Origin of the sequence: Nesterenkonia populi, from assembly GCF_007994735.1 — a bacterium.
Classification (GTDB): domain Bacteria; phylum Actinomycetota; class Actinomycetes; order Actinomycetales; family Micrococcaceae; genus Nesterenkonia; species Nesterenkonia populi.
The window spans coordinates 1,366,942-2,269,644 of the sequence record NZ_VOIL01000001.1 but is presented as its reverse complement, the minus strand read 5'-3'; the positions used below and the strand labels follow the sequence as shown (position 1 = coordinate 2,269,644).

Annotated in this window: 830 protein-coding genes, 20 tRNA genes, 3 rRNA genes, 1 other RNA gene, 5 pseudogenes and 3 riboswitches (2 of these 862 cut by a window edge); of the genes and pseudogenes, 472 read left to right on the top strand and 387 right to left on the bottom strand. The window is 66.5% G+C overall.

What is annotated here, in order from left to right; translation table 11 throughout:
• On the top strand, nt 1-64 hold the end of the coding sequence (locus FWJ47_RS10600) for a class II fumarate hydratase (RefSeq protein WP_147107935.1). The gene continues 1,370 nt to the left of window position 1, outside the view; only the last 64 of its 1,434 coding nucleotides appear in the window; its start codon lies off the left edge, out of view; it ends in the stop codon at nt 62-64.
• A gap of 36 nt (nt 65-100) precedes the next feature.
• Here the strand turns inward: FWJ47_RS10600 and FWJ47_RS10595 are convergent, their stop codons facing one another.
• The gene (locus FWJ47_RS10595) at nt 101-595 is read right to left on the bottom strand and encodes an NUDIX hydrolase (RefSeq protein ID WP_147107932.1); all 495 of its coding nucleotides are present in this window, start codon (nt 593-595) and stop codon (nt 101-103) included.
• 4 nt (nt 596-599) lie between these two features.
• On the bottom strand, nt 600-1,112 hold the full coding sequence (locus FWJ47_RS10590; RefSeq protein WP_246126272.1) for a prepilin peptidase: 513 nt from the start codon (nt 1,110-1,112) through the stop codon (nt 600-602).
• A 56-nt stretch (nt 1,113-1,168) separates the two neighbouring features.
• On the opposite strand from FWJ47_RS10590, the gene FWJ47_RS10585 reads away from it, so the two are divergent.
• On the top strand, nt 1,169-1,618 hold the full coding sequence (locus FWJ47_RS10585) for an acyl-CoA thioesterase (protein WP_211359000.1): 450 nt from the start codon (nt 1,169-1,171) through the stop codon (nt 1,616-1,618).
• 6 nt (nt 1,619-1,624) lie between these two features.
• On the opposite strand, the gene FWJ47_RS10580 is transcribed toward FWJ47_RS10585, so the two are convergent.
• A complete protein-coding gene (locus tag FWJ47_RS10580) occupies nt 1,625-2,242 on the bottom strand; it encodes a carbonic anhydrase (protein WP_147107926.1) in 618 nt (205 codons plus the stop codon).
• Complete coding sequence (locus FWJ47_RS10575; RefSeq protein WP_147107923.1) at nt 2,235-2,912, bottom strand: DUF4245 domain-containing protein; 678 nt, start codon at nt 2,910-2,912, stop codon at nt 2,235-2,237. The genes FWJ47_RS10580 and FWJ47_RS10575 overlap by 8 nt, the downstream gene beginning before the upstream one ends.
• A 100-nt stretch (nt 2,913-3,012) precedes the next feature.
• On the opposite strand from FWJ47_RS10575, the gene glpX reads away from it, so the two are divergent.
• Entirely contained in the window at nt 3,013-4,059 is a 1,047-nt protein-coding gene (gene glpX, locus FWJ47_RS10570; protein ID WP_147107920.1) for a class II fructose-bisphosphatase, read from the top strand.
• Nucleotides 4,060-4,095: 36 nt separating this feature from the next.
• Nucleotides 4,096-4,791 (top strand): YoaK family protein, encoded by a 696-nt coding sequence (locus FWJ47_RS10565; RefSeq protein WP_246126271.1) that lies wholly within the window; start codon nt 4,096-4,098, stop codon nt 4,789-4,791.
• A 4-nt stretch (nt 4,792-4,795) separates the two neighbouring features.
• On the opposite strand, the gene FWJ47_RS10560 is transcribed toward FWJ47_RS10565, so the two are convergent.
• Nucleotides 4,796-5,053, bottom strand: a complete 258-nt coding sequence (locus FWJ47_RS10560; protein WP_147107918.1) for a hypothetical protein — start codon at nt 5,051-5,053, stop codon at nt 4,796-4,798.
• On the bottom strand, nt 5,016-6,194 hold the full coding sequence (locus FWJ47_RS12455; RefSeq protein WP_246126270.1) for a S8 family serine peptidase: 1,179 nt from the start codon (nt 6,192-6,194) through the stop codon (nt 5,016-5,018). The genes FWJ47_RS10560 and FWJ47_RS12455 overlap by 38 nt, the downstream gene beginning before the upstream one ends.
• A 21-nt stretch (nt 6,195-6,215) precedes the next feature.
• Here FWJ47_RS12455 and FWJ47_RS12360 point away from each other — a divergent pair, with 21 nt between their 5' ends.
• On the top strand, nt 6,216-6,395 hold the full coding sequence (locus tag FWJ47_RS12360) for a DUF2200 family protein (protein WP_147107915.1): 180 nt from the start codon (nt 6,216-6,218) through the stop codon (nt 6,393-6,395).
• Between the two features lie 21 nt (nt 6,396-6,416).
• Here the strand turns inward: FWJ47_RS12360 and FWJ47_RS10545 are convergent, their stop codons facing one another.
• From FWJ47_RS10545 to FWJ47_RS10535, 3 genes are all read right to left on the bottom strand, one after another.
• On the bottom strand, nt 6,417-6,962 hold the full coding sequence (locus FWJ47_RS10545; RefSeq protein WP_147107912.1) for a hypothetical protein: 546 nt from the start codon (nt 6,960-6,962) through the stop codon (nt 6,417-6,419).
• Between the two features lie 25 nt (nt 6,963-6,987).
• Complete coding sequence (locus FWJ47_RS10540) at nt 6,988-8,136, bottom strand: fatty acid desaturase family protein (RefSeq protein ID WP_147107907.1); 1,149 nt, start codon at nt 8,134-8,136, stop codon at nt 6,988-6,990.
• A gap of 81 nt (nt 8,137-8,217) precedes the next feature.
• A complete protein-coding gene (locus FWJ47_RS10535) occupies nt 8,218-9,510 on the bottom strand; it encodes a sensor histidine kinase (RefSeq protein WP_170228560.1) in 1,293 nt (430 codons plus the stop codon).
• Between FWJ47_RS10535 and FWJ47_RS10530 the strand changes: the two genes are divergently transcribed.
• The gene (locus tag FWJ47_RS10530; protein ID WP_281289250.1) at nt 9,500-10,189 is read left to right on the top strand and encodes a response regulator; all 690 of its coding nucleotides are present in this window, start codon (nt 9,500-9,502) and stop codon (nt 10,187-10,189) included. The two genes, FWJ47_RS10535 and FWJ47_RS10530, sit on opposite strands and share 11 nt — an antisense overlap.
• A gap of 39 nt (nt 10,190-10,228) precedes the next feature.
• On the opposite strand, the gene FWJ47_RS10525 is transcribed toward FWJ47_RS10530, so the two are convergent.
• The gene (locus FWJ47_RS10525) at nt 10,229-10,465 is read right to left on the bottom strand and encodes an NINE protein (protein WP_147107899.1); all 237 of its coding nucleotides are present in this window, start codon (nt 10,463-10,465) and stop codon (nt 10,229-10,231) included.
• Nucleotides 10,466-10,503: 38 nt separating this feature from the next.
• Nucleotides 10,504-11,052, bottom strand: a complete 549-nt coding sequence (locus tag FWJ47_RS10520) for a helix-turn-helix domain-containing protein (protein ID WP_147107896.1) — start codon at nt 11,050-11,052, stop codon at nt 10,504-10,506.
• Nucleotides 11,053-11,108: 56 nt separating this feature from the next.
• Between FWJ47_RS10520 and FWJ47_RS10515 the strand changes: the two genes are divergently transcribed.
• Complete coding sequence (locus FWJ47_RS10515; RefSeq protein ID WP_147107893.1) at nt 11,109-12,266, top strand: benzoate/H(+) symporter BenE family transporter; 1,158 nt, start codon at nt 11,109-11,111, stop codon at nt 12,264-12,266.
• A gap of 65 nt (nt 12,267-12,331) precedes the next feature.
• Here the strand turns inward: FWJ47_RS10515 and FWJ47_RS10510 are convergent, their stop codons facing one another.
• The 4 genes from FWJ47_RS10510 to FWJ47_RS10495 form a co-directional block, all read right to left on the bottom strand.
• Complete coding sequence (locus FWJ47_RS10510; protein WP_211358999.1) at nt 12,332-13,927, bottom strand: ABC transporter permease; 1,596 nt, start codon at nt 13,925-13,927, stop codon at nt 12,332-12,334.
• Entirely contained in the window at nt 13,924-14,826 is a 903-nt protein-coding gene (locus FWJ47_RS10505) for an ABC transporter ATP-binding protein (protein WP_147107891.1), read from the bottom strand. The genes FWJ47_RS10510 and FWJ47_RS10505 overlap by 4 nt, the downstream gene beginning before the upstream one ends.
• Complete coding sequence (locus tag FWJ47_RS10500; RefSeq protein ID WP_147107888.1) at nt 14,823-15,506, bottom strand: TetR/AcrR family transcriptional regulator; 684 nt, start codon at nt 15,504-15,506, stop codon at nt 14,823-14,825. The genes FWJ47_RS10505 and FWJ47_RS10500 overlap by 4 nt, the downstream gene beginning before the upstream one ends.
• A gap of 119 nt (nt 15,507-15,625) precedes the next feature.
• Complete coding sequence (locus FWJ47_RS10495; RefSeq protein WP_147107885.1) at nt 15,626-16,516, bottom strand: PD-(D/E)XK nuclease family protein; 891 nt, start codon at nt 16,514-16,516, stop codon at nt 15,626-15,628.
• Nucleotides 16,517-16,638: 122 nt separating this feature from the next.
• Between FWJ47_RS10495 and FWJ47_RS10490 the strand changes: the two genes are divergently transcribed.
• The 37 genes from FWJ47_RS10490 (at nt 16,639) to FWJ47_RS10310 (ending at nt 52,860) form a co-directional block, all read left to right on the top strand.
• Nucleotides 16,639-16,712, top strand: a tRNA-Gly gene (locus FWJ47_RS10490).
• Between the two features lie 135 nt (nt 16,713-16,847).
• Nucleotides 16,848-16,918: transfer RNA gene (locus FWJ47_RS10485), tRNA-Cys, on the top strand.
• Between the two features lie 32 nt (nt 16,919-16,950).
• A tRNA-Val gene (locus FWJ47_RS10480) sits at nt 16,951-17,022 on the top strand.
• A 116-nt stretch (nt 17,023-17,138) separates the two neighbouring features.
• A tRNA-Gly gene (locus FWJ47_RS10475) sits at nt 17,139-17,212 on the top strand.
• Between the two features lie 70 nt (nt 17,213-17,282).
• Nucleotides 17,283-17,405, top strand: a riboswitch (FMN riboswitch).
• A 15-nt stretch (nt 17,406-17,420) separates the two neighbouring features.
• Complete coding sequence (gene ribD, locus FWJ47_RS10470) at nt 17,421-18,512, top strand: bifunctional diaminohydroxyphosphoribosylaminopyrimidine deaminase/5-amino-6-(5-phosphoribosylamino)uracil reductase RibD (RefSeq protein ID WP_246126269.1); 1,092 nt, start codon at nt 17,421-17,423, stop codon at nt 18,510-18,512.
• Nucleotides 18,513-20,513, top strand: a complete 2,001-nt coding sequence (gene ribB, locus FWJ47_RS10465; RefSeq protein WP_147107882.1) for a 3,4-dihydroxy-2-butanone-4-phosphate synthase — start codon at nt 18,513-18,515, stop codon at nt 20,511-20,513.
• Nucleotides 20,514-20,516: 3 nt separating this feature from the next.
• A complete protein-coding gene (ribH, locus tag FWJ47_RS10460) occupies nt 20,517-21,017 on the top strand; it encodes a 6,7-dimethyl-8-ribityllumazine synthase (protein ID WP_147107879.1) in 501 nt (166 codons plus the stop codon).
• A 29-nt stretch (nt 21,018-21,046) separates the two neighbouring features.
• The gene (locus FWJ47_RS10455; RefSeq protein WP_147107876.1) at nt 21,047-21,310 is read left to right on the top strand and encodes a phosphoribosyl-ATP diphosphatase; all 264 of its coding nucleotides are present in this window, start codon (nt 21,047-21,049) and stop codon (nt 21,308-21,310) included.
• A gap of 32 nt (nt 21,311-21,342) precedes the next feature.
• Nucleotides 21,343-22,209, top strand: a complete 867-nt coding sequence (hisG, locus tag FWJ47_RS10450) for an ATP phosphoribosyltransferase (RefSeq protein ID WP_147107871.1) — start codon at nt 21,343-21,345, stop codon at nt 22,207-22,209.
• Nucleotides 22,210-22,221: 12 nt separating this feature from the next.
• Nucleotides 22,222-22,986 (top strand): imidazole glycerol phosphate synthase subunit HisF, encoded by a 765-nt coding sequence (gene hisF, locus FWJ47_RS10445; protein WP_147107868.1) that lies wholly within the window; start codon nt 22,222-22,224, stop codon nt 22,984-22,986.
• An 8-nt stretch (nt 22,987-22,994) separates the two neighbouring features.
• Nucleotides 22,995-23,381: a phosphoribosyl-AMP cyclohydrolase gene (gene hisI / locus FWJ47_RS10440; protein ID WP_147107865.1), complete on the top strand. Its 387-nt coding sequence runs from the start codon at nt 22,995-22,997 to the stop codon at nt 23,379-23,381.
• Nucleotides 23,381-24,961 (top strand): anthranilate synthase component I, encoded by a 1,581-nt coding sequence (locus FWJ47_RS10435; protein ID WP_147107861.1) that lies wholly within the window; start codon nt 23,381-23,383, stop codon nt 24,959-24,961. Before hisI ends, FWJ47_RS10435 begins: the two co-directional genes overlap by 1 nt.
• Entirely contained in the window at nt 24,954-25,550 is a 597-nt protein-coding gene (locus FWJ47_RS10430) for a Trp biosynthesis-associated membrane protein (RefSeq protein ID WP_170228559.1), read from the top strand. The genes FWJ47_RS10435 and FWJ47_RS10430 overlap by 8 nt, the downstream gene beginning before the upstream one ends.
• 106 nt (nt 25,551-25,656) lie before the next feature.
• The gene (locus FWJ47_RS10425; protein ID WP_147107855.1) at nt 25,657-26,031 is read left to right on the top strand and encodes an HGxxPAAW family protein; all 375 of its coding nucleotides are present in this window, start codon (nt 25,657-25,659) and stop codon (nt 26,029-26,031) included.
• Between the two features lie 20 nt (nt 26,032-26,051).
• Entirely contained in the window at nt 26,052-26,867 is an 816-nt protein-coding gene (gene trpC, locus FWJ47_RS10420; RefSeq protein WP_147107852.1) for an indole-3-glycerol phosphate synthase TrpC, read from the top strand.
• Nucleotides 26,864-28,141, top strand: coding sequence for a tryptophan synthase subunit beta (trpB, locus tag FWJ47_RS10415; protein WP_147107848.1), 1,278 nt, complete (start codon nt 26,864-26,866; stop codon nt 28,139-28,141). Before trpC ends, trpB begins: the two co-directional genes overlap by 4 nt.
• The gene (gene trpA, locus FWJ47_RS10410; protein ID WP_147107843.1) at nt 28,138-28,914 is read left to right on the top strand and encodes a tryptophan synthase subunit alpha; all 777 of its coding nucleotides are present in this window, start codon (nt 28,138-28,140) and stop codon (nt 28,912-28,914) included. Before trpB ends, trpA begins: the two co-directional genes overlap by 4 nt.
• Before the next feature lie 13 nt (nt 28,915-28,927).
• Nucleotides 28,928-29,959 carry a prolipoprotein diacylglyceryl transferase gene (lgt, locus tag FWJ47_RS10405; RefSeq protein WP_147107840.1) on the top strand — a complete coding sequence of 344 codons (1,032 nt, stop codon included), beginning with the start codon at nt 28,928-28,930 and terminating at the stop codon, nt 29,957-29,959.
• A gap of 224 nt (nt 29,960-30,183) precedes the next feature.
• A complete protein-coding gene (gene gltB / locus FWJ47_RS10400; RefSeq protein ID WP_246126268.1) occupies nt 30,184-34,785 on the top strand; it encodes a glutamate synthase large subunit in 4,602 nt (1,533 codons plus the stop codon).
• Entirely contained in the window at nt 34,778-36,241 is a 1,464-nt protein-coding gene (locus FWJ47_RS10395; RefSeq protein ID WP_147107834.1) for a glutamate synthase subunit beta, read from the top strand. Before gltB ends, FWJ47_RS10395 begins: the two co-directional genes overlap by 8 nt.
• A 123-nt stretch (nt 36,242-36,364) precedes the next feature.
• Entirely contained in the window at nt 36,365-37,903 is a 1,539-nt protein-coding gene (gene pyk / locus FWJ47_RS10390; RefSeq protein WP_147107830.1) for a pyruvate kinase, read from the top strand.
• An 81-nt stretch (nt 37,904-37,984) separates the two neighbouring features.
• Nucleotides 37,985-38,066 (top strand) — tRNA-Leu (locus FWJ47_RS10385).
• Nucleotides 38,067-38,123: 57 nt separating this feature from the next.
• Nucleotides 38,124-38,750 (top strand): ANTAR domain-containing response regulator, encoded by a 627-nt coding sequence (locus FWJ47_RS10380; RefSeq protein ID WP_147107827.1) that lies wholly within the window; start codon nt 38,124-38,126, stop codon nt 38,748-38,750.
• Nucleotides 38,713-39,081, top strand: coding sequence for a CHY zinc finger protein (locus FWJ47_RS10375; RefSeq protein WP_246126267.1), 369 nt, complete (start codon nt 38,713-38,715; stop codon nt 39,079-39,081). The genes FWJ47_RS10380 and FWJ47_RS10375 overlap by 38 nt, the downstream gene beginning before the upstream one ends.
• 53 nt (nt 39,082-39,134) lie before the next feature.
• Nucleotides 39,135-40,898: a dihydroxy-acid dehydratase gene (gene ilvD, locus FWJ47_RS10370; RefSeq protein WP_147107824.1), complete on the top strand. Its 1,764-nt coding sequence runs from the start codon at nt 39,135-39,137 to the stop codon at nt 40,896-40,898.
• Nucleotides 40,899-41,158: 260 nt separating this feature from the next.
• On the top strand, nt 41,159-43,066 hold the full coding sequence (locus FWJ47_RS10365) for an acetolactate synthase large subunit (RefSeq protein ID WP_147107820.1): 1,908 nt from the start codon (nt 41,159-41,161) through the stop codon (nt 43,064-43,066).
• A complete protein-coding gene (gene ilvN, locus FWJ47_RS10360; protein ID WP_147107817.1) occupies nt 43,066-43,584 on the top strand; it encodes an acetolactate synthase small subunit in 519 nt (172 codons plus the stop codon). The genes FWJ47_RS10365 and ilvN overlap by 1 nt, the downstream gene beginning before the upstream one ends.
• A gap of 55 nt (nt 43,585-43,639) precedes the next feature.
• Nucleotides 43,640-44,668: a ketol-acid reductoisomerase gene (ilvC, locus tag FWJ47_RS10355; RefSeq protein ID WP_147107814.1), complete on the top strand. Its 1,029-nt coding sequence runs from the start codon at nt 43,640-43,642 to the stop codon at nt 44,666-44,668.
• The gene (gene serA, locus FWJ47_RS10350; protein WP_147107810.1) at nt 44,665-46,254 is read left to right on the top strand and encodes a phosphoglycerate dehydrogenase; all 1,590 of its coding nucleotides are present in this window, start codon (nt 44,665-44,667) and stop codon (nt 46,252-46,254) included. The genes ilvC and serA overlap by 4 nt, the downstream gene beginning before the upstream one ends.
• Before the next feature lie 12 nt (nt 46,255-46,266).
• A complete protein-coding gene (metG, locus tag FWJ47_RS10345; protein WP_147107807.1) occupies nt 46,267-47,868 on the top strand; it encodes a methionine--tRNA ligase in 1,602 nt (533 codons plus the stop codon).
• A 5-nt stretch (nt 47,869-47,873) separates the two neighbouring features.
• Nucleotides 47,874-48,953 carry a 3-isopropylmalate dehydrogenase gene (locus FWJ47_RS10340; RefSeq protein ID WP_147107804.1) on the top strand — a complete coding sequence of 360 codons (1,080 nt, stop codon included), beginning with the start codon at nt 47,874-47,876 and terminating at the stop codon, nt 48,951-48,953.
• Between the two features lie 31 nt (nt 48,954-48,984).
• Nucleotides 48,985-50,058 (top strand): branched-chain amino acid aminotransferase, encoded by a 1,074-nt coding sequence (locus FWJ47_RS10335; RefSeq protein ID WP_147107801.1) that lies wholly within the window; start codon nt 48,985-48,987, stop codon nt 50,056-50,058.
• Nucleotides 50,059-50,090: 32 nt separating this feature from the next.
• Nucleotides 50,091-50,855: a fumarylacetoacetate hydrolase family protein gene (locus FWJ47_RS10330; protein WP_147107798.1), complete on the top strand. Its 765-nt coding sequence runs from the start codon at nt 50,091-50,093 to the stop codon at nt 50,853-50,855.
• 64 nt (nt 50,856-50,919) lie between these two features.
• Entirely contained in the window at nt 50,920-52,458 is a 1,539-nt protein-coding gene (gltX, locus tag FWJ47_RS10325; RefSeq protein WP_147107795.1) for a glutamate--tRNA ligase, read from the top strand.
• A 69-nt stretch (nt 52,459-52,527) separates the two neighbouring features.
• A tRNA-Gln gene (locus FWJ47_RS10320) sits at nt 52,528-52,599 on the top strand.
• A gap of 42 nt (nt 52,600-52,641) precedes the next feature.
• Nucleotides 52,642-52,717, top strand: a tRNA-Glu gene (locus FWJ47_RS10315).
• A gap of 70 nt (nt 52,718-52,787) precedes the next feature.
• Nucleotides 52,788-52,860 (top strand) — tRNA-Glu (locus FWJ47_RS10310).
• Nucleotides 52,861-53,071: 211 nt separating this feature from the next.
• On the opposite strand, the gene FWJ47_RS10305 is transcribed toward FWJ47_RS10310, so the two are convergent.
• A complete protein-coding gene (locus FWJ47_RS10305) occupies nt 53,072-53,398 on the bottom strand; it encodes a winged helix-turn-helix transcriptional regulator (RefSeq protein WP_147109340.1) in 327 nt (108 codons plus the stop codon).
• Between the two features lie 92 nt (nt 53,399-53,490).
• Between FWJ47_RS10305 and FWJ47_RS10300 the strand changes: the two genes are divergently transcribed.
• The gene (locus FWJ47_RS10300; RefSeq protein ID WP_211358997.1) at nt 53,491-54,261 is read left to right on the top strand and encodes an NAD(P)H-dependent oxidoreductase; all 771 of its coding nucleotides are present in this window, start codon (nt 53,491-53,493) and stop codon (nt 54,259-54,261) included.
• Between the two features lie 59 nt (nt 54,262-54,320).
• Here the strand turns inward: FWJ47_RS10300 and FWJ47_RS10295 are convergent, their stop codons facing one another.
• Nucleotides 54,321-54,680, bottom strand: coding sequence for a LysE family translocator (locus FWJ47_RS10295; RefSeq protein WP_147107792.1), 360 nt, complete (start codon nt 54,678-54,680; stop codon nt 54,321-54,323).
• An 80-nt stretch (nt 54,681-54,760) separates the two neighbouring features.
• Between FWJ47_RS10295 and FWJ47_RS12450 the strand changes: the two genes are divergently transcribed.
• From FWJ47_RS12450 to FWJ47_RS10275, 5 genes are all read left to right on the top strand, one after another.
• Nucleotides 54,761-55,042, top strand: a complete 282-nt coding sequence (locus FWJ47_RS12450; protein WP_425466009.1) for a Mu transposase domain-containing protein — start codon at nt 54,761-54,763, stop codon at nt 55,040-55,042.
• 117 nt (nt 55,043-55,159) lie between these two features.
• The gene (locus FWJ47_RS10290) at nt 55,160-55,816 is read left to right on the top strand and encodes a GntR family transcriptional regulator (protein ID WP_147107790.1); all 657 of its coding nucleotides are present in this window, start codon (nt 55,160-55,162) and stop codon (nt 55,814-55,816) included.
• An 18-nt stretch (nt 55,817-55,834) separates the two neighbouring features.
• Nucleotides 55,835-57,316, top strand: coding sequence for an amidase (locus tag FWJ47_RS10285; protein ID WP_147107787.1), 1,482 nt, complete (start codon nt 55,835-55,837; stop codon nt 57,314-57,316).
• Entirely contained in the window at nt 57,313-58,041 is a 729-nt protein-coding gene (locus FWJ47_RS10280) for a 5-oxoprolinase subunit PxpA (RefSeq protein ID WP_211358996.1), read from the top strand. The genes FWJ47_RS10285 and FWJ47_RS10280 overlap by 4 nt, the downstream gene beginning before the upstream one ends.
• A gap of 6 nt (nt 58,042-58,047) precedes the next feature.
• Nucleotides 58,048-59,418 carry a cytosine permease gene (locus FWJ47_RS10275; RefSeq protein WP_147107784.1) on the top strand — a complete coding sequence of 457 codons (1,371 nt, stop codon included), beginning with the start codon at nt 58,048-58,050 and terminating at the stop codon, nt 59,416-59,418.
• A 109-nt stretch (nt 59,419-59,527) separates the two neighbouring features.
• Here FWJ47_RS10275 and FWJ47_RS10270 read toward each other — a convergent pair whose 3' ends face one another.
• Nucleotides 59,528-59,941 carry a hypothetical protein gene (locus FWJ47_RS10270; RefSeq protein WP_147107781.1) on the bottom strand — a complete coding sequence of 138 codons (414 nt, stop codon included), beginning with the start codon at nt 59,939-59,941 and terminating at the stop codon, nt 59,528-59,530.
• 400 nt (nt 59,942-60,341) lie between these two features.
• On the opposite strand from FWJ47_RS10270, the gene rhuM reads away from it, so the two are divergent.
• Nucleotides 60,342-60,566: a RhuM family protein gene (gene rhuM, locus FWJ47_RS12445; protein WP_147107777.1), complete on the top strand. Its 225-nt coding sequence runs from the start codon at nt 60,342-60,344 to the stop codon at nt 60,564-60,566.
• A gap of 167 nt (nt 60,567-60,733) precedes the next feature.
• Here rhuM and FWJ47_RS10260 read toward each other — a convergent pair whose 3' ends face one another.
• Nucleotides 60,734-61,516: an aminoglycoside adenylyltransferase domain-containing protein gene (locus tag FWJ47_RS10260; RefSeq protein ID WP_147107774.1), complete on the bottom strand. Its 783-nt coding sequence runs from the start codon at nt 61,514-61,516 to the stop codon at nt 60,734-60,736.
• 125 nt (nt 61,517-61,641) lie between these two features.
• On the opposite strand from FWJ47_RS10260, the gene FWJ47_RS10255 reads away from it, so the two are divergent.
• Complete coding sequence (locus tag FWJ47_RS10255; protein ID WP_281289247.1) at nt 61,642-62,871, top strand: MFS transporter; 1,230 nt, start codon at nt 61,642-61,644, stop codon at nt 62,869-62,871.
• Between the two features lie 49 nt (nt 62,872-62,920).
• Here FWJ47_RS10255 and FWJ47_RS10250 read toward each other — a convergent pair whose 3' ends face one another.
• A complete protein-coding gene (locus FWJ47_RS10250; protein ID WP_246126266.1) occupies nt 62,921-64,546 on the bottom strand; it encodes an ABC-F family ATP-binding cassette domain-containing protein in 1,626 nt (541 codons plus the stop codon).
• 251 nt (nt 64,547-64,797) lie between these two features.
• Nucleotides 64,798-65,424 (bottom strand): flavin reductase family protein, encoded by a 627-nt coding sequence (locus tag FWJ47_RS10245; RefSeq protein ID WP_147107768.1) that lies wholly within the window; start codon nt 65,422-65,424, stop codon nt 64,798-64,800.
• Nucleotides 65,425-65,694: 270 nt separating this feature from the next.
• Between FWJ47_RS10245 and FWJ47_RS10240 the strand changes: the two genes are divergently transcribed.
• From FWJ47_RS10240 to FWJ47_RS10230, 3 genes are all read left to right on the top strand, one after another.
• Nucleotides 65,695-66,144: an NUDIX hydrolase gene (locus FWJ47_RS10240; protein WP_170228557.1), complete on the top strand. Its 450-nt coding sequence runs from the start codon at nt 65,695-65,697 to the stop codon at nt 66,142-66,144.
• A gap of 70 nt (nt 66,145-66,214) precedes the next feature.
• The gene (locus FWJ47_RS10235) at nt 66,215-66,775 is read left to right on the top strand and encodes a cysteine hydrolase family protein (protein ID WP_147107763.1); all 561 of its coding nucleotides are present in this window, start codon (nt 66,215-66,217) and stop codon (nt 66,773-66,775) included.
• Nucleotides 66,776-66,820: 45 nt separating this feature from the next.
• Entirely contained in the window at nt 66,821-67,456 is a 636-nt protein-coding gene (locus tag FWJ47_RS10230) for an alpha/beta fold hydrolase (protein ID WP_147107760.1), read from the top strand.
• A 20-nt stretch (nt 67,457-67,476) separates the two neighbouring features.
• Here FWJ47_RS10230 and FWJ47_RS10225 read toward each other — a convergent pair whose 3' ends face one another.
• The gene (locus FWJ47_RS10225; protein WP_147107757.1) at nt 67,477-68,388 is read right to left on the bottom strand and encodes a LysR family transcriptional regulator; all 912 of its coding nucleotides are present in this window, start codon (nt 68,386-68,388) and stop codon (nt 67,477-67,479) included.
• A gap of 81 nt (nt 68,389-68,469) precedes the next feature.
• Between FWJ47_RS10225 and FWJ47_RS10220 the strand changes: the two genes are divergently transcribed.
• Both FWJ47_RS10220 and FWJ47_RS10215 read left to right on the top strand, forming a co-directional pair.
• Entirely contained in the window at nt 68,470-69,396 is a 927-nt protein-coding gene (locus tag FWJ47_RS10220; protein ID WP_170228555.1) for a DMT family transporter, read from the top strand.
• Nucleotides 69,397-69,584: 188 nt separating this feature from the next.
• Nucleotides 69,585-70,433, top strand: a complete 849-nt coding sequence (locus FWJ47_RS10215; protein ID WP_147107751.1) for an alpha/beta fold hydrolase — start codon at nt 69,585-69,587, stop codon at nt 70,431-70,433.
• A 48-nt stretch (nt 70,434-70,481) separates the two neighbouring features.
• Here FWJ47_RS10215 and FWJ47_RS10210 read toward each other — a convergent pair whose 3' ends face one another.
• On the bottom strand, nt 70,482-71,714 hold the full coding sequence (locus FWJ47_RS10210) for an aminotransferase class I/II-fold pyridoxal phosphate-dependent enzyme (RefSeq protein ID WP_246126264.1): 1,233 nt from the start codon (nt 71,712-71,714) through the stop codon (nt 70,482-70,484).
• A complete protein-coding gene (locus FWJ47_RS10205) occupies nt 71,665-72,393 on the bottom strand; it encodes a YwaF family protein (RefSeq protein ID WP_170228554.1) in 729 nt (242 codons plus the stop codon). The genes FWJ47_RS10210 and FWJ47_RS10205 overlap by 50 nt, the downstream gene beginning before the upstream one ends.
• A gap of 30 nt (nt 72,394-72,423) precedes the next feature.
• Between FWJ47_RS10205 and FWJ47_RS10200 the strand changes: the two genes are divergently transcribed.
• Nucleotides 72,424-72,726, top strand: a complete 303-nt coding sequence (locus tag FWJ47_RS10200) for a MazG nucleotide pyrophosphohydrolase domain-containing protein (protein WP_147107742.1) — start codon at nt 72,424-72,426, stop codon at nt 72,724-72,726.
• The gene (gene thiL / locus FWJ47_RS10195) at nt 72,723-73,841 is read left to right on the top strand and encodes a thiamine-phosphate kinase (RefSeq protein ID WP_170228553.1); all 1,119 of its coding nucleotides are present in this window, start codon (nt 72,723-72,725) and stop codon (nt 73,839-73,841) included. The genes FWJ47_RS10200 and thiL overlap by 4 nt, the downstream gene beginning before the upstream one ends.
• Here the strand turns inward: thiL and FWJ47_RS10190 are convergent.
• On the bottom strand, nt 73,810-75,138 hold the full coding sequence (locus tag FWJ47_RS10190) for a UDP-glucose dehydrogenase family protein (protein ID WP_147107736.1): 1,329 nt from the start codon (nt 75,136-75,138) through the stop codon (nt 73,810-73,812). The genes thiL and FWJ47_RS10190 overlap by 32 nt on opposite strands.
• A 47-nt stretch (nt 75,139-75,185) precedes the next feature.
• A complete protein-coding gene (locus FWJ47_RS10185) occupies nt 75,186-75,932 on the bottom strand; it encodes an IclR family transcriptional regulator (RefSeq protein ID WP_425466001.1) in 747 nt (248 codons plus the stop codon).
• A gap of 78 nt (nt 75,933-76,010) precedes the next feature.
• On the opposite strand from FWJ47_RS10185, the gene leuC reads away from it, so the two are divergent.
• From leuC to FWJ47_RS10140, 9 genes are all read left to right on the top strand, one after another.
• Nucleotides 76,011-77,471, top strand: a complete 1,461-nt coding sequence (gene leuC, locus FWJ47_RS10180; RefSeq protein WP_147107731.1) for a 3-isopropylmalate dehydratase large subunit — start codon at nt 76,011-76,013, stop codon at nt 77,469-77,471.
• Nucleotides 77,472-77,557: 86 nt separating this feature from the next.
• The gene (gene leuD / locus FWJ47_RS10175) at nt 77,558-78,157 is read left to right on the top strand and encodes a 3-isopropylmalate dehydratase small subunit (RefSeq protein WP_147107728.1); all 600 of its coding nucleotides are present in this window, start codon (nt 77,558-77,560) and stop codon (nt 78,155-78,157) included.
• Between the two features lie 108 nt (nt 78,158-78,265).
• Nucleotides 78,266-79,630: a UDP-N-acetylglucosamine 1-carboxyvinyltransferase gene (murA, locus tag FWJ47_RS10170; RefSeq protein ID WP_147107725.1), complete on the top strand. Its 1,365-nt coding sequence runs from the start codon at nt 78,266-78,268 to the stop codon at nt 79,628-79,630.
• Nucleotides 79,627-80,448 carry a lysophospholipid acyltransferase family protein gene (locus FWJ47_RS10165; protein ID WP_246126263.1) on the top strand — a complete coding sequence of 274 codons (822 nt, stop codon included), beginning with the start codon at nt 79,627-79,629 and terminating at the stop codon, nt 80,446-80,448. The genes murA and FWJ47_RS10165 overlap by 4 nt, the downstream gene beginning before the upstream one ends.
• Nucleotides 80,448-81,449, top strand: coding sequence for an NAD(P)H-dependent glycerol-3-phosphate dehydrogenase (locus FWJ47_RS10160; RefSeq protein ID WP_147107721.1), 1,002 nt, complete (start codon nt 80,448-80,450; stop codon nt 81,447-81,449). The genes FWJ47_RS10165 and FWJ47_RS10160 overlap by 1 nt, the downstream gene beginning before the upstream one ends.
• A 2-nt stretch (nt 81,450-81,451) precedes the next feature.
• A complete protein-coding gene (locus FWJ47_RS10155) occupies nt 81,452-82,624 on the top strand; it encodes a D-alanine--D-alanine ligase family protein (protein WP_147107719.1) in 1,173 nt (390 codons plus the stop codon).
• 33 nt (nt 82,625-82,657) lie between these two features.
• Nucleotides 82,658-83,002, top strand: coding sequence for a DUF3039 domain-containing protein (locus FWJ47_RS10150; RefSeq protein ID WP_147107716.1), 345 nt, complete (start codon nt 82,658-82,660; stop codon nt 83,000-83,002).
• A complete protein-coding gene (locus tag FWJ47_RS10145) occupies nt 83,003-84,778 on the top strand; it encodes a DEAD/DEAH box helicase (protein ID WP_246126261.1) in 1,776 nt (591 codons plus the stop codon).
• A gap of 532 nt (nt 84,779-85,310) precedes the next feature.
• On the top strand, nt 85,311-86,264 hold the full coding sequence (locus FWJ47_RS10140; protein ID WP_147107713.1) for a hypothetical protein: 954 nt from the start codon (nt 85,311-85,313) through the stop codon (nt 86,262-86,264).
• Nucleotides 86,265-86,377: 113 nt separating this feature from the next.
• Here the strand turns inward: FWJ47_RS10140 and FWJ47_RS10135 are convergent, their stop codons facing one another.
• Genes FWJ47_RS10135 through FWJ47_RS10125 form a run of 3 tightly spaced genes read right to left on the bottom strand, consistent with a single transcriptional unit; the run spans nt 86,378 to nt 88,734 of the window.
• On the bottom strand, nt 86,378-86,740 hold the full coding sequence (locus FWJ47_RS10135; RefSeq protein ID WP_147107710.1) for a VOC family protein: 363 nt from the start codon (nt 86,738-86,740) through the stop codon (nt 86,378-86,380).
• 5 nt (nt 86,741-86,745) lie between these two features.
• Nucleotides 86,746-87,390 (bottom strand): isochorismatase family protein, encoded by a 645-nt coding sequence (locus tag FWJ47_RS10130; RefSeq protein ID WP_147107707.1) that lies wholly within the window; start codon nt 87,388-87,390, stop codon nt 86,746-86,748.
• Nucleotides 87,391-87,414: 24 nt separating this feature from the next.
• Nucleotides 87,415-88,734: a nicotinate phosphoribosyltransferase gene (locus tag FWJ47_RS10125; protein WP_281289246.1), complete on the bottom strand. Its 1,320-nt coding sequence runs from the start codon at nt 88,732-88,734 to the stop codon at nt 87,415-87,417.
• 125 nt (nt 88,735-88,859) lie between these two features.
• On the opposite strand from FWJ47_RS10125, the gene clpS reads away from it, so the two are divergent.
• The 6 genes from clpS to FWJ47_RS10095 are packed head-to-tail and all read left to right on the top strand — an operon-like array spanning nt 88,860 to nt 93,049.
• The gene (gene clpS / locus FWJ47_RS10120) at nt 88,860-89,105 is read left to right on the top strand and encodes an ATP-dependent Clp protease adapter ClpS (protein ID WP_425466008.1); all 246 of its coding nucleotides are present in this window, start codon (nt 88,860-88,862) and stop codon (nt 89,103-89,105) included.
• Complete coding sequence (locus tag FWJ47_RS10115; protein WP_147107700.1) at nt 89,105-89,794, top strand: DUF2017 family protein; 690 nt, start codon at nt 89,105-89,107, stop codon at nt 89,792-89,794. The genes clpS and FWJ47_RS10115 overlap by 1 nt, the downstream gene beginning before the upstream one ends.
• Nucleotides 89,795-89,819: 25 nt before the next feature.
• Nucleotides 89,820-90,605 (top strand): MBL fold metallo-hydrolase, encoded by a 786-nt coding sequence (locus FWJ47_RS10110; RefSeq protein WP_147107697.1) that lies wholly within the window; start codon nt 89,820-89,822, stop codon nt 90,603-90,605.
• Between the two features lie 28 nt (nt 90,606-90,633).
• On the top strand, nt 90,634-91,386 hold the full coding sequence (gene rph / locus FWJ47_RS10105; RefSeq protein ID WP_147107694.1) for a ribonuclease PH: 753 nt from the start codon (nt 90,634-90,636) through the stop codon (nt 91,384-91,386).
• Nucleotides 91,383-92,009 carry an RdgB/HAM1 family non-canonical purine NTP pyrophosphatase gene (gene rdgB, locus FWJ47_RS10100; RefSeq protein ID WP_147107691.1) on the top strand — a complete coding sequence of 209 codons (627 nt, stop codon included), beginning with the start codon at nt 91,383-91,385 and terminating at the stop codon, nt 92,007-92,009. The genes rph and rdgB overlap by 4 nt, the downstream gene beginning before the upstream one ends.
• Nucleotides 92,006-93,049, top strand: coding sequence for a 3'-5' exonuclease (locus FWJ47_RS10095; protein WP_147107688.1), 1,044 nt, complete (start codon nt 92,006-92,008; stop codon nt 93,047-93,049). The genes rdgB and FWJ47_RS10095 overlap by 4 nt, the downstream gene beginning before the upstream one ends.
• On the opposite strand, the gene FWJ47_RS10090 is transcribed toward FWJ47_RS10095, so the two are convergent.
• From FWJ47_RS10090 to FWJ47_RS10080, 3 genes are all read right to left on the bottom strand, one after another.
• Complete coding sequence (locus FWJ47_RS10090; RefSeq protein WP_147107684.1) at nt 93,037-93,696, bottom strand: ADP-ribosylglycohydrolase family protein; 660 nt, start codon at nt 93,694-93,696, stop codon at nt 93,037-93,039. The two genes, FWJ47_RS10095 and FWJ47_RS10090, sit on opposite strands and share 13 nt — an antisense overlap.
• A gap of 31 nt (nt 93,697-93,727) precedes the next feature.
• Nucleotides 93,728-96,091 (bottom strand): ATP-binding cassette domain-containing protein, encoded by a 2,364-nt coding sequence (locus FWJ47_RS10085; protein WP_147107681.1) that lies wholly within the window; start codon nt 96,089-96,091, stop codon nt 93,728-93,730.
• Between the two features lie 19 nt (nt 96,092-96,110).
• On the bottom strand, nt 96,111-96,776 hold the full coding sequence (locus FWJ47_RS10080; RefSeq protein WP_147107677.1) for an ECF transporter S component: 666 nt from the start codon (nt 96,774-96,776) through the stop codon (nt 96,111-96,113).
• A riboswitch (TPP riboswitch) is annotated at nt 96,766-96,883 on the bottom strand. Its footprint overlaps the gene before it by 11 nt.
• Nucleotides 96,884-96,992: 109 nt before the next feature.
• On the opposite strand from FWJ47_RS10080, the gene FWJ47_RS10075 reads away from it, so the two are divergent.
• From FWJ47_RS10075 to FWJ47_RS10065, 3 genes are read left to right on the top strand one after another with little or no spacing between them, the layout of a single operon-like run.
• Nucleotides 96,993-98,165 carry an exonuclease SbcCD subunit D gene (locus FWJ47_RS10075; RefSeq protein ID WP_147107674.1) on the top strand — a complete coding sequence of 391 codons (1,173 nt, stop codon included), beginning with the start codon at nt 96,993-96,995 and terminating at the stop codon, nt 98,163-98,165.
• Complete coding sequence (locus FWJ47_RS10070) at nt 98,162-101,254, top strand: AAA family ATPase (protein ID WP_147107671.1); 3,093 nt, start codon at nt 98,162-98,164, stop codon at nt 101,252-101,254. The genes FWJ47_RS10075 and FWJ47_RS10070 overlap by 4 nt, the downstream gene beginning before the upstream one ends.
• Before the next feature lie 7 nt (nt 101,255-101,261).
• Nucleotides 101,262-101,840, top strand: coding sequence for a hypothetical protein (locus FWJ47_RS10065; protein ID WP_147107667.1), 579 nt, complete (start codon nt 101,262-101,264; stop codon nt 101,838-101,840).
• A gap of 26 nt (nt 101,841-101,866) precedes the next feature.
• On the opposite strand, the gene FWJ47_RS10060 is transcribed toward FWJ47_RS10065, so the two are convergent.
• Nucleotides 101,867-103,375 (bottom strand): malate:quinone oxidoreductase, encoded by a 1,509-nt coding sequence (locus FWJ47_RS10060; protein ID WP_147107663.1) that lies wholly within the window; start codon nt 103,373-103,375, stop codon nt 101,867-101,869.
• Between the two features lie 92 nt (nt 103,376-103,467).
• Nucleotides 103,468-105,138 carry an ABC transporter substrate-binding protein gene (locus FWJ47_RS10055; protein ID WP_170228552.1) on the bottom strand — a complete coding sequence of 557 codons (1,671 nt, stop codon included), beginning with the start codon at nt 105,136-105,138 and terminating at the stop codon, nt 103,468-103,470.
• A gap of 250 nt (nt 105,139-105,388) precedes the next feature.
• Between FWJ47_RS10055 and FWJ47_RS12300 the strand changes: the two are divergent.
• Nucleotides 105,389-106,019: pseudogene (locus FWJ47_RS12300) on the top strand (transposase); the annotation flags it as partial.
• Between the two features lie 122 nt (nt 106,020-106,141).
• The gene (locus FWJ47_RS10045) at nt 106,142-106,720 is read left to right on the top strand and encodes a hypothetical protein (protein ID WP_147107653.1); all 579 of its coding nucleotides are present in this window, start codon (nt 106,142-106,144) and stop codon (nt 106,718-106,720) included.
• 105 nt (nt 106,721-106,825) lie between these two features.
• Here the strand turns inward: FWJ47_RS10045 and FWJ47_RS10040 are convergent.
• Nucleotides 106,826-106,907, bottom strand: a tRNA-Leu gene (locus FWJ47_RS10040).
• Between the two features lie 34 nt (nt 106,908-106,941).
• Nucleotides 106,942-107,415 (bottom strand): thioredoxin-dependent thiol peroxidase, encoded by a 474-nt coding sequence (bcp, locus tag FWJ47_RS10035; RefSeq protein ID WP_147107650.1) that lies wholly within the window; start codon nt 107,413-107,415, stop codon nt 106,942-106,944.
• Nucleotides 107,416-107,525: 110 nt separating this feature from the next.
• Between bcp and FWJ47_RS10030 the strand changes: the two genes are divergently transcribed.
• From FWJ47_RS10030 to FWJ47_RS09975, 12 genes are all read left to right on the top strand, one after another.
• On the top strand, nt 107,526-108,047 hold the full coding sequence (locus FWJ47_RS10030; RefSeq protein ID WP_147107647.1) for a hypothetical protein: 522 nt from the start codon (nt 107,526-107,528) through the stop codon (nt 108,045-108,047).
• 110 nt (nt 108,048-108,157) lie between these two features.
• Nucleotides 108,158-108,230: transfer RNA gene (locus FWJ47_RS10025), tRNA-Lys, on the top strand.
• A gap of 133 nt (nt 108,231-108,363) precedes the next feature.
• Nucleotides 108,364-108,437: transfer RNA gene (locus tag FWJ47_RS10020), tRNA-Pro, on the top strand.
• Between the two features lie 137 nt (nt 108,438-108,574).
• A complete protein-coding gene (tig, locus tag FWJ47_RS10015; RefSeq protein ID WP_147107644.1) occupies nt 108,575-109,942 on the top strand; it encodes a trigger factor in 1,368 nt (455 codons plus the stop codon).
• Between the two features lie 181 nt (nt 109,943-110,123).
• Nucleotides 110,124-110,729, top strand: a complete 606-nt coding sequence (locus FWJ47_RS10010; RefSeq protein WP_211358995.1) for an ATP-dependent Clp protease proteolytic subunit — start codon at nt 110,124-110,126, stop codon at nt 110,727-110,729.
• A gap of 32 nt (nt 110,730-110,761) precedes the next feature.
• Entirely contained in the window at nt 110,762-111,403 is a 642-nt protein-coding gene (locus FWJ47_RS10005; RefSeq protein WP_147107642.1) for an ATP-dependent Clp protease proteolytic subunit, read from the top strand.
• A gap of 83 nt (nt 111,404-111,486) precedes the next feature.
• Nucleotides 111,487-112,779, top strand: a complete 1,293-nt coding sequence (gene clpX, locus FWJ47_RS10000; RefSeq protein WP_147107637.1) for an ATP-dependent Clp protease ATP-binding subunit ClpX — start codon at nt 111,487-111,489, stop codon at nt 112,777-112,779.
• 39 nt (nt 112,780-112,818) lie between these two features.
• Nucleotides 112,819-113,205 (top strand): glycine cleavage system protein GcvH, encoded by a 387-nt coding sequence (gene gcvH / locus FWJ47_RS09995; RefSeq protein WP_147107634.1) that lies wholly within the window; start codon nt 112,819-112,821, stop codon nt 113,203-113,205.
• A 132-nt stretch (nt 113,206-113,337) separates the two neighbouring features.
• Nucleotides 113,338-113,781: an FHA domain-containing protein gene (locus FWJ47_RS09990; protein WP_147107631.1), complete on the top strand. Its 444-nt coding sequence runs from the start codon at nt 113,338-113,340 to the stop codon at nt 113,779-113,781.
• Nucleotides 113,782-113,869: 88 nt separating this feature from the next.
• The gene (gene ftsR, locus FWJ47_RS09985; RefSeq protein ID WP_246126260.1) at nt 113,870-114,643 is read left to right on the top strand and encodes a transcriptional regulator FtsR; all 774 of its coding nucleotides are present in this window, start codon (nt 113,870-113,872) and stop codon (nt 114,641-114,643) included.
• 23 nt (nt 114,644-114,666) lie between these two features.
• On the top strand, nt 114,667-115,260 hold the full coding sequence (locus tag FWJ47_RS09980) for a bifunctional nuclease family protein (RefSeq protein WP_147107626.1): 594 nt from the start codon (nt 114,667-114,669) through the stop codon (nt 115,258-115,260).
• A 103-nt stretch (nt 115,261-115,363) separates the two neighbouring features.
• Nucleotides 115,364-115,969: a MerR family transcriptional regulator gene (locus FWJ47_RS09975; protein ID WP_425466000.1), complete on the top strand. Its 606-nt coding sequence runs from the start codon at nt 115,364-115,366 to the stop codon at nt 115,967-115,969.
• Between the two features lie 34 nt (nt 115,970-116,003).
• Here FWJ47_RS09975 and FWJ47_RS09970 read toward each other — a convergent pair whose 3' ends face one another.
• Together FWJ47_RS09970 and FWJ47_RS09965 are read right to left on the bottom strand one after the other, a co-directional pair.
• Nucleotides 116,004-116,798 carry a ParA family protein gene (locus FWJ47_RS09970; RefSeq protein WP_147107624.1) on the bottom strand — a complete coding sequence of 265 codons (795 nt, stop codon included), beginning with the start codon at nt 116,796-116,798 and terminating at the stop codon, nt 116,004-116,006.
• Nucleotides 116,799-116,921: 123 nt separating this feature from the next.
• Nucleotides 116,922-117,263: a putative quinol monooxygenase gene (locus FWJ47_RS09965; protein WP_147107621.1), complete on the bottom strand. Its 342-nt coding sequence runs from the start codon at nt 117,261-117,263 to the stop codon at nt 116,922-116,924.
• Between the two features lie 107 nt (nt 117,264-117,370).
• Here FWJ47_RS09965 and FWJ47_RS09960 point away from each other — a divergent pair, with 107 nt between their 5' ends.
• From FWJ47_RS09960 to valS, 3 genes are all read left to right on the top strand, one after another.
• Nucleotides 117,371-118,825 carry a mycothione reductase gene (locus tag FWJ47_RS09960; RefSeq protein ID WP_147107618.1) on the top strand — a complete coding sequence of 485 codons (1,455 nt, stop codon included), beginning with the start codon at nt 117,371-117,373 and terminating at the stop codon, nt 118,823-118,825.
• Between the two features lie 70 nt (nt 118,826-118,895).
• Entirely contained in the window at nt 118,896-119,495 is a 600-nt protein-coding gene (locus FWJ47_RS09955) for a mycothiol-dependent nitroreductase Rv2466c family protein (RefSeq protein WP_147107615.1), read from the top strand.
• Between the two features lie 98 nt (nt 119,496-119,593).
• Nucleotides 119,594-122,209, top strand: a complete 2,616-nt coding sequence (valS, locus tag FWJ47_RS09950) for a valine--tRNA ligase (protein WP_147107612.1) — start codon at nt 119,594-119,596, stop codon at nt 122,207-122,209.
• Nucleotides 122,210-122,218: 9 nt separating this feature from the next.
• Here the strand turns inward: valS and FWJ47_RS09945 are convergent, their stop codons facing one another.
• Nucleotides 122,219-122,926: an MgtC/SapB family protein gene (locus FWJ47_RS09945; protein WP_147107610.1), complete on the bottom strand. Its 708-nt coding sequence runs from the start codon at nt 122,924-122,926 to the stop codon at nt 122,219-122,221.
• A gap of 285 nt (nt 122,927-123,211) precedes the next feature.
• Here FWJ47_RS09945 and ileS point away from each other — a divergent pair, with 285 nt between their 5' ends.
• Genes ileS through ndk form a run of 4 tightly spaced genes read left to right on the top strand, consistent with a single transcriptional unit; the run spans nt 123,212 to nt 128,794 of the window.
• Nucleotides 123,212-126,490 (top strand): isoleucine--tRNA ligase, encoded by a 3,279-nt coding sequence (gene ileS / locus FWJ47_RS09940; protein ID WP_147107607.1) that lies wholly within the window; start codon nt 123,212-123,214, stop codon nt 126,488-126,490.
• On the top strand, nt 126,490-127,902 hold the full coding sequence (locus tag FWJ47_RS09935) for a bifunctional folylpolyglutamate synthase/dihydrofolate synthase (protein ID WP_147107604.1): 1,413 nt from the start codon (nt 126,490-126,492) through the stop codon (nt 127,900-127,902). The genes ileS and FWJ47_RS09935 overlap by 1 nt, the downstream gene beginning before the upstream one ends.
• Nucleotides 127,902-128,384, top strand: coding sequence for a DUF4233 domain-containing protein (locus FWJ47_RS09930; RefSeq protein ID WP_147107601.1), 483 nt, complete (start codon nt 127,902-127,904; stop codon nt 128,382-128,384). Before FWJ47_RS09935 ends, FWJ47_RS09930 begins: the two co-directional genes overlap by 1 nt.
• Nucleotides 128,381-128,794, top strand: a complete 414-nt coding sequence (gene ndk / locus FWJ47_RS09925) for a nucleoside-diphosphate kinase (protein ID WP_147107598.1) — start codon at nt 128,381-128,383, stop codon at nt 128,792-128,794. The genes FWJ47_RS09930 and ndk overlap by 4 nt, the downstream gene beginning before the upstream one ends.
• 75 nt (nt 128,795-128,869) lie before the next feature.
• On the opposite strand, the gene FWJ47_RS09920 is transcribed toward ndk, so the two are convergent.
• Both FWJ47_RS09920 and FWJ47_RS09915 read right to left on the bottom strand, forming a co-directional pair.
• Nucleotides 128,870-129,904 (bottom strand): ABC transporter ATP-binding protein, encoded by a 1,035-nt coding sequence (locus FWJ47_RS09920; RefSeq protein ID WP_147107595.1) that lies wholly within the window; start codon nt 129,902-129,904, stop codon nt 128,870-128,872.
• A 7-nt stretch (nt 129,905-129,911) separates the two neighbouring features.
• Nucleotides 129,912-130,838, bottom strand: a complete 927-nt coding sequence (locus FWJ47_RS09915) for an ABC transporter permease (RefSeq protein WP_147107591.1) — start codon at nt 130,836-130,838, stop codon at nt 129,912-129,914.
• 711 nt (nt 130,839-131,549) lie between these two features.
• On the opposite strand from FWJ47_RS09915, the gene FWJ47_RS09910 reads away from it, so the two are divergent.
• Complete coding sequence (locus FWJ47_RS09910) at nt 131,550-133,886, top strand: glycosyltransferase family 2 protein (RefSeq protein WP_170228551.1); 2,337 nt, start codon at nt 131,550-131,552, stop codon at nt 133,884-133,886.
• On the top strand, nt 133,883-135,130 hold the full coding sequence (locus tag FWJ47_RS09905; RefSeq protein WP_147107585.1) for an ATP-grasp fold amidoligase family protein: 1,248 nt from the start codon (nt 133,883-133,885) through the stop codon (nt 135,128-135,130). The genes FWJ47_RS09910 and FWJ47_RS09905 overlap by 4 nt, the downstream gene beginning before the upstream one ends.
• 16 nt (nt 135,131-135,146) lie before the next feature.
• Here FWJ47_RS09905 and FWJ47_RS09900 read toward each other — a convergent pair whose 3' ends face one another.
• Genes FWJ47_RS09900 through FWJ47_RS09885 form a run of 4 tightly spaced genes read right to left on the bottom strand, consistent with a single transcriptional unit; the run spans nt 135,147 to nt 140,299 of the window.
• Nucleotides 135,147-136,385, bottom strand: coding sequence for a glycosyltransferase (locus tag FWJ47_RS09900; protein WP_147107582.1), 1,239 nt, complete (start codon nt 136,383-136,385; stop codon nt 135,147-135,149).
• Nucleotides 136,382-138,010 carry a glycosyl hydrolase family 28-related protein gene (locus tag FWJ47_RS09895; RefSeq protein ID WP_147107579.1) on the bottom strand — a complete coding sequence of 543 codons (1,629 nt, stop codon included), beginning with the start codon at nt 138,008-138,010 and terminating at the stop codon, nt 136,382-136,384. The genes FWJ47_RS09900 and FWJ47_RS09895 overlap by 4 nt, the downstream gene beginning before the upstream one ends.
• Complete coding sequence (locus FWJ47_RS09890; protein ID WP_147107577.1) at nt 138,003-139,046, bottom strand: hypothetical protein; 1,044 nt, start codon at nt 139,044-139,046, stop codon at nt 138,003-138,005. Before FWJ47_RS09890 ends, FWJ47_RS09895 begins: the two co-directional genes overlap by 8 nt.
• Nucleotides 139,043-140,299 carry a glycosyltransferase gene (locus FWJ47_RS09885; protein WP_170228550.1) on the bottom strand — a complete coding sequence of 419 codons (1,257 nt, stop codon included), beginning with the start codon at nt 140,297-140,299 and terminating at the stop codon, nt 139,043-139,045. Before FWJ47_RS09885 ends, FWJ47_RS09890 begins: the two co-directional genes overlap by 4 nt.
• 240 nt (nt 140,300-140,539) lie before the next feature.
• On the opposite strand from FWJ47_RS09885, the gene FWJ47_RS09880 reads away from it, so the two are divergent.
• Entirely contained in the window at nt 140,540-141,259 is a 720-nt protein-coding gene (locus FWJ47_RS09880; protein ID WP_147107571.1) for a class I SAM-dependent methyltransferase, read from the top strand.
• Between the two features lie 25 nt (nt 141,260-141,284).
• Here FWJ47_RS09880 and FWJ47_RS09875 read toward each other — a convergent pair whose 3' ends face one another.
• On the bottom strand, nt 141,285-143,348 hold the full coding sequence (locus tag FWJ47_RS09875) for an acyltransferase family protein (protein WP_170228549.1): 2,064 nt from the start codon (nt 143,346-143,348) through the stop codon (nt 141,285-141,287).
• Nucleotides 143,349-143,462: 114 nt separating this feature from the next.
• Between FWJ47_RS09875 and FWJ47_RS09870 the strand changes: the two genes are divergently transcribed.
• Together FWJ47_RS09870 and FWJ47_RS09865 are read left to right on the top strand one after the other, a co-directional pair.
• Nucleotides 143,463-146,792 (top strand): chromosome segregation SMC family protein, encoded by a 3,330-nt coding sequence (locus FWJ47_RS09870; RefSeq protein ID WP_147107565.1) that lies wholly within the window; start codon nt 143,463-143,465, stop codon nt 146,790-146,792.
• 57 nt (nt 146,793-146,849) lie between these two features.
• The gene (locus FWJ47_RS09865) at nt 146,850-148,097 is read left to right on the top strand and encodes an MFS transporter (protein WP_246126259.1); all 1,248 of its coding nucleotides are present in this window, start codon (nt 146,850-146,852) and stop codon (nt 148,095-148,097) included.
• 105 nt (nt 148,098-148,202) lie between these two features.
• On the opposite strand, the gene FWJ47_RS09860 is transcribed toward FWJ47_RS09865, so the two are convergent.
• Together FWJ47_RS09860 and FWJ47_RS09855 are read right to left on the bottom strand one after the other, a co-directional pair.
• Entirely contained in the window at nt 148,203-149,486 is a 1,284-nt protein-coding gene (locus tag FWJ47_RS09860; protein ID WP_147107563.1) for an ammonium transporter, read from the bottom strand.
• 107 nt (nt 149,487-149,593) lie between these two features.
• Nucleotides 149,594-149,881, bottom strand: coding sequence for a helix-turn-helix domain-containing protein (locus FWJ47_RS09855; RefSeq protein WP_147107560.1), 288 nt, complete (start codon nt 149,879-149,881; stop codon nt 149,594-149,596).
• 168 nt (nt 149,882-150,049) lie between these two features.
• On the opposite strand from FWJ47_RS09855, the gene FWJ47_RS09850 reads away from it, so the two are divergent.
• From FWJ47_RS09850 to FWJ47_RS09815, 9 genes are all read left to right on the top strand, one after another.
• Nucleotides 150,050-150,277: a hypothetical protein gene (locus FWJ47_RS09850; protein WP_147107556.1), complete on the top strand. Its 228-nt coding sequence runs from the start codon at nt 150,050-150,052 to the stop codon at nt 150,275-150,277.
• Between the two features lie 311 nt (nt 150,278-150,588).
• Entirely contained in the window at nt 150,589-150,822 is a 234-nt protein-coding gene (locus FWJ47_RS09845; protein WP_147107552.1) for a hypothetical protein, read from the top strand.
• A 529-nt stretch (nt 150,823-151,351) separates the two neighbouring features.
• Nucleotides 151,352-152,029, top strand: coding sequence for a replication initiation factor domain-containing protein (locus FWJ47_RS09840; protein WP_170228548.1), 678 nt, complete (start codon nt 151,352-151,354; stop codon nt 152,027-152,029).
• A gap of 108 nt (nt 152,030-152,137) precedes the next feature.
• Nucleotides 152,138-152,443, top strand: a complete 306-nt coding sequence (locus FWJ47_RS09835) for a hypothetical protein (protein ID WP_147107546.1) — start codon at nt 152,138-152,140, stop codon at nt 152,441-152,443.
• Nucleotides 152,444-152,686: 243 nt separating this feature from the next.
• On the top strand, nt 152,687-152,812 hold the full coding sequence (locus tag FWJ47_RS12355) for a hypothetical protein (RefSeq protein ID WP_281289243.1): 126 nt from the start codon (nt 152,687-152,689) through the stop codon (nt 152,810-152,812).
• Between the two features lie 301 nt (nt 152,813-153,113).
• Nucleotides 153,114-153,320 (top strand): hypothetical protein, encoded by a 207-nt coding sequence (locus FWJ47_RS09830; RefSeq protein WP_147107543.1) that lies wholly within the window; start codon nt 153,114-153,116, stop codon nt 153,318-153,320.
• A gap of 1,349 nt (nt 153,321-154,669) precedes the next feature.
• Nucleotides 154,670-155,926, top strand: coding sequence for a hypothetical protein (locus FWJ47_RS09825; protein ID WP_147107541.1), 1,257 nt, complete (start codon nt 154,670-154,672; stop codon nt 155,924-155,926).
• Nucleotides 155,920-156,201 carry a hypothetical protein gene (locus tag FWJ47_RS09820; protein ID WP_147107538.1) on the top strand — a complete coding sequence of 94 codons (282 nt, stop codon included), beginning with the start codon at nt 155,920-155,922 and terminating at the stop codon, nt 156,199-156,201. The genes FWJ47_RS09825 and FWJ47_RS09820 overlap by 7 nt, the downstream gene beginning before the upstream one ends.
• An 8-nt stretch (nt 156,202-156,209) precedes the next feature.
• Entirely contained in the window at nt 156,210-157,115 is a 906-nt protein-coding gene (locus FWJ47_RS09815; RefSeq protein ID WP_147107535.1) for a hypothetical protein, read from the top strand.
• Here FWJ47_RS09815 and FWJ47_RS09810 read toward each other — a convergent pair.
• From FWJ47_RS09810 to FWJ47_RS09795, 4 genes are all read right to left on the bottom strand, one after another.
• Complete coding sequence (locus FWJ47_RS09810) at nt 157,112-157,831, bottom strand: tyrosine-type recombinase/integrase (RefSeq protein ID WP_170228547.1); 720 nt, start codon at nt 157,829-157,831, stop codon at nt 157,112-157,114. The genes FWJ47_RS09815 and FWJ47_RS09810 overlap by 4 nt on opposite strands.
• A gap of 200 nt (nt 157,832-158,031) precedes the next feature.
• Complete coding sequence (gene ftsY / locus FWJ47_RS09805) at nt 158,032-159,192, bottom strand: signal recognition particle-docking protein FtsY (protein WP_246126258.1); 1,161 nt, start codon at nt 159,190-159,192, stop codon at nt 158,032-158,034.
• A 106-nt stretch (nt 159,193-159,298) separates the two neighbouring features.
• Nucleotides 159,299-159,937, bottom strand: a complete 639-nt coding sequence (locus FWJ47_RS09800; RefSeq protein ID WP_147107526.1) for a hypothetical protein — start codon at nt 159,935-159,937, stop codon at nt 159,299-159,301.
• An 11-nt stretch (nt 159,938-159,948) separates the two neighbouring features.
• Nucleotides 159,949-160,368, bottom strand: coding sequence for a hypothetical protein (locus FWJ47_RS09795; protein ID WP_147107524.1), 420 nt, complete (start codon nt 160,366-160,368; stop codon nt 159,949-159,951).
• Between the two features lie 19 nt (nt 160,369-160,387).
• Between FWJ47_RS09795 and ffh the strand changes: the two genes are divergently transcribed.
• From ffh to FWJ47_RS09690, 21 genes are all read left to right on the top strand, one after another.
• Nucleotides 160,388-161,962 (top strand): signal recognition particle protein, encoded by a 1,575-nt coding sequence (gene ffh / locus FWJ47_RS09790; protein WP_147107521.1) that lies wholly within the window; start codon nt 160,388-160,390, stop codon nt 161,960-161,962.
• A 255-nt stretch (nt 161,963-162,217) separates the two neighbouring features.
• Complete coding sequence (gene rpsP, locus FWJ47_RS09785) at nt 162,218-162,679, top strand: 30S ribosomal protein S16 (RefSeq protein WP_147107518.1); 462 nt, start codon at nt 162,218-162,220, stop codon at nt 162,677-162,679.
• A gap of 11 nt (nt 162,680-162,690) precedes the next feature.
• Nucleotides 162,691-162,933: an RNA-binding protein gene (locus tag FWJ47_RS09780; RefSeq protein WP_147109309.1), complete on the top strand. Its 243-nt coding sequence runs from the start codon at nt 162,691-162,693 to the stop codon at nt 162,931-162,933.
• Between the two features lie 14 nt (nt 162,934-162,947).
• The gene (gene rimM / locus FWJ47_RS09775; RefSeq protein WP_147107515.1) at nt 162,948-163,508 is read left to right on the top strand and encodes a ribosome maturation factor RimM; all 561 of its coding nucleotides are present in this window, start codon (nt 162,948-162,950) and stop codon (nt 163,506-163,508) included.
• Nucleotides 163,509-164,225, top strand: coding sequence for a tRNA (guanosine(37)-N1)-methyltransferase TrmD (gene trmD, locus FWJ47_RS09770; protein WP_147107511.1), 717 nt, complete (start codon nt 163,509-163,511; stop codon nt 164,223-164,225).
• 190 nt (nt 164,226-164,415) lie between these two features.
• On the top strand, nt 164,416-164,814 hold the full coding sequence (gene rplS, locus FWJ47_RS09765) for a 50S ribosomal protein L19 (RefSeq protein WP_147107508.1): 399 nt from the start codon (nt 164,416-164,418) through the stop codon (nt 164,812-164,814).
• Between the two features lie 14 nt (nt 164,815-164,828).
• Complete coding sequence (gene lepB / locus FWJ47_RS09760; RefSeq protein WP_246126257.1) at nt 164,829-165,455, top strand: signal peptidase I; 627 nt, start codon at nt 164,829-164,831, stop codon at nt 165,453-165,455.
• A complete protein-coding gene (lepB, locus tag FWJ47_RS09755) occupies nt 165,452-166,183 on the top strand; it encodes a signal peptidase I (protein ID WP_246126256.1) in 732 nt (243 codons plus the stop codon). The genes lepB (FWJ47_RS09760) and lepB (FWJ47_RS09755) overlap by 4 nt, the downstream gene beginning before the upstream one ends.
• Nucleotides 166,180-166,872 (top strand): ribonuclease HII, encoded by a 693-nt coding sequence (locus FWJ47_RS09750; protein ID WP_147107505.1) that lies wholly within the window; start codon nt 166,180-166,182, stop codon nt 166,870-166,872. Before lepB (FWJ47_RS09755) ends, FWJ47_RS09750 begins: the two co-directional genes overlap by 4 nt.
• A gap of 131 nt (nt 166,873-167,003) precedes the next feature.
• Nucleotides 167,004-167,363 (top strand): YraN family protein, encoded by a 360-nt coding sequence (locus FWJ47_RS09745; protein ID WP_147107502.1) that lies wholly within the window; start codon nt 167,004-167,006, stop codon nt 167,361-167,363.
• Nucleotides 167,363-168,955, top strand: a complete 1,593-nt coding sequence (locus FWJ47_RS09740; protein WP_246126254.1) for a YifB family Mg chelatase-like AAA ATPase — start codon at nt 167,363-167,365, stop codon at nt 168,953-168,955. Before FWJ47_RS09745 ends, FWJ47_RS09740 begins: the two co-directional genes overlap by 1 nt.
• Nucleotides 168,952-170,217, top strand: a complete 1,266-nt coding sequence (locus FWJ47_RS09735; protein WP_147107497.1) for a DNA-processing protein DprA — start codon at nt 168,952-168,954, stop codon at nt 170,215-170,217. The genes FWJ47_RS09740 and FWJ47_RS09735 overlap by 4 nt, the downstream gene beginning before the upstream one ends.
• 10 nt (nt 170,218-170,227) lie before the next feature.
• The gene (locus FWJ47_RS09730; protein ID WP_147107494.1) at nt 170,228-171,160 is read left to right on the top strand and encodes a tyrosine recombinase XerC; all 933 of its coding nucleotides are present in this window, start codon (nt 170,228-170,230) and stop codon (nt 171,158-171,160) included.
• A 175-nt stretch (nt 171,161-171,335) separates the two neighbouring features.
• The gene (locus tag FWJ47_RS09725) at nt 171,336-171,854 is read left to right on the top strand and encodes a DUF3145 domain-containing protein (RefSeq protein WP_147107491.1); all 519 of its coding nucleotides are present in this window, start codon (nt 171,336-171,338) and stop codon (nt 171,852-171,854) included.
• A gap of 47 nt (nt 171,855-171,901) precedes the next feature.
• Entirely contained in the window at nt 171,902-173,065 is a 1,164-nt protein-coding gene (locus tag FWJ47_RS09720; protein WP_147107487.1) for a PucR family transcriptional regulator, read from the top strand.
• 85 nt (nt 173,066-173,150) lie between these two features.
• The gene (locus FWJ47_RS09715) at nt 173,151-174,086 is read left to right on the top strand and encodes an ACP S-malonyltransferase (RefSeq protein ID WP_147107483.1); all 936 of its coding nucleotides are present in this window, start codon (nt 173,151-173,153) and stop codon (nt 174,084-174,086) included.
• A gap of 23 nt (nt 174,087-174,109) precedes the next feature.
• Nucleotides 174,110-175,171: a beta-ketoacyl-ACP synthase III gene (locus tag FWJ47_RS09710; protein WP_246126253.1), complete on the top strand. Its 1,062-nt coding sequence runs from the start codon at nt 174,110-174,112 to the stop codon at nt 175,169-175,171.
• A 38-nt stretch (nt 175,172-175,209) separates the two neighbouring features.
• Complete coding sequence (locus FWJ47_RS09705; protein ID WP_147107479.1) at nt 175,210-175,455, top strand: acyl carrier protein; 246 nt, start codon at nt 175,210-175,212, stop codon at nt 175,453-175,455.
• 52 nt (nt 175,456-175,507) lie between these two features.
• Nucleotides 175,508-176,764 carry a beta-ketoacyl-[acyl-carrier-protein] synthase family protein gene (locus FWJ47_RS09700; protein WP_147107476.1) on the top strand — a complete coding sequence of 419 codons (1,257 nt, stop codon included), beginning with the start codon at nt 175,508-175,510 and terminating at the stop codon, nt 176,762-176,764.
• A gap of 68 nt (nt 176,765-176,832) precedes the next feature.
• Nucleotides 176,833-177,600, top strand: coding sequence for an ABC transporter ATP-binding protein (locus tag FWJ47_RS09695; RefSeq protein ID WP_147107472.1), 768 nt, complete (start codon nt 176,833-176,835; stop codon nt 177,598-177,600).
• Nucleotides 177,585-179,183, top strand: a complete 1,599-nt coding sequence (locus FWJ47_RS09690; protein ID WP_147107469.1) for a hypothetical protein — start codon at nt 177,585-177,587, stop codon at nt 179,181-179,183. The genes FWJ47_RS09695 and FWJ47_RS09690 overlap by 16 nt, the downstream gene beginning before the upstream one ends.
• 25 nt (nt 179,184-179,208) lie before the next feature.
• On the opposite strand, the gene FWJ47_RS09685 is transcribed toward FWJ47_RS09690, so the two are convergent.
• Together FWJ47_RS09685 and FWJ47_RS09680 are read right to left on the bottom strand one after the other, a co-directional pair.
• Nucleotides 179,209-179,676 carry a redoxin domain-containing protein gene (locus tag FWJ47_RS09685; protein WP_147107466.1) on the bottom strand — a complete coding sequence of 156 codons (468 nt, stop codon included), beginning with the start codon at nt 179,674-179,676 and terminating at the stop codon, nt 179,209-179,211.
• Between the two features lie 2 nt (nt 179,677-179,678).
• A complete protein-coding gene (locus tag FWJ47_RS09680; RefSeq protein ID WP_147109292.1) occupies nt 179,679-180,053 on the bottom strand; it encodes a DUF3052 domain-containing protein in 375 nt (124 codons plus the stop codon).
• 258 nt (nt 180,054-180,311) lie between these two features.
• Here FWJ47_RS09680 and aceE point away from each other — a divergent pair, with 258 nt between their 5' ends.
• Complete coding sequence (gene aceE, locus FWJ47_RS09675; RefSeq protein ID WP_147107463.1) at nt 180,312-183,038, top strand: pyruvate dehydrogenase (acetyl-transferring), homodimeric type; 2,727 nt, start codon at nt 180,312-180,314, stop codon at nt 183,036-183,038.
• Nucleotides 183,039-183,090: 52 nt separating this feature from the next.
• Here aceE and FWJ47_RS09670 read toward each other — a convergent pair whose 3' ends face one another.
• Nucleotides 183,091-183,633, bottom strand: coding sequence for a DUF3515 domain-containing protein (locus FWJ47_RS09670; protein WP_147107460.1), 543 nt, complete (start codon nt 183,631-183,633; stop codon nt 183,091-183,093).
• A 99-nt stretch (nt 183,634-183,732) separates the two neighbouring features.
• On the opposite strand from FWJ47_RS09670, the gene FWJ47_RS09665 reads away from it, so the two are divergent.
• The 11 genes from FWJ47_RS09665 (at nt 183,733) to FWJ47_RS09615 (ending at nt 194,172) form a co-directional block, all read left to right on the top strand.
• On the top strand, nt 183,733-184,863 hold the full coding sequence (locus FWJ47_RS09665; protein WP_147107456.1) for an LCP family protein: 1,131 nt from the start codon (nt 183,733-183,735) through the stop codon (nt 184,861-184,863).
• An 18-nt stretch (nt 184,864-184,881) separates the two neighbouring features.
• Nucleotides 184,882-187,041, top strand: a complete 2,160-nt coding sequence (locus FWJ47_RS09660) for an ATP-dependent DNA helicase RecG (RefSeq protein ID WP_147107453.1) — start codon at nt 184,882-184,884, stop codon at nt 187,039-187,041.
• Nucleotides 187,041-187,589, top strand: coding sequence for a 16S rRNA (guanine(966)-N(2))-methyltransferase RsmD (gene rsmD, locus FWJ47_RS09655; RefSeq protein WP_211358994.1), 549 nt, complete (start codon nt 187,041-187,043; stop codon nt 187,587-187,589). Before FWJ47_RS09660 ends, rsmD begins: the two co-directional genes overlap by 1 nt.
• Before the next feature lie 44 nt (nt 187,590-187,633).
• Complete coding sequence (locus FWJ47_RS09650) at nt 187,634-188,878, top strand: glycosyltransferase family 4 protein (RefSeq protein WP_147107448.1); 1,245 nt, start codon at nt 187,634-187,636, stop codon at nt 188,876-188,878.
• A gap of 52 nt (nt 188,879-188,930) precedes the next feature.
• Nucleotides 188,931-189,407, top strand: a complete 477-nt coding sequence (coaD, locus tag FWJ47_RS09645; protein ID WP_147107445.1) for a pantetheine-phosphate adenylyltransferase — start codon at nt 188,931-188,933, stop codon at nt 189,405-189,407.
• Between the two features lie 62 nt (nt 189,408-189,469).
• Nucleotides 189,470-190,378: a UTP--glucose-1-phosphate uridylyltransferase GalU gene (gene galU / locus FWJ47_RS09640; protein WP_147107442.1), complete on the top strand. Its 909-nt coding sequence runs from the start codon at nt 189,470-189,472 to the stop codon at nt 190,376-190,378.
• A gap of 47 nt (nt 190,379-190,425) precedes the next feature.
• Nucleotides 190,426-191,025 (top strand): YceD family protein, encoded by a 600-nt coding sequence (locus tag FWJ47_RS09635; RefSeq protein ID WP_246126252.1) that lies wholly within the window; start codon nt 190,426-190,428, stop codon nt 191,023-191,025.
• A gap of 40 nt (nt 191,026-191,065) precedes the next feature.
• A complete protein-coding gene (gene rpmF / locus FWJ47_RS09630) occupies nt 191,066-191,269 on the top strand; it encodes a 50S ribosomal protein L32 (RefSeq protein WP_147107439.1) in 204 nt (67 codons plus the stop codon).
• A 5-nt stretch (nt 191,270-191,274) separates the two neighbouring features.
• Complete coding sequence (gene rnc / locus FWJ47_RS09625) at nt 191,275-191,997, top strand: ribonuclease III (protein ID WP_147107437.1); 723 nt, start codon at nt 191,275-191,277, stop codon at nt 191,995-191,997.
• Nucleotides 191,998-192,007: 10 nt separating this feature from the next.
• Nucleotides 192,008-193,210 (top strand): LCP family protein, encoded by a 1,203-nt coding sequence (locus tag FWJ47_RS09620; RefSeq protein WP_147107434.1) that lies wholly within the window; start codon nt 192,008-192,010, stop codon nt 193,208-193,210.
• On the top strand, nt 193,210-194,172 hold the full coding sequence (locus tag FWJ47_RS09615) for a glycosyltransferase family 2 protein (RefSeq protein ID WP_147107432.1): 963 nt from the start codon (nt 193,210-193,212) through the stop codon (nt 194,170-194,172). The genes FWJ47_RS09620 and FWJ47_RS09615 overlap by 1 nt, the downstream gene beginning before the upstream one ends.
• On the opposite strand, the gene FWJ47_RS09610 is transcribed toward FWJ47_RS09615, so the two are convergent.
• Nucleotides 194,108-195,202, bottom strand: coding sequence for a glycosyltransferase family 2 protein (locus FWJ47_RS09610; protein WP_170228546.1), 1,095 nt, complete (start codon nt 195,200-195,202; stop codon nt 194,108-194,110). The two genes, FWJ47_RS09615 and FWJ47_RS09610, sit on opposite strands and share 65 nt — an antisense overlap.
• 128 nt (nt 195,203-195,330) lie before the next feature.
• A tRNA-Gly gene (locus tag FWJ47_RS09605) sits at nt 195,331-195,401 on the bottom strand.
• A 40-nt stretch (nt 195,402-195,441) separates the two neighbouring features.
• On the opposite strand from FWJ47_RS09605, the gene FWJ47_RS09600 reads away from it, so the two are divergent.
• Nucleotides 195,442-196,557: a glycosyltransferase family 4 protein gene (locus FWJ47_RS09600; protein ID WP_147107426.1), complete on the top strand. Its 1,116-nt coding sequence runs from the start codon at nt 195,442-195,444 to the stop codon at nt 196,555-196,557.
• Here FWJ47_RS09600 and FWJ47_RS09595 read toward each other — a convergent pair.
• Entirely contained in the window at nt 196,541-197,065 is a 525-nt protein-coding gene (locus FWJ47_RS09595; RefSeq protein WP_147107422.1) for a hotdog fold thioesterase, read from the bottom strand. The genes FWJ47_RS09600 and FWJ47_RS09595 overlap by 17 nt on opposite strands.
• 89 nt (nt 197,066-197,154) lie before the next feature.
• On the opposite strand from FWJ47_RS09595, the gene polA reads away from it, so the two are divergent.
• The 3 genes from polA to FWJ47_RS09580 all read left to right on the top strand — a co-directional run bounded on the left by polA (nt 197,155) and on the right by FWJ47_RS09580 (nt 203,596).
• A complete protein-coding gene (gene polA / locus FWJ47_RS09590; RefSeq protein ID WP_147109285.1) occupies nt 197,155-199,908 on the top strand; it encodes a DNA polymerase I in 2,754 nt (917 codons plus the stop codon).
• 180 nt (nt 199,909-200,088) lie between these two features.
• Nucleotides 200,089-201,591, top strand: coding sequence for a 30S ribosomal protein S1 (rpsA, locus tag FWJ47_RS09585; RefSeq protein ID WP_147107419.1), 1,503 nt, complete (start codon nt 200,089-200,091; stop codon nt 201,589-201,591).
• Nucleotides 201,592-201,763: 172 nt separating this feature from the next.
• Nucleotides 201,764-203,596, top strand: a complete 1,833-nt coding sequence (locus FWJ47_RS09580) for a BCCT family transporter (RefSeq protein ID WP_147107416.1) — start codon at nt 201,764-201,766, stop codon at nt 203,594-203,596.
• 27 nt (nt 203,597-203,623) lie between these two features.
• Here FWJ47_RS09580 and FWJ47_RS09575 read toward each other — a convergent pair whose 3' ends face one another.
• On the bottom strand, nt 203,624-204,190 hold the full coding sequence (locus tag FWJ47_RS09575) for a MarR family winged helix-turn-helix transcriptional regulator (RefSeq protein WP_246126250.1): 567 nt from the start codon (nt 204,188-204,190) through the stop codon (nt 203,624-203,626).
• A gap of 235 nt (nt 204,191-204,425) precedes the next feature.
• Between FWJ47_RS09575 and FWJ47_RS09570 the strand changes: the two genes are divergently transcribed.
• Genes FWJ47_RS09570 through FWJ47_RS09555 form a run of 4 tightly spaced genes read left to right on the top strand, consistent with a single transcriptional unit; the run spans nt 204,426 to nt 210,693 of the window.
• Entirely contained in the window at nt 204,426-206,513 is a 2,088-nt protein-coding gene (locus FWJ47_RS09570; protein ID WP_147107412.1) for an MMPL family transporter, read from the top strand.
• Between the two features lie 31 nt (nt 206,514-206,544).
• On the top strand, nt 206,545-207,141 hold the full coding sequence (coaE, locus tag FWJ47_RS09565; RefSeq protein WP_342779665.1) for a dephospho-CoA kinase: 597 nt from the start codon (nt 206,545-206,547) through the stop codon (nt 207,139-207,141).
• A gap of 7 nt (nt 207,142-207,148) precedes the next feature.
• Nucleotides 207,149-209,278 carry an excinuclease ABC subunit UvrB gene (gene uvrB / locus FWJ47_RS09560; RefSeq protein WP_147107409.1) on the top strand — a complete coding sequence of 710 codons (2,130 nt, stop codon included), beginning with the start codon at nt 207,149-207,151 and terminating at the stop codon, nt 209,276-209,278.
• A gap of 32 nt (nt 209,279-209,310) precedes the next feature.
• On the top strand, nt 209,311-210,693 hold the full coding sequence (locus tag FWJ47_RS09555) for a GNAT family N-acetyltransferase (protein ID WP_170228545.1): 1,383 nt from the start codon (nt 209,311-209,313) through the stop codon (nt 210,691-210,693).
• Between the two features lie 72 nt (nt 210,694-210,765).
• Here FWJ47_RS09555 and FWJ47_RS09550 read toward each other — a convergent pair whose 3' ends face one another.
• From FWJ47_RS09550 to FWJ47_RS09540, 3 genes are all read right to left on the bottom strand, one after another.
• The gene (locus FWJ47_RS09550) at nt 210,766-213,372 is read right to left on the bottom strand and encodes a DEAD/DEAH box helicase (RefSeq protein WP_246126249.1); all 2,607 of its coding nucleotides are present in this window, start codon (nt 213,370-213,372) and stop codon (nt 210,766-210,768) included.
• Complete coding sequence (locus tag FWJ47_RS09545; RefSeq protein WP_147107399.1) at nt 213,369-214,034, bottom strand: MBL fold metallo-hydrolase; 666 nt, start codon at nt 214,032-214,034, stop codon at nt 213,369-213,371. The genes FWJ47_RS09550 and FWJ47_RS09545 overlap by 4 nt, the downstream gene beginning before the upstream one ends.
• Nucleotides 214,035-214,104: 70 nt before the next feature.
• The gene (locus tag FWJ47_RS09540) at nt 214,105-214,674 is read right to left on the bottom strand and encodes a TetR/AcrR family transcriptional regulator (protein WP_147107395.1); all 570 of its coding nucleotides are present in this window, start codon (nt 214,672-214,674) and stop codon (nt 214,105-214,107) included.
• A 139-nt stretch (nt 214,675-214,813) separates the two neighbouring features.
• On the opposite strand from FWJ47_RS09540, the gene FWJ47_RS09535 reads away from it, so the two are divergent.
• Nucleotides 214,814-216,139: an MFS transporter gene (locus tag FWJ47_RS09535; RefSeq protein ID WP_147107393.1), complete on the top strand. Its 1,326-nt coding sequence runs from the start codon at nt 214,814-214,816 to the stop codon at nt 216,137-216,139.
• On the opposite strand, the gene FWJ47_RS09530 is transcribed toward FWJ47_RS09535, so the two are convergent.
• From FWJ47_RS09530 to FWJ47_RS09500, 7 genes are all read right to left on the bottom strand, one after another.
• Nucleotides 216,105-216,806, bottom strand: coding sequence for an HAD hydrolase-like protein (locus FWJ47_RS09530; protein WP_147107391.1), 702 nt, complete (start codon nt 216,804-216,806; stop codon nt 216,105-216,107). The two genes, FWJ47_RS09535 and FWJ47_RS09530, sit on opposite strands and share 35 nt — an antisense overlap.
• Complete coding sequence (locus tag FWJ47_RS09525; RefSeq protein WP_147107389.1) at nt 216,803-217,438, bottom strand: TetR/AcrR family transcriptional regulator; 636 nt, start codon at nt 217,436-217,438, stop codon at nt 216,803-216,805. Before FWJ47_RS09525 ends, FWJ47_RS09530 begins: the two co-directional genes overlap by 4 nt.
• An 81-nt stretch (nt 217,439-217,519) precedes the next feature.
• Nucleotides 217,520-218,557 (bottom strand): DctP family TRAP transporter solute-binding subunit, encoded by a 1,038-nt coding sequence (locus tag FWJ47_RS09520; RefSeq protein WP_147107386.1) that lies wholly within the window; start codon nt 218,555-218,557, stop codon nt 217,520-217,522.
• 17 nt (nt 218,558-218,574) lie between these two features.
• Nucleotides 218,575-219,477, bottom strand: a complete 903-nt coding sequence (locus FWJ47_RS09515) for a shikimate dehydrogenase (RefSeq protein WP_246126248.1) — start codon at nt 219,475-219,477, stop codon at nt 218,575-218,577.
• Nucleotides 219,474-220,748, bottom strand: a complete 1,275-nt coding sequence (locus FWJ47_RS09510) for a TRAP transporter large permease (protein ID WP_147107384.1) — start codon at nt 220,746-220,748, stop codon at nt 219,474-219,476. The genes FWJ47_RS09515 and FWJ47_RS09510 overlap by 4 nt, the downstream gene beginning before the upstream one ends.
• Nucleotides 220,745-221,341, bottom strand: coding sequence for a TRAP transporter small permease (locus tag FWJ47_RS09505; RefSeq protein WP_147107381.1), 597 nt, complete (start codon nt 221,339-221,341; stop codon nt 220,745-220,747). Before FWJ47_RS09505 ends, FWJ47_RS09510 begins: the two co-directional genes overlap by 4 nt.
• Before the next feature lie 106 nt (nt 221,342-221,447).
• Nucleotides 221,448-223,223 carry a bifunctional sugar phosphate isomerase/epimerase/4-hydroxyphenylpyruvate dioxygenase family protein gene (locus FWJ47_RS09500; RefSeq protein WP_147107378.1) on the bottom strand — a complete coding sequence of 592 codons (1,776 nt, stop codon included), beginning with the start codon at nt 223,221-223,223 and terminating at the stop codon, nt 221,448-221,450.
• Between the two features lie 173 nt (nt 223,224-223,396).
• On the opposite strand from FWJ47_RS09500, the gene pcaH reads away from it, so the two are divergent.
• The 20 genes from pcaH (at nt 223,397) to secG (ending at nt 244,184) form a co-directional block, all read left to right on the top strand.
• Nucleotides 223,397-224,227: a protocatechuate 3,4-dioxygenase subunit beta gene (pcaH, locus tag FWJ47_RS09495; RefSeq protein ID WP_147107375.1), complete on the top strand. Its 831-nt coding sequence runs from the start codon at nt 223,397-223,399 to the stop codon at nt 224,225-224,227.
• 3 nt (nt 224,228-224,230) lie between these two features.
• Nucleotides 224,231-224,827: a protocatechuate 3,4-dioxygenase subunit alpha gene (gene pcaG, locus FWJ47_RS09490; protein ID WP_147107372.1), complete on the top strand. Its 597-nt coding sequence runs from the start codon at nt 224,231-224,233 to the stop codon at nt 224,825-224,827.
• Complete coding sequence (locus FWJ47_RS09485; RefSeq protein WP_147107370.1) at nt 224,824-226,224, top strand: lyase family protein; 1,401 nt, start codon at nt 224,824-224,826, stop codon at nt 226,222-226,224. The genes pcaG and FWJ47_RS09485 overlap by 4 nt, the downstream gene beginning before the upstream one ends.
• On the top strand, nt 226,221-227,018 hold the full coding sequence (locus tag FWJ47_RS09480; protein WP_147107367.1) for an alpha/beta fold hydrolase: 798 nt from the start codon (nt 226,221-226,223) through the stop codon (nt 227,016-227,018). The genes FWJ47_RS09485 and FWJ47_RS09480 overlap by 4 nt, the downstream gene beginning before the upstream one ends.
• A complete protein-coding gene (pcaC, locus tag FWJ47_RS09475; protein WP_147107365.1) occupies nt 227,015-227,458 on the top strand; it encodes a 4-carboxymuconolactone decarboxylase in 444 nt (147 codons plus the stop codon). Before FWJ47_RS09480 ends, pcaC begins: the two co-directional genes overlap by 4 nt.
• On the top strand, nt 227,455-228,654 hold the full coding sequence (locus FWJ47_RS09470; RefSeq protein WP_147107363.1) for a thiolase family protein: 1,200 nt from the start codon (nt 227,455-227,457) through the stop codon (nt 228,652-228,654). Before pcaC ends, FWJ47_RS09470 begins: the two co-directional genes overlap by 4 nt.
• An 18-nt stretch (nt 228,655-228,672) precedes the next feature.
• Nucleotides 228,673-229,380: a 3-oxoacid CoA-transferase subunit A gene (locus FWJ47_RS09465; protein ID WP_147107361.1), complete on the top strand. Its 708-nt coding sequence runs from the start codon at nt 228,673-228,675 to the stop codon at nt 229,378-229,380.
• The gene (locus FWJ47_RS09460) at nt 229,377-230,027 is read left to right on the top strand and encodes a 3-oxoacid CoA-transferase subunit B (protein ID WP_147107359.1); all 651 of its coding nucleotides are present in this window, start codon (nt 229,377-229,379) and stop codon (nt 230,025-230,027) included. The genes FWJ47_RS09465 and FWJ47_RS09460 overlap by 4 nt, the downstream gene beginning before the upstream one ends.
• A gap of 53 nt (nt 230,028-230,080) precedes the next feature.
• The gene (locus FWJ47_RS09455) at nt 230,081-230,800 is read left to right on the top strand and encodes a type 1 glutamine amidotransferase (protein WP_147107357.1); all 720 of its coding nucleotides are present in this window, start codon (nt 230,081-230,083) and stop codon (nt 230,798-230,800) included.
• Between the two features lie 165 nt (nt 230,801-230,965).
• Entirely contained in the window at nt 230,966-233,857 is a 2,892-nt protein-coding gene (gene uvrA / locus FWJ47_RS09450) for an excinuclease ABC subunit UvrA (RefSeq protein ID WP_246126339.1), read from the top strand.
• Nucleotides 233,854-234,600 (top strand): lysophospholipid acyltransferase family protein, encoded by a 747-nt coding sequence (locus FWJ47_RS09445; protein WP_147107353.1) that lies wholly within the window; start codon nt 233,854-233,856, stop codon nt 234,598-234,600. Before uvrA ends, FWJ47_RS09445 begins: the two co-directional genes overlap by 4 nt.
• Before the next feature lies 1 nt (nt 234,601).
• A complete protein-coding gene (uvrC, locus tag FWJ47_RS09440; protein ID WP_147107350.1) occupies nt 234,602-236,551 on the top strand; it encodes an excinuclease ABC subunit UvrC in 1,950 nt (649 codons plus the stop codon).
• 56 nt (nt 236,552-236,607) lie between these two features.
• The gene (rapZ, locus tag FWJ47_RS09435) at nt 236,608-237,501 is read left to right on the top strand and encodes an RNase adapter RapZ (RefSeq protein ID WP_147107347.1); all 894 of its coding nucleotides are present in this window, start codon (nt 236,608-236,610) and stop codon (nt 237,499-237,501) included.
• A gap of 10 nt (nt 237,502-237,511) precedes the next feature.
• Nucleotides 237,512-238,561 (top strand): gluconeogenesis factor YvcK family protein, encoded by a 1,050-nt coding sequence (locus FWJ47_RS09430; protein ID WP_147107344.1) that lies wholly within the window; start codon nt 237,512-237,514, stop codon nt 238,559-238,561.
• A gap of 116 nt (nt 238,562-238,677) precedes the next feature.
• A complete protein-coding gene (gene whiA, locus FWJ47_RS09425; protein ID WP_147107342.1) occupies nt 238,678-239,655 on the top strand; it encodes a DNA-binding protein WhiA in 978 nt (325 codons plus the stop codon).
• A gap of 159 nt (nt 239,656-239,814) precedes the next feature.
• Nucleotides 239,815-240,438 (top strand): superoxide dismutase, encoded by a 624-nt coding sequence (locus FWJ47_RS09420; protein WP_147107339.1) that lies wholly within the window; start codon nt 239,815-239,817, stop codon nt 240,436-240,438.
• A 216-nt stretch (nt 240,439-240,654) separates the two neighbouring features.
• Nucleotides 240,655-241,662 carry a type I glyceraldehyde-3-phosphate dehydrogenase gene (gene gap, locus FWJ47_RS09415; protein WP_147107336.1) on the top strand — a complete coding sequence of 336 codons (1,008 nt, stop codon included), beginning with the start codon at nt 240,655-240,657 and terminating at the stop codon, nt 241,660-241,662.
• Nucleotides 241,663-241,799: 137 nt separating this feature from the next.
• Nucleotides 241,800-243,026, top strand: a complete 1,227-nt coding sequence (locus FWJ47_RS09410) for a phosphoglycerate kinase (RefSeq protein WP_147107332.1) — start codon at nt 241,800-241,802, stop codon at nt 243,024-243,026.
• Nucleotides 243,027-243,057: 31 nt separating this feature from the next.
• Nucleotides 243,058-243,870, top strand: coding sequence for a triose-phosphate isomerase (gene tpiA, locus FWJ47_RS09405; protein ID WP_147107329.1), 813 nt, complete (start codon nt 243,058-243,060; stop codon nt 243,868-243,870).
• A 62-nt stretch (nt 243,871-243,932) separates the two neighbouring features.
• Nucleotides 243,933-244,184 carry a preprotein translocase subunit SecG gene (gene secG / locus FWJ47_RS09400; protein WP_147107326.1) on the top strand — a complete coding sequence of 84 codons (252 nt, stop codon included), beginning with the start codon at nt 243,933-243,935 and terminating at the stop codon, nt 244,182-244,184.
• Nucleotides 244,185-244,262: 78 nt separating this feature from the next.
• Here secG and pgl read toward each other — a convergent pair whose 3' ends face one another.
• From pgl to serB, 6 genes are all read right to left on the bottom strand, one after another.
• A complete protein-coding gene (gene pgl, locus FWJ47_RS09395) occupies nt 244,263-245,072 on the bottom strand; it encodes a 6-phosphogluconolactonase (RefSeq protein ID WP_147107323.1) in 810 nt (269 codons plus the stop codon).
• 100 nt (nt 245,073-245,172) lie between these two features.
• Nucleotides 245,173-246,639 (bottom strand): glucose-6-phosphate dehydrogenase, encoded by a 1,467-nt coding sequence (zwf, locus tag FWJ47_RS09390; RefSeq protein WP_246126337.1) that lies wholly within the window; start codon nt 246,637-246,639, stop codon nt 245,173-245,175.
• Nucleotides 246,640-246,719: 80 nt separating this feature from the next.
• Nucleotides 246,720-248,408, bottom strand: a complete 1,689-nt coding sequence (locus FWJ47_RS09385; protein ID WP_147107316.1) for a glucose-6-phosphate isomerase — start codon at nt 248,406-248,408, stop codon at nt 246,720-246,722.
• A gap of 73 nt (nt 248,409-248,481) precedes the next feature.
• A complete protein-coding gene (gene tal, locus FWJ47_RS09380) occupies nt 248,482-249,600 on the bottom strand; it encodes a transaldolase (protein WP_147107314.1) in 1,119 nt (372 codons plus the stop codon).
• Nucleotides 249,601-249,632: 32 nt separating this feature from the next.
• Nucleotides 249,633-251,759 carry a transketolase gene (gene tkt / locus FWJ47_RS09375; protein WP_147107311.1) on the bottom strand — a complete coding sequence of 709 codons (2,127 nt, stop codon included), beginning with the start codon at nt 251,757-251,759 and terminating at the stop codon, nt 249,633-249,635.
• Between the two features lie 190 nt (nt 251,760-251,949).
• Nucleotides 251,950-252,759, bottom strand: a complete 810-nt coding sequence (serB, locus tag FWJ47_RS09370) for a phosphoserine phosphatase SerB (RefSeq protein WP_147107309.1) — start codon at nt 252,757-252,759, stop codon at nt 251,950-251,952.
• Here serB and FWJ47_RS09365 point away from each other — a divergent pair.
• From FWJ47_RS09365 to FWJ47_RS09350, 4 genes are all read left to right on the top strand, one after another.
• Nucleotides 252,758-253,543: an ABC transporter ATP-binding protein gene (locus FWJ47_RS09365; protein ID WP_147107305.1), complete on the top strand. Its 786-nt coding sequence runs from the start codon at nt 252,758-252,760 to the stop codon at nt 253,541-253,543. The genes serB and FWJ47_RS09365 overlap by 2 nt on opposite strands.
• A complete protein-coding gene (locus FWJ47_RS09360) occupies nt 253,543-254,436 on the top strand; it encodes a sulfite exporter TauE/SafE family protein (RefSeq protein ID WP_147107302.1) in 894 nt (297 codons plus the stop codon). The genes FWJ47_RS09365 and FWJ47_RS09360 overlap by 1 nt, the downstream gene beginning before the upstream one ends.
• A 210-nt stretch (nt 254,437-254,646) precedes the next feature.
• The gene (locus FWJ47_RS09355; RefSeq protein ID WP_147107300.1) at nt 254,647-254,904 is read left to right on the top strand and encodes a type B 50S ribosomal protein L31; all 258 of its coding nucleotides are present in this window, start codon (nt 254,647-254,649) and stop codon (nt 254,902-254,904) included.
• A gap of 83 nt (nt 254,905-254,987) precedes the next feature.
• A tRNA-Leu gene (locus FWJ47_RS09350) sits at nt 254,988-255,074 on the top strand.
• Nucleotides 255,075-255,320: 246 nt separating this feature from the next.
• On the opposite strand, the gene FWJ47_RS09345 is transcribed toward FWJ47_RS09350, so the two are convergent.
• Nucleotides 255,321-256,202 (bottom strand): hypothetical protein, encoded by an 882-nt coding sequence (locus tag FWJ47_RS09345; protein ID WP_147107298.1) that lies wholly within the window; start codon nt 256,200-256,202, stop codon nt 255,321-255,323.
• 102 nt (nt 256,203-256,304) lie between these two features.
• On the opposite strand from FWJ47_RS09345, the gene FWJ47_RS09340 reads away from it, so the two are divergent.
• From FWJ47_RS09340 to mshC, 4 genes are all read left to right on the top strand, one after another.
• Nucleotides 256,305-257,624 carry a M20/M25/M40 family metallo-hydrolase gene (locus FWJ47_RS09340; protein ID WP_147107293.1) on the top strand — a complete coding sequence of 440 codons (1,320 nt, stop codon included), beginning with the start codon at nt 256,305-256,307 and terminating at the stop codon, nt 257,622-257,624.
• A gap of 50 nt (nt 257,625-257,674) precedes the next feature.
• Entirely contained in the window at nt 257,675-257,920 is a 246-nt protein-coding gene (locus tag FWJ47_RS09335) for a DUF5703 family protein (protein WP_246126246.1), read from the top strand.
• A 74-nt stretch (nt 257,921-257,994) separates the two neighbouring features.
• A complete protein-coding gene (locus tag FWJ47_RS09330; protein ID WP_147107290.1) occupies nt 257,995-258,267 on the top strand; it encodes a hypothetical protein in 273 nt (90 codons plus the stop codon).
• A gap of 104 nt (nt 258,268-258,371) precedes the next feature.
• Nucleotides 258,372-259,643: a cysteine--1-D-myo-inosityl 2-amino-2-deoxy-alpha-D-glucopyranoside ligase gene (gene mshC / locus FWJ47_RS09325; RefSeq protein WP_147107286.1), complete on the top strand. Its 1,272-nt coding sequence runs from the start codon at nt 258,372-258,374 to the stop codon at nt 259,641-259,643.
• 53 nt (nt 259,644-259,696) lie between these two features.
• Here mshC and FWJ47_RS09320 read toward each other — a convergent pair whose 3' ends face one another.
• Nucleotides 259,697-260,662 carry a PAC2 family protein gene (locus FWJ47_RS09320; RefSeq protein ID WP_246126245.1) on the bottom strand — a complete coding sequence of 322 codons (966 nt, stop codon included), beginning with the start codon at nt 260,660-260,662 and terminating at the stop codon, nt 259,697-259,699.
• Between the two features lie 53 nt (nt 260,663-260,715).
• On the opposite strand from FWJ47_RS09320, the gene FWJ47_RS09315 reads away from it, so the two are divergent.
• The 9 genes from FWJ47_RS09315 (at nt 260,716) to FWJ47_RS09275 (ending at nt 271,131) form a co-directional block, all read left to right on the top strand.
• Entirely contained in the window at nt 260,716-261,411 is a 696-nt protein-coding gene (locus tag FWJ47_RS09315) for an HAD family hydrolase (RefSeq protein ID WP_246126244.1), read from the top strand.
• Complete coding sequence (locus FWJ47_RS09310) at nt 261,411-262,466, top strand: tRNA (adenine-N1)-methyltransferase (RefSeq protein WP_147107276.1); 1,056 nt, start codon at nt 261,411-261,413, stop codon at nt 262,464-262,466. The genes FWJ47_RS09315 and FWJ47_RS09310 overlap by 1 nt, the downstream gene beginning before the upstream one ends.
• Complete coding sequence (arc, locus tag FWJ47_RS09305) at nt 262,453-264,006, top strand: proteasome ATPase (RefSeq protein ID WP_147107273.1); 1,554 nt, start codon at nt 262,453-262,455, stop codon at nt 264,004-264,006. Before FWJ47_RS09310 ends, arc begins: the two co-directional genes overlap by 14 nt.
• 20 nt (nt 264,007-264,026) lie before the next feature.
• Nucleotides 264,027-265,733, top strand: a complete 1,707-nt coding sequence (gene dop / locus FWJ47_RS09300) for a depupylase/deamidase Dop (protein WP_147109268.1) — start codon at nt 264,027-264,029, stop codon at nt 265,731-265,733.
• 43 nt (nt 265,734-265,776) lie between these two features.
• Nucleotides 265,777-265,977, top strand: a complete 201-nt coding sequence (locus FWJ47_RS09295; RefSeq protein ID WP_147107270.1) for a ubiquitin-like protein Pup — start codon at nt 265,777-265,779, stop codon at nt 265,975-265,977.
• Between the two features lie 3 nt (nt 265,978-265,980).
• The gene (pafA, locus tag FWJ47_RS09290; RefSeq protein WP_147107265.1) at nt 265,981-267,471 is read left to right on the top strand and encodes a Pup--protein ligase; all 1,491 of its coding nucleotides are present in this window, start codon (nt 265,981-265,983) and stop codon (nt 267,469-267,471) included.
• 125 nt (nt 267,472-267,596) lie between these two features.
• A complete protein-coding gene (locus tag FWJ47_RS09285) occupies nt 267,597-268,784 on the top strand; it encodes an FKBP-type peptidyl-prolyl cis-trans isomerase (RefSeq protein WP_170228543.1) in 1,188 nt (395 codons plus the stop codon).
• Nucleotides 268,784-269,185 (top strand): FKBP-type peptidyl-prolyl cis-trans isomerase, encoded by a 402-nt coding sequence (locus FWJ47_RS09280; protein ID WP_147107258.1) that lies wholly within the window; start codon nt 268,784-268,786, stop codon nt 269,183-269,185. Before FWJ47_RS09285 ends, FWJ47_RS09280 begins: the two co-directional genes overlap by 1 nt.
• A 23-nt stretch (nt 269,186-269,208) precedes the next feature.
• Nucleotides 269,209-271,131 (top strand): helix-turn-helix transcriptional regulator, encoded by a 1,923-nt coding sequence (locus FWJ47_RS09275; RefSeq protein ID WP_147107255.1) that lies wholly within the window; start codon nt 269,209-269,211, stop codon nt 271,129-271,131.
• Here FWJ47_RS09275 and tatC read toward each other — a convergent pair.
• The 5 genes from tatC to FWJ47_RS09250 all read right to left on the bottom strand — a co-directional run bounded on the left by tatC (nt 271,123) and on the right by FWJ47_RS09250 (nt 277,061).
• On the bottom strand, nt 271,123-271,974 hold the full coding sequence (tatC, locus tag FWJ47_RS09270) for a twin-arginine translocase subunit TatC (protein WP_246126241.1): 852 nt from the start codon (nt 271,972-271,974) through the stop codon (nt 271,123-271,125). The two genes, FWJ47_RS09275 and tatC, sit on opposite strands and share 9 nt — an antisense overlap.
• 4 nt (nt 271,975-271,978) lie before the next feature.
• A complete protein-coding gene (gene tatA / locus FWJ47_RS09265; RefSeq protein ID WP_211358993.1) occupies nt 271,979-272,233 on the bottom strand; it encodes a Sec-independent protein translocase subunit TatA in 255 nt (84 codons plus the stop codon).
• 76 nt (nt 272,234-272,309) lie between these two features.
• Nucleotides 272,310-275,021 (bottom strand): aminopeptidase N, encoded by a 2,712-nt coding sequence (gene pepN, locus FWJ47_RS09260; RefSeq protein WP_147107252.1) that lies wholly within the window; start codon nt 275,019-275,021, stop codon nt 272,310-272,312.
• A gap of 99 nt (nt 275,022-275,120) precedes the next feature.
• Nucleotides 275,121-276,113: an aldo/keto reductase gene (locus tag FWJ47_RS09255; RefSeq protein WP_147107249.1), complete on the bottom strand. Its 993-nt coding sequence runs from the start codon at nt 276,111-276,113 to the stop codon at nt 275,121-275,123.
• 39 nt (nt 276,114-276,152) lie between these two features.
• The gene (locus FWJ47_RS09250) at nt 276,153-277,061 is read right to left on the bottom strand and encodes an EamA family transporter (RefSeq protein ID WP_147107246.1); all 909 of its coding nucleotides are present in this window, start codon (nt 277,059-277,061) and stop codon (nt 276,153-276,155) included.
• A gap of 69 nt (nt 277,062-277,130) precedes the next feature.
• Here FWJ47_RS09250 and FWJ47_RS09245 point away from each other — a divergent pair, with 69 nt between their 5' ends.
• Complete coding sequence (locus FWJ47_RS09245; protein WP_170228542.1) at nt 277,131-277,982, top strand: LysR family transcriptional regulator; 852 nt, start codon at nt 277,131-277,133, stop codon at nt 277,980-277,982.
• Here FWJ47_RS09245 and FWJ47_RS09240 read toward each other — a convergent pair.
• Complete coding sequence (locus tag FWJ47_RS09240; RefSeq protein WP_147107240.1) at nt 277,972-278,976, bottom strand: MDR family oxidoreductase; 1,005 nt, start codon at nt 278,974-278,976, stop codon at nt 277,972-277,974. The genes FWJ47_RS09245 and FWJ47_RS09240 overlap by 11 nt on opposite strands.
• 188 nt (nt 278,977-279,164) lie before the next feature.
• On the opposite strand from FWJ47_RS09240, the gene FWJ47_RS09235 reads away from it, so the two are divergent.
• The gene (locus tag FWJ47_RS09235; RefSeq protein ID WP_147107237.1) at nt 279,165-279,449 is read left to right on the top strand and encodes a YrhK family protein; all 285 of its coding nucleotides are present in this window, start codon (nt 279,165-279,167) and stop codon (nt 279,447-279,449) included.
• Between the two features lie 260 nt (nt 279,450-279,709).
• Here the strand turns inward: FWJ47_RS09235 and FWJ47_RS09230 are convergent, their stop codons facing one another.
• A complete protein-coding gene (locus FWJ47_RS09230; protein WP_147107234.1) occupies nt 279,710-280,087 on the bottom strand; it encodes a SpoIIAA family protein in 378 nt (125 codons plus the stop codon).
• A gap of 430 nt (nt 280,088-280,517) precedes the next feature.
• Here FWJ47_RS09230 and FWJ47_RS09225 point away from each other — a divergent pair, with 430 nt between their 5' ends.
• Entirely contained in the window at nt 280,518-280,724 is a 207-nt protein-coding gene (locus FWJ47_RS09225; RefSeq protein WP_147107231.1) for a hypothetical protein, read from the top strand.
• A 320-nt stretch (nt 280,725-281,044) separates the two neighbouring features.
• On the opposite strand, the gene FWJ47_RS09220 is transcribed toward FWJ47_RS09225, so the two are convergent.
• From FWJ47_RS09220 to FWJ47_RS09210, 3 genes are read right to left on the bottom strand one after another with little or no spacing between them, the layout of a single operon-like run.
• Nucleotides 281,045-281,434: an ImmA/IrrE family metallo-endopeptidase gene (locus FWJ47_RS09220; RefSeq protein ID WP_147107228.1), complete on the bottom strand. Its 390-nt coding sequence runs from the start codon at nt 281,432-281,434 to the stop codon at nt 281,045-281,047.
• Nucleotides 281,435-281,475: 41 nt separating this feature from the next.
• Entirely contained in the window at nt 281,476-281,931 is a 456-nt protein-coding gene (locus FWJ47_RS09215) for a hypothetical protein (RefSeq protein ID WP_147107225.1), read from the bottom strand.
• A 23-nt stretch (nt 281,932-281,954) separates the two neighbouring features.
• On the bottom strand, nt 281,955-282,443 hold the full coding sequence (locus FWJ47_RS09210; protein ID WP_147107222.1) for a helix-turn-helix domain-containing protein: 489 nt from the start codon (nt 282,441-282,443) through the stop codon (nt 281,955-281,957).
• 236 nt (nt 282,444-282,679) lie between these two features.
• On the opposite strand from FWJ47_RS09210, the gene FWJ47_RS09205 reads away from it, so the two are divergent.
• From FWJ47_RS09205 to FWJ47_RS09035, 37 genes are all read left to right on the top strand, one after another.
• Nucleotides 282,680-282,946 (top strand): helix-turn-helix transcriptional regulator, encoded by a 267-nt coding sequence (locus FWJ47_RS09205; protein ID WP_170228541.1) that lies wholly within the window; start codon nt 282,680-282,682, stop codon nt 282,944-282,946.
• Nucleotides 282,943-283,467: a hypothetical protein gene (locus FWJ47_RS09200; RefSeq protein ID WP_147107217.1), complete on the top strand. Its 525-nt coding sequence runs from the start codon at nt 282,943-282,945 to the stop codon at nt 283,465-283,467. Before FWJ47_RS09205 ends, FWJ47_RS09200 begins: the two co-directional genes overlap by 4 nt.
• Complete coding sequence (locus tag FWJ47_RS09195; protein WP_147107214.1) at nt 283,464-283,769, top strand: hypothetical protein; 306 nt, start codon at nt 283,464-283,466, stop codon at nt 283,767-283,769. Before FWJ47_RS09200 ends, FWJ47_RS09195 begins: the two co-directional genes overlap by 4 nt.
• On the top strand, nt 283,766-284,056 hold the full coding sequence (locus tag FWJ47_RS09190; protein WP_147107211.1) for a hypothetical protein: 291 nt from the start codon (nt 283,766-283,768) through the stop codon (nt 284,054-284,056). The genes FWJ47_RS09195 and FWJ47_RS09190 overlap by 4 nt, the downstream gene beginning before the upstream one ends.
• 102 nt (nt 284,057-284,158) lie before the next feature.
• Nucleotides 284,159-284,419 carry a hypothetical protein gene (locus FWJ47_RS09185; protein WP_147107208.1) on the top strand — a complete coding sequence of 87 codons (261 nt, stop codon included), beginning with the start codon at nt 284,159-284,161 and terminating at the stop codon, nt 284,417-284,419.
• The gene (locus FWJ47_RS09180; RefSeq protein ID WP_147107205.1) at nt 284,416-284,727 is read left to right on the top strand and encodes a hypothetical protein; all 312 of its coding nucleotides are present in this window, start codon (nt 284,416-284,418) and stop codon (nt 284,725-284,727) included. The genes FWJ47_RS09185 and FWJ47_RS09180 overlap by 4 nt, the downstream gene beginning before the upstream one ends.
• Nucleotides 284,724-284,867, top strand: a complete 144-nt coding sequence (locus FWJ47_RS12085) for a hypothetical protein (RefSeq protein ID WP_170228540.1) — start codon at nt 284,724-284,726, stop codon at nt 284,865-284,867. The genes FWJ47_RS09180 and FWJ47_RS12085 overlap by 4 nt, the downstream gene beginning before the upstream one ends.
• Complete coding sequence (locus FWJ47_RS12155; RefSeq protein ID WP_281289240.1) at nt 284,860-285,378, top strand: pentapeptide repeat-containing protein; 519 nt, start codon at nt 284,860-284,862, stop codon at nt 285,376-285,378. The genes FWJ47_RS12085 and FWJ47_RS12155 overlap by 8 nt, the downstream gene beginning before the upstream one ends.
• The gene (locus FWJ47_RS09170) at nt 285,375-285,671 is read left to right on the top strand and encodes a hypothetical protein (protein ID WP_147107203.1); all 297 of its coding nucleotides are present in this window, start codon (nt 285,375-285,377) and stop codon (nt 285,669-285,671) included. The genes FWJ47_RS12155 and FWJ47_RS09170 overlap by 4 nt, the downstream gene beginning before the upstream one ends.
• Nucleotides 285,672-286,222: 551 nt before the next feature.
• Nucleotides 286,223-287,410, top strand: coding sequence for an AAA family ATPase (locus tag FWJ47_RS09165; RefSeq protein ID WP_147107200.1), 1,188 nt, complete (start codon nt 286,223-286,225; stop codon nt 287,408-287,410).
• Nucleotides 287,407-288,090, top strand: coding sequence for a lambda exonuclease family protein (locus tag FWJ47_RS09160; RefSeq protein WP_147107197.1), 684 nt, complete (start codon nt 287,407-287,409; stop codon nt 288,088-288,090). The genes FWJ47_RS09165 and FWJ47_RS09160 overlap by 4 nt, the downstream gene beginning before the upstream one ends.
• 60 nt (nt 288,091-288,150) lie before the next feature.
• On the top strand, nt 288,151-288,678 hold the full coding sequence (locus FWJ47_RS09155) for a hypothetical protein (protein ID WP_170228539.1): 528 nt from the start codon (nt 288,151-288,153) through the stop codon (nt 288,676-288,678).
• Nucleotides 288,675-288,797, top strand: a complete 123-nt coding sequence (locus FWJ47_RS12350) for a hypothetical protein (RefSeq protein WP_281289239.1) — start codon at nt 288,675-288,677, stop codon at nt 288,795-288,797. The genes FWJ47_RS09155 and FWJ47_RS12350 overlap by 4 nt, the downstream gene beginning before the upstream one ends.
• 148 nt (nt 288,798-288,945) lie before the next feature.
• The gene (locus FWJ47_RS12285; RefSeq protein ID WP_246126240.1) at nt 288,946-289,227 is read left to right on the top strand and encodes a glutaredoxin domain-containing protein; all 282 of its coding nucleotides are present in this window, start codon (nt 288,946-288,948) and stop codon (nt 289,225-289,227) included.
• A 2-nt stretch (nt 289,228-289,229) separates the two neighbouring features.
• The gene (locus tag FWJ47_RS09145; protein WP_147107191.1) at nt 289,230-289,733 is read left to right on the top strand and encodes a single-stranded DNA-binding protein; all 504 of its coding nucleotides are present in this window, start codon (nt 289,230-289,232) and stop codon (nt 289,731-289,733) included.
• 8 nt (nt 289,734-289,741) lie between these two features.
• Complete coding sequence (locus FWJ47_RS09140) at nt 289,742-290,383, top strand: class I SAM-dependent methyltransferase (protein WP_147107188.1); 642 nt, start codon at nt 289,742-289,744, stop codon at nt 290,381-290,383.
• A gap of 73 nt (nt 290,384-290,456) precedes the next feature.
• Nucleotides 290,457-291,338 (top strand): hypothetical protein, encoded by an 882-nt coding sequence (locus tag FWJ47_RS09135; protein WP_147107186.1) that lies wholly within the window; start codon nt 290,457-290,459, stop codon nt 291,336-291,338.
• Entirely contained in the window at nt 291,335-291,739 is a 405-nt protein-coding gene (locus FWJ47_RS09130) for a hypothetical protein (protein ID WP_147107182.1), read from the top strand. Before FWJ47_RS09135 ends, FWJ47_RS09130 begins: the two co-directional genes overlap by 4 nt.
• Before the next feature lie 109 nt (nt 291,740-291,848).
• Nucleotides 291,849-292,115: a hypothetical protein gene (locus FWJ47_RS09125; RefSeq protein WP_147107179.1), complete on the top strand. Its 267-nt coding sequence runs from the start codon at nt 291,849-291,851 to the stop codon at nt 292,113-292,115.
• On the top strand, nt 292,108-292,383 hold the full coding sequence (locus FWJ47_RS09120) for a hypothetical protein (RefSeq protein WP_147107176.1): 276 nt from the start codon (nt 292,108-292,110) through the stop codon (nt 292,381-292,383). Before FWJ47_RS09125 ends, FWJ47_RS09120 begins: the two co-directional genes overlap by 8 nt.
• Complete coding sequence (locus FWJ47_RS09115; protein WP_147107173.1) at nt 292,376-292,717, top strand: hypothetical protein; 342 nt, start codon at nt 292,376-292,378, stop codon at nt 292,715-292,717. Before FWJ47_RS09120 ends, FWJ47_RS09115 begins: the two co-directional genes overlap by 8 nt.
• Complete coding sequence (locus tag FWJ47_RS09110) at nt 292,704-293,063, top strand: VRR-NUC domain-containing protein (RefSeq protein ID WP_147107170.1); 360 nt, start codon at nt 292,704-292,706, stop codon at nt 293,061-293,063. The genes FWJ47_RS09115 and FWJ47_RS09110 overlap by 14 nt, the downstream gene beginning before the upstream one ends.
• 250 nt (nt 293,064-293,313) lie before the next feature.
• Entirely contained in the window at nt 293,314-293,535 is a 222-nt protein-coding gene (locus tag FWJ47_RS09105; RefSeq protein ID WP_147107166.1) for a hypothetical protein, read from the top strand.
• Nucleotides 293,536-293,616: 81 nt separating this feature from the next.
• Nucleotides 293,617-294,234, top strand: a complete 618-nt coding sequence (locus FWJ47_RS09100) for a hypothetical protein (RefSeq protein WP_147107163.1) — start codon at nt 293,617-293,619, stop codon at nt 294,232-294,234.
• Nucleotides 294,235-295,157: 923 nt separating this feature from the next.
• Nucleotides 295,158-295,544: a hypothetical protein gene (locus FWJ47_RS09090; protein ID WP_147107157.1), complete on the top strand. Its 387-nt coding sequence runs from the start codon at nt 295,158-295,160 to the stop codon at nt 295,542-295,544.
• Entirely contained in the window at nt 295,541-297,193 is a 1,653-nt protein-coding gene (locus FWJ47_RS09085) for a hypothetical protein (RefSeq protein WP_147107152.1), read from the top strand. The genes FWJ47_RS09090 and FWJ47_RS09085 overlap by 4 nt, the downstream gene beginning before the upstream one ends.
• 14 nt (nt 297,194-297,207) lie before the next feature.
• The gene (locus tag FWJ47_RS09080; protein ID WP_147107149.1) at nt 297,208-298,656 is read left to right on the top strand and encodes a phage portal protein; all 1,449 of its coding nucleotides are present in this window, start codon (nt 297,208-297,210) and stop codon (nt 298,654-298,656) included.
• Nucleotides 298,634-299,698, top strand: a complete 1,065-nt coding sequence (locus FWJ47_RS09075) for a VG15 protein (RefSeq protein ID WP_147107147.1) — start codon at nt 298,634-298,636, stop codon at nt 299,696-299,698. Before FWJ47_RS09080 ends, FWJ47_RS09075 begins: the two co-directional genes overlap by 23 nt.
• A 24-nt stretch (nt 299,699-299,722) precedes the next feature.
• Complete coding sequence (locus tag FWJ47_RS09070; RefSeq protein WP_211358991.1) at nt 299,723-300,346, top strand: phage scaffolding protein; 624 nt, start codon at nt 299,723-299,725, stop codon at nt 300,344-300,346.
• A gap of 22 nt (nt 300,347-300,368) precedes the next feature.
• The gene (locus tag FWJ47_RS09065; protein ID WP_147107144.1) at nt 300,369-301,286 is read left to right on the top strand and encodes a phage major capsid protein; all 918 of its coding nucleotides are present in this window, start codon (nt 300,369-300,371) and stop codon (nt 301,284-301,286) included.
• A gap of 182 nt (nt 301,287-301,468) precedes the next feature.
• A complete protein-coding gene (locus FWJ47_RS12080) occupies nt 301,469-302,065 on the top strand; it encodes a hypothetical protein (protein WP_170228538.1) in 597 nt (198 codons plus the stop codon).
• Nucleotides 302,065-302,463: a DUF6093 family protein gene (locus FWJ47_RS09060; RefSeq protein WP_147107141.1), complete on the top strand. Its 399-nt coding sequence runs from the start codon at nt 302,065-302,067 to the stop codon at nt 302,461-302,463. The genes FWJ47_RS12080 and FWJ47_RS09060 overlap by 1 nt, the downstream gene beginning before the upstream one ends.
• Nucleotides 302,463-302,858 (top strand): hypothetical protein, encoded by a 396-nt coding sequence (locus tag FWJ47_RS09055; RefSeq protein ID WP_147107138.1) that lies wholly within the window; start codon nt 302,463-302,465, stop codon nt 302,856-302,858. Before FWJ47_RS09060 ends, FWJ47_RS09055 begins: the two co-directional genes overlap by 1 nt.
• The gene (locus FWJ47_RS09050) at nt 302,855-303,268 is read left to right on the top strand and encodes a hypothetical protein (RefSeq protein WP_147107136.1); all 414 of its coding nucleotides are present in this window, start codon (nt 302,855-302,857) and stop codon (nt 303,266-303,268) included. Before FWJ47_RS09055 ends, FWJ47_RS09050 begins: the two co-directional genes overlap by 4 nt.
• An 11-nt stretch (nt 303,269-303,279) precedes the next feature.
• Nucleotides 303,280-303,498 carry a hypothetical protein gene (locus FWJ47_RS09045; protein WP_147107132.1) on the top strand — a complete coding sequence of 73 codons (219 nt, stop codon included), beginning with the start codon at nt 303,280-303,282 and terminating at the stop codon, nt 303,496-303,498.
• The gene (locus FWJ47_RS09040) at nt 303,479-304,003 is read left to right on the top strand and encodes a phage tail tube protein (protein WP_147107129.1); all 525 of its coding nucleotides are present in this window, start codon (nt 303,479-303,481) and stop codon (nt 304,001-304,003) included. Before FWJ47_RS09045 ends, FWJ47_RS09040 begins: the two co-directional genes overlap by 20 nt.
• 119 nt (nt 304,004-304,122) lie before the next feature.
• Entirely contained in the window at nt 304,123-304,713 is a 591-nt protein-coding gene (locus FWJ47_RS09035) for a hypothetical protein (RefSeq protein WP_147107127.1), read from the top strand.
• A gap of 297 nt (nt 304,714-305,010) precedes the next feature.
• Here FWJ47_RS09035 and FWJ47_RS09030 read toward each other — a convergent pair whose 3' ends face one another.
• On the bottom strand, nt 305,011-305,262 hold the full coding sequence (locus FWJ47_RS09030; protein WP_147107124.1) for a hypothetical protein: 252 nt from the start codon (nt 305,260-305,262) through the stop codon (nt 305,011-305,013).
• A 26-nt stretch (nt 305,263-305,288) separates the two neighbouring features.
• Here FWJ47_RS09030 and FWJ47_RS09025 point away from each other — a divergent pair, with 26 nt between their 5' ends.
• The 13 genes from FWJ47_RS09025 to FWJ47_RS08965 all read left to right on the top strand — a co-directional run bounded on the left by FWJ47_RS09025 (nt 305,289) and on the right by FWJ47_RS08965 (nt 319,556).
• The gene (locus tag FWJ47_RS09025; protein WP_147107121.1) at nt 305,289-308,594 is read left to right on the top strand and encodes a phage tail tape measure protein; all 3,306 of its coding nucleotides are present in this window, start codon (nt 305,289-305,291) and stop codon (nt 308,592-308,594) included.
• On the top strand, nt 308,584-309,585 hold the full coding sequence (locus FWJ47_RS09020) for a hypothetical protein (RefSeq protein ID WP_147107118.1): 1,002 nt from the start codon (nt 308,584-308,586) through the stop codon (nt 309,583-309,585). The genes FWJ47_RS09025 and FWJ47_RS09020 overlap by 11 nt, the downstream gene beginning before the upstream one ends.
• 9 nt (nt 309,586-309,594) lie before the next feature.
• Entirely contained in the window at nt 309,595-311,487 is a 1,893-nt protein-coding gene (locus FWJ47_RS09015) for a hypothetical protein (RefSeq protein WP_147107114.1), read from the top strand.
• 9 nt (nt 311,488-311,496) lie between these two features.
• Nucleotides 311,497-314,127 carry a hypothetical protein gene (locus tag FWJ47_RS09010; RefSeq protein ID WP_147107113.1) on the top strand — a complete coding sequence of 877 codons (2,631 nt, stop codon included), beginning with the start codon at nt 311,497-311,499 and terminating at the stop codon, nt 314,125-314,127.
• Between the two features lies 1 nt (nt 314,128).
• Nucleotides 314,129-314,884: a hypothetical protein gene (locus FWJ47_RS09005; protein WP_147107110.1), complete on the top strand. Its 756-nt coding sequence runs from the start codon at nt 314,129-314,131 to the stop codon at nt 314,882-314,884.
• Between the two features lie 34 nt (nt 314,885-314,918).
• On the top strand, nt 314,919-315,314 hold the full coding sequence (locus FWJ47_RS09000) for a hypothetical protein (RefSeq protein ID WP_147107107.1): 396 nt from the start codon (nt 314,919-314,921) through the stop codon (nt 315,312-315,314).
• Nucleotides 315,315-315,389: 75 nt separating this feature from the next.
• Nucleotides 315,390-315,584 carry a hypothetical protein gene (locus FWJ47_RS08995; RefSeq protein ID WP_147107104.1) on the top strand — a complete coding sequence of 65 codons (195 nt, stop codon included), beginning with the start codon at nt 315,390-315,392 and terminating at the stop codon, nt 315,582-315,584.
• The gene (locus FWJ47_RS08990; protein WP_147107101.1) at nt 315,581-316,582 is read left to right on the top strand and encodes a peptidoglycan recognition protein family protein; all 1,002 of its coding nucleotides are present in this window, start codon (nt 315,581-315,583) and stop codon (nt 316,580-316,582) included. Before FWJ47_RS08995 ends, FWJ47_RS08990 begins: the two co-directional genes overlap by 4 nt.
• A 3-nt stretch (nt 316,583-316,585) precedes the next feature.
• Nucleotides 316,586-316,822, top strand: coding sequence for a hypothetical protein (locus FWJ47_RS08985; protein ID WP_147107098.1), 237 nt, complete (start codon nt 316,586-316,588; stop codon nt 316,820-316,822).
• A gap of 3 nt (nt 316,823-316,825) precedes the next feature.
• Nucleotides 316,826-317,851, top strand: a complete 1,026-nt coding sequence (locus FWJ47_RS08980; RefSeq protein ID WP_147107095.1) for a hypothetical protein — start codon at nt 316,826-316,828, stop codon at nt 317,849-317,851.
• Nucleotides 317,851-318,114: a hypothetical protein gene (locus tag FWJ47_RS08975; protein WP_147107092.1), complete on the top strand. Its 264-nt coding sequence runs from the start codon at nt 317,851-317,853 to the stop codon at nt 318,112-318,114. Before FWJ47_RS08980 ends, FWJ47_RS08975 begins: the two co-directional genes overlap by 1 nt.
• A gap of 188 nt (nt 318,115-318,302) precedes the next feature.
• A complete protein-coding gene (locus tag FWJ47_RS08970; RefSeq protein ID WP_147107089.1) occupies nt 318,303-318,776 on the top strand; it encodes a hypothetical protein in 474 nt (157 codons plus the stop codon).
• A 45-nt stretch (nt 318,777-318,821) separates the two neighbouring features.
• Nucleotides 318,822-319,556, top strand: a complete 735-nt coding sequence (locus FWJ47_RS08965) for an SOS response-associated peptidase (RefSeq protein WP_147107086.1) — start codon at nt 318,822-318,824, stop codon at nt 319,554-319,556.
• 102 nt (nt 319,557-319,658) lie between these two features.
• Here the strand turns inward: FWJ47_RS08965 and FWJ47_RS08960 are convergent, their stop codons facing one another.
• The 6 genes from FWJ47_RS08960 to map form a co-directional block, all read right to left on the bottom strand.
• Nucleotides 319,659-319,943, bottom strand: a complete 285-nt coding sequence (locus tag FWJ47_RS08960; protein WP_147107083.1) for a hypothetical protein — start codon at nt 319,941-319,943, stop codon at nt 319,659-319,661.
• Between the two features lie 154 nt (nt 319,944-320,097).
• Nucleotides 320,098-320,520, bottom strand: a complete 423-nt coding sequence (locus tag FWJ47_RS08955) for a hypothetical protein (RefSeq protein ID WP_147107080.1) — start codon at nt 320,518-320,520, stop codon at nt 320,098-320,100.
• Between the two features lie 125 nt (nt 320,521-320,645).
• Entirely contained in the window at nt 320,646-321,815 is a 1,170-nt protein-coding gene (locus FWJ47_RS08950; RefSeq protein ID WP_147107078.1) for a tyrosine-type recombinase/integrase, read from the bottom strand.
• 98 nt (nt 321,816-321,913) lie between these two features.
• A tRNA-Val gene (locus FWJ47_RS08945) sits at nt 321,914-321,987 on the bottom strand.
• A 38-nt stretch (nt 321,988-322,025) separates the two neighbouring features.
• The gene (ppgK, locus tag FWJ47_RS08940) at nt 322,026-322,898 is read right to left on the bottom strand and encodes a polyphosphate--glucose phosphotransferase (RefSeq protein ID WP_147107075.1); all 873 of its coding nucleotides are present in this window, start codon (nt 322,896-322,898) and stop codon (nt 322,026-322,028) included.
• A gap of 11 nt (nt 322,899-322,909) precedes the next feature.
• A complete protein-coding gene (map, locus tag FWJ47_RS08935; RefSeq protein WP_147107072.1) occupies nt 322,910-323,800 on the bottom strand; it encodes a type I methionyl aminopeptidase in 891 nt (296 codons plus the stop codon).
• 70 nt (nt 323,801-323,870) lie between these two features.
• Here map and FWJ47_RS08930 point away from each other — a divergent pair, with 70 nt between their 5' ends.
• Entirely contained in the window at nt 323,871-324,074 is a 204-nt protein-coding gene (locus tag FWJ47_RS08930; protein ID WP_147107069.1) for an SPOR domain-containing protein, read from the top strand.
• 19 nt (nt 324,075-324,093) lie between these two features.
• Here the strand turns inward: FWJ47_RS08930 and panB are convergent, their stop codons facing one another.
• Complete coding sequence (panB, locus tag FWJ47_RS08925) at nt 324,094-324,969, bottom strand: 3-methyl-2-oxobutanoate hydroxymethyltransferase (RefSeq protein WP_147107065.1); 876 nt, start codon at nt 324,967-324,969, stop codon at nt 324,094-324,096.
• Nucleotides 324,970-325,049: 80 nt separating this feature from the next.
• Here panB and glnA (FWJ47_RS08920) point away from each other — a divergent pair, with 80 nt between their 5' ends.
• Nucleotides 325,050-326,390: a type I glutamate--ammonia ligase gene (glnA, locus tag FWJ47_RS08920; protein ID WP_147107059.1), complete on the top strand. Its 1,341-nt coding sequence runs from the start codon at nt 325,050-325,052 to the stop codon at nt 326,388-326,390.
• A 28-nt stretch (nt 326,391-326,418) separates the two neighbouring features.
• A complete protein-coding gene (locus tag FWJ47_RS08915; protein WP_147107056.1) occupies nt 326,419-329,427 on the top strand; it encodes a bifunctional [glutamine synthetase] adenylyltransferase/[glutamine synthetase]-adenylyl-L-tyrosine phosphorylase in 3,009 nt (1,002 codons plus the stop codon).
• Here the strand turns inward: FWJ47_RS08915 and FWJ47_RS08910 are convergent.
• Entirely contained in the window at nt 329,412-330,425 is a 1,014-nt protein-coding gene (locus FWJ47_RS08910) for an LLM class flavin-dependent oxidoreductase (RefSeq protein WP_147107053.1), read from the bottom strand. The genes FWJ47_RS08915 and FWJ47_RS08910 overlap by 16 nt on opposite strands.
• A 71-nt stretch (nt 330,426-330,496) precedes the next feature.
• Between FWJ47_RS08910 and FWJ47_RS08905 the strand changes: the two genes are divergently transcribed.
• Nucleotides 330,497-331,345, top strand: coding sequence for an Fpg/Nei family DNA glycosylase (locus FWJ47_RS08905; protein ID WP_147107051.1), 849 nt, complete (start codon nt 330,497-330,499; stop codon nt 331,343-331,345).
• A gap of 17 nt (nt 331,346-331,362) precedes the next feature.
• Here FWJ47_RS08905 and FWJ47_RS08900 read toward each other — a convergent pair whose 3' ends face one another.
• From FWJ47_RS08900 to FWJ47_RS08890, 3 genes are read right to left on the bottom strand one after another with little or no spacing between them, the layout of a single operon-like run.
• On the bottom strand, nt 331,363-332,400 hold the full coding sequence (locus FWJ47_RS08900) for a COX15/CtaA family protein (RefSeq protein ID WP_246126239.1): 1,038 nt from the start codon (nt 332,398-332,400) through the stop codon (nt 331,363-331,365).
• 10 nt (nt 332,401-332,410) lie between these two features.
• Nucleotides 332,411-333,178 carry an ABC transporter permease gene (locus FWJ47_RS08895; RefSeq protein WP_147107048.1) on the bottom strand — a complete coding sequence of 256 codons (768 nt, stop codon included), beginning with the start codon at nt 333,176-333,178 and terminating at the stop codon, nt 332,411-332,413.
• A complete protein-coding gene (locus FWJ47_RS08890; RefSeq protein WP_246126238.1) occupies nt 333,175-334,188 on the bottom strand; it encodes an ABC transporter ATP-binding protein in 1,014 nt (337 codons plus the stop codon). The genes FWJ47_RS08895 and FWJ47_RS08890 overlap by 4 nt, the downstream gene beginning before the upstream one ends.
• 283 nt (nt 334,189-334,471) lie before the next feature.
• Here FWJ47_RS08890 and leuA point away from each other — a divergent pair, with 283 nt between their 5' ends.
• From leuA to FWJ47_RS08870, 4 genes are all read left to right on the top strand, one after another.
• Nucleotides 334,472-336,202: a 2-isopropylmalate synthase gene (leuA, locus tag FWJ47_RS08885; RefSeq protein ID WP_147107045.1), complete on the top strand. Its 1,731-nt coding sequence runs from the start codon at nt 334,472-334,474 to the stop codon at nt 336,200-336,202.
• A 70-nt stretch (nt 336,203-336,272) separates the two neighbouring features.
• Complete coding sequence (gene recO, locus FWJ47_RS08880; protein WP_147107042.1) at nt 336,273-337,019, top strand: DNA repair protein RecO; 747 nt, start codon at nt 336,273-336,275, stop codon at nt 337,017-337,019.
• Between the two features lie 23 nt (nt 337,020-337,042).
• Complete coding sequence (locus FWJ47_RS08875) at nt 337,043-337,840, top strand: isoprenyl transferase (protein WP_147107039.1); 798 nt, start codon at nt 337,043-337,045, stop codon at nt 337,838-337,840.
• Nucleotides 337,841-337,907: 67 nt separating this feature from the next.
• On the top strand, nt 337,908-338,159 hold the full coding sequence (locus tag FWJ47_RS08870; RefSeq protein ID WP_147107036.1) for a hypothetical protein: 252 nt from the start codon (nt 337,908-337,910) through the stop codon (nt 338,157-338,159).
• A gap of 934 nt (nt 338,160-339,093) precedes the next feature.
• On the opposite strand, the gene FWJ47_RS08865 is transcribed toward FWJ47_RS08870, so the two are convergent.
• Both FWJ47_RS08865 and FWJ47_RS08860 read right to left on the bottom strand, forming a co-directional pair.
• Nucleotides 339,094-339,567 (bottom strand): IS110 family transposase, encoded by a 474-nt coding sequence (locus tag FWJ47_RS08865; protein WP_147107032.1) that lies wholly within the window; start codon nt 339,565-339,567, stop codon nt 339,094-339,096.
• Between the two features lie 358 nt (nt 339,568-339,925).
• Nucleotides 339,926-341,017 (bottom strand): alpha/beta hydrolase, encoded by a 1,092-nt coding sequence (locus tag FWJ47_RS08860; protein ID WP_246126334.1) that lies wholly within the window; start codon nt 341,015-341,017, stop codon nt 339,926-339,928.
• Nucleotides 341,018-341,083: 66 nt separating this feature from the next.
• Between FWJ47_RS08860 and FWJ47_RS08855 the strand changes: the two genes are divergently transcribed.
• The 7 genes from FWJ47_RS08855 (at nt 341,084) to def (ending at nt 347,223) form a co-directional block, all read left to right on the top strand.
• On the top strand, nt 341,084-342,166 hold the full coding sequence (locus tag FWJ47_RS08855; protein ID WP_147107026.1) for a quinone-dependent dihydroorotate dehydrogenase: 1,083 nt from the start codon (nt 341,084-341,086) through the stop codon (nt 342,164-342,166).
• A 4-nt stretch (nt 342,167-342,170) separates the two neighbouring features.
• Nucleotides 342,171-342,800 (top strand): DUF3043 domain-containing protein, encoded by a 630-nt coding sequence (locus tag FWJ47_RS08850; protein WP_246126237.1) that lies wholly within the window; start codon nt 342,171-342,173, stop codon nt 342,798-342,800.
• Nucleotides 342,801-342,917: 117 nt separating this feature from the next.
• Nucleotides 342,918-343,313: a HesB/IscA family protein gene (locus tag FWJ47_RS08845; protein ID WP_147107023.1), complete on the top strand. Its 396-nt coding sequence runs from the start codon at nt 342,918-342,920 to the stop codon at nt 343,311-343,313.
• Between the two features lie 209 nt (nt 343,314-343,522).
• Nucleotides 343,523-344,431, top strand: coding sequence for an aa3-type cytochrome oxidase subunit II (ctaC, locus tag FWJ47_RS08840; protein WP_147107020.1), 909 nt, complete (start codon nt 343,523-343,525; stop codon nt 344,429-344,431).
• A 2-nt stretch (nt 344,432-344,433) separates the two neighbouring features.
• The gene (gene ctaD, locus FWJ47_RS08835) at nt 344,434-346,158 is read left to right on the top strand and encodes an aa3-type cytochrome oxidase subunit I (protein ID WP_147107017.1); all 1,725 of its coding nucleotides are present in this window, start codon (nt 344,434-344,436) and stop codon (nt 346,156-346,158) included.
• 2 nt (nt 346,159-346,160) lie between these two features.
• Nucleotides 346,161-346,598 carry an aa3-type cytochrome oxidase subunit IV gene (ctaF, locus tag FWJ47_RS08830; protein ID WP_147107015.1) on the top strand — a complete coding sequence of 146 codons (438 nt, stop codon included), beginning with the start codon at nt 346,161-346,163 and terminating at the stop codon, nt 346,596-346,598.
• A gap of 4 nt (nt 346,599-346,602) precedes the next feature.
• Entirely contained in the window at nt 346,603-347,223 is a 621-nt protein-coding gene (gene def / locus FWJ47_RS08825) for a peptide deformylase (RefSeq protein ID WP_147107011.1), read from the top strand.
• A 15-nt stretch (nt 347,224-347,238) separates the two neighbouring features.
• Here def and trpD read toward each other — a convergent pair whose 3' ends face one another.
• Nucleotides 347,239-348,276 (bottom strand): anthranilate phosphoribosyltransferase, encoded by a 1,038-nt coding sequence (gene trpD, locus FWJ47_RS08820; protein ID WP_147107008.1) that lies wholly within the window; start codon nt 348,274-348,276, stop codon nt 347,239-347,241.
• Nucleotides 348,277-348,461: 185 nt separating this feature from the next.
• On the opposite strand from trpD, the gene ctaE reads away from it, so the two are divergent.
• From ctaE to qcrB, 4 genes are read left to right on the top strand one after another with little or no spacing between them, the layout of a single operon-like run.
• Complete coding sequence (gene ctaE, locus FWJ47_RS08815) at nt 348,462-349,109, top strand: aa3-type cytochrome oxidase subunit III (RefSeq protein WP_425465999.1); 648 nt, start codon at nt 348,462-348,464, stop codon at nt 349,107-349,109.
• Between the two features lie 53 nt (nt 349,110-349,162).
• Nucleotides 349,163-349,960: a cytochrome bc1 complex diheme cytochrome c subunit gene (gene qcrC, locus FWJ47_RS08810; RefSeq protein ID WP_147107005.1), complete on the top strand. Its 798-nt coding sequence runs from the start codon at nt 349,163-349,165 to the stop codon at nt 349,958-349,960.
• Nucleotides 349,961-350,020: 60 nt separating this feature from the next.
• The gene (gene qcrA, locus FWJ47_RS08805; protein WP_147107002.1) at nt 350,021-351,106 is read left to right on the top strand and encodes a cytochrome bc1 complex Rieske iron-sulfur subunit; all 1,086 of its coding nucleotides are present in this window, start codon (nt 350,021-350,023) and stop codon (nt 351,104-351,106) included.
• A complete protein-coding gene (gene qcrB, locus FWJ47_RS08800) occupies nt 351,103-352,827 on the top strand; it encodes a cytochrome bc1 complex cytochrome b subunit (RefSeq protein ID WP_147107000.1) in 1,725 nt (574 codons plus the stop codon). Before qcrA ends, qcrB begins: the two co-directional genes overlap by 4 nt.
• Before the next feature lie 101 nt (nt 352,828-352,928).
• Here qcrB and FWJ47_RS08795 read toward each other — a convergent pair whose 3' ends face one another.
• Together FWJ47_RS08795 and msrB are read right to left on the bottom strand one after the other, a co-directional pair.
• Nucleotides 352,929-354,278: a replication-associated recombination protein A gene (locus tag FWJ47_RS08795; RefSeq protein WP_147106997.1), complete on the bottom strand. Its 1,350-nt coding sequence runs from the start codon at nt 354,276-354,278 to the stop codon at nt 352,929-352,931.
• A complete protein-coding gene (gene msrB / locus FWJ47_RS08790; RefSeq protein WP_342779664.1) occupies nt 354,275-354,658 on the bottom strand; it encodes a peptide-methionine (R)-S-oxide reductase MsrB in 384 nt (127 codons plus the stop codon). The genes FWJ47_RS08795 and msrB overlap by 4 nt, the downstream gene beginning before the upstream one ends.
• 74 nt (nt 354,659-354,732) lie before the next feature.
• On the opposite strand from msrB, the gene FWJ47_RS08785 reads away from it, so the two are divergent.
• Nucleotides 354,733-356,145, top strand: coding sequence for an alpha/beta hydrolase family protein (locus FWJ47_RS08785; RefSeq protein ID WP_147106991.1), 1,413 nt, complete (start codon nt 354,733-354,735; stop codon nt 356,143-356,145).
• A gap of 43 nt (nt 356,146-356,188) precedes the next feature.
• Here the strand turns inward: FWJ47_RS08785 and FWJ47_RS08780 are convergent, their stop codons facing one another.
• Together FWJ47_RS08780 and FWJ47_RS08775 are read right to left on the bottom strand one after the other, a co-directional pair.
• Nucleotides 356,189-356,638 carry a SufE family protein gene (locus FWJ47_RS08780; RefSeq protein WP_147106988.1) on the bottom strand — a complete coding sequence of 150 codons (450 nt, stop codon included), beginning with the start codon at nt 356,636-356,638 and terminating at the stop codon, nt 356,189-356,191.
• Between the two features lie 97 nt (nt 356,639-356,735).
• Nucleotides 356,736-357,629: a sulfurtransferase gene (locus tag FWJ47_RS08775; RefSeq protein WP_147106985.1), complete on the bottom strand. Its 894-nt coding sequence runs from the start codon at nt 357,627-357,629 to the stop codon at nt 356,736-356,738.
• A 173-nt stretch (nt 357,630-357,802) separates the two neighbouring features.
• Between FWJ47_RS08775 and zapE the strand changes: the two genes are divergently transcribed.
• The 3 genes from zapE to gndA all read left to right on the top strand — a co-directional run bounded on the left by zapE (nt 357,803) and on the right by gndA (nt 361,376).
• Nucleotides 357,803-358,870, top strand: a complete 1,068-nt coding sequence (zapE, locus tag FWJ47_RS08770; protein WP_147106982.1) for a cell division protein ZapE — start codon at nt 357,803-357,805, stop codon at nt 358,868-358,870.
• Nucleotides 358,871-358,939: 69 nt separating this feature from the next.
• The gene (gene ppk2 / locus FWJ47_RS08765; RefSeq protein WP_246126236.1) at nt 358,940-359,869 is read left to right on the top strand and encodes a polyphosphate kinase 2; all 930 of its coding nucleotides are present in this window, start codon (nt 358,940-358,942) and stop codon (nt 359,867-359,869) included.
• A 46-nt stretch (nt 359,870-359,915) separates the two neighbouring features.
• Nucleotides 359,916-361,376, top strand: a complete 1,461-nt coding sequence (gene gndA, locus FWJ47_RS08760) for an NADP-dependent phosphogluconate dehydrogenase (RefSeq protein WP_147106979.1) — start codon at nt 359,916-359,918, stop codon at nt 361,374-361,376.
• 122 nt (nt 361,377-361,498) lie between these two features.
• On the opposite strand, the gene epsC is transcribed toward gndA, so the two are convergent.
• From epsC to msrA, 3 genes are read right to left on the bottom strand one after another with little or no spacing between them, the layout of a single operon-like run.
• A complete protein-coding gene (epsC, locus tag FWJ47_RS08755; RefSeq protein ID WP_147106977.1) occupies nt 361,499-362,086 on the bottom strand; it encodes a serine O-acetyltransferase EpsC in 588 nt (195 codons plus the stop codon).
• Nucleotide 362,087: 1 nt separating this feature from the next.
• Nucleotides 362,088-363,020 carry a cysteine synthase A gene (cysK, locus tag FWJ47_RS08750; RefSeq protein WP_147106974.1) on the bottom strand — a complete coding sequence of 311 codons (933 nt, stop codon included), beginning with the start codon at nt 363,018-363,020 and terminating at the stop codon, nt 362,088-362,090.
• A gap of 6 nt (nt 363,021-363,026) precedes the next feature.
• Complete coding sequence (gene msrA / locus FWJ47_RS08745) at nt 363,027-363,590, bottom strand: peptide-methionine (S)-S-oxide reductase MsrA (protein WP_147106971.1); 564 nt, start codon at nt 363,588-363,590, stop codon at nt 363,027-363,029.
• Nucleotides 363,591-363,641: 51 nt separating this feature from the next.
• Here msrA and FWJ47_RS08740 point away from each other — a divergent pair, with 51 nt between their 5' ends.
• Together FWJ47_RS08740 and FWJ47_RS08735 are read left to right on the top strand one after the other, a co-directional pair.
• The gene (locus FWJ47_RS08740) at nt 363,642-364,484 is read left to right on the top strand and encodes a Nif3-like dinuclear metal center hexameric protein (protein ID WP_147106968.1); all 843 of its coding nucleotides are present in this window, start codon (nt 363,642-363,644) and stop codon (nt 364,482-364,484) included.
• Nucleotides 364,485-364,512: 28 nt separating this feature from the next.
• Nucleotides 364,513-364,962 carry a reverse transcriptase-like protein gene (locus FWJ47_RS08735; RefSeq protein ID WP_246126235.1) on the top strand — a complete coding sequence of 150 codons (450 nt, stop codon included), beginning with the start codon at nt 364,513-364,515 and terminating at the stop codon, nt 364,960-364,962.
• Here the strand turns inward: FWJ47_RS08735 and FWJ47_RS08730 are convergent, their stop codons facing one another.
• Nucleotides 364,963-365,733, bottom strand: coding sequence for a YaaA family protein (locus FWJ47_RS08730; protein WP_147106961.1), 771 nt, complete (start codon nt 365,731-365,733; stop codon nt 364,963-364,965).
• Between the two features lie 42 nt (nt 365,734-365,775).
• Here FWJ47_RS08730 and rnpB point away from each other — a divergent pair.
• The 4 genes from rnpB to ettA all read left to right on the top strand — a co-directional run bounded on the left by rnpB (nt 365,776) and on the right by ettA (nt 370,638).
• Nucleotides 365,776-366,124, top strand: an RNA gene (rnpB, locus tag FWJ47_RS08725) — RNase P RNA component class A.
• A gap of 57 nt (nt 366,125-366,181) precedes the next feature.
• A complete protein-coding gene (locus tag FWJ47_RS08720) occupies nt 366,182-367,627 on the top strand; it encodes a glyceraldehyde-3-phosphate dehydrogenase (RefSeq protein ID WP_147106958.1) in 1,446 nt (481 codons plus the stop codon).
• Between the two features lie 294 nt (nt 367,628-367,921).
• Nucleotides 367,922-368,320, top strand: coding sequence for a hypothetical protein (locus FWJ47_RS08715; protein WP_147106954.1), 399 nt, complete (start codon nt 367,922-367,924; stop codon nt 368,318-368,320).
• Nucleotides 368,321-368,955: 635 nt separating this feature from the next.
• Nucleotides 368,956-370,638 carry an energy-dependent translational throttle protein EttA gene (ettA, locus tag FWJ47_RS08710; protein WP_147106951.1) on the top strand — a complete coding sequence of 561 codons (1,683 nt, stop codon included), beginning with the start codon at nt 368,956-368,958 and terminating at the stop codon, nt 370,636-370,638.
• A 79-nt stretch (nt 370,639-370,717) separates the two neighbouring features.
• Here ettA and FWJ47_RS08705 read toward each other — a convergent pair whose 3' ends face one another.
• Nucleotides 370,718-371,161 carry a single-stranded DNA-binding protein gene (locus FWJ47_RS08705; RefSeq protein WP_147106948.1) on the bottom strand — a complete coding sequence of 148 codons (444 nt, stop codon included), beginning with the start codon at nt 371,159-371,161 and terminating at the stop codon, nt 370,718-370,720.
• A 282-nt stretch (nt 371,162-371,443) separates the two neighbouring features.
• On the opposite strand from FWJ47_RS08705, the gene FWJ47_RS08700 reads away from it, so the two are divergent.
• From FWJ47_RS08700 to FWJ47_RS08670, 7 genes are all read left to right on the top strand, one after another.
• Nucleotides 371,444-372,460, top strand: a complete 1,017-nt coding sequence (locus tag FWJ47_RS08700; protein ID WP_147106945.1) for a zinc-binding alcohol dehydrogenase family protein — start codon at nt 371,444-371,446, stop codon at nt 372,458-372,460.
• 46 nt (nt 372,461-372,506) lie between these two features.
• Nucleotides 372,507-373,439, top strand: a complete 933-nt coding sequence (locus tag FWJ47_RS08695; protein ID WP_147106942.1) for a helix-turn-helix transcriptional regulator — start codon at nt 372,507-372,509, stop codon at nt 373,437-373,439.
• Nucleotides 373,436-374,914 (top strand): Fe-S cluster assembly protein SufB, encoded by a 1,479-nt coding sequence (gene sufB / locus FWJ47_RS08690; protein WP_147106939.1) that lies wholly within the window; start codon nt 373,436-373,438, stop codon nt 374,912-374,914. The genes FWJ47_RS08695 and sufB overlap by 4 nt, the downstream gene beginning before the upstream one ends.
• A gap of 117 nt (nt 374,915-375,031) precedes the next feature.
• Complete coding sequence (gene sufD / locus FWJ47_RS08685; RefSeq protein ID WP_147106934.1) at nt 375,032-376,318, top strand: Fe-S cluster assembly protein SufD; 1,287 nt, start codon at nt 375,032-375,034, stop codon at nt 376,316-376,318.
• 61 nt (nt 376,319-376,379) lie between these two features.
• Nucleotides 376,380-377,135, top strand: a complete 756-nt coding sequence (gene sufC, locus FWJ47_RS08680) for a Fe-S cluster assembly ATPase SufC (protein WP_147106932.1) — start codon at nt 376,380-376,382, stop codon at nt 377,133-377,135.
• 76 nt (nt 377,136-377,211) lie between these two features.
• Nucleotides 377,212-377,538, top strand: a complete 327-nt coding sequence (locus FWJ47_RS08675; RefSeq protein ID WP_147106929.1) for a metal-sulfur cluster assembly factor — start codon at nt 377,212-377,214, stop codon at nt 377,536-377,538.
• A 146-nt stretch (nt 377,539-377,684) separates the two neighbouring features.
• Complete coding sequence (locus tag FWJ47_RS08670; protein WP_147106925.1) at nt 377,685-379,283, top strand: ABC-F family ATP-binding cassette domain-containing protein; 1,599 nt, start codon at nt 377,685-377,687, stop codon at nt 379,281-379,283.
• 18 nt (nt 379,284-379,301) lie between these two features.
• Here FWJ47_RS08670 and FWJ47_RS08665 read toward each other — a convergent pair whose 3' ends face one another.
• From FWJ47_RS08665 to FWJ47_RS08655, 3 genes are read right to left on the bottom strand one after another with little or no spacing between them, the layout of a single operon-like run.
• Nucleotides 379,302-380,210, bottom strand: coding sequence for an SURF1 family cytochrome oxidase biogenesis protein (locus FWJ47_RS08665; RefSeq protein WP_246126234.1), 909 nt, complete (start codon nt 380,208-380,210; stop codon nt 379,302-379,304).
• Nucleotides 380,207-380,443, bottom strand: a complete 237-nt coding sequence (locus FWJ47_RS08660; RefSeq protein WP_147106922.1) for an acetone carboxylase — start codon at nt 380,441-380,443, stop codon at nt 380,207-380,209. Before FWJ47_RS08660 ends, FWJ47_RS08665 begins: the two co-directional genes overlap by 4 nt.
• Complete coding sequence (locus FWJ47_RS08655) at nt 380,443-380,853, bottom strand: DUF3099 domain-containing protein (protein ID WP_170228536.1); 411 nt, start codon at nt 380,851-380,853, stop codon at nt 380,443-380,445. Before FWJ47_RS08655 ends, FWJ47_RS08660 begins: the two co-directional genes overlap by 1 nt.
• Nucleotides 380,854-380,932: 79 nt before the next feature.
• Between FWJ47_RS08655 and fabG the strand changes: the two genes are divergently transcribed.
• The 3 genes from fabG (at nt 380,933) to FWJ47_RS08640 (ending at nt 382,715) form a co-directional block, all read left to right on the top strand.
• Nucleotides 380,933-381,640: a 3-oxoacyl-ACP reductase FabG gene (gene fabG / locus FWJ47_RS08650; protein WP_147106916.1), complete on the top strand. Its 708-nt coding sequence runs from the start codon at nt 380,933-380,935 to the stop codon at nt 381,638-381,640.
• A gap of 79 nt (nt 381,641-381,719) precedes the next feature.
• Nucleotides 381,720-382,481: an SDR family oxidoreductase gene (locus FWJ47_RS08645; RefSeq protein ID WP_147106913.1), complete on the top strand. Its 762-nt coding sequence runs from the start codon at nt 381,720-381,722 to the stop codon at nt 382,479-382,481.
• Between the two features lie 9 nt (nt 382,482-382,490).
• A complete protein-coding gene (locus tag FWJ47_RS08640) occupies nt 382,491-382,715 on the top strand; it encodes a hypothetical protein (protein WP_147106910.1) in 225 nt (74 codons plus the stop codon).
• Nucleotides 382,716-382,735: 20 nt separating this feature from the next.
• On the opposite strand, the gene FWJ47_RS08635 is transcribed toward FWJ47_RS08640, so the two are convergent.
• The 3 genes from FWJ47_RS08635 to FWJ47_RS08625 form a co-directional block, all read right to left on the bottom strand.
• Nucleotides 382,736-383,704 (bottom strand): M56 family metallopeptidase, encoded by a 969-nt coding sequence (locus tag FWJ47_RS08635; protein ID WP_246126233.1) that lies wholly within the window; start codon nt 383,702-383,704, stop codon nt 382,736-382,738.
• 45 nt (nt 383,705-383,749) lie between these two features.
• Complete coding sequence (locus FWJ47_RS08630) at nt 383,750-384,088, bottom strand: BlaI/MecI/CopY family transcriptional regulator (RefSeq protein ID WP_147109233.1); 339 nt, start codon at nt 384,086-384,088, stop codon at nt 383,750-383,752.
• Between the two features lie 88 nt (nt 384,089-384,176).
• Nucleotides 384,177-386,693, bottom strand: coding sequence for a DNA gyrase/topoisomerase IV subunit A (locus tag FWJ47_RS08625; RefSeq protein ID WP_147106906.1), 2,517 nt, complete (start codon nt 386,691-386,693; stop codon nt 384,177-384,179).
• A gap of 84 nt (nt 386,694-386,777) precedes the next feature.
• On the opposite strand from FWJ47_RS08625, the gene FWJ47_RS08620 reads away from it, so the two are divergent.
• Both FWJ47_RS08620 and rraA read left to right on the top strand, forming a co-directional pair.
• On the top strand, nt 386,778-389,510 hold the full coding sequence (locus tag FWJ47_RS08620; protein ID WP_147106904.1) for a bifunctional GNAT family N-acetyltransferase/acetate--CoA ligase family protein: 2,733 nt from the start codon (nt 386,778-386,780) through the stop codon (nt 389,508-389,510).
• A gap of 84 nt (nt 389,511-389,594) precedes the next feature.
• The gene (gene rraA / locus FWJ47_RS08615; protein ID WP_246126231.1) at nt 389,595-390,104 is read left to right on the top strand and encodes a ribonuclease E activity regulator RraA; all 510 of its coding nucleotides are present in this window, start codon (nt 389,595-389,597) and stop codon (nt 390,102-390,104) included.
• 5 nt (nt 390,105-390,109) lie between these two features.
• Here the strand turns inward: rraA and FWJ47_RS08610 are convergent, their stop codons facing one another.
• From FWJ47_RS08610 to FWJ47_RS08600, 3 genes are read right to left on the bottom strand one after another with little or no spacing between them, the layout of a single operon-like run.
• A complete protein-coding gene (locus FWJ47_RS08610) occupies nt 390,110-391,147 on the bottom strand; it encodes an NAD-dependent epimerase/dehydratase family protein (protein ID WP_246126230.1) in 1,038 nt (345 codons plus the stop codon).
• Entirely contained in the window at nt 391,144-393,894 is a 2,751-nt protein-coding gene (locus FWJ47_RS08605; RefSeq protein WP_147106901.1) for an alpha/beta fold hydrolase, read from the bottom strand. Before FWJ47_RS08605 ends, FWJ47_RS08610 begins: the two co-directional genes overlap by 4 nt.
• A 7-nt stretch (nt 393,895-393,901) precedes the next feature.
• A complete protein-coding gene (locus tag FWJ47_RS08600) occupies nt 393,902-394,975 on the bottom strand; it encodes a 3-oxoacyl-ACP synthase III (protein WP_147106898.1) in 1,074 nt (357 codons plus the stop codon).
• Between the two features lie 101 nt (nt 394,976-395,076).
• Here FWJ47_RS08600 and FWJ47_RS08595 point away from each other — a divergent pair, with 101 nt between their 5' ends.
• Together FWJ47_RS08595 and FWJ47_RS08590 are read left to right on the top strand one after the other, a co-directional pair.
• Nucleotides 395,077-395,688: a DUF5998 family protein gene (locus FWJ47_RS08595; RefSeq protein WP_147106895.1), complete on the top strand. Its 612-nt coding sequence runs from the start codon at nt 395,077-395,079 to the stop codon at nt 395,686-395,688.
• 16 nt (nt 395,689-395,704) lie between these two features.
• Nucleotides 395,705-396,913 carry an alkaline phosphatase family protein gene (locus FWJ47_RS08590; protein ID WP_147106893.1) on the top strand — a complete coding sequence of 403 codons (1,209 nt, stop codon included), beginning with the start codon at nt 395,705-395,707 and terminating at the stop codon, nt 396,911-396,913.
• On the opposite strand, the gene sepH is transcribed toward FWJ47_RS08590, so the two are convergent.
• Nucleotides 396,900-398,105, bottom strand: a complete 1,206-nt coding sequence (sepH, locus tag FWJ47_RS08585; RefSeq protein WP_147106890.1) for a septation protein SepH — start codon at nt 398,103-398,105, stop codon at nt 396,900-396,902. The two genes, FWJ47_RS08590 and sepH, sit on opposite strands and share 14 nt — an antisense overlap.
• Before the next feature lie 284 nt (nt 398,106-398,389).
• Between sepH and FWJ47_RS08580 the strand changes: the two genes are divergently transcribed.
• The 8 genes from FWJ47_RS08580 to dxs all read left to right on the top strand — a co-directional run bounded on the left by FWJ47_RS08580 (nt 398,390) and on the right by dxs (nt 407,923).
• Complete coding sequence (locus FWJ47_RS08580) at nt 398,390-398,686, top strand: DUF4193 domain-containing protein (RefSeq protein WP_147106887.1); 297 nt, start codon at nt 398,390-398,392, stop codon at nt 398,684-398,686.
• 6 nt (nt 398,687-398,692) lie between these two features.
• Nucleotides 398,693-399,163 carry a DUF3093 domain-containing protein gene (locus FWJ47_RS08575; protein ID WP_147106884.1) on the top strand — a complete coding sequence of 157 codons (471 nt, stop codon included), beginning with the start codon at nt 398,693-398,695 and terminating at the stop codon, nt 399,161-399,163.
• A 57-nt stretch (nt 399,164-399,220) separates the two neighbouring features.
• A complete protein-coding gene (gene dut / locus FWJ47_RS08570; RefSeq protein WP_246126229.1) occupies nt 399,221-399,673 on the top strand; it encodes a dUTP diphosphatase in 453 nt (150 codons plus the stop codon).
• Between the two features lie 63 nt (nt 399,674-399,736).
• Complete coding sequence (locus FWJ47_RS08565; RefSeq protein WP_147106881.1) at nt 399,737-400,585, top strand: DUF3710 domain-containing protein; 849 nt, start codon at nt 399,737-399,739, stop codon at nt 400,583-400,585.
• A gap of 2 nt (nt 400,586-400,587) precedes the next feature.
• Nucleotides 400,588-401,349, top strand: coding sequence for a DUF3159 domain-containing protein (locus FWJ47_RS08560; RefSeq protein ID WP_147106877.1), 762 nt, complete (start codon nt 400,588-400,590; stop codon nt 401,347-401,349).
• Complete coding sequence (locus tag FWJ47_RS08555) at nt 401,342-402,778, top strand: class I SAM-dependent RNA methyltransferase (RefSeq protein WP_246126228.1); 1,437 nt, start codon at nt 401,342-401,344, stop codon at nt 402,776-402,778. Before FWJ47_RS08560 ends, FWJ47_RS08555 begins: the two co-directional genes overlap by 8 nt.
• A gap of 187 nt (nt 402,779-402,965) precedes the next feature.
• Nucleotides 402,966-405,797, top strand: a complete 2,832-nt coding sequence (locus FWJ47_RS08550) for an aconitate hydratase (RefSeq protein WP_147106873.1) — start codon at nt 402,966-402,968, stop codon at nt 405,795-405,797.
• Nucleotides 405,798-405,925: 128 nt separating this feature from the next.
• The gene (dxs, locus tag FWJ47_RS08545; protein ID WP_147106870.1) at nt 405,926-407,923 is read left to right on the top strand and encodes a 1-deoxy-D-xylulose-5-phosphate synthase; all 1,998 of its coding nucleotides are present in this window, start codon (nt 405,926-405,928) and stop codon (nt 407,921-407,923) included.
• Nucleotides 407,924-407,954: 31 nt separating this feature from the next.
• On the opposite strand, the gene FWJ47_RS08540 is transcribed toward dxs, so the two are convergent.
• From FWJ47_RS08540 to FWJ47_RS08530, 3 genes are read right to left on the bottom strand one after another with little or no spacing between them, the layout of a single operon-like run.
• Nucleotides 407,955-408,374, bottom strand: a complete 420-nt coding sequence (locus tag FWJ47_RS08540; RefSeq protein ID WP_147109216.1) for a QcrA and Rieske domain-containing protein — start codon at nt 408,372-408,374, stop codon at nt 407,955-407,957.
• Nucleotides 408,374-409,615, bottom strand: a complete 1,242-nt coding sequence (locus FWJ47_RS08535; protein WP_147106867.1) for an HRDC domain-containing protein — start codon at nt 409,613-409,615, stop codon at nt 408,374-408,376. Before FWJ47_RS08535 ends, FWJ47_RS08540 begins: the two co-directional genes overlap by 1 nt.
• Nucleotides 409,616-409,622: 7 nt before the next feature.
• Nucleotides 409,623-410,315: a DUF3000 domain-containing protein gene (locus tag FWJ47_RS08530; protein ID WP_147106862.1), complete on the bottom strand. Its 693-nt coding sequence runs from the start codon at nt 410,313-410,315 to the stop codon at nt 409,623-409,625.
• A gap of 158 nt (nt 410,316-410,473) precedes the next feature.
• On the opposite strand from FWJ47_RS08530, the gene FWJ47_RS08525 reads away from it, so the two are divergent.
• Both FWJ47_RS08525 and FWJ47_RS08520 read left to right on the top strand, forming a co-directional pair.
• Entirely contained in the window at nt 410,474-412,123 is a 1,650-nt protein-coding gene (locus FWJ47_RS08525) for an NAD-dependent epimerase/dehydratase family protein (protein WP_147106859.1), read from the top strand.
• 96 nt (nt 412,124-412,219) lie between these two features.
• Nucleotides 412,220-413,905 (top strand): catalase, encoded by a 1,686-nt coding sequence (locus FWJ47_RS08520; RefSeq protein WP_147106856.1) that lies wholly within the window; start codon nt 412,220-412,222, stop codon nt 413,903-413,905.
• Nucleotides 413,906-414,008: 103 nt separating this feature from the next.
• Here the strand turns inward: FWJ47_RS08520 and FWJ47_RS08515 are convergent, their stop codons facing one another.
• The 4 genes from FWJ47_RS08515 to FWJ47_RS12075 form a co-directional block, all read right to left on the bottom strand.
• Nucleotides 414,009-415,232 carry a thiolase family protein gene (locus FWJ47_RS08515; protein WP_147106853.1) on the bottom strand — a complete coding sequence of 408 codons (1,224 nt, stop codon included), beginning with the start codon at nt 415,230-415,232 and terminating at the stop codon, nt 414,009-414,011.
• A 66-nt stretch (nt 415,233-415,298) separates the two neighbouring features.
• Nucleotides 415,299-416,504 (bottom strand): acyl-CoA dehydrogenase family protein, encoded by a 1,206-nt coding sequence (locus FWJ47_RS08510; RefSeq protein WP_147106849.1) that lies wholly within the window; start codon nt 416,502-416,504, stop codon nt 415,299-415,301.
• Nucleotides 416,501-416,941 (bottom strand): acyl-CoA thioesterase, encoded by a 441-nt coding sequence (locus tag FWJ47_RS08505; RefSeq protein ID WP_147106846.1) that lies wholly within the window; start codon nt 416,939-416,941, stop codon nt 416,501-416,503. Before FWJ47_RS08505 ends, FWJ47_RS08510 begins: the two co-directional genes overlap by 4 nt.
• A complete protein-coding gene (locus tag FWJ47_RS12075; protein WP_281289238.1) occupies nt 416,941-417,333 on the bottom strand; it encodes a CoA transferase in 393 nt (130 codons plus the stop codon). The genes FWJ47_RS08505 and FWJ47_RS12075 overlap by 1 nt, the downstream gene beginning before the upstream one ends.
• 109 nt (nt 417,334-417,442) lie before the next feature.
• On the opposite strand from FWJ47_RS12075, the gene FWJ47_RS08495 reads away from it, so the two are divergent.
• Entirely contained in the window at nt 417,443-418,357 is a 915-nt protein-coding gene (locus FWJ47_RS08495) for a LysR family transcriptional regulator (RefSeq protein ID WP_147106840.1), read from the top strand.
• On the opposite strand, the gene FWJ47_RS08490 is transcribed toward FWJ47_RS08495, so the two are convergent.
• Nucleotides 418,352-419,146, bottom strand: coding sequence for an enoyl-CoA hydratase/isomerase family protein (locus FWJ47_RS08490; protein ID WP_147106835.1), 795 nt, complete (start codon nt 419,144-419,146; stop codon nt 418,352-418,354). The genes FWJ47_RS08495 and FWJ47_RS08490 overlap by 6 nt on opposite strands.
• A gap of 301 nt (nt 419,147-419,447) precedes the next feature.
• Here FWJ47_RS08490 and FWJ47_RS08485 point away from each other — a divergent pair, with 301 nt between their 5' ends.
• Nucleotides 419,448-420,656 (top strand): MFS transporter, encoded by a 1,209-nt coding sequence (locus tag FWJ47_RS08485; RefSeq protein ID WP_170228534.1) that lies wholly within the window; start codon nt 419,448-419,450, stop codon nt 420,654-420,656.
• A 31-nt stretch (nt 420,657-420,687) separates the two neighbouring features.
• On the opposite strand, the gene FWJ47_RS08480 is transcribed toward FWJ47_RS08485, so the two are convergent.
• The gene (locus FWJ47_RS08480) at nt 420,688-421,866 is read right to left on the bottom strand and encodes a PucR family transcriptional regulator (RefSeq protein WP_170228533.1); all 1,179 of its coding nucleotides are present in this window, start codon (nt 421,864-421,866) and stop codon (nt 420,688-420,690) included.
• Between the two features lie 264 nt (nt 421,867-422,130).
• Between FWJ47_RS08480 and FWJ47_RS08475 the strand changes: the two genes are divergently transcribed.
• From FWJ47_RS08475 to FWJ47_RS08430, 10 genes are all read left to right on the top strand, one after another.
• Nucleotides 422,131-423,339 (top strand): acyl-CoA dehydrogenase family protein, encoded by a 1,209-nt coding sequence (locus FWJ47_RS08475; RefSeq protein WP_147106826.1) that lies wholly within the window; start codon nt 422,131-422,133, stop codon nt 423,337-423,339.
• Nucleotides 423,340-423,364: 25 nt separating this feature from the next.
• A complete protein-coding gene (locus FWJ47_RS08470) occupies nt 423,365-424,579 on the top strand; it encodes an acetyl-CoA C-acetyltransferase (protein ID WP_147106823.1) in 1,215 nt (404 codons plus the stop codon).
• A 48-nt stretch (nt 424,580-424,627) separates the two neighbouring features.
• A complete protein-coding gene (locus FWJ47_RS08465) occupies nt 424,628-425,386 on the top strand; it encodes an SDR family oxidoreductase (protein WP_147106820.1) in 759 nt (252 codons plus the stop codon).
• Between the two features lie 18 nt (nt 425,387-425,404).
• Nucleotides 425,405-425,869, top strand: coding sequence for a MaoC family dehydratase (locus tag FWJ47_RS08460; RefSeq protein ID WP_147106817.1), 465 nt, complete (start codon nt 425,405-425,407; stop codon nt 425,867-425,869).
• Nucleotides 425,869-427,416: a long-chain-fatty-acid--CoA ligase gene (locus tag FWJ47_RS08455; RefSeq protein WP_147106814.1), complete on the top strand. Its 1,548-nt coding sequence runs from the start codon at nt 425,869-425,871 to the stop codon at nt 427,414-427,416. Before FWJ47_RS08460 ends, FWJ47_RS08455 begins: the two co-directional genes overlap by 1 nt.
• 49 nt (nt 427,417-427,465) lie before the next feature.
• A complete protein-coding gene (locus tag FWJ47_RS08450) occupies nt 427,466-427,957 on the top strand; it encodes a TRAP transporter small permease (protein WP_170228532.1) in 492 nt (163 codons plus the stop codon).
• Complete coding sequence (locus FWJ47_RS08445) at nt 427,954-429,462, top strand: TRAP transporter large permease (protein WP_147106807.1); 1,509 nt, start codon at nt 427,954-427,956, stop codon at nt 429,460-429,462. The genes FWJ47_RS08450 and FWJ47_RS08445 overlap by 4 nt, the downstream gene beginning before the upstream one ends.
• Before the next feature lie 40 nt (nt 429,463-429,502).
• Nucleotides 429,503-430,777 carry a type 2 periplasmic-binding domain-containing protein gene (locus FWJ47_RS08440; protein ID WP_147106804.1) on the top strand — a complete coding sequence of 425 codons (1,275 nt, stop codon included), beginning with the start codon at nt 429,503-429,505 and terminating at the stop codon, nt 430,775-430,777.
• Nucleotides 430,778-430,979: 202 nt separating this feature from the next.
• A complete protein-coding gene (locus FWJ47_RS08435; protein WP_147106801.1) occupies nt 430,980-432,197 on the top strand; it encodes a D-arabinono-1,4-lactone oxidase in 1,218 nt (405 codons plus the stop codon).
• Nucleotides 432,198-432,605, top strand: a complete 408-nt coding sequence (locus FWJ47_RS08430) for a sensory rhodopsin transducer (RefSeq protein WP_147106798.1) — start codon at nt 432,198-432,200, stop codon at nt 432,603-432,605.
• Nucleotides 432,606-432,677: 72 nt separating this feature from the next.
• Here FWJ47_RS08430 and FWJ47_RS08425 read toward each other — a convergent pair whose 3' ends face one another.
• The 4 genes from FWJ47_RS08425 to FWJ47_RS08410 all read right to left on the bottom strand — a co-directional run bounded on the left by FWJ47_RS08425 (nt 432,678) and on the right by FWJ47_RS08410 (nt 435,728).
• Complete coding sequence (locus FWJ47_RS08425; protein WP_147106796.1) at nt 432,678-432,947, bottom strand: DUF7218 family protein; 270 nt, start codon at nt 432,945-432,947, stop codon at nt 432,678-432,680.
• A 6-nt stretch (nt 432,948-432,953) separates the two neighbouring features.
• Nucleotides 432,954-433,853, bottom strand: coding sequence for an SDR family oxidoreductase (locus tag FWJ47_RS08420; RefSeq protein WP_147106793.1), 900 nt, complete (start codon nt 433,851-433,853; stop codon nt 432,954-432,956).
• Between the two features lie 63 nt (nt 433,854-433,916).
• Nucleotides 433,917-435,107, bottom strand: a complete 1,191-nt coding sequence (locus FWJ47_RS08415; RefSeq protein ID WP_147106790.1) for an alcohol dehydrogenase catalytic domain-containing protein — start codon at nt 435,105-435,107, stop codon at nt 433,917-433,919.
• A gap of 204 nt (nt 435,108-435,311) precedes the next feature.
• Nucleotides 435,312-435,728, bottom strand: coding sequence for a DUF3054 domain-containing protein (locus FWJ47_RS08410; RefSeq protein WP_147106787.1), 417 nt, complete (start codon nt 435,726-435,728; stop codon nt 435,312-435,314).
• 169 nt (nt 435,729-435,897) lie between these two features.
• Here FWJ47_RS08410 and FWJ47_RS08405 point away from each other — a divergent pair, with 169 nt between their 5' ends.
• The 4 genes from FWJ47_RS08405 to FWJ47_RS08390 all read left to right on the top strand — a co-directional run bounded on the left by FWJ47_RS08405 (nt 435,898) and on the right by FWJ47_RS08390 (nt 439,055).
• Nucleotides 435,898-436,746 carry a putative RNA methyltransferase gene (locus FWJ47_RS08405; RefSeq protein WP_147106784.1) on the top strand — a complete coding sequence of 283 codons (849 nt, stop codon included), beginning with the start codon at nt 435,898-435,900 and terminating at the stop codon, nt 436,744-436,746.
• Nucleotides 436,747-436,833: 87 nt separating this feature from the next.
• Nucleotides 436,834-437,316: an NfeD family protein gene (locus tag FWJ47_RS08400; protein ID WP_147106781.1), complete on the top strand. Its 483-nt coding sequence runs from the start codon at nt 436,834-436,836 to the stop codon at nt 437,314-437,316.
• Between the two features lie 41 nt (nt 437,317-437,357).
• Complete coding sequence (locus FWJ47_RS08395) at nt 437,358-438,629, top strand: SPFH domain-containing protein (protein WP_147106778.1); 1,272 nt, start codon at nt 437,358-437,360, stop codon at nt 438,627-438,629.
• 84 nt (nt 438,630-438,713) lie between these two features.
• Nucleotides 438,714-439,055, top strand: coding sequence for an RNA polymerase-binding protein RbpA (locus FWJ47_RS08390; RefSeq protein WP_147106775.1), 342 nt, complete (start codon nt 438,714-438,716; stop codon nt 439,053-439,055).
• Between the two features lie 81 nt (nt 439,056-439,136).
• On the opposite strand, the gene FWJ47_RS08385 is transcribed toward FWJ47_RS08390, so the two are convergent.
• The 3 genes from FWJ47_RS08385 to FWJ47_RS08375 are packed head-to-tail and all read right to left on the bottom strand — an operon-like array spanning nt 439,137 to nt 444,022.
• Nucleotides 439,137-439,871, bottom strand: a complete 735-nt coding sequence (locus tag FWJ47_RS08385; RefSeq protein WP_147106772.1) for a polyprenol monophosphomannose synthase — start codon at nt 439,869-439,871, stop codon at nt 439,137-439,139.
• A 10-nt stretch (nt 439,872-439,881) separates the two neighbouring features.
• Nucleotides 439,882-441,099 carry a hypothetical protein gene (locus FWJ47_RS08380; protein WP_147106769.1) on the bottom strand — a complete coding sequence of 406 codons (1,218 nt, stop codon included), beginning with the start codon at nt 441,097-441,099 and terminating at the stop codon, nt 439,882-439,884.
• Complete coding sequence (locus tag FWJ47_RS08375) at nt 441,086-444,022, bottom strand: DEAD/DEAH box helicase (RefSeq protein ID WP_147106765.1); 2,937 nt, start codon at nt 444,020-444,022, stop codon at nt 441,086-441,088. Before FWJ47_RS08375 ends, FWJ47_RS08380 begins: the two co-directional genes overlap by 14 nt.
• Nucleotides 444,023-444,099: 77 nt before the next feature.
• On the opposite strand from FWJ47_RS08375, the gene FWJ47_RS08370 reads away from it, so the two are divergent.
• On the top strand, nt 444,100-445,347 hold the full coding sequence (locus FWJ47_RS08370; protein WP_246126226.1) for an MFS transporter: 1,248 nt from the start codon (nt 444,100-444,102) through the stop codon (nt 445,345-445,347).
• Here the strand turns inward: FWJ47_RS08370 and FWJ47_RS08365 are convergent.
• Together FWJ47_RS08365 and exaC are read right to left on the bottom strand one after the other, a co-directional pair.
• Nucleotides 445,344-445,733 (bottom strand): DUF779 domain-containing protein, encoded by a 390-nt coding sequence (locus FWJ47_RS08365; protein ID WP_147106762.1) that lies wholly within the window; start codon nt 445,731-445,733, stop codon nt 445,344-445,346. The two genes, FWJ47_RS08370 and FWJ47_RS08365, sit on opposite strands and share 4 nt — an antisense overlap.
• Nucleotides 445,734-445,743: 10 nt before the next feature.
• The gene (exaC, locus tag FWJ47_RS08360; RefSeq protein WP_147106759.1) at nt 445,744-447,267 is read right to left on the bottom strand and encodes an acetaldehyde dehydrogenase ExaC; all 1,524 of its coding nucleotides are present in this window, start codon (nt 447,265-447,267) and stop codon (nt 445,744-445,746) included.
• 154 nt (nt 447,268-447,421) lie between these two features.
• Between exaC and FWJ47_RS08355 the strand changes: the two genes are divergently transcribed.
• Nucleotides 447,422-448,636 (top strand): sigma-54-dependent transcriptional regulator family protein, encoded by a 1,215-nt coding sequence (locus FWJ47_RS08355; RefSeq protein WP_147106757.1) that lies wholly within the window; start codon nt 447,422-447,424, stop codon nt 448,634-448,636.
• Between the two features lie 58 nt (nt 448,637-448,694).
• Nucleotides 448,695-449,720: an alcohol dehydrogenase AdhP gene (gene adhP, locus FWJ47_RS08350; protein ID WP_147106753.1), complete on the top strand. Its 1,026-nt coding sequence runs from the start codon at nt 448,695-448,697 to the stop codon at nt 449,718-449,720.
• 55 nt (nt 449,721-449,775) lie between these two features.
• Here the strand turns inward: adhP and FWJ47_RS08345 are convergent, their stop codons facing one another.
• Nucleotides 449,776-450,720 (bottom strand): heme o synthase, encoded by a 945-nt coding sequence (locus tag FWJ47_RS08345; protein ID WP_147106750.1) that lies wholly within the window; start codon nt 450,718-450,720, stop codon nt 449,776-449,778.
• A gap of 64 nt (nt 450,721-450,784) precedes the next feature.
• Nucleotides 450,785-452,845, bottom strand: coding sequence for a DNA gyrase/topoisomerase IV subunit B (locus FWJ47_RS08340; RefSeq protein WP_147106747.1), 2,061 nt, complete (start codon nt 452,843-452,845; stop codon nt 450,785-450,787).
• 129 nt (nt 452,846-452,974) lie between these two features.
• Here FWJ47_RS08340 and FWJ47_RS08335 point away from each other — a divergent pair, with 129 nt between their 5' ends.
• Complete coding sequence (locus tag FWJ47_RS08335; RefSeq protein ID WP_147106744.1) at nt 452,975-453,181, top strand: DUF7455 domain-containing protein; 207 nt, start codon at nt 452,975-452,977, stop codon at nt 453,179-453,181.
• A gap of 71 nt (nt 453,182-453,252) precedes the next feature.
• Here the strand turns inward: FWJ47_RS08335 and FWJ47_RS08330 are convergent, their stop codons facing one another.
• The 3 genes from FWJ47_RS08330 to FWJ47_RS08320 all read right to left on the bottom strand — a co-directional run bounded on the left by FWJ47_RS08330 (nt 453,253) and on the right by FWJ47_RS08320 (nt 457,341).
• Complete coding sequence (locus FWJ47_RS08330; RefSeq protein WP_425465998.1) at nt 453,253-454,650, bottom strand: RNA polymerase sigma factor; 1,398 nt, start codon at nt 454,648-454,650, stop codon at nt 453,253-453,255.
• Nucleotides 454,651-454,822: 172 nt separating this feature from the next.
• Nucleotides 454,823-456,130 carry a DUF4192 family protein gene (locus FWJ47_RS08325; RefSeq protein WP_147106742.1) on the bottom strand — a complete coding sequence of 436 codons (1,308 nt, stop codon included), beginning with the start codon at nt 456,128-456,130 and terminating at the stop codon, nt 454,823-454,825.
• Nucleotides 456,131-456,246: 116 nt separating this feature from the next.
• Complete coding sequence (locus FWJ47_RS08320) at nt 456,247-457,341, bottom strand: PAC2 family protein (protein ID WP_246126225.1); 1,095 nt, start codon at nt 457,339-457,341, stop codon at nt 456,247-456,249.
• A gap of 148 nt (nt 457,342-457,489) precedes the next feature.
• On the opposite strand from FWJ47_RS08320, the gene FWJ47_RS08315 reads away from it, so the two are divergent.
• The 3 genes from FWJ47_RS08315 (at nt 457,490) to sucB (ending at nt 462,340) form a co-directional block, all read left to right on the top strand.
• Nucleotides 457,490-459,043, top strand: coding sequence for a leucyl aminopeptidase (locus tag FWJ47_RS08315; RefSeq protein WP_147106739.1), 1,554 nt, complete (start codon nt 457,490-457,492; stop codon nt 459,041-459,043).
• A gap of 92 nt (nt 459,044-459,135) precedes the next feature.
• Complete coding sequence (gene lpdA / locus FWJ47_RS08310) at nt 459,136-460,503, top strand: dihydrolipoyl dehydrogenase (protein WP_147106736.1); 1,368 nt, start codon at nt 459,136-459,138, stop codon at nt 460,501-460,503.
• A 43-nt stretch (nt 460,504-460,546) separates the two neighbouring features.
• A complete protein-coding gene (sucB, locus tag FWJ47_RS08305; RefSeq protein ID WP_147106733.1) occupies nt 460,547-462,340 on the top strand; it encodes a 2-oxoglutarate dehydrogenase, E2 component, dihydrolipoamide succinyltransferase in 1,794 nt (597 codons plus the stop codon).
• A gap of 18 nt (nt 462,341-462,358) precedes the next feature.
• On the opposite strand, the gene FWJ47_RS08300 is transcribed toward sucB, so the two are convergent.
• A complete protein-coding gene (locus FWJ47_RS08300) occupies nt 462,359-463,324 on the bottom strand; it encodes a protein kinase (RefSeq protein WP_147106730.1) in 966 nt (321 codons plus the stop codon).
• 83 nt (nt 463,325-463,407) lie between these two features.
• On the opposite strand from FWJ47_RS08300, the gene lipB reads away from it, so the two are divergent.
• From lipB to FWJ47_RS08265, 7 genes are all read left to right on the top strand, one after another.
• Nucleotides 463,408-464,163 carry a lipoyl(octanoyl) transferase LipB gene (lipB, locus tag FWJ47_RS08295; RefSeq protein WP_147106727.1) on the top strand — a complete coding sequence of 252 codons (756 nt, stop codon included), beginning with the start codon at nt 463,408-463,410 and terminating at the stop codon, nt 464,161-464,163.
• Between the two features lie 56 nt (nt 464,164-464,219).
• Nucleotides 464,220-465,200: a lipoyl synthase gene (lipA, locus tag FWJ47_RS08290; protein ID WP_147109203.1), complete on the top strand. Its 981-nt coding sequence runs from the start codon at nt 464,220-464,222 to the stop codon at nt 465,198-465,200.
• 37 nt (nt 465,201-465,237) lie between these two features.
• Nucleotides 465,238-466,044 carry a DUF4191 family protein gene (locus FWJ47_RS08285; RefSeq protein WP_147106723.1) on the top strand — a complete coding sequence of 269 codons (807 nt, stop codon included), beginning with the start codon at nt 465,238-465,240 and terminating at the stop codon, nt 466,042-466,044.
• 198 nt (nt 466,045-466,242) lie between these two features.
• A complete protein-coding gene (rpsD, locus tag FWJ47_RS08280) occupies nt 466,243-466,875 on the top strand; it encodes a 30S ribosomal protein S4 (RefSeq protein ID WP_147106720.1) in 633 nt (210 codons plus the stop codon).
• A 108-nt stretch (nt 466,876-466,983) separates the two neighbouring features.
• On the top strand, nt 466,984-469,680 hold the full coding sequence (gene alaS, locus FWJ47_RS08275; protein WP_147106717.1) for an alanine--tRNA ligase: 2,697 nt from the start codon (nt 466,984-466,986) through the stop codon (nt 469,678-469,680).
• Nucleotides 469,680-470,138, top strand: coding sequence for a Holliday junction resolvase RuvX (gene ruvX / locus FWJ47_RS08270; RefSeq protein ID WP_147106713.1), 459 nt, complete (start codon nt 469,680-469,682; stop codon nt 470,136-470,138). The genes alaS and ruvX overlap by 1 nt, the downstream gene beginning before the upstream one ends.
• Before the next feature lie 41 nt (nt 470,139-470,179).
• The gene (locus FWJ47_RS08265; RefSeq protein WP_147106710.1) at nt 470,180-470,929 is read left to right on the top strand and encodes a hypothetical protein; all 750 of its coding nucleotides are present in this window, start codon (nt 470,180-470,182) and stop codon (nt 470,927-470,929) included.
• Here FWJ47_RS08265 and FWJ47_RS08260 read toward each other — a convergent pair.
• From FWJ47_RS08260 to FWJ47_RS08200, 13 genes are all read right to left on the bottom strand, one after another.
• Nucleotides 470,884-473,184 carry a RelA/SpoT family protein gene (locus FWJ47_RS08260; protein WP_147106707.1) on the bottom strand — a complete coding sequence of 767 codons (2,301 nt, stop codon included), beginning with the start codon at nt 473,182-473,184 and terminating at the stop codon, nt 470,884-470,886. The two genes, FWJ47_RS08265 and FWJ47_RS08260, sit on opposite strands and share 46 nt — an antisense overlap.
• A 22-nt stretch (nt 473,185-473,206) precedes the next feature.
• The gene (secF, locus tag FWJ47_RS08255) at nt 473,207-474,400 is read right to left on the bottom strand and encodes a protein translocase subunit SecF (RefSeq protein WP_147106704.1); all 1,194 of its coding nucleotides are present in this window, start codon (nt 474,398-474,400) and stop codon (nt 473,207-473,209) included.
• Nucleotides 474,400-476,340 (bottom strand): protein translocase subunit SecD, encoded by a 1,941-nt coding sequence (gene secD, locus FWJ47_RS08250; RefSeq protein ID WP_147106701.1) that lies wholly within the window; start codon nt 476,338-476,340, stop codon nt 474,400-474,402. The genes secF and secD overlap by 1 nt, the downstream gene beginning before the upstream one ends.
• Entirely contained in the window at nt 476,340-476,729 is a 390-nt protein-coding gene (locus tag FWJ47_RS08245; RefSeq protein WP_147106698.1) for a preprotein translocase subunit YajC, read from the bottom strand. The genes secD and FWJ47_RS08245 overlap by 1 nt, the downstream gene beginning before the upstream one ends.
• Before the next feature lie 51 nt (nt 476,730-476,780).
• Nucleotides 476,781-477,851, bottom strand: coding sequence for a Holliday junction branch migration DNA helicase RuvB (ruvB, locus tag FWJ47_RS08240; protein WP_147106695.1), 1,071 nt, complete (start codon nt 477,849-477,851; stop codon nt 476,781-476,783).
• A complete protein-coding gene (gene ruvA / locus FWJ47_RS08235; RefSeq protein WP_147106692.1) occupies nt 477,851-478,480 on the bottom strand; it encodes a Holliday junction branch migration protein RuvA in 630 nt (209 codons plus the stop codon). Before ruvA ends, ruvB begins: the two co-directional genes overlap by 1 nt.
• Nucleotides 478,481-478,541: 61 nt before the next feature.
• Complete coding sequence (ruvC, locus tag FWJ47_RS08230) at nt 478,542-479,156, bottom strand: crossover junction endodeoxyribonuclease RuvC (protein WP_281289260.1); 615 nt, start codon at nt 479,154-479,156, stop codon at nt 478,542-478,544.
• 77 nt (nt 479,157-479,233) lie between these two features.
• Complete coding sequence (locus FWJ47_RS08225; RefSeq protein ID WP_147106687.1) at nt 479,234-479,995, bottom strand: YebC/PmpR family DNA-binding transcriptional regulator; 762 nt, start codon at nt 479,993-479,995, stop codon at nt 479,234-479,236.
• A 76-nt stretch (nt 479,996-480,071) separates the two neighbouring features.
• On the bottom strand, nt 480,072-480,686 hold the full coding sequence (gene pgsA / locus FWJ47_RS08220) for a phosphatidylinositol phosphate synthase (protein ID WP_342779663.1): 615 nt from the start codon (nt 480,684-480,686) through the stop codon (nt 480,072-480,074).
• A complete protein-coding gene (locus FWJ47_RS08215; protein ID WP_147106681.1) occupies nt 480,686-481,249 on the bottom strand; it encodes an HIT family protein in 564 nt (187 codons plus the stop codon). The genes pgsA and FWJ47_RS08215 overlap by 1 nt, the downstream gene beginning before the upstream one ends.
• 6 nt (nt 481,250-481,255) lie before the next feature.
• Nucleotides 481,256-483,262, bottom strand: coding sequence for a threonine--tRNA ligase (gene thrS / locus FWJ47_RS08210; RefSeq protein WP_147106678.1), 2,007 nt, complete (start codon nt 483,260-483,262; stop codon nt 481,256-481,258).
• 47 nt (nt 483,263-483,309) lie between these two features.
• On the bottom strand, nt 483,310-484,197 hold the full coding sequence (locus tag FWJ47_RS08205; RefSeq protein ID WP_147106676.1) for an Fpg/Nei family DNA glycosylase: 888 nt from the start codon (nt 484,195-484,197) through the stop codon (nt 483,310-483,312).
• On the bottom strand, nt 484,190-484,663 hold the full coding sequence (locus tag FWJ47_RS08200) for a ribose-5-phosphate isomerase (RefSeq protein WP_147106673.1): 474 nt from the start codon (nt 484,661-484,663) through the stop codon (nt 484,190-484,192). Before FWJ47_RS08200 ends, FWJ47_RS08205 begins: the two co-directional genes overlap by 8 nt.
• A gap of 339 nt (nt 484,664-485,002) precedes the next feature.
• Here FWJ47_RS08200 and FWJ47_RS12280 point away from each other — a divergent pair, with 339 nt between their 5' ends.
• Complete coding sequence (locus tag FWJ47_RS12280) at nt 485,003-485,377, top strand: globin (protein ID WP_246126330.1); 375 nt, start codon at nt 485,003-485,005, stop codon at nt 485,375-485,377.
• Between the two features lie 21 nt (nt 485,378-485,398).
• Here the strand turns inward: FWJ47_RS12280 and FWJ47_RS08190 are convergent, their stop codons facing one another.
• Entirely contained in the window at nt 485,399-486,409 is a 1,011-nt protein-coding gene (locus FWJ47_RS08190; protein WP_147106666.1) for an acyl-CoA thioesterase, read from the bottom strand.
• 96 nt (nt 486,410-486,505) lie between these two features.
• Between FWJ47_RS08190 and FWJ47_RS08185 the strand changes: the two genes are divergently transcribed.
• Nucleotides 486,506-487,156, top strand: coding sequence for a DUF8185 domain-containing protein (locus tag FWJ47_RS08185; protein WP_246126223.1), 651 nt, complete (start codon nt 486,506-486,508; stop codon nt 487,154-487,156).
• A gap of 15 nt (nt 487,157-487,171) precedes the next feature.
• Here FWJ47_RS08185 and FWJ47_RS08180 read toward each other — a convergent pair whose 3' ends face one another.
• The 4 genes from FWJ47_RS08180 to FWJ47_RS08165 all read right to left on the bottom strand — a co-directional run bounded on the left by FWJ47_RS08180 (nt 487,172) and on the right by FWJ47_RS08165 (nt 491,143).
• Nucleotides 487,172-488,413 carry a glycosyltransferase gene (locus FWJ47_RS08180; RefSeq protein WP_147106660.1) on the bottom strand — a complete coding sequence of 414 codons (1,242 nt, stop codon included), beginning with the start codon at nt 488,411-488,413 and terminating at the stop codon, nt 487,172-487,174.
• 38 nt (nt 488,414-488,451) lie between these two features.
• Nucleotides 488,452-489,951 carry a DUF2079 domain-containing protein gene (locus FWJ47_RS08175; RefSeq protein WP_246126222.1) on the bottom strand — a complete coding sequence of 500 codons (1,500 nt, stop codon included), beginning with the start codon at nt 489,949-489,951 and terminating at the stop codon, nt 488,452-488,454.
• 45 nt (nt 489,952-489,996) lie between these two features.
• Nucleotides 489,997-490,069 (bottom strand) — tRNA-Arg (locus FWJ47_RS08170).
• A 132-nt stretch (nt 490,070-490,201) separates the two neighbouring features.
• A complete protein-coding gene (locus FWJ47_RS08165) occupies nt 490,202-491,143 on the bottom strand; it encodes a VOC family protein (protein WP_147106658.1) in 942 nt (313 codons plus the stop codon).
• Between the two features lie 87 nt (nt 491,144-491,230).
• Between FWJ47_RS08165 and FWJ47_RS08160 the strand changes: the two genes are divergently transcribed.
• Nucleotides 491,231-491,737 (top strand): MarR family winged helix-turn-helix transcriptional regulator, encoded by a 507-nt coding sequence (locus tag FWJ47_RS08160; RefSeq protein WP_147106654.1) that lies wholly within the window; start codon nt 491,231-491,233, stop codon nt 491,735-491,737.
• 157 nt (nt 491,738-491,894) lie between these two features.
• Nucleotides 491,895-492,674 carry an acetoin reductase gene (locus FWJ47_RS08155; RefSeq protein WP_147106650.1) on the top strand — a complete coding sequence of 260 codons (780 nt, stop codon included), beginning with the start codon at nt 491,895-491,897 and terminating at the stop codon, nt 492,672-492,674.
• Nucleotides 492,675-492,793: 119 nt separating this feature from the next.
• On the opposite strand, the gene FWJ47_RS08150 is transcribed toward FWJ47_RS08155, so the two are convergent.
• From FWJ47_RS08150 to FWJ47_RS08100, 12 genes are all read right to left on the bottom strand, one after another.
• Nucleotides 492,794-494,647, bottom strand: coding sequence for a DNA/RNA helicase domain-containing protein (locus FWJ47_RS08150; protein WP_246126221.1), 1,854 nt, complete (start codon nt 494,645-494,647; stop codon nt 492,794-492,796).
• A 179-nt stretch (nt 494,648-494,826) separates the two neighbouring features.
• Nucleotides 494,827-494,899, bottom strand: a tRNA-Ala gene (locus tag FWJ47_RS08145).
• 60 nt (nt 494,900-494,959) lie between these two features.
• Complete coding sequence (gene rsfS, locus FWJ47_RS08140; protein ID WP_147106647.1) at nt 494,960-495,331, bottom strand: ribosome silencing factor; 372 nt, start codon at nt 495,329-495,331, stop codon at nt 494,960-494,962.
• A 12-nt stretch (nt 495,332-495,343) separates the two neighbouring features.
• Nucleotides 495,344-496,645 carry a hypothetical protein gene (locus tag FWJ47_RS08135; protein ID WP_147106644.1) on the bottom strand — a complete coding sequence of 434 codons (1,302 nt, stop codon included), beginning with the start codon at nt 496,643-496,645 and terminating at the stop codon, nt 495,344-495,346.
• A complete protein-coding gene (gene nadD, locus FWJ47_RS08130) occupies nt 496,642-497,286 on the bottom strand; it encodes a nicotinate-nucleotide adenylyltransferase (protein ID WP_147106641.1) in 645 nt (214 codons plus the stop codon). Before nadD ends, FWJ47_RS08135 begins: the two co-directional genes overlap by 4 nt.
• A gap of 65 nt (nt 497,287-497,351) precedes the next feature.
• On the bottom strand, nt 497,352-497,528 hold the full coding sequence (locus FWJ47_RS12070; RefSeq protein ID WP_170228531.1) for a hypothetical protein: 177 nt from the start codon (nt 497,526-497,528) through the stop codon (nt 497,352-497,354).
• 27 nt (nt 497,529-497,555) lie between these two features.
• Nucleotides 497,556-498,875, bottom strand: a complete 1,320-nt coding sequence (locus tag FWJ47_RS08125) for a glutamate-5-semialdehyde dehydrogenase (RefSeq protein WP_147106638.1) — start codon at nt 498,873-498,875, stop codon at nt 497,556-497,558.
• Entirely contained in the window at nt 498,872-500,017 is a 1,146-nt protein-coding gene (gene proB / locus FWJ47_RS08120; protein ID WP_147106634.1) for a glutamate 5-kinase, read from the bottom strand. Before proB ends, FWJ47_RS08125 begins: the two co-directional genes overlap by 4 nt.
• The gene (gene obgE / locus FWJ47_RS08115) at nt 500,014-501,603 is read right to left on the bottom strand and encodes a GTPase ObgE (RefSeq protein WP_147109193.1); all 1,590 of its coding nucleotides are present in this window, start codon (nt 501,601-501,603) and stop codon (nt 500,014-500,016) included. The genes proB and obgE overlap by 4 nt, the downstream gene beginning before the upstream one ends.
• A gap of 173 nt (nt 501,604-501,776) precedes the next feature.
• Complete coding sequence (rpmA, locus tag FWJ47_RS08110; protein WP_147106631.1) at nt 501,777-502,034, bottom strand: 50S ribosomal protein L27; 258 nt, start codon at nt 502,032-502,034, stop codon at nt 501,777-501,779.
• Nucleotides 502,035-502,081: 47 nt separating this feature from the next.
• On the bottom strand, nt 502,082-502,393 hold the full coding sequence (rplU, locus tag FWJ47_RS08105) for a 50S ribosomal protein L21 (protein WP_147106628.1): 312 nt from the start codon (nt 502,391-502,393) through the stop codon (nt 502,082-502,084).
• A 100-nt stretch (nt 502,394-502,493) separates the two neighbouring features.
• The gene (locus FWJ47_RS08100; protein WP_342779662.1) at nt 502,494-505,103 is read right to left on the bottom strand and encodes an Rne/Rng family ribonuclease; all 2,610 of its coding nucleotides are present in this window, start codon (nt 505,101-505,103) and stop codon (nt 502,494-502,496) included.
• A 354-nt stretch (nt 505,104-505,457) separates the two neighbouring features.
• On the opposite strand from FWJ47_RS08100, the gene FWJ47_RS08095 reads away from it, so the two are divergent.
• The 3 genes from FWJ47_RS08095 (at nt 505,458) to FWJ47_RS08085 (ending at nt 507,932) form a co-directional block, all read left to right on the top strand.
• Nucleotides 505,458-506,039, top strand: a complete 582-nt coding sequence (locus tag FWJ47_RS08095; protein WP_147106622.1) for a vitamin K epoxide reductase family protein — start codon at nt 505,458-505,460, stop codon at nt 506,037-506,039.
• 111 nt (nt 506,040-506,150) lie between these two features.
• Entirely contained in the window at nt 506,151-507,245 is a 1,095-nt protein-coding gene (locus tag FWJ47_RS08090; protein ID WP_246126220.1) for an S-(hydroxymethyl)mycothiol dehydrogenase, read from the top strand.
• A gap of 51 nt (nt 507,246-507,296) precedes the next feature.
• The gene (locus FWJ47_RS08085) at nt 507,297-507,932 is read left to right on the top strand and encodes an MBL fold metallo-hydrolase (protein WP_147106616.1); all 636 of its coding nucleotides are present in this window, start codon (nt 507,297-507,299) and stop codon (nt 507,930-507,932) included.
• A 71-nt stretch (nt 507,933-508,003) separates the two neighbouring features.
• Here FWJ47_RS08085 and FWJ47_RS08080 read toward each other — a convergent pair whose 3' ends face one another.
• The 3 genes from FWJ47_RS08080 to FWJ47_RS08070 all read right to left on the bottom strand — a co-directional run bounded on the left by FWJ47_RS08080 (nt 508,004) and on the right by FWJ47_RS08070 (nt 511,310).
• Nucleotides 508,004-508,765 carry a lipoate--protein ligase family protein gene (locus FWJ47_RS08080; RefSeq protein WP_147106612.1) on the bottom strand — a complete coding sequence of 254 codons (762 nt, stop codon included), beginning with the start codon at nt 508,763-508,765 and terminating at the stop codon, nt 508,004-508,006.
• A gap of 235 nt (nt 508,766-509,000) precedes the next feature.
• Nucleotides 509,001-509,318, bottom strand: coding sequence for a metal-sensitive transcriptional regulator (locus FWJ47_RS08075; protein ID WP_147106607.1), 318 nt, complete (start codon nt 509,316-509,318; stop codon nt 509,001-509,003).
• Nucleotides 509,319-509,354: 36 nt separating this feature from the next.
• Nucleotides 509,355-511,310 (bottom strand): heavy metal translocating P-type ATPase, encoded by a 1,956-nt coding sequence (locus FWJ47_RS08070; protein WP_425466007.1) that lies wholly within the window; start codon nt 511,308-511,310, stop codon nt 509,355-509,357.
• Between the two features lie 30 nt (nt 511,311-511,340).
• On the opposite strand from FWJ47_RS08070, the gene FWJ47_RS12275 reads away from it, so the two are divergent.
• Entirely contained in the window at nt 511,341-511,646 is a 306-nt protein-coding gene (locus FWJ47_RS12275) for a hypothetical protein (protein ID WP_246126355.1), read from the top strand.
• On the opposite strand, the gene FWJ47_RS08065 is transcribed toward FWJ47_RS12275, so the two are convergent.
• Genes FWJ47_RS08065 through FWJ47_RS08055 form a run of 3 tightly spaced genes read right to left on the bottom strand, consistent with a single transcriptional unit; the run spans nt 511,628 to nt 515,476 of the window.
• Nucleotides 511,628-514,294, bottom strand: coding sequence for a heavy metal translocating P-type ATPase (locus FWJ47_RS08065; protein WP_246126218.1), 2,667 nt, complete (start codon nt 514,292-514,294; stop codon nt 511,628-511,630). The genes FWJ47_RS12275 and FWJ47_RS08065 overlap by 19 nt on opposite strands.
• Nucleotides 514,284-515,261 carry a heavy-metal-associated domain-containing protein gene (locus FWJ47_RS08060; protein ID WP_147106604.1) on the bottom strand — a complete coding sequence of 326 codons (978 nt, stop codon included), beginning with the start codon at nt 515,259-515,261 and terminating at the stop codon, nt 514,284-514,286. The genes FWJ47_RS08065 and FWJ47_RS08060 overlap by 11 nt, the downstream gene beginning before the upstream one ends.
• Nucleotides 515,262-515,263: 2 nt before the next feature.
• Nucleotides 515,264-515,476, bottom strand: a complete 213-nt coding sequence (locus tag FWJ47_RS08055; RefSeq protein ID WP_147106600.1) for a heavy-metal-associated domain-containing protein — start codon at nt 515,474-515,476, stop codon at nt 515,264-515,266.
• A 369-nt stretch (nt 515,477-515,845) separates the two neighbouring features.
• Between FWJ47_RS08055 and FWJ47_RS08050 the strand changes: the two genes are divergently transcribed.
• The 4 genes from FWJ47_RS08050 to FWJ47_RS08035 all read left to right on the top strand — a co-directional run bounded on the left by FWJ47_RS08050 (nt 515,846) and on the right by FWJ47_RS08035 (nt 521,345).
• Nucleotides 515,846-516,355, top strand: coding sequence for a TetR/AcrR family transcriptional regulator (locus tag FWJ47_RS08050; RefSeq protein WP_246126217.1), 510 nt, complete (start codon nt 515,846-515,848; stop codon nt 516,353-516,355).
• 421 nt (nt 516,356-516,776) lie between these two features.
• A complete protein-coding gene (locus FWJ47_RS08045) occupies nt 516,777-516,998 on the top strand; it encodes a hypothetical protein (RefSeq protein ID WP_147106592.1) in 222 nt (73 codons plus the stop codon).
• 31 nt (nt 516,999-517,029) lie between these two features.
• Nucleotides 517,030-517,245 (top strand): ribbon-helix-helix domain-containing protein, encoded by a 216-nt coding sequence (locus FWJ47_RS08040; RefSeq protein ID WP_147106589.1) that lies wholly within the window; start codon nt 517,030-517,032, stop codon nt 517,243-517,245.
• A gap of 284 nt (nt 517,246-517,529) precedes the next feature.
• Complete coding sequence (locus FWJ47_RS08035; protein ID WP_147106586.1) at nt 517,530-521,345, top strand: YobI family P-loop NTPase; 3,816 nt, start codon at nt 517,530-517,532, stop codon at nt 521,343-521,345.
• Nucleotides 521,346-521,390: 45 nt separating this feature from the next.
• On the opposite strand, the gene mobF is transcribed toward FWJ47_RS08035, so the two are convergent.
• Nucleotides 521,391-524,930 carry a MobF family relaxase gene (mobF, locus tag FWJ47_RS08030; RefSeq protein WP_147109185.1) on the bottom strand — a complete coding sequence of 1,180 codons (3,540 nt, stop codon included), beginning with the start codon at nt 524,928-524,930 and terminating at the stop codon, nt 521,391-521,393.
• A 405-nt stretch (nt 524,931-525,335) separates the two neighbouring features.
• Between mobF and FWJ47_RS08025 the strand changes: the two genes are divergently transcribed.
• On the top strand, nt 525,336-526,949 hold the full coding sequence (locus FWJ47_RS08025; RefSeq protein WP_211358989.1) for an ATP-dependent nuclease: 1,614 nt from the start codon (nt 525,336-525,338) through the stop codon (nt 526,947-526,949).
• Nucleotides 526,946-528,604, top strand: coding sequence for a UvrD-helicase domain-containing protein (locus tag FWJ47_RS08020; protein ID WP_147106580.1), 1,659 nt, complete (start codon nt 526,946-526,948; stop codon nt 528,602-528,604). Before FWJ47_RS08025 ends, FWJ47_RS08020 begins: the two co-directional genes overlap by 4 nt.
• Nucleotides 528,605-528,962: 358 nt before the next feature.
• Here FWJ47_RS08020 and FWJ47_RS08015 read toward each other — a convergent pair whose 3' ends face one another.
• The gene (locus FWJ47_RS08015) at nt 528,963-529,496 is read right to left on the bottom strand and encodes an MFS transporter (protein WP_147106578.1); all 534 of its coding nucleotides are present in this window, start codon (nt 529,494-529,496) and stop codon (nt 528,963-528,965) included.
• 720 nt (nt 529,497-530,216) lie between these two features.
• The gene (locus FWJ47_RS08010) at nt 530,217-531,167 is read right to left on the bottom strand and encodes a LysR family transcriptional regulator (protein WP_147106575.1); all 951 of its coding nucleotides are present in this window, start codon (nt 531,165-531,167) and stop codon (nt 530,217-530,219) included.
• Between FWJ47_RS08010 and FWJ47_RS08005 the strand changes: the two genes are divergently transcribed.
• From FWJ47_RS08005 to FWJ47_RS07925, 17 genes are all read left to right on the top strand, one after another.
• Nucleotides 531,156-532,106 carry an EamA family transporter gene (locus tag FWJ47_RS08005; protein ID WP_147106571.1) on the top strand — a complete coding sequence of 317 codons (951 nt, stop codon included), beginning with the start codon at nt 531,156-531,158 and terminating at the stop codon, nt 532,104-532,106. The genes FWJ47_RS08010 and FWJ47_RS08005 overlap by 12 nt on opposite strands.
• Nucleotides 532,103-532,735, top strand: a complete 633-nt coding sequence (locus FWJ47_RS08000; protein ID WP_147106568.1) for a LysE family translocator — start codon at nt 532,103-532,105, stop codon at nt 532,733-532,735. Before FWJ47_RS08005 ends, FWJ47_RS08000 begins: the two co-directional genes overlap by 4 nt.
• 49 nt (nt 532,736-532,784) lie before the next feature.
• Complete coding sequence (locus FWJ47_RS07995) at nt 532,785-533,693, top strand: helix-turn-helix transcriptional regulator (protein WP_147106565.1); 909 nt, start codon at nt 532,785-532,787, stop codon at nt 533,691-533,693.
• A 266-nt stretch (nt 533,694-533,959) separates the two neighbouring features.
• Nucleotides 533,960-535,069, top strand: a complete 1,110-nt coding sequence (locus FWJ47_RS07990) for an ArdC-like ssDNA-binding domain-containing protein (RefSeq protein WP_147106562.1) — start codon at nt 533,960-533,962, stop codon at nt 535,067-535,069.
• The gene (locus FWJ47_RS07985; protein WP_147109180.1) at nt 535,069-536,010 is read left to right on the top strand and encodes a bifunctional DNA primase/polymerase; all 942 of its coding nucleotides are present in this window, start codon (nt 535,069-535,071) and stop codon (nt 536,008-536,010) included. Before FWJ47_RS07990 ends, FWJ47_RS07985 begins: the two co-directional genes overlap by 1 nt.
• On the top strand, nt 536,007-536,762 hold the full coding sequence (locus tag FWJ47_RS07980; RefSeq protein ID WP_211358988.1) for a DUF2637 domain-containing protein: 756 nt from the start codon (nt 536,007-536,009) through the stop codon (nt 536,760-536,762). The genes FWJ47_RS07985 and FWJ47_RS07980 overlap by 4 nt, the downstream gene beginning before the upstream one ends.
• A 158-nt stretch (nt 536,763-536,920) precedes the next feature.
• Nucleotides 536,921-537,217: a hypothetical protein gene (locus FWJ47_RS07975; protein WP_211358987.1), complete on the top strand. Its 297-nt coding sequence runs from the start codon at nt 536,921-536,923 to the stop codon at nt 537,215-537,217.
• A 142-nt stretch (nt 537,218-537,359) separates the two neighbouring features.
• A complete protein-coding gene (locus FWJ47_RS07970) occupies nt 537,360-538,250 on the top strand; it encodes a hypothetical protein (protein WP_147106559.1) in 891 nt (296 codons plus the stop codon).
• Nucleotides 538,250-539,278, top strand: coding sequence for a ParB N-terminal domain-containing protein (locus tag FWJ47_RS07965; RefSeq protein WP_147106557.1), 1,029 nt, complete (start codon nt 538,250-538,252; stop codon nt 539,276-539,278). The genes FWJ47_RS07970 and FWJ47_RS07965 overlap by 1 nt, the downstream gene beginning before the upstream one ends.
• 63 nt (nt 539,279-539,341) lie before the next feature.
• The gene (locus FWJ47_RS07960) at nt 539,342-540,058 is read left to right on the top strand and encodes a hypothetical protein (RefSeq protein WP_147109172.1); all 717 of its coding nucleotides are present in this window, start codon (nt 539,342-539,344) and stop codon (nt 540,056-540,058) included.
• Between the two features lie 26 nt (nt 540,059-540,084).
• Nucleotides 540,085-541,731, top strand: a complete 1,647-nt coding sequence (locus FWJ47_RS07955) for a M23 family metallopeptidase (protein WP_147106554.1) — start codon at nt 540,085-540,087, stop codon at nt 541,729-541,731.
• A gap of 320 nt (nt 541,732-542,051) precedes the next feature.
• Complete coding sequence (locus tag FWJ47_RS07950) at nt 542,052-542,960, top strand: hypothetical protein (protein ID WP_147106551.1); 909 nt, start codon at nt 542,052-542,054, stop codon at nt 542,958-542,960.
• A gap of 5 nt (nt 542,961-542,965) precedes the next feature.
• On the top strand, nt 542,966-543,463 hold the full coding sequence (locus FWJ47_RS07945) for a hypothetical protein (protein ID WP_147106548.1): 498 nt from the start codon (nt 542,966-542,968) through the stop codon (nt 543,461-543,463).
• Between the two features lie 145 nt (nt 543,464-543,608).
• Complete coding sequence (locus tag FWJ47_RS07940; RefSeq protein WP_147106545.1) at nt 543,609-543,875, top strand: DUF6112 family protein; 267 nt, start codon at nt 543,609-543,611, stop codon at nt 543,873-543,875.
• A gap of 168 nt (nt 543,876-544,043) precedes the next feature.
• Nucleotides 544,044-544,325: a DUF6112 family protein gene (locus FWJ47_RS07935; protein WP_147109167.1), complete on the top strand. Its 282-nt coding sequence runs from the start codon at nt 544,044-544,046 to the stop codon at nt 544,323-544,325.
• Between the two features lie 46 nt (nt 544,326-544,371).
• Nucleotides 544,372-545,862: a TrbL/VirB6 family protein gene (locus tag FWJ47_RS07930; protein WP_147106542.1), complete on the top strand. Its 1,491-nt coding sequence runs from the start codon at nt 544,372-544,374 to the stop codon at nt 545,860-545,862.
• 8 nt (nt 545,863-545,870) lie between these two features.
• Complete coding sequence (locus FWJ47_RS07925; RefSeq protein ID WP_147106539.1) at nt 545,871-547,340, top strand: SCO6880 family protein; 1,470 nt, start codon at nt 545,871-545,873, stop codon at nt 547,338-547,340.
• Nucleotides 547,341-547,343: 3 nt separating this feature from the next.
• On the opposite strand, the gene FWJ47_RS07920 is transcribed toward FWJ47_RS07925, so the two are convergent.
• Nucleotides 547,344-548,201, bottom strand: coding sequence for a DUF4062 domain-containing protein (locus FWJ47_RS07920; protein WP_147106536.1), 858 nt, complete (start codon nt 548,199-548,201; stop codon nt 547,344-547,346).
• Between the two features lie 83 nt (nt 548,202-548,284).
• On the opposite strand from FWJ47_RS07920, the gene FWJ47_RS07915 reads away from it, so the two are divergent.
• Together FWJ47_RS07915 and FWJ47_RS07910 are read left to right on the top strand one after the other, a co-directional pair.
• Entirely contained in the window at nt 548,285-549,223 is a 939-nt protein-coding gene (locus tag FWJ47_RS07915) for a hypothetical protein (protein ID WP_147106533.1), read from the top strand.
• Nucleotides 549,220-550,707, top strand: coding sequence for an ATP-binding protein (locus FWJ47_RS07910; RefSeq protein ID WP_147106530.1), 1,488 nt, complete (start codon nt 549,220-549,222; stop codon nt 550,705-550,707). The genes FWJ47_RS07915 and FWJ47_RS07910 overlap by 4 nt, the downstream gene beginning before the upstream one ends.
• 137 nt (nt 550,708-550,844) lie before the next feature.
• Here FWJ47_RS07910 and FWJ47_RS07905 read toward each other — a convergent pair whose 3' ends face one another.
• Complete coding sequence (locus FWJ47_RS07905) at nt 550,845-551,489, bottom strand: hypothetical protein (protein WP_147106527.1); 645 nt, start codon at nt 551,487-551,489, stop codon at nt 550,845-550,847.
• Between the two features lie 227 nt (nt 551,490-551,716).
• On the opposite strand from FWJ47_RS07905, the gene FWJ47_RS07900 reads away from it, so the two are divergent.
• The 4 genes from FWJ47_RS07900 (at nt 551,717) to FWJ47_RS07885 (ending at nt 555,161) form a co-directional block, all read left to right on the top strand.
• Nucleotides 551,717-552,211: a hypothetical protein gene (locus tag FWJ47_RS07900; RefSeq protein WP_246126215.1), complete on the top strand. Its 495-nt coding sequence runs from the start codon at nt 551,717-551,719 to the stop codon at nt 552,209-552,211.
• A gap of 38 nt (nt 552,212-552,249) precedes the next feature.
• Nucleotides 552,250-554,001: a type IV secretory system conjugative DNA transfer family protein gene (locus tag FWJ47_RS07895; RefSeq protein ID WP_147106524.1), complete on the top strand. Its 1,752-nt coding sequence runs from the start codon at nt 552,250-552,252 to the stop codon at nt 553,999-554,001.
• A gap of 80 nt (nt 554,002-554,081) precedes the next feature.
• Nucleotides 554,082-554,528: a single-stranded DNA-binding protein gene (locus tag FWJ47_RS07890; RefSeq protein WP_147106521.1), complete on the top strand. Its 447-nt coding sequence runs from the start codon at nt 554,082-554,084 to the stop codon at nt 554,526-554,528.
• A 21-nt stretch (nt 554,529-554,549) separates the two neighbouring features.
• A complete protein-coding gene (locus FWJ47_RS07885) occupies nt 554,550-555,161 on the top strand; it encodes a hypothetical protein (RefSeq protein ID WP_147106518.1) in 612 nt (203 codons plus the stop codon).
• Between the two features lie 87 nt (nt 555,162-555,248).
• On the opposite strand, the gene FWJ47_RS07880 is transcribed toward FWJ47_RS07885, so the two are convergent.
• The 9 genes from FWJ47_RS07880 to FWJ47_RS07840 form a co-directional block, all read right to left on the bottom strand.
• Nucleotides 555,249-555,455: a helix-turn-helix domain-containing protein gene (locus FWJ47_RS07880; RefSeq protein ID WP_246126214.1), complete on the bottom strand. Its 207-nt coding sequence runs from the start codon at nt 555,453-555,455 to the stop codon at nt 555,249-555,251.
• 35 nt (nt 555,456-555,490) lie between these two features.
• A complete protein-coding gene (locus FWJ47_RS07875; RefSeq protein ID WP_147106515.1) occupies nt 555,491-556,804 on the bottom strand; it encodes a tyrosine-type recombinase/integrase in 1,314 nt (437 codons plus the stop codon).
• A gap of 375 nt (nt 556,805-557,179) precedes the next feature.
• A complete protein-coding gene (gene nrdF, locus FWJ47_RS07870) occupies nt 557,180-558,172 on the bottom strand; it encodes a class 1b ribonucleoside-diphosphate reductase subunit beta (protein ID WP_147106512.1) in 993 nt (330 codons plus the stop codon).
• A 101-nt stretch (nt 558,173-558,273) separates the two neighbouring features.
• Nucleotides 558,274-560,406 (bottom strand): class 1b ribonucleoside-diphosphate reductase subunit alpha, encoded by a 2,133-nt coding sequence (gene nrdE, locus FWJ47_RS07865; protein ID WP_246126329.1) that lies wholly within the window; start codon nt 560,404-560,406, stop codon nt 558,274-558,276.
• 11 nt (nt 560,407-560,417) lie between these two features.
• Nucleotides 560,418-560,855, bottom strand: a complete 438-nt coding sequence (gene nrdI / locus FWJ47_RS07860) for a class Ib ribonucleoside-diphosphate reductase assembly flavoprotein NrdI (protein WP_147106504.1) — start codon at nt 560,853-560,855, stop codon at nt 560,418-560,420.
• 20 nt (nt 560,856-560,875) lie between these two features.
• Nucleotides 560,876-561,121: a glutaredoxin-like protein NrdH gene (nrdH, locus tag FWJ47_RS07855; protein ID WP_147106501.1), complete on the bottom strand. Its 246-nt coding sequence runs from the start codon at nt 561,119-561,121 to the stop codon at nt 560,876-560,878.
• 354 nt (nt 561,122-561,475) lie between these two features.
• Complete coding sequence (locus FWJ47_RS07850) at nt 561,476-562,480, bottom strand: zinc-binding dehydrogenase (protein WP_147106497.1); 1,005 nt, start codon at nt 562,478-562,480, stop codon at nt 561,476-561,478.
• A 25-nt stretch (nt 562,481-562,505) separates the two neighbouring features.
• Complete coding sequence (locus FWJ47_RS07845; protein WP_147106494.1) at nt 562,506-563,288, bottom strand: glucose 1-dehydrogenase; 783 nt, start codon at nt 563,286-563,288, stop codon at nt 562,506-562,508.
• Nucleotides 563,285-564,679: a GntP family permease gene (locus FWJ47_RS07840; protein ID WP_147106491.1), complete on the bottom strand. Its 1,395-nt coding sequence runs from the start codon at nt 564,677-564,679 to the stop codon at nt 563,285-563,287. The genes FWJ47_RS07845 and FWJ47_RS07840 overlap by 4 nt, the downstream gene beginning before the upstream one ends.
• 168 nt (nt 564,680-564,847) lie before the next feature.
• Between FWJ47_RS07840 and FWJ47_RS07835 the strand changes: the two genes are divergently transcribed.
• Nucleotides 564,848-565,585, top strand: coding sequence for a FadR/GntR family transcriptional regulator (locus FWJ47_RS07835; protein WP_147106487.1), 738 nt, complete (start codon nt 564,848-564,850; stop codon nt 565,583-565,585).
• A 24-nt stretch (nt 565,586-565,609) separates the two neighbouring features.
• Here the strand turns inward: FWJ47_RS07835 and FWJ47_RS07830 are convergent, their stop codons facing one another.
• Together FWJ47_RS07830 and FWJ47_RS07825 are read right to left on the bottom strand one after the other, a co-directional pair.
• The gene (locus FWJ47_RS07830) at nt 565,610-566,560 is read right to left on the bottom strand and encodes a phosphoglycerate dehydrogenase (RefSeq protein WP_147106484.1); all 951 of its coding nucleotides are present in this window, start codon (nt 566,558-566,560) and stop codon (nt 565,610-565,612) included.
• Nucleotides 566,557-568,011: a gluconokinase gene (locus FWJ47_RS07825; protein ID WP_147106481.1), complete on the bottom strand. Its 1,455-nt coding sequence runs from the start codon at nt 568,009-568,011 to the stop codon at nt 566,557-566,559. The genes FWJ47_RS07830 and FWJ47_RS07825 overlap by 4 nt, the downstream gene beginning before the upstream one ends.
• Nucleotides 568,012-568,151: 140 nt before the next feature.
• Between FWJ47_RS07825 and eda the strand changes: the two genes are divergently transcribed.
• Both eda and FWJ47_RS07815 read left to right on the top strand, forming a co-directional pair.
• Nucleotides 568,152-568,802 (top strand): bifunctional 4-hydroxy-2-oxoglutarate aldolase/2-dehydro-3-deoxy-phosphogluconate aldolase, encoded by a 651-nt coding sequence (gene eda / locus FWJ47_RS07820; RefSeq protein WP_147106478.1) that lies wholly within the window; start codon nt 568,152-568,154, stop codon nt 568,800-568,802.
• A gap of 56 nt (nt 568,803-568,858) precedes the next feature.
• On the top strand, nt 568,859-569,707 hold the full coding sequence (locus FWJ47_RS07815) for a GTP pyrophosphokinase (protein WP_211358985.1): 849 nt from the start codon (nt 568,859-568,861) through the stop codon (nt 569,705-569,707).
• On the opposite strand, the gene thiD is transcribed toward FWJ47_RS07815, so the two are convergent.
• From thiD to chrA, 3 genes are all read right to left on the bottom strand, one after another.
• The gene (gene thiD / locus FWJ47_RS07810) at nt 569,704-570,534 is read right to left on the bottom strand and encodes a bifunctional hydroxymethylpyrimidine kinase/phosphomethylpyrimidine kinase (RefSeq protein WP_246126213.1); all 831 of its coding nucleotides are present in this window, start codon (nt 570,532-570,534) and stop codon (nt 569,704-569,706) included. The genes FWJ47_RS07815 and thiD overlap by 4 nt on opposite strands.
• 101 nt (nt 570,535-570,635) lie before the next feature.
• Nucleotides 570,636-572,330 carry a gamma-glutamyltransferase family protein gene (locus FWJ47_RS07805; RefSeq protein ID WP_147106471.1) on the bottom strand — a complete coding sequence of 565 codons (1,695 nt, stop codon included), beginning with the start codon at nt 572,328-572,330 and terminating at the stop codon, nt 570,636-570,638.
• 100 nt (nt 572,331-572,430) lie between these two features.
• On the bottom strand, nt 572,431-573,660 hold the full coding sequence (gene chrA / locus FWJ47_RS07800) for a chromate efflux transporter (RefSeq protein ID WP_147106468.1): 1,230 nt from the start codon (nt 573,658-573,660) through the stop codon (nt 572,431-572,433).
• Nucleotides 573,661-573,999: 339 nt separating this feature from the next.
• Here chrA and FWJ47_RS07795 point away from each other — a divergent pair, with 339 nt between their 5' ends.
• Nucleotides 574,000-574,215 (top strand): helix-turn-helix transcriptional regulator, encoded by a 216-nt coding sequence (locus FWJ47_RS07795; protein WP_147106463.1) that lies wholly within the window; start codon nt 574,000-574,002, stop codon nt 574,213-574,215.
• Nucleotides 574,216-574,377: 162 nt separating this feature from the next.
• On the opposite strand, the gene FWJ47_RS07790 is transcribed toward FWJ47_RS07795, so the two are convergent.
• The 3 genes from FWJ47_RS07790 to FWJ47_RS07780 form a co-directional block, all read right to left on the bottom strand.
• Nucleotides 574,378-574,704: a GntR family transcriptional regulator gene (locus FWJ47_RS07790; RefSeq protein ID WP_246126212.1), complete on the bottom strand. Its 327-nt coding sequence runs from the start codon at nt 574,702-574,704 to the stop codon at nt 574,378-574,380.
• Nucleotides 574,697-575,176 (bottom strand): hypothetical protein, encoded by a 480-nt coding sequence (locus FWJ47_RS07785; protein ID WP_147106457.1) that lies wholly within the window; start codon nt 575,174-575,176, stop codon nt 574,697-574,699. The genes FWJ47_RS07790 and FWJ47_RS07785 overlap by 8 nt, the downstream gene beginning before the upstream one ends.
• A gap of 789 nt (nt 575,177-575,965) precedes the next feature.
• A complete protein-coding gene (locus FWJ47_RS07780) occupies nt 575,966-576,460 on the bottom strand; it encodes an NUDIX hydrolase (protein ID WP_147106454.1) in 495 nt (164 codons plus the stop codon).
• A 396-nt stretch (nt 576,461-576,856) separates the two neighbouring features.
• Here FWJ47_RS07780 and FWJ47_RS07775 point away from each other — a divergent pair, with 396 nt between their 5' ends.
• The gene (locus tag FWJ47_RS07775; protein WP_147106451.1) at nt 576,857-577,273 is read left to right on the top strand and encodes a hypothetical protein; all 417 of its coding nucleotides are present in this window, start codon (nt 576,857-576,859) and stop codon (nt 577,271-577,273) included.
• Between the two features lie 71 nt (nt 577,274-577,344).
• Here FWJ47_RS07775 and FWJ47_RS07770 read toward each other — a convergent pair.
• The 5 genes and pseudogenes from FWJ47_RS07770 to mptB (FWJ47_RS07750) all read right to left on the bottom strand — a co-directional run.
• Nucleotides 577,345-578,154: pseudogene (locus FWJ47_RS07770) on the bottom strand (IS481 family transposase); the annotation flags it as partial.
• Nucleotides 578,155-578,276: 122 nt separating this feature from the next.
• Complete coding sequence (locus FWJ47_RS07765) at nt 578,277-579,281, bottom strand: AEC family transporter (RefSeq protein ID WP_147106448.1); 1,005 nt, start codon at nt 579,279-579,281, stop codon at nt 578,277-578,279.
• A gap of 12 nt (nt 579,282-579,293) precedes the next feature.
• The gene (locus FWJ47_RS07760; protein ID WP_246126211.1) at nt 579,294-580,622 is read right to left on the bottom strand and encodes a glycosyltransferase family 87 protein; all 1,329 of its coding nucleotides are present in this window, start codon (nt 580,620-580,622) and stop codon (nt 579,294-579,296) included.
• The gene (gene mptB, locus FWJ47_RS07755; protein WP_147106444.1) at nt 580,619-582,334 is read right to left on the bottom strand and encodes a polyprenol phosphomannose-dependent alpha 1,6 mannosyltransferase MptB; all 1,716 of its coding nucleotides are present in this window, start codon (nt 582,332-582,334) and stop codon (nt 580,619-580,621) included. The genes FWJ47_RS07760 and mptB (FWJ47_RS07755) overlap by 4 nt, the downstream gene beginning before the upstream one ends.
• A complete protein-coding gene (mptB, locus tag FWJ47_RS07750; protein ID WP_246126210.1) occupies nt 582,327-584,006 on the bottom strand; it encodes a polyprenol phosphomannose-dependent alpha 1,6 mannosyltransferase MptB in 1,680 nt (559 codons plus the stop codon). Before mptB (FWJ47_RS07750) ends, mptB (FWJ47_RS07755) begins: the two co-directional genes overlap by 8 nt.
• A 77-nt stretch (nt 584,007-584,083) precedes the next feature.
• Between mptB (FWJ47_RS07750) and FWJ47_RS07745 the strand changes: the two genes are divergently transcribed.
• The 3 genes from FWJ47_RS07745 (at nt 584,084) to FWJ47_RS07735 (ending at nt 587,717) form a co-directional block, all read left to right on the top strand.
• A complete protein-coding gene (locus FWJ47_RS07745; protein WP_147106441.1) occupies nt 584,084-585,289 on the top strand; it encodes an FUSC family protein in 1,206 nt (401 codons plus the stop codon).
• 84 nt (nt 585,290-585,373) lie between these two features.
• Entirely contained in the window at nt 585,374-587,215 is a 1,842-nt protein-coding gene (locus FWJ47_RS07740) for a thiamine pyrophosphate-requiring protein (protein WP_147106438.1), read from the top strand.
• A 112-nt stretch (nt 587,216-587,327) separates the two neighbouring features.
• The gene (locus FWJ47_RS07735) at nt 587,328-587,717 is read left to right on the top strand and encodes a hypothetical protein (protein WP_147106436.1); all 390 of its coding nucleotides are present in this window, start codon (nt 587,328-587,330) and stop codon (nt 587,715-587,717) included.
• A 108-nt stretch (nt 587,718-587,825) separates the two neighbouring features.
• Here FWJ47_RS07735 and fmdA read toward each other — a convergent pair whose 3' ends face one another.
• The 3 genes from fmdA to pdxR form a co-directional block, all read right to left on the bottom strand.
• On the bottom strand, nt 587,826-589,085 hold the full coding sequence (gene fmdA, locus FWJ47_RS07730) for a formamidase (protein ID WP_147106433.1): 1,260 nt from the start codon (nt 589,083-589,085) through the stop codon (nt 587,826-587,828).
• 54 nt (nt 589,086-589,139) lie between these two features.
• Entirely contained in the window at nt 589,140-589,421 is a 282-nt protein-coding gene (locus FWJ47_RS07725) for an FmdB family zinc ribbon protein (RefSeq protein WP_147106430.1), read from the bottom strand.
• A 110-nt stretch (nt 589,422-589,531) separates the two neighbouring features.
• Nucleotides 589,532-590,944, bottom strand: coding sequence for a MocR-like pyridoxine biosynthesis transcription factor PdxR (gene pdxR, locus FWJ47_RS07720; RefSeq protein ID WP_147106427.1), 1,413 nt, complete (start codon nt 590,942-590,944; stop codon nt 589,532-589,534).
• Between the two features lie 134 nt (nt 590,945-591,078).
• On the opposite strand from pdxR, the gene FWJ47_RS07715 reads away from it, so the two are divergent.
• Nucleotides 591,079-591,696 carry a pyridoxamine 5'-phosphate oxidase family protein gene (locus FWJ47_RS07715; protein ID WP_170228528.1) on the top strand — a complete coding sequence of 206 codons (618 nt, stop codon included), beginning with the start codon at nt 591,079-591,081 and terminating at the stop codon, nt 591,694-591,696.
• Nucleotides 591,697-591,809: 113 nt separating this feature from the next.
• Here the strand turns inward: FWJ47_RS07715 and FWJ47_RS07710 are convergent, their stop codons facing one another.
• Nucleotides 591,810-592,709 carry an alpha/beta hydrolase fold domain-containing protein gene (locus FWJ47_RS07710; protein WP_147106422.1) on the bottom strand — a complete coding sequence of 300 codons (900 nt, stop codon included), beginning with the start codon at nt 592,707-592,709 and terminating at the stop codon, nt 591,810-591,812.
• A 254-nt stretch (nt 592,710-592,963) separates the two neighbouring features.
• On the opposite strand from FWJ47_RS07710, the gene FWJ47_RS07705 reads away from it, so the two are divergent.
• Nucleotides 592,964-593,359, top strand: coding sequence for a VOC family protein (locus tag FWJ47_RS07705; protein WP_147106419.1), 396 nt, complete (start codon nt 592,964-592,966; stop codon nt 593,357-593,359).
• Between the two features lie 791 nt (nt 593,360-594,150).
• On the opposite strand, the gene FWJ47_RS07700 is transcribed toward FWJ47_RS07705, so the two are convergent.
• Both FWJ47_RS07700 and FWJ47_RS07695 read right to left on the bottom strand, forming a co-directional pair.
• Nucleotides 594,151-595,221 carry a TIR domain-containing protein gene (locus tag FWJ47_RS07700; protein WP_170228527.1) on the bottom strand — a complete coding sequence of 357 codons (1,071 nt, stop codon included), beginning with the start codon at nt 595,219-595,221 and terminating at the stop codon, nt 594,151-594,153.
• 109 nt (nt 595,222-595,330) lie between these two features.
• The gene (locus tag FWJ47_RS07695) at nt 595,331-596,509 is read right to left on the bottom strand and encodes a hypothetical protein (protein WP_147106414.1); all 1,179 of its coding nucleotides are present in this window, start codon (nt 596,507-596,509) and stop codon (nt 595,331-595,333) included.
• Between the two features lie 185 nt (nt 596,510-596,694).
• Between FWJ47_RS07695 and FWJ47_RS12150 the strand changes: the two genes are divergently transcribed.
• The 8 genes from FWJ47_RS12150 to FWJ47_RS07655 all read left to right on the top strand — a co-directional run bounded on the left by FWJ47_RS12150 (nt 596,695) and on the right by FWJ47_RS07655 (nt 604,975).
• Nucleotides 596,695-597,798, top strand: a complete 1,104-nt coding sequence (locus FWJ47_RS12150; protein ID WP_211358984.1) for a hypothetical protein — start codon at nt 596,695-596,697, stop codon at nt 597,796-597,798.
• A gap of 179 nt (nt 597,799-597,977) precedes the next feature.
• Nucleotides 597,978-599,224, top strand: a protein-coding gene (locus tag FWJ47_RS07680; RefSeq protein WP_246126209.1) for an IS3 family transposase whose coding sequence is annotated in 2 segments (ribosomal slippage) — nt 597,978-598,269 and nt 598,269-599,224 — 1,248 coding nt in all. Because the reading frame shifts where the segments join, the coding sequence is not laid out codon by codon here.
• Between the two features lie 724 nt (nt 599,225-599,948).
• The gene (locus FWJ47_RS07675) at nt 599,949-600,761 is read left to right on the top strand and encodes a helix-turn-helix domain-containing protein (protein ID WP_170228526.1); all 813 of its coding nucleotides are present in this window, start codon (nt 599,949-599,951) and stop codon (nt 600,759-600,761) included.
• Nucleotides 600,762-600,953: 192 nt separating this feature from the next.
• Nucleotides 600,954-601,559: a recombinase family protein gene (locus tag FWJ47_RS07670; protein WP_147106404.1), complete on the top strand. Its 606-nt coding sequence runs from the start codon at nt 600,954-600,956 to the stop codon at nt 601,557-601,559.
• Between the two features lie 244 nt (nt 601,560-601,803).
• Nucleotides 601,804-603,078: an IS110 family transposase gene (locus tag FWJ47_RS07665; RefSeq protein WP_246126207.1), complete on the top strand. Its 1,275-nt coding sequence runs from the start codon at nt 601,804-601,806 to the stop codon at nt 603,076-603,078.
• Between the two features lie 276 nt (nt 603,079-603,354).
• On the top strand, nt 603,355-603,480 hold the full coding sequence (locus FWJ47_RS12345) for a hypothetical protein (protein WP_281289237.1): 126 nt from the start codon (nt 603,355-603,357) through the stop codon (nt 603,478-603,480).
• Between the two features lie 71 nt (nt 603,481-603,551).
• Nucleotides 603,552-603,974, top strand: a complete 423-nt coding sequence (locus FWJ47_RS07660) for a DoxX family protein (RefSeq protein ID WP_147106401.1) — start codon at nt 603,552-603,554, stop codon at nt 603,972-603,974.
• A gap of 68 nt (nt 603,975-604,042) precedes the next feature.
• Entirely contained in the window at nt 604,043-604,975 is a 933-nt protein-coding gene (locus FWJ47_RS07655) for a cation diffusion facilitator family transporter (protein ID WP_147106397.1), read from the top strand.
• Between the two features lie 101 nt (nt 604,976-605,076).
• On the opposite strand, the gene FWJ47_RS07650 is transcribed toward FWJ47_RS07655, so the two are convergent.
• Together FWJ47_RS07650 and FWJ47_RS07645 are read right to left on the bottom strand one after the other, a co-directional pair.
• Complete coding sequence (locus tag FWJ47_RS07650; protein WP_147106392.1) at nt 605,077-606,744, bottom strand: ABC transporter permease; 1,668 nt, start codon at nt 606,742-606,744, stop codon at nt 605,077-605,079.
• A 126-nt stretch (nt 606,745-606,870) separates the two neighbouring features.
• The gene (locus FWJ47_RS07645) at nt 606,871-607,626 is read right to left on the bottom strand and encodes an ABC transporter ATP-binding protein (protein ID WP_147106389.1); all 756 of its coding nucleotides are present in this window, start codon (nt 607,624-607,626) and stop codon (nt 606,871-606,873) included.
• Between the two features lie 222 nt (nt 607,627-607,848).
• Between FWJ47_RS07645 and FWJ47_RS07640 the strand changes: the two genes are divergently transcribed.
• From FWJ47_RS07640 to FWJ47_RS07610, 7 genes are all read left to right on the top strand, one after another.
• Complete coding sequence (locus FWJ47_RS07640; protein ID WP_147106385.1) at nt 607,849-608,718, top strand: AraC family transcriptional regulator; 870 nt, start codon at nt 607,849-607,851, stop codon at nt 608,716-608,718.
• A gap of 448 nt (nt 608,719-609,166) precedes the next feature.
• Nucleotides 609,167-610,384, top strand: a complete 1,218-nt coding sequence (locus FWJ47_RS07635) for an IS30 family transposase (RefSeq protein ID WP_425466006.1) — start codon at nt 609,167-609,169, stop codon at nt 610,382-610,384.
• A gap of 72 nt (nt 610,385-610,456) precedes the next feature.
• Entirely contained in the window at nt 610,457-611,722 is a 1,266-nt protein-coding gene (locus FWJ47_RS07630; protein WP_147106379.1) for a hypothetical protein, read from the top strand.
• 739 nt (nt 611,723-612,461) lie between these two features.
• Nucleotides 612,462-613,184 carry a hypothetical protein gene (locus FWJ47_RS07625; protein ID WP_147106373.1) on the top strand — a complete coding sequence of 241 codons (723 nt, stop codon included), beginning with the start codon at nt 612,462-612,464 and terminating at the stop codon, nt 613,182-613,184.
• A 277-nt stretch (nt 613,185-613,461) separates the two neighbouring features.
• Entirely contained in the window at nt 613,462-614,475 is a 1,014-nt protein-coding gene (locus tag FWJ47_RS07620; protein WP_147106370.1) for a nucleotidyltransferase family protein, read from the top strand.
• Nucleotide 614,476: 1 nt separating this feature from the next.
• Complete coding sequence (locus FWJ47_RS12475) at nt 614,477-614,941, top strand: type II CBASS E2 protein (RefSeq protein WP_484213810.1); 465 nt, start codon at nt 614,477-614,479, stop codon at nt 614,939-614,941.
• On the top strand, nt 614,938-615,483 hold the full coding sequence (locus FWJ47_RS07610) for a hypothetical protein (RefSeq protein WP_147106364.1): 546 nt from the start codon (nt 614,938-614,940) through the stop codon (nt 615,481-615,483). Before FWJ47_RS12475 ends, FWJ47_RS07610 begins: the two co-directional genes overlap by 4 nt.
• A 211-nt stretch (nt 615,484-615,694) precedes the next feature.
• Here FWJ47_RS07610 and FWJ47_RS07605 read toward each other — a convergent pair.
• From FWJ47_RS07605 to FWJ47_RS07595, 3 genes are all read right to left on the bottom strand, one after another.
• Nucleotides 615,695-615,767: transfer RNA gene (locus tag FWJ47_RS07605), tRNA-His, on the bottom strand.
• A gap of 112 nt (nt 615,768-615,879) precedes the next feature.
• Nucleotides 615,880-616,410, bottom strand: coding sequence for an oligoribonuclease (orn, locus tag FWJ47_RS07600; RefSeq protein ID WP_147109145.1), 531 nt, complete (start codon nt 616,408-616,410; stop codon nt 615,880-615,882).
• A 147-nt stretch (nt 616,411-616,557) separates the two neighbouring features.
• Entirely contained in the window at nt 616,558-617,607 is a 1,050-nt protein-coding gene (locus FWJ47_RS07595; protein WP_147106360.1) for an NAD(P)-dependent alcohol dehydrogenase, read from the bottom strand.
• Nucleotides 617,608-617,838: 231 nt separating this feature from the next.
• Here FWJ47_RS07595 and FWJ47_RS07590 point away from each other — a divergent pair, with 231 nt between their 5' ends.
• Nucleotides 617,839-618,393 (top strand): GNAT family N-acetyltransferase, encoded by a 555-nt coding sequence (locus FWJ47_RS07590; RefSeq protein WP_147106357.1) that lies wholly within the window; start codon nt 617,839-617,841, stop codon nt 618,391-618,393.
• 278 nt (nt 618,394-618,671) lie between these two features.
• Here FWJ47_RS07590 and FWJ47_RS07585 read toward each other — a convergent pair whose 3' ends face one another.
• Entirely contained in the window at nt 618,672-619,049 is a 378-nt protein-coding gene (locus FWJ47_RS07585) for a hypothetical protein (protein ID WP_342779661.1), read from the bottom strand.
• A 41-nt stretch (nt 619,050-619,090) separates the two neighbouring features.
• On the bottom strand, nt 619,091-619,702 hold the full coding sequence (locus tag FWJ47_RS07580) for a hypothetical protein (RefSeq protein ID WP_147106354.1): 612 nt from the start codon (nt 619,700-619,702) through the stop codon (nt 619,091-619,093).
• Nucleotides 619,703-619,809: 107 nt separating this feature from the next.
• Between FWJ47_RS07580 and FWJ47_RS07575 the strand changes: the two genes are divergently transcribed.
• Complete coding sequence (locus FWJ47_RS07575; protein ID WP_147106351.1) at nt 619,810-620,784, top strand: MsnO8 family LLM class oxidoreductase; 975 nt, start codon at nt 619,810-619,812, stop codon at nt 620,782-620,784.
• A gap of 50 nt (nt 620,785-620,834) precedes the next feature.
• Here the strand turns inward: FWJ47_RS07575 and FWJ47_RS07570 are convergent, their stop codons facing one another.
• Nucleotides 620,835-621,707 (bottom strand): ABC transporter permease, encoded by an 873-nt coding sequence (locus FWJ47_RS07570; protein ID WP_147106348.1) that lies wholly within the window; start codon nt 621,705-621,707, stop codon nt 620,835-620,837.
• The gene (locus FWJ47_RS07565; protein ID WP_147106345.1) at nt 621,704-622,669 is read right to left on the bottom strand and encodes an ATP-binding cassette domain-containing protein; all 966 of its coding nucleotides are present in this window, start codon (nt 622,667-622,669) and stop codon (nt 621,704-621,706) included. Before FWJ47_RS07565 ends, FWJ47_RS07570 begins: the two co-directional genes overlap by 4 nt.
• 106 nt (nt 622,670-622,775) lie before the next feature.
• On the opposite strand from FWJ47_RS07565, the gene FWJ47_RS07560 reads away from it, so the two are divergent.
• The 3 genes from FWJ47_RS07560 to FWJ47_RS07550 are packed head-to-tail and all read left to right on the top strand — an operon-like array spanning nt 622,776 to nt 627,016.
• Nucleotides 622,776-623,516, top strand: coding sequence for a TetR/AcrR family transcriptional regulator C-terminal domain-containing protein (locus tag FWJ47_RS07560; protein ID WP_147106343.1), 741 nt, complete (start codon nt 622,776-622,778; stop codon nt 623,514-623,516).
• Nucleotides 623,517-623,545: 29 nt separating this feature from the next.
• Complete coding sequence (locus FWJ47_RS07555) at nt 623,546-625,930, top strand: ATP-binding cassette domain-containing protein (protein WP_147106342.1); 2,385 nt, start codon at nt 623,546-623,548, stop codon at nt 625,928-625,930.
• A 45-nt stretch (nt 625,931-625,975) separates the two neighbouring features.
• Nucleotides 625,976-627,016 (top strand): FAD-dependent oxidoreductase, encoded by a 1,041-nt coding sequence (locus FWJ47_RS07550; RefSeq protein ID WP_147109138.1) that lies wholly within the window; start codon nt 625,976-625,978, stop codon nt 627,014-627,016.
• A 3-nt stretch (nt 627,017-627,019) separates the two neighbouring features.
• Here FWJ47_RS07550 and FWJ47_RS07545 read toward each other — a convergent pair whose 3' ends face one another.
• Nucleotides 627,020-628,564 carry a deoxyguanosinetriphosphate triphosphohydrolase family protein gene (locus tag FWJ47_RS07545; protein WP_147106335.1) on the bottom strand — a complete coding sequence of 515 codons (1,545 nt, stop codon included), beginning with the start codon at nt 628,562-628,564 and terminating at the stop codon, nt 627,020-627,022.
• Between the two features lie 101 nt (nt 628,565-628,665).
• Between FWJ47_RS07545 and FWJ47_RS07540 the strand changes: the two genes are divergently transcribed.
• The 3 genes from FWJ47_RS07540 (at nt 628,666) to FWJ47_RS12340 (ending at nt 633,341) form a co-directional block, all read left to right on the top strand.
• Nucleotides 628,666-628,971 (top strand): DUF6504 family protein, encoded by a 306-nt coding sequence (locus FWJ47_RS07540; RefSeq protein WP_147106332.1) that lies wholly within the window; start codon nt 628,666-628,668, stop codon nt 628,969-628,971.
• Between the two features lie 12 nt (nt 628,972-628,983).
• Nucleotides 628,984-632,364: a DNA polymerase III subunit alpha gene (locus FWJ47_RS07535; protein ID WP_147106329.1), complete on the top strand. Its 3,381-nt coding sequence runs from the start codon at nt 628,984-628,986 to the stop codon at nt 632,362-632,364.
• A gap of 212 nt (nt 632,365-632,576) precedes the next feature.
• Nucleotides 632,577-633,341, top strand: a complete 765-nt coding sequence (locus tag FWJ47_RS12340; protein WP_147106325.1) for a LysM peptidoglycan-binding domain-containing protein — start codon at nt 632,577-632,579, stop codon at nt 633,339-633,341.
• Here the strand turns inward: FWJ47_RS12340 and FWJ47_RS07525 are convergent.
• From FWJ47_RS07525 to leuS, 3 genes are all read right to left on the bottom strand, one after another.
• Nucleotides 633,325-634,971, bottom strand: a complete 1,647-nt coding sequence (locus FWJ47_RS07525; protein WP_147106323.1) for a ComEC/Rec2 family competence protein — start codon at nt 634,969-634,971, stop codon at nt 633,325-633,327. The two genes, FWJ47_RS12340 and FWJ47_RS07525, sit on opposite strands and share 17 nt — an antisense overlap.
• Nucleotides 634,955-635,719, bottom strand: coding sequence for a ComEA family DNA-binding protein (locus FWJ47_RS07520; protein ID WP_147106320.1), 765 nt, complete (start codon nt 635,717-635,719; stop codon nt 634,955-634,957). Before FWJ47_RS07520 ends, FWJ47_RS07525 begins: the two co-directional genes overlap by 17 nt.
• Before the next feature lie 109 nt (nt 635,720-635,828).
• Complete coding sequence (leuS, locus tag FWJ47_RS07515; RefSeq protein WP_147106317.1) at nt 635,829-638,363, bottom strand: leucine--tRNA ligase; 2,535 nt, start codon at nt 638,361-638,363, stop codon at nt 635,829-635,831.
• A 71-nt stretch (nt 638,364-638,434) separates the two neighbouring features.
• Between leuS and FWJ47_RS07510 the strand changes: the two genes are divergently transcribed.
• On the top strand, nt 638,435-639,424 hold the full coding sequence (locus tag FWJ47_RS07510) for an alpha/beta fold hydrolase (protein WP_147106313.1): 990 nt from the start codon (nt 638,435-638,437) through the stop codon (nt 639,422-639,424).
• 67 nt (nt 639,425-639,491) lie between these two features.
• Here FWJ47_RS07510 and FWJ47_RS07505 read toward each other — a convergent pair whose 3' ends face one another.
• The 21 genes from FWJ47_RS07505 to FWJ47_RS07405 form a co-directional block, all read right to left on the bottom strand.
• Nucleotides 639,492-641,495, bottom strand: a complete 2,004-nt coding sequence (locus FWJ47_RS07505; protein ID WP_170228524.1) for a primosomal protein N' family DNA-binding protein — start codon at nt 641,493-641,495, stop codon at nt 639,492-639,494.
• A 38-nt stretch (nt 641,496-641,533) separates the two neighbouring features.
• Nucleotides 641,534-642,046: a DUF456 domain-containing protein gene (locus FWJ47_RS07500; protein ID WP_147106309.1), complete on the bottom strand. Its 513-nt coding sequence runs from the start codon at nt 642,044-642,046 to the stop codon at nt 641,534-641,536.
• A gap of 5 nt (nt 642,047-642,051) precedes the next feature.
• Nucleotides 642,052-643,350, bottom strand: coding sequence for a bifunctional phosphopantothenoylcysteine decarboxylase/phosphopantothenate--cysteine ligase CoaBC (gene coaBC / locus FWJ47_RS07495; RefSeq protein WP_147106306.1), 1,299 nt, complete (start codon nt 643,348-643,350; stop codon nt 642,052-642,054).
• Nucleotides 643,351-643,438: 88 nt separating this feature from the next.
• The gene (rpoZ, locus tag FWJ47_RS07490) at nt 643,439-643,756 is read right to left on the bottom strand and encodes a DNA-directed RNA polymerase subunit omega (protein ID WP_147106303.1); all 318 of its coding nucleotides are present in this window, start codon (nt 643,754-643,756) and stop codon (nt 643,439-643,441) included.
• 15 nt (nt 643,757-643,771) lie between these two features.
• Complete coding sequence (gene gmk, locus FWJ47_RS07485) at nt 643,772-644,347, bottom strand: guanylate kinase (protein WP_147106300.1); 576 nt, start codon at nt 644,345-644,347, stop codon at nt 643,772-643,774.
• Nucleotides 644,348-644,403: 56 nt separating this feature from the next.
• Complete coding sequence (mihF, locus tag FWJ47_RS07480; protein WP_147106296.1) at nt 644,404-644,724, bottom strand: integration host factor, actinobacterial type; 321 nt, start codon at nt 644,722-644,724, stop codon at nt 644,404-644,406.
• A 144-nt stretch (nt 644,725-644,868) separates the two neighbouring features.
• Nucleotides 644,869-645,714 carry an orotidine-5'-phosphate decarboxylase gene (gene pyrF, locus FWJ47_RS07475; protein WP_147106293.1) on the bottom strand — a complete coding sequence of 282 codons (846 nt, stop codon included), beginning with the start codon at nt 645,712-645,714 and terminating at the stop codon, nt 644,869-644,871.
• Nucleotides 645,714-649,049 (bottom strand): carbamoyl-phosphate synthase large subunit, encoded by a 3,336-nt coding sequence (carB, locus tag FWJ47_RS07470; RefSeq protein ID WP_147106290.1) that lies wholly within the window; start codon nt 649,047-649,049, stop codon nt 645,714-645,716. The genes pyrF and carB overlap by 1 nt, the downstream gene beginning before the upstream one ends.
• Nucleotides 649,042-650,304, bottom strand: coding sequence for a glutamine-hydrolyzing carbamoyl-phosphate synthase small subunit (gene carA / locus FWJ47_RS07465; RefSeq protein WP_147106287.1), 1,263 nt, complete (start codon nt 650,302-650,304; stop codon nt 649,042-649,044). Before carA ends, carB begins: the two co-directional genes overlap by 8 nt.
• A complete protein-coding gene (locus FWJ47_RS07460) occupies nt 650,301-650,861 on the bottom strand; it encodes a PH-like domain-containing protein (RefSeq protein ID WP_246126204.1) in 561 nt (186 codons plus the stop codon). Before FWJ47_RS07460 ends, carA begins: the two co-directional genes overlap by 4 nt.
• Nucleotides 650,858-652,201 (bottom strand): dihydroorotase, encoded by a 1,344-nt coding sequence (locus FWJ47_RS07455; RefSeq protein WP_147106282.1) that lies wholly within the window; start codon nt 652,199-652,201, stop codon nt 650,858-650,860. Before FWJ47_RS07455 ends, FWJ47_RS07460 begins: the two co-directional genes overlap by 4 nt.
• On the bottom strand, nt 652,194-653,177 hold the full coding sequence (locus tag FWJ47_RS07450) for an aspartate carbamoyltransferase catalytic subunit (protein ID WP_147106279.1): 984 nt from the start codon (nt 653,175-653,177) through the stop codon (nt 652,194-652,196). The genes FWJ47_RS07455 and FWJ47_RS07450 overlap by 8 nt, the downstream gene beginning before the upstream one ends.
• On the bottom strand, nt 653,174-653,740 hold the full coding sequence (gene pyrR, locus FWJ47_RS07445; protein WP_147106276.1) for a bifunctional pyr operon transcriptional regulator/uracil phosphoribosyltransferase PyrR: 567 nt from the start codon (nt 653,738-653,740) through the stop codon (nt 653,174-653,176). The genes FWJ47_RS07450 and pyrR overlap by 4 nt, the downstream gene beginning before the upstream one ends.
• A gap of 71 nt (nt 653,741-653,811) precedes the next feature.
• The gene (nusB, locus tag FWJ47_RS07440) at nt 653,812-654,231 is read right to left on the bottom strand and encodes a transcription antitermination factor NusB (RefSeq protein WP_147106273.1); all 420 of its coding nucleotides are present in this window, start codon (nt 654,229-654,231) and stop codon (nt 653,812-653,814) included.
• Nucleotides 654,232-654,237: 6 nt separating this feature from the next.
• Nucleotides 654,238-654,795, bottom strand: a complete 558-nt coding sequence (gene efp, locus FWJ47_RS07435) for an elongation factor P (RefSeq protein ID WP_147106270.1) — start codon at nt 654,793-654,795, stop codon at nt 654,238-654,240.
• A gap of 61 nt (nt 654,796-654,856) precedes the next feature.
• Nucleotides 654,857-656,086: a 3-dehydroquinate synthase gene (gene aroB / locus FWJ47_RS07430; RefSeq protein WP_147106267.1), complete on the bottom strand. Its 1,230-nt coding sequence runs from the start codon at nt 656,084-656,086 to the stop codon at nt 654,857-654,859.
• A 17-nt stretch (nt 656,087-656,103) separates the two neighbouring features.
• Nucleotides 656,104-656,643 carry a shikimate kinase gene (locus tag FWJ47_RS07425; RefSeq protein WP_147106264.1) on the bottom strand — a complete coding sequence of 180 codons (540 nt, stop codon included), beginning with the start codon at nt 656,641-656,643 and terminating at the stop codon, nt 656,104-656,106.
• A 5-nt stretch (nt 656,644-656,648) separates the two neighbouring features.
• Nucleotides 656,649-657,908 carry a chorismate synthase gene (aroC, locus tag FWJ47_RS07420; RefSeq protein ID WP_147106261.1) on the bottom strand — a complete coding sequence of 420 codons (1,260 nt, stop codon included), beginning with the start codon at nt 657,906-657,908 and terminating at the stop codon, nt 656,649-656,651.
• A 97-nt stretch (nt 657,909-658,005) separates the two neighbouring features.
• The gene (locus FWJ47_RS07415) at nt 658,006-658,923 is read right to left on the bottom strand and encodes a shikimate dehydrogenase (RefSeq protein WP_246126326.1); all 918 of its coding nucleotides are present in this window, start codon (nt 658,921-658,923) and stop codon (nt 658,006-658,008) included.
• Entirely contained in the window at nt 658,923-660,956 is a 2,034-nt protein-coding gene (gene mltG, locus FWJ47_RS07410; RefSeq protein ID WP_147106255.1) for an endolytic transglycosylase MltG, read from the bottom strand. Before mltG ends, FWJ47_RS07415 begins: the two co-directional genes overlap by 1 nt.
• 99 nt (nt 660,957-661,055) lie before the next feature.
• A complete protein-coding gene (locus tag FWJ47_RS07405; RefSeq protein WP_170228523.1) occupies nt 661,056-662,345 on the bottom strand; it encodes a DUF349 domain-containing protein in 1,290 nt (429 codons plus the stop codon).
• Nucleotides 662,346-662,445: 100 nt separating this feature from the next.
• Between FWJ47_RS07405 and hisS the strand changes: the two genes are divergently transcribed.
• Both hisS and aspS read left to right on the top strand, forming a co-directional pair.
• Nucleotides 662,446-663,777: a histidine--tRNA ligase gene (hisS, locus tag FWJ47_RS07400; RefSeq protein WP_147106249.1), complete on the top strand. Its 1,332-nt coding sequence runs from the start codon at nt 662,446-662,448 to the stop codon at nt 663,775-663,777.
• A 68-nt stretch (nt 663,778-663,845) separates the two neighbouring features.
• Nucleotides 663,846-665,636 (top strand): aspartate--tRNA ligase, encoded by a 1,791-nt coding sequence (aspS, locus tag FWJ47_RS07395; protein ID WP_147106246.1) that lies wholly within the window; start codon nt 663,846-663,848, stop codon nt 665,634-665,636.
• A 41-nt stretch (nt 665,637-665,677) separates the two neighbouring features.
• Here the strand turns inward: aspS and era are convergent, their stop codons facing one another.
• Genes era through hrcA form a run of 7 tightly spaced genes read right to left on the bottom strand, consistent with a single transcriptional unit; the run spans nt 665,678 to nt 672,601 of the window.
• Nucleotides 665,678-666,655 (bottom strand): GTPase Era, encoded by a 978-nt coding sequence (gene era, locus FWJ47_RS07390; RefSeq protein ID WP_246126203.1) that lies wholly within the window; start codon nt 666,653-666,655, stop codon nt 665,678-665,680.
• Nucleotides 666,652-668,061, bottom strand: a complete 1,410-nt coding sequence (locus tag FWJ47_RS07385; RefSeq protein WP_147106243.1) for a hemolysin family protein — start codon at nt 668,059-668,061, stop codon at nt 666,652-666,654. Before FWJ47_RS07385 ends, era begins: the two co-directional genes overlap by 4 nt.
• A 2-nt stretch (nt 668,062-668,063) precedes the next feature.
• Nucleotides 668,064-668,558, bottom strand: a complete 495-nt coding sequence (ybeY, locus tag FWJ47_RS07380) for an rRNA maturation RNase YbeY (RefSeq protein WP_147106240.1) — start codon at nt 668,556-668,558, stop codon at nt 668,064-668,066.
• Nucleotides 668,555-669,595, bottom strand: a complete 1,041-nt coding sequence (locus FWJ47_RS07375; RefSeq protein ID WP_425465997.1) for a PhoH family protein — start codon at nt 669,593-669,595, stop codon at nt 668,555-668,557. The genes ybeY and FWJ47_RS07375 overlap by 4 nt, the downstream gene beginning before the upstream one ends.
• Before the next feature lie 25 nt (nt 669,596-669,620).
• Nucleotides 669,621-670,412, bottom strand: a complete 792-nt coding sequence (locus tag FWJ47_RS07370; RefSeq protein ID WP_147106237.1) for a 16S rRNA (uracil(1498)-N(3))-methyltransferase — start codon at nt 670,410-670,412, stop codon at nt 669,621-669,623.
• A 16-nt stretch (nt 670,413-670,428) separates the two neighbouring features.
• The gene (gene dnaJ, locus FWJ47_RS07365) at nt 670,429-671,547 is read right to left on the bottom strand and encodes a molecular chaperone DnaJ (RefSeq protein ID WP_147106234.1); all 1,119 of its coding nucleotides are present in this window, start codon (nt 671,545-671,547) and stop codon (nt 670,429-670,431) included.
• 28 nt (nt 671,548-671,575) lie between these two features.
• On the bottom strand, nt 671,576-672,601 hold the full coding sequence (gene hrcA / locus FWJ47_RS07360; RefSeq protein WP_147106230.1) for a heat-inducible transcriptional repressor HrcA: 1,026 nt from the start codon (nt 672,599-672,601) through the stop codon (nt 671,576-671,578).
• A 114-nt stretch (nt 672,602-672,715) separates the two neighbouring features.
• On the opposite strand from hrcA, the gene FWJ47_RS07355 reads away from it, so the two are divergent.
• The gene (locus tag FWJ47_RS07355) at nt 672,716-673,561 is read left to right on the top strand and encodes a DUF3097 family protein (protein ID WP_147106227.1); all 846 of its coding nucleotides are present in this window, start codon (nt 672,716-672,718) and stop codon (nt 673,559-673,561) included.
• 106 nt (nt 673,562-673,667) lie between these two features.
• Nucleotides 673,668-674,072, top strand: a complete 405-nt coding sequence (locus FWJ47_RS07350) for a DUF4870 domain-containing protein (protein ID WP_147106224.1) — start codon at nt 673,668-673,670, stop codon at nt 674,070-674,072.
• 3 nt (nt 674,073-674,075) lie between these two features.
• Here the strand turns inward: FWJ47_RS07350 and hemW are convergent, their stop codons facing one another.
• The 28 genes from hemW to FWJ47_RS07210 all read right to left on the bottom strand — a co-directional run bounded on the left by hemW (nt 674,076) and on the right by FWJ47_RS07210 (nt 703,999).
• Nucleotides 674,076-675,350, bottom strand: coding sequence for a radical SAM family heme chaperone HemW (gene hemW, locus FWJ47_RS07345; protein ID WP_147106221.1), 1,275 nt, complete (start codon nt 675,348-675,350; stop codon nt 674,076-674,078).
• Nucleotides 675,351-677,213, bottom strand: coding sequence for a translation elongation factor 4 (gene lepA, locus FWJ47_RS07340; RefSeq protein WP_147106218.1), 1,863 nt, complete (start codon nt 677,211-677,213; stop codon nt 675,351-675,353).
• 108 nt (nt 677,214-677,321) lie between these two features.
• A complete protein-coding gene (gene rpsT, locus FWJ47_RS07335) occupies nt 677,322-677,582 on the bottom strand; it encodes a 30S ribosomal protein S20 (protein ID WP_147106215.1) in 261 nt (86 codons plus the stop codon).
• A gap of 223 nt (nt 677,583-677,805) precedes the next feature.
• The gene (holA, locus tag FWJ47_RS07330) at nt 677,806-678,819 is read right to left on the bottom strand and encodes a DNA polymerase III subunit delta (RefSeq protein ID WP_147106212.1); all 1,014 of its coding nucleotides are present in this window, start codon (nt 678,817-678,819) and stop codon (nt 677,806-677,808) included.
• Between the two features lie 6 nt (nt 678,820-678,825).
• On the bottom strand, nt 678,826-679,779 hold the full coding sequence (locus FWJ47_RS07325; protein ID WP_246126202.1) for a tetratricopeptide repeat protein: 954 nt from the start codon (nt 679,777-679,779) through the stop codon (nt 678,826-678,828).
• Between the two features lie 4 nt (nt 679,780-679,783).
• On the bottom strand, nt 679,784-681,814 hold the full coding sequence (locus FWJ47_RS07320; protein ID WP_147106206.1) for a hypothetical protein: 2,031 nt from the start codon (nt 681,812-681,814) through the stop codon (nt 679,784-679,786).
• 91 nt (nt 681,815-681,905) lie between these two features.
• A complete protein-coding gene (locus FWJ47_RS07315; protein ID WP_147106203.1) occupies nt 681,906-682,199 on the bottom strand; it encodes a hypothetical protein in 294 nt (97 codons plus the stop codon).
• A gap of 93 nt (nt 682,200-682,292) precedes the next feature.
• Nucleotides 682,293-682,985, bottom strand: coding sequence for an endonuclease NucS (gene nucS, locus FWJ47_RS07310; RefSeq protein ID WP_147106200.1), 693 nt, complete (start codon nt 682,983-682,985; stop codon nt 682,293-682,295).
• 93 nt (nt 682,986-683,078) lie between these two features.
• On the bottom strand, nt 683,079-683,351 hold the full coding sequence (locus FWJ47_RS07305; protein ID WP_147106197.1) for a F0F1 ATP synthase subunit epsilon: 273 nt from the start codon (nt 683,349-683,351) through the stop codon (nt 683,079-683,081).
• A gap of 6 nt (nt 683,352-683,357) precedes the next feature.
• Nucleotides 683,358-684,818, bottom strand: a complete 1,461-nt coding sequence (gene atpD / locus FWJ47_RS07300) for a F0F1 ATP synthase subunit beta (protein ID WP_147106194.1) — start codon at nt 684,816-684,818, stop codon at nt 683,358-683,360.
• A 45-nt stretch (nt 684,819-684,863) separates the two neighbouring features.
• Nucleotides 684,864-685,751, bottom strand: coding sequence for a F0F1 ATP synthase subunit gamma (locus FWJ47_RS07295; protein WP_147106191.1), 888 nt, complete (start codon nt 685,749-685,751; stop codon nt 684,864-684,866).
• Between the two features lie 41 nt (nt 685,752-685,792).
• Nucleotides 685,793-687,418: a F0F1 ATP synthase subunit alpha gene (gene atpA, locus FWJ47_RS07290; protein WP_147106188.1), complete on the bottom strand. Its 1,626-nt coding sequence runs from the start codon at nt 687,416-687,418 to the stop codon at nt 685,793-685,795.
• 92 nt (nt 687,419-687,510) lie between these two features.
• On the bottom strand, nt 687,511-688,320 hold the full coding sequence (locus tag FWJ47_RS07285) for a F0F1 ATP synthase subunit delta (protein WP_147106185.1): 810 nt from the start codon (nt 688,318-688,320) through the stop codon (nt 687,511-687,513).
• A complete protein-coding gene (locus FWJ47_RS07280; protein ID WP_147106182.1) occupies nt 688,320-688,874 on the bottom strand; it encodes a F0F1 ATP synthase subunit B in 555 nt (184 codons plus the stop codon). The genes FWJ47_RS07285 and FWJ47_RS07280 overlap by 1 nt, the downstream gene beginning before the upstream one ends.
• Nucleotides 688,875-688,949: 75 nt before the next feature.
• Entirely contained in the window at nt 688,950-689,153 is a 204-nt protein-coding gene (locus FWJ47_RS07275) for an ATP synthase F0 subunit C (RefSeq protein ID WP_147106179.1), read from the bottom strand.
• Nucleotides 689,154-689,249: 96 nt separating this feature from the next.
• The gene (gene atpB, locus FWJ47_RS07270; RefSeq protein ID WP_147109123.1) at nt 689,250-690,053 is read right to left on the bottom strand and encodes a F0F1 ATP synthase subunit A; all 804 of its coding nucleotides are present in this window, start codon (nt 690,051-690,053) and stop codon (nt 689,250-689,252) included.
• 204 nt (nt 690,054-690,257) lie between these two features.
• Nucleotides 690,258-690,620, bottom strand: coding sequence for a hypothetical protein (locus FWJ47_RS07265; RefSeq protein WP_147106176.1), 363 nt, complete (start codon nt 690,618-690,620; stop codon nt 690,258-690,260).
• A gap of 20 nt (nt 690,621-690,640) precedes the next feature.
• Nucleotides 690,641-691,753: an MraY family glycosyltransferase gene (locus tag FWJ47_RS07260; RefSeq protein ID WP_147106173.1), complete on the bottom strand. Its 1,113-nt coding sequence runs from the start codon at nt 691,751-691,753 to the stop codon at nt 690,641-690,643.
• Nucleotides 691,750-692,418: an L-threonylcarbamoyladenylate synthase gene (locus FWJ47_RS07255; protein WP_147106168.1), complete on the bottom strand. Its 669-nt coding sequence runs from the start codon at nt 692,416-692,418 to the stop codon at nt 691,750-691,752. The genes FWJ47_RS07260 and FWJ47_RS07255 overlap by 4 nt, the downstream gene beginning before the upstream one ends.
• Nucleotides 692,415-693,341 (bottom strand): peptide chain release factor N(5)-glutamine methyltransferase, encoded by a 927-nt coding sequence (prmC, locus tag FWJ47_RS07250; protein WP_147106164.1) that lies wholly within the window; start codon nt 693,339-693,341, stop codon nt 692,415-692,417. The genes FWJ47_RS07255 and prmC overlap by 4 nt, the downstream gene beginning before the upstream one ends.
• The gene (prfA, locus tag FWJ47_RS07245) at nt 693,331-694,413 is read right to left on the bottom strand and encodes a peptide chain release factor 1 (RefSeq protein WP_147109120.1); all 1,083 of its coding nucleotides are present in this window, start codon (nt 694,411-694,413) and stop codon (nt 693,331-693,333) included. Before prfA ends, prmC begins: the two co-directional genes overlap by 11 nt.
• 116 nt (nt 694,414-694,529) lie before the next feature.
• Nucleotides 694,530-696,431, bottom strand: coding sequence for a transcription termination factor Rho (gene rho, locus FWJ47_RS07240; protein WP_147106161.1), 1,902 nt, complete (start codon nt 696,429-696,431; stop codon nt 694,530-694,532).
• Between the two features lie 199 nt (nt 696,432-696,630).
• Nucleotides 696,631-697,626, bottom strand: coding sequence for a homoserine kinase (thrB, locus tag FWJ47_RS07235; protein ID WP_147106158.1), 996 nt, complete (start codon nt 697,624-697,626; stop codon nt 696,631-696,633).
• Between the two features lie 9 nt (nt 697,627-697,635).
• Nucleotides 697,636-698,718, bottom strand: a complete 1,083-nt coding sequence (gene thrC, locus FWJ47_RS07230; RefSeq protein WP_147106154.1) for a threonine synthase — start codon at nt 698,716-698,718, stop codon at nt 697,636-697,638.
• Between the two features lie 31 nt (nt 698,719-698,749).
• Nucleotides 698,750-700,078: a homoserine dehydrogenase gene (locus tag FWJ47_RS07225; RefSeq protein WP_425466005.1), complete on the bottom strand. Its 1,329-nt coding sequence runs from the start codon at nt 700,076-700,078 to the stop codon at nt 698,750-698,752.
• Between the two features lie 28 nt (nt 700,079-700,106).
• Nucleotides 700,107-701,597: a diaminopimelate decarboxylase family protein gene (locus FWJ47_RS07220; protein WP_147106147.1), complete on the bottom strand. Its 1,491-nt coding sequence runs from the start codon at nt 701,595-701,597 to the stop codon at nt 700,107-700,109.
• A 5-nt stretch (nt 701,598-701,602) separates the two neighbouring features.
• Nucleotides 701,603-703,258 (bottom strand): arginine--tRNA ligase, encoded by a 1,656-nt coding sequence (gene argS, locus FWJ47_RS07215; protein WP_147106144.1) that lies wholly within the window; start codon nt 703,256-703,258, stop codon nt 701,603-701,605.
• A 42-nt stretch (nt 703,259-703,300) separates the two neighbouring features.
• The gene (locus FWJ47_RS07210; RefSeq protein ID WP_147106141.1) at nt 703,301-703,999 is read right to left on the bottom strand and encodes a LysE family translocator; all 699 of its coding nucleotides are present in this window, start codon (nt 703,997-703,999) and stop codon (nt 703,301-703,303) included.
• Between the two features lie 81 nt (nt 704,000-704,080).
• Between FWJ47_RS07210 and FWJ47_RS07205 the strand changes: the two genes are divergently transcribed.
• Nucleotides 704,081-704,995 (top strand): LysR family transcriptional regulator, encoded by a 915-nt coding sequence (locus tag FWJ47_RS07205; protein ID WP_170228521.1) that lies wholly within the window; start codon nt 704,081-704,083, stop codon nt 704,993-704,995.
• 73 nt (nt 704,996-705,068) lie between these two features.
• Here the strand turns inward: FWJ47_RS07205 and glnA (FWJ47_RS07200) are convergent, their stop codons facing one another.
• Nucleotides 705,069-706,499 carry a type I glutamate--ammonia ligase gene (gene glnA, locus FWJ47_RS07200; RefSeq protein ID WP_147109116.1) on the bottom strand — a complete coding sequence of 477 codons (1,431 nt, stop codon included), beginning with the start codon at nt 706,497-706,499 and terminating at the stop codon, nt 705,069-705,071.
• Between the two features lie 168 nt (nt 706,500-706,667).
• Here glnA (FWJ47_RS07200) and FWJ47_RS07195 point away from each other — a divergent pair, with 168 nt between their 5' ends.
• The 6 genes from FWJ47_RS07195 to FWJ47_RS07170 all read left to right on the top strand — a co-directional run bounded on the left by FWJ47_RS07195 (nt 706,668) and on the right by FWJ47_RS07170 (nt 711,866).
• Nucleotides 706,668-707,078 (top strand): RDD family protein, encoded by a 411-nt coding sequence (locus FWJ47_RS07195; protein ID WP_147106134.1) that lies wholly within the window; start codon nt 706,668-706,670, stop codon nt 707,076-707,078.
• 9 nt (nt 707,079-707,087) lie between these two features.
• On the top strand, nt 707,088-708,341 hold the full coding sequence (locus tag FWJ47_RS07190) for a beta-propeller fold lactonase family protein (protein ID WP_147106131.1): 1,254 nt from the start codon (nt 707,088-707,090) through the stop codon (nt 708,339-708,341).
• A 180-nt stretch (nt 708,342-708,521) separates the two neighbouring features.
• The gene (locus FWJ47_RS07185) at nt 708,522-709,613 is read left to right on the top strand and encodes an Rv2578c family radical SAM protein (protein ID WP_147106128.1); all 1,092 of its coding nucleotides are present in this window, start codon (nt 708,522-708,524) and stop codon (nt 709,611-709,613) included.
• A gap of 10 nt (nt 709,614-709,623) precedes the next feature.
• On the top strand, nt 709,624-711,417 hold the full coding sequence (locus FWJ47_RS07180; RefSeq protein WP_147106126.1) for a gamma-glutamyltransferase family protein: 1,794 nt from the start codon (nt 709,624-709,626) through the stop codon (nt 711,415-711,417).
• A 9-nt stretch (nt 711,418-711,426) separates the two neighbouring features.
• A complete protein-coding gene (locus FWJ47_RS07175; RefSeq protein ID WP_147106123.1) occupies nt 711,427-711,753 on the top strand; it encodes an antibiotic biosynthesis monooxygenase family protein in 327 nt (108 codons plus the stop codon).
• Between the two features lie 37 nt (nt 711,754-711,790).
• Nucleotides 711,791-711,866: transfer RNA gene (locus FWJ47_RS07170), tRNA-Arg, on the top strand.
• Nucleotides 711,867-712,015: 149 nt separating this feature from the next.
• Here FWJ47_RS07170 and FWJ47_RS07165 read toward each other — a convergent pair.
• Together FWJ47_RS07165 and FWJ47_RS07160 are read right to left on the bottom strand one after the other, a co-directional pair.
• Nucleotides 712,016-712,294 carry a metal-sensitive transcriptional regulator gene (locus FWJ47_RS07165; RefSeq protein WP_147106120.1) on the bottom strand — a complete coding sequence of 93 codons (279 nt, stop codon included), beginning with the start codon at nt 712,292-712,294 and terminating at the stop codon, nt 712,016-712,018.
• 52 nt (nt 712,295-712,346) lie between these two features.
• Complete coding sequence (locus FWJ47_RS07160; RefSeq protein ID WP_147106117.1) at nt 712,347-712,931, bottom strand: rhodanese-like domain-containing protein; 585 nt, start codon at nt 712,929-712,931, stop codon at nt 712,347-712,349.
• Between the two features lie 267 nt (nt 712,932-713,198).
• On the opposite strand from FWJ47_RS07160, the gene FWJ47_RS07155 reads away from it, so the two are divergent.
• Nucleotides 713,199-714,170 (top strand): arsenic resistance protein, encoded by a 972-nt coding sequence (locus FWJ47_RS07155; protein ID WP_147106115.1) that lies wholly within the window; start codon nt 713,199-713,201, stop codon nt 714,168-714,170.
• Nucleotides 714,171-714,322: 152 nt separating this feature from the next.
• A complete protein-coding gene (locus FWJ47_RS07150; RefSeq protein WP_147106112.1) occupies nt 714,323-715,063 on the top strand; it encodes a hypothetical protein in 741 nt (246 codons plus the stop codon).
• A gap of 15 nt (nt 715,064-715,078) precedes the next feature.
• Here the strand turns inward: FWJ47_RS07150 and FWJ47_RS07145 are convergent, their stop codons facing one another.
• The 6 genes from FWJ47_RS07145 to FWJ47_RS07120 all read right to left on the bottom strand — a co-directional run bounded on the left by FWJ47_RS07145 (nt 715,079) and on the right by FWJ47_RS07120 (nt 722,383).
• Nucleotides 715,079-716,503 (bottom strand): FAD-dependent oxidoreductase, encoded by a 1,425-nt coding sequence (locus tag FWJ47_RS07145; RefSeq protein WP_147106109.1) that lies wholly within the window; start codon nt 716,501-716,503, stop codon nt 715,079-715,081.
• Between the two features lie 44 nt (nt 716,504-716,547).
• Nucleotides 716,548-717,984, bottom strand: coding sequence for a sulfate adenylyltransferase subunit 1 (locus FWJ47_RS07140; RefSeq protein ID WP_147106106.1), 1,437 nt, complete (start codon nt 717,982-717,984; stop codon nt 716,548-716,550).
• Nucleotides 717,984-718,949 carry a sulfate adenylyltransferase subunit CysD gene (cysD, locus tag FWJ47_RS07135; protein WP_147106103.1) on the bottom strand — a complete coding sequence of 322 codons (966 nt, stop codon included), beginning with the start codon at nt 718,947-718,949 and terminating at the stop codon, nt 717,984-717,986. The genes FWJ47_RS07140 and cysD overlap by 1 nt, the downstream gene beginning before the upstream one ends.
• Nucleotides 718,950-718,986: 37 nt before the next feature.
• The gene (locus FWJ47_RS07130; protein WP_147106099.1) at nt 718,987-719,715 is read right to left on the bottom strand and encodes a phosphoadenylyl-sulfate reductase; all 729 of its coding nucleotides are present in this window, start codon (nt 719,713-719,715) and stop codon (nt 718,987-718,989) included.
• Nucleotides 719,712-721,448: a nitrite/sulfite reductase gene (locus FWJ47_RS07125; protein ID WP_147106096.1), complete on the bottom strand. Its 1,737-nt coding sequence runs from the start codon at nt 721,446-721,448 to the stop codon at nt 719,712-719,714. The genes FWJ47_RS07130 and FWJ47_RS07125 overlap by 4 nt, the downstream gene beginning before the upstream one ends.
• A 74-nt stretch (nt 721,449-721,522) precedes the next feature.
• A complete protein-coding gene (locus FWJ47_RS07120; protein WP_147106092.1) occupies nt 721,523-722,383 on the bottom strand; it encodes a sulfurtransferase in 861 nt (286 codons plus the stop codon).
• A gap of 148 nt (nt 722,384-722,531) precedes the next feature.
• On the opposite strand from FWJ47_RS07120, the gene FWJ47_RS07115 reads away from it, so the two are divergent.
• The 5 genes and pseudogenes from FWJ47_RS07115 to FWJ47_RS07090 all read left to right on the top strand — a co-directional run bounded on the left by FWJ47_RS07115 (nt 722,532) and on the right by FWJ47_RS07090 (nt 726,262).
• Entirely contained in the window at nt 722,532-723,881 is a 1,350-nt protein-coding gene (locus FWJ47_RS07115) for a hydroxysqualene dehydroxylase (RefSeq protein WP_147106089.1), read from the top strand.
• A gap of 77 nt (nt 723,882-723,958) precedes the next feature.
• Nucleotides 723,959-724,035, top strand: a tRNA-Pro gene (locus tag FWJ47_RS07110).
• A gap of 117 nt (nt 724,036-724,152) precedes the next feature.
• A pseudogene (locus FWJ47_RS12440) lies at nt 724,153-725,156 on the top strand (IS3 family transposase); the annotation flags it as partial.
• A gap of 134 nt (nt 725,157-725,290) precedes the next feature.
• Complete coding sequence (locus tag FWJ47_RS07095; protein WP_147106080.1) at nt 725,291-725,590, top strand: hypothetical protein; 300 nt, start codon at nt 725,291-725,293, stop codon at nt 725,588-725,590.
• Nucleotides 725,591-725,710: 120 nt separating this feature from the next.
• Entirely contained in the window at nt 725,711-726,262 is a 552-nt protein-coding gene (locus FWJ47_RS07090) for a hypothetical protein (RefSeq protein WP_211358982.1), read from the top strand.
• A gap of 378 nt (nt 726,263-726,640) precedes the next feature.
• Here FWJ47_RS07090 and fdhA read toward each other — a convergent pair whose 3' ends face one another.
• The 16 genes from fdhA to FWJ47_RS07015 all read right to left on the bottom strand — a co-directional run bounded on the left by fdhA (nt 726,641) and on the right by FWJ47_RS07015 (nt 742,776).
• Nucleotides 726,641-727,855 (bottom strand): formaldehyde dehydrogenase, glutathione-independent, encoded by a 1,215-nt coding sequence (fdhA, locus tag FWJ47_RS07085; protein ID WP_147106077.1) that lies wholly within the window; start codon nt 727,853-727,855, stop codon nt 726,641-726,643.
• A 135-nt stretch (nt 727,856-727,990) separates the two neighbouring features.
• A complete protein-coding gene (gene der, locus FWJ47_RS07080; RefSeq protein WP_147106074.1) occupies nt 727,991-729,526 on the bottom strand; it encodes a ribosome biogenesis GTPase Der in 1,536 nt (511 codons plus the stop codon).
• Nucleotides 729,526-730,218 carry a (d)CMP kinase gene (gene cmk / locus FWJ47_RS07075; RefSeq protein ID WP_147106071.1) on the bottom strand — a complete coding sequence of 231 codons (693 nt, stop codon included), beginning with the start codon at nt 730,216-730,218 and terminating at the stop codon, nt 729,526-729,528. The genes der and cmk overlap by 1 nt, the downstream gene beginning before the upstream one ends.
• Before the next feature lie 2 nt (nt 730,219-730,220).
• On the bottom strand, nt 730,221-731,303 hold the full coding sequence (locus FWJ47_RS07070; RefSeq protein ID WP_147106068.1) for a prephenate dehydrogenase: 1,083 nt from the start codon (nt 731,301-731,303) through the stop codon (nt 730,221-730,223).
• Nucleotides 731,300-732,241 carry a pseudouridine synthase gene (locus FWJ47_RS07065; RefSeq protein ID WP_147106065.1) on the bottom strand — a complete coding sequence of 314 codons (942 nt, stop codon included), beginning with the start codon at nt 732,239-732,241 and terminating at the stop codon, nt 731,300-731,302. Before FWJ47_RS07065 ends, FWJ47_RS07070 begins: the two co-directional genes overlap by 4 nt.
• A gap of 10 nt (nt 732,242-732,251) precedes the next feature.
• Complete coding sequence (scpB, locus tag FWJ47_RS07060; RefSeq protein WP_147106062.1) at nt 732,252-732,935, bottom strand: SMC-Scp complex subunit ScpB; 684 nt, start codon at nt 732,933-732,935, stop codon at nt 732,252-732,254.
• Entirely contained in the window at nt 732,932-733,747 is an 816-nt protein-coding gene (locus FWJ47_RS07055; protein ID WP_147106059.1) for a segregation and condensation protein A, read from the bottom strand. Before FWJ47_RS07055 ends, scpB begins: the two co-directional genes overlap by 4 nt.
• Nucleotides 733,748-733,754: 7 nt before the next feature.
• Nucleotides 733,755-734,642 (bottom strand): ParA family protein, encoded by an 888-nt coding sequence (locus FWJ47_RS07050; protein WP_147106056.1) that lies wholly within the window; start codon nt 734,640-734,642, stop codon nt 733,755-733,757.
• A gap of 11 nt (nt 734,643-734,653) precedes the next feature.
• A complete protein-coding gene (locus FWJ47_RS07045) occupies nt 734,654-735,682 on the bottom strand; it encodes a site-specific tyrosine recombinase XerD (RefSeq protein WP_147106053.1) in 1,029 nt (342 codons plus the stop codon).
• Nucleotides 735,683-735,692: 10 nt separating this feature from the next.
• Nucleotides 735,693-737,375: a CTP synthase gene (locus FWJ47_RS07040; protein ID WP_147106050.1), complete on the bottom strand. Its 1,683-nt coding sequence runs from the start codon at nt 737,373-737,375 to the stop codon at nt 735,693-735,695.
• Between the two features lie 14 nt (nt 737,376-737,389).
• On the bottom strand, nt 737,390-739,174 hold the full coding sequence (recN, locus tag FWJ47_RS07035) for a DNA repair protein RecN (protein ID WP_147106046.1): 1,785 nt from the start codon (nt 739,172-739,174) through the stop codon (nt 737,390-737,392).
• A complete protein-coding gene (locus tag FWJ47_RS07030; protein ID WP_147106043.1) occupies nt 739,171-740,121 on the bottom strand; it encodes an NAD kinase in 951 nt (316 codons plus the stop codon). The genes recN and FWJ47_RS07030 overlap by 4 nt, the downstream gene beginning before the upstream one ends.
• Before the next feature lie 29 nt (nt 740,122-740,150).
• Nucleotides 740,151-740,948, bottom strand: a complete 798-nt coding sequence (locus FWJ47_RS07025; protein ID WP_147106040.1) for a TlyA family RNA methyltransferase — start codon at nt 740,946-740,948, stop codon at nt 740,151-740,153.
• 6 nt (nt 740,949-740,954) lie between these two features.
• Nucleotides 740,955-741,113, bottom strand: coding sequence for a hypothetical protein (locus tag FWJ47_RS12065; RefSeq protein WP_170228520.1), 159 nt, complete (start codon nt 741,111-741,113; stop codon nt 740,955-740,957).
• Nucleotides 741,110-741,943, bottom strand: a complete 834-nt coding sequence (locus tag FWJ47_RS07020; RefSeq protein ID WP_147106036.1) for an HAD-IIA family hydrolase — start codon at nt 741,941-741,943, stop codon at nt 741,110-741,112. The genes FWJ47_RS12065 and FWJ47_RS07020 overlap by 4 nt, the downstream gene beginning before the upstream one ends.
• Nucleotides 741,940-742,776 (bottom strand): hypothetical protein, encoded by an 837-nt coding sequence (locus FWJ47_RS07015; protein WP_147106033.1) that lies wholly within the window; start codon nt 742,774-742,776, stop codon nt 741,940-741,942. Before FWJ47_RS07015 ends, FWJ47_RS07020 begins: the two co-directional genes overlap by 4 nt.
• A gap of 38 nt (nt 742,777-742,814) precedes the next feature.
• On the opposite strand from FWJ47_RS07015, the gene FWJ47_RS07010 reads away from it, so the two are divergent.
• Nucleotides 742,815-743,672, top strand: a complete 858-nt coding sequence (locus FWJ47_RS07010) for a MurR/RpiR family transcriptional regulator (RefSeq protein WP_170228519.1) — start codon at nt 742,815-742,817, stop codon at nt 743,670-743,672.
• A 96-nt stretch (nt 743,673-743,768) separates the two neighbouring features.
• Here the strand turns inward: FWJ47_RS07010 and rrf are convergent.
• The 9 genes from rrf to FWJ47_RS06965 form a co-directional block, all read right to left on the bottom strand.
• Nucleotides 743,769-743,885, bottom strand: a 5S ribosomal RNA gene (rrf, locus tag FWJ47_RS07005).
• Nucleotides 743,886-744,084: 199 nt separating this feature from the next.
• Nucleotides 744,085-747,186 (bottom strand): 23S ribosomal RNA (locus tag FWJ47_RS07000).
• A 446-nt stretch (nt 747,187-747,632) separates the two neighbouring features.
• A 16S ribosomal RNA gene (locus tag FWJ47_RS06995) occupies nt 747,633-749,159 on the bottom strand.
• The 16S, 23S and 5S rRNA genes sit together here, the layout of an rRNA operon.
• Before the next feature lie 486 nt (nt 749,160-749,645).
• Nucleotides 749,646-750,959 (bottom strand): tyrosine--tRNA ligase, encoded by a 1,314-nt coding sequence (gene tyrS, locus FWJ47_RS06990; protein ID WP_147106027.1) that lies wholly within the window; start codon nt 750,957-750,959, stop codon nt 749,646-749,648.
• A gap of 15 nt (nt 750,960-750,974) precedes the next feature.
• Entirely contained in the window at nt 750,975-753,245 is a 2,271-nt protein-coding gene (locus tag FWJ47_RS06985) for a HelD family protein (RefSeq protein ID WP_246126200.1), read from the bottom strand.
• Between the two features lie 83 nt (nt 753,246-753,328).
• Nucleotides 753,329-754,033: a DNA-3-methyladenine glycosylase gene (locus tag FWJ47_RS06980; RefSeq protein ID WP_147106024.1), complete on the bottom strand. Its 705-nt coding sequence runs from the start codon at nt 754,031-754,033 to the stop codon at nt 753,329-753,331.
• A complete protein-coding gene (locus FWJ47_RS06975; protein WP_246126198.1) occupies nt 754,023-754,856 on the bottom strand; it encodes a lytic transglycosylase domain-containing protein in 834 nt (277 codons plus the stop codon). The genes FWJ47_RS06980 and FWJ47_RS06975 overlap by 11 nt, the downstream gene beginning before the upstream one ends.
• Before the next feature lie 16 nt (nt 754,857-754,872).
• A complete protein-coding gene (gene argH, locus FWJ47_RS06970) occupies nt 754,873-756,324 on the bottom strand; it encodes an argininosuccinate lyase (protein WP_147106021.1) in 1,452 nt (483 codons plus the stop codon).
• A gap of 5 nt (nt 756,325-756,329) precedes the next feature.
• Complete coding sequence (locus tag FWJ47_RS06965) at nt 756,330-757,565, bottom strand: argininosuccinate synthase (RefSeq protein ID WP_147106018.1); 1,236 nt, start codon at nt 757,563-757,565, stop codon at nt 756,330-756,332.
• Between the two features lie 176 nt (nt 757,566-757,741).
• Here FWJ47_RS06965 and FWJ47_RS06960 point away from each other — a divergent pair, with 176 nt between their 5' ends.
• The 3 genes from FWJ47_RS06960 to tenA all read left to right on the top strand — a co-directional run bounded on the left by FWJ47_RS06960 (nt 757,742) and on the right by tenA (nt 759,685).
• Nucleotides 757,742-758,170: an ankyrin repeat domain-containing protein gene (locus FWJ47_RS06960; protein ID WP_147106015.1), complete on the top strand. Its 429-nt coding sequence runs from the start codon at nt 757,742-757,744 to the stop codon at nt 758,168-758,170.
• Nucleotides 758,171-758,180: 10 nt separating this feature from the next.
• A riboswitch (TPP riboswitch) is annotated at nt 758,181-758,304 on the top strand.
• 59 nt (nt 758,305-758,363) lie between these two features.
• The gene (locus FWJ47_RS06955) at nt 758,364-759,017 is read left to right on the top strand and encodes a TenA family protein (RefSeq protein WP_147106012.1); all 654 of its coding nucleotides are present in this window, start codon (nt 758,364-758,366) and stop codon (nt 759,015-759,017) included.
• The gene (gene tenA / locus FWJ47_RS06950; RefSeq protein WP_147106009.1) at nt 759,014-759,685 is read left to right on the top strand and encodes a thiaminase II; all 672 of its coding nucleotides are present in this window, start codon (nt 759,014-759,016) and stop codon (nt 759,683-759,685) included. The genes FWJ47_RS06955 and tenA overlap by 4 nt, the downstream gene beginning before the upstream one ends.
• A gap of 2 nt (nt 759,686-759,687) precedes the next feature.
• On the opposite strand, the gene FWJ47_RS06945 is transcribed toward tenA, so the two are convergent.
• Genes FWJ47_RS06945 through argC form a run of 6 tightly spaced genes read right to left on the bottom strand, consistent with a single transcriptional unit; the run spans nt 759,688 to nt 765,672 of the window.
• Nucleotides 759,688-760,206, bottom strand: coding sequence for an arginine repressor (locus tag FWJ47_RS06945; RefSeq protein WP_147106006.1), 519 nt, complete (start codon nt 760,204-760,206; stop codon nt 759,688-759,690).
• On the bottom strand, nt 760,203-761,186 hold the full coding sequence (gene argF, locus FWJ47_RS06940) for an ornithine carbamoyltransferase (RefSeq protein ID WP_147106002.1): 984 nt from the start codon (nt 761,184-761,186) through the stop codon (nt 760,203-760,205). The genes FWJ47_RS06945 and argF overlap by 4 nt, the downstream gene beginning before the upstream one ends.
• A 13-nt stretch (nt 761,187-761,199) precedes the next feature.
• On the bottom strand, nt 761,200-762,468 hold the full coding sequence (locus FWJ47_RS06935; protein ID WP_147106000.1) for an acetylornithine transaminase: 1,269 nt from the start codon (nt 762,466-762,468) through the stop codon (nt 761,200-761,202).
• On the bottom strand, nt 762,465-763,418 hold the full coding sequence (gene argB, locus FWJ47_RS06930; RefSeq protein ID WP_147105997.1) for an acetylglutamate kinase: 954 nt from the start codon (nt 763,416-763,418) through the stop codon (nt 762,465-762,467). The genes FWJ47_RS06935 and argB overlap by 4 nt, the downstream gene beginning before the upstream one ends.
• A 29-nt stretch (nt 763,419-763,447) precedes the next feature.
• Nucleotides 763,448-764,647: a bifunctional glutamate N-acetyltransferase/amino-acid acetyltransferase ArgJ gene (gene argJ / locus FWJ47_RS06925; protein ID WP_246126197.1), complete on the bottom strand. Its 1,200-nt coding sequence runs from the start codon at nt 764,645-764,647 to the stop codon at nt 763,448-763,450.
• Nucleotides 764,644-765,672 (bottom strand): N-acetyl-gamma-glutamyl-phosphate reductase, encoded by a 1,029-nt coding sequence (argC, locus tag FWJ47_RS06920; protein ID WP_147105994.1) that lies wholly within the window; start codon nt 765,670-765,672, stop codon nt 764,644-764,646. Before argC ends, argJ begins: the two co-directional genes overlap by 4 nt.
• Nucleotides 765,673-765,775: 103 nt before the next feature.
• Here argC and FWJ47_RS06915 point away from each other — a divergent pair, with 103 nt between their 5' ends.
• Entirely contained in the window at nt 765,776-766,783 is a 1,008-nt protein-coding gene (locus tag FWJ47_RS06915) for a quinone oxidoreductase family protein (protein WP_147105991.1), read from the top strand.
• 42 nt (nt 766,784-766,825) lie between these two features.
• On the opposite strand, the gene pheT is transcribed toward FWJ47_RS06915, so the two are convergent.
• The 4 genes from pheT to FWJ47_RS06895 all read right to left on the bottom strand — a co-directional run bounded on the left by pheT (nt 766,826) and on the right by FWJ47_RS06895 (nt 771,609).
• Nucleotides 766,826-769,366, bottom strand: coding sequence for a phenylalanine--tRNA ligase subunit beta (pheT, locus tag FWJ47_RS06910; RefSeq protein WP_147105989.1), 2,541 nt, complete (start codon nt 769,364-769,366; stop codon nt 766,826-766,828).
• Nucleotides 769,367-769,368: 2 nt separating this feature from the next.
• Nucleotides 769,369-770,433 (bottom strand): phenylalanine--tRNA ligase subunit alpha, encoded by a 1,065-nt coding sequence (pheS, locus tag FWJ47_RS06905; protein ID WP_147105986.1) that lies wholly within the window; start codon nt 770,431-770,433, stop codon nt 769,369-769,371.
• A gap of 81 nt (nt 770,434-770,514) precedes the next feature.
• Nucleotides 770,515-771,033 carry a gamma carbonic anhydrase family protein gene (locus tag FWJ47_RS06900; protein ID WP_147105983.1) on the bottom strand — a complete coding sequence of 173 codons (519 nt, stop codon included), beginning with the start codon at nt 771,031-771,033 and terminating at the stop codon, nt 770,515-770,517.
• 9 nt (nt 771,034-771,042) lie between these two features.
• The gene (locus FWJ47_RS06895; protein WP_147105980.1) at nt 771,043-771,609 is read right to left on the bottom strand and encodes a helix-turn-helix domain-containing protein; all 567 of its coding nucleotides are present in this window, start codon (nt 771,607-771,609) and stop codon (nt 771,043-771,045) included.
• Nucleotides 771,610-771,685: 76 nt separating this feature from the next.
• On the opposite strand from FWJ47_RS06895, the gene FWJ47_RS12060 reads away from it, so the two are divergent.
• Both FWJ47_RS12060 and FWJ47_RS06890 read left to right on the top strand, forming a co-directional pair.
• Nucleotides 771,686-771,832: a hypothetical protein gene (locus tag FWJ47_RS12060; protein ID WP_170228518.1), complete on the top strand. Its 147-nt coding sequence runs from the start codon at nt 771,686-771,688 to the stop codon at nt 771,830-771,832.
• Nucleotides 771,829-772,437, top strand: coding sequence for a class I SAM-dependent methyltransferase (locus FWJ47_RS06890; RefSeq protein WP_147105977.1), 609 nt, complete (start codon nt 771,829-771,831; stop codon nt 772,435-772,437). Before FWJ47_RS12060 ends, FWJ47_RS06890 begins: the two co-directional genes overlap by 4 nt.
• Here FWJ47_RS06890 and FWJ47_RS06885 read toward each other — a convergent pair.
• The 3 genes from FWJ47_RS06885 to FWJ47_RS06875 all read right to left on the bottom strand — a co-directional run bounded on the left by FWJ47_RS06885 (nt 772,434) and on the right by FWJ47_RS06875 (nt 775,230).
• A complete protein-coding gene (locus FWJ47_RS06885; protein WP_170228517.1) occupies nt 772,434-773,153 on the bottom strand; it encodes a M50 family metallopeptidase in 720 nt (239 codons plus the stop codon). The two genes, FWJ47_RS06890 and FWJ47_RS06885, sit on opposite strands and share 4 nt — an antisense overlap.
• 166 nt (nt 773,154-773,319) lie before the next feature.
• Nucleotides 773,320-774,240, bottom strand: a complete 921-nt coding sequence (locus tag FWJ47_RS06880) for an NADP-dependent oxidoreductase (protein ID WP_170228516.1) — start codon at nt 774,238-774,240, stop codon at nt 773,320-773,322.
• A 324-nt stretch (nt 774,241-774,564) separates the two neighbouring features.
• The gene (locus FWJ47_RS06875; protein WP_147105972.1) at nt 774,565-775,230 is read right to left on the bottom strand and encodes a YitT family protein; all 666 of its coding nucleotides are present in this window, start codon (nt 775,228-775,230) and stop codon (nt 774,565-774,567) included.
• Nucleotides 775,231-775,305: 75 nt separating this feature from the next.
• Here FWJ47_RS06875 and FWJ47_RS06870 point away from each other — a divergent pair, with 75 nt between their 5' ends.
• Nucleotides 775,306-776,994, top strand: a complete 1,689-nt coding sequence (locus FWJ47_RS06870; protein WP_147105969.1) for a DUF885 domain-containing protein — start codon at nt 775,306-775,308, stop codon at nt 776,992-776,994.
• Here FWJ47_RS06870 and solA read toward each other — a convergent pair whose 3' ends face one another.
• The 3 genes from solA to FWJ47_RS06855 all read right to left on the bottom strand — a co-directional run bounded on the left by solA (nt 776,995) and on the right by FWJ47_RS06855 (nt 781,552).
• Nucleotides 776,995-778,167, bottom strand: a complete 1,173-nt coding sequence (gene solA, locus FWJ47_RS06865) for an N-methyl-L-tryptophan oxidase (protein WP_147105966.1) — start codon at nt 778,165-778,167, stop codon at nt 776,995-776,997.
• 1 nt (nt 778,168) lies between these two features.
• Nucleotides 778,169-780,673 (bottom strand): GcvT family protein, encoded by a 2,505-nt coding sequence (locus FWJ47_RS06860; protein ID WP_147105964.1) that lies wholly within the window; start codon nt 780,671-780,673, stop codon nt 778,169-778,171.
• 114 nt (nt 780,674-780,787) lie between these two features.
• Nucleotides 780,788-781,552 carry an IclR family transcriptional regulator gene (locus FWJ47_RS06855; protein WP_147105961.1) on the bottom strand — a complete coding sequence of 255 codons (765 nt, stop codon included), beginning with the start codon at nt 781,550-781,552 and terminating at the stop codon, nt 780,788-780,790.
• Between the two features lie 174 nt (nt 781,553-781,726).
• Between FWJ47_RS06855 and FWJ47_RS06850 the strand changes: the two genes are divergently transcribed.
• From FWJ47_RS06850 to FWJ47_RS06835, 4 genes are read left to right on the top strand one after another with little or no spacing between them, the layout of a single operon-like run.
• Nucleotides 781,727-782,074, top strand: a complete 348-nt coding sequence (locus FWJ47_RS06850; protein WP_147105958.1) for a bifunctional 3-phenylpropionate/cinnamic acid dioxygenase ferredoxin subunit — start codon at nt 781,727-781,729, stop codon at nt 782,072-782,074.
• Nucleotides 782,071-783,309: an NAD(P)/FAD-dependent oxidoreductase gene (locus FWJ47_RS06845; RefSeq protein ID WP_147105956.1), complete on the top strand. Its 1,239-nt coding sequence runs from the start codon at nt 782,071-782,073 to the stop codon at nt 783,307-783,309. The genes FWJ47_RS06850 and FWJ47_RS06845 overlap by 4 nt, the downstream gene beginning before the upstream one ends.
• A 10-nt stretch (nt 783,310-783,319) precedes the next feature.
• Nucleotides 783,320-784,534 carry an aromatic ring-hydroxylating oxygenase subunit alpha gene (locus tag FWJ47_RS06840; protein WP_147105953.1) on the top strand — a complete coding sequence of 405 codons (1,215 nt, stop codon included), beginning with the start codon at nt 783,320-783,322 and terminating at the stop codon, nt 784,532-784,534.
• A gap of 22 nt (nt 784,535-784,556) precedes the next feature.
• Nucleotides 784,557-785,960 (top strand): L-serine ammonia-lyase, encoded by a 1,404-nt coding sequence (locus FWJ47_RS06835; protein WP_147109079.1) that lies wholly within the window; start codon nt 784,557-784,559, stop codon nt 785,958-785,960.
• 15 nt (nt 785,961-785,975) lie between these two features.
• Here FWJ47_RS06835 and FWJ47_RS06830 read toward each other — a convergent pair whose 3' ends face one another.
• From FWJ47_RS06830 to FWJ47_RS06820, 3 genes and pseudogenes are all read right to left on the bottom strand, one after another.
• A complete protein-coding gene (locus FWJ47_RS06830) occupies nt 785,976-788,183 on the bottom strand; it encodes a catalase (protein ID WP_147105950.1) in 2,208 nt (735 codons plus the stop codon).
• A gap of 169 nt (nt 788,184-788,352) precedes the next feature.
• On the bottom strand, nt 788,353-789,243 hold the full coding sequence (locus FWJ47_RS06825) for a nitroreductase family protein (RefSeq protein ID WP_147105947.1): 891 nt from the start codon (nt 789,241-789,243) through the stop codon (nt 788,353-788,355).
• Between the two features lie 35 nt (nt 789,244-789,278).
• Nucleotides 789,279-790,646: pseudogene (locus tag FWJ47_RS06820) on the bottom strand (DEAD/DEAH box helicase); the annotation flags it as partial.
• 259 nt (nt 790,647-790,905) lie between these two features.
• Here FWJ47_RS06820 and FWJ47_RS06815 point away from each other — a divergent pair.
• A complete protein-coding gene (locus FWJ47_RS06815) occupies nt 790,906-791,544 on the top strand; it encodes a hypothetical protein (protein WP_147105941.1) in 639 nt (212 codons plus the stop codon).
• A 28-nt stretch (nt 791,545-791,572) separates the two neighbouring features.
• Here FWJ47_RS06815 and FWJ47_RS06810 read toward each other — a convergent pair whose 3' ends face one another.
• The 5 genes from FWJ47_RS06810 to FWJ47_RS06790 form a co-directional block, all read right to left on the bottom strand.
• Complete coding sequence (locus FWJ47_RS06810) at nt 791,573-793,144, bottom strand: molybdopterin-dependent oxidoreductase (protein WP_147105938.1); 1,572 nt, start codon at nt 793,142-793,144, stop codon at nt 791,573-791,575.
• Between the two features lie 39 nt (nt 793,145-793,183).
• The gene (locus FWJ47_RS06805; RefSeq protein ID WP_147105935.1) at nt 793,184-793,954 is read right to left on the bottom strand and encodes an anti-sigma factor; all 771 of its coding nucleotides are present in this window, start codon (nt 793,952-793,954) and stop codon (nt 793,184-793,186) included.
• Complete coding sequence (locus tag FWJ47_RS06800; protein ID WP_147105932.1) at nt 793,941-794,552, bottom strand: sigma-70 family RNA polymerase sigma factor; 612 nt, start codon at nt 794,550-794,552, stop codon at nt 793,941-793,943. The genes FWJ47_RS06805 and FWJ47_RS06800 overlap by 14 nt, the downstream gene beginning before the upstream one ends.
• A gap of 190 nt (nt 794,553-794,742) precedes the next feature.
• Nucleotides 794,743-795,492 (bottom strand): fasciclin domain-containing protein, encoded by a 750-nt coding sequence (locus FWJ47_RS06795; RefSeq protein WP_246126195.1) that lies wholly within the window; start codon nt 795,490-795,492, stop codon nt 794,743-794,745.
• Nucleotides 795,493-795,655: 163 nt separating this feature from the next.
• The gene (locus tag FWJ47_RS06790; protein WP_147105929.1) at nt 795,656-796,924 is read right to left on the bottom strand and encodes a flavin monoamine oxidase family protein; all 1,269 of its coding nucleotides are present in this window, start codon (nt 796,922-796,924) and stop codon (nt 795,656-795,658) included.
• Between the two features lie 120 nt (nt 796,925-797,044).
• Between FWJ47_RS06790 and FWJ47_RS06785 the strand changes: the two genes are divergently transcribed.
• Genes FWJ47_RS06785 through FWJ47_RS06765 form a run of 5 tightly spaced genes read left to right on the top strand, consistent with a single transcriptional unit; the run spans nt 797,045 to nt 801,124 of the window.
• A complete protein-coding gene (locus tag FWJ47_RS06785) occupies nt 797,045-797,512 on the top strand; it encodes a DUF3817 domain-containing protein (protein WP_147105926.1) in 468 nt (155 codons plus the stop codon).
• Entirely contained in the window at nt 797,509-798,288 is a 780-nt protein-coding gene (locus FWJ47_RS06780) for a CDP-alcohol phosphatidyltransferase family protein (protein ID WP_147105923.1), read from the top strand. Before FWJ47_RS06785 ends, FWJ47_RS06780 begins: the two co-directional genes overlap by 4 nt.
• Nucleotides 798,285-799,343, top strand: a complete 1,059-nt coding sequence (locus tag FWJ47_RS06775) for a glycosyltransferase family 4 protein (protein WP_147105920.1) — start codon at nt 798,285-798,287, stop codon at nt 799,341-799,343. The genes FWJ47_RS06780 and FWJ47_RS06775 overlap by 4 nt, the downstream gene beginning before the upstream one ends.
• Nucleotides 799,298-800,164, top strand: a complete 867-nt coding sequence (locus tag FWJ47_RS06770; protein WP_147105916.1) for an SAM-dependent methyltransferase — start codon at nt 799,298-799,300, stop codon at nt 800,162-800,164. Before FWJ47_RS06775 ends, FWJ47_RS06770 begins: the two co-directional genes overlap by 46 nt.
• Nucleotides 800,165-800,203: 39 nt before the next feature.
• A complete protein-coding gene (locus FWJ47_RS06765) occupies nt 800,204-801,124 on the top strand; it encodes a lysylphosphatidylglycerol synthase transmembrane domain-containing protein (RefSeq protein ID WP_170228515.1) in 921 nt (306 codons plus the stop codon).
• Nucleotides 801,125-801,162: 38 nt separating this feature from the next.
• Here FWJ47_RS06765 and FWJ47_RS06760 read toward each other — a convergent pair whose 3' ends face one another.
• Nucleotides 801,163-802,017 carry an endonuclease/exonuclease/phosphatase family protein gene (locus FWJ47_RS06760; RefSeq protein WP_211358981.1) on the bottom strand — a complete coding sequence of 285 codons (855 nt, stop codon included), beginning with the start codon at nt 802,015-802,017 and terminating at the stop codon, nt 801,163-801,165.
• 286 nt (nt 802,018-802,303) lie between these two features.
• Here FWJ47_RS06760 and FWJ47_RS06755 point away from each other — a divergent pair, with 286 nt between their 5' ends.
• From FWJ47_RS06755 to FWJ47_RS06745, 3 genes are all read left to right on the top strand, one after another.
• Nucleotides 802,304-803,770 carry a glycosyltransferase family 2 protein gene (locus FWJ47_RS06755; protein WP_170228514.1) on the top strand — a complete coding sequence of 489 codons (1,467 nt, stop codon included), beginning with the start codon at nt 802,304-802,306 and terminating at the stop codon, nt 803,768-803,770.
• Between the two features lie 95 nt (nt 803,771-803,865).
• Nucleotides 803,866-806,934, top strand: coding sequence for a helix-turn-helix transcriptional regulator (locus FWJ47_RS06750; RefSeq protein ID WP_147105907.1), 3,069 nt, complete (start codon nt 803,866-803,868; stop codon nt 806,932-806,934).
• A 159-nt stretch (nt 806,935-807,093) separates the two neighbouring features.
• Nucleotides 807,094-807,489 (top strand): hypothetical protein, encoded by a 396-nt coding sequence (locus FWJ47_RS06745; protein WP_147105904.1) that lies wholly within the window; start codon nt 807,094-807,096, stop codon nt 807,487-807,489.
• A gap of 39 nt (nt 807,490-807,528) precedes the next feature.
• On the opposite strand, the gene ychF is transcribed toward FWJ47_RS06745, so the two are convergent.
• Entirely contained in the window at nt 807,529-808,626 is a 1,098-nt protein-coding gene (ychF, locus tag FWJ47_RS06740) for a redox-regulated ATPase YchF (RefSeq protein WP_147105901.1), read from the bottom strand.
• A 204-nt stretch (nt 808,627-808,830) separates the two neighbouring features.
• Here ychF and betT point away from each other — a divergent pair, with 204 nt between their 5' ends.
• The 3 genes from betT to FWJ47_RS06725 all read left to right on the top strand — a co-directional run bounded on the left by betT (nt 808,831) and on the right by FWJ47_RS06725 (nt 814,171).
• On the top strand, nt 808,831-810,972 hold the full coding sequence (gene betT / locus FWJ47_RS06735) for a choline BCCT transporter BetT (RefSeq protein WP_147105898.1): 2,142 nt from the start codon (nt 808,831-808,833) through the stop codon (nt 810,970-810,972).
• A 127-nt stretch (nt 810,973-811,099) separates the two neighbouring features.
• Nucleotides 811,100-812,578, top strand: a complete 1,479-nt coding sequence (locus FWJ47_RS06730; protein ID WP_147105894.1) for an aldehyde dehydrogenase family protein — start codon at nt 811,100-811,102, stop codon at nt 812,576-812,578.
• A gap of 18 nt (nt 812,579-812,596) precedes the next feature.
• Complete coding sequence (locus FWJ47_RS06725; protein WP_147105891.1) at nt 812,597-814,171, top strand: GMC family oxidoreductase; 1,575 nt, start codon at nt 812,597-812,599, stop codon at nt 814,169-814,171.
• 92 nt (nt 814,172-814,263) lie between these two features.
• Here the strand turns inward: FWJ47_RS06725 and FWJ47_RS06720 are convergent, their stop codons facing one another.
• On the bottom strand, nt 814,264-815,022 hold the full coding sequence (locus FWJ47_RS06720; protein ID WP_147105888.1) for a histidine phosphatase family protein: 759 nt from the start codon (nt 815,020-815,022) through the stop codon (nt 814,264-814,266).
• A 94-nt stretch (nt 815,023-815,116) separates the two neighbouring features.
• Between FWJ47_RS06720 and FWJ47_RS06715 the strand changes: the two genes are divergently transcribed.
• Nucleotides 815,117-816,271 (top strand): DNA recombination protein RmuC, encoded by a 1,155-nt coding sequence (locus FWJ47_RS06715; RefSeq protein WP_170228513.1) that lies wholly within the window; start codon nt 815,117-815,119, stop codon nt 816,269-816,271.
• Between the two features lie 25 nt (nt 816,272-816,296).
• Here FWJ47_RS06715 and FWJ47_RS06710 read toward each other — a convergent pair whose 3' ends face one another.
• From FWJ47_RS06710 to FWJ47_RS06690, 5 genes are all read right to left on the bottom strand, one after another.
• The gene (locus tag FWJ47_RS06710) at nt 816,297-817,994 is read right to left on the bottom strand and encodes an SLC13 family permease (protein ID WP_147105882.1); all 1,698 of its coding nucleotides are present in this window, start codon (nt 817,992-817,994) and stop codon (nt 816,297-816,299) included.
• Nucleotides 817,995-818,120: 126 nt separating this feature from the next.
• Nucleotides 818,121-819,320: an MFS transporter gene (locus FWJ47_RS06705; protein WP_147105879.1), complete on the bottom strand. Its 1,200-nt coding sequence runs from the start codon at nt 819,318-819,320 to the stop codon at nt 818,121-818,123.
• A 24-nt stretch (nt 819,321-819,344) separates the two neighbouring features.
• Entirely contained in the window at nt 819,345-820,112 is a 768-nt protein-coding gene (locus FWJ47_RS06700; protein WP_246126194.1) for a sulfite exporter TauE/SafE family protein, read from the bottom strand.
• Between the two features lie 96 nt (nt 820,113-820,208).
• Nucleotides 820,209-821,324, bottom strand: coding sequence for a 4-hydroxy-3-methylbut-2-enyl diphosphate reductase (locus FWJ47_RS06695; protein ID WP_147105876.1), 1,116 nt, complete (start codon nt 821,322-821,324; stop codon nt 820,209-820,211).
• Between the two features lie 11 nt (nt 821,325-821,335).
• Nucleotides 821,336-822,280, bottom strand: a complete 945-nt coding sequence (locus FWJ47_RS06690; RefSeq protein WP_147105873.1) for a hypothetical protein — start codon at nt 822,278-822,280, stop codon at nt 821,336-821,338.
• A 122-nt stretch (nt 822,281-822,402) separates the two neighbouring features.
• Between FWJ47_RS06690 and xseA the strand changes: the two genes are divergently transcribed.
• Entirely contained in the window at nt 822,403-823,695 is a 1,293-nt protein-coding gene (gene xseA / locus FWJ47_RS06685; RefSeq protein ID WP_147105870.1) for an exodeoxyribonuclease VII large subunit, read from the top strand.
• Nucleotides 823,692-823,958 carry an exodeoxyribonuclease VII small subunit gene (locus FWJ47_RS06680; RefSeq protein WP_147105867.1) on the top strand — a complete coding sequence of 89 codons (267 nt, stop codon included), beginning with the start codon at nt 823,692-823,694 and terminating at the stop codon, nt 823,956-823,958. Before xseA ends, FWJ47_RS06680 begins: the two co-directional genes overlap by 4 nt.
• A gap of 256 nt (nt 823,959-824,214) precedes the next feature.
• Here FWJ47_RS06680 and FWJ47_RS06675 read toward each other — a convergent pair whose 3' ends face one another.
• The 3 genes from FWJ47_RS06675 to FWJ47_RS06665 all read right to left on the bottom strand — a co-directional run bounded on the left by FWJ47_RS06675 (nt 824,215) and on the right by FWJ47_RS06665 (nt 827,905).
• Nucleotides 824,215-825,456 carry a pyridoxal phosphate-dependent aminotransferase gene (locus FWJ47_RS06675; RefSeq protein WP_147105864.1) on the bottom strand — a complete coding sequence of 414 codons (1,242 nt, stop codon included), beginning with the start codon at nt 825,454-825,456 and terminating at the stop codon, nt 824,215-824,217.
• 14 nt (nt 825,457-825,470) lie between these two features.
• Nucleotides 825,471-826,718 (bottom strand): pyridoxal phosphate-dependent aminotransferase, encoded by a 1,248-nt coding sequence (locus FWJ47_RS06670; protein WP_147105861.1) that lies wholly within the window; start codon nt 826,716-826,718, stop codon nt 825,471-825,473.
• A gap of 116 nt (nt 826,719-826,834) precedes the next feature.
• Nucleotides 826,835-827,905, bottom strand: coding sequence for a glycine betaine ABC transporter substrate-binding protein (locus FWJ47_RS06665; RefSeq protein WP_147105858.1), 1,071 nt, complete (start codon nt 827,903-827,905; stop codon nt 826,835-826,837).
• A gap of 50 nt (nt 827,906-827,955) precedes the next feature.
• Here FWJ47_RS06665 and FWJ47_RS06660 point away from each other — a divergent pair, with 50 nt between their 5' ends.
• Entirely contained in the window at nt 827,956-829,779 is a 1,824-nt protein-coding gene (locus FWJ47_RS06660) for a tetratricopeptide repeat protein (protein ID WP_147105855.1), read from the top strand.
• Here the strand turns inward: FWJ47_RS06660 and FWJ47_RS06655 are convergent, their stop codons facing one another.
• Together FWJ47_RS06655 and FWJ47_RS06650 are read right to left on the bottom strand one after the other, a co-directional pair.
• Nucleotides 829,780-831,150: a phosphotransferase gene (locus FWJ47_RS06655; protein ID WP_147105853.1), complete on the bottom strand. Its 1,371-nt coding sequence runs from the start codon at nt 831,148-831,150 to the stop codon at nt 829,780-829,782.
• A complete protein-coding gene (locus FWJ47_RS06650) occupies nt 831,143-832,135 on the bottom strand; it encodes a hypothetical protein (RefSeq protein ID WP_147105850.1) in 993 nt (330 codons plus the stop codon). The genes FWJ47_RS06655 and FWJ47_RS06650 overlap by 8 nt, the downstream gene beginning before the upstream one ends.
• Before the next feature lie 74 nt (nt 832,136-832,209).
• On the opposite strand from FWJ47_RS06650, the gene FWJ47_RS06645 reads away from it, so the two are divergent.
• From FWJ47_RS06645 to mfd, 7 genes are all read left to right on the top strand, one after another.
• Nucleotides 832,210-833,679, top strand: a complete 1,470-nt coding sequence (locus FWJ47_RS06645; protein ID WP_147105847.1) for an NAD(P)H-quinone dehydrogenase — start codon at nt 832,210-832,212, stop codon at nt 833,677-833,679.
• A 108-nt stretch (nt 833,680-833,787) separates the two neighbouring features.
• Nucleotides 833,788-834,585, top strand: coding sequence for a purine-nucleoside phosphorylase (locus tag FWJ47_RS06640; protein ID WP_147109066.1), 798 nt, complete (start codon nt 833,788-833,790; stop codon nt 834,583-834,585).
• Between the two features lie 57 nt (nt 834,586-834,642).
• Nucleotides 834,643-836,490, top strand: coding sequence for a phospho-sugar mutase (locus tag FWJ47_RS06635; protein WP_147105844.1), 1,848 nt, complete (start codon nt 834,643-834,645; stop codon nt 836,488-836,490).
• Between the two features lie 4 nt (nt 836,491-836,494).
• On the top strand, nt 836,495-837,196 hold the full coding sequence (gene deoC / locus FWJ47_RS06630; protein WP_147105841.1) for a deoxyribose-phosphate aldolase: 702 nt from the start codon (nt 836,495-836,497) through the stop codon (nt 837,194-837,196).
• A 10-nt stretch (nt 837,197-837,206) separates the two neighbouring features.
• On the top strand, nt 837,207-837,536 hold the full coding sequence (locus tag FWJ47_RS06625) for a hypothetical protein (RefSeq protein WP_147105838.1): 330 nt from the start codon (nt 837,207-837,209) through the stop codon (nt 837,534-837,536).
• Between the two features lie 38 nt (nt 837,537-837,574).
• The gene (locus FWJ47_RS06620) at nt 837,575-838,603 is read left to right on the top strand and encodes an acyltransferase family protein (protein ID WP_147105833.1); all 1,029 of its coding nucleotides are present in this window, start codon (nt 837,575-837,577) and stop codon (nt 838,601-838,603) included.
• Between the two features lie 175 nt (nt 838,604-838,778).
• Nucleotides 838,779-842,396, top strand: coding sequence for a transcription-repair coupling factor (gene mfd / locus FWJ47_RS06615; RefSeq protein WP_147105829.1), 3,618 nt, complete (start codon nt 838,779-838,781; stop codon nt 842,394-842,396).
• A gap of 3 nt (nt 842,397-842,399) precedes the next feature.
• Here mfd and FWJ47_RS06610 read toward each other — a convergent pair whose 3' ends face one another.
• Nucleotides 842,400-842,609, bottom strand: coding sequence for a hypothetical protein (locus FWJ47_RS06610; RefSeq protein ID WP_147105826.1), 210 nt, complete (start codon nt 842,607-842,609; stop codon nt 842,400-842,402).
• Between the two features lie 77 nt (nt 842,610-842,686).
• Between FWJ47_RS06610 and FWJ47_RS06605 the strand changes: the two genes are divergently transcribed.
• From FWJ47_RS06605 to FWJ47_RS06595, 3 genes are all read left to right on the top strand, one after another.
• The gene (locus tag FWJ47_RS06605; RefSeq protein ID WP_147105823.1) at nt 842,687-843,733 is read left to right on the top strand and encodes a methionine ABC transporter ATP-binding protein; all 1,047 of its coding nucleotides are present in this window, start codon (nt 842,687-842,689) and stop codon (nt 843,731-843,733) included.
• Entirely contained in the window at nt 843,730-844,416 is a 687-nt protein-coding gene (locus tag FWJ47_RS06600) for a methionine ABC transporter permease (protein ID WP_147105820.1), read from the top strand. The genes FWJ47_RS06605 and FWJ47_RS06600 overlap by 4 nt, the downstream gene beginning before the upstream one ends.
• A gap of 75 nt (nt 844,417-844,491) precedes the next feature.
• Nucleotides 844,492-845,343: a MetQ/NlpA family ABC transporter substrate-binding protein gene (locus FWJ47_RS06595; RefSeq protein WP_147105817.1), complete on the top strand. Its 852-nt coding sequence runs from the start codon at nt 844,492-844,494 to the stop codon at nt 845,341-845,343.
• 94 nt (nt 845,344-845,437) lie between these two features.
• Here FWJ47_RS06595 and FWJ47_RS06590 read toward each other — a convergent pair whose 3' ends face one another.
• A complete protein-coding gene (locus tag FWJ47_RS06590; protein ID WP_147105814.1) occupies nt 845,438-846,658 on the bottom strand; it encodes a calcium/sodium antiporter in 1,221 nt (406 codons plus the stop codon).
• Nucleotides 846,659-846,754: 96 nt separating this feature from the next.
• Here FWJ47_RS06590 and FWJ47_RS06585 point away from each other — a divergent pair, with 96 nt between their 5' ends.
• On the top strand, nt 846,755-847,261 hold the full coding sequence (locus tag FWJ47_RS06585; protein ID WP_147105811.1) for a DUF2505 domain-containing protein: 507 nt from the start codon (nt 846,755-846,757) through the stop codon (nt 847,259-847,261).
• A gap of 32 nt (nt 847,262-847,293) precedes the next feature.
• Here the strand turns inward: FWJ47_RS06585 and pth are convergent, their stop codons facing one another.
• The 3 genes from pth to FWJ47_RS06570 all read right to left on the bottom strand — a co-directional run bounded on the left by pth (nt 847,294) and on the right by FWJ47_RS06570 (nt 849,528).
• On the bottom strand, nt 847,294-847,869 hold the full coding sequence (gene pth, locus FWJ47_RS06580) for an aminoacyl-tRNA hydrolase (protein WP_147105808.1): 576 nt from the start codon (nt 847,867-847,869) through the stop codon (nt 847,294-847,296).
• A gap of 25 nt (nt 847,870-847,894) precedes the next feature.
• Nucleotides 847,895-848,545, bottom strand: coding sequence for a 50S ribosomal protein L25/general stress protein Ctc (locus FWJ47_RS06575; protein WP_147105804.1), 651 nt, complete (start codon nt 848,543-848,545; stop codon nt 847,895-847,897).
• A gap of 236 nt (nt 848,546-848,781) precedes the next feature.
• Nucleotides 848,782-849,528, bottom strand: a complete 747-nt coding sequence (locus FWJ47_RS06570; protein WP_246126192.1) for an IclR family transcriptional regulator — start codon at nt 849,526-849,528, stop codon at nt 848,782-848,784.
• A 204-nt stretch (nt 849,529-849,732) separates the two neighbouring features.
• Between FWJ47_RS06570 and FWJ47_RS06565 the strand changes: the two genes are divergently transcribed.
• Nucleotides 849,733-851,124 carry an MFS transporter gene (locus FWJ47_RS06565; RefSeq protein WP_211358978.1) on the top strand — a complete coding sequence of 464 codons (1,392 nt, stop codon included), beginning with the start codon at nt 849,733-849,735 and terminating at the stop codon, nt 851,122-851,124.
• Nucleotides 851,125-851,244: 120 nt separating this feature from the next.
• On the top strand, nt 851,245-852,441 hold the full coding sequence (locus FWJ47_RS06560) for a 4-hydroxybenzoate 3-monooxygenase (protein WP_147105801.1): 1,197 nt from the start codon (nt 851,245-851,247) through the stop codon (nt 852,439-852,441).
• A 107-nt stretch (nt 852,442-852,548) separates the two neighbouring features.
• On the opposite strand, the gene FWJ47_RS06555 is transcribed toward FWJ47_RS06560, so the two are convergent.
• The 4 genes from FWJ47_RS06555 to FWJ47_RS06540 all read right to left on the bottom strand — a co-directional run bounded on the left by FWJ47_RS06555 (nt 852,549) and on the right by FWJ47_RS06540 (nt 857,429).
• Nucleotides 852,549-853,529 carry a ribose-phosphate diphosphokinase gene (locus FWJ47_RS06555; protein WP_147105797.1) on the bottom strand — a complete coding sequence of 327 codons (981 nt, stop codon included), beginning with the start codon at nt 853,527-853,529 and terminating at the stop codon, nt 852,549-852,551.
• A gap of 6 nt (nt 853,530-853,535) precedes the next feature.
• On the bottom strand, nt 853,536-855,005 hold the full coding sequence (glmU, locus tag FWJ47_RS06550; RefSeq protein ID WP_281289235.1) for a bifunctional UDP-N-acetylglucosamine diphosphorylase/glucosamine-1-phosphate N-acetyltransferase GlmU: 1,470 nt from the start codon (nt 855,003-855,005) through the stop codon (nt 853,536-853,538).
• Nucleotide 855,006: 1 nt separating this feature from the next.
• Nucleotides 855,007-855,077 (bottom strand) — tRNA-Gln (locus FWJ47_RS06545).
• 435 nt (nt 855,078-855,512) lie between these two features.
• Entirely contained in the window at nt 855,513-857,429 is a 1,917-nt protein-coding gene (locus tag FWJ47_RS06540) for an ABC-F family ATP-binding cassette domain-containing protein (protein WP_147105794.1), read from the bottom strand.
• Between the two features lie 65 nt (nt 857,430-857,494).
• On the opposite strand from FWJ47_RS06540, the gene FWJ47_RS06535 reads away from it, so the two are divergent.
• The 5 genes from FWJ47_RS06535 (at nt 857,495) to FWJ47_RS06515 (ending at nt 862,027) form a co-directional block, all read left to right on the top strand.
• Nucleotides 857,495-858,187: an MBL fold metallo-hydrolase gene (locus FWJ47_RS06535; protein WP_147105791.1), complete on the top strand. Its 693-nt coding sequence runs from the start codon at nt 857,495-857,497 to the stop codon at nt 858,185-858,187.
• Nucleotides 858,184-858,939 carry a sulfite exporter TauE/SafE family protein gene (locus FWJ47_RS06530; RefSeq protein ID WP_170228512.1) on the top strand — a complete coding sequence of 252 codons (756 nt, stop codon included), beginning with the start codon at nt 858,184-858,186 and terminating at the stop codon, nt 858,937-858,939. The genes FWJ47_RS06535 and FWJ47_RS06530 overlap by 4 nt, the downstream gene beginning before the upstream one ends.
• Nucleotides 858,940-859,008: 69 nt before the next feature.
• Nucleotides 859,009-859,965 (top strand): TatD family hydrolase, encoded by a 957-nt coding sequence (locus FWJ47_RS06525; protein ID WP_147105785.1) that lies wholly within the window; start codon nt 859,009-859,011, stop codon nt 859,963-859,965.
• The gene (gene rsmA, locus FWJ47_RS06520; RefSeq protein ID WP_147105782.1) at nt 859,962-860,927 is read left to right on the top strand and encodes a 16S rRNA (adenine(1518)-N(6)/adenine(1519)-N(6))-dimethyltransferase RsmA; all 966 of its coding nucleotides are present in this window, start codon (nt 859,962-859,964) and stop codon (nt 860,925-860,927) included. Before FWJ47_RS06525 ends, rsmA begins: the two co-directional genes overlap by 4 nt.
• 71 nt (nt 860,928-860,998) lie before the next feature.
• Nucleotides 860,999-862,027: a 4-(cytidine 5'-diphospho)-2-C-methyl-D-erythritol kinase gene (locus FWJ47_RS06515; RefSeq protein ID WP_147105778.1), complete on the top strand. Its 1,029-nt coding sequence runs from the start codon at nt 860,999-861,001 to the stop codon at nt 862,025-862,027.
• 29 nt (nt 862,028-862,056) lie between these two features.
• Here FWJ47_RS06515 and FWJ47_RS06510 read toward each other — a convergent pair whose 3' ends face one another.
• The 3 genes from FWJ47_RS06510 to rsmI form a co-directional block, all read right to left on the bottom strand.
• Nucleotides 862,057-862,953 (bottom strand): VOC family protein, encoded by an 897-nt coding sequence (locus tag FWJ47_RS06510; RefSeq protein ID WP_170228511.1) that lies wholly within the window; start codon nt 862,951-862,953, stop codon nt 862,057-862,059.
• A 98-nt stretch (nt 862,954-863,051) separates the two neighbouring features.
• A complete protein-coding gene (locus FWJ47_RS06505) occupies nt 863,052-864,935 on the bottom strand; it encodes an AMP-dependent synthetase/ligase (RefSeq protein ID WP_246126190.1) in 1,884 nt (627 codons plus the stop codon).
• Nucleotides 864,936-864,994: 59 nt separating this feature from the next.
• Nucleotides 864,995-865,924 (bottom strand): 16S rRNA (cytidine(1402)-2'-O)-methyltransferase, encoded by a 930-nt coding sequence (gene rsmI, locus FWJ47_RS06500; protein WP_147105772.1) that lies wholly within the window; start codon nt 865,922-865,924, stop codon nt 864,995-864,997.
• A gap of 19 nt (nt 865,925-865,943) precedes the next feature.
• Here rsmI and FWJ47_RS06495 point away from each other — a divergent pair, with 19 nt between their 5' ends.
• The 3 genes and pseudogenes from FWJ47_RS06495 to FWJ47_RS12385 form a co-directional block, all read left to right on the top strand.
• Nucleotides 865,944-867,563, top strand: a complete 1,620-nt coding sequence (locus FWJ47_RS06495; protein WP_246126189.1) for a dolichyl-phosphate-mannose--protein mannosyltransferase — start codon at nt 865,944-865,946, stop codon at nt 867,561-867,563.
• Complete coding sequence (locus tag FWJ47_RS06490; RefSeq protein ID WP_170228510.1) at nt 867,554-868,210, top strand: 5-formyltetrahydrofolate cyclo-ligase; 657 nt, start codon at nt 867,554-867,556, stop codon at nt 868,208-868,210. The genes FWJ47_RS06495 and FWJ47_RS06490 overlap by 10 nt, the downstream gene beginning before the upstream one ends.
• Nucleotides 868,211-868,263: 53 nt before the next feature.
• Nucleotides 868,264-868,404: pseudogene (locus tag FWJ47_RS12385) on the top strand (FmdB family zinc ribbon protein); the annotation flags it as partial.
• 14 nt (nt 868,405-868,418) lie between these two features.
• On the opposite strand, the gene FWJ47_RS12380 reads toward FWJ47_RS12385, so the two are convergent.
• The 7 genes from FWJ47_RS12380 to FWJ47_RS06455 form a co-directional block, all read right to left on the bottom strand.
• Nucleotides 868,419-868,571 (bottom strand): hypothetical protein, encoded by a 153-nt coding sequence (locus tag FWJ47_RS12380; RefSeq protein ID WP_342779668.1) that lies wholly within the window; start codon nt 868,569-868,571, stop codon nt 868,419-868,421.
• A 3-nt stretch (nt 868,572-868,574) separates the two neighbouring features.
• Nucleotides 868,575-869,483 carry a Flp pilus assembly protein CpaB gene (cpaB, locus tag FWJ47_RS06480; RefSeq protein WP_147105760.1) on the bottom strand — a complete coding sequence of 303 codons (909 nt, stop codon included), beginning with the start codon at nt 869,481-869,483 and terminating at the stop codon, nt 868,575-868,577.
• A gap of 102 nt (nt 869,484-869,585) precedes the next feature.
• Complete coding sequence (locus tag FWJ47_RS06475) at nt 869,586-869,792, bottom strand: hypothetical protein (protein WP_147105757.1); 207 nt, start codon at nt 869,790-869,792, stop codon at nt 869,586-869,588.
• Nucleotides 869,789-873,784, bottom strand: a complete 3,996-nt coding sequence (locus tag FWJ47_RS06470; protein ID WP_147105754.1) for a DUF4011 domain-containing protein — start codon at nt 873,782-873,784, stop codon at nt 869,789-869,791. Before FWJ47_RS06470 ends, FWJ47_RS06475 begins: the two co-directional genes overlap by 4 nt.
• A 46-nt stretch (nt 873,785-873,830) precedes the next feature.
• Nucleotides 873,831-875,423, bottom strand: a complete 1,593-nt coding sequence (gene guaA / locus FWJ47_RS06465; RefSeq protein ID WP_147109051.1) for a glutamine-hydrolyzing GMP synthase — start codon at nt 875,421-875,423, stop codon at nt 873,831-873,833.
• 147 nt (nt 875,424-875,570) lie between these two features.
• Nucleotides 875,571-876,113 carry a DUF3817 domain-containing protein gene (locus FWJ47_RS06460; protein ID WP_147105751.1) on the bottom strand — a complete coding sequence of 181 codons (543 nt, stop codon included), beginning with the start codon at nt 876,111-876,113 and terminating at the stop codon, nt 875,571-875,573.
• A complete protein-coding gene (locus FWJ47_RS06455; protein ID WP_147105748.1) occupies nt 876,103-877,023 on the bottom strand; it encodes an SURF1 family protein in 921 nt (306 codons plus the stop codon). Before FWJ47_RS06455 ends, FWJ47_RS06460 begins: the two co-directional genes overlap by 11 nt.
• 116 nt (nt 877,024-877,139) lie before the next feature.
• Here FWJ47_RS06455 and FWJ47_RS06450 point away from each other — a divergent pair, with 116 nt between their 5' ends.
• Nucleotides 877,140-877,796 (top strand): VOC family protein, encoded by a 657-nt coding sequence (locus tag FWJ47_RS06450; RefSeq protein ID WP_147105745.1) that lies wholly within the window; start codon nt 877,140-877,142, stop codon nt 877,794-877,796.
• A 3-nt stretch (nt 877,797-877,799) separates the two neighbouring features.
• On the top strand, nt 877,800-878,585 hold the full coding sequence (locus tag FWJ47_RS06445) for an alpha/beta fold hydrolase (protein WP_147105742.1): 786 nt from the start codon (nt 877,800-877,802) through the stop codon (nt 878,583-878,585).
• A 63-nt stretch (nt 878,586-878,648) separates the two neighbouring features.
• Here the strand turns inward: FWJ47_RS06445 and FWJ47_RS06440 are convergent, their stop codons facing one another.
• Entirely contained in the window at nt 878,649-879,800 is a 1,152-nt protein-coding gene (locus FWJ47_RS06440; RefSeq protein WP_425465996.1) for a glycerol dehydrogenase, read from the bottom strand.
• 157 nt (nt 879,801-879,957) lie between these two features.
• A complete protein-coding gene (ku, locus tag FWJ47_RS06435; RefSeq protein WP_147105738.1) occupies nt 879,958-880,779 on the bottom strand; it encodes a non-homologous end joining protein Ku in 822 nt (273 codons plus the stop codon).
• 173 nt (nt 880,780-880,952) lie between these two features.
• Here ku and FWJ47_RS06430 point away from each other — a divergent pair, with 173 nt between their 5' ends.
• Nucleotides 880,953-881,486, top strand: a complete 534-nt coding sequence (locus tag FWJ47_RS06430; protein WP_246126188.1) for a TspO/MBR family protein — start codon at nt 880,953-880,955, stop codon at nt 881,484-881,486.
• Nucleotides 881,487-881,498: 12 nt separating this feature from the next.
• On the opposite strand, the gene FWJ47_RS06425 is transcribed toward FWJ47_RS06430, so the two are convergent.
• Entirely contained in the window at nt 881,499-882,563 is a 1,065-nt protein-coding gene (locus FWJ47_RS06425; protein ID WP_147105733.1) for a PPK2 family polyphosphate kinase, read from the bottom strand.
• Nucleotides 882,564-882,668: 105 nt separating this feature from the next.
• On the opposite strand from FWJ47_RS06425, the gene FWJ47_RS06420 reads away from it, so the two are divergent.
• Nucleotides 882,669-885,071, top strand: a complete 2,403-nt coding sequence (locus tag FWJ47_RS06420) for an ATP-dependent DNA ligase (RefSeq protein ID WP_147105731.1) — start codon at nt 882,669-882,671, stop codon at nt 885,069-885,071.
• 51 nt (nt 885,072-885,122) lie between these two features.
• Here the strand turns inward: FWJ47_RS06420 and FWJ47_RS06415 are convergent, their stop codons facing one another.
• Both FWJ47_RS06415 and FWJ47_RS06410 read right to left on the bottom strand, forming a co-directional pair.
• Nucleotides 885,123-887,387 (bottom strand): hypothetical protein, encoded by a 2,265-nt coding sequence (locus FWJ47_RS06415; protein WP_147105728.1) that lies wholly within the window; start codon nt 887,385-887,387, stop codon nt 885,123-885,125.
• Nucleotides 887,388-888,038: 651 nt separating this feature from the next.
• Nucleotides 888,039-888,557, bottom strand: coding sequence for a hypothetical protein (locus FWJ47_RS06410; protein WP_147105725.1), 519 nt, complete (start codon nt 888,555-888,557; stop codon nt 888,039-888,041).
• 268 nt (nt 888,558-888,825) lie between these two features.
• On the opposite strand from FWJ47_RS06410, the gene FWJ47_RS06405 reads away from it, so the two are divergent.
• A complete protein-coding gene (locus FWJ47_RS06405) occupies nt 888,826-889,452 on the top strand; it encodes an NUDIX domain-containing protein (protein ID WP_147105722.1) in 627 nt (208 codons plus the stop codon).
• A gap of 71 nt (nt 889,453-889,523) precedes the next feature.
• Here FWJ47_RS06405 and FWJ47_RS06400 read toward each other — a convergent pair whose 3' ends face one another.
• Nucleotides 889,524-890,942, bottom strand: a complete 1,419-nt coding sequence (locus FWJ47_RS06400) for a DUF1461 domain-containing protein (protein WP_147105719.1) — start codon at nt 890,940-890,942, stop codon at nt 889,524-889,526.
• An 84-nt stretch (nt 890,943-891,026) separates the two neighbouring features.
• Entirely contained in the window at nt 891,027-892,016 is a 990-nt protein-coding gene (locus FWJ47_RS06395; RefSeq protein ID WP_147105716.1) for a stage II sporulation protein M, read from the bottom strand.
• A 19-nt stretch (nt 892,017-892,035) separates the two neighbouring features.
• Between FWJ47_RS06395 and FWJ47_RS06390 the strand changes: the two genes are divergently transcribed.
• Complete coding sequence (locus FWJ47_RS06390; protein WP_170228509.1) at nt 892,036-892,839, top strand: RDD family protein; 804 nt, start codon at nt 892,036-892,038, stop codon at nt 892,837-892,839.
• Here the strand turns inward: FWJ47_RS06390 and FWJ47_RS06385 are convergent.
• From FWJ47_RS06385 to FWJ47_RS12260, 4 genes are all read right to left on the bottom strand, one after another.
• Nucleotides 892,836-893,246 carry a DUF3499 domain-containing protein gene (locus tag FWJ47_RS06385; protein ID WP_147105710.1) on the bottom strand — a complete coding sequence of 137 codons (411 nt, stop codon included), beginning with the start codon at nt 893,244-893,246 and terminating at the stop codon, nt 892,836-892,838. The genes FWJ47_RS06390 and FWJ47_RS06385 overlap by 4 nt on opposite strands.
• A 21-nt stretch (nt 893,247-893,267) precedes the next feature.
• Complete coding sequence (locus FWJ47_RS06380) at nt 893,268-894,833, bottom strand: DUF5719 family protein (RefSeq protein WP_147105707.1); 1,566 nt, start codon at nt 894,831-894,833, stop codon at nt 893,268-893,270.
• Nucleotides 894,830-898,063: a glycosyltransferase family protein gene (locus FWJ47_RS06375; protein ID WP_147105704.1), complete on the bottom strand. Its 3,234-nt coding sequence runs from the start codon at nt 898,061-898,063 to the stop codon at nt 894,830-894,832. The genes FWJ47_RS06380 and FWJ47_RS06375 overlap by 4 nt, the downstream gene beginning before the upstream one ends.
• Nucleotides 898,064-898,323: 260 nt before the next feature.
• Nucleotides 898,324-898,926, bottom strand: a complete 603-nt coding sequence (locus FWJ47_RS12260) for a WhiB family transcriptional regulator (RefSeq protein WP_147105701.1) — start codon at nt 898,924-898,926, stop codon at nt 898,324-898,326.
• A gap of 157 nt (nt 898,927-899,083) precedes the next feature.
• On the opposite strand from FWJ47_RS12260, the gene FWJ47_RS06365 reads away from it, so the two are divergent.
• A complete protein-coding gene (locus FWJ47_RS06365; protein WP_147105697.1) occupies nt 899,084-899,779 on the top strand; it encodes a TIGR03089 family protein in 696 nt (231 codons plus the stop codon).
• 4 nt (nt 899,780-899,783) lie between these two features.
• Here FWJ47_RS06365 and FWJ47_RS06360 read toward each other — a convergent pair whose 3' ends face one another.
• The 3 genes from FWJ47_RS06360 to FWJ47_RS06350 form a co-directional block, all read right to left on the bottom strand.
• Nucleotides 899,784-900,317, bottom strand: coding sequence for a GtrA family protein (locus FWJ47_RS06360; protein WP_147105693.1), 534 nt, complete (start codon nt 900,315-900,317; stop codon nt 899,784-899,786).
• Complete coding sequence (gene manA, locus FWJ47_RS06355) at nt 900,314-901,567, bottom strand: mannose-6-phosphate isomerase, class I (RefSeq protein ID WP_246126324.1); 1,254 nt, start codon at nt 901,565-901,567, stop codon at nt 900,314-900,316. Before manA ends, FWJ47_RS06360 begins: the two co-directional genes overlap by 4 nt.
• A gap of 83 nt (nt 901,568-901,650) precedes the next feature.
• Nucleotides 901,651-902,703 carry the 3' portion of an RsmB/NOP family class I SAM-dependent RNA methyltransferase gene (locus FWJ47_RS06350; protein ID WP_147105687.1) on the bottom strand. It continues 477 nt past the right edge of the window, so 1,053 of the gene's 1,530 nt are visible here — the last part of the coding sequence; its start codon lies off the right edge, out of view; it ends in the stop codon at nt 901,651-901,653.

The following is a 902,703-nucleotide window of genomic DNA, read 5'->3' as shown; positions in this document are numbered from 1 at the left end:
CGAGCTCACCGAGGAGCAGCTCGACGCCGCACTCGACGTCAAGAAGATGACTCAGCCCGGCTGATCCGAGCACCTTCTGGCCGAGGGCGCCCGTCGGGCTTCACAGCCTGGCGGGCGCTCCGCTGTCCAGCGCCCATTCGATACGGGGACGGTGGCGGTCGAGGAACGGCTCAGGGAGTGCCTCTGCCGAGAACCATCCGATGTCGAGGGACTCGTCGTCGCCGATCGTTGGGATCCCGGAGACGTATTCCATCTCGAAGGCGATGTCGACGAAGCAGCACTGATCCCCGTTGGGATAGGTGACGCGGCCATGGTTGGAGACGCCTGTCACTCGAACCGGGCGTGCGACAACGCCGGTCTCCTCCTCGACTTCCCGGACCGCAGTCGTCGCCGGATCCTCATCGGGCTCCATGATGCCCGAGGTGGCGGTCCAGTTGCCGTCGTCGGCGCGCCTGACCAGCAGCACCTCGGGGGTGGGAAGAGCTGCCCCGTCGTCGTCATTGCGCCGCACGACGACGGCTGTCACACCGGGCAGGAGCAGCTCCTTGTGCCCGATGTCTCGGCGGAGATCTTTGATGAATTCCGGGGTAGCCACGCCTTCACCCTAGTAGCAGGGCCAGGCCTGTGCCGCCCAGCATGAACGGCCCGAAGGGGATGCGGGAGCCGCGGCCGGCGCGGCCGGCGGCAAGCAGCACCAGGGCCACCAGCCCCCCGATGAGGAACGTCGCGGTCACAGCGAGGATCAGCGTGCTCCAGCCGGGGAGCCCCGCATGCAGGCCGAGCACCGCCGCCAGCTTCACATCCCCCATGCCCAGAGCGGGGGAGTGGATGAGCCGCACCGACAGGAACCCGGCCGACCACAGCACTGCCCCCATAATGGCCCGGAGGAGGGCGACGGCGTCGCCGGTGAGCACCGCCGCGGCCGCCAGGAGCGCCAGGGTGGCCGCCGTCCACGGGTAGATGATCCGGTTGGGCAGCCTGTGCTCCCGCAGGTCGATGACGCTCAGCCGCACCGCGCAGACGGCGAAGAGGCCGCACAGCGCGATCAGCACTCCGCCCGCGGCGGAGTCTGCGCCCCCGGAGCTCAGAAGATCCCCAATCTGTTCGATCACCTGATCAGCCTATGCCGCCCGGACGGTCAGCTCGGCCATGTGAAAAACTGAGCCTCATGGCAGACCAGCTCGACACCCCCCGGTACCCATCAGAAGACGGCATCAACTTCCATACCCGCAAATGGGTGAAGCCGGAGGACCTGAACCCCAACGGGACGCTCTTCGGCGGCAGCCTGCTGCGGTGGATCGATGAGGAGGCCGCGATCTACGCGATCCTGCAGCTGGGCAACGAGCGGGTCGTCACCAAATTCATGTCCGAGATCAGCTTCGAGGCCTCGGCCCGCCAGGGCGACCTCATCGAGATGGGTCTGCTGGCCATCAGCTTCGGCCGCACCTCCCTGACCATGCGCTGCGTGGTGCGGAACATGGTGACGCGGAAGAAGATCCTGACCATCGAGAAGCTGGTGTTCGTCAACATCGGCGCCGAGGGCAGCCCGGCCCCGCACGGCTACACCGACATCACCTATGACCGCGACCGGATGCCCCAGCACCGCTTGGGGGAGTGACGGGAGCTACAGCTGCCCGAGCCGGGTCACCAGGTCAGCCCGGCCCTCCGCCAGCCGGTAGGTGACGCCGACGACGGCTGTCTTCCCGGACTCCACTGCCTCGTGCAGCACCCTGGAGCGGCCTGTCATCCGGCGCACGGTCTGCTTGACGTGCTCCTCCACGGCCTCGTTGACGCTCATGGCCCCGGCCTGCTGAGCGGCGACGATGGAGGGGGTGATGCGCTCCACGAGGTCACGGACGTAGCCTTCGGGGAACTCGCCGGTCTCAGCCGACCTCACAGTCGCTGCGACCGCCCCGCAGGAGTCGTGGCCGAGCACCACGATCAGCGGCACGTTGAGAACATCCACGCTGAACTCCAGGGACCCCATCACGGCATCGTCGATGACCTGCCCGGCAGTGCGGACCACGAACACATCGCCGAGCCCGACGTCGAAGATGATCTCGGCGGCCAGCCGCGAGTCCGAGCATCCGAAGATCACCGCCATCGGGTTCTGCGACTCGGTGAGGGAGGAGCGCCGGGCCGCGTTCTGGTTGGGGTGGGCGACCGCCCCGGAGACGAACCGGGCATTGCCTTCCTGCAGCTTCTGCCACGCCTCAGCGGGGGCCGGCTGGTTCTCAGGCATCCTCAGGCTCCTCTCCGAGAGCATCGACGACCGCCTCGACTGCGGCGGCGAACTCCTCGTCCTGGGCGTCGCCGCCGATGACCACGGTGGTGCCGTCGATGGTGTTCTGCTCCTCGGTGAGGACCCAGTGCTGGCGATCGTCGCCGTCCTCGTACACCTCGAAGGTCATCCCTGCGGCGGTCTGCTCGCCCGCAGAGGGGGAATGGTCGATCTCCTCGGACAGCCAGGACGGCTGCGGGTCGTCAGTCTGGGCAAACCCCACAAAGCTCATGGCCGTGGTGGTGTAGCCCGCCTCCCACACGTCCACTCCATGCTCAGGCCGGGCCTCCCAGCGGGCGTAGTTGGCCGTCCAGTCCTCCGGGACATGGGGGGCCAGCGGGGCGTAGCCGGTGACATCGGCGGCGTGCAGGGCGGCAGCCTCACTGCGGACATCCTCGTCCGGGATGTAGGTGTAGTCCGGCTCCGGGCTGAGGAAGTAGAATCCGCCCATCAGCAGCACCAGAACGCCCATGGTCATCAGCATCCCGAACATCGGGGTGGTCAGCCGCCGGTGCTGGGACTCGGTCAGCTGCGGCGTCGGCAGCTCCTCCTGCGCCTGCTGGGGCTGCTGCTCGGGTGCGGTGCTGGGCTCATCGCTGCTCTGAGGGGTCTGCTCGGGTCGATCTGTCACACCCGTATTCTCTCATTACGCCCTCGCTGCCGCCGCGGCAGATAGGGTGGAGGCATCGACAGAGACGTTGATCACCTACCATGACGGGAAAGGCAGCCGCATGAGCGACCACGACGACGAGACCACCGGCGACCACGACTACTCCCACCTCAGCTCCCGGCTGGCGGTCGGAGACGATGAGCCCGACCGCAACCTCGCCCTCGAGCTCGTCCGGGTCACCGAGGCCGCCTCCATCGCCGGCGGCGCCTGGGTCGGCCGCGGGGACAAGAACGCCGCCGACGGCGCAGCGGTCGACGCCATGCGCTCCCTGCTGGACACCGTCAACCTCAACGGCGTGGTCGTCATCGGTGAGGGGGAGAAGGACGAGGCCCCCATGCTCTACAACGGCGAGCAGGTCGGCAACGGCATCGGCGCCGAGGCCGACGTCGCCGTCGACCCCATCGACGGCACCCGCCTGACGGCGCTGGGCTATGACAATGCGCTCGCGGTCCTCGCGGTGGCTGAGCGCGGCTCCATGTTCGACCCCTCCGCGGTGTTCTATATGGAGAAGCTGGTGACCGGTCCGGAGGCCGCTGATCTGGTGGATCTGCGTCTGCCGGTGAAGCAGAACCTGCACCTGATCGCGAAGGCCACAGGCAAGCGGATCGATCAGCTCAACGTGTGTGTGCTGGACCGTCCCCGCCATTCCAAGCTGGTGGAGGAGATCCGCGACGCCGGCGCACGCACTCGCTTCATCATGGACGGCGATGTCGCCGGCGCGATCGCCGCAGCCCGTGAGGGCACTGGGGTGGATGTGCTGATGGGCACCGGGGGCACCCCGGAGGGCATCGTCACCGCCTGCGCGATCAAGGCTACCGGCGGCGTGATTCAGGGACGGCTGGCGCCCAAGGACGAGGAGGAGCGGCAGAAGGCCGCCGAGGCCGGCCACGATGTGTCCAAGATTCTGACCACCGATGAGCTGGTCACCAGCGACAACTGCTACTTCGCGGCCACCGGCATCACTGACGGTGATCTGCTGCGCGGGGTGCGCTACCAGGGTGACAAGGTCTATACCCAGTCGTTGGTGATGCGTTCGAAGTCCGGCACGGTCCGGACCGTGGAGGCTGAGCATCAGGCCCGCAAGTGGGAGTCCTACACCGCCCGCTGAGGCGTGGTGGGGCACGTGACCGGGGGGGGCGACGGCGTGGCTGAGCGACTGACGCGCGGCCAGCTGGGCCTTGCCTGCGGGATCACCGCCGCGGCCGGCTTCGTGGACGGGGTGGGGTTCATCCACCTCGGCGGCTACTTCGTCTCGTTCATGTCCGGGAACTCAACCCGGGCCGCGGCTGATCTGGCCTCCGGGGACCTCCTGGGGTGGGTGCGTGCTCTCGGGCTGGTGCTCGCCTTCGTGTTCGGCGTGGTGCTGGCGTCGTTGGTCTCGCACCGCATGGAGAGCACCACCATCCAGGAGGCGACGGCGATCCGTCCGCAGCTGCGTGCGATCTGGCTCTCCGCTGCGGTGCTCGCGCTGGCTGCGGTGTGCGGCAGCCTGTACCTGCTGGGAGCGGGGGACGGGTGGTGGTTCGCGGTGGCGCCGCTGATCGCCCTGGCGATGGGCGCGGTGAACGCGACCTTCACCCGCGGGGGCGAGGTGAGCGTGGGACTGACGTACATGACGGGCGCCCTGGTGAAGGCGGCCCAGCATTTCGCGGCCCTGCTGCGCGGCAGCCCGAACACGGTGTGGCTGCGCTACGCCGCTCTCTGGTCAGCGATCGCGGTCGGCTCAGCGGCCGGCGCCGTGTGCTACCTGACCTGGGATCTCTGGTCCCTGTGGATCGCCGTCCTGGGTCTGCTGGCCTGCGCCGCGACCATCCGCCTCCGCCGCCCCGGCCAGGCCTGAGGAGCTATTGCACCGCAGAATCTGGCGGGTCGAGGCGGTGCTGCACCGCAGCGTCGACCGATGCCACCCCCAAGGCAGAGCAGAGCGAGGCGCGGCCCGCGTCCGGGGCTTCCTCGTCCATCGAGGTGCGGCCGGTCACCTGACCCAGGAGGCTGAGCACGCGGTCCACTCTGAGGCCTGCGGCCTCAAGCTCGGCGACCACCTCGTCGAGGCGGTGAAGGTGGTCATCCTTCACGGTGATGACCCATTCCTTCTCGGCCATGGTCGGCTCTCAGCTTCCGCCGCTCAGCTGAAGGAAGTCCGGGATGCGGGAGAGCCCAGCCCCCACGTCCTCGGGGGCTTCGTCCTCCAGCGGTGCGGCATTGCGAACCAGTTCCTGCCACAGCTGTTCGCCGCGAGCCCCAGTGGCCTCGCAGATGAGGGCTGCCACGCCTGAGACATGCGGGGCTGCCATCGATGTCCCACTGGTGGTGTGCCTCCCGCTCGGCCAGGAGGAGAGCACATCCACCCCCCGGTGCGGCCAGGTTCACCTCCCCGCCCTCATCCTGCAGGGAGCGGGCGGAGAAGTCGGCAGTCCGCAGCTGCGAGTCCACGGCTCCCACGGCGATGATGTGGGGGCTGTTCGCCGGTGATCCGACGAAGCCGCAGTCACCAGCGCTGCGGCGGGCGTTGTTGCCTGCGGCAGCGATGATCAGCGATCCGCGCTCCAGGGCACGGCGACCGGCGGCCACATAGGGCGGGTGGACCTCACGCACGTCGGCACCCAGGGACATGGAGATGATCTGACAGTCGTGCTCAAGCGCCCATTCGATGCCCGCAAGGATGGAAGTGTCCGAGCCGGAGCCGTCGTCGCCCAGGACTTTGCCCGCGTAGATCTCAGATTCAGCGGCCACCCCATACCCTGGACCGCCCGGCGGGGCCCAGGGGCCGCAGGCGGTGCCGACGCAGTGAGTGCCGTGGCCGTGGGCGTCCTCCGGGCCCTGCCCGTCGACGAAGGACGCCGTGGTCACGCTGCGGGAGGCGAAGTCCGCGTGGTCGGCGGCGAAGCCGGTGTCCAGCACCGCTGCCCGCACCCCAGCGCCGGCACGCCCCTGCTCCTGGGCGGAAGCAATGCCGATGGCCTGCAGGCCCCAGGTCAGCTCAGAGGTGTCGGCGTAGGTGCCTCCCGGAGGTTCTGAGATCGCGTAGTAGGTCAGCTCCGGGGTGAAGCTCATCGGCCGATTCTGCTCCCGGCACCGGCTGCTGAATCGGGTCATCTGCTCCGGATCGCTCTCCACGACGCCGATGCCCAGGCGCGAGAAGTAGGTTTCGGCGGAGAAGCCTTCGGAGCTGAGCAGCCCCGGAGCGTCCTGCTGCAGTACTGCAGCATCGGAAGTATCGAACGTCACGACATAGCGCGCCATGATCAGACCGTTCCTCATGTCATGGGAAGCAGGGGCAAATGCAACCCTAGGCACGCTTCCTGCGCATTTCCCGAGTATGGCCGTGCCGGCCGTCAAGGCAGATCGTCACCCCTCGAGGAGGGCACAATGCGGGAAATCCGCTGCCTGGACAAGCTCATCGACGAGCTGGCCGAAGGCAGAGGGACGGAGAAGATTCTGTGAAGCCGAGCCGCCCGCACGGCCTCACAGCTGGTTGAGGATATCCCTCCACACGACTTTCCAGTGCGGGATCTCCCCCTGCGTGCTGAGCTTGGCGTGCTGCACAGCCACCGTGGACTTCTCCGGGGCCTTGTCGCTGATGGTGACATTCACCCGCGTGCCGTCAGCCAGCTTCACCCGCCAGTAGCGCCACTTCTGGGTGGAGGACGTGGTGGGCTCCCCTTCGACAGGGACCCCTCCGACTTCCTCACGACCTTCCATCACTTCAAGAAGGCGGCTCAGGGCAGCATCCTTGTGCCCGGGAAAAGTCTTCGAGGCCGAGGCGCTGAAATCGCCGGTGTGGGACTGCCCGGGCACACGGAGGCCCTTCTCATGCTCGTACGCGATGGCCACGCCCTGTGCCCACCAACCTCGGGCGGGAACATGCTCGGGCACATGTTCGTAGGTGATCTTCGCGATCTCAGCGTGGGAGAGCTTCTCCGCCCCGGCGTCGTCGAGCAGACTCACCCATTCTGCCCAAGGGGTGCCGGTAGCACGCTCAATTCCCGCTGTGCTCTGAGGCTTCACCATGTGCTGAGCTTAGACTGATCAACGGTCAGTCGCGGGGACGGTACTGGCTGATGAGGGGGCACTCCATGGGGTCCGCCTGGCCGAGGCCGACGTCGTTGAGGTACCGGATCACGATGCCGTAGGACTCGATCAGACCGGTCTCGGTGTAGCTGATCTGCTTCTGCCGGCAGAACTCCTCAACGATCGGCTTGACCTTGTGAAGGTTGGCGCTGGGCATCCGCGGGAAGATGTGGTGCTCGATCTGGAAGTTCAGGCCGCCCATGGCCCAGTCGATGACCCGGCCGCCGCGGATGTTCCGGGAGGTCAGCACCTGGCGCTGCAGGAAGTCGACCTTGGCGTCCTTGGGGATCACCGGCATGCCCTTGTGGTTGGGTGCGAAGCTCGCGCCCATGTAGACGCCGAAGACTGCGACCTGCACGGCGATGAAGACCAGCCCCACCAGCGGCCCCATGACCCAGATGACCAGCACCGGGAAGCCGATGAGCCGCACTGCCAGCAGCGCGCCCTCGGCCCGGCGGTGCTTGACCTTCTTGGCGCGGATGACCGCGTCGACGGCGCTGACGTGCAGCGCCCAGCCGAACATGGTCAGCAGCGGGAACAGCATCCAGCCCTGACGCTTGGCGAACCAGGCCGCGAACCCAGTGCGCTCTGCTGCGTCCTCCGGCACAAAGGCGATGAAGCCCGGATCGATGTCGCCGTCCTTGCCGATGGTGTTGGGATTCGCGTGGTGCTTGCCGTGCTTCTTCGCCCACCAGGCGTATGAGAGCCCCACGATGCCGTTGCCGATGATTCGCGCCAGCCACTCGTTCCTCCGGCCGTTGGAGAAGACCTGCTGGTGGGCGGCGTCGTGGGAGAGGAACGCCACCTGGGTGAAGAGCACCCCGAAGACCACGGCGGTCAGCAGCTGCCACCAGGACTGTCCGAGGAGGACGAGCATCGCTCCCGCGACGGCGAAGGCCAGGATCAGCGCGACCACGCGGCCGGTGTACGACTTCGCGCCCCGCTCCAGGAGGCCGGCGTCCTTGACCCTGCTGGAGAGCTCGAAGAAGTCGTTCGTCTGCTGGTTGCGGGCCGGCTGCCGGCCCGCAGCGGTGCGGCGCTCGGCGCGCACAGAAGTCCTGCCGTGTGCGGGCGCGGGTGCCGCGTCCGAGCGAGTCTCCTCAGTGATCGTCATATGAGCCACGGTACGGAGAAGGTCTGCTCCGGCGCGTCACCCGGCGGAGCCAACTTCACCCCCTACGGGGGTAGGGGGTGATCAGTCCGGCGGCTCGAGCGGCAGCTCCGCACGCACCACGAAACCGCCTGCCCGTGTGCCCGTCGCCTCGGATGTGCCGCCGACTGCCGCGGCCCGCTCCTGGATGCCGGTCAGTCCGCGGCGAGCCCCCGGGGCGGAGGGGACGCTGTCCGAGGGCGCCGCCTCGTTCTCCACGGTGAGCTGCAGTCCCGCCCGGCCGCTGACCCGGCATGGGGCCAGACGCACTCGGATCGCCGCCTCCGGGGCGTGGCGGACTGCGTTGCTCAGCGCCTCCTGGATGATCCGGTAGGCAGCCAGGCCGGTGGCTGGGCTCGCACGCCTGACTGCAGCAGCGTCGTGGCCCTGCTCCAGTCCCAGGTAGTCGATGGGGGCGCCGGAGGCGCGGGTGGACTCCACCAGAGAGTCGATGTCCTCGATCCCCGGCTCCGGGGCGGTGGGCGCCTCCGACTCGTCCCGCAGGATGCTCAGCAGCATGCGCATCTCGCCCAGCGCCTGTCGGGAGGAGTCTGCGATCTCGGCGAACTCACGGTGGGACGCCTCATCGATCTGCGGGTTCCGGTAGGGCGCGGTGCTGGCCTGCACGCTGATCACCGACATGCTGTGCGCGACGACGTCGTGCAGCTCCCTGGCGATTCGGTTGCGCTCCTCCAGCTCCTGACGGCGGCGGTCCTGCTGGGCGCTGCTGGCCTCAGCGGCCTCTGCCCGCCCGACGCTCAGGATCCACAGCCGCAGCGAGACGCCTGCAGCCGCTGTCCCCGCTGTGACGGACATGAACACGATCCCGCTGCTGAGCGCGCCGGTGGGCAGCCCCGGCGCCTCCCAGAGCAGCGCGCCGGCGGTGATCAGGGAGCCGAAGAGCCAGGCCGTCGACGACCAGATCCAGGGCCAGGAGAGGGCGGCCGCCGCGAGCACAGCGCACTGGGTGACGATCGTCGTCACGGGCCACGGCCACGCCACCACCCCCGAGCCGGCGGTGGTGAGCATCATCCCGGTGCCGGCCGCCAGTGAGAGCATCAGCCCCGCCCCGGGCCACCGAAGGGTCAGCACCACCGCTGCACAGTGCGCTCCGACCAGGGCCATGGTGAGCGCCGCGTTGAGCGAGTAGACCGTGGCCATCACCGGCCAGCCCACAGCCATCAGCGCCGCGGCCACCAGAATCGCCCCGGCCCAGGCGTAGATGCTGATGTGCAGCACCCGTCTGCCGGAGAGCAGCACTCGTGCCCCGGTGAGCGCCCGGGGAGGGTGGTGATCGGGTGCCTGTCCGCTGGGGTAGCTTGGGCCTGTGTCTGACACCGGTTCCTCCCCCTCTTCTGCCGTGCGTGTGCTGATCGTCGATGACCAGTCCATGATCCGTGCGGGCTTCGCCGCTCTCCTGGACGCCCAGGATGACATCAGCGTAGTCGGCACCGCTGAGGACGGCGCTGGGATCACCGATGTGGTGCGCCGTACGCGCCCGGACGTGGTGCTGATGGATATTCGGATGCCTCAGGTCAACGGGCTGGATGCTGCCCGGGCCGTGCTCGCCATGCCGGGGGAGCCGCCCCGGATCCTGATGCTGACCACATTCGACGCCGACGAGTACGTCTTCGGGGCGCTGAGGGCGGGAGCCAGCGGGTTCCTGCTGAAGGACGCCGCCCCGGACGAGCTGATCCATGCGGTGCGGGTGGTCGCCTCGGGCGAGGCGCTGCTGTCTCCGAAGATCACCCGGACGCTGATCGCCGACTACGCGGCCCGTCCGGCGAGCAGCAGCCCCGATGCCGCTGTCCTCAGCATGCTCACCGAGCGTGAGACGGACGTGCTCCGTCTGGTGGCCCGCGGCCGCTCCAACGGCGAGATCGCCGAGGAGCTGCACCTGGCCGAGCAGACGGTGAAGACCCACGTTTCGCGGATCCTCGGCAAGCTGGAGCTGCGGGATCGCACCCAGGCGGTCGTCACAGCATATGAGGCCGGTCTGGTCCGCCCCGGTGAGTAGTGCCCTCCGCGGCTGCCCCGCATGACGGGCGCTGGGGGCTCAGCGGAGGCCGAGGGCGCGGTCCCGGTTTACCTGGCGGGTTGCCGAGGCGATCGTGAACAGCGAAATGATCGTGCCGATGTAGAGGAAGCCGATGGTGATCAGGAACAGGAAGCCCTTGAGGTACTTCCCGAGGTAGAAGTACTGGAGCCCCGCCAGGAAGAAGAAGCCGAGGATAGTCAGGACGAGGGCAAGCCCAGGATCCTTCTGGGGGCCGTCATAAGCGCGGGAAGCCATGCCATCAGTCTACGCTCCGCCTGCTGAGGCTCAGCTGCTCACGCGTCCGGAGCCGCTGTGGTCGGAGTCGTGATGGTCAGGGTGCCGCGGGCCGGCATGCCGATGGCCTCATAGGAGTGCTCGGCGTCGCCGGGCCAGGTCGCTGCTTCTCCCCGGCGCAGAATGGTGGGATCCTCCGTCAGGCCGACGGCAGCCTGCCCCTCGGTCAGGTAGAGATGCTCCACCGTTCCCGGGGCATGCGCTCCGGAGATGCGCCGTCCCTCCGGGGCGAGGGTGAGGATGAAGACCTCGGTGACGGTCCCGTCGGCATGCCGCGAGGTGTCCAGCAGCTGGGCAGTGATGCCGGGGGAGCTGACCTGGGTGCCCGGATGATCCGGAAGCAGGTCCGTGAGCGGCGTGCCGAGCGCATCGGCCAGGGCGTACAGGGTGGAGAGGGTCGGATTGCGCCGCCCAGCTTCGAGCTCCGAGAGCGACCCCTTCCCGATGCCGGCATTGGCGGCGAGTCTGCTCAGGGAGAGCCCCTGTGCGGTCCGGGTCTGCTTGAGCCGGAGGCCGACCTCCGTGCTGAAGTCGCCGAGCTCTGTCATCTCCTCAGGCTATCGCAGTGTTCTGCAGGCAGAACGCTTCCTGTAGTGTTCTGTATGTGGAACGAAATCGCCCGGTGCTCACCGGCATCACGCTCTCACTGGTCGGGTTCGGCAGCTCCTTCGCCGTGGTCCTGGCAGGACTGCAGTCCGTCGGCGCCGATGCCGGACAGGCAGCCTCAGGTCTGATCGTGCTCTGCCTGGCCCAGGCCTTCGGCATGCTGTGGCTGGCTCGACGGCACCGCCGGCCGCTCACCTTGGCCTGGTCCACTCCCGGAGCGGCGCTGCTGGTCAGCGCCGGGGTTCCCGACGGCGGGTGGCCGGCGGCGGTAGGCGCCTTCGCCCTCGTCGGGCTGATGGTTCTGATCACTGGGCTGTGGCCCTGGCTGGGCAGACTCGTGGCCGCCATCCCCGCGCAGGTGGCGCAGGCGATGCTGGCCGGGGTGCTGGTCTCCCTGTGCCTTGCTCCGGTGGAGGGCATGGTCTCGGATCCGCTCTGGACCCTGCCGCTGGTGATGCTCTGGCTGGGGCTGCTGCGCTGGGCGCCGGCATGGTCAGCCCCTGCAGTCTTCGCCGCGGCGCTGATCATGATCGCCGCGGACGCCCCATGGGGCCGGATGGAGGCTGCGCAGACGGTTCCGCGCCTGGAACTCGTGATTCCCGAGCTCACGTCGGGCGCCCTGCTGGGGATCGCTCTTCCGCTCTACCTGGTCACCATGGCCTCACAGAACGTCCCCGGCGCGGCGGTGATCTCCTCCTACGGCTACAAGGTGCCCTGGCGGTCCAGCCTGGGAGTCACGGGAGCAGGCACGCTGCTGGGCTCGTTCTTCGGCGGCCACGGAATCAACCTCGCGGCCATCACGGCGGCGATGGGTGCCTCGTCTGAGGCACATGAGGATCCTTCGCAGCGCTGGCGGGCCACATGGGCCGCCGGATGGACCTACCTGGTGCTGGCCGGGCTTGCCGCGGCCCTGGTGCTGCTGGCCGCCCAGGCGCGGCCGGGCCTGCTGGAGACGGTGGCAGGACTGGCGCTGCTGACCACGCTGGGGGCGGCGATGAGCGCGGCCACCGCCGAGGCGCGCGGACGGGTGCCGGCGGCCGCGACCTTCCTGATCGCGGCCAGCGGCGTGACGGTGCTGGGCATCGGGGCCGCCTTCTGGGCCCTGCTGGGCGGGCTTGTGCTGTGGGCAGCGCTGGTGCGGCGCCCGGCCCCCTAGAGGCACAGCGGACGCCGCACCGGTCGCCGCGCCCGCTGTGGGCTCAGGACGGCGGTGAGGGGCGTTCAGACCCGATTGACCTCGCGGCGGTTCCAGCCCAGGAAGCCGAGGGCGATGCCGGCTGCGCCGATCCCGGTCAGCACAGCCACCGGAGCCCATGAGACCTCCTCCACCGGGTACTGGGACAGATGGCCGAACACGTTCAGCTCGTAGACCACCTCCGGCAGCTCCAGCAGCTGGCCGAAGTTCGTCATCACCGCGCCGTAGCCGATGATGACCCACCCGACGGCGCTCGCCGCACGCGGCAGCCACCCGAAGAGGGCGACGACGATGCCGATCACAGCCAGTGCGGCAGGTGCCTGGTGCAGGGCGGCCATCACCAGTTCGCCGAAGTAGCGGCCGCCGCCGTCCTCAAGGACGGCCGCCGCGCCCGCGCCCATGGCGACGCCGACCAGCAGCAGGATGAGCACCAGCCCGCCCAGGAGCACCGTCAGATGCGCCCCGAGCCAGGTGCTGCGGCTCATGGGGACGGACAGGCCCAGCTCGGCCCGGCCCCTGGTCTCCTCACCACGGAGCTGATGCAGGCCGCTGACCCCGGCGGCGGTCACGAAGATCGCCATGAACAGCGCCATATAGGCCAGATAGCCCAGCATCATGGACTCCCCGCTGAAGATCATCGCGATCTCCGCAGGCAGCTCGTCGGCGGCGTCCACCAGCGCTTGTGCGTAGGAGCCGAACAGCAGGCCGCAGAGCACCAGGGCCAGGCCCCAGCCGCGCAGTCCGCCCCTCAGGATCCGGGCAGCCATGCCCAGCGGGGTACCCAGTGACCGTCCGGCGCTGCGACGTCCCAGCCGGGTCGGCATCAGACTGGCCTCCACATCCCGCCTGGTGCTCAGCCAGAAGCCCAGCGCCGCCAGCAGCGCCGCGCCGCCCAGAAGCAGGGCCAACGGCCACCAGCGATCCTCCACGTAGGGCGCCGTCTGCTGCGCCCAGCCCAGGGGAGAGGCCCAGGAGAGCGCTGTTCCGCCCTGCTCGGCCATGTCTCCGCCCATCCGGATCAGATAGGCCAGCCCGAGGAGCCCGCCGGCCATGGCGCTGGCACCGCGGGACGATTCGCTCATCTGGGCGGCCGTCGCCGCCGCGCCCGAGAAGAACAGGCCCACGGCGAGGGCGCCTGCCCCCACCAGCACTGACCCCTCCGCCGCGTAGCCGCCCGAGAGAGCGCCTGCCACGATCAGCGCGGCTGCGATGACGTTGGCCCCCACCACCAGGAGCAGGGCCGCGGAGAGGGTGGCGTGGCGACCGACGACGTTCGTCCGCACCAGCTCAGCCCGTCCGGTCTGCTCCTCGGCCCGCGTGTGACGCACCACCGTGAACACGCTCATCAGCGCCATCAGGATGTAGAGGAAGAGCACGTAGCCCGCGGTGAAGAACCGCTCGAAGGTCGGCTCATCCATGCCGAAGGCAGGGCCTGTCATCAGTCGTCCCACCGGATCCGCGAACATGCCCGCCAGCTGGGCGAGCTCAGCCTCATCCTCTGTGATGACCTGAACGGCATTCGCGAAGTAGAAGCCCATCAGGCCGATCCCGGCCGCCCAGAGGCTCAGCCGCAGCCGGTCGCGGCGCAGCATGAGCCGAAGCAGGGTCGCTGCCCCGGTCATGCCCCCGCCTCATCGCCGTAGTGGCGCATCAGCAGCTGCTCCAGGGTGGGCGGATGCGCAGTGATGGATCGGACTCCCAGCCCGGTGAGCCGGGCCATCACGTCCTGGAGGTGCTCGCCGTCGACCTCGAAGAGAGTCCGCTCCGCCTCAGTGCGAAGATCGTGCACGCCCTGGGCCGCAGAGAGCGCGCTCGCCGGCTGCTCGGTCTCCACCTCAATGGTGGTGCGGCTCATGTGCCGCAGCTCGGAGAGCGTGCCGGACTCGACGATGCGGCCGGCGCGGATGATGGAGACCCTGCTGGAGAGCGCCTCGACCTGAGCGAGGATGTGGCTGGAGAGCAGCACCGAGCGTCCCTGCTCCTTCGTCTCCTGAATGACCTCCTGGAAGACCGCTTCCATCAGCGGGTCGAGGCCAGCGGTGGGCTCGTCCAGCAGCAGCAGATCCACGTCGGCGGCCAGGGCCGAGATGAGTGCGACCTTCTGCCGGTTCCCCTTGGAGTAGGTGCGAGTCTTCTTGCGCGGGTCCAGGTCGAAGCGTTCGATCAGCTCCTCGCGGCGCGTGCGGCTGTAGCTTCCGCGCAGCCGCAGAAACATGTCGATGACCTCCCCGCCGGTCAGGTTGGGCCACAGCTCGACATCGCCGGGGACGTAGGCCAGGCGCCGGTGAAGCTCCACGGCCTCGCGCCACGGGTCCCGCCCGAAGAGGCGGACGGTCCCGGAGTCAGAGCGCAGCAGGCCCAGCAGCACCCGCATGGTGGTCGACTTTCCCGCTCCGTTGGGTCCGAGATAGCCGTGCACTTCGCCGGGGGCGATGCTCAGGTTCAGGCGGTCGAGCGCGCGGACCTGCCCGAACTGCTTGACCAGGTCCTCAGCGTGGATGACCGGGGCGCTTTCGCTCATCGGTCACGTCCTTTCCTATGATCGTCGATGAAAGCCACGAGGTCCGGGTAGGCCTCGGGCCGGAGCACTCCGTAGAGGTAGATCTCTGAGACGGCGGCGATGTAGGGCCCCCATTCCTCCGGCGGGTCCTCCACCGGTGAGACGCCCAGCAGGCGCTTCATCTGGTGGTGCATCATCATGGAGCCGAAGCTCATCATCAGCAGCAGTGCCGCTCGATGCTCAGGGTTCCGGCTGGAGACGACCTGACCGAGGGCCTCAGCCTCGGCGGTGTACTCCAGGGAGTCCTCCACCAGCTGATCCATGAGCGCGTCCGCGCCACGGCCGCCTGCGGCGAAGGCGCGCAGCATGTAGCGGACCAGCGGAAGGTTCTGCGACATCACCTCGAAGAGGTAGTTCTGCGGCAGGGAGCCCTGACGGCGGACCGCCTCCAGCTTGGCCTGCCGCAGATGCTCGGCAGCCCGTTGGTCGCAGGCAGTGCGGAGTCCAGCCTTCGATCCGAAATGATGAAGCACCAGCGGCGCGGAGACCTCCGCGCGCTCGGCGATGGCCTTGAGGCTCGTGGCCTCGAAACCGTGCTCGCCGTAGAGCTCGATGGCTGCCTGCTGGATGCGTTCCCGAGCGTCGGGACGCGAGGCAGAAGCATCTTCGGGGCCCCTGGTGCAGCCGTAGCGGTACGCCATGGACGCCGCCTCTTTCCGTCAGAGATGCTGAGGCTGAACGGTTGTTCAGCTCATGCTCTTCGACGGTAGCGGGGCCCGCTGTTCGCTCACAAGGCCGCTGAATTCCGGACCTTCGGCGTTCAGCCGGCCTCGGCAGGCCCGCTGGAGCGACCGCTGGGCGGAGGTCCGATCGGGCGGAGGGGCTTCCCCGCCCTGCCGACGTTCCGGGAGTGGTCCCACACCTGCCGCAGCGCCCAGAATTTCCGCCAATGGGCCGGCAGCTGCTCCGGGTCGGCCTGCTGGACCACCACTTCCGCCTCAGAGATTCCCACCGCGAGCAGCATCGCCTCACTGTCCGGGCCGCGATCCCGGTGCGGCCACGGCTCCCAGGTGCCGGAGGCGGCGTCGACCAGCTGCTCCTCCGCTCGCAGCCCGGCCACCAGCTGCATCACCACTGAGTCGTTCAGCGGCTTCGCCCGGCCGTCCCGGGTCAGGCCCTTCGTCTTGAAATCGATCAGGCACAGCCGCCCCCCGATCTCCGCCACCAGATCCAAGGTGCCCGCGTAGCCGACCTCGTGGTTCCACACTGTGACCTCCGCGGCCACCGGCTTCACCTCGTACAGGTCCCACCACTCGTCGAACCGGTCTGCGAACTTCGTCTGACGATGCTCCTCCAGCACCCGGTGCGCCTTGTCCGGGTCCGCTGCCGGCTCGCCCAAAGCCGCAAGGGCCACCTGCTCCGCATACGCATGCACCCGATCACCCCGGGCGGCGGCGTCATCGCGGAACCGCTCCGCCGCCGACGAGGCGTTCCGGGCCAGGCGCCGCAGCTCGCCCGGGCTGCCCACGCACGAAGCGAGCTGCGCATCATTGGCCAGCGCCGTCGCCGCCATATGCCCGGCCCAGCCCGTCATGTCCTTCGCCTCCTGACCGATCACCGTCGTGATCGACGGGACCTCAGGGGCAGAGTCCAGCGACCGCGAATACATGCGGCCGAACTCGGTGCTGTGCGCCAATGCAGGATCAGTCATGGGCAGAGAGTCTGCCACGAGGCTCTGACGCGCACACTGGTCGCCGACTGGACGAGCTCGTGAACTCTGGGTTAGAGTCTTATGTCGTCGAAACGACGGGGAAACCCGGCGAAAGCGGCACTGCGGATGTAGCTCAGCTGGCTAGAGCATCACCTTGCCATGGTGAGGGTCGCGAGTTCGAATCTCGTCATCCGCTCGCAAACTTGGGAGAGCTCCGCCTCTTCTGCGGAAGAGTCTGGAGTTTGCTCTTGTTTGATGTGGGGCTCCGCCCCACGCCCCGCCTGAAGGCAGCTTCAGTCGGGTTGGGACGGGCGTCCCGCATCCGTAATACGGTGGGGTGGCCGAGTGGTTAGGCAACGGTCTGCAAAACCGTCTATGCGGGTTCGATTCCCGTCCCCACCTCGGAGCTAGTAAGCTGGCTCAGCCTGATGAAGGCGCGATTGGCGCAGCGGTAGCGCGCTTCCCTGACACGGAAGAGGTCACTGGTTCGAACCCAGTATCGCGCACGGAAATTTGATAGTACTCTGCTCTCGCAGCAGAGAGCCGAAAAATTTTCGACGATGACATGTCGGCGGCTTGCGCCGCCTCCGACCTGAAGACCGGGAAGGAATGTCATCCTGATGCGGATGTAGCTCAGCTGGCTAGAGCATCACCTTGCCATGGTGAGGGTCGCGAGTTCGAATCTCGTCATCCGCTCCGGAACGAGAGCGAAGCCCCGAAGTCCACGGACTTCGGGGCTTCGCTGCGTCTGTGGCAGGATAGCTCGAACGTGCTACGGGATCGGTGAAAGTCCGAACCGGCGGTCACAGTCCGCGACCCTCCTGAGCAGGAGGCTGAGCTGGTGGAACTCCAGCACCGACAGTCACAGTCTGGATGGGAGCAGCACAGAAGGAGACGCGCGCAATTGGGCACCGCCCCCCACCAGCAGGCTCACGCCCCCCTCATGCGGCATGCTCTCGATGCCGCACTGCAGGGCCCCCGCGGAGCAAACCCCCTCGTCGGCGCTGTCCTCACCGACCAGAACGGCGCCGTCCTCGCCGTCGGGCATCACCGAGGAGCCGGCAGCCTCCATGCCGAACGCGACTGCATCGCCCGCGCCCAGCAGCACGGCGTCGCCGACTTCGCCGGCACCACCCTCTACAGCACGCTTGAGCCCTGCCGCACCCAGGGCCGCACCCCGGCCTGCTGCGACCTCATCGGTGAAGCCGGCATCAGCCGGCTCGTCTACGGGGCGCAGGACCCCACCGCCAACACCGGGGGAGCGGCCATGCTCGCCCAGGCAGGGGTAGATGTCGTCCCCGGGGTGCTCTCCGAGCAGGCCGAAGCCCTCAACCACCGGTGGAACCAAGCCCAAGCCCAGGGCCGGCCCTTCGTCACAGTCCACCTCGCCCAGTCCCTCGATGCGCGCATCGCCGCCGCCGACGGCACCAGCCAATGGATCACCGGACCCGAGTCCCGGGCCCACACCCACACCATTCGCCAGCGCATCGACGCGATCCTCGTCGGCACCAACACTGCCGAGGTCGACAACCCGCGGCTCACCGCCCGCACCCCCGAAGGGGAGCTCACCGAGAGCCAGCCCCTGCGGTGCGTCATGGGGCACCGCGCCCTCCCCGCGGAGGCGAAGCTCGCCCAAGGCCGGCCCGAGGGAGAGGGCTGGATGCAGCTGCGCACCCGGGACCCTCTCGAGGCGCTGCGGACCCTCGCTTCGACGGAGCACGGCGGCTACCCCGTCCGACACGTGCTCGTCGAAGGCGGACAGAGCGTGCTCTCGGCATTCTTCGCCGCCGACCTGGTCGACGAGATCTTCGCCTACATCGCCCCCACCCTCATCGGCGCCGGCCAGGACGGCGCTGCCCGGAACACGCTCGGAAGCATCGGTGTTGAGACTCTGGCGCACGCACCCCGCTACGCCCTCGACCCTGCCGACGGCGGCCCCGTCACCCTCATGGGGGAAGATGTCTGCCTCCACCTCGCCCCGAAGGGAGCCCAGTAGTTGTTCACCGGGATCATCACCGGCCTCGGCACCGTCCTCGAGCGGACACCCGATCCGGCCAAAGGCGTCGAGCGCCTCACCATCGAAGCCCCAGGGCACCTCGCCGACCTGCCCCTCGGCGGCTCCATCGCCGTCAACGGGGTGTGCGTCTCCGCGGTGGACATCGACGGCGAGACCCTCACCGTCGAGCTCATCCCAGAGACGCTGAAGCGCTCCGCCTTCGGAGAGTCGGGCCTGGGCGACCGGGTCAACCTGGAACGCTGCCTGCCCGCGGAGGCCCGGCTGGACGGTCACGTCGTCCAGGGCCATGTCGACGGCATCGGCACCCTCACCGAGCGTGACGCCAACGATGGCCGCCACCGGTTCGCCGTTCCTGCCGACCTCGCCCCCTACCTCGCCGAGAAGGGCTCCGTCGCCATCGACGGAGTCTCCCTGACCGTGACAGCCGTCGGCCGCGACGACGACGGCACAGGCTCGTGGTTCGAGGTGGGCCTGATTCCCGCCACCCTGGCGGAGACCACCCTGGGCCTGCTGGAGATCGGGGGCAACGTCAACATCGAAGCGGATGTCCTCGCCAAGTACGTCCGGCGGATGCTCGCCTTCGACGGCGTGGTTCCTGGCGGGCAGCCCCCGCTTCACCCGGACGGCCTGCCCACTGTGCAGCAGCCGGACACGCCCGGTCCGATCCTCGACCCGGTGGAGGTGGCGCTGAACCAGCTCTCCGCGGGTCGTCCCGTGGTGGTGGTCGACGACGCCGACCGGGAGAACGAGGGCGACCTCATCCTCCCGGCCGAGGCGGCCACGCCGGAGCTGCTCGGCTTCACCGTCCGGCACACCTCCGGGGTGCTCTGCGCCCCCATGACCGCCGAGCGCGCCCGCCACCTGGGCCTGCCGCCGATGGTTGCGGAGAACAAGGACCCCAAGGGCACCGCCTACACGGTCAGCTGCGACGCCGCAGCGGTCACCTCCACAGGCATCAGCGCCGAGGACCGCGCCATCACCGCCCGCGTCCTCGCCAGCCCGCAGACCGGCGCCGGGGACCTCACCCGCCCGGGACACATGTTCCCGCTGATCGCCCATGCTGACGGGGTCCTCGGCCGGGACGGGCACACCGAGGCCGCGGTTGACCTCTGCAGGCTCTCCGGGCACGCCGAGGTCGGCCTGATCGCCGAGCTGGTCCACGACGACGGCACGATGATGCGCCTGCCCGCGCTCCGAGGGTTCGCCGATCAGCACGGCCTGGCGCTGATCAGCATCGCCGACCTCATCGAGTACCGGGGCGGAGCCGCCTCCCCGCATGCGGTGCGGGAGCTGCACGCCGCAGCCTGGGACGCGCCCGCGGAGGAGGCCGCCGGGCTGGTCAGCGCCGGTCCGCAGGTCACTCTGCCCACCGACTTCGGGATCTTCACCGCCCAGGTGTGGACCGAGCACGCCACCGGCCATGAGCACATGCTGCTGTCCGCTGACGCAGCCGACGTCGACCACCCTCTAGTCAGGCTCCACTCCGAGTGCGTCACCGGGGACGTGCTTCACTCCCACCGCTGCGACTGCGGCACCCAGCTCGCCGCTGCCCTGGAGGAGGTGGAGCGCGACGGCGGCCACCTCCTCTACCTGCGCGGCCACGAGGGGCGCGGCATCGGCCTGGCGAACAAGATGCGCGCCTACAGGCTGCAGGAGCAGGGAGCCGACACGGTGGAGGCCAATGAGATGCTCGGCCTGGCCGCGGAGCTGCGCGACTTCACCGGGGCGGCCGCCATCCTGCACTCCGCGGGCATCCGCCGGCTGCGGCTGCTCACCAACAACCCCGCCAAAGTCCATGCCTTGGCGGCCACCGGGCTCGATGTCCAGCAGGTCCCCTCCGCCGGGATCGTCCAGGAGCACAACGAGCGCTACCTGCGCACCAAGCGGGACCGCATGGCGCATATGCTGGACCACCTGCAGCTCAACGAGCAGAATGAGAGCCCCCAGAGGACCACCCTGAAGACAGCCGAGGAGGCCTAGAGCATGAGCGGAGCAGGAGTCCCGCAGATCGACGACGACGAGCTGAAGGAGATCGCGAAGGCGGCCAAGAAGCTCAAGCTGAAGGTCGCCGTCGTCGCCGCCCAGTGGCACCAGCCCATCATGGACGGGCTGGTCGGCGGCGCGGACCGCTACCTCAGCGCGGTCGGCCTGGACGACTACACCATGGTGCGCGTGGCAGGCTCCTTCGAGCTTCCCGTGGTCGCCGCCCACACGACCAGGAACTACGACGTCATCATCGCCCTGGGCGTCGTCATCCGGGGCGAGACCCCCCACTTCGACTACGTCTGCCAGGCCGCCACCGACGGCCTCTCCCGGCTGTCGATCTCCACCGGCAAGCCCATCGGATTCGGGCTGCTCACCGTGGACGATGAGGCCCAGGCCGTCGACCGGGCGGGGCTGCCCGGCTCCAAGGAGGACGTCGGCCGCTCCAGCGCCCACGCAGCAGTCACCGCTGCCCTTGAGATCAGCAGGCTGAAGAAGTAGCCGACGACGGCGGAGGGTAGGCTGTCCTGGTGAAAACTTTCGACGAGCTCTTCGCCGAGCTGGCCGCCAAGGCCGAGCGGCGCCCTGAAGGATCCGGCACCGTCGCGGCCCTGGACGCCGGGGTGCATCAGATCGGCAAGAAGGTCGTCGAGGAGGCCGCCGAGGTGTGGATGGCCGCCGAGCACCAGTCCCAGGACGAGGCCGCTGAGGAGATCTCCCAGCTGCTCTACCATCTGCAGGTCATGATGCTCGCCAAGGGCCTGACCCCCGCGGACGTCTACCGCTTCCTGTGACCATCCAGAACTGACGAGAGATTTCGAGAATCATGCTGCGCGTTGCCGTGCCCAACAAGGGCGCCCTCTCCGAAGCCGCCATGTCCATGCTGTCCGAGGCCGGCTACCTTCAGCGCCGCGACCGCAAGGAGCTGCGCCTGATCGACGAGGCCAACGGGGTCGAGTTCTTCTACCTGCGTCCCAAGGATGTTGCCGTGTTCGTCGGCCAGGGGATCATCGATCTCGGCCTGACCGGCCGGGACCTCTTCGCCGATGCGCGAGTGGGCCATGGGGCTGAAGAGGCCATGGGGCTGGGCTTCGGCCGGGCATCGTTCCGCCTCGCCGCTCCGGAGGGCGAGTTCGTCTCCGCTGAGCAGCTGACCGGCAGGCGGGTCGCCACCACCTATGACGGGCTGCTCTCCTCCTGGCTGGAGGAGAAGGGGATCGACGACGTCGACGTGGTTCACCTCGACGGGGCGGTGGAGTCCGCGGTCAGCCTCGGCGTCGCCGACGCCATCGCCGATGTCGTCGAGACCGGCAACACTCTCAAGGCCGCCGGCATGGAGACCTTCGGCGAGACCATCCTGGAGTCCGAGGCCATTCTGATCTCCGCCTCCGGGGAGCGCACCGCCGTCGGGGACCGAAACGGCGCGGACCGGCTCATTCGCCGCATCAAGGGCGTCCTCACCGCCCGCCAGTACGTGATGATGGACTACGACATCCGGCGTGAGCACCTCGAGGCCGCGTCCCGGATCACGCCCGGCCTGGAGTCGCCCACCATCTCGCCCCTGGCGGACGAGAACTGGGTGGCCGTGCGCTCCATGGTGCCGGCCAAGCAGACCAACCAGCTGATGGACGAGCTCTATGATCTCGGCGCCCGCGCCATCCTGGTCACCACCATCCACGCCTGCCGCGTGTGAGAGGAGCCTGAGATGTCGCTAGCAGTACGGGTCATCCCCTGCCTCGACGTCGATGCCGGCCGGGTGGTCAAGGGCGTGAACTTTGAGAACCTCCGTGAGGCCGGCGACCCCGTCGAGCTGGCTCACCGGTACAACGACGCCGGCGCCGACGAGCTGACCTTCCTGGACGTCACCGCCTCCAGCGACGACCGCCAGACCACCTATGACGTCGTCACCCAGACCGCCTCCGAGGTGTTCATCCCGCTGACCGTCGGCGGCGGGGTGCGCAGCACGGAGGACGTGGACCGGCTGCTGAAGTCCGGGGCGGACAAGGCCTCCATCAACACCGCCGCCGTCTCCCGTCCTGCGGTGATCAACGAGATTGTCGCCCGGTTCGGCAATCAGGTGCTCGTCCTCTCCTTGGACGCCAAGCGCACCGGCGCCACCGAGTCCGGGTACGAGGTCACCACCCACGGCGGACGCAGGGGCACCGGCATCGACGCGCTCGACTGGGCCCAGGAGGCATCCCAGCGCGGAGTCGGGGAGATCCTGCTGAACTCCATCGACGCAGACGGCACCCAGGACGGCTTCGACACTGAGATGATCTCCGCGGTCCGCGCCCTCACCCACGTTCCGCTGATCGCGTCCGGAGGGGCCGGCAGGCCTGAGCACTTTCCGGCAGCCATCGACGCCGGCGCCGACGCTGTGCTGGCCGCCTCCGTCTTCCACTTCGGCCCGGCCGACATGATCGCCCGGGTGAAGGAGGCCATCCGTGCGGCAGGCCACCCGGTAAGGTGACAGGCCTGATGACCGAGACGACCCTTCCCTCTGAGATCGCCGAGAGTCTCACCCTCAACGCGGCGGGGCTTGTGCCCGCCGTCGCGCAGGATGCTGAGACCGGTGCGGTGCTGATGCTCGCCTGGATGAACGAGGAGGCCCTGGCCGCCACTCTCACCACCCGTCGAGGCACCTACTACTCCCGCTCCCGCGGGAAGATCTGGGTCAAGGGGGAGACCTCCGGGCACATCCAGCGGGTCCGCTCCGTCAGCCTCGACTGCGACGGCGACGCAGTCCTGCTGCTGGTGGATCAGACCGGCCCCGCCTGCCACACCGGGGAGGCCACCTGCTTCACCGGCCGGGAGCTGCCGCTGGGCCGGGCCGAGGCGTCGGACAGTCCTGAGGAGGCCGCCTGATGAGGAGCCTCGGCGTCGTCACCCCTTCCCGTGAGGAGTTCCTGGAGCTCGCCGCCCAGCACCGGGTGATCCCCGTGACCATGACGGTGCTCGCCGACGGCCACACCCCGCTGAGCATCCACCGGGCCCTGGCCGCCGAGCGCGGGCCCGGCACCTTCCTGATGGAGTCTGCGGCACCCGGCGCGGCCTGGGACCGGTACAGCTTCATCGGCGTGCGCTCCCTCGCCACCCTGACGGAGAAGGACGGTGCCGCGCACTGGCAGGGGACCCCGCCGGCCGGCACCCCCGCCGAAGGCACCACCGCGGAGGTGCTGCGCGAGACCCTGCAGTTCCTCACCGGAAGCAGCGGCCGGGCCCGCGCTGCCGCCCTGCCGCACCTGAGCTCCGGGCTGGTCGGCTACATCGGCTGGGAGGTGGTCCGCCACTGGGAGCGCCTGCCGGATCCGCCGGAGGAGGGCCTGGACCTGCCCGAGATGGCGATGAACCTGGTGGCTGACCTCGCAGTGCATGACAACCGCAGCGGGACCGTCACCCTGATCGCCAACGCCATCAACATCGACGGCAGAGCTGAGGGCGCCGAGCAGGCCTACGACGACGCCGTCGCCCGCCTGCACCGGATGCGCGGGTCGCTGAGCCGTCCCGTCAGCCCTGAGCTGAGCGTCGCCGAGCCGAACTGGTCCGAGACGGTGGAGGCCGAGCTGACCAGCCGGGTCCGCCACACCTGGGACGAGTCCGAGTACATGGCCTCCTTGGAGAGGGCCAAGCAGGCCATCATCGACGGGGAGGTCTTCCAGATCGTCGTCTCCCGCCGGTTCGAGGTGGACACCAGCGTCGATGCGCTGAGCGTCTACCGGATGCTGCGGCTCCTCAACCCCAGCCCATACATGTACCTGATGAGCTTCGAGACCCCGGACGGGGAGCCCTACCAGGTGGTGGGCGCCTCCCCGGAGGCTCTGGTGACCGTGGAGGACGGGGTCGCTGTCTCCCACCCCATCGCCGGGACGCGCCCCCGAGGCGCCACCCCCGCAGAGGACAAGCAGCTCGCCGAGGACCTGCTGGCGGACCAGAAGGAGCGGGCCGAGCACATCATGCTGGTGGACCTGGCCCGGAACGACCTCGCCAAGGTCTGCGAGCCCGGGACGGTGGAGGTCACGCAGTTCATGGCCGTCGAGCACTTCAGCCACGTCATGCACCTGACCAGCCACGTCCAGGGGCGGGTCGCCGAGAGCTCCACCCCCTATGACGTGCTGGCTGCCACCTTCCCCGCCGGAACCCTCTCCGGGGCGCCCAAGCCGCGGGCGCTGCAGCTGCTCGACGCGTGGGAGCCCACCCGGCGCGGGATCTACGGGGGAGTGGTCGGATACTTCGACCTCTGCGGTCGGATGGACGCTGCCATCGCGATCCGCTCCGCGGTGCTGACCGGCGGCACCGCCTACGTGCAGTCCGGCGGCGGGATCGTCGCTGACTCCGACTTTGACGCCGAACGCCTGGAGACCGTCAGCAAGGCCGCCGCCCCTCTTCGGGCAGTGCTTGCCGCAGACGGCATCCGTCCCGTACAGGATGATGATCACTATGCTTGAGCGCCTCACCCGGCGGAACCTCGTCCTGGCGGCCCTGGCCGCCGGCGGCATCCTCTTCGCCGCCACCACTCAGACCTGGGTGCTCGCCGAGGGCCTGGGGGAGACCTCCGCGGTGCAGGAGGCGGTGATTCCCGGCACGGAGATCTCAGACCTGGTCACCGCGATGGCCCTGGTGGGCCTGGCCGGGGCGCTGGCCGTCTCCATCGCTCGCAGAGTGCTGCGGTACGTCATCGCGGCGGTCCTGCTCGGCGCCGGGGTCCTGGCGCTGGTCCAGATCGTCGGCGTCATCCTCGACCCCGCGGGCGCCTCGCTGGCCGCGCTGGGGGAGACCACCGGCACCACCGAGCCGGCGGAGAGCTACGACCTCGGCGTCGCAGTCTACGCGGCCGCGGCAGGGGCGGGGCTGATGGTGCTGTGCGGGGCTGCGCTGCTGGCCGTCGTCGGCCGGTGGCAGGACGCCAAGGCCTCCAAGAAGTACAGCCGCACCGCCTCGTCCTCGCCGGGCGAGGCAGACGGCGAGGAGCCTGACGAGTTCGACCTCTGGGACGGCCTCTCCCAGGGCGATGACCCCACTGACTCGGCCCGCTGACTTCATGGCTGACCGGAGCGCCCCAACCCGTGGCAGAATGGGCACCGAGCAATTTCGACGCCCTGTAGAAGGGCGTCGCTGAAGAGCACTGCATAAGGAGAACCCGATGGCGACCAGCAGCACCCAGGTCCGCGATGTTGAGCAGCAGCCGGAGGCCGACGACGAATTCATCCATCACGACCACATCGGCCACGGCTCCACCCCTGCGGCCTGGACTCTCTGCCTCGGCGTCATCCTCGGATCGCTGCTCATCGGCGTCGGGATGATCATCGCCAACGAGATCCTCATCTACGTGGGCATCGCCATCCTGCCGCTGGCCATCATCGGCGGCGTGGTGCTGAAGAAGATGGGCTACGGCGTGGAGATGGACGCTGAGGCTGTCCTGAGGAAGGGCGAGGACCCGCGCCGCCACCAGGGCCCCGCGCAGCCGGACCAGACCGCGGGCGCCGAAGAGCGGCAGCCCGCTCACGGCACCCACTGAGCAGGCCTCCTGAGCCCTGAATGCCCACAGTTCTTGACCAGATCATCACCGGGGTCCGGGAGGACCTCGCCGACCGCAAGTCCTCCGCGCCGCTGCGTGAGGTGACCGCCCGCGCCGCGGACGCCGCCCCCGCGCTGGACGCCCGCCAAGCCCTCACCGGCGGCCGTGACGATGCCGAGGGCGTGCGCATCATCGCGGAGGTGAAGCGGAAGTCCCCCTCCAAGGGAGACCTCGCCCGCATCCCGGACCCAGCCCGGCTCGCCCAGGCCTACCAGTCCGGCGGAGCCAGCGTGCTCTCCGTCCTCACCGAGCGCCGCCGCTTCAACGGTTCCCTGGAGGATCTCGACGCCGTTCGCAGCCGGGTGGACATCCCGGTGCTGCGCAAGGACTTCATGGTGGATGAGTACCAATTCCACGAGGCCCGCGCCCATGGCGCTGACCTGGTCCTGCTGATCGTTGCCGCCCTGGACGACTACCAGCTGCGCGACTACCTCGCCCTCACCCACGAGCTGGGCATGGACGCGCTGGTGGAGGCCCATACAGAGGAGGAGATCCGCCGTGCGGCCGAGGTCGGTGCCGGAATCGTCGGCGTCAACACCCGCAACCTGAAGACCCTCGAGGTCAGCCCCTCCCACTACCAAGACATGGCCTCGCACCTGCCGGACCATGTGGTCCGGGTCGCCGAGTCAGGTGTGGACGGCCCCGGCGTCGTCCTCGACTACGCCCGCCAGGGCGCCGACGCCGTGCTGGTCGGCGAGGCCCTGGTGAAGCACGGCGACCCCACCGCCGCCGTCCGCGACTTCCGCGAAGCCAGCCTCGCCAAGGAGAGCTCATGAGCACCACCCAGTACCGCGATGCCGAGGGTCCCTACTTCGGAGCCTACGGCGGCCGCTGGATGCCCGAATCCCTGGTCGCCGCGCTCGACCAGCTCGAGGCCGCCTTCCGGGATGCCAAGGCGGACCCGGACTTCACTGCCGAGTACGAGCGGCTCTGTCGGGACTACACCGGCCGTCCCAGCCTGCTGACCGAGGTGCCCCGCTTCGCCGCGGCCGCCGGCAGCGCGCGCATCTTCCTGAAGCGCGAGGACCTCAACCACACCGGATCCCACAAGATCAACAACGTGCTCGGCCAGGCGCTGCTCGCCAAGCGGCTGGGCAAGACCCGCCTGATCGCTGAGACCGGCGCCGGCCAGCACGGAGTGGCCGCAGCCACCGCCGCAGCCCTGATGGGCATGGAGTGCGTGGTCTACATGGGCGCTGAGGACACCCGCCGCCAGGCCCTCAACGTGGCCCGGATGAACCTCCTCGGCGCCGAGGTGATCCCCGTGGAGCATGGCGCCCAGACTTTGAAGGACGCCATCAACGAGGCCCTGCGGGACTGGGTCGCCAGCGTGGACACCACCCACTACGTGCTGGGCACGGTCGCGGGCCCGCACCCGTTCCCGGAGCTGGTGCGCTTCTTCCACCAGGTCATCGGCGATGAGGCCCGGGAGCAGATCATCGCTCAGACCGGACGCCTGCCCGATGCCGTGGCTGCGTGCGTCGGCGGCGGCTCCAACGCCATCGGCCTCTTTCACGGCTTCCTCGACGACGAATCAGTGGCCCTGTTCGGCTTCGAGGCCGGCGGCGACGGCTTGGAGACCGGCCGGCACGCCAGCGCGATCACCCTCGGGCGCTCCGGGGTGCTGCATGGGGCACGCTCATACCTGATGCAGGATGAGGACGGTCAGACCGTGGACTCGCATTCGATCTCCGCCGGGCTCGACTACCCCTCCGTGGGGCCCGAGCACGCCTACCTGGCCGACGTCGGCCGGGTCGCCTACGAGCCGGTGACTGACGCCGAGTGCATGGATGCGTTCCAGCAGCTCTGCCGGACCGAAGGGATCATCCCGGCCGTTGAGTCCGCCCATGCCCTCGCCGGCGCCGCACGGCTGTCCGCCTCCTGGGGCGATGAGGGCGCGGATCGCATCATCGTGGTCAGCCTCTCCGGCCGCGGCGACAAGGACGTGGCCACCGCCGCTGAGTGGTTCAGGCTCCTCCCCGGGCAGGAGAACGACCCCGCAGCCGACGACGCGGGCTCCGAGGCCCCCGAAGCGGGGGTGCAGTCATGAGCAGGACGGCGACAGCCATCGACCGGGCCAAGGAGCAGAAGGGCGCGGCCTTCATCGGCTATCTGCCCGCCGGGTACCCGGACAGGGACACCTCGATCGCCGCGGCCATCGCCCTGGCGAACAGCGGCGCCGACGTCATCGAGATCGGCATCCCCTACTCGGATCCCGTGATGGACGGGCCTGTCATCCAGCAGGCCACCACGGAGGTTCTGGGCCGCGGCTTCCGCCTCGACGAGGTCTTCGAGGTCGTCAAGGCCGTCACGGACGCCACCGACGCCGCCGTCGTCGTGATGACCTACTACAACATCATCGACCGGATGGGCCCCGAGACCTTCGCCCGGCGCCTCGCCGAGGCCGGCGGAGCTGGGGCGATCACCCCGGACCTCATCCCGGACGAGGCCGCTGAGTGGATCGCCGCGGCGGAGAAGCATGACCTGGACCGCATCTTCCTCGCCGCGCCCACCTCCACGCAGGAGCGCCACCGCGCCATCGCAGAAGCATCCAGGGGCTTCGTCTACGGGGTCTCTCTGATGGGCGTCACCGGCAAGCGCGCCGCAGTCTCCGATGCGGCCGCTCAGGTGGTCCAAACCTCCAAGGCCGCCGGGGCGGAGCGCGTCTGCGTGGGACTGGGGGTCTCCACCCGGGCCCACGTGGAGGAGATCAGCGCCTACGCCGACGGCGTGATCGTCGGCACCGCCCTGGTGGCGGCCCTGCGCGACGGGGGAGTGGACGCCGTCGCGAGCCTCACCGCAGAACTGTCCGGACGGTCCTGATACTGTGACCGCCGTGACTGCCCTGCTCGCCTCCGGATTCCCGCCCCCGCCGATCCGCGTCATCGACCTTCCCGGTCCCTTCGAAGTCGCGATGTACGCTCTGTGCATCGTCGTCGGCGGCATCCTCGCCGTCGTCGTCGCCTCCAAGCTGTGGAAGTCCCGCGGCGGCGACCCTGAGGATGTCATGAGCGCGACCCTGTGGGCCGTGCTGCTCGGCATCGTCGGCGCCCGGCTCTACCACGTGGTCAGCTCCCCGGACCCCTACTTCGGTGAGGGCGGCGAACCGCTGCGCGCCTTCCGCATCTGGGAGGGCGGCCTGTCGATCATCGGAGCCGTCGCCTTCGGCGCCCTGGGCGTCTACATCGCCTGCCGGCGCAACGGGATGAAGTTCCCGGCCCTCGCCGATGCCGTGGTGCCGGGAGTGATCCTCGCCCAGGCGATCGGACGCTGGGGCAACTGGTTCAACCAGGAGCTCTTCGGCCGGGCCACCAACCTGCCCTGGGGCCTGCGCATCGACCTCGAGCAGCCCTCCCAGGCCCCGCGCGGCACCACTGAGGACACCCTCTTCCACCCCACCTTCCTCTACGAGTCGATCTGGAACCTGGTCGGGTTCGTCGCACTGGTATGGCTCTACAAGCGGTTCCAGTTCCGGCCCGGGCTCGTCACCCTGACCTATGTGGCCTACTACTGCCTCGGCCGGTTCTGGATCGAGTCCCTGCGCATCGACGAGGCCACCAAGTCCACCCAGTACCCGCTCTCAGACCTTGGGCTGGACTGGCGACTGAACCAGATCATCGTCTTCGTCATCTTTGTGATCGCCGTCGCCGCGATGCTGCGCCTCTGGACCAAGCGTCCTCAGACGGATGAGGACCTCGACGAGCAGCTGCAGGGCTACCGGCCCGGAACCCGGATGCGCCCGCTGACCAGCGCCGGCGCCCCGGGAGCAGCCTCGGCCGGGAGCCCCGCCCCGGAGGCCGCTGAGACTGCTGAGGAGGGGAGCGGGGGCGCCTCCCCTGCCCCTACGGACGAGTCTCACCGCGAGTAACGCAATTTGCGCCGCTCGACCCTCGAGCGGAAAATAGGTCTGATACCCCTCGATGGCGAGGGTCAGTCTGCACCGAAGAGCCCCGGCCCGGGTCGCACCCAATCCGAGCCGCGGCACGCACCGACTGAGTGCACCCATGCCGAGCGCCCACCCCTAGCGCCTGACTCCCGTCACGCGTGCCCAGCATGCGAAGGTCGCCCCCTGAGCGGAGGAAGGAACTGATCATGTCCGCATCGCAGGTCATCAGCCCATTTGAGCGCTTCGCCGCATTCCCGGAGAAGCAGGGGCTCTACGACCCTGCCAAGGAGCATGAGAACTGCGGCATGGCCGCCGTTGCCACCCTCCGCGGCTATCCGGGACACGACATCGTCGACCACGCCCTCTATGCCCTGCGCTGCGTGGAGCACCGCGGTGCCGTCGGCGGCGATGTGGGCACCGGCGACGGCGCCGGCATCCTCACACAGGTGCCGGACGAGCTGTTCCGCTCCGTGGCGGACTTCGAGCTGCCCGGTGCCGGCGAGTACGCTGCCGGCACCGCATTCCTGCCCAAGGACGAGTCCGAGCGGGACCAGGTCACAGCGGCCTTCGAAGAGATGGCCGCTGAGCAGGGCCTGACCCTGCTGGGGTGGCGCGACGTCCCGATCGACGACTCCATGATCGGGTCCATGGCTCGCGAGGCCATGCCGTTCTTCAAGCAGGCCTTCGTCGCGCTGGCGTCCGAGGACTCCCCGGAGTACCAGGAGTCCGCCGGCGGCAGCCTGGACCAGCGCGCCTGGAGGCTGCGCAAGCGCGCCCAGAACCGCCTCGGCGTCTACTTCGCCTCCCTGAGCTCCAAGACGATCACGTACAAGGGGATGCTCACCACCGCGCAGCTGGAGCCCTTCTACCCGGACCTCTCCGACGAGCGGTACAAGTCCACCCTGGGCATCGTCCACTCCAGGTTCTCCACCAACACCTTCCCCTCGTGGCCGTTGGCCCAGCCGCTGCGGCAGATCGCCCACAACGGCGAGATCAACACGGTGGAGGGCAACCGCAACTGGATGCGTGCCCGTCAGTCGACGATGTCCTCCGAGCTGCTCGGCGACGACCCTGAGTACCTCTTCCCGATCTGCACGCCCGGCGCCTCAGACTCCACCAGCTTCGACGAGGCCGCCGAGATGCTCATGCTCTCCGGCCGGCCGCTCTCCCAGGCCATGCGGATGATGATCCCCGAGGCATGGGAGAACCACGACTCGATGGGTCCCAAGCTGCGGGCGTTCTACGAGTACCACGCCATGCTCATGGAGGCCTGGGACGGTCCGGCCGCCATGGCCTTCACCGACGGTCAGCAGCTCGGCGCCATGCTGGACCGCAACGGCCTGCGCCCGGCCCGCTACTGGGTCACCGATGACGGCTTGGTGGTCCTGTCCTCCGAGGTCGGCGTCATCGACCTGGACCCGGCCTCCGTGGTCCGCAAGGGTCGCGTGGCCCCTGGGATGATGTTCCTCGTCGACACCGCCGAGGGGCGGATCATCGAGGACGAGGAGATCAAGGAGGAGCTCGCCACCAGCCAGCCGTGGGAGGAGTGGGTCTCCGAGAACCTCGTCGAGCTGGAGGACCTGCCGGACCGGCTGCACGTGCAGCACCCCTCCGGGTCCGTCCGGCTGCGGCAGCAGACCTTCGGCTACACCCATGAGGAGCTGAAGACGCTGGTGGGGCCGATGGCCTCCACCGGCGCGGAGCCGCTGGGCGCCATGGGCACAGACACCCCCATCGCGGTGCTGGCCGACCGGCCTCGGCTGCTGTTCGACTACTTCGTCCAGGCCTTCGCCCAGGTCACCAATCCGCCCTTGGACGCGATCCGTGAGGAGCTGGTGACCTCCCTGGGCGTCTACATCGGCCCCAACGGAAACGTGCTCAGCTCCGATCAGGTGAGGCACCAGCAGGTCAAGCTGGACTTCCCCGTGATCGACAACGACCAATTGGCCAAGGTCGCCAACATCCGCAACGACGAGGGGCAGAAGGTCGCGCTGAAGATCCGCGGGCTGTTCCGGGTCGGCTCCACTGAGGAGGAGTTCCGGCAGCGGATCCGCGAGATCTGCGAGAAGGTCTCCGCTGCGGTGAACCGCGGGGTCAACTACATCGTCCTCTCGGACCGGGACTCCAATGCCCAGTGGGCACCGATCCCGTCCCTGCTGCTGACCTCCGCGGTGCACCATCACCTGCTGAAGTCGGCCAACCGTACTCGGGCGAGCCTGATCGTGGAGGCCGGCGATGTCCGCGAGACCCATCACGTGGCCACCCTGATCGGCTACGGCGCGGCCGCGGTCAACCCCTATCTGGCCATGGAGTCCGCCGAGGACATGGTCCGCCGCGGCGAGATCACCAATGTGGACGAGCCGCAGGCCGTGAAGAACCTCATCACCGCCCTGGGCAAGGGTGTGCTGAAGATCATGTCCAAGATGGGCATCTCTACGGTCGCCTCCTACTGCGGCGCCCAGACCTTCGAAGCAGTGGGCCTCTCCCAGCGGGTGGTGGACCAGTACTTCTCCGGCACCCACTCGCTGATGGGCGGCGTCGGCCTCGAAGTGATCTCCAAGGAGACCCACGAGCGGCACGCCCGCGCCTACCCGCAGGACGGCAACGACCTCGGCCGCGGCTCCGAGCTGGAGGTCGGCGGGGAGTACCAGTGGCGCCGAGAAGGCCCGCCGCACCTGTTCAACCCTGAGACCGTCTTCAGGCTCCAGCACGCCTCACGCACCCGCCGGTACGACATCTTCAAGCAGTACACCAAGGCTGTGGACGACCAGTCCGAGGCCCTGATGACCCTGCGTGGGCTCTTCAGGCTCAAAGGCACTCGCAAGCCGGTCCCGATCGGCGAGGTCGAGCCGGTCAGCGAGATCGTCAAGCGGTTCAACACCGGTGCGATGAGCTACGGCTCCATCTCCCAGGAGGCTCACGAGACGCTGGCCATCGCGATGAACCGGCTGGGCGGACGCTCCAACACCGGTGAGGGCGGCGAGCACCCTCAGCGGCTGATCGACCCGGAGCGGCGCAGCGCGATCAAGCAGATCGCATCCGGCCGCTTCGGCGTGACCAGCCAGTACCTCACCCACGCCTCCGACCTCCAGATCAAAATGGCCCAGGGCGCCAAGCCCGGCGAGGGCGGCCAGCTCATGGGCAAGAAGGTCTATCCCTGGGTGGCTGAGACCCGACACTCCACCCCGGGCGTCTCCCTGGTGTCTCCGCCGCCTCACCATGACATCTACTCCATCGAGGACCTCAAGCAGCTCATCTACGACCTCAAGCGGGCCAACACCGGGTCGCGGGTCCACGTGAAGCTGGTCTCCCTCCACGGCGTCGGCACGGTGGCAGCCGGGGTGGCCAAGGCCAGCGCCGACGTCGTGCTCATCTCCGGGCACGACGGCGGCACCGGCGCCTCCCCGCTGAACTCGCTGAAGCACGCCGGCACCCCCTGGGAGCTGGGCCTGGCCGAGGCCCAGCAGACCCTGATGCTCAACGGCCTGCGCGAGCGGGTCACCGTGCAGGTGGACGGCCAGATGAAGAGCGGCCGCGATGTCGTCATCGCCGCGTTGCTGGGCGCCGAGGAGTATGGCTTTGCGACTGCTCCTCTGGTGGTCTCCGGCTGCATCATGATGCGCGTCTGCCACCTCGACACCTGCCCGGTGGGCGTCGCGACCCAGAACCCGGTGCTGCGTGAGCGGTACACCGGCAAGGCCGACCACGTGGTGAACTTCTTCGAGTTCATCGCCCAGGAGGTCCGCGAGTATCTGGCCGAGCTGGGCTTCCGCAGCCTGGACGAGGCCATCGGCCACATCGATTCCCTGGACATGGACGAGGCCAAGCGGCACTGGAAGTCCGAGGGGCTGAACCTCACCGCGGTGCTCACGGGCTGGGACCCCAACGAGGAGAAGACCGCCGGGATGCTGCGGCGGACCGCCGAGCAGGACCATGGGCTTGAGAAGCACTTCGATGTCGCGCTGATCGAGCAGTCCCAGCCCGCCATCCAGCATGGCGAGCAGGTTCGCATCGAGTCCCGCGTGGTCAACACCGACCGTGCAGTCGGAACCATGCTCGGCCACGAGATCACCAAGGCCCTGGGACTGTCCACCTTGGACCACAACACCATCCGGGTGGACCTCCACGGCGAGGCCGGCCAGTCCCTCGGCGCGTTCCTTCCGCACGGGATCACACTGCGCCTGTCCGGCGACGCCAATGACTACGTCGGCAAGGGCCTCTCCGGGGGGCGGATCATCATCCACCCGCACCCCAGCGCTCCCCTGGTCGCCGAGGACAACACTGTGGCCGGCAACGTGATCGGCTACGGCGCCACCCAGGGTGAGATGTTCCTGCGCGGCCAGGTGGGGGAGCGGTTCCTCGTCCGGAACTCGGGCGCGACCGCCGTCGTCGAAGGCATCGGCGACCACGGCTGCGAGTACATGACCGGCGGCCAGGCCCTCGTTCTGGGCCCCACCGGCCGGAACTTCGGCGCGGGAATGTCCGGCGGCACCGCCTACATCCTCGACTTCGACCCCGGCAAGCTCAACGTGCAGGCCGTACGGACTGATGCGCTGCTGCTCAGCGAGCTGGACGAGGAGGACAAGCAGATCGTCCTCGACCTGCTGCGCCGCCATCAGGAGGAGACCGGCTCCGAGTTGGCCGTCCGCCTCCTGCAGAACCAGGAGGGCACCCTCTCCCGGCTGACCAAGATTCTGCCCCGTGACTACGACGCTGTGCTGCGCGCCCGCTCCGAGGCCCTCGACGAGGGACTGGACCCCAACGGCGACGCCGCATGGCAGAAGATCCTGGAGGTGACCCGTGGCTGATCCGCGCGGATTCCTGAAACATCCTCAGCGTCAGGACCGGCCCTCACGCCCGGTCCCGGTGCGCATCATGGACTTCCATGAGGTCTACGAGCGCCAGGAGAAGGGTGCCACCCAGACCCAGGCCTCCCGCTGCATGGACTGCGGCATCCCCTTCTGCCACACCGGCTGCCCGCTGGGGAACCTCATCCCCGAGTGGAACGACCTCGTCTGGCGGGACCAGTGGGAGGAGGCCTCCGCCCGGCTGCACATGACCAACAACTTCCCGGAGTTCACCGGACGGGTCTGCCCCGCTCCGTGCGAGACCTCCTGCGTGCTGGGCATCAACCAGCCTGCGGTCACCATCAAGCAGTCCGAGGTGGAGATCGCCGACACCGCCCTGCAGAGCGGCTACGTGGAGCCGGTGCTGCCCTCCCGCCTGACCGGCAAGACCGTCGCAGTGGTCGGCTCCGGGCCGGCCGGGCTCGCGGCCGCCCAGCAGCTGACCCGCGCCGGCCACACCGTCGCCGTCTACGAGCGTGACGACCGCATCGGCGGGCTGCTGCGCTACGGCATCCCGGACTTCAAGATGGAGAAGCATCTGGTCGACTTCCGCGTCGAGCAGATGGAGGCCGAGGGGACGCGCTTCTATCCCTCCACCGAGGTCGGGCCGGACATCGCCTGGGACGCACTGCGGGAGTCCTACGACGCCGTGGTGGTCGCCACCGGTGCGCTGGTGCCGCGCGATCTCGCCATCCCGGGCCGCAGCCTGGGCGGCATCCACTTCGCCATGGAGTACCTGGTGCAGTCCAACAGGGCCCTGGCCGGCGACGACGTCCCGGACCAGATCCACGCCGAGGGCAAGCACGTGGTCATCCTCGGCGGCGGCGACACCGGTGCCGACTGCATCGGCACCGCCCATCGCCACGGCGCCGCCTCCGTCACCACCCTGGCGATCGGCAAGGAGCTGCCCCGTGAGCGGCCTGAGCACGAGCCCTGGCCCATGGACCCGCGGATCTTCGAGGTCTCCAGCGCCCACCAGGAGGGCGGGGACGTCAAATGGCTGGCCTCCACCGTCGAGTTCCTCGGGGACGAGAACGGCGGCGTCCGCGCTCTGAGAGTCGCCGACACCGAGTATCGCGAGGACGGCTCCCGCGGACCCAAGCCCGGCACTGAGAAGGAGATCCCGGCCGACCTGATCCTCCTCGCCCTGGGGTTCACCGGCGCTGAGCAGGAGACCCTGGACAGCCAGCTGGGCATGGAGTTCACCTCCAGGGGCGCAGTGGACCGCGGCCAGGACTACCAGACCAACGTGGAGGGCGTCTTCACCGTCGGCGACGCCGGCCGGGGCGCCTCCCTGGTGGTCTGGGCCATCGCTGAGGGTCGCGCGGCAGCCGCCAAGGTGGATGAGTTCCTCGAAGGATCGACGCGTCTCCCAGCCCCCGTCAAGCCCACCGACAGGGCCATTTCGCTGTCCTGATCCAGGGCACGGACGCCCGTTCCTCGGCGGATCTTTGTGCGATAGGCTCAGCCTGTCTGGACCTGGCACAGCGTGGTGTCGCGCCAACTTCAACCTGACTGTCCGACCCCTGAAAGGTGAGGCATGAGACACGCCAAGATCGTCGCCACGTTCGGCCCGGCCACTGCCGGCTACGAGAAGACCCGTCAGCTCATCGAGGCCGGCGTCGACGTCGTCCGCGTGAACATGTCCCACGGCGACTACAGCGTTCACGAGGACACCTACAGCACGGTGCGTGAGGTCTCCAAGGATCTCCGCCAGGCAGTGGGCATCTTCGCTGACCTCCAGGGCCCCAAGATCCGTCTCGGCCGCTTCGCCGACGGTCCGCACGAGCTGGCCGAGGGCGACCGGTTCACCATCACCACCGAGGACATCGAGGGCACCAGGGAGCGGTGCTCGACCACTTTCAAGAAGCTCCCCGGCGACGTCGCTGCCGGCGACACCCTGCTGATCGACGACGGCAAGGTCGCCCTTCGTGCCCTCGAGGTCACCGATACGGACGTCGTCACCGAGGTGACGGTGCCCGGCCCGGTGTCGAACAACAAGGGCATCAACCTGCCCGGCGTGGCCGTCTCGGTCCCCGCCCTCTCCGACAAGGACGAGGAGGACCTGCGCTGGGCCCTGCGCACCGGCTTCGACATGATCGCGCTGTCCTTCGTCCGCGATGCCGCCGACGTCGAGGCCGTGCACCAGGTGATGGAGGAGGAGGGGCGCTACGTCCCCATCATCGCCAAGATCGAGAAGCCCCAGGCCGTGGACGCTCTGCAGGATGTCATCGACGCCTTCGACGCGATCATGGTGGCCCGCGGCGACCTCGGCGTGGAGCTGCCGCTGGAAGAGGTTCCTGTGGTGCAGAAGCGGGCCGTCGAGCTCGCCCGCCGGTGGGCCAAGCCGGTCATCGTCGCCACCCAGGTGCTCGAGTCGATGATCGACAGCCCGCGTCCCACCCGCGCGGAGGCCTCCGACTGCGCCAACGCCGTCCTCGACGGCGCCGACGCCGTGATGCTCTCCGGTGAGACGTCCATCGGCAAGTACCCGGTCCGGACTGTGGAGACCATGAGCTCCATCATCAGGACCACGGAGACCCGAGGCCTGCACCGCATCCCGCAGCTGGGCACCAAGCCCAGGACCCGCGGGGGAGCGATCACCCGCGCGGCCAATGAGATCGCCGAGCAGCTTGAGGTCAACTACCTGGCGACCTTCACCCGGTCCGGGGACTCCGCCCAGCGGCTCTCCCGCCTGCGGCCCAAGCAGCCCATCTTCGCCTTCACGCATGTGGAGCACACCCAGAACACTCTGACCCTCTCCTGGGGCGTGCAGCCCCGGTGGGTGGAGTTCGCCTCCCACACGGACCGGATGACCTCTCAGGTGGATAAGCAGCTGCTTGAGGAAGGCCTGGCCGAGGTCGGGGACCTGGTGGTCATCGCCGCGGGCTCGCCCCCCGGCCAGGCAGGAACCACCAACATGGTCAAGGTCCACAAGGTGGGGGACCTTCCTGACGGCGGCGCGAACATCGACGCGCTGCGCCGCGGCGACACCGGGGTGCTGCCGGTCAAGGAGCCGTTGGGCCCCTGGCCCTCCAGCAGCGCCGCCAGCGCACAGTCCGCCCAGAGCGCGCTGTGAGCTTCGGCCGGTCCTGAGATTCTGCGGTCCGGGGCCTGAACGCTAGGATGTAGCGGTTGGACAGCATTTTGCTGGACGCCGGCCCGAATGGCGGAATTGGTAGACGCGCCTGACTCAAAATCAGGTATCGAAAGATGTGTGGGTTCGAGTCCCACTTCGGGCACGGTACCGATCATGCCGGCGCCGGCCCAGACGGCGCCGATCTCGACCAAGGAGCGCAGTGACCGAAGAGAACCAGCCCGCAGCAGAAGCCGCTGACGCCGTCGTCGCTGATGGCGGGCGTCGGCGTGTGCTGGTGGCCGAGGACGAGACCCTGATCCGCCTCGACATCGTGGAGATTCTCACCGGCGCCGGGTATGACGTGGTGGCCGAGGCTGAGAACGGTGAAAAAGCGGTCGAGCTGGCCCGCGAGCATGAGCCTGACCTGGTGGTCATGGACGTGAAGATGCCGGTGATGGACGGGATCACCGCGGCCAAGCAGATCGCTGAGGACCGGATCGCCCCCGTCCTGATGCTGACCGCGTTCTCGCAGCGAGACCTGGTGGAGTCAGCCCGGGAGGCCGGCGCCATGGCCTATGTGGTGAAGCCGTTCGGCGAGAATGACCTGATCCCCGCCATTGAGGTGGCGATGGCACGGTTCGACGAGATCCGGGCCCTGGAGGACGAGGTCGCAGACATCAGTGAGAAGTTTGAGACCCGCAAACTGGTGGAGCGGGCCAAGTCCCTGCTGACCACGAAGATGAGCCTGAGCGAGCCTGAGGCCTTCCGGTGGATCCAGAAGACCAGCATGGATCGTCGCCTCACCATGCGTGAAGTCGCGGAGACCGTCGTCGACCAGATGGGCTGAGCCCGCTGCCGTGGTGGAGGTGCGCGGGCAGGCGGTGGATGACCGTACGCGCTGCGTGCACTATGCCGGTGAGCTCGACATCGTCGCGATCAGGTTCTTCTGCTGCGACGAGTGGTACCCCTGCCTGCACTGCCACGCTGATGCTGCCGGGCACGCGGTCCAGCGCTGTCCTCAGGGCCAGCACGATGCCGCTGCCGTGCTCTGCGGGGCCTGCAGGCATCAGATCCGCATCACGGAATACCTGAAGCAGGGTGCCTGCCCCAGCTGTGAGGCCCCGTTCAACCCGGGATGCTCTCTGCATCATCACCATTACTTCATGCTCGAGGAATGAGACGTGCCGGCGAGGTCGAGGCGCGGCCCCTGAGCCCGGCATAGAATCGGGGCATGTCCGCACCCACTGATGAGACGCCGTCGACCCCTCCGTTTGTGCCGCCCCAGCCGGTGACCGGCCCTTCCATCCCGGAGAAGCCCCGATCTTGGCAGGTCACTGACGGCTACACGCGCGCTCCCGCCCGCGGCATGCTGCGCGCCGTCGGCATGGGCGACGACGACTGGTCCAAGGCGCAGATCGGCATCGCCAGCTCCTGGAACGAGATCACCCCCTGCAACCTGTCCCTGGACCGGCTCGCGAAGTCCTCCAAGGAAGGCGTGCACGCAGGCGGCGGCTATCCGATGGAGTTCGGCACCATCAGCGTCTCCGACGGAATCTCCATGGGCCACGAGGGCATGCACTACTCTCTGGTCTCCCGCGAGGTCATCGCCGACTCTGTGGAGACCGTGATGAACGCCGAGCGGCTCGACGGTTCGGTCCTGCTGGCCGGCTGCGACAAGTCCCTGCCCGGCATGCTCATGGCCGCGGCCCGCCTGGACCTGGCGAGCGTCTTCCTCTACGCCGGCTCCATCATGCCCGGCACGGCCCGCTTCAAGGACGGCACCGAGAAGGAGGTCACCCTCATCGACGCCTTCGAGGGCGTGGGCGCCTGTGCCCGCGGCACGATGAGCGAGGAGGACCTCGAGGTCATCGAGCGGGCCATCTGCCCCGGTGAGGGCGCCTGCGGCGGCATGTACACCGCCAACACCATGGCCTGCATCGGTGAGGCCCTCGGCATGTCACTGCCCGGCTCCGCCGCGCCCCCGTCAGCTGACCGGCGTCGTGATGCCTACGCCCGCGCCTCGGGCGAGGCGGTGGTGGAGATGCTGCGGAAGGGCATCACCACCCGAGACATCCTGACCAAGGAGGCTTTCGAGAACGCCATCGCTGTGACCATGGCCTTCGGCGGGTCCACCAACGCGGTCCTGCATCTGCTGGCGATCGCGTACGAGGCCGGTGTGAAGCTGGAGCTGGAGGACTTCAACCGCATCGGGGAGAAGGTTCCCCACCTGGGCGATCTGAAGCCCTTCGGCCAGCACGTGATGGTCGACGTCGACAAGATCGGCGGGGTGCCGGTGGTGATGAAGGCGCTGCTGGAGGCAGGCCTGCTGCACGGCGACGCCATGACCGTGACCGGCAGGACCGTCGCGGAGAACCTCGAGGCCATCAGCCCGCCGGACATCGACGGCAGGATCATCCGCCAGCTCGACGACCCCATTCACCACAACGGCGGCATCGCAGTGCTGCGCGGCAGTCTCGCTCCCGAGGGAGCTGTGGTGAAGTCCGCCGGCTTCGACGCTGAGGTCTTCGAGGGCACAGCTCGGGTCTTCGAGCGGGAGCAGGCGGCCCTGAAGGCGCTGGAGCAGGACCAGATCCAGGCCGGCGACGTGGTCGTCATCCGCTATGAGGGCCCCAAGGGCGGCCCCGGGATGCGAGAGATGCTGGCCATCACCGGCGCTATCAAGGGCGCAGGACTCGGCAAGGATGTCCTGCTCATCACCGACGGCCGCTTCTCCGGGGGCACTACCGGACTGTGCATCGGCCACATCGCTCCGGAAGCGGTCGACGGCGGGCCCATCGCCTACATCGCCGACGGCGACAGGATCCGTGTGGACATCCCCGGCAGGAGCATCGACTTGGAGGTCGAGGAGTCTGTGCTCGAGGAGCGGAGGGCCAGCCCGGACTGGCAGCCCCTGCCGCCGTATGTGACCACCGGTGTGCTCGGCAAGTACGCCAAGCTGGTCCGGTCGGCGGCCGAGGGCGCCTCCTGCGGCTGACAGGCGTCTCCCAAAGATCCACATGGTGAGACGGCTCTGTCGAGGTTGACACAGGTCACACGTCGGAGAACGATGGTTGGTATGTGCAGCCAGCTAGTAGTGGTATCCGTCATTGCCCCCGCCGGGCACTGACAGGTTTCTGCTGCACACTGCGCAAACAACCGTCCACCCCGGCACAGGGAAGCCCCTGCATGCCGGGGTTTCGTCTGTGCTGAGCCTGAACCCCACCCAAGCAGCGACGAAATGACAGGGAAGAAGAGATGAGCACTGCCACAGACGCCAGCCCCGCAGCGCTGGCCGCAACCTCTCCCCGCAGCACCGGCACGGACGCTGACGAGGAGCGCCGCAGCCGCATCACCACCGCTGAGCACCGGCTCTACGGCCCCGGGCGCAGCGTAGCCCCGGAGGCCGTCACCGGCAGCCAGTCGATCATCCGCTCCCTCGAGGAGCTGGGAGTCACGGATGTCTTCGGGATCCCGGGCGGGGCCATCCTGCCCACCTACGACCCGCTCATGGACTCGGAGAAGATCAACCACATCCTGGTCCGTCACGAGCAGGGCGGTGGCCACGCGGCCCAGGGGTACGCGATGGCAACCGGGGAGGTCGGCGTCTGCTTCGCCACCTCTGGGCCCGGCGCCACCAACCTGGTGACTCCGATCGCCGACGCCCACATGGACTCGGTGCCGATGGTGGCGATCACCGGGCAGGTCAACGCCGCCGTCATCGGGACCGACGCGTTCCAGGAGGCGGACATCGCTGGGATCTGCGCGCCCATCACCAAGCACACCTACCTGGTCCAGGACGCCGACGAGATTCCTCGGGTCCTGGCGTCGGCCTTCCACCTGGCCTCCTCCGGCCGGCCCGGCCCAGTCCTGGTGGACATCACCAAGTCCGCGCAGAACGCGCAGACCACCTTCTCCTGGCCTCCGAAGATGAGGCTGCAGGGCTACAAGCCGGTCACCCGGGGCCACACCAAGCAGGTTCGCGCGGCTGCGAAGCTCATCGCCGCGGCGAACAAGCCGGTCCTCTACATCGGCGGCGGGATGATCAAGGCGGAGGCGCACCAGGAGTTCCGCGAGCTGGCGGAGCTGCTGGGTGCGCCGGTGGTCAACACCCTGATGGCGCGGGGCGCGTTCCCCGACTCCCATGAGCTCAACGTCGGCATGCCCGGCATGCACGGAACGGTCTCGGCGGTGGCGGCCCTGCAGCAGGCAGATCTGCTGATCACCCTGGGCGCGCGCTTCGACGACCGTGTCACCGGGCAGCTGGACTCCTTCGCTCCCGAGGCGAAGGTCATCCACGCGGACATCGACCCGGCTGAGATCTCCAAGAATCGGCACGCCGATGTGCCGATCGTCGGATCTCTGAAGGAGGTCGTTCCGGACCTCACCGCCGCGCTGCGCCAGGAGCTGGCCGAGCACCGCCAGGACCTCGGCTCGTGGTGGAACCGGCTGAACCGGCTGCGGGAGACCTACCCGCTGGGCTGGACCGAGCCGGAGGACGGCGGCTTGGCTCCGCAGCAGATCATCCAGAGGATCGGCGCGGCGTCCGGCCCCGAGGCGGTCTATGCGGCCGGCGTCGGCCAGCATCAGATGTGGGCGGCCCAGTTCATCAGCTACGACCGGCCCCGCCAGTGGCTGAACTCCGGCGGTCTGGGCACCATGGGCTACTCGGTGCCCGCTGCGATGGGCGCGGCCGTGGGACAGCCCGGCCGCACTGTGTGGGCGATCGATGGTGACGGATGCTTCCAGATGACCAACCAGGAGCTCGCCACCTGTGCGATCAACCAGATCCCCATCAAGGTCGCGGTGATCAACAACTCGTCCCTGGGCATGGTCCGCCAGTGGCAGACCCTCTTCTACGAGTCCCGCTACTCCCACACTCACCTGAACACCGCCACCAACGCTGCCGGCGACCAGGTGGTCCGGGTTCCCGACTTCGTGAAGCTGGCTGAGGCCTACGGCTGCGTAGGCCTGCGCTGCGAGCGCGAGGAGGACATCGACGTGGTGATCGCCGAGGCCAACGCGATCAACGACCGGCCCGTGGTCATCGACTTCGTGGTCTCCCGGGACTCGATGGTGTGGCCGATGGTGCCGTCGGGGGTGTCCAACTCGGACATCCAGGTCGCCCGGAACATGACCCCTGACTTCGACGGAGAGGACGACTGATGGCCGCCGAGACTTCCCGCCACACGCTCTCCGTCCTCGTTGAGGACGTCCCCGGGGTGCTCTCGAAGGTCTCCGGGCTGTTCGCCCGCAGGGCCTTCAACATCCATTCCCTGGCGGTGGGCCCCTCCGAGGTGGAGGGCCTGTCCCGCATCACCGTGGTGGTCGACGCTGATGCGCACCTGCTGGAGCAGATCACCAAGCAGCTGAACAAGCTGGTCAACGTCATCAAGATCATCGAGCTGGAGCCGGGCAATTCGGTCCAGCGCGACCACCTGCTGATCAAGGTCCGCGCGGATGCGGCGGCCCGTCTGCAGGTGACCCAGGCTGTGGAGCTCTTCCGCGCCAAGATCATCGATGTCTCCACCGAGTCCCTGACCGTGGAGGCCACCGGGGCCGCGGACAAGCTCGACGCGCTGCTGAGCGTGCTGGAGCCGTTCGGGGTCCGTGAGATCGTTCGCTCCGGCACGCTGGCGATCTCCAGGGGATCCAAATCGATGGCCGACAAAGCCCTCCGCTAGAGTGCGGATGCGCACCAAATTTCTGAACCGAATCACTGATTGAGGAGATAACTCCATGGCTGACCTCTACTATGACGACGACGCGGACCTCTCGGTCCTCTCCGGGAAGACGGTGGCCGTCATCGGCTACGGCTCCCAGGGCCACGCCCACGCCCTGTCTCTGCGCGACTCCGGCGTCGACGTCGTCGTCGGTCTGAAGGAGGGCTCCAAGTCCCGCGCCAAGGCGGAGGAGCAGGGGCTGAAGGTCGCCGCTCCCGCTGAGGCTGCCAAGTCCGCGCAGGTCGTGATGATGCTGGTTCCGGACCAGCACCAGGAGAAGGTGTTCGCCGAGGATGTCGCACCGAACCTGCAGGACGGCGACGCCCTGTTCTTCTCCCACGGGTTCAACATCCGCTACGGCTTCATCAAGCCGTCCGAGAACGTGGATGTCGCCATGGTCGCCCCGAAGGGTCCCGGCCACGTGGTGCGCCGCGAGTACGAGGCAGGCCGCGGCGTGCCCGCCCTGATCGCGGTGGAGCAGGACGCCACCGGCCAGGCCAAGGACCTCGCTCTGGCCTACGCCAAGGGCATCGGGGGCACTCGCGCCGGCGTCATCGAGACCACCTTCACGGAGGAGACCGAGACCGACCTGTTCGGCGAGCAGGCCGTGCTCTGCGGCGGAGCCTCCCAGCTGGTCCAGTACGGCTTCGAGACCCTGACCGAGGCGGGCTACAAGCCGGAGATCGCCTACTTCGAGGTGCTTCACGAGCTGAAGCTGATCGTTGACCTGATGGTCGAGGGCGGCCTGACCAAGCAGCGCTGGTCCATCTCCGACACCGCCGAGTTCGGCGACTACGTCTCCGGCCCCCGGGTCATCAGCCCCGAGGTGAAGGAGAACATGAAGGCTGTGCTGGCCGACATCCAGGACGGCAGCTTCGCCCAGCGGTTCATGGACGACCAGCGCGCCGGTGCCCCTGAGTTCGCCCAGCTGCGCCAGAAGAACCAGTCGCACCCCATCGAGCCCACGGGCCGTGAGCTGCGCCAGCTCTTCAGCTGGATCAATGACCAGGAGGACGACTACCAGGAGGGCCAGGCCCAGCGATGAGCAAGCCGATCGTTCTCCTCGCCGAGGAGCTGTCGCCGGCCACTGTTGAGGCACTGGGCCCCGACTTCGAGATCCGACAGTCGGACGGGGCTGACCGATCCCGCCTGCTGGCGGACATCGTCGACGCCGACGCCGTCATGGTCCGCTCCGCCACCCAGGTGGACGCGGAGGTCTTTGCTGCGGCCAAGAGCCTGAAGGTGGTGGCACGGGCCGGCGTCGGCCTGGACAACGTGGACGTCAAGGCGGCCACGGAGGCCGGTGTGATGGTGGTGAACGCCCCGACGTCGAACATCGTCTCCGCCGCCGAGCTGACCTGCGGCCACATTCTGGGAATGGCCCGGAACATCTCCCCGGCGCACCAGGCGCTGAAGGCAGGGGAGTGGAAGCGGTCCAAGTACACCGGTCTGGAGCTGCAGGACAAGACTCTGGGCGTCATCGGCCTGGGCCGCATCGGCGGTCTGGTCGCTGAGCGGATGGCCGCCTTCGACATGGAGATCCTGGCCTACGACCCGTACGTCACCTCCGCCCGCGCGCACCAGCTGGGCGCGCAGCTGGTGGAGCTGGACGACCTGCTGGCGAAGTCGGACGTGGTGACCATCCACATGCCGAAGACCCCTGAGACCATCGGCATGCTCGGCAGAGACGCCTTCGAGGCCATGAAGGACACTGCCTACGTCATCAACGTCGCCCGCGGCGGCCTGGTGGACGAGAACGCGCTCGAGGAGGCCCTGAAGGCAGGGAAGATCGGCGGCGCGGCCATCGATGTCTTCTCCAGCGAGCCCGCCACCGACCTGCCGTTCTTCCAGCGCGAGAACGTGGTGGTCACCCCTCACCTGGGTGCCTCCACCGCTGAGGCGCAGGAGAAGGCGGGCGTCTCGGTGGCCAAGTCGGTGCAGCTGGCCCTGGCCGGCGAGCTGGTGCCGGACGCGGTCAACGTTGCCGGCGGCGCCATCGATGAGCTGGTCCGCCCCGGCATTCCGCTGATCGAGAAGCTGGGCCGGGTGCTGGCTGCCCTGTCCACCGAGGCGTTCACGGATGTGGAGACCGAAGCGGCCGGCGAGATCGCGGAGAAGAACGTCACTGCGCTGCAGCTGGCTGCGCTGAAGGGCGTGTTCACCGACGTGGTGACTGAGCCCGTCTCCTACGTGAACGCACCGGTGCTGGCTGAGCAGCGCGGGATCTCCACCCGCCTGTCCACGACCACGGACGTGGAGGACTACCGCAACGCGCTCACGGTGCGTGCGGCCACTTCCACCGGCACCAACCTGGAGGTCCGCGGCACGCTGACCGGCCCCCGGCAGATCGAGAAGGTCGTCGGCATCAATGGGTATGACCTTGAGGTCACCCTCACCGACCACCTGGTGGTCTTCGAGTATGCCGACCGTCCTGGTGTGGTGGCTTCCTTGGGCAAGATCCTGGGAGAGCACAGCATCAACATCGCCGGCATGCAGGTCTCGCAGAACACCAAGGAGGGACGTGCCCTGTCGGTGCTGGCCATCGACGCCGCCCTGCCCTCCGGCGTGCTGGACGAGATTGCCGCTGAGGTTCAGGCCTCCCTGGCCGCCGAAGTCAACCTCGAGGACTGAGAAAGAGGACTGATGTCCAAGCCTGCCTACTACATCACCACGGCCATCAGCTACCCCAATGGGGAGCCGCACATCGGCCATGCCTACGAGTACATCGCTTCGGATGCGATGGCCCGCTTCAAGCGGCTCGACGGCTACGAGGTGATGTTCCTGACCGGCACCGACGAGCACGGCCAGAAGATGCAGCAGTCAGCCGCCAAGGAGGGCATCACCCCCTTGGAGCTGGCCTCCCGAAACTCGGCGGCCTTCAAGAGCGTCGACGACGAGGTGCTGAACATCTCCTACGACCGGTTCATCCGGACCACCGACGAGGACCACTATGAGGCCTCCAAGGCGATCTGGCGGCGCATGGTCGAGGCGGGCGACATCTATTTGGACACCTACGCGGGCTGGTACTCGGTGCGTGACGAGCGCTTCTTCGCCGACGACGAGACATACGTCGGCGACGACGGCGTGCGCTACGCCTCCGAGACCGGCACCGAGGTGACCTGGACCCAGGAGGAGTCCTACTTCTTCCGCCTTTCGAAGTACGCGCAGCCGCTGCTGGACTTCTACGCGGCGAACCCGGACTTCGGCGGGCCGGCCAGCCGGTTCAACGAGGTGATCCGGTTCGTGGAGAACGGGCTCGAGGACCTCTCGATCTCCCGCACCACCTTCGACTGGGGCGTGCCGGTGCCCAAGGATCTCACCGAGCCGCAGACCAGTCTCGACCATGTCATGTACGTGTGGGTGGACGCGCTGACCAACTACCTCACCGGCGTGGGCTTCCCGGACGCCGAGTCGGAGCAGTTCAGGAAGTTCTGGCCCGCCGATGTGCACGTCATCGGCAAGGACATCTCCCGGTTCCACTGCATCTTCTGGCCGGCGTTCCTGATGAGCGCTGGGCTGGAGCTGCCCAAGCGCGTGATGATCCACGGGTTCCTGCACAACGCGGGCGAGAAGATGTCCAAGTCGGTGGGCAACGTGGTGGCCCCTGAGGCTTGGGTGGAGACATATGGGCTCGACGCCGTGCGGTTCTTCCTGCTGCGTGAGTTTCCGTTCGGCCAGGACGGCTCCTACACCCACGACGCCGTCGTCGGACGCAAGAACTCCGACCTCGCCAACAACCTCGGCAACCTTGCCCAGCGCAGCCTGAGCATGATCGTGAAGAACTGTGAGGGTGCCATTCCCGAGCCGGGGGAGTACGCCGCGGCGGATGCGGCGATTCTGGAGCAGACCGAGTCCCTGCTGGAGATCTCCCGTGAGGCCTACCAGTCCCAGGACTTCCACCGAGCCCTGGAGCGGACCTGGTTCGTGCTGGGGGAGGCCAACGCGTACTTCGCTGAGCAGGCTCCCTGGCAGCTGGCCAAGACTGACCTGGAGCGGATGCGGACCGTTCTGTACGTCACCGCCGAGGTGGTCCGGAAGGTCGCGCTGCTGGCCCAGCCTGTGATGCCGGAGTCGGCCGAGAAGCTTCTCGACGCGTTGGGCCTGGAGCCTTCCGGCGATGCCGGACGGACCAACGCCTCCAACGAGGGGCCACGGTCCTTCGCGGCCTTCGGCGAACGGCTCGCCCCGGACACACCGATCAGCAAGCCCCAACCGGTCTTTCCCCGCCACGAAGAGGAGAAGTGAGCCGCATGGCTGAGCAGACTTTCAACATCGCGGTCATCCCCGGCGACGGAATCGGCCCCGAGGTCACCGCCGAGGCTCGCAAGGTGCTCGACGCCGCCCTGGAGCACGAGCCCATCGAGGTCAACTACACCGAGTACCCGCTGGGGGCGGAGCATTGGCTCGCCACGGGGGAGGCACTCTCGGAGGAGACTCTGGAGAAGCTGAAGACCCATGACGCGATCCTCTTCGGGGCTGTCGGGGCTGACCCGCGCAGCACAGAGATCCCCTCGGGGCTGATCGAGCGGCAGATGCTGCTGAAGCTGCGCTTCAGCCTGGACCACTACATCAATCTCCGCCCGGTTCACACCTACCCGGGGGTCGCCACCCCGCTGGGCTCCGAGGAGCCCTTCGACTTCGTGGTGGTCCGGGAGGGCACCGAGGGCCCCTATGCCGGCACCGGCGGGACCCTGCGGCAGGGCACGGATGCGGAGGTCGCCAATGAGGTGTCGGTGAACACTGCGCACGGTGTCCGCCGCGTCGTCGCGGACGCCTTCGAGCGGGCCGAGTCGCGCCGGAAGCACGTGACGATGGTGCACAAGACCAACGTGCTGACCTACTCAGGCAGCCTCTACCAGCGTCTGACGGAGGAGATCGCAGCGCATCACCCTGAGGTGACCTGGGACTACATGCATGTCGACGCGGCGACCATTCACATGGTGACCAACCCGCAGCGCTTCGACGTGATCGTCACCGACAACCTCTTCGGCGACATCCTCACTGACCTTGCCGGCGCCATCACCGGCGGCATCGGGCTCTCCCCGTCGGGCTCCATCAACGCCTCGGGCGAGTTCCCCTCCCTGTTCGAGCCTGTGCACGGCTCTGCCCCGGACATCGCCGGGAAGCAGATCGCTGACCCCACTGCCGCCGTGCTTTCGGCTAAATTGATGCTGGAGCACCTTGGGATGGAGGAGCCGGCCCGCCGCATCGACTCTGCGGTCAACGATCAGCTGACCGCCTGGGCGATGGAGGGCGGCGGAATCGGCCTGACCACCAGCCAGAGGGGCGATGCCTTCGTGGAGAAGGTCCGCCACCAGGGCACTCCCTGACCCCGCCCGCCACCGAAGAGGAATTGCCGCTATGACGTTCGAGCTCGTCCCGCACCCCAGCCCGACCCCCGAGGATCAGATCGCTGAGATCCTCAAGGAGCCTGGCTTCGGCACCACCTACACCGACCACACCGCGGTGGTGGACTGGCGGGCGGACGGCGGCTGGCAGAATCACCGGGTCGAGGCCTACGGGGATCTTCAGCTGAGTCCCGCCTCGGCTGTCCTGCACTACGCGGAGACGATCTTCGAGGGCCTGAAGGCCTATAAGCACGACGACGGCAGCGTCTGCACGTTCCGTCCTGACCAGAACGCTCTGCGCTTCCAGCGCTCCGCGGCGCGTATGGCTCTTCCGCAGCTGCCCGTGGAGACCTTCGTGGAGTCCCTGGAGCAGCTGCTCGCCCAGGACAAGGCGTGGGTTCCTGACGGTGAGGGAGAGTCCCTCTACCTGCGTCCCTTCCTGTTCGCCGATGAGCCGTTCCTCGGCGTCCGGCCCGCCCAGACCTTCAGCTACCGGGTCATCGCATCCCCGGCCGGCAACATCTTCGGCGGCAAGCTGCGCCCGGTGAAGATCTGGGTGTCCCGCGACTACGTCCGGGCCGCTCCCGGCGGCACCGGATCGGCGAAGACCGGCGGCAATTACGCCGGCTCCCTGGTGGCCCAGCAGCAGGCTATTGAGAAGGGATGCGACCAGGTTCTCTTCCTCGACCCGCTCCATGAGAACGCGGTGGAGGAGCTCGGCGGGATGAACGTCTTCCTCGTCCGGGACGACAACACTCTCATCACCCCCGAGCTCACCGGGACCATCCTGGAGGGCATCACACGGGACTCCATCATTCAGCTGGCCAAGGACCGCGGCTTCACCATCGAGGAGCGTCGCATCGGCCTGGCCGAATGGGCAGAGGGCGCAGCTGACGGCACGATCACCGAGGCCTTCGCCTGCGGGACAGCCGCCGTCGTCACCCCGATCGGTCAGCTGCTCGACGGTGAGGACACCATCACTATGCAGGGCGACTTCTCCGTCACGATGAGTCTGCGCGAGGAGCTGCTCGGCATCCAGACCGGCAAGGTCGAGGATCGCCACGGCTGGCTGCACCGCCTGGCCTGAACGTTCGGCACGCTGGGCGGTAGGCTGAACCTATGCGTATCGCCCGATTTGTGGTCAATGACGAGCCTGCCTACGGGCTCCTCAACGAGGATGACACCCTGACCGAGCTGGTCGGCGACCCCCTCTACGGCGGGGTCCAGCCGACTGGGAACACCCACCAGCTTGACGATGTCCGCCTGGTCGCCCCCGTACTGCCCCGCTCCAAGGTGGTCGGTGTGGGTCGGAACTATGCCGACCACGCCAAGGAGATGGGCAGCGAGCCGCCCGCCTCGCCGATGCTGTTCCTCATGCCGAACACTGCGGTGGCCGGCCCCGGCGAGCCCATCACCATGCCGGCCTTCACCGAGGAGGTCAGCTATGAGGTGGAGCTGGCGGTGGTGATCGGCCGCATCGCCAAGGAGGTGCCGGAGGAGCGGGTGCCTGAGGTGATCTTCGGCTACACCGTCGCCAATGACGTCACTGCCCGCGATGCCCAGCGCACCGACGGCCAGTGGGCCCGCGCCAAGGGGTTCGACAGCTCGGTGCCCCTGGGCCCCTGGGTGGAGACGGACCTGGACCCCGCTGACCTGGAGATCAGTGGTCGGCTCAACGGCAGCACCGTGCAGGACGGCACCACGGCGGACATGATCTTCGACGTTCCCTTCCTGATCTCCTACATCTCCCAGGCGATGACTCTGCTTCCCGGTGACGTGATCCTCACTGGCACGCCCGCCGGCGTCGGGCTGCTCGCCGAAGGGGACACGTTCGAGGGCGAGGTCGAAGGCATCGGTGTCCTCCGAAACACCTTCCGCCGCTGACCGGTTCGCCCCTCACGTTCTCGCTGCCTAAGAACTTTTCTGACCAAGGAGACCCTTCCCAGCTATGAGCACCCCTGCGGCCGCCCCCGCTGATATCCCCACTGTTGACGCCGAGACTCCGGTCCGCGTCCGGTTCTGCCCCTCGCCCACCGGCACCCCGCATGTGGGGCTCATCCGCACCGCCCTGTTCAACTGGGCCTACGCGCGGCACACCGGCGGCAAGCTGATCTTCCGGATCGAGGACACCGACGCCGCCAGGGACTCTGAGGAGTCCTACCAGCAGCTGCTGGAGGCCCTGGCATGGTTGGGGATCGACTGGGACGAAGGCGCGGAGACCGGTGGTCCCCACGGGCCCTACCGGCAGTCCCAGCGCGGGGAGATCTACCAGGATGTGCTCGCCAAGCTGCTGGAGGCCGGCTACGTGTACGAGGCGTTCTCCTCACCGGAGGAGGTCGAGCAGCGGCACAAGGCTGCCGGCCGGGACCCCAAGCTCGGCTACGACAACTACGACCGGAGCCTCACCGAGGAGCAGAAGGAGGCTTTCCGCGCGGAGGGCCGCCAGCCGGTGCTGCGTCTGCGGATGCCGGATGAGGACATCGCCTTCACCGACCTGGTCCGGGGGGAGATCACCTTCCAGGCCGGCTCGACCCCGGACTTCGTCGTCGCCCGTGCCAATGGGGCTCCGCTGTACACGCTGGTGAACCCGGTGGATGACGCGCTGATGGAGATCACCCATGTGCTGCGCGGAGAGGACCTGCTGTCCTCCACGCCGAGGCAGATCGCCCTGTACCGGGCGCTGCACGGCGTGGGCGTGGCGAAGCACATGCCTGCCTTCGGGCACCTGCCGTACGTGATGGGGGAGGGGAGCAAGAAGCTCTCCAAGCGTGACCCGGAGTCCAACCTGTTCCATCACCGGGATCGGGGCTTCATCCGTGAGGGGCTGCTGAACTACTTGGCACTGCTGGGTTGGTCCCTCTCTGCGGATGAGGACATCTTCACTGTGGATGAGCTGGTGGAGAGCTTTGATGTCAAAGATGTGCTGGGCAACCCGGCCCGCTTCGACTCCAAGAAGGCGGAGGCCATCAACGGCACCCACATCCGTCGGCTGGAGCCGGGTGACTTCCGTGACCGGCTGGTGCCTTACCTGCAGGCCCAGGGCCTGGTGGGTGAGGCCCTGACGGAGGAGCAGGGCCGTATTCTCGACGGTGCGGCGCCGCTGGTCCAGGAGCGCATCGCGCTGCTGGCCGAGGGCGCTGACATGATGGCGTTCCTGTTCACCGCGGACGGTTCTCTGGTCATTGAGGACAAGGCCTTCAGCGGGCTGGGGGAGAAGGACGCGATCCTTGAGACCCTGGATGCCTCTGCTGCCGCGCTGGAGAAGGTCGAGGACGATGCGTGGGCCACTGGGGCGATCGAGGAGGCGCTGCGGGCGGCGCTGATCGATGGGCTGGGTCTGAAGCCTCGTAAGGCGTTCGGCGCGGTGCGTGCGGCGATGTCCGGGCGTAAGGTGTCCCCTCCGCTGTTCGAGTCGATGGAGATTCTGGGGAGGGCGTCTTCGCTGGCTCGCATCGCCCGTTTCCGGGGGATGGTTGAGTCCCGCTGACGTGAGTTGTGCTTGGCCGGATTCGTCCGGTAGACTTTAGTGCTGTTGCGCGACGGAGTCGCCAAGCAATGGGCTATGGTGTAATTGGCAACACGGCGGTTTCTGGTACCGTTATTCTAGGTTCGAGTCCTAGTAGCCCAGCGGTTTATTTCTATTAGAAATATCCCATCAATTCAATAACGCGGCCCCATCGTATAGCGGCCTAGTACGCCGCCCTCTCACGGCGGTAACGCGGGTTCGAATCCCGCTGGGGTCACCATATGGCGAAGGCCTCGGAGTGAAAGCTCCGGGGTCGACCCATGTGAAAAGAAAAATGAATACTTGTGTCCGGCCCCATCGTATAGCGGCCTAGTACGCCGCCCTCTCACGGCGGTAACGCGGGTTCGAATCCCGCTGGGGTCACGAAGTCAAAATTAGACACAACTAAAACATGCAAAACCCCAGGTCAGCGCCAGATCTGGGGTTTTCGTGTATCTGGCGAAGAGCGCCGAATGGCTGCTTTTTTGGCTGCTCTCGTCGTGGAGCTACTCTGCTGACAAAAAATTGCCCCGTTCAGGAGCGGCCATTCGGAGTCAATGGGTTTGAGTGCAAGATGGCAGCACCTGCCGAGGTGTTAGCTGGAGGCAGCTTCTGTATGCACGTGTTGGCTGTAGCTTGTGCCCCATCGGTTTGCTTGGTCGATAAGTGGCGCGAGACTCTGTCCCAGTTCAGTAAGTGAGTATTCGACTCTGGGTGGGACCTCGGCATATATTTCCCGGCTGACGATTCCGTCTTCTTCTAGTTCTCGAAGTTGGCGGGTGAGGGTTTTTCGGTTCGCGCTTGGCACCAGGCGGCTGAGTTCTCCAAATCGGCGTGTGCCTTCCATCAGGTGCTTCACCAGTGTCAGCTTCCACGTTCCGCCCAAGACGGACACCGCTACCTCGACTGGGCAGACTTCCATAGCTTTCTTCACTGGTAACCGCATGGGCGTGCTCCTTAGAGACAAAAATGTCCGTACTTCCGCAGAGTATTCTCTAGGGTGAGGATAGCTGCATGACACGAAAGACTATTCTCTGGCTCAGTGCCCACCCAGAACCACGGTCGTTGAACCACAGTTTGCGACATGGCGGTATCGAGCACCTGCAGGATGACGGCCACACAGTTTTAGAGTCTGATCTCTATGCGATGGAGTGGAACCCGGTAGTCACTCGAGAAGATGCCGGAGTCCCAGAGGACCAACGCTTCCGGGTGAGCGACGACGTACGCAGCGCATACATCGAAGAGAAGTTGCCTGAAGATGTAGCGGGGGAGCAGGATAAGCTGCGTTGCGCAGACGCTGTGGTGGTTCAGTTTCCGCTGTGGTGGTATGGGATGCCTGCGATCCTGAAGGGATGGTTCGACCGGGTATTCGTCAGCGGTTTTGCCTTCGGAAAGGACCCGGCCTCCGGGAAACGTCTTCGATACGAGCAGGGGCCTTTCGTAGGAAAACGGGCACTGGCAGCAGTAACTGTGGGAGATCGCCCAGCCTCCATTGGGCCGCGTGGGAAAAGCGGAGAACTGCCAGAGCTCCTCTTCGGGCTTCTGCACGGCACCTTCGCTTACACCGGTATGAGCGTGCTGAAGCCTTGGGCGCTTGCCAGTGCAGACTTCACAGCAGACTACGAGAAGGCGCGGGAAGATCTCCTGGCGCGGCTGGATGGTCTGTTTGAAGAAGAGCCCTTGTCATATCGCCCGCAATTTACCGGGCAATATACTGACCAGTGGGAACTGGAGTCTCACATACTTCCAGGAGAGACGGGTTTATCCATTCACATGGACGACTGAGCTGGCTATGTCTCGTGCTGGCGCGTTTAGACGGTTGTGCGCCGTTGCGCCCTTTCAGATTAGGAGAGGATGCCCCCTCCCAGGACGTCTGCGACAGCGACTCCAGCCAGCACCATGTACATGCTTCCGGCAATGTAACTCAGCGTGACCGCTCCCTTGCTGGATCCTCGAAAACGGACATTGAAGATTCCTGCAATAATTTCTATTCCGCCGTAGAGGATGACTTCCATTGCAACATTGACGGCTCCCAGCATGGCGAATTGGAGACCTGCATTCTGGGCATCTCCTGAGAACTGGGGTAGCACCGCAACGTAGAAAAGCATAATTTTCGGGTTGGTCAGACTGATCAGGAGTCCGCGTACGTAAGGATGGCCTGCCACGGTGGCTTTATGTGAGTCGGTGGAGCGGCCGGCGAGCATGACGAATAGTGCCGATGGCTAACCACAGTAGGTAGCTGCCCCAAGTATCTTGAGAATCGGTCTAGAGCAATCCGCGCTGTATCGGCAGGCTCGTCCAGGTCACCGGCACCCTGGAGCGCGTCGTGGCCGTCTGTGAGGGCCAGGTGGTAGCCGATCACCGGCGCTGCTGGGCCAAGGAGCAGACCATCACAGACTCCGCTCACGTGCATACCGCCAGGAGCCTGCGGGCTGAGTACGGGCGTATCAAATCCCAGCCCGCCGGGAGGGCAGCGATGGCCGGTACCCGGGACCTGGCCTCCTATGACCAGCTCTTCGGGACCACCCCCGCTGAGCAACATCATCAGGTCAGGAGGGCAGCATGAGCGCCACCACAGGATCGAAGGAGTAATGAAACCTGCTTGAAACACTCCGGCCACTTCGGAGCAATACCTCACCCCTACTCTCAACTGTGATCACAGATCACGAAACTGGGAGTTTGCATGCCAAAGGAAGTGCCCGTCACCCCGATCACGATTCGCACTGCGGACCAAGAGGTCTACCGCCTGCTGCGCACCTGGATCACCACCGGCGAGCTGGTACCTGGCCAGAAGCTTTCCATTCGGAAGCTGGCCGAGATGTGCGGAGTCAGCGCTATGCCCGTGCGTGGTGCGCTGCGCCAGCTGCAGGCTGAGGGGCTGGTTGAGGCTGAGCGGAGAGCCTTCCAGGTCACCCGTCTGGAGGCCGAGGAGATCCACGCCGTTTTCGAAATCCGCTTCCGACTTGAGGCGCTGGCCAGCGAATGGGCCATGAGCACCGCAAGAGAGGGTGACATCGCCGAGATCGAGGACATCCTGCAAGCCATGCAGGCCGGAGACCTCCAGCCGTCCGAATGGCGAGAGCTCAACCAAGACTTCCACCGGAGGTTCTACGACTGTTGCGGCTCCAGCCAACTTCTGGAAATGCTCCAGTCCATCTGGGATCGAGTCTCTCCTTACTTGGCGATCTACGCCTCCAATGTGGAGACCTACGAGGAAGCTGACCGTCAGCACGCCGTCCTCATGGATCACATTCGTAGCCGAGATCTCGACGGGCTGCTCATCTCCCTGCGCTCCCACCTGGAATACACCCGCGACATCGTTCTGACCGCACTCCGCTGACTCTCAGGAAGGCCCCCAATGTTCGAAGAGCTCACGATCACTCGCTACCACCAGATGCTGCGGGCCGGGGAAACCACGGCTGAGGCCCTGACTGAGTGGTATTTAGACCGTATCGCAGCCCTCTCCCAGTCCGGGCCGCAGCTCAACGCCGTCACCACAGTGGCCGAGGACGCCCTCGCGTCGGCCAGGAAGCTCGACGCCGACTACGCCGCCCAAGGCCACTTCACCGGAGAGCTCCATGGCGTCCCCGTTCTGGTGAAGGACCAGGCCGAGACCGCAGGTCTACGCACGACCTTCGGTTCCCGGCTCTTCGAGAACTATATCCCTGAGGCTGATGCGACCATCGTCACCCGGCTGCGCGAGGCTGGTGCGATCATCCTCGGCAAGACCACCATGTGCGACTTCGCCGCCGGTTGGTTCTCATCCTCTTCGATGACCGAGCACACCAAAACTCCCTACGACCTCAGCCGCGACTCCGGCGGTTCCAGCGCGGGCAGCGGCAGCGCTGTCGGAGCGAACCTCTGTTTAATAGCGGTTGGTGAGGACACCGGCGGATCAATCCGCATCCCTGCCTCCTTCAACAATGTGGTGGGCCTGCGCCCCACCACCGGACTGGTACCGCGCACCGGGTTCTCTCCCCTGGTTCATTTTCAAGACACTCCCGGCCCCATTGCCCGCACCGTAGAGGACGCCGCACGCCTGCTCGATGTCCTGGCCGGATTCGACCCTGCCGATGAATACACCTCTGTTAGCGCGGGCACCGAGACCGGCAGGTATGCCGAGTCGCTTGCCGAGGCGGAGCCCCTCGACGAGGCCCGACTGGGAGTCCTAGCCTCAGCATTCGGCCCCGAGGACCCAGACAGCAGCCCGGTCAACCAGGTCATCCGCACCGCCGTCGACACAATCAGAGGCGCTGGCGCGGCCATCACCCCCGGTATCGAGATCGAGAATCTGTACGGTTGGATTGAAGAAACCTCGGTCTACACCGAGATCTCCAAGCATGACCTCACTCGCTTCTTAGCAGCACGGGGCCACCGTGGGATCAATAGCTTCGAGGATGTCTATAACTCTGGAGTCTTCCACCGAGAGAACGACCTCTTCCACGACATCACCGGGGCAGCAGATGTCCCCGAGGAGAACTTTGCCTATCTCAACGGCCGAATGAAGCAGGACGCTCTGCGTCGACACGCGCTGACTTTAATGGGACGTCATAAGGTGGACTTCCTCATCTACCCCAGCGTTCAGGTCCCCTCCCCGACCCACGAGGAGCTCGACGCCGGCAAGTGGACCGCCCTGACCTTCCCCACCAATACGGTGATCGGATCTCAGACCAGTCTGCCGGCGATCAGCGTACCCGCAGGATTCACCGAAACGGGATTGCCCGTGGGCCTGGAGATTCTGGGGACACCACTGGGTGAAACAAAGCTGCTGCAGCTGGCCTCCCAGATCACTGCGCTGCTGCAAGCCCGCCGAACCCCGCAGCCGGAGACCGTTTCGTGAGCGGCCTGGAACTCAATGCCGACTTGGGCGAAAGCTTCGGCATCTACCGCCACGGTGATGACCAGGCTGTGATGGCGTATGTCGACAGCGTCAATGTCGCCTGTGGGTTCCACGGCGGGGACCCCAGCATTATGCGTCACTCAGTAGCTGCAGCGGCCCGGAGAGGGCTCCGCATTGGCGCTCACATCGGACTCAACGACCGGGAAGGTTTCGGCCGACGGCGCATTGACATCACTCCCGCCCAAGCTTACGACTCCGCGCTTTACCAGATTGGTGCGTTGCAAGCTTTCCTCATGGCCGCAGGTGAGAGCCTGAACCATGTGAAGCCCCACGGGGCGCTCTACATGATGGCCTGTGAGGACACCGAACTTGCCGAAGCGATCGTCGCTGCGTCCCGTCGCATCAACCCAGCTTTGCAGATCTATGGACTACCAGGTTCCCGGCTCTTGGAAGCAGCCGATGCCGCAGGAATGCCAACAGTTCCGGAGTACTTCGCCGACCGTCCCTACGCAGCCTCCGAGGTGCAGATGTTCGGCTGGACACCCGAGCAGCTGGGAACTCCTGAGGACGTGGCAGACCGTGTCCGTCATATGCGTCTTAACCCCAATTTCGCCTCCATCGCCACCGTCTGCGTACACAGCGACACCCCTGGCGCCCCCGCTATCGCCGCGGCCGTCCGCGCCGCCATCAGCCAACCCTCTGAATCCCTGACCTCGACCAAGTGAGGAACCATGTCAGATCACTCCCCATCCACCGCGACCTCCGCTGACGCGGAGGAGTTCAACACCAGACCCGTGCCTGCAGGCGCCCGGCTCGGCTTCGCCAAGCCCGCTTGGGTCTGGTCAGGCTTCGGCATCGCCTTCATCTGCGCCGTCATCGGCGGCACCATCCAGCAGGGCCTGGGCACTATCGACGGGATCATCGCGATCCTGCTTGGGAACTTTCTGCTTTTCCTCTATGCCGCAGCCCTGGGCTACGGTGCGGGCAAGTGGGGGCTGAACTTTCCCCTCTCTGTCAAAGCTACCTTCGGCTCCCGGGGCGGATGGCTTCCGATCCTCATCCTCGGGCTTCTGGTCACCGGCTGGTACAGCTTCCACGTTTGGCTGACCGCCGACATCCTCAGCCTAGCCTTCGGGATCGAGAGCACCGCCGTCGTGGGAATTATCGCCCTGCTAGTCGGCCTGGCCTACTCCCTGCCAGTGATCTTCGGGATCAAATCTATGGCGCTGATCCGGCAGATTGCCATTCCGGCCATGGTGATCTTCGTCATCTACTACGTGGCTACTCGTGTGATTCCCGCTGGCGGGGACATCCTCGTTGCCGAGGGCACTGGCGAGATCACTTTCCTCGCCGGTGTGGGCATGGCTTGGGCCACCTTCGCCGTCTCCGGGACGATGACTGGTGACATTGTCCGCTTCGTAAAGACTGGCAAGCAGGCTGTGGGAGTGACCGGGGTGGCCTTCCTGGCCTCCAACGCGCCGTTCATGGTGCTGGGCGCACTGATCGCCGCAGCTATTGATGACCCGGAAGTTGTCTATTTCTTGGATTCCACGGAGCTGACCACGGTGTTGCCGTTGGCAGCCATCGCCATCTTGTCGACCTGGTCCACAGCAGACGCCTGCCTCTACAACGCATCAATGGGATTCTCCAACGCACTCCTCGGCGTGACGTGGAGAGTCGCGGGAGCCATCGGCACCGTGATCGGACTGTTCCTAGCAGTCACTGGTGTGATTGGCGATGTGGGACTGGTCCTTGATGCCATCGGTCTGCTGGTTCCGCCGGTAGGCGCTGTGATCATTGCCGAGTACTTCATTATGCGCCGGGGCGTAGGCTACGGCATGAACCGCCGCAGCACGGTGAACACAGCGGCCATCGTCGGTGTTCTGGTGGGCCTGGCGGTTGGCATCATCGCCGATATTGCATTCCCGAACTGGATCTTCGGACTCCCCGCTATGGCTGCAAGCATCGTAGTTTACCTGCTGCTGGCAAAAACACTCGGACAGAAGGTCGGAGCGGAACCGCCCTCACTGCCCGCTGAGGCGGAGACTGTAGATAAGCATCCTGTCGTGCGGGCCGGTGAACAGATCTCTGCCGACCGGTAGTTGAACACTGCCCCGACTGCAACGGGGGCCGGCACCTGCTCTATACGGTACCGGCCCCTGTCTGCGTCTGAGCGACCAACGTCCCACAGGCCATCTGTGAGAATGGGCCTCAACCAGCAGCATGGCGATCATGCTTCACCATTCCGAAGTCCTCGATAGGACCGCCGAGACCCTCGATGCCGAAACATGCCAGATCACGACTTGCCGCTCGCGAGGCTAGGACTCCTTGCTGCTGCAGGTGAAGTGAAGCACCCAGGGATTGGTAGAGACTCTGATTACTGGATTCCAGCGGGTGCTGGATGTTCTTGAGAACACTGACCGACCGGGTGTCTGCTCCAGTAGGCCGCCTCGGTTTCAGCGGCGGAATGTGGCCGATCTCGCCGTGGAGCCTTCGGTGGTAGTACCAGCCGATGTGCTCGGCCACTGCGCTCTCCACATCGTTGATCCCACGCCATCCTGACTTCCGCATCACTGGGTTGCGGGCGGATTCGGCTTTGAACAGCGAATTGAACGCCTCATCCATCGCATTGTCGTAGCTGCCGCCTTGAGACTCCACCGAGGTAACGACCTCTTTCTCATCGAGGGGCTCGGTGTAGCGAACTGCTCGATATTGAACTCCGCGTCGCTGTAATGCACCAGTCCTTTGAGGTTCTGGCCTGCCTGACGGCGCACCCACAGCCTCATGTTCAGGGCATCCGCGGCCAGATCCATGCGCAGCGAGGTGATGCCTGCCAGCCCCCGATCATGCGGCTGAAGACATCGAGGACTTGCCGACTTGCCATGGGTAGAGGAGAAGCCAGCAATGCCTGAACGGTCGTCATCAACGCCCGACAGTGAGATCCTGCTCTACACCGCAGAAAATTGGGCAACCCGAGTCGATGTGCGGTTGAGGGGCGAGACTGTAGGGCTGACACAGGCTCAGCTTGTGCAGCTGTTGTCCAGCTCGAAGCAGAACATCAGCGACCTACATCCAGAACGTATACGGAGAGGGCGAGCTGAAGCCCGAGTCAAGTGTCCGGACATTTCGGACAGTCCGCACTGAGGGTGCAAGGCAGGTTGGTCGTGACCTGAACTACTACAGCCTCGACATGCTTATCTCGGTGGGTTACCGCTTGAAGTCCGCTACCGTCACGAAGTTCCGCATCTGAGCCATTGAACGGCTCAAGGAGCATCTGGTGCAGGGCGTGGCCATCAACACCCGCCGCTTGGAGCAGCGGGGTTCCATGGTGGAGATTTTGCAGCGTTCCAGAGATGGAGTGCTCGGTGGAGCGGGACCCGCTGCGGCCTAGGCCGGCCCTTCATCATTCCCAGCATTTCATCCTGTGGATGTGACCAGACTCAAGAGCCGTCCCGCAAGCCCTCTAGCCGCGGATGCTTCTTTGCGCCAGTCAACGGACGTGATACCTCGGTATTCGGCAACGGCCCGCAGTAAGAGGTCGGCATCTGCTGGCAGCAGCCGTGACGCAGTAACCCTGGCTGCATGGTCTTTGGAGACGATCGTCTCTGTGGAGACCGTCACCGCCATCCGCGCCAGGGTCATCAGAACGTTTCGCGTATCTTCGCCCAGTTCCTCCATCAGCAATGGGGCAGTATCTTGACACGCGCGGGCTAAGGATCCAGAAGGAGGCGGCGACAGGAAGTTCTGCAGCTCGGGCCCGGAGATTGTCTGGTTATTCTGTCGGGCGTCTTCGAGAAAGAGCGTGGCATCCGGATCTTCGTGTGGTCGAGGCACCCCTCCTGCCACAAGCTCTGCACGCAGCCATTCGCCGTATCGGTAGTCCACTGTCGGCGGGTACTGCCAGCGTTCAATGTCTTTGAGCACGAAAGTGGTGAACTCCACGGGGCGACGATGCGCTGCTTCGGGAAATGTCTGTTCATGCCCAGCCCACCCAGATACTTGGAGAAGAGTCCTTGTGAGTTGCTGGCGCTCGTTGATCGTCAGGGTCTCATGGGTTAGAGCAATGAGGTCCAGGTCGCTGTGCGGCCCTTGTTCTCCCCGGACAGCCGAACCGCAGATATACAGTCCCAGGAGACCTTCGGAAAGGACAGGCTCCAGCTTGTCCACGATCCACTGGGCCTCAGACTCTGCAGACACCATGCTATGACTCTACGTGTTGAGGCGACAGGCGAGGGCGACTGGGTCGAGGCCGAGGAGCCCCTTCCTCCCCATGCTAATCTCGTAATACGGGCTCACGCCGTTCGGCGTATGAGTCTCGTTTGGGAGTGAGGCTCCCGGGTGGGTGGGCATACTCATGGAGGTATGCCTTGTTCGGAGCCTACGCACACATTCTCCGCACCCCTCATGCTCGGTCGCGACTCGCCGCTGTCTTTCTCAGTTCCTTGCCGCTCGGCATGCTTTCTCTGGCTATCGTGCTGTGCGTCCAAGAGTGGACTGGCGAACTGCGAGCGGCAGGTCTGCTCAGTGGGCTGTTCGGACTCGGGAACGCTGTGGGATTGAGCCTCCAAGGTTCGCTCATCGACAGATTCGGCTCACGCAAGGTTGTCCTGGCTGCTGGCGGCACTTGTGCTTTCGCTCTGCTTGGTTTCGTCGGAGTGGGTGTTCATGATGGCCCGTTATGGATCATCGGGGCGGCGGTCACCACTGCTGGAATTTCGGTGCCTGCGATCACGACGGCAGTGCGCTCTTGGATCCCAGAGGTATGTGCGGAAGACACCGTTCGTGGAGCGTCCTATGCGCTGCTGTCTGTTCTGTTTCGGGGAGCAATGACCATCGGTCCGCTTGTGGTGTCGGGTGCGATGCTTCTGCATGGAGCAGAGATAGCAGTGGTCCTCGCCGCAGTGCTGATCATCGCCGCCACACTGATCTTCTCGTTCGCCGGTGGCAGGGAACTTCAGAACAAGGCTGCTCCGCTGGGCCAGGGGCCTGGTCCCGAGGCTGTGCGTTCCTCGGGCTTGCGGACTCTTCTGGTCTCGGCTGGGTGCATTGGGCTGGCCGTGGGAGTGACCAACGTCGCGGTTCCGGGCGTTATGACATCAGCAGGGGTGGCTGCTGTCGCTGGGGCGGCGTTCGGCGCGCTCGCCCTGGGAGAGATGCTGGCGGCCCTGGGGTTCGGCTCACGCAGGTGGCGTGGACAGAGACGGACTCAAATGCTGCTCGCGCAGTCAATGGTCGTGGTCGTCGCAGTGCTCATATTCGTCGTCGCAGCGCAGCCTTGGCTGCTGGTCTTCGCTATGTTTCTAGGCGGAGCAATGAGGGCACCCGTGTCGATCCTGCAGTCTTCCCTGCTGGACGATGTCGTCCCGAAAGCCCACCTCGCCCGGGGCTACTCCGCACTGGTAGCAGTGACACTGTTGTCCCACGCTGCTGGGAACGCCATGGCTGGGCTGCTCGCGGATCAAATCGACCCGCATAACGTGCTGCTCGTCCCAGCCGTGGCTCTTGCACTGGGAAGCATGTGGATCGCAGCCCGGTACCGCACGCTCCCGGCCTGACAGCAGGGTCGCGTGCCTCCCACTGAGGCAGGTCAGAGACTGATGAAGGTCAGTGCTCCGCCGTCAGAGACAACCAGCTGCCCTGCCAGGTGCGGCGCAGCCATCGGTCGTGGGAGGCGACGATGACAGCTCCGGGATACGTGGGAATCGCGGCTTCCATCTGTGTGGCCAGCATCAGGGAGTAGTGGTTCGTCGGCTCATCGAGCAGCAGCAGGTCCGGCGGGTCTGCCAGGAGCACGGCAAGCTCAAGCCGTCGCTGCTGCCCGGTGCTGAGCAGGTTCACCGGACGTTGGTGGTCTCTCAGGTGGAGGAGCCCGAAAGTCGACACGGGGACCTCCGTGGCACGTTGCTGCCCGACGAGATCTTCGTAGGTCTGCTGGACGGTTCTATCCGCTCCGCGCTCTTTCAGATCGGGCAGGTGCACTTCCTGGCGGAGCATCCCCACACGGACATCGCCATCCATCTGGAGCGCTCCCTCGTCCGGAGCAGCATCTCCGATGAGGACAGAGAGAAGGGTGGACTTTCCTGAGCCGTTGGTGCAGGTGACAAGGAGCTTTTCAGCAGTTCCGAGAGTGAAGGATATGGGAGCCAAACGATGCTCCACCATCAGTTCGCAAACCGAGAGCACCGAATCGTGGCCGCGATGCTGTGCACCCCCCTCTGGTCGGGCAGCGGTCAGCCCGCGGAACCTCAACTCCTGGGGAGGCTTACGGATCTGGTTCTTCTCAAGCTCTTCGAGCCGAGCCCGGGCGTCGTTCACACGGCGGCTCACAGTCTTAGCGTTGCGATCAGCGTAGAACTTCGCAGCGATGCGGGCCTCAGAGCGAGGTGTCCAATTCTCATGTCCAACTGCCTGGCTCCCCCTGACGGAGGCTTGGAGGCGCTTCAGCTCAGCCTGTTCATTCTGGTATTGGCGTTCCCAGCGTTCTCGGGCATCGAGACGAGCATTCAGGTACTCGGTGTAAGTGCCGGTGAAGCGGGTGATGCCGATTCCTGTCCCGGAACCGTCCTGCAGCAGCGGCGCAGAGACTTCATGCGGCACAGGGGAGGGATCGAGGTCGACCAGGGAGGTGACGGCTTCGTCCAGGAACGCCCTGTCGTGGCTGGCGATGAGCACGGGGCTGCTCCAAGACGCCAAAACGGCGCGCAGATAAGAAGCGGCGTCATCGTCCAAATGGTTTGTGGGCTCATCCAGCAGCATCAGGTCCGGTGCATTGAGCAGCACCCAAGCCAAGGAAAGCCGCGCACGCTGTCCTCCCGAGAGCTCACCAGTGGGCTGCTCCACAGGGACTTCGGCCAGTCCTACTCCTGCAAGCATCTGTGAGATTCGAGCATCGATTCCCCACGCATCCATCTGCTCTGCATGTTCGAGAGCTCGTGCATACTCGTCAGCAAGTTCCGGTTTGTCTGGAGCGTCAGCCAGGCGCCGTGCTGCGCTGTCCACTGATCTGGCAGCTTCGAGGATCGGTGCTGCAGCGTCCTCAATGGCGTCTGAGACGGTGGCTGCAGGAGAGAAGGGCGGCTCCTGATGCAGAAGACCGATGCGAGGATTCTGCACACCGGGGAAGCTGAGATGGACCTCCCCGCCGTCCTGGTCGAGCAGTCCTGCAAGGATGCGCAGCAGTGTGGACTTACCTGAGCCGTTCTCTCCGATGAGCCCGACTGGACCCTCCACCGGTGACAGTGAAGGAGATGTCAGTGAGCACACGACGGTCACCGAACGAGTGAGAAACCCCAGAGACCCGCACGTGAGATGCAGCGTGAGGAAAAGAGGATGCAGACATAACAGACCTTCGAAGTGACGCGGTGTCCCACCGGGCGCGCAGCGCCGCAGACGCGGGAAATGACGAAGATCACTTGAGGGTCATGGTTGTGAGTTTAGCAGGGTGGCTTTGCCCTTCCGCGGTAAGGAGTATGGCCCAAATTTCACGGCGGTAAAGGGCGGTCCATTGTGCTTTCGTTCTCTGCCGTGACCGTGAAGTAGGTAGAAGGGCCTCCGCCCCGAAGAATCGGGCTTGCCGCTTTCGTCTGATAAATACCTCCCTGGAGGAGGGCATTGTCGATATGGACCCCGACCACCTCTCCGAAGACAACACGTGTCTCAGTCTCCGCACCGGATGCGGTCAGCAGTGGGATGACCTGGGTGGTGCGGCATTCGAACACGGCGCGGGCTTCAGCCACGTGCGGCACGTTCACGATGCGCGACACCGCGGGTGTCACTCTGGCGAGGGAGAACTCATCAACCTCGGCCGGCACTGCCGCGGAACTGGTGTTCATCGCCTCGGCGAGTTCGGCGGTGACCAGGTTCCAGCAGAACTCGCCGCTGGTCTGAGCATTGGCAAGAGTGTCCTTGGGCCCGTTGCTGGCGAAGCCGATGATGGGCGGGGTGTAGTTGAAGGCGTTGAAGAAGCTGAATGGGGCCAGATTCAGCACTCCGTCAGTCCCCTGAGACGAGATCCAGCCGATGGGACGGGGCGCGATGATGGCGTTGAAGGGTGAATGAGGCAGGCCGTGCCCATCTTTGGGCTCATAGAAATGGTGTTCTGAATTCATGGACAGTTCCTCCGCGTACGTGTGGGGCGGCCTGTTCTCAGGCCACCCCACACTATGGCTATGTCTCTGTCTCGCGGCTGAAACCTGGGCGGCGTCTGCGCGATTCCATTGTTTCTAACTCCTCAAAGACAGTGATCTGAAGGTCTGCGGGCGCTTCGAGCCGCGCCGATCTGGACGGACCGCTCGTACCTCAGGTCAAGACCGTTACGAAGAGAGGGCAGGGCCGGTAGCGTGCCCAGGAGGCACTATCTAAGGAGTGGAGAAAGAACCGTGCTGCAAGAAGACCTGCGGAAACGAGCTGAGACAGACGGGACCCGAAAGTTTGTCGTGGGGGCGGTGATTCACGATGAGGGCCATGCACTGTTGGTAACTCGGAGCCTTGAAGACGATTTCCTGCCGGGACTGGAGGAGGTTCCATCCGGGGGAGTGGAAGGCTCCGAGACGCTGAACGAAGCACTGCACCGGGAGCTGGAGGAAGAAGTCGGGTTCGGTGCCGAGCACGTAGACCCAGATTTCATCGCAGCATTCGATTATCAGTCCCGTTCACGGCGCATGACCCGGCAGTTCACGGTCTCAGTGCCGCTTCGTGGACGAGAAGTGAGGCTCTCCGACGAACACACCTCCTCGCGGTGGATCACCCTTGATCATCTTGATGCCGCCAACGCCACGCCTGAGACCAAAGAAGTGCTCCGCCAGTGGTTCGAATGGCGGATGCGGTAAAGCTGGGTGAGAAGAGCTTCAGGCCAGGGTGGGCGAGCCGGTCTCTGGCCGGCGGGCGTACGCTACCCACATGGGAGAGACTGCAAGCGAAAGGGGCGCACTTGTCGTCATCGACGTTCAGCAAGGGTTCAAAGATGCTGACTTCTGGGGTCCACGGAACAACCCTGAGTGCGAGAGCAACATAGGGGCTCTGATCGAGACGTGGAGAACTGCCGGCCGGCCCATCGTGTTCGTTCGGCATGACTCGGAGAGCCCCGACTCACCGCTGCACCCCAGCAGTCCCGGCAACGCTTTCCAACCCGTCATCACGGGTGAGCCGGACCTTCTCGTCTCCAAGAGCGTGAACTCCAGCTTCCACGGGACCCCAGATCTTCACGCATGGCTCCAGCAGAACAACCTCCATGAGCTGGTGATCTGTGGGATCACCACCAACCACTGCTGTGAGACCACGGCCAGAGTGGGCGGCAATCTCGGGTACGACGTGCTCTTCGCCCTCGACGCCACTCACACCTTTGACCGGACCAGCCCCGAGGGGCAGAAGATCTCCGCTGGAGTGCTGAGCGAAGTCACAGCAACCAACCTCCATGGTGAGTTCGCAACCGTGGTCACTACAGCCGACCTGATCGTGTAGAGCGTGACGCGGCCTCCGCTGCCCTTGCTATAGGTTGGGAGCCCTATGACGCGGAGAGTCTTTCTGCTCCAGGGCTTGGCTCAGAACCCTGAGGATTGGTCCAAGGTGCTCCAGCATCTGCCCCCGGACATTGCCGCTGAGCCCGTTGACGCCCTCCAGCTCGGGTTCGGACCTGATCAGGAGCTCTCCCTCGAGCAGGCCGCCGCGGAGCTGGAGGAGCGGATCGACGGGGGCGACGACGTCGTCATCGTCGGACTCTCCTACGGGGCCGTGATCGCAGCCCGGCACGCCATCGACCACCCCCGCCCTCACCGCAAATACCTGCTCGCCGGCGGGCAGATCAAACCCCGGCGCTGGCCCGGACCGCTTCTGCTGCGCGCCCACCCCGCCGCACGGATCTTCATGCAGCTGCGCACCCGACGCCGGCTCGACCCCCACAAAGTCCGCAGCATCATGCGCATGTACGCCAGCCTCGACCTGCGCCCCAAGCTCCACCGCATCACCAGCCGTGTCACCTTCGCCGTCGGCACCATCGACAGGCCCCACCGGAAGCCAGCCCGCGACGTCGTGCAGCGGGTCCCGCACAGCGAGGTCGTCGAACTCACACTCACCGAGCACGAACCCAACAAGACCGGGCCCCACCAGCTCGCAGCCCACATCGAACGCCTCGCCCGCAGCTGACCCTCGCGGAGCTGACGGCGCTAGTGCGACTGCCCTGCCTGGGAACGGAGCAGCTCCTTCAGGCGCAATACAGGCGGCGTGTGGGCCAGGGCCTTCTTGGCGCGAACAGCAATGGTGCGGACAGGTGTAGGGTCGGCCAGCTCCACCACGGACACCAGATCAGGGTTCGCCCGGGCGGAGAGGTAGCTGAGCCGAGGCATCACCGTAATACCAGCCCCAGCCTCGACGAACGCCACCGCAGTGGCATGATCCTGCGTCTCCACCTGAAACGCGGGGATGAAACCGCTGGCGGCGCACGCGTCGATCAGAATCCGGCGGCACGCCCCGTCCGTGAGGTCGTTGTCCACCCACGTCTCCTCCTGAAGGTCGGGCAGAGAGACCTCCCTCCGACTCGCGAGCGGATGGGCTGCGGGGAGCACGGCTACGTACGGCTCCGTGAGGAGGTCCTCAGATTCGTATCCGTCGCCCTGGTGATGAGGCGACGAGCTGGCCCCGGCTTCGCGAATATAGACCTCCACGTCGCGGGCCTGCGTGCCATGCTGCAGCTCCCAGAGGTGAAGGTCGAGCCGGAGCTGCGGAAACTCACGGGCCAAAGTTGCAACGATTCCGGGCATCCAGGCTGCCCCCACCGAACTGATATGCATGACGGACAGTGACCCCGTCCGGCCGCCGCGCAGGTCCTGCGTGAGCTTTTCGAGGCGGCTGGCCTCCTGAAGCAGCCGCTCCGCCTCATCAGCAAAGGTCCGTCCGAGGGCCGTGGGCGCCAATCCCCGGCCATTGCGCTCCAAGAGGTCCAGCCCGACCTCCTTCTGGAGGGCCTGAAGCTGCTGGCTGACAGCTGAGGGCGTGTAGCCCAGCTGAGCTGCGGCTCCGTGAACAGAGCCGTCGGCGAGCACGGCACGGAACGTGCGAAGACGTGTGAGGTCGACCATCCACACAATATAAAGCATCACTGAATGAAGATGCAGAAACGTTCGCTTGTGCTGTACAAAGCCACTGGCGAAGATGTTCCCGTGACTCAGACTTCCTCTGCCGGCGCTTCTGCTGCGCCTCCCGCTCCGAGACTCGTGATTCCCCTGCTGGCGATCCTTGCCCCCGTGCTGATGTGGGCCTCCACCTTCGTGGTCACCCGGTGGGCCGCCCCCAGCATCGACCCGGGGCCGTTCGCGCTGATCAGGCTCATCGCCGCCTCACTGACCCTCACCGTGCTGGCGCTGACCATGCACCGAGGGCGTCCGCCGAAGCCGAGCCGGACCGCCCTCGGCTTCGCCGCCGCCTTCGGAGCCCTCTGGTTCGGGCTCTACACGGTCCTGTTCAACTGGGCCGGCCACTACCTCGACGCCGGCACCGTGGCCCTCGTCGTCAACTTTGCGCCCCTCCTTGTCGGGATCGGGGCCGTGGTGTTCTTCAAAGAAGCGTTCAGCCGCCCGCTCTTCATCGGGATGCTGGTCTCCCTCTCAGGAATCGCCCTGATCGGAGCTGCCGGAGGGGTCGGCCAATTGGCAGCGGCGGGACTGCTCCTCGCCTTCGGGGCTGCCGTCTTCTACGCCGCCGGAATGCTGCTTCAGAAGCTCGTGCTGCGTGAGCTCGACCCGCTCACCACCACATGGCTCGGATGTCTCGCGGGAACCATCGCCCTGCTGCCGTTCCTCCCGGCCACCATCAGCGGATTCGACGAGATCTCCACGCCCACGCTGTGGGCGGCGATCTACATGGGCATCGGTCCCAGCGCGTTGGGCTTCTGGTTCTGGGGCTACGCGATGACCCGCTTCCCCACCGGCAAGGTCGCCTCCGCATCGCTGGCAGTCCCGGCAGTAGTGATCGTGCTCTCGCTTCTGACGCTGGGGGAGGTGCCTCCGCCGCTTGCCCTGATCGGCGGTGCCATCTGCCTCTCCGGCGTCGCGGCGGCGCAATTGCGGCACAGGAGGGCCAAAGGCTGAGTGCCCTCGACCGTGAGCAGCTCACGCCGTCAGCTGCGTCACGGACCTGGCGTCATCGGCAGCACCGGCGTGGCGTGCCGCAGCTTCGCCCATGGGTGATCAGGATTCCCTCCAGTCCCTGCTCAGCGGGCGCAGATGTGCCCCCAGTAATCTGCACATGTCATCTCGTCAACGGAAAGGACGATGTCATGTCAGAAGCTGCAGTGAACACACGATTCCTTGGGCTCAAAGACGTCAAGGTCCACGTGGGCGACACCGGAGGCACAGGCCGGCCCGTCGTGCTCATCCATGGCTGGCCCCTCAACGCCGACTCATGGGCAGAGCAGAAACCTGCCCTCGCCCAGGCCGGCTACAGGGTGGTCTCCTATGACCGCCGCGGCTTCGGGCGCAGCGACAAGCCCGGCGGCGGATACGACTACGACACGCTCGCCGACGACCTCGCAGGTCTTCTTGAAGAGCTGGACCTGCGCGACGTCACCCTCGTCGGCTTCTCCATGGGAGGCGGCGAAGTGGCCCGCTACATCGCCCGTCATGGCCAGGAGCGCCTGCACAGCGTGGTCTTCGCCGGCGCTGTGACGCCCATGATGATGAAGTCCGAGGACAACCCGGACGGTCCGCTGGACGAGGCCACGGCTCAGGAGATGTCCTCACAGCTCGAGGCGGACCCTGAGGCGTTCTTCGACCAGTTCACTCGGGAATTCTTCTCCGCCGCCGGCACGACCGAGCCCCTTGTCAGCGAAGACGTGCGGCAGCAAGCCATCGAGCAGTCCCGTCAGGCTGACAAGTCCGCCGCCCTCAAAGCGATGGAGGCCTTCGGCACCAGCGACTTCCGAGAGGACCTCAAAGCCATCACTGTGCCGACCCTGGTTCTCCACGGAAGCGCTGACGCCACCGTGCCCTTCGAAGGCTCGGGTCAGCGCACCCACGCAGCGGTGCCCCACAGCCAGCTCCGCGTCATCGACGGCGCCCCCCACGGCTTCAACGCCAGCCACGCCGAAGAGTTCAATTCCGCGCTGACACAGTTCCTCTCCGAATAGGCAGGCTGTGCACCTGGAGGCTGCTGAGGAGCAGGGCAGCCCCACTCCTCACCGCCGTCGGCTCCAGGCCTGCAGCCGAGAGATCGCGTCCTCAAGCGTCTCCGGACGTTTGCAGAAGGCAAAGCGCAGCAGGTGGTTGAGCTCGTCCTCGGCTTCCTGCTGCGTCCGCGGCAGAGTCAGTGAGGACACCGGGATGGCCGCGACGCCGGCATCCCGGGTCAGCTCGACGGCAACCTCCGCTGCGGGACGCTCCGTAAGCTGGCGGGCATCCGCCAGGACAAAATAGCCCGCCTCCGCGGCGAAGGCGTTGAAGCCAGCCTCAGCGAGCCCCTCCATCAGCCGATCCCGGCCCTCCCTCAGGCGGGCTCTGTTCTCTACGAAGAACCCACGGTCGTCCCGCAGGCCCTCCGCGGCGGCGAACTGGTAGGCCGGGCCCGAGCAGAAGCTGAGGAACTGCTTCACCCCGCGCACGCGATTCACCAGCTCCGGGCTCCCGGTCAGCCACCCGACCTTCCACCCCGTCACCGAGAACGATTTTCCGGCCGAGCCGATCGCCACCGCCACCTCTTCGGCCCCTGCGACGCTGAGGACTGTCCGATGAGGCGCGGCAGCGTCGTCGAACACCAGGTGCTCGTACACCTCATCAGACATCACGACCACGCCGTGCCTGCGAGCCAGGCGAACAATCTCCTCCCATTCAGCATCGGTGAAGACGGTGCCGGTCGGATTGTGCGGGGTGTTCACCAGGATCATCGACGTCCGCTCACTGATCGCTGCCCGCAGCGCAGCCACATCGGGGCGGAAGTCCGGGGCGCGCAGGGGCACCGTCCGCAGCTCCGCCCCCGCGAGGGCCACCACGGCCCCGTAGGAGTCGTAGAACGGCTCGAAGGCCAGAACCTCCGAGCCGGGCTCAGCGAACGCAAGGATCGACGCGGTGATCGCCTCGGTGGCACCCGTTGCGTGCATCACCTGGTCGGCAGGATCCAGGTCGACGCCGTACCAGCGGCGCTGATGCTCCGCCACGGCCTCGCGGAACCACGGGAACCCCAGCCCCGGCGGGTACTGGTTGGACGGCCCAGCGTCGGTCCCCACAGCCTCAGCGGCCAGCTGCCGCAGCCATGCCGGGCCCTCCTGGTCAGGGAACCCCTGGCCCAGGTTCACTGCTCCGTGCTGATTCGCCGTCGCCGTAGTGCGCTCATAGATGGTCGGCAGGACGGTGCCGGAGTCATGGTCATAGACGTTTGCGCCCGCGGCGGAGCGCATCCAAGGAGGCTGAGACATCCTGCTCATCGTAATCCTGCCGCGCTGCGCGCCGAGTCCATGGCCATGTCATCACAGCCCACACCGCAGCCACCAGCACCGCCAGCCACATCACATAGAGCGGCCAGGGTCCCAGCAGGTCGATCAGAGAGCCGCCGTCCGGCGGGCGGTTCAGAAACCCGTAGTTGGTCCCCAATACGTGGTTGATCGGCATGGTCAGCGCTGTCCATGCCGCGGCACCGCCGTAGGCAACGCCGAAATCTCGCCAGCGCGGCCGGTAGTCCGTGCGGAGAAGCGCCAGCGGCACCAGCAGCACCGCAATGTGCAGCGCCCAGTAGAACACCATGTTCACCGACAGGCCCTCCAGCATGCTCGGATGCGGAGTCAGCAGCGCCTGCGAGTTCAGAGTCAGCCCCCAGTAATACGCGATCGCCGCCGCCCACCGCGCCCCCATGATCAGCGCGACGGCACAGGTGAAGCGCAGCGCATCCGAGAAATGCAGCGGCAGCGAATCGCCCAGGCTGAAGTTCGGCGGCAGCAGCAGCCACACCGTGTAGAACACCGACGAGGCCAGCAGAACCCAGCCGGAGACCCTGAAGACAGCCTCCGGACGGGACAGCCGCGGGGCACCCCAGACCGTCAGGGCCGCCGACAGAGCGGTGAGGCCCAGCAGAATGAGATGCACCGAACCGAACAGCATACGCATCAGTCTGCCGGATACGCTGGCCCGATGCAGATCACTGAGGTAGCCGAGGCCCTGGAACCGATCTCCCGGCGGTACGCCGAGAACAACAGCATCGACCGCAGCAGCGAATGGTTCATGCTCAAACTGCAGGAGGAGGTCGGCGAGCTCACGCAGGCATTCATCGACCTGCACGGCATGGGCCGTGACCGCGGCACCACCGAGGCCCAGCGACGCCAGGCCTTCGAGACCGAGTTAGCCGACGTCCTCGGCCAGCTGCTGCTGCTAGCCCGCCACCACAGCGTCGACGTCGACCAGGCCATCGCCGACAAATGGCTCAAATGGGCATGAGCACCGCTGCCCGCACCCTCGCCGAGGCTGGAGAGGACGGCGTCCTCTCCGCGATCATGAACGTCATCCAGCCGTTCAACACCGCGCGCGGCCAGGCCGGGCTCGAGCTGGGTCCGGGCAACGACGACGCCGCCGTGCTCACCCCCAGCGCCGGGAGCCGGGTCGTCATGACCACGGACACCATGAGCGAGGACCAGGACTTCCGGCGCGCCTGGTGGTCCGATCCCGCCGAACAGGCGCAGGACATCGGCACCAAAGCCGCCGCCCAGAACCTCTCTGACATCAACGCCATGGGCGCAGAGCCCGCCGCCCTGCTGATCTCTCTGACCCTGCCCGGCGCTCTCACCGTCGACTGGGCAGAGAATTTCTTCAGGGGCGTCATCCGCGCATGCTCCCAGCCCGGAGCCGAGCACTGCGTCATCGCCGGAGGCGACCTCGGCTCCGGCGACACCATCGCCGTCACGATCACAGCCGTCGGGGAGCTCCCCGCAGAGATCCCCGGACTGCCCGGAGAGCCGGGGCTTCGCCGCGACCGCGCACGGCCAGGCGACATTCTCACCGTCGCCGGAAACCTCGGCTACGCCGCCGCCGGGCTCGCCCTGCTTGAAGACCCGGCAGCGCAGCTGGCATCCGAGGACCCCGAGCACTGGAGCGCAGACCCCACCGTCCGGCGGGCGCTCGCCGCCCAGAAGCGACCGACTCCGCCGCTGGTCGAAGGGCGGATCGCCGTCATCGCCGGGGCCACCGCCGGGATGGACCTCTCCGACGGTCTGATGCGCGACGCCGGCAGGCTCGCCAGAGCCTCAGGCGTTCGCCTCCTCCTGGAGGAGGGGCCCCTGTGGGCGCGGGCCGAGCAGCTCACCGCCGCCGCACAGGGCCTGGAGAAGGACGAACGGCTGGCGCTGGAATGGGTGCTGGCGGGGGGAGAGGACTACAGCCTGCTGGCCACCTTCCCGCCCGAGGCGGAGATTCCCGAAGGATTCGCCCGCATCGGCGCCGCGGCCGCCCCGAAAGCAGGAGAGCCCGGTGTGGTTGCGCCTTTCGGCACGAGCACACCGGGCTGGGACTCCCTGAAAGCTGAGGTCAGCCCTCGAACTTCCGGCCGAGCTGGGTGAAGGTCCAGCCGGCGCTCTCCCACTCTTTGGCGTCGAGGACGTTGCGGGCGTCGACGAACCTCTTGGAGGCGACCAGGTCGTTGAGGTCCGCGGGGGTCAGCGCCTTGAACTCCTTCCACTCGGTGGTGAGCATCACGACCTCGGCGTCCTTGACCGCCTCGGTGAGGCTGTCGACGTAGCCCAGGCGGGGATAGCGCTTGGCGGCGTTGGGGTTGCCCTCCGGGTCGAAGACCGCCACATCGGCGCCGGCGTTGTAGAGCCGAGCGGCCACGTCCAGGCCGGGGGAGTCGCGGACGTCGTCGGAGAGCGGTTTGAAGGTGATGCCCAGCACGGCGATCTTCTTGCCGACGATGTCCTGGTCCAGCAGCTCGAAGGCCCGGGCCACCGCCTTCTTGCGGCGGCGCAGGTTGATCTGGTCGATCTCGTCGAGGAACTTCATGCTGTGGTCCAGGCCGAGCTCTCCGACGCGGGTCTGCAGAGCACGGATGTCCTTGGGCAGGCAGCCGCCGCCGAAGCCGACCCCGGCGTTGAGGAACTTGCGGCCGATGCGGGTGTCGAAGCCGATCGCGTCGGCCAGGGTGGTGATGTTGCCGCCGACGTTCTCGGTGACCTCGGCGAAGGCGTTGATGAAGCTGATCTTGGTGGCCAGGAACGCGTTGGCTGCGACCTTGACCAGCTCTGCGGTCTCAAAGTCGGTGGAGATCCAAGGGGTCTCGCGCCCCAGGACCTCGGCATAGACCTCGCGCAGCACGGCCTCGTCGGCCTCGGAGCCGGTGCCGACCACCAGGCGGTCAGGCCGCAGGGTGTCCTCGACGGCGAAGCCCTCGCGCAGGAACTCGGGGTTCCAGGCCAGGGAGACGTTCAGGCCGTCCTTCTTGGTCTCGGCGACCAGACGGGAGAGGCGGGCGGCGGTGCCGACCGGGACGGTGGACTTGCCGACCACCAGGGAGTCCTTGGTGATGGACTCGACCAGGCCGGCGGTGGCTGCGTCCACGTAGGTCAGGTCCGCGCCGGTGCCGCCTTTGACCTGGGGGGTGCCCACGCAGATGAAGTGGACATCGGCCCAGGAGCCGGCCTCGGAGACCTCAGCGGTGAACCGAAGCCTGCCCGAGTCCACGTGCTTGCGGATCAGCTCGGGCAGGCCGGGCTCGTGGAAGGGCAGCTCGCCGCGGGAGAGCGCGTCGATCTTCTCCGGGTCCACGTCCACGCCGAGGACGTCGAAGCCCAGCTCCGCCATGCAGGCGGCATGGGTCGCGCCCAGGTATCCAGTACCGATCACAGAAATATTGAGAGTCACGGAGGACACCTTAACCCTTGACAAGCCGTTCAGGCGTGACGATCAGCTCAGCTCAGCTCGCCCTCGGGGTTCTTGCGGACCAGTTCGGTGAGCTGCTGGGCCGCCGCGGCGACCACCGGGGCGAACTTCCGGCCGGGCTGGCGGGAGAGCCTCTCGATCGGCCCGGAGATCGAGACCGCGGCGAGCACCCGTCCGGAGGGGCCCCGCACCGGCGCGGAGACGGAGGCGACGCCGGGCTCACGCTCCCCGAGGGACTCGCCCCAGCTGCGGCGTCGTACCCCTGCAAGAACAGTAGGGGTGAAGCGTGCGCCCTGCAGGCCTTCGACCAGACGGTCGTGGTCCTCCCAGGCGAGCAGCACCTGGGCGGCCGAGCCCGCCTTCATGGACAGCTGGGTGCCCACGGGGATGGAGTCGCGCAGGCCGATGGGCCGCTCGGCGGAGGCCACGCAGACGCGCGAGTCGCCCTGGCGGCGGAACAGCTGGGAGGACTCGCCGGTGGCGTCGCGCAGCCTCAGCAGGATGGGCCCGGCGGCAGAGAGCAGCTGGTCGGAGCCCGCGGCCTGTGCCAGCTCAGCCATCCGGGAGCCGATCACATACCGGCCGCGGACATCCCGGGTCAGGAACCGGTGGTGGACCAGGGCGGAGGCGAGCCGGTGCACGGTGGGGCGGGCCAGCCCCGTGACCTCCACCAGCTGCGCGAGGGTGGCGGGGCCGGCTTCGAGGGCGTCCATGATCATCACGGACTTGTCCACCACTCCGATCCCGGAGGGGGAATGCAGGGTGCTGTTGGCCATGCCCACACTATAGTCCGAATAGTGAGACCCGAGGGCGCAGCTGTAGAGACCCGGCGCCCCTGGTGGTTCTCTTGAAGCATGGCAGAGATTGCATCCGCGGATAAGCCGCTCACCCTGGCGGAGAAGGTATGGCGCGACCACGTCGTCGTGCGCGGAGAGGACAAGGACGGGCAGCGCAGCCCCGACCTGATCTACATCGACCTGCACATGATCCACGAGGTCACCAGCCCCCAGGCATTCGAGGGTCTGCGCCTGGCCGGCCGCCCCGTCCGCCGCCCGGACCTCACCATCGCCACCGAGGACCACAACACCCCCACCCTGGAGATCGACAAGCCGATCGCCGACCCGGTCAGCCGCAAGCAGGTGGACACCCTGCGCTCCAACGTGGAGGAGTTCGGCGTGCGCATCCACTCCCTCGGGGACGACAACCAGGGCATCGTCCACGTGGTGGGCCCTCAGCTGGGCCTGACCCAGCCGGGCATGACCATCGTCTGCGGCGACTCCCACACGTCCACCCACGGCGCCTTCGGCTCCTTGGCGATGGGCATCGGCACCTCTGAGGTCGAGCATGTCCTCGCCACCCAGACGCTCTCGCTGAAGCCCTTCAAGACCATGGCCGTCACGGTCAGCGGCACCCTGAAGCCCGGCGTCTCCTCCAAGGACATCATCCTCGCGGTGATTGCCAAGATCGGCACCGGCGGCGGCCAGGGCTACGTCCTGGAGTACCGCGGCAGCGCCATCGAGCAGCTGTCCATGGAAGCGCGGATGACCATCTGCAACATGTCCATCGAGGCGGGTGCCCGCGCCGGCATGATCGCCCCGGACGAGACCACCTTCGACTTCGTCAAAGGCCGTCCGCATGCCCCCACCGGCGAGGACTGGGACGCCGCCGTCGAGCAGTGGCGCCTGCTGCGCACTGACGACGACGCCGAGTTCGACGCTGAGGTCGTCATCGATGCCGACGAGCTCGAGCCCTTCGTCACCTGGGGCACCAACCCCGGGCAGGGCGTGAGCCTCTCAGAGCCGGTGCCGTTCCCCTCCGACTTCCATGACCCGCTGGACCGTGAGTCGGCCGAGCGGGCTCTGCAGTACATGGACCTCGCCCCCGGCACCCCCATGCGGGACATCCGGGTGGACACCGTGTTCCTCGGCTCCTGCACCAACGCCCGGCTGGAGGATCTGCGCAAAGCGGCTGAGATCATCGAAGGCCGGCAGAAGGATCCTGAGGTGCGGATGATCGTGGTGCCCGGCTCCCAGAAGGTCCGGCTCGACGCCGAGGCTGAGGGCCTGGACCAGATCTTCAAGGACTTCGGGGCCGAGTGGCGGTTCGCCGGCTGCTCGATGTGCCTGGGCATGAACCCTGACCAGCTCTCCGAGGGGGAGCGCTGCGCCTCCACCTCCAACCGCAACTTCGAGGGCCGGCAGGGCAAAGGCGGCCGAACCCACCTGGTCTCTCCGGTGGTGGCTGCCGCAACCGCCGTCCGCGGCACCCTGTCCGCGCCCTCCGATGTGCTGGCCGGCGCTCCCGTTCCGGCATAGTGCCGCGGCGGGCACAGGTCCCGCCCGTCTCTCGGCCGGCTGCCGCGTCGCCGGCCTCCGCGTCTCAAGCAAGCATTGGAGCCCTCATGGAACCGATCACCACCCACACCGGCATCGGCGTGCCGATCAACCAGTCGAACATCGACACCGACCAGATCATCCCCGCCGTCTTTCTGAAGCGGATCACCAAGACCGGCTTCGAGGACGCCCTCTTCTACGCCTGGCGCAAGAAGCAGGACTTCATCCTGAACCAGGAGCCCTACAAGCACGGCACCGTCCTGGTCGCCGGCCCCGACTTCGGCACCGGCTCATCCCGTGAGCACGCGGTGTGGGCGCTGCGCGACTACGGCTTCAGAGTGATCATCTCGTCCCGCTTCGCCGACATCTTCTACGGCAACGCCGCCAAGCAGGGGCTGCTCGCCGCCAAGGTGGCCCAGCCCGACGTGGAGCTGATCTTCAAGGAGCTGCAGCGCCAGCCCGGCACGGAGATCACCGTGGACCTGGAGCACCGCACGGTGGTCTGCGGCACTGTGGAGACCACCTTCGACATCGACAACTACACGCGCTGGCGGCTCCTGGAGGGCCTGGACGACATCTCCCTGACCCTGCGCCAGGAAGAGGCGATCAGCACCTTCGAGGTGACTCGCCCGGGCTTCAAGCCGAAGACGCTTCCCGCTAAGGTGTAGCCGCCGCAGGGTCTTGAGCCGCCTGCGAAGCTGAAGGGCCCAGCCGACCCCCATCGGGTACAGTGGCAGGGCTGGAATCCGCTGCACCGAAGGGACCACGTCATACTCATGGGCAAGCTGCTCACAATCCAGGGCGGGAAGCCCCTCGAGGGCATTGTGCGCGTCCGCGGCGCCAAGAACCTGGTGCCCAAAGCTATGGTGGCCTCCCTGCTGGGCAGTGAGGTCTCGGAGCTGCGCAACGTCCCGGAGATCAAGGACGTGGAGATCGTCCGGAATCTGCTGCAGATCCACGGGGTGAAGGTCGACGCAGACCCGGTCACCGGGGATCTGAGCCTGGACCCCCGAAACACCTACTCCGCTGAGCATTCTGAGATCGACGCCTACGCCGGGGATTCGCGGATTCCGATCCTGCTCTGCGGCCCGCTGATGCACAAGATCGGTGAGGCCTTCATCCCGGACCTGGGCGGCTGCCGGATCGGTGACCGACCGATCAACTACCACCTCGAGGTGCTGCGGAACTTCGGCGCCGTCGTCGACAAGCAGCCCCATGGCATCCGCATCTCCGCGCCCAAGGGCCTGAGCGGCGCGAAGCTGGAGCTTCCCTACCCGTCGGTCGGTGCCACCGAGCAGGTGCTGCTCACCGCGGTGCTGGCTGAGGGCATCACCGAGCTGCGCAATGCGGCGGTGGAGCCCGAGATCCATGACCTGATCGCGATCCTGCAGCAGATGGGCGCGATGATCACCGTCTACACCGACCGGACCATCCGGATCGAGGGTGTGACGCGCCTGGGCCGTTTCCGCCACCGGGCGATCCCGGACCGCAACGAGTCCGCCTCCTGGGCCTCTGCGGCTCTGGTCACCCGAGGCGACATCTACGTCAAGGGTGCCGCTCAGCGGGACCTCACCAGCTTCTTGAACATCTACCGCAAGATCGGCGGAGAGTTCGAAGTCGATGAGGAGGGCATCCGGTTCTGGCACGGCGGCGGGCAGCTGCAGCCGCTGGTGCTGGAGACCGATGTCCACCCCGGATTCATGACTGACTGGCAGCAGCCGATGGTGGTGGCCCTGACCCAGGCCCACGGCGTGTCCATCGTGCACGAGACCGTCTACGAGAACAGGTTCGGGTTCACCGATGCGCTGAAACGTATGGGGGCCTCCATCCAGCTGCACCGGGAGTGCCTGGGATCCAGCCCCTGCCGGTTCGGGCAGCGGAACTTCCTGCACTCGGCGGTGATCTCCGGGCCCAGTGAGCTTAAGGGCGTGGACATCAACATCCCGGACCTGCGCGGCGGATTCTCCCACCTGATCGCTGCCCTGGCGGCCACCGGCACCTCCACCGTCACCGGCATCGAGATCATCGCCCGCGGCTACGAGCACTTCATCGAGAAGATCGAAGCCCTCGGCGCCGACATCCAGATCGAGCAGAGCGGATCAGTTTCCGCCCGGCAGCCGGCCGTCGCCGCAGGCGGGTGATCCCGCACGTGGGGGAGAACGCCGCCGCGGCAGAGGGGAAAGCCCGCCGCTCGCCGGCCTGGCGGTTCGCCGCAGGGATCGTCCGGCCGGGAATGAACGTCCTGATGGGCAAAGACTGGCAGGGGTTGGAGAAGATCCCTTCCGACGGCTGCATCGTGGTGGCAAACCATGTCAGCGCGGTGGACCCGCTGGCGGTGCTCCACGCCGTCTACAGGAGCGGGACCACCCCGCACATCATGGCGAAGGAATCCCTGTTCCGGGTCCCCGTGCTGGGCGCACTGATGCGGAAGGTGCAGCTGATCCCGGTGGCCCGCGGCGACCGGGAGAAATCCCAGCAGTCCTTCGAAGCTGCCTACGAGATCATTCAGCAGGGCGGCGCCGTCGTCATCTACCCCGAGGGCACCCTCACCAAGGACCCTGGCCTCTGGCCCATGCGGATGAAGACCGGTGCGGCTCGGCTGGCACTGATCACCGGCGCTCCCGTGATCCCTCTGTCGCACTGGGGCACCCACCGGTTCCTGCCGCGCGGCAAGAAGCTGCCCCGGATCCTGCCGCGCCGCAGATACAGCCTCCGGGCGGACAAGCCTGTGGACCTCTCCGACCTGCGCGGCAGGCCGCTGAGCCGAACCCTGCTGGCAGAGGCCACCCAGCGCATCGAGCAGGCCCTGACCGACGGTGTCGCAGAGCTGCGCGGTGAGCCCGCCCCGGAGCTGATCTGGGACCGGAACATCCACCAGCGCGTCCCGCGCGACCAGCTGCGAGCCAGAGCTGAGCAGGCGGAGAACGAAGCAGGCAAGAAGGCCAAGGAGGAGGACTGATGACCCAAGCAGCTGTGCTCGGAGCCGGCTCCTGGGGCACCACCTTCGCCAAAGTCCTCGCCGACGCCGGCCAGCAGGTCACCCTCTGGGCCCGGCGTCGTGAGATCGCCGAGGAGATCAGCACCTCCCGGACCAACAGCGCCTACCTGCCGGACATCCCCCTGCCGTCCGGCATCACCGCCACCGACGACGTCGAGCAGGCGGCCGGCGCCGCCGACGTCGTGTTCCTCGCCGTACCCGCTCAGAGCCTGCGGGAGCAGCTCAGCCGCATCCGCGCCAGCGTGCGGGAGGACGCCATCGTCGTCTCCCTCATCAAAGGGCTCGAGCGGGGCACCGACCTGCGCATGTCCGAGGTGATCGCCGCTGAGCTGCAGCTCCCCGCCGAGCAGATCGCAGTGCTCTCCGGACCGAACCTGGCCATGGAGATCGCGCGGGAGGAGCCCACCGCCTCCGTGATCGCCTGCGCGGAGCAGTCAGTGGCCGAGCGGATCTCCCAGCTCTGCCAGACCGCATACTTCCTGCCCTACATCAACACCGATGTCACCGGAACCGAGCTCGGCGGGGTGCTGAAGAACATCATCGGACTGGCCGTGGGCATCTGCGACGGCCAGCAGCTCGGCGACAACTCCAAGGCCTCCGTAATCACCCGCGGCCTGGCCGAGACCACGCGCCTCGGACTCGCCCTGGGGGGCAGGCAGGAGACCTTCGCCGGGCTCGCCGGCCTCGGCGACCTGGTCGCCACCTGCGGATCCGTGCTCTCCCGCAACCGCACCGCGGGGCGCCTGCTGGGCCAGGGGCTCGCCCCCGAGCAGGTCACCGCTGAGATGACGCAGACAGCAGAAGGCATGAAGTCCGCCGGCGCGGTGCTGGAGCTGGCCCGCAGCCACCGCGTGGAGATGCCGGTCTGCGAGGCGGTGGTCTCTGTGCTGGAGGGCACGCTGACCGTGGAGAACATCGTCGGGCTGCTCCTGGCCCGAGACCTGAAAGCTGAGGTGCACTGACCATGCCGGCCGTCCCCGCGCCGCCGCCTTCAGCGGCTAAGCCTCGTGTCCTCGTCCTCTACGGAGGCCAGTCCTCCGAGCACTCGGTCTCCTGCGTCACCGCCGCCGGCGTGCTGAACGCGATCGACGCTGAGAAGTACGACGTCGTGGAGGTCGGCATCACCGCCGCAGGCCAGTGGACCCGGCCCGTGGTGGACCCTCGCACCCACTCCTTCCGGGAGAACGAGCTGCCGCGCGTTGAGCCCACCGATTCCTCAGTGGTGCTGCACTCCGGGCCGGCCGGCTCCTCGGAGCGGGGCACCTCACTGGTTGAGCTGCACCCTGACGGCGCCGCCCAAGACCTGGGGCAGGTGGACGTGGTGCTGCCGCTGCTGCATGGGCCCTACGGCGAGGACGGCACCCTCCAGGGACAGCTCGAGCTCGCCGGCGTCCCCTACGTGGGCGCCGGAGTGCTGGCCTCTGCGGTCGGCATGGACAAGCACTTCATGAAGCTCGCCTTCCAGGCCGCCGGTCTGCGGGTGGGCCCGTGGGAGACCATCACCGCCCGCCAGTGGGCCGCTGGTCCCGGGGCCTGTGCGGACCGGGTGAAGCGTCTGGGCCTGCCGGTGTTCGTGAAGCCGGCCCGGGCCGGGTCCTCCATGGGAGTCACTCGGGTGGACGAGTGGGCGCAGCTGGATCAGGCCATCGAGGCCGCCCGCAAGCACGATGCCAAGGTGATCGTCGAGCAGGGGATCGCTGGCCGGGAGATCGAATGCGGGGTGCTCGGCGGCACCGTGCAGGCCCCTCCGCGAGCCTCCGTCTGCGGGGAGATCGTGGTCCATGACGGCACAGACCCGCACCAGTTCTACGACTTCGAAGCCAAGTACACCGATGCCGCGGCCGCTGACCTCTCCTGCCCTGCCGACCTCTCCGCCGAGGTCAGCGAAGAGATCCGCCGGCAGGCGGTCACCGCCTTCGAGGCCATCGACGGTGAGGGTCTCTCCCGTGCGGACTTCTTCTACGACGCCGAGGCCCCGGCGGGCGAGCAGATCCTCATCAACGAGGTGAACACCATGCCTGGGTTCACACCCATCAGCATGTACCCGCAGATGTGGCAGGCCACCGGCTACACCTACCCGGAGCTGATCACCGAGCTGATCCAGCTGGCCCTGGAACGCCCGATCGGGCTTCGGTAGACTGGTCCGCATCGACTGACGGAGGTCCTTCACATGTCCAGCATCGACGAACTCACCATGCACACTGCTGACCCGGCAGCCGCCCCGTCCACCGGCGGCGCGGCCACCATCGAGCGGGAGACGGCCCCGCAGGTCTCCGAGCCCGGCGACCACGAGCGCTTCGCCCACTATGTGAAGAAGGACAAGATCACCCAGTCCATGGTGGAGGGAAACGCCGTCGTAGCCCTCTGCGGCAAGGTCTGGGTGCCCTCCCGGGACCCCAAGAGCTTCCCGGTCTGCCCGGAGTGCAAGGAGATCTACGAGGAGTTCGGCGAGTCCGGCAAGGACGACTCCGACAAGGGCGGTGGCCGCGGCTTCTTCGGCTTCGGCAAGAAGTAGGTGAGCGAACCGTCCCTGTTCGACGTCGGCACCGACGTCGGATCGGAGCTTCCCCCGGCCCTGCCTCACCGTGCCGCCCATGGCACTGCCCCCACCCTGCGCCAATGGCAGCAGGAGGCTTTGGACCTCTACATCAGCAGGAAGCCCAAAGACTTTCTGGCCGTCGCGACCCCCGGTGCCGGTAAGACCACCTTTGCGCTGCGGGTCGCCAAGCTGCTCTTCGAGTCCGGGGAGGTCAACCGGCTCTACGTGGTGGCCCCCACCGAGCACCTGAAGCGGCAGTGGGCGGACGCGGCCGCCAGGGTGGGTCTGGCCATCGACCCCAACTTCAAGAACAGCGACGGTCGGCACGGCACCCAGTTCGTCGGGGTGGCGGTCACCTATGCCCAGGTGGCGAACAAGCCGCCGCTGCACCGCAACAAGACCGAGGCCGCCCGCACCCTGGTGATCTTCGACGAGATCCATCATGCCGGCGATGCCCTGTCCTGGGGAGACGGTGTCCGGGAGGCCTTCGACCCGGCCGCACGTCGTCTCGCGCTCACCGGCACCCCGTTCCGATCGGACACCGCACCGATCCCGTTCGTGGAGTACGTGGAGGACAACGACGGGGTCCGCCGCTCAAAGGCCGACTACGCCTACGGCTACGGCCCCGCCCTTCATGACCAGGTGGTCCGTCCGGTGGTTTTCATGACCTATTCGGGCACCATGCGCTGGCGCACCTCCTCCGGGGAGGAGATGGAGGCGACCCTGGGCGGTGCGGCCACCAAGGACATCACCCAGCACGCCTGGCGAACCGCCCTGAACCCCGAGGGTGAGTGGATTCCCGCGGTGCTGCGCGCCGCCCACCAGCGGCTGCTGAAAGTCCGCGACCGCATCCCCGACGCCGGCGGCCTGGTGATCGCCACTGACCACGACGATGCGCGTGCCTACGCCGCCCAGCTGGATGCGCTGACGGGCCGGAGAACCACAGTGGTGCTCTCCGATGACAAGGAGGCCTCCAGCAAGATCGAGGAGTTCAGCGCCGACGGCTCACGGCACTGGATGGTCGCGGTCCGAATGGTGTCCGAGGGAGTGGACGTTCCTCGGCTGTGCGTGGGGGTCTACGCGACATCGACCTCGACCCCGCTGTTCTTCGCCCAGGCGGTGGGGCGTTTTGTGCGTCTGCGGAAGAAGGCTGAGGTGGCCAGCGTCTTCCTGCCCTCGGTGCCGATCCTCACCGACCTGGCCAATGCCCTGGAGGCGGAGCGGGACCATGCCCTGGGCAAGGATCATGAGGAGCCGGCGGAGGGCGAGGAGCTCATCGACCCGCTGGACGAGGAGCAGGGGGAGGACAAGGCCTCGGACCAGCTGGCCCGCGGAGAGTTCGCCGCCTTGGGGTCCTCTGCCTCCTTCGACCGGGTGATGTTCGACGGGGAGGAGTTCGGCCTCGGCGGGGACGTCGGCTCGGATGAGGAGCTCGGGTTCTTGGCGATCCCCGGACTGCTGGAGCCTGAGCAGGTCTCGGAGCTGCTGCGGAAGCAGCAGGCGGAGCAGATGAGGCGCAGCCCCTCGGCGGCGGAGCGGCAGCGCGACGTCGTGGATCACCGTCAGCTCAAGGAGCTGCGCACCAAGCTCAGCAAGTCAGTGTCCGCCTATGCGGCGAAGACGGGGATGCACCAGGGGAGCATCCATACCAAGCTGCGGGAGAAGTGCGGCGGCCCGGCGGTCCCGCAGGCCGATCAGTCCCAGCTGGAGGAGCGGCTGAGGACCATCCAGCTCTGGTTCACGAGAGCCTGAGTCGGCGGCTCCTCTCCTGAATGAGGGTGAGGCCATGAGCGACCACAGGATGCTCCGGAGGCGGGCTGGCGCTCCGCAGCGACTGCGGGGCCGAAACGGCCTGGCCCAAGGCTCCGAGCCTGACGGAAGGCTGGTCAGAGAGCCGCCCCTGTCCGTGGCCGGCGCCGTCTTCCCCGCCCACGTATCCCCTCGAATCGTGCGTTGGTGAACCTGAAGCGTGCTGATACGCACGTTTGGAGGAAGAACTCCAGGTGTTGAATGCGCCCCCTCTCCTCAGAACATGCGTCTGGGAGGGGGCACGAGCGGACGAATGCGCGTTCGGCCTCCGAGCAAGCACCATGCCGCAGATCACGGCGTCAATCTGGGCAGTTATCCACAGGCGGCATGAGAGCGGTGGCGACGGGGCAGCGAGCAGGACAGGATCGTCCGGATGGACGGAGCATCTGAAGATGGTGGGATCACCCTCATACGAGCGGGGAACGCTCGCGGCCGCTCTCAGTCGGCGCTTACCCGAGCAGCGCAGCGCGGAGATGTGAAGCGACTGCGGCGAGGCGTGTTCGTGGACCCCGAGCAGTGGCAGAGCGCGAGGCTCAGCGAACGGCACCGCGCCTTCGCCGCAGCTGTCGGACTGACGATGCCGACCCTCGCCTTCTGCGACGTCACCGCTCTGTCGCTCTACGGGGCGCCGCTGCTGACATGGCCTCGCACCGTGCACTGCCAGAGCCCGCACCGGAGCCGCTCAGGCCGTTTCACCACCCCCTGCTTTCCGCTGCATGTCCAGCATTCCCCTGGGGCTCTCCCGGGCGGAGCCTCCGGAGCAGCGGGGACGCCTCAGGGGCAGGCGGCTCTGCCGGCGGTCAGCCTGCCTGTTCCGGGCATCACCTACGAGGATGGTGAACCTGTCGCTGTCCGGGTGCAGTCCTTGCCGCGTGTGCTCATATCCACCCTTCCGCAGCTTCCGCGGCAGGAGGCCATCGTCATCCTCGATGCGGTCATGGCGGGCAGCTACGTGTTCGGGCGGGCAGTCACCGGAGATGCTCTCGACCACGCCGAGGCGCTGCACAGGGGGCGGAACATGGGGGAGTGGAGGGAGCTTCGCGCGTTCGCGGATCCCCGCTCGGAGAGCGTGGGCGAATCACGGAGCCGAGTGCTTTTCGACGAGCTGGGGTTTGAGCCTCCAGAGCTGCAGAAGGAGCTGCACCTGCCCCGGATCGGCAGGGTCAGGCTGGACTTCTTCTGGGACGACGGCGACGCCGGCGTGGTCTGCGAGTTCGACGGAATGATCAAGTACACCCGAGGGTTCAGCGGAATCGCGGTCGAAGACGCTGTGAAGCAGGAGAAGCTCCGGGAGGACGCGCTGCGCCTGATGGGCCTGCGGGTGGTGAGGATCACCTGGGATGACCTCGGCAGTCCGCAGGAGCTGGGCCGCAAACTGCTGGCAGCTGGAGTGCCCCATCGGGCGCTGAGACGGTTCCAGGCGGGTTAGAGGCGAGGGGCATCTCCTCCAAATGTGCGCGGGGCGGCCAGAAGACGGTCTCTACGCACGGACGAAGGGCAGCAGCCGCGCCCGAGTCGCTATGCGTCTCCTCGAAACGTGCGTCAGGGGTGCCAGCAGAGGCAGAAGGGATGGCCGGCGGGGGAGAGGTAGACGTTGAAGCTGCCCAGCGCGGTGTGCTCACCCTCCTGGATCAGTTCGGCGCCCCGGCTGACCACTTCGCCGTGGGCCTGGCGGATCTCCTCCACCCACAGGTCCAGGTGCACGTTGACCGGCTCATCGGGCCAGCGGCTCGGCCGATGATCGGGGGAGAGCTGCACCGCCACCGGTTTGGTCCCATCAGGCAGCCGCACCGACTGCCACGTCCGGTCGCCCACCGCCGTGCCGCCCAGGACGGCGGCCCAGAAGGCCACCTCCTGGCCCACATCGGCGGCGTCGAGCACGGTGGTGACGCGCGTGATCTGCACGATGCTCAGAGCTCCTCGGAGCTCAGCAGCTCCACCCCGGCCTCGCGCAGCTCCTCGTAGGTCTGCCGGATCCGCTCCTCGTCCACGCCGACGGTCAGGTCGGTCAGCAGCTTGACCGCGTAGTCGTTCTCGGCGGCGTCCAGAGCGGTGGCCCGCACACAGTGATCCGTGGCGATGCCCACGATGGTGACGGTGTCGATCTCGTGCTCCTGCAGGTAGGCGTCCAGATCAGGGGCGTCCTCTTCGATGACGTCTCCGGGGGAGACCGCCTTCTCCTTCTCGCCCTCCTTCAGCCCGGTCCGGTCCGGGTCGCCTGCCCGTCCCTCGAAGCCGGAGTAGCCGTCGTCATAGAGGCCCTTGAGAAAGCGAGCCTCGATCCGTTCGGTGTCCAGGTCCTCGTGCAGCTCCGCGCCGAGGGTGCCGGCCACGCAGTGCACCGGCCAGCTGCGCTGAAAGTCTGGTGCATCGCTGAAGTGCGCGCCAGGGTCGATGTGCCAGTCCTGAGTGGCGACGATGACGTCGTAGTCCGCGTGGCTGTCCTCCAGAAACTCGGAGAGCTCAGCGGCCAGGGCGGCGCCGCCCTCGACGGCGAGAGCCCCGCCTTCGCAGAAATCGTGCTGGACGTCGACGATCACCAGTGCTTCAGCCATAGGGCTCAGTCTAGTGGGGCTCGCTCACTGGAACACAGTGGGGATCACCGGTTCGCCTTCGGAGAGACGGTGGGCCTCCCGGGGGAGCTCGGCGAAGGAGGCGCGATGGCGTTCTGCGGCACGGGCGACGCCGTCAGGCCCGGTGCGGCCGGGCTGGACTTCGCCGTCGACGACGAGCGGCACCTGCAGCTCGCGGGCATCGTCGGCAGTCTCGGGCAGGCTCCCGACGCCGATCAGCTCGGCGGAGGCCGTGCCGCTGCTGCCAAAGGTGCGGACGGGGTGCTTGACCCCGCCGCGGCTTGTCTTGCCCTCGGCGGCCTTCTCCACGGGGACGGGCCGGCCGGCGTCGTCCTCGTGCTGCACCAGCTTGTACACCATCCCGGCGGTGGGGGCCCCGGCCCCGGTGACCAGCCGGGTGCCGACTCCGTAGGAGTCCACCGGGGCGGCGGCCAGCCGGGCGATCGCGTGCTCGTCCAAGTCGGAGGAGACGATGATGCGGGTGCTGGTGCTCCCCAGCGAGTCGAGCAGATCACGGACCATGAACGCCTGCTCCACCAGGTCCCCTGAGTCCAGGCGCACCGCCCCGAGCTCCGGGCCAGCGACCTCCACGGCCTTGCGGACGGCGGCCTCGACGTCGTAGGTGTCCACCAGCAGGGTGGTCCCGGGCCCGAACGCCTCGACCTGCGCGGCGAAGGCCTCCTCCTCGGTGTCGTGCAGCAGGGTGAAGGCGTGCGCGGCGGTGCCGAGGGTGGGGATGCCGTAGTCGTACCCGGCCTGCAGGTTCGAGGTCGCGGCGAAGCCGACGACGGCGGCGGCCCGGGCGCTCGCCGCCGCGGAGGCCTCCTGGGTGCGGCGGGAGCCCATCTCCACGCAGGGACGGCCTCCCTCGGCGACGGTGCCGCCGGCGGCCTGCACCATCCGGGAGCCGGCGGAGGCGATCGCGGAGTCGTGGTTGAGCACCGAGAGGATGTAGGTCTCCAGCAGGCAGGCCTCGGCGAAGGTCGCCTCGACCCTCAGCACGGGGGAGTGGGGGAACCAGATCTCGCCCTCGGCGTAGCCGGTGATGGTCCCTGAGAACCGGTAGTCGGCGAGGAAGTCGAGGGTGGGCTCGTCCACCACGCCGCGTTCGCGGAGGAAGCCCAGGGCCTCGTCGCCGAACCGGAACCGCTGGAGCCCCTCCAGCATCCGGCCGGTGCCTGCGAACGCCCCGTACCGGCGCCCGGCGGGCAGTCGGCGGCCGAACACTTCGAACACGCAGCGGCGGTGGGCGGCCCCGGAGCGCAGGGCGGCCTGCACCATGGTCAGCTCGTACTGGTCGGTCAGCAGTGCGGTGGATCGGCTCACGAACCTAGACTAGTCAACACAGCGAGCCGGGGACCCGGCTCAGCACGAAGCGACGAACCGGGAAGCGAGTGAACGTGACGACTGCTGGCGCTACCCTGACGGGGGAGGACACCGGCCTCAGCCATGTGCTGACTCCGCAGCGGCCTTTCCACGTGGTGGTGTGGAACGACCCGGTCAACCTGATGTCCTATGTGGCCTGGGTGTTCCGCAGCTACTTCGGGCATTCCAAGGAGCGTGCCCAGGAGCTGATGATGAAGGTGCACCAGGAGGGCCGCGCCGTCGTCGCCACGGGGGGCCGGGAGAAGGCTGAGCGGGACGTGACGGCGATGCACAACTATGGGCTTCAGGCCACGATCGAGGAGGCAGGCTGATGGCGCGTGCGTTCCGTGCGACCACCCACGGCTACCGGGCGGAGCTGGACGCGCATGAGCGGCGGCTGCTGACGGGGCTCTGCGCGGATGTGATCCAGCTGCTTCAGGCGCGCGCCGAGGAGGTGGGCGAGCAGGCGCCGGCGGATGCAGGGGGCACTGCGGAGGATGACGACGCCGACCCGGTCTTCGCGCATTTCCGGGCGGAGCTTGCGGGCCTGGGCGAAGGGCTGGAGGAGCTCGGGGGTTCCCCGGAGGATGACGACGGCGCCGCGCCGGGCCTGGCCGCCCCCGAGGACGAGGTGCTGGCGCGGCTGCTGCCGGACGCCCACGAGGACCCTGAGGAGGCGGGTCAGCTGCGCCGCCTCGCGGAGGGCTCGCTGCGGGACTCGAAGATCAGTGACCTGCGGACTGCGCGAATGCTGCTGGAGTCGACCTCGGTGATCCTGGCCGAGGAGCAGGCGCCGATCTTCGGCCGTGCCCTGAACGACCTGCGGCTGACTCTGTCGGTGCGGCTGGGGATCGAGGAGGAGGCTGACGCTGAGCGGGTCCACCAGGTTGCCGCCGGGGGCAGCATCAAGTCCACCGAGTCCTTCATGGCGGAGATCTACACGTTCATCACCTGGCTGCAGGAGTCTCTGTTCTCCGCGATGCTGCGGGTGATGCCTGATGAGGAGGAACCTGAAGGCTGAGCGGCCGGGCGGTAGGGTGAACGGCATGGAGCTCACCATTATCGGCTGCAGCGGCTCGTTCCCGGGCCCGGAGTCTCCGGCCTCCTGCTACCTTGTCAGCGCCGAGCATGCTGGGCGGACCTGGCGGCTGCTGCTGGATCTGGGCAACGGGGCCCTGGGGGCGCTGCAGCGCCACATCGGGCTCGACGAGATCGACGCGGTGGCGTTCTCCCATCTGCACCCGGACCATTTCAACGATATCTGCGGCCTGCATGTGGTCGCCAAGTGGCATCCGGTCGGCTTCGGCCCCGGCAGAATCCCTGTCTATGGGCCGGAGAACACCGCACGCCGGGCCGCGGAGGTCTACGGGATCGACGCGGAGCCGGGGATGGCTGAGGAGTTCGACTTCCGGCACTGGGCCGAAGGCCGGCCGCACACGGTGGGCCCGTTCACCATCACCCCGCACGGCGTCTGGCACCCCACCCCGGAGGCCTATGCCCTGCGGATCGAGGCCGCCGGGGCGGACGGCGCCGTTCGCACCCTGACCTATTCCGGGGACACCGATGCCTGCGAGGGGCTGACCGAGGCTGCCCGTGACGTGGACGTGTTCCTCTGCGAGGCCGCCTTCCAGGACGGCCGGGATGAGGAGCTGCGCGGCATCCACCTCACCGGCGCCCGCGCCGGGCAGACCGCTGCCGATGCCGGGGCCGAGCAGCTGCTGCTGACCCACATTCCTGTCTGGACAGACGCCGATACGGTGGCGGAGGCCGCCGCCGCCCGGCATTCTGGTGAGACCCTGGTGGTCCAGCCCGGCGCCACCTACACCATCTGAAGCACTCACTGACCAAGAGGGAGACCCCGTGAGCACGAAGACGTCCGCCTACACCCGCACTGACGGCCGCACGGTGAACCAGCTGCGTGAGGTGAAGATCACCCGCGGCTGGTCCGGGCAGGCTGAGGGCAGCGCCCTGATCGAGTTCGGCGATACCCGGGTGCTGTGCACCGCCAGCTTCGAGTCCGATGTTCCGCGCTGGCTGCGCGGCCGGGGCACCGGCTGGGTCACCGCCGAGTATGCAATGCTGCCCCGGGCCACCAACACCCGGAACTCTCGTGAGTCGGTGAAGGGCAAGATCGGCGGGCGCACCCACGAGATCTCCCGGCTGATCGGACGGGCCCTGCGCGCGGTGGTGGACACCAAGGCTCTCGGCGAGAACATGATCACCCTGGACTGCGACGTCCTGCAGGCCGACGGCGGCACCCGCACCGCGGCGATCACCGGCGCCTACGTGGCACTGGTCGACGCCATCGAGTGGGCGCGCAGCGAAGGCCATGTCGGCAAGAAGGCCGAGGTTCTCACCGATTCCGTCTCTGCGATCAGCGTGGGCGTGCTGCCCGACGGCACCTCTGTGCTCGACCTGCCCTATACGGAGGACTCCACCGCCGGCACCGACATGAACGTGGTGGTCACCGGCTCCGGGGACTTCGTCGAAGTGCAGGGCACCGCCGAGGGCGTTCCCTTCACCCGCAGTCAGATGGGCGAGCTGCTGGACCTCGCCGTCGCCGGCTGCGGTCAGCTCGCCGACATCCAGAAGCAGGCGCTGGGCGCAGTATGACCGCCAAGCTCGTCCTCGCCACCCGCAACCAGGGCAAGGTCCGGGAGCTCAGGGCCCTGCTGGCAGACCAGCCCGCGCTCGCCGGCGTCGACCTGGAGGCCGCCGTCGTGGACGCGTCCGCCGCCGGCTGCTCGGAGATTCCGGAGACCGGTGTGACCTTCGAGGAGAACTCACTGCTGAAGGCACGCGAAGTCGCCCGCCAGACCGGTCTGCCCGCTGTTGCGGACGACTCCGGGCTGGCCGTGGAGGTGCTCGGCGGGGCTCCGGGGATCTTCTCCGCCCGCTGGGCCGGGGAGCACGCCTCGGATGAGAGCAACCGGCGTCTGCTGCTGCAGCAGCTCGCCGATGTGCCTCAGGAGCACCGTGGCGCGGCGTTGGTGTGCGTGGCCTCTCTGGTCACTCCCTCTGGGGTTGAGCACACCGCGGAGGGTCGGCTGGATGGCCAGCTGCTCTCCGGGGAGCGCGGCGACGGCGGGTTCGGCTACGATCCCATCCTCCAGCCCGTCGGAGAGACCCGCTCTGCGGCCGAACTGTCCATGGGGGAGAAGAACGCGATCTCTCACCGGGGCAAGGCCTTCGTCGCCCTGGCCCCTCGGATCGTGGAGGTTCTGGCGGTCGCGTGAGGGGTCTGAGCTTCACCGCCGTCGACTTCGAGACTGCCAACGGGTTCCGCGGCTCGCCGTGCTCGATCGGCCTGGTGCGCATCCGTGACGGGATTGAGACGGACACGCATTACACGCTGCTGCGTCCGCCGGCCGGGTTCGACCGGTTCGACCCGCGCAATGAGTCAATCCACGGGATCACCCCGGAGGCGGCGGCCGAGGCGCCCCGGTTCGGTGAGGCATTCGCGGAGATCGCAGCGTTCATCGGGGAGGACATCCTGGTGGCGCACAACGTGATCTTTGACCTGGAGGTCTTCGAATCCGCCCTGGAGGTCTCCGGGCTCGGCAGCCCGGGGCTGAGCGGGCTCTGTTCGGTCCGTCTGGCGCGGGCGGTCTACCAGCTGCCCTCCCACGCACTGCCGAAGGCCGCCGCCGAGGCGGGCTTCCAGCTGCAGCACCACCATCATGCGCTCTGGGACGCCCGGGCCGCTGCGGCGATTGTGGTGGACATCGCCCGCCGCCGGCAGACCCCGGAGCTGCACGAGCTCTTCGGCGCCGCGAGCATCGACCCGGAGGTGCTGGCGCACTGGGCCGCTCCACGGCCGAGGGAGTCCCGGGCCACCCGGCAGGTCCGCGCCTATGGGGATCTCTTCGACGCGGCCGTCCCCCTGGGGGACCGGGAGCTGCCTGATCTGATGCGTTGGCAGGAGGAGGGCCGGAACCTGCCGGCGAACCCGGAGGCGGACCCCGCCCACCCGTTCTGCGGGCAGCAGGTCAGCTTCACGGGCAACCTGGTGATCCCGCGCGGTGAGGCCAAGCAGCTGGTCGCCGCATGCGGGGGCACTACGTCGTCACGGGTGACCGGCTCCACCAGCATGCTGGTGATCGGGGACGGGTACGACGACGCCGATCTCGCCGCCCAGCACGACCCGCAGGGCCCGCTGGGGTCCAACAAGGCCGAGGACGCGCTGCGTCGGCGTGCGGTCGGCCAACAGATTCGGCTGGTCAGCGAACAGGGGTTCCGCACGCTGGCAGGAGACGCCTGGCCCTACGCGGCCTGAGCGATCCCCTGCCAGCGGCGGGCGAGGTCATCAACGACGACGCGCAGCAGCGGGTTCGGCGCTGCGGCGGGCTGGGGCGTGTGCTCACCAGTGCTCACTGCGGCGACCCGCGACTGCGCGGCCGCGGTCAGGTCCGGGTGGCCGTGGGTGAGGCTGACAGCCTCCTGAGCCCATTTCTTCCGCGTCTCGGCTCCCACGTAGGGAACCAGCCCTATCGGAACCGCTCGGGAGAGCACCGCCGCGTCGTAGACATCCGGCTGGGCCGGGCTGGTGGGGTAGGCCATCTCTCCGGAGGCGAGCCCGGCCGCAGAGCTGTCCGCGCTGCCGGGGATCAGCTGGATTCCTCCTGCCTGCAGGATGAGGGTCAGCGCGTGGTCGGTGGGCCGCTGCGGGGGCTGCGGAGCGCGCTCCGGGAAGTCCCAGGCGACGGTCCGGTGCCAGCGCAGGCAGGCCAGCCACATCGCGCCCAGCGGGTCGGCTCCGGTGCCTTCGGCTGACCACTCGAGGACCTCGAGCAGTCCGTCGGCCAGGCAGAGGGTCAGCAGGGTCTCTGCGTGCACGGGCTTCCCCTCGGCGGGCAGCAGCGCGGTCATCTGAGGCAGGAACTGCGCGTTCAGGTCTTCGTCGGTCAGCGCGTCATGATTCACCCGGACAGGGTATCCGTCGGCGGGCAGGGGCTCAGGCCCATACGAGGTTCCAGGTGCCGGCCAGCAGAGCCGCGAGAGTGGCCGCGGCAGCGATGGCGGCACCAGCCAGGACCACCAGGGAGTCCTGGGGGGCGAGCCTGGCGGGCCGGGCCCAGGTGCGCGGTCCGGCGCCGAAGCCGCGGGACTCCATCGTCACCGCCAGCCGGGTGGCGGTCCGGATCGCTTGGACCAGCAGCCCGAACGCCTGAGACAGGGTGCCGGCGACCCGTCCGAACAGTCCCTTCTTCGCCCCGATGCCGCGTGCCCGGCGCGCCTGTCCCAGAGTGGTCCAGTGCTCGGCCAGCAGTCCCATCAGTCGCATCGCGGCGAGCGCCCCCAGCACGAACCGCGCCGGCAGCCTCAGCTGCTGGGCCAATGAGTCGGCCAGGTCGGTGGGGTCAGTGGTGGAGAGGATGATGACACTGGGCAGCACAATGGCGAAAGCGCGAAGCCCCAGGGCGGCGCCGAGCTCCAAGGACCCGGTGCTCACCGTGGTGAAGCCGAGGTCCAGCAGCACCCGGCCCGACTCCTCACCGGCGATCGCCGTGCCCCAGGCCGCTACCGCCGCCCCGAGGGCGAAGGGCCATATCCTCCCCAAGAAGGCCAGCGGCCGAATGCCGGCCAGAGGCAGAAGCAGGAAGCTCCCCACGGCGACCACGGCCGCAGAGACGGCATCGATGGTCGCAACCAGGGCGAGGGTGATGAGAAAGAGCGCGACAAGCTTAGCCAGCGGACTGCGTCGGCCCAGCCAGGACGCATTACGCACAGATCCCAGCCCGGGAAGTTCACTGTTCTCCGCGTCGGCCGATGGTTCCTCGGCGGGGGCACGGAACTGGCCGACGTCCACGACGTCGGCCTCCAGGGCTTCCAGGAACGCGTCGTCGTGCGTCACCGCCAGCACAGCGCCGCCCGTGCTGAGGTGATCGCGCAGCAGGCTGATCAGTTCGGCGAAGGTGTGGGCGTCCTGCCCGAAGGTGGGCTCGTCCAGCAGCAGCACCTCGGGTCCGGCGGCCAGGGCGGTGCCCACGGAGAGTCGGCGCTTCTCACCCCCTGAGAGGCTGAACGGGTTGGCCGCGGCGAGGTGCTCCATCCGCAGCCGGCGCATCAGGCCGTTCACCCGGTCCTCGGCCTCCTCGCCGGCGAAGCGCGGCTGACCGTCGGCGGTGCGGGCCTGCTCGGCGGAGAGCCGCAGCTCCTCGGCGACGGTGGGCTTCACAAACTGGTGCTCGGGCTCCTGGAACACCATCCCGATCCGGCCGATGAGCTGGCCGGGGCCCCAGGCATGCGGGTCGGGGGTGAGTCTGCCCCCGTGCGGAGGGAGCAGGCCCGCCAGGGTGAGCAGCAGCGTGGACTTCCCGGCCCCGTTCGGCCCGGTGATCCCCATTGACTGTCCCACCCGCAGGGTGAGGTCCGCACCGGTGAGCACCGGGCCGGAAGAGCGTCGGCGTCGCCAGCCGCGGCGCGGACTGTGCCGGGAGACGCCCAGCCCCTCAGCCCGCAGCACCGCTGCACCACCAGCAGCCTCTGGGCTCAGTGATCTCCGGTCCCACGCTTCAGCGGGGCACCGGCCCGGAACCCAGAGCCCGGCTTCGGCCAGCTCCTCCCGCAGGGACTCATCGGTGCTGAGGTGTGAGGACGGCGCTCGCCGGCTGACGCCGCCGCCGGGAGCGAGCACGACGAGGGTGTCCATGTGCTCTGCCCAGCGGGCCAGCCGGTGCTCCACCACGATCAGGGTCGCGCCGGTCCGCTCGGCGGTGGTGATGACTGCGTCGCGGACCTGATCGGCGCCTTCGGGGTCGAGGTTGGCGGTGGGCTCGTCGAGCAGCAGCAGGCCTGGCCGCATCGCGAGGATCCCGGCGAGGGCGAGGCGCTGCTTCTGGCCGCCGGAGAGCTGCGCGGTCGGGTGCTCCAGAGGCAGGTGTCCCAGCCCGACGGCGTCGAGCGCCTCCGTGACCCGACCCGGAATCTCGGCCCGGGGGACGGCCAGGTTCTCGGGGCCGAAGGCGACGTCGTCGCCGAGGCGGGAGAGCACGACGGCGGCCTCCGGGTCCTGCTGCATGAGTCCCGCCCGGCCGCGAGCCTGCTCCGGCGGGGTGCCGTCGATGAGCAGCTCGCCCTGAGCTGCGGCGCCTTCGTCCTGCAGGACCCCGGCGAGGCCGTGCAGCAGGGTGGATTTGCCGGCCCCGGAGGGTCCGGCGACCAGCACCTTCTCTCCGGGGCGGATGTGCAGGTCCAGGCCGGCGACTGCGGGGGAGTCCCGGTCGGGGTGGTGCCAGGTCCACCCGCGAGCAAGGACCTCCGCGCCGGCGGGGAGGGAAGCCTGCGTCGTCGTGCTGGTGGTGTGCTCGGCGGTCATCGGGTCAGCCGGCACCGGGTCAGCTGGAGCGGGGGACGCTGCGGCCGAGCACGGGCTCGCGATGCGCCTTCCGGGAGGCCAGCGGTCCCAGCACCCCGGTGGAGGCGAGCGCCCGTGCGCCCAGCCAGGGCAGCAGCCCCGCGATGATGGCCCCGGAGAGCATGAAGGAGCCGATGTGGATGGCGGTCTCCAGGGGCGCGTATGCGTACATGGGCACGATCCAGTGGTAGGTGATGCCGCCTGTGAGCCCGGAGGCGGCACCGCCGAGCATGGCGATCTCGAGGCCGAAGCGCCGGTAGATCACTGCCAGGAAGATCAGCTCGGCGCCGAGGCCCTGCATGAACCCGGAGGACAGTACGGTGAGGCCCCATTGGGAGCCCAGCAGTGCGGAGACCGCGGCGGCGACCATTTCGCAGTAGATCGCCGCACCGGGCTTGCGGATGATGAGGGCGCCGAGCACGGCGGGGAAGAGCCACATGCCGTGGACGAGGGTCTCCACCGGCGGGTAGAAGGCGAAGAGGCTGCCCACAAAGTGGTAGCTGAGGTTCCAGCCCCAGAAGATGACGCCGGAGGCGACGGCGAGGGTGGAGGCCACCACGATGTCGGAGACGCTCCAGCGCACAGTGCGGCGGCGGTCAGAGGTGCGGGATGCAGAAGCGCGCGCAGGCGCAGAGGATGAGTTCATAACGACTTCCTTCGCAGGTTCTAGCCTGATCAGGTTCAAGGGTCTGGGCCTCAAGCCCACTCTCAGCGACTGGCCGGATGCCGGCGGCCGCTCCCCTGTCGGACAGAGTCAATATTCAGTTGCCCCACTGTTGAAGGTGGTGACGGTCACACTAGCATGACGGCGGGGCGTGCAGAGCCAGCAGGGATGTCCGTCCGCACCGGTAGGTTTGGGGGCATGCGGTTTCTGCACACCTCTGACTGGCATCTCGGGCGCGGCTTCCACGGGTTCAGCCTGCGCGCGGAGCAGGAGGAGATGTGCGACGCCGTGTGCTCGGCGGTGGGTGAGCAGGGGGTCGACGTCGTGCTCATCGCCGGGGACGTCTATGACCGGGCGCTGCCGCCGGAGTGGGCGGTGGAGCTGCTGGAGGAGACCCTCGGCAGGCTGGTCGACGCCGGCGCGCAGGTCATCATCACCGCCGGCAACCATGACTCAGCGGCCCGGCTTGGGTTCGGCCGCAGTCTGATGCGCAGCTCCGGGGTGCACATTCGCAGTGCCTTGGAGGACTCCTGGATCCCTGTGGAGCTCACCGATGAGAACGGGCCGGTACTGGTCTACGGGGTCCCGTACCTGGAGCCGCAGCTGCACGCCGCCGCACTGGGCTGCGAGCGGGCCCACCACACCGGGGCCGCCCGCGCGGTCACACAGCGCATCCGGGATGATCGTGCGCAGCGGGCCCCGGAGGCGCAGACCATTGTGATGGCGCACCTCTTCGCCGCGAGAGGCACCGCCTCCGAGTCCGAGCGGCACATCGGGGCTGAGGCAGCCGCCGGCGAGCGGCTCGACCACCACGAAGAGACCGTCGGCGGACTCTCCGTGGTCCCACTGGAGGTCTTCGACGGGTTCGACTACACCGCGCTGGGGCACCTTCACGGCCGGCAGGCGCTCACCGACGCCGTCCGCTACTCCGGCTCTCCCCTCCGGTTCTCCTTCTCTGAGGCTGAGCAGGAGAAGGGCGCGTGGGTCTACGACACCGTGGAGGGCAGCATGGTGCCCTTGGACTGGGCGATCGGAAGGCCGCTGAAGCGGCTCTCCGGGACCATCGAGGAGGTTCTCAGCCCTGAGACCCTGGAGAAATGGTCCGAGGCTTACGTCCAGGTGAAGCTCACTGATGATCAGCGGCCCGAACAGGCGTTCCAGCGTGTCCAGGAGGCCTACCCCTGGCTGGCCAGCTTCAGCTACGCCGGGGCAGGGCAGGTCAGCGGCGGCACCACCTACTCGCAGAAGCTGAAGCAGGCCCGCACCGACACCGAGGTCGTCGCCGGGTTCCTCGAGCACGTGCGCAGCCGCGGTCCCGACGAGCCCGAGCAGCAGCTCATCGCCGAGGCCCTGCAGGAGGCCCGCGCATGAAGCTGCACCGGATGGCGCTCTGCGCCTTCGGGCCCTTCCCCGGCACCGAGACCGTCGACTTCGACCAGCTCAGCGCCGAAGGGCTCTTCCTGCTGCGGGGCCGCACCGGGTCCGGCAAGACCTCCGTGCTGGACGCCGTCACCTTCGCCCTCTACGGGCGGGTGGCCGGACAGCGTGACCACAATCTGCTGAAGTCCCACCACGCACCCGCTGACCGCACCCCCTATGTCGAGCTGGAGTTCTCCCGGGGCGAGGACCGGTACTGGATTCGCCGCACCCCCGCCTATACCCGACCCGGGCGCGCCACCCAGGTCAGCCCCACCATCGCGCTGAAACGCTGGTCCGGCGCCGAATGGGAGCAGGGAGTCTCCGGAGTGCAGGCGGCCAACGCCGAGCTGCAGAGCATCCTGGGCCTGGACGTCCACCAGTTCACCAAAGTGATCCTGCTGCCCCAGGGGGACTTCGCCGACTTCCTCCATGCCAAGAGCGCGGAGAAGCAGACGCTGCTCGAGCAGCTCTTCGACACCTTCCGGTTCCGTCGGCTCGAGGAGCAGCTCAACGAGCAGGCGAAGGAGGCCCGGGCCCGCAGCGAACGGATCGAGGCGCAGATCGAGCAGCTCACCTCCCGGCTGCGCAGCGATGCCGCCGCCCTGCTCGTCCCGCCGCCCGAGGACGAAGCGGAGCAGACTCGGCCGGAGCAGGTCGAGCTGGACGACGTCCCTGCCGAGAGTCTCGGCGAGCGGGTCACAGTCCAGGCCGAGGCCCGCCGGTCCCAGATGGCTGCACAGCGTGAGGCCGCCCGTGACGCCGCCGAGAAGGCCCGCAGCCACGCTGAGGAGCTCTCGGCCCGGCAGAAGGAGCTGCACCGCTGGACTCAGCACCAGGCAGCCAGCCAGGCTCACCAGGACTCCGCCGACCAGGCGGAGCAGGACCGGGCCCGATGCGCCCGCCACGAGCAGGCCCTCACAGTGGAGAAGTGGTTCCGCGAAGCGGCGAAGGCCCGTGCTGCTCAGCAGCAGGCCTTCCAGCAGGCCCAGGAATCCGCCCAGAGTGCCGACGACACTCTCCGCTCCCAATGGCAGACCACCGTCGGCGCCGAGACCGACACGCCAACCCTCCTCAGTGAGGACGGGGCACCTGCCCCGGACAAGCTGCAGCAGGCCGCGGAGGCACTCGCCGGACTCCGCGCGCGCCTGGCCGAGGAAGAGGCGGAGCAGCTCGAGGGCCGGCACGCCGAGCTGCTGCGCACCGCTGAAGAAGCATCACAGTCCGCAGAGCAGGCGCAGCAGAAAGCCCAGGAGCTCACCTCCGCCGTCGAACAGCTGGAACAGGCTCGCGAGCAGCTCACCAGCCAACGGCAGGAGGAGGAGACCCTCGACGCCGCCGCGGACGCCGCCCGTGGGGCGCTCACCTCCGCACAGGCTGCGGCGAAGCTCATCGAACGCCGTGACCGTGCTGCCGAGCAGCAGGCACGCCTGCACCAGGTCACGGAGAAGGCCCAGCAGGAGTACCAGGAGCAGGATGCGGCTTACCAGCGTGCGGTCAGCTCCTACCGAGGCGGGATGGCCGCCCAGCTGGCTGAACGGCTGCAGCCCGGTGAGCCGTGCATCGTGTGCGGCTCCGTGGACCACCCGGCCCCGCACACACCGCAGGATGCGGGAGGCACCACCGCGGAGCAGGTCGAGGGGAACCGGCAGCGGATGGCTGACGCCCACCAGGCCGCCGTCGAAGCCTCGGCGCAGCACCGCACCTCCCAGCAGCAGCATGCCGAGCTTCTCGAGGAGCTCGGCGGGGAGTCCGAGACCAGCGCCGCGGAGATCGCCGAACGAGCCGAGGCCGCCCAAGCGCAGCTGGATTCCGCCCAGGAGGCTCGCCGGGAGCAGCAGCGCATCGCCCGAGAGCTGGAGAAGACCGCCGACCAGCTGCACGCCGCCCAGAACCAGCTCACCGCTGCTCACCATGAGCGCAGGAGCTCCGCGGATGAGGCGGAGCGACAGACCGCCGCAGCCGCTGAGCTGGACGCCGTCCTCGTGCGGCTGCGCGGAGACCACCCCAGCGTGGCTGCCCGCCTGGAGGCCGTCCGCGGCTTGGAAGCAGCAGTGGAGCGGGTCTCGAAGGCCGTCTCCGCGGAGCAGGCCTCCGCCGCGGCTGCCCGCACCGCTGAGCAGGCCGCTGACCGGGAGCTCGCAGAATCCCCCTTCGTGGAGACTGATGAGCTTCGATCAGCCCAGCTTCAGCATGAGGAGCTCGCCGACCTGCAGGCCAGCGCGAAGGCGCATGAGGCGCAGGCTCAGCGCCTCGCCTACGAGGCTGAGCAGCCCGAGGTGCAGGCAGGCCAGGCACGGCAGGCCGCAGGTGAGACGCCGCCCGCCCCGGAGGAGCTCAACGCCGCGCAGCAGGCCGCACGCCGGGCGGAGACGACGCTGGAGCAGGTCAGGGACGCGCTGACGACCTTCGACGCCCGCCGGGAAGCCGTCACCGGCTGCATCGCCTCCTTGGACGAAGCCCTGCGGACCAAAGCGGACCAGGCCCAGGAGCAGACCCGTCTTCTCGCCCTCGCCGAGACGCTCAGCGGCCGAGGCCACGACAACCCCATGAGGATGACGCTCACCACCTTCGTGCTCGCCGCGAAGCTCGAGGAGGTCGCCCAGGCCGCCTCACACCACCTGACGGCGATGTCCGAGGGCCGCTACCGGCTGCTTCACCAGGACACCGGCCCCGGCGGCAGCAAACAGGGCCTGGACCTGAAGGTCCACGACGAGCACTCCGACGAGCACCGGCCCACCTCCTCCCTCTCCGGAGGGGAGACCTTCATGGCCTCCCTGGCGATGGCGCTCGGCCTGGCCGAGGTCGTCCAGTCCGAAGCCGGGGGAGTGGAGATGGAGTCCCTGTTCATCGACGAGGGCTTCGGCTCCCTGGACGAGCACACCCTCGAGGCGGTCATGGGTGCGCTCACCAGCCTCCAGGGACAGGGACGACGGGTCGGCGTGGTCAGTCACGTCACTGAGATGCACAGCCAGATCCCCTCACAGCTGCTCGTCACCAAGACCCGCACAGGCTCCGCCCTGACAACGAGCGTGCCCGGGTGAGCCGCTGATGAGCACCCGCCCAGGAACCGCCGACCGGCTGCTGCGCGCCGCCGCCCAGGTCCCGGCCGTGCTGCTGGTTCCGGGGCTGCTGTTCGCGCTGCTCACTCGGGGCGAGCCCCTCCTTGCTGCGGCCTCAGCGCTCGTCGCCCTGGGCGGTCTCTTCGCGGCGATCAGCCTGCGGGCATGGCTGCGGCGGCACGCGCATCCGCGCAGCGTGCTGCTGAGCACCAGCGTCCTGCACGCCGGGCTGCTCGTCCTGCTGCTCACCGCCTCCGAGTGGGCCGCCCGGGAGCAGGCCCACTACTGGGGGACCGCAACGGTCGTCGTCGGGCTGGCACTCGCCGCCGGGCTGTCCGCGCCGATGCTGCCGCAGGATGTCAGCAGCGCGGCGCTGAACAGGCTCGCCGGGACGCTGGCCGCGGCCCTGCTGCTGATTCACCTCATCGGCGCGCCGTCATCGGGGCTGCTGATCACATCGGCTGTTCTTTCCGCAGCGGCCGTGCCGGCTGCGGTGATGCGGATGTCCGACCCTTCCGAGCAGGATCCGGGGGAAGGCCCTGCGTCTGGTCCTGAAGGAGCGCAGTGAGCGCTCAGCGATGGGCTCCTCAGCGGTCAGCCGTCAAGACGCAGGGTCTTGGCGGTGCTGGCGCTGAGCTCCTCAAGAAGCTGGGGCTCCTCGTTGAGCAGGCGGCCGTAGGAGGGCACCATGGCTTCCAGCTTCGGCTTCCAGGTGTCCACGAGCCCGCCGAAGCAGCGCTCCAGCAGCCGAAGCATAATGCTGGGCGCGGTGGAGGCCCCGGGCGAGGCGCCCAGCAGTCCGGCGATGGAGCCGTCGGCGGAGGAGACCAGCTCGGTGCCGAACTGCAGCACGGCTTTGCCCTCCTCGTTCCTCTTCATCACCTGGACCCGCTGGCCCGCCGTGATCATTTCCCAGGAGTCGTCCGCGGCGTTGGGGAAGAAGCGGTAGAGCTCCTCCATCTTCTTCCTCTGGGACTTGGTCACCTCCTTGAGCAGGTAGGTGACCAGGTCACGGTTGTCCTTGGCCACGCCCAACTGGGTGCCGATGTTGTGCGGACGCACCGACAGCGGCAGGTCAAGGAAGGAGCCGGACTTCATGAAGTTGGGGGCGAACCCGGCGTAGGGGCCGAACATCAGGGAGCGGCGGCCCTCCACGAACCGGGTGTCGAGGTGCGGCACCGACATCGGCGGCGCCCCCACGGAGGCCAGGCCGTAGACCTTTGCATGGTGCTGCCCGGCGACGGCGTCGTCGGTGGTGCGCAGGAACTTGCCGGAGACGGGGAAGCCTCCGAAGCCGGCGATCTCCTTGATGCCGGAGGCCTGCAGCAGGCTCAGCGCTCCGCCGCCCCCGCCGACGAACACGAACCGGGCGGAGGCCTTGAGCTTCTTGCCGGTTGCGGTGTTCTTCACGGTGATGACCCAGCGGCCGTCGCTGCCGCGGCTCAGGCCGGTCACCTGGTGCCCGTAGCGGATGTCTGCTCCGGCCTGCTGCAGGTGGGCGGCCAGCTGGCGGCTCTGCGTGCCGAAGTCGACATCGGTGCCGTCGTGGAATTTGGAGGCCGCGACCCGCTGGCTGGGCTCACGACCGCCGGTCAGCAGCGGAGCCCAGGAGCCGATGGTGTCGTGGTCCTCGGTGTGCTGGATGTGGGAGAAGAGCGGCTCGGCCTTCATGGCCTCGTACCGGTCTTTGAGGTACTGGGCGTTCTCGTCTCCCCAGACGAAGCTGATGTGCGGCAGCGAGTTGATGAAGGTGCGCGGGTCCCCGAGGGTGCCGTTGTCCACCCAGTGGGACCACAGCTGACGGGAGACGTGGAACTGCTCGTTGATCCCCTGTGCCTTGGCGGTGGAGATGGAGCCGTCCTTGCCGCGGGGGGTGTAGTTCAGCTCGCAGAGGGCGGCATGGCCGGTGCCGGCGTTGTTCCACGGGTCGGAGGACTCCTGGCCGGCGCCGTCGAGCTGCTCGAACAGGCCGATGGACCAGTTGGGCTCCAGCTCGGTCAGCAGGCTGCCGAGAGTGGTGGACATGATCCCGGCACCGATGAGGACGACGTCGTATCGGTTCTCAGGGCCTGAGGGCTCCGGCGTCGCTGCCGACTGGGTCACAGTGCTCCCCTTTGCTCGTTGTCGAAGGTGATCAGCGGATAGTGATCAGGATCTCGTTGCCACGACTTTACCTGAGATCTGCCTCACCGATGTCAGTCCGTATCTGTCAGGGCAACGTCGGCGAACCGCTCGTTGAGCACCGGGGACATGGGGTAGTCGCTGACTCTCTGGCCCAGCGCGAGCCCGGAGATCGGGTAGGCCAGAGGGACGGCGGGGATGTCCTCGGCGATGACTTCGGCGAGCTCCCGGTACAGCTCGTCGCGGGCCTCATCGTCCTGTTCGGCGCGCGCCTGGTCCATCAGGTCCCAGGCCTCCTCGGACTGGTAGTGGAACTCCCGGCTGGGCATCCCCAGGCCGTTCTGGCCGAAGATCGGGCCGAAGAAGCTGTGCGGGGAGCGGAACCCGCCGTTGCGGCCCATCAGGTGCAGCGCCCGGTCGTCGTCGGCGAGCATCTCCTCCACGTAGCCGTCGTCCCAGCGGACCGGGCGCGGCTCGATCACCAGGCCCGCCTCGGTGAGGTCCCGGGCCAGGGAGGCGTAGACCGCCTCGGGCCGGGGCAGCCAGCTGCGGGTGGTGGCCATCGGGTAGTAGAAGCGCAGTGGCTCGCCGTCGTACCCGGCTTCCTCAAGGAGCTCGGCGGCGGTGGTGAGGCTGCGGTCGTACCGGGGCGCGTCGTCGGAGTGCACGGCCAGGGCCGGGGGAGTGAACTGGAACGCGGAGCGGGAGCCGTCGAGGAGCAGTGACTCGATGAGGGCGCTGCGGCGCACAGAGCGGGCGATCGCCTCACGCACCTCGTGCTGACCGATGACGGGGTGCTCGAGGTTCAGCCCCAGGTACAGGATGGAGAAGGGGTCCCGCTGGAGGATCAGCCGGCCGGCCTGGACCAGGGGGCGCAGGTTGTCGGCCGTGATGTGGTCGTAGACGTCGAGGCGGCCCCGGTTGAGCTCCCGCAGCCGGTCGAAGGATTTGCCCAGGGCCCGCACGGTGACCGTGGCTGCGGCCGGGGACTCGCCCCAGTAGTCCTCGAACGCGGTGAGCCGCAGGCTGCGCTCGTCCTCAGCCCGCTCCGCCAGCTGGTAGCAGCCGGTGCCCACGGGGTTCCGGGACACCAGGCCCGGGTCGGACTCGGAGAGCACGCTCTCCGCGGCGATGCCGAAGGCCGGCTGGGTCAGCGCCTGCAGCAGGTATGCCACAGGCTCGCTGAGGGTGAGGACCACCGTGTGATCGTCCTCTGCCTCCACTGACTCCAGCACGCAGGTCTCCTGATCGAGGAACCCGCCGAACACGGTCGGGAATGCCAGGGGAGTGGAGCTCGCGATGGTCCCGAACCCGTAGAGGTAGTCCAGCTGTCCCCATCGCTCAAAATTGGCGACCACGACTTCGGCGGTCAGCTCGGCGCCGTCGTGGAAGGTCACGCCTTCCCGCAGCCGAAGCGTGCAAGTCAGCCCGTCGGCGCTCGTCTCCCAGTCCTCGGCCAGCAGGGGCGCCACTCCGCCGGTCTCCTGGTCGATGCCGATCAGCGGCTCAAAGATCTGCCGGCATATCCGCTCCGTCTCGGTGTCCACCGCCAGCCCCGGGTCGAGGGACCCCACTGCGGAGACCGCGCCGATGATCAGTTCGCCGGAAGCGGGCGCGCCGTCGTCGTTGCCGGTCTCATCGGCCCCCTGAGGATCTGCCGCGGGTGCCGCCGTGCTGGCGGTGCTCAGGAGCGCCGCACCCGCCCCGGAGGCGAGAAGGAACCCCCGCCGGTTCAAATGATTCACGTGCGCGAGGGGGGACTCGAACCCCCACGTCAAAAGACACTGGAACCTCAAGCAAGCCGCGGTGTGCGGTCTCACCTGTTTTCCCTCGGCCTCATGCGGTTCTCTTACCGCAGTCGGCTGTCCAGTCTAACGGCGCAGAACCTCATACGACGCCGTTTGTGCGCTTCCCTGTGCACCGTGGGGACTGGGCCAGTGCGGGAACAGTTCAGCGCCCTCGAGGCCGAGGCCATGGGCCAGCCGATAGATGACGTCAAGTGCCCGCACTGTGGTCGAGGGCAGCATCTATCGGGATCGGTGCGGAATCGCCTGGCGGGATCTGCCTGAGGTCTTCGGGGCTGGCAGGCGGTGTGGACTTGGCACCGCCGACTCTCACCCGATGGCACCTGGGAGAAGATTCTGGCGAAGCCGACTGCCCAGGCTGATGCTGGAGGGCTCATCGACTGGACCGTGTCGGTGGGCTCCACCGCAGCTCGTGCTCATCAGCACCCAACCAATACCAACCGCCGCACAGGGGGGTGGGTCGAATGACACGAATCCTGGGCACGAGCCGCCTGATCACGCGGTGGGCCGCTCCCGCGGCAGACTGACCTCGAAGATTAACCAGCTCGTCGAGGGTCACGCACTGTCGTTGGCGAGCACCGTCTCGCCCGGCCAGGCCAACGACGCCCCGGCGCAACCGTGGCCAGCGCGGCGGCAGGCCACCGAAATTCGATGCCCAGAGCTATAAGGGCCGCAGTATCGTCGAACGCGGGTTCTGTCATCTGAAGCAGTGGTGAGGCATCGCCACCCGCTATGACAAGCTGGCCACCACTTTCCGTGCCGCAGTCCGATTCCACGGCGTCATCGCCTGGACCAACATTTGTCAGACATGCCCTAGCTGAGGGCGTTGTCGCACTAGCCAGTGTGTAAAGGTGAAGATATGCGTAACATAACCTGGACGCCTGCACTCTCGATCGTCGGAGTGGCTCTACTGGTCTCCTCATGCGCGGGGGGTGCCTCTGCCGTGGACGATGAGCCAGCGCCGAGCACGAGCGAGACCACGGAAGCCGTGGCAGAGGCCACTGCGGAGCCGAGTGACGCCGATGACTCTTCCGCCGATCAGCCGGAGGCTGACGCCACTTGGTACGAACCGGAGGGAGGCATGGTCTACACCCAGATCGACGGCGAAGTCGAGGCCATTCCGATTGAGGAGATTGAGGACTTCGACCCTGCGGACTACGAGCAGATGCGCGGCGAGGAGGTTTCTCACCTTGAATGCGCTGACTCCGCCGCGCTGGCTGACAAGTCCGAGAACAACGCGGACCGGGATCAGCCGGTCGGCTGGCCCCAGGAATGGGACGGCACCGGAGCAATGCCCGACCCCTACTGTCACCCGGACTATCTCGAAATCGGTGAGTGGGAGCACCTGGAAGCACACTCGGCCTGCTGGGAGGGTGACGAAACCTCCACGCTTTGGCGGACTTTCCAGACAGATGATGAGGTCAACGCATACTTATGGAAACAGTCCCAGGCTCGGGCAGACTGGCCTGGCTATGAAGGCACCTGCGAGGAGCAGTGGGCACAGCACGAATACGCCGACTAAGCGACGACTAGAGCCAACCAGCGAGGCCCGGACTTCCTCTGAGCACGGCTCTTGCCGCATATAAGGCCTAGTCAGACCGAGGGTAACTCGTTCTTGTCGGGCCTGTGCGCGAGGGGGGACTTGAACCCCCACGTCAAAAGACACTGGAACCTAAATCCAGCGCGTCTGCCAATTCCGCCACTCGCGCGGGCCGTCGCAAGCAGGTGCGACGGCGCTCCAGTCTAGCCGTCCAGCCCGAGGGTCTTCCGCAGGCGGGCGACGTGACCGGTGGCCTTCACACTGTAGAGAGCGTGCTCCACCCTGCCGTCCTCGTCGATCACCAGGGTGGAGCGGATCAGCCCCTCGGTGACCCGGCCGTAGTTCTTCTTCTCGCCCCAGGCGCCATAGGACTCAGCCACGGCGTGGTCCTGGTCGGAGAGGAGCGGGAAGGTCAGCTCCTGGTTCGCGGCGAACTTCTCCAGAGCCGGCACCTTGTCCGGGGAGACCCCCAGCACCGTGTAGCCGACCCCCTTCAGGGAGGCCAAGGAGTCGCGGAAGTCACAGGCCTGGGCGGTGCAGCCCGGGGTGGAGGCCTTCGGGTAGAAGTACAGGATCACCTTCTGGCCGCGCAGCTCGGAGAGGGTGACGCTCTCCCCGTCGGCGGCAGGAAGGGTGAAGTCGGGGGCGGCGTCACCGGGCTCAAGGCGGATGCTCATGGGGGAAGGGTCCTTTCAACGACGTGCGGATGGTCTGGTCACAGCCTACGGCGCGCACCGCGGCGCGGTCAGTCATCTTCGTGTCACACCGCTTTCCTACACTGGGAGGCATGGTGATTCGGAGTCAGCGCAGTGAGGCCGAGGACCGGCTGGTGGGCGCCCTGCGCGCCACCTTCGACGCCTCGGTCATGAACTTCGGCGCCTACAACCTGCTCTACGCTGAGAACCTCTCCGGCAGCCTTCAGCAGCTGCAGGAGGGGCCTGAGCTCTCAGCCTTGGAGGCCGTCGCCTCCGCCCGCCACATGCTGCTCGGATACCGCCGCGAACCCGTCGAAATGGTCCTCTGCCCTGTGGACCTGCGCGAAGCCCTGCCCCGGATGGAGCACACCAACCACGACGACGCCGTTCCCAGAGTCCCCGTGCCGGTGAATCTCACCAACCTCGCCGGCATGGCCACCGAAGGGACCCTGGTGCGCATTGCGCTCTCCGCCGGCACCGAGCTGAACCTCGATGTCCAGGAGGTCGTCGAGTTCCGTGCCCGGCCCGAGGTGCCCCTTCACCAGGGCCGCGACGTGGAGGACTTCTACGACTTCCTCGACCACTTCATGAACTCTGTCGAACAGCCTCCGTAAGCCTGAGAGCTGGGGAAGTTGGCGCGCTCCCCGACGCCGTGCTAAGGTTTTCTGTCGTTGCCCCGGCGAATTGGGGCAGCAGTTCACACCGGTCTGAGTCCCTCGAAAAAGGGCCTCTAGCTCAACTGGCAGAGCATCAGACTCTTAATCTGCAGGTTGCGGGTTCAAGTCCCGCGGGGCCCACGCTGAGATCGTGTGAAGCGGAAGCCGCTGGTCATCTGATCAGCGGCTTTTCTGCATCCCGGGGGATTGAAACCCTCCGGTGGCGCGGTCTGGCGGCGAACGGGTACTGTATAGCGGTCCGTGTCCGCAGCTGCGGGGTGTAGTTCAGCTTGGTAGAGCGCCTGCTTTGGGAGCAGGAGGTCGCAGGTTCAAATCCTGTCGCCCCGACGGTTCAAACTGGTTCGGCCGCTGGGCCCCTGAGTGGCCCGGCGGCCGCGGCCTGACGACCTGAAGCCATGGTTCGGCCGCGCACAGCGGCCGTGGCATGCAGCCAACCCCGAACGTAGAACCCAGGAGCCCATAACGTGGTCAAGAGCACCGTTGAAGAACTGAACCCGACCCGAGTCAAGCTCACGGTCGAGGTCTCGAGCGAAGAGCTCGAGCCGAAGATCAAGGCCGCCTACAAGAGCATCGCCGAACAGGTTCAGGTCCCCGGGTTCCGCAAGGGCAAGGTCCCCGCTGCGATCATCGACCAGCGCATCGGCCGCGAGTACGTGGTCCAGCAGGCCATCAACGACGGCCTCCAGGACTTCTACCGCGCCGGCCTCGAGGACGCCGAGGTCACTCCGCTGTCCCAGCCCGAGGTCTCCGTGGACGAGATCCCGGATGTGAAGACCAGCGAGGGCGTCCTGAAGTTCTCCGGCGAGCTGGACATCAAGCCTCAGATCGAGCTGCCCGACTACAAGGGACTTGAGGTTGAGGTGGAGGCCCGCGAGGCGGACGAGGCTGCTGTGCAGAAGGAGCTCGACGAGCTGCGCGACCGCTTCGGCACCCTGAAGGACGTGGACCGTCCCGCCGCCGGGGAGGACTTCGTCACCATCGCCATGAGCGCCAAGATCGACGGCGAAGAGGTCGACTCAGCTGAGGGGCTGAGCTATCAGGTCGGCGCCGGCAACATGCTCGACGGCCTCGACGAGGCGCTGGAGGGACTCTCCCCCAGCGAGGACGCCACCTTCGAGACCACCCTGGCCGGCGGCGAACGCTCCGGCGAGCAGGCCCAGGTCACCGTCACCCTCACCGCGGTGAAGGAGCGGGAGCTGCCCGAGGCCGACGACGAATTCGCTCAGACGGCCTCCGAGTTCGACACCATCGAGGAGCTGCGCGAGGACCTGAAGTCCAAGGCCGAGCAGACCGTCCTTGAGGAGCAGGGCGTCGAGGCCCGCGACAAGGTCCTCGAGAAGCTCCTCGAGCTCGTCGAGGTCCCCGTTCCCGAGTCCGTCGTCTCCGAGCAGCTCGAGCAGCACTTCAGCGGCCAGGGCCACTCCGAGGGCGACGACCACGACACCGAGGAGCACCGCGAGGAGATTCGCAAGCAGACTGAGGACGCCTTCCGCAACGAGATGGTGCTGGACATCGTCGCTGAGCGCGAGGAGGTCGGCGTCGAGCAGTCTGAGGTCATCGAGTACATCGTCTCCACTGCCGGCCAGTACGGCATGGAGCCCAACCAGTTCGCCCAGATGCTGGAGCAGGCCGGCCAGATCCCGATGATCCTCGGCGAGGTTCGCCGCCGCAAGGCGCTGGCCAAGGTCCTCGAGCACGCCGCCGTCAAGGACACTGAGGGCAACGAGGTGGACCTGACCTCCTTCGTCACCCCGCCCTCCGAGCAGGAGGACGGGGAGAACGAAGCTGACGAGGCCCCCGAGGCCGAGGAAGCCTCCGAGGAGAAGCAGTAAGCCTCACCATTTCTTCAGGCAGAACCCCCGGCGTCCGTGCGACGCTGGGGGTTCTGCGCATATGCGCCCAGGCTGACCATGTGCCCACGGCGAACAGCCCCGGCACCTGTCGGACGGCATCGTCCTCGTGGGCTAGTGTTCAGTCACGAGAATGACAGCAGACCACAGTGGAGGTACCCCAGTGTCTGAGTTCCCCACCGCCCAGAGCGTGGCTCCGGAATCCCAGGACAACTACATCTATAACCGTCTCCTCAAGGAGCGGATCATCTGGCTGGGCTCTGACGTCCGCGATGACAACGCCAACGCCATCTGCTCCCAGATGCTGCTGCTCTCCGCCGAGGACCCCGAGCGGGACATCTATCTCTACATCAACTCCCCGGGCGGTTCGGTGACAGCCGGCATGGCCATCTACGACACCATGCAGTTCATCCCCAACGACGTGGTCACCGTCGCCACCGGCCTGGCAGCCTCCATGGGACAGTTCCTGCTGTCCTCGGGCTCCCCCGGAAAGCGCTTCGCCACCCCGCACGCTCGGATCCTGATGCACCAGCCCTCCGGCGGCATCGGCGGCACCGAGTCTGACGTGCGAATTCAGGCCGAGCTCATCCAGCACATGAAGCAGGTCATGGCCGAGCTGACCGCCGAGCAGACCGGCCAGTCCGTGGACACCATCCTGGCGGACAACGCTCGCGACAAGTGGTTCACCGCACAGGAGGGCCTTGAGTACGGCTTCTTCGACAAGATCGCCCAGCGCTCCTCGACCGTCTCCGGCGGCGGGGGAGTCTGAGAGAACGACGACGGAACTTTAGGAGCACCAGAATGAACTTCGACTTTTCTCAGACCGCACCCCAGATGCCCTCCTCCCGGTACATCATGCCGCAGTTCGAGGAGCGCACCCCCTACGGGTTCAAGCGCCAGGACCCCTACGCGAAGCTCTTCGAGGAGCGGATCGTGTTCCTGGGCACCCAAGTCGATGACGCCTCCGCCGACGACATCATGGCCCAGCTGCTTGTGCTGGAGTCCATGGACTCGGAGCGTGACATCACCCTCTACATCAACTCCCCGGGCGGCTCCTTCACCGCAATGACTGCCATCTACGACACGATGCAGTACATCCGCCCCCATGTGCAGACCGTCTGCCTGGGCCAGGCCGCCTCCGCAGCTGCCGTGCTGCTGGCCGCCGGCACCCAGGGCAAGCGGTACGCGCTGCCCAACGGCCGTGTCCTCATTCACCAGCCCGCCACCGGCGGGACCCGCGGCACCGCCACCGACCTGGGCATCCAGGCGGACGAGATCCGCAGGATCCGCACCTGGATGGAGGAGGTACTGGCCCACCACACCAACCGCACCGCGGAGCAGGTCAGCGAAGACATCGACCGGGACAAGTTCCTCTCCGCCGAAGGGGCCAAGGAGTATGGCCTGGTGGACGACGTGCTCTCCTCCCGGAAGCTCCCGTCCTGATGTGATTCGGCCCCGCCGAGGCGGGAGCAGCTCTCGGCCGCGTTGCCGCGGCCTTCACGACCTGAAGGGTTAGGCTGGAGACTATGGCACGAATTGGTGAGAGCAACGACCTGCTCAAGTGCTCCTTCTGCGGAAAGAACCAGAAGCAGGTCCGCTACAAGCTCATCGGCGGCCCCGGCGTCTACATCTGTGACGAGTGCATCGAGCTCTGCAATGAGATCATCGAGGAGCATCTCAACGAGGTCCAGGAGACCGACAGCTTCGAGCTGCCTACGCCGAAGCAGATCTACGCCTACCTTGACGAGTACGTGGTCGGCCAGCACAAGGCCAAGAAGACCCTCGCAGTAGCGGTCCACAACCACTACAAGCGCGTCCAGATCACCGGCAGCGCCTCCAAGACGGCGAGCATCACTCAGGGCGAGTACGACGATGTCGAGATCGGCAAGTCCAACATCCTGATGGTGGGCCCCACCGGCTCAGGCAAGACCTACCTGGCCCAGTCCCTGGCACGAAAGCTGCAGGTTCCTTTCATCGTCGCCGACGCCACCAGCCTCACTGAGGCCGGCTACGTGGGCGAGGACGTGGAGAACATCCTGCTGAAGCTCATCCAGGCCGCTGACGGGGACGTCAAGAAGGCTGAGCAGGGCATCGTCTACATCGATGAGATCGACAAGATCTCCCGGAAGTCGGAGAACCCCTCCATCACCCGGGACGTCTCGGGCGAGGGTGTGCAGCAGGCGCTCCTGAAGATCCTGGAGGGAACCACCGCCCAGGTGGCTCCGCAGGGCGGGCGCAAGCACCCCAACCAGGAGTACATCCAGATCGACACCTCGAACGTGCTGTTCATCGTCTCGGGCGCCTTCGCCGGTCTGGAGGAGATCATCGAGTCCCGGTCCGGCAAGAAGGGCCTGGGCTTCGGCACGCCGCTGTCCACCATCACCAGGGATGAGATCACCTACGGGGACCTGGAGCCGGAGGACCTGCACAAGTTCGGCCTGATCCCTGAGTTCATCGGTCGTCTGCCGGTGGTCGCCACCGTGGAGGAGCTGGACTCGGAGGCGCTGGTGGACATCCTCACCAAGCCGAAGAACGCCCTCGTCAAGCAGTACCAGAAGATCTTCTCCCTCGAGGATGTGGAGCTGGAGTTCGACGAGGGGGCCATCCGCGCCATCGTCGGCCAGGCTGAGGCCAGGGGGACCGGGGCCCGCGGGCTGCGCAGCATTCTCGAGACAGTGCTCAACCCGGTGATGTTCGATCTCCCGGACCGGGACGACGTCGCCTCCATCACCATCACCGAGGAGGTCGTCGCCGAGGCGGCCGAGCCGCTGACGCTGACGCGTTCGGAGACCAAGAAGCTCCGCAGGAAGTCCGCCTGACCCTATCCGCCTGACCTGACGAACGGAGTCATCACTCGCATGAGCAGCATCCCTGAGGACCTGAAGTACAGCTCCGAGCACGAGTGGGTCGGGGCGCCCAACGACGACAACGTGGTGCGGATCGGCATCACCGACTTCGCCCAGGACGCCCTCGGCGAAGTCGTCTATGTGGAGCACCCTGAGGTCGGCGCCGCCGTGGCTCCGGGAGATGTGGTCGGCGAGGTGGAGTCGACCAAATCTGTCTCAGACATCTATGCCCCCGTCGCCGGTGAGATCGTCACGGTGAACACTGCCCTGGACGATGAGCCCCAGGCCATCAATGCTGCCCCCTACGAGGGAGGCTGGCTCTTCGAGATCCGCCTCGCGGAGGATTCCGGCTACGGGAACCTCCTTTCCGCTGAGCAGTATTCTCAGAACGCCGGCTGAGCGACCGCCGTCGGGCGGACCGAGGGGGGCAAGGTTCAACTTGCTCCCCACTCCTGGCTTAACCTGCGCGCGCGTCTGTTATATAGTTGTGACCTGGCCATTGACGCGCACAACCATCACGAGGAGGGCAGTGTGGAACAGGCAAGCCCCCAGCAGGCGCACGGACGGCGGTACGGCAACGGCGAGACGACGTCCATCTCCCTGCCTCCGACAACCACCGGCAGTCTGGAGGCCTACCTCTCCGACGTCGACAGCCGGGCCCTCAGCGCTCTGCCGCCGGGCTCCGCTCTGCTGATCGCCCACAGCGGCGCCAACCAGGGTGCACGGTTCCTCCTCGATGCGGACGTCACCACGGTGGGCCGGCACCCCGAGGCGGAGATCCTCCTCGATGACGTGACTGTCTCCCGCCGGCACGTGCGCTTCCATAAGACAGCTGAGGGGTTTGTGCTGGAGGACCTCGGCAGCCTCAACGGCACCTACGTCAACCACAACCGCGTGGACAAGCACCTGCTGAAGCCCCGCGACGTGGTTCAGATCGGCAAGTTCCGTCTGACCTTCTACGCTTCCGCCAAATAACTCGGCATCAAATAACTGCTAAAACTCCCTACGGGCGTTAGTCTGATTCATGGCTTCACCTTCCCCTGAGCCTGAAAGAGGATACGCAGTGAGCGCACGCCCTGCTCGCACGCCGAAACAGGCGGCCAAGAGCGAGAGTACGAACACCAGCACGCCCGCAGAAGCACACGTCTTCACCATCTCTGAGGTGCTGCGCGAGCTGCAGAACGAATATCCCGACCTCTCAGCCTCCAAGCTGCGCTTCCTCGAGGAGCGGGACCTGGTGGAGCCCGCCCGCACCGACTCCGGTTACCGCAAATACTCTGCCTCCGATGTCGAGCGTCTCCGCTTCATCCTGGCCCTCCAGCGGGACCGCTACATGCCGCTGGACGTCATCAAAGAGACGATGGACGCCATCGACCGCGGCGAGAAGCCCGAGGCGCTGCCCGAGCATGCGCCGGTCGGCCCGCGCGATGTCACCGACGAAGTGGCAGGACAGATCAGCGGGCGGATGCGGCCCATGAGCCGCAAAGAGCTCCGTGCGCTCTCCGGGGCGACCCGCGGGATGCTGGACACGCTCGAGAAGTTCCGCATTATCGCCGCGGACGAGCAGGGGAACTACAGCCATCACGACCTCAAAGCCGTCAAGGCGGTCCGGCTGCTCGCCCGCTACGGCCTGGAGCCCAAGCACCTGGTGAGCATCCGACGTTCTGCGGACTCTGAGCTGGACCTCATTGCACGAGCCATGGCGCCGCACGCCGCCCGCAAGGACGCGGCCGCTCGAGCCCGCGTCGCTGAGTCCTCCAAGGAGATGCTGCAGTCCCTGAAGGACCTGCGCTCCTCGATTATGGATTCTGCCGTCGAAAACATCGACAAGGGCTGACTGTCTCCACCTAGACTGGGGGAATGGAGGACCGGCCGAGCGACCAGGTGCTGATGGATGTGGTGGGCGTCCGCGTTGAGCTGCCGTCCAACCAGCCCGTGATCATCCTCCATGCCGCGGACCGAGCCGCCGAAGGCCGCCAGCATGTTGCTGTTGTCGTGGGGCCCGCGGAGGCGGCTGCCGTTGCACGCGCTCTGCAGGGCGAGATCCCGCCCCGACCCATGACCCATGACCTGCTCGCCAATGTGCTGGAGACGCTCGGCGGAGGAGTGGCCCGTGTGGAGATCAGCCTCATGGACTCGGCGACCTACCGGGGCACCCTCACGCTCGGCTCCGGGAAGGCGCTCGATGCCCGCGCCTCGGATGCCATAGCGGTCGCGGTCCGCGCCAAATGCCCCCTGACGATGCAGCGGTCCACGCTGCGCACGGTCGCCGTGACTCCCCGCCGCAGCGGCGGGGAGGAGGCCGTGACCGGCCCGGGGGTCAACCACGAGGCCGAGTCGGTGCTGAACAAGTCCCCGATCTCGGAGGATGAGATCGCGGAGTTCCAGAAGTTCCTCGACGAGGCCGATCCGGATGACTTCGGCGGCACAGGCGGCGCAGATCCCAACTCGTAGACAACACGCGCAGGCGCAAGCCGACCTCCAGCAGCCTGCGCGCCGCTACACTGAGATGCAAGATCGAAGACTTCCCCCTCGATACGTCATGAGAAGGTGACCGGTGAGCCTGCACTTCAGCGCCGAGACTCAGAAGACCCGCCAGCGGGCTGCACCGCAGGACCCGCTGTTCGACGACGGCTTCCCGAACCTCGACGAGGAGATGGGCTACCGCGGCCCGATCGCATGCTCGGCCGCCGGCATCACCTATCGTCAGCTGGACTACTGGGCCCGCACCAAGCTGGTGCAGCCGTCCCTGCGGAACGCCTCCGGCTCAGGCTCTGCCCGGCTGTACTCCTTCCGGGACATTCTCGTCCTCAAGGTGGTCAAACGGCTTCTGGACACCGGGGTCTCCCTGCAGCAGATCCGGGCGGCGATCGAGCACCTGCGGGAACGGGGAGTCGAGGACCTGGCACAGATCACCCTGATGTCCGACGGCGCCTCCGTGTACGAGTGCACCTCCCAGGATGAGGTGATCGACCTGGTCCAGGGCGGCCAGGGCGTCTTCGGCATTGCTGTGGGCCGCGTGTGGCGCGAGGTGGAGGGAACTCTCGCCGAGCTTCCCCGCGAACGCACCGAGGCTGAGGATGACACCCCGGCCGTCCAGCCGGACGTGGTCTTCGACGGCACTGACGAGCTGGCGCAGCTGCGCGCCCGCAAAGCCTCCTGAGCCTCTGGCCGAACGCCTGAACGGCGGCTGCCGGTCAGCTCACTTTGATGAGCTGGCGGAGGAGCTCATCAAAGCTCTTCGCCATGTCCCGGACCTGGTCCGAGGGCCATTGGTGCACGGGGTAGGCGGCGCCCTGGATCTGCTGCCAGAACGGGTTCTCCTCCAGGACGGGGAGGATCATCTTATCGGCGTAGAGCCGCTCCATCTCGAGCAGCCGGTACTCGTGCTCGATCGAGTCGGCACGTGCACGGTTCACGACCACCCCGGCCTGGGTGAGCTGGGGAGCGTACTCGTTGGAGAACATGCGGATGGCCCTCATGGTGCGTTCGGTGCCTGCCACGGAGAACAGGCTGGGCTCGGCCACCAGCAGCACCTGATTGGAGGCGCCCCAGGCGATGCGGGTGAGCCCGGAGAGCGAGGGCGGGCAGTCGACGAGGACGAGGTCATAGCCTTCGAGCCGGTCCACCAGCGTCTTCAGCCGCTTCATGTCCCGGGGCTTGATGTCGGGTCGGTCGAAGGTCGCTGAGATCGCGGAGCCGGCGACGACGTCGAGCACGGCGCCCTCCTGGCGGTCCTCAGGAAGGAGCTCCACCCATCCGGAGGGGATGGTGTGCTGGGCGATATCAGCTCGGCGGTGGTCGCGCAGCAGGAGTCCGGCCTCTTTGCCGGTGCCGCGGGTGACGGCGAGCCCGGTGGTGGCGTCGGCGTGCGGATCGAGGTCGATGACCAGCGTCTTGACCCCCGCGTTGAGGGCGGCCGAGGCCAGGCCCATGGTGACCGAGGTCTTGCCGACCCCGCCTTTCAAACTGGAGACGCTTAAGATCTGCACCCGTCCATCCTAAGACGCGACGTGCCCCCACGGTGCAACCATGGGGGCACGTCGGAGAGTCGCTCCTCCGGCCAGCGGGGGCTCCCCGCCGCCAGAGGCTCCAGGAGTTCGCGGAGGCGGATGTCAGGAGGCGTCTGAGGGAACCTGCATCTCGCCCATCTCCTCCCAGCCGTCGGCATCGATGGGGCGGGAGATGATCTTGGGGGTGGCGGCCAGGGCCTTGAACATCTCGCCCTCGGAGCTGGTGGCCTTCCGGAAGTGGTCGGAGGTGACGTGGGCTTCGGCGGCGTCGTCATCGAAGCCCTCGACGAGCACGTACTCCGTGGGGTCCTCGAGGCTGCGGGACCACTCGAAGAACTTGTTGCCGGGCTCGGCACGGGTGGCCTCGGTGAACTCCCGGGTGATCTCGGGCCACTGGTCGGCGTACTCGGCGCGGACCGGGAACTTAACAACAATCAGTATCACGAGGTCTTTCCTTCTGTAGCTTCCATAGGGAGGGGTGCTTGCCGCACACAGCAACCCTAAGAAAATGATGATCATTCCGGAAGCCGGACGGACCTAGGATGGGGCCCATGGCGACATTGCGACCCGACCTGGCGATCATCGGCTCCGGCTCCGGAAACTCCCTCATCACCCCGTTCTGGGATGACAAGAAGGTGGTGCTGGCGGACAAGGGGGTCGGTGCCGCGGGGGCATTCGGCGGGACCTGCCTGAACGTGGGGTGCATCCCCACCAAGATGTACGTGCGGCCTTCGGCGCTGGCCCGGTCCCCGGAGGAGGCCGCTCAAGTGGGCGTGACCCTGGGGGAGCCTGAGGCTGACTGGCCGGCGATCCGGGACCGGATCTTCGCCCGCATCGATGCGATCTCCGAGGGCGGGCGCGAGTACCGGGAGGGCCTGGACAACGTTGATCTTATTCAGGAGAAGGTGACGCTCACGGGGCATAAGACTTTCCGCTCAGAGTTCACCGGCACGGAGGCCGAGGCTGAGCAGCTGGTGATCGCCGCGGGCTCCCGCCCCGCCGTCCCCCAGGTCCCGGGGATTGATCTGCCGCAGGTTCACACCTCGGACACGGTGATGCGGCTGGAGGACCTGCCGGCCCGGATCCTCATCGTGGGCGGGGGCTACATCGCATGCGAGTTCGCGGGGATCTTCTCTGGGCTGGGCAGCGAGGTCATTCAGATCAACCGCAGCCGCGGGCTGATGAACCAGCTCGATGAGGAGATCGCCCAGGCATACTCTGCGGAGGCGGAGAAGAACTGGACAGTGAAGTACCAGCGCACCTTGGCGTCCCTGGAGGCCCACGATCCCAGTTCCGACGTGGGCGGGGTGACCGCGCATGTTGTCACCTCGGACGGCCGGTCGGAGCATTACGACGTCGACTGCGTGCTGGTCGCCACCGGCCGGGTCCCCAACACAGACCTGATCGGTGCGGCCGAGGCAGGTTTGGACCTGCACGAGGACGGCCGCCTCGCCGTGGACCGTCACCAGCGGGTGCTGGCCGGAGGCAAGCCGGTGGAGGGAGTGTACGCGGTCGGCGACATCTGCTCGGCGGCCATGCTGAAGCACGTGGCCAACCACGAGGCGCGCGTCGTCGCCCATAATCTGGAGAATCCGGGAGACCTCCGGCAGGTCAGGGCGGAGGCGGTGCCCTCAGCGATCTTCTCCTATCCGGAGATCGCCCAGGTGGGGCTGACCGAAGAGGAGGCGGCTGAGCAGATCGGGCGCGAGAACCTCACCGCCAAGACCCAGAAGTACGGGGACACCGCCTACGGATGGGCGATGGAGGACACCTACGGGATCGCGAAGGTCATCGCGGACCGCCGCAGCGGCGAGATCCTCGGCGCCCACGTGATGGGCTACCAGTCCTCCAACCTGATCCAGCCGGTGGTTCAGGCGATGAGCTTCGGGCTTGACGCCTATACCGCGGCCCGCGGGCAGTTCTGGATCCACCCGGCGCTGATGGAGGTCATCGAGAACGCGCTCCTGGGTCTCGAGGTCCCCATCCCAGACGGCGCGCCCCTCTAGGAACAACTGCGCCGCCGGAAGAGTTGGCTACCGGAAGAGACACCTTCATCCCCTCGAAAGGACACTTCTCATGGCAGAGCGCGTTGACTTCTGGTTCGATCCTCTGTGCCCCTTCGCCTGGGTCACCTCCCGCTGGATCCTCGAGGTCGAGAAGGTCCGCGACATCCAGGTTCACTGGAACGTGATGAGCCTGGGCGTCCTCAACGAGCATAAGAGCCCCAGCCCCGCCGAGGACTCCGAGCAGCTCGCCAGGTGGCTGCCTGCCCGCGCTGCCACCGCAGTCAAGCTCGCCTACGGCGAGGAGAAGGTCGGCGAGTACTACACCGCGGCCGGGACCGAGATCCACCGCAGCGGCAACAAGGACTTCGAGTCCGCCGCAGCCAAGGCCCTGGAGGCCATCGGCGCCGACGCCTCCATTCTGGAGGACGCCAAGACCGACAAGAACGACGAGCAGATGCGCGCCTCCCATGAGGAAGGCATCTCCAAGGTGGGCCAGGACGTCGGCACCCCCATCGTCGCGTTCAAGGGCACCGCGTTCTTCGGCCCGGTCATCACTCGCGTCCCCGAGGGTGAGGAGGCCGGCAAGGTGTTCGACGGCGCGGTTGCGCTTGCTGAGTACCCCTACTTCTTCGAGCTGAAGCGCAGCCGCACCGAGTCCCCCCAGGTCTGAGCCTGCGTGCCCCTGGGCGGGTGCGCAGGGACCGGCTCGCACGTCTGATGCTGTGGTCTCTCACGCGGGGATGCGTCCTGCGTGAGAGACTGAGGATCATGTCTGAGAACTTCCTGGGCACGGACTCGCCCATCGCCCCCGCTGTCCCTGAGAAGCCCGCGCTGGAAGGCCTGGAGGCCAAGCTGAATGAGGCGTGGCAGGCCGAGAGGCTCTACCACTTCGATGAGTCGGCCAGCCGTGAGCAGGTCTACTCAATCGATACGCCGCCGCCGACGGCCTCGGGCTCTCTGCACGTGGGGCACATGTTCTCCTACACGCAGACGGACGTGGTGGCCCGTTTCCAGCGGATGCGGGGCAAGAAGGTGTTCTACCCGTTGGGCTGGGACGACAACGGCCTGCCCACTGAGCGCCGGGTGCAGAACTACTACGGAGTGCGGTGCGACCCTTCGCAGCCGTACGAGCCGGATTACACCCCGCCTGAGAAGCCCGCGAAGAATCAGCGGGACTGGGATGCGATCAGCCGTCGGAACTTCATCGAGCTCTGCGAGAAGCTCACCGTCGAGGACGAGAAGGTCTTTGAGGACCTGTTCACCCGACTGGGCCTGTCTGTGGACTGGCGGCAGACCTACCGCACCATCGACGACGACTCGCGCGCGGCCAGCCAGCGCGCATTCCTGCGGGATGTGAACTCCGGCAACGCGTACACCGCTGAGGCCCCCACCCTGTGGGACATCACCTTCCGCACCGCAGTGGCGCAGGCTGAGCTGGAGGCCAAGGAGCGTCCGGGGGCCTACCACCGCTTTCCCTTCACCACCCCTGAGGGTGAGGAGGTCTTCATTGAGACCACCCGCCCGGAGCTGCTGCCCTCCTGCGTGGCTCTGGTCGCCCACCCTGAGGATGAGCGCTACCAGGGGCTCTTCGGCACCACGGTGACCTCCCCGCTGTTCGGCGTGGAGGTGGAAGTGAAGGCCCACCGGCTGGCGGACCCTGAGAAGGGCTCAGGCATCGCGATGATCTGCACCTTCGGAGACATGACTGATGTCACCTGGTGGCGTGAGCTGCAGCTTCCCGCCCGGGCTCTGATCGGCCGTGACGGTCGTTTCGGCCGGGAGGTCCCGGACTGGATCATCTCCGCGGAGGGGCAGGAGCGCTATGAGCAACTGGCCGGCAAGACGGTGCACTCCGCCAAGGAGGCTGTGCTCGAGATGCTGCGGGAGCAGGGCCTGCTCGACGGCGAGCCGAAGCAGATCACTCACGCGGTCCATTTCTACGAGAAGGGCGATAAGCCCCTCGAGGTGGTCACGTCCCGCCAGTGGTACATCCGCAACGGTGGCCGTGACGCTGAGCGCCGGGACGAGCTGGTCCAGCGCGGCCAGCAGATGGACTGGCACCCCGGCTTCATGCGCTCCCGGTACGAGAACTGGGTGGAGGGCCTCAACGGCGACTGGCTGATCTCCCGCCAGCGATTCTTCGGGGTTCCGATCCCCGTCTGGTACCGCTTGGATGATGAGGGTGAGCCGGATTATGACGTTCCGATCCTGCCGAGCGAGGACCAGCTTCCGGTTGACCCGTCGTCGGACGCCGCTCCTGGGCTCACCGAGGACATGCGCGGCGTGCCGGGCGGCTTCGTCGGCGAGCAGGACGTGCTGGACACGTGGGCGACGTCGTCGCTGACCCCGCAGATCGCGGGCAAGTGGGAGCGGGACAACGAATTCTTCACCTCGGTCTTCCCGTATGACCTGCGGCCGCAGGGTCATGACATCATCCGCACCTGGCTGTTCTCCACTGTGGTGCGTGCACACTCTCTGCACGAGTCGGTGCCGTGGGAGAATACTGCGATTTCCGGGTGGATCCTGGATCCGGACCGTAAGAAGATGTCCAAGTCCAAGGGCAACGTGGTGGTTCCGGACGAGATCCTTGAGCGTTTCGGCACTGACGCGGTCCGGTATTGGGCGGCGAGCGCCAAGCTCGGTGCGGACACTGCGTATGAGGAGGGGCAGTTCAAGATCGGTCGCCGTCTGGCGATCAAGCTGCTGAACGCCTCGAAGTTCGCGTTCGGGATGGGCGTCACGGAGGAGCACATCGTCTATGATGCTGCCTCCGCGGCTGCGGTGACACAGCCTTTGGACAGGGCGCTGCTGGATCGGCTGCAGAAGCTCGTGGAGGATGCCACGGCCCGCTTCGAGGAGTACGACTACGCCCGGGCATTGCAGATGACGGAGAGCTTCTTCTGGCAGTTCACCGACGATTATGTGGAGCTGGTGAAGGACCGTGCCTACGGCGGCCAGGGTGAGGAGGCGCAGGCGTCGGTCCGCGCGACCCTTGCGACCACCCTGGATACGGTCCTGCGTCTGTTTGCTCCGGTTCTGCCGTTCGCGACGGATGAGGTGTGGCGATGGTGGCGTGCCGGCTCGGTGCACGCCGCTGAGTGGCCCGCTGCAGACGGCTTGGAGGCCGCAGCTGGCGAAGCCGAGACCCTCAGCGCGGTGGCGGATGCACTGGCGGCGGTGCGCCGCGGGAAGTCTGAGGCTCAGGTGAAGCAGCGCACCCCGATCACGGCTGGCACACTGGTGCTTCCCCCGGCGCAGCTGCCCCGGGTGGAGTCTGCCGTGGAGGACCTGAAGTCCGCCGCCAAGGCGGAGCAGCTGATCCTGGCCGCCGGGGGAGAGTCCCCGGAGCTCACTCAGGCGGAGTACGCCGCCCCCGAGGGGTAGGCGCTGCCCTTATTCCAGCTCGGGGTTGACCGCTCGGACCTCCACCACGCCGTCGAGCTCGGTCAGGGCCTGCATCAGGACAGAGGGCGGCTGGTGCTGCGGACGGCTGAAAGTCATGGTGGCCTCCACCACGGGGCCGTCTTCGGAGTCCTCCCGCTTGGTCTGGGAGAGCCCGGTCTCATAGCCCAGCTCTGAGGCGGCTCGCAGAATCTCCCGGAGGATTCCGCGTCCGTCCCTGTAGCGGACGTCGAAGCGCTGGGTGCGGCCGTGCTGGGGGAGCCGGCGCACCAGCCGCGTCACAATCGTCATCGCCAGAAGGTGGAGCACCACGGTGACGGCGGCGATCAGCGGCATTCCGGCCCCGCACGCCATCCCCACCGCGGCAGTCACCCAGATCGATCCGGCTGTGGTGAGGCCCGAGACGATGTTCTGGCGCACAAAGATCACCCCGGCACCGATGAAGCCGATGCCCGAGACGATCTGTGCGGCAATGCGTGAGGGGTCCAGGATCACGCCCTCTTCGAGGATGTGGGCGAAGCCGTAGGCGGAGACCAGCGTGAACAGCGCCGAACCGAGCCCCACCAGGATGTGCGTGCGCGCCCCGGCCGACTTCTGTCGGACCTCGCGCTCCACGCCGATCACGGCGGAGAGCACGAAGGCGCTGACCAGCAGCAGCGTCTCCTCAGCCGCAGTGTCGCCGATCAGCTCAATCTCCATGCCTTGACGCTAGAAGCTGGGAGGAAGGTGCACAAGGCCTCTAGTAGACTTGGGGCCTGAATCGTGATGATCCGGCTATCACCGGGGAGCATCCGGAAGAAAAGCCTCAGTGCGACGACGTCGTGCGGAGCTGAGTAGACCCGGACGGGTAAGCCCGTCACAGCAGTCATGGAGAGGCACGACGCCGTCTGAGTCGGTGCGTGCAAGCAAGGTGGTACCGCGCGTCAGCGTCCTTGCGGCAAGTGCAGATACGTACCGTGTTCGGCCCCGAGCAGGATGGACTCCATGACTGAGACTTCTCCCGTCTACCCTCGTGCTTCCTCTGGTGAGAAGCGTGAGGTTCCCACCTCTGTGCGCTTCCCCGAGATTGAGGAGCGGATCCTCAAGCACTGGGAATCCGACGGCACCTTCAAAGCGTCCGTGGAGCAGCGTCAGGGCGAGGAGTTCGTCTTCTACGACGGGCCGCCGTTCGCCAACGGCCTGCCCCACTACGGGCACCTGCTGACCGGCTACGCCAAGGACCTGATCCCGCGCTACCGAACCATGCGCGGCCAGAAGGTCGAGCGCCGGTTCGGCTGGGACACCCACGGCCTGCCCGCCGAGCTCTCCGCGATGAAGGAGCTCGGCATGACGGACAAGGCCGAGATCGAGTCGATGGGCATCGACAGGTTCAACGACGCGTGCCGGTCCAACGTGCTGAAGTTCACCCGCGAGTGGGAGGACTACGTGTCTCGCCAGGCCCGCTGGGTGGACTTCGAGAACGACTACAGGACCCTGAATGTCGAGTTCATGGAGTCGGTCATCTGGGCGTTCAAGCAGCTGCACGAAAAGGGTCTCACCTACCAGGGGTTCCGGGTGCTGCCGTACTGCTGGAAGGACGAGACCCCGCTGTCCAACCATGAGCTGCGCATGGACGACGAGGTCTACCAGGACCGCCAGGACCCTTCCGTCACCGTCGCGTTCCCCATCACCGAGGGCCCTGAGGAGCTCATCGGAGTGAACCTGCTCGCCTGGACCACCACCCCCTGGACCCTGCCCACCAACTTCTCTGTGGCCGTGGGGCCGGAGGTGGAGTACGTCGTCGTAGAGGCTCCTTCTGCGAGCCCGGTGCCCGGCAGGGTGATGCTGGCGAAGGACCTGCTCGCCGACTACGCCGAGGACCTGGGGTTCGCTGCCTCTGAGGAGGCGGCCGCGGCAGAGCAGGCGGCCAGCGCCGTCGTCGGCACCTACCGCGGGAAGCAGCTGGCCGGGCTGCGGTACAAGCCCCTCTGGGGGTACTACGCCGACGCTGAGAAGTGGGGCACCGAGCAGGCATTCCAGGTGCTCGTGGAGGACTACGTCACCACCACCGACGGAACCGGTCTGGTCCACCAGGCCTCCGCCTACGGTGAGGAGGACCAGCGGTCCTCAGAGGAGGCGGGAATCCCTGTCATCCTCTCCGTGGACTCCGGCGCCAAGTTCCTGCCGATGTTCGCCGAGCCCACGCCGTCGGGCGACGCGCCCCTGGCAGAGATCGCTGGGAAGCAGGTCTTCGACGCCAACCGCACCATCATCAACCGGCTGAAGGCCGACGGCCGGCTGGTGCAGGAGAAGTCCTATGTGCACTCCTACCCGCACTGCTGGCGATGCCGGACCCCGCTGATCTACAAGGCGGTGACCTCCTGGTATGTGGCAGTCACCCAGTTCAAGGACCGGATGGTTGAGCTCAATGAGCAGATCAACTGGATCCCGGAGAACGTGAAGCACGGCCAGTTCGGCAAGTGGCTGGAGAACGCGCGCGACTGGTCGATCAGCCGCAACCGGTACTGGGGCAGCCCCATCCCGGTGTGGGTCTCCGACGACCCCAACTACCCCCGCACGGAGGTCTACGGGTCCTTGGACGAGCTCAAGGATGCCTTCGGCGACTATCCGCGCAATGCCGCGGGCGAGCCGGACCTGCACCGCCCCTGGATCGACAGCCTCACCCGCCCCAACCCGGACGACCCCACCGGAAAGTCCAGGATGGTCCGCGTGGAGGACGTCCTCGATGTCTGGTTCGACTCAGGGTCGATGCAGTTCGCTCAGGTGCACTACCCGTTCGAGAATGCTGACTGGTTCGAGGGCCATCACCCGGCTGACTTCATCGTGGAGTACATCGGCCAGACTCGCGGCTGGTTCTACACCATGCACGTCCTGGCTGCTGCCCTGTTCGACCGGCCTGCGTTCACCAATGTGATCAGCCACGGGATTGTGCTCGGCTCGGACGGGCAGAAGATGTCCAAGTCGCTGCAGAACTACCCGGATGTCAACGAGGTGTTCGATCGGGACGGCTCGGATGCGATGCGCTGGTTCCTGATGAGCTCGCCGATCCTGCGCGGCGGCAACCTCATCGTCACGGAGGAGGGCATCCGTGAGGGCGTCCGCCAGGTGCTGCTGCCGATGTGGAACGCCTGGCACTTCTTCGCCCTGTACGCCAACACCGCTGATGGCGGCAGGGGATACCAGGCGAAGACGGTGAGGGCAGAGGACGTCGAGAACCCCCTGGACCACTACATCCTCGCCGCCGCCGGGGACCTGGTCCGTGAGGTCACTGAGGCGCTGGATGAGTTCGCGATCGCGGAGGCGGCGGAGGCGCTGCGCCGGTTCGCGGAGACCCTGACCAACTGGTACATCCGTCGCTCCCGTGCACGGTTCTACGCGGAGGACCGCACCGCCTATGATGTGCTCTGCACCGTCTTGGAGACCTTCACCAGGGTGGCGGCGCCGATGCTGCCGCTGGTGTCTGAGGAGATCTGGCGCGGCCTGACCGGCGGGCGCTCCGTGCACCTGACGGACTGGCCCAACCCGGAGGACTATCTGCGGGACGAGCAGGCCGTGGAGCGCATGGAGCGCACCCGCGCGATCACCTCTGCCGGCTCCGCGCTGCGCAAGCAGGCGAAGATCCGGGTGCGCCAGCCGCTGAAGAGGCTCACCGTGGTGGTGCCCGGTGCCGATCAGCTCTCAGGCACCTATCAGGAGATCATCGCCGAGGAGCTGAATCTGAAGGCTGTGGATCTGCTGGAGGCCGCCGAGACCGAGGAGTCCGACTTCGGGATCGGCCGGCAGCTGGTGGTCAACGCGCGCGCCGCCGGGCCCCGCCTGGGCAAGGATGTTCAGCACGCCATCAAGGGTGCGAAGTCCGGTGACTGGTCTGTGCAGGACGGTGCGGTGACTGCCGGCGGGCTGCAGCTGCAGGAAGGCGAGTACGAGCTGACCACCACGGTTTCCGAAGAGGCGGGGGACAGGACGGTCACCACCCTCGACGCCGGTTTCCTGGTGCTGGACACTGAGCTGACCGACGAGCTGGTCGCCGAGGGAACCGCCCGTGACGTGATCCGCATCGTTCAGGCGGCCCGCAAGGATGCCGGCCTGAACGTCTCAGACCGGATCCGCACCGTGCTCGTCGCCGCCCCAGAGATCATCTCTGCGGTGGATGAGCACGCGGAGCTGGTCACCGAGGACACCCTCACCGTGGATCTTGACCTGGTGGAGGACCCGGCCGCCGAGGAGCCGAAAGCCGACGTCGTCGTAGTGGAGAGCAGCTGATGCCCGAGAATTCTTTGACCCCTGGAGAGCCGTTCGACCAGTTCTCCGTGGCCTCCGTCTACGCGGAGATGCTCGCCCGTGCACCAGAGAACCAGACGCACCCTCGGCTGGAGCCGGTGCGCATGGCCATGGATGTGCTGGGGAACCCGGAGCGCTCCGCTCCGGCCATCCACATCACCGGCACCAACGGGAAGACCTCCACGGCCCGGATGATCGAGGCGGGCCTGCTGGCCCATGACCTCCGCACCGGCCGGTACGGCTCCCCGCATATGGGGGCGGTGACGGAACGGATCAGCATCGACGGCGTGCCGGTCTCGGATGAGACGTTCGTGCGGATCTGGGACGAGATCCGCCCTTACATCGGGATGGTCGATGAGAAGCTGACCGCCGAGGGCGAGGCGCCGCTGACGCTGTTCGAATGCCTGACGGTGCTGGCCTTCGCGGTGTTCGCCGATGAGCCGGTGGATGTCATGGTCCTGGAGGTGGGCCTGGGCGGCGCCTGGGACGCCACTAATGTGGTGGAGGGCCAGGTGCAGGTCGTCACCCCGATCAGCCTGGACCACACCGAGATGCTGGGGGACTCCGAGCATGACATCGCCTTGGAGAAGGCCGGGATCATCAAGCCCGGCGGGTTCCTGATCTCGGCTGCCCAGGTGCCTGAGGCGGCCGATGTGCTGCTGGAGGCCGCACGGGAGGCGGACGTGCCGTTCCGGTTCGAGGGCGTGGAATTCGGTGTGGAGTCCAGACTGCCGGGTGTGGGAGGCCAGCAGGTCACCGTCCAGGGGATCGCTGGACGCTACCCGGAGCTGCTGCTGGCGCTGCACGGCGCTCACCAGGCGGAGAACTTCGCTTTGGCAGTGGCCGCCCTGGAGGCGCTCATCGGGGGCGGGGAGCAGGAGCTGAATATGGAGAACCTGCAGCTGGCCTGTGAGCACATCACCAGCCCCGGCCGGCTTGAGACGCTGCGCACGGGCCCGGCGATCATCGCTGATGCTGCGCACAACCCAGCCGGTCTTGAGGCGTCCGCTCTGGCGCTGAAGGAGAGCTTCGGACTGGACAAGCTGGTGCTCGTCGTCGGCATTCTTCAGGAGAAGGACGTCCGGGCGATGATGACCACCCTGTACGAGCAGTACGAGGATCTGGTCAGTGAGATCTGCTTCACCCAGTCGGTCTCGCCGCGCGCGGTCCCGGCTGAGGAGCTGGTCTCGATGGCGGCTGATGCCGGCTTCCGGGAGGAGGACCTGCACACCACGGAGCGCCTGGACGAGGCAATCGACTGGGCTGTTGCCCGTGTGGATGAGGACGGTGCCACGGTCAGCGGGGGAGTGCTCATCACCGGGTCGATCACCCTGGTGGGAGAGGCTCGCACCCTGCTGGGCGCTGAGGACGACCGACTGCGGAAGGACAGCTGATGGCTCAGAGGAACCGTCGCCTCACGAAGGCTCAGCGGGAGTGGCGGCCGGGCCAGGTTCAGCCTCCCCGTTCGGTCAAGACGCTCTTCGCCTCCTCGGTGCTGTGCCTGGAGGCATGCCTGATGCTGTTCTTCGGGCTGGCCGCCTGGGGGCTGAACCAGCACGACTGGTACGCCTGGTGGCTGCTGGGCGGATCGTTCGCGATCGCTGTGGTGCTGGTGCTGACGTGCGCCCTGCTGAGCAGGCCGATCGGCTACATGATCGGCTGGGTGCTGCAGTTTGTGATGATCTCAGCGTTCCTCTGGACCGCCCTGATCACCGAGTACGGCCTGTGGGTTCCGCTGGCGCTGATCCCGGGGTTAGGGTTCCTGGCCTGCTGGTGGTATGCGGTGAGAACCGGCGCCAAGCTGGACGTTGAAAAGATGGAAAGATACAGGCTGGAAGAAGAACTGGCCGCCGAACGTGAGGAGAAGGATTCATGAGCGAACAGACTTTGGTGCTCATCAAGCCCGATGGTGTGGAGCGTGGCCTGACCGGTGAGGTCCTGCGCCGTATCGAGGCTAAGGGCTACCGAATCGCAGAGCTGACGAAGCTGACCGCCACCCCGGCGCAGCTCGCCGAGCACTACGCGGAGCACGAGGGCAAGCCCTTCTTCCAGCCGCTGGTGGACTTCATGCTCTCCGGCCCCATCGTGGCCGCCGTGGTGGAGGGTGAGGGCGTCATCGCCGGCTTCCGCTCCCTCTGCGGCGTCTCCGACCCCACGGCGGCGGCTCCGGGAACCATTCGTGGTGACTTGGGCCGCGACTGGGGGGAGAAGGTTCAGAAGAATCTCGTCCACGGCTCGGATTCCCCGGAGTCTGCGGAGCGCGAGATCAGCATCTGGTTCGGCTGAGAGCCTCCGGCCTCAGCTGAGCTGAGCAGCTTCCAGCGCCCGTTTGGTCAGGGCCTCCCGCGGGGAGGCTCAGGCTCAGGCGGGCGCTGCTTTTTTGGGGCGCGTGCCGTCGGCGAATTCGACCTGGACGGGGGAGAGCTTCAGCAGGGTGCGGTCGTAGACGATCTGCGCTGAGCGGCGTCGCCCGTTGGAGGAATGGTCGGTGTACTCCTGGTACTGGGAGCAGACCCATTCGGGGTCGCCGTCGGCGAGGAGCTGGCCCTGCTCTATCCACAGCACTCGGGTGCACATCTGTTTGATGGTGCCGAGGGAGTGGGAGACGAGGAAGACGCAGCCGGCCTGTTCACGGACTTCGTCGAGCCGTTCTTTGGTGCGTGCCCGGAATTTGGCGTCGCCGGTGTTGAGGGCTTCGTCGATGAGGAGAATGTCGGGGTCCACGGCGGTGGCGATGGCGAACTGCAGCCGGGAAGCCATGCCGGAGGAGTATGCCTTCAGGGGCATGTCGAGAGAATCCTGGAGTCCGGAGATCTCTACGATCAGGGGGAAGCGGTCTTGCGTCTCTTTGGGGGAGAGGCCCATGGCGAGGCAGCCGAGGCGGATGTTCTCTCGTCCGGAGATTTCTTTGACGAGGGCGGCGTTGACGCCGAGCATCACGGGGGTGGAGGTGGCGTAGACCTCTCCGTCGGTGGGACGGATTTTTCCGGTGAGCAGCTTCATCAGGGTGGACTTTCCTGACCCGTTGGTGCCGATCACGCCGACGGTTTCGCCGCGGTTGACCACAAAGCTGACGGGCTGCAGAGCGGGGACTTCGAGCCAGCCGGAGCCGAGGACTCTCTTCACCTGGCGGGCGGCCTTGTGCTTCTCTTTGAGGTATTCGTTGCTGGAGCGGACGCGGTAGGTCTTGGAGGCGCCGTCGACGGCGACGGAGACGTTCTCGGGGTCGACGGTCTCGACGACGGGTGCGCTGTGAGTGAGGGGGGCGTCGTCCCAGGCGATCTCTTCGATGTCGCCGAACCCGTCAGTGAGGATCTCGGGGTCGGTGTCGAGCCCTTCGGCTTCGGGGGAGGTGAGCCAGTTGGCGCGGCGGGGGGTGTAGGCGGATGCTGTCATGGGGGTTTCAGCGCTCCCGTCCGTAGGTCTCTTCGCCGCGCCAGAAGACGATCATGCCGATGACCATCGCGCCGATGGCCCAGCCGATGAGCACGGCCCAGCGGAAGGGTTCGCCGATGCCGTCGTAGAGCCAGGCGTCACGGATGATGTCGAGGATGCAGAACGCGGGGTTGAAGTGCATCACGGTGATGATCCAGTCGTGGCCCAGGTCCGAGAAGCGTTCCACGCTGAAGATCACCGCGGAGGCGTAGAACCAGAGGCGCGTGGCCACCTGGATGAGGTGTTTGACGTCGTTGTACTTGGCCACCAGGCGAGCCAGCATCAGGCCCAGCCCGGTCATGACCAAGAGGGCGAGGAAAATCACGGGGAAGAAGATGAGCCAGTCCCATCCGAGGGTGATCTCGGCTCGTTCCATGTCACCGACTTGGTAGTCGCCCATGAAGTAGACGATGAGTGCCATGACCACGAAGATGGGCACGGTGGCGAAGAGCTCACGGATGACGGTGGAGATGGGCAGGCAGGCTCGCGGGAAGTTGAACGATTGGACGACGCTCTGATTGCCGGCGATGGAGGTGGAGCCGCTGGTGACTGCTCCGGTGATGAACCGGAAGGTCAGCACTCCGATGATGAGGTATCCGAGGAAGTTCACCACGTCGCGGTGGGTCTCGAGGATGTAGCCGAAGATGAAGAAGTAGACGGCGGCCTGCAGGAGGGGGTTGATGATCATCCAGACGCGGCCGAGCGAGTCCATGTTGTTCTGCGAAGACGTGCGGGCTCGGGAGTCGTAGATGAGGAAGTGGCGGAATCGCCAGAGGTCCTTCATGTACTGCAGGAGGGTGGGGCGGGCACCGACGCGGGAGAGCCTGCGGCCGTCCATCTCTACGACTCGCTTGGCGCCGAGCGTGTACGGCGCCTCAGCTGTCACAGCTGCCATAAGTGCTGGTCGTCCTCTCCTGCTGCCTCATGCCCTGCGGCGGCTCGCCGTTCGGGCGTGCGCGCCCGGCAGAGCGCACCTCATTCTATCAGCGGGCAATATAGAACCCCTGGGGCCTGATCACGGGTGCGTGTCTCTCATGGCGACGTTGCAAACCGCTTAGACTGGCCAGCGCCGGACAGCCGACCGCGTCCGGACAAGCCTAGCCGGAGGACAGTCAGCACCTTGAGCACACTTGGAAAGGTCAAGCGGGGAGTTCGTGGGATGAGCCGCGTCCATCAGGCCGCACTGATCACGGCGGCAGTCTTCGCCCTGGCAGCGGTTGTCGCTGCTCTGCTGCAGATCTGGGCTTTGGCCCTGGCCTGCTTGGTGGCACTCGTTGTGGGGCTTCTCGGTGTTGTCATCTATGGCAACGAGAACGCGCGACGTCGGCTCTTCGGCAATGCTTTCGATCTGCCGGCCCCCGTGGTGCAGTCCGCCTCTGCGGGTCTGGTCTCCGGAAACGACCCCACACTCGTTCACTGGGCCAACCAGCTGCGACGCGGTGGTCGCCTTCAATGGTTCGCCAACTTGGCACGAGAAACTCGTCTCACTGGGGCTCGAGACGTTCTTGCGCTCTCCGCGACTTCGGGGAGGTTCGACTATCGAGCGCTGACCCGGGAGATCGAGTCCCTCCGTTTTCGCTCCCATGACCTGGGAGCTCGCTCCGAGATGCAGGATCTGCTGTGGCTTCCGGCGTATTTCTCTTTGGCTCGGGTGCTCTACAGCCAGCGCCTCGATAACAGGGATCTCTTTACATGCCTCTCGATGTACTCATTCGCGGAGGACCTCTATGGGATGCGTGCCTTCACCGAGGGGGTGGACCGTTCCTACTACTCGGACCTGCTGACTTGGAACGGGGAATGCGCCAGAGCCGGTGAAGTTCTCGACTATGACGAGCCTGACTATGACCGTGCATATTCGCAGCGGTACCTGAGTCTGAACACGGTCAACCCGAACGTCACCGGCGACAAGGACAAGGCCTCCGAGTGGACTGCGCGTTTGGGCAGGGAGTTCACCAAGTACGGACTGGCGCCTCTGCAGTTCGAAAATCCCGAGAGTCCCTCCTTCTACGAGATTGCCTGCGATGTGAAGCCGGTGGAAGGCAAAGACCTGCCCCTGGTCACGGTCATCATGCCCATTTATGAGCCGAATCCGGCCACTGACGTAGCTATTCGTTCTTTGCTCGGGCAGTCCTGGCAGAACCTCGAGATCATCATCATCGACGACGCATCTCCGCAGGTGAACGACGACGGCACACCGACGCCTTACCGCGAGCAGCTGGAAGCCTGGGCGGCGAAGGACAGCCGGATTCGCCTGGTGCTGTGCGAGCAGAATCGGGGTGCCTACGCGGTCCGCAACGACGCCTTCGACATCGCTCGGGGAGAGTTCGTCACCATCGCGGACAAGGACGACTGGCATCACCCTGAACGTATCGCTCGTCAGGCGAAGGACCTCATCAAGCACCCGAAGAAGCACGCGAACATCGTGCAGTGGGTTCGTGTGGATGAAGACTTGAAGTTCCAAGTCCGGTGGGGCCCCGACCGGGTGATTCACCCGAGTTTCGCGTCCATCATGTACCGCACCGAGGTGGTCAAGCAGAAGTTGGGCTACTGGGATGCAGTTCGTAAGTCTGCGGACAACGAATACAAACGACGCTTTGAGCTGGTCTTCGAGACCAAGTTGATTTCGGACGACCCCATCCCCATGGCTTTCTCGCTTCTGGGTGATGACAACCTGACCTCCACGGACTTCGGACTGGGATACAGGCATCCCGACCGCGAGATCTACCAGCGTGCCTACGGCGCTTGGCACCAGGATATCCGTGCCGGCGCCAGGCCTTACATGCCGAAGAACCCGGAGAAGCGACTGTTCGTGGCGCCTCCGTCCTTCCTGCCCGAGCGCGACAAATCACATGTGCCGCATTACGACGTGATCTACGTTTCAGAGTTCGGCATGCTTGGCGGCAACACCGTGGGACTTATGCAGGAGATCCAGGCCTCGTTGGACGCAGGGCTCAAAGTCGGCTTCCTCGCTCTGCAGAACGGTCTGGCTCCGAATGCTTCCAAGCGCCGCATGGTGCCCGAGCTCGAGCGGCTCTTCCTGGAAGGCAGGCTCGACTGGCTGACGCTGGATCGGGCTGTCACCACTCCGCTGATGGTCCTGCATTGGCCTGCCGTCATGCAGCTTGCCACTGGTCTTGAGTCTAAGATACAGGCGGACCGGATCGTGTCCGTCGCAAACCAGCTCCCTGCCCAGCTTGGCGGCGATGGCCGCTATTACTCGGTCGATCAGGTCAGCCAGAACTGCCTGCAGACCTTCGGGCTGAAGCCTGTTTGGGCACCCCAGACAGCGGTGGCGCGTGAGTTCATCACGAGTCAGCTTCCTCCGCAGGAACTGTCGGAGACGAACTGGACCTCGGTCGTCGCCTATGCACCCGATCTCGAACCGAGGCAGCCTGACCCCGAACGTTCTCCAGTGATCGGGCGGCCCGTTGAGGAGACCGAGACGCACTGGCCGTTGAAATCGGTTCGAAGTCAGGCCTATCCCGTGAGCGGCACTCCGCGAGTAGCCCTGCGCTCTGACGCTGAGGTGCTTCGTCAGCGAGGTGTTGTTGGAGCTGACGGGATCCCTGACCAGTGGCTCGTGGAGCACCCGAGCGAGGAAGGAGTGCTTGACTACATCGAAGGGCTCGACTTCCTCGTCCACTATTCAGATCAGCCTTGGACCGAATCGGTGGAACCCTGCGTAGTGGCAGCCCTGAAGGCGGGAACTCCCGTGATTCTTGATCCTTCGTTCGAGCCTGTGTATGGAGAGGCGGCTGTGTACGCCGCCCCCCGAGAGGCACGGCGGACAGTCGAGGGACTGTGGAAGGACGTTGATGCCTACGCTGCACGGCAGCAGCGAGGATTGGATTTTCTGCGTCAGCACAGGTCTTCGGAGCCCTATATCGACAGGCTTCGGAGCGGGGGCTCCACCGGTGAGCCGGAAGCAGCTGCAGCGATATGAAGCGCGTAGCTTCAAAAGTCGCTCGGCAGGCTCCGCCAATTGCCTGGCGTGAGAGGAAGATCAGCCGTCTTGAGGCTGATCTTCGACGGCTGCAGGGCAAGGTCGGGTGGAACGAGAGTGAGCGCCAGCGCCTGGAGCAGCGGCTGACCCGCTCGCTCCGACGGGTGGAGAAGTTCCGTGAAAAGAATGAGAATCTGCGACACCTGCACGCGCAGCTCAATGAGATGGTCGCTGAACGTACGGAGGAACTTCGAGCGGCCGAGGCAGCTCACACGCGCGACAAGAAGCGGCTCGAAGGTCCATCGTTCCTTACCCTGCTGGCGGCGTATCGGGAGTTCTATGACCTCCGATTCGAGGCAGAGACTCTGGATGGCATTCCCATGTGGCAGATGCCGTACAAGCTCCGCAACTATGCCCTGGCCCAGAGCCACGGGATCTCAACCCCGAATATCCATCAGGTGTGGGGAGATCCGGAAGACATCGATCTGAGCAGCATCCCCGCGCAGAGAATCGTTCTCAAATCCGACGGTGGTCACAGCGGCCATGGAGTTTTTGTGCTTGAACGCTCCCCGTCGGGGTGGACCACCTTGGACGGGCTTCTCCGCTTCGAGGGCCAGAAGCCCGCACCGGAGATCCTCGAACGTTTCGCGGAGTGGCACGGTCCCTATTTCGCAGAAGAGTTCTTAGAAAGCACAACGGGAGCTTTGGTACCCGAGGACATCAAGGTGTACACGATGTATGGGGAGCCTCAGCAGATCCTGCTCATGCAGGCGGACGAGCAGGGGTCGATGTCGCGGAAGGAATTTACGCGGCGATACCTGGGGCCCCAGGGCGATGACCTGGGTAAGGTCGCGGAGATGGGAACCCATAACCCTGACATCTCTGCGCCGGAGAACCTTGAAGAGATCTCAGAGACCGCCCGTCATCTCTCACGTGCCGCTGGTATGCCGTTTGTTCGTGTCGACCTGTACCAGACACCTCGGGGTCTCGTCCTGGGCGAGCTGACACCCACCCCAGGCGGTCGTCAGAGGTACCGGCGGGAGCATGACGAGAAGATGGGGCGAGCTTGGATCCGCGCAGAGGTGCGTCTCCAGCAGGATCTTGCCGCAGGCCGGCCGTTGGGGTCGCTCTACGGAAGGAAGAAGTACACCTGGTGGTATGACGGAGTTCTCACGTCGCAGAACGGCACGAGCCCAGACACTTGGGAGCGGACTCACCGTCCCTGCAACGAGTGGTGCCGCTGACTCCGGTACTGGATTCTTAAGTTAGGGGTGCGACCTGCAACTCTTCCAGTTGTAGGTCGTCAGTATTGCCTTCAAAGGTGAAAGCGTGAACTTGCGCCCCGTGAGGTGGTTCGATGACGGCGATGACCTCGGTTGAGCTTCGGTCAATGTGCAGAGGTTTTATATACTCTCCGGTGGCTCGATCCGCGTTAAAACCGGCTTCTTTCCACGTGTGGGAGTCGGAGGAAGGCTCTCCAGAGGTGCGCACCCGGAGAGCTAGGGTCTCTTCTTTCGCTAGCGGACGCGAGAGGCGGCCACTGAGGATATGCGCGCCGTCCAGATCGTGCAAGATGGGTTCCTCGCTGGAGCATGTATGATTCTGCTCTAGTAGGTTTTGTTTTTGGGGAAGATCTTTAATTGAGTCGAAAGTTGCCTTTTTAACGTGGGGATAGTATTTAGCCAGAGTGTCCAACGAGGCCCTCGACTTCTCTAGGGCCCTGCTAAGGGTGCGTGTATAGAACGGCCCGCCTGTCGACTCAAGTGTGCTGTCCTGGCTTGCATGGCGTGCACGGAAGAACCCCGGTTCGCGTGCGTCCAATACGGTTGGGAAATTACGGTCCGAGTTTTGGTGACCACGAATGTGGCGTTGGTTTTCAAGACCGTGAATATTCTTCCCGTCTTTCGAGAACTTGTGGACTGAGAGGAACCCGGCTGAGCTCTTGGCCTCGTAAGTAGTCCACGGCAAGACATAGCCGCTCCCGGTCCTTACTGCAGCGATTCCTTGCGGGAGGGAGACCCTATAGCCTACGTGACCGGGATCGACATAGGGGGTCATTCTGGCGAAGAAGTCAATGGGGAGGACGTCGTCGTCGTCGAGCCGATACATGCCGAACACCTTCCCCTGCATGTTCCTCTTGGCCAGAAAGGTCCTCACAAGACCGAGGTTCGGGTGACTGGGGGCGGCTCGCTTCTTAGTTTCGTAGATCCGAAGGAACTTGTACCGAGAACGTGCATGCTCTAGTGCGTCCCGGTACTTTTGCGGGAGAGAGGGGGAGATAGTGACGATATGCACGATTTCGCACTCGCCGGAGGATTCCGCGAGCTGGGGGAGGCTCTCGTCGATAAAGATCTCGGTGCGTGGAGCCAGCCGGTCGTCAGCATAAAGCCAGTTTGTGTAGTCCTCCTCAGAAAACTGGTTCCGGCTTGTGGCGTTGAAGCTTCCCGAGTTGTATTGATGAACGCTGAAGCGTGTGTATCCGATGAAGAGGGGGTTCATGGGGCATCCTCGATGCGAAAGGCGGTCTGCGTACGGTGTCTGTGGGTGAGCTGGGCTTCGTACAGATTGCTGGGGCGAACAGCGGAGTTTAGGTCCGTGGCAACCGTGTGAATAGGTCCCGCAAATTCTGGGGGTTTAGGGTGAATGTTGTCAGTCCCGCTTATTCCAACTATCACGCTATAGGGTGCGTGGTTCTCCAGTCGCACGGCATATGCGCGTTTATTGCTGACACTGATGTTCCAGTGGGCGAACCTCGCTCCCCAGTGGGGGCCTGCGCGGCGAGCGCCTCCTAGCACACCTTTATTCGTCAATGTGATCTGGGTTCTCACGTTCTCGAAGGGGATTCGGCGGTGTGAATCGAACGTTCCTTCCATCACGCCGTCAGACCATACATTTCCCGAGGAGTACCCCTCGACGTTGATTCCGTGCGTTTTTGCTCCGTTGGCTAGCTGTGTGGTCGCGGGCGGCACGAGAAATCGTTGGACCAGACAATCGTGTGTCTGTTCTCGGCAGATGAAGCTGTGATGGCGTGCTTGTCCTGAAACTCTCACGTCACTAAGGGTTACCCCCTTAGCCGACGTGAAGCCGAATCCGTTCTCGCTGTCGACGACGTGTACGTCCTTGGCCCAACAGTTAACGGCCGCTTGAAAATGAGGCCCGTTGAACCCCCGGTCGTTGTTGTGCTCTCGTTGGGGCGCTTGTCTCATCTGCAGCGTTAGGTGCTCTAATCCGGACTGTTCGACGCGCGGGCCAAGGAGCGCTAATTGTGGCGACCATTCGGGCCGGAGGTCGATTTTTGTCGGTTGAGCCAGAAGCACTTCGTGCTTTCGCACCTCTTTTATCAGTACAGGCCAGCGGTACTGCTGGTAGTTCTTTTGGCGATGAAGGGAGGAGGCTTGCTCGCCGAAGTCGTAACTGGTGACTGGAAGGTCGCCGCATAGATGCGCTAGTAAGCTGTTGTCGATTGTGTTGTTGACAGTGAGTAGCACATGGTCGCCAGCCTCAAGGCGGTGGGTCTCGGCAACGGGCAGTCGAAAGCTGCCTCGGGGAACGAACGTTCTTATTAAGGAGAAAGGTTCGTCATTAAGCCAACCTTCGTTAGCTCCCCACTGCCAGTCTGATTCTTCCAGAGCGGCCTTTAGCTCCCTAGGGATGAACCAGATCAGGCCACCGGTCCAGGACCACTCGCCCATGCGAGCCGCCCGGTATGCCTCTTCGAGAGGTTGGTGGAAATAGAGGGTAGTCCTGTCTGATCCTGACCCTCTAAGTACGATATTCGATCCGTGTACCCAGATCGGGGCATCGAAGCGGAATCGTCCCTCTGGAAAGTGAACCACGCCCCCGCCGGCAGCTTCGGCGGCTCTGATCGCATCATTAACTGGATGGCTGGCGTCCTCTCCATCGTTCGGTTCGGCCCCGAAGGAAGAAACATCAAAGACTGGACCGGAGGGTCGAGGGAGAGGATCGTCTCCGCGGTTGTATCCAGCAAAGGAGACGTTGGGGATTTGAGCGTGAGTATAAGGTTCACGACGATACTCCCTCCACAGGCTTCTAGCAGTCGGTCTCTTCATGCGGCGGACGAGGTCTTTGGCGTATGTGAGGAACCGGCTGGGGACGTCAGACATTGCTGAGCCTGTGATAGAGAGATTTAGCACTGACGGCTCTCATGATGGAGTCCGCCACTGAACGACCACGACCCATCCAAGGGTAGTGGTGGGGTACGAGCTCGGCTTGGGCGTCGAAGTCTTGAACGAGCGCGTACGACTTTTCTGAGACATCTTCTACGAGAAGGTCGACTGCAGCACTTCGACTCCCCGGAATGGCCCAACTGGCTTCGACTGCTAGCTCCTTGTGGGAGGGGTGCACGATATCGGTTACATCGACAGTGAGCCCAGCCTGGCGGATATTGACGTGAGGCGAGAGGAAGTAAATTTCGCCTTCCTCACTGATCGAATCCACACCCGGCCAGCGTTCGAACCACCCCTCAAGGCTCTTATTGAAGCGGTGCAGTAGGGGAGTCGCCGTTCGTGAGGCGTTTGCCTGAAGGGCCAGTTCGCTATGCGTAGAGCGGCCGTCGCCTCTCCAGAAAAGAGGGAGTCGTACGAGAGCGCTTACGACACTTTCGTGAACTACGAAAAGTCTGAGGTCCACGGCTTCGTGAAAGGTCTCGATGAGAACCTTTTCAGATGCGTATTCGCCCCCGCTCCGTCGGCTTTCGGCCTTGTCGAGAGCCTGTGCTAGTGGGGTTGCGCCGGCAACGTTATGAGTGACTCCTAGCCCCGCTCTGCTGGATGCAGGTCGAACAAGCAAAGGCGAATCTGCGCCCTCAGCAGAAGCGCTGGAAACATCGCTCGAGGTTTGCCATTCGGCGTGGGGCAGTTTGCTCGAAAGCCAGTATTGGCGTGCAAGGATCCTGTCGACTGATGCATGTAGGGCTTCCATACTGACGAGTGTGGTGAGCATGACGTCGAACCCGCCTACGACCTCGTTCCCCTTCGTCAGCACGTGCTGGTTTCGATAGAGGGGTTTGGGAAAGATAGTGTTGCGTTTGGCTGCGCGGCTCAGAAGTACACGGGCAGCTTCAGGGTGCTTCCCCTCGTAGGCGGACGGCTTACAGTCCGCCAGGTTTTCGTGGATGAATCGCTTGACGTGCCGGTTCATAGGGGAAACGCCACCAGGCGGCGGAGGAACAGCGGTTCTTGACCATGCGTGTGAAGGCTCAATGCCTCTATTTGGGCCCCTTTCGGGGGTTCAAGTGGAAGGAGATAGCCAAGGCCGGTTCGCTGGAAGGGGACATAGGCAACAAAAGTACCGTCGGCCTCAGGATATACTTTGGCGGAGGCGAAGAACTCTTTAATCTCCTCGCAAGAAATATCTGAACCTTCACTCGAAATATTGAATTTTACGCTCAATTCGTCACGTTTGATCTGTCTTTTGTCCTTGAAATCTAGGAGGAGGGCCATCGCTCCCGGGCGGCCCCAAGTTGCGCTCAGTTCTTCCATTCCCAGGGTAGTTGATTCTGCAAGAGTGACAGCTTCTCCTTCTATGCCGGGGCTGGTCGTCACCCTGTCCGCGAGCAGAGGGAAGAGAGTCCTAACCTGGTCGAGGTCTGCGGGGCCTTGGCTTCGGATCCTCAGCATCGCTTCGGGGTAAAACGGTTCAGGCTTGCCGCCAAGGGTGCTGTCTTGTCCCCTGTGACGAATATGGAAGTAAGCGGGTTCGCGCGAATCAAGGATTGTCGGGTTGGTGTGATCCATGATGGTGTGCTTCGGTGCCCGCGCATGCGTGACTTCCCCGTCTTGGTAACCAGCGATGCAAAGAGGACCAAACGCGCTCTTAGGGTAGTAGTACTGACGAGCGTAAACGAAGCGGTCACCGAGTCTGATTGAGGCCATGCCCAGGCCCTGTGAGACCCACCAGCCAATGTGCTTGGACGTGACATAAGGCGCCATTCGGTGAAAATAATTGGTCGAAAGCACATCGTCATCGTCCAGACGGTATAGGCCTACTGGGCCGTCTGTGAGTCCATGCTTTTGTGCTGCAGCGCGAATGAGCTTCTTTGAGGGAGTCGAGGAAACAACCTCTGTCGTTTCATTCAGCGCCAGAAAACTGTACTTGGCTGCTGCTGTCTCTAGCGCCTCACGATGTTCTCTTGGGAGTGATGGCGAGAAAGACACGTAGTGCACTACGTTGAAGCCTTCCGCGGCGATGGCGAGTTGCGGCAGCGTCAACTCAGTAAAAATCTCGGTCCGAGGGTTCAGTCGCTCTGCGCTGTAGAGCCATGCGGTGTACTCGTCTTCGCTGAAACGAGCGCCGGTGTCGCCCTCGCGGGTGGCGTTGAAGTAGCGTGATCCAAACTGGTGAACGCTGAAGCGAGTGTGGCCCACAAAAAGTGGGGAAGCAGCGGCTGCCACCTGACTCTCTGTTCGCCCGACAGATGGAGCGCCAGGTTTAGCGAGTCCTCTCTTAAGCTTGCGAGCTGCTCGGCGAAGGTTGCGGCCGAGGGGGCTGAGAGAGCTCATGGACTTCCTTTCATGCGGGACGGTGAGAGTCTAGCTGGATGCAATTGGTGGGTCCGTTAGCGACGCTCAGGGCCAATAGCGGGAGGGCAACTTTATACCTGCCATTCAGGACTCGACCGTATAGTCCCTAGGATGATCTTCAAACGTGGCGTCTCTAGCTCTGAGGTGGACAGTTTGCGTGAAGAAATTGCTTCCTTGCGTGAGGAGGTTGCCACGCTGAGGAGGCAGAACATCAAGATGCCGGACCGAGTGGCAGATGCGGTGCAGCCCGTCGTTGAGCTCAGTAAGCTGTCCTCGGCGCTCCTGCCTCCTGTGTCCTTCGGCGGTTATTCGCTCACCTCGTCCGCGGCCCTCAAATTGGTCCGTACGGTTGTTGAAAGGCGCCCTCGGAATATTCTGGAGTTCGGCACGGGGCAGTCCACAGCGTGGATGGCAAGGCTTCTGGCGGATGTGGGTTATGGGCGTCTCGTTTCGCTGGAGGATGACCCGGAGTACTACGAGTCGATAGGTAAGGAGCTGGAGAGTCTTCCTGGTTTTGGCCATCTGGAGCTCAGACTGGCCGGGCTTAAGCCGCTGGAGAGCGGGGAGCTGTGGTACGACCCGTCCACACTTGAAGACATAGCTGACGTCGACTTTCTCGTCATTGATGGACCTTCGGACCGTTCCGCGAGGCGGCCTACGTTTGAGCAGGTGGTCTCCAAATTGGTGCCTGGCTGCGACATCCTGATCGACGATGTCCACACGCCTGACATGAAAAAGCTTGTCGGAGAGTGGTTGGAGGATCATCCGCTAGATGTCGTTGATGCAAATTGGCGGCGCGAGCGATTGCTCCATCTCAGGTTGCAGAACTGAGTAATCGGAGCCGCTACCAGTACTTCTACCTGTAGAGGTGAGGAGCTTCGTCGCGGAGGTAAGAGTCGAGGATCGGGGCGAGCGTTTCGACGTACTGATTTGAGAGATGGCTAGCGTCTCGATAGACGACCACGTTGCCTACGACAGCAGAACAAACGCCATCCGGGCAAATGTGAGGGATCATGTCGACGACATAGATGCCCTCTGGCATGTCCTTCATGTCCAACGGGTTGTTTTCCTGATAAGCACCGAAATTGGGTCCGCATTCCTCAGGAGAGCTCCGGGATGCCAGACAGTCCGGGACGTCCGAAGCGGGGCGGGTAATTCCCCTGAGGAGCAACAGTTCTGTGTCAGAGTTCACAATTTCTTCCCACCTGTCCGGCGCGTCTTTCGCAATGTGCTCGGGGTGGTCAGGACCAAATGAGGCGGTGCCGGGCGTGACTACTAAGTCTGGCTGCCGCTCCTCCAAGGTCTCCATGAAGTTGAGCTGCCATTCATGACATTTGTCAGTCTCCGGGTCAGTGGCGGACCCGAACCTGCAACCGTTCTTGTCGGCTACCAGCAACTCCCAGTCGTGCTGTTCCGCGAGCACTGAGAAGGCCGCGTGCCAGTGCCCAGCGTGAGATCCTCCCGCCAGCATGACAGTTGCTGCAGGGTCGTCAGGTTCATCCGGATCCTCACATACTAGGACCTCTCCCATGTGTGACTCGTCGCCGCGCCCCTGGCTGCAGCCCCAGTCGCGGTACTCCGGAAAATCGCCGGATACAACTTCTGGGGAAGGATAGAAGTCCACGTCGCTCGGCGCCTCACCAGCGTCTTCCAGTGTTACCGCCGCGCCAGGATATGTTTCTCTATCCACGCTAGACATGGCATATCCCTCGGGAACGTCTACGTGTGTATGGGAGATCAGAGCCGTTGAGCCAACCCCGCCGAGCACGAGGGCGCTGGCTGCTAGCGCCAGGGGTAGCCTGTTGCCGCGCCGCTTCGGCTGCGCCAGCGGCTTCTCCATAAAGCGCAGGGTCAGTCCGGCAAGCACCAGGGAGATCGTCAGCACGATGGTGCCGCTGCGGGGGCCGACGTGGTCGGCGTCGCGCAGCTGAAGCCAGAAGATCAGGACAGGCCAATGCCACAGGTACAGCCCGTAGGCGATCCCGCCCAGCCAGCCGAAAGGACGGGTCGACAGCACGCGGGCCGCGGAGAATCGCGACTGCTCACTGGTCTCACCAGGACGGGTGGCTGCCAGCACCAGCGCCAGCCCGGCCAGCGGCCACAGCGCCCACGGCCCCGGGAAGAGCTCGGCGCCGTCCAGGAAGAAGCCGCACAGCACGATCAGAGCAAACCCTGCCCAGCCCGCAGGCATCCGCAGCGGCCTCGGCAGGGTGAGGCGCGCTCCCAGGAGAGCCAGCAGGCCCCCGAAGGCCAGTTCCCACATTCGGGTGCTCGTCATCAGGTATGCCTCTTCCTGATGCACCCCGCCCATGTGGATCGCCCACACGAAAGAGCCGGCGAACACCAGGCCCACGAAGACGGCCATCACTCCGGCGGCAGAGCGCCGCAGCACCCTTGCCAGCAGGACCGCCAAAACGGCGACGATCGGCCAGATCAGATAGAACTGCCCCTGCACCGACAGTGACCAAAAATGCTGGAACGGGCTGGAATCAGGGCCTGCTGCCTCATAGGACAGCTGCGAGCTGATCAGCTCAAAATTCTCGAAGTACAGCAGAGAGGCTCGAGCCTCGCGGAAAAGCTGATGGTGCTGCGTGGAGGGAAGGACGAAGTAGCCGACCACTGCCGTGACCACGACGACCAGGGCCGCCGGCGGGATGATGCGACGGGCCAGCCGCCCGAAGTATCGGCCCAGACGGATCATGCCGCCGTTCTCCGCCGCCTCACGCAGCAGCATCGCGGTGAAGAGGAAGCCCGTGATCGCCAAGAAGATGTCGATGCCGCCCGACACCCGGCCGTCGCCGAACAGGTGGAAGAGCACCACCCCCAGGATCGCCAGGCCCCGGACGCCGTGAAGCTCCGGGCGGTAGGAGCGTTCCGGCAGGCCGCTGAGCAGCTTCGACTGTTTCTCGCGCAAGGGCATGGGGCAGGAAGGACTCTCTGGGAGGTAACCGTTCGAACAGGGCGGCCGAGAAGGCCGACACATTCTACATAGAAGTAGACTCTGAGCCGGACACCATAGGGCAGACTAGAGCCCGTGCATCTGAAGACGCTGACTGTGCGCGGGTTCAAGTCCTTCGCCTCCGCCACCACCTTCGAGTTCGAGCCCGGGGTGACCGCCGTCGTCGGCCCCAACGGTTCGGGCAAGTCCAACGTAGTGGACGCGCTCTCCTGGGTGATGGGGGAGCAGGGCGCCAAATCCCTCCGCGGCGGATCCATGGAAGATGTCATCTTCGCCGGCACCGCAGAACGCCAGCCCCTCGGCCGGGCCTCCGTCAGCCTGACCATCGACAACACCGACGGCGCCCTGCCCATCGACTACTCCGAAGTCACGATCTCCCGGACCATGTTCCGCACCGGAGGCTCCGAATACACCATCAACGGGTCCTCCGCCCGCCTCCTCGACATCCAGGAGCTCCTCTCCGACTCCGGGCTCGGCCGCGAGATGCACGTCATCGTCGGCCAGGGCCAGCTGGACCAGATCCTCCACGCCACCCCCGAGCAGCGGCGCGGATTCATCGAAGAAGCCGCCGGAGTCCTCAAGCACCGGCGCCGCCGCGAACGGTCCGTCCGCAAACTGGACAACATGCAGGGCAACCTCGACCGACTCGAAGACCTCATCTCCGAAACCTCCCGGCAGCTCGCACCCCTGGGCCGCCAGGCCAAGGTCGCTCGACGCGCCCAACGCATCCAGCACGACCTGCGCGACGCTCTGTCCCGCCTCATCGCCGACGATCTCGTCCAAGCCGCCACCGCCCTCTCCGCCTCCAGCCAAGGCGAACAGTCAGACATCGACGCCGCCGAGAGGCTCCGCACCGAGCTCGAAGCCCAAGACCGCACCATCCGCACCCTCACCGACCAAGCTGAGGACGCGCGCACCCTCACCGAGAGACTCTCCGCCGGCCACCACCAGCTCGCCCAAGTCCAAGAACGCCTCCGCTCCGTCGCATCCCTCGCCGCAGAGCGCGCCACCAGCCTCGCCGCCTCCGCCGTCGTCGACTACAGCGGCTCGCGCGACCCCCAGCAGATGCGCGCTCAAGCCGAACAGGTCACCGCAGAAGCCGCCGAGCAGAAAGCACAGGTCGACGACGCCGCATCCCATCTCGAACAGCTCGGCACCACCCGCGCCGCAGCGGAGAAGGCACTTGCCGACGAAGAGAGCCGCATCACCGAGCAGCTGCGCGCCGCAGCCGACAAACGCGCAGGACTCGCGACCCTCCGCGGACGCATCGACACCGTCCACGGACGCATCGAAGCCGCCCAGCAGCGCCGCGACCGGGCCCAAGCCCAGCGCCAAGCCGACCAGACCGCCCTCGAGTCCTCTGCCGCAGACCTCCAAGACCTCCGGCAGCGCAGCGAAGACGCCGGTGCCGGAGGAGCTGAGCTCGCCGAAGCACACCAAGCGGCCCGCGCCGAGCAGCAGAAGCACAAGGACACCCACGAGCAGAGGCTCGCCGCAGCCCGGCAGCTGGAAATCGCCGTCTCCGAACACCGCGCCCGGCTCTCCGGACTCGAAGCAGCGCTCGCCGCCGCCGACCAAGCCGTCACCCTCGAAGACCCCGGCGCCGCCTTCAGCCTCGACATCATCCAAGCCAGCCCGGACCGGGAGGCCCAGCTGCGAGAAGCGCTCGCCGAGACTGTGCTCGTCGGGGACGCCGGCTTCGGCGAGGACCTTGTCACCCGGGGCGACGCAGCCGCCGCCCTCACCCTCGGCAAAGCCGTCATCAAAGACGGCGAACGGATCCGAGGCAGCGCAGGCGAAAGCGTCGAAGGCTCCCTCGCCGAACAGATCGAACGCCTCAAGGAGCAGATCGAAGACACCCAGGCCGAGCTCGAAGCCGCCCAAGCTGCCGCCGCGCAGAGCGCCGAAACTCTCAAAGCGGCAGAGCAGCGCACCTCTGATGCCCAGCAGGAGCACCAGGCCAATGAGGCCGCCATCGCCTCCACCTCAGAGCAGCTCCAGCGGCTCACCGCCGAAGTCGAGCGCGCCCGCGAACGCATCGAAGCTTCCCAGAAAGAGATTGACGACGCCGAAGCCTCCATCACTGAGCTGCAGGCCCAGAAGGAAGAGCTCGCCGCCCGCCTCCAGGCCGCCGAGTCCGACGAGGTGATCGAAGACCCATCCACCGAGGAGCGTGACCGGCTCAGCGGCGAAGCAGCTGCACGCCGTCGTGAAGAAGTCGACGCCCGGCTCGCGCTGCGCGCCGCCGAGGAGCAGCACAAGCAGCTGCTCGAACGGGCGGCCGCACTCCGACGCCAAGCCCAGCAGGAGGAGCACCGGCGCGAACAGGCCCAGCAGGCCGCCGCCGCTCGGGAGAGGAAATCCCAGGCAGCCGAGGAAGTCCGGGCCGAGGCTGAGGGAGCCGTCGAGCAGCTCACCGGACAGCTCGCACAGGCCCAGGACGCCATGACGTCCGCCCAGCACCACCACCAGCGGCTCACCGCCGAGGCCGAGCAGCGGCGCTCCGCGCGCGGCAAGCAGGCCGCGGAGCTGGACGAGGTCACCGCGCGCCTGCACGCCGCAGAGGTCAGGCAGACCGAGCTGCGCCTCGCCTTGGAGGCCGCAGAGGCCCGGGCGGACGAAGAGCTCAGCCTCACTGCCGAATACCTCATCGAGCACTACGGTCCCGACCAGGCTGTGCCTGACTGGGAGTCCGAGCCAGGCGAGGAGGAGGATGAGCCGGAAGGCCGCCCCTATGCGCGTTCCGAGCAGGAGGCACGGCTCACCCAAGCCCGCAAGGATCTCAAAGCGCTGGGAAAGGTCAACCCGCTCGCTCTCGAGGAGCACTCCGCGCTGGAAGAGCGCCATACCTATCTCCAGGGCCAGCTCGCCGACCTGAAGAAGTCTCGGCAGGACCTGCTCAGCATCATCCGCGACGTCGACGCCACCGTGGAGAAGGTCTTTGCCGAAGCCTTCGCCGACACCAAAGAGCAGTTCGAGCGTGTCTTCGCCCGGCTCTTCCCCGGCGGCGAGGGGCGCATCGAGCTCACCAACCCGGAAGACATGCTCACCACCGGGATCGAAGTCCACGCCCGTCCGCCCGGCAAACGCATCCGGCGGCTCTCCCTGCTCTCCGGAGGCGAACGGTCCCTCACCGCCGTCGCGCTGCTCGTCGCGATCTTCAAAGCCCGACCCAGCCCTTTCTACGTGATGGACGAGGTCGAAGCCGCCCTGGACGACACCAACCTGTCCCGGCTGCTGGTGATCTTCGAGGAGCTGCGCGAATCCGCCCAGCTGATCGTCATCACCCACCAGAAACGCACCATGGAGATCGCCGACGCCCTCTACGGAGTCTCCATGCGGCAGGACGGCTCCACCCGGGTCATCTCCCAACGACTGCGCGAGGCCGAGCCGGCCCCCGGCTGAGCCCTGCCGCGCCTCGCCCGGGAACAGGACGCCGACACCGGGCGTTGGACATGTTCTGTGACTGCCGGTGAACAGAAAGCCAGGACGCCCATCCCCTCAGAGCTGAAGGTGATGATCGTCTCGGCGTTCATCATCGCCATCGGCTTCGGCATCGTCTCACCAATCCTGCCGCAGTACGCCTCCGACTTCGGCGTCTCCGCCATGGCCGTCTCCGCGGTGGTCTCCGCCTTCGGCCTCTTCCGGCTGCTGTTCGCCCCCGCTTCCGGCAAACTCACCCACGCGCTCGGGGAGACCCCCGTCTACGTCATCGGGCTGCTGATCGTCGCCGTCTCCATGATCGCCACCGCATATGCGCCCACCTACGAGCTGCTGCTGGCCTTCCGAGCCGTCGGCGGCATCGGCTCCACCTTCTTCACCGTGGCCGCGATGACCTTCCTCGCCCGCAAGTCCCCGCCGCACATCCGCGGCCGGGTCATGGGCGCCTACGCCTCCGCCTTCCTCATCGGCAACATCGCTGGTCCTCTCCTCGGCTCCGCACTGCTGGTCTTCGGCCAGCGGGGGCCCTTCCTCGTCTACGGAGCCGCCCTCGTCGCAGCCGCCGGCGTCGTCTTCTTCATGCTGCGGAAGTCCCGGCTCGAAGACCGCAAGAACAAGGACGAACGTGAGCGGGCCTCCGTGGCGGAGTCGTGGCGGCACGGCAGCTACCGGGCGGCGCTGGCCTCCGGGTTCGCCAACGGGTGGGCCACCTTCGGGCTCCGGAACTCCGTGGTCCCGCTCTTCGCCGCCTCCGCGTTCGTCGGAACCGGGTGGTTCATCGACTCTGCCCAGCTTGCCGGCGTCGCCCTGGCCTGCTTCGCCGCCGGCAACGTCGCCATCGTCCTCACCTTGGCCAAGCGCTCGGACGAGTGGGGCCGCCGCCTGCCCATGATCGTCGGGCTGCTGGTTGCAGGTGCGGCCACCGGAACTCTCGGCCTCGCGCCCGAGCCCTGGGTGCTTCTCGCCCTCAGCCTCATCGCCGGAGCCGGCACCGGGCTCATCGTCCCCGCCCAGCAGGCAGCCCTCGGCGACATCGTGGGGGAGGGGCGCAACGGGGGCACCGTCATCTCCACCTTCCAGATGGTCCAAGACCTCGGCGCCATCATCGGCCCGCTGCTCGCCGGGCTGCTGGTGGACCAGTTCGGCTATGCGTGGGCGTTCGGCCTCAGCGGCCTCATCCTCATGCTCGCCGCCGGTGCCTGGTCCCTTGCGCCTGAGACTCTCGCCAGCAAGCAGCCGGCCGCTCAGCAGACGCCGCCCACGTCGTAGGCAGCTGAGACGCATCGCAGAGCACGTGCACAGAGAAAGGGGCGGGCCCCAGCATGATGCTGGAGCCCGCCCCTCCTCCGATGAGGTGACGTGCCTACCGCGAGATCATCGAGTCTCGGCGGGAAGCTCCTCAGCGGCGGCGTAGGCCGGGCCGCCGTGAGCGACGACGTCGATGCCGGCATCCTCAACCTCGGGCGCCACACGGAACCCGATGGTCTTGTGGATGACCATGCCGATGATGAAGGTCGCCACGAAGGTGAAGACCAGGGTGACCACACAGGCGACCAGCTGGGCGCCCAGCAGGGCGAACTCGCCGTCCAGCAGCACAGAGCCGCGGCCGTCGCCGATCAGCTCGGCGCGGCCGAACAGGGCGATCGCAATGGTGCCCCACAGGCCGGCGACGAAGTGCAGGCCGACGACGTCCAGGGTGTCGTCGTACTTGCCCCACTTGAAGTCCACCGCGAAGCAGCAGATCACACCGGCCACCAGGCCCAGGACGATTGCGCCCATGGGGCTGACGAACGCCACAGCGGGGGTGATGCCGACCAGACCAGCAACAATGCCGGAGGCAGCGCCCACAGCAGAAGGCTTCTTGCCGCGGACAGCCTCAGTGATCAGCCACGCGACCAGAGCAGCAGCCGGAGCCAGGATGGTGTTGATGACGTTCAGGCCGGACTCATCCGGGAAAGCAGCCTCGCCGACGTTGAAGCCGAACCAGCCGAACCAGAGGATGGATGCGCCCAGCAGAACCAGGGGCAGAGAGTGCGGGGTGGCGCGGTCCAGCTTGTCGAAGCCGCGACGGGGGCCGATGACCAGAGCCAGGGCCAGAGCAGCCAGACCAGCGCACATGTGGACGACCAGGCCGCCGGCGAAGTCAACAGCCTCACCCACAGCGTCACCGATGAGGCCGCCCTCAACGAGCAGGCCGCCGTCGCCCCACACCCAGTGGGCCAGGGGAGCGTAGACCAGAGTCAGCCAGACCGGGACGAAGATCATCCATGCGGAGAACTTCGCACGGTCCGCGATCGCCCCGGAGATCAGCGCAGTGGTGATGATCGCGAAGGTCGCACCGAACCCGACCTCCACCAGGGCGGACGGGTCCGTGTCGAAGGTGTCGTACAGGGCGAAGCCGCCGGGGATGCCGAACAGGCCGCCGGCTGCCGATTCTCCGAAGGAGATCCCGTCAGCCCACAGGGCCCAGGTGATCGCCACCAGCCCGATCGCGGCAAAGCTCATCATCATCATGTTGATGACCGACTTCGTCTGCGTCAGGCCGCCGTAGAACAGCGCCAGGCCAGGGGTCATGAACAGAACGAGCGCCGTGGCCACAAGCAGCCACAACGGCTCGAACAGACCAGTGAGGTCCTCGATGCCTTCCAGATATTCCATATGTCCCTCCAGGAAACATCACTCACCGATGGCTCTCACCGGTGCGAGCTGACAACCATCCTGGTGGGCCTGTGTTTCACCCCAACGGCTCTTATGTTTCCGGAGGGTTAACTTTCTCCTGAGAAAAGCGATTCCTGTTCAGATTCGGCTGGTGTCTTGCCGGTGATGAGCCAGTTGTGGGAGACACCGGTGGCTGTGGCCCAGTTCTTCAGCAGCATGGGGGAGGGGTTGGAGTTGCCACGCTCGGCGTTGGTGATGGTGTTCTTGCTGGCACCAGTGGCTAGTGCAAGCTCGGCGTTGGTCATTCCGGCGTGACGGCGAGCGATGAGAAGTCGGTCTGCAAGGGTCAGTTCTGGAACTGTCGAAGGACCTGGACGAGTGAGGGTTTCAGCCATGTCCACAAGTATGGGATATATCCCATCCGATCACCAGGGGAAAACCTTAAAGGAGCCTGTGAGAAAGTGCGCCCAAGGTTGGATTTATCCAAAAGTTGGGTTATTGTTGCTTCGTAGGGCGGAGAGGCCGCCTGTGTGACGTTGGGAGACATGGTGAGGCAGACGGGCATGATTGATCGGACCGATTACAGCACCTATTGCCAGTACACGATCAAGGATCAGATGGGTGGGGTTCTTGGCTTCTATACCCAGGGCCATGGAGAGGATGTTGTTGTCACCGATGGTGGCTATGTCTTCGAGGATGGGCCGGTCTTCGCGATTGCGGCGATCCTGAATGATGCGGGTGTTCCTGATCTGGCGCTGCGGCCGGGGGTTATCAGGCAGGCAATTATCTGAGCTTCTGTTACAGTGGGAAATATCCAAGTACTGAGTTAAGACGAAGAACTTGGATTGTCCCCCATAGATACAGGTGTAGAGGGTCGGTTCCGGATGAGCGACGGGACCGGCCCTCTTTCTGTGGGTTCGCTCATTAGTCGCTCGGTGAGGAGTCCGTTGTGGCTCAGGTTTCGTCTTGGAGTGTTGTTTCTGGTCGGTTGAGGGCGTTGTGCTGTCCTCGGCATCAGGGTGCGGTTCGTGGTCGGGGTTGGATTGTGATGTCTGCGGAGACTCCGCAGCCGTGGAGTGGTCGTCGTCCTTGGCTGCCGTTCATGGAAGAGGTTCACACGCTCTGTGATGGCACAGAGGTGAATCGGTCGGCTGCGTTGGTGCCTGGTCAGCAGGATGAGAAGGTCGCGCAGCGGGAGAATTTTGAGGCGATGCGTGCGGCTGCTTGGGAGTCGGGTTATCTGGTGTGGCCGTTGCCTGCTGCGCGGCCTCGGCGTGTGGTGTCGTCGGCTGTGGTTGGTGAGCAGCTGAGCATCTTCGATTTTCTGGACGCCTGATGGGTGACGTGGTTCCCGTGTCGTCTGGGAGTGTTTGGGCTCGTAGCGGCCACGCATTGGCCGCCCCTGCCCCGCTGGGAGGCTCGGCCGTGCCTGGTGGCCCCTCGGCTGCTTGTGCTGACGGGACGCCGTCAGGAACGATCCTGGGGCTTATTGGCCCCAATCAGGCTCGTCCCGGCTCCATCCACTCCTCTTTGCCCCTTCCCGTCTTCTCGGGTGGGGGCTTTTTCGTGCTCGGCCGGGTGGCCGGGTGTGGGCGACCCCCGTCTAGTAACACGGGGGTTGCACCCCCCAACTTCTATTCACTTGATGTCGTTTGGTGTCAGTTGGTGAGTCGATGAGGTTCGATGCCTATATGTGTTCGATCAACGATGTGCCGGAGCGTGTGGGGCATCTCTTGGAGCGCAGGCTCGGGGGTGTGTTTCAGGCGTGCAAGCCGCTGCTTGGCTATCAGGCGGGTTTCGAGCTGATGAGGGATGGGTCTCGGGTCTGTCATCTGCTCTATGGGGGTAATGGGGGTAGGCCTCACGTGCGTGCTCAGGGTGAGGATTCCCACGAGCTTGCTATGGCGATCAGGGAGCTCTGGCCGGATGCTCATTGGGTCACCCGTGCTGACGCTGCGCAGGACTTCGATGATGGTGAAGGCACCTGGGAGAAGCTCGCTGAGGCAGGTCGCCGCTTCGCTGAGGAGTACAGCCTGAACACGGATCAGCGCGGAGACTGGCTGCGGGATGATGTGAAGGGCCTGGGCCGGACGCTGTATATCGGCTCTCCTCGCTCGCCGTTCTATGTGCGGATCTATGAGAAGGGCAAGCAGGTGAACAAGTACATGGCTGAGCAGGGTGGTACTGCCCGGATGTCAGAGACTCTGGTGCGTGTGGAGTGTGAGGCTAAGCCGGGAAAGTTGGCGCGTGAGAAGGCGGCGAGCATGTCACCGGAGGAGCTGTGGGGTCTGTCGAACTGGGGTCAAGTCTTCTGCTTAGACGTGTTCGGTGTGGTGGTGGAGAAGGTCAACACCTGGAAGAGGGAGGCCTCTGATCTGGATATCACTCTGGGGTGGATGCGGCACCAGTACGGGGACACCTTGCAGCAGAAGCGTGAGGAGCTGGGGTGTGACTTCGAGTTCGCGGAATGGCTGCTTGTGCAGCTTGATCGGAAGTCTCAGGCGTCGGCGGAGGGTTCGAGTCTGAGGCCTGCGTTGTCTTAACACAATGGGAAAAATCAAAAAATGGCGCTTGGGCGCTGTATTGTGTTCTGTACAGCCTCCATTTAGGAATAGATGCTATGGAGCGAATTTAGAGAACTGGAGAGATGCATGGCTGTTGTGAACGTGAGTCCGTATGTGCTGGTGGGTGGTGAGGTTCAGTCTGTGAACCCGGTTGCTCGGAAGGCTGATGGGCAGCTGTTGTTCCATGTGGTGCTTTTGCGGCAGCAGCATGGTGGTCAGATTGAGGTGCAGGTGTGGGACAACAAGGATCGGCCTGATCTTCCTGAGGTCGGGGAGTTCTGGGCGGCTGATTGCGGGATGCAGGAATCGCCGGACTTCGGGGCCTCTCTGCGGTGGGCAGGTCATCCTCAGAACGCTATCCACGGGTTTGCACAGCAGCTCGAACTGGCTTGATGCGTCGTGGAATCACCGGCTGCGGAAGAGGTGACTGAGGGTGATCTTCAACCTGATGAGGGCGGTGTTGAGTCTGCGGAGCCTTCTGCGGAGCCTGGGCCGGATTCTGGGCCGGTAGACGATGAGCCTGCTGATGAGGAACCGGATGAGGACGCGGAGCCGGAAGGGGATGCCTCGTCTGGGTCTGGGGAGTCGGGTGGCGATTCTGAGGGTCTGGTGGCTCCGGAGGAGTTCTATTCGGATGTGCATGAGCAGTTGGAGCGGATGGGGGCGCTGATGGAGGCCAGTTTCGCGGTGGAGGTCGTTGGTACGGCTGTGATTGTGCTGCTGCTGGGTCTTATGGCGATTGTGCCGTTGGTGAGGCATTAGTGGTCATGAGCGTGCTGGGCCTGGTCTTGGCGATGGGTCTTCTGATTGGGCTGATGTTCGATCTGTCGGAGCTGTTGGTGAAGGAGGTGGACAAGCTCAATGAGTGAGTTGGTGTTCTTTCTTGCGGCTGCGGTGGGTGTGGTCCGGGTCTGGCAGGTGTTTGTGGGGCTGGTATGGAGCTTCTAACTGAGGATTCCGCTCTTCTCGCTACTGAGGGGATGCGGTGGATTGTCACGGCTGCTGCGGCGGGTGTGGTGATCGGTCTGGTGTTCGCGTTGACGTGTGTTGAGAGGAGGTGAAAATGATGGGTTTCGTTGAGTATCTCTTTGGTTGGACGCTTCTGCTGTCCAATGGGATCAGCATTGGGGACGCGGCAGATTCTGCGGTCGATAACATCACTTCCGAGCTTTCCTCGGTGGTGCCTACTGCTCTGACGGTGGGTGCGGCGCTGCTGGCGGTGTTCATTGGCTGGAACGTGCTGCGTCGTCTGGTCAAGTCTTCTGGCTGATGCTGGTTCCTTGATGAGGTCGTTGGTCCGGGTGTCACAGTGTTCTGCTGGTGAACGATGCCTCTGTGGTGCCCGGACTGGCGTCTCAATTCTTTAGTCTTGATAGTTGTGGTGGCCTCGGATGTCACGCCCTTGGGTCTCGCGCCCTACCCGTTCTCGGTGGGACTTGGGGGTGAGTGTTTCCCGGGGCCACCCTCTTTTTCTGAGGTGGTCTTGTGTTCAGGTTCGTGCGCCGGCTTGTGGTGGCGGTGATCGTCGTGTTGTTGGCGGCGGTGCCGTTGGGTGTGCCTGCTCATGCTGAGCAGCCTTCGGGGCTTGCGGATCGGGTGAACAGTAATCCGGGGGTGTATTCCATGGCGGCGGGGGAAGCTTATGAGCGGCAGTCGCAGCTCTATGAAGATCTTCTGAGTAACGAGTATGAGCGGGCGGGGTATGACCGTACGGGGATGACTCCGCGCAATGAGGCCACGGTGCGGCAGTGGGCTGGTCAGCGGATGCCGAACGAGAGTAATGGGGATTGGCGTAGGCGCGCTGAGATGAATATGCGTGATCACACCAACACTTCGGCGCGTAGGACGGCTGCCTCGGTCTGGAATCACGCGGCCTCGTCGGGTCGGGTGCCTGGTGGGACGATTCCGAATCCGGGGACGTTGAGTGATCTTGTGGCGCAGTCTCGGGGTGAGGTGGTGCCGGTGAATCCGCGTCCGGCTGCGACTTCGAGTGTGTTGGGTGCTGGTGCTGGTGTGCAGGGTTCGGGGACTGATGTGGTGCCGGTGGACAGGCAGCAGCGCGCGGAGCAGGTGTCGAATAATTCGCGGCAGCGTGGTGGTATTCCGTGGGGTGCTGCGGGTCGTGCTGTTGGTGGTGCCACCGGTGTCGGCAGCGCCTATTTTTTGGGGGCTGGGCTGACTGCGGGGGCTATGGATATGACGGCGGAGTGGTTCGGTTGGGACCCGGAGGGGGCTGTGTGTGGGGGTACGGATAACCAGGTGGTGCATATGTTGGCGGGTCGGTCGTGTGCTGGGTGGGGTGAGGAGAGTTTGCAGGAGCTGACGCCTACGTCGTGGCAGGCGGCTGAGCAGGGGGGTTGGGGTGTTCGTCCGGCGGGTGTGTCGTCGGGCCATAACAATGCTTGGGAAGAGGGAAGGCAGTGCTTTGAGATTTTTGGCCCGCGTTCGCGGGTGAGGGAGTCTTCTGGGCAGATTCCCACCAGTTTGTATTCATCCTCTGGGCTGACGAGTAGCTATTCCATTTTTGAGGATTGTGGTCATGCATACGGGCCGCTGGATAGTTCCGGGGGGCTTATTCATGCTGGCTATCAAACAGGTGATGTGCGGCCGTGGATTCGTGTGGAGATTGATGGTCGGACGGTCACTCTTGAGGCGGAAGAGGTCAACGAGGGGGACGTGGGTGCCCTTGAGCTTGAGACCGTTGTCAGGGATGCGGTGGGCAATGAGATTCGTAGCCAGTACGACGGGGATCGGGCGTTGCCGGGGATGCCTGCGGTGACTGAGGATTTTGGGGTGCCGCACAGTGTGGAGGTGGTGCATCCGGATAGTGGGGAGACGGTTCTTGAGCAGGAGACGTCTCCGGAGTTCCGGGGCTTCGCGGAGTCTCACCCGGAGTGTCTGGATGGGACGTGCAGTTTGGAGCTGATGGAGGCTCAGGAGGATGGTGGCCTGGGGCTGGTGTCTGCGGAGCGCGGCCGCGACTGGACTGAGCGTGTTGAGTCCTTCGATGACTACGCCACCACCGACGGGCTGGTGTGTGTCTATGGCGGTGAGCTGCTGCAGCTCTCGGAGTGCCGTGCGCTGGCGCATGACTACAACGCGGAGCACCAGAATGCCGGGACGGTGAATGTGGACCCGGAGTCCGGGGAATGGTCGGGGGATTACAACAGTCCGTCGTCGTCGGGGTTGGCTGAGGCGGATCGTCAGGCTGAGGCGGATCGGGATTTTGAGGAGGCCCGTGAGCGTGAGTCGGAGGCGATGAACGAGGATGCTGAGGACCGGCAGGATGAGGCGATGAATGCTCAGCAGGGCCAGCCTGGCCAGCTCGAGGGGCCGCAGGCGTTCACGAATCCGTTGGGGGCGCATTTGCCGCAGCAGGGCACCGCCACGGGGACTTCCCCGGCTTGGGCGCAGCCGACGACGATGGAGGCACCGGGGGCGGCTCCTGATCCGGAGGGTGAGCGGGGCTGTGAGTGGGGCGAGATTTCATGGAATCCGGTCTCGTGGGTGCTGGTGCCGGTTCAGTGCGCGTTGGCGTGGGCGTTCGTGCCCTCCTCAGCGTCCACGGAGGTGTCTGTGGGTCAGGGGTTGTCGTCTTGGAACAACAACATCATCGGTTCCACGATCGGGCTCGGCTTCGGTATCGATGGGGTGCTGACCCCGTTTAATCGTGATGCTGGTGGCTGCTCGATGTCGCTGGACCTGGATTTCGGGTTGGCGTCGGTGCCGATTGGGTTGGACTTCTGCGACGGCTGGGGTGAGCGGCTGCGGGAGCTGACCCGGTTGGCCTCGGTGCTGATCGCTTCGGTGTTCAGCTTCTGCGAGACCCGGCGCCGGTTGGCGTCGATGGTCAATTACAACGCCGGGCAGTGCTGATGATTACTGAGTGGTTTATTGAGTTGGCGATGGGCTTTGTCGGCTGGATCGGTGGTCTGCTGCCGGAAGGCTCTCCGGTGGAGGATGTGATGGATGCCCAACAGGGCCTGGTTCCTGAGCTCTTCGAGTTCATGGGGGTCTTGGCCGGGTTCATCCCGTGGATGGTCGTGGTCCCCATCATTTTGATTCCGCTGCTGGTCTGGGTGATCGGTTTTCTGTGGAAGACGGCCCGGACGGTGTTTAGTCATGTTCCCCAAATTGGAGGGTCTGGATAATGTCAGAGTTGGATGAGACTCAGGTGATTGCTCGCCCGGTTGGGCCCGATGCCCCGGCTGAGTCCTCGGCGTCGTTCGATGAGATTGTGTCTTCGGCGCGGCCCCCCTCCGCGCTGCGCGTGGAGAGGGACGCGACCGAAGGCAACGATGATCCGCTGATGACGCCGAAGGCTCTGGAAGGAAAGAAGCTACTCACCAATGGGGTGCGGCGTCGCCGGTCGGTGCCGATCATGGGCTATATCGGTCTCAATGGTCAGGGCAAGACCTTGGCGATGGTCCGCGATACGCTGCCGTCACTGATGATGGGCCGGCGGATTCTCTCCACGGTCACGATCCTGGACCCGGATACCGGTCAGCCGCACCCGCTGTTCGAGCCGTTCGTCTCCTGGGACCAGCTGCACGATTTCCGGGATGGGGATGTGCTGCTTGATGAGGTCACCGGGGCGATGGATTCTGGGGATAGTCTGCCGAAGGATATTCGGCGTCTGCTGCCGCAGATGCGGCGCCGCAATGTGATGATCCGCTGGACCGGCATCGATTGGGACAACAGCAATAAGCGGCTGCGGCAGGTCACTCAGGCGGTGGCCCGGTGTAAGGGGCTGATGAAGAATCACAAGGTGATTCGCCAGCAGATGCAAGCCCACCCGGATGTGGCTCCGATGTGGGCACCGAACCGGCTGTTCGTGGTGAACACCTTCGATGCTCAGGCGATCACCTCGGGGCAGCAGGCCGGTGCCATGGATGAGGATCGTAAGCACGGCCGCAAGGCCCGGATTCTGAATCGGGAGATCTATTGGGGTCCCCGGTCACCGGGGTTCCAGTGCTACGACACCGGGGCCGAGGTAGCCCAGATCACCGCGGACTGCCCGACCTGCGGCGGCAAGATCCCTGAGACCCGATGCAAAGGCCACTAGGCGATGAGGTCGTGGGCTGCGCGTGCGGCTTGCCAGACGGCTTCCTGGTCGACGCCGAGGTAGGTCTCTGTGGTGGCCAGGCTGGCGTGGCCTAGTAGCTCTTGGACTGCGCGCAGGTCGCCGGTCTGGCTGTAGACGCGTGTGGCGAAGCGGTGGCGCAGCATGTGTGCGGTGACTCCGGCCGGGAACGTCTGGCGGATGATTTTGCTGACGCTCGCGCTGCGTAGGTGGTCACTCTGGTAGCCGGGGAAGAGAAAAATCCGCTCGTGATCTTCGAGCGCAATCTTCTGCGCGATGGTCCTGGGCAGAGGTACCCGGCGGGTTTTGTCGCCTTTGCCGGTGATCCGCAGCAGCTTCGTCCCGGTGGCGGTCTCGATCTGGTCAAAGCGCAGTGAGGCTGTTTCGGAGGCTCGTAGGCCGCAGAAGGACATGAGTTCGATGAGTAGGGCGTCGCGGCTGCTGGCGGTGTTCAGGGCTTCGCTGATGAGCTGATCTGCTACCGGCCGCGCCCGGTAGGTCTGACGCATAGGCCGCTTGTATCCGTCGAGCGGGTTGGGCGTCGTGCTGGCCTTCATGAACCGGTTCAGAAGGTTGAACAGTGTTCCCTTCGATCCCGGCGCGTAGCCGGTGAGCAGCTCGGCTACCTGGGCGTGCGTGACCGTCGCCGGCGCGGTGGCTCCGGCCTCCTGCAGCAGCCGGGCGAACCTGGTCAGCACGGATCGCTGCTGAGTTTGCGTGGTGGCAGCGAGTGACGCTGAAGACTCGAAGAAAAGGTTTAGCGCAACTTGCCAATCAGTATTTACCCTCATTGGCCTGGATTATGCGGCGAGTCTATCCAGGCTGTGCAAGGGTAAATTTAAGGTGGAAGTTGAGGGCCTTTGTCCTGAGAAAAGCGATTTGTGGCTCTGAATGCGTCTCAGCCGCTCTGCTCCTCCAGCAGCGCGTCCACGAACGACTCGGTGTCGAACGGCGCCAGATCGTCCGGGCCCTCGCCCAAGCCGATCAGCTTCACCGGCACGCCGAGCTGCTGCTGGATCGCGACGACGATGCCGCCGCGGGCCGTGCCGTCCAGCTTGGTCAGGACAATTCCGGTCACATTGACGACTTCGGAGAAGACCTTCGCCTGTGAGAGGCCGTTCTGGCCGGTGGTGGCATCCAGCACCAGCAGCACCTCGTCCACCGCAGACTTCTTCTCCACCACACGCTTGACCTTGCCCAGCTCGTCCATCAGATTCGCCTTGTTCTGCAGGCGGCCCGCGGTGTCGATCAGCACCGCATCGGCCTCGTCGTCCTGAGCCTTCGCCACCGACTCGAAGGCCACCGACGCCGGGTCCGCGCCCTCCACCTCGGAGGACACCGTCGGCACGCCCACCCGGGCGCCCCAGGTGGTCAGCTGCTCAGCGGCTGCGGCGCGGAACGTGTCCGCCGCGCCCAGCACCACCGAACGCTCCTCAGCCACCAGCACGCGGGCCAGCTTGCCCACTGTGGTCGTCTTGCCGGTGCCGTTGACGCCCACCACCATCACCACAGCCGGGCGCCCCTCAGCGGTGGTGGTCAGCTCGCGGTCGAAGGACGGGTCGATGAGCTTCACCAGCTCCTCGCGCAACAGCTCCCGCACCCGCGCCGGATCCTTGGAGCCCTCCACCTTCACGCGCTCACGCAGGGTCTCCACCAGGCCCATCGCAGCATCAGCGCCCAGGTCCGCGGTGAGAAGAGTCTCCTCAATCTCATCCCATACGTCGTCGTCGATCTCGTCCTGGCTCAGCAGCGCCAGCAGGGTCTTGCCGAAGACGCTGTTGGACCTGACCAGCCGGGCACGCAGCCGCGCCAAGCGCCCCGCGACCGGCTCGGGGGTCTCCAGCTCGGGCTCAGCAGGCGCCTCAGCCTCCGGGGCCTCCTCGACCAGGGTGTCGCCGGCGGGCTCCTCACCCTCCGGAACGTCATCGGCATCCCGCGTAGAGGGGTAGCGCTGCTTCGAGCGGCGGAACAGGTCCGAGCCGCTGACCAGGAAGAACCCGAGCAGGCCGACCAGAAGGACCGCAAGGACAATGAAGGGGATCAGAACAGAAGTTTCCACGCGGTTCAGTGTCGCATAAAGGGCCTCAGCAGACCCCCTCATCCTTCACTCGTCGGCTGCGCCGCTCCCTGCCCGGAATGCCCCGGGCTGTCTGCTCCGAGACCTTCTACCTCTTGAACCGGCGCGACACTTTGTGGGCGGCGGTGCGTGCCCTGCCGGGCAGGGTGCTGAGGAGGGAGGAGTTGGTCTCCTGGGCGAGAACCTCCAGGCGGCGGTGCGCCTCAGCCGACTCCGCAGCGACCTCCTCCAGCCGGCTCTGAAGCTGCGCCGCTATGCTGGCCAGCTCGTCCACCTGCCGCTCACGAGTCTCCAGGCGCGCCCGCAGGTCCGCGGCGGATGCGCTGAGCTCCTCCACCTTCTCCGAACAGAGATTGCCGTGCTCATCCACCCGGTGCGCGGTGCTCTCCAGGTCCGAGCGCATTGCTGCCAGCCGTCCCGGAACCTCCCGCAGCTCGCCGACAGCCGACTGCACGCGGGTCTCCAGCTGCCGGAACTCCACCTCCCGGACCTCATCCAGCCGGTCATAGGCCGTCCGCAGCTCCACCATGAGGTCCTGCTGATGGTGCAGGAGCGAGACGACGACGTCGTGCGCGTTCTCCCCGAGATCCTCCGGGGCTGCCTCCTCGAGAGGCGCTGCCTGCTCAGGCGGCCCTTCCTGCTCAGGCGCGGTGCCGGCGTCGTGCGCCTCAGCGGGGCTCTGGGCACTCTCGGCTTCGGGGTACTGGGGCGAGCTCTGCTGTGTCATGCCGCGTCTCCTCAGTTCTGGCGGTGGGTGCCGTAGATGATGTCGAAGAAGCTCGGAGGGTCTCCGTCCTCGTCCTGCCCGGCCCGTGAGACAGGCTTGGTCGACTTCGGCCGCAGCTCAACCGGCAGTGCTCGGAAGCCGATATGGGAAGGAACCCGCAGGTTCCGCGTGTCGAAGCCGGTCAGCGCCCGCAGCCCGGCGGCGGGGAAATGCTCCAGCTCCTCAACGAAGGAGGCCCGCTGGGCGTATGACGCCGAGCGGGCAGTGTGCGCGCCGGCCAGAGCGATCGACTCCGCCGCTCCCCGCCGCAGCTCCGGGGTCCGCCGGATGCCCGAGGCCGCACGCCGGTGCCCCTGCTCCACAGCGCGCAGCAGGCCCCGATGGGCGGACAGGGCCGCCTGAACCACCCGGGCGTCGTCATTTTGGCTCACATTGATACCCTAGTTGATCGTGTTCAACTCCCTCTCCGACCGCCTCACCGCGACCTTCAAGAACCTCCGCGGCAAAGGGCGGCTCACCGAAGCCGACATCGACGGCACTGCCCGTGAGATTCGCCGCGCCCTGCTCGACGCCGACGTCGCCGTCCCAGTGGTCCGCGAGTTCATCAGACGGGTCAAGGAGCGCGCCCTCGGCGAAGAGGTCTCTCAGGCGCTGAACCCGGGCCAGCAGGTCGTCAAGATCGTCAACGAGGAGCTCGTCGGCATCCTCGGGGGCGAGACGCGCGAGCTGCACTTCGCCAAGCAGCCCCCCACCGTCATCATGCTCGCCGGCCTGCAGGGCGCCGGAAAGACGACCCTCGCCGGCAAGCTCGCCCATCATCTGAAGTCCAAGGGGCACACCCCCATGCTGGTGGCCTGCGACCTGCAGCGTCCCAACGCCGTCCGCCAGCTGCAGATCGGCGGTGAGCGCGCCGGAGTGCCCGTCCACGCCCCTCACCCCGGCGTCTCATCCGAGGCCGAGGTGCCCACGGGCGACCCGGTCGCAGTGGCCCGCGAAGGCGTGGACACCGCCCGCGACAAGCTGCACGACGTCGTCATCATCGACACCGCAGGGCGCCTCGGCGTCGACGCCGAGCTGATGCAGCAGGCCGCAGACATCAAAGCCACCGTCGGCGCCCACGAGACCCTCTTCGTGATCGACTCCATGATCGGTCAGGACGCCGTCAACACCGCCCAGGCCTTCAACGAAGGCGTGGACTTCACCGGCGTGGTCCTCACCAAGCTCGACGGCGACGCCCGCGGCGGCGCCGCCCTGTCCGTGGCCGAGGTGACCGGCAAGCCCGTCATGTACGCCTCCACCGGCGAGAACCTCAAAGACTTCGAGGTCTTCCATCCGGACCGGATGGCCAAGCGCATCCTCGACATGGGCGACATCCTCAGCCTGATCGAGCAGGCCGAAGCCAGCTGGGACAAGGCCGAGGCCGAGAAGATGGCCCAGAAGTTCGCCGATCAGGAGGACTTCACCCTCGAGGACTTCCGCGCCCAGATGCAGCAGCTCAAAAAGATGGGCTCCATGAAGAAGATGCTGGGCATGATGCCCGGCGCCCAGGGGATGCGGCAGCAGCTCGACCAGTTCGACGACAGCCAGATCGACCGCATCGAAGCGATCATCAACTCGATGACCGCCCACGAGCGCAACGCTCCCAAGATCATCAACGGCTCCCGCCGCGCCCGCATCGCCAAGGGCTCCGGGGTCCACGTCTCCGAGGTCAACCAGCTGCTCGAGCGGTTCGGCCAAGCCCAGAAGATGATGAAGAAGATGGCAGGCGGCGGCGGCATGCCGGGTATGCCGCCCGGAATGGGCGGCGGAGCCCCCGGAGGCGGCTCCAAGAAGAAGGCCGCCAAGGGCAAGGGCAAGAAGAAGGCAAAGTCCGGAAACCCCGCCAAGGCTGCCCAGGAGGCCCGCGAGGCTGAGCAGCGCCGCCAGCAGAAGGCCGCCGGCGGCTCAGCCTTCGGCGCCTCCCAGCAGGACGTCAGCCCCGAGGACCTCTCGCTCCCCAAGGGATTCGAGAAGTACCTCAAATAAGGTTCGGCGCTGATCGCCTCAGAAGCCTCGTGCTCTCAAGGGTCATGCCGGCGCAGGGCCGCGCGGAGGCGCGTGTGCCGAACTTGGGAATAGCCGGATGTTCTGACAGAATTGCCCAGTACTTTGCTCGGGAACGGGAGCACCCTCTAATCTCCCGTGACCGGACAATGTCTCCACAGCCGCATCCCGCGCAGCATCCCCACACTGCCAGCGATGCCCGACTGTGACCACCAGACTCAAGGAGCAGCTACACAAGTGGCAGTCAAGATTCGCCTGAAGCGCATGGGCAAAGTCCGTGCACCCCACTACCGGGTCGTCGTCGCCGACTCCCGCACCAAGCGTGACGGTGCGGCCATCGAGCAGATCGGCAAGTACCACCCCACCCAGGAGCCCTCGCTCATCGACATCGACTCTGCGCGTGCTCAGCACTGGCTCTCCGTGGGCGCACAGCCCACCGAGCAGGTGCTGGCCCTGCTGAAGGTCACCGGCGACTGGCAGAAGTTCAAGGGCATCGACGGCGCCGAGGGCACCCTCAGGACCAAGGAGTCCGCCGAGGAGTACAAGGCCCCGGAGAGGGGCTCCGTCATTGTGGAGAACACGGGCAAGGCCGAGAACCCCACCGATGAGGAGGCCCCCGCTGAGGCTCCCGAGGCATCCTCAGAAGAGACCCCGGCCCCCGACGCAGCTGAGGAAGTTGCCGCGGAGAAGGCCGAGTAATCATGTCTGCTGTGATCACTGACGCCGTTGAGCACCTGGTCCGCGGCATCGTCGACTCACCCGACGACGTCGACGTCCGCCAGAAGAACGGTCGCCGCTACGACACCGTCCAGGTCCGGGTCCACCCCGAGGACCTCGGCCGGGTGATCGGCCGGGCGGGGCGCACCGCCAAGGCCCTGCGCGCAGTGGTCTCCGCCCTCCCCGGCGGTCAGGACGTGCGGGTCGACGTCGTCGACACCGACCGCCGCCGCTGACACCCGGCAGGTTCATGGCACAGACTGAATACAGCAGCGACCCGCAGCCGACCCCCCAGGGGAAACGGCTGCGGGTCGCTCGCATCGGCAAGCCCCACGGCGTCCGCGGGGAGACCACCGTGGAGCTGTTCACCGACGATCCCGGCAAGCGGCTCGCCCCAGGCGCCGTGCTCATCCGGGAGCCGGGCAAGCACAGCCAGGACCGGACGACGGCGCAGCTGACCGTTGCCTCCCAGCGGTGGAACAAGAAGATCTGCATGCTCACCTTCGACGAGATTCGGGACCGTGATGCCGCTGAAGCCCTGCGCGGGTCCACTCTCCATGTGCAGATCGTCGAAGAGGGCGAGAGCGAGGGCTGGTACTCCCACGAGCTCGAAGGGCTGACATGCCTCGGGGCTGACGGTCGCGAGTACGGCGTCGTCGCCGAGCTGATCACCGGGCCCGCACAGGACCTGCTTGTGATCAAGACCCCGGAGGGAGAAGAGGCCATGGTGCCGTTCGTCGAGGAGATCGTCCCCGAGGTGGACACCGAGTCCGGCACCATCACCCTCACCCCGCCCGAAGGGCTGCTCTGAGTGCGCATCGACCTGATCTCCATCTTCCCGGAGTTCTTCGACGCCCTCGATCTCTCACTCATCGGCCGGGCGCAGCAGGACGGGCTGCTGGACATCCGGCGCCACCAGCTGCGCGACTACACCGCCGACAAGCACCGCACCGTGGACTCGCCGCCGGTGGCAGGCGGAGCCGGAATGGTCATGAAGCCCGAGCCCTGGGCGCTGGCCCTCGACGAGGTGCTCGCCGCCGACGGAGCGGCCGAGCGTCCCACCCTCATCGTCCCCACCCCCTCCGGAGAGGTCCTCACCCAGCAGGCAGCCCAGGATCTCTCCGGCCACCAGCACCTCGTGTTCGCGCCCGGGCGCTTCGAAGGGATCGACGAGCGGGTCGCCGAATGGGCGGCCGAGCGCTTCGACGTCCGCAGAATGAGCATCGGCGACTACGTGCTCAATGGGGGAGAGGCCGCCGTGATCGTGATGGTCGAGGCCGTCACCCGTCTCATCCCCGGGGTCATCGGCAACGCCGACTCCCTCGCTGAGGAGTCCCACGCCGACGGGCTCCTGGAATACCCCGTCTACACCAAGCCCGCCGAATGGAGAGGCCGCGCCGTGCCCGAGGTGCTGCTCTCCGGCGACCATGCCAAGATCGCGGCCTGGCGCCGTGAGCAGTCCGAGGCCCGAACCCAGCAGGTCCGCCCTGATCTTTGGGAATCCCGCACGGATCTGTGGCACAATTGAGCGCTGTGCCTGCTGGGCGCTGACCTCTGCCATGGGGGAGGGGCGCCGAACAGACAGGCCCCGGAGCGCCGGCACCCTGCCGGACCCGGTCATCAGCTTGAAGACTCGAGACGGAGCGCGCCGCGCTTCCCGTCCCAGGTCCCTGACATCGGGGCGAATGACCTGTGGCATCCCGTCCCAAGGAGAACCAATGCAGAAGCTCGACTTCCTGGACCAGGCAAGCCTGCGCGATGACATCCCGGACTTCGGTCCCGGAGACACCGTCAACGTGCACGTCAACATCGTTGAGGGCAAGAACTCCCGTGTTCAGGTCTTCAAGGGCTACGTGCTCGGCCGCCAGGGCCACGGCATCGGCGAGACCTTCACCGTCCGCAAGATTTCCTTCGGCGTCGGCGTGGAGCGTACCTTCCCGGTGCACTCCCCGGTGATAGAGAAGGTCGAGGTCTCGGCCCTCGGTGACGTCCGCCGCGCCAAGCTGTACTACATGCGTGACCGCCACGGCAAGGCAGCCCGCATCAAGGAGAAGCGTGAGTCCGCCGTGGCCCGCGCCAAGGGGCGGGACGTCGAAGAAACAGTCGTCGAGGCCTAAGCCTCACCGCTGCTTTGATCAGACGTTGGGGGCTGCGGCTGGCCGTTGTGCTGGCCGCAGCCCTTCTCATCTCCACCGGGGTCCGGATCTTCCTGGTGGACATCTACCTGGTCAGCCAGGACTCCATGGATCCCACCCTGGATGACGGCGAACGAGTCGCCGTCGCCAAGCACTACCCCGGCGATGACGGCCCGGAACGGGGAGACGTCATCGTCTTCGACGGCGAGGGCTCCTTCGCTCCTTACCAGGGCCAGCAGTCCGCCCTGAGCCGGCTGGCCCAGCAGGCCGGCCACTGGATCGGGGTCGGCACACCGCCCCAGGTCTTCGTCAAACGCGTCATCGGCACCGGCGGCGACACCGTCGTCTGCTGCGACGGCGACGGCCGGCTCACCGTCAACGGAGAGCCCCTCGACGAGCCCTACCTCCCGGAGGGGGAAGCCCCCTCGCGCATCAGCTTCGAGGCTGAGGTGCCCGAAGGCCGCATGTGGGTGCTGGGGGACAACCGTCCAGAGTCCGTGGACTCCCGTGCCCTGCTGGGGGCGCCCGGCGGCGGTATGATCTCCGAAGACCGCATCATCGGGCAGGTGACCGACGTCGTCTGGCCGCTGTCCGACCGCCGAGGCATCGAGGAGCTCCGTTGACCGACCAGCCTGCTGGGGCGGAGCACCCCGACCGGCGCAGGCGCCACCCGCTGGTGAGCATGCTGATCGAAGCGGCCATCATCATCGGACTGGCGGTACTCATCTCCTTCATCGTCAAGACCTTCCTCCTGCGGGCCTTCTACATCCCCTCTGAGTCCATGGAGCCGGCCCTTGAAGTGGATGACCGCATCGTGGTCAACCTGCTGGCGCCCGGCCCCATGGACCTGGACCGGGGCGACGTCGTCGTCTTCGAAGACACTCGCCAGTGGTGGGGCCCGGACCAGGCGCCCGAGACCAACCCCGCCCAGGACGCGATGATCTTCATCGGCCTCATGCCGGACACCTCCAGCCACTACGTGGTCAAACGGATCGTCGGCCTCGGCGGTGACACCGTGGAGTGCTGCGACGAGCAGGGCCGCATCCTCGTCAACGGCGAGCCCATCGACGAGCCCTACATCAGCCCTGGCCGCAGCCCCAGCGACTCGGAGTTCTCCGTGGAAGTGCCGGAGGACCACGTGTGGCTGCTCGGGGACAATCGCGGAGCCTCCGCGGACTCCCGCGCCCACGTCCACGAGCCCGACGCCGGTGCTGTGCCCGTGGACGACGTGATCGGCCGGCATATGAGCACCGTCTGGCCCTTCAGCCGGTTCGGGGGAGGCGTCTCGGACAACGAGCCGTTCTCCGACGTTCCGGAGCCCGCCGAGGCCTCCCGGGCGGTCGCAGAATGAGCAAAGCTCCGCCCGCCAACGCCACCCTCGCCCCGGAGCTGCAGCTGCACGCCGAGCGGGGCGCCTGCCTGATAGCCGGCATCGACGAGGTCGGCCGCGGCGCACTGGCCGGGCCGGTGACCATCGGTGTGGTCGTCATCAATCTTGCGGAGCTTCCGGCCGAGGTCCTCACTGCGGGGGTGTGGCCCGTGCTGGACGGCGTGCGGGACTCGAAGCTCCTCACTCCGGGGGCACGCACCCGGTGGCAGCCTGCCATCTGCGAGCACACCAGTGCGCACAGCGTCCAGCACCAGGCCGCTGAGCAGATCGATGAGTTCGGCCTCACCTCCGCCCTGGGCGCGGCAGGCCGGGCGGGTCTTGCTGAGGTGGAGCAGCGGCTGGGCCGCAGCGTGGAAGCAGTGCTGCTCGACGGCACTCACGACTGGCTCACCAGCGGCTCAGACGCGCGAGTGAGCACCATGCCGAAGGCCGATCTGAAGAGCCTCACCGTCGCCTGCGCCTCCGTGCTGGCCAAGGTGGAGCGCGACCAGCTGATGCAGCAGCTCGCCGCCGAGCACCCTGCCTTCGGCTGGGACTCCAACAAGGGGTACGGGTCCAGAGCCCACCGGGAGGCGATCCAGACCCAGGGGCCCACGTCTTACCACCGGCAGTCCTGGAACCTCGGCGCCCCGGCACTGCCGGGACTCTAGGCCGGGCTTACTCTTCCACCGCTCCCGTCCAGCTCATTGGGCGCGCCGCTGCCTCCACAGGGGGCTCTGGGGCAAGAATCGTCAGCGCTGTGCGGGCGCAGGCTGTTCTCCAGCGACGGAGAGGAGACCAGATGCGCGCCAAAGACCGCACGGGGCTGGACGGGGAGCAGCGGGCTGCCGAATTCCTGGAGACCAAAGGCCACCGGATCATCGAACGCCGCTGGCGGACCCGGGCAGGAGAGCTTGACCTCATCACCCTCGACGCTGACACTCTGGTCGCTGTGGAGGTCAAGACCCGGCGCGGGCTAGGCTACGGCCACCCGCTGGAGGCCGTGGACCGGCAGAAGCTGCGGCGCCTGCACCGGCTGCTCTCCGAATATGCGGTGACCAGCCGACTGCGGATGCCCCGCCGGGTGGACGCGGTCGGCGTCGTCATGCACCGCCGCGGGACCTCGATCCAGAGCATCGACCACATCCCGGGGGTGGTCTGATGAGCCGGGCGCCAGCTGCCGCCCCGCTGCGGGAGATGGGCAGAGCCCGGGCCGCGGTGCTGATCGGCGCGGAGGGCCACCTCATCGAGGTGGAGGCGGACATCGGCCAGAGCCTTCCGGCATTCGTCCTTCTCGGTCTGCCCGACGCGGCCCTCAGGGAAAGCCAGGACCGGGTCCGTTCGGCGGCGAAGAACGCCGGGCTGGATCTTCCTGCCCGCAAGCTGACCGTGAACCTCTTTCCCGCCTCCCTGCCCAAAGCCGGGTCCGGCCTGGATCTCGCGATCCTGGTCAGCGCGTGGGCCGCAGACGGCAGGGTGACCGGCACCGAACAGGTCCTCTTCCTCGCCGAACTGGGGCTCGACGGGCGGCTTCGGCCTGTCAGAGGAGTGCTGCCGGCCGTCGCAGCCGCCGCCAAAGCTGGGCTCCAGGCCGTGGTCGTCGCACGGGAGAACGCCGCTGAGGCCGCGTTCGTACCAGGGGTGGAGGTGATCTCGGCACGCCACGTCCTCGACGTTGCAGCCGCATTCCGCACCCCTGGCGCTGATGAGATTCCTCTCCGCGGCGACGCCGGCATCATCCGCCATATCGGAGCAGCCGAGCCAACCGACCATGAGTCCACTCATCCGGGACCCGACCTGTCCGACATCCGCGGACAGGCCGAAGCCCGCTTCGCCCTGGAAATGGCAGCCGCAGGGGGCCACAACCTGCTGCTCATCGGAGCGCCCGGGGCCGGCAAGACGATGCTGGCCGAACGGCTGCCCTCCATCCTCCCGCCCCTTCAGGACGAGCAGGCCATGGAGGCCACCGCTATCGCCTCCATCAGCACCAGCGCCCGGGAGCCGCTGACCAGCCTGCAGCGCACCCCGCCCTTCGAGGCCCCGCATCACAGCGCCTCCGCGGCCGCAATCGTCGGCGGGGGCGCCCGCATTCCCAACCCCGGGGCCGTCACCCGGGCCCACCACGGGGTGCTCTTCCTCGACGAGGCCCCCGAGTTCCAGCGGCAGGTCCTCGACTCCCTCCGGCAGCCCCTGGAAACAGGACGGATCAGCCTTCAGCGCTCTGCCGGGCAGGTCACCTATCCCGCTCGGTTCCAGCTCGTGCTCGCAGCGAACCCATGCCCCTGCGGCATGAGCACCGGCAGCGGTCTGCAGTGCACCTGCACCGTGACCCAACGGCGCGGCTACCTCAGCTGCATCTCCGGGCCGCTGCTGGACCGCATCGACCTGCAGATCCACATCGAGCGCCCCCGCTCGGCCTCCCTCGCGCTCGCCGAGCCTGGGGAGACCTCCGGTCAGGTCCTCACCCGGGTGATGCAGGCCCGCGAACGGCAGGCTCATCGACTGGCGCCCTACGGGCTGGCGATGAACAGCCAGGCACCCCTGAAGCTGCTCACCGAAGACCTGAGGCTCCCCAAAACCGTGACAGGCCAGCTAGACGACGCCCTGGACCGAGCCCTGATCTCCCTGCGCGGCTACGTCCGCATTCTCCGGCTCGCCTGGACCCTGACCGACATCGCCGGCAGAGAGCGCCCAGAAGCGGAGGATCTCGACATCGCTGTGCAGCTGCGCCTGAGCACAGGAGCTGCCCGATGAGCACCCAGGACACAGCCGTTCGGACAGCCCGGGCCAGTCTCAGCCGCGTCATCGAGCCAGGAGATCTCCTCGGCTGCCTGACCGTCGCAGAGCTCGGCCCGGAAACCGCCTGGGACCTGATCCGCAGCGGAGGACCGGCTCCGGCAGCCCAGCAGCAGCGCATCGCCGAAGCAGCCGAGCTCGTCGGCCTGGGCCTGCGGCAACGCTCCCTCAGCCACGGCCTGGAGCGATGGCGCACCCGCGCCCCACGAGCCGACGGGGCCCGTGACCTGCACCGCATTCGGCAGCTCGGCGGCGGCCTTCTCATTCCCGAGGACTCCTCGTGGCCCGCCCAGCTGCAGGATCTTCATCCCGCCGGGCCCATCGGACTCTGGTTCCGCACCCGAACGCGAGCAGAGCCCGGCCATGAGCCGATGGCGGAGCTGGCCCAGCGGATGCCCGAAGCCCACCGCGGCTTCGCCGTCGTCGGCGCCCGGGAGATGACCGACTACGGGGGCCGTATCGCCCATGAGCTCGCCCAAGACCTCTCCGGCCACGGCGTCACCATCATCTCCGGCGGCGCCTACGGCATCGACGCCGCCGCTCACCGGGGGGCCCTCCGCGCCGAACAGCCCGAGGAGACACACGTCGCACCCACCATCGCCGTGCTCGCCGGGGGAGCGGATCGCCTCTACCCGGCCGGAAACGAAGAGCTGCTGCGCGCCGTCACGCAGCGAGGAGTCCTTCTCTCCGAGCTGCCGCCCGGCTCCAGCCCCACCCGGCACCGGTTCCTGCACCGGAACCGCATCATCGCCGGACTCTCCGCCGCCAGCGTCGTCGTCGAAGCCCGAGCACGCTCCGGGGCGCTCTCCACCGCCCACCACGCACTCAGCATCGGCCGGCCCGTCGGAGCCTTCCCCGGCAGCGTCCGCTCCGCCGCCTCAGCCGGCACCCACCGGCTCCTGCGCGAAACCCCGGCCCAACTCGTCACTGACCCCGCCGAAGTCATCAGCCTCATCGCCAGCGCCTCAGCTCACCCCACCGACCCACGAGCCCAGCAGCCCGAACTGCCCCTCCGCACGGACGCTGAGAACCCCCTGGACCACATGAGCGAAGCCGACCGCCGCATCTACGACGCCCTCCCCAAACGAGGGCTCACCACCCCCAGCAGACTCACCGACGTCGCAGGCCTGCCGATCCCTCACATCCTCGGCGGCCTGACCCGCCTCGAAGCCAAAAACCTCGCCCGCGCCTCCGGGGGACAATGGGGCCGAGCCGCGTAGAGTAGCCGCCATGGCGCAGGAGCACCCCCAGCCCGACCCGCTCATCGAAGCGTTCGCCGCCCACCTCCAGCACGAACGCGGCCTCTCCGCGCACACCCTGCGCGGCTACACCTCAGACCTCGTGCAGCTCGCCCAGCACACCGGCCCCCTCCGCGCCATCACCCTCAGCGCGCTGCGCACCTGGCTCGCCGCCCTCCACGAAGCCGGCCTTGCCCGCTCCACACTCAACCGCAAGATCGCCTCCGTCCGGGCCTTCACCGCCTGGGCCCACCGCCGAGGACACCTCCCCGAAGACCCAGCCGTACGGCTCAGGAGCGGAAGCCGCGGAACCCGCCTCCCCGAAGTCCTCCAAGCCCGCGACATCGACCAGCTCACCCAAGACCTCGCCGCACACCGCGCCGCCTGGGCCCAGCTCAAAGAGGACAACCCCCACGACTACGCGCTCGCCGCACGCGACGAAGCCATCGTCGAAACCCTCTACGCAGCCGGAATCCGCGTCTCCGAGCTCGCCGGGCTGAACACCACCGACCTCAACCAGTCCCGCCGCACCCTCCGCGTCATCGGCAAAGGCAGCAAGGAGCGCACCGTGCCCTACGGCAAGCCCGCCGCCCAAGCACTGGACCGATGGCTCCATGCCCGGGACCAGCTCGTCGCCCCCGCCTCCGGCGCGGCCCTCTTCCTCGGAGCCCGCGGCGGACGGATCGACGTCCGTGTGGTCCGCAGACTCGTCGACCAGGCGCTCGAGAACCTCGGCACCACCGGAGCCCGCGGCCCCCATGCCATGCGGCACAGCGCCGCCACCCACCTGCTCGACGGCGGCGCCGACCTCCGAGCCGTCCAAGAGCTCCTCGGACACTCCTCCCTGCAGACCACCCAGATCTACACGCACGTCTCCATGGACAAGCTCACCCAGGCCTACGCCCAAGCCCACCCCCGCGCCTAAGCCGATCTGGCTCCGGCCGCAGGCCAGAGAACGCGGCCCTGGGCCGCAGCGCCCCTCGGGCCTCACAGAGCCGCTGCCGGAGGTCCTGACAGCTGTTACGATTGCCTCGAATCCTTCACAGGAAACGCTGTCTGGTCGTAGGGGAAGACGCACCAACAGCAACGTGGAGGATGACATGAACACATACGCAGCAGAAGCGCGGGGTGCCCGTGGTGTGCTTCACATCCACTCAGCCCCCTCTGCGCTGTGCCCACACGTCGAGTGGGCCGTGGCCTCAGTGGTCGACGCCCGTGTCGACTTCGACTGGACCTCACAGCCTGCCGCCCCAGGAAGCCACCGGGCTGAGCTGAGCTGGCAGGGAGCCCAGGGCATGGGCGCCAAGCTCGCCTCCACCCTGCGCAGCCTCTCCCACCTGCGCTTCGAGATCACCGAAGAGCCCTCGCCCGGATGCGACGGCTCCCGCTGGTCCCACACCCCGGACCTCGGCATCTTCCACGCCACGATCGACACCGCCGGCAACATCATGGTCTCCGAGGACCGCATCCGCTACGCCTACGAAACAGGCGCCGGAGACCCCTCCCTGGTGTACCAGGAGCTCTCCCTCGCCCTCGGAGAAGCCTGGGACGAGGAGCTGGAGACCTTCCGCCACGCTGCTCAGGGCGCGCCCGTGCAGTGGCTCTCCCGCGTCGGCTGAGCAGCCCTTTTGTAGATCCTCCACAATTTCTTGTCTAAGGTGGCGGGGTGACCGCCCTGCCAGCCCCCGTCGCCATCTCCGATGAGGCTCTCCGCACCCTGCGCAGCAGCCTCTCGCGGCTGACGACCACCGTCGGAGAGCACCTCGAAGAGGAGCTCTCCTGGTACGCCACCCTCAGCACCGAGGAGCGGGCCTCCCTGCGGCTGATCGCCCAGCGCGGGATCTCCGGTCTCGTCAGCTGGCTCGAGAACCAGGACGCCCGGTCCCTGCCCCTGGTCAACGAGCTGCTCGGCCCCGCCCCCACGGACCTGATGCGGAGCATCTCCCTGCAGCGGGCCCTGCAGCTGATCCGAACCATCGTCGACGCCGTCGAGCAGCGGCTGCCCGCCCTCATGCCGCCGGCCGATCAGCCCCTGGTGCTCGAAGCCGTGCTGCGCTACTCCCGCGAGGTCGCCTTCGCGATCGCCGACGTATACGCCCGCGCGGCCGAATCCCGCGGCGCGTGGGATTCCCGCCTGGAGGCCCTCCTGGTGGACGCCCTGCTTCGCGACGAGCCCGCCGAACAGATCTCATCCCGCGCGGCCGCCGTCGGCTGGCAGTCTCCGGCCGGCGTCAGCGTCGTCGTCGGTGAGGCGCCCCTCGAAGCGGACACCGTGTTCATCTCCAACCTGCGCCGCCAGTGCATTCGCTTCGCCGTCGACGCCGTCGTAGGCGTGCAGGGGCAGCGGCTCATCCTGCTCCTCGGCGGGACGGCGGACCTCGCCGGCGGACTGGACCGGATCGAATCCCACTTCGGCGAGGGGCCCATCGTCCACGCCCACCACGACGGGGCCATCGCTGAGGCCGCCGGAGCAGCAACCTCAGCATTCAGCGGCTACAGCGCGGCGCCCGCCTGGTCCCAGGCGCCCCGCCCCGTCGCTGCCGAGGACCTGCTGCCCGAACGCGCCCTGGCCGGCGACGCCGCCGCGAAGGACACTCTGGTCACCCGCATCCACAGAGTGCTGGCGGGTGCGGGCCACAGCCTCCTGGAGACCGTGCAGGCCTATGTGGAGGGCGGGCACAGCCTGGAGGCCACCGCCCGGGAGCTCTACGTGCACACCAACACCGTCCGGTACCGGCTCAAGCGCGTCACCGAGGTCACCGGATGGGATCCCATGGAGCCGCGCGACGCCTACGTGCTGCAGACCGCCCTGGCACTGGGGCGGCTCTAGACGTGCCCGCCCGCGCGAGGCCAGCCGCCAGTTCTGTAGGATTCCTACAACCCTTCGTGCCCCTGCCGACTGGAAAGGTGGACCCGTGCTAGCGATCGTATGCCCAGGACAGGGATCCCAGAAGCCCGGAATGCTCAGCGACTGGCTTGAGCTGGACGGCGTCCGTGAAGACCTGAGCGTTGACGCGCAGCTCGCCGGCCTTGACCTCATCGTCCACGGCACCGAATCCGGCGAGGACGCCGTGCGCGACACCGCCGTCGCCCAGCCCCTCATCGTCGCGGCGTCCCTGATCTCCGCGAAGGCTCTCGGCCTCACCGCCCATCAGCTGGGGGAGAGGCCGGAGCGGGTGCTCATCGCCGGGCACTCCGTGGGAGAGATCGCCGCCGCGGCCATTGCGGGCACCATCACCCGTGAGGACGCGTTCCGGCTGATCAGCGTGCGCGGCAGCGCCATGGCAGAGGCATCAGCCGCCGAGCCCACCGGCATGGCCGCCGTGCTGGGCGGCAAGGAGGACGAGGTGCTCGCCGCTCTCGAGCAGGCCGGGCTGTCTCCCGCCAACGTGAACGGGGGAGGCCAGATCGTCGCAGCCGGCTCCGAGCAGGCCATCACCGCGCTGACGGAGAACCCGCCCGCCCGTGCCCGGGTCATGCCGCTGAAGGTCGCAGGCGCGTTCCACACCAGCTACATGGCCCCCGCCAAGGACAAGCTTGCCGAGGCCGCTGAGCAGGTCCGGGCCGAGGATCCCGCTCTGCCGCTGCTCTCCAACCGTGACGGCCAGCAGGCCATCGCCGGCGCGGACGTCATCAGCCGCATCGTGGACCAGGTCACCCGGCCGGTCCGGTGGGACCTCTGCATGGAGACCATGAAGGACCGTGGGATCACCGGGATCCTCGAGCTTGCCCCCGGCGGCACCCTCGCCGGCCTCGCCAAGCGCGGACTGAAGGGCGTACCGTCCTTCGCTGTGACCTCGCCCGAGGACCTCACCGCCGCCCAGGACTTCATCGCCGAGCACACGGCCTGAGAAGAAGGACCAGAGACCGCCCCGTGACAGCCTCCCAGCCCCCCGCGCTGACCCAGCCCGCCCCCGTCGCCGGCACTGCCCTGCTCGGGCTCGGCGCACACCGCCCGGACGTCATCGTCGACAACGAGCAGGTCTGCCGGTGGATCGACTCCTCCGACGAATGGATCCGCAAGCGCACCGGCATCGTCACCCGGCACCGGGCACCTGCCGAGGTCTCCGTGGTGGACATGGCAGAGGGCGCAGCCCGGGAGGCCATCGACGACGCCGGGCTGGCGCCCGAGCAGATCGGCGCGGTCATCATCGCGACCGTCACCCACCCGTTCCAGACCCCCTCGGCCGCCGCGGCAGTCGCCGGGCGGCTGGGCATCGCCGCACCCGCCTTCGACATCTCAGCGGCCTGCGCCGGCTACTGCTACGGCATCGGCCAGGCCGACGCGCTGGTCCGGTCCGGCCTCGCCGAGCACGTGCTGGTGGTCGGGGTGGAGAAACTCTCCGACTTCATCGACAAGCATGACCGCTCCATCAGCTTCCTCCTCGGAGACGGAGCGGGCGCGGCCGTCGTGGGGCCCTCCGAGGCCCCGGGCATCTCCAGCAGCATCCTCGGCTCCGAAGGGGACAAATGGGACACCGTCTCCATGGACTCCTCGCTGCTGCGGCTGCGCGACACTCTCGCCGAGGCTCAGGCCAGCGGCGACGCCGCCGCCCTCCTGGACGCTGAGTCCCGGCTGTGGCCCACCCTGCGCCAGGAGGGACAGACCGTCTTCCGCTGGGCCGTGTGGGAGATGGCCAAGGTCGCCCAGCGGGCGGTGGACGCCGCCGGCATCCAGCCCGAGGACCTGACCGCGTTCGTCCCGCACCAGGCGAACATTCGGATCATCGACGAACTTGCCAAGCAGCTCAAGCTTCCCGAGCACGTCCTCATCGGCCGCGATATTGTCGAAGCTGGCAACACCTCTGCGGCTTCTGTGCCCCTGGCCCTGCACCGGCTGCGGGCAGAGAACCCACAGATCTCGGGCGGGCTGGCCCTGCAGATCGGCTTCGGAGCCGGTCTGGTCTACGGGGCCCAGGTCGTCCGCATCCCATAAGAGACTCACCCGAAACCCCAACCCGAAAGGAGCCCACCGTGGCTGACAAGGACGCAATCCTGGCAGGCCTGGCCGAGATCGTTGAGGAGGAGACTGGCCTGGAGACCGACGAGGTCCAGCTCGACAAGTCCTTCACCGAGGACCTCGACATCGACTCCATCTCGATGATGACCATCGTGGTCAACGCCGAGGAGAAGTTCGACGTGAAGATCCCCGACGAGGAGGTCAAGAACCTCTCCACCGTCGGCGACGCCGTCAACTACATCGCGAACGCCCAGGGCTGACCCTCGCGCATTCGCTCACACACCCAGCAACGCCCCGGAGGAACCTTCAGCAATGTCTAAGAAGCTTGTCATCACCGGACTCGGCGCCACCACACCCATCGGCGGCGACGTGCCCACCCTGTGGCAGAACGCGCTGGCTGGCACCTCCGGGGCGAACACGCTGGAGTACGACTGGGTGGAGCAGTACGAGCTGCCCGTGACCTTCGCCGCCGAGGCGAGCATCGACCCCAAGGAAGTGCTCGCCAAGCCGGAGGCCAAGCGGATGGACCGCTCCACCCAGCTGGGAATGGTCGCCTCCCGGGAGGCATGGGCTGACGCCGGCCTCTCCGGCGACCCGGAGGAGAACGGCATCGACCCGCTTCGGTTCGCCGTCTCCTTCGCCACCGGCATCGGCGGGGTGTGGACTCTGCTGGATGCCTGGGACACCCTGCGCGAGAAGGGTCCGCGCCGGGTCCTTCCGATGACCGTGCCGATGCTGATGCCCAACGGTGCAGCCGGTGCCATCAGCCTGGAGTTCGGCGCCCGCGCCGGCGCCCGCACCTCCGTCTCGGCCTGCGCCTCCGGCGTGGAGTCTCTGGTGCTCGCCATCGATATGCTCCGCCGGGGCGAGGCTGACATTGTTCTGGCAGGCGGCACCGAAGGGTCCATCCACCCGCTGCCGCTGGCCGCCTTCGGCAACATGCAGGCGCTCTCCCGCCGCAACGATGACCCGGCCGCCGCATCCCGGCCCTACGACGTCGACCGCGACGGCTTCGTCATGGGCGAGGGCGCCGGCGCTCTGGTCATCGAGACCGAGGATCACGCCAAGGCCCGAGGCGCCGCCATCTACGCTGAGCTGGCCGGCGGATCCGTGACCTCGGACGCCCACCACATCACAGCACCTGACCCGGAGGGCCTCGGCGCTACGCGTGCCCTCCACGCAGCCCTGGAGTCCGCCGGCGCGGCGCCCACCGACGTCACTCACGTCAACGCGCACGCCACCTCCACTCCCAAGGGCGACGTGCCTGAGTACACGGCTATGAAGTCGGCCTTCGGGGACCACATTGAGAGCATCTGCGTCTCAGCGACCAAGTCGCAGACCGGCCACCTGCTCGGCGCCGCCGGTGCGGTGGAATCCGTGCTGACCGTGAAGGCGCTTGCCGACCGCAGGGCACCGGTGACCATCAACCTGGACAACCAGGACCCGGAGATCCCCCTCGACGTCATCACCGGCGCTCCGCGCGAGCTCGGCGAAGGCGACCAGCTGGGCATCTGCTCCAGCTTCGGCTTCGGCGGCCACAACGCCGTCACGGCCTTCCGGACGGTGTAGCTGCACCGCAGTGAGATCCTCCTCAGGGAGGAGTCGGGGACTTTCCTCCAGCATTTAGTGTGGATGCGATGAACGGTTCGCAGCACACTCCGGCCCTTGAGATCAGCGGGCTCACGAAGCGCTTCGGTCCCAAGACTGCGGTGAGCAGCCTCAGCATGACCGTTCCTCGCGGGTCCTTCTACGGCTTTGTGGGACCCAACGGAGCGGGCAAGACCACTGCGCTCTCCATGGCGACCGGCCTGCTGCGGCCCGACGCCGGCACGGTGCAGATCGCGGGCATCGACGTTTGGGCGCATCCCACTGAGGCCAAGCGGCGCATCGGCGTGCTCGCTGACGGCGTCGTCCTGTTTGAGAAGCTCACCGGCGAGCAGCTGGTCACCTACGCTGGTCTGCTGCGCGGCATGGACAGGCACACCGTCGCTGAGCGGACCGCCGACCTGCTGCGGGTCCTGGGACTGGAGGAAGCCGCGGGCAAGCAGGTGCAGGACTACTCAGCAGGAATGACGAAGAAGATCGCCCTGGCCTCAGCCATGGTCCACGCCCCTGAGCTGCTGGTGCTCGACGAGCCCTTCGAAGCAGTCGATCCGGTCTCCGCGCGCACCATCCGCGGACTGCTGGACAGCTTTGCGGCTTCCGGCGGCACCGTGATCCTCTCCTCCCATGTGATGGAGCTGGTGCAACGGATGTGCAGCCACGTGGGGATCATCGCCGAAGGGGAGCTGAGAGTCGCCGGCAGCCTGGATGAGGTCTCGGGCGAGCGAGACCTCGAATCCGTGTTCGTCGAGCTGGTGGGCTCCGACGGCGCAGGGGAGGGGTTGGAATGGCTGAGGGGCTGAGCGTCCGCTCCCAGATCGCCGCGCTCCTGCGCCTCAAGCTGACGCTGAGCTGGAATGCCCTGGGCAGCTCCGTCTGGGGCGTGCTGGGAATGGTGCTCCTGCTGGTCTTCGGCGGCATGGCAGTCATCGGCCTCAACGTCTACATGTTCAGCGTGGGAGGGTCCGGCATCTTACAGGAGGCTTCTGCCGCGGCTGTGCTCGCAGGCAGCGCCGTGACCCTGCTGTGGCTGGTGGTTCCTGTCTTCTCCTCGGACCGGCTGATGGACCCCAAGCAGTTCGTGAGCTTCGCGGTGCCGCGCAGGGTGCTGGTGCTCGGGCTGACGCTCGCCGGCATGCTCAGCATCGGGATGGTGCTGACCCTCGGGTGGATGGCGGCCCACGTGCTGGCCTGGCGCTCCTCGGCAGCAGCGGTGAGCGTCGCACTGCTGACCCTGCCCCTGATCGTCGTGATGCTGGGGCTGCTTCACCAGGCGACTGCCTCCGCTACCGCCGCATGGCTCTCAGGGCGCCGCTCTCGGGATGTGCTCTCCGTTCTGGGGCTGTGCGCCATGGTGGGGATGTATCCGATCACGCAGGGTGTCCTGGTGGCCGCCCAGACGGCGGCGGAGGCGGCCGCGGCCATTTCTGTCTGGTTGGCGTGGACCCCATTGGGCGCGGTCTACGCGGTCCCCGCAGACGCCGCCTCCGGCGAGTGGGGCGCTCTTTCAGGGCGTCTGGGCATCGTGGCGGCCGCCTGCGGCGCAGCGCTGGTGGTGACCCGTGCCGCTCTGATCTCCATCACCGAGCGGCCCCGCGGCAGCGGCCGCACCGCCAAGGACGCCCGACAGGGGCGAGTGGGGCTCCTGGGCCGCTTCCCCGCCACGCCTGTCGGTGCGGTCGCGGCCCGTCAGCTGACGTACTGGATCAAGGATCCGCGCTACAGCGCGGGCCTTGCGATGATTCCGATGATGGCGGCCCTGGCGGTCTTTATGTCGCTGCAGACCGACAGCAGCTGGATGCTCTACGCCCTGGGGCCGTTCATCGCATGGATGCTGGCGTTCTCCGCCAGCGCCGACATTGCCTATGACCACACTGCCTTCTCACTGCACGTGACCTCGGGGGTCAGCGGCTGGGCAGACCGGACAGGCCGTCTGCTGGCGGTGCTCTGCTTCGGTGTCCCGGTGAGCCTTCTCGCAGCGGCGCTCCCCGTGGCGCTGATCGGCACTGCGGAGCAGGCCATTGTGCTGTCGGCCGTGTCTGTGGGCTGTCTGCTGACGATGCTGGGGCTTTCGGCGGTGTTCTCCGCCCGCATGCTCTACCCGGTCCCGAAGCCCGGCGATTCGCCCACGCAGACTCCGCAGGGCTCGATGGGGCGCTCCATGCTGGTGATGACGATCACCAGTGCCCTGACCGCTGTGCTGCTCCTGCCGGAGTTTGTTCTGCTGGCGGTGTGGAATCTCGCCGACAGCGCGGTGTGGGCCTGGGCGCTGGGGCTCGTCGCAGTGGTGAAGGGGGCCGGGACGATGATCGCAGGCATCTCCATCGGCGCCAAGGTGTACGACGACGAGCTCGCCGACATCTATCAGAAGGTCGCCGCCCAGTGATGTGCTGGGCCGGAGGCGGCGGAGATCAGAGCGTCCTGAGCAGCCTGAGGGTCTCGTCCAGGTCGCGGGACTCGGCCGGCGCTGCCTCAATGATGTGCTGGATGGTGAGCCCGCTGCCCAGCAGGAAGCTGGTGCGCGACGGCGCTCCCTTCGCCTGTGAGAACGCGCCGTAGGATTCGGAGATCGCCCCGTGCGGCCAGAAGTCGCTGACCAGCTGCAGGCCGGGCGGAGCGCCGAGCTCCTCCGCGAAAGCGCGCAGCGTGTGCACAGCGTCGCAGGAGATCGCCAGCACCGCGGCACCCGTGGCGCGGACCTCATCCCAGCGGGCGGCGATCTCCGCCAGCTCGGAGCCGCAGACCCGGCTGAACGCGAACGGGTAGAACATCAGCAGCGCCGGGGCGCCCAAGGATGACAGCTCCACGGGTTCGCTGTGCTGATTCCGCGCGGAGAAGTCCGGCGCGGCAGAGCCCGCAGCGGGCTCCCGCCTCGTCATCCTCAGAAGGATTTCCGGTGGACCAGTCGGGACGCTGCCCAGTTCTCGCTGACCCCAGCGGAGGTCGTCACGTGAAGGCCTGCATTGGGGGCGGCGTCCTGAATCTCCACCGGGGCCACGTAGCCGTCGCGGCCCTTGCGGGGCGTCAGCAGCCACACCGCACCGTTCTCGTCCAAGGTCGTCAGGGCGTCCATCAGCGAGTCGGTGAGGTCATCGTCGCCCTCGCGGAACCAGAGCAGGACGGCGTCGACCACCTCCTGCTCGTCCTCATCGATGAGGGGTTCGTCGAGCAGCTCCTCCAGCCCGTCGCGGAGAGAGTCGTCGACATCGTCGTCCGCCCCGATCTCCTGCACCAGCGAATCCGCACTGAGGTGCAGCTCCTCGAGGAGCGATTCCTGGCCCGCAGTCTTGGCGGACGCTTCCTTTCCTGGTTGCTTCAGTGACTGTGCCACATGCACCACGTTACGCCAGAGAGGCCCTTCCACGGTGCACTGAGACGGGATGTGAAGACGTTCAGCTCATCCTCTGTTCCCGGTAGAGTGAATCCGAACTGCACCCGCCACACCCCGGCGGGGCTCCAAGCGACCGGTCTGACGCACCCCCGTGGGCCGGCCCGAGGACGAAAGGTGACCACTGTGAGCGCTGGCGAAGAGAACTCCCACATCCGCAGCGGCCTGACCAATCAGCTGCCCGACATCGACCCGGAGGAGACCGGCGAGTGGCTGGAGTCCTTCGACCAGCTGGTCGAAGCTCACGGCACTGAGCGCGCCGAATACATCATCCGCACCCTGCTGCAGCGTGCCGGCGCCAAGTCGATCGGGGTGCCCATGGTCACCACCACTGACTACGTCAACACCATTCCCAAGGACCAGGAGCCGGACTTCCCCGGGGATGAGGAGATGGAGCGGCGCTACCGCCGCCTGCTCCGCTGGAACGCCGCGGTCATGGTGCATCGTGCCCAGAAGGAGGACATCGCCGTCGGAGGCCACATCTCCTCCTACGCCGGCGTCTCCACCCTCTACGAGGTGGGCCTCAACCACTTCTTCCGCGGCCAGGACCACCCCGGCGGCGGCGACCAGGTCTTCTTCCAAGGCCACTCCAGCCCGGGAAACTACGCCCGCGCCTACCTGGAGGGCCGCCTGACCGAGGATCACCTGGACGGCTTCCGCCAGGAGGTGTCCAAGGCCCCGCACGGGCTCAGCTCCTATCCGCACCCGAGGCTGATGCCGGACTTCTGGCAGTTCCCCACCGTCTCCATGGGCATCGGCCCCCTGAACGCGATCTACCAGGCCCAGTTCAACCGCTACCTGCACGACCGCGGCATCAAGGACACCTCTGAGCAGAGCGTGTGGGCCTTCCTCGGCGACGGCGAAATGGACGAGCCGGAGTCCCGCGGGCTGCTTCAGCTGGCCGCCAATGAGAAGCTGGACAACCTGAACTTCGTGATCAACTGCAACCTGCAGCGCCTCGACGGGCCCGTCCGCGGCAACGGCAAGATCATCCAGGAGCTCGAGGCGTTCTTCCGCGGCGCCGGCTGGAACGTGATCAAGGTGCTCTGGGGCCGCGAGTGGGACGGTCTGCTGGAGAAGGACGACGACGGCGAACTTGTCCGTGTCATGAACGAGACCCTCGACGGCGACTACCAGACCTACAAGGCGGAGTCGGGCGAGTTCGTCCGTGAGCACTTCTTCGGCCGCTCGGAGAAGACCAAGGAGATGGTCGCCGGCATGTCTGACGACGACATCTGGAACCTCAAGCGCGGCGGTCACGATTACCAGAAGGTCTATGCGGCCTACAAGGCAGCGGCGGAGACCAAGGGCAAGCCGACGGTCATCCTCGCGCAGACCATCAAGGGCTACGGCCTGGGCCCCAGCTTCGAGGGCCGCAACGCGACCCACCAGATGAAGAAGCTGACCGTGGATGACCTCAAGCGCTTCCGCGACACCCTGCGCATCCCCGTCAGCGATGAGGAGATCGACGCTGACCCGTACAACGTCCCCTACTACCATCCCGGGGAGGATGCCGACGAGGTCGTCTACATGCGTGAGCGCCGCAAGGAGCTCGGCGGAGTGGTGCCGGAGCGCCGAACCGGGGGCAAGACCATCGAGCTGCCCGGCAAGAAGGCCTACGCTGGGGCCAAGAAGGGATCCGGCAAGAACAAGGCCGCCACCACCATGGCGTTCGTCCGGCTGCTGAAGGACCTGATGAGGGAGAAGGACTTTGGCCAGCGGGTGGTGCCGATCGTCCCGGACGAGGCGCGCACCTTCGGCATGGACTCCTTCTTCCCCACCGCGAAGATCTACAATCCGAAGGGGCAGAACTACCTTTCGGTGGACCGTGAGCTGATGCTCGCCTACAAGGAGTCCCCGCAGGGCCAGCTGCTGCATCCGGGCATCAACGAGGCCGGCGCCACCGCCGCGTTCACCGCCGCGGGCACCAGCTACTCCACCCACGGCGAGCCGATGATCCCGCTCTACATCTTCTACTCGATGTTCGGGTTCCAGCGCACCGGCGACTCCTTCTGGGCCGCCGCCGACCAGATGACCCGCGGGTTCATCATCGGGGCCACCGCGGGCCGCACCACGCTCACCGGTGAGGGCCTGCAGCACGCCGACGGGCACTCCCCGCTGCTTGCGGCCACCAACCCGGCCGTGAAGCACTTCGACCCGGCCTACGGCTACGAGATCGCCCACATCATGGAGCACGGCCTCTACGAGATGTACGGCGACCACGACGGCGACCGCAACGTCATGTACTACATGACGGTCTACAACGAACCGGTCCTGCACCCCGCTGAGCCGGAGAACCTCGACGTCGAAGGCCTCAAGGGCGGCATCTACAGGCTCAAGGAATCCGAGGCTCAGGGCCCCAAGGCTCAGCTGCTCGCCTCCGGCGTCGCCGTCCCGTGGGCGCTCGAGGCCCAGGAGCTGCTCGCCGAGGACTGGGGCGTCTCCGCCGATGTGTGGAGCGTGACCAGCTGGAACGAGCTGCGGCGCGAGGCCGTCAGCGCCCAGGAGGCCGCGATGCTGGAGTCCGGCCGTGAGGCGAAGGTCCCGTTCCTCACCCGTCAGCTCGAAGGCGCGGAGGGGCCCATCATCGCCTCCACCGACTTCGCCACCGCGGTGCCGGACCAGATACGCCAGTTCGTGCCCAACGAGTTCGCGACCCTGGGCGCGGACAGCTTCGGATTCTCCGACACGCGCGCCGCCGCGCGCCGGCACTTCAAGATCGACGCGCACTCCATGGTTGTCCGCACTCTGCAGATGCTCGGGAAGGGCAAGGAGGCCGAGGAGGCCATGGAGAAGTACCAGCTCTCCGACCCGACCGCCGGCACCAGCGGCGAAGCCGGCGGCGATGCCTGAGCCGGTCCCCGCGACGTAGTGCAGAGTAAGGGCGGCTCCTCAGGAGCCGCCCTTACTCGTTCTGCCCCTCGGGAAGGGCGGGCTCGGGGTCCAGGTCCTCGCCGTCGAGGGTCTGCTCGTAGTCCAGGCACTCCCGCGTCTGGTCAATCTCGGCGACGGCGGGGGAGAGAGCCGGCATGGCGGTTGCCGAAGAGACCGCCTCCAGCCCCAGCAGGACCTCCACGGCCGGCTCCCGGCCGAACGTCACCGCCTGGTAATGGTCCTGCTGCTCCAGGAAGACCCAGTCCACGCCGTCGATCCGCTGGCAGGGCTCATCGGTGGCGCCGATCGGCTCCACCCCGCAGCGCAGGACCACATCGGAGGGGTCCCCCCAGGCGCTGGTCCCCTGGGAGTCAGTGGGGCGCTGCGTGCTCTCCCCCAGATCTTCCGGCAGCTGCAGCATCACCTCCGCGCAGACCGGATCGTGAGCCTCGGGGGCAGGCTCCACGCTGGCGGTGGAGGCACAGGCGGAGGCGCCCAGCATGACGGCGAAGAGGGTCCCCGCCGTCGTGGTCGTGCGGTGTGTCCTGGGGCTCAGGCGGGGATTCTTAGGCATCAGGGGTATTCTGCTATGTCAACAGCATCTGCGCCATGCTCGGAATGAACGCCCGCTTATGATCCTCGCACCACCGGCGCACCAGCACTAGGAGAACGAATGACGGCTGCTCCCCCTGGACCTCCGCGGCACGGCGGCTATGGAGGCCCCCCTCCGGACGACAGCTTCTACTTTCAGGACGGCCCCGGCCGTCCCCTGAACCCTGAGCGTGCCCGCCAGAAGCGCAACGGACGGATTGTGCTCAGCGTCATGGCGCTGCTTGTGATCGGCGCGCTCGTCGCCGCCGGCGCCTACCTCTTCTCGCTGTCCCGGGCGTACTCGGATAATGTGAACCACTTCCCGCCGACCGCGGACGGTGAGCAGGACACGGTGAGCCCGCCCGAGGAGGACCGGCCCGAGCCCAACGACGACGGCACCATCAACATGCTGCTGCTCGGCTCGGACGACGGCGGCGGATCCGGCGCCGACGAGAATCTGCCCCGCGTTCCCGGCGGCGGCCGCAGCGACACCATGATGTTCATCAACATCCCGGGGGACCGCAGCGGCGTCAACGTGCTCTCCATTCCGCGTGACCTGTGGGTGGAGGTGCCCGGCGGCTACGGCTGGCACAAGGTCAACGCTCCCCTGGCCCTGGCCGATCCGCAGGGCCCGTGGCTGACCGTCGCCACCGTCGAGCAGCTCTTCGACGCTCGCATCGACCACGTGATGGCCATTGATCTCGAGGGCTTCACCGGCCTGGTGGAGGACCTCGGCGGCGTCACCGTGAACAACCCGCAGGACACTCCCTTCGAGCAGTACGGGTACACCTTCACCCCCGGCTCCCACGATATGGACGCCGAGCAGGCCGAGGCATTCGTCCGGCACCGCTCCAGCTTCGCCCAGGGCGACCTGCAGCGAGTCCAGAACCAGCAGGCGCTGGTCAGGGCGGTCATCAACGAGGCCGCCAGCCCCAGCACCCTGGCCAACCCGGTCCGGGTGCACGACATGATCGGCACCTTCTCCTCCCACCTGGTGGTGGACGAGGAGCTCGGATCCGGCGCGGCGGGCGAGCTGGCCTTCTCGATGCGCGGCGCCGCCCAGAATCTGAGCTTCGGCACCCTGCCCAACGGCGGCCACGGCTACTCATCGGACGGCCAGTGGATCTTCCACCAGGACGAGTCCGCCATGACTGAGATCGCCCGGCATATCGACGAGGGCACTCTGGACGAGTACCTCTCCGCACTCGACTAGGAGCCGGCCCTCTCTTCGATGGTCATCGAACCGCAGACGCCGCTGGACCGTGTCCTCGGGAAGAGGACCGCCGCAAAGCTGGACAAGGACCTCGGCCTCACCACGGCCAAGGACCTGTTGGACCACCTGCCGCGCCGGTGGGTGGCCTACGGGCAGCTCTCGAGCTTCGCAGATCTGGTCGAGGGCGAGCACGTGAGCTTCGTCGCTGAGGTGACCGGGCAGTCCGAGCGGCGGATGCAGCGTCGCCGGGGCACCCTGGTCGAGGTGACGGTCGCCGACCAGCAGGGGCGGAGCCTTCGGATGGCGTTCTTCCAGGGGTACCAGGCCAAGTCCCGGCTCAAAGCGGGAACCTCGGCCGTCTTTCACGGCAAGGTGGGCTCCTACGGCGGCCAGCTCACCCTGAACAACCCCGACTTTGAGGTGATCGCCGCAGAGGAGGGGGCCGCCGACGCCCAGGCGGAGCTGAGGCAGGGGCCGATGCCGCTGTACCCGGCCACCTTGGGCGTCTCCTCGCCGACCATCCGGCGGTCGGTGGAGATCCTGCTCGATGCCGCGGCGCCGCAGAGCTGGCCGGACCCGGTGCCCGAGTCAGCGGCTGCGCAGCACGGCCTGCCCCGCCAGGCGGAGGCGTATCGGCTGGTTCACCGCCCGGATGCCTCCGGAGAGCACCGCCGCGGCCTGGACTACTTCCGGTTCCAGGAGGCTCTGCTGCTCCAGGGTGTCAGGCATCGGCAGCGGGAGGCCGCGGAGGCGGTGCCTGCGGCCGCCTATCCGCCGCATCCCGACGGTGTGCTCAGCGCCTTCGACGCTGGGCTGCCGTTCGCGCTCACCAGGGGCCAGCAGCAGGTGGGTGAGGCTCTCGCCGCGGACCTCTCCGGCGAATCCCCGATGAACAGGCTGCTGCAGGGCGAAGTGGGCTCCGGCAAGACCCTGGTTGCCCTGCGCGCCATGCTGCAGGTGGTCGACGGCCACGGGCAGGCAGTGCTGATAGCCCCTACCGAGGTGCTCGCCGCCCAGCACGAGAGATCCCTGCGCCGCATGCTGGGCGAACGTGTCGGCGTTGGCCTGCTGGGCCCGGAGGCGTCTGGAGCCTCCGTGCAGATCACCCTGCTGACGGGCTCAATGCCCGCGACTGCCCGCAAGCAGGCCCTGCTGGACATCGCCTCGGGGGCGGCCGGGATCGTCATCGGAACCCATACGGTGCTGCAGGAGACGGTCAGCTTCGCGGAGCTGGGACTCGTCGTCGTCGATGAGCAGCACCGGTTCGGCGTCGACCAGCGCAATGCCCTGCGCCAGCGGCACACCCCCAGCCCGCACATGCTGGTGATGTCCGCGACCCCCATACCCCGGTCGGTGGCGATGGCAGTCTTCGGGGATCTCGAACTGACCGCCCTGGAGGGCCTGCCCGGCGGGCGCCACCCTGTGACCACGCACCTGGCGCCCATCAGCAGGGGACCCCAGTGGGTGGACCGAGTCTGGCAGCGGCTGGCGGAGACAGCCGCGGCAGGGCATCAGGCCTATGTGGTCTGCCCCAAAATCACTGACACGGAGGACCCGGACAATCCCGCCGCCTCGGTGGAGCGGATCTCGTCGGTGCTGGCCGAGCATCCCGCCACGGCTGGTCTGCGCCGCGCCGAGCTTCACGGGCAGATGAGCGCCGAGCGGAAGGAGCAGGTCATGGGCGCCTTCGAGCGTGGCCAGGTGGACGTGCTGATCTCCACCACCGTGATCGAAGTCGGCGTGGACGTTCCCAACGCCAGCCTGATGGTCATCCTCGACGCGGACAGCTTCGGCGTCTCGACCCTGCATCAGCTGCGCGGACGCATCGGCCGCGGCAGCACCGAGGAGAACCTCTGCCTGCTGGTCACCCGCCAGCCCGAGGACCACCCCTCCTTGGAGCGGCTGCACGACGTCGCGGCCTCCTCCGAGGGGATGGAGCTGGCCCGCCTGGACCTCGCGCGCCGCAGAGAGGGCGACATCCTCGGGGCTTCCCAGACGGGTCGCAGCCATAAGCTCAAGCTGCTCTCCGTGATCGAGCACGAGCAGGTCATCGCGCAGGCCGAGGAGAGCATCCGGGTGCTGACCGCCGAGGACCCCGCCTGGGATAATCACCCCGTGCTGCGGGACGCGGTGCAGGAATGGCTGGAAGAGCTCGGCGGCGGAATGAAGGAGGTCTAGTGGCACGGATCATCGCAGGCACGCAGAAGGGCCGTCGTCTCGCCTCGGTGCCGGGCGCGGGGACCCGGCCCACCTCCGACCGCGTCAAGGAGGCGCTCTTCTCCCGGCTGGAGGGGATCAACGCGATCGACGACGCCGTCGTGGCGGATCTCTACGCAGGCTCGGGGGCCCTCGGCCTCGAGGCTCTCTCCCGCGGAGCCAGGGCGCTTGAGGCGGTGGAGCGCGCCGAGGCCGCCTACCGGGTGCTGCGCCGCAACGCCGCGCCGTTCGGCGACGCCGCCCAGGTCACCAAAGGTGAGGCCCTCAAATACCTCGCCGCCCGGGCCGGGGACCCTATCGAGCTGCTCCTCATCGATCCGCCCTACGCCCTGGAGGAGGCAGATCTGGCCAAGGTGCTCGCTGCTGCCGCGCCGCAGCTGCATGAGGCGGCCACCGTCGTCGTCGAACGGGACGCGCGGGCCCCGGAGCCGGCGTGGCCTGCTGGCCTGGAGCTCTTCCACCACCGCTCCTACGGCTCCACAGCCCTGTGGCTGGCCGAGCCGGTCTGAGCCGGTGCGACCGGTAGAGTTGCACTGATCGGAGAGGAGCGGGCTTGCGCATCGTCTATATTCACCAGCACTTCAACTTTCCCTGGGAGCCGGGGTGGCAGCGGCCGTGGCAGTTCGCGCGCCGCCTGGTCCGCGCAGGGCACGAGGTGACGGTGATCTGCGGCGGCAGCAAGGCCGAAGAGCTTGAGCTCGAGGGTGTGACCATCCGCAGGCTGGCTGTGCCGTATGAGAACGCCATGCTGTTCCGGCAGCGCGTGCGCTCCTTCGTCTCTTTCATGGCGCGGGCCACGCTGCGCTCATCCCAGGCGGATGCTGACGTCGTCTTCGCCTCATCCACGCCGCTGACCACCGCCGTTCCGGGGATCATCGCCTCCAAGGTGCGCCGGGCGCCGTTCGTCTTCGAGGTCCGGGACCTGTGGCCGGAGGCGCCGGTCGCTCTCGGCTTCGTGAAGAACCCGGTCACCATCCGTGCCGCCCGCATGCTGGAGAAGCTCGCCTACCGCTCCGCCGAGCAGGTCATCGCTCTGTCCCCTGGGATGGAGGAGGGCGTCAGGCGGGTCTGGCCCAAGGCGAAGACCACCGTGGTGCCCAACGCCTCAGACGTGGAGAACTTCGCCGAGTCCCGCGGCCGCCGTCGGCAGGTGCGCACAGAGCTCGGATGGGGAGAGGATGACATCGTCCTCTTCTACGCGGGCAGCTTCGGCATCACCTATGACGTCCCCTGGCTGGTTCGCCTCGCCGGCGAGCTCCACCGGCGCGAGGCCCGCTTCCGGGTGGTCGCCTACGGGGAGGGCGCCGACACGGACCGGACCCGTGAGGTCGCCCGCAGCTACGGGCTTGAGGCGCTCACAGTGCTCCCGGGGAAGATCCCGCGCACGGAGATCGAGCGGATGCTTCCGGCCGCTGACTTCGCAGTGTCCACCCTGGTGGACAATCCCGCCCTGGAGATCAACTCGCTGAACAAAGTCTTCGACGCGCTCGCCGCGGCCCGACCGGTCCTGTTCAACCATGCCGGCTGGCTTCCCGAAATGCTCACCGAAGCCGGTGCCGGCTGGCAGCTGCCCAGGGATCCCGCCGAAGCCGCTGAGGAGCTCATCGTGCGCCTCGCCTCCGGCGAGATCGACGCCGAGGCGGGCTCCGAGGCTGCCCTGAATCTTGCCCGCGCAGAATTCGACAGGGACCTCCTTTTCACCCGCTTCCTCGCGGTGCTGGAAGAGGCGGCGGCCCCGAAGCAGGCGCCGAAGAATCCCTCCGGCATCCCCGCGGGAAGCCGCGCAGCCGCTGAGTGAAGGAGGAGTGAGGCTTTCCGCAGGGCCCGCTCGCGGCATATAGGGTGAGCCTATGTATTCGGCTGTCTGCCCTGGGACCTTTGATCCGCTGCACAACGGTCATGTGGAGGTGATCGCCCGGGCGGCGAACCTCTTCGACGAAGTCGTCGTCGCCGTGGCCACCAATTCATCCAAGCGGCCCCTGCTGGACCAGGAGGCTCGCCTTGAGATGGCCTCTCAGACCTTCGGATATCTGCGCGGCGTCAGCGTGAAGCCGCTGCCCTCCGGGATCCTCCTCACTGATTTCTGCAAGGAGGTGGGTGCCAGCGCGGTGGTGAAGGGCCTGCGCGGGCCTCAGGACTACAGCTATGAGGCGTCCATGGCGACGATGAATCGCCACCTCGCAGGACTGGAGACCATCTTCCTGGCAGCGGACGGCCGGCATTCTCACCTGTCCTCCACCCTGGTCAAAGAGGTGCACAGCCTCGGCGGGGACGTCTCCGAGTTCGTCCCGCGCGCGGTCCATCACCGTCTCGCAGGAAGTGCCTGACGAGACGCAGATCGTTCAGAAATCTCCCGGAAGGCGCTGATCCCGCGGGGTATGGTGTGCTCATGAGCTCCACGTCAAAGATTCGCAAAGCCGTTATTCCAGCTGCCGGACTCGGTACGCGTTTCCTGCCCGCCACCAAGGCGATGCCCAAGGAGATGCTGCCCGTAGTGGACGAGCCCGCCATCCAGTATGTGGTCGCGGAGGGCTCCCGGGCCGGGCTGGATGACATCCTGATGATCACCGGCCAGAACAAGAAGGCCATGGAGGACCACTTCGACCGGGCCCCCACCCTGGAGGCCGCCCTTGAGGCCAAGGGCGACTCCAAGAAGCTGGAGTCGGTGCAGAAGGCCACCCATCTCGGAGACATCCACTACGTCCGCCAGGGCGAGGCCAAAGGCCTGGGTCACGCGGTGCTCTGCGGCAAGCAGCACGTGGGCGACGAGCCCTTCGCCGTGCTGCTCGGCGATGACTTCATCGACCCGGCCGATGATCTCCTCACCCCCATGATCGAGGTGCAGCAGGCCCGCGGCGGATCCGTCATCGCCGTGATGGAGGTCGACAACGTCTCCGCCTACGGTGTCATTGACCCGGGCAGCGCTGACACCTCCGCCGAGGACGGCGTCGTGCCGGTGCAGGGCCTGGTGGAGAAGCCCGCCGCGGAGGACGCGCCCTCCAACCTGGCCATCATCGGCCGCTACGTGCTGCACCCGGCGATCTTCGCCGAGCTGGAGCAGACCGCGCCCGGCAAGGGCGGCGAGATCCAGCTGACCGATGCCCTCGAGGCCATGGCCAAGAAGCCGACTGAGGAGGGCGGGGGAGTCCACGCCGTCGTCTACCGGGGTCGCCGCTACGACACAGGCGACAAGCTCTCCTACATCAAGGCCGTAGTCACCCTGGCCTCCGAGCGTGAGGACCTCGGCCCGGATCTGCGCAGCTGGCTCAAGGACGAGTTCGTTCCAGGGCTGAGCTGACCCCCCCGGTTACGCCTCATGGCGCAGCCCTGGTAGAGTTGAGCGCTGTGATACATCCGCAGCAGACCTCTGCGCTGCATCCGGCCGGGTTGAGTGTGGACGTCAAAGAGCTCAGAGACAGTCCGGGCAGCAGTGAGACTGTGCAGCGGACAGTCGGGGCACCAGCAGACTTCGCGACCCCGCTGGTCAGCATCGAGGAGCACAGTGAGCTCGAGCTTGACCTGCGGTTCGACTCGGTCCATGAGGGTGTGCTGGCCACCGGCACCGCCTCTGGGCAGGTCGGCGGACAGTGCGGCCGCTGCCTGGACACCATCAGCTTCCCGCTGACGGTGGACGTCACGCAGCTGTTCGCCTGGCCTGAGAATGCGCGGGAGCAGGTCGACGAGGAGGATGAGGACGAGACCCGAGCGGTCGGCTCAGACCTCACCGTGGACCTGGAGCCGGTCCTGCGGGACCTGATGGTCTCCGCGCTGCCGTTCGCCCCGGTGTGCCGGGAGGACTGCCCCGGTCTGTGCTCCCAGTGCGGGTTCCGCATGGAGGATGACCCGGACCATGAGCATGAGCAGCTCGACCCTCGCTGGGCTGAGCTGGCCGGACTTGCAGCACAACTGAATGAGACCGATGACGAGGACCGCTCGTCGCACTGAAGACCTGACCTGACCGTCACCGAGAGAGAAGAGAGTAACCGTGGCTGTTCCGAAGCGGAAGAAGTCCCGTTCCAACACCCGTCACCGCCGCTCCCAGTGGAAGGCCCAGGTGCCTACCCTGGTCAAGACCGTGGAGAACGGCCGTGTCGTCTACAGCCGTCCCCACCAGGCCAAGCTGGTGACCGACTCTGCAGACACCCCTCTGTTCTACGAGTACAAGGGCCGCAAAGTCGCCGACGCCTGATTCAGGTGGCACCAACTGAAGAGCTTCTGGAGAGTCTCGGGGTCAGCATCGACCCCGAGACTCTTCGTCTTGCCCTGACACACCGGTCCTTCTCCTATGAGAACGACGGCATCCCCACCAACGAGCGCCTCGAGTTCCTCGGGGACTCCGTCCTGGGGCTCGCAGTCACTGACCACCTGTACCGCAGCTACCCGGACCTTCCTGAGGGTGACCTGGCCAAGCTGCGCGCCGCCCTGGTCTCCACCCGGGCGCTGGCGCGCATCGCCCGCCGTCTCGGCGTCGGCCGCCACATCAGGCTCGGGGAGGGGGAGCAGCGCACCGGCGGCGCGGAGAAGGACTCCATCCTCGCCGACACCATGGAGGCTCTCATCGGAGCCTCCTACCTCTCCACCGACGTGGACGCCGCCCGCCGGCTGGTGCTGCGCCTGGTCACCCCGCTGCTCTCCGACAAGGAGGCGATGACGGCGGGCAAGGACTGGAAGACCACGGCCCAGGAGCTCGCCGCCGCCCAGAACCTCGGAGAGATCCGCTACCTCGTGCAGGGTGAGGGCCCCGACCACAGCCGCACCTTCACCGCCACGCTGACCATCAGCGGCACCGAGTACGGCACGGGCGCGGGAAGCTCCAAGAAGGACGCCGAACGCGAAGCCGCACGACTCACCGTGGAGCAGATCAGCTCACCGGACGGTGAGGCGGATATTCTCACCCTCGTACTGGGACGAAGCTGAGGAGAAGCTGGTGACCGAAGAACCCTACCGGGCGCGCCGCGCCGCCGGCGGGGCACCCCCGCCGGCCTCGCCCCGGACCGAGGCCCCCAAGAAGGAGGGCGCACGCCGCCGCGGCTGGAAGATCGCCGGCATCATCATGGCCAGCCTGGCCGTGCTGGTGATCATCGCCGTCGTCGTCGCCTTCTCCTACCTGCGGAGCCTGCAGACCACCTTCGATGACAACCGCGAGACCATCGAGGGCCTCGATCTCGAGGACGACTCCGCCTACCGGACCCCCGAGGGCACCGTCAACATGCTGCTGATGGGAACCGACTCCCGCGGGGATGATGAGCAGGACTACAGGGACGCCACCGGCGAGGGGGCGGAGCGCTCCGACACCATGATGTTCGTGCACATCCCCGCCGACCGCTCCGGGGTCTACGTCATGTCGATCATGCGTGACCTCTGGGTCGAGGTTCCGGGCGAAGGCATGGGACGGGTCAACACCGCCTTGGGCCTCGGCGGCTACGAGCTCGCAGTCGACCTCGTCGAGGAGATGCTCTACACCCACATCGACCATGTCGCGGTCGTGGACTTCGAAGGCTTCTCCGACCTCACTGAAGCCCTGGGCGGGGTCTACATCGACAACCCCCACAGCTTCTCCGCCGGCCAGCGCAACCCCGCCTTCTACCCGGAGGGCACAATCCGCCTCGAGGGCAGCAGCGCCCTGCGCTACGTGCGTGAGCGGCAGTCCTTCCCGACGGGCGACTACATCCGCGTGGAGAACCAGCAGCGGGTGGTCCGGGCGATCCTGGAGCGTTTCCTCTCCGCGGAGACGCTCTCCAACCCGCAGCGCATCTACAGCGTGGTCGACGGCATGACCCCCTACCTGAGCGTGGATGAGGGGCTCAACGCTGAGACCGTGGCCGGCTACGCCCTGGACATGCGGGATGTGCGCAGCGACGACATCCACATGTTCACCATGCCTGCCGGCGAGCACGCCACCACCTCCGCCGGTGCGGAGGTCATCCTGCCGGACGACGAAATGATGAGCCTGCTGCGCACGTCCCTGGCCCAGGAGAACATGGGCGGGTTCATGGACTACATCGAGCTGGTCGAGCAGCACGAGAACGGCGAGTTCGGAGTTCCGGACGAGGCCGAGGAGGACGACCTCGACGAGGAGGAGGACGAGGACCCGGACGACGCTGGAGACTCGTCCGCGAGCGGGCGCTGATGACTCGGTCCCTCACCCCGGAGACCGTGTGGGTGCTGGTCTGCACCTACCGGCGCCCGGAGCTGCTGGCCGCGCTGCTGGAGTCTCTGGAGGCTGAAGGGGTGCAGCGCCTCATCCTGGTCGACAATGCTCCCCAGCCGGAGGCCGAGAGCCTGATGGCCGAGCATTTTTCCGGCGGCCTGTACGTGCACCAGCCCGAGCCGGGCCTGGTCAAGGCTCGCAACACCAGCCTGGAGGCGGTGCCCTCCGACGCTGAGGCGGTGGTCTTCCTCGACGACGACGAGCAGGTTCTGCCCGGCTGGTTCGACGCCCTGCTGGGCTGCGCTGAGGAGTCGGGAGCCGACGCCGTGGCCGGCCCCGTCCTCCCCGTGTTCGAGGACGGCGAGCCCGCGTGGACGGCCTCCTACGGCTATGTCCGCCGCACCGACCGACCCACGGGCCCGGGCCCCAAGCGGCTGGCCACAAACAACACGCTGGTCAGGGCGGAATGGTTCGCGCCGGCGGCCTCAGCCGGCCGAGGGTTCCGCTTCGACGAGACGTTCAACCTCACCGGCGGTGAGGACTCCGACCTCTTCGACCGGCTCCGTGAGGCGGGCGCTGTCTTCTGGTGGTGCGCAGAGGCGGCGGCGGCCGAGTATGTCCCGGCAGGCCGCGCCACCCAGGAGTGGCTGCGGGCCCGTGCGCTGCGCGGCGGCCACGTCCGGGCGCTGAAGCAGCGCCGCAGGGCCGGCTCCCGAGCGTCGGCCCAGCTGGTGGTCAGGGTCCGGATCGGAGCGGAGGGGCTGGGGCGGGCGATGTACGGCGCCCTGCGCCGAGCGGAGGCGAGGGCGCGTCGCCGCCCCATCAGCTACACGGACGACTACTACCTGTGCGAGGGACTCGGGATGGTGGCTTCGCTCATCGGCCGCGGCCGCGCAGAATACGCCCGGGACGAAGCTCCCCCGCGCCGGCGGCGCCCCTGACCCTCTCGGAGCCTTCGGCGGCTCGACGGCGGGCGGCTGCCGCCCAGGGTCTGAGGCCTTCGGCTGAGGGGATGCCGGGACGGCGGAAGAACGCCATGGTCTGGGGGTACCGCCAGCGGTGCTTCGACGGGTTCTCCACGTACACCTCGGCGATCTGCCGGAGCGTGGCGGCGGCCTGGTCCCGCTGATCCTTGGGGACGCGGCGGAACCTGCCCAGGTACCAGGCGAAGGCCCGTTCGAACCCGGTGCGCAGATAGACCGTCAGCAGCCCGTCCCGTTCCAGCCATTCCTTCTGCGCCCGCTCACGGATGAGGCATTTGGCGAAGTACTCGGCGGTGACGGTGTTGACCATCGAGCCGGGCACTTCTGCGTGGTACGTGTAGGTGTTCCCGGGATGGGCGGCGAAGCGCTCGGCTGCGGCGAAGACCTGCAGGAAGAACAGGGAGTCCTGTCCGGCGGCTCGGGGGATCTGCCGGATGCCGGTCTCCTGCAGCCAGTCGCGGCGGACGGCGATGGAGGAGAGGTTGCTGGGCCGGAACTTCGCTGCGGCGAGCACATCGGCTCCCGCGGTCCAGAGGCGACCGTGGAGGGCCTGGTGGGTGTAGTGCTTGAGGTTGTCGACCTGCTCGGTCCGGTCGCTGTAGCGGCGCAGCTGATTGCCGATGGCCAGCTGCGCCTCGGGGTGCTGGGCGAGGGTGCGGCAGAGCTCCCAGAGCCCGTCGCCGTGAGCTTCGTCGTCGGGGTCCAGAAACGTGATGCAGGGGGCTGAGGCGAGATCCTGGGCCTTGCTGCGGGGGCGGCCGCCGGCCCCCGAGCCGCCGTCGTCGAAGAAGTGGGCGCGCACGTTGGGGTGGGCTGCGGCGAGTTCGGCCACGGCCTCGCGGGTGGCGGCGTAGGTTGACCCATCGTCGACGAGGAGGATCTCCATCTCGCCGAAGTGAGGGGAGGCGGTGAGGGAGGGGAATGACGTGGTCCGCAGGAGCTCGCCGTTGTTGAACACGGGGATGACGACGCTCAGCTGATGATCCACGGGACCAACGCTACCGCGTACGCCTCCGCAGGACGCGAGCTTCAGGCCAGAGGCCGCTCTGCGGCAGACGTGAGGAAGGAGAAAATCCCCGATGCTTCAAGGGTGCAGACGGAAGGCCGAACTTCGAGAGGGGGTGACGGGAATCGAACCCGCGTAGCCAGCTTGGAAGGCTGGGGCTTTACCATTAAGCTACACCCCCGCGCAGAGCGCCTGTCCACTTTAGCATCTAGGCTGGGCGGGTGCCCAAACCGCGTGTTCGTTTTCAGATTCAGCCCACTGTTTCGCATTACCGGGAGCCGCTGATTCGTCAGCTGCTGCGCTCAGGCCGGCTCGCGATGGAGGTGGTGGGGCGGTTCTCGAACTCTGAGGCGGGTGAGGCTGAGCGGATCGAGTCAGCGTCCGAGGATGTCCTCCGCCGAGCGGCACCGGTCAGGACCCTGAGCGTGGGGCAGTGGTGGTGGCAGGTGGGCGATGCGGCTGCTGTGTGGCGGGGCGGCTATGACGCCTACGTGCTGGAGGGGCGTTTCTACACGGTGTCTGCCTGGGCGGCGGGTGCCGTGGGGAAGCTGCGCGGGCGCCGGGTCTTCCTGTGGGGGCACGGCTGGAAGCGGCCGGAGGCTGGTGCCAAGCGGCTGACCCGGCTGATGCTCTACCGGCTGGCGGACGGCCTGCTGGTGTACGGAGACCGGGCCAAGGAGCTGGGGGTTGAGTATGGGGTCCCGGCGGAGAAGATCCAGGTGGTCTACAACTCACTGTATTCGGAGTGCGCGCTGGCTGAGCCCGAGGAGCCCACGGGTGAGGACACCGACCCTCCGACGCTGATCTACTCGTCTCGGCTGACGGCCCGGCACCGGCTGGACTCGTTGGCGGAGGCCCTGGCCCACTGGCCGGAGAATCGTCCGCGGCCGCGCGTGATCGTGGTGGGGGACGGCTCGGAGCGGCCTCGGCTCGAGCGTCTCTTTGCGGAGAAGCAGGTGAAGGCTGAGTTCCTCGGGGCGGTGTACGACTACGACCGACTGCGGCAGCTCTACGCCCAGGCCGACCTTGCCCTCTCTGTGGGCGGGGCGGGGCTGAACGTCATCCAGGCGCTGAGCTTCGGGGTGCCGGTGGTCGCCGAGGCCGGCAGCCCGGACTCATCCCCGGAGATCGAAGCCGTGGTGGAGGGGGAGACCGGCCGCTACTACGACGGCACGGCCTCCCACCTCCGCACGGTCCTCGCCGAGACCCTCTCAGACCGTGTACGGCTGCGCGAGCTGGGTCGGCGAGGGGTCGGCCTCGTGCGCGGCCGCTACACCGCCGAACGTCACGCCGAGGCGATCGAGGAGGGGATCCTGAGGCTCATCTCTGATCGATGATCAGATTGGTCATGCGGGCGGTGGAGAGCCGCTTCCCCTCCTCATTGGTCATCACGATCTCGTGGCTGGTCATCTGACGGCCGAGGTTGATGGGGGTGCAGGTGGCATAGACCCAGCCTTCGCGGGCCTGCCGGTGGTGGGTGGCCCCGAGCTCAGTGCCGACCACAATCTTCTCCTCGTCCTTGAGGTTGATCCGCACGTGCAGCAGCGCGGCGATCGAACTGAGGGTCTCGGCCTGCAGCAGGTGGGCGCCGCCGTGCAGGATGCCGATGGTCTGCTCGTTGCCGGCCACGGGCATCCTGGAGACGATCTTCTCCGGACTCATCTCCTCGAACACCATCCCTGCCTTCGCGGACAGCGGGGGAGTTCCCTGGATCCTGAAGAACTGCCGGTACTCGGGTGGGAATCCCATAGCTGCCATGCGGGCATCACGCTCGGCGTCGTCGGGCACGGGGGTGGGGGCGGCAGGCATGGGGAATCCGGGCTGGTATTCGATCTTCTCGCTCATACCCCCACCCTACTGACTGCCTCTGCCGGCGGTAGGGTGGACACGTGACTTCTGAGGGCAACAAGCTGCTGGTGATCGACGGGCACTCCATGGCATTCCGCGCGTTCTACGCCCTGCCGCCGGAAGGGTTCCTCACCAGCTCCGGGCAGTACACCAACGCCGTGTACGGGTTCACCAACATGCTGCTGAAGCTCATCCGGGAGGAGCAGCCCACCCACGTGGTGCTCGCATTCGACCTCGACGCCCCCACGTTCCGGCACGAGTCCTACGACGAGTACAAGGACGGCCGGGACAAGGCGCCCGAGGAGTTCGCCGGGCAGGTCAGCCTCATCCAGCAGGTCGCCGAAGCCCTGACGATCCCCGCGGTCACGGTGGAGGGATATGAGGCCGACGACATCGTCGCCGCCTACGTCACCCAGGCCGAGGCCGCCGGCTGGCAGAGCCTCATCGTCTCGGGCGACCGGGACGCCCTGCAGCTGGTCACTGAGAGCACCCACCTGGACTACCCGACCACCGGCCTCTCCAAGACCCTGCGCCTGGACCCGGAGGGCGTGGAGGCCAAATACCTGGTTCCCCCGGCCCAGTACCCGGACCTCGCGGCCCTGGTGGGCGAATCCGCGGACAACCTGCCCGGGGTCCCCAAGGTGGGCCCCAAGACCGCTGCCAAGTGGATCGCGCAGTACGGCTCCACCCGCGGCATCATCGATCACGCCGAGGAGATCACGGGCAAGGCGGGGGAGAACCTGCGGGCCGCCCTCGACGATGTGGAGCGGAACCTCCAGCTCAATCTCCTGGTCCGCGACCTGGAGGTGCCGGTCGCACTGGAGGAGGCCATCCTCACCCCGCCGGACCGGGAGGCAGTCGAGCCGCTCTTCGACTCTCTGGAGTTCAACCAGATCCGCGAACGCCTCTTCGAGACCTTCGCCGCCCGCTTCCCCGATGCCGACCTCAGCGCCGAGCCGACTCATGCCCTTCCGCTGATCGGCATCGCCGCCGATGCCGATCAGCTTTCTGCCTTCCTCAGCGCCCACGAGGCCCCGCTGGGCCTCGCCGTCATCATCGACAAGTCCCACGAGTCGCTCTCCACCAAGGCCAAGCGCGACGACGCCGCACGCGCCGCAGAAGCCATCGCCGTCGTCATCGTCGCCCCCAGCGAGGACCCGGAGGAGCCCGCGCCCGGCATCGCCGTCTCCCTCACCGACGCTGACCAGGACCTGGAGACCGCACTCGCCGAATGGTTGGCGGAACCGGGCTCGCCCAAGCTGGTCCACGACTGCAAGGACGCCGGCAAGCGCCTCGCCTGGCGGGGCCTGCACCTGCGCGGGGCGGTGGAGGACACCCTCATCTCCGGATACCTGATCCAGCCGGACCGCCGCAGCTTCAGCTTCCCCGACCTGATTGCCCAGCACCTCAACGGCTCCGCGGAGCCCCAGGACTACATCGGCGGTGAGAAGTTCAAGGACGCGGAGAACGACGGCGCCCAGCAGTCCCTCTTCGACGAGGAGCCGCTGCCCGGAGTCTCCGAGGCGGACCTCGCGGCGGCCGCGGTCCATGGGATGCTGCTGCACCCGCTCTCCGCGGCTCTGCACTCCCAGCTCACCGAGCGGAAGGCGGAGCAGCTGCTCTACGAGCTGGAGATCCCCTTGGCCGAGATCCTCCTGCAGATGGAGCTCACGGGCATCGCCGTGTCCCAGGAGAAGCTCGCCGAGCTTGACGCAGAGTTCGAGCGGGCCATCGCCGAGTCCGCGGAGGCCGCCTACGCGGTGGTCGGCCACGAGGTGAACCTCGGCTCGCCCAAGCAGCTGCAGACCGTGCTCTTCGAAGAATTGGAGCTGCCCACCCAGGGGGTCAAGAAGAACAAGACCGGCTACTCCACCGACGTGGAGACCCTCCAGGACCTGCTGGCCAAGACGCAGAACGAGTTCCTGGTGCACCTGATGAACCACAGGGACTCCTCGAAGCTGCGGCAAACCGTCACGGGGCTGACCGAGGCGGTCGGCGACGACGGCCGGATCCACACCACCTACGCCCAGACGGTCGCGGCCACCGGCAGGCTCTCCTCGCTGCACCCCAACCTGCAGAACATCCCGATCCGCACCGCTGCCGGCCGGAAGATCCGCGACGCCTTCGTGGTGGGCCGAGGCTACGAGTCGCTGCTCACCGCCGACTACTCCCAGATCGAGATGCGCATCATGGCCCACCTCTCCGGGGACCGGGAGCTGATCGAGGCGTTCCGGGCCGGTGAGGACCTGCACAGCTTCGTCGGCGCCCGGGTCTTCGGCGTCGGCACCGAGGAGGTCACCCTTGAGCAGCGCTCCAAGGTCAAGGCGATGAGCTACGGGCTGGTCTACGGGCTCTCCAGCTTCGGGCTCTCCAAGCAGCTCGGCATCGGCGTGGACGAGGCCCGGGACCTGATGAATGAGTACTTCGAGCGCTTCGGCGCCGTCCGCGACTACCTGCGCGACATCGTCGCCCAGGCGAAGAAGGACGGGTACACCTCCACCATCTACGGGCGCCGCCGCTACCTGCCGGATCTCACCAGCGAGAGCCGCCAGCTGCGCCAGATGGCAGAGCGCGCCGCCCTCAACGCCCCGATCCAGGGCTCAGCGGCGGACATCATCAAACGCGCCATGATCGACGTCGACGCTGCCCTCGAGCAGGCTCAGCTCGGAAGCCGAGTGCTGCTTCAGGTCCACGACGAGCTCGTCCTCGAGGTCGCCCCGGGAGAGGCGGAGCAGGTCAGCCAGCTCGTGGTCGAGAAGATGGCGGGCGCGGCTGAGCTGGACGTTCCCTTGGACGTCAACCTCGGCACCGGGGCCACCTGGCACGAAGCTGCCCACTGAGCCCGTTCCCGCGGCTTGAGCGGGTTGCTCCGGCGATATAGACTGAACGGGCGCGTTCTGCGCACAGAGTCGATCCGACCTCTGACACAGAATATCTATTGTCATTTGTCCGTCGCTCAGTGCTAAGGAAGAACTGTGCACTGACCCTAGAAGAACAATCCATATCGGAGCCCCTACTACATGACCACCACCGCAACCGCCCCCGGTGCCCCTCAGGTCGCTATCAACGACATCGGCACCGCCGAAGAGTTCCTGGCCGCCGTCGACGCCACGATGAAGTACTTCACCGACGGCGACATGGTCGAAGGAACCATTGTCAAGGTCGACCGCGACGAGGTCCTCCTGGACATCGGGTACAAGACCGAAGGCGTCATCCCCTCCCGCGAGCTGTCCATCAAGCATGATGTTGACCCGGATGAGGTCGTTCAGGTCGGTGACAAGGTCGAGGCCCTCGTTCTCCAGAAGGAGGACAAGGAAGGCCGTCTGATCCTGTCCAAGAAGCGCGCCCAGTACGAGCGCGCCTGGGGCGACATCGAGAAGGTCAAGGAGGAGGACGGCGTCGTCACCGGCACCGTCATCGAGGTCGTCAAGGGCGGCCTCATCCTTGACATCGGTCTCCGCGGATTCCTCCCCGCCTCTCTGGTGGAGATGCGCCGCGTCCGGGACCTGGCCCCCTACATCGGCCAGGAGATCGAAGCCAAGATCATCGAGCTGGACAAGAACCGCAACAACGTGGTCCTGTCCCGGCGGGCATGGCTGGAGCAGACCCAGTCCGAGGTCCGCTCCTCCTTCCTCAACAAGCTGGAGCGCGGACAGGTCCGCAACGGCGTGGTCTCCTCCATCGTCAACTTCGGCGCCTTCGTGGACCTGGGCGGCGTGGACGGCCTGGTGCACGTCTCCGAGCTGTCCTGGAAGCACATCGACCACCCGAACGAGGTCGTCTCCGTGGGCGATGAGGTCACCGTGGAGGTCCTCGAGGTGGACATGGACCGCGAGCGCGTCTCCCTGTCGCTGAAGGCCACCCAGGAAGACCCGTGGCAGACCTTCGCCCGTACCCACGCCCTGGGCCAGATCGTGCCCGGCAAGGTCACCAAGCTGGTTCCCTTCGGTGCGTTCGTCCGCGTCGAGGACGGCATCGAGGGCCTGGTGCACATCTCCGAGCTGGCTGTTCGCCACGTGGACCTGGCGGAGCAGGTCGTCTCCGTCAACGACGAGGTCTTCGTCAAGGTCATCGACATCGACCTGGAGCGCCGCCGCATCAGCCTGTCCCTGAAGCAGGCCAACGAGGACGTGGACCCGGACGCTGAGGAGTTCGACCCCGCCCTCTACGGCATGGACGCCGAGTACGACGACGAGGGGAACTACAAGTACCCCGAAGGCTTCGACCCGGAGACCAACGAGTGGATGGAGGGCTACGACGAGCAGCGCGCTGCTTGGGAGGCTCAGTACGCCGCGGCTGCCGAGCGCTGGGAGCAGCACAAGGACCAGGTCCGGAAGGCTGTGGAGGCCGACGCCGAGGCTGCGGCCGAAGCTTCCGTCTCCGGCGGCTCCTCCCGCTCCGAGCGTCGCCCTGCCGAGCCGGCACAGAGCAACTACTCCTCCGCTGAGGAGCCTGTCGACGCTGGCACCCTGGCTTCCGACGAGGCACTGGCCGCGCTGCGGGAGAAGCTCACCGGCAACTGATTCCTCGAGTGTCGGATTCTGATCCGATACCTCTTCGCAATGACCCGTTCCGAGATTTACTCGGAGCGGGTCATTGCTTTTTCCTGCGCGGCCTGCCTACGGTAGGGCACCGTTCGAAGCTTGACTATGCGTGTGCTCGGACTGAGCTCCAGGTGCATGCCGGAAGGGAAATATGCTCGATAAGGTCCACGACCTGTTTCGATTGAGGACGAACCCGCTTCTGTTCTTCTCGTCCTCGGCTTTTGTGGTGGTCTTTGTCGCCGTCACCCTGTTCATTCCCGAGCAGATGGGTGAATTCTGGGCACAGGTTGCTGATTGGATCTTCCAGCACTTCGGCTGGTTCTTCATCTTCGGCGTCTCTGTTTTCCTCATTTTCCTGATCTACATCGGCCTCAGCCGGTTCGGGCGGCTGAAGCTCGGAGCTGACGACGAGAAGCCCCGGCACTCCGATCTGGCCTGGTTCGGCATGCTCTTCGCCGCCGGCATCGGCACCATCCTGATGTTCTGGGCCGTGGCCGAGCCGGCATTCCACTTCGCCGATCCCCCGCGCGCCGGGGAGCTGGGCATCGAAGGGGAGACGTCGGAGGCTGCCCGCGACGCCATCGGCTTTACTCTGTATCACTTCGGACTGCACACCTGGACGATCTTCGCCCTGCCTGGCCTTGCCTTCGCCTACTTCATCTACAAGAGGAACCTGCCCCCGCGCGTGTCCTCTCTGTTCCAGCCGATCCTCGGCGACGGGATTCACGGCCCCATCGGCAAGGGCATCGACATCTTCGCCATCGTCGGCACCATCTTCGGCATCGGCATGTCCATCGGGCTGGGCACCCTGCAGGTCCACCAGGGCCTCTCCGAAGCGTTCGGCTTCACCGAAGAGGACTGGGGGATCATCGTCATCATCACGACGGTGACTGTCATCGCGACCATCTCCGCGGTGCTGGGCATCGACAGGGGCATCAAGGTGCTGTCGAACTTCAACATCGGGATGAGCGTCCTCCTGCTGCTCTTCGTCATCGTCACCGGCCCCACCATCTTCCTGCTTCGCGGGGTGGTTGAGGCAGCCGGCACCTACATCGACATACTGCCCGAAGTGATGTTCTGGAACGACACGCTCGCCGATACCGGCTGGCAGCAGGACTGGACCATCTTCTACTGGGGCTGGACCATTGCTTGGGCGCCCTTCGTGGGCATCTTCATCGCCCGCATCTCCCGCGGCCGATCTGTGCGCCAGTTCGTCCTGGGTGTGCTGGGCCTGCCCACCCTGTTCACCATCATCTGGTTCGGCACCTGGGCCGCCGCCGTGTTCGACGTCGAATTCTTCGGCGAAGGAGGCGTCGTCGACCACGTGCTCGAGTACGGCGCGGAGACCTCGATGTTCGCGCTGCTGGAGCACTACCCGCTGACGACCCTCACCAGCGCGGTGGCCATCCTGCTGGTCGGCGTCTTCTTCATCACCTCCCTGGACTCCGCCTCCCTGGTGCTGGATGACATGTGCAACGGCTATGACGGCGAGGGCCGGCCCAAGGGCACCACTGCACCCCACCAGCGTGCGATCTGGGCCATCTACATCGGTGTGGTCGCCACCGTGCTGCTGGTGTTCACCGGTACTGAGGAGGACGAGGAGGGCGGCCTCGCGGTCCTCCGTGATGTGGCCCTGTTCTTCGGGCTGCCGTTCTTCGTTCTGGCATTCTTCATGATGTACAGCCTCCACCGTGCCATGCGCGAGGACGCTGGCGAGCTGGGGCACCTGCCGTCCCGCCGCTGGCTGCGGACACTGCCCCCGGAGGAGTACCAGCGTCGTATGGAGGAGGGTGACCCGGAGCTCTCTGAGGCTGTGGTCGCACCCGACTACGCCGAGGGCAGCCAGCCGGAGAACGCTCCGGACGTGGACCACGCCGAGCAGCCGGAGGTGGTGCAGGAGTACCGCATCCGCACCGGAGAGCAGCCTTGGATCGACCCCACCGCCGGTGAGCCGTTCCAGGGCAAGAACCCGCCCCACATCTGAGCCTGTCGGGGCTCCTGTGCCTGGCGCCTACTCTGAGGCAGAGGCTGAGCCGGCAGTATCCTCAGTGGAGGTGAGGGCCTCCAGGAACCGGATCACTGCGCCTCTCTCCTCGGGGGTCATCTCGGCGGCGACGCGGTATCGCTCAGCGTGGCTTCGGCCCACCGATTCGCGGGCGGCCCGCTGTGTCTCCTCGGTCACTTCGACGGTGCTGCTGCGCCGGTCCACTGGGTGGGGGCGGCGGCGGATGTGCTCTCCGCGCTCCAGGCGGTCAAGCATCTTGGTCACCGACGCTGTTGAGATGCCCAGGTGCTGAGCGATCATCGTCGGAGTGACAGTCCGGCCGCTGCGCTGGGCCGCGATGGCCCAGCGCAGGGCACGCATGTCGTTCTCGCCCAGCTTCATGTAGCGCTGGGACGCTTCGTTCATACGGCGCTCGGCCTGGTGCCACGCCCTGAGGGCGGTCAGCACCTCGAGCGCCTGGTCCGCTTCTGCGGGGTTCATCCCGCTGATGTCCAGGAGCTCGCCGGAAGGGTCCATGACGCGCGGGTCCATCATCGGCAGCTCCGGGGCAGAGGCACTTTCTGGGCTGTCCATCAGAAGTCACTCCATCAGTAAGCTAGGGTTATTACTAGCCAGATTAGCTACATGCGGCGGGATTCGGGCCCGCTTTCGACGCACTAAGGAGCAAAGCCACGAGCACCGCACCTGACGCCGCGGGGGCCTCTGCTTCAGGCCTGCCCCCTGTGCAGCAGCCTCAAGCTTACGACGGCGCCCTCCTCGGCGTCGTCGTCGAGCCGTTCGCTGAGAGCCTCAGGCCCGGAGCCCTGGGATGATGGCTCTTCCCCGGCGCTCCGTCCGTGTCCTGATCCCCGCTGTGCTGACCCTCCTGTGGTTGGCGTGGACCGCCTGGGGCGGGCAGACCTTCGGGGTGATCTCCGAGGTGACGACCAACGATCAGGCGACCTTCCTGCCCGCCGATGCTGAGTCCACCCAGGCCCTGGAGCTCCAGGAGCAGTTCGGCGACGATGACGCTGTGCCCGCCACAGTGATCGCCGCGCCCGACGGCGGCGAACTCACCGAGGCGCACGTGGAGCAGCTGCAGGAGGCCGGTGAGGCCGCTGCCGAGCTGGACGGGGTGCTGGAATCCGCGCCTGCCCAGCCGGCCGAGAGCGGCGCCGCGGCCCAGATGACTGTCCTGCTGGAGGAGGACGCCGCTGAGGACGACGCCCTGGTGGATCTGCGCGAGCTCGTCGATGAGCAGCTGCCCGCGGGTGAGTGGGAGGCCTATGTGACAGGCCCCGCCGCTCTCTCCGCCGACCTCTCTGAGGCGTTCGCCGGGGTGGACGGGATGCTGCTGCTGGTCGCCGTTGCAGCGGTCTTCGTCATCCTCGTGACGGTCTACAGGTCAGTGCTGCTGCCGGTGCTGGTGCTGGTCTCCTCGGTGGGCGCGCTCTGTGCCGCCATCACTGTGATCTACCTGATGGCGGATGCGGGATGGATCCAGCTCAACGGGCAGGTTCAGGGGATCCTGTCGATCCTGGTGATCGGTGCGGCCACTGACTACTCGCTGCTGCTCGTGGCCAGGTACCGGGAGGAGCTGGGGGTCCAGCGAAGCCGGTATGGGGCCTTGTCCCGGGCCGTCCGCAGGTCCGCGCCCCCGATCCTCGCCTCGGGCGGAACGGTAGCGGTGGCACTGCTGTGCCTGCTGCTCTCCGACCTCAACTCCAACCGTGCTCTGGGGCCGGTGGCGGCCACGGGCATCGTCTTCTCCATGGCGGCGACCCTCACGTTCCTCCCGGCGATGCTGGCCCTGGTGGGCAGGCCCGCGTTCTGGCCGAAGACCCCGCACGTCCGGGCGGAGGGCTCCGCGGCCCAGCACCGGCTGTGGCGGCGGGTCGCGCATCTGGTGCGGCGCCGTCCCCGTGCCGTCTGGGTGACGGTCACGCTGCTGCTGGTGCTGGCCGCCGGGGCAGTGGGACAGCTGCGGGCCGAGGGCGTTGCCCAGTCCGAGGTGGTCCTCGGGGAGACGGAGACCAAGGCGGGCCAGGAGCTGCTGGAGGAGCACTTCGACGCGGGCACCGGCGCCCCGGCCAACGTGTTCGTCAGCAGCGACGAGGCGGAGGATGCCCTTGAGGCGGCCGAGAGCATCGACGGCGTGGCCTCCGCCCAGCTGCTGGCCGAGGGCCAAGCACCGGCGCAGGAGCCGCAGCAGGCCCAGGAGGTCGACGGATGGGTGCAGATCTCGGCGACCCTGAACAGCGCGGCGGACTCCCCGGAAGCAGAGGAGACGGTGGCGGCACTGCGCGCGGAGCTCGCCGGACTGGACGAGGAGGCCCTGGTCGGCGGCACCACCGCCACTCAGCTGGACACCAACGAGACCGCCCAGCGTGACCTGACGGTCATTGTGCCCAGTGTGCTGCTGGCGGTCACGCTCATTCTGGTGCTGCTGTTCCGGGCGGTGGTCACCCCGCTGATCCTGGTGGCCACCACGGTGCTGTCCTATCTGGCCGCACTGGGCATCTCGGCGCTGGTGTTCAACCACGTCTTCGGATTCCCCGGGGCGGACCCGACGGTGCCCCTGTACGGGTTCATGTTCCTGGTCGCCCTGGGGGTCGACTACAACATCTTCCTCATGACCAGGGCTCGGGAGGAGACGCCGATGCATGGCGCCTCGGAGGGCGTGCTGCGCTCATTGGTGGTCACCGGCGGAGTGATCACCTCAGCCGGAGTGGTGCTCGCGGCGACCTTCGCTGCGCTGGCAGTGCTGCCGCTGATGTTCATGGTGCAGCTGGCATTCCTGGTGGCGCTGGGCGTGGCGATCGACACGCTCGTGGTGCGGACGCTGCAGGTCCCTGCCCTCTGCGCGGACATCGGACGCCGCATATGGTGGCCCTCCCGGCTGTCCCGCAGCGGCTGAGCTTCTGGGACGTGGCCGTAGACTCGAGGCCATGTCTGAGATCGTGAGTGTGGGTCTGACCGGCGGCATCGCCTCCGGGAAATCCGCGGTGGCTGCCCGGCTGGGGGAGCTCGGCGCGGTCGTCATTGATGCTGACGTGCTCTCCCGGCAGGTGGTGGAGCCCGGCACGCAGGGGCTGGCGGAGATCGTCGGGGCCTTCGGCGAGGGAGTCCTGACTGACGACGGCGCCCTGGACCGCCCCGCCTTGGGTCGGATCGTGTTCAATGACGATGAGGCCCGGGCTCGTCTCAACGGGATCATCCATCCGCGGGTGCGGCAGGAGTCCCGCCGGCTGCGGGATGCTGCCCCTGCTGGCAGCGTGGTGGTGGAGGACATTCCGCTGCTGGTGGAGACCGGGCAGCAGCACCGGTTCGACACCCTCGTGGTGGTCGCAGCCCCGCGCGAGGAGCGCATCCGTCGGCTCACCGGGGACCGGGGGATGGACCGCAGCGAGGCCGAGCGCCGCATCGCCGCTCAGGCCACAGACGAGCAGCGGGCGGAGGCGGCCGACGTCGTGCTCGACAATTCCGGGACCCTCGAGCAGCTGCGCGCCCAGGTGGACGAATTTTTCGCAGGATTGGAGCGTTGAGCCCGCTATGTCCCTAGCCCCGAAGATCAGCCGGACCGTCGCCCCCTTCAGAGTGGTGAGCCCCTACCAGCCCTCGGGCGACCAGCCCAAGGCCATTGAGGAGCTGGCCGAGCGGGTTGAGGGCGGCGAGAAGGACATCACGCTGATGGGCGCCACCGGCACCGGCAAGTCAGCCACGGCCGCCTGGCTGATCGAGAAGGTGCAGCGGCCCACACTCATCATGGTCCAGAACAAGACCCTGGCCGCCCAGCTCGCCAACGAGTTCCGGGAGCTGCTGCCGCACAACGCGGTGGAGTACTTCGTCTCCTACTACGACTACTACCAGCCCGAGGCCTACGTCCCGCAGACGGACACCTTCATTGAGAAGGACTCCTCGGTGAACGACGAGGTCGAGCGGCTGCGCCACTCGGCGACCAACGCCCTGCTGACCCGGCGTGACACTGTCGTCGTCGCCACGGTCTCCTGCATCTACGGTCTGGGCACCCCGGAGGAGTACATCGCCCAGATGGTGTCCATCAAGCGAGGGCAGCAGGTGGACCGGGACGAGATGCTGCGCCGCTTTGTGGGTATGCAGTACGTGCGCAACGACACCGACTTCCACCGCGGGACGTTCCGGGTGCGCGGGGACACCGTGGAGATCATCCCGATGTATGAGGAGCTTGCGGTGCGGATCGAGTTCTTCGGCGATGAGATCGAAGCGATCCACACACTCCACCCGCTGACCGGCACGGTGGTGCGCGATGAGGAGGAGATGTATATCTTCCCCGCCTCCCACTATGTGGCCGGCGATGACCGGATGGCCGCGGCCATCACCCGCATCGAGGACGAGCTGCGGGAGCGGCTGGCCGAGCTGGAGTCGCAGAACAAGCTGCTGGAGGCCCAGCGGCTGCGTATGCGCACCACCTACGACCTGGAGATGATGCAGCAGATGGGCTTCTGCAACGGGATTGAGAACTACTCCCGGCACATCGACGGCCGCGGCACCGGCACGGCACCGCACTGTCTGCTGGACTATTTCCCGGACGACTTCCTGCTCGTCGTCGACGAGTCGCATGTGACGATCCCGCAGATCGGCGGCATGTATGAGGGTGACATGTCCCGCAAGCGCACCTTGGTGGAGCACGGCTTCCGGCTGCCCTCAGCCATGGACAACCGGCCGCTGAAATGGGACGAGTTCCTTGAGCGGATCGGTCAGACCGTCTACCTCTCCGCCACGCCGGGGAACTACGAGCTCACCCAGTCGGACGGGGCGGTGGAGCAGATCATCCGTCCCACCGGGCTGGTGGACCCCGAGGTGGTGGTCAAGCCCACCAAGGGGCAGATCGATGACCTGCTCGGCGAGATCAGGACCCGCACCGCACAGAACGAGCGTGTGCTGGTCACCACGCTGACCAAACGCATGGCGGAGGACCTCACCGAGTACCTGCTGGAGCACGGGGTCAGGGTCGAGTACCTGCACTCCGACGTCGACACCCTCAAACGTGTGGAGATCCTTCGTGAGCTGCGGAGGGGGACCTTCGACGTCGTCGTGGGCATCAACCTGCTCCGTGAGGGGCTCGACCTGCCGGAGGTCTCCCTGGTGGCGATCCTCGACGCGGATAAGGAAGGGTTCCTGCGGTCGACGACGTCCCTCATCCAGACGATCGGCCGTGCCGCCCGCAACGTCTCCGGCCAGGTGCACATGTACGCCGACCGGATCACAGACTCCATGCGGCAGGCCATTGATGAGACTGAGCGGCGCCGGGCCAAGCAGGTCGCCTACAACACTGAGCACGGCATCGACCCCACCCCGCTGAAGAAGAAGATTGCCGACATCACGGACCAGCTGGCCCGCGAGGACGCCGACACCGCGGACCTGCTGCAGGGCATGGGCGGGCTGGCCACCGGCTTCCAGTACGGCAAGGGCCACCGCGGTTGGACCGGATTCCAGAAGGACGGCGAAGGGGACGCCCCCGGCGGCGCCAAGGAGTCCGCGGTCTCGAACACCCCGGCGAAGGACACCGCGGAGCTCATCGAGCAGCTCTCCGCGCAGATGCACAACGCCGCCGAGGAGCTGAACTTCGAGGTGGCAGCCCGGCTGCGCGACGAGATCGGAGACCTCAAGAAGGAGCTGCGGGCCATGCAGGCCAATCAGTGATGCTCGGAGCGGGGCTCGGCTAGGGTGCGGTGGTGAGCACATCATCGCACCCTCCTCTCCCGCACGTTTCCCCGTTGGCCGACGGGCTGACCGCCAGGACGTTCACCCCTGCACTGGATGCTGAAGGCAGCCCGGATGAGAGAACTGCGGCCTTCCACCGTGCCGTGACTGCCGGCTTCTACGAAGCATCGCCCTCTGACGAGCGGGTGCGGGCTGAGGAGAAGGCTCTGGCCGAAGACGGTCAGCGCACCACAGGTGTGTATGTCGACCCCGATGCTGCGGCTCTGGAGCACTGGGGAGAGGCATATGAGCGCCTCGGCTTCGGCCCGGAGCACCCGGTGGGCACGTTCGTGGACTTCGACAAGACGCTCAACGCCGGAGGCCCGGATCTGGTGGACGCTTTTCTGATCACCGGTGTCACCGTGGATGCCTCGTTCAGGCGGCGGGGCATCCTGAAGCACCTGATGACAAGCCGACTGGCGGCTGCGGTGGAGGACGGCAAGCCGTTGGCGCTGCTGACAGCCTCCGAGGGCAGCATCTACGGCCGCTTCGGGTTCGGACCCGTGACCCGTGAGCAGGAGGCGCTCATCAATGTGAGCGCGGCGGGCGAAGCCTTCGGGCTCCGCAGTGAGCCCTCAGGGAGGGTGCTCAGCGCCGACCCGGCGAAGCTGGGCGACGTCATCGATGAGGTCTTCGAAGCCCACCACGCAGTCACCCGGGGCTCAGTGGGCCGGCAGCCGCACTACCGCAGATACGGCACCGGTCAGTGGGACCCCGATGACATCACCACGCGGTGGCGCAAGGCCCGGGCTGTCCTTCACGTGAAGGATGACGGCAGCATCGGCGGCTATGCCGTGTTCACCTTCAACGGGTGGACGGAGGAACCGTTCACCATGAAGATCGGTGACCTCATCGCCGTCGACGCCGAGTCCGAGATTGAGCTCATTCGGCATCTTTCAGGGATGGACCTGGTGGAGCGCCTGAGCTGGAGCCGGGCGCCGGCGGAGGACCCGCTGCGGTGGGCGCTGGTCAACCCGCGGGCGCGCCGTGCGGAGCGGGAGAGCGACGTCCTCTGGGCGCGGATCCTGGATGTGCCGAAGGCTCTCGAAGGCAGAGCCTGGGGTGCGGACGGGGAATTCGCCCTCGAGGTCGCGGACCCACTGGGCATCGCGCCGGGCTCCTGGCGCGTCGTCGTGCGCGACGGCTCAGCCCAGGTCACTGCCGCCCAGGGCGGAGCGGCGAGCGCGCCTCTGCTGCGCACCGATGTGGAGACGCTCAGCACCATGTACCTGGGTGATGTGAGCGTGCGGACCATGCACGCAGCAGGACGGGCAGATGCTGACCCGGCAGACCTGGACAGGCTGTCCGCAGTGATCGACCTGGCCACCCCGCCCTACAGCGCCACCCACTTCTGAGGGATCAGGGACCCTCTCGCCCTGGAGGAGAGTTTCAAGGCGTCAGTGCGAAGTGATTCAATGGTCACCGAGTCAAGATCGGCGCTCTCCGACTCGATAGACCCGGATCACGGGGGTCTCGGCCTCGTCTGAGGCATTGAGGTCGACCCAGGCGTGGATGGCCCAGTCGTGGTTGGACTGATCATCGTCGAGGACCTGGGCCGTGTGCCAGAACCGGCCCTCGGGGTCAGGGGCGTCAGCGGGGCTGCTGTCGAGGCGAAAGAGACCGGCTGCGCGAGCCTTGGCGTCCACATAGACGTCGTCGTACTCACTGAAGAACGCGTCCAGAGCCTCACCCCACCGGTCGGCCTCGGCGAACTCCGAGCCCTCCGGCTCCAGCTCGGCCAGGGTCCGCTCCTTCTCCTGGGCGAACAGCACCGCCCGCCTGAACATCGCGTTGCGGACCATGACCGTGAACGCGCGCTTGTTGCCGGTGACGCCCGAGGACGCCCCCGGCTCGGCCTGCTCCTGCTGCTTTCGCTCGAGCTCAGCGAGCTTGGCCGGGTCATCACCGGCAGCCAGGCGCTCCCACTCCTCCAGCAGGGAGGAGTCGGTCTGACGGACCAGCTCGCCCAGCCACTCGGTGAGATCCTCCAGCTCCTCGGTGACCTTCTCCTGCGGCACGGTCTGCCGCAGCGTCCGGTACGCGTCGGTCAGATACCGCAGCAGCACCCCCTCGCTGCGCGCCAGCCCGTAGAAGTTGATCGCGTCGATGAAGGTGAACGCCCGCTCCACCATGTCCCGGACCACGCTCTTGGGCTCGAGCTCATGGTCGGCCACCCACGGGGCGGAGGAGCGGTAGACCTCGAACTGCTGGGTGAGCAGCTCCGCCAACGGCTGCGGGTGGGACATATCGTCCAGGATCCGCATCCGCTCGGTGTAGTCGACCCCCTCAGCCTTCAGCTCGGCGATGCGCTCGCCCTTGAGCTTCTTCACCTGGGCGCCGGTGACCTGGTAGGGGGTGTCGAGGATGGACTCGATGGCGCTGACGACATCGAGCGCGTAGGTCTCCGACTCCGGGTCCAGCAGCTCCAGTGCCGCCACCGCGAAGGGAGCCAGCGGCTGGTTCAGGGCGAAGTCGTCCTGCAGCTCCACAGTGAGGTCCACCGTCCGGCCGTCCTCATCCGGCTCGTCGAACTTCTCCAGCACCCCGGCGGTCAGCAGCTCCCGGAGGATCTGCAGAGCCCGACGCTGCAGCTGAGCCTGCCGCGCCTTCGACTCATCCGAGGAGGTGATGAGCCGGCGCATCGCCACGATAGGGTCCTCGGGCCGGTTCAGCAGATGCAGCACCATCGCATAGGTGACCTGCATTCGGGAGACCATCGGCTCGGGCTGGGCCTCGGTGAGCTTCTCGAACGTCTTCTCCGACCAGGAGACGAAGCCCTCCGGAGGCTTCTTCTTCGGCTTGGACTTCATGGCCTGGGAGACTTTGGCCTCGTCCCCGCCGTGCTTGGCCTGAGCTTTGCGCAGCGCGGCCTCGTTCTCGATGACGTGCTCGGGAGCCTGCACCACCACAGTGCCCTCCGTGTCATACCCGGCCCGGCCGGCCCGCCCAGCGATCTGGTGGAACTCACGGGCGCCGAGCTGCCGCACCCGCTCCCCGTCGAACTTCGACAGGGCAGTGATCAGCACCGTGCGGATCGGCACATTGATCCCGACGCCGAGCGTGTCAGTGCCGGAGATCACTTTCAGCAGCCCCTCCTGGGCCAGCTGCTCCACCAGCCGCCGATACTTCGGCAGCATGCCTGCGTGGTGGACACCCACCCCGGACTTCAGCAGCCGGGCCAGGTCCTTGCCGTAGCCCTTGGAAAACCGGAACCCTGAGAGCCGCTCCGTCAGCCGCTCCCGCTCCGCCTTGGAGAGCAGGCTCAGACTCATCAGCCCCGAAGCCTGCTCCGCGGCGGCCCGCTGCGAGAAATGCACCGCATAGACCGGAGCCTTTCCGGTCTCGGCGAGCTGCTCAAGCTTCTGAACCAGGGGAGTGGTCGAGTACTCGTAGTCCAGCGGCACCGGCCGGGCGGCCGAGGAGACGGTGACGATGTCGCGGCCCGTGCGCTCGGCGATGCGCCGCTGGAACCCGGACGTATCGCCGAGGGTGGCCGACATCAGCAGGAACTGCGCCTGCGGGAGCTCGATCAGCGGGGCCTGCCAGGCCCAGCCGCGGTGCGGGTCCGCGTAGAAGTGGAACTCATCCATGATGACCGGGCCCACGTTCGCCTGGGGCCCCTCGCGCAGCGCCTCGTTGGCGAGAATCTCAGCGGTGCAGCAGACGATCGGCGCATCCGCGTTCACCGACGAGTCCCCGGTGACCATCCCGACGTTCTCAGCGCCGAAGACCTCCACCAGAGAGAAGAACTTCTCCGAGACCAGCGCCTTGATCGGAGCCGTGTAGACGCTGCGCTCACCCCGTGAGAGCGCGAAGAAGTGCGCGGCCAGCGCCACCATCGACTTCCCCGAGCCCGTGGGGGTCGCCATGATCACATGGTGCCCCTCCGCCAGCTCGGCGACCGCATCCTCCTGGGCCGGGTAGAGGCTCAGCTCCCGGAGCGAGACCCATGACTCGAAGGCAGCGAACAGATCCTCCGGCTCCGGGGCACCCCAGCTGACGGACAGCTTCTCAAGCTTCGGCGGAGCGCTCACCAGCCGCGCTGCCTCCACTCCGGCAGCTGCGGGCGCTCGGCGCCCAGAGTCGTGGGATCGCCGTGGCCCGGGTGGACCACCGTGTCGTCGTCGTAGACCTCGAACAGCCGCGCCTCGACATCGTCGAGCAGCTGCGCGAAATCCTCCCCCGACCAGGTCTTCCCCACCCCGCCCGGGAACAGCGAATCACCGGTGAACAGGTGAGTCGGACCGTCCTCCACGCTCAGCGCGAACGCCACCGACCCCGGAGTGTGCCCGCGCAGATGGATCACCTCCAAGGTGATGCCGTCATAGGTGACCGTGTCCCCGTGCGAGAGGCGCCGACGGATCCTCACGCCCTTCTCCGCCTCGATCGCCCCGGCGTCGCGCTCGCCGGCGAGCAGGTCCATGCCGGCGACGTCGAACTCCGGCAGGGCACGAATGTGGTCCCAGTGCTGGTGAGTGGTCAGCACCGCCTTCAGCCCGGGGGAGCAGGGGGTGTCCTCGGGGGCCTGGGCGATCAGGCCCCGGATCGCATCGATGTCATCCGCGGCGTCGATGAGCACCTGGACTCCCGACTTCTTCGCGGTGAGCAGGTAGACGTTGTTGCTCATCTCCGAGACCGCGATGCGGCGGATGGTCACAGCAGGCAGGTCGTGAATCAGGGAACTTTCCGCGGGCATGCCGCACAGTCTATGTGCCAGACCGGCCCGACACGCCAGCGCGCAGCCAGTGGCTGAGCCGGCGGCTGCCTCAGGCGGACATCAGGTCTCGGGCGATCTCCCGGGCCTCCGAGAGCAGGCTTCCGCCGTAGATGCGGTGGTGGGCGAACGCCCCCTCTGCCAGCAGGAACAGGTGATCAGCCAGTCGCTGGAGGTTCGGGGTCTCGGGAAGGTCCTCTTCGATGAGCTCCCGCAGGCGTTCGCAGACCGCGCGCTTGTGCCTGCGGATCATCGGGTAGGCCCGGTGGTCCGCAGGCAGCTCCGCCGCGGCGTTCAGGTACGCGCAGCCGCGGGTGATGGTCCTGGCATCCTGCATGTAGACGTCGAAGAGCGCGAGGGCCCGGGGAGAGTCCGCCTTGCTGATGGCTTCCTCAAGCGTGGGCCACCACCACCGGTGCCGGTTCTGCAGGTAGGCGGCGATGAGCCCGTCCTTATTGCCGAAATTCTTGTACAGGATGGGTTTGGTGACCCCGGCCTCGGCGGCGATGGTGTCCACGCCGACCGAATGGATTCCCTGCTCGTAGAACAGCTGCGAGGCGACGTCGAGGATCGTCCGGGCCCCGGGGGTGAGGCTGTCCAGATCGATGGGTTGGTCATCCACGCGCACTCCTTGACTAAACAGATCTGTAACCCGTAGCTTATGACCAAGAGGTTACAGATCTGTATATCTCTTCTGTCAGCTCGTCTGAGCCGAATGTTCACACCCCAAGTCTAGGAGCGCCCATGAGCGGAGTCTCCCCATGACGGTCACCGAGCGGACCGTCACCGCGTCCGAAGCCCTGTCCCGCCGCCAAGCCTCACAGCTCGCAGGAGCAGGTCTGGCGCTCATCGCTGTCTCCTACGGCATCGCACGCTTTGCCTACGGGCTCTTTGTGCCGGCCTTCCGCACGGAGTTCGACCTTGATCCCACGCAGGTCGGACTGATCGGCTCAGTCAGCTATGGGGTCTACTGCATCGCCATCTACCCGGCCATGATGCTGACCCCACGCTTCGGCAGCCGGCGGCTCGCCCTCCTGGCCGGAGCGCTGGCGACCATCGGCATGGCACTGGTGGCGCTCGCGCCCTCCGCGGCCGTGCTGACCCTCGGCGTCGTCCTCGGAGGGCTGAGCACCGGCATCGTCTCTCCGCCGCTGGCCCATGCGGTTGCCCTCCGTGTGCCCCGCGCTCGCCGGGACCGCACCCAGGCGATGGTGAACTCGGGAACCGGGCTCGGCGTGGCGCTGTCGGGGCCGGTGGCGCTGCTGACGCTGGAGCAGTGGCGGGGTGCGTGGCTGGCGTTCAGCCTCGCAGCCCTGCTCGTCACCGTGTGGGCCGCCTTCAGCATCCCCCGCACCCGCGAGGCGGAGGCCTACACGGTCGCGGTCCGCTGGCACGGCGGCCGACGCCGCATGGTCAAGGACCTGCTGCCTGACCCGCTTCTGCCTGAAGGCGGGGCGAAGCTGCTTCTGACCTCACTGGTGCTCGGCGTGGGGACCGCGGCCGTCTGGGTATTCGGCCGAGACATCCTCATCGACATCGGCGGCCAGGGAGAGACCAGCTCGACAGTCGCGTGGTCGGTCCTGGGGGCGTGCGGGCTGCTCGGAGCCGGCGCCGGAGATCTTGCCTACAGGTTCGGCCTCACTCGCGCCTGGGCGTTCAGCTGCCTCGGCATCGCAGCGGCCACGGCTCTGATCGGCTTCGCGCCCCACGCGGTGACCCTCAGCGTCGCAGCCTCCGGCCTCTTCGGGGCGGCGTACATCGCTACCACAGGCCTCCTGCTCATCACCGCGGCCAGCACGTACCACCATCAGCCGGCCTCCGGCGTCGGGCTCTCATTCCTCACGCTGGCGCTCGGGCAGGCGATCGGAGGCGGCCTCCTCGGCGGCCTCATCGACAGCTTCAGCACGGCCGCGGCCTTCGCAGCGGCAGCCGCAGCCGTGACCCTCTCCGCCGCACTCGCCCCCTCCAAGACCATCAGCACCCGCACTGAGGAGATCGCTGTCCTTCGCCAAGAGGACATCGATGCCGACAAGAGCCCCGCCTTCCGTCCGTTCAGGAGGAGGAAGTCGCAGCAGCGGACGCCGTGAGGCGCGTGATCTGTCCGGCAAGCTCCTCGGCGGAGTCGACGATGACGGCTGCACCCTCTGCCTCCAGCTCGCCTGCGAGCGCGTAGCCCCAGGTGACCCCGATGCAGGGGGTCCTGTGGCATGCTGCCCCCTCGACGTCGAACCTCCGGTCGCCGACCATCACTGTGCCCGGCGGGGTCGCTTCTCCGCTGGGCAGGCCCAGCTGCTCAAGCGCAGAGGCGATGATCGGCCCCTTGGAGGTGTGCGGTATGCTCTCATCCGGCGCGGAGCCGGCAACAGCGTCGAAGGAATCCCGCAGGCCCTGGATCTCCAGCAGACGCTCGGCCTGAGGACCAGGCTTGGAGGTCGCGACGGCCAGAGCGTGCCCCTGCTGCCGCAGGTCCTGCAGAAGCTCCCGGATGCCCGGGTAGGCCTCCGAGGCGGCCATCCCTTCGCGCATGTATCCGTCCCGATAGTGCTCGATGAGCTTGGGCACCAGCTCCTCGGTCACCCCGGGCAGAGCCTTCAGGCTGGCGGCCAGCGGCGGGCCGATGAAGCTCTTCAGCCTCTCCTCATCCGGCACCGTGATGCCGTGGGCCTCCAGCGCGGCGGAGATTCCGCCCGTGATGGCACCCGCAGGGTCCACCAATGTGCCGTCCAGGTCGAAGATCACAGCAGGAGCACTCATGCGGCGCGCGCCCAGGCGAGCACAGCGTCGCCGATGAGGGTCCGCATCTGTTCCCGGCGCTCAGGCGAGGTGAACTCCGGGTCGAAGAGATGGCTGAACGTGTACTGGTTCGCGATCTGGAACACGCAGTACGAGCTGATCAGCAGGTGGGTGTCGAGCGCGGTGACCTCCGGCCGAAGAACGCCCTGCTGCTGACCTTGGGCGATGATCCGGTCCAGGAGGGACACCGCCGGCTTTCCCATGTCCTGGACGGCGTCGATCGCCCGGATCGACTCACCGCGATGGATGTTCTCGATCGCGACCAGCCGCACGAACTCCACGTGCTCCAGATGGTGGTCGAAAGTCAGGTGGGCGAGTCGTCGTAGGGCGTCGGCGGGCGGGAGCCCTCCCACGTCCAGCTGCTGCTCGGCCCGGCGGATGCCGCGGTAGGCATTCTCCAGAGCGGCCAGGTACAGCTGCTCCTTGCCGCCGAAGTAGTAGTAGATCATGCGCTTGGTGGTGCGCGTGCGCTGGGCGATCTCGTCGACGCGGGCCCCGGAGTACCCCATGTCTGCGAAGACTTCGGTCGCCACGGAGAGCACCTCTGCCCGTGTCCGCTCGGCGTCTCTCAGCCGTTCGTTGCTCTGAGTCATGGACTCACCCTACTGACATGCCGTCGGCGCCCACGGAGGGGCTCGTCCGTGGACGCCGACGGCATGGCGAGGGTCTCTGCGCTATTCTCCTTCTCCTCGGATCGCTTCGAAGACGGCGAGGGACTCCTCGTCGAAGCTCTCCTCCAAATAGGAGAATGCCTGGTCGCGGAACGCATCGACATCGACATCGTCCACGACCTCGGGGGAGCCTGCGCTGCGCCATTCGTCCAGGATCTCCTCCTCCTGGTCAGCGATGCACTCGGTGACCTGGTCCACGGCCTGGTCCACAGCGGCGGTGAGGACCTCCTGCTGCTCGTCGTCCAGCTCATCCCAGACGCTTCCGATGATCACGAGGTTGGTGTTCTGCTGGTGGGCGGTGAGGCTCACGTAGTCCTGCACCTCATCGATGTTGTCTGCGGCGATGATGTTGGTGGGGTTCTCCTGACCGTCCACGGCGCCCTGCTGCAGGGAGAGGTAGATCTCCTCGAAGGCCACTTCGGTGGCGTCGGCGCCCAGCGCCTCAGCGTTCATGAGGTACTGGGGAGAGGCCGGGAACCGGATCTGCAGCCCGGAGAGGTCAGCGGGCTGGCGGATGGGGTCGTTGGCGGTGAAGTGTCTGGAGCCGGCTGACCAGGCGCCCAGCGTGTGGATGCCGGTGGTCTCGTAGAAGTCGGTGATGACCTCGTCGGAGGCCCCGCTCGCCATAAAGGCCGAAAGGTGCTCGACGTCGTCGAACGCGTAGGCGGCATCGAACACGCTGATGGGCTCATAGACGGATCCGAGCGCGGAGGCCCCTTGGATGTCGATGTCGATGTCGCCTGAGGTCACATCGGCTATGCGATCAGTATCGCCGCCCAGGGAGGATGCCCCGTAGGTTTCGATGGCGAGGCCCGCGTCGGCGCCGTTGACCTCCTCCTCAATGGTGCTGACCCCGCAGTCGACCATGGGCTGACCGTCGTTGTAGCTGTGGGCCAGTGTGAGGCTGAGGGCTTCCGGGTCGGCATCGGCATTGCCGCCGCAGCCGGTGAGCGCCAGCGCCGGGATGGCGGCGGCGGCCCCCAGGGCGGTGAGGCGGGGCGTGCGTGGGGCGGGGCGGGAGGACTGCTGCGGTGTGCGCATGGTCCTGTTCCTTTCACTCAGTGCGTCGTTGCACGGTCGGCGGCTGCCTCGGCGGCAACCATTTCATGGAGGTCGGTGAGCATGGCTGCGCGATCGGCAGGCTCACCGGTGAAGATCTCGAACGCCTCGGCGGCCTGGTTCATGGCCATGCCGAGGCCGGAGATCGTAAAGGCTCCCCGAGCATCTGCTTGGAGGAGGAGTTCGGTCCGGACCGGCCGGTAGACCACATCGGCGACCCACTGCTCAGCCTTGACGAGGGAGGTGTCGAACGGTGTGCCAGGGTGGTGGGCCATGCCGAAGGGAGTGGCGTTGACGATGCCCTCCGCTGAGCGCAGCAGAGCAGGAAGATCGTCCGGAGCAGCGGCTGCCGCGCTGAATCCGTGGGCACGCTTCAGGCCCGAGACCAGATCCTCAACCTTGGCCCGGTCCACGTCGACGATGGTGAGGGTCTCGGCCCCGCGGGACACCAGGGCATGGGCAGCCGCAGAGCCGGCCCCGCCTGCCCCGAGGAGGACAGTTCGTCCGCAGGGACGGTCGGCCAGAGAGTCATCCAGAGAGGCCCGAAATCCGGTGACGTCCGTGTTGTGGCCGAGGCTTGTGCCGTCCTCCCGGAAGATCACCGTGTTGACCGCCCCGACCAGCTGCGCCGTCGGGGCGAGCTCGTCCAGCAGCGGCAGCACCGTCTGCTTGGCCGGGAAAGTGATGTTCAGACCGTCGAAGCGCAGCTCCCGGCACAGGTCCAGCAGGTGCTTCAGGCGCCGCGGAGCATCCTTCGAGGGCGGGAGCTCAATGGTCCGGTACACGTATCGGAAGCCGTGCCGGGAGCCTTCCCGCTCATGCAGGGGAGGGGTCATGGAGGGGCCGACCCCGTATCCGATCAGGCCGGCGAGGATGCTGCGGCCGAGATATGCGGTGCTCACAGGTCAAGCACCCCCGGCAGGAAGAGGATGACGTCGGGGATCAGGATCACCAGAAGCAGGACGACCACGGCGGGGACCGCGAAGGGCAGCGCGCCGCGGAAGACCTCGCCGACCCTGGTCTCCGATACTGATGCCGTCACGAAGAGCGCTGTGCCCACAGGCGGCGTCAGCAGGCCGATCATCAGGGACATGATGAGCACCAGCCCGAGGTTGATCGGGTCGATCCCGTACTGGCCCGCGATCGGCAGCAGGATCGGGACGACCAGGACGAGAATGGCGGTCGCGTCGATCACCGTGCCGAGCACCAGCATCAGCAGGGAGATCAGGAGCAGGAACACAATCGGAGACTCGGTGAGGCCGAAGAGCAGCTCGGTGAGCATCTGGGGGAGACGCTCCCTGGCCAGGATGTGTCCCAGCAGAGCGGCGGCGGCGACGATCAGCATGATGCCGGCAGTGGTGATCACGGTCTCGCGTACGGAGGCGAGGAAGCCGTGCCAGCTCAGAGAGCGCGTGGCCACTGCGATCAGCAGCACGTAGACCACGGCGACGCCGGCAGCCTCCGTGGGGGTGAACAGCCCGCCCAGGATGCCGCCGAGAATGATGACGGGGGTCACCGCCGGCAGAAGGACGCCTCGGACGGATGCGAGGAGTTCGGCCATGTCGAACTGCCCGGCCGTAAGGTTCGGCTGCCGGCGGACCATGATGAAGACCACCACGCAGAGGCCGGCTGCCATCAGCAGCGCCGGAACCACCGAGGCGGCGAAGAGCGCGCCGGTGGAGGCTGCGGCGAGGCCCGCATAGATCACCGCGGGGATCGAAGGAGGCATGACGGGAGCGATCAGGGAGGAGGACGCTGAGAGGCCGGTGGCGAAGCGGCGGCTGTAGCCGTTGCGGAGCATGGCGGGGATCTGGACCTTGCCCAGAGCCGCGGCGTCGGCCACAGCAGATCCCGACATCCAGGAGAACCCGACGCTGCCGCCCACCGTGACGTAGCCGAGGTTTCCCCGAACCCTCGCCAGAGCGGCCATGGCGAACCGGAAGAGCTTGTCGGCAAGGCCAGCGTGGTTGGCCAGTGAGCCGAGAAAGACGAACAGGGGCACCGCCAGGAGCGGGAAGCTCTGCGTCGCATCCGTCACCTGCCGGAGGCTGGTCCCGGCGGACTGTCCCGTCATGAGCATGTAGGCCAGAGAGGGGCCGAGGAAGGCAAAGGCCACGGGCACTCGGAGTATCAGGAGGACGGCGATGGCCGCGCCGAGGATCACCAGGCTCATGCGATCTTCTCCTCAGCCGCACCGGGAGCGGACGCCGGGGCGTTCGTGCCTGCGGAGAGGTATGGCCCGTGCTTGAAGACAGTCCACGCTCCGAGCAGGGACCGGATGACGGTGCTGATCATGCCCAGCAGGACGGGCACGTAGAACCAGGACATCGGCATGCGCAGCACGGGGGAGCGAAGCATGCCCTGGGTCTGGACGAGCGTGAGCGCCTCTCGTGCCAGCCCGGCGGCGATGACCGCCGTGATCACCAGGGCGAAGATCTGTACGAAGCGGACAAGCCGGGGCTGGGGAAGGATGTCCAGGACTTCGAGGGTGATGTGGCCGCGCAGGGTGATCAGGACTCCTGCCAGCGCGAAGGTGAGCCATGCCAGCCCGAACCGTGAGATCTCGCCCGTCCATGCGGCGGAGGGCACGGGCAGGTGACGCTGAGCAGCCTGGGCGAACACCAGTGCGAGGATCATCAGCAGCATCAGCGAGCCGAACGCCAGCTCAAGGCGGGTGATGGCGTCGTGAGCTCGCCGTGAGCGCGGCGTGGGGGTGCCAGGCTCGGGGGAATGGCCTTGGACGGGGTCCGGCACGGTAACCTCCATTGGTTAAATGTGTCCTGAATCACATCAGTTTCAAGCAATGTACTGTTTCGTACATTAAGTGTCAAAGGTCACACGGATCGGTGTGTGCTGAGTGGTTCTCGAGTGCTCAGCGAGGCCGGCGCTGGGCCGCCAGGCGGATGGGCGCGTTCGGGGCGCCGTAGCCGTCGTAGCCGTCGATCCGCTCCACGACCTCGAGGAACAGGTCCCCGAACGTGGGCGTATAGAAGTGGATGAACTCGCCGGTCTCATCGGCGTCATAGAGCAGATCGAGCCGCTGCAGCTGGCCCAGGAGCGTGGGGTCGAGGCCCGTGCGGGCCTGCAGGTCGCGGTAATAGTTGCCTGGGACCTGCAGGAAGGTGAGGCCGTTGTCCCTGGCCCTCTGGGCGATGCCGATGATGTCCTGGCAGTGCACCGCGATGTGCCGAGGCGGCATGGAGGCGGTGGGCGGCGCGAGGTTGAGGGGCAGTCGCAGAGTCTTGTCGGCGGTGCGCATCACCTGACTCCGGACGAGCCCCTCCGGGCCCGCGACGTTCTCCCCGACGTCGGCGCGCAGGCCCAGGACGCTGTGGAAGAACAGGACCGCCTCTTCGAAGTCATGCCAGCGGTACGAGAGGTTGATGTGGTCCACCCGCCCCTCCTGCCGGGGATCCTGCTGGCCGCCGTGAAACTCGGGGATCCAGCTGTTCTCCGCGGGGAGGTCGTTGAGATAGACGTGGGTTCCGTCGGGCGCTTTCAGCGCTCTGAGGTCATGCTCGCCGGTGTAGGTCCGCCGGAATGCGCGCTCGGCGCCGAGGGCGAGTCCCCGGCGGAGTGAGGCTTCGCCGTCCTGGACCTGCAGGCCGATTCCGCTGAGGCGGGGAGTCTCGGCGCGTGTCTGCTCATTGAGGATGATGCGGGCCTGGCCCCAGGTCCACAGTCTGACGGGCTTGGTCTGATGGGTGCCTCGGAAGGTGAAGCCGAGCTGGTGCAGGGTCTCATCCAGAGCGGTGAGGTCGGCTGCCGATATCTCCGTGAAGTCCACGGCGCCAGGCTCCTGGGAAGAGGGGAGGCGGTCGTGCTGCCAGCCGTTGGCCGCGGAGGTCTGGTCGGCCAGCCAGGCCAGGGAGCGGCGCGCGTGGGCCGCGGTGCTGCGGACTTCGGTCTGCCGGTAGGTGTCGTTGAAGACCTCGAGGGACAGCGGACCGGCGTAGCCGGCGCGAAGGACATGTCCGAGGAAGTCTGTGAGCGGGAACCCGCCTTCTCCGGGGAAGAGTCGGTGGTGCCTGCTCCAGGAGAGGACGTCCATGCTCAGCAGGGGCGCGTCTGCGAGCTGGAGGAAGAAGATCTTCTCGCCGTCGAACTCTTCGATCTGCGCCGGGTCGTGGCCGCGGGCCAGGATGTGGAAGCTGTCCAGGCAGGCTCCGAGGTTCGGGCGGTCGGCCATTCGGACCAGACGCCAGGCGTGCCGGTAGTCGTTGACGTGCCGCCCCCAGGCAAGGGCCTCGTAGGCCACGCGGATGCCGTACTCGGCGGCGAGGTCGGCGAGCTGTCCCAGCTGGGCGGCGATCTCAGCGTCGTCGTCCACCGTCGCGGTGGCCGCATTGCTGCACACCAGCACCAGCTCGGTGCCGAGCTTCTCCATCACTTCGAACTTGGCGCGGGCCCGACGCAGGTTGTCCTCAAGCAGTGCGGGAGCGACCCCCTCGAAGTCCCGGAAGGGCTGGAACATCTCGATCCGCAGGCCCAGGCGGTCGCAGAGCGCCCTGATCTCCTCCGGGGACTCGTAGGCCATGGTGAGGTCTGTGTCCATGATCTCGACGCCGTCGAAGCCTGCGGCCGCGCAGGCATGCAGCTTTTCCGTGAGGCTGCCGGAGAGGCACACGGTGGCGATGGAAGTTCGCATAGCTGCAATGTACCATTTGTTACATTAATTATGTGACCTGGAACACCATCACGGATGAGGCGGCCGCAGTCTCGTTGAATGGGACTCACGTCGAGCGTGGGCATCCCATCCCCTCAATCTGTATGAGGCGGGTCACAGCCGCCGCACCACAGACCCACGGAGGACGCCCAACGATGAGCACCACGGCGCAGCCGGCCCCGCCGCAGGAGCATGTCAGCACCAACCCCGATGCCGCAGCCGCCTCCCAGGAGGAGACCACTGCGGAGATCGGCGCACTGCACGACGCCTACCGCGACGGCCTCGCGGAAGGCGCGCCGGAGGAGACCACCTCACGACTGAGCTTCCCGCCCTACCGGAGCTCCCTGCTGCGGGCGCCCACCAAATCCCTGCACCACACGGACCCCGAGGAGATCGAGCTGTGGAGCCCCGCCTTCGGCGACCGCGACGTCCACCCGCTTGAAGCCGATCTGACCATTCAGCACAACGGGGAGCCCGTGGGCGAGCGCATCATCGTGACAGGCCGGGTCGTCGACGGAGACGGCCGGCCGGTCGCGGGCCAGCTCATCGAGGTGTGGCAGGCCAACGCCGCCGGCCGGTACGTGCACAAGCGGGACCAGCACCCGGCTCCGCTGGACCCCAACTTCACCGGCGTCGGACGTGCCATCACAGGCGCTGACGGCGAATACACCTTCACCACCATCAAGCCGGCGCCCTACCCGTGGAAGAACCACTACAACGCCTGGCGCCCGGCGCACATCCACTTCAGCCTCTTCGGCACTGACTTCACCCAGCGCATCATCACCCAGATGTACTTCCCGGGGGACCCCCTGTTCGCCCTGGACCCGATCTACCAGTCCATTGTCGATCAGCGCGCCCGTGACAGGCTGGTCGCCCAATATGACCATTCCGTCTCCGAGCACGAGTGGGCCACCGGCTACCGTTGGGACATCGTGCTCTCCGGGTCCAACCGGACCTGGTCAGAGCCGGAGGAAGGAGAGCACTGAACCATGCCTGACGCGTCTCTCAGCCTGATGCCGACCCCGGCTCAGACCATCGGCCCCTTCTACGGCTACGCGCTCCCCTTCGACAGCGGCCACGAGCTGGTCCACCCCGCCCGTCCCGGAGCCATCCGGTTCCACGGCACAGTGCGGGACGGGGTGGGAAGCCCCGTGCCGGATGCCCTCATCGAGATCTGGCAGGCCGACGCCGAAGGCCGCATCGCTCAATCCCCCGGCTCCCTCAAGCGTGACGGATACACCTTCACCGGATGGGGCCGGACCCCCGTGGACGACGCCGGGCACTTCACCTTCACCACGGTGAACCCCGGGACAGCCGCAGCGGGAAAGGCTCCCTTCATCATGGTGTGCGTCTTTGCGCGCGGCCTGCTGGATCGTCTATTCACCCGCGCATACCTCCCCGAGCACTCCGAGGCGCTGGCGGCAGATCCCCTGCTTGCAGGGCTCGACGCCGAACACCGGGAGACGCTCATCGCAGAGCGCGAACCCGACGGAGGGCTGCGCTTCGACATACGCCTGCAGGGCGATGGGGAGACGGTCTTCCTGACCTACCCCCGCACGCCCGCACCGGCAGGGCCGGAAGCATGACGGAAGCAAGCCTCTTCGCCCCCGCATGGGCCGGAACCGACGTGGCAGAGACCACGTCAGAGACCCAGCTGATCCAGGCGCTGCTGGACGTCGAAGCAGCCTGGGGCCACGTGCTGGCCGAGCACCGCTTGGCGTCACAGGCCTCCGCGGAGGCGCTCGCCGGAATCGCCCGGTCCCCGGAGCAGGTCTCCTCCCTGAATCCGCAGCGACTGGCCGCCGCTGCCGCAGGCGGCGGCAACCCCGTCATCCCCCTCGTCGCTGCTCTTCGCACTGAGCTTGCCAGCCGTGGAGCGGACGATTCGGCCCTTCACCAGGGCGCCACCAGCCAGGACATCATGGACACAGCGATGATGCTGATGGTCCGGCGCAGCGCAGAGCGGGCGCTCCCTGATCTTGACCAGGCAGCTTCGGCGCTGGCTGAGACAGCCGATGCTCATCGATCGACCCTGTGCACCGCGCACTCCTTGGCCCAGCACGCACTGCCGACGGTCTTCGGCATGAAAGCGGCAGTGTGGCTGGACGGGATCACCTCGGCCTCGAGCAGTCTTCGTGCCGCACAGGCCGGGCTCAGCCTCCAGTGGGGCGGGGCGGTCGGCACCCAGGCCGCCCTGACTGAGATTGCCGGGGCCGGCAGGGCAGCCCAGATGACCCTCCGCCTGGGCGAGACGCTCGGACTGGCGGTGCCGGCACTGCCCTGGCAGGTGCAGCGCCAGTCCGTCCTCGAGATCGGCTCTGCCTTGGCTGGGGTCGCCGCGGCCCTCGGCAAGGCGGCGGGAGACGTGCTGACGCTGCAGCGCCCAGAGGTCGGAGAGCTCCGTGAACCGGCAGCCCCTGGCAAGGGCGGCTCCTCGGCGATGCCGCAGAAGCAGAACCCGTCTCTCTCGGTGCTCATCCGCTCCGCTGCGCTGAGCGCCCCCGGCCACCTGAGCACGCTGTACCAGGCGGCGGCCGCAGCCAACGACGAACGCCCCGACGGCGCCTGGCATGCCGAATGGCCCGCTGTGCGGGAGCTTCTCAGGCTGGCAGGCGGTGCCGCCGCACGGGCAGCCGCTCTCTTCCAGGGACTGGAGGCCGACGCCGGTCGAATGACCGCGAACCTCACTGCCGCCGGGGCCTCCCTGCTCTCCGAGAGACTCATGCTCAGCCTGGCCCGTCAGCTTCCCGGCGGGCGGGAGCAGATGCAGAACCTTCTTCGCGCAAGCCTCTCCGAAGGCGTCGATCTCCGTGCAGCCCTCCTCGAGGAGCTGCAGGAATCGCCGTCCGCGGACGCCGATGTCCAACAGCTCGTGGAAAGCGTCGACCTCGCACTGGACCCGTCCGGATACCTCGGACGGGCTGACGACTTCATCGACGCGGCCCTCGCCGCCCACAGCCGGGGAGGGGGTGACCCCGCATGAGCCTGACCCTCACGCCCACGCTCCTGACTCCAGGGGCCGCGGAGCCCCGCCCCCTGCTGATGGTCGGACCCTCGCTGGGAACTTCAGTGGCTGCGCTCTGGGAGCCGGCTCTGCCTCATCTTGCCGAGCACTTCACCGTGGTCGGATGGGACCTGCCCGGGCACGGGCGCTCCGCCCCGCACAGCGAGCCGTTCAGCCTGGTGGACCTGGCATCGGCTGTCATCGACAGCGCAGACCATGCCTCGTCAGAGCACGGCCTCGTCGACCCTGCTCTGCCCCGGTTCCACGCAGGCGTGTCCATCGCAGGCGCAGTCAGCCTCACCCTGGCCGTGGAGCGCCCCGACGCTTTCGCCAAGCTGGCCGTCATCTGCTCAGCGGCGAAGATCGGAACTGCCGAGGCATGGAACGAGCGGGCCGACCTAGTAGCACAGGCAGGAACCCCCACCATGGTCGAAGGCTCCGCCAAACGGTGGTTCGCCTCCGGCTTCCTGCAGAGGCACCCAGAACGTGCCGCCCCGCTGCTTCATTCCCTGCAGCAGGCAGACCGACGCTCCTACGCCTCCGCCTGCCGTGCACTGGCCGGCTATGACCTCACCGAAAGACTGGCTGCGGTGACCAGCCCCGTGCTCGCCGTAGCAGGTGCCGAAGACACCGTCTGTCCGCCCGCCGATGCCGAGGCGATCGCAGCCGGCGTGCCCCAGGGCCGTGCCGCAGCCCTTGAGGGCGTCGCGCACCAGGCCCCCGTCGAAGACCCCAAGGCCACCGCAGAGCTGCTGAAGGAGTTTCTCGCATGACCAGCCCCCACCAGCACGAGCCCCGCACCGGGCAGCAGATCTACGACGACGGCATGGCCGTCCGCCGAGAGGTGCTCGGCGACGAGCACGTGGACCGTGCCACCAACGCCGCCGATGAGCTCACCGAAGAGTTCCAGTCGATGATCACCCGCCACGCCTGGGGCACCATCTGGACCCGCCCCGGCCTGGACCGCAGGTCCCGCTCCATCATCACGCTGACCGCCCTCACCGCCGGCGGCTACTGGCACGAGCTTGAGATGCACGTGCGGGCAGCCCGGCGCAACGGCCTCACCCGCGAGGAGATCAAAGAGGTCTTCCTGCAGTCGGCCGTCTACTGCTCCGTTCCCGCCGCCAACGTCGCCTTCGGCATCGCCCAACGCGTCCTCGCCGAAGAGCGCGAACCAGCCCAAGACACCGTCCAGCCCGAGGAGAAGCAGTGAACGAGGCATATCTCTATGAGGGGGTGCGGACTCCTTTCGGCAAGGCGGGCGGCGCCTTGGCGGGGGTGCGTCCGGACGATTTGGCGGAGCTGGTCATCAGCGCCTTGGTCGATCGTGCTCCGGGCATCACTGCTGAGGGTGCCGGTGATGCGGTGGGGGAGGTGATCTTCGGCAACGCCAATGGTGCGGGGGAGGAGAACCGCAATGTGGGGCGTATGGCCTGGCTGCTGGCCGGGGGAGCCACCACGGTCCCTGCCAGCACAGTCAACCGGCTCTGCGGCTCCTCGCTCGACGCCGCGATCCAGGGCGCTCGCCAGATCCGACTTCAGGAGTCCGAGGTCGTGCTGGTCGGGGGAGTGGAGTCCATGTCCCGGGCCCCGTGGGTGCTGCCCAAGACCGAGCGTCCATACCCCATGCAGAACCTCGAGTTGGCCAACACTGCCTTGGGATGGCGACTCATCAACGAACGCATGCCTGAGGAATGGACCGTCTCCCTCGGGGAGGCCACTGAGCAGCTGCGGGAGAAGTACGGCATCACCCGTGAGCGTCAGGACGAGTTCGCCGCCCGTTCGCATCAGTTGGCCCTGGCGGCCTGGGAGGCCGGGCACTATGAGGAGCTCACCGTGATGGTGCCGGGGACGGATCTTCGGCGGGATCAGACTCTGCGGGAGACCGTCACCGCGGAGAGCCTGGCCGGGCTGGGCACCGTCTTCCGGAAGGAGGGCGGGACTGTCACCGCCGGAAACGCATCCCCGATGAACGACGGCGCCTCCGCCGCCTGGATCGGATCTGCGGCCGGTGGGGAGAAGCTCGGACTGAGCCCCAAAGCCCGCATCGCCGGCTGGGGCGCGGCCGCCAACGAACCGCAGTTCTTCGGCTACGCGCCCGTGGAAGCGACCAGCCGGGCCCTGTCCCATGCAGGGATCAGCTGGAACCACGTCGACGCGGTGGAGCTCAATGAGGCGTTCGCTGCTCAGTCGCTGGCCTGCATCGATGCTTGGGGGATTGACCCTGAGATCGTCAATGCCTGGGGCGGAGCGGTGGCCATCGGTCATCCGCTGGGGGCCTCGGGCACCCGCTGCTTGTCCACTCTGGCCGCCCGTCTGGAATCGACCGGGGCCCGGTGGGGAGTGGCGACCCTTTGTATCGGCGTGGGCCAGGGCCTGGCCGTTGTCCTTGAGAACACCAACAGCTGAGAGGCACTGACTGCACAGATGTCGACGATCATCGCACCCAATCCTGCAGAGGCCGTGGCAGGCATCGCTGACGGGGCCACTGTGCTCATGGGAGGCTTCGGCAATGCCGGGCAGGCCCATGAGCTCATCGATGCGCTGCTGGCATCGGGGGCCAGGGACCTGACCGTGGTCAGCAATAACGCCGGGCAAGGCGATGCCGGTCTGGCGCTGCTGATCAAGGAGCGGCGGGTGGCCAAGATCATCTGCTCGTTCCCCCGGCAGTCGGACTCCTGGCACTTCGACGAGGCATACCGGGCCGGTCAGATTGAGCTGGAGCTGGTCCCGCAGGGCAACCTCGCCGAGCGGCTGCGGGCTGCCGGGGCCGGCATCGGAGCCTTCTTCACCCCCACCGGGTACGGCACCCCCCTGGCTGCGGGCAAGGAGGTCCGTGAGATTCACGGCCGGCACTATGTCCTCGAATACCCGCTGCGCGGCGATGTCGCCCTGATCAAAGCACTCGCCGCGGACGGGGCCGGAAACCTCACCTACCGCAAGACGGCCAGGAACTTCGGACCGGTGATGGCCGCCGCCGCAGATCGGACGATTGTCCAGGTCGAGGAGGTTCTGCCCACCGGATCCTTGGACCCCGAGAACGTCATCACCCCCGGCCTCTTCGTGGACACGCTCACCGTGGTTCGCACAGCCTCGGGCGAGGCCGCGCGCAAGGAAGGAAGGCTCACCGTATGAGCAGCACCCTCGGCCGGGAGGACCTGGCACGTCTGGTCGCTGCCGATATTGCTCCGGGTTCCTATGTGAATCTGGGCATCGGCCAGCCCACCAAAGTCTCTGACTACCTCAGCGCCGAGCAGGGAATCACCCTGCACACTGAGAACGGCATGCTCGGCATGGGTCCGGCGGCAGCGGGCGAGGAGATCGACACCGATCTGATCAATGCCGGCAAGATCCCTGTCACTGAGCTTGCCGGTGCCAGCTACTTCCACCATGCAGACTCCTTCGCGATGATGCGCGGCGGGCACCTGGACGTCTGCGTGCTCGGGGCCTTCCAGGTCTCCGGGGCCGGAGACCTGGCGAACTGGTCCACCGGCGCACCTGACGCGATCCCGGCCGTCGGCGGCGCGATGGATCTGGCGACCGGGGCTAAGGACGTCTTCGTGATGATGAGCCTCTTCGCCAAGAACGGCAGCCCGAAGATCGTGCCCGAGCTGAGCTACCCGGCCACAGGCCTGGGGTGCGTCAGCCGGGTCTACACCGACCACGGAGTCTTCCTCATCGAACGTGGCCGCCAAGGAACCACCGTGTCGCTGCGTGAGGCCTACGGACTCACCGCCGAAGAGATTCAGAGTCGGCTGGATGTGGACCTGACCATACTCTGACCGGAGCCGGACGAGCTCCGCGTGCGAGCCGCTGCGCCCCTAGACTTCCTCCGGTGACGAAGATTCTGGTGATTCAGCATGAGGAGGCCGTCGGGATCGGCCGGCTCGGCGCCTGGCTCGAGGATGCCGGGGCGCAGCTGGTGATGTGCCGTCCCGACCAGGGCGAGGCGGTCCCCGCAGGGTTCGACGACGTCGACGGGCTCCTCGTCCTCGGCGGCACCGCCGCACCTCAGCGGGATGACCACTGGCCCTGGCTGCCTGCGGTCCGCGCCCTGCAGAAGCGTGCCGTGGACGGGACCTTCCCTGCGCTGAACATCTGCCTCGGCGCCCAGCTCTGCGCCGTCGCCTACGGGGTCGACGTCTTTCGCCGTGATAAGCCTCAGGTCGGGGTGCACCAGCTCACGCTGCGGCCCGAAGCATCCCAGGACCCCCTCTTCGCCGGGCTGCCTCCGCAGCCCAAAGCCGTTCTCTGGCACCAGGAGGAGATCGCCGGCGTGCCCCAAGGCGCCGTCCACCTGGTCGAGGGGACCGATGCGCCCGTGCAGGCATTCCGGATGGGGGAGTTCTCCTGGTCCCTGCAGTTCCACCCCGAGCCCGACGAGCACACCGTTCGTGCTTGGGCCGCTGCCGAAGGCTCGCTGGTCCCCCAGGCGGGGGAGAGCACTGAGCAGGTCCTCACCGGGTTCCGTGATCAGGCCGCAGAGATTGAGGCCAGCTTCCGGCCCCTGGCAGAACGGTTCGTGGACGTCTGCCGCGCCGGCGGAGCCGCATAGGCCGACCCGCGCATCGAACGTTTGTTCGAGGGTGGGGCGGCCAATACACTGGGCCGGGTGACTGAGACTGCCCCTGCCGTGATCGAGTCCGTGGACGACTACTACGAGGGCGCCGCCGAGCGTGCTGCCAAGAACGGAGTCGTCGGCAGCGCCGAGGCAGACCGCATCGTGGTCCAAGGGGCCCGGGAGCACAATCTCAAGAACGTGAGCGTGGAGCTGCCCCGCAACGCGTTCATCGTCTTCACGGGGCTCTCCGGGTCCGGCAAGTCCTCCCTGGCCTTCGACACGATCTTCGCCGAGGGCCAGCGCCGCTACGTGGAGTCGCTGTCCGCCTATGCGCGCCAGTTCCTGGGCCGAGTCGACAAGCCGGACATCGACTTCATCGAAGGCCTCTCACCCGCGGTCTCCATCGACCAGAAGTCCACCTCCAAGAACCCGCGCTCCACGGTCGGCACCGTCACCGAGATCCACGACTACCTCCGCCTGCTCTGGGCGCGCATCGGCGTGCCCCACTGCCCCGAGTGCGGAGAGCGCATCGAGCGGCAGACCCCGCAGCAGATCGTCGACCAGGTCCTCGCCTTCCCCGAAGGCACCCGCTTCCAGGTCCTCGCCCCCGTGGTCCGCGGCCGGAAGGGCGAGTTCAAGGACCTCTTCCGTGAGCTCGCCGGCGCCGGCTTCTCCCGCGCGGTGGTCAACGGGGAGGTCATCCAGCTCAACGACCCGCCCACCCTGGAGAAGCAGTACAAGCACACCATCGACGTCGTCATCGATCGGCTGGTCATCCGCGACGGCATGCGCCAGCGCCTCACCGATTCCGTGGAGACCGCGCTCAAGCAGGCCGAGGGCCGGCTCAGCATCGAGCTGGTGGACCTCGACGAGAACGGCGAGCCCGCCAACGACCGCGTCCCCGAGGCGCTGACCGGACCCAGAGTGCGGCAGTTCTCGGAGAACCTCGCCTGCCCCAACGAGCATCCGCTGCCCATCGATGAGATCGAGCCCCGCTCCTTCTCCTTCAACTCGCCCTTCGGCGCCTGCGACGCCTGCTCCGGCATCGGCTCCCGCCTCGAAGTCGATGAGGACCTGGTCATTCCCGACGATTCCCTCTCCCTGCAGGACGGTGCCATTGCGCCGTGGTCCACCGGCGCCACCACCAAGGACTATTTCGCGCGGATCATCGAGGGCCTGGCCTCCGAGCTCGGCTTCTCCATGCGCACCCCGTGGAAGGACCTGCCCAAGAAGGTCCGCAAGGCGCTGCTGCACGGGCGCAATCACAAGATCGTGGTTCAGTACCGCAACCGGTGGGGCCGCGAGCGCACATACTCCACAGGATTCGAAGGCGTGCTCAGCTGGATCCAGCGCAAGCACGAGGAAGTGGAGTCCGACAATGCGCGCGACCGCTACGAGCAGTACATGCGCCAGATTCCATGCCCCGCCTGCGAAGGGCAGCGGCTGAACCCCGGCTCGCTCTCCGTCCTGGTGGAAGGCAGGTCCATTGCCGAGGTGGCCCGCTACCCGCTGGACGAGTGCGCAGAGTTCTTCCACGCCATGGAGCTCTCAGCGCGGGACAGGAAGATCGCTGAACAGGTCCTCAAAGAGATCGACGCCCGCCTGCAGTTCCTTCTCGACGTGGGCCTGAGCTACCTCACCCTCGAACGCGCGGCCGGCACGCTCTCCGGAGGGGAGGCGCAGCGGATCCGCCTGGCCACCCAGATCGGCTCCGGGCTCGTCGGTGTGCTCTACGTGCTCGACGAGCCCAGCATCGGCCTGCATCAGCGTGACAACAGCCGCCTCATCGGCACGCTCACCCGGCTGCGGGACCTCGGCAACACGCTCATCGTCGTCGAGCACGACGAGGACACCATTGCCGAGGCCGACTGGACGGTGGACATCGGCCCCGGGGCGGGGGAGCGCGGCGGCAGGATCGTCCACTCCGGCTCTGTGGAGGCCCTGCGCGCCAACGAGGCGTCCATCACCGGCGACTACCTCGGCCGGCGCCGCATCATCGCCGTGCCCGAGCAGCGCCGGCCCATCGACGCGGAGCGCATGCTGAAGATCGTCGAAGCCACGGAGAACAACCTCGAGACCGTCGACGTGGGCATCCCCCTCGGCGTCTTCCTGGCTGTCACTGGAGTCTCCGGCTCCGGCAAGTCAAGCCTCATCAACGAGATCCTCTCCAAAGCCCTGGCGAACAAGCTCAACAACGCCCGTCAGGTTCCCGGCCGGCACCGCCGGATCGAAGGCGTGGAGGAGCACCTGGACAAGATCATCCAGATCGACCAGAGCCCCATCGGCCGCACCCCGCGGTCCAATCCCGCCACCTACACCGGGGTCTTCGACCACATCCGGAAGCTCTTCGCCCAGACCAACGAAGCCAAGACCCGCGGCTACCAGCCCGGCCGGTTCAGCTTCAACATCAAGGGGGGCCGGTGCGAGGCCTGCACCGGCGACGGCACCCTGAAGATCGAGATGAACTTCCTGCCGGACGTCTACGTCCCCTGCGAGGTCTGCCAGGGCGACCGGTACAACCGGGAGACCCTGGAGATTCGGTACAAGGGCAAGAACATCGCCGAAGTCCTGGACATGCCGATCGAGGAGGCCGCCGAGTTCTTCTCCGCCTTCGCACCCATCGCCCGGCACCTCAGCACCCTGGTCGACGTGGGGCTCGGCTACGTGCGGCTCGGCCAGTCCGCCACCACCCTCTCCGGCGGTGAGGCCCAGCGCGTCAAGCTGGCCTCCGAGCTGCAGAAGCGCTCCAACGGCCGCTCCATCTACGTGCTCGACGAGCCCACCACCGGCCTGCACTTCGAAGACATCCGCAAGCTCCTCGCCGTCCTGCAGGGCCTGGTCGAGAAGGGCAACACTGTGGTGACCATCGAGCACAACCTCGACGTCATCAAATCCTCCGACTGGATCATCGACCTGGGACCCGAAGGCGGCAGCGGCGGCGGAAGGATCGTCGCCGAAGGGACCCCTGAGCAGGTTGCTGAGCAGCACGAGCAGACCGGCTCCCACACCGGCCGCTACCTGGCCCAGATGTTGCTACCATCGGCTCGATGAGCGCAGCAGAGGGGAACACCGCACAGGCCGTCTTCGGAGGCGACCGCCGGGCCAAGCACGAACGAGTCCGCAGGACGGGCGGGCGGGCCATCCGTATGCTCTGCCGGCCCACCGTGACCGGGATGGAGAACGTGCCCACGGAGGGCGGCTTCATCGTGGCCAGCAACCACCTCAGCTTCCTGGACTCCGTGCTCATCCAAGGCATCTTCCCCCGGCCCGTGAGCTTCTTCGCCAAAGCCGAGTACTTCACCCAGCCCGGCCTGCGCGGCCGCGGCATGAAGCTGTTCTTCGAGTCCTTCGGCTCCGTGCCTGTGGACCGGGACAAGCAGTCCGGTGCGGTGGAGGCTCTCTACGGCCTCGGCGACATCGTCGGATCCGGCTCCGGGGTCGGCATCTACCCCGAAGGGACCCGCAGCCGTGACGGCCGGCTCTACCGGGGCAAGAACGGCGTCGGATGGCTCGCCCTGGCCACCGGGGCCCCCGTCATTCCCCTGGGCCTGCGCGGCACCGAGCAGCTGCAGGCCCCCGACTCCAACCGCGTCAGGGTCCGCAGCTTCGAAGTCCACGCTGGGGCCCCGCTGCAGTTCGACAAGATGCAGAAGCAGCCCCTGAAGGCCCGCCGTGAGGCCACCGCCCAGATCATGGACGCCATCGCCGAGCTCTCCGGGCAAGAGCGCGTGGACACCTACAACGCCCGCGCCTCCGAAGCTGCTGAGGCAGCGGACGGCGGCGGCGCCGGCTGAGATGGCTGACCCCTCCTCCTACCGGCCCACGCCTGGGGAGATCCCCACCCAGCCGGGTGTCTACCGGTTCATCGATCCCTCCGGGAGGGTCGTCTACGTCGGCAAGGCCAAAAGCCTCCGCTCCCGGCTGAACTCCTACTTCAGCTCCGTGAATCAGCTGCCGCCGAAGACCTACGCGATGGTCCACACAGCCGACCGCGTCGAGTGGACGGTGGTCGGCTCCGAGCTGGAGGCCATCCAGCTCGAATACACCTGGATCAAGCAGCACACCCCCCGCTTCAACGTCATGTACCGGGACGACAAGTCCTACCCGTACCTGGCCGTCACCATGAACGAGAAGTACCCGCGGGTGCAGGTGATGCGAGGCGACAAGCGCAAAGGCGTCAAATACTTCGGCCCCTTCCACCCCGCCAAAGCCATCCGCGAAACCGTCGACACGATGCTGCGCGTCTTCCCCGTCCGCTCCTGCTCCGCCGGGGTGTTCAAACGCGCCGAGGCCTCTGGGCGGCCCTGCCTGCTCGGCTACATCGACAAATGCGCCGCTCCCTGCGTGGGGAGCATCAGCGCCGAGGACCACCGGAAGCTCGCCGAGGAGTTCGTCGAGGTGATGGCCGGCCGGCCCGAGAAGCACATCCGGCGGATCGAGCAGCAGATGAAGGACGCCGTCGCTGAGCTGCGCTACGAGGACGCCGCCCGCCACCGCGACGACCTCGAAGCCCTCCGCCGGGTCTTCGAGCGCAACGCCGTCGTGCTCCCCGAGGAGACAGAAGCAGACATCTTCGCCGTCGCCGGGGACGAGCTGGAGGCCGCCGTGCAGGTCTTCCACATCCGGCAGGGCCGCATTCGCGGCCAGCGCGGCTGGGTCTCCGAGAAGGTGGAGGACATCGACGACGCCGGCCTCATCGAGCAGCTGCTGCTGCAGGTCTACGGGGACATGCCCGACGCCGAGCGCATCCCCCGAGAGGTGCTGGTCCCGGTCCTTCCGGAGGACCACGAGGAGATCTCCGCCTGGCTCTCCCAGATGCGCGGGGCCAGAGTCAGCCTCCGGGTGCCCCAGCGCGGCGACAAGGCAGCCCTGCTGGGGACCGTCGCCGAGAACGCCGAGCAGGCGCTGCGGCTGCATAAGGCGCGCCGCTCCAGCGACCTCACCACCCGCTCCGCCGCGCTGCGGGAGCTCCAGGAGCACCTTGAGCTGCCCGAGCCGCTGCTGCGCGTGGAGTGCTTCGACGTCTCACACACCGGCGGCACCAACGTAGTCGCATCCATGGTGGTGCTCGAGGACGGCCTTCCCAAGAAGAAGGACTACCGCCGGTTCTCCGTCCGGGGCGCGGCCGCCCGGGACGACACCTCCGCAATGCGCGATGTGATCACCCGCCGCTTCTCCCGCTACATCAAAGATCTCGAGAAGGCCGAGAACCCGGTCCCGGAGAGCGGCCCTGAGGAGCAGAGCCAGGCCGACCCGACGGTCAAGGAGTCCACGGCGGTGGACCGTGAGGCGGCGAAGTTCGCCTACCCGCCCAGCCTGGTCGTCGTCGACGGCGGCAAGCCCCAGGTCAGCGCCGCCCGTGCCGCGCTCGACGAGCTCGGCCTGAACGACATGCCCGTCGCCGGGCTCGCCAAGCGCCTCGAAGAGGTGTGGCTGCCCGATGATGACTTCCCGCTGGTTCTGCCGCGCACCTCCGAGGCGCTCTACATGCTGCAGCGCATCCGCGATGAGGCCCACCGCTTCGCGATCGCCTACCACCGCACGGCGCGGTCCAAGCAGATGACCCACTCTGCGCTCGATGACGTGCCCGGCCTGGGACCCAAGAAGCGGGCCGCCTTGGTGGAGCACTTCGGATCAGTCGCCCACCTCACTCGAGCCACCCCGGAGCAGGTTGCCGAGGTGCCTGGCATCGGCCTCGCCAGCGCCGAGAAGATCCTCACGCACCTTCACAGGGAAGAAGCCTGAGCCGCGGAAGGAAACACCGATGACGCTCCGGGGGAGGGGCAGGTAGGCTCAGGGGCGTGAGCAATGACCTGGCCCCCGTGAAGCCGCCGGAGAACGAGCTGCTGATCGTCACCGGCATGTCCGGGGCCGGCCGCACCACCGCAGCCCACGCCTTGGAGGACATGGGCTGGTACGTGGTGGAGGGGCTGCCGCCGGAGCTGATCACCACGATGATGGACCTGATTGCCCGCAACCCGGGCTCGGTGGAGAAGCTCGCCGTCGTCCTCGATGTCCGCTCCCGCCGGCTCTACTCGAATATGCGCGAGTCCCTGGCCCAGGTGACCGCCGCCGGGATCAGCTACCGGCTGCTGTTCCTCGACGCCTCTGAGGACCTGCTGGTCCGCCGGTTCGAGCAGGGCCGCCGACCCCATCCCCTGCAGGGGGAAGGGCGCATCGTCGACGGCATCCGCGCCGAGCGGGAGGTGCTCAAGGAGGTCAAGGACGCCGCCCAGCTGGTCCTCGACACCACAGACCTCAACGTCCACGGCCTCGCCAACGCGGTCAACGAGCTCTTCAACGACAACGGCCCGGTCACCCTGCGGCTGAACGTGATGAGCTTCGGGTTCAAATACGGGGTTCCTGCCGATGCGAACTTCCTCGCCGACGTCCGCTTCATCCCCAACCCGCACTGGGTCCCCGAGCTGCGCCCCTACACGGGGCAGGACGAGAACGTCCGTGACTTCGTCCTGACCAATGAGGGAGCCGGCGATTTCGTGGACCGCTACGTGCAGGCGCTGCAGCCGGTTCTGGAGGGCTACCGCCGGGAGAACAAGCACTACGCGACCCTGGCCGTCGGCTGCACCGGCGGCAAGCACCGCTCCGTAGCGATCAGCGAGGAGCTGGCCCGCCGCTTGGACCAGATTCCCTCAGTCACCGTGAACGTGGTCCACCGCGACCTCGGCCGGGAGTAGTGACGGCCGCATGTCCACCGGACCGATCGGGGTCACCGGGCCCCTGCCGAGCATCAGCACCTTCGCGGAGGCCGCGCGCACGCCGTCTCACTCCAGCTTCCGGGTCACCGCCCTGGGCGGCGGCCACGGACTCAAAGCGACCCTGCGGGCCCTGCGGGTCATCGCCGCCGAGCACCTCACCGCCGTCTGCACCGTGGCCGACGACGGCGGCTCCTCCGGCCGGCTGCGCCAGGACATGGACGTGCTGCCGCCGGGGGACCTGCGGATGGCGCTCACGGCCCTGTGCGACGACAACGACTGGGGGCGGACCTGGGCCTCCGTCATGCAGCACCGGCTGAAGTCCAAGGACGGCGTCGGCGATCTCGACGACCACGCTGTGGGCAACCTTCTGATCGTCGCGCTCTGGGAGCTCCTCGGAGACCCCGTTGACGGGCTGCGCTGGGCCGGAGCCCTGCTGGGCGCCCGCGGCCAGGTGCTGCCGATGTCCCGCACGCCGCTGACGATGTCCGGTCTGGTCCGCACCGATCAGGCCGACACCGATGAGCTGGTGAGGATCGGCTCACAGGCCGAGCTCGCCAAAGCGGGCAAGCTGGGCAGGCTCACCGAGGTTCGCCTGCACCCGGAGGATGCTGAGCCCTGCAAAGAGGCCGTCACTGCGATCGAGCTCTCCGACTGGGTCGTCTTCGGCCCCGGCTCCTGGTACACCTCCGTGCTGCCTCACTTCATGCTCCCCGAGCTGCGCACCGCCCTGACTGAGACCGAGGCCCGGCGCTGCGTCGTCATGAACCTCACCGCAGACACCGACGAGACCTTCGGCATGAGCCCGGCCGATCACCTCGACGTACTCGCCCACTACGCCCCCGGCATGCACATCGACGCGGTCGTGGCAGACCCCCGCTGCGTCAGCGAGGCTGAGCAGCCCGACTTCGAGGAGGCCGCCGCCCGGCTGGGCGCACGGATCACCTACGCGAAGGTCCGGCGCAGCGAGCAGCCCGGCGTCCATGACACCCTGCGCCTGGCGATCGCGCTCAACGAGGTCTTCCAGGACGCCCAGGACTGAGCCGCGGCAGGACCGTCCGCTCTGGCCGCCGGTTCATATGGGGGATACCCTCTTCCAGTACGATGACCGGGCCGCACACCCATCCGCCCACGACCTCTAAGGACTGTTCGAAGACTATGGCGCTGACCGAGTCGGTCAAGGACGAACTCTCCCGCACGGAGGTCTCCACCACATCAGAGCGCAAGGCGGAGGTGTCCGCCATGCTGCGGTTCTCCGGCGGTCTGCATGTGATCTCCCAGCGCATCGTCATCGAAGCCGAGCTCGACCACGCCGCCACTGCGCGCCGGCTCAGGGCCGCTCTGCAGGAAGTCTACGGGCACGCCTGCGAAGTCATCGTCGTCTCCGGGAACGGCTTGAAGAAGGGCTCCCGCTACGTGGTCCGGGTGGTGCGGGAAGGTGACGCCCTGGCCCGTCAGACTGGGCTGCTGGACGGCCGCGGCCGTCCAGTCCGGGGACTTCCCGCCGTGGTCGTCAACGGCTCCGTGGCCGATGCCGTGGCCGCCTGGAGAGGGGCGTTCCTCGCCCACGGCTCCCTGACGGAGCCGGGCCGCTCCTGCTCCCTGGAGGTCACCTGCCCCGGCCCGGAGGCCGCCCTCGCCCTGGTCGGTGCGGCTCGAAGGCTCGGCCTGACCGCGAAGGCCCGCGAGGTTCGCAGCACCGACCGTGTGGTCATCCGCGATGCTGACTCCATCGCCCAGCTGCTGACCCGCATGGGAGCTCACCAGACGCTGCTGGTCTGGGAGGAGAAGCGGATGCGCAAAGAGGTGCGCGCCTCAGCCAATCGTCTCGCGAACTTCGACGACGCCAACCTCCGCCGCTCCGCGCAGGCCGCCGTCGCCGCCGGTGCCAGGGTGGAGCGTGCACTGGACATCCTCGGCGAAGAGATCCCGGAGCACCTCGAGTACGCCGGAAAGCTCCGGCTCGGCCACAAGCAGGCCTCTCTGGACGAGCTGGGCCGGCTGGCTGACCCGCCGATGACCAAGGACGCCGTTGCGGGGCGCATCCGACGTCTGCTGGCCATGGCTGACAAGCGTGCCGAGGAGCTCGGCATCCCTGACACGAATGCCAACGTGTCCGAGGATATGCTTGATTAGCTGCACCTAAAAACTGGTTCTTTTCTGAGTTTTCATCCGTGGGTGAACACCCCATGTCATATCGCGTCAAGGCCTTAACCCAGCCCCTCCGGATGCATAGGATGAGGGACGGAGCGAGGCACTGACCTCGACGGATTCCGCAACCAAGGAGGAAGACCCATGGCTGAGTACACGCTTCCTGAGCTGGACTACGACTACGGAGCGCTGGAGCCGCACATCTCCGGCCGCATCATGGAGCTGCACCACTCCAAGCACCACAACACCTATGTGGGCGGCGCGAACACTGCGCTGGAGAAGCTGGCCGAGGCCCGCGAGAAGGGCGACTATGCCACCACCCCGCTGCTGCTGAAGAACCTGCAGTTCAACCTCGGCGGCCACATCAACCACTCCATCTTCTGGAAGAACCTGACCCCCAACGGCCAGGAGCGTCCCGAGGGAGAGCTGGCGGCAGCCATCGACGAGTACTTCGGCTCCTTCGAGGCCTTCCAGAACCAGTTCACCCAGGCCGCCCTGACCATCCAAGGCTCCGGCTGGGCGATCCTTGCCTACGAGCCCATCGGCGGCAACCTGGTCATCGAGCAGTTCTACGACCAGCAGAACGGCGTGCCGGTGGCCACCACCCCGCTGCTCATGCTGGACATGTGGGAGCACGCCTTCTACCTCGACTACCAGAACGTGAAGCCTGACTACGTCAAGGCGTTCTGGAACATCGTGAACTGGGACGATGTGGCCGAGCGCCTGGCGGCGGCCCGCGCCGGCGCCTCCAAGCTGGTGACCCCGTAAGTCCCGGAAGCGCGAGGATCCTTCGCGCGTCCCTCGGGCGGCTGCATGCGTGCACGGCACCGAATGCTCGCTCAGTGTGATTCACGCCACTGACGAGGCGTGCGATACTAACTTCATAACAACAACGATGTTGGGGATCAGCAGCCGTGCGCTCACGGCCGCTGGTCCCCAACTGCTGTTTCAGCCCACGGAAACAACTGTCCAGGAGGAAACCCCATGGCAACAAAGATCGCGATCAACGGCTACGGGCGCATCGGCCGCAACCTGCTGCGCGTCATCGAGGACCAGGGCCACGATCTTGAGGTCGTCGCCGTCAATGACCTCACCGCCCCCGAGGCGCTCGTCAACCTGACCAAGTACGACTCCGTGCTCGGCCGCTTCCCCTCCGAGGTCACCATGGACGACGACGCACTCGTCGTCGGCGGCCGAAAGATCAAGCTGCTCTCCGAGCGCGACCCCGCCAACCTCCCCTGGGGCGAGCTGAACGTGGACATCGTCATCGAGTCCACCGGCTTCTTCACCGACAAGGAGTCCGCCTCCAAGCACATTGAGGCCGGCGCCAAGAAGGTCATCATCTCCGCACCCGGCAAGGGCGTGGACGCCACCCTGGTGATGGGCATCAACGAGGACACCTACGAGGCAGAGAGCCACACCGTGGTCTCCAACGCCTCCTGCACCACCAACTGCCTCGCACCCCTGGTGAAGGTCCTCAACGACGAGTTCGGCATCGTCGAGGGCCTGATGACCACCGTGCACGCATACACCGGCGACCAGCGTCTCCACGACGCCCCGCACAGCGACCCCCGCCGTGCCCGTGCCGCCGCCGTGAACATGGTGCCGACCTCCACCGGAGCCGCCAAGGCCATCGGTCTGGTCATCCCCGAGGTCGACGGCAAGCTCGACGGCTTCGCCGTGCGCGTGCCCGTGGCGACGGGCTCCGGGACCGACCTGACCGTCACCGTGCAGAAGGACGGCGTAACCGCCGAGGACGTCAACGCCGCCTTCAAGAAGGCCGCCGAAGGCGAGCTTGCCGGAGCCCTGGCCTACAGCACCGACCCGCTGGTCTCCACGGACATCGTCGCCGACCCCCACGCCAGCATCTTTGACGCGCCGCTGACCAAGGTCATCGGCAACACCGTCAAGGTCTTCTCCTGGTACGACAATGAGTACGGCTACTCCTCCCGGCTGGCAGAGATGGCCGTGTTCATGGGCGGCAAGCTCTGAGGCGCATCCCGCAGCTCGAAGGCTGAAGGCCGCAGCCAGCGCACAGCCGCAGCCTTCAGCCTGGGCACGGCAGAGGCCCCGGTCCCACCAGCGGACCGGGGCCTCTGCCGTGCCCGGCGGATTGGTAGTCTGGCCTCATGACAGCCAAGACTCTTGAGTCCCTCCTCAGCGAAGGCGTCCAGGGCCGGGCGGTGCTGGTCCGCTCCGACCTCAACGTCCCCCTGGCCGACGGCGCAGTGACCGACGACGGACGCATCCGCGCCTCCCTTCCCGTGCTGGAGAAGCTCGCCCGATCCGGTGCCCGCGTGCTGGTCACGGCCCATCTCGGCCGCCCCAAGGGCGAGCCCGTTCCGGAATTCTCCCTGTCCCCGGTGGCGGCCCGGATGCAGGAACTGTCCTCCGCCCCTGTGAAGAGGGCGGAGGACCTGACCGGTGAGTCCGCCCGCTCAGCGGTCGCTGAGCTCGCCGAGGGGGAGATCCTGCTGCTGGAGAACGTACGGTTCGATCCCCGCGAGACATCCAAGGACGCCGCCGAGCGCGGCGCCCTCGCCCAGGAGCTCGCCGCCCTGACAGGGCAGAGCGGCGCCTATGTGAACGACGCCTTCGGCGCTGTTCACCGCGCCCATGCCTCCGTGGCCGATATCGCCTCTCAGCTTCCCGCCTACCAGGGGGACCTCGTGGCCTCCGAGCTGCAGGTCCTCAAGCGTCTCACCGAAAGCCCCGAGCGGCCCTACACCGTCGTTCTGGGCGGCTCCAAGGTCTCCGACAAGCTCGCCGTCATCGAGAACCTCCTGCCCAAAGCGGACGCGCTGCTGATCGGCGGCGGCATGGTCTTCACCTTCCTGAAGGCCCAGGGATACGGCATCGGCGGCTCCCTGGTGGAGAACGATGAGCTCGAGACCGTGAAGGGCTTTCTGGAGCAGGCGCAGCAGAAGGACTGCCGGATCGTGCTCCCCACCGACATCGTCATGGCAGCAAGCTTCGCCGCGAATGCCGAGCACGAGATTCTCCCGGTGGACTCACTCGAGACGGGGGCCCACGGTGCCGATGCCCTCGGCCTGGACATCGGACCCGCCTCCGCTGAGGCGTTCGCCGCGGAGGTCGCCGCCTCCAGGACCGTGTTCTGGAACGGCCCGATGGGAGTCTTCGAGATGGAGGCCTTCTCCAAGGGGACCGCCGCGCTGGCCGAGGCGCTCACGCAGTCCGAGGCGTTCACCGTGGTCGGGGGAGGAGACTCCGCGGCCGCGGTGCGCGCTCTCGGCTTCGATGAGTCCGGCTTCGGCCACATCTCCACCGGCGGAGGCGCCAGCCTCGAATATCTTGAAGGCAAGACCCTCCCCGGCATCCAGGCCCTGGGCGCCTGAGAGCCCGCAACGATCTCGACGAAGGACTGATATGACTCTGCAGAAGGACGGACAGTTCGTCCGCAAGCCTCTCATCGCGGGCAACTGGAAAATGAACATGGACCACATGCAGGCGATCGCTCTGGTCCAGAAGCTGGCATGGACCCTCGATGACGCCAAGCACGACTATGAGCGTGTCCAGGTGGCTGTCTTCCCGCCGTTCACCGACCTGCGGGGCGTCCAGACGCTCGTGGCCGGGGACAAGCTCCGTCTCGACTACGGCGCCCAGGACCTCTCCCCGAAAGACTCCGGCGCGTACACCGGTGACATTCCCGGAGGGTTCCTCGCCAAGCTCGGCTGCACCTTCGTGCTGGTGGGACACTCCGAGCGGCGTGAGATCCACCGTGAGACCGATGAGCTGCTCCACGAGAAGATCCAGGCAGCCCTGCGCCACGAGCTGGCACCTATGCTCTGTGTGGGAGAGGGGCTGGAGGTCCGCGAGGCAGGAGACCACGTGGCCCACACCCTCGAGCAGGTGGAGGCCGCCCTGAAGGGTCTCTCCGCTGAGGAGCTTTCCGAACTGGTCATCGCCTACGAGCCCGTATGGGCCATCGGCACAGGCAAGGTGGCAGGCCCCGAGGACGCCCAGGAGATGGCAGAGGCCGTCCGCGGCAAGCTCGCCGAGCTGTACTCCCAGGAGTTCGCCGACAGCATCCGGCTGCTCTACGGCGGCTCGGCGAAGTCCGGGAACGTGGCGCAGATCCTCGCCGGAGCTGACGTCGACGGTGCGCTGGTCGGCGGCGCCTCCCTGGATGCCGAGGAGTTCGCGAAGATTGCTCAGTTCGAGAAGCACGTGACGGCATAGGGCCAAGGCGCCCGTGAGGCGTTATGCTGGTCTGTGCTGTTCTCCCCGTCGAAAGGTCTTGAGTGGACTTCGTCACCATCACCCTGCAGGTTCTGCTGGCTCTCGTCAGCCTGCTCCTCATCCTGCTGATCCTGCTGCACAAGGGACGCGGCGGCGGCATGAGCGACATGTTCGGCGGCGGTGTGACGAGCTCCCTGGGCGCCTCCGGCGTCGCTGAGCGGAATCTGAACCGCCTGACCATCACCCTCGGCGTGGTGTGGGGGATCATCATCGTGGCGCTGGGTCTGATCATGACTGGCGGAATGGACGTCTGACAGGTTCTTCACCGCGCAATGTGTGAGGGCCCGGGCCGATCGAATCGGCCCGGGCCCTCACACATTGCTGCCAGCGGTTCAGAGCTGAGCGGCAGCTGCCTGGTCGATATGCCAGATGGTCTCCGCCGCGCCGCGGGCGTTCTTGGAGGGGATCTCCTCAACGGGGGTCTCCTCGGCGAATGCCTTGGAGACGGCCTCCGCCTTGGACTCTCCGGCGGTGATGAGCCATACGCGGCGTGCAGCGTGCACAGCGTCGAAGGTCAGGGATACACGCATGGGGGGTCCCAGCTCCGCGGGTGCGCTGTTCTCACTGGTCACCGGCTGGCCGGAGACCTGCAGCGCCTGCTTGCCGGGGAAGAGGCTGTTGATGTGGCCGTCAGGGCCCACGCCCAACAGGTGCACGGTCAGCTGGGGGAGGCTGAGCCCGTCGCCGCCGCCGGCGGGGCCGTGGGCTTTGAGCTCCTCGGCGTACATCTCTGCGCCGGCCTCAGGCGTGGCTGCGTCCTCGGAGGTCGGCATGGGGTGGATGTTCTCCTCCGGAAGCCCGTAGTCGGCCACCAGTAGGTTCAGCAGCGCATCGTGGGCCTGCTTGTCGTTGCGGTCCGCGTCGTCTTCTGGAAGGAGCCGCTCGTCGCCCCACCATATGTGGACATTCGCCCAAGCGGGTTCGAACCCGGAGGCCTCCCCGGAGGTGACGAGCTCGGCGGCGGCCTTCAGCACGCCGATGCCGGGCCCGCCCCCGGTCAGAGCAACGTGTGCCTCGCCGTCCTCCTCGACGGTGCGCTTCAGGGTGCTCAGCAGCTTGTCCGCCACTGCTTTGGTGAGGGTGGGAAGGTCCGGGTAGACCTCAGTGACAGGTGCCGCGGTGCTCTGATTGACCTCGACCATGTGAAGAACCTCTCTGTCCGTGTGTACGACTTTTGGCCAGCTTGCTCTACGTTAGGGGGCCAAGCTCAATGCAGGGTGGATGTCTCGTCGGGACGGCGGTCTACTCGGGGACCCGCCAGTCGCGGCCGTCACGGCCGATCAGGGCGTGGGCAGAGTCGGGCCCCCATGTGCCGGGCTCATACGGCTCAGGCTGTTCGCTCATGGTCTCCCACTGTTTGATGAAGGGGTCCACGATCTGCCATGACAGCTCCACCTCGCGGTGGCGGGGGAACAGCGGGGGCTCGCCGCGCAGGACGTCCAGGATCAGCCGTTCGTAGGCCTCGGGGGACTGCTCGGTGAAGGAGCGGCCGTAGCTGAAGTCCATGTCCACGTCGCGGACCTCCATCGTGGTGCCGGGCACTTTGGAGGTCAGCCGAAGGGTGGCCCCTTCGTTCGGCTGGATGCGGATGATCAGTGCGTTGCGCCCGAACTCCGTCTCGTCGGTCTCGGTGAAGAGCAGGTTGGGCGCACGCTTGAACGTCACCGCGATCTCGGTGACCCGCCGGCCCAGGCACTTGCCGCTGCGGAGGTAGAACGGGACTCCGGCCCAGCGGCGGGTGTGCACGTTGAGCTTCAGCGCGGCGAACGTCTCTGTGGTGGAGTTGGGGTCGAATCCCTCCTCCTCCAGGAATCCGGTGATCTGCTGGCCGTGGACCTCGCCGGAGGTGTACTGGCCCCGGGCGCTGGCAGCGCTGAGGTCCTCGGGCACTTTGACGGCTTCGAGCGCCTTCTCCTTCTCACGCCGCAGGTGGTCGGCGTCGAAGCTGATGGGCTCCTCCATGGCGGTGAGCGCCAGCAGCTGCAGCAGGTGATTCTGGATCACGTCCCGGGTGGCGCCGACGCCGTCGTAGTAGCTGGCGCGCCCGCCGATTCCGAAATTCTCAGCCATGGTGATCTGCACGTGGTCGACATGCTGGTTGTTCCACAGCGGTTCGAACATCCGGTTGGCGAAGCGCAGCGCCAGCAGGTTCTGGACGGTCTCCTTGCCCAGGTAGTGGTCGATCCGGAACACGCAGTCGGAGTGGAAGACCTTCTCCACGGCAAGGTTCAGCTCGTGGGCGGACTCCTCGTCGTGCCCGAAGGGCTTCTCGATGATCACCCGGGACCATGGGTCTTGGGGATCCCGGGTCTTCCGGGCCAAGCCGTGGCTGGAGAGCTTCTCGCAGACGCTCTCGAAGGATTTCGGCGGGATGGAGAGGTAGAAGGCGTGGTTGCCTTCGGTGCCCCGCTGCTCCTTCAGCTCATCAAGGGTCTCGCCGAGGCGCTGGAAGGCGGCATCGTCGTCGAATCCGTCCGCCGAGACGAACCGCAGCCCTCTGCGGAGCTTGCTCCAGGTGTCCTCGTCGAAGCCGGTGCGAGTGCCTGCACGGACGTGGGCCTCGACCTCTTCGGCGAACTGCTGGTGGGTCCAGTTCCGCCGGCCGTAGCCGACCAGGGAGAATCCCTTGGGCAGCAGGCCCCGGTTGGCGAGGTCGTAGACGGCCGGGAGCAGCTTCTTGCGTGCCAGGTCACCGGTGACGCCGAACATGACGACGGCACAGGGCCCCGCGGGCTTGCTGGTGCGACCGTTTCCGCTGGTGAGCGCTTCAGCGGCTGCGCTGGTCACGTTCACTCGCTCCCCAGAGAATCCTGCGGATTCCCCGGGACCCTGCTCGCTCTCTGGACAGTTTCAAGAATCTGATCTATTCCCTTTTCACGATCGGTGAGGTTCAGCTGCACCACCGGCATGCCGTGGCCTGCGAGCACCTGGGCGTCGCCCTCGGCCTGCGCGGAGATCAGCTGGCTGAGCGTGAAGGGACGCTCTGGAACCTCCACGTCGGCCTCGGCGTCGGCGGTGATCTGCAGGAACACGCCGATGTGCGGGCCGCCCTTGTGGAACTGGCCGGTGGAGTGCAGGAACCGGGGCCCCCACCCGAAGGTCACAGGACGGCCGGAGATCGCGGCAAGCTGGGGCCGAATCTCCTCGAGGCGTCCCTCGGAGGTCCGGTCCAGGTAGGCCATCACGGCGATGTAGCCGGATTCGGGGACCCGCTCCAGCAGGGCGCTGAGCGCTTCGGACAGGGCAGCCTGCCCGCTGGCCAGCAGGGACTCGTCCCCGGCGGAGCGGATCTGCACTGCGCCGTCCACGGCCGGCTCAGCCTGCTCGGGCGCACCGCCGTCGAGCAGGCCGCGGGCGGCGTTCTTGGCGGATTCGACGTCAGGCTGGTCGAAGGGGTTGATGCTCAGCAGCGAGCCGGCCACTGCTGTGGCGACCTCCCAGAGCAGGAACTGGGAGCCCAGGCTGCCGCCGGTGCGGACCACGTGCGGGGAGACGACGGTGTCCGCGGCGTCGCCGTCCACGGAGGCGCCCTCCTCCGCGTCGGCATCGATGATCTCGGTGACCAGGATGTCGTCGGCGTCCCGGGAGAGCTCCGGCTCACCGTCGGCGACGATGACCGGCAGGACCCCAGTGCCCTCCTTGCCGGTGGACTCAGCGATCAGCTGCTCGATCCAGGCGCCCAGGCCCACCAGGGGAGAGCCGGCGTCCACGATCACCAGCTTGTTCCGCAGCGGGGAGGTGCCGCCGATGGCAGCGCCCAGCTGCAGCCCGGGGTTGGAGGAGTCATCGGAGAAGAGCATCTCGCCGGCGTCCTCCGCGTCCTCCAGCAGGCCCTCGATGTCAGCGCCGGCGAGTCCGGCGGGCACCAGCCCGAAGGCGGTGAGCGCGGAGTAGCGGCCGCCGACCTTCGGGTCGGCCTCGAACACGGCACGCACGCCAGCAGCGGTGGACTGCTCATGCATGGGGGAGCCGGGGTCGGTCACCACGACGGTGCGTGAGAGTGCGTCGATGCCGGCCTCGGCGAAGGCGTTCTGCACGATGCGGCGCTGTGAGTCGGTCTCCACGGTGGAGCCGGACTTGGACGAGACCACCAGCACTGTTCGCTGCAGGTCGGTCAGGGCGCCGGAGACCTGCTGAGGGTCTGTGGAGTCCAGCACAGTCAGCTTGACGCCCTCAGCGGCACAGATGACCTCCGGGGCCAGGGACGAGCCCCCCATCCCGGCGAGCACGACACGGTCCACGCCCTCGGCCTTCAGCTCATCGCGCAGGGCGGTGATCTTCGGGACCAGGGCGCGGGAATCCTCGAACAGCGAGACCCAGCCGAGGCGCTGGGACGCCTCGTCCTCGGCAGCTGCGCCCCATAGGGTGTGGTCCTTCGCTCCGAGGCGCGAGGCGAACTCGTGGTCAACCAGACCGGGGACCTGGGAGTCGGCCGCCTCCCGGGCGGCTCCGAGCAGTGACAGGGACAGGGAGCTCATAGCGCGGGTGAACCTTTCCGTTGAGGAACGAGGACGACGCGGTGCGTAGGGGTGCTGCGGGCCGGGCGCTTCTCTAGGAGTTGCGCCTCAGGCCTTCGGTGATGGTGCTGAGGAGGCCCGCCCAGGACTTGTCGAACTTGGCGAGGCCGTCGGTCTCAAGGTGGTCGACGACTTCGCGGTAGCTGATCCCGGCAGCCGACACGCCGTCGAGCACACGGTTGGACTCCACGTAGGTGTCAGACATGGTGTCGCCGTCTACCTCGCCGTGGTCGGCCAGGGCGTCCAGGGTCTTTTCGGGCATGGTGTTGACCACGCCGGCGGCGGCCAGTTCGGTGACGTAGAGAGTGTCCGAGAGGCTGGGATCCTTGGTGCCGGTGGAGGCCAGCAGCAGCCGCTGGGGGCGTCCGCCGCGTTCGGCCAGCAGCAGCCAGCGCTCGGAGGTGAAGGACTCGCTGGCGATCTGATGCGCCAGGCGGGCGTTGGCGATGGCGGCCTTGGACTTCAGCTTGGCGGTGTCCGGCTTGCCCTCCTCCGCGGCGAGCTCCAGGCGCTTGTCCACCTCAGCGTCCACGCGGGAGACGAAGAAGCTTGCCACGGAGTGGATCTTGGAGATGTCGAGACCGTCGGCGTGGGCCTTCTCGAGGCCGAGCATGAACGCGTTGATCACGGCCCGGTAGCGCTCCAGGGAGAAGACCAGGGTCACGTTGACGCTGATGCCGGCCGCCAGGGTCGCAGCGATGGCTTCGATGCCCTCCACGGTGGCAGGGATCTTGATCATCACGTTCTCGCGTCCCACCGCATCGTAGAGCCGCTTGGCCTCTGCGATGGTGCCCTCGGCGTCGCGGGCCAGGCGGGGGTCCACCTCGATGGAGACCCGGCCGTCGACGCCGTCGTTGGCGGCGTAGACGCCGGAGAAGACGTCGCAGGCCTCCCGCACATCGGCGGTGGTGATCTCGAAGACGGCCTGTTCGGCGTCAGCGCCCTTGGCCACGAGCTCCTTGAGCTGGTCCTCGTAGGCGTCGCCCTTGGAGAGGGCCGTCTCGAAGATGGTCGGGTTGGTGGTGACCCCGACGACGTTCTTCTCCTCGATGAGTTTGGCCAGGGATTCGTCGTTGAGCCGCTCGCGAGAGAGGTCGTCCAGCCAGATGGAGACTCCGACGTCGGAGAGAGCCTGGGTGTTCTTGTTGCTCATGGTCTTGGTTCCTTTCGTTCCGCCCGGTCAGCTCAGGCGGCTGCGTGGATGGACTCTTCGGCGGCCTGGGCGACAGCCTCGGCGGTGATGCCGAACTCCTTGTAGAGGGTCTTGTAGTCGGCGGAGGCGCCGAAGTGGTCCAGGGTGACGGTGCGGCCGGCATCGCCGATGTAGCGGTGCCAGGACATGGGGGAAGCGGCTTCCACCGCCACGCGGGCCCTTACGCCCGAGGGGATCACTGATTCGCGGTACTCGGGGTCCTGCTCCTCCAGCCATTCCAGGCAGGGCGCGGAGACCACGCGGGCGGCGATGCCCTTCTCGGCGAGGGCTTCGCGGGCCTCCACAGCCAGGGAGACCTCCGAGCCGGTTCCGATCAGCACGACGTCGGGGGTGACGGCCTGACCGTCCTTGACGGCCTCGGCGAGCACGTAGGCGCCCCGAGCGGCGCCTTCCACAGAGCCGAACTCCGCTGCGGTGGCCTCACCGGCACCGCGCTCATAGGTCGGCACGCCTTGGCGGGTCAGGGCCAGGCCGGCGGGCCGGTCCTTGCGCTTGAGGACCTCGCGCCAGGCGACGGCCACCTCGTTGGCGTCCGCGGGGCGGACGACGTCCAGCCCGGGGATGGCGCGCAGGGAGGCAAGGTGCTCCACCGGCTGGTGGGTGGGGCCGTCCTCGCCGAGGCCGATGGAGTCGTGGGTCCACACGAAGATGGAGCCCACACCCATCAGCGCCGCCAGACGGACGGCCGGACGCTGGTAGTCGGAGAAGATCAGGAAAGTGCCGCTGTAGGTCCGCAGCGGCACGGAGAGCTGCACGCCGTTGGTGATGGCGGCAGCGGCATGCTCGCGCACTCCGAAGTGCAGGTTGCGGCCGTAGTCGCTGGCGGCGAACTTGCCGGTGGACCAATCCGAGGGCGCGAAGGACTCCTCGCCGCTGATCAGCGTGTTGTTGGAGCCGGCGAGGTCGGCGGAGCCGCCCCACAGCTCGGGCAGCACCGGTGCGACGGCGTTGATGACCTTGCCGGAGGCTGCGCGGGTCGCCACAGCTTCGCCGGCGGGGAACTCCGGCAGCGCGTCCTCCCAGCCCTTGGGCAGCCTGCCGGCCGCCAGGCGGTCGTAGAGCTCGGCGCTCTTGGGGTTGGCCTCGCGCCATGCCAGGTAGGACTTCTCCCACTCGGTGCGGGCCTCCTTGCCGCGGGCAGTCACCTCACGGGCGTGGGCGAGCACCTCCTCGTCAATGTGGAAGTGCTTCTCAGGGTCGGCGCCGAGGAGCTCCTTGGTCGCGGCGACCTCATCGGCGCCCAGGGCGGCACCGTGGGCGCCGCCGGTGTTCTGCTTGTTCGGGGCGGGCCAGCCGATCACGGTGCGCAGGCAGATCAGAGAGGGCTTGGAGGTCTCAGCCTTGGCGGCGTCGACAGCGCGGGCCAGCTCCTCGATGTCCTCCTGGTAGTCGCCGGTCTGCAGCCAGTCGACCCGCTGGACGTGCCAGCCGTACGCCGTGTAGCGGGCCGCGACGTCCTCGGTGAAGGCGATGTTGGTGTCATCCTCGATGGAGATCTTGTTGTCGTCCCAGATCACGTTGAGGTTGCCCAGCCTCTGGTGGCCGGCCAGGGAGGATGTCTCCGAGGTGACGCCCTCCTGCAGGTCGCCGTCGGAGGCGATGACCCACACGCTGTGGTCGAAGGGGGACTCGCCCTCGGGAGCCTCAGGGTCAAGCATGCCGCGCAGGCGGCGCTGTCCGTAGGCGAAGCCCACCGAGGAGGCCAGGCCCTGTCCGAGGGGGCCGGTGGTGATCTCCACGCCGTCGGTGTGGCCGTACTCCGGGTGGCCGGGGGTCAGGGAGTCCCAGGTGCGCAGCGCCTTGAGGTCCTCCATCTCCAGGCCGTAGCCGGAGAGGAACAGCTGCAGGTAGAGGGTCAGGGAGGTGTGTCCGGGGGAGAGGATGAAGCGGTCGCGGCCGGCCCACGAAGGGTCTGAGGGGTCATGCCGCATGACCTTCTGGAACAGGAGGTAGGCCGCGGGGGCCAGGGACATCGCGGTGCCCGGGTGGCCGGAGCCGACCTTCTCCACCGCATCCGCGGCCAGGACTCGGATGGAGTCCACGGCGCGTTTGTCCAGGTCGGTGAAGACTGCAGAGTTGCTGACTGCGGATTCGGTCACAGCGGGTGTCCTCCAAAGGGTGGTGCGTCGATGGTGTTCTCAGGCTGTCTGGAAAAACCCAGCTCAGCCTTCTGACAAATGTTCTGGTCAGATGCGCGTCACCTCATTGTGACGCCGAATTCCTCGGTCCAGCCTATCCGTTGCAGAGCCTAGCCGTCTCCTATGAGAGCCGGATTGCCGGCCGCTCACCTCAGCTGTCAGCGACCGTGAGGCCCAGCGCATCCGCCAGCAGAGAAAGATCGCGCCGGGTGACGACGAGATCGGCGGCCTGCGCCAGAGCAGGTTTGGCGCAGAAGGCGACTCCGACCCCGGCGGCCTGAACCATCTCGAGATCGTTGGCGCCGTCGCCCACCGCCACCACTGAGGCCAGTGGGATGTCCTGCTCGGCCGCCCAGCGCTGCAGATGCCTCGCCTTGGCCGCGCGGTCCACCACCGGTCCGTTCACGCGGCCGGTCAGGACGCCGTCGGCGATCTCCAGCTCATTGGCGCGGAAGTCAGTCAGCCCCATCTGCTGCGCCAGAGGGGAGAGGATCTGCGTGAATCCGCCGGAGACGGCGTAGACCGGCCACCCCCGGCAGCGGAAGGCGCTGATGAGCTGCTCGGCCCCGCGAGTGGGCGTCACCTGGTCCAGCACCTCCGCCAGCGCACCTTCGGGAAGCCCTGCCAGGGCCTGGAGCCGAGCGTGCAGGGAGGCGGAGAAGTCCAGCTCCCCGCGCATCGCCCGCTCGGTGACCTCAGCGACCTCGGCCTCGCGACCGGCGTGGACGGCCAGCAGATCGATGACCTCCTGGTCGATCAGCGTGGAGTCCACATCCATGATCAGCATCAGAGGCGGCGGCGGGGACTCCATTCCGGCACGCAGCTCGACGCCGTCGACGGTGGAGAGAGGGAGGGAGGAGGTGCTCATCGTCTGACAGCCTATCCAGCCCCGGCGCCTGTGCGCCGCACGCGCGGCGAGCACCACCTGCGGGCCGCGCCCGTTGGGTAATGTGGGGTCCATGAGTCCGGTCCTTGATATCGCTGGCGTGACGGTGCGCCGTGGGCGAAAGCTGCTCCTGAACGACGTCGACCTGAAGGTGCGCCCCGGCGAGCATTGGGTGATCCTCGGCCCCAACGGAGCGGGGAAGACCACCCTCCTTCAGATCGCAGCAGCCCGTATGTTCCCGACCTCCGGCACGGCGCAGATCCTCGATGAGACGCTCGGTCAGGTCGATGTCTTCGAGCTGCGCCCGCTGATCGGCCTCTCGTCCAACGCCGTGGCGAACACGATCCCGCCCCAGGAGACCGCGCTGAACACGGTGGTGACTGCGGCCTACGGGGTCACCGGGCGGTGGCGCGAGGAGTACGATCGGCTCGATGAGCGTCGAGCCTTCGACCTGCTCAACGCCTGGGGGGCGGGCACCATCTTCGACCGGCCCTTCTCCACCCTCTCGGAGGGGGAGCGCAAGCGGGTGCAGATCGCACGGGCGCTGATGACGGACCCGGAGCTGCTGCTGCTGGACGAGCCGGGCGCCGGGCTGGACCTCGCCGGGCGTGAGTCCCTGGTGGCTCGCACCGCAGAGCTCGTCCGTTCGGAGGACGCGCCGGCCACGGTGCTGGTCACCCACCATCTTGAGGAGATCCCGCCCGGATTCACGCACGTGCTCCTGCTGCGGGACGGCGAAGCAGCAGCCTCCGGCCCGATCGGGCAGACCCTCACGTCGGCCAACCTCAGCGCCACCTTCGAGATCCCGCTCGAGCTGACTGAGCGAGAAGGCCGCTACAGCGCCTTCATGAAGCGCTGATGGAGGCGCTGCTGGATTTTGAGGTCCACGGTCTGGGGATAGGCTTCCTCGCCCTGATCCTGCTGGCCGCTGTCTGGGCCGGGGCCATCAATACCGTGGTGGGGTCCGGAACTCTGGTGACCTTCCCCGTGCTGGTGGCGATGGGCGTGCCGCCGGTGTCGGCGACCGTTTCCAACGCGATGGGCCTCATCGCCGGCAACTTCACGGGTGCTTGGGGATACCGGCGCGAGGTCATCCAGGTGAAGTCGGTGCTGGGACGGCTGATCCCGGCCTCGTTCCTGGGCGGCGTGATCGGAGCAACCCTGCTGATCACGCTTCCGGAGGAGGTCTTCGGCCGAGTGGCGCCGGTGCTGATCGTGATCTCCCTGGCGATGGTGATCGCGCAGCCGAGGCTGTCCAAGTGGGTCAAGCGCCGGGCCGCTGAGCGCACCGGGGACCCGGACCCGGACACTCCGCAGCCGGATGACCCTCCGGAGGTCGCTGCGCAGAAGGCCTCTGACTCGGTGAGCTGGCCGCTGATCCTGCTGGTGTTCCTCGCGGGCATCTACGGCGGCTACTTTGTGGCCGCCCAGGGAATCCTGCTGATGGCGGTGCTGGGCATCTTCCTCTCCGCAACGATTCAGCACGCCAACGGGGTGAAGAACCTGCTGGTGGCCTTCGTGAACCTCACCGCCGCCGTCAGCTACATCATCGTTGACTATCTGATCCGCGATCCCGACGACCGGGTGATCCTCTGGGGCGTGGTACTGGTGATCGCCGTCGGCTCGACCCTCGGCGGTCTGATCGGCGCCTGGGTGGGACGGCGTCTCAGCCCCATCGTGCTGCGCACCGTGATCATCCTGCTCGGCCTGGTGGCTCTCGGCGTGATGCTCAACGACCTGCTCCTCAGCTGAGCAGCGCGGCGTGCACCGCGTCGGGTGCCCATTCGTAGAAGAGGGGCGCGTTGGGGCCCAGCTGGGCGCACACTCTCCTGGGCGATTGGGGGAGCGGGCCAGTCTGCGCTACGATTGATCGTTGGCCGAGAGGCTCATAAGACTTTTGCTTCCTAGCTTCTGGCAGCTTCGGATCGCCGAAGACCAGCGGCACAAGAAAAGGACATCATCATGAAGAAGGACATTCACCCCCAGTACCAGTCGGTCATCTTCAACGACCTCTCCTCCGGCGAGAAGGTGCTCACCCGCAGCACCGCCACGTCGCAGAAGACCATGGAGTGGGAGGACGGCAACACCTACCCGGTGATCGACGTCGAGATTTCTGCGGCCTCTCACCCGTTCTACACGGGCAAGCAGCGGATCATGGACTCCGCCGGCCGTGTGGACAAGTTCAACAAGCGCTTCGCTGGCTTCGGCGGCAAGAAGTAAGCAGCTTCCGAGGGCGATGATTCGCCGTCGAAGGCGCTCTCGTGCTAGAGTTTCTTGGCTCTGAAAACGGGAGCGCACCACCTGCGCGGGTGGCGGAATAGGTAGACGCGCTAGCTTGAGGTGCTAGTCCTCTAATAATGAGGGTGGGGGTTCAAGTCCCCCTCCGCGCACAGGTTCCGATCTGATCGGAAAACGGCCTGAGAAGGCCAGACAAAGAGCAGGGCCCCTGTCCGAATTGCTGCGGACAGGGGCCCTGCTCTTTTCCGCACGGGCACGTGAGGTCTCACCTGCTGGTCTTCGGTGCTCGCGGAGCATGGCCCACCTGCTCCCTTATGGGCGGCAAAGGCTCGGTTCCAACGGGATGCCTGACCTCGTGCTGAATAGAGCCAAATGCGTCGGAGCACAGCGCTCCCTATTCACTCGGAGAGGGCAGAGCCACTGGTCTCCGTGGTTGCCCCTCTAACTGGGAGAGTGAAGGCATAGCAGCTGTTATCACCTTCCACGTCAGGCCCCTGATACATCATGTCCCAGCCAGTTCGATCTCCCCACTCGGCTGCAAATGAGTGCTCGCCTCCAAAGCCCATATAGAGGGTGCGGGTGCTGGGGGAGCTCTCCGCAGTGCAGACAGCGCTGATCCCGCGAAAGTACGGGTCAGTGACGCCACCCGGTTCCTCGAAGCATGTGGGGTCTTTGTCAGTGTCGAAGGCGACCCAGAGGGACTCCGTGTCTTCGCCGCAACTGACGGCGGGGGCGTTGCCTTCAAGAATGTGCTGTCGCCTACCGTGCCACGGAACCCCCGTCAGCTCTTCCGCCAGCGGCCCCACGCCGTCCTGTGTGAGTTGGTCCTCGTACAAGGGCTCTGCGCTTCCAGGGTCGATCACGCCATCAACTGTGAAGGTTTCACCGTTGACAGTCAGCTCTTTGACAGGCTGCTCAAGTTCGATGAGTCCGGAGTCATCGGACGTGGCCCCGTCTTCGAGAGCGTCCGCAAACGCCTGCTCGAGCGGCGCATGATCGAACGGAGCTTCAGGGGTGGGCACCGCCTGGTAATCATAGATCGGCGGGTCTTCGCGTCCTGGCGGCAAGGGGTCTGCGTAGATGTCGTCGGCCTGCGCAGCCCCGTCTTGGCCCTCTGTCTGTTCCTCGGCGTTTGAGCTCGTTGCCGCGTCCGAGGGTGGTGTTTCCCCATCGACGGAAGCTGATTCCTCTTCCGATGTGGTGGGATCCGCCGTGCAGGCTGAGACCAGCAGCGCCACGCCCAGCGCGGAGAGTGCAGGCGTCCAGGGGTTGCAGTGCATATCTTCACCCTACATAGGGATCGGCCAGCCGGCGCTTGTCGCGGGAGGCATCAGGCGGCCGTCACGACATGACCGCCCGGCACACCATCTATGGTGGACCCCATGGCTGAAACTGTGCTCCCCGCTGCCCAGGCCGAGGACGACGTCGTCGACTTCTGCCGTGACCTCATCCGCATCGACACCCAGAACTGGGGCGAAGGCCGGTCCAACGGAGAGCGCGACGCCGCCGAATACTGCGCGAACATCATGCGGCAGGCGGGCCTCGAGCCCACCATCTACGAATCCGCTCCCCATCGCGCCAACGTCGTCGCCCGGATGCAGGGCACCGACCCCGACGCCGGTGCGCTCGTCACCCACGGGCACCTTGATGTTGTCCCTGCCCAGGCCGAGGACTGGCAGGTGGACCCCTTCGCCGCGGAGCTCCGCGACGGTCTCATCTGGGGACGCGGCGCCGTCGACATGAAGAACATGGACGCGATGATCCTCGCCTCCATGCTGCGCATGCACCGCGAAGGCCAGCGCCCTCAGCGCGACCTCATCTTCGCGTTCTTCGCCGACGAGGAGGACAACGGCACCTACGGGGCAGGATGGATGGTCAAGAACCACCCTGAGGCCTTCAAAGGTGCCACTGAGGCCGTCAGTGAGGTCGGGGGGTTCTCCACCGACATCGCCGGGCAGCGCGCCTACCTCATCCAGACCGGGGAGAAGGGGCTGCACTGGACCAAGATGACTGCCGAGGGCACCGCCGGGCACGGCTCAGCGGTCCAGCAGGACAACCCCGTGGTCACCCTCGCCGAGGCGGTCGCCGCCATCGGCCGGCACCAGTGGCCCGTCGAATACACCAAGACCACGCGGGCGCTGTTCGAGCAGCTCTCTGAGATCACAGGCATCCCCTTCGAAGAGGATGATCCCCAGCCGCTGCTGGACGTGCTCGGCTCCACCGCCAAGTTCGTCGCAGCCACCCTGCAGAACACCTCCAACCCCACACTGCTGGAGGCCGGGTACAAGCACAATGTGGTCCCGGGCGAGGCCACCGCCCTGGTGGACGTTCGCACCCTGCCCGAGCAGGACGAGAAGGTCGCCGCCGTGCTGCGGGAGCTCGCCGGGGAGAAGGTCCGGTTCGACCTGCTCAATGAGGGGCGCTCCCTGGAGCTGCCGTTCTCCGGGGCTCTGGTGGAGCAGATGGTCGCCGTGCTGAAGGAGGAGGACCCCGAGGCCGTCGTGCTGCCGTACATGCTCGGCGGAGGCACCGACAACAAGCATCTGGCGTCTCTCGGCATCGCCGGCTACGGATTCGCCCCGCTGCAGCTGCCCGCCGAGCTGGACTTCACCGGAATGTTCCACGGCGTCGACGAACGCGTCCCCGTGGACTCCCTGAGATTCGGGGTCCGCACGCTTCATCGGTTCCTGGTCCAGCAGTAGTAGTGTGGGCTGCCAAGCACGACGTCGCAGTCACAGGTGAAGGAGTGCCCATGCCGCAGCAGCCCGCGACGCAGCCCGTGGAGAGCCGGTACACCCAGGAGAACGAGAACGGCACCGGGTGGGAGTACATGGTCCTGACCTGCCAGCCCCGTCAATCCCTGGCCGAAGTGCGGCGGCAGGTCATCGACCACGCCGAGTACGGCCGCTGGGAGCTTCGACGCAGCGCCCTCTACACCGGCGGGGTCCGCAAATACTGGCTGAGGCGCCGTCTCATGCGAGTCCGCCGCACCATCTGACCAGGATCAAGACTGCACCGACCCCTGAAGAAGGGGCTTACCGGGGCGGCTGAAGCGTTGATAGTGTTGGCCGCATGAGCGCAGATCCCCGCATCGCCCTGAATGCCTTCACCGACGCGCTCGGGGAGCACCTCTCCGCCGCCGTCAACCGACGCGGCGAGGAGGACCCTGCCGTGGAGAAGGCCTTCTACTCCATCGGGGACGCCTTCGAGGCCTACGAGGATGCGCTCTTCGCCGCCACGGGGGAGGTCACCCCGCTCGACCTCTACGACGAGGAGTCCGAGGTGGATGACGTCCTCGACGACGAGGACGAGGAAGAGGACCTCGACGAGCTCAGCGACGACTGAGCAGTCCCGGCAGCGCGCCCCGCACTGAGCGGTTCGGAATGCGCGGCCCCCTCACCGAGTTGCCCCCTCTGGACCTGTCGCCTGACCGTTAGGACGTACCCCGCGTGAGATCGTGGCCCGCGCCGCCCGTGCCCTCCCTGCCCCCGCTGGAGCAGACGCTCGAGATTCACAGCACCCCGGCAGGCACCACCGTCCCGGTCACATCCCCCCGAGGGCTCGCCTCCCTGTACGTCTGCGGGATCACCCCCTACGACGCCACCCACCTCGGCCACGCCAACACCTACGTGCAGTTCGACCTGCTCGTCCGGTATTGGCGCGCCTGCGGGCTGGATGTCAACTACGTGCAGAACGTCACCGACATTGACGACCCCCTGCTGGAGCGCGCCGAGGCCACCGGGACGGACTGGAGGGAGCTCGCCGAATCGCAGACCGAGCTCTTCCGCTCCGACATGGAGGCCCTGCGCGTCATCCCTCCCACCACCTATATGGGTGCGGTCGAGATGATCCCCGGGGTGGTCGAAGACGTGGAGAAGCTCGCAGAGCTCGGCATCGCCTACCAGGTGCCCGCCGAGGACGCCGAGGGCCCCGACTACTACTTCGACATCGCCGCCGCTGAGGACCGCACCGACTGGCGGCTCGGCAGCATCGGCGGCTACGAGCGGCCCGCTATGGAGGAGCTGTTCCCGGAGCGCGGCGGAGACCCTGACCGGCCCGGAAAGCGCGACCCTCTTGACCCCCTGCTCTGGCGGGCCCGCCGCCGGGGCGAGCCCCACTGGGACGGCCGCAGCCTGGGGGAGGGCCGCCCGGGCTGGCACATCGAATGCTCCGTGATCGCCCGCAGGCACCTGCCCGCACCCTTCACCGTCCAGGGCGGCGGCTCCGACCTGCGGTTCCCCCACCACGAGTTCTCCGCGGCCCACGCCACCGCCGCGGATGAGACGCCGCTGGCTGAGCACTACGTGCACACCGGGATGGTCGGCCTCGACGGGGAGAAGATGTCCAAATCCCTGCGCAACCTCGTGCTGGTCTCCCAGCTCACCGCCGCAGGCAACGACCCGCAGGCCATCCGCGCGCTGCTGCTCAGCCACCACTGGCGCACGGACTGGAGCTTCACCGCCGACGAGCTCGCCGCCGCTGAGACCCGGCTCGGCCGGTGGAAGCAGGCCCTCGCCGAGGCTCCAGAGGACGCGGGCGATGCCGGCCGGCCCAGTGAGCTGCAGTATTCGCTGATGTCAGCCCTCGCCGGTGATCTCAACGCCCCCGCCGCCTTGGACATCCTCGACCTCTGGGCCGACGGGCACTTTGCCCGCGGAACCTCTGGGACCCAAGCCCGTGATGTCGTCGACGCCCTCCTCGGACTGGACCTGGGAGTGTAGCTGCCGCAGGTGCGAAGGCCGGTGCCGCCGGCGCCGGCCAGGAACGCCGCGGTCTATTCAGGAGGCCGTCTCCGTCTGAGGTAGCGCTCGAACTCCTCGGCGATCGCGTCGCCTGAGGCCTCCGGGAGGTTGGTGGTGTCAGTGGCCTCTTCGAGGCGCTTCACGTAGTCGCCGATCTCGGTGTCGTCCTCAGCCAGCTCGTCCACCCCCCGCTCCCAGGCGGCCGCGTCCTCAGCGAGCTCACCGGTCTCCAGGCCCAAGCCCAGCAGCTCCTCAAGCTTCCGCATCAGCGCCAGCTGAGCCTTCGGCGAGGGGGCTTGGCCCACATAGTGAGGAACCGCAGCCCAGAGGGAGATCGCCGGGATGCCTGCCTGGTATGCGGTGTGGGCGAGGACCCCCACGATTCCAGTAGGCCCCTCATAGGTGGGGGAGTCGACGTCGATCGCCTCCTGCAGGGTCTCGTCCTCGGCGGAGAACGACGCCGGAATGGGGCGTGTGTGCGGGACGTCGGCGAGCAGCGCACCCATGAGCACGACGGCGTCGACATCGTACTCGGCTGCCTTGGTCAGCAGGTCCGCGGTGTAGGACTGCCACCGGAAGCTGGGCTCAACCCCGTGGACGAACAGCAGCTCGAATCCCACGCCGGGCTGCTCAGCCCGCAGGATCGTGGTGGAGGGCCAGATGATCTCCCGGTGCCCCTGGTTCCGGAGAATCTTGGGCCGGGAGAACTGGAAGTCGTAGTACTCCTCCTCCGTGAGCTTCTCCAGCACCTCAGCCTCCAGGGAGGACGCCACCGTGCGGATGGCCGCGGAGGCCGCCCCGCCGGCGTCGTTCCAGCCCTCGAAGGCCATCACCATGATGCGGGGGCGGCGGGACGCCTCAGAGCCGTCCGCGATGAGCGGGCGCAGGTGGGCGGCGAGCAGCTCCGCCCGGTCGACGCTCTCAGCCGGGGCGTCCGGGTGCTCGGAGTCCGAGTGCCGGCTCCGGTGATCCTCAGCCTCTGAATAGTCCTCGCTCACGCTCTTCACACTAGTGCGCCAGGGCTGAACGAGGAAGCCGTAGGATGAATGGCATGTCATCACTGCAGGCGGTCTTCTGGGACATGGACGGCACCCTCGTGGACACCGAGCCCTACTGGATCGAGGCCGAGTATCAGCTCGTGGAGGCCTGGGGCGGCGAGTGGAACGAGGCCAAGGCTGAGCTGCTGGTTGGCCAGGCGCTCGAGTTCGGCGCCTCCATCCTGCAGCAGGCCGGAGTAGGCATGGAGACCACCGCCATCGTCGAGCACCTGATGGACCAGGTCATCGCCCGCTGCGCCGAGGAGGTGCCGTGGCGGCCCGGCGCCCGCGAGCTGCTCAGCAGCCTGTATGAGGCCGGCATCCGCCAAGCCATGGTGACCATGTCCTGGAGCCGCCTCGCCTCCGTCATCGCCGACCAGCTCCCCGAGGGGCAGCTTGAGTTCGTGGTCTCAGGCGACATGGTCACCCGCGGCAAGCCGGACCCCGAGGCGTATCAGCTCGGCTTCGAGAAGATGGCCGCCGACCACGAGGAACGCACCGGCCACCCCTTGGAGAAGCACCGCTGCATCGCCGTCGAGGACTCCGTGCCCGGCACCGCCGCCGCGGTCGGCTCCGGGCTGGTGACCCTCGCCGTGCCCCACTGCTCCGCACTGCCGGAGACCGGCCGGTGGCACCTCGCCGAAACCCTCAGCGGCCTCCGTCCCGAGGACCTGCAGACCCTCCTGACGAAAGAGCCGGCAGCCGTCTGATGACGAACCCGCAGCCTTCCCCCCAGCCCGTGGGCGCCCACATGCGCAAGGGCCCCCTGATGCCCGGCCAGCGCGTCCAGCTGATCGACCGCAAGGGCAAGCCCTCCACCATCACCCTCGCCGAGGGAGGCGAGTGGCACACGCACCAGGGGGTGCTCCGCCACGACCTGCTGATCGGCCAGCCTGAGGGAATCGTCGTCGCCAACGAGAGAGGCTACGAGTACCAGGTGCTGCGACCCCTGCTGAACGACTATGTGCTCTCCATGCCCCGCGGCGCCACCGTGGTCTACCCCAAGGACTCCGCCCAGATCGTCCAAGTCGCCGACGTCTTCCCCGGCGCCCACGTGGTGGAGGCCGGCGTCGGCTCCGGAGCTCTCTCCATCAGTCTGCTTCGGGCTGTCGGCGACGCCGGCACCCTTCACTCCTACGAGCGGCGCCAGGAGTTCGCCGACATCGCCGTCGGCAACGTGGAGGCATTCTTTGGGCAGTCCCACCCCGGCTGGGAGGTCCACCAGGGGGATGTGCAGCAGAAGGCCCTGGAGATTGAGGAGCCCGGCGGCGTGGACCGGGTGATTCTCGACATGCTCGCGCCCTGGGAGTGCATCGAGACCGTGAAGTCCGTCCTCGCCCCCGGCGGGGTATGGGTCTCCTACGTGGCCACTGTCACCCAGCTCTCCCGCCTGGCGGAGCAGATCCGCGCCTCCAAGGGGTTCACCGAGCCTGAAGCGCATGAGACGATGCTGCGCACCTGGCACCTTGACGGGCTCGCCGTGCGCCCCGACCACCGGATGGTCGCCCACACCGGGTTCCTGCTCTCCGCCCGCCGGCTCGCCGACGACCAGACACCGCTCACCCTGGCCAAGCGGGAGAAGGTCTCCGAGCCCTCCCCGGAGGACAAGGCGGCCTGGGCGGCCTACAACGACGACGCCGTATGGGACGACGAGACCCTGAAGACCCGCAGCGTCACCGGGAAGAAAGCCCGCCGTGCGGCTGTTCACGCCAATTCCCTCGCTGAGAAGGCCAAGGAGGTGCTCACCCGCCGTGACCGAGAATGATCTCGCCGATGCGAAGAGCCGGCTGGACCACGCCCACCGGCAGCTGGACGACCTGCGCGCCCGCCACAAGGAGGCTCAGGACAAGCTGCAGGCCGCAGGCCGCAGCAACGAGCGGCTGACCGGAATGCTGGAGGCCACCCGCAACCAGATCGTTGAGCTGCGCAGCGCGCTCAACGCCGACGGGCAGGCACCCTTCACCTTCGGGACCATCATCGGCTACCGCGCCCCCCGCGACCGGCTCGAAGGCAGGGAGATCGAGGCCGCCTCAGGGGCTGGCTGCGACATCCTCCACGGCGGCAGGAAGATGCGGGTGAGCATATCCCCGCTGATTGAGCCCGAAGAGCTCCACCCCGGCTCCGAGGTGCTGCTGAATGAGAACCTCACCATCGTCGCCGTCCTGGACCCTGATCGCACCGGAGAGATCGCCCGGGTCAAAGAGGTCCTGCCCGACGGGCGCCTCGTGATCCTCGCTCGCGGGGAGGAGGAGCGAGTCGTCACCCTCTCTGATGCCGCAGGAGCTCATGGCCAGCAGGAGGGGGAGGAGGTCTCTGCCAAGGTCGGGGACGCCGTGGTCGTGGACCTGCGCACCGGGACCGCCACTGAGGTGGTCCCCCTCTCCGAGGTGGAGGATGTGGTCCTGGAGGAGTCCCCGGACATCTCCTACGAGCAGATCGGCGGGCTCGCTGAGCAGATCGACCAGATCCGCGACGCCGTCGAGCTTCCCTTCCTCCATGCTGACCTCTACCGCGAGCACGGGCTGCAGGCGCCCAAGGGCATCCTGCTCTACGGCCCGCCCGGCTGCGGCAAGACAATGATCGCCAAAGCGGTGGCCTCATCCCTCAATGAGGACGGCGAGAGCGCCAGCTTCCTGAACATCAAGGGCCCGGAGCTGCTGAACAAGTATGTCGGGGAGACCGAGCGTCACATCCGAGTGATCTTCGCCCGGGCCCGGGAGCGCGCCTCCGCGGGCCAGCCGGTGGTGGTGTTCTTCGACGAAATGGAGGCGCTCTTCCGCACCCGCGGATCCGGGGTCTCCTCGGACGTGGAGACCACCATCGTCCCGCAGCTGCTTGCCGAGATCGACGGCGTGGAAGCCCTGGACAACGTCATCATCATCGGCGCCTCCAACAGGGAGGACATGATCGACCCCGCCATTCTCCGGCCCGGCCGGCTGGATGTGAAGATCCGGGTCCAGAGGCCCTCAGCCGACGGAGCCCGGGAGATCCTGCGGATCCACCTGGGTCCCGAGGTGCCCCTGCGCCCGGCGATGGTCGCCGAGCACGGCTCTGCTGAGACTGCCCGAGAGGCGCTCGTCGACGTCGTCGTCTCCCGCCTGTACCCGGCCCAGGCGGAGTTCATGTCCGGCGCGGTGCTCAGCAACGTGATCGACCGGGCCAAGAAGGCCGCCATCAAAGAGTTCCTCGCCCGCAGCGAAGCATCTGAGGCCAAGGGGATCACCTCTGAGCACCTCGAGGCGGCCATGGACGAGGAGATCGCCGAGCAGAGGGCCATGCAGGCCGGACTGGGGCTGCAGGCGTGAGCGTGCGTCGGCTGATCGGCATGGAGACCGAATACGGGATCCACGCGCCGAAGAACCCCCGGGCCTCGCACGTGGCCCTGTCCATCGAGCTCGTCAACGCCTACGCCGCTCACGCCACCGAGTCCGGCTCCGCGGTGGCCGGCACCGAGTGGGACTACCAGTCGGAGTCCCCGCTGGTCGATGCCCGCGGGTGGGTGCTGCCCCGCTCCGCGGCACACCCCACCCAGCTCACCGACAGCTCCGAGGCGCTCACCTACGCCGCCGAGCAGGAGGCCGGCGCGGGCGCCGTCCGGGACGCCCTGGGCAATGTCTCCGCCGGAGACCCCAGCCCTGCCGACGCCGCCGAGCGCGGCACCGCGGCGTCGTCGCGCTCGCCCGGCTCGGCGCACTGGCGCGGGGACTACTTCCAGCTGCGGGAGGGACAGCCGCAGCTGCTGATGAACCTGGTGCTCACCAACGGCGCCCGGTTCTATGTGGACCACGCCCACCCGGAGTACTCTGCGCCCGAGGCGATCGGCGCCCGGCGCGCGGTCCTCTATGACATCGCTGGGGACCGGGTCGCGCGTGCCGCCGCTCAGCGGCTCTCCCAGGAGGAAGGCTCTCCGGAGGTGATGCTCTACAAGAACAACACCGACAACAAATCGGTGTCCTACGGCGCGCACGAGAACTACCTCGTGCCGCGCTCCACGGACTTCGACGAGATCATCGCCGGGCTGCTTCCGTTCTTCGCGAGCCGGCAGATCATCTGCGGAGCCGGCCGGCTCGGCCTCGGGCAGCAGGCCCAGACCCCCGGCTACCAGATCTCCCAGCGGGCTGACTTCTTCGAGGAGCAGGTCGGTCTGGAGACCACGGTCCGTCGCCCCATCATCAACACCCGGGACGAGCCTCACGCCCACCACGACGCATGGCGGCGGCTGCACGTGATCATCGGCGACTCGAACATGAGCGAGTACTCCGCCTGGATGCGGGTGGGAAGCACCGCGCTGGTCCTCGACCTCATCGAAGCAGGGCGCGCCCCGCAGCTCCGGCTCGCAGACCCGGTGGCCGCGCTGAAGCGGATCAGCCACGACACCACCCTCACCACCACGGTCCGGACCGACCGCGGCGACCTCACCGCTCTGGACATCCAGCGGCTCTACCTGGAGGCGGCGAAGGAGCACGCCCGCGAGCAGACCGAACCCTCGCTGCCGCATACCGCCCCGGACACCGAGACCGCCGAGGTGATCGAAGCCTGGGAGCAGCTGATCAACGACCTCAGCACCGACGTCGCCAGCGCCGCTGACCGGGTGGACTGGGTCGCCAAGATGCAGCTGATGGAGTCCTACCGGCGCCGTGACAGCCTCGAGTGGGACTCCCCGCGGCTGGGCATCCTGGACCTGCAGTACCACGACCTCCGCGAGGACCGGGGCCTGTACTACAAGCTGGTCCGCGCCGGGCGGATGCGGCGGCTCTTCACCGACGATCAGATCGCCTGGGCAGCCGCGCACCCGCCCGAGGAGACACGCGCCTGGCTGCGCGGCACCCTCGTCTCCGAGTACTCCCACCTGCTCGTCGGCGCCTCCTGGGATCAGGTGCTGCTGCGTGCCGAGCCGGATGCCCCGCTGGTTCGCATCCCGCTGGCTGAGCCGCGGGCCGCCGCCCGGGTGGAGGCCGAGCCGGTGCTTCGTGCCGCCGAGGACGACGCCGGCCTCATCGACGGGCTCGAACGCCTGGTGGGCGGACCGTAGACTGGCATGAGCTCTTGCGCCCAACCTGTGAGGAGATCCACTGATGGCTCAGCCGCAGAAGCAGCCCCAGCGCCCCGGCGGCGGTGATGCCCCGGAGACTGAGCAGGCCGGCCAGGTCCGCGGCAACCCGCAGGCGGCCGCCCAGGCAGAGGAGCTCGACTCCCTCCTGGAGGAGATCGACACTGTGCTGGAGTCCAACGCGGAGGAGTTCGTGAAGGGCTTCGTGCAGAAGGGCGGCCAGTAGACGGTGGACCGTCGCGTCATCGGGGTCGAAACCGAGTTCGGCATCACCCACCGGCCCACCAGCGGCCGGGGCCTTCCCCCGGATGAGCTGGCCCGGTATCTGTTCCGGCCCGTGGTCGAGTTCGGGCGCAGCTCCAACATCTTCATCCCCAACGGAGCGCGCCTCTATCTGGATGTCGGCTCGCACCCCGAGTACGCGACTGCCGAGTGCGCCGACCTCCTCGACCTGATCGCCGCCGACCGCGCCGGCGAGGCGATCATGCATGACCTCGCCCTGGAGGCCGAGCGCCGCATCGCCGAGGACGGGTTCGACGGCACCGTCTACGTGCTGAAGAACAACGTGGACTCCGCCGGGAACTCCTACGGAAGCCACGAGAACTACCTGATCCCGCGCACCACGCACTTCCGACGCCTCTCCGGGATTCTGCTGCCGTTCCTGGTGACCCGCCAGATCCTCACCGGTGCGGGCCGAGTGGTCCCGGCGGATGAAACCCGCGAGGCGCACTTCGCGTTCTCCCAGCGGGCCGACCACATGTGGGAGGGCATCTCCTCGGCCACCACTCGTTCTCGGCCCATCATCAATACCCGGGACGAGCCGCACGCCGACGCCGCCGAGCACCGGCGCCTGCACGTCATCGTGGGCGACTCCAACATGTCCACGACGACGTCGCTGCTGCGGTACGGCTCCACCGACCTGGTGCTGCGGATGATCGAGGCCGGGGTGCCCATCGGCGACTTCGAGATGGAGAACCCCATCGGGGCCATCCGCCACATCAGCCACGACATCACCGGCACCGCCCAGGTGCGGATCCGGGGATCTGAGCCGATGAACGCCGTGGAGATCCAGCGCGGCCTGCTGGAACGCGCCAAGCGGTTCATCGCCGAGCGGGGAGCGCACCATGAGCACGTGGACACGGTCCTGGATCTCTGGGGGCGGACTCTGGAGGCCGTGGAGACCGGCGACCACAGCCTCGTGGACCGGGACATCGACTGGGCGATCAAGAAGCGGCTGGTCGAAGAGGTTGCGAACCGTGGGGGCCTGGGACTGGACCATCCCAAGCTCGAGCAGATCGACATGGCCTACCACGACGTTCACCCGGAGAGGGGTCTGTTCCACCTTCTGCTGCGGCGCGGTCGCGTCACAGACATCATCACCGAGGATCAGGTGCGTCGGGCCATGGTGGAGCCCCCCGCGACTCGTGCCGCGGTCCGCGGCGAGTTCCTCTCCACCGCCCGTGCGTTCGGCGCCGAGGCGCAGGCCGACTGGGTTCACCACAAGCTTGTGGACCGACCCCTGGAGGCTGTGATGGTCAAGGACCCCTTCGTCCCGGAGGACTCCAGGGTGGAGGCGCTCCTGGACAAGCTGGGGGACCGGCAGCACCAGCTTCGTGCTCGCAGCATCGCCGAGCGTGAGCAGGGGGCCGCCTCCCTGGCTCTCACGGACCTCTACGCACGGACGGACGCGGACGAGCAGGCCGGGCTTCCGCCCGTCTGACTCGGCGAGGAGCGTAACCCGCCTATGACGGCGTGCTCAGTGCCCGAAGGAGGGGTACAGTTCCTGTGATGTTTACGTCTGACTTGCCCCTCAAGCCCCTTGCACTGAGTGCCTCTGCGCTCCTTATGCTGTCAGCCTGCGGCAACGCCGAGGACGATGGTCTCGGCGATTCTGACGCGCTCTCCGGCGTCGATGTCACCCACCAGGACGAGGGAGCCCCGGAGGTCCTCATCCATGAGGATATTGAGCTTGAGGAGAATGCCTCCCGTGTGCTGAACGCAGGCGATGGCGAGCAGGTCTCAGAGGACTCTCTCCTGGAGTACCACCTCGTAGCCGTTGACCCGGTTGAAGGCGATGTCCTCCAGGATTCGTATGACCAGGAGCTGACCCCGTATCTGCCGCTGCCTGCATTCCTCGGCGCGGAGGGGCAGAACCAGTTCATCGGTGAGGCCCTGAGTGACGAGGGCGTGACAGTGGGGTCTGATGTCGCCGTCTACCTGCGCTCAGGGGATGAGGAAGCCGCTCCTGACCAGGAAGATGCTTTGTACGTCTTTCACATTGAGGACCAATCTCCCGCGCACGCAGACGGTGAGGAAGTGGAGCAGTCCGGTGGCCTCCCGGAGATCGACTCCACCATCGGGGAGGCTCCGGAGCTGGCTGAGCAGGATCTCGAGGACGCCCCCGAGGAGCTGAGCACTGAGGTGCTCATCGAGGGCGACGGCGAGGAGATCGGCGAGGAGGACTACGTCTTCGCCCAGTATCGGGGCTGGACCTGGTCCGAGGGCGAGCAGTTTGACTCCTCGTGGAGCGACGAAGGCACCCCCGGCGAGCCCTTCGAGTTCTCCATGGACGAGGAAGTCGCTGCGATGACCCAGCAGGGGGCCATCGAGGGATGGAACGAAGGCATTCCGGGCCACCGCGTGGGAGACCGGGTCCTGATGGTGATTCCCCCGGAGCTGGCCTACGGCGAGGACGGCCAGGGAGAGGACATCGGCCCCGACGAGACCCTCATCTTCGTGGTGGACTTGGTGAAGGTCATCGACGCTGAGACCGTCACCGACATCATGGCCCAGCAGCAGCAGGAGCAGCAGGCCCCTCAGGAGCTGGAGCTCTCTGAGGAGGAGCAGGAGCAGCTTGAGGAGCTCGCTGACGAGATGGGCATCTCCACAGACGAGCTCGAGATGCTCGCCGCACAGCTCGGGGTCGAGTCCGTGGACCAGCTCGAGGAGTTCCTCGGCGATGCTGAGGAGGCCGAAGGCGACGCAGACGACCCCGAGAACGACGATGCAGACACTGAAGAGGGTGATGAGTGATGTCCTTCGGGCAGCGCACCTATGACCGCAGCAAGCCCATGATCGACTTCCCCGGCGAGACCCCGCCCGAGGAGCTGATCATCGAGGAGCTGATCCCCGGCTCCGGTCCCGAGGCTGCCCCCGGCGATATGGTCTCGTGCCACTACGTGGGCGTGGCCTTCTCCACCGGCGAGGAGTTCGACGCCTCCTGGAACCGTGAGCAGACACTCGACTTCACCGCCGGCATCGGCCAGGTCATCCAGGGCTGGGACCAGGGCCTGATCGGGATGAAGGAGGGCGCACGCCGCCGCTTCGAGATCCCGCCCCACCTCGCCTACGGCGAGCAGGGCGCGGGCGCGGCTATCGGCCCCAACGAGACCCTGATCTTCGTGGTCGACCTCATGCGGGTGGAGAAGAGCTAAGCACCCTGGTGGCAGAGGACCCGGTGTCACAGCGCGCAGCCCAGGAGCAGCAGGCCGACGACGGCGTCGTCAGGGCTCTCTCCGTGGCTAAGACGGTGCTCGACGCCGGGCCTTCCGGCATCACCCGCGCGCAGCTGCGCGAACGGGTGGAAAGCTATCGGGAGCTGAAAGCCTCCGGACAGGACGATGACTCCTTCGAGCGGATGTTCGGCCGAGACAAGGAGTACCTCCGCGCCTCCGGTGTGCCGCTCACGGAGACCAGTGACGGCGGGGACTATCGGTACGGCATCGACCCTGAGGAATACGGTCTGCCTGACCTGCGGCTGACCCCTTCCGAGCGGCTGGCGCTGCGCCGCGCCCAGGTGATGTTCGCCCATTCGAACGTCCGTGGTCTCGAGCACGCGCTCTGGGCTCTGAGCCCCGAAGGGATGCCCGCGCAGGGGTCTGAGACGGAGCAGACGCTGCAGGCCTCCATCGGGTCCGAGCAGGAGATCGAGCGTCTCCTGGAGCTCTCCGCGCTGGCCATGCGCATTCCGCTGACCTTCCAGTACACCGGCCGCGGGCGGCAGGGGCCGGCCGCCCGACATGTGGTCGGACTGGGAGTCGGCGCGCGCGGCCACTGGTACCTCTACGGCTACGACCTGGACCGGCTGGCTCCGCGCATCTTCCGTCTCGACCGCATCCATTCGAACGTGCGGCCCCTGAAGCGCCTCTCTGAGGAGCAGCGGCGAGCGGCTGAGGCCATTGCCGCTGGGACCGAGCACAGTGAGGCCGACGTCGCTCGTGCTCTGGAGGAGATCCCCGCGCAGGAGAGCCGCGCCGCACTCCTGCAGGGAATCGTGGCCGTGCACACCGGCACCGCGCCGAAGGTCCCGCGGCTGCGCCCGGTCACCCCACGGCGCTCATCCGATGCCGCTGAGGCCAAGGTTGAACGGGTGATCAATATGGCGGCCCTGCTGCTCAGCGGTCAGGAGGTGCGACCCTCGGAGCTGCTGCGGCGATTCAGCATCACCCCCGAGCAGCTGCAGCGCGATCTGCTGTCCCTGAGCATGACCGGAACATTCGGCGACTCATACTCCGGGGACTACCTGGAGGTCCACCCGGCCCCGCCCTTGGAGGCTGGCCGCTTCCACGACGAGTACCTCGCCGCGGACGCGCCGGTGGAGCTCACCGGCCCTGCCGGGGCAGCGGTCGAGGCGATGGCCCGGCCCGTCTCACTCACCCGCCACGGCGCGTTGGGCGTGCTCATCGCGCTCAAGGCGCTGGTGGACTTCTGCCCGCCCGAGGACGAGCATATTGCTGACGCGGCCCGAACGCTGCAGCGGAAGATCGCGGACGTCGTCCCGGCCGAACTGGTGAGCGCCGCCGAGTCGATGGCCCTGGCGCGCACCCCCGCGGATGTCCGCTCGATCGCTGCGGCGCGTGCAGCGATCCGTCACGGGCACAGCCTTCGCCTCCGCTACACCGACGCGGAGGGCCGCACCACTGAACGCACCATTGAGCCCGTTCAGATCGTCCAGGAGGGGCCCAGCACCTACATGAGGGCGTGGTGCCGAGAGGCTCGGGGGGAGCGGCTCTTCCAGCTCGGCCGCATCGAGCAGCTGGACCTCCTGCCGGAGGAGCCGCGCGGACCTGAGGCGGCAGAGCTGGAGCTCACCGAGGCCCAGCGGCCCCGGGCGGCCCGCAGCAGCGAGTCGATCGACGTCGTGCTCCGCTTCGCACCGCCGGCGGCAGGGACGGCGGAGCGTTTCGCCCCCGAGCGGATCCACCGGGACAAGGAGGACGGGACCGTCATGATCGCCACCCATTTCCGCAGCTCTGAGGCGGCCATCGGCTACGTGATGGCAGGCGGCGGCGATATTGAGGTTCTTCAGCCTGCAGAGCTGCGTGAACAGGTCCATGCCCGCGCCGCACAGGAATTGGCCGGGCAGGAAGCCTCAGGCTAGGGAAGCCTCGCGGCGGGCTTCCTTCTTGGCCCTGCGGCGGTCGAGCAGCAGTGTCAGGCCGATCGCCAGGCCGAAGAGCAGGCAGAGTGGGCCCATGATGAAGAACATGGTGATGACCTCACCGCCGGGAGCAGCGAAGGCGGAGACGACAGCGATGAGCATGACCACCCAGCGCCAGGACTTCAGAATGTCCTTCCCGGAGACGACGCCCATCATGTTGATGCCCACCAGGACCACGGGCAGCACCATCGCCAGGCCGCAGGCCAGGAACAGATGAAGCACAAAGGTGAAGTAGACAGCCGGCTCGATGAAGTTGGCCGTGCCTTCGGGGTTCAGCCCGAAGAAGAACCGAATCGCGCGGGGGAGCAGCATGTAGGCGCTCACGATGCCGGCCACGAACAGCGGCACAGAGGCGGCGATGAAGCCGATGGCGTAGCGCTTCTCGGACTTCTTCAGCCCGGGCATGATGAACGCCCAGATCTGGTACAGCCAGACGGGTGAGGAGATCACGATCCCGGCGAACACAGAGATGCGGATCAGGATGTCCAACGGTTGGCCTACGGCATTGAACGAAATGATCGTCTGCCGGTCCTCGAACTCCTCGCCGTAGGTCAGCACAGGCTCAGAGAGCGCAGCAAAGAGCCAGTCGTAGACGAAGAAGCCGGCGATGGATCCCACCACTACGGCGATGACGGCATAGACCAGACGTTTGCGGAGCTCGAGCAGGTGCTCCTTCAGCGACATGGTCCCCTCAGCGTCGCGGCGGCGCCGTCCGCGTTTGGCTCCGCTGCGAGGGGCGCCCGGCAGCTGGCGGATCTCCTCCTGGGAAGGGGGCTGAGCCATAGGGTCAGCGCTGGTTGTTGCGCTCAGCCTCAGAAGTGCGCGGGGTCTCGCCGTCGATCACGCGGCCCTCGACCTCACGGTCCTCAGCGTCCGCCTTCTCTTCGGGACGGTCGTCCTCGCGGAGGTCCTTGACCTCGTCCTTGAAGATACGTGCGGACTGGCCCATGGACCTCGCGAGTTTGGGCAGGCGAGTAGCTCCGAAGAGCAGCAGCACGATTGCGAGGATGATCAGCCACATCGTGGGTGATGGCATGCTCATGAGTACACCGGTCCTTTCTCAGATTTCCACCATGATAAGCCCCGCACATGAACGGCGTGCACGGGGCTTCTCAGGGTCAGGAGCCCACGTTCGCCTGAGCGCGCAGACTGCGCAGCAGGGAGTCCTGCTCCTCGAGGATCAGTCGGCGCAGCGCCCGCGGAGCCTCCGCGTTCTCCTCCAGCCAAGCTGCAGTGCGGGAGACGGCCGGGTGCTCAGCAGGAGCTTGGCCCGGCTCCAAGTGCTCCACTGACGGGAACAGCCCTCGCACCACGCGCCCGGCGTTGCCCAGGGTCATGGAGCTCCACACCCCGTTCAGCGCCTCGAAATAATCGGACTCGTAGCCAGAGGTGAGGCCCTGGGGGTCCGCGGTGAAGCCATCGATGACCGCTGAGAGGTGATCGTTGGAGAGCTCCTGGCCGTCCTCGTCCTGGCCTGTAAGCGCCTGCTGCAGGCCGGCGTCCTTGATCTTCTGGCCAGGCCGGGCTGCCAGGGCCATCCGGTGAGCGATCGCCCCGCGGGTGGTCTTCTTGGCCTCCAGCTCGGCGTCCAGCTGATCCTTCTCCACGCGGCCGTGCGCCGCCAAGGCCTGCAGGAACGCCCAGCGCAGCTGCTCGTCCACCTCCAGCCCGCTGATCCCGAAGTCGACGGCGCTGCCGTCCAGCAGTCCGGCGAGCAGGTCCAGCTGGGAGGCGTGCCGCAGTGACAGGGAGGCCAAAGTGCGGGCCGCGGCCAGCTGAGCGTCTCCTCCGTTCTCCTGGGAGAGGGCCTCGGCCAGTCGGGCGGCGAAGCGGGTCTCGACGTCGTGCTGGTGGGCGGCCGGAGTGTACCGCTGAGCGGCGGCGTCGGCCTGTCGCAGCAGAGTGGAGACCACGGCCGCCTCGGGAATCTGCAGGCCGAGCTCGGACACGGCCTTGATGAACTCCGGTGCAGGGAGTTCGCCGTCGCGGACCATGGACCACATGGAGGCCCAGACGGTGGCACGGGCCAGGGGGTCGTTCAGCGGGAGGGTCAGCGCCGCCGCCACAGATTCGGGATCGAGGCTGAGCTTCGCGTAGGTGAGGTCCTGCTCATTGGGCAGGATCAGGCGCGGCTGGCCCTCAGGCACCACCAGGCCGGGCACTGGGGTGAGCCCACCCTCTGCGTCAGCGGTCAGCTCCAGCGGGGCGGAGGAGTGCAGGCTGAGCCGTCCCTCGTCGTCGAGGACATACAGGCCGACCTCCACCACGTGGGGGCGGGCGATCTGACCGCCGGTGGTCGGGTCGATGCCGGTCTGCCGGATGTTCACAGCGTCCTCAGCGACCTCCACCTCCAGCACTGGGATCCCGGCGGTCTGCAGCCAGGCCTCGGACCAGGCGTGCATGTCCTTGCCGGTGGTCTCCTCAAGCACGCTCAGGAAATCGTTCAGCCCGGTGTTGCCGAAGGCGTGGCGGGCGAAGTACCGCTGCGCGGCCTGCCGGAACGCGTCGCGCCCGGCGTAGGCGGCCAGCTGCTTGAGCACGCTGGCCCCCTTGGCGTAGGTGATCCCGTCGAAGTTCTGGTGCGCGGCCTGCAGGTCGGGGATGTCCGCGACGATCGGGTGGGTGGTGGGCAGCTGGTCCTGGACGTACGCCCAGGCTTTGCGACCGTTGGCGAAGGCGACCCAGGCGGTCTCGAAGTCGGTGGCCTCGTCCACGGCGAGGGAGCCCATGTAGTCGGCGAAGGACTCCTTGAGCCACAGGTCGTCCCACCAGTGCATGGTGACCAGGTCGCCGAACCACATGTGCGCCATCTCGTGCATGATCACGTTGGCACGAAGCTCGTGCTGGGCCTCAGTGGCGGCAGTGTCGAAGATCAGCCGCTCGGTGAACACCACCAGTCCTGGGTTCTCCATGGCCCCGGCGTTGTACTCGGGCACGAAGACCTGCTCGTATTTGCCGACGGCGCTGCCGTCCTCAGCGGGCTCGGCCCCGCCCCAGGGGTAGGGGTAGCCGAACTCGGTGTGGAAGAAGTCCAGGCCCTGCTTGGTGATGGTGAAGAGGTTCTCGGCGTCAAGATGCTCTGCCATCGCCTTCCGGACCAGCAGGGTGAGCTCAAGGGTAAGGTCCCGCTCAGGGTGGGTCCACTGCTGGGTGACCTCGTGGTACGGCCCGGCGACGAACGCGATGAGGTAGCTGGACATCACAGCGGTCTCGGCGAAGGTCACGGCGGCCAGGCCTTCGCCGGCGGGCTCGCGGCCTGTCTCAGGCGAGTTGGAGCGCAGCAGCCAGCTCTCCGGGCCCGTCACGGTGAAGCCGAACCGGGCCTTCAGGCTCGGCTGGTCGAACACCGGGATGATCCGCCGAGCGTCGGCGGACTCGCACTGGCTGTACAGGTAGACGCTGCCGTCGGGATCTTCGTACCGGTGCAGTCCCTCGCCGGAGCGGGAGTAGCGGGAGGTGCCGCGGACCTCGATGGTGTTCTCCCCGGCGGTGAGTCCCTCCAGCAGGATTCTCGCGCCGCCCGCGGCGGAGGCGACGTCGCGCTCCTCGCCGTTGATGCTCAGGCCCTCCACAGAGGCGCCGAGGTAGTCGAGGAACGGAGTCTGCTCGCTCGCCTGCGGGTCATAGGTGACCTGCAGGGCGGCTCGCACGGGGAAGGTGGTGGCCCCGGGCCGCTCCACCTCGGAGAGATCCAAGTGCGCAGTGACCGACTGGACGTTCACCGCGGCGGTGCGCTCGGCGGCCTCCTGGCGGGTCAGATTGTCGTCGTCCAGCTGGGCGCTGGTCCGCTCGGCAGTGGTCTCACCTGGGGTTTCCGGGGTCTGCGTCATGCATGCCATTCAAGCACGACGGCGCGGCGACCGCCGCCAACCTGCCCGTACGAGTCGTACAGTTTGCGGCTGCGGGGCCCAGGCTCTGCCATCGGCGGCCTACCAGCGGTGGTGGACCTGCGGCTTGATGCGGCGCTCGTACAGCTCCGCCACGGCCTCGAAGAAGCTCTCCGGCAGCGCGTTCATCCAGCCGGCCTCGGCGTTGATCTGTGCTTGGGCGGCGCTGCGGGCGCCCGGGATCACCGTGGAGACCCCGGGCTGCTGGGCGACCCAGCCCAGGGCTGCCGTCGTCGGACGCCATCCGGTATCACGGGCGAGCTCGGTGAACTCCCGGGCGGCCTCCACACCCGTCTCGAAGTTCACCCCGGCGAAGGTCTCGCCGACGTCGAAGGCCTCGCCCTTCCGGTTGAAGCTCCTGTGATCGTCGGCGGCGAAGGTGGTGTCCTTGCTGTATCGGCCTGCGAGGAGCCCGGAGGCCAGCGGCACCCGCGCAATGATCCCCACCCCGGCGTCCTTCGCGGCAGGGAGCACCTTCTCCAGAGGCTTCTGCCGGAAAGCGTTGAGGATGATCTGCACTGTGGCGAGGTTTGGGCGTTCGATGGCCGTGAGGGCCTGATCCACGGTCTCCACGCTGACCCCGTAGGAGGCGATCGCGCCCTCCTCCACCAGGGTGTCGAGAGCGTCGTAGACCGCGTCGCTGGAGAACACGCCGTCGTCGGTGGGGCAGTGCAGCTGAACCAGGTCCAGAGTGTCCACGCCGAGGTTCCGGCGGGAGCGGTCGGTCCAGGCCCGGAAGTTCTCCAGGACGGCGTGCTCGAGGGTGGGCTCCGGGGCCCGGCGGATCATCTTGGTGGCCACGGTGCCGCCCCAGTCCGGGTTCGCCTCCAGCCACTGGCCGATGCGCTGCTCGCTGCGGCCGTCCCCGTACACGTCAGCGGTGTCGAAGAACGTGACGCCGGACTCCGCGGCGGCGTCGAGCACGGCCAGCGCGGCGGCGTCGGTCACATCGCCCCAGTCTCCGCCGATCTGCCAGGTGCCCAATGCGATCGCAGAGACGCTGCGTCCGGTCCGTCCGAGGGTGCGTGTATCCATGCTCAGGAGGCTACACCCGTCCGTCGTGCTCGGGGCAGGTCAGCGCAGGGTGCTGCCGCCCTCCTGCAGGTCCATAGGGCGACGACGACGCAGCAGGCGGGGCGGGTGCATGCTCAGCATGATCAGCGCATTGGCGGCCACCACCAGGCTGATCCCGGCCCAGGCGATCAGCGGCAGGTCCTCCGCGAGGAAGGCCGCCCCGATCAGCGCGGCGAACAGCGGGTTCAGCGACATTCCCAGCCCGAACACCAGCGGACTGATGTGCCGCAGCACGATGAGGTCCAGGGAGTAGGGGACCGCAGTGCTCAGCAGCCCGGCAGCCGCCGCGAAAAGGTAGGCCTCCACCGGCGGCTGCACACTGATGACGATTCCGATGGCGAAAGGCACCGTCATGATGGAGGAGAGGATGGTCGCCGCGGCGGTTCCGGTCAGTCCTGGCACCCGCTGGCCCACCACCCGGTTCGTGAGGATGTATCCGGCCCAGCAGACCGCGGCGAACAGGGCGATCCCCAGGCCCAGGAAGTCGCTGGTGGGATTCGGGCGGGTCAGCAGGATGACTCCGAGCAGGGCGATGGCCGCGCAGCCGACGTCGCGGGCCTTGCGGGAGGCGCCAAGGGCCACCGCGAGCGGCCCGAGGAACTCGATGGTCACCGCCATGCCCAGTCCGATCCGATCTACGGCCGTGTAGAGCGCGGTGTTCATTCCGGCGAAGAAGAGCGCCAGCAGGGCGATGGGCCACCACTGGGTCCGGGTCAGCCGGTGCAGCCGCGGCCGCGCCACGGTGTTCAGGACCAGCGCAGCGACTACCTGGCGGGCCGCAACGACTCCCAGTGGGGTCAGCGTGGGGAAGGCCAGAGAGCCGATGGCTGCACCGGCCTGCGTGCTGGCCGCGCTTGTCCCGATCAGAGCGAAGCCGCGGGCGGGATGCCCTTCGAGTCTGCTGGTCATACGAGGATTGTTGGGCCCTGAGTCTGCTTGCACAAAATGTATGGAGGGTACGCCCTATACGCTGAACGTATGGAATGGGATCTGCGACATGCGCAGTGTCTCGCCGCTATTGCGGATGAGGGCACGCTGACGGACGCAGCGATCGTGCTTGGCATCTCTCAGGCCCAGGCTTCGCGGAGGCTGCGGTCCCTTGAGGCGGCGTGGCAGGTGCAGCTGGTCCGGAGGCTGCCCCGCCAGGCGGTGCTGACCGAGGAGGGCCGAAGGGTGCTGCCCCAGGTCCGCAGTCTGCTGCAGCTCGCTGCGGCCACCGAGCAGACCGCTCGGGGCGCGGTGCAGCTCCGCCTGGGATACGTGTCCACGGTGGCTGGACGGCACACTGCTCAGCTTCAGCGCCTGTGGCGGCGGGAGCACCCCGGCACTGATCTGGTGCTGCTGCACGGTCGGGCGCCGACTGCGGGGCTGGGGGAGGGGCTGGTCGACGCCGCCGTGGTCCGCTCGGTGCCGGAGGGCTCTCGCTTCTCCCTCCGGGAGCTGGGCCGTGAGCCCCTGGTGGTGGCGGTCGCGGACGATGACGTGTGGGCTGACCGGGAGAGCGTCCGTCAGGAGGAGTTCGCAGGCCGTCCGCTGGTGGTGAGCTCCGTCTCCGATGTGCCGATCGCGCGGGCGTGGGGCGAGCATGCGGCGCCGCCGCCGGCTCTCACGGTGGACTCCACGGACTCGTGGCTGGACGCGGTCGCCGGCGGCCGCGGGATCGGTGTCACGACGACGGCCACCGCTCAGCAGCACCGCCCGGAGGGCCTGCGCTACCTTCCCGTGGAGGGAGAGCCCTGTTCGGATGTCTCGCTGCTCTGGCCGGCGCGGGGCGCAAGCGCCTTGGTGGGGGAGCTGGCGGACCTGCTGGGCGGGCTGTTCACTCGCTGAGGCGGACCACGGTACGGCCCCTCACGTGACCGGCGAGGATCTTCTCGGCCTGGACGAAGACCTCGTCGAGGGTGATGATTTCCGTCAGCTCGTCGAGCAGCTCAATCGGCAGGTCTGCCGCGAGGCGCTCCCAGGCCCGTTCACGGACGGAGGCGGGCTGGGTGACGGAGTTGATGCCCCGGAGGGTGACCCCGCGGAGGATGAACGGCATGACGCTGCTGGGGAGGTCCGTGCCGGCGGCGAGCCCGCAGGCTGCGACGACGCCCTCTTCGGAGGTCTGGGCGATGACGTTGGCCAGGGGAGCGGAGCCGACACTGTCCACAGCGCCCGCCCACCGGACCTTCTGCAGCGGTTTGCCGGCCTCGGCGAACTCATCCCGATGGATGATGTCGGATGCCCCGAGGTGCCGTAGGTAGTCGCCCTGCTGGTCGACCCGTCCGCTGACGGCGGTCACCCGGTAGCCGAGCTGGTTGAGGATGGCGATGGCGACGGAGCCGACCCCGCCTGCGGCACCCGTGACGACGATGTCCCCGGATTCTGGCGTGATGCCGCCGTCTTCGAGGGCGAGCACGCAGAGCATGGCAGTCAGTCCGGCAGTGCCGATGGCTGCGGCACGCTCGGCCCCGAGGCTCTCGGGCACACGGACGAGATTCTCGGCAGGGACCCGGGCGCGCTCGGCGAGCCCACCGTGCTCGGTCTCCCCAAGCCCTGATCCGGTGAGGATCACCGTGTCCCCGGGCGCCCAGCGGTCGTTCTCTGAAGAGGAAACAGTGCCGACGACGTCGATCCCCGGAATGAGAGGAGAGGCGCGGACGACGCCGGGCTTGCCGGAGAGCGCGAGCCCATCCTTGTAGTTGATCCCGGAGTGGCTCACATCCAGGGTCACCGGATTGTCGGCGAGGAACTCGTCCTCCAGATCCCGGATTCCCGCACTGTGCTGAAGGATCTTCCCCTTCTCGGTCTCCTGCTCAATCACTGCGCCACGAAAGCTCATAGACCTCACTGTAGTGATTGCGGAACCCCAGGGGAATGGCTGGACATTCTGGGATACTCGAGAGTGAGCCATCGTTTCCAGCCACAGCGGATGAGGCTCTCCAAGAACTCCCTGAGAGGGGTCCGGGCGGACTGTGAGGTACGTGCAGGGGCTGTGGCGGTGCATCAAGCGCGGCTACTGTTGCTGCCATGGGCGAACCCAAAGACAAAGATCTCACGCTTCACATCGGGCATGAAGAGCTCACCATCAGGCAGCGCTACGAAGTCGCCAGCATCATCAATGACATCCTCATTGCGGTCTGGTTCATCATCGGCAGCATCCTGTTCTTCAGCGACAGTACTGCCACAGCAGGCACCTGGCTCTTCCTCCTAGGGAGTGTCCAACTGCTTATCCGCCCGGTGATCCGACTTGCCAGACGTGTCCACATCACCCGACTCGGCAGACCTCAGTCAGAGGCATCGCACGACTTCTGATCCTGGCTGAACGAACGCCGGCGAGGGTTGACGTACGCTCTCCCACAGCATATTGTGATGCACGTCACGTTACGTGACTCGCAGTGACCGCGTCACACTGGAGGCTGCACCTGGGATGATGCCTGGAGCTGCGAGAACGAAACGACGCCCTGCCGGGACGCCCCCGGCGGGGCTCTTTCGTGTGCCTCAAGAGTTGTGCGCGTTCCAGTCATTGCGACAGAAGTGCGCCCTATAACGGGTGCGCTGCTGCATCCCTCAATTCACGGGGTCGCTGAGGGTTCCACCCACTGACGCGCTTCGGCATCCTGGTCCTGGCTGAATACCTGTGCGTCCAGGTCGGGGAAGATCTTTTCGCTTGCCTTGATCATCGTATCCACCCACGCAGAGTCGGTGACCACTGCCAGGCGGCCCACCTGATCCATGGTGGTGAGATTCTTCAGTGAGGTTCTCAGGTCTTCGATGATTGCCCCAGCGCTCATGCTTTCCAATTCGGAGAGGTTGGCATACAGAGAGACCTGCTCGTGCTGGGACAGTGCCTCTTCGACGGTCTTCGTAACCTGCTGCCATTCCTGCTTTTCGACTTTGCCGCGGGCCCGGATCGAAACCAGGCCATCAGTTGTTGAAAGTACCTCGATCATGTCTGACCTTTCCCAGATGGGCGTGTCACCTTCTCCCCACCACCGTAAGTCACAGTGGCGAGAAGCGAATACCCCCACGTGTGCCAGGTCCTCGTAGGCCGCGGCGTCTCGCCAGCAGTCCGGACGAATCAGGCGTCATGACCCCTATACCCGCTTCATGCTTTGTGCGCTTCGTGATGGACCTCTGCCCGTAGTACGCATGGTTCGGGTGACACACGAGCTGGATCCTCAGTCGCCTGTTAATCGCGGTGGCGATGCCCATTGTTAGGGTGAAAACACCCTGGCAAGCCAGAATCGCAGGCTGGTACTGGGTGAGACCAGGTACGTTCGCGCACCTGCTGCTCGGGCTCCGAGCGTTGATAGGCAGGTGCTTTTGGGAGGTTTTTCTATCGTAGGACGACCATCAGGGAAGACATTGACGGCGCGCATTATGGCCGGGTGGGCGGCTAGGGTCACCATCACCGTCATCGCCCTTCTATTCGTCGGAGGGTTCTGGCTGCTCACAGAGGTGGGACTGGTCGAGCCTGGACAGACTACCGCGGTCGTTGGAGTCACATTGTTCTTCGTCGTCGCGATTCCCATCACGTTCCTGGTGGGTTGGAACTCCGAGAAGAAGCTCGACCCCAACCACGATTAACTGTGGAACCCCACACAAACTCCCATGCGCACAGGTTCAAGTTTTCGTGTGCCCGAAATCGATGTCGGAGGAGCCTCAACGGAGGAGGCGGATCACCGTTCGTTCAGTTGCAGCCGCGGCACGAAATGCGGTCTCCGCTGTCATCACACCACTGTCGGGTGCGCCGAGAGGGACTCGAACCATCAATTATTACTGAGCAGTAATGCGCCTACATCCGCGTGTTTAAAGGGATGCGGGGCCATTGAGGACCGGCGCATCTGCTTTCGAGAATCCGCGATCTTACGAGGTCTTGGGGAACCATATCCCCCCACGTGGGGGGACTAGAATCGTGCCGCTTGCATCGCTGGGTGCCGTGCCAGGTGCTCGGCATAGACGGCCGCGATACGGGGGAGCACCTGCAGCTCCGCGGCGACGCTCAGCAGGTCCTCGTAAGCCGCCGTGGCGTTTCTCCAGCAGTCCGGGCGGATCAGCTGTCTAGCCGCCCACGCGTCAGCCTCAAGCTCTGCGCGCTCCGTGGTGCGCCTGTGCCCGTAGTAGGCGTGGCCGATCTCGTGCGCCAATGTGCAGCGGTACTGCAGTGGCGCCAGGCAGGCCAGGACGCGGATAACGCGTCGGTGGTGCCGGTATTCTCCCCAGCGGCCTCCGGGCAGGTGATCGACATCTACGATGACCACGCCTAGGTCGGCCGCGATCTTCTCCAGATGCGACATACCCCACCACCGTAGAGCCGGGGTCTGACATGGACAGATGCCTAGTCGATGAGGTCCATGAGCTCGCGGTTCGGACCAATGGTCTCACCGCCGAAGATGTCCTGGATCGCCTCGGCCTGTGACTCGCGGTCCATCGTCACGGCCCAGTTCTCTCCCAGGACGTGGTGCGCGCCGGTCATCTGGCCGCCGAGAGCGATGAGTATCGTCGGATCCTCTGCGTGGTCGGGCAGCTCCTCATCCCAGACAGCCACGTTCATGCCGGTGTGGCAGGTGAGCTCGTCGCCGTAGCCGTCAGCGATGGGCCTTGTATCACCATCCAGCTCACAGAGGAAGCCCTCTGAGTCCAGTGATGACGCCAGATCCTCAGCGTCGCTATATGTGTCGTCTGCAGTGACCTCAGTTGTGAGACGCACCGTCACGATGACCACTGTTACTGCTGCGATGACCAAGATACTAATGAAGAGCACCAGCTGCCACACGGTGTACTTGCGCTTCATTGTTCCCCTTCAGGCGTGAGTGATCATGTGGTGTGCGGGTCATCGTCCGGCCCGATCCCTCGCCACTGCTCATCTTGGGCGTCGTAGGCGGCCAGGCCGTAGTCGTCTTGGTCCTCTTCAGCCGCACTCCCTGCGGCCTGATTCATGGGGGCGGTACTGTCTGCACTTCCCACCAGCTCCTCTCGCTCCTCGCGCCCAGCAGCCATGGAGCGGATCATCTCGGTTAGGGCGTCCTGTTCACGCTTAGTGAGGCGCGAGACCTCATGTGGCGGCTCCCAGGTTCTAACGGTCAGCGATCGCCCGTGGGTGAGCTTGTAGATGTCGGATTCCGGGACACGCAGAGCAGCTGCCAGGGCTGCAACTGTGTCGTCTCCGGGCTGGTGGTCTCGATGCACCGTCCGGGTGACTGTGGTGGTCGAGAGATTCGCCAACTCGGCAAGACGATTCAGCGACGCTATCCCCACTTTGTCGAGTAGCGCCTGCCACTCGGGGGGCGTCTGTCTACGTGCCATGGGTAAACCTTCATTCGACGGGAGCAAGGGGTGCAAGGCGGCGTGTAGCCGTTGCGTCTACAAAGTTATCCAAGATTCCGCTCACCCCCTAAGAAACAGGCCGTCTACGAGTACTTGTTTTTGTAGACGATCCCGTCTACAGTTTTGCTTGCAACACGCAAGATATTCACGTACTGTCTACACAACAGGAGGAAGCAATGGCTGTCGCAACGACCACCAGAGGAGGAGTTTTCATCGTGGAACTCATCAGCACCGACGCCTTCCGCCAGTACATGAAGTACCGCGGATATAGCGTCCAAGGGCTCGCTGATCGCGTGAACGTCAGTAAGTCCACCATCGGCCACCTGCGCAGCGGCTTCCGCAAGAGCGTGGGGCCGGACATCGCCAAGGCAATTGAGAAAGCGTTGGATGCGCCTGTCGGGTCTCTTTTTTTGCCAAAGGTTGTGCACACTGCAAGCAGTACTGAAAATCGTAAGGCGCAGAACCGAAGGATGGCGGCATGAGGATCGAGCAGCAGATCGCAGAGTCACAGGCCATATGCGCCGCCGCCACACCCGGCCCGTGGGCAGTCGAATACGACTCGTGTGGAGACTATGAACTCGGCATTGACGACACTCCGTTTCCAATGCACCTCATTGGCCCCAAGTCGCAGACCAAATGGGATGACGCCGAGTGGCAGAGAGAGTACGGGCACCGCGTAAGCGAACTGTCCGACATGTCTGGCGCAGACGCCGAGCTCATCGCTCACGCCCGCACAGAGCTGCCCGCCCGGAACGCGCAGCTGCTGGCGGTCAAGCAGGCGGTGCTAGAGCTGCACACGGCAACGAGTATCTATCCCGGCGAACATGTGACGGACGCTATGGCCGCCCAGGAGCGAGGGGATACCCCAATAGCGAGGTTATGCCTTGAATGCTCTGACGAACACATTGCCGAAATGGTGGACGAGTTCGAGTGGAATAGCAGTGAGTCCGGTTCAGTGGACTACCCCTGCGCCACCGTCCGTGCCATTGAGGACGCCCCATGACCCGAGTTGATCAGATGGTCCCGGCCGGGGGAGTGGCACTCACTGGCCCGATGGCCCTGGATGACGAGAAGGCGGTCTGGCTGGCGAACGCAGCTGAGGCCATCGACACCCTCGCCCGGTCGGGCAAGGACTTCACCGCAGACGACATCCACGAGCGCGTAGGCGAACCGCTGCACGGCAACTGGTTCGGTGTCGCATTCTCTATCGCCCGCAGCGCCGGCGTCATCACCGCAGTCGGGTACACCGCCGCCCGACGACGCACACGCAACGGCGGAGCACTCAGAGTCTGGAGGCGAACATGAGGCTCGGCCACTGGCTATCCGTCCGGCAGACCGCCGAAAGCATCGGCTACACCGAAGACACCGTGCGGCTCTACTGCGCGCAGTCCAGGCAGGCACGCGAACAGGGCCGGCCGGAGGATGCCATCTTCCCCGGCGCCACCAAGTCCTCTGACTCAGAACGGGCGCACTGGCGCATCCCCGAGGAGGACGTGCGCAACTTCGGCGCCACCCGCGCCGTGAGTCAGACGACAGTGCTCGACCATCGGCGCCGAAAGCAGCTGATGGCCGCCCGCCGGCAAGCCGCGTAGCCAACACCTCCATCCCTCCGACCCGCTGAACCTAGTAGGCACCCCGCGGGTGGTGCCCCGGACTCCCGCAAGGGGAGACGGTGAGTAGGAAGAAGTCTGTCTATGAGCACCCTGACCTTAGATGTCCGCGCCCACATCACCTGGGATCGAGAGACCGCCCATGACCTGGCCGAGCACCTGGCAGAGCAGCCCGACCGCAAAGCCCGGGTGGATCTGCTCGAGGATGCGTACGGGTTCCCGCGTGACTGGGCGGACCGAAACCTGAACACCTTGCTGCGGCTGACCGCGGACCAGCTCATGCGGGTGCTGCAGCACGCTGACCCAACAGGGGAGCAGGCGACGAACAGGGCGGATGCCCGGTGACCCCATCGAAGCTGGACAAGCTCCCTTTCGAGGTTGATGGCGAGGCCTTCTACCCGACGAATCACGCGGTGGCCCGGGCTGAGCAGATGGGGATCCCCTCGGAGGTCTTCTCCGGCATCGTCGTCAAGGGCCAGTGGCAGAAGGCGCGTGCCGGCCAGTGGAAGATCCAAGCGTGGCGGCTGGCCCTGGTGCTGTCGCCACGGCCCAAGGGCTGGGCGATCTGCACCATCCAGCGCACCGCACCCGCCCCGGAGGGCATCTCTGACTCGGACGCCGCACTGCTGGCCTGGCTGAGGGGTGAGCCGTGATCATCCTCGCCCACTGTGCCGCCTGCGACGCCGACATCTACCTGCCCGTCTCGACGGCGCGCGCCCAAGTCCGCGCCCACCAGAACCGAACCTACTGCCCAGGCCATGTGCCTGCGGCAAAGGAGAAGAGCAATGACTGACGCTAAGACTGACCTGATCAATTCCTTGCGCAACGCCCACGCCGAGGGCAAGCGACCAACAGCAGGGGAAGCCGACCTGCGGGGAGCCAACCTGTGGGGAGCCAACCTGCGGGGAGCCGACCTGCGGGGAGCCGACCTGCGGGGAGCCAACCTGTGGGGAGCCAACCTGCGGGGAGCCGACCTGTGGGGAGCCGACCTGCGGGAAGCCGACCTGCGGGAAGCCGACCTGTGGGGAGCCCGATGGAATGGCCTGGCAATCCAGAACCTCCCATCAGGAAACCTGCTCCTCGTGCCGACGAGCAAAGGATGGCACATGCGCATCGGGTGCTGGTCAGGATCACCGGACGAGCTATCCGAGCTGATCGTCAGAGACGACAACTGGCCTGAAGCCCGGGGTGATGAGATCACTCGCCGACGCCCCTACCTGGAAGCCGCAGTGTCTCTCTGCCGCGTGCACATGGCAGACCGACCCAGTGTCATCGAGGGTCTTGCTCGGAGGTGGAACAAATGAGAACCCCGACCCTTGAGAACCTGCTCAACTGGGCCGCCGACGCCGGCGAGCCCCTGGAAACTGCCCTGCGCGACTCCGCCCATGTTCACGTCGAGGACCGGCTCAACAGCCTTCACGACAAGGTGAAGTCCGCGATCCATAAGCACCGCGAGCTGGCCTACGAGGAATCAGCCTTGCTGCTCGAGGAGGCCGCGGCCCTGGTCACTGAGTGCCGGGACATCAGCGCAGAGCTGTGCCAGGACCAGCGGCGTCAGGCCCACGCTGAGGGCGAGCTCCAGGAGGTCTGCTCATGAAACCACGCTGGCCGCAACCAGAGCGTCGCCTCTCCGATCACGAGCGGATGTTGTCCCGGAAACACCGCAGAGAAGCCGAAGCTGCACGCCGTCGTCGCCATGCCGGACTGTGGCTGATCGCCTGCCTCGCCGTGGCACTTGTCATCGCCTGGGGGTGGGCGGCATGAGCGTCCGCACTCTAGGTGTGGCCTACTGCGCCGGTTGCGACACCTTCTACGACGACAACGCCTGCGACTGCCCAGAGGCCGAGCAGTGATCCGCCGCTGGCTCGAATCCCTGCGCCCAAGCCGGGACCACTGCATCAGCTGCGGTGACCGCCTCCCACCTGCAGCACCACCCGATCAGGTGATGTGCCAGCGCTGCCTTTTTCTCTCCGAGTACTAAGGAGCCCCCCTGACACAGCACAAACCCCGGCTGGTCCTCGCCGCCATCGCCTCCGTCGTCGCCCTGGCACTGCTCGCCCTGGGCTACGAGGCCATCGCTGCCCTCACCGCCGTCACCGCGTTCATCGTCGGCACCCTCGACCCCGAACTCTTTAAGGAACCGATCCCATGAAAATCATTCAGCTCACCGCCTCTAATGTGAAGCGCCTCAAGGCCGTCGAAATCACCCCTGACGGCAACCTCCAAGTCATCGGCGGCAAGAACGGACAGGGCAAGTCCTCCGTGCTCGACGCCATCTGGCTCGCCCTCGGCGGCGGCAAAGCCGGCAAGGAGACCGCTCAGCCGATCCGTGACGGCGAAGAGAAAGCCAGCGTCACCCTCGACATGGGGGAGCTGATCGTCACCCGGTCATGGACCAAGGCCGGCACCCAGCTCACCGTCACCAACGCCGAGGGCGCCACCTACAAGTCACCCCAAGGGATGCTCGACGCCCTGGTGGGGCAGCTCAGCTTCGACCCGCTGGCCTTCACACGGCTCTCTGCACGAGAGCAGCGGGACGCGCTCCTGGACCTGGTGGAGCTCGGCGTGGACCTGGACGAGCTGGACGCTGAGCGACAGGCCGCCTACGAAAACCGCACTTCAGTAGGACGCATCGGTAAGTCCCTCGGCGAGGTCCAGGTGAATGAGTCACTGCCGATCGAAGAACAGTCAGCGTCTCAGATTATCGCTGAGATCCAGGAGGCCCAAGAAATCAACCGCCGGATCACAGAGGCCAATGATGCAGCAGAACGCCTAGCTGAAGAGGTACTGAATCTGGAGAAGCTGATCGCAGACAAGCGGTCAGAACTCCAGGCTGCCGAGAAAGAAGCCGCAGTCGAACTTACTGACACCGCAGAGCTCAAAGAGCGCTTGAGATCAGTCGAGTCTACGAACGCCGCGATTCGCGCCAACAATGACGCGAAGGCTCGGAAAGCCCAGAAGGATCGGCTGCGCCGCCAGTACGAGGAGTACACCCAGCAGATCGAGACCCTGGACAAACAGAAGGCCGATGCCCTGGCCAAGGCCCAGTTCCCGGTCGAAGGGCTCGCTTTCGATGAGCACGGGGTCACCTACCAGGGCGTGCCGTTCTCCCAGGCGTCCAGCGCTGAGCAGATCCGGGCCAGCCTGGCCATCGCCATCGCTCTGAACCCCAAGCTGCGGGTACTGCGGATCCTCGACGGGTCGCTGCTGGATGAGGACTCACTGGCGCTGATACGTGAGCAGGTCGCAGACCAGGACTTCCAGGTGTGGGTCGAGCGCGTGGGCGACGCCGACGAGGGTGCGGTCATCCTCGAGGACGGGAGCGTGCGTGCATGACACTCACTGTCCATGACGACCTGGAACAGGGATCCGACGCATGGCTACGGGCCCGCTGCGGCATCGTGACCGCATCCGTAGTTGGTCAACTCATCACCGCCAGCACATTGAAGCCTGCGAACAACGAGACTGCCCGCGGGCTTACCCGGAAGATGGCGGCAGAGCGCCTGACTGGGCACGTGGAGGACACCTTCACATCTGCAGACATGGAGTGCGGCATCCTCGCGGAACCGTACGCCCGAGACATCTACGCCGAGCACCACGCGCCCGTCGAGGAGACAGGCTTCATGGTCCGCACCTATGTGGAGGGCGTACGGATCGGCTATTCACCAGACGGACTGGTGGGCGATGACGGCCTGATCGAAATCAAGTCACCGCGCGCCAAGAAGCACCTCCACACCATCATCGAGAACGCCGTGCCAGCCGAGCACATGGCACAGCTGCAGTGCGGCCTGCTGGTCTCCGGTCGGGAGTGGATCGACTTCGTGTCCTACTACGGCGGAATGCCGCTGTGGACCAAGCGCGTCTACCAGGACCCCGCATGGCACCAGGCAATCCGGGACGCGCTCAGTGCCTTCGAGGCCAACGCCGCCCAGATGATCGGTGCCTACTACGCGGCTGTAGACGGGCTGCCCACCACCGAACGAATCGACTATCTAGCAGGGGACATCGTGATCTAAATGCTTGACCTTACAGACACCCTTCAACCCAAATCCGACCAGCTCAACGCGGATGATTTCATGGCTGGCCCTGTGACCGTGACCATCTCCGAGGTCACCAGGGGTAACGCTGAGCAACCAGTGAATGTCCACCTGCACGAGTTCCCCGGTCGCCCCTTCAAGCCCTCCAAGTCCATGCGTCGTGTCATGGCCCAAGCATGGGGCACAGACGGCGAGCAGTACACGAACCGGATACTCACCCTGTACCGGGACCCGACCGTGAAGTTCGCCGGCGAGGCAATCGGCGGCATCCGCATCAGCGAAATCTCGCACATCGACAAGCCCCTGAAGGTCGCGCTGACCGTCACCCGCGGCAAGCGACAGATGGTCACCGTGAAGCCGATCAGCACCAAGCCCCAAGAGCAGACGATCAGTGCCGAGGCATGGGGTGACCTGCAGAAGATCGCCGCGGACCAGGAAGTGGAGAACCTGCCCGCCTGGATCAGCGAGCAACTGGGACGGCCGCTGCAGGGATGGCAGGAGATCACCACCACGGAGGCGGCACGGCTGCGGCAGCTGATGACTACAGGCGAGGTGAAGGCCGCATGACCCCGATCCCACTGCCAGCAGGCCTGCTGGACACCAGGGCGGCGATCCTCGACTGCCTCGATGCTGTTGAGGACCACCTGCGCACCGACGATGTGCCGGTCACCGGGAGGACGCCATGACCAGCGGGCCCGAGCACTGCGCAGCCTGCGGCCGGTCACTGGTGGACGCCATCGTGCACCACACCTGGGACGGCACCACTTCACGCCACTACTGCCCAGGCCACTGCCCCGGAAAAGACTGCACCACGACACCGAAAGCGAGTCAGCATTGAGCAACACCGCACCACCAGTCGCCGTCACCATCTATACGCGACCCGCCTGCCAGCCCTGCAAGCGCACCAAGCACGTCATCGACCGCGCCGGCGTCCCATATGAAGAGGTGGACATCAGCCAGGACGACCAAGCCCTCGACGCCGTGAAGGCCCTCGGATACTCCCAGGCGCCCGTCGTGGTAGTGCGCCCCGCCGAAGCTGACAGCGACGTGCACTGGTCAGGACTGAGGCCGGACCTTCTGCAGACCTTCATCACCGAGCCACAGAAGGAGGTCTGATCATGGCCAACGAAACCGTCATCACCGTCGTCGGAAACCTGACCGCTGACCCGGAGCTGCGCTTCACCCCCTCCGGTGCGGCCGTCTCGAACTTCATCATCGCCTCGACGCCCCGGCACTTCGACCGCCAGGCCAATGGGTTCAAGGACGGCGAGACTCTCTTCGTCCGCTGCTCACTGTGGCGTGAGGCGGCCGAGAATGCCGCGGAGTCGCTCACCAAGGGCACGCGGGTCATCGCTCAGGGCCGCCTGAAGGCCCGGTCCTTCCAGACCAAGGAGGGCGAGAACCGGACCAGCTGGGAGCTCGACGTCGATGAGATCGGGCCTTCGTTGAAGTACGCGACCGCCCAGGTGCACCGCTCCCAGAAGCAAGGTGGGCAGACCCAGCAGGGCGGGGACTTCGGCGGCACCCAGCCCCAGCAGGCTCGCGACCCGTGGGCTGGCAGCCAGTCACAGGCCGACGGCTGGGACACGCCTGCCCAGCAGTCCAGCGGCCCACCTTTCTGAGGGGAGCCATGAGAATCCTCAACCTCTACGCCGGCGTCGGCGGCAACCGGGCACTGTGGCCGCGGGAGCACCAGGTCACCGCCGTCGAATACGACCCGATCATCGCCTCCGCCTACGCGGACCTGTACCCGCAGGATGAGGTGATCGTCGCCGACGCCCACGACTACCTGCTCCATCATCATCAGGACTACGACTTCATCTGGTCCTCACCCCCGTGCCAGTCTCACTCGAGGATGCGCTACCACCTGGGAGTCAAAGCCAAGGGCTTCGCGCCCCAGTACCCGGACTTCCGCCTCTATGAGGAGATAACCCTCCTCTCAGTCGAGAGAGAAGGGCCCTGGGTGGTCGAGAACGTTCTGCCTTGGTATGAGCCGCTGATCCCGGCGAAGCAGCTCAACCGTCACCTGTACTGGTCGAACTTCTCGCTCAGTGAGGTGCCCAAAGCCACGGAGAAGCTACGGAAGGCTCAGATCCCGGAGCTGCAGAAGCTCCATGGCATCAGCCTGGACAAGTACCGGATCCCGAACAAGCGGCAGGTGCTCCGGAACATGGTGCCGCCCGCGGTGGGGGAGTCCATCCTGAACGATGCGGTCGCCGCGATCAGTCAGCCAGTGCCCATCAGCCCCCAGCAAGCAGAAGCACTGTTCTGATACGGATCCACCACCCTCAACCGCCAGCCCCGCCAGTGTGCGGGGCTTTTTCACGCCCAGACCAAGAAAGGAGGTGGGAGCCATCCGCATCAGGAGCACTAAACCTGAGTTCTGGCGATCCAAGACGATTTCCTCAGTGTCGTGGGACGCGCGACTGGTCCTCAAGGCCCTTGAGTCCTACGTGGATGACAACGGCGTGGGTAAGGATGACATGGAGCTGATCGTCATGCAGACGTTCAGCCGAGACCAATTCCGGAACCCTACCGGAACAGTCCGGAGGGTGTCGGAAGCCGTTTCCGAGCTCATCCAGGCCCATTTGGTCACACGATACGAGGCTGACGGTGAACCATTGCTGTACGTGGAGCGGTGGAAGGACCACCAGTACGTGCAGAAGCCCCAAAAAGGACGTTTCCCCAGGCCAGACGGCACATTGGAGTACTCAGAGACCGTTGATTCGGAGGCTTACCGGAAAGGTCCGGAGGAGTATGGAAACAGTCCGGCCCGGATCAGGGGATCAGAGGAACAGGGATCAGGGGAACAGGTAAAACCGCCCGCCGCTGTCGCGGACGGCCAGAGCGAGACCGGCGACAGGTTCGAGCTTGCCCACCCAGATCCACCACGACCACCCGAAACAGAGCTCTTCGACCGCTTCTGGGATGCCTACCCACGCAAGGACGACAAGGGCAAAGCACGGGAGAAGTTCAAGGCGGCCCTCAACCGAGCCGACGCCGAGCAGATCATCGCCGGCGCAGAGCGCTACCGCGACGACCCCAACCGGGATCCGGCCTACACCAAGCTGGCCACCACCTGGCTCAACGCTGACGCCTGGGACAACGGGCCACTGCCGCCACGGACCACCGGGCGACCATCGGTGTCCGAACGCAAAGATGCCGAGTTCGCCCGCGCCGCCGAAGCATGGCTGCCACAGTCACTGCCGGGAGAGATCGAGCCATGAGCCCAGCACAGGACCACCACGCCCTGAACCCCGGCGAGCCCATCGCTCATCACCGCATCCCAGATCTGGTGCGCTACGTGGCCGGCACCGACGGAAGGATCACCCCAGAACGCGCCACGTTCGACATCTGGGCCCGCACCATCGTCGGCCTCGGATCAGCTCTGGTGGCAGACATCATCCAGGCCTACTACGCCCGCCACGACCCCAAGCACCCAGACAAGGCGCCCATCAGTCCCGGCTGGATCAGGGCTGAGGCGAACAGCCGGATCGAGCGAGCTCAGAACCTCGCCCAGATCGACGCACCACGACCCCGCAAAGGCGGCCGGATGCCCCGTCATGTGCTCGAGAAGTTCCAGGCCAAGGGCTACCTCCAAGACCGCGACCCGTCACAGTACGCCTGAGAGCTTCGCAGGAGCGCGGACCGGTAAGTGTCCACTGTGCCCCTGCAAAGCCGGGAGAGCTGGCAGGGAGCAGCGATTTGACCCACGTAAGCACCACCGAGAGGCAACGATGAAGAAGATGACCGCAAGCTGCTACCTCATCATCAAGCCCACGCACATAGCCGGCGGAGTCGTCCGCGAGATCAACATTTCGCGGATGACCAAAACTCAACCGGCCCTCGAACCTGGCGAGATCGCAGTCAAGACACGCGTCAACGTCACCCATGAATCATTCGAGCCTTCGACCGCGCTGTTGGAAGTTGAGCCCCACAGCGGCGTCTACGTCCCGACCGCCGAGGTCGTCGCCGACGCGATGGGAGGCGGAGACGATGCCTGAGCTTCATGACGTACTCGCCGAGATCAAGAACCGGGCATATCTCGCAACCCCAGCACCCGGGGAGCGGTTCGTGCCCAAAGAGATGATGCGTCGGTCCCAAGCAGACGTGCCCACACTCATCGCACTGGTGGAACCCATCGCAGAGATTCTCCGCCACTCAGGCGACGCCAACTTCGATCCCGTGAGCATCGCCGAAGGCTGCGTCTGTGACATCTGCAACCTCATCATCGGAACACTGAACGCACGCCAGGAGTCTGCTCATGCCTGACTTGCTCCACTCCCAGACCGTCACTGCCCGGAAGCCGCACCGGTGCTCTACCTGCCAGACCACCGCAGTCCAGCCCGGTGAGACCTACACCAGGGACACGCTCATCTACGACGGCGCCATCTACGACTGGGTGCAATGCCAGCTCTGTGCCGGCCTGTTCTCCCGCGTCTGGGACGCCTACGGCAGCCCTTACCGCGACGAAGGAATCGGGCCAGACGACTACGCCGAATGGGCCAGCGAGACAGTCAGGGGCAACTATGGCGCCGACGAACGCGCACTGGCACAGGAATGGCTCACGCAAGCAGGACTAGGAGACCACCATGAAGGCCGCTGACTACCGCGCCAAGCTCATGAGCGAGGGCGACCTCCAACAGTCCGTCGAGCAGCTGCTCACCCTCCACGGGTGGACCTTCCACCACGAGACTGACAGCAGGAAGTCGCGCCGAGGCTTCCCCGATCTGATCGCCGTGCACCCCACTGGCCGACTCCTGCTGGTCGAGCTCAAGGGTTACGACGCTCGCGGGAGGCTCGGGACCGCCACGGCCGAGCAGCAGAAGTGGCTCGACGTGTGGCGGCAGGCTGGTGCCCGAATCCATGGTGACGTGATCACCTCATACGCCTGGGAGCCGAAGGACTGGCACTCAGGCGCTATCGGGCGGGTACTGGAGGTGAGGCGATGAGTGATCACACTTGGGAGTGCTGGGTTGCTTATCATTCGGATTACAGCGGCTTCGTCGTCTTTCACTCCGAGATCACTGCGCTCAGGCACGCCGTCGAGAACCACATGCAGGTTAAGCGACTAGAGAGCGGGGAGGAGTTGCGCTGACACCCGGCACACCCACCCGAGCCACTGGTTTACATCACTTTAATTTTATATGACAATGGTTTAAGAGAAGAACACTTCTCATAAAAACAACCCGAGGTGCCGTAATGGAATCTACAGTCAAAGTCAGTATATTCACAGTCGATGGAGAATACCAGGAAGGGCATATTCCGTCCGGAATCAACGACACCTTCCACTCCAACCCCAGTGACCTGCACTGGGTCGAACTTAAAGACAATGACGGCAATCACCTTAAATGGATAAATATGCAGTACGCCACTGCGCTGATCCACCAGGGTGAAGTGTCATCAAAAGATTGGCTTTACTAGCTGCTCACCGAGTAACCAATTGACCCCTCACCAATCGGTGGGGGGTCTTTTTCGTGCCCAAATACTTCCCCAGGAGGATCATTGAGCGAGCTGCAGGACTCTATCGACAGGCTGACGCGAGACCACGAGCGGCCATTGGCTCAAGGTAAGACCGTCACAGTGCCGGGACTGCTGGCACAGCTCGACGCCGCTGTGACTGAGCAGAAGCGTGGCGGCTCAGCAGGCAATGAGATAGCGATCCCCGTGAGCCCAGGTGCCATGCGCATTCAGGCTGAGGTGGCCGACGTGGTGCGCTCGGAGTCGCTCGAGCAGATCGGGACTCACGCAGGCAGGGTGGCAGACCTGCTGAAGCGGTGGCCCGAAGAGGGTGGAGACCTTGACCACCTCGAGCACGTAGCACTGGACCTCTGCGACAAGATTGAAGCGCTGGTGGATCCAGGGCCACCGCGGCGACCACTGCGCGAGAGGTGCCCAGCGTGTGGACAGCGGTGGGTACTGGATGAGGATGGGCATCGCAGCGAGTGCCTGACTGCTGGCGTCTTCAAAGAGGACGGGACCTTGAAGCTGCCAGCGGACTACGACGTGGAGTGCCTCAACTGCTCTGCACACTGGGCCGGCAAGGACTTGGCAGGGGTGCTTAAGCGACTGCCGAAATCGCTACTCAACACGGGGGCGGGTATTCAAATGACAGCGGTGTAATTTTTGCTAGGATGGAGTCACGTCCGGTGAAGTCTGCCCGGAGACTTTAAGCCCCTGCCAATCATGGCGGGGGCATTTGTATGGGCGCACCCCCTCCACCCCGACCACCTCGCACACACCCCCACGGAGGCGACACCATGCCACGGTATGCGTGCTCAACCCCTGGTTGCCCCAGCCTCCACGACAGGACTGGCAAGTGTGCGTCATGCCGGGGGGAGCGTGACAAGGGGCGCAGGCCGGACGGGAACCCGTACGCATCACGGGCACACCACCGCTTCCGCGATCAGGTGTTGGCACGCGACCCAGTGTGTGTGGAGTGCCTCGGCGCTCGGTCCACTGTCGCTGACCATCATCCTGCCGAGCGCTGGGAGTTGGTGGAGGCTGGCGCTGACCCCAACGACCCAGCGCACGGACGCGGACTGTGTAAGTCCTGCCACGACAGCAAGACAGCTAAGACTCACGAGCTCGGCGGAAGTCATTGACTCTTCAGCTCGTTCGATCCGCTTCGGCTGTCTTGCTTGTCGCTCTGATTGTGTTCATTGAATAAAGGTTGAACATAAACACTCTGCTGTCTGGCTGAGTGCTGCGAAGTGGGGACTGGTCGCGCTTGCTCTTCCCTCCAACATAAAGGCGCAGGTCAGGTGGGGGGTACCCCCTTTCGAGGGAAGTGAGCTGTACCGCTGGGGAGGGATCTGGACCCCGCGAAGGGTTCAAAACATTCATGAACATAGCCTGTATAGGCAGTCGATCAGCACCGAAAGGGTGAATTGATCATGGCATCTGGTGGAGCTCGCAATCGCTCTGGGCCGCAGGCAGATATCAACTCTGGGCGCTCTGACAGCCGAGGCCTGACTCTCGATCAGCTCCCGAATGAGGGGCGCGAGGGTGAGCCGCCCATCGAATTCCCATTGGGTGACCCCCAGGTGTACATCGATGACGTCACTGATTCCGGCAAACCCGTGAAGCGCTACGACCACGAGGCGTCCATGCAGCGCAAGGGGTCTGAGCTCGCTCTCTGGGAGCAGGTATGGACCTATCCGCAGGCTGTGGCATGGGAGCGCGAACCGTGGCGCTGGAACCTGGTGGCCATGTGGGTGCGCACCTTCCTTACTGCGTCTGGCCCGGAAGCCAAGGCGGCTGACAAGACTGCTCTGCACCGCTTCGGTGACCAGATCGGCCTGACGCCGGCCGGGCTCAAGGAGAATGGCTGGCAGATCGTGCGTGACGAGGTTGCTGCGCAGCGATCCACGCCGAAGAAGAAGGCTGAGCCCGTCAAGCGCGAGCGCCGCCTGCGCGCCGTTGGGGAATGAGGTCGGCCGATGTCGGCGTCGTTGACTTTCCTACTCTGGGAGACCTGCTCGACGCCTGGATAGACCGTCATTGCCGCGTTCCAGATGGCTTCGACCGCGGAAAGCCGTTCAAGCTCTCTGACTGGCAGTTCTGGTGCGTGGCGAATCACTACCGCGTGCGCCCGGATGCGAAGTGGAACGAGGACAAGCCCCTTCGCTCCCAGGCATTCGTCTACCGCCGCACACAGATTGTCGCACCACAGAAGACGGGTAAAGGTCCGCTCTCTGCAGCCGTGGTCGCTGCAGAAGGCGTGGGGCCCACCCTCTTTGCCGGCTGGGCTGAGGATGGCGACGAGTACTCATGCGAAGACAATGGCTGTCCGTGTGGATGGACCTTCCCGTATGAGGCCGGCGAGCCAATGGGTATGCGCCAGCCGTCACCGCTGATTCAGCTGCTCGCCTCCTCCGAGGACCAGGCGGATAACGTCTATGGACCCCTCAAGGCGATGGTGAAGCTCGGCGATCTGGGTGAGCTCATGAAGGTGCGCGAGGGGTTCATCCGCATTCTTGGCGGCGCCGGCGGGGATGACTACGACAAGATCGAAGTCGTCTCGTCCTCGGCGCAGTCCCGACTCGGAAACCCGATCTCGTTCGCCCTGCAGGATGAGTCCGGCACCTACACCGCCTCGAACAAGCTGGTGAAGGTCGCGCAGACACAGCGCCGCGGCCTTGCCGGCATGGGTGGCCGTGCGATGGAGACCACAAACGCTTGGGATCCGGCCGACAACTCGACCGCACAGCAGACCTACGAGTCGAACGCACAGGACATCTTCCGCTTCTACCGATACCCGCCGAACGAGTTGTCGTACCGCAATAAGCGTGAGCGCCGGAAGATCCACCGCCACGTCTATGACGGCTCACCCTGGGTAAACCTGGATGACATCGAAGCTGAGGCCTCAGAGCTTCTCGAGCAGGATCCGTCCCAGGCCGAGCGCTTCTTCGGAAACCGCATCGTCTACGGCGCCGGCACATGGCTTGACCCCGAGGTCATACCGGAGTCCGCGAGTCCACTGCCCCCTGATGGTGTATCAGTTGCCGGCGGATTCGACGGTTCAGAGCACGACGACTGGACTGCGATCAAGCTCGAGACGCGCGAGGGCCTGCTCTTCACTCCGCTCTATGGCCCAGATTCTCGTCCTGCGTACTGGAATCCCTCAGAGTGGGGCGGAAAGATCCCCCGCGGCGAGGTTGAAGCTGCGTGGGACGAGATTGCACGTCGCTACGACATCGTGCGCGTCTACTGCGATCCCGGCTTCCATGACGAGCGGTCCTGGGAGTCTGACATCGAGGCGTGGGACCAGGAGCACGGCCCGGACAAATTCATCCCGTGGCCGACGAACCAGATCATGCGTATGTATGGCGCGCTCACTCGGTTCAAGGCCGACATCCGCAACGACGACATCAGCATGGATGACTGCCAACAGACGCGAGTGCACCTGCGCAACGCCAAGATGCTAGCCAAGCCGGGGGATCGCTACATCCTCGGCAAGCCGTCGCAGAGACAGAAGATCGACATCGGCATGACCGCAGTGCTCGCCCATGAGGCGGCTGCAGACGCACGTGCTGCGGGCTGGCCGGAGCAAGTCACCGAGTACGCATATTTCGCTTGACCCGAGGGGGCCTGATGCTTGAAGCGCGCGAGGCCGACGCCAAGGTGAAGAATCTCTACGACGCCCTGACCAAACGGCGCCCGCAGCTCGATGAGCTCGACGCCTACTACGAGGGTCGCCACCCTCTGCGCTTCGCCTCCCAGGAGTGGCGCGAGTACAACGGCGAGCGATACAAGGGCTTCGCGGACAACTGGTGCGCCGTTGTGGTGGATGCGCTCAATGAGCGACTGAAGGTCAACGGTCTGCGTACGGATGGGTCGGAACACCTGTGGGATGACTGGCTGCGCAATGAGATGGAAGCGCAGTCATCCCAGGGCTTCCTGCAGACCATCGCGGCAACGCGCTCGGCGGTGATCGTCTGGCGCAACGGTGATGGTGATCCGGTCGCACAGTGGGAGCCTCCCCAGAACGTCTATGTCGAGTATGACCCGGTTGATATGCGTACCCGCCGGTTCGCGCTCAAGACATGGATGGACGACACCAAGGAGTTCGCCTACCTCTACGACGACCAGGCGGTCTACAAGTTCTCGCGGCCGGCGCACTTTGCGGCCAACCGGGGATCACAGTCCGGGCTGATTGTCCCCGGCACCTCTACGGCGGCATCTGATGGCTGGGATCCTGAGCAGGGCAACGATGACTCGTGGCCCTTGCGCCACCCCATGCGTGCTGTGCCGGTGGTCGAGGTCAAGAATCGCCCTCGCCTGCGTCATGATCCGATCAGCGACATCGCCGGGACCCGCTCTATGCAGGATGCAATCAACCTGCTCTGGGCTTACCTCTTCGCCGCGGCCGACCATGCCAGCTTTCAGGCCCGCGTAGTCATGGGCCAGGAGCACCCTAAGACTCCAGTCCTGGACGGAAACGGCCAGAAGATAGGAGAGAAGCCCGTTGATCTCAAAGAGCTTCGCCAGGGCCGCATCCTCTGGCTGACCGGCCAGAATGCCAAGATCGGCCAGTGGGACGCGGCCAGGCTCGATGTCTTCACCGATGTCATCGACATCAACATCAACCACATCGCCGCTCAGACTAGGACGCCGGCGCACTACTTCGTGGCCAACAAGGGCATGTCGAACCTCAACGGCGAGACACTTAAGGCCACGGAGACGCCGCTGGTCAAGAAGGCTGACGAGTTCCAGATGTACGCCTCCGGCGACGTGGCTGAGATCTTCCGCCTCTTCGCCCGAGTCCGCGGCGAGCACGAGCTCGCACGCCAGATCAGCGGACACCATGCCGTCTGGGCGGACAAGGAGATCCGCTCTGAGGCTCAGCGCTCGGATGCCCTGCTCAAGAAGAAGCAGATGGGCTATCCGCTGCGCTACCTGCTCGAGGAGGATGGGCACTCTCCTCACGAGGTGGAGCGCATCATGCAGATGCGTGAAGAGGAGCAGATCAGCGATCCGCTGGTGGCTGCGACGAACGCGATGAGGCAGGGCCTTCCTGATGAGCCTGCAGCAGGTAGCTGACCGCCACCTCGAAGCACGCAGCCTGCTCAGTCTGACTGCCGGCCGGTATCTCACCCAGCTCTGGACACGGCATGTAGATCCGGCGGATGTTTTCCGGTCGTGGAACGAGCAGATTCCGGTGGCCGATGAGGCGCTGTCGGGGATGCAGTACATGGCGGCCCGTGATTCACAGCAGTACATCGGTGCCGCGCTGGGGGAGTTCGGCCTAGAGCCCAGTGGCCCACCACTGAGTGCGGCCGGCTTTGCTGGCTTCACCTATGGCCTGGACAGCACGCCACCGATGCACTTGCCTGGCGCCCTGGAGCACCCGGCCTATCGCACGATGGATTTGCTCAAGCAGGGCTACCCGTCGGATCAAGCGATGGCCGGCGGGCTGGATTCGCTGGTCACCATGGGCGGCTCAGCCGTAGCGGACGCTGGCCGGCAGGCAGATGGCGTTCAGGCGGCGACCGAGCAGCAGGTCACCGGCTACGTGCGGCAGGTAGAAGCTGATGCGTGCTCGAGGTGCATGATCCTTGCCGGCCGTCGCTACCGACACAATGACGGCTTTGACCGACACCCGAACTGCCTGTGCGAGCACGTGCCCATCGTGGACGGCGAATCAGTTCCCGTCCAAGACTCCTATGAGCTCTTCGAGTCGATGAGCCTCGAAGAGCAGTCTCATCGCTTCGGCGAAGCTGGCGCACAGGCAATCCGCGACGGCGCCGACATCTACCAGGTGGTCAACGCGCGCCGCGGTATGTCCTCAACTGCCACGGGCTCTCTGGTGACCACAGAGGGCACCGCACAGCGCCGAGGACGGCCAGTCGGATTTGCGGGACGACAGATGGAGCGATCCGGCGTCACGGGCCCACGCATGATGCCCGAGGAGATCTACCGGCGAGCCAATGGCAACGACCGCATCATCCGAGAGCAGCTGCAGCGTCACGGCTACATCACCGGCACGCAGAGTTCCGAGGGCATCCTGCGGCCGCAGATGTCCGGCTGGTACGGCGATTCGGTGCGTGAGCGGCGCGAGCGTCTGCGACAAGGCAACCAATAACCCGAGAGTCCCGAGAGGGGAACTATGAGCCACGAGAACATCAACCCGGCCAGCCAGGACCAACCCGATCCGCAGCAGAATGAGCCGACACAGGACGAGCCTGCCGGCACCGGCGAGCAGGACAACTGGCAGGAGAAGTTCGAGGCTCAGCGGAAGGTCAACCGCGACCTTGAGAAGAAGCTCAAGGGCGAGGCCGGCACGCTGAAGCAGCAGCTCGAAGAGGCTCAGGCCAAGCTCGAGGGCCGCGAAGAGGAGTTTAAGCAGACCCAGGCTCAGCGAGAGGCAGAGGCTGAGGCGCTCCAGAAGGCCAACGAGCGCATCCGTCAGGCCGAGGTTCGCGCGGCGGCCGCAGGCAAACTCAATGACCCGACAGACGCACTGCGTCTGCTAGACCTGTCGTCCTTCGAGGTCGGGGACGACGGCGCTGTGGATGGTGACGCCATCCAGAGCGCGATCGCAGACCTCATCACACAGAAGCCCTATTTGGCCGCGCAAGGTGGCTGGTCCCAGGGCGACGGAATCGGGGCAGGCCGCAAGGACTCCCGACCGTCTCAGCTATCCCAGTCAGATCTGTCTGGGATGTCACCCGCTCAGATCAACACTGCGCGCGCCGAGGGTCGTCTCGATGACCTCCTCGGCCGGCGATAACGACCGCCTTTAGGAGGGCACTATGACCATCGCAAACTTCATCCCGGAGATTTGGAGCGCAGCCCTGCTGCAGGCTCTGAATGACAGACTGGTGTACGGCCAGCCCGGCGTCATCAACCGCAACTACGAGGGCGAAATCGCCCAGGCCGGTGACACCGTGCACATCACTGCCTTCGGTGCCCCTCAGACCCGCGAGTACGAGCGTAACGGCACCATCGAGTGGGACCTGCTCGAGTCCACTCAGCAGACCATGGTCATCGACCAGTCCCGCTACTTCGCCTTCAAGGTCGATGACATCGACCGCCGGCAGGCTCTTGCAGGCTTCGTGGAAGAGTCCGCAGGGGGTGCGTCCTACAACCTGGCCTCCGATGCTGACTCCCACCTGGCCGGAAAGATGTCGTCTGCCATCACTGGGGCCAACGAGCTTTCCTCTGGTGAGCTCACCACCCCCCGTCAGGCGTACAGCCACCTGGTGAGCCTGCGCACTCGGCTGAACCGCACCAACACCCCTTCCGAGGGTCGCTTCGCGGTGATCCCGCCCGAGATGTACGCGCTCCTGCTCGAGGATGACCGCTTCATTCGGGCAGACGCAGCCGGGACCACGGAGGGACTGCGCAACGGTGTGGTGGGTCGCGCCGCCGGCTTCGAGGTGATGGAGGCCAACCGCGTGCCCGAGGTGAATGGCGGCTACCGGGTCATCGCCGGTCACGCCATTGCCACCACCTACGCCGAGCAGATCCTCAACACCGAGGCCATGCGCCTGCAGAACACCTTCGGTGATGGTGTCCGCGGACTTCACGTCTACGGCTCCCGCGTCATCCGGCCAGAGCAGCTCGCCGGCGGCACCGTCTCCATCGAGCCCGGCGGCGACGGCGGCGGCAGCGATGAGGGCGAGTCCGAGAGTGATGGCGGTAACGGCGGTGAATCCCAGGGGGAATGACCGGCCTCAGCTCGGCGGATATGACCGCTGGGACTGAGGTTTCCCCCGCAGGCAATGCGTCTCAGTCCGACTGGGCTGCATATGCCATCACTCAAGGTGCTGACCCCGGAGAGGCTGAGGGCATGACCCGCAATCAGCTTCGGGAGCAGTACGGATAGCACGAAACATAGGAGGTGGCCGTCGTGGCCGAGAGTCTTCCCCAGCTGGTCACGGCGGCCGACCTCCATGTCTTCAACATCGATACATCCAGTCAGAAGCAGATGGATGCGGTGATCGACGCCGTATCGGCTGGGATCCGCAGTGCCGCCGGCGCGCCGATCAGCGCCATCACCTCCACGGTGGAGTTCGGTGGTCACGCTGAGCGATTCTTCGAGCTTCCCGGCGGACCACTGCTGTCGGTGGATGAAGTGCGCATCAATGATCAGCCGGTCGAGTACAAGCTGCGTAATGGGATGCTGTATCGCCGCGCAGGGTGGGGCCGAATTGACGACGATGTTCAAGTCACTTGGCGTCATGGCTGGGATCCGGTGCCGGCAGACGTAGTGAAGCTGGCGACGAACCTGGTCGCCGCTGGCCTGAATGAGGCCCAGTCTGAGGAGGGGCTCGCGTCCCGCCGCGGCCTGGTCTCGCGGCAGGAATCGATCGACGACTACAGCCTGCAGGAGTCATTCGTGCGCGGCGAGGACGAAGTGGTGGACCTCACCGAACTTCCCGACCGCACCCGCCAGTGGCTTCGTGAGCGCTTCGGCCGGCAGGCGTACGTGACGGGGAGCTACTGATGGTCGCCACTCGGCTTCTGGCACGCGGCAGGCAGGCCGCAGAGACTCTGATGGTCGATACGTGTGAGATCACCCGCTACACCGGGGAGCTCGCCACTGACCCTGAGACGGGCATCGACTACCCGGTGGGCACGATCGTCTACTCCGGCCCCTGCAAGGTATCCAGCACCCCAGACACTGCCGAGAGCTACGGCGAAGGTAGTCACCGCGTCATCGTTGAAGCCCCCCGCCTTCACCTGCCGGTGGACGCCGAGGTTCAGCCCGGCGACGAGGCAGTTATCACCAGCGCCGCGCAGGCCGAGTATCACACGGGGGACCGAATGCGCCTGCGGAGCCTGAATCGCGGCACATGGCGCACGGCTCAGCGCTGGAACGTCGAGATTCCGACAGGACAGTAATGCGCATCCATGGCACCGAAGAGATCGACCGCTTTGTGAGCGACCTCAACACGAGTACCCGCCGCAATCAGCAGGAGGTCCGGCGGATCATGCGGCGGGCCGGGGTAGAGATGTCCCGCTCCTGGCGAGAGCTATTCCAGGGCTCCCGGTCATTCCGGCAGGTCGCGCGCTCCATCGACTTCGACTTCATGGACTCCACCGCCTTCGGGGCACGGAACTTCAGTGTCGAAGTCGGGCCCAACGCGGCCAAGGACCCATCCGCCGCACTGGCCGGCATCGCCACCTTCGGCTCGTCCCGGCCAGGCGGTGCCACGGTCGCTGAACCGGACCCCATCTTGGAGCGCGAGGCAGACACCGCTGTGCAGTGGATCGAGCAGCAGATAGGGCAGCTATGACCGAGAACATCTTCGCGGTGGTCGCAGAGCTCATCCCCTCGAACATCACGGTCCACGAGGGGCAGTCGCGGCTCTCGACGCCGCCAGTGCTGACCGACTATCCGCACGTCACCGTATGGGGAACCCTGCCGAACGATCAGAGCGAGAATCTGGCTGACCAGCCCTCGAGATTCCAGGCCACCATCCGTCTGACCTACGCGGCAACATCGGGCAGCTCACTCTTCTGGATCGTGACCCGCGTGCGAGAGGCGCTCGAGGGTGCGCAGCCGCAGATCGACGGCTACTACATCGAACGTCTCAAGCCGCGGTCCCTCATGCCCTTGCAACGCGACGCCGAGGTGACCCTGCAGGGCGGCCTTAACCCCCTCTTTGCCATTGATGAGACCCCACTGATCGCACAGAGAGCATAAGGAGGCCATCAATGGGCCACAAGATCACAGCCATCAACTCCAAGGGCCAGAAGCAGGCGATCCCCGAAAGATGGCTTGACCTAAACCTGGGATTCAAACTCCCACCATCACGCCGCAAGGGCACCAAGAAGCGCCGCAAGGGCAACGGACAATTCGCAAAGAGCACCCCCGCCGAGCCAAAGGCGGAACCCACGACAAAGGAGGAGCCCGATGGCTCGAATGCTGGCTGATGGCCGAACCAAGATCACCCTGCTCACTGAGAAGCCGAGCAATCCCGGGGCCCCGACTGCCTCTGAGCTCAACGAGGGGCATGACGCCTCGGGAGATATCTTCCACAGTGACTTCAACTTCACTGCGCAGGCATCCACAACCGCCGACACGAAGAAGCTCACCCAGACCGGCAACGCGCAGACTCCGACCTACAAGCAGCACGTGGCCGAGATGACCATCTATCGCGGCTTCAGCGCCGAGGGCGGCTTCGAGAAGGACGGCGACGACAAGACCGCCCAGATCCTCCTGGAATCTCACAACACCGTCTGGGCCTACGCACGTCGTACCGACAAGTGGAGCGACGACGAGTGGGAAGAGGGCGATGAGATCTACATGGGCGGTGAGTTCACCACCGACGTACCCCAGCAGGGAGACACCGAGGACGACATCAAGATCCGCTGCGTGATGCTCCCTCAGCAGGTCCACGACTACATCACAGTCGGCGCCTCTGGCTCGGGAGACTGAGCCCACCGCGCGCACTGACAACTGAATACATCTCCCACTTAAGGACAGGAGGCCCCGCTCTCGATGACTGCAAGAGTCGTCAGGGCGGGGCTTTTCTGCGCATAGGCGAAAGGCTTGCTGTGACCGAAACTATGGACCCGAAGACCTTCAATCTTGACGACTGGCTGCAGGACGCACACCTGCCCGAAGAGTCCTGCCGTGTCTTCAAGAAGGGCCACCTGATCGCCCGCCTCACAGAGCTTCGTGAGCAGATTGAGGACGAGGCGGAGCAGGCAAAGTCCGGCCAGTCGATGTCCGGCGCCCGCAAGCTGACTGAGCTGCGCGAAGAGTACGAGCGCTTGGCCGAAGAGGTGGCCGACTCCGCGCTGACCGTCTACTGCTCGGCCATCACTGCGCAGAAGAACCGCGCCGTCCGCGACGCCGTAGACAAGGTTGCCGAGGAGCAGGGCCTGGACAAGCGCCAGGCAGGCTACGAGTTCTCGTACTACCTGGTTGCAGCCTCCGTGGTGGCCGTCGCAAAGCCTGGTGATCAGCGCAAGGACGTTGACTGGTCACCCGAAGAGGTCAAGCGCCTCGAGCAAGCCATCAGCCCCGGTGAATTCGGCAAGATCGTCGCCGCCTACAAGAAGGCTGACAGTGGCGTGAAGGAGCCGAGCGTCGATTTTTTACGCAAGTCCTCTGGCACCAACAGCGGCGATACCGGCGACTGATTCAGGTCCTCGAGACCGCCGAGAAGTACAGCAAGCCGCCCTCAACGTGGCTGGGTGGGATCGACGGTGAGTGGCAGACCAAAGACCAGATTCTGACCCTGGCACTGACCATCTACCGCGAAGGGCTCTGCGCCTGCGGTCAGCCGCTCATCCTTGCTCATGACGACGACAACGACGGCTGGTATGAAGCGAAGTCAACGACTTGCCATGCCTGTGCGGCTACTGACCGCCATCGGGACGACCAGCAGAAGCCTCAGCCTGGACAGAAGGTGTTCCCGGTCCTTGATCCAGAGGGAATCAAGAAGTGACTCGCTGGTCTACGCGGCCCATTAGGCGCAGTGTCCAGCCGATGAGGGCAATGATCAGGCCGGGCACCGCCATCACGAACGGGGCAACGATGTAGAACACCCAATTCCCGAAGGTGTAACGGTCAAACCATCCGGCGGGGGCGGTCGCATAGACGTACACCTGGTTCCCCGCGAAGACCAGGAACCCAAGCGCAGCAACCGCCAGCCCTGCCCACATCACAATCTGACCGATTTTGATCATCGCGCCAGTGTATAGGAGGTCTCCCTATGGTTGGTCGCCGCATTCGCCTCATCCTCGAGGCGCAGGTGGACTCCTATATCCAGAACACCCGTCGCGCATCGCGTGAGACGGAGCAGCTCGGATCGAAGCTGCGCACTGCGGTCAACAGCCAGGAAATGCAGCAGCTCGGCCGTCACATGACTGCCTTTGGTGCTGCAATCGTCGGCGGACTGGGCGTGGCAACAAAGGCCGCAATGGACTGGGAGTCCGAGTGGACGGGCGTCATGCGGCGCATCGACGGCACGCCCCAGGAGCTCGACGCACTCGAGTCTGGCCTGCGCGGGTTGGCGACTACTATGGCGGCCTCTCACTCCGAGATTGCCGAGGTTGCCGCCTCAGCTGCTCAGCTCGGTGTCGCCACCACTGACATCGAAAGCTTCACCGAGGTCATGGTGCAGATGGGCGCCACCACCGATATGACGGCAGACCAGGCCGCCACCTCTATGCAGCGCTTCTCAAACGTGATGGGTACGCCGACATCCGAGGTGGAGAACTTGGCTTCCGCTGTGGTTGACCTCGGCAACAACGGCGCCACCACGGAATCCGAAATCGCCCAGATGGGCCAGCGTCTCGCTGGTGCCGGTCGGCAGGCAGGAATGTCTGAGGGTGACGTGCTCGGCCTTGCTGCAGCCATGTCCTCGGTCGGCATCAACGCCCAGATGGGCGGCACCAACATGTCTATGACCATGCAGGAGATCTCCCGCATGGTCGAAAACGGCAGTGCTGAGCTCGAGACTCTGGCTGATGTCGCTGGCATGTCCGCCAGTGAATTCGAGAGCGCATGGCGCGAGGATGCAGCTGGCGCTCTGGTGGAGTTCGTCACCGGCCTTGGCGCGGTCCAGGAGTCGGGCGGCAACACCATTGGCATTCTCGATGAGCTCGGCTTCACGGGGCAGCGCCAGGTCGCCATGCTCCTGCAGCTCTCATCTGCCAGTGACCTGATGACTGAATCCATGGATCGCGGCAACGAGGCATTCTCTGAGGGCACTGCGATGTCTGAGGAGTACGGTCGGATCGCCGAGACGGCCGCGTACCGCATCCAGGTGGCATGGTCCCAGATGCAGGACGCCATGATCGACGTAGGCGGCGTCATCCTGCCGGCGCTGGCCCCTCTGACAGAAGGTCTTGCAGATCTGGTCTCCGGCTTCTCTGACCTGCCCGGACCAGCTCAGACCTCTCTCACACTGCTCACCGGATTCGCCGGTGCAGCATCACTGGCCGGTGGCTCCTTCCTGATGCTGGCACCGGGCATTTTCCGCACGGTAGGTGCACTGGATGGATTCACGCGCAGTGGTCGAGGTGTCAGTGGTCGGCTCGGGCGCATCGGTGGCGCGGCAGCCATGGCGGCCGGCCCCCTGGGCGTCCTCTTCCTGGTGGACTCTCTCGCGCGCCTCTGGGATACCCAGCACGACACCGCCGAAGCCGCACAGCGCATCGAAGCTGAAATGCGACGTATGGGCGACAGTGCCGCCGACGCCGCAACGGGCCTCGAGGGTGCGGCTATGGCGAGCACAGACTGGTGGCGCGGTCATGACTCCACAAGTCAGCTCATGACGGACATGGACGGCATTGGCTCAGCGATGCAGAACATGGACCTGCTGGCCGGTGATCTCACGTCGCGGATGTCTGAATTCTGGGGCATCAACGCATCTGCCGTAGACCGTAACAACCTGGAGGCGTACTTCGAGTCCGTCGAGATCAGCCTCTCTAGCCTGGCTCGATCCGGCGACTTTGACGTGCTTCAGGCGCAGGTCCAGGCCATGGCTAATGACGCCGAAGCCTATGGATACTCCGCAGAAGACCTGGGCGAGCACCTTTCCGGCGTAACTTCTGAGCTGCTCATCCTGCGCGAGGACTCATCCCTCACCCAGGATGAGGTAAACCAGCTCAACGAGATCCTCTACAACCTTGGCGAGGGCTCTGGTCGGGCCTCGCAGATGATCGACCCGCTCACCGGCGAACTCATCGAGACCGGGGAGGCTGCAGAGGATGCCGCGCTGGGAGCCGATGAGTTCGAGGAGTCCCTCGAGGGGATGGGCGACGAGGCGCGCTCGACTGCTGATGCCATTCGCGAGCTGACGGATGCGCTCTTCGAGTCCGGGATGCTCACGATGGACGCACGCGAGGCAGCATCGCGCTATCAGGCTGAACTGGCCGGTATTGGTGAGGCGGTCGCCCTGATTAATGAGGAGCAGGGTGGCCTCGGCGCAGCACTCAATGAGACGGCGACGGACTTCAACCTGTCCGAGGAGGCCGGCCGCACCGCCAACGAGGCCTTCCAGGGACTCGCGCGCTCAGGCATGGCCGAGGTGCAAGCGATGGCCTCGGATGGCGCTGGACTGCCAGAGCTGTCAGGGCGACTCGAGGACATTCACGGTGACCTCATTCAGACCGCCAATGACTTTGGCATCACAGGTGACGCCGCACAGGAGTTGGCTGCTGAGGTCTTGGGCATCCCAGATGGTGTGGATATCGAGACATGGCTTCACGACGAGGCCGCACGTCAGGGCCTCGAGGCGCTGGTCAACGGCGTCTATGAGACCGAGATTATGGTGGACGGCAACACGCAGGCCGCGGAGTCCGTCATGGATGCATTTCTGGCTGGAGACTACGAGGCGATGGCCGAGATCCTCGGCAACGATGTGCGCGCCCGCGAGGTCATGGACGCCTTCCTGGCTGGGGACTACGAGACAGTGGCGGACCTGCTGGCCAACGATTCCCAGGCGCGGTCTACAGTCGGTGACTTCACCAGCACTGATTGGCAGACCTTCATTGACGCTATCGCTGAGACTGCCGCCGCCGAGGCCGCCCTGAATGAGGCGGCACGTGATCGCTGGTCCACTGTCACCCAAACCATCCGGAGATCCTTCACAACGAGCTCTGGTGGATCCGGGGGTGCCGCACTGGCGGAGAGCTTCTCCACCGGCGGCGGCGTCTATGGCATCGGTGGCCCCACTCAGGACAACGTGCCGGCGAACCTCTCCGTGGGTGAGCATGTGCTGACTGCACGGGACGTACAGGCACTTGGTGGACAGCAGGCGGTCTACGACTTCCGCCAGACGCTGCACCAACCGCCGAGCTCTCGCGGCATGGTCGCCTCCTATGCCTCTGGCGGGGGAGTGGGGCGCAGTCGCGACTTCGACCGCATCGCAGAGGCAGTCTCGATGGGAGGCGGTCGCGGCGTCCGGGTCCACATTGGTCAGGTCAACAACCCGCGGGGTGTGCCCACTGAGCAGTCGGTGAAGGACGGTCTTGAGTACGCCAGCGCGCTAGGAGGCAGCTTTGACGACTAGGGGCATGTTCTCCGATGAGCAGGTGAGTCTCCATCTGCAGGGTGTGAATCTTGATGATGACCGGTGGGAGAGTCCGCAGACCCGGCTGTACACCCATCGGACTGGCGTGTGGGAGCTGCTGACTGGCACTGAGGTGCTGCCCCGGTACTCGGGTGGCCGTGTGACCCGCTGGGAGATTCCGGGTGGCCAGGGGGAGCGGCGTGCTGCGCTGATGCCTCTGGCCGCTCGGGTGATCCCGATCAGGATCCGGGTCTACCCGATCTGCACTGACCCGCAGTCGCCTATGTATCAGCGGCAGGGGAGGGACCCCCAGGAGCGGGCCCGGTTCCTGCGGGAGAACATCACGGAGTTCCACCGGCGAGTGCAGTTGGGCCGACAGATGGTCGATGGCAACCTGCGTCTTGACCGCACTATCGGCGGCACGGAGCAGGTCTCGGCGGCGGTCTACTTCGAGTCGGACTGGGATCAGGAAGACGGCCCGGAGTTTCTGTGGTCCACACTCACTGTGCCGGCTCGCAACCCGACCGGCACCTGGTTCGGTGCCTGGGAGACCGTGGACGCCGGCGAGATCACCCCAGATGACGGCAGTGTCGGATTGGCGGTTCCTGCCGGTGACGCCCCCATTGAGGATGCTCGGATCGCTATCCGCCCCATCGGCAACCAGCCCAGCGACGGCGAGAACTGGTTCCGGCTCACCAACTACGGCGGCACCGGATTCACCGCCTCGATGCTGGAGCCCTACGCCCGGTGGTGGATCGTCCGCGCCGGGGAGTCCCGCGCTGGGGTGGCCCCCAGTGGTGACAACGCTGACCGTGACTGGGCGATGGATACCCCTCGTGAAGATGTCATCTACAGCTACGGCCGCAGGCAGGGCACCTCGCTGCTGATCACTCCCGGCATTCCTGGTGATGGCCGGGCTGTGGGTCGGGTGAATATCCGTGTCGGAGCTCCCGCCCGCGTCATGGTCGCCGTCCGCCCGAAGTACTTCTAGGAGGCACACGTGAGCACCAGCATCATGGCCGGCAACGCTGACCACGCCATGCGTCTGCGGCTGGTGAAGCCCGCGGAGTACGGCGCCCAGTCCTACGCCGGTGAGGTCGTGGACATCTTCGATGTGTCCCTGTCCTTCAACGAGTCCGGCGAGCCGGGCACCCTGGATCTGCGGACCTACAAGGACTCTGCTGGTGCCGCGGCACTGCAGTCCGGCCAGTATGAGATCCAGGTGGACCTTTGGGATCCCCGCGACGGTGAGCATGTCTTCCCGGAGAACGCCCGATTTGTTGTCGGCACCTGGGAGGAAGACCGCGTGGATGAGTCCAACGTCATTCACTACCGGTGCCCGAATGCCCTGCAGAAGCTGGATAAGGTCCGGCTGACACGGGCACAGAACGCGACCCGGCTGAACAACGCCTACGACAGGGCATTGGACCGGCTGCGTGAGACAGAGCGCCCTTATGAGCGGGCCCTTGAGCGTTTCGAGGAGCTGGCCGAGTGGGTGAAGGATCGGCACGGGCTGCCTGGTCGCAGCTTCGCCTACCACGGGGTGCACTGGCTCTCGAAGGAACGCAACGTCCACCACGGGAGCCTCGCCAGCAACGCGTCCCTGGGTGGCCGGCTGTACTACTACGTGCGCTCAGCTGATCAGTGGCGTCGCCTGCAGATGACCTCCTGGCCTGATAACAAGGCTGAGCTGATGGACCGCGGCGTGGAGCTGGCGGAAACACGCCGGGCCTACAACGCGGCCCGCGACGCCTACGACAAGGCCGAGCGTGCAGCACGGGAGACCAGCCGTGACGGCCGCCGATTCTTCTACAACTCCACCCCGGGGCGCACCTTGCACCGGTTCTGGCAGGAGGCCACTGAGCGTGACGAGCGTCAGGGCTATACCCCGCCCCGTCACGGGGTACTGAAGGGTCGCCGGCGGACCTTCAGCAACTCCAAGGACTCCCGCGGCGTGGACTGGCCTGCGTCATCGCGGACTAATCACGATTTCCCTCTGGGCGCGTCACTGCTGCAGGTGCTCCTGGACTTCCAGGAGCGCGGGCTCATCGACTTCACCACCCGGCAGTCCCAGCTGGACGTGGTGCCTGCCGGGGCCCTGGAGGTGGACCAGTCAGACCGGGTAAACCTGCTGCTGGGCCGGGACCTGACCTCAGCGAACGAGCGTGGTTCGTCCTTGGAGCACTTCGCCGTCGCGGTGATCGTCGCCGGTGACGGGCAGACCCACCACTTCATGTATGGCGATGACCCGGACCTGCACGGCTCGAAGGGTCCGTGGGGCTTTGAAGAGGGCACGATCTCTGAGCCCAACGCCGACTCCCGCGACTCGGCCCGCAGCCTCACGCACCGGGCCCGGCAGACCGCTCAGCGGCGGAACAAGATCGAATCCACCCTGGGTGTGAGCCTCGGCCCGTCCTCGGCCATCCCGATGATCGACTACCAGCCCGGTCACTGGATCTCCGTGTGGGACCACGAGGGTGAACGCTCCCGCCGGAAGGTCACCCAAATCGTGCTGCGGTGGTCACCGGAAGACCCGATGACCGCCATCGTGACCCTCGATGATCGGTTCACTCGCCGTGCGGTCAGCTTCGCACGCACCATGTCCAAGACCGTGGGCGGAGTGGACCACCTGCAGGGCCACGTGCCCCGTGACCCGGCTCTTGAGCCACCGATCCTCTCGGCCGAGGCGTGGGTGGCACCCCCGATCTACCTGGGGGAGGCGACGCTGAACTATGACACCAGCCGCGAGAACTGGACGGTCAGGCTTCCGCTAACCCTCAGTGACCCCGGCACCCCTGAGCCGGATGACCCGGACGCTTTCGACCGGGATCTTCCGAGCACTGAATCTGACCCGGAGGACGACGGCTTTATCCCCTCTGATGAAGACGACTAAGGAGGCCCCGTGGCTGATATCCGCGATGACGCTGGCCTGACCCCCAGCCACGAAGAGCCGGATGAGATCCGTGAGGGCACTGTCGTCACCGGCGAGGGTCCGGCGGATGACTTCATGGCCCCGGCACCTGACCGGCCGTCGCCGGTGTCTTCCTGGTCTGAGGTGGACCCGGATCACACCGACCTGGTGGACGCGGATGACGAACCGGAGGACGCCGACGACGAGGACCTGGACGGTGACCCCGCAGAAGGTGACCCCTCTGGTGCCTCCGCCCCCCGGTGGGTCTCCTACGAGGTGGAGGGCCGCGACCGGGACGAGCCTGGGTCGGCATGGCGGCCCTATCTGTCCGCTCCACTGGATGAGGACAGCATGTCTGTCACCATCCCGGACCTGCCGACTGCGGTGAACCTTGAGCTTCGGATGCGGCTGACGGACTCCCAGGGCCGCCACACCAAGTGGACTGAGTCGGTGCAGGTGACTACCCCGCGGGACTTCACCCCACCCCCGCCACCGGTGGCACCGTGGGTGCACTCCGAGCTGGGCCACACCACCGCCGGCTCCACCGGTGAGCTCACCGGGGACCGGCCCGTGGACCACTCGCATGACCTGCTCTACATCCAGCAGATGCACCCGGAAGGCGACGAGTCAGGCGATCCCGGCGACCCGGTATCGGTGGCGCGGTTCGTCGGCGCCGGCCAGCACACCCTGGGGTTCCTGCCTTTCGTGGAGCACCGGGCATTCCTGACCTCGGTGGACACCTCCCGCAATGAGTCCACGCGCTCGGAGTACGCCTACTTCACCCCCACCCAGCCGGTGGACCGAGAGCAGATTGAGGCGGATCTCGAGTCTGCACGGGATGACCTGGACGAGGCTCGGACTGACTTCGAGACCGGTAACGCTGAGCGCAAGGCTGAGATCGACTACCTGCGTGATGAGCGCATCCCCAGCCTCGAGCAGACCTTGGCTCAAGGCCTCTCGGACGAGGTGACCCGCCTTGAGGACATGATCACCACCGCTGGCGGCACCACGATCCTGCGGAGCACCTCTGCTCCTTCTGCCAGCGACGGTGAAGGCCTGGACGAGGGCACCATCTGGTACCGCTACGACACCCTTAGCAGCGGCGGCGAGCTGGAAGGCATGTGGACCTGGGACGGTTCCGCGTGGGCTGAGTCCACCATCGCTGAGCAGGTCATGGCACAGGTGCATCTGGAGTCCGGCACCTACGGGTCACTGTCCGGTGAACGTCTTGAGGCGCGGTCAGTCTCTACTGAACATCTTCAGGTGCGCAGTTTTGACCTTATAGGCGACCCGAATTTCGAGACGGTCAGCACTTCCAGGCAGGCCGAACAGCCTAACTCCTGGTGGCTGATTCCCGGCAGTGGGAGCTGGGGCACCGGGGGTCAGGAGCCTCAGCGCGAGACCGGCGGGCCGGACGGGTCATTGATCCACTGGAATAACGGCGGCGGCTCCGTGGATACCCGCTACTGGCCAGTCAAGGGCGGCGAAACATATGCCTTCAGGGTCAAGCTGGACCGCTGGGACGGCGGCCGCATCGCGACAAGGTATCAGTCGTCCCCTACCTCGGGTTACCTGAGTTTTGGCCCCGACGCTCCTTCTATTCCCACGGGGGGCCCGGACGTCCGCGAAGTCACCTGGACCGAAACCGTCCCGGACGGCGTGGGTGATGACCAGGCCTATCTAGGCATCACCTTCAGGCCCGATGGCAACTGTCGCATCCTGTCGGTGGAGGCTCGCAGGGCCACCGATGGCAACCTGCTCGTTGAAAATGCCGTGAAGTCCCGCGCCGTGGACACCGAAGAGTTCTTCGCGGCCAACGGGGTCATCGACCGGCTCTCCGTCGCCGTGGCACGTGCCATGGAGATCACCGCCGAGCGCGGGTTCATCGGCGGGGTGCTCCTAGAAGACGAGACGATCACGCTGAGCAAGCTCACCGCGCTGGACGAGATCATGTCTGAGCTGGGTCGCTTCCTGCGCATCGAAGTGGACCAGCTGGCCTCCAATGAAATCCAGGGTATGAGCATCCAGGGTGGCCAGGTAGTCGGTGCCGAGTTCCGTACTCGCACTGGGAACCTGTACACGGGTGCTGGTGCTGGATTAATGAACTCCAGTCATCTGCGCGGGATTGGGTCTGGAGGCTCCGTGAACACGGAGTTGGACTTCGAGACCGGCGAGCTCTACGCACGCGGCGCCGACTTGGACGGTGACATCACCGCCAGGTCTATGGACCTCAGTGGCGAGCTCCGCGTCGGCGGCAACGGCGAGGGCGGCATCATCCCCGACGGTGATCGCATTCGTTACGTAGGGCGCACCCCGGACGCTTCGACCCCGTATGACCAGGTGACTCATGGGCGGACGGGGCAGCTTCAGCTCTCAACCTCTCGTTCGATCGTTCAGATTAGCTATCTTTCTCCATCACCAGAGGGTGCGCGCGTCCCGATTATCAGTCTGCATCGCACCTCTGGCGGAGGCATGGACCAGCCAATGGCTCATACCAGAAATCGCTCCGCCAGTGGGTTCGACGTGTATATCAATGCAACGGCGGGAGCCACGCTCTGGGTTTACTACTCGGCATTCTGGGGAGACCCTCCGAATAGCCCCGGATCAGCAGAGGCAGGGTGACATGATCAGCGCAGCCATCGAAAAGGGGTTCTTCAAGCTCCACCTTCACGATATTGAGGCCGACGACGGGGGAGACCCCATATCGGTGATCAACGTCTTCGAGGTCGGAAGCATCGCAACCTACTGCGAGGTGCTCGGCCTGGAAGACGCCCTTGATGCTGTCGAGGTGATCGTGCGGAAGTTCAAGCACGAGCGCTCCGCCGAAGGTGTGGACGATGATGGGCACTCGCCCTGGATGGAGGTCTACCGGGTCAAGGAGCACCTCGAGGCAATCCGAGAGGATGAGGCCATCCGTGCCCAGGAGGAGGGCACCGCGAATGACCCCCGATCGCCAGCCCTACGCTCGGCCATGCGCGTGCGGCAGGAGCTGCAGTCCATGTCACCCGATGGGTACGTAGACGGAAGCCTGCTGGCGTCCTGCCAGCAGACCCTTCGAGCAGGCCTGGGGCTGCCGGCTGCCTGCGATACCAAGCTCAGCGCCGTGCGCGAGGCGCGCCTTGGCTGCGAGGTGAACACCACCTTGGCCGACGACCCCGCAGCCGAGCTCAGCAAGCAGGACCGGGAGTTCCTCAAGCAGCTCATCGACCCGTGCCTGCCGTGGCTGCAAGGGATCCGAGGCCGCTTCAACCACATGCTGACTCGCCGGGTGGAAGACCCGCTCGCACCACCGCCTCCACCGGAGTCTGACGAGCCAGAGCAGTCACCCATTGATGCACTCAAAGCCAAGTACGGGGTTATCTCAGGAGTGCGCACATGACTGGCAGGGCGATCACCTTTCAGGAGGTTTCTGTATGTGGCTAGCGCCGATCCTTTGGGCTGAGCGGCTAGAGCTGATCGACCTGGTGATGGCCGGGATATTCAGCATCAGCACTACTGCGGTGATTGGGGTAGCTGGCGTTATCGCCGCGTGGCGGAAGCTGAAGCCCCGACTCGATGAGATCCAGCGGAATTCCGCTGAGTCAGCTCACCAGACCAAGAACGATCACGTCGAGAATCTGCGGGATTCCTTGGATCGTCGCTTCGACAGTCTGGATCAGCATCTCAGCAGGCAGGACACCCGCTTAGTCGAGGTTGAACGGGCGGTGAGCCGGCAGTGGCAGCGCACCGCTGACCTTGGGTCCCGTGATGACCGGATAGATGACCGGCTGATGCACCTGGAATGGCAGCAGCGGAAGAACGACGGATAGCAACAGGCACCACCCCCACCCACCCAAGCCCTCGTACACCGGGGGCTTTTTTCATGCCCCGAAGGAGGCGACGTGATGCCCAAGACGCACCGATTCGATGACGGAACTGTCGTGGAGCTCGACGACGACGTGGAGGTCGAGGACTTCCTCGACGCCGACGCCGACGACATCGAGGACCAGGACTACGAGCAGCTGGTGAAGGACTGTGAGGCCCGCGTCGAGGTAGGCGACGAGCCCGAGGACCTGGAACCTGCAGGAGGTGCCGGATGAGTGCCGTACTTCTCGGCTGGCTCTACCAGCGCCCTCAGTGGGGTGCCAAGTACCGCCCTGGCTTCGGTGACCGCTCGGCCAGCTACCCCCTGCGGGAGGCCTGGACTCACCACACCGTGACCCACCTGGGGCCGAACGCGACGATTGCCCAGGAGGCCGCGCACATGCGCGTCCTTGAAGAGATCGGCCAGCAGCGCTTCGGCGGCGGCATCAGCTACACCTTCGTGATCTTCGCCTCTGGCCGTGTGTGGGTAGGCACCGGTGCCAGCCGTATCGGCGCCCACACCGGTGGGCGGAACAGCATCAGCGTCTCGTTCGCCTTCGTCGGCAACTTCACCACCGCTCAGGCCTCGACCAACGCTATCGCCGCCGCGGGCCGGCTCATCCGAGAGCTCCGCCAGGCCGGTGTCCTGGCTCGGCCTCGCACCAACGGCGGTCACCGTGATGCCCCCGGACAGGCCACCGCCTGCCCCGGCAACGCCCTGTACCGCCAGATCCCCCGCATCAACCAGATCGCCGCCCAGAGCGGCTCAACAACCGCAGGTACATCAACCCCCACCTTGGAAGGACCAGTCATGTCCGCAGAAGAGTACGCAAAGGCAGTGCACGACTACGACAAGGGCCACACGCCCCGGGACGAGCCTCGCTCAATGGGCTGGCAGATCATGCGCTCTGTCGAGGCCTCCGAGGCCGCGCTGGCCGAAGTCAAGGATGTCTGGGGCCAGCGGACCCACAACCTGCGTGAGCGCGAGCAGGGCCCGGCCACCAAGGGCTTCGAGGTCGCCCAGGCGAACCTGTTCGCCATCAAGTCCTACGAGGAGGCCAAGGCCGCCCGCCGAGGTGTCGAGGCACTGGCCGTGGCCCTGGAGGAACTGGCGCCGGGCATCGCGGAGAAGGTCGCAGAGGCTGCTCGCGAGGGCGCCCGTGAAGGTGCCGCTGAGGTCAATGCCGAGGACGTCGCCGACAAGCTCACCATCGACGTGAAGAAGGAGGACTGACCCATGGCTGAGACACCGAACAGCGTCATCCACAACCCGCGCATCCGTAAGGCCGGCTACATCATCCTGGCCGCCGCTCTGAGCGTGCTGACCGTCTTCGAGGTGATCACCGAGGACGTGGCCGACCAGATCGAGTCCCTGGCGCTGCAGGTCGCCGCGATCTTCGGCTTCACCCTAGCCGGGGCGAACACCCCCAAGTCGGACAAGCTCAAGGACCAGGGCGCCGAACAGGGGATGTGAGCCATGAGTATTGATCCGTTCGTTCCCAAGGGGTTCGTGGATGGTGTGGTCGTCGTCGCCTCGGCCGATAAGACGGCGGATGAGGATCGCTACCCGGATAAGTCTGCGCCGGCGGGACGAATCCATTTCGTGCCGGTCGGCTCTCAGCGCATCTTTGAGCGGGATGGACGCTCGGTGATGGTCCTGTGTGAGACGGTCAGTGTTGGGTTCAACGCTGAGGGTTTCATTGTGGACGCTGACGCTGAGGCCGACGACACGGAGATCCCGGGCGTGTTTTTGGTGACGGGTCGGTGGACAGTACGGGCTGAGCTCAATAGCGGCCTCACCTTCTCGGACATCACCATCGAGGTGACCGAGGATCACACGACCGCTAACCCGCTGAACTTCGTTACGCAGGCATCTTTGCCCTCGCTGCCTGGTGTGCGGGACGTGGTGCGCGAGTCTGACCGCCTCCGTGCTGAAGAGGCCGCCGAGACGTCGGAGGAGAGTGCCTCAGAGGCTGGCTCTTATGCCGCTGAGGCGTCGCAGTCTCTCAGCGCGGCGCAGGATGCTGCTGGCGAGGCGGCGCAGTCGGCCGCTGATGCTGGTGATTCCGCTCAGGGTGCCGCGGCCAGTGCCTCGCAGGCCAGTGAGGCCTCGGAGAGCGCGCAGGACAGTGCATCTCAGGCGCAGAGCCTGGTGGAGGCCGCGGGGTTCCTGCTGGACCAGCGGGGCGAAGTCTCGGGTGACCTGGACCTCTCGGGCTTGGAGAAGAACGCCTACGTGCATCTGACCCTCACCTCCGACGTGACGGTGGATCTGCCCTCGGCGCCGATCCCGGGCCGAATCATCACCCTGGTCATCTCGCAGGACTCAGATGGTGAGCACGCCCTGACGGTCCCTGATGCCCTCTCTGCCTATGGGGTGCTGCCACTGCCGGCTCAGGGCGGGAACGCGGTCAGCGAGTGGCACCTGGTCTTCGACGGCGTGGACTGGAAGGTCCGCGTCTCCGGCGCCGATGACATGACCCCCGTGGAATGGAGCGTGTGATGAAAACCCCTGAAGATCGACGCGATGAGGCGGTGTCTGCAGTCATCGCCGCCGGTGGGGTGGTGCGTGGCACCCAGCCGCTGGCTGACCCGGATGAGCCGCATGAGGTGGTCGCCTACCGGGTGCTGGCAGGAGCGCCATCGCGCCGGGTGCGTGAGGCCGTGGAGGCCGTGCGGGCCGAGACGGAGACCACCCTGACCGGGCTGGTCCCCTGGGCGCCGGAAGTGGAGGAGGTGGAAGAGGATGAGGGCAGCGACGCTTGACGATCGGCTAGAGGCGCTCCTTGGGCCTCCTGGGTTCCAGGCGGGTGGCTTCGACGAAGGGATTGCGCAAGGGACTCTCACTCGCACGCCCTTCGAGGGCATGTCGCTCGTGCTGGTGTACGACGCGGACGGCACAAAGAGCGGGAACTTCTCGAATCTTCTGTCGGTAGGGACTCAAGACAAACCGGGTGAAGGATCTTAAAGCCCGGCACTCGGAAGTCGCGAATGATCTTGCCGCGCTCATTGACCTCGGTGAAGAGCGCCTGCGCGGCATTATGGGCAACGGCAAGACTAGCCAGCGTTACAAGAGCGAGTGTGTAATCGAGGCAGCGCACAATTTCATGGCCCTGGACCCCAGTGTTCGGAGCTCCGCGGAGTTCACAACTGAGCGGCTCGATGAACTGCAAGGTGCGTACGTGCAGGTCCACGGCCTAGGCCGAGTGACCTTCGACTACTTCGTGATGAATCTAGGGGTCCCGGGCATCAAAGCGGACACGCTCCTCACTCGGTTCGTTGCTCGACATGCTTATGGCGACGAGACCCGGAAGATGCCCACCCATGAGGTTGTATCTCTCGTCAACGCCGCCTGGCAGACGAATCCCCGCGGAGCGGAGAGCCTGAGCCACTTCGAGCACGCACTGTGGCTTGCTGAGAGCTCGTAAACTCCTCGCCTCGTCCTTGGATCATGCCGGCGCTACTCTTGGGCTATGTGTGGACGCTACGTGGTGGCCCGGGCGACTGGTGATCTTGTCGCAACCCTGGGCGTTGATCCTGGGAACACCGAGGTGCGGCCGTCCTGGAACGTGGCGCCGAGCACCGATGTGCCGATCCTCGTAGAGCGTCTGGACGATGAGGGTGAGCTCCTGGGTGAGCTGCACGCCGCTCGGTGGGGGCTGCTGCCGGCGTGGGCGAAGGACATCAAGCAGTCGTACAAGACCTTCAACGCCCGCAGCGAGAGCGTGACTGAGAAGCCGACCTTCCGGTCCGCGGTCCGCTCGAAGCGTTGCGCGGTGCCGGCCGATGCCTACTACGAGTGGCTCAAGGACGGCGACGCCAAGCGGCCCCACGCGATCCGCCCCGCTGACGGTGGGCTGATCACTTTCGCGGGCCTCTATGAGTGGTGGCGGGACAAGGCCGCCGGCGAGGACGCGCCCTGGGTGCTGTCCTGCACGATCCTCACCGGGCCATCACCAGAGCCCGGCGCCGGGGGAGTGTTGGACGAACTGGCGGGGCTCCATGACCGGATGCCGCTGCCGATGAGCTCGGACATGGCCGCCGACTGGGTGCACCCGCAGAAGCTCGAGAAGCCTGGCGCCGAGGCGCTGGTCGAGCAGGTCCGGGCCCAGGCCAATGATGTCGCCGCCGGCTGGCAGCTCTACGAGGTGGACAAGGCGGTCGGCAACGTCAGGAACAACGTGCCCGAGTTGCTGGACCCGGTGTAGCGTAGCCCCCTTTATCCCTAGTCTTCTGGCTGGAGGAGGGAGGGGGCTCTTTTCGTGCGCCCGGACCCTTTCCGGTGGTTCACGAAAAAAGGTGCCCGGGTGCTATTCGACCCGTTGCCATCGTGATTCCCACCGTGAAACCAGGTGCGACGTTACGGGTGCACGCTCTAACGCGTCCTCCGCGAGCCGCTTGTCGTTCAGCTCACGGGTCGGCAGCGCGGCACCCTCCGCCTTCACACCCCAGCGCAGTGCCAAGCCCTCACGTTCCGCTAGCTCGGCGGCCAGGCCCCACAGGTAGCGGCGATGCTCATCCGCGGGTTCACTGAAGTGGTCCGTGTGGGCGGCGAGCATGGTGGCGTAGAGCTGACGACGCTCATCATCGGACATGAGAACAGAGTAAGGGCTACCAGCAGCCGTTCTCCTGCATCCATTCCTCCACCTCGGGGAACTCGTCCTCATTGGAGGCCCCGTCGAGCTGCCCGTTCATCAGTCCGCCCCAGTGAGTATCGGCCTCATCGCAGGATCCGAAATGCGTGCCGTCTTAATCAGTATCGTCGTGGTCCGGGGCTCGCAGATGCTCAGGGACCTCCTCGCCGGTCCGCTCCTCATAGAGGTCGTAGAACTCCTCGTTCGGCATCCGCGCCGAATGGCAGGACGCCCAGGACATGCCTTGTTCCTCGTACTCAGCGATGTGATCCGCGCAGAGCTCAAACTCTGCCTCGTCAAACTGCTCCTCGACCTCTGCCTCGTGCCGCTCCATGCACTCCTCAGTGCTCAGGTCGTCGTCGCAGTCGAACATGTGCCGGTAGATGTCGTCGTCGTCCATATCGTGAATGGGGGCGTCGTCGGGAATGTCCTCGAACGGGTCTTCTCCGGCGGTGGCTGTCTCCGGTGAGGTGTCGTCAGTTCCGCAGCCGGCCAGCAGCAGGGCGGAGGCGCTCAGCAGGGCAAAGTGCCTTCTCATCGGGCAGGTATCCCCTCATCAATCGGTGCAACGGATGCGGTGCTCGCCCTCGCCAATCTATCCGTCGCGCGCGCTGCGGCGGGACTGTTACGCCGCCTTCTGTAGGTCCTCCAACGGCGGGGAACTTATCTCTCCAGTACTTGCACTGGGGGAGTTGCGGCAGGAAGGGTGACGGGGGAGCGGGACAGGAGCTCCGAAGCGGCACCCTGACGGGCGGGCACCATGTGCGCGTAGATCTTGTCCGTCGTGGCCGTGGACTCGTGGCCCAGGCGTCGGGATACCTCGTGCATCGGCATCCCCAGCGCCAGTAGATGCGAGGCGTGGGAGTGTCGCAGGGAGTGCAGGCCGGGCGTTTTCGTGAAGCCAGCCTTTCGCGCGCGCTTCACGGCCGGGGTCCACATCCGGCGTGCGAGCACGGTGGACTCCTGCACGGTGTCCACCGCGAAGACGGGAGACCCATGGCCGGCAGATCGCACCAGCGGCCACACTGCCTCCATCGTGACGGCGTCCACGTCGATGCGGCGCCGGGCTCGCGGGGTCTTTGGTTCTCCTACATGGGTGCCCGGCCCAGTGGCGTCGCGTTTCATGGCTTTGGTGATGCTCACGTACGTGATGCCGTCCGCCACGGTGAAGTCTTCCGGTGTGAGCGCGAGGAGCTCCCCGGCGCGCAGCCCGGTGTTGAAGAGGAAGAGTGCGTAGGGCTGAAACTGGGGCTCCACATGGTGCAGGACCGCGCTGAACTCTTCGACGGTCAAGAATTTGTCCCGTTCATCCCCAGGCGTGAGCTTCGGCAGGCGCGTACCCATGGCCGGGTTATCACCCCGCAGTCCTCGCCGTACCGCGTAGGCCATCACCGACGACAAGAAGCCGTGGGCATTCTTGATCGTCTTGGGGGAGTAGCCGGACTTCTTCGCGCCGCGGACCGGCGCCTCGTTCGACATCCAGGAGACCCACCGGGCGATGTCGTCGGCGGTGATCTGGTCGATCGGCAGATCCAGGCGAGTGAGGTGCTGCTCCAGGTGCGTCTTGTACTTGGTCCGGGTGTACGGGGTGACATCGATCAGGCGCTCAATGTGCTCCGCGGCGACCTCCGAGAGCTTCGGCGCCTTGGAGGACTCATTGAGGAGCGCGCGATCCGCTTGCTTGGTGTCCCCTCTGGCAGCCTCGATGACGCGCTTCCAATCCAGGGCATCCTGCTCGTTGTCGTACGAGAGCCGGTGGCGTTGACCGTCATGCCGCCACTCAACCCTGAAAGAGATTCCGCGCTTACCCTGCCGCCGCTCGATGGTTGCCATCCGGCCACTCTATCCCGGCCTTGGGGGGATTTCCGAGATTCTTGGGGGGATTCGTTGAGCCGTGACCCTGCATGCTTGTCATATCAACGATATTCCGGTGCGCCGAGAGGGACTCGAACCCCCGACACCTGCGGTGTAAACGCAGTGCTCTAACCAACTGAGCTATCGGCGCAAGCACGCTGAACGCGCGACCATCAAGTATAGCTCAGCTCAGCTGCGAAGCGCGGCGACCTGAGCCTGCTCCGCGGCGAACAGCGCAGCGCCCACGATCCCGGCGTTCTTCTGGAACTTCGCCACCGACACCTCAGCGCGCAGCCCCGTCACCTGCGGCAGGAAATCATGCGCACGGGTGGAGATTCCGCCGCCGATGATGAACTGGGACACCGGCTGGATCCGCCACAGGTGGGCCAGGTACCGACGCAGCGTCTCCCCGTACTCGTCCCACGGCTGCTTCGCACGTTCCCGGGCACGCGCCGAGACCTTTGTCTCGGCGACTACGCCCTCAAACTCCACATGGCCCAGCTCAGAATTCGGAACCAGCACGCCATCGTGGACCAGGGCCGACCCCACCCCAGTGCCCAGGGTGACCATCATGATCGTCCCGCTCTTGCCGTCGCCGGCGCCGTAGCGGGCCTCCGCCAGCCCAGCGGCATCAGCATCGTTGAGACAGGCGGTGCGGCCCGGCAGCTCACCCATCAGCTCACCGGCATCGCACTCAATCCAGGACTTATCAATATTCGCCGCGGAGAGCACCACGTTGTCAATCACGATCGCCGGGAAGGTGACCCCTACCGCCAGCTGCTTCTCCGCAGGACAGTCAGGGTGGGCCACCAGCTCATCCAGGACTTTCTCCACCGTGTCCCGAACAGCCTCCGGGGTGGCCGGCTGCGGAGTGTCGAAACGGACCCGGTCGCTCACCAGATCGCCCGCCTTCAGATCGACCACGCCGCCCTTGATGCCGGTGCCTCCGACATCCACGCCGATCGCGTAGCGCGGCAGCTCCGGCAGGACGGCGCTGGCCGGTCCCAGAGCCTCAGAGGCAGGCGCCCCATCAGCAGGACGATTGACGGCGGCGGAGGTCATAGTCCCTCTCCTCAGGCTTCCTCGTTGGGCAGGGTCAGGATCTCCGCGCCGTCCTCAGTGACCACAAGGGTGTGCTCGAACTGAGCGGTCCGCATCCGGTCCCGGGTCACAGCCGTCCAATCGTCTTCCCAGAGCTCGAACTGGCGGGTGCCCAGGGTGATCATCGGCTCCACGGTGAACACCATGCCCGGCTCCAGGGGCTGGGAGTAGTCCGGGGCGGCGTCATAGTGGGGGATGACGAGGCCGGTATGGAACGCCGGGCCCACCCCGTGGCCGATGAACTCATGCACTGATCCGTACCCGAACCGGCGGGCGTAGACCTCGATCGCCCGGCCGATCACGTTGATGGGACGTCCCGGCCTGATGGCTCTGATGCCGCGCATCATGGCCTCGTGGGAGCGCTCCACCAGCAGACGGGAGTCCTCATCCACGTCTCCGACCAGGAAGGTCACGTTGTGATCCCCGTGGACCCCGTCAATGTAGGCGGTGATGTCCAGGTTCACGATGTCGCCGTCGGCCAGGACCGTGGAGTCCGGGATGCCATGGCAGACCACCTCGTTCACCGAGGTGCAGATGGACTTCGGGAACCCGCGGTATCCCAGGCAGGAGGGATAGGCGCCCCGCTCGACCAGATAGTCATGGGCGAAGGCGTCCAGTTCGTCCGTGGTCACGCCGGGTGTGATCAGGCGGCCGGTGGCAACCATGGCGTCTGCGGCCAGCTGGCCAGCCCGGCGGATCCTTCCCACCATGGCGGCGTCGAACACGTCCTGGCCCGTGTACTTCTCCGGGGCCGGCCTGCCCACATACTCGGGGCGTTCGATGTGCGCGGGCACCGGCCGCTCAGGGGAGACCGTCCCCTTGGTGAGCGTGCCGACGGGGGCAGTGGAACCAGCAGAAGACATGCCCCCAGCCTATCTGCTCAGCGGCCCGCCGGACCTATCCAGCAGAGGCCCACGAGCGTATCCTGAGGCTATGGGCGAATACTGGTACAACGTCACCACTGGTGAGGTGGAAGAGGGTCGCAAGTCCAGCTGGAAGCACCTCATGGGTCCCTACGCCACCCGCGCTGAGGCGCAGCAGGCGTTGGAGCGGGCCCGGCAGCGCTCAGATGAGTACGACGAGCTGCTCGCCCAGGAGCGCGAGGACGACGACGGCAGCCCGCCCCACCAACAGTGAGCCCGGCTTCAGCCTGAGATCAGAAGGAATGCTCCTCGGCGGGGAACTCGCCTGATTCGACCTCGGCGCGATACTGGCCGACGGCGTCGGCGATGACGCTGCGCAGATCCGTGTACTGCTTCACGAACCTGGGCACCCGCCCGGCGTTGAGCCCGAGCATGTCCTGCCACACGAGCACCTGGCCCGTGGTGACGTTCCCCGCTCCGATGCCGATCGTAGGAATACTCAGCTTCTCGTCCGCCTCAGCGGCCACAGCCGCGGGCACCATCTCCATGACCACGGCGAAGGCTCCTGCCTCCTCCACCGAGACGGCGTCGTCGATCACTTTCTGCCCGGCGTCGCCCCTGCCCTGGACCCGGTAGCCGCCCAGTGCGTGCTCCGCCTGCGGGGTGAATCCGACATGCCCCATCACCGGGATGCCCGCGCCCACGAGCGTGCGGATGGTCTCGGCCCTCTCCGAGCCGCCCTCGATCTTCACGGCCTGGACGCCGGCCTCCTTCATGAACCGCACGGCGGTGCCCAGGGCCTGCTGCGGGGAAGCCTCGTAGGAGCCGAATGGAAGGTCCGCCACCACCAGCGGACGGCTGACCCCATTGACCACCGAGCGGGCGAACACCAGCATCTCGTCCACGGTGATGGGCAGGGTGGTGCCTGACTTCATCATCACGTTCGCGGCAGAGTCGCCCACCAGCAGCAGCTCGACGCCCGCCTCCTCGAAGACGCCGGCGATGCTGGCGTCGTAGGCGGTCAGCATGGTGAATCGCTGCCCGGCCTCCTTGAACTGTGCCATGTGGTGGGTGCGGATGCGGCCCGGTGCGATCCTCTCCGGGCCGCTCTGTCCGGCGGAGGAGCCGTATGGGTTCTTCTCGGAGTGCGACGGCGATTCGGCAGTCATAGGTGTAACAGTACTGTGTCTGCCCCGTTGGGTAGAGTGACGCCCGTCAGCAAGAAACACCAGCAGGGAGGCAGGAGCCAATGGACCGCCAGCAGGAGTTTGTACTGCGCACCATCGAGGAGCGCGACGTTCGGTTCGTGCGCCTCTGGTTCACCGACGTGGTCGGCTCGCTGAAGTCGGTGGCTCTGGCCCCCGCTGAGGTGGAGGGCGCCTTCAACGAGGGGCTCGGCTTCGACGGCTCCTCCATCGAGGGCCTCTCCCGCATCTCCGAGTCGGACATGCTGCTGAAGCCGGATCCCTCCAGCTTCCAGATCCTGCCGTGGCGCGGCGAGGAGGAGCCCACCGCCCGCATGTTCTGCGACGTCCTCAGCCCGGATGAGGAACCGGCTGCCGGCGATCCCCGCCATGTGCTGCGCCGCCAGCTGGACGCAGCCGGAGAGATGGGCTTCACCTGCTACACCCACCCTGAGGTGGAGTTCTACCTGCTGGACTCCGACCGCCCGGACGCTGACGGCTACCTGCACCCGGCTGACCACGCCGGCTACTTCGACCACCTGACCGGCTCGGTCTCCCAGGATCTGCGCCGCCACACCGTGAACATGCTCGAGGCCGTGGGGATCTCCGTGGAGTTCAGCCACAACGAGGTCGGCCCAGGGCAGAACGAGATCGACCTGCGGTACGCGGACGCGCTCACCATGGCGGACAACATGATGACCTTCCGCACCATCGTCAAAGAGGTGGCCCTGCAGCACGGCAAGTACGCCACCTTCATGCCCAAGCCCTTCAGCGAGCACCCGGGGTCGGCCATGCACACCCACTTCAGCCTCTTCGAGGGTGACACCAACGCGTTCTACGCCCCCAACACCGAGTTCAATCTCTCGGCCACCGCGCGCCAGTTCATCGCCGGGGTGCTGACCCACGCCCCGGAGATCACCGCGGTGACCAACCAGTTCGTGAACTCCTATAAGCGCCTCTGGGGCGGCGGAGAGGCGCCGAGCCACGTCTCCTGGGGCCACAACAACCGTTCCGCGCTGGTGCGTGTGCCGCTGTACAAGCCGAACAAGGGGGGCTCCGCCCGAGTGGAGTTCCGCGGCATCGACACAGCAGCCAACCCGTACCTCGCCTACGCCGCGGTGATCGGCGCCGGCCTGAAGGGCATCCGCGAAGGCTATGACCTGCCGGACCCCACCAGCGAGGACGTCTGGTCGCTCACCTCTTCCGAGCGCAAGGCCGTGGGGATCAAGCCGCTTCCGGGAACCCTGCACGAGGCGCTGCGGCAGATGGAGGAGTCTGAGCTGGTGGCCGAGATCCTCGGCGAGCAGCTGTTCGAGATGTTCCTGCGCAACAAGCGACAGGAATGGGACGCTTACCGGGTCAACGTCTCACCCTTCGAAGTCACCAGCTACCTCGGCGTCGTCTGAGCATCGGTCCACGGAGCCGCCCGCTGGTATGCAGGAGTTTTCCGCACGTGAGCTGATCGCCGCCGGCTTCCAGGACACTGCCCGTGCCAAAGGCTTCCTGGGCGACAGCGAACTGGCAAGCCTGGATGCTGCCCGCCTGGTGCGTCTGATGCGGCACGCACCCAACCCGGACCAGGCCCTGCTGCTGCTCATCCGTCTCGCCGAGCGGGCTCCCGAGATCCTGGGCCTGTTCGAGGAGGATGGTGATGCCGCGCTCCCGCTGATCCGCCTGCTGGGGGGCTCCCAGGCGCTCAGCGAGTTCCTGATCCGCCACCCGGAGCAGGTCGATCTCCTGACCGATGAGCGCCTGTCTGCGCCGCAGGGGGAGGAGCCGGAGGATCCCACCGCCGAGCAGCTGCATGCGGCGCTGGCCGTCGCCCGCACCGCCGAGCAGCCCGGAACAGCCCTCCGCATCGCCTACCGCCGGCAGCTGACCTGCCTCGCACTGCGGGACCTCTGTTCCCAGGACCCTGCGGGATACCAGCCTCGGGCCGCCCGCCAGCTCGCCGATCTCGCCGGAGCCGCGATCGACGTCGCCCTCGAGATCACACGTGCAGAGCTCGCCCAACGGCGCCCCGAGGTCGCCGAGATCGACCTCGCGGTGATCGGCATGGGCAAATGCGGGGCCCGGGAGCTGAACTACATCTCCGATGTGGACGTGATCTTCGTCCACCGGGCTCCCGAGCACATCGACCACGACGTCGCCCAGACCCTCGCCGCCGAGCTCGCCTCAGGCATCACCAAAATCATCGGCGCCCACACCGGCGAGCCTGCCCTCTGGGAGGTCGACGCCAACCTGCGGCCCGAGGGCAAGGACGGCCCCCTCTCACGGACCCTGGACTCCCATCGGGAGTACTACGCCCGCTGGGCCCACGGCTGGGAGTACCAGGCTCTTCTCAAGGCCCGGCCCATCGCCGGAGCCTCCGAGCTCGCCCAGGAGTACATGGAGGCGATCTGGCCCCTGGTCTGGGAAGCCTCCGCCCGGGAGAATTTTGTCGAGAATGTCCAGGCGATGCGCCGACGAGTCTTCGACAACATCCCCACGGAGCGCGCCGCCCGGGAGCTCAAGCTCGGCAGGGGCGGGCTGCGTGACATCGAATTCACCGTCCAGCTGCTGCAGCTCGTCCACGGCCGGGTGGACGAGTCCCTGCGCGTGCGAGACACCATCTCAGCGATCGCAGCGCTGCAGTCCGGCGAATACGTCTCAAGCCAAGACGCCGCGGAGATGTCTTCCGCCTACCGGCGGCTGCGCCTCTATGAGCACCGCATCCAGATGTCCAACATGCGGCGGACCCACCTGATGCCGCAGAGGGACGCCGAGCTGCGCGCCCTCGCCCACGCGGTGAGGGGCCCGCAGGAAACACGCCGGCGCGCGCCCGAGGAGCTGCTCGAAGAGTGGCGCGGCATCGCCCGCCGGGTGGCCGGCTTCCACGAGCGGATCTTCTACCGCCCCCTGCTCTCCACCACAGCGGCCCTCGCCGACGACGATGTCCGGCTCTCCCCGCAGGCCGCCGAAGCACGCCTGGCGGCACTGGGCTACACAGACACCCGCGGCGCGGTTCGGCACATCGAGGCGCTCACATCAGGGCTCAGCCGCCGAGCCATGCTGCAGCGGCGCGTGCTGCCGGCCATGCTCGGGTGGCTGGCCGAAGGCGTGGACCCCGACGCCGGACTGCTCGCCTTCCGGCGGCTCTCCGACTCCTTGGGCAGCAGCCCCTGGTACATGACGATGCTGCGCGACTCCTCAGTCGCTGCCGAGCGCCTTGCCGGAATCCTCTCCGGGTCCCGGTTCATCTCCGACCTCCTCGAGCACTCCCCGGAGGCCGCCAAATGGCTCGGCGATGACGAGCAGCTCGCCCCGCGCAGCTTCGACTCGCTCTGGACGGAGGCGCAGAACTCCCTGTCCCGCCACACCCAACGGGACGACGCCGGCCCCACCGCCGGTGTCCGACTGGTGCGGCTCATCCGCCAGCGGGAGGTGCTGCGCACGGCGATCGCCGACGCCGTCGGGCTTCTCACCGTCGAGGAGGTGGGACGAGCCCTGGCTGAGGCGGACCGGCTCGTGACCCTCGGTGCGCTGCGCGTGGCGGAGCAGGAGGTCTACGGACAGGACGAGCAGCGGATCGACTTCCTGGTCACGGCCATGGGACGTCAGGGCGGCCGGGAGATCGGCTACGGCTCCGATATGGACGCCCTGTTCGTCCACCGTGCCAAGGAGGGCGTGGAGCCCTCGGAGGCTGCAGGGCAGGCGCAGAAGCTCACCCAGCGTCTCCGGGAGCTGCTGTCCGCCCCGGTGAGGCCGGCGGTGAAGGGGGAGAGCCCCCTGCAGATCGACGCCGACCTTCGTCCAGAGGGCAAGCAGGGTCCGCTGTCCCGCTCACTGGACTCCTACGGGGAGTACTACCGCCGCTGGGGCGAAGTCTGGGAGCGGCAGGCGCTGCTGCGAGCCCGGCCCATCGCAGGATGCCCCCGCTTGGCGGAGGACTTCATGCGGCTGGTGGACGAGGTGCGCTACGGCTCCGCACCCACCGACTCCCAGGTCCGCGAGATCCGCCGGATCAAAGCCCGCGTGGAAGCCGAGCGGCTGCCCCGCGGCGCCGACCCCAAACGGCACGTGAAGCTCGGCCGCGGCGGCCTCTCCGATGTCGAATGGCTGGTTCAGCTGATGCAGCTGCAGCATGCCCACGAGCGGCCCAAACTCCGCACCGCCTCCACACTGGACGGGCTGAATGCCCTGGTGGATGACCAGCTCCTCGGGCCCCACGAGGCCAACACTCTGGCCGAGGCGTGGAAGCTCTGCACCCGGGTCCGCTCCGGCAACAAGGTGTGGGGCGCACGCAGCATCGACGTGCTGCCGGACTCCCGCCGAGACCTGGAGGCGGTCTCCCGCTGGTGCGGGTTCGGCGCCAGCCGGGCCGGCGAGTTCGAGGAGCACTACCTGCGCACCACCCGCCGTGCCCGCTCCGTCTTCGAGCGGCTCTTCTACGACGCCGACTGAGCGCTGCCGCCCGGTGCGAGCAGCTCGAGGGTGCGATGCTGGGCAGCTTCCTCCGGAGCCAGGTTCACCAGCATGAGCTCATCCGCCCGGACCCGGTCGCCGAAGGCGTCCAACCACTCAACCACCTGCTCCTGGGTGCCGGCCGCGGTCTCCTTCAGCATGCCCAGCACCTGCTGACCGGCTGGGTGGTCGCGCAGCATCTCGACGTCGTCGGGCGTCAGCTCGCGGTTCCGGCCCAGCATCGCCCTGATCCATCCGTTCTCTGCGGCCCGGAGCTGCTCCTGGGCGACGTCCTCGGTCTCCGCAGCGACCACGTTTGCCGCCGCGATGAAGTGCGGCTCGGCGTCAGGGCCGGCCAGTGAGTTCGTGGCGTCGAAGCTCTCCCGGTAGGTGTGTGCGGCGTGCTCCAGCATCTGAGGGGCGAAGTGCGAGGCGAAGGCGTACGGAAGCCCCAGCTGGGCGGCCAGCTGAGCTCCGTACAGGGACGAGCCGAGGATCCACAGCGGGACATCGGTTCTCCATCCGGGATACGCGTTCACGCCCTTCACCCGGGACCTGCCGGTCAGGTACCCCGAGAGCTCCATGATGTCTGCGCTGAACCGGTCCGCCTCGGTGCCGTCCCGACGCAGCGCCCGCATCGTGGCCCCGTCAGTGCCGGGAGCCCGGCCCAAGCCGAGGTCGATGCGTCCCGGGTGCAGCTCGGCGAGGGTGCCGAACTGCTCGGCGATCACCAGCGGGGAGTGGTTCGGCAGCATCACACCCCCCGAGCCCACCCGGACGTTCTGCGTGTTCGCAGCGATATGCTGGATCAGCAGGGATGTGGCGGAGGAAGCCACGTGCGGCATGTTGTGGTGCTCGGCGAACCAGATGCGCGTGTAGCCCAGACCATCGGCGCTCTGGGCCAGCCGCAGTGAGCGGGCGATGCCCTCGGAGATCTGCTCTCCCTCGTTGACCTTGGCGAGATCGAGCAGGGAGAGGGGACGTTTGGCTGAAGTCATATCCAGGCCAACATGCCCACCTCCAGCCCCATTCCGGGTGCGTCTATGGTCCGGCTCACTAGGATGTGGACATGCCTGAGCTGCCGGAAGTCCATGCCCTCGCCGTTGACCTTCAGCATCGTTTGAAGGGCCGCACCGTGGAACGTCTGGACGTGACTGCCTTCCACGCGCTGAAGACCTTTGACCCCCCGGTGTCTGCGGTCAGCGGCCAGACGGTGCGGGCGGTGGGCAGGATCGGGAAGTTCCTGGACATCATGATCGGAGAGCTCCACCTGGTCATCCATCTCTCCCTGGCGGGCTGGATCCGGTGGCGGGACTCTGCGCCCCAGGGCAGGCCCTCGCCGAAGAGCCCCATCGGGGCACGTCTCGTGCTCGATGACGGCACTGGGCTGGACATCACCGAGGCTGGGACCCGCAAAGCGCTGGCGCTGCACCTGGTGCACGAGCCGCAGCAGGTTCCCGGTGTGGCCAAACTGGGGCCGGACGCGCTCGAACTGGATGAGGCAGGCTTCGCCGAGGTGCTGCGCGGAGCGGGACGCGCACGCATCAAAAATGTTCTGAAGACGCAGCAGCACATCGCCGGCGTCGGCAACGCCTACTCGGATGAGATCCTGCACGCCGCGAAGATGTCCCCGTTCAAGTCAGCCGACATGGGCCCAGACGAGGTCGCCCGCCTGCATCAGGCGATGCAGGCAGCCCTCACTGAGGCGATGAGCCGGGCCGAGGGCCGGCCCGCCAGCGATCTGAAGAAGGAGAAGAAGTCGGCGCTGAAGGTTCACGGCCGGTTCGGTGAGCCCTGCCCGGACTGCGGGAACACCATCAAACAGGTGGCCTACAGCGACTCCAGCTTCCAGTACTGCCCCACCTGCCAGAACGAGGGGAAGACGTTCTCCGACCGGGGGATGGACAGGCTCTTCTGAGGAGTCGGTTCGGGTCCTCAGCGCAGGGCGGGCTCTGCGGCCTCGGTGCGCGGGGCGGTGGGGTCGCCCAGCCCACGGGTTCGGTACGGGGCAAGAATGCGGTCCCAGACGTTCGCGGCGGCCACCACCGTCAGCGCCGAGCCGAGCATGTGCACCCAGACGAGCTGGATGGGCAGACCAGTGAAGTGCTGCCAGTAGCCCACGATGCCCTGGAGGACGATGACGGCCAGGAGGAACCAGCCGGCCCGGCGCTGGGCGGGGGAGGCCTTCAGCTGGGCGTTTCGAACCATGAGGACCACGGTGGCGGCGCACAGGACATAGACAGGGGCCACGTGCAGCTGGGTGACCAGGTTGGGGTCAAAATCGTGCCGCGGCGAGCCGGGGTCCCCGGCATGCGGGCCAGTGCCGGTGACCACGGTGCCCAGGACCACGGCCGCCCAGGCGGAGGCCAGGATGACCCATCCCGTCAGGCGAGTGGTGCGGTCCGTGGGCCCGTCGACCAAGGGCGTGCCCGTCGCTCCGACGGTGCGCAGCTCCAGGTTCACGCGGCCGAGGATCCATGTGGCCACCATCACCAGCCCGGCAGAGGCGAGGAAGTGCAGGGCCACCACCCAGGGGTTGAGGTTGGTCCAGACGGTGATTCCGCCGATGACCGCCTGGATGGGGATGCCTGCGACGATGATCAGGGACATTGCCACCAGCGGCCTGTGGGTGCGGCGCAGCCGGATCACCGAGAGCAGCATGGCCGCGGCGATCGCGATCAGCACGTAGGTGAGCATCCGGTTGCCGAACTCGATGGCGCCGTGGATGCCCATCTCCGGGGTGGCGACGATGGAGTCCTCCGTGCAGAGCGGCCACTCCGGGCAGCCCAGCCCCGAGTCGGTGAGCCGGACGGCGCCTCCGGTCAGGATGATCCCGATGTTGGCGATCAGGGAGGCCCAAGCGATCCACTTGGTGACTCGGGTGATCTCGGTGGGCAGGCGCTGCGTCAAGGGCGCGAAGACCGGCGCGAGCCGGCGGCCGAGAGCGCGGAAGGGAAGGGTCAGGGTCTCCACGGTGAATCACCTATCTCCACTGGAACCAGCGTCGGGCGGCCAGCACGGCGAAGATCGCCCAGCCGGCCAGGATGAGGAGGGGCAGGACGGCGAGCTCGCCTTCGATGCTCGCCGAGCGCAGGGCCTCGCCGAGCGAGGCGGAGGGAATCAGCAGCAGCGCCGCAGCGGCGCCGTCGTGCCCCAGGGGGAACACCGCTCCGCCCGCGGCGCCCATCAGGACCCACGCTACGTTCGTGAGGGCCAGTGTGGCTTCGGCGCGTACGGTTCCGGCGATCAGCAGCCCCAGGCCGGTGAACGCGGCCGCGCCTATGACGATGCCCAGGCCCAGCCAGAGGAGCCCGGTCAGGTCTGGGCTCCATCCCAGCGCAAGGCCGGCGGAGCCCAGCACCACCACCTGGACCAGGATCACAGCCAGCACAGCCACTGCCTTGCCGAGGATCAGCCCCACGGGGCCCAGGGGAGTGGTCGAGAGGTAGGCGAGGACCCCGTACTGGCGTTCGAAGCCGGTGGCGATGCCCTGCCCGGTGAAGCCGGTGGCCATCACGGCCAGCGCAAGCACCCCAGGAGTGATGACATCGATGGAGGGCACCGACTGGCCCGCGATCAGCTCCAAGCGGTGCACACCGATGAGGACCAGCAGCGGGAGGATGAGGCTGACGAGCAGCTGCTCACCGTTGCGCAGCACATTGCGGGTCTCATAGAGACCCTGCGCCAGCACTCGGGCAGCAGTGGGAGCGGGGCGGGAGACGGCGGGAGCCTCAGCGGGTTCGGTGCTCATGGGGTGCTCACCTCCCAGAAGACGTCCTCCAGTGTGCGCGCCTCAAAGCTGATCTCTGCGGGCATCAGGCCGATCTGCTCCCACCAGCCGGTGACTGCTGCGAGCTCAGCGGGCGAGGCCACCCCGTAGACCGCCCAGCGGGCACCCGCCTTATTCGAGGCATCGCCGTCGAGCTGAACGCTCAGCGGCGCGGAGCCCAGCTCCTCCGCCGTCAGGATGCGCGGGGACGCGAACACCAGCCGACGTGAGGGTGAGCCTCCGCTGAGCTCTCCGTTCCGCTCCGTCGCATCAGCAGCGTCGGGGGGCGGCCCATCGGCGTTGGTGAGCTCAGCCACGGTTCCGTGACGCACGACGATGCCGTCCTTGAGGATGAAGACGGAGTCGGCCAGCCGCTGGGCCTCCTCCAGAAGGTGCGTTGTCAGGACGATGCCGATGCCTCGGCCGCGCAGGTGCTCGACGAGGTCGAACACCAGGTGGCGGGACTGGGGGTCCAGCCCGGCGGAGGGCTCATCGAGGAAGACCACTTCGGGCCGGCCGATGAGAGCAGCGGCCAGCGCGACCCTCTGCTTCTGCCCGCCGGAGAGCCGTCGGATGCCGCGATCCAGAAAGCTGCCCAGGTCGAGGCGCTCGATGAGATCCGCCAGCGGCCAGGGAGATGCGTGCAGCCGGGCCACATGCTGCAGGAGCACTCGCGGCTTCACAGACTGTGGGAGTCCGCCGTCCTGCAGCATCACGCCCACGCGGGCGCGCAGCTCCGCGCCGGCACGGTAGGGGTTCTCGCCGAGCAGGCGGACCGAGCCTGCGGAGGGGCGCAGCAGCCCCTGCGCGATGCCGAGGGTGGTGGTCTTTCCGGCACCGTTGGGACCGATGACGACTGTCACCTCGCCCCGCCGTGCGGTGATGTCCACCCCGGAGATGATCTCCTTCACGCCGGAGGCCGCACGCGCCGAGCCGAGGGCGTATCGCACATCGCTCAGGATGAGACAGGGTGCGGGGGCGGCAGAAGACATCGCCACATTCTACGACTTTCAGCGCCTCTTCTACACGTTGTAGAAAAACTCATGCGGCTCACATCCTGGACGCGCCCCGAGAAGGGTGTGGCGGCGCCACGCTCCGTGTTAGCTTCAACACTATGCAGATGCTTCGTGCGCTACGACTTCAGCTTCTCCGCCGCAGCGGGGAAGTGCGTGCGCACGCCTGAGACGGCGCACACTTCCTGGCCGAGTCCCCGCTGCGGAGTCCGGCTCCCTTCGGCCGCCAGCCACTGAAGCCCCCACGCGAAAAGGAAACCTCATGCGCCAGCTGCAGAAGCCCTCCCAGATGCCGTACCGCCGGTACGAGCCTTTCCAGGACCAGATCACCGTCTCTCTGCCGGACCGGACCTGGCCCGACCAGCTCATCGCCCAAGCCCCCCGCTGGTGCGCCGTCGACCTGCGCGACGGCAACCAAGCGCTCATCGACCCCATGAGCCCGGACCGCAAGCACCGCATGTTCGACCTGCTGGTCTCCATGGGCTACAAGGAGATCGAGGTCGGCTTCCCCGCCGCGTCCCAGACCGACTTCGACTTTGTCCGCCAGCTCGTGGAGCAGGACAAGATCCCCGACGATGTCTTCATCCAGGTCCTCACCCAGGCCCGCGAGCACCTCATCGAGCGGACCTTCGAGGCCGTCGACGGTGCGCCCCAGGCCATCGTCCACCTCTACAACTCCACCTCCGTGCTGCAGCGGGAGGTGGTCTTCAAGAAGGACCGCGACGGCATCGTCGACATCGCGACCCAGGGCGCCCGGCTGTGCAAGAAGTTCGAAGAGAACCTCACCCACAGCACCGAGATCATCTACCAGTACAGCCCCGAGTCCTTCACCGGCACTGAGCTGGACTTTGCCGCGCACATCTCCAATGAGGTCATCGGGGTTCTCGGCGCCACCCCGGAGAGGCCGGTCATCGTCAACCTGCCGGCCACCGTGGAGATGGCCACGCCGAACGTCTACGCGGACTCCATCGAATGGATGCACCGCAACCTCGCCCCGCGCGACTCCATCATCCTTTCTCTGCACCCCCACAACGACCGCGGCACCGCTGTGGCCGCCGCAGAGCTCGGCTACATGGCCGGGGCCGACCGCATCGAAGGCTGCCTGTTCGGCAACGGGGAGCGCACCGGCAACGTCGACCTCGTCACTCTCGGGATGAACCTCTTCAGCCAGGGCATCGACCCGCAGATCGACTTCTCCCAGATGGACGAGATCAAGCGCACCGCCGAGTACTGCAACCAGATGCCGGTTCCCGAGCGGTCCCCCTGGGCCGGCGACCTCGTCTTCACCGCGTTCTCCGGCTCCCACCAGGACGCCATCAACAAGGGCTTCGCCCACATGGACTCCCGTGCAGAGGCGGAGAGCATGGACCGGGACGAGCTCACCTGGGCCGTTCCCTACCTTCCCATCGACCCCAAGGACATCGGCCGCACCTATGAGGCCGTGATCCGCGTGAACTCCCAGTCCGGCAAGGGGGGTGTGGCCTACGTCCTGAAGACCGAGCGCGGCATCGACCTGCCCCGCCGGACCCAGGTCGAGTTCTCCGGAGTCATCCAGCGTCGTGCCGACGCCGGCGGGGGAGAGGTCTCCCCGGCAGAGATCTGGCAGATGTTCCAGGACGAGTACCTGCCCGCCGAGGAGGGCGAGAACCAGTGGGGCCGCTACCGCCTGGGCGCCGTGCAGACCTCATCGGGGGCCGGCGGTCAGTTCAGCATGGACGTGGAGCTCATCGTCGACGGCACCTCACGCAGCGAGCATGCCGAAGGCAACGGACCCATCTCCGCCCTGCTCCACGTGCTTCAGAACGATGGCACCGACGTGCGTCTCCTCGACTACACCGAGCACGCCATGAGCGCCTCTGGAGACGCCCAGGCAGCCAGCTTCGTCGAGCTCGCCGTGGGCGACCGGGTCCTCTGGGGCGTGGGCCTCGACCACGACACCACCTTGGCTAGCCTCCGCGCCGTCATCAGCGGCGTCAACCGCGCCCTTCGCTAGTCCCAGGCGGCGCAGGCCGCGAAGGCGCCGGCCTTCACGCCTGGGGCCGACTGAAGCGTAGTCTGGAACGATGGCCGGTACGACCTTCGCCTCGCGCAGCTACCGCGATCTCGCGATCGTGCTGCGCACTCACAATCTCGGCGAGGCAGACCGCATCATCACCTGCCTCACCGCGTTCAACGGAGTCGTCAGAGGCGTGGCCAAAGGGGTGCGGCGCACCAGCTCCAAGTTCGGGGCGGCCCTGGAGCCGTTCATGGTTGCGGATGTGCAGTTCGTCCACGGCCGCAGCCTGGAGATCATCTCCCAGGCCCAGGGCAGGTTCGCCTACGGGCCGGTGATCGCCGCGGACTTCGAGGCCTACACGGCAGCCTCGGCGATGGCTGAGGCCGCCGAAAGGCTCGCGGAGAACGATGCCGAATCCTCGCGCCGTCAGTTCGATCTGCTCCACGGGGCCTGCGGCGCGCTGGCCCGCGGCGATCGCGCCCCTGACCTGATCATGGGCTCCTATCTGCTTCGCGCCCTCTCCGCCGCCGGCTGGCAGGTGACCTGGTCCGCCTGCGTGGCCTGCGGAGCCCCCGGGGCCCAGGCCGGCTTCCACGCGGCAGCCGGCGGGCCGGTCTGCGCGGACTGTCGCCCGCCCGGGACCCGGACGCTCAGCGGAGGAGCCCCTGAGCTCCTCCATGCCCTCCAGCACGGACTGTGGGACCGGACAGACGGCCTCGCCCCGGACCTGAAGCACGAGGCGATAGGGGTGGTCATCGACTACGCCCAGCACCACCTCGAACGCCGCTTCAAGAGTCTGAAGGCGGCGCTGTGAGCCGACTGGCAGAATGATCGCCGATGGCAACCCAGCACAACTACCAAGATCCCTGGCCGCACCCTGAGGGGGCGCAGCCGCCTCGGCTGCCCGCTGAGCTGATCCCCAGGCACATCGCCGTGGTCATGGACGGCAACGGCCGGTGGGCCAACCAGCGCGGGCTGCCCCGCACCGAGGGCCACAAGGCCGGCGAGCACTCGCTGATGGAGGTGATGGCCGGGGCCGTCGAAGCCGGCGTCGGACACGTGAGCGTCTACGGGTTCTCCACCGAGAACTGGAAGCGGTCCCCGGATGAGGTCCGCTTCATCATGAGCTACTCGAGGGATGTGCTGCGCCGTCAGCGCGACATCCTCCACTCATGGGGTGTGCGCATCCGCTGGTCGGGCCGGCGGCCCAAACTGTGGCGCTCGGTGATCAAGGAGCTGGAGGCAGCGGAGGAGCTCACCCAGCACAACACGCGCGCCACACTCACCATGTGCGTGAACTACGGGGGCCGGGCTGAGATCGCCGACGCCGTTCAGCAGATCGCACAGAAGGCGGCCGAGGGGAAGCTGGACCCCAAACGCATCCGGGAGAAGACAGTCGCCGCCCACCTCGACGAGCCCGACATGCCGGACGTGGACCTCTTCCTGCGCTCCTCCGGGGAGCAGCGCATCAGCAACTTCCTCCTCTGGCAGTCCGCCTACGCGGAGATGGTCTTCCTCGACACGCTTTGGCCGGACGTGGATCGCACCACCCTGTGGGAGGCCATCGAGATCTACGCGAAGCGGGACCGCCGCTACGGAGGCGCCGTGGACCGGGTCAGAAATCCCCCTCGTTAATATTCCCACCTGACGACTAGAGGTTTACATCGATGAAACGTTGCGCTCGTAGCGTGAGGGTTACCACATGATGGTTGCATTCAAGGAAGTTGATTCAGACGGTGTTCCTGTGAACAGCAGTGGGGATGAGATTGAGTGCCTCAGGGATAGTGAGATATGCAATGTTGAGCTGTCGGAAGGCAATTTATCGATCTCTGTTGAGGAAGTTGGAGAATCGAAAGTTGTCGCTATGCACGTGGGCTACAGCGTAGAACCACATAAAGAGGACGGCATGCATCTCGCTATGGCGTCTTGGGGGTTCCGGGCGGAGAGAGGCTGAGGATGGCCTTGTTGGATTCTCTGAATTACATGTCAGAGCGTCTTGATGCATCAGGACGAGTGGTTGCTTCTTATGTTCCGCTTGGTTGCCCGGCCTATCTACGGATCTTGAATCCAGCGTATGACTCGAACGGTAAACCAGTGAGGTGGGGGACTTCTCGCAGTCTAGCGGCTTCAGTTTTTCAATGGGCTGAATGCCGGGAGAATGTGGTCGAGGCGGATGAGCCTGAATCCGGGACTGTGACCCGTTAGTGCTGAAGGTGCTTCAGGAGCATCTGAGTACTAGCTCTGGAGTGGTCTTCGCGCAATGGAAGGGGTATGCCGACGTTCAGAGACCAACGGGGGTTCACGTGTTGGATGCTGAGCTTCCGCCACGACGGTGTTCGTGGGTATGGAAGAGCATGCCAGAACATTTCTCGCTGAACCGTCGAATACCAATGCGGTGGTGGCATCCTGAGCTTCAGTGGGTTCTGGGTAATGACATATATGGGAGGAGCGTGTTCCTGGGTGCCTCCCACGACGTGGCGGAGGCAGTTTTGTTGGATACGCGTATTGAGGCTTACACAGTGGGGGCCGAGGACGCGGTCCTTCCAGAAGATCGTTAGTTGGTGCGGCCTCTATGGTTTTCGTCAAGCAGCTGGGGCATGCCCGATGCCGCCTCTGAGGGCCTCTGGGTCTTGGTACGGCGGTCCTGACTCCGCTTCCGGGGGCATCGACCTGGCTATGAACCTGCTGACGCTGTGAGTATAGGTCCTTCAGCTCCCCGGCGATGAACGGCACGATCGTCAGTGCCGGGCACCACCACTGCCTGGGCGTCCAGAGCGGTGAAGATCTCCTCAGTGAGTGGGTCTGCCACCGTGGGTTGTGTTTCTTGCTCCGATTGCGCACATGACCTCGGCCGGCGTCTTTGATCCGCTGCGGAGTAGGCCACCTGCTCAAACATCTAGGACCCCGTAATGGTGCAGACGTGGCCCGATGACCCGTTCCAGGCCGGGGTGGATCTGGGTCAGCAGCCCGCGCAGCCGGCTCCGGGCGGCGGTGGTCTGGGCCAGGAAGTCATCATCGAAGCCGGTCACCACTGCCAGCTCAGCTATCTGCTCGTCCGAGGTTGCGATCTGCCGCAGCGCGGTGGGCATGGTTCGGGCGGTTTCAGCAATGATGAACGCGTCCCGGGCAACGGTCTTGGCTGAGCCGGCGTGCAGGTTAGCCATTCTGCGCATGGTCAGTCCCGGCAAGTAGGCGACTTCAACCTGCTCCATGCTCTGGGCGATAGTGACAGGTAGGGCCCCGATGGCTGCGGGCTGATCGACTAGTACCAAGGCCGGGCCGTGCTCGGCAGTCAGCTCGCTCAGTAGGTCTCGGGGTTTGGTTTCGTCGTTGGGCAGGGGGCTTGTCGTAGGTCTTGTCACCGCTGGTGGTCAGTGCGGTGGCGTGATGCTCGTCTTGCCGACATCGGGTCTGCCGAAGGTTCGGTTGACTTCAAGACTGTCTAGAGAGCAAAAGCGGCTATGACAGATCCACGCGAGCGCCACGGACAGGCTTACCCGTGACCTTCCGGCCACGGAATCGAGCGGGTGAAACCGCGGAGGGTGAGAGGGCCACAGAAAATACAGAGCGGGGCACTGTCGAAGTGTCTTTAGATGGCCTGCTGTAGGAACCTCGGCATCTGCGGCTGGTCAGGGCTTCTCCCCGTGACCGCCCACCGCCATGCCGACCCCACTCTCTGATCCTTGTGGTTGGGCCTTCTAAGCGCAGAGGGGGAGTGTTTTATGAATACTTCTTCGGCGCATACGCGCTCAGCCAGCGCTGGGCCTGCGCGAACGCGTGGGAGCGGACCGGCTCCGCCGAGGCGAACACGTCATGCATCGCCTTGGGCACCCGCACCACCGTCACCTGGCTGCCCAGCCGCACCGCCCTGCGCGCCAGCAGCTCCACGTCGAGCACCCCGTCGTTCTCCTGATACTCCTTGGTCCACTGGCGCCGGTAGACCGTGCCGCTTGAGAGCAGCACCAGCACCGGAAGGTCCAGGCCGAGCCCCTCGTAGACCTGCTTGTGGCCGCTCGTCACCGCCCGCAGCCAGCCGACTGTCATGGGGAACGACTTCCGGGGCCGCCATACCGGGTGAAGCTGCCACTCGCCGTACGCTTCGGCGCTCAGGGACTCCCAATAGTTCTCCAGGCGAGGAACCTTCACCGTGGCCGTGGGCTTCACATGGCTCAGGGGTGAGACCAGGCCGTCCACCGCCGCACGGGCCGGCACATCGCCGGGGACTTCCAGCCAGGGTGAGTTGAGCACCAGCGCGCCCGCCCGTCCCGGATGGCGTTGAGCCCAGAGAGCAGCCACCAGGCCGCCGGTGGAATGAGCGTGGATGATGGGCGCCGGCGCTTCGGGGTTCTCCTCACGGAGGATCTTCAGGGCGGCGCTGATCTCCTCGTCGTACTCCCGCAGGTCCTCAATGAAGCCCGGCGTCTGGTGGGCGCGCAGGCTGCGGCCGTACTTGCGAAGCTCCAGTGCGTAGAACCTGTGCCCGGATTCAGCCCACCGGTGCGCCATCGGTAGGTTGTAGAAGTAGTCCGTCCAGCCGTGGATCTGCAGCACCGGCGCTTCGGGCACGGCTGCGGGGTCAGCCTGAGGCTTCTGATCGAGCCGGACGAGCGTGGCGCACACTCCCCCTTCGGAGTCGTCGTCGAGCGGGATGGTCTGCCGCGAGCAGCCCGGCAGCACGTCGTCGACCCACTCCCCGGCGGCAGAGTCCTCGAGCAGGTCTGCGGCCACGTGCTCGGCGAGCTCACCGCCGGTGGCATGCTCCCCAGGAACAGGGTAGAAGGCAGGGGTGTCAGCTGAGACCTCGGATGACATATGCGCCACCGTAGGAAAGTACTCTGGGGAGATCCTGAACCGTGACGGGCGGATAGGATCGGCCCCATGCCTGCACTGCTCTACCGCCTCGCCTTCCGCACTGTGCTTTCCCGCATGGACCCGGAGGGCGCGCATCGGCTGGTGGTGAGGGGGCTGCGCGCAGCCCACCGTCTGGGGGCGGGCCGCGTGCTGGAGCGGCTCAGCAGACCTCACCCTCAACTGGAGACTGAGGCTCTCGGAGTGCTCTTCCCGTCGCCCTTCGGGCTCGCAGCCGGATTCGACAAGGGTGCGACGGCGGTGCTGCCGCTGGCATCCCTGGGCTTCGGCCACATCGAAGTGGGCACGGTCACGGGCCAGGCCCAGCCCGGCAGCCCGCGCCCCCGGCTCTTCCGGCTCGTGCAGGACCGTGCGCTGATCAACCGCATGGGCTTCAACAACGACGGCGCTCACGAGGTCCGCGAGCGGCTCGAGGCGACCAGGCGGCACGTGGAGCGGCTGCGGAGCGCCGGCCGGCACGTACCGGTGATCGGGGTGAATCTCGGCAAGACCAAAGCTGTCCCGCTCGAGGGAGCGGTGGAGGACTACCTGGTCTCGACCAAGGCGCTCGCGCCGGTCGCTGACTACCTGGTGGTCAACGTCTCCTCGCCCAACACCCCGGGTCTGCGCCAGCTGCAGAGCATCGAAGCGCTGCGGCCGCTGCTCATGGCGGTGCGGGAGCAGGCCGACGCCGTCAGCGAGCAGCACGTGCCGCTGCTGGTGAAGATCGCGCCGGATCTGGACGATGAGGACGTCGACGCCGTCGCCGGGCTGGTCTCAGAGCTGAGCTTGGACGGCGTCATCGCCACCAACACCACCATCTCCCGTCAGGGCCTGCGCACCCCGCCCGCAGAGGTGGAGAGGATCGGCGCCGGGGGGCTCTCCGGGCCGGTGCTGGCTGAGCGCAGCCTGGAGGTGCTGGCACGCCTGCGTCGAAGCCTGCCGAAGGCCGCTGCGATCATCTCGGTGGGGGGAGCGGCGACCGGCGACGATGTAGCCCGGCGGCTGGAGCACGGAGCAGACCTGGTGCAGGGCTACACCGCCTTCGTCTACGAGGGTCCTCTGTGGGTGCGGCGCATCAACCGCGCCCTGGCGGTGCGTGCCGTAGACTGAGCCGGTGCTGTTCAGCAAGAAGAAGACCCAGAACGAGCTCCTCGAGGATGAGGCCCAGGCCCATTCCGCGGCCGGCGACGATGCCGCGGCCGCTGAGACCCGAGCTCAGAAGTTTCCCGAGAAGAAGGGGACGCCCACCCCCAGGCGCAGGGACCAGGTGGCGGCTCGCCGTCAGCCGCTGGTGCAGGCGGACCGCAAGGCCGCTCGCCGCGCGCAGCGCCAGGCCCTCGCGGAGGAGCGGGCCAAGACTCGCCGTGCCATGGAGACCGGCGACGAGCGCCACATGCCGGTCCGGGACCGCGGCCCGCAGAAGCGGTTCGTGCGTGAGTTCGTCGACGCCCGCTACGGCATCGGCGAGTGGCTGCTGGTCCTTATGGTGGTCTTCCTCTTCGTCTCCCTGCTCATGGGCGATCAGATCATGGCCAGCCTAGGACTGGCGCTCTACGGCCTCATCCTGGCCGTAATCGTGGAGGCCTTCTGGGTCTCCCGCCGCTCCAAGAAGCTGGTCGCGCAGAAGTTCGGCGCGGAGAACATGGAGCGCGGCCTGGGCTTCTACGCCGCGATGCGGGGCATGCAGCTGCGCCGCCTGCGCCTGCCCAAGCCGATGAACGCCCGCGGAGAATTTCCCAGCTGAGCCGAATTCGTCCTCGGGCGGGAATGCCGCCGGGGGCGCTCACGTTGGTACTGTGAACATGACGGCACCATCTGACCAACACCAGAAGCGAACGCCCGTCGGGAAGGGATAACCAGAATGAGCACTCCCACACAGGACGCCCCGGAGACCACTGAGGTCCGCGGCAAAGAGGTCGAAGGCTCCAAGACCCACCAGGTCGAGCTGTCCGAGACCGCCAGCGAGAAGGTCTCATCCCTGCTGCAGCAGGAAGGCCGTGAGGACCTGCGCCTGCGTGTGGCGGTTCAGCCCGGCGGGTGCAGCGGTCTGATCTACCAGCTCTACTTCGATGAGCGAGTCCTCGACGGCGACGCTCTGCGCAGCTTCGACGGCGTCGAGGTGGTGGTCGACAAGATGAGCGTGCCCTACCTTGAAGGCGCCAAGATCGATTTCGAAGACTCCATCTCCAAGCAGGGCTTCACCATCGACAACCCCAACGCAGGAGGCTCCTGCGCCTGCGGCGACTCGTTCCACTGAGGTCCGCATCGCGTAACTTCTACGTCATGTAGAAACTCTCGAAGGCCCGCACACCCCGTGGTGTGCGGGCCTTCTTCATATCCGGCTGTGACAGGCGGTGTCAGAGCAGGCGCGCTTCTACATGACGTAGTAGTCTTGACCTCAGCGTTTTCACCCAAGGTTCAGCGCGCGGATCACTCGCTCGCTTGCATAAGAGGAAAGGGCCGTCTTTGAGTTCGCAGACACGAACCGGCAGCCGAGGCTTGAACACCGTGAAGGGTGCCGCACTGGCCGGCATCGCCCTGACGGTTCTCACTGCCTGTGATGATGATCACCCCGCGAGCCGCGGCTGGCTGCCCGGCGACCGAGAGACCACGTCGAACACCGCAGTCCTGACTGACCTCTGGGTCAACTCCTGGATCGCCGCTCTCCTGGTCGGCCTGCTGACCTGGGGCCTGATGCTGTGGTGCATCGTTGCCTACCGACGGCGCAAGGGGGAGACCGGCTATCCTCGTCAGCTGGCCTACAACGTGCCGCTGGAGATCATGTACACCGTGCTCCCCATCGTGATGGTCGCCGTGTTCTTCTACTACACCGATCAGGCCCAGCGAGAGGTGGACGAGCCCTACGTCGACCCGGAAGTCCAGGTGAATGTTGTCGGCAAGCAGTGGGCTTGGGACTTCAACTACACCTACACCTCCGAGGATGGCGAGGAGTACGAGGTGCACTACGCCGGCGTCCAGGGCGACCTGACCTACGAGGACGGCTCTCCCCGCGAGGAGGTCGTGGACACCCTTCCGACCCTCTACCTGCCGGTGGACCACTCCGTGGAGTTCGAGCTGACCTCCCGCGACGTCATCCACTCCTTCTGGGTCCCCGCGTTCCTCCAGAAGCGCGACATGATTCCCGGCCGGACCTCCTACATGTATCTGACCCCGCAGGAGACCGGCACCTTCCACGGCAAGTGCGCCGAGCTCTGCGGCGAATACCACTCGAACATGCTGTTCAACGTGGAGGTGGTCGAGGAGGACGAGTTCGTCGAGCATCTCGAGACTCTCGAGGAGGGGCACCTCGACGACACCTATGACCGCAACCCCAACCTGCACGATCAGGCAACCATCACCGGAGGGGACGACTGACCATGACGACAATGGAGTACTCCGCTGACGATTCGCGGGACGCCACCCGCGCAGTCCCCGCCTCCAAGGGGAAGATTGTGGTCGACTGGCTGACCACCACCGACCATAAGACCATCGGCTATTTGTACCTGATCACGTCGTTCGCCTTCTTCTGCATCGGCGGCGTAATGGCCCTCGTCATCCGTGCTGAGCTCTTCGAGCCCGGCATGCAGTTCCTGCAGACCCGCGAGCAGTACAACCAGCTCTTCACCATGCACGGCACGGTGATGCTGCTGATGTTCGCAACGCCTCTGTTCGCCGGCTTCGCGAACGTCATGGTGCCGCTGCAGATCGGTTCGCCGGATGTCGCCTTTCCGCGCCTGAATGCGCTGGCCTACTGGCTGTTCCTGTTCGGCTCCCTGGTGGCTCTGGCGGGATTCCTGACCCCGCAGGGCGCGGCCTCCTTCGGATGGTTCGCCTACGCGCCGCTGTCTGACACGACGTATTCGCCGGGCCTCGGCGGAGATCTATGGGTGCTCGGCCTAGCACTGACGGGCTTCGGCACCATCGGCGGTGCGGTCAACTTCATCACCACCATCATCTGTATGCGTGCCCCGGGCATGACCATGTGGCGCATGCCGATCTTCACCTGGAACGCCCTCATCACCTCCATCCTTGTGCTGATGGCCTTCCCGCCGCTTGCAGCGGCCCTGTTCGGCCTGGCCATGGACCGGCGCCTCGGCGGCCACATCTTCGACCCGGAGTCCGGAGGCGCGATTCTCTGGCAGCACCTCTTCTGGTTCTTCGGCCACCCCGAGGTCTACATCATCGCCCTGCCCTTCTTCGGCATCGTCTCCGAGATTCTCCCGGTCTTCAGCCGCAAGCCGATCTTCGGGTACAAGGGCCTGGTCTACGCGACCATTGCGATCGCAGCCCTCTCTGTGACCGTGTGGGCGCACCATATGTACGTCACCGGCGCAGTGATGCTGCCCTTCTTCGCACTGATGACCATGCTCATCGCCGTTCCGACCGGGGTGAAATTCTTCAACTGGATCGGAACGATGTGGCGAGGGTCGATCACCTTTGAGACGCCCATGCTGTGGAGCCTCGGCTTCCTCGTCACCTTCCTCTTCGGCGGTCTGACCGGCGTCATTCTGGCGTCCCCGCCGCTGGACTTCCACCTCTCCGACACCTACTTCGTGGTGGCCCACTTCCATTACGTGGTCTTCGGCACCGTGGTGTTTGCGATGATGGCGGGCTTCCACTTCTGGTGGCCCAAGTGGACGGGCAAAATGCTCAACGAGCGTCTCGGCAAGATCAGCTTCTGGATGCTGTTCATCGGTTTCCACGGCACCTTCATGGTTCAGCACTGGCTGGGCGTGATGGGCATGCCTCGCCGCTATGCGGACTACATGATCGAAGATGGCTTCACCGGCATGAACCAGTTCTCCACCGTGTTCTCCATGCTGCTCGGCGCCTCCCTCATTCCGTTCTTCTGGAACGTCTGGATTACCGCTCGCAAAGGCAAGAAGGTTCTCGTGGACGACCCGTGGGGCTTCGGCGGCTCCCTCGAGTGGGCCACCAGCTGCCCCCCGCCGCGGCACAACTTCTACTCCCTGCCGCGCATTCGGTCCGAGCGCCCCGCGCTGGACCTCCACCACCCGGAGCTCTCCGACCGGCACAGCCTGGACACACCAGCAGGCAAGGTGTTCGGACCGGCTGACCAGAAGGACAAGGCAGGTATCTGATCATGAAGACAAATACTGTTCTTTTCGGCGGAATCGGCGTCTTTGCCCTGGTCATCGCCATCATTTACGGCGCCCTCACCATGAACTGGCAGTCTGCTGAGTCCGGGGAGCAGCTGGGGATCGAATGGGTCGGCTTCATCTGCTTGCTGCTGACTGCCGGCCTGGGCTTCATGCTCTGGTGGTACCTGCGCTCCACCGACAAGCACCGGGCTGAGGCCATGGATGCGGATAACCCCGACGGCGAGATCCATGAGATGAGGGGCAACTACGGCGACTTCACCCCGTGGAGCTGGTGGCCCCTCGGCCTCGGCGGTGCCTTGGCCTTCATGTTCTTCGGCTTCGCCGTCGACTGGTGGGTCTTCCTGTTCTCCCTGATCCCCATTCTCTTCTTCGTCAGCGGGTGGGTCATGGAGTCCAACCGCGGCCACTACCGCCACTGACAGGATGGCAGTACGTCCTATCGTCATCCACGGCGAGCCCGTTCTGCACCGACGGGCCGTAGAGGTCGAGACCATCGATGAGGAGATCCGGCGGCTCATTCAGGACATGTATGAGACCTTGGACGCCTCCAGGGGGGTCGGCCTCGCTGCCCCCCAGGTCGGCGTCGGTCTGAGAATCTTCAATTGGAAGTCGCCGGTCGACACGGGGGATGCTCCTCAGCGCGGCGTCATCATCAACCCCCACCTGCGCCTGATCGGGAAGATCTCCCAGGAGACCCCAGATCCCGAGAACGAGGTGGAAGGATGCCTCTCAGCGCCCGGGTACAGCTACCCGCTGAAACGAAGCGACCACGTCGAGGTCCAAGGCCTCGACGCTGAGGGGAATCCGATCAGCTTCGAGGCTCGCGGCTGGTTCGCGCGCATCCTTCAGCACGAATATGACCACCTGGACGGCTACCTCTACGTCAATCGGCTCAATCCCCGCTGGGCGAGGCGCTGGAAGAAAGTCGTGAAGAGGGAAGGCTGGACCGAGCCGGGATACTCCTGGCTGCCGGGCCAGGACCCAGACCCCTTCGGCCACGACGAGAACGAGGAAGAAGCATACGAGGAGAGCAGCAGGGCCTGATGCCTGCTCTCGGGGTCAGGTCCGGCTGAAGTCCACCCAGCGCTGCAGGGCTTCTGCGGCGGCCCCCGTGTCCAAGGAGGTCTCCGCCCTCTCCATGTTCCCTCGAATACGGTGCACCAGGGGACCTTCCGCCTGCTCGTCGAGCGCTGTCAGCCCCGCCGCCGCGTTGAGCAGCACGGCGTCGCGGACCGGCCCCTCCTGGCCGCTGAGAACGGCTCGCACCGTCTCAGCGTTCTGCTGGCCGGTCCCCCCGGCCAGGGCATCGGGCGAGACCCGTCGCAGTCCCACGTCCGCGGGCGAAAGCACAGAATGGCTGACGGCACCATCGCGGACCTCCCACATATCGGTCTCGGCTGAGGTCGTGACCTTGTCGCGACCGTCGCGACCGCGGAAGACCAGGCCACGCGTCCCGCGAGCAGCCAGTGCCTCCGCCATACGCGGCGCCAGATCAGGGGAGGCGCAGCCCAGGGCTTGGGCATCGACCCCCGATGGGTTGGAGAGCGGTCCGAGGAAATTGAACACAGTCCGCACGCCGAGGGCCTTCCGTGCAGGCATCACGTGCTTCATCGCCGGATGGAAGACCTGCGCGAAGAGGAATGTGATGCCGACCTTCTCCGCGGCAGCAGCCACCTTAGCGACGGGAAGGTCCAAGTCCACTCCCAGCGCCTCAATGACGTCAGCGGCCCCAGCGGTCGAGGACGCTCCGCGATTGCCATGCTTCACCACGCGCGCGCCGGCCCCCACGGCGACCAGCGAGCTCATCGTGGAGATATTGACCGTTCCGAGCCTGTCTCCGCCGGTGCCCACGATGTCCAGCGTCGGGCCCTGCACCTGAATGGCCTCGGCGCGCTCCATCATGGCCTCGGAGAGTCCCAGCAGCTCCTCGCCGGTCTCGCCCTTGGCGCGCAGCGCAATGAGGAACCCAGCAATCTCAGCGTCCGTAAGGTCGCCGGACATCAGTCGTCCCATCGCCCACCTGGCAGTGGGGGAGGAGAGGCTCTCGCCGGCAAGCAGGGACTCCAGAAGTTCGGGCCACGACGTCGTTTCAACCATGCGGACAACCCTACCTATGGCCTCAGTTCTACGAGCCGTAGAAATATTCCTGCAATTTTCATAGTGCGGTATAGGCCTCGATCCCAGGAATCACGCGGATTCGAGCGCACAAGCAGTCCTGACCAGGCGCGCCACACCCCACTCTCAGAGTGCGCCAAGGTGCAGTTTCAGGACATAATGGCTCCGTGACATCCGCAACCCAAGCCCCAGCCGCCGGCGCACGCACGCTGCCGAACCGCCCGAACATGGTGTCCGTCGGCACCATGGTCTGGCTCACCAGCGAGCTGATGTTCTTCGCCGGCCTCTTTGCCATGTTCTTCACGCTGCGTTCGACCCAGCCGGATATGTGGGCCGAGTACAGCCAGCTTCTGGACTTTCCGCTCGCGCTGACCATCACTGCCATCCTGGTGACCTCCTCAGTGACCGCGCAGTTCGGTGTGTTCGCCGCGGAGCGTCACCAGCCTCGCCGCACGGGCGGCATCTTCCAGATCAAGGGCTGGGGCATGGTTGAGTGGTACTTCCTCAGCTACTTTCTTGGCTCCGTCTTCATCGCCGGGCAGACCTATGAGTTCGCCGAGCTGGTGGAGCACGGCGTCACCATCGGCGTGAACTCCTTCGGATCCGCGTTCTACATCACCACCGGGTTCCACGGTCTCCACGTCCTGGGCGGGCTCTTCGCGTTCCTGTACGTGATCCTGCGGGCCTACTTCTCCGTGAAGTTCACCCATAAAGAGGCCAGCGCAGCGGTCGTGATCTCCTACTACTGGCACTTCGTCGACGTGATCTGGATCGCGCTGTTCGCTGTTGTCTACATCCTTCCCATGCTCGTCTGACCGAGCGCTTCAAGTCACCCAAACAACGCACCGACAAGCAAAGGACCGCACACGTGAAGGCACTCTCGCAGAAGCGCCGCCACCCGGCAGCGTTCGCCGTGCTGCTCCTGCTCGGACTGCTGCTGACCGGCGGGCTCTACGCCGCTGCGACGACAGTCAATCAGGCGCAGGCCACTGACCTGCCGGAGGACTACAGCGCAGAAGAGGTGGAAGAGGGCGAACGGCTCTTCGTGGCCAACTGCGCCACCTGCCACGGCATCAACGCGGAGGGAACCAGCGAAGGCCCCTCCCTGGTGGGCGTGGGCGCCGCCTCCGTCGAGTTCCAGGTCGGCACCGGCCGCATGCCCATGCAGATGCAGGGCCCCCAGGCCCAGGCCAAGCCGGAGCAGATGAACGAGGAGCAGACCACCCAGCTGGCGGCGTACGTCGCATCCCTCGGAGCCGGCCCCGCAGTGCCGGAGGAGGAGTACCTCGACGCAGACGCCGGTGACCCGGCCCGCGGCGGCGAGCTCTTCCGCATCAACTGCGCCATGTGCCACAACGCCGCCGGCGCCGGCGGCGCCCTCACCGAGGGCAAGTACGCCCCGTCCCTGCACGGCGTTGACGAGGTCCACATCTACACCGCCATGACCACCGGCCCGCAGAACATGCCGGTGTTCAATGACGCCAACATCCCGCCCGAGGACAAGCGCGACATCATCGCCTTCCTCAAAACGTACGAGGCCCAGGGCTCTCCCGGCGGATTCTCGCTCGGCTTCCTCGGCCCGGTCGCTGAGGGACTGCTGATCTGGACCCTCGGACTGGCGCTGCTGATCGGCTCCATGGTCTGGCTGACTTCCCGCGCCAACTGACCCAGCGCGCAACGCACCCGTACAACGCACCCACTGAGAAGAGCAAAGGACAACACATCTATGGTGGAGAACGGTCACGGCGGCCGGGAGACCGGCGCCGTCGTCACTGCCGACGAGGGAACCGAGGGCAAATACGCCATCGACAACCCTGGTCTGCCGCCGCACGCACCCCGGACGGCGGATGTCGATGAAAAGTCGGCCAAGCGGGCAGAGCGGCAGGTCTCCGTGCTCTTCCTCGTGTCCATCATCGGCACAGTGGTCTTCTTCGTAGGCTACTTCGCCATCGGCCGCACGGCCGAGGAGTACGCGGACTACTTCGACCAGATGGCCATGCTGCGCATCCAGAACACGCTTCTCGGCGTCGGCTCCGCACTGGCGATGCTGGGCATCGGCACGGGAGTGGTCCACTGGGCCAGGACCCTCATGCCCGACCACGAGCTCGTTGAGGACCGCAAGCCCCTGCGCTTGGAGTCGGACCGCGAGGAAGCCGCCGGGATCGTCAATGGGGTCATGGATGAGTCCCAGGTCAAACGCCGTCCTTTCATGGTCGGCTCCCTAGCCGCCGCCGCGCTGCTGGCGCCGTTGCCCTTCGTGGTGATGTTCCGTGACCTCGACCGCGCCTACGGCGACGAGTTCAGCCCCGAGCGCATGCGGCACACCCTCTGGGATGAGGGCACCCGCCTGGTCCGCGACCCCACGGGCACGCCGATCCGAGCAGCCGACGTGACCATCGGCTCAGCCGTGCACGTGATCCCGGAGAACCTGCGTGAGATCACCTCACACGGTGAGCGCCTCTCTGAGAAGGCAAAGTCCGTGGTCCTGCTCATGCGGCTCAACCCGGATGACTTCGAGCACACCTCTCCCGGCCGTGAGGACTGGACCTACGAGGGCATCATCGCCTGCTCAAAGGTCTGCACCCACGTTGGCTGCCCAGTGGCTCTCTACGAGCGTCACACCCACCACCTGCTGTGCCCCTGCCACCAGTCGACCTTCGACGCGGCCCAGGAGTTCAAGGTGGTCTTCGGTCCCGCCGGCCGGCCGCTCCCGCAGCTGCCGATCGCCGTGGATGACGAAGGCTTCCTGATCGCGCGCAGCGACTTCACTGAACCTGTTGGCCCGACCTACTGGGAGCGTCACGACGGATGAGCGCAGATAAGACGAAGTACACCGAGGACCAGTACCTCGAGGTCGACGAGTACCAACCGCGCACCGGCGGGGGGAAGATCGCGAACTACTTGGACCAACGGGTCGCCGGGACCGGCATCGTCCGTGAGTTCGGCCGCAAGGTCTTCCCGGACCATTGGACCTTCATGTTCGGCGAGGTGGCGCTCTACAGCTTCATCATCCTCGTTCTATCCGGTGCGTTCCTGACCTTCTGGTTCGACCCCTCCATGTCGACCACCCGCTACTCGGGCGCCTACGCACCCCTGCAGGGCCTCGAGATGTCCAGCGCCTACGCCACCGCGCTGGAACTGTCCTTCGACGTCCGCGGCGGCCTGTTCATGCGTCAGCTGCATCACTGGGCAGCTCTGCTGTTCGTGATGGCCATGGCCGTGCATATGCTTCGGGTGTTCTTCACCGGTGCGTTCCGCAAGCCGCGTGAGGTCAACTGGCTCGTCGGCGCCACCCTCCTGATGGTCGGCATGCTTGCCGGCTTCACCGGCTACGGCCTGCCCGACGAGGTCCTGTCCGGAAACGGTCTGCGGATCGCCGACGGAACCTTCCGCGCGATCCCGGTGATCGGCACCTACATGTCGTATCTCATCTTCGGGGGCGAGTTCCCCGGCAATGAAGTGATCCCGCGGATGTACAGCCTGCACATCTTCATCTTGCCGGCGCTCATCCTCATCCTCATCGCCATTCACCTCTTCCTCGTCGTCGTCCACAAGCACACCCAGTACCCTGGACCCGGCCGTACCGAGCGCAACGTCGTCGGCTACCCTGTCGGCCCGGTGTACGCGGCGAAGGCCGGCGGCTTCTTCTTCATCGTGGCCGGAATCCTGGCGCTCATTGCAGGGACATTCCAGATCAACGCGCTCTGGAACTACGGGCCTTACGACCCCTCGCCTGTTCAGGCAGGTGCCCAGCCTGACTGGTACATCGGCTTCCTCGAGGGCGCTCTGCGTATGATGCCCGGCTATATCGGGGAGATGTCGCTCGAGTTCGTTATACCCACCCCGTGGGGCGGCAACGCTGTCGCCACCCCGATCCTTCTGCCCATGGCCATCATCGGCGTCATGTTCGCCGGCATGTTCGCATGGCCCTGGATCGAGGCCTGGATCACCGGCGACAAGCGTGAGCACCACATCCTGGACCGTCCGCGCAACGCTCCCACCCGGACCGCAGTGGGCGTGGCCACTGTCTTCTTCTACGGCCTGATGTGGGGCATGGGATCGAACGACCTCATCGCCACCCACTTCCAACTCTCCGTCAATGACACCGTGTACTGGTCATGGGTCGCGTTCTTCTTCGGGATCCCGCTCAGCTACATCCTGACGAAGCGGATCTGCCTGGCCCTGCAGCGCAAGGACCGGGAGACTGCTCTGCACGGACACGAGGCCGGCGTCATCGAGGTCAGCCCCGACGGCGGCTTCTCAGAGCGGCACAAGATGCTCAGCGACTACGAGCTCTGGACCCTGGTCTCCTACGAGGCGCCGGCACCCTCGGGGCCGCAGCCTAACGCCAAGGGAAAGATCACCGTGGCCGAGAAGCTTCGCGCACGCCTGAACCGTATCTTCTTCGAGGATCGCGTGGAGCCCGTCTCCCGCGATGAGTACCTCGAGACCCTGGAGCATTCCCACCACGAGCCTGAGCAGCTGGAGGCCGCCAGCTCCGCCGGTGCCATCGAAAGCGGCAAGCACCACTGACGGTGGCCTGACATATGAGCAGGGCCCCTGACCCCGGCCGGGTTCAGGGGCCCTGCTCATGCCCGCTTGATCGGTCACGGTGAACAGCAGCCGGACTGGTGCTAAGGCTTCCTGCCGCGGATGATCCCGCGCAGCCTCTCCAGTCGGTCTGACACGGCACGCTCGTTGCCGAGGCTGGTAGGGGAGTAATAGTCCACTCCCACAAGGTCCTCCGGGACGTACTGCTGGGCGGCCACATGGTGAGGCTGATCGTGAGCGTACACATAGCCCTGCCCGTGCCCCAGACGCTGAGCGCCCTTATAGTGCGCATCCCGCAGATGCGCCGGCACGGGCCCGCCCTTGCCTGCCCGAACATCGGCGATGGCCGCGTCCAACGCCTTGTAGCTCGCGTTCGACTTTGGGGCCGTTGCAATATGGACGGTGGCCTGAGCCAAGACGATTCGGCCCTCCGGCATGCCGATCAGCTGAACCGCCTGGGCGGCCGCCACGGCGGCCTGGAGGGCAGAGGGGTCCGCCAAGGAGACCTCCTCAGAGGCCGCGATGACCAGACGCCGTGCGATGAAGCGCGGATCCTCCCCGGCGACGATCATGCGAGCCAGATAGTGCAGTGCGGCGTCCACATCGGATCCCCGCAGCGACTTGATGAACGCCGAGACGATGTCATAGTGCTGGTCGCCGTCCTTGTCGTACCGCTGGACGGCGAAATCCGCGGCCTGCTCGGCGTCTGCCGCCGTGATGTCCTCAGAACCGCGCCCAGAGGCGACCGCTGCAGCGGCCTCCAAAGTCGTCAGCACACGACGGGCGTCGCCCCCGGAGACCCGAATGATGTGGCTGCGCGCCTCGTCGTCCAGCGTGAACTGGGCCTCCAGCCCCCGCTCCTCGCTGAGAGCCCGGTCCACCAGCCCGTTGAGGTCCTCATCCGTGAGGGAGTGCAGGGTCAGAAGCAGGGAGCGGGACAGCAGCGGTGCCACCACGCTGAAGGAAGGGTTCTCCGTAGTCGCGGCGACTAGGATCACCCAGCCGTTCTCCACGCCCGGCAGCAGGGCGTCCTGCTGCGCCTTGTTGAACCGGTGGATCTCGTCCAGGAAGAGGACGGTCGTCACGCTGTTGAGATCACGGTCGTTCAGAGCCTGGTCCATCACCTGCCTGACATCCTTGACCCCCGCGCGGATGGCCGAGAGCTCAACGAACTTCCGAGCGCCGCCGCGGGCGATGACGTGCGCGATCGTGGTCTTCCCGATACCAGGGGGGCCGTACAGAATGACCGAAGAGGGGCCCGCAGGTCCCGAAGACCCCTCGGCAAGCACCCGCAGCGGGGAGCCGTCCCCGAGAAGATGCTGCTGCCCGAGGATCTCGTCGAGCGACCGGGGCCGCATCCGAACGGCAAGCGGGGTGTGCCGGCTGCGTCCCTCGGCGTTCTCCCCCGAGGAGGAGAAGAGGTCGTCGCTCATTCCTTCTCGAAGGTCATGGAGACTGAGTTGATGCAGTATCGCAGGTCGGTGGGCGTCTCGAAGCCCTCACCCTCGAAGACGTGGCCCAGGTGGGACTCGCAGGAGCCGCAGCGGACCTCAATGCGCGTCATTCCCATTGAGTCATCGCGCAGGTAGGTCACATTGGAGCCCTCAGCGGGCTGGAAGAAGCTGGGCCAGCCGCAGCGGGAGTCGAACTTTGTCTCGGACTCGAAGAGCCTGTCCCCGCACGCGCGGCAGTAATAGACGCCCTTCTCTTTGTTGTCCCAGTACTCGCCGGTGTACGGGCGCTCCGTGCCGCCCTGCCGCAGCACCTGGTACTCGAAGTCGGTCAGCTTTTCCCGGTACGGGTCGTTGCTCATGCCATCCATTCTAAGAGCCTGCCCTTAAGGTGGTCTCAGACGCGCCCCTAACTCTTCAGCGAGGTGGTAATTGGATGAGCGGAACTGTGACGGTGCCCGGCCGGCGGTCAGCCCTGCAGCGTGCTGCAGACAGCGCGCAGTGGTGCCGGGCCCGGGCGAAGCGGCTGAGCCTCAAAGCGCTGCGGCAGACCAGCAGCCAGCCTGAGCCCACCCCTTGGATCCGGGCCAGTGCGCTCGGGGCGGCCGTCGGAGTCGGGGCAGGTGTCACCCTGACCGCCGCAGCATCTGGGGTGGCCGGCTACTTCGCCCGGGTGGTGGTCACCCCGGTGAAGGAGCGGGTGGAGGATCTGGAGATCCTCGCGGTCGTCCAGGGGCCCGACGGCGACGAAGTCATTCTGCCCGCCACGCCGCACACGGTCGTCGACGGCGTGTATGGGCTCTTCTTCCAGGGCGGCCGCGGCTTCGCGCGCATCGGACACATCACCAGCTTCACCCCGCGAGACGGCACTCTGGCGCGCAGAGTGGAGCACGTCACCGGCGGAAACCTGCGCTCGGCAGTGCGCGGCTGGTGGTCCTCGACGCCGTACCTCACTCCTCAGGACGCCGGGTTCGAGGCGGAGGAGGTCGTCATCGAGCTGCCGGACGGCCCTGCACCGGCCTGGCACGTGCCGGCACGTAATGCCGACGGCCCATTGGCCGGACGCAATATCTGGGCGATCATGGTGCACGGCCGCGGAGGCCGCCGCACTGAGGGGATCCGGGCGCTTTCCGCCGCCGAACGGCTCGGGATCGATTCGCTGCTGATCTCCTACCGCAATGACGGCGAGGCCCCGCCGACCCCGGACGGGCGGTACGGCCTGGGGATCACCGAATGGCCCGACGTTGAGGCTGCCATTCAGCACGCCTTCGATCACGGAGCCGAGGATGTGGTGCTCTTCGGCTGGTCCATGGGCGGGGCGATCTCCCTGCAGGCTGCGGACCGCTCACCACTGGCCTCGAAGGTTCGGGGGCTGGTGCTCACCGGTCCGGTGATCGACTGGATCGACGTGCTCAGCCACCATGCCCGGGCTCTGCACCTGCCGGAGCCGGTCGGGCGGCTGACCCGCTTGTTCATCTCCCATAGGGCCGGCCGGCGCTTCACCGGGCTGGCTTCGCCTCTGGACCTGCGCATCATGAACTGGATCGACCGGGCTGAGCAGCTGCGGCACCGGACGCTGATCCTGCACAGCATCGATGACGAGGTGGTTCCCTACGGCCCCAGCCGCCACCTGGCCGAGATCAGCGAGCGGGTCAGCTTCGTGCCCTTCACCCGGGCCAAGCACGTCAAAGAATGGAACCATAAGCCCGAGCGCTGGGACTCGAAAGTGGTCGAGTGGCTCACGGACCTCTTCACCGCTGAGGTGCCCGGCGGCGAGACCGATGCTGAGGGGTCCGAGCCGGCCTGGGACACCATGGAGAGCGAGGCTGTGGAGCGCATGGCCGGCTGAGCAGCTGGGCATGCGGGCCTGCCCGCCGCCGTGAAGGGCAGCTTCAGCCGCGGGCGTTGACGTGGTGCCGCACGTTGTGCTTGATACGGCCCAGCATCGCGCGGATGCCGCGCAGGCGCAGGGGTGTGATGGCCCGGCTGAGGCCGAGGCGGTCGGCGAGGTCATCCGGAGTGGCCAGGATCTCCTCGTAGGTCAGCCCGTTGAGGCCCTGGTGAATGATGGAGGCGAAGCCGCGGGTGGTGGGCGCCTCGGCCGGTGCGGCAAGGACCAGCTCGGCGGTGCCGGGGCCGTCGTTGTACTCCACGGTGAGGAACAGCGGGGTCTGGCACTCCTCCACCTGCTCCATCTCGTCCAGGTGCTCCCGGTACTTCTCCGGGACCTCCGGCAGCTCCTTGGAGAACTCCAGCAGCAGCTCGAGGCGCTGCCGGTCCTCCACCGCCTGGAACTCGTCGACGATCTCCTGCAGCGGCTGGGGCATAGTCTGCTCAGTCATGGGTGCTCTCTCTCAAAGATACGGTGGGGTCCCGGCACAGCGATGGGGCACAGCATATAGCCGTGCCCCATCGCTGTGCCGGTAGGCAGCGGGTCCCTTACTGTGCGGGAGCCTCGCCCTTCTCGGTGCCTGTGACGATCGGCAGCCGGACGGCGTTGCCCCACTCGGTCCAGGAGCCGTCGTAGTTGCGGGCGTTGTCGTAGCCCAGCAGGTGCTGCAGCACGAACCAGGTGTGAGAAGAGCGCTCACCGATGCGGCAGTAGGCGATGACCTCGTCCGCCTCGCCGACGCCTGCCTCATCCTTGTAGATGGCCTGCAGCTCCTCGCGGGACTTGAAGGTGCCGTCCTCGTTGGCGGCCCGGGCCCACGGCACAGATGCGGCGGTGGGAATGTGGCCGCCGCGCAGGGCGCCCTCCTTGTCCTCGAAGCCGGGAGCGGAGGTCACCTCGCCGGAGTACTCGGCGGGGGAGCGGACGTCCACCAGGGGGGCCTTGCCGATCTGCTCGAGCACGTCCTCGCGGTAGGCGCGGAACTCGGCGTCGTTGCGCTGGGCCGGCGCCGGGTACTCGGTCTTGGCGGGGGAGGGGACGTCGGTGGTCAGCTCGCGGCCCTCGTCGGCCCACTTCTGGCGGCCGCCGTCGACCAGGCGCAGGTCCTTGTGGCCGAACAGGGTGAAGACCCAGAGGGCGTAGGCGGCCCACCAGTTGGACTTGTCGCCGTAGAAGACGACGGTGGACTCCGGGGTGATGCCCTTGGACGAGGCGAACTCGGCGAACTGCTCCGGGTTGATGAAGTCTCGGGTGACCGGGTCGTTGAGGTCGGTGTGCCAGTCGATCTTCTGGGCGCCTGGGATATGCCCGGTCTCGTAGAGAAGCACGTCCTCGTTGGACTCGAGAAGCACCACGCTGTCGTCGTCCTTGTGCTCAGCGACCCACTCGGTGGAGACCAGTGCGTCGGGGTTTGCGTACTGGGAGAAGCTCTTGTCTGCCATCAGCTGTCCCGCCTTTCTGCGTGTTCGATGAGGAGGATGTCTTCCAGGCCCCCACAGTAGTCCGGTGCACGAGCCCTCGTGAAGAGCGTACGTCATCGAACGTCATATGTTCACTCTGATTTGTTCAGGCGGGCCGGTCGGGCGCAGCGGCCCGTTTCAGTAGAGTGGCCTGCATGCCTTTTGCCGAACCGCTCGCCTCCCGCAGGCCCCAGGTCAGCCCTCAGGACCTTGTGGCGGGGCTGGAGCCCTCCTTCCGCTTCGCTGAGGTCTCCTTCGACACCTACATCCCGGACCCCGCCCACCCCTCCCAGGCTGAGGCGGTGGAGGCCCTGCGCGGCTTCGCCGGAACCATCGGCGCCAAGCGGGGCGGAGGCGGCTTCCTCCAGCGCGTCTTCGGCGGCGGCTCGAAGCCCTCCGGCCCGCAGGGCATCTACCTCGACGGCGGGTTCGGCGTCGGCAAGACCCACCTGCTGGCCTCGCTCTACCACGCAGCCGGCGAGCAGGGGGTGCCCTCCGAGCAGCGCGCCTTCGGGACGTTCGTGGAGTACACCAACCTTGTCGGCGCCCTGGGCTTCCGCCAGACGGTGGACGTCTTCACGGGCTACCAGCTGGTCTGCATCGACGAGTTCGAGCTCGATGACGCCGGAGACACGACGATGATGTCTCGGCTGCTGAGGGAGCTCTCCGACGCCGGGGTCAAGCTCGCCGCGACCTCCAACACCCTTCCCGGCTCGCTGGGAGAGGGCCGCTTCGCAGCCAGTGACTTCAAGCGCGAGATCCAGGTGCTCGCCGATCAGTTCCGGGCCATCCGGGTCGACGGCGAGGACTATCGGCACCGGGGCCTCCCCGAAGCGCCTGAGCCGCTGACCACCGATCAGCTCGAAGGCTTCGCCGAGGAGCGCTACGGGAACCAGAGCATCGCCGTCGACGACTTCGGGCCGCTGTGCGAGCACCTTTCCGCCATCCACCCGAGCCGGTACCGCCAGCTGGTCCGTGACGTCGATGTCTGGGTCCTCAAAGATGTGGAGGCCATCGAAGGGCAGGCTCTTGCGCTGCGCTTTGTGGTGCTGGCCGACCGGCTCTATGACCAGGACGTGAAGATCGTCGCCTCAGGAGTGCCGTTCGACCAGCTCTTCACCGACGAGATGATGGCCGGCGGGTACATGAAGAAGTACCACCGTGCCGTCTCCCGCCTGACTGCCCTGGCCCGAGCCGGCCAGATGGGGGAGCAGGTGCTCTAGTTCACGCCCAGTTCACATGCGGGTGCTTCGATGACGAGGCACCTTGAGGGATCTCAGAAAGGCTTCGCCATGGCCAATATGGAGCCCTGGGCCGGTATCGACTCCGGCGCCAGGAAGAACCTGCGGGAGTTCATCGACCAGCTGCGCGAAGGCGGCTACACGGTCCGCGACGGGCACACGCCGGACCCGGACCTCATCGATCCGCAGGGCCGCGCCGTGGAGACCTGGCAGGAGAACTATCCGTATGACACGCGCATGGGCCGTACGATCTACGACATTGAGAAGTACCACCTCCAGGTGGAGCTGCTGAAGTTCCAGTACTGGGCTGAGGACTACGGCCTCAAACATGTGCTGGTCTTCGAGGGCCGCGACGCCGCCGGCAAGGGCGGCACCATCAAGCGCTTCACCGAGCATCTCAACCCCCGCACCGCACGGGTGGTGGCGCTGAACAAGCCCTCGGACCGGGAGCGCGGCCAGTGGTACTTCCAGCGGTACACATACCACATGCCCACCGCCGGCGAGATGGTCCTGTTCGACCGCTCCTGGTACAACCGGGCGGGCGTGGAACGCGTGATGGGCTTCTGCTCCGACCAGGAGTACGACGTCTTCATGGAGCAGGCCCCGGTCTTCGAGAAGATGCTGATCGACGCCGGTATCCACCTCACCAAGTTCTGGTTCTCCGTGACCCAGAGGGAGCAGAGGACCCGGTTCGCCATTCGGCAGATCGACCCCGTCCGCCAATGGAAGCTCTCCCCGATGGACCTCGAGTCCCTGGACCGGTGGGAGGACTACACCGAGGCCAAGGAGGAGATGTTCCGGCGCACCGACACCGACCACGCGCCCTGGATCACCATCAAGTCCAACGACAAGAAGCGCGCCCGACTCAACGCGATGCGCTACTTCCTCTCGCAGTTCGAGTACGAGGGCAAGGACCACGAAGTCGTGGGGGAGCCTGATCCCAAGATCGTCCAGCGCGGACGCGACGCCGTGGGAGATTAGAAAGATAGTATGTTTCGAAGAATGAATCCTCGACCTAGGAGGCACATTGGGTGCTGACATCGGCGTGACCGGCCTTGCGGTGATGGGTGCCAATCTGGCACGCAACTTCGCGCGCAACGGCTACACCGTGGCCCTTCATAACCGCTCCGTCGCCCGCACCGACGCGCTGATCAACAGCTACGGCAGCGAGGGCGAGTTCGTCCGGGCTGAGACCCTCCAGGAGCTCGTCGAGTCCCTGGAGCGTCCCCGCCGCGTCCTGATCATGGTCAAGGCCGGGGCCCCGGTCGACGCCGTCATCGATGACCTGATTCCGCTGCTGGACGAGGGTGACATCGTCATCGACGCCGGCAACTCCTTCTACGAGGAGACCCGACGCCGTGAGGAGGCTCTTCGCGAGAAGGGCCTGCACTTTGTCGGCATCGGCGTCTCCGGCGGCGAGGAGGGCGCCCTGTGGGGCCCCTCCATTATGCCGGGAGGGTCCCAGGAGTCATACGAGTCGCTGGGCCCGATGCTGGAGTCCATCGCCGCCGACTACCACGGGGAGCCCTGCTGCGCGTGGGTCGGCACCGACGGCGCCGGCCACTACGTGAAGATGGTCCACAACGGCATTGAGTACGCCGACATGCAGGTCATCGGCGAGTCCTATGACCTGATGCGCGCCCTGGCCGGCATGGAGCCCGCCGAGCAGGCGGGCGTCTTCCGTGAGTGGAATACCACAGACCTGGCCTCGTACCTCATCGAGATCACCGCCGAGGTGCTTGAGCAGGAGGACGAGCTGACCGGCCGTCCCCTGGTGGACGTCGTGGTCGACTCCGCCGGGCAGAAGGGCACGGGCCGCTGGACTGCGATCTCCGGGCTGGAGGTCGGCTCCCCGGTGACCACGATCGCCGAGTCCGTCTTCGCCCGTTCGATCTCCTCCCAGCGGGAGGTCCGCTCCGTGACCTCCCAGATCTTCGGCGCCGGGATCACCGGTGCAGTCTCCGCCGAGGATCTCTACGGGACCGGCGACGCGCGCCAGGAGTTCGTCGAGGACGTCCGCAAGGCGCTCTACGCCTCCAAGCTGGTCTCCTACGCTCAGGGCTTCGACATGCTCACCGCCGCCGGCCGCGAGTACGGCTGGCAGCTGGACATGCGAACGATCGCCTCCCTGTGGCGGGCCGGCTGCATCATTCGCGCGGACCTGCTGGACACCATCATGCGGGCCTATGACGCACCGGCCGGCCAGCAGCCGGTCAACCTGCTGCTGGCCCCTGAGTTCACCGAGGCGATCGCTGAGTGCCTGCCGGCATGGCGCCGCGTGGTCGCAGCAGCCGCTACCTACGGCGTCCCGGCTCCGGTGTTCTCCTCGGCGCTGGCCTACTACGACAGCCTGCGGGCCGAGCGTCTGCCGGCCGCGCTGACCCAGGGGCTGCGCGACTACTTCGGCGCGCACACCTATCAGCGCATCGACAAGCCCGGAACCTTCCACACCCGATGGAGCGAGGACCGCTCCGAGACCGAGGCCTAAGTCGCCGGTCAGGGGGAATGACGAAGGCCCAGCACCTCGGTGAATAGAGGCGCCGGGCCTTCGTCATGGTGGCCGTTCTTCAGCTGCGGAGACGGCAGCTGCCGCATGTCGGCGGGACCGCCTCAGATGAACAGTGCTGGATCGAGCGCGTAGTTCGCCGGGTCCACGAGCGGCTTGTGCTCCTCCTGGCTGCGTTTGCGGTCCTTGGCGGGGACTCCCACCAGCACGGAGTGCGGGGGAGCGGACTTCACCACGACGGCGTTGGCGCCGACCGCGGACTGCTCGCCGATCTCGACCGGGCCGAGCACCTTCGCGCCGGCGCCGACGGTGACGCCGTTGCCGAGGGTGGGGTGGCGCTTGGTCTGCTCGAGCGAAGTTCCGCCGAGGGTCACACCCTGGTAGAGCATGCAGTCGTCGCCGACCTCAGCGGTCTCCCCGATGACCACGCCCATGCCGTGGTCGATGAAGAAGCGCCGGCCGATGGTCGCCCCGGGGTGGATCTCGATGCCGGTGAGGCCCCGGGCAACCTGGGAGACCACCCGTGCGGGAGTCTTCAGCGGCTTCGCCCTCCACATCTTATGAGCCACCCGGTGGGCCCAGATGGCGTGCAGGCCCGAGTAGGCCAGCACGATCTCCGCGTTGCTGCGTGCTGCGGGATCGTGTGAGCGGGCGTGTGCGATGTCTTCACGCAGTCGTGAGATGAGTCCCACGTCAGCCTCGGATGTCTTCGTAGAGGAGGGTGGAGATGTAACGCTCGCCGAAGTCTGCCGCCACGGTGACGATGAGCTTGTCCTTCATCTCCGGGCGGGCCGCGACCTCAAGGGCTGCGGCCACGTTGGCGCCGGAGGAGATGCCTGCAAGGATGCCCTCCTGCTCGCCGAGCTTCCGCGAGGTCTCGATGGAGGTCTCCAGCTTGGCCTGCACCACCTCGTCGTAGATGTCGGTGTCCAGCACCTCGGGCACAAAGTTGGGGCCGATGCCCTGGATCTTGTGTGGTCCGGGGCTGCCGCCGGAGAGGATCGGTGAATCCTCGGGCTCGACGGCGACCAGGCGCACCTCAGGGCTGTGCTCGCGCAGCTTGCTTCCAGCCCCGGTGATGGTGCCGCCGGTGCCGATGCCGGCCACGAAAACGTCCACTTTGCCCTCGGAGTCCCTCCAGATCTCCTCGCCGGTGGTCTCGTAGTGGACCTTGGGGTTGGCCTCGTTGGCGAACTGGCGGGCCCAGATGGCGTTGTCGGTCTCTTCGACGATCTGCTTGGCCCGCTCCACGGCACCGCGCATTCCCTCGGCGCCGGGGGTCAGGACGATTTCGGCGCCGTAGGCGCGCAGCATGACACGACGCTCGGTGGACATGGTCTCCGGCATGGTCAGCACCACCCGGTAGCCGCGGGCTGCCCCCACCATGGCCAGGGCGATGCCGGTGTTGCCGGAGGTGCCCTCGACGATCGTGCCGCCGGGCCGGAGGTCGCCCGACTCCTCGGCGGCGTCGATGATGGCCTTGCCGATGCGGTCCTTCACAGAGGATGCGGGGGAGTAGAACTCAAGCTTCACAGCGACGTTGCCGGGAAGGTCGGCGTCGAGCCGATTGAGTTTGACCAGAGGAGTGTTTCCGATGGCTTCGGTGATGTTGTTCAGCATGCTCATAGCCTTTCATGCGGGGGTATCTTCGGCCAGCCACTGAGGCCAGCGGCGGCGCAGCTGGGCGATCTTCGGGTCGATCACGAACTGGCAGTAGCCGACCCCCGGTCGCCGGCCGTAGAAGTCCTGGTGCTCCGGCTCAGCCTCATGCACTGTGCCCAGAGGCTCCAGCACGGTGACGATGGGGCGGGAGAAGCTCTGCTGCGCGGCACTGATGGCCTGTTCCAGCTCGGTGCGCTCGGCGTCGTCCGCGTAGAACATCACTGAACGGTACTGGGGGCCGACGTCGCCGCCCTGGCGGTTCAGGGAGGTCGGGTCGTGCGTGGAGAAGAACACCTCGTAGAGCACTTCGGCCGGGAGGACCCCAGGGTCGAAGGTGATCTCCACGGCTTCCGCGTGGCCGGTGGTGCCTGCGCAGACGGCCTCATAGACGGCAGGGCCCGTGCCGCCGGTGTAGACGCTGCGGACCCTCTCCACCCCCTTCAGCCGTCGGGCGAGGGAGTCCAGGCACCAGAAGCACCCAGAGCCCAGAACCACCGTGCGCAGAGCGCCCTGATGCTGGTGCGAATCGGTCATGGTCCACGCAACCTCTCGCGCCTGCCACAAATTCCGGGCTAAGTTGGGCCTATGCCTACGACACCCAGCCTGCAGGACGTGCTCGATGCGGCCGAGGAGCTGTGGCCCCGGACCCTTGCCGAATCCTGGGACGCGGTCGGGCTCGTCGCCGGACGGCGCGACGCCCCGGTGCAGAAGATCCACTTCGCGGTGGATCCCGTGTCCGCCGTGGTCGAAGAGGCCTGCGGGGCGGGGGCCGGGCTGCTCATCACCCATCACCCGCTGCTGCTGCGCGGTGTGACCAGCGTGGAGGCCGGCACGTTCAAGGGCGAGGCGGTGCACCGGCTGATCGAATCTGGGTGCGCTCTTCTGACCGCCCACACCAACGGTGACTCAGCGGTGGGCGGGGTCAATGATGTGCTTGCGGAGCTCCTCGGGCTGCAGGATCACGAGCCGCTGAAGCCCGTCGACGATGGGCTGCCTGAGGAGGGGCTCGGGCGGATCGGGGCCCTGCCGCAGGGTATGCCCCTGGGAGAATTCGCATCCCGGGTCTTCGGAGTTCTTCCCTCGGTGGCCGGCGGGGTCCGCGTCGCCGGGGACCGCGACGCATTCGTCCAGCGTGTGGCCCTCTGCGGCGGGGCGGGCGACTCCCTGCTCGACGCCGCCCGGCATGCCGGTGCCGACGTCTACATCACCGGGGACCTCCGCCATCACCCGGCATCGGAGGCCCGGGAGAATGTTCGCGGCGGCCGTCCGTACCTGATCGATGTCTCCCACTTCGCCTCCGAATGGATGTGGCTGCCCGCGGCCGCCCAAGCTCTCGACCGGGTCCTCTCCGACCGCGGCTATGAGGTGGAGGTCGCCGTCTCGGGCATCAACACCGACCCCTGGGACTTTGTGCTCACCCCGGGCTAGTTCCAGCAGCCAGGTAGGGTTTGCGGTCGTGACTGATCTGATTGTTGAAGCCGACGGCGGCAGCCGCGGCAACCCCGGCATCGCCGGTGCAGGTGCCCTCGTCCGTGATCAGCAGGGCCGGGTCCTCGCGGCCACCGCCCTCCCGCTGGGAAAGGCGTCCAACAACGTGGCCGAGTACACCGGCCTCATCGAAGGCCTCAAGCTCGTACGGAACATCGACCCCTCCGCTCAGGTGGAGGCACGCTTGGACTCCAAGCTGGTGGTCGAACAGATGTCCGGCCGGTGGAGGATCAAGCATGAGGACATGAAGCGCCTCGCTGCCGAGGCGGCCAGGATCCTGTCTCCGATGCAGGTCACCTACACGTGGATCCCTCGGGCCAAGAACGCGGATGCCGACGCCCTGAGCAACGAAGCCATGGACGCCTCTGCCGCCGGTGCGGAATGGAACGCCTCCGCAAGCTCCGTCCAGCCCGTCTGATCAGCCTTCGGATGTGAGGAGGTCCAGCTGGTGGGGGGTCTTTCCCCGCGCCGGGCGGAACTCCGCATCCCACCGCTGGGAGGCAACGGCGATGACGTCGTCGATCGTCTCCGGCTGGTCCTCGGCGCGCAGCAGCATCCCGGCGAGCTGGCCGCGGGCGTGCTTGGCGAAGTGGGTGACCACCTTTCGGTGCCCGTCACGCTCGGTGAAGCTGTTCACCACCAGCGTCTGCTCGGGGGCGGGTCTGAACGCCTGCGCGTAGGAGGCTGACCGGCAGTCGACGATGAGCTGCTCGCCCACGCGCTGCGCCAGAGGCTCGGAGAGCTGATTCTTCCACCAGGTGCCGAGCTTGCCCAGCGGATCCAGCTTCACATCCATGGAGCAGCGGTAGGCGGGGATGCGATCGGTGAAGGAGGTGGCGCCGAAGAGCCCGGAGAAGATCAGAACCTGCTCCTCTGCGCGCTTCAGCTCAGCGGAGGTCAGCGATCCGGCGTCGAGCGCGTCGAAGAGCACCCCGGTGTAGATTTCGTGAGCTGGGGCCGTGGGCGCCTCGCGCAGAATGCGGTTGGCCTCCACCTCAGCCATGACCTTGGCGCCCACCTTGAGGATCTGCTGGGCGTCCTCGCGGCCGCTGGCCTCCGTGAGCGCGTCCAGGACAAGGCTGCGCTGCTCGGCGAGCTCCGGCATTCCCAGAGCATCAAGGTCCAGGCGCATGCCGTCGTCGTGGGCAGGCGATGTTTTGCCCTCACTGGGCGGAAGGAAGATCAGCACCGGAATACGGTAGCAACCCGGCAGGTTAGGCTTGGGCTGAGGCAGGCCGGCCAGACCATCGCGGCGACGCACGACGTCGTCGAGGAAAGTCCGGGCTCCGCAGGGCAGGATGGTGGGTAACACCCACTCGGGGAAACCCGCAGGACAGTGCCACAGAAAGCAGACCGCCAGCCGTTTGGTCTGGTAAGGGTGAAACGGTGGTGTAAGAGACCACCAGCGGCTCAGGCGACTGGGCCGGCTCGGCAAACCCCATCCGGAGCAAGGCCGAGCAGGATGTGCTTGAGGGCTGCCCGCCCGAGCATCCGGGTTGGCCGCTTGAGGTCCGTGGCAACGCGGCACCCAGATGGATGATGGTCCACGACAGAACCCGGCTTACCGGCCGGCCTGCCCTCCACCGCGTACACTTTCTCCCGGCATAGACAACGGCGTCTAGAAACGGAGAACTGCATTGTCCGCATCCATCACCGAGCACCTCGACTCCTGGAACCAGCGCGAAGCGCAGGCCGAAGCGATGATTCCGCTCATCGGCCGGCTCTACCGGGAGAACAACGTCGTCACCGGCATCTACGGGCGGCAGCTGGTCAACCAGTCGGCGATCGACATCCTCAAAGCGCACCGATTCGCCCGTCAGGTCGACGAGCAGGAGCTTCCCATCTCTGAGACGCTCCCGCTGGTCCAGACGCTCGTTCGTCTTGACTTGGGCTCAGCGAGCGTGGACCTCGCCCGCCTGAACAACGCGTACAAGGCCTCCGGCAGTGCGGACTTGGAGGCTTTCCTGCGGGAGGAGCTCGCCGACGTCGTCGGGAAGAAGGGCCAGGGGAGCCCGGAGCCCACAGATGTGGTGCTCTACGGATTCGGCCGGATCGGCCGTCTTTTGGCGCGGATCATGGTTGGTCACGCCTCCTCCGCCTCCGGCCTTCGGCTGCGCGCCGTCGTGGTCCGCAAGGGCAAGGGAGACGATCTGGCCAAGCGGGCCTCCCTGCTGCGCCGCGACTCCGTCCATGGCCCCTTCGCCGGCTCGATCCGGGTGGACGAGGAGAACAGCGCGATCATCGCCAACGGAACCTACATCCAGGTGATCTACGCCCAGCAGCCCGAGGACGTCGACTACACCGCCTACGGGATCAGCAATGCCGTCGTCGTGGACAACACCGGCCTCTGGCGGGATGAAGAAGGGATGAGCAAGCATCTGCAGTCCAAGGGTGCCGCCCGTGTGCTCCTCACCGCTCCCGGAAAGGGTGCCATCAAGAACATCGTCTACGGCGTCAACCACACCGACATCACCGACGACGACAAGCTGCTCTGCGCCGCCAGCTGCACCACCAACGCCATCACCCCGGTGGTGAAGCTGATGCACGATGAATACGGCATCGACCACGGCCACGTGGAGACCGTTCACTCCTACACGAACGACCAGAACCTCATCGACAACTTCCACAAGGGAGAGCGGCGCGGACGCTCCGCCGCCCTGAACATGGTGCTCACTGAGACAGGAGCGGCCAAGGCTGTGGCCAAGGCGCTTCCGGATCTGGCGGGCAAGCTCTCAGGCAACGCGATCCGCGTGCCCACCCCGGATGTGTCCATGGCGGTCCTGAATCTGGAGCTGGACCGGGAGGTGGAGAAGGACTCGCTCAACAGGTTCCTGCGCCGCGAGTCCCTGGAAGGCCCCCTGCACTCCCAAGTGGACTACATCGACTCCGCAGAGGTGGTCTCCACCGACTTCGTGGGCTCCCGGGCCGCCGGCGTCGTGGACGGCCTGGCCACCATCACCAACGGCAAGCAGGCCATCCTCTACGTCTGGTATGACAACGAGTTCGGCTACTCCGCCCAGGTGGTTCGCGTCCTTGAGCACATGACCGCCTCAGCTCCGGCGAAGTACCCCTCCGCCGGCTGATCCTGCCCGCTCCGGGGCAGGGAAGATCTACATCGACAACTACATCATGGCAACCGACCCCGACACCCGAAGGCTGCGGTGCACGACTATCGATCATCATCGACCCCACACCGCTTGCGGAAGCTCCTGTGCTCGAACGTGGTCGATTGGAGACTTCAGTGCGGAGGGAGTCCGAAGTATTGCCAGGTGCGCGTCGAGGCGCATAGCCTAGGAAAAAATCAAATCGCAGCGTGAGAAATTTGACATTTCGTTTTATTTGTCTGCTTGGCACAGGAAAATATCCACAGGAGCATCATGCGCAGATCAGTGCCTGCCATCATCGCCTCGTCCCTCTTATTCGTCTCAGCGTGTGGTGATACGTCCCCTGAGGCGACCTACGACTCGGCAGAAGAATTGCGGGTTGCAGTTGAGGAGGCCGGTGTGGAGTGCACTGAAGTGAACTCGGCACAAGTGATGGACGGTCAGGCAGAGATCCTGGCCTGCGCCGAAGGGCTGACCCTGACGACGTGGGACCCCGCTGTCACCGACGAGGTCGCCCCAGAGGACGCAAGCCATAGTGAAAACCATCATCTCCGAGGGGACACCTGGGATATCAGGTCGGACAGCATAGACACCACAGACGAGCTTGCGGAAGAGCTCGGTGGCGAGCAAACGACCAGGAGTCTTGAAGCCTTACAGCCCGAAGGCCCTTAGATATAAGCGTTGATGCATGAGCACGTATATCAAGAAGGGGTTATATTTCGCGGTAACTCTTAAAACGCGCCCCGGAAGATGGAAACGTACTTCGAGGACGATTCATATGCAGGGTCGCTGGTCGAGATAGCAGTCGTGCGGCGTTGTCCCCGCCTGCGTGGACCCGGCCCATCGAACCGACCAGCGACCTCCGTATCGGATTGTGAGTAGTGGTATCCACCTCGATATCGGAGGTCTCCGTTCAAATCATGGACTGTTCACAACGTGTCGAGGAACTACACCTAGCTTCCGACCGACCGCCGTCATCCGGACCTTTCGAGAGAACATATACCCCGGAGCCACTCATCAAAATTCTCCGGCAAAGTCGCGCGTCGTGGGTCTGAACTTTCTACGATCAGCACTGCGCAACAGTGATTCCCGGTGATCTCATGACGCTCGGTCTAGGGAAGTGCAGAGGCGGATCACTCGGCCAGTATCCGGCCAGAGGCGCCGATGTCCGCACCGTCCAGATGCGGGTCAGGGGCCGTGCTGCGCCTTATCTCCGGGCGCAGCGATTGTATGTGTCCGTAGGGGTGCTGTTCCACTAGGGTGGCGGTATTAGGACCGGCCAACATCCATAGGGAGTTTCGTTATAAATGGCAGAGTTCATCTACACCATGGTCAGTGCCCGGAAAAAAGTGGGCGACAAGGTCATCCTCGACGACGTCACGATGTCCTTCTACCCCGGGGCGAAGATCGGCGTCGTCGGGCCGAACGGCGCCGGCAAGTCCACCATCCTGAAGATCATGGCGGGCCTCGACGAGCCCTCCAACGGTGAGGCCCGGCTCTCACCCGGATACTCAGTGGGGATCCTCCAGCAGGAGCCCCCGCTCAACGAAGACAAGACCGTCCTGGGCAATGTCCAGGAAGGTGTCGGCGAGATCTACGAGAAGCTCGTCCGGTACAACCGGATCTCCGAGGAGATGGCCAACCCCGACGCCGACTTCGACGCGCTTATGGAAGAGATGGGCAGCCTGCAGGCCGACATCGATGCCGCCAACGCCTGGGACCTCGACTCTCAGCTGGAGCAAGCCATGGACGCCCTGCGCTGCCCTCCCGGCGACGAGGCCGTCACCCACCTCTCCGGCGGTGAGCGTCGCCGTGTGGCACTCTGCAAGCTCCTTCTCTCCAAGCCCGATCTGCTGCTGCTCGATGAGCCCACCAACCACCTCGACGCCGAGTCCGTTCTGTGGCTCGAGCAGCACCTGGCCACCTATCCCGGCGCCGTCCTTGCCGTCACCCACGATCGCTACTTCCTCGACCACGTCGCCGAATGGATCTGTGAAGTCGACCGCGGCCGCCTCTACCCATACGAGGGCAACTACTCAACCTACCTGGAGAAGAAGCGTGAGCGCATGGAGGTCCAGGGCAAGAAGGACGCCAAGCTCGCCAAGCGCCTCGCCGAGGAGCTCGAATGGGTTCGCTCCAACGCCAAGGGCAAGCAGACCAAGTCCAAGGCGCGTCTGCAGCGCTACGAGGAGATGGCCGCCGAGGCAGAGCGCACCAAGAAGCTCGACCTCGAAGAGATCCAGATCCCGCCGGGTCCCCGCCTGGGTACCCAGGTCATTGAGGCCGAGGCTCTCAAGAAGGGGTTCGGCGACCGCATCCTCATCGACGGGCTGAGCTTCTCCCTGCCCCGCAACGGCATCGTCGGGGTCATCGGCCCCAACGGCGTCGGCAAGACCACGCTCTTCAAGACCATCGTGGGCCTGGAGAAGCACGATGACGGAGACCTCACCATCGGCGACTCCGTGAAGATCTCCTACGTGGACCAGAACCGCGAGAACATCGACCCTGAGAAGACCCTCTGGGAAGTCGTCTCCGACGGGCTCGACTACATCCAGGTCGGACAGGTGGAGATGTCCTCCCGCGCCTACGTCTCAACCTTCGGATTCAAGGGTCCGGACCAGCAGAAGAAGGCCGGAGTCCTCTCCGGTGGTGAGCGCAACCGCCTTAACCTCGCCCTCACGCTCAAGCAGGGCGGCAACCTCCTGATGCTCGATGAGCCCACCAACGACCTTGACGTGGAGACCCTCGGGTCCCTGGAGAACGCACTGTTGGACTTCCCCGGCTGTGCCGTGGTCATCTCTCACGACCGGTGGTTCCTCGACCGTGTGGCCACCCACGTGCTCGCCTGGGAAGGCACTGAGGCGGACCCGGCCAGCTGGTACTGGTTCGAGGGCAACTTCGAGTCGTACCAGCAGAATAAGGTTGAGCGGCTCGGCGCCGACGCCGCCCGCCCCAGCCGGGTGACTCACCGCCGCCTGACCCGTGACTGAGCCGGCTTCTCGGAGGCGGCGCCCATAGTCGCCCCGAGACCCCCCGGCCAGGCCTTTGCGCCTCAAGCCCTCCGCGGTCTCAGAACGGAGGCGCTTCCTGCTGCTGGTGCGCGGCATCCCAGTCGCTGTCAGCGGGAGGTGCTTCCGTCTGTGCGTTCGCGGACTGGTCCCTGTGTGGGTGTGCCTTGGTGAAGCTGCTCGTGCCGCGGGCCAGATCGTGGCCGATGGTCTCGGCGAAGATCTCCAGCTCCTGGCCCGTCTTTCCGTCGTCTGCCTGCCAGGTGCGCAGCTGCGGCCTGCCGGTCACCACCACAGGGTCGCCCTTGCTCATGGACGCGTGAACGTGGGAGGCCAGACGCTGCCAGCACTTCACCGTGTACCAGGTGGTGTTCCGCTCCTGCCACTGTCCGCTGCTGAAGACGCTGAACGTCGAAGCGAGGCGGAAACTCGTGAAGCCGCTCTCTCCCGCCGGCTCCTGCGGGGCCGTGCCCGCATTGCCCCGGACTGTGATGGTGTCTGCCATGGTGTGATCTCCGTGATCCCACGGCCGGTCGCTTGTGGCCGCGACGGCCGGCCGTGCTCCACCGCCGCTGCGGATACTCTGCCGGCTGACCGCCGGGCTGCGGCTCGGGCCGGCATCTTCTCAGGAGCACCCGGGGTGTCGGACCGGCGGATTCTGCCCCGGTGCAAAAATGAGCCGGTGTCACGAGAATGGTCACGTGGGCATGGCGATCACCGCCGTGTCATTGGCATCGTGACGCTGCCGCTGCGGCTTCAGCGAAGTGTGAGAGTGAGGTGTCTCAGCATGAGCTCGACAATGCGGGCGGTGGTGCTGGATCGTCCAGGACCGCCCCAGTCGCTCCAGGTCCGTGAGATCCCGCGTCCCGACCCGGGGCCCGGAGAGGTGCTGATCCGGGTCAAGGCATTCGGGCTGAACAGGTCCGAGCAGCATTTCCGGCAGGGACTGGCCACCAGCGGCAGCTTTCCCCGAGTCCCCGGGATCGAAGCCGCCGGCGTGGTCGAGGAGGCTCCTGGTGGTGAGCTGCCGCCGGGTGCGCAGGTTGTCACGATGATGGGAGGCATGGGCCGAAACTTCGATGGAGGCTATGCCGAGTATGTCCTGGTGCCCGCAGGGCAGACTATTGCCTTCGTCAGTGATCTGCCCTGGGAACAGCTGGGTGCAGTGCCGGAGATGCTCCAGACTGCCTACGGCTCTCTGACCATGGGGCTGCAGGCCCGGGCGGGTCAGTCGCTGCTGCTCCGCGGCGGGACCTCCTCGATCGGGCTGGCCGCGGCGGTGCTGGCCAAACGAGAACAGATGACCGTCTGGGCCACGACTCGGACTGAACGGCACCGTGGACTGCTCGAGAGCGTGGGGGTCGACCATGTGCTCATCGACGACGGCGACATCGCCGCCAAGGTTCGGGCCCTCGAGCCAGACGGTGTTGACGGCGCGATCGAGCTGGTGGGCGTCAACGTCCTCAAAGACACTCTTCGTGCGGTCCGCGCCGGTGGTACTGCCTGTTTTACCGGCATGCTGTCCGACCAGTGGACGATCCCGGATTTCTACCCGATGGACTGGCTGCCCAACGGAGTCCGGCTCACCGCCTACTCCGGTGATGCCGGCAGCCTGCCCGCGCCTGTCCTTCAGGAATTTCTCGACGCCGTCGCCCGAGGACGGGCAGCCATACCCCTAGGTCGTGTCTACGCCCTGGAGCAGATCGAGGAGGCTCACCACGATATGGAAGCAGGCGTCATCGGGGGCAAAGGAGTTGTTCTCACCCAGAACCCACGAAGGACGGGCCCGACAGAGCCCGGTTAGGTTCTCCTTGCTGGTGTCCTAAATCTGAATAGGTCAGAATTGACTCATGCAATCTGAGGCTGGCATCACGATGACTGCAGCGGAGACCGCCCCCGAAGCGGACGGCTCCACCCGCGAACGCGTGCTGCAGCTCGTCGTCGAAGAGGGGCCCATCTCCGCCGCCCAGCTCGGCACAAAGCTCAGCCTCACTCCGGCAGCAGTCCGCCGGCACCTCGACGCCATGACCGAACAGGGCATCGTCGAGATCAAGAACGTCCAGGGCTCCAAGCGCGGCGCCGGACGGCCCTCCCGCCGCTATGTGCTCTCCTCCCATGGACAGCATGTCCTTGGAGACGACTACCTCAACCTCGTGCGCGCCGCACTTCACATCCTCGGACAGCACGCGCCCCGGGGTGAGGAGAGCGGCGAGGAAGAGGCCCCCCAGGACGGCACCCTCGAAGAGGCCGCACCAGTGGACGAATCCGGCGTCGACTCCCGCCAGTCCCACGTCGTCGACGCCCACGCCGCGCGTGCCCTCGCCGAGGAATACTTCGCAGGGTTCGAAGCCCGCTACCAGGAGCAGCTCACCCCGTTCGAGGACCTCGACGAACGCTCCGAGAAGCTCGCCGAGCTGTTCAACAGCGACGGGTTCGCCGGCTTCACCCGCCTTGTGGGCAGAGACAACCCCCTGCTGGCCATGCAGTCCACCCAGCTGTGCCAAGGTCACTGCCCCATCCGGGAAATAGCCGCGGCCCATCCGGTGTTCTGCGAGGAAGAGACCGCCATGATCTCCCGACTGCTGGAGGTCGATGTCCGGCGGCTCTCAACCCAGGCTGCGGGAGCACATGTATGCACCACACACGTCCCGGTCGGACGCGAGAAGCTCGCCGCTGAGCGCAGAGCCCGCGCAGAACAGGGACCACAGACCACCGCCGCACCCCGCAGGGGCGGCCGGAAGCGAATCGTTATCTCCCCGCGTCAACAAGAGAGGTTGTCATGACGGACATTCAGAAGGCTGAAGAGGCCCTCAAGAGCACCGAAGACCCCGGAGTGATCTCCGAGATTCTCGAGTCGAACCCTGAGCTCAAGGACCTGGGCAGGGGCTACGAGTACGGCTGGGCAGACGAGGACACCGCCGGCGCCAACGCCAAGCGCGGCATCAACGCCGACGTCGTCGCCGACATCTCCGGCAAGAAGGACGAGCCCGACTGGATGCTCAAGCTGCGCCAGAAGGGCCTGAAGTACTTCGACCGCAAGCCCTTGCCCACCTGGGGTGCGGACCTCTCGGAGATCGACTTCGAGCGGATCAAGTACTTCGTCCGCTCCACCGAGAAGCAGGCCCGGACCTGGGAGGACCTTCCCGAGGACATCCGCAACACCTACGAGAAGCTGGGCATCCCGGAGGCCGAGCGCGACCGTCTGGTCTCGGGCGTGGCCGCTCAGTACGAGTCCGAGGTCGTCTACCACCAGATCCGCGAGGACCTGGAGGAGCAGGGCGTCATCTTCATGGACACCGACACTGCGCTGAAGGAGCACCCCGAGTTCTTCGAGGAGTACTTCGGCTCGGTCATCCCCGTGGGCGACAACAAGTTCGCCGCCCTGAACACCGCAGTGTGGTCCGGCGGCTCCTTCGTCTACGTGCCCAAGGGCGTCCACGTCGAGATCCCGCTGCAGGCCTACTTCCGCATCAACACTGAGAACATGGGCCAGTTCGAGCGGACTCTGATCATCGCCGACGAGGACTCCTACGTCCACTACATCGAAGGCTGCACCGCCCCCATCTACGACACCGACTCCCTGCACTCCGCAGTGGTCGAGATCGTGGTGCAGAAGAACGCCCGAGTCCGGTACACCACCATCCAGAACTGGTCCAACAACGTGTACAACCTGGTCACCAAGCGCGCGGTGGTCGACGAGGGCGGCACCATGGAGTGGATCGACGGCAACATCGGCTCCAAGGTCACCATGAAGTACCCCGCCGTCTACCTCACCGGTGAGCACGCCAAGGGCGAGACCCTCTCCGTGGCCTTTGCCGGTGAGGGCCAGCACCAGGACACCGGCTCCAAGATGGTCCACATGGCGCCGAACACCTCCAGCTCCATCGTCTCCAAGTCGGTGGCACGCTCCGGCGGCCGGGCCTCGTACCGCGGTCTGGTCCAGGTCAACCCCGAGGCGAAGAACTCCGCCAACTCGGTGGTCTGCGACGCCCTGCTGGTCGACACCATCTCCAAGACCGACACGTACCCCTACATCGACATCCGGGAGGATGACGTCACCCTCGGGCACGAGGCCACCGTCTCCAAGGTCTCCGAGGACCAGCTGTTCTACCTGATGTCCCGCGGGATGGCCGAGGATGAGGCCATGGCCATGATCGTCCGCGGCTTCATCGAGCCGATCGCCCGCGAGCTGCCCATGGAGTACGCACTGGAGCTCAACCGGCTGATCGAGCTGCAGATGGAAGGCTCCGTCGGCTGATCACAGCCCACACGCTGTCCGCGGTCTCTGCACAGAGGCCGCGGACAAGCTGTGAGAGGCCGCAGTCCTCACCCCCGAAACCGCGTCAAACACATACCTGAGGGAAGAGAAAACACGATGACGAATACCCCTGCCGAGCAGGAGGAGAAGGTCGCCGGAGTCGAGGTCGGCGAACGCCGCATCGCCATCCCCGGCTTCACCGAGGAGGGCGAGAACCTCGCCGAGGAGAAGGTCGACTCCGCGCATACCCACGGCGGGCTCGGTGAGAACCAGGAGATCACCTCCGGCGCCGGCTCCCGCGGCAAACGCACCGAGAGCTTCGACCCCGCTGACTTCCCCCAGCCCACCGGCCGTGAGGAGGAGTGGCGCTTCTCCCCGCTGAAGAAGCTCGCCCCCGTCCTCGAAGACGCTCCGACCGACGGCGCACCCGTCGACTACCAGATCTCCGCCCCCGAGAGCGTGGTCGTCTCATCCCTGGCCGAGGGCACCGCCCCCCGCAGCACCGTGCTGCAGCCGGCCGACCTCGCCGCCGCCATCGCCTCCAAGCAGTCCCCGGAGGCCCTCTACATCCAGATCCCCGCGGACACCGAGGCTGAAGAGCCCATCCGTGTGGACATCACCGGAATCGAGGCAGGCAAGCGCGCCAACAGCCACATCGTGCTCGAGGCCGCCGCCCACGCCAAGGGAACCTTCGTCATCGAGCACCGCGGCTCCGCGATCTTCAACGGCAACGTGGAGATCAAGGTCGGCGACGGCGCAGACGTGAAGATCATCTCCCTGCAGCGCTGGAACGACGACGCCATCCACACCGGCCAGCACGACGCCGAAGTCGGCCGCGACGCCAAATACAAGCACGTCGCCGTCTCCCTCGGCGGAGAGGTCGTCCGGCTCAACACCAACTTCCGCTATGCCGCAGAAGGCGCAGAGGCAGAGATGTACGGCCTGTACTTCGCCGACTCCGGCCAGCACATCGAGCACCGGACCTTCGTGGACCACAACTCGCCCTCCAACAAGTCCAACGTGCTCTACAAGGGTGCGCTGCAGGGAGCGACGGCACGCACCGTCTGGATCGGCGATGTCCTGATCCGCAAGGCAGCCGAGGGCACCGACTCCTACGAGAAGAACGAGAACCTCGTCCTCACCGACGGCGCCCGCGCCGACTCCGTGCCCAACCTGGAGATCGAGACCGGAGTCATCGACGGCGCCGGCCACGCGTCCTCCACCGGCCGGTTCGACGAGAACCACCTCTTCTACCTCATGGCCCGCGGCATCCCCGAGGACATCGCTCGCCAGCTGGTTGTCCGCGGCTTCCTCAACGAAGTCATCCAGAAGATCGAGGTGCCCGCCATCGAGGAAGCCCTGCAGGAGGACCTCGAGAACGAACTGAAGATCCACGGCAACTGAGCCGTATCCGTCGTCGAACTTTTCAGAACTTCACTCAGACACAGCAAAGGACACGAACAGCATGTCTACCCTTGAGATCAAGGACCTCCACGTTTCCATCGAGACCGAGCAGGGCGCCAAGGAGATCCTGAAGGGCGTCACCCTGAGCATCTCCTCCGGCGAGAAGCACGCCATCATGGGCCCCAACGGCTCCGGCAAGTCCACCTTGGCCTCCACCATCGCCGGCCACCCGCGATACGAAGTTACCTCCGGCTCCATCGCCCTCGACGGTGAGGACGTCCTGGAGATGGGCCCCGACGAGCGCGCACAGGCCGGCCTGTTCCTGGCCATGCAGTACCCCGTCGAGGTCCCCGGTGTGACCATGACCAACTTCCTGCGGACCGCCAAGACCGCCATCGAGGGCGAGGCTCCCAAGCTGCGCACCTGGACCAAAGAGGTCAAGGACGCCATGGAGAACCTCAAGATCGACGCCGACTTCGCCAACAGGAACGTCAACGAGGGCTTCTCCGGCGGTGAGAAGAAGCGTGTGGAGATCCTGCAGCTGGAGCTGTTCAAGCCCAAGTTCGCGATTCTCGACGAGACCGACTCCGGCCTCGACATCGACGCGCTGCGCGTGGTCTCCGAGGGCGTGAACCGCGCCCACGAGGAGAACACCATGGGCACCCTGCTCATCACCCACTACACCCGGATCCTCAACTACATCAAGCCCGACTACGTCCACGTCTTCGTCGACGGCAAGGTCGCCGAGCAGGGCGGGCCGGAGCTGGCCGACGAACTCGAGGCCAACGGCTACGATCGGTTCCTGGCAGCCGTCTGATTCCTCCCCCGAGGAATCAACTCTTGTGCGACGTCGTTATGACGCGCAAGATGGAACGTAGAGAAAGGAGCGGTACATGACTGACACCGCAACACAGACTCCTCTCGAGGACGTCGAGGAGGCGCTCAAGGAGGTCATCGACCCCGAGCTGGGCATCAACATTGTTGACCTCGGCCTGCTCTACGGCCTGCGCTACGAGGACGACGACGCCCTGGTCATTGATATGACCCTCACCACTGCGGCCTGCCCGCTGACCGATGTGCTCGAGGAGCAGGTCGGCCAGAACATCGGGACTATGGTCGACGAGTGGCGGCTCAACTGGGTCTGGATGCCCCCGTGGGGCCCTGAGAAGATCACCGACGACGGACGCGAGCAGATGCGAGCACTCGGCTTCAACATCTGATCCGCTCCTCAGTCAGTGAGCTGACCTGACGCCTGTGGCCCGGCCCCCGATACGGGGTCGGGCCACAGGCGTCTGTCCCGCGGGACCCCGGCCGGTACACTGGCACGGCCCTCCCGCACCCGAAACACCCCTTTGGAGTATCCCCTGTGATCAGCGTGTCCAACCTTGAGCTCCGCGTAGGCGCCCGCCTGCTCATGGACGAGGTCTCCTTCCGCATCGACGCCGGGGACAAAGTGGGGCTCGTAGGGCGCAACGGCGCCGGCAAGACCACCATGACCCGGATCCTCGCCGGGGCCGGCCAGCCCACTGACGGCGCCGTGGATCGACGTGGGGAGATCGGATACCTGCCCCAGGATCCCAAAGTCGAGAACATGGACCAGCTCGCCCAGGAACGCATCCTCTCCGCCCGGGGCCTGGACCAAGTGGTCACCGAACTGCGCGAGGCCGAGCAGCGCATGGCCTCCGAGGACCCGGAGGTGCGCGAGAAGGCCATGAAGAAGTACTCCCGGCTCGAGGACGAGTTCCAGGCCGGCGGCGGCTACGCCGCGGAGGCCGAGGCCGCCACCATCTGCGCCAACCTCGACCTGCCGGAGCGGATCCTCACCCAGCCGCTGCGCACTCTCTCCGGAGGGCAGCGACGCCGCGTGGAGCTCGCGCGCATCCTCTTCTCCCAAGCGGAGACCCTCCTGCTGGACGAGCCGACCAACCACCTCGACGCCGACTCCATCGCCTGGCTGCGCGAACACATCAAGACCTTCCCCGGCGGCGTTCTGATGATCTCCCACGACGTCGACCTCATCGAGGAGACCGTGAACAAGGTCCTCTACCTCGACGCCATGCGCCAGACCGTGGACGTCTACAACATGGGCTGGAAGAAATACCTGGTCCAGCGGGAGCAGGACGAGTCCCGCCGCAAGCGCGAATACGCGAACGCGGAGAAGAAGGCCTCTCAGCTGCGGCAGCAGGCCGAGAAGATGAAGGCCACCGCCACCAAGGCCACCGCCGCACAGTCGATGTTCAAGCGTGCTGAGCGGATGATGCGCGGACTGGAGGGGGAGCGGGCCACCGATAAGGTCGCGAACATCCGGTTCCCAGAGCCCCAGGCCTGCGGCAAGACTCCCCTCATGGCCCAGAGCCTCTCCAAATCCTACGGCTCCCTGGAGATCTTCACCGGCGTGGACCTTGCGATTGACCGTGGCTCACGGGTCGTCATCCTCGGCTACAACGGAGCCGGCAAGACCACTCTGATGCGTCTGCTCGCCGGGACCGCCGAGCCGGACACCGGGGAGGTCATCTCCGGGCACGGGCTGAAGCTCGGCTACTTCGCCCAGGAGCACGACACCCTGGACGTCGAACGTTCCGTGCTGGAGAACATGAAGACAGCCGCCCCGTTCCTCAACGACACCGACCAGCGCAAGATCCTCGGCTCCTTCCTGTTCTCCGGGGACGACACTGCCAAGCCGGCATCGGTGCTCTCCGGCGGTGAGAAGACCCGGCTCGCCCTGGCCACCCTGGTCGCATCGCGAGCCAACGTCCTGCTGCTCGACGAGCCCACCAACAACCTGGACCCGGCCTCCCGCGAAGAGATACTCGCGGCCCTGCGCACCTATCAGGGCGCCGTCGTGCTCATCTCGCACGACCCGGGTGCCGTCGAAGCCCTCGACCCCGAGCGTGTGGTGCTGCTGCCCGACGGCGTCGAGGACCTCTACACCGCCGAGTACGAGGACCTCATTCAGCTTGAGTGATTGAGGTCGCGAGCCGGCCTAAGAGCGGTCGGAGAGGTGCTGATCCACCCAGGCGTCCTCGGCGTCCTCATCAGTGAACCGCCCCTGCCGGCGACGCTGGGCAGCCCTCGCCTCGCGCAGGCGCTCCCGCTTGGAGATGCCGGCCGGGCCCTCGTCCTCATCCTCGCCCATCAGTCCGAGGTCATTGCTCCGGGCCTGCAGGCGAGCAGCGTACCCCCAGCCGACAAAGCTCAGCATTCCGAAGGCGATCCACTGCATCGAATAGCTCAGATGCGGCCCCTCGTCCACGCTCGGGCGGGGGAAGGCCCGCGGCTGCTCCGCAGGCTGCGGGGACTCTGAGGCCATCTCACCGTAGGCGCCGGTCATCAGGTCGTAGCCCACCTGAGACTCCATCTCCGCCAGCTCGATGGAGGCCAGCTGACCCTCCGGGGCGCCACGGCTGATCTCCGGCTCGCCCGGCTTGATCCGCACCGTCACCTCCGTCCGGCCGGAAGGAGGCTCAGGGTTCGACTCCGGAAGGGAGCCGTCCTCGCTCGCGGGCGCGAGCCAGCCGCGGGAGATCACGACGACGTCGCCGGTGCTGGATTCGCGGAAAGGAACCACCTGCTCGTAGCCCACCTGACCCGAATGCGGCCGGTTGCGGGCAAAGAGGTGGTCCTCGGAGAGGTACTCTCCGGTCAGGTCAACGGTCTTCCACTCGTCGTCCTCGTCAGCGGAGTCGAAGATGTCCCGGGCCTCGGCGTAGGGGATGGGGTCCTGGTCATAGTTGGACTGGATGGTGCCGATCTCATCCAAGGTCGCCTCGCGGCGGTCCCACTGCCACTGGCCCAGGAAGTAGCAGACCACCATGAAGAGCGCACAGACCGCGAACCAGCCGATCCACGTAGGGGTGGCGAGGAACGCGTAGCGCTGGCGGAGCTCCCTCACCGCACAGCGTCCAGAGGCTCGGTGGACCGCCAGAACAGCCGGGCCTGCAGGAAGCTCTCCAGCCAGCCGCGATGCTCATCGCATGCCAGCCAGACCTTGCGGCGCTCGGCGTCATGGATCTTCGGATTGTTCCACAGGACCTGCCATGCCGCGTCGGCCCGGCAGCCCTTGCGGGAGCACTGAGGGATCTGAGGCCCCTCATTCTCTGACGAGAGCGAACCCAGCAGGTCCATCAGCGATCACCTCTTTCCACGTCACCGGGAATGACTTCCCCCTCAGCCGCCGTACTGTTTCCGGCGGCGTCGCCGTGCTCCGGCTCGTCCTCCCACCACTGGCGGGGGTCTTCCTCAGGCTCCTCATGGGCCGTGGCGAGCTGCCGCTGCGGGGCCGTGCCCTCCCGTGCGGCAGCGTCGTACCGGTCGCCGCCGGCGTTGGCGCCCACCACCGCGGTGTAGGGCAGAATGATCGCGGCGACGACGAACACCGCAGCCCACCAGGACTGCCAGATCATCGCGGTCAGGCCAGCCAGGATGAAGCAGAGCAGGCGCAAGCCCATCTGGATGGTGTAGGACACCATCCGGGAGCGCTGCTCCACGCTCTGCCGCACCGGGGCATCAGTGATGGAGTGAACCGGTTCCGACATCCGTATGATTCTACCGCTCACCCCGCCGACCCCGATAGGGTGGTGGACGGCAATCCGGGACACACAGAGCAGGAGACTCATGAGCGAGCGATCGGTACTGATCACCGGCGGCAACCGCGGCATCGGCCGCGCCATCGCTGAAGCCTTCATCGCCGACGGGGACAGGGTCGCAGTGACCACCCGCAGCGGGGAGGCACCGGAGGGGGCGCTCGGCGTCGCCGCAGACGTGACCGATTCCGCCAGCATCGACGCCGCCTTCAAGCAGGTCGAAGACGCTCACGGCCCGGTTGAGGTCCTCGTCGCCAATGCAGGCATCACCCGCGACACCCTGCTGATGCGCATGAGCGAGGATGACTTCTCCGACGTGCTCGACACGAACCTCACCGGAGCCTTCCGGGTCATCAAGCGCGCCAACAAGGGCATGCTGAAGCAGAAGAAGGGCCGCATCGTCCTCATCGGCTCGGTGGTGGGCCTCTACGGCACCCCCGGTCAGATCAACTACGCCTCCTCCAAGGCCGCCCTGGTGGGCATGGCCCGCTCCCTGACGCGCGAGCTCGGCGGCCGCGGCATCACCGCCAATGTGGTGGCCCCCGGCTTCGTCCGCTCCGACATGACCGACGCCCTCGACGAGGACACCCAGAAGAAGTATCTCGAGTCCATCCCCGCCGGCCGGTTCGCCGAGGCCGAGGAGGTCGCCGAGGTCGTGAAGTGGCTCGGCTCCGACGCCGCCGCCTACATCTCTGGGGCCGTGATCCCGGTCGACGGCGGCCTCGGCATGGGCCACTGACGCGAATGACGGCGCGCACACCGAGCGCGCCCAGACCTGCTGAAGAGGCGGTCAGCACCGCCAGGAAAGGAAAGACCCCATGACTGAACAGGACCTGGCCGGCAAGGGCGCGGTCATCACCGGATCCTCCCGCGGCATCGGTGCCGCTACGGCGCAGCTCATCGCCGAGCGGGGCGCCGGCGTCGTCGTGAACTACCGGGCCAAGGCGCCGCGCGCCAAGAAGGTCGTCAAGGGAATCGAGGAGGCAGGCGGCCAGGCCGTGGCTGTCCAGGCCGACATCACAGAGAATGACGGCGCACATGCCCTGGTGGACACCGCCGTGGAGCGCTTCGGCAGCCTCGACCTGCTGATCCTCAACGCCTCCGGAGGCATGGAGGCCGACCGCGGCGAGGACTACGCGCTCAAGCTCAACCGCGACGCACAGGTCAGCCTGGTGCGCACAGCGCTGCAGGTGATGCCCGCCGGCTCCCAGATCGTGTTCGTCACCAGCCACCAGGCGCACTTCATCAACCAGACCGCCACCATGGACGCCTATGAGCCCGTCGCCCGCTCCAAGCGCGCCGGCGAGGATGCGCTCAGGGAAATGGTTCCGGAGCTGGATGAGAAGGGCATCAGGCTCACCGTGGTCTCCGGGGACATGATCGAAGGAACCATCACGGCCACTCTGCTGGACCGGGCGCAGCCCGGGGCTATCGAGGCTCGCCGCGCAGCCGCCGGCAAACTCTGCACCGTGGAGGAGTTCGCCGCGGAGATCGCATCCATCGTCAACAAGGACGGCCTGCAGCAGGCGCACACCGAGCTGGTGGGCGGCGCCGACGATTTCCTCGTCAGCAGCGCCTGAGGATCAGGCATGATGCAGCAGCCCCCGCCCCAGGAAAACCAGGTCCGGCGCCTCCTCACCCTCGCCGCTGTCTTCGGACTGGGGGCTGCCGCGATGGTGGTCCTGAACCTTGCACTGGACCTGGGGCTGACCTTCGCCCCGATCTTCCTGGCTCTCTTCGCTCTGATCTGGGCCGTCATCGGGCTATTCGCCTGGCGCTACGAACGCAAGAACGGAAGCGTCCCCGACGAGTAGTGTCGAGCCCCGGGGCGGTGTCATCCGAACAGGATCAGGGCCGTCGGCGCTGTGAGCAGCAGCAGGCTGACGGCGAGAATCCCCGCGGTGGGCGCTCTGCCCAGGGTTTCAGGCTGAGTCAGGAGCCGCTGCAGGCGCACGCCGGTGATCAGGCCTGAGGCGCCCGGCTCCAGCTCCGTCCTGGCTCCGCCTTCGCCGGTGCTGGTCGTCGCGATCGAGCGCAGCAGCCGCTCATTGCTGTGCTCAGTCAGCGCGCCGTCGTCAGCGAGCATCTCCGTGAGCTCGAGGACCGCCTCACGCCCGTACCGGGTCGTGGGGAGCCAGGGGAGAGCCCGGTACCAGGCCTCAAACGCCATCGTCAGCAGATGATGCCGCTGCCGCAGGTGCGTCTGCTCATGTGCGACGACAGCGGCCAGCTCATCCTTCGTGAGCTGATCCAGCAGGCCCCGGGACAGCACCGTCACCGACCCCGCGTTGGTCCGCCCTGGCAAGCAATAGGCCAGGGGAGCATCATGCTCAATCACCTGGGCCTCGAACGCCGGGGCATCGTCAGCCTCAGCCCGTTCTCCGGTGCGAAGGGGAGTGGACAGCAGCCGCACCATCTGGCGGTGGCGGCTCCGGGCACGCCTCACTCGATAGAACGTTCTCGCCAGGGTCAGCACAAGATGCGCGCCCAGCACCAGCCCCAGGCAGAGAGAGAACAGATGCCACGGATGCACGTTCAGCGTCGCCAGGGCGGAATAGTCCTCCGCGGTGGTCAGCCCCACGGCGGTGCGCACGGCTTCAGGGAATGAGACTCCGAAGGGCGAGAGGCCGTAGATGATGGGGGCGCCCACCATAGAGAGTCCCCCGGCCAGCGCGATGGCCTGCCAGAGCACCATCCATACCCACGGGGAGCGCGCCCGGAACCGCGCCTCGTGCAGCCACATAGGCACAGGCACAGCCAGTGTCAGGGCGAGCAGACCGAGGGCAAGGGCGAGAATTTCCACTAAGGGGACAGTTTAGTGGGAATAGCCGGTCGGAGAGCCGAGAAGTCAGCTCAGAATGCGACGGAGCGCAGCTGCCTCGTCCTCGGAGACGCTGCCGATGAAGCGTGCCAGCACAGCCTCACGGTCGCCGGCCTGGCCGAGGACCTCGTTGAGCATCTCCACGGTGTGGTCCTCGCGGGAGGCCTCAGCAGCGTAGCGGTGCGGCCGGGAGCCCCGGTCCCGACGGACCAGTCCCTTCTTCTCCAAGCGGGAGAGCACAGTGAGCACAGTGGTGACGGCGAGGGAGTCGTCGAGCTCGTCACGCACCTCGTTGGCAGACAGCTGTGAGCCTGTGTCCCACAGCAGGGTCATCACCTGACGTTCGAGTTCGCCGAGGCTGGCCATCATGATCGTGCTCCTTTCAGCAGTGCATTACTACAATACTGCTGCTCGGGCCGTTCTTCTACGCTCTGTAGTAAAAGTGTGTCGAACGTTACCCATTCGTTGCAGAGTGCACGGAAGACAGTGCCTCAGGGCTGGAGGCCACCGCGGCGATGCTCTGCTCCCAGGGGACGCCCGAGGCATCGCGCTTCGCCATCTCTGCCGGCAGAGTCCGGGCAGATCCTGTGCCGTCAGCAGCCAGGGGAGCGGCCAGCACAGCGGCCCCCAGGCTCAGATGATCCTCGCCGCGGAGGAAGCGGTGGGCCCGCACGCCGCCGGTGGCGCGGCCCTTCGCCGGGAACTCGCCCAGTTCGGAGACCTTGAGGGAGCCGCTCTCCAACCCTTCCAGCGCCCCGTCGCCCGCTGCGGCCGTGACGACGACCGCAGCGCCGGGCTCGTCCGCCAACGACGCCGGGACCACGCCGAAGCCGATCACCGCGTCCCCCTCACCAAGCTTCATGCCCGCCACACCGGAGCCGGTGCGTCCCTGAGGCCGCACATTCTCCGCCGCGCAGCGCAGCAGCTGGCCGGCGGATGAGATCATCACCAGCTGGTCGGCGTCGTCCGGGGCTGCCGCCGCATCCACCACCGCGTCCTTCTCCTTCAGGGAGATGACCCCCCAATCATCCCGATTGGCAGGGTAGTCCGGGTTGACGCGCTTGACCCTGCCGGCGCCGGTCGCCAGCGCAATCACGGCGTCCAGGGGCACCAGACCGATCAGCTGCTCGCCCCGTCCCAGGGAGAGATAGTCCTTCGCTCTGCCGCCCTGGCTGAGGTTCAGGGAGCCGCCCGCCACCTCCAGCGCGGGCAGGTCGATCACCGGCAGGCGGATCATCCGACCCGCCGAGGTCACAGCCCCTACGTCCCCGCGGGCGGTCACCGGCACCAGAGAGCGCAGCGCATCGTGCTTACGGCGCCGGGAGGGGTGAGCCAGCGCAGAACGGTCCGTGGTGCGGGCCAGCATGCCCGAGGTGGACAGCGCCGCCCAGCACGGAGAGTCCGGGATCCGAAGGGCGGCCTCAGGATCCTCGCCCTTGTCCGGCCTGATCGGCGCCGCTGGCTCAGCGTCCTCGGACTCCACCAGCTGGGTGCGGCGGTCGTCCCCGTACCTCTCGGCGATGCTGTCCAGCTCATCAGCGACGGTGCTGCGCAGCAGCTGCTCGGACTCCAGGAGAGCGGCCAGCTGGGCGATCTCCTCCTCGAGCCTCTCCTTCTCCTGCTCCAGCTCCAGGGCGGAGTACCGGGTGAGCTGGCGCAGCCGCAGCTCCAGGATGTGCTCGGCCTGCGCGTCCGTGAGGTCGAAGACGGCGATCAGCCGCTGCTTGGCAGTGGGGCCGTCCTCAGCGGCGCGGATGATCTGAATGACCTCGTCGATGTCGACGATCGCGATCAGCAGGCCCTCCACCAGGTGCAGGCGGCCGCGGCGCTTGGAGAGCCGGTAGGCGGTGCGGCGGCGCACCACCTCGATCCGATGGCCCACATACACCTGCAGCAGCTCCAGCAGTCCCATGGTGCGCGGCTGCCCGTCCACCAGTGCCACGTTGTTGACGCCGAAGCTGTTCTCCAGGGGGGTCAGCTTGTACAGCTGCGCCAGCACCGCCTGCGGGTTGAATCCGGCCTTCAGCTCGATGACCATTCGCAGTCCGTGCTTGCGGTCGGTGAGGTCCAGAACGTCGGACACCCCGGCCAGCTTCTTGGCCTGGACGGCCTCCTTGGTCTTCTCAATGACGGTCTCCGGGCCCACCATGTACGGCAGCTCGTCCACCACGATCCCGGTGCGCCGGGGGGAGACCTGCTCGATGCGTGTCTTCGCACGGATCTTGAAGGATCCGCGCCCGCGCCGGTAGGCGTCCCTGACGCCGTCCAAGCCCACGATGCGCCCGCCCCCCGGGAAGTCCGGCCCGGGGATGAGCTCCATGATCTCCTCCAGCGCCGCCTCCGGGTTCAGGATGAGGTGCTTGGCCCCGGCGATCACCTCACGCAGATTGTGCGGAGCCATATTGGTGGCCATGCCCACTGCGATGCCGCTGGCGCCGTTGACCAGCAGGTTGGGGAAGGCGCTGGGCAGCACGGAGGGCTGGGTCAGCTGGTTGTCATAGTTCGGCTCAAAGTCGACGACGTCCTCATCCAGGTCCGCGGTCATCGCCAGGGCCGCCGGCGCCATGCGCGCCTCGGTGTACCGAGAGGCGGCGGGCCCGTCGTCGAGCGAGCCGAAGTTGCCGTGCCCGTCCACCAGGGGCAGGCGCAGCGCCCAGGACTGCGCCATGCGCACCAAGGCGTCGTAGATCGCCGCATCGCCGTGCGGGTGCAGTTTGCCCATCACTTCGCCCACGGTGCGGGCAGACTTCACGTGCCCCTTCTCCGGGCGCAGCCCCATCTGGGACATCATGTAGAGGATCCGTCGCTGCACAGGCTTCAGGCCGTCCCGGGCATCCGGCAGCGCCCGCGAGTAGATCACCGAGTAGGCATACTCGAGGAACGACGTCTCCATCTCCGAGGAGACATCGATGTCAGTGATGTTGTCTTCGGGGGTCACCGGCGGAGCGGTGTCAGTGCTGCGGCGGGCCATAGGCGAGTGAGCGGGATCCCTTGGATATCGGTGTGTTCAGTCATGACGGACGAGGACGCCGCGGCTGCGGCTACAGTTGATCGTATGGGTTCAACGGCGGCTCAGCGTGGATATCCGGCCCACTGGGAGGCCGATGTCGTCCTGCGGGACGGCGCGGCGGCCCAGCTGCGCCCTGTCTGGCCGGAGGATGCGTCCAGGCTTCAGCGGATGCATGCCGCACAGTCCGAGTCCTCACGGTACCTGCGCTACTTCTCGTACAAGGCCAAGCTCTCAGATGCTGAGCTGGACCGCTTCACCGACGTCGACCACGCCGACAGGGTCTGCTTGGTGGTCATCGTCACCGACCGCTCAGGGGAGAGCGAGATCATCGGCGTCGGCGGCTATGACCGCATCGACGGGACCGAGGAGGCCGAGGTGGCCTTCTACATCGCGGACGCCCATCAGGGCCGCGGCCTCGGGTCCATCCTGCTGGAGCACCTCGCCGCCGCCGGCCGGGAACGGGGCCTCGCACGCTTCTCCGCAGAGGTGCTGCCCGCCAACCGGAAGATGCTCTCGGTCTTCCACGAGGCCGGCTACGAGCTGACCCGCAGCTTCGAGGAGGACGTCATCATGGTCAGCTTCAGCATCGACCCCAACGATCGTTCGCGGCAGGTGATGGAGTCCCGGGAGCACCGCGCTGAGGCGCGCAGCGTGTCCCAGCTGCTGGCGCCGGAGCAGGTCGCTGTCATCGGCAACTCGCGGCTCTACGGCTCTGTGGGCTACCACCTGCTGCATCACCTGATGGAGGCCCGGTACACCGGCGGCGTCCACTCCGTCAGCCCCGAAGCCTATGAGCCTGATGACGAGGAGGGGCCGCGCCGCTCCATGCTCGAGCACATCGAGCCGCAGATCGACCTGGCCGTCATCGCCGTCGAGCCTGATCAGATGCGACAGGCCGTCACCGACTGCGGGCGCGCCGGGGTCCGGGGCGTGCTCATCGTCACCGAGACCGACGGCGAGCGGCAGCGGGAGCTCGTCCGGCTGGCACGGGGCTACGGGATGCGAGTGATCGGGCCGGCCTCCATGGGCCTGATCAGCACGGACCCGGACTACCGGCTCAACGCCTCCCGGCTTCCCCAGCTGCCCATCCGCGGCGGCGCCGGGATCTTCAGCCAGTCCGCCTCCGTGGGCCTCTCGCTCACCGCACAGTCCCAACGGCGCTCCTTGGGGCTGACAGCCGCGATCTCCGCGGGCAACCGGGCTGATGTCTCAGGCAACGACGCCATGCAGCACTTCGAGGACGACGCCGCCACCCGGGCGGTCGGCATCCACCTCGAATCCTTCGGCAACCCGCGCAAGTTCGCCCGGATCGCCCGACGGCTCTCCCAGGCCAAACCCGTGGTGGTCTCCAAATCCGAGGTGATGGGCCTGCGGGTGCCGCCCGGCCACGAAACGCGGACCATCAGCGCCCCCGCCGCGGCCGTGGACGCGATGCTGCAGAGCTCCGGGGTCATCCAAGTCGCCAACACCGACTCCCTGATGGATGTGCTCCAAGTTCTGGCCACTCAGCCCGTCCCAGCGAGCCCCCGCCTCGGCATTCTCACCAACTCGCCCTCCATGGGGCGCCTGCTCGCCGACGCGGCAGAAGCCGAAGGGCTCATCCCCGTCCGGGTGGACACCGGCCTCTGCCTCGAAGGCACCGAGGAGGAGGCCCGTGCCGCCCTCCAGCACGCCCTCCAGGAGCAGTTCGACGATGACGCCCTCGACGGCGTGGCCCTCTGCCTGCAGCCGACCATCACCGGCGTCCAGTACGACTTCTACCGGGCGATATCCCAGATCGCGCGCCAGCAGACCAAACCCATGGTCATGTCGCTCATCGGAGTCACAGACCCCCACATGCCGCTGAACTTCATCGGCAACGCCGGCCCCGTCATCGAAGACGGCGCCCTGCAGCAGGGGGTTCCCGTCTTTTCCTCCCCGGCACGCTCCGTGGCCGTGCTCGGCAAGATCACCGCCTACCAGCAGTGGCGCGAACGCGGGATCGGCACGCTGAGCATCCCCGAGGGCCTCGCCGGCTCCGCGGCATACCGAACGGCCGAGGAACGCATCGGCTCCTGGCTGCCCGCCTCCGGAACAGCGGTGCTCAGCCAGGAGCAGACCGCCGAGCTGCTGGGGATCTACGGCATCCAGCTCCTCGGCGCCGAACAGATCCGCACTGCAGACGAGGCCTGCGAGGCGGCCCGGCGCATCGGCTATCCGGTCGCCCTGAAGTCCACCAATGCCTATCTGCGTCAGCGCCTCGACCTCGGAGGGGTGCAGCTGAACATTGAGGATGAGGCTGACCTGCGCCGCGCAGTCGCCGAGACGCGGCGGGCCCTCGCCCCCTATGCAGGATCTGCGGCCGAGGGCCAGCCCGACCTTGAGGTCCAAGCGATGGCACCGGCCGGCCAGGCCTGCACCGTCCGTGCCCTCGAGGACCCCCTCATCGGAGCGGTGATCTCCTTCGGCATCTCCGGAGATGCCGTGGACCTCCTCGAGGACTGGGCCTACGCCGTGCCGCCGCTGACGGACCAGGATCTCGACGAGCTCATTCGAGGGCCGAAGGCGGCCGTGAAGCTCACCGGGCACCGCGGCGTCCCCGCCGTCGATCTCGGCGCCGTCCAGGACGTGGTCCACCGGGTCGCGACCCTGAAGGACAACCACCCGGAAGTCGCTGAGCTCGAACTGACTCCCCTGCTTGCGTCCGCGGAAGGCATCCGAGTCCTGCACGCCACAGTCCGGCTTGCTCAGCCTGAGCAGCGCACCGATTCGCCGCGCAGGGCTATTTCGAAGTACTGAGTCTGTCCCGGTGCATGGGCGGCAGGTGCCTCGGCGGGCTTCGGCAGCGCCGGTTCACACGTCTGAAGCCGCACAGAATGTAATATGCGTCATACCCCCGACAACGGCGTCGCGAAGGAGACTTCTATGGCCAGCTTCACCACGTGCGACCTCTACGACGAGGATGAGTCCCTGCAGTCCGTATCCCTGCAGATGCAGAATCTGGGAGGCCGCACACGCTTTGCCGGACCGGTCCGAACCATCCGGTGCTACCGGGACAACGGGCTCGTGAAGTCCACGCTCAACAGCCCCGGCAATGGCGCCGTGCTCGTCGTCGACGGCGCAGCGTCGCTGGAGTCCGCGCTGATGGGCGACATGATCGCCGAGGCGGCCGTCTCCAACGGATGGGCCGGCGTGATCATCAACGGGGCCGTCCGTGATCGCGCGGCCCTTGCCCATCTCGACCTCGGAGTGAAGGCTCTCGGCTCCAACCCGCGCAAGTCCACCAAGGATGGCGTCGGCGCCGCCGATGCGGCCGTGAGCTTCGGGGGAGCGGCCTTCCGGCCCGGAGCGACCGTCTGGAGCGACGAGGACGGGATCCTCGTCAGCGCCTGATCCGGCTACAGCACCTGGCCGGTCCGGCGGACGTGGCGGGCCAGCCTCTCCAGGCCCTCGTCCACACTGATCCGCGGGGTCCAGTCCAGGACCCGGCGGGTGCGGCGCTGGTCGAACCAGTGGGCCGTAGACAGCTGCTCGGCGAGGAACCTGGTCATCGGCGGCTCGTCCTCATGCGGTCCGGTGGCCGCCCACACCTTCTCCACCAGCGCGCCGGCGGCCTTGGCGACGGCGGGGGAGACCCGCAGCTTAGGAGCCTTCGCGCCGCCGGCGCGGGCGATGCCGGCCAGCAGCTCACCGATCGGCCGCGGCTCGCCGTTGGTGACCACCAGGCGACGGTCCTCCACCGGCCCATCTGCAATCTGGGGCAGCCGCCGCAGTCCGGCAGTGAACGCGTCCACTGCGTTGTCGATGTAGAGGGTGTCCACCAGGGGAGCGCCGGTGCCCAGCAGCGGCAGGCGTCCTGAGCGTGCTCGGTCCACGATCCTCTTGGTCAGCTGGCCGTCGCCCGGGCCCCACACCAGGTGCGGACGCAGCACGAGCACCTTCATGCCGATCTCCGCATAGGACTCCGCGATCAGCTCTGCCTCCGCCTTAGTGCGGGCGTAGCTGCCCTCGGCATGCTCAGGGTCCGGAGCACCCGCGGGAGCACCGATCAGCGATGATCCGGCATGAGCCACGCTGGGAGATGAAACATGCAGAACGTGTCCCACGCCCGCGCCCCAAGCGGCCTCGAAGAGCCGTTCAGTGCCCTCGACATTGACCTTCTCGAAGTCCTCGCGGCGGCCGGAGACCGAGACCTTCGCGGCCATGTGCACCACGGCGTCCTGCCCCTCCACGGCGCGTGCGACGTCCTCTGCCTCGGTGAGGGAGCCGCGGATGTCCTCGGCGCCCTTCACGTTCGAGGCGGAGCGCTGGAACGTACTGACCCGGTAGCCGTCCTCCGCCAGACGCTGGGCCACGCTGCGACCCAGAAGGCCGGAGGCTCCGGTCACCACAATGCGTGATCCGACAGGGATCTCAGTGCTGAACTGTGGGCTCACGGTGCGCTCACCCGCTCTCCGGCCAGGACGCGGCCGGCCCAGCGGGACAAGGCGCCGCGTTCGATCTTTGAATTGTGCCTGATGTCAGTGGGCAGCTGCTCCAGCACCAGGACCGCTGCCACCGTAACCGGGGAGATTCCACGGACCCGTGCGGCGAACTCAGGGTCAGCCAGGGGTGAGGAGCCATAGGCCAGGCGGGTGCCAGGCTCCGGCTCAGCGATCACGACGACGGCCTGGGCGCCGTCGGGGCCGGTGCCGACAGCGGCGGAGCGGGACACCCCCTCAAGAGTGTCCACCGGCGTCTCCACCAGACCGGGGCCGATCGGGCCCTCAGGGGTCCTGATCACGTGCTGGAGCCGGCCCTGGATCCAGAGGCGCCCGGCCTCGTCGATATGCCCGACGTCGCCGGTTCGGTGCCAGCGCAGGCCGTCCAGGCCATCCCGGGCAGAGAGCCTCTCCGTGTGCCACAGCCTGTCGTAGCCGGCCTTCAGGTGGGCGGCGGAGACGACCAGCTCACTGAGCGCGCCGCGGGCCTCCTCCGGCCGCACCGGTGACTCCGAGGGTACGCCGAGGTCATCCAGGGGGGCTGCTGCGAAGCGGACGCCCTCCACCGGGCGGCCCACGCAGACGCCGGGCTGCGCTGAAGCCATCGCCTCGTGCACCTCATCACGGGTGATGTCAGCCTGCAGCAGGCCCTCCGTCATCCCATAGGGCGTGTGGATCTCCGCCGAGGGGAAGATCTTCTGGACGGCGTCCAGGATGTCCGGGTGGACAGGAGCCCCGGCGGAGAGCACCAGACGGATGTGCCGCAGGGCCTTGGTCTGCTTCTCGCTGAGGCCCTCAGCTGTGGCGACCACGTTGCGCAGCGCAGCGGGTGAGCCGAAGAACATGGTGGCCCCGCCGGCCAGCGCGGCGTCAGCCACCGCGGAAGCGGTCAGCGTCGCCGGCCTGGTCACCGACATGTCCGGGGTGACGGACGTCGCGCCGATGGCCGGGCCCAGCAGTGCGAAGGGCGCGAATCCAGCGATGAGGGACGCGCCGGGCTTCACGTCGAAGGTCTGCCGCAGCAGGGCCACCAGAGCCCCCAGCCGGGCATGGGTGTAGCGCACGCCCTTCGCCGGACCGGTGGAGCCGGACGTGAACAGGATCGCGGCGTCGTCCTCCGGCTCCGGGTTCGGCACCCGCTTCAAACGGGCACCCGCATGGCGACGCAGCAGCCGAGCCGCTGAGGCCTCCGTGCCGAGCAGTCTGGACTGACGGTCGGAGAGCGCATCCACACTGATCCGACGGCCGGGCCAGCCGAGGGCTCGGGCGGCAGTCAGCCCCGGCAGGGCACCGATGACCCACGCCGGGCGGGCGCTGCGGACCGCGCGGCTCAGGCCCTTGATGCCCAGGCCGGCATCGGCCACCACGGCCACAGCCCCGAGGCGCAGCAGCGCGTAGAGGATCACTGTGAGGTCGTTGCCCGGCTGGACGAGGAGCGAGACACGGTCGCCGCGGCGAACTCCGAGCTCGTGCAGGCCCACCGCCAGGGCCTCCACCTTCTCCTTCAGCTCGGCCCAGGAGACGGTCTCGCCGCTGCTGGTCATATCCACCGCTGCCGGCTCAGTGCGGCGCCAGGTCAGCGTCAGCTCCGTGAGTTGGTCGTGCAGCCGGGGAGCCTCGGCCGCCGGGGGAGGCGACTGCCGCGCGGAAGCGGGCTCGACGTCCTCGTCGAAGAGGTCCTCCAGCCACTGGAACAGCGGAGCGGTGATGTCCCGGTCCTCCACGAGGAGGTGGCCCGCACCCTCATAGCGGTGCATATCCGCATGCGGAACCCGTTCGAGCAGGTCAGCAAGGTAGCGGTCCCGGAAGACCGGGTCCTTGGGCCCCCAGAGGAACAGCGTCGGCCTGTCCCACTCGTGCAGTCCGGAGGAGACCTCCTCCAGCACTGTGCGGGAGTGGTGCTTCGCCAGCGCCGGGATGTCCGCGACGAACCCGCCGATCCCTCCTCGGCCGAGCCGGGAGACGTACGGGGCGCGGTAGGCGGCGGTGACCTCAGCGGGCAGCCCCCCGGGGGCGTCCCCGGGGTCGGCGAGGGAGAGCGTGGTGCGCAGGAATCCGTCAGTGAGCACCGTGGCGGCCGGCAGCACGGCGGGCGCCATCGCAGCGCGCAGGGCCGGGGGCACCGGCTCGCCGCTGGGATGATCCACCGCAGTGTTGAGGGAGACGGCGGCGTCCACCACGTTGCTGTGCCGGACCGCCCAGCCCAGGGAGATGATGCCGCCCCAATCATGCCCCAGAGTGACCAGCGGCCGAGAGACGTCCACATCCAGCTCGTCCATCAGGCCGTCGAGGTCACCGAGCCGCTGCTCCAGGCGCCGGTACCCGGACGCGTAGGCGGACGGCGGCTCAGAGTGCTCCAGCCGCTCCGAGAAGCCCATGTCCAGCTGGTCCGGCGCGATCACCCGCCAGGCGTTCCCTGGACGGGCGTGCTCCAGGGAGGCCGCCAGAACAGAGCGCCACAGGTATGACCAGGTGGGGTTGCCGTGCACCGCCAGGATGGTGCCGGTGGGCTCGATTCCCCGGGCGGCGAGCTCCGGACCGGTGTCCAGCACATGGAAGCCTCGCTCGCCGTCGTCCGTCTTCGCCGTCACCAGACGGGACCAGGCCGGATCCAGGCCGGGCAGGGGAGTCCTGCTGAGCGTCTCGAACGGCAGGCGTGCTGCGGCGGCGGGAATCCTGCGCCAGAGGGGGAAGCTCACCATCACTGTCTCACCACTCGATCTCGACCATTGCCGTATTCAGGCCCGACCCTACCCCCATGCAGAGGACACGAGAACCGCGAGACAGGTTTCCCGCCGCCTCCTCGCGGGCCAGGGTGATCGGCAGGGAGGCCGGCCCCACATTGCCCAGCTCCGGGTAGGTCACCGGGACCTTCTTCCTGTCCAGCTTGGCGGCCTTGATGATCGACGAGGTGTGCAGCTGGGAGACCTGATGGGTCACGTAGGAGTCCATCCCCTCCCAGTCGAACTCCGCCTTAGCGTCCTCCCATGCGTCCATCACCAGCTCCAGTCCGCCCTCCAGCAGGCCTCTGGCGTCGGTGAACATGCCGCGGTGGTCGCCCACGCAGAGCTCGTGGTGCTGGGTGGCAGCACGGGTGACGCCGCCCTTGATGCGGTGACCCTCCGGATGCGCATCCGCCGGGCCGATCACCGCTGCGGCGGCCCCGCACCCCAGGGTCAGCGACGCGAACTCCTTCATGAAGTCCTCACGGGCCACATGCTCCAGGGTGTTGATGCGCTCCACGGTGGCGTCCTGCACCTTGCGGGCGTCCTCGCCGTTGACTATCAGCACGTACTTGGCCTGACCGGCATCGATCAGCGAGCTGCCCAGGGTCATCGCGTTGACGAAGCCCAGGCAGGCATTGGTGATGTCAAAGTTCATCGCCGAGCTGGGCAGGCCCAGCTCGTGGTGCACGCCCACGGCCACGGACGGCTCCAGGTGCTCGCGGGTCACAGAGGTGTTGATCATCACCGAGACCTCCTGGCCGGAGACGCCAGCGGCCCTCAGCGCCCGGCGTGCGGCCTCCACCGTGCCGGCGCGGACCTCGTCGTCGCTGCGCCAGTTCCGGCGAGCCTTGACCCCGGCCACACGCTGCAGCAGCCCGGCCGGAAGCTTCAGCCGCTTGCGCGCATCTGACAGGCGCGCGTCCAGAGCCTTGGAGGAGAGCACCGCCGGCGCCTCCACCTCCGCCACGGCCAGCAGCGACGCGTTGCGGTGGTGGAAAGTGGCATTTCCGCTGGTGGAGCTTGCGGCTGGGGATGGGGAGGATCCGGTCTGAGGCACTCCGCCATTATCCAGAATGGCCACGATCGGGGCGAATTGCTCCGCTGCCCCTCCGCAGCGCGGACCGGCGCCCGGGCGCGAGCGGAGATACCATGTCAGCTATGACTCTGACCCGGAGCCTCAAGGAGGCCATCGACCGCGGCGGCTTCTACCCGGACCTCGTGCACCACACAGTCACCGATGCTCTGGACGGCCGTGAGGCCAGCCACCAGATCGTGCACGTGGACACCCACTTCGACATGGAGGAGGTCCACCGGCACATCACTGTGCTGGCCCTGGCTGAGGACGTGGTGGTGGTCGCGCACCTGGACGACCATGACGCCGAGGACGACCCCGGGTTCTCCCACGACGACGGCGGCCGGGCCGGCCCCGGCGAGGTCGTCGCCCGCATCTCCACCGAGGTGGTGCCGGTGCCGCGCATGGGGTCGGTCATTCTCTCTGAGGTGCACCGACGCCCCCAGAGCTTCCGCCCCGACCGTGGGCTGGCAGAGGTCACACTCACGATGAACTGGTCCGGCGGGGCGCGCATCGACACCATGCCGGCCGACTGCGGCAACCCCGAGTGCATGGCCGACCACGGCGACACCGGCAACGTGTCTCCGGAGGACATCACCCTGCGCATCGCCTCCACAGCTGAGGGGGACACCGCCGTGGATGAGGCGCGCGAGTTCGTCCGAGCCCTGCGGCGTGCCCAGGTGCGCGCAGCCCGCTGATCGGCCCTGACCGCTGATGAGTCGGCCCCTTCCCGCTGCCCCTGACTATGACGGCGCGCATCTGCGCCACGTGATGGCCTCGGCCGCGGGTGCGCTCGGGCTGGAGGGCTTCGAGAATCGGCTGGGGGTGCCCGAGGCGAGCATCGCCGTCGTCGTCATGGTGGACGGCCTGGGGGACGAGAACCTCGCCCGTCACACCGGTCACGCCCGTTTCCTCGCCTCCGCCTGGCGACACGTCGAAACAGCCAGGGTCCTGGACTGCGGCGCCCCCGCCACCACGGCCGCCTCGCTCACCTCCCTGGGCACCGGGCTGACCCCGGGGGAGACGGGAATGATCGGCTATGACCTCTACGCCGAGCACCTGGGCCGGGTGGTCAACATGCTCGGCAAATGGCCCGGAGACCTGGACCCGAGCACGTGGCAGCCGCACCCCACGGTGCTGGGGCGGGCCCAAGCGGCCGGTGCTTCTGTGCTGACCGTCTCCCGCCCCCAGTTCCGCAGTTCGCCGCTGACCCGTGCTTCGCTCTCCGGCGGTCAGTTCCTCGGGGCTGAGCGGATCGAGCACCGGTTCAGCGCCGCCGCCGACTGGATCAGCGAGCAGCGCGCCTCCAAGGGGGTGCGCCGCGGGCCCGCCGCGCCTCTGCTGGTGTACCTCTACGTGGACGAGCTGGACCGCACCGGCCACAGGCTGGGCGCCGCCTCACCAGAGTGGCGGGAGTACCTGGAGAACCTCGACGCATCAGCCAGGCGGTTCAGCGCCCAGCTGTCCGCGCGGTTCGGCGAACAGGCCGCCGTGCTGCTGACTGCCGACCACGGGATGGTCGACGTTCCGCGTGCCGGGGGTGTGGACGTGGCCGGCCGCGGCGATCTGTTGGAAGGCGTCGCGCACACCGCGGGCGATCCCCGGATGGTCTACCTCCACGCCCGGTCTGGGGCTGATCCGGAGGAGATCGAGCAGCGTTGGCGGGCTGAGTTCGAGGGTCGGGCGTGGGTGCTGGCCAAGCAGGAGGCTGTCGAGGCCGGCTGGTTCGGCCCTGTCAGTGAGCCCGCCCGGTCTCGGATCGGGGATGTGATCGTTGCCGCCTACGAGGACATCGCCGTCTTCGACACTGCCCGCAGCGGTGCCGGCGTGCGGGAGATGGTGGGGCAGCACGGCTCCCTCACGGACGCCGAGCGGAAGGTCCCCCTCCTGGAGCTGACCGGGCGGGTGCTCACTCGTTCTTAGAGCCGAAGAGGATGTCGTCCCAGCTGGGCATGGAGGGGCGACGAGCCTTCCGGCGGCTCTTCTTCTGCCCATCCTCCTCGTCCGCGTCCGCCTCCGGCTTGGGGCGTTCGATGGGGGTGGTCTCCTGGTCGTCGGAGTAGCTGAATCCCCAGTCGTCGACATCGTCGCCCGTGGGCGCCTCCTCATCGCTCCCGGCAGGCTCAGGCTCGTCCTGCTCGGCCAGCTCAGCTCCGTGACGCTGGATCTCATCGATGCCGGGAAGGGTCTCGGTGATCTGCTCGTCGGTGTCTGCGTCGTCGACGGGCCTCAAGCGGGCGGGGCCGGCGGGATCCTCGTCCCGGGTGATGAGGGAGGCGAGCTTGTCGTCCCCGTCCTCGTCGGTGCCGAGCCGCTGGCCGCGGCGGGCGCGCAGGATGTCGAGGAGGTCTTCGGCGTCGGTGCCGTCGGCGTCCTGCTGTGCAGGGGCAGCGGCTTCGCTGCGCGGGGCCGCGGCGGAGGCAGAGTCGACGTCGAAGGGCTCCTCCACTGCTGCGAGTCGGCGTCCGGCACGCTTCTGCCCAGGCCCCTGGGGCAGTGCTGAGAGAGTCTCAGCCCACCTGTTCTGCGCCCGAACGGTGCGGGACGCCGGGTCGTAGCTCCATTCGGCGGGCGGGCGTTCCCCGATGGTCTCGGCGTGGGCGGAGGAGGCCTCGAGGTCGAAGTCGCAGGTGACTGCCCACAGCCCGTCCTCGCGGCGCCACGCGTCCCATATGACGCTGTGCAGAGCGACGTTCACGGCGCGCAGCCGCACCTTGACCATGGCCTCCAGGGTCGCCGGCGCGTCCCCGAAGGCCAGCCGGTGGTTCTCCGCGGTGGACGCCCGGGCAATGATGGTCTCCCGGGCGCGTGAGGCGTGGAAGGCCCGCTCGTCTGCGACCGGGCCGGCGAACCGGAGCACATACTCGCGGCCGTGGCCGCTGGCCTCCACCACCTGCTCCACGCTCGCGCCGGCGCGCAGCCTGGCCTGGATCTCCCGGGGGCCGAACGTGACGGACTCCTCGGACCTGGGTGCCCGGTGCGGCGTGGCCTCGCCCACCGCGGTGCGCAGAGCCTCGTCGATCTCCAGGCGGTATTCTGTGCCGTCCTCGTCGGAGAGCAGAAGGACCGGGGGGTGCTGCTGCGACTCGACCCCGAGAATCCGGAGCTGCTGCATCCTGAACGGACCTCCCCATGAATGAAGGCTTGCGGGAACTGGCCGGGCACGTCTGCATGAACAGGCGACCCATCTTGAGGGGCAACCCTACTCCGCGGTGCCGCACGCCACACCCAGGCCGCTCAAGCCGAGGTTGAGGCACCCCCGGCGGAGGCAGTTTCCGCCCCCCGCTGAACCGATTTGTCCAGGCAGGCCTCATAAGACACAATCTGTGCGACCTGAAGTGTCCCCGCCGGTGCGCCGACCAGTGCGGGGCGGACGGACCCACGAGTGGAGCAGCAGATATGGCTACCGATTACGATGCGCCGCGCAAGAACGACGACGAGTCGAACGAGGACTCCATCGAGGAGCTGAAGAACCGCTCGGGAAGCCGCCAGTCCGCCGTCGTCGATGAGGACGAGGCAGAGGCGGCCGAAGGCTTCGAGCTTCCCGGCGCTGACCTCTCCGACGAGGAGCTGCAGGTCCGGGTGCTGCCCGCCCAGACTGATGAGTTCACCTGCGGCTCCTGCTTCCTGGTCCGCCACCGCTCCCAGGCGGTCGAGCGCGACGGGGTGCTCATCTGCTCCGACTGCGAAGGCTGATCCTCGGTGGCTGAGAAGGTCATCTACTCCGAGAAGCTGTGGCCGTCCTGGTGGCTGTGGACCGCCGCGGTGCTCATCGGGGCGAGCTTCTCGACCATTTTCTTCCCGATCGACATCTTCTGGGGAGTGCTGTCGATGTTTGCCGGCATCTCTCTGTGCGCCTTCGCCCTGGTCGTCACCACTCCCCGCGTGGAGGTCACTGAGACGCATCTGCGGGCCGGACGTGCTCAGATCGAGCGTGGTGACGTCGGCAGGGTGGTCGGCCACACCGAGGATGCCGCACGGGAGCAGCTCGGCCCAGGCTTCGATGCCCGCTCATACCAGTGCGTGCGGGGCTGGATCGGTCCCGTGATCACCGCCGAGATCACCGACCCCTCAGACCCCACTCCCTATTGGCTGTTCTCCACACGGAATCCTCAGGACGTGCTCAGTGCCCTGGGCTCCGCCGAGCAGCCGCGCAGCTCCACCGCCTCCTGATCTCGTGTGAGGACGGGGCCGCAGGAAGTGCCCGCGCTGACCAGTAGAATCGAGGGCGTGAGCACAGAGCACGACGCCGTCGACATACCGATCGTCCGGCTGGACCCCGAACTTCCGGCTCCCTCCTACGCCTCCCCGGGGGATGCTGGCGCAGATCTGCGCAGCGCCGAGGCCTTCACCCTGCAGCCCGGAGAGCGCCGCATGGTGCCCACCGGCGTCGCCCTCGCCATCCCTGAGGGCTGGGTGGGGCTGGTTCACCCGCGCTCAGGGCTCGCGGCGAAGCACGGGGTCGCGCTGGTGAACGCCCCCGGCACCATTGACGCCGGCTACCGCGGAGAGATCAGAGTGCTGCTGCTGAACACCGACCGCGAGGAGCCGGTGAGCATCACCCGCGGCGACCGCATCGCCCAGCTGGTGCTGCAGCGGGTGGGCCAAGCGGTCTTCCGCACGGTGGACGAGCTGCCCGGCAGCGCACGCGGAACAGGCGGCTTCGGCTCGACCGGGCGCTGAGCGCCGCACCTGCTTCACCCCCGGAGGAACGGACCGGCACGGATACACAGCGAAGGAGAGACCATGGCCCTTTTCGGAAAGAGGAGCAAGGACGAGGCCAACCGGCCCGCCACGATCAAGGAGGCCCTGTCCCAGGACGAGGAGAACCCTGCCGACCAGGTGGACATCACTCAGGCGGAGGCAGGCTCTGATCACGACGACACCGACCTCGTGGCCTCCTCCGACCCGGCCCAGCAGCCCGCCGAGGAGGCCGGCGCTGAACGTGCCCAGGCCGTTCTGTCCGAGCGCACTCCGCGGGACATCAGCGACCTGGCCTCCACCAAGGGCTACATCAACTTCGGCTCGCTGCTTGTGCCCGGCGTGAAGAACCAGCAGGTGCGCCTGGACATCGACCAGAAGTCGAAGAAGGTGGTCTCCCTGACCATCAGGATCGGCGACGCCAGCCTGCAGGTCCAGGCGTTCTCCGCCCCGAAGTCCGGCGGCACCTGGGATGATGTGCGCAGCCAGATCGAAGAGTCCGTGGTCAAGCAGAAGGGCCGTGCCAAGCACATCGACGGCCCCTTCGGCAAAGAGCTGCACGCTCGTGTGCCGACCACTCTCAAGGATGGACGCCAAGGGTGGCGCGCTGCCCGGTTCATCGGGTTCGAGGGACGCCGCTGGTTCCTCCGCGGGGTCATCGGCGGCAAGGGTGCCATCGACCGAAAGGCCGCAGCGGGTGTGGAGACCCTCTTCTCCCATCTGGTGGTCAGCCGGGGCGATGAGCCCCTGCCCCCGCGTGAGCTGCTCCCCCTGAAGCCTCCCGAGGGCGCCAAACGGGTCAGCGTGCCCCGTCGCTCCCAGGGCGGCCAGCAGGGCCGCACGGCCTCCAGCAACGGCGTGCACCGCGGCACGGCCGGGAACACGCAGAACTGACGATGACGGATCACGACCAGCCCCGGCAGCTGCAGGTTCCTGCGGAGGACCGCTCCCGCGCCGACGAGGTGGGGGAGCAGCTCTCCGCTCAGGCCGGCGCCAAGCTGCATGCCCGCGACGACGGGTCATTGGACGTCTGGACCTCCATCGGCGGGTGGCGGGGTCTGGCCGAGGCCACTCTGCCCCCGGCCGCGTTCCTCATCGTCTTCATCCTCACCGAGGAGCTCGGGCCGGCACTGATCAGCTCACTGGTGGTGGCGGGCATGTTCGCCGCCGTCCGGCTGATCCAGCGCGGCACTCTCGTCCAGGCGGTCTCCGGGATGGTCGGCGTGGGGCTCTGCGCCTTGGTCGCCCAGCAGACCGGGGAGGCCCGAGACTTCTACATTCTGGGGATGCTGGTCAACGCGCTCTACATCACCGCATTCATCATCTCCATCGGCGTGAAGTGGCCCGTGGTGGGTCTCCTCTTCGGATTCATCCGCGGTCAGGGGGTGGCCTGGCGCCAGCACGACGTGCTGCGCCGGCGCTACGCACTGGCTACCTGGATCCTCGTCTGCATCATGTCTCTGCGCCTGCTGGTCCAGGTGCCGCTCTATTTCGCCGACACGTTCGGGCCCCTGGGCACCGCTCGTCTGGTCATGGGCGTGCCGCTGTGGGCCCTCGGCCTCTGGATCGGGTGGATGATCACTCGCCCGCAGGTCACCGGGGAGGCTGCTGAGGCCCAGCCGGACGAGGGAGCCCGTCCGGAGCCGGCCCGTGACTGAGCTGCTCACCCTCGAGGTGGGCCCGATGGCCCATGGAGGCCACTGCGTCGCCCGCCACGAAGGACGGGTCGTCTTCGTCCGTCACGCCATTCCAGGTGAGACCGTGCAGGCAGCAGTGACCGACGGCGGGGCCAGCGCCAAATTCTGGCGAGCCGACGCCGTCGCAGTGCTGGAACCCTCGGAGCACCGGCGTCAGCACCCATGGCCCGCCGCCGATGCGGCGGCAGCATATGATGCCGGCACGCTCCCCGTGGGCGGGGCCGAGCTGGGTCATGTCAGCCTGTCTCACCAGCGCCGCATCAAAGCCCACGTCTTCCGTGACCAGCTTGCCCGCATCGGTGACATCTCCAGTGATGCGCTGAGCCGGGAAGGCTTTGACCCCGCGCATCTGACCGCTGAGGGAGAGTCTCGTGTGACCGATCTGGACGGTGACGGTGCAGGGCGGCACTGGCGGACCCGCGCCGGCTTCGCCGTCGGGGCCGGCGGAAAGCTCGCTATGCGGCCGCACCGGGATCGTGCGCTGATCCCAGTGTCCAGCATGCCGCTGGCGGCTGAGCCCATCGCCGACTCGCCGCTCTTCGGCTGGGACTTCACCGGTGCCGAGCGCGTCGACCTGATCGCACCGGGCGGCAGGGGGCCCGTCACCGCGATCGTTCGGGTCCAGGGGGCGGCGCCCGGGCTGGAGCAGCGTCTGGCCGCGGCTGCAGGGAAGACTCCTGAGGTCGGCAGCCTCATCGTGGCCCGGGCGGAGGACAGCCCCAAGCAGCGATCGACCAAGCGGCGGGGCGTACGCCGACCCCGCAACCTTCCCGTTCAGGTGGAGCATGAGGTGCTGTGGGGCTCACGCTCTGTGGCGGAGCCGCTGCCGCTCCCCGTTGCGGCGCCGGAGGGTCCCCGCACTCACATAGACCTTCAGGCGGAGAGCTTCTGGCAGATCCACCGCGGCGCGCCGGAGGCGCTGACCGCTGCTGTGGACCGTATGGCCTCGCTGGGGCCCGGGGGCTCCGCAGCCGATCTCTACGCGGGTGCGGGGCTCTTCACCGCCTGGGCTGCGGACCGTGTCGGCTCGGGGGGCCGGGTGCTCGCCGTGGAGGCGGCCGAGGCGTCCTCAGCCAGCGCGGCGAGGCTCTTCGACGGTGTGAAGCATGCGGAGGTGGTCCAGGCTCCCGTGGAGCAGGTGCTTCCACGGCTGCGCCGCTGCGACCTCGTCCTCATCGATCCGCCCCGCGCCGGTGCGGGGGAGAGGGTGCTCGCGGGGGTGGACGCCTCCGCGCCCGCAGAGATCATCTACGTCTCCTGCGACCCGGCCTCCTTCGCCCGTGACGCGAAGGCTCTGGCTCGGCTGGGCTGGCACATGCGCGATCTCGAGGTCATCGACATGTATCCCAACACCCATCACATGGAATCTGTTGCCGTATTCCGACGCTGAGACTTCAGGCGTGGGGGCCGCGGCCTCCGCAGGCTGCATGGGCCCGTCGGGAGGGCTGCCCCTGTGTCTCCGAACACATTCGGGCTTCACGTGTGAGTAGGATGGTCCCTGAATCACGACGAGGTCATCGGTCGCGCCCAAGTCCGAGGCCCGCGTCAGTTCGGTCAACTAGACAAAGGAGTCCCGCATGAGCACTGTGGACAGCTTCGGAGCAAAGGACGTTCTCAGCGTCAACGGCGCCGACTATGAGATTTACCGGCTGGACAAGGTGGAGGGCTATGACACCCTCCCCTACAGCCTGAAGGTTCTGCTGGAGAACCTGCTCCGTACCGAGGACGGCGCGAATATCACCGCCGAGCACATCAAAGCCGTCGGCGGCTGGGACGAGAGCGCCCAGCCCAACGTGGAGATCCAGTTCACACCCGGCCGGGTCCTGATGCAGGACTTCACCGGCGTGCCCTGCGTGGTGGATCTTGCCACGATGCGTGAGGCCGTGGCCGACCTCGGGGGAGACCCGGAGAAGATCAACCCGCTGGCTCCTGCCGAGATGGTCATCGACCACTCCGTGCAGATTGACGCCTTCGGCTCGCATGACGCCATCGAGCGGAACATGGACATCGAGTACCAGCGCAACGGTGAGCGCTACCAGTTCCTGCGCTGGGGCCAGACCGCCTTCGAGAACTTCAAGGTCGTCCCCCCGGGGATGGGCATCGTCCACCAGGTCAACATCGAGTCTCTGGCCCGCGTGGTGATGACTCGCCAGACCGAGGAGAGCCTGCAGGCCTACCCGGACACATGTGTGGGCACCGATTCCCACACCACCATGGAGAACGGGCTGGGCGTCCTGGGCTGGGGCGTGGGCGGCATCGAGGCCGAGGCTGCGATGCTCGGCCAGCCGATCTCGATGCTCATCCCGCGCGTGGTCGGCTTCAAGCTGACCGGCGAGATCCCCGCCGGCGCCACCGCCACCGACGTGGTGCTGACCATCACTCAGATGCTCCGCGAGCACGGCGTCGTGGGCAAGTTCGTCGAGTTCTACGGCGAAGGCGTGGCTGAGGTGCCGCTGGCCAACCGGGCCACCATCGGCAACATGAGCCCGGAGTTCGGCTCCACCGCCGCGATGTTCCCCATCGACCAGGTCACCCTGGACTACATGCGCCTGACGGGCCGCACTGAGGAGCAGCTCGCCCTGGTGGAGGCCTACGCCAAGGAGCAGAAGATGTGGCACGACCCCTCCCGGGAGCTGCGCTTCTCCGAGCACATGGAGCTGGACCTCTCCACCGTGGTCCCCTCCATCTCCGGGCCCAAGCGTCCCCAGGACCGCATCGCGCTCACCGACGCCAAGGAGCAGTTCCGCAAGGACATCCACAACTACGTCGACGATGCAGCCGCAAAGGCAGAGGGCACCGTGGATGAGTCCGTGGAGGAGAGCTTCCCGGCCTCCGACGCTCCCTCCCCGGCTGCCGGCAACGGTCAGGACGCCGCCGACAAGCCGCGCGTGGCCAAGGACGTGGAGTATGTCTCCGGCCGGCCCTCCAAGCCGGTCGCGGTGGAGATGCCCGACGGCCGTGAGTTCCACCTGGACCACGGTGCGGTCTCCATCGCATCCATCACCTCCTGCACCAACACCTCCAACCCGAACGTGATGCTGGCAGCCGGCGTGCTCGCCCGCAACGCCGTGGAGAAGGGCCTGGTGCAGAAGCCATGGGTCAAGACCTCCATCGCACCGGGCTCCAAGGTCGTCACCGACTACTACGAGCGCTCCGGCCTCATCGAGTACCTGGAGAAGATCGGCTTCTTCGTGGTCGGCTACGGCTGCACCACCTGCATCGGCAACTCCGGCCCGCTGGAGGAGGAGATCTCCAAGACCGTCCTCGAGGAGGACCTCGCTGTCACCTCGGTGCTCTCCGGCAACCGCAACTTCGAGGGCCGCATCAACCCGGACGTGAAGATGAACTACCTGGCCTCTCCGCCGCTGGTGGTCGCCTACGCTCTGGCCGGCTCAATGGACTTCGACTTCGAGAACGAGCCGCTGGGCCAGGACTCGGAGGGCAACGATATCCACCTCAGGGACATCTGGCCGGACCCGATGGAGGTGGACAAGATCATCGAGGAGTCCATCGACACCGAGATGTTCACCTCCAAGTACGACACGGTCTTCGACGGTGACCACCGCTGGCAGTCCATGGACACCCCTGAGGGCTCCACGTTCTCGTGGGACGAGGCCTCCACCTATGTCCGCAAGGCTCCCTACTTTGAGGGCATGGAGATGGAGCCCGGCCCGGTGTCCGACGTCAAGGGCGCTCGTGTGCTCCTGAAGCTGGGCGACTCGGTCACCACTGACCACATCTCCCCGGCCGGCTCCTTCAAGTCCGACACGCCTGCTGGCCGCTACCTGCTGGAGAACGGCGTGGAGCGCAAGGACTTCAACTCCTACGGCTCGCGCCGTGGAAACCACGAGGTCATGATCCGCGGCACCTTCGCCAACATTCGGATCAAGAACGAGCTGCTCGACGGCGTGGAGGGCGGCTTCACCCGTGACTTCACCCAGGAGGGCGCACCGCAGGCGTACGTCTACGACGCCGCACAGAACTACCAGGAGGCGGGAATCCCGCTGGTCGTCCTCGGCGGCAAGGAGTACGGCTCCGGCTCCTCCCGTGACTGGGCCGCCAAGGGCACCCGTCTGCTGGGCGTGAAGGCCGTCATCGCCGAGTCCTTCGAGCGCATCCACCGCTCGAACCTCATCGGCATGGGAGTGCTGCCCCTGCAGTTCCCCGAGGGCGAATCCGCTGGGACCCTCGGCCTCACCGGATTCGAGACCTTCGACATCGAGGGCATCGAGAAGCTCAATGACGGTGAGACTCCCTCCACTCTCCAGGTCACCGCGACCAAGGAGGACGGCGGCACGATCGAGTTCGACGCCGTGGTCCGGATCGACACCCCTGGTGAGGCCGGCTACTACCGCAACGGCGGCATCCTGCAGTACGTGCTGCGGGGGCTGGTGAAGAACGCCGTCTGATTCGCTGAGGATCAGCCTTCGCGCTGACATCAGACAGACAGAGCGGGGTTCGGCCTAGGCGGCCGGGCCCCGCTCTGCTGCGCCCAGAATGTTGAGCCTGCGCCGGCGGGGCTGGGTACCATAGTCGGATGAGCATTCTGCCCACCATCGGGTCTCCGCAGGACCTGAGCCGCCTCAGCGCCGAGCAGCTCGAGCGCCTTGCGGAAGAGACCCGCGCCTTCCTCATCGCCAACGTTTCGGCCACCGGCGGACACCTGGGGCCCAACCTCGGCGTCGTGGAGCTGACCCTGGCCATCCACCGGGTGTTCGACTCCCCGCGGGACTCAATCATCTTCGACACCGGCCACCAGTCCTACGTGCATAAGCTGGTCACCGGCCGTCAGGATTTCACCACTCTGCGCAAGCAGGGCGGGCTCTCCGGCTACCCGGAGCGGTCTGAGTCGCCTCACGACATCGTTCAGTCCTCCCACGCCTCCTCATCCCTCTCGTGGGCGGACGGCATCTCCCGGGCCTACCAGCTGCGGGGGGAGGGAGATCGCTTCGTGATCCCCGTCATCGGCGACGGCGCGCTCACCGGCGGCATGGCATGGGAGGCCGTCAACAACATCGCGGCGGACAAGGACCGGCGGGTGGTGATCGTCGTCAACGACAACGGCCGCTCCTACGCCCCGACGGTGGGCGGGCTGGCGGACCAGCTCTACAAACTGAGGCGCGGTGTCCTCGACAAGGTGCGCACTCACCGTGTCTACGAGAACCTGCTGGACGGCACGAAGCATCGGCTGCAGGACGGCGGCCCGATGTCGCAGATGGTCTACCGCAGCCTGCACGCCGCCAAGAAGGGCGCGAAGGACTTCTGGAACCCGCAGGGGCTCTTCGAGGACCTGGGCATCAAGTACATCGGCCCCATCGATGGGCATGACCAGGCGGCCCTCGAGGAGGCGCTCACCGACGCCCGCAATTACGGCGGCCCGGTGCTGGTCCATGCGATGACGGAGAAGGGGCGCGGCTATGCGCCTGCCCGAGCCGACGAGGCTGATCAGATGCACGCCGTCGGCGTCATCGACCCTGAGACCGGGGACCCGGTCTCCCGGGGCTCGGCGCGCTCTTGGACGTCGGTGTTCGAGGAGGAGATCGCCGCCATCGCTGAGGAGCGTGAGGACGTCGTCGCGCTCACCGGCGCCATGATGACCCCCGTGGGCCTCTCCACGATGGCGGCGCGCTTCCCCGAGCGTGTCTACGACGTCGGGATCGCCGAGCAGCACGCGGTCACCTCGGCCGCGGGTCTGGCCTACGGCGGGCTTCACCCTGTGATCGCTGTGTACGCGACCTTCCTGAATCGCGCCTTCGACCAGCTGCTGATGGACGTGGCGCTGCACAGGGCCGGGGTCACCCTGGTGCTGGACCGTGCCGGTGTGACAGGTCCCGACGGTCCGAGCCACCACGGCATGTGGGACCTGTCTCTGCTGCAGATCGTCCCGGGCCTGCGGATTGCGGCGCCGCGGGACTCCACCCGCCTGCGGGAGGAGCTGCGCGAGGCGGTGGCCGTGGAGGACGCGCCCACTGTGGTCCGGTTCTCCAAGGGTTCGGTCAATGACGAGCTGGGCGCCCTGGAGCGGTTCGATGATGGGGTGGACGTGCTCCACGCCAGCACCGCGCCCCAGGACGGCGTGTACTCCAACGATGTGCTCGTCGTCTCGGTGGGCACCATGGGGGAGCTGTCCCTGGATCTTGCCAAGCGTCTGGAGGACCAGGGCATCACTGCCACTGTGGTCGATCCGCGCTGGGTGCTGCCGGTGCCTGCCTCGGTGGTGTCCCTTGCTGCTCGGCATCGGATCGTCGTCTGCATCGAGGACGGCGTGAAGGCCGGGGGAGTGGGCTCCCGGATTCGCCAGGAGATGCGTGCCTCCGGGGTGGACACTGCCCTGAATGAGGTGGGCCTGCCGGTGGAGTTCTTGGCGCACGGCTCCCGGGACCAGGTGCTGGAGCGGGTCGGCCTCACTGCCGCGCAGATCGCTCAGGACACCGTCGCCCAGGTGCTCGGCACCAAGGTTCCGTTTGCACGTCGGCTGCCCGGAGAGGACTTGCCCACCGGGGAGATTCCGATCTTCCAGCAGCGCCCCCGCTGATGGCCGCGGGGAAGCTGGGGCGTCGAATGCCTCAGAGGCGGGCGCGGATCATTCCCTCGGTGATCTCTGCCTCGTAGGAGGTCAGGTCCTCCTGCGCGGGGCCGGCGATGCGTTCGCCCGTGAACTCGAACTGGGAACCGTGGCAGGGGCACTCAAAATGCTCCCCATCCATCCCCACGGCGCAGCCCTCATGCGGGCATACCGATGAGAAGACCATCACGCTCTCCTCATCAGGGCGGTAGACCAGCAGCATCCGGTCACCGACCTCAGCGACCCCCGCCTCACCGGCTGGAAGGTTCTCCTCGGGAGCAACATCTGTCCACAGACGCTCAGCGTCCGGATCCTCTGAGCCGCCTCCGCCGCATGCGGCAAGAGCCAGGGCCGCTCCGCTCAGGGCGGTCGCCTTCAGAAAGTCGCGCCGGGGCGCGCACCCGCCCGCCGAACAGCTCATCACTCGCCCACTGGGTCAGGGTCCAGCATTGCCACGGCAACGATCGCGGCCGTCTGGTCGACCTGCCAGGGGCGCGCCCCCAGCTCCGCCATGGCGGAGCTGACCGTCTCAAGATCGACAGACTCCGGCGGGCTCCAGCAGAGCTGCTTCAGCACTGCCGGCGCCAGCAGCGTCTCGGGCATCACGCTGATGCTCTCAGCATGCCGGTGCACCCGCGCCCGAGCGGTGCGGAACTGCGCGAACGCCTCCGGGCTCCGATCCCGCCAGGTTCGCGGTGGGGGAGGGCCGCCCGAGCCTCTGCCCTGCTTGACCGGCTGATCCTCGGCCTTGGCGCCGTTCTGGACCGCTCGCAGCCATCGGGGCGCCTCCCGCTTGGCCGCGCGGCCATGGAAGCCTGGGACATCCAGCAGCTGGGGGACGGTGCGCGGCTGCGCATCCGCGGCGGCCACCAGGGCCGAGTCAGGCAGGAGGTGCCCTGGTGCGATGTCCTTGCTCTCAGCAAGGGACTCCCGGGCGTTCCACAGTTCGCGCAGGATGGCCAGCTTCCGCGGGGACTTCAGCCTATTGAGCCCGGTGGTCTTCCGCCATCGCTCCTCAGGGGGCAGCTGGGCGGGCTTGAAGGTCCGGAGGTACTCGAACTCCTGCTCGGCCCAGTCGGACTTGCCCTGCTCGGCGAGGAGCTCCTGCAGCTTCCCCCTGAGCTCCACCAGCAGCTCGACGTCGAGGGCTGCGTAGCGAAGCCAGTCCTCCGGCAGCGGACGTTTCGACCAATCAGCAGCGGAATGCTCCTTGGCGAGCCGCACACCGAGCAGCTGCTCGGTCACTGCCCCGAGGCCTACCTTCGGCAGCCCGGCGAGCCGGGCTGCGTGCTCAGTGTCGAAGAGCCGGTGCGGGTGCATTCCTGCATCAGCCAAGCAGGGGAGGTCCTGGGTGGAGGCGTGGAGGATCCACTCGGCGTCCCCGAGCGCCTCCTGGACGGGAGAGAGGGGAGTCTGCTCGGTGAACGCCTCCGGGTCGATCAGCCAGATTCCGGAGCCCTCACGCTTGAGCTGCACGAGGAACGCACGCTGCCCGTACCGGAAGCCGGAGGCCCGCTCGGCGTCCACCGCCACGGGTCCGGTGCCTGCTGCCAGACCATCAGCTGCCCGCCGGAGGCCGCGAGCAGTGCTGATCACCGCAGGCACCCCGTCCTTCGGCTCGGTCAGCAGCGGCGGCTCGTGGGCCACGTCGTTCTGGGGCATATTCTCCTTAGTTCCTCCGGATGTGCGGCATGGCCAGGACGCCGTCGGGCAGCGGGGGGAGCCCCGCGAAGGAGCAGACCATGTCAGCCCATGCCTCCAGGTGGGAGTCGAAGCCCTCCCCGGCCGGTGTCCAGGAGGCCCGCAGCTCGACGTCGTTGGTGGACTGCCGGGCACGCAGGGACCCGAACGATTCGGACAGGATCCGGGTGGCTGTTCCGCCCGCGGCGCTGTGCCTGACGCCGTGCTGAGCCAGGGAGTCAGACAGCCAGGTCCAGGCGACCTCAGCCAGCAGCGGGTCGTTGCCCATCTCCGGCTCCAGCTCCGCCCGGATGTAGATGACCACTCGGAAGGTCCCGCCCCAGGACTCCTGGCCCGCAGGATCGTGCAGGAGGATGAACCGGCCCACGGCCAGGGTCTCCTCGTCATTGTTGACCGGCCGCAGGCGGGGAGCGGAGCTGCCCGGGTCAGGCGCCGCGTTGAGGACCTCTGCGCGCAGAGCCACGGCGTAGGGAGCGAGCTTCACCGGCGCAGGAACCTCCTCCACCAGGGCCTCGGCCCGCGGTCGGGCGCTGCGCAGCTGATGCAGGGCGGAGAGGAAGCTGCCGGGCAGGCGCTCTGCCGCAGGGGCGTCTGAGGCGCGACCGGCCGCGGCGGACACCCGGCGGGCGGCAGCCTCAGCGGCGGGCCCGAAAACACTCACGTGCCCAGGCTAGGCAGGTGGGCGCCTCCGACGGCTCAGGCACGCCGTCGCACCGCCTCACTGCGGAATCAGCTGACGTCCACCTGAAGTCCAGGGTCGGGTGGTGTGGTGGACAGGAAACCTGAGGTCATCATGCAGTTGCAGGAGGAATCGGAGCCATGCGCATCGCCGTCGTCGGAGCCAGCGGAAACCTAGGGACAGCGGTCCTGCACGAGCTTGCCGGGCGTGAGGAGGCCGAGAGCGTTCTCGGGATCGCCCGCCGTGTGCCCAACACGGACGTCGACCCTTACCGCCAGGCGGACTGGGCCAGCATCGACATCCAGTGGGAGGAGTCGGTGGACAAGCTCACGGAAGCGCTCAGCGGCGTCGACGCCGTGATCCACCTGGCCTGGCTCATCCAGCCCAACACCCAGCGGGAGCTGCTGCGTCGGGTGAACGTGGACGGTACGCGGCATGTGCTGGATGCCGCGGCGAAGGCTGGAGTGAAGCACATTGCCGTGGCCTCCTCCGTGGGGGCCTACTCGCCGGTGGACGACGACGAGCCCCGCGACGAGACGTGGCCGACCGAAGGCATCGACTCCGCGCACTACAGCGTGGACAAGGCCGCTCAGGAGCGGGTGCTCGACGAGTTCGAGGCCGAGCACAGCGACATCACCCTGGCCCGCATCCGGCCGGCACTGATCTTCCAGGGAGCAGCAGCCTCGGAGATCCAGAGGTACTTTCCCGGCAAGCTGCTGCCGAACAATCTGCTCGGCTCGTTCCGCCCGCCGCGGCTGCCGATGCCCGCAGGCGTCCGGACCCAGGCGGTGCATGCGAAGGACGCCGCCGTCGCCTTCGCCGAGGCTGCGATGCGCGGCGCTCACGGGGCGTACAACATCGCAGCCGACGACATCCTCGACGGGGAGGCGATCGCCTCGTCCCTCTCCAACACAGATCCTGCTCAGCAGGCAGCCATGGGCAAGGTCGACGCCGGCTACAAGGCCGTGGAGAAGAGCTCACTGCGTGTGCCGAGCCTCCCGATCCGGCCGCTCATCAAGCTCGCCCATCGCAGCCGCCTGCTTCCTATGGATGAGGGATGGCTGGACATGGCCGTCCACTCTCCCCTGATGAAGACGGACAAGGCGCGCAAAGAGCTCGGCTGGAAGCCGAGCATGACCGGCCTGGAGGCCTTGGAGGAGCTGATCGACGGCATGTCCCGAGGCAACGGGGCGCCCTCGGGCCCCCTGCGCGCTAAGACCCAGGCGGATGCCTCCCTCATCAAGCACCCCCTGCCCGGCGCCGGACACCGGCTGGACCCGGAGAGGGTCGATGTTGCTCTTCTGCGCCAGTACCTCAAGGACCACCTCACCGGGGCCACCGCCGGGCTGGAGCGCATCACCGCCATGACGGAGGGCTACCAGGACACCCCCGCATACCCGCAGCTGGCCGCCGTGGCGGAGAGCATCGCAGGTGAGCGGGCATGGCTGGAGGCCCTCATCGAACGCCAGGGCTTCTCCGAGCCGACCCTGATGGAGCAGGCAGCCGCGGCGGGGGAGAAGCTTGCCCGCCTCAAGCCCTTCGGCACCGCGCCCACCGAACGCTCGCCCTCAGAGATGGTCCTGGAGACCGAGCTGATGATGGGAGCGATCACCGCGAAGATGCACGGCTGGTTCGTGATCGCTGACTATGCCGAGGAACTGGGTGTGCCCGAGGGGGTCGCCGAGGACCTGATCGCGACGGCCGATGCGCAGCGGGAGACGCTCGGCGAGATCCACGAATTTGCCCGGAAGCGGGCCTACCGGCCTGACGCCGACCCTATGCCGGAGTGATGGCGGGGTGCGCGACACATCCCGGCCTCAATTCTGAATGACTCAGAATAACGGCTAGACTGGGGGCGTCCACCCAAAGGATGAAAGGAGAGCCCCTTGGCTGATCAGATCCTTACCACCCGTCAGGGCCACCCGGTCCAGCACAACCAGAACATGCGAACCGTCGGATCCCGCGGTCCGGCAACTCTGGAGAACTACCACTTCCTCGAGAAGATCTCCCACTTCGACCGCGAGCGCATCCCGGAGCGCGTGGTGCACGCACGCGGCTTCGTCGCCTACGGCGAGTTCGAGGCCACCGGCAAGATCGGTGACGAGCCCGCTTCGAAGTACACCCGTGCCAAGCTCTTCCAGGAGGCCGGCAAGAAGACCGACCTCGCTATCCGCTTCTCCACTGTGATCCACGGCCGCGACTCGGCCGAGACGCTGCGCGACCCGCGCGGCTTCGCAGTGAAGTTCTACACCGAGGACGGCAACTGGGACCTGGTGGGGAACAACCTCGCGGTCTTCTTCATCCGTGATGCCATCAAGTTCCCCGACGTCATCCACTCCCTGAAGCCGGACCCGGTCTCGTTCCGCCAGGAGCCGGCCCGCATTCTCGACTTCATGAGCCAGGCTCCTGAGTCGATGCACATGCTGACCCACCTGTTCAGTCCCCGAGGCATCCCGGCGACCTACCGCCACATGGAGGGCTTCGGCGTCAACACCTACAAGATGGTCAACGCCGAAGGCGAGACCGTCCTGGTGAAGTATCACTGGCTGCCCAGGGCCGGCGTCGCCTCCATGAGCAGCGAGGAGGCCGCGAAGGTGCAGGGTCAGGACCTGGGGCACGCCACTCGGGACCTCTTCGACGCCATCGAGCGCGGCGAGTACCCGCAGTGGGACTTCTACGTGCAGATCATCGAGGACCACGAGCACCCGGAGCTGGACTTCGACCCGCTGGACGACACCAAGATCTGGCCCGAGGACCAGTTCCCGCTGCGTCACGTGGGCACCATGACCCTGAACCGCAACGTGGACGACCACCACAACGAGAACGAGCAGATCGCCATGGGGACCGGTGTCCTGGTGGACGGCCTGGACTTCTCCGACGACAAGATGCTGGTGGGACGCACCTTCAGCTACTCGGACACCCAGCGCTACCGCGTGGGCCCCAACTACCTCCAGCTGCCCGTCAACTCTCCCAAGGGAGTGAAGGGCCGCGTGCACACCAACCAGCGCGGCGGCCTGATGAGCTACGGCGTGGACCTCGCCCCGGAGCAGAACCCGCACGTGAACTATGAGCCCTCCATCACCGGCGGACTCACCGAGGCTGAGAAGAAGCCGAACAACCCGCCGGAGATCACCGGGACGCTCGCCCCGGCCAACCTGGAGCGGACGAACGACTACCTGCACGCCCGCGGCCGCTACGTGACCATGAACGCCTGGGAGCGCGATGAGCTCGTCAAGGAGTTCGGCGGCATGATCCAGGAGGCTGCGCCGCAGGTCCAGGAGCGCTTCCTGTGGCACCTGTTCATGGTTCACGACGACTACGGCAAGCGGGTCGGCGAGTTCATCGGCAAGACCGCCGAGGACGTGAAGCACCTCGAGCCGCTGGCCGCCCAGAACCTCAACGAGGACGAGCAGAAGCGTCTGGCGAACCTGGGCAGCAACGGCGACGGCTTCGACCCCACCGTGTGGGGCGCCTGGACCTCGTCTGTGGTGAACCACCAGGTCACCGCTGAGCAGGTCCTCGGCGGCCTGGGCGACCTCGAGTACACCCGCGAGGACGCACCGTCCCAGTGATGATGAGCTCCCGCATCAGCTGAACAGCGAATAACGCACGACGGCGCCAACTCCCTTCATGAAGAAGGTGCGAGCTGGCGCCGTCGTCGTCTGGGTCGAGCTGCTAGACCCTCTCGAGCAGCATGGCTGTGCCCTGCCCCATGCCTACACACATGGTGGCGAGTCCGCTATCTGCTCCTTCATCCTCCATGCGGCGCAGCAGAGTAACAATGAGCCGGCAGCCGGAGGAGCCGAGGGGGTGCCCCAGGGCGATGGCCCCGCCGTCCGCATTGACCAGATCCTGGTCCAGTCCTAGCCGGCCGATACAGGCCAGCGACTGAGAGGCGAAGGCCTCGTTCAGCTCCACGGCACCGATCTCGTCCAACGTCCATCCGCTGCGCTTGAGCACCTTCTCTGTGGCCGGCACCGGGCCCAGCCCCATGATCTCCGGGGCGATTCCGGCGTCGGCGCGAGCCACGATCCTCGCCCGTATCTCCAGCCCGAACCTCTGTACAGCCCGTTCCGATGCCACCAAGACCGCAGAGGCTCCGTCGCTGAGGGTTGAGGCGTTGCCCGCCGTGACCACGGCCCCCCGGGTGACCACCGGTCGCAGGTTGGACAGCGCCTCCAAGGAGGTGTCCCGGCGGGGTCCCTCATCCGTATCCACCACGGTGATCTGCCCCTTCCTCCCGGGGACCTCTACCGGGATGATCTCCCGGCGAAGTCTGCCGTTCTCCTGGGCAGCCAGGGCCCGCTGATGAGATCTGAGGGCGAACGCATCGGAGTCCTCCCGGCTTATGCTGTCCACTTTGGCCACCTCCTCCGCTGTCTCCGGCATGGAGAAGGCGCGCTTCTCATGCTTGAGATGCTCGGGGTTGATGAACCGCGCCCCGATAGAGGTGTCCGCAATCTCTCCAGGTCGCCCGAAGGCACTGGTCGGCTTGGCGAGCACCCATGGCGCCCGGGACATGGACTCCACGCCGCCGGCTACCACCAGGTCCGCGTCCCCGGCAACCACCATCTGAGAGGCAGCAGCGACGGCCGACATTCCCGAGGCGCACAGTCGATTGACCGTCATCCCGGGCACGGTGTCGGAAAAACCCGCCAGCAGCCATGACATGCGGGCCACATTGCGGTTCTCCTCGCCGGCGCCGTTGGTATTGCCGACGAGCACATCATCCACGTCCGCGGGGTCGATTCCAGCATCCTCCACCGTCTGCCGGATGACCAGTGCAGCCAGGTCGTCAGGGCGCACCGAAGAGAGGGAGCCGCCATACCGGCCCGTTGGGGTGCGGGTGCCTCCGACCAAAAAAGCCGCGGGAGAAGCGGAATGGACTGCTGCAGACATCAGAGAACTCCATGGGTCTCGGGGATACGGGTCAAGGTCGAGGAAGAGAGTGCAACGGTCGGCTCTTCATCGGCGAAGAGTCCGGGTGAATGCGGAGATGCCCGTGATGTCCCGGCCCAGAATGAGCGCCTGCATGGAGTCGGTGCCCTCATAGGTGGAGACAACCTCCATGTCAGTGAGATGCCGAGAGATATGGTTCTCCAGCAGCAGCCCATTGCCGGCAAGTATGTCGCGGGCCTCCCTGCACATGGCCAGTGCCTTGCGTGAGGTCGTCATCTTCACCAGGGATGCCATGGCGTCGGTCAGCCGGTCGGTCTCAGCCAGTTCAGCCATCCGGGAGCACATCAGCTGCATCGAGGTGAGGTCGGAGAGCATGGTCGCCAGCTTCTCCTGAATCAGCTGATAGCTCCCGATAGGTGCTCCGAACTGTTCGCGGCGCATTGCATAGTCCGCGGCAATCTCGAAGGCGGCCATGCCATGGCCTACCGCCTCCCAGGAAGCTCCGCCTCGAGTGGCTCGCAGAACGCGGTTCACGTCCTTGAAGCTGTTGCAATCTGCCAGCCTGTTCTCATCCGGGATGTACAGCTGCTCGATGACGATATCGGCTTGGTTGATGGAACGCTTGCCGATCTTGCCTGTGATCATGTGCGGGCGATATCCCCCGGGGTAGGTGCCGTCATGCTGTCGCTCCAGGACGAACGCCTTGATCTGAGCGTCCGCCTCATCCCGGGCAAAGATGACGACGACGTTGGCAGCATGTCCATTCCCTATCCAGCGCTTATGACCGTTGAGGACCCAAGTGTCGCCTTCCTTCCGGGCGGAGGTCTCCAGGGAGACGGAGTCGGAGCCATGAGCGGGCTCGGTCAGGGCAAAGGCCCCGGTGAGCTCAAGGCGTGCCAGTGAGGGCAGCCAGCGATTACGCTGCTCCTCATTGCCGAGCATGTAGATGGTGCCCATGCAGAGGTTGGAGTGGACTCCCAAGAAGGTATTGACTGATCCATCGACTCGTCCCATCTCCCGGGCGACAAGTCCTGCCGCACTTCGGGAGAGGCCCGGGCAGCCATACCCCGGGATGAAGCCTCCGATGATTCCGAGCTCTGCCAAGGGGGCGAGAATCGGTTCCGGGAACTCAGCCCGCTCCCAGTGGTCGTTAATGACGGGAAGGACATGTTCCACGCCGAAGCGTCGGACCCTGTCACGCAGCTCCAGCTCCGCATGGGGGAGTTCCTCATCGAGGCGGAAGTAGTCAGGGTGGTCCAGGACAGATGTCATGATGAACCTTCCGCATCATCGGTGAGGGCCTTCTCCAGAGCGGCTCGCAGAGCCTCGGGCATTGGAGTGGGCTTGCCTGTGGCGGGGTCCAGCAGAACCAGAGCTGCCTCAGAGGCCACGCATAGTGCTTCCTCCTGAAACAGCTCGTGCTGGACGGTGAAGGAGGTGTTCCCCAGCCGGGATACCCATACCGACGCAGTGAGCTCGGGGCCGTAATGAATAGGCCGCCGAAAATCCAGCGAGATGCTGCGCACGACTCGCGGCAGCGAGGAATGGGCAGGGTCCCTCGCGACCCAGCTGTGCCCCGCTTTGATGCGGGCCTCTTCGATCAGGGTGAGCACCCGAGCGTTATTCACATGACCGTTGACATCCTGGTCAGACCAACGGACCTCCAGCGAGGTGGTGAAGACAGGGGGATGATGAGGATGATGGGGCATCAGGCGGCCTCCTGCGTCATGTCGGCGGAGCAGCGCTGACGCAGCCAGCTGCGGATCTCCGCATTGTCGGCCCCGAGCGGGGGAGGGGCCTTGGTATACCGGGCAGGTGTTCGGCTGAACTGCACGGGGTGCTTGATTGTGGGGACTGCCTCCGGTTCCTCACCAGCTGTGACGACAGGCCGGAGCCCCAGCCGCTCAGGGAATCGAATGCCTTCGCCGATGGTCAGGATCGGAGCGCAGGGAACCTCCACCTCCTGAAGCGCCTCGAACCAACGCTCGGCCGAGTGCTGGCTCAGCACGTCTGCAACAAGTCCATTGAGCGGCCCAGAGGGGATGCCTGCTGGGAGGTGATCACCCACCCCTGCGTAGAGCTGTGACGATGCCTGTGACATTTCTCCTCTTTCGCAGATTGTGTTCCAGACCACAAAATCAACCGGATTACATCCTGTCCAATACAAATTGACGTGTACGCTGATACTCACAGAGGAAAAATGGGGAGACATGGAAGTTCATCAGGCACGGGCCTTTCTCGCAGTGGCGGAGGAGCTCCACTTCGGACGAGCTGCAGCGAAGCTAAGGATGGCGCAGCCGCCGTTGAGCCGATTGATCCGTCAGCTGGAGCGCTCCATGGGTGCCACTCTCTTTGAGCGAAGCACCCGACACGTGGCGCTGACTCCTGCCGGGGAGGCTCTTCTGGAGACTGCCGAGACACTGGTAGCAGTCTCAGAGAACGCGCGGCAGTCGGTCCGCAACGCCATGAATGGGGAGACAGGAAGAGTGCGGCTCGGCTTCGCAGGTGCCTCCATCAACCGGCAGGTGGGTCAGATTGCTCGTAGTATCCGCGCTGTGCGACCGGGCATCAGTCTTGAGCTGCACAGCTCCCAGTTCTCCCACCTGGGCCTCCAGCGGGTGCTGGATGAATCACTGGATCTGGTGATCGGTCGCTGGGACTACCTGCCCCCGGCCATCGAGTCCTCGGTGATCGCTATGGAAGAGCCGCTGCTGGCCGTTCCCGATAATCACCCGCTGGCCGGACGCGAGAGACTCAGCATGGGGGAGCTTGCAGAGGAGTCCTGGATAACCCTGCCGGGAGGAGCCGGCGCAGCTCTGCAGAACAGGCTCAACTCATTGGCGATGACTGCGGGCTATGTCCCCCGGGTCGTTCAGACAGCTCCGGACTCCTGGACACTCGTAGTCCTCGTCGGCGCGGGGATGGGATGCTCCTTGACCCTGGATTCCGTTCGGGACAACATCGCCTCTGAGGGTGTGACCTTCATACCGCTGGCAGAAGGCAACCAGCCTATGGAAGTCAGAATGATCTGGCGCGCGACGGACGATAGTCCGGCCCTGCGAGCAGTGGTCGACCTGGCGGGACGGATCTTCACTGATCCTCGGGAAGACGCTCATTCCTCATAGTTTCGGACCACGACGAAAGTTAGGGGCGCGCTTCTCGATGAACGCGCGGGTCCCCTCGGCCTTCTCTTCGGCGCCGTAGAGGACTGCCTGGGCTAGCCTCTCGAGTAGTCTTGCAGTGCCGGCATCAGAGGAAAAACCGTGCTGGACCACCGTCTTAGAAAGCTGGAGCGCCAAAGGGCCCCGAGACAGAATGCTGCGGGCACAGTCCAGGGCGGCCTTCTTCAGCTGTTCGGGCTCCACTACCTGAGAGACAAGCCCCCAGGCCAGAGCCTCATCTGCCGGGATGCGGCGTCCGGTGAGGATCAGCTCCGTGGCCCTGCCGATGCCCACCACTTCCGCCAGGCGCTGCGTGCCTCCCGCGGCTGGCATGATGCCGAGGCCTGTTTCCGGGAAAGCGAACAGCGCGTTGGTGGTCGCAATGCGGATATCGCAGCTGAGCGCCAACTCGTGGCCTCCGCCGAATGCATAACCATTGACGGCGGCAATAGTGGGCTGGGGGAAGCTGGCGATACGGTCATAGAGCCGCTGCATCCTGGCGTCCAGTGCATCTGCCGGAGACCGCCGGGCTATTTCGCTGATATCAGCCCCGGCTACGAATGCCTCATGCCCGGCTCCGATGAAGATGAGCAGGTGGGCATCCTCATCGTCCTGAAGCTCATCAAGGGCCACGGAGATTTCAGCCATGACCTGGCTATTTATGGCATTTCTGACCTCAGGCCGCCGGACCGTCACCCATGCTATTCCCTCCTCCTTTTCCACTGTGATCAACTGGAATCCATTTTCTGGCATGCGGCGTGCAGTGTTCATACGGTTTCCTCCTGAGCTTGCATCATTTATATCCCTTGCATGTGACGTGCGCCACCAATGTGCTCGATTGATACCCACGACACATCAAGGGGGGAAGAGGAAAGTAAAAGTGCCTCCGGCGATTGCCGCTCTGACCGCAGAGTGATTACGTGGTGTGCATCACGCACAAAAGGAGCAGCATGTTCGACCTCTCGATGATGGTGTCCCAGTCGGCTCGCGAAGATCCGGACTCGTGAAGGACAGTGGGAGGGGACGCTTTTCCCTAGGGTGGCTCTGGCTTCTGGTGGCCGTGGCCTTCCTGAGTCAAGGGGCGGTCCACCTGATCCGGCCCACCACCACCTATAAGCTGATCGGCCTGGGGGCTGACGGCATGACCGTCGGTGTCATCACAGCCATCTATGCGCTGTTGCCTGTTCTGTTTGCCCTCTTTACCGCCACTCGTGCTCAGAGCGCAGCCTCTCTTCGCCCCCTGTTGAGTCTCGGCGCTCTGCTGTCGGGGGCAGGGGCGGCAGGAGTCGCTGCGGCCCCTTCCGTGCCTGGCATCGCTGCAGCCAGCGCCCTGCTCGGCGTGGGGCAGATCACCATGGTCGTTGCTGCGCAGACTGCTATCGCACGCTTCGTCTCCGACCACCAGCTGGACTTTGCCTTCGGATGGTTTACCGCAGGCTTCGCCGCGGGGCAGATGGCCGGTCCTTTGGCGGGCGGTGCACTGCTGGACAGTGCGGGCTCAGGACACTCTTCCATGGCAGCAACGGGGGCCATCGACCTGACACTATGGCTGGGAGCGGGACTTACCGGGCTCGCGCTTGCAATCGTCCTCGTCTCCGGCCGCGCTCTTCACCAGGGCAGGCGCCTTCCTGATGCCTCTGCCGACGTCGACCAGGTGCCTCCAGCATCGGCTCAGGCTCGGCGCCCCAGCGGGCTCCCGCGCGTTCGGGGGATCCTTCGTACTCCCCGCGTGAAATCCCACTTCTTCGCGTCTATCGCGCTGATCGGCATGATGGATCTGCTTTCGGCCTTCCTCCCCCTGGTCGGGGATGAGGCCGGGGTTTCACCGCTATGGGTTGGAGTGCTGCTGGCGGTGCGGGCGACGGCCTCTATTGCCTCCCGGGCACTGCTTCCGCTACTGCGCCGCAGACTGTCCCGGCATGTGCTGGTAGTAACAGCACTCTGGGGATCAGGAAGCATGCTGGCAGTCGCTGCTGCTGTCATCCACCAGCTCCCTCTTGCCCTCCTGGCTATTGCCCTGGGCGGTTTCTTCCTGGGTCTGGGGCAGCCCCTGACGATGTCGGCGATCTCCGAGGCCGTCCCGAGGCACTGGCGATCCTCTTCACTGGCACTCAGCCTGGTCGGCAATCGAATAGGCCTGGTAGTGGTTCCTCTGGCTGCTGGTGGCCTGACCGGAGTCCTCGGCGCCTCCGCTGGAATCTGGGTCGGTTGTCTGCTGCTGCTGGGCTCCGGCGCAGAAAAGACATTCCTCAGCAGGAGGTAGGCAGCCTTGCCTGCGGGCTCAAGACGTACGTTCAGGCGGGGTCCCGTCCCGCAGATACAGCGAGGTCGTGAGCAATGACAGCAAGCTGCAGAAGCAGCCTGTCGCGGGGTCTCTGTATGTCGCAGCCAGTCAGTTCGACAAACTGACGGCTGCGATAGATCACCGTATTGCGATGACAGAACAGTTCCTCAGCGGCATAGGTGGGTGATCCGTCGTGGCGCAGCAGAGCACGGAGAGTCTGGAGCAGTGTGTCGCGCTGATGCGGAGACAGTTTCAGGACGCGTCCGAGGGTCTGGTGCAGCACCATGGACCCGAGTTCAGGGCTCGCCTCGATCAGCAGTTCAGGCAGACGATCAGCGGCCCAGGCCAGGCGGGGCTCTCCTCCAGGAAGGATCCCAGCCGCGCGGCGGGCCAGCCTGAAGGCAGCGGCGCTGCCGGCCAGACCCTCTCGAGCCAGGGAGAGCCCGACACGACCCCTGACGGCAGGCTGGAGCGCATTGGTTAGCCGTTCCTCATCCAGGTTCTGGAAGCTGATGATCCCGTAGAAGGCATCATCCCGCATCCCCCAGCGTGAAGTGCTTCCCAGGCGCTCAATGCGATCCTCGGGGTGATGGAGAGGATCGTCGTAAGGGTCCTCCACCAAGGCGGTCACGCACACCACAGGCTCCTCAGGGTGAATGCCGAGGATCTCCTCCGAGCGTGCTGCGAATTCGGGCAAGGCTCCGCGGCCTTCTAGCAGGCCCGCCAGGTAGTTCTCCTGCCGGCGGCGGTCTTGAAGCTCCAGCCTGGTGATTTCTCGCCGGTAGGCTTCGCTGACGAGTTTGCTCTGTATCTCCAAGTCATGCCAGAGGCTCCGGCCTACATTCACCAGCTCATCAGCAGGCAGAGAGATCTGCCCTGTGCGCACGCGCTTGGCGAGCTCCTCCCAGAGCAGCAGATTGCCGGAGGTATACGCCGAAAGCACCGCCTCGAGGGGAACACCTTGACGTGCCCTGTCGATAGCAGTGGATCGCAGAACCTCGGCCAGCCGCGCCGGCCCGGTGTCGTCCGTTGACTCCCCGCTGAGACGGATCAGACCGCGGTGAACATGCTGACGCATACTGCGCCGCAGCAATGCACGCAGTTCAGGAGTGGACCAGCTGGATCCCGAGTCCCGCTTCAGGATGAGCGCTGTGATGTCGTCAGCGATCTCATCCGAATGCTCCAGCATCTCCCGCCAGGCTGCCCGGGGGAGCGGATGCGGGTCGGGGCTCGAATCGTCATCAGAGTAAGTCCCACGCATAGCTCAACGATCTCACGGTTCTCAGGAGCGCTCCGGCGAAAGAGGATCGCTGAAGTCCGGATCTCCGCGCAGGCAATATACAAGAGGTTTTGTGCGCGGCGCCCATTGAGCAGATGTGACTGGGGTCACACACTTGATCGCGATGGTTAATCCACTGGCTCATCAGCCGCCTATTGCTACCAGGAGCTATCTATGACCAAGACCGCCGCCAAGAACGGTGTACAGCCTGACCACGACATCTACCTGCTTGATGACCAGCTCACTGCTGAGGAACGAGCGATTCGCGACAAGGTCCGGACCTTCGTCGCAGAAGAGCTCATCCCCGTGATCAATGACTACTGGGAGAGGGCCGAGTTCCCCTATGAGCTGGTCCCGAAGCTGGCTGAGCTCAATATCGCCGGGACAGTCATTCAAGGCAATGAGTGTCCGGGAATGAGCCGACTGGCCGGAGCACTGGTCTCAGTGGAGCTCGCTCGCGGCGACGGATCGTTCAATACGTTCTTCGGAGTTCACTCTGGGCTGGCGATGGGCTCGATCAACATCATGGGCTCTGAGAAGCAGAAGCAGCGGTGGCTGCCCGCTATGGCGAGGATGGAGAGGATCGGGGCCTTCGCCCTGACAGAGCCTGATCACGGCTCGGACTCCGTGGCCCTTGAGACCAGCGCACGCCGGGAGGGGGACGAGTGGGTCCTCAACGGAGCCAAGCGTTGGATCGGAAACGCCTCTCATGCTCACCACGTGATCATCTACGCCCGAGATGCTGAAGACGGGCAGGTCAAGGCTTTCGTCCTGGAACGCACCCCTGAGGATGATTTTCCTCAAGGGTTCAAGCCGACGGTCATCCAAGGAAAGATCGGCAAGCGGGCAATCCTGCAATCACAGATCGCCATTGAGGATCTCAGGATTCCCGAGGCGAACCGGCTGCAGCGCTGCAACTCCTTCAAGGACATCAATAAAGTGCTGACCGCCACCCGAGGGGGAGTCGCCTACGAATCACTGGGCCATGCCATTGCCGCCTACGAAGACGCGGTGAGGTATGCCGGTGAGCGAGTTCAGTTCGGCAGGACCATCGGCAGCTACCAGCTGGTGCAGAACAATCTGGCCAATATGCTCGCCGAGGTCACCTCCATCAAGCAGATGTGCTTCCGCCTCGTGGACCTGCACAACCAGGGCGAGCTGACCAGCCCGATGGCCTCCATGGCGAAGATGAGCGCAGCGAAGAAGGCTCGCTGGGTCGTGTCAACCGCACGAGACATCCTCGGGGGAAACGGTCTCCTCCTCGAGAACAACGTCGCCCGCCACCTGACCGACATGGAAGTCGTCTACACCTACGAGGGCACTGACTCTATGCAGTCACTGATCGTCGGCCGCTCCATCACTGGCGTCTCGGCGTTCGTCTGATTCTGTTCTGAAGAAAGGAAACACCATGCCAGAGGCAGTTATCGTTTCAGCGGTTCGTTCGCCTATCGGCCGTGCCGGCAAAGGCTCACTGCGCGAGATGCGTGCGGACGACATGGCCAGCCAGGTCGTGAGGGCAGCTCTTGACCGCGTGCCGGAACTGGATCCCTCCGAGATTGAGGACCTCCTCCTGGGCTGCGGTCTGCCTGAAGGTGAGTCCGGGCGCAATCTAGCCCGGATAGTGGCCGTGCTCGCGGAGCTTGATCATACCCCCGGGACCACACTCACCCGGTTCTGCGCCTCCAGCCTGCAGACCACGCGTATGGCCTTTCACTCCATCCGAGCAGGAGAAGGAGATGTCTTCATCTCTGCCGGCGTGGAGGCCACCAGCCGGATGGCACGGGGGCGTTCGGATGAGGACACACGGAACCCGCGCTTTGAAGCAGCCTGGAAGCGCAGCGACGCTCGGACCAGCGGGGGAACAGGCTCATGGAGCGACCCGCGCGCCGCCGGCGAACTGCCCGACGTCTACATCGCCATGGGCCACACCGCAGAGAATGTTGCTCAGCTGCGTGGGGTGAGCCGGGAAGCCCAGGATATCTACGCGGTTCGCTCTCAGACGCGCACTCAGGAGGCAGCCGCCTCTGGTTTCTGGGAACGTGAAATTGCGCCGCTCACCCTGCCCGATGGCACCGTCGTCAGCAAGGACGACAGCCCCCGCCCTAATACCACTCTCGAGACGATCGCTGAGCTCGATCCCGCGTTCCGCCCCGGTGGCACAGTCACCGCCGGCAATGCCTGCCCCATGAACGATGGAGCCGCTGCTCTGATCATCATGAGTGACATTCGGGCCCGGGAACTTGGTCTGACCCCCCTGGCGCGCATCGTATCGACAGGGGTTTCGGCACTGTCCCCCGAAATTATGGGGCTCGGACCGGTGGAAGCCAGCCAGGATGCGCTGGCACGAGCTGATATGAGGGTCAGCGACGTGGACCTCGTGGAGATCAACGAGGCATTCGCGGCCCAGGTCATACCGTCTGCCGAAGATCTCGGAATCTCCGAAGAAAAACTCAACGTCAACGGAGGAGCCATCGCCCTGGGCCACCCCTGGGGGATGAGCGGCGCCCGGATCACTGCGACTCTGCTGAATTCGCTGCAGCAGCGAGACCAGCAGATCGGCCTCGCCACCATGTGTGTCGGCGGTGGGCAGGGCATGGCCATGGTCGTCGAACGACTCTCCTGAACCGGCAAAAGACAGCAGACCCGAACCACATCAAGGAGAAGAGAAAACATGACTGCAGAACAGCGAACCGCAATCGTCACCGGAGCGGCGCGTGGCATCGGTGCAGCTCTGGCCGCACGGCTGGCCGAGGAAGGCCTGAACGTCGCTGCTGTTGATCTCACTGCCCAGGCGTGTGAAGAAACAGTCGGCTCCATCACCGACGCCGGCGGCACGGCTCGTGCTTATGGAGCCGATGTAGCCGACGAAGGCTCCGTGGCCCAAGTCGTCGAGGCTGTGAGATCCGAGCTGGGCGCACCGGCGGTCCTGATCAATAATGCCGGGGTCCTCCGTGACAGCCTGCTGTTCAAGATGAGCACGGACGACTGGGACACCGTCATGGATGTGCACCTCCGCGGTCATTTCCTGATGTCCCGTGCCGTGCAAGGGCACATGCGGGATGCAGGATGGGGCAGGATCGTCAACATCTCCTCAACCTCGGCTCTCGGGAATCGCGGCCAGGCCAACTACTCGGCTGCGAAAGCCGGAATCCAGGGGCTGACTAAGACCCTGGCTATCGAGCTGGGCAAATACGGCACAACAGTCAATGCCATAGCCCCTGGTCTGATCGAAACTGACATGACTAAAGCGACTGCTGAGCGCATGAAGGTTCCCTACGAGCAGTTCGTCGAAAAAGCGGCTGAGCAGATCCCGGTAGCCCGGACCGGCAAGCCAGAAGACATCGCTGCTGCGGCCGCGTTCTTCATCAGAGAAGAGGCCGGGTTCGTCTCCGGTCAGGTTCTGTACGTCGCCGGCGGCCCCCGGGCCTAGATCTCTTTAGGACACATCATGAAAACATTCTCAGGACTTGAAGAATTCGCCGGTGCGTTGGACACCCACCTCGGTTACAGCGAATGGCGCACTATCACACAGAATCAGGTTGATCTCTTCGCGGAGGCCACCGACGACCACCAATGGATCCACACTGATACCGACCGGGCCCACTCCGGACCCTTCGGGGGACCGATCGCACACGGGTACCTCACGCTTTCGCTGATACCGGCACTCATGCGGGAGATCTACCAGATCGAGGGCCTTGCCATGGGCGTCAATTACGGGTCCAACAAAGTCAGGTTCCCGGGTCTGGTTCCCGTGGGCAGCCGGGTTCGTGCAGGGGCAGAACTGATCAGCTTCGAGCAGTCCGCTCGAGGAGCCCAGGCCACGGTGAGAGTCACGATCGAAGTTGACGGTTCCGAGAGGCCTGGCTGCGTGGCCGATGTCATCACGCTGCTCCATGGCCGAAAGGAGGAGTGATGACCTTCAATATCTCTCTCATGCTGCATGAGACGGCCAAGGAACAGCCGGAAAAGACATGTTTAGTCTTCGGCACGCGCAGCTGGTCCTATCAAGAAGTGGATCAGGCGGCCGATCTTGTGGCGGCGAACCTGCAGGGCCTAGGCCTGCCGCCCGGGACGAAGATCGGTGTGCAGCTGCCGAATCTTCCTCAGTTCCTCTTCGCATACTTCGGGCTGGTCCGTGCCGGTTACATCATGGTGCCGCTCAATCCGCTGTGCTCGGTGCGCGAAGTGAAGTTCATGCTCGAGAATGCTGACTGCGAGGTAATGATCACTGCGGATGCAGTAGCAGGCGAGGCGCTCAAAGCAGCTCAGCAGGTAGGGGAGATCCCCGTCTACGTAGTGCAGACCGGCTCCACCGAACGGCCTGAAGGAACACGCGACTTCACCGAGCTGCTGGCGCCTCAGCCGGCCGCCGATATGGCCAGCACCCAGGCCGACGATACATCCATCATCGTCTTCACCAGCGGCACTACAGGGACGCCAAAGGGCGCCGAGCTGAGCCATTTCGGGATCTATATGAACTCGACGGTAGCCGCTGAACGGATGGGACTAGGCCCGAACGACAAGACTTTGGCCATGCTTCCCTTCTTCCACGTCTATGGCTTGACCAGTGTTCTGAATGTCTCAGTGAACAACGGGGCCACCATGATTCTGCTTCCGCGGTTCGACCCTCTGGCTGCTTTGGACCTCATTGAGGAGCACCGGGTAGTTCGTTTCTCAGCAGTCCCGTCCATGCTGATCGCGATGATCGACGCGGGCACCTCAGGGCGTGATCTTTCCAGTGTGGAACGGGTGACCTCCGGAGGCTCGGCACTGCCCGGGGAAGCACTCCGCCGCTTTGAAGCAGCATTCCCCGAGGCCACAGTGATAGAGGGGTACGGCCTGTCCGAATCCACGAGTTCGGTCTCGGTCAATATTTCCCGTGAAGAGCGCAAGATTCTCTCTATCGGCAAACCACTGTGGGGTACGGAATGCCGGGTTGTGGGACCAGACGGAGAAGCGCTCCCCCGGGGCCAGGACCATGTCGGTGAGCTGACCTTCCGGGGCCCGACCATCATGAAGGGCTACTACAAAAATCCACAAGCCACTGAGGAGGCGCTCCGGGAGGGGTGGCTCTATACCGGTGACATGGGCTACATGGACGAAGACGGCTTCCTCTTTGTGGTGGACCGGAAGAAGGAGCTGATCATCCGCAACGGCTACAACGTCTACCCCCGCGAAGTCGAAGAGGTGATCGCCACCCACCCAGAGATCATCGAAGTAGCAGTGGTGGGGAAACCGGATCGGCAGCACGGACAGGAGATCGTAGCCGTGGTGAGCGTCCGCGAAGGAGCTGCGGTCACCCCAGAAGAGATCACCGCTCACGCGAAGGAGTCCCTGGCTGCCTACAAGTACCCCAGGGAAGTGCATATCAGGAGGAGTCTGCCGAAGAGCGCTACAGGAAAGGTCCGTAAAAGAGAGATCACCAAGGATCTCGCGGCAGGCACGGTCCGGCAGGGATGAGGCCATGCTGCAAAGACTCCGGGGAGCCGCGGTTTCGACACTCTCTGTGATGGCGGCCATCGCTCTGGTAGCGATGATGACTCACATCGTGCTCAACGCCCTGCTCCGGTTCGGGTTCGGCTCGCCGATCCTCGGCACTCATGAACTGGTGGAGTACTGGTATCTCCCGTTCCTGGCACTGGCCGGGATACCCGCTGCACAGCTGAACAGCGAGCAGATCGTGGTGAACCTCCTGACCGAACGCATGAGTGAAGGAACGGCCAGGGTGTTTGCGCTGGTCACCCTCTCACTTGCGCTCGTCTTCTCTTTGGCAGTCGCGTGGTTCGGTCTGCAGACCGCGCTGCACCAAGCCTCTATCGGAGCCAGCGGCGGCGTCATAAACATCACCGTATGGCCGGCCTACTTCTTGGTACCGGCAATGTTCCTATTGCTGAGCATCCTGCTATTCAGTGACCTCGTGGACATATTCCGGCGGATGCTCACCAAGGAGAGCAGAGAACCTCAGGGAGAACCGAACTCATCTTCAGGCAGGACATCATGACCAACTCAGCGGCATATATGAACCTCGCGATGGGGGCACAGTTCGGCCCCGTAGGAGAACGGCCGACCAAGGATAAGGCCAACTGGATCAGCATCGCTTCGGGACTGGGCATGATCGCGATGTGCCTCATCGGACTCTTCACAAGCGGCACGGTCGCGGTTGCCGGGCTGTGGACCATCGGCCTGATGCTGGTGCTGATGTTCCTGGGGCTGCCGGTCGCCATAGCTCTGGCGCTGCCAAGCGTCGTGGGCATCTATGCCATCTCCGGTACGCAGGCAGCATCGAACGTCCTCTCCACAGCGCCCTACAATTCAGTATCCAGCTGGTCAATGAGCGTGCTGCCGATGTTCATCTTCATGGCCATGCTGCTGACACAGTCAGGCCTGGTGGAGAAGATGTACCGGGCAGCCAACCAATGGTTCAGCTGGCTGCCCGGAGGCATGGGTGTGGGAACCACCGCTGCAGGTGCCGGACTCGCCTCCGTATCAGGTTCCACGATCGGCATGACCTATGCCCTGGGCAAAGTCGGTATTCCAGAGATGCTCAAGCTCGGCTATGACAAACGCATAGCCATCGGCACCGTGATCGTCGCTGGACTCCCAGGTTCCCTCATTCCACCGAGCATCCTCCTCGTCATCTACGCCAGCATCGCCAGCGTTCCGGTCGGTCCGCAGCTGGCTGCCGGGGCGGTGCCGGGCATTCTCATCGCGCTGATGTTCGCCACCTTCCTGGTGATTCTGGGCTTCGTCGTGCCGCACCGCGTCGGTCGCCGCGAGGCGAGGCAGGGCTCAAGAGACGAAGCTCCGACCACCTTGGAATCGCGCTTACATGCGCTGCGCGATGTATGGGGCATCCCCGTGGTTCTCCTTGTCCTCTTCGGAGGGATGTTCTCCGGATTCTTCACACCGACTGAAGCGGGCGCCGGGGGAGCGCTGATCGCCCTGCTGCTGACCCTCTGGCTCCGCCGGCGGGATTCGCCGCTGCAGCAAGTGAGCAAAGCAGCAATCTCAACGATCAGTGCTACCGCAGCCATCTTCTTCGTGCTGGTCGGGGCAGAGATGCTGACGCGAGTGCTGGCAGTGACCGGCCTAGCCACCATGCTCACCCAATTCGTGACGGATCTCGGTCTCAGTCGGGTGACCTTTCTGCTGGCCCTGATCCCCTTCTACATCGTTTTGGGGATGTTCTTTGACACCTTGGCGATGCTCTTGCTCACTGTTCCGATCCTGCTCCCGACTCTCGAAGCCATGGAGGTGAGCCCTCTCTGGTTTGGTGTCTTCGTCATTCTGCTGGGGGAGCTGGGGATGATCACGCCTCCGGCGGGCATCCTGTCGTACATCATCTACAACATAACCAAATCGCCCGAGGTCAATCAGGGACAACGGATAAGCCTCGGTGACGTCTTCATGTCCCTCGTCTGGTTCTTGCCCGTCGCGATCGTATTCCTGGTCCTGATGGTTCTTTTCCCCGGAATGGCTGAATGGCTACCGGAACTCTTGACTTAAATCGCTTTAGAAACAACCCGACAAAGAATGAGATAAAACCATGAAAAATGAGAACTATAACCCGAAAATCGGAAGGAAATCCGGCGTGCTGGCCCTTGGTGCGGGCTTCCTCCTGACAGCCTGTGGGGGCAACATCGGGGCAAATGAGGACCAAGGTGAAGGCTTCGAATACGGTGCCCCTGACGAAGAGGTTCAGGCTCTGATCGAGGATCTGGAGCCGGTCACCATCACGTACCAGCCAAGCGCTCCGTCTCCAGAGGCGCCCACGGCCCCCGGCGGCCTTCTGGTGAAGGAAGCCATCGAAGAGCGTTCAAACGGCCAGATCACCGTGGATCTTGCCTGGGGGCATTCGGTCGCGGGCTATGACGAAGTGCATGATGCCCTGGCGGACGGTCGGGTGGACCTGTCTCACACCCTGCCGTCCTATCACCCGGATGAATTTCCTGCCGTGGACGCCTTCAACAACATGGTTAACTTTCCTTCCTCACCATGGATGGGAGAGCTGGCCGCCAATGCAGCCTCCGTCGACGTCGGCATCCAAACCCCCGAGGTGATGGCTGATTTCGAGGACAAGGGGCTGATTCCGCTCGCTCCCACCTTCCTGGGAGGGGGCTACTACGTGATATGCCGGGGGGATGTGCCTGTTGAGGCATCCGACTGGCAGGGACTGCAGGTGCGCGTCGGTGCAGCCTCCCAGGCTGAGCTTGTCGGCTCTCTGGGGGCAAGCCCTGTTTCCCTGGACCGAACTGAAGTTTATGAAGGGCTTCAGCGCGGGACGGTGGACTGCGCCATCTCCCAGCTGGCCGATGTCGCTGGATTCGGCCTGTCGGAGGTTGCGCCCCATATCGGATACCTCACTGAGACGGGTCTTCCACGTGTGGTCAGTGCGCTGGTTGCCAGCCCAGCCATCGAGAGTCTTCCCCTCCCGTATCAGCAGATCATCCATGACGCTGCCGGCGACTACTATCACGGTGCGATTCTCGGCACCGTCGATATCGGAGCCCATGTTGCCGCAGATATCCGGGAGCGGGGAGGCTCCTTCGAAGAACTCTCCTCCGAGGTTCAGACTGCCATCAGCGAGTTCAATACCAGCCACGCTGAAAGCACTGGAGATGAAGGAGACCTGGACGCGGATGTCTACGATGAGCTGAACGACGCCTATGACGAGTGGGTCAACCAGGTTGAGGATCTCGGCTACGAGGATGGGGGGACGCTCGAGAACATGGATGAGTGGCACGATGGCTCCGATGTGGACTACTCGAGCATCGTCGAGGTCTACTACGAGGAAACAGCACAGGAGAACCGGCCGGAATAATGCCGGACTCACTCGCACCGTGGTGAGACCATGTCCCATCGACGGAAGAGCAGATCGCTCACGACGGCGGCAACCCCTTTATGAAGAAGGTGCAAGCTGCCGCCGTCGTCGTTCTGGATCGGAGGTCTGTCATATTAAGGTGGCGTCCAGCTGACCCCGGTTGTTTGGACACAGGAAATGCAGTCCACTCCCGGGGGTCCCTATGACGAAGAACTTCACGAACTGGTCCGGCAGCATCACGTTCAAACCCTCCCAGTGGGCCTCACCCACTTCGGTGCGGGAGATCTTCAAGCTCATCAAGAAGGCGCGACGCCACGGACAGACAGTCCGCCCGGTGGGGTCGGGGCACTCCTCGACACCCATCTTCAGCACTGAGGACACTCTCCTATCTCTGGAGAACCTGTCGGGTGTGGTCTCCTCCGACCCGGAGCGGGGGACTGCCCGGGTCCTTCCGGGCACTGGTCTGCGAGAGCTCGGCCGACAGCTGGCTGATCACAGCCTCGCTATGGAGAACCTGGGCGACGTCGACTATCAGGCCATAGCAGGGGCCATCAGCACAGGAACCCACGGCTCGGGCATCACCCTGGGAAACCTGTCCTCCACCATGATCGGCGGTCGGCTCGTGAACGGTCTCGGCGAAGAAGTTCCCTTCGGAACAGAGGCGGGGGAGAACGAGGATGACGACCTGCTGCGGGCTGTCCAGGTCTCTCTAGGCTCGCTCGGAATCCTTACATCGCTCACGCTGCGGGTGGAGGAAGCTCATCAGCTGCACCGTCAGAATTGGATCACTCACATCGACTGGGTCATGGAGAATTTCCGAGAGCTGATTGAGACGAACCGCTCCGTGGACTTCTACTGGTACCCCCGGAGCGACCTGGCCCAGGTGCGCATGCTGAACAAGCCTGGTGACGAGCCGGACCTCACCCCGGAGGGTGAGCCGTACAGCTACCTGAAGAAGGACCTCACCGGCCCCAACTATGAGGTGATTCCCAACGACAGGGCGCTGCATTTCGAAGAGATGGAGTACATGCTCCCCCTGGACACCGATCTTTCCGCCTTTCGGGAAGTGCGACAGCGAGTGCGTGCCGAGCACCGTGCCGAGGTGGGGTGGCGAGTACTGGTGAGAACCATCGCTCCAGACAGTGCCATGCTCTCCAACGCGCAGGACCGGTCCACCATGACCATCGCACTGCTGCAGAACAACACGCTGCCGTTCAAGAGGTACTTCGACGATGTCCAGCCGATCTTCTGGGACTTCGGGGGACGCCCGCACTGGGGCAAGAAGCACACGCTGAAGTCCGGGCAGCTCGCGGAGCTCTACCCTGAGTGGGGGACCTTTCAGCAGACCCGCCGGGAGCTGGACCCTGACGGAGTTTTCATGAACGACTACTTGCGCGAACTATTCGGAGAGGAGAGCTGAATGGGACTGTTCCCGCAGAAGAACCGGAGGAAGGGCGAAGCCGCGGGCCTCGGGCGCACCGAGTGGGTCTTCTCAGCCGGCTTTGCCCCCAGTCAGAGCAGCGGGCAGGAGCCGGACTTCACCTCACGCAATACCCTGTGCCTGCTCAACACCGCAGATCGTCCGGCGTGCGTGAACCTTGTTCTGTACTACGAAGACACTGACCCCGTGGGGCCCTACGAGATCAGGATTGAGCCGCGCCGCGCGAAGCACCAGCGGATCAACGACCTCATTGAGCCGCAGGCTCCCTGGCTGGACAAGCCCTATGGACTCGTCGTGGAGTCGGACACCCCTGTGGTGGCTCAGCTGCACTACCTCGACAGCCGCAACGGCCAGCTCGCCGTTTCCCACATCAACCCGGCGCCCTGAGCCCAGGCATCCGGCGACGACGACGCTGCCGGGCAAGGCGCTCCGGCAGCGTCGTCGGGTGCTGTTGGGCTCTCAATGGCTGCGCAGGGCGTCGATGAGGTCGTCCTTGTTCATGTCGGAGTAGCCGGTGATGTCCAGCTCCTTGGCGCGGTCCTTGAGCTCCTCGACGGTCCAGTCCTCGTACTGGGGCTGGTTGCCGCCCTTCTTGCCCTGGGCGCTGCGCCCCTCCTTGGCCGCGGAGTTGGCAATTCGCGCAGCCTTCTCCTTGGAGTAGCCCTGATCCTCTCGGAGCTTCTCGTAGAGGTCGTCGTCCTTGACAGTCTGACGGTCTTCCTCAGCCATGCCTGATCATCCTCCTGTGAAGGGTTTGCCGCCGGTGACAGGGATGACGGCGCCAGAGGTGTAGCTCGCCTCCTCGGAGGCGAGGTACACATAGGCGCCCGCCAGCTCCGCAGGCTGCCCGGCCCGGTCCATAGGGGTCTCCTCACCGAAGCTCTGGACCTTCTCCTCAGGGAAGTTCGTGGCAGGAATCAGGGGCGTCCAGATGGGCCCGGGCGCCACGCCGTTGACCCGGATGCCCTTCGGTGTGAGCTCCTGAGCCAGTGTTTCGGTGAAGGCGACCTGAGCGGCCTTCGTCATTGCGTAGTCGAACAGCGGAGGAGCGGGACCGGCCGCCTGGATGGACGTGGTGGTGATGATTGACCCGCCCTCAGGGATATGGGGCACAGCTTCCTTCGTCAGTGCCACGTGGGCGGTGAGGTTGGTGTCGAACACCTTCTTCACCTCGTCGATGGGTGTCTGGTCGATGCCGCTGCGCTTGCGCTGGTAGGCGGCATTGAGGATCAGCACGTCCAGCCCGCCGAGGTCCTTGAGGACATTGCCGATGATGCCCTCCGCCGCGCTCTCCTTGGTGAGGTCGGTGGCGTAGGCATGTCCGCGCTGCCCGGCCTCGTGGACATGGTGCAGCGTGGTCTCGGCGTCCTCCTTCTCCTCAGGCAGGTGGACGATGGCGACGTCGGCGCCCTCCCGGGCGAAGGCAATTGCGGTGGCCCGGCCGATCCCGGAGTCGCCTCCGGTGATGAGAGTCCTCTTGCCCTTGAGGCGCCCATTGCCCACATATGACTCTTCGCCGTGGTCAGGGGTGGGGGAGGTCTCCCGGTCAAGGCCGGGCTGGCCGATGTCACCATGCTCCGGGAACTGATCGTGATGGTGCTTGGTGGTGGGGTCTGTCTGATTCTTCTCCGTCATGGCGTCCTCCTTCGGATCGCTGTATGAGTACGGAACATGCAGGACAGGGGGAGGGGCCGGTGCTCAGCTGGCCTGGGGGTCCAGGACCACCTTGATGCAGCCATCCTCCTTCTTCTGGAACTTCTCGTAGGCGGCAGGCGCCTGGTCCAGGGGAAGGTGATGGGTGACAAAGTCGTCCACGCCCAGCGGGTCGGAGGCGTCCTCCACCAGAGGCAGGAGCTTGTCGATCCAGTTCTTCACGTTGGCCTGCCCCATCGCGATATTCACCTGCTTGTCGAAGAGCGTGAGCATCGGCAGGGGAGAGGCCTGACCCCCGTAGACGCCGGAGAGGCTGATCGTCCCGCCGCGGCGCACCAGGTCGATAGCGGTGTAGACGGCCGCCAGCCGGTCCATGCCGAAGTTGTCCATCACTGGCTGGGAGAGCTTCTTGGGCAGGAACTGGGCGCCCAGCTGTGCGAACTTTGCCATGGAGGACTGCAGGTCGCCGTGAGCTTCCATGCCGACGGCGTCGATCACCGCATCGGGGCCGCGTCCCTTGGTCTTGTCCTTGATGGCGGCTACGGCGTCCTCATTGTTGGGGAAGACTTCGATGCCGTGGCGTGCCGCCATCTCGCGACGCTCAGCCTCAGGCTCGATGGCGTACACATGCATGCCGAGATGCTTAGCGATGCGGGCGCTGAACTGGCCGATCGGGCCCAGGCCAATGACTGCTACGGAGTCGCCCTCGGAGACGTTGGCGTAGGCCACGGCCTGCCAGGCGGTGGGAAGCACGTCGGAGAGGAACAGGTACCGGTGGTCGGGCAGCTCGTCGCCGACCTTGATGGGCCCGTAGTCAGCGTAGGGAACCCGCAGGTACTGCGCCTGACCGCCGGGGATCTGGCCGTAGAGCTGGGAGTAGCCGAACAGAGGAGCTCCGGTGCCCATGTCAGTGTTCTGCGTGGTCTCGCACTGCGTCTGCAGACCCTTATTGCAGAAGTAGCAGCTGCCGCAGGCGATCTGGAACGGGATGACGACACGATCGCCCACCTTCAGGTCGGTGCCGGAGCCCGTCTCGACGACGCGGCCCATCGGCTCGTGGCCGACGATGTCGCCGGGAGTCATGAAGGGGCCGAGCACCTCGTAGAGATGCAGGTCGGATCCGCAGACTGCCGTGGAGGTCACCTCGATGACGGCGTCGTTGGGCTTCTGGATAGTGGGGTCCGGGACGGTCTCCACAGACACCTTATGGGTGCCCTGCCATGTCACTGCCTTCACGCTTCGGTCCTCCTAGAGGGAGTCGGGTGCAACTGGTGAACAGTGCCCACACTAGGGAGGTCAACCTTGGCATGCACTGGACATTGGCCTGAGGTCAGGTCAGAGTTTGCATACGCATCGTCCCAGGTCAGCGGCGGGTCAATTGCGATACGCTCGCATCATGGATAGTATTATGTCAGGTTCGCTCAGGAGGCCGGGTGCTTTTCAGCGGCGGAGCAATTGCAGGGCCAGCCTGCTGCCGAGCAGGAGTGCGCTGAGGCTCAGTGCGGCGACCACGATGAAGCTGATCTGCACGCCCCCATCAGTGAAGTAATGCCGCAGGAGCATCCCGGCCAGCACCGTGCCGAGCGCCGTCAGCGCTCCGCGGGGGAGAGACAGCGGTCGTCGCCAGGTGAAGGCCAGCAGCCATGCTAGGCACAGGCCCAGGAGGAAGGGCCACGCGGTGGAGGCGATGTCGGCAGGAGAAAGACCGGTCTGGTGCGAGCGGTTCCCGACGGCGGCGAAGATGGCCACCAGCACGGCATCCAGGGCGAAGACTGCTGCGGCAGAGGACGTGCTGCGCTGCGCGCGGGCCGTGGGAGTGCTCTGTGATGCGCGGGAAGCGACGCGGTCAGTCGTCATGGTTCCAGCTTAGTGCTGAGGGGCTCACCTGCAGAACTACAAGTTGACATAATGTAGATTATCGGACAAGTGCGAGCCTGTCGGGAGAGGCGCCCGAGCTGACGCACGCAGTCACAGGAAGGTGCGATCCCGCGGGCTTGTGTGACCGCGCTGCGCTTAGCCTGGTGCGATGACTGAAACCTCGTCGAGCCGATGGCCCGTGGTCTGCCCGCACTGCGGGCAGGGACTGGCCGCCATTAGCGCGGAGGGTCGCCTTCGCGGGCTGCGCTGCCCCGCCGGTCATCGCTTCGACGCCGCCAAGCAGGGTTATGTCAACCTCACGGCCGGCCAGAGGCTTAAGCTCACCCCTGATACCGCTGAGATGATCATGGCGCGGGAACGAATCCAGCAGGCCGGCGTCTTCGATGCGCTCTCGTCCGCCCTTGCTGAGACCCTCACCGGCGAGGACCAGGTGATCGCCGACTGCGGCGCAGGAACCGGGCACTATCTGCACCGTCTGCTCAACGAGTCCCCCGGAGGCCGCGGCATCGCCCTGGACATCTCCCCCGCTGGGCTCAGGCGCGCGGCCAAGCACCCGCGCACCCTGGCCCTGGTGTGGGACCTCTGGCAGCCGCTGCCTGTGGGCAGCGAATCGGTGAGCAGCGTTCTCAACGTCTTCGCACCCCGAAACCCAGCCGAGTACGCGCGCATCCTCACGCCCGGCGGGCAGGCCGTCGTCGTCATCCCCCTGGCCGAGCACCTGGTGCAGCTCCAGCAGCACGGCCTGATCGCTCAGCAGCCGGACAAGCGCCGGCACCTGCAGGATCAGATGGCCCCCCACCTGGGCAGGCCGACTCAGGCTCAGGAGGTTCGCGCCGAGGTGCCGGTGAGCCCAGAGACCGCCGCCGACCTCATTCGGATGGGTCCTGCCGGTCACCACCGCTCGCAGGAAGAGGTTCTGGACGCGGTCGGCGCATCCGGTATTCGCACGGTGACGGTTGCCGCGGAGGTGCTCATCTGGCAGAAGGTCCCGGGCTGACCGGCTGCTGACTGTTTCATCCCGCGCCCAGCACCGTTAGGGTGAAGGGAGCAAGGGTCAGTGAAGACGGATGAAGGTGAACTGCAGATGATCGAATGGTTCGGCGAAAACCTGTGGGCCGCCTGGATCGCTCTGTGCTTCATCCTTCTGATGCTTGAAGTCTTCAGCCTCGACCTCATCTTCATCATGCTCGCCGCAGGCGCAGTGGCTGCCGGTGCTGTCGCCCTCGCCGGCGGCGCCGTCTGGGCCCAGCTGCTGGTCGGCGGAGTCGTTGCTCTGCTGATGATCGGTGCTGTGCGGCCCGTCGCCCTGAAGCACATCAAGTCCAGGTCCCGTGACGCTCTCACCGGCGTGGACCGCCTGGCAGGCCTGGAAGCCTCCGCCGTCGAGACCGTCACCCAGACCTCCGGCCTTGCCGAGGTCGAAGGCGAAACCTGGACCGCCCGGGCCGCCGGCAGCTTCACCCTCGAGCCCGGGGCGGCCGCCGTGGTGGACTCTGTGGACGGCGCCACCGTCTACCTCTCCCCTGCCCCGGCCATCGACTGGGGCTCCGCACCCAAGCAGGCCTGAACCCTGCGCCACACCCCACCAACCCCTAAGGATCGGTAACCATGGATTTCATCCTCCTGCTGATCGGCGTCGTCTTCCTGCTCTTTGTGGTGGTCGTCCTGATCAACTCGGTCAAGATCATCCCGCAGGCGCGCGCCGGCATCGTCGAGCGTCTCGGCAAGTACCACCGCACTCTCCAGCCCGGCCTCGCCCTGCTGGTCCCCTTCTTCGACCGCCTCCGCCCCCTTCTGGACATGCGTGAGCAGGTCGTCTCCTTCCCGCCCCAGTCGGTGATCACCGAGGACAACCTGGTGGTGGACATTGACACGGTCGTCTACTTCCAGATCACCGACCCCAAGGCGGCCACCTACGAGATCCAGAACTACATCGTCGGCGTCGAGCAGCTGACCACCACCACGCTGCGAAACGTCGTCGGCGGCATGAACCTGGAGAAGGCCCTGACCTCCCGTGACGACATCAACTCCATGCTGCGCGGCGAGCTGGACAAGGTCACCGGCCGCTGGGGCATCCGCGTGGCACGCGTGGAGCTGAAGGCCATCGACCCGCCGCACAGCATTCAGGACTCCATGGAGCAGCAGATGCGCGCCGAGCGCAGCCGCCGCGCCGCCATCCTGACCGCGGAGGGCAACAAGCAGTCCGCAGTCCTCAACGCCGAAGGTGAGCGCCAGGCATCCATCCTCCAGGCCGAGGGCGAGGCTCAGTCCCGCATCCTGGCCGCCAACGCGGAGGCTCAGGCCATCGAGACGGTCTTCAACGCCGTGCACGCCTCCGAGCCCTCCCCTGAGCTGCTCTCCTACCAGTACCTGCAGTCGCTGCCGGAGATGGCCAAGTCCGAGTCCAACACCATGTTCTTCATCCCCGGTGAGTTCGGCGAGGCCCTCAAGAGCCTCTCCGGCGCGTTCGGCGGCGGGGACAGCGGCAGCAGCGAGGACGGCGTCTCCTTCGAGGAGAAGGAGAAGATCCGCGAGGCTCGTGCTGAGCGGCTGCGGGCCCGTCGCGAGCAGGAGCAGGTCGAGGCGGCCAGCCGGCCGGGCAAGCCCGGCATCTCCAATTCCATCGCCGACTTGGCCGAGTCCGCCCGGGCCACCTCCGTCACCGATGACGCCTCCCAGTACGAGTCAGCCGCTGACCTGGAGAACGCTGCCAAGCAGGCCAAGCCCGGCAAGCAGTCAGGCACACCCGCAATCGGCGAAGAGTCGGCGGAGGACGTCATCGCGCGCGTCGCCGAGGAGAGCCCCGGCGCCGGCCGCACTCCAGAGCAGCAGCCCCCTCGGTCCAGCCAGGAGCCGGACCAGCAGGACCCGGAGCGCTGAGGGTGGAATAATCTGCGGGGCCCTGCTGGTTGCAGTGGGGAGTTCATAGCCCGAAGAGTCGTTGACGGAGGAGACCGTAACCCGATGAGTGATCGCAGTCTGCGCGGCATGCGCCTCGGCGCCCAGTCCATGGAGACCGAGACGGGCGTGGAGCCCGCACCCCGCCAGGACGTGGAGTACGTCTGTGAGGACGGCGAGAAGATCACCGTGACCTTCGCCTCCGATGCCGAGATTCCCGCTACTTGGACCGCGACCAGCGGGAAGGTCGGCGTGCTGGCCCAGGGCGACAGGCCCGACGCAGAGCCGGAGAAGCCCGCCCGAACGCATTGGGACATGCTCCTCGAGCGCCGTTCCACCGAGGAGCTTGAGGAGATTCTCCAGGACCGCCTGAAGATTCTGCGCGAGCGCCGCGGCGAAAAGGTCTGAGCCGCTCCTCACCGCACATGGCGAAGGCCCGCTCCCCTGCCTGTGGGAGCGGGCCTTCGCCATGTGCGGACAGTTTGAGGCTCAGCGGCCGGTGAGCTTCTTGCTGAGTGCGGATGCTCGGGCGCCCAACCCCCATTTGGTGACGTTGGCGACGGCTTCGAGAACAATGCCGCTGCTCATCTTGGACTCGCCCATCGTGCGCTCCACGAAGGTGATCGGCACCTCCTTGATGGTCTTGCCCTGGCGTGCCACTCGGAACGTCATATCAACCTGGAAGCCGTAGCCGGCTGACTTGATCGACTTCAGGTCGATGTCCTCCAGGGTGGAGCGGCGGAAGACCCGGAATCCGGCGGTGATGTCCCTGACATTCAGGCCGAGCATAGTGCGGGAGTAGAAGCTGCCGGCCCGGGAGATGACCTCGCGCTGCACCGGCCAGTTCACCACAGCACCGCCCGGAACCCACCGGGAGCCGATGACCAGATCCGCCTCGTCGAGCTTGTCGATGAGGTCGGGCAGCTGCTCCGGCTGGTGCGAGCCGTCGGCGTCGAGCTCCACGAACGCCTCGTAGTCGCGGCGCAGGCCCCAGGTGAACCCGGCGATATAGGCACCGCCGAGGCCGTCCTTCTTGATGCGGTGGATGACGTGGATCTGCTCGTCGGCGGCCGCCATCTCCTCAGCGAGCTCCCCGGTGCCGTCCGGGCTGGAGTCGTCCACGATCAGCACATCGGATTCGGGCAGGGCGGCGCGCAGCCGGTCAATGGTGGTGGGCAGCGCGTCGATCTCGTTGTAGGTCGGGATCACGGTGAGGATCTTCATGGCCACCACGTTAGCTCACCGGCTCCCCGTGGATGACCGTCTCCTTCCAGCGCGGCAGACTGCCCTCCTCCGCCCCCGGCTCAGGAAGGTAGGGAAGGAGCGGGGTGCGGGCCCGCGTGTCTGTGCTCCAAGCAGAGACGGTGGCGTTGGGCGTCTGAACGGCGAGAGACTCCACCTCCCAGACCACGTACGTGGCGGCGCTTGCGGGGTTCAGGAGGCCGGACTCCGGCTGCCCGCCCACCAAGGAGCGGTAGGCGCCGCGGGTCTGAGCGGTGAACCCGGCGCGGACCGAGGCCGGGTCGGTGCCGTGGTGGACGTGGTCGCTGATCAGCTGCCAGGGACTCTCGCCCTCCGGCGGGGCCGCACAGGTCGGCACGCCTACGCTCAGGGCGGTGGCCAGATGAATGGGCCGGCGGGCCAGCACGTGGATTCCGGTGTTGAGCAGCTGCTCCCAGTGCTCCCGGTGGGGTGAGTCGAAGCCAACCAGGACCGTGGGGGTGTCCGGCTTGGGCGTCCGCCTGAGCTCGCGCAGCTGAGAGTGAGTGCCGACGATGGCGTCCACCACGTCTGCGGGATCTGCCTCGGAGACGTCGAGGATCAGTTGGCGGGACTCCTCTGACATCCAGGTGCGGACGCCGATGAGGTTCTCCTCGACTTCGGCGTAGGAGACTGCGACGGCGATGGGCCGGCCGGCGGCCTCCTGAATGTCCTCGTTCTCACCCAGCAGGCTCAGCAGCTCGTTGAGGGCCTTCAGCCCGCTGGCCCCCGCCACGTCCTGCAGCCCGGAGAGCTGCACCACCGGGTAGGTGTCCAACGGGTGGCCGGCCGCAGTGCGGAACGAGCTGGTCAGGCCGCTGGCGAGCATCTGGACGGATTCGCCCGCCAGCCGGTCTGCCGGCACCGCCAGGCCGAGGCGCACTGCGGAGTAGCCGAGGGCGGCGACGGCGTCGAGCCGCTCGGCGAGGTCCCCAGGATCGCCCTCGGCGATGCCGCGCGTGATCCATCCGACGAAGCCTGGGGCCACCAGAGCGCGGTCGAGATCCTCTTCCTGGATGGTGCCGGGCTCCCGCTGCTCTCGCAGGCGCGCGGCAGTCTCGTCGGAGCCGAGCCACGCCACCTGCCCGTCTTCGACGAGCATCGCCTCCGCGTAGGGCTCGGCGGTGGAGTGGATGGTTCCGTTGGTGAGCAGCCGGGCGGCACCTGGGGCGGTGCCGTCATTCGTCGTCAAGGTCTTCGTCCTCCATGGATTGATAGGCGACTGAGGAGTAGGCCACCACTCCCCTGCTGATGAGGTCCACCGCCTCGTGGCACGCGGTGGCCAACGTGCTGGTGGCGCTCGGCACCTTGGAGAGCTGGTCCAGGGTGTCGATGCACTGCTTAGCCCACCGGACGAAGTCGCCGGCGGCCAGGGGGGAATGCTCCAGGGCGGCACGCAGGCTCGCTCCGGAGGCCCAGTGGTGCATGGGCAGGGTCAGCCCCAGCTCCGGGCCGGCGGTGGGCTCAAGATGATGCCGCTTCTCGAGGGTCTCCAGCTCCGTGTGGACCTCCAGGGCTGCGCGGACCGCCCCGGTCAGCCTGCCGGTGGGCATCTCCGGCATCGCGCCCTCATCCTCCCGCTTGGCCTGGTAAACCAGCAGAGTGGAGAACGCGGCCAGCTCCTCGGGGCTGAGCCGGTCGAGCACGCCCTGCTCCACGAGCATCTCGGTGAACAGATCCCGTTCGCCGTAGATGCGGCGCAGACGCTGCCCCCGCTCGGTGACGACGAACTCCTCGGCGCGGAACTCGTCGGCGACAGGCTGGGCGGTCGGCATGCTCTCCGCGTCGGCGGGCACCATGTGCCCCAAGTCGAAGAGCACGCCGCAGACGCGGTCGAAGGTTTTGGCGATGGAGCCGGTGCGCTGGTCGATGCGGGCCTTCAGCTGGTCGGTCTCCCTGCGCAGCTTCCACCATCGCTCGGCCCAGCGGGCGTGGTCCTCCCGGTCGCCGCAGGAGTGGCAGGGGTGCTTCCGGAGCGCGTCCTGAAGCTCCTCCACCTGTTCGCTGTCCTCGGGCTGCTCGGCGAATCCGAACCCGACCTGGGGCGCGCTCCTCCGCGGCGGCACCCGATCCTTGAGCGCGGCCCGCATTGAGGATGCGAGATCCCGGCGGACCTTGGGGACCTTCACTTGGGGCTTGCGGGGCAGCCTGATGGAGGAGATGACGTCGGGCGGGTGGGAAAAGTCCTCCACGGTGATGCTCCGCAGCTTCCCGTCCGCCGTGACGACGCCTGGACGCGGGTCATGCTCGGGAGCGGTGTGGACCACCAGGCACTCCCCCAGGCGTCGCTTGGCCTTTCCCCCGGAGCCGACGTCGATGATGTCTCCCGGCTCCAGGGAGGCCAGGAGCCGGATGATCTCTCGTCTGCGCTGCCGGGTGCGGGCCTTGGCCTGGTCCTTCTGCTGCTCGTTGAGCCGACGTCGCAGCTCGAAGTACTCCTTGAAGCTGCCGAGGCGGCACTCCATGGACTCTTCGTAGCCGAGGAGGGAGGACTCGCGCTTGGCGACATCCCGGGCAAGACCGACGACGGCACGGTCGGCCTGGAACTGGGCGAAGGAGGACTCAAGGATGGTCCGAGCCCGGCGACGGCCGAACTGTGCGGTGAGGTTGACCGCCATGTTGTAGCTGGGGCTGAAGGATGAGTTGAGCGGGTAGGTGCGCTTTGAGGCAAGGCCTGCGACCTGCCGGGGGTCCATCCCCGGCTGCCAGACCACCACCGCGTGGCCTTCGACGTCGATTCCGCGGCGCCCGGCCCGACCGGTGAGCTGGGTGAACTCCCCGGGGGTGATGTCAACGTGCGACTCCCCGTTGAACTTGTCCAGCTTCTCCAGCACCACGGTGCGTGCGGGCATGTTGATGCCCAGGGCCAGCGTCTCCGTGGCGAAGACGACTTTCAGCAGGCCTTCGGCGAAGAGGCTCTCCACCAGCTCCTTGAACGGCGGAAGCATCCCGGCGTGGTGAGAGGCGACTCCGTTCACCAGTGCTTCCCGGAACGTGTCGAAGCCGAGCACGGAGAGGTCCTCGGCGGGCAGCTCCCAGCCCATCGCCTCGACCCGGGAGGCGATCTCGGCGGCCTCCTCGCGTGTGGTCAGGCGAAGGTCCTGCTGCACGCACTGCTCCACGGCGGCCTCGCAGCCGGCCCGGGAGAAGATGAAAGTGATGCAGGGCAGCAGCCCGTCCCGGTCCAGGGCGCGGATCATCTTGGGGCGGGAGAGGCGGTGGGTGCGTGAGGGCGCCCCGGAGAGGCTGGAGGGATCCTTGCCGCCTCCCCGGTGGGCTGAGGGCCGGAAGTCGCGCTTGGGGCCGTGCCGCCCGCGCCCTCGGCCCCGATGGCCTCCGGAGCGGCGGGACTCGGGGGCCTGCTGCAGCTGGACCATCCTCTGCAGCTCCGGGTTCACCAGCGTCTGACGCTGCTCAGCGTCCTCATCCGCCGTCTCAGCGGTGAAGAGGTCATGCAGCCGGTGGTCCACCAGCATGTGCTGCCACAGCGGCACGGGGCGGTGCTCGGAGACGACCACGGACGTCTCCCCCCGGACCGTGTCCAGCCAGGCGCCGAACTCCTCCGCATTGGAGACGGTGGCCGAAAGCGCCGCTACCTGCACGGACTCCGGCAGGTGGATGATCACTTCCTCCCAGACCGCGCCGCGGAACCGGTCAGCGAGGTAGTGCACCTCATCCATCACGACGTACCTGAGGTCATCCAGGGTCGAGGAGTCCTGGTAGAGCATGTTCCGCAGGACCTCGGTCGTCATGACGACGACGTCGGCCTCAGAGTTCACGGAGGTGTCGCCGGTGAGCAGCCCCACACGGTCCGGTCCGTAGTCCTCGGCGAGCTCCTGGTACTTCTGGTTGCTCAGCGCCTTGATCGGGGTGGTGTAGAACGCCTTCTTGCCCTGGGCGAGCGCCAGATGCACGGCGAACTCCCCCACGATCGTCTTTCCCGCACCCGTCGGGGCTGCGACGAGCACCGCTTTGCCCGCCTCAAGCTCGCGGCAGGCCTGCAGCTGAAACTCGTCGAGATCAAAGGTCTGAGCCGCACGGAAGGCGCCGAGCTGGGTCTTGGCCTCTGCTGCGCGGCGGCGGGAAGCGGCATAGCGTTCGGCCGGAGAGCTCATGCCTCCACCCTAGCGGCCCCAGCCTGTGCGGCCAGTGCCCTGCGTCGTGCAGGTTCCTCGGGAGTAGGCTGTGGCCCGTGGCCGCCGCGTCTTCCCGCACCCCGATGTTCCCGTGGCGCACGGTGGTGCTCGGCGCGCTCATCCCGGCCTTCGTGTTCTCCACCGGCATCGGTGCGATCATTCCGATCCTGCCCTCCTTCGCCACCGAGCGCGGCGCCACGCTCGCCGGCGCCGCCGTGATCGCTGCAATGCTGCCCATCGGCCAGATCGTGGCGGATCTGCCTGCGGGCGCGCTCGCTTCCCGCATCGGGGACCGACGGGCGATGATCCTGGCCGGCGCCGCCGCCGGGGCTGCCTTCCTGCTGGCGGGCCTCTCCCCCTCGGCGCTCACCCTGGGGGCGGCGATCCTTCTCGTCGGCTGCGCGAACGCGGTCTTCCACCTGGCCAGGCACTCTTATCTGACCGAGGTGGCCGACCCGATGCAGCGCGCCCGAGTGCTCTCCACGTTGGGCGGCGTGCATCGGATCGGCCAGTTCGTCGGCCCTTTCCTGGGGGCGCTGGTCAGCCTGGGCGGTGACCTCCGCTGGGTCTTCGTGCTGGCTGCCTGTGCGGCGGCCGCGGCCATCACCACCATTCTGCTGGCCAGGCCCACCGCTTCGGAGAGCGCCGCCGGCCCAAGCGCCGCCCGTGCTTCCGCTCACCCCCCTCAGCGGCTCTGGAGGGTCATCAGGGATCACGGACGGCTGCTGCTCACCCTGGGCTTCTGCGGGATGCTGGTCGGCGCGATCCGCGGCGCACGGCAGCAGGTGATCCCCCTGTGGGGCGAGTACATGGAGCTCGAGCCCACCACTATCTCGGTCATCTACGGCATCGCCGGCGGCATCGACATGCTGCTCTTCTACCCCGCCGGGAAGGTGATGGACCATATGGGCCGCCTCTGGGTCGGGCTGCCGGCGATGCTCGGGCTGGCGCTGGCGATGGCGCTGGTTCCGCTGACCTCCGATGCTGCTCAGCTGACCTGGGTGGCATTGCTGCTGGGCTTCACCAACGGGATCGGCTCCGGGGTCATGATGACCATCTCCTCCGATATTGCTCCCCCCGAGGCGCGCCCGCAGTTCTTGGGCGCCTGGCGCCTGCTGGTCGATATCGGGATGGGCGCCGGGCCCCTGACGCTGGCGGCCGGCGCCGCCGTGGGCTCGCTGGCGCTGGGCGTCTGGGCTGCCGGAAGCTACGGGATCCTCGGCGCCGGGGTGATGGGGCGTTGGCTGCCCCGCTACTCGGTGCACGCCAACCGCACCACCCGGCGTCGCGCCGGACTCCTCTAGCCCGACGTCACCGGGTCCAGTTCTTGGAGCTCGTCCTCGGTGAAGAGGCGGGAGTGGATGATGAACCTGTGACCGGTCGGGCCTTCGATGCTGAACCCTGCGCCTCTGCCATGTGTGACGCCGATGGTGAGGTGCGTGTGGGACCAGTACTCGTACTGTGCCCTTGAGATCCACACCGGGACGGGCTCGGGGGTCCCAGCATCCAGCTCGCCGAGGAGAACATCGGCCGGACCGGTCGCGAACGTCCCCTGGGTGTAGCACATGGGCGCCGAACCGTCGCAGCACCCGCCGGACTGATGGAACATCAGCGGCTGACCGTGATCCTCGCGCAGCTGCCTCAGCAGCGACGCCGCCTGATCAGTGATGGCAACACGTTCGGCGCCCATGGCCGGCCTCCTAGAAGAATCCCAGTTTGTCGGCGGAGTAGCTCACCAGCAGGTTTTTGGTCTGCTGGTAGTGGGCGAGCATCATCAGGTGGTTCTCCCGCCCGATGCCCGACTGCTTGTACCCGCCGAAGGCTGCATGCGCCGGGTACTGGTGGTAGCAGTTGGTCCACACGCGGCCGGCCTGGATGTCCCGTCCGGCCCGGTAGGCGGTGTTGGCTTCGCGCGACCAGACCCCGGCCCCGAGCCCGTAGAGGGTGTCGTTGGCGACGGAGATCGCTTCGTCATAATCGTCGAAGCCTGTCACCGAGACCACCGGCCCGAAGATCTCCTCCTGGAAGACTCGCATGGTGTTGCTTCCTCGGAAGATGGTTGGCTGTACGTAGTAGCCTCCGGCAAGGTCGCCGCCCAGATCTGCCCTGCTGCCTCCGATGAGAACTTCGGCGCCCTCCTGCTTCCCGATGTCGAGATAGCTGAGGATCTTCTCCAGCTGGTCGTTGCTGGCCTGAGCCCCGACTTGGGTGTCGGTGTCCAGAGGGTTGCCCTGCACCATTGTTCGAGTGCGCTCCACAGCCGCGTCGAGGAAATCATCGATGATGCTGTTCTGGATGAGCGCGCGGGATGGGCAGGTGCAGACTTCGCCCTGGTTGAGGGCGAACATGGCGAACCCTTCGAGCGCCTTGTCGTAGTAGGCGTCGTCGGCCCGGGAGACGTCTTCGAAGAAGATGTTGGGGCTCTTGCCGCCCAGCTCGAGGGTGACCGGGATGAGGTTCTGTGAGGCGTTCTGCATGATGAGGCGGCCCGTGGTGGTCTCCCCGGTGAACGCGATCTTCCGGATGCGCGGACTGGAGGCCAGCGGGGCGCCGGCTTCGGCGCCGAAGCCGTTGACCACATTGATCAGACCGTCCGGGATGAGGTCGGCGATGAGCTCCATGAGCAGCAGGATGCTCGTGGGTGTCTGCTCCGCGGGTTTGAGGACCACCGCGTTTCCTGCCGCCAGAGCGGGGGCGAGCTTCCAGGTGGCCATCAGCAGGGGGAAGTTCCAAGGGATGATCTGCCCCACGACGCCGAGGGGCTCGTGGAAGTGGTAGGCGATCGTATCGCCGTCGATCTCGCTGATGCCGCCTTCCTGGGCTCGGATCGCTCCGGCGAAATAGCGGAAGTGGTCCACAGCCAGCGGGAGATCGGCGGCCAGGGTTTCGCGCACCGGCTTGCCGTTCTCCCAGGTCTCGGCCACGGCGAGCATCTCGAGGTTCTCCTCGATCCGGTCGGCGATGCGGTTCAGGACGATCGCGCGCTCGGCGACTGGTGTTCTCCCCCAGGCGGGCGCAGCTCGATGAGCGGCGTCGAGGGCGAGGTCGATGTCCTCCGCCGTCGACTGCGGGATCTCCGTGAATGTCCTGCCGGTGACCGGAGAGGGGTTCTCGAAGTACTTTCCCCTGCCTGGGGCGACCCACTCGCCGCCGATGAAGTTCTCGTAGCGAGACGCGAAGCTGACGACGCTGCCGTTGGTTCCCGGCTGTGAATAGACGCTCATGGTCCCTCCTTCAATCTGTTGAAGAGTGTGATCTGTATCACTCCCTGGATTCACGGTAAGCCCGTGGGGGTTGCACCGGGGTTGCATAGCCAGATGTGCGCCGCTCGCCTATTATGTGATCCAGAGCACACTCTTCGAGGGTGAAGGAGCGACCATGAGGGCCGTCCCCGACCAGCCCGACACCTGGGGAAGCCTGAGGCAGGACCTGCGCGAGTCCTGGCACCGTTCTGCCGCCTATCTCGGCGATCCCGGTGTCGCACTGGCGCCCGTTGAGCTGCCCGATGAGGACCTCTCGGAGCTCCGACGCACGCATCCGCTGCGCCAGGTGCTGCCGGTCTTTGAGCAGCTGCTGATCCGACCTGCCTCTGAGGCCGGGCTGATCGTGGCCATCGGTGATGCTGAGGGCCGCCTGCTTTGGGTGGATGGTGACCAAGGCGCGCTTCGCCGTGCAGAAGCCTCAGCATTTCAGCCCGGAGCGCGGTGGTCCGAACAGGCGATAGGGACCTCGGCGCCCGGCATTGCGCTGGCCACCGGCCGCGGCTCACAAGTTCACCAGGATGAGCACTTCGCCTTCTCCGCGCACCAGTTCTCCTGCTCCGCCGCGCCAATCCGCAATCCGCACACCGGCTCCGTGGTCGGCATAGTCGACCTGACGGGAGACGAGAAGGCCGTGGCCACGCACTCGCTGCCGCTGATCTATGCCGCGATCTCTGCCGCCGAGGCGGAGCTTAAGGTCCTCACCGCGGACTCGGGCCTTCCGCAGCTCATCACCCTCGGCACCCTGAGGCCGCTGCTGGGACGCAGTGCCGCAAGGGAGCGCCTGAGCCTGCGTCACGCGGAGATCATGACGCTGCTGGCCTGGCACGGCCAGCTGAGCGATCAAGGGGGGCTCACCTCGGCGGAGCTCGCGGAGCTGCTCTTCGGGGAGCCGGGTCACGAGGTGACCCTGCGTGCAGAGGTAGTGCGTCTCAGGCGCATGCTGCGCAGCGCGCCCGCCTCTTCCGGCGGAACGGATCTGCTCTCGAAGCCCTATCGCCTGGACCGTCCGATCGAGGTGGACGCCGTGCTGGTCCACCAGGCACTCATCGCCGGAGAGCGCGACTTCGCACTCGACCTGTACGGCGGCGCCCTGCTGCCGGCCTCGGAGGCCCCAGGTGTGGCCGAGCTGCGCAGGCAGCTCTCCGTGGAGCTGCGCGAGGCGATGCTCGCTGACGGGACTCCCGAACAGCTGTGGAGGTACCTTCAGCTCTCTGAGGCGGCCGAGGACGAGGAGGCGGTGTACACCGCGCTGCGCGTGCTCCCCGCAGACTCTCCGCAGCGATCCTCCCTGGTGGCGCGTGCAACGGTCATGCAACCGCCATGTGACTAGCATCACATATGCAATAGCAGACAGCGGCTCGAGGCCGCACCCGACCCAGGGAGACACTATGAGCACTATGACTGCCGCCGTCGTCGAGGACTTCGGCAAGGAGCTGAACGTCACTGAGTACCCCACCCCCAAGCCGGGGCCGGGCCAGGTTCTGGTCAGGCTCCTCGCCTCAGGGGTGTGCCACACCGACCTCCATGCCGCCGAGGGAGACTGGCCCGTGAAACCCTCTCCCCCGTTCATTCCGGGGCACGAGGGCGTGGGCGTGGTCGAGGAGCTCGGCGAGGGCGTGACCGAGCTGAAGGAGGGTCAGCTGGTGGGCAATGCCTGGCTCTGGAGCGCCTGCGGCTCCTGCGAGTACTGCCGCACCGGCTGGGAGACGCTCTGCGAGTCACAGACCAACGGCGGCTACTCCGTGGATGGATCCTTCGGCGAGTACATGCTCGTTGAGGCCCGGTTCGCGGCCTCTATCCCGGAAGGGTCGGATCCGCATGAGATCGCGCCGGTGCTGTGCGCGGGAGTGACGGTCTACAAGGGGCTGAAGATGACCGGCGTTCGCCCGGGCCAATGGGTAGCCATCTCTGGGATCGGCGGACTCGGCCACATCGCCGTGCAGTATGCGGCAGCCATGGGGATGCGAGTCATTGCTGTGGACATTGCGGACGACAAGCTCGCCCTGGCTCAGCGGCACGGCGCCGAGATCGTCCTGAACGCCATGGGTTCGGACCCCGCCCAGGAGATCCAGGACAAGGTGGGCGGCGTCCATGGAGTGCTCGTCACCGCGGTGCACCCGAGCGCCTTCGGCCAGGCCATCACGATGGCACGCCGCGGCGGGAGCATCGTCTTCAACGGCCTGCCTCCGGGAGACTTTCCCGCGCCGATCTTCGACATTGTGCTGAAGGGCCTCACCATTCGCGGCTCCATCGTGGGAACCCGCCAGGACATGGAGGAGGCTCTGGACTTCTACGCCCGCGGGTTCATCCGTCCGACCTTCTCCAAGCGGCCGCTGGGAGACATCAACGCAGTGTTCGACGAGATGCACCACGGCAAGATCGACGGCCGCGTGGTCATCGACTACACGGCCTGAGCGTTCCTGCTGGAGCAGGCGTCCCAGCCGTCCCTCGTGGGAAGGGTGGGACGCCTCAGCTCATCAGGGGCTGGCCGATGAAGGGATCCAGCCACAGGCCGACGAACAGCAGGGTGAGATAGAGGATGGAGAGGTGGAAGACCTTCATGGCCTCCTTCTGCTTCAGACTCCCCTGCTGGGCCTTGCGGTGCAGCACGTGGCATTCCCAGACGAACCAGGCCCCTGAGACCACAGCGACCGCCGTGTAGGTGATCCCTGCCCAGCCCAGCGGCACCAGCAGCAGCGAGCAGACCACCGTGGCCCACGCGTAGAGGACCACCTGGACCGAGACGGTGTTCTCCGTCGCGACGGCCCCGAGCATGGGAACATCGGCCTTCTGATAGTCCGTCCGGTACTTCATGGACAGCGGCCAGTAGTGGGGCGGAGTCCACAGGAAGATGATGACGAAGAGCACCAGGGCCGGCCACTCGAGGGTCTCTCTGACCGCGGCCCAGGCGATCACGACGGGGAAGCATCCTGCGATGCCGCCCCAGATGATGTTCTGCTCGGTCCGCCGCTTCAGGAGCATGGTGTACACCACGACGTAGAAGAAGATCGCGGCCGCTCCGAGAGCGGTGGCCAGCGGATTCGTGCCGACCCAGAGGACTCCGAGCGCGAGCGCTCCGAGCACCGCGGCAAAGGCCAATGCCTCCCTCGGGCTCACCTCGCCGGTCACCAGGGGCCGCTTCTTGGTGCGGTTCATCAGCCGGTCCATGTCACGGTCCAGATAGCAGTTGAACGCACCCGCGGAGCCTGCTGCCATGGCACCGCCGATCATGGTGGCCACAGCGGTCCAGAAATCGGGCAGGCCGCGCTGGGCGAAGAACATAGTGGGGAGGGTCGTGACCAGCAGCAGCTCGATCACCCGCGGCTTGGTGAGCGACCAGTAGGCCGCTGCCTTCCTCTTGAACCCGAGCGTTGCGGGCGCGTCAGCTGAGGTGCGGGAAGGCGTTGTGGTCACCGGGACAGTCTAGCTGTTCTACCGGATGTAGAAAACGACCTGTGACACTCCGCATGCCTGCTGCTCAGGCATCGATGCGTTCCTTGCTCAGAGCACGGGATCCTTCGATGATGAAGTCCTTGCGCGGGGCGACCACGCTGCCCATGAGGAGCTCAAATGCCTTCTCCGCGGCATCGGCATCCTCCACTCGGATGCGGCGCAGCGAACGGCGCTGCGGGTCCATCGTGGTCTCGGAGAGCTGGTCGGCGTCCATCTCGCCCAGACCCTTGTACCGCTGGATCGGCTCCTTGTACCGCAGGCCTTTCTTCTCCAGCTCGGCGAGCAGCTTCACCAGCTCCGCCTCCGAGTAGGTGTAGCGGACCTCATTGGCCTTTCTCCCAGGCTGGATGATCTCTACGCGATGCAGGGGCGGCACAGCGGCGAAGACCCGTCCCGCCTCGATCATCGGGCGCATGTACCGGAAGAAGAGCGTCAGCAGCAGCGTGCGGATGTGAGCACCGTCGACGTCGGCGTCCGTCATCAGCACCACCTTGCCGTACCGCGCGGCGGTGATGTCAAAGCTGCGACCAGTTCCGGCGCCGATGACCTGGATGAGAGCGGCGCATTCCTGGTTGGAGAGCATGTCCGAGACAGAGGCCTTCTGAACGTTGAGGATCTTGCCGCGTATCGGCAGCAGCGCCTGATAGTCCGAGGAGCGGGCCAGCTTGGCTGTGCCGAGCGCGGAGTCGCCCTCCACGATGAACAGCTCGGAGGACTCCACATCCTTGGCCCGGCATTCCACAAGCTTGGCCGGCATCGATGAGTTCTCCAGGGCGTTCTTGCGGCGCTGGGTCTCCTTGAGCTGCCGGGCGGAGATCCGGGACTTCATCTCGGAGACCACCTTCTCAAGCACGGCGGCAGCCTGCTGCTTGTCGGCCTTCTTGGAGGAGGTCAGCTTCTGCTCGAGCTGGCCGGCCACCACCCGTGAGACGATCTGCCGCGCGGCGGGTGTGCCGAGGATCTCCTTGGTCTGGCCTTCGAACTGGGGCTCGGCGATTCTGACGGTGATCACTGCGGTGAGGCCGGCGAGGACGTCGTCCTTCTCCAGCTTGTCGTTTCCCGCTTTGAGCTTGCGGGCATTCGCCTCTACGACTTTGCGGAAGATGCGCAGCATGGCCTGCTCGAAGCCGCTGAGGTGGGTGCCGCCCTTAGGGGTTGCGATGATGTTCACGAAGCTGCGGACCGTGATGTCGTAGCCGGTCCCCCACTGCAGCGCGATGTCGACTTCGCAGTCGCGCTCGACCTCCTGCATGCGCCCGTCCACGGGAATCGTCTCGGTGAACGTGCCGTGGCCCTGGATCCTCCACGTATCGGTGATGGGGGCGTCGGGCGAGAGATGCTCCACGAACTCGCTGATGCCGCCGTCGTAGCGGAAGACCTGCTCAGTGTGCTCCGCGCCGCGGAGGTCCTGCACCACGAGCTTCAGTCCCGGGACCAGGAAGGCGGTCTGCCGGGCACGGGCGAAGAGCTCCTCGTCATTGAACGCGGCGTCCGGGGTGAAGATCTGCCGGTCTGCCCAGTAGCGGACCGTGGTGCCGGTCACGCCGCGCTTGGCCTTGCCGGTGGCCTGCAGCGGCGAGCCCGCCTCGGCAGGGGTGAACTCGTCCTGCGGCTCGGACCCGGCGAAGGTGCCGGGCTCGCCGCGGCGGAAGGAGAGGGAATGCACCTTGCCGCCGCGAGTGACGGCGGCGTCCAGACGTGCGGAGAGCGCGTTGACCACCGAGGCGCCGACGCCGTGCAGGCCCCCGACTGCGTTGTAGCTGCCGCCGCCGAACTTCCCTCCGGCATGCAGCTTGGTGAAGACCACCTCGAGGCCTGACAGGCCAGTGCGAGGCTCGATATCCACGGGGATGCCCCGGCCGTCGTCGCTGACTTCGACGGAGTCGTCGGGGTGCAGCGTGACGGTGATGGTGGAGGCGTAGCCGGCCAGCGCCTCGTCGACGGAGTTGTCGATGATCTCCCAGACGCAGTGCATCAGCCCCCGGGAGTCGGTGGAGCCTATGTACATGCCGGGGCGCTTCCGGACTGCCTCAAGGCCTTCGAGGACAGAGAGGTGCCGGGCGCCGTACTCCTCACGCGTTGCCATGGGCGCCAGGCTATCGGCAGGGGTACGCGGTCAGCGAAAGGCGCGCCCCTGGGCCGGGCTTCAGGATTTTTCTCGGGATTCACGTGGTTGGATGAGTGGACATTGCTTGACGCAACCCTAGGAGGCGACATGACAAGCACCACCGGCACTCTGGAGGCAGGGGCCAAGCTGACCGCCCTGGACCGCTGCGACCGCTGCGGAGCCCAGGCCTATGTGCGCGCCGAGCTGTCCTCCGGCGGGGCGCTTCTCTTCTGCAACCACCACGCCCGTGCCGTTGAGGACACTCTCAGGCCTCAGACTCTCGGCTGGATCGACGAGTCAGACCGAATCAGCTGATTCGTCCCAGACAGAGGAGAGCCCCCCGGCCGGCAGCGGCTGGGGGGCTCTCCTCTGTCTAAGCCGGCGCCTCAGTCCAAGTAGTCCCGCAGGACCTGGCTGCGGCTGGGGTGGCGCAGCTTGGACATCGTCTTGGACTCTATCTGCCTTATACGCTCGCGGGTCACCCCGTAGACCTTGCCGATCTCGTCGAGGGTCTTGGGCTGGCCGTCGGTGAGTCCGAACCGCATGGCGACGACGCCTGCCTCCCGCTCGGCGAGGGTGTCCAGCACGGAATGCAGCTGCTCCTGCAGGAGGGTGAAGCTGACGGCGTCGGAGGGGACCACGGCCTCGGAGTCTTCGATGAGGTCGCCGAACTCGGAGTCGCCGTCCTCACCCAGAGGCGTATGCAGGGAGATGGGCTCCCGGCCGTACTTCTGGACCTCGACGACCTTCTCGGGAGTCATGTCCAGCTCGGCGGCGAGCTCCTCGGGGGCGGGCTCGCGGCCGAGGTCCTGCAGCATCTGCCGCTGGACGCGGGCGAGCTTGTTGATGACCTCGACCATGTGCACGGGGATGCGGATCGTGCGGGCCTGGTCGGCCATGGCTCGGGTGATGGCCTGGCGGATCCACCACGTGGCGTAGGTGGAGAACTTGAATCCCTTGGTGTAGTCGAACTTCTCCACCGCGCGGATGAGGCCGAGGTTGCCTTCCTGGATGAGGTCCAGGAAGAGCATGCCGCGGCCGGTGTACCGCTTGGCGAGGGAGACTACGAGACGGAGGTTGGCCTCGAGCAGGTGGTTCTTGGCCTTCTTCCCGTCAGCGACGATGAGCTGCAGGTCACGCCGCAGCTTGCGGTCGGTGATGTCGTCGTTGGCGAGCTGGTGCTCGGCGAAGAGCCCTGCCTCGATGCGCAGCGCCAGATCCACCTCCTGCTCGGCGTTCAGCAGGGCGACCTTGCCGATCTGCTTCAGGTAGTCCTTGACCGGGTCCGCGGTGGCGCCTGCGGAGACGACCTGCACGGCAGGGGCGTCATCGTCGTCCGCGTTGGAGATGACAAAGCCGCGTCCAGAGGGTGACTCGTCCTCCTTGGCCTCCCCGGCGTCGGTGTCGACGAGCTTCTCTGCGTCTTCACCCTCCTCCTCGGCCTTGGCCACGGCGTTCGCCAAAGCTGCGGTGGGGGACTCCTCTTCGCTGTCGACCTCGGCGAGGATCTCGTCCACGGCATCGGTGGTCTTGCGGCGGCCGCCGCCTCCGGCCTTCTTCGCCGGAGCTTTGGAGGCCGTAGTCTTCTTCGCGGCGCTTGCCTTGGTCGAGGCGGTCTTCTTGGTCCCCGTCGACTTTTTGGCCGCAGAACCGGACTTGCTCGAGGACTTGGAGGCTGTCGACTTCTTCTCCGCGCTGCCCTTGGCTGCAGTTTCCTGCTCCTTGGCTGCGGCAGTCTCTTCCTCAGTCTTGGTAGTGGGCACGTTGACCTTCCGACTCGACACATTCGCTTTCCCCGCGCCTTCCGGCCCGGGGGCAGCGCCTTGGAACTCTCAAGGAGCCCAACACGCCTATGACCCTGTCAAGTCCCGGTGGGTGGGCACGCTTCGCGCTGGCACCTCTCAATGGACCGGGTCTGCAGGGTCTGTTGGTGTCCTAACGATACGCACTCGGCAGTCATTCCCGAAATGCGGCAGGCTTTTTCGGCGAGGCGCCCGCCTGCTCTGTCTGCCACCAGCTGTAGCTGTGAATCTTGACCCTCGCCCAGGGGCAGACCCCGAATGCTGAGGAGAATCTGTCGATCAGGTCAGCCATGGTGCAGTCGGAGGCGGCGACTGACTCCTCACGGAGGCGTTCGACGGTCGCGCTGGAGACGGAGCTGCGTCCCTTGGCCCATTCTGTCCACGCCTTCAGGGTCAGTGCCGCTGCGCGCTCCCCCGCCTCAGCGTAGGCGAGCAGCTCGCGCAGAAGCGCCTCGAGGGCCTCCACCCGCGGCCAGTCCGGCCGGGATCCGGTGTCTCCGAGCCAGCAGCGCGAGTACTCCTCAAGCAGGCGGTCCAGTCGGGCGGGGCTGAGCTCTTTCGGCAGGCCGCCGGCGAGCCGGGCCAGCAGCTCCTCATCCTCGAGGTTCTGCACCGCCGGATCCTGCAGCACCGCGTCGTGGAAGACCGTGCCTGCCAGGGCCGGCAGGTAGCCCGCTGAGGCCAGCGGAACCAGAGTATCCCTGCCCCGTTTGGTGCGGAGCGTCTTCAGGAGCGCCGCGGTTCGGCTCTCTGCAGTGTGAATCCACTGGGCACCGGAACGCTGGGTCCGGGCGAGGGCCGAGTCCCAGAGGGTGAGCAGCTCCTGGGCGGCAGAGGGGACGACGGCATCGTCGACGAGTCGTCTCATCACCCGTCGGGAAGCGTCCGAGGGAGACGCAAGGGGCGAGAGGAACTCGTTGAGGAGGTCCCCTGGCCCCTGAGCGCCGTCCGGCACATGCAGTTCAGGGAGGCGGCGCAGCGACTCCTCGAGCTCCTGAGCGATGCCGTGCCCTGGGTAGGGGCAGCACGCTGCATCCCTGCAGCTGTAGTTGCGGATGCTTCCGCCGCCGGCGTGCCATATATGGACAAGCTCCACCTCGTAGTCCGAGGCGAGGGAACCCGCGAGAGTGTGCACGAGCGGATCATAGAGGTCTCCGTGCAGCGGGGAGGGGGCATCTCGGGTGAAGAGCAGCGCGATCGCGGCGTCAGGAGCTGGCTCAGAGGCCGGACCGGCCAGCCATTCGGCGCACTGGCGCGCCATCGCGTAAGGGTCTTCGGCGCTGGGCCCGAGATCCACGCGAAGGTGACCGCCGCTGGAGCCTCCTGCCATTCCGATGAGGACCAGGGAGTCCTGGGGCATGTAGCCGAAGGTGTGCTGAACCAGGGCCAGGGAGTCCCCCGGTCGGTCAAGGTGTGCGGTCGGTGTGTCTGGTGAGGCCGCTGCGGCCGAATTCTGCGTCACGCGTTCCAGCCTCACGGGCACCGCGTCCACTGACGGTGGGCAGTGGGCAGGCTGTGAAGAGTTCGGTGCGTCCAGGCCTGGGCCTCCGGATCGGTGGAAGACTCAGCGCAGCGATCTCAGCCCTGCGGCTCTCCGGAGGGCCCCTCGTCCTTGCCCTCGTCCAGCCCGTCCGGCGCCGCGGCGCCGAAGATGCTCTCGCCCGGGTGGGAACGCAGGTACTGCTCGACGGCGGCGCCCAGCTCGTCGGCGTCGGGCACGGCGTCGTTGCTGTGGACGAGCAGAGACCGCTGCTGCTTCGTGGCGTGCTGATCGAAATTCTGCTCCAGCTGCTCCACCACCTGCGCGACTTGGGGATTCTGCTGCACCTGCTCGGTGATGTCGGACTCCACCGCCCGGGCAGCCTCACGCAGGTCATCGGCGGGGAGCATCAGTTCGCTGGCGGCTCCGGCGTACTCCAGGGCGGCCACGGCCACCTGCGGATATTTGCCGGAAGCCAGGTAATGGGGCACGTGCACCGTGTAGCCGACGACGTCATGGCCGGCGACGTCGAATCGGTGCTCCAGCATCTGGGAGAGTCCCGCTTCGACCTGCGCGTTGGGCGACCAGGTGGAGATTCCCTCCACCAGGTCAGACCGGTTCCCGTGGGCCGTCACGCCGAGCGGGCGAGTATGCGGTGCGGGAAGCCCGAGCGCATCGGTGAAGACCGCCAGCTCAACCCCCAGGTGGTCAGCCAGGGCGAGCAGCGTCTCAGCGACCCGCTCCCACTGGAAGTCCGGCTCATCCCCCGCCAGCAGGAGGAAAGGGCGACCCAGGGAGTCCTGGAGCTCATAGAGGTCCAGCCGGGGCCCCTGGAACTCGGAGAACCGATTGTCCGTGAAGAGCATGTGCGGCCGGCGGGACCGGTAGTCGAAGAGCTCGTCGACGTCAAAGCTCGCGACCTGACGGTTCGGAAGGGCCGAGAGCAGCGAATCCGTCAGCTGCTCGGAAAGATGGCCGGCGTCAGTGTGGCCGGAGACCGAGACGAGCATGCTCAGGCCTCGGTCCGGAACCCCTTCCCGGGGCCCGGACTGTCCGGCACTGTGCAGCACGAGCTCGCCGCCCTGTCCGACGAAGGCGTCGGAGAACGGCTCATCTGCAGGCTCTGCGTGCAGGTGGAGCAGGTCGAAGCGGCTCCGCTCAAAGCCGGACTGGTTCGGATCGATGGGTCCCACACTGCTCCTTCGTCGGGTAGACGTCTGGTGGACTGCGGTCTGTTCAGAACAGTCTGGCGAGCCCGGGCATTCCCGGGCGGGCGCCTCGACGCCTTCCTGCTGCGGCACTTCGGTTGTGCCGGTGTCCTGTGTGAGTAGGATCGGACCTGTGATCAACGACTTCAAGCCCACTGTGTCCGCTGTGTCCTCCGCCGTCGAGAAGGTCGACGCCGACGCCCTGGTGCTCGGTGTGGCGAAGGGCCCCGAGGGGCCCGTGCTGCTGCCGAATCCTCTGGCGGACAAGGCTGCCAGGAGCGTCGCCGATTCCCTGAAGGCACTCGGCGCCTCCGGGGCTGCAGATCAGCTGCTGCGCCTGCCGGGTGTGGACGGGTTCAAGTCCGAGACCCTCGTGCTGATCGGCGTCGGCCAGCTGACGGGCGAAGCTGACGGCGGCGTCTCCCTGGAAGCGCTTAGGAGGGCGGCAGGGTCAGCCGCCCGCCAGCTCTCCTCCGCCTCCTCCATCGCGCTGGCCCTGCCCGCCGCCACCATCGAGCAGGTCTCTGCGATCGCCGAGGGCGCGGCCATCGGCGCGTACAGCTTCCCGCACTTCAAGGGCAGCGAGGAGGCTCGCAGCCAGACTCCCGCCTCTGAGATCGCGGTGCTGACTGAGCTGAAGGATAAGCACACCAAGGCTGCGGTGACCCGCGCCGGCGTCGTCGGTCAGGCCGTCCGCGCGGTGCGCGACCTGGTCAACACTCCTCCGAGCCACCTCTACCCGGAGTCCTTCGCCGAGACCGTCGCCAAGGCAGCCAAGAGCACCAAGGCCAAGCTCAAGGTATGGGACGACAAAGACCTCGCCAAGGACGGCTTCGGCGGTCTGCTCGGAGTCGGCGGCGGCTCTTCCCGAGGCCCCCGGCTCGTGCGCGTCGAGCACTCCCCGTCCCGGCCCGCTGCCCATATCGCGCTGGTCGGCAAGGGCATCACCTTCGACTCCGGCGGTCTCTCGCTGAAGCCCGCCAACGCCATGACCACTATGAAGCTGGACATGGCAGGCGCTGCCACCGTGGTGGCTGTGGTGCTGGCCGCCGCTGAGCTCAACCTGCCTGTCAAGGTCACCGGCTGGCTCTGCCTGGCCGAGAACATGCCCTCCTCCACCGCCCAGCGGCCCGAGGACGTCATCACCATCTACGGCGGCAAGACCGTCGAGGTCCTCAACACCGATGCTGAGGGCCGTCTGGTCCTCGCTGACGGCATCGTCGCCGCCTCGGAGGAGCAGCCGGACGCCATCGTCGACGTCGCGACTCTCACCGGCGCCCAGATGATCGCCCTGGGCAGCCGCACTGTCGGCGTGATGGGCTCGGAAGGTGTCCGCGACAGCCTCGTCGAAGCCGCCGACGTCTCCGGCGAGTCCCTCTGGGGGATGCCGATCCCCGAAGAGGCGCTCACCGGATTCCGCTCTGATGTGGCAGACCTCACCAACACCGGAGCCCGAGAGGGCGGCATGCTCAACGCGGCGGCGTTCCTGCGCGAGTTCGTCGGCGACCGCGCCGACGCGGATCCCAAGGCTCTCGATCCGGAGACCAAGCGGATCCCCTGGGCCCACGTAGACATCGCAGGGCCCTCCTTCAACGATAAGGGCGCCTACGGATACACCCCCAAGGGCGGCACAGGAGTCACCGTCCGCACTCTGATCACCTACTTGGAGGGCCTCACCAAGGCCTGAGCAGACCCCATTGGTGAGGAATCTCACTGATAGGCTGACTGGCAGCGAAGAGGCTGATCCAGCCCCTGAAACGTCTCACGCAAGGAGCACATATCGTGGCTGAAGAATTCGACGTCCTGGTCCTCGGCGGAGGCAGTGCCGGCTACGCGGCCGCCCTGCGCTCTGTGCAGCACGGCTTCAGCGTCGGGCTGATCGAGAAGTCCAAGCTCGGCGGCACCTGCCTGCACACCGGCTGCATCCCCACCAAGGCCTACCTCCACGCGGCTGAGCTGGCGGATGACGCCAAGGCGTCTGAGAAGTACGGGGTGAAGACCACCTTTGAGGGCGTGGACCTCGCCAAGGTCAAGGAGTACAAGGACGGCATCGTCGCCGGCAAGCACAAAGGGCTCTCAGGCCTGCTGAAGATGCGCAAGATCGAGGTGATCGAGGGCGAGGGCAAGCTGGTCTCGCCCACCGAGATCGAGGTGGACGGCACCAAGTACTCCGCCAAGAACATCGTGCTGGCCACCGGCTCCACCTCCAAGACCTTCGGCCTGCCGCTGAGCGAGAAGGTCATCACCTCCACCGAGGCGCTCGAGCTGGAGGAGACCCCCAAGTCAGCCATCGTGCTCGGCGGCGGGGTGATCGGCTGTGAGTTCGCCTCCGCATGGACCTCGTACGGCACCGACGTGACGATCATCGAGGGCGCGCCCTCTCTGGTTCCCAACGAGGACCCGGACATCGTCAAGCAGCTCGAGAAGACCTTCAAGTCCCGGGGCATCACCTTCAGCACCGGCACCTTCTTCAAGGATGTGGAGGAGACCGCCGACGGCGTGAAGGTCACCCTTGAGGACGGCAAGACCTTCGAAGCGGACATCTGCCTGGTCGCAGTCGGCCGCGGGCCCGTGACCGAAGGGCTGGGCTTCGAGGACCAGGGCCTCACCCTGGACCGCGGCTTCGTCATCACCGACGAGCGCCTCCACACCGGCCTCGGCAATGTGTACGCGATCGGCGATATCGTCCCGGGCCTGCAGCTGGCCCACCGCGGCTATCAGCACGGCATCTTTGTGGCCGAGGAGATCGCCGGCAACAGCCCGATGGTCGTCGATGACATCAACATTCCCAAGGTCACCTACTGCGAGCCTGAGATCATGTCCATCGGCTACACCCAGCCCAAGGCTGAGGAGCAGTTCGGCAAGGACCAGATCGAGGTCATCAAGTACAACCTGGCCGGCAACGGCAAGTCCTCCATCCTGGGCACCGGCGGCATCATCAAGATGATCTCCGTGAAGGGCGGCCCGATCGTGGGCGTGCACGGGATCGGCACCCGCATCGGCGAGCAGATCGGCGAGGCTCAGCTCATCGTCAACTGGGAGGCCTACCCGGAGGATGTGGCGACCCTGGTCCACGCCCACCCCACCCAGAACGAGGCGCTGGGCGAAGCCGCCATGGCGCTCTTCGGCCACCCCCTCCACGGATAACGACCACTCGTCGACCACCCATATCGATTAGGAGCCGGACATCATGTCTGAGACTGTGAACCTTCCCGCCCTCGGTGAGTCTGTCACCGAAGGCACCGTCACCCGCTGGCTCGTCGAGGTCGGAGAGGAGGTCGAGGTCGACCAGCCCATCGTGGAGGTCTCCACGGACAAGGTCGACACCGAGGTCCCCTCGCCGATGGCCGGCACCATTGAGGAGAAGCTCGTCGATGAGGATGAGACCGTCGAGGTCGGTGCACCCTTGGTGAAGATCGGCGACGGCTCCGGCGCATCCGATGAGAGCTCCGGAGACTCCGGCTCCGAGGAGCAGGAGGAGGCCGCCGCAGAGGCTGAGCAGCCTGAGGAGACTCAGGAGGCTGTCGAGGAAGCTGCTCCCCCGGCCGGCGAGGCCGCAGGTGCTGAGGCGGAGCCCGAAGAGTCCAGCCCCGCTGCGGACACCGGCTCCACCGGCGGCGACGGTGAGGAAGTCACTCTGCCGGCGCTCGGCGAATCCGTCACCGAGGGCACCGTCACCCGCTGGCTCGTCGAAGTGGGCGACGAGGTCGAGGTGGACCAGCCCCTGCTCGAGGTCTCCACAGACAAGGTCGACACCGAGGTCCCCTCCCCCGTGGCCGGCACTGTCCAAGAGCTGAAGGTCTCCGAGGACGAGACCGTCGAGGTGGGTGCTGTGCTCGCGCTCGTGGGCTCCGGCGCCCCGGCTTCCTCCGGCAGCAGCGAGCCCAAGGACGAGCCCGCTCAGGAGCAGAAGGAGCCCGAGTCGGAGACTCCCGCCGAGGAGACCTCCCAGCCGGAGCCCGCACCCGAGCCGGAGCCGGAGCAGCCTAAGCAGGAAGCGCCCGCCGAAGAGAAGCCTGCTCCGCAGGAGGATTCGGCTCCGAAGTCCTCCGACGACACCTCGGCCGAGGGCTATGTGACACCGCTGGTCCGCAAGCTGGCAAAGAAGGAGGGCGTGGACCTCTCGCAGATCAAGGGCACCGGGGTCGGCGGCCGCATCCGCAAACAGGATGTGCTCGACGCGGCCGAGTCCCACGAGCCCTCCCAGCCCTCCGGGGGCGGGTCCGCGAAGCCTGCCCCGAAGGTAGAGGTCGACACCTCCCGCCGCGGAACCACCGAGAAGGCTCCCCGCATCCGCCAGGTGATCGCTCAGCGGATGACTGAGTCCCTGCAGGTGTCCGCGCAGCTCACCCAGGTCCACGAGGTCGATATGACCCGAATCGTGAACCTCCGCGCCAAGGCGAAGGGCTCCTTCCAGGAGGCGAACGGTGTCAAGCTGACCTACCTGCCGTTCATCGCACAGGCGGTCACCGAGGCGCTGAAGCAGCACGCGGTGCTCAACGCTCAGTACAACGAGGACAGCAAGGAGATCACCTACCACGATGCCGAGCACCTCGCCCTGGCAGTCGACACCGATAAGGGGCTCTTCGTCCCCGTCGTCAAGGATGCTGGGGAGCTGAACCTCGGCGGTCTGGCCAAGAAGATCTCCGACGTCGCGGAACGCACCCGGAAGGGCAGCATCGCCCCTGAGGAGCTCACCGGCGGCACCTTTACCATCACGAACCTCGGCTCCTTCGGCGCCCTGTTCGACACGCCGATCATCAACCAGCCCCAGGCTGCCATCCTCGGCACCGGCTCCATAGAGAAGCGCCCTGCCGTGGTCAGCGATGCTGACGGCAACGAAAGCATCGGCATCCGGCACCTGATGTACCTGGCGCTGACCTACGACCACCGGCTGGTGGACGGGGCAGACGCCGGTCGCTTCCTGCAGACCCTGAAGTCACGCCTTGAGGACGCCAACTTCGAAGGCGAGCTGGGACTCTGAGCAGCGACACCCCGGCCTTCACGCACGGAGCCGGGCACGCATCAGCAGACGCCTGAGCGCTGAGACGGCGCCGACGAGGGTCCCTCGTCGGCGCCGTTCTGCATCCGTGGCGCGTAGATGCCCTGGCAGCACGGTGGGCACCTCCGCGAGAACAGCGTCATCCGCCTGCGCACACAGGTCCAACGGCTCCGGCGCTGCACAGGCATAGAGCTCGGCCGCAAACTCGCCCGCCTGAGGCACCTCGGAGTCAGGCAGCTCCAAACACTGCTCCAGCAGGTCCGCCAGCCCATCCATGACATCGGGACAGATCACCTGCAGCGGTGTGCGGCGGCGTCCTTCACCCGGCTCCTCCCCCGTCAGAGCCCGCCAAGCGACCCTCGCCAGAGCCCGGACGTCCTGCTCGGCGTCATGGTCCTGCTCGCCCATCCCCAACAGATGTGCATCGCCCAGATCCGCCAGAACGGGCCGTCCCTCAGGGGTGAGGAGAATATTCGCCGCCGAGATGTCCCCGTGTGCGGCGCCCTGAGCATGCAGATGGGCGCAGGCATCCGCCACGGGGCTGAGGGCAGTGACCAGCTGCGAAGGCGTGAGCCTCCCGGTCCTGGCGATCATGCTCGCCAGGGAGCCCGCAGCGGCCGAATCCAGCAGCAGCCCCCGACCACCCCGCCCGGTGTCCAAGGCGATCCCCCAGGCTCTCACCAGGTGCGGATGAGCCAAGGGCAGCATCGCATCCAGCTCAGCCCGAAGGCTGTGGGCTGCAGGAGCGCTCCGCGGGGAGGCCAGAGGCACTTTGAGCGCCAGCACCTCGGGCACGATGTCGCCTCCGGAGACCCACAGGCAGCCAGAGGTGCCCGAGTCCTGCCGACGGACCTGCCAGACCGCGCACCGACCACCGATGCCCAGCAGCCGCTCATTGACCAGCCCGGCCACCCGCGGCGGCTCAGGGATCGGCGTCCTCGGGCTCTCCTGCGTCATCAGCGTCATAGGCACAGCATCCAGCAGATCCGTTTTCTCTGCAGACGTTTTCCACACCTGCCCCGCGCCCCGGAAGGCGTAGAGTGGTTCGCATGGCTCTTGAATACCGGCGCCTCGGCTTCGACCCGGATCTGGTCGACTACGCGGAGGCCTTCGAGCTTCAGAAGCACCTGCACGATGAGGTCATGGAGAATCCATCCCGGTCCACCGTCCTGCTGCTGGAGCACGCCGACGTCTACACCGCCGGCAAACGCACAGAGGAGCACGAGAGGCCCCGTGACGGCACACCGGTGGTGGACGTGGACCGCGGCGGGAAGATCACCTGGCACGGCCGGGGCCAGCTGATCGGCTACCCGATCCTGCATCTGAAGCACCGGACTCTCATCAAGGCGTACGTCTGTGCGCTGGAGGACGTCATCATGAAGGTGCTCAAAGAGGACTACGGCATCGATTCCACCCGGGTGGAGGGCCGCATCGGGGTGTGGATCCTCGGCGACCCGGCGGCGGGCGTGCCGGATCGCAAGATCGCTGCCATCGGCGTCCGCAACCACCGCGGGGTCACCACGCATGGCTTCGCTCTGAACTGCTCGAACGAGCAGGCTCCCTTCGAGAACATCATTCCCTGCGGCATTGACGATGCTGAGACCACCTCCATCACGCGGGAGACCGGCCGGACCGTCACCCCTTCCGATGCAGTGGACCGCGTGGAGCAGGAATTGAGGTCCGTCCTGCCGCGTTTGGTCAAAGACAGCTCTGACCAGGACAGCACTGTGCAGGCGCCCGTCGGGGACGACGTCGTCCTCACTGCCTGCTCCACCTCGATCCCAAAGGAAGGTGTCCTCCCGTGAGCGGATGCGTACCAGCAAGCTCAGCCCCCTCCTCCATCGCCCCCGAGGGGCGCCGGATGCTCCGGGTGGAGGCCAAGAACGCCGCAGTGCCCGTGGAGCGCAAGCCCGAATGGATGCGCACCAAGGTGAAGATGGGGCCCGAGTTCGCCGCGATGAAGAAGCGTGTGGGCGGAGCCGGCCTGCACACGGTCTGTGAGGAGGCCGGCTGTCCCAACATCTTCGAATGCTGGGAGGATCGAGAGGCCACCTTCCTCATCGGAGGCTCCGCCTGCACCCGTCGCTGCGACTTCTGCGAGATCGACACCGGGCGCCCCGCCGCCCTGGACGAGATGGAGCCGCTGCAGGTGGCGCAGTCCGTGGCAGAGATGCAGCTGCGCTACGCCACGGTCACCGGCGTGGCTCGCGACGACCTCGCCGACGAGGGCGTGTGGCTCTACGCGGAGACCATCCGCAAGATCCACGAGCTGAACCCCAGCACCGGTGTGGAGATCCTCATCCCGGACTTCTCCGGCAGGGAGGAGAACATCGCGGGAATCTGCGAGGCCAAGCCTGAGGTCTTCGCCCACAATGTGGAGACCGTGCCGCGCATCTTCCGCCGAATCCGCCCGGCCTTCCGCTACGAGCGTTCCCTGGATGTGCTCACCCAGGGGCAGCGCCACGGAATGATCACCAAGTCCAACCTGATCCTCGGGATGGGCGAGACCCGGGCAGAGATCTCCGAGGCGCTGCGCGATCTTCACGATGCCGGCTGCGACCTGCTCACCATCACCCAGTACCTTCGCCCCACTCCCCGCCATCTCCCCGTGGACCGGTGGGTCAAGCCCCAGGAGTTCATGGAGATCTCCCAGGAGGCAGAGGAGATCGGCTTCCTCGGTGTGATGTCCGGACCGCTGGTCCGCTCCTCCTACCGGGCCGGCTCCCTCTGGGCCAAGGCCATGCAGAAGAAGGGGTTCGAGATCCCCGCCGAGCTTGCCCACATCGAGCCCTCCGGCCAGACCAAGCAGGAAGCCTCCACCCTGGTCGCGGCAGGCTTCTAGCGGGTCAGCCCCAGCGATCCGGTAGTCTGGAAGCATCATGGCAAAGTCCGACTCCTCCCCCACTCTCACGAAAGAGCAGGCCAAGGCCGAGCTGAAGCAGCTGCGCGAGCAGAACAAGCGTCAGAAGGCTGAGAAGAAGGCCCGTAAGAAGACCAATAAGGGCAGCAAGAACAGCCAGGACGGCTTCTTCTCCCGCATCAAACAGGTCTTCAACATGACCCGCACCTATGACCCGAACATCGGGTGGTGGATGGCGTTGGCCGCCCTGCTGACCTTCGCCGCAGCCTTCGTGCTGGCCACGCTGCTGCTGAACTGGATCACCGGTCTTCTCGTAGGGCTGCCCACCGCCCTGCTGGCAGCGATGATCGTGATGAATCGGCGTGCCGAGAAGGCGGCGTTCGCGCGCATTGAGGGACGGCCCGGGGCCGCCGCCGCGGCCCTCGGCACCCTGCGCCGAGGCTGGATCGTCGAGGAGGAGCCCATCCAGATGGACCCCAAGACTCAGGACGCGGTCTTCCGGGTGATCGGCAGGCCCGGCGTCATCCTCGTCACCGAGGGGCCCGCGGGCCGTGCCCACAAGCTCAGCGAGAAGACCCGCAAGCGGCTCAAGCCCGTGCTGCGCGATGAGGTCCCCGTCCACATCATCCAGACCGGCCGCGGCGAGAACCAGGTCCCGCTGCCGAAGCTCTCCAAGCACATCAAAAAGCTGGACAAGAAGCTCACCAAGCATGAGGTCCACGAGGTGGACAAACGCATGTCGGCGCTGCCCTCGGCCCGGCCGCCGATCCCCAAGGGCGTGGACCCATACCGTGCACGCCCGGACCGCAAGGCGCTGCGCGGCTGAGGCCCCCTGACCTGGTAGACTTGAACGCTGTCTGGCAGGCACGGGTGCGTCCCGTCGTCGTAGTCACCGAGCAATCGGCAGCTCGAGCTCTCCTTCAGATTCCTCTTCTGTTCCGGAGGCCAGGTTCCGCGCATGACACTGCTGTGCGCGGCGCGATAAACACGATGCCGTCGTAAATGAGCAGAAAGAGACATCTCTATGCCTAAGACCCCGTTGCGCGCACGCCGCACCGTCAAGGCCTCCCGGGCCCTCGGCCTCGCGCTGACCCCCAAGGCCCAGAAGTACCTGGACCGTCGCCCCTACGGCCCCGGCCAGCACGGCCGCACCCGTCGCCGCACCGACTCCGACTACGCAGTGCGTCTGCGCGAGAAGCAGAAGCTTCGCGCCCAGTACGGCATCCGCGAGTCCCAGATGCTGCGGTACTACGAGGAGGCCAAGCGCCAGTCCGAGGGCCTCACCGGTGAGAACCTCATCGAGCTGCTGGAGTCCCGCCTCGACGCCCTGGTGCTGCGGTCCGGCTTCGCCCGCACCATCGCCCAGGCCCGCCAGTTCGTGACCCACCGTCACATCACCGTCAACGGCAAGCGCGTGGACCGCCCCTCCTACCGGGTCAAGCCCGGGCAGGTCATCCAGGTCCACGAGCGCTCTGAGAAGTTCGAGCCCTTCCAAGTCGCTGCTGCCGGCGCTCACCAGGAAGTGCTGCCGGACGTTCCGGGCTACCTGAGCGTGGAGCTCGATAAGCTTCAGGCCACCGTGGTCCGCAAGCCCGCTCGCGCAGAGGTTCCCGTGACCTGCGAAGAGCAGCTGGTCGTCGAGTACTACGCCCGCTGATCCTGCTCACAGCCTGAGCCGAGAGCCCGCCGTTCCCCTCCGGGGCGGCGGGCTCTCGCATTCCCGCTAAACTTGCACGGCACCGTTGTTGAATGACTTGGAGGATCAGTGAAGTCTGAGGACATCACCCGCACGTGGTACGACTACTTCAGTGCCAAGGGGCACGAGAAGGTCCCCTCGGCGTCGCTGATCTCTCCTGACCCATCCCTGCTGTTCACCGTGGCAGGCATGGTTCCCTTCATCCCCTACTTCCTCGGCACTGAGACCCCGCCGTACAGCCGAGCCGTCTCCGTGCAGAAGTGCATCCGTACCGCAGACATCGAAGAGGTCGGCAAAACAGCCCGGCACGGCACCTTCTTCCAGATGTGCGGCAACTTCAGCTTCGGCGACTACTTCAAGGAGAGGGCCATCCCCATGGCCTGGGAGCTGCTGACCACTTCCCCGCACGGAGACGGTGAGGACGGGCTGCGCGGCTTCGGACTGGATCCTGAGCGCCTGTGGGTCACCGTCTATGAGGAGGACGACGAAGCCTACGCGATCTGGCGCGACGAGGTCGGCGTCCCCGAGGAGCGCATCCAACGCTTCGGCCCCGAGGACAACTACTGGACCACCGGCCAGCCCGGCCCCGGCGGCCCCTGCTCCGAGATCTACTATGACCGCGGCCCTGCCTACGGCGTGGAGGGCGGCCCCGCGGCCGACGAGACCCGTTACGTGGAGATCTGGAACCTCGTCTTCATGCAGTACCGCCTCTCCGCGGTCCATTCGAAGACGGAGTTCGAGGTGGCGGGTCCGCTGCAGAGCAAGAGCATCGACACCGGCCTCGGACTGGAGCGCCTGGCTATGGTGCTGCAGGGCGTGGAGAACATGTACGAGACCGACCAGGTCCGTCCGGTGCTGGACCGTGCTGCTGAGCTCGCAGGGGTCACCTACACCTCCACGGAGGACCCGAAGGACCCCAACCACGCCAAGGACGTCCGGCTGCGTATGATCGCCGACCACGTCCGTTCGGCCCTGATGCTCATCAGCGACGGCGTCCGCCCCTCGAACGAGGCCGGCGGGTTCATCCTGCGTCGGCTCATCCGCCGCGTGATCCTGGCCATGCGGCTGCTCGGTGTGGAGGATCCCGTCTTTGCGGACCTCATCACGGTCTCCCGGGACGCGATGAAAGGCGTCTACCCGGAGGTGGAGCAGCGCTTCGAGACCATCCACCGTGTTGCGGAGAAGGAGGAGCAGGCGTTCCTGAGGACCATCGCGGCGGGAACGGAGCGCCTGGACTCGGCGGTGCAGACCGCTCAGTCTGAGGGCCGCAGCCTCTCCGGCGACGACGCCTTCGCCCTCCATGACACCTACGGCTTCCCCATCGACCTGACCCTGGAGATGGCGGAGGAGGCCGGTGTCGACGTCGACCAGGACACGTTCCGCGAGCTCATGGCGGAGCAGCGTGAGCGTGCCCGAGCAGACGCCAGAGGCAAGAAGTCAGGCCATGCCGACACCGAGGTCTACCGGGAGCTTGTGCAGGAGACCCCCACCCATTTCACCGGGTACACCGAGCACACCACGGAGTCCCGCATCCGCGGGGTGATCGTCGACGGGGCGGCAGCAGCCTACGCTTCGGCCGGCCAGGAGATTGAGATCGTCCTGGACGCCACGCCGTTCTATGCCGAAGCAGGCGGGCAGGCGCCGGACACCGGCCGGATCACCGGGGACGGATTCACCCTGGAGGTCACTGACGTTCAGTCCCCGGTCAAGGGGCTCGCCGTCCACCGGGCCCGGGTGCTGGAAGGTGAGGTGCCTGCCGGGGCCGAGGCGCTGGGGGCGATCGATGTCCGCCGCCGCCTTGACGCTCAGAAGGCCCACTCCGCCACCCACCTCATTCACGCCGCCCTGCACGACGTGCTGGGACCTGAGGCTGTCCAGGCCGGCTCCTTCAACAAGGAGGGGTACCTTCGGTTCGATTTCACCCATGACGAGGCCCTCTCCCCCGGCGCCCGGCAGGAGCTGGAGGAGATCACAAACCTCGCCATCCGCGACAACTACGCGGTGGAGACCAAGAGCATGTCACTGGACGAGGCTCAGGCCCTCGGCGCGATGATGCTGTTCGGTGAGAAGTACGGCGACCAGGTCCGCGTCGTGGAGATGAACGGCCCCTGGTCCCGTGAGCTGTGCGGCGGCACCCACGTGGCCTCCACTGCCGAGGTCGGCACTCTCGCGCTCATGTCTGAGGCTTCCGTGGGCTCGGGCAATCGGCGGGTCGAGGCGCTGGTCGGGCTCGATGCCTTTCGTCACTTCGCCGCAGAGCGGACGCTGGTCAACCAGCTCACCGACATGCTGAAAGTGCCCGCCGACCAGGTGCCCGACCGCATCTCGACGACCCTGAGCAGGCTCAAGGAGGCCGAGCGCGAGCTGGAGCGGCTGCGCGGCGAACAGCTGCGCGCCGCCGCTGGCCAGCTCGTCGAGCAGGCTGTCGACGCTGACGGCGTCTCTGTGGTCGCCCACAGCGCCGGCACGGCAAGCGGTGATGACCTGCGCCAGCTGGTGATGGACCTGCGCCAGCGCTTCGGCTCCCGGGCCGCCGTCGTGGCGGCTGCCGGAGAGTCCAAGGGCCGTCCCGTCATCGTCATCGGAACCACTGAGGCCGCCCGTGAGGAGGGACTGAAGGCAGGCGACCTCGTGAAGACCGCCTGCGGGATCCTCGGCGGAGGCGGAGGCGGAAAGCCTGACCTCGCCCAAGGCGGAGGCCAGGACCCCTCCCAGATCCCGGCAGCCCTCGAGGCCGTCGTCGGCGCCGTCCGCGCCCGCGGCTGATGGGCGGCAGCAGCCGGCCGGGAGTCCATCTTGCGGTGGATGTGGGCGACTCTCGCGTCGGCTTGGCCGCCACCGACCCTGACGCACTGGTCGCCACACCCGTGATGACTTTGCGTCGGGACGCGAAGAGAAGCTCCGACATCCGGATGCTGGTGAAGATAGCCCGGGACCGGGACGCTCGTATCGTCTACGTGGGCCTGCCCCTCTCGCTCTCAGGGGCTGAGACGCCCTCGACGCAGAAGGCTCGGGACTACGCGGCAGAGCTCGAACGAGCGCTGGCCGAGGCGGAGCTCGCAATTCAGGTGCAGTTGGTGGATGAGCGGCTCTCCACGGTCAGCGCACAGGGCAAGATGCGTGAGGCCGGCATCGAGGCCAGGAACCAGCGGGACAGCATCGACCAAGCAGCCGCGGTGGAGATTCTCACCCACGCCCTGGAAGTTTTCCACAGGAACGGCTGACCCCCGTTGCGGAGTCCCTCTTCGGACGGAATGCTGACGCCATGCACACTGCACAGGCCGTACGCGGCCGGCTCTACCGTCCCGGTTCCCCCTTCACTGCCGCTGAGCTGCAGTCGCTCGCCTCGGAGGGCGCACTCCGGCCGGTGCTGGGCGACGTCTTCGCCCCCGCTGCTGAGTCCGGCACCCGCGGCACCCGGGCACGCGCTGCCCGAGCGCTCTTAGGCGCGCAGATTCGCTCCGCGGCAGTGCTCTGCGGCGAGACGGCGGCATGGGTGCACCTGGGACGGCCCGCGCCTCAGCGGATCCATATCATCGCCCCTGACGCGACCCCGAGGCCCAACCTGAGGGAGCCTGTGCTCTGGCAGGTGCATAAGGTGCCGCTGAATCCGCTTGAGCAGATGCAGGCTGCCGGCATGGCGCTCACCACCCCCGAGCGAACTGCTGAGGACATCTTTCTCGGCGTGGGCACAATGGGCACGCGCAGACCGGCGGACCGTCTGGTGGACGCGCACGGGTGGCTCCGCGAGGATCTGCTGTTCTGGCCCTCGAGGGCCGGCGAGGAGGATGACGTGTTTGTGCCGGGAGAGGATGAGCAGCGGGTGCTGCACCATCGGCTCTGCCTCATCGGCAGGCTGCTTGAGGGGGTAGAAGACCTTGAGGGGATGGCGGCGAGGATGGTGGAGCGCACGAAACGCTCGGAGCACGGTGAGAAGGGGCGCGTCGGACGGATCGCGGAACTGTTGGATCAGTGTATTTCGCGGCGTTTGCCGACGGTCCGGTACACGTCATAGACCCCGTCGATCCGGCGGACGGAGTTCAGCACGTGGTTGAGGTACCGGGGGTCGCCCATCTCGAAGCTGAACCTGGAGACCGCCACTCGGTCCTTCGAGGTTTGGACGGTGGCGGAGAGGATGTTGACGTGCGACTCGGCAAGGACTCTGGTCACGTCTGAGAGCAGCGACTTTCGGTCCAGGGCTTCGACTTGGATCTCGACCAGGAAGACGGAGGACTTGGTGGGCGCCCACTCGACCTCCACGAGCCTGCCCGGCTGCTCCCGGAGCTGGCTGACGTTGCGGCAGTCCGCACGGTGCACTGAGACGCCCTGCCCTCGGGTGACGAAGCCTTCGATCTCGTCGGGGGGCACCGGGGTGCAGCAGCGGGCGAGCTTGGCCAGCACGTTGCCGGTCCCCTGGATGACGACGCCGGCGTCTGAATACTCCGCCGGCCGAGGTGACGGGGAGGTGATGGGGGTGGTGTCGTGCTCCTCGTCCTCAGCGTCCTCTGTGTCGAAGAGACCGTTGAGGTGATCGATGACGTTCTGGGTGGAGACGTGCTCCTCCCCCACGCCCGCATAGAAGCCGGAGATGTCCGTGTAGTGCAGTTCGGATGCGACGGCGGAGAGCACATCCGGGTTCATCACTTTCTGAAGCGGAAGGTTCGACTTCCGGATCGCTTTGGTGAGCATCTCCTTGCCGCGCTCGATGGACTCCTCGCGGCGCTCCTTGGAGAACCAGTGCCGGATCTTGTTCCGGGCCCGCGGCGATTTCACGAACAGCAGCCAGTCGTTGGAGGGTCCGGCAGCCTCTGCCTTGGAGGTGAAGATCTCGACCCAGTCGCCGTGCTGCAGCTCCGAGTTCAGAGGAACGAGTTTTCCGTTGACCCGCGCCCCGATGGTCTTATGCCCCACGTCGGTGTGGATGCTGTAGGCGAAGTCAACCGGTGTCGCGCCGGCGGGCAGAGAGATGACTTCGCCCTTGGGCGTGTAGACGAACACCTCCTTGGCGTTGATCTCGTAGCGCAGCGAGTCGAGGAACTCGTCGGGGTCCTTGGTCTCGGACTGCCAGTCCACCAGGGACCGCAGCCAACCGATGTCGGCGGTGGCCTGGGACTGCTGAAGCGCAGCCCCCTGGGCCTGGCCCGGGCTCACGGCGGCCCCGCCCTCAGCGTTCAGCGGGGCGGGGGACGTGGTGCCGTCCTCCTTGTACTTCCAATGGGCGGCGACGCCGTACTCTGCCCGGCGATGCATCTCATAGGTGCGAATCTGCACTTCGACGGGTTTGCCGGAAGGTCCCAGAACGGTGGTGTGCAGGGACTGGTACATGTTGAACTTCGGCATCGCGATGTAGTCCTTGAACCTCCCGGGCAGGGGGTTCCACCGGGCATGCAGGGCGCCCAGGGCGCCGTAGCAGTCCCGCACCGAGTCGACGAGCACACGAACCCCCATGAGGTCGTGGATGTCGTCGAACTCCTTTCCGCGGACAATCATCTTCTGGTAGATCGAGTAGTAGTGCTTCGGCCGGCCTGTGATGGTCGCGGCGATGTTCGCCCCGTTGAGGTCATCGGCGATCGTGGCGCGCACTTCGGCGAGGAACTTCTCGCGCTGGGGGGTGCGGTCCCCCACCAGCCGAACGATCTCCTCATACACCTTGGGGTAGAGCGCCGCGAAGGAAAGGTCCTCGAGCTCCCATTTGATGGTGTTGACTCCGAGCCGGTGGGCCAATGGGGAGAAGATCTCCAGGGTCTCCTTGGCCTTGCGGGCGCTGGACTCCGCCGGCACGTATCGCCAGGTGCGGGCGTTGTGCAGCCTGTCGGCCAGCTTGATCATCAGCACCCGGATGTCCTTGGCCATGGCCAGGACCATTTTGCGGACGGTCTCCGCCTGTGCGGCGTCGCCGAACTTCAGCTTGTCCAGCTTGGTGACCCCGTCCACCAGCAGGGCGATCTCCTCGCCGAAGTCCTTGGTCAGCTGCTCGAGGGAGTATTCGGTGTCCTCCACCGTGTCGTGCAGCACGGCAGCCGCCAGGGTGGGGCCGTCGAGCCCGAGCTCAGCGAGGATGGTCGCGACGGCGACGGGGTGGGTGATGTACGGGTCACCGGATTTGCGCTTCTGCCCGTCGTGGTGATGGTGGGCGACGTCGAAGGACCGGCGGATCAGGTCGAGGTCGACGTTGGCGTCATTCGCTTTGACCGCGCGCACCAGCGGCTCCAGCAGCGGGGAGTCTTCTGAGTGGGCCAGGGTGCCCACCGACCGGGAGGGGCGCGTCATGATCTGATTATTCTAAGCGTTTTCAGGAACCTCTCTGGTCTTTACCTTGACGCGGGCCTTCAACCCCGGACGTGTCAGGGGCGAAGAGGGAGTCCCAGTCGGGAATCTCGGCCTCGTGCACAGCGGGATCCTCGTCCTCATCCTCGGGCTCCGGCAGCGGCGGGAAGGCCATCGGCTGACCGTCGCGGTCCAGCGGTGTGCCGGAGGGCGTGATGGTTGCGATGCCTGCCGCGGCGACCCGCTCATCCCGCAGGGAGAGGACCTCATCGGTGTGCGCCTGGATGCTCTTCTCCCCTCTGCGGATGCGGGCATAGAGAGGCGCCTGGACGAAGATCGTGGAGATGGTGCCCACAATGATGCCGGTGAACAGGGCCAGCGCGATGTCCTGCAGGGTGCCCGCCCCCAGGAGCCAGGCTCCGATGAACAGGATGGACCCCACCGGCAGAATCCCGACGACGGACGTATTCACCGACCGGACCAGCGTCTGGTTGATCGCCAGGTTGGTGCGTTCGGTGAAGGTCTGGTCCTTCTGGCTGTGCAGGGACGTGAGGTTCTCACGGATCTTGTCGAAGACGACCATGGTGTCGTACAAGGCGTAGGACAGAACCGTCAGGAACCCGATGATGGCGCTGGGGGTGACCTCGAAGTCGGTGGCCGAGTAGATGCCCACGGTGGTGATCACCACGAAGCCCAGGCCTGAGATCGCGGCCACGGACATCGTCCAGGTCCGGAAGTAGACCGTCATGTAGAGCGCCACCAGGGCCAGGAAGATCACCAGGCCGATCATCATCTGCTGGGAGACGTGCTCGCCCCAGACCGGTCCGATGAAGGTCGATGACACCTGGTCGGCGCTGACCTCGTAGCCCTCCTGCAGAGCTTCGGCGACCTGGAGAGTCTCAGTGTCGTCGAGCTCCTCGGTCTGCACCCGCATGGTGCCCGGAGAGATATTGGTGACCGTCGCGTCCTGGCCGGTGGTCTCAGCCACGGCCTCCTCACCGATCTCGGCATCAGTCTGCTCGGTCTGGGAGATCGTGAACTCGCTGCCGCCGGTGAACTCGATGCCGAGGTTGAATCCACCGCGCAGAAACGGGATGGCGATGGAGATCAGCACGAGTGCCGCGGCGATCGCGAACCAGACGTTGGATCGCTGGATGAACGGGTAGGCCCTTTCGCCGGTGTAGAGCTGGTTGCCGGCTTTGGCGAAGCCTGCTGCCATCAGCGATCACCCCTTTCCTGGGAGTACTGCATGAGGGAAGGGTCCGCCATCTGCTCCTCGTCACCAGGGGTGTCCGGGCGGCGCCGGGCGGCAGCCCGGCGGGCGCGGCGGCGCTCAGCGATGGTCATGCTCGCCCATTCCTCCCTACTGATCTCCGGGATCTCCTCCTGCCGGTCAGCGGCCGCTGAGCCGGGCTCCGGCTCGTCGGCCGCGGCGCCCACGGCGCCCGGGTCGGAGTAGACCACCTTGCTGCGGGAGAAGCGGCCGGCGCCTTTGTAGAGCACATCAACTCCGAGCTCCTTGGCGGAGAGGCCCGAGAACCGCTTTCCGGAGGCGAAGAACCTCCGCCGGGCCAGCAGCTGCATGAGCGGGTGGGTGAACAGGAAGACGAGGATGACGTCGATGAGCGCGGTCAGGCCCAGGGTGAAGGCGAATCCGCGGACGTTGCCGACCGCGACCAGGTAGAGCACCACAGCAGCGATGATGTTGACGGCCTTCGAGGCCAGGATGGTCCGGCGGGCACGCTGCCAGCCGGACTCCACGGCTCCTGCGAGCGAACGGCCCTCGCGGAGCTCGTCCTTCACACGTTCGAAGTAGACGACGAACGAGTCGGCCGTGAGCCCGATGGAGAGGATGAGCCCGGCGATTCCGGCGAGGGAGAGCCGGTAGCCGTCGGACCAGCCGAGCAGGGCGATGGCCCACCAGGTCAGCGCGCCGACGACCACCAGGGAGGGAATCGTCACGGCCAGGGCGAGTGCCCTGTACTGGTAGACCGCGTAGCCGGCCGTCAGGAGCAGGCCGATGAGCCCGGCGAGCAGGCCCATGCGGAGCTGGTCGGCGCCGAGGGTGGCGGAGATCTGCTGCTCGGACTCGATCTGGAAGCTCATCGGCAGGGAGCCGTAGCGCAGCTGCTCTGCCAGGGAACGAGCCTCGTCCTCTGTGAAGTCGCCGCTGATCTGCGCGTTGCCGTCGTAGATGGGGGCGTTCATGGACGGTGCGATGATGACCTGCCCGTCCAGGACGATGCCGAAGTGGTTGCGGGCGCCCTCGAGCCCGTAGAGGCGGGAGGAGGAGTCGGCGAAGAGCTCTGTGCCCTCGCTGTCGAAGCTCACCGTGGTGATCCAGCTGTTCTCCTCGAGGCCGAAGCTGGCATCGGCGATGTACTCCCCGGGGACATCGACCGGGCCGAGCAGGAAGGTGTCCCCCGTCTCAGGGTTGCAGGTGATGATCGGCTCGTCGTCGGACCACTCGGCGCGCTCGTCCAGGGAGATCTCGTCGCTGCAGCGGTAGTTCTCGAACTCTGCGGCCAGCTCGGGGGTGATCCAGTTGGGGTCGGAGGGGTTCTCCGGCTCTCCGGCGGGCTCGTCGAAGTCCTCGGGCTGAGCCTGGTCCTCCTCGGCCTCGGCGGCCTCTTCCTCGGCCTGGGCGGCCTGCTGGTCGAGGTCCTCCTGGAGCGCTTCGAACTCCTCGTCGCTCATCTCGCCCTCGGCGGCGTCGAGGGTCTCCTCGCGCATCTGGTCCTGCTGCTCCAGGGCGTAGAGCGGGTCGCTACCCTGCTGGAGGACGGGGCGGAACTCCATGTCGGCGCTGGCCTGGATGAGCTCGCGTGTCTCCTCGTCCGGGGTGCCGGGGAGGCTGACCACGATGTTTTCGGCGCCCTGCACCGCAATCTCGGCCTCGGCGACGCCGGTGCCGTCCACCCGCTGGCGGATGATCTCCACAGCCTGGTCAAGCTGCTCGTCATCGACCTCCTCGCCGGTCTCGACCTGGGGTGAGAGGACCATCTGGGTGCCGCCCTCAAGGTCGAGGGCCAGCAGAGGCGCCCATTGGGCACGGTCCTCCTGCACCCCGTAGAGAAGCAGGCCGCCCATGGTGACGAGCAGGATCAGCAGCGCGGTCAGCGCAGTGAGCGCCCGCCGCACGGGCTTGGGTGCTGCCATCAGTCGCGGGGCCGGGAGGGGTCGTCGTCGGTGGGGTCTTCGGTCTGCTCGGAGGCCGCTGGCTCGAGGATCTGCTGGACGGCGCCGAGCAGGAAGTCTGCCCGGTTGCCGGAGGAGAACTCGAGGGTGAGCCGCTGACGCTCCTCGTCCCGGTGGACGACGGTGCCGACGATGCCCCCGGCGGTGACGACCTCCGCGCCGACGGTCGCCTGTGCGTGGGCCTGCTGCTGCTGGTCACGCATCTTCTTGCCGCGGCGGAAGGTGAAGACCATGAACAGCACCAGCAGGCCGAGCATGATCCAGATGAAGGGGTCGCCTGCGACGTTTCCGGCCGGGTCGCCGTTGCCGTCGTTCTCTGCGATCAGGGTAAGAAGAGGAAGATGATTCACAGCGGTCCACAGTAACAGGTGAAGCTTCGCCGATCCCTGAGGATTCCTGAGTCAGGATTCGGAGTCCGCCAGCGGCAGCTGCTGCTCCGCCGCAGGCTCAGCGGGAGGGGTGAGGCCGAGATGGCGCCAGGCCGCATCCGTGGCCATACGTCCCCGTGAGGTGCGGGCGAGGAAGCCCTCCCGGACAAGGTAGGGCTCAGCGACCGTCTCCACGGTCTCTGTCTCCTCTCCCACGATCACGGCCAGGGTGGAGAGCCCCACCGGGCCGCCGCGGAAGGCGGTGCAGAGCGCCTGCAGCACTGCCCGGTCCAGGCGGTCCAGTCCGCGGGCGTCCACCTCGTAGGTCTCCAGCGCCTCGGAGGCCGCCTGGTGATCAACCTGGTCCACGCGCTTCACCAGGGCCCAGTCGCGGACGCGCCGCAGCAGCCGGTTGGCGATCCGGGGCGTGCCGCGGGAGCGGGAGGCGATCTCTGAGAAGCCGTCGTCGGTGACATCGACGTCGAGCATCCCTGCGGAACGGCGGAGCACCCGCTCGAGATCCTCCGCCGAGTAGTACTCCAGATGGGCGGTGAACCCGAACCGGTCCCGCAGGGGGCCCGGCAGGAGGCCGGCGCGGGTGGTGGCGCCGACCAGCGTGAACCCCGGCAGCTCCAGCGGGATTGAGGTGGCGCCGGCGCCTTTGCCGACGATGATGTCCACCCGGAAGTCCTCCATAGCCATGTAGAGCATCTCCTCGGCCGGCCGGGACATCCGGTGGATCTCATCGATGAAGAGCACCTCACCCTCTGTCAGCGAGGAGAGGATCGCGGCCAGGTCACCGGCGTGCTGGATGGCGGGCCCGGAGCTGATCCGCAGCGGCGCGGCCATCTCAGCGGCGATGATCATCGCCAGTGTCGTCTTGCCGAGGCCCGGAGGGCCGGAGAGCAGGACGTGGTCGGCGGCCGTATCCCGCATCCGTGACGACTCCAGCACCAGGGAAAGCTGATTGCGGACGGTCGGCTGGCCCACAAAGTGCTCCAGAGACTTGGGACGCAGGGCCGCCTCAAGCTGCTTCTCCTCCCCTGCGGTTCCAGTGCTGACGAGGGGGGAGCCTCCGGCCTCCTCGCGCTCGGCCTCAGACATCAGCCGCTCCTTCCGCCGCCGAGGCTGCGCAGAGTCGCTCGCAGCAGAACCGCGGTCTCTGCCTCGGCCAGCTCCGGCTCAGCCGTCAGCGATGCTGAGACGGCCTGCTCCGCGTCCTTTTCGCTCCATCCGAGGGAGACCAGCGCCGCCGTCACCTCTGCTGAGGACCCTGCGGCAGAGGCAGCCCCCGACTGCCCCTGGGCTGACGGGGGCTCCTCGGGGCTGTCCAGGACCAGCTTTCCGGCCAGCTCGAGCAGGATCCGCTGCGCGGTCTTCTTGCCGATGCCGGGCACTTGGGTGAACGCGGCGGTGTCCGAGTCACGGATGGCTCGCCGGACCTCCTCGGGCGTGTGCACTGAGAGGACCGCCAGGGCCAGCCGCGGACCGACTCCTGAGATGGAGAGCATCGTGGTGAAGATCTCCCGCTCCCCCGCCTCGGCGAACCCGAAGAGCAGCGGCGCCTCGTCCTGCCTGGGGACGTAGCTGGCCTGCAGGAGGACCTGCTCACCGGTGCGCAGCCGGGAGAGCGTCTGGGCGGTGGCGCTGAGGTGCAGGCCGAAGCCGGAGACCTCGACCACCGCATGGTCGAGTCCCACGTGCAGCACCTCTCCGCGGATGCTTGAGATCACGACGTTGCCTCCCTCACTGTCGAAGCGCGATTAGAACACATCTTCGAATACTCTAGCGGCCTCACCCGCCCTGGGCTCGCTTCTCCGCGGCGCGCCACGCCCTCTGGGCCGGCGTCATGCTGCCCTCCTGCGTCTCTGCCGCCTTCTGCATGGCCGTTTTGGCGCCCTGATGGGTACGGGTTCCCGCTGACATGCTGTAGACCGCGCCGATGCCGGAGCGCCAGGCATGGCAGATGGCCACTGCGTAGGCATCCGTGGCGTCGACCGGCTTGGGAAGTCCCGGCAGGCCGAGGATTCGCCGGACCATCCGGGCGACTGCGTCCTTGTCGGCGGTTCCGTCGTCGGTGACCGCCGCCTTCACCTCCGAGGGGGTGTGCCAGGCCACAGGAATGTCCCGGGCCGCCGCCGCGGCGATGACGACCCCTGTGGCCTGTGCGGTTGCCATGGCGGTGGGGGCGTTGCTGCTCGCGAAGACGCGCTCCACCGCGACGACGTCGGGCGCATAGGACTCCAGCAGCTCTTCGGCGGCACGCTGTATGGCGAGGATGCGGTGCGACAGATCCTCCTCGGCCTTGGTGGCGGTCACCTGCACGTGCACCGAGGCACCGGTGCGGTTGGGCTGCATTTCGATCACCGCGAAGCCGCACCGGGTCAGCCCAGGGTCAACCCCGAGGATCCGCTGTGCCGTGCGGGAGGTCCCGGCGGTCCCTGAGAGGCCGCCGGGGGTCTGGGAGCGGGTGCGGCTCAGGGGACTCAGCTCTCGGCGTCGAGGGCGGCCAAGGTCTCCGCGCTGAGGTCCGCGTTGGTGTGGATGCTCTGGACGTCGTCCAGGTCATCCAGAGCGTCGTGCAGGCGCAGGAACTTCTTCGCGTCGGCCAGTTCGAGGTCCACCTTGATGTCGGAGATGAAGGCGACCTCGTCGTTGTCGTAGGAGATTCCGGCCTCCTCGAGGCCCTTGGTGACATCCTGGAGGTCGCTGGGCTCGGAGCGGACCTCGAACCGGTCGTCCTGGTCGTAGACCTCCTCGACTCCGGCATCGAGCACTGCGGCGAGGACGTCATCCTCGGTGAGGCCCTCCGTCCTCGGCACGGTGACCACGCCCTTGCGCTGAAACATGAAGGCGACCGATCCGGGGTCGGCGAGGGTGCCGCCGGATTTCGAGACGGCGGTGCGCACGTCAGCGGCGGCACGGTTTCGGTTGTCGGTGAGGCATTCCACGAGCAGGGCCGATCCGGCCGGGCCGCGCACCTCGTAGGTGACATCCTCGTAGTCGACGGCGTCTCCGGTGAGTCCAGCGCCGCGCTTGATGGCGCGGTCGATGTTGTCGTTGGGGACCGACTCCTTCTTGGCCTTCGCGACAGCCAGGTCAAGCCCCGGGTTGCCAGCAGGGTCGGGCCCGCCGTTGCGTGCCGCAACCTCGATCTGCTTGATGTAGCGGGCGTTGATCTTCGCACGCTTGGCGTCCACCGCAGCCTTGCGGTGCTTGGTGTTGGCCCATTTGGAGTGGCCGGCCATAGTTCTCCTCTTGTCAGCAGGGGTGGTGATTCAGCGTCTGCACCAGGCTAACGGAGAGCCCGGGGGTGCTCCGGCATCAGCCGGCGCGGGGCTGATTGGCCTGCTGAGCAACTGCTGTGATCCGCTGGGCCACGGTCACTGCTGAGGCGATCGCCAGCAGGACGAGCACCACGTGCAGGACAGCCTCGTGCAGTCCGAGCCCCACCAGACCTGCGGCCACCAGGGTGGAGACGAGCCGCTCGGGCCGCTCGGCGATGCCCACGTTGGCGTCGAAGCCCATCGATTCGGCCCGGGCCCGGATGTAGGAGACCAGCAGGCCGAGGACCATGCAGATCGCTGCGACCGAGCCGATGCGAGCATTGTCCCCCGAGGTGTAGAACCAGATCATCAGCCCGAGGAAGACCGCGCTGTCCTGCACCCGGTCCAGCACGGAGTCGAGAAACCCGCCGAGCACGGTGCCCTGGTTGCCCATCCGGGCCATCATCCCGTCGAGCAGGTCGCTGAAGATGAACAGGGTGATGACGACGGTCCCCCAGAACAGCTGTCCCAGGGGGTAGAGGATCAGGGCGCCGAGGCTGACCCCGACGGTCCCGATGACGGTGACAGCGTTGGGCGTCAGGCCCATCCTCAGCAGCAGCCGGGCCAACGGGGCGAAGAGCCGGGAGAAGAACGCCCGGGCGTGCTTCAGCATCAGCCCTTCTCCTGCCAGGAGCCTTCGGCCCAGGTCTCGGCGACCAGGCTGCGGGTCTGGCCGAGAGTCGCCGAGAGGTTCTTGGTCTGAGCGATGATCGGCATGAAGTTCGCGTCGCCCTGCCAGCGCGGCACGATGTGCTGGTGCAGATGCGGGGCGATCCCCGCCCCGCCGACTTTGCCCTGGTTGATGCCGAGATTGAACCCCATCGGGTTGGCGGCGGTGCGCAGCACGCGCATGCTGTCCTGGGCCAGCGCTGTGAATTCCCGAGATTCCTCGTCAGTGAGGTCCGTCAGCTCGGGGACGTGACGGTAGGGGCATACAAGCAGGTGGCCGGGGTTGTAGGGGTAGAGGTTGAGCAGCACGAAGCAGGTCTCGCCCCGGCGGACGATGAGAGACTCCTCGTCGGTGCGCTCCGGGCCGGCGCAGAAGGGGCAGTCGCCCTCGCCGGTGACTTGGTTCTGGCCGCGCTTCTGATAGGCCGCTCGGTGCGGGTTCCAGAGGCGCTGGAAGGCGTCGGGCGCTCCTGCCAGCTGGAACTCGTCGAAGACCTCAGACGCCATGGACTCTCACGCTTCGTGGTCCTCGATGGCTTTGAGGATCTTGGCCACGGCCTCGTCGATGGGCACCTGGTTCTCCTGGCTGCCGTCGCGGTAGCGGAATGAGACCGCGCCGGCCTCCTGGTCCTCGCCGCCGGCGATCAGCGCGAAGGGAATCTTGTCCTTCGAGGCCGTGCGGATCTTCTTGGGGAACCGGTCTGTGCCGTCGTCGAGCTCAGCACGCACGCCCTTGGCCTGGAGCTCTGCGATGACCTCGCCGAGGTAGTCGTTGAACGGCTCAGCGACCGGGATGCCGCGGACCTGGACCGGTGCCAGCCAGGCGGGGAAGGCTCCGGCGTAGTGCTCCAGCAGGATGGCGAAGAACCGCTCGATCGAGCCGAAGAGGGCCCGGTGGATCATGATGGGCCGCTGGCGGGAGCCGTCCTCGGCCGTGTACTCCAGCTCGAAGCGCTCCGGCAGGTTGGGGTCCACCTGGACGGTGGAGAGCTGCCACTTGCGCCCGATGGCGTCGGTGACCTTCAGGTCGATCTTGGGGCCGTAGAACGCGGCCTCGCCGGGAATCTCGGTGAGCTTGAGCCCGGAGGTCACGGCCACGTTGCGCAGGGCCTGGGTGGCGGCATCCCAGAACTCGTCGGAGCCGACCCACTTTCCCTCCTGCTCATCGCGCATGGAGAGCTCGAGCTCGAACTTCTCCAGCCCGAAGTCGCGCAGCAGGTCCACGACGAACTCGACCACCTTGGTGACCTCAGCCTCGAGCTGGTCTGGCCGGACGAACAGGTGCGCGTCGTCCTGGGTGAAGCCGCGGACGCGCGTGAGCCCGTGCAGGGCGCCGGAGCGCTCGTTGCGATAGACGGTGCCGTTCTCTGCGAACCGCAGGGGAAGGTCTCGGTAGCTGCGCCCGCGCTCCTTGTAGATCAGGATGTGCATGGGGCAGTTCATGGGCTTGAGGTAGTAGTCCTGGCCCTGCTTGGTGACGTTGCCGTCCTCGTCGGCCTCCTCGTCCATGGAGATGGCCGGCCACATGTCGTCCTTGTAGTTGGCGAGGTGGCCGGACGTGGCGAAGAGGTCAGCCTTTGAGATGTGCGGGGTGTAGACATAGGTGTAGCCGCCCTGGAGGTGCTTGGCACGGGCATGCTGCTCCATGATGCCGCGCACCAGACCGCCTTTGGGGTGCCAGACCGAGAGGCCCGAGCCGATCTCCTCGGGGAAGCTGAAGAGGTCCAGCTCGCGGCCGAGCTTGCGGTGGTCGCGCCGCTCGGCCTCAGCGAGCCGGTCCTTGTAGGCCTTGAGGTCGTCCTTGGTGGGCCATGCGGTGCCGTAGAGGCGCTGCAGCTGCGGGTTGGTCTCCTGGCCTCGCCAGTAGGCGCCGGCAGCACGCATCACAGCGAAGGCGTTGGCGATCAGCTTGGTGCTGGGCAGGTGGGGGCCGCGGCAGAGGTCGGACCAGACCCGCTCGCCATTGCGGTCCACGTTGTGGTACACAGTGATCTCTGAGCCGCCGACCTCCACAGAGGCGCCCTCGGCCGCCGCGGCGGCGTTCTCGCCCTCGCCGAGCAGCTCGAGCTTGTAGGGCTCCTGGGCCATCTGGCGCTTGGCCTCGCCCAGGGTGACGACTTCGCGCTCGAAGGCCTGCCCCTGCTTGACGATCTTCTGCATGGCCTTTTCGATCTGCTTGAGATCGTCCGGGGTGAAGGGCGTCTCGACGTCGAAGTCGAAGTAGAAGCCGTCGGTGATGAACGGGCCGATGCCGAGCTTCGCGCCGTCGAAGAGCTGCTGGACCGCCTGGGCCATCACATGTGCGGCGGAGTGGCGCAGGACGTTCAGCCCGTCCGGCTCCGAGATGTCCACCCGCTGAACCTCTGCGCCTGCGGGAATCTCCCGGGAGAGGTCCCACAGCTCGCCGTCCACCCGCATCACCGCGGTGGTCTTCTCCTCGGCGAACAGCTCTGTGCCGGTGGTGCCCTGCGCGATGGTGGTGGGCTCGCCGCTGAGGGTGATGCTGATCTGCTCGGACACGGGGCTTCGGCTCTCCTGCGGGTCGGGTGTCGGCTGACCCGGTGATTCTACGGGACGAGCTGACAGCCCGGGCACCAGTAGAGACGCCTGCCCTGCAGCTCCCTCATCCGAATGATCTCTCCGCAGCGCAGGCAGGGCGTGCCCTGGTGCTGGTAGACCCAGTGACGGCGCTGCGGCTGCCTGCGCTCCTCCCCGGGGCGGAGGGTACGGATGCGACCTTCGGCGACGCCGTCGCGCAGCTGGGCGGTGAGCCGTGCCCACAGCGCTGCGCTCTGCTCCTCCGCCAGGACGGCCGAGGCGACGTCGGGGCTGATGCCTTCGGCGAACAGGGACTCGGCGCGGTAGATGTTCCCGACGCCGGCGATGACCGCTTGGTCCATCAGCGCGGCGCCGACGCTGACTCGGCGGCGCGCGAGGTTCTGCTGGAACTGGGCCGCAAGCGCCGCGTCGATCTGCCCGTCAGGCTGATGCAGCGGGTCCGGACCCAGCCGGCGGGTCACAGCCTCATACTGCATGGGGCTGAGCACCTGGCACTTTGAGGGGCCGCGCAGGTCCGCCCACCCGTTGGGAACGTGGACGCGAGCACGCACGGCTCCCGCCGGAGCTTCGGGGACGATCCATCCGGCCTCGTCGTACTCGGGGCTGAGCGTCTGAGTCTTGGTGCGGGGTGCGCCCAGCGTGTCGGCGCCGGAGAAGCTCTCGTCGCCGCGGAAGCTGAATGCCCCGTAGAGGCCCAGGTGCACCTGCCAGATGTCCGGGCCCAAGTGGACGAACAGCTGCTTGCCGTGCGCCTCAGCCCGCTCGGGGGCGCGCCCGGTGAGGCGGGCCGCGCCTGCGTCGAACCTGCCCTGCGGCGAGGTGACCCGCCACGTGCGGCCGGCGAAGAGCCGGTTGATCTGGGAGGCGAGCCGGTGGAGGGTGTGTCCCTCAGGCACTGATGGTGCCGGTGCTCTCGTAGCGGGTGATCTTGCGGATGCGCCGGGCGTGACGCTCGGCGTCGGACCATTCGGCGGCGAGGAACGCGTCAACGATGCCGGTCGCCTCCTCCAGGCTGTGCTGGCGGCCGCCGAGCCCGAGCACGTTGGCGTTGTTGTGCTCGCGTGCCAGCTGAGCGGTCTCAAGGTTCCAGGCGAGTGCGGCCCGGACCCCCTTGACCTTGTTCGCCGCGATCTGCTCGCCGTTTCCGGATCCTCCCAGCACGATCCCCGCGGACTGCTCGCCGGCGACCCAGTCCGCGGCAAGCGCCTCAGCGGCAGGAATGATGAAGTCGGGGTAGTCATCCTCGGCGTCGTACTCGGCGGGGCCGTGGTCGATGACCTCGTGGCCCGCCTCGGCCAAGTGCTTCACCAGGTGGGCGGAGAGCTCCATTCCTGCGTGGTCGGTGGCGATGTGAACGCGCATAGGGATCCTTCGGTCAGGTTCCGGAACAAACATCACCCATCCTATGCTGTGAGAACTATGTCCGATGAGCAGCAGCCTCCCCAGCTTCCGGAGTTCTCCCAGCGCCTCGGCGCACCGATCGCCACAGTGCGCCCTGCCGGAAAGCCCCCGTCCCAAGTGACCGGCCGGCCTGACCGGCAGGCCCACCAGGAGCCGCAGGAGCGACCAGCCCAGAAGGGCGCGGCTGACCCTGCCCCGAAGAACCCCGAGGGTGCACCCGCTCCCCCGCGCCCCGCAGACCTCGGCGTGCTTCCCGGGCCCGACGGCCGCCCGGTGGAGGCGGAGGACGGGGCCGACCAGGTGGACCCCAACAGCTTCTACGCCCAGGTGGGCGGCCGAGAGACGTTCCAGAAGATTGTGGACGCCTTCTACGCCCAGGTGGCCGAGGACGAGGACTTCCGCGCGATGTACCCCGAGGAGGACCTCGAGCCGGCCAAGCGCCGGCTGCTGACGTTCCTGGAGCAGTATTGGGGCGGGCCGCGCACCTACCAGGCCGAGCGAGGCCACCCGCGCCTGCGGATGCGCCACATGCCGTTCAAGGTGGACGCTGAGGCCCGGGACAAATGGCTGAAGTTCATGGGCAACGCGGTCAAGGAGGCAGGCCTCTCCCCCATGCATGAGGAGATCCTCTGGGACTATCTCGACCGCGCTGCGCACTCCATGGTCAACGCGTAGGCGGAGGGCGCCGTCGTGCGTCTACCGTCCGAGGTAGCGGGAGCGCCAGGCCTGCCCGTATTTCTCGTGGGCCTGCCTGGGCGTGCGCGCAGAGGTGCGCTGGACCGTCTCCTGGATCCGGGGCTTGAGGCCCTGGGGCGGGCGGATCATCCCCTCCTGGGCCACGGAGGCGACGAGATCGCCGTCGCGGGTGAAGATCCACCCGGCGGCCAGGCCGCGGGCGCTCTGGGTTGAGGGCGAGTCCATGACGAACAGCAGCCATTCGTCGGCGCGTGCGGCCCGGTGCCACCACATGGCGTGGTCCAGCGAAGCCATCTTCAGCCCGGGCTTCGCCCAGTACAGGCCGTGCTGGCGCATCATGGGCTCGAACGGCAGGTAGTCGGAGGCGTAGAGCATCGCCGCACGGTGAATGTTGGGGTCCTCAGGGAGCGCGGCCTTGGTGCGCAGCCACACCGCAGAAGTAGGACGACGCTCCCGGTCGGCCTCCAGGTAGACGGGGCGGTCGATATGCCGGATGTCGAAGGGGCGGCCCACGCCCCATTCCTGCACCACCGGGTGCTTCACATGGCCGAGCAGCTCGGCCGGATCAGCGAGCTCATCAGGCGATGGAAGTCCCTGAGGCATCTGCATCTGATGAGCCGGTCCGTGCGAGCCGACCTGGAAGCTCGTGATCATCGACAGGATGGGCTGACCGTCCTGGTAGGCCTGGGCCCGGCGGGCGGAGAAGGACCCGCCGTCGCGCAGGCGCTCCACTCTGACCTCGATGGGCTTCTTGGAGTCGCCGGGCCGCAGGAAGTAGCCGTGCACGGAGTGGATGGCCCGCGCCGGATCCACCGTGTGCATCGCAGCCGCCGCTGACTGCGCCAGCACCTGGCCGCCGAAGATGCGCCAGAACGCCTGCTCATACACGGGGGCGAGGAACTGGTCCTCGCCCTCCATCTCCTCGAGCTCGAACATCGCGGCGAACTGCCTCACCGTCTCCTCGGCAGTGGGCCTCGCGCCGCTGGTCCCCTGGTCGCTGCTCTCCGGCATCGGTCTCCCTCCGCTGTGCCTACCGTCAGGTAATTCACCGCCACAATACCGCCCTGCTGGATTTCATCGGCACGCTTACCTGCGAGAATGTCAGGGATGACGCAGACCCTGAAATTCGCTGAGGCCGCCGCGCTCCAGGATCTCGGAACCTATGTGAAGCGCGCTAAGAAAATCGAGCAGCAGGGCATCCGCCTGCAGGCCGTGGGCCCGGTGGTGGCCGCCTGGGTGCCGGTGATGACGCCCAGCTCCCTGGTGGGGCGCCTGCCTGCCGTGCTGGGCCTGCGGACGATGAAGCTCGGTGAGGCCTCGTCCGCGGACGTGACCGTCGAGCTCGATTCGATCACTGAGCGCCTGGCGCGCCTGGAGGGCTCGGATGTGGAGCTTTCGCTTCCGCCCTCGCAGGTCAACGCCCCGTGGGCCGCGGTCACTCCGCCGCGCTCCGGCTGGGAGCCCCAGGGCACGGTCACGGATGCGCTTCTTCGGGAGACTGCGGAGGAGGGAATCAGCAGGATCGCCGACGCCGTGCCGGACAGTGCGGGAGCCGCCGTGGTGGAGCAGCTGCGGGAGCGGGTCTGGGGCGACTCCGTCACACAGACTCCGCAGATCCCCGCCGGTGCGGCCTTCGGCGCCTATTCGTTGGGCTTCCTCGGCTCCGGGGACGATGCCACGCAGGTTCACACCCTGGGCCGCTGGACTCGTCTCAGCTCCAAGGGCGGGTTCGTCCTCGCCCGCACCTCCGGGATGTAGGTCGACTCGAGCCTCTTATGCGCAGAGGGCCGGGACTGCTGAGCAGTAGGCGCTGAGGGCTGCGGCGGCCGTATCGTCCCAGGAGTGCTGGCCGGCCAGGTGCGCGGCGGTCTCGGAGTAGCGGGCCCAGGCCTTCCGGTGGATGATCAGCCATTTCATCTGCTGCGCCCAGTCCTCCGGCTCCAGGGTGCTGATGAGCCGCCCGGTGCGCCGGTGGGCGACGAGTTCGCTCAGGCCTCCGACGTCGTGGGCGAGCACCGGGGTTCCGCAGGCCAGGGCTTCAAGCGCTACGAGGCCGAAGGATTCTGAGTAGCTGGGAACCAGCACCGCGTCCGAGGCGCGGAACAGCTGGGCGAGCTCGGGGTGCGGCAGCGGGTCCAGGTAGCGAATCCGCTCGGCGATTCCTTCGGCCTCGGCAAGCCGTTGGATGTCCACGGCGTCGGGTCCGGACTGGCGGCCTGCGATGGTGAGCTCCACCGCCTGCTCCGGATAGAGCCTGCTGAGTCGGGCCACGGCCGAGACGGCCACCTGCGGCCCCTTGTGCTGCTGGAGGCGGCCGGCGAAGGTCAGCCGCAGCGGCCGCCCATCCAGCGGACCGGGACGCGGGTCGTCTCCTGCTGGCGGGTGGAAGATGCCGAGGTCCACTCCGGGACGGACGCCGAGGATGCGGCTCTCCGGCACTTCGAATACCCGGGCGAGGTCGGCTGCATCGCGGGGTGTGTTGGCAGTCAGCGCTGACGCTGCCTGGGCGATCTGCTCCTCTGCGATGTGCCGGCGGGGGTCCTCCTGGACACGGGGGTCGCGCTCCTGCTTGACCCGCCCGATGGTGTGCATTGTGTGCACCAGTTGGGCCTGCAGGCTCTCAGCCAGCCGCATCCCTGCCAGCCCGGAGATCCAGTAGTGGGAGTGCACGAGGTCGACCGGCCTGCTGCCGCTTTCGGTGAGGCTCTGCTCTGCGCGGCAGGCCAGGTCGTCGAGGCATTCGAGCAGGCGGTTCTTATCCTGCTGGCATGTCTGCGCGACCGGCAGCACGTGCAGCCGCCGGCCGTCTTCCAGGACGGTGGTGGTGTCTGCGCCGTCGGGCCCGTCCAAGTCGGTGGTGACGATGTCGACCTCGACGCCGCGGGCGGCCAGCGCCGCGGAGAGGGCGTTGACGTACACGTTCAGCCCCCCGGCGTCGCCCGTGCCGGCCTGCGCCAGCGGGGAGGTGTGCAGGCTGAGCATAAGGACCCGCAGGTCCGCGGTGGGCTCAGGCATTCTTCGACTCCGGGAAGGGTTCTGGGATGGCGACCATGCTACCGCTCCAGGTAGGCGGAGCACTTCTCGGCGGCGGGGATGTCTCGGTGGAGCACCCAGAGGCCTTCATCGTCCTCGACCATGGTCTCGAAGCCGAGCCGTTCGGCCCGGGCGAAGGCTTCATCCGGGGTGAGGGGGCTGGTGCCGCCGAGCTCGCTGACCCGATCGTCGATGATGATCCATTGCAGGTGCTCTTCGGCGGTGGTCCCGTTGAGGCCGGCGTAGGTGCGGCTGGTCAGGTGAGGCACGGCGGTGTCTGCGGCTTCCGCGCAGGCGCCGTCGGGGATCATTTCCACGGCACGCTCGTGGGCTTGGGCCCGCTCCCCCGTCTCCCAGTTCTGGGCGGTGACGGTGCGCTGGTACGGGAAGACCTGCGGGAAGGCCAGAGTGCCGATGACGGTGACGATCAGCACGGCCGCAGGAACCGCATAGGCGATGCGGGGCCGGGCAGGAGCTGCCGCGGCGTCATAGTAGGTGTTTCCCCAGGGCACCGGCGGCAGTATGCGGCGCTGCACGGCGATCCTGCGGGCCACGTCCATCGCTGCGAGCAGGAAGATGGGAGCGAGGATCGCGTCATACTGGTAGACGGGCGCCCAGACGTTCAGCCGGTCGTTCCAGAGCCGGGAGAGCAGGATCGGCAGTCCGATCAGAACGTACGGGCTGAGCAGCGGCAGCAGGAGCGTGGGCAGGAAGTGCAGCAGCCACAGCCCCACCTTCAGCGGGTGGTCGAAGAGCACGGCGACGGCCTGCCACGGCTGGGTGATGATGGTCAGTCCGGCAGCGGCGGCTCCGGCGCCGAGGGCGGTGTACTCCCAGTACTGGAACTCCCCTGCCGGAGCGAAGTGCGGGATGACGACTCCGACGGCGAACCACAGTCCGACCAGGCCCAGCACGGCGGTGGCGACCGCGGAGCGCCAGGCGCCGCGGATGAGCATCACGACGGCGATGGCCAGCAGTGTGGCGCCCATGTCTTCCCTGACCAGCAGCAGGGAGGCGGAGAGTCCGACGGCGAGCCCGAAGCGGCGTCGTTCGATGGCCCAGATGACCCATGCGATCACCGGAACTCCGAACGCGATTTCGTGAAAGTCCCAGTTCACCAGGGCTTGGAAGGGCCAGAAGAGCAGCAGGCCGGCCGCGGTGAGCAGTGCGGGGAGGTGGCTGAACCAGCCGCGCACCACCAGGTAGACCGGGATCGCCGTTGAGACCAGCAGCCCGATCATCCCGATGTTCAGCACCCGGGGGTCGTCCCAGATCCAGTAGAGGGGGGCGAAGATCGCGATGATCGGGTGGAAGTGGTCCCCGAGCAGGTGGAAGTCCTCACCCTTGATCGGGACGATCGGTGCGTTGAAGAGGGAGTATTGGCGGACTGCTTGGTCGAAGATGCCCAGGTCATAGCCCCTGGCCTCGAAGTTGCGGAACCGCAGCAGCGAGTGGACGAGGGCGAGGATGCCCGCTGCCGCCATGACGAGCCCAAGATGGACCTTATGGCGCAGGGGCAATGTGGGTCTCCTGAGGGATGGGCTCTGAGGCGGGAACGTGCACTGCGCCCCGGGAGGGATTCGAACCCCCGACCGGCGGATTAGAAGGCCGCTGCTCTATCCCCTGAGCTACCGGGGCAATGACCAGAACAGTGTACTTGAGCTTGGCCGTCTTCCAGGAGTCAGGGTTTTTGGCCTTCCGCGGCGCTTCGGCCGTCAACGGACCAGCTGCTCCGCAGGCCGAAGATCGGCTCACGGCATCGCGAGTGGCTCACTGGGCCGTCAGCTCCTCAGCAGTGACATCGGGGACGCTGACGGTGACGAGGGTTCCCCACGGGTCGTGGGCCGTGACGGTCCGCGCGTCGGAGGTGAACGGAATGGAACGGGCAGAGAGACGAGCTTGCAGGGCGGCGATGTCCTCCTGGTCGGGCACCGTCACCGCAACGCTCCCGAGTCCCAGGCGTGCTGCGCGGGGGCCAGCACCCCGGCTGTTCCACGTGTTCATTGCGATGTGGTGGTGGTACCCGCCGGCGGATGCGAACAGTGCTCCGGGGTAGCCGGTGTTGGTGATCTCGAAGCCCAGTGCGTCGATGTAGAAAGCCCGTGCAGCGGGCAGGTCGCCGACCTGCAGGTGGACATGTCCGACACTTCCGGGAAGCTCGGAACCAGATTCGACGGCCGTTCGGCTCAGGTGAGCTTGGAGGTATGCCTCGGGGTCGAGATAGGTGTTGGCCATCCGGATCTGATCCCCGTCGTGCGCCCATTGCTGCCGGGGGCGGTCGGTGTACAGCTCCACACCGTTTCCTTCTGGGTCGGTGAAGTAGAAGGCCTCGCTGACGAGGTGGTCGCTGCAGCCGACGAATGCTCCGCCCGGAGCTTGGTGTGCACGGTAGACAGTTGCGGCGAGGCTCGGCGCGTCGTCGAACAGGAAGGCGGTGTGGAAGAGCCCCGCTTGGTGCGGGTCTGTGCCGGGGAGGTCCGGGGTGTGGATCAGGCGGACCATGGGGGCGTGCCCCCGGCCCAGGACACGGTGCACCTCACGGCCGAGAGTCCGGTCATGGACTGGCTCCATGGCGAAGGCCTCGGAGTAGTACGCGGACATCCTGTCGAGGTCACCGACCCGCAGAGTGACGGCACCCATCGACGTGCTGGGGCTGATGAGGCGTTCGTCAGCGTTGATGGGCACGCCATGCTCCTTGTGCTCGGGTCTCATGATCGAGATGATCGCGAGAATCAGTTGTTGGTACAATCAATCTAGTCCATCTTAGTTGCATATACAAGCATTGGTAGGATTGCTCCCATGACCGACACCAGGTGGCTCTCCCACGATGAGCATGCTGCATGGGTTCGCTTCACGGCCGTCCTGGAGCTGCTTCCGTCCGCTCTTGATCTGCAGCTCGGCCTGGACGAAGATCTGACCCACTTCGACTACTTCACGCTCGCGATGCTCTCCGAGGCGCCCAGCCGCACCCTGCGCACCAGTGCCCTCGCAGCACGGACCAATGCGACCCTGCCGCGGCTCTCCCGGGTCGTGTCCCGTCTCGAAGCTGTCGGATTCGTGGAAAGAGCGCCATGCTCAGATGATCGACGAGCGACCAACGTGAGCCTGACTGAGGCAGGATGGGAGAAGGTGGTGCGCGCTGCGCCTGGACACGTGGATGCCGTCCGTCGACTGGTGATTGATCAGCTGACCTCTGAACAGGTTCAGCAGCTGTCGGCGATTTCCAGCGCCATGCTGCAGCAGCTGGACCCCGAGGGCCGCATGCTCGCCAGCGACGCTCTGGAGCGCGGGAGCAGAGCGGACTGAGAATCCCGGCCCCAGCGGATGACCGACTGGCCTAGGATGGGCTCAGCGCCACGAACTGTCGGTTCAGCGCCGGGCAGATGACGAGCACCCGAATGGAAGAATTCCGGGCACGCACTGCCCAACTGCACGGGACCACGGTCCCCCGAAAGGAATCAGTATGACCATCAAGGGAAAAGTCGCACTTGTCACCGGAGCAGCCCAAGGTATAGGTCAGGCCATTGCGGTACGACTTGCCAGTGACGGAGCTGACCTGGCGCTGCTCGACCTCACGAAGGACGACCTGGATGAGACCAAGGCCAAGGTCGAAGCCGAGGGCCAGCGCGCCATCACTCTTGGCGGGGACGTGCGCAGCAAGGCAGACCTTGAATCTGCCGTGGACAGTGCGGTGGCCGAACTCGGCGGATTCGACATCATGATCAACAATGCTGGGATCGCCGGAGTCGGAGCCGTGGAGACGATCAGTGAGGCCGACTTCGATCGGAGCTTCGACATCAACGTCAAAGGCGTGATGTTCGGAATCCAAGCGGCCGCCGCAAAGTTCAAGGAACTCGGCCACGGTGGGAAGATCATCGCCGCGACGTCAATCGCCGCCCATGACTCATTCCCGATGACGGGGCTGTACTCCTCGACGAAATTCGCGGTGCGTGGACTCATCCAGGCTGCGGCGAAGGAGCTCGGGGCCTTCGGCATCACTGTCAACGGCTACTCGCCCGGCATCGTGGGCACAGGAATGTGGGAGCAGCTCGATCGCGAGTTTGCCGAGCTGACGGGGGCCGAGGTCGGCGCCACCTTCGCCAAGTACGTGGAGGGCATCACCCTCGGCCGGGCATCCACTCCGGAGGACGTTGCAGGGTTCGTCTCTTACCTGGCCGGCCCCGACTCCGACTACATGACGGGTCAGACGCCCCTCATCGACGGCGGCATCGTCTTCCGCTGAGTTCGCTCTCGGTTCGTTCGCTGCTCGAGAGCCTCGGACGCCTAAGGGCGACGTCCAGGCTCTGGCGGCCGCAGCTGAGACCGAGCCGCTTTCTGAGGGAGACCATGTCGGCGCTCTGATCAGTGGCGCATGCCATCCCGGCTGTAGGTGACGTGGTGCTCGGACCATTCGAAGTCAGGGACGTACGGACGAAGGTAGTCGCGCAAGTACTCGTCACAGACATACATGAAGGTGCCTCGCCGCCCACGGGTGAGGAGGACGTAGTAGACGTTCCTCACCCACTCCAGAAGCTCCTCGTGGGTCCAATCCCGCCCCTTGTGCTTGTTTCGATAGATAGCTCTTTTGTCGAAGAAGCTCTTCCGGTCAAACCAGAGCTCCTGCTCGTCCGGGTCGTAGCGGAGATCCGGGCCGATGATGATCCCTGCATAGTTCAGGTCGTATCCCTGAAGGGTGTGGATGGACCCAACTTCATCGATGGAGCCGGGCGAGTCCACCCAGTCTTTGACCTGAGAGTTCCAGCGCGCCTCGAAATCCCCAATACGGATGTCTGTGAGTGAGGGGTCCTTCCTGCTGACCCACTCCCACGCGTATCCAGCCGCCATGCGTGCCAGGCCGAACTCGCTGTTCCGCTCACGAATAGTGCGGTGCATCTCAGCGACGTCCTCAAACATCCTGAATTCGTAATCAGAGCCGAAGCTCTTAGCTTCCGTGGGCGGGGTTCCGCCCACGAGAGACTTGATGTACTTGATGTAGTCGTTGCCGCCCAGCACACGCATCTGCGATCGCAGTCTGTGGTGCTTGCCCTCTCGCTCCGCCCTGGCGATGACGCTCTGCAGATAAGTCTTCGGCAGATCAGAGGCATGAACGGACTGTGAGAGATCGATCAGAAGAATCTGGTGATCGCTCTGCCTCTGGATCCAGTCGAGCTGGGTCTTGAACTCTCCGTCCGGCTCATGGCCGAAGAGCCGCTCGTTGATGTCCCGATACGTACCGTTAAGAGGCCCTGATGCTTGGGCGGCTTTCTGGGAGAGCCTGTGAGTCTCATCGACGATGATCATGGAGTAGCGTTTATCGGAGTTCCCCACCCTGAAGGGGTTGACCACCATGTCTGGGCTGAGATTCGGAATCCGCCGGAAGACCCGCTGGATCGACTCTCTCAGTGACTGCTGCGGCACGACCAAGGCGATTCCGTTGGCGGTCTCGAGGAGGGACTTCACTGCTCGTCGGTTCTCGGGCGTGAAGAACTCAGGAAACTCAGACTCCCGCTCTTCATCGTGGATCTGCTCCGTCTCGGCGGCCGTACCGATGTCGACGAGGAGCTTGAGCAGAAAGACTGCCACGATCGTCTTACCCGTGCCGGGGTCGCCTTCAACAGCAATGGAGCCCATTGGGCTCCCGCCCTTCAAGCTCTTGAGCAGCAGCGAGACGATGTCCTGAACCGCACGTTCCTGATTATCCTCGAGAGACTTGAACGGAGAGAGCTTGAACAGGTCGTCGTTCTCGATGTCTTCAATTTTCTGCTGGAAAATCCTCTGCTGCCTGAGCTGCTCAAAAAGCGTCGTTCTGAATCGAGCGCGGTAGTCGATCCTTCCGAAATAGTCGCGATCAACTATTCCATCGTTGCGGTTGAGCAGCTGATACTTCCCATCACCCGCAAGGTGCTGGATGAGGAAAGCCTCCAGATCCAAAGCTGCAGACTTGTTGAACTCATCGTCGAGGATGACGCGTGATTCGCGGGCTGTGGAGCCAGAAAGGGCCCTGAGCCTCGTCTTGTCCCGATTGGCGTGGTGCTGGCTGATACGCCTGGCGACGTTGGTGGACTCACCGACGTAGATTGTGCGGTTCTGCTCATTTCGAAGCAGATAGACGGCCGGCCAGTTGCGGAGCCTCTGTCCCTGGCTGCTGAGCTCCTTCTCCGCTTCCTGAGTGAAGTTGAAGGAGATGATGTCCACCGTTGTTGGCGAGTCAGCCACCAGAACACCTCATGAGTTCATTCGGAGCCCGGGCGACCCGAATCAGAGCTCGACAGAAAGCGCTTCCCATGGGGTCAGCCTACATTTGCCGCCTCCTGCACGTGACGGCGTTAAGAGTCTCTGTCCCCAAAACTGCAAAAAGATTCCCGGCAGCTCTGGGCTGCCGGGAATCTGGTGTGTGGAGCATATCGGACTCGAACCGATGACCTTCTGCATGCCATGCAGACGCGCTACCAGCTGCGCCAATGCCCCATATTCTCTTGGTGCTTCCTTCGCGTTCCCCGCGTCGGCAACCCCTATATATTACACCTGCTAGGAACTGGGGGCCAAATCGAGGTCCACGCTGGGCACGTCCGCATAGAGGCGGTCCAGACCATAGAGAGCACGCTCCTCCTCGTGCTGGATATGCACGACCATGTGCCCGTAGTCCAGCAGCACCCAGGTGCCCGAGTCCTTGCCCTCACGCCGCAGGGGTGAGGAGCCGTGCTCCTGCTTCAGCTTCAGCTCGATCTCATCGGTGATCGAGCTGACCTGACGGTCAGAGGGCGCCGAGCAGATCAGGAACGCGTCCGTGATTCCCAACCGCTCCCCCACATCCAGACCGGCTATATCCGTCGCCAGTTTGTCAGACGCAGCCTGCGCCGCGGTCCGCAGCTCAGCCAGCACATTCTCAGGAACAGTCATCACACCAAGCTCTCAAAGCACAACCGTGTACAGGACAACAGCAACCGCCACGATCAGCAGCAGCGCCAGAACAATCACCAGCCACAGCAGCAGGTTGGGCCGGTTCGCCTCCTTGGAGGTCTCATCCACCAGTTTGTCGATATCGAGCCCGTGCGCCCCACGGGCCTCCACTGGCTCGATGCTGCCGGAGGGCAGGTCCACATAGTCCTCCTCGGACTCCATGGCGTCGCGGACAGTCTTGGAGGCAATGACCTCAGACTCCGGACGCTGCAGACGCCGCCGCCGACGGTCGTCGGCCTCCTGGGCCTCCCGCTCCAGCGATTCGCGACGCAGACGCTCCTGGTTGGCCTGCATCGCCTTAGCGGCCAGCGCCTGCTGACGCTTCAGCAGGTCGGGGTTCACATTGTTCGGATCATCATTGAGCTTGATCTCGCTGGTGAGCTGGTCGAGCTCCTCCAGCATCTCCTGATCGAGGCGAGGAATCGTGGATGTCTCACGCAGCAGACGGCGAGCACGCCGCGACGCCGGAACCGGCGCTACCTCCCCGGTCCCCGCCTGCGGGTAGTCCACCGAGTGCTGCTCCGGCTGGTCAGCCTCAGGTCCTTCCACGCTCGGAACGTCATCAATATCTCCGAGGTCCTCGGGCTGCTCGCCGAAGGCGTCAGCAACCTGCTCCTCCGGACGCTCCTGCTCCGGCTCCACAGGGTCAGGCAGCGGCGCCTCAGGAGCTTCCCCAGCGACGCCGTGCCCAGCATCCTGTCCAGCCGATGTGGGCGCGCCGAAGTCCGGGCCGGAGTAGTTCGGCCCCACCTCGGCCTGCTGCTCCACCGGCCAGTCCGCATCGTGCGGAACCTGCTGCACCGGTGCTGTCACATAGTCGCCGGGCTGGAACTCCTGGGTCGGCTCAGGGTCCTCCGGGTGCTCCGGCTCAGGGGAGGCAGGCTCCTCAGCGGGAACCTCATCGCTCACAGCCTCAGCCTCGTTCTCCTGCCCGGAGAGCGCGTCGCCAGCAGTCGGGTCCTCGACGGACTCTACGTCGTCAAGCGTCCGGGCCAGCTCGTCCTCGCCAGCATCAGCCGGAACCCCAGGCACCTGCGCCTCCACAGATGCCTCAAGCTCCGGCTCAGCCGCCGCCTCTGCAGCCCCCGCAGGGGCATCCAGCTGGTCGGCCGCGGCGTCGGCCTCTTCCTGGGCCTCGCGCTGTGATGCCAGCTCAGCCTCACGACGGCGACGCAGCTCCTTGCGGGAGACCGGCAGATAGCGCTCGCGGAGGTTGTCTCCGCCGCCATTCTGCTCGGGGGTTGAATCACTCATCGTGACGCCTCCTGGTCGTTTTGTTCCATGCTATGCCCCACTGCTTCGCTGGAGGGGGCACCATGGGCGTGTGTGGCCGAATCGGGCCGGTACAGCCTGTGCTTGGCGATGTACTGCACCACACCGTCCGGCACCAAATACCAGACCGGCTTGCCCCCGGCTGCGCGGTGCCGAAGATCCGTGGAGCTGATCGCCATCGCCGGGATCTCCATCAGCGAGACCTGGTCGCTGCGGCCCAGATCCTCATTCACGTACCCCGGCCTGCTCACTGAGACGAAGTGCGCGAGAGCCCACAGCTCCTCCACGTTCTTCCAGGAGAGAATCTGCGCCATCGCGTCAGCGCCCGTGATGAAGAACAGCTCTGCCGCCGGATACATGCGCCGAAAATCACGAAGCGTATCGATGGTGTAGGTGGCGCCGCCGCGGTCAATGTCCACGCGGGACACCGTGAACCGGGGGTTGGCTGCCGTGGCGATCACCGTCAGCAGGTAACGATGCTCCGCGGGGGTGACCTCCCGGCCGGCCTTCTGCCACGGCTGACCAGTGGGCACAAAGATGACCTCATCGAGGCCGAACTCCGCTGCCACCTCACTGGCAGCCACCAGGTGACCATGGTGAATGGGATCGAACGTCCCGCCCATGATCCCCAGCCGCGGAGTCCCCCGGCTGCCCGGGTCAGACGTGATTGGGGTGTGAGCCAAGCTCGTCAGTGACCGCCGGCCTCGGGGTCGGCCTGCGGAGAGCGGTTCGTCTGGGCGAAGCTCAGCGCGACCAGCATCGAGAGCATCAGGAAGACGAACATCACAATGCCGAACCACGGAGCCGGCATGAACAGCTCAACACCTTCTTCTGCGGCAAGCAGTGCCAGAACAGGGAAATCCATGAGGGACAGTCTACCCACAAACCGCCGTCAGGGGCGGATCTGGCCCTCGCCCCGCAGAATCCACTTGGTGGTGGTCAGCTCCCCCATGCCCATGGGTCCGCGTGCATGGGTCTTCTGAGTGGAGATCCCCACCTCAGCGCCCAGGCCGAACTGCCCGCCGTCGGTGAACCGGGTGGAGGCGTTGACGACCACGGCAGCCGCGTCCACCTCAGCGATGAACCGCTCCGCGCTCTTCACCGAATCGGTGACGATCGCCTCCGTGTGACCGGTGGAGTACCGCGTGATGTGCTCGATCGCCTCATCCAGGGACTCCACCACGCCCACAGCCAGCTCCAGGCCCAGGAACTCGGAGGAGAAGTGCTCTCCGGTGACTTCGTCCACCTCCCCGTAGTCGTTCGGGGAGACCAGGTCCGGTCCGGACTCCGGCAGCCACTTCCTGGCCCGCGGATCAATATGCAGGCCCACCCCTGCGCGGTGCAGGGCGCGCAGGGTCTCCGCCGCGGCGTCCTCCGCGTCCGCGTGGATCAGCAGGGTCTCAGCGGCGTTGCAGACGCTGGGCCTGGAGGTCTTCGCGTTCATCACCACGTTCCGGGCGATCTCCGGGTCCGCGCAGGCATCGATGTAGATGTGGACATTTCCCTCACCGGTCTCGATCACCGGCACGCGGGCGTTCTGCACGACGTGCTGGATCAGGTCCCCGCCGCCGCGCGGGATGAGAACATCCACGCTGCCGCGGGTGGTCATCAGCGCCGTGGCCCCCTCACGGCCGTATTCGTCGATCGACTGAACGGCGTCCACGGGGGCCGAGCAGGTGCGGAGCGCCTCACGGATGATGCTCAGCAGCATCTCGTTGGTCTTCGCCGCCGCCGAGCCGCCGCGCAGGATCGCCGCGTTCCCGGACTTCAGCGCCAGGGCCGCGATGTCCACGGTGACGTTGGGGCGGGCCTCATAGATCACTCCGATGACGCCCAGCGGAACAGTCGTCTGTGTCAGGCGGGCACCGTTGGGCAGGGTCCGGCCGGCCACGATCCGCCCGACAGGGTCCTCCAGCGCCATGATCTCCTCGACAGAGCCGGCCAGGGACTCGATGCGCTCCTCAGTGAGCTGCAGACGGTCCAGAAGCGGTTTGGACAGGCCGTTCTCCCGGCCCCGCTCAAGGTCCTCGCCGTTGGCCTCCACCAGGGCAGCCCCGGACTCCCGCAGGCCCCGAGCCAGGGCGAGCAGGATGCGGTCCTTGTGCTGACGGTCCGTGGACCCCAGCGGACGGGCGGCCTCTCGGGCCCGGCGGCTCACCCCGGCGACAGCCTCCACGACGTCGCTGCTGATCTGGTCCTGGTCGGTGCTCATGTGCTCCTCACTCGTGCCATGTCATCAGTATGGACCACCGCCCGCTCGTAGTCGGGCCCCAGCTCTGCGGCCAGCTGGGCGGTGGACCGGCCCATGATCTGCGGCAGCTCCTCGGCAGAATACCCGGTGACGCCGCGGGCGTGAACCGTGCCCTCAGCGTCGGCGATCTCCACCACGTCCCCCGCGTCGAAATCGCCCTCGATCGCGGTGATGCCTGCAGCCAGCAGGGACCGGCGCCGCTGGCCCACCGCGCGGGCAGCCCCCTCGTCGACCACTATTCGGCCCTTGGTGGAGGCCAGGTGCGCCAGCCAGGCAGTCCGGGCCCCGCGACGCCGTCCCCGCGGGTGGAAGAACGTGCCGACCTGCTCCCCGGAGAGCAGTCGGGGCGCGTTCTCCGCGGAGGTGAGCATCGCCGGAATTCCGTGCGCAGTGACGATCCGGGCCGCCTCCACCTTGGTCACCATGCCGCCGGTGCCCACCCCGGCCCGGCCGCGCGGGCCCAGCGAGACCCCCTGCAGGTCGGTCTCACTTCGAACCTCGGCCAGCGGTTTGCCGCCCTCGGACGGGGGGCCGTCGAACAGCGCCTCCACATCCGAGAGCATCACGAGGGCATCAGCGTGCAGCAGGTTCGCGGTGAGTGCGGCGAGTCGGTCGTTGTCGCCGAAGCGGATCTCAGCAGTTGCCACGGCGTCGTTCTCGTTGATGACCGGCACCGCACCCAGCGCGAGCAGCTTCTCGAGGCTGCGCAGGGCGTTGATGTACGTGGAGCGGCGGATGAGGTCCTCCACGGTCAGCAGCACCTGCGCCACCGCCGCACCGTGCCGGGCGAAGCCTTGGGTGTAGTGCGCCAGCAGCACCCCCTGACCCACAGCGGCAGCCGCCTGCTGGGCAGCCAGATCCGTGGGCCGGCTGAGCAGGCTCAGCGGAGCCAGCCCAGCAGCGATGGCACCTGAGGAGACCAGCACTACCTCGGTGCCGCCGTGACGCAGCTGCTGGCAGGCATCCACCAGCCGGTTCAGCGCCTCAATGCTTACTCCCTCATCCACCGTGGTGAGCGAGGATGAGCCGATCTTCACCACAACCCGGCGGGCGGCGGGCAGCTCAGCAGCAGAGCTGACGACCCCGGCGAGCTTGGTGCTCACCGGGCCGTCTCCTCATCGTCGTCGTCAGCCTCCGGATCCCAATGGCTGTAGACGATCTCAGTGTCGCCGTCGTCCTCGGAGGCGTAGAAAGCATCCATCTCCTGACGGGTGAGCACCTTTGCCGCACGACGGTCAGCCTGCTCCTGCTTCTTCTCCGCCCGGGTGGGACGGTGAGCGTCCTCGAACCGAACGTCCGAACCGCGAGGCCCGGCCAGGTGCTCGGCGCCGGCAGCCATGGTGGGCTCCCATTCGAACACCACACCGTCGTCGTCAGTGCCGATGACCACCGAATCACCGGGGGTCGCGCCCTGCCTGAACAGCTCGTCCTCGATGCCGATCGCAGCCAGCCGGTCAGCCAGGTACCCGACGGCCTCGTCGTTGCTGAAGTCCGTCTGGTGGATCCACCGCTCCGGCTTGGCCCCGCGGACGCGCCACAGCGGTGCGGCGTTCTTCTCCTCGCGGGCGACGGTGAAGCCCTTCTCGTCCACCGGCTTGGGCCGCACAGTGACCTGCACCGGGGCTTGCTCCACCTCACGCTGGGCGCGGGCGGCCTCCACCAGCTCCGCCATCGCGAAGCTCAGCTCACGCAGCCCCTTGCGCGCGACCGCCGAGACCTCGAAGACCTTCCAGCCACGAGACTCCAGCTCCCCGCGGACCATCTCCGCCATCGCCTCACCGTCAGGAAGATCCGTCTTGTTCAGGGCGATCAGCTGGGGCCGCTCGTTCAGCGGCAGCGACTCCACACCGTGGGAGGCGGAGTTCGCCACCGCATCCGGGGCGTAGGCGGCCAGCTCCTTCTCGACAGCGTCCAGGTCAGCCAGCGGGTCGCGGTCAGTCTCCAGGCTGCCGCAGTCCAAGACGTGCACCAGGGCCGCGCAGCGCTCCACATGCCGCAGGAACTGATGGCCCAGCCCCTTGCCCTCCGCGGCCCCGGGAATCAGGCCCGGCACATCCGCAACGGTGAAACGCACGTCCCCGGCCTCCACCACGCCGAGGTTCGGCACCAGAGTGGTGAACGGATAGTCAGCGATCTTGGGACGCGCGGCGGACATCGCTGCGATGAGGCTGGACTTGCCGGCGGAGGGGTAGCCGACCAGGGCGATGTCCGCCACGGACTTCACCTCAAGCTCGATCTCTGCCTGCTCGCCCGGTGTGCCCAGCAGGGCGAAGCCGGGAGCCTTGCGCTTCTTGGAGGCCAGCCGGGCATTGCCCAGGCCGCCGTGGCCGCCCTCAGCAATCCGCACCCGGGCACCAGCGCCCACCAGGTCAGCAATCACGCTGCCCTGACGATCCTTGACCACTGTGCCCTCAGGGACAGAGAGCTCGAGCGTCTCGCCCTTGGAGCCGTGGCGGTGGTCCCCCTCGCCCACTCCCCCGTTGCCGGCGCGCCGGTGCGGGCGGTGGTGGTAGTCCAGCAGGGTGGTGGTCTGCGGGTCGGCGACAAGTTCCACGTGCCCGCCGTCGCCGCCGTCGCCGCCGTCAGGCCCGCCCAGGGGCTTGAACTTCTCCCGGTGCACCGAGACGCACCCGTGCCCGCCGTTACCGCCTGCAGCGTGCAGGACAACGCGATCAACAAAATGCGCCACAGTATCCTCCCGTCGGCGGGCTGCGCCCGCCTTCTCGCGGCCAGCTGCGAATGCGCTGGCCTTCATGCTTAAAAGGGGCCTTCCCCTGAAACGCTGAAGGCCCCGTCAGCCGTGTGAGCTGCGGGGCCTTCAGTGGGTGGCTGCTTCTTGCAGCCGAAGTTCGGCGTACCGCGTCAGGCGGCTGCCGGGACGATGTTCACGACCTTGCGGCCGCGCCGGGAGCCGAACTCCACGGAGCCGTCTGCGAGGGCGAAGAGCGTGTCATCGCCGCCGCGGCCGACATTGCTGCCGGGGTGGAACTTGGTTCCCCGCTGGCGGATGAGGATCTCGCCAGCGTTGACGGTCTGACCGCCGAAGCGCTTCACGCCCAGGCGCTGGGCGTTGGAGTCGCGACCGTTGCGAGTCGAGCTCGCACCCTTCTTATGTGCCATAGCGTTTTGCCTGCCTCTCGCTTAGCTGTTCGGAACGATTCTACGGCTCAGGCCGCGATATCGGTGACCTTGACCCGGGTAAGCTCAGAGCGGTGGCCCTGGCGCTTGTGGTAGCCAGTCTTGTTCTTGTACTTGTGGATGACGATCTTCTTGCCGCGCAGGTTCTCCTGAACCTCTGCGGTGACCGTCACCTTGTCGAGCTCGTCAGCTCCGGTGGTGACCTTGTCGCCGTCGACCAGCATCACTGCCGGCAGCGCGATGGTGCTGCCTGCCTCGGCGTCGACGCGGTCAAGGGTCACCAGATCTCCGACGGAAACCTTCTCCTGGCGGCCGCCTGCGCGGACAATCGCGTACACCACTTGGACTCACTTCTCTCGTTGGACTTGCAATAAAATACGTGCGCGAAGCGCGCAGAAAGACTTAGGGCGCAATAGCACCAGCCGTCAATGCTACGCGTTTCTACTCTGTTTTGCCAATCTCATCAGCGGACACGCCGACGCCCAGCATCGTGGGCTCGGCCGTGGGCTCAGGCTTGGAGCCCTCACTCTTCTTCTGCTCCTGAGCAGCCGCGGAGAAGCTCGCCTTCTGCGGCTCACCCGCGGCCGCCTGCACCTGGTGCACCTCTCCCCCGGAGCCCTGAGCAGACCCGGCGGCGCGGCGCCGGCGCCTGGCCGGACGTGTAACGCGCGGCTGCTCGCTGCGGGAGGCCAGAGCCTCCTCCAGGGAGTTGAGGGAGGCGTCCTTGGGCTCCTCGGCCCTCTTCTGCCGCTCAGCCCTCTCCCCGCGGGGAACCTCGACCGGCTCTCCGCCGATCTTCAGAGTCGGCTGGGCAGGCTGCTCAGGCTTCTGCTGCCTCTCGGCACCGGCCTGGCCTGACTGCTGACCGGCATCATCGTCATTCTCGGGCTCACCGGCGCTGGTGGAGGCCGCGGCGACCTTCGCCATGCCCGCACTGGCCCGCTCAAGCTTCTTCAGCTCCTTCGGGTCAGGCTGGCGCCCGGCGTCCTCGCCCTTCTTGCCCTTGCTCTTGCGCTTCTTGGGCTTCTTGCCGCCGCCGCCGGACTTCTGCTCCCCCTGGGAGCTGTAGGCCGGCTGGTGGTGGACCGGCTCCTCGTGGGTCATGATGCCGCGCCCGGCGCAGTGCTCACACTCCGAGGAGAACACCTCCAGCAGCCCGGTGCCCATCCGCTTACGGGTCATCTGCACCAGCCCCAGGGAGGTGACCTCCGCCACCTGGTGCTTGGTGCGGTCACGGCCCAGGCACTCCACCATGCGGCGCAGCACCAGATCCCGGTTGGACTCCAGGACCATATCGATGAAGTCGACGACGATGATGCCGCCGATGTCCCGCAGGCGCAGCTGCCGGACGAGCTCCTCCGCGGCCTCCAGGTTGTTCTTGGTGACCGTCTCCTCCAGGTTGCCGCCGGAGCCGGTGAACTTGCCGGTGTTGACGTCCACCACGGTCATCGCCTCAGTGCGGTCGAAGACCAGGGAACCTCCCGAGGGCAGCTTGACGTTGCGTGCCAGCGCCTTGTTGAGCTGCTCGTCGATCCGGTGGTGGCCGAAGATGTCCTGACCGTCATGCTCCGACGGCTCCCACTTCTTCAGCCGGTCCAGCAGATGCGGGGCCACGTAGGTGACGTAGGCCTCCACGTTGTCCCAGGTGTCCTCCCCCTGGATCTCCATGGAGGAGAAGTCCTCGTTGAAGACATCGCGGACCACCTTGATGGTGAGGTCCGGCTCGGCGTAGAGCATCTCCGGGGCCAGCACCTTGCGGTCGTTCGTCTGGTCCTGGACGGAGTCCCACAGGGCGCGCAGACGGTTGATGTCATTGGTGAGCTCCTCCTCGGAAGCACCCTCCGCAGCGGTCCGGACGATCACGCCGGAGTTCTCCGGCATGTTCTCCTTCAGGATCTTCTTCAGCCGGGCGCGTTCCGTGTCAGGCAGCTTGCGGCTGATGCCGGTCATCGACCCGCCCGGCACGAACACCAGGTATCGGCCCGGCAGGGAGATCTGGCTGGTCAGACGCGCGCCCTTGTGCCCCACGGGGTCCTTGGTGACCTGCACCAGCACGGAGTCGCCGGACTTCAGGGCGTTCTCGATCTTCCGGGGCGCGTTGCCGATGCCGGAGGACTCCCAGTCCACCTCACCGGCGTAGAGCACCGCGTTGCGGCCGCGGCCGATGTCCACGAAGGCGGCCTCCATCGACGGCAGCACGTTCTGCACCTTGCCCAGGTACACGTTGCCGATCAGCGAGTCCTGGGTGGTGTGGGAGACGTAGTGCTCAGCCAGCACGTCATCCTCGAGGACGCCGATCTGGATCCGCTCGCCGCGTTGGCGGACGATCATCTTGCGGTCCACCGACTCGCGGCGGGCCAGGAACTCTGCCTCGGTGATGATGCCGCGGCGGTTGGACTGCCGGTTGCCGCGGCGGCGCTGCCGCTTCGCCTCCAGGCGTGTGGACCCCTTCACCGAGGAGACCTTGTCCGGAGCATCGGAGCCGGCCTCGCGCCCGGAGCGCACACGGGTGACGGTGTGGCCGTCCTCGTCCTCGATCTCCATATCCGAGGAGCCGCGGCGCCGCTTGCGGGTCTTGCGGATCACTTTTCCGTCCTCGACGGGCTCAGACTGGCCGGCCTCCTGCTTGGAGGACTCCTCCTTCTCCCCGGAGCCTGCGTCCGCAGGAGCGTCGCCGGGCTCGTCGCTCTCGCCCTGGGCGTTCTCCTCTGCCCCGCGGCTGCGGCTGCGTCCGCCGCGACGGCGCTTCCTGCGAGATTTGCGGCTTCCTCCGCCGGAGGACTCGCCCTCGCCCGAAGCGGAGCCTGTCGGGTCCGAGTCCTGGTCGACGTCGTCCTCATCCTGGTCCCGGGCCGGCTTGGGGGCGGGGGCCGCCGCGGAGAGGTCCGGGGCCTGGAACATCACGTCGAGGGGGTCCTCGGCCGGCTCCGGGTCAGCGGTCTTCTTCGGGACCGCCTGGGTCCCGGGCTGGCCGGGCTCCGGAACGGAGAAGGGGTTGAAGATCTCCTCCGCGGATTCAGCGGAGGCTTCTGTGGAGTTTTCGTTGCTCATATGCGGGCCAAATGCTCTTCCGCCGGCCTCCAGCGTCATCCACACTCAACGCTGGACGACGGCTCTGTCTCGTCTCTCACTGTCCGGCCTGCGCCTCCCCGGGCGCTGCCTCCGCAATGTGAGGCGCGCTCTGCGCGGGGAGCCCGATGCCGGACTCTTGTCCATGCAGCATCTGCGGCGGCGACTTGCTCATCAGCGTTCCGTGCGGACCTGTGTTCCAGGTGGTCCACGACGGGCGCCTGCCGCAGCTCTGCGCTCAAAGCTTTCTCAAGGGGCAGGTGTGGTCTGCCTCCCGATGCGTTTCAGTATGGCACACGGTCCGTTGCACTGGCGTGAACGGCTTAGCATGGAGGCATGTCGCATCTTGTGAAGGACCGCGCCTACGGGGGGTGGCTGCTGGGAAGCGGGCTGCTGGGAGCGATCGCAAGCTTCCTTCTCCTCTATGAGCGCGTGCTCCTCTGGGGTGACCCGGACCACGTCACCGCCTGCGACGTGAACCCGTGGGTCTCCTGCGGAGAGGTGATGAACACCTGGCAGGCGGCCACCTTCGGATTCCCCAACATCTTCCTCGGCGTCGTCGCCTTCCCCGTCCTGATGGCGGTGGCGGTCAGCGTGCTGACCGGGGCGAGGCTGCCGCGCTGGTACCACCTGGGGCTGCAGGCCGGTGCTGTCTTCGCCTTCGGGTTCTGCGTGTGGCTCTGGTACTCCGCGGTGTTCGTGATCGGAGTGCTGTGCCCCTACTGCATGATCGTCTGGACCGCGGTGATCCCGTTCTTCGTGGTGGTGACCGCGCGGAACCTCCTCACCGGCACGATCCCCGCCCCCGAGCGGCTCCGCGAGCTCACCGCCGCCTGGTGGTGGGCGATCCTCGTGCTGATCTTCCTCGGCGTCTTCGCCAGCATCTTCCTGCAGTTCTCCTGGGCCTTCACCGGCTGAGGCTCGACGTCGCCAGCCCCGGTGAGTGCCTCGTACGGCTGAGCGGTCGAACCGGACCCGCGCAGGATGGTTGAATGGCCGTGTTCCGGCCCCGAGCCTCAGGAGATCACCGTGCCTCAGACCGTCAGCGCGATCGTCGCCCTCACGAAGAATGCCCCCGCCACAGTGGAGAGGATCGTGATCCCCGATCCTGGCCCCGGCGAAGTGGTCGTCGACGTCCTGACCTGCGGCGTCTGCCAGACCGACCAGCACTTCCAGCAGGGCGAGGTGGGGGACAACTTCCCGTACCTGCTGGGCCACGAGGCCACCGCGCGCGTCTCCGAGATCGGAGAGGGCGTGACCAGCGTGAAGGTCGGCGACAAGGTCATCCTGAACTGGCGCGCCGTCTGCGGCGAGTGCCGGGCCTGCAGGAAGGGTGAGCTGAAGTACTGCTTCGACACCCATAACGCCGAGCAGAGGATGACCCTGGAGGACGGCACCGAGCTGGAGGCCGCCCTGGGCATCGGCGCCTTCGCCGAGAAGACTCTGGTGGCCGCCGGGCAGTGCACCGTCATCGACGACGTCGAGGACTCCTCCAACGCTGCTGTGGGCCTGCTCGGATGCGGCGTGATGGCAGGCATCGGCGCGGCCATCAACACCGGCGAGGTCAAGCGCGGCGAGTCCGTGGCCGTCATCGGCGTCGGCGGTGTCGGCACTGCTGCCATCGCAGGTGCGAAGCTTGCCGGTGCCACGACCATCATTGCCGTGGACCTCGACCCCCGGAAGCTGGAGAAGGCACAGGAGCTCGGCGCCACCCACACCGTCAGCTCCCAGGAGTCCGACGCCGTGGAGGCCATCCGTGAGCTCACCGGCGGCTTCGGCGCCGACGTCGTCATCGACGCCGTGGGCATCCCCGCCACCTACAAGCAGGCCTTCTACGCCCGCGACCTGGCCGGCCGCGTGGTGCTCGTCGGCGTTCCTGACCCGTCCTTGACGATTGAGATGCCCCTGCAGGACTTCTTCAGCCGCGGAGGCTCCCTGAAGTCCTCCTGGTACGGCGACTGCCTGCCCTCACGGGATTTCCCGATGCTGGTGGACCTCTACCAGCAGGGCAAGCTGGACCTCGACGCCTTCGTCACCGAGCGGATCAGGCTCGAGGACGTGCAGGCAGCATTCGACACCATGAACCGCGGCGAAGTGCTGCGCTCCGTTGTCGAGATTGCCTGAGGACGACCGAGACAGATGCAGCACCGACACTGATACGAGAGGACAGACCCCATGAGCGCGCGCATTGAGCATCTGGAGACCTCCGGGACCTTCTCCCTGGACGGCGAGACCCACAACGTCGACAACAACGTGTGGATTATCGGCACCGAGGACGAGGTCATCGTCATCGACCCCGCCCATGATGCCGAGGACGTGGAGAAGCAGGTCGCCGGCCGGAAGGTGGCAGCGATCCTGCTGACCCACGCCCACGACGACCACGTCCGCCAGGTCAAGGACGTCCAGTCCCGCATCGGCGGTCAGATCCACCTGAACTGGGACGACAAGGTCCTGTGGGAGCAGGTCCATTCCGAGACTGAGCCGGAGGTGAAGGTCGCCGACGGTGACACCTTCACCATCGGCGGAGTGACCCTCACTGCGATCCACACGCCGGGCCACTCCCCCGGCTCCACCTGCTACTACGCTGAGGAGCTCGACGGCGGACCAGTGGTGTTCTCCGGCGACACCCTGTTCAGCGGCGGCCCCGGTGCGACCGGCCGCTCCTACAGCAGCTTCGAGACCATCGTGGAGTCCATCAGGACCCGCCTGTTCGAGCTGCCGGAGGAGACCAGGGTCAACACCGGCCACGGCCCCTCCACCACCATCGGCGCTGAGAAGCCCAACGTGGAGGAGGCCGCTGCGAACGCCTGAGCGTTCCACGGCTGAATAGTGCTCGAGCCCGGCGCCCTGAGGGGGCCGGGCTCGACTGTTTTCCAGGGGCCCTAGCCGGTGGGCTCGAGGAAGTCCCAGTAGGTGCCGTAGGTCTCCAGGATCGCCTGCTCGACGCCGTGGACTGTCAGCTCCGGGTTCAGCTCGTCCGCTGAGCCCGCCGTCAGCGGGTCCCATTCCAGGCCCAGGGCGTCGTAGACCTCGGCAAGCACCCGTCGGATCGCTGGGCCGTCCTCCACGACGATGGAGGTGGAGAACAGCCAGCCGCTGGCAACCTGCCGTTGGGCGGTGCCCACCAGTTTGATGCGCACGTCCGCCTCCTCAGGGTGGATGCCGTGGACCGAATGCTCCCCGTAGCAGTACTCCGCCGGCAGTGGGGCCATCACTGCGTCCAGGCCTGCCGACTGCAGGGCATCGGCGAAGAGCTCCCCGAAGGCGGCGAACCGGTCCTGGGACTCCCGGATGGGGTCGCTGTCCGGTTCAATGTGGTCGACCACCAGCGAGCCGGGGCCGTATGCGGCGGCTCGTCCCCCGGCTCGACGAACCAGCGGCTCGAACCCCAGGGCGCGGCAGCGTCGGGCAGCCTCGTCGAAGCCGGGGAGCTTCGCATCCCGCTGGCCGAAGGCGACGGTGGGCTGGGGCCGGTAGATCCGCAGCATCGGGCCCGCGCCCTCGTCCCTGGTGCTGTGGAGCAGGTCCAGGGCACGCTGCAGATCAGCGTCCGCGCCGAGCGTCTCTGTCTGGCGGATCAGCTGAAGCTGCGGGGCGGCAGGGGCCCGGCGCCGGGCAGCCCGGCTGGAGGTGGGCGCGCTCATGATGCAGAAGCGAGTGCAGTGGAGAAGTGTGCACGGCCTGCCGGATCACGGCCTCCCCGTGCCTTCTGCGTGCCACTCACGGAGAGGAGCAGGTCATGTCCGGCGGAGTGGTTCGGTTTCACGCGGTAGAACTCTACTTCCTCCGATGGACGGATTTCCACGAACCCTCGGCGTCAGCGGATAACGCTGCCTGACCACGACCTAACTTGCAGATTCGACCTGGGCGTTCCTGCAGCTAGGACTTCACCAAGCGGGCGATAGCGTCGGAGGCCTCTTTGATCTTCGCCTCCGCCTCAGCCCCACCGTCTTGGACGGCGCCGGTGACACAGTGGCTGAGGTGGTCATCCAGCAGGCCCAAGGCCACGTTGTTCAGGGCAGAGGTGATCGCGCTGATCTGGGTCAGTATGTCGATGCAGTAGGTGTCTTCGTCGATCATGCGGTGGATGCCGCGGGCCTGGCCTTCAATGCGCTTGAGGCGTGCAAGGTAGCGATCCTTGTCACTGATGTAGCCATGGGTTGCTGAAATCGACGGGTCGGGGCCCTGCGTGGTCATCGTCGTTCCTTTCTGATTCGTATGGCCCAGGCCGTTTCAGGAGCGGCCGAGGATTTTGGCAGTGCTTGCTTCCGGGGTGAGGTCGAGTCGTCGGAGCAGTTGGGCGTTGAGTGCGACGACGATGGTGGAGGCTGACATGAGGATTGCGCCGATGCTCATGGGCAGTACGAATCCGATGGGTGCCAGGATGCCTGCGGCCAGGGGGACTGCGGCGAGGTTGTATCCGGCGGCCCACCAGAGGTTCTGCTTCATCTTCTGGTAGCTGGCTTGGGAGAGTTCGAAGATTGATAGTACTGAGCGTGGGTCGGAGCTGGCGAGGATGACTCCTGCTGAGCTGATGGCTACATCGGTTCCTGCTCCGATGGCGATGCCGACATCGGCTTGGGCCAGGGCGGGGGCGTCGTTGACGCCGTCGCCGACCATCGCGGTCTTCTGTCCCTCAGTTTGGAGCTGGTGGACTTTGGCGGCTTTGTCCTCTGGGCGGACTCCGGCGAAGACCCGGTCGATGCCCAGCTCTGAGGCGACGGTGTCGGCGATGGCTTGGGCGTCTCCGGTGATCATGACCACCTGGACACCGTTGGTGTGCAGGGCTTCGACGGTGGCTTTGGACTCAGTCCGGATCTCATCGGCTAGGCGCAGTGCCCCGATGACCTCACCGTCGGCTAGGACGTGGAGGATGATCGCGCCCTCGTCCTTCCACTGATCGGCGATGGGCAGCTCCTCGGTCTTGTGCTGTTCCAGCAGGTAGGGGCCGCCGACCTCAACGACAATGTCGTATTCACCGTCGTTGATGGTGGCCTTGACCCCGACCGCTGGGGAGGAGGAGAAGTCTCGTGCTTGCGGAATCGACAGGGCTTGGGTGCTGGCGGCGCCGAGGATGGCTCGGGCCAGGGGGTGTTCGCTGTCGGACTCGGCGGCGGCCGCCCACGCCAGGATCTGGTCCTCGGTGTGGCCCTGGGCGGGCTCAACGCCGGTGACGGTGGGCTCGCCCTTGGTCAGGGTGCCGGTCTTATCGAAGAGGACCGCGTCCACGGTGCGCATCGATTCCAGTGCCAGCCGGTCTTTGATCAGCACTCCGCCGCGGGCGGCGCGTTCGGTGGCGATGGAGACCACCAGCGGGATCGCCAGGCCCAGGGCATGGGGACAGGCGATGACCAGGACGGTGATGGTCCGTACTACCGCGGCATCGGGCATGCCCAGCAGGCTCCAGGCCGCGGCGGTGATCAGCGCGGCGCCCAGCGCGAACCAGAACAGCCAGCCCGCGGCGGTGTCTGCGATCCGCTGGGCCCGGGAGGAGGAGGCCTGGGCATCTGCGACCAGGCGTTGGATCCCGGCCAGGGCGGTGTCATCACCGGTGGCGGTGATCTGTGCCCGGATGCCGGAGTCGGTGGCCACCGTGCCAGCGACGACCTGCTCGCCGGGGTCTCGGCGCACCGGCTGGGACTCACCGGTGACCATGGACTCATCCATGCTTGCCGAACCCTCGACGATCTGGGCATCAGCAGGCACCGATGCCCCGGGCCGGATGATCACCACATCACCGACCAGCAGCTCAGCCGGGGCGACTTTCTCCACGCCGTGATCGGTGACCTTCTCTGCCTCGTCCGGCAGCAGCGCGGCCAGCGAGTCCAGTGCTGAGGAGGTCTTGGCCAGGGAGCGCATCTCGATCCAGTGGCCCAGCAGCATGATGACCACCAGCAGCGCCAGCTCCCACCAGAAGTTCAGCTCATGATCCAGCAGATGCAGGCTCGCGCCCCAGGAGGCGATGAACGCCACGGTGATCGCCAGGCCGATCAGCAGCATCATCCCCGGCTTGCCGGAACGAATCTCGGAGGCCGCGCCGGTGAGGAAGGGCCACCCGCCCCAGAGGTAGATGACCGTGCCCAGCACCGGGGAGATCCACCAGACCCACCCCGCCTCGGGAAGAGGGTAGCCCAGCAGGTGAGCGAACATCTCGTTGAACCCCACCACCGGCACCGCCAGCACCAGCATGATCCAGAACAGCCGCCGAAACTGGCCCACATGATCACCATGACCCTCGTGCCCGCCGTGGCCGGAATGATCGTGCTGTGCGTGCCCCTCCTGATGCATGGCATGACCATGATGGCCCTGCGACCCAGCGGCGCCGTGCTCATGGCGCCCAGCGTGATCATGCTGATGGTCGGCATGCTCAGACCGATCGTTGTGCATCGTGTGCCCACCGCTGTGACTGTGTTCGTCGTTCATACCGGTCTCGTTGCTCCTGTTCGTTTGATCTGCCCTCGTTTGTTTCCCGCTTCTCGTAAAGGGGGAATCCGGCTCCCTGCCGATCAGGCGGCGATGATGTAGCGGTCCGGATCGGCGTCGAAGAGCGGGCCGCAGGCCGCGCAGCAGAACCAGTAACGCTCGCCGTTGTAGTCGCGGTAGAGACCTTCGTCCTCTGCCTGGGATTTGATCACGGGAGTACCGGCCATCACTAGGCACTCGGTGACGTCTGCGCTGTTCACGGCAGCGAGGTCCTCGGTCTTGGGTGCGTGGCCGCTGCAGCCGCCAGAAGCAGCCCCATGGCTGTGGTCGTGGTGGTTGTCGGTTTTGTGGTCGTGCGCAGTCATCTTCTGCAGTCCTTTCTTCTGTGGTGTTGACGACGAGGGGTCGGCGTTGACTGGCTGAGAAGTCGGCGCGGTCCTCGAGGGGTTTGGGGTGATGTGCTGGTTGGCTTTGGCCTTGAACCTGCGCAGCCGCAGGCTGTTCGTGACGACACTGACGCTGGAGAATGCCATCGCAGCTCCAGCCAGCATCGGATTGAGGAGGCCGAAAGCTGCGATGGGGATCGCAGTGGTGTTGTAGCCGAACGCCCAGAACAGGTTCTGCTTGATGGTGCGCAGCGTCTTGCGCGCCAGGCGGATCGCGTCGGCGGCGGCCCGCAGATCGCCGCGGACCAGGGTGATGTCAGCAGCTTCGATGGCGACGTCGGTGCCGGTCCCCATCGCCAGTCCCAGGTCGGACTGGGCCAGTGCTGGCGCGTCGTTGACACCGTCTCCGACCATCGCCACGACCTTGCCTTCCTCTTGGAGTCGGGTGACGACGTCGACCTTGTCCTTGGGCAGCACCTCGGCGATGACCCGGTCGATGCCGACCTCTGCGGCGACCTGCTCTGCAACGGCCTGGTTGTCACCGGTCAGCAGCACCGGTGACAGCCCCAGCTCCTTGAACTGGGCGATGGCCTGAGCGGAGGTGGGCTTGATCTGATCAGAGACAACCAGCACACCGCGTGCCTTGCCGTCCCAGCCGACGGCGATCGCAGTCCTGCCCTCGCGCTCAGCGGCCTCCTTTGCCGCTGTGAGGTTGTCGTCCAGGCGCATCGACCAGTCGGCCAGCAGCGTCTCACGACCAACGAGCACGGCGTGCCCCTCAATCACGCCCTGGACACCTTTGCCTTCGACGTTTTCGAAGGATTCCGGGGTGGGCAGTTCGCCGACCTGTGCGGCGGCCGCGGCGGCGATCGCCTGAGCAATGGGATGCTCAGAGTAGTCCTCCAGGCCACCAGCCAGACGAAGCAGCTCATCACGGCTCACGCCCTCACCGGTCAGGACATCCGTCAGGGTCATTTTCCCGGTGGTGACGGTGCCGGTCTTGTCGAGCACGATGGTGTCGACGTTGCGGGTCGATTCCAGGATCTCTGGACCCTTGATGAGCACGCCCATCTGGGCTCCGCGTCCGGTGCCGACCAGCAGCGCAGTGGGGGTGGCCAGACCGAGTGCGCAGGGGCAGGCGATGATCAGCACCGCAACCGTCGCGGTGGAGGCGGCACTGACCGGGAACCCGGCCATGAGCCACGCGCCCAAGGCCGCAACCGCGACCGCGATGGCCACAGGCACGAACACCGAGGAGACCCGGTCGGCCAGGCGCTGAATCTCGGCCTTGCCGGACTGGGCGTCTTCGACCATTTTGGCCATCTGCGCCAACTGGGTGTCCGAACCGACCCGGGTGGCCTTGACCACCAGACGGCCGCCGGCATTCACCGTGGCGCCCGTCACCGGGTCACCGACGGTAACCTCGACCGGGACCGACTCACCAGTGAGCATCGAGGCGTCGATCGCAGAGCGCCCCGAGGTGATCACCCCATCGGTGGCGATCTTCTCACCGGGTCGGACCACGAACTCGTCGCCCGCGGAAAGCTCGTCAGTGGAGACTCGGTGCTCAGTCTTCTCTCCCTGAGGGCCGTTGCGGAGGATCGTGACTTCCTTCGCACCCATCTCGAGCAGAGCGCGCAGGGCTGCTCCGGCAGTGCGTTTGGAGCGCTTCTCGAAGTAGCGGCCCAGCAGGATGAAGGTGATCACTCCGGCGCCGACCTCAAGATAGATATGCCCAAGCCCGTCGGAACGTGAAATCGTCAGCTCGAAGGGGTGGACCACACCCGGTTGGCCGGCGGTGCCGAAGAACAGCGCGATGATCGACCAGATCAGCGCAGAGACGGTGCCGACTGAGATCAGTGTGTCCATGGTGGCTGCACCGTGCTTGAGATTCGCCCAGGCGGCCTTGTGGAACGGCCACCCGGCCCACACCACCACCGGAGCCGCCAGCACCAGGGAGGCAAACCCCCAGTAGTCGAACTGCAGAGCCGGGATCATCGCCATCGCGATCACCGGCACAGAGAGGACGGCCGCGCCGATCAAGCGCTGTTTGAGCATTCGGAGCTCGGCATCTTCGAAGGACTCACCCTCACCAGCAGGGCCGCTGGAGGTGTTCCTGTCCGGAGACGGCAGCTCAGCGGTGTAGCCGGTCTTCTCGACCTCCGCGATCAGCAACTCCGGATCGTAGCCCTCGGGGGCGGTGACGCTTGCCTTCTCGGTGGCGTAGTTCACGCTCGCGTCGACACCGTGGAGTTTGTTGAGCTTCTTCTCGATCCGGTTCGCACATGAGGCACACGTCATCCCGCCGATCTTCAGCTCAACGCCGGTGAGAGTGACCTCGGTGCGGGTGCTCTCAGTGGTCATGATCATCTCCTTCTTCATCGCGCCCATCCCGGTCTTCTGTCTCCCCACCACCGGTGTCGGTGGTCGTGTCCATGACCAGCGACGCGGTATGGACTTCACCGTTGACCTGGAAGTCCAGGTACAGCAGATACCGACCGGGCGTCGGAGCAGCTGCCTCGAACACGATCTCCGGACCGGCGGTCTCGTCGCTGGCCGGAACATCGTCGTGGGGGTGGACGTGCAGATAAGCCAGATCGCCATCGCGCAGGGCGACCAGGTGCCCAAATGCACCGAGGTAGGGCTCAAGTTCGGCCACTGGCATGCCGTCGCGGCTGATGGTCATCGTCAGCTCCGTTGCCTCGCCCGCGATCAGGTCGCCTTCAACGACCACGTCGAATCCGTCCACCGTCGTCTCGGTGACTGGCTGATCAGCTGGTGCCGGGTCGTAATCACCGGCTACCTCCCTCGTCGCAGAAAGGGTCAGACCCTCCCCCGCCTGTTCCGGCAAGAAGTCGGCGAAGATCCGATAGGTACCTGCCGCATCCCATTCCCAGGGAGTCGACCAGGTGCCCGATTCATCACGTTCAGGGTGCACGTGCCGGAAGTGCTGCCCGTCGGAGCGCACCACAATCAGGTGCATCTCTTTCTCGTGATCGAGCTCATAACTGGTCACCGGCTCTCCGTCGGGTCCGGTCACCGCAAAGCTCAGCTCACCCTCAATGCCAATCTCCGTCGGGCTGCTGACCTCTGTGAGCTGGTAGCCGTCATGGGTCAAGCCGAGACCCGGAGGAGCCGAATCAGCCGCATGGCGCTCTTGGCCACCGCTGCTCATCTCACCGTCTCCTTGTCCGTCGTGATCATCTGGTGTCTCCTCCGTCCAGGCCTGCACGGTGTCTTCGTCGATGACTGTGTTCGCCGTGACACCAGACACAGCAAACACGGTCAGGAGAGTCAGCCCGTACAGGCCCAGCCGCGCGGGGGCCTTCATGCTCAGCTCCTCACGGCGGTGTAGCCAGCCTCATCGACGGCGGTGATCACCGCAGCATCATCGACAGACTGTTCGGCGGTCACCGCTAGTCGACCGGTCCGGGCACTGACTTCGATGCTGGTCACTCCGTCGATCTCGGAGAGCTCAGTGCGGACCGCGCGCTCGCAGTGTCCGCAGCTCATCCCGGTCACCTGAAATTCAGCTGTTGCTGCCATGACTCGAAACTCCTTCAACCATGTACGACTTACATGTCGAACATATACCCATAGGGGGTATGGGTCAACAGGAGTTCGCCATCGCATGGACGCACAGGATGCGGCTGGCCAAGACCTGCGAGAGCTTCGTGGAAACAATCTGAGACCGCCAGGTCAAGTGGCACGACCCTTAAGTCGATCATGTATGTACGAGATATAACAGATAAACTATCTCATACACTTGGATACGAGTTGATGAGGGGGTGTATTGCGATGGCCACAAGTGCAGGAGAAGGTGCCACTGCTCACAGGCCTGCGACCTCGGCGCGCGCCGCTAATCAGAGGGCTGACGCGCAACGGAACCGGGCCAAAATTCTGGCAGCGACAGTGATGGCAATCCGCAAGAACCCTGACGTCTCTGTTGCTGATATCGCCGCCGAGGCAGGGATGGGCCGCATGACGCTGTACGGGCATTTCCAGACTCGGGCAGAGCTGATCGAGGCCGCCTTGGTGGATAGTCTTGAACGTGCTGAAGAGGTGCTCAGTGAGATCCCCTTGGATGGCGACGCCCGTACGGCCTTCCAACGGCTGCTCGCATCCAGCTGGGTGTTCGTTGACCAGTCCCGGGCTCTGCTGGCCACGGCGCAGAAGGAGCTGTCCGCGGGCCGTATTCGTGAACTGCACGAGAAAGCCGAGGCGCGCATGCGCGGCCTACTGGTACGAGGCCAGCAAGAAGGCACTTTTCGCAACGATCTGCCGGTGAGCTGGCTGCTCACCACTACCCACGTGGTGCTCAATGGTGCCGCGGAGGAGATTCTCGCCGTTCGCCTTGACCCAGATGATGCCCCCCGTTTCATCGAGGCCACTCTCCTATCTGCCTTCGCAGCACAGGGTGAGTGAGGGCCCACTCGATGAGCTCACCCCCGACCTCGAAGTCACAACGAAAAAGGCCCGGATCTGCAGGTTTCTGCAGGTCGGCTGTAAAACTAGGAGATTCGCTCTAGAAGTCCCAGTTCTTGCCGGACGACTTGGACGAGGTTGAATCTCGCGGTTCCTGAGGGGGCACTGTTTGCTTGTGCCTCCTGTGTGCCACTCGTGGGAAGGAACAGCATCTGGCTGTCAGAGTGGAGTTCTATCACGCATTTGGAGTCTACTCCCCCAGTGAGCTGACTTCTATGAACTCAGCAAACGGCTTGTACCCCTCCCGGCATCCACGGTCTCCCCTTGGGAGAGCGTGGACGACATGTGCGGCATAGGAATCCGCGAAGTCCTCGGAATCTAGGGGGCTGGATCGGAGATGCCTTCATGCCAGGATATTGACGTGACAGAGGAACACAGGATGACTGTGGACGGCGAGACGTTCTCCATCCGTCGTCGCAGTCCGAACACCTACTCCTACGAGTGGATCTCCGGGCGAAATCCTGAGTACGGCTTCGAGATAGGTGCCTCTTCAACACAGGAGTTCGACGACGATATGCACGAAGAGGCGATCCGTCGATTCCTGGCAGAGATCAATCCTCAAACGGGATACCTGGCCGACTGACAGGACAACAGCATGGCCCTACAGTAGCTATATGGCAACGTTGCAAGTCTCGGTTCCTGATGAGCTCCATGCCTACATCGACCGTCGCACAGTCCACGGCGACTATGCCTCCGCCGAGGAGTACCTCATCGAGTTGGTGCGGAAGGACCGCGAACGATACGAGAGCCACCACCGAGCCCTTCGCCAGAAGGTTCTGGACGGTATGGACTCCGGTCCTGGTACGCCATGGTCAGACGGGGCAGAGTGATTGGGATGACTGCATCATCCTTTGCCACGAACACAGGTACACGCTGACCTGGGATACCGGGTATCCACCGTGAGCCAAATCGTGACTGAACTCAATGAGGCCGGCACCAGCGACAGGGTGGTCGTCGCCGACAAGTCTCACGTCACCTATCTCAAGATCGTGCGAATAGTGCACTTGGTTGCAATGGGGTCGCAACCCAGCAACCGTGATCACTACTGGAACACGCCAGGAGCTGGCGTCGACTTTGTCCCGAAGGCACCTACCCCCTCAGCCATACTTGAATAATGATGAGGAATGGCGCGAACACCCCGGATGAAGAGTCCTCAAGGGATACCTCAGTAGATCATGCACGCCAGCAAGAAGCTGTGGCGCACCCCAAGAAGGCTGAGCTTCGATCACTCGCTCCCGCATATGACAAGGAAAAACACGCCTCCTACGTCGAGCACCTTGAGGCCGCAGTTCGCGATCCGAGAAACAAAAATATCGCGCTGACCGGTCGTTACGGTTCTGGAAAGTCCAGCATTTTAGACCGTTTCATTGAAAACCAAGAGGCAGCTAACGAGGAAAACCCAGAAACGAGCTCCCACCAGCCTCAGAAAATTCTGCGCATCAGTATCAATACTCTCGGAAATGACGACGATGAGCACCTGGCGAATCGGATTCAAAAGGAGCTTGTCAAACAACTCGTGTATCGTGCCGCGCCTGGTGAGATCAAGCATTCGCGCTTCGCTCGCACAAGAGAGCTGACGCCACAACGCGCCGTCGGCGAGGCATTTGTGGTCACGATCATTCTCTGCGGGACTCTCTGGCTCTTCGGCCTCAGGCCAGAATCGGGTGTATTTGGCGATGCCGATGAACTCTGGTCCATGCTCATGTTCGCACTAATCGTTCTCGCTGCTACTTCGGCTGGACGCTGGGTGCTTGGCAACCGCGGTGTCTCCCAGTTCTCCACGAGTGGCACTTCCATCTCATTCGATAAGAAAACAGACTCATACTTCGATGAGTACCTGGACGAAATCATGGCGTTCTTCGAGGAGACAGAACCTGACATAGTAGTTTTCGAGGACCTTGATCGATTCGATGAGCCACAGATTTTCGACTCGCTACGTGAGCTGAATACTCTGATTAACACTTCCGCCCATTGGATGAAGCGGAAAGATCGTCCACTCAGATTCGTCTATGCAATCAAGGACAGTCTCTTCGAGCGCCTCGGCAAAGACCAGCAAACAGGAGGTGACGAAACTGAAGAACCCAGTGACGAAGACAACTCAAGAGCGACGTCTAGGGCACCTGAGTCCGATGGTTCGCTGACTGTCAACGATAAGGCCAGGAGCGCTGTCGAGCGGGCCAACAGGACTAAGTTTTTCGAGATCGTCATTCCAGTTGTTCCCTTTCTATCTCATAGCAATGCTCGAGACTTGCTCAGTAAAGAGTTGAAGAAGAGCCTCCCCGAGAACACCTCGATCAGCCGCGAACTCTTGGACCTGGTCGCTCGTAATGCCACGGACATGCGTCTGCTGATCAATATCTGCAATGAGTTCGTGGTCTTCGCTCAACGACTTCTGTGGGTTGAAAGACCAGCGCCTGGTATGGAACCAGACGACCTATTCGCTCTTGTCGTCTACAAGAACTTCCACCCGGCAGACTTCGAAGCACTCCCCCACCGAGGAAGTGCCCTGGATGTGCTGGAAGGGAAGCGTCAAGAATTGGTCCGCTTCTCAATTGACACGCTGCAGAACCGTAGACGTGATCTACATCGCGTCAATGAGCTTCAACACAAGCAGGACACCATTGCTGACAATCTAGGTGAACGGCTCAAGGCACTGCTTTCAGTCATGCCAGGCGAGCTTCAACAGCTCGTAATCGGCGAGCAGAGCTATAAGATCGCAGATGCACAGCGCCGAGGCTTCTGGGAAAGGGCCGCCCAAGCTCAGGCGCTGTCAGCGGAGTTCCAAGTTCCCCAGCGCGGCTTCTCAGGGGCAACAGTCAAAAAAACCGTCGATCTGGAGTCAGCACATCTAAAGACCTTGTTCCCAGATGGTTTAGATCCAAACCAGTGGCGCGAACCCGAGCCTGAGGAACTCCATAGACAGCGCGCACAGATCGATGCCGATATAGCTGAATTGCGTGGTGCCGACTATAAGGCCTTAGCGCAAGACCCACGGTTCACGTTTGAAGAGTCAACTTTTGACAGACACATTGAACGGACCCTGCACTCGGACCTTGCACGTCAGCTCGTGCGACGAGGCTTCATAAACCGTTACTACGCCGAATACTCGGCAACCTTCTACGGTGACTTCCTTGGTGTAGACGTCGCAAATTTCTTCCGAAACAGCGTCTGGCCGAACGAAATGCTCGTGGATTTCGAGTTCACAACTCCAGACGCGGTATCAAATGTGCTTCAGCAAGCACCGGAAGGCTTTGCCAGCTCACGCAGCGCACTCAACGTTCAAGTTGTGAACTACATGCTCGAAAACGAACCTGCATTAGCACGGGACCTATCGGCATTCGTCGCCGCTGAACAAGGGGACGACCCTCGCGTCTTCCTGAAGGCCTTCTTCAATGAACCATCAGTCCGGAAAACTGACCTGGTCTGTTTCCTGGCAGAACATCCATGGCGTGGCTTGTTTGATCGATTAGCCCTACCGGACACTGTCTCTGATGAAGAGACCCGGTCCTCTCTCCTTGATGCAGCTTTACGGAACGCGAGAGATGCTGCTTCTTACAGATTCGGCACCCAAGTGACAGACCTGATCGCGGAACGCCACTCCACACTTACAGCATTCACTAAAGAACACGGGCCCAAGAGAACGAACGTCATGTTCTCCATTACGAAAACCCTTGACTTACGCGTGCCGGCTTTGGAACCCATAGCCAAGGGGCTGCGTAAGCTCCTAATTGATGAACACCTGTATGTCCTCACTGCCGAAAACCTGCGAGTTGCTCTGAGTCTCAATAACAACGATCCGGTGGCCCTGGACGAGGTGCGCATCAGCGATCCAGTCTGGCAGCGCATCCAGCAAGATCCTGACACATACTTCGGGGTGGTGGAGGAAGACCCCGTGACCCCGTACGTTGTGCAGTCTGCAGAAACGTTGCATGAGGTCCTCATCGACCAGCATGAGGGATGGTCGAGTGACCAGATCAACACGGTACTGCGGAGTAGCGCTCCGGAGGCGACGTTGCCAACTATTAGTAAGCTGCCAGAGGCAACCTGGCCTAGCGTTGCGGCTGCACGACGCATGAGCCCCAGCCCCGCCAACTTGCTCACCTACTCGAATGAACGTGGATTCGATAGGAATCTCGCACAAGTCCTTCTAGCAGGCGAAGACGACCTTCCCGTTGAAATGGAGAACTTGGAGGCTACGGACGCAGAGCTCTTACAGGAGCTCCTAGTCCTCATACTGAACGCAGCTACGTTCCTCAGTCCTAAAGTTCGTGTCTCACTGGCTCTACAAATCATTCCGGAACCCCAGCCTGATGAACTCCCCGTGGCCGAGGTCGAACCGCAAGAGGACGATCTTCTAGCTGAACTCTTAGAGGCAGGCCTCGTTCCCGACACCGCTGAAACATTCGAACACTTCGCCACAGCAGGATGGGGTGCAGTAGCTAGAGCTTTCGAAGTGTCTGAGAAAGCGGCCGAATTTCTCTCCCCGGAGCTTGTTGGCGGTCATGCTGCGGAGTTACTCCGCAAACCTCGCGTGCCGGTCAAAACTAAGATGAGGATCCTGAACGAGCTAAAAACCTTTGTGGAAGATGACGACTCGGAGGGCCTCAAGGAAGCTGGAGGCCTTGCACATGCGAAGGAGATGTCGCTTCCTCTGGCGGAAGTGGAACGGATCGCACCGTATGCTTCGGAGGCACAGCACGTCGTATGGCAACTCGCTCAGTTGGGTCAGGAAATCAGCAGCGACGATGTCATACGGATTCTTGGGAAACTAGACGACGGGTTCGAGGGCTTCAATCAAGCTTCCGGGCATGAATTTGATGTGCCCCGGACCGAGTCCATCACCTCCCTTCTCGAGCGACTAAGAAATGAGGGACTCGTGGAGCTGCCTCGAGGCGGTAAACGTCATCGTAAGAAGGTGAAATTGGTCTAGAGGGACAGAGTCAAAAAGGAACGTTCCTGTGCGCCGCGGGCCCGGTCATAGGTTGCGGCCCGCTGCGGAGCGGTCCACAGTCTGCCGTCGGGGCTCCTGGCCGGGGCTGGTCAGTTGCTGGGCTTGGTGGAGTGCGGTGCGGGCTCTGGCGTGGTCGATCTTCTGCGCAATGGTCTCCGGTTCGGTACCCAGGGGGTGGGTGCTGGTGATCTGGTATCGGTCGCGGTAGGCAGCCACGGTGCGGGCCACTCGATGCCACTGCCGCTGCCCCCGCGCGTCCTTAGGCGGGTCGCCGAGCTGTTTGACCCACGGTTCGCCGGCTTGGAGCGCGGTGTCCAGGATGGTGGTGGCGCGGGTTTCGATGAGGTCGCGGCGGTCTTCCAACGCCTGCCGCATCTGCTGATCCATCGGCCCCTCAGCGGCTGGGGTCAGTCCGACGATCAAGCGAGGTGGTTTACGGGTGCGGCCTGATCCTGCCGGGCGTGCAGTGGCCCTAGCCACCCGGTGGTGAAGCACCGCAGCAACATTCTCGGCATCCTCCAATCCCTTGGCTTTCACCAGCCGTGGGAGCAGGGTTTCGGGGTTATGGTGGTTGGCTTCCGCACGGCGTAGCTCGGCGGCCAGTGGGCCGAAGGCCTCGGAGGTGATCGCTTCATCGGCTTGTTCGGGGGTGAGTCCGCTGGTGCGGATGAGGCTGGCCCATCGGTCGTGTTGTGCTGCGGCGGCGATTGTCTCGTACTCGGCCGCCAGTTGAGCGATCGACCCCCAGGTCTCTTGCTCGGCGGTGATCGTCTCGTGTGCCGACAGCTCAGCACCGGAGTGTTGGAGCACTCTGTAGAGCACTGTCCGGGCGGTGGCATCAGGATTCGTCCCCGGGTGAGGTGCGGCGTGTTCATCAGGTTGGTCGAGGACGACGTAGGCACGGTTGGCTTCTCGGCCTCGGGTCATGGCGACATAGAAGTTTTCCCGGGTCGTGGTCGGCTCCACCAGCACATGGGAGGTATCGGTGGTGAGTCCTTGTGCTCGGTGGGCGGTGACGGCGTACCCCAGGTCCAGGTGCTCGGCGACGTAGGAGGCGGGCAGCACGATTGCCCCACCGAACCTGCGGCCGTGTTTGCGCACAGTGGCCGAGCCGTCGCCGCGGATGTCGCTGATCGTCCAGGTGTCTCCGTTGCGGACCCAGTCACGTCCTGTGCGCAGCCTTCGGTCATTGCGTCTGGTGATCACCGTGTCGCCGACACCGGCCTGGGTGCCCTCGTTGAGTGTGATTTCGGGGCCGGGTTTCAGGGTGCCATCCAGGATCAGGTCGGCTCGGGCGCGGGCATTGAGCATCGCCACCTGTTCCCGAGTCTCGGCGACCAGTACCGAAGACTTACCTGCGTGCCGGTCGGTACGCCATGCGGTGTAGGCAGCATCGGCCATCGCTTCTGCGTCGCCTTCGCTGATCCGGTCGTGGTCCAGGTAGGTATCAATCACCTTGGTCTGCCCGTGCCGTAGCGCAAGGCAGGCGGTCTTCTCCCAGGGGTGGGTAAATCGGTGGACATCGACCAGCTCAGGAGTGTCGTCGCGGTCGTTGACCAGCAGGGAGAACGCTCCACCAGCATCGACGGATTGCAGCTGCCCGTAGTCACCGACCAGCAGCACTTTTGCCCCGGTCTCTGCGGCGTGGGCTGTGATCCTGTCCAGGGTCAGTGTTCCGGCTAGGGATGCTTCGTCGATGATCACCAACTGGCCTGCATGGAAGGACTCACCGTGACGGGTGTGGTTGTCCCACCACTTCGCCGTGTTCTCTGTAGCGATTCCCAGGTCTTCGGCCAGCACCCGGGCGGCCACAGCTGAGGGCGCGAGGCCAACTACGGAGTCTTTGCCGTGCTCGGTCTCCCAGGCTTGGCGGAGGGCACCTAGGGCGGTGGTCTTGCCTGCCCCGGCAGGCCCGACCAACACATCCAGCACCCGCCCGGAGACCGCCACCCTCGCCAGAGCATCCGCCTGATCTGGTCCGAGCCGACGCCCCTGACGATCAGGACCATTGGTGATCTTCTCCACCGTGGCCATGTCCACTGTCGGGCCGGTGAGGGTGCGTGCCCGTTCTAGGAGGCGGTCTTCTGCGGCCAGGAGGTCTTCGGAGGAGAAGACAGTGGAATGTTTCGGTCGGAAGACGCTGGTGCCGTCGTCTCGGCGGAACACCACCGGCGAGACTGCCAGCTCGGGCGGGGTGAGACGCAGGGAGGCGTTCTCGGCGGCGTCAGTGATCATGCCCAGGATGGCGTGGCGATCTTCGGTGCTGGCAAACCGTAGTCCCATGGTCTGTCGGGAGGCTTCGGCGTAGAGGTTCCAGCGCCGCCAGGTCGAACGCTTCTCACCGACCACCGCCACCACAGATTCACCCAGCTGGCTGACGGCATCCAGGGACACATCGTCAGCCCGCAGCAACTGAGGTGCAGGGTTGTGGTGGGCGGTCCTGGAGGCCCAGGCGGTGGCGTCCTCACCCAACACACTGGCCGCCCGGGCACGCCAGTCATCGGTCAGCTCGGCAAGGGAGCGGACCTGTTTCTCTGGCCGGGTGCTCAGGGTGGCTTGGGCGCGCAGCTTCATGATCGTCGCCGGAGCAGGCCGCCTACCGTGCTCGGTGACGTAGTTCTCGATGAGTCGGTCGGTCTCGGCGTCGATATGCCTACTGCGGGTCGAGAACTCACCCACGAGGTCTTCGGGGACGCTGGTGATGGCCCAAGAGGGGTTACGGTCCCGGCCCATGTCCCGTGACTCCCACGCGACTCCGAGCATCCGGCTCAGGTGATCGGCGAAGATCGCCTCATGCATCTCCGACAAGGCAACCACAGAGGCGTGCAGGGGTCGTCCGTCGAGGGAGCGCCACTTCCCATCCAGCACCGTCTGGACCTTATTGGAAACCACCACATGGGTATGCAAATGCGGGTCGCCAGCCCGGGAGTCGTAGTGGTCATAGGCAGTGGCAATCAGTCCGGCGACATCGACCTGTGCAACTGCCCCATCCCCTGCGGTTGCGCCCGTGCGGGTAGCTGCAACCTCTGACTCCATAAATGCAACCACCTCTGCAACCGCAGCATGATGAGCCTGAGCGATCAACGCCTGAGTCCCAGCATCAACCACCGCCCACAACACCGAGGCAGACTTCGGCACCGAGAACGTGAAATCGAAACCCGCCACCGCACGCCGGCCCTTGCGAGCGGCTTCCTCGGCCTCAATCCCCGCTACCGCCTCACCCCTGGCAGCCGGACCCAAACCCGGGTCCAAGCCGGCGATGCGAGCCTCGATCCTCTGGCTGGTGGACTTGTACTGCGGATACGCCGTCCCCAAAGGTTCACCGGTGACCGGGTCACGGCCCATCCCCACCAGCAGCTGAAGCTGCGCCTCAGAGACCTCATCACCGACACCGATCCGCCCATCCCCCAGCCCACGCACTCCGGCACCCAGCCACCGACCCGGCGGAGTACCTTCCTCCGCGTAATACCGAGTCAACGGCGTAGACAACGACCGGTCACCATCCCCCGCAACCACGGTACGCAGCAAGTACTTGTACCCATCACCAGCGGACATCACCCGCATAGAAACAGTCACACCAATCAGGTGAGCACTGACCCACGACCCGCCCTTACTCCAGGCGAGGGCAGAGTTCCTGTCAAGGGCGGGTTCTGCATCGAATCACAGCGTGCCCAGCCTGATGCCTACCCGCAGCAGATGGTCGTCCCAGTCCCCTCACGAGTGCGAAGACGCTCCTAGCGGAGACCGCGCGCGACCTATGGGATGAATCAGCGATCAGCCCGAGGTAGGGAACCTTGGCACGGGATTCGCACCCAGATCAAAACAGGACCGCACCGGACGAAAGGCAACGGTATCAACTAGAGACATTGTGGGTCAGGTGCCGTCGTTCGTTCAGTACGATTGCCAGAACAGAATGGAACTGGGAGAGCTGGGCCGCAGCTCCCACACATGAGGGGCGAGGATATGCGATTGTCCAAAGTAGAGATCAGCAATCACAGTCGGATCCAGGATCTGAACCTTGCACTACGTCGGCATGCCGTCGTCGTCGGCGCGAACGACGTCGGCAAGTCATCGATCCTGCGCCTGCTGAATCTGCTTTTAGGAACGAGCACCGCTGGGCTCTACCAGGCTCTCAAGCCCAGCGACCTGCGTGACCGCGAGCAGCCCCTCGTAGTTAACGCATGGTGGTCCGATTTCACAGAGACAAACCGTCGCCCCTTCCCCTCAGAGATCAGCATCGCTGAGGACGAGGTGACGGAGTATCTTTGGGTCCAAATGGTCGTGGAAGCAGATCCCGAAGACGAGGAGACCGTTACCATCCGCCGTTGGTTCCCCGAGAGCGGGCACGAACGAGCGCCCAACCGTGAGCAACTCGAGGAGTTTGGTTGGCGCTACCTGCGGGCGACGCGTGGCACGGCCATGATGGAAGGCGCGCATAGTCCAGTACGTAGCCTCCTGGCGGCCGCAGACCTCGGCTCAAACGAGGACGGGCTGAAGAAGCTGCTTGACCAGTTCAACGATGAACTTGCCGGCAACGAGTCAGTTGGCGATCTGCTTGGTCAGGTCGCCGACCATCTCAGTCGCTCAATGCCGCGGAGGGTATCCCACAATGATTTCTCGGTCAGGAGCGTGACGGATCCTTCCAGTGACGTCCTCCAGGACGTAACGATTTTCCTCAACCGTGGCGACGAGCAGGTCTTGTTGACAGAGCAGTCGGATGGTGTTCGCCAGCTTATGTCCATGACACTTTTCGACCTGGCCGAAGGCACTGCAAACGTGCTCGCCATTGACGAACCGGAGATCCACCTGCATCCGACAAGCCAACGAACAGCAGCGGATTTGTTGAGCGGGGACGGAAACCAGAAAATTATCGTCACCCATTCGCCGTACATCCTTCACCGCTTCGAACCCTCTGAGGTGATCGCGGTGGACCGCCACGGGGAATGCCATCAGATCGGCGAAGCGAAGCTGTCGAAGGTGGAAAAAGTACGAGCCCACTGGTGGTCTCCCCGACTGCTGGAGGCCCTAACTGCGCGGTTCGTCATCCTAGTCGAAGGCGATGCAGACCGGGTTATCGTGGCGGCCGTGGCTGAGAATCTTGGAATCGATCTCGACCGCCTCGGCGCGGTGGTCGTCGAGCTGGACGGCGCCGACAAGTTCAGGAACGTCTTCCCGCTCTTAGGCCCAGACGGCTTTGGGCCTACACTCCTCGGCTTGGTCGACATGAGCGAGAGCGGATCCTGGGTGAATGCGTTCAAAGGCAAGCGCGACACCATTGTCGATAAGAAGGTGTTCATATCCGACGCCGACCTCGAAGACGAATACACGCGCGCTCTTGGTGGTTCTGCAGCGGCGAAGGCGCTTATCGACGGTGGATTCTGCCGAGAGCAGGGCATACTCCAGGCCACGGGCGTCGCCGCGATCGAGGAAATCACGCCTGAGGCTGTTGCGAAGTTCTGTCGCGACAAAGGTAAGGTCGACGCGGCGTCGTGCATCGCCGAGGTGCTCACACCGGAAACGGCCGGCAGGATCGGCAGCGTGACCCGCCTGGTGCGCGCCGTGGATGAATTGAGCCGGCAGTGAGTGAGTTTTCTCTGAGTAAGGAGCAGCTTGAAGCTGCAACCTCGGATGAGGACAACTTGCTGATCATTGCCCCTCCAGGTTGCGGCAAGACTGAGCTATTGGCACACCGAGCGGCTCATCAGATCAACTCTCTAGAGCCGAACCAGCGCGTGCTCGCCCTCACCTTCACGAAGCGCGCCCGCTCGAACCTTGAAGAACGGTTGCGTTCCGTAGTGGGTCACGCGCGAGCTCGACGCCAGATCCTCGTCCGTAACCTCCACGGTTTTGCAACCGAGATTGTTCTCGCCCATGGCAGGACTATTGGACTAAACATGGAGAGCCTCAAAATACCGAAGAGTAGCACCATGCGGAAGGCCATGGAGGCTGCTGGCGGCGGCACCCATATATACGACGCCGAACGCCTATTGAGCGATATCAAGCGACACCCACTCTCCGACTCCGAAGTTCGGACAGCCATCCGGCAGCGTACTGATGGGCCGATAGGCACGCTTGCAGAGGAAGTAGAGCGTTCGCGCCAAGACGCCAATCAGCTCCACTACGACGATCTTCTCCGGCACGCGCAATGCCTTCTCCGGCTCCCCGCGGTTGCGCGGCTTTACCAGGCACACTTCGGGGCAGTGCTGGTAGACGAGTTCCAGGATCTCTCCATGCAACAGCTCGACCTCGCCATGTTGAGTTGCACTTCAAGGCGAACGTTCGCCGGCGACCCGCTCCAGGGGATCTACTCATGGGCGGGAGCCGCGCCCACTGAGGTAGAGGCAGAAGTGCGTAAGACCTGCGGTACGCCGATCCGGTTGCACGAGTCTTATCGCTCTTCACCCAAAGTTCTAGCAGCCGTGAACTCAGTAAGCGAAGAGGTCGATCCGGGCTCCAGCCTGGTCTCCGCACAGCCGGAGCAATGGCCTGGCGGAGGCTGCTCTGCAGCGCTGGTATTTCCGGACCGCGCTTCGGAAGCGGAACAGCTGAAGCGCCTTGTAGGCGCTATCATGCGGCATAATCCCAGTGCCTCCGTAGGCATCATCACCCGTGTATTTTGGCGTAGATCCGATATTGACTCTGTTCTCGCGGGCGAGAAAGCGTTCCCCGTGCGTCGTTGGGACCTTGCGATCGACGATCCCTGGATCGTTGCTCTCATACAGTCAACGGTTGCCACACTCCCACGCGCTGCAACAATCGCCGATGCCAGACTCGCGGTACTCAACGCCGTCGACCCGGCTGATGTCGACGCCCGGGAACTCCTCGACAGCGCCTTCGACACACTAGAGGAGAGCGATGCCGCAACTGCACGGGCCGCGGTGCGGTCCATTCGAGTTTCAGACCCCAAGCAGACGATCGGTCCGGGCGTCCACCTACTGAATGCTCATACGGGTAAAGGCCAGCAGTTCGACTGGGTATTCGCCATCGGCCTGGAAGAAGGACATCTGCCGCTCACGCGAAACAACCACGGTAAACCCCTTTCCGAGGAACAGCGGGTGCTCTTGGTAATGCTCTCCAGAGCACGACATGGCTTGATCGTAACGAGAACAGCAATGGCAGACGGGCCCTACGGGCCATACACAGCAACCGAGAGCCGGTGGTGGAAGGGAATCCAAGCTGAGTTCTCATCGCTCGAACAAATCGATACCCACTTGCAGACGAACGTAGCGAAATCCTGACGAGGTGAAGCCATGCTGGGGTACCGCCTCTCGATGGTCGGGTAGGCATCGAATCACCCGGGCGGCCCAGCGTCGCCCTCGATCTGCAAGAGGCGTGATCCCTCGAAGGCGGCGATGCGAGGGATCAGATGGGGCATCGGCGGCGTAGACAGCGAGCTTGCTGGTGAGTTGCGATGCACAGGCTTCGTGGCATCGCATTCCAGCTAGGGTGCTAGGGGCTGCCGGGGTTCTATGCGGATCGGCTGTAAGTTTCAAGCATCTCCGTAACAGTGATCGCGCTCGGATCGATTTGACCATCATGTCATCGGCGCCAGATCTTTTCTCGGAATACCGCTATCACGATATATGTGATCGAGCCTCACCGGACCGGTCGTCGTTCAGGGTGACGCAGGGAGGTTGTTACGGCGACGAGCGTGGCACAGACGGCTGCGGTAATCCAGGCGTGCCGAGGACTGCTTATAGTCGAAACGAGCAGGATGCTCGCGGTACCGATGGCGGTGCCGAGTTGTGCGGCGGAATTGATGAGCCCGGCAGCAGTGGCCTTGAACGACTCCATAAGGTGCGTGCCCATGTCGGTGGCTGCTACTGAGCCGATACCGATCCCTAGCCCGCACAGTCCAGCAGCTGTCGCGATACCAGCCACGCTGGGCCAGGTCGCCATCATCGCGTTGCCGGAGGCGACCACGGTCAGACCCAGACCCAGGCTGCGTCGCCAGCCAATGGCACCAATGAGCCATGAGGCTGTGGTGGAGCCAGCGACCACGAGCAGACTGAAACTCACTAAGGTTCCGGCCGCTTCCATGGGCGAGAACTCCCGTTGTTGTTGAAGATAGAGGATTGCCACCCTGATGGTCGAGGTGGTGGTTGCCGTGTTCGTGAATGACCCGAACACTCCCCACCTCAGGGGCGTCGAACCCCGCGCCGTCTTCGGTATCAATGGCGTGTGCGCTCTGTGGTCGATGACCCACAAGCCGATACAGGTGGCCACACCTACGCCAACCATGAGGAAACCCACGGGGCTAGTCCGCCTTCTGCGAAGGCGGACGGACCGCCGACAAGTCTCATCGCTGCGATGGTGAGAAGCCCTGCCGTGAGCCACGGGATGGTGACAGCTTGATTGGCCCGGGGATCAGCGGGGATTGTCCTGAGGATGAGAGGTATCAGGACAGCGGCAATAATGATATTCATCCAGAACACTGCCCTCCAGGAAGCCAACTCACTGAGTCCTCCGACGATGACGAAACCTGATGCTCCGGCTCCGCTCCTGCAGCACTCCGCCCGGCCGCGGCACGACGGCGGGCGACGACCTCGGGTACCAGTGTGGGCAACAGCCGCAATGCCGAATGTACTGAGACTGCGGCAGCTAGACCCTGTAGGGCGCGGGCCATCGCCAGTACCCACACCGAGGGGGTCAGTGCACCGAGCACGGACGCCGCGGCGAAGACCATCATCGCGAGCAGCACCAGGGTCAGTGCCCTACCGGGCACCGACCCTAGAGGCGAGCATCAACAGCCCACCGAAACAGGCCGCATAGGCCGTCACCGCTAACGTGCCGTGCCCTATAGTTGCGTCGAGGTCAGCCAACATGCTTGTAGCGCGGTGATCACCACTGTCACCCCGAGGACACAGAGGACCTGCCGTGCGGTTGAGGCGTCAGTGGTCCTGTTTCGGCCAGTTCCGCGAGCGCTTCTAGACCAAGCTTGATAAGGGGATGGTGGCACCTGCCTCGTCGCGTACTTGTTAGAAAGCGTCTTGTGGGTCTTATAGCGCCACGCAGGGGTACGCGGACGACGTGATGTTCTGCTGGAATGGGAACCAGGCGCGGTAGTAGGCAGAGCCCGAGTCCTGCCGAAACAAGCGCCGATATTGCATACCACTCCTTGGCTTCATGAACGACCTGAGGAGTGAACCCGGCTGCCGCGCATGCGGCACTCAGCAGGGAATAAGTGTCGTTGTCGCGGCGCTTGGCAATCCAGCTTTCTGAGGCCAGTTCTGTGAGGTCGATGCTTTCTCGTGATGCCAGAGCATGGCCCTTGGGCACCAGGACATCTTGTTCGTCCACGACTAGGGTGTGTTGTTCGAATCGGGGGTCGCTGTGGGCTGGCGAGTCCTGGGTGGGTAGAACCACGGCAATATCGGCTTCACCAAGCGTCAGCAGTTTGTAGCAGTCGGATGTTTCTTCCTCGATCACCGATGCTCGAATTTGAGATTGGGTGAGTTTTAGTCGGGAAATCACAGGCGCGATCAGGGCTGCGATTGCAGAGGAAACACCGCAGAAGCGAATATGCCCCGTGGGTTTGGTTGATGAACTGCTGACCTCAGCTTTGGTGGCTTCCCATGCGGCATTGAGGTGCTGCGTTCGTTGAAGTAGCAGCCGCGCAGCAGGGGTCAGATGCACGTTGCGGCCTTGACGTTCAAGGAGTGGGGCTCCGACTTCATCAGCCAGATGAGCGATCTGCTGAGATACCGCGGACGGGGTGAAGCGCAGGACAGCTGCTGCTGCGGTCACCGTCTCATGCTCCGCTACTGCCTCCAGGGCACGGAGCCCTCGATGCTCGATCATGTAGACAGATTACAAGGTTTGCGTCTCAAACGCTTCATAGACGTGAACGGTCAAAGACGCAATGCTGGTGGGGTGACTCGTGCTCCTGCCTCCCTGCTGGTCCTGGGCAGCGTCGTCTGCGTACAGTTCGGCCAGGCCGTGGGGGCGACCCTGTTCTCAGACATCGGCCCAGCAGGGGTGGTCACTTTGCGGCTGGGCTTCGCTGCATTGGTGCTCCTGGTGATCGCACGCCCGTCCTTGCCGGCTGCGTGGTCTGAGCGACTGGTAATCCTGGGCTTCGGCACCGCTATTGCTGGCATGAATCTTGTCTACCCTTCCCTGCTCTTTTTGCCATTGGGGCTGGCGACTTCTTTGCAGTTATTGGGACCGATCACCCTGGCCCTCGTGCTGTCGAAACGTCTACTGCACGCCGGCTTCGCTGTTCTGGCCGGTGCAGGAGTCTGGCTCTTCTACGGCCGCGGAGGGGACGACTACTCCGTAGTGGGAGTGTCGCTCGCGCTGGCATCGGGGGCGGCCATGGCCGGCTATCTGTTGTTGAGCAAACGTGCCGGTGCATCCGCAGTAACGCTAGGTCCTCTGGCATGGGCGCTGTTATGGGCTGCGCTGTTGGTGGCACCGCTTGGAATCATCGAGAATGGGTCCGGTCTCATCGATCTACGTATCCTGCTTATCGGGTTCACGGTGGCGGTGCTTGCTTCAGTGCTGCCGTATTCGTTCGAGTTCATCGCTCTCCGTCGTTTACCGCCACGGACAGTCGGAGTCATGCAGAGTCTTGAACCGGCAGCAGCCGGGTTGGCAGGCACTCTGCTTCTCGCTCAATACTTAGCGCCCTTGCAGTGGCTCGCGTTGGTACTGGTTGGGGCAGCAAGCGCCGGAGTCGTTGCGTTCGGCCGCACGCCTCAACGGTCCGGGCCAGCTCGGACGAGGACTGCTCCATGACTGTAGAGCTGGTCATCGTCTTCCTGGGAGTGTGCCTGTTGGCTTACGTCACCCCCGGCCCAGACTGGTTCGTGATCATGCGCTACACCGCACTCAGTCGCCGGTCTGGTTTTATCTCCGCGCTGGGCGTGCAGACTGGATTAGCTGCCCACATCATTGCGGCCGCACTGGGCGTGACGGCCGTGATTCTTGCCGGCGATACCGCCTTCGCGATTCTCAAGTTCGCCGGTGCAGGCTACCTAGTGTTGCTCGGCGTGCAGAGCTTGGTCAAGGCCCGCCGAGTTAGGAAGCGTGATGAGGAGAGTGACGTGGCGCCTGAGCACGGCGCACCTGGCATCTTCTGGAAGTCGTTGCTCGCCAACGTCCTTAATCCCCAAGCTGCGATCTTCTTCGTAGCTGTCCTTCCGCACTTCATCGACCCGTCGTCGGCACTACTGACGCAGATAGCAATTCTCGGTGCCCTCGACATTGCGCTGGGCATCCTCTGGTGGTTGATCTATATCTACGCCATCGGACTCGTTCGACGATTCTTAGGCGCAAGCCGCGCACAACGTGTTCTGAACGTCGTGGCCGGTTTAGTTCTTATCGTCCTGGGACTCGTTCTCGCACTCGCGGACCCCAGCGCATGAGACTCCCTGCTTTCAGTCTCAGCACTATCTGGTACAAGACGAACCAGACATGCTGAGAGCGTATCCAGTTCCGTTCCGTCCGATAGTCGCGGAGACCTCGACGCATAAGCGCCCGATACTTCCGGTGGCTTACGACTGGGTACGGCTGGTCTTCCTTCGGTCTGGCACAGCCATTGTCTGCAGTGAATTCGGTGAACAGCCGGTACGCCCCGGTGATGGGCTATTGTTAGGGGCGAACGTGCTCTCAGGGTGCCGCCCGGAAGAACCTGTAACGACGACGACGGTCTTTCTGGACTTTGATTATCTGGTTGACAAGGTTTTCTGGCAACACTCGGCTGCGCTGGCAGATCGGATGGAAGCCTGTGAACTGCTAGAGGAACCCTACGTGGAGCCGGCTCAGCTGCTTCGTCTCAGCGATGATGACCTCAGCAGAGTTCAGCCATGTCTAGATGAACTCACCCAGCTGAACGGCTGCGAGTATACGCATTTGGTGTTCTTTCAGACTGAGCGGCTGCTGCTGTCTGTGCTCCAGGTGGTCCTGCCTTACATCGAAGTCTCGGCCGTCCGTCGCAGTGCAACTCAGCGCCATACGACCAAGCCCAGCCCGCCGCGCCGTCGTGCTCTACGGCCTCTACGCCCGGAAGCCCGCACAGCGGCGGAGATGATGCGCTCAGACCTCGCTCGCCGATGGGGGTCGGCGAAGCTAGCCGAGACAGTGTGCTTATCTGTGCCGCAGTTCCATCGGGTCTTCATGGATGCCTTTGGCAAGACACCGCAGACCTACCTGACGATGCTGCGGGCCGAGGGACTGGCCCGACTGCTGCGAGAGACTGACCTCCCCATAGAGGTAGCGATGCGGAAAGTGGGGTGGAACACCCGAGGCCATGCAGCCCGGTTCTTCCGCCAGTACCTCGGGGTGACTCCGGCTAAGTACCGGGAGCTGACCCGGCTGAGGTGATTCCGGGGGCTGATGATGCACTTCTTCTCATTTGTGCGTCACTTCCTATCACGCTGCTGACCCATGGACTGCGCCCGTGATGCTCGGGTTGATAGACCGGGGAGGACTTGTCGGGTTCACCTCCTCGGTCCCTGATGGTCACCGCCGTACACGTTGTCTCCGATGTCCGTCATCGCCTCGCTGGTCTTCCCGGCGCACCTGATGGTTGACCGAGCTGCTTCCTGTAGCTCGGTTGGTCCGCCGGGTCACGAGGAAGGCCAGATGCCATGTCGGAGCAATCAACACCCTCACGCAGCAACCGTGAAGCCAAGCTCGGTGAGCTGCACGAGCGGCTGACCGCTGCGGTCGAGCAGCTGGTCTCAGGTGAGGATTGGCAGCAGGCGATGGCGTTTGCGGCTAGGTTCCGGTCGCGGTCGTTCAACAACACTCTGCTGATTTTTGCCCAGCATCAGGAGGCCTATCAGAAGGGGCTGGTGGGTGTGCCGTCTCCGTCGTATGTGGCGGGGTACAGGCAGTGGCAGCAGTTGGGCCGGCAGGTGCAGAAGGGCCAACCGGGTTACATGATCTATGCCCCGGTCACCGCCTGGTTCGCCACTAGTGACCCTTCCGATCCGGGTTCATGCCGGCGGCTGGATCGCGGTGAGAAGCCCCGGGCAGGTGAGGTGGTGCGCTCCCGCATGGTGGGCGCGAAGCCTGCTTATGTGTGGGACGCCGCCCAGACCGCCGGGGAGCCGATTCCCGAGCCCTCGTCACCGCAATTGTTGAAGGGCAAGGCCCCTGCTGGGTTGCACACGGAGCTGTCCCGGCTAATCCGAGCACAGGGATTCACCGTTGTCGGGGCCGGCAGTGCCGCCGAGCTTGGTCGGGCCAATGGGATCACCGATTACACGGCCAAGCAGGTGGCTGTGCGTTCGGATATGGACCCTGCTGCGCAGGTAAAGACCCTGGCTCATGAGCTCGGCCATGTGATGATGCATGGCCCGAACCAGCAGGAGGCCCGTGGCCACCGCGGGGTGGTGGAGGTCGAGGCGGAGTCGGTGGCGCTGATGATCGGTGCCGCCCACGGGTTGGACACCAGTGAATACACGATCCCGTATGTGTCCACGTGGGCGATGCAGGTGAAGGACCAGGGACCGGTTGAGGTGGTCAAGGCCACCGGTGAACGAGTTCGTAAGACCGCCCTCTCAGTGCTCGATGGGATGGATACCCCGCAGGTGACTGATGGCACACCGCCCGGTCTGGAACGCGGCCAGCCCGGGCGGAACGGTGTTGCCCGGCAGAGCGCGGAACCGAAAGACGTGCAGAGGTTAGGGCCGGAGGCTGCTGCGCCGCACCGTGAACCGGTGGTCTCTAGTGTCGAGAGGTCGGGGCTGTGATGACCGGGCTGGCCTCCTTCACACAGGTCCTCCGCCAGACCCGCGGCGCTGGCCTGCCGGTGGTGGCTTCCCAGCTGGCTGCCGCCGGAGTGCCGGTATTCCCCTGTGCGCCGGGGGCTAAGCGTCCGCTGACTGAGCATGGGTTCTATGACGCCACCACCGACCCGGGCCAGGTCGAACAGTGGTGGGGCAGGTACCCGGAGGCGAATATCGGTGTGCCCACCGGGCAGGCCTCGAACCTGGTGGTGGTCGATGTCGATGTCCACCCCGAGACCGACGGATACGCCGCGTTTGCCCGATCCCATCGTGCCGGACTGACGGAGGGGTGGGGTGTGCTGGTCTCGACTCCCTCGGGTGGGATGCATGCCTACTACCCGGTGGCTCCGGGTGTGCAGCAGCGGTCGTGGCAGGCAGCCGCAGCTGGTGTGGATTTCCGTGGCGATGGCGGCTACATCATCGTCCCGCCTTCGGTAGTCCAGAATAAGGGTTCTGCCACGTGCTACCGGATGGCGCGGATCGCTGGGGCTCCGCCCCAGCCTGTGGATGCTTCCGGGTTGCGGGAGTTCCTGGACCCACGGTCAGCACCAGCCTTCCGGCGAACCGCACCTGGACCTCGGCGTGAGGCTGATGTGTCTCGGTTGGCTTCGTGGGTGGCGGCTCGTGGGGAGGGTGAGCGCAACCGGGGGTTGTTCTGGGCGGCCTGCCGCCTGGCAGAGAACAACATTCCAGCCGGGGATGCAGTGGAGGTGCTTTCTGCTGCGGCGTCCCAAGCTGGGTTGGGGCAGCGGGAGATTTCCGCGACGATACGGTCGGCCTACCGCACCACCCACATTGGCACTGCCCGTGAGCCGCATGGACAGCAGTCACTCGCGCCGGGAGTGTTTGCCCGCCGCCGCCAGCCCTCTGCTGAGGCAGCGTCACAGGTGAGGGGCCTGGGATGAGCACCGAAGGTCAGGTTTCTGGTGTGGGGCACCGATGGGCGCTGCGCACCGCGGTCGCTGGCACCGTGTTCATCGCTGCGGGTGCGTTTTGGCTCAGCTTCAACGCCCTGGCCGACTTGGCAGCCCGCTCCGGCATCGAACCCGGTCAGGCATGGGTGTGGCCACTGATCGTGGACGGGATCATCGTGGTCGCCACCGTCTCCGCGGTCGCGTTAGCGGGTCAGCGGGCGGCTTTGTATCCGTGGGCTCTGCTGGCCGGCGGCGCACTGGTCTCAGTCACGGCGAACAGTCTGCATGCGGTGGTCGCTGCCGATGCTGATGTTCCTGGTGTGCTGGCCGCCTCGGTAGCGGCAGTCCCGCCGGTGGTGCTGCTGGCGATCACCCACCTCACTGTCATCCTGACCCGCGCTTCTCGACCGACCGCCCAACTCGCCACTGTCCGATCCCACCCGCCCCAATCTCAGACTTCCGTATCCGGCCACACGGTCGAGGACACCGACCCCACCCCGGAACCGGCCTCCGAGACCACGGGTGCTCCTGCCACAGACGACGTGTCGGTGGATCGGCGTGTCCGTGCGCGGCTGCTGCGGGATCAGGGGTGGTCGAACAAGCGGATTGCCGAGCAGCTGGGGGTTCACCCTTCGACGGTGGGCCGTTGGGCGGCAGCCGAGCATCTCACAGATGAACCATCCATCCACAGCAGCGCCGGAGCTTCTGTTGGTGGGAAGAACGAACAGGGAGGAACCTCGTGAACACCATCAACCCCCACACTCACCACCCCGACCCCGGCGATACCCCTGGGCAGCCGCAACACATTCGAGACACGGGGCCAACACCTCTTGGACCGGAAGTGCCTGCCGTCGAGAGGACACCGGAGGTCTCTGGCCCCGACAGCCCTGGAGGCCAGGGTGTGCCGAATGCGGTCGAGGCTGACCACATCCGCCGCCGCCAGCCCAGGGCGGAGTATGCCCGGGGTGCTCGTGGGGTTGAGTGGGTGAGGCCGACTGATCTGATGGCCCGGCACACTGCGGTGGTCGCTGGCCGCGGTATCGACTTCGAGGCAGCCCTGGCCCGCAGGGTCCGCGCCCCACTAGTCGCCCCGGTGCGGCGGGTTGGGAGCCGGGTAGCCCAGTTGCCGCCGGTCTCAGCGTTCGGCCGCGGTCATCGGCCTCATCAGGTCGCTCGGGATGCGGTGGGACGCAGCTGACCCCAGGGGGTCTGCTGTGCTGCGTTGGTGGTGATGGGTCATGACCACCGCAACAACGACACTCCCCAACCGGACCGGCCAGAAGCCGGACCGGAAAGACCTTGGGGGTGGGGTGTGCACCTGGTGGTCAGGAGGTACACCAATGCAAACCACCACCAACCCCAACCCACAACCCAACGGCAATACCGGCAACGGGCGGAGCGGGCGAACGTTCCAGTCCAGCGCAGGACTACGAGCCCTACTCAGGCGTCTGCACCATACCGGTCCCGGGGCGTGGGAAAACGATGCCGAGGCCGCGCAGCTGATGGCCTTCACCGCTGAGAAGTACGCCGCCCTGGCCCGCAAACACGGACTCGACCCCTGGGAGGCAGCCTCAGCGGCGTTCGATGTGATGCGCAGCCGCTCCACCCGGGAAGCAGCCGACCCGTGGGCGGTGGTCACCCACGCGGTACGGATCACCTGCATCGCCGAGGAACGCGCCCAAGGGCTGCTCTGCTCGGTCCACCAGGCCCGCCGCCCACACATCTCCGCCTTCCATGACCCCGTGCGCTTCAGCGACCGCGAAACACCCCTGACCGACTATCACCCTGCCTTCCACACCACCGACCACGAGCCAGAGGACGCGGAGGATACGGCTGATGGGTCGGTGGTGACTGCGGCACGTACTGCGGTGGAGGATGCGATCGAGCTGTTTACCTTGTTGGATTGGCACCCCAGGACGGCTCGCGCTGGGATCGAACACATCTGCTCCGCGTTGACACGGACCTCCAGCCGGCAGGCGGCGTATGAGGCTTTGCGGCGGGATAAGCATGCCCGCGCCGTGCTGGACATCCCCAGTGAGTCCTGGACGGCGATGCTCAAAGCCCTGCTGGGCCACCCCGATGCCGCCTATGCGGCCACTAACGCCGGCCGCGGTGTGCTGCTGAGGCTGCTAATCGGTGAGAGTCTGCCGATGCTGCTGCGCGATGAGGACCTGGTGATGCTGATCGCCTTTACCGCCCCCGGCCATGCTCGTTCTGGTGGGGGCCGGTGATGAGTGAGCAGACCGGCTTCATCGAGCTCGACCGCGCGGTGGAGGCCATCACGGTCGGTCCGCGGCACCGCGCTGACTTCGGGGACATCGAAGAACTCGCAGCCTCCATCGCCCGCGAAGGCCTGTTGCAGCCCATCACGATTACTCCCGAAGGTCTGCTGGTCTGCGGTGCCCGCCGGTTGGCCGCGATCAAGCAGCTCGGATGGCGCAAGACCAACGTGTGGGTCCGCTCAGGTATCTCCGACAAGCTGGGCCACCTGCTCGCCGAGCAGGACGAGAACACCCTCCACAAGCCCCTGACCCAGCAGGAAGCCGCCGCTCTCTACCGGGAGCTGAAGCAGCTCCTGGCTGAGGATGCCGAGCGCAGGAAGGCCTCCACCCAGTTCCACGACGGGCACCAGCCCGGGGAGCATGGTGGTGGAAACTTTCCACCACCAACAGGCAGCAACGGCAAGACCCGGGAGCAGGCTGCGGCGATGACCCCCGGCAGCGCCTCCTATAAGACCCTCGAGAAGATCAGCTACCTCCAACACCTCGCCACCGATCCGACTGTGCCCGAGGAACTACGGCAGGACGCTGAGGGTGAGCTGGCTCGGATTGACGCTGGTGCGCCGGTGGACCCGGCCTACCGGCAGCTGCGCGGAGCTGCCGAGGCCGCTCAACGAGAGCGCGTGGATGAGCTGCACCGTCTCGCCGATGAGGCAGTGGCCAAGGTGAAAGCCACCACCAAGAAACGCACCACCCCTACTGGAACCCAGGCAACAGAGCCAATAGCAGATGAGGTGCCGCGGCGGTATCCGACCCGGGCGTTCTGGGCGACCTGGGGCGAACTGGCCAACTGGTGGACCCACTACGACCCCGACCAGCTGGCCGTCGAGCTGACTGATGAGCAGTACCGCAGCTTCCTAAGCACCGTGGAAGCCACAGTCGCCTTCGCCGAGAAACTTCAAGCATCCCGCGAACCCCACGACGAGGACACTCACGGCCGAGAGACTGCCCCGGTGCGGGCTCATCTACGCGCCCTATAACACCACCCCCTATGCCCGCCCAGCGGCGGTGTCTGTCCGGGGTTGGGTGTGCACCTGATGGGTATGAAGCTCCCTGAGTTCTCCGCCGCGTTCTCCCGGCCCAAACTGCTGGCCGGCCTTGCTGCTGGTGTGGCCCTGATCCTGCTGATCATCGTCGGCATCTACGGACTCGCAGCCGGCCCCCGCGAACCCGAACCGGCCACACCCACAACTGCCGAGACCGCAGACCCCGCCCCCACCGCAGCCAGTGAGGGCACTGAGCAGCCGGAGGCTGAGGGTGATGTTCGGCAACCGGTGGTGCCGCCAGTGGAACCGTCTGATGACCCAGAGGCCTTCGCCCGCAACGTCGCCACCGCCTTGTTTGAGTGGGATACCGCATCGGGGTTGATGCCCTTGGACTACACCTCCGCACTGTTGGATGTCGGTGACCCTACCGGGGCCGAGCAAGCCGGGCTGGCCTCTGATGTGGCCGCCTATCTGCCCACTCGTGAGGCATGGACTCAGCTGCGTCAGCACTCCACCCGCCAACACCTCTCCATTGATGAGGCCTATGTCCCCAAGGCGTGGGAAGAAGCACTGGAGCAGGCCCAGCCCGGGCAGATCACCGAAGGCACGGTGGCCTACACAATCACCGGCACCCGCCACCGCCACGGCACCTGGAACGACGAACCGGTCACCAGTGAGCACGAGGTCTCCTTCACGGTGTTCATCGTCTGCGCCCCGGCCTATGAGACCTGCCACCTGCTGCGGTTCTCCGAACTCGACAACCCCCTCACCTGACCGGCATGAAGGGAGGTGCCTGACCGGTGTTGAAGGAAGCAGCCATCATCCTGGTCCTACTCGCCATGCTCGGCCCCTCCGTCGCCCTGGTCTCAGTGGGCGCATTGATGAGCCCAGGTGCCGGAGCCTCCTGCACTGTGCCCGGAGCAAGCCCGCACCTCACCATCGGGGAAGTCCCCGACGAACTGGAGGTCACCACCACCAATGGGGAGACCTTCACCCTGAAGCAGGAGCAGCTGGGCCATGCGGCCACGATCATCGACACCGGCAGCGGCATCGAAGGGGTGAGCCGGGATGGGCTGGTGATCGCACTGATGGCCGCACTGACTGAATCCACCCTCCGCCAGCTCTCCAACGAAGCCGCCTACCCGGACTCTGCTGACTATCCCAACGACGGCGATGGCTCTGATCACGACAGCCTGGGGTTGTTTCAGATGCGCCCGTCCACCGGGTGGGGCTCCGTTGAAGACCTCATGGACCCGGTCTACCAAGCCCAAGCGTTCTTCGGCGGCCCCGGCGGCCCCAACAGTGGTTCACCCCGTGGGTTGCTCGACATCCCTGCGTGGCAGGAGATGGATAAGGGCGAGGTCGCCCAAGCCGTGGAGGTCTCGGCCTACCCGGACCGGTATCAGAACTATGAACCGGTCGCAGAGACCATCCTGGAAGCACTCACCACCGGCAGTGAAGCCGGGCCAGCCTCGGTGCCGGAGTCCGGCAGGGTGGTCTTCCCATTACCGGAGGATGCTGCGGTTCAGACCAGCGACTACGGGCCACGGGTCCACCCGGTGACGAGGGAAGACAGCTTCCATGCTGGTACCGATTGGGCAGCACCGGATGGGACACCGATCTATGCCATCGCCGATGGAGTAGTCGCCTCCGCTGACTACAACGAGGCCCGCGGCGGGGTGGTCGTCATTGATCACACCATCGGTGGCGAAGCGGTGTCGTCGGTGTATATCCATATGTGGGAGACCGGCATCCACGTCCAGCCCGGTGAGACCGTCACCGCCGGGGATCACATTGGGGATGTGGGCAACTCGGGGCAGTCCACTGGCCCGCACCTGCACTTAGAAATCTGGCCCGGCGGCCGCGAGACCGGGGAACACACCGACCCTGAACCATGGTTGGAGACCCACGACGCCCACCCCGCCCCCCGGGGATCAGGCAGCAGCACCCAACCGGCTGGTGCTGACAATGAGGACTGCCCCACCGAACCCGACCAGGCAGCGGAAGCCGGCGAGCCGGAGCCAAGTGATGGTGATGGGTCGCAGATGGTCGATGACCCCACCACCGGTGGCCAGATCACCGCCCGGATGCTGCACCTCTACCAGCAGACCAGCGACGCCTTCCCGGAGACTTCCTGGGTTTGTTGGGACGAACGCCCCGGCCAGGACTCCGAGCACCCGCTGGGGCGGGCCTGCGATGTCACCTTCGGCAACCCCATCGGCAGCTTCCCCACCGAGGCCCAGCGGCAAGCCGGGTGGGAGGTCACCAACTGGGTCAAAGACCACGCCGAAACCCTCGGGGTCGAATACCTGATCTTCGACGGCAAAATCTGGGTCACCTCACAGGCCGATGAAGGCTGGCGGCCCTACGACGGCGGCGGCATGCACGACCCCACCGACCCCACAGGTGGTCACTATGACCACCTCCACCTCACCGTCACCGAGTGATCCCCCGGGGTTGGCCCGACTGTCAGCAACCTCGATCGAAGAGAATAGGAAATAGACGTCCATCCCGGACGCAGTGATTGCTCCCCCGCGGCTGCCGTCTAGCACTACGAGGCCATAGTCAGTAACGGGTCACACAAAATTGCCTGGGCCTCACATAGGCTGATTCGTAGAATCTGACTTACTGCTGAGGGGCAAGCTTGCAAACCGTACTAGGCCGTGGGACGACCTATAACCGTCTAATCTCGCCCTCCACGTAGTGGGATAAGTGCCGGGGGTTTCTCGCCCCAGGCTGTCAGCGACCTAGCGAAGGAGCTTGAACAATGGTCAAACCTAAAGAAAAGGTCGCACACGTCTATGAGGCCAAGCTTCTCTCAAAGGGGTCCTCTCGTAGGTTGAAATCAAGGGATTGGAATCGCACTCTACGAGAGTTCAAAGAGGAATACCCCCTCAAGGAGCGGAAGCTCAACGGTGTTCTCTACGACCCCATCGAAGTGAATGGCACATACCTGCTGGGTGTTCACAAGCCAGTGGATGGGTCCTTCATGACGCAGCTTGATGAAAGTAGCGCTTCCGTCAAAGATCTCATGATGGACGACGAAGAAGAGGGCAATGCCTATTACTCAAGCGCCGTGCTGTTCTCCGAAACCAAGCACATCTTCATGATCGCCTCCGGAGGCACGAGCGCACCACAAGCTAATGCTCTTGAACCATTCCTCCAACACTTCTTTCCCGGTGCTGAGTCGGAGTACTGGAAAGTGGGGCCCTACATGGACCGCCCACAGATTGATCGATTGCGCGAAGCAAAGGGGCTTGTTAGCTTCTCCTCACGCTTCTCCACCCACCGAGACTTGTTCTCCTTGGACGAGCCCTCTGAGGGGCCAGCGGGTTACGCAGATCGGATAGCTGATGCCGTAGGGCAGGATGTTGAGATTGAGATCAAGATCAAGCTCCCCAAGGAAGCTCGCGGCCAGCAGACCATGCGCAAGTTCCTCAATCTGGTGACTGGGGATCTCAAGCGCACGATCACAGAGAAGTCGAAGACACGCGCTGAAGCTGTGATTGACGAGGAGCTGACCGAGGAGTTGTCCCTGGTGGCACATAAGATGGCTACCAAGTTTGAGCTCAATGCTGTCGGACCAGAGCGAAGGTTGTATTCGGACCTGCTCAATGGGCTGGTGGAGATCAGCCCAGAGATCAACCAGAGAATCAGAGAACTCGAGCAGGGGTGATCATCGTGGCCAAGAAGCTGCGCTACACGATCGCCAACCGTCCTGCCTTCGACCAAGTACTCCCCCTTCTATCGCTCTTTGCGTGGATCCTGTGGGGTGATGACTGGCTCCCGGAGGACATCACTGTTCGCCACGGGATCTACACAGGGGTCGCTACACTAGCTGGTCTGGCCCTTGCGTCGGCAACTTTCTCGTGCACCATGACGTATCAGAGCGCTGATCCTCTGCTGAAGGACATGCGAGCTCAGCACCATAAGGTTCTCAAGCGGAACTGGACCGCGATTATCCTGTCCTGCCTCTTCTGTGCCGTCATTCCTATCTTGTCGATCTTCGTGGACGAATATCGTCCTTATTGGGCCTTTGGAGTTGTCATATACGCCGCAAGCCTGCTGATCACTCGTTTCGGACGGAGCGTGTATTGGCTGCGGAACAGCCTCTTCATTGTGGACCACAGCGATCAGGTGGTCCCAGCGGACGCTCCTCAGATGAAAAGACGTGACTAGCAGAACACCGTCGGGGTGCAACCGGATTGCGCGTCATGGAAAGCAAGGAAATCTCCGGTAGAACCATATCGAGGGACTCTTGGGCGCACAGTCAACACACAACTGGAACCAGGCCATCTAGGTCAGTTGGGCATACCTGTTCGGTATGAACGTGTTTCCTGATTTCGAGGGTCTCTCCGGGATCACCGACCTGCGCGAGGTGGTCGGGGCTCTGCTGACCTTCGTCCTAGTGATCGCAGTGTTGATGCTCATCGTCTCCGCCATCATTTGGGGTGTGGCCTCCTCACACGGGAACCCAGCCTCCGCCGCTAAGGGCAGGACCGGGGTGCTGGTCTGCCTGGGAGCGGCGATCCTCGCCGGCGGGGCGATGACCTGGATGAACTGGCTGATCGACCTCGGCGAACAACTCTAACCGCCCTCACCCGAGGCCGGTCCATGCAGGGCGGGGATGAGGTGTGCACCTCCTTCACGACCCACTCGTTTCTCATCTGAAGGAGCATCTGTCGTGGACACTCTCATCGCCCTCTCCGAGGCCATCCACACCGCAACACTCACCACCCCCACCCTGGTGGCTGACCCGATGGTGGTCGCTCAGATCGACATCAGCCCGAATGAATCCGGGCTGCCGGGGATCAGCCAGCTGCGCACGATCGTCGGGGCGGTCATGACCATCGGCCTGGTGCTCTCCGTGTTGGCGCTGATCATCTCGGCGATCGTGTGGGGCTTTGGAGCTAACAGCTCCAATCCGCATCTGGCAGGCCGAGGAAAGATCGGCGTGCTGGTCTCCTGCGGGGCGGCGATCATCTGCGGAGCCAGCGTCACATTGATCAACTTCTTCTGGAACGTCGGCCAACAGGTCTAACCCCCACCGTCTCCAACCCCCTTTGTTTGTGAAGGAGTGATGTGCGGTGGGCCTGTGCGATGTTCCCGTCATCTCCAACGTCTGCGATACAGCAGGCGAAGCAGCCGCCAGCCTCATCTCAGCCCCATTCGACTGGCTCGCCCAAGCCATGGGGGCTGCCGCCGGCTGGCTCTTTGAAGCCGTCTGGGCCGTGTTCGATACCACCACCCTGGTTGATGTCACCAGTGACGAGTACCTGGGGGTCTACAACATCGTCTTCGGCATCGCGGTCTTCGTGATGTTGCTGTTCTTCTGCCTGCAACTGATCACCGGCCTGATCCGCCGGGACCCCGGCGCACTCACCAGAGCCGCCCTCGGGCTGGCGAAATCCGTACTCGGCTCCTTCATCGCGGTCACCCTGACCGCCCTGCTGCTGGAAGTCGTAGATCAGCTGAGTCTGGGGATCATCCAAGCCGCCGGAGAAACCACCGAATCCATGGGCAACAAAATCGCCGCTCTCGCCGCAGGACTGACAGCCATCAATATTGCCACCCCCGGTGTGGGTGCAATCATCACCATCTTCATGGCAGGCCTTGCCATCTCGGCCGCAGCGATCGTCTGGCTCTCCCTACTGGTCCGCAAAGCCCTGATCCTCGTCGCCGTCGTCCTTGCCCCGTTGGCTTTCGCTGGGGCCTCCTGGGATGCCAGCAAAGGCTGGATCGCCAAATGGGCCATGTTCGTGATCGCCCTAGCCGTCTCCAAACTCGTGCTCACCGTGATGTTTCTGGTGGCCATCACCCAAGTCTCCGCACCGATCGAGGCGGACTTGGCTTCGGTCAGTGATCCGCTGGCCGGGGTGGTGCTGATGTTGATGGCTGCCTTTGCCCCGTATATGACCTACCGGTTCCTTTCCTTCGTCGGAGCCGACATGTACCACTCCATCGGTGCTGAGCAGGAAGCCAAACAGTCGTTGAACCGTCCGGTGCCCACCCCGAACAAGCCCCAGGGCGAGGGGCCGAAGAAAGTCCTCGACGGCAACAGTGACGCACCACCCAACAGTGGTGGCCCGGGTGGGCAGAAACCCACAGGAGGAAAACCCAGCGGAGGCCCGCCTCCCGGCGGTCCAGGTGGTCCAGGTGCCACCGCCGGATCAGGCACCACAGCTACCGGCGGCGGAACTGCTGGTGGTGGTGCGGCAGGCGGTGGCGCGGCGGCTGGGGGTCCTGCTGCTGCGGCGGTGATCGGGGCCAAAGTCGCCAAGGACTCCGCCGAAGCCGGCCCCAAAGCAGGCCAAGCCCTGGGTAATCAGGCAGAAACCGCCGCCGATGCCGACACCAATACCGGTGGCGGCCCGCGCCCGGGCCAGGAGGGCCAGCACCCCGGACCCTCCGGCGTCCCCGCCGCCCAAGGACCCAGGGGCGGACAAGACAGGACCCCTGGGCAGCCTGTGCCGAAGACCCCGCGCCAGCCTGCCGACCCGCCACCCCCACGGCCACCACACTCAGGGCCTCAGCCACAGGACCCGACCGCTGATGTGTACAGGCGAAGGAAGGGGTGAAACAGGCCATGCCTAGCGAGACAACATCGACGGGTTCGTCGGTGGAGTTGGTGCCGGTGAAGTTCTCCCGGCTGACCCGCCGCGGCATCCTGCTCGGTCTCTCCCTGACTCAGTTGATCACCCTCGGGATCGGTGGACTGTCCCTTGTGGGTGCCCTCTACGCCGGGGGCGGCATCCTGCTGGCCTACACCGCACCCATCTGGGTCCTCGCCGCCGCCTTGACGTGGATACCCGTTGCCGGACGCCCGGTGGTGGAGTGGCTGCCGGTGTGCTTCTGGTGGGTCTGGCGCACCACCGGCGGGCAGTTGTTGTACCGACGGCGGATTACTACACCCCGGCCGGAGGGGACTCTGGCGTTGCCTGGGGATATGGCCCGGCTGCGGGAATACACCGACCCCGAGACCGGGGCCGGGATGATCCACGACCCCACCGCGAACACTCTGACCGTGGTCACCGAGGTCTCCCACCCCGCCTTCGTACTGTTAGACCCTGCTGAGCAGCAACGCCGAGTCACCGCCTGGGGCCGGGTGCTGGCAACGGTGTGCCGCTCCGGCCGGGTCGCCACTCTGCAAGTCTTAGAGCGCACCCTGCCGGACTCCGGGACCGGGTTGGCGGAGTGGTGGGCCAAACACGGCACCGACGACGGATCGTGGGCCGCTGAGACCTACGCAGAGCTGATTGACCGGGCTGGTCCGGCTGGGGAACGCCACGCCACCACGATCAGCCTCTCGTTGGATATGAAGGCCGCCGCCCGGCAAATACGCACCGCCGGAGGCGGCATCCGTGGGGCTGCAGGTGTCCTTCGCCAAGAAATGAACACTCTGACCACCGCGCTGCGCACCGCCGATCTCACCCCATCGGGGTGGCTGACTCCTGGTGAGATCGCGGTGATCCTACGCTCGGCCTACGATCCGGCCATCGCACCGGTCCTCCAACGGCACGGGGAACTCGGTCAAAGCCTGGCCACCGCCGGACCGGTAGCTGTCAACGAGACCTGGCCGAGGCTGCGCACCGACTCAGCCCACCACGCGGTGCTCTGGGTCAGCGAGTGGCCCCGGTCGATGGTCCACCCCGAATTCCTCTCACCGGTACTGCTCTCCACCGGTATCCAACGCTCGTTCAGCCTGCTGTGTACCCCGATGCGCTCCGACCAAGCCGCCAGGGACATACGGAAGAAGAAGGTCGAGCACATCAGCGACCAGGCCCAACGGGCCAAGATCGGCCAGATCGAAGACGCCGCAGACCTGGCCGAGTTCGACGACGTCCTCCAACAAGAAGCAGACCTCACCGCCGGCCACGGCGTCCTGCGCTACACCGGACTTATCTCAGCCACCGCATCCACCGTGGAGGAACTGGATGCGAATGTGACGGCAATCGAGCAGGCTGCGATCCAAGCCTCCTGCGAAACCCGCCTCCTAGTGGGCCAACAAGCAGCAGCCTTCACCGCCGCAGCCCTACCTCTGTGCAGAAAGCTCTAAGGACTATCCGACGTGGATGTCCTTCTTCTTTGGTTCCCCATCTTCGACCCAACGGATCCTCAGAATGTCCGGTCCCGGTAGGCCGCCAGAAAACCCAACTGTCAATGGCCGTGTCTGTCCTGCATGGATCGTGGTGGGACCATGGGCGCCGATAAGGTCCATGCGAGGCTCATCCCCAACGACCTCGAAGGTGACCTGCTCGGCGTCCGTCTCTCCGGCATTTGTCACATCGATCCAGTTCCGAGTTCGGTATCGGGGTCTGCCCCTCTTGTCGTAATCGCGCAACTCACGGTCACTCTGAGCCTGTGCGGTGAAGTGCACTCCGCCACGGGAATTCTCAAGGCGTGGCGTTCCCAAGGAGATCTTCTGGATGTCGTACTCGATAGCGCTCCACACCTTGTGGGTGAGCTGGTCGGGGGTGTTGAACTCCCCAAAGAGGCCCAGCTGGCTGATCTCTTCCTTGAACTCTCGAAGGCCAGCGAGCTGTTCGGTGTCGACGTCATTAGGGTGCGGTGCTGCGGAGAAGTACAGGTGTACTGGCTTGTTCTGATCTTTGGCTCGCTGAATTTCTTCCACAGTGCCTGAGATGGCTTCAGGTGTCGGTGATCCAAGCCGGCTGCCGAAGAGGGCGAACACAATGTCTGACCGGTCTACGCCTTGAGAGTTGATCAGCGCCTGAGGATGCTCACCCAGCATTGGGACAGAAGATGTTTCGTAGCGCCACGGTTGGAGGATCGTCTTCTTTGCTTCGGCGTTGGCGTCGTTCCACCCGTGGATGGCTGCTTCGACGGCGTCTCGGGCCTGTGTGATGTCAGACGGTGAAGCGATCATTACCCGGAGAACATTCGCTGTGTAGGCCATATCGGCATCCTATGTGGGGCCACTGACATGGTCTGGTGACCTCGTGCTCACCTCCCTGGCATAACCGCCAAGGAGGAGCCACCATGACAACCTTCAACGACCCCCAAGCCGACGGTGGGGAAGCATCCCAGGCGCTGCGGGGCCTCGCTCATGCCACCCGAAGCTTCGATGATCCTTCCAAAGTGTATGAGGTTCTCGCGGAGTTGATCAGTGGGACTCGTGCCTTGGAACAGGTCCTCGATCAACTTGCCGCCGCGCACCTGGATCATTTGGATGCAGCGAGTTCTGATGAGGGTTATCGGCCCGCTGGTAGAGCTGCTGCAGCGGCGGCGGCAGAGGCACTTTTTGAAGCCGCGCAGGCGGTCGCGGAAGCCGGCTACCGTATTGACCGGGCGTCGCAAGCTTCAGGGCGTATCGCCTGGCACTCCCAGACCGAACACACCCCCGTCGCCCAGGATGCGGCTCGGCGGTGGGTCAACGTGGTCTTCCTCGATCGTGGTCAGGCCGATGGGGTGCTTGACCTCATTGATGAGGACGGAGCCCAAGCCGGCATTACCCACCTTGCCCAGTGGGACACCGGTCAAGAGACCACTGATGCGGCGATGGAGAACGGCTACGTCTACGACCAGCCCCCGGCTGCTGATGGGGACCATCTGATCACCGAGGGTGACTACACCATCTCGTATAACCAGCAGATGGGTCACGTCGCCCTCTACCGGCCCATCCCCGCCCCTGACGACCCCCTGCCTGCCGAGCCCTCTCCGCGCCGCAACGGGCTGGCATATGCCGCGGCAGGTGGGCGCAGCCTGGCCGGGCCAGCGGGAGGCTCATCAGCCGGTGCTGCCGCAGCAGCCGGAGCCGTCTACGCAGGCAGAGCGGGTGCGCGCCGGGCCACCAGTCAGGACGCTGTGGGGCGGCTGGGTTCTGTGACGAAGCATCAGGAATCCCAAGCTCAGCGGGATTGGTATGCCAGCCAGAACCGGCCCGCCAGCACAAGTACCGGTCGGGGGCTGTCTCGATGAGCCCGGACCCCGACCAGGAGAGACTGCATACCTCAGTACTGGTGGCTCCGGCTGCTGAGCGTCGTCGCCTACGCAAACAACGCCGGGAAGCTGCTGCCCGCCTACGCGCCCAGCAGCGCCAAGCCGAGAAACATGCCCTCCGGCAGAAGGCTGAGGCTGAGCGTGCTGAGCGGCGGGCACGGCAGTACTTGCCCGCTGCTGGTGAGTCTGGACCTGCGGCGCTACGGAGTCCGGGGCGGTTTCGGTTGCCGCGGCATCAGGACACCAGCGCCACCCTGGCCGGGGCATATCCCTTCCTCGCTGAAGGGGGCTTGGGTGCTGATGGGATGTTCATCGGCCAGGACCTCTACTCCGGGGCCAGCTTCGTCTATGACCCCTGGGTGCTCTACCAGCGCGGGATCATCACCGCACCTAACATCGTGCTGGCAGGCATCGTGGGCTCCGGCAAATCCAGCCTCGCCAAATCCCTCTACACCCGAAGCCTGCCCTTCGGACGCAGGGTCTATGTCCCTGGCGACCCCAAAGGGGAACACACCCCGGTCGCCGAGGCAGTGGGCGGCAGGGCCATCGCCCTGGGTGCAGGACTGGCCAACCGGCTCAACCCTCTGGATGAAGGCCACCGGCCCAGTGGCCTCTCGGACGCTGAGTGGGCGACCACGGTGGCCTCACGCCGTCGCAGCCTGCTCGGGGCACTGGCAGAGACCGTGCTGGCCCGGGGGCTGACTCCGTTGGAGCACACCGCCATCGACCTGGCCCTGACCCAGACCGTGGCAGAGAACTCCGTGCCGATCTTGCCCATGGTCGTAGACCGCATCCTCGACCCCTCCGATGACTCCACCGGCCGCCTGGCAGAAGACGGCAGGCTGGTCGGGCATGCGATGCGCCGCCTGGTCGCCGGTGACCTCGGGGGTCTCTTCGACGGCCCCTCCACCGTCGAGTTCGACCCCTCCCTGCCGATGATCAGCCTGGACCTCTCCCGCGTCACCGAAAACAGCACCCTCATCTCAGTACTGATGACCTGTGCCTCAGCGTGGATGGAATCAGCCCTGCTCGACCCCAATGGAGGCCAACGCTGGGTGGTCTACGACGAAGCCTGGAGACTTATGTCCCATCCGGCACTGCTGCGGCGCATGGATGCTCATTGGCGACTGGCCCGCCACTACGGCATCGCCAACCTGCTGGTCTTCCATAAGCTCACTGACCTGGACAACGTCGGCGACGCCGGCTCCGCCATGCGCTCCCTCGCCAACAGTCTGCTGGCCAATGCGGAGACCCGGATTGTCTACCGGCAAGAATCCGACCAACTCGGCACCACCGCACAAACCTTGGGGCTGACCGGCACCGAACAGAGACTGCTACCCACCCTCGGGGTCGGACAAGGCCTCTGGCGGATCAAGGACCGCTCTTTCGTGGTCCAACACCAACTCCACCCCGACGAACTCGCGGCTTTCGACACCACACGCCGGATGACCGGCAGGGCGTAGCCGAAGGGGCCTTGTCATTGTCGATGAACACCGTCAGTGGCTGATCCATCGCTAACCCGCACATACATGGGTAGCTTCTAGCCCTGAAGCTCAGTCCTGCATCGCCTCAAAGATATATCCCTGTCATTCAGGAACTGCTAGCTAGGAAGCTTTACTTCCATGGCATTTTTATTGTCCCTTACTTTATTCAGGCGCGAGAGCTGAGACTCTATTGAGTCATCGGAAAGCAAGGTGGGTGGGCCTCCCAGGGTTTCCTGGCCAAGCGGCCACAGCAGATCGAACTTTCTCAGCTCGTGCCTCGCTTCACGAGTCACGCTCAAAATTTCATTCAGGTGGCCGTACAGTTCGGTACTTCGTTTCCGCCATCGTTTAGCCAAGAAGCCTCTACGCGAGAGGGGCGCTGCTGTCTCCATCCGAGAAACAATCATGACCAGTGTGGCATATGCCTCGGTGAACTGGTAGAGATCTGAAGCGCCGCCCTTTTGAACTGCCTCACTGACCGACTGGTCGGAAAGGTAAGTCTGGGAGGACGACCACGGGGAATAGTCTTCTTCGGCCTTTCGGATGATTGGCGGCGAATACACGACTGTTCGCATCGCCCGCCTAACTTCATCGCTCAGCATGATTTCTCGAAGCTGAAGAAGGTTGCTGTCCATCGCAAGAGCTCCAGAACTTCTTTCTGCTCGCCTTGCCAGAAGAAACGAAACAACTGAAATCAGGCCTGCGAGGACAGACACTACGAATGTCACCAAATCAGGGATTCCCTCGAACGCTTCAATCAAGTTCCGTCCTCCTTCGCCCCAAGACACCACCAACACATACTAGTGATTACCTGTTCGACCGTCTTGGTTCCCTTGCGGGAGCTGATGTGCCCTCGCTGGCGTGCAGTCAATAACATCTGGTTCGACTTGTGCACCTGATGGGCATGAGCCGAAAGAACCCCGGTCCTCCACGCCGTAAACCGCAGAAGAACGACCGGCCTCACGACGAACCCTCCGTTCCTCCGGTCTTGCCGCATGTAGTCATCACCGTCACTGATCCCACCGGGACCATGGCGGTCACCGTGGATGGCGAGGACTTCCCGGCGCCAGAAAACGAGGGGGCGTGGAGTCGTGCCCGATTCGGTGAGGTGCTGGATGCGGTCACTGAGGACCGGACTCGGACGGTGCGGATCGAGGTCCACGAAACCGACGGGTCCACTTTTACTGACATCATCCGAGCCCATCGCCGCACCCAGGCCGAGCCTGCCCCCGAGCAGGAACCGTCAGAGTCGGCACGGTCTAAGCCCGGCGGGAAGCCAGCTACGGCCACGGTCTCGGGTGAGGGGTTCCTGCCCGGTGAAGACGTGGCTATCGCTGCGGTGGTCACCGACACCACGGCCAATGAGGACGGGGAGGTTGAGGCCCGTCTGAGCAGGCGGCAGAAGGCCACCCTGCGCGCTGGTGCTGAGGTGCTGGTCTTTGGCCGGTCCTCGGGGACCACGCTGGTGAGGCGGTTGCCGTGACCCGGGGTATCACTCCGGGGTCTCGTCAGGCCGGGGGTATGGGTGATGAGGTCACTAACGCCTTGATCATCCTGCTCATGGTGACGGCGGGTGTGGCGGTGATCCTGCGTGCCGCTGGTACTGTCGCCGCTTGGATCACCGGCGCATCACTGCCGGAGGCTGGTCCGGCTGCTGGGCTGGCGGTGTTGTTCAGCCCTGGTGGTCCTGCCGCCGCGCTAGCAGCGGAGGGGCTGCATCCGGTGGCCTACTGGATAACCAGTGGGGTGATGCTCGCCGGGCTGGCCGGGGCCGGTACCTGGGTGTGGGTGCGGGTGCGCCGCTGGGGCCAACAGAAACAAGCCGATCCGCATCGACTGGTAGGCACCGCCACCAGTGGCGACATCGCCAAAGTCGCCACACCAAAAGCACTGTTACGCCGGGCTGAGACGCTGCGGCCTTCCCTGGTGAAGCCGCGGGCCGAGGATGTCGGCTACCTGCTGGGGACCTCTGCGGGCAAGCAGGTGTGGGCCTCGGTGGAGGACTCGATCCTGCTGATCGGCCCACCCCGATCCGGTAAAGGCCTCCACATCGTCATCAACGCGATCCTGGATGCACCCGGGGCAGTAGTGACGACATCCACCCGGCCGGATAATCTCACCGCCACACTGCGGGCACGGGAGAAGATCGGCCCGGTAGCGGTCTTCGACCCCCAACACCTGGCAGAGGGCATCCCTGCGGGGATGCGCTGGTCACCTATCCGGGGGTGTGAGGACCCGCTGATGGCGATGATCCGGGCCACCGGGCTGGCTTCAGCGACTGGCATGTCCGCTGGCGGTGTCGAATCCGGCGGGTTCTGGGAAGGCAAAACCCGCACCGCCCTCCAATCCCTACTCCATGCGGCAGCGTTGGATCATCGGTCACCGGCTGAGTTGTTCCGCTGGACCCTGGACCCCTCAGCCGCCGCCGAGGCGGTCACCATCCTGGCCAGCACCCCCAGGGCGGCGACCGGATGGGATGACTCGCTGGCCTCCATGCTGGAAGCTGACCCGAAGACCCGGGATTCCATCTGGCAGGGCGTCTCCCTCGCTTTGTCGGCTCTGGCTGACCCTCGGGTGTTGGATGCGGTCTCACCCCGGGCCGGGGAGGACTTCGACCCCGAGCAGTTCATCCAGGACCGAGGCAGCCTGTTCCTGCTGGCCACCGGCGCAGGCGCCGGGGCTTCTGCCTCTCTGGTGGCGGCGTTCGTGGAAGACCTGGTTGAGACCGCCCGGCGTATGGCCGCCAGGTTACCCGGTGCACGGTTGGACCCGCCGCTGTTGTTGGCGCTGGATGAGATCGGCAACCTCGCACCCCTACCCAGCCTGCCGACGTTGATGGCTGAAGGCGGGGGCACCGGAATCACCACCCTGCCGGTGCTTCAGTCGCTGGCACAGGCCAGGGAGAAGTGGTCAGAGAACCAGGCCGGGGCGATCTGGGATGCCGCGATCGTCAAAATCATCCTCGGTGGAGCCTCGAACTCCCGGGACCTCCAAGACCTCTCCACCCTCATCGGGGAACGTGACGAGTACACCGATTCGACCACCATCGGGGATCACGGCACCCGCTCGAACCAGCGATCTGTTCGCCGGGTCTCGGTGCTGCCACCAGACCGGATCAGGACCCTGCCCTTCGGCACCGGGGTCACCCTTTTGCGGACGGCACCGCCGATCATCACCGACCTGCGCCGCTGGACCGAACGACCAGAGGCCACCGACCTGAGGGCCGACCGGGAGCAGATCGAAGCCATGCTCCAACACCACCCGCGTACCTAGCGCCGGGGTGCTGGGTGCACCTGTCTGGCAGAGGCCACCTGCACAAGGGCGGTGGCCGTGGCAGATAAGGAGCCCTGGTCATGGCGATCCATACCCAGCAGTCATTCTCCGGTTTCATCGCCTCAGCACCGCAGCTGAGCTACACCGAAAACGGTGACCCGCGCTTGTTCGTCAAGGTGGGCAAGGAGCACTACCAGCGCGAGGCCGATGGGTCGTTCACGCAGAAGGACACCACCTTCCACAACCTGGTGGCCTTCAAAGCCGCCGCCGAGCAGGGCCATGAACGCCTGGCCAAGGGCGACAAGATCATCGCCGAAGGCTACGTGCGCGAATACGAATACACCGACGCTAACGGGCTGACCGCTCCCGGTGAGGAGTTCGTGGCCCGCCGGATCGGTCATGACATGGCCCGCACCCGCTACGAGGTGGACCGCACACCCCGCCGCAGTGTCGAACGCGACGCCGCAGGGTTCGAGGCACCCCAGCGGCAGAACCCGCAGTCCGAACCGCCCAACCTCAGCCTCTGACACCGGCCAGGAGCCAGAGCCATGAACCAGCACACCCCACACGACCCGGGGCCGGAGGACTACCAGGCCCACGACACCTATGACACGGCCTATGACGAACCGGACCCCGGCTTTGAGCCGGGTTTCGACCCCGGCGGTGACCTCCCTGAGCCACCGAAGCCGATCAACTGGAACCTGCTTTCCGCCGATGACCTGGAAGCTGAATGGCTGGAACTAAACAAATGGGTCCACTGGCTGCGGCGCACCTACGGGCTACCAGCCAGTGTGATCCCACCGTTCTGGCACCACCACCCGGAACTGGTGTGGGAACTCTCCGCCCTACACCTGCACTGGCTCGGAGCCTACGACCCCGAACAGAACGCCTCAGTCCCCATCGGCTGGCACCGCGACTTCGCAGACGCCAGAGCCCGGCTCCGCGAATGGGTCGCAGCGTCCGGCACCCGGCTAGACAGGGACCGACCCACCCGCCAGACCTCCTGGCCCGGAGAAGACCGCGCACCAACCATAGAAGACCTCACCATCGAAAACCGCGAAAACGAGTTCGTGGACTTCGTAATGGCCCAAGTCGCACAACGACGCCAAGCCGAAGACGAGTTCTTCCGACACCTCGACGACCAGGCAGAGACCTATTGATCGGCTTGCGCTTCACGCTGGTGGAGGATGGCCTCGCTGTTTGAGCGGGACCATCCTCCACCAGTATTGGGTGCGAAGATCGACTTTCTACTTCAACGAGGGGATCTCTACCAGCAGCTGTTGCTGGAGCTCGTTGAGGTCCACCCGGATCAGTCGCCCGACACGGTAACCATGTACTGTGCCGTCAGCGATGCGGCGTCGAATGGTCTTCACCGAGACGCCGAACTGTTCAGCCGCTTCCGCGAGCGAGACCAGCTGCTGATCGGCTGATGCCTTCTTGTCCTGCATTGCCATGAGGTGTCACCCCCCTTCTTCGTGGCTCTGACATCTCATAGGTGTCCATCTCGGCCCTGGCACTCCTTATCTGCCTTCTTTCGGGCCTCGATCTTGGCCTGAGCCGTTCTGCTCATTCGCTCAGCCAGCTCCCGGTCCCGCGCCATGGTGCTGTGCTGGTAGCGCAGGACGACTCGGATGTCTGAGTGACCTCCGCGGCGCATCAGCTCGGCCAGTGTCGCTCCCTCTTGGGCGAAGATAGTAAGTCCCGTATGGCGCAGGTCGTGGAAGCGATAACGGTGGGGCAGATCGTTGACCTTCTCACGGACTTCGGCCCATATGTACCCCCACCGGGTGTTCGACAAGGGGACACTGCCCCGCCGTGTTGTTGGCACCACGGGTGCTTTCGCCTCGGGCGCCACATTGCTTTCCAGGTGCTTCCTCAGACGGTGGAGCATGATGTCGGGGACGCTCAGCGGGCGTTTGCCGGCCTCGGTCTTCGGCATGGTCAGGTCACCAGTGTTGGCGTTAAGCTGACGATGGACGTAAAGGGTCGCGGTGCCGTCCTCATGCCAGATGATGTCCCGACGCTGCAGACCCAAGCACTCCCCTCGCCTGAGCTGACACCACGCGGCCAGCAGCACCATGATCCCGAAATGCTCAGGTGTGGCGTCGTACAAGGCCTCCACCTGGTCGGGTCTGGCGACGTCGTCAGTCTCGGCGTGGTCGGAGTCGTAGCGGACAGATTCCTGCTTCGGCACTGAGACCGGGGGTGCTGCTGGGATGATTCCGTCCCGGGCGGCTTGGCGCAGGATCATCATCAGCACCGCCAGCACTGGCCGGGTGACTCCGTTGAACTTGGACTTCGGGTTCAACGGTGAAGGGATCGCATCCAGCCGATCGGTCATCACTTTGATACGTGCGGCGTCGATGTCCCGCAGCGGTGTATCTCCGAACTCCGGTATGAGGTATCCGCTGACCTTGCTCTGGTAGGACCGGATCGTCCCTTCGGAACGCTTCTTGCCGCTGCGGTTGGGCTGGGTACGGATCATTTCCATCCAGCGCTCCGCATATTCAGCGAAACCGAGGGTCCGCGCCCTCTCCGCCTCGGCCTCTGCCCGTCGACGAGCCGCCACCACGGCCGGGGGTTCCCATTGTCCTCGGGCGATCTGTGTATGGACGTTGGCCAGCCAGGTTCGTGCGTCGGTCTTGGTCAGGAAGGTCAGCGGCTTATCGTCCTCGGTCCGGGCCGTATAGGTCTGTCCGTCTGGCCCGGGGTACCTTGCCTGCCACCGACCCGAGGAGAGCTTGCGCAGGCTCCCCCAGCCTTCCCGTCGTGAGCGTGTCTTTCGATCCGTCGTGGCCGTCATCGGGTCCTCCCCAGGTCTCGGATGGACTGGAGCGGACCGCCGTGCCACTTCGTGCCACTAGGTCTCACAGAGCCCCTGAAACCGGGTCTGACAAAGTGTTTTACGTCATTCCGTGAACCCTCTATGGCACGTTGTGGCACGAGACTGACGGGGTCACCGAGCCAAAATAGGGCTCGCAGTCCGCTCTGCTTGCACCCGGAAGGTGTGCGCGTGCCACCTTCGTGCCATTGCGTAAGGCTGCTGGTGGGCATATTCGTCCTCCTGTGTTCGTTAGGAGGAGGCACGAAAAAGGGCCCGGACCTGCAGAAACCTGCGGATCCGGGCCCCTTACCAAGCCTTACGGCGACAACTCAGGACATCTGTCTTTAGAAAGGCTCAGAAGTCCCAGTCTTCGTCCTCGGTCTCCACGGCCTTGCCGATGACGTAGCTGGAGCCGGAGCCGGAGAAGAAGTCGTGGTTCTCATCCGCGTTGGGGCTCAGCGCCGAGAGGATCGCCGGGTTCACCTCCGTCAGCTCTGAGGGGAACATTGCCTCATAGCCCAGGTTCATCAGGGCCTTGTTGGCGTTGTAGTGAAGGAACTTCTTCACGTCCTCCGTCAGGCCGACGCCGTCGTAGAGGTCAGCGGTGTACTGGACCTCGTTCTCATACAGCTCGAAGAGCAGGTCGAAGGTGTAGGCCTTCAGCTCCTCGCGACGCTCCGGGGTCTCCTGCTCCAGGGCGCGCTGGTACTTGTAGCCGATGTAGTAGCCGTGGACCGCCTCATCACGGATGATCAGGCGGATGATGTCCGCCGTGTTGGTCAGCTTGGCCCGAGAGGACCAGTGCATCGGCAGATAGAACCCCGAGTAGAAGAGGAAGGACTCCAGGATCGTGGAGGCCACACGCTTCTTCAGCCCGTCAGTGCCGTGGTAGTAGTCCATGACGATCTGAGCCTTGCGCTGCAGGTTCTCGTTCTCACGGGACCAGCGGAACGCCTCGTCGATCTCCTTGGTGGAGCACAGGGTGGAGAAGATCTGCGAGTAGGACTTCGCATGCACCGACTCCATGAAGGCGATGTTGGTCATCACCGCTTCCTCGTGCTGGGTCAGCGAATGCGGGATCAGCGCGACGGCGCCCACGGTCCCCTGGATAGTGTCCAGCAGGGTCAGACCGGTGAAGACCCGCATGGTGAGGGTCTTCTCCTCCTCCGTGAGGGTCGCCCAGGACTGGACGTCATTGGACACCGGGACCTTCTCCGGCAGCCAGAAGTTGTTGACCAGACGGTTCCAGACCTCGCCGTCCTTCTCATCCTCAAGACGGTTCCAGTTGATCGCGTCGACGTGGTCGAGAAGACCAGATACGGTCTGAGCCTCTGCTGATGTGGTCATAGTTCCTTCAGCCCTCTTAGTGATCCCTCACGGCCGGCGCCCCGACGGCGCCACGTGCTTATTCGAAAACGTCTGGTCTCCGCGCTCAGCGCACGGGGAGCCTACAGCATGCAGGAGACGCAGCCCTCGACCTCTGTGCCCTCAAGGGCCAGCTGCCGCAGGCGGATGTAGTAGAGGGTCTTGATCCCCTTCTTCCACGCGTAGATCTGCGCCTTGTTGATGTCACGTGTGCTGGCAGTGTCCTTGAAGAACAGCGTCAGGCTCAGCCCCTGATCCACGTGCTGGGTGGCCGCGGCGTAGGTGTCGATGATCTTCTCATAGCCGATCTCGTACGCGTCCTGGTAGTACTCCAGGTTCTCGTTGGTGAGATACGGCGCCGGGTAGTAGACGCGGCCGAGCTTGCCCTCCTTGCGGATCTCGATGGGCGAGGCCACCGGGTGGATCGAGGAGGTGGAGTTGTTGATGTAGCTGATGGAGCCCGTCGGCGGCACAGCCTGCAGGTTCTGGTTGTAGATCCCGTGCTTCTGGACCTCAGCCTGCAGCTCACGCCAGTCCGCCTGGGTGGGGATGTGCACGTGGCCGAACAGCTGCCGGACCTTCTCCGTCTTGGGCGCCCAGGCCTGCTCGGTGTACTTGTCGAAGAACTCGCCGGTGGCGTACTGGGAGCGCTCGAAGCCGTCGAAGACCTGGCCGGTCTCCTTCGCGATCATGTTCGATGCGCGCAGGCAGTGGAACAGCACCGTGTAGAAGTAGATGTTGGTGAAGTCCAGGCCCTCCTCGGAGCCGTAGTGGACCCGCTCGCGGGCCAGGTAGCCGTGGAGGTTCATCTGGCCCAGGCCGATGGCGTGGCTGCGCTTGTTTCCTTCAGCGATGGAGGGCACAGACTCGATGTAGGACATGTCGGAGACCGCGGTCAGGGACCGGATGGCGGTCTCGATGGTCTGGCCGAAGTCCACCGAGTCCATCGTCTTGGCGATGTTCAGCGAGCCCAGGTTGCAGGAGATGTCCTTGCCGACCTGCGCGTAGCCCAGGTCCGCCTCGTACTCGGAGGGCTCGGAGACCTGCAGGATCTCGGAGCACAGGTTGGACATGGTGATCCGGCCCTCGATGGGGTTGGCCCGGTTCACGGTGTCCTCGAACATGATGTACGGGTAGCCGGACTCGAACTGGATCTCCGCCAGGGTCTGGAAGAACTCGCGGGCGTTGATCTTGGTCTTGCGGATCCGGCCGTCGTCGACCATCTCGTAGTACTTCTCGGTCACCGAGATCTCGCTGAACGGCTTCCCGTAGACGCGCTCGACGTCGTACGGGCTGAAGAGGTACATGTCCTCGTTCTTCTTGGCCAGCTCAAAGGTGATGTCTGGGACGACGACGCCGAGGCTGAGGGTCTTGATGCGGATCTTCTCGTCCGCGTTCTCCCGCTTGGTGTCCAGGAACCGGTGGATGTCCGGGTGGTGGGCGTTGAGGTACACCGCACCGGCACCCTGCCGGGCGCCCAGCTGGTTCGCGTAGGAAAAGGAGTCCTCCAGCAGCTTCATCACCGGGATGACGCCCGAGGACTGGTTCTGGATCTGCTTGATGGGGGCGCCGTTCTCACGGACGTTGGTCAGCGAGAGCGCCACGCCGCCGCCGCGCTTGGAGAGCTGCAGGGCGGAGTTGATGCCGCGGGCGATGGACTCCATGTTGTCCTCGATCCGCAGCAGGAAGCAGGAGACCAGCTCGCCGCGCTGCTTCTTCCCGGAGTTGAGGAAGGTGGGGGTGGCCGGCTGGAACCGTCCGGAGACGATCTCCTGCATGATGCGGGTGGCCAGATCCTCGCTGCCGCGGCCCAGGTGCAGGGCCACCATGCAGACGCGGTCCTCGAACCGCTCCAGGTAGCGATTGCCGTCGAAGGTCTTCAGCGCATACGAGGTGTAGAACTTGAAGGCGCCGAGAAAGGTGGGGAACCGGAACTTATAGGCGTAGGCCTCGTCCCACAGGCGGCGGACGAACTCGCGGGAGTACTGGTCGATGGTCTCAGGCTCGTAGTAGTCGTTCTCCACGAGGTAGTTGAGCTTCTCATCGAGGTCATGGAAGAACACCGTGTTGGTGTTCACGTTGTTGAGGAAGTACTTCCGGGCAGCCAGCTGGTCAGCCTCGAACTGGATCTGGCCGTCAGGGCCGTAGAGGTTCAGCATGGCGTTGAGCTCGTGGTAGCTCAGGCCCTCCCACTGCGGGGGAACCTCCTTGGCCAGGGCAGGGTCGGCTACGCGGCTGAGAGGCTTGACTGCTGTTTCCAAAATTCTTCCAATCCCTTCAGCACTGTGGAGACGTCCTTCTCAGTGCCCATGAGTTCAAATCGGTACAGGTGAGGAACCCCGCATTTGGCGGCGATGATGTCGCCGGCGATGCAGTAGCTCTCCTGAAAGTTCGTGTTGCCCGAGCCGATGACGCCGCGCAGCAGCCGCCGGTTGGACTCTACGTTGAGGAACTTGATGACCTGCTTGGGCACCGAGCCCTCGCCGCCGTCAGCCCCATAGCTGGGGGCGACGAGCACGAAGGGCTCCGTGGCCTGCAGGGTGTCCTCACTGGTGCGCAGCGGCAGCCGCGCGGTTTCGTCCTCAGGCAGGCTCAGCTTCTCCACGAACCGGTGCGTGTTGTTCGACACCGAGGAGAAGTAGATCAGCGTGGCTGAGGTGAGCACGGGACTCTCCTATCAGGCGATCAGGCTGCGGCGGCCTGGGCCTGGACGGCCAGCTCGCTGATCTTGTCCGGACGGAAGCCTGACCAGTGGTCAGCATCGGTGATCACCACGGGAGCCTGCATGTAGCCGAGTGCGCGGACCCGCTCGAGCGCCTCAGCATCCTGTGAGATGTCGACGGTCTGGTAGACCACGCCGTTCTTGTCGAGGGCACGGTAGGTGGCGTTGCACTGGACGCATGCCGGCTTGGTGTAGACGGTGACGCTCATGGGAAGACTCCTCGAACCATTGCTGCGTGAAATATTGGGGGTCCGTGGTTTCAGGCCGCTCTCCGCCTGCCCCCTGCGGACTGCCTCAATACTACATCTTGGGTCTGCTCCCGTCAGCAGGCACAAGATGATGTACTCACACCAGTGTAGTTCTCCTCATCGAAGTGCACAGCGCCTGTGGATGAGAACTTCGGCGCAATACTGCGGATCCGGCGTCGCGGACTGCCCCTCCTCCACAGGTGTGCACTTATCCGATCCACAATTGCGGCCGGGCGTGTCGGCACAATATGTGGTGCTGGACGAAAGCGGCCCCCGCCACATGATGTGGTGAGGGCCGCTTTTCGCAGGCTGGAACTACAGGCGCAGAAGCACCTTGCCGCTGCTCTGAGCGTCCCGCGCCGCCGCAAATGCGGCGTCGGACTCATCGATGCTGAACTCGTGCGTCAGCAGGGCCTCGACGGAATCATCCGAGGCCAGAACCTCCACCGCTCGGTGGATCTCATCCTTGAAGCGGAATGTGCCCAGAAGCGTGAGCTCCTTGGAGATGTAAGGAGCAAGGCTCACAGGACGCGCCTGGCTGGGCACCATCCCCACCTGCACCACGGTCCCCGCGGGCCTGGCGGCCGTCAGAGCCGCCGATATGGCCTGCGCGGCCCCCGAGCACTCCAGCACCACGTCGTATGAGCTCACCGGCACCGGCTGCTCGGCAACGTTGATGGTCTCATCGGCGCCCATTCTCAGTGCCCGCTCGAGCGGCCCCGGAAGGACGTCGCTGACATGCACCGCGGCAGCCCCTCCGGCGCGCGCTGCCACCAGCGCCAGCAGACCGATCGGTCCGGCGCCGGAGACGAGCACCGTCCTGCCCGTGAGGTCTCCTGCCCTGGATGCACCGTGCAGAGCAACCGCCAGCGGCTCGGCCAGCGCTGCCCGGCGCACAGGAAGCGACTCCGGCAGCGGGACCACCATTCCGGACTCGACCAGCAGCTGCTGGGCCGCAGCCCCCTGGGTGTGGGGCCACGTCGACGCGCTACCCAAGTACGATCCCCCGGGCCAGAGGTGAGGGTCATCCGGGTACTCGGCCTGCTGCCGGCCGAAGCGTGCGGGGTGAACCGTGACCGGCTGGCCCGCCTCGAACGTGCCCGAGGGGTCCTCGGCCACGCGACCGCTGAGCTCATGGCCCGGAATCAGCGGCTCACGGACCTCAAACTCGCCGTTGGCACCCTCATAGAAGTAATGGAGGTCTGACCCGCAGATCCCCACATACTCCACGTCGATGAGCACTTGGCCGGCAGCCGGCTGGGGCACCTCAACAATCCTGACGGCGGCCTGCTCGGCCGACTCGATATAAAGCGCGCGCATGGGTCTCCTTCCTCGGCGCCGCGGCTCAGACCACGGCCGTCATGCCGCCGTCGACAAAGATGTTCTGCCCGGAGACAAAGCTGGATGCCTCGGATGAGAGGAACAGCAGGGCCCCTGCCAGTTCGTCGAAGCTGCCCCACCGCCCCGCCGGGGTGCGGGCGCGCAGCCAGGAGTCGAAGGCCTCGTCCTCCACGAGCTCGCGGTTCATCTCCGTGGCGAAGTATCCGGGCGAGAGGGCGTTGACCTGAATGTTGTGCCGAGCCAGGTCGGCGGCCATGCCCTTGGTCAGCTGCGCTACCCCGCCCTTGCTCGCCGAGTAGGGGGCAATGGTCTGGCGAGCCAGCTGGGACTGCACCGAAGCGATGTTGATGATCTTCCCGGATCCGCGCTCCACCATCGAGGGTGTGACGAACCGAGAGACGTAGAAGGCGCTGGAGAGGTTGGAGGCCAGCACCGCGTCCCAGTCGTCCGGGTCGAACTCGTGGATGGGCGCCCGACGCTGCAGTCCCGCGTTGTTGACCACGATGTCGGGAGTGCCGTGCTCCTTGAGCAGAGCTTCGAGGCCCTGCTCGACGGCGTCCTTGTCCGTGACGTCGAAGCGGACCGAGCCCGCAGGCTGCTGCCCGCGCTGCTCGATGAGCTCAGACGTCTCAGCCAGCGCTTCGGCGCTTCGTCCGTGCAGGATGACTCGTGCTCCCGCCTCGGCGAGGGCCAGGGCGAGCGCTCGGCCCAGTCCGCGGGAGGAGCCGGTGACCAGCGCGAGCCTGCCGGTGATGTCGAACAGCTGGGTCGCTCGCGAAGCCGTCACAGCAGAGACACTCCGGCGTAGACGACGGACACCAGCCCGAAGCCGATCAGGGACTGCAGGCCCTGCTGCACGGTCCAGACCTTCAGGGTGGTCTTCACGTCCATGCCCATGAGCCGGCCCACCAGCCAGAAGCCGGAGTCGTTGACGTGTCCGGCGAACACCGAGCCCGCGGCGGTGGCGAGCACGATGCAGGCCACCTGCAGCTCGCTGAAGTCGCCTGCGACCACAGCGGGAGCAGCGAGGCCTGCCGCGGTGACCAGCGCCACGGTTGCTGAGCCCTGAGCCAGCCGGATGGCTGCGGCAATGAGGTATGCGGCCAGGATCACGGGCATGCCGGTGCCGGAGAGGGCCTCGGCGATCGCCTCGCCGATGCCGGATGCCTGGAGCACCCCGCCGAACATGCCGCCGGCGCCGGTGATCAGGATGACCGAGCAGATGGGGCCCAGAGACGAGTCGAGCAGCTTCTCGAGGGCGGTGCCGTTCTCGCCTCGGCGGTATCCCAGCAGGAAGCTTGCGATCAGCACCGTGATCAGCAGGGCGATCGCGGAGTTTCCGAGGAAGCTCAGGGTCTCCACCCACAGCTCGTCCTCGTTGACCACCCCAGCGGTGGCCAGGGTGTCCAGCCCGGTGTTGAACAGGATCAGCGTCATGGGGGTCAGCAGCAGACCGATGATGGTGCCCACGTGCGGCGGGTTGGAGGGCTGATCGTCATCACGCTCACCGAAGATGGTGGGCGTGGGCACGAAGATTCGATCACCCACGTAGCGGCCCCACATGTAGCCGGCGATGTGCCACAGCGGGTAGGCGATGATCAGGCCGATGAGGAGCACCAGGCCGATGTTGGCGTCGTAGAAGTCCGGGCTGGCAGCGGTCACCGGGCCCGGGTGGGGCGGCAGGAACACGTGCATCACGGAGAAGGCGGCCGCGGTGGGGATGCCGAAGGTCAGCACGGACTTGTCCGAGATGCGGCGGGCGACGGCGAACACGATGGGCAGCATCATGACCAGGCCCGCGTCGAAGAACATCGGGAAGCCCAGCAGCAGCGAGGCGATGCCGAGGGCCATCGGCGCCCTCTTCTCGCCGAAGGTTGAGATCATCTTGTCCGCCAGTGCTTTGGCGCCGCCGGAGTGCTCGATCAGGCGGCCCAGCATCGCGCCCAGCGCGACCAGCAGGGCGACCCCGGCAAGGGTGGAGCCGAATCCGTCGGTCATGACGTCGTACACGCTGCCCATGGGGACCCCGGCGACCACAGCGGTCAGCGCGGAGACGATGATCAGGGTGAGGAAGGCATGAACCTTGAACTTGATGATGAGAAGAAGGATGAGCGCGATGGCGCCCACTGCGATGGCCAGAAGCGGCCCGGTGCCCAGTGTCTGGGTCCAGTCGTCCATAAGAATCTCCGTTGAATCTGCAGGAACTCGTGCTGACCGCTTCTGACGTCTGTGTCAACGATCACACGAAGGAACGTGGAAGAGCTTGCCACAAACGTCATACCTTTTTCAATCATTAGGCACACCTGTGGTCATGGCGTGTGGCGCAGATCCCATAGTGTGGAGCTGGTGCCCGCACTTCTCCGCGGCCCCGACCAGAAGAAAGCAGGTCTTGTGCAGCCCTCACACAACTCTGTGCTCGATGACCTCGGCAGACGCATCGCCGGCGGGGAGATCCCCTCCGGCACGGTGCTCACCCTAGCCGGGCTCGAGGCCGACTACCAGGTGTCCCGCACTGTCATCCGTGAGGCCGTCCGCGTCCTGGAGTCCAAGCACATGGTGGAGTCCAAGCGGCGGGTGGGCGTCACCGTGACCCCCATGTCCCGGTGGAGCGCATTGGACTCCGCGCTGATCTGCTGGCGGCTGGACTCCCCCGCCCGCCCCCAGCAGCTTGTTGCGCTGACCGAGCTGCGCGTGGCCGTTGAGCCTGCCGCCGCACGGCTGACCGCCCTGCGCGCCTCCGAGGAGGACCGCACTGAGATGGGCCGGCTCGCGCACGTGCTGCAGACCCTCGGCGACGCCGGCAAAGGCGACACCGAGGAGTACCTCGCCGCGGACATCGCCTTCCACAACCTGCTGCTCGACACCTGCGGCAACCTGATGCTCGCCGCGCTCAAAGAGCCGGTGGCAGAGATGATCAGCGGCCGGCACAACGCTGGCCTCACCCCCGGCGACCCGGTGGAGGAATCCCTGCACAACCACGTCGAGGCCGCCACCGCGATCGTCCGCGGCGACGCCGACGCCGCCGAGAAGTATGTGCGGGCCTACTGCGACTCCATCCTCAACGAGGTCCGCACGCTGGGCTGAGCTCGCCCCTTGGCGCAGTCCCGGTCAGACGATGGGGCTGGGCGGCTCCTCGCCGCGCATAGCCGCCAGGAGGTTCTCCACCGCCGCAGAGGCGGTGCGTGCCACGGACTCCTCGCTGTGCGCCCCGGAATGCGGGGTGGCAACCACCCTGGGGTGCCTCACCAGAGGGGAGCCGGTGGGCGGCTCGGTCTCATAGGCGTCCAGCCCGATCCCGTGCAGCTGACCAGCGTCCAGGGCCTCGGCCGCTGCCTGCTCGTCGATGAGCCCGCCGCGAGCAGTGTTGATGATGATGCCGCCCTGCGGCATGCCCGCGATCCGCTGCGCGGAGACCAGGTGGCGAGTGTGCTCGTTCAGCGGAATGTGGAGGCTGAGGACGTCGCAGCTGGAGAAGATCTCGTCCTGCCCGGCAGGGGTGACGCCGAACCCGCGGATCTGCTCCTCGGTGAGACCAGGGTCGAAGCCGCAGACGTCCATGCCGATGCCGGACGCCATCCGCGCCAGACCTCGCCCGATGAAGCCGAGGCCCAGCACGCCCAGGCGGCGGCCGGCCAGCTCGATCCCCTGGAAGCGCGGCCACTGGCCCGCGGCCACCGCCGAGGAGGTCTGCGGGATCTGCCGGGCGACGGCGAACATCAGTCCCAGCGCAAGCTCTGCGACCGAGTGCCCGTTGGCACCGGGTGCGTTGGTGACGCGGACCTCCGCCCGCTGGGCAGCCTCCAGGTCGATCCGGTCATAGCCGACCCCGTACCGGGCAATCACGCGCAGACTGTCCGCCGCGGCGAAGACCTCCTCGGTGAAGCTGTCCAGGCCGGCGATCACGCCTTCGACTCCGTCAAGCGCTTCGATGAGCTCATCGGGAGCCATAGGCCGTCCGTACGGGTTCACCGTGATCTCCGCACCCGCCTGCCGCAGAGGGTCAAGCGCGGGGTGGTCGGGCTGCTTGGAGAGCGAGGTGGGGGTGATCAGGACCTTCATGCAGCATCCTCCTTCGCAAGGCTCGCCGACCCGGGGTGGGTGCGGGTGTAGCCCTCCAGGTATCGCTGGAACTGAGCGGCGTAGTAGTCGGCAAGCTCCGGCCGAGGACGGACCACCCGTCGGCTCTCCTCCCGGAACGCCGGCTGGTCCTCGTCCAGGCCCAGTGCCCGCAGCCCCATGCGCACGGCGCCCACCACGGAGCTGTGCTGCAGCTCCGAGAGCTCCATGGGAACCCTGAAGACGTCAGCGACCAGCTGCGTCCAGAACGGTGAGGACAGCACCCCGCCGGAGAGGATGATCCGCTCCGGGGCGCCGTTGAGCGCGGTCAGCTCCCGGTAGCAGTGGTAGAGGGAGAGGGTGACCCCGTGCAGCACGGACTGGTACATGTCCGCCCGGCTGTGCGAGGGATGCAGCTCGAGGAAGCCGCCGCGGCGCTGGTCCTGCCAGCCCGGGCACCGCTCCCCGAAGAGGAAGGGCATGAACAGCGGCAGGTCCCTGACCTCATCCGAGAGCTGAGGCTCAATATCCGCATAGGTGGTGCCGGGCTCGAACAGGCGGTCCTTCGCCCAGTCCACACAGTTGGTGCATCCCGAGGCCGCCGCCCCGGAGAGCCATCCCACCGGCGAGCGGTAGGACCAGGTGCTCATCCTCGGGGAGAACGAGGGCGCCTCCGCGGCCAGGCGCAGCGCACCCGAAGTCCCCATGGAGAAGGTCATCTCCCCCGGGCTGGTGGCGGCATTGCCCACCTGGTTCATGCCGCCGTCGGGGCCGGGCACCAGCACGCGCACCCCTTGCTCCATGCCGAGCAGCGCGGCGGCCTCCGCCTGAAGGGGCGCGGTGGTCTCGCCGTCGGTGAGCTCAGGCAGGTGCACCTCGGTCAGACCCAGCTCCGTGAGGATCTCCTGGTCCCAGGCGCAGGTCTCTGCGTTCAGCAGTCCCGTCCCGGACGCCTGGGAGACGCTGGTGGCCCTCCAGCCGGTCATCCGGGCGAAGTTGTAGCTGTTCTGGTCAAGCACCGTCCCGCCGCTGATGTCCACCCCGTTCTCGCGCAGCAGCATCAGCTTGAACGCCGGGTAGATCGCGTTGACCATGCATCCGGTCCGGCGGTAGAACCACTCGGTGAACTGCTCGTCCTGCCGCAGGTTCGCGCAGAGATCCTGGGCGCCGGTGTAGGACCACTCCTGCACCGGCGAGATCTCATTGAGCTCTGCATCGCGGAGGGTCAGGCCGTGCCAGGTGCCGGAGAGCGCGACGAGGTCCACGCTGTGCCCCAGGGCTGACTCGCGGCCCAGCGCCATCAGCTGGGTGAAGATGCTCTCGGCATCCCTGACGGAGGTGTCCGGCCCGTCGACTTCGAAGCGGCGGGTCTCCACTATGGTCTCTTGCGTCTCGGTGTCGAACAGCATCGACTTGGCCGAGGTGGTGCTCGCTTCCAGCGCGAGGATCTTCATGCAGTCGCATCCTTGAGTCTGCTGAGGAGAAAAGAGGTCACTGCTGCTCAGCAGCGGGCATCCTCGCCCGGGCCTCGCAGCTCCCCAATGGTATGATCATTTCTGCCTAAAAGTGAAGTGCAGCACAGGAAAGGCCAATGATGTCCGCCAGCACAAGCACTGTCCTCGACCGGCTCTCCGCCGTCGGGGTCATCCCCGTCATCGCCCTCGACGACGCCGCGCAGGCCGCGCCGCTGGCTGAGGCGCTCGCCGAGGGAGGTCTGCCCGCCGCGGAGATCACCTTCCGCACCGACGCCGCCGCCGAGGCCATCGCCGCAGCCGTCCAGGCCCGCCCTGACGTGCTCGTCGGCGCGGGCACAGTCGTCGCCGCCGAGCAGGTCGACGCCGCCGCCGACGCCGGTGCCCAGTACATCGTCTCCCCCGGCACCTCCGCCCGCGTCATCGAGCGCGCCCAGCACCGAGGCCTGCCCGTGCTGCCCGGCGCGGTCACCGCCACCGAGATCCAGGCAGCCCTCGAATGCGGCCTCGACACCGTGAAGTTCTTCCCAGCCGGCACCTCCGGGGGCCCGGCCGCCATCAAAGCGCTGGCAGCACCCTTCGGGGGGCTCAGCTTCGTCCCCACCGGCGGGGTCAGCCTCAACAACCTCGCCGACTACCTGAGCCTGCCGGCCGTCCGCGCCGTCGGCGGCTCCTGGATCACACCCCAAGGGGCCCTGAACGCAGGCGACTACGCCCAGATCAGGCACCTGGCGGCTGAGGCGGCGGCCGCCGTCGCCGAAATCCGCGGCTGACCGCTCGGCTGAGTCGGTCTTCACATTCCTGCCGGGATCGGGAGACAATCATGCCCATGGAGCCAACCCAGGCACTCACTTCGCCCGATGAGACGCTCGGCGGAGCAGGTCATCCCTATCGCAAGCTGCTCGATCAGCTGACCACCAACGCCGACTCCAACGGGTCCGCCTCCCATCTCGACCGGATGATCGACATTCGTCGGCAGCTGACCGAATTCCAGCTGCACTACAAGTTCGGGATGGACGAGGTCCTCACCAAGATCAACGTGCTGCGGGAGGAGTTCGAGCACACGCGCGACTACTCCCCCATCGAGCACGTCAACTACCGTCTCAAGACCCTGGAACGCATCCTCGAGAAGACGGACCGGTACGGCTGCGAGCCCACTCTGGAGTCCATCCGGCACAGCATCCGCGACATCGCCGGCATCCGCATCACCTGCAGCTTCGTGTCCGATGCCTACTGGGTCGCCGAGATGCTCTGCTCCCAGCCCGATCTGCGCGTCGTGGAAGTCAAGGACTACATCAGCCGGCCCAAGCTCAACGGCTACCAGTCCCTTCACGTCATCCTGCAGGTCCCGGTGTTCCTCTCCAACCGGACGGAGTTCGTCTACGTGGAGGTCCAGATCCGCACCGTCGCCATGGACTTCTGGGCCTCGCTGGAGCACAAGATCTACTACACCTACGAGGGCGAGGTGCCTTCCGAGATCCTCGACGAGCTCCGCGACGCCGCGGACAAGGCCTCCGCCCTGGACGCCCAGATGGCTGAGATCCGCGACAAGGTCACCGCCCTGCGCAGACAGGCGCCCCGGGCCGACGAGCCGGACCCCGCCCAGTGGTTCGCCGGCGACGGCCGGACCCCTGTCTGGAACTGGGACGACATCGTCCAGCGCTCCGAGAACAACTAAAGCTCGTACGTCGCCGCGTGGTGGATGGGACCGCTGCCCCGGCCGACGCTCAGCTGGTCCGACTGCCGCAGGGCGGCGGTGACCCAGGGCTTCACCTGGTTGAGGCTCTCCTGCCAGGACAGTCCTCTGGCGCGCAGTGCGGCGAAGGCCGCTGAGACCGAGCAGCCGGTGCCGTGGGTGTTCTTGGTGTCCACCTTCGGCGAGCTGAGGCTGTACGCCTCCGGGCGGCCGTCCGTTCCCTCCGGGAAGACCAGAGTGTCGACGACGGCCTGCTGGGTGAGGTGCCCGCCCTTGGCCAGCACCACGACGTCATGCGTGTCAGCGACCCTTTCCGCCTGCTCCACCAGCTGCTCCGGGGTCTCCGCCTCCTCCGCCCCGGCCAGCAGGGCGAGCTCGGGGGCGTTGGGGGTGATGAGATCCGCGTGGTCCAGGAACCCGATCAGCGCCTGCTCCGCCTCCTTCTCCAGGAGCCGGTCCCCGCTGGTGGCAATCATGACCGGGTCAACGATGAGCGCCGGACGCGCATCTGCCGCATACGTCTCCTCCCACCAGGAGGTGATGGTCTCGATGATGCCGGCGGTGCCGAGCATCCCAGTCTTCACTGCGTCCACCCGGACATCGTCGGAGACGGCATCGAGCTGGGCGCGGAGGAAATCCGTCGGCGGGGCGTGGATCTCCCGGACCCCCTGGGTGTTCTGGGCCACCAGGGCGGTGACTGCGCACATCCCGTACGCCTCGAAGGCGGCGAAGCTCTTCAGGTCCGCCTGGGTCCCGGCGCCGCCGGTCGGGTCGGTCCCAGCGATCGACAGGACATTGGGGATCGGCATAACCATTCCCTTCGCGAGTGCTGACTCACAGGTTCGACGGGTGTTCTCTCAGCCCGCGGCGGTCTTGCGGGCACCCCGTGGTGTGCTCCCAGCCTAGTGGATCAGTCTCCGATGATCGCGTGGGCGCCGTCGCGGCGCGAGTCGTCGGGGCCGGTGAGCTCGCCGGTCTCGTAGTCGATCTCCAGCAGCTGCACGGAGCCGAAGCTGGGGGACTCCCATTCCTCGGGCTGCCAGCCCTCCTGGGACAGCTCGTCGAGGAGCGCTTCGTCGTGGCCCTCCTCCAGGTAGAGGGAAGAGTCCTCGTTGCGGAATCGCAGGGCGTCCACCGCCTCCTGGGCGCTCATCCCGTGCAGGTACCGCAGGATAAGGGCGTTCGCCGTGGTGGGGAGGATCTGCGCGCCGCCCGGGGTGCCGATGGGCATGATGGGGCGTCCCTGGTCATCCATCACCACGGTCGGGTTCGACCAGGTGACGGAGCGGCGTCCGGGCTCGGGCTGGTTCATCTCTGAGTCGAAGGTCTCGAAGCGCATCAGCGAGTTGTTCATGAAGTAGCCGTCCACTCCCTTCCCTGAGCCCCAGAAGTCCGTGATGGTGTTGGTCATCGAGACCGCGAGCCCGTCCTCGTCCACCACCACCAGGTGGGTGGTGTTCGGCGCGGAGGCGTCGGGGTCGCCGGAGGCCGTCTGGGCACCGGAGGCCTGAACCTCGGCGTTCGCCTCAGGGTCGGTGAGCTCACCGGTGTCGACCTCTACGAAGTTGGGGTCGCCGAGATCGTTGTGCATGGTCTCCTCCCCCGCGGCCCACGCCTCGGAGAGGGTGCTGATGTACTCCGCGGATCCGGGCTCCATGTCGCCGATGCCGTTGTGCTCGGCGATCTGCAGCGTCTGGATGAGCGCGGCTCCCGGCAGCCCGGGGGCCGCGGAGGCGATCTCATAGTCGCCGAATGCCCCGGTGGCCGGCTCGCCCTGGATCACTTCGTAGTCGGCCAGGGATTCTGCGTCGATCCCATCGACCTGCTCGACGACGGACTCGGCGAGCTCACCGGTGTAGTAGTCCTCCCACCCGGCGTCCATCAGCTGCTGCATGGTGTCTGCGAGCTCCGGCTGGACCAGGTCGTCCCCAGCCTCCAGCGGGGCCCCGTCCGGGCTGAAGGCCTCCAGGTCAGAGAGGTACTCGGGGCCCCACCCCCCGCCGATCCGCTGGGAGAGGTAATCGCTGACCTCGAAGCCCTCCTCGGCAAGGTCACGGGTGGGCTCCAGCAGATCAGCCCACTCCTGGGTGCCGTAGTCCTCGTGCAGCTGGCCCATGCCGGCGACGAACCCGGGGATGCCGGTCCCGGAGTCGGGGATCTCGCCGTCGTTGCTGACCACCTCACGGAAGTCGTAGAAGACCGGGTCGCCGTCCGGGCCGGCGAGGATCACCGAGCCGCCACCGCCGATGCCGGAAGCCGGGGGCTCCACGGCGCCCACTGCGAAGGCGGCGGCGATCACGGCGTCCACCGCGTTGCCGCCCTCAGCCAGAACCTCCTCACCGACTTCGACCGCGAGGGGGTGCCCGGCGCTCACCCCCTGCTGGGCGAGGCGGGGGGCCTCCTCGGCCTCGTCCTCCTCATCGGGCTCCGCCTCAGGGGCGTCCTCACCGAGGTCCTGGCCGGGCTGGGCCTCCCCGGTGCCCTCTGCCTCCTCGGCCGGCTCCGGCTCGTCCTCGGTGATGCCGCAGGAGGCCACGGCCAGCACAGTCACCGCGGCGACCGTGCTCAGGCGCAGCCGAACAGTTCTCTCACCTGTCGCGCTCATCGTCGAAGACCCTCCCGTGGGATCAGCTCAGCAGTGCATGGGGCAATCCCGTGCAGTGTAGGAGGTCAGCGGCCATGATGCAGGTCCGCGGCCTGGACGTTCACAGCATGGCCCAGCCGGCCAGCCCGGCCGCGAGGACCACCGCCCAGGCCGGGGCCTTCCAGCTGCGCAGCGCCACGAAGGCGAGCACCGCGATGACAAGCCCCCGGGTGCCGACGTCCAGCACTCCGGCCGTGAACACCGGATCATAGAGGGCCGCTCCGAGGATCCCGACGACGCCGGCGTTGAAGCCCATCAGCACCCTCTGAGCGGTCCGGCTGAAGCGCAGCCTCTCCCAGTAGTGCAGGCAGCCGATGATCAGCAGCGCACCGGGCAGGAAGATCGCGATCAGCGCGATGACCGCACCGAGCAGTCCGTGTGCGCCCGCATCACCGGGTGCAGCGCCGAGGAACCCGGCGAAGGCGAAGAGCGGGCCGGGCATAGCCTGGGCAGCCCCGTAGCCGGCGAGGAAGACATCGGGGTCGACGACGCCGGTCTCTACGGTCTCGGCCTGCAGCAGCGGCAGGACCACATGCCCGCCGCCGAAGACCAGGGCGCCTGCCCGGTAGAAGGTGTCGGCCACCTCTGCGGGGCCGGCCGCCCCGGACCAGACGAGCAGCGGCAGGCCTCCCAGCAGGAGGAGGAACCCGGCGATCGCGCTCCAGGAGGCCCAGCGCGGCAGGCGGACGTGGAACGCGTCCTCGGTGCTGCGGGCCTGCTCCTCCGGCTGCAGCCAGAGGAAGCCGATGAGCCCTGCCGCGGCGATCGCTGCCACCAGGACCAGCGGGTGGGGCGCCAGCAGCACCGCGCCGGCGGCCAGTGCGGCGAGGGTGGCCCGCGGCGCATCCGGGGTCATGGTCTTCGCCATGCCGAGCACCGCGTGCGCGACGACGGCGACCGCGGCCGCCTTCAGCCCTTGGACCCATCCGGCTTCGGCGAGGTCTCCGGCGGCGGTGACTCCGTAGGCGAAGGCGACCATCAGCACCGCGGAGGGAAGGGTGAAGGCGATCCAGGCGGCGAGCATTCCGCCTGCCCCGGCCCGGTGGAGGCCGAGGGCCATTCCCACCTGGGAGGAGGCGGGGCCGGGCAGGAACTGACAGAATGCCACGAGGTCCGTGTAGGCCTTGTCGGTGAGCCATTTCCGCCGCTCCACGAATGCCTCACGGAAGTAGGCCAAGTGGGCGACGGGCCCTCCGAAGCTGGTGGCGCCCAGACGCAGGAAGATGAGGAAGACCTCCAGCGCACTCCCCCGCTGGGCTGGTGTGCGCTCCTGCTCAGACTGCTCGGACATGGCCTCCATCCCATCCTTCGAAGGTGAACAGCAGGAAAACTACACCAGCAGCAGCTCGGCGATCAGCGGCAGAGTGATGAGGCTCAGGGCCGTGGAGGCCACGAGGATGGCCGCTGCGAGGCGCCCATCGCCGTCGTACTCCTCGGAGAAGAGGAACATGGACCCGCACCGTTGCCCGCCATAACGGTCGTTTGCCGCGAGCTTCCGGGCATCCGACCGCCTTAGACCGTCACTGACGGTAACCGCCTGCTGAGCGCCGTCACGCCCAAAAGTGGTCGTAAAACGGTCGCACCCGTTTTTCACGAGAAGGGCACAGTCACCGCCGGACACAGTCAGGGTATGGCTCACAAGATGCTCACCAAGGACGATCTCCCCCGGCTGATGACCCGACGCGAAGTTGCGGAACACCTCGGTGTCGCCGAGGGAACACTGCGCAACTGGAACTCCGCTGGCCGGGTCCCAGCACCCGTGAAGTACGGAACCTCGACCGTGCGGTACGTGCCGGATGATGTTGAAGAGTGGGTGCGTGACCGTCGAGAACCGATGCTGGCCTGATCATCCGAACCTTTCGCATCGACCCCTCGGACACTGACCAACTTGCGGGGCGATGCGCGTCTTGGCGGCGGGGTAAGTCAAACGCGGCGTCCAGCATCAGTATGACCTGCCCTACCCCGACGAGGGTGATCTGTTGCACCGCATCGAATGGCACACCTCTGGTCACCAGATTGCTCGCACTGCGTTGAGCAGGTCTTCGGTGCTGATGTCGGTATCCTTTGCGCAAGCGACGGCGGCGCGCAGATGACCGAGCAGCTCACCAGGCAGGACCGCTGGCTGTTCAGCGACCCGCGTCCCAGAGGCTCCGCGGGTCACGATGATCCCTTCCGATTCCAAGGTTCGGTAGGCCTTGGCCGCAGTGCTGGGGGCGACCCCCAGATCACGGGCAGTCTGCCGAACCGAAGGGAGCCGGTCTCCGGCACCCAACCGCCCGGAAAGAATCAGGCCCCGGTAGTGATCCGCGATCTGGGCGGAGGTGTACTCAGCCACGACTACCGAGCCTCTGGCCATGTGCAAAACCCCGGTCGGCCACAGCTGCACTGTTCCGCGGCCTCAGTGCGACCGTGACGACGAGCAGCAGCAGCACATACGCGACCGTCTCCGATGCGTAGGAGGCCCAGGTCAGCGGTGTAGAGAGGGCCGCGAGACTGGACTCCCAGGTGAGTCCGAGTTCCTGCATGGCCAGGCTGCCGCCGGACGACGCTACTTCACTCAGTGCCCGGGCCAGGGTGGCGAGGATGACGCCGGTTGAGAACCACAGGGTCAGAGTGGAGAGCGTTGAGCGCGAGACTTCCTCCTCAGACACCGTCTGCGCTTGGAAGAATGGTCGCGCGGCGTTGACGTGCAGTGCTGCGAGCACCAGTGCCACCAGCAGCAGGGCTGCGCCGGCCACGGGGATCCCGTAGGCCCAGCCGAAGAAGACTGTCGCAGCCGAGGTCTCACCCCCGGGATCGATGGTCAACCAGCGATAGATCCCCTCGGAATTCGGGCTGGACGCCGCCCCCGCAAACGCAACGAGCCCCAATATCGCCACAGTTGTTGCGACAAGAAGCGATATCTGACCCTTGCTGGCGAAGGAGCGCAACGTTCGCGGGCGAGACGGGGCCACCCGAGCCTCAGGTGAATACCTGAACACGCGCAGGAGCACAAGTACACAGACAAGAATCACACTGGCACCGAGCAGCATCTCCGCGTGTGTCCACCAACGATATTCCTCCCTCAGCGGGTCAGCCCAAGCCCAGCGAGGCAGAAGACCATCAGCGAAGTAGTGCACGATCATCAGGGCCGCACTGGTTCCCAGCACCAGCAGCACCGCACTGTCGGGTCGAGACCCGCGTACCAAGCGCTGAACCTGAGGCAGCCCCTTCCGCGGGCCGGGTAGCCACAGGCAGGCAACGATCACAGCCGCCACCAGCAGCGGGGCCAGAGCAAGGTAGATAGCAATGGGAAGCACGAGTGTCTCCTCGAACGAAGTTTGGTTGACCTATCGGTTATGTACTGCCATCACGGTACAAATCATGTACCGGCACTGCAATACAAGGGTCGGCCGACTCGCGACGAGGCTTAGTTCTTCGAAAAGTTGTGATCGGTCCGCCAGTGAGGCAGAGACCTCAGGCATAACATGCAGATGCCACAGATCGGCGACGATGGGAATGCCGACTAGTCACTGACTGGCTTCTGCGCCCCTGAGGAAGCGAGACTCCCCGATCTCAGTGCTCACCGTGGCACTGACCTGACCAGTCGAAAGTTCTCAGGTCTCCTCGAGGGTGTTCCTGACGAAGCTGCGGACACTGTCGGTCGTTGTCAGTTCGTTGATGATGCTGGTCCGGTTGAACCATCGCGCGGCATCAACCTCGCTGATCCGAGCGCTGATCGGGTCTGAGTCCTCGGCTTCCAGCAGGTACATCATGTCCATGTGGATGTGCTCGATGTCCTTGTGAGATTCAGGGATGAGCTGAGCCGCCATCGCAAACGGTGTGGGCAGCTGCGCCTCGTCATTCGCGGTCAGGGCCAGGTCCATTGCTCCGGTTCCAATGTGGTGAGCGTTCACCCCTGTCTCCTCGAGAATCTCTCGGGTGACCGTGTCGCTGGGGAACTCGTCCGGGTCTACGTGCCCACCCGGTGGCAGCCAGCGTTGGAGGCCCTTGTGGAAGATCATGAGCATTCGCGTGCGATCAGGATTGACCACGTACCCGGTGGCGGTGAACTGCTTCTTCATACCTGCGGCGCTGCTGATAAGTGACATGCTAAACCTCCCCTGGGGTGCCGTGACGCCCGGCCAGCGTATCCCCCGGTGGCTGCCTGCACAGTCAGAAGATCTTTGCCGCAGCGAGGTGGGGCCTTCAGTATCGAGGTAAACCCTTTTCAGGGTGTACCTCGAAGCGCACTGGTCCTGGAACAGCGTTCAGGCGCGAGAGCCGAGGACCGGTGAATCAGTACCTGCCAGACCCTTGAGACTCTCCTGAAACGCACACTAGGGTGCCGCACAGTTCACTCGCTACGTCAGGACCGCACATGGGCAAGCCCCGCACCTCAGAAACTGCAGCACTTCGTCTTCTACCCCACCAAAGCTGCCCTGACACTCAGCAGGGAGACTGCTGAACCCGTGCGACGCAGTTTCCTCCTCTTAATCCCGCTAACGATGGCCGGATCGTTCTTCGTGTCCTGCACGGATGAGGCCGATAGCCCCTTGGCGACCTATGAGCCCACTCAGCCCGGGGCCGGAGATATGTCCCTGTTGCAGGGCGAGTTCCACCTTGAGGACGGTTGCGCCTACGTGAAGGCTCAAAGACACCCAGACGACCCCGAACTGTCCTATTACTTACCGCTGTTCCCTGATGAGGAGGTCCAACTCCTCGACGGCGATGCGCTCGAATACAACGACACGAGGTATCAGAACGGGGACCCTATTGATCTGGGCGGAGGAGGACCACGTCATACCTTGGACGAAGCGATAGCCGACGACGCCCTCCCAGAGAACAGTTCGATATCCGAGGACTGCCGAGGAGACGCGCGGATGTTCACCGTGGCTTCAGAAGCACGTTACGGCTCTTCCTGAGCACCCTCGGGCTGCAGGACTTTAATGCTCCTGCTGGTCTGCTCACCGTCTGCCTCTTCAACCGCAGCCCCTCGCTCGATCTTTCCGTTGGTCTGTGGCCTGCGAGGTCGAGTCCGGCGATGCCTGATCCCGAGCTGGACGCATGTCTCTGACCACAAGCGTGAGACATAGGCCGAGCCGTTGTCCGATAGCACCCGGCGGGTGATGATCCCGCGGTCGGCAAACCACTCCACAGCCCGGGTAAGCACTTCAACGGCCGTCGCAGCAGTCTCCTCGTCGTGGACCTCTGCATAGGCCACACGAGAGTGATCATCGATCACCGTATGCACGAAGGCATACCCCATCTTCGGGTTGCGATACTCGTTCTTCGGCTTCCCGGGCGTCGTTGCCCGATTCCTGTTGCCTTGGGAACGACCCACGAAGCGCCAGCCACCACCGTCAGGGATGTTGCCGAGCTTCTTGACATCGACGTGCAGCAGGTCCCCAGGAGCAACGTGTTCGTAGCGGCGCACGGGCTCACCGGTGGCACGGTCCACGTGGGAGAGCCTGGGCAGCCCGCACCGAGTCAACACCCGGTGAGCAGTCGATGCAGCGACCCCGGTCGCGGCGGCAAGCTGGACCGGGCCGAGGCGTTTGCGAAGCCGCAGCGACACGATCCGCTTCATCACTACCGGAGGCGTCTTTGAAGGCATCCGGTGTGGACGGCTGGAGCGATCAGTCATTGGTTCCCCGGCTGCGTACCGGGCCGCCCATCGCTTAACGGTAGGCCACGCGCATTGGAATCGGGCCGCGACTTCGGAGATCGGAACACCTTGATCGATGACCAGTTGAGCGACCTTCAGACGGTGACGCGGGGTCAGAGCAGCGTTAGCGTGGGACATGGGAGCCTCCTGTGCGTGAGCGGATACCTAGGCAGTTCCACTCCACCGCAGGAGGCTCTCCTCGCGCCAGTGTTCAGATCAGCGGATCACACCGACTTAACCAACGTCCCCGGTCAGTACACCTAGATCAGCATGAACTCAGCGATCAAGGGCAAAGTGATCAGACTCAGCGCCGTAGACGCGACGAGGATCGCCGCAGCCAGTCGGCCGTCGCCGTCGTACTCCTCAGAGAACAGGAACACCGTGGTGGAGGAGGGGGTGGCGGCGATGATGATGAGCACGCCTGCCCAGATGGGCCCGATGGAATCGTAGAACGGAAGGATCGCCAGCCAGGTCGCCGCCGGAAGGGCGATGAGCTTCACCAGAGTGGCCACGGCAATCGGGGCCTTGGGCACTCCACCGCTGCGGACGCCCTCCAGCGCCGGGTGCAGGGCCAGGCCCACGCAGAACAGCGCCAGCGGCACCGCCGTCTCCCCCAGCATCGCGACCGGCTCGTCGAACAGCGACGGCATCTGCAGCGGCGTGAAGACGATGATCAGCGCCAGGGCGATGAACAGCATCACCGGGTTCAGCAGCACTGCCCGCTTCAGGATGGGCCAGACCACCCGCCGCCACAGCTCCCCCAGGCTGCCCAGCTCGCCGTCGGATGCGCGCAGGGTGTTCACCGTGGTGCGCACCAGCGGGTAGCCGTTCATATACAGGATGTTGTGCAGGGTATGCACGATGCCGGCCACCAGACCCGCCTCCGGCCCGAGCACCCCGATGCTGATCGGGATGCCGAAGTAGCCCACATTGCCGAAAGTCGCCGAAAGGGAGGTGGGGGCGGCCATTGCGTCCGGCGCCGCACCGGCCGGAACCTGGGAACGAGTCATCCACTGGGCCAGCACGTAGATGATCACGGAGAGCACCGGGGTGACGATCACAGGGATGAGCATCGCCATCACCGGGTACTCCGGAACCGGCGGGGCGGTGACCATCGCCGTATAGACGAACGTGGGCAGCGCGAAGTAGAAGACGAACGCGTTCAGATGCGGGCCCGCCTGCCGGAAGCGGCGCACGAACCCGGAGGCGAAGCCCACCACGATGACCAGGAACATCGGAGCGATCACGCTGAGCATCTCAAGCATCGGCGCTCCCCCTCACCACTGAAGCTTCAGCCGCGCCGGCTCACCGCGCCCGGGAAGGGTGAAGACGCTGTCCCGGCCGGCGACTGTGCCCGCCAGGGGGTCCTCCCCGCCGTGGGCTGCCCGTACGACGTCGTGCTCAGGCTTGAGGATGTCCCTGACCACCAGTGCCATGATCCAGATGACCGCGGCCATATGCCCCACGATCCCGATCCCGTAGGCAGCCTCGATGAGGTGGTGGCCGCCGCCGAACTCGCCGCCGGAGGTGATCTTCGCGCTCAGCAGCCACACCGCCGCCCAGTGGAACGCCTCAATGGCCATCCAGATGATGAACAGGCGCACCCGCGGCAGCGCCAGGACGAACAGCGGGATCAGCCACATCACGAACTGCGGGGAGTAGACCTTGCCCAGCAGGATGAAGCTGGCGACGATCAGGAAGCACAGCTGGGCCATCCGCGGGCGCTGGGGCGCGGACCAGCCCAGCCAGGCGATGGCGAGGCAGCACAGCAGGAACAGCCCGTTGGACAGCAGGCTGAACCCCTCACCGTTCAGGGGAAGCCAGGTGAACGCCAGCCACATCGAGGAGAAGCTGACCTCCCTCTCCGAGGAGAACCGGTAGAAGGTCGCCCACTGGTCGAACTGGATGAGCATGAACGGCAGGTTCACCGCCAGCCAGGTGGCCGCACCGGTGATCAGCACGGTCACGACGTCGCGGATCCGCCCGGCGCGCACCGCCAGCACCAGGATCGCGCCGAGGAAGAAGAGGGGGTAGAGCTTCATCGCCGCGCCCAGCCCCAGCAGCACCCCGGCCCAGCCGGGACGGGACCGCCCCCACAGCAGCAGGCCGAAGGAGCCCAGGAAGACAGCCCACATGTCCCAGTTGATCGACAGGGTCAGGATGATCCCCGGCGCCAGCGCAACCATCAGCGCGTCCTTTCGACGCTTCCGGGCCGTGGACAGGGCGGTGATGATGACCACCCCGATCCAGCCGAGGATGGCCGCCAGGTGGTTGAGGTCGTAGAAGGCCAGGGTGCGCTCCGCCGTGGCTCCGGCGCCCGGCAGGATCAGATCCACCGCGGCGGCCATGGCCCCTGCGACCAGCGCGATCAGCACTGGGTACTCCATGACCTGGTCCGGGGGGACGTCGTCCACGAACGGGAACAGCCCGTCGGCCAGGCCGCGTTCGCCGTAGAGCAGCGAGAAGTCCGAATAGCACATCGCCAGGTGCTGGTCCGGGTCCGTCCACCCGTTCATTCGGCACCACTGCACGGCAAGAACGGAGAGGGCCGCCCCCAGGACCGTGGCCGCCAGCAGCGTCCACAGCAGCTTCGATCTCAGATTCACGTACCGGCTTTCTGCTCAGAGTCCTCCTGGGAGAGTTCAGCGGCCCGCCAGGAGGCGTCGGGCGTCGACAATTCTCTCAGCCTCAGCCACCCGTCAGCGGCATTCCACCGCTCGGAGCGGTCCCGGAGGGTGAACATGCGGGAGGTGGAGGGGTCGAACACCGCCAGGTAGATCAGGTACAGGGCGGCGACCCCGGCGGCGATGCCCCGGACCACCCACTGGTCGATCCACTGCGGCACGGAGAGCTGACCGACCATCGACAGCAGCACCATCGCCGTGATCAGCACAATGATGCTGGTCATCACCCGGCCCCGGTAGGCGTGCACCACGGCGTAGAGCGGCAGGATCCACAGCACGTACCAGGGCTGGATCACCGAGGAGGCCAGGACGACGACGGTCAGCCCGTAGGCCGACCACAGCACCGGGTTGCCCAGCCGGGGCTTCAGCAGCATGGCGGCCAGGGCGACGGCAGAGAGGATGCGGGCAACGTCGTAGACGGTCACTGCGACCGCGTCGGCGTCAAGGCCGCTGACCAGGGCCGCGAGCTCGCCGATGCCGATGCCGAGCAGTCCCACTGGTGCGCCCTGCAGCACGGCGGCTCCGGCGGACAGCGCCGCGGTGAACCAGCCGAGCCCCACGCCGAGCGCCAGTCCCCCGGCCACCAGCAGCGCACCGGCCAGGCTTCCGGCGAAGGCCCACTCGCGGACCCGAAGCAGGTAGCTGCGCGTATCGGGCAGGGCCAGCAGGATCACAAAGGGAAGCACCACCATCGCGATGGGCTTCACGGCCACGGCCGCGGTGACCAGCAGGACGGCGGCGAGGCGCTTGCGCTTCAGCGAGTACCAGGCTCCGGCGAGCATGAGCCCGATCATCAGCGGGTCGTTGTGGGCGGCGGGGAGGAAGACGATGAGGCTCAGCGGGTTCAGCACGCAGAGCCAGACGGCCCAGGCCGGCCGGGCGCCGAACGCCGCCGCCAGGCGAGGAATGTAGATGACCATCAGGACCACGCCGAGGACGGCCAGGGCCCGGAAGGCGAGAATCCCCAGCTCGGGGCTGCCGCCGGTGGCGAACCAGACGGTCTGGGCGATCAGAAGGAACAGCGGCCCGTAGGGGGAGGGCGATTCTGCCCAGAGCCCGTCCGCGCCTTCGGCGAACCATCCCGGCAGTTCTGAGACCCCGGACTCGTAGGGGTTCAGCCCGGCGTGGAGCACGCGGCCCTGCGCCATGTACGAGTAGACGTCCCGGGAGAAGATCGGCAGGCAGAGCAGCATCGGAGTCCCCCACATGATCAGGGCCCGTCTCATTGCCGCGACCGCCCCGGGACTGCGGACATCGACGCGCTGGATCAGCCGCAGCCAGGATCGCATCAGCAGCAGCGCGCCCACCACCAGCAGGATCGCGGAGGTGACCGCCCCGGCGTCGGTGGTGCGCAGCGGCAGCACCGCCGGGTGGACGGCGACTGCGGCGTGCAGCGGGATCCAGCCGGCGCCCCAGGAGCCGACCATGATCATCAGGGCGGCCAGCAGACCTTGCCGCATCGTGTGGGAGGCCTGCCCCTCCGGTCCGCCGATGAGCCACCTGGTGAGGACGAAGCCGCTCAGCCAGCGCCGTGCGGCGTTGGCGGCCCGGGTGATCCGGAAGCCTGCTGGCGCCTCCGGCTCGGGCCGCGTCGAGACCGGGCCTGTCTTGGGGTAGAAGCGGCCCTCAGGCACTGGACTCGGGCTCCCGTCCCGCCGCTGCCGGGCCACTGTCAGCATGAGCAGCCGGTGTGAGCTGCTCGTCCGCGTCCGCCGGCTGTTCGGCGCTGGTCTGAGCGGCCGGGGTCCGGCGGCGCCGCCATCCGCTCATCACCAGCCAGCGGGTGCCCGGGTCGATGAGGGCCATCAGGGCCAGGCAGACGTAGGAGATGGCGAGGGAGAGCAGCTCCATCTGCTGGTCGAGCTCGAGGAACTGGTAGATGGAGAGCTGGTCCGCAGCGCCGAAGGTCAGGAAGAACGCGACGGTGAAGACCACCCACTTCAGCTGCCAGTTGGGACGGATCCCGGTCATCGCGAACAGCGGCAGCAGCCACAGCAGGTACCAGGGCTGGATGATCGGTGAGAGCACCACCAGGGCGGTGAACGCCCACATCATCCGCTGGGTGATCTTTTGGTCGCTGCCGCGGAACATCAGCCACAGCACCACCGCGACGCTGCCGAGGCGTCCGATGAGCTGCAGCGTGTCCAAGGTCCAGTAGTGGGTCAGCCCCAGGTTGCTCAGCAGGCCGGAGAGCACCCCGTCGAGAATTCCGACGGGTGACCAGAAGACGCTGCCGGTGCCGGTGCCGGCCATCACCTCGACCCAGCCGAAGCCGTAGCCCTGCGCCAGGCCGATGCCCAGCAGCAGCGCCCCGGCGATCCCTGCGGTGGCGACCCAGTACCGAAGCTTCCGCATCCAGTCCGAGCCGGGGCCGGCCCACAGCAGCCCGATGAACGGCAGCAGCACCAGAGTGATGGGCTTCATCCCGATGGACAGCACGATCAGCACGGTGGCGAGGACGCCTCGGCCGTGAGCGGCGTACCAGATGCCGGCCATGGCGAAGCCGACCATCAGTGCGTCGTTGTGAGCACTGGAGATGAAGCTGATGATCAGCAGCGGGTTCGCCACAGCGATCCACTGGGCCCTGGCGCCGTCGACCCCGTGGAGGGCGGCGAGCTTGGGCAGGAAGATCATGATGAGCACGACGCCGCCGGCGCAGGCCAGGCGGAACAGGAAGATGGCCAGATCCGGGGCGTCACCGGCGACCCGCATGACAGCGGCTTCGATCCAGAGGAACAGGGGGCCGTAGGGGGTTTCGTCTTCGGCCCAGACAGGGTCGGTGCCGAGGTGGAACCAGTTGTCGAGCGCGGAGACCCCGGTGACGTAGGGGTCCTGCCCGGCGAGGACGAGCCTGCCCTGGTTGAGGTAGGCGAAGACGTCTCGGGAGAAGATCGGGATGGCGATGAGCTGCGGCAGGCTCCAGAGCACCACTGCGATGTTGACGGTCTTCAGGGCGCCGGGCGGCCATTGGACTTTCCCTGTGCCGAGGTCGTGCCGGCCGGCACGGGCGGCGTCGTCGTGCTGTGTGTGGAGCTTGGCCTCGCCCAGGGCTTTGCCGAGCCGCAGCCAGGCGCGGAACATCACCCAGCAGCCGAGGGTGAGCAGGACGGTGGAGAGGATGACGCCGTCGGATTCGGTGCGCAGCCGGATGACCCAGTCCCAGCGGGCGATGGGCGAGACGGCGATGAGCCAGCCGACGCCGAAGGAGCCCAGGAGGAGCAGAAGGGATCCGATGAGCCCTTCGAGGAGGGGACCCCGGGTGCCCGGAAGCGCGCTTACGGCGCGTGCGGGCCTGGGCATCGTCATTGTCCACATCCTACCGGCCGGAACGGGCGCAATAGACTGGCAGTTCCGCGTCGCGGAGCGACTCAAAGGAGGGCCCGATGGCCACTGTGCCAGCAAGACCGGAGACTAAGCAGGACCGGAGGGGATCCGGGAAGCAATCCAGCATCACCAGGATCGCGCGCGGGGCAGCGCGACGCGCGCGAGACCTCCGGAGCCGTCCCGACTTCGTCACCGATCTGCTGCAGATCATCAAGGCAGTGATCGCCGGAACGTCCGCCTGGTGGTTCGCCGTCTATGTCTTGGAGTCCCCGCTGCCGTTCCTCGCCCCGTGGACGGCCCTGCTGACTGTTCACGCCACGGTCCATCGGTCGTTCTCCCACGGTGTGCAGACCACTGTCGCCTCGGCGATCGGGGTGGCTATCTCGTTCGTGATCGGCTCCTATCTGGGTGTCAGTGTGTGGACGTTCGCCTTGGCGCTCTTCATCGGTGTGGCGGCTGCGCGCATCAGGTGGATCAAGGATGAGGGAATAGCGATCGCGACCACGGCCATTTTCGTGCTGGGCAGCGGCTTCTCGGAGCAGGAGCCGCTTCTGGACGAGCGGCTTTTCGAGGTGGGCGTCGGCGTCGCGGCGGGCATCGCGGTGAATCTGCTGATCGTCCCTCCTCTGCGAGACCGGCAGGCCGCTCGCCACGTCGACCGTGTCAACGAGCGCATGGGTGAGGTGCTCACTGATATGGCAGACGAGTTCTCCGCCTCTTGGGAGACGGATAAGGAGGACTCGTGGTTCCAGGAGACCGAGTCGATCAGCGCTGAGCTGAGCTCGGCGTGGTCGGTGGTCCGCTTCGCCAGGGAGAGCCGCCGTCAGAATCCGCGTGGTTTTCTGCCGCTTCCCGGACGCGCCAGCCGACGGGCACGCCGGGAGCGGCACGGTGAGCAGGTCAGCTATGAGGAGATTCTGGGTCGCTCTGATGAGGGCATCTCCCACCTGCGCCTGCTGGCTCGCACCCTGCGCGAGGCCTCATACGCCGAGGGCTCCTGGGATGAGAAGTTCCGGGAGCGGTGGGTCGCGATCGTCAGGGACACCGGGGAGGCCATCGCTGACCCCGACGCCCCCGTCGAGCCCATCAATGACCGGTTGGTCCAGCTCGCCTCGGACATGTCCGACGACGACGAGCTGCCGCGTGACCTGTGGCCGACCTACGGCTCCCTGATCACCAGCGTCCGCCACATCGTGATCATCGTCGATGATGTCGCCTCCGCCCGAGAGGCCCGCGAAGCGACCAGGCAGAACCCGAAGACATAGCCGTCCCAGGCCGTGGGAGTACATTGAGACGCAGATCATAGATCTGGCAGTGACGACCCGCCGCACGAGCAGGAGGAGATGCACATGGCTCAGGAACGACATGGACAGCCCAATAGCGCCGATTTTGTTGTTTCTCGACTGCTCGAATGGGGTGTTGAGCGCGTCTATGGGTACTCGGGAGACGGCAACAACGCCTTGCTGGGGGCGATAAGACGCTCCCAGGGCAGCGACCCGCGTCTTGAGCTGACTGCGGCCCGGCATGAGGAGCCTGCCGCTTTCATGGCGGTCGGCCACGCGAAGTACTCCGGGGAGGTCGGCGTGGTGACAGCGACTCAGGGGCCGGGCGCGATCCATCTGCTGAACGGCCTCTATGACGCCAAGCTGGACAGCGCCCCGGTGCTTGCGATCATTGGGCAGCAGCCCACGACCACCTTGGGGTCAGGGGATCAGCAGGAGGTCGACCTGCACACTCTTTTCCAGGATGTGGCGAGCTTCACCCTGCAGGTCTCTTCCCCGGAGCAGCTCCCGTTGGCGCTTGATAAGGCGTTCCGCCACGCGTTGAGCTCCTCGGGGCCGGCGGTGGTGATCATTCCTCAGGATGTTCAGGCTGCTCCGGCTCCCGAGATTCCGCATGAGCATGGGTATGTGCGGACCACCCCTGCATGGCGCACTCCAGTGGTGACGCCTGCAGCCTCAGATCTGGAGGACGCCGCACAGGTGATCAGCTCCGGTGAGCGGGTTGCCTTCCTGGTGGGGCAGGGAGCTCGCGACTGCGGGGACCAGGTGCTGAAGCTCGCGGAGAAGATCGGTGCGGGGGTCACCACCAGCTTGCTGGGGAAGCCTCACATCGATGAGAAGCACCCGTTGGCGGCGGGGACTATGGGGCATTTGGGCACGACAGCCAGTGCGCAGGTTCTCCTGAGCTGCGACACGCTTGTCATCATCGGCTCCAACAATCCATGGACCGAGTATTACCCGCAGCCTGGTGCGTGCAGGACCGTGCAGATCGACAACGACCCCTCGAAGCTCGGTGACCGGTACCCCATCGATGTCGGAGTCGTAGGAGATGCCGCCGCCTCTGTAGAAGCGCTGAGCGCCCTGGTGGAGACACGGGAAGCGGGCGAGTGGGCGGACACCGTTCGCCGGCTGGTCACAGAGGAGGAGAGTGCCGCGGCCCGCCGGTCCGAGGTGCCCATGCGGCAGGTCAACCCGGAGGCCGCTGTGCGCACTTTGAATCAGCATCTGCCGGAGGATGTCCTTCTGGCAGTGGACGTGGGCAGCTGCGTGTACTGGTATGCCCGCCAGATGGCTGTTCCCGAACAGGGCTCGGCGCATCTTTCCAGCACCTTGGCCAGCATGGGGTGCTCCATCCCCTACGCGATTGCGGCGAAGAATGCCGCATCGGACCAGCCAGCGGTGGTTCTGAGCGGCGATGGGGCCATGCAGATGCTCGGCATCAATGAGCTGATCACGGTGGCCCATATCTGGCGGCAGTGGCAGGACCCTCGTTTTGTGATGGTCGTGCTGAACAACGGGGACCTCGGCGAGGTCAGCTGGGAGCAGCGGGAGAAGGAGAACGAGCCGCGGTTCCCGGACAGCCAGGAGATTCCCTCGTTCGACTACGCGCAGTACGCCGAGCTCAACGGTCTTTTGAGCTTCACGGTCACCTCGCCGGATCAGTTGGCGCAGGCTTACAGCGAAGCTTTCGCCGCAGACCGGCCCGTCCTGATTGACCTGCGCACGGACGCAGACGCTCCTCTGCTGCCTCCGGTTCCGTATGCGCTGACCTTGGCGGGCCCGATGGATGAGGCGATGGCTGGTGAGCAATCAGGTGATCATCCTGCCGCGCTGATGCACCGCTACCTCGCGATCGAGCAGGACCGGCACCTGCCCACCGAGCATGAGGGCAGCGGCAGCGGCCTTTAGGCGAATCCGCGGGAAATGGCTGTCCAGGGCGGGCGCTGATGGCTGCGTCTCACGTCGCTGTCCAGGGCCTGTGTCAGCCCGTGATTGGTAGCCTGGTCAGGTGCAGCGGCGGATGACAGAGACGATCCTGGGCATCGCACTTGGTGCCGTCATGGTGGGCTGCGCGACCGAAGAGTCTCCTGAGGGGCCCATCGAGACGGCCGAGGTCGTCGAGGATGTGGAGTATTACCATGCCTGCGGCAATGAAACGCTGCATCTGCAGGATGGACGGGTCTTCTACCCGCTGTTGCCTCAGGAGCAGGACGACTTCGACGAGAGCCCCTACTCCTCCTCAGCGCGTCCGGGGTCCGCCGGCCCGCTCATCGCCGTCGCACCACCTGGTCCCGGTGATGATGCCGGCACCCTGAGGATCTATGACGACGGCATGGCCTATTGGGAGTCTGAGAGCGGCATCACGGCCTGGCTCAGCGACGAGGAGCGAGAGTACAACTGGGATTGCTGACCCAGCACGCTCGTCACCGCGGTGGGCAGAGACGGTGGTCAGTCAGCAGCAGGACGTAGTGGTCCGACCGTCACTGGGTCGGGTCACCGAAGGGAAGCCGGTGGAACCCTAGAGCGCGGGGTTGGCTGCTCTGGGGACCGGCACTCCCCCGGAGATCTGGGTGGGTCCCTCGGCGGAGGGCCGCGGGTCGAAGTCGAAGATTTCGGTGGGGATGTAGACCGTGGCGCAGGAGTTGGGGATGTCCACCACTCCGGAGAACCGGCCTTCGATCGGGGCGGCGCCGAGCAGCAGGTAGGCCTGCTCGGGGGTGTAGCCGAAGGTGGTCAGGTAGTCGATGGCGTGCAGGATGGCCCGCTGGTAGGCCAGCTGGGAGTCCAGGTACTTCTGCTCGCCCTCCAGGGTGACGGAGGTGCCGGAGAAGGCGAGCCACTCGGAGTACTGGGGGTCGGTGCGCCCGGGCATGAAGATCGCGTTCTCTGAGACCCCGTAGGTCTGCATCCCGCCTTTGATGATGTCGACGTGCAGGTCGATGTAGCCGCCCATCTCGATGGCGCCGCAGAAGGTGATCTCTCCGTCGCCCTGGGAGAAGTGCAGGTCGCCTACGGAGAGGTGCCCGCCCTCGACGAACACCGGGTAGAACACCCGGGATCCTTTGGTGAGGTTCTTGATGTCCTGGTTGCCGCCGTTCTCCCGCGGGGGCGCGGTGCGGGCGGCTTCCCCGGCCACACGGTCGAACTGCTCGGCGGCAACGTTGCCGAGGATCGCCTGGTCCGGCTCCGGGGGCAGGGCCAGCGGCGGGATCCGCTGTGGGTCGGTGGCGATGAGGTCGCCCTCGCGCTTGTTCCACGTGGCCAGCAGCTCCGGTGACGGTGCGGTGCCCATCAGGCCGGGGTGGACCATGCCGGTGTAGCTGACACCGGGGATGTGACGGGAGGAGGCGGTCTGCCCGGAGAAGTCCCAGATCGCTTTGTAGGCATCCGGGAACTGGTCGGTGAGGAAGCCGCCGCCGTTGTTCTTGGGGAAGACGCCGGTGTAGCCCCAGCCCTGTCCGGCGAGCGGTCCTTCTTCCTGCGGGATGGGTCCGATGTCGAGGATGTCGACCACCAGCAGGTCACCGGGCTGTGCGCCTTCCACGGCGAAGGGCCCGGAGAGGCAGTGCACTCCTTTCAGGGGCGCGTCGCGGATGTCTTCGGCGGAGTCGTCGTTCTTGATGGCGCCGTCGAACCACTCCCGGACCTCAGCGCGGAAGCTGTCCCCGGGCTTCACTGCGGCGACCGGTGGGATATCCGGGTGCCACCGGTTGTGGCCGGTCTTCTCCTGCTCGGTGAACGGCTTGGTCGAGTCCAGCGGAAAGAGCACCTCAGGCATGGGACTTCCTCTCAGTTCTTCAGTTCTGCATGGGGATCGGGGACGCCGGGTGAGCTAAGGCCGCGGCAGCTTCTGGTGACGCGGATCGTTGGTGACAGGCGTGGCACGAGGCCGGCCTGCCGCTCCGGTGACCACCTCGGGCTCGGAGGCGGACTTCTGGGCACGGTCGATGGCCTTCGCCTGGGCGCTGCCGAGCCGGGTGAGGCCGACGGCGGTGAAGACGCGGCGAGATCTGTCCGCGCACTGGGGACAGCCCCGCTCTCGGGGCACATCAGCCATGGAATGGTGGGAGTCGAAGACCCCGCAGCGGGCGCATCGGAATTCATACAGCGGCATAGGAACCTCCTGCCCCATGACGCTAGTCAGGCACTGTTACCCGGAGGTTACGGCCCCGTACCGGGCTGAATGAACCAAGGACCAAAACTGGCAGGGCCGTGGAAGAACGGTCAACGCAGGATTCGATCCATGCGGGCCAGGGCTTGTGTCAGTTGAAGGCTCGTCACGTTGCCGTATCCGATGACCAGGGCGTTCTCCTCCTCGCAGAGCTCTCCGAACCCGTAGTCGGATAGAAGTCCCACGGCGATCCCGTCTTTGCGCAGGGATGCGGCGAGCTGATCTGCCGGGCTCGGAGTGTGGATGATGGCATGAAGCCCGCCGGAGGTGGCGGAGACTTCCACGCCGGGTATGCCGGTGAGGTGATTGAGAAGGAGATCTCTGCGGTGACGATATTCCCGTCGGGTCCTGCTGATATGACGGGATAGCCCACCTCCATCGATGTACTGGGCCAGAGCGTGCTGTTGGATGTAGGAGACTGATGGACCCACTGCTTGTCTGGTCCGCAGCAGTTTGTCTCCCATCGCACCGGGGGCGTAGATGTAGCCCATCCGCAGGGCTGGGCTGAGTATCTTGGAGAAACTTCCCACTGTCACTACGTTATTTTCCTCAGAGAGGCTTGACAGCGCGGGCAGCGAAGCCCGATCGTATCGGAACTCACTGTCGTAGTCGTCCTCGATCACCAGAGCACCATGGTCTTGGGCCCATTTCAGCAGCTTGAGCCGGTCGCCGACGCTCATAATCCCGCCAAGCGGGTACTGATGACTCGGAGTCACCATCACCGCCTGGACAGCTTGAGGCAGGAGTTCGATGTCGATGCTTGTCTGCTCGGTGACAGACAGAGGGTGCAGGTCAGCGCCGGCGGCTGTAAGCGTTCGGCGTGCCGAGGGATACCCGGGGTCTTCAACCGCCACGGACACCTGTCCATGCTCGTGCTTCAGCGCGAGAACCAGCAGGAGAAGGGCGTCGCTAGTGCCAGCTGTGATGTGCAGGTCTTCGGGGCCGGCAGTGACCCCTCGGGCTCGGCGCAGGTGCTCTGCCAGAGCACGGCGCAGCGCATGAGCCCCCGCGGGGTCGTCCTCATGGACGGTGGCAGCGGGGACATTCCGGCTGGCCGTCCGCCACGCAGCTCTCCAGGCCGAGTCGCCGCTGAGGTCCCGGGTCCAGGGATATCCCGGCCGCAGATCCACGGAGACTTCGCCACTGTCGGATCGACGCTTGAGATGACTTCCTTCGGGTAGTCCCCCGGCGGGGTGAGCAGAAAATTGGAGGTGCCTGATGGGGGCGACGACGCTTCCTCTCCCGGGATGAGACTCGATGTACCCCTCACCGTGCAGCTGCTCCAGTGCCGCCACGACAGTGCCGCGCGAGATCCCCAGATGCTTGGCCAGAGGCCTGCTTGCGGGGATGGGGTCCCCTGCTTCCAGTCGGCCCTCCAGCACTGCACGCCTTAGCTGTTCTGCCAGTTGTGATTGCAGGCTGAGCTTTGCAGCACGGTCTACCGAGAGCACAAGGTCCACAGTCATAACCCTTACTCTTCCACTGGTCTAGCTGGATAGCGGGAAATTGGCCTATGTGATGGACCAGATGGGGGTCCAGGCTGGGGGTCATGCCAAAGTTATCTGCCCTTCCTAAAGATGGACGTACCCGTGTGGGCCGCATGTCCCACTATCAGCAGACCGACCGCCGGGCCTTGTACGCAGTTCTGGATCAAGCATTGGTCGCGCACCTGTCCATCGTCCGGCACGGATGTCCCATGGCGTTGCCGGTGGGCTTCGCCCGAGACGGTGATTCGATCCTCATTCACGGATCCACCGGGAGCGCGTTCTTCCGCGACGTCGCCGAAGGTCAGGAATTCTGTGTGAACGTGACTCATTTGGACGGCATCATGTACGCCCGCTCGCTGTTCGACAGTTCGATGCGTTACCGGGCAGCGGTGATCTATGGGCGAGCATCAGTTGTCTCGGCCCAGAAGAAAGAGGCTGCCTTGCTGAAGCTTGCCGAGCATCTCATGCCTCAACGGCAGCGAGAGATCCGCCCGATGACCCAAAAAGAGCTTGCCGCCACCATGGTGCTGCGCATTCCTCTTGAGACGGCGAGCGTGAAAGACAATCGTGCTTCCAGCCCGGACGAACCCAACGATGACCATTCTGTGTGGGCAGGAACGCTGCCGCTTCACGTAGTTGCCGGAGAGCCCGAAACCTCGTCGGCAACCCAAAGCGGTGTCGCGCCACCCGAATCCGTGCTGACCATGAAAGCACGCTTCACCACGCAGTGAGCACCTGATCATGCGGCGCCGATGTACTGTTACTGACCATAATGAGGCTGGGGCGAGACCCGAGCAGCGACAAGGCTCGAAGACGTGCGCGGAAGCTGGCCACCAGGTAGCTCTCAGGTCTGCGCGAGGGCAGCTTGCGTGCACTCGACAATGCGGTCATAGATCTCCGCGACGATGTCACGGGGAGCCCCCAGAATGTTGAAGCCGTGGCCGTAGTCCGGCAGGTCGAGGTGTCCAGTGAGTGCTCCGGCGTGCTCCAGCCTCTCCGCGTAGCGGATGGCCTCCTCGCGGAGGATGTCCTTGTGGGCCGTCACGATGAGCGCGGGCGCAATGCCCTCCAGGGAGGCGGTGTCCGCTGGCGCCGCAGGTGAGGCGAGCCGATCTGAGCGCCGTGCGACGTCAGGGCAGTAGGCGGTGTCGAAGATCGGCCCCATGGGCACCAGGAAGGACTCTTTCCCGGCGGTTTTCTTCTGCCGTGCGGGAATGGTCAGGTCGAGCGCCGGATACATCAGAACCTGCAGCGAGATCGATGGCCCGTTCGCCTCGAGGGCGAGCCGCGACGCGCCGGCTGCGAGTGCCCCGCCCGCGGACTGTCCGCCTACCACGAGCCTCGAGCCGTCCCATGGCCGGTCGGAGGAGGCCGCCCAGAGTGCAGCATCGTACGCCTGCTCCACGGGGCCGGGGAAACGAGACTGCGGTGCCGGCGTGTAGTCGATGTTCACGACAGTGACGTCCGCGTGTGCGGCGATGTAGCGGCACAGGGGGTCGTCCTGTTCGGGATGGCGCATCACGAACCCGCCTCCGTGGAAGTTCAGGTACACGCCGCGCTCCGCTGAACCGTTCGGCGGGGAGTACACCGTGGCGTGAAGATCCCCGTGCCGGGTGGGGATCCTCATATCCTCGGTCACCGCGGGAATCTCAGCGAAGTTGGTCTCCGAAGAGACTCGTAAGGATCCTGGCGCCTTCTGAGCAAGTCGGGCGATGCCGTCCGCGAGCCAGAGAGGGAATGCCATGCGCTGCCGCCTTCCGTATGACGTCTGAGAATCTGGTTGGCTCAGGTGTCACCATACGGGCAAAGGGTAAGGAGTCTGGTCTGGGTCGGTGGTTAACCTTTGATGCGCTCTGGGGTGACGGCCCTTCCTGCACGGCCTATAACACCCGTCCCCTCCCCCACGCCGGGCATCAGCTGCGGCACCACGCGCGAGACGTGACGGTGAAGAGGTCAGAGGTCTTTCGCCGCACTCTGCACAGGCCTAGACTTCGTGGGATGAACAGCACCTCGATTCGTACCAAGAAGCACGTGGTCGCCCTTGACTGTCCGGATGCGGAGGCCCTGGCCGAGTTCTATGCGCAGCTGCTCGGCTGGCAGACGCGATCCGCAGAGGAGTACCCCGACTGGGTCGACGTACTGCCTCCCGAGGGAGAGGACAGCGGCATTGCATTGGCATGTCAGCGGGTCGAGGACTACCGGGCACCGGAGTGGCCTGATGGACCGGTCCCCCAGCAGGTCCACTTGGACTTTTACGTCGATTCGATCGCGGAGTCCGTCCCTCTGGCTGAGGCTGCTGGCGCGACAAGGCACGCCCATCAGCCGAGTGAGGACGGTTCTTTCGTGGTTTTCCTCGATCCGGCGGGCCACCCGTTCTGCCTCTGTGAGGCATAGAGGAGTGGGGGGCAGGGCCGAGAAAGCACGTTGAGCATGAAAGGCCCGCTCGTATTGCTTGCAACATGAACGCTGCACTGTTCAGAAAGCGCCCTGGCGTTGCCGATGGCCTACGACTTTTTGGCCAGATTCAGAAAATTTGAACCTGCGAGCCCTTGGCGGATCCGGCTCATTTCCGGTCTCCGTCGATCGTCTCAGAAACTCGCGGATTCCCTTGTGTTGACAGGGAACCAGGCGGTTCGCTTGATACGAGTGTAGCCGGTTGGTGGAGGTCCGTGGCGGATCATTCGGGTGAGTATCTGGTGGCGACGGCGCGAAGAAAGTTGCCCGCGGGCAACCATGCCTCGGGGTGTCGCCCAAATCTCAACCCCGGCGTCTCATAACCTGCACCTGGTACGCCGTCACCCTCGACATGGACGGCCCCCGCGCGGTTGTCGGGCCTCGCCCTACGGCCCAGTAGGAAGTACCGCACCCCACCCCCGCGCACTCAAGACAATAGCGAGCACGAGAACACCGCCTACGTCCCTGGCAACGCCCTTTCATGACCCATCCTCCGAACGACCGGCACTGTCCTTACATCGGCTCCCTTGTTGTCTCACCGTGGCATCGACTTCACTCAGCCAGTGGAAACTGCCAAAGGGTACGCCCGCGGGCCGCGTCGCGAGCCATCGGTAGCCACTGAAATGAACCGGCCAGGACTCATGGGGCTGTCGGTGCCCGGTTCGGCATCGCGAACCGGGACGTGTCAGCCTCTCGAGCCCGTCATGTAAAACGCGCTTCATCCATCAGGTTCATAGTGACCGTTCCAACTTCTTGAGGGCGCGATCGAATCGGTCTAGGGATTCGGGTGCGATCTCTAGCTTCAGGGCAAGTTCGATAACGATGTCTTCTCCTGCGATCAGCTTGGCGTGCATGGGATCGGCTAGGTCGCGGAACTCGTAGGCGAAACTCCGTAACAGCTCGACCGGCTGGTTCGCATATGAGGCCAGGGCCGCAAGGACCTCGTGAACGTCGTCGGACTGGCTGGCCACGCTGCGCAGCCTGGCTGCCCAATCGACGAACGACTCGTACACGGCGACGTATCGACTCGCGACGTGAAGAATCTGATCAACATCGCCTGGCTCACCCGGTGCACCGAAGGCTGACCTCTGGACGGGTTCGGACAAGACGGTGGCGAAGTTGCGGATGATGCCGTTAACCGTTGCCAGCTCACGCTGGATGACATCTTGGACCTGGTCGGGGGCGATGACCTCTCCTGGCTGGGCGAACCCCATGGAATGATCGAGATAGCGGGAATGGAGGCACTCGACACCCCTGACCACGGAGTAGGAAAACAGCAGGTACTCCCACCCTGGCGGACGTTCACCGACCAAGATCGTGGCTTCGTGCTCGTTCCGTGGGACATAGCCGTTGAATCGGCCCCCGCCCTCAGCCTGCTCACCGCTCAGCTTCTGACGAAGCGCCATCGCGACCCCGCTGTGACCCATGGCGTTGCCGTCAAGATAGCTGATCGTCGACCTGACTCCATCGAGCTCGGTGGCGTCTAGACGGACCGGCAGAAGGTAGGGGGTCGGTTGATTCAGAGCACGGACGAGGACACTGCGCCGTTCAAGCCGTGTCCACGGTTTCGCCGCATAGTGGCGCGAGACAAACATCACCGCGTATCGGGCGCGCTCTTCATACACCTTGGGGAAGAACTCGGTCAGGTCTTCACCCCAGAGCGAGACCTGCTCGTCCTGGTCGTAGAACACCGTGAAACCGTCAGCAGTTATCGACCTCACGACCGCCTCGACGAACACCCGGTCCTCTCCAGCGAAAGTGACCGCGACGTCGTAGTCGTATTCCCGTTCCGTCCCATCCATACCCGCCTGCATCTCCTCCGTAGGTCCGAACGCCTTCTCAATCTACACAACATCTTGCCCGTTCTGGCCGACAACCGGACCGAACCGGCGACGCAACGCTGCTCCGTGTCTACGTCATCGGGCCGCCGAGATAGATCCTGGTGATGATCTCGACCACGAGGTTCAGGAGAGCTTCGGCCTCGTCTGCCGTCACTGGCGGGTGGGAGGGCACCACCGCGAGCGAGCGGGTGGCCGCCGCGCGTCTGGCGAGATCCGAGCTCAGGTGCCCCTGCTGGGCCAGTTCGTCCAGTGACTCGATGAGGGAATCCAGACGGGCCGTTCCGGCGTCTGCCAGAGCGTCGCTAAGGGCGGTACGCGCAACCAAGACAGCGGCCAGATGCGTGCCCGCTCGGTGACATGACCACGCTTCCTTGAGCTTGATATCCACAGCGACCGGGATCATCCGCTGGGATGTGGCATCGGCTCGCTGACGGCGTGAGGCCTTTCGGCCTGAGCTCGGGCGTGATACCGACGGCAGCGGCCGGTAAGCCAACCCGGCCAACCAATCGGTGGCCGTACGCTCCGGATCTCGTCCCTCCTCAGCACCCGTACTGGCCTTGTCGACCTTCGCTTCGGTGAGGGCGATGTTGATGAGCACATGGGCGAGCTTCTCGATGTCCGGTTCGGGTCGCGCCAGGCCACGCACCGACAGATTCCGATCCTGTTGACGCCGCCGCCGCGGCACCACTCCGGCTTCCTTCTGCTGTTGGGCGCGCGCCAGTTCCTGCTGGACCCGCTCTTGTGCACCCTCATAGGCCTCCCAGGCTTCCGGGGCCTGCGCGACACGATCGTGGCCCTCCACCAGGCCGCGATAGTCAGCCAGGGCCTGGGCATCGGAGAGATCCTTGCTCGGCTGATAGGCGGCGTGAAGAGCCCACTGATCGTCCAGCTCCAGACAGCTGAGCACCCGCCCACCGGTGGACCAGTCAAAGGCCAACATTCGCCGCCGGTTGATGAAGTCGGCATCGGAGATCCCCTCGCCCTGGAGGCCGGCATCGGTGTCGTCGATGTCTTGCTCGATCGGCGGTCCCAGCACAGTCCCGACAGGTGGGTAGGTGCCGTGGTCGAGCCAGTAGCGCCCCAATGGAGTCAGCTGCGCCCGCCACGGGGTGCCCCAGCTGTTGTCCAGCACGATCAAGCGCCGGTTGGCCAACGCGACCGCCGACTGCTTGTACCGCTCGACCGGCTCCTCCCCCACACGGCATCCAGCAGCGATCCACTCCAGGACCGCTCGCTGCCGTTCGTTCAACGGGGAACCCACCCTCTGATTCCCCCCTCTGAGGCAGGCACGCACTAGGACCCTCGCGGGCACTGCCGAGCCACCGCGGGATCAAGGAAGCTCACAGGATGCGCCACGAGCAGCCGGCCGGTCCTGGGTGATGCGCTTCAGTGTGTCGTTATCGCCCGAGTCGTGTAAGTTGGGACAATCGACAGATGACGTACTTCGCGCTGTCTCGGGAGGTTCTGCTCGGGCGCGCGGTCGAGGTACTCGCGCCACTGGGGTGGGCATCGTACGGGATGTGGCATCAGCGCGGCACGGAGCAGATCGTGAAGCTCGCTCACCGCGGCGCCGACCCCGCAGAGATTGACGCCCTGGTCACCGAGCAGTGGCACACCGAGAGCGAGGTGTTCCTCCGCAACGTCGCAGTGCCCCTTCGTCGGTACGGCAAGGACATCGACCACCAGTTCCAGCGGCTCCAGTTCCAACGCGGCAATCTCATCGACCAGGCCGTGAAATGCCACAAGGCCGGCAACTACGCCGCAGCGACGCTCCTCACGCTCGCACAGATCGACGGGCTCACACGAGACATCACTGGCGCCACATTCTTCTCCAACTCCACGAACGATCCCTATCTCGACGACTCAACGCTGGCCGGCATCGCTACGAACCTTCCTATCGTGCGAGAACCATTCAAGGAAAAGGTCGATTCGACCGGCTTCTACGGAAAGCTCTCCCGGCACGGCGCCGCGCATGGCCGGGACTTGTCCTTTGGCACCAAGGTCACCTCAACGAAGAGCCTCGTGCTGATGGGCGCCCTGGTGGAGTACCTCGAAGAACGTGCCGCAAAGGTCGCTAGGAAGTACCGCAAGCAGCGAGAGATCGAAGCACAACAGCAGACGGGCGCAGACGGCAATGGCAGGTTGAACGACGACCGGCACTTCGACCAGCTCTACTTCCTCGCCGCTGACCTCGACAGCCACATCCTCTCCCAGGCGATATTGCCCTTCGCGCGACCAGAGAACTGGCCTGAGAAGGCCCACGAGCTGATCGAACAGCGGATGCTCAGCCGTCGTTCCTTCACGTGGGGCGGCGCAGACGCGACCTCCTACTGGTGGTCCTATCGCACGCCCGCCGGCCACCACCTCGGTGCCGCAGCACGACGGTACGGCTCCGGGCTACCGATCGACTGGCGACAGTGGCGCTGGGACGACACCACCCCTCCCGCCGGAGCCCCAGGGGACCACGACGGGTGGGCCGAGTACGACGGGAACGCCGCCTCGCCGAACTGGACCATCGATCCGTTCCCCATCGACTGACAGGCCATCAGCCACACGTCTGCCATGTGCAGCAGCCACGACTCACCAAGTACGGCTGGTCGCACCGATACCAAACGCAACGTAGGGCCTACCTTGGCTCCTCACCTGAGGGTCTCCTGATTGAACTATGAACCGTACTGGGTGTTGTTCCGTCCTACCCGTTCAAGGAGGATTGAACTATGACCACCCATCAGAAGCCTTACCCTGCTGAGTTCCGGGACCGGGCGCTGCGGATGATGGAAGATCACCGCCGCATCGATGATTCATCAATCTGGGGTGCTGCCCAGGCTGTCGGTGAGAAGCTCGGTGTCTCTGCCCACACGCTGAATAACTGGTTCAAACAGGCCCGTCGTGATGCCGGTGAGGCGTCCGGGTTGAGCACCGATGAGATCGAAGAGCTACGTCGGCTGCGCAGAGAGAACAAAGAACTTAAGAGGGCCAATGAGATTCTGAAGTCTGCTTCGGCGTTTTTCGCCAAGGAGCTCGACCGCCCCACGACGAGATGATCCGGTTCATCGACGAACACCAGGGTCGTTTCGGGGTCGAGCCCCTCTGCTGGGTGCTTCACCAGACAGAGTGTGGGTTCATCACCTCCCGCGGCTACCGGGCAGCCAAAGCACGCGTCCGTAGTGCTCGAGCGTTGAAGGATGATCTGCTCATCGGTGAGATTCAGCGGATCCACGCCCAGAATTACAGTGTCTACGGGGTGCGGAAGATCTGGCATGCCCTACGCCGTGAAGGCTGGGAGATCGGCCGGGATCAGGTGTACCGGCTGATGCGCAAAGCCGGGATCACAGGAGCTGTACGGGGAAGGAAACCATGCACCACCGGTGCCGCCCCGGTGCCGGACCACCGGCCAGATCTGGTGGAGCGGAACTTCAAAGCTCCCGCCCCGGGCAGGCTGTGGGTAGCCGATATCACCTACATCAGAACCACGGCGGGGTTCGTCTACACCGCTTTCGTCATTGATGCCTACAGCCGCAGGATCGTGGGCTGGGCGACCAGGGCCTCGATGACCACCGAGGCCCTGTCGTTAGAAGCGTTGGAGCACGCCTTGACCACCGCCAGGCGGCAGGAAAAGACCGATTTGGTTCACCATTCGGACCGCGGAGGTCAATATGTCGCTGTGGCCTACACCGAGAAACTCGCCGATCACGGTATCCGGCCCTCCGTTGGCAGCGTGGGCGATTCCTACGACAACTCCCTGGCCGAGACCGTCAACGGGTTGTACAAGACCGAGCTGATCTACTCCCAGGCCTCATGGCAATCCCTGACCGAAGTCGAGTTCGCCACGATGAACTGGGTCCACTGGTGGAACACCACCAGACTGCACCAACACCTGGGGCATCAGACACCCGCCGAAGTTGAAGCGGCATACTATGAACACCAGCGGGAACAGACTCCCGCACCCATACAGCGGAACTAAACCCAGTACGGTTCAGGCTCGCGTTGAACAGCACAGTCACGATCACGGAGTTCATTCTCGACACCTGGCGCGCTCGCGTCGATGTTGGTCAGCTCACACCCCGTAACGTCGAAACTACAAGCTGAAGAACCCGTCGGCCCCTGCCCCATCATCCTCGATGCTCGTTTAACGGACGCGGCTGCTTGCTCGCTCCTATACTCGCTGGGCCCAGCAGCCACTTTCAAGTTTCGATGGGCTCACCCCAGTTCGGTCGTGACAACGTGCACGTGTTTACCGAAGAGTAAACTAAGAACAACCCCTTCTACGTCTTCCACTCAGAGTTTCGCTGGCGGGAAGACCGCAGACAACTTCACGAAGGTACTGAACCTCGGCCAGAAATCCTTGGCCGTCTCATCGGTCCGACGAACACACGGCCCGCAGTCATGGCCGCTCAAATTTTTCGAACTCGCGAACGATTCTCCGTCCGGTGATCACCTCGACCGTCGACGGTGCGGTCCGGGCACTACTAGGCATCGCATGGTGTCGCAGTTTAGCGTCGCAGGGTGGAATCGCATGATCGGCATCGCATGATTTAGCACGAAACAACAATCGGTCGTTTTCTCTGTGAAATACCGCGATCGGTGAAACGTGCTTTGATATCCGCATGAGCACAACGACTCCTGCACCGGACGCCAATTCGGCGGCGGTCCAAGATGGGTCTTCCCCCGCGGAGACACGCGCGTTCATGACGAAGCTCGCGGGACGAGGATACTCCCAGTTCAGGAACATCCTCGTCCAGCTTCCTGACGAGGACAAACCTCGAGCGAGCACGCTGAGCAGCATGGTCACCGGGCGCCGCCATCGGGAACTGCTGCTGTACATGCTGCTCGTGACCTGCTGGTCCTGGTTGTCCAAGCAGGACCAGCCGCTGCCGGCTGGCGCGTGGACGCGTGCACTCACCGCGCAGGGCGGCTTAACCTGGTCGCCCTCCACGCTCTCCCGGGCGTGGAGGCATTTGGAAGAACTCGGGCTGATCGAGAAGCGCGAGCGCGAAGACCGGCTCGTCCGTGTCACGCCACGACGGGAGGACGCGCAGGAAGCTTACACGGCACCCGGTGGCCGCGATGACCGGTGGAACATGTACTTCACGATCCCCGACGCGTTCTGGCATGACGAGTGGTTCGCGAAGCTCAGCATGCCAGCCCTCGCCGTCTTCCTCGTCGTTGCGAAAGAGACCAGTTATCAGGACGAATGCTGGTTCACCTACAGCCGGATGGACGCCTGGTACGGCCTTAAGGCCCGCACCGTCCAGACCGGAGTCAAAGAGCTCCGGGACCTCGGACTGCTCGCCACCCGCGAGGAAACAATCAGCGCTCCGCTATCCGCGACCGGCAAGACAACGCAGGTGTACTACACACTGACCGGCGAGTTCAATCGCCCCTCACGCCTCACGATGCAGAAGAAAGCACAGGCCGAGTTGAAGGCCCGGGAGAAGAAGGCCAGCACAAAGTCGAAGGTCAAGATGAAGCCGGCGGCTCCCCGATCCAAGAAGAACTAAGCGCCAGGAGGACTCGATGAGCAAGGAAGGGAAGGTGATACGAGTGTTCTCTCCAAAACTGGGTGATGCGGGCTGGGAAACCGTGCGATTCGCGCTGAGCAGCTGGGGCCGCACCGTCCGCCTCGTCGTGCTCCTCCTTACTCTTTCGATTCCCGCTCTCGCAGTTTCCTACGTGGTCATTAGCCGGTGGCCATGAGACAGATAATCCAGGCGGCGGTGTATCTGCGGATTTCGCAAGATCGTACTGGTTTGCGGGCCGGGGTCCAGCGGCAGGAAGCTGACTGTGTCGCTCTTGCTGCCCGCCTGGGTGTCGAGGATGTCCCGGTGTTTGTGGATAACGATGTCTCCGCCTTCGATGGCAGACAGCGCCCCGGGTACCAGGCGATGGTCAACGCGGTACGTCGTGGGGTGACCCATATCGTGGTGTGGCATGTAGACCGCCTCTACCGCCGACCCCGAGAGCTTGAGGACTTACTGGACTTAGTGGAGCAGTACCCGATCCGGATTGAGGCTGTGCGTGGTGGTGGATTCGATTTGAACACCACTGAGGGCCGGCTGATGGCCCGGCAGCTGGTCGCGATCGCTGCCTATGAATCCGGGCATAAATCTGATCGGGTCAAACGAGCTAACCGACGACTCGCCGAGCAGGGCCGCTGGCACGGGCCCGCCCGCTACGGATACGGACCCGGAGGGGTGCTGATTCCGGAACAAGCCGCAGCGATCCGTCAGATGGCTGACCGGTTCTTGGCTGGGGAATCGCTACGCTCGATCGCCATGTGGCTAAATCACTGGGGCTGATGCAGGGGTAGGTGACGTTGATGATGGAAGGGCGTCGTCGCCGATGCGTGTGACTCTGTAAGTGACTGATGGCCCCAGGGCTTGTCTTTGAGCTGATCCGTCCGCGCGCCGGTGGCGATGGCGCTGTCCGATGCATGTCGGCCAAAGGCGAGCATGACTTCATACGAGCTTGGTCAGCCCTGTCAACGTCTTGTCTGCCCGGCCCCTGGCCGACGTGCCCTCTCCAGGAAGGCACGGTCCCATCATGAGAACATCCATTACCGAAGTCACTGAATCCCCGGCTGCTCTCGACGTCGTCGCCGGAGTCGACACCCACGCCGATACTCACCATATCGCGATACTCAGCGTCACTGGAGCCCGGCTCGGTGACCTTCAGATCCCAGCGACAACTGCCGGCTACGAACAGGTCCTGACCTACACCAGATCATTCGGCAACGTTCGACTCGTCGGAATCGAGGGCACCAGTTCATATGGCGCCGGACTGTCCCGGTATCTGATGGCACAACACGTCGACATTCGCGAGATCGTACGACCTCGACGGGCGCAGCGACGACGAGGCAAGTCCGATCCGATCGACGCCTACGCCGCTGCGCAACAGGCATTGGCCGAGCCAGAAGCTCTGCCCCTGGCCAAGACCGGCGATGGCCTTGTCGAACAGATCCGCGTGCTGCTGACCGTTCGCCGCAGCGCGATCAAGGCCCGAGTAGCGGTGATTCGTCAGATCAAGTCACTGCTGGTCACCGCGCCCGAATCAGTCAGGACACGGTGGGCGGGATCAAGCGACCGTGACGTGATCGAGAACCTGGCCGCGACCAGGCCCGGTGCCGCCTCCGCCTCCGTGAGCGCCGCTACAGCTCACGCGCTCCGGCGCCTGGCGCGGCGCCACCAGTATCTGAGCATCGAGATCAATGAGCTCGAGGAAGAACTGCGAGACCTCGTCGCAAAGGCCGCGCCCGCGATGCTCGCCACCAAGGGCTACGGCGTGATCACTACGGCAACACTGCTGGTCACGGCCGGATCGAACCCCGAACGGCTGCGATCAGAAGCCTCGTTCGCCGCATTGTGCGGGGCTTCGCCGATCCCCGCATCCTCGGGAAGACGAACCGGTTCCGGCTCAACCGTGGTGGAGACCGGCAAGCGAACTGGGCCCTGCACCAGATCGCTTTGGTGCGACTGTCCACCGATCAGCGCACAAAGGACTACACAGCGCGCTTGCGAGCCAACGGGAAGTCGAAGAAGGACGTCCTTCGGTGTCTCAAACGCGCGATCGCTAGGGAGGCGTTCCACCTCCTGGTCCACCCCAAACCCGTGCCGGCGACGGACGACCTCAGAGCGCTCCGGCTTCAACGTGGCGTCACTCTCGTCCGAGCAGCGATCAGCATCGGAGCCGAACCCGCGCGGATCTCGGAACTCGAACGCGGCAGGCGACCCAATGCCGAGCTGGCCAGCACATACCGCGCCTGGCTCACGGCCGCTTTACACGAATAGGAGCATCATTCGCCGTGCCGGCAGCGTATGAGCGCAGCCCACGCAGTCAGGGTCGGGAAGATGAATCTCCCCCGTCGTCTCCCGTTAAGCCCGTTTCGCACTCACCACTGTCGGCAGTCCCTTACATTCGGGGCTCAACAGCTCAGCAATCGCAAAGAGAAGGTGAACGTGACGGCTTCCTTATTTCTACCCAGCGCGAGGCGGACAAAAACATGCGCACAGTCTGGTCGTCCCGCTCAGCGCCCAAACGTGCACGAACAATGGCGCTCGGCGCTCGTACGACTTCTCCGAGGACGACATCCTCTTCATGACGCAGATGAAGACCGACCCACCCCCAGCCGCCAAGATCCCGCAGGAGACAGTGCACCAGGTGACCGGGCAGGAAGCACTCACGTTCCGCACCTGGGTCGAGGAATACGCAGCAGACTTCTGAGCAGGTCCTCCCAGCGCTTGACCCGCGCAGCTGCCCTGTTCCGCACAGGTCTGGAGGCTTATAGTTCGGATATGGCTAGTCGAGGTAAGTCAGCAGGTCAGAAGCGTTCGTTGCCGAAAACCGCCACCCGGGTGCTGCTGGGTTCGGCTCTGGTCGGTGCTGGTGTGGGGCATATGACGTTCGCCAGAGACGAGTTCCAGGCTCAGGTGCCGGAATTCGTGCCGCTCTCGAAAGACGCGACGGTGCTGGCGTCCGGAGTCGCAGAGATCGGGTTAGGCCTGGCCTTGGTGTTCCCCGGCCGTTATGAACGCGCTGTAGGTGTGGCCGCTGCCGGGTTCTTCACGGCTGTCTTCCCGGGGAATCTTTCTCAGTGGTGGCACCGCAGAGACGGGTTCGGACTGGATACTGACCGTAAGCGTGCTGTCCGGCTGCTGTTTCAGCCGCCTCTCATCGGTGGTGTCCTCTGGGCCACAAGGCAGCGCCAGGGCGGCTGAAGCCTGGCCGCAGCCTTCTCGCCAGCCGTAGATGCCATGGTCCTCCGGATTACACTAGGGATCCATCTATGGCGAAGAAGAAAGTGTCAGATACCCGGGTTGTACTGACCTCAACAGTGGTGAGCGTTTTCGACGTATCGCTCAATGCGCTCGTGGCGATCATCACCGGAAGTACGGTCATGCTGTCCCAAGCCCTGCAGGGGTTAAGCGACATGATGACCGGGATCGTGCTGTTCGTGGGGGTCAAAAGGTCCAGGCGGGGTCCGGATACTCAGTTTCAATTCGGCTACGGCCGCGAAGTGTTCTTCTGGGCGCTGATTGCGGGCATCATTATGTTCGGCGGCACTGGCCTGGCATCAGTGTATTTCGGCTATCAGCAATTTACTCGACCGGAACCGGTCGACAACGTGTGGCTGGCATTCATCGTGCTGGCTTTCAGCTTCTGCACGAATGCGTATGCGTTCAGCCTGAGCTTGAGGCGACTTCGTCAGAACGGCGGCACGGCCGGCTGGATCAGACGGCTGCGCCGCTCGAGCCTTATCGAGACAAAATCTACCTTCGTGCTCGACTCCCTCGGTACGACGGCCACCGGAATCGGCATTATTGCGCTTCTGCTCTTTGCGCTCACGGGAGACAGCCGTCTTGACGGCGCAGGCGGAATGGCGATCGGGGCCACCATGATGTGTGCCGCAATGCTCCTGATCCTCGATATTCGGGGCCTCATTGTCGGCAGAGGCGCAGGACAGGCCACCTCGCAGAAAATCATCGACGTCGCAGAAGGCGTCACGGACGTGCACAGCGTTCTCGACCTGCGCACTATGTACCTCGGATCAGACAGGCTGCTCGTCATCCTGGAAGTGCACCTGAAAGACGGACTCGACACCGACACGATCGAGGAGCTCATCGACACCATCAAACGCACCGTCACAGACGCAGTGCCGTCAGTCCACAGCATCCAAGTTGAGGTCGAAACACCAGACGATGAACTCAGTGATGTGTAGTCACCGAGCCAGAGCTTATTTCGACGCTTGAATCTGACGGATGATCCGTTCGATCCGAGCGGGAACGGACGCGGTGGGCAAGATTCCCGGAGAGGACTGGCTCAGGCAGTTTGGTTGAGGCCTGCAGCAGGCGGGGTCCGGGAGAGGCTGCGTGCTGGCAGCCAGGCCGCAGCGAGCGCGGCCCCGAAGGCGATCAACCAGATGCCTGCCAACCGAGCCCAAGGGATGGCCAGATGCGCGTCCACCCCATCAAGGGCGATCAAGGCGTTGACGCCCGCCCAGCCGTAGAAGAGGCCCAGCGTCGTACCGAGGATGAGCGCGGCAAGCGTCAGCAGCAGCGCCTCGACAGAGACCATCGATCCCACTGCCGACCTGGGCATCCCCAGCGCGCGCAGCAACGCGGCCTCCCGACGTCGTTCCATCACTGACAGGGAGAGCGTATTGGAGACCCCGATGAATGCGACGAGCACGCTGGCTGACAGCAGCAGCAGCGCGATGCCGAGCACCTGGTCAATCAGTTCGACAGCGGTGAACTGATCCTCGATGAAGTTCTGCGCAGTGGCCGCCCCGACGGTGACGGTGACCACCAGGGTGACCCCTATCAGCAGCGCCGAGGCAGTCGCCGTCGTTCGTCCGGGCACCTGACGGGCGTTCTTCCCAGCCAACGAGGCGGTGACCGAAAGCCCGGGGGCCACTCTGCTCAGAGCAGTGCCGAGCCTGGCGACCAGAGGCGGGATGATGAGCCTGGCCAGCAGGAGCACACCGAGGAATCCTGCAAAACCGCCCACCAACCCGATGATCGGCAGTGCAAGGCCGGTCACCTGGTCGAACGTTCCCTCAGAGAGGCCTGCATAGGCCACCAGCGCTGAGCCGCCGAGGACCAGGACCGCGCCGATCGCCGCGCGAGCCCACGGCCTCCGGTGCTGGACACCTGCCACATCTGCCGGGCGCAGTGCCTCCATCGGCGAGATGCGTCCCGCCCGCAGAGCCGGCCAGAGTGAGCCGAGCAGGGTCATACCCAGCCCCAGCCCCACACCGATAACTGCCGGGGCCGGGGTCAGCATCGCTGTGGCCATCTCCACCCCGAAGATGATGTCTCCCAGGGACGTCATTCCCACCCCGGCCGCCCAGCCCAGCAGTACACCGGCAATACCGCTGACCAGTCCGAGCACAGCACCCTCAGCGAGCGTGGCGCGGCGCAGCTGCCCGGCCGTGGCGCCGATCGCGCGCAGCAGCCCGATGGTCTTCTGGCGGGAAGCGATCATCACCTGGAAGGTGTTGGCGATCACCAGTGCCGCCACGAACACTGCGATGGCGCCGAAGCCGCTGATGATCAGGCCCAGCACCTCAGGGTTGCCGCTGCGGGTCTGAACCCACATCTCGATGTACTGCTGCCCGGTGGCGACCTCCAGACCAGCCACCATGGGAGCCCCGTCGGGTGAGGTGGTCCACGAGATGTCCTCAGGGTCTCCGACGGGAGTCTCGATAATGCGGTCCTGGATCAGCTGCTCCACCAGCCCCGTAATATCTTGCTGGGCAGCTTCCTGGTAACCAGCCTGGCCGGTCTCGGGTTCGGTGAGCCAGACCAGGATCATCGTCGGGGAGCCTTCGGTGCGCTCTACCTCTTCAAGCGCGCTGATCTCTTCGGTCAGGGTCTCGACCTGGGTGTAGTCGCCGCCGTCCTCCTGGACGTGGAGAGCTTCGGGGCTGACGACGACGTCGGCACCGCCGATCTCTTCAGCAGCGTGGTCCTCTATGCTTCGGTTCATGGAGTCGGTCAGCAGAATCCCAGCGACGATGAAGGCTGCCGAGACGGCAATGGCCGCAGCTGCAGCCCAGAGCCGTTTCCCTGAGTGACGGAGATTGGTGCGCGTGATGGCGTGGACGATGCCTGGTCACTCCCCTGCTTCGATCATTCGACCGGCCAGATCCTCGGCGTTGGGACCCTCCAGAGTGTCGATGATCTGCCCGTCATTGAGGATCACGGTCCGATCGGCCTCGGCAGCGGCACTGGCGTCGTGAGTGACCATCACCACCGTCTGGCCGAACTCGTCGACGGCGGCCCGCAGCAGGCCCAGCACCTCAGCACCGGTGCGGGTGTCCAGGTTGCCGGTGGGCTCGTCGGCGAAGATCACCGCGGGCCTGGACACCAACGCGCGGGCGACAGCGATGCGCTGCTGCTGACCGCCGGAGAGTTCGAAAGGCCGATGGTCCAGCCGCCCGGAGAGGCCAAGACGCTCGATCACTGTTTTGTAGTAATGCTGGTCCGGCTGCGGTGCGCCCAAGGAGCTGGGCAGCAGAATGTTCTCCCTGGCAGTCATGGCCGGGACCAGGTTGTAGGCCTGGAAAATGACGCCGATGTGTTGGCGACGCACCACCGTCAGGTCCCGCTCGGAAAGCCCGGTGAGCTCAATATTCTTCTCTTCGGCGGTGAGCACCACGCTGCCCGCCTCAACAGTGTCCAGACCTGCCAGCACATGCAGCAATGTGGACTTGCCCGAGCCGGAAGGCCCCATAATCGCGGTGTACCGCCCGGCGGGGATCTCCACGCTCAACTGGCGAAGGGGGCGGACCCTCGCCTCGCCCGAGCCGTAGGTTTTGGTCAGAGCATCGGCGCGGATCGCAGTCGGCGACGTGGTGGTCGTCTCCATACCATTCACGCTACACAGTCCACCGACACCACGAAAAACACCCCCGAGCCTGACGGCTCGACGACTGAGCCGCACGCATAGGCGTGTCTTGCGGGGTTGACGTCGATTCGTCTCCGTCCTCAGTGCGTGGAGTACTGCTTAACACGTACGACATTCGCGCGCATGGATCATCGGACCTGTCCTCTTGCGCTTCCGTAGTGTCGAAGTGGAAGGAAGGTGAGCATGGAGCGGCTGAACGAGGCGATGGCATCGGTGGAGCAGCAACTTGAGGGCGAGGTCGATGTGCGTCGCGCGAGCCAGATCGCGCTGATGTCCGAGCACCATTTCCGCCGGGTGTTCTCCACTCTGGCGGGCATGTCGCTCTCGGAGTACGTGCGGCGGCGTCGAATGACCCTCGCGGCCGCATCGGTCGCTTCCGGACAGGAAGCGTTGCAGGATCTGGCGATCCGGTTCGGATACAGGTCTGCAGATGCATTCTCACGCGCGTTCAAAACTGTCCATGGGGTCGGCCCCGAGGGCGCGCGTCGTCCGGGAGTCGTTCTCCGGTTGCAGCCGAGGCTCACCTTCACCATCACTATCGAAGGGAGTACGACCATGAAATACCGAATCATAGAGAAAGGTGCGTTCACGCTGGCGGGCCTGCGTACCCGCATCCCGCTCATCTATGAGGGGGTGAACCCGACCGCAGCAGAGTTCATCGAGAAGATCAGCGACGAGCAGTGGGCACGAATCGCTGACCTGTCGGACCAGGAGCCCGCGGGCGCGCTCAGCGTCCATGACGCGATCTCGCCGTCGCGTGAGGAAGGTACTGAGCTCGACTACTACATCGCGGCTGCGACGAGCGGGCCGGTTCCGGGCGACCTCGACCGACTCGATGTGCCTGCATTGACGTGGCTTGTCCTGGAGTCGAACGGGGCGTTCCCCGATGCACTGCAAGAGCTCTGGCCGAAGGCATTCGGAGAGTGGTTCCCCGCGAACCCGTACCAGAGCGTCACCGGCCCGGAGCTGGTCGTCACGGAGTTCGCCGATGATGAGCAGACACACGGGCGATATGAGCTTTGGATTCCCGTCGAAAAGACAACGGACTCCTGAACGCCAGCCTTGGTGCAACGTCCCCGGCGCGCGGCCCCACGCGCCGGGGACGTTGCCTGAGAGGCCACGTTCTGAGCATGAGTGACGGCTACCAGCTGTCCGATTCCGTTTGTGCGAGCACGATTGATCAGCGCATGAGCCGCCTCGGTATCGGTTTCATCAATGCAAAGCCGACTGATGCGTGGTCCGCTCCAACGAAAAACACCCCGGGCGGAATCTAGTGGTGGTTGCAACAGCCTGAATTTCAGGAGTTGCAATGGAACATACCGGAAAGTCCCGAAGGCAGGTGCGTCGGTATACCCCGGAGGATCGACTGGCATACAGGCAGCTGGTGGATCAGGGCATGACTGTACGGCAGGCCGCCCAGCAGCTGGGCTTTGCCGTATCGACCGCAGCGAAGTGGTTACATTGGGAAAGCGCAGAGGCCTCCTCGAAAACTCAAGTGCCGATGGGTCGACCCCCGTATCCAGGACGGGATCGGTACCATCAGCTTCGCCAGGCCGGGGCCAGTGTCACTGCTGCGGCCAAGGCAGTAGGTGTCAGCCGGGGAGCTGGCCATAAATGGGATAAACAGCTTCGGAGCCCTGGGTCCATCGCGTCGCTGCGGCGAGCACGTCGATCGACGGCATATAACCAGGACATGGACACCATCACCGTGATCAGCACAGATCACCAGATCTCTTCCCGATTCCTCTCTGTGCTGGAGCGAGAACGGATCAAAGATCTGCAGCAGTCTGGGGCCTCGTTGCGGAAAATCGGCGCAGAGTTGGGTCGGCCGGCTTCAACGATCAGCAGAGAGATCGCCCGTAACAGTGACCCGTATGGCCGGTATCTGCCTTATGGTGCTCAACGGCTGGCTGTGACCCGTAGGGCGCGCCCGAAACAGCCCAAACTCCTGGAGGTTTCCCCGCTGCGTGATTGGGTCCAGGAGAGGCTGGGGTTGCAGTGGTCACCAGCACAGATCAGTGCCACCCTGGTCAAAGAGTTCCCTGACCAGCTGGAGATGCGTGTGAGTCACGAGACGATCTACCAAGCGTTGTACCTGCAGGCCCGCGGCGGGCTGAAGAAGGAAGTCCAGACTGCCCTGCGTACCGGCAGAGCCCGCCGTAAGCCCCAAGGTCAGCAGCGCAAACCCCGCCAGTTGGGCCAGGAGATGATCATGATCAGTGATCGACCCGCCGAGATCGAGGAACGGGCAGTGCCTGGCCATTGGGAAGGCGACCTCATTATGGGTGCCGGGAACCGATCAGCGATCGCCACCCTGGTGGAGCGCAAGAGCCGGTTCCTGATGCTCTGTCACCTGCCCACAGATCACACTGCAGTCAGCGTCGCACAGGCACTGACCCAGCAGATGCTGACCCTGCCAGCCCATTTGCGTGGCTCCCTGACCTGGGTCCAAGGATCCGAGATGGCAGAACACCATAAGATCACCCTGGCCGCTGAACTGCCGATCTACTTCTGCGACCCGGCTAGCCCATGGCAGCGAGGTTCCAATGAGAACACCAACGGGCTGCTGCGTCAGTACTTCCCTAAGGGCAGTGACCTCGCAGTCCACGGACCCGAGGACCTCGAGCATGTCGCTCACCTACTCAATGGCAGGCCTCGTGAAACACTAGATTGGAACACCCCGGCGGAGAAGATGAAAGAACTCATCCTCACGTACTAATCACCCGCTGTTGCAACGACCGCTGGAATCCGCCCAGCATTAGTGGACTCATGAAGTGGAAAAATGACTGGTATGTCCTCCGCCGCCAGTCGTCTCCACATCGTCGTGATGTCGAGAGAAGAACTCGCGGAACAGGAAGAGCGTGACCGCAGCACGGTCAGTTTCGCGGTCGACCGGGAAACAGAAAGCCCTGGCTTCGGACGCATCGCTGTAATTGTTACGCAGGACGATCGAAGGAATCCGGCGATCTCGCATCTGGGCGTGGTGAAAGCCGGACCAGCGCGAACCAATCTCGACTCTACATGGGTCTTGAGCGCCGCACGGGCGATCGGTGTTCCTATCAAGCTGACCGACCTCAGCACGGACTTGGGGAGCGCGAGCGATGTCATACGGCGAGCAGCATCACGCAGGCGAGGTGGACCGTTGCCTGGTGCCGCTTCGACCAAACTCCGTGAGGCGATCCGTTCTCGGATCGAACCCGGAGAGTGGCCGTCCACCGGCGGCACCCCGGAGTGGATGCTGGCACGGGTTGAGGATGAGATTCGGCGGGATCACACCAACGCGGTTGGGACAGCCCTCATGTTCAGCGACATGGCACTCTCGTCGATGCGTAAGGCGCCGCTGCCAGGGGAGAGTCCACTAGTTGAACTGCAACTCCAGCCGACGGAAGCCAGCCTCATTGACAATGACCTTCGAAGCTTTCCCAACATGGGGGGAAAGCCTGTGCGGGAGGATCTCTACTCGTTCACTGATGGAGAGCAAAGGCTGGACGTTATGAACGTAAACGCTACGACGGTCGAGTCCGCTACGGGCGTGGATCTCGTCTACCTCAGCCGTAACTACGACTGCTTTGTACTAGTGCAGTACAAGCGTATGGAAACGAATGGAGGTACCCGCATCGCAGCTATAGATGCTCGACTTCCCGATCAGTTGAAGAGGATGGTGCGGTTCGACTCTTTCGGTCGGAAATTCGCCAGCACGACAGACCCCGCCGCGTTCCGTCTCGGTGCTGGGTCAACCTTCACAAAGTTCGCCTACCCTGTTGCTTCGCCTCTAAAGGAGAGCGATCTCACCCGAGGGCTGTATGTGCCGTCCGAACTGCTTAAACGTTTGCACGACGTTGGCCAACTTGTTGGGCCGCGGGGAGGAGCGGCTGTCACCCACAAGAACCTCGGGCGATGGTTAAGTAACGATCAGTTCGCCGATCTAGTCAAGAAGGGCTGGGTGGGAAGCAGCGGTGTCTCAGTCCAAGACGTGAAGAATTTCATTTCGGCTAGTCTCCGGGAAAGTCGAATCGCAGTTGTTGCTGCGCATGCATCAACCGCTAATGATAATTGACGCCTTCCTGCTGGCCTGGCAAGGAATACAAGATCAGTAACGCGGCGGGCTGCTACCTACTTTATACAGGCCCATATCCCACCCAAATGAAGTAGCCGCTCGTAGGCGATTTCGCTGAAGACGGTGTTTCGGTCTCGGTGATGTGTCGGGTGCTGAAGATCGCCCGCCAACCCCATCACCGAAGAGAAGCCGCTGAGGCTTGTTGACTCAACGCCCTGACCAGCGCCCACCGAGTCAACCCTGAATTCTGTATCGCTATCTGGCTGACGAAGCGAAAGTAGCCGGCTATCCCATGGGTGCTTGCACTATCTAGTAGCTGTGCCGCTATCAGCGTTGAGCTCGTGATGTTCGCCAGGTGCAAGAGCCGCAAAGGTATCCGTTCTGACCCGCCGGTCGATGATGTCCTGGTGAAGCCCTGCTTCAGCGAGGCGGAGGAACTCAAGGTCCTGTGACTGGACCCATAGGACCCAACATCACACCTGCCCTGCGCGCGGTTAGGGGTGCCGACTGAGACCCTGGCATTCACGGCGTCACAGAGAAATACCTCCGAGCCGCCTTCGACAACGCCACACGGAAGAACTTGCACGCCCTTTCTGGTCTGCGAATGCGGGGGAAGAAGGTTATACGGCGAAACTCAGGGCGGCGTCCTATACGTTCGCATAAAACAAACAACCGTTGTTATAGTTCCAACAACTACCTGATACACTGGGATGAAGATTGAGACCCTAAAGGAGAAGCCGTGGATACCGATGCCGCCGCTGAAATGCTCGTAGTTGCGAAACGGGAGCTTTCGGACGCTCGTGTACAGGTGGCTCATCTTGAACAAGTGGTTGATGGACTTACGGGTTTGCTTAACGCGGCGGGTGTCGACCTTGGTATCGAAAGTTCGCGACAAGAAACCCTGCACGGCTCCAATTCTCCACATGAGTTCATCGCTAACTTGCGTCCCCGTGACGCGGTGCTTCACGTCCTCAGTCGCCGCCCGGGCCTCGCGATGACGCCGCGCCGCATCTACGACTACCTCGTTCAACACGACATGGTAAACACCGAGATGAAATCGGGCGTCGCTGCATACGATATGGCCCTTCGCCGGCTCGCTGAAGAGGTAGACAACGGCGTCGAACGGGACGAGGAAACGGGCACCTACACGCTTCGCCGGGGCGTCAGCTCGACGAGCGCAGTCCGCAACCGACTAGCGCATGCAGCTGAGGTTCGTGATTACGGGCCCAACGATGTCGAGGGTGAGGACATGGCTGCCATGCGGGATCCTCAGGTCGGGGTGCGACTCGACCGCGAGAAGGTCGAGCGCATGACACGTGAACGCAAGAGGGCACGCAAATTCGCTGCCGAGCAGGAGCACGGGGCCGCTGTTCAGCACCGCGCGGTCAGGTCAAGTGATAGTTCCCGCCGTAGCAATGCACCTACGCAGAAATCAAGCAAAAATCGGAGGGACGAGATGTAACGCATCGACTCCGTAGTATTCCAGTGCGAAAGGAGCCATCAGCATATATCGAACGGGAGACAGGTTCATCACCGTCACTAACACAAAAACTCTGTCAGCGACCGCTGATAGATCACCGGCCCAACAGAGTCCCGTGCATTCTTGGTAGGAATTCACTCGACTCTAGTGCCAACGCCCGGCAAAGCTCAACTCGGGAGCTTGCGCCGATGCGATGGTGGGCCACGTTGCCGCACGACCACCGACCGCACTAGCGGTCGCGGCAGATTGGTTACCGAAAATGTCCGTACTCGACGACCTCCTCGACGAGGTCCGCGCCCAGATCGAAGCGAAACCGACAGCACTGGCAGAGGCCCGCACGCGCCTGCAGCTCGTGCGCGACTCTGCCTCTTCCTTCCATGGAGCTCTTCGCACTTACCCCAGCGGCTCCCTTGCCGTCCACACCATGAATGAGCCCGTCACCGACGGCGACGGCGGGATAGTCCTCAACCGCAACTACTACCCAGCCCTGGGCCCCGAAGGCAGGGGAGAAGCGCCAGGCGACGTAGTGGATGACCTTATCGACCACCTCCGCCCCCGCATCCGCAAAATCTACCCGAATGCGACCATGCACACCTCTAAGCGTGGCCCCAAGGTCTACTTCGGTCAGCCCGTCGGCGACGACGACCCCACTGTCGACCTGGTCGTGGCCATGAACCGGAAGCAGGGCGCCGGCATCTGGATCCCCAACCTCGAAAAGGGAACCTGGGAGCCCTCCGATCCTGAGAAGCACGCTGCACTGCTCAATGGCGACCTACCCGGTTTCCGTTCTACCCGCCGCAAGATCATTCGGCTGGCGAAGGCATGGAACAAGCAGTACACCACCCCGGGAACATCCTCGTTCGAGATCTCCGTCTGGGCCTACGAATTCGTCGAAAATGGCCAGGGAGTTGCGAAGGGTTTGTGGACTCTTTTCGACAAGGCTGCCGCTCGCCTAGAGGCCGGCGCTGCTACGAGGGACCCCGCTGGTGTGTCACCTAACCTGAAGCTGCTGATCGACGCAGAGCGCATGTCCAAGCGGCTGCGGAAGGCCGCCGATCAGATGGCGAAGGCTATCGCCTCCGACGACGAGGACGAGATCCGAGACGCGATGAGCATCGTGTTCCGTAATTACATCGATGCGCCCGCGACTTCGTCGCTCAAGGAGGCGGCGACGCTCCTGCGCACCAACCGCACTGTCACGGCGTCCGCCCTCGGTGTCGGAGTGGCCGCGACCACGGGAGCCGCATACCGCGCCTACGGCGGGCCTCGATGAGATGCGGGGCAACTGGCGACCTCCGCTCTGGTTCGACAAACCAGTCGGTCGAATCCTCTTTCTACGTGAACTCGCCGGCATCTCCGGCACTCGCCAAGTCAAGAGCAGCACCCACCCGGGCGGGTTCAGCGTATCGGTCACGCTGGCCCCCCTCGGGATCCCCACGCGGCAAGTCAGCATCACGTTCTCCCGGGGTGCACCGACCGTGCCAAAGGTGAACGTTGACGGCCCCTCAGATTCCCCTCATCGGTACTCGGACGGAACCCTTTGCATGTGGTATCCCGATGACCCACCCGAGCAAAGATGGACCCACGCCGATGGCGCGGCCGCTCTTGTCGCAAACATCGCCGCGCATCTGATCCGCGAAGAGTGGTATCGCTCGACCGGTGAATGGATCGGCCCGGAAGTCCGCCACGATGCGCGCGACCCAGAGAATGATCCCGATCCGCAAAAGAGTTCCGAATGAACATTGAAGCTATAACCCCATTCCTCGGGCCGGTCCTCGCGGTGATCCTGACCAGCGGCGTCGTCGCGGCCTTCGTAACCTTCATCCAGAACCGCTGGCTCGAAAACCACCGCAGCCAAGAAGCCGAACGAACCCGGCTACGCCAGTCGTTTGCCGAGGCATTCGCCTCCTACGCCGCCTACAAAGAGTTCCCCTACGCCATCCGGCGCCGACGCTATGACCAAGAGTCCGAAGAACGAGCACGCCTCTCGGCCGAGCTCAACGCGATCCAGAGCAAGCTGAGCTATTACCGAGCCTGGACCCAGTTTGAGAGCCCTGCGGTCGGGAAAGCGTATGCAGATCTTCTCTCGGAAATGCGCAAGATCGCTGGCGGTGCCATGCACAACGCATGGGAACAGCCACCCTCCCAGAACGACCAAGAAATGAATATCCCGAGTGAGAAGGTTGATCTCCGCCCCCTCAGCACCCACGAGGACAACTACATCGTTGCGGTCACCGCCAGGCTGGACGAGTTGACGCCGAGACGTCTGCGGCGGAAGTAGATGAGCTGCGAGGGCCATCGCTATCCGAGGAATAACGACTCCCGGGTGCCTTCTTTGACGAAGCTCAGCTGCGGGATACCGACTTGGCGGGGTTCTAGTGAGCAGTCGTGGCAGTCGATCACCGATATGCACCACTGTCGAATTGCGGGCTGACCAGGAAATATGCGAAAAACATTGCCCCCGACTCGAAAGCCGGGGGCAATGTTGCCTGGGTGAGTGACGGGGCTTGAACCCGCGACCCTCGCGACCACAACGCGATGCTCTACCAGCTGAGCTACACCCACCATGATGCTCTCTGAGGAATTCCCTCGAAAAGCAACCAATACATCATACAACTTGGAAGCCGATCCGGCACATCGGCGGGCTGTGGCCGATCTGCGAGGCCTGCTTAGCAGCTCAGGCCTGCCGGAACATGAACTGCCGATAGTACTTCAGCTCGTCGATGGAGTCCTTGATGTCACCCAGGGCCCGATGGTTGCCGGTCTTCTCCGGGCGGCCCCGGAACTGCTCGGGGTGCCAACGGCGACCGAGCTCCTTGATGGTGGAGACATCAATGATCCTATAGTGCAGGTGCTCCATCAGCTGCGGCATCCCCAGGCGCAGAAATGCTTTGTCCGCGTGGACGGAGTTGCCGGCCAGCGGCGCAGCGTTGGCCTCCGGCACCCACGCCTTCACGTACTTCAGCACCCGGTCCTCCGCCTCCTCGAGACTCAGGCCGTCCTCCAGCTCATCCAGCAGACCAGAGTCCGTGTGCATCCTCCGCACGAAGGACCCCATGGCATCCAGTGCACCGGGCTCAGGCTTGATGACCGCCTGGACGCCTTCGCCGAGGATGTTCAGCTCCGAGTCGGTGACCAGGGCGGCCACCTCAAGGAGCACATCCCTCTCGGGAACGAGGCCGGTCATCTCACAGTCGATCCAGACCATCCGCCCGGACCAGTCGCCTCCGGGGGTCTGGTCGCCTGCAGAGCTGGAGGAAGTGTTGTTCTCAGTCACGGGGAACACTCTAGTAAACGGCGCCGTGTCCCACCGCTCGGGCAGGGCACGGCGCCGTTCACGTGGCTGAACGCCTGCTCAGACAGCGGGCAGGGTGGAGGTGTCGATGACGTACCGGTAGCGGACCTTGGAGGACAGCACCTTCTCCCACGCCTCGTTGATCTGGGAGGCGTCGATGATCTCCACCTCCGGGGTGATGCCGTGCTGGGCGCAGAAGTCCAGCATCTCCTGAGTCTCAGCGATGCCGCCGATCAGAGAGCCGGCGACCTTCCGCCGGTTGGCGAAGAGGGCCATGGTTTCGATGCTCAGCGGCTGGTCCGCAACGCCCACGGTGACCAGCGCGCCGTCGAAGCGAAGCATCTGGAGGAAGGCGTTGAGGTCAACGCTGGCGGAGACAGTGTTGAGGATCAGGTCGAACTGTCCCTGCAGGTCCTCGAACGTTGCCGGATCGCTGGTGGCGCGGTAGTCAGCCGCACCGAAGCGCAGCCCGTCCTCCTTCTTGCTCAGGGTCTGGGAGAGCACAGTGACCTCCGCGCCCATGGCGTGAGCGATCTTCACAGCCATGTGGCCCAGGCCGCCCATGCCGACCACGGCGACCTTCTTGCCGGGGCCGACGTCCCAGTGCTTCAGCGGGGAGTAGGTGGTGATGCCGGCGCACAGCAGCGGAGCCGTCTCCTCAAAGGGAAGCGAGTCCGGGATGCTCAGCACAAAGTCCTCAGTGACGACGATGCCGCTGGCATAGCCGCCCTGGGTGACGCTGCCGTCCTGGTCCGGGGAGGCATAGGTGGCGACCATGCCCTTCTCACAGTGCTGCTCGAACCCGGCCCGGCAGGCCTCACATTCGCGGCAGGAGTTGACCATGCAGCCCACACCCACACGGTCGCCGACCTGGTGGCGGGTCACCTTCTCCCCCACCGCGGTGACCACACCGGCAATCTCGTGCCCCACGGTGAGCGGGTAGGGCACCGGCCCCCATTCGCCGCGGACGGTGTGGATGTCCGAGTGACAGATCCCAGCCCAGTGAATCTCAATCTGGACGTCGTACTCGCCCGGTTCGCGGCGCTCGACCGTACCTGGCGCCAAGGGTGCTTCAGCGGACTCTGCTACGTATGCGGAAACCAACGTCACGTATCTCTCCTTCGTCTGTGAACAGTTCAACGGAGAACAGCACATCGCGTCGCTGTGTTCCTGGGGCGGCTGGCCCGTACCCCGTTCATCATCCGCATTGACCCCGTTATGCCCAACACCTGAGCCGTCACGACCACTGCTGACCGGCCCCGTGCAGCCAGAGACTGTAGTGCCCGTCGCCGCCTTCCTCGGGCGACGCCTGCGCCTCAACTCGTGGGAGCATCAAAGGTGATGACACTGGATTTCCGTGTGACCGCGCACCATCACCTGACCGGCGAGGATCTCGACCGGCTGCGGGTGCTCTTCGACCGTGAATACTTTGCTGAATACGGTCCGTGGACCCCTGACGGCCCTTATGGGTACTCGCCTGCTGAGGTCCACGTCATGGCGTTTCAGGCCGGGGAGCTGCGGGGGCATGTGGGCTTCCAACCAAGGACCATCGCCGTCGGCGAGCAGGATGTGACCATTGCCGGGACCGGGGGCGTCCTGGTAGCCCCGGAGACGCGAGGCTCGGGTCTCGGGCGGCACATGTTGCACCGGGCCCAGGAAGCCATGCGACACACGCCAGGGGTTGAGTTCGGGTATCTCGGCTGCCGCCCCGCCGTGGTCCCGTTCTACGAGGCCGCAGGATGGCACCGCATCCACGCTCTCGAACGCCACCTTTCCCGCCTCGACCCGTCAACGGTCGTCGAGTCCGACACCGCCCCGATCCTCATCTGCGCTGCCGCACGCGCCATCGCGGAATGGCCTGACGGAGACATCGACCTCCGCGGCGGCACTTGGTAGCCGCAGAACGCAGGACAGTGGAGGGATCAGCTATGCCATTTGGAGGGCCGTTCGATGCCATGATCTTCGACTGTGACGGCGTGCTGAGCAGGCAAAGCCGCCGGTGGGTATGTCATCGGCCCAGCTTCAGCCGTGGACGCGGAAACCTTGACGGCCGCTGGCGCCGATGCTGTGGTTACTTCGCTGGAGGATGTCGCCGCCATGTTAGACCCCACTAGGATCCGCTTGTAGGGCGCATCAATGGCCAGCAGACCAATCGCCAGGTGTTTCATCGCAGCTCAGAAGACCAGGAGGTTCAGAGCCCACGAGCCCAGGGCCCCCAGCAATCCGGCCCAGATGTAGCTGGCCAGGGTGCCGATGATGAACCGTTCGGTGGCCTTCGCCCGATGCTCGGCTCTGGCCGCTCTCAGCTCCGGGTACCGACCCAGGCCCTTGACCGCAAGCACGATGGCAATCGCCTCAGGGTGCCCGGCCATCGCCGACCCCGTGATCGCAAGACGCTCCAGGACGCCGATCCAGGTGCCGCCGCGCAGCACCCCCGGCCCGGAGCCGGTCGGCTCCACCCACCGCAGCAGCCCGCCGACCACAGCGATGCCTACAAGGGCAGAAATCGCCAACGCACTCAGCGCGACTGCAGCAGTGATCAGAATCTCCACGTGACCATCATGGCTGAGCCCTATGACAAGCGCCACGGCGCTCAGCCGCTGCTTGCCGCTTCGCGGAGGAGCCGGGCAGCGACCGGCCGGACTCGCTGCTCCTCCTCGATGAGGGCGGCCCGGGCACGCTGGCCGACTGCCTGGGGGCTGATGCCCAGCCCCTCAGCGATCTGCTTCTGCAGCTTTCCCTGGGCCTGCCCATCGGCAACCTGCCACCCTTCTGCAGAGCGCCGCCGCAGGATCGCACCCACCAGCTGAGCCACGGCGGTGGCCTCACCGGCGGCCGACTCCGCAGCTCCTCTGATCACAAGGGGCACGGGCTCTGCTCTGCCTCGTGCGCGCTCCACCGCTTCCCGGGCATGGAAGAAAGCCTCGCCGCTGCTCTGCCTCGCACTGGGCCCCAACGGCTCCTCCACCGGACCGGCGCCGACTCCTACCGCCCACTCCTCAAGACGCATCAGCCGCAGGGCGAGGTCCAGTGCGGCGTCAGCGTCGTCCAGCAGAATCTGAACCTCGTCCCCCACCGTCCGCTCCATCGGCAGGACGATCGACTCCGCGTGCGCGCTGAACCAGGGACCAAGCTCCTCAAGCAGGCCCGAGACTTTATCTCCCGCCTGTCTGCTCCGATGCTGGTCAGCCGTCACTACAAACATAGATCAAGTCTAAAGGCTTGATGTATATCAATCAAGGCCTGAGGCTTGCAGAAGGGCAGCGCGTGAACTCTCGGAACATCTGGTGTGCTGGACAGGTTGCCCCAGACGTGAAGCTCTCTCTTCTTGACCGGTCCCGGACGCGGGTGGGCTATGCCGAGGGTGAGGCGCTGCACCATACCGTTGAGCGTGCCGTCCGCGCCGAAGAGCTCGGCTACCACCGGCTCTGGACCGCGGAGCATCATGCGGTGCCCGGCGTGGCCACCGGCGCCCCAGCTGTCCTGATGGCCGCGGCCGCGGCACGCACCTCACGCATCAGAATCGGCTCCGGAGGGGTCATGCTCCCCCACCATCAGCCCCTGGTGGTCGCCGAACAGTTCCTCATGCTCGAGGGGCTCCACCCGGGACGCATCGACCTGGGGCTCGGCCGGTCCCTGGGCTTCACTCCCCCAGTGCGGCGCGCCCTCCGCCAGGAGTCCAGTGAGCTCGCCGACTTCGAAGCCGACCTCCGAGAGCTCAGCGACTATCTGAGCGGCACCGCCGAGATCACTGCCCGGCCCGTCACCGAACAGGCTCCGCCCATGTTCCTGCTGGCCACCGGACAGGGCATCAGCACCGCAGCGACACTGGGCCTGCCCGTCATCGTCGGCGGGCCCGTCCTCCAGAAGCCCGAGCTGACAGAGATGCTCCGCGACTACCGCAGGAACTTCCGGCCCAGCCCACACGCCGAGAGCCCCCGGGTCACCGTCTCCCTGGACATCTATCTCGCCGACACCGCTGAAGAGGCCCAGGAGCTCGCCCTCCCGGAGATCTGGGCCATGGCCCGCTCCCGAGAGACCGGAGAGTTCGGTCCCCTCGAAGCACCCCAAGACATCCGCGCTCAGCAGTGGAGCCGCCGCACCGCAGAACGCATCGAGGAATCCGTGGAACGGACCCTCGCAGGGCCGGCGAGCGCCGTCGAGCCTCAGCTGGAGGAGCTTCTCGAGCGGACCGGCGCGGCGGAGGTCATGGCCTCCGCCTCCACCTATGACATCCAGGCGCTCGCCGAGATGGATGCGGCCCTGGCCGAGCTTCTTCTGGGGTGAGCGCCGCCGCAGAGCGCCTGCGCACTCGGCCCGCCCCTGACGGGGACCGGCTACCTGCTGAGGTTCTGGAACTGGCGGACGGCCAGGGGAACGAAGACCGCCATGATCGCTGCGGGCCAGATGATCGCAGCCGCCACCGCATGGCCGTCGATCCAGTAGGAGGGCTCCAGAGACTCGATCCCTGGAGTCTCAAAGAGTTCGCGGATCGCTGTGGCAGTGGAGGACACCGGGTTCCAGGCCGCAATCGACCCGAGCCATCCGGGCATCATCTCCGGCGGGGTGAAGACTGAGGAGATGAACCCCAGCGGGAACGCCACGGCGAACAGCATCCCGGCGGTCTCTGTGTTCCTGATGCACAGACCCAGGCAGATGCCCACGAATATCAAAGCGAGCCGCAGCCATAGCAGCAGTGCGAAGGCGAGCAGGGTCGCAGTGAGGCTTCCGCCGGATCGCCAGCCGACGAGCAGCGCCACGCCGGCGATGATCGCCAGGTCCAAGGCAGCCCGAATGACATCGGAGAGCGCTCGGCCGGTCACCGGAGCGGAGACAGCCATCGGCATAGACCTGAACCGGTCCATGAAGCCCTTCTCCTTGTTGTGGGTGATGGCGTAGGCGGTGTCCATGAAGCCCAGGGCCATCGTCATGGCGAACATCCCGGGCATGGCGAAGTCCACATACCCTTCGCCGGCGCCCTGACCGGTGACGTCCATCGCGGAGCCGAAGACGTAGACGAACATGAGCACCATGACCACGGGGAAGCCGATCTGCCAGGCGAAGGTGGAGGGCTGGCGCAGCAGGTGGGTCAGCTCCTGCAGCACGATGGTCCAGCAGTCCCGTGCCGCCCACAGCATTCGCGACAATGCGCTCTCCTGGGCAGCTCCCTTCTGCTGCGGGGTCTGTTCCTGCTGTGCGCGGGTGCTCATACTGTCTCCTCGGGGGTCTTCGCCGCTGCTGCGGTCAGGTGCAGGAAGGCTTCATCCAGGGTGGGGCGGCGCAGGCCGATGTCGGCGACGTCGATTCCCGCTGCTCTGATCTCCACGGCGACGGCGGTCAGGGCAGAGACCCCGTCAGCCACCGGGACGCTCACACTGGCGCCAGCCTCCTCAGCGGAGGGCTCGACGCTGAGCGCACGCCTCACCAGATCTGTCAGGGCGCTCAGCTCTGCCGGGTCCGCAGCGACGATCTCCAGGCGCTCGTCGCCGATTCTGCGCTTCATCCCTGCGGGGGTGTCTTCGATGTAGTTCCTCCCCTGATCGATCACGCTGATCCTGTCGCAGAGCTTGTCCGCCTCATCCAGATAGTGGGTGGTCAGCAGCACCGTGGTGCCTGAGGCAGCCATGCTCCGCACCGCCTCCCAGACTTCGCGCCGTCCTGCCGGGTCCAAGCCGGTGGTGGGCTCGTCCAGGAAGAGCACCTCCGGGGCCAGGATCATCGAAGCGGCAAGGTCCAGCCGACGGCGCATGCCGCCGGAGAACTTCTTCGGCGAGCGGCCGGCGGCCTCGGCCAAGCCGAAGATCTCCAGCAGCTCGTCGGCGCGCCGGCGGGCCGCCCCCTTGTCCAGCCGGAAGAGCCTGCCGAACATGACCAGGTTCTGCCGGGCGGTCATCAAGTCATCCACAGCTGTCTGCTGACCGGTCAGCCCGATGCGGCGCCGGACCTCCCTGGGCTGCCGGGCCACGTCGAAGCCGGCCACACGGGCGCTGCCGCCGTCGGCCCCGGTGAGCGTAGAGAGGATGCGCACAGCAGTGGTCTTGCCCGCACCGTTGGGGCCGAGCAGACCGTGCACAGTCCCGCGGGGCACCTCAAGGTCGACCCCGTCGAGGGCGGTCTTGCTCTTATATCGCTTGACCAGGCCGGAGGCCTGGACAGCTGGTTCTGACGTCATCGCTGAGCCTTTCAAAATTATCAAGTACGTTGTACGTCGTACGATGCACGCAGAACTGTAGCGTACAGTGTCCGCAGAGGACAAGCAGCAGAGATCAGGAGCATCGATGAGCGAGCAGAACCCGCTGGCCAAGAGCCTCCAGCTCCTCTGGGAAGGCCTCCCAGAGCCCGAGAGGGGACCCAAGCCGAAGCTCACACTGAGCCAGATCGTCTCCGCCGGGATCGAGCTGGCCGACAACGACGGCCTGGAAGCGCTCTCCATGCGGAAGCTGTCTCAGAAGCTCGGCGTCGGCACCATGTCGCTCTACCGCTACGTGCCCTCCAAGACCGAGCTGATCCATCTGATGGTCGACGCGGTGGTGGGACCTTCATACGCCCGGCGCACCGCTCCGGCCCAAGGCTGGCGGCAGTTTCTGACCACCACCGCCTACGAAGCTCGGGGCATGTATCTGGAGCACCCCTGGGCCCTGCAGGCGAATTGGAGCCGACCGGTGCTCGGCCCCCACAGCGTGGCGGACCTGGACCTGTTCCTCACCGGCATCAAAGACCTCCCGCTGCGCGACCAGGAGAAGATGCACCTGGCCACAGTGGTGGACTCATATGTGCAAGGGACAGTGCGCCAGGAGCTGCTCTGGCTCAACGCCACCTCCGAGTCAGACATGACCGACGAGGAGTTCTGGAGCTATCAGCTCCCATGGCTCAGCCAAGCCATGACCTCCGGACGCTTCCCCGCCATGGCGCAGCTCCCCGAGGACACCTTCGACGGCACATGGGAAGAGACCTTCGACTTCGGCCTCCAGCTCATCCTCGACGGCCTGGATGCGCAGCTGACCCGTCGAACCGCCTGACCCTGCCCGCCCTGATCACTGGGAGTCCCATGCCTTCAGCAGCAGCCGCCGCCCCCATCTCCGAATCCATCCAGGTCCGCGGTGCCCGGGAGAACAACCTGCGCGGGGTCGACGTCGACATCCCCAAGCGAAGGCTGACCGTGTTCACCGGTGTCTCCGGGTCCGGAAAGTCTTCCCTAGTCTTCGGCACAGTGGCTGCCGAGTCCCGGCGGCTGATCAACGAGACCTATGACGCCTTCATCCAAGGGTTCATGCCCTCGATGTCCCGCCCGGAGGTCGAGGTCCTGGAGGGGCTGACCGCGGCGATCATCATCGATCAGGAGCGAATGGCCGCCAATCCGCGCTCCACGGTGGGAACCGCAACCGATGTGAACTCCATGCTGAGGATCCTCTTCAGCCGGTATGCCCGGCCGCAGCTGGGATCCCCGATGGCCTATTCCTTCAACGTGGCCTCCTCCTACGGCTCAGGAACCCGCACCAAAGCCGACGGCACTGAGGAGTCTGCCGGCTACAGCGTCACCGGCGGAATGTGCCTGCGCTGCGAAGGCCGCGGACAGGTCAACCAGATCGACCTCTCCCAGCTGGCGGATGAGACAAAATCCCTCAACGAAGGCGCGATCACCATCCCCGGCTACAAGCCCGGCGGCTGGTCCGTACGGTTCTACGCCGAATCCGGGTTCTTCGACCCCGACAAGCCGATCCGTGACTACACCGACCAGGAGCGTGAAGACCTCTTCCACCGCGAGGCCACCAAGGTGAACATCGCCGGGACCAACATGACCTTCCAGGGCCTGGTCCCAACGGTGAAGAAGTCCTTCCTGTCCAAGGACCGCGACGCGATGCAGCCGCATATCGGGGCCTTCGTGGACCGGGCAGTGACCTTCGCCGACTGCCCCGACTGCGGCGGCACCCGGCTGAGCAAGCAGACCCGCGCCTCCATGATCGCCGGCCGCAGCATCGCCGACCTCTGCGCCGTGCAGATCAGCGACCTCGCCGCCTGGTTCGAGCACCTCGACCCTGCCGCCGAGGGCCTGGCCGGAGCTGAGCCGCTGCTGGCCTCCCTCCGCGAGGCCCTGCAGAACTTCGTCACCATCGGCCTGGGCTACCTCTCCCTGGACCGGGCCTCCGGCACACTCTCAGGGGGCGAGGCGCAGCGGGTGAAGATGGTCCGCCACCTGGGCTCCTCACTCACCGATGTCACCTACGTCTTCGACGAGCCCACCGTCGGGCTGCACCCGCACGACGTCGCCCGCATGAACGAGCTGCTGCTGAAGCTGCGGGACAAAGGAAACACCGTCCTCGTCGTCGAGCACAACCCCGAGGTGATGGCCGTGGCCGATCACATCGTGGATATGGGCCCGGCTGCCGGCAGCCACGGCGGCGAGATCGTCTACACCGGCGACTGCCCCGGGCTGCGGGCCTCCAACACCCTCACCGGCCAGCACCTGGAGACCCGCCAGCAGCTCAAGGACACGCCCCGCACCCCCACCGGCGCCCTGGAGATCCGCGGCGCCAGCGCCCACAACCTGCGCAACATCGACCTCGACGTCCCCACCGGGGTGCTCGTAGCCGTCACCGGTGTGGCCGGCTCCGGCAAGAGCTCACTGATCCACGGCTCCCTCGCCCGCCGGGAGGGAGTGGTCGCCGTCGACCAAACGCCCATCCGCGGCTCCCGCCGCTCCAACCCGGCCACCTACACCGGGCTGCTGGATCCCATCCGCAAAGCCTTCGCCAAGGCCAACGGGGTCAAGCCCGCCCTGTTCAGCGCAAATTCCGAGGGCGCCTGCCCCCACTGCTGCGGCGCCGGGGTCATCCACCAGGACCTCGGCATCATCTCCGGGCTCTCCACCGTCTGCGAGGAGTGCCAGGGCCGCCGCTTCCAGGACGCGGTGCTCGAGTACCGGCTGGACGGCAGGAACATCGCCGAAGTGCTGGCCATGCCCGTGGAGGAGGCGCTGACCTTCTTCAGCGGCGAAGCCGACGGCAGGACTGAGGCACGCATCCCGGCCGCCCAGAAGATCCTCACCCGCCTGGCGGAGGTCGGGCTCGGATACCTCACCCTCGGCCAGCCGCTGAGCACCCTCTCCGGCGGCGAGCGCCAGCGCCTCAGGCTGGCCGTCGAGATCGGATCCGAGGCGGCGACCATCATCCTGGACGAACCCAGCGCCGGCCTGCACATGGCTGACACCGACCGGCTCATCAGCATGCTGGAGAAGATCGTGGAGGCCGGGCGCACTGTGCTCGTCATTGAGCACAGTCTGGACGTGATCTCTCGGGCGGACTGGATCATCGACGTCGGCCCCGGGGCCGGGCACGACGGCGGCCGGGTCGTCTTCTCCGGCACCCCGACCGACCTCCTCGCCGCAGAAGACTCGCTGACCGGCACCCACCTGAGCAGGCACCATGGCCGCTGAGCCCCAGGACATCGGCGAGCGGCCCGAGGCGAGCCCCGGGCAGTGATGCAGCGCCGCGTCGATGTTGCCGTGATCGGGGCCGGGCAGGCTGGGCTCTCTGCCGGATACCACCTGCAGCGCAGCGGCCTGGAGTTTGTCATGCTCGACGCCGAACACTCCCCCGGCGGGGCCTGGCAGCACCGGTGGGAATCGCTGCGCATGGAGACCATCAACGGAATCTTCGACCTGCCCGGGCTCCCCAAACCCCCGATCGACGACGCCGAGCCCAGCCGCACCGCCGTTCCCCGATACTTCGCCGACTTCGAACGCGCCATGGGCCTGCCGATCCGCAGGCCCGTGCAGGTGCACAGTGTGAGCGAAGCAGACAGCGGCGAGCTGACAGTGCGCACTGATGACAGCACCTGGACCGCACGGGCCGTCATCAACGCCACCGGCACCTGGAGCAGCCCGGTGCTGCCGGAGCTCCCCGGCAGCGACAGCTTCCGGGGCCGGCAGCTGCACACCCGGGACTACGTCTCTGCGGAGGATCTGGCCGGCCGCCGGGTCGCCGTCGTCGGCGGCGGCATCTCCGCGGTGCAGCTGCTGGCGGAGATCTCCCGCACCGCCGCCACCTTCTGGTACACCCGCCGGGAGCCCGTTTTCCAGGAGGAAGGCTTCCGCCCAGAGGTGGAGGGCCGGCAGACCATCGAGAAAGTCACCGCCGCGGCTGAGGCAGGACTGCCCGCCCGCAGCATCGTCTCCTACACCGGGCTGGTGTGGACCCCCTACGCCCGGGACGCCGCCGCGCGCGGAGCCCTCAGCCGCAGGCCGATGTTCGCCCGGATCGAGCCCCGAGGGGTGCGGGAGGCCGACGGCAGCCTCACCACAGTGGACACCATCCTCTGGGCCACCGGCTTCCGCCCCTCCCTGGCCCACCTGGAACCGCTGAACCTCGTCAATGAGCAGGGCGGGGTCGCGGTCCGCGGCACCGAGGTCCGGGCCGATCCGCGCATCCACCTCATCGGATTCGGGCCCTCGCAGTCCACGGTGGGCGCCAACCGGGCAGGGCGCGAAGCGGTGCGGAGGCTGCTGAAGCGGCTCGGCTGAGCCCTACAGCCCCTGCCCGGCGTCCCAGAGGCGCTCGGAGGTCCCGGCCAGGAGCCCGTCCAACGAGGTCGCCTGCGCGTCGGTGAGGGAGGCGACATAGTCGATGATGCCGCGGCCCTGAGCCTTGCGCATCAGAGTGGGCTCATCGGCGGCGTCGAGCAGCTCCGGGGATTCCTTCCGCAGCGCAAGCATGTCCTCGGCGGCCAGCTCCACCAGGTCCAGCAGCCGGCGCGGAGCGCGCCGGGCATCGTCCTCATCCTCCAGCCAGGCGGAGAATCCCAGCACCAGACGTTCGATGAGGCGGGCCTGGCCTCGCTGGTAGACGGTGAGGTCTGCCCGGCCGAGGATGAACCGCTGGTGAAGGAACTTCAGCACCGCCACCTCGTGCCAGGCCTGCTGGTTGAGGCTGACGTGCCCGGAGCGGATGTGCGGCTCAGCGTGCAGCTCCACAGAGCTCTGCAGGTGGTTGATCCACCCGGCGGTGAAGGTCGCCAGGGCACGCTCCGCCTCCCGGGACCCGTCGAAGGGAGACATCAGCAGCCCCTCCACCACGCCCTCGGAGACACGTTCGACGGCGTGGAGGAACGCCTCAGCGTCAGCGATCCACGGGTCCTTGCGCTGCAGCTGCCGCCACAGCAGCTCCAGGGAGTGCCCCGGGGTGCGGGCGCTCCGCCGCAGCTCGGCCTCAGCAGCGGCGCAGAGCTCCCCGCGCGCCTCTTTCCAGGCCCCGAACTCCGCGGAGATCGCTGTCTGGTTCAGCAGCCCCGCCCGGTAGAAGTCATCCAGGTCATGCAGGGAGTAGGCGATGTCGTCGGCGGTGTCCATCACCGAGCACTCCACGGTCTGCTGGTGCTGGCTGATGCTCGGATAGGCCGCCCGGGCCTCGTGCATGCTGTGCAGGTCCAGGGTATAGACGGCGAACTTGCGGGCGCCCCCGCCGCCGGGGTCCGGAGAGAGCCCGCGCGGGGTCTCCGGGCCGCCCGGCCGGCCGATGCCCTCAGCCCGGATCCACGGGTACTTCAGCACGGCCGAGCGCACCGCCGCGGTGAGGTTCAGGCCCGCGCCGTCGCGGTCGTACTCGTCCAGCCGGGTGAGGATCCGGAAGGACTGGGCGTTGCCCTCGAACCCCTCTGCCAGCCCGAAGTGCTCCCTGGCCAAACGGTCCAAGGCCTGCTCCCCCAGGTGCCCGAAGGGCGGGTGCCCCACATCATGGGCGCAGGCCGCCGCCTGCACCACCACCGGATGGCAGCCGCCGAGGGAGTCCAGCAGCTCACCGGTGCGGCCCCCTTCTGCGGAGAGTCCGACGGCGATCGCCCGGGCCACCGCCGCGACCTTCAGGGAATGGGTGAGCCGGTTGTGGATCGCCATGCCCGCCCCGGTCTGAGAGATGACCTGGGTGACGGCGGAGAGCCGCGAAAAGTACGGGGAGAACCGGATCCGCTCCAGATCCGCGCGGAAGTCCGGCCAGCGCTCCAGCTGCTGGGCGGCATCCAGGGCCTCGGGGACCCGGCGGGCAGTGCGCTGATCTTCGGCAGGGGCGGCATGCATGAACCCACCCTATGCGCAGGGGCAGGCCGTGCCTGTTCGGATGTCAGGCGAAGGTCTTACACTCTCTATTCGAAACTATGTTCGACGATGGAGATGTTCCTATGACTGCCGTTCCGGACTCGCAGGCCCAGCAGCCCATGGCGGCCGTGCGCACCAGCGCCTCCGGCGCCCCCGCGGAGTTCGAGTACGCCGGACGGCGCTTCCGGGTCTGCGCGCGCCCCATCCCGTGGATAGACCGGTGGGCCTGGTGGGAGACCGCCCGCCGGGCCCCGGCCGGAAAGTCAGCTCACCTGCTGGACCGGCCCATGTGGCAGGTGCAGGCGGCCGCCGAGGACGGCGAGATCCTCATCTTTGACCTGGCCGCCTCCCCCGACCTGCTGTGGCCGGTCACGGCCATCTACGACTGAGAGGCCGAGGCCGTGCGATTCACTCATCTTCATGCCGCCAGCGAGCTCTCCGCCCACCACGGCACCGCTCGGCCTGAGGACCTGGTGCAGGCAGCGGCCGCCCAGGGCGCGGAGGCCGCTGCGATCACCGACCGGGACGGGCTCTACGGGGCGGTCCGGCACATCCGAGCCTGCCTGGAGGCCGGGATCGCCCCGATCGTGGGGGCAGGCCTGCAGGTCCGCGAGAAGCCCCGCAGGGACGCTGAGGCTCCCCCGCCCTCGGAGGTCACCGTGCTCGCCCACGGCCATAACGACGGCGCGGGCTGGGCGGGCCTGGCCCGGCTGATCTCCTCCGCCCACGCGCCCAGACGCGGAGCACGACGGCGCACTGCCGGTCCTCACGGGTCAGCCCATCGGGAGGCGTTCATCGATAAGCGCCGCCCGGCCATCTTCCTCCAGGACGAGTCCGGGCCCACCGGGACCGTGCTGCTGGGGCCCGGCTCCGATGTGGGGCAGGCGGTGCTGGCCGGAGAGCCCTCCGCCGCGGAGAGGCTGCTGGGCGAATGGTGCGATCTGATGCCCGGCGGAACGGCGGTGGAGATCGTCTGCCACAGCACCCAGCCCGGCCGGCCCGGAAGCCTCCGGCACGCCGCCGGCATGATGCGGCTCGCCCACGCCCACGGAGTCCCGGCGGTGCTGACCAACGCGGTTCGCTACCTGCAGCCGGATGATGCCCTCACCGGGGATGTGCTCGACGCCGCAGCGCACCTGCTGCCGCTGGGCCGCTTCTCACCCCAGCCCAACGGGCAGGCCTGGCTGAAGCCGCCTGAGCAGATGCACCAGCTGGCCCTCACCCTCGCCGAGCATGCCGGGCTTGGCCGGGAGCAGGCGATCGACATGCTCTCGGCCACCGAACGCCTCGCAGAGGCCTGCCGACTCGACCCCCAGGCCGACCTGCGGTGGCGGCAGCCCAAAGTCCCCGAGCTGGAGGTCCTCGGCGTTGAGGACGATCCCGCCCAGGTGCTGGCTGAGAGGTGCCGGGCCGCCGTCCCAGAACGCTACCCGCACACCGCCGGGCAGCAGCTCGCTGAGGTGCAGGCCCGCCTCCAGACGGAGCTGGCCACCATCATAGAGTTCGGGTTCAGCACCTACTTCCTGGCGGTCGCGGACGTGGTGGACATGATCCGCAGCATGGGGGTCCGCGCCCAGGCCCGCGGCTCCGGGGCCGGCAGCCTGGTCAACTACCTGCTGCGGGTCTCCAACGTGGACCCCATAGAGCACGAGCTGCTCTTCGAACGCTTCCTGGGGAGCGTCCGCAGCACCCTGCCCGATATTGACGTGGACATCGAGTCCGCCCGCCGGCATGAGGTCTACACAGCGATCTTCGAACGCTACGGCCGCGACCGGGTCACCCTGCTGTCCATGCAGAACCGCTACCGGGCCCGCGGGGCGGCCCGCGATGCTGGGCTCGCGCTCGGGCTGGCCGAGGAGCGGATCGACCAGATCGCCGAGAGCCTATGGAGGTTCAACGCCCGCGAGTTCCGGCAGGTGCTCGACGCCAAGCCCGAGCTGCGCGACGTCGCCGAGCTGGTCTCAGCCGAACCGCAGGTGGACCTGCTGGTGGACCTCACCGAACGCCTCGACCGACTCCCCCGGCACATCTCCATGCACTCCTGCGGGGTGATCCTCGGGGATGCGGGGCTGCTCTCGACCACTCCCACCCAGCCCTCCGGCATCGGCCTGCCGATGAGCCAGTTCGACAAGGACGACATCGACGACATGGGGCTGCTGAAGCTCGACGTCCTCGGGGTGCGGATGCAGTCGACCATGGCCTACGCCGTCGATGAGATCCAACGGGTCAACGGCCCCGCCGCCGCCTTGGAGGGCGGGCTGGACGCCGATGCCCCCTACGTCTCCCCCGAGGGACGGGTGGACCTGGACTCTCTGCCCAAGGACGACGAGGCGACCTTCGAAGCCATCCGCACCACCCACACACTGGGAATGTTCCAGATCGAATCCCCCGGGCAGCGGGAGCTCATCGGCAAGCTTCAGCCGGACCGGTATGAAGACCTCATCGCCGACATCTCCCTCTTCCGGCCCGGCCCGATGAAGGCAGACATGGTGACCCCGTTCGTGGAGCGCAAGCACGGCTTCGCCCGCATGGACTATCTTCACCCGCGCTTCGCTCCCTTCCTGCAGGACTCCTACGGGGTGGTGCTCTACCACGAGCATGTGCTGCGGATCCTCTCCGACACCATGGAGGTCTCCCTGGCGGAGGCCGACGAGCTGCGCCGTCGTCTGGAGAAGGACGCCGGCCAGATCGAAGAGGAGTTCCGCCGTCGCACCGCCGAGAACCCGCAAGACGGCGGACCTCGGGTCTTCAGCGACGCTGAGATCGATCGGATCTGGGAGGCGCTGCGCAGCTTCGGCAGCTTTGGGTTCTGCAAGGCGCACGGGGCCGCCTTCGCCCTGCCCACCTACCAGTCCGCCTGGCTGAAGACCCACTACCCGGTGGAGTTCCTCACCGCGATCTTCGAGCACGACCCCGGCATGTACCCGCGGCGGCTGCTGATGGCCGAGGCCCGCAGGATGCGCATCCCCCTGCTGGGGATCGGCATCAACACCTCCGAGGCCGGATACCGCACCGAACGGGTCAGCGCCGAGGAGAAGGGAATCCGGCTGGGCCTGCGGGACATCCGCGGCATCACTGAGGCCGAGATCGCCCGGATCATCGAGCACCGGCCCTACTCCTCCATCCATGAGGTTCACCAGCGGGCCAAGCCTTCCCGCGCACTGATGATGCGGCTGGCCAAGCTGGGCGCCTTCGACAGTCTGAGCGCTGAGGAGCACACCAGCACCCGCGGCAGCATCATCACCTATGTGCGGCAGCTGACTGCCGCCCCGCGCAGAAGCGCCGCCCCGGATGACCCGGCTCAGCCGCAGCTGTTCGAAGAGGCAGCCCTGATGGACGCCTCCGTGCCGGACCCGACCGCCGGTGAGACCACCGCCGAGGAGCTGCGGGAGCTCTCCGCAGAGGTGAGCGAGCACGTGATCGAGACCTACCGCCCGCTGCTGCAGGAGCTGGGGGTCACCCCCGCCGCGGAGCTGCTGAACACCCGGAACAACACCGAGGTCCTGGTGGCGGGGATGCGAGTGGCCACCCAGACCCCGCCGATGCGCTCAGGCAGGCGCACCGTGTTCATCAGCCTCGACGACGGCACCGGGTGCGCGGACACCGCGTTCTTCGAGGAAGCCCAGGAGAGGACCGGGCCGCTGCTGTTCGGCACCCGGCTGATGATCATCCGCGGCCGCACTCGCCGCACAGGGGCCCGCGGGGTCTCCCTGCACGCCGAGGAAGCCTGGGACCTTAAGCACATGTGGAACGAATGGCAGCGGAACGGTGCTCCCCTCTGAGATTCACAGCTTTCTCACATAAAAGAAGGTCACAGGTTGATAACAAGCCTCCATCCGCATGATTCCGGGGTTTTTGCCCTCTTTTACCGCATTGCGGAGCGTTTGACGCAACCGAATTGAGACATTTCAATGGTCTACGAACAACCCGTGACCTGGGTGTGACCCAGGCCTTCCCATTCCGTTCACCCCTGTTTGAGGAAACAAAGAACACTATGCAGACTTCCAAGCACTCCACTTTCAAGAAGTTCGTCGGCGGAGGCATCGCCGCAGCAGCTATCTCCGGCGGCGCCATCGTGGCCCAGGCACCCGTGGCCAACGCCCAGAGCGACTGGGACCGCCTCGCCGAGTGCGAGTCCAACGGCAACTGGTCCATCAACACCGGCAACGGCTTCTACGGCGGACTGCAGTTCATGAAGTCCACCTGGGACTCCATGGGCGGCCAGCAGTACGCCGAGTACCCCCACCAGGCCTCCCGTGAGCAGCAGATCGCTGTGGCCACCGAGCTGCAGTCCCGCTACGGCTGGGGCCAGTGGCCCGCCTGCTCCGCGAGCCTGGGCCTCTCCGGCTCCCCCAGCGGCGGCGGCTCCTCCGCTCCCTCCAACGGCGGCGAGCAGACCCAGCAGCAGGAGGCTCCCCAGCAGTCCCAGCAGGAGTCCGCTCCGCAGCAGCAGAGCGAGCCTCAGCAGCAGGAGCAGGAGGTTGAGACTCAGCCCGAGCCGCAGCCGGAGCCGGAGCCCCAGCAGGAGCAGCCCCAGTCCAACGGCTACTCCGCTGCCTCCTCCGCTGAGCCGAACACCGATGTTGAGGTCTCCGATGAGACCTACACCATCCAGTCCGGCGACACCCTGGCCGGCATCGCCGACGAGCTCGGACTCGAGTGGACCGACCTGTGGGGCGCCAACACCGACCTGCTCGAGGACCCCAACCTGATCTACGTGGGCGACGAGCTGAAGCTCCCCGTCACTGACGAGGGCTGATCACCGCAGCCACCGCCCCGGCCACCGCAGCCAGGGTGGCCGCCTCCCAGGACCGTGGTGCTCTCCCCTCAATGAGCAGGCGTGAGAGCACCACGGAGCCTGTCAGGTAGATCAGAACCAGCACGGCGCCCATCGGCCCCTCCGGCCAGGGCGCCAACGCCTGCGGAAGGCCTGCCGCTGTGCGGCCGATCACCGCTATCGCTGCAGCCGGAAAGCCCGCCGCCCACAGCAGCGCCTGGCTCACCCACGGCAGAGTGGTGGAGAGCACAGCCGCCAGGGTCCCCGGCACGGTCACGAACGGCAGCAGCGGACCGGCAGCAATGTTCGCCGGGATGCTGTAGGTGTTCACCCCCGCCGCGATCGGCAGCAGCACCGGGGTCACGAACAGCTGCGATGAGGCCGCCAGTGCCAGAGGCCCGGCGATGATCCCCGGCATACGGCGCTCGAAGATCTCCTTCATCCGCTGTCCCGTCAGCACGATCCCGGCGGTTGCGGTCACGCTCAGCTGAAAGGCCGGCTCCGTGCTGAAGTACGGGTCGTAGAGCAGCAGGATCACGACGCACAGGCACAGCAGGGCCGAGGAGGTTCTCCCGCGCCCGGCAAAGACCGCCAACGCTCCGATGCTCCCCATCACCGCGGCACGGATCACGCTCGGCGCGGGCTGCACCAGCAGCACGAAGAGCACCAGTCCCAGCACGATCAGCACCGGCGAGCACCACCGCGGCAGCCGGAGGATTCTGATCAGCCCGAGCAGCGCGCCCACGATGAGTGAGCAGTGAGTCCCTGAGACCACTGTCATATGGGACAGCCCTGAGATGTGCATCGACTCGGCGAGATCCTCATCCATCACGGTCCGGTCACCCAGGATCACCCCCGGCAGCAGGCCCGGCGCATCAGCGACCGTTGAGCGTGAGGCTTCCTTAGTGGCCGATCGCAGCTCGTTGAAAACCCCGGTGAACTGTGACCAGCTGTCCTCAGGAAGCTGGTCCATACCCTCCCAGTCCGGGAAGATGAGCGCCGTTGCCCTCTCTCCCAGGTCCGTCGGCGCGGTGCGCACCACCCCGCTGTACCGCTGCCCGGCCTCAAACATCCAGCTCGGGTGGGTGCCGAAGGGCACCTGAGCGATCAGGACGGCCTCCGCGTCCACCTGTGCCCCCGACTCATTCCCAGACAGCTGCGCCTCAGCCACCACGGCACGCACCAGAATGCGCTGCTGCCCGCCCCATCCCGGATCAGCCAACGGCCGCACGTCCTCCGTGACGCGCAGAACTACATCCATCTCAGCGCGGGACTCCACCGCCTCTGCCCACCCCGACTCCTCATGAGCCCCGACCGCCAAGGCCGCCTGGGCGCAGACCGCTGCGGCGAGCACAGCGCAGAAGACCCACTGCACACCCAGGACGCGCCAACGTCCCGAACCGGCGCCGAAGGCCAGCACCCCGGCCGCCGCGGCCGTCGCTGCCAGCAGCCCGGCGAGCCGCCAGCCCTCATCGGCAGGCAGATGCACCGCTCCCAAAGCGGCAGCAAAGACCACTGCGGCCGCCGGAAGCAGCCGCAGGTCCAGCGCACGGCGCTCCCTGCCAGCCGGTTGGGCCTCCGACTCCTCCGCTGCTTCACCAGGTGACGTCATCGGCGATGTTCTCAAGGACAGCGGGCCCAATGCCGCTGACCTGCCCGATGTCCTCCAGCGACTCGAAGGGACCGCTGCCCTCCCGGTGAGAGATGATCCGCTCAGCCAGCGCCGGCCCGATGCCGGTCAGCTGCTCCAGGACGGAAGCCTCAGCGGTGTTGATATTGATCGGCCCTGCACCGTCCCCCTCTGAAGCATCCGTGGTCCCCGCAGGAGGTGCACTGCCCTCATCGAGCTCCGCCTGGGTCGGGATCCACAGATGACTTCCGTCCTCAGCGACCGCGGCAAGGTTCACCCCCGCAGCGGCGGCCTCTTCGGTCAGCCCGCCCGCGGATTCCACTGCGTCCAGCACACGCGCGTCCGCCGGGAGCTCCACCACCTGAGGCTCCCCGACTGCCCCGGTGACGTGGACGAGCAGCGTCTCTGAAGCCGCGTCATCAGGATTCCCGGCCTCAGCGCTCTCATGATCGGAGGGGTGCTGCGCCTCCGGAGGCTCCGGAAGCTCCTCCGCGGAGGCCCCGGCTCCAGAGGGCGCGGAGAGCCAGGCGACGCCGAACCAGGTCAGCACGCCCGCGAGCACCACCAGCACCGCGCCCAACCGCAGGCGCACGCGTGCCGGCCCCCGGTGAGCTTGGGCGCGTTCGGCCCGCAGGCGGTCCCGCCGGGTGCTCAGCCGGTCGAATTCATCGTCGTACTCGGCGTCATCGCCAGCATCCGGGCCGTGCAGAACATCCTCAAAGCGCTCCATGACGCCACGCTAGGCACTTCCAGCGCCGTGCCGCGCCCACGCCGATCCGCCCGTGGAGGCCTCGGGATGCCGTGCCCCGCAGGCGAACGGCTGTGGAAGAGGGAGCCCGTCAGCCGGTGACGACGTTCACCAGCTTCGGAGCGCGCACAATCACCTTGCGCACGCCGCCGTCAGCCTCGATGTAGCCCTGAATCTTCGGCAGCGCCAGCGCCTGAGCCTCGAGCTCCTCAGCGGTGATGTCCGCGGGAACCTCGAGCTTGTCGCGCAGCTTTCCCTTGACCTGCACCACAGCAGTGACGGTGTCCTGCACCAGCAGCGACTCGTCATAGGTCGGCCAGGCGGAGTTGGCCACGGAAGGCTCATGGCCGAGCATCGTCCACATGTCCTCTGCGGTGTAGGGCGCCACCAGGGAGAGGATCTGAGCTGCAGTCTCAGCAGCCTCCCGGACAGCAGGGTCACCGGGCCCGCCGCCGCTGTCTATCTCCTTACGGGCAGCGTTGACCAGCTCCATAAGCCGGGCGATGACCACATTGTACCGCTGGGCCTCGAGCAGCTGCTCAGCGTCCGCGATGGTGCGGTGGGTGACCGCGCGCAGCCCGCCAGCGCCCTCAGAACGGTCCGCCCCGGGCGCGCTGCTGACTTCCTGGGCCAGCCGCCACGCTCGCGCCAGGAACTTGGCCGCTCCCGAGGGGCTCACGTCCGCCCAGTCGACATCATCCTCCGGCGGGGAGGCGAAGATCATGGTCAGGCGCACGGCGTCGACTCCGTAGGCGTCCAGCTGCTCGGCCAGGTCCACCCCGTTGCCCAAAGACTTAGACATCGCTTTGCCGCCGTTGAGGACCTGCCCCTGGTTCATCAGGGCTTTGAACGGCTCGGTGAAGCTCACCAGGCCCATGTCATAGAGGACCTTGGTGAAGAACCGGGAGTAGAGCAGGTGCAGGATGGCGTGCTCAACACCGCCGACGTACTGGTCCACCGGAAGAAACCGGTTCACAGTCTCGGTGCTGAAGACCTCGTCCTCGCTGTTCGGGGACAGATACCGCATGTAGTACCAGGAGGAGTCCACGAAGGTGTCCATGGTGTCCGTGTCCCGGCGGGCAGGCCTGCCGCAGGCGGGGCAGTCCACGTTCACCCAATCCTCCAGGCTCGCCAGGGGCGATTTGCCCTTCGGCGCGAGCTCCTCACCGCGGACATCGGTGGGCAGCCTCACCGGAAGCTGGTCCTCGGGCACGGGGACCTCGCCGCATGCTTCGCAGTGAATGATCGGGATGGGTGCGCCCCAGAACCGCTGCCGTGAGAGCAGCCAGTCACGCAGGCGATAGTTGACCTTCGCCTCCCCCAGCCGCCGGCCGGAGAGCACCTCAATGGCCCTCTCGATGGCCTCAGCTTTGGCCAGTCCCTCCCACTCCGGGGAGTTGACGAGGGTGCCCTCACCCGCTGCGGCGGCGCCGGCGGCTGAAGGGTGCTCCTCGCCGGTGTCCACCACGACCCTCACGTCCAGCCCCATGGCCTGAGCGAACTCGAGGTCGCGCTGGTCGTGGGCGGGCACGCCCATCACCGCGCCGGTGCCGTAGTCGGCCAGCACATAGTCGGAGGCCCAGATGGGCAGCTTCTCACCGGTCAGCGGGTGAATGGCGTACCGGCCGAGGAAGACGCCGGTGCGCTCCCGGTCGGCAGACTGCCGCTCGATCTCGGTGACGCTGCCCAGGCCCGCCCGGTACTCCTCCAGCTCGGCGCGGTGGGCATCGATGACCAGCTCGGAGGCAAGCTCAGCATCGGCGGCGACCACCATGAAGGTCACCCCGTAGAGGGTGTCCGGCCGGGTGGTGAAGACATCGGTCTGGGTTTCTGCCATCTCACCGGCGGCCTCGATGGTGTAGCTGACGGAGGCGCCGGTGGATCGGCCGATCCAGTTGCGCTGCATCGCAAGGACCCGCTCGGGCCAAGCGCCCTGCAGCTGCTCCATGTCGTCGAGCAGACGGTCCGCGTAGTCGGTGATCTTGAAGTACCACTGGTTCAGGGACTTCTTGGTGACCGGGGTCTTGCAGCGTTCGCAGACGCCGTCGCCGATGACCTGCTCGTTGGCGAGCACCGTCTGGCAGGACGGGCACCAGTTGACCGGCGAGTCCTTCCGGTATGCCAGGCCCTGCTCGTAGAACTTCAGGAAGAGCCACTGGGTCCACCGGTAGTAGGACTGGTCCGACGTGTGCAGGCGGGTGGACCAGTCCGTGCTGATCCCGTACCGCTTGAAGCTGGCGGCCTGGGTGTCGATGTTCCGGTAGGTCCACTCGGCAGGGTGGGCGTTGTTCTTGATGGCGGCGTTCTCCGCGGGCAGGCCGAAGGAGTCCCAGCCGATCGGGTGCAGCACGTTGAAGCCGCGCAGCCGGGCGTACCGGGCCGGCACATCCCCGATGGCGAAGGCCTCCGCATGACCCATGTGAAGATCCCCGGACGGGTAGGGGAACATGTCGCAGACATACTTGGTGGGGCGGGACAGGTCCTCAAGGTCCGCGGCGAAGGTGCCGTCCTCATCCCAGAACGGCAGCCAGCGGGCCTCGATCTCCTGGAAGTCGTAGCTCTTCTTCTGGCCGTCGGGCTGAACGTCTGCGGCAGTTTCGGACACCGTGAGGGCACCTTCGATCATCGGGGGACAGCGGAACCTGACCAGTCTAAGCGGCCGCACGGTCTTCAGCGATTTCTCATAGGGTGAGGACCATGCCTATGCCCTCGGAGAGCGCCCCTGCCCCGGATGCCGCCACCCCGTGGTCCGGCTACTCCCACCGGGCCGGCGAGGAGCGCGGGCTGAGCCTCACCTGGAGCGCCGGGGGGCCGCGGCTCCGTTCCCAGGCTGCCGTATGGCATTACCGGGCGGTGTCTGGTGCGGCTGCACACGGCCCCACGCCCGCACCGCGGCTGCTGATGATCCACGGGTTCCGCGGCGACCACCACGGCATGCAGCTGATGGTCGATGCGCTGCCCGAGTTCGAGATCTTTGTGCCGGACCTGCCCGGGTTCAACGCCACACCCCCGGTGACCGACGACGCCGGGAACCGGGTGGAGCACACGCTTGCGGTCTACTCGGGCTTCGTCGGCGCGCTGGCCGAGGCGCTGCAGCTGACGGAGGAAGACGTGCTGGCCGGGCACTCCTTCGGCACCATCGTCACCGCCGCCCACGTCGCTGAGACCCAGCGGCCCTGGGCGGGATTGGTGCTGAGCGCACCGATCAGCACCGGGGTCTTCACCTGGCCGCTCATCCTCGGGGCCGCCGGCGTGGAGGCCTACTACGAGGCCGCACGGCTGCTCCCCGTGCGGGCAGCCGACGCGCTGCTGCGCTCACGGGCCGTCATGGAGCTGACCAACCGCACCCTCGGCGCCGGCGCCGACCTGGAGCTCACCGCCTATGTGCGGGACCAGCACGCCAAGCACTTCGGCGGCTACACCGACCGCCAGACGCTCATCGAGGCATACCGGGCCTCCAGCCGTCATACCGTCACCCAGCACGCACCGGACCTGGACCTGCCGGTGCTGGTGCTGCCGGGGACGAAGGACCAGCTGAGCACCCGCCGCGGGCTCAAGGCTCTCCGAGGCGCCCTGCCCGACGCCCGTATGGAGATGATCCGAGACGTCGGCCACCTCATCCACTACGCCAAGCCTGCCGAGACCGCCCGGGCCGTCAAACGATTCCTGGCTGACCTCAAGACGTGAAGGCCAGCGCTGAGCCGGTCGAGCGAGGCCGAAGGACCAGTGCCGGAGCGGGATCTCGGCGGCGTGGTCAGACCTGCAGCGCACCGACGTCGTCAACAGCGACGCGCACGCTGTGCTGCTGCTCCCCCCTGGCCGGGGCGGCGCTGGAGGTCCGGCGTACCCGGCGGACCTCGGAGACCACTGCCTCCGCCTCCGCGTAGCTGAAGAACAGCAGCCACCGCTGCCGGCCGTCATCCTCCGGAGAGGGGCCGATCCACGCCAGTCCCTCGGGAAGCCGCAGACTGTCGATGAACTCGCGGCCCTGGTGGAGCTCAGCAGTGAGGCTCAGCATCCGCCGCGCCGGGGGAAGGCCCAGCTCCGCCCGCCGGTAGAGCTCGCGCCGGGCGTAGCCGACAGGGTCCCCGCGCACCAGGGCGCCGGTGAGCTCCTGGTCGCCCGCGGTGACCACCACAGTCCCGCCATCACCGTGCGGACGGACCAGTGAGGCAGCCCGAAGCCAGCGCGCCAGCACCCTCCGGGGCACGTCCAGGCCTTCGCGGTGCAGCTGAGCATCGCCGTCGAGCAGCAGCGCCGCCGCGTACCCGTCCGGAGCGGAGGGCTCCACCCCCGGAGTGGAGACCACCAGGGCTGGGATGCCCCCCACGGCATCGACAGCACGGTCTCCGCTCGAGGAGATGACAGGGACGCCGGGAAAGGCGCGGCCGAGCTCCTGCGCGGTGCGGTCAGCCCCGCGCACTCCGGCGCGGAAGACGGCGTGCCCGCATTCGCCGCAGCGATGGTCACGGTGGTGCAGCCCGCACCACCTGCACTGCAGGGTCCGCGACTGGGCGTGGTGGCCCGGCAGGCTCAGGGGCCCGTGGCAGGAGGGGCATGACTGGCGGCTGCGGCACCGGGCGCACAGCACCGCAGGGATGAACCCCGCCCGGCCCACCTGCACCAGCACCGGACCCTTCTCGAGCCCCTCGCGGGCAGCCCGGTAGGCCGCAGCCGGCATGCGAGCCTGGCGGGCCAGGGGATCCCTCTCCTGCTCGAAGTCATCAGCCGTGGAGATCACGCGCGGGGCTGCGGCGCGGCGGACGTCCCTGCCCGGGGCCCTGTCGGCGAGCCAGCCCCGCTCCACCAGGCGTTGAACCTCCAGCGACCGGTGGGAGGAGAGGAACATCACCCCGGCGCCGGTCTGCACAGCCCGCAGCAGGGCGACCTCCCGGGTGTGCTGGTACGGGGCGCGAGGCTCAGCGTGGCTGGGGTCGTCGTCGTCGAGCATCACGATCAGCCGCAGCCGGGCTGCCGGGGCGTAGACCGCTGAGCGAGTGCCGACCGCTACCTTGGCCTGCCCGAACCGCAGGCGCAGATAGGACCTGTACCGCGGCGTCGGGCCCATCTCCGCGCTCAGCCGGGCAATCGTCTCCTCGCCGAGGCGATCCTCCAGCAGTCCGGCCGCCGCCTCGAGGTCACGCTGATCCGGCACGACGACGACGGCGTCGCCTCCGCCTTCCACCACCTCCTCCACGGCGGCGAGCACCCGGTGCTGCCAGCCGGAGTCTCCGTAGGACTTCAGGGCAAGCTCCGCTGTCCGCTCCCGCGGCTGCAGCGGGGTCAGCTCCGCTGGCGGGGGCTCGAGTCCGAGGAACTCCTTTTCCACCCGGGCGGCGCGCGGCGGCAGGCCGGCACGCAGCACATCTGAGGCAGTGCCGGCGCAGCGCAGCGCAACCTGCTGGCAGAGCTCGAGCACCTCCGGGGCGAGCACAGGCAGAGCAGAGACCATCTTGCTGATGGGGCTGAGCCGGGATCCTGTCGTCGGCGCGTCGAGCCTGGAGAGCACCCAGCCGGTGAGCTCCCGTCCCGCGAAGCGCACCTTGACCCTTGAGCCCGGCACCGCCCTGTCCGCCAGGTCCGACGGCACTGCATAGTCGAAGGGCCGGTCCAGGTGCGGCACGGGAGTCTCCAGGAGAACCTGTGCGACCGGCAGCCTGTCCGTGGTGCCGGCGGGATAGCTGACCGGCGCGGGCGGAGCCTCCAGCAGGGTCGGCTGCTGGGCCTCCCCGCTGCGCTCCTTCCCCGGGTCAGACATGCCCATGATGCTACGCGTCCGTCCGGACACGTCTCACCTCAGAGGAGGAAATGGATGAGGGATGCCAGCACAAAGATCGACACCGCCGTGCCTGCCAGCACGAACTCGGTGAGGATGCCGACCCCGATGGCCTTCAGCGCCTGGACGCTGGCACGGCCGGCGGCCTGCCAGTCGAAGTCGCGGCGGAAGAGCTCAGCCCCGAAGAGGCCGGCCGCGAAGCCGAGGAAAAGGCCCAGCGGAGGGAATGCGAAGAGCCCGACGATGGCCGCGGCGACGGCGATCAGGATGGGGCCCCGCGGAATGCGCTCCCGGTGCAGGGCGCGCCCGGTGAGCACTGTCGATGCGCTCCACCCGATGATGGTCAGCACCATGCCCAGAATCGCTGCGGTCCACACCACAGGTCCGCCCACCAAGATTCCCCAGAGCAGCAGTCCGAGGATCACGATCAGGCTGCCGGGCAGCACCGGCATGACCACAGCGACCACGCCCAGGAGCAGGGCGGCGCCTACGAGCAGAGTGCTGATGAGCTCAGCGGCGGTTCCCTCGAGCATCGGGCTCAGCCCCGGGCGGCCAGCAGGGCCGCCGTCTGCTTCATGACGGCCTGTGCGGCCTGGTGCTTCGTGCCGGTGACCCTCTGCGGCTCCGATGCGCCCAAGGCGCGCTCGGCCTCTTCCGAGGCGATGAGGTGGACCTCTGTGTCCTCCTGGCCGAAGACGAGACCTTCGCCCACCCTGTTGAGCACGAGAAGGTCGCACCCCTTTCGGGCAAGCTTCTGCTGGGCGAGCTGAAGCGGGTCGCTCTCCTCCGAGCCCGTCTCCGCGGCGAACCCGACGATCACAGCGGGACCGTCTCCGGAGGCGTCCCGCCGCTGGACTGCTTCGGCGAGGATGTCAGGGTTGCGCTCCAGCTCGATGACGGGCGAGGCTCCATCATCGGTCTTTTTGATCTTGGTCTGCGCGTAGGCTGCCGGCCGGAAGTCAGCGACCGCCGCAGCCATGACCAGCACGTCAGACTCCGGGGCGGCCCGGACGACAGCGTCACGGAGCTGCTCGGCCGTCTCGATCCGTTCCACGGTGATGCTGGCCTCTGCCTCGGGCAGCACGGCGTCGACGACCCCGGCGATGAGCCGCACCGTGGCGCCCATACCGGCCGCGGCGCGGGCCAATGCGACGCCCTGCCTTCCGGAGGAGCGGTTCCCCAGGTAGCGCACGGGGTCCAGAGGCTCGCGGGTCCCGCCGGCAGTGATCACCACGGTCCTGCCTGCCATCGGGGGCTGGACCTCGGGGTCTGGAGCGAAGAGCGTGCCGGCCAAGGGCGCATAGGAGTAGGCAGGCTGCTCGAACTGCTGGATGCGGGCGAAGATGTGCTCCGGCTCGGGCATGCGGCCCCTGCCGCTGTCTTTGCCGGTGAGCCTGCCCTCGGCCGGCTCCATCACCTCGAGGCCGCGCTCACGGAGCACCTGCACGTTCTCTGCGGTGGCCAGGTTCTGCCACATCTCGGTGTGCATGGCGGGCACGAGCAGCTTGGGCGCCTCGGAGGCGAGGATGCTGGAGGTCAGCAGGTCATCCGCCCGCCCAGCCCGGATTTTGGCGAGGAAGTCAGCGGTGGCGGGCGCGACGACGACCAGGTCTGCTTCCTGCCCGAGCCGAACGTGGCGGACCTCATCCACGCCTTCGAAGACACCGGTGGTCACCGGACGGCCGGAGAGCGCCTCCCAGGTCGCCGTGCCGACGAACTTCAGGGAGGCTGGGGTGGGAACGACGTCGACCTCATGGCCGAACTCTTTCAGCAGCCGCAGCAGCACCGCGCTCTTGTAGGCAGCGATGCCGGCTGTGACGCCCAGAAGGATACGCATGGTGTCGGCCTCGCTTCAGGTGTGAAGGCCGACGCGTATGCGGCCGGCCGAGAGGCGTCGGCGGCGCACATGCGCCGCCGAAACGGCCTCAGCCCTCTTCGGCACCGGCTTCGACGAACTCAGCCTGCGGTGCGCTCATTGCGACCGCCTCGTCATCAGCGGTGCGGGGGCGCATCACGAGCAGGTCCTCGTGGACCTCGCGCAGGGCGATGGAGAGCGGCTTCTCGTTGAGCTTGGTCTCCACCAGGGGGCCGATGTGCTCGAAGAGGCCCTCGTGCAGCTGGGCGTAGTAGTTGTTGATCTGACGGGCACGCTTGGCGCCGAAGAGCACCAGGGCGTACTTGGAGTCAGCCTTGGCGACGAGCTCGTCGATGGGCGGGTCGATGATGCCTTCAAGCTGGTTCACGAAGAGATGTTTCCTTTAAGCGTAGGTTTCTGGATCCAGGCCCATAAGTGAGATGAGTTCTCTGGCGGCACGGTCGATGTCGTCATTCACGATCGTCACATCGAACTCGGGTTCTGCCGCGAGCTCTATTCTAGCGGTTCTGAGCCTGCGCTGTCGTTCGCCCTCATCCTCGGTCCCCCGGCCGATGAGGCGAGAGACAAGGTCATCGAAGCTCGGCGGCGCCAGAAAGACGAACTGAGCGCCGGGCAGCCGGTCGCGCACCTGCCGCGCGCCCTGCAGGTCTATCTCCAGCAGCACCCGCTTGCCCTCGGCCACCGCCTGCTCCACGGTGGACTGCAGGGTCCCGTACCGGTGGATGCCGTGGACGGTCGCCCATTCCAGGAACGCATCCTCAGCGATGAGCTGGTCGAACCGCTCACGATCGATGAAGTGATAGTCCTCACCGTCCACCTCTCCCGGCCGGGATGGACGGGTGGTGGCGGAGACGGAGAAGTGCACCTGCGGGTAGTGGATGCGGATGTGCTTGCTCAGCGTCGATTTGCCGACCGAGGTGGGCCCTGCGAGAACCGTTGCCTGGGGAGCTTCTGACATTCGGCTGATTCTTCCATACAGGAAGGCCTCAGCCGGCTCCGACACTGCTCCGGCGCTCAGGCGTAGGACTTCAGGTGCTCGGTGAGCGCGGCGCGCTGCTTGACCCCGAGCCCCCCGAGCCGGCGATTCACCGATATTCCGAGCTGCTCGCAGATCTTCACCGCGGTGACGCGCCCCACCCCGGGCAGCGCCTCCAGCAGCTCTGTGCACTTCAGCCGGGCGATGGCCTCCTCGGCATCGGCGCGCTGGAGCACCTGAGCGAAGCTCACTCTGCCGTCGCCGAATTCTCGCTTCATCTGCGCCCGGGCCCCTCTGGCCGCGAGGGCCTTCTCCCGTGCGCTGTCCCGTTCCTGCTGGCCGAGCTCTCGCAGTGCCACGGCGTTCTCCTCGTAGGGTCTGCTACCTCGTACGGACATTTCCTGTGGCCAGAATCTAGCCGCAATCCATGTCAGGGGCAACATCCCGTGACGGCGTTCAGGATTGTGACGGCCTCCTCACGCTGATCGTTCAGGAAGCGCGCCTCAGCCGGCCAGCTCCATGCGGGCCCGGTCGATCGCACCGCGCAGCGCCTCGACATCGGGGCCGCAGCGGAGGATCCCGCGGGAGGAGTTCACCACCACCTGACCCCAGGCAGGGCCGAAGTCAGCCTTCAGCTGCGCCGCAGACGCCCCCTGAGCGCCGTAGCCGGGCGCGAGGATCGGCGGACGTCCCGCGGTGAGGTCGATGCCGTGCTCCGTCGCGAGGCGTGCTGTGGTGGCCCCGACGACGAGCCCTGCATCGCCCAGCGGCGCGCCCGCCCCAAGAGCAGCGCCGTTGGCCTCGGCGGCCGCCTCAGCGACCGAACCGGCAACGGTCCGCCCAGCCTCGTCCCGGGCCAGCTGCACCTCGGCCCCCTCGGGATTGCTCGTCAGGACCAGGGCAAAGATCCCCGTTCCGTGCTGCTGAGCGGCCTCCACCGCCGGGCGCAGGGAGCCGAACCCGAGGTACGGGCTCACGGTCAGCGCATCGGCGGCCAGCTCCGCGGCGGGGTCCAGCCAAGCCTGGGCGTAGGCGGCCATCGTGGAGCCGATGTCCCCTCGCTTGGCGTCGGCGATCACCAGCAGACCAGCCTCGCGCGCTGCCTGCTGAACCTCCGCCAGCGCGCCGAGCCCCGCGGGGCCGAAGGCCTCGAAGAAGGCGACCTGCGGCTTGACCGCGCCGACCCGGCCGGCCGCCGCCTCGACCGTGCGCAGGCCGAACTCGCGCAACCCCTGGGCGGAGGCCTTCAGCCCCCACTGCTCGAGCAGGGCAGTGTGCGGGTCGATCCCCACACAGAGATGCCCGTACTCCTCGAAGACCGCCGCGAGACGGGTGCCGAAGCTGGCCATCAGACGCGCGCGGCCACGGCGGCCACGTCCTCGCGGGTACTGAAGCCGGCCTCGTGCAGACGGTCGGCATGCTCCTGCAGAGAGGTCACCGACCATTCGAACTTGCCCTGGGCCTCGATGGCCTGGACGGCTGCGCCGAACTCCGCGACGGTGGTGATGACCGGCACGCCCAGCGAAGTCGCTGCGGCGCGGATCTCGTAGCCGTCGGAGCGTGCGTCGCCGCCGGAGGGGGTGTTGACGATCAGGTCGATCTGCCCCGCCTCGACCAGGTCGAGGATGGTCCGGCCCTCGACATCGTCGGCGATCTTGGCGACCTCTTCGCACTCCACTCCGTTGCGGCGCAGCACGTCGGCGGTCCCGCCGGTGGACACCACGGAGAAGCCGAGGTCCGCCAGGCGCTTGACCGGCATGATGACTCCGCGCTTGTCCCGGTTGGCGACGGAGACGAACACTTTGCCGGAGACCGGCAGCGGATTGTTGGCCGCTTGCTGGGACTTGGCGAACGCCGTGTCGAAGTGCTTGTCGATGCCCATCACCTCACCGGTGGAGCGCATCTCCGGGCCGAGCAGGGAGTCCACCACACGCCCCTCAGGGGTGCGGAAGCGCGCGAAGGGCAGCACGGCCTCCTTGACCGCCACCGGGGCCGCCGGCGGCAGCATAGAGCCGTCGCCCTCGGCGGGCAGCAGGCCCGCGTGGGCGCCGCCGGAGCCGGTCCGCAGGTCGGAGAGCCTGACCCCGGTGCCGATCAGCGCGGCGGCCTTGGCCAGCTGCACACCTGTGGCTTTGGAGACGAACGGCACGGTGCGGGAGGCGCGCGGATTGGCCTCGATCACATACAGGACGTCGGATGCCACGGCGAACTGAATATTGATCAGTCCCCGCACTCCCACGCCCTCGGCGATGGCGGCCGTCGCCTGCCGCACCCGGGCCAGCACGTCGGGCCCCAGGGTGATGGGCGGCAGCGCGCAGGCAGAGTCGCCCGAGTGGATGCCCGCCTCCTCGATGTGCTCCATGATGCCGCCGAGGTAGAGCTGCTCGCCGTCGTAGAGGGCATCGACGTCGACCTCGATGGCATCCTCGAGGAACCGGTCCACCAGCACCGGATGGTCCGGGGTCACCTCGGTGGCGTTGGCGATGTACCGGGCCAGGCCGGGCTCGTCATAGACGATTTCCATGCCGCGGCCGCCCAGCACATAGGAGGGCCGCACAAGCACGGGGTAGCCGATCTCGTCGGCCACCCGCTTGGCGTCCTCGAAGCTGACGGCGGTGCCGTTCTTCGGCGCGGTCAGGCCGCCGCGCTGCAGCACCTGGTCGAACTCCCCGCGCTCCTCCGCCAGGTCGATCGCCTCAGGGCTGGTGCCGAGGATCGGAACACCGGCGTCGGCGAGCTGCTGGGCGAGCTTCAGCGGGGTCTGTCCGCCGAGCTGGACGAACACCCCGGCGACTCCCCCGGTGCGCTCCTCGGCATGAATGATCTCAAGGACATCCTCCAGGGTGAGCGGCTCGAAGTAGAGACGGTCGGAGACGTCGTAGTCGGTGGATACGGTCTCCGGGTTGCAGTTGACCATCACCGTCTCGTAGCCGGCGTCGCGCAGGGCCATGGTGGCATGCACGCAGGAGTAGTCGAACTCGATTCCCTGCCCGATCCGATTGGGCCCGGAGCCCAGGATGATCACGGAGGGACGCTGGTGCTCAGCGATCTCGCTCTCGAAGTCGTAGCTCGAGTAGTGGTAGGGCGTGAAGGCAGGGAACTCGGCGGCGCAGGTGTCCACTGTCTTGTAGACCGGGCGCACGCCCAGCGCGTGGCGGACACCACGGACCACAGCGGGCTCCATGTGCCGCAGCCGGCCGATCTGCTCGTCGGAGAAGCCGTGCCGCTTGGCCAGGCTCAGCACCGCCCTGTCCATCTCGACGGCCTCGCGGAGCTCCGCGGCGGTCTCGTTGATGAGGCTGATCTGGTCGAGGAACCACCGGTCGATCTTGGTGATCTCGTAGACCTCCTCCGGGTCAGTGCCGGCGTTGAGGGCCTGCTGGACCTGGTAGAGCCGGTCGGTGGTCGGAGTCGCCATGCCCTGCAGCAGTGATGCGACATCGTCGGGCATCTCGAAGGTGAACTCGCTGCTGCGCTGCTCCAGTGAGCGCAGCGCCTTCTGCAGGGCCTCGGTGAAGCTGCGCCCGATGGCCATCGCCTCCCCCACCGACTTCATGGTGGTGGTCAGCGTGGGGTCAGCGGCCGGGAACTTCTCGAAGGCGAAGCGCGGCACCTTCACGACCACGTAGTCAAGGGTGGGCTCAAAGCTCGCGGGGGTCTTCTGGGTGATGTCGTTGGGGATCTCATCCAGGGTGTAGCCCACCGCCAGCTTGGTGGCGATCTTGGCGATCGCGAAGCCGGTGGCCTTCGAGGCCAGGGCGGAGGAGCGGGAGACGCGCGGGTTCATCTCAATGACGACCACGCGGCCGGTGTCCGGGTCCACAGCGAACTGAATGTTGCAGCCGCCGGTGTCCACGCCGACCTCGCGGATCACGTTGATCGCGATGTCGCGCAGCTTCTGGTACTCCCGGTCAGTCAGCGTCATGGCCGGGGCCACGGTGATGGAGTCGCCGGTGTGCACACCGACCGGGTCCAGGTTCTCGATGGAGCAGACGACGACGACGTTGTCGTTCGCGTCGCGCATCATCTCCAGTTCATACTCCTTCCAGCCGAGGATGGACTCCTCCAGGAGCACCTCAGTGGTCGGCGAATACTGGAGGCCGGCGCCCGCAATGCGGTGAAGGTCCTTCTCGTTGTAAGCCATGCCGGAGCCGAGTCCGCCCATCGTGAAGGAGGGACGGACGACAACGGGGTAGCCCAGATCCTTCACAGCCTCCAGCGCCTCACCCATGGAGTGCACGATGGCCGAGCGAGCAGACTCTGCGCCGGAGCGCGCGACGACGCCCTTGAACTTCTCGCGGTCCTCGCCGAGCTCGATCGCCTCGATGTTGGCCCCGATGAGCTCCACACCGTGCTGCTCGAGAGTGCCGTCCTTGTCCAGGGCGATGGCAGTGTTCAGCGCGGTCTGCCCGCCGAGGGTGGGCAGCAGGGCATCCGGCTTCTCCTTGGCGATGATCTTGGCGACCACCTCGGGGCTGATCGGCTCCACGTAGGTGGCATCGGCGAACTCCGGGTCCGTCATGATCGTGGCCGGGTTGGAGTTCACCAGGATGACCCGGATGCCCTCCTCCCTCAGGACGCGCAGCGCCTGGGTGCCGGAGTAGTCGAACTCGGCGGCCTGCCCGATGACGATCGGGCCGGAGCCGATCACCATCACGGAGTTGAGGTCCTGGCGCTTAGGCATGGGAGGCGTCTCCTGTGGTCGCGGTGGCTTTGTTCTCGGCATCGAGCTCGGCGCTGGGACGGCGGTCGGCCGGCGGCAGCGTGTCCGCACCGGTGGCGGTCCCACCGGCCTTCGCGGCGGTGATGAGCTCGACGAACCGGTCGAAGAGGTAGGCGGAATCGTGCGGGCCCGCCGCGGCCTCCGGGTGGTACTGGACGCTGAACGCGGGGATGTCCAGGCAGCGCAGGCCTTCGACGACGCCGTCGTTCAGGGAGCTGTGGCTGACCTGCACCCGGCCGTACTCGGACTTCGGCGCAGTCAGGGTCTCCCCCGCGGGCGCGTCCACGGCGAATCCGTGGTTCTGGCTGGTGATCTCCACCTTGCCGGTGGCGTGGTCCATCACCGGCTGGTTGATGCCGCGGTGGCCGAAGGGCAGCTTGTAGGTGCCGAAGCCCAGGGCCCGGCCCAGGATCTGGTTGCCGAAGCAGATGCCGAAGAAGGGGGTGCGGGCGCTGAGCACCTCCCGGAGCAGGCCGATCTGGTTCGCAGCGGTGGCCGGGTCGCCGGGCCCGTTGGAGAGGAAGACGCCGTCGGGGCCCAGGTCCTCGATCTGCTCGAAGGTGGTGGTGGCCGGAAGCACATGCACCCGCAGGCCGCGCTCAGCCATCCGGGTGGGCGTCATGGATTTGATGCCGAGGTCGATGGCGGCGACAGTTCCGACGATCTCTCTGTCCCAGCCGTGGTTCGCGGGCTCGATGACATAGGCCTCCTCGGCGGTGACCTCCTCCGCCAGCCGGGCGCCGAGCATCTCAGGCTGGCTGCGCACCTGCTCCAGCAGCTCGCCCAGAGGATTCTGGGCAGCCGCGCCGGAGAAGATGCCCGCCTTCATGGATCCCTGGTCGCGCAGCCGGCGGGTGATGGCCCGGGTGTCGACGTCGCGGATGCCCACGATGCCCTGGGCGGCGAGCTCATCATTCAGGCTGCGCTCGGAGCGCCAGCTGGAGGGGCGGCGCGCAGCGTCGCGCACCACGTAGCCGGCCACCCAGATGCGACGGGATTCGGGGTCCTCGTCGTTGATGCCGGTGTTTCCGATGTGCGGTGCGGTCATCACGACGATCTGCTGGGCATAGCTGGGGTCGGTGAGGGTCTCCTGGTAGCCGGTCATGCCGGTGGAGAAGACGGCCTCGCCGAGGGTGATCCCCTCCGCTCCGTAGGCACGCCCGTGGTACGCGGTGCCGTCCTCGAGCAGGAGGATGGCCGTGGGTGCGGTGCTCATGAGGTGTTGTTCTCTCCTGTTCTGGGGTGCAGGGCGTCGAGCAGGCTCTGGCCCTCTGAAGCATGGCGGGGGCGGAAAGCGGTCTCGACCTCATGGCCGCCCAGGACCCACCCGATGATGACGGCGCCGTCACGCTCCACAAATTTGCCGACGACGCCCCGATCGGTGCGCACATGGCGAAGATCCCCTGCGGGGATGAGGAAGTTGCCGGCGCCGGCCCGGAACACGGCGACGCCGGCGCTGTGGACTTCGAGGCGGCCGCCGGTGCGCAGACCGAGCTGGTGAACGGCGATGCGGTCCAGGTAGTCGGCTGCGCTGACTGTGCCGATGACCATCCCTTCAGCGGCGGCGACGGGCTCGGCCTCCACCAGTTCAGCGGGAACGTCGCCGGGTGCGGGGATGCCGCCCTGGCGACGCTTGCGGCTGCGCCACCCCCACCACAGCAGCAGGCAGAGAACCAGGATGACGGCCCCGGAGATCCACAGATAGTTGAGGTAGGTGGGGGTCATATCGGTCTGCTGAGTGGCCTCCGCGGCGGCCAGAGCCAGTGTTCTCATGCGGTCCTCCCGGTGCGGGATGAGGCGAGCTCCCCGTGGAGCATCGTGGGATGCCCGCCGAGGAAGGTGGCGGTGACGCGGCCCGGAAGCTCAATGCCGCGGAAGGGACTGTTGCGGCCCTTGGTGGCATGCTCCTCGGGATTGACGGTGCGGCGAGCATCGGCGTCGACGAGGATCAGGTGGGCGGGCTCGCCGGCATCCAGCGGCCGGCCCTGGTCAGCATGCCCGCCGATGGCGGCCGGGCGCTCCGAGGTGATCTCGGCGAAGCGCCGCCAGCCGATCAGACCGGTCTCCACCATGGCGTGCTGGACCCCGGAGAGCGCGGTCTCCAGGCCTGTCATGCCCATGGCGGCCTGCTGCCACTCACATTCCTTGGCCTGAGTGGGGTGAGGAGCATGGTCAGTGCCGATCACGTCGAGGGTGCCGTCCGCCAATCCTTCGCGCAGCGCCTGGACATCGGCCTCGGTGCGCAGCGGCGGGTTGACCTTGTAGACCGGATCGTAGCTGCGGACCAGCTCATCCGTGAGCATCAGGTGGTGCGGAGTGACCTCGGCGGTGACGCTGACGCCGCGCTCCTTGGCCCAGCGGATGATCTCCACCGACCCCTTGGTGGAGACGTGGCAGATGTGCACCCGGGACCCCACGTAGTCGGCGAGCAGGACGTCGCGGGCGATGATCGCCTCCTCGGCCACCGAGGGCCAGCCCGGCAGGCCGAGGATCGCTGAGACCTCCCCCTCATTCATCTGGGCGGCGCTGGACGTCCCCCACGACGTGAGGCTGGGGTCCTGGGCGTGCTGGGCGATGAAGCCGCCGAAGGACTTCACGTACTCCAGGGCCCGCCGCATCAGCTGCGCGTCGGCCACACAGTGCCCGTCGTCGGAGAACATGCGCACCTGGGCCTCCGAGGAGGCCATCGCACCGAGCTCGGCCAGCTGCTTGCCCTCCAGGCCCACTGTGACGGCCCCGACGGGGTGCACCTCCGCCCAGCCGGCCTCCTGCCCGAGCCGGCGGACCTGCTCGACGACGCCGGCGGAGTCAGCCGCGGGGAAGGAGTTCGCCATGGCGTGGACGGCGGTGAATCCGCCCTTGGCGGCGGCCCGGGTGCCGGTCTCCACGGTCTCGGCGTCCTCGCGGCCGGGCTCTCTGAGGTGGGTGTGAAGGTCCACCATCCCGGGCAGGGCGATCTGGCCTGCGGCGTCGACCTGGGTGATGCCCTCCAGCTGTGCTGCCCGGCTGCGGGCCTGCTCCCCCACGGCGGCGATCACGCCGTCGGCGATGAGCAGGTCAGTGGGCTCCTCCCCGTAGGGGCGGGCTCCGGCGATCAGATACGAGTCAGGCATCGTGGCCTCCTGTCAGCAGCAGGTGCAGCACAGCCATCCGGACGGAGACGCCGTGGGCCACCTGGTCGGTGATGCGGGATTGGTCGGAGTCTGCCGCGGCCGCAGAGATCTCCACGCCGCGGTTCATGGGCCCCGGGTGCAGAATGACAGCTGGCTTGCCGGTGTCCCCCAGGGTGAGGGTCTCGACGACCTCCAGCCGCTCGTCGGTGAGCCCCCAGCGACGGGTGTACTCGGCGGCGTGCGGGAAGAATGCCCCGCCCATGCGCTCAGCCTGCACGCGGAGCATCATCACGGCGTCGGGGCCCTCGGCAAGGGCATCGTCAAGGCTGTAGTGGACGGTGACGGGCCAGCTGGAGACTGACTGCGGCAGCAGGGTGGCCGGCGCGGCGAGGCTCACCTCGGCGCCCAGGGTGCGCAGCAGCCAGATGTTCGAGCGGGCCACCCGGGAGTGCAGCACGTCCCCGACGATCAGCACCTTCATGCCGGCGAGGTCCGTGCCCCGCGGGGAGCCGGCAGCGTGGGCGGCTGACCAGTCACGGCGGAGAGTGAGCGCATCCAGCAGCGCCTGGGTGGGGTGCTCGTGGGTGCCGTCGCCGGCGTTGACCACGGCCGCCTCGGTCCAGTCGCTCGCGGCGAGCTGGGCGGCGGCGCCGGACGCGCTGTGACGGATCACCACCGCGTCCGCTCCCATGGCCTCCAGGGTCTGGACGGTGTCCTTCAGGGACTCCCCCTTGGAGACGGAGGATCCCTTGGCGGAGAAGTTCACGACGTCGGCGGAGAGCCGCTTGGCGGCCGCCTCGAAGGAGACCCGGGTGCGGGTGGAGTCCTCGTAGAAGAGGTTGACCACGGTGCGGCCGCGCAGGGTCGGGAGCTTCTTGACCTCGCGGGAGGAGACAGCGGACATCTCCTCGGCGGTGTCGAGGATGGAGAGGGCGTCCTGATGGCTGAGATCAGCCGTGGAAAGGAGATGCCTCATCGCTGGATCACCACCGCCTCGTCGTCGCGCTCGACGCCGTCGACGCCGTGGAGCTGGACGTGGACGCGCTCTTCGCGCGATGTGGGGAGGTTCTTCCCGACATGGTCCGCCCGGATGGGAAGCTGGCGGTGTCCGCGATCGACGAGGACCGCCAGCCGCACTGTGTCAGGGCGCCCGAGGTCCGAGAGCGCGTCGAGGGCAGCCCGGATGGTGCGGCCGGAGTAGAGGACGTCGTCGACCAGGACGACAGTGGCCCCGTCAATGCCCGCTGCGGGCACCTGGGTGGGCTCCGGCGTGCGCGCGCCGTGGCTGCGCAGATCGTCCCGGTACATCGTGATGTCCAGAGCGCCGGTGCGCGCTGCGGCGTCGAAGCCCTGATCGATGCTCTGCAGGCGCTCTCCGAGGCGGGACGCCAGGGGGACTCCGCGGCGAGGAATGCCGAGGATGATGAGGCCCTCAGTGCCGCGCTGGGCCTCGACGACCTCATGGGATATGCGGGTCAGGGCACGGTCAATATCCGATGCGCCCATGACCTGGGTGGTCTCAGGTGATTCGCTCACCATATTGACTCCTTCCTCGCCTCACAGGACGATCCTTAAAGGAGCTGGCTGTTGCTGCTCAGCCTATCGCAGTCTCAGCCTTCGTCATCCACCAGAGTGGGCTTGAGCTGCTGGATGCGGCCCAGCAGGCCGTTGACGAACTGCGGGGACTCATCCGTGGACAGCTGCCGGACGAGGGCCACCGCCTCAGCCACCGCGACGCCGTCCGGAATCTCCGAGTTGTGCAGAAGCTCCCAGACGCCGATGCGCAGAGCCATCACATCCACCCGAGGCATCCGCTCCAGGGTCCAGCCGCGCGCATAGGTGGAGAGCAGCTCATCGATCTGCTCCCGATGCTCGGCAACCCCCGCGAGGATGTGGCTCACGTACTCGTTGGCTGTCAGGTCCGAGTGCTGGGTCCTGGCTGCCAGCACCTCGTCAGGCGCCATGCCGCGCTGCTCGGCCTCGAAGAGGACCTCGAGCGCCCGGCGTCGTGCTTTGCTCCGCTTGGCCAAGGGCGATCAGACCCGGCCGAGGTATTCGCCGCCGCGGGTGTCCACCTTCACAGTGGTTCCCTGCTCGACGAACAGCGGAACCTGAATCTCCGCGCCCGTCTCGAGAGTGGCGGGCTTGGTGCCGGCCTTGGAGCGGTCGCCCTGCACGCCCGGCTCGGTGTAGGTGATCTGCAGCTCCACCGAGGGGGGCAGCTCCAGGTAGAGCGGGATGCCCTCGTGCATGGCGATGGTGGCGGTGGCCGACTCCAGCAGGAAGTTCGCGGCGTCACCCACGACGGAGGCCGGCACCATGATCTGGTCGTAGTCCCGCATATCCATGAACACGAAGTCATCGCCGTCCTGGTACAGGTACTGGTAGTCAGAGCGGTCCACCGTGGCGAACTCGACCTTGGCGCCGGCGTTGAAGGTCTTGTCGACGACCTTGCCGGAGGTGATGTTCTTCAGCTTGGTACGGATGAAGGCGCCGCCCTTGCCGGGCTTGACGTGCTGGAACCCCAGGGTGTTCCACAGCTGGCCCTCCAGCTTCAGCACGGAGCCGTTCTTGATGTCGTTGGAGCTTGCCACAGGTTCCTCTCAGCCTTGCGCAGAGTGCTTTGACGCGATTCTCGAATACCAGCAGGCCATCCTACAGGGAGACCGTGTTCTGCGCGGGCTCCTCGCCGATCTCCTGATAGGCCGCGAAGAGAATGGAAGCATCCGGGATCTCCACGGTGGAGGCCGTGCCCACGCCGTTGAGCAGAACGAACCGGAGCGTGTCGCCGCGGTTCTTCTTGTCCCGGCGGATCCCCTCCAGGAGCTGATTCCAGCGGTCGTCCCGGTATGTGGTGGGCAGGCCCAAGGAGGTCAGCACCGCCCGGTGGCGGTCTACCTCCTCGTCCGTCAGGCGTCCGAGGTTCCGAGCCACCTCGGCAGCGAACACCATCCCCACGGAGATCGCGGCCCCATGGCGCCACTGGTACCGCTCCGCCAGCTCGATGGCGTGGCCGAGGGTGTGCCCGTAGTTGATCCGCTCCCGCACGCCTGACTCGTGGGCATCCACGGAGACGACGTCCACCTTGACCTGAATGGCCCGGGTGATCAGCTCCCGCACCTCCTCGGAGTGGGGATTCTGAGCAGCGTCCGGGGCGGCTTCGATGATCTCCAGGATTCGTTCGTCGGCGATGAGCCCGCACTTGACCACCTCGGCCAGCCCAGCCACCAGCTCGTTGCGCGGCAGGGTGATCAGAGTGTCGAGGTCGGCCAGCACACCGGCGGGCTGATGGAAGGAGCCCACCAGGTTCTTGCCCTCGGCGGTGTTGATGCCGGTCTTGCCGCCGATCGCGGCATCCACCATGCCCAGCAGGGTGGTGGGCATGTGGATGACCTTCACGCCGCGCAGCCAAGTGGCCGCGACGAATCCGGCCGTATCCGAGACTGCGCCGCCGCCCACGGACACGATGGCGTCGGATCGGGTGAAGTCGTTCTGCCCCAGGACCTGCCAGCAGAAGGCCGCGACCTGAATGTGCTTGCCCTCCTCCGCGTCCGGGATCTCGGCGACCATCGCGGTGTAGCCGGCCTTCTCCAGGTCCTCGCGCACCACGTCGCCGGTGGCGCGCAGGGCACGGGGGTGGATGATGAGGACGCGCTCGGGGCCGGGGCCGATCATGTCCGGAAGACGGGAGAGCAGCCCGTTGCCGACGACGACGTCGTAGCCCAGCTCCTGCCCGCCGGTGCCGGCGCCCTCCCCCACGGTGATGGTGGTGGGCTCGGAGTCAGGGGTGTGGGTCAGGTGCGCGCCGTCGGCCTGGGCGCCCTGCTCCCCGGGGCCGTCCTCGTGCTCGACGGCCTCAGCGGGGTTCTCAGGTGCATTGCTCATGCTTGGGGTCTCAGCTCCTAGCGGGACGGAAGTTCTTTCTCGATGGTATCGACTCGAGCTTCGATGTTGGGCGGCGCTGCCTCCACGATGAGGTCGGCGCACTCCCTGTACAGCGGCTCACGCTCAGCGTAGATCCGCTTCCAGACGGCCGCGGGGTCTGCTTTGAGCATCGGGCGGGTGGTCGCATCCCCGATGCGGGCCAGAGCCTGCTCCTCGGTGACGTCCAGCATGACCACAAAGTGTCGGCACAGACGAGCGCGGGTGGCCTCAGAGAGCACCGATCCGCCGCCCAGGCTGATCACCGAGGGACGGGGGGACGCCAAGAGTTCAGCAACGATGTGCTCCTCAGCATTCCGGAAGGCCTCTTCGCCGTGAGCGGCGAAGTACTCCGGGATCGGCCCGTGCCGTGCCACGAAGAACTGGTCGGAGTCCACGTGGGGCCGGCTGAGCCGACGCGCCAGCGCAGCTCCCACACTGGACTTCCCGGAGGCCATGGGGCCGATGAGCACCACATTCGGCTGTGCCGGCGGAGCCGGTGCAGGCACCTGTTCAGGCATAGTGATCAGCGGGCTGATGTCTCGTCGAATCCGGCAGGCGCCTGCATGGGGTCCCCGTCGGCGCCTGCCGCACCGGGGGTCTGGCCCAGCTCGGGCAGGCTCGCGCGGTAGGACTCCAGGTTCCGGCGCACCTCGGCGAGGCTGTCGCCGCCGAACTTCTCCGAGACGGCGTCAGCAATGACCAGGGCCACCATCGCCTCCGCCACCACGCCGGCAGCGGGGACCGCACAGACATCGCTGCGCTGGTGATGGGCTGTGGTGGGCTCACCGGTGGCCACGTCCACGGTGCGCAGGGCGCGCGGAACGGTGGCAATGGGCTTCATGCCGGCACGCACTCGCAGGGCATCGCCGATGCTCATGCCGCCCTCGATGCCCCCGGCCCGGTTGGTGCTGCGGATGGCTCGTCCCTCAGCGTCCAGCTCGATCTCGTCGTGCGCCTCGGAGCCTCGGCGAGCAGCCGTGCGGAAGCCGTCGCCGACCTCGACGCCCTTGATCGCCTGGATCCCCATGAGGGCACCGGCGAGCCGGGCGTCCAGGCGCCGGTCCCAGTGGACGTAGGAGCCCAGGCCCGGAGGCAGCCCGTCGACGATCACCTCGACGACGCCGCCGAGGGTCTCCCCCGCCTTGTGGGCGGCGTCCACCTCGGCAACCATCGCCTCGGAGGTCTCGGGGTGGCAGCAGCGCAGCGGGTCAGCATCGATTGCGCCCACATCGGCTGCCGCGGGCACTGGTGCGTCCTCAGGAGATGAGACGGTGCCCACCGCGACGGTGTGGGAGACCGTGGTGATGCCGAGCTCGCCGAGGAACTTCTGGGCGGCGGTTCCCAGCGCCACCCGAGTGGCGGTCTCCCGGGCGGAGGCCCGCTCCAACGCTGGGCGCGCTTCGGCGAAGCCGTACTTCTGCATGCCGGTGTAGTCAGCGTGGCCGGGGCGGGGACGGGTCAGCGGGGCGTTGCGGGCCATGCCCTCCAGCTCGGCGGGGTCCACCGGATCAGCCGACATGACCTTCTGCCATTTGGGCCACTCGGTGTTCTCCACCTCGATGGCGAGGGGACCGCCCATGGTGCTGCCGTGGCGCACTCCGCCCAGCAGGTTCACCTGGTCCTTCTCGAACTTCATGCGGGCACCGCGGCCGTATCCGAGTCGGCGTCGCGCCAGTCTCTCCTGCACATCCGCGGTGGTCAGCGGAACGCCTGCGGGCAGTCCCTCCAGGATGCCGACGAGAGATTTGCCGTGTGATTCTCCGGAGGTCAGCCAGCGCAACATGCAGAACATCCTAGTAGTCTCGTGAGTCTTTGGGCGTGAAAGCCGCGGCAACGCGACCGAGAGCCGAGGGGAGCTGCCCCCGTCGGCGGAACACGACCTAGCTCAGCCCCGCAGCAGCGCGCATGGCATCCACCATGCGGGCATGTTCGGCCGAGCTCAGCTCAGCAGCGGGGTTCGCGGTTCCAGCAGTGAACAGCTCGACCTGCTTGACCGCTTGGTGCAGCAGCATATGCAGACCGGACACGACCCTGCCGCCGCGTTCCTGCCAAGCCGCAGCGAGGGCGGAGGGCCAAGGATCATAGGCCACGTCCAGCAGCGGCGGGAAGGGGACGCCGAGCGGGGGAAGCTGGCTGACCAGCTCGTCCGCCGCGGAGGGAGGGAGAGCAGACACGACGACGCTGTTCCGCACATCGGCCAGGTCATGGCCGAGCTCTGCCATGGGGCGGATCATCAGCTCAAGGCCGAGCCTTTGGGCCAGCGGACGGGCAGCGGCAGCCTTTTCCGGCGTGCGGGCGTAGATGCGAGCCCGGCCGAAGCCGAGCTCCGCGGCAGCGGCGAGGGCCGCCGCGGCCGTGCCGCCGGCCCCCAGCACGGCGAAGCTGCCGCCGGCGGGCTCGTCCCTGCTGAGCCCGTCCTCCCGCAGCGTGGTGACGATTCCGTCCACATCAGTGTTCTCACCGTGGAGATGACGGCGACCGCCGTGATGCTCCTCAGCTTCCCGGATCACCACGGTGTTGAGGACGCCCAGGTCCTGAACCCGCATGGAAGAGGTGGTCATGTGCCGGACCATGGCGGCCTTCAGCGGCATCGTGACGGAGAAGCCGACCCATCCCGGCTCGGCCCCCTCGCCCGCAAGGAAGTCATCCAAGGTGGTCTCATCCGCCTCAATCCGGGCGTAGCCGATCTCCAGGCCGAGGTGCCGGTAGGCAGCCGCATGCAGGGCCGGGGATTTGGAGTGACCGATGGGTGACCCGAGGACTGCCGCGCGGCGGGCCTCGCCGGACGCGCCCCTCATCACAGGCCGAGCTCCTCCTCGGCGGCGTCCACTTCACCGGGGCTGCAGACGTCCGGGTTCTCCGAGCAGTAGTCCAGGAACTCCTGCTCGTACTGCTCGTGCTGAGCGAGGTTCTCGGCGAACTCGGTCTCGCCCGTCTCGATGTTCACCGTGACCCAGTAGTGATAATCGGTGTCCGGCGGGTCGATCGCGGCTTCCAGGGTCGCCGTCGTCGGCGCACCGATCGGCCCCGGAGGCAGCCCGGGGTTGGTCCGTGTGTTGTACTCGTCGTCCGCGTCGTGCTCCGCGGCGATGTGCAGATCGTGCTCGCCGAGGGCGTAGTTGCTGGTCGCGTCGATGTAGAGGTAGCCGTCGGTCTCCGGGTTGTCCGGCACCAGGCGGTTCTGGATGGCGCTCGACATCAGGTCATAGTCGTCCGGGTTGGCATGGTTCGCCTCAGCGGTGATGAGGGAGGCGATGATGACAGTCTCCCACTGCTCCTCCTCATCCTCGAGGCCGAGCTCCTCGAAGCGGGAGAAGGTCTCATCGACCATATCCTGAAGAATCTCTTCGGGTGAGACCTCGTCCTCGACGTCCCAGCTGTACTCACCGGGGGCCAGGTAGCCCTCGAGGGTCTCGGCCTCATCCGGCAGATCATAGGCCTGGGGGTCCTCGGCCGCGGCCGCAATCTCCTCTCGGCTGTGCGGGGTGCGCTCGGCGATCTCATCCAGCGCATCCTCGATCCAGATGCCGGGTGCGATCCCCACAACGAACTGTTCCGGACCTTCGGCGTAGAGCGCCTCAATGGCATCCCCAGCCGGCATCTGCTCCTGCATGGGGTACTCGCCGGGCTGCAGGGTTCCCATGTCACCCTCAGCGTCCGCGGCCTGATAGGCGCTGGACAGCGCACCCCAAGAGGCTACGATCTCCTGCTCGACAAGCCGGTTGGCGACGGTCTCGAAGCCCTCGCCCTCCCGGACCTCGAACTCGATGGTCTCACCGGAGGCCTGGTCATAGTCAGTGATGTCCTCCCCGCCCCCCAGGAAGCTCCGAACGACGGTGACCACGCCGATCACCATGGCGGCGAAGACCGCGAGGAACAGGACCAGGGTGACATTGCGGCGGCGTTGCTTCGCCTTCTTGGCCTTCAGCGCATCAAGGCTCATACGCCCTTCCATCGGTTGCACGGTCTGATAGCCGCGGCCGAAGTCCGAGGCCGCCACGAGCACCGGTGACCCGCTTGCGTCGTGTTCGATCTGGCCGCCTTCGAAGTCCTCCCAGTCGAGGCCCTCGAAGCCTTCCAGCTCATGGAATTCCTGCCCGTCGAAGTGCCCCTCTTCGGGAAGTTCGTGATTCTGGTCCGCGTCAGAGGGCGAGCCCGCGACGACGTCGTCGAACGGCGTGGACGGCGCAGCAGTGGGAATCGCGCGCGTACGGTCCGGATCCTGGATCGGCTCATCCTGCGCAGACGAAGTCTGCTGAGGCTCGTCGCGCGCCTCCGGGCTCCGGGGCTGCGGGGACGAGGGAGCGGACTGCGCAGCCCGGGCCTGCCGGGTGGGCTGCTGGGGCTCGGACGAGGAAGGCTTGGGCTGCGGAGCGGGGCTGCCCCCCTCCCATCCGGCGTCGAGCCCGGCACCGGCGTAGAACCCTGAGTCTCGTGGGGCGGCGGCCCGCTCAGCCGCTGCCCGCTCGGCCCTCTCCTGCTCGGCGCGCCGCTTCTCCAGCGCCGCCTGGCGCTCCTCCTCCTGCTGCTCACGGCGAGCCCGGCGCGAGGCCGCGCCTGCGGCGTCGGCGCTGGAGGCTGAGGAGGCCGCACTCTGCTGAGGAACGCGTCCGGAGGCACCGGTGACGGACTCGCCGCGACGACGACGCCGTTCCAGCTCCTCCTGGTCGAAGAGAGCCGGCGCCTGCGCCTCTGAGGCGGTGGTCGAGGTGCTCAGCCGGCGGACGGCCGATTCGCGCTCCCGCTCTGCAGCCCGCTCCCGCTCCCTTGCCTCACGAATCTCGCGGCGACGACGCCGAGAGCCCGCCTCAGGGGGCTGTTCATCGCTCACGCAGAATCCTTACAGGGGCAGATCGGGGTCACGGTCGGGCGGTCGGAAATAGACGCAAGTCTATCCGAGAGCGCTCATGATTGTAATCTATCCGTTACCTTATGCCGATTTGAGCATCTGGAGCCAACTGCGCCGCGCCGCGAGAGCCTCTTCGGCCTCCTTGATGCGCCTCTCGTCCCCTGCCTGCTGCGCGTCCGCAAGATTCTGCTCAAGCTCGGAGATCGTCTCCTCCAGCTGGGCCAGCATGGCCTCCTGCCGCTCGTCCTTGGGCGATGCGGTCTGGGCGCGGGTGGAGGAGCTCGCCTCCCGGAAGGCGTCCTGGACCTCTGCCAGAGAGCGCTCCATGCGCTTGACATCGCTGCGGGGGACTTTGCCGGCAGCGTCCCACTCATCGATGAGCCTGAAGTACCGCTCCCGGACGGCCTCCGGCTTGGTGAAGGGCATCAGCTCGCGCAGCTTCGCGAGGATCTCCTCCTTCTTCCTCAGATTCTCCGAATACTCGGCGTCGGTCTGGGCATTGGCATCGTCCCGGGCGGAGAAGAACACGTCCTGGGCGGCCCGGAAACGCTTCCACTGAGCGTCCTCGGTCTTGCGGGGCCCCCGGCCGAGAGCCTTCCACTGGTCCATCAGGCGGTGGTAGGCCTTAGTGGTGGGGCCGAAGTCGCGGGAGCTCTGGAGACGCTCGGCCTCGGAGATGAGCTCCTCCTTGGCCCGCTTGATCTCAGCGGCCTCCTTGTCCCGCTTGACGAAGAAGGCCTTGCGGCGGCGCTCGAAGGCGGACCGGGCCTCACGGAACCGCTTCCACAGCGGATCCTCCTGGGACTTGCTCAGCCGCGGGGCGGTGCGCTGCTCGGCCTTCCACGCCTCGAAGAGCTCGTTCATCCGCTCCTGGGCGTTCTTCCAGTGGGTGTTCTCCTCGTCGGCAGCAGCAAGCTGCTCGGCCTCCGCCACGATCTCCTCCCGAGCAGCGATGCGCTGCCCGATGACCGCCTGGTGAGTCTTGTCCTCCTCGGCGGCGATGCTCTCGATGCCCTTCTCAATCTCAGCCAGCAGGGCGCGCAGGCCGGCGACGTCGCCGACCCATGTGCCGTTCTCCAGCTCCTTGGACAGTCCGGCCCTGCTGGAGCGCAGCGACTTCGCGCCGTCTGCCTGGGTCGCCACACGCGCGCCGAGCAGCAGGGCGCGGTTGTAGAGCTCGTCGAACTTGCGGGTGAAGTAGGCCAGCGCCTGCTCCTCGTCCGCGGCGGAGTACTGGCCGACATAAGCACCCTCTCCCCCTTCCTCAGAGGGTTTGAGGTAGACGTGACCTTCAGCGTCGACCCAGGCAAGCTCACGGGCCTCATCCATGGGGGTCTGGTGGTAGGTCGGCTTCACGGCGGCGGGACTCATAGATTCCAGCGTAACCGCAAGACGTGCCCAGCACCGCACGGCCGGTATGATTGCCACGCCCTGCCCCCGGTCACTCATCATCAAGGAGTCCTGAGCACCTATGGCCCGTTCCGCCTCCCTCTCCGGCTATCTGGAGCTGCTTCCGGACGAGCGGCTGGTGGAGATCCACATGCTCGACACCCTGCGCCGAGTCTTCGAGTCCCACGGCTTCGCGAACATCGAGTCCCGTGCTGTGGAGACGGTGGACACCCTGCTCAACAAGGGTGAGGTGGACAAGGAGGTGTACACGGTCTCGCGCATCCACGACGACGGCTCGGAGAAGTCCCGCCTGGCGCTGCACTTCGACCTCACAGTGCCTTTCGCCCGCTACGTGGTGGAGAATGCCGGACACCTGGCCTTCCCCTTCCGCCGATACCAGATTCAGAAGGTCTGGCGCGGTGAGCGGCCCCAGGCCGGCCGGTTCCGGGAGTTCACCCAGGCGGATGTGGACATCGTCGGCGAGGGCGCGCTGCCCTTCCGCGCAGACGTGGAGCTGGCCATGGTCATGGCTCGGGCGCTGCAGGCCCTCGAAGTGGGCGAGTTCACGCTCCAGCTCAACAACAGGAAGCTCTCCACAGGCTTCTACACCGCGATCGGCCTGGGGGATGCCGCCGCAGTGCTGCGCATCGTGGACAAGCTGGACAAGATCGGCGCCGACCGGGTGCAGGCCGAACTGGCGGAGGCCGTCGGCGCCGCCCCCGAGCAGGCGCAGAAGGCTCTGGCCCTGGCACAGATCCGCACCCGCGACGCCGGGTTCGCCGAGCAGGTCCGCCAGCTGGTCTCCGACGCCGAGGACACGGAGCTGCTCGAGGAGGGCCTGGCCGAGCTCAGCGAAGTCATGACCGCCCTGAACCAGCAGGTCCCCGGCGTGGCCGTGGCCGACCTCTCCATCGCCCGGGGCCTGGACTACTACACCGGCACCGTCTACGAGACGGTGCTGACCGGGTACGAGCAGCTGGGCTCCATCTGCTCCGGCGGCCGGTACGAGTCGCTGGCCTCCAAGGGCAGGCGCGCCTACCCCGGCGTGGGCCTGTCCATCGGTGTGACCCGGCTGCTCTCAGCCCTCCTCGACTCCGGGGCGCTCCGAGCATCACGCTCAGTGCCCACCGCGGTCTACGTGACCCTGCGCAGCGACGAGGACTGGGGCGCGGCCACCGCGATCGCCGAGCAGCTGCGCGCCCGGGGCATCAGCGCCGAGGTCGCCTACAGCGCCGAGAAGTTCGGCAAGCAGATCAAGTACGCCGACCGGCGCGGCATCCCCTTCGTATGGTTCACTGACGAGGAGGGCCGCCACGAGGTCAAGGACATCCGCTCCGGCGAGCAGTCCCCCGCCGACCCGCAGACCTGGTCGCCCTCCCCTGAGGACCTGGCCCCGCGGATCATCCGAGGCTGACCATCAGCCTCCGCCCGGCACCGTCCGGACACACCGCTTCAACTGCACCGACGACGACGAGGAAACCCGTGCTCCGCACTCACACCGCCGGCGAGATCAGCGCCGAGCTCATTGGCCAGACCGTGACCCTGTCCGGATGGGTCGCCCGCCGACGCGACCACGGCGGCGTCGCCTTCCTCGACCTGCGTGACGCGTCCGGGGTCGCCCAGGTGGTGGTCCGAGATGAGGCGGACTTCGATCCGCTGCGCAACGAGTGGGTCCTGAAGATCACCGGCACCGTGGAGCGCCGTCCCGCGGGCAACGAGAACCCCAGCATCGCTTCCGGCGAGGTGGAGATCATCGTCTCCGAGCTCGAGGTGCTCAACAAGGCGCAGGCGCTGCCCTTCCAGATCGACGAGCACGTGGAGGTCGGTGAGGAGGCCCGCCTCAAGCACCGCTACCTGGACCTGCGCCGTCCCGCCCCCGCCCAGGCCCTGCGGCTGCGCTCCGAGGCCAACCGAGTGGCCCGCGAGTTCCTCCACGAGCAGAGCTACACCGAGGTGGAGACTCCCACCCTCACCCGCTCCACCCCCGAGGGAGCCCGCGACTTCCTCGTCCCGGCCCGCCTCGCCCCCGGCTCCTGGTACGCACTCCCCCAGTCCCCCCAGCTGTTCAAGCAGCTGCTCCAGGTCGGCGGCGTGGAGAAGTACTACCAGATCGCCCGCTGCTACCGGGATGAGGACTTCCGCGCCGACCGCCAGCCCGAGTTCACCCAGCTGGACATCGAGGCCAGCTTCGTGGAGCAGGAGGACATCATCTCCCTGGTGGAGGAGCTCGTCCGCCGCCTGTGGCGGCTGATCGACGTCGACATCGACGCACCCATCCCGCACATCACCTACCGGGAGGCGATGGAGCGCTACGGCACCGACAAGCCTGACCTGCGCTTCGGCCTGGAGCTCACCGAGCTCACCGAGTACTTCAAGGACACCCCATTCCGTGTGTTCCAGGCGCCCTACGTGGGTTCCGTGGTCATGCCCGGCGGCGCCGACCAGCCCCGGCGCACCCTGGACGCCTGGCAGGAATGGGCCAAGCAGCGCGGCGCCAAGGGCCTGGCCTATGTGCTGGTGCAGGAGGACGGCGAACTGGGCGGCCCCGTCGCCAAGAACATCTCCGATGAGGAGAAGGCCGGACTGGCTGAGGCCGTGGGGGCAGCACCGGGGGACTGCATCTTCTTCGCCGCCGGTGAGGTCTCCTCCTCACGTGCCCTGCTCGGAGCCGCCCGGAACGAGATCGCCCAGCGCTTGGGCCTGATCGAGGAGGGCAGCTGGTCCTTCGCCTGGGTGGTGGATGCGCCCATGTTCGAGTCCGCCGACGACGCCAAGGCTGCCGGCGATGTTGCTGTGGGCTCAGGCAGCTGGACCGCGGTGCACCACGCCTTCACCGCGCCGAAGCCCGAGTTCGCCGAGACCTTCGACACTGACCCCGGCGAGGCCCTGGCCTACGCCTACGACCTGGTGTGCAACGGCAACGAGATCGGCGGCGGCTCCATCCGTATACACCGCCAGGACGTCCAGGAGCGCGTCTTCAAGGTGATGGGCATCTCCGAGGAGGACGCCCGGGAGAAGTTCGGCTTCCTGCTCGACGCCATGAAGTACGGTGCTCCGCCGCACGGCGGCTTCGCCTTCGGCTGGGACCGGACGGTCGCGTTCCTCGCCGGCGAGGACTCCATCCGCGAGGTCATCGCCTTCCCGAAGACCGGCGGCGGCTTCGACCCGCTGACCGCCGCCCCAGCCCCCATCACGCCGCAGCAGCGCAAGGAGGCCGGCGTGGACTTCAAGCCTGAGAAGAAGGAGAGCGCCGAGGCTCCCCGGCAGTCCTGAGCCCTCCCCGCCCGCAGCGGAAGGGGCTGGGCGGGCTCGGATCAGAATCCGAGCCGGTTCAGCTTCTTCGCGTCGCGCTGCCATTCCTTGGTGACCTTCACGTGCAGGTCCAGGTAGATGGGTGTGCCCAGCAGCCTGACGATGCCCTCCCGGGACTGTGAGCCGATCTGCCGGAGCCGGCTGCCGCCCTTGCCGATGATGATGGCCTTCTGGGAGTCGCGCTCCACGTGGATGGTGGCGTGCACGTCCACCAACGGCCTATCCTCCGGCCGGCCCTCCCGCGGTGCCATCTCATCCACGACGACCGCGATGGAGTGGGGCAGCTCGTCACGCACATCCTCCAGAGCGGCCTCCCGGATCAGCTCGGCGACCATCACAGCCTCAGGCTCATCGGTGAGCTCGCCCGTGGGGTAGAGCGGCGGAGAGGCGGGAAGCATCCCCGTGAGCTGATCCGCCACGGTGTCCACCTGGATGCCGTCAACAGCCGATACGGGGATGATCGCGGCGAACCCGTCGGCCTGCTCCTTCTCCCCGGCCAGGTGCTCGCGCCCCAGCTGATCGACCGCGATCAGCTGCTCAGGCAGTCGGGACTTGGGAATCTTGTCCACTTTGGTCACCAGAGCCACCACCGGCTTGTGAGAGACCTTGGTCAGCTGGGAGGCGATGAACCTGTCCCCCGGGCCCACCTTCTCGTCGGCGGGGATGCAGAAGCCGACCACGTCGACCTCACTGAGGGTGTCGACCACCAGATCATTCAGGCGGGACCCGAGCAGGGTGCGCGGCCGATGCAGCCCAGGAGTGTCCACCAGGACCAGCTGAGCGCCCTCCCGGGTGACGATCCCGCGGATGGTGTGCCGGGTGGTCTGCGGCTTGGACGAGGTGATGGCCACCTTCTCCCCCACCAGCGAATTGGTCAGAGTGGACTTGCCCGCGTTGGGCCGGCCCACGAAGGATGCAAAGCCGGCACGGTAGTTCTCATCATGCTCGGGGAACTCGTCAATCAGCACACCGTCGCTCAACGGGCAGCCTCACTCTCGGTCACGGAGTCGGACTCCTCCGGCTCATCATCGTTCAGCGCGGCCTGCTCATCCTCGGTGCCCACCGCTCCGCGGGCGCCGCGCCGGCCCTCGGACTCCCAGGCCAGCACATGGCTGACGCGGTTGCGGCGGCCGGTGAGCCGGTCCGCGTGCAGGACAACGGTGGTGCTGTTCCGGCGCGTGATCTCCACCTCGGAGCCGGCGATCGGCACACGGCCCAGGTGCTTGGCGAGCAGCCCGCCGACCGTGTCGACGTCCTCCTCGTCCTCCAGGTCGATGCCGAACGCATCGGCGAAGTCATCGATGCTCATCCGGGCGGACAGTCGCAGCCGGCCGTCCTCCAGGGGCTCCACCTCCGCATCCTCATGGTCATACTCGTCGACGATCTCTCCGACGAGCTCCTCGATGAGGTCCTCCATCGTCACCATGCCGGCGGTGCCGCCGTACTCATCGATGACGACCGCCACATGGGTGGTCTCCCGCTGAAGCTCAGAGAGGAACTCTCCCACCGACTTGGACTCAGGAACGTACCGGACATCGCGCTGAAGCTCCTCAGCCAAGATGGTCTCCGGGCCGCGCGAGGAGAAGTGCTCGGGCGCCCGGCCGATGCGCAGCATGTGCTCCAGGTACGCCACGTCCTTCAGATAGATCATCCCGGTGATGTCGTCCGCGGAGCCGCGGATGACCGGCACCCGGGAATGGCCGGAGCGCAGAAACAGCGTCATCGCCTCATCCAGGGTGGCGTCGGCGTCGATGGTCACCATGTCGGTGCGCGGAACCATCACGGCCCGGACCCGGGTGCTCGACATCTCGAAGACCGACTGGATGAGCTCCGCTTCGGCGTCCTCGATGACGTCGGACTCGTTGGCGCGAGCGATGTACTCCAGCAGCTCATCATCGTCGAAGAACCCCTGGTCGCCCCCGGCTGTGCCGGGGAACAGCCTCACACCAGCCGCGGAGAGCCACTGCGGGATGGGCCCCAGGCTCAGCCGCAGGCCGCGAACCATGCGTGCGGTCGCCGCAGAGATGAACTCGTGCTGAGCCCGGCCCACCTTCCGGGGCGAGATCGCTGCGGAGACGAACCCGCTGACCGTCAGCGCCACGGCCGCCACGATCGCGCCCAGCACCAGGTCGTCCATCAGGATCACAGCGGTGACTGTGATCAGCACGACGGCGATGGTGGTCAGCACCCAGCGCCACATCTGCAGAGCCAGGGTGTGCGGGACCGGCTCCTCGAGGATGCGGTGCACCGCACGGGAGCCGTGCTTCTCCGCGATCTCCTCAGCCTCCTTGCGGGTGAGCCGGATGAACGCGGCCTCCGCGGTGGACAGCAGGAAGGCCAGCGCCGCCGCGGTCAGGGCGCCGAGGATGAGGATGGTGATGATCATGGTCAGGCGTGGTCGCTCTCAGTGGGCGCAGGGGCATCACGGCCCAGATATTCCTCCAGGAGCAACCGCTGCAGGCGGAACATCTCTTCGCGGGAGGCTTCCTCGCCGTGGTCGTACCCCAAGAGGTGGAGCACCCCGTGCGCCGTCAGCAGGCAGAGCTCATCGGCCAGCGAGTGCCCATGAGCCTCGGCCTGGGAAGCGCCCACTGCGGGGCATAGGACGATGTCTCCCAGCGTGCCGGCCTCCACCGGCCTGCCCGGCAGTCCGGGCGAGAGCTCGTCCATGGGGAAGCTCATCACGTCAGTGGATCCGGGCAGGTCCATCCAGTCCAGGTGGAGCTGCTCCATCTGCCGCTCGTCCACAAGGGTGACCGCCAGCTCCACCTCCGGACGGAGGTGCAGATGCCCGTAGAGGAACGCGGCCAGGTCGGTCAGCTCGGCCAGATCCTCCGGGGTGACCAGCTCATGGCTGGACTCGTCAGTGATGGAGAAGCTCATGGGCGGCTCTCCCGGCGGGGCCGCGGCTCTCCGGCCTGGTATCGGTCGTAGGCGTCGACGATGCGGCCGACGAGCTCATGGCGGACCACGTCCTCGGAGGTCAGGCGGGTGATGCTGATGTCGTCCACTCCGCTCAGGATGTCCAGGACGGTGCGCAGTCCGGAGTCAGTGCCGCGGGGCAGATCCACCTGAGTGATGTCCCCGGTGACGACGATCTTGGAGTTGAACCCGAGGCGGGTGAGGAACATCTTCATCTGCTCGGCGGTGGTGTTCTGCGCCTCATCAAGGATGATGAAGGAGTCGTTGAGGGTGCGGCCGCGCATGTAGGCGAGCGGCGCCACCTCGATGGTGCCGGAGGCCATGAGCTGAGGGATCGACTCCGGCTCCAGCATGTCGTGCAGGGCGTCGTAGAGCGGCCGCAGGTACGGGTCGATCTTCTCGTTGAGCGAGCCGGGCAGGAAGCCGAGCTTCTCCCCGGCCTCCACGGCGGGGCGGGTCAGAATGATTCGGTTGATCTCCTTGGCCTGCAGCGCCTGGACCGCCTTGGCCATTGCCAAATAGGTCTTGCCGGTGCCTGCCGGCCCGATCCCGAAGACCACGGTGGACTCATCGATCGTCTCCACATACCGCTGCTGATTGGCGGTCTTCGGCCGGATGGTCCGCCCCCGGTGGGACAGGATGTTGGTGGCGACCATGCGCGCGGAGGTCGTCGCGTTCTGCGAGCGGACCATGGTGATGATCTGTTCTGCGATCTCCTCCGTGGCGGTGGTGCCCGCTGCCGCGAGGGTCCGCAGCTGGGTGAGGACCTCGACGATCTGGGCCACGTCGGTGCTGTGGCCGCTCACGGTGATCTGACGCTCGCGCAGCCCGATGCTGGCCTCCGGGTAGAGGCCGGCGAGGATGCGGACGGCCAGGTCCTGCACACCGAGGGTGCGGAACATCGTCTCGGCGTCGGCGAAGGTCACCTGCCGCTCAGCGGCGGGCTGGCCCTCGACGGGCTCTTCGGCATTCGGGGTCTCAGTAATGGAAAGCCTCACTTGTGATGGTCGGCGTCGTCACTGATCAGGATAGCGGCCAGTCCCAGCGCCCAAGGAGCAGCTGGGCTCCAGCCAGGGCCGCGGGGCCGGCCGTGGAGGACCGCAGCACGGTGGCGCCCAGCCGTGCGGTGCGCGCCCCAGCCTCCGTCAGCTGGGCGAGCTCCGCGTCGCTGATGCCGCCCTCCGGGCCCACCACGAGGTGAAGCTCCTGCGGGGCGGCCACGGCCTCTCCGAGGGCTCCGAGCTGGGCGAGAGCGTCCCGGAGGCTGATCTTCTCCGTCTCATGGAGCACGAGGACCGCGGTGCCCGGCTCGCCGCTGACCCTGCGGACGTACTGGCCGGTGGTGTGCAGCTGCTCGACCGGCGGGATGCCGGTGCGTCGCGTCTGCTTGGCCGCGGCCGCCGCGGTGCTTGCCCATTCGGAGTGCTTCTTGGCCTCCCGGCCGGCCTTCCACTTCGCCACAGAGCGCTCGGCCTGCCAGGGAATGATCCTGTCGGCCCCCAGCTCGGCGGCGGACTCCACGGCCTGCAGGTCCCGCTTGTCCTTCGCCAGCGCCTGCACCAGGACGAGCCTGGGGAGTTGCTCCGGGTCGATGACGGATTCGCGGACCTCCAGGCGCAGCCGGCCCTCGCCGGATTCGCGCACGACGCCGCTCACCCGGGTCCGCTCCGTGTCGGAGAGCTGGATCTCCTCGCCGGGCGCCAGCCGCATCACGGTGGCGGCATGGTGGCCCTCTGCACCGTCCAGCAGGATGACTGATCCGGAGGTCGCGCCGTCGAGGGCGCCCGGCCGCAGGTGGAACAGGGGGGCCGTCATGCTCGCACCTGCGGGGTCACAGGGACTCCCAGGCCTCGCGGAACTTCTTGAACATGCCCTTGTGCTCGGTGGAGGACTCACCGGGCTTCTCGCCGCGCTCCTCCGCGAGCATCTTCAGCAGTTCGCGCTGCTTGTCGCTGAGCTTGGTGGGGGTCTCCACCTTCAGGTGCACCTTGAGGTCGCCGCGGCCGGTGCCCCGCAGATGGGCGACGCCCTTGCCCCGCAGAGTGATGACCTCGCCGGACTGGGTCCCGGGCTTGACCTCGAGCTCCTCGGTGCCGTCGAAGGTCTCGATCGTCGTCGTAGTGCCCAGCGCCGCGGAGGCCATCGGGATCGTGACCGTGGCGTGCAGATCGTTGCCGCGCCGGGTGAAGACGGCATGCGTGCGGACGTCCACTTCGATGAACAGGTCGCCCGGAGGGCCCCCGGCGACGCCGGCCTCCCCCTCACCGGCCAGGTGGATGCGGTTGCCGCGGTCCACGCCCGCGGGGATCTTCACCTTCAGGGTGCGCCGCTCACGGACCCGGCCCTGGCCGTCGCACTCCTTGCAGGGATCTTCGATGATGTTGCCGAAGCCGGTGCAGCGCGGGCAGGTCTGGGTCTGCACCACGGTGCCGAGGATGGATCGCATGGGGCGCTGGATCTGGCCCTGGCCGTGGCAGTCGGGGCAGGTGGTCGGCCTGGTGCCGGGCTGCATTCCGGATGAGTCGCACACGGAGCAGCCGACCGCCGTCTCGACCTCGACCTCCTTGGTGGTGCCGAAGACAGCATCGCGCAGGTCGATGCGCACCCGCAGGAGGGCGTCCTGGCCGCGCCGGGTACGACTGGCGGGGCCTGCCGAGCCCCCGCCGAAGAAGGTCTCGAAGATGTCGCTGAAGCCGCCGAAGCCGCCCCCGCCCCCTCCGAAGCCGGCGGGACGGCCCTCGGGGTCACCGGTGGCGTCATAGTTCTGCCGCTTCTGGGGGTCCGCGAGCACCTCGTAGGCCGTGCCGAGCAGCTTGAACTGCTCCTCGGCATCCTCGGCGTCGTTGACGTCCGGATGCAGCTTGCGGGCCTTCTTGCGGTAGGCCTTCTTGATCTCCTCGGTCGAGGCGTTCCGAGAGACGCCCAGCGCCTCGTAGTAGTCAGAGCTCATCAGCTGTGGTTCTCACCCTTTTGGTTCTCTATTCGGACAGGATGCGCGAAAGGTACCGCGCCATGGCCCGCACGGCCGACATCGTTGAGGTGTAGTCCATTCGGGTGGGGCCGACGACGCCGAGCTTGGCGCCTTCGCCCCCGGCGTCGGAGGGCACGTACTCGGCGGCTACCACGGAGGTCTCCACCAGAGAACGGTGCGAGGTCTCCTGGCCGATCCGGATGGAGAGGCCCCGCCGGTCCTGCTGCATCTCGTGCAGCAGCCGCAGCAGGGTCACCTGCTCCTCCAGGGCCTCAAGGATCGGGGCGATGGAGGGGCCGAAGTCCCCGCCTGACTTGGCGAGGTTAGCAGTGCCGGCCATGATGATGCGATCCACCCGGCCCGACTCCAGCAGACCCTCGAGCGCGTTGGCGATGATCGCCATGGCCGGCCGCAGGGCAGGCTCGACGGCGCCCATCAGGCTCTCCGCCGGCAGGGGCAGGGCGGAGGCTGACCGGCCCGCGAGCTTCTCGGAGAGCCGAAGCCCGATCGTGTGGAGGGAATCGTCCTGTGCGGGCTGGGGCAGGGTGACCATCCGCTGCTCCACCTTGCCCGTGGAGAGGATCACGATCACCACCGCCCGGGTCCCGGTGACCGGGACGACGTCGACGTGCCGGATCTTCGCCGAGGTCTGCTGCGGATACTGGGCCACGGCCACCTGGTTGGTCAGCGTGGCGAGCAGCCGCACGGTCTGCTCAAGCATCGCCTCGTGGTCATCGGCGGTGTCCGCGAGCAGATCCATGGCCCGGCGCTCAGCCTTGGAGAGCGGACGGACCTCAGTGATCCGGTCGACGAACAGCCTGTATCCGGAGTCGGTGGGGATGCGCCCCGCAGAGGTGTGCGGGGCGGCGATCAGCCCGTCCTCCTCCAGCTGGGCCATGTCATTGCGGATGGTCGCCGGGGAGACCTCCAGGTTGTGCCGCTCCACGAGCGCCCTGGAGCCCACCGGCTCACGGGTGTGGACGTAGTCCTCCACGATGGCTCGCAGCACCTGCAGCCGCCGGGTGTCGGACACCGCGCACCTCCTTAGCACTCTCCAATGTCGACTGCTAATTATACGGGTGGACGCTGCTCCCGCCATGGCGCGTCGCCGCGAGCCGGGAGCCCCGCCTCACTAGAGTCTCACCCTATGCCGATGCACTCATGGGGACCGCAGGACCTCTCCGCCCACCGCCGAGCGCCTCAGCTGCCGCAGGCGCCGGCGGAGACAGGCACCGTCGTGGAGGAGACGGAGACCGGCTGGACGGGCGCCGTCGTCGGACTCGACCACGTCCACGGCGTCCGCAGCGTCCGGCTCGAGGACCGGCGCGGAGCCGTCCGAACCTTCCCGCTGGGCCCTGGGTTCCTCATCGACGGAGAGCCCGTGGAGCTCATTGCGCCCCAGCCCAGGACCGTCCGGGCAGCGCCCCGGCGCACCGCCTCAGGGTCCTTCGCCGTCACCGGCCAGAGGGCCCGGGCCGCTCGCGCCTCCCGCATCTGGGTCGAAGGCACCCACGACGCCGAACTGGTCGAGAAGGTCTGGGGCGACGACCTGCGCGCCGAAGGGATCGTCGTGGAGCCTCTCCACGGCGCCGACGACCTCAGGGGCGCCGTGGCCGAGTTCCAGCCCGCCCCCCACCGCCGCCTCGGAGTGCTGCTGGACCACCTCGTCCCCGGTTCGAAGGAGACCCGAATAGCCCAGGAGGTGATGTCTCAGCCGGGCGCCCGCGGAAACGTGCTCATCCTCGGCCACCCCTATGTGGACGTGTGGCAGGCCGTGAAGCCCGAACGCGTCGGCCTGGAGGAATGGCCGCGCATTCCTCGCGGCACCGACATCAAAGTCGGCACTCTCAGAGCGCTTGGCCTGCCGCACAGCAGCCAGCGCGACATCGCTCACGGCTGGAAGCAGATTCTCGGCCGGGTCCGCAGCTACGTGGACCTCGAGCCCACTCTGCTGGGACGCGTCGAGGAGCTGATCGACTTCGTGACGGTCTAGTCCCTGCTGGCGCGCCTCACCCGCTCATCATCCGGCGTGACACGCCCTCGTGCCCATTTCACAGGTATCAGCGGCTGTTCAGGCGGACAGTCGTAAAATTGGACGCATGTCGCAGTCGCACACTTCCCGCCCCACCGCATCCCAGCAGATGCGCGGCTCCGATTCGTCCGCCCCGCCGCTGACCCCTGAGGAGGATCGCCGGTGGGCCACCCTTGCCCACTTCGGCGGCCTCGCCGGATGCTTCCCCTCCTTGGGCGTCTACCTGATCTTCCGCGACCGCGGCCCCTTCACCGCGCAGGAATCCCGGGAGGCGCTGAACTTCACCCTGCCGCTGACCATCGTTCTGATCGCGCTCTTCGCGCTCGGATACCTGCCGGCCGTCGGCTGGATCTTCAGCCTCAGCGCCGTCTTCCTCTGGGCCATCATGGCCATCACCGGGCTCGTCGCGGGCGCAGAGTGCAACAAGGGCCGCCCCTACCGCTACCGACTCAACTTCCGCTTCATCGAGTAGGCCTCAGCCGGCCAGGCGGTGGGTGACGGCATCGGCCAGCAGCCGGCCCCGGAGGGTCAGCACTGCTCGGCCCTGGGGATGCGATGAGGTCCGCCTGGCCTTCTCCGGTTCGATGAGGCCCTCAGCCGCCAGCTGCGCCAACGCCTCCGGACTGACCGTAGCTGAGCCGGGCAGCGCGTTGTGCTCAGCTATGTCCAGTCCCTCGGCGATGCGCAGACGCAGCATCAGATGCTCCAGGGCCTGAGCCTCCGCGTCGAGGACCTCACGCCCCTGACCGGGCGATATCCCTTGGTGCAGCCGCTGGGCATAGGCCGCCGGATGCTTGGCGTTCCACCAGCGCAGCCCCGCCAGGTGGGAGTGCGCCCCTGGGCCGGCGCCCCACCAGTCCGAGTCCAGCCAGTAGTTCAGGTTGTGCTGGGAACGCGTGGCCTGGGAGGTCGACCAGTTGGACACCTCATACCAGCCGTAGCCGGCCGCGCTCAGCAGCTCATCAGCCAGCAGGTACTTATCCGCGTGGTCATCGCCGTCGACGTCTGGCAGCTCGCCGCGCCTGACTGCCGCAGCCATGGCCGTGCCCTCCTCCACGATCAGAGAGTACGCAGAGATGTGATCCGGGCCCATCCCGATGGCCGCCTCGAGGCTCTCCCGCCAATCTGCCAGGGACTCTCCCGGGGTCCCGTAGATGAGATCCAGGCTCACCTGCAGGCCGGCGGAGCGGGCCGCCTCCACCGCTGCCGGGACATTCCGAGGGTCGTGCGTCCGGTCCAGGACGGCCAGCACATCAGGCACAGCCGACTGCATGCCGAGGCTGATGCGGGTGAACCCTGCCTCGGCCAGCACGCGCGCTGACTCGGGCGTCACCGTGTCCGGATTCGCCTCGGTGGTGATCTCAGCACCGGGGACACAGCCGAACAGCTCACGCACCGCGGCCAGAATCCGTGCCAGATCCTCAGCCGGCAGAAGGGTCGGCGTTCCTCCCCCGAAGAAGACCGTCGAGAGGGCACGAGCCGGGGCGCCGGCCTCATCGAGCACCCGGCGGGCGAATTCCAGCTCCGAGATGAGGGTGTCCGGGTAGGACTGCCGAGAGGCCCCGGGGCCGAGATCCTCAGCGGTGTAGGTGTTGAAGTCGCAGTACCCGCACCGCACGGAGCAGAACGGAATGTGGACATAGAGACCAAGGGGCTTGCCGGCCCGCGCCGGCAGCGCCTGCAGGACCTCCGGGGGAAAGCTCCCGTCAGCCGGAGCCGGGTCGCCCAGAGGCAGGGCGGAGGGAGCCAACTACTTCTTGCCCGCCTTCTCCTTGCCGGCATCCTCGTCGGAGCTCAGCGCGGCGATGAACGCCTCCTGCGGGACCTCCACGGTGCCGACCATCTTCATGCGCTTCTTACCCTCCTTCTGCTTCTCCAGCAGTTTGCGCTTACGGCTGATGTCGCCGCCGTAGCATTTGGAGAGCACGTCCTTGCGGATGGCACGGATGTTCTCACGAGCAATGATCCGGCTGCCTATGGCCGCCTGGATGGGCACCTCGAACTGCTGGCGCGGAATCAGGTCCTTCAGCTTGGAGGCCATCTTCACGCCGTAGCTGTAGGCATGGTCCCGGTGAGTGATGGCGGAGAAGGCGTCCACCTGGTCGCCCTGGAGCAGAATGTCCACCTTGACCAGGTCCGAGGCCTGGTCGCCCGCTGCCTGCCAGTTCAGCGATGCGTAGCCCTTGGTCCGAGACTTCAGCAGGTCGAAGAAGTCGAAGACGATCTCTGCAAGGGGCATGCGGTAGCGGATCTCCACCCGGTCCTCGGAGAGATAGTCCATGCCCTGCATCTGGCCGCGCCGCTCCTGGCACAGCTCCATGACGGGGCCGATGAACTCGGCGGGCACAATGACCGTGGCGTCGACGATGGGCTCACGGATCTCATCCACCTTGCCCTCGGGGAATTCGGAGGGGTTGGTGACGTGGTGGCGCTCACCCCCTTCGTCGAGCACCTCGTAGATGACGTTGGGGGCGGTGGAGATGAGGTCGAGATTGTACTCAGCCTCGAGGCGCTGCCGGGTGATCTCCAGGTGCAGCAGGCCCAGGAAGCCCACGCGGAAGCCGAAGCCCAGCGCCGCGGAGACCTCGGGCTCGAAGTTCAGCGCGGCATCGTTGAGCTGCAGCTTCTCCAGGGCCTCACGCAGCACCGGGAAGTCTGAGCCGTCGATGGGGAACAGCCCGGAGTAGACCATGGGCCGGGGCTCCTGATAGCCGCCGATGATGTCTGCGGCGGGAGCCTTGGCAGCCGTGACGGTGTCGCCGACTTTGGACTGGCGGACGTCTTTCACTCCGGTGATGAGATAGCCCACCTCCCCGACGCTGAGGCCGGCGGCGGCTTCAGGCTCGGGCTGTGAGACGCCGAGCTCCAGCAGCTCATGCGTGGCGCCCGTCGACATCATCTTGATCTTCTCGCGGTGGGAGAGCCTTCCGTCCACCACCCGCACAAAGGTCACCACTCCGCGGTAGGTGTCATAGACGGAGTCGAAGATCATCGCGCGAGCCGGAGCATCGGCGTCGCCCACGGGGGCCGGAACTTCCTCGACGAGCTTGTCCAGCAGGTCCTCAACCCCCTCACCGGTCTTGCCGGAGACCCGCAGCACCTCATCGGGCTCGCAGCCGATCAGGTGCGCGAGCTCCTCAGCGTACTTGTCCGGCATGGCGGCCGGCAGGTCGATCTTGTTGAGCACGGGGATGATGGCGAGCTCGTGCTCCATGGCCAGGTAGAGGTTCGCCAGGGTCTGGGCCTCGATGCCCTGGGCGGCGTCCACCAGCAGGATCGCTCCCTCGCAGGCGGCCAGGGAGCGGGAGACCTCGTAGGAGAAGTCGACGTGGCCGGGGGTGTCGATCATGTGGAAGGCGTAGGTGCCTCCGTCGTGCTCCCAGGGCATCCGGACGGCCTGGGACTTGATGGTGATGCCGCGGTCACGCTCGATGTCCATCCGGTCGAGGTACTGGGCCTTCATCTGGCGAGGCTCGACCACCCCGGTGAGCTGGAGCATGCGATCGGCCAGGGTGGACTTGCCGTGGTCGATGTGGGCGATGATGCAGAAGTTGCGGATCGCCGCCGGATCGGTCTTGGCAGGCGCCAGTGGGGAGCTGGCCTTGGGTGACACGGGGTGGGACATCCTTTGCTCGACGGCGGGCGGGCTTAGGGCTCCATAGTACGCGGAAGGCTCCGCTCCAGTGCGGAGCGGAGCCTTCCGGCGACGATCAGGCGGCGATCAGAGGGAGTTCACCTGAGCAGCCAGGCCGGACTTGCGGTTGGCGGCCTGGTTCTTGTGGATGACGCCCTTGGAGACGGCTTTGTCCAGCTTGCGGGCGGCTTGGCTGTGAGCGGCCGCTGCGGCGTCCTTGTCGCCGGCGGCGACAGCGTTGCGGACCTTCTTCACGGCGGTCTTCAGCTCCGACTTCACGCCCTGGTTGCGCTGGCGGGCCTTCTCATTGGTGAGAATGCGCTTCTTCTGAGACTTGATGTTTGCCATCGTCGTTCTTCCTGTTCTGTGTGCGTCGTTGATGGGCTGCACATCCCTGGGGCACGACGGCGGAAGACTTCAGTGGTGTGGGGAACCATGGCGATAAGACCTGCAGCCCGTCGGGTAGAGGGGCCCTGAGCCGCAGGCGCTGATGCCGTCGCCGGGAATGCTCTTCGACCTTTTCAGGTCTTTGGACACTAGTGATCAATCGTAGCAGAGCCGGCCCGGCTTCTCAGCGTCCGGCCGCGGCCGCGATGGCCGCAACGGCTCGCTCCACGGAGTACTCGGGGGTCCGGGCAGCACCTTTGGCCTCGGCATCGGCGGCCGCAACGGCCTCCACGGCCTGAGCCGCGGCCCGCGGGGTCCACCCGCGGGCGACCTCTGCGGACTGCTTCAGCTGCCAAGGTGCCGCCCCGAGGGCCGAGGCGAGCTGGTCCGGCCGCCCTCGGTGGTCCACCAGAGCCGCGACCTGCCGGCCCTTGCGCGCGAGGGCGGCAGTGACAGCGATGGGCGAGACGCCGGTGGCGACAGCGTGCCGGTAGAGCCGGACCGCTGCCTCGCCCCGGCCCTCGAACGCGGCGTCGGCAACTTTGAAGGCGCTGGCCTCCACGCGGCCGCCGAAGTACTTGTCCACGTGCTCGGCGGTGATGTCCCCGGAGACGTCGCGCAGCAGCTGCTGTGAGGCTGAGCCGAGGTCGGACAGCGTTCCGCCGGCGGCGGCGACCAGGGCGCGGGCGGCATCGGGGTGGATGGTGCGGCGCGCGGCCCGGAACTCCTGGCGCAGAAAGTCCAGCTTGTCGCTGTCCGACTTCACGGGAGCACAGTCCACGACGACGGCGCGCTGGGCCAGTGCATCGAGAAGCTTCTTGCCCCGGTTGCCCCCAGTGTGCCGCAGCACCAGGGTGACCTCCTCATCGGCGGGCTGCTCCAGGTAGGACAGTGCATCAGTGAGGAAGGCGTCGCTGGTCCGGGCAAGGTCCTCGGCCAGGATCAGCCGGGGCTCGCCGAAGAGGGAGGGCGAAGCCAGGGCGGGGAGCTCGCCCGCAGCAGCGTCGGATACGTCCAGGCGCGTGTACTCGAGTTCGGCATGCTGCTCACGCAGGCCCTGCTTGATGCGGTCCAGGGCACGGGCGGCGAGGTAATCCTCGGAGCCTCGGAGCAGCACCAGCGGAGCCGGCTCCGCTGACCGGAAACTGACTCCGCTGGACTTCGAGGAGCTGCCCCTGGCAGCGCTGCGCGGCGGCATAAGGGCCTAGAACAGCGCGCGCGCCAGGTCGCGGCGCGACTTGGCGACGCGCGGGTCATCGTCGCCGACGATGCTGTAGAGCTCCACCAGGTGCTTTCGTGCGGTCTCCCGCTCCTCCCCCGGGTGGGTCTGGATGAAGCGGATGAGGCGGGCGAAGGCGTCCTCCACGTGACCGCCGAGCACGTCCATGTCAGCCACCGCGGTCTGGGCCTCGGCGCTGTCGGGCTGGTCTGCGGCCTGCTGGCGGACGGCCGCGAGGTCTGCGTCCTGGGTGCGCTGCATGAGCTTCACCTGCGCAATGCCGAGTTTGGCGTCCTCGTCGCCGGGGCTATCCTTCAGCGCCTGCTCGTAAGCGGAGACGGCGCCGTCGAGGTCGCCCTGCTCCAGAGCTTCGTGGGCCTTCTGGTGCAGCGGGGGGAGCTCCTGCTCCTGCCCCTCCTCGCCGTCGCTCTGGCGCGACTGGGCGGGAACCGTTCCCGTGATGCCGTTCTGGGTGGCCATCTGCAGGATCTGGTCCACCACCTGCGGCAGCTGCTCCGCTGGAGCGCTGGAGTCGAATTCGCCCATCGGCTGCCCGCCCAGGAACGCAGTCACCACTGGCAGCTGGCCAGCCTGCTGGGCAAGCTGCGGGTTGGCGGCGGCGTCGATGGTCGCGAGCACGGCCCGGCCCGCCTTGGAGTCGACCGCCCGGGTCAGCGCGTCGCGGAACTGCTGAGAGGTGGGGTCCTCACCATGGATGAGGACCAGCACCGGGGCCTGTGAGGAGAGCTGCAGCACCTGCTGAAGCTCCTGAGGCTGCACCGCGATGGCCCATGAGTCGCGGCCGGGGCCGCCGTCTGCGGACCGCTGAGCTGCGGGCTGCTGCTGTGCGGGGGCCTGCTGCCCGGAGAGGGCGGAGAGATCCACCGCTCCCCTGGCGTTCACACTGGCTCCGGCTGGGCCGGCGGGCTGGTTCGTCATTCGATCAGTCCTCGTCGTCGGTGTCTTCGTCCTCGTCGTCACCATTATCGCCGTTGTCGCTCTCAGAGTCCTCATCGTCCTCCGAGTCTTCGTCATCCGCGGACTCGTCGTCGTCCTCGTCAGCCGGCTCGTCGTCGTCCTCGGAGGCGTCCGCGTCAGCCTCTTCGTCCTCGCCCTCGGGCGGGAGAGCGCCGTCGTAGTCGTCGGCCCATTCGGGCACATCGATGTAGGCGGACTCCTCGACCTGCGAGATGCCGAGCAGGGTGATGCCCTGCTCATCGGTGTCCTCTTCGGGATCGAAGTCTGCGGGCACGTGCAGGAGCACAGAGTGGACCGTGGTCATCCGCGTAGGCCAGGTGGTCCAGTCAGTGCCGACGAAGGCTTCGATGAGGTCATTCTCGAGGTAGATCGTGTCACCCGACTCTTGGGGTGTGAACTCCATCGTCCGGGAGAAGTGCCCGGCGAGCAGCTGCGAGCCGTCCTGCAGCTCCAGGCCGGTCATCTCCTGGGAGACGTCCTCGAGGGAGAAGTCGATGTCAACGGCTTCAGCACCGTCGTTGATCTCTTCGTAGTACTCGTGCACGTCCTCGATGTAGATGCTCTCATCAACGTTCTGCCCGTAGTCGTGCTCAGCGTCTGAGAAGTACTCGGCCAGGCCGGACAGGAAGCCCTCGCCCTCCAGGGAGACAGAGCTGATGCCGCCCTCCTCCGGAGAGATCGCGGAGAACTCTGTGCCCGGCGCCATGGTGGTGCGGTGGATGAGGCGGTAGTTGTCCCGCACGTCGTCCTGCTCGAGGACGAGGATCTGGGGCAGCTCCTGGTCGGGGTGCTCGGTCATCACCACGGCCTGGCGGGGGAACTCCTGGTCGCTGGTGACCGCTGCGGAGACCACCTCGGTGCCGATCGGCTGCGGCATGTCCGTGTCAGCAATCTCGTTGTTGCGGTACGCGAGCTCTCGCATCTCCAGGGCGTGGTCGCCCACGCGCGGCTCAAGAAGCTCAGCGTCACCTTCCTCGTCGGCCTCCTCGACCACAGCGGCGAGGTCCTCAAGGATGCCGTCGAGCTGGGACTGCAGCAGAACGGAGTAGCCCTCCGAAGGCATCTCCCCCTCCACTTCAGCTTCGGCGTCCTCGTCCTCGGCGACGTCCTCGGCGTCCTCCTCAGAGGCATCGTCCTCGCCCGCTGCCTCGTCGTCCTCAGGCTGGTCCTCGTCAGGCTCGGCGGTCCCGTCGGCGTTCTCCTCCTCATCGGCGGATGCCGCGGGCTGGGAGGCGGGCAGGGCGTTCAGGCCCAGGGCCAGCGCCAAGGCCGCTGCGAGGGTTGTGGCAGCGCCGCCCCGGCCGGAGCCGGAACCCTCCTGCTGCTCTCCATCGGGGGCGTGGTCGATCTCGTAGCTGTCCATCTGGTCGTCCTTCCTGCGGCGGCGGGATCCCAGTGCCCAGTAGAAGAGAGCCACGGAGACGAGGAGCATCAGCCCGCCGCCGACGGTGAGCCAGATGGCCTGGCCGCGGGAGAAGAACTCAGTCTCGGTGGTGGTCACCGTGGCGGGGGCGGCCTCCTCGCCGTCGCGGAAGATCAGCAGCGCCCAGTCGCCGGAGTCATCGGGCGTGCTCCACCGGTACAGGAGCTCGCCCTCCTCCTCCTGGACTGCGACCCAGAGGTCAGAGTCGGCCGGGTTCTCAATGGTCTCCTCACCGTCGACGTATTCGGCCTCCACGTGGGAGTCCGCCTCGGGGTCCTCGGACTGGGCGACGCCCAGGATGCGGTTGTGGGCGACTCCGTCGAGCCAGGCGTCGATGTCGTAGGTGCGGCCGAGCGCCAGGGTGTACTCACCCTCCGCCTCGATGGTGAACTCTTCGCGGCCTTCCTCCTCGTCGATCAGCTCGTCGGTGACGACGGTGAAGGGGGCGTCCTCCACACCTTCGGGGTAGACGGTGTGGGACTCCTCGGCGGTGAAGCCGGTGAGCTCGTTGACGCCCATGGCCAGCAGCACGAGGCCGGCCAGGAACGCTGCGACAGCGGAGAGAAAACGCACTTTCAGGTGTCCTTGAGGTGGGAGGCGGGAGATGTTCAGCGCCTAAGAGTACCGAATATAACGAAATGGTTACAATCGGGCGCTGGGCGTGTCAGCCGATCCGCCAGCATTGGCTGTGCCAGTGCCTGCGCTCTTCCGCGGCGAACTGGTCGCCCAGGATGGAGTCGGCTCGCCAGGCGACGATATGCGGTGTTCCTGGTGGAATGCTTAACCGGCAGCCGGGGCATGTGTAGGGCTTCGACGCCTCGGTCCCGGGAATGTAGCGGACGTGATAGTCACCGTCTCGGCGGGAGACGCGGCCTGAGGAGATGCCGCCGGGGGCGAGGAACCCGGCGGACAGGGGACGGTGCTCCCGCTGCCACTTGCTGCTCCTGCGCTTGCCCATACCGATCATTTTCCCATGGCCTCGGGAGTGGCCCCTGGCCCTGCTCGCCGGCCGCAAGGCGGCCCTGGGCCTGTCAGGCGCCGCCGGAGCGGCTCAGAACAGCCGGGGCTCCCCAGCCTGTTCGCCCTTCATGTCCTCGTAGTCCAGTACGACGCACCGGATTCCCCGGTCCTCGGCGAGCGTGCGCGCCTGCGGCTTGATCTGCTGGGCTGCCAGCACTCCCGTCACGGGGGCGAGCAGGGGGTCCCGGTTGAGCAGGTCCAGGTAGCGGGTGAGCTGCTCGACACCATCGATGTCGCCGCGCCGCTTCAGCTCGACAGCCACGGTTCCGTCCGGTCCCTTGGCGAGGATGTCGACAGGGCCGATAGGTGTGACGTGCTCGCGGCGGATCAGGCTGTACCCGTTGCCGAGGCGGGTCATCTGCGCTGCCAGAAGCCGTTGGAGGTCTGCCTCCACACCGTCCTTGACGAGGCCAGGGTCGGTTCCCAGCTCGTGGGAGGAGTCGTGGTGGATCTCTTGGATGAGGATGCTGAGCGTGTCATCGGACTTCTCTGCGCTGACTGTCCACACTTCGGCGATACCGGCGTCGGCCTCGTCGCCGGCGGGCTCGCTGATCCGAAGGGCGGCCGGCGGCGACATCCAGTTCAAGGGCTTGTAGGAGCCGCCGTCGGAGTGGACCAGGACTGCGCCGTCGGCCTTGATCATCAGCAGGCGTGTGGCCAGCGGCAGGTGCGCATTGAGACGACCGGCGTAGGTGACGGAGCAGGTGGCAATGACGAGACGCACGGGCAGAGATCCTATCGGAGAGACCGAAGGGCCCCGGCAGCAGGTGGCTGACCGGGGCCCTTCGGGTGAGCGAGCGAAAAGTGAGGCTGGTGCTCAGGCTTCGGTGGTGAGGTCTGCGTCGTCGGCGACGATGGTGACTTTGTCGTCATCATCCACGGAGAAGAAGCCGCCGCTGGCGTGGGCCTTCACCGTGCCCGATTCGACCGACTTGATGACCACTTCGCCCTCGCCGAGCAGCGCAAGCATCGGGGTGTGCCCGGGGAGGATTCCCACCGCACCTTCGACGGTGCGTGCGGTGATCTCGTTGGCCTTCCCCTGCCACACGGCGTGGTCGCTGGCCACGATCTGGACGTCGAGCTCAGCCATGGCCGATCAGGACTCCTTCTGCATCTCGGCGTACTTGCGCTCGACGTCGTCGAGGCCGCCGATGTTGTAGAAGGCCTGCTCGGGGATGTGGTCGAGGTCACCGTCGGCGATGGCGTTGAAGCCTTCGATGGTGTCCTTGATCGGCACGGTGGAGCCCTCAACGCCGGTGAACTGCACAGCCGTGTAGGTGTTCTGCGAGAGGAACTGCTCGATCCGGCGTGCGCGGGACACGAGGATCTTGTCCTCCTCGGAGAGCTCATCGACGCCGAGGATGGCGATGATGTCCTGCAGCTCCTTGTTCTTCTGCAGGATCTGCTTCACGCGGGTGGCGCAGTCGTAGTGCTCCTGGCCGATGTACTGGGGGTCCAGAATGCGGCTGGTGGAGGTCAGCGGGTCCACGGCGGGATACAGGCCGCGGGAGGCGATCGCACGGTTCAGCTCGGTCGTCGCGTCCAGGTGTGCGAAGACGTTCGCCGGCGCGGGGTCGGTGTAGTCGTCGGCGGGCACATAGACGGCCTGCATCGAGGTGATGGAGCGGCCGCGCGTGGAGGTGATGCGCTCCTGAAGGACGCCCATCTCATCGGCGAGGTTGGGCTGGTAGCCCACTGCGGAGGGCATGCGCCCCAGCAGGGTGGACACCTCGGAGCCCGCCTGGGAGAAGCGGAAGATGTTGTCGATGAAGAGCAGCACGTCCTGCTCCTGCTCGTCACGGAAGTACTCCGCCATGGTCAGGGCCGAGAGGGCCACCCGGAGACGGGTTCCTGGGGGCTCATCCATCTGGCCGAACACCAGCGCGGTGTCCTTGAGGACGCCTGCCTCCTCCATCTCCACCCAGAGGTCGTTGCCCTCACGGGTACGCTCGCCGACGCCGGCGAACACGGAGGTGCCGCCGAAGTTGCGGGCCACACGGGTGATCATCTCCTGGATGAGCACGGTCTTGCCCACGCCGGCGCCCCCGAAGAGGCCGATCTTTCCGCCCTTGATGTAGGGGGTCAGCAGGTCGATGACCTTGATGCCGGTCTCCAGCATCTCGGTGGATCCCTCGAGCTGCGCAAAGTTGGGAGCCTTGCGGTGGATGCCCCAGCGGTCCTGGACGTCGAGCTCATCGATGTCCACGTCGAGGGTGTCTCCGAGAACGTTGAAGATGTGGCCCTTGACGACGTCGCCGACCGGAACGGTGATCGGAGAGCCGGTGTCCTGCACCGGGACGCCCCGGACCAGGCCGTCAGTGGCCTGGAGGGCGATGGCACGGACGATGTTGTCGCCCAGGTGGGCGGCCGTCTCGAAGGTGATCTTGCGGGTCTCGCCGCCGATGGTGAGCTCAGCGGTGAGGGCGCTGTACATGCCCGGGACCGCGTTGGCCGGGAACTCGATGTCCACGACCGGGCCGATCACGCGGGAGACGCGGCCGGTCGCACCGGGGGCCGGGGCCCCGGCGGGGCGCTGTTCTGCAGTAGTGGCAGTCATCACTTTCTCACTTCACTCGGTTGTGCTTGATGTCTTTGGTGCTGATCAGGAGGACAGTGCGTCGGCGCCGGCGATGAGCTCGGACAGCTCCTGGGTGATCTCGGCCTGACGGGCGTTGTTGCGCAGTCGGGTGTACTTCTCGATGAGGTCGCTGGCGTTGTCGCCCGCGGACTTCATGGCGCGCTGACGCGCTGCCAGCTCGGACGCGGAGGCCTCGAGCATGGAGGAGAAGATCCGGGACTCGATGTAGCGAGGCAGCAGCTCGTCGAGAACGTCGGCGGGGTTCGGCTCAAAGTCATACTGCGGAAGGTACCCGGCAGCCTGCTCATCGTCCTTGACCACGTTGAGCGGCAGGAGGCGGCGGACCGTCGGGTCCTGCTTCACCATGGACTCGAACTCCGTGTAGACCAGATAGATCTCGTCCACACCGCCCTCGTCGGTGTCCTCCGTGAATCGGTCAACAAGCGTCCTGCCGATCTCGCGGGAGCGTTCCACCTCAGGGCTGTCCGTGTTGCCGGACCAGACGGCGTCGTACTCGCGCTCACGGAAGTCGTAGAACTGCTGAACCTTCCGCCCGTAGAGGTAGGGGCGAGCTTCGATGCCGTCCTCCTTCAGGCGGGCCAGCAGCTGCTCGGACCGCTTGATGACGTTGGTGGAGTACGCGCCTGCCAGGCCGCGGTCGGAGCTCATGATCAGCACGGCTGCCCGCTTAGGCTCTTCGACCTTCTTGGTCAGGACGTGCTCGATCTCTTCCTGTCCGGCCACGGCCGCCACCGCACGGGTGATCGCCTCAGCGTAGGGCGTGGACGCCTGGGCGCGGTCACGGGCCTTCATGACCCGCGAGGTCGCGATCAGTTCCATCGCCTTGAAGATCTTCTTCATCGACGAGGTCGACTTGATCTTCTGGCGATAGACCCGGATCTGGGCTCCCATGTAAGTCCTTTCTCAGTCGGAGGAGGTCATGACGTCCCGGTTCAGGACGTCTTGATCTCTTCCTGGTCGATGTCCTGGTCGCTGAGGGCCTCGGCGGGCTCGTTGCCGACCACAGACTCCTTGCCATCGGCCTGGAACTGACGCTTGAAGTCCTCCATGCCCTGCTTCAGAGCGGAGACAGTGTCGTCCTCGAGCTTGCCGGTGGAGGCGATGTTGGTCAGCACGGAGGTCCTGCGCTTGAGATAGTCGATCCACTCGGTCTCGAAGCGCTTGATGTCGGCGGTGTCGACCTCATCCAGGTGACCCTGTGCGCCTGCCCAGATGGAGGCGACCTGCTCCTCAACGGGGAAGGGGCTGTACTGGGCCTGCTTGAGCAGCTCGGTCTGGCGCTCACCCCGGGTCAGCTGCTTACGGGTCGCGGGGTCCAGGTCCGATGCGAACATCGCGAAGGCCTGCATGTCCCGGTACTGAGCGAGATCCAGCTTCAACGTGCCGGAGACCTTCTTCAGCGCCTTGGTCTGCGCAGCACCGCCGACGCGGGAGACCGAGATTCCGACATCCACCGCGGGACGCTGGTTGGCGTTGAAGAGGTCCGACTGCAGGAAGATCTGGCCGTCGGTGATGGAGATGACGTTGGTGGGGATGAATGCGCCCACGTCGTTGGCCTTGGTCTCGATGATGGGCAGACCCGTCATCGAACCGGCGCCCATCTCGTCGGAGAGCTTGGCGCAGCGCTCAAGCAGACGGGAGTGCAGGTAGAAGACATCGCCCGGGAACGCCTCGCGTCCCGGCGGGCGGCGCAGCAGCAGGGAGATCGCGCGGTAGGCCTCAGCCTGCTTGGAGAGGTCGTCGAAGATGATGAGGACGTGCTTGCCGCCATACATCCAGTGCTGGCCGATGGCCGAGCCCGCGAAGGGCGCCAGGTATTTGTAGCCCGAAGGGTCGGACGCGGGCGCTGCCACGATGGTGGTGTAGTCCAGCGCACCGTTCTCGGCAAGGGTCTGGCGGACACCAGCAATGGTGGACGCCTTCTGGCCGACAGCGACATAGATGCAGCGCACCTGCTTGTCGACGTCGCCGGACTCCCAGTTGTCCTTCTGGTTCAGGATCGCGTCGATGCCGATGGCGGTCTTGCCGGTCTGGCGGTCACCGATGATCAGCTGGCGCTGGCCGCGGCCGATCGGGATCATCGCGTCGATGGCCTTGATGCCGGTCTGCAGCGGCTCGCCGACTGACTGGCGCTGGGTCACGGTGGGGGCCTGGAGCTCCAGAGCACGGCGGCCCTCTGCTTCGATCTCGCCGAGGTCGTCGATGGGGTTGCCCAGCGGGTCCACCACGCGGCCGAGGAACTTGTCGCCCACCGGCACGGAGAGGACCTCACCCGTACGGGTCACCTCCTGCCCCTCTTCGATGCCGGAGAACTCGCCGAGGACGACGACGCCGATCTCGCGGGTGTCGAGGTTCTGGGCCAGGCCCAGGGTGCCGTCCTCGAAGCGCAGCAGCTCATTGGACATGGCCGAGGGAAGTCCCTCAACACGGGCGATGCCGTCGGCCGCCGAGATCACGCGTCCGACCTCGGTCTTCTCTGCGCTGCCGGGCTCGTAGGACGCGGCAAAATCGTTCAGTGCATTGCGGACGTCATCGGCGTTGATGGTCAAGTCGGCCATCTGCGTCTCCTGCTCTCCTGGTTCATCAGGCCTGGTCTCAGGCCTTGAGGTGGTCTGTAAGAAGTTCTGTTCGCTTCCCAGGCTAAACCCGGTCAGCTGGTGATGTTTCGGTTCAGGCTGTTGAGCCGTGAGGCCACAGTGGAGTCGACGACTTCGTCGCCCACCTCGACGCGAATTCCTCCGACGACGCTGGGGTCGACGGCGACGTCGAGCCGCAGCTCTCGGCCGAAGTACCGGTTGAGGCCTGCCGAGAGCTTCTCCAGGTAGGACGCATCGAGGTTCTTCGCCACAGTCACCTGAGCGATCCAGCGCTGCTGGCGCGCGGCGACCTGCTCTGCGAATTGCTCCAGCAAGGCTGCCGGACGCAGGCCACGAGGAGCGGCGACCGCCCGGTCGATGAGAAGCCGGGCCTCGGAGCTCGCCTCGGGGCTCAGCCGGGCGGCCAGCTTCTGCTTCGCCTCGGCTGGGGCCTGGCCGTCAGTCAGTGCATGCTGCAGCTCATGGGAGTCCGCAACAGTGCGGCGGAAGCCGAGCAGCTGGGACTCCAGCTCAGTGAGCCCCTCAAGCCCGTCGCGCTCAGCAACGGCGGACACCGCGGTCACGGCCAGCGACTCCACTGCATCGGCGAGATCTCGGTCCTTGCTCCACCGTCGGGAGGCGACTGCCTCCAGCACGGTGACTGTGGTCTCCGAGACCTTGTCGCCGAACAGCCTGCGCACCACGGCGGCCCGATCTGCGGGCTCACGTGCCGGGTCTGTCAGCGATCGGCGCAGCGATGCGGAGCCGTCGACGACATCCAAGCCTGCGAACAGCTCATCGGCCACCTTCAGGTCAGCCGTGCGGAGGGTCTCCGCCAGGTCTGACTGCAGGCTTGCGAAGGATTCGCTGGTCACCGCTGCCATTACTTGGCTGCTCCTGCCTGCTCGGCGTCGAGGTCAGCCAGGAAACGGTCCACCACGCGCTGGGAGCGAGCGTCATCCTCGAGGGCCTCGCCGATGACCTTGCCGGCGAGATCAGTCGCGAGCGCGCCGACATCAGCCCTCAGGGAGGACGCGGCAGCCGCACGCTCAGCCTCGATCTGGGCCTGTGCCTGCTCACGGATGCGAGCAGACTCGGAAGCCGCCTTCTCCTGCGCCTCAGCAACGATCTGAGCGGCCTCGGAACGAGCCTCCTCACGAATCTGGGATGCCTCAGTGCGGGAGTCTGCGAGATTCTTCTCGTACTTGGCCTTCAGGGCCTCAGCCTCAGCCTTGGCCTCCTCAGCCTCGTTGATGCCGCCCTCGATGGCAGCCACGCGCGCCTGGTAGGTCTCTTCGAACTTCGGCGCCACATACTTCACGATGATGAAGAGCAGCACCAGGAAGCAGACAGCCGCAGTGCCGGCCTCCCACCAGTTGGCCACCAGTGGATTGCCGCCGTTGTCCTCTGTGGCGCGCATCGCGTCTGCGCTGATCATGTCTACACCTTTTCTCTAAGGGATTGTCATGGAACGTCGTCGGGCGCTGCAGGCCCGACAGCGAGTGACAAAGGATCAGGCGATGAGGACCAGCACGAATCCGATGATGGCGAGGGCCTCAACAGCGGCGAAGCCGACGAACAGCATCGGCTGCAGGATGCGGGAGACCTCGGGCTGGCGAGCCACAGCCTGGAAGTAGGAGTAGAAGATCAGGGCCACGCCGATGGCGGAGCCAAGGGCTGCGATGCCGTAACCGATCAGGTTGAGTGAGCCTTCCATGTTCTCTCTTTCTGTGAGATAGCTGGCTCTGGAGCCAGCGGGACACTTGGTGGTTCTTGCTTATTCAGTTGGAAGTGCGGGGAGGGCCCGACGCCGTCAGTGGGCGTCGACCTCAATGGCCTGCTGGATGTACACCGACGTCAGCAGGGTGAAGACCAGAGCCTGGATGACCATCAGCAGGAGCTCGATGAAGTACATGGGGATGACGCCGACGATGGCAGCGATGCCTCCGATGGTCATCGCACCGCCCTGGTCGAACATGTACTCGGCACCGACCGCTGCGGTGAGCATGATCATGTGCCCGGCCAGCATCACGGCCATAATACGAAGGGAGTGGGTCAGCGGCCGGACGATGTAGTTCGAGACGATCTCCAGCGGGACCAGGATGATGTACATGATCTTCGGCACGCCCGAGGGCGCCACGGAGAGCCAGAAGAACTTGGGGCCGTGCTTCTGCAGGCCGACGCCGATCCAGGTCACGTACATGATCGCTGCCATGGCGTAGGCCACGCCTGCGTGGGAGAAGGTCGGCATCTGGATCAGCGGGATCGCTCCGGTGAGATTGTTCACCAGGACGAAGACGAAGACCGCGAACAGGAACGGGATCCAAGGCTTGAAGTGCTTCTCGCCGAGGACGTCCCGGGCGATGGTCTGGCGCACGAAGCCGTACACAGACTCTGCGATGAACTGGGTGCGGGTCGGCACCAGCGACTTCTTGCGGATCGCCGCGCTGAAGAACCACACGATGAAGACGACCGAAAGAATGAGGACGAGCATGGCCAGCCCGAAGAAGGTTCCCCATTCTGCTCCCCACGGAATCATGTCCGGCAGGTGAGTATCGTTGATCGTAGGCGGCTGGAACCCACCCTCATCGGCGGCTCTCAGGGCTAGCGATGACAAACGCTGGTCCTCTCGGTGGTCGTCGATGAGCCTGAGCAGATTCAGACCCATATATGTGATGCGAGGAAAGTCAGTGCGAGGAACGTTCCTCAGACCGTCCGTCAGCCTATCAAAGCTGACGTGGTCCAGGGCACGTCCGGCCGCTCCGCAAACATTACTACACGTTGTAGAAGATCTGCATCACCGCACCCGGCATGCCCGTGCCTACTCCACCGGAACGCGCATCCGCCAGACGCCGCGCACCAGCATCGCCTGCCAGACGAACAGCACCACCACTACGGCCACGGCGGTCCACGCTGTGTCCAGCCACTGCGGGATGGGCACAGTCAGGAGCAGCCCTCCGATCAGCAGCACTTTGACCAGCAGACTGGCCAGAAGCACTGCCGGCCCCCATTCCGGCCTGCGGTGCTGCGTCAGGGCAAAGAGGCCCAGAGAGATGAGGAAGAGCACCAGGACAGCTCCGCCCACCATCCCGGCCGAACCTGCCGCCGCTCCTCCCCCGATCAGCGCAGCAAGCGCCACCACCGCCGCCAGGGAGATCGCTCCTACGAGCGATGTGCTGATCACAATGCTTCTCCAGCTGGTTCTCATGGGGCACCTCTCATACGCATCAGACTGCGGAAATGGGGGATGAACGTCAGAACAGCCGCAGCCACCAGGGCCGTCCCCATGCCGAGGACCACCCATCTCCACGGAAAGAAGTTGAACGAGACGCCCCCGAAGGCGACGATCGCCGCCCACAGGTAGAGCAGCAGGACTGCCTGCGGATGCGAGTAGCCGGCGTCGAGCAGCTTGTGATGCAGGTGCCCTCGGTCCGGGGAGAACGGGGAGGCGCCCCGGGCCGCCCGACGGATGACGGCGAGAACGAGGTCCAGCATCGGCAGGATCATCACCGCCAGCGGCAGCAGCATCGGCATGTAGGCAGGGACGTTCATGAACCGGAAGCTGTCTTCGTAGAGCTCGATAGAAGCTGTCACGACCAAGGCGCCTGCCGCCATCACGGTGCCCAGCAGCATCGCGCCGGTGTCGCCCATGATGACTGAGGAAGGGTGAAAATTGTGCGGCAGGAAGCCCAGACAGGATCCCACCAGCACCGCCATCAGCAGCGTGGTGAGGTTCGAAGCGGTGAACTCATGCAGCTGCAGAGTCAGCATGTAGCTGTAGAGGAAGAAGGCCGCCCCCCCGATGCCGGCCACCCCTGCCGCGAGCCCGTCCAGACCATCGATGAAGTTGAAGGCGTTGATGGTCGCCACCACCACAAAGACAGTCAGCACCGCCTGAAGCAGCGTGTTGTCCAGCTCGAAGCGCCCCATCGGGGCCACCTCCAGCCGGGTTCCCGAGACCACAAGAATCACACCTGCGCCGATCTGGGCGACAAGCTTGGTGACCCAGTGGATGTCCCAGGCATCATCCGCCAATCCGGTGAAGAGGATGAGCGTCATCGCGGCGATGATTCCGACCACCCTCGCCGGCTCCTCGAAAAGTCCGGACAGGTAGGGGATCATCGCCGCAACACCGAGGGCCGCGATCATCCCGAAGTACATGGCCAGCCCGCCCCACCGCGGTTTGACCTGCGTATGGATGTCCCGGGCGCGGATCGGAGTGTAGATGCCCAGGCGCAGCCCCAGCCTGCGCACAGGCGGAGTCAGCAGAAAGGTCACGACGGCGGAGACCGCCAGCACGATGAGGAAGTAGATCATGAAGCCGGGGCAGGCTCCTCATCGATGCCGAGCACCTCAGGGACCACCGCGCGCAGCTCAGCCAGGGGGATCGCTCCCTCGCGCACGACCTTCGGCCGCTCCCGGGTGCAGTCCACGATGGTTGATGCCGGGGTGCTCACCCGCTCACCGTCCTCCAGGTACACGGCGACGGACTGAGCGAGCATCTCCTCTGCCTCCATGGCGCTGGCGGCTGCCGGCATGCCGGTGCGGTTGGCGGAGGAGACAGCCATGGGGCCGACGGTTCCGAGCAGCTCAAGGGCCACCTCATCCGCGGGCATCCGCAGGGCCACGGTTCCGCGGGTCTCCCCCAGGTCCCAGGCGAGGGAGGGCTGGGACCGCAGGATCAGGGTGAGGCCGCCGGGCCAGAAGCTCTCTGCAAGGCTCCGGGCCTCCTCAGGTATGTCTGCGGCCAGCGCGTCCATCACCTCCGGGCGTGCGAGGAGCACAGGCGGCGGCATCGAGCGGTTGCGGCCCTTCGCCGCCAGCAGCACGGCCACCGCCTGGGGCGAGAAGGCGTCGGCACCGATGCCGTACACCGTGTCCGTGGGGAGCACCACGGCCTCCCCGCGCTGGACGGCCTCTTTGGCGGCGGCGATCCCCTCTGCTCGGGTCTGCGGGTCAGCGGCGTCGAAGGTCTGGCTCACGCGCGGTATTCTTCCATGCCGTCGCCGGGCTCCTGGGCATTCGCCCCAGGCCTGTGGCGCGCAGAGGTGGCCCGGGGCCGCCCGGTGAAGTCCTCATGGGTGCAAACGTCATCCAGATCTGGGGCCGCCGAGCATATTCGGCGCAGCTCCTCGGCCTGCACCTCCGCATGCTCCAGGATGAGCAGTCCGCCGGGAACCAGCACGCGCTCAGCGGTGCTGATCACCGCGCGGGGAAGCTCCAGACCGTCCTCTCCCCCGCCGTAGAGCGCCGTCTCGGGGTCGTAGGCGTGCACCTCCGGGTCAGCCGGCACCATCGAGGAGGGGATGTACGGAGGATTGGAGACGACGACGTCGAACCCGCCCTCCGCGAAGTCCCGCAGGTCCTGCTGATGCAGGGTCACTCCTGCCGAGCCCTCCGGCAGGCGGGCGAAGTTCAGCTCCGCCCAGGCCGCAGCGTCCGCGGAGACCTCCACGGCGTGGACTTCGCACTGGGGCCGCTCCGCGGCGACTGCTGCCGCGATGGCGCCGGTGCCGGTGCCGAGATCCACTATGCGCGCAGAGGCGGCGCCCTGGGAGACGATCCGGTCGATCTCGGCCAAGACGACGTCGACCACCGTCTCGGTCTCCGGGCGCGGGATGAACGCCCCTGGCCCCACTCTCAGCTCCAAAGTGCGGAAGGGCGCCGTGCCTGTGAGGTGCTGCAGCGGCACGCGCCGGGCTCGCTCCGCGACGAGGACCTCCAGCTCTCCAGCCGCAGCCTCGTCGATGATGGATCCGGTCAGTCCCTTGATCTGCACCTCTCCCCTGCTGAGGCTCAGCACATGGCCGGCCAGCAGCTCGGCGTCCACGCGTGGAGTCGGCACGCCGGCCTGAGCAAGCTGGGCCGCAGCATCGCGCAGCAGGGTGTGAAGGTCAGTCGTCATGCTCGGAGAGGGCCGCCAGCCGCTCAGCCTCGTCCATCTGTATGCAGGATTGGATGACGGCCTCCAGATCTCCGTTGATGACGGCGTCGAGGTTGTAGGCCTTGTATCCGGTGCGGTGATCGGCGATCCGGCTCTCCGGGAAGTTGTAGGTGCGGATGCGCTCAGAGCGGTCCATGGTCCGCACCTGGGATTTGCGGGCCTCGGCGTTCTCAGCGTCGATCTGCTCCTGCTGGTGCGCGAGCAGACGGGAGCGCAGCACGCGCATCGCTGCCTCACGGTTCTGCAGCTGAGACTTCTCGTTCTGCATGGAGACCACAATGCCGGTGGGCTCATGGGTGAGGCGGACCGCAGAGTCCGTGGTGTTCACGCTCTGTCCGCCGGGGCCGGAGGAGCGGAAGTAGTCGATGCGCAGGTCGTTCTGGCTGATCTCGACCTCCTCCGGCTCATCCACCTCAGGCATGACGAGCACCCCCGCGGCTGAGGTGTGGATGCGACCCTGCGACTCGGTCTCCGGCACACGCTGAACCCTGTGCACCCCGCCCTCGAACTTCAGGTGGGCGAAGACACCCTCGGCGGGGTCGTTGGAGCTGCCCTTGACAGCAATCTGCACGTCTTTGTACCCGCCGGCCTCAGAGGGCGTGGCGGCGAGCAGCTCGGTCTTCCAGCCTTTCGCGTCCGCGTACCGGGTGTACATCCGCAGCAGGTCTCCGGCAAAGATGGCCGCCTCGTCGCCGCCGGCGCCGCCCTTGATCTCCACGATCGCGTTGCGGGCGTCGTTCTCGTCACGCGGGATGAGCATCCGCAGCAGCCGCTCGGAGGCCTCCTCCAGGTCACCCTTCAGCTGGGGCACCTCAGCGGCCAGCTCGGAGTCCTCATCCGCCATCTCTTCCGCCGCGGCCAGGTCCTCCTGCAGGCCCTTCCAGCGCCTGTGGGCCTCCACCACACCGTTGAGCCGTGCGTAGCGGCGGCCCAGCCGGCGGGCCAGCGCCTGATCATTGTGGGTCTCGGGGTCGGCCATCTGCTGCTGGATCTCAGCGTGCTCCTCCAGCATCGAGTCGACCGAGTCGAACATGCGCGGATTGATCTCTAGGCTCATCGTGACTTTCTGGGTGGTGCGGCGTGGGGCGGGTCCAGATCCGAAAAGACCCCGCCGGCGCTTCTGATGCCGACGGGGTCTTCTCCGGGACGCTACTTGCCGTTGTCGCCCAGGGTGGTCTTCTGGGTGAGCATGAGGAACTCAGCGTTGGACTGGGTCTCCTTCAGCTTGGACATCAGCAGCTCGAGGCCCTGCTGCTGGTCAAGGCCGGAAAGGACCCTGCGCAGCTTCCACATGATCTTGACCTCGTCGGGGCTGAGCAGGGCCTCCTCCCGACGGGTGGAGGAGGCGGTGACGTCCACGGCAGGGAAGATGCGCTTGTCGGCCAGCTGGCGGGACAGGCGCAGCTCCATGTTGCCGGTGCCCTTGAACTCCTCGAAGATGACCTCGTCCATCTTGGATCCGGTCTCCACCAGTGCGGTGGCGAGGATGGTCAGGGAGCCGCCGTTCTCGATGTTGCGGGCGGCGCCGAAGAACCGCTTGGGCGGGTAGAGGGCGGAGGCGTCCACACCGCCGGAGAGGATCCTGCCGGAGGCGGGGGCCGCCTGGTTGTAGGCGCGGCCCAGGCGGGTCATGGAGTCCAGCAGCACGACGACGTCCTTGCCGAGCTCCACCAGTCGCTTGGCCCGCTCGATGGCGAGCTCGGCGACGGTGGTGTGGTCGTCGGCGGGCCGGTCGAAGGTGGAGGCGATGACCTCACCGTCGACAGTGCGCTGCATGTCGGTGACCTCTTCAGGGCGCTCGTCGACGAGCACCATCATCAGGTGCACCTCAGGGTTGTTCTGCTTGACGGCGTTGGCCACCGCCTGCAGGATCATCGTCTTGCCGGCCTTCGGCGGCGAGACGATGAGACCGCGCTGGCCCTTGCCGATGGGCGAGATCAGGTCGATCACACGGGGGCCGACAGCCTTGGGGTCGTTGGACTCCAGGCGCAGGCGCTCCTGCGGGTAGAGCGGGGTGAGCTTGCTGAAGTCGACCCGCTCGCCATTGGACTCGACCGGGCGGCCGTTGACCTTCTCAACCTTCACCAGAGCGTTGAACTTCTGGCGGTTCTTGCCGCCCTTCTGGTTGCGGCCGCCGCCCTGGGGCTGCTCGGTGCCGCCGCCCTCGCCAGGGGCCTTGATGAACCCGGTGATGACGTCGCCCTTGCGCAGGCCGCTCTTCTTCACCTGCTGCATGGAGACGTAGACGTCATTCTGGCCGGGCAGGTAGCCGGAGGTGCGGACGAACGCGTAGTTGTCCAGCACGTCGAGGATGCCGGCGATCGGAATCAGCTGGTCGCTGTCGGTCACCTGCTCATCGCCGTCGTGCTCCGGGCCGCGGCCGCGCTTGTTCCGGTCCTTGCGGTTGCGGTTGCGGCGGTTGCGGCCGCGTCCGCCGCCCTCGCCGTCGCCCTGACCGTCCTGGTCGTTTCCGCGGCGCTCGTCCTGCCGGCCGCCGTCCTGCTGGGGCTGCTGGTCAGCGCTGCTGCGGTCCTCAGCGCCGGCCTGGCCACCGTCATCGCTCTTCGAGGGCTGCTCATTGCCGCCCTCAGCGCTGTCCTGGCCTTCGCCGCCGCGGTTCCGGTTGCGACGGTTCCGGTTGCGGCTGCGTCCGCCGCCCTGCTGCTCACCGTCGTTCGGCGAGGCCTGCTGGCCAGTGCCCGGGGAGGACTGCTCAGTCTGCTCCTCGTTCTGCCCGCCGATCTTCTCAGCGCTGCGCTCGGCAGCACCGTTCTTCTCCGCGGACTGGGCGGGCTCGGATGCGGCGTCGTCCTGCGCCGGCTTCTCGTCCTGGGACTTCTTCTCTGCGAAGCTGCCGCCGCGCTGGTGGGCGGAGATGGCCTGCACCAGGTCAGACTTGCGCATCCGGGAGGCCCCGGGGATGCCGAGCTGGGAGGCGAGAGTCTTCAGCTGCGGAAGCTTGAGGCCGGCGAGTCCTCCGCCGGCGGCCGAGCTGCTTCCGTTCTGCTCAGCGCTGTCGACCTCGGTGGTCGCAATGGTGCTTTCTGTCACGAAGGTTTCCTTCTCCCTCGTCGGGCAGGCTCAATGAGCGTCGTGGCGTGTATTGGCCTGCGGTCTCATCAACGGCGCATCAGAAGTCACCGTCGGAATTGCACGACCAGCTCTCCATAAGAATTGATGCACTCTGCATGGGAGAGCTGTGATGATCCCCGGTGCAGCGGAATCTGCGCAGACCTATGATCTGATCGCATCACTGCGGGGTTGGCTCCACTGTAACACCTGTATCGGTGATAGGCAGGATCTGAGGGCTGAAGCGGTGCGAGCCCGCCTGTTCGGCGTCCCAGGCCGCGATCCGCTCGGCCACGTGCCGGGCCTCGTTCTTCCGGGTCAGCACAAGCACCGTGGGACCTGCCCCGGAGATCACTGTCGCCCGCCCCTCAGCCCGGAGAGCGTCCACCAGGCTCATCGAGGCGGGGAAGGCCGAGCGCCGGTACTCCTGGTGCAGGGAATCCTCGGTAGCCTCCAGCAGCAGGTCCGGGTCCCGGGTAAGGGCATGCACCAGCAGGGCCGAGCGGGATGAGTTCCGAGCCGCCTCGGCGTGCGGCACCTCCGCCGGCAGGAGCCCGCGGGCAGCTTGGGTGGACTGCACGAAATCAGGGACTGCCGCCACGCAGGTCAGATCCGGGTGCAGCTCAAGCCGGGCCGTCCCGAAGATCCGTGTGCCGCCCTCCGCGGGGCTGCGCTCCCAGGAGACGGCCGCTCCTCCGCGCAGCGCGGGGACGTAGTTGTCCGGATGCCCTTCAAGGCGGGATCCGATCTGCAGACGCTCATCCTCGCTGAGCTCACCCTCCGGGGTCTCGGCCAGCAGCTGGGAGGCAAGCTCCACGGCGGTGGCGATCGCCGCGGCTGAGGACCCCAGGCCGCGGGAGTGCGGGATCACGTTCTGCGCCCGGACGTGCAGGTCCGGCAGGCGGCAGCCGCGCTGGGCGAGGATCTTCTCGACGACGGCGATCACCAGGTGGGAAGCATCCTGCGGCAGGTCTGCGGCACCCTCGCCGGTGATGGCCACGCTGACCCGCGCAGCCTCGGAGCGGCTCCGCGGCGCTGCGGTCACCTCGATGGTGTCGCGCAGCTCCAGGGCGAGCCCCATGCTGTCATAGCCCGGACCCAGATTGGCGCTGGTCGCGGGGACGGTGAGGGCAAAGCGGCGCGTGCGGCGCAGCGGCTCGGCCAGTTCGGCAGACATCGTCTCAGCTCAGAGGCCCAGGGTGCGGGCGACGGTCTCAACGTCTGCGGGCACCTGGGTCGTGAAGTCGCGGGCCCCGTCGGCTCCGAGAACCTCGGGGTTGTTCACCGCCCAGTCGGCATCCTTCAGCCCGTGGCCGGTCACCGTGATCACCCAGCTCCTGCCGGCGGGAACCTGGCCGGCCGCATGCTTGGCCAGCAGGCCGGCTACGCCGGATGCCGATGCTGGCTCCACGAAGACTCCCTCCTTGGCGGAGAGCCACCGATGGGCGTGGAGGATCTGCTCGTCCGTGACGGCCTCGATCAGACCGCCTGATTCGTCCCTCGCTGCTTCGGCAGACTCCCAGGAGGCAGGCTTGCCGATGCGGATGGCGGTGGCCACCGTGTCCGGCTCGGTGATGGGATGGCCGGCGACGATCGGCGCCGCACCCGCAGCCTGGAAGCCCCACATGGTGGGCGTCTGGGTGGCCGGGCCGTCCTCGTGATACTCCCGGTAGCCCTTCCAGTAGGCAGTGATGTTGCCGGCGTTGCCGACGGGCAGCAGGTGGTAGTCAGGTGCGTCTCCGAGGGCGTCCACCACCTCGAAGGCTGCCGTCTTCTGTCCTTCGATGCGGTTGGGGTTCACGGAGTTCACCAGGAAGACCGGGTAGGACTCGGAGAGCTTGCGGGCGATCTCCAGGCCGTCGTCGAAGTTTCCGTCGATCTGAATGATCTCCGCGCCGTGGGCGACCGCCTGGGAGAGCTTGCCGACGGCGATGTTCCCGGCGGGCACCAGCACGGCGCAGGTCAGCCCCGCCTGGGTGGCGTAGGCCGCTGCGGAGGCTGAGGTGTTGCCGGTGGAAGCGCACACCACCGCTTTGGCCCCCTCTGCCACGGCGGCGGTGATAGCCATGGTCATACCGCGGTCCTTGAAGGATCCGGTGGGGTTCATCCCCTCGACCTTCAGATGGACCTCGCCCTCGACCAGCTTGGAGAGGTGGGGGGCGTGCACCAGAGGTGTCCCGCCCTCCCCCAGGGTGATGACCCGGGTGTCCTCGGTGACCGGGAGGCGGTCGGCGTACTCGTTGATGACTCCGCGCCACAGATGGGCCATGGGGTCTCTCCTTCTTGTGTGCGGCTGAGGGCTACTGCTCGACTTCGACCCGGAGCACGGAGCTGATGGACTTCACCACGTCCAGGGACTCCAGCGTCTCCACAGTGGCCCGGAGGTGCTCCTCCTTGGCCTGGTGAGTGACGATCTGGACCTGGGCGCCGGCGTCGCCGCGGCCGGCCTCCTCCACCTCGCCCTCGGGGCTGACGGAGCCGGGCTGACGCATCGACTCAATGGAGACTCGATGATCTGCCAGGACCCGGGCGATCTCTGCGATCACGCCCTCCTGGTCGGCAACTTGCATATCGATGTAGTACTGGGTCTCCGCGGCATCGATGGTCAGCGCGTGCAGGTCCTCAGCATCGGAGAGAAGCGGGGTCTCCGGGACCGCCGACCGGATGCGGCGGGCCACTGCCACCACATCGCCCATGATGGCGCTGGAGGTGGGAACCCCGCCGGCGCCCTGGCCGTAGAACATCAGCTCACCGGCGCTCTCGGCAACCACAAAGACCGCGTTGAACGCGCCCCGGACGGTGGCCAGCGGGTGGGTGCGGGCCAGCAGGGTGGGGTGCACGCGCAGCACCGCTCCGCCGTTCTGCCGCTCAACGATGGCGAGCAGCTTGATGACGTAGCCGGAGGAGGCCGCGGCCTCGATGTCTTCCTGAGTGACCTCACGGATGCCCTGGCAGTAGACGTCCTCCAGGGTGAAGGGAGCGTGGAAGGCGAGCGTGCCGAGGATGGCCGCCTTTGCCGCGGCGTCGTGCCCGTCCACATCGGCGCTGGGGTCAGCCTCCGCGTAGCCGAGCTTCTGGGCTTCGGCCAAAGCGTCGTCGAAGGCGGCGCCGGTGGTGTCCATCTGGTCGAGGATGTAGTTGGTGGTGCCGTTGACGATGCCCATCACCTTGGTGATGCGGTCTCCCGAGAGAGAATCCTCGATGGGCCGCAGAATGGGGATGGCCCCGCCCACGGAGGCCTCGTACCGCAGCAGGGCACCGGTCTCGGCCGCCAACGCGTGCAGCTCGTCCCCGCGTGCTGCCAGCAGCGCCTTGTTGCCTGTGACTACGGCGGTTCCCTGCCGAAGCGCCCGCTCCACCAGCGCCCCGGCCGGCTCGAAGCCGCCGATCAGTTCGATGACGAGATCCGCCTCGTCCACCAGCGCCTCGGCGTCGGTGGTGAGCAGCTCCTTGGGGATGCGCCAGTCACGGGGGGTCTCCACGTCGCGGACGGCGACGCCGGCGACGCGCACAGGGGCTCCGACGCGGGCAGAGATCAGCTCCCGCTCCTCGACCAGTGTGCGGGCGACCTGCGCCCCGACGCTTCCTGCGCCGAGCAGGCCGATAGTGATGGGCTCTGCCACGTTCACCCCTTCATCAGTTGCGGTGTGCATGCGGTCAGCGGGAGCCGGCGGCGTAGCCGGTGTCCCGGGCGAGCATCGTGTCAACAGTCTCGCGGCGGATCAGCACCTGAGACTCACCCCCTGTGACGCCGACGACAGCCGGACGGGTGAGGTAGTTGTAGTTGCTCGACAGTGAGTGGCAGTAGGCCCCGGTGGCAGGCACAGCGAGGATGTCCCCCCGGCCCACAGCCGTCGGCAAGTATACGTTTCGGACCACGATGTCACCGGACTCGCAGTGTTTGCCCACGATGCGAGACAGGGCGTGCTCACCCTCCTGGGAACGGGACGCAAGCACCGCAGAATAGTCAGCGTCGTAGAGCACCGGACGCGGGTTGTCCCCCATGCCGCCGTCGACAGCGACGTACCGACGGGTCAGGCCTTCCTCAACGACCACGTCCTTGGTCACACCAGCGGTGTAGAGGGTCACCCCCGCGGGGCCGGCGATCGCCCGGCCCGGCTCGATGCTGATGCGCGGGATGTCAAGGCCATTCTCGAGACAGGCCGTCTTCACAGTGCCGGCCAGAGCCTCCGCGATCTCCTGCGGGCCCCGCGGAGTGTCGGCCTCGGTGTAGGCGATTCCGTGCCCGCCTCCCAGATCCAGCTCGGCCAGCTCCACGCCGTGGGCATCGCGAACGGCGGCGAGGAAGCCGATGAGTCTGCGTGCGGCGAGCTCGAAGCCGTCCGGCTCGAAGATCTGAGAGCCGATGTGACAGTGCAGCCCCAGCAGCTCCACGCCGGAGAGGTTCAGCGCCGTCTGCACGGCGGACCATGCCGGAGAGCCGCGGTGCTCGCCGCCGTTCTGCACGGCAGCGTCGGCCGCACCCCCCGCTGTGAGGGCGGAGTCCTCTGCGGCGGCCGGAGTGAGAGAGAGCCCGAATTTCTGGTCCTCATGAGCGGTGGCGATGTGCTCGTGGGTGGAGGCGTGCACCCCCGGGGTCAGCCGCAGCATCACCGGGGCGGTGACTCCGAGGCCGGTTGCGAGATCAGAGATGCGGAAGAGCTCATCGAGGGAGTCAGCGATGACCCGCCCCACACCGGTCCGCAGCGCTTGGACGATCTCAGCGTCGGACTTGTTGTTGCCGTGCAGACCGATGCGCCGCGGCTCGATCCCGGCCGCGAGGGCGAGGCTCAGCTCCCCGCCGCTGGCGGTGTCGATGTTCAGCCCCTCCTCCGCGGCCCACCGTGCCGCGTGGGTGGTGAGAAAAGCCTTGCCTGCGTAGAAGACATCCACCTCAGTCTCGGGGGCGAACGCTTCGGCAAATGCTTCGCGGAAGGCCCGGGCCCGACGGCGGAAGTCGGCCTCGGAGACTACGTAGAGCGGGGTGCCGTGCTCGGCTGCGAGCTGAGAGACAGGGATGCCGCCGAGAGTGAGCTCGCCCTCGGCGGTGCGGCCGGCATCGGAGGGGAAGAGCTTCTGCTCCAGGTCCTCGGAGGACTCACGCGGAGTGAGCCATGCGGGAGCGAGCGGGTGCGGGGGCGTCGTCATGCTGCTCACATCTTCTCCGGTGCGCTGACTCCGAGGAGGGCCAGCCCGTTGCGGAGCACCTGGACTGCGGCGTCGTTGAGCCAGAGGCGGGTGCGGTTGAGGTCGGTCACCGGCTCCACGGTGCCGTCCTGGTGAGTCGACGGCGCTACCCGGCACTTGGCGTACCAGCCGTGGTAGGCCGCGGCGAGGCCCTCAAGGTAACGAGCCACCCGGTGCGGCTCACGGAGCTCGGCGGCGGAGGCCACCACGGAGGGGAAGCTGCCGAGGTGGGCCAGCAGCTCCTCCTCCGTCTGGTGGGTGAGCAGAGCGGCGTCGAAGCTGCTGCGGTCCACACCGTGAGCCTCCGCGTTGCGGGCTGCGTTGCAGGCACGCGCGTGGGCGTACTGCACGTAGAAGACGGGGTTCTCGTTGGTGCGCGACTGCAGCAGGTCCGGGTCCACATCGATGGGCGAGTCCGCGGGGTAGCGAGCCAAGGTGTAGCGCAGAGCGTCCGCGCCGAGCCATTCGATGAGGTCATCGAGGGCGATGATGTTGCCCTTGCGCTTCGAGAGCCTCGCCCCCCTGACGCTCATCAGCTGGCCGATGAGAATCTCGATGTTCTGCTGAGGGTCGTCGCCGGCGCAGGCGGCTATGGCCTTGAGCCGGCCCACGTAGCCGTGATGATCGGCGCCGAGAAGGTAGATCTTCTCCTCGAAGCCACGGTCGCGCTTGGAGAGGTAGTAGGCGGCGTCGGCGGCGAAGTAGGTGGGCTCGCCGTCGTCTTTGACGAGGACACGGTCCTTGTCGTCGCCGAAATCAGTGGTGCGCAGCCAGATGGCGCCGTCGCGGTCATCGACGTGGCCCTGCTCGCGCAGGGCGGCGATGGCGTCGTCGATCTTCCCGCCTTCGTGCAGGGTCCGCTCGGAGAACCACTGGTCGAAGTGGACGCCGAAGTTCTCCAGGGTCCGGCGCAGCAGCTTCATCTGCTCCTGGTAGGCGGCCTCCCGGACGATGGGCAGGGCCTCATCACGGCCCAGCTCACGGATGTCAGGGTGCTGGGCCGCAGCTGCTTCGGCGAGCTCGGCGACGTACTCGCCGGGGTAGCCGCCCTCCGGAACCTCCTCGCCGTGAAGCCGGGCCAGCACGCTGGAGGCGAAGACGTTCATCTGGTTGCCGGCGTCGTTGATGTAGTACTCAGTGGTGACCTGCGCCCCGGAGGCCCGCAGGAGCCGGCCGACCGCGTCGCCGAGCGCCGCCCAGCGGGTGTGGCCGATGTGCAGCGGACCGGTCGGGTTCGCGGAGACGTACTCCAGGTTGATGATGTGCCCGGTGAGGGCCTCGTTGTGCCCGAAGATCTCGCCGGCCTCCACGATGGTGCGGGCAAGCTCACCGGCAGCGGCGGCGTCGAGGGTGATGTTGATGAAGCCTGGGCCGGCGACCTCCACCTGCGAAATGCCGGAGGCCTCCCCCAGGCGTGCGGCGAGGATGTCGGCGAGCGCGCGGGGGCTCATTCCAGCGGGCTTGGCCAGCTGCAGGGCAATGTTGGTGGCCCAGTCGCCGTGGTCTCGGCTCTTGGGCCGCTCGACTCGGACCTCGTCCGGCACCTCGAGGCTCAGCTCGCCGGCCTCAACGGCCTGGGCGAGCACGGTCTTCACGGCTGCGGAGAGTTCTTCAGGAGTCACCAGAACATCCTAAATGCTGTGCCGCCGGCGCAGGACAGAGTGTCAGAGCAGAAGGCCGAGGACCCCGGAGGTGAGCATGTAGATGCCGAGGCCCAGCAGGATCAGGCCGCTGACCATCTCGATCCGGCCGGTGACCCTCGGGCTGGAGAGCCACCTGTTGGCTGCGTCCACCAGGAAGACGACGGCCAATAGGTAGGCGTACATGGTGCCGGCAACAGTTCCGCCCATCACGACGACGGCGAAGATCAGGCTGCCGTCCTCCGGCATGAACTGGGGAAAGATGGCCAGGAAGAACAGTGCCACTTTGGGGTTGGTCATGCATGTGGCAAGGCCCGCGAGGAATCCGGAGCGCAGGGTGGGCACCTTGGCGGCGCACTGATCATGGGTGCGAGGAGCCTCGGAAGCCAGGCCTGAGCCGCTGGCGCTGAGCGTGACGAGCAGCGGCGCGTTCATCCGCCGCCGGGCGGTGACGATGGTCCGGGCGGCCAGGAACAGGAGGTACATGCCGCCCACGGTGCTGAGGATCTCGTAGGCCACGGGCGAGGCGTCGAAGATCGCTGCGAGCCCTGAGGCGGTGAGGGCCGCCCAGACGAAGACTGCCGTGCATGAGCCGGTGGCGGCCCCGAGGCCCGCCCTGCGGGAGGAGAGCGCGCAGCGCAGCGACAGCATAGTGTCCGGCCCTGGGGTCACGGCGACGACGGCCGCGGCGGCGAGCAGTCCGAGGTAGCTGGCAAAAGTCACCTGGTCATCCTCAGCCGGCCAATGCGAAGCCACAAGCTGTCTTTTCTGTATGATTGTTCGGCATTGCCTGATAATGGATCGATGCTCAACCCTCAGCGGCTCCGCGTCCTGCAGGCGGTGATTGCGGCCGGCTCTCTGCAGGCCGCGGCCCGAAGCCTGCACTACTCCCCCGCCACTGTCAGTCAGCACATGGCGGAGCTTGCCAGGGAGACCGGCCTGAAACTGTTCGTCCGCCGCGGCCGCGGCCTGGAGGCCACCCCGGCGGCGCTGCAGCTGGCCGAGCAGGCCGAGGACGCGCTGGCCGCCCTCGATCGGCTGGCGCGCAGCGCAGAAGACATGCGCCGCGGGCACAGTCAGCAGCTGACCCTGGCCTCCTTCTCCTCAGCGGCGAAGGAATGGCTTCCCCATGTGGTCGCTGCGGTGCGGCAGGACTCCCCGGAGGTCATCGTGGAGATCAGCCTCAACGAGACTCCCGCGGGCAGGGCGCCCCGTCCGGCGGATCTGGACGTGCGCCAGGAGAGCCTCGAAGCGCCGCAGGAGCACATCGACGGGTATCTGCGCTATTCGCTGGGCGTGGAGGAGTTCGACGTCGCGCTTCCGGCTGGGCACCGGCTCGAGAACGTGGAGAAGGTGGCGGTGCATGAGCTCTCCGAGGAGCTGTGGATCGACCACGACATCTTTGACACCCCCGCCACCCGGATCATCCGGTCGGCCTGCCGGGCCGCCGGGTTCGCCCCGAACGTGGTGGCCCGGCTCGATGACCACTATGCGGCTCTGAGCCTGGTGGAGGCCGGCGTCGGGGTCACAGTCCTCACCCGGCTGGCACTGCAGGATGCGCCGCCGAATGTGAGCATCCGCCCGCTGCACAGACCGCAGGTGCAGCGCCGGGTGGTGGCGCATGTGCGGCAGGACCGGGGCAGCAGCCGACCGGTCGCCGTCGCACTGGAGACCCTCCAGCACTTGGCCGCGGAAGCCGGCCTCCGCCCGGAGAGCTGAATCCAGCAGACGCGCGGAGGGCCCCACCCGAGCGGGTGAGGCCCTCCGTGAAGAGTCAGTCAGAGGTGACTGATCAGACGCTGAAGTACAGCTCGAACTCAGCGGGAGTGGTGCGCATGCGGATCGGGTCGATCTCCTCCTCATGCTTGTACTCGATCCAGGCCTGGATCAGCTCCTCGGTGAAGACGCCGCCCTCGAGCAGGAAGTCGTGGTCGGCCTCCAGGGCTGCCAGGGCCTCCTCGAGGCTGCCGGGAGCCTGCGGGATGTCCTTGAGCTCCTCAGCGGGCAGCTCGTAGAGGTCCTTGTCGACGGGCTCGTGGGGCTCGATGCGGTTCTTGATCCCGTCCAGGCCGGCCATCATCATGGCGGCGAAGGCCAGGTAGGGGTTGCCCGAGGCGTCAGGGGCGCGGAACTCGAGGCGCTTGGCCTTGGGGTTGGAGCCGGTGATCGGGATACGGACCGCGGCGGAGCGGTTGCCCTGGGAGTAGACCAGGGAGACGGGCGCCTCGTAGCCCTTCACCAGTCGCTTGTAGGAGTTCACCGTCGGGTTGGAGAAGGCCAGCACGGCGGCTGCGTGCTTCAGCAGGCCGCCGATGTACCAGCGAGCGGTGTCGGAGAGGTTGGCGTAGCCGGCCTCGTCGTAGAAGAGGGGCTCGCCGCCGCTCCACAGGGACTGGTGGCAGTGCATGCCGGAGCCGTTCTCCTCGAAGACAGGCTTGGGCATGAAGGTGGCTGCCAGGCCGTACTTGGCGGCGGTGTTCTTCACCACGTACTTGAACTTCTGGATGTCGTCGGCAGCCAGAGTCAGGGTGTTGAACTTGTAGTTGATCTCCTGCTGGCCGGGGCCGGCGACCTCGTGGTGGGCGCGCTCCACGGACAGGCCGGCGCGCTCCAGGGCGAGGACGATCTCGTCACGGACCTCAGCGGACTTGTCCTGCGGAGTCACGGGGTAGTAGCCGCCCTTGGTGGCGAGCTTGTGCGCGTCCGGGACGCCGTCGAACTCGCCGCTCTTGCCGGAGCCCCAGTTGGCCTCCTTGGCGTTGACCTTGAAGAAGGACTCGTTCGGGGAGTTGCTGTAGGAGACCTCGTCGAACAGGAAGAACTCAGCCTCGGGGCCGAAGAAGGCGGTGTCGGCGATGCCGGAGGAGGCGAGGTACTCCTCGGCCTTCCGGGCGATGCCGCGGGGGTCGCGGGCGTAGGGCTCGCCGGTGCGGGGGTTGATGATGGAGAAGGTCATCACGAGGGTCTTGGCCTCGCGGTACTCGTCGAGGAACGCGGTGGTGGGGTCCGGGATGAGCTGCATGTCAGACTCCTGGATGCCCTGGAATCCGCGGATGGAGGAGCCGTCGAAGAGCTGGCCGTTCTCGAAGAAGTCGAGGTCGACGGTGTGGGCCGGAACATTGAAGTGGTGCTGCAGGCCGGGCAGGTCGGTGAAGCGAATGTCGACGAACTTCACGTCCTCATTCTTGATGAAGTCGAGAACTTCCTGGGGGCTGGAGAACATGCGGTACTGCTCCTCATCGTGTGAGTCGGTCATCGGACTCCTGAGCTCCGGTTCAGCAACTCGGCCTCAGGCAGACATCTGACACACTACCGACCCTTGGGTTTCCCGCCGGTCACGCAAATGTTTCCAAGATGTTAACGGGGACTCTCATCCGTACACTGGTCGCTTGTGACTGCAGAGCACGACGACGAATACCCCGGCGATCTCCTGGGGCTCCCCCCTGATGGCCCAGGCGCTTTGGCCCCCTTCGGCAGACGGGTGCTGGCCCTGTTCATCGACTGGGGCATCGCCTCGCTGATCTCCTTCGCGTTCTTCGGCTTCGACGAACTGGTCACACTGGGAATCTTCGTGCTCATGCACGTGCTGCTGGGCGGCCTGCTGGGCGTCACGATCGGCAAACGTCTGATGCGCATCCAGGTGGTGCGGCTGGGCAACGGCGGGCCCGCCTCGATCCCCGGCCCGGCGTGGTCGAGCCTGCGAACGGCGATGCTGCTCCTGATCATTCCCGTACTGCTGATCTCCCCGGACGGCCGCGGCGCCCATGACAGAATTGCTGGGACCGTTCAGCTCCAGATGTGAGGAACACCCATGACTGAGCCCCGCACCGTCCCCCTGCGCCTGGCTGCCCTTTCGCTGAGCGCTGCCGTGCTGCTGACGGCCTGCGGTGGCGACGGCGAGGAGCAGTCGGCTGAGGATGAGCAGGAGAGCATCCCCAGCCCCACGCTTGAAGGCGGCGAGGATCAGGCTGAGGGCGGTGACTCCGGGGATGACGAGGAGGGCGGCAGCGCCGTCCCGGATGAGGACGAGATCCCGGACCGGCCGGCGTCGAACACCACTGGGTTCTCATATGCGGAGTCCATCACCGAGCCTTCTATCTTTCCGAAGTCTGTGGTCTCCAACGGGCGGGGCCTCGCGATCGCGAACAACATGATCTACCGGAACAGCTCCACGCTGTACGACACCGAGGAGCGGGAGCTGGTCCAGGAGCTGGATGCGACGCTGAGCCCCGCTGACTTCGGCGTGGACGGCTACCCGGATGAGGTGACCGGCGCGCCCGTGGAGGCGGTGTGGACTGAGGACGGCGAGTACGCGTACGTCTCCCAGTACCGCTTCCGGGACTACGGCGCGGACGCCTACGACGACTGCCGCAACGGGGATGCCGTCGAGCCCACCGCCCTGTTCCGCTACAGCGTGGAGGAAGGCGACTGGGACGACTTCATCGAGGTGGGCCGCGTCCCCAAGTACCTCGCAGTGACCCCGGATGCCTCCACCCTGCTGGTCTCCAACTGGTGCGACCACGACCTCTCCGTGGTGGATGCCGAGTCCGGGGAGACCACGGAGCGCATCCGGCTGAACTCGCAGCCCCGCGGCATCGCCCCTATGCCGGACAACCAGACCGTGTACGTCACTGCCATGTACGCCGATGAGATATACGAGGTGGACCTGGAGACCGGCGAGGCGGAGATGTTCTACAACCAGGGCGAGCGCCCCCGGCACCTGGTCCTCTCCCCCGAGGGCGACGTCCTGTATGCGACGTTCTCGGGCTCGGACCAGATCGTCGCGTTCGACACGGAGACCAACGAGGTGATCGATTCCACCCCGACGGGCCGGGAACCGCGGACCATGGACATCTCCGCAGACGGCACCGCCCTGTTCGCCGCGAACTACTACGACAACACGATCTCCAAATTCGACGCTGAGACCTTGGACGAGATCGAGACGCTGCCTGCGGGCGAGTATCCCATCGGGGTCACCTATGACGAGCTCTCCGGCACGGTGTGGGTCTCCAACTACCACGACGGCGGTGCCCTGATGATCTTCGACGACACTGTCGAGCAGTAGCGGCTCGGGACACCGCGCAATCAGCTGCCGGTGCAGAGAGCGACGCAAGGCCTTTGCGACAGCCCCTGCTCCTGCGAGTGCGAAGCCTGCTGCTATGCCTCGGGAACTGTCCGCTCGTGGACGCTGCTGAGCCACGCGCAGCCATAGACGTGGACTCGAATATATGTTCGAATATCGTCCATGCGGTGGGAGAACCAGAAGATCCACGATGACGCCGGCACACCGGCCGCGGCGCCCCTCATCCCGATGCAGGGACTCCTGCGCAGCGTCCGCACACCTGAGTTCGACGGCATCACGTTCCATGAGGTTGCGGCCAAGACTGCTCTCAACAAAGTGCCCGGCCAGTCCAATATGCCGTTCAAGTGGACCGTTAACCCAACGCGTGGATGCAGCCATTCCTGTAAATATTGCTTCGCGAGAAATACGCATAGTTATTTGGATATGGGGACGGGCGAGGACTTCGACACGCAGATCGTTGTGAAGACGAATGTGGCTGAGGTGCTGAGGGCGGAGCTGGCTAAGGCGTCATGGAAGCGCGAGCACGTTGCCTTGGGCACCAACACGGACCCGTATCAGCGGTTGGAGGGCCGGTATCAGCTCATGCCCGGCATCATCCGGGCGTTGGCGGACTCGGAGACGCCGTTCTCCATCCTCACCAAAGGGCCCCTGCTGAAAAGGGACCTGCCCCTGCTGGTCGAGGCGTCCAAGAGGGTGGATGTTTCTGTGGCCGTGTCCCTGGCCATCATGGACCCTCCTCTGCAGCAGGCCGTGGAGCCCGGCACCCCCAATCCCACGGCCCGGCTCAACCTGGTCCGCACTGTCGCCGACGCAGGCTTGAACGTGAATGTTCTGGCGATGCCGATTCTGCCCTGGCTGACCGACTCTGAGGATCATCTCGACTGGCTGCACGGCTCCCTGAAGGAGGCTGGCGCCAGCTGGGTGAGCACGGGGGCTCTTCACCTGCGGCCCGGCGCCCGCGAATGGTTCATGCAGTGGCTGCAGCAGGAGCACCCCGCCCTGGTGCCCAGATACAGGCGGCTCTACAGCGGCAAGCACGGCTTCGGAAGCTATGCCTCCAAGGAGTACAAGCAGTGGCTGGGAGCCAGGGCGGCGGAAGCACGACGCCGGCATGGCTTCGAACGGGACAGCGATCTGCGCTGGCGAGGCCGCACCTCCCCCGAGGAGTCCGCCCCGCAGCAGCGCGCCGATGACCCGCAGCTGCAGCTTCCCGGGCTGGAGCTCTCCGGACAGGCGCAGGGCGCCCTGTGGTGAGATAGCAGGCATGACGTTCACCCACGCCGCCGACTTCACCACTCGCCCCACCCTCGAAGGGCACTTTGGGATGAGCGCCTCCACCCACTGGCTGGCCACCGCCTCAGCACAGTCCGTCCTGGAGCGCGGCGGCAACGCTTTCGACGCCGCAGCCGCGGGGGCGTTTGTCCTGCATGTGGTGGAGCCGCACCTCAACGGCCCCGGCGGCGACATGACGGGAGTCTTCGCCGCCGCAGATGACCCCACGCCCATCGTCCTGAACGGACAGGGCCCCGCGCCGGCGGCCGCCACCCTGGAGCACTGCGCAAGTCTGGGCCTGGACCGGGTTCCAGGAGCGGGCGCGCTGGCCGCCGCCGTGCCGGCGGCCGTCGACGCGTGGCTGCTGCTCCTGCGCGACCACGGCACCTGGGAGCTGGCCCGTGTCCTGGATTTCGCCATCGACTACGCGGAGAACGGGCATCGGGCCGTGCCCGCCATCAGCGGCATCATCCGCACCGTTCAGGAGCTCTTCACCGAGCATTGGCCCACCTCTGCTGCGCAGTGGATGCCAGGGGGCCGTGTCCCTGAGCCGGGTGAGACGCTCACCAACCCGGTCTATGCGAAGGTGCTGCGCGGCCTGGTGGAGGCTGGTGCGGAGGCAGCTGACCGCCAGGGTCGCATCGATGCCGCGCGTACTGAGTGGAAGACCGGCAAAGTCGCCGCGGCCGCCGCAGAGTATGTGAAGACGCCTCACCGGCATTCCGACGGCGGGGACTACGCCGGAGTGATCACCCAGGAGGACTTCGCGGACCACTCTGCCGGCTACGAGGACGCTGTCACCATCGAGTTCCGCGGACACACCATCGCCAAGACGGGTCCCTGGGGTCAGGGTCCTGTGCTGCTGCAGGCCCTGAAGATTCTCGACGGCTTCGACGACGTTCGTCTGGACCCCGGCACGGAGCTCGGGGCCCACACCATCCTGGAGGCGCTCAAGCTCGCCATGGCCGACCGGGACACCTACTACGCAGACGGTGAGGTGCCGCTTAATCACCTGCTCAGTGACGAGTACGCCGCCGCCCGCCGCCAGCTGATCACCGAGGAGGCCTCGCACGAGTTCAGCCCCGGTGACATCCCCGGGGCCGCCAAGACGCTTCCCCGCCTCGAACGCGCAGGCACAGGCCTCAGCGGCGGAGCGGCGGGCGGCGGCGAGCCGACGGTCAGCAGGGCCGGCGAGACGAAGGGCGACACGTGCCATATCGACGTCGTGGACCGCTGGGGCAACATGATCTCGGCCACCCCATCGGGCGGGTGGCTGCAGTCCTCACCGACCATCCCCGAGCTGGGATTCCCCCTCGGCACCCGGCTGCAGATGAACTGGCTTGATCCGGGCTCTCCGAGCGCCCTGAAGCCGGGGAAGCGGCCGCGCACAACTCTCACGCCCACCCTGGTCCTCAAAGACGGTGCGCCTTTCATGGCGCTGGGGACCCCTGGCGGCGACCAGCAGGACCAGTGGCAGCTGCTGTTCCTGCTGCGCACCCTGGTGGGAGGCCACACCCCGCAGCAGGCCATCGACGCACCGGCGCTGCACACCACCTCCCTGCCGTCATCGTTCTGGCCGCGTCAGTGGGAGCCCGGCGGCGCCGTGGTCGAAGACCGGCTCGGCGACGATGTCATCGCCGGCCTGGAACGGCGAGGCCACGCCATCACCCGCGCGGGAGAATGGAAGCTCGGACGCCTCTCCTGCGTGGTCCGCGACCCTGCCTCCGGCCGGCTTCAAGCTGCTGCGAACCCGCGGGCCGCGCAAGGGTATGCGGCAGGCCGTTAGACTCGAACCATGGCCAACTCCCCCGTGATCAAGATCAACGCCATCACCGTCCCCGAAGGCTCCGGCGACGAGCTCGGCAAACGGTTCGCCGCCCGCCAGAGCTCTATGGAGGGGACCTCCGGATTCCAGGGATTCGAGCTCCTCAAGCCCACCGACGAGCGGACTACCTGGCTGGTGGTGACCCGCTGGGACTCCGAGGAGGACTACGAGAGCTGGCGGAGCTCCGAGCAGTTTGCCGCGTCGCACAGCGATAAGGAGGAGGGCGAGGAGCCCAAGCAGAAGCCGGTCGGCATGTCCGCTGAGCTGTGGAGCTACGAGGTCTCGGTCACCGGCTGATTCTGGTAGCCTAGATCGGTCGCTGAAAGCGACCCCCGCCTCCATAGCTCAGGGGATAGAGCGTCGGTTTCCGGTACCGAAGGTCTGAGGTTCGAATCCTCATGGGGGCACCAATTCAGCCGGGCATCAGGCCGAGCTTGCTCCAGCATGTCAGAGGCGATCAGGGTGTCTGAGCCTGTGCCAGCCGTCGAATCAACGGGTGGCCCTTGTTCAACCTGCGACAAGCGCAGTCTGGTATCCACTATGACCTTCGCCGCAGGTCTCAGGAGAGGGAGAGGAACAGTTTTTCGAGTTCCTCGATGGTCAGGCCATCCTCTTCTTCGGCTGCCGCCTCGGGCTCCGTGACGCAGTGCTGCATAGCACCCGAGACAATGATGAACCCAGCCCGATCCAGGGCGGTGGATACCGCGGCCAGCTGAGTGACAACCTCCCTGCACGAACCGCCGTTCTCCACCGCGCTGATCACGGAGTCAAGCTGGCCGCGGGCACGCTTGAGCCTGTTGATGATCCTGCGCTGAGTTTCGGGATCTGCGTTGCGCATGAGGCGTCCTTCCGGTGCCTGAAGACCAGTGAGCAGAGAATCTAAAGCGGGCTCACAGCCTGCCGGACGCATCAGAGATATCCCGCAGCGCAGATTCCAAGGTGGGCTCTGCTGCCGTCCTGTTCCACGGCATCCGACTCAGCACATACGACATCCCACACGTGTTGGTCGAGGCAGCGAAGATCAGCCCAGAGCCTACGCCGAAGGAGAGCCACTTCAATTTCGGATGGATGAAATGGCTGGCGAGAATGCCAGTCGTCACCAAGGCCCCGGCCCCCATGCGCACCTGGCGCTCCATCGCCCAGCGCTGTGTTCCCCGCAGCAGCTCCCCGCCTGCTTGCACGTAGGCGTCAATACCCCCGTTGAGCGTTCGAAGACGATCCGCCCCGGCTTTGGACAGAATCTGTGCGGCCTGCTGGCTGCGTACACCGGCTTGGCAGAGCAGCACCGCGTTCTCCGGCAAAGAGGACGCGACGGCAGAAGGGTTCTTCTCAAGCAGATCCAGCGGCAGACTGCGCGATCCCCTGATGTGAGCAAACTCGAACTCAACCGGTGTCCGGACATCGATCAGTACGGTCTGGGACGAAGAACCAACGTTCTGGAGCAGCTCTTCGGGAGCGCAATATGCGGCGGTCATAGGGAACCTTTCGTCAATGAAGCGGGAGGTCAGCCCCGAGGGAATCCCTACTATATACCCCTGGGGGTATATTATGTGGGTTCTCCGGCGATCTCGCCAGAGCTAATGCCTCAATCAGCGCACTGCCGCAGGCAGCTCATGACCGACGCAACAGATCACAGGCTGACCTCCGAGTCGCCGCGAAGGTCTAGCGTGTAGCCATGTTCACATCTTCCTCCTGTGCGGCTCCGCTGCAAGAGCTCCGCCTGATGCTCGCCGGGAGGATTCATGTCCTGGGCTGAACGGCTTCAGAGCGTCTTCGTCGCTGCAGCCGCACTGGCCGGCCTCAGTCTGGGGCTGGCCACCCCGCTGGGTGAGTACGGCGAGCCTGTGGTCATCCCGGCGCTTCTGGCGATGCTCACCGCGATCTTCGTGCAGATGAGCGCCGCCCACGTCGGTGAGGTCCGCCGAGCAAAATCACTGGTGGCCGCCAGCCTCGTCCTGAACTACGTCTTTACCCCTGCGCTGGCCTGGGCCCTCGGCGCTGGCCTGCTCGGGGATCAGCCGGACCTGCGGATCGGGCTCCTGCTGCTCCTTGTGACCCCCTGCACGGACTGGTACCTGGTCTTCACCGCTGTGGCCAAAGGGCACACCGGCATCGCCGCCTCTCTGCTTCCGGTGAACCTCGTACTGCAGCTTCTGCTGCTGCCGGTCTACGTGCTGCTGCTCGGCGGTGATGCTGCAATGGTCGATGCCGCTGTGCTGGCTGAGGCAGTGCTTCTGATGCTGCTGGCCCCACTGGTGGCCGCATTCGTCATCCGCTGGCTGTCACAACGGCTCAAGGGCGAGCGGTGGCGGGAGAATACCTTGAACCCTTGGGCGGGGAAGCTGGTCATGCCGCTGCTGTGCGTGGCCGTGCTGGCGATGTTCGCGTGGCAAGCCCCCGTCGTGGCGGACCACGGCACCGAGCTGATTCTGCTGCTGCCAGCCCTTGCCGGGTTCTTCGTCATCCTGCCGCTGGCAGCCACCTTGAGCTCGAGGCTCCTGCAGCTGCCGGGCCCGCAGCGGGTGACCCTGACCATGGTCACCACTGCCCGAAACTCACCCATCGCGCTGGGGATCGCAGTGGCCGCGTTCCCCGACCGGCCGCTGATCGCCGTGGCCCTAGTGATCGGTCCGCTCATCGAGCTCCCGGTGCTGGCGATCCTTGCCCAGCTCATCCGCCACAGAGCACCCGGCCGGGGAGAGCCGGCCGGCTGAGAGCCCAAGGATGAAGATTTCGAACGCCCCTGCACGAAGGCAGGATGGTGGTTGACCCATGAACCACGTGCACTGCTGTGCGAGGCGCGCTTCGGGCTGAACTATTGCCTTCTACACTGGCAGCAGCAGCCGCAACACAGCAGGAAGGCACAATGAACAGGGAAGATTCCCGCAAGGAGCAGGCCAAGGACGCCGCTGGGGAGCTGACTGAGCCCTTCCGCAACGAGGGGATATCCCAGGACCGGGCCGAGGAGCTCAACGAGCGCTGGGAGCGCCGGCTCGCATGGCCGGTGCTGATCGCCGCCATCGTCTCCGTGCCCGCCACCTTCCTCACCCTCCTCGACGAGCCCTGGGAGATGATCGGGCACATCGGCCTCTACGCCACCTCCGTAGTGCTCGTCGCCGAAGTTCTCATCTTCTTCCTCATCTCCCCCAAGAAGATCGAATGGGTCAGAGAGAACAAATGGCTCATCGGGCTGACCATCCTCACGATCATCGCCGTCGTGTTCAGCATCGGACCCATGCAGATCCTCCGCGTAGTGCGCAGCGTCGGAGCCCTGCGCGTGCTGCGCGCCAAACAGGTCGCCACCGCCGGGGAGAAGCTCGGCAAAGACGGGCGCAGCAAGTGGCGCCGGATCTTCGGAAAAGTGCTCGCGACCGTGATCGTCGCGGTCTTCGTGTTCATCGCATTCGTCGACCCCGACTCGGAGGCACGCCAGTTCATCGAAGGCTTCGTCGGAGAGGAAGGGGCCACCATCGGCGCCTTCATCGCAGGATTCCTCACCCTCGGCGGCATGTACCTGCTCGTCCGCGACCCCAAGAGCAAAGACGACGAGGAGGAGGAAAGCAAAGAGGGCTCAGACTCCCAGCAGGAGTCCGAGCCCTCTCAGTAATGCTGCTCCGACAGGTCAGCTGGCAGTGACGCCGCGAGAGACGCTGACCATCTCCTCGCGCTCCACCACCTTGATGCGCTCCCGGGCCTCGCCGCCGGGCAGAGTGAAGGTCTCCCCCAGCTTGCGCTCGTGCTCGTCCAGGGACAGCCAGCCCTCCCAGGAGGTGGTCTGCACGCTGCGGGACTCCAGCAGCTCCACCACGTCGGAGTCGCGCTGCTCCGCCCCAGGAAGGTTCGGGAAGTCCTCAAGGAGATTGTTGATGGTCTCCAGGGCGTCGCCCTTGGTGTGGCCGATCAGGCCCACCGGGCCGCGCTTGATCCAGCCGGTGGCGTAGATGCCCTCCACCTGGGAGCCGGTCTCGTCCAGGACACGGCCCCCATCGTTGGGGATGACGCCCTTCTCGGAGTCGAACGGGACATCGGCCAGCGGGGAGCCGAAGTAGCCGACGGCACGGTAGACCGCCTGGACCGGGTACTCCACGTACTCGCCGGTGCTCTTGGCACGGGCGTTGCCGTCCAGCTCCATGCGCTCGAACCTGATGCCCGCCACCTTGCCGGTGCCGGAGCCGTCCTCGTTCCTGCCCTCAATGATCTCCACCGGCTGGTGCAGGAAATGCAGGTGAAGCTTCCGGGACGCCTCCTCGGTGCGCTCCTCCTGCTCCACCAGCCAGTTCGCCAGGGTGTTGACCATCGTCTTCACCTGGTTGTTGGTCTTGATGGACTCATCCGAGGCCTCATCGAACTCGAAGTCCTCCTCGTAGAGGACGATGTCGACGTCCTTGCTGTGTGAGAGCTCGCGCAGCTCCAGGGGAGTGAACTTCACCTGGGCAGGACCGCGACGCCCGAAGACGTGCACGTCCTTGACCGGGGACGCTTTCAGACCCTCGTACACGTTGTCCGGGATCTCGGTCTCCAGCAGGTCGTCAGCGTGCTTGGAGACCACGCGAGCCACGTCGAGGGCCACGTTGCCGTTGCCGAGCACAGCGACCTGCTCGGCCTCCAGAGGCCACTCACGAGGGTAGTCCGGGTGACCGTCGTACCAGGACACGAAATCGGCCGCCCCGTAGGAGCCCTCGAGGTCGATGCCAGGAATGTTCAGGGCAGCGTCGTCGATCGCGCCGGTGGCGAAGATCACGGCGTCGTAGTGCTTCTTCAGCTCCTCCAGCGTGACGTCCCGGCCGTAGTCCACATTGCCGATGAACCGGATGCCGCCGCGCTCCATCACCTTGTGCAGCGCCTTGATGATGCCCTTGATGCGCGGGTGATCCGGGGCCACGCCGTAGCGGATCAGCCCAAAGGGCGCCGGATAGCGGTCAAACAGGTCGATGGCAATGTTCTCGCCCTGCTCGGAGCGCTGCAGGATGTCTGAGGCGTAGACACCGGCGGGGCCGGCGCCGATGACGGCGACACGGCGGAAGGGAGCGGAGGTGGTCTCGGTCATCTGGGTTCTGGTCCTTGTCCTTACGTGGTGGGTGAGGTGCCTGTCTAGGAGGACAGCCAGTCCTCGTCGGAGCCGGCGTCCTGCCCCTCGGCAGCCTCGGGCAGGCTGATCAGTCCGGCAGCCAGTGTATTGCCGTCAGCTGGGTCGATCAGCAGCGAGGCTCCTGTGCGCTTGGATGCGACGTAGTCATCCACGGGCAGCGCCGCGGCAAGCTTGATGGTGGCGGTTCCGATGTCGTTGAGCTGAAGCTGCTCAGCATTGTCCGCGCTCAAGGTGGTCAGGTCCAGCCGGCTGTCCACTTCAGTCACGAGTGCCTTGACCGTGGCGGTGCCGTGCTTGAACAGGACCCGGTCTCCCGGCACGAGCGGCTTCTCGTTCAGCCAGGCCAGGCGCACCGTGAGCTCGTCCAGCTCCTGGGCAGGGGCGGCCTCCGCGGTCAGCACACTGCCGCGCGCGACGTCGTACTGCCCGGCCAGCTCGACCACCACCGATTCGCCTGCGGAGGCCGCCTCCCCGGGAACAAGGTCCTGCTGCAGGCCGGTGCGCCGCACTGCGGTGACCTCAGTGGCATGCCCGCCCGGCTGGATACGCACGGTGTCCCCCGGGGACAGCCGACCTGCAGCGACCTGACCGGCATAGCCGCGGAAGTCGGTGAACGCCTCGGCGTCCACCTCCGGGGCCAGTCCGCCCTGGGGGCGGATCACCGTCTGCACCGGCAGGCGCATCGGCTCCTCGAGGCGGTGCTCGGCGTCAGCGTCGGGAAGCTGCTCGAGGACGGGCAGCAGCGCCTCCCCCGTGTACCAGGGCGTGTTCTCGGAGACCTTCACCACGTTGTCGCCGCGCAGGGCAGAGACCGGAACGACGATGGGCTCGGCCTGGGCGCGCTCAGCGCCGGCGTTCTGAGCGCGCAGGTCACGGGAGACCTGACGGATCTCAGTCTCCACAGCACGGAAGGCATCCTCGCTGTAGGAGAGGGCGTCGATCTTGTTCACCGCCACGATGATGTGCTCGACCCGCAGCAGGGTCGCCACTGCGAGATGGCGCCGGGTCTGCTCCACCACGCCGTTGCGCACATCCACCAGCAGCACCACGGCGTCGGCGGTGGAGGTGCCCGTGACTGTGTTCCGGGTGTACTGGACGTGTCCGGGGCAGTCGGCGAGCACAAAGCTGCGCTTGTCGGTGGCGAAGTATCGGTAGGCGACGTCGATGGTGATGCCCTGCTCGCGCTCCGAGCGCAGACCATCGGTCAGCAGCGCAAGGTCCAGCGGCTGTCCCTCCTCGTCGAAGGACTCCCCGAAGCCGCGCTCAGCCGAGGTGCGCGCGACGGCGGCCAGCTGATCGGTCAGGATCGCCTGGGCGTCGTGCAGCAGGCGGCCCACCAGGGTGGACTTGCCGTCGTCGACGCTGCCAGCGGTGGCCAGGCGGAACAGGGTGCCCGAGGATCTCATGCTCTTTTCCGGGGCCTCAGCGGTGATAGTCATTAGAAGTACCCGTCCTTCTTCCGGTCCTCCATGGCGGCCTCGGAGAGGCGGTCGTCGGCGCGGGTGGCTCCCCGCTCGGTGACGGTCGCCTCGGCGACCTCGCGCAGGACCAGCTCGTTGTTCACGGCACCGGAGCGCACCGCACCGGTGCAGGACATGTCCCCCACGGTGCGGTAACGGACCTGCATGGTCTCAGTGCTCTCCTCGGGGGTGGGCTGACTGAAGGGCCCCACTGCCCGGATCATCCCGTCGCGGTGGAAGACCTCCCGCTCGTGGGCGTAGTACAGCGGGGGCAGTTCGATGTTCTCGTAGGCGATGTAGCGCCACACATCCAGCTCGGTCCAGTTGCTGATGGGGAACGCCCGCACGTGCTGGCCGGGCTTGTGACGGCCGTTGTACAGGTTCCACAGCTCGGGCCGCTGCGAGCGGGGGTCCCATTGGCCGAACTCGTCGCGCAGGGACAGGATGCGCTCCTTGGCCCGCGCGCGGTCCTCATCGCGGCGGGCCCCGCCGAAGACGGCGTCGAACCTGTTGTCCGCGATGGTGCGCAGCAGCGGCACAGTCTGCAGGGGGTTGCGCGTGCCGTCTGCTCGCTCCTGCAGCTCGCCGGAGTCGATGAGCTCCTGCACGGACCCGACCACCAGGCGCAGGCCCAACCGCTCCACGGTGCGGTCGCGGAAGTCGATGACCTCCGGGAAATTGTGGCCGGTGTCGATGTGCACCACAGGGAAGGGCACCTTGCCGGGCCAGAAGGCCTTGGCGGCCAGGTGCAGCATCACCACGGAGTCCTTGCCGCCGGAGAAGAGCATGGCGGGCCGGTCGAACTCGGCGACGACCTCCCGGATGATGTGGATGGCCTCAGCCTCCAGGCGGGCCAGCGCCGTGGTGCCGGCGGCGGAGAGAACGCCGTTCTCGGCCAGCTGCCGGGCGGTGCGCTCCGCGGCGGGTGCGGTGGTGGTGGTCATGGGCGTCCTTGGGGTGCGTATCTGGGTGGGTGCGCGGTCAGGAGGTGGAGTCGGTGGTGTGGATGCCGCACTCCACCTTGCCGGTCCCGGCCCAGCGGCCGGACCGAGGGTCCTCACCGGGGGCCACCGGACGGGTGCAGGGCTTGCATCCGATGGAGGGGTAGCCGTGCTGCAGCAGCATGTTCACCGGGACCGAGTGATCGGTGGCGTAGCCGACGAGATCGTCGAAGCTCCAAGTGGCCAGCGGGTTGACCTTGACCAGCCCGTGCATCTCGTCCCAGGTGATCAGCGGCGTGCTGGCCCGGGTGGGGGCCTCGTCGCGGCGGACGCCGGTGAACCAGAGCTTGTACCCGGACAGGGCCTCGCCGAGGGGCTCCATCTTGCGCATGCGGCAGCAGGCGGCAGGGTCCCTGCTGAACAGGTCTTTGCCGTACTGCTCGTCCTGCTCAGCCACGGAGAGCTTCGGCTTCACGTCAACGACGTTCACGTCGAGGCTGTGCTCCACCTCGTTGCGCGCGGCGATGGTCTCGGCGAAGTGGTAGCCGGTCTCCAGGAAGAGGACGTCGACGCCGGGGATCTGGTCGGCGACCATGGCAGGCAGCACGGCGTCCTGCATGGAGCAGGCGACCGCCACCTCACGGAGGTCGAAGTTCTCCGCCGCCCAGGCGATGACCTGTTCGGCGGTGGCGTCCCAGTCGAGCTGCTCGGCGCCGGACTCGGCGAGCTCCTTGAGCTGCTCGAGGCTCATTGCGGTGGCTGTGCTCATGCTGCGGCTCCTTCCCACTCGTGCTGCAGGACTTCGTCCTCGACGCGGTGGGCCCACGCGGCGAAGGTCTCCGAGGCGGACTCCCGGGTGCCGAGATAGCGGCGGATCAGCTTCTCCACGTAGACGGCAACCCCATCACGGGTGACCTTCAGGCCGCGGACGGTGCGGCCCAGACCGGCTTCCTCATCACGGTCGGAGGAGGCGAGCCCGCCGCCGAGGTGCACCTGGTAGCCGGGGGTCTGCTCGCCGTCCTCGCCGGTCATCAGCTGACCCTTCAGCCCGATGTCTGCGACCTGGATGCGGGCGCAGGAGTTGGGGCAGCCGTTGATGTTCAGGGTGAGGCGCTCGGGCAGCTGGTCAGCGACGTCGGCCAATGCGCGTTCGAGCTGGTTGATGACCTTCACGCCGGTGGACTTGGTCTCCACGAAGGAGAGCTTGCAGTACTCGATGCCGGTGCAGGCCATGGTGGAGCGCCGGAAGACGCTGGGATCCGGATCCAGGCCGAGCTTCTTCAGCCCCCTCTTCAGGGAGTCGATGTGCTCCTCGGCGATGTCCAGCACCACAACCTTCTGGTGCGGGGTCGTGCGCAGCCGGGTGGAGCCGTGGGCTTCGATCAGATCAGCGAGCTTCAGCAGCAGCGCGCCGTTGACCCGGCCGACGGCGGGCGCCGCCCCGACGTAGAACTTCCCGTCCTTCTGAGCGTGCGTGCCGACATGATCGCCAGGGCTGGTGGGCGCCGGCGGCGCGGGTCCGTCGGTCAGCCTGCGGCCGAGGTACTCATCCTCGATGACCTGCCGGAACTTCTCCGGGCCCCAGTCGGCCAGCAGGAACTTCAGACGCGCCTTGTTGCGCAGACGCCGGTAGCCGTAGTCGCGGAAGCACTGGGTCACCGCGTACCAGACGTCCGGGGCCTCATCCTCGGTGAGGAAGACGCCGAGCCGCTCGGCCAGGCGCGGGTTGGTGGAGAGCCCGCCGCCGACCCACAGGTCGAACCCGGGCCCGTGCTCGGGATGGTTCACACCCACCAGAGCGAAGTCGTTGATCTCATGGACGACATCCTGACTGGGGTGCCCGGTGATCGCGGACTTGTACTTCCGCGGGAGGTTGGAGAGCTCCGGGTCACCGATGTAGCGCCGGGAGATCTCCTTGATCACGGGGGTGGGATCGATGATCTCCGCCGCGGATATCCCTGCCACCGGGGAGCCGAGGATGACGCGCGGGGTGTCGCCGCAGGCCTCGGTGGTGCCCAGGCCTACGGATTCCAGGCGCCGCCAGATCTCCGGCATGTCCTCGACCCGGACCCAGTGCAGCTGAATGTTCTGGCGGTCGGTGATGTCTGCGGTGCTGCGCGCGAAGTCACGGGAGAGCTCTCCGACGACACGCAGCTGCTCGGTGGTCAGCGCCCCTCCGTCCATGCGGATGCGCAGCATGAAGTACTCGTCGTCGACCTCTTCGGGAGGCAGCGAGTTGTGCGCGCCGGCGGGAACCCCTGGGCGGCGCTGCGTGTAGAGGCCCCACCAGCGGAAGCGGCCGCGGAGGTCGTCAGGGTCGATGGAGGCGAAGCCCTGCTTGGAGTAGATCTGCTCGATCCGCTCCCGGACGTTGAGGCCGTTGTCCGCCTGCTTGAACTCTTCGTTGTGGTTCAGCGGCTCCTGGCCGTCGACCTTCCATTGACCGTTGGGCTTCTTCTGCCGTGCGGGCCGTGCCGAGCGCGCGGGGGTCTCAGTGGACATAATTCAAAGGTACGCCTCTGTCCTGCCCTGAAAAGAACCGGACGTAAGTTTTGTTCACATTCTCGATCAGCGGGTCATGGGTGCGTGCCGACGACGACGCGGCGCGCCTCGTCACGCGTCCACTGGCTGAACCCGGCGGGGTAGAGCAGCGCCTGGAAGCCAGCCAGCTGCAGCGCGATGACGGAGTGGGCCGAATGCAGCCCAGAGGTGCAGTAGGCAGCCACCGGTCTCTCCGGGTCCACGCCCAGACGCAGGTACCGCTCACGCAGCTGCTGGGGCGGCAGGAACCGGCCGCTGCTGTCCAGGCTTCCGACTGCTGGGGCGCTGATGGCCCCGGGGATGTGCCCAGGGCGAGGGCTCAGCGGGTCATACTCGCCGGTGTAGCGGTCGGCGGGGCGAGCGTCGAGCAGCGTGGCGCGCTGGGCGAAGCCGACGACGTCGTCCGCCTCCAGCAGAGGCATCTGCTGCGGGGTGATGTGAGCGTCCCCGAAGTCCGGCATCTCCAGGCCGTCGGCGACCGCGCGGCCGGTGCCGGTCCAGGCTCTCAGGGAGCCGTCGAGGATCCGGACGTCGCCGAAGCCTGCCCATCTCAGCAGCCACCAGGCGCGGGCCGAGGAGAGGTTCTTGAGGTCGTCGTAGACGATGATCGTGTCGCCGTTGTTGACTCCCCAGCGCTGGACAGTGGCCTGGAACTCCTCGAGGACGGGCAGGGGGTGGCGCCCGTGCCCGTTGTTGGCGGCTTCGGGGTCGGCGAGCTCGTAGTCGAGGTCGACGAACACTGCGCCGGGGATGTGGCCCTGGAGGTATTCGGGCATGCCTTCGGGGCGGTCCTGGCGCCAGCGGACGTCGAGGATCTTCACCTGGGGGTCGCCCAGCCGGGCGTCGAGCTCTTCGGCGGAGATCAGAGGGCTGGTAGGGGTATTCTGGGGAGCCATAGCGTGGTCCACTGTAAGCGAGCTTTTTGAACATATCTGCTGTGTGTCGCCGTGTATCGCAACCTGAGACGGCAGATGAGCACAACGTTGCGCTGGGATCCAGGTGACCTGAAGTTTTCCTGGAGACTGCCCGGGTACTTTCCGATCCATGCCTGAGAACCAGAAGCACGCCGTCGTCGTCGGAGCGGGGCTGGCCGGCCTGGCCGCCGCCGTGGACCTGGTGGATGCGGGGCACCGCGTCACGGTGCTGGAGGCAGCGCCGCAGGTGGGCGGGCGGACCTCCAGCTGGGACGCGGACGGGATGACCATCGAATCAGGCCTGCACCGTTACCTGGGGTTCTACTCGGCGATGCCGGACCTGATCCGCCACGTGGGCAAGTCCCTGAACGAGGTGGTGGTCTGGGAGGACGAGATCGAGATCATCGCGCCCGACGGCGGGCCGCGGGCCGAATTCGGCGCTTCGATGGTTCACAAGCCGCTGAAGTCGGTGGCCGAGGCGCTGGGCAACAGTGATTTCCTGCCGATGGCGGAGAAGGCGAAGCTGGGCAGGATGCTGGCAGCCGGCGCCAAGCAGCACCTGGATGACCCTGCCTCCTTGGATGCGATCACGGTCAGCGACTATGCCCGGCAGCACGGGATCTCAGAGACCACGATCTTCCGGATTCTGGTGCCGCTGACCGAGGGACTGTTCTTTGTGCCGCCGGAGCGCTACTCGATGCACAATTTCATGGGGCTGATGGTCCCCTACTGGGACACGGCGGCCCTGGCCCGCGTGGGCGCGTTCTCCGGTCCGATGACCGAGGTGCTGGCGGAGCCGATTGCCGAGTACATCCGGTCCAGAGGCGGAACGGTGCGGACCTCCGCACCGGCGGAGCAGCTGATCACCGACGCCGGGGAAGTCACCGGTGTGCGGGTGGACGGTGAGCCGCTGGTGGCTGATGCTGTGGTGCTCGCCGCCTCGGTCGGACCTGCCCAGGAACTGGTGCAGGAGCAGCTGTCCGGCGTTGACTGGTTCGACGATTTCCTGAGCCTGGAGTCCACACCGAGCGTGGGCCTGCAGCTGGAGCTGTCTGAGCCGCTGATGCCCAAGGACCGTGCCACGTTCGGCCCCGGCACGGTGTTAGCCTCCTTCTCGGAACAGTCCCGCACTGCTTTCCGGGATTCCCGCGGCCGGGTCAGCATCATCTGCTCAGACCCGCACACCCATCGGGAGACCGACGCCTGGGAGCTGGTGAAGCTGGCGTTCGCCGACGCAGACCGTCTCGGGCTGGACCTGCGGAACAGGATGCTCGACTTCCGGAAGGTCGTGATCCCCTCGGACTTCTACTCGCTGGCCCCGGGAAACGAGGCGAAGCGTCCTGCGCAGCGGACACCGGTGAACGGCCTGGTGCTCGCCGGCGACTACACCAAGCAGAAGCACCTGGCGACGATGGAGGGAGCGGTGATCTCCGGACAGCTGGCCGCGCGGGCGGCGCTGGAGAGTGAGCTGGCCGGCTGAACTCGCTGGCCCACGGTTACTCGTGTAGACTTTCGGGGTGCTTCCGGCGGGGTTCGCTCCGCCGCAGAGCACGTCAACGGGCTATAGCGCAGCTTGGTAGCGCGTCCGTCTGGGGGACGGAAGGTCGTGGGTTCAAATCCCGCTAGCCCGACCACGGAGTGGTTACTCGAACAGGCGACTGAAAGGTCGCGAGTAACAGGGGTCAACAAGTGATTTTTCACACTGCGAGACCCGCCAGGTCTATTGGATCCGGCAGGCGCAGGGCCTCGATTTTCTTCGCGGGGGAACTCCATCCCCGCAGCCGCTGATCCTGGCGTTCATTGAGGAACTCAGGGGCCAAGGTTTCGCTGTCGAGTCGATCTGTCAGATCCTTTCTGCCGAGGGCATGAAGATCGCAGCGGGGACCTATCGGGCCTGGGCCCGCAAGAACCAACACGTCGCATCCCGCACGATCACTGATGCATCGGTGGAGGGCCAGATTCGGAAGCTGGCCTTCACGACCGATCGCCACGACAACACCAAGCTCGCTCCGGAGGGCCTCTACGGGCGCAGGAAGATGACCGCGCTGACCCGCCGCAGTATCCCGGGTGCCTCCCGGGGCGGAGTCGACCGGGCGATGCGCAGCCTGGGGCCGGTCGGCGTGCGCCGAGGCAAGGGCATCCGCACCACGATCCCGGCCAAGGACGGGGTCCGCGCCGAGGACCTGCTGAACCGGGACTTCACCGCAGAAGCGCCGAATCGTGTCTGGGTCGCGGATTTCACGTACGTGCGCACCTGGGCGGGGTGGTCCTATGTGGCCTTCATCGTCGATGTCTACGCCCAACAGATCATCGACTGAACGCGGCCATCACCAGAGAGACCGAACTGGTGGATATCCCGCTGCGTATGGCGATCTGGCAGCGTGATCGCGAAGACAACCCGGTGGAGCCAGGTCAGCTGATCAGCCACTCGGCCGCCGGTTCTCAGTACACCTCGGTGCGCTTCACCGAGCATCTGGAGATCGAGGGCATCCGCCCTTCAATCGGCACCGTCGGCGACACTTATGACAACAGCCTCATGGAGTCCCTCATTGGGCTGTTCAAGACCGAGTGCATCCGCACCGATGTCTTCCACGAGGGCCCCTACCGGCAGCTGGCAGACCTCGAGTTCGCCACCGCGGGCTGGGTCGGTTGGTGGAACAACCGCCGCCTCCACGGGACGCGGGGAAACCTGACCCCGGTAGAGTACGAACGCGCTTACTACGCAGCTAACGTGAGTGAGCCGCAGCCCGTATGACAGCGGCAGAGAACCTGGGGCGCTTCATCTCGCGTCACAAGACCCAATAGAACTCTAGAGAAATTCAGGGAGACGTTGCTTCCGGGACGTCGCAAGAACTTGCCCAAGTCCCCGTACAACACCGATCTCCCAAAATGTCGAGCGCTGAGGCTGGGGCTCGTTACTCGGCATCTCTCGCTGCCAAAGTATTCAGCGACAAGCAGATGAAGATCGTGGCAAATTCAGACATCGTTGGCGCTGAGAGTCTCGAAGAAGTACGAAGTGAACTGGCAAAACTTCCTCCTGATGAAATCGCTAGCTTGCTCAAGATGATGGCGACGGATCCACCAATGCTTAGCGAGGAGACCTTGGCAGGACTCGCCAGTATTCCTCGTCGACAAAGAAACTCAAGCTCCAGGGAGTTGCGTCATCTTCGACGAAAGGGTGAGTCATGAGTTCGATCGTGTGCAGTCGGTGATCACGGCGGAGGCATTTGTGTTGTGGCGCATACTGTCGCAAAGTCCACAGAGATAGATCCTCCGGGGGTCTCTATACCCCTATGCCATACTTCAACCGTGCCCAACCTCCCGGATCTGCGTGCGGCAATGAATTTCCCCGGCTACATCCCTGACGCGTGGACGCGCGTTGGCCTGGAAGGCGCCGGATACGAGGGGTTTCTACCCTTTGACGAACTTCGCTCCACCCGCCCCACGACAGACCCAGGCGTGTATGTGGTACTGCGCGAGTCCAACAAGCCGCCGAAGTTCCTCGAACGCAGCCCAGCCGGTAAGACGCGCGATTTCACGGCACCGATCGCCACGCTGGAGCAGGCTTGGGTGCCAGGCTCGGAGGTCCTGTATATCGGTAAGGCAACCTGGGGTGCTCGACAGGACGGTATCCATCGGCGGCTGAAGCAGTACCGACGAACCGGAGCCGGCACCGCCGACAACCATGATGGCGGTGTCTGGATCTTCCAGCTCGAGGACGCTGCCTCGCTCAGCGTCTGCTGGCGACCGGCACACGATCCTTCGGACAAGTTCGTGGACGCTCTCGAAACCCGACTCATCGCAGACTTCGCTTCACGGCGCGAACACGGCAAACGGCCCTTTGCCAATCGGACAGTTTGAGAGATGCCAGAAAGTCGCTCGGGTTGTTGACGTAACTGCTGCCCACTAAAGCTACCGGGAACCGCGTATATCCGTGGCGTCGGGACGAAAATCCTCTCAGAATATCCCCGTGTGCGACAACAGTTCGCAGGTAGCGGTTCTGAGCTTGTCAGTTCCGGTCTGCGAGGATCCAACGTCCCGCGCGGTCGCTTTCGCGTAGATTCGGGTGCAACCAGGGGGGCAGGCAAAACCTCGTCAAGCAAGGCATCTACTTCTTTTGCCAGCTTGTCCATTTTGTTGGCTTGTGCATCCGATAGCCCGTCCCGAATGAGGAGACCCTCTGCAGACCGTGTGCGCGCGGTCCGCAGAGGGCTTTTTCGTTCCCTCTGAGCAGCAGGCCTAGGCAGGCACCATCCCGTGCGGGTCGATCACGAACTTCCGTGCCACGCCTGAATCGAACTGCTGGTAGGCATCCGGCGCCTCATCGAGCGTCACCGCAGTGGCGCTGACCACCTCGGCGATCTTCGCCTTGTCATAGATGATCGCCTTCATCAGCTGCCGGTTGTACTGCTTCACCGGGCACTGGCCGGTCGCGAACGAGTGCGACTTCGCCCAGCCCAGGCCCAGCCGCACGCCCAAGGTGCCTTCCTTCGCGCTGGCATCCGCTGCGCCGGGGTCACCCGTGACGTACAGGCCGGGGATGCCGATGCCGGCACCGGCTCGGGCCACCTCCATACAGTCATTGAGCACCGTGGCCGGGGCCTCGTCAGCATCCCTGCCGTGGCCGCGCGCCTCAAAGCCCACCGCATCCACTGCAGCGTCTACCTCCGGCTCCCCCAGCACCTGCTCGATCTTCTCCGGCAGAGTGCCGTCCTCGGTGAGGTCGATCCCTACGCAGCCGAAGCTCTCGGCCTTGGCGAGCCGCTCCTTGTTCATATCGCCGACGAGCACTGCGCCCGCACCCAGCAGCTGCGCCGAATGCGCCGCTGCCAGGCCCACCGGGCCCGCGCCGGCGATGTAGACGGTGGAGCCGGTGGTCACGCCCGCGGTGTAGGCGCCGTGATATCCAGTCGGGAAGATGTCAGAGAGCATCGTAAGGTCCAGGATCTTCTCCAGCGCCTGGTCCCGGTCCGGGAACTTCAGCAGATTGAAGTCCGCGTACGGCACCAGGACGTACTCGGCCTGACCGCCGATCCAGCCGCCCATATCCACGTACCCGTAGGCGGCCCCCGCCCTGGCCGGGTTGACGTTCAGGCAGATGCCGGTCTTGCCCACGTTGCACATCCGGCAGCGGCCGCAGGCAATGTTGAACGGGACCGAGCAGATGTCGCCCGGCTTGGCGAAGAGGACATCGTCGCCCGTCTCCACCACCTCGCCGGTGATCTCGTGGCCGAGGCTCTGGCCCACCGGGGCGGTGGTGCGGCCACGGACCATGTGCTGGTCCGAACCGCAGATATTGGTGGTGACCACCTTCAGGATCGCCGCATGCGGCGCCTTCTGAGAGATGCCGAAATGGTCGGCGACCTCCCTGGGGATCTCCAGCTTGGGGTAGTCGACGGATTCGACCGCAACCTCACCCGGGCCCTTATAGACGACAACACGATTCGAACTCACGACGGACTCCTTTGTCGGTCAACTTCGCCGTGACGGACATCACGGCTCCCAGTTCCTACGCTAGCGCGAAGAACTTCAAAGGTGAAGGACCATTCCGCCATTCACGAGATCGAATAAACTAAAAGATAACAAGAATCACTTGCGGCGGCCGCGCTTCTCGCGCACGCGCATCTGCACCTCGATCGGGGTGCCGGTGAAGTCGAAAGTCTCGCGCAGCCGGCGGATGATGAACCGGCGGTAGCCCGGGTCCAGGAACCCAGTGGTGAACAGCACGAACTTCGGTGGCCGGGTGCTCGGCTGCGTGCCGAAGAGAATCCGGGGCTGTTTGCCGCCGCGGACCGGGTGGGGGTGAGCCGCCACCAGCTCGCCGAGGAACGCATTGAGCCGGCCGGTCGGGATCCGCTGCTCCCAGTTGGTCAGCGCTGTCCCCAACGCCGGGGCGAGCCTGTCCTTGTGCCAGCCGGTGCGCGCCGAGACGTTCACCCGCGGAGCCCACGCCGCATGCGCCAGATCCCTGCTGATCTCACGCTCCAGGTAGTAGCGGCGCTCATCATCCAGCAGGTCCCACTTGTTGTAGGCCAGAACCAGGGCTCGGCCGGCGTCGAGAACCATCTGAATGATACGAACGTCCTGCTCACTGATCGGCTCGTCCACCGACAGCAGCACGACGGCGACCTCGGCCTTGTCCAGGGCCCGCTGGGTGCGCAGCATCGCGTAGTACTCGGAGCCGGCGGCCATGTGCTGACGACGCCGAATCCCTGCGGTGTCGACGAACCGCCACTGCTCGCCGCCCAGTGCGATGAACTCATCCACCGGATCCCGGGTTGTGCCGGCCACATCGTCCACCACGACGCGCTCGGATCCGGCCAGCTTATTGAGCAGGGAGGACTTGCCCACGTTGGGCCGCCCCACCAGCGCCACCCGGCGGGGCCCGCCCAGCGGAATCATCCCGCCGTGCTGCGCGGTCTCCGGAAGGGCCTTCATGGCGGCGTCGAGCAGGTCACCGGTGCCGGTTCCGTGCAGCGACGAGATCGGGTACGGCTGCCCCAGGCCAAGGTTCCAGAGCGCGTAGACCTCCGCCATCTGCGCGGAGCCCTCGTGGGTGCTGTCGATCTTATTGGCCGCGAGCATCACCGGCTTTCGCTTCCGGCGCAGCATCTTCACCACAGCCTCATCCACTGCGGTGGCGCCCACCAGGCCGTCGACCACGAACACAACAGCATCCGCCTCGTCGACGGCGATCTCCGCCTGATCGGCAACCTGCTTGTCCATCCCGCGGGCGTCAGCCTCCCAGCCCCCTGTGTCCATGAGGGTGAAGTCCTTGCCGTTCCACTCGGCGTCATAGGAGACGCGGTCCCGCGTGACGCCGGGGAGGTCCTCCACGACAGCCTCGCGGGAACGGATGATTCGGTTGACCAGGGTGGACTTGCCCACATTGGGCCGCCCGATGACCGCCAGAACCGGGGGCGCCGGCACATAGGGCCGCTCCCCCTCGTCCTCAAAGTCCTCGGCGAGGAGGTAGGCGTCCTCCTCCTCAAGGTCATAGTCCTCCAGCCCCGCGCGCAGGGCTGCGGCACGCGCCTCAGCCTCATCCTCGCTGAGCGACGCAAGACGCTCCTCGATGCGGTCCTCCCCTTCGGGAAGGTACTCGTCCTCCATACGCTCACTCATCAGGCAGCCTCCTGGAGGGCCTCGACCCGTCCGATCAGGGAATCAACGGTCTCCTCGAAGGTCAGCTCGGAGCTGTCGAGCACCGCGACGCCGTCAGCGGCCTCCGTGAAGTTCGACGCCGCCGAGTCCTTGCGGTCCCGCTCAAGCACCTGCCGCTTCAGCGCGGCCTCGTCCTGCTCGGCGCCGGACTCCACGCTCAGCTGCAGTCCGCGGCGGCGCAGCCGGGCCTCCGCGGAGGCGGTCAGCAGCACGCGCACCTGAGCGTCCGGAGCCACCACCGTGGTGATGTCACGACCCTCCGCGACGATGAAGCCGGAGTCATCAATGATGCGGCGCTGAGCATCGATCAGCAGGGACCTGGCCGGCCGGTTGGTGGCCACCTGAGACACCACCTCGGAGATCCGGGGCTCACGGATCGCCGAGGTCACGTCAGCCTGGCCCACCGTGATGGTCTGGTGCTCCGGGTCAGTGGAGATGTGCAGGGGCAGCTCCTCCACCGCGACTGCGACCGCCGTCTCATCGTCCAGGTCCACCTGCTGGTCCAAGCAGTACCAGGCGGCAGCGCGGTACATCGCGCCGGTGTCGAGGTAGTCCGCGCCCAGCTGGGCGGCAGCCGCACGGCAGACACTGGACTTCCCGGAGCCCGACGGCCCGTCAACGGCGATGATCATCCGCGAGTGTGGTTCAGCCATAACTATGTCAGCACTACCTTCCATCCGATGTGCGTCAGCGCCTGGGCCAGCTCCTCTGCCCGGCCGGGCAGAACAGAAAGCTCCACCATACCGACCTGGTGGCCGGCGGAGTGATCCATCCTCATGTCCTCGACGTTGACCCCGGCCTCAGCGACATCGTTGAGGACCGCGGCAATCTGGCCGGGCCTGTCATCAACGATGACCGTGACCACGGTGAAGGACTGCGGCGGTGTGCCGTGCTTGCCGGGAATCCGTGCCACCCCCGCGTTGCCCTCAGCGATCAGCTGGGCGATGTCAGCCTGCCCGCCCGGGGCGCGCGGGGACTCCAGCGTGCCGATGAGGCGGCTCACGTCCTCGCTCAGCCCGTAGAGGATCTCAAGGACCGCGGAGGCGTTGTGGGTGAGGATCTGGACCCACAGGTTCGGATCAGAGGCGGCGATCCGGGTGACGTCCCGCAGCCCGTTGCCGGAGAGCTCCAGAGCGTTCCCCGGCGCGTCCTGCAGCCGGGATGCCACCAGCGAGGCGGCCACCTGCGGCAGATGGCTGATCAGTGCCACCGACTCGTCATGCTCGGCAGGGCCCATCCGGTGCAGACTGGCGCCGAGCAGCCGGGCGAGCTCCTCAGCCTCGGCCACCGCGGAGGCCTCAGCGGTCTCGTGCGGGCAGATCACCCAGGGCATCGAGGTGAACAGGGCCCCGCGGGCGGCCACCGGCCCCGAGCGCTCCCTGCCCGCCATGGGGTGGGTTCCCACGTAGCGGGACAGGTCGAGACCCTCCTGGATCTGGTGCAGCTCCTCAAGGATGGAGCCCTTGACCGAGGCGATGTCCACGACGATCGCTTCGGGGTGCTGGACCAGCGCCAGATGGACCTCCTCCGCAGTGGCCTCCGGGGGTGCGGCGACGACGACCAGATCGGGGTGCTCGTCAGCCGGCCAGGGACTGCCGGCTCCGATGTCCTCGGCGATCCGCATCGCGGTGCCGGAAGGATCGGAGAGCCACACCGCCTTGCCCGCGGCACGCAGCCCGAGCCCGATGCTGGCGCCGAGCAGGCCGGTGCCCCGGATCAGAACCGTCTGGAAGCTCATGCCTCGCTCCCCTCCGGCTGCCGGGGCCCGCTGACGAGGTCCTGCAGGTAGCCGACCTCCCGGCCCGTCAGCTCGCGGACGGTGCCCTGGGGCTGGTCGCCGATGGTGATGCCGCCGATGGCGGTGCGCACCAGCCGAGTCACCGGGTGGCCCAGATGCTCGAAGATGCGGCGGACGATCCTGTTGCGCCCGGAGTGGATGGTCAGCTCGACCATGCTCTTCCCGCCGCTGGAGCCCATGTGGGTGAAGGCGTCCGCCGCGACGGGCCCATCCTCCAGCTCGATGCCCGCCTTCAGCTGGGCGCCGGCTCTCTTGGGCAGACTGCCGCGCAGCTCCGCCATGTAGGTCTTGGGCACCTCGTAGGACGGGTGGGTGAGCTGGTGGGTGAGGTCACCGTCGTTGGTGAGCAGCAGCAGACCCTCGGTCTCATAGTCGAGGCGGCCGACGTGAACCAGCCGCGCCGCCTGCTGCTCGTCGGTGAGGAAGTCCCCGACGCAGCGGCGGCCCTCCGGATCAGACATGGTGGTCATGACTCCGGCAGGCTTGTTGAGCATCACGTACTGGTGCTCCACGTCCAGGTTCAGCCGGACCCCGTCCACATGGATGATGACCTGCTCCGGGACCACACGGACGCCCGGCTCGATGACGGTGAGCCCGTCCACCATGACGCGGCCCTCTGCGATGAGGTTCTCGCTGACCCGGCGAGAGGCGACCCCCGCGGAGGCGAGCACCTTCTGCAGGCGGGTGCCGTCGTCGTCATGGACTGCCCGGAAGTTCTCCTCGGCCTCGTCGGCGCGCAGCTTGACCGGCTTGGACTCGGCAGAGATCAGCCGGTGCTTGGCCTGGTCGGAGAACGGCCCGCCGGATGTGCCGGGCTTAGGGGTGCGCGCAGCACGTGATGCTCTGGGCGCGCGACGGCCCGGACCCCTCGAAGACATGCCTGCCAGTCTACCGGCCAGCAGGCCCTTCCCTGTCCGCGGCTGGGGGGCCGCTCACGTGCCCGCCGGACCCGTCCTCGTCCAGGTCCGTATCGGTGAGGTCTCCGACGCCGGGCAGGTGCGGGCTCAGCTGCGGCAGCTCCTCCAGGGAGTCCAGTCCGAGCCTCTCCAGAAACTCCCCGGTGGTGGTGTAGAGCGTGGCGCCGGTGGCCGGGTCGGTGCCCGCGGTGTCCAGCAGGCCCCGGGTGACCAGGGTGCGCACCACGCCGTCCACATTCACCCCGCGGATCGCGGCCACGGCCGAGCGGGACACCGGCTGCCGGTAGGCGACCACCGCGAGGGTCTCCAATGCCGCCTGGGACAGCCGTGACGTCTGCCCGCCCAGCACGAACGCGGAGACCTGATCGGCGTACCGCGGCCTGGAGTAGCACCGCCAGCCTCCTGCGACCTCCCGCAGCTCGAACCCGCGCTGACGTCCTCCGCCGCTGCCGTCCGCCTCCGCCTTCAGCTCATCCAGCAGGGCCTGGACCTGATGCTCGGAGAGCTCGACGGCGACGGCCAGCTCCGCGGCGGTGACCGGGTGCTCGGTGACCATCAGCACCGCCTCCACCGCCCCGAGGAAGTCCTCGTGGGAGACCAGGTGACCGGTGTCCAGCTCCTCCAGAGCCGGTCCCGGCTCAGGCGTCTCGCTCATGCCTGCTCCTCCCCCGCCGCACTGCCCTGCACGGCGCTCTCCTCTGCCGCCCAGGCGACGGTGAGCTCACCCAGCGGGGCGGGCTGGTCCAGGTTCACCTGCCGGTCCCGGAACAGCTCCAGCAGCCCCAGAAAACGCACGACGACGACCAGCTGAGACTCAGCGTCGGCAATCAGCTCCGCGAAGCTCGCCTGCCCCGTCGCCCGCAGCAGCTCAGCCATATGCTGCTTCTCCGCGGCGGAGTCCACCGTCGCGTGCAGGTGCCCCAGGCGCACATCGTCCGGCTCAGCCGCTCGACGCGCGAACGCCTTCTCCGCCAGGGCACGAAGATCCCCGGCGGTGGTGGTGAGCTTCAGCTCCGGCATCAGCCCGGCCAGCTGCGGGTCCTCCCCCGGCCGACGCGGGAAGCGGCCCGCGTTGCCGCCCACCGCCTGGCCGATGTGCCCGGCGATCCGCTTGAACGCCCGGTACTGCAGCAGACGGGCGAAGAGCAGGTCCCGGGCCTCCAGCGCGGCGAGATCCTCCTCTGACTCCGGCTCGGCGCCGGGCAGAAGCTGAACGAGCTTCATATCCAGCAGCGTGGCCGCCACGAAGACGAAGTTCGATGACTCGTCCAGAGCCTTCCGTGCGTCCAAGGTGCGCACATAGGCGAGGAACTCGTCTGTGACCTCGGCGAGCGCGACGGCGGTGACGTCCATCCTTCGCTTGGCGATCAGGCCCAGCAGCAGGTCGAAGGGCCCGTCGAAGTTATCCAGGGTGAGCCGGAAGCCGGTCGGCTCTGCGGCGTCGGCGTCCAGGACTTCGGTGGTCATCGGCGGATCATGGGGCGGCGCCGCGGCCGATGAGCTCGCGGGCCAGCTGGCGGTAGGCCTTGGCGCCGTCGTGCTTGTGGGCGTAGGCGGTGATGGGCTCGGCGGCGACGGTCGCGTCGGGGAACTTGATCGACCGTTTGATCACGGTCTCGAAGACCTTCTCGCCGAAGGCCTCGACGATCCGCTGGATGACCTCTTTGGCGTGGGTGGTGCGCAGATCCACCATGGTGACCAGCACGCCGTCGACCTCCAGGTCCGGGTTGATGCGGTCCTGGACCTTCTCGATGGTCTCCTTCAGCAGGGCGACCGCCCGCAGGGCGAAGAACTCGGCGACCAGGGGAATGATGACGCCGTGGGCGGCGGTCAGCGCATTGACGGTCAGCAGCCCCAGGGAAGGCTGGCAGTCAATGATGATGACGTCGTAGTCGTCGCGGACCTCCCGCAGGGCCCGCTGCAGCACCTGCTCACGGCCGACCTCGGTGACCAGCTGGACCTCGGCGGCGGAGAGGTCGATGTTGGCCGGAAGCAGGTCGATCCCGGGGATGTGGGTGGAGAGCAGGGCGTCGCGGGTGCTGACATCCTTCTCCATCAGGACGTTGTAGACGCTGACCTCGAGGTCATGGGGGGCAGCGCCCAAGCCTGCGGTGAGCGCTCCCTGGGGGTCGAAGTCCACCATGAGGACCCTCCGCCCGTACTCGGCGAGCGCCGCGCCCAGGTTGATGGCGGAGGTGGTCTTGCCCACGCCGCCCTTCTGGTTGACCACGGCGATGGTGCGGGCCGGTCCGTGGGAGTCGAGAGCGTCAGGGATGGGGAACTCGTGCTTGGGCCTGCCGGTGGGGCCGATGATGGCGTCCCCGTGGATGGTGACAAGCTCGGTGGGTTCCTGGTCCGTCATGGCTCCTTACCCTACAAGGCTCGCGGATGGGCCGATACGTAGGTTTCGCGGAGGGAGTCTGCGGTGACGCTGGTGTAGATCTGGGTGGTGGTCACTGAGGCGTGGCCGAGGAGCTCCTGGACGGTGCGGACATCGGCGCCGCCTTCCAACAGGTGGGTCGCGCAGCTGTGCCGCAGGGTGTGCGGGGAGACCTCCGCCTCGATCCCAGCAGCTTGGGCGGCCTTGCGCAGCACGGTCCAGGCGGATTGGCGTGAGAGCCGGCCGCCGAGCCTGTTCAGGAACAGGGCGGGCGAGGCGCGGCGCCGTGCGGGGCTGGAGGACTTTGCCGCGGCTTCGGCGAGAGCCGGGCGCCCCGCGGTGAGGTAGTCGCCGACGGCGCGCTGAGCGTACTGCCCCAGGGGAACAAGCCGCTGCTTGTCCCCCTTGCCGGTGACCCGCACCAGCTGCTGCTGCGTTTCGCCGGCCTGCTGGGGGGCCGTTCCTTCGCTGCCCGAAAGGTCCTGCGGATCCTCCCGGTCCCTGCTCGCCCTGCGGGAGATGATGTGCACGTCGTCTGCGTCCAAGGCGACCGCTTCGCTGATGCGGGCGCCGGTGGCGTAGAGAAACTCCAGGAGCGCCTTGTCGCGCAGGCCCAGCGGCGCAGCGGTGCTGGGGGCCTCCAGCAGGGCCTCGACCTGCTGGACCGTCAGCGCCTTGGGCAGGGTCTCGGGCAGTTTGGGCGCGGCGACCTGCTTGGCCGGGTCATGGGGGGCGGCTCCCTCCAGCGCCCAGTACCGGTGGGCGCCTCGGACAGAGGCCAGGGCGCGGGCCGCTGACCGCTCCGAGAGAGGGCTGCCGCCGTCGGCCCCGGTGGAGAGAGCCTGCAGGAACTCCGCGATGTGGCCCTCGTCCGTCTCCGCCGGCGAGCCCACGCCCCGGCTGGCCAGGTAGGCGGTGTACCTGCGGAGGTCACGCCGGTAGGAGGCGAAGGTGTTCTCTGAGACGCCGCGCTCGATGCGCAGGTGGCTCAGATACTCGTCCACCGCCTCCGGAAGGCTCAACGGCGCCGGCTCACCAGGTCTCGCGGCGCTGCAGCCCGGCCCGGATCAGCCCGGCGAACAGCGGGTGCGGGCTGGTGGGGCGGGACTTCAGCTCAGGGTGCGCCTGGGTGGAGACATAGTAGGGATGAACATCCCGGGCCAGCTCCACGAACTCGACCAGCGTGCCGTCCGGGCTGGTCCCGGAGAACACCAGCCCAGCCTCGGAGAGCTGCTCCCGGTAGGCGTTGTTCACCTCGTAGCGGTGCCGGTGGCGCTCGGATATCTCCGTGGTGCCGTAGGCCTCAGCCACCACTGAGCTCTCCAGCAGGGACGCGTCATAGGCGCCCAGGCGCATGGTGCCGCCGAGGTCGCCCTCACCGGAGACGATGTCCTTCTGCTCGGCCATGGTGGCGATGACGGGGAATTTGGTGTCCGGGTCGAACTCGGTGGAGTTCGCCTCGGACAGGCCCAGCACGTTGCGGGCGTACTCCATCACCATCGTCTGCAGACCCAGGCAGAGGCCGAGGGCAGGCACGCCGTTCTCCCGGGCGTAGCGCAGCGCGCCGATCTTGCCGTCCAGGCCGCGGACGCCGAACCCTCCGGGCACGCAGATCGCGTCCGCCCCGGCGAGGGCCTTGGCCGCTCCCTCCTGGTCGGCGCACAGGTCGGAGGGGACCCAGCGGATCTTGGTCTTGGCACTGTTGGCGAAGCCTCCGGCGCGCAGCGCCTCGGTGACGGAGAGATAGGCGTCGGGCAGGTCGATGTACTTGCCGACGAGGGCGACCTCCACCTCGTGGTCGGGGTGGTGGACCACGTTGAGCAGACTGTTCCACTTGGACCAGTCGACGTCCTTGAACTTCAGGTCCAGGGCCTGAACCACGTAGGCGTCCATCGCCTGCTTGTGCAGGATGCGGGGGATGTCATAGATGCTCGGGGCGTCGGCGCAGTTGATGACGGCGTCAGCATCGACGTCGCACATCCGGGAGATCTTGCCGCGGATGTCGGCGGGCAGCTCCCGGTCGCTGCGCAGCACGATCCCGTCCGGCTGGATGCCCAGGGAGCGCAGAGCAGCCACGGAGTGCTGGGTGGGCTTGGTCTTCAGCTCCTGGGAGGGGCCGATGTAGGGCACCAGGGAGACGTGCAGGAAGAACACGTTCTCCCGGCCGACGTCCTGGCGCAGCTGGCGGGCGGCCTCGAGGAAGGGCTGGGACTCGATGTCGCCGACGGTGCCGCCGATCTCGGTGATGATGATGTCCGGCGCTCCGCGCTCCCCCGCCTCATCGGCGGGCAGTCGCATGCGGCGCTTGATCTCATCAGTGATGTGAGGGATGACTTGGACAGTGTCGCCGAGGTAGTCGCCGCGGCGCTCCTTCTCGATCACCGAGGAGTAGACCTGTCCGGTGGTGACGTTGTTGATGCCGTCGAGGTTCTCGTCGAGGAACCGCTCGTAGTGGCCGATGTCCAGGTCGGTCTCGGCGCCGTCCTCGGTGACGAAGACCTCACCGTGCTGGAAGGGGTTCATGGTGCCGGGATCCACGTTGAGATAGGGATCCAGCTTCTGCATCACCACGGAAAGGCCGCGGGCTCGGAGCAGATGGCCCAGGGATGAAGCGGTCAGGCCCTTGCCGAGGGATGAGACCACACCCCCTGTGACGAAGATCTGCCGTGTTGGGCTGGGGGTGTTCTGGTTTCTGGAAGACGCGCGGTTGACCACGGGGTTCTAGCCTATCAGCGTTCGGGGGCGGGACGGGATGAGCCGTCAGGGGCGGAGGGGCGCTCCCTGGCGGCCTGGGCGAGCAGCTCATCGGCGTGGGCGCGGGCCGAGGCGGAGTCCTCCTGGCCGGCGAGCATGCGGGCCAGCTCCCCCACCCGCTCCTGGGAGGTGAGGGATCGCACATCCGATGCGGTCACACCGTCGGACTGGCCGGCGGCCTCCGGGTCCTTGAAGACCCGGATGTGGTGATCGGCGTAGGCGGCCACCTGCGGCAGGTGGGTCACGCAGATGACCTGGGCGTGCCGGGCGAGCTTGGCCAGGCGGCGGCCGATCTGCACCGCCGCCTTGCCTCCTACCCCGGCGTCGACCTCGTCGAAGATGAACGTGGAGGCCGGGGCGTGCTCGGAGAGCACCACCTCCAGGGCCAGCATCACCCGGGAGAGCTCGCCTCCGGAGGCGCCCCGCCCCAGGGGGGCCGGGTCCGCGCCGGCGTGGGGAGCCAGCAGAATGGCCACCTGATCCGCCCCGTGACGGGTCAGAGCCTCCGTGGTAGTGACGTCGACGGCCAGCCGGGCATTGGGCATCGCCAGGGCGGCGAGCTCCTCGCCCACGGCCTCGGCGAGCGCGGCCCCGGCCTGCTGGCGCTGGGTGCGCAGGGCCTCAGCCTGCTGCCAGAGGGAGGATCCGAGCGCCTGGACCTCCTCAGTGAGCTGTTCGATGCGGCTCTCGTCCCCCTGCAGCGATTCCAGGCGGGCCCGGGAGGCTGCGGCCCATTCGAGAACGTCGGTGATCTCTGGGCCGTAGAGGCGCATCAGGCGGTCCAGCTCAGCGCGGCGGGCGTGGACCTGGGTCAGCCGCTCGGGGCCGGAATCGTCCAGGCCTGCGGCGTAGATGCCCATCTGGTTGCCGGCGTCGGTCAGCAGTGAGGAGACATCGGAGAGCTGCCCGAGGATCTCCTCAAGCTCAGCGTCCTGGTCCGCCAGGGGCGCCAGCGCCTGGACTGCATCCTCCACCAGGCCGACGGCGCTGGGGGTGTTCTCGGCGGCGTCGACGTCCGCTCCGGCCACCGCGGTCTGGGCGGTGCGCGCGGCGTCCCGGAGAGACTCGAGATTCCCCAGACGCACGGACTCGGATTTGAGCCGCTCGTCCTCGCCCGGCTGGGGCTCGGCCTCGTCGATCTGTTCGAGGGCCTGCTGCAGATGCTCCGCCTCCCGGCGGCGCTCCAGCTCGTGGGCGGTGATCTCCTCCAGCTCGGCGCAGAGCTGCTGGTACCGGGCGAAGCCTTCCTGATAGGCCCTCAGCGCCTCAGCGAACTCCGCTCCCGCGTAGGCGTCCAGCGCCTCGCGCTGGGCGGCCGGGGATTTCAGGCGCAGCTGATCGGCCTGCCCGTGGACGGTGACCAGCTGCTCCCCGATCTCTCCGAGCACCCCCACCGGCACGGCTCGGCCGACGGCGGAGGCGCGGCTTCTTCCCTTGGCGGTGACAGCTCGTCCCAGCAGGAAGGGCTCTGCCGCGGCAGCGTCGTCGGCGGCGTCCTCGTCCAGCACTCCGGCCTCAGCAGCCCGGCTCCGAGCGGGATGGCCGGCCGGGACCTCGAGCTCAGCGTCCACGCTGGCACGCTCGGCGCCCTTGCGCACGGCCGTGGGTGAGGCCCGGTGGCCCAGCAGCAGCCCGAAGGCGGTCACCACCATGGTCTTGCCGGCGCCGGTCTCACCGGTGACGACGTTGAAGCCTCCGGTCAGGTCCAGCTCGGCGTGGTCGATCACACCCAGGCCGCTGATGCTCAGGTGTTCGATCATCCCTGCTTCTTCTCCTGCCCCGGGTCCGCCGCCGGGCCCCGCCAGCCGGTGATGGGAAGGTTGAACTTCTCCACCAGCCGCTGGGAGAACGGGGTCTGGTGCACCCGGGCCAGCAGCACGGGCCTCTCAGATCGCGTGACCTCCACCCGCGCCCCGCCGGGCAGGTTCATGGCTCGCCGCCCGTCGCACCACAGCACCCCTTCCTCATCTTCACGCTGGAGAATCTCCACCGCCATGGTCGAGTCAGGGTCGACCACCAGGGGGCGGGCGAAGAGGGCGTGCGCGGAGATCGGGGCGAGCACCAGGGCCTGGACCTCCGGCCACACCACGGGTCCGCCCGCGGAGAACGCGTAGGCGGTGGAGCCGGTGGGCGTCGCCATGACGATGCCGTCGCAGCCGAACGTGGAGACCGGGGCGCCGTCGATCTCCACCACCAGCTCAATCATCCGTTGGCGAGAGGCTTTCTCGATGCTTGCCTCGTTCAGCGCCCAGGAGGAGGCCAGGTGGGCGCTGCCCTGCCAGACCTGCACGTCCAGAGCCATCCGCGGCTCCACCACATAGTTCTGCTCGGCGACCCACCGCACGGAATCGTCCAGCTGGGTCCGCTCAGACTCGGCGAGGAAGCCGACGTGCCCGAGGTTCACCCCCATCAGCGGCAGCTCAGCTTCGCGGACCAGGTCAGCGGCCCGCAGGATGGAGCCGTCCCCGCCGAGAACCATGCCGACCTCACACTCGTCCAGCGGAATGTCCTGGTCGGCGACCGCCAGCGGGGTAGCGGCCAGCCGCTTCCCCATCTGGGTGGAGAGCGCCTCGATGTCGCGGGCGAGCATCACCGGGGTCAGTCCGGCCTCATGCAGCTGCTCGGCGACGGCGACGCCGGCCTCCACTGCTTCCAGGCGCCCCGTGTGAGCAAGCACGAGCACGGCCCGCTGCTGCGCTGCGGCCATCCGGTCTCCTTCCGCTTCGGCTTTGAGGCTTACGGATCTGCGTAGTCGATCGCACCCAGCCTATCGGCTGGGCTGACCAGTTCCTGGGCGTCTGCGGCGCTCGGGCTGCGCAGGTGCAGGAAGAACTCTCTGTTGCCGTCCTGGCCCGGCAGCGGCGAGGGGGCGGCGCCTGCGAGCTGCAGGCCCTCTTCAAGGGCGGCCGTCACCACACCCTCCACTGCGTCGCGCCGCTGCTGGGGACTGGTGACCACCCCGGTGCGGCCGATGCGCTCACGGCCCACCTCGAACTGCGGCTTGACCATCAGCAGCAGATCAGCACCGGATGCTGCCTGCTGGGCCAGGGCCGGCAGGACGAGCCGCAGTGAGATGAAGGAGAGGTCCGCCACGATCAGCCCGAACCGGTCTCCCAGCTGGCCCGGCCGCACGTATCGCAGATTGGTGCCTTCAACATTGGTGATCCGCGGGTCCTCCCGCAGCGCCGGTGCGAGCTGGTCATGCCCGACGTCGACGGCGACCACGTGCTCGGCGCCCCGGGAGAGCATGACCTGGGTGAAGCCGCCGGTGGAAGCGCCCGCGTCCAGGCACCGGCGGCGGGCGGGGGCCGCCTCGGGGAAGGCCTCCAGGGCGCCGAGCAGCTTATGCGCCGCGCGGCTGACCCATCGGTCAGTCTCGGCGAGTTCGATGGTGGCGCCGGCGTCGGCCGCGGCGGACGGCTTGGCGGCCCTGCGTCCGTTGAGCCGCACAGCTCCCTCGGCGATGAGCTGGCCTGCACGGGTGCGGCTGGGCGCGAGTCCGCGCGCCACCATCTCCTTGTCCAGACGCGGCATGGGGACTCAGCTGCGGCCGATGGTCTCTAGTCGGGCCAGGAGCTCCTGATGCTTCTGCTGGGCCTGCTGGAGCTGCTCCTGGAGCTGCTCGGGGCTCAGCCGGGGCTCAGCCGTCCCGGACTCCGTGTGGGAAGCCTCGTCTTCGGCGAGGGGATCCTCGCTCATGCTGCGGAGTGGCCTTCCCCGGGTGTGCGGTGCGCACCGGTGAAGAGGCTCTCCAGGCTGTCGATGATCCAGTCGGGGCGCTCCTGCCCGGCGGAGGCGTGCGCCTGGTCCTCGCCGGTCGCCCCGGTCAGGACCAGCGCCGTGGTGTAGCCGGCTCTGTTGCCGCCGAGGATGTCGGTGTCCAGGCGGTCCCCCACCACCAGCGGGTCACTCAGGCGGAGGGTCTCCCCCGCCTGGGTGAACATCACTGATTCAGGCTTGCCGGCAGCCTGGGGCCGGCGGTCGGTGCCGAAGCTGACGGCCTCGACCAGGGCGCCGTTGGCGGGGGCGATTCCACGCTCCCGGGGGACGCTGCGGTCCAGGTTGGTGGCGAACCATTGGGCGCCGGCGTTGACGGCGTAGGAGGCTTCGGCGAGCTGGGACCAGCCGAGACTGGGGTCGAATCCCTGGATGACGGCCTCAGGATCCTCCTCAGCGGAGTCGACAGTCTGATAGCCGGCCTGCTGAACGAGGCCCCGCAGGGATTCGGAGCCCACCACGAGGACTTTCGCCGGTGCGGGCACGTGGCTGCTCATCAGCCGGATGCCTGCCGGTGCGGAGCCGTAGACCTCGTGGGGCTCGGCGGGGATGCCCAGCTCCCGCAGGTGGCTGGCGATCTGCTCAGCGGAGCGGGACGCGTTGTTGGTGACGAAGGCGCACTTCAGTCCCTGCTCCTTGAGCTGCGCGAGGGCCTCAGGGGCCCCGGGGACAGCCTCAGGCCCTCGGTAGAGGACGCCGTCGAGGTCGAAGAGGACACCGTCGTGCTGCTCGGCCAGGGGTGCGGGACTCATGCGTGGGGGGTCTCCTTCGCTCCGGCGTCGCCGAGAAGGTCGCTGATCTTGGGCAGCGCCGCGGCGTCCTCGTCCTCGTCGTCAAAGTCCAGAATGTCCGGCTCCTCGAAGGCGCCGGCCCCCAGGGCCCGCTCGGCGACGGGAATCTGCTCACGCCAGCGCCGGGCCTCATCGTAGCGCCCCACTGCTTCGAGGGCCTCCGCGTAGGCGGCGAAAAGTCTCGGGGAGAAGCTGAAGGCCCTGTTGCGGTCCAGCTCCGGCACCTGCAGGGCCAGGAGGGCCGCCTCTTCGTCTCGGAGGTCCTGGTGGGCCCCGGCCACGACCATGGCCAGCTCTGCCCGGGGCGCGCCGGTCAGCTTCTTGGAGGGGTCCTCCTCGGCCAGGTCGATGGCTTTCTGGGGGCGGCCGAGTGCGCGCAGGCAGTCGGCGATGACGGGCAGGTGGGTGTGGTCTCCGCTGATGCGGCGGTAGGTGCGCAGCTCGCGCAGAGCCTCCTCGAAGTCTCCGGCGGCGTAGGCGGCGAGGCCGACGGCCTCGCGGACGACGGCGAGGCGCCCGGCGCGCCGGGAGGCTGCCAGTGCGTGCTCCAGGGCGAGGGCCGGATCGATGTCGATGAGCCGGCCGGCCATGACGAGGTGCTTGGAGACCCAGCCTCGGTTGGTGTCGTTGAGGGTGCCCAGCTGCCGGGAGGCTTCACGGTCAAGCTCTCTGCCGGTGATGTCTTCGTCGACCTCCGGGGACCGGGGGCGGTCCTCACGGTTCGATCGGCGGTGGTCCTGGGGGGCGCGGGAGGAACGTCCGCTCGGGTCTGCTGGTGATGCTCGGTCTGCCACCGGAACAGGATACCGGGCATGGTGACTACCATGGGCCTATGAATCACCTGGACGAGCACCTTCCTGCAACCACGCGGCTGTCCTCGGCGCTGAACACGCTGCTGCCCAGTGAGACCAAGGTGGCCCGGGAGGTTCTGCAGGATGCTGCCGCGGCGGTGGACTCGACGGCGCAGCAGCTGGCGGACCGGGTGGGGGTGGCCCGTTCCACCGTGGTGCGGACCTGCCGCAAGCTCGGCTATGAGGGCTACCCGCAGTTCCGGGTGGCTCTGGCCAGGGAGACGCCTACCGGCCATGACGCGGTGGAGTCAGCCGCGGAGGACGGTGCCGACATGGCTCCGTGGCCGGCTGAGGCCCGGCGGCTGACTCCGGGCCTGGAGCGTGCGATGGACGCGGTCTCTCGGGAGCAGGCTGACCGGGTGGTGGAGCTGATCTGCAGCGCGGAGAGCATTTTTGTGGCGGCCAATGGGCAGTCTGCGCCCACTGCGATGGATTTGGCGTATCGCCTGCTGTCTGAGGGGCATCGGGTGAGCACGATGACGGACGTCCTCAGTCAGCAGATCGCTGCCAGGCAGCTGGGCGGTGAGGATGTATGCATAGTGATCAGCCCGAGCGGCCTGAATGAGCTCTCCGTGAGGGTGGCTCAGGCGGCGGCCAGCTCGGAGGCGACGTTGGTGGTGATGACCTCGAACACTGACTCGCCTGCTGCGAAGCTGGCTGATGAGGTGCTGAATATTGTGCCTCCGCTGAACACGTTCTGGAACGAGCTGGAGTTTGTCTCACGTCTGCACTACGCAGTGGCGGCAGAGGTTCTGGGGCGGCAGGTTCGTATGCGCGGGGAGGGAGAGAGTCAGCGCAGGCGGATTCTGGATGTTGTCACTGAGAATCTTGTGGAGTAGCGGCTGAGCGCACAGTGCTTGGAGGAATCTGTTGGCGGCGGCAGAAAGGCCCCTGATCTGCTTCTTCGCAGTTCAGGGGCCTTTCTGTGAAAGTGTGTCCGGCGGTGACCTACTCTCCCACACTGTTTCCGGTGCAGTACCATCGGCGCTGTGGGTCTTAGCTTCCGGGTTCGGGATGGGACCGGGCGTTTCCCCCACGCTATGACCGCCGTAACCCTAGACCACACCCCACCAACCACCAAAGAAGAGGGGGGGCGTGGAAATCTATGGGCCACGAACAACAAGGATCGTGACGAACAATATTGACTTGGACAAAGGTCTGCTTCCATCAAACACAGGGTTTGTTGAAAGAGGACCGCAGAGTGGACGCAGCACAGAGTTCACAACATATTGAGCATATGCGTTGTGGTGGTGGTGTAAGTGGTCGGCTTATTAGTACCAGTCAGCTTCACGCATTGCTGCGCTTCCACATCTGGCCTATCAACCCCATCATCTATAGGGAGCCTTCACACCAATGGTGTCGGAGATCTTATCTTGAAGCCGGCTTCCCGCTTAGATGCTTTCAGCGGTTATCCATCCCGAACGTAGCTAACCAGCGGTGCACTTGGCAGTACAACTGGCACACCAGAGGTTCGTCCGTCCCGGTCCTCTCGTACTAAGGACAGACCTTCTCAAATCTCCTACGCGCGCAGCGGATAGGGACCGAACTGTCTCACGACGTTCTAAACCCAGCTCGCGTGCCTCTTTAATGGGCGAACAGCCCAACCCTTGGGACCAACTCCAGCCCCAGGATGAGACGAGCCGACATCGAGGTGCCAAACCATCCCGTCGATATGAACTCTTGGGGAGGATCAGCCTGTTATCCCCGAGGTACCTTTTATCCGTTGAGCGACGGCCCTTCCACAAGGTGCCGCCGGATCACTAGTCCCAACTTTCGTTCCTGCTCGACATGCCTGTCTCACAGTCAAGCTCCCTTGTGCACTTACACTCGACACCTGATTGCCAACCAGGCTGAGGGAACCTTTGGGCGCCTCCGTTACTCTTTGGGAGGCAACCGCCCCAGTTAAACTACCCACCAGGCACTGTCCCTGGACCCGATCAGGGCCCGAAGTTAGATGATCCACAACACCAGAGTGGTATTTCAACGATGACTCCACCAACACTGGCGTGCTGGCTTCACAGTCTCCCACCTATCCTACACAAGTGATGCGAATCACCAATACCAAGCTATAGTAAAGGTCTCGGGGTCTTTCCGTCCTGCTGCGCGTAACGAGCATCTTTACTCGTAGTGCAATTTCGCCGAGTTCACGGTTGAGACAGCGGGGGTCTCGTTACTCCATTCGTGCAGGTCGGAACTTACCCGACAAGGAATTTCGCTACCTTAGGATGGTTATAGTTACCACCGCCGTTTACTGGGGCTTAAATTCTCCGCTTCGACTCCGAAGAGCCTAACGGGTCCTCTTAACCTTCCAGCACCGGGCAGGAGTCAGTCCGTATACATCGTCTTACGACTTCGCACGGACCTGTGTTTTTAGTAAACAGTCGGACCCCCCTGGTCTCTGCGGCCACCACACCCTCACAGCCGCGCAGGCTGATCAAGCGGATGGCCCCCCTTCTCCCGAAGTTACGGGGGTATTTTGCCGAGTTCCTTAACCGTGATTATCTCGATCGCCTTGGTATTCTCTACCTGACTACCTGTGTCGGTTTCGGGTACGGGCGGCTAGAACCTCGCGTCGATGCTTTTCTCGGCAGCATAGGATCACCGGATCCCCCACCCGAAGTGGGGGCCCATCAAATCTCAGCCATCACGGCTCCCGGATTTGCCTAGGAGCCAGCCTACATTCTTAGACCCAGACAACCATCGCTGGGCCCGGCTACCTTCCTGCGTCACACCTGTTAATACGCTCGCTAGACCGCTTCAGGTCCCACGCTACTACCTGCCAACGCACCCCCGAAGGGGCACTATGGCAGGGTTCAGGCGGTTAGTATCAGCGGGTTCGCGTGGGCGGTTCTTCGCCGGTACGGGAATATCAACCCGTTGTCCATCGACTACGCCTGTCGGCCTCGCCTTAGGTCCCGACTAACCCAGGGCAGATTAGCTTGACCCTGGAACCCTTAGTCATTCGGCGGACACGTTTCTCACGCGTCTTTCGCTACTCATGCCTGCATTCTCACTCGAACAACCTCCACCACTAGCTTCCGCTGCGGCTTCACCGGTTTGCTCGACGCTCCCCTACCCATCCAGACAAAAGCCTGAATGCCACGGTTTCGGCGGTGTGCTTGAGCCCCGCTACATTGTCGGCGCGGAATCACTTGACCAGTGAGCTATTACGCACTCTTTCAAGGATGGCTGCTTCTAAGCCAACCTCCTGGTTGTCTGAGCAACTCCACATCCTTTCCCACTTAGCACACGCTTAGGGGCCTTAACCGGTGGTCTGGGCTGTTTCCCTCTCGACGATGAAGCTTATCCCCCACCGTCTCACTGCCGCGCTCTCACGTCTCGGGCATTCGGAGTTTAGCTGACGTCAGTAACCTTGTAGGGCCCATCGGCCATCCAGTAGCTCTACCTCCCGGACGAAACACGCGACGCTGCACCTAAATGCATTTCGGGGAGAACCAGCTATCACAGAGTTTGATTGGCCTTTCACCCCTACCCACAGCTCATCCCCCCAGTTTTCAACCTAGGTGGGTTCGGTCCTCCACGCGCTCTTACACGCGCTTCAACCTGGCCATGGGTAGATCACTCCGCTTCGGGTCTAGACCCAGCAACTACATCGCCCTATTCAGACTCGCTTTCGCTGCGGCTTCCCCACACGGGTTAACCTCGCTACTGAGCACTAACTCGCAGGCTCATTCTTCAAAAGGCACGCCATCACACCAACAAGGATGCTCTGACGGATTGTAGGCACATGGTTTCAGGTACTCTTTCACTCCCCTCCCGGGGTACTTTTCACCATTCCCTCACGGTACTGATTCACTATCGGTCAGCAGGATGTATTCAGGCTTACCAGGTGGTCCTGGCAGATTCACACACGATTCCTCGAGCCGCGTGCTACTCGAGAACCCAGCACAGCCGGCGGAACGCATTACAACTACGGGACTCACACCCTCTACGGTGAAGGACTCAACCTTCTTCGTCTATACGCCCGCACCTCAACCGCCAAGACTGGTAGATCCTGGACACTGGGCCTCACAACCCCCACCACGCAACGCCTACCAGCTATCACACATGATGGGTTTAGCCCCATCGGCTTTCGCTCGCCACTACTCACCGAATCACTCTTGTTTTCTCTTCCTGCCGGTACTGAGATGTTTCACTTCCCGGCGTTCCCCCCAAACCGCCTATACATTCAGCGGCTGGTCGCGCACCATAACAGTGCACGGGGTTTCCCCATTCGGACATCCTGGCCTCAACACTCGGTTATCAGCTCCACCAGGCTTATCGCAGATTCCCACGTCCTTCATCGGCACCTGCTGCCAAGGCATCCACACATGCGCCCTTAAACACTTACACCCACTACACATAGCGATGTAAGCCACCAAACGACACATCACACACCAACCCCACAAAGAGGCCAGCGCACGATGACACTCAACAAAAAAATTGCAAACAAAGATGCTCGCGTCCACTATGCAGTTCCCAAACAACAACCCCCACCCCCACCACCACACACCAAACAGTGCGCAGCGTTCTGGAGCAGAAGCAACAATCCAGAGCACACCAACCAAACGGCTGCTGCCTCAGGACCCAACAGTGCACCAAAAACCAGACTCACAACCAACCCCACACCCGTTCCAGCAGCCACAAAGACCACGTACTAAAGCATGAAAGCATCACGCCGCAAGCCAAGCCCACACCACAACAGTGTGATTCGCTGATATTCCACCCATGAGCAAACCCCGGGACACCACACTCGGATGCCACAACGGGGCGGCCACAACTCGCAGCCAGCTCCTTAGAAAGGAGGTGATCCAGCCGCACCTTCCGGTACGGCTACCTTGTTACGACTTAGTCCCAATCGCCGGTCCCACCTTCGACCACTCCCCCCACAAGGGTTAGGCCGTGGGCTTCGGGTGTTACCAACTTTCGTGACTTGACGGGCGGTGTGTACAAGGCCCGGGAACGTATTCACCGCAGCATTGCTGATCTGCGATTACTAGCGACTCCAACTTCACGGAGTCGAGTTGCAGACTCCGATCCGAACTGAGACCGGCTTTTAGGGATTAGCTCCGCCTCACGGCATCGCAACCCACTGTACCGGCCATTGTAGCATGCGTGAAGCCCAAGACATAAGGGGCATGATGATTTGACGTCATCCCCACCTTCCTCCGAGTTGACCCCGGCAGTCTCCCATGAGTCCCCGGCATAACCCGCTGGCAACATAGGACAAGGGTTGCGCTCGTTGCGGGACTTAACCCAACATCTCACGACACGAGCTGACGACAACCATGCACCACCTGTGAACCAGCCCCGAAGGGAAACTGCATCTCTGCAGCGATCCGGTCCATGTCAAGCCTTGGTAAGGTTCTTCGCGTTGCATCGAATTAATCCGCATGCTCCGCCGCTTGTGCGGGCCCCCGTCAATTCCTTTGAGTTTTAGCCTTGCGGCCGTACTCCCCAGGCGGGGCACTTAATGCGTTAGCTACGGCGCGGAAAACGTGGAATGTCCCCCACACCTAGTGCCCAACGTTTACGGCATGGACTACCAGGGTATCTAATCCTGTTCGCTCCCCATGCTTTCGCTCCTCAGCGTCAGTAACAGCCCAGAGACCTGCCTTCGCCATCGGTGTTCCTCCTGATATCTGCGCATTTCACCGCTACACCAGGAATTCCGGTCTCCCCTACTGCACTCTAGCCTGCCCGTACCCACCGCACGATCCGAGTTAAGCCCGGATTTTTCACGGCAGACGCGGCAAACCGCCTACGAGCTCTTTACGCCCAATAATTCCGGATAACGCTCGCGCCCTACGTATTACCGCGGCTGCTGGCACGTAGTTAGCCGGCGCTTCTTCTGCAGGTACCGTCACAAAAAGCTTCTTCCCTGCTGAAAGCGGTTTACAACCCGAAGGCCGTCATCCCGCACGCGGCGTCGCTGCATCAGGCTTTCGCCCATTGTGCAATATTCCCCACTGCTGCCTCCCGTAGGAGTCTGGGCCGTGTCTCAGTCCCAGTGTGGCCGGTCACCCTCTCAGGCCGGCTACCCGTCAAAGCCACGGTGAGCCACTACCCCACCGTCAAGCTGATAGGCCGCGAGCCCATCCAAGACCGCAAAAGCTTTCCACCACACCCCATGCGGGACGTAGTCATATCCGGTATTAGACCCAGTTTCCCAGGCTTATCCCAGAGTCAAGGGCAGGTTGCTCACGTGATACTCACCCGTTCGCCACTAATCCACCACCAGCAAGCTGGAAGCTTCATCGTTCGACTTGCATGTGTTAAGCACGCCGCCAGCGTTCATCCTGAGCCAGGATCAAACTCTCCATTAGATAACTAAATAGAGAATGCAACAGCCAGTCAATCTGATTCCACCCTGCCGGAAAACAGAGCCTCACGGAATCACATTGGCTGATCTGCTGATCAATCCAGGCATGTCACAGTCACCCGCACGGGGGTGCAAGCGCTGTGACTACCAATTTATAATTTGGTATCAACAAACTTGGCACACTATTGAGTTCTCAAGCAGCAATCGCTGTCAGCACCACCGGAAGGAAACCCTCCCGGGTCGCTCTGAAGCAACTTCTCTATGTTACCGCTTCGTTTCTTGCTCGTCAACTCGACGTTTCCGCCGAACTTTCGGGCACACCGAACGAAGTCGGAACTTCGAAAAAGTGTCGTGGAGATAATCTCTCCGAAGCGCTTCGGGCTTTTGAGCTTTTCGCTCCGGCCCCCGGCGCGATCGTTAACTCTACACACCGTCGCGGGGGCACGCAACTCCATGTCCAGAGCCCCGAGATTCCGGGGAAAAGGCGGCCTTAGGGCCGGATGGCGAGGGCGAGGCTCTTCTTGCCGCGACGCACCACCAGGTATTTCCCGTGCAGCCACTCGTCCTCTGCGACCAGCGCCTCCGCATCCTCAAGCTTGGTGTTGTTGATGTAAGCGCCGCCCTGCTGCACCGCCCGCCGAGCTTCACCATTGCCTCTGACCAGGCCGGTGTCCACCAACGCCCTGACCGGAGTCGCCTCCGCTGGCGGAACCGTCGCTGTCGGGACCTCAGAGGCGATCGCCTCAAGGGTCCGCTCGTCGACCTCAGCGATGTCGCCTTTGCCGAAAAGAGCCTCTGCCGCGGCGATCACCTTGCGCGCGGCGTCCTCACCATGAACCAGGCTCGTCGCGTCCCAGGCGAGAGTCCGCTGAGCGTGGCGCTTGAACGGCTCGTCCCTCACCGCCTGCTCCAGCTCGTCGATCTCCTCCCGGCTGCGGAAGGTGAAGACCTTCAGCCGGTCGATCACATCAGCATCAGCCTGGTTCAGCCAGAACTGGTAGAAGGTGTACGGCGAGGTGAGCTCGGCGTCGATCCAGATCGCGTTGCCCTCGGACTTGCCGAACTTAGTGCCGTCGGAGTTTGTGATGAGCGGGGTCGACAGCGCGTGAACGTGCGCGTTCTCCGCCTTGCGGACCAGCTCCGTGCCGGAGGTGAGGTTCCCCCACTGGTCCGAGCCGCCGAACTGCAGGCTGCAGCCGTAGTCGCGGTAGAGCTGCAGGAAGTCGTAGCCCTGAAGGATCTGGTAGCTGAACTCGGTGTAGGAGATGCCCTCCTCGGAGTTCAGGCGCTTCGCCACGATGTCCTTCTTGATCATCGTGCCCACCCGGAAGTGCTTGCCGATGTCCCGCAGGAACTCGATGGCGCTGATCCCCTCAGTCCAGTCGAGGTTGTTCACCATCTGCGCGGCGTCCTGCCCCTCGAAGTCCACATAGTGGCGGATCTGGCGCTTGAGGCTCTCCACCCACCCGGCGACAGTCTCAGGGGTGTTCAGCGTCCGCTCACTGGTGGGCCGCGGGTCCCCGATGAGACCCGTGGAACCGCCCACCAGCGCCAGCGGCCGGTGGCCCGCCAGCTGCAGGCGGCGCATGGTCAGCAGCTGCACCAGGTGACCCAGGTGCAGAGAGGCAGCCGTGGGGTCGAAGCCGGCGTAGAAGGTCAGCCGCTCCCCCGCCAGGGACTCCTCCAGGGCCTCAGCATCCGTGGAGTGCTGGATGAGGCCTCGCCACTGCAGCTCCTGATAGACATTCGCGAAGCTGGGGTCGTTCTGCTGGGTCTCGAGGGCGGGGTTCTTCGTCGCGGTCACAGCGCTCACCGTATCTCAGAATCCGTCCGGGAGCGGCTGGGACGAGACGACCCGCAGCGCGCGCGTCGAGCGGGTCAGCGCCACGTACAGCGGACCGACCTTGCCGCCGGCCTGCTCGATCAGCTCAGCCGGCTCGGCAACGACGACGGCGTCGAACTCAAGGCCCTTGGCCTCGTCCGCGGTCATCGCCAATACATCCTGGGCCAGGGACCCCGCACCGCGGCCAACACGACTGCCGAACTTCTCGGTCAGCCGCTCCCGAACGCGGGTGATGAGCCGGTTCGGGACCACCGTGGCCACCAATCCCTCGCCGATCCGGTCATGCTCGGCGCTGACAGCCTCGACCACAGATTCGAGCAGCTTCTTCTCGGAGACCTCGCTGACCTCCGGGGAGCAGTCGCCCTCGCGGACCGTACGCAGCGCCGTCGTCTGCAGACCGTTCGCCTCAGCGACCCGCTCCGCGAGCCCCACAATGCGGCCAGGGGTCCGATAGTTGACGGTCAGCTCCTCGATGCGGAGGCGGTCGTCGTCCACGAACGGCTCGAAAGCCTGCCTCCACTGGGGCGACGCTGAGGGCGAGGATCCCTGAGCAGTGTCCCCCACAGCTGTCACCGACTTCAGCGGGCAGCGGCGGAACAGCACGTGCCACTGCATGGGCGAGAGCTCCTGCGCCTCGTCCACCACGATGTGGCCGTAGGTCCATGCGCGGTCCAGCGTGGCGCGCTCGGCAGCGCTCATCGCAGGACCAGATTCGCTGTTCATCGCGGCGACCGCCTCGGCGTCGAGGAAGCCCTCGATGCCCATCTCCTCCAGCTGCGGAGCAGCATTCTCGACGGCCTTCTGGGCGTTCTCCAGGTCCTTCTCCCGCGAGGCCTTCCGGCGGGCCTCCTCCCGGCCGGCAGTCTCATCAAGCTCGCCGAGCAGCTCGGCCGCCTCATCGAGCAGCGGGACATCCGCAGTGGTGAAGGCACTGCCGGGACTGCGCTGCAGCAGCTCTCTCTCGGAGGCGCTGAGCTGAGGCGCGACATCGGCCAGATAGTTCGGCTTGGAGAACAGGTCCTCCACCAGGTTCTGCGGGGTGCGCGGCAGCCAGCAGAGGTTCAGCAGCACTCGCACCTCATGGGATGTGCGGACGTCCTCTGCAAGGTAGGTTCGGTCTGCCTCATTGCCCTGTGAGCGCTTCTCAAGGATCCGCTCGAGCTTCTCCGCGATCTCCCTGACCATCACCTTCACAAAAGTGGCGCGAGCCTCGTTGTAGGCCTTGCCGGTGGCCCGGGCACGCTCGATGCCGCGTCGGATCATCTTCGGCGTCACCGTCACCGAGGTGCCTTCGATCACTATGTCCCTGGGGGCGGGAATGCTCCGCTGACGGTGATCCACCGCGGCCGCGATGATGCTCACCCAGTCCAGCCTGCCCTTGATCTCCGCGACCCGGGCATCAGGCTCCTCGACTCCGCGCACCCCCGGATAGAGGTCGGCCAGCGACGACATGACCACACCGGTCTCCCCCAGCGAGGGCAGGACCCGTTCAATATAGGACATGAACGTGGAGTTGGGGCCTACGATCAGCACACCGGCGCTCTTCAGGCGCTCCCGGTGCGCGTAGAGCAGGTAGGCGGCGCGATGCAGCGCCACGGCCGTCTTGCCGGTGCCGGGCCCGCCCTGGACCACCAGCACACCGGAGCGGTCGGCGCGGATGATCCGGTCCTGCTCGGCCTGGATGGTGGCGACGATATCGCCCATCTGACCGGTGCGACGCGCCTTCAGCGCAGCCAGCAGGGCGCCGTCGCCGTGGTTCTCCACGTCCTCGTCCAGCACGCTGGCGTCCAGCACCTCGTCCTCCAGGCCCTGCACCTGCCGGTTCTTCAGCATCAGGTGACGCCGCCGCCGCACACCCTGCCGGTCAAAGGCGGTGGCCTGGTAGAAGACCCCGGCTTCCGGCGCGCGCCAGTCCAGCATGAGCCGCTGGCGCGCCTCGGAGGTCAGGCCGATGCGGCCGATGTAGCGGGTCTCCCCCGAGTCCAGGTCCAGGCGCCCGAAGACGAGGCGGTCGTCCACTGCGTTGAGCTGGGCCAACCGGTCCTCGTAGAGGGTTGCGAAGGCGTCGCGCTCGGAGATGTTCTGCATCGTGCCCACCGCACCGGCGGAACGGACTTTGGCGAGCTGGGCCTCCTTCTCCTCGCGCAGCTCATCGAGGCGGCGATAAAGGGCAGCCACGTACTGGCGCTCCTGATCAACCCCACCCTCCAGCGGCGGAACGGCGACCATTTCGGCGGTCTCAGTCATCAAGCAGTGCTGCTTTCCCTCGGAGACGGAAAAAGATCGGTCAATCTTACAGCGCCCATGGTTAACGGAAAGTGACGCGGGCCTCAGCGGTCCTTGACAGGGCGTCGGCGGGGCGCGGAAGGCCTGTAGGGCGAGACTGACCTCTCTGCGGCGACCCAGAACCGCCACGGGTAGGACGCGGTGCCGCCTTCCCCGGAGACTCCCACCCTCGGGCCTGCGCTGATCTCTTCAGCCTGCAGCGGCTGCTCGGAGGGGGCAAGAGTGAAGCGCGCACCGGCCGAGGGAACAGGCAGCGGAGCGGGGATCTCATCAAGGATCTCCACGGGGGACCCATCCATGCTGAGGTCCACGCCGAGCCCCTGGCCAAGACGGCCGGGCCCAGAAAGCAGCTTGACGCCGGTGTCCTTTCCGCCGCGCCTGGCCACGGCCAGCTCCCGGCCTTCGAGCGTCTCACCGGCACGGAGCAGCACTCCCCCGGCCCCAGCTGCGTGCGAGACCAGGTTGAGGCAGAAGTGGATCCCGTAGCTGCGGTACACATAGGCGTGACGAGGCGGGCCGAAGAGTGAGGCGTTCCGCGGGGTCTGGCCGTTGTAGCCGTGGGCCCCAGGATCCTCTCCCTGATCCCCGTAGGCCTCAACCTCGGTGATCCGCACGGTGACTGTGCCTTCGTCCGTGGTCACCGACAGCCTGCTCCCCAGCAGGCGCGGAGCGAGCTCGAGGGCATGAGCATCGAACAGCTCGGTGAGGGCCTCAGCGTTCAGGGCATCAAACGCTGCGTCACTGCTCATCCTCGTCCTCCTGCACTGACTCGGCGTATTCGAGGGCATAGCCGGCCACGTTGTTCGCGTACTCCACCGACTGGTTGTAGGCGGTCACCGCATCGTTCCATCCGAAGTCTCCGGTGAGGTCCTCCCCGTTTTCGCAGAGGTAGATTCCGGCGGTCAGTGCGGCGTCGTCGTACTGGTGGACATCGGCTTGGCCGTCCTGGTTGGCGTCGTGCCCGTACTGCTCCCAGGTGGTCGGGATGAACTGCATCGGGCCCACGGCCCTGTCCCACTCGGTGTCGCCGTCAAGCTCGCCGTCATCGGTGTCAGGGATGGCCATGAGCCCCTCACTGCCGTCCAGGGCCACACCGATCACGGGAGGGTCGACGACCCCGTCCTCCCCGATGCTGGCCCCGCCGTAGTGGCCGTGGACGGACTCCACCTGTCCGATTCCCGCCAGGGTGTTCCAGCCGAGCCCGCATTCGGGCCGGGTCTCCGCCAGGCGCAGCGCGGCACCCGCGTAGGCGGTCAGCGCTCGCTGCGGAATCTGGGCGGCCTCGCTGGTCTCAGCCACCCAGTCCGGGTCCGGAAGCTCTGCCAGGGGAACTGCGGTGATGTCCTCGGTCAGGTCTGCCGCCGCCGGAGCCTCAGACTGCTCGGGGGCGGAGGGGTAGCCCAGCTCGGTGGGGTGCGGGCGCTCAGGCTCCTGGGCGACGCACTGCTGAAGCACCAGGACGACCACCAGCAGAAGGAGCGCCGCACCGATCCCGACGAGGGCAGCACGGCGCCGTCGCACCTGGGCGGAGGTCCCCGTGCTGCGGGGCGAACTGCTGCGGCCTGATGTCACGCGGGCGAGAAGCTCCTCAGCTGACGCTGTCCGGGCCGACGCTGCTGCCCGGTCCGACGACGAAGTCGCGGACCGGCCCCAGCTGGCGCTTCAGCTCAGCCAGCTGCTCGGCCACCGCCGCCGGCGCGGTTCCGCCCCGGGAGGAGCGGGAGCTCAGCGATCCGAAGGTGGTCAGCACCGCGCGGACCTCGGGAGTGAGATGCTCAGAGATTCCTGCGAACTCCTCGTCCGTGAGGTCCCAGAGCTCTGCGTCGCGAGCCTCGGCAGTCTGCACGCACTCGCCCGCCAACTCATGGGCAACACGGAAGGGAACCCCCTGTCGGACCAGCCATTCAGCAATGTCGGTGGCGAGGGCGAAGCCGCGCGGAGCCAGCTCCGCCATCCGCTCGGTGTGGAACTGCAGCGTGCCGATCATGCCGGAGACCGCCGGGAGCAGCAGCTCCAGGGTGTCCACAGCGTCGAAGAGCGGCTCCTTGTCCTCCTGCAGGTCTCGGTTGTACGCCAGGGGCAGACCCTTCAGCGTCGTCATCAGGCCGGTGAGGTCACCGATGAGGCGTCCGGCCTTGCCGCGGGCCAGCTCGGCGACGTCGGGGTTCTTCTTCTGCGGCATGATGGAGGAACCGGTGGAGAAGGCATCGTCCAGGGTGACGAAGGAGACTTCCTTGGTGGCCCAGAAGATGGTCTCCTCGCTGATCCGGGAGAGGTCGACGCCGATCATGGCAGCCACCCAGGCAAACTCCGCGTAGACGTCCCGGGAGGCGGTCCCGTCGATGGAGTTCCAGGCGGCCTCGGCGAAGCCGAGCTCCTCAGCGACCCGCTGGGGATCCAGGCCCAGCGAGGAGCCTGCCAGGGCTCCGTGTCCGTAGGGCGATGCCGCGGCGCGGACGTCCCAGTCCATCAGCCGCTGCAGGTCGCGCAGGAAAGCCCAGGCGTGTGCGAGCAGGTGATGGCTCAGCAGCACCGGCTGAGCGTGCTGCAGATGGGTCCGTCCCGGCATGGGCGCCTCAGGGTGGGCCTCCGCCTGAGCAATCAGGGCCTCGATGGTCTCGACCACCCCGCCGGCGACGACACGGGCATGGTCCCGCAGGAACATCCGTCCCATTGTGGCGATCTGGTCATTTCGGGACCGGCCGGCGCGCAGCTTGCCGCCCAGCTCCTCCCCCGCACGCTCCAGCAGGCCCCGCTCCAGGGCGCCGTGGACGTCCTCGTCAGACTCTGCGGGGACGAAGGCTCCGGAGAGAACGTCGTCCTCCAGGCGATCCAGCGCGGAGAGCATCCCTGCCGCCTCGGAGTCATCCAGCAGTCCGGTGCGTCGCAGCACGCGGGCGTGGGCCCGCGAGCCGGCGATGTCATAGCGAGCCAGCCGGAAGTCGAAATGGGTGGACTTGCTCAGCGCGGCCAGGGCATCTGCAGGGCCGGAGGCAAAACGGCCGCCCCACAGCGACCCTTCGTGGGTCTTCTCCGCCACGGCGCCTACTTCCCGACGCCGGCGCCGGAGAGATCCGGCTTGCCGTGAAGCCGCTCCTCACGCTGGGAGGCGACTTTGGACGAGAGGCCGTAGATGTCGATGAACCCGGGCGCGGAGGACTGGTCGAAGGCATCGCCCTCGTCGTAGGTGGCCAGGTTGAAGTCGTAGAGGGAAGTCTCGGACTTGCGGCCCTGCACAGTGGCGCGGCCGCCGTGCAGCTCCAGACGGACCTCGCCGGTGACGTACTTCTGAGACTCGTCGATGAAGACGTCCAGGTTCTTCTTCAGCGGGGAATACCACTGGCCGTCATAGACCAGCTCGGTCCAGCGCTGGTCCACGGTCTTCTTGAAGCGGGCCTGCTCGCGCTCCAGGGTGATGTTCTCCAGCTCGCGGTGAGCGGCCATCAGCGCCATGGCGCCGGGCGCCTCGTAGATCTCGCGGGACTTGATGCCCACCAGACGGTCCTCAACGATGTCGATCCGGCCGATGCCCTGAGCTCCGGCACGGCGGTTCATCTGCTCGATGATCTGCAGCGGGGTGAGGGTCTCGCCGTCGACGGCGACCGGCGCTCCGGCATCGAAGGTGATGTTCACGACGTCGGGAGCCGGCGGGAAGGCGGGGTCCTCGGTGTAGTCGTAGACGTCCTTGGTGGGGCCGTTCCAGATGTCCTCCAGGAAGCCGGTCTCCACGGCGCGGCCCCAGACGTTCTGGTCGATGGAGAAGGGGTTCTTCTTGGTGGTCTCGATGGGGAGCTCGTTGCGCTCGGCGTACTCGATCGCCTTCTCACGGGTCAGCGCCAGGTCTCGAACCGGAGCGATGCACTTCAGCTCGGGGCCCAGGGTCTGGATGGAGACCTCGAAGCGAACCTGGTCGTTGCCCTTGCCGGTGCAGCCGTGGGCCACGGTGGAGGCGCCGAACTGCTGGGCGGCGGCCACCAGGTGCTTGGAGATCACCGGGCGAGAGATCGCGGAGACCAGCGGGTAGGCGTCCATGTAGAGGCCGTTGGCCTTCAGGGTGGGCATGCAGTAGTGCTCAGCGAACTCGTCGCGAGCATCCGCCACATATGCCTCCACGGCGCCGCAGTCCAGGGCGCGCTGGCGGACGGTCTCCAGGGACTCGCCGCCCTGCCCGACGTCCACAGCTACGGCGATCACCTCAGCGCCGGTGGCCTCGGCGATCCAGCCGATCGCCACGGAGGTGTCCAGGCCGCCTGAATAGGCCAGTACGATGCGCTCGCTCACAGAAGTCTCCTCATCGGGTTGCAGGGCGTGACTGCCCGCAGTATACATAAATATTCGGAGCACTGCATACTTATCGATACGGTGCCGCTGCGAATCCCACTCTATGCGCGCAGAAGGGCATTAAGCACGACAACGGCGGCCCGCATCTGCTGGACAGGCTCGCTAAGCTTGTCCGCATGGCAGACGAGCAGCAGACCCCCGAACCCCCGGTCGACCTCACCGAGGAGCAGCTGGAGTTCCTGGCATCGATGTTCGACCTCGCACGCTCGGGGAAGGGTGACGAGCTGCTCGCCCTCGTCGACCAAGGCATCCCGCCCAACCTCACCAACTCCTCCGGCGACACACTGCTCATCCTCGCCGCCTACCACGACCAGGCGGACCTCGTCCGGGGCCTCCTCGAACGGGGCGCCGAAACGGACCGGGAGAACGACCGCGGCCAGACCGCCGTCGGCTGCGCGGTCTTCCGCCAGAACGAGGAGATCACCCGCCTGCTGCTGGATGCCGGCGCAGACCCCCACCAGGGCCGGCAGAACCCCTACGCGGTCATTGAGGTCTTCGGCATCGAGAAGATGAAGCCGCTGCTCGACGAGTATGCCGCCTCCTGATGTAACGTGGGCCACGACCGAGGGGCGTCCCGCCGAAGGGACTGAGACGCCGCTGGCCCGCACACCGGGCGGTGCGGCAACCCTTTGAACCTGATCCGGCTGATACCGGCGAAGGGACTGGCGAGCCGCCGCAGCACCGGCACACCCTCTCCCCTCCGCTGACACCGGATCAGCCGGAGCATAAGGAGAGAGTATGGCTCAGCGATTCAGCACCCAGCTCAGAGAGCAGACTCAGCCCGCCTGGGATCAGGCGGTGGGCCACCGGTTCGTGGATGAGCTGATCAGCGGCACCGTCAAGGATGCGCACATGGCCGCCTATCTCATCCAGGACCACCGATTCCTCGACGCGTTCCTCACCCTCCTCGGCGGGGCCATGACAGCCGCGGACACTATGGAGGCCAGGCTGCGGTTCAGCCAGTTCGCCGGAATGATCTCCAGCGAGGAGAACACCTACTTCCTCCGCTCCTTCGAGGCGCTGGGCGTCACCGAGCAGCAGCGCCGTGAGACCCCGGAGACCGTGCCCTGCGCAGAATTCCAATCGATCATGCGCGAAGCCGCGCGCACGCAGGACTACGCCGCCATCCTCGCCGTCCTCACCGTCGCCGAATGGCTCTACGGCGACTGGGCCGGCCGCGCCGGCGACGACCGCCCAGAGAGCTTTGTGCACGCCGAATGGATCGACCTGCACCACAGCCCTGAGTTCGACGCCTGGGTCGAGTTCCTCCGCTGCGAGCTTGACCGGGTGGGACCTGACGCTGAGGCCACCGCCCGGGACTTCTTCTCCCGCTCCGTGGACCTGGAGCTGGAGTTCTTCAACGCTGTCTACGAGAACGGAGAGAACCTATGAGCACCCTGTTCGACCGCCTGAAGTCCGCCGCCTCGGAGGAGTGGGTTTCCTACACCGATCACGCCTTCATCCAGCAGATGGAGGCCGGCACTCTGCCCCCCGCCGCATTCCGGGAGTACCTGATCCAGGACTACCACTTCCTGGTGCACTTCGCCCGGGCCTACGCACTCATCGGCTACAAGGCTCGATCTTTGGAGGACCTGCGCTACGCCCAGGAAGGCATCGGCAATATCCTCCACGAGACCAGTCAACATGTGAAGCGCCTCGGTGAGCTCTACGGGCTGACCCCGGAGGACATCGAGGACACACCGGAGGACCCAGCAAACATCGCCTACACCCGGTTCGTCCTCGACGCCGGCGCCACGGGCGATCTCCTCGACCTGCACGTGGCCCTCTCCCCCTGCGTCATCGGATACGCAGAGATCGGCCAGCGCCTGAAGCCTGCCGTGGACGGGGATCCGGAACACCCCTACGCCGAATGGATCAGCGAGTACTCCTCCGACTGGTATCAGGAGACCGCGCGGTCAGCTGTTGAGCACATCGACGCACTGGCCGCCCGCGGAGGCAGCGACGCGCGCTTCGGAGAGATCGTGAAGACCTTCACCACCGCCACTCGTGCCGAGGCCGCGTTCTGGCAGATGGGCCTGGACCGGGCCGAGAACGCCTGAGCTCAGGCCACCATCTCGTTGAACCGGGCGACCAGAGCCTCCCCGCCCTGGGGGTCGCGAGCGATGAGCATGATGGTGTCGTCGCCGGCGATCGTGCCCAGCACCTCATTCAAACCGGCGTGGTCCACCGCGCTGGCGAGGAACTGAGCAGCCCCCGGCGGGGTGCGTAGGACCACCAGGTTGGCGCTGGCCTCCGCGGAGACCAGCAGATCCCGGCACAGGGAGGCCAGACGAGCGGTGGTGGCAGCCTCCGTCTGGTCGGACTGCAGCTCGCCGGCGGGGCCCTCCGCGGGCACCGCGTAGACGAGCGCGCCGTCGCCGCCGCGGACACGAGCGGCACCGATCTCCACCAAGTCCCGAGAGAGCGTGCCCTGGGTGACCCGGACCCCCTCGTCCACGAGCCGGCCGGCCAGGTCGGCCTGCGAGCGGATCGTGCCGCGGGTGATCAGGTCACGGATCTTCGCGTGGCGGGCAGCTTTGGTGGCCGGGACGCTGCGGGATCGGGCAGGCTCCTGCGTCATGCCGCCCCAGCCTCCGCCTCACGCACCAGGCGCGCCGTCTCGCCGTCGGCCAGCCTGGACTCGACGAGCAGCCAGGCCATCAGCGCCTTCTGGGCGTGGAGCCTGTTCTCCGCCTCGTCCCAGATGATCGACTGCTCACCGTCGAGCACCTCCGCGGTGATCTCCGCACCCCGGTAGGCGGGCAGGCAGTGGAGCACGACGGCGCCTTCTGCGGCTTTGCCCATCGCCTCCGCGCTGACCTGGTAGTCGCCGAAGAGCCGCATGCGCTGCTCCTTCTCCTCCTCCTGCCCCATGGACACCCAGGTGTCGGTGGCGACGACCTCGGCGCCCTGCAGAGCAGCGCCCGGGTCTGTGGTGATGGTGACCTTGGCTCCGGTCTGGGCGGCCCGCTCCTCAGCGGCCAGGATGATGTCCTGGGAGGGCAGGTAGCCGCCGGGCCCGGCGATCCGTACGTCCATTCCGGCGTTGACCCCGGCCAGCAGGTAGGAGTTGGCCATATTGTTGGCGGCATCGCCCAGATAGGCCAGAGATCTGCCGGCGAGGCTGCCGAGCTTCTCCCGCGCGGCCTGCAGGTCCGCGAGCAGCTGGCAGGGGTGGTAGTCATCGGAGAGGGCGTTGATGACCGGGGCTCTGCTGTGCTCGGCCATCTCCTCAAGGCCCGTCTGCGCGTAGGTCCGCCAGACGATCAGACTGACCTGCCGCTCCAGCACCCGCGCTGTGTCCGCGATCGACTCCTTGTGACCGAGCTGAGACTCCCCAGGGTTGATGATCAGCGGACTGCCGCCCAGGGCAGCGATGCCGGAGGCGAAGCTGATGCGGGTCCGGGTTGAGGTCTTGTCGAAGAACACCGCCGCGGTCTGCGGGCCGGCCAGCGGCTTGATCGCGTAGGGATTCGCCTTCATCCAATCGGCGAGGTTGAGGACTCGGGTGAGCTCCTCAGGGCTGAGGTCCAGGTCAGTCAGAAAGTGGCGGGTGGTCATGCAGGCTCCTTGGTCAGGACGAGGAAGACGTCAGACTGGTGAGGGCGGCGCTGAGCCGGGTCACGGCCTCGTCGGCCTCCTCCTGGGTCAGGTTCAGCGGCGGCGCCAGCCGCAGAGTGCCGTCCCCGGTGGCGTTGATGATCAGTGCGTGCTGCTCCCGGGCGAGGGTCACAAGGTCTCTCGCGGAGGCCGACGACGGCAGGGCGAGGTCCACACCGAGGTGCAGTCCGTACTGGCGCACCTGGGTGACCTGCGGCAGGGCGCGCAGCTTCTCAGCGATCTGGGCTCCGAGCCCGTCCGCATGCTCGAGGAGGCCTTCGCTCTCGATGACATGCAGGGTGGCAAGGGCTGCAGCAGTGGCTGCAGGATTACCGCCGAAAGTGGTGCCGTGCTGGCCCGCTCCCATCAGAGTGCTGGCCTTCTCGCCGAAGCTGATCAGCGCTCCGACCGGGAAGCCGGAGCCGAGGCCCTTAGCAAGGGTCATCAGATCAGGAGTCAGACCAGGCACTGCTTGGTGCCGGAACCAGGTGCCGGTCCGGCCGATGCCGGTCTGGACCTCGTCCAGGACCATGAGCGCATCGTGCTGGTCGGCCAGCTCGCGAGCCCGCAGAAGGTAGTCAGCGTCAAGGGGCTGCACCCCGGCCTCCCCCTGGATGGGCTCGAGGACGATGCCCGCGACGTCGTCGTCGAACCTGTGCTCCAGGGCGGCGAGATCATTGAAGGGCAGGAACTCGACTCCCTCGATCAGCTCACCGAAGGGCTCCCGGTAAGCCGGCTTATGAGTCAGGGAGAGTGCGCCGACCGTACGGCCGTGGAATGCTCCCTCCAACGCAAGAATCCTGGACTTGCTGGCCTCCTGCCGGTGCTTCAGCACAGCCTTCAGCGCAGCTTCGTTAGCCTCCGAGCCGGAGTTCGCGAAGAACACGCTGGAGCGTGCAGGAGCCTGAGCCAGCCGCAGCAGCATCTCCGCGCAGGCGATCTGGGTGGGCGAGGTGAACAGGTTGGAGATATGCCCCAGCGTGGACTGCTGGGAGGCGAGCACACTGCTGATCAGCGGGTGGGCATGGCCCAGCGCGTTGACCGCGATGCCGCCGAGCAGATCCAGGTACTCGTTGCCGTCAGCATCCCAGACGCGAGCCCCGGAACCGCGCACGAGCACCGCCTGCGGAGTCCCGAAGACGCCTGTGAGGGACGCCTGGTAGCGCTCCAGCAGCTGGTCGCCGCGTGACGCTCCGGCCACCGTCTGGGAGGTCAGCTGGGGGATCAGGTCCTCTGCGCTCATCTCTGCACCTCTGCATCCGGAACGACCTGGGTGCCGACACCCTCTGAGGTGACGATCTCCAGCAGCATCGAATGGGAACGACGGCCGTCCACAATGTGTGCCCGCGGCACACCGGCGTCGACGGCAGCCAGCGCGGCGCTCATCTTGGGGATCATTCCCGACTGCAGGCTCGGCAGCAGGGCCCGCAGGTCCGAGGCGGTCAGGGATGAGATCAGCGAAGACTTGTCCGGCCAGTCGGCGTAGAGGCCCTCCACATCGGTGAGCATCACCAGCTTGGCGGCCTCCAGCGCGGCGGCGACCGCCCCGGCCGCGGTGTCGGCGTTGACGTTGAGCACCTCCCCCGTGGGCTCACCCCCGGAGAATTCCGGGGCAATGGTGGAGATGACCGGGATGCGCCCGGCCGCAATGAGGTCCTGGATGGCGGCAGGGTTGACCCCGGTGACCTCCCCGACCAGGCCGAGATCCACAGGCTCACCGTCGACTTCTGCCTTCTTCCGCTCAGCCCGCAGCAGGGCGGCATCCTCTCCGGAGAGCCCCACCGCGTACGGGCCGTGGGAGTTGATCAGGCCGATCAGCTCCCGGCCCACCTGGCCAGTGAGCACCATCCGCACCACGTCCATCGCCTCCGGGGTGGTGACCCGGTAGCCGGCGCGGAACTCGGATTCGATGCCCACGAGGTCGAGCATCGTGCTGATCTGAGGGCCTCCGCCATGGACCACCACGGGGTTGACCCCCACATGCTTGAGGAAGACGACATCCTGGGCGAAGGCCCGGCGGAGGTCGTCGTCGACCATCGCGTTGCCGCCGTACTTGATGACGATGGTCTGCCCGGCGAACTTCTGGATCCAGGGCAGCGCCTCGACGAGGACGGCGGCCTTGTCCCCGGCGGAGGCGAGGCTGCCGGCGTCGCGGGGCAGCACAGTCAGGGATTCTGCGGGATTCTCAGGCATGGTGGCTCAATCAGGTCGAGTAAGCGTCTTCAGGAGGAATAGGCACTGTTCTCATGCACGTAGTCGTGCGTGAGGTCGTTGGTGAGGATGGTGGCCTCGGCCGCGCCGGCCTTCAGGTCGATGGTGACGTCCACCTTCCGGCCGGTCAGGTCCACGAGCGCGCGGTCCTCCCCGATGCCTCCGGCCCGGCAGACCCAGATTCCGTTGACGGCGACGTCGATGGCGCTCGGGTCGAACTCAACGTCAGTAGTGCCGACCGCGGAGAGCACCCGCCCCCAGTTGGGGTCCTGGCCGAAGATGGCGGTCTTGAACAGGTTGGAGCGGGCAACGGCGCGGCCGGCGGTCTCGGCCTGCTCCTCATCGACGGCGTTGGCGGTGCGGATGGCGATCTCATGGTGGGCACCCTCGGCGTCAGCGATGAGCTGGGCGGCCAGGGACTGGCAGACCTCGGTGAGCGCCGCCTGGAACTCGCTGAGGTCCGCACCGGAGGGGTCGGCCTCAGGGTGTGCGCCGGAGGCCATCGCAATCACTGTGTCGTTGGTGGACATGCAGCCGTCGGAATCGGCCCGGTTGAAGCTGACCCGCACCGCCTCCCGCAGGGCGGCATCAAGATGCTCCTGACTGATCACGGCGTCGGTGGTGATCACCGAGAGCATGGTGGCCATCCCGGGGGCGAGCATCCCCGCTCCCTTGGCCATCCCGCCGATGGTGAACCCGTTCCCGGCGCGGACCTCGGTCTTGGAGACAGTGTCGGTGGTGCGGATGGCGTCGGCCGCCGCAGCCCCGGCCTCGACGTCCCCCGACAGAGCGCTGGCCGTCCGGTCCACGCCGCCCAGCAGGGCGGGCATGTTCAAACGGACGCCGATCAGCCCGGTGGAGCAGACCAGCACATCCCCGGCGGAGACATCATGGCCGCCCGCCGTCAGCTTCTCCGCCACCGTCTCCGCGGTGGTGTGGGTGTCCGCGAAGCCGGGCGCCCCGGTGCAGGCATTCGCCCCGCCGGAGTTGAGAATCACGGCGTCTGCGCGGCCGTCTGCGATGACCTGGCGTGACCACAGCACCGGCGCTGCGGCCACCCGGTTGGTGGTGAAGACGGCGGCTGCGTGCTTGTCCGGGCCGGTATTGACCACCAGTGCGACGTCGCGGCCCTCAGACTTCAGCCCCGCGACCGCTCCTGCGGCGAGGAATCCGGCGGGTGCGGTGATTCCGGCGGCGTTCTCTGTGCTCACGGGGCGACTCCCAGCAGGTTCAGGCCGAGGGTCTCCTCGAGGCCCAGGGCGAGGTTCATGGATTGGACGGCACCGCCGGCGGTGCCTTTGGCGAGGTTGTCCGAGGCGGAGCAGATGATCGCCCGGCCGGCATGCTCATCCAGGGCGACCTGGATCGTGACGTGGTTGGAGCCCACCACCTGTTTGGTGGCCGGCCACTGCCCCTCGGGCAGCAGGTGGACGAAGGGCTCCTCGTCGTAGTGGGAGCGGTAGGCCTCGCGGAGTGACTGCTCCGTGGCTCCGGGCCGGACCTTAGCGGTGGAGGTCGCCAGGATGCCGCGGGACATCGGCGCCAGGGTGGGGGTGAAGGAGACCTGGACCTCCTCGCCGGCCACCCAGCTGAGGCCCTGCTCCAGCTCGGGGGTGTGGCGGTGGCCCCCTCCCACGCCGTAGGGGCTCATCCCACCCATCACCTCGGAGCCCAGCAGGTGCGGCTTCATCGATTTGCCGGCCCCGGAGGCACCTGTGGCGGCGACGACGACGACGTCGCGCGGCTCCACCAGGTTCTCGGCGAATGCGGGGGCCATGCCGAGCAGCGCGGTGGTCGGGTAGCAGCCGGGGACGGCGATCCGCCGGGCGCCCAGCAGCTTGGGGCGCTGGCCGGGAAGCTCGGGCAGCCCATAGGGCCAGGTGCCCTGGTGCTCGGAGCCGTAGAACTTCTGCCAGGCCTCAGGGGACTCGAGCCGGTGGTCGGCGGCGGCGTCGATCACCACAGTGTCCTCTCCCAGCTGCGCGGCGATCTCACCGGAGGCGCCGTGCGGCAGTGCCAGGAACACGACATCGTGCCCAGCCAGGTTCTCGGCAGTGGTCTCGGTGAGGATCTTGTCAGCCAGGGTCAGCAGGTGCGGCTGGAGGGCGCCGAGCCGCTCCCCCGCATTGGAGTGGGCGGTGACGGTGGTGACCTCGACCTCGGGGTGGCCGGCGAGCAGGCGCAGAACCTCACCGCCGGCGTAGCCGGAGGCTCCGGAGACAGCAGCTTTGAGCATGCGATCCATCGTTGCACAAATATGCAGCATCCTCAATATTTATGCATTACAGGTCCAGATCTCCTCTCTTCGACCTGATACACGTGTTCGGTACCCTGAACCCATGAGCGAGCCGACCGTCTATCCCGAGGACCTCCCCGACTACGCCACTGTGGTCCGGGCCCGTGAGGCCGGAGGCCCCGAAGTCTTCGAGGTCGCCGATGTCACCGCACCGGAGCCGGGTCCGGGCCAGCTGCTGGTCCGGACCGCCTCCGCCGGGGTCAACTTCATCGAGACCTACCAGCGCAGCGGCGTCTACCCCGTCGAATACCCCTTTACCCCTGGCGCTGAAGGCGCAGGAGAGATCCTGGCTGCCGGCGATGACGTGGAGACCTTTCACATCGGCCAGCGGGTCACCACCTGCGAGGCCGCCACCGGCACCTACGCCTCCCACTTCCTGGTCGACGCCGAGAAGGCCGTGGCGGTCCCGGATGAGATCTCCGATGAGCAGGCGGCAGCATTGCCGCTGCAGGGCATCACCGCCCATTACCTGATCAGCTCCACCTACCGCGTGTCCCCCGGTGAGACTGTCCTCACCCATGCCGGGGCCGGCGGGGTCGGGCAGATCCTCACCCAGCTGCTCAAGGCCCGAGGCGCTCGGGTCATCACCACCACCTCCACCCCGGAGAAGGCCAAGATCGCTGAGGACGCCGGCGCTGACCATGTCATCCCCTACGAGGACTTCCCGGCGAAGGTCCGCCAGATCACCAACAGCGAGGGCGTCTCTGCGGTCTACGACGGAGTGGGCAAGGACACCTTCGAGGGCTCACTGGAATCCTTGGCGGTGCGCGGAGTGCTCGTGCTCTTCGGCGGGGCATCCGGGCAGGTGCCTCCCTACGATCTGCAGGACCTCAACAGGCGAGGCGGGCTCTACGTCACCCGGCCAGCAATCCACTGGTACCTGCAGAACGCGGAGGAGCGCACCTGGCGCTACACCGAACTGTTCCACCACCTCAGCGAAGGAACCCTGTCCCTGAGCATCGGGGAGACCTACCCGCTGGCAGAAGCCGGCCAGGCCCATGAGGACCTCGAGAGCCGCCGCACCACCGGCAAGCTGCTGCTGAAGCCCTGAGCGACTGCAGCCACAGCCATGGCCGCTCTTCAGCGCAGCAGGTCAGCGCTGCACGGCTCCGTGGCGCCGCTGGGCGAGGGCGACGGCGGCTGAGCGAGCCTCGGAGGCTTCCTCGGCGGTGAGGGTGCGGTCCCCAGCACGGAAGCGCATGGCGTAGGCCATGGACTTCTTACCGTCCTCAATGCCGGTTCCGGAGTACACGTCGAACAGCTCGATGTGCTCCAGCAGCTCGCCGGCGCCCTCGTTCAGTGCGGCCTGCAGATCCGCGGCGGGCAGACCGGCATCAACGATGAGCGCCACGTCCTGGGTGGTGGCCGGGTAGGTGGAGAGCGGCTCAGCGAGGACCTTCTCCGGTGCCGCGTCGAGGAGTGCGCTGAGGTTCAGCTCCATCACGCTGGTGCGCTCGGGCAGGTCCCAGGCCTCGACCACTCTGGGGTGCAGCTCACCGGCATAGCCGACCGTCGCCTCCCCCAGCTTCAGCTCGGCGGTGCGGCCCGGGTGGAACGCCTGGTGCTGACCCTGAACCACGATGAGCTCCACGTGCAGAAGGTCAGCCGCCTTCCGGGCAGCCTCCACGGCGTCCGCCCAGTCACGGGCGCGCCCCTGCTCACCAGGGGCGTCAGCGGGCTCACGGCCGGACAGCGCGACGGCCAGATGCTGCGGCTGATCAGGGATGCCGGCGTTGAGCTGGGCAATCACCTCATCGCCCGGGTAGGTGCCCAAACCCGGGATCTCCGTGCTTCCGAACTGCTCCCTGGGCAGGAAGACGCCGCCGGTCTCATACAGCGCAAGATCACGCAGGCCCCGGGAGACGTTGCGGCGCAGCGCCTCCAGCAGACCCGGGAGCACGGTGCGGCGCAGCGTCGGGTACTGGCTGGCGATCGGATTCGCCAGGCGAACCATCGGCAGCGTCCGCTCAGAGCCGTCTGCCTTCCCGAAGAGAGTGTTGGCCTCCTCGGAGTAGAACGGGTAGCTGAGCACCTCGGTGTACCCGGCGGACGCCAGCGCGGAGCTGACCCGGCGACGACGGCGCTGGGCGGCGGTGAGGCCGCGCCCGGCCGGCGCTGCGGGCAGCCGGGAAGGGATCTGGTCATAGCCGGCGAGCCGGGCGATCTCCTCCACCAGGGCTTCCGGGATGGTGATGTCCGGCCGCCAGGTGGGCGGGGTGACCAGCAGCTGCTTCTCGCCGACCTCCTCGACCTGGGCTCCGATCTGCTGGAGCAGGTCGATGACCTGCTCGCGGCTGTAGTCCACGCCGGTCAGCTGGGCGGGCAGTGCCGCATCCAGATGGATGGCGCCCGGGAGCTGGGGCTCGCCGACCTGAGTGGCCTCACCGGTGTCGGTTCCTCCGGCCAGTGCCACGAGCAGATCAGCGACGCGCTGGGCGGCGATGGCTGGAAGCTGAGGGTCAGTGCCCCGCTCGAAGCGCTTGGACGCCTCGGAGGGCAGCTTGTGGCGACGCTTGGACCGGCTGACCGTGATGGGGTCGAAGTGGGCGGCCTCGATGATCACCTCCGCGGTGTCATCGCTGACCTCCGTGCGGACACCGCCCATCACCCCGGCGATGCCGATGGGTCCGGCGTCATCGGCGATGAGGAGGTCCTCGGTGTGGAGCTCACGCTCCTTCTCGTCCAGGGTGATGAGCTTCTCGTCGGGGAACGCCCGGCGAACGGTGATGGGCCCTTCGAGCGTGGCGGCGTCATAGCAGTGGTTGGGCTGGCCGAGCTCGAGCATCACGTAGTTGGAGATGTCCACCACCACGTTGATGGGTCGCATGCCGGCCAGACGCAGACGGGAGACCATCCAGCTGGGTGTGGGCACGGTCGCGTCGATCTCAGTGACTGTCCGGGCGTTGAAGACGCTGCATCCGGGGGTGCCGTAGATGGGCGCGAGATCATTGAGGACCACCTCGTGCCCGGGAGCCGCAGGCTCCTTCACCTGGACCTGCTCAGCCGGGTCAGTGAAGGGAGTGCCGGTGGCGTGAGCGTACTCGCGCGCTGCGCCGCGGATGCTGAAGGCATAGCCGCGGTCCGGGGTCACGTTGATCTCAGCGGCCGAGTCATACAGCTCCAGCAGCTCCATGGCGTCCGTGCCGGGCTCGGGGTCCAGCCCGAGCGCGGAGAGCACGAGGATGCCGGCGTGGTCCTCCCCGATGCCGAGCTCCTTGACGGAGGCGATCATGCCGGCGGAGAGGTGGCCGTAGGTGGTGCGGGCACTGATCCGGAAGCCGCCGGGCAGCACGGCGCCGGGCAGCGTCACCACGACTTTGTCGCCGACCTCGAAGTTGTGGGCGCCGCAGACGATGCCCTGCACCCCGGAGGGATCGATGCCCTCACCGGTGAGGGTCTGCTGCTCACCCTCGGGGACCACCCGGACCCGGCACCAGTTGATGGTCTTGCCGTTCTTCTGCGGCTCGGGCGTCTTCTCCAGCACCTGCCCGACCACGATGGGGCCAGTCAGCTCGGGGGCGTGGACGTCCTCCTCCTCAAGCCCGACCTTCACCAGCTCGGCCATGAGGTCCTCTGCCGTGCCGGAGGCCGGGAACTGCGTGTACTCACGGATCCATGAGAGCGGGATGCGCATGCTCAGACCTCCATTCCGAACTGGGCGCTGAAGCGGATGTCGCCCTCGATCATGTCTCGCATATCAGTGACGCCGTTGCGGAACATCAGGGTGCGCTCCACACCCATGCCGAAGGCGAAGCCTGTGTACTCGGGATCCTTGATCCCTGCCGCGGCCAGCACGTTGGGGTTGACCATGCCGCAGCCGCCCCATTCGACCCAGCGTGGGCCGCCCTTGGCGTTGATGTCCCAGACGTCCAGCTCAGCGGAGGGCTCGGTGAACGGGAAGAAGGAGGGGCGCAGCCGGATGGCGGCCTCAGGCCCGAACATCTGGCGGGCAAAGTGCTCCAGGGTCCCCTTCAGGTCCGCCATGGTGAGTCCCCTGTCCACGGCGAGGCCCTCGAACTGGTGGAAGACCGGGGTGTGGGTGGCGTCGAGCTCATCGGTGCGGAAGGTGCGCCCGGGGCAGAGCACGTAGACGGGCAGCTCCCGGCTCAGCAGCGAACGGACCTGCACCGGGGAGGTGTGGGTCCGCAGCACCAGGTGCGTCTCCTGGGGCTCCACGTAGAAGGTGTCCTGCATCTCCCGGGCAGGATGGTCCGGGGCGAAGTTCAGAGCGTCGAAGTTGAACCATTCGGACTCCACCTCGGGCCCCTCGGCGATCTCCCAGCCCATGGCGGTGAAGACGTCGGCCACGTCCTCCTGGAGCACGCTCAGCGGGTGCCGGGCACCCAGGGGACGACGGCGCGGCGCCGCGGTGACGTCCACGGTCTCCTCCACCAGAACGCGGGCGGCATGCTCGGCCTCAAGGACCTCGGTGCGGCCGGCGAGCGCCTTCTGGATGCGGCCCTTGGCTGCGCCGAGGAGCTTGCCGGCGTCCTTCTTCTGCGCATTGTCGAGGTCTTTGATCTGCCGGTTGGCCAGCGCGACCGGAGATTTCTCGCCGGTGTGCGCCAGGCGCGCAGACTTGAGCTGCTCGAGGTCAGAGGCGGCGTCGAATGCCGCCAGGGCGTTGGTGACGGCCCGCTCGACGGCGGCGTCGTCGAGCGGGTGAGGAACAGCGTCGTCGAGCGACTCTGGCGTAGACATTCGGCTCCCGGGGTCGGGGGGTCTGGAACAATCGCCGATAGTCTACGTGCCCGCGCGGACACCGTGGCGTCCGCATCAGGCTCACTGGATCGCGTCGATGTGGAGGTCCTTGTAGCCGAGGTAGCGCTCCCCGTTCTCGCGGATGTGGGCGATCTCCTCCTCGGTGAGCTCCCGGCGGACTTTGGCCGGCACCCCGGCGACCAGGGAGCGCGGCGGGACCTCGGTGCCTTCGAGCACGACGGCCCCGCCGGCGATGAGGCATTCCTCACCGATGACGGCTCCGTTGAGGACGGTGGCACTCATGCCGATGAGGCTGCGGTCCCCGACCCGGGCCCCGTGGACGACGGCGGAGTGGCCCACCGAGACGCCCTTGCCGAGGATGCAGGGGTCGCCGTGCTCAGTGTGCAGGACCACGTTGTCCTGCAGGTTGGTGCCTTCGCCGACGATGATCTGGTCGATGTCCCCGCGGGCGGAGACCCCGTAGAAGGCCGAGGAGTCCTTCTCCATGATCACGTCGCCGGTGATCGCGGCGGTGGGGGCCAGGAAGACCCTTTCGCCGATCTGCGGGGTTTTGCCGTTGACAGTCAGAACGTGAGCCATGTCTCAACTCTAGCGGTTCTGCTGGGCCGATTGGGTATGGAACTTGGCTCCGGCCTCGTTGAAGATGCTGATGATCTCCGCGTCCTCGGGCCCGACGGCGGTGAGCGCGTGCGGGGTGAGTGTGTCGAACTCGGCCGCCTCGCCCTTGTGGAGGATGATGTCCCGCTCCCCCAGCTGGATACGCATCCTTCCGCTGAGCACGTAGAGCCACTCGTAGCCGTCATGCATCTTCAGCTCGTCAGCTGAGACGGCCGGGGCAGGGCGCAAGCGGATCTTGTAGGTGTGGACCGGTGAGCTCTCCTGGGAGAGCGGGCAGACCTTCCTGCCCTCAGCCTCCCACCCTTCCCGGGTCACACGCGGGTCCTGGTGCACTGGTGCGATGAGGTCGTCCACGGCGATGCCGAGCTGGCGGGTCAGCGGCAGCAGCAGCTCGAGGCTGGCCTGCCGCTTGCCCGACTCCAGGCGGGACAGAGTGCTGGCGGAGAGCCCGGCCGCACGGGCCAGCCGCTCCAGGGTCCAGCCTTTGGCGGTGCGCGCGGCCCTCAGGCGCACCCCGACCTGCTCCAGCTCCTTCATGTGGACAGTGTCGTCATGTTTTGCTGATCCTGCAAATGGTCTTTCACGCTGACACGATTCGCCTCATGCTGGAGCCATGACTTCTTCTGATTTCACCATGCCGACCACTACCGCAGCCGGAGAGCTCTGGGATGCGGCCATCATCGGCGGCGGCTCCGCGGAGAATATGGCCCTGGTGGTCGAAGACTTCGATCTGGCCGAGGCTGAGGAGCAGACCATATGAGCGAGGGATTCGACCGAGAGTTCTGGAAGCACAAGTGGGGACACGAGGAGGCCGGACGCTCGCCGCGGCGCGCCCCGCACCCTTATCTGCTGGCTGAGACCGCGCACCTGGTCCCGGGGAGGGCCCTGGACGCAGGCTGCGGCCAGGGGGCCGAGGCCATCGCCCTGGCGCAGGCCGGCTGGCATGTCACCGGTGCCGACATCTCTGCCGAGGCGCTGGGCCGCGCAGCTCAGGCAGCCGCGGACCAGATGGACCCGGAGTCCGCCGACCGGCTTGAGTGGGTCGAGGCGGATCTGACCGCCTGGCGGCCCCAGGAGTCCTTTGACCTGGTGGCGACCTCCTATGCGCACAGCACTGTTCCGCAGACCGAGCTGTACCTGCGGATCGCAGACTGGGTCACCCCAGGGGGAACCCTGCTGATTGTGGGGCACACCCATGAGGACCACGGCCACCTGCACGGCGCCTCGGCGGCACTGGCAGAGGTCGCCGCACTCTTCAGGACGCCGGGGTGGAACGTCGAATCGGCCTACGAGACGAGCCGCACCGCCTCCGGGCGCGCTCTCTACGACGTCGTGCTCCGCGCGCGGCGGACACAGCCCGGCTAGAGGATCAGCAGCCAGACCACCGCGGCCGCGCAGCCCGTGCTGATGAGCAGGAAGAAGATCAGCCACAGCCATGCCGGAAGCGGCAGAGCGCCCCAGGCGCGAGCCGCCTGAGCGGCGTCGCTGCCTGCGGATGACTGCCGCCGAGACAGGTGGCTGCCCCACAGGTCCAAGGTCCCGCGGAGCCCCGCAATCCCATAGAACACGGCAAGAGCAACGACGGTGTAGACGATCAGCTCAGCGTCGTTGTGCCACCAGATCGCCCCGGTCACCAGCACTGACGTGAGACAGGAGGCAATGCCCACCAGGTTCCGCGACAGCAGCAGGGCCAGCAGCACCACCGCTTGGTAGACGGTGAGCGCAGCCCCTGCGTGCCCTGCCAAGGCAAGCCAGGCGAGAATCACAGCCAACAGCCCGGGGGCCGGGTAGCCGGCGAGGAAGGTGAGCAGCAGCCCAGGCCCTTGGGACTTCCCCCAGGTCAGAGTGGCGCCTGAGGTGTCGGAGTGCAGGCGGATGCCGGACACGCGGCGGCGGCTCACCAAGGCGGCGAAGACGTGTCCCATCTCATGGATGATCGTGGCGGCCTGCCGCAGGAGCCGCCAGGTGCGAGGGATCAGAGTGAGGAGTGCGACCACGCCGGTGATCGCAAGCACCATGGCGGGATCAGCTTCCGCTTGGCTGCTCCACCGTTCGGCGAGGAAGTCGAGGACCGATTGCATAGGCGCTGATTCTGCCTCATCCGGCGAGGAAGCCCTCCCAGAAATGGGGAGGCCCCCGTGAGAGCAGTGAGGAGCTCTCGCGGGGGCCGCGCTTCCCATCGCGCATCACTATTAGAACATGCCTTCTAGCGGTGCACAATACGCCGGTCGAAAATAGTTTCGAAGACTAGCGGGTTGCGTCGATGATGATCTTTCCGTTGGAGCCGTCGGCGTTGTGCTTCATGGCCTCGGCAGCCTGCTCGAGCGGGTATACGGTGTCGATGTCCACCTTCAGGCGGCCCTCGGCGACGCGCTGCAGCAGAGACTCCAGCCGGGCCGCGTCGGGACGCACCCAGATGATCCGGCCGCCGTGCTCGAGCACGTCGAAGTCAGCGACGGAGACCTGTCGGCTGCCGTCCACCAGCAGGGCGAGGGTCTGCTCCATCACTCCGCCGGCGAAGTCTGCTACCGCGGTCACACCGTGAGGCGCGATCTCACGGACCCGCTCTTCGAGGCCTTCGCCGTAGGCGACCGGCGTGATGCCGAGGTCGCGCAGCTTCTGATGGTTCTTCTCGGATGCGGTGCCGATCACGGTGGCCCCGGTCTCGGCGGCCAGCTGGGCGCCGAAGTGGCCGACGCCGCCGGAGGCCGCGTGGATCAGCAGGGTGTCCTCGGAGGTGAGGTTCAGCGCCTCGAGGGAGCGCAGGGCGGTCAGACCGGCCAGCGGCACTCCAGCAGCGGCGTCGAAGTCCACGCCGTCGGGGATGCGCGCCACGTCTGAGGCGCGCAGAGAGACGTACTCCGCGTAGGTGCCGCCGTGGACGAAGTCCTTCCGGGCGTAGGCGGCCACACGGTCACCGGGCGAGAGCTCGGGAACGTCCGGGCCGACCTCCTCGACCACACCGGCTGCGTCCCATCCGGGGACGACGGGGAAGACGACATCGATGAGCCCGTCGAGGTAGCCGGCCATCAGCTTCCAGTCCACGGGGTTGACCGAAGCCCGCTCCACCCGGATCAGCACCGCACCGGGCGCCACTTTGGGAGTGGGCTGGTCAGTCAGCTCGAGGGTGTCAGGCTCTCCGTACTGCGAATAGGTCATTGCGCGCATATCCGCCCCAACGACTGCAGCCGCTTGGAGATTCCTGGTGCACCCGACGCCGTGCGTATGACCGGTGCGTTCCTGAGGCGGCTGATTCCCGAGAGCGCTCAGGCTGTCCTGAACGCCTTTCTCGCCACATCGGAGGAGATTCAGTGCTTCCACTGCGCCCCCAGTCCCCTCGAATTGTGCGCGAGGCACCTGTCAGCAGGACGGAACGCAACCTTAGATGAGATGCAATGGCCGTGACTGGGAACCTCCGACCAAAAGCTGCCGCCATGGCTCTCAGCATCAAGGAACGCGCCGGTCCCTGCTGAGCTGTGTCCTCTTCCCGGCTCACCCCCGGTAGCGGCCGGGCCTGTGGTTGAACGCCAGGACAATGTTGAGGGTGACGGCGCCGAGCACTGACAGGGCCACGAACGGCGGGGCGATCACCATGAACGCCAGCAGCACCACGGTCACGTCCAAGCACATCTGCACGTACCCGGCGCGCAGCCCGAACTGCTCCTGGGCGATCAGCGCCACAATGTTGAAGCCGCCCAAGGAGGAGCCGTGCCTGAAGATCACGATCAGCGCCACTCCCAGCAGGAAGTTGCCGCCCACCGTCCCGTAGACCGGGTCGATGTCCCCCAACGGCATCAGCCGGGCGCTGATCTCCGTGAAAACGGCGAGCGCGGCCACCGAGACGATGGTCTTCACCGTGAACTTCCAGCCTTTCCTCCACCAGGCCAGCAGGTAGAACGGCAGGTTCACCAGGACGAACAGGGGGCCGACGCTCAGCGGGGTGGCGTAGGTGAGCAGCAGGGCCAGGCCGGCGGTGCCGCCTGTCACAGCTCCGGTGTGCTCAAGGATGTAGAGCCCGAGGCCCGCTATGTAGGTGCCCACGAGCACCCCGAGGATGTCCTCGGGGAGAGTGTGCTGGAGCTTCGGGTCGCTGGCGAGCGGCCGGGGGCTCCGCTCTCGCTCGCCGCTGGGTGGGTTCTGGTTCTCTGCGCCGCTCACAGGGTGAGACTCTACTCAGCAAACGTGACAGCAGTGTGATCCCTGGTTTACGCGCCGTGGGAGAGGATGTCCCCCATGACTTTTTCGCTCAGCGGGGAGACCCCGCGTCAGCTGGCCGATTCCTTCGTCCACGCGTTGGCCGGCCTGGATCCTGCAACGGCCGCGGAGCTGGGGCTCCATCTCAGCGATCCGCGCATGCCGGACTTCTCCCCGGAGGCGGCGGAGCGCCAGGCGGAGCTGTGCCGGCAGACGCTCGCCCGCCTGAACGAGCTTGAGGCCGAGGCGGGCAGCTTCGACGTCGCGGAGCAGCGGTGTGCGGTGCTGCTGCGGGATCGGCTGGGCGTGGAGCTTGAGGCTCACCTGGCGGGTGAGCACCTGCGGCCTCTTCGGAACATTGCCTCCCCGGTGGACGAGGCCCGAGGGGTCCTCCTGCTGGTTCCGTCGGAGACTGAGGCTGACTGGAGAGTGATCGGTCAGCGGCTGAGCGGTCTGACGGCGTCCTACTCCTCGCTGGTCCGCTCGCTGGAGGAGGGCCGGCGGCAGGGCCTGTTCGCGGCGCCTCTGCAGGTGCGCACCGTCATTGAGCAGCTCAATGCCTGGCTTGACGAGCACGAGGGCGCACCGACCTGGTTCCACGAGTTCGTCGCCGAAGCGCCCGGCTCTGTGCAGGAGGAGCTGACCGCCGCGGCGGACGCTGCGGCCGCCGCCGTCGCGGATCTGCGCGCGTATCTCTCCGAGACCTGCCTGCCCGCCTCGGAGGGCACCCCCGACGCGGTGGGCAGGGAGCGGTACCTGCTGAACGCGCGCCGCTGGGTGGGCTCCAGCATTGACCCGGAGGAGGTCTACGCCTGGGGCTGGGGCGAGTACCGCCGCATCCGTGCCGAGATGGAGGAGCTCGCTGAGCAGATCAAGCCGGGCTCCACCCCGGTGGAGGCGATGCGCTGGCTGGAGGACCACGGCCGCCGCGTGGAAGGTGTGGAGGAGGTGCGCGTCTGGCTCCAGGAAATGATGGACCGCGCCATCGCGGAGCTGGAGGGCACCCACTTCGACATCGCTGAGCCGATCAGGAGAGTGGAAGCGATGATCGCCCCGGCCGGCTCCGCGGCCGCCCCGTACTACACCACCCCCTCCCTTGACTTCTCCCGACCGGGCCGCACCTGGCTGCCCACCCTGGGGCGCACCGACTTTCCGATCTATGATCTGGTCTCCACCTGGTACCACGAGGGCGTGCCCGGGCACCATCTGCAGCTGGCCCAGTGGGTGTACGTGAAGGAGCAGCTCTCGGTGTTCCAGACCACCGTGGGCGCATCCTCCGGGACCATGGAGGGATGGGCGCTCTACGCCGAGCGACTCATGGATGAGCTCGGCCGGCTCGACGCAGAGGAGCGGATGGGCTACTTGGACGCCCAGATGCTGCGGGCCGTGCGGGTGGTCATCGACCTGGGCATGCACCTGGAGCTGACCATCCCCGAGGACTCCCCCGTGTCCCCTGGCGAGACCTGGACTCCGGAGCGGGCCGGGGAGCTCTTGGCGATGAACTCGGGCAGCCCCCAGGAGTTCATCGACTCAGAGATCATCCGCTACCTGGGCTGGCCGGCTCAGGCGATCAGCTACAAGCTCGGCGAACGCGCCTGGCTGTCCGGTCGGGCTGCCGCTCAGCACGCCCGTGGGGAGAGCTTCGACCTCAAGGACTGGCATATGAAGGCCCTGTCCCTGGGAGCTCTGGGCCTCGATGACCTGGAGGCGGAGCTGGCCCGCCTGTAGTCAGCGGAGGGATGCCGGCTCGGCGAGCGCCTCCCGAGAGGGGTCGAAGAGGCTGATGGGGTGCTCGGTGGTTCCGGCCAGGGCGAGGTCGGCAAGGATCTCCCCCACCACGGGCACGAACTTGAAGCCATGTCCGCTGAATCCGCAGGCGAGGGAGACCTGCTCGTGCTCCGGGTGCTGGCCGATGACGAAGTGCTTGTCCGGGGTGACCGAGTAGAGGCAGGTCTTGGCCATGACGCTCTCCCCGGACAGGTGCGGGAAGAGCTCCTGGGCCCGAGCCTGCATGCGATGGTTCTCCTCATCGGTGACGTGACGGTCGACGCTGTCGGCGCTGGTGGGGGTGCCGAGCCGGAAGAACCCGAGCTTGAATCCGCCGTCGGGGCCGTCGGTCATGGGAAACCCATAGATCTGGTGGTTGTCATAGGTCTGCTCGACGTAGACCGGGTGGCTCTCCTCGCTCCAGGACTCGTAGCGCACGGCGTCGAAGTCCGGGGCGAACCAGTGGAAGACCATGCGTTCGATGCTCAGCGGAAGGCTGAGGTCGCTCAGCAGCTCCGGGGCCCAAGCGCCGGGCGCTATGACCAGCCTGTCGGCGCCGTAGGTCCCGGCTGCGGTGGTGACCTCCGCTCCCCCGCCTGCGGCCGGCTTCCAGCCGAGCACCCGCTGCCCGAACCGCAGGTCCGCACCGTGGCCCTGGGCGACCTCCGCGTTGGCGATCACGGTCTCCTCAGGACGGACGTAGCCGGCCTGCTGCTCGAAGAGCCCCAATGCGTCCTCGTGGGGGTCCATGGTGGGGAACCGTGCGCGGATCCGGTCGGCGCTGAGGACCTCATGGTCGAGTCCGTGCAGCTGCGCGGCGGCGAGGGACCCGGCGAACGTCTGGGACTCGGGGTGCCCGATGTAGATCCCGCCGCAGAGGTTCATCAGGCCGCGCCCGGACTCATCCTCCAGCCTCCTGAACCCTTCGTAGGCCGAGAACAGCAGCGGAACGTAGGCAGGGTCCTCGAAGTAGGACTGCCGGATGATGCGGGTGCCGCCGTGGGCGGAGCCCTGGTCGTGCCCGGGCCGGTAGGTCTCCAGGCCGAGAACTTTGGCCCCGCGGCCTGCGAGCTCCTTGGCCGCAGCGGCCCCCATGGACCCCAGCCCGACGACGATGACGTCGAAGCTCTCCATGTCAGCTGCGCATCCTCTCTCCGGCGGGGTCGAAGCGGGGTTCGACGACGACGTGCGCCGGGCACCTCGCGCCGAAGCAGCCGACCTCCACGCCTGTGCCGGGCCCGGCGAGCGCGGCGGGCAGCCAGGCGTAGGCGATGGACTCCCCCACCGTGTAGCCGTGGTCAGCACTGGTGACGTAGCCGAGCACCTCGCTGCCCTGCCCTGCGGCCCATACGGGCTCGCCGCCCATGAGCACCTGGGCGGGGTCGTCGAGGGTGAGGCAGGCCAGCTTCCTCTGCGGCGGGGCGGCGTCGGCGAACCGCTCTGCGGCCGCGCCGCGGACCGCGAAGTCGACGCCGGCCTCGGAGGGGGTGTGCTCCCGGTGCATGTCGCGGCCCCAGAGTCGGAAGCCCTTCTCCAGGCGCATGGATTCGAAGGCTCGCCGCCCCACGGGAATGATGCCGTGCTCAGCACCGGCGCTCATGATCTCGTCCCAGAGGAAGCGGCCGAACTCGGCCGGTGCGTAGAGCTCCCAGCCGAGCTCGCCCACGTAGCTCAGCCGCAGGGCGAGCACCGGCACGCCGGCCACGCTCATCTCCCGGCCCCGGTAGAACCGGAAGCTCTCGTGGGCGAGATTCTCCTCGGTGAGCTGCTCCAGGACAGTGCGGGCCTGCGGACCCCACAGTCCCAGGCCGCAGGAGCCGCGGTCGGCGGCGCTGATCCGGAGGCCGTGGAATCCGAGGCGGCGGGACTGCTCGCCCAGCCAGGCTGCGTCCTGGCTTCCGTTGACGCCGAGGTGGTAACGCTCCTCGCCCAGCCGTGCGACGGTGATGTCAGAGAGCACCCCTCCGGCTTCGCTGAGCAGCAGCGCATAGACCACGGTGCCGGCCTTCCTCCCCACCGGACGGGAGAGCACCGACTCGAGGAACGACGTCGCCCCCTCGCCGGCAACGGTCAGCCGCGGCAGCGAAGACATGTCCACCAGCCCGACGGCCTCTCGCATGCCCCTGGCCTCCAGCGCGACGACGGGGCTCCAGTGGCGGGCGGCCCACTCCTCACGTTCGGGCAGCGGCCTGTCTCCGAGCATCGGGGTGCCCAGGGAGGCATTGGCCTCGTACCAGAGCGGCCGCTCCCAGCCGGATGCCGACTCGAACACTGCCCCGAGGGCCTGCTGCCGCTCGTAGAACGGTGAGGTGCGCAGCCCGCGCATCCGCAGGGTGGAGGCCTTCGGGTGGACGATGTCGTAGACCTCGTCATATGACTCCTCACCCTGCTCCCGGGCCCAGCGCCTGGAGACCACCGCGGGGTCGAAGCGCGCGAGGTCCAGCCCATGGGTGTCGATGCCGGGCTCGCCGGTGGTGATCCAGTCAGCCATGACCTGCCCGACGCCGGCGGACTGGGTGACCCATACTGCCTGGGCCATCCAGAGGCCTTCGATGTTCGGGACGGGACCCAGCAGGGGCCCGCCGTCGGGGGTGAAGGAGAAGATCCCGTTGAAGGACATCGCACGGTCCAGCTGAACCCCGGTGCCCTCACCGAGCATGCCGGGCAGCAGCCGCTGGGCCTCGGCCCAGGTGGGGGCGAAGTCCTCCTCGGTGAAGGGCTTGACAGCCGGGTGGACGCCGGTGCGCTCGAACTCCTCCGCGGTGGCGAGCTTCTGGTGCTCCACCGGCAGGGGCCGGTGCTCGTAGGCGCCGACGGCAATGCGCCGCCCCCATTCGCGCAGGTACATGGCGTGGTCCTGGTGACGCAGCATGGGCCTGACGGTCTCGGTGCGGTCATCCAGGCCGGCCAGTTGGGGCACGGATGTGCTGAAGCCGAATCCGTGCTCCACCGGCAGCATCGGAATCTCAAAGCCGAGCAGCTCTCTTGCCATGCCGGGTCCCCAGAGCCCTGCGGCAGCGATGACGATGTCTGCCTCAATGCGCTGCGGCTCGGCATCCGGCGCTGCACCGACAGGCACGACGTCCACCCCTGTGGTGCGGGAGCCGCGAACAGCGATGCCGACCACCTTGGTGTTCGGCAGGATCTGGGCCCCGCCGGCTTGGGCACGTCGGGCCTGGAGCTCGACGGCGCGCACTCCTTTGACGACGGCGTCGGTGGGAGTGTGCAGGGCGGAATGAATGCTGGAGGTGTCCAGGTCAGGCCAGAGAGCCTCGATCTCTCCGGGGCCGATGAGACGCGAGGGGATCCCCCAGGCGTCGGCGAAGCCGTGGCGGCGGCTCAGCTCCCGGTCGCGCTCGGCGGTAGTGGCGATCTCCAGGCCGCCGGTGCGCTTCATCACCCACTCTCCTCTGACCTCGAGTCCGTCGAGCTTGTCGAGGGTGCGCTGCGCGAGCTGGGACATGCTGCGGCTGGGGCTGGTCTGGAAGACGAACCCGGGAGCGTGGGAGCTGGAGCCCCCGGTGACGTAGAGGGGCCCCTGGTCCACCACGGTGACCTGATTCCACCCCCTGAGGACCAGTTCGTCGGCGAGGGCTGAGCCCACTACGCCGAGGCCGATGATGACGACTCGTGGTGCCATCTGCACCTCCCTCCATCGTGCGTTGCGTATTGTGCAACGCCGCGCTCATGATGCGACAAGACTAGAACGGCCGAGTCCGCGTACAAAGCTGATCCTAGGGTCAAGAAGAAAGTTTTACCTGCCAGAAATAAATGCCGCGGCCTCGCGGAGAACTCCCACATGAGCCTCGAAGCTGGACTCCGGAAGCCTGAACGCCGGCGCAGTGACGGAGAGCGCGGCCACTGTCTGCCCCACCGCATCCTGGATGGGGACGGCGACAGCGTTGATCCCCTCCTCCCACTCAGCCACCGCTGAGGCCCAGCCGCGCTCGAGGACCTTCTCCAGCTCAGCCTCAAGCCCAGCAGTCTCCACGACCGTCGAAGCGGTGTAGGCCGTCAGCGCAGAGCCGATGACTCGCCGCTGCTCGGCAGGGTCGCCGTGGGCCAGCAGCACCTTGCCGGTGGACGTGGCGTGCAGCGGCCCCCGCTGGCCTACGTACTGCTGGGCAACGCCAATCATCCGCTTGCCCTCGGTCTGGGTGATGGTCATCGCCGCTCCGGCGTCGAGGATCGCCGCATTGACGGTCTCATTGAGCTCCTCAGCCGCGGCGTCGCAGCACTGCTGAGCATCCCGGGCCAGATCGATGCGGCCGGTGACCGCCCCGGCCATCCGAAGCACTCCGAAGCCGAGCCGAAACCCGCCGCGGACCTGCTCCTGCTCCACCAGGTCATGCTCCTCCAAGGTGGCCAGCAGGCGGAAGGCGGTGGAGCGGTGGACCTGAAGCCGGCGGGCGATCTCGCTGATCGTCAGCCCGGACTCCCGGCGGAGCAGCTCGAGGATCTTTGCGGCCCGGTCCACCGACTGCACCGTGCCGCCCTCCTTGCCCGTATTCTCCGCCATTCAGAACACCTGACCTCTTTTTGTGTTTCTTTTTCGTAAAATTTTCCGCACATCACCCGTTCATGCTTGACGCTCCCAATATGCAGGACGCAATACTTCACCCAGCACTGTTGTTCATCATGAACGGTGTTGCATAATCCGCAACGTTAGACGAAATGTGTGGTGGTGGCAAGCATGAGCCTCCGAATCTGCTCCCTGGATGACCTGACCCCTGGCGAAGGGCTGCGCATCGACTCGGTCAGCCCTCCCCTCGCCGTCTTCCTCACCGAGGAGGGCACTGTTCACGCCCTGGACGACACCTGCACCCACCAGGATGCCTCTCTGGCGGCCGGCTGGGTGGAGGACTGCCGCGTGGAGTGCCCGCTGCACGAGTCCACCTTCTCCCTGACCACCGGGGACGTGGATCAGCCCCCCGCCAAGCGCGGCGTCCGGGCACACACCGCAGAGGTTCGCGACGGCGAGGTCTGGGTGGAGCTCTCCAGCGCGGAGCCGAACCTTCCCCCGGGGGTGAGGCTGGCATGAGTCTCCCCGCAGACGGGCACCTGATCATCGTCGGCGCCGGCCTCGCCGGCTACCACGCCGCCCGCGGCGTGCGGCACCACGGCCACCGCGGCCCCATCACCATATTCGGCGAGGAGACCCGCTCGGCCTACGACCGCCCCGCCCTCAGCAAGGCATACCTCACCGGCGCGGTCGCTGAGGAGGACCTGCTGCTGGACGACCCCGAGAACCCTCTGGAGGCTGACTGGGTCAGCGGCCTCGGCGTCGTCGGGCTCTCCGGGAGCCCGGACGGCACCGAGCCCCTCGGGGTGCACACCGCAGACGGTGCTTTCCACCCGGCCGACGCGGTGGTGATCACCACCGGCGCCTCAGCCAGGACTCTGCCCGCGGCCAGCGCCGAACCGACCGCAGCCGAGGAGACTGCCGCGGTGCGCCCCTATGTGCTGCGGAGCATGGACGATGCGCTCGCCCTCCGTGACGCGCCCCTGTCCGGGGCCAGCGTCGCTGTCCTGGGCGGAGGATTCCTCGCCCTGGAGGCTGCCGCGACCTGCACCCAGCGCGGCGCCGCCGCGGTCACCGTCGCCGCCGGCGAGGAGAACCCGGGCGCCAAACGCCTCGGCACACCGGTGGGCCGGGCGATCCGGGCCGCGCACGAGGCCCATGGGGTGCGGTTCGCTCCCCCGGCCCGGGCGCAGGCGGTCCGCAGCACCCTGAACGGGCACGAGGTGCTGCTGGCAGACGGATCCACAGTCGAGGCCCAGGTGGTGATCTGCGCGATCGGCGCAAGTCCCCGCACGGAGTGGCTGCTCGGATCCGGGGTGTCCCTCACCGAGGACACCTCCGCGGTGCTCTGCGATGACACCGGCGCCACCGCCGTTCCCGGCGTCTACGCAGCCGGGGACTGCGCCCAATGGGCATCCCACTCCTCAGGGCTGCGGCCGGTGGGCCACTGGCAGGAGGCCGTGGAGGAAGCCGCCGTCGTCGCCGCCGCTCTCACCGATGCTGAGCCCGCCTCCCTGCAGGAGCCCTACTTCTGGTCCGACCAGTTCGACCTGCGCATCCAGGGCGCCGGGCGGATCCACCTGGCCGACACCACCACCGTGCTCGAGGGGTCCGCGGCTGAGGGAAGCCTGCTGGTCAGCTGCACCCGGGACGGGGAGGAGATCGGCATCCTCGGCATCAACCGCCTGCGCGACGTCACCCGCTGGCGCAAGAAGCGTCGCATCCGCAGCACCGCACCCGCACTCGCCGCCTAGGAGAACCGCCATGATCATCGACCACCTGGATGAGCCCCTCCCCGGCTCCTCACTGCGTCCCACGCCCCCCGGGCACGCCTACACCGATGCCAGCATCTTCGCCTCGGAGCAGGCGGAGATCTTCGAAAAGATGTGGAACTGCGTGCTGCGAGCCGACGCCCTGCCCTCCGCCGGGCATTGGAAGACCGTGCGGATCGGCCGGGAGGAGGTCATCGTCGTGCGCACCCGCAAGGCCGGGGTCCAGGCCTACTTCAACGTCTGCGCCCACCGGGGCATGCGGGTCTGCACCGCCGCCGAGGGGAGGAGCAGGACCCTGCAGTGCGGCTACCACGCCTGGACCTACGCTCTGGAGGGCGATCTGGTGGCCGCACCGAACCTGACCTCCATGCCGGATGTCGACCGTCAGCAGTATGGGCTCAGGCGCGTTCAGGTGCGCGAATGGCTCGGCTACGTGTGGGTGTGCCTGGCCGAGGAGCCCCCAGACTTCGACGAGGCGGTCCTCGGCGAGGTCCGCACCCGGTTCGGGGAGATCGAGTCCATCGACAACTACGGCATCGAGAGCCTCAGATGCGGGGAGACGAAGACCTACGACGTCGCGGCGAACTGGAAGCTCATCATCGAGAACTTCATGGAGTGCTACCACTGCGCGACCATCCATCCGGAGCTGACAGAAGTGATCCCCGAGTTCGCCGACGGGCTGGCCTCCCAGCGCAAGAACGGCGAGGTCCACGGCTCCAACTTCGGCCAGGACGTCCACGGGTTCACGGTCGACGGCTCCGCGTCCGGGTTCGGAGAGCTGCCCTCGATCGCCCCGGGCCAGGATCGCAGGTACTACGCGATCACGGTCAAGCCCCAAGTGTTCATCAACACGGTGCCGGACCACGTCATCATCCACCGGATGTTCCCGGTCTCCGAGTCCCGCACCACCGTGGTGTGCGACTGGCTGTTCCTTCCCGAGGTGGTCGCGAAGGCGGAGGCCGGCGAACTGGACCTCACCAAATCGGTGGAGCTGTTCCACCGGGTGAACCGGCAGGACTTTGAGGCCTGCGAGCTCACCCAGCCTTCGATGAGCTCCAAGGCCTACGCCGGCGGGGGCGCCCTGGTCCCCAGTGAGCATCACATCGAAGAGTTCCACGCCTGGTGGTACCAGACCCTCGGCCTGAGGCGCGACGCCGACGCTGAGGATTCCGCCGCAGCGCCTCCAGCTCCGGCCCCGGCGGCCTAGGCGAAAACGCCCCATGTCCGCCATGCAGGTCAGTCTCTTCGATCTCTTCAGAGTGGGCATCGGCCCCTCCTCCTCCCACACAGTGGGGCCGATGCGCGCCGCCCGACGCTTTGTCGCCGAGGAGCTCGCTGCCTCCGGGACGGCGGGCCGAGCCGTCCGGTTGGAGGTGGACCTCTTCGGCTCGCTGGCTGCGACCGGCGCCGGACACGGAACCTTTCCCGCGGTGCTTCTCGGACTGGAGGGCTGGGACCCGGAGGAGCTGCTGCCCGCCCAGGCGGAGGAGCGGACAGCCGAGATGCAGGCCGCCGGGCTGATTCGGTTCGCCGAGCAGCTGGGCTTCGGACAGCCTGTGCCCCTGCGGGCCGAAGATTTCACACTGCGCCCGCTGACGGTCCTGGAGCGGCACACCAACGCGATGCGGATGAAGGCCTTCGACGCCGAGGACATGCTGCTGGCGGAGAACACCTACTACTCGGTGGGCGGAGGGTTCGTCGTCGCCGAGTCCGACGAAGCCGGCGTCTCCGCCGACGGGGAGGCTCCGGCCCCCTACCCGTTCTCCTCCCCGGAGGAGCTGATGGCGCACTGCGGCCAGACCGGTCTGCCCATCTCGCAGATCATGCTCGCCAACGAGGCCGTCCGACGGACTGAGGATGAGGTGCGCGAGGGGATCTGGCGGATCTGGACCGTGATGGAGGACTGCAGGAGCTCTGCGCTGTCACGGACCGGGCCGCTGCCTGGCGGGCTGAATGTCCGGCGTCGTGCGCCCGGCTGGCATGCCCGGCTCTCGGCGCAGGATTCCGAGCGCAGCTACGCGTACTGGCAGGAATGGGTGAACCTCACCGCCTTGGCGGTCAATGAGGAGAACGCCTCAGGCGGTCGGGTGGTGACTGCGCCCACCAACGGCGCGGCGGGAATCATTCCCGCGGTGGGGTTCTATGCCGCGCACTACGGTCCCGGCGCCAGCTTCGCCCGAGTGCAGGACCGCCGAGCGATCGTGACCGCCTACCTGCTGACCGCCGCTGCCGTGGGAGTCCTGTATAAGGAGCAGGCCTCGATCTCGGGGGCGGAGGTGGGCTGCCAGGGCGAGGTCGGCTCGGCATCCTCGATGGCGGCGGCCGGACTGTGCGAGGTGCTCGGCGGCACTGCCGCACAGGTCGAGAACGCCGCGGAGATCGCCATGGAGCACAGCCTGGGACTGACCTGCGACCCGATCGGCGGGCTGGTGCAGGTGCCCTGCATCGAACGCAACGCGATCGCCGCGGGCAAGGCGGTCAACGCGGCTCGGATGGCGCTGATGGGCGACGGCGAGCACCGGGTCTCGCTCTCCGAGGTGATCGCGACGATGCGCGAGACCGGCAAGGACATGTCCCACAAGTACAAGGAGACAGCCCTCGGCGGCCTCGCGGTCAACGTCGTCGAATGCTGACCGGCCCGTGCGGGCTCAGCCGGCCGGGGCGAACCGCTCCCAGACTCGGTGGGCGCCCATCAGCTCGAAGAGCTCCTCAAGCTGCGCGGGCGGGTCGCCGACCAGCACTCCGGGGGCTCCGGCCCGTATGCCGGCGGAGGTGAGCACCGCGGAGCCTTCGGCGAAGACGAGCGCCTTGGAGTGCCGGTAGGCCTCTGCCGCCATCAGAGTCAGGCGCGGGTCCACGTTGGAGACGCCGACCGGGTCGCCGAGCTTCTGGTCGCCGGCCGGGTCCGCGCCGGCGGCACCCCGGGAGGGTCCGGTGGCGAAGATGATCGCGTCGAACTCGACGGAGCGGGCCGTGAGATATGTGCGCTGCGGGTGCACGCCGGTGCTCAGCGGCGCGCCGGTGGGGGCCACCACCAGCGGCACCATCCCCTGGGCGTCGATGTCCTCCCGGACCTTCTGGATATCACCTGCGTCGGAGGACTCGTCCACGACGACGCCGACCAGCCGGCCCTCGGCCGGCCAGGTCTGCCCGATCTGGGAGAGGGCCGGGGAGGCGACCACGTCCTCAGCCGGAGGCTCGGTGGGCTCAGGCACCGGCTGGCCGAGACCTTCGGCAACGCCGGCCGCCAGCTCGGCGTCGATGTTGGCCAGGCACTGCAGCTGCCGCTTCTGGATGGTGAGGTCGTAGCACTTGCCGAGCTCGAAGGTGTACGCCTGGACGATGTGCTGTCGCTCCGTGTCGGTGAGGCTGCGGTAGAACATGGTGGCTTGGCTGTAATGATCATCGAAGCTGGCCGGCTTGCTGCGGATCTTCGGACCGGTGACCTGCTGGGGCACATCGATCAGGGCAGGAGGCTCCTCCCCGTGTGCGTCGTTGACCGGATGAGGGTTCCCGCCGTTCAGGCTGCTGGGATGATACGGGGCCACCCCGGTGTGGTCGGCGGTCTGGTGGAAGCCGTCCCGGTGGTTGTCGTTGACTGGGCTCTTGGGCCGGTTGATGGGAATCTGGGCGAAGTTGGGCCCGCCCAGACGGGTGATCTGGGTGTCCATGTAGCTGAACAGCCGGGCCTGCAGCAGGGCGTCGTCGGTGACGTCGATGCCCGGCGGCAGGTGGCCCGGGTGGTAGGCAACCTGCTCGGTCTCGGCGAAGTAGTTGGTGGGGTTGGCGTTCAGCGTCAGCCTGCCCAGGGGGTGCACCGGAGCGAGCTCCTCAGGCACGATCTTCGTGGGGTCGAGCAGGTCGATCCCCTCGAAGGTCTGCTCCTCGGTGTCCGGGAAGACCTGCACGCCGAACTCCCACTCGGGGCAGGCGCCCTTCTCGATGGCATCGGCGAGGTCCCTCCGGTGGTAGTCGGGGTCCAGGCCGTTGGTCATCAGGGCCTCCTCCCAGGTCAGGGAGTGCACCCCCAGCTTGGGCTTGAAGTGGAACTTCACCAGGCAGGTCTCGCCCTCAGCGCTGATCATCCGGAAGGTGTGGATGCCGAAGCCCTCCATCATTCGGTAGGAGCGCGGAATGCCGCGGTCCGACATGTTCCAGATGGTGTGGTGCTGCGCCTCAGTGTGCAGGGAGACGAAGTCCCAGAAGGTGTCGTGGGCGGACTGGGCCTGCGGGATCTCCCGGTCCGGGTGGGGCTTGGCGGCATGGATGACGTCCGGGAACTTGATGCCGTCCTGGATGAAGAAGACCGGGATGTTGTTGCCGACCAGGTCGAAGGTCCCCTCGTCGGTGTAGAACTTCACCGCGAAGCCGCGGGTGTCGCGCACCGTGTCGGCGGAGCCGCGGCTTCCGAGCACGGTGGAGAACCGCAGGAACACCGGCGTCGTCCTCTTCTCGGCGAGGAAGCCTGCCTGGGTGATGCTCCCGGCCGTTCCGTAGGACTCGAAGATGCCGTGGGCGCCTGCGCCGCGGGCGTGCACTGCACGCTCCGGGATCCGCTCGTGGTCGAAGTGCATAATCTTCTCCCGCAGGTGGTGGTCCTGCAGGAGGGTGGGACCGCGCTTGCCGGCCCGCAGGGAGTGGTCGGTGTCGCGGACACGGGCTCCCTGTGCGGTGGTGAGGTACTCGCCCTGCTGACGCCGGGCCTCGTTGGCTCCCTTCACAGGGGCTCCGCTGGGACTCACCTCCGGCGGGCCCTGCTGGTCGGGCTTCGGCTGTGCCGGGGCGGCGGGCGTGGTGGGCTGCTCCTCGGGAACAGGTTCTTCCTGGGGTGCGCCGGGAATGCGGATATCCTTCATCGCAGGATCCTTCCGGGAGGGGGTGCATCAGGGCACGCAGCCGGAGCGGATTCAGCGGTGCGGCAGCCTCCGGCCGCTTTCGTCACCGTAGGAAGGAACCCTGGAGCTCTGCGCCGCGCAGCCTGGACACCGGCTGGCAGATCCAGGCGGCCTGGGGGTGCTGGCCCGCCTACTTCAGACCGAGGCCCCGGGAGCGCAGAAAGTCGGCGAGCTTATGCCGCTGGGTGGCGAAGGTCGCTTTCTCCCCCAGCCTGCTGACCAGGCGGCGCCCCCAGGAGGGGTCCATGTCATAGTCCCGGTAATACTCGGCGAGGGTCGCCTCGTAGGCCGCGAGCTGCTCGGGAACAGCGTCGGCGTCATAGGTCTCGAAGTGCAGGAAGCTCTCCTGCGGCAGGCGCGGCTTGATCCCGGCCTCCTCCTGAGGGTCCGGGTGGCCGAGCTCCATCCCGACGAATGGGATCACATCCTCGGGCAGCTCGAGCACCTGCGCGAGCTGCCCGGAGTCGTTGCGGACCGAGCCGAGGAACACCCCGCCCAGCCCCAGCGACTCTGCGGCGACGAGCGCGTTCTGGGCGTGGATGCCGGCGTCGCAGGCTCCCACGAGCGCGATGTCGAGGTAGTCCAGGCCCACCGGCTCCCGGCCGGCGGCATCAGCGAGGTGGCGGGCGCGGCGGAAGTCGACCAGCCAGATGATCAGCGCGGGAGCGTGCCTGATGTGCTTCTGGAAAGGCCCTCCGATCTCCGCGACGGCGTCCTTCTTGTGCTGGTCCCGTATGACCAGAGCAGAGATGATCTGCTGGTTCGAGGAGGTGGAGGCGGACTGGGCGGCCGCGATCACGGTGCGGACCGTCTCGTCCGACACCTCCCGGTCCAGGTAGCGGCGCACGGAGCGATGGCGCAGCAGCACATCGAGGGTCTCGTTCCACTCCGGCGGCTGCCAGTCCGCCTCTCTGCCGTAGCGGGCGTGGAGCCGCTCGGCGGGGGTGCGCTGCTCCACGGCGGCGGCGGTCTCTCGTGGTGCCGGGGTGCCCTGGCATCGGCGGAGGGGCTGCTCAGTCATGCCCTCAACCTAGCAAGGGCAGGCCCGGCTCAGCGCTGAGGTGACGAACCGCGACGCCCGCGGGCGCCCCCGCGGGAGCTCCTGCCCTGGGCGCTGCCGCCGCGCACGCCGCCGGAGCGGCCTCCCCGGCTGCGACCACCGCCGCCGCGCCCTCCGCCTCCGCGACCGCCCTGCTGGGCGGGCTGAGCCGGAGCGGGCTCCACGTAGGCGGCCTGCTCGCCGACCAGGGCAGCCACCTCGGGCGACTCCGGGCTGACCGCGATGGGCCTCACCCTGATGTCGGCCTTGCGGAGCAGAGCCTCGGTATCTCTGCGCTGCTCCGGGAGCATCACGGTGACGACGTCGCCGGCGCTCCCGGCCCGAGCTGTGCGCCCGGAGCGGTGCAGGTAGGCCTTGTGCTCGGCCGGCGGGTCCACGTGGACCACCAGTTCGATCCCGTCGACGTGGACGCCGCGAGCGGCGACGTCGGTGGCCACCAGCACCCTCACTCCGCCGTCGCTGAAGGCAGCGAGGTTCTTGTCCCGCTTGGCCTGGGAGAGGTTGCCGTGCAGGTCCACGGCGGGAACGCCCTGGGCGGTGAGCTTCTTGGCGAGGTTCTTCGCCTGATACTTGGTGCGCGTGAAGAGCACCCGCCGCCCGGTCCCTGAGGCGAGCGCCTGGACCAGCTCCTTCTTCTGGTCCGGGTGGACCTCGAAGACGTGGTGGGTCATCGCAGAGACGTGGCTGGTGGCCTCGTCCACCGAGTGGTGCAGCGGGTCGGTCAGGAATCGTCTGACCAGTTTGTCGACCCCGTTGTCCAGGGTGGCCGAGAAGAAGAGCCGCTGGGCGTCCTCGGGGGTCTGGGCCAGGATGCGGGTCACCCCGGGAAGGAACCCGAGGTCTGCCATGTGGTCGGCCTCGTCGAGGACGGTGATGCCTGTGCTCTCAAGGCTGAGGACCCCCTGCTTCAGAAGGTCCTCCAGGCGGCCGGGGCAGGCGACGACGATGTCCACGCCCTTGTTCAGCGCCTTCTCCTGGTGCTTCTGGCTGACTCCGCCGAAGACGGTGGTCGTGGTCATCCCGTAGGCGTGGGCCATGGGCGCGATGACCGCGTCGATCTGGGTGGCGAGCTCACGGGTGGGAGCGAGCACCAGGGCCTTGGGCCTGCGCGGCCGGACGGAGGCCCGGTTCTCGCCGAGACGGGCCACCAGCGGCAGCGCGAAGGCGATGGTCTTTCCGGAGCCGGTCTTTCCCCGGCCCAGGACGTCACGCCCGTTGAGGGTGTCGGGCAGGGTAGCGGCTTGGATGGGGAAGGCGATGAACTTGCCCTCCTCCGCGAGCAGACGGGTCAGCGGGGCGGGGAGGCCGAGCTCGGCAAAGGTCCGCTGGTCTGCCTCGGCGGCTTCGTTCTGCTGGTCGGTGATGGTGGGAGTTGAGATGGCGTGGGCCTTTCAGCATGCGCCAGATCTTCCGCGGCGTACGACGCCGTCGTGCCTGGCATGGGTGGCGAACGCACCGGTCGGTGCACTCGGTTCGCCGCGAGAAGATCACTGCTTGAAGCGCGGATGCCGGCTCATGGCGGCCGCTCCGGCTGAATGAATGCGTTCCTACGACGCAGGTGCGCTGGGCACCAGATACCCCAGCCTACACCGTGAAGCCGCGTACATCCGTAGGATCGGTGCTATGCCCAGTGCGCCTGTCACCGATGCCGCCCTTCGCGCAAGCCTCCTCTTCGCCGTCGCGGAGAGGAGGAGTGCCCCATCCGCCGTCTCAGCGCTCGACGACGAGATGGTTTCGGAGGTCTCTGAGCTGCTTCGCCGACAGGGCAGCGCCGAGGTGATCGAGGGTGTCCTGTCAAGCATCGGCGCGGGGCGGCGATCTGTGCAGACCGACCCCTCGCTGAGCATCTCCGCTCAGAAGTACGACCGCATCCGGCGGGACTTCCTCGCTGAGCACGGGCTGGACGGCGCGAAGGGACGGTCAGTCTGGCCGGTGAGCAGCACGACGATCCTCAAACGCGCTGGGGGCTCCTGGAACCAGGCGCTGCGTCAGGTCGGCCTGGCCGTGTCGGAGCAGAGGGCGGAGGGGACGTTCGGCGCGGCAAAGTTCAGTCCCGGACATTTCCGCTCCGCGCTGCGAAAGTTCCAGCAGCATGCTTCGGAGAGCGGCTCCTCGACCAGCTATCAGAACTATCTCCGGTGGCGGAAGGCCCACGCAGCGGCGGGACGCGAGGACCTTCCATCGGGCGCGGCGATCCGCAACGCCTACGGCACCTGGAAGGCTGCTCTCGAGGCGGAGGCGCCTGAGCCTGGGGGGCGATGAGATGCCGTGCCGAGCGTGAGGTCAGCTCTCAAAGCTGCTCGACCTGGAAATCAATGCGATGGCGCCCGGTGGCCGCGTTAGGTATGGGGTCTCGACGATCACCGGTCTGCACCTCACCGTCGGCGGTGATTGCCCGCACCGCCGCCCAATGCCGACCGGGGTCCGCATCAGCGAGCACGTAGCGCCATTGGCGCCAGGTGTCCGCCGAGACATCGGAGCCCAGCTCTGCCGGTTCCCATTCGCCGCCGTCGACCTGGATCTCCACCCGATCGATTCCGACGGGCTGGGCCCACGCGCTGCCTGCGATCACCACGTCTCCCGCCGGCAGGGCCTGCAGCGGCCGCGGCACGTCGATCCGAGAGGAGACGAGGATGGGCGCCTGCTCATCCCAGCCCCGGTCAGTCCAGTACGCGGTCTGCCGGTCGAACCGGGTGACCTCCAAGTCCACGACCCACTTGGTGGCTGAGACGTACCCGTACAGGCCTGGAACCACCAGACGGGCGGGGAATCCGTGCTCGGCCGGCAGCGGCTGACCGTTCATGCCCACCGCCACCATGGCGTCACGCTCATCCGTCAGCACCTCGAGGGGCGTGGATGCGGTGAAGCCGTCTGCCGACTGCGAGAGCACCATGTCTGCCTCCGGCAGCGGCCGCGCCTGTGCCAGAAGCTCCCTGACCGGGTATCCGAGCCACGCTGCTGTGCCCAGAAGGTCCCCTCCCACTGGGTTCGACACGCACGCCAGGGTGATGTGGTGCTCCTCGAGCGGCATCGACAGCAGTTCGTGCATGTCGATCAGCACCTCGTTCTCCACCAGGCCGTGGATGCGCAGAGTCCATTCATCAGGATTCAGCTCAGGAACGGCCAGAGCGGTATCGATGCGGTAGAAGTCAGCATTGTCGGTGATGAAGGGAGCCACCCCGTCGACGCCCACCGATGCGGAGTCCGGGATCAGGGAGGCCCGAACCGCGGGTGAGGGCAGAGCCATCCGGGTGACAGCCTCTCCGGCCTCTCGGCCGAACGTCTGCACCGACCGCCCCAGGGCCAGCGATGCGGCCGCCGCGGCAGTGCCTGCTGCAGCCAGTCCCAAGAAGGCTCGGCGCGATGCGGCCTGCTGGCCTGCGCCGCTGGCATCGCCTCGGGCACCACGGCGGGCCGTGAGGATCAGTGCGGTCAGCGCAGCGAGGCCCAGGACGGCACCGGCCGCAGCAGGGATGGCGTCCGCAGCACCGGTGTCCGGGCGGACGAGAACCACCAGGATGAGCCCAGCAGCAACAGCGCCGAACATCACCGCTGCCAGCTCCAGCCTGTGCCGGGCGAGAACACCGAGAAGTGCGGCCAGAACGGCTCCTCCTCCAGCCATGCTGATGAACAGGACCGTCTTGTTGCTGCTGCCGAACGTGGAGATCACGAAATCCTGCAGCGCAGGGGGTGAGACCGCAATGATGGTGTTCCCCAACGCCACCAGCGGAGAGGACGAGGGGGCGAAGAACCGCGCCAGGACGTCTGCCAGCCCCAGGAATATCGCCGCTGCCACGAGACCCGCCGCGGCACAGCGGAAGGTGCTGGGAACTTCTCTGCGTGAGAGATCGCTGGAGCTCATGCCCGGTGTTCGGAGCCGCGGCACCGGACGGATGGGACCTCAGAGCTCGGCGACAATGATGGGGTCATCGGTGGGCTCGGCTGAGCCGCCGGAGGGCTCGACCGTCACGCCGAACGCAGCTCCCTCCTCGATCTCTACGGCGGAGAGCATCTCCGAGCTCTCAGCGCTCATCAGTCCCAGGCTGTGCGGACCGTCTTCGTCGATGAGCCACATCTGCATGGCTTCATCATCAGCAGGTGCGGGCAGATCATGGGGAACGATGTGGATCAGCTGAGCATCCGGCGAGTAGGTCACGCTGACGCTTCCCCCCACGGCGGACTCAGCATGGGCCGCGGTGAGATCGGGAGCAGCGAGCAGCAGCTCCATCTGTTCGCGCTCACGCTCTGCGGCCGTGAGCGACTCCTCGATCTGCTGCGCCTGCTGGACCTGGTTCCAGAGCATGGTTCCCAGTGCGGCGGCCACGATGATCAGCACTGATGCGACCAGTGCGAAGACCCCCCTGGTCAGGCGGTCGCGGTCGGAGCGTGCTGCTCTCGGGCCGGATGCGGCGGGCGTCGCCGCCGGCCCCGGCTGCTCCTCGCCTGGGACGTCCTGGTGAGGAATGCCGAGGATCGCGGCGTCGGTGTCCGAGCTGGGCGCGATCGGGTCGTCGGACTCTGAGAGCAGCGCCATGGTGTCTGAGAAGGATGCGACCTCCCTGCGGAACCGGGGGTCGGTCTCGTGGAGGGATCGCGCGGCCTCGTACTCTTCAGCCGTGAGGCCGCCGAGCGCATAGCCGGCTGCGAGATACTCGTGATCAGCGTGCATCATTCACCTCCAACTGGACTCGCAGACGTTTCATGCCGTCGCGTATTCGTGATTTCACCGTTCCCAGCGGAGTGTCCAACGCCGTCGCAATCTCGCTGTGGGACAAATCTTGATAGTAGGCCATGGCGATTGCCCTCGCCTGATCAGCGGGCAGCCGCCGCAGGGCGGTATTCAGCCGGACGGCCTCCACGTGGTTGAGCGCCTCTGCCTGAATGTCGGGCTCCACCTCAGGGGCCTGCTTGATGCCCTCTGCGAAGTCCCGGTTCTGCTGCGCCTGGACGGAGCGCACACGGTCGATGGCTCGGCGCCGGCACATCGTGGTCAGCCATGCTCTGCCGGTTCCCGCATCCGCCCGGAAGGTGTCAGCTCTGTTCCACACCTCGAAGAAGACATCCTGCAGCACCTCTTCTGCCAGGGACCTGTTGCGCACCAGACGCAGGATGGTCGCCAGTAAGATGCTGCCGTGCTCGCGGTACAGGATTTCGAACGCCTGTTCGTCTCGGCGCTGAATCCTGACAAGCAGTGCGCCGCAGGCGTCCACGGCCGCCTGGGACGTCGACGAGGGGCCGGGGCTCTCGTCTGCTGGGTGGGGTCCGGACATTTCTTAAGCTTGCCATGGAGACGGCCGGATCACGAGCTGACCGAGCCGGCCCCACGGTCCTTGATAGGGGATGGGATGGGACGACGGCGACGCCTCGACAGCCCTTCGGGCAGGTCGGGCGCCGCCGTCGTGTGCGCGCCGCAGGCAGCGGGGCACCGGGGCTCCTCCGAGAGACGGGAGGGGGCGGGGACTACTCCGCAGCCGCAGGCATCAGAACTCCGTCAATCATGTAGACCACGGCGTTGTCGGTCTGGACACCGCCGCAGACCAAGCCTGCCTCGTCGAACATGAGGTCTTCGCCTTCGCCGGTGATCGTCACCGTTTCGCCGTTGACCGTCTCGTGCTCGCCTTCGATCTCATCGGGGCTCATCTGTCCTGGGATGACGTGATAGGTCAGCACCTCGGAGAGGGCGTCAGCGTCCTCGGCCAGGGCGTTGAGGTCCTCTTCGGGCACTTCGGCGAATGCATCGTCGGTCGGGGCGAGAACCGTGAACTCGTCACCGTTGAGGGTGTCGACGAGGTCAACCTCGGGGTTCAGCTCGCCGGAGACAGCACTGGTCAGAGTCGTCAGCATCGGGTTGTTGGAGGCAGCAGCGGCCACCGGGTCCTGGGCCATGCCCTCGACGGAGCCGTCGCCCTCAGGCACCTGCTCCGCATAGTCCTCGCAGGCTGGGCCGACGAGCTGAGCGGCTGGGTCCATCTCCTCATCCATGCCCTCCTCGGAGCCTTCCTCCATGTCATCGTCTTCGGCGGTGCCCTCATCCTCGGTCTCGCCGTCGTCCATGGGCTCCTCCTGCCCCATGTCCTCCTCGGCCTCGGTCGCAGCGTCCTGGTCGTTCTCAGGCGTCTCGTCCTCGGCTCCGCCGCAGGCCGTCAGGCCCAGCAGCGCGACCGTGCCGATGCCCAGGAACCTGCTCGCCGTGCGCATGTGAATATTCATGGCTGAATCTCCTATAGAACTGTTGAGGAACAGGCCGTGATCTCCTCGTTGTGCTCGGCCTGCGTACCTACAGTTCGGCGCCGCCCAGGCATCGGATGGGATCAGCCCCAGACTTTTTCAACGGCTCGCACAGCTGGGGACCGATCGGCCGGATTCCAGCCGCCTACACGATTCCACCGGAGGCCAGCAGCCCTGCGGCAGCCTGTCCGGCACGGTCCCCGGAGACCAGCGCACCCTGAATGGACCCGTGCTCGCGATGGTCTCCGGCCATGAGCGTGCGGTCATTGATGCGCTGCCCCACCCGATCGGCCAGCGGCGGCGGCTGGGCCGGAAGGGCGTGCGGCACTACGTGGTGAGTGATGAGCTCCCAGTCCCGGGTCGAGGTGCGGTACAGCCTTTCCAGATCACGCCGGATGACACGTTCCTCGGCCCGACCATCCGGCTGGTCCAGCAGCGTGGTGGCCTGCACGAGATGCTCACCAGCGGGCGCATAGGAGGGCGCGACTTCGGAGATCGCAGCCGTGTTCCAGACCGGCCCGGCAGGGCCGCCGCCGGCACGGGCGGCGTCGAGCATCAGAAACCGCCCGGTTCCCGGCGGCTCGGAGGCCCGGAACCACCAGGTGGTCAGGCCGTGCGCAGCCGGCGCCGGAATGTCGGTGAGATCAGCTGCGTGCTGGGGACCGACTGCCACCACGGCAAGACGAGCATGGAGAGCACCGCTGTCCGTGGTGGCCCTGACTCGGCCGGCCGTGTCCTCCAGCTCTCTGACGGGCGTGCCGAGCCGGACAGGATCCGCCAGGGAGGCAGACATCTGCTCCGGCAGCGCCTGCATCCCCTCCTCGGGGAGTCCGGGCGCCCCCAGCGCGAACCAGCGCATCAGCAGACGCGCATAGTTCGCGGACTTCCCTCCGGAGCTGTCGGCCAGGACTCCGGCCAGAAAGGTGTCCAGCAGGTCACGGCGCAGGGGGCCGGTGAGGCCCGCTGCGTCAAGGGACGTTCGGAGGGTGCGGTCATCCGCGGCTCGCGAGGCGCGGCTCTCCCTGAGCAGGACGGGGCCCATCCAGCGCAGAAGGGCAAGGACGTCTGAGGCCTGCACGTGCCTGCTTCCGAGGGTGGCCGGGGCCAGGCGGGGATGCCGAAGCGGGTGAGCCACCAGGGACGCGCCTTCGTCCGTGCTCACCAGCGCGCCCACGCCGAACTTCTGCAGCTTCAAGGCGGAGACACTGATCCAATCGCGGACTGCCGGGTAGGCCGGGTTGAGCACCTGGAACCCCCGATCGCAGCGGAAGCCGTCGATCACGTCGGTGCGCACACGGCCGCCGACACGATCCTCCGCCTCCAGGACGGTCACACGGCATCCGCTGCGCTGAAGACGGCGAGCGCACTGCAGACCTGCGAGGCCGGCCCCGATCACGATCACGTCGGTGTCCATGTCACTCCCTTGCGATGGCGTGGTGCCAGTCTACGGCGGAGCGGGCGGCCGGTAGACTGATGCGTCGCCAGCGGATCGTTGGATCATGCCTGCTCAGCACTGCAACGAAGGAGTTTCCTGATGAGCCCGCACTCGCTCTTCCGCGCGATGGCTGTCGCAGAGGCTGTCTCGTGGACTCTGCTGCTGGGCGGTATGGTGCTGCGCGCTGCGGCCGACCTGGATATCGCGGTCACCGTCGGCGGCGGCATCCATGGGTTTGTGTTCCTTGCCTATGCGGTGACGGCTGTCCTGGTGACGAAGAATCAGCGCATGGGGCGCGGGCCGGCAGCCGCAGCCATCATCAGCGCCATCATTCCCTATGCCACCATTCCGGCTGACCTTTGGCTGAGCCGGTCCGGCCGGCTTCGGGGCGGCTGGAGACGCGGAGCGACTGACGATCCGCGGGATCAGCTGTGGCACGACCGTCTCTTCCGCGCCGTGGTGCGGCACCCTGTGCTCAGCTGCGTGGTGCTCTTCGGCGGCGTCGCGGCTGTATTCGTGGCGCTGCTGGCGCTGGGCTCGCCCCTTGACAGGCTCCCGGAGTCATGACGCAGCGCCTTCCGGCGTCTGCGGGCTCCGCGGACCGTGGAGGCGCATCCGGCGGCGTCGCGGCAGCGGCGTCGCCCCTTCTTGCTGTGATCGGCGCCGGAGGGCTGGCCGTGCTGGCTTCGGCCGGGCCTGCTGCGGGCGCGGTGGGTGCGGCGTCGTCCTTGGTGGTTCCTCTGATCGCGGCGTGGTCGGTCATCAGGCGACGGCGCCAAGCAGTCACTTCTGCGGATCGGGTCACGCTGCTGCGTGTGGCGCTGATCGGCATTCTCACCTCGGCATTGGTGCTGGCGATTGCCGGGGATCTTCCCTCCCGCACGTGGATCGTGCTCGGCCTGGCCTCGGCGGCGGCGCTGCTGGATGCCGTGGACGGATGGGCTGCGCGTCGAGCGGGGCGTGGAACCGACGCTGGAGCGCGCCTGGACGCTGAGTCCGACGCCGCGGCGCTGCTCGTCCTCTCGACACTGCTGGCCATGACGGTGGGCTGGTGGGTTCTGCTGATGGGCCTGATGCGCTATGTCTTCGCGGCAGGTTCGCTCCTGAGGCCTCACTGGAGCCGAGCCCTTCCCTACAGCAGCTTCCGCCGGGCCGTGGCGGCGCTCCAGGCGATGGCGGTGGTGATCGGGCTGGCCCCCATTGTGCCGGTGCCGGCGGCCGCCGCCCTGTCCGGTGCCGCGCTTGCGGCGCTGCTGGTGTCGTTCGGACGCGATGCTCTCCTGCTGGAGCGCATGAGGCACGGCAGCGATTCGAGGCATCCTGATGGGGCGGATGCGTCGTGAACGGCCCCGCCCCGGATCGCGCGTTCGTGGTGCCGGCCGAGCTGCCCGGTCCCAACGGGGGTTCGGTCTACAACGAGCGTGTTCTGAGCGTTTGGCGGGGGCAGGGTCTGGACGTCGCCGAGGAGGCTGTGGGCGGCACGTGGCCGCTGCCCGGGGCGGGCTCCCAGAAGGCTCTGGCTCGCCGCCTGCGCCGGTACCGGTCGGTGCTGATCGATGGGATCATCGCTTCAGCTGCCCCCGATGCGATCGCTGAGGCTCAGGCGGGCGGTGTCGAAGTGGCCGTCCTGGTGCATCTGCCGCTTCCGGCCGAGACGGGCCTGAGCCTGCAGCGGCGCTGCTGCGCGGAGGCCCAGGAGCGGCGCTCCCTGCAGATGGCCGACCATGTGATCTGCACCAGTCACTGGGCTGGCCGTGATGTGACGGCCCGCTACGGCCCGCTGCCGTATGAGGTCGCGCCTCCGGGCTGCGATGCGGCGCCTCTGGCTCAGGGATCCAGTCCTCCGGGCATCTTTTTTCTGGGCTCGATCTCCCCGCGCAAGAACCCGCTGCTTCTGATTAGGGCGCTGGAGCCGCTTCAGGATCTGGAATGGACCCTGCGGCTCACGGGACCGCAGGGCCCCGACCGGGAGTACGCCGATGCGGTCTCCACAGCTGCGCGCCGCCTGCACGGCCGGGTCGAGATGACCGGGCCGCTCTCAGGAGAAGATCTGGATCTGGCTTGGGACGCCGCTGACCTGCTGTCCCTGCCCTCGTTGGCGGAGACCTACGGCATGGTGGTCACCGAAGCTGCTGCTCGCGGGATCCCTGCCATGGTCGGCGAAGGCACGGGCGCCGAGGAGGCGCTGGCCGCGGCGGGCCATCAGCCGGGCGCTGCGCCGCTGCCGGGCTGCGCTGCGGACCCCACTGATGCGGGGGCGTGGACGGAGGCTCTCAGCCGGTGGCTGCGCCAGGAGGACCTTCGGAGCCTGTGGCGGACCCATGCTGTTCTGGGCCGGGATAGACTCCCGCCATGGAGCGAGACCGCGAAGAGCCTGCAGGCGGCTCTGCGTTGGTGACACGTCCCGTGGCAGCCGACTGGCTCACCCTGAGGCGTGCCGCCGACCATCAGGCCCGCGAGCCCACGGTCCCTGCGGTCGAGCGCATCGGCGCATGGCTGCGCGGCCGGCTCGCTGCTGATGAGGCAGCCCTGGTGATCGATCTGGGGGCGGGGACGGGCTCGAACCAGGCATGGTTGGCGCCGCGTCTGGCAGCGCCTCAGCGCTGGATCCTTCTGGACCACGACGCCGGGCTGCTGAATGTGAGCACCACAGACCTGTCGGAGCAGGCGGGCACGACGAGGGTCGTCGGCACGGTCGACAGGCTGCCCGAGCTCCTCGGGTCTGAGGTGCCGGCCCTGGTGACCTGTGCGGCACTGCTGGACCTGCTCTCAGCTCGTGAGGCGGCCCTGATCGCCGAGTCCGTGGCCTCCCGTGGTGCAGCTGCTCTGCTGAGCCTGACGGTGACCGGCGAGGTGTCGCTCACCCCCGAGGACGGGTCTGATGCGGTGATCGCCTCAGCATTCGACGCCCACCAGCGCCGCAAGGACCTCCTGGGGCCCGACGCTGCCGAGGCCTTTGCCAGCATGCTGCGCGAGGCGGGAGCTGCGGCCGAGGTGATTGAGACTGACTGGGTGCTGGATGCCTCCTGGCCGGAATTCGTCGGACGCTATCTCACCGACCGCGCCCAAGCCGCCGCGGAGCAGGATCCGGATCTGTCCGAAACAGCTCAGGAATGGGTGCGGCGTCGTTCTGAGCAGCTTCAGCGCGGTGAGCTCACGGTGCGGGTGGGGCACCTGGATGTGGTCAGCATCCCGGAGCCTCCGCCGGCTGCAGGCTGACTCGTGAGTCCCTGTGCGCAGGCCGGTTCGAGTCAGGCTGTGCCCCGGGGGCGGCGCACAGCAGCGGCCGGAACGGCTCAGGTGCTTGTCACCGCTGCCATCCTGTGGGTGATCGCGACGCTGTGGGGGCCCGAGGTTTTTTCCGAAGCAGCACGAGGGCTGCCCTGGTGGTCCTTTGCGGCCGCGGGTGCCTTGGGCGGTGCGGGCGTGGTGGCGCAGGCCCTGCGGTGGCGGATAGTCGCCCGTCATCACGATATCGATGTGTCCATCGGTGCGGCTGTCGCCCGGTGCTGGCAGGCAGCGTTCCTCAACAGCGTGCTTCCCGGCGGTGTCGCCGGCGATGCGCTGCGCGCAGCAGATGACAGCACGGATGCTTCAGCAGCATCACGCCGTCGGGCTTTGGCGAGGGGTTTCGCATCCATGGCGGCCGAGCGGCTGGTCGGGACTGCGGTGGTCTTCTGCGCCGCAGGCGCGGTGCTGCTTCCTCGTGCTCCGCTGCCGGCGGCAGGGTGTCTGCTGGCAGCGTTGGCCGCGGCGGGCATCGCCAGTCGATGGCTGCGGCGTGTGCCTGCCCGGCAGATCGTGCAGGTGGTGGCACTGTCAGTGCTGGGGTGGATGTGCTTCGCCGCTCTCTTCGTGCTGTCTGCCGCTGTGCTTGAGCCGGAGGCGCCGGCGTCGGTGCTCTCCAGCTCTGCGGCCGTGGCGCTGGCAGGCATGTCTGTTCCCTTAGGGGTGGGCGGCTGGGGCCTGCGGGAGGCAGCCGCCGCCTGGAGCTTCTCCATCAGCGGGCTCTCCGCCGCAGACGGCGTCAGAGTCTCAGTGGGCTACGGCGTGCTGGCTCTGGCGTCGACTCTTCCCGGCGCTGCCGTTCTGGCCCTCAGGGTCCTCCCGCGCCTGCGGCGGGCCCGCTCCGTCGCTGCAGGACGGGCGCAGCGAAGCTCACATCCGCCGCGGCAGTAGATCCCGTGGCCCGCATCGGCTCTGTGCACGATGCGGCATCAGGCCAGGCGCACCGTGGCCTGCACGGGCAGGTGGTCGGAGGCCCAGCCGCCAGCGGCATGGGCGGTGTTGATCGCGGCGTCGACCACTCGGAACGAGGGGGAGGTCAGAATCCAATCAACGCGACGGCCTGTCGCCCTGGGCTGCCGGTAATGGGCGTAGGTATCCCACTCTCTGCTGAGGCGGTGCTCTGCTGCAGTCCATGCGTCCGCCATCTGGCCAGCGGACTGCAGCTCCGCAAGGGGCCTGCTGCCGGCTCGAGCGTTGAAGTCTCCGGTGATCAGGGTGGGCGCTGAAGCGGCTTGGGCGCTTCTGCTCAGCGCCCGGGCCCCCATGAGCCGAGCCAGCGGGGAAAGGTGATCGAGGTGAGTGTTGATCGCCAGGAACTGCGAACCGGTGAGCCTGTCTCTGAAGATGGCCGAGACCATGATTCGCGGATAGATGCTGGCCCAGGACCTGGAGCCGGGCTTGTGCGGCCTGGTGGAGAGCGCGGCCTGCTCCCAGTGGAGCACCTTGAGCCGATCAGCATCGTAGAGGATGGGATTGCCTTCGCCGCCGCCTCGGGGGCCTCGGCCCTCGCCGAGGGACAGGTAGCCCTCCCCCAGGGCGGACTGCACGAAGGAGGCTTGGTCGGCAAGCGCTTCCTGCACGCCCAGCAGCGTGGGCTGCTCAGCTTCAAGGAGCGTCTGCAGACGCGGGGCGCGTTCCTCCCAGCGGTCTGCCGTCCGAAGGAACGGCGGGTCAGCACGCCGGCGAATATTCCAGCTCATGACGTGCAGGGCCGGCGCCGCGGCCGGGCCGATCAGCGGCTCGGCCTGCCCAGGTCGATGATGCGATGCGTCTGCCGGATCCATATCTGCCCCCTGGCCACGCACTCTACCGGCCCAGGCCGAATGAGCATGAGTGTCCCCTCAATCCCCCGGCACCACTGAGACGCCACCGATGTGACACGTATTACTCGGTGGTGAGCACGGTTTTCTCTCAGTAGCCACCACGGAAAACCAGCGAATACGGATATCCCGGACCGTTTCCGTCCCTAAGTTGGGCTCTGGTTCACCGCTCCCCTGGGGTCCTCCGGACGCTTTTACGGGGAGTCGGATGCCGCTTCGTTCAATCTCCAGAGGGAAAAGGAATCTGCCCATGACCGCCCACACCAGTGAGCTGCTCCCGGCCGCCCGACGTTCGCCTCAGCGCAGTGGCCTCACCATGATGCTCGCCGCGCTCGCCCACAGCCTCCGCAGCACTGTCCAGCGACCTCCCGGCACAGATCTCATCCGTCCCGTCGCACATGTCTCCTGCGTCATTCCCGCCTACAACGAAGAGGATTCCATCCGTTCCGTCCTCGAAGCTCTGCTCACCCAAACCCGGCCGCCCCAGACCATCCACGTGATCGCCAACAACGTCTCCGACGACACCGTCTGGGAGGCGGAGAAGCTCGCCGGATTCTATCGGAGCCGACACAAGAACACTCTCTATGAGACGCAGGTGGTGGTCCATGACATCGGCAATAATGCTGATAAGAAAGTGGGCGCCCTGAATTACGGGTGGGACATTGCAAAAGCCGAAGGCGCGAAATACATCCTCGGCGTTGACGGAGACACCACTCTGCATAAAAAATGTCTCGAATACCTGCTCGAAGAGATGGAAGGCGATACTCGCATCGGCGGGCTCTCTGCGATCTACAGCTTCGACCCGCCCACGTCCAGGAGCCCCGTTCGCCAGTTCCTCGTCGCGGCGCAGAAGGCCCAGTTCGCGGACTTCAACATGGACAACCTGCTGCGCAACCGAAATATGGCCGTGCTCGGCGGACAGGCCAGTCTCTTCCGCGCTGAGGCCCTGCAGACCGCCGCCACCCGATACCACCAGTCCCACCCCTGGACCACCGACAGCGAGGTGGAGGACTCCCTGCTGTCTCTGCAGATCCGTGACGCCGGGTACCTCACCAAAATCAGCAGCCGCGCCCGAGCCAGCGTCGGAGCGATGGAGACGCTCCGGTCCCTCTACGCCCAGCAGGTGAAGTGGACGACCGGCGGCATAGAGCTCATGAAGCATCGGCCTTTCCACCCCAATCTGCGGCTGAGGTGGAAGGAGACCACTTCTATGGTGTTCAACATCCTCTGCCGCCTGCTGTTCGTGGTCCTCCTGGTCACCTCCCTGTCCATCGGCGCGTTCATGTTCCATCCCGTGTGGCTCATCCCTCCGGTGGCCGCTTGGCTTTTGGCTGTGCGCGTCACCTGGTCGATGAAGAACAGGACCGTCTGGGACTGGCTCTACTCCGCGCTGCTCCTCCCCGCGGAGATGTACATGTGGCTGCGGGCCACCTACTTCATCTCTTCCTGGTGGCAGGTGCTCACCAAGGTCGAGCGTGACAACTGGGGCGCTCAGGCCAGCGCCGAATCGGGCCGAGGCGGATCCGGAATGCTGTGGCCCCTTGTGGTGATCACCGTCATCGGAGGCGTGATCGCCTATTCGTGGCAGCAGCTCACCGCAGAGCAGCAGGCAGGAGTCATCTCGATGGGATGGCCGATCCTGATGGTGATCACCATCGCGCTGACCATCGGAATGCTCACCAAGGTGCTCCGTCGTCACCGCGGGTTCAGGGTCTAACAATTCTGAAGAAATGACACATCGCAACAGTATCTTTACGGCAAGAAAGGACTTACTATAATCCCAATAGGAGCATCACTCGGGAGACCTCCATTATGGCGACGCTGCATGACTTTGTTGGCCGCACGGCTGAACTGGCTGCTCTGAGCCGTGCGGCCAGCGAAGTGGAAGCCCAGGGAGAGCCTCGGTTCATCCTCATTGAGGGACCTCCGGGGATCGGGAAGTCGGCGTTGGTCAACGAAGCCGCGAAGGAGACCGGGTGGTGGCGGGCCAACGTATATCTTGATCCCAGCGATCAGCACAAGCCGCTCTACGGAGCCAAACACCTGCTGCGCAAGGAGATGAGAGGAAAAGCCCCCGATGAGCCGGAGGAGCTGGGCCGCTGGCTGCTGGCTTCCCTCGATGCCGCCGCGGAAGCCATGGTGGTCGTCTTCGAAGATCTGCAGTGGGTGGATGAGCCCTCCAGTGACGTGATCTATCAGGTGGTGCGCGAGACCGAGGCTGTCCCCATGTACAACCTGGTCACACTGCGCTCCTCACGGCGCAGGGACCTCCAACGATTCAAGCGCCTGGCCCAGACCCAGGGCGAAGCACTGCACCTTGAGCTGGGCCCGCTCAGCGCCTCGGAGATCCGGGAGATCATCGTGGGCCACACCGGCATGCCGATCAGCGACAGCATTGCCGAGCACATTCTCAGGGCCACCAGCGGCTTCCCGCGGTTTGTGGCGCACATCGCCCAGTGGCTGGCCTCGGCGCCGCCCGGATGGGGCAGGAGAATCGACGATGCGATCTCCGCGACGCATCACGACATCAGCGGGCCTGCCGAGCAGATGCGCGGCATCATGGCCCAGCAGCTGTCCCTCTACAGCCAGCCGGTCCGGAAAGCTGTAGAGCTCATCGCCCTGGCCGGCAAAGGCCTGACTCGAGCCGAGCTGAGCAGAGCAATCGGGGCGCCGACGCCCGCGGAGGAGCTCAATGACATCTGTCTGGTGGTCGTTCACCGTGTGACCGGACGCAAGCAGATCCAGTACCACGTGATCGCAGAGGGCATCGTCGCGCAGCTGGATCCGCTGCACCGAGCGGATCTGCACCGGTGCCTGGCCGAGGTGCTGCCTGCTGACCAGGGGCTGCTGCACCGGGCTCGGGCCGCCGAGCAGGACCTCATCGCAGGAGAGAGCGTCATCGGCCTGGATCAGCTGGTCGAAGAGCTGATGAGCCGCAGCGCTGCGACCGGAGAGATGGGCGATCTGCAGGGCGCATTGGAGTTCAGCCGGGCCGCGGTCAGGATCAGCACCGATGAGCATGTGGTCCAGACCTTTGTCCGTGCAGCCCTCCGGGCCAGGAGCGTGCCGGATCTGCGTTCGGTCAAATGTCTCACCGACAGGCTGGACCGAGGGGTCCTGCGCTCGGGCCTGCGAGCGCTGCTGGCCTTCGACTCGGGGCAGCATGACCGCGGATACGCGGAGCTGGAAAGCGTTGAGCGCCTCGATGGGGCCAGCACCGATGCCCTGCTCATCTTTGCCGAAGCAGTCTGCGCCGCCGGTCGGCGCAATGCCGCCTTCGGCACATACGGCCGTAGCCATGCTCTCCACGCCCGAACCCTGGGTGCTCTCCGACGGGCAGAGGCCCATCTCGCCGAGGCCGATGGCCGAACCCCCTGTCCACAGGCGCGGCTCCGCGCCGATCTGCATGATCTGCGGCTGATCGTCCAGATGTGGCATGTCATCGAAGCCAGAGACTGGCCGGCCGCATTGGCGCGGATCGCCGAGCTGCTCGACGAGGCGCGGGACGCTCGCGGCACCCGGCACGCTCATGCGGTGCTGCACAATGCCCGGGGCGCCCTGATGCGCCAGGCCGGGCTGCGGCCGCTGGCTTGGCAAGAGCTGACCTGGGCTGTGAACCATGCCCAGCACCAAGACGAGGGCGGATCCATCTACGCCAAGGTGCAGCTGACGCTGCTGTATTTTGACGCTGGGCTCTGGGACGAGGCGGAGGCTCTGGCCGCTCAGGCATCCTCCGAGGTGCTGGCCGAATCCGAGGATATGCTCTCGATGATCGCGTACTCTTTGGGCGCACTTGTGCCCCATATGCGGGGCGACGGTGGAGCTTGGAGCCGGGTGCTGGACTCGGTGCGGCAGGCTGGCCGCGAATATGGACCCACCATTCAAGCCGCCAGGCACATGGTCCTCGGCTACGGCGCTGCCGCTGCCGGGGACCACGCTCAGGCGGCCGAGTTCCTGCTGCGCCTGCACGCATCCGCATGGCAGGAAAGCTCAGGCCTGATCAGCACCGTGATGCTGGCTCGCGCCCGGTGCTATCTCGGCCGGACGAGCGCGGTCGAACCGCTGCTCCGAGAGGTCCAACGGGCCCCGCCGGGCTCGCCCCTGACCCGCGAGTATGCTGAGCGGCATATCTCTGGCTTACTGCATTGGGGGCGCGGCCGGCCTGCGGAGGCGGCGGCCGATCTGATCGCCGCAGAAGAGACCGTGGCAGCAGAGCCTCCGCTGCGTCCCGGAATGGTTCCCGATGAGGGAGGCGGGCTGCGCATCTATCGCGCGCTGCTGGCCATGGACCTGGCCCGCCTCGTCCTGGACCACCCAGCTGAGCTGGACAGCTATGCAGAACACGCAGAACAGCTGACGGCCTGGGCGGACGGGCTGTGGCGCAGCTGCGGGGCGGCGCCGCTGCAGCTGCAGACGGAGGAGCTGCTCGCTCAGCTGAGCAGCTCGGAGGACTCACCCGCGCAGACACCGGAGGATGCGCGGTTCGTCCCGGCCTTATCGGCAGTACGGGCTCAGCCTGTCCAGCTGGGCCCGGCAGGCATGCCCTCCTGGGTCAGCGATGAGGCTCATGCCGCCTTGAGCCTGCTCACCTCCCGTGAGCGGGACATCGCACTGCTGGCGGGCGAGGGCCTGGCCAATGCGGAGATTGCAGAGCGGCTGGTGCTCTCTGTGCGGACCGTGGAGACGCATATGAGCAATATCCTGGCCAAGCTCCAGCTCACCTCACGCCGGGCGCTCTACAAGATCCTGCTGCCGCAGCCATACGCAGGGGAAGCACCCCGAGGGGCGTCGCCGGCCGACGGAGCGCCCCTCAGGAGGCAGCAGACGAGACCATTCGGCGCGGGCAAGCCTCACGGGGCACGCCGCAGGAGAAGAGCGTGAGCCCTGGACGGGTCAGGGCTTGTCGCTGAAGAAGGGGATGATCGTCTTCAGCGCCTCTCCGGCGCCGCGGAAGCTCTAGCTGCTCTCAGCTCAGCATCACGGCACAGAGGACACTAGAATCCTCCGGGAGAGCATGGCCGTACGGACAGGAGCAAGGGTATGGGTGATGGGTTCAGCGCTGCAGAAATTGTGATGCTGGTGTTCGGCTGCGTGCTGGCTCTGCTCCTGCTGGTCGGCGGATTCTCCCTGCTCGACAACCTGGACTCAGGAAAGAAGGGGCTGGACAAGCAGGGCCAGCTGCAGCTGCTGGCCGAAGTGACTGCGGAAGCGCACTCCCAGGGAGCGGAGGCCCAGCGCGCTATCGAAGAGCTGCGCGCTTTGGCCCCGCAACTGAAGAAGAAGGACTGGACGGCCTTCGAGAAGCAGTACAAGGAGACCCTCGAGGCGTTCTCCTCGGGGAAAGGGCAGGTGGATGCTCAGATGAAGCACCTGGAGCTGCTGTTCCGCCGCGACCGCGTCATCGGCCAGGCCCGCCGCGAGCTCCGGGGGAAATAGACCTGCCCCAGGGACCTAAGAGAGCGGAAGTGCCCAGGCCTACTTCTTCCCGCCCGAGGCCAGTCCGCTCTTGAAGTCGACCACGTCTCCATCCTTCATGATGTATTCCTTGCCCTCGAGCCGGACCTTGCCCGCGGCCTTCGCACTATTCATGGAACCGGCCGCCACGAGGTCTTCGAAGCTGACTATTTCGGCCTTGATGAAGCCCTTCTGGAAGTCCGTGTGGATCACACCGGCCGCTTCAGGGGCGGTGTCGCCCTTGTTGATGGTCCAGGCCCGGGCCTCCTTGGGCCCTGCTGTCAGATACGTCTGCAGGCCCAGGGTGTCGAAGCCCACTCGGGCGAGCTGGTCCAGACCGGACTCGTCCTGTCCGTTCATCTCCAGCATCTCGGCGGCCTCCTCCGCGGACATGTCCACGAGGTCGGACTCGAACTTGGCGTCCAGGAACACTGCCTGGGCGGGAGCCACGGACTTCCGGAGCTCTGCCTGCTTCTCCTCCGAGCCGAGCACTGACTCGTCTGCGTTGAACACGTAGATCTGCGGCTTGGCCGTCAGCAGGCTGAGCTGCTTCAGCTCTCCCATATCCAGAGAGGAAGACGCTGAGAAGATGGTCTGCCCGCCCTCAAGCACCTTCTGAGCTGCAAGGTAGGCGTCCAGGGTGGACTTCTCGGCCTTCTTGCCCGAGACCTGCTTCTCGAGCTTGGGTATGGCGTTCTCGAGGGTCTGCATGTCAGCGAGGATCAGCTCAGTGTTGATCGTCTCCATGTCGGAGGTGGGGTCCACTCTGCCGTCCACATGAGTGACGTTCTCATCCTCAAAGACGCGCACCACCTGGGCGATCGCGTGGGCCTCACGAATGGTCGCGAGGAACTGGTTGCCCAGCCCCTCCCCCTCGGAGGCGCCCTTGACGATGCCCGCGATGTCTACGAACGAGACCGTGGCCGGGATGATCTTCTGGCTGCCGAAGATCTCCGCGAGCTTGTTCAGCCGTTCGTCGGGCAGGTCGACGATGCCGACGTTCGGCTCAATGGTCGCGAAGGGGTAGTTCGCCGCGAGGATCGTCTGCTTGGTCAGTGCGTTGAAGAGGGTCGACTTGCCCACATTGGGAAGCCCCACGATGCCGATAGTCAGTGCCACGGTCATCCACCCTATCGCGCGGGGAAGAACGTCACGCAGGCGACACTTGCTGAGCACAAGCTCGTAACGCGCTCAAAAGATACTCAGAATTGTTCTAACCTGATACGCACTTCGATTGCTGAAATCACTGGAACCGCCGTGCACTCACCCTGAGGGGGAGAGCTGTGCACACCGATGAGGTAGACAACTGAAAGGAACAGCTTCATGGCGTCCGCGCCCGCAGATACTGATACGTCGGAGGCGAAGCCGGCCGAGCCTGCCGCCTCCCAAGTCCACTGGCCGGTCTTCATCACCTCCGCGGTGATCATCGTTGCCTTCACCGCGATCGCCGCCATTTGGCCCGACGCCACCTACGGCGCCATGGAGAGCGCATTCGTGTGGCTCTCCCAGTACCTGGGCTGGTACTTCGTTCTGACCGCGGCGATCATCGTCGTCTTCGTGCTGATCATTGCGTTCACCCGAGTCGGCAAGACCCGTCTGGGCCCGGACCACTCCAAGCCGAAGTTCAGCCTGTTCACATGGGCATCAATGCTCTTCGCCGCCGGCATCGGCGTGGACCTCATGTTCTTCTCGGTGGTCGGCCCGGCCACCAACTATCTGGCGGGCCCCGGGGGCGCTGAGCCGGAGTCGGTGCAGGCCGCCGAGGAGGCCGCCCTGTGGACGATGTTCCACTACGGCATCCCCGGCTGGGCCATGTACGCCCTGACCGGAATGACCTTCGGCCTCTTCGCCTACCGCTACCACCTGCCGCTGGCGATCCGCAGCGCCCTCTACCCGATCATCGGCAAGCGCGCCCAGGGCGCAGCCGGCGACGCCGTGGAGATCGCCGCGGTGCTGGGCACCATCTTCGGCATCGCCACCAGCCTCGGCATCGGAGTGGTCTTCCTCTCCTTCGGCCTGAACTTCATGTTCGGCATCGAGACGACGACGGCGGTGCAGGCCTCCCTGATCGTGCTGGCGGCCATCGTGGTGACCTTCTCCACCTACTCCGGCGTGGAGAAGGGCATCCGCCGCCTCTCTGAGCTCAACGTGCTGGCCGCCGTCGCCCTGATGCTCTACGTGCTCATCGCCGGCGAGACCATGGCCCTGCTGAACATGCTGGTGAAGAACATCGGCGACTTCTTCGCCATGTTCCCCGGCATGCTCACCGAGACGTTCGCCTTCGAGACCTCTGAGGACTGGCTGTCCTGGGAGTGGATGGAATGGTGGACCATCTTCTTCTGGACCTGGTGGATGGCCTGGTCCCTTTTCGTGGGTCTCTTCCTGGCCCGCATCTCCCGAGGCCGCACCCTGCGCCAGTTCATCATCGGCGTTCTGCTGGTTCCCTTCGCGTTCAACGCCCTGTGGATCTCCATCTTCGGCAACGCGACCGTCACCCGGATGATGGGCGGCGACGCTGACTTCGCCGACGCAGCCTTGGACGCGGAGGGCTCGGGCTACTTCGCGCTGATCGCCGAGTACCCCGGTGCCACCTTCGCCGTGGGCGTCTCGGTGCTGGTCGGCCTGCTGTTCTACGTCACCTCCGCCGACTCGGGCGCCCTGATCCTGGCGAACTTCACCTCCCGAACCAGCGTGGGCAGCGGCGACGGCCCGCCGTGGCTGCGTGTCCTCTGGTCAGTCATCATCGGTGCGCTCACCCTGGTGATGCTGACCCTGGACGGCATCTATACCCTGCAGATGGCCGCGGTGATCCTGGGCCTGCCGCTCTCGCTGGTGCTGTACATGCTCATGCTCAGCGTCTGGCGCGCCCTGCGCATGGAGACCTACGCCCAGGACTCCAAGGAGGCCCAGCTTCCCTCTGCGCTGTCGGAGCGCATCGCCGAGGCCGGGGAGCCCGGGCAGGGCCGGTGGAAGCGGCGCCTGCGCCGCCACATGCACTACCCCACGCCTGATGAGGTGGATGAGTACCTGACCAGCACCGCCATCCCTGCCATCGAAGAGGTGGCCGAGGCGATGACAGCCGCCGGCGCGGATGTCATCTGTGAGCGCGGCACCGTCCCAGAGTCCGGCCTGCAGCAGATCGACCTGCGCGTGGACTTCGGCGATGAGACGGTCTTCAAGTACCAGGCCTACCCGGTGGAGTACGCGGTGCCCAGCTTCGCGCTGAACTTCCGCAATGCCGAGGACACCTACCACCGGGTGGAGATCTTCTCCGCCACCGGCTCCTCCGGGCATGACATCTTCGGCTACTCCAAGGAGCAGCTGATCACCGATGTGCTCGACTCCTACGAGCGGCACCTGACCGTGCTGACCATGAACGAACAGGCGCCCGGTCCCTCTGTGACCCTGGACACTGGAACGATTCCCACCGACTGGGACTCCTCCCGCGTCCGCCCGTCGGACTAGGCGAACCTCCCCCAGCCGCAGTTCCGGCGTCGTGCCCCCTGGTTAGAGTGGAGCACGACGCCGGAAACGCGTCAGACCCGCTTTCCGCGCACCTTTTCACCGAAGCCCCAACCCCAGGAGCATTCCCATGACCGCCACCCTGTTCATCGACGGACAGTGGGTCCCAGCCGCCTCTGGCGAGACCCGCACCATCTCCTGCCCCGCGGACGGCTCCGAGGTGGGCATCGTCTCGGAGGCCGGCACCGCCGACGCCGAAGCCGCGATCGCAGCGGCCAAGAAGGCATTCGACTCCCGAGTCTGGGCAGACACCCCCGCCGCTGAGCGCGGCGACTTCCTGTTCAAGGTCGCCGAGCAGCTCACCGAGCGCAAGGACGAGTTCGCACGCGCTGAGGCCCTCGACACCGGCAAGCGGCTGGTCGAGGCCGAGATCGACATGGACGACATCATCGCCTGCTTCAAGCACTTCGCGAAGCTGGCAGACCAGGACGCCGGCCGCGTGGTCGACGCCGGTGACCCCTCGGTGGTCTCCAAGGTCGTCTACGAGCCCGTCGGCGTCTGCGGAATGATCACCCCCTGGAACTTCCCGCTGCTGCAGGCCGCCTGGAAGCTGGCCCCGGCCCTGGCCGCCGGCAACAGCCTGATCCTTAAGCCCGCCGAGCTGACTCCGCACACCGGCATCCTCATCATGGACGTCTTCGACAAGCTGGGCCTGCCCGCCGGTGCGGCCAACCTGGTCACCGGCCCCGGGGCCACTGCAGGCGCCCCCCTGTCCACTCACCCGGACGTGGACCTCATCTCCTTCACCGGCGGCCTGGTGACCGGCCGCAAGATCATGTCCTCAGCCTCCGAGACGGTGAAGAAGATCGCTCTGGAGCTGGGCGGCAAGAACCCCAACGTGGTCTTCGCCGACGCAGACTTCGACGCTGCGGTGGACAACGCCCTCAACGCCGGCTTCGTCGACTCCGGGCAGGTCTGCTCGGCCGGCGTGCGGCTGATCGTCGAGGAGTCCATCAAGGAGAAGTTCGTCGACGAGCTGGTCCGCCGTGCCGAGAGCATCAGGATGGGCGGCCCGTTCGACGAGAACGCCGAGACCGGCCCGCTGATCAGCGCCGAGCACCGTGAGAAGGTCCACGCCTACGTGCAGAAGGGCATCGGGGAGGGCAACGTGCTGCGCACCGGCGGCCACTTCGGCGGTGAGGAGCACAAGGACGGGTGCTTCTACGCCCCCACCGTGCTCGACAACGTCAAGCGCGGCGACTACGTGGTCACCGAGGAGTCCTTCGGCCCGGTCATCACCGTGGAGACCTTCACCACCGAGGAGGAAGCCGTCGAGACCGCCAACGACACCGTCTACGGCCTCGCCGGGGCCGTATGGACCTCCGCCTCCGGCACCGCCCACCGGGTCTCCTCCCGCCTGCGCCACGGCACCATTTGGATCAACGACTACCACCCCTACCTGCCGCAGGCCGAGTGGGGCGGCTTCAAGCAGTCCGGCGTGGGCCGCGAGCTCGGCATCGCCGGCTTCGAGGAGTACCGCGAGGCCAAGCACATCTACGAGAACACTGCACCGGCCGTCACCGGCTGGTTCCGCATGCCCAACCAGTGAACCTGAAGGAGCACATTCATGGCTGAAGACAAGACTTTCGACTACGTGGTGGTCGGCGGCGGCTCCGCCGGCGCCGCCGTGGCCGCCCGCCTCTCCGAGGATCCCAGCGTTCAGGTGGCCCTGCTGGAGGCCGGCCCCACCGACCAGGGCAAGGACGTCATCCTGCAGCTGAACCGCTGGATGGAGCTGCTGGAGTCCGGATACGACTGGGACTACCCGATCGAGGAGCAGTCGACCGGTAACAGCTTCATGCGCCACGCCCGCGCCAAAGTGCTCGGCGGCTGCTCAAGCCACAACTCCTGCATCGCCTTCTGGGCGCCCAAGGAGGACATGGACGACTGGGAGGCCATGGGCGCCGAGGGCTGGAACGCGGGCACCACCTGGCCGCTGTTCAAGCGTCTCGAGACCAACGAGAACGACGGCGAGCACCACGGCAAGGAAGGCCCCGTGGAGCTGATGAACATCCCCCCGCACGACCCCTGCGGCGTGGCCGTCCTGGACGCCTGCGAGCAGCTCGGCATTCCGCGCGTGGAGTTCAACAGCGGTGAGACCGTCGTCAAGGGCGCGAACTTCTTCCAGATCAACAGGAAGCAGGACGGAACCCGCGCCTCCTCCTCCGTCTCCTACATTCACCCGATCCTGGACCGGGAGAACTTCCACCTGCTGACCGACACCTGGGTCAAGGAGATCACCTTCGAGGGCGAGCGGGCCACCGGTGTGAAGGTGGTGGGCAATGCCTTCGGCAAGACCCAGCAGATCTTCGCCGACAAGGAGGTCGTGCTCTCTGCGGGCGCCATCGACTCCCCCAAGCTGCTGATGCTCTCCGGCATCGGTGACAAGGAGCACCTGGCAGAGCACGGCATCGAGACCAGGTTCCACTCCCCCGGCGTGGGCGCGAACCTGCAGGACCACCCGGAGGTGGTCATCGGCTGGGACGCGGAGAAGCCCATGGTCGAGGAGGGATACCAGTTCTGGGAGATCGGCATCTTCGCAGACACCCTGGAGGGGACCGGCACACCCGACAAGCCGGGCCGCCCCGACCTGATGATGCACTACGGCTCCGTGCCCTTCGACATGCACACGCTGCGTCAGGGCTACCCCACCAGTGAGAACTCCTTCGTCCTGACCCCCAACATCACCCACTCGAAGTCCCGCGGCACCGTGAAGCTGCGCTCCAAGGACCACCGCGACAAGCCGATGGTGGACCCGCGCTACTTCAGCGACGCGGAGGGCCACGACATGCGCGTCGCCATCGCCGGCATCCGGCTGGCCCGCGAGATCGTCGCCCAGCCGGCGATGACCGAGTGGACCGGGCAGGAGCTCTACCCCGGCCAGGACGCTCAGACGGACGATGAGCTGACCGACTACATCCACCGCACTCACAACACCGTCTATCACCCGGCCGGCACTGTCCGGATGGGCGCTGCCGACGATGACATGTCCCCGCTGACCCCGGACCTGAAGGTCAAGGGCGTGGAGGGCCTGCGCGTGGCGGACGCCTCGGTGATGCCGGAGCTGACGACCGTCAACCCGAACATCACCACCATGATGATCGGCGAGCGGTGCGCAGACCTGATCAGGGGCCTGGCATGAGCCGCAGAGCCTGACCCTCTGAGCAGACGAAAGGGGCGTGACCATGAAGGTCACGCCCCTTTCGCGTCTGGGCCTCCGACGCTCGGCCGGGCTCAGTAGATCGCGGCGTCCTCTGCAGCCGCAGGGCTGAGAAGCTCCGGTGAGAGATTGAAGACCCGCAGCAGGGACTGTGCGACGATCTGCTCATCAGTGAGGCTGCGGATGATGCCGGCAGTCTCAGCGTCATCGTCGAACCCGCCCTTGGGCAGGGTGGATGAGACCGGCCCGGCGTGCAGCGGAATGTCCACCACCGAGACTGCACCATTGGTCAGCGGAGCGGTCTGCACGGTCTGCACGAGGCCGAGGCCCTGCAGCAGCACCCGGAGGGAGGCTCCGTGGGAGACGACGACGGCGGTCCGCACCGGGAAGCTGAGGTCCACCGACTCGGTCGGCTCCGCGTCGGCGGCCCTGCGGACAATGTCGAAGAACGCGCCGGTGACCCGCTCCAGCAGCTCCTGGTGGCTCTCCCCGTTCTCCGGGGTGAAATCGCCGCGGCGCCAGGCCGCGAACTCATCAGGGGCCTCTGCCCGCACGTCCTTGCCGCGCCGGCCCTCCCAGACCCCGAGGTTGCGTTCGATCAGATCCGCCCGGATCTCCGGCTGCAGGGACAGGCGGAACTCCTCGTAGGTCTGCTGCGTGCGCTGCAGCGTGGAGACATACGCCTGTGCGGGGTTCTGCTGGCGGATGAAGCCGCCGGCGATCCGCCCCTGGGTCCGCCCCTCCTCGTTGAGGGCGATGTCAGTGCTGCCCTGCATCCGCCCGTCGTTGTTCCAATCGGTCTGCCCGTGGCGGACCAGCAGGATCCTGATCATGGAGCTCCTCGCTGCTGCGGTCGATATGTTGCCGGGACAACCCTACGCGAGCCGGTCATGGGCCGTGTCACAGCCGCGTGGCACTGTAGGTGCCATGGAATGGAGCTCTCTTCTGACCGGACTGATCCTGGGCCTGCTCGTGGGGGCCGTCGCCGCCGCGGCGGCGGTGTTCGTGATGCTGCGCGGCAGGCACGACGCCCACGGGGCAGCGCTGCGGCAGGAGGCGCGGCAGGCGGAGCTGCAGCGTGCCGAGGCCGAGCAGCGTGCCGCCTCTGCTGAGGGCCGGCTCTCCGAGGTGGAGCGGCAACGATCAGCAGAGGCCGAGTCCGCCCGTGAGCGGGAGTCGCTGCTGGAGATGCTCCACCCGGTCCGTCAGGGGGTCACGGAGGTGCAGCGGAAAGTGGCGGAGCTGGAGAGGGAGCGGTCCGCCCAGCATTCCAAGCTGTCCGAGCAGCTGGCCTCTGCGGCGCAGAACGACGCCCGGCTCCTGGAGTCTACGCAGGCGCTTCTCGGCTCCCTGCATTCCACTACGGCACGCGGGCACTGGGGCGAGGTGCAGCTGCGCCGAGTGGTGGAGGCCTCCGGGATGCTCCCTCATGTGGACTTCGCCGAGCAGCCCAGCGCCGCCAACCGGGATGGCGAGACGCTGCGCCCGGATCTGTTCGTGAAGCTGCCGGGCGGCCGCACACTGGTGATCGACGCGAAGGCGCCGTTGAGCGGCGCCGATCCGCAGGCCCAGGCCAAGGCGCTGCGCTCCCGGGTCGAGGAGCTTGCGGGCAAACGGTATTGGGAGGCGGCGGATCTCTCCCCCGAGGTCGTGTTCTGCTTCCTTCCCGCGGAGTCGCTGCTGTCCTCCGCCCTGGAGACAGACCCGGGCCTGCTGGACCATGCGGTGGCCCGTGGGGTCACCCTTGTCTCCCCCGCGTCCCTTCTGGCCGCGCTCAAGGCGGTGGAGGCTGCTTGGCGTCAGGAGCGCCTGGCGGCCAACATCGCTGAGGTCATCGACCATTCACGGGAGCTCCACCGGCGGCTTGAGAGCATGGGGCAGCATCTGAGCACCACCGGGAACCGACTGCGGCAGGCGGTGGAGGCCTACAACTCCCTGATCGGCAACATCGAACGCCGCGTCCTCCCCCAGGTGGAGGCGATGGGCCAGCTGGAGGCCGCAGAGAACGAGCCCCAAACAGCTCTGACCCCGGCGGAGGTCACCGCCGAGGTCAGAGAGCCGGGTCCCAGGCTTCAGCCGTGAAGCAGGCCGGCGCGTCGCCGGGAGGCTACAGGCTCAGGCCGAACACCCAGAGGAGCAGGGTCATGGAGACCAGGGTGATCAGCACGACGCCGATCAGGTTGAGGATGATGCCGCCCTTCACCATCTGGCCGATGGTGACGTAGCCGGAGCCGAACGCGATGGCGTTGGGCGGGGTGGCCACCGGCAGCATGAACGCGCAGGTGGCCGCAAGAGCCACAGGGGCTGCCAGCACCAGAACGTCCACGTTGGTGCCCATCGCAACACCGGCGATGACGGGGATGAACGTGGCCGCGGTGGCGGTGTTCGAGGTCATCTCGGTCAGCAGCAGGACGCCGCCCGCGGCCACCAGTACCAGCAGCCACACGGGGACGCCGGCGAGTCCGCCCATCTGGTCGCCGATCCAGTCGGAGAGCCCGGAGGCGGAGAACTGGCCGGAGAGCGCCAGGCCACCGCCGAAGAGCAGCAGCACGCCCCAGGGCAGCTTGGCGGCGTACTCCCAGTCCAGCAGCCGCACACCGGCCTCGGCGCCGGCCGGCATCAGGAAGAGGATCAGGCCGATGCACATCGCGATGCCGGCATCGGAGATGAACGGGTCGTCGGAGCCGATCATGTCCTGCGCGTAGAGGACATCGGTGATCATCGGGATGAACACCCAGGAGGCGGCGGCGAGGATGAAGATGAGCAGGACGCGGATCTCTGCGGGGCTCATCCTGCCCAGCTTCTGCAGCTCATCACGGATCAGCTCCTTGCCGCCGGGGATCTCGTCGATCTCGGGGCGGAAGATGACCTGCGTGATCAGCGCCCAGGCGATGATGAGCATGATCACCGACAGAGGCACCCCGACCAGCATCCACTGGCCGAAGCCGATGTTCATCGGCTGCTCCGGGTGATCAGCCATGAAGCCGACGAGGAAGGTGTTCGGCGGGGTTCCGATGATGGTGCCCAGGGAGCCGATGGAGGCGGCGTAGGCGATGCCGAGCATCAGGGCGGTCCCGAAGTTCGACTTGATGACCTGGGCCTTCGCCTCCTCCTCGTCGTCCTCGGCGGCGGCTGCGGCCTCCGGGTCCATGACCTTCTGGACCAGCATGAGGATGGAGATGCCGATGGGCAGCATCATCACCGCGGTAGCAGTGTTGGAGACCCACATGGAGAGGAACCCGGTGGCGACCATGAACCCGGCGATGAGCATCACCGGCCTGGCGCCCATGATGTTCAGGGTGACCAGCGCGATGCGTCGGTGCAGGTTCCATCGCTGCATCGCCAGGGCGAGCATGAACCCGCCCATGAAGAGGAAGATGATGTTGTTGCCGTAGCTGGCCCCGACGTCGTCGAAGCCGACGCCGCCGGCCGGCTCCTCATCGGCGCCGTAGTCACCCTCAGGCACCAGCATGGGGAAGATGATCAGCGGCAGCAGTGCGGTCGCCGGGATCGGGATCGCCTCGGTCATCCACCAGATGCCCATCAGCACGGCGGAGGCCGCCACGATGCGCGGCCATGCCTCCATCTCTCCGTCCATCGACATCAGCCCGTAGACGGCGGCTGCGGCAATGATGCCGCCGAAGAGGCCGAGGATGCGGCGCATCCGGGTGCGCTTGTCCTCCCCGGCAGACCGTGCGCCGGCAGAGAGCTCCGAGGCCTCCACCTTGGACTGCTCGGTGGGGTCGAATTTCTGCAGGTGGGCGCCGGTCACACGGGAGCGCGGGGGCGTCATCATTGAAGGCATGCTCCTGGTTTTCGAGGTCAGTGAGGTAATGGCTCCGCCACACCGTCACGCGACGCCATTGTCGCGTGACGGGAGTCATATGGCGAGCGTCACAGGATTTTACACGATGTGCTCAGTTTCGGAGCATCAGTCACGCGGCAGCACCATTGCTGCCGCCGCAGTGGCCAGTGCGGCGAGGCCCAGCACCATCCCCACCGTCCCCGGCCAGCCGGCCAGATGAAGGAAGCTGCCGCCCACGAACCCGAAGACCGAGGACCCGGCGTAGTACCCCAGATTGTAGAGGGAGGCTGACTGCGCCCGCCCTGCCGCCGCGGCAGATCCTGCCCACCCGGAGGCCACCGCATGGGCGGCGAAGAACCCGCCGGTCAGCAGCACCATCCCGGCGAGGATCGTACTGATGTGCGGGATGAGGGTGAGCGCCACGCCCAGCATCATCACCAGGTTTCCGGTCAGCAGCACCGGCTTCCGACCCCACCGGGAGGCGATCCGTCCCGCCCGGGGCGAGGAGAACGTTCCGGCGAGGTAGGCCAGAAAGATGAGGGAGATCAGCCACAGCGGCATATGGAACGGGGCGCCGGCCAGGTGGAAGGTCACATAGTTGTACATTGCGACGAACCCGCCCATGGTCAGGAAGCCCTGGATGTAGAGGACCCACAGCACCCGGGAGCGCAGGTTGCCGGTCAGCGCGCTCACCGCCTGCCCGAAGGTGGTGCGCTTGGGGGCGAACTCGCGGGCGGAGGGGGCCAGCCACAGGAACAGTGCCACGCAGGCGACGGCGATCGCCGCGACCACCAGCATGCCGGGCTTCCAGCCCCACTGCTCCCCCACCGGTGCGGCAATGATGCGCCCGGCCAGGCCGCCCAAGGTCGTTCCGGAGACGTAGGTTCCCGCGGCAGCAGCCGCGGCACCCCGGCTGACCTCCTCATTCAGGTAGGCGATCGCCAGAGCAGGCACCCCGCCGAGCATGAATCCCTCAAAGAAGCGGACGATCAGAGCCGGCCACAGCCCCGGCATGAGCACCACCACCACCGCGAGCACGCAGGCCAGGCTGATCGCCAGGCCCATCGCCGGCTTCCGTCCGATCCGGTCCCCCACATAGGACCAGGGGATGACGCCGAGGGCCAGTCCCAGTGTGGCCGCGGAGACCATCAGGGCGGCCTGGTCCGCGGTGACCTGCTGCTCCTCGGCGATCAGCGGCAGCAGTCCCTGCGGAGAGTAAAGCTGGGCAAAGGTCGCGACACCGATGAAGAACAGCGCCGCCAGCAGCCGGCGATACCCCTTGGACCCGGGCGCGTGCCCTGCCGAAGCGGCGTCGTCGTACGTCACAGTGAGCCAGGTTACAGCTAAGTGTCAGCCCAGCACGTCGAGCACGCCCCGGACGATGGCGCCGACGCCGCCGAGGCCCGCGAGCACCATGGCAGCGGTGCGCGCCCACGGGGCGGGCACGAACCGGGCCAGACGGGTGCCGATGTAGATGCCGACGAGCACGAAGCAGACGATCCCGAGGAAGAGGTGCGGCAGCTCAGGCAGCCCGTCGGTGGGTGTGGTGTCCACCGACCCCATCAGGATCTTCGACAGCGCGGAGACCGCCCCCATGGTCATGAAGATCGGCTGGAGGGTGGCTGCGAAGGATCTGTGATCCCAGCGGGCAAGCCGGGAATGGATCACCATCACCGGCGCGGCGACGCCGGAGGTGGTGTTGAAGAAGCCGCCGATTCCCCCGGCCAGCATCGTGGGGATGGGACCGGGCCACTCGGGGAGGGCCTTCAGCGTGAAGGTCACCAGCAGGGCGAACACCACGATGCTGCCGAGGATGATGGAGAGCCAGCCGGCGGAGAGCTGCCCGACCAGCCAGGCGCCGGGGATCGCTCCGAGGATGATGGGGACCAGCATGAGGAAGAAGCGTCGCCAGTGAATGGCGCCCCACACTGAGAGCATGATGAGGAACCCGGAGACCGTAGTGGTCAGGTTGGTGACGAGCACGCCGAAGCCGGGTCCCAGGAGGATCGAGAGAACGGGTGCGACGACGAGCCCCACGCCCGTTCCTGACATCCGCTGCAGCACGGTGCCGATCAGCACCGCAGCGGCGATGATGCCGACCGCACCTGTTTCCATCATGCGGTCATCCTATGCTGGCCTGCCGGGCTTCAGGCATGCAGGCCGGCGCCTCCGCAGCCGGCCGAGAGGCGTGCGCGAGGATGCGCGCCGCCGGGGCTAATCAGAGCAGGCGGTGCGCTTGCGGCCGCCGCGGCCGACGTCGTCGTGGCCGGCGTCGGCGAGTGCCTTGCGGATCTCTTTGGGCAGGGAGAAGACGATGTCCTCCTCAGCGGTGACGACTTCCTCGGGCTCGCCGTAGCCGTACTCTGCGAGCAGCTGGGTCACCTCCTGCACGAGGACCTCAGGCACGGAGGCGCCGGAGGTGACGCCGACGGTCTGGGCGTCGGCGAACCAGGACTCGTCGATCTGGTTGGCGAAGTCGACCCGCTCGGCACGCTCGGCACCGTACTCGAGAGCGACTTCCTTCAGCCGCACCGAGTTCGATGAGTTCGCGGAGCCGACCACGATCACCAGGTCAGACTCGGGGGCGACCTTCTTGATGGCGGCCTGCCGGTTGGAGGTGGCGTAGCAGATGTCATCGCTGGGCGGGTCCTGCAGGTTGGGGAACCGCTCGCGCAGCCTGTTGACGGTCTCCATGGCCTCGTCCACGGACAGTGTGGTCTGGGAGAGCCAGATCAGCTTGTCAGGGTCGGGGACCTCGATCTGGTCGACCTCTTCAGGGCCGTTGACGATGGTGGTGCGCTCAGGGGCGTGGCCGAAGGTGCCCTCGACCTCCTCGTGCCCGTCGTGACCGATGAGCAGGATGTGGAAGTCATCCTTCGTGGTGAAGCGCACGGCCTCACGGTGGACCTTGGTGACCAGGGGGCAGGTGGCGTCGATGGTCTCGAGGCCGCGGTCGGAGGCCATCTGCTTCACCGCTGGGGAGACGCCGTGGGCGGAGAAGACGAGCAGCTCGCCGGCGGGGACCTCGTCAGCCTCCTCCACAAAGATGACGCCCTTCTCGGTGAGGGTGTCGACCACGTGGCGGTTGTGCACGATCTCCTTGCGCACGTAGACGGGGGCGCCGTGCTGCTCCAGGGCCTTCTCCACGGCGACGACAGCGCGGTCCACACCGGCGCAGTACCCGCGGGGGGCGGCGAGCAGCATGCGCCGCTCGCCCTCAAAGGTGGACTCGGCGGCGATCTCCTTCGGGCTGCGCCGCTGGCGCGGTACCTGCGGGGTCGGGACGGAGATGTGACGACGGCGGTCGGGCGCTTCGGGTGCGATGGTCATCGCGCACCAGTCTACGCGCGAGCTTCAACCCGGCGGTAGCTGGGCGCCACGATCGCCCCGAGCACCCCGATGAGGAGCAGCACGCCGGCCACGCCCAGGAAGACCCACCAGGCCGGCTGGGCCCATTCGGCGTAGCTGGTCTCCACGTGCTCGAGGACGGCGAGCATGGCCGGGTCAGCGTCGGCGGGCCGGTCGAAGCTGGGGGAGGCTGCCGTGAGCGCCAGCCACAGGCCCAGCGCTCCGGCGGTGCCGGCTCCAAGGGCCAGGGCGACCCATCGGGACTTCCCGGGACCGAGCGCCACGCCAAGGATCAGCAGCAGCCCCGCGCCGACGGCGAACCACATCCAGTGCTCACTGCCGGCCACCACGGTGGCCACCGCGTAGGGGTCGGTCTCCTGGGTCTCGTCCGCGGCGGCGTCGACGTCGACCACCACCTCCGGGGCGAGGAAGTCGAAGCTGTCAGTGTCCAAGCCGGGGATCCAGCCCAGGTAGTCCTCGAGGCCTTCGCGCAGCGGCTCGGTCATCGCGGAGGCCACCGGAGAGAGGTCCAGCTCCACGTCCAGCTCATCCGGGCTGCCGGAGGAGCCGTCCTCGAAGAGCTGCTCCATCTGGGCTGTCCAGTCAGTCCGGGTGGTCTGGAGGGTCTCATCCCAGGCCTCTCGGGTGCGCTCGTTCTCCAGCAGGGAGGCGACGATGTCGGAGACCATCCCCTCCACCTGCGCCTCCGCTCCGGAGCCGAGCAGCTGGGCGGCCTGCTCAGGGATGCTTTCTGAGAGCTCGCTGACCATGGTGGCGGCCACCGCGTCGGAGAATTCGGGCTGCTCGGGCAGCTCGCCTGCGATCTCCCGGATGGGCTCCTCCTCCCGCAGCAGCTGGTCGGCCTGGTAGCCGGCGAGCGCCGCCACGGACAGCAGGCCTGCCAGCAGCAGGCTCAGGACGCTGAAAAGCTGGCGCACGGGATGCTCTCCTCAATGTCATACCCAGCCGCTACGCTGGTCCGAACCAGAATGAATACAGCCCACAGGGTACTTGGTGCATAACCCGGTCTGAGAAGACCCGCTGATCAGAAAAGAGTCCTTTGTCCTACTCCGAGAAGCTCTCCCCGCATGGCAAGCCGCCGCTGGCCGCACTGCCGGCGCAGTCCGCTGACACGAGTGCGGAGACCCCCTGGCCGCTGAGCCATTTCTCCGGGAAGCTGCGCGCCCATATCGACAAGGTGACTCCCACCTGGGTGGAGGGCCAGCTGGTCGAGTTCAACATGCGCAACGGAACTGCCTGGATGACCCTGCGTGATCTGGAGCAGGAGGTCTCCTTCAACGCGGTGGCGTGGCGGAACGTGGCCGGCACGCTCGACGGCGTGGTCTCGCCCGGGTCCCGGGTGGTCGCACTGGTGAAGCCGAGCCTGTATGAGAAGTCGGGCCGGCTGAGCCTGGTCACTCACCGGATGCAGCCGGTCGGACTGGGGGACCTGCTGACTCGGATCGAGCAGCTTCGGAAGGCGCTCTCCGCGGAGGGCCTGTTCGACGCGGCCCGGAAGAGGCCGCTGCCCCTGCTTCCGGCCCGGATCGGCGTGATCACGGGGCGGGACTCGGACGCGAAGAAGGACATCCTCCGCAACGTGCATGCCCGGTGGGCGGCCGCCCAGTTCGAGATCCGTGAAGTCTCCACCCAGGGGCCCATGGCCGCCATGGAGGTCGCCGCGGCCCTCGGAGACCTCGACGCCCACCCCGAGGTGGACGTCATCGTGATCGCTCGCGGCGGCGGCTCCCTGGAGGAGGTCATCCTTCCGTTCTCCGACGAGCGGCTGGTCCGGGCCGTGGCTGAGGCCACCACCCCGGTGGTCTCAGCGATCGGGCACGAGGCCGACCGCCCTCTGCTCGACGAGGCCGCGGATGTGCGCGCATCCACTCCCACCGGCTCCGCCAAAATGCTGGTGCCGGAGGAGGAGGTGGAGCGCGAGAACATCGCTCAGGCTCGGGCTCGCATGTCCAGCGGTGTGCAGCGCATGATCCAGCGGGAGATGGAATGGATCCGAGCAGTCCGGTCTCGGCCGGCTCTGGCCCAGCCGAAGACCATGATCGAGGTGCGCCGGGACGAGATCACCGGCCTGCGGCGTCGCGGCCTCTTCTCCATGGAGGCCGGAGTCACCCGTGCCCGCGACTGGGTGGAGAGCACCCGCGCCAGGGTGACTGCGCTGTCCCCACAGTCCACCCTGGACCGCGGCTACGCGGTGGTGCAGACACCCGAGGGCATCGTCCGCGACGCTGCCCTCCTCTCCTCCGGCCAGGACGTCCAGATCATGGTGGCCGCCGGAGAGTTCCAGGCAGAAGTGAAGAACATACAGACCCACAAGAGCGGAGAAGCAGCATGAGCAAAGAGACCCCCGAGGCCGTTCCAGCCGAAGAGTCCTTCAGCACCGCCAAAACTGACGACATCGACCAGATGACCTACGAGCAGGCCCGCGACGAGCTCGTCGCCGTCGTCACCAAGCTCGAGACCGGCGGCGCGCCCTTGGAGGAGTCGTTGGCGCTCTGGCAGCGCGGCGAAGCCCTGGCCGACCGGTGCGAACGCTGGCTCTCCGGGGCCCAGGAGCGCCTGGAGCAGGTCCGCGAGGAGCTCGAGCAGGAGGGCTGAGAACGTATGGAAGCCAACGTGTTCAACTTCGTGATTGCCGCGCTCGGAGCGGTCGTCGTCATCGCCCTGATCGTGCGGATTCTCTCAGCACGACGCCGTGGGCGAAGCGTCAAAGAGGCGTTCCGGCCACTGACAGGTGCGATGGCCGAAGCCTCTCGCTCCGATGGTCTGGACCCCCAAGAGCACAGGATGCCGCAGCTGAGACACCACCAGCCCCCGAATCATCCCCCGCAGAACTCTCAGGATCGCTGATCGCTCAGACGCGGGGGATGACGCCTGAGCGGTAGTCGCTGAGGAAGTCGGCGATCCCGGCGATGGCGTCCTCGAGGTCCTCCACGCTGGGCAGGGCCACCAGCCGGAAGTGCTGGGAGTCCGTCCAGTTGAAGGCACGCCCGTGGGAGACCAGGATCTTCTTGGCCCGCAGCAGTTCGATGACGAACGCCTCGTCGTTCTCGATGGGGTACAGCTCAGGGTCCAGGCGCGGGAACAGGTAAAGGGCGCCGTCGGCCCTATGCACATCCACCCCAGGGATCTCGTTGAGCAGGCGGTGGGCGGTGCTGCGCTGCTCATAGAGCCTGCCGCCGGGGACGATGAGCTCCTCGATCGACTGGTACCCGCCCAGGGCCGCCTGCAGGGCGTGCTGAGCCGGGACATTGGCGCACATGCGCATGTTCATCAGCAGCTCGAGACCCTCCAGGTAGCTGGAGGCCCGCTGCTTGGGCCCGGACACGTAGATCCACCCGGACCGGAACCCCGCCACCCGCCAGGTCTTCGACAGCCCGGAGAAAGTCAGGGTGACGACGTCCTCGGACAGTGCGGCCGCGTTGACCATCTCCGCGTCGTCGAAAGTGATGTTCTCGTAGATCTCATCCGCCAGCAGCATCAGATGGTGACGCCGGGCGATGTCCACCATCTGCTCAAGGATGCGGCGAGGGTAGACCGCACCGGTGGGGTTGTTCGGGTTGATCAGGACCAAGGCCTTCGTGTTCTGCGTGACCTTGGACTCGATCTCCTCCGGGTCCGGCCACCAGCAGTTGTCCTCGTTGCAGATGTAGTGCACCGGAGTGCCGCCGCAGAGCTTCGTGGCACCGGTCCACAGCGGGTAGTCCGGAGCCGGAATGAGGACCTCGTCACCAGGGGCAAGGAGGGCCTGCAGCACCATAGTGATCAGCTCGGAGACACCGTTGCCCAGGTAGATGTCGTCCGGGTCGGCCCCGGCGATGCCGCGGGCCTGGTAGTACTGGGCGACCGCCTGTCGGGCCGAGTAGATTCCCCGGGAGTCCGAGTAGCCCTGCGCGGTGGGAAGCTCGGCGATCATGTGCTGCAGGATCGCGTCCGGCGCCTCGAACCCGAACGGGGCCGGGTTGCCGATGTTCAGACGCGTGATCCGGTGCCCGGCCCGCTCCAGACGTGACGCCTCCGTCGCGATCGGGCCACGGACGTCGTAGCGGACCTCGGCGAGCTTAGGCGACTGGGTGAACTCCTGGAATTCCTGCACCCGACCATCCTGCCTCAGAGCACAGCCCCGGTGCCGAAGGCGTCCCGGTATGCGGACAGGAAGTCAGAGATCCCGTCCACTGCCTCCTCCAGCTCGTCCACCGCAGGCAGCGTCACCAGACGGAAATGCTGATCATCGATCCAGTTGAACGCCCGGCCGTGGGAGACCAGAATCTTCTGCTGCCGCAGCAGCTCGATGACGAACGCCTCATCCGACTCGATCGGGTAGATCTCCGGGTCCAAGCGCGGGAACAGGTACATCGCCCCGTCCATCTGCTCCAACTCCACACCCTCGATCTGGCTGAGCTTCTCGTGCGCCACGCGCCGCTGCTCGTACAGGCGCCCGCCGGGGACGGTCAGCTCATCGATCGACTGGTAGCCGCCCAAGGCAGTCTGGATGGCGTGCTGGCCCGGCACGTTCGGGCACATCCGCAGGTTCGACATCAGCTGCAGGCCCTCAAGATAGTTCTGGGCCCGGTGCTTCGGCCCAGAGATGTAGCACCAGCCGGAGCGGAAGCCGGCCGCCATCCACGTCTTCGAGAGGCCCGAATACGTGATGGTGAAGACATCGTCGGCCAACGTGCACATATTGACCGTCTCGGCGTCGTCGTATGTGATCTTCTCGTAGATCTCATCCGCCATCAGGATCAGGTTGTGGCGGCGGGCGATGTCCACCAGCGCCTCAAGGATCTCCTTGGGGTAGACCGCGCCCGTCGGGTTGTTCGGGTTGATGACCACCAGGGCCTTGGTCCGGTCGGTCACCTTCGACTCGACCTCCTCAGGGTCCGGCCACCAATGATTGCTCTCATCACAGATGTAATGCACCGGGACACCCTGATACAGGGCAGTCAGCCCCGTCCACAGCGGGTAGTCAGGGGCCGGGATCAGGATCTCGTCCAGGGGGTTGATCAGCGCCTGCAGGGTGATGGTGATCAGCTCCGCCACACCATTGCCCAAGTAGATGTCATCAGGCACGGCACTCTTCATGCCCCGGTCCTGGTAGTACTGGGCGACGGCGGTCCGGGCCGAATAGATTCCAGCAGACTCCGAGTAGCCCTGAGAATCAGGCAGGTGCCGGATCATGTCCTGCATGATGGACTCCGGGGCCTGAAACCCGAAAGGCGCCAGGTTGCCGATGTTCAGCTTGGTGATGCGGTGCCCGGCACGCTCCAGACGGGCGGCCTCCTCGGCGATCGGGCCACGCACGTCATACCGCACGCTGCGCAGCTTGTTCGCCTGCACGAAGTCCTGAAATTCCTCCATAGGCAGATTCTGCCTCATAGCGTCAAATTTATCTCGGCGGCGCGTACGCGCCGCGCACGCCCCTCGCCCGGCTCCGGAGACGCCGGCCTTGGCGCCCCAGGAAGCGACGGTCGGGCTCAGCCCCAGGTGTCAGGCTCGGCGATGAAATCCTCCTCGACCATCCAGTACTGTGCGGCCTCCTCCGGGGCGAGCCCGTCCTCGCCGTGCAGCAGACGGCGCAGCATGGCGATCGAGTCACCATCGAGGGCCTCCGAGATCTCGTCCGCCACCTCGTAGGAATCCTCGGCCAGGCCGGCGGTGATCACCGGGACATACTGGTCCCGCGGGAAGGCCCGGCCGGTGTCCTCCAGCTCCACCAGAGCGTTCTCCTGCGCTCCCGGGTGGGACGAGGTCACCAGCACGACGTCGGCCTGCGCGGTGATCAGCTGCTCGATCAGCGTGTCCTCCTCCGCCTCCGACATCTCTTCCGGCTCGCAGCCGTAGATCTCGTCGAGGGCCTCCTGGAGCTGCGGGAGACCCTCCCTGTGGGCAAAGACAAGGTCCTGACAGTGCTCCTCGAGGCCCGCCATCCCTTCGGGCTCCTCCTCGTCCAGCTCGAGGGCGGCGGCCGAGGCCGTGGTGGTCATCGCAGAAGTGGACAGCACGGCGGCCCCGGGGGTGAGCATGTGCGCCTGAGGGTCGCCGTCGCCCTCCAGGGCCTCGGCGATCAGATCGGTGAGGCCCTCGGCCGCAGCTGCCGGCGCGGCACCTGAACCTTCCTCAGGGGTGGTCAGCTCTGAGTACCCCTCCGGGTCCAGAGTCTCCGCCAGCGGCATCGTGCGAGCCAGCACGATCTCATACTCGCCCGCATCGGAGCCTCCATGCTCCTCCTGCGGATCCTCGGGGGGCCCATCGGTGCCCTCCTCGTCCTCCGCGGGGGACGAGGCGAGCCGGGCGGCAGCCTCGTGGGTGGGCTGCTCGGCCTCCACCACCATAGTGGGCTGATCGCGGGAGTTCAGCGCCAGCGAATAGATGTGCGCCACGGTGCGGTCCAGCGGGTCCTCCCCGACGGCGATCCGCCAGGCGCGGTCCAGCTCATCGCCGGTGGGCTCCTCCGCGGCCGGGGGCTCCGAGCAGGCGCTGAGCAGCAGCGCGGCCCCCGCTGCGAGGGCGCACAGCTGTGAGCCCGCCCGTGCCGAACAATGCATGGCGACCAGTGTACTGAAGCGCCTCAGCTGACCGCGCTACCCTGGGGAGAATGAGCAGCGAGGATGACCTGACGCCTGAGATTCCCGGGGCTGCCCGGCTGGAGACTCGCCTGCAGGCGCTGCTGCTCGCCCCCGGCTCCGAGATGCCGGAGGCGGAGACCGCCCGCGGGTGGCTCGACCTTGCCTATGAGGCTGCCTACGGCGAGCGCCATGCCGCCGCCGTTGAGGCGGGCCTGCGCGGCCTGGAGGCCCCCGGAGGCGAGGATCCGGAGAACCGGCTCCTGCTGCTGCGGCTGCTGACCGGGGTCTATGAGATGCGCGGGGATCCCGAGTCTGCGCGCCCGTACCAGCAGAAGCGCATCCGTCTGATGCACGAGCTGGGGCGGACCCGGCAGGCCCAGGTGGAGTCCGAGCTGGGCGGGATGCTGCTGCGTGAGCCGGACCGGGTGGAGGGCGACATCCTGGCCCGGGTGGCCGAGGAGCTGGCCGAGGAGGCTGACGCCGGGCCCCAGGAGCAGTCCGGAGGCGTGAAGACTGTGCGGGCCGATGTCCTGTCCTCCTTGGCGGTGCGTCGGATGCAGGACGAGGGGCCGCAGGCCGCGCTGCCTCTGGTGGAGGAGGTCACCGCGATCCTCGAGTCCCTCCCCGACGAGGGTGCGGGAGCTCATCGGCCGCAGGCACTGGCGGGCGCACGGATGTTCCTCGCCCACGCCCAGCTGCTCTGTGACGACTCTGAGGCTGCCGCTGAGACGGCGTCGAAGGTGCTCTCCTCCCCTGCCAACCGGGCAGTGCGCGGGGCGATGGCGATGCTTCGGGCCACCATCCACCATCAGGCCGAAGAGGTTCAGGAGGCGGTCGAGCGCGCCGTGCAGTCCGCTGAGCTCTACGCCGCCTGCGGGGTGCGCCGCGGCGCCGCCTCCGCGGCGGCCCTGCTGGCCGGGATCACCTCCGAGATCGGCCGCCCCCAGCTGGCCGTGCTGGCCTGGCGGGCGGCAGTGCAGCAGGCAGAGCTGGGCGAGTTCGACGAGTCCCGGATGCTGTCCCTGGCACTGGGCCAGCAGCTGCTGGAGATGAACGAGCACGAGGAGGCGGAGCTGATCCTCGACTCGCTGAGCCTCCGGCTGGCCTCCGGCGGGGAAGACCACTCCACCCGTGGTCGGGCACTCATGGGCCTGGGCCACGCGGTGACCCAGCAGAAGCGCCCCCTGGAGGCTATGAGCCACTGGGCGGAGGCCGCGGGACAGTTCATCGCCGCCGACGAGACCGACGAGGCCGCCCGGGCCCATCTGGCCGCCGGGGCCCTGGCCGCCTCCCTGGAGCGGGTCGACGCAGCCCGGGAGCACTATGAGCGGGGGCTGCGCCTGGCCGATCAGGGCACCGAGACTGACCCGATGATGCTGCTGCAGGCACTGCACTCCCTGGGGCACCTGCTGTGCCGGCACGAGGACGATGCCGGACTGGCCCACCTGGATCGGGCGCTGCGCATCGCGGAGGAGCACGGCACTGATTGGCAGCAGGCCGACATCATCGACACCCGCGCCCGCGGCCTCACCGCCCTGGGGCGTGGCACGGAGGCGGTGGCGGCCGCGCTGGAGGCCGCGGACCTCTTCACCGAGGCCGGGGACGAGGAGGCGGGGGCCGACGCTGAGCTCTTCGCCGCCGCGGTGCTGCGGCAGGTCGGCCAGTCGGCTGAGGCTGAGACGATCTTCAGGATGACGATGACAGAGCGCTCCATCAGCGACGAGCTGATGGAGACGGCGCTGGAGGGCCGGGTGGAGGCGCTGCGGGACATGTCCCGGTTCGAGGACGCCTACGAGGCCGAGCGTCAGCTCGAGGATCTGCGCCAGCGTCTCTCCGGCGCAGAGGATTACTGACTAGGGCTTCGGCCACTCGGGGAGGGCCCCGGAGGGCGAGGCGAGGCCCACGAGCGCTTCGGCGCAGCGCAGCCGATGGTCGGCCTGGGCCTCCCAGCCGCTGCGGCGGGCGTCCCGGGCTCCCGCCACCAGGGAGAGCGCCACGGAGGCGGAGCGGATCTGCAGGCTGCGAGGGTCGACGCTCTCTGCGAAGGCCCGGGCGAACCGGTCGAAGGCGGCCGGCGCGTGGATATACCGGGGATCGACGGCGGGCAGCACGGCGAGGTGGCCGAGGAAGCAGGCGAGGTCGTCCACCCGGTGGCCGGGACCGAGGGAGTCGACGTCGAGGAGGCAGGAGATCTCGCCGCCGGCCATCAGCACATTGCCCTCATAGAAGTCGCCGTGCGTGGGGACGAGCGGACCCCGGTCAGTGACGGCAAGGTCGGCGAGGATCAGGTCCTTCAGCGCGGCGATCCGATCTGCGGCCTCGGGGAGGGCCGCCTCCGCGGCAGAGGCGTATGCCGGCAGCCTGTCGGTCCAGGCCTCCCGGGCGGGCAGCTCCATCACCTCGGCGGGCAGGGCGTCGAGGAGCTGCACGAAGTCGTGGGGGCGTATGCGCGCGGCACCGTCGGAGAGGAAGTGCTCCGCCAGGGAGATCCCCTCCCCCTGGCGGAGAGCGACGACGTCGTCGATGGGCTCGCGAACCGGTGCGGGGGCAGGGATGCCCGCGTCGAGAAGCATGCGGTGCCGGTGCTCAAGGTCCTCGGCCCGGCCTGCCCTGAGCACCTTGAGATAGATGCGGGGGCCCTCGGCGAAGTCGGCGGCGATCACCGCGCGGCGCAGAGGCCTGTAGCTGATGGTCTCCAGGGCGGTGAGAGGAAAGCCGCTTCCCCAGTGCTCGGCGACGGCGGCCGGGTCGGTGGCCAGGGGCAGCCCCTCCAGGGCAGGGTCGCAGGGATGCTGCCAGATGGTCAGCCGGCCGGCGGGGCTCTGGGCGGTCACCGTCCCGTCTGCCGCAGCATTCGTCCGCTCGGTCGTCACTCCTGCATAGAGCTCGTGCATGTGGTCCCCGGCCATGGGATACACCTGGGAACGGGAGCGGCCGGCCTCAGCCCCCGACAGGCGCGGAGGCTCAGAGATGACGACCCGGTAGATCCCGGTGACCCCGGCGCCGGGCCGGTGCTGCAGGCTTTCGAGGTGGACCGAGGTGGCGTAGATGCCCTCCTGCTGCAGGGCGGAGATGATCACCGGGTGCACGTCCGAGGATCCCAGGTACTCCAGCTGCGCGGGCTCATCCCGGCCCCGCAGCCGTTCCGCCCCGGAGCTCTCAGTGCGAGGAGTGCTGGGCCGGCCCTGCCGAGCAGGCCCGTCCACGGGCACAGTGTCAGGCACGGCGCCGGGCCAGCACCTTGTCCAGGTCCATGGAGGGCTGCGCGGGGGCGGGAGCGTCTTCCCGGGGGGCGGCGTCGGCGCTGGTGGTCCGCGGCGCGGGGGCGGCTGCGCCGGACTTCAGCTTGGTGTCAGCCTTCGGCTCGGGCTCCGCAGGCTTGGCCAGCGGCTCGGGGGTGGTTCGCTCAGCCTTCTCCGCGACCACGTACTTGGGCTTGGGCACCTCGCGCGGCTCCCAGGCCTGGCCGGGCTGGGCTGGGGTGTATGCGGGAACAGGCTCCTGCTTCTGCTCGGCGGCGGCCTCGGCCGCCTGCTGCTCACCCTCACGGAGGTTGAAGGGCGCCTGCTTCTCCTGGGCGACGCCGGCCTGCTGCGCGGACTGCTGGGCCTGGCGGCGACGCTGCTCGAGCTGGGGGTCCGTCACAGGGTCCATCGCGGCGTCGAAGGCCCGCTGAACCCGGGCCCGGCGACTGGCCCGGCGACGAACCGCCGCGGTGACCTGCAGGCCGGCCAGGGAGACGAGGACGACTGCGCCGCCGAGAGCCGGGAGGGTCCAGCTCACCGCGCCGAAGCCTGCCATCCCCGCGGTGACCAGGCCGCCGAGGAGCCCGGCCAGCAGGGCCAGGGCAAGAATGGTGCGGCCCCAGTAGATCCTGAAGCCTCCGGCCTGCGCCCCGGAGGGCGATGCCGCAGCGGAGCGGGGAGCCGGGGCGCTCGGGCTCGGCTCTGCCGCTGGGCCGGTATTCTCGGTGGTGCTCATTTCGTTCCTTTGTGCATGGACGACATCGGTCAGCCGTTTCCTCCGCTGCTCCACTACCCTACGCGCCGCACGTGCGCGGCGTGCACTGGGACCTTGCCGCTGAGGTTCAGGACTGGCCGCGGCCTGCTTGGCCCGCATCACCAATGCCGTCACAAAGAGGACCGCGGTCAGCGCGATGAGCGCCGAAGAGTGGATCGGCAGGTCGGTGAGGGCTTCGAACAGTCCCATGCGCCTCAGGGTATCCCCGGGACACAAAGCTGGCGGCTTATGACACACGGCACATATATAGGCAGAATGGGGCCGTGACTTCAGAGACTCTTGGCAAGCGCTTCGCCCCTGACCGTGTTGCGATCCTGGGAGGAGGTCCCGGCGGCTATGAGGCTGCCATGGTGGCGGCCGACGCCGGCGCCCAGGTCACCATCATCGAGGAGAAGGGCCTCGGCGGCTCGGCGGTGCTGACCGACGTCGTTCCGTCCAAGACTCTGATCGCCACCGCGGATGCGATGCGTCGGGTCAATGCCTCCACCGCGTTCGGCGTCCGGTTCGGCGAGGGCGGCGGCGGAGGCGACCAGTACGAGACCGAGGCCTGGGCGGACTTCTCCCAGGTGAACCGGCGTCTGCTGAAGCTGGCTGAGACCCAGTCCAAGGACATCCATGCCTCCTTGGAGGCTTTCGGCGTGCAGATCCTGGCCGGCCGCGGCCGTCTCGCCGGCGAGGCGCAGAACGGCGTTCACACCCTGGAGGTCACCGACTCCTCCGGCGAGACCTCTGAGGTGGTGGCCGACGCTGTCATCGTCGCCACCGGCGCCACTCCCCGGGAGCTGCCCACCGCCGTGCCCGACGGCGAGCGCATCCTGAACTGGACCCAGGCCTACAACCTCGAGGAGCCGCCGGAGCACATGATCGTGGTGGGCTCGGGCGTGACCGGCGCGGAGTTCGCCTCGGCGTACCGTCGTCTGGGTGCTGACGTGACCCTGGTGTCCTCCCGGGAGCAGGTGCTGCCGGGAGAGGATGCCGACGCGGCCACGGTGCTGGAGAACTCCTTCGCCCGGGTGGGGGTTAAGGTGGCTTCGAAGACCCGCGCTCAGTCGGTGAAGCGCACCGACGGCGGTGTGGAGGTCACCCTTTCCAACGGTGAGGTGCTGGAGGGCTCCCACTGCCTGATGGCGGTCGGCGGGGTGCCCAGCACGTCCGGGATAGGTCTGGAGGAGGCCGGGGTGGAGCTGACCTCCTCCGGCCACATCCGAGTGGACACTGTCTCCCGAACCACCGCGACCAACATCTATGCCGCCGGCGACTGCACCGGGATGCTGCCGCTGGCCTCCGTGGCCGCGATGCAGGGCCGCATCGCGGTGGCGCACATGCAGGGCGGCGCGGTGAAGCCGCTGAAGATGCACCTGGTGGCCTCCAACGTGTTCACCTCCCCGGAGATCGCGACCGTGGGCGTGACCCAGGAGCAGGTCGACTCCGGGAAGTATCAGGCCGACGTGGTGAAGCTGGACCTCTCCACCAATCCGCGGGCCAAGATGATGAACATCCGGGAGGGGTTCGTGAAGATCTTCTCGCGGAAGGGGTCGGGTACTGTGATCGGCGCCGTCATCGTCGCACCGCGCGCCTCCGAGCTCATCTACTCGCTGGCGCTGGCGGTGACCCACAAGCTGCACGTGGATGACATCGCCTCCACCTTCACGGTGTACCCGTCGCTGACGGGTTCGCTGTCCGAGGCGGCCCGGCGCCTGCACTACAAGATCACCGACCCCGCGGACCACTGAGAACGGACAAGGACATAATCCATGGATCACGATGTCGCCCCTGCAGGCCACGGCCAGGTCAGCCCTGCCCCGGGCCTGATACCCACCAATGACCCCACTGCCCCGGTGATGCGGCGGGCGGAGGAGGCCGCTGAGGCGATCCTCTCGGCCGCGGGCATTGAGCGGGTGGACCTGGCCTGCACGCTGGGCTCGGGCTGGGGCGAGGCGGCGGCCAGGCTCGGGGAGACGGTGGTCAAGCTGGACGCCCACCAGATCCCCGGCTTCGCGAAGTCTGAGGTGCCGGGGCACAGCGGCACTCTGACCGTGATCCGCACCCCCGCAGGCCAGCATGTGCTGGTGATCGGGGCCCGCACCCACTTCTATGAGGGGCGCGACGTCGACGCCGTCGCCCACGGCGTGCGCACTGCGGCCTCCGCCGGTGCCTCCACCATGGTGCTGACCAACGGCTGCGGCGGGCTGAACCCGACGTGGAGCCCCGGCACCCCGGTGCTGATCCGGGATCACATCAACCTCACCGCAGCCTCCCCGCTGCGGGGCGCGCACTTTGTGGACATGACAGACCTCTACTCCCCGCGGATCCGGGAGCTCGCACAGCAGGTGGACCCGTCCCTGGAGGAGGGCGTGTATGCCCAGCTCTCCGGGCCCCACTATGAGACTCCGGCGGAGATCTCCTACCTGCGCAGCATCGGCGCAGACCTGGTGGGGATGTCCACCGCCCTGGAGGCTGTGGCGGCCCGGGCCGCGGGCCTGGAGGTCTTCGGGATCTCACTGGTGACCAACCTGGCCGCGGGAATCTCGGATGAGCCGCTGAGCCACGAGGAGGTCATCGAGGCGGGGCAGGCAGCCGGGCCTCGGATCGCCGCACTGCTGGCAGACATCATTGCCCGCGCCCTTGAGACCGGATGAGCAGCCTCGCCGTCCTTCCTTCCTCTGCACCACCTGAGCCGAACGGAGCCCCGTTGAATGTCTGATGAGCTGCTGACCACCGTCACCCGCTGGATCGAGCTGGATCCGGACCCGCGCACGCGCGCCGAGCTGCAGGAGCTTCTTGACGAGGCCCGCGCCGAGGACGCCGAGGCGCGCGCCGCCTTGAGCAGCCTGTTCGCCGGGCGCCTGGCCTTCGGCACCGCCGGGCTGCGCGCCGAGCTGGGGGCCGGGCCGCTGCGGATGAACCGGCTGGTGGTCCGCCAGACCGCCGCCGGGCTGCTGAAGTATGCCGAGGGCAAGCTCGCCGCCGCCCGTCCCGCAGTGGACAACCCGCATGATGTGGACGGTCAGGCCGCCCACCGGATCGTCATCGGGTACGACGCCCGGCACCAGTCGGACGAGTTCGCCTATGACACCGCGGCGATCTTCCGCGACGCAGGCTGGGAGGCTCACCTGTTCGAGGCTCCCGGGCCCACTCCCCTGCTGGCCCGGCAGGTGCTCGTCCGCGATGCGGAGGTCGGGGTCATGGTCACCGCCAGCCACAACCCGCCCCGCGACAACGGCTACAAGGTGTACCTGGGCGGCGAGCTCTCCCGGTTCCTGGAGCCGGACGGCCTGGGCGTCGGCGCGCAGATCGTCTCCCCGGCGGACAAGGACATCGCCGCGACCATCGCTGAGGTGGTCAGCGCTGACTTCGCTGCCGACTCCCCCGCCCCCGCCGTCATCCCGTCCGAGGAGGTCACCCGACCCAGCGGTGTCAGCGTCCTCGGCCAGGAGGTCCGCGACTCCTATCAGCAGGAGGCGCTCGAGCTGCTGGACCCGGAGGGCTTCCCGCACCGGGACCTGAGGATCGTCTACACCGCGATGCACGGCGTGGGGGGCCAGATGGTGGTGGACCTGCTGAGGGCCGGAGGATTCAGCCAGACCATCGCCGTCGAGGAGCAGTTCGCCCCGGACCCGGACTTCCCCACCGCCGAGTTCCCCAACCCGGAGGAGGCCGGCGCCCTGGACCTGGCACTGGGGACCGCCGCGGAGCGCAGCGCGGACCTCGTGCTCGCCAACGACCCCGACGCCGACCGTCTCTCAGCGGCTGTCTATGACGAGCACACCGACAGGTGGCGGCAGCTCTCCGGGGACGAGATCGGCGCCCTGCTGGGCCGCCACATCCTCCGCCGCGGGCCGCTGCGCCCCGGCTGGCAGACCGAGGCCGGCAACGACTCCCCGGCAATCGGCAACTCGTTGGTCTCCTCCCGCCAGCTGGGCGCTCTGTGCGCCCAGCGCGGCTTCGCCCACGAGGAGACCCTCACCGGGTTCAAGTGGCTGGCCCGGGTGCCCAACCTGGTCTTCGGCTATGAGGAGGCCATCGGCTTCGACGTGGACCCGGTCCACGTGCGCGACAAGGACGGCGTCTCCGCCGCACTGATCTTCGCCGAGCTGGTCGCTGACCTGAAGGCGCGGGGCATCACCGTGGTGGACGCCCTGGATGAGATCGCCGCCGAGGCGGGGCTTTTCCTCACCGGGCAGGTCACGGTGAAGGTGGACGACCTCAGCCGGCTGGGCGCCGTCACTGCGGCGCTGCGCCAGCAGGCCCCGGCAGAGATCGCCGGCTCCCCGGTGACTGAGACTCTGGACCTCTCCCGTCAGCCGCTGCCCGGTGCTGAGTTCACCGAGGACAAGGCCTCCGACGTCCTCATCTACTACACCGAGGCCGGCGACCGGGTGATCGTACGTCCCTCCGGCACCGAGCCGAAGGTCAAGTGCTACCTGGAGACCGTGGCGGAGGCATCCTCCGACGCCGCCGATGCCGTCTCCGCAGCACGCGCCTCAGCTGCTGAGCGCCTGGAGGCCCTGCGCACTGCCATGACCCAACTGCTGGGAGCCTGACCCGATGACTGATACCCCCCTTTCCCCCGCCGCCGTCGCCGGCCTGATCGACCACACGCTGCTGAAGGCCGACGCCTCCGAGGAGACGGTCCGCCGCACGGCCCAGGAAGCCCTGGACCATCAGTTCGCCTCCGCATGCATCAACCCCCGGTGGGTGCGGATGGTCGCCGAGCTCCTCAGGGGCAGCCGGGTCAGAACCTGCACCGTCGTCGGCTTTCCCCTGGGGGCGACCACCACCGCCGCAAAGGTCGCCGAGACGGATGAGGCGGTCTTCAACGGCGCCTCGGAGATCGACATGGTCGTCGACGTCGCCGACGCCAATGCCGGCCTGGAGACCGAAGTCCAGGCGCAGATCGATGCGGTCGCCCGTGCCGCCCATGACGGCGGCGCCATCCTCAAGGTCATCCTGGAGACAGCCCTGCTCACCGAGAACGCCAAGCGCCTGGTGTGCCGCGCCGCTGAGGCCGCTGGGGCTGATTTCGTCAAGACCTCCACCGGGTTCGCCGGCGGCGGCGCCGCCGTGGAGGATATCGTCCTGATGCACCAGGAGGTCGGAGGCCGACTGGGAATCAAGGCCTCCGGCGGGGTCCGCACCTATGAGGACGCTGCGAAGATGCTCGCTGCCGGCGCCACCAGGCTCGGGGCGAGCGCATCGCTTGATATTGTGGGTGCCGAGAATAACGGCTCCGCCGAGAACGCCTACTGAAGGAGAGCAGATGATCAGCAACGGCCAGGTCAAGGCCTTTTCCGGCCAAGGACGCTTCCTCGGCAACTTCGCCGCGTTCCTCTTCGTGCTCCTCCTGCTGGTGGGCTCCGCCGTTGCGCTGAACTTCTGGGACCTGGACCAGGTCTGGCTGCCCGGCCTGATCTTCCTGGGCCTCTACGCCGGCGCATTCTTCGTGGCCAAGGAGGTCATCGGCCGGTCCGACACGCTTGATGAGCAGGACCTCCACGGTGAGCATGGCGAGCCGCTGGACGCCATGGCCTCCCGCGCCGCCGAGTCCAACGCCCCGGTCGGCGAGCGCCAGCCTTCCTCCCAGTACTGAGCTGGGCGCGCTGAGCGCACACAGCTTCATATTCAGACATGACCCGCAACGTCGGCATTGACCTGTTGCGGGTCATTTCTGTCGTCGCGGTGGTGCTCGGGCATGCCTGGCCGTTCATGCCGGGCGAGGAGTACCTGCAGATATGGCGGATGCCGCTGTTCTTCTTCCTGGCGGGGTTCTTTCTCTCCTCCAGCCGCGGGTTCAGCCGTGAGGCGTCGGTGCGCTGGCGGACGCTGGGCGTCCCGTATGTGACATGGTTCCTGGTGCTCTCGGCTCTGGTGGTGATCCATGGCTTCACCCCGAGGCCCTTCGACCAGGACGGCCCCTGGGAGCTGATTGCCGGGGCCGCCTACGGGGGCGGGCTGACGCACAGCCCGTATCTGGCGTTCTGGTTCATCTCGGTGCTCTTCTTCGCGGTGCTGCTGGTGCGGGGGCTGCTGCATCTGCCGTGGTGGATCCACCCGCCGGCGGCCGCGGCGGGGCTGGCGCTGGCGCAGATCCCGGACTCGCTGATGTCCTACACCCCGCTGGGCGTCGGCCTGGCTCCGGCGTGCGCGGCCTATATTCTTGCCGGCTTCTGGGTGCGCCGCCTGCTGACGGCCCCATGGGCGGAGGCCGCAGCCCGGTCCCCGTTTGCGGGGGCGGTGGGCATGGGCCTGATCTTTGCGGGACTGTATGGGGTCTCTTCGGGGTACCGGACGATGAACATGAAGTGGTCCGGGTTCGGGGACTACCTGGTCTCACCCGCGCTGGCGGTGCTGATCTGCATCGGCCTGGTGCTGATCTTCTCCACCTGGGCGGACTCGCTGCTGAAAGCCGTTCCGGGGATCGGCGGCGGCGTCTCCCAGCTGGTGGCCACGGGCACACTGGTGGTGTTCCTGCACCCCTACGTCCTCTTCCTCGTCAGCGATGCGGCGGAGTTCCCGCCGGCGCGCGCGGCCATCGCGCTGGCGATCTGCTGGCCTCTGGGCCTGCTGGTCAATCGCACCCGGCTCAGCCCCTGGCTGACCGGACTCGGCGCGAAGAAAGCTCCCCCGCTGACTGCTGCACAGTCTCCCAGAGAGTGACGATGCTGCCTTAGGGTTCATCATGCACCGACTTTCTCCTGCAGGTCACCCAGACTGACACGGACTGGCCTCTCTTGATGGGAGCAGTCGGCGACCCCACCGCCGAGCAGTCCCGACAGGCGGTATTCTGGCCTGCGGTCGAATCCGTCCACTCAAGCGAGGCTCTCTCACCCTTATGGCTCTCTCCGGTCTGCGCACGGCCCTGTCCTCAGACTCCTCCTACTCGCGGGTTGCCTCCGCCGCCCAGCACCCGGCGGGGCAGCGGACCGAGGAGCTGCAGATCGCCGCGGCCTCGGGCCTGCGCCCGGCGCTGATCGCCGAGGCCGCCCACAGCCTGCGGACCGCGCACAGCGGGGCCGTGGTCCTTGCGGTCACCGCCACCGAGCGTGAGGCAGAGGAGCTGGTCAGCTCCCTGGGCGCATTCGCGCCGGAGGCCGCCGTCGCACACTTCCCCTCCTGGGAGACCCTGCCGCACGAGCGTCTCTCGCCGCGCTCCGACACCGTCGGCCGCAGGCTCGGGGTGCTGCGCCGGCTCAGCCGCCCGCAGGAGGCAGGGAGGCTCGACGTCGTCGTCGCGCCGGTCCGCGCCGTGATCCAGCCGATCATCGCCGGGCTCGGAGACCTGGCCCCGGTCACCCTGAAGTCCGGGGAGCTCTACGAGTTCGACGACGTCGTCACCCGGCTGGGCGCGGCCGCCTACTCCCGGGTGGACATGGTCACCCGCCGTGGGGAGTTCGCCGTCCGAGGCGGCATCCTCGACATCTTCCCTCCGAACGAGACCCACCCGGTGCGCGTGGAGTTCTTCGGCGACGAGGCTGAGCAGATGCGGTACTTCTCCATCGCCGACCAGCGCTCCCTCGACGCCGACGAGTCGCCCGCCCGGGTGGACGCTGTGCCCTGCCGCGAGCTGCTGATCACCGATGATGTCGCCGCCCGCGCCAAGTCCCTGATGGCTGAGATGCCGCACGCCGTCGACATGCTCCAGAAGATCTCGGAAGGCATCGCCGTCGAAGGCATGGAGTCCCTCACCCCCGTGCTGGCCGAGAAGCTGGTGCCGCTGGTCGCCGAGCTGCCCGAAGGCTCCCTGACCGTGGTGGTGGAGCCGGAGAAGGTCCGCACCCGGGCCCACGACCTCGCCGCCACCAATGAGGAGTTCCTCGCCGCCGCCTGGCAGGCCTCCGCTGACGGCGCAGCCTCCCCGCTGGCGGTCACCGACCGCGAGGAGGGCTCCCTGTCCACCGGGGCCTTCGCCAGCCTCACAGAGACCCGCGAGCACGCCCTGGAGCAGGGCCGCGGCTGGTGGAGCATCACCTCCTTCGGGCTCGACGCCGAGCTGGAGCAGGACGCTGACATCGTCTCCATCGCCTCACGGGAGCCCATCGGCTACCGCGGATCCGTGGAGCAGGTCATGGAGTTCCTCGCCGGCCGCGCCGAGGACGACTGGAAAGTTGTGGTCACCACCGCCGGCTCCGGCTCGGCGGCGCGCGTGGCTGAGCTGCTGGAGGAGCACCGGGTGCCCCACCAGCGCACCGAGTCCCTCGATGATGCTCCCGCTGCGGGGAGGATCACCGTGACCACCGCGAACGTGGCCGAAGGATTCGCGCTGGACGAGCTTCAGCTCGCCCTGCTCACCGAGTCCGAGATGCTGGGCCGGTCCATCCGGCAGGAGGGCCGGCGCGACGGCAGGACCCGGGCCCGGCGACGCAAGAACGCCGTCGACCCGCTCGCCCTGACCCAGGGCGACTACGTGGTCCACGAGCAGCACGGCATCGGCCAGTTCGTGGAGCTGGTGCAGCGCCCTGTGGGCTCGCCGCAGGCCATCCGGGCCGGCACCGCCGGCATGCGCGAGTACATGGTGCTCGAATACGCCTCCTCCAAGCGCGGCGCGCCCAAGGACCGGCTGATGGTCCCCACCGACCAGCTGGACCAGGTCAGCCAGTACGTGGGCGGCGACGAGCCCAGCCTCTCCAAGATGGGCGGCTCCGACTGGGCGGCCACCAAGCGGAAGGCGAAGAAGGCGGTCAAGGAGATCGCCGCGGAGCTGATCCGGCTCTACGCGGCTCGCATGGCCTCCCGCGGGCATGCCTACGGCCCCGACACCCCGTGGCAGAACGAGCTCGAGGACGCCTTCCCCTACGTGGAGACCCCCGACCAGCTCTCCGCCATGGAGGAGGTCAAGCAGGACATGGAGTCCGAGGTCCCCATGGACCGGCTGATCTCCGGCGACGTCGGCTTCGGCAAGACAGAGATCGCCATCCGGGCCGCCTTCAAAGCTGTGCAGGACGGCAAGCAGGCGGCAGTGCTGGTGCCCACCACTCTGCTGGTCTCCCAGCACTACGAGACCTTCACCGAACGCTACGCCGGCTTCCCTGTGAAGGTCCGGGCCCTCTCCCGCTTCCAGACCGTCAAGGAATCCCGGGAGGTCCTCAGCGGGCTGCGCGACGGCAGCATCGACGTCGTCATCGGCACCCATCGCCTGCTCGGCGGAGAGATCAAGTTCAAGGACCTCGGCCTGGTGGTCATCGATGAGGAGCAGCGCTTCGGCGTCGAGCACAAGGAGCAGCTGAAGAAGCTGCGCACCAATGTGGATGTCCTCGCGATGACCGCCACGCCCATCCCGCGCACCCTGGAGATGTCCTTGGCCGGCATCCGGGAGACCTCTGAGCTGAACACCCCGCCCGAGGAGCGCCATCCCGTGCTCACCTATGTGGGCCCCTACACGGACAAGCAGGTCTCCGCGGCGGTCCGGCGTGAGCTGATGCGCGAGGGCCAGGTGTTCTACGTGCACAACCGGGTGTCAGACATCGACCGCGTCGCCGCACGGATCCGGGAGCTGGTGCCCGAGGCGCGGGTGGAGGTCGCCCACGGGCAGATGGGCGAGGCCCGGCTGGAGCAGATCGTCAACGACTTCTGGGAGCGGCGCTTCGACGTGCTGGTGTCCACCACCATCATCGAGACCGGCCTGGACATCTCCAACGCCAACACCCTGATCGTCGACAAGGCCTCCGCGTTCGGCCTTTCCCAGCTGCATCAGCTGCGCGGGCGTGTGGGCCGCTCCCGGGAGCGCGCCTACGCCTACTTCCTCTATCCGGCGGAGAAGCCCCTCGGCGAGGACGCCCTGGAGCGGCTGAAGGCCGTGGCCGCGCACAACGAGCTGGGCGCGGGGTTCCAGCTCGCCAAGAAGGACCTGCAGCTGCGCGGTGCCGGAAACCTGCTCGGGGGCCAGCAGTCCGGGCACATCGAGGGCGTCGGCTTCGACCTCTACCTGCGCATGGTCGGGGAGGCGGTCGCAGACTACCGCGGGGAGGAGGACACACACCCCGCCGAGGTGAAGATCGAACTGCCGATCAACGCCCACCTGCCCAACGAGTACGTCCCCTCCGAGCCCCTGCGCCTTGAGGGCTACAGGCGCCTGGCGGCGGCCGACACCGAGGAGAACGTCGATGCCGTCGTCCAGGAGTGGCAGGACAGGTACGGCGAGCTGCCCGAGCCCGCCCAGAACCTGGTCGACGTGGCACGCTTCCGCAACCGGGTGCGTGCCGTCGGGGTCACCGACGTGGGAGTGCAGGGCAGGTTCGTCCGGTTCGCCCCCGTGCAGGAGCTCGCCGAGTCTCGTCAGCTGCGCATGGAGCGCATGTACCGCGGCGCCCAGCACAAGGCCTCGATGAACCATCTGCTGCTCCCGAAGCCGACCACCAAGGCCATCGGCGGAGGCGACGTCGTGGACTCGGACCTGCTGGAATGGCTCAACCAGGTCTACGAGGCTCTGCTCCGGCCCGCAGAGACGACCTAGTCCTCAGCCGAGCACCGACAGGAGCACGATGGTGATGAGGATCATCATCGCGGCGAGCACGATGAGGGCCGGCACCCAGATCGCCGCGGCTCTCGCCTGGTTGGAGGAGCTCTGGGAGCTCTCGACGAGACCCCCGAAGACCTTCACGATGCCGTAGACGGTCATAGTGCCCAGGGAGACGGCCACGATGAACCACCACATCAGAGCCAGCATGGATCCCACCGTACAGGTGACGGAATGTGAACGGGAGATTTCAGAAAGTTCACAACCGTGGGTAAATTGGCCAGGCTATGATCACCCTGTTCGACGTCAGCAAGGTCTACCCCGGCGGAGTCACTGCGCTGGATGACGTCTCATTGAGCATCGGCGCCGGAGAGATCCATGGGATCGTGGGCCGCTCCGGCGCCGGCAAGTCCACCCTGATCCGCTGCCTCACGGGCCTGGAGCGGGTCACTGAGGGCGCCATCACCATCGGCGAGACAGACATCGGCGCCGCCCACGGCCGTCAGCTGCGCCGGGCGCGCCGCAGCATCGGAATGGTCTTTCAGCACGTGAACCTGCTGGACTCCCGCACCGCGGAGCAGAACATCGCCCACCCCCTTGAGGTGGCCGGCGTCGGCCGCGCCGAACGACGGAGCCGGACCGCTGAGCTGCTGGATCTGGTGGGCCTCTCCGACCGGGCTCGCAACTACCCCGCCCAGCTCTCCGGCGGGCAGAAGCAGCGCGTCGGCATCGCCCGCGCCCTGGCAGCTGACCCGCAGGTGCTGATCTGCGACGAGCCGACCTCGGCCCTGGACTCCGCCACCACTCGTCAGATCCTGCAGCTGATACGCCGGCTGCGCGACCGGCTGGGCATCACTGTGGTGATCATCACCCACGAAATGTCTGTGGTCCGCGAGGTATGCGACTCCGTCTCCCTGCTCGAGGAGGGCCGCATTGCTCGGACGGGCCGACTGCTGGACGTCATCTCTGACACCGGCTCCCCGCTGTCCAAGGAGCTTATCTCGCTTCCGCCCACCGCGGGGCTGAGCCCCGGCGAGCAGCTGGTGGAGGTCCTGCTCACTGAGACGCACCGGATCCGCAGCGTCGGCGACCTGTTCGCCCTGCTCTCCGAGCAGGGGCTGCCTGCCCGCGTGGAGGCCGGCACGATCGAAACGATCGCCGGAACGCAGGTCGGCAGGCTCCATCTGCGTCCCGGCGACCCGGAAACGGCCCGCCGCACCGCGGAGGCGCTGACGACTGCCGGGCTGCACGCTGAGCTGACCACCGCAGAGCGGATCGCCGCCGATGCTGCTGCCCACGAAGACAACGACCCCGACGAGGAGGCACGGCGATGATGCTTGCTGCCGGTGGGGACCTCTGGCTGGACAACCCCGTTTTCAGGAACCAGCTGCCCGGGGCTATCCTCGAGACCCTGTGGATGACCGGCACCACCGTGCTCTTCACCGTGCTGATCGGCCTTCCGCTGGGACTGCTGCTGCACAATATCGGCCCCAAGGGACTGCGGCCTGCCGCGGTGCTCTACCGGCTGCTCTCGCTGGTGGTGGACTTCGGGCGCTCGGTGCCCTTCATCGTGCTGATGGTGTGGATGATCCCCGTAACCCGCATGATCGTCGGCACAGCCGTCGGCTGGGAGGCCGCCGTCGTGCCCCTGACTGTGGGCGCCATCCCGTTCTTCGCCCGCATGGTGGAGAACTCGCTGCGTGAGGTCGCCTGGGGCAAGGTCGAGGCCGTCCGGATGATGGGCGCCTCCAACTTCCGGGTCACCACCAATGTGCTGCTGCGAGAGGCCCTGCCGGGGATCGTCGGGGGCCTGACCATCACCTCGGTCACGCTGATCAGCTTCACCGCCATGGCCGGAGCCGTGGGCGGCGGCGGGCTCGGCCAGCTCGCCATCAACTACGGCTACCAGCGGTACCAGGGCGACGTCATGCTCGTCTGCGTGCTGCTGCTGGTCCTCATCGTCAGTGCAGTGCAGTACAGCGGCAACTTTGCCGCCCGCCGCCTCGACCGGCGCTGAGCGGCAGCCTGCCGGATCCTTCCGCTCCCCGGAGCAACCCCCATCAAGAATGCATCACCCACGAAAGGAAAGCCCATGAAGCACACCAAGCTCAGCCTGTCCGCAGGAGCCGCCGCGGCGGCCGCCCTGGTGCTCTCTGCCTGCGGCGACGGCGAGGACGATGCCGGCCCGGCCGGCGAGGAGCTCGAGGGCGGCATTGTCGAGCTGACTGTCGGCGCCTCCCCGGCCCCCCACGCCGACATCCTGCAGTTCATCGATGACGAGCTCGCCGAGGACGCCGGCATCTCCATTCAGATCCAGGAGTTCGACGACTACAACCTCCCCAACGAGGCCCTGGACGACGGTGACCTGGATGCCAACTACTTCCAGCACGAGCCGTGGTTCAACAGTGAGGTGGAGGAGAACGGCTACGACATCGTCCACTTCGAAGGCGTGCACATCGAGCCCTTCGCCCTCTACTCCAGCCAGCACGAAGAGGTCGGCGCCCTGCCCGAGGGCGCCACCATCGCACTGAACAACGACCCCTCCAACCAGGCTCGCGGCTTGGTCCTGCTCGCCGAGGAGGGGCTGATCGAGATCGATGAGGACGTTGACCAGCAGGCACTGACCATCAACGACGTCACCGAGAACCCGAACGACTTCGAGTTCCTCGAGGCAGACGCCGCTGCGCTCACCCGCACCCTGGATGACGTGGACGCCGCCGTCATCAACGGCAACTACGCCCTTGAGGCCGGGCTCTCTCCCACCGATGACGGTCTGCTGGTCGAAGACGCCGATGACAACCCGCACGCCAACTTCCTGGCCGTGCGCGCCGAGCACGAGGACGACGAGCACATCCAGTCCCTGCAGGACCTGCTGACCTCCGACGAGGTCCGTGAGCACATCGAGGAGACCTGGGACGACGGGGAGATCCTCCCCGCGTTCTGATCAGCACGCTGATCATCCTTCGGAGGGCAGAAGAGGGGCCGCCGGGAACGATTCCCGGCGGCCCCTCTTCTGCAGCTCCTGCGGGAGGAGGCTTCTAGCGCGTGGCGCGATCCTCGGCCGGCTCCGCCTCCGGCGGCGGGATGACGAGCATCGGTGAGGTGTAGAAGTCCTCCTCATACTCCTGGGTCTCGTCATACTTCTCCCGGTGGCGGGCCCCCACCTCGTAGGCGGCTACGGAGAGCACCCAGAGCGCGGTGATCGGCAGGACGAACCACAGCATGGTCGCGCTGAACGGCTCCAGGGCTGTGTGCTCTGAGGCCGAGAGCACCAGGTAGACCACGTAGGCCACGTACATGAAGAACAGCAGGAGACCCTCCCACTGCACGATCGCCCCAGAGGTGAACGCCAGAGGGATCAGCACCAGGGCCGCGGCCAGCATCACCGGCATGTCGAAGTGGATGGCCGCAGGGTCCACCCGGACCTCTGTCGGGGAGACCAAGGCGGTCAGGCCCAGCACCGCGCCGATGTTGAAGATGTTGGAGCCCACCAGGTTGCCGACCGCCATGTCCCGCTCGCCACGGATGGCGGCGATGACGCTGGTGGCGAGCTCCGGAAGAGAGGTGCCGATGGCAACGATCGTCAGTCCGATGATCAGATCGGAGACGCCCAGGGTGGCGGCAATATCAGTGGCCGCGGTGACGAGAAGCTGAGCCCCGCCGACCAGCAGCGCCACACCGATGCCCACCAGGAGCATATCCACAGTGGTGGAGCGCAGGGGCGTCGCCCGCAGCCACGCGGTCATGCGCCCTGCGCTGCCCTCATTGAGGACTTCCTCCACGCCCATCTCCTCGGCGGAGGCGCTGCTGCGTCGGGCGAAGACGATCGTGGCCACCAGATAGATGAGCAGTCCGGCGAGGAGGATCAGGCCGTCGAGGAAGCTGAACCCGCCGTCGAGAGCGAGCACCAGCGCCAGCACCGAGAAGCCGATCATCACAGGGATGTCGGCCTTGATCAGCTGGATCTTCACGAACAGGGCGCCGAAGACGGCGGTGAGCCCCATGACGAAGAGAATGTTGGCGATATTGCTGCCCACCACGTTGCCCACGGCCAGGCCGGGCGAGCCCGAGACCGCAGAGCTGAGGCTGACGGCCAGCTCAGGCGCCGATGTGGCGAAGGCGACAATGGTCAGGCCGATGATCAGCGAGGAGAGCCCGAACCTCTTCCCGAGGGAGGCCGCGCCGCGCACCAGAGCTTCGCCGCCCGCCACCAGCAGGACGAAGCCGCAGACAAGGAGGAATAGGCTCAGCGCGCTCACTATGTCCATCCTACGTTGCTAGACTAAAGTTGTACACTGACTGCATCGGGGCTCGTCACCGGACTCCTCAGCTCCGGCCCTGGTTAGGATGTGGGCATGGCCATCGAAGCTGAGAAGATCATCCCGCACTCCGCCTCCGAGATCGTCGGCGCCTACGCAAGCCGAGCCTTCCACGAGCACCTCTCCCATAAGGTCGGCTCCGAGCTGAAGTCCTTCGAAGTGAATGGAACCCCCGAGTCCGGCTTCACCGTGGTCACCCAGCAGGCCATGAGCACCGACAGGCTGCCCGAGGTAGCGAAGAAGGTCGTGCGCGGCGGCACCATCAGCGTCACCGTGACCGACAAGTGGGGCGCCCCCGACGAGGCCGGCTCCCGCCGCGCTGACACCACCGTGGAGATCGCCGGCGTCCCCGTCTCCGGAACCGCCGCGCAGACGCTCCATGCCCGCAGCGACGCCGAGACCAAGTCCGTGGTCCGAGGCGATGTGAGCGTGAAGATCCCGCTGATCGGCGGAAAGGTGAAATCTGCAGCAGAGCCCTACATCGGCCGGTTCGTGGAGATTCAGGCCAAGGAAGTCTCCACGTTCATCGACTCCCGGAAGTAGCACCGGGGCTCGTCCCGATGAGGCCGGGCCGCCTAGTGGAACGTGTTCTGGGCGGCAGCGAGGCCTTCGGTGAGGACCGATTCCACGGCGTCGGCGGTGCGGGAGACGAACTCAGGAAGGTCCTTCTCCTCGTCCTTGGAGAAGGGCTGGAGCACGTACTGGGCAGCGTTGATCTGTCCGGGCGGGCGGCCGATGCCGGCGCGGACTCGAATGTAGTCCTTATTTCCGCCGAGGTGCTGGGTGATGGACTTCAGTCCGTTGTGCCCGCCCTCTGAGCCGCCTCGTCTGAGCTTGAGCCGGCCGTAGTCGATGTCGAGCTCATCGTGGACGACCACCAGTCGGGCCGGGTCCACGCCGAAGTAGTCCATGAGTCCGCGGACGGGCTTGCCGGACTCGTTCATGTACCCCTCGCTGACAGCGAAGACCAGCTTCGGCCCGCCGGGAAGCTGCGCCCCTACAGCTTTCGCGCCCACCTTGGTGCGGCTGTACGTGGCGCCGAGCCGGCTGAGCAGCTCGTCGAGGACCATGTGGCCGATATTGTGCCGGGTGCGCTGATAGCGGGCCCCGGGATTCCCGAGACCCGCTATCAGCCAGGTTTCTGAAGCCATAAGCGTCAGTCTGCCGAAGATTCAGTCACTCGTCGTCGGAGGACTCTTCCCCGCCGGACTCCTCGGCGTCGCCGCCGGAGGACTCTTCGCCCTCTGCAGGCTCCTCGCCGGTGGTCTCGGCGTCGGACTCGACGTCCTGCTCCTGCGGCTCGTAGATGGTGACGATGGGGGACTCCATGTCATCGAGCTGCAGCTCGGAGCCGGCCGGCAGGATGATGTGCTCAGGCAGCGCGTTCTCGTCACGGTCGGTGATGTCGATGGTGACGGACTCGGGCAGTGCGGTGGCGTCCGCCTCGACCGGCACGGTGACCTGGTCGAGCATGTGCTCGAAGCCGTTGGCGGGCTCGCCGATGACCTCCACGGGAACGTCGACGACGATCTTCTCGCCCTTGCGGACGGCCAGCAGGTCCAGGTGAACGATGAAGGGGCGCAGGGCCTCGCGCTGGATGTCCTTGGGAACCACCATCTGCTCCTCGCCCTCGATGTCGAGAGTGATCAGAGCGTTGGGGTTGCGGACGGCCAGCATGGTCGCGTGGCCCTCCAGCAGGACGTGGCGCGGGTCGTCCCCGTGGCCGTAGATGACGGCGGGGATCTTGTCCTCGCGGCGGGCACGGCGGGCAGCGCCCTTGCCGAACTCGGTGCGCACTTCGGCGCGCAGAAGCAGCTTGTCAGCCATAGTTGATCCTTATGGTTCGTCGATGACGGAGCGCCACGACGTCGTCGGACGCTCCCTCGCCTACATGTATTGAGAATGTGCCGGTGGCACAGCGAACAACTGTACCTGAGCCCGGCCGGGCCCTGCGAGCTCAGAGGGCGACCGCGGCGTTCCCTGAGCTCACAGGCCCCATGACGAGGACGCCCTCCGCCCCGACCGCTCCGCCCATCGCACAGCGGAGGTTTGGGAGATTCGGATCAGGGCGCCGGCGAGGCGAGCAGAGCCCTGCTGATGCCGCGGGAGGCGGTCTGCATCGCCATCAGCGCCTGCGGCAGACGGTCCCAGTCGATGGGGATCACGATCGTCAGCACGGCGACCGCATACCCCCGGGAGTCAAGGATCGGCACCGAGGCCCCTGCGGTATCGGTGTTGATCAGGCCGCCCAGGCGGACGTACCCACGAGACCTGGCCTCATTCAGCTCCCGAGACAGATCGGGCCGCTCCCGGCGGATGCGCTCGCCGTGGACGCTCGTCACATGATCCAACTGCCCGGGGGCGGAGAACGCCAGGAGAGCGTGCCCCATGGACGTCAGGTGCACCGGCATGCGGCTGGCCACCTCAGCGGGGTTGGAAACTGCCCCCTGGCGTGAGAGCCGTTCCACGATGAGCACGTCGGCCCCGTCGAGAACCGCCAGCTGAGTGGTCTGCCGCACCACAAAGTTGACGTCCTGCATGAACGGAAGGGCGGCGTGACGCAGTGTGCGGGAGAGGGTGTTGTGCTGGGCGATCTCCCAGAGCCGCTGCCCGAGCTCGACATCACCGGCGGGCGTCCGGGCGAGCATTCCTCGCTCCGTCAGGGCGGCGATCAGCCGATAGGCCGTCGTGCGCGGCAGCCCGGCAGCCTCAGCGAGCTCCCCGGGCGAGAGGACTGGGTCACGCTCCAGCGCACCCAGAATGCGCATGACGCGGTCAAGCAGCGCGTCGCCGGAGCGCGAATTCGCCATGGACGTCCCGAGCCTCCTCCTTGATCGCTGAATTATGTGGTTCGCATCACAGTATGCGGGTTGGAGGGTCAACCCTGAATACTCCGGTCCCATTCAATGGCTGCACCATGGGACACCTTTTGTGGTGCGGACCACACACTGAGTAGCGTCGCGGCATGCTGTGACACACAGCACACCTCCACCCGCCGACGAAGGAAAATGGGCATGAACTCAATGCGCGAGCAGCTCGACGCCCGGCCCATGAGCCGGTATCAGTGGCTGATTGTCGCCCTCGCGACCTTTCTGATGGGCCTGGACGGCTATGACGTCCAGGCCATGGCCTTCACCGCCAACGCCGTCTCACATGACATGGGGCTCACCAGCACGGAGCTGGGTCTGCTGCTCTCCGGCGGCCTGATCGGCATGGCCCTCGGTGCGATGTTCGTAGGCCCCTTCGCGGATCGCTTCGGACGTCGCAAGATGCTGCTGGCAGCACTGATCATCAACTGCGCGGGATTGTTCCTCTCTGCCACGGCCACTTCGATGCCGGAACTGATGACATGGCGGATCATCACCGGCCTGGGCGTAGGGGGCATCCTGGCCTCTGGGACCGTGCTCGTGTCGGAATACTCGAATGCGAAGTACCGCGGCCTCTCCCTGAGCATCTATGCAGCCGGCTACCCGGTGATCGCCACTGTCGGCGGCCTGCTGGCGGTTCCGCTGATCCAGAACTTCGGCTGGCAGTCCGTCTTCCTGCTCGGAGGCATCCTGACCGTGGCAGCGATTGCGCTGGTGGCCGCTGCCATGCCCGAATCCCTCGAGTTCCTCGCGGTGCAGAGCAGGCGCGGGGCCGGCTCGGCCGACCAGACCGCCGCTCGTATTGCTGAGCGTCTCGGCCTGCGGGCAGACCTGGCTGACTCCCCCGCCGCCCAGGAGGAGGAGCAGGCGCAGCCGCAGAATTCCTACGCCGCCCTCTTCTCCTCCCAGAACCTCCGCAACACGCTCTTCCTCTGGGCGGTCTTCTTCATCGTCATGTTCGCGTTCTACTTCGCCAACACGTGGACGCCGCAGCTGCTCACTGAGGTCGGCTTCACAGCGGAGGAGGGCATCATGGGCGGCGTGATGCTGATGCTGGGCGGTGCCGTAGGCGCGGTGCTCTACGGCGTCTTCACGGCCAAGTGGGACCCACGGGCGGTCCTTGCAGTCTTCGCCACGCTGTCCGGGGTGATGTTCATCGTGTTCATCAGCTCAACCAACGTGTACGCGCTGGCTCTCATCACCGGCGTGGGCCTGGGAATGATCGTCAACGGCTGCATCTCCGGGCTCTACACGCTGGCGCCGATGACATACTCCCCCAAACTGCGGTCCACCGGAGTGGGCGCGGCCTTGGGCGTGGGACGCTGCGGCGCCATTCTCGCCCCCATCATCGTGGGCACCCTGCTCGACTCCGGGTGGACGCCGACGGCCCTCTACACCGGCGCCGGCCTCCTCATCCTGCTGGCGGCCGGCGCGGGGCTGATGCTGCGCCTGAAGATGCCCCGGAAGGCGCCGAACGCCGAAGCCCCCGCCGCCCAGAAGCCGGAACAGCCCGCACCCACCGTGAGCAGCCGAAGCTGAGCCCCTCAGCCCGCCGGAGGATCTGTCCCCGTGGATTTCATTCAATGGAATGCATGTGGTGCAGGACACGTGCGGTATTGAGACTGAGAGAGTCAGCGCACCCGTTCGATGAGGAGCCCCATGCCCGCTGTGAGCCCAGAGAATGTCAGCACCGTCGACGTGGGAATCGTCGGCGGCGGACCTGCCGGACTCATGTCTGCGATCCTGCTGGCTCGCCGAGGCATCAGCGCCGCCGTCGTGGAGCAGCGCAGCCAGGATGAGATTCGCACCACGCACCGTGCCGGCATTCTGGAGGCCGGCACGGTGAACATGCTCGTGGAGGCGGAGATCGGCTCCCGGGTCCTGTCCGAAGGGCATGAGCACACGGGCACGATCCTCAGCTTTGAGGGTGAGCAGGTCCGCATTCCGCTGAAGGACTCGGTGGGCAGGTCGGTGTGGCTCTACCCGCAGAACGAGGTCTTCACGGATCTGGCCGCCGCCTGGCAGCGGGAGGACGGAGAGATTCACTGGTCGGTCCGCGAGACCTCGGTCAGCGGTCTTGAGAGTGCGACGCCGACCATCGGCTTCACGGACGAGCAGGGCCGGGACCGCCGCATCAGGGCGAAGCTCATCATCGGCGCTGACGGGTCGCGCTCCATGTGCCGCAGGCTCATTCCTGACGAGGTGCGCACCGACTACTTCACCGAGTACCCGTATGCCTGGTTCGGGATCCTGTGTCAGGCCCCGCCCACCTCGCCCGAGCTGATCTACGCGAACTCCCCGGACGGCTTCGCTCTCATCTCCCAGCGCAGCGCGACGGTGCAGCGCATGTACTTCCAGTGCGAGCCGGGCACCGACCCTGAGGACTGGGAGGACGACGCCATCTTTGACCGCATCCAGAGGGTCCTCGGCCCAGCCACGGAGCTGAAGCGCGGCCCGATCATCAGCAGAACGGTCCTGCCCTTCCGCTCCTACGTGTGTGAGCCGCTGACCTATGGCCGCCTGGCCCTGGCGGGCGACGCCGGGCACACCGTGCCCCCGACGGGCGCGAAGGGCCTGAACCTGGCCTTTACCGATGTGAAGGCGCTCATCCCTCGCATCGAGGAGTTCCTCGCCGCCCCGGAATCAGGCACCGCCCCGCTGGAGAAGTACTCGAAGACGGCTCTGGACCGGGTGTGGAAGGCTCAGAACTTCTCCTACTGGGCGACCTCCTTGATGCACAACCGGCCAGACGACGATGCCTTCGCCTACCGGCGCCGGCGGGGGGAGTTCGACGCGATCACCGGCTCCCCGCAGGGCCGGGCGTACTTCGCCGACGCCTACACCGGGTGGGCGTAGGCCCCTCAAGCACCGATGCTCAGCGTGGGCGAATGCCGGCTCCCGGGCTGGCGGGAGCGCCCGCCGTGCACGAGAGGCTGCCTGAGCGGCGCTGAGCGCCGATGCGCCTATGCCTGGCCGTCGAAGAGGGTGGTCACTGAGCCGTCGGTGAAGACTTCCTTGATGGCGCGGGCGAGGATGGGGGCGATGGACAGGACCGTAAGGCTCTCGAACCGCTTCTCATCCGGGATAGGCAGAGTATTGGTGACCACGACTTCGCGGGCGCCGGAGTTCGCGAGACGCTCGGCGGCCGAGCCGGAGAGGATCGCGTGGGTGGCGGCGATGATGACGTCCTTGGCGCCGGCGTCCTTGAGGATCTTCACCGCGCCGGAGATGGTGCCTCCGGTGTCGATCATGTCGTCGATGAGCACGCAGGTACGGCCTTCGATGTCACCGACCACGCGCTTGGACTCGGCCATGTTCGGCTGGGTGAGGTCACGGGTCTTGTGCACGAACGCCAGCGGTGCGCCGCCGAGGCGGTCGGCCCACTGCTCGGCGACACGCACCCGGCCGGTGTCCGGGGAGACCACGGTGACCTCGTCCTCGGAGACCTGCTCACGGATGTAGTCGGCCAGCAGCGGGATGCCGAAGAGATGGTCGACCGGCCCGTCGAAGAAGCCCTGGATCTGGGCGGTGTGCAGATCCACGGTCATGATCCGGTCAGCGCCTGCGGTCTGGTACATGTCGGCGACGAGGCGTGCGGAGATCGGCTCGCGGCCGCGGCCCTTCTTGTCCTGCCTGGAGTAGGGGTAGAAGGGGCTGACCACGGTGATGCGTTTGGCGGATGCACGCTTCATGGAGTCGATCATGATGAGCTGCTCCATGAGCCACTGGTTCAGCGGCGCGGGGTGGGACTGGATGAGGAAGACGTCTTTGCCCCGCACCGATTCGCCGGAGCGGACGTAGATCTCCCCGTTGGCGAACTCGTAGGCGTCCAGCGGGAGCAGCTCGGTGCCGAGCTCCGCGGCGATCTCCTCCCCCAGCTGCGGATGGGCCCGCCCGCTGGCGACGACCATGGTCTTCTCGGTGCTGAGCCTGATCTCATCCATGCTGCGCTATTCCCCTGCCCCTTCGGTGTTTCCGGTGTGACCGTCCTGCTGGCCGGCCTGTTCTGCTGCGCGTGCCGAGCTGGAGCCGGGCCGCCTGCGACCGACCCAGCCCTCCAGGTTTCGCTGCTGGGCGACGCTGATGGCCAGCGCTCCCGGCTGCACGTCTTTGCGGACGATGGCGCCGGCCCCAGTGTATGCGCCGTCGCCGAGCTCCACCGGGGCGACGAACACGGTGCTGGAGCTGGTGCGCACGTGGCTGCCGATGACGGTGCGATGCTTGTTCTCGCCGTCGTAGTTGGCGGTGATGTTGCCGCAGCCGATGTTGGAGTCTTCGCCGATCTCGGCGTCGCCGGCGTAGCCGAGGTGGCTGAGCTTGCTGCGAGCGCCGACCTGCACGTTCTTGGTCTCGTAGAAGGCGCCGATCTTGCCGTCCTCGCCCAGGACGGTGCCGGGGCGCAGATAGGTGAAGGGGCCCACCTTGCCGCCTGCTTCGATGACGGCGCCGGAGCCGTGGGTGCGGGTGACCTGGGCGCCGGGCCCGACGGTGACGTCGGTGAGGGTGGTGTCAGGCCCGATGACGGCCCCCTCGGCGATGTGGGTCGCGCCGTGCAGCTGGGTGCCGGGGAGGACGGTGGTGTCCTGCTCGAGAGCCACGGTGGGCTCGATCCAGGTGGTCGCGGGGTCGATCACGGTGGTGCCGGCCCGCATGGCGGCCTCCACGGTGCGGCGGTTCAGCTCAGCGCCGAGGGCCTGGAGCTGGACGCGGTCATTGGCGCCCTCGACCTGCCACCGGTCCTCGGTGACGACGGCGGAGACCCGGCCGCCCTCGCCGCGGGCGATGGAGAGCACATCGGTGAGGTACTTCTCGCCCTGCGCGTTCTCGACGGAGACCTGGGCGAGCGCGCGGGCCAGGACTTCGGCGTCGAAGGCGTAGATGCCGGAGTTGATCTCACGGATGGCCCGCTGGGACTCGTCGGCGTCCTTGTGCTCCACGATACCGATGACCTCGTCGCCCTGGCGGAGGATGCGTCCGTATCCGGCGGGGTCGGACACTTCGGCGGAGAGGACGGTGACGGCGTTGCCCTTGCCCTCGTGCTCGAAGATCAGGTCGGTCAGCAGCGCGGGGGTCAGCAGCGGCACATCCCCATAGGTGACCACGACGGTGCCGGTGAGGGTGTGGCCGGCGAGCGCTTCGAGGCCGCATTCGACGGCGCGCCCGGTGCCGGGTATCTCGTCCTGGTCGGCGAGCTTCGCGGCGTCGTCGTGCTGGGCGATGTGGGCGGCGACTCTGTCCCGCTGGTGGCGGACGACCGCGACGAGGTGCTCAGGCTCAACGGCACGAGCGGTGTTGAGCGCGTGGCCGATCATGCTGGTCCCGCCGAGAGTGTGGAGGATCTTCGGGACGGAGGATTTCATACGGGTGCCGGCACCCGCGGCGAGCACGATCACGGCGGCGGGACGCACTGGTGTAGTCACGTTCCGCCACTAGGATTCGAACCTAGACTCTCGGTACCAAAAACCGGTGTGCTGCCCTTACACCATGGCGGATCAGATTCATTTGGCTCAACCATCTTAGACGCCAGGATTCTCGGCGCACCGCTGAGAGAAGCCCGGCCTAGGATCCGCACCTGCGTGAGCAGGTGTGGGCCGGGCTGAACGGGCTGCCCTTACACCATGGCGGATGGATGAAGCCCGTCAAGACTACCAAGGGGCGGCGTCCTAGGCGGGGCTCAGTGTGGCCAGAAGCCCGGCGCCTGCCGAGAGAAAGAGCATGAGGGCGAGCAGGGCGGCGACGAGCCGCTTGGCTGGGGTGATGTTCATGTGTTCCTCCGAGGATGTGCGGCGGCTGTGACTGCCGTTCCGGTCAGGATCAGACCGAAGGCGATGAGAGCCAGCGTAAGGGCGTGCACACCTCCGATGGCAAGGCGCAGGCTCCTCGGCACCAGATTCCGCGGCGGGCGGCACCGTCCAGGAGGCGCAGCCTCAGCCCTCCGCGGCCTCAGACGCTTCCAGCCACGCCAGCTCCGCCTCCTCCAGCTCGGTGCTGACCTCATCCAGCTGCGGCTGCAGCGTGCGGAGCCTGTCGAGGTCCACGTCCTCGGAGGCGCGGGCCATTCTGGCGTGGAGCTCCTCCCGCTGAGCCTGCAGCTTCTCCATCTGCTTGTCGATGCGCTGCATGTCCTTGCGGGCCTGGCGCTTGTCCGCCTCCGAGGCGCCCGAGCCGCCCTGCCCGGCTGGGGCTGTGCTCTGCATGCTCGGGTTGGCGCCCGCGGGCATGGTGCTTCCCGGGATTTCGCTGGCCCTCACGCTGGACTGCCCCCGGTAGGTGTCGCTGAGCCCGGGCGGGGGCTCCTGGCCCTGGCGGATCCGCAGATACTGCTCCACCCCGCCGGGCAGCATGCGGATCTGACCATCGCCGAGCAGGGCGACCTGATGATCGGTCACCCGCTCCAGCAGGTAGCGGTCATGGCTCACCACAATCAGCGTGCCCGGCCAGCTGTCCAGCAGGTCCTCCATGGCCGCCAGAGTGTCCGTGTCCAGATCATTGGTGGGCTCATCCAGCATGAGCACGTTCGGCTCCCCGGTCAGCAGCTTCAGCAGCTGCAGACGACGCCGCTCGCCGCCGGAGAGGTCCCCGACGGGAGTCCACTGGCGGCTGCGGCTGAACCCGAGGGTCTCCAGCAGCTGCGCCCCGGAGAGCTCCCTGCCGCCCACTTCGAAGACGCTCTTCTCCTCAGTCATCACTTCGTGCACCCGCATGCCGGCCTTGGCGCGAAGCTCCTCCACCTCTTGGGTGAGGATCGCCGTCTGCACCGTCTTCCCCCGCCTGACCCGTCCGGCGTCGGGCTCCACGGTGCCCTCCAGCATCCGGAGCAGGGTCGACTTTCCGGCGCCGTTCACGCCTACGAGGCCGACCCGCTCCCCCGGGCCCAAGCGCCACGTCACATCGCTGAAGAGCTGATGCTCGACCTCTGGCGCCGCGTCTGAGGCGCCGAAGCCCCTCGCCTTCCTCACCGTGAAGGACATCTCCTCCACGTCCAGCACGTCCTTGCCCAGCCGGGCCGTGGCCATCTTCCTCAGCTGCACCTCGTCCCGGTGCTCCGGGACGTCGTTGATCAGCGCGTTCGCCGCATCCACCCGGAATTTCGCCTTGGTGGTCCGGGCAGGGGCGCCGCGCCTGAGCCAGGCCAGCTCCTTCTTGACCAGCTGCTGGCGCTTCTGCTCCTCCACCGCCGCGGCCCGGTCACGCTCCGCCCGGGCCAAGGTGTACGCCGCATAGCCGCCCTCAAAGTGATCCACCGCTGCGTCATGGACCTCCCAGGTCAGGGTGCACACCTCGTCCAGGAACCAGCGGTCGTGGGTGACCACGAGGAACGCGCCCTCATTCGGCTTCCAGCGGGTCTTCAGGTGGTTCGCCAGCCAGGCGACCCCCTCCACATCCAGATGGTTGGTGGGCTCATCCAGCATGATCACGTCATGCTCGCCCATCAGCAGCTCGGCGAGCGCCACCCGTCGCCGCTGCCCGCCGGAGAGCGCGCCCACCGGGCTGTCCCAGTCCAGCTCGGAGAGCAGCCCCTCCACGACGTCGCGCTTGGCCGGGTCCGTCGCCCATTCATGCTCGGGGGCATCGCCCACCACCGCCTGCCCGACGCTCAGACTGTGGTCCAGCACATCCTGCTGGTCCAGGAGCCCCACCGACACTCCGCCGCGCCACGTGACACGGCCCTCGTCAGGCTCCTGCGCACGCCCCAGAATCCGCATCAGCGTCGATTTGCCGTCGCCGTTGCGGCCCACAATGCCGATCCGGTCCCCCTCATCGATGCCCAGAGTCAGAGAGTCCAGCACCGTGCGGGTGCCGAAAGTGATCGAAATGTTCTCAGCGCCGAGCAGATGTGCCATAAGGGCACTATCCCACCACAGTCACCATCCAGAAAACGTCCAGGCCCGCACGTAGGATGGCTGGTATGCGCATCACACATTTGGGACACTCCTGCCTCCTGGTTGAGGCCGCCGAGACCAGGGTGCTGATTGACCCGGGAGCCTTTTCCGACGCCTGGCACGGCGTGAAGGACCTCGACGGCGTACTGATCACCCACCAGCACCCCGACCACCTGGACCCAGACCGCGTGCCCGCCCTGCTGGAGGCCAACCCGGACGCAGTGGTGCGGACCGCCGCGGACGTTGAGGAGGCGGTCTCGCTGGAAGGTGCGCAGGGTGTGATGCCCGGCGCGAAGTTCGCGGTCGGCAGGCTGCAGGTGCAGGTGGTCGGCGGCGACCATGCCGTCATCCACTCCGACCTCCCCCGCGTCCGCAACGTCGGCTACCTGATCACACACCCCGAAGAGCCCACCGTCTTCCACCCCGGCGACGCCCTCGACACCGCCCCGGCGGCGGTCGACGTCCTCGCCCTGCCGATCATGGCTCCCTGGTCCGCGATGAAGGAGCAGGTCGAGTTCGTCCGCAGGTTCGACGGCCTGAAGATGGTCGTCCCCGTTCACGATGAGCTCCTCGCCGACCGCGGCCGAGAGCTCTTCGCCCGGCAGATCACCCGCCTCACCGGCCAGGAGATCACCTGGCTGCGCGACGGCGAGCCGTATGAGGTCAACGTCTCCGCCCCCGACCGGGACATCTCCACCCAGGAATTCGTCTCCGGTTGACCGAGCTCCTCATACCGGCCGCGATCATCGGGCTGGTCGTCCTCGCCTCCGCTCTCCAACGCGTCACCGGCCTCGGCTTCGCCATGGTCGTCTCCCCGTTCTTCGTGGTGATGCTCGGCCCCCACGCCGGCGTCATGCTCACCAATGTGCTCGGCGGCGCCATGCCCCTGATGATGCTCGCCGCCGTCTGGAAGGACATCGAATGGCGCAAGATCGCATGGATCGTGCCGCCCGCCGTCCTCGTCACCCCGCTCTTCGCGTGGATCGCCGAGCAGTCCCACGTCGGGGTCCTCTACGTCGTCGTCGCCTCCCTGGTGATCCTCGGACTGTCTGCCGGGATCATCGCCTCCTGGGTCGGCAAACACCCTCATGACGGAGCCTCGGCGCGGATCCTCGCGGGAGCCGGCGCGGGGGCCGGGACTGTCCTCGCCGGCGTCGGCGGACCCGCCATGACCATCTACGCCGTCCTCTCCCGCTGGGACCCCCGCCGAATGGCCGCCACCCTGCAGCCCCTCTGGGTGGCGATCTCAGCCGGGGCGCTCATCAGCAAGCTCATCTTCAGCGGCAACCACACCCCCGACCTCCACTGGGCAGTCTGGCTCGGCTGCCTGCTCGCCACCCTGCTGGGAATCTGGGCCGGCGGCCGCCTCAGCCGGCGGGTCGCAGCCTCCGCCATTCGGCGGCTGGTGATCGCCCTGGCCTTCCTCGGCGCCGTCATGGCTCTCGTCACCGGCCTCTCCCAGCTGACCTGAGGGACGCGAAGCTGCCCGGGCTCCAGCCTCTGAGCCCGAAGCGCTGAACCCTCGGTAGACTCGCCCGCTGTGAGCGCATCTGCAGTGACCCCCGGCGAGACCCCTGCTGCCTACCAGCCCGAACCGGACGCCTCCCCCGACGGCGACGGGCCCGTGCGCGCCCAGTCGGAGGAGAAGTCGGGGAAGAGGCGGCGCCTGACATACCCGCCCGCCCCGGAGCCGCTGCCGGTCCCGGTCCTGGACAACCACGCGCACCTCGACTTCCGGGATGGGCTCGTCCGGGTCAGTGTGGCCGAGCACCTCGACACCGCCCAGGCTGTGGGGGTGAGCGGAGCGGTGCTGGTGGGGTATGACCTGGCCAGCTCCGAGTTCTCCGTGCAGGCCGCCCGCTCAGAGCCTCGCGCCAAGGCCGCCGTCGCCCTGCACCCCAATGAGGCCCCGGTGCTCGCCGCGGAAGGGAAGTACGAGACCGCGTTCGGCCGGATCGCCGAGCTCGCCCAGGATGAGCAGGTCGTCGCCGTCGGTGAGACAGGCCTCGACCATTACCGCACCGACGAGACCGGCCGCGCCGCGCAGGAACGCTCCTTCCGCGAGCACATCGCCCTGGCCGCCGAGCGGGGCATCGCCATGCAGATCCATGACCGGGACGCTCACCACGACGTCGTCCGAGTCCTCAGGGACGCACCCGCTCTGCCGCCTGTCGTCGTCTTCCACTGCTTCTCCGGGGACGCCGAGCTCGCCCGGATCTGCAGCGAGAACGGCTGGTACATGAGCTTCGCGGGCACCGCCACGTTCAAGAACGCCGAGGGCATCCGGGAGGGGCTCCGGGTCGCCGATCCGTCCCTGATCCTGGTGGAGACCGACTGCCCGTTCCTCACCCCGCACCCGTTCCGCGGCCAGCCCAACGCCCCCTATATGATCCCGCAGACCATGAGGCTGATGGCCCGAGTGCGCGAAGCTGAGCTGCCCAGCCTCTGCCAGCAGGTCATGCTCAACACCGTGCAGGCCTACGGGAGCTGGACGTGAGCGGCGCGCGCGACGACGCCGCCCCTGCTGATGAGGCTGCCCGCCCGCTGCTCTCCGCAGCGCATATCCGGGAACTGGCAGACCGGCTGAGCATCCGCCCCACCAAGCAGTGGGGCCAGAACTTTGTGATCGACCCGAACACGATCCGCAGGATCGTCGGCCTGGCTGGGCTGCGCGGCGACGAGCACGTTCTTGAGGTGGGTCCCGGCCTCGGCTCCCTGACGCTGGGGCTGCTGGATGAGGCAGCCGAGGTCACCGCCGTGGAGATCGATCCGAAGCTGGCCGCCCAGCTGCCTGAGACCGTCCGGACCATGCGCCCGGAGGCTGCAGACCGGCTCACTGTGGTCCGGCAGGATGCGATGAGGATCGGTCCCGGTGAGCTCAGCGGCCGGGTGATCGGTGAAGAGTCCTCCTACGGCGACGCCGCGGCACGGAAGGGTGATCCCGCGCCTGAGCTCGGTGAGCCTGAGGTGCTGGTGGCGAACCTGCCGTACAACGTTGCGGTGCCCGTGGTGCTCCACCTGCTGCAGACCCTCCCTTCCCTGACCAAGGGCCTGGTGATGGTGCAGGAGGAGGTCGCCGACCGGCTGGCCGCCGGGCCGGGCTCCAAGATCTACGGGGTCCCCAGCGTGAAGGTCGCCTGGGACACGGAGACCCGCAAGGTCGGCGTCGTCGGCAAGCGCGTGTTCTGGCCGGAGCCTCGGATTTCGTCCGGGCTTGTGCGCTTCGACCGGCATGAGCCGGTCAGCACCGATGTCTCGCGGGCGGAGGTCTTCGCGGTGGTGGACTCGGCCTTCTCCCAGCGCCGCAAGACGCTGCGCGCGGCCCTGTCAGGCCTGGCCGGTTCGGGCGCCGCCGCCGAGCAGGCGCTCATGCGCGCCGGTGTCTCACCCCAGGCGCGCGGCGAGACGCTCGACGTCGCCGCGTTCGCCCGGATCGCCGCCGCCCTGCAGCGGGCCTGAAGCATTCCCAGCCGCTGACCAGCGTGGTGTCAGAGTTCGTGTCAGACCCGGCGTCTAGTGTTGATTCCACTATGCGTGACAGTCAGCTCTTCGGGCACGTGACAGCAGTGGCCCCCGGCAAGGTCAATCTCAGCCTCCGGGCGGGTCCCCTGCGCCCGGACGGCTACCACGACGTCGCCACGCTCTACTGCGCCGTCTCTCTCTACGAGGAGGTCACCGCGTCCCCGCGCGAGGACGACGCCATCACCGTGACCGTCTCGGAGCGCTCAGTCTTCACCGGAGTGGATCTGCTGGATGAGAGCACCGGCGAGCGGGTGACCGGAGAGATCCCCCTCGGGGCGAGCAACCTCGCCTACCGGGCTGCCGCGCTGCTGCGGGACCGGCTCAAGGGGCGGCGCGCGGGCGTGCTGTCGGGCCCCTGGGAGGGCAGCGCGCCCGCCGGCTGGGGAGTGGATCTGACGCTGGTGAAGAACGTCCCGGTCGCCGGCGGCATGGGCGGCGGCTCGGCGGACGCAGCGGCGGCCCTGGTGGCCTGCTCCGCCCTCTGGGATGCGGGCCTGTCCAAGGAGCAGCTGGCGGAGATCGGCTCGGAGCTGGGGGCGGACGTGCCTTTCGCTCTGATGGGCGGCGCCGCGGCCGGCCAGGGGGTGGGCGATGAGCTGTCCCCGCTGCTGCACAGAGGCGAACTGCATCTGGTGATCGCTCCTGCCTCCGTGGGGCTCTCCACCCCGGGCGTCTACCGAACGCTGGACGCGATGCGTGAGCGGGCGGGCGTACAGGCTGATACCCCGGAGCTTGACCCGGACCTGGTACGGGCAGTCTCGCGGTCGGATGCCGAGAGCCTCTCCGCGCTGATGGTCAACGATCTCCAGGCACCGGCGGTGAGCAGACTGCCGGAGTTGGATGAGCTCATGGACCTGGGCCTCTCGGAGGGCGCGATGCAGGGCATCGTCTCCGGTTCAGGGCCGACGGTGTTCTTCCTCGCCCACGACGCCGCGCACGCCTCGCAGCTGGCCACCTCCCTGGAGGAGCGCGCCGAGGTCTGGGCCATCCCGGTCACAGCGCCGGCCCCGGGAGCCCGCCTCCTCGCGCAGAAGTAGGCCTCCCAGGCAAGGGACGGCTTGCCTGCCTACGGGAGGGTGCGGAAGCGCTCCAGGACCACCAGGGTGCTGTCGCTGATCTTGAGGTCCGGGCCCAGGTGCTCGCGGACCTCCTCGGAGTCCCAGAACTCCTTGTGCGCGGCACGCCACTCGGCGGGGTTCTCGAAGCCCTCGCCCTCAGCCACCACGTGGGAGCGCGGCACGTCCTTCAGGGGAACGACCTGCACATCGGTCACCTCAATGACGCAGGCCGGCTGGCTGTCCGAGTCGACGACGACGCCGCGGTCGCCCACGGCGGGCAGGGCTTCGCCGAAGACCTGGTACTCGGCCAGCAGGGAGGTGGTCGCGGTCTTCTCCCCGGACTCCACCACACGGACGAGGGCCTCACGCATCGGCCCGGGCACGGCGAACTCCACAGGCGGCAGGATGGCGGCAGCCTTCTCCTGCTCAATGACTGCGCCCAGGTGCTTGTCGTGGAAGCGGAGTGTGACGTCCTCGCGCTTCGTCTCCAGGAGGCGGTTGGCATAGTTGCCGCGATCCCTGAACCGGATGTGCTCGTGGGCTTCCCGGAACGTCTCGACGCCGGTACGGACCACAAACTGCACGTGCCGGATGCCCTCCGGTACGGAGTCCGCGTTGGGCTTGGGCTGCGCGAGCTCGACGAAGCTGGCCGCCCAGGGGGAGCCTTCAGCTCGCACCGGCGCGGCGGGAGCGAAGACCGCGATGAGGCGGCCGCCGATCTCCTTCTCGGAGAGCAGGCGGGCGTCCTCCTCGATCAGCTGGGCTTTGACCTGGTCGTACCGCTCGTGGCTGGGGACCTGCAGGCACACGGTGTCCTGCTGGACGACGCTGTCCATCAGGCCGAGCGCCTCGAGGGCCTGCTGGGCCCGGTCGATGTAGTCGGAGTAGAGGTGCTGAATATCCACGACGAGCCACTCTACTCGCATCGCGAGCTGTGAGGGTCCACGGAGCGGCCTGTGACGCACGAGCCCGGCACGACGCCGGGGACAGTGCCTGAGGCGGTTCAGCCGGCGTAGAGGGCTTCCACTGTGTCCGCGTAGTCGTCGATGACCTTGGCGCGGATGAGCTTCATGCTCGGGGTGAGGTGGCCCGAGGCTTCGGTCAGCTCGGCGTCGACCATCTCGAACTTCCGGATCGACTCGGCGCGGGAGACCTTCTCATTGGACTCATCCACCCGGGCCTGCACATGCTCACGCAGGGCCGGGCCCGCCTCATCATGGTGGAGCACCTCCGTCAGAGACATTTCGGAGCCGTATCCCTCGCGCTCGGCCCAGCCGGCCAGGTTCTCCGGGTCCGGAAACACCAGAGCCGCCACGAACGGCTTGCCGTCGCCGACAATGATCGTCTGGGCGACCAGCGGGTCAGCACGGACCGCCTCCTCCATCGGGGTCGGGTAGACGTTCTTGCCGCCCGCGGTGACGATGAGCTCCTTCTTTCGGCCGGTGATGGTGAGGAACCCGTCCTCGTCCATGGAGCCGAGGTCCCCGGAGCGGAACCAGCCGTCCTCGTCGAAAGTCTCCGCGGTGCCGTCCTCGTCCCGGTGGTAGCCGTCGAAGATCACAGGGCCCTTCAGGAGGACCTCGCCGTCCTCGGCGGTCTTCACGCTGTTGCCGGGCACCGGCAGGCCCACCGAGCCGATGCGGGTGGCGCCCGGGATGTTCAGCGTGATCGGGGCGGTGGACTCCGTCAGGCCGTAGCCTTCCTGAACGGGCAGGCCGATGCCGGTGAAGAAGTGCCCGATCTCCGGGTTCAGCGGGGACGCCCCGGAGACGAAGTGGGTCACGCAGCCGCCCATCCGGGCGTGCAGCTTGGAGTACACCAGCTTGGAGAAGAGGGCGTGCTTGGCCTTCAGCGCGACGGAGGGGCCCCTGCCGGTGCCGTCAGCCTCAGCCTGCAGGGCTTCCGAGTAGGCGATCGCCGTCCGGCGGGCTGCGTGGAAGATCTTGCCCCTGCCCTCAGACTCAGCCTTCGCAGCGGCGGAGTGATAGACCTTCTCGAAGACGCGCGGCACCGCCAGCAGCCACGTAGGGCGGTAGCTGCCCAGGTCCTCAATGAGGGTGGTGGTGTCACCGGTGTGGGCCACCTGGATGCCGCGGTGGATGCAGGCCAGCTGCACCGCCCGGGCCAGCACATGCGCCAAGGGCAGGAACAGCAGGGTCCGGGACTCCCCCTTGCCGAGGATGTCGGTGGTGAAGCTCAGCAGGTTGGCCGCGCCCTCGGCCAGGTTCCGGTGCGTGATCCGCGCACCCTTGGGCTTGCCGGTGGTGCCGGAGGTGTAGACGATGGTCGCGACGTCGTCGAGCTTCCGTGCGGTGCGTGCGGACTCCAGGTCAGCAGCGGAGACGGAGGCGCCGTCGGCCGCGATCTCGTTGAGCGCTGCGATGCTCTCCGCGGACCGGATGGTCACCTCGGCCCGGCCCATATTCGCTGCTCCCTGGACCTTCGCGCGCAGGGACTCGTCACCGATGAGGACGAGCTTGGCGCCGGAGTTGGCGAGCACATGGGAGACCTGATGGGTGGAGGCCGTGTCGTAGACGGGCACGGAGATGCCGCCTGCGAACCAGACGGCCTGGTCCACCACAGCCCACGGGTAGGAGGTCTGCGACATCACAGCGACCCGGTCCCCGGGCTGCACGCCTGCGGCGATCAGGCCCTTCGCCACACCGCGGACCTGGTCCAGGAAGGAGGCGATGGAGACGTCCAGCCAGCCACCGGAGCCGTTGCGGATCGCATAGACGGCGTGCCCGGGCCGCTTCTGCTCCAGGGCGAGGACCCCGTGGGTGACGTTGTGGTCCTCAGGCAGGTGCACGGCCTGCTCCGTGGCAGCCTCGGCGATGGGGGCGTTCGGCGCGGCAGGGGTCTCTGGGGCGTCGCTGGTCGAATTCACCCGGTCAGTCTAACCATGGGCCTTCCCCGGGATGGCAGGGATCGCGCCCGTGCGGGAACTTACTCGCCGGTAGTCTTCCGGCGCTCGAGGGCCGCCTGGTAGAGGTCGCGGCTGCTGACGCTGTGCCCGCCGGCCGGCTGCTCGGCGGCCACCTGCTTGGCGGCGTCCTTGAGCCGGATGCCCTCCTCCGTGCGCTGAAGCACCAGCTCGGCGAGCCTCTGGGCCTGCTCGGCCGCGGTGAGCTGGGCGGCGCCGTCGTCGCCGGGGGCCGCGCCTGCGATCACGAGGACGAACTCGCCTCTGAGGGTGCCCTCAGCGTGCCGCCGCTCGAGCAGCTCCGCCAGCTCTGCGAGGGACCCGCGGAGGACCTCCTCGTACTTCTTGGTGAGCTCACGGGCGACGGCGGCCCTCCGGGACGGGCCGAGGGCTTCGGCGAGCTCGGCCGCCACGGCGGCGATCCGGTGCGGTGACTCGAAGAGGACGGTGGTCCACTCCTCACTCTGCAGGCGGGCGAAGAGGCTCTGCTTCTCGGACTGTTTGCGGGGGATGAAGCCGCCGAAGGTGAACGCGTGGGTGGGCAGTCCGGAGAGCGCGAGGGCGGTGGTGACCGCTGAGGCTCCCGGGGCGACGGTGAGCCCGACCCCGGCGTCGACGGCTGCGGTGATGAGCCGGTGGCCGGGATCGGAGACCGCGGGCATCCCCGCGTCGGAGACCACGAGGATCCGGGTGCCGGCGGCGGCCTGCTCGACCAGCTGCTCGCTGCGGGAGGCCTCGTTGTGCTCGTGGAGGCTGAGGAGCTTCGCCTCAGTGCTGATGGCCAGAGCCTGCAGCAGGCGGCGGGTGCGGCGGGTGTCCTCGCAGGCGATGATCTCCGCGGTGCGGAGCAGCTGGCGGAGCCGCTCGGTGGTATCGCCGAGGTTGCCGATGGGGGTGGCGGCCAGCACCACGGGGGTCTCCCAGAGCTGGGATTCGGAATCAGGAGCGGTCATCGAAAGTAGGATACCGACAGTGACAGCCCTGACCCGGTCCCAGCAGCCCCCGGCCGGGGGCACCGCGGCCCGGCGCCGCGCCCTGTGGCAGGAGCGGCTCAACGCGGCCCCCTTCTCCCCCGGGGTGCTCGGCTGGGCGGTGCCGGTGATCCTGGCGGTGTTCGCGGGGGCGCTGCGGCTGTGGAACCTCGGCAACCCGCGGTCGCTCATCTTTGATGAGACCTACTACGCCAAGGACGCGTATGCGCTGATGATCGCCGGGCATGAGCTGGTGTGGCCCGAGGATCACGACGAGCAGTTCGCCGGCGGGAACCCGCAGCCCACGGAGGAGGGCTCGTATGTGGTGCACCCGCCGCTGGGCAAGTGGCTGATCGCCGTCGGCCTGCGCATCTTCGGCACGGATTCGGCCTACGGGTGGCGCTTCTCCTCGGCGATCGCGGGGGCGCTGGCGGTGCTGCTGATCGCGCTGATCGCTCAGCGGATGTTCCGCTCAGTGTTCCTGGGCGGGTTCGCGGGCCTGCTCAGCGCCGTGGAGGGCCATCATCTGGTCATGTCCCGGGTCGCGCTGCTGGACATCTTCCTGCTCCTCTTTGTGCTGGCGGCGTTCGGCGCGCTGCTGGCGGACCGGTACAGCGCGCGACGTCGGCTGGCCGTCTGGGCGGCCGAGTCGGAGGGCCTCCCGGACGCCGACTGGGAGAGGGGACCGCACCTGCTCCTGAGGCCGTGGCGCCTCGCGGCCGGGGTGCTGCTGGGCTGCGCGGTGGCGGTGAAGCTCTCCGCGCTGGCCTTCATCCCGGTGTTCGGGCTGATGGTGGTGCTCTGGGACGTCGAAGCCCGTCGGACCCTGGGGGTGCGGCGCTGGCTGCGCAGCGGGCTGCTGCGGGACGGCCTGCCCGCTGCGATCACCGTGCTGCCGATCGTCGCGGTGACTTATCTGGCGAGCTGGTCGGGCTGGCTGGTGACCAGCGGAGGCTGGGGCCGGGGCTGGCACGAGGAGAACCCGCCCGAGGGTCTTGCGGTGCTGGTGCCGGGCCCGATCCGCTCCCTGTGGAACTATCACACCTCTGCGACTGAATTTCACACGGGGCTGGAGAGCGGGCATGAGTACGCTTCCACCCCGTGGACCTGGCTGTTCATGGGGCGGCCGGTCTCCATGCACTACCAGGGCCTGGACGAAGGCGCAGTCTACGAGCACACCGGGGAGACCTGCGTGGCCGGCCGCTGCTCCTCGGCGGTGGTGGATCTCGCCAACCCGCTGATCTGGTGGACCGGGCTGGTCGCTGTGGTGATCGTGCTGCTGCTGTGGCTGGGCCGCCGCGACTGGCGGTACGGCGCCGTCCTGTCCGGCTATGCGGCCGGGTACGCGGTCTGGCTGCTGTTCCCGGACCGTACGATGTTCTTCTTCTATACGATCAGCTTCCACCCCTTCCTCATCCTCGCGGTGACGGTGCTGGCGGGCCTGGTGCTGGGCATGGGCGACACTTCCCGGGACTCGGTGCGGCAGCGGAACACTGTGCTGGTGACCTGCTTCGCCCTGCTGTGCGTGGCGGTGTCCGTGTTCTTCTGGCCGGTTTGGACCGCCGAGCTCATCCCCTACGACCAGTGGCAGTGGCGGATGTGGATCGACTCGTGGATCTGAACCGCACCTCCGAGGCCAAGGCTGAGGTACGACGCAGGCTGCGCGCCTCACGCGCCGCGCTCACCCAGGAGCAGCTTGCAGAGCGTGGACGGATGATCGCCCAGGCGCTGGAGCCGCAGATCCCGGCGGGGTCCGCGGTGGCCGGGTACCTGCCGATGCGCGGGGAGCCGGATGTGCTGAGGTTCCTGAAGCTGCACACCGGCCGCCGCGGCGGCACGGCGTTCCTGCCGGTCACCCCCACAGACGGCAGCCGGGAGCTGCTCTGGGTGCGCTGGAGTCCGGAGTCGGGGCTTCGGAAGCACCCCGTCCTCCCCCTGCAGGAGCCGGACGCTGAGCCGGGCGCTGAGCTGAGCCTCGCCCAGGTCCTGGAGGCCTCCGGGGAGCATCTGAGCCTGTTGGTGCCGGCGCTGGCCTTGGATGAGGCCGGCGCCCGGATGGGCCAGGGAGGCGGCTTCTACGACACCTCGCTCAGCGCACTGCCTGCCCTGCGTCGTCACGGCACGGGCCTGAACTGCCGGATCATCGGCGTCGCGCACTCCGCGGAGCTCCTTCCCGCCGGAGCCTTCCCGGTGGAGGCCCATGACCTGCGCGTGGATGCCGCTGTCACCGAGAACGGGTTCGTCCAGCTCCGGAGGGCATATAATTAGCACTCAAACAGTCCGAGTGCTAACACGTTCCACAGAGCTGACCTGGAGTTCAGATGCCCACTTACGCCTACGCCTGCAAGGACTGCAGCCACGCCTTCGACATCTACCAGTCCTTCGACGACGCGCCTCTGAGAGTCTGCCCCGAATGTGAGGGCACCCTGAGGAAGAAGTTCGGCAACGTCGGGGTGACGTTCAAGGGCGCCGGCTTCTATCGGAACGACGCCCGCGGCAGCTCGTCCGGCTCAGGCAGCAGCTCATCCGAGTCCTCCTCCTCGGACAGCGGCTCGGGCTCCAGCAGCTCGGGCTCGGAGAGCTCCTCGTCCGGCAGCTCGAGCTCGTCGAGCACCGCCTCATCCTCCACCTCCTAGTCATTGCCCTCGACGCCGGTCTGTGCCGGCCCGCTGGTGAGGCTGAGGTGCAGCCGTCCCTGGCTGCCGGCCTCGGCCAGCCGCTCGGCAGTCTCTGCATCCACGGCGAGGATGGCCACGTCCTGCCCGTCCGCCGTGCCGCCGACCCAGTTCTCCTCCGCACCCTGAGGCATCCACAGCACCGGTGCGCTCTCCGCGACCCGGGCGGTTCCGGACTCGCTCTCAGCCGCATCCGTGGAGGCCAGCACGTCCACCCGCTGCCCCACTGACAGCAGCCCGAGCATCGCGGTGTCCGCCGGGCGGACCGGCACTGCCACCGTGCCCGGCTCGTGTCCCTTGAGCAGGCCGGGGCCGACCAGTTGGGCCGGGTGCACCACCGCGCCGGCAGGCAGGGGCGCGGCCAGGATCTGCCCCACGAAGTCCTCAGCACTGTGCGCGTAGTCCTCCGGCAGGGAGCCGGCATCCACCTCCGCCTCCTCCAGCTGCGAGGCGCTGAGCGCCTGTCCAGCGGGGACCTCCGCAGTGACCCGCACCGCCGTCCTGCTCGGAAAATCGGCGCTCTCCTGCCCCAGCAGCACCGCGGCGAGCGCGGCTGCGCCCATCAGCAGCGCCAGGGGGATGCGGAACCTGCGCACAGCGCGCCCCAGGCCTGCGCCCTGCATGCGGCGCCGCACCCGGGGCGGACGACGCGCGGCGAAGGGACGGGAGGCAGGCCGCTGCTTCGCCGCACGAGGTCTCTCACTCTCTGCTGCAGCCGGGGCAGGCAGGGGCCGTGGGGCTGAGCGGCGAGCTGCTGAGGCACGGGGCCTCTCCGGCACAAAAGGGACGGAGCCGGCAGAGGATCGCTGCCGGCGTCGGGCAGAGGGGTGCTGACGGGCCGGGTGCTGCCAAGCAGGAGCAGTCATGCCTGCTACCTTCGTCCAGCCTCCGGGTCCCAGCGGACGCCGTCTCAGCGGCTGTGAACCTGTCAGCACGCCGACGTCCGGTGAGACGCCCCTGTGGAAGACTCAGCCCCAGTGGGGCGGGCGGTCGCGGGTGAGCTCCTCAGCACGGGCATCCCGGTCAGCAGGCGGCAGGGGCTTCTCCTCAGCCAGCGGGTTCCAGGGCTTGGACTCGATCTCCTCCGGCTGCCCGGAAGTGCCCGGAACAGTCACACGCCGAGGACCATGGCGCCGGCGTCGTCTCTGAGCCTCAGAGGGGCCCTCTTCGCTCATCCGGCGAACTTCCCGCGCTCCCGGGGTGTCGGCCACTGCTTCTGCGGGATTCGGCTGGAGGCGTCTGAGGCGTCTGCCGCTCCCCCGAACTTCAGCGGGCCGGTGCCGGAGTCCCGCAGCCGGGGCAGGCGGGCGCGCCCGCCCTGGGCAAACTCCGGACCCGCGGAGAGCCCCACCTTCTCCGCGACCAGCTCGGTGATCCGGCGCGGGTCGGAGAAGACCTCGATGGTCCACAGCACCATGCAGTCCCAGCCCAGGGCCCGGAAACGCTCCGGCCGCAGACGCGAACGCTCACGCACGGACAGCGCGGCGTACTCATCCGTGCCGTCGGAGACCATCGCCACCGGGGTGACCTGCGCGTTCGGGCTGATCTTCCGGGGGCAGGCGGCCAGGTCCAGAGTGCCGCGGAAGCCGTCCTCCACCCGGCCGCCGCGGGCGCGGATGCGGTCCACGAGGTCCAGGACGAGCGGATCGGCGAGCTCAGCGGAGCCCGACGGGTTGCCTCCGCTCTGCCCGTCGATGTCCAGCAGGTCGGGAAGCAGGGCCGCGCCCTCCGTCAGCTCCGCCGCGCGCAGCTCATCAGCGGTCAGGGAGGAGACCACGGTCAGCTTGCCGCGGGCTCGGGTGACCGCCTGGGCGAAGTACTCACGGCCGCGGGGCCCGGAGAGCTCGCCCAGATCCTCAGCCGGCTCCCCCTTCGGGGTGCGGCCGTAGCCGAGCGAGAGAATGACATCGTCGCGGACCGCACCATGGGCACGCTCCACCGGGGCGACGACGAACCTCTCCCCGGTGCCCTCCCCCGCAGCTCCGGAGCCGGAGCCGCCCGGCACACCCGCAGCACCGTGCTCGAAGAAGGGGGCTGCCCAGGCATGGTTGGCCAGGTGCAGGCTGATCGCGTCCGCCACCCGCTTGGCGTGCCACTCGGAGCCGGTGACCACGAGCAGGGACCGGTTGCGGCTGCGGCGGACGTGCTCGAAGACGAGATCCACCACACGGTTCACCTCGGCGGTGGGCGACTCCACCGTCTCCCGGCCCCCGGAGGAGGCCGCGCTGACCTGCTCCACGGCAACCCGCCGGTTCAGGCCGGTGAGCTGGGAGGCGTCCGGCAGGCGCACCAGCTCACCGTCGTAGAGGTGCTCGGAGAGCAGCTCGGTGAGCTCCTGGTCCGCCCCGCGGTGGACCTGCCGCAGCTTCTGCACGGGCAGCACCCTGGCCAGCTCGGTGCAGATGGAGCCGGGCACCTGGGACTCGGCGGCCCGGGCGATCGGGTCCGCGGAGACCGCCAGAGGCTTGGGTGCCCCGGAGGCGGGGTCGCCGAAGGCCACCACCTGATCTGCCCGGGAGATCGCCCCCAGCGCTGCGGGCACGGCGAGGGTCTCAGCATCCAGCAGAATGACGGCGTCGAAGCTCCGCCTGCTGCCGGAGGCGGCCGGGAGGTGCTCTGCGAGGCCCAGGGGCGAGGTGGTCCAGATCGGCACCAGCGGCTGCGTCAGCGCGGCGGGAACCTGCTGCAGCGCCTGGGCGGTGGGCGCGGCGTTCTTCAGCAGCCCGCGCAGATTCCCTGCTGCCTCCGGATGCTCCTCCAGGGCAGCTTTCCACGTGGTGGCGAGGTGGTGTGTGAGCCGCTGCGCGCCGGTGGCGATGTGGGCGGCGTCGGCCTCTGCGTAGTGGGCCTCGATGCTCCGGAGGTTCTCCCCGGAGGTCATGGCCAGGTACTCGTCGCCGGAGATCATCGCCTCGAGGGCGGACTGCCACCAGGCCAGCTCCAGCTCGTCGGCGACCTGGCTGGGCTCGACCCCGCGCTCGGCGAAGTCGTCGATGAGCTCGCCGAAGCCCTGCTCGCGCAGCTGCTCGGTGAGCAGGGTCCGCTCCGGCAGGGTGTGCAGGGACCGCTCGTCCTCAGCGAGGGCCTCCACCGTGGAGAGCAGGGTCCGCTCCTGCCCCGCACCGGTCTGCGGCTGAGGCCGGGCGCTGCCCTCTGCCCTGCTCGCAGCAGGCAGGTCGAAGAGGGTCTGGTCCTCCTCGCCGCCGGGGGCGAGCCGGGCAACCAGCTTCTCCAGGCGGACCTGGACCTCGCCGAGCACATTGACCAGGGTGTCCAGCTTGGGCGGAACCTTGGGCAGAGAGTCGGCCTCGGCGTGCTTCAGCCATTCCTCCCGCTCCGCCTGGACGTCCGCCAGCGAGCCGTGGAGGTCGTTGATGGAGACCCCGGGGCGAATGTACTCCTTGGCGACCCGACGCAGGCGGGAGCGGTTCATCGAACTCATCTCCACACCGTGCTGGCGGCGCCACCAGCCGGGGGCGGTGGCGGCAATGAGGTCATGGACATCGCGGGCGTAGACATCGTGGCTGAACTTGCCCAGGGACTCCTGGACCTTCTGGAACAGCAGCACCTGGGCATGCCATTCGGCGAAGGAGCCGCCCGGCGCCACACCGGCGCTGCGGCAGGCCGTCTCGATCTGGGACTGCAGCTCCGGCAGCTCCTCGCGCAGCTGCTTGACGAGGTCGTGGGCGTCCTTGGTCTCCTGCCGGTTGCTCAGCCGGGCGTCGAACCAGGGGCTCCTGCGGGTCTCCTCGGCGAAGGCGCCCAGCTCAGCGGCCCGCTTAAGCTTCACCGCCGCCTGGGAGCGCTCCACAGTATTGTCCAGCACGGATCGGCGCAGCCGGACCGCCGTGGCCGGCGCCGGGTTCAGGCTGGTCAGGGCGGCGAGAGCCTGCATCGCCTGGTAGGGGGAGCAGTTCCATCGGTCGCGGACCTTGTGCAGGCTGGCGACGTGGTCGCGCAGCTGGTGCCGGGTGCTGATGAGCTTCTTGTGCACGGCGGCCAGGCGCGGCGGCTCCGCACGCTCAGCACGCTTGATCGCGCGGATGATCTGATCCCGCAGGGCCGCGGGGTCCGCGGCGGCAGGCACGTGCACTGCGAGGGTGCCGAGCTTGGCGGCGGAGAGCCGGCGGCTGAACTCGCTGAGGGTGTCGGTGCGCTCAGCGACCACCAGCACTCGTCTGCCTGCCCAGGCGAGGCCCGCGGCGGCGTTGACGGCGGTCTGGGTCTGTCCGGTGCCCGGCGGCGCGGAGACCACGGTGGAGGCCCCGGAGAGGATCGCATCGAGGGCGGACTGCTGGTCAGCGTCAGCATCGGCGACCAGCCGCTCGGAGCCGGGGCTGCGCTCATCCGTCGCGGGCAGCTCAGCCTGTGCGTCGGCGGCGGCCTGCTGAGGCAGGTCATTCCCCCCGGCCATCGCGGTGAGCACCGGGTGGTCGAGGTTCAGCGTGTGGGGATTCCCCAGGTCAGCGAGGTCCGCGAACGTAGAGACATAGAGCTGGTTCCACACCTGCAGGGACTCGAGGTCGGCCGGCGGAACGCTCTGGCTGCCGGCGTCGTCGTCAGCCTTCTTCGCCGCGCTGACGAGCTTCTGCAGCAGCGCGGAGGTTCGCTGGTAGTCGAACCGGGCGGTGACGTAGCCCGCGGCGTGGAACTCGGCAGGGTCCAGCTGCAGTCCGTGCACAGCCTCCATGTGGCGGGCCAGGGCGGGGTTGAGCCGGGCGGGTGCGGTGAACTGCAGGTCGTAGTCGCCGTTGTCGCTGCGGGTGCCCAACGAGATCGGCACCAGCATCACCGGCGCGGTGAACTGGGAGGCGCCGGCGTCGCCGGTCTCCGTCCAGGAGGCGATCCCGCAGGCGAGATAGCCGGTCTCGATGCCGCGGTCCTCCCGCATCTCACGGATCTTCGCCCGGATGTTGGCGGCGGCCTTGGCCGCAGGGGCAAAGACGGCGGAGTCGTTCAGGAGGGTGGAGAGCCGGGTGCGTCGCCCGCCGAGCAGCTGCATCAGCCCCGACGAGTTGGCATCGGTCAGGTCAACGGCATTGTGCTGCGAGGGGGTGAACCGCAGCATCGTGTCATTCTCGGTGCCGGTGCCGAAGGACTCGATCCAGCTCAGCACCTCAGTGCCGGCATCGGCACCCTCAGTGACGACGTCGTCGACTTCGCTCAACGGATATTCCTCCCGAACACGGACGCGCTTTGCCGGAAGGCTACCCTCACTCCCATTCGATGGTCCCGGGGGGCTTCGAGGTCACGTCGAGGGTTACTCGGTTGACCTCCTCCACCTCATTGGTGATGCGGTTGGAGATGCGGGCCAGCAGGTCATACGGCAGGCGGGACCAGTCAGCGGTCATCGCGTCCTCGGAGCTGACCGGGCGCAGCACGATCGGGTGGCCGTAGGTGCGGCCGTCGCCCTGCACGCCCACGGAGCGGACGTCGGCGAGCAGCACCACCGGCATCTGCCAGACCTCCTGGTCCAGGCCTGATGCGGTCAGCTCCTCGCGGGCGATCAGGTCCGCGGCGCGCAGGAGGTCCAGGCGCTCCTCGGTGACCTCGCCGATGATGCGGATGCCCAGGCCGGGGCCGGGGAACGGCTGGCGCTGGACGATCTCGGCCGGCAGCCCCAGCTCAGCCCCCACCGCGCGGACCTCGTCCTTGAACAGGGCCCGCAGCGGCTCCACGAGCTTGAACTGCAGGTCCTCGGGCAGCCCGCCCACGTTGTGGTGGGACTTGATGTTAGCGGCACCCTCGCCGCCGCCGGACTCGACGACGTCGGGGTAGAGGGTTCCCTGCACGAGGAACTCAACCTTGGAGCCTTCTGCCTGGGCCTCCTCGAGGATGTTCCGCTCGGCCTCCTCGAAGGCACGGATGAACTCGCGGCCGATGATCTTGCGCTTCTCCTCCGGGTCGGAGACTCCGGCCAGGGCGGAGAGGAAGCGCTTCTTCTCGTCAGCGACGTGCAGCTTGGCGCCGGTGGCGGCGACGAAGTCCCGCTCCACCTGCTCGGCCTCTCCGGCACGGAGCAGGCCATGGTCGACGAACACGCAGGTGAGCTGCTCCCCCACCGCCTTCTGGACGAGGGCTGCGGCCACCGCGGAGTCGACCCCGCCGGAGAGGCCGCAGATGACCTGAGCGTCGCCGACCTGCTCACGGATTGCGGCGACCTGCTCCTCAACAATGCTGCCGGCCGTCCACTCGGGCCTCAGCTCGGCGCCCTCGTAGAGGAAGTTCTCGATGACCCGCTGCCCCTGCGGGGAGTGCTTGACCTCGGGGTGCCACTGCACCCCGTAGAGCTTCCTCCCGTCGTCGGCGAAGGCTGCCACCGGTGCGGCCTCCGAGGAGGCCAGGACCTCGAAGCTCTCCGGGGCCGCGGTCACGGCGTCGCCATGGGACATCCAGGTGGTCTGCAGCTCATCGGTGCCGGAGAGCAGCCCGTGGGGGACGGTGGTGGCACGGACTTCGGTCTTTCCGTACTCACGCTCACCGGTGCGGGCCACCTCGCCGCCGAGGGCGTGCGCCATGGCCTGGAAGCCGTAGCAGATGCCCATCACTGGGATGCCGGCGTCGAACAGGTCCTTGTCCACCCCGGGGGCGCCCTCGGCATACACGGAGGCGGGGCCGCCGGAGAGGATCACCGCCGAGGGCCTCTTGGCGATGATCTCTGCCGCGGAGAGCGTGTGCGGGACCACTTCGGAGTAGACGCGAGCCTCCCGGACCCGGCGGGCGATCAGCTGGGCGTACTGGGCGCCGTAGTCGACCACCAGGACGGTCTGAGCGTCCTGGTCTGGCCGCTCCGCGGCTGGGCTCAAGGCGGCATCCTGTGCGCGCTTCCGCGCCGGGGTCTCAGAACTCACCGGACTATCCTATCGCCCGCGCAGGACGGGCACCTCACCTCGCGCAGAGGGTGACCCCCGCGTCTTCAGGCGCCGGCAGAGGACCGGTCGGCCAGGCCGCAGTCAGTAGCGCGACGCCGCGTCGGGGTTCTCCTCGAGGTCCTTCTGCACCAGGGCCGCGACCTTGCGCTCCACAAAGAAGCTGAAGAACGGGACCAGGCCCCCGGAGACGATGAGCACCATCCGGGCCGCGCCCCAGCGCAGCATGTACCAGAGCCGGAACCCGGCCACCAGGTAGACGATGTAGGCCACACCGTGCGCCTGGGCGATCAGGGTCGAGACGGACCTGGCGTCGACCACTGTGTCGGGGCGGTGGAAGCCGATGCTGTTGGCCTCGCCTGCTTGGGTGGTGCCGCCGATGTAGATCTCCCAGCCGGGCCACATGTGCCAGCCGAACAGGGACCCGCTGATGAGGATCTTCGCGACCATGATCAGCAGGAAGATGCCGGTGATGAACGCCATCACCCGGTAGAAGGTGAAGGCGCTGCGAATCTGCTGGTGGGTGCCCAGGTAGCGGCGCCTGCCCTTGCCCGGGCGCGGCGGCGGGGTGCCCAGGTCGATTTCGCCGTGGGCGCGGATTTCAGGATCGTGCTGCTTATCGGTCATCGCTGTCCTTCGCGTTGAGTGTGCCGGAGGCCTGCAGTTCGGCGAGCTGCTCAGCGCGCCACTGCTCCTCCCATTCGCGGTCGAGGCGCTCCTCCTCGAGCCGGCGGAGGTGCGCGTCCTTGACCAGCCTCCACCACATGAAGAAGGCGAACCCGGCGAAGAGGGTCCACTCCACCGCGTAGAAGAGGTTGAGCCAGTTGATGCTGGAGGCCTCCGGCTGGGTATCCACCCACACCTGCTCCAGCTCCAGAGCGTCGTGCTCGAGCGGGGCGCCGCCGGCCTCCATGTCGAAGGCGACGACGAATCCTGAGTAGGAGTCCTCGTCCCACAGATTGATCAGCTCGGCGGTGGAGAGGGTGGGCAGTCCGCGGGGCGGCATGTCCTCACGCGAGTCGGGGCTGGGGGCCTCGGGCGGCAGCAGCCGGCCCTGGACGCTGAAGTCAGCGACGCCGTGCACCTCAGGGGCAGCGGCGTGCCATTCCTCCTCCTGGTACCGGGCAGGGCCGTCGAGGGAGGCACCTGTCTCCACGGCCCAGTCGGGGCTGTCGGTCCAGCCGAGCACCACGGGGATGACTTCCCCGTCGGGGGCGCCGTCGACCCGCATCGCGGCCACCGCCCAGTAGCCTTCCCTGCCGTCGTGCAGGCGCGAGTCGATGAGGGTCTGGGTGCCTGCGACGATTTCGCCGTCAATGTCGACGATCCGGTCGGCCTCGTAGATGGTCATGTTCCGCTGGGGCTCGTACACCTCGGTCAGCTCGACGGGGGTGTTGAGCTCCTCCGTGCTGACGATCTCGTCCTCGCTGCGGGATTCCCCGAACTGCCAGGCGGACATCACCACGAACACGGTGGCCATCACCAGTGCGAGGACCAGCATCCCGATCCATTTGGGCTGCAGGGCGGTTTGGAGCACCCGACAATTCTACGCAGGCCGGACCGCTGAGTTCTACGCGGCGTAGAAGAAGCTGGTGGGCAGACGCCGCGCCTGCCCGATTTCGGGTATCCACCCCCCGGTGCCAAGATGGGGATATGCGCCTGGATCATGTCTCTTACGCTGTCGGCCCCGACGGAATGGACGCCACGCTGGCGGCCATCACGGATGCTTTGGGCGTGGAGCGCGTCAAGGGCGGCATCCACCCCCGGTTCGGCACCACCAACGCGATCATCCCCCTGGAGAACCGCCAGTACTTCGAGATAGTGCAGGTGCTGGACCACCCCAGCGCGGACAAGGCGCCCTTCGGGCAGGCGGTCCGCAACCGCTCCCAGGTGGGCGGCGGCTGGATGGGCTGGTGCGTGGCCGTTGAGGACCTGGAGCCCTTCGAGGAGCGGCTGGGCCGCAAGGCGGTGCCTGGCAACCGCAAGTTCCCTGACGGCCAGGAGCTGACCTGGGAGCAGATCGGCATCAAGGGCCTGATCGCTGACCCGCAGGTCCCCTACCTGCTGCGCTGGGATGACGGCACCGATCACCTGCATCCCTCCCGAGCCTATGAGAAGGACGACCTCTCCCCCGAGGCTCGGCTGGTCCGGCTGTCCATCGCCGGGTCTCCGGACCGGGTGGCGGACTGGCTGGGCTCTCCGGAGGCGGACCCGTTCGATGACGTGGAGGTGGAGTGGGTCGCGCCCTCCGGCACCCCCGGGATCATGAGCGTGACCTTCCAGACCCCCAAGGGCGAGATCACCCTGTAGAGCATGACGTTCTCCCTGAACGCCCAGACGGTGGGCGACGACGGCGACGTGGTGGTCTTCCTGCCTGGCCTGTTCGGTCAGGGCAAGAACTTCTCCACCATCGCGAAGGGCCTGCAGCCTGAGTTCCGCTCAGTGCTGGTGGACCTGCCGAACCACGGCGGCTCCGACTGGACCGAGGAGTTCGACTACGTCGAGCAGGCGGACCTCATTGCCGAGCACCTTCGTGCCGGCGCGGCTGCTGAGGGGCCGGTGAGCCTGGTGGGGCATTCCATGGGCGGCAAGACCGCGATGGTCCTGACCCTGCGGCACCCGGACCTGGTGTCACGGCTGGCTGTGGTGGACATCTCTCCGGTGCGGCGTCCGGCGATGGGCGAGTTCGAGCATCTGCTGGATGCGCTGCTGGGCTTGGATCTGGCACAGACCAGCTCCCGCAAGGAGGCGGATGAGGCGCTGAAGGAGCCGATCCCGGAGGACATGGTCCGCGGTTTCCTGCTGCAGAGCCTGGCGAGCACGAGCGAGGGCCTGGCGTGGAAGCCGAACCTGGAGCTGCTGCGCCGCTCTCTGCCGGTGATCGCAGACTTCCCGGAAGTGAACGCCGAATACGACGGCCCGGTGCTGTGGATTGCTGGCGCGAAGTCCGACTACGTGAAAAGCGACGAGCACAGCGAGATCATGCGCAGCCTGTTCCCGCGCACTCGCCTGTTCACCATCAAGAACGCCGGCCACTGGGTCCACGCCGAGCAGCCCCAGATCTTCACCGGGGTGCTGAAGGGCTTCCTCAGCAGCTGAGCCTCGGCCTGCGGCATGTGCCCTGAGGAACCGTGTGCCCTTAGGACGGGGAAGGCGCTCCGCTCAGTGCGGGGCTCTGTACAGCTCAGGCTCTGGCAGCCCATGCTCCTTCCGCACCCGCCGAGAGATGGTCTCCACCGCGATCATCGCGTCGGCCACCAGGTCGGCGGTGACGCTGAAGGGCATGTTGTGGATGGTCTCGCCCTCGGCAGTGGCGGCCTCCGCGATGGCTTCGATCTCAGCTGTGTCCTCGGCGGTCAGGCCGATCTCGGCGAGCGAGTTCGGCAGCCCCACCTTGGTGGTGAAGACGATGAAGTCCTCGATCTCCTGAGAGGGTGCGCCCTCCATGACCAGCTGGGCAGTGGTGCCGAGGTTGACCTTCTCCCCGTGGGTCAGCCCGTGCGTCTGAGGAGCAGCAGTCATCCCGTTGTGAATGGCGTGGGCGGCACCCAGCCCGCCGGATTCGAATCCGAGCCCGGAGAGCAGGGTATTGGCCTCCACCACCGCTTCGAGCGCAGGCGTGACCCTCTTGGAGCGGACGGAGTCGAGTGCTTCCAGCGCGTTCTCCCAGAGGAGCTTCCACGACAGTTCTGCCAGGGCTGTTCCGGTGTGGGTCGGTGCATCGCCCACCATCGTGCTGGTGCGGGTCTTCGCCACGGCACGCGCCTCCACCCACGTGGCCAACGCGTCTCCGATGCCGCCCACGAGGAAACGCTCCGGCGCCTCGGCGACCAGAGCAGTGTCGACGAGGACCAGGTCAGGGTTCTTGGGGAAGAAGCGGTACTCGACGAATTCGCCCTCCTCCGTGTAGATCACGGAGAGGGCCGAAGTGGGAGCGTCCGAGGAGGCTGCCGTGGGCACACTGGCCCAGCTGATTCCGGCGAGGTGCCCTGCCGCTTTCACAGCGTCGATGGTGGAGCCTCCGCCGACTCCGGCGATGATGTCGTGCTCTCCGGCACGGATCTTCTCCACCAGGGCGTCGACGGCCTCTGCCGTCGCAAAGCTGCCGAAGCCTACGCGGGTCACGGGAAGGCCGGCCTCCTCGAAGCCGCCCCTGAGGGTGTCCTCCACGATGTCCCAGACGACATCGTCTGCCACCAGCAGCGGTGCGGAGCCGAGAGCCTCCAGGTGAGCGCCCAGCTTCTGGAGGACATTCTTGCCCTGCACGTAGCGGGATGGTGCTGCCAGCACATGTTCGACGACTGCGTTCATCATTGCTCCACTCTGCTCTGGGCTCTTGCCTCGTATCGTGTTCCGCCCCCAGTCTATGGAGCCATGCGGAGGCGAATCCAGACCCTGCTGCGCAGCGGCCGCGGAACAGCGCAGCTCCCGCTCAACGAGCCAGTCCGCTCCAGGGCCGGGGCTTCCTCCCCTACGCCCGCTTCTTAGCAGGCTTCCTGCCGTCGTCGCGGGTCCTGCGGCGTTCGTCGACTGACTTCTTCAGGGCCTCCATGAGGTCGATGACGCTGCCTTCGTCGTCGTCCTCATCGGTCTCGCCGAAGGTGGCCTCAGTGTCGATCTCCTCACCGGACTCCAGCTTCTCCTCGATGAGCGTCTGCAGCTGCTCCTGGTACTCGTCGGTGAACCGCTCAGGCTCAAAGTCCTCGGAGTAGGACTCCACGAGCGACTCCGCCATCTCCTTCTCCTTCTTGGAGACCCGCGAGTCGGGGATGTCGAACTCCGGCTCGCGCAGCTCATCGGCCCAGCGCAGCCCCTGCAGGACGATGACGTCGTCACGGATCCGCAGCACGCCCAGCCTCGTCTTCGAACGCAGCGTGAAGGTCACCACGGCCACCCGCTCGGCATCGCTCAGGGTGCGGCGCAGCAGCGCATAGGCCTTCGCGGACTTTCCGGCCGGCTCCAGGTAGTAGGACTTGTCCAGCACCATCGAGTCGATCTGGTCCTCAGGCACGAACTGTTCGACAGCGATCTCTTTGGACTCATCCGCCGGCAGGTCAGACATCTCATCCTTGGTGATGACCGCTGACTTCTCGCCGTCATCGTAGGCCCGGTCGATGTTCTTGTAGTCCACGACTTCGTCGCAGACCTCACAGCGGCGCTGATAACGGATGCGGCCGCCGTCAGCATCATGCACCTGGTGAAGAGAGACATCGTGGCTCTTGGTGGCCGAGTACAGCTTGACGGGCACCGACACCAGTCCGAATGAGACCTCTCCTGACCAGATTGCACGCATCAGTACGGCTCCTCCGCAGTTATCAGCTGAAACTCATCGAACAGTCCCATTGACACCTTGACGTTCGGTGACTGGTGCGTGGGCATCAGCTGGCAGCGACTGCGCCCTCGCCAGGGCGCTGACCGGGACGTATGGTGAGCAGACAAGGTCCCCCAGCTTCTCAGGAGCCGCAATTGCCTCAGACCGCCGAGGGCGACGGTCCACACGCTCGTGATTCCACGCCTGTTCAGGCCGCCGGGCTGGTGGTGATGCTCGCCATCCCGCTCATCGTCAGCTTCTTTGCGGGACAGGCCACGGATCCTCACACCGACGGCTGGTACGAACAGGCTGACCAGCCTCCGTGGAATCCCCCGGATTGGCTGTTCGGCCCTGTCTGGACGGTCCTGTACGTCTCAATGGGCGTGGCCGCCTGGCTCATTTGGCGCAGAAGGCACCAGCACCTGGTCCGAGCCGCGCTCATTGTCTACTTCGTCCAGCTGGCGATCAACGGTGCCTGGGCGCCGCTGTTCTTCGCGGCGTACCCCAGCTGGGGCAGCTCAGCCCTCTGGGCCGCCTTCGCCGTCATCGTTGCCCTCATCATCGCGGTTGTGCTGACGATCCGAGCCTTTTGGCCGATCAGCAGGATCGCGGCAGCGCTCCTGGTCCCGTATCTCGCGTGGATCCTCTACGCGTCCACTCTCAACGGGTACATCGCTCTGGCGAACTGAGGGGATGCCTCGTCACGACGCCGCACGTCTGGTCTCCACGAGCCGGCTGCGCTCGTGCTCAACGTCGTAGTCAGCGGCGGGCCACCGCAGATTGAGGTCAGCCAGGGCGGCGATGAGCAGCTCCTGGACGGCCAGGCGCGAATACCACTTACGGTCTGCGCCCGTGATGTGCCACGGAGCATGATCGGCATCAGTGGCTTCGATCAGGCGGGCGTATGCCTCCTGGTAGTCGGGGAACTGGGCGCGGGCGTCCGCGTCGGAGGGGTCATACTTCCAATGCTTGTGCTCCCGGTCCAGGCGGGAGACCAGCCGCTCAAGCTGCTCGTCCGGGGAGATGTGCAGCATCACTTTGACGATGACGAACCCGCGGCGGACCAGTTCACGCTCGAAGAGCTGCAGCGCCTCCGTGCGCCGGCCCAGCTCCTTCTGGCTCGCGGAGCCGGTGATCGTGGGGACCAGCACATCCTCATAGTGCGAGCGGTCGAAGACGCCGACGTGCCCCGGCTCGGGCAGCTGAGCGATGATCCGCTGCAGATAGTGCTGGCGCTTCTGCTCCGGGGTCGGCCTGCCGAAGGCGGCAACGTCGACGCCGAGCGGGTCCATCGCACTCACCACAGACTTCACCATGCCGCCCTTGCCGGATGAGTCCATCCCCTGCAGCACCAGCAGCACACGCGGGCCCCGCTCCAGTGCGGCGAGGGCCTCCTCCACCTCCGGGGTGAAGAGCTTCTCGCGGCGTTTGGCCTCTTTGGGGCTGCGGCGCTTCACCCGGGCGGCGATCGCCTTCTCCACCGCCCGGCGCTCCTCCTCCGGGGCGGCGGCCACGTGCGCCCACATCAGCTCCTGCAGATCAGCGAGCAGGTCGGCGCGCTCGGCGAGCGTCCTGCGTCCCGCCGACTTGCCGCCGTCGAACCCGATCCGTTTCCGGGCGGGCACGCCGGCAAGGTGCAGGGTCTCCCCGAACTGGGCTGGCCGCCACAGGCTGCGCGGGTCGCCGGCGAAGGGCTGGCCCTTTGCGGCCTGGGGGCCAGGAACCCCGGTGAGCTCGACGTCGAGTGCGGAGCTGGTGCCTGTCATCTGGACCTCATTCCTTGCTGACTCTCAGTACACGCTCAGGTGAGAGTCCCACGCTGGGCTAGATGATTCGTCCCTGAACTCTGAAAGGTACCTGGGAGGCACCCGATGGCGTCGAGGCAGCAGAGCGTCAGGGTTGACGGGCGCCGTCTGCGGGTCACCAGCCTGGACAAGGTCCTCTACCCGGAGTCCGGGACCACCAAGGCCGAGGTGCTGGAGTACTACCAGGCGGCTGCCCCGGCGATGCTGCCCCTGCTGGCCGGACGGCCCGTGACCCGGAAGCGCTGGCCGGACGGCACCGGCTCCGGGGACTTCTTCCGGAAGAACCTCGAGGACTCCGCCCCGGGCTGGGTCCCCGTCGCAGAGGTGCAGCACTCCGATCACGTGAACACCTACCCGTTGGCGGACTCCGCCGCCGTCCTGGCGTGGTTCGGGCAGGTCGCCGCGTTGGAGCTGCACGTCCCCCAATGGAGGGTCGATCCCGGTGCGGGACGGCCCCAGCCGCCCGGATCGGTGAACCCGGACAGGCTGGTGCTGGACCTGGACCCCGGCCCGGGGACCGCTCTGGCCGACTGCGCGCAGGCTGCCCGGTGGTGCCGAGAGCTGCTCGACTCGATGGGGCTGCCCTCCGTCCCTGTCACCTCAGGGTCGAAGGGAATTCACCTCTACGCCGCGCTGGACGGCAGCTACACCTCCGAACAGGTCTCCGAGGTGGCCAAGGAGCTGGCCAAAGCCCTGGAGAAGGACCACCCGGACGACATCGTCTCTGACATGTCCAAGGACAGGCGAAGGGGCAAGGTGCTCATCGACTGGTCGCAGAACAGCGCGAACAAGACCACGGTGGCGCCCTACTCACTGCGCGGACGGAACCGCCCCTGGGTGGCCGTCCCGCGGACCTGGGACGAGCTGGAGGATGCGGACTCGCTGGAGCATCTGGACTTCCGGCAGGTGATGGAGCGGCTGGCGGAGGGGACTGACCCGTTGGCGGGATTCGGCGGCTCCCCCGACGGCCCGGCTGAGGACGCGCTGAGCACGTACCGGGCGAAGCGCGACGCTGGCAGAACCCTGGAGCCTGTCCCTGAGACGAGCCCCTCCCTGCGCGCCGGGGATCCGCTCTTTGTGATCCAGGAGCATCACGCTCGCCGTCTGCACTTCGACACCAGGGTGGAGCACAACGGCGTGCTGGTCTCCTGGGCGGTCCCCAAGGCCCCGCCGCTGAAGCAGGGCGCCCAGAGGCTGGCCGTGCGCACCGAGGATCACCCGGTCGAGTACGCCGAGTTCGAAGGGACCATCCCCAAGGGCGAGTACGGCGCGGGAGAGGTCACCATCTGGGATCACGGCACCGCACAGATCGAGAAGTGGGAGCCGGAGAAGGTCGTCGTCGTGCTCCACGGCCGGCCCGGCGGCGGGCTTGACGGGATTCCGCGCCGGTACGCGCTGGTGAAGACGGGGAAGGGCACGGAGAAGGATCAGTGGCTCATTCGTCTCACCAAGAACCAGCCGAAGGCGCAGAGCAGGCCCGACGACGCCGGGACGGCACCCGGCACGGCCAAGGCACCCGGCACGGCCGCCGCCCTCCCGCACCCGCTCCCCTCCCCCATGCTCGCCACGCTCGGCAAGCCTTCTGATATCCGGGGGGATGGTTGGGCGTTCGAGGCCAAGTGGGACGGCTACCGGGCGATCGCGGCGGCGGACGATTCCGGGACGGTTCATCTGCGCAGCCGCAGCGGCCGGGACCTGACCGACACGTTCCCGGAGCTGACGGAGCTCGCGGAGGCGGTGCCGGCAGGGACGGTGCTGGACGGTGAGGTGGTGGCGCTGAACAGTCAGCACCGCCCGGACTTCGGGCGGCTGCAGCAGCGTGGCAGACTCACCAAGCCCCGGGAGATCGAACGCGCCGCGAAGCGGATCCCCGTGCACTTCATGGCGTTCGACCTGCTGCATACCGCTGAGCACGGCGACCTCACCGGCGAGCCGTACGCCCGGCGTCGCGAGCTGCTGGCCGAGGTGCTCAGCCCGACCAAGCGCATCCAACGGCCGGATGATCTGGGCCAGGAGCTGGAGCATGCGATGGAGGTCTCGCAGAAGCTGCAGCTTGAGGGGGTGATGGCCAAGCGCACGAGTGACGCCTACCACCCGGGCCGACGCTCGGAGGGGTGGGTGAAGCTGAAGCAGGCCCAGCATGCTGACGTTGTTGTCGTCGGCTACCGCAGGGGCAACGGCGGCCGCGCGAAGACGTTCAGCTCCCTGCTTCTCGCAGCGGAGAACGACGGCGGGGAGCTCACCTATGCCGGACGGGTCGGCACCGGGTTCTCCGACAGCCAGCTGAAGGCTCTGCGGAAGAAGCTGGACCGGCTCAGCCGCAAGAGCCCGCCGGTGGACGACGTTCCCGCGGAGGACGCCTCGGACGCGGTCTGGGCCACCCCGAAGCTGAAGGCCGAGGTCGCCCATTCAGGCGTCACCCGGGACAGCCGCCTCCGCCACGCCACCTGGCGCCGCGAACTCAAATGATTCTCTCGCGGTTCGACTCAACGGACGCTGTGAGCTTGACGGGCCGCTGACCTACAAGGTCACCGCATCGAGCTGTTCCAGGGCCAACTTAGAAGCTCTGCGCACTGTGTCGCTATTGGCTGTCTCACACAGCTCCACGAGTGTCGACCTGAGCGTGCTCTTATTCCGGCGGTTCTCCTGCGCCAGCCGTTGCACAGCGTGGATTGCGCGTAGAGGGATAGTCACCCCGTCTGCATTAAGCAGATCTTCCGCCCTTGTCACAACCACTGAGGTCAACGGACTCTCAAACTGCAGTGAGTAAACTAGGGAGTACGCCGCTTCTGCCGAGACCCTCGGATTTTGGTCTCTGGACGCCTGCAGTAAGAGACTGTGTCCCCAGGTAGAGTCCCTCTCTTCCGAAAGCAAGAACGGCACAGTTTTACAAGCTTCCACCCGGTCAGCGGTTCTTCCTGCCGCCAAGGACATCACGACCTCGAGTCCCTTTTCGTATGACAGCGCTTCCGCAACTGCCCCAAAGCGTATCGCCGGAGCGAAGACCGAAGTGTCAGAAAGCGACCATCCCATGTCTCGCCTATCCGAGTTAAGAATCGCGTCAAAGTTCTCTCGAAGAACCACTAGCGGCTCTTGCGGCACTAATTGGATATCAGCTGCCAACCGCTCAAGTGCGTCCACCTTCCGGGTTGCATGCACGTTCTGGTTTGCCAGAACCTTAGCAATGGGAAGCCAAAGGCTTGAGGAGGAGTCCGACAAGGCAAGAGCTACTGCTACATGTAACGGATTACTTCCACCGATGGCTACACCGCTACGTGGCTTTAACTCGCTTTGAAGTTCCTGATGCAAGTATTCGACGACTTCGGGGAGAAGGCGCTCATAATCCTCACCAGTGATCTGGCCATTAGCCATCATCACAGCCTTACCAAAGGCAGTGCGCGGAGTGCTTATTTCAGGCTCGCCGCTGACCAATACACCAAAGGATTCCACTAATCTCTCGCGATCTTCATCCTCCCGGTGTTCCTCAGTCCACTGAATAATCCGGGATTCAAGGAAGCGAGGAAGGTCGTTGAGATTACAAGTCTCAACCACCCGCGCCACCGCTCGGACGAGGGGAGGCATAAGCGAAGTTCGTTCTACGAAAGTAACAATGCGCTCCAGAATCTCTAGATCAAGTCCGGTTCCATTCGCCAGCTTCTGGATGGCTGCCAAGAGGCGCTCTTGGTAACGGAAACTTACACGTTCTGGCTGATGTGAGCTAAGGACACCCAAAGCGAGTTCCAGCGTTGGTCGACGATCCTGGCCATGGAGGAATTCCGCTGCCTCCGCGATCACCACCAATTGTGACTCAGTTAACTGCCCACGCCACTTTGCTCGCGTAACGATCGATTGTGCTTGCTCCACTAAAACTTCTGAAGGGCCTTGATCTCGCAACCAGCGAACCGCCGAACGGAGAGGTTTAACAGCGTCCCCCTCCATGAGGAGTCTAAGTGCTTCTGCGACCCTCTCTGAGGAAGCGCGTTCCTGCAGGAAAAGAACTCGGCCGAGATCAGCGCGCACTGCACGTGCTGTAGACCAGTGACCTCGCAGTTCAGCCAGCAACAGTGCTTCGTAGCCATAGTTCGAGGGTGTGGCACGTCCCATATAGCGTGTACCAGACAGCGGTTCAACTTCACTTTCGAAAGCATCCCTTAGAGATGCTTCGAGCTGTTTTTCGTTTAGCAGGAGTTGCCGGTGCTCGATCCACGTCGCTTGTCCCCGGACGAGACGCACGAGGTCCTTGTCACGTCCCGCGTTCACTGAAGCTCGCGTTGAAAGCGAAACCCGACGCAACGTCCGCACAATTTCACGCTGAATTCGGCGCGCTCCCCACCGCATCCCTTCAGAGACTGGAAAACTCTCAAAGCCGCTCTTTTCTGGCGGTAGCATGTCCAGCGATTCATTGCATGCGTCGTACGCCTCCTCATACTTACCCAGGTCCGCTAGTTGCATAGCTATTTGCTGTTGAAGTGCCGCACGCACGAGCTGTTCACTGGCCGTGAGCTCACTCTCCTGAACTGCGCCGTCGATCAATCCCTCCAGAACCTGGATCCCCTTATCGGGGCGACCGATCTCCGCACTGGCTCGAGCTAGGTATAGGCCCGCAGCCCCTCGCGCACCAAAGCTTGCGGCAGCTTCATGGGTCAGCTGCTCAAGGATGTTGACCGACTCGTAGATGCGATTCCCAAAGAGAGAACCCTCAGCGCTCTCCAGCAGGCCATTTTCCCATGGTTCGAGGGCGGGCTCGCCCTCCCCCTCAAAGAACTTATTGCTATAAGGGCGCATCTCAGTGACAAGCGCAAGATACGACGCGGCGGTCACATTCTGGGCCCGAAAGTTCGGGTGCGGAGATACCGCCCAGGGTGCGAGACAAGCCACTACCCATTCAATGCCACTACGTGAATGCCTCGTCACAGCTCTCCCTCGTCAAAGTACATTACAGCGCCTGATCCCACCCATCGCGTACGATCTCGCACTCCACCACGTCCCTCCGTTTCGATCATTTCAAAACGAGATAACAGCCGTTCCAGTTGCACTCGCACTTCCTGATACAAGTCAGCCGAGTTAATAAGCACTCTGCCTATCGGGGCCGCGACGCGTGACCGCACTTGCCGTTGCAACTCCCTCTGGACGTCCACCCCGGAGACTTCAACAGCGCCTGGTAGTTGCTCGCATGCAAATAGAAACAGCCTCTGAACTTGGCCAGATTTGCTCGCCAAGTAACTATCGATCCAACCTTCACTACTGAGGGGATCATGCTCTCCACTGTCGTACACGAGAATCGCCACATCCACAGGCTCGTGATGCGTACGCACGAAAACCAGGCTGTTAGGGAACTCCGAAGCTATATGACCCAGCGCAAACTGCGCTTCATCTTCCCATCTCCCCTGGTCCAGCGTCCCCAACGAGAGCAAGTCCACCCGCAAGACCATCGCGTTACCGAGACTCGACTCGTATTAGTTCGATAGCGGAGCGCTCTATATAGATCTCCTCAACTGCAACCCCTTCTTCACAGGCATTTTCTCCTACGCTCATCCGCAGATGAAAACCTTCTCCCTCTAGCTCACTCGTATCAATACTCGCCGTGAAGGTGGCTCCTAAGTTTGGACAACTCGGAATGCCCTGCCCCTCGTTACGAACGACTGTCACATCTACCTGCTCCGACCACCCACTAAAGACCGCTAGCCCCAAAGACACCGCTAGAGAGGCCATCCCGAGCACAAGGGCACGGAGGCCCCAATCCGTCAGCTGCTGGATACGGGTCTTAACAGCGTCGGTTAGCCGTTCGCGGTACGTAGGTGGATCGACTTCTTTAGAAACAGAAACTCGCCAAAAGTTCCATTTTTCGAAACGAGTATTTGACTCTTTTGCCCCGGAAGTGATAGACGCAAATGAAGAAAAGGCGCTGGTTAGCAAGAATCCCAATATGGCAATGAAACCAACGACCCTTGCCAAGTCTCCTACTGTTGTAGGTGCCAGAATGAACCCCGTGGCGAGCGTGACTGACGCGCCTCCGGCCAACGTAGCCAACGCTCGAGCACGTGAACGCAACCGATCGTGAAACTTAATTCGCCGGTCTAGCTCTCGACGTTCCCGCTCGTCGGGCCCCTCAACCATCGCCACTACCCCCTCTAACCGATTTGATCATAAAGTTAACAATATCGGCGGGAAGCGACAACTTTCCTAGGCTCTTCCCATTCGACAATACCTCTAGGCTGGGCCTATGGAGATTAAGGATTCTGCTGCTGAGCACCCGGCCGTCGAACGAAGGAGCTTGGCCTCCACCCCCATCTTTGAGCTGGTGGAGGATCGGTTCGAGCTCGGCGGCGAGGAGCTGACCCGCGGATACGTGAAGCACTTCAGCGCCGTCGCCGTGCTCGCTCTCAACAACAACGACGAGGTTCTGCTCATCCGGCAGTACCGGCACCCGGTCGGGCAGCAGCTCTGGGAGCTGCCCGCCGGGCTCCTCGACCTCGACGCCGAATCCATGCAGGACGCCGCCGCACGGGAGCTCGCCGAAGAAGCCGACATCTTCGCAGCACACTGGCACACCCTGGTGGACCTGCACATCACCCCCGGCATGAGCGACGAATCCACGCGCATCTACCTCGCCGAAGGCCTCACCGAGGTGCCCGAAGCGGACCGGCACGCCCGTGAAGCTGAGGAGGCCGGCATCGTTCCCGCCTGGGTGCCGCTGAGCGAGGCGGTGCAGCTGGCGCTCTCCGGGGAGCTGCGGAACAATCTCGCCGTCACCGGGCTCCTCGCCCTCCACACCGTCCGCACCGGTCACCACCAGCTCCGACCGGCGGACGCCATGTTCCGGAACCACCCCCGCGGCATCCAGCCCTAGGACACAGAGAGGCCGGGACGCCCCCTCAGGAGCATCCCGGCCTCTCAGCGGATCAGGCTGCTACGCCCGGATCACGCGTAGTTGGACTTGTTGATCTCAGCGATCAGCTTCTCGCGGCGCCTCTCCTGCACCACCGCGAGCCGCTCAGCGCGACGCTCCCGGCGCGCCCTGGTGGGCCAGGTCGCCAGGATGATGATCAGGCACAGCAGCACCACAAAGCCGAGGCCCCAGATCGCAGCATCGATCCAGAACTGGTTCGGGTAGAGCGCCAGCAGGCCTGACTCGGCGCCGTCGAAGGCCCACGGGTTGTCGGTCCAGAAGAACGCGATCCGGTGGAACTCGGCGAAGAAGGTCTGCCAGTCCAGTACGGCCAGCACACCAGCGGCGACGATCAGCGCCAAGGTCACCCAGGCGCCGGCGAACAGGCCGCGAGCGAATCCGCCCGGCCGCCAAGCGCGCAGCATCAGCAGGAACAGCAGGGTCAGAGCAGCCAGCACCACACCGGCGGTCATGATCCACCAGACGACCAGCTTCACGTCATACATGTGAGCGACCTCGTCCGCGGTGAACAGCTGCTGGCCGTCATACAGCACATTGCTGAGGTACTCGGTGCTGGCGATGTTGAACAGGTAGTCCATCCCGTAGGAGCCGTACAGCTCACGGTCGGCGGTGCTCAGACCCCATGAGCTGCCGTCCGCGGGGAAGCCAGGACGGTTGTACGTGGCCCACAGGAACAAGGGGGAGGCGACGAATCGCACAGCGGCGGCGATGATCAGCACCGGGGTGAAGATCGCGATCAGCACGGTCAGGAACCGGGAGATACCGCGCCTGGACTTGCGGACCTCCTCGTCGATGTCCGCGTCGGTGATCTCCTCATCCGCGGGGGTCCGGGCAGCGCCGGCCGGTGCTGCGCCGGAGCCGGGGACCCGGCGGACCTCCTCCTCGGCATGCCTGCGGCCGGCCGCCTGCTTGGCCGCATCCTCAGAGGGCGCGTCCGTCCTCGTGGATTCCCTCGTGGGCTCCTCGCGGGTCGCCGGGGGAACGACAGCGGTGGGCTCGGCGTCCTCCTGGTCCTCGGGGTAGCCGACGTCCTTGCTCGCGTTCTCAGCGGCAGTGTCCTGCTTGGTCGGAACCTCAGCCGCGCTGGCGGGGGCCTCCGCGGAGGCGGAGGCTGCGGCGTCGGCCCGGTCCTCGCTGGTGGAGGCCTTCGCAGCGGCCAGCTCCTCGCTCAGGGAGCGGGTGCGCTGGGGCTGATCCGGCGCGGCTGGTGCCGCCTGCTGGGGCGAGGACGCTCCGGGGGCGTCCTCATCGGTGTCCTGGGGAGCCGGGGCCCCGGCGGCAGGCGCGGCGGAGGGCTCAGCCTCCTCGGCACCGATCCGGTCCTCGGGGAAGTCCGGCTCGTCCGTGGTGAAGGCCCCGTAGTCCAGTCCGGACTCGAAGTCCTTCTCCGCGGCGTCGTTCTGGCGCTGCTCGTCAGGGTTCTGGCTCATACCCCCACACTAAGCGCGCAGGCGGGGTTTGGCCCCCCAATACGCCCGGAGAGTCTCAAAGTGGGCGCAATCGCGATGCCGCGCTCAGGCGGTGAGCTGGTGCGCGCCGGCATCGTACTCCCCCAGCGAGCCGCTCACCCCGGCCTTCGCCGCCCGGGAGCCGAGGATCAGCGTGTACCCCCAGAACGCGGCCAGCGCGGCCGCGCCGATCGCGATGCGCACCGAATAGGGCAGGTTCGACGGCGTGACGAACCCCTCGATCACCCCTGCCACGAGCAGCACGAACACCAGGCCGACTGCCACGGTGATCAGCCGCTGCGCCTCCTGAACCAGAGAATCAGTCCGACGCATCCGGCCCGGGGCCACCCAGGACCAGAAGATCCGCAGACCCGCCGCGCCGGCGACGAACACCGCGGTCAGCTCCAGCAGACCGTGCGGAAGGATGTAGATCCAGAACTCCGCGGCCGCACCCTGCTCGTGCATCACTCCGCCGGCCATCCCGACGCCCACCGCGTTCACCATCAGCACGAACGCCGGGTAGATCCCCGTGACCCCGAACGCCACGCACTGCACCGCGATCCAGGCGTTGTTGGTCCACACCTGGGACGCGAACGCTGAGCCGGGGTGCTCGTAGTAGTAGTTGACGAACTCCTCCTCCGCGTAGGCCTGGCGCTGCTCCGGCGGCTGCAGCAGGTCCAGCTGGGGATGGTTCGCCGCCCAGATCCCCATCATCACGGCCACGCCGAGCCACGCGACGGTCACAGCGACCGTCAGCCAGCGCAGCCGGTACAGCGCCGCAGGCAGGGTCTGGGCCACGAAATAGGCGGCCGAGGCGACCACCTGCGGCCCCGTTCCGGTCAGGTGCGCCCGGGCCCGCCCCAGGGTGGCAGAGAGCTGCGCCACTGCCGGGGAATCAGGCTCGGCCGCCTGGATCATCGACAGGTGCGCTGAGGCTCGCCGGTACAGCACCAGCAGCTCGTCCACCTCCGCGGCAGTGAGCCGCCGGCGGCGCGCCAGGGCCTCCAACCGGTCCCATGAGCCATGGTGCACCCGGTGGAACGCGTCGATATCCATGGCCGCTAGGCTAGCGTGCATGCGGCGCAGCGTGCTCACCTCCGAAGCGGTCTCCCTGGATCTGCCGGCGGTCTCCCTGATCACACGGGGCGCCACGCTGCTGCTGGACCTGTTCGTCTACGGGCTCCTGCTCCTGGCGATGATGCTGCTGCTCGGGGCCTTCGGCGCTCCCGCGGCCGCCAACGAGGCAGCCGCCGCGGCGGTGATGACAGCCACGGTGATCTTCTGCCTGGTAGTGGTGCCGGTGGCTGTGGAGACCCTCTCCCGGGGCCGGTCTCCGGGCAAGTGGGTCTTCGGCGTCCGTGTGGTGCGCGACGACGGCGGCTCGATCCGGTTCCGGCACGCTCTGCTCCGCGGCCTGGTGCTGATCCTGGAGCTGTTCACCATGGGGATGCTCTCAGTGGTGTGCGCCCTGGTCACCCGGCGCGGCAAGCGGTTCGGCGACCTGGTGGCGGGCACCTACGGGGTGGCCTCCCGGCACCCGCGGATGAGGCCGATGATGCTGCCGGTGCCGCCGATGATGTCCTCCTGGACCCAGGTAGCCGACATCGGGCGCCTCCCGGAGGATCTCGCAGTGCAGACCGGCCGGCTGCTGCGGACCGTCGAGCAGTCCGGCAGGGCCCGGAACATGCGTGCTCTGGAGGCCGTGGCGGAGGAGCTTGCCGCTGAGGTGCGGCAGTACGTGTCCCCGCAGCCGCCGGCGTCGTCGCCTTTTGAGCTGCTGGCCGCGGTGATGGCGGAGCGGCGGAACAGGGAGTACCAGCGGCTGGTCAGTGCCCAGCACCGTCAGCAGCGGCTCCTCAGCCGTCTCGCCGGAGCCTAGATCAGCCTCAGGTGGCCCCTGTGAGCGGTGGGGTCCGCGGAGTTGGGGTGGCCTGTGGGCGCGGTGAGCGGAGTCGGCTTCTCGCGGGCCGGGAGTGAGCCGGGCTCAGCCGTCTCCTGGGCGGCGGGCTCGTCCTGAGATTTCTTCACTGCGTCGGCGAGGGCGAGGAGATCGCCATCGTCCTGGGGGTCCTTGGGGCTCTGCGACGTGTAGCTCAGGCGCAGGACCTCCCACCCGCGGGGCGCGCTGACAGAGTCCGCGTGCGGCGCGCAGAGGTCGTAGGTGTGCGGCTCGGCGTAGAGGCTGATGGGCCCGACGACGATGGTCGAGTCCTGGTACGAGTACGTCAGAGTCGCCGCTGCCGGCCCCTCGCAGCCGTTTTTGCTGCACCGTCGCTTGGAATCCACGGCCCCGACCCTAGACCCTTCTCAGCGGCGCAGCGTGACCGGCACGCTGGTCTCGCCGGATTCGGCCGGAGGCGGACCGATCACTGTGAAGCGGCCCTCGGCATCACGGAGGATGACGGCGCCATGGATCCGTCCGGTGCTCTGCTCAACCTCGACGAAGGGGCCATCCCCGTTCAGCTCCACCTGGGCGGAGGAGTAGGGGGCGACATCGGTCTGCTCCCCGCCCGCCAGGGTGACGGACGCGTCGTCGTCCCCGGTGCTGAACAGATGGAGAACAGCCTCCTCCGCCTCCGCGGGGAGACGGTCCCCCGGGCCGAGGGGCCCGGAGGAGGTGATCCAGCTGACGTCGGGCACCGGCTCGGAGGCGACCTCCTCCGGGTCCTGCTCCACCTCCGTGGGAAGTCCGGTGACAGGGTCCCATTCGATGACGGGGTCCTGCTCCGCCTCGGTGACGACCTCCTGCCCGTCCCCAGCGGTGCGGACGGCCGCGTAGCTGGGCACCGGCTCCTGCTCCGCCCCGGACTGCGCCGTGGTGGTGACGAGGAGATCGTAGGTACCGGGGTCCTCCACGCCCTCCAGCTCGACGACGGAGAGGGTCCCCTGCGGCTGGGTGAAGACGCCCGGGGTCTCAAGGATGATGTGGCCCTCGGGGCCGAAGACCTGCAGCTCCACGGCAGCCTCCCCGGGGTGCTCCGACTCCGGAACGTAGAGCCAGAGCTCGGCAGGGTCGGTGTCCGAGCCGGCATCCGGCATCGGGACGCCCGCGAGGGCATGGGCGGCCTCCGGCTCGACCTGGCCGGTGAGCAGCTCGGCGCCGAGGCTGGTGCTTCCGGAGGTGCGGGCCGAACGCAGGTCCGCGGCGACCGGGGCCCCGGAGGCGGTGACCTCGACGGCGAGCGGCTCCTCACCCTCGGCGAGCCCGGCGATGCTGACCTGCCGGTCCTCCTCCGCGGGAACGAGCACTGTGGTGGAGCCCAGGGCGCCCCGGTCACCGTCCTCCCCCACAGTGGTCACCTCCACAGTGGCGGGCCGGTCATAGGGGTTGGTCAGGGTGAGGGCGGAGTCGGCTCCGCCGCCGGTCTCCGGGCCGAGGAAGACCTGTCTGCGCTGCGGCACCGTGCAGTACGAGGACGCCAGTGACGCCGACGGGCCCTCCTCGGCGTGGTGGATGACCGCCGACGCCGCATCGTCGTCGTCATCATCTCCGAGGGTGAGGCTCTCCACGTCCGCGTCCTCATGGGTGGGCGGGCAGACCTCCGGCTGGGCTCCCTGGTCCAGCTCCACGGTGTGGACCGGGGAGGCGCCCGTGGCGGGCCCTTCAGGGTTCAAGGCGCTGAGCACGGCGGAGCCGGCGCCGAGCGCCAGGATTCCGAGCCCTGCGGCCAGCGTGAGGGCGCGCGGGCCCCGGGGCGCGCGGCGCACCCCGGCCGCGTGCCGGGCCGGCCTCGGCGTGCCCGCCTCAGCGGCGCCAGAGGACTGCTCCGGCACCTGCTGGGTCTCAGGGCCCTGCCCCTGGCGCCTCTGCTGGTGCGCGGCCCGCCGGGCTTGGCGGCGCTGCCTGCGCAGGCGGCGGGTCACACGGCTCATGCCCTCGTCTCCTCTCGCGGAGTCTCCGGGGCGCTCGACTCGGCCTGCCCGGTCTCGAGCTGCTCACGGGAGGCGACCGGCATGATGCGCCAGCTGCGCGGCAGGGGCAGGGCGACCAGGATGAGCAGGACCAGCAGCAGCCCGACCCCGAGCAGAATCGGCGGCTGCATCGCAGAGCGGTGCATCACCGTCAGCTGACTGCCGTCCAGCTCAGCAGCATCGGCGCCATCAGGCAGGTGGAAGCGGCGCAGCCAGGGCAGCTCCTCCTCGCCGGTGGAGCTCTCGGTGGCGGCGCGCAGCTGCTCGCCGTCGAGCTCCGCGTGCCAGCCGCGTGCCCGCTCCACCGACAGTTCGAGGAAGAGCTCCTCGCCGGCCTCAGCCTCACCGGTCCAGTCATCCTCCGAGAGCTCGGCGTCGATGCGGTGCTGGGCGGCGGGGAGGCGGGCCTGCACGTCACCGTCTGCGGTGACGATCCGCGCCCAGGAGATCGGCTCCTCCGCGCGCCACAGCAGCCCCCGGTCGGTGGGCCCCACGCTGATGAGTCCCTGGGCGGTCTCTGCGGCGTCGGTGAGCGTCTCTTCGCCTCCGGGGATGAGGATGTGCCCGACGGCGAGCTCCTCCATCAGGGTGCCGACATCGCTGCTGCCCGGAGTCCGCAGGGCGGAGACGAGCTCTGCGACCCGCTCCTCGGAGGCCCGCAGCTCAGGCTCCCCGGTGCTCGCTCCGACGGTCAGCGGCAGGCCGGTCACAGCTGCGGGGGTGCGCTGAGCATCCAGCATCCGGCCGCGGCCGGCGACGAGCTCCGCCTCGACCGTTTCGCCGGAGGTCTGCAGGATGAGGGTGCGCAGCTGCTCCGGGCCGGTGCCCTGGTCCGCCGCGGAGGCCGGGATCTCGCGCAGGCTGCCCGGTCCGACGAGCACCTGCTCGTGGTGCACGGCGGTGACCGTCCGGTCGGAGAGGTCCGAGGCCGGCAGCAGGCGCGGAGCTGCCCAGAACACCGCGGAGGCGAACACCGCAAGCACCAGCAGCGTGGAGGCGACCGGCAGGAAGCTGCCGGCTCGTCCCCCGGCGCCTGCGGTGCGGAGGACGACGACTGCGCTGACCAGCAGGCACAGCAGCACCACTGAGACGAGGGGCCCGGTGTGCGCGGGCACCAGCTGGGTGCCGGCCGCACCAGCAGTCAGCCGGGCCGCGGCCGCGGAGAGCATCAGGGCGGCCAGGGCGAAGAGGCCCGCCGGAATGAGGGCCCTGCGGGCGGGGGCGGCGATGAATGCGATGACCGCGACGGCGAGCAGCGGCCCCCCGATCAGCAGCGCCAGCCGCAGCGCCCAGAAGTCCCCCTCCAGCACCGAGGGCAGCCAGGAGGCGGGCCCTGAGATCGCGCCGGGCAGGCCGGCGGCGGGTTCGAAGGCCTGGGAGTGTCCGAGCAGCTGCTGCCACAGCGGGGCAGGACTGCCGGCCTGGCCGGAGGGCAGGGCCCGGCCGGGCTCGGCGAGCAGAACGGCGAGGAAGTTGGAGCGGCGGTCCAGCGCGGAGAAGAGCATCGGCCCGAAGATCGCGAGGGCGGGCAGCGGCAGCAGCCACAGGATTCGCCCGGCCCGGCCCAGCAGCAGACCCGCCGCCAGGCAGCCGAGCACCGCGAGCACGATCAGGACCGGGGCGGCGGCGCAGAGCACCGCCAGCAGCAGGCCCGCCCCAGCGGCGGGCTCCAGCCCGGAGGCTCCCGCACGGCGTCGCTGCAGGGCGTACACGGCCAGCACCAGCACTGCTGGCAGCAGGATATGGGCGATCACCGCGCCCACGCGTCCTTGGTCCCCGGCAATCTGCAGCACCGGCGCCAGCCCCCAGATCAGGGAGGCAAGGATGCGGTGGAACGCCCGGCCGCTGACCAGCCCGGAGGCCCACCAGGCGGTGGCGGCACTCAGCGGAGCGGCGAGGATCACCACCCACAGCAGCACCGCTGAGGCATTGCCGAATGACAGCACGGAGAGCACCAGCAGCACCGCTGAGAAGGGATCGGCGGCGGACCGCTCCCCCAGGGAGTCGGCGGCGAGGAAGCTGGTGGCCTGGTGCCAGGCCTCAGCGATGCTGGGCGAGACGGGCAGGCTTGCGCCTCCCCCGAGGACCCCGGCGGTCAGCAGCTCCCGGTAGCCGATCAGGGAGACTCCGGTCAGGGCGGTCAGGACGATGAACAGGCCGAGCCGATCCTCGGAGCGGCGGGCCGGCATCTCGTCGAACTCCCCGCCCTGTGCGCCGACGTCGAAGAGGCTCTGCCCCTCCGCCAGGTCCTCATGGTTCCCGGAGGTCGCACCGCGGCGGGCCTGCGGGGCGAGGGTCTCGGCCGTGACGTCCTGGCGGCGCTGGGCGCGCAGCTGCGCACGGCTCAGCGGCTCAGCGGTGCGTCGGGGACGCTCCGCCCGATGGTGGTGAGTATGGGCTGCTCGTCTGCCCTGCCGACGGAATCTCCGCAGGTGAGCGATCAGCGGGATGCTCAGCAGCCCGGCGGCGGAGGCTCCCACCTGGCCCAACCCGGCACCCGGAGCCTTGCAGCAGATCAGGGCGAGGCACCGCAGCAGCGCAAGCGCCCACTGGCCCAGCCACAGCGGAAGGACCGCAAAGGCCGGCGCGTCAGCCAGGCGGGAGACGATCTGGGCCCGTCGCTGCTCGGCCGGAAGCCACAGGGCTCCGCCGAGCCGGTGCAGAGCCTCCCGGGGCGGCGGGCTCTGCTGGTAGATCCGGGCCCGGGGCGCGATGACCGCCTGGGCGCCCACCTCCCGGGCGCGGGCGCAGAACCGGGCGGCGGAGTACTCCGGCTCCAGCCCGGGGTCGAAGCCGCCGAGGTCGCCGAAGAGCCCCGCCGAGACGAGCATCCCGTGCGCGGAGACCGCGGGCACGGCATCGCGACCGTCGTACTGGCCCTGGTCCAGCTCCTTCGGCTCGGTAAGGCTCAGGATCTCGCCGCTGGGCGCGGGGTACAGCCCCACATCCACCAGCCGGTCCTCCGAAAAGCCGGCATGCAGCTGTTTGGCGCCGACCACCTCGACGGGAACGGCGTCCTCCCGCTCCCTGCCGCGTCGGTCCTTCTCCTGCAGCAGGCGCTCCTCGAGCCGTTGCAGCGCCTCCGGGTGCGGGATGCTTCCGGCGGGCAGGATCCACAGCCATTGGTAACGGGGCGAGAACCCCTCCCCCAGGCTGCGCTCCAGCTTTCGCCACAGGGGGGTCTGCTGCACCCCGGCGGGGCCGGAGGTGAGGGACTGCTTGGCACTCCGCCGATCCTCGATGAGCCGGGACCGCAGGGACCGGGTGAGGTCCTCGGGGCCGGAGCGCTCGGGGCCGTGCAGCTCGATGACCGAGTCCGGATGCCGGGTCTGGCGCTCGAGGGCCTCATGCAGGGAGCGGGCCCGATCCCCCGGCGTCTCCTCATGTGCGTCCTGATCGCCGTCGCCATGCAGGATGACGGCGGCGATGTGCAGACCGCCGGTGGGGCTGATCAGGCTCTCCGCTTCTTCAGCTTGCGGCGTTCCCGCTCGGAGAGACCTCCCCAGATGCCGAATCGTTCGTCATTGGCCAGGGCGTAGTCCAGGCACTCCTGCTTGACGGTGCACGTCCCGCAGATCTTCTTGGCGTCCCGGGTGGAGCCGCCCTTCTCCGGGAAGAAGGCCTCCGGGTCGGTCTGGGCGCAGAGGGCATCCACCTGCCAGGCCAGCTCGCCCTCGACCTGCTCGGACGGCAGCAGGCTGGGGATGCCCAGCCATACGTTCTCACGCTCCGCCTCTCCTGCGACCTCCTGCGGGCGGCCGGTCTCGTGAAGAGTCCGGGCCGGCATCTCAGTGCGGCGGGAGGGGGCGTCCGTCAGCGAGGTGACTTTGGCGTCGACCTCATCCTCGACGGCCTTCTCCAGGGCCTCAGCGGCCTGCAGGTATGCGGTGGCCTGGTCATCCGCGGATGAGCCGTGCTCCAGCTTGTCTGCGGCGGAGGGGTCGGCGGGGTCGATGAACCAGTCAGTGGGAACATCAAGCCCTCTGCGCCGTGCAGAGGGCTCGCCACCGACCTCGCTGGTCTTCAGCTCGGCTGCGTGCTGTGCCTTCCCCATACCGTGTGGGCCTCCCCAAGTATTCAGTGCTCATGCACTCATGCGTTCGCTTGCCTCGCGGTTAATTACACGGGCGTAAGCACTGCGGCGTCAAGTGGCTCCGGCGTGTCTCTCACCGGCGCGGCGCCCCATGCGGGCGAGCTCTACACTGGTCAGCATGGCATCGCTGACCCTGGGCGGCACCGCCGCAGAGCCTCCGAGCACCTACGCCGAGCTGCTGGATCGGCTCGCCGCCTCACCCCGTCCCGCGGCGGTCTGGTACGACGGCAGCTCCGGGGACCGCGTGGAGCTCTCCGGCAGGGTGCTGGCCAACTGGGCGGTGAAGCTCATCAACCTCATCTCCTCCGAATGGGAGATCTCCCCGGAGGCCGAGGTGGTCATCGACATGCCCCCGCACTGGAAGACCGCGGCGGTGCATCTGGCCGTCCGGGCGCTCGGCCCGCTGAAGGTCCGTACGGAGGGCTCTGGGAACCCGGAGCAGCTGGTGATCGCCGCGGACCCGCTGCTCTGGGCGGAGGACGAGGACGCCGAGTTCGAGGAGCTCGCAGGCGTGTCCCTGGGCCTGCTGGACAGCTCCTTCGAGGATGCCGCAGGTGAGGCCCTGCCCGCCTGGGCCCTGGACGTCTCGGCGGAGGTCCGCCAGCACCCCGACCAGCTCGTCGCGGCCCTGCCGCCCACCGCCTGCCCGGAGCCGGCCCCGGGCAGGCCCCCGCTGCTGGTCACCGCATGGGACGACGCAGCGGCTGAGGCGATGATCAGCTCCCTGGTCGGCGGCGGCGTCGTCGTGCTCTACCAGGGTGAGCCGGAGGGCGAGACCTGGAGTCAGATGCTCCGCCAGGAAGGGGTGGAGTGACTCTTCAGTCCTTCTGCGGGCTGAGCATGTCTGCGTCGCTGACCGCGTGCGGCTCCTCCGCGGAGCCTGTCTGCTCGGCAGAGACGACGATCTCTTCGGCATCGCCGGTGAACACCCAGAACTTATAGGCGACGAAGCGGAACACCATAGCCATGCCCATACCGATGATGGAGCCGGAGACGAAGGACGCCTCCGGGGATGTCAGCCCCAGGACGTAGAAGCTGAACGCCACACAGCCGGACTGGATCGCCAGCCCGATGAGGTTCATGGTCACGAACATGACCAGCTCGCGGGCCTTCGTCCTGGTGCGCCGGCTTCGAAAGGTCCAGTAGCGGTTCCCCAGCCAGGAGAACAGGGTGGCGACGGCGACGGCGATCGCTTTCGCCTTCACGTGCGACTCATCCATAGGCCCGGAGATCAGCGACAGGAAGATCACCGTGTCGATGACGAAGGCGACGCCGCCCACGGCGCCGAACTTCGCCACCTCGTGCCAGATCCGCCCGAGCAGGTCCAGCGGACGCCGGTGCAGGCCGCTCATCCGGCGACCTGCACAGCCCCGGGCACGGAGGCCAGGTAGGCAGCGGTTCCGATGTCCCCGCCGAAGCGGACGGCCTCCCCCGCGGGGATGAACACGGACTCGCCCGGCTTCAGGCTCAGGTGCCCGGGGCCTTCGGAGGGCTGGTCGGCGAGCACCGTGAGCTTTCCGCCGGTGCAGAGCAGGATGCCCGGGGCGTTCTCGAGACGGCGGTGCTTGATGTCGCCGTGGGACTCCACGGAGAAGCGGGTCAGCTCAAACTCCTCAAACGGCGGGCGGTACGCCAGCTGTCCCTTGGTGACCAGCTGCGGGACGCAGTTCGGCACGTCCAGGACCTCAGTCTCGGCCACGTCGATCAGGGCCGGGACATCGATGTGCTTCGACGTCAGCCCCCCGCGCAGCACGTTGTCCGAGTTCGCCATGATCTCCACGCCTGCGCCGCCGAGGTAGGCGTGCAGGTTGCCGGCGGGCAGGTAGAGCCCCTCCCCGGGCTGCAGGTCCACGCGGTTGAGCAGCAGGGCCACGAAGATTCCCGGGTCGCCCGGGAACTTGGCGGCGATCCGGGAGAGCGTGTCCCAGGCGGCCGCGCTGAGACGGTCCGCACTGGGGGCCGGCATCTGGACGAGCGCGGCCAGGGCCTGCGCCGCCTGGGCGGTCTGCTCCTGCCCGGAGGCGAGGATGAAGTCGAGGGCGGCCGCGTAGTCCCGCCCTCCCAGCTGCCGGGTGAGCGTGCTGATCACCGCGGTGAGGGCAGCGTCGTCGTACCCGCGCTCTTCAGCCAGGGCGTGCACGCGGCCCAGCTCCTCGGCGGCGTCGGCGTGCGGGCGGAATCCGGTCAGCGCCGAAAAGTCGGTCAGGGCGACGATCAGCTCGGGCTTGTGGTGCGCATCCGGATAGCAGCGGGCTGGGCTGCCCAGAGCGATCCCAGCGGACTCCTCCCCTTCGAACCCAGCCTTGGCCTGCTCGACGGTGGGGTGGGCCTGGATGGAGAGGGGCTTCTCCGCGGCCAGCACCTTCAGCAGGAACGGCAGCTGCCCGAACTGCTCGGCCGCTGCCCCCAGCAGCTCGGGGCGTTCGGCGAGCAGAGCATCGAGGCCCACGGTCTCCCCCTCGGCGGTCTCCACCCGGGAGGTGCCGGTGGGGTGGGCGCCCATCCACATCTCTGCCTGAGGGGTCTGGGCGGCCTCCCAGCCGAAGAGCCGGCTGAACGCGGTCGTGGAGCCCCAGGCGTAATCGCGGAAGGGGTTGATCATCCTGAACACAGCGCAAGACCATATCAGCGCCGACCCCCCTCAGCCCCGGGAAATGCCGGGGAGCCGGCCGAGCGTGGGCGGAATCACTCGGGCTGCTTCTGCAGCAGGGCGAAGAACATCGCATCAGTGCCGTGGATGTGCGGCCAGAGCTGGACGGTCTTCCCGGCTGTCCCCTCCGGCTGGGGCCCCTCGGTGAGGAGGCTCCGCCCAGCGGGGAGGGCGACCTCGCGCATCGGCTCCGCGGCGTCGAGCAGCGTGAGCTCGGGACGGCGCTTGAGCACGTCTTCGATCTGCAGGACGGTTTCGGCGTGGTGCGGCGAGCAGGTGACGTAGGCGAGGAGCCCCTCCGGCTCGAGGACGTCGGCGGCGGCGTCGAGGAGCTCGGACTGCAGGACGGTCAGCTCGGCGAGGTGCTTGGGCTGACGCCGCCACCGGGATTCGGGACGACGCCGCAGAGCGCCCAGGCCGGTGCAGGGGGCGTCGATCAGGATCCGGTCGAAGGGGTGGCCGGTCTCAGCGATGGTGCGTCCGTCCCCGGTCCGCACGCCCCATGCGCTCTCATCCACGGCGGCGAGCGCCTTGCTGACGAGCTCGGCCCGGTGAGGCGCGGGCTCGTTGGCGAGCAGGGTGACCTCGTACTGGGCGGCGAGCGCGGCCAGCAGCGCGGCTTTGCCCCCGGGTCCGGCGCAGAGGTCCAGCCAGCGCTCCCCCATCTGGACGGCGGGCTCGGCGAGGGCCTGTGCGACCCATTGGGAGCCGATGTCCTGGACGCGCAGTGCGCCGTCGCGGACGCCGGCGAGGCGGCCGATGTCGCCGCCCCTGTAGACGGCGGCGCCCTCGATGAGCTCGCTGGGGACCGCGCCTGCCTCGACGGCGGAGGAGAGTGCGGCCTGCCCGGCCTCCTCCCCGAGCCCGGGGAGCCCGACGAGGTGGACTTCCGGGGCGGCGTTGTCAGCTTCGAGGAGGGATTCGAGGTCGTCCCCGCGGCCGTGGAGCTTCAAGGACTGCCGCAGGGCGCGGACCACCCAGGCGGGGTGGGCGTGGCGGATGGCGAGCGTCTCGGTGGGGTCGGCGTCAGCGGTGAGCTCTTCGATCCACGCCTCAAGGGGCTTCTCGGCGACCTTGCGGAGGACCGC

What these genes read in the sequence shown, in the direction of transcription:
- FWJ47_RS10585 (WP_211359000.1), top strand. Translation starts at nt 1,169, where the DNA reads ATGGCAGACCAGCTCGACACCCCCCGGTACCCATCAGAAGACGGCATC.
- FWJ47_RS10580 (WP_147107926.1), bottom strand. Translation starts at nt 2,242, where the DNA reads ATGCCTGAGAACCAGCCGGCCCCCGCTGAGGCGTGGCAGAAGCTGCAG.
- glpX (WP_147107920.1), top strand. Translation starts at nt 3,013, where the DNA reads ATGAGCGACCACGACGACGAGACCACCGGCGACCACGACTACTCCCAC.
- FWJ47_RS10560 (WP_147107918.1), bottom strand. Translation starts at nt 5,053, where the DNA reads ATGGCCGAGAAGGAATGGGTCATCACCGTGAAGGATGACCACCTTCAC.
- FWJ47_RS12455 (WP_246126270.1), bottom strand. Translation starts at nt 6,194, where the DNA reads ATGGCGCGCTATGTCGTGACGTTCGATACTTCCGATGCTGCAGTACTG.
- FWJ47_RS12360 (WP_147107915.1), top strand. Translation starts at nt 6,216, where the DNA reads ATGGGAAGCAGGGGCAAATGCAACCCTAGGCACGCTTCCTGCGCATTT.
- FWJ47_RS10545 (WP_147107912.1), bottom strand. Translation starts at nt 6,962, where the DNA reads ATGGTGAAGCCTCAGAGCACAGCGGGAATTGAGCGTGCTACCGGCACC.
- FWJ47_RS10540 (WP_147107907.1), bottom strand. Translation starts at nt 8,136, where the DNA reads ATGACGATCACTGAGGAGACTCGCTCGGACGCGGCACCCGCGCCCGCA.
- FWJ47_RS10525 (WP_147107899.1), bottom strand. Translation starts at nt 10,465, where the DNA reads ATGGCTTCCCGCGCTTATGACGGCCCCCAGAAGGATCCTGGGCTTGCC.
- FWJ47_RS10520 (WP_147107896.1), bottom strand. Translation starts at nt 11,052, where the DNA reads ATGACAGAGCTCGGCGACTTCAGCACGGAGGTCGGCCTCCGGCTCAAG.
- FWJ47_RS10510 (WP_211358999.1), bottom strand. Translation starts at nt 13,927, where the DNA reads ATGACCGGGGCAGCGACCCTGCTTCGGCTCATGCTGCGCCGCGACCGG.
- FWJ47_RS10505 (WP_147107891.1), bottom strand. Translation starts at nt 14,826, where the DNA reads ATGAGCGAAAGCGCCCCGGTCATCCACGCTGAGGACCTGGTCAAGCAG.
- FWJ47_RS10500 (WP_147107888.1), bottom strand. Translation starts at nt 15,506, where the DNA reads ATGGCGTACCGCTACGGCTGCACCAGGGGCCCCGAAGATGCTTCTGCC.
- FWJ47_RS10495 (WP_147107885.1), bottom strand. Translation starts at nt 16,516, where the DNA reads ATGACTGATCCTGCATTGGCGCACAGCACCGAGTTCGGCCGCATGTAT.
- ribH (WP_147107879.1), top strand. Translation starts at nt 20,517, where the DNA reads ATGAGCGGAGCAGGAGTCCCGCAGATCGACGACGACGAGCTGAAGGAG.
- hisG (WP_147107871.1), top strand. Translation starts at nt 21,343, where the DNA reads ATGCTGCGCGTTGCCGTGCCCAACAAGGGCGCCCTCTCCGAAGCCGCC.
- hisF (WP_147107868.1), top strand. Translation starts at nt 22,222, where the DNA reads ATGTCGCTAGCAGTACGGGTCATCCCCTGCCTCGACGTCGATGCCGGC.
- hisI (WP_147107865.1), top strand. Translation starts at nt 22,995, where the DNA reads ATGACCGAGACGACCCTTCCCTCTGAGATCGCCGAGAGTCTCACCCTC.
- FWJ47_RS10435 (WP_147107861.1), top strand. Translation starts at nt 23,381, where the DNA reads ATGAGGAGCCTCGGCGTCGTCACCCCTTCCCGTGAGGAGTTCCTGGAG.
- FWJ47_RS10430 (WP_170228559.1), top strand. Translation starts at nt 24,954, where the DNA reads ATGCTTGAGCGCCTCACCCGGCGGAACCTCGTCCTGGCGGCCCTGGCC.
- FWJ47_RS10425 (WP_147107855.1), top strand. Translation starts at nt 25,657, where the DNA reads ATGGCGACCAGCAGCACCCAGGTCCGCGATGTTGAGCAGCAGCCGGAG.
- trpC (WP_147107852.1), top strand. Translation starts at nt 26,052, where the DNA reads ATGCCCACAGTTCTTGACCAGATCATCACCGGGGTCCGGGAGGACCTC.
- trpB (WP_147107848.1), top strand. Translation starts at nt 26,864, where the DNA reads ATGAGCACCACCCAGTACCGCGATGCCGAGGGTCCCTACTTCGGAGCC.
- trpA (WP_147107843.1), top strand. Translation starts at nt 28,138, where the DNA reads ATGAGCAGGACGGCGACAGCCATCGACCGGGCCAAGGAGCAGAAGGGC.
- gltB (WP_246126268.1), top strand. Translation starts at nt 30,184, where the DNA reads ATGTCCGCATCGCAGGTCATCAGCCCATTTGAGCGCTTCGCCGCATTC.
- pyk (WP_147107830.1), top strand. Translation starts at nt 36,365, where the DNA reads ATGAGACACGCCAAGATCGTCGCCACGTTCGGCCCGGCCACTGCCGGC.
- ilvD (WP_147107824.1), top strand. Translation starts at nt 39,135, where the DNA reads ATGTCCGCACCCACTGATGAGACGCCGTCGACCCCTCCGTTTGTGCCG.
- FWJ47_RS10365 (WP_147107820.1), top strand. Translation starts at nt 41,159, where the DNA reads ATGAGCACTGCCACAGACGCCAGCCCCGCAGCGCTGGCCGCAACCTCT.
- ilvN (WP_147107817.1), top strand. Translation starts at nt 43,066, where the DNA reads ATGGCCGCCGAGACTTCCCGCCACACGCTCTCCGTCCTCGTTGAGGAC.
- ilvC (WP_147107814.1), top strand. Translation starts at nt 43,640, where the DNA reads ATGGCTGACCTCTACTATGACGACGACGCGGACCTCTCGGTCCTCTCC.
- serA (WP_147107810.1), top strand. Translation starts at nt 44,665, where the DNA reads ATGAGCAAGCCGATCGTTCTCCTCGCCGAGGAGCTGTCGCCGGCCACT.
- metG (WP_147107807.1), top strand. Translation starts at nt 46,267, where the DNA reads ATGTCCAAGCCTGCCTACTACATCACCACGGCCATCAGCTACCCCAAT.
- FWJ47_RS10340 (WP_147107804.1), top strand. Translation starts at nt 47,874, where the DNA reads ATGGCTGAGCAGACTTTCAACATCGCGGTCATCCCCGGCGACGGAATC.
- FWJ47_RS10335 (WP_147107801.1), top strand. Translation starts at nt 48,985, where the DNA reads ATGACGTTCGAGCTCGTCCCGCACCCCAGCCCGACCCCCGAGGATCAG.
- FWJ47_RS10330 (WP_147107798.1), top strand. Translation starts at nt 50,091, where the DNA reads ATGCGTATCGCCCGATTTGTGGTCAATGACGAGCCTGCCTACGGGCTC.
- gltX (WP_147107795.1), top strand. Translation starts at nt 50,920, where the DNA reads ATGAGCACCCCTGCGGCCGCCCCCGCTGATATCCCCACTGTTGACGCC.
- FWJ47_RS10305 (WP_147109340.1), bottom strand. Translation starts at nt 53,398, where the DNA reads ATGGAAGTCTGCCCAGTCGAGGTAGCGGTGTCCGTCTTGGGCGGAACG.
- FWJ47_RS10300 (WP_211358997.1), top strand. Translation starts at nt 53,491, where the DNA reads ATGACACGAAAGACTATTCTCTGGCTCAGTGCCCACCCAGAACCACGG.
- FWJ47_RS10295 (WP_147107792.1), bottom strand. Translation starts at nt 54,680, where the DNA reads ATGCTCGCCGGCCGCTCCACCGACTCACATAAAGCCACCGTGGCAGGC.
- FWJ47_RS10290 (WP_147107790.1), top strand. Translation starts at nt 55,160, where the DNA reads ATGCCAAAGGAAGTGCCCGTCACCCCGATCACGATTCGCACTGCGGAC.
- FWJ47_RS10285 (WP_147107787.1), top strand. Translation starts at nt 55,835, where the DNA reads ATGTTCGAAGAGCTCACGATCACTCGCTACCACCAGATGCTGCGGGCC.
- FWJ47_RS10275 (WP_147107784.1), top strand. Translation starts at nt 58,048, where the DNA reads ATGTCAGATCACTCCCCATCCACCGCGACCTCCGCTGACGCGGAGGAG.
- FWJ47_RS10270 (WP_147107781.1), bottom strand. Translation starts at nt 59,941, where the DNA reads ATGGATGAGGCGTTCAATTCGCTGTTCAAAGCCGAATCCGCCCGCAAC.
- FWJ47_RS10260 (WP_147107774.1), bottom strand. Translation starts at nt 61,516, where the DNA reads ATGGTGTCTGCAGAGTCTGAGGCCCAGTGGATCGTGGACAAGCTGGAG.
- FWJ47_RS10245 (WP_147107768.1), bottom strand. Translation starts at nt 65,424, where the DNA reads ATGAATTCAGAACACCATTTCTATGAGCCCAAAGATGGGCACGGCCTG.
- FWJ47_RS10235 (WP_147107763.1), top strand. Translation starts at nt 66,215, where the DNA reads ATGGGAGAGACTGCAAGCGAAAGGGGCGCACTTGTCGTCATCGACGTT.
- FWJ47_RS10230 (WP_147107760.1), top strand. Translation starts at nt 66,821, where the DNA reads ATGACGCGGAGAGTCTTTCTGCTCCAGGGCTTGGCTCAGAACCCTGAG.
- FWJ47_RS10225 (WP_147107757.1), bottom strand. Translation starts at nt 68,388, where the DNA reads ATGGTCGACCTCACACGTCTTCGCACGTTCCGTGCCGTGCTCGCCGAC.
- FWJ47_RS10215 (WP_147107751.1), top strand. Translation starts at nt 69,585, where the DNA reads ATGTCAGAAGCTGCAGTGAACACACGATTCCTTGGGCTCAAAGACGTC.
- FWJ47_RS10210 (WP_246126264.1), bottom strand. Translation starts at nt 71,714, where the DNA reads ATGTCTCAGCCTCCTTGGATGCGCTCCGCCGCGGGCGCAAACGTCTAT.
- FWJ47_RS10205 (WP_170228554.1), bottom strand. Translation starts at nt 72,393, where the DNA reads ATGCTGTTCGGTTCGGTGCATCTCATTCTGCTGGGCCTCACCGCTCTG.
- FWJ47_RS10200 (WP_147107742.1), top strand. Translation starts at nt 72,424, where the DNA reads ATGCAGATCACTGAGGTAGCCGAGGCCCTGGAACCGATCTCCCGGCGG.
- thiL (WP_170228553.1), top strand. Translation starts at nt 72,723, where the DNA reads ATGAGCACCGCTGCCCGCACCCTCGCCGAGGCTGGAGAGGACGGCGTC.
- FWJ47_RS10185 (WP_425466001.1), bottom strand. Translation starts at nt 75,932, where the DNA reads ATGGCCAACAGCACCCTGCATTCCCCCTCCGGGATCGGAGTGGTGGAC.
- leuC (WP_147107731.1), top strand. Translation starts at nt 76,011, where the DNA reads ATGGCAGAGATTGCATCCGCGGATAAGCCGCTCACCCTGGCGGAGAAG.
- leuD (WP_147107728.1), top strand. Translation starts at nt 77,558, where the DNA reads ATGGAACCGATCACCACCCACACCGGCATCGGCGTGCCGATCAACCAG.
- murA (WP_147107725.1), top strand. Translation starts at nt 78,266, where the DNA reads ATGGGCAAGCTGCTCACAATCCAGGGCGGGAAGCCCCTCGAGGGCATT.
- FWJ47_RS10160 (WP_147107721.1), top strand. Translation starts at nt 80,448, where the DNA reads ATGACCCAAGCAGCTGTGCTCGGAGCCGGCTCCTGGGGCACCACCTTC.
- FWJ47_RS10155 (WP_147107719.1), top strand. Translation starts at nt 81,452, where the DNA reads ATGCCGGCCGTCCCCGCGCCGCCGCCTTCAGCGGCTAAGCCTCGTGTC.
- FWJ47_RS10150 (WP_147107716.1), top strand. Translation starts at nt 82,658, where the DNA reads ATGTCCAGCATCGACGAACTCACCATGCACACTGCTGACCCGGCAGCC.
- FWJ47_RS10130 (WP_147107707.1), bottom strand. Translation starts at nt 87,390, where the DNA reads ATGGCTGAAGCACTGGTGATCGTCGACGTCCAGCACGATTTCTGCGAA.
- FWJ47_RS10115 (WP_147107700.1), top strand. Translation starts at nt 89,105, where the DNA reads ATGGCGCGTGCGTTCCGTGCGACCACCCACGGCTACCGGGCGGAGCTG.
- FWJ47_RS10110 (WP_147107697.1), top strand. Translation starts at nt 89,820, where the DNA reads ATGGAGCTCACCATTATCGGCTGCAGCGGCTCGTTCCCGGGCCCGGAG.
- rdgB (WP_147107691.1), top strand. Translation starts at nt 91,383, where the DNA reads ATGACCGCCAAGCTCGTCCTCGCCACCCGCAACCAGGGCAAGGTCCGG.
- FWJ47_RS10085 (WP_147107681.1), bottom strand. Translation starts at nt 96,091, where the DNA reads ATGACCGCCGAGCACACCACCAGCACGACGACGCAGGCTTCCCTCCCC.
- FWJ47_RS10080 (WP_147107677.1), bottom strand. Translation starts at nt 96,776, where the DNA reads ATGAACTCATCCTCTGCGCCTGCGCGCGCTTCTGCATCCCGCACCTCT.
- FWJ47_RS10075 (WP_147107674.1), top strand. Translation starts at nt 96,993, where the DNA reads ATGCGGTTTCTGCACACCTCTGACTGGCATCTCGGGCGCGGCTTCCAC.
- FWJ47_RS10070 (WP_147107671.1), top strand. Translation starts at nt 98,162, where the DNA reads ATGAAGCTGCACCGGATGGCGCTCTGCGCCTTCGGGCCCTTCCCCGGC.
- FWJ47_RS10065 (WP_147107667.1), top strand. Translation starts at nt 101,262, where the DNA reads ATGAGCACCCGCCCAGGAACCGCCGACCGGCTGCTGCGCGCCGCCGCC.
- bcp (WP_147107650.1), bottom strand. Translation starts at nt 107,415, where the DNA reads ATGAGCATCCGCCTTGAGCCCGGTGACGCCGCCCCCGACTTCACCCTT.
- FWJ47_RS10030 (WP_147107647.1), top strand. Translation starts at nt 107,526, where the DNA reads ATGGTGATTCGGAGTCAGCGCAGTGAGGCCGAGGACCGGCTGGTGGGC.
- FWJ47_RS10005 (WP_147107642.1), top strand. Translation starts at nt 110,762, where the DNA reads ATGAACTTCGACTTTTCTCAGACCGCACCCCAGATGCCCTCCTCCCGG.
- clpX (WP_147107637.1), top strand. Translation starts at nt 111,487, where the DNA reads ATGGCACGAATTGGTGAGAGCAACGACCTGCTCAAGTGCTCCTTCTGC.
- gcvH (WP_147107634.1), top strand. Translation starts at nt 112,819, where the DNA reads ATGAGCAGCATCCCTGAGGACCTGAAGTACAGCTCCGAGCACGAGTGG.
- FWJ47_RS09980 (WP_147107626.1), top strand. Translation starts at nt 114,667, where the DNA reads ATGGAGGACCGGCCGAGCGACCAGGTGCTGATGGATGTGGTGGGCGTC.
- FWJ47_RS09960 (WP_147107618.1), top strand. Translation starts at nt 117,371, where the DNA reads ATGGCGACATTGCGACCCGACCTGGCGATCATCGGCTCCGGCTCCGGA.
- FWJ47_RS09955 (WP_147107615.1), top strand. Translation starts at nt 118,896, where the DNA reads ATGGCAGAGCGCGTTGACTTCTGGTTCGATCCTCTGTGCCCCTTCGCC.
- valS (WP_147107612.1), top strand. Translation starts at nt 119,594, where the DNA reads ATGTCTGAGAACTTCCTGGGCACGGACTCGCCCATCGCCCCCGCTGTC.
- FWJ47_RS09945 (WP_147107610.1), bottom strand. Translation starts at nt 122,926, where the DNA reads ATGGAGATTGAGCTGATCGGCGACACTGCGGCTGAGGAGACGCTGCTG.
- ileS (WP_147107607.1), top strand. Translation starts at nt 123,212, where the DNA reads ATGACTGAGACTTCTCCCGTCTACCCTCGTGCTTCCTCTGGTGAGAAG.
- FWJ47_RS09935 (WP_147107604.1), top strand. Translation starts at nt 126,490, where the DNA reads ATGCCCGAGAATTCTTTGACCCCTGGAGAGCCGTTCGACCAGTTCTCC.
- FWJ47_RS09930 (WP_147107601.1), top strand. Translation starts at nt 127,902, where the DNA reads ATGGCTCAGAGGAACCGTCGCCTCACGAAGGCTCAGCGGGAGTGGCGG.
- ndk (WP_147107598.1), top strand. Translation starts at nt 128,381, where the DNA reads ATGAGCGAACAGACTTTGGTGCTCATCAAGCCCGATGGTGTGGAGCGT.
- FWJ47_RS09920 (WP_147107595.1), bottom strand. Translation starts at nt 129,904, where the DNA reads ATGACAGCATCCGCCTACACCCCCCGCCGCGCCAACTGGCTCACCTCC.
- FWJ47_RS09915 (WP_147107591.1), bottom strand. Translation starts at nt 130,838, where the DNA reads ATGGCAGCTGTGACAGCTGAGGCGCCGTACACGCTCGGCGCCAAGCGA.
- FWJ47_RS09910 (WP_170228551.1), top strand. Translation starts at nt 131,550, where the DNA reads ATGCAGGATCTGCTGTGGCTTCCGGCGTATTTCTCTTTGGCTCGGGTG.
- FWJ47_RS09905 (WP_147107585.1), top strand. Translation starts at nt 133,883, where the DNA reads ATGAAGCGCGTAGCTTCAAAAGTCGCTCGGCAGGCTCCGCCAATTGCC.
- FWJ47_RS09900 (WP_147107582.1), bottom strand. Translation starts at nt 136,385, where the DNA reads ATGAACCCCCTCTTCATCGGATACACACGCTTCAGCGTTCATCAATAC.
- FWJ47_RS09895 (WP_147107579.1), bottom strand. Translation starts at nt 138,010, where the DNA reads ATGTCTGACGTCCCCAGCCGGTTCCTCACATACGCCAAAGACCTCGTC.
- FWJ47_RS09890 (WP_147107577.1), bottom strand. Translation starts at nt 139,046, where the DNA reads ATGAACCGGCACGTCAAGCGATTCATCCACGAAAACCTGGCGGACTGT.
- FWJ47_RS09880 (WP_147107571.1), top strand. Translation starts at nt 140,540, where the DNA reads ATGATCTTCAAACGTGGCGTCTCTAGCTCTGAGGTGGACAGTTTGCGT.
- FWJ47_RS09875 (WP_170228549.1), bottom strand. Translation starts at nt 143,348, where the DNA reads ATGCCCTTGCGCGAGAAACAGTCGAAGCTGCTCAGCGGCCTGCCGGAA.
- FWJ47_RS09860 (WP_147107563.1), bottom strand. Translation starts at nt 149,486, where the DNA reads ATGGAATATCTGGAAGGCATCGAGGACCTCACTGGTCTGTTCGAGCCG.
- FWJ47_RS09855 (WP_147107560.1), bottom strand. Translation starts at nt 149,881, where the DNA reads ATGGCTGAAACCCTCACTCGTCCAGGTCCTTCGACAGTTCCAGAACTG.
- FWJ47_RS09850 (WP_147107556.1), top strand. Translation starts at nt 150,050, where the DNA reads ATGATTGATCGGACCGATTACAGCACCTATTGCCAGTACACGATCAAG.
- FWJ47_RS09845 (WP_147107552.1), top strand. Translation starts at nt 150,589, where the DNA reads ATGGAAGAGGTTCACACGCTCTGTGATGGCACAGAGGTGAATCGGTCG.
- FWJ47_RS09835 (WP_147107546.1), top strand. Translation starts at nt 152,138, where the DNA reads ATGGCTGTTGTGAACGTGAGTCCGTATGTGCTGGTGGGTGGTGAGGTT.
- FWJ47_RS09830 (WP_147107543.1), top strand. Translation starts at nt 153,114, where the DNA reads ATGATGGGTTTCGTTGAGTATCTCTTTGGTTGGACGCTTCTGCTGTCC.
- FWJ47_RS09800 (WP_147107526.1), bottom strand. Translation starts at nt 159,937, where the DNA reads ATGACACAGCAGAGCTCGCCCCAGTACCCCGAAGCCGAGAGTGCCCAG.
- rimM (WP_147107515.1), top strand. Translation starts at nt 162,948, where the DNA reads ATGGCACAGACTGAATACAGCAGCGACCCGCAGCCGACCCCCCAGGGG.
- rplS (WP_147107508.1), top strand. Translation starts at nt 164,416, where the DNA reads ATGCAGAAGCTCGACTTCCTGGACCAGGCAAGCCTGCGCGATGACATC.
- FWJ47_RS09750 (WP_147107505.1), top strand. Translation starts at nt 166,180, where the DNA reads ATGAGCAAAGCTCCGCCCGCCAACGCCACCCTCGCCCCGGAGCTGCAG.
- FWJ47_RS09745 (WP_147107502.1), top strand. Translation starts at nt 167,004, where the DNA reads ATGCGCGCCAAAGACCGCACGGGGCTGGACGGGGAGCAGCGGGCTGCC.
- FWJ47_RS09740 (WP_246126254.1), top strand. Translation starts at nt 167,363, where the DNA reads ATGAGCCGGGCGCCAGCTGCCGCCCCGCTGCGGGAGATGGGCAGAGCC.
- FWJ47_RS09735 (WP_147107497.1), top strand. Translation starts at nt 168,952, where the DNA reads ATGAGCACCCAGGACACAGCCGTTCGGACAGCCCGGGCCAGTCTCAGC.
- FWJ47_RS09730 (WP_147107494.1), top strand. Translation starts at nt 170,228, where the DNA reads ATGGCGCAGGAGCACCCCCAGCCCGACCCGCTCATCGAAGCGTTCGCC.
- FWJ47_RS09725 (WP_147107491.1), top strand. Translation starts at nt 171,336, where the DNA reads ATGAACACATACGCAGCAGAAGCGCGGGGTGCCCGTGGTGTGCTTCAC.
- FWJ47_RS09700 (WP_147107476.1), top strand. Translation starts at nt 175,508, where the DNA reads ATGTCTAAGAAGCTTGTCATCACCGGACTCGGCGCCACCACACCCATC.
- FWJ47_RS09695 (WP_147107472.1), top strand. Translation starts at nt 176,833, where the DNA reads ATGAACGGTTCGCAGCACACTCCGGCCCTTGAGATCAGCGGGCTCACG.
- FWJ47_RS09690 (WP_147107469.1), top strand. Translation starts at nt 177,585, where the DNA reads ATGGCTGAGGGGCTGAGCGTCCGCTCCCAGATCGCCGCGCTCCTGCGC.
- FWJ47_RS09685 (WP_147107466.1), bottom strand. Translation starts at nt 179,676, where the DNA reads ATGACGAGGCGGGAGCCCGCTGCGGGCTCTGCCGCGCCGGACTTCTCC.
- FWJ47_RS09670 (WP_147107460.1), bottom strand. Translation starts at nt 183,633, where the DNA reads ATGCCTAAGAATCCCCGCCTGAGCCCCAGGACACACCGCACGACCACG.
- FWJ47_RS09665 (WP_147107456.1), top strand. Translation starts at nt 183,733, where the DNA reads ATGACGGCTGCTCCCCCTGGACCTCCGCGGCACGGCGGCTATGGAGGC.
- FWJ47_RS09660 (WP_147107453.1), top strand. Translation starts at nt 184,882, where the DNA reads ATGGTCATCGAACCGCAGACGCCGCTGGACCGTGTCCTCGGGAAGAGG.
- coaD (WP_147107445.1), top strand. Translation starts at nt 188,931, where the DNA reads ATGTATTCGGCTGTCTGCCCTGGGACCTTTGATCCGCTGCACAACGGT.
- galU (WP_147107442.1), top strand. Translation starts at nt 189,470, where the DNA reads ATGAGCTCCACGTCAAAGATTCGCAAAGCCGTTATTCCAGCTGCCGGA.
- FWJ47_RS09615 (WP_147107432.1), top strand. Translation starts at nt 193,210, where the DNA reads ATGACTCGGTCCCTCACCCCGGAGACCGTGTGGGTGCTGGTCTGCACC.
- FWJ47_RS09595 (WP_147107422.1), bottom strand. Translation starts at nt 197,065, where the DNA reads ATGAGCGAGAAGATCGAATACCAGCCCGGATTCCCCATGCCTGCCGCC.
- polA (WP_147109285.1), top strand. Translation starts at nt 197,155, where the DNA reads ATGGCATTCCGCGCGTTCTACGCCCTGCCGCCGGAAGGGTTCCTCACC.
- rpsA (WP_147107419.1), top strand. Translation starts at nt 200,089, where the DNA reads ATGACCACCACCGCAACCGCCCCCGGTGCCCCTCAGGTCGCTATCAAC.
- FWJ47_RS09580 (WP_147107416.1), top strand. Translation starts at nt 201,764, where the DNA reads ATGCTCGATAAGGTCCACGACCTGTTTCGATTGAGGACGAACCCGCTT.
- FWJ47_RS09575 (WP_246126250.1), bottom strand. Translation starts at nt 204,190, where the DNA reads ATGGACAGCCCAGAAAGTGCCTCTGCCCCGGAGCTGCCGATGATGGAC.
- FWJ47_RS09570 (WP_147107412.1), top strand. Translation starts at nt 204,426, where the DNA reads ATGATGGCTCTTCCCCGGCGCTCCGTCCGTGTCCTGATCCCCGCTGTG.
- coaE (WP_342779665.1), top strand. Translation starts at nt 206,545, where the DNA reads ATGTCTGAGATCGTGAGTGTGGGTCTGACCGGCGGCATCGCCTCCGGG.
- uvrB (WP_147107409.1), top strand. Translation starts at nt 207,149, where the DNA reads ATGTCCCTAGCCCCGAAGATCAGCCGGACCGTCGCCCCCTTCAGAGTG.
- FWJ47_RS09545 (WP_147107399.1), bottom strand. Translation starts at nt 214,034, where the DNA reads ATGCCCGCGGAAAGTTCCCTGATTCACGACCTGCCTGCTGTGACCATC.
- FWJ47_RS09535 (WP_147107393.1), top strand. Translation starts at nt 214,814, where the DNA reads ATGACGGTCACCGAGCGGACCGTCACCGCGTCCGAAGCCCTGTCCCGC.
- FWJ47_RS09530 (WP_147107391.1), bottom strand. Translation starts at nt 216,806, where the DNA reads ATGAGTGCTCCTGCTGTGATCTTCGACCTGGACGGCACATTGGTGGAC.
- FWJ47_RS09525 (WP_147107389.1), bottom strand. Translation starts at nt 217,438, where the DNA reads ATGACTCAGAGCAACGAACGGCTGAGAGACGCCGAGCGGACACGGGCA.
- FWJ47_RS09520 (WP_147107386.1), bottom strand. Translation starts at nt 218,557, where the DNA reads ATGCGCACACCGCAGCAGTCCTCCCGCCCCGCCCCACGCACGCCCCGC.
- FWJ47_RS09510 (WP_147107384.1), bottom strand. Translation starts at nt 220,748, where the DNA reads ATGAGCCTGGTGATCCTCGGCGCGGCCATCGCCGTCCTCCTGATACTC.
- FWJ47_RS09505 (WP_147107381.1), bottom strand. Translation starts at nt 221,341, where the DNA reads ATGGAGGTTACCGTGCCGGACCCCGTCCAAGGCCATTCCCCCGAGCCT.
- FWJ47_RS09500 (WP_147107378.1), bottom strand. Translation starts at nt 223,223, where the DNA reads ATGCGAACTTCCATCGCCACCGTGTGCCTCTCCGGCAGCCTCACGGAA.
- pcaH (WP_147107375.1), top strand. Translation starts at nt 223,397, where the DNA reads ATGAGCACCACGGCGCAGCCGGCCCCGCCGCAGGAGCATGTCAGCACC.
- pcaG (WP_147107372.1), top strand. Translation starts at nt 224,231, where the DNA reads ATGCCTGACGCGTCTCTCAGCCTGATGCCGACCCCGGCTCAGACCATC.
- FWJ47_RS09485 (WP_147107370.1), top strand. Translation starts at nt 224,824, where the DNA reads ATGACGGAAGCAAGCCTCTTCGCCCCCGCATGGGCCGGAACCGACGTG.
- FWJ47_RS09480 (WP_147107367.1), top strand. Translation starts at nt 226,221, where the DNA reads ATGAGCCTGACCCTCACGCCCACGCTCCTGACTCCAGGGGCCGCGGAG.
- pcaC (WP_147107365.1), top strand. Translation starts at nt 227,015, where the DNA reads ATGACCAGCCCCCACCAGCACGAGCCCCGCACCGGGCAGCAGATCTAC.
- FWJ47_RS09465 (WP_147107361.1), top strand. Translation starts at nt 228,673, where the DNA reads ATGTCGACGATCATCGCACCCAATCCTGCAGAGGCCGTGGCAGGCATC.
- FWJ47_RS09460 (WP_147107359.1), top strand. Translation starts at nt 229,377, where the DNA reads ATGAGCAGCACCCTCGGCCGGGAGGACCTGGCACGTCTGGTCGCTGCC.
- FWJ47_RS09445 (WP_147107353.1), top strand. Translation starts at nt 233,854, where the DNA reads ATGAGCGCAGCAGAGGGGAACACCGCACAGGCCGTCTTCGGAGGCGAC.
- uvrC (WP_147107350.1), top strand. Translation starts at nt 234,602, where the DNA reads ATGGCTGACCCCTCCTCCTACCGGCCCACGCCTGGGGAGATCCCCACC.
- FWJ47_RS09430 (WP_147107344.1), top strand. Translation starts at nt 237,512, where the DNA reads ATGTCCACCGGACCGATCGGGGTCACCGGGCCCCTGCCGAGCATCAGC.
- whiA (WP_147107342.1), top strand. Translation starts at nt 238,678, where the DNA reads ATGGCGCTGACCGAGTCGGTCAAGGACGAACTCTCCCGCACGGAGGTC.
- FWJ47_RS09420 (WP_147107339.1), top strand. Translation starts at nt 239,815, where the DNA reads ATGGCTGAGTACACGCTTCCTGAGCTGGACTACGACTACGGAGCGCTG.
- gap (WP_147107336.1), top strand. Translation starts at nt 240,655, where the DNA reads ATGGCAACAAAGATCGCGATCAACGGCTACGGGCGCATCGGCCGCAAC.
- FWJ47_RS09410 (WP_147107332.1), top strand. Translation starts at nt 241,800, where the DNA reads ATGACAGCCAAGACTCTTGAGTCCCTCCTCAGCGAAGGCGTCCAGGGC.
- tpiA (WP_147107329.1), top strand. Translation starts at nt 243,058, where the DNA reads ATGACTCTGCAGAAGGACGGACAGTTCGTCCGCAAGCCTCTCATCGCG.
- pgl (WP_147107323.1), bottom strand. Translation starts at nt 245,072, where the DNA reads ATGGTCGAGGTCAATCAGAGCACCGCGGCACCTGTCACTGAGGTCTAC.
- zwf (WP_246126337.1), bottom strand. Translation starts at nt 246,639, where the DNA reads ATGTTCGGCGTCACCGGTGACCTGGCACGCAAGAAGCTGCTCCCGGCC.
- FWJ47_RS09385 (WP_147107316.1), bottom strand. Translation starts at nt 248,408, where the DNA reads ATGAGCTCCCTGTCCCTGTCACTGCTCGGAGCCGCCCGGGAGGCGGCC.
- tal (WP_147107314.1), bottom strand. Translation starts at nt 249,600, where the DNA reads ATGAGCAACAAGAACACCCAGGCTCTCTCCGACGTCGGAGTCTCCATC.
- FWJ47_RS09365 (WP_147107305.1), top strand. Translation starts at nt 252,758, where the DNA reads ATGAGTCCGGTCCTTGATATCGCTGGCGTGACGGTGCGCCGTGGGCGA.
- serB (WP_147107309.1), bottom strand. Translation starts at nt 252,759, where the DNA reads ATGGACCCCACATTACCCAACGGGCGCGGCCCGCAGGTGGTGCTCGCC.
- FWJ47_RS09360 (WP_147107302.1), top strand. Translation starts at nt 253,543, where the DNA reads ATGGAGGCGCTGCTGGATTTTGAGGTCCACGGTCTGGGGATAGGCTTC.
- FWJ47_RS09355 (WP_147107300.1), top strand. Translation starts at nt 254,647, where the DNA reads ATGAAGAAGGACATTCACCCCCAGTACCAGTCGGTCATCTTCAACGAC.
- FWJ47_RS09345 (WP_147107298.1), bottom strand. Translation starts at nt 256,202, where the DNA reads ATGCACTGCAACCCCTGGACGCCTGCACTCTCCGCGCTGGGCGTGGCG.
- FWJ47_RS09340 (WP_147107293.1), top strand. Translation starts at nt 256,305, where the DNA reads ATGGCTGAAACTGTGCTCCCCGCTGCCCAGGCCGAGGACGACGTCGTC.
- FWJ47_RS09335 (WP_246126246.1), top strand. Translation starts at nt 257,675, where the DNA reads ATGCCGCAGCAGCCCGCGACGCAGCCCGTGGAGAGCCGGTACACCCAG.
- FWJ47_RS09330 (WP_147107290.1), top strand. Translation starts at nt 257,995, where the DNA reads ATGAGCGCAGATCCCCGCATCGCCCTGAATGCCTTCACCGACGCGCTC.
- FWJ47_RS09315 (WP_246126244.1), top strand. Translation starts at nt 260,716, where the DNA reads ATGTCATCACTGCAGGCGGTCTTCTGGGACATGGACGGCACCCTCGTG.
- FWJ47_RS09310 (WP_147107276.1), top strand. Translation starts at nt 261,411, where the DNA reads ATGACGAACCCGCAGCCTTCCCCCCAGCCCGTGGGCGCCCACATGCGC.
- dop (WP_147109268.1), top strand. Translation starts at nt 264,027, where the DNA reads ATGGAGACCGAATACGGGATCCACGCGCCGAAGAACCCCCGGGCCTCG.
- FWJ47_RS09295 (WP_147107270.1), top strand. Translation starts at nt 265,777, where the DNA reads ATGGCTCAGCCGCAGAAGCAGCCCCAGCGCCCCGGCGGCGGTGATGCC.
- FWJ47_RS09285 (WP_170228543.1), top strand. Translation starts at nt 267,597, where the DNA reads ATGCTGTCAGCCTGCGGCAACGCCGAGGACGATGGTCTCGGCGATTCT.
- FWJ47_RS09280 (WP_147107258.1), top strand. Translation starts at nt 268,784, where the DNA reads ATGTCCTTCGGGCAGCGCACCTATGACCGCAGCAAGCCCATGATCGAC.
- tatC (WP_246126241.1), bottom strand. Translation starts at nt 271,974, where the DNA reads ATGGCTCAGCCCCCTTCCCAGGAGGAGATCCGCCAGCTGCCGGGCGCC.
- tatA (WP_211358993.1), bottom strand. Translation starts at nt 272,233, where the DNA reads ATGAGCATGCCATCACCCACGATGTGGCTGATCATCCTCGCAATCGTG.
- pepN (WP_147107252.1), bottom strand. Translation starts at nt 275,021, where the DNA reads ATGACGCAGACCCCGGAAACCCCAGGTGAGACCACTGCCGAGCGGACC.
- FWJ47_RS09255 (WP_147107249.1), bottom strand. Translation starts at nt 276,113, where the DNA reads ATGGATACACGCACCCTCGGACGGACCGGACGCAGCGTCTCTGCGATC.
- FWJ47_RS09250 (WP_147107246.1), bottom strand. Translation starts at nt 277,061, where the DNA reads ATGACCAGCAGACTCGAAGGGCATCCCGCCCGCGGCTTCGCTCTGATC.
- FWJ47_RS09245 (WP_170228542.1), top strand. Translation starts at nt 277,131, where the DNA reads ATGGAATGGGATCTGCGACATGCGCAGTGTCTCGCCGCTATTGCGGAT.
- FWJ47_RS09240 (WP_147107240.1), bottom strand. Translation starts at nt 278,976, where the DNA reads ATGAGCTTTCGTGGCGCAGTGATTGAGCAGGAGACCGAGAAGGGGAAG.
- FWJ47_RS09235 (WP_147107237.1), top strand. Translation starts at nt 279,165, where the DNA reads ATGGGCGAACCCAAAGACAAAGATCTCACGCTTCACATCGGGCATGAA.
- FWJ47_RS09230 (WP_147107234.1), bottom strand. Translation starts at nt 280,087, where the DNA reads ATGATCGAGGTACTTTCAACAACTGATGGCCTGGTTTCGATCCGGGCC.
- FWJ47_RS09225 (WP_147107231.1), top strand. Translation starts at nt 280,518, where the DNA reads ATGGCCGGGTGGGCGGCTAGGGTCACCATCACCGTCATCGCCCTTCTA.
- FWJ47_RS09220 (WP_147107228.1), bottom strand. Translation starts at nt 281,434, where the DNA reads ATGTCGCATCTGGAGAAGATCGCGGCCGACCTAGGCGTGGTCATCGTA.
- FWJ47_RS09215 (WP_147107225.1), bottom strand. Translation starts at nt 281,931, where the DNA reads ATGAAGCGCAAGTACACCGTGTGGCAGCTGGTGCTCTTCATTAGTATC.
- FWJ47_RS09210 (WP_147107222.1), bottom strand. Translation starts at nt 282,443, where the DNA reads ATGGCACGTAGACAGACGCCCCCCGAGTGGCAGGCGCTACTCGACAAA.
- FWJ47_RS09200 (WP_147107217.1), top strand. Translation starts at nt 282,943, where the DNA reads ATGAGGATCGAGCAGCAGATCGCAGAGTCACAGGCCATATGCGCCGCC.
- FWJ47_RS09195 (WP_147107214.1), top strand. Translation starts at nt 283,464, where the DNA reads ATGACCCGAGTTGATCAGATGGTCCCGGCCGGGGGAGTGGCACTCACT.
- FWJ47_RS09190 (WP_147107211.1), top strand. Translation starts at nt 283,766, where the DNA reads ATGAGGCTCGGCCACTGGCTATCCGTCCGGCAGACCGCCGAAAGCATC.
- FWJ47_RS09185 (WP_147107208.1), top strand. Translation starts at nt 284,159, where the DNA reads ATGAGCACCCTGACCTTAGATGTCCGCGCCCACATCACCTGGGATCGA.
- FWJ47_RS12155 (WP_281289240.1), top strand. Translation starts at nt 284,860, where the DNA reads ATGACTGACGCTAAGACTGACCTGATCAATTCCTTGCGCAACGCCCAC.
- FWJ47_RS09170 (WP_147107203.1), top strand. Translation starts at nt 285,375, where the DNA reads ATGAGAACCCCGACCCTTGAGAACCTGCTCAACTGGGCCGCCGACGCC.
- FWJ47_RS09165 (WP_147107200.1), top strand. Translation starts at nt 286,223, where the DNA reads ATGAAAATCATTCAGCTCACCGCCTCTAATGTGAAGCGCCTCAAGGCC.
- FWJ47_RS09160 (WP_147107197.1), top strand. Translation starts at nt 287,407, where the DNA reads ATGACACTCACTGTCCATGACGACCTGGAACAGGGATCCGACGCATGG.
- FWJ47_RS09155 (WP_170228539.1), top strand. Translation starts at nt 288,151, where the DNA reads ATGGCTGGCCCTGTGACCGTGACCATCTCCGAGGTCACCAGGGGTAAC.
- FWJ47_RS12350 (WP_281289239.1), top strand. Translation starts at nt 288,675, where the DNA reads ATGACCCCGATCCCACTGCCAGCAGGCCTGCTGGACACCAGGGCGGCG.
- FWJ47_RS09145 (WP_147107191.1), top strand. Translation starts at nt 289,230, where the DNA reads ATGGCCAACGAAACCGTCATCACCGTCGTCGGAAACCTGACCGCTGAC.
- FWJ47_RS09140 (WP_147107188.1), top strand. Translation starts at nt 289,742, where the DNA reads ATGAGAATCCTCAACCTCTACGCCGGCGTCGGCGGCAACCGGGCACTG.
- FWJ47_RS09130 (WP_147107182.1), top strand. Translation starts at nt 291,335, where the DNA reads ATGAGCCCAGCACAGGACCACCACGCCCTGAACCCCGGCGAGCCCATC.
- FWJ47_RS09125 (WP_147107179.1), top strand. Translation starts at nt 291,849, where the DNA reads ATGAAGAAGATGACCGCAAGCTGCTACCTCATCATCAAGCCCACGCAC.
- FWJ47_RS09120 (WP_147107176.1), top strand. Translation starts at nt 292,108, where the DNA reads ATGCCTGAGCTTCATGACGTACTCGCCGAGATCAAGAACCGGGCATAT.
- FWJ47_RS09115 (WP_147107173.1), top strand. Translation starts at nt 292,376, where the DNA reads ATGCCTGACTTGCTCCACTCCCAGACCGTCACTGCCCGGAAGCCGCAC.
- FWJ47_RS09110 (WP_147107170.1), top strand. Translation starts at nt 292,704, where the DNA reads ATGAAGGCCGCTGACTACCGCGCCAAGCTCATGAGCGAGGGCGACCTC.
- FWJ47_RS09105 (WP_147107166.1), top strand. Translation starts at nt 293,314, where the DNA reads ATGGAATCTACAGTCAAAGTCAGTATATTCACAGTCGATGGAGAATAC.
- FWJ47_RS09085 (WP_147107152.1), top strand. Translation starts at nt 295,541, where the DNA reads ATGAGGTCGGCCGATGTCGGCGTCGTTGACTTTCCTACTCTGGGAGAC.
- FWJ47_RS09080 (WP_147107149.1), top strand. Translation starts at nt 297,208, where the DNA reads ATGCTTGAAGCGCGCGAGGCCGACGCCAAGGTGAAGAATCTCTACGAC.
- FWJ47_RS09075 (WP_147107147.1), top strand. Translation starts at nt 298,634, where the DNA reads ATGAGCCTGCAGCAGGTAGCTGACCGCCACCTCGAAGCACGCAGCCTG.
- FWJ47_RS09070 (WP_211358991.1), top strand. Translation starts at nt 299,723, where the DNA reads ATGAGCCACGAGAACATCAACCCGGCCAGCCAGGACCAACCCGATCCG.
- FWJ47_RS09065 (WP_147107144.1), top strand. Translation starts at nt 300,369, where the DNA reads ATGACCATCGCAAACTTCATCCCGGAGATTTGGAGCGCAGCCCTGCTG.
- FWJ47_RS09060 (WP_147107141.1), top strand. Translation starts at nt 302,065, where the DNA reads ATGGTCGCCACTCGGCTTCTGGCACGCGGCAGGCAGGCCGCAGAGACT.
- FWJ47_RS09055 (WP_147107138.1), top strand. Translation starts at nt 302,463, where the DNA reads ATGCGCATCCATGGCACCGAAGAGATCGACCGCTTTGTGAGCGACCTC.
- FWJ47_RS09050 (WP_147107136.1), top strand. Translation starts at nt 302,855, where the DNA reads ATGACCGAGAACATCTTCGCGGTGGTCGCAGAGCTCATCCCCTCGAAC.
- FWJ47_RS09045 (WP_147107132.1), top strand. Translation starts at nt 303,280, where the DNA reads ATGGGCCACAAGATCACAGCCATCAACTCCAAGGGCCAGAAGCAGGCG.
- FWJ47_RS09040 (WP_147107129.1), top strand. Translation starts at nt 303,479, where the DNA reads ATGGCTCGAATGCTGGCTGATGGCCGAACCAAGATCACCCTGCTCACT.
- FWJ47_RS09030 (WP_147107124.1), bottom strand. Translation starts at nt 305,262, where the DNA reads ATGATCAAAATCGGTCAGATTGTGATGTGGGCAGGGCTGGCGGTTGCT.
- FWJ47_RS09025 (WP_147107121.1), top strand. Translation starts at nt 305,289, where the DNA reads ATGGTTGGTCGCCGCATTCGCCTCATCCTCGAGGCGCAGGTGGACTCC.
- FWJ47_RS09005 (WP_147107110.1), top strand. Translation starts at nt 314,129, where the DNA reads ATGATCAGCGCAGCCATCGAAAAGGGGTTCTTCAAGCTCCACCTTCAC.
- FWJ47_RS09000 (WP_147107107.1), top strand. Translation starts at nt 314,919, where the DNA reads ATGTGGCTAGCGCCGATCCTTTGGGCTGAGCGGCTAGAGCTGATCGAC.
- FWJ47_RS08995 (WP_147107104.1), top strand. Translation starts at nt 315,390, where the DNA reads ATGCCCAAGACGCACCGATTCGATGACGGAACTGTCGTGGAGCTCGAC.
- FWJ47_RS08990 (WP_147107101.1), top strand. Translation starts at nt 315,581, where the DNA reads ATGAGTGCCGTACTTCTCGGCTGGCTCTACCAGCGCCCTCAGTGGGGT.
- FWJ47_RS08985 (WP_147107098.1), top strand. Translation starts at nt 316,586, where the DNA reads ATGGCTGAGACACCGAACAGCGTCATCCACAACCCGCGCATCCGTAAG.
- FWJ47_RS08980 (WP_147107095.1), top strand. Translation starts at nt 316,826, where the DNA reads ATGAGTATTGATCCGTTCGTTCCCAAGGGGTTCGTGGATGGTGTGGTC.
- FWJ47_RS08975 (WP_147107092.1), top strand. Translation starts at nt 317,851, where the DNA reads ATGAAAACCCCTGAAGATCGACGCGATGAGGCGGTGTCTGCAGTCATC.
- FWJ47_RS08965 (WP_147107086.1), top strand. Translation starts at nt 318,822, where the DNA reads ATGTGTGGACGCTACGTGGTGGCCCGGGCGACTGGTGATCTTGTCGCA.
- FWJ47_RS08960 (WP_147107083.1), bottom strand. Translation starts at nt 319,943, where the DNA reads ATGTCCGATGATGAGCGTCGTCAGCTCTACGCCACCATGCTCGCCGCC.
- FWJ47_RS08955 (WP_147107080.1), bottom strand. Translation starts at nt 320,520, where the DNA reads ATGAGAAGGCACTTTGCCCTGCTGAGCGCCTCCGCCCTGCTGCTGGCC.
- FWJ47_RS08950 (WP_147107078.1), bottom strand. Translation starts at nt 321,815, where the DNA reads ATGGCAACCATCGAGCGGCGGCAGGGTAAGCGCGGAATCTCTTTCAGG.
- ppgK (WP_147107075.1), bottom strand. Translation starts at nt 322,898, where the DNA reads ATGACCTCCGCCGCCGTCAATCGTCCTGCTGATGGGGCGCCTGCCTCT.
- map (WP_147107072.1), bottom strand. Translation starts at nt 323,800, where the DNA reads ATGTCTTCTGCTGGTTCCACTGCCCCCGTCGGCACGCTCACCAAGGGG.
- FWJ47_RS08930 (WP_147107069.1), top strand. Translation starts at nt 323,871, where the DNA reads ATGGGCGAATACTGGTACAACGTCACCACTGGTGAGGTGGAAGAGGGT.
- panB (WP_147107065.1), bottom strand. Translation starts at nt 324,969, where the DNA reads ATGACTGCCGAATCGCCGTCGCACTCCGAGAAGAACCCATACGGCTCC.
- glnA (WP_147107059.1), top strand. Translation starts at nt 325,050, where the DNA reads ATGGACCGCCAGCAGGAGTTTGTACTGCGCACCATCGAGGAGCGCGAC.
- FWJ47_RS08915 (WP_147107056.1), top strand. Translation starts at nt 326,419, where the DNA reads ATGCAGGAGTTTTCCGCACGTGAGCTGATCGCCGCCGGCTTCCAGGAC.
- FWJ47_RS08910 (WP_147107053.1), bottom strand. Translation starts at nt 330,425, where the DNA reads ATGACTTCAGCCAAACGTCCCCTCTCCCTGCTCGATCTCGCCAAGGTC.
- FWJ47_RS08905 (WP_147107051.1), top strand. Translation starts at nt 330,497, where the DNA reads ATGCCTGAGCTGCCGGAAGTCCATGCCCTCGCCGTTGACCTTCAGCAT.
- FWJ47_RS08895 (WP_147107048.1), bottom strand. Translation starts at nt 333,178, where the DNA reads ATGAGCACCGAACCCGCTGAGGCTCCCGCCGTCTCCCGCCCCGCTCCC.
- FWJ47_RS08890 (WP_246126238.1), bottom strand. Translation starts at nt 334,188, where the DNA reads ATGTCTTCTGCCGCCCCCGCACCCTGTCTCATCCTGAGCGATGTGCGA.
- leuA (WP_147107045.1), top strand. Translation starts at nt 334,472, where the DNA reads ATGCGCCAGCTGCAGAAGCCCTCCCAGATGCCGTACCGCCGGTACGAG.
- recO (WP_147107042.1), top strand. Translation starts at nt 336,273, where the DNA reads ATGGCCGGTACGACCTTCGCCTCGCGCAGCTACCGCGATCTCGCGATC.
- FWJ47_RS08875 (WP_147107039.1), top strand. Translation starts at nt 337,043, where the DNA reads ATGGCAACCCAGCACAACTACCAAGATCCCTGGCCGCACCCTGAGGGG.
- FWJ47_RS08870 (WP_147107036.1), top strand. Translation starts at nt 337,908, where the DNA reads ATGATGGTTGCATTCAAGGAAGTTGATTCAGACGGTGTTCCTGTGAAC.
- FWJ47_RS08860 (WP_246126334.1), bottom strand. Translation starts at nt 341,017, where the DNA reads ATGTCATCCGAGGTCTCAGCTGACACCCCTGCCTTCTACCCTGTTCCT.
- FWJ47_RS08855 (WP_147107026.1), top strand. Translation starts at nt 341,084, where the DNA reads ATGCCTGCACTGCTCTACCGCCTCGCCTTCCGCACTGTGCTTTCCCGC.
- FWJ47_RS08845 (WP_147107023.1), top strand. Translation starts at nt 342,918, where the DNA reads ATGAGCACTCCCACACAGGACGCCCCGGAGACCACTGAGGTCCGCGGC.
- ctaD (WP_147107017.1), top strand. Translation starts at nt 344,434, where the DNA reads ATGACGACAATGGAGTACTCCGCTGACGATTCGCGGGACGCCACCCGC.
- ctaF (WP_147107015.1), top strand. Translation starts at nt 346,161, where the DNA reads ATGAAGACAAATACTGTTCTTTTCGGCGGAATCGGCGTCTTTGCCCTG.
- def (WP_147107011.1), top strand. Translation starts at nt 346,603, where the DNA reads ATGGCAGTACGTCCTATCGTCATCCACGGCGAGCCCGTTCTGCACCGA.
- trpD (WP_147107008.1), bottom strand. Translation starts at nt 348,276, where the DNA reads ATGGTTGAAACGACGTCGTGGCCCGAACTTCTGGAGTCCCTGCTTGCC.
- qcrA (WP_147107002.1), top strand. Translation starts at nt 350,021, where the DNA reads ATGGTGGAGAACGGTCACGGCGGCCGGGAGACCGGCGCCGTCGTCACT.
- qcrB (WP_147107000.1), top strand. Translation starts at nt 351,103, where the DNA reads ATGAGCGCAGATAAGACGAAGTACACCGAGGACCAGTACCTCGAGGTC.
- FWJ47_RS08795 (WP_147106997.1), bottom strand. Translation starts at nt 354,278, where the DNA reads ATGAGCGACGACCTCTTCTCCTCCTCGGGGGAGAACGCCGAGGGACGC.
- msrB (WP_342779664.1), bottom strand. Translation starts at nt 354,658, where the DNA reads ATGAGCAACGACCCGTACCGGGAAAAGCTGACCGACTTCGAGTACCAG.
- FWJ47_RS08785 (WP_147106991.1), top strand. Translation starts at nt 354,733, where the DNA reads ATGAGCGGAACTGTGACGGTGCCCGGCCGGCGGTCAGCCCTGCAGCGT.
- FWJ47_RS08780 (WP_147106988.1), bottom strand. Translation starts at nt 356,638, where the DNA reads ATGACTGAGCAGACTATGCCCCAGCCGCTGCAGGAGATCGTCGACGAG.
- FWJ47_RS08775 (WP_147106985.1), bottom strand. Translation starts at nt 357,629, where the DNA reads ATGGCAGACAAGAGCTTCTCCCAGTACGCAAACCCCGACGCACTGGTC.
- zapE (WP_147106982.1), top strand. Translation starts at nt 357,803, where the DNA reads ATGCCTTTTGCCGAACCGCTCGCCTCCCGCAGGCCCCAGGTCAGCCCT.
- ppk2 (WP_246126236.1), top strand. Translation starts at nt 358,940, where the DNA reads ATGGCCAATATGGAGCCCTGGGCCGGTATCGACTCCGGCGCCAGGAAG.
- cysK (WP_147106974.1), bottom strand. Translation starts at nt 363,020, where the DNA reads ATGAGCATGCTGAACAACATCACCGAAGCCATCGGAAACACTCCTCTG.
- msrA (WP_147106971.1), bottom strand. Translation starts at nt 363,590, where the DNA reads ATGACCGATTCGCACCAGCATCAGGGCGCTCTGCGCACGGTGGTTCTG.
- FWJ47_RS08740 (WP_147106968.1), top strand. Translation starts at nt 363,642, where the DNA reads ATGCCTACGACACCCAGCCTGCAGGACGTGCTCGATGCGGCCGAGGAG.
- FWJ47_RS08715 (WP_147106954.1), top strand. Translation starts at nt 367,922, where the DNA reads ATGCGCAGATCAGTGCCTGCCATCATCGCCTCGTCCCTCTTATTCGTC.
- ettA (WP_147106951.1), top strand. Translation starts at nt 368,956, where the DNA reads ATGGCAGAGTTCATCTACACCATGGTCAGTGCCCGGAAAAAAGTGGGC.
- FWJ47_RS08705 (WP_147106948.1), bottom strand. Translation starts at nt 371,161, where the DNA reads ATGGCAGACACCATCACAGTCCGGGGCAATGCGGGCACGGCCCCGCAG.
- FWJ47_RS08700 (WP_147106945.1), top strand. Translation starts at nt 371,444, where the DNA reads ATGAGCTCGACAATGCGGGCGGTGGTGCTGGATCGTCCAGGACCGCCC.
- FWJ47_RS08695 (WP_147106942.1), top strand. Translation starts at nt 372,507, where the DNA reads ATGCAATCTGAGGCTGGCATCACGATGACTGCAGCGGAGACCGCCCCC.
- sufB (WP_147106939.1), top strand. Translation starts at nt 373,436, where the DNA reads ATGACGGACATTCAGAAGGCTGAAGAGGCCCTCAAGAGCACCGAAGAC.
- sufD (WP_147106934.1), top strand. Translation starts at nt 375,032, where the DNA reads ATGACGAATACCCCTGCCGAGCAGGAGGAGAAGGTCGCCGGAGTCGAG.
- sufC (WP_147106932.1), top strand. Translation starts at nt 376,380, where the DNA reads ATGTCTACCCTTGAGATCAAGGACCTCCACGTTTCCATCGAGACCGAG.
- FWJ47_RS08675 (WP_147106929.1), top strand. Translation starts at nt 377,212, where the DNA reads ATGACTGACACCGCAACACAGACTCCTCTCGAGGACGTCGAGGAGGCG.
- FWJ47_RS08660 (WP_147106922.1), bottom strand. Translation starts at nt 380,443, where the DNA reads ATGGACCTGCTGGGTTCGCTCTCGTCAGAGAATGAGGGGCCTCAGATC.
- FWJ47_RS08655 (WP_170228536.1), bottom strand. Translation starts at nt 380,853, where the DNA reads ATGTCGGAACCGGTTCACTCCATCACTGATGCCCCGGTGCGGCAGAGC.
- fabG (WP_147106916.1), top strand. Translation starts at nt 380,933, where the DNA reads ATGAGCGAGCGATCGGTACTGATCACCGGCGGCAACCGCGGCATCGGC.
- FWJ47_RS08645 (WP_147106913.1), top strand. Translation starts at nt 381,720, where the DNA reads ATGACTGAACAGGACCTGGCCGGCAAGGGCGCGGTCATCACCGGATCC.
- FWJ47_RS08640 (WP_147106910.1), top strand. Translation starts at nt 382,491, where the DNA reads ATGATGCAGCAGCCCCCGCCCCAGGAAAACCAGGTCCGGCGCCTCCTC.
- FWJ47_RS08630 (WP_147109233.1), bottom strand. Translation starts at nt 384,088, where the DNA reads ATGGCCAGCCTCGGCGAACTCGAACGTCAGGTGATGACCCTGCTGTGG.
- FWJ47_RS08625 (WP_147106906.1), bottom strand. Translation starts at nt 386,693, where the DNA reads ATGGCCCGCCGCAGCACTGACACCGCTCCGCCGGTGACCCCCGAAGAC.
- FWJ47_RS08620 (WP_147106904.1), top strand. Translation starts at nt 386,778, where the DNA reads ATGGGTTCAACGGCGGCTCAGCGTGGATATCCGGCCCACTGGGAGGCC.
- rraA (WP_246126231.1), top strand. Translation starts at nt 389,595, where the DNA reads ATGCGTCATACCCCCGACAACGGCGTCGCGAAGGAGACTTCTATGGCC.
- FWJ47_RS08605 (WP_147106901.1), bottom strand. Translation starts at nt 393,894, where the DNA reads ATGGTGAGCTTCCCCCTCTGGCGCAGGATTCCCGCCGCCGCAGCACGC.
- FWJ47_RS08595 (WP_147106895.1), top strand. Translation starts at nt 395,077, where the DNA reads ATGACTCTGACCCGGAGCCTCAAGGAGGCCATCGACCGCGGCGGCTTC.
- FWJ47_RS08590 (WP_147106893.1), top strand. Translation starts at nt 395,705, where the DNA reads ATGAGTCGGCCCCTTCCCGCTGCCCCTGACTATGACGGCGCGCATCTG.
- sepH (WP_147106890.1), bottom strand. Translation starts at nt 398,105, where the DNA reads ATGCAGCAGCTCCGGATTCTCGGGGTCGAGTCGCAGCAGCACCCCCCG.
- FWJ47_RS08580 (WP_147106887.1), top strand. Translation starts at nt 398,390, where the DNA reads ATGGCTACCGATTACGATGCGCCGCGCAAGAACGACGACGAGTCGAAC.
- FWJ47_RS08565 (WP_147106881.1), top strand. Translation starts at nt 399,737, where the DNA reads ATGGCCCTTTTCGGAAAGAGGAGCAAGGACGAGGCCAACCGGCCCGCC.
- FWJ47_RS08560 (WP_147106877.1), top strand. Translation starts at nt 400,588, where the DNA reads ATGACGGATCACGACCAGCCCCGGCAGCTGCAGGTTCCTGCGGAGGAC.
- FWJ47_RS08550 (WP_147106873.1), top strand. Translation starts at nt 402,966, where the DNA reads ATGAGCACTGTGGACAGCTTCGGAGCAAAGGACGTTCTCAGCGTCAAC.
- dxs (WP_147106870.1), top strand. Translation starts at nt 405,926, where the DNA reads ATGAGCATTCTGCCCACCATCGGGTCTCCGCAGGACCTGAGCCGCCTC.
- FWJ47_RS08540 (WP_147109216.1), bottom strand. Translation starts at nt 408,374, where the DNA reads ATGAGCTGTTCGGCGGGCGGGTGCGCGCCCCGGCGCGACTTTCTGAAG.
- FWJ47_RS08535 (WP_147106867.1), bottom strand. Translation starts at nt 409,615, where the DNA reads ATGCCCCAGAACGACGTGGCCCACGAGCCGCCGCTGCTGACCGAGCCG.
- FWJ47_RS08525 (WP_147106859.1), top strand. Translation starts at nt 410,474, where the DNA reads ATGCGCATCGCCGTCGTCGGAGCCAGCGGAAACCTAGGGACAGCGGTC.
- FWJ47_RS08515 (WP_147106853.1), bottom strand. Translation starts at nt 415,232, where the DNA reads ATGTCTGCAGCAGTCCATTCCGCTTCTCCCGCGGCTTTTTTGGTCGGA.
- FWJ47_RS08510 (WP_147106849.1), bottom strand. Translation starts at nt 416,504, where the DNA reads ATGACATCTGTCCTGGACCACCCTGACTACTTCCGCCTCGATGAGGAA.
- FWJ47_RS08505 (WP_147106846.1), bottom strand. Translation starts at nt 416,941, where the DNA reads ATGCCCCATCATCCTCATCATCCCCCTGTCTTCACCACCTCGCTGGAG.
- FWJ47_RS12075 (WP_281289238.1), bottom strand. Translation starts at nt 417,333, where the DNA reads ATGTCACAGGCATCGTCACAGCTCTACGCAGGGGTGGGTGATCACCTC.
- FWJ47_RS08495 (WP_147106840.1), top strand. Translation starts at nt 417,443, where the DNA reads ATGGAAGTTCATCAGGCACGGGCCTTTCTCGCAGTGGCGGAGGAGCTC.
- FWJ47_RS08490 (WP_147106835.1), bottom strand. Translation starts at nt 419,146, where the DNA reads ATGCCAGAAAATGGATTCCAGTTGATCACAGTGGAAAAGGAGGAGGGA.
- FWJ47_RS08480 (WP_170228533.1), bottom strand. Translation starts at nt 421,866, where the DNA reads ATGCTGGAGCATTCGGATGAGATCGCTGACGACATCACAGCGCTCATC.
- FWJ47_RS08475 (WP_147106826.1), top strand. Translation starts at nt 422,131, where the DNA reads ATGACCAAGACCGCCGCCAAGAACGGTGTACAGCCTGACCACGACATC.
- FWJ47_RS08470 (WP_147106823.1), top strand. Translation starts at nt 423,365, where the DNA reads ATGCCAGAGGCAGTTATCGTTTCAGCGGTTCGTTCGCCTATCGGCCGT.
- FWJ47_RS08465 (WP_147106820.1), top strand. Translation starts at nt 424,628, where the DNA reads ATGACTGCAGAACAGCGAACCGCAATCGTCACCGGAGCGGCGCGTGGC.
- FWJ47_RS08460 (WP_147106817.1), top strand. Translation starts at nt 425,405, where the DNA reads ATGAAAACATTCTCAGGACTTGAAGAATTCGCCGGTGCGTTGGACACC.
- FWJ47_RS08455 (WP_147106814.1), top strand. Translation starts at nt 425,869, where the DNA reads ATGACCTTCAATATCTCTCTCATGCTGCATGAGACGGCCAAGGAACAG.
- FWJ47_RS08450 (WP_170228532.1), top strand. Translation starts at nt 427,466, where the DNA reads ATGGCGGCCATCGCTCTGGTAGCGATGATGACTCACATCGTGCTCAAC.
- FWJ47_RS08445 (WP_147106807.1), top strand. Translation starts at nt 427,954, where the DNA reads ATGACCAACTCAGCGGCATATATGAACCTCGCGATGGGGGCACAGTTC.
- FWJ47_RS08440 (WP_147106804.1), top strand. Translation starts at nt 429,503, where the DNA reads ATGAAAAATGAGAACTATAACCCGAAAATCGGAAGGAAATCCGGCGTG.
- FWJ47_RS08435 (WP_147106801.1), top strand. Translation starts at nt 430,980, where the DNA reads ATGACGAAGAACTTCACGAACTGGTCCGGCAGCATCACGTTCAAACCC.
- FWJ47_RS08430 (WP_147106798.1), top strand. Translation starts at nt 432,198, where the DNA reads ATGGGACTGTTCCCGCAGAAGAACCGGAGGAAGGGCGAAGCCGCGGGC.
- FWJ47_RS08425 (WP_147106796.1), bottom strand. Translation starts at nt 432,947, where the DNA reads ATGGCTGAGGAAGACCGTCAGACTGTCAAGGACGACGACCTCTACGAG.
- FWJ47_RS08420 (WP_147106793.1), bottom strand. Translation starts at nt 433,853, where the DNA reads ATGACGGAGAAGAATCAGACAGACCCCACCACCAAGCACCATCACGAT.
- FWJ47_RS08410 (WP_147106787.1), bottom strand. Translation starts at nt 435,728, where the DNA reads ATGACGACTGACCGCGTCGCTTCCCGCGCATCACAGAGCACTCCCACG.
- FWJ47_RS08405 (WP_147106784.1), top strand. Translation starts at nt 435,898, where the DNA reads ATGACTGAAACCTCGTCGAGCCGATGGCCCGTGGTCTGCCCGCACTGC.
- FWJ47_RS08400 (WP_147106781.1), top strand. Translation starts at nt 436,834, where the DNA reads ATGATCGAATGGTTCGGCGAAAACCTGTGGGCCGCCTGGATCGCTCTG.
- FWJ47_RS08395 (WP_147106778.1), top strand. Translation starts at nt 437,358, where the DNA reads ATGGATTTCATCCTCCTGCTGATCGGCGTCGTCTTCCTGCTCTTTGTG.
- FWJ47_RS08390 (WP_147106775.1), top strand. Translation starts at nt 438,714, where the DNA reads ATGAGTGATCGCAGTCTGCGCGGCATGCGCCTCGGCGCCCAGTCCATG.
- FWJ47_RS08385 (WP_147106772.1), bottom strand. Translation starts at nt 439,871, where the DNA reads ATGAAGATCCTCACCGTGATCCCGACCTACAACGAGATCGACGCGCTG.
- FWJ47_RS08375 (WP_147106765.1), bottom strand. Translation starts at nt 444,022, where the DNA reads ATGAGCTCTCCGGCCGAACGCTATGCCGCTTCCCGCCGCCGCGCAGCA.
- FWJ47_RS08365 (WP_147106762.1), bottom strand. Translation starts at nt 445,733, where the DNA reads ATGGGCGCCGAACGTGTTGCCATCACTGATCAGGCGGCGTCGCTGCTG.
- exaC (WP_147106759.1), bottom strand. Translation starts at nt 447,267, where the DNA reads ATGAGCGTCTATTCACAGCCGGGAACCAACGGCAGCGTCGTCAGCTTC.
- FWJ47_RS08355 (WP_147106757.1), top strand. Translation starts at nt 447,422, where the DNA reads ATGAGGGCCGTCCCCGACCAGCCCGACACCTGGGGAAGCCTGAGGCAG.
- adhP (WP_147106753.1), top strand. Translation starts at nt 448,695, where the DNA reads ATGAGCACTATGACTGCCGCCGTCGTCGAGGACTTCGGCAAGGAGCTG.
- FWJ47_RS08340 (WP_147106747.1), bottom strand. Translation starts at nt 452,845, where the DNA reads ATGGCAACGCGTGAGGAGTACGGCGCCCGGCACCTCTCTGTCCTCGAA.
- FWJ47_RS08335 (WP_147106744.1), top strand. Translation starts at nt 452,975, where the DNA reads ATGACAAGCACCACCGGCACTCTGGAGGCAGGGGCCAAGCTGACCGCC.
- sucB (WP_147106733.1), top strand. Translation starts at nt 460,547, where the DNA reads ATGTCTGAGACTGTGAACCTTCCCGCCCTCGGTGAGTCTGTCACCGAA.
- FWJ47_RS08300 (WP_147106730.1), bottom strand. Translation starts at nt 463,324, where the DNA reads ATGACGCTGATGACGCAGGAGAGCCCGAGGACGCCGATCCCTGAGCCG.
- lipB (WP_147106727.1), top strand. Translation starts at nt 463,408, where the DNA reads ATGGCTCTTGAATACCGGCGCCTCGGCTTCGACCCGGATCTGGTCGAC.
- lipA (WP_147109203.1), top strand. Translation starts at nt 464,220, where the DNA reads ATGCTCCGGGTGGAGGCCAAGAACGCCGCAGTGCCCGTGGAGCGCAAG.
- FWJ47_RS08285 (WP_147106723.1), top strand. Translation starts at nt 465,238, where the DNA reads ATGGCAAAGTCCGACTCCTCCCCCACTCTCACGAAAGAGCAGGCCAAG.
- rpsD (WP_147106720.1), top strand. Translation starts at nt 466,243, where the DNA reads ATGCCTAAGACCCCGTTGCGCGCACGCCGCACCGTCAAGGCCTCCCGG.
- ruvX (WP_147106713.1), top strand. Translation starts at nt 469,680, where the DNA reads ATGGGCGGCAGCAGCCGGCCGGGAGTCCATCTTGCGGTGGATGTGGGC.
- FWJ47_RS08265 (WP_147106710.1), top strand. Translation starts at nt 470,180, where the DNA reads ATGCACACTGCACAGGCCGTACGCGGCCGGCTCTACCGTCCCGGTTCC.
- FWJ47_RS08260 (WP_147106707.1), bottom strand. Translation starts at nt 473,184, where the DNA reads ATGACGCGCCCCTCCCGGTCGGTGGGCACCCTGGCCCACTCAGAAGAC.
- secF (WP_147106704.1), bottom strand. Translation starts at nt 474,400, where the DNA reads ATGGCAGCAGGCTTCGCCAAAGCCGGCAACCAGCTCTACACCGGCGAA.
- secD (WP_147106701.1), bottom strand. Translation starts at nt 476,340, where the DNA reads ATGGCAGCACCCAAGCCCGTGCGGCGGGCGCTCACTGCGCTGACCGCG.
- ruvB (WP_147106695.1), bottom strand. Translation starts at nt 477,851, where the DNA reads ATGTCTGAGGCCGAGCGCGAGGAGGCCGGAGGCTCCCCCCTCGTCAGC.
- FWJ47_RS08225 (WP_147106687.1), bottom strand. Translation starts at nt 479,995, where the DNA reads ATGGCCGGCCACTCCAAATGGGCCAACACCAAGCACCGCAAGGCTGCG.
- pgsA (WP_342779663.1), bottom strand. Translation starts at nt 480,686, where the DNA reads ATGCTGAAGCACGCCCGGGCGTTCTTCTCCCGGCTCTTCGCCCCGTTG.
- FWJ47_RS08215 (WP_147106681.1), bottom strand. Translation starts at nt 481,249, where the DNA reads ATGGCGTCTGAGGTCTTCGACGAGTTCCAGCTGGCAGGAGCGCCCGAC.
- FWJ47_RS08200 (WP_147106673.1), bottom strand. Translation starts at nt 484,663, where the DNA reads ATGCGCGTTCACATCGCCACCGACCACGCAGGAATGGAGCTCTCCGCC.
- FWJ47_RS08190 (WP_147106666.1), bottom strand. Translation starts at nt 486,409, where the DNA reads ATGCCGGAGAGCAGCGACCAGGGGACCAGCGGCGCGAGGCCCACTGCC.
- FWJ47_RS08185 (WP_246126223.1), top strand. Translation starts at nt 486,506, where the DNA reads ATGACGCAGACCCTGAAATTCGCTGAGGCCGCCGCGCTCCAGGATCTC.
- FWJ47_RS08180 (WP_147106660.1), bottom strand. Translation starts at nt 488,413, where the DNA reads ATGCCTGAGCCCACCGCGGACCTGCGGGTCCTTATGCTCAGCCTGCAC.
- FWJ47_RS08165 (WP_147106658.1), bottom strand. Translation starts at nt 491,143, where the DNA reads ATGAGACCCGAGCACAAGGAGCATGGCGTGCCCATCAACGCTGACGAA.
- FWJ47_RS08160 (WP_147106654.1), top strand. Translation starts at nt 491,231, where the DNA reads ATGACCGACACCAGGTGGCTCTCCCACGATGAGCATGCTGCATGGGTT.
- FWJ47_RS08155 (WP_147106650.1), top strand. Translation starts at nt 491,895, where the DNA reads ATGACCATCAAGGGAAAAGTCGCACTTGTCACCGGAGCAGCCCAAGGT.
- rsfS (WP_147106647.1), bottom strand. Translation starts at nt 495,331, where the DNA reads ATGACTGTTCCTGAGAATGTGCTGGCTGAGCTGCGGACCGCGGCGCAG.
- FWJ47_RS08135 (WP_147106644.1), bottom strand. Translation starts at nt 496,645, where the DNA reads ATGAGTGATTCAACCCCCGAGCAGAATGGCGGCGGAGACAACCTCCGC.
- nadD (WP_147106641.1), bottom strand. Translation starts at nt 497,286, where the DNA reads ATGGGCGGGACGTTCGATCCCATTCACCATGGTCACCTGGTGGCTGCC.
- FWJ47_RS12070 (WP_170228531.1), bottom strand. Translation starts at nt 497,528, where the DNA reads ATGGATTTCCCTGTTCTGGCACTGCTTGCCGCAGAAGAAGGTGTTGAG.
- FWJ47_RS08125 (WP_147106638.1), bottom strand. Translation starts at nt 498,875, where the DNA reads ATGAGCACCGACCAGGACCAGATCAGCAGCGACGTCGTGGAGGCTGTC.
- rpmA (WP_147106631.1), bottom strand. Translation starts at nt 502,034, where the DNA reads ATGGCACATAAGAAGGGTGCGAGCTCGACTCGCAACGGTCGCGACTCC.
- FWJ47_RS08100 (WP_342779662.1), bottom strand. Translation starts at nt 505,103, where the DNA reads ATGAGCAACGAAAACTCCACAGAAGCCTCCGCTGAATCCGCGGAGGAG.
- FWJ47_RS08095 (WP_147106622.1), top strand. Translation starts at nt 505,458, where the DNA reads ATGTCGCATCTTGTGAAGGACCGCGCCTACGGGGGGTGGCTGCTGGGA.
- FWJ47_RS08085 (WP_147106616.1), top strand. Translation starts at nt 507,297, where the DNA reads ATGAGCGCGCGCATTGAGCATCTGGAGACCTCCGGGACCTTCTCCCTG.
- FWJ47_RS08080 (WP_147106612.1), bottom strand. Translation starts at nt 508,765, where the DNA reads ATGAGCGCGCCCACCTCCAGCCGGGCTGCCCGGCGCCGGGCCCCTGCC.
- FWJ47_RS08075 (WP_147106607.1), bottom strand. Translation starts at nt 509,318, where the DNA reads ATGACCACGCAGGGCCCCGACCCGTCGATTTCAGCAACCCATGGCTAC.
- FWJ47_RS08070 (WP_425466007.1), bottom strand. Translation starts at nt 511,310, where the DNA reads ATGCTGGTGCTGGCGGTGCCGGTGGTGGGGTTCAACGAGATGTTCGCT.
- FWJ47_RS12275 (WP_246126355.1), top strand. Translation starts at nt 511,341, where the DNA reads ATGATCACCATGACCCTCGTGCCCGCCGTGGCCGGAATGATCGTGCTG.
- FWJ47_RS08065 (WP_246126218.1), bottom strand. Translation starts at nt 514,294, where the DNA reads ATGACCACTGAGAGCACCCGCACCGAGGTCACTCTCACCGGCGTTGAG.
- FWJ47_RS08060 (WP_147106604.1), bottom strand. Translation starts at nt 515,261, where the DNA reads ATGAAGGCCCCCGCGCGGCTGGGCCTGTACGGGCTGACTCTCCTGACC.
- FWJ47_RS08055 (WP_147106600.1), bottom strand. Translation starts at nt 515,476, where the DNA reads ATGGCAGCAACAGCTGAATTTCAGGTGACCGGGATGAGCTGCGGACAC.
- FWJ47_RS08050 (WP_246126217.1), top strand. Translation starts at nt 515,846, where the DNA reads ATGGCAATCCGCAAGAACCCTGACGTCTCTGTTGCTGATATCGCCGCC.
- FWJ47_RS08040 (WP_147106589.1), top strand. Translation starts at nt 517,030, where the DNA reads ATGGCAACGTTGCAAGTCTCGGTTCCTGATGAGCTCCATGCCTACATC.
- FWJ47_RS08035 (WP_147106586.1), top strand. Translation starts at nt 517,530, where the DNA reads ATGATGAGGAATGGCGCGAACACCCCGGATGAAGAGTCCTCAAGGGAT.
- mobF (WP_147109185.1), bottom strand. Translation starts at nt 524,930, where the DNA reads ATGCGGGTGATGTCCGCTGGTGATGGGTACAAGTACTTGCTGCGTACC.
- FWJ47_RS08005 (WP_147106571.1), top strand. Translation starts at nt 531,156, where the DNA reads ATGCTCGATCATGTAGACAGATTACAAGGTTTGCGTCTCAAACGCTTC.
- FWJ47_RS08010 (WP_147106575.1), bottom strand. Translation starts at nt 531,167, where the DNA reads ATGATCGAGCATCGAGGGCTCCGTGCCCTGGAGGCAGTAGCGGAGCAT.
- FWJ47_RS08000 (WP_147106568.1), top strand. Translation starts at nt 532,103, where the DNA reads ATGACTGTAGAGCTGGTCATCGTCTTCCTGGGAGTGTGCCTGTTGGCT.
- FWJ47_RS07995 (WP_147106565.1), top strand. Translation starts at nt 532,785, where the DNA reads ATGCTGAGAGCGTATCCAGTTCCGTTCCGTCCGATAGTCGCGGAGACC.
- FWJ47_RS07990 (WP_147106562.1), top strand. Translation starts at nt 533,960, where the DNA reads ATGTCGGAGCAATCAACACCCTCACGCAGCAACCGTGAAGCCAAGCTC.
- FWJ47_RS07985 (WP_147109180.1), top strand. Translation starts at nt 535,069, where the DNA reads ATGACCGGGCTGGCCTCCTTCACACAGGTCCTCCGCCAGACCCGCGGC.
- FWJ47_RS07980 (WP_211358988.1), top strand. Translation starts at nt 536,007, where the DNA reads ATGAGCACCGAAGGTCAGGTTTCTGGTGTGGGGCACCGATGGGCGCTG.
- FWJ47_RS07970 (WP_147106559.1), top strand. Translation starts at nt 537,360, where the DNA reads ATGCAAACCACCACCAACCCCAACCCACAACCCAACGGCAATACCGGC.
- FWJ47_RS07965 (WP_147106557.1), top strand. Translation starts at nt 538,250, where the DNA reads ATGAGTGAGCAGACCGGCTTCATCGAGCTCGACCGCGCGGTGGAGGCC.
- FWJ47_RS07960 (WP_147109172.1), top strand. Translation starts at nt 539,342, where the DNA reads ATGAAGCTCCCTGAGTTCTCCGCCGCGTTCTCCCGGCCCAAACTGCTG.
- FWJ47_RS07950 (WP_147106551.1), top strand. Translation starts at nt 542,052, where the DNA reads ATGGTCAAACCTAAAGAAAAGGTCGCACACGTCTATGAGGCCAAGCTT.
- FWJ47_RS07940 (WP_147106545.1), top strand. Translation starts at nt 543,609, where the DNA reads ATGAACGTGTTTCCTGATTTCGAGGGTCTCTCCGGGATCACCGACCTG.
- FWJ47_RS07935 (WP_147109167.1), top strand. Translation starts at nt 544,044, where the DNA reads ATGGTGGTCGCTCAGATCGACATCAGCCCGAATGAATCCGGGCTGCCG.
- FWJ47_RS07925 (WP_147106539.1), top strand. Translation starts at nt 545,871, where the DNA reads ATGCCTAGCGAGACAACATCGACGGGTTCGTCGGTGGAGTTGGTGCCG.
- FWJ47_RS07920 (WP_147106536.1), bottom strand. Translation starts at nt 548,201, where the DNA reads ATGGCCTACACAGCGAATGTTCTCCGGGTAATGATCGCTTCACCGTCT.
- FWJ47_RS07915 (WP_147106533.1), top strand. Translation starts at nt 548,285, where the DNA reads ATGACAACCTTCAACGACCCCCAAGCCGACGGTGGGGAAGCATCCCAG.
- FWJ47_RS07910 (WP_147106530.1), top strand. Translation starts at nt 549,220, where the DNA reads ATGAGCCCGGACCCCGACCAGGAGAGACTGCATACCTCAGTACTGGTG.
- FWJ47_RS07895 (WP_147106524.1), top strand. Translation starts at nt 552,250, where the DNA reads ATGGGTGATGAGGTCACTAACGCCTTGATCATCCTGCTCATGGTGACG.
- FWJ47_RS07890 (WP_147106521.1), top strand. Translation starts at nt 554,082, where the DNA reads ATGGCGATCCATACCCAGCAGTCATTCTCCGGTTTCATCGCCTCAGCA.
- FWJ47_RS07885 (WP_147106518.1), top strand. Translation starts at nt 554,550, where the DNA reads ATGAACCAGCACACCCCACACGACCCGGGGCCGGAGGACTACCAGGCC.
- FWJ47_RS07880 (WP_246126214.1), bottom strand. Translation starts at nt 555,455, where the DNA reads ATGGCAATGCAGGACAAGAAGGCATCAGCCGATCAGCAGCTGGTCTCG.
- FWJ47_RS07875 (WP_147106515.1), bottom strand. Translation starts at nt 556,804, where the DNA reads ATGACGGCCACGACGGATCGAAAGACACGCTCACGACGGGAAGGCTGG.
- nrdF (WP_147106512.1), bottom strand. Translation starts at nt 558,172, where the DNA reads ATGACCACATCAGCAGAGGCTCAGACCGTATCTGGTCTTCTCGACCAC.
- nrdH (WP_147106501.1), bottom strand. Translation starts at nt 561,121, where the DNA reads ATGAGCGTCACCGTCTACACCAAGCCGGCATGCGTCCAGTGCAACGCC.
- FWJ47_RS07850 (WP_147106497.1), bottom strand. Translation starts at nt 562,480, where the DNA reads ATGCGCGCGCTTTATATCGAGTCGGCCGAGCAGGCCGCCGTCAGGATT.
- FWJ47_RS07840 (WP_147106491.1), bottom strand. Translation starts at nt 564,679, where the DNA reads ATGGACGACTGGACCCAGACACTGGGCACCGGGCCGCTTCTGGCCATC.
- FWJ47_RS07830 (WP_147106484.1), bottom strand. Translation starts at nt 566,560, where the DNA reads ATGAAGGTCCTGATCACCCCCACCTCGCTCTCCAAGCAGCCCGACCAC.
- FWJ47_RS07825 (WP_147106481.1), bottom strand. Translation starts at nt 568,011, where the DNA reads ATGAAGATCCTCGCGCTGGAAGCGAGCACCACCTCGGCCAAGTCGATG.
- eda (WP_147106478.1), top strand. Translation starts at nt 568,152, where the DNA reads ATGTCCGCCAGCACAAGCACTGTCCTCGACCGGCTCTCCGCCGTCGGG.
- FWJ47_RS07815 (WP_211358985.1), top strand. Translation starts at nt 568,859, where the DNA reads ATGGAGCCAACCCAGGCACTCACTTCGCCCGATGAGACGCTCGGCGGA.
- thiD (WP_246126213.1), bottom strand. Translation starts at nt 570,534, where the DNA reads ATGCCGATCCCCAATGTCCTGTCGATCGCTGGGACCGACCCGACCGGC.
- FWJ47_RS07805 (WP_147106471.1), bottom strand. Translation starts at nt 572,330, where the DNA reads ATGAGCGCGACAGGTGAGAGAACTGTTCGGCTGCGCCTGAGCACGGTC.
- chrA (WP_147106468.1), bottom strand. Translation starts at nt 573,660, where the DNA reads ATGTCCGAGCAGTCTGAGCAGGAGCGCACACCAGCCCAGCGGGGGAGT.
- FWJ47_RS07795 (WP_147106463.1), top strand. Translation starts at nt 574,000, where the DNA reads ATGGCTCACAAGATGCTCACCAAGGACGATCTCCCCCGGCTGATGACC.
- FWJ47_RS07780 (WP_147106454.1), bottom strand. Translation starts at nt 576,460, where the DNA reads ATGTCACTTATCAGCAGCGCCGCAGGTATGAAGAAGCAGTTCACCGCC.
- FWJ47_RS07775 (WP_147106451.1), top strand. Translation starts at nt 576,857, where the DNA reads ATGGCCGGATCGTTCTTCGTGTCCTGCACGGATGAGGCCGATAGCCCC.
- FWJ47_RS07765 (WP_147106448.1), bottom strand. Translation starts at nt 579,281, where the DNA reads ATGCTTGAGATGCTCAGCGTGATCGCTCCGATGTTCCTGGTCATCGTG.
- mptB (WP_246126210.1), bottom strand. Translation starts at nt 584,006, where the DNA reads ATGACGATGCCCAGGCCCGCACGCGCCGTAAGCGCGCTTCCGGGCACC.
- FWJ47_RS07745 (WP_147106441.1), top strand. Translation starts at nt 584,084, where the DNA reads ATGGCCACTGTGCCAGCAAGACCGGAGACTAAGCAGGACCGGAGGGGA.
- FWJ47_RS07740 (WP_147106438.1), top strand. Translation starts at nt 585,374, where the DNA reads ATGGCTCAGGAACGACATGGACAGCCCAATAGCGCCGATTTTGTTGTT.
- FWJ47_RS07735 (WP_147106436.1), top strand. Translation starts at nt 587,328, where the DNA reads ATGACAGAGACGATCCTGGGCATCGCACTTGGTGCCGTCATGGTGGGC.
- fmdA (WP_147106433.1), bottom strand. Translation starts at nt 589,085, where the DNA reads ATGCCTGAGGTGCTCTTTCCGCTGGACTCGACCAAGCCGTTCACCGAG.
- FWJ47_RS07725 (WP_147106430.1), bottom strand. Translation starts at nt 589,421, where the DNA reads ATGCCGCTGTATGAATTCCGATGCGCCCGCTGCGGGGTCTTCGACTCC.
- pdxR (WP_147106427.1), bottom strand. Translation starts at nt 590,944, where the DNA reads ATGACTGTGGACCTTGTGCTCTCGGTAGACCGTGCTGCAAAGCTCAGC.
- FWJ47_RS07715 (WP_170228528.1), top strand. Translation starts at nt 591,079, where the DNA reads ATGTCCCACTATCAGCAGACCGACCGCCGGGCCTTGTACGCAGTTCTG.
- FWJ47_RS07710 (WP_147106422.1), bottom strand. Translation starts at nt 592,709, where the DNA reads ATGGCATTCCCTCTCTGGCTCGCGGACGGCATCGCCCGACTTGCTCAG.
- FWJ47_RS07705 (WP_147106419.1), top strand. Translation starts at nt 592,964, where the DNA reads ATGAACAGCACCTCGATTCGTACCAAGAAGCACGTGGTCGCCCTTGAC.
- FWJ47_RS07700 (WP_170228527.1), bottom strand. Translation starts at nt 595,221, where the DNA reads ATGGATGGGACGGAACGGGAATACGACTACGACGTCGCGGTCACTTTC.
- FWJ47_RS12150 (WP_211358984.1), top strand. Translation starts at nt 596,695, where the DNA reads ATGACGTACTTCGCGCTGTCTCGGGAGGTTCTGCTCGGGCGCGCGGTC.
- FWJ47_RS07675 (WP_170228526.1), top strand. Translation starts at nt 599,949, where the DNA reads ATGACGAAGCTCGCGGGACGAGGATACTCCCAGTTCAGGAACATCCTC.
- FWJ47_RS07670 (WP_147106404.1), top strand. Translation starts at nt 600,954, where the DNA reads ATGAGACAGATAATCCAGGCGGCGGTGTATCTGCGGATTTCGCAAGAT.
- FWJ47_RS07665 (WP_246126207.1), top strand. Translation starts at nt 601,804, where the DNA reads ATGAGAACATCCATTACCGAAGTCACTGAATCCCCGGCTGCTCTCGAC.
- FWJ47_RS12345 (WP_281289237.1), top strand. Translation starts at nt 603,355, where the DNA reads ATGACGCAGATGAAGACCGACCCACCCCCAGCCGCCAAGATCCCGCAG.
- FWJ47_RS07660 (WP_147106401.1), top strand. Translation starts at nt 603,552, where the DNA reads ATGGCTAGTCGAGGTAAGTCAGCAGGTCAGAAGCGTTCGTTGCCGAAA.
- FWJ47_RS07655 (WP_147106397.1), top strand. Translation starts at nt 604,043, where the DNA reads ATGGCGAAGAAGAAAGTGTCAGATACCCGGGTTGTACTGACCTCAACA.
- FWJ47_RS07650 (WP_147106392.1), bottom strand. Translation starts at nt 606,744, where the DNA reads ATGAACCGAAGCATAGAGGACCACGCTGCTGAAGAGATCGGCGGTGCC.
- FWJ47_RS07645 (WP_147106389.1), bottom strand. Translation starts at nt 607,626, where the DNA reads ATGGAGACGACCACCACGTCGCCGACTGCGATCCGCGCCGATGCTCTG.
- FWJ47_RS07640 (WP_147106385.1), top strand. Translation starts at nt 607,849, where the DNA reads ATGGAGCGGCTGAACGAGGCGATGGCATCGGTGGAGCAGCAACTTGAG.
- FWJ47_RS07635 (WP_425466006.1), top strand. Translation starts at nt 609,167, where the DNA reads ATGGGTCGACCCCCGTATCCAGGACGGGATCGGTACCATCAGCTTCGC.
- FWJ47_RS07630 (WP_147106379.1), top strand. Translation starts at nt 610,457, where the DNA reads ATGTCCTCCGCCGCCAGTCGTCTCCACATCGTCGTGATGTCGAGAGAA.
- FWJ47_RS07620 (WP_147106370.1), top strand. Translation starts at nt 613,462, where the DNA reads ATGTCCGTACTCGACGACCTCCTCGACGAGGTCCGCGCCCAGATCGAA.
- FWJ47_RS12475 (WP_484213810.1), top strand. Translation starts at nt 614,477, where the DNA reads ATGCGGGGCAACTGGCGACCTCCGCTCTGGTTCGACAAACCAGTCGGT.
- FWJ47_RS07610 (WP_147106364.1), top strand. Translation starts at nt 614,938, where the DNA reads ATGAACATTGAAGCTATAACCCCATTCCTCGGGCCGGTCCTCGCGGTG.
- orn (WP_147109145.1), bottom strand. Translation starts at nt 616,410, where the DNA reads ATGGTCTGGATCGACTGTGAGATGACCGGCCTCGTTCCCGAGAGGGAT.
- FWJ47_RS07590 (WP_147106357.1), top strand. Translation starts at nt 617,839, where the DNA reads ATGACACTGGATTTCCGTGTGACCGCGCACCATCACCTGACCGGCGAG.
- FWJ47_RS07580 (WP_147106354.1), bottom strand. Translation starts at nt 619,702, where the DNA reads ATGTTTGTAGTGACGGCTGACCAGCATCGGAGCAGACAGGCGGGAGAT.
- FWJ47_RS07570 (WP_147106348.1), bottom strand. Translation starts at nt 621,707, where the DNA reads ATGAGCACCCGCGCACAGCAGGAACAGACCCCGCAGCAGAAGGGAGCT.
- FWJ47_RS07565 (WP_147106345.1), bottom strand. Translation starts at nt 622,669, where the DNA reads ATGACGTCAGAACCAGCTGTCCAGGCCTCCGGCCTGGTCAAGCGATAT.
- FWJ47_RS07560 (WP_147106343.1), top strand. Translation starts at nt 622,776, where the DNA reads ATGAGCGAGCAGAACCCGCTGGCCAAGAGCCTCCAGCTCCTCTGGGAA.
- FWJ47_RS07555 (WP_147106342.1), top strand. Translation starts at nt 623,546, where the DNA reads ATGCCTTCAGCAGCAGCCGCCGCCCCCATCTCCGAATCCATCCAGGTC.
- FWJ47_RS07550 (WP_147109138.1), top strand. Translation starts at nt 625,976, where the DNA reads ATGCAGCGCCGCGTCGATGTTGCCGTGATCGGGGCCGGGCAGGCTGGG.
- FWJ47_RS07545 (WP_147106335.1), bottom strand. Translation starts at nt 628,564, where the DNA reads ATGCATGCCGCCCCTGCCGAAGATCAGCGCACTGCCCGCCGGGTCCCC.
- FWJ47_RS07540 (WP_147106332.1), top strand. Translation starts at nt 628,666, where the DNA reads ATGACTGCCGTTCCGGACTCGCAGGCCCAGCAGCCCATGGCGGCCGTG.
- FWJ47_RS12340 (WP_147106325.1), top strand. Translation starts at nt 632,577, where the DNA reads ATGCAGACTTCCAAGCACTCCACTTTCAAGAAGTTCGTCGGCGGAGGC.
- FWJ47_RS07525 (WP_147106323.1), bottom strand. Translation starts at nt 634,971, where the DNA reads ATGACGTCACCTGGTGAAGCAGCGGAGGAGTCGGAGGCCCAACCGGCT.
- FWJ47_RS07520 (WP_147106320.1), bottom strand. Translation starts at nt 635,719, where the DNA reads ATGGAGCGCTTTGAGGATGTTCTGCACGGCCCGGATGCTGGCGATGAC.
- leuS (WP_147106317.1), bottom strand. Translation starts at nt 638,363, where the DNA reads ATGATCGAAGGTGCCCTCACGGTGTCCGAAACTGCCGCAGACGTTCAG.
- FWJ47_RS07510 (WP_147106313.1), top strand. Translation starts at nt 638,435, where the DNA reads ATGCCTATGCCCTCGGAGAGCGCCCCTGCCCCGGATGCCGCCACCCCG.
- FWJ47_RS07505 (WP_170228524.1), bottom strand. Translation starts at nt 641,495, where the DNA reads ATGTCTGACCCGGGGAAGGAGCGCAGCGGGGAGGCCCAGCAGCCGACC.
- FWJ47_RS07500 (WP_147106309.1), bottom strand. Translation starts at nt 642,046, where the DNA reads ATGCTCGAGGGAACCGCCGCTGAGCTCATCAGCACTCTGCTCGTAGGC.
- coaBC (WP_147106306.1), bottom strand. Translation starts at nt 643,350, where the DNA reads ATGCGTATCCTTCTGGGCGTCACAGCCGGCATCGCTGCCTACAAGAGC.
- gmk (WP_147106300.1), bottom strand. Translation starts at nt 644,347, where the DNA reads ATGTCAGAAGCTCCCCAGGCAACGGTTCTCGCAGGGCCCACCTCGGTC.
- pyrF (WP_147106293.1), bottom strand. Translation starts at nt 645,714, where the DNA reads ATGGCCAGCTTCGGCACCCGTCTCGCGGCGGTCTTCGAGGAGTACGGG.
- carB (WP_147106290.1), bottom strand. Translation starts at nt 649,049, where the DNA reads ATGCCTAAGCGCCAGGACCTCAACTCCGTGATGGTGATCGGCTCCGGC.
- carA (WP_147106287.1), bottom strand. Translation starts at nt 650,304, where the DNA reads ATGAGCACCGCACCCACGGCCATCCTCCTGCTCGAGGACGGCACCGCG.
- FWJ47_RS07460 (WP_246126204.1), bottom strand. Translation starts at nt 650,861, where the DNA reads ATGAGAACACTGGCTCTGGCCGCCGCGGAGGCCACTCAGCAGACCGAT.
- FWJ47_RS07455 (WP_147106282.1), bottom strand. Translation starts at nt 652,201, where the DNA reads ATGCCTGACTCGTATCTGATCGCCGGAGCCCGCCCCTACGGGGAGGAG.
- FWJ47_RS07450 (WP_147106279.1), bottom strand. Translation starts at nt 653,177, where the DNA reads ATGAGGCATCTCCTTTCCACGGCTGATCTCAGCCATCAGGACGCCCTC.
- pyrR (WP_147106276.1), bottom strand. Translation starts at nt 653,740, where the DNA reads ATGGTGAGCGAATCACCTGAGACCACCCAGGTCATGGGCGCATCGGAT.
- aroB (WP_147106267.1), bottom strand. Translation starts at nt 656,086, where the DNA reads ATGAGCAATGCACCTGAGAACCCCGCTGAGGCCGTCGAGCACGAGGAC.
- FWJ47_RS07425 (WP_147106264.1), bottom strand. Translation starts at nt 656,643, where the DNA reads ATGCCTGAACAGGTGCCTGCACCGGCTCCGCCGGCACAGCCGAATGTG.
- aroC (WP_147106261.1), bottom strand. Translation starts at nt 657,908, where the DNA reads ATGTTGCGCTGGCTGACCTCCGGAGAATCACACGGCAAATCTCTCGTC.
- FWJ47_RS07415 (WP_246126326.1), bottom strand. Translation starts at nt 658,923, where the DNA reads ATGAGGGGCGCGTCCGGCGAGGCCCGCCGCGCGGCAGTCCTCGGGTCA.
- FWJ47_RS07405 (WP_170228523.1), bottom strand. Translation starts at nt 662,345, where the DNA reads ATGAGTCCCGCCGCCGTGAAGCCGACCTACCACCAGACCCCCATGGAT.
- hisS (WP_147106249.1), top strand. Translation starts at nt 662,446, where the DNA reads ATGGCCCGTTCCGCCTCCCTCTCCGGCTATCTGGAGCTGCTTCCGGAC.
- FWJ47_RS07385 (WP_147106243.1), bottom strand. Translation starts at nt 668,061, where the DNA reads ATGATCATCACCATCCTCATCCTCGGCGCCCTGACCGCGGCGGCGCTG.
- ybeY (WP_147106240.1), bottom strand. Translation starts at nt 668,558, where the DNA reads ATGAGCTTCTCCATCACTGACGAGTCCAGCCATGAGCTGGTCACCCCG.
- FWJ47_RS07370 (WP_147106237.1), bottom strand. Translation starts at nt 670,412, where the DNA reads ATGACGGCCCCCCTGTTCCACCTGCGGCCGGGCGCCCTCGACGGCGCG.
- dnaJ (WP_147106234.1), bottom strand. Translation starts at nt 671,547, where the DNA reads ATGAGCTCTGACTACTACGAGGCGCTGGGCGTCTCTCGGAACGCCTCG.
- FWJ47_RS07355 (WP_147106227.1), top strand. Translation starts at nt 672,716, where the DNA reads ATGCCGATGCACTCATGGGGACCGCAGGACCTCTCCGCCCACCGCCGA.
- FWJ47_RS07350 (WP_147106224.1), top strand. Translation starts at nt 673,668, where the DNA reads ATGTCGCAGTCGCACACTTCCCGCCCCACCGCATCCCAGCAGATGCGC.
- rpsT (WP_147106215.1), bottom strand. Translation starts at nt 677,582, where the DNA reads ATGGCAAACATCAAGTCTCAGAAGAAGCGCATTCTCACCAATGAGAAG.
- holA (WP_147106212.1), bottom strand. Translation starts at nt 678,819, where the DNA reads ATGCCGCCGCGCAGCGCTGCCAGGGGCAGCTCCTCGAAGTCCAGCGGA.
- FWJ47_RS07325 (WP_246126202.1), bottom strand. Translation starts at nt 679,779, where the DNA reads ATGACGAACCAGCCCGCCGGCCCAGCCGGAGCCAGTGTGAACGCCAGG.
- FWJ47_RS07315 (WP_147106203.1), bottom strand. Translation starts at nt 682,199, where the DNA reads ATGGGCAAGCGCAGGAGCAGCAAGTGGCAGCGGGAGCACCGTCCCCTG.
- FWJ47_RS07305 (WP_147106197.1), bottom strand. Translation starts at nt 683,351, where the DNA reads ATGGCTGAGCTCGACGTCCAGATCGTGGCCAGCGACCACGCCGTGTGG.
- atpD (WP_147106194.1), bottom strand. Translation starts at nt 684,818, where the DNA reads ATGACTGCCACTACTGCAGAACAGCGCCCCGCCGGGGCCCCGGCCCCC.
- FWJ47_RS07295 (WP_147106191.1), bottom strand. Translation starts at nt 685,751, where the DNA reads ATGGGAGCCCAGATCCGGGTCTATCGCCAGAAGATCAAGTCGACCTCG.
- atpA (WP_147106188.1), bottom strand. Translation starts at nt 687,418, where the DNA reads ATGGCCGACTTGACCATCAACGCCGATGACGTCCGCAATGCACTGAAC.
- FWJ47_RS07285 (WP_147106185.1), bottom strand. Translation starts at nt 688,320, where the DNA reads ATGGCAGCGGTGACCAGCGAATCCTTCGCAAGCCTGCAGTCAGACCTG.
- FWJ47_RS07280 (WP_147106182.1), bottom strand. Translation starts at nt 688,874, where the DNA reads ATGATCAGCGCAGACGCGATGCGCGCCACAGAGGACAACGGCGGCAAT.
- FWJ47_RS07275 (WP_147106179.1), bottom strand. Translation starts at nt 689,153, where the DNA reads ATGGAAGGCTCACTCAACCTGATCGGTTACGGCATCGCAGCCCTTGGC.
- FWJ47_RS07260 (WP_147106173.1), bottom strand. Translation starts at nt 691,753, where the DNA reads ATGATCTACTTCCTCATCGTGCTGGCGGTCTCCGCCGTCGTGACCTTT.
- prmC (WP_147106164.1), bottom strand. Translation starts at nt 693,341, where the DNA reads ATGACGACTGACCTTCACACCCTGCTGCGCGATGCTGCGGCCCAGCTT.
- prfA (WP_147109120.1), bottom strand. Translation starts at nt 694,413, where the DNA reads ATGTTCGACTCGGTCGACTCGATGCTGGAGGAGCACGCTGAGATCCAG.
- thrB (WP_147106158.1), bottom strand. Translation starts at nt 697,626, where the DNA reads ATGTCTGCCGAACTGGCCGAGCCGCTGCGCCGCACGCGCCGCTTTGCC.
- thrC (WP_147106154.1), bottom strand. Translation starts at nt 698,718, where the DNA reads ATGGCCCATCTGTGGCGCGGAGTCATCAACGAGTACGCCGACCGCCTC.
- FWJ47_RS07220 (WP_147106147.1), bottom strand. Translation starts at nt 701,597, where the DNA reads ATGACGACGCCCCCGCACCCGCTCGCTCCCGCATGGCTCACTCCGCGT.
- FWJ47_RS07205 (WP_170228521.1), top strand. Translation starts at nt 704,081, where the DNA reads ATGCTCAACCCTCAGCGGCTCCGCGTCCTGCAGGCGGTGATTGCGGCC.
- glnA (WP_147109116.1), bottom strand. Translation starts at nt 706,499, where the DNA reads ATGTTCTCCAGCCCCCAGGAAGTTCTCGACTTCATCAAGAATGAGGAC.
- FWJ47_RS07190 (WP_147106131.1), top strand. Translation starts at nt 707,088, where the DNA reads ATGACTGAGCCCCGCACCGTCCCCCTGCGCCTGGCTGCCCTTTCGCTG.
- FWJ47_RS07185 (WP_147106128.1), top strand. Translation starts at nt 708,522, where the DNA reads ATGCGGTGGGAGAACCAGAAGATCCACGATGACGCCGGCACACCGGCC.
- FWJ47_RS07180 (WP_147106126.1), top strand. Translation starts at nt 709,624, where the DNA reads ATGACGTTCACCCACGCCGCCGACTTCACCACTCGCCCCACCCTCGAA.
- FWJ47_RS07175 (WP_147106123.1), top strand. Translation starts at nt 711,427, where the DNA reads ATGGCCAACTCCCCCGTGATCAAGATCAACGCCATCACCGTCCCCGAA.
- FWJ47_RS07165 (WP_147106120.1), bottom strand. Translation starts at nt 712,294, where the DNA reads ATGCGCAACGCAGATCCCGAAACTCAGCGCAGGATCATCAACAGGCTC.
- FWJ47_RS07160 (WP_147106117.1), bottom strand. Translation starts at nt 712,931, where the DNA reads ATGACCGCCGCATATTGCGCTCCCGAAGAGCTGCTCCAGAACGTTGGT.
- FWJ47_RS07155 (WP_147106115.1), top strand. Translation starts at nt 713,199, where the DNA reads ATGTCCTGGGCTGAACGGCTTCAGAGCGTCTTCGTCGCTGCAGCCGCA.
- FWJ47_RS07150 (WP_147106112.1), top strand. Translation starts at nt 714,323, where the DNA reads ATGAACAGGGAAGATTCCCGCAAGGAGCAGGCCAAGGACGCCGCTGGG.
- FWJ47_RS07145 (WP_147106109.1), bottom strand. Translation starts at nt 716,503, where the DNA reads ATGACCGAGACCACCTCCGCTCCCTTCCGCCGTGTCGCCGTCATCGGC.
- FWJ47_RS07140 (WP_147106106.1), bottom strand. Translation starts at nt 717,984, where the DNA reads ATGACTATCACCGCTGAGGCCCCGGAAAAGAGCATGAGATCCTCGGGC.
- cysD (WP_147106103.1), bottom strand. Translation starts at nt 718,949, where the DNA reads ATGACCACCACCACCGCACCCGCCGCGGAGCGCACCGCCCGGCAGCTG.
- FWJ47_RS07130 (WP_147106099.1), bottom strand. Translation starts at nt 719,715, where the DNA reads ATGAGCACAGCCACCGCAATGAGCCTCGAGCAGCTCAAGGAGCTCGCC.
- FWJ47_RS07125 (WP_147106096.1), bottom strand. Translation starts at nt 721,448, where the DNA reads ATGTCCACTGAGACCCCCGCGCGCTCGGCACGGCCCGCACGGCAGAAG.
- FWJ47_RS07120 (WP_147106092.1), bottom strand. Translation starts at nt 722,383, where the DNA reads ATGGCTCCCCAGAATACCCCTACCAGCCCTCTGATCTCCGCCGAAGAG.
- FWJ47_RS07115 (WP_147106089.1), top strand. Translation starts at nt 722,532, where the DNA reads ATGCCTGAGAACCAGAAGCACGCCGTCGTCGTCGGAGCGGGGCTGGCC.
- FWJ47_RS07095 (WP_147106080.1), top strand. Translation starts at nt 725,291, where the DNA reads ATGTCGAGCGCTGAGGCTGGGGCTCGTTACTCGGCATCTCTCGCTGCC.
- der (WP_147106074.1), bottom strand. Translation starts at nt 729,526, where the DNA reads ATGAGTGAGCGTATGGAGGACGAGTACCTTCCCGAAGGGGAGGACCGC.
- cmk (WP_147106071.1), bottom strand. Translation starts at nt 730,218, where the DNA reads ATGGCTGAACCACACTCGCGGATGATCATCGCCGTTGACGGGCCGTCG.
- FWJ47_RS07070 (WP_147106068.1), bottom strand. Translation starts at nt 731,303, where the DNA reads ATGAGCTTCCAGACGGTTCTGATCCGGGGCACCGGCCTGCTCGGCGCC.
- FWJ47_RS07065 (WP_147106065.1), bottom strand. Translation starts at nt 732,241, where the DNA reads ATGTCTTCGAGGGGTCCGGGCCGTCGCGCGCCCAGAGCATCACGTGCT.
- scpB (WP_147106062.1), bottom strand. Translation starts at nt 732,935, where the DNA reads ATGAGCGAGACGCCTGAGCCGGGACCGGCTCTGGAGGAGCTGGACACC.
- FWJ47_RS07055 (WP_147106059.1), bottom strand. Translation starts at nt 733,747, where the DNA reads ATGACCACCGAAGTCCTGGACGCCGACGCCGCAGAGCCGACCGGCTTC.
- FWJ47_RS07050 (WP_147106056.1), bottom strand. Translation starts at nt 734,642, where the DNA reads ATGACGGACCAGGAACCCACCGAGCTTGTCACCATCCACGGGGACGCC.
- recN (WP_147106046.1), bottom strand. Translation starts at nt 739,174, where the DNA reads ATGATCGAACACCTGAGCATCAGCGGCCTGGGTGTGATCGACCACGCC.
- FWJ47_RS07030 (WP_147106043.1), bottom strand. Translation starts at nt 740,121, where the DNA reads ATGGCCGCAGCGCAGCAGCGGGCCGTGCTCGTGCTTGCTCACACGGGG.
- FWJ47_RS07025 (WP_147106040.1), bottom strand. Translation starts at nt 740,948, where the DNA reads ATGCCGCGTCTGGACAAGGAGATGGTGGCGCGCGGACTCGCGCCCAGC.
- FWJ47_RS12065 (WP_170228520.1), bottom strand. Translation starts at nt 741,113, where the DNA reads ATGAGCGAGGATCCCCTCGCCGAAGACGAGGCTTCCCACACGGAGTCC.
- FWJ47_RS07020 (WP_147106036.1), bottom strand. Translation starts at nt 741,943, where the DNA reads ATGAGTCCCGCACCCCTGGCCGAGCAGCACGACGGTGTCCTCTTCGAC.
- FWJ47_RS07010 (WP_170228519.1), top strand. Translation starts at nt 742,815, where the DNA reads ATGAATCACCTGGACGAGCACCTTCCTGCAACCACGCGGCTGTCCTCG.
- FWJ47_RS06985 (WP_246126200.1), bottom strand. Translation starts at nt 753,245, where the DNA reads ATGACTGAGACCGCCGAAATGGTCGCCGTTCCGCCGCTGGAGGGTGGG.
- FWJ47_RS06980 (WP_147106024.1), bottom strand. Translation starts at nt 754,033, where the DNA reads ATGAGCAGTGACGCAGCGTTTGATGCCCTGAACGCTGAGGCCCTCACC.
- FWJ47_RS06960 (WP_147106015.1), top strand. Translation starts at nt 757,742, where the DNA reads ATGGCAGACGAGCAGCAGACCCCCGAACCCCCGGTCGACCTCACCGAG.
- FWJ47_RS06955 (WP_147106012.1), top strand. Translation starts at nt 758,364, where the DNA reads ATGGCTCAGCGATTCAGCACCCAGCTCAGAGAGCAGACTCAGCCCGCC.
- tenA (WP_147106009.1), top strand. Translation starts at nt 759,014, where the DNA reads ATGAGCACCCTGTTCGACCGCCTGAAGTCCGCCGCCTCGGAGGAGTGG.
- FWJ47_RS06945 (WP_147106006.1), bottom strand. Translation starts at nt 760,206, where the DNA reads ATGACGCAGGAGCCTGCCCGATCCCGCAGCGTCCCGGCCACCAAAGCT.
- argF (WP_147106002.1), bottom strand. Translation starts at nt 761,186, where the DNA reads ATGACCACCCGCCACTTTCTGACTGACCTGGACCTCAGCCCTGAGGAG.
- FWJ47_RS06935 (WP_147106000.1), bottom strand. Translation starts at nt 762,468, where the DNA reads ATGAGCGCAGAGGACCTGATCCCCCAGCTGACCTCCCAGACGGTGGCC.
- argB (WP_147105997.1), bottom strand. Translation starts at nt 763,418, where the DNA reads ATGCCTGAGAATCCCGCAGAATCCCTGACTGTGCTGCCCCGCGACGCC.
- argC (WP_147105994.1), bottom strand. Translation starts at nt 765,672, where the DNA reads ATGCTCAAAGCTGCTGTCTCCGGAGCCTCCGGCTACGCCGGCGGTGAG.
- FWJ47_RS06915 (WP_147105991.1), top strand. Translation starts at nt 765,776, where the DNA reads ATGAGCGAGCCGACCGTCTATCCCGAGGACCTCCCCGACTACGCCACT.
- pheT (WP_147105989.1), bottom strand. Translation starts at nt 769,366, where the DNA reads ATGCGCATCCCGCTCTCATGGATCCGTGAGTACACGCAGTTCCCGGCC.
- pheS (WP_147105986.1), bottom strand. Translation starts at nt 770,433, where the DNA reads ATGTCTACGCCAGAGTCGCTCGACGACGCTGTTCCTCACCCGCTCGAC.
- FWJ47_RS06900 (WP_147105983.1), bottom strand. Translation starts at nt 771,033, where the DNA reads ATGGCTCACGTTCTGACTGTCAACGGCAAAACCCCGCAGATCGGCGAA.
- FWJ47_RS06895 (WP_147105980.1), bottom strand. Translation starts at nt 771,609, where the DNA reads ATGAAGGAGCTGGAGCAGGTCGGGGTGCGCCTGAGGGCCGCGCGCACC.
- FWJ47_RS12060 (WP_170228518.1), top strand. Translation starts at nt 771,686, where the DNA reads ATGACTTCTTCTGATTTCACCATGCCGACCACTACCGCAGCCGGAGAG.
- FWJ47_RS06890 (WP_147105977.1), top strand. Translation starts at nt 771,829, where the DNA reads ATGAGCGAGGGATTCGACCGAGAGTTCTGGAAGCACAAGTGGGGACAC.
- FWJ47_RS06885 (WP_170228517.1), bottom strand. Translation starts at nt 773,153, where the DNA reads ATGCAATCGGTCCTCGACTTCCTCGCCGAACGGTGGAGCAGCCAAGCG.
- FWJ47_RS06880 (WP_170228516.1), bottom strand. Translation starts at nt 774,240, where the DNA reads ATGCGCGCAATGACCTATTCGCAGTACGGAGAGCCTGACACCCTCGAG.
- FWJ47_RS06870 (WP_147105969.1), top strand. Translation starts at nt 775,306, where the DNA reads ATGACTTTTTCGCTCAGCGGGGAGACCCCGCGTCAGCTGGCCGATTCC.
- solA (WP_147105966.1), bottom strand. Translation starts at nt 778,167, where the DNA reads ATGGAGAGCTTCGACGTCATCGTCGTCGGGCTGGGGTCCATGGGGGCC.
- FWJ47_RS06860 (WP_147105964.1), bottom strand. Translation starts at nt 780,673, where the DNA reads ATGGCACCACGAGTCGTCATCATCGGCCTCGGCGTAGTGGGCTCAGCC.
- FWJ47_RS06855 (WP_147105961.1), bottom strand. Translation starts at nt 781,552, where the DNA reads ATGGCGGAGAATACGGGCAAGGAGGGCGGCACGGTGCAGTCGGTGGAC.
- FWJ47_RS06850 (WP_147105958.1), top strand. Translation starts at nt 781,727, where the DNA reads ATGAGCCTCCGAATCTGCTCCCTGGATGACCTGACCCCTGGCGAAGGG.
- FWJ47_RS06845 (WP_147105956.1), top strand. Translation starts at nt 782,071, where the DNA reads ATGAGTCTCCCCGCAGACGGGCACCTGATCATCGTCGGCGCCGGCCTC.
- FWJ47_RS06840 (WP_147105953.1), top strand. Translation starts at nt 783,320, where the DNA reads ATGATCATCGACCACCTGGATGAGCCCCTCCCCGGCTCCTCACTGCGT.
- FWJ47_RS06835 (WP_147109079.1), top strand. Translation starts at nt 784,557, where the DNA reads ATGCAGGTCAGTCTCTTCGATCTCTTCAGAGTGGGCATCGGCCCCTCC.
- FWJ47_RS06830 (WP_147105950.1), bottom strand. Translation starts at nt 788,183, where the DNA reads ATGAAGGATATCCGCATTCCCGGCGCACCCCAGGAAGAACCTGTTCCC.
- FWJ47_RS06825 (WP_147105947.1), bottom strand. Translation starts at nt 789,243, where the DNA reads ATGACTGAGCAGCCCCTCCGCCGATGCCAGGGCACCCCGGCACCACGA.
- FWJ47_RS06815 (WP_147105941.1), top strand. Translation starts at nt 790,906, where the DNA reads ATGCCCAGTGCGCCTGTCACCGATGCCGCCCTTCGCGCAAGCCTCCTC.
- FWJ47_RS06810 (WP_147105938.1), bottom strand. Translation starts at nt 793,144, where the DNA reads ATGAGCTCCAGCGATCTCTCACGCAGAGAAGTTCCCAGCACCTTCCGC.
- FWJ47_RS06805 (WP_147105935.1), bottom strand. Translation starts at nt 793,954, where the DNA reads ATGATGCACGCTGATCACGAGTATCTCGCAGCCGGCTATGCGCTCGGC.
- FWJ47_RS06800 (WP_147105932.1), bottom strand. Translation starts at nt 794,552, where the DNA reads ATGTCCGGACCCCACCCAGCAGACGAGAGCCCCGGCCCCTCGTCGACG.
- FWJ47_RS06795 (WP_246126195.1), bottom strand. Translation starts at nt 795,492, where the DNA reads ATGAATATTCACATGCGCACGGCGAGCAGGTTCCTGGGCATCGGCACG.
- FWJ47_RS06790 (WP_147105929.1), bottom strand. Translation starts at nt 796,924, where the DNA reads ATGGACACCGACGTGATCGTGATCGGGGCCGGCCTCGCAGGTCTGCAG.
- FWJ47_RS06785 (WP_147105926.1), top strand. Translation starts at nt 797,045, where the DNA reads ATGAGCCCGCACTCGCTCTTCCGCGCGATGGCTGTCGCAGAGGCTGTC.
- FWJ47_RS06780 (WP_147105923.1), top strand. Translation starts at nt 797,509, where the DNA reads ATGACGCAGCGCCTTCCGGCGTCTGCGGGCTCCGCGGACCGTGGAGGC.
- FWJ47_RS06770 (WP_147105916.1), top strand. Translation starts at nt 799,298, where the DNA reads ATGGAGCGAGACCGCGAAGAGCCTGCAGGCGGCTCTGCGTTGGTGACA.
- FWJ47_RS06760 (WP_211358981.1), bottom strand. Translation starts at nt 802,017, where the DNA reads ATGGATCCGGCAGACGCATCGCATCATCGACCTGGGCAGGCCGAGCCG.
- FWJ47_RS06755 (WP_170228514.1), top strand. Translation starts at nt 802,304, where the DNA reads ATGACCGCCCACACCAGTGAGCTGCTCCCGGCCGCCCGACGTTCGCCT.
- FWJ47_RS06750 (WP_147105907.1), top strand. Translation starts at nt 803,866, where the DNA reads ATGGCGACGCTGCATGACTTTGTTGGCCGCACGGCTGAACTGGCTGCT.
- FWJ47_RS06745 (WP_147105904.1), top strand. Translation starts at nt 807,094, where the DNA reads ATGGGTGATGGGTTCAGCGCTGCAGAAATTGTGATGCTGGTGTTCGGC.
- betT (WP_147105898.1), top strand. Translation starts at nt 808,831, where the DNA reads ATGGCGTCCGCGCCCGCAGATACTGATACGTCGGAGGCGAAGCCGGCC.
- FWJ47_RS06730 (WP_147105894.1), top strand. Translation starts at nt 811,100, where the DNA reads ATGACCGCCACCCTGTTCATCGACGGACAGTGGGTCCCAGCCGCCTCT.
- FWJ47_RS06725 (WP_147105891.1), top strand. Translation starts at nt 812,597, where the DNA reads ATGGCTGAAGACAAGACTTTCGACTACGTGGTGGTCGGCGGCGGCTCC.
- FWJ47_RS06720 (WP_147105888.1), bottom strand. Translation starts at nt 815,022, where the DNA reads ATGATCAGGATCCTGCTGGTCCGCCACGGGCAGACCGATTGGAACAAC.
- FWJ47_RS06715 (WP_170228513.1), top strand. Translation starts at nt 815,117, where the DNA reads ATGGAATGGAGCTCTCTTCTGACCGGACTGATCCTGGGCCTGCTCGTG.
- FWJ47_RS06710 (WP_147105882.1), bottom strand. Translation starts at nt 817,994, where the DNA reads ATGCCTTCAATGATGACGCCCCCGCGCTCCCGTGTGACCGGCGCCCAC.
- FWJ47_RS06700 (WP_246126194.1), bottom strand. Translation starts at nt 820,112, where the DNA reads ATGATGGAAACAGGTGCGGTCGGCATCATCGCCGCTGCGGTGCTGATC.
- FWJ47_RS06695 (WP_147105876.1), bottom strand. Translation starts at nt 821,324, where the DNA reads ATGACCATCGCACCCGAAGCGCCCGACCGCCGTCGTCACATCTCCGTC.
- FWJ47_RS06680 (WP_147105867.1), top strand. Translation starts at nt 823,692, where the DNA reads ATGAGCAAAGAGACCCCCGAGGCCGTTCCAGCCGAAGAGTCCTTCAGC.
- FWJ47_RS06670 (WP_147105861.1), bottom strand. Translation starts at nt 826,718, where the DNA reads ATGGAGGAATTTCAGGACTTCGTGCAGGCGAACAAGCTGCGCAGCGTG.
- FWJ47_RS06665 (WP_147105858.1), bottom strand. Translation starts at nt 827,905, where the DNA reads ATGCATTGTTCGGCACGGGCGGGCTCACAGCTGTGCGCCCTCGCAGCG.
- FWJ47_RS06660 (WP_147105855.1), top strand. Translation starts at nt 827,956, where the DNA reads ATGAGCAGCGAGGATGACCTGACGCCTGAGATTCCCGGGGCTGCCCGG.
- FWJ47_RS06650 (WP_147105850.1), bottom strand. Translation starts at nt 832,135, where the DNA reads ATGGGACTGTTCGAAGCCCTCACCGACCTGCCGATCCACTCTTCGGCG.
- FWJ47_RS06640 (WP_147109066.1), top strand. Translation starts at nt 833,788, where the DNA reads ATGCGGCGGGCGGAGGAGGCCGCTGAGGCGATCCTCTCGGCCGCGGGC.
- FWJ47_RS06635 (WP_147105844.1), top strand. Translation starts at nt 834,643, where the DNA reads ATGTCTGATGAGCTGCTGACCACCGTCACCCGCTGGATCGAGCTGGAT.
- deoC (WP_147105841.1), top strand. Translation starts at nt 836,495, where the DNA reads ATGACTGATACCCCCCTTTCCCCCGCCGCCGTCGCCGGCCTGATCGAC.
- FWJ47_RS06625 (WP_147105838.1), top strand. Translation starts at nt 837,207, where the DNA reads ATGATCAGCAACGGCCAGGTCAAGGCCTTTTCCGGCCAAGGACGCTTC.
- FWJ47_RS06620 (WP_147105833.1), top strand. Translation starts at nt 837,575, where the DNA reads ATGACCCGCAACGTCGGCATTGACCTGTTGCGGGTCATTTCTGTCGTC.
- mfd (WP_147105829.1), top strand. Translation starts at nt 838,779, where the DNA reads ATGGCTCTCTCCGGTCTGCGCACGGCCCTGTCCTCAGACTCCTCCTAC.
- FWJ47_RS06610 (WP_147105826.1), bottom strand. Translation starts at nt 842,609, where the DNA reads ATGCTGGCTCTGATGTGGTGGTTCATCGTGGCCGTCTCCCTGGGCACT.
- FWJ47_RS06605 (WP_147105823.1), top strand. Translation starts at nt 842,687, where the DNA reads ATGATCACCCTGTTCGACGTCAGCAAGGTCTACCCCGGCGGAGTCACT.
- FWJ47_RS06600 (WP_147105820.1), top strand. Translation starts at nt 843,730, where the DNA reads ATGATGCTTGCTGCCGGTGGGGACCTCTGGCTGGACAACCCCGTTTTC.
- FWJ47_RS06595 (WP_147105817.1), top strand. Translation starts at nt 844,492, where the DNA reads ATGAAGCACACCAAGCTCAGCCTGTCCGCAGGAGCCGCCGCGGCGGCC.
- FWJ47_RS06585 (WP_147105811.1), top strand. Translation starts at nt 846,755, where the DNA reads ATGGCCATCGAAGCTGAGAAGATCATCCCGCACTCCGCCTCCGAGATC.
- pth (WP_147105808.1), bottom strand. Translation starts at nt 847,869, where the DNA reads ATGGCTTCAGAAACCTGGCTGATAGCGGGTCTCGGGAATCCCGGGGCC.
- FWJ47_RS06575 (WP_147105804.1), bottom strand. Translation starts at nt 848,545, where the DNA reads ATGGCTGACAAGCTGCTTCTGCGCGCCGAAGTGCGCACCGAGTTCGGC.
- FWJ47_RS06570 (WP_246126192.1), bottom strand. Translation starts at nt 849,528, where the DNA reads ATGGCGAATTCGCGCTCCGGCGACGCGCTGCTTGACCGCGTCATGCGC.
- FWJ47_RS06565 (WP_211358978.1), top strand. Translation starts at nt 849,733, where the DNA reads ATGAACTCAATGCGCGAGCAGCTCGACGCCCGGCCCATGAGCCGGTAT.
- FWJ47_RS06560 (WP_147105801.1), top strand. Translation starts at nt 851,245, where the DNA reads ATGCCCGCTGTGAGCCCAGAGAATGTCAGCACCGTCGACGTGGGAATC.
- FWJ47_RS06555 (WP_147105797.1), bottom strand. Translation starts at nt 853,529, where the DNA reads ATGGATGAGATCAGGCTCAGCACCGAGAAGACCATGGTCGTCGCCAGC.
- FWJ47_RS06540 (WP_147105794.1), bottom strand. Translation starts at nt 857,429, where the DNA reads ATGGCACATCTGCTCGGCGCTGAGAACATTTCGATCACTTTCGGCACC.
- FWJ47_RS06535 (WP_147105791.1), top strand. Translation starts at nt 857,495, where the DNA reads ATGCGCATCACACATTTGGGACACTCCTGCCTCCTGGTTGAGGCCGCC.
- FWJ47_RS06515 (WP_147105778.1), top strand. Translation starts at nt 860,999, where the DNA reads ATGCGTGACAGTCAGCTCTTCGGGCACGTGACAGCAGTGGCCCCCGGC.
- rsmI (WP_147105772.1), bottom strand. Translation starts at nt 865,924, where the DNA reads ATGACCGCTCCTGATTCCGAATCCCAGCTCTGGGAGACCCCCGTGGTG.
- cpaB (WP_147105760.1), bottom strand. Translation starts at nt 869,483, where the DNA reads ATGACTGCTCCTGCTTGGCAGCACCCGGCCCGTCAGCACCCCTCTGCC.
- FWJ47_RS06475 (WP_147105757.1), bottom strand. Translation starts at nt 869,792, where the DNA reads ATGAGCGAAGAGGGCCCCTCTGAGGCTCAGAGACGACGCCGGCGCCAT.
- FWJ47_RS06460 (WP_147105751.1), bottom strand. Translation starts at nt 876,113, where the DNA reads ATGACCGATAAGCAGCACGATCCTGAAATCCGCGCCCACGGCGAAATC.
- FWJ47_RS06450 (WP_147105745.1), top strand. Translation starts at nt 877,140, where the DNA reads ATGCGCCTGGATCATGTCTCTTACGCTGTCGGCCCCGACGGAATGGAC.
- FWJ47_RS06445 (WP_147105742.1), top strand. Translation starts at nt 877,800, where the DNA reads ATGACGTTCTCCCTGAACGCCCAGACGGTGGGCGACGACGGCGACGTG.
- FWJ47_RS06440 (WP_425465996.1), bottom strand. Translation starts at nt 879,800, where the DNA reads ATGATGAACGCAGTCGTCGAACATGTGCTGGCAGCACCATCCCGCTAC.
- ku (WP_147105738.1), bottom strand. Translation starts at nt 880,779, where the DNA reads ATGCGTGCAATCTGGTCAGGAGAGGTCTCATTCGGACTGGTGTCGGTG.
- FWJ47_RS06425 (WP_147105733.1), bottom strand. Translation starts at nt 882,563, where the DNA reads ATGACAGGCACCAGCTCCGCACTCGACGTCGAGCTCACCGGGGTTCCT.
- FWJ47_RS06420 (WP_147105731.1), top strand. Translation starts at nt 882,669, where the DNA reads ATGGCGTCGAGGCAGCAGAGCGTCAGGGTTGACGGGCGCCGTCTGCGG.
- FWJ47_RS06415 (WP_147105728.1), bottom strand. Translation starts at nt 887,387, where the DNA reads ATGCGCCCTTATAGCAATAAGTTCTTTGAGGGGGAGGGCGAGCCCGCC.
- FWJ47_RS06405 (WP_147105722.1), top strand. Translation starts at nt 888,826, where the DNA reads ATGGAGATTAAGGATTCTGCTGCTGAGCACCCGGCCGTCGAACGAAGG.
- FWJ47_RS06400 (WP_147105719.1), bottom strand. Translation starts at nt 890,942, where the DNA reads ATGAGCCAGAACCCTGACGAGCAGCGCCAGAACGACGCCGCGGAGAAG.
- FWJ47_RS06395 (WP_147105716.1), bottom strand. Translation starts at nt 892,016, where the DNA reads ATGGATATCGACGCGTTCCACCGGGTGCACCATGGCTCATGGGACCGG.
- FWJ47_RS06390 (WP_170228509.1), top strand. Translation starts at nt 892,036, where the DNA reads ATGCGGCGCAGCGTGCTCACCTCCGAAGCGGTCTCCCTGGATCTGCCG.
- FWJ47_RS06380 (WP_147105707.1), bottom strand. Translation starts at nt 894,833, where the DNA reads ATGAGCCGTGTGACCCGCCGCCTGCGCAGGCAGCGCCGCCAAGCCCGG.
- FWJ47_RS12260 (WP_147105701.1), bottom strand. Translation starts at nt 898,926, where the DNA reads ATGGGGAAGGCACAGCACGCAGCCGAGCTGAAGACCAGCGAGGTCGGT.
- FWJ47_RS06365 (WP_147105697.1), top strand. Translation starts at nt 899,084, where the DNA reads ATGGCATCGCTGACCCTGGGCGGCACCGCCGCAGAGCCTCCGAGCACC.
- FWJ47_RS06360 (WP_147105693.1), bottom strand. Translation starts at nt 900,317, where the DNA reads ATGAGCGGCCTGCACCGGCGTCCGCTGGACCTGCTCGGGCGGATCTGG.
- manA (WP_246126324.1), bottom strand. Translation starts at nt 901,567, where the DNA reads ATGATCAACCCCTTCCGCGATTACGCCTGGGGCTCCACGACCGCGTTC.